At 72.9% G+C, this 915,803-nt stretch carries 793 protein-coding genes, 15 tRNA genes, 1 other RNA gene, 12 pseudogenes and 4 riboswitches (1 of these 825 running past the window's edge); of the genes and pseudogenes, 406 read left to right on the top strand and 415 right to left on the bottom strand.

What is annotated here, in order from left to right:
* Positions 1–55 precede the first annotated feature (55 nt).
* The 10 genes and pseudogenes from AB5J87_RS25960 to hisI all read right to left on the bottom strand — a co-directional run.
* Positions 56–868: pseudogene (locus AB5J87_RS25960) on the bottom strand (DsbA family protein); the annotation flags it as partial.
* Between the two features lie 132 nt (positions 869–1,000).
* The gene (trpA, locus tag AB5J87_RS25955; protein ID WP_369379724.1) at positions 1,001–1,816 is read right to left on the bottom strand and encodes a tryptophan synthase subunit alpha; all 816 of its coding nucleotides are present in this window, start codon (positions 1,814–1,816) and stop codon (positions 1,001–1,003) included.
* Entirely contained in the window at positions 1,813–3,060 is a 1,248-nt protein-coding gene (trpB, locus tag AB5J87_RS25950; RefSeq protein WP_369379722.1) for a tryptophan synthase subunit beta, read from the bottom strand. Before trpB ends, trpA begins: the two co-directional genes overlap by 4 nt.
* 134 nt (positions 3,061–3,194) lie before the next feature.
* Positions 3,195–3,377 carry a tryptophan biosynthesis modulator TrpM gene (gene trpM / locus AB5J87_RS25945; protein WP_369379721.1) on the bottom strand — a complete coding sequence of 61 codons (183 nt, stop codon included), beginning with the start codon at positions 3,375–3,377 and terminating at the stop codon, positions 3,195–3,197.
* A 7-nt stretch (positions 3,378–3,384) separates the two neighbouring features.
* Positions 3,385–4,194 (bottom strand): indole-3-glycerol phosphate synthase TrpC, encoded by an 810-nt coding sequence (gene trpC, locus AB5J87_RS25940; RefSeq protein ID WP_369379719.1) that lies wholly within the window; start codon positions 4,192–4,194, stop codon positions 3,385–3,387.
* Between the two features lie 151 nt (positions 4,195–4,345).
* On the bottom strand, positions 4,346–4,786 hold the full coding sequence (locus AB5J87_RS25935; RefSeq protein ID WP_369379718.1) for a DUF2752 domain-containing protein: 441 nt from the start codon (positions 4,784–4,786) through the stop codon (positions 4,346–4,348).
* Positions 4,787–4,911: 125 nt separating this feature from the next.
* On the bottom strand, positions 4,912–5,184 hold the full coding sequence (locus tag AB5J87_RS25930) for an HGxxPAAW family protein (protein WP_369379716.1): 273 nt from the start codon (positions 5,182–5,184) through the stop codon (positions 4,912–4,914).
* A gap of 126 nt (positions 5,185–5,310) precedes the next feature.
* Entirely contained in the window at positions 5,311–5,952 is a 642-nt protein-coding gene (locus tag AB5J87_RS25925) for a TIGR02234 family membrane protein (protein WP_369379715.1), read from the bottom strand.
* Positions 5,953–6,115: 163 nt separating this feature from the next.
* Positions 6,116–7,600 (bottom strand): anthranilate synthase component I, encoded by a 1,485-nt coding sequence (locus AB5J87_RS25920; RefSeq protein ID WP_369379714.1) that lies wholly within the window; start codon positions 7,598–7,600, stop codon positions 6,116–6,118.
* Positions 7,601–7,609: 9 nt separating this feature from the next.
* Complete coding sequence (gene hisI, locus AB5J87_RS25915) at positions 7,610–7,966, bottom strand: phosphoribosyl-AMP cyclohydrolase (RefSeq protein WP_369379712.1); 357 nt, start codon at positions 7,964–7,966, stop codon at positions 7,610–7,612.
* A gap of 82 nt (positions 7,967–8,048) precedes the next feature.
* Here hisI and AB5J87_RS25910 point away from each other — a divergent pair, with 82 nt between their 5' ends.
* On the top strand, positions 8,049–8,681 hold the full coding sequence (locus AB5J87_RS25910) for a TIGR03085 family metal-binding protein (RefSeq protein ID WP_369379710.1): 633 nt from the start codon (positions 8,049–8,051) through the stop codon (positions 8,679–8,681).
* Positions 8,682–8,815: 134 nt separating this feature from the next.
* Here AB5J87_RS25910 and hisF read toward each other — a convergent pair whose 3' ends face one another.
* The 8 genes from hisF to hisD are packed head-to-tail and all read right to left on the bottom strand — an operon-like array spanning position 8,816 to position 14,526.
* Positions 8,816–9,571 carry an imidazole glycerol phosphate synthase subunit HisF gene (hisF, locus tag AB5J87_RS25905; RefSeq protein WP_369379708.1) on the bottom strand — a complete coding sequence of 252 codons (756 nt, stop codon included), beginning with the start codon at positions 9,569–9,571 and terminating at the stop codon, positions 8,816–8,818.
* Positions 9,568–9,963, bottom strand: coding sequence for a RidA family protein (locus AB5J87_RS25900; RefSeq protein WP_369379707.1), 396 nt, complete (start codon positions 9,961–9,963; stop codon positions 9,568–9,570). The genes hisF and AB5J87_RS25900 overlap by 4 nt, the downstream gene beginning before the upstream one ends.
* Positions 9,960–10,688, bottom strand: a complete 729-nt coding sequence (gene priA / locus AB5J87_RS25895; RefSeq protein WP_369379706.1) for a bifunctional 1-(5-phosphoribosyl)-5-((5-phosphoribosylamino)methylideneamino)imidazole-4-carboxamide isomerase/phosphoribosylanthranilate isomerase PriA — start codon at positions 10,686–10,688, stop codon at positions 9,960–9,962. Before priA ends, AB5J87_RS25900 begins: the two co-directional genes overlap by 4 nt.
* Positions 10,688–11,329 (bottom strand): imidazole glycerol phosphate synthase subunit HisH, encoded by a 642-nt coding sequence (gene hisH, locus AB5J87_RS25890; protein ID WP_369379704.1) that lies wholly within the window; start codon positions 11,327–11,329, stop codon positions 10,688–10,690. Before hisH ends, priA begins: the two co-directional genes overlap by 1 nt.
* Positions 11,326–11,490 carry a hypothetical protein gene (locus AB5J87_RS25885; protein ID WP_188274150.1) on the bottom strand — a complete coding sequence of 55 codons (165 nt, stop codon included), beginning with the start codon at positions 11,488–11,490 and terminating at the stop codon, positions 11,326–11,328. The genes hisH and AB5J87_RS25885 overlap by 4 nt, the downstream gene beginning before the upstream one ends.
* A complete protein-coding gene (gene hisB, locus AB5J87_RS25880) occupies positions 11,487–12,080 on the bottom strand; it encodes an imidazoleglycerol-phosphate dehydratase HisB (protein ID WP_067158063.1) in 594 nt (197 codons plus the stop codon). Before hisB ends, AB5J87_RS25885 begins: the two co-directional genes overlap by 4 nt.
* Positions 12,077–13,180, bottom strand: coding sequence for a histidinol-phosphate transaminase (locus tag AB5J87_RS25875; RefSeq protein ID WP_369383672.1), 1,104 nt, complete (start codon positions 13,178–13,180; stop codon positions 12,077–12,079). The genes hisB and AB5J87_RS25875 overlap by 4 nt, the downstream gene beginning before the upstream one ends.
* Positions 13,181–13,203: 23 nt before the next feature.
* Positions 13,204–14,526, bottom strand: a complete 1,323-nt coding sequence (gene hisD / locus AB5J87_RS25870; protein WP_369379701.1) for a histidinol dehydrogenase — start codon at positions 14,524–14,526, stop codon at positions 13,204–13,206.
* A 157-nt stretch (positions 14,527–14,683) separates the two neighbouring features.
* Here hisD and AB5J87_RS25865 point away from each other — a divergent pair, with 157 nt between their 5' ends.
* The 4 genes from AB5J87_RS25865 (at position 14,684) to ybaK (ending at position 18,829) form a co-directional block, all read left to right on the top strand.
* The gene (locus AB5J87_RS25865) at positions 14,684–16,285 is read left to right on the top strand and encodes an oxidoreductase (RefSeq protein WP_369379699.1); all 1,602 of its coding nucleotides are present in this window, start codon (positions 14,684–14,686) and stop codon (positions 16,283–16,285) included.
* Between the two features lie 96 nt (positions 16,286–16,381).
* Positions 16,382–17,545 (top strand): hypothetical protein, encoded by a 1,164-nt coding sequence (locus AB5J87_RS25860; RefSeq protein ID WP_369379698.1) that lies wholly within the window; start codon positions 16,382–16,384, stop codon positions 17,543–17,545.
* A gap of 5 nt (positions 17,546–17,550) precedes the next feature.
* On the top strand, positions 17,551–18,315 hold the full coding sequence (locus tag AB5J87_RS25855) for an LON peptidase substrate-binding domain-containing protein (protein ID WP_369379697.1): 765 nt from the start codon (positions 17,551–17,553) through the stop codon (positions 18,313–18,315).
* A 16-nt stretch (positions 18,316–18,331) separates the two neighbouring features.
* Positions 18,332–18,829, top strand: coding sequence for a Cys-tRNA(Pro) deacylase (gene ybaK / locus AB5J87_RS25850; protein WP_369379695.1), 498 nt, complete (start codon positions 18,332–18,334; stop codon positions 18,827–18,829).
* Positions 18,830–19,592: 763 nt separating this feature from the next.
* Here the strand turns inward: ybaK and AB5J87_RS25845 are convergent.
* From AB5J87_RS25845 to AB5J87_RS25830, 4 genes are all read right to left on the bottom strand, one after another.
* Positions 19,593–20,219, bottom strand: coding sequence for a DUF2567 domain-containing protein (locus tag AB5J87_RS25845; RefSeq protein WP_369379694.1), 627 nt, complete (start codon positions 20,217–20,219; stop codon positions 19,593–19,595).
* 34 nt (positions 20,220–20,253) lie between these two features.
* Positions 20,254–21,045 carry an ABC transporter permease gene (locus AB5J87_RS25840; RefSeq protein WP_369383671.1) on the bottom strand — a complete coding sequence of 264 codons (792 nt, stop codon included), beginning with the start codon at positions 21,043–21,045 and terminating at the stop codon, positions 20,254–20,256.
* 56 nt (positions 21,046–21,101) lie between these two features.
* Positions 21,102–22,109, bottom strand: coding sequence for an ABC transporter ATP-binding protein (locus AB5J87_RS25835; protein ID WP_369379693.1), 1,008 nt, complete (start codon positions 22,107–22,109; stop codon positions 21,102–21,104).
* A gap of 399 nt (positions 22,110–22,508) precedes the next feature.
* Entirely contained in the window at positions 22,509–23,783 is a 1,275-nt protein-coding gene (locus AB5J87_RS25830) for an NYN domain-containing protein (protein WP_369379691.1), read from the bottom strand.
* A 282-nt stretch (positions 23,784–24,065) separates the two neighbouring features.
* Between AB5J87_RS25830 and AB5J87_RS25825 the strand changes: the two genes are divergently transcribed.
* Entirely contained in the window at positions 24,066–24,245 is a 180-nt protein-coding gene (locus AB5J87_RS25825; protein ID WP_369379690.1) for a hypothetical protein, read from the top strand.
* A 109-nt stretch (positions 24,246–24,354) separates the two neighbouring features.
* Here AB5J87_RS25825 and dnaE read toward each other — a convergent pair whose 3' ends face one another.
* Positions 24,355–27,894 (bottom strand): DNA polymerase III subunit alpha, encoded by a 3,540-nt coding sequence (dnaE, locus tag AB5J87_RS25820; protein ID WP_369379688.1) that lies wholly within the window; start codon positions 27,892–27,894, stop codon positions 24,355–24,357.
* Positions 27,895–28,061: 167 nt separating this feature from the next.
* Here dnaE and AB5J87_RS25815 point away from each other — a divergent pair, with 167 nt between their 5' ends.
* The 4 genes from AB5J87_RS25815 (at position 28,062) to AB5J87_RS25800 (ending at position 32,794) form a co-directional block, all read left to right on the top strand.
* Positions 28,062–29,414, top strand: a complete 1,353-nt coding sequence (locus AB5J87_RS25815; protein WP_369379686.1) for a DUF2252 domain-containing protein — start codon at positions 28,062–28,064, stop codon at positions 29,412–29,414.
* Positions 29,415–29,467: 53 nt separating this feature from the next.
* Positions 29,468–30,157 (top strand): hypothetical protein, encoded by a 690-nt coding sequence (locus AB5J87_RS25810; protein WP_369379684.1) that lies wholly within the window; start codon positions 29,468–29,470, stop codon positions 30,155–30,157.
* A 65-nt stretch (positions 30,158–30,222) separates the two neighbouring features.
* Positions 30,223–31,035: a thioredoxin domain-containing protein gene (locus tag AB5J87_RS25805; RefSeq protein ID WP_369379683.1), complete on the top strand. Its 813-nt coding sequence runs from the start codon at positions 30,223–30,225 to the stop codon at positions 31,033–31,035.
* Positions 31,036–31,144: 109 nt separating this feature from the next.
* On the top strand, positions 31,145–32,794 hold the full coding sequence (locus tag AB5J87_RS25800; RefSeq protein ID WP_369379682.1) for an alkaline phosphatase: 1,650 nt from the start codon (positions 31,145–31,147) through the stop codon (positions 32,792–32,794).
* Positions 32,795–32,803: 9 nt separating this feature from the next.
* Here the strand turns inward: AB5J87_RS25800 and AB5J87_RS25795 are convergent, their stop codons facing one another.
* Complete coding sequence (locus AB5J87_RS25795; RefSeq protein WP_369379680.1) at positions 32,804–33,373, bottom strand: dienelactone hydrolase family protein; 570 nt, start codon at positions 33,371–33,373, stop codon at positions 32,804–32,806.
* A 30-nt stretch (positions 33,374–33,403) separates the two neighbouring features.
* Between AB5J87_RS25795 and AB5J87_RS25790 the strand changes: the two genes are divergently transcribed.
* Positions 33,404–34,471 (top strand): mechanosensitive ion channel family protein, encoded by a 1,068-nt coding sequence (locus AB5J87_RS25790; RefSeq protein ID WP_369379678.1) that lies wholly within the window; start codon positions 33,404–33,406, stop codon positions 34,469–34,471.
* A gap of 31 nt (positions 34,472–34,502) precedes the next feature.
* Here the strand turns inward: AB5J87_RS25790 and AB5J87_RS25785 are convergent, their stop codons facing one another.
* From AB5J87_RS25785 to AB5J87_RS25770, 4 genes are all read right to left on the bottom strand, one after another.
* Entirely contained in the window at positions 34,503–36,089 is a 1,587-nt protein-coding gene (locus AB5J87_RS25785) for a Na+/H+ antiporter (protein ID WP_369379676.1), read from the bottom strand.
* 156 nt (positions 36,090–36,245) lie between these two features.
* Complete coding sequence (locus AB5J87_RS25780; RefSeq protein WP_190088782.1) at positions 36,246–37,187, bottom strand: RluA family pseudouridine synthase; 942 nt, start codon at positions 37,185–37,187, stop codon at positions 36,246–36,248.
* Between the two features lie 52 nt (positions 37,188–37,239).
* Positions 37,240–37,788, bottom strand: a complete 549-nt coding sequence (gene lspA, locus AB5J87_RS25775) for a signal peptidase II (RefSeq protein WP_369383670.1) — start codon at positions 37,786–37,788, stop codon at positions 37,240–37,242.
* Between the two features lie 81 nt (positions 37,789–37,869).
* Positions 37,870–38,784, bottom strand: coding sequence for a TraR/DksA family transcriptional regulator (locus tag AB5J87_RS25770; protein ID WP_369379674.1), 915 nt, complete (start codon positions 38,782–38,784; stop codon positions 37,870–37,872).
* Positions 38,785–39,364: 580 nt separating this feature from the next.
* On the opposite strand from AB5J87_RS25770, the gene ileS reads away from it, so the two are divergent.
* Entirely contained in the window at positions 39,365–42,505 is a 3,141-nt protein-coding gene (gene ileS / locus AB5J87_RS25765; protein ID WP_369379673.1) for an isoleucine--tRNA ligase, read from the top strand.
* A 502-nt stretch (positions 42,506–43,007) separates the two neighbouring features.
* Here ileS and AB5J87_RS25760 read toward each other — a convergent pair.
* The 16 genes from AB5J87_RS25760 to rsmH form a co-directional block, all read right to left on the bottom strand.
* Entirely contained in the window at positions 43,008–44,225 is a 1,218-nt protein-coding gene (locus AB5J87_RS25760) for a DivIVA domain-containing protein (protein WP_369379671.1), read from the bottom strand.
* A 55-nt stretch (positions 44,226–44,280) separates the two neighbouring features.
* The gene (locus AB5J87_RS25755) at positions 44,281–44,571 is read right to left on the bottom strand and encodes a YggT family protein (RefSeq protein ID WP_067158122.1); all 291 of its coding nucleotides are present in this window, start codon (positions 44,569–44,571) and stop codon (positions 44,281–44,283) included.
* Between the two features lie 70 nt (positions 44,572–44,641).
* The gene (locus tag AB5J87_RS25750; protein ID WP_369379669.1) at positions 44,642–45,253 is read right to left on the bottom strand and encodes a cell division protein SepF; all 612 of its coding nucleotides are present in this window, start codon (positions 45,251–45,253) and stop codon (positions 44,642–44,644) included.
* Between the two features lie 160 nt (positions 45,254–45,413).
* Positions 45,414–46,136 (bottom strand): YggS family pyridoxal phosphate-dependent enzyme, encoded by a 723-nt coding sequence (locus AB5J87_RS25745; RefSeq protein ID WP_369379667.1) that lies wholly within the window; start codon positions 46,134–46,136, stop codon positions 45,414–45,416.
* Positions 46,123–46,884, bottom strand: a complete 762-nt coding sequence (gene pgeF, locus AB5J87_RS25740; RefSeq protein ID WP_369379666.1) for a peptidoglycan editing factor PgeF — start codon at positions 46,882–46,884, stop codon at positions 46,123–46,125. Before pgeF ends, AB5J87_RS25745 begins: the two co-directional genes overlap by 14 nt.
* Before the next feature lie 17 nt (positions 46,885–46,901).
* Positions 46,902–48,095: a cell division protein FtsZ gene (gene ftsZ / locus AB5J87_RS25735; protein WP_369379665.1), complete on the bottom strand. Its 1,194-nt coding sequence runs from the start codon at positions 48,093–48,095 to the stop codon at positions 46,902–46,904.
* Positions 48,096–48,371: 276 nt separating this feature from the next.
* Complete coding sequence (locus AB5J87_RS25730; RefSeq protein WP_369379663.1) at positions 48,372–49,151, bottom strand: cell division protein FtsQ/DivIB; 780 nt, start codon at positions 49,149–49,151, stop codon at positions 48,372–48,374.
* A gap of 24 nt (positions 49,152–49,175) precedes the next feature.
* Positions 49,176–50,261, bottom strand: coding sequence for an undecaprenyldiphospho-muramoylpentapeptide beta-N-acetylglucosaminyltransferase (murG, locus tag AB5J87_RS25725; RefSeq protein WP_369379662.1), 1,086 nt, complete (start codon positions 50,259–50,261; stop codon positions 49,176–49,178).
* A 6-nt stretch (positions 50,262–50,267) separates the two neighbouring features.
* On the bottom strand, positions 50,268–51,611 hold the full coding sequence (ftsW, locus tag AB5J87_RS25720) for a putative lipid II flippase FtsW (protein ID WP_369379660.1): 1,344 nt from the start codon (positions 51,609–51,611) through the stop codon (positions 50,268–50,270).
* 60 nt (positions 51,612–51,671) lie between these two features.
* Positions 51,672–53,102, bottom strand: a complete 1,431-nt coding sequence (murD, locus tag AB5J87_RS25715; protein ID WP_369379659.1) for a UDP-N-acetylmuramoyl-L-alanine--D-glutamate ligase — start codon at positions 53,100–53,102, stop codon at positions 51,672–51,674.
* On the bottom strand, positions 53,084–54,154 hold the full coding sequence (gene mraY, locus AB5J87_RS25710; protein WP_369379657.1) for a phospho-N-acetylmuramoyl-pentapeptide-transferase: 1,071 nt from the start codon (positions 54,152–54,154) through the stop codon (positions 53,084–53,086). The genes murD and mraY overlap by 19 nt, the downstream gene beginning before the upstream one ends.
* Positions 54,151–55,557, bottom strand: a complete 1,407-nt coding sequence (gene murF / locus AB5J87_RS25705; RefSeq protein WP_369379655.1) for a UDP-N-acetylmuramoyl-tripeptide--D-alanyl-D-alanine ligase — start codon at positions 55,555–55,557, stop codon at positions 54,151–54,153. The genes mraY and murF overlap by 4 nt, the downstream gene beginning before the upstream one ends.
* Positions 55,554–57,239 (bottom strand): UDP-N-acetylmuramoyl-L-alanyl-D-glutamate--2,6-diaminopimelate ligase, encoded by a 1,686-nt coding sequence (locus AB5J87_RS25700; protein ID WP_369379654.1) that lies wholly within the window; start codon positions 57,237–57,239, stop codon positions 55,554–55,556. The genes murF and AB5J87_RS25700 overlap by 4 nt, the downstream gene beginning before the upstream one ends.
* 13 nt (positions 57,240–57,252) lie before the next feature.
* Positions 57,253–59,187 (bottom strand): peptidoglycan D,D-transpeptidase FtsI family protein, encoded by a 1,935-nt coding sequence (locus AB5J87_RS25695; protein ID WP_369379653.1) that lies wholly within the window; start codon positions 59,185–59,187, stop codon positions 57,253–57,255.
* Between the two features lie 4 nt (positions 59,188–59,191).
* On the bottom strand, positions 59,192–59,803 hold the full coding sequence (locus AB5J87_RS25690) for a septum formation initiator (protein WP_369379652.1): 612 nt from the start codon (positions 59,801–59,803) through the stop codon (positions 59,192–59,194).
* Positions 59,796–60,803 (bottom strand): 16S rRNA (cytosine(1402)-N(4))-methyltransferase RsmH, encoded by a 1,008-nt coding sequence (gene rsmH, locus AB5J87_RS25685; RefSeq protein ID WP_369379651.1) that lies wholly within the window; start codon positions 60,801–60,803, stop codon positions 59,796–59,798. The genes AB5J87_RS25690 and rsmH overlap by 8 nt, the downstream gene beginning before the upstream one ends.
* Positions 60,804–61,214: 411 nt before the next feature.
* Between rsmH and AB5J87_RS25680 the strand changes: the two genes are divergently transcribed.
* From AB5J87_RS25680 to AB5J87_RS25665, 4 genes are all read left to right on the top strand, one after another.
* Complete coding sequence (locus AB5J87_RS25680; RefSeq protein ID WP_369379650.1) at positions 61,215–61,778, top strand: beta-class carbonic anhydrase; 564 nt, start codon at positions 61,215–61,217, stop codon at positions 61,776–61,778.
* 278 nt (positions 61,779–62,056) lie between these two features.
* Positions 62,057–63,067, top strand: coding sequence for an AAA family ATPase (locus AB5J87_RS25675; RefSeq protein WP_369379648.1), 1,011 nt, complete (start codon positions 62,057–62,059; stop codon positions 63,065–63,067).
* Complete coding sequence (locus tag AB5J87_RS25670; RefSeq protein WP_369383669.1) at positions 63,067–64,464, top strand: DUF58 domain-containing protein; 1,398 nt, start codon at positions 63,067–63,069, stop codon at positions 64,462–64,464. The genes AB5J87_RS25675 and AB5J87_RS25670 overlap by 1 nt, the downstream gene beginning before the upstream one ends.
* Complete coding sequence (locus AB5J87_RS25665; RefSeq protein WP_369379646.1) at positions 64,461–66,884, top strand: DUF3488 and DUF4129 domain-containing transglutaminase family protein; 2,424 nt, start codon at positions 64,461–64,463, stop codon at positions 66,882–66,884. Before AB5J87_RS25670 ends, AB5J87_RS25665 begins: the two co-directional genes overlap by 4 nt.
* Before the next feature lie 338 nt (positions 66,885–67,222).
* Here AB5J87_RS25665 and AB5J87_RS25660 read toward each other — a convergent pair whose 3' ends face one another.
* The 3 genes from AB5J87_RS25660 to AB5J87_RS25650 form a co-directional block, all read right to left on the bottom strand.
* On the bottom strand, positions 67,223–67,615 hold the full coding sequence (locus AB5J87_RS25660; protein WP_369379644.1) for a DUF3040 domain-containing protein: 393 nt from the start codon (positions 67,613–67,615) through the stop codon (positions 67,223–67,225).
* Positions 67,616–68,085: 470 nt separating this feature from the next.
* Complete coding sequence (locus AB5J87_RS25655) at positions 68,086–68,844, bottom strand: class I SAM-dependent methyltransferase (protein ID WP_369379643.1); 759 nt, start codon at positions 68,842–68,844, stop codon at positions 68,086–68,088.
* Between the two features lie 181 nt (positions 68,845–69,025).
* A complete protein-coding gene (locus AB5J87_RS25650; protein WP_369379642.1) occupies positions 69,026–69,553 on the bottom strand; it encodes an SAV_6107 family HEPN domain-containing protein in 528 nt (175 codons plus the stop codon).
* Between the two features lie 155 nt (positions 69,554–69,708).
* On the opposite strand from AB5J87_RS25650, the gene AB5J87_RS25645 reads away from it, so the two are divergent.
* The 5 genes from AB5J87_RS25645 to AB5J87_RS25625 all read left to right on the top strand — a co-directional run bounded on the left by AB5J87_RS25645 (position 69,709) and on the right by AB5J87_RS25625 (position 75,882).
* Positions 69,709–70,521: an ATP-binding cassette domain-containing protein gene (locus AB5J87_RS25645; protein WP_369379641.1), complete on the top strand. Its 813-nt coding sequence runs from the start codon at positions 69,709–69,711 to the stop codon at positions 70,519–70,521.
* Complete coding sequence (locus AB5J87_RS25640; protein ID WP_369379639.1) at positions 70,493–72,577, top strand: YhgE/Pip family protein; 2,085 nt, start codon at positions 70,493–70,495, stop codon at positions 72,575–72,577. Before AB5J87_RS25645 ends, AB5J87_RS25640 begins: the two co-directional genes overlap by 29 nt.
* Positions 72,578–72,606: 29 nt before the next feature.
* Positions 72,607–73,212, top strand: coding sequence for a TetR/AcrR family transcriptional regulator (locus AB5J87_RS25635; protein WP_369379637.1), 606 nt, complete (start codon positions 72,607–72,609; stop codon positions 73,210–73,212).
* Between the two features lie 466 nt (positions 73,213–73,678).
* Complete coding sequence (locus tag AB5J87_RS25630; protein WP_369379636.1) at positions 73,679–74,296, top strand: DUF4126 domain-containing protein; 618 nt, start codon at positions 73,679–73,681, stop codon at positions 74,294–74,296.
* A 53-nt stretch (positions 74,297–74,349) separates the two neighbouring features.
* A complete protein-coding gene (locus tag AB5J87_RS25625) occupies positions 74,350–75,882 on the top strand; it encodes a phytoene desaturase family protein (protein WP_369379634.1) in 1,533 nt (510 codons plus the stop codon).
* Between the two features lie 58 nt (positions 75,883–75,940).
* Here the strand turns inward: AB5J87_RS25625 and AB5J87_RS25620 are convergent, their stop codons facing one another.
* From AB5J87_RS25620 to AB5J87_RS25600, 5 genes are all read right to left on the bottom strand, one after another.
* Complete coding sequence (locus AB5J87_RS25620; RefSeq protein ID WP_369379633.1) at positions 75,941–76,801, bottom strand: hypothetical protein; 861 nt, start codon at positions 76,799–76,801, stop codon at positions 75,941–75,943.
* Between the two features lie 69 nt (positions 76,802–76,870).
* Entirely contained in the window at positions 76,871–77,788 is a 918-nt protein-coding gene (gene metF, locus AB5J87_RS25615; protein WP_369379631.1) for a methylenetetrahydrofolate reductase [NAD(P)H], read from the bottom strand.
* A 96-nt stretch (positions 77,789–77,884) separates the two neighbouring features.
* Positions 77,885–78,541 carry a thiamine phosphate synthase gene (gene thiE / locus AB5J87_RS25610; RefSeq protein WP_369379629.1) on the bottom strand — a complete coding sequence of 219 codons (657 nt, stop codon included), beginning with the start codon at positions 78,539–78,541 and terminating at the stop codon, positions 77,885–77,887.
* A 74-nt stretch (positions 78,542–78,615) separates the two neighbouring features.
* Positions 78,616–78,981 carry an Rv2175c family DNA-binding protein gene (locus AB5J87_RS25605; RefSeq protein WP_369379627.1) on the bottom strand — a complete coding sequence of 122 codons (366 nt, stop codon included), beginning with the start codon at positions 78,979–78,981 and terminating at the stop codon, positions 78,616–78,618.
* A 43-nt stretch (positions 78,982–79,024) separates the two neighbouring features.
* Positions 79,025–80,245 (bottom strand): NAD(P)/FAD-dependent oxidoreductase, encoded by a 1,221-nt coding sequence (locus tag AB5J87_RS25600; RefSeq protein WP_369379625.1) that lies wholly within the window; start codon positions 80,243–80,245, stop codon positions 79,025–79,027.
* Positions 80,246–80,308: 63 nt separating this feature from the next.
* Positions 80,309–80,422, top strand: a riboswitch (TPP riboswitch).
* Between AB5J87_RS25600 and thiO the strand changes: the two genes are divergently transcribed.
* The 6 genes from thiO to AB5J87_RS25570 all read left to right on the top strand — a co-directional run bounded on the left by thiO (position 80,420) and on the right by AB5J87_RS25570 (position 86,386).
* On the top strand, positions 80,420–81,616 hold the full coding sequence (thiO, locus tag AB5J87_RS25595; RefSeq protein WP_369379624.1) for a glycine oxidase ThiO: 1,197 nt from the start codon (positions 80,420–80,422) through the stop codon (positions 81,614–81,616). It overlaps the preceding riboswitch by 3 nt.
* On the top strand, positions 81,613–81,828 hold the full coding sequence (gene thiS, locus AB5J87_RS25590) for a sulfur carrier protein ThiS (protein ID WP_369379623.1): 216 nt from the start codon (positions 81,613–81,615) through the stop codon (positions 81,826–81,828). Before thiO ends, thiS begins: the two co-directional genes overlap by 4 nt.
* Before the next feature lie 3 nt (positions 81,829–81,831).
* The gene (locus AB5J87_RS25585; protein ID WP_369379621.1) at positions 81,832–82,626 is read left to right on the top strand and encodes a thiazole synthase; all 795 of its coding nucleotides are present in this window, start codon (positions 81,832–81,834) and stop codon (positions 82,624–82,626) included.
* Positions 82,627–82,786: 160 nt separating this feature from the next.
* Positions 82,787–84,763 carry a Stk1 family PASTA domain-containing Ser/Thr kinase gene (pknB, locus tag AB5J87_RS25580; protein ID WP_369379620.1) on the top strand — a complete coding sequence of 659 codons (1,977 nt, stop codon included), beginning with the start codon at positions 82,787–82,789 and terminating at the stop codon, positions 84,761–84,763.
* Positions 84,764–84,771: 8 nt separating this feature from the next.
* Entirely contained in the window at positions 84,772–85,623 is an 852-nt protein-coding gene (locus AB5J87_RS25575; protein ID WP_369379618.1) for a deoxyribonuclease IV, read from the top strand.
* 340 nt (positions 85,624–85,963) lie between these two features.
* Positions 85,964–86,386 carry a DUF4396 domain-containing protein gene (locus AB5J87_RS25570; protein WP_369383668.1) on the top strand — a complete coding sequence of 141 codons (423 nt, stop codon included), beginning with the start codon at positions 85,964–85,966 and terminating at the stop codon, positions 86,384–86,386.
* A 45-nt stretch (positions 86,387–86,431) separates the two neighbouring features.
* Here AB5J87_RS25570 and AB5J87_RS25565 read toward each other — a convergent pair whose 3' ends face one another.
* Positions 86,432–87,064, bottom strand: coding sequence for a sulfite oxidase-like oxidoreductase (locus AB5J87_RS25565; protein WP_369379617.1), 633 nt, complete (start codon positions 87,062–87,064; stop codon positions 86,432–86,434).
* A 154-nt stretch (positions 87,065–87,218) separates the two neighbouring features.
* Here AB5J87_RS25565 and bfr point away from each other — a divergent pair, with 154 nt between their 5' ends.
* Positions 87,219–87,698: a bacterioferritin gene (gene bfr, locus AB5J87_RS25560; RefSeq protein ID WP_369379615.1), complete on the top strand. Its 480-nt coding sequence runs from the start codon at positions 87,219–87,221 to the stop codon at positions 87,696–87,698.
* Between the two features lie 49 nt (positions 87,699–87,747).
* On the opposite strand, the gene AB5J87_RS25555 is transcribed toward bfr, so the two are convergent.
* Positions 87,748–87,990, bottom strand: coding sequence for a bacterioferritin-associated ferredoxin (locus AB5J87_RS25555; protein ID WP_369379613.1), 243 nt, complete (start codon positions 87,988–87,990; stop codon positions 87,748–87,750).
* 170 nt (positions 87,991–88,160) lie between these two features.
* The gene (locus AB5J87_RS25550; RefSeq protein WP_369379611.1) at positions 88,161–89,498 is read right to left on the bottom strand and encodes a class II 3-deoxy-7-phosphoheptulonate synthase; all 1,338 of its coding nucleotides are present in this window, start codon (positions 89,496–89,498) and stop codon (positions 88,161–88,163) included.
* A gap of 152 nt (positions 89,499–89,650) precedes the next feature.
* On the opposite strand from AB5J87_RS25550, the gene AB5J87_RS25545 reads away from it, so the two are divergent.
* The 3 genes from AB5J87_RS25545 to AB5J87_RS25535 all read left to right on the top strand — a co-directional run bounded on the left by AB5J87_RS25545 (position 89,651) and on the right by AB5J87_RS25535 (position 94,645).
* Complete coding sequence (locus AB5J87_RS25545) at positions 89,651–92,434, top strand: N-acetylmuramoyl-L-alanine amidase (protein WP_369379609.1); 2,784 nt, start codon at positions 89,651–89,653, stop codon at positions 92,432–92,434.
* Positions 92,435–92,529: 95 nt separating this feature from the next.
* A complete protein-coding gene (locus AB5J87_RS25540; protein WP_101392327.1) occupies positions 92,530–92,586 on the top strand; it encodes a trp operon leader peptide in 57 nt (18 codons plus the stop codon).
* Positions 92,587–92,686: 100 nt separating this feature from the next.
* On the top strand, positions 92,687–94,645 hold the full coding sequence (locus tag AB5J87_RS25535; protein ID WP_369379607.1) for an anthranilate synthase family protein: 1,959 nt from the start codon (positions 92,687–92,689) through the stop codon (positions 94,643–94,645).
* Positions 94,646–94,706: 61 nt separating this feature from the next.
* Here the strand turns inward: AB5J87_RS25535 and AB5J87_RS25530 are convergent, their stop codons facing one another.
* The 5 genes from AB5J87_RS25530 to AB5J87_RS25510 form a co-directional block, all read right to left on the bottom strand.
* Positions 94,707–95,708, bottom strand: coding sequence for a 2-hydroxyacid dehydrogenase (locus AB5J87_RS25530; protein ID WP_369379605.1), 1,002 nt, complete (start codon positions 95,706–95,708; stop codon positions 94,707–94,709).
* A gap of 354 nt (positions 95,709–96,062) precedes the next feature.
* Positions 96,063–97,091: a 6-phosphofructokinase gene (locus tag AB5J87_RS25525; RefSeq protein ID WP_369379603.1), complete on the bottom strand. Its 1,029-nt coding sequence runs from the start codon at positions 97,089–97,091 to the stop codon at positions 96,063–96,065.
* A gap of 167 nt (positions 97,092–97,258) precedes the next feature.
* Positions 97,259–97,927, bottom strand: a complete 669-nt coding sequence (locus AB5J87_RS25520; protein WP_369379601.1) for a response regulator — start codon at positions 97,925–97,927, stop codon at positions 97,259–97,261.
* Positions 97,924–99,141 (bottom strand): MacS family sensor histidine kinase, encoded by a 1,218-nt coding sequence (gene macS / locus AB5J87_RS25515; RefSeq protein ID WP_369379599.1) that lies wholly within the window; start codon positions 99,139–99,141, stop codon positions 97,924–97,926. Before macS ends, AB5J87_RS25520 begins: the two co-directional genes overlap by 4 nt.
* 29 nt (positions 99,142–99,170) lie before the next feature.
* Positions 99,171–99,950 carry a 1-acyl-sn-glycerol-3-phosphate acyltransferase gene (locus AB5J87_RS25510; protein WP_369379598.1) on the bottom strand — a complete coding sequence of 260 codons (780 nt, stop codon included), beginning with the start codon at positions 99,948–99,950 and terminating at the stop codon, positions 99,171–99,173.
* Positions 99,951–100,104: 154 nt separating this feature from the next.
* On the opposite strand from AB5J87_RS25510, the gene AB5J87_RS25505 reads away from it, so the two are divergent.
* Positions 100,105–100,884, top strand: coding sequence for an alpha/beta hydrolase (locus AB5J87_RS25505; RefSeq protein WP_369379596.1), 780 nt, complete (start codon positions 100,105–100,107; stop codon positions 100,882–100,884).
* Positions 100,877–101,548 (top strand): hypothetical protein, encoded by a 672-nt coding sequence (locus AB5J87_RS25500; RefSeq protein WP_369379594.1) that lies wholly within the window; start codon positions 100,877–100,879, stop codon positions 101,546–101,548. The genes AB5J87_RS25505 and AB5J87_RS25500 overlap by 8 nt, the downstream gene beginning before the upstream one ends.
* A gap of 36 nt (positions 101,549–101,584) precedes the next feature.
* Here AB5J87_RS25500 and AB5J87_RS25495 read toward each other — a convergent pair whose 3' ends face one another.
* The 6 genes from AB5J87_RS25495 to AB5J87_RS25470 all read right to left on the bottom strand — a co-directional run bounded on the left by AB5J87_RS25495 (position 101,585) and on the right by AB5J87_RS25470 (position 106,442).
* Positions 101,585–102,355 (bottom strand): endonuclease/exonuclease/phosphatase family protein, encoded by a 771-nt coding sequence (locus AB5J87_RS25495; RefSeq protein WP_369379592.1) that lies wholly within the window; start codon positions 102,353–102,355, stop codon positions 101,585–101,587.
* 77 nt (positions 102,356–102,432) lie between these two features.
* On the bottom strand, positions 102,433–103,374 hold the full coding sequence (locus AB5J87_RS25490; RefSeq protein ID WP_369379590.1) for an ROK family glucokinase: 942 nt from the start codon (positions 103,372–103,374) through the stop codon (positions 102,433–102,435).
* A gap of 66 nt (positions 103,375–103,440) precedes the next feature.
* Positions 103,441–103,869: a DUF5304 family protein gene (locus AB5J87_RS25485; RefSeq protein WP_369379588.1), complete on the bottom strand. Its 429-nt coding sequence runs from the start codon at positions 103,867–103,869 to the stop codon at positions 103,441–103,443.
* A gap of 66 nt (positions 103,870–103,935) precedes the next feature.
* The gene (locus AB5J87_RS25480; protein WP_369379586.1) at positions 103,936–105,120 is read right to left on the bottom strand and encodes an ArsA family ATPase; all 1,185 of its coding nucleotides are present in this window, start codon (positions 105,118–105,120) and stop codon (positions 103,936–103,938) included.
* A gap of 1 nt (position 105,121) precedes the next feature.
* Complete coding sequence (locus AB5J87_RS25475) at positions 105,122–105,592, bottom strand: SRPBCC family protein (RefSeq protein WP_369379584.1); 471 nt, start codon at positions 105,590–105,592, stop codon at positions 105,122–105,124.
* An 88-nt stretch (positions 105,593–105,680) separates the two neighbouring features.
* Positions 105,681–106,442, bottom strand: a complete 762-nt coding sequence (locus AB5J87_RS25470; RefSeq protein ID WP_369379583.1) for a metallophosphoesterase — start codon at positions 106,440–106,442, stop codon at positions 105,681–105,683.
* Positions 106,443–106,714: 272 nt separating this feature from the next.
* On the opposite strand from AB5J87_RS25470, the gene AB5J87_RS25465 reads away from it, so the two are divergent.
* Positions 106,715–108,511 carry a long-chain fatty acid--CoA ligase gene (locus AB5J87_RS25465; protein WP_369379581.1) on the top strand — a complete coding sequence of 599 codons (1,797 nt, stop codon included), beginning with the start codon at positions 106,715–106,717 and terminating at the stop codon, positions 108,509–108,511.
* Positions 108,512–108,567: 56 nt separating this feature from the next.
* Here AB5J87_RS25465 and AB5J87_RS25460 read toward each other — a convergent pair whose 3' ends face one another.
* Complete coding sequence (locus tag AB5J87_RS25460) at positions 108,568–110,187, bottom strand: GMC oxidoreductase (protein WP_369379580.1); 1,620 nt, start codon at positions 110,185–110,187, stop codon at positions 108,568–108,570.
* A gap of 826 nt (positions 110,188–111,013) precedes the next feature.
* On the bottom strand, positions 111,014–112,156 hold the full coding sequence (locus tag AB5J87_RS25455) for a glycosyltransferase family 4 protein (RefSeq protein WP_369379578.1): 1,143 nt from the start codon (positions 112,154–112,156) through the stop codon (positions 111,014–111,016).
* A 188-nt stretch (positions 112,157–112,344) separates the two neighbouring features.
* Here AB5J87_RS25455 and AB5J87_RS25450 point away from each other — a divergent pair, with 188 nt between their 5' ends.
* Positions 112,345–113,535, top strand: a complete 1,191-nt coding sequence (locus AB5J87_RS25450) for a glycosyltransferase 87 family protein (protein WP_369383667.1) — start codon at positions 112,345–112,347, stop codon at positions 113,533–113,535.
* Between the two features lie 13 nt (positions 113,536–113,548).
* On the opposite strand, the gene AB5J87_RS25445 is transcribed toward AB5J87_RS25450, so the two are convergent.
* The 5 genes from AB5J87_RS25445 to AB5J87_RS25425 form a co-directional block, all read right to left on the bottom strand.
* Positions 113,549–114,781, bottom strand: coding sequence for a hypothetical protein (locus AB5J87_RS25445; RefSeq protein ID WP_369379576.1), 1,233 nt, complete (start codon positions 114,779–114,781; stop codon positions 113,549–113,551).
* A 16-nt stretch (positions 114,782–114,797) separates the two neighbouring features.
* A complete protein-coding gene (locus AB5J87_RS25440; RefSeq protein WP_369379574.1) occupies positions 114,798–115,814 on the bottom strand; it encodes an NlpC/P60 family protein in 1,017 nt (338 codons plus the stop codon).
* Positions 115,815–116,076: 262 nt separating this feature from the next.
* Positions 116,077–117,102 (bottom strand): NlpC/P60 family protein, encoded by a 1,026-nt coding sequence (locus AB5J87_RS25435; protein ID WP_369379572.1) that lies wholly within the window; start codon positions 117,100–117,102, stop codon positions 116,077–116,079.
* 257 nt (positions 117,103–117,359) lie between these two features.
* Positions 117,360–118,724 carry an NYN domain-containing protein gene (locus AB5J87_RS25430; RefSeq protein WP_369383666.1) on the bottom strand — a complete coding sequence of 455 codons (1,365 nt, stop codon included), beginning with the start codon at positions 118,722–118,724 and terminating at the stop codon, positions 117,360–117,362.
* Between the two features lie 40 nt (positions 118,725–118,764).
* A complete protein-coding gene (locus AB5J87_RS25425; RefSeq protein WP_369379571.1) occupies positions 118,765–119,010 on the bottom strand; it encodes a hypothetical protein in 246 nt (81 codons plus the stop codon).
* 166 nt (positions 119,011–119,176) lie between these two features.
* Here AB5J87_RS25425 and AB5J87_RS25420 point away from each other — a divergent pair, with 166 nt between their 5' ends.
* Together AB5J87_RS25420 and AB5J87_RS25415 are read left to right on the top strand one after the other, a co-directional pair.
* Positions 119,177–119,914, top strand: a complete 738-nt coding sequence (locus AB5J87_RS25420) for a rhomboid family intramembrane serine protease (protein WP_369379570.1) — start codon at positions 119,177–119,179, stop codon at positions 119,912–119,914.
* The gene (locus AB5J87_RS25415; RefSeq protein ID WP_361377251.1) at positions 119,911–120,192 is read left to right on the top strand and encodes an Lrp/AsnC ligand binding domain-containing protein; all 282 of its coding nucleotides are present in this window, start codon (positions 119,911–119,913) and stop codon (positions 120,190–120,192) included. The genes AB5J87_RS25420 and AB5J87_RS25415 overlap by 4 nt, the downstream gene beginning before the upstream one ends.
* A 747-nt stretch (positions 120,193–120,939) precedes the next feature.
* Here the strand turns inward: AB5J87_RS25415 and AB5J87_RS25410 are convergent.
* From AB5J87_RS25410 to AB5J87_RS25385, 6 genes are all read right to left on the bottom strand, one after another.
* Positions 120,940–122,373, bottom strand: a complete 1,434-nt coding sequence (locus AB5J87_RS25410) for an aminotransferase class V-fold PLP-dependent enzyme (RefSeq protein WP_369379568.1) — start codon at positions 122,371–122,373, stop codon at positions 120,940–120,942.
* A 226-nt stretch (positions 122,374–122,599) separates the two neighbouring features.
* Positions 122,600–122,717, bottom strand: a riboswitch (SAM riboswitch).
* A 139-nt stretch (positions 122,718–122,856) separates the two neighbouring features.
* A complete protein-coding gene (trpD, locus tag AB5J87_RS25405) occupies positions 122,857–123,921 on the bottom strand; it encodes an anthranilate phosphoribosyltransferase (RefSeq protein WP_369379567.1) in 1,065 nt (354 codons plus the stop codon).
* A 136-nt stretch (positions 123,922–124,057) separates the two neighbouring features.
* Positions 124,058–125,689: a cytochrome bc complex cytochrome b subunit gene (locus tag AB5J87_RS25400; RefSeq protein ID WP_369379565.1), complete on the bottom strand. Its 1,632-nt coding sequence runs from the start codon at positions 125,687–125,689 to the stop codon at positions 124,058–124,060.
* Positions 125,686–126,735 (bottom strand): Rieske 2Fe-2S domain-containing protein, encoded by a 1,050-nt coding sequence (locus AB5J87_RS25395; RefSeq protein ID WP_369379563.1) that lies wholly within the window; start codon positions 126,733–126,735, stop codon positions 125,686–125,688. The genes AB5J87_RS25400 and AB5J87_RS25395 overlap by 4 nt, the downstream gene beginning before the upstream one ends.
* Positions 126,732–127,541, bottom strand: a complete 810-nt coding sequence (locus tag AB5J87_RS25390) for a c-type cytochrome (RefSeq protein WP_369379561.1) — start codon at positions 127,539–127,541, stop codon at positions 126,732–126,734. The genes AB5J87_RS25395 and AB5J87_RS25390 overlap by 4 nt, the downstream gene beginning before the upstream one ends.
* Before the next feature lie 63 nt (positions 127,542–127,604).
* Positions 127,605–128,225 carry a heme-copper oxidase subunit III gene (locus tag AB5J87_RS25385; RefSeq protein WP_067158287.1) on the bottom strand — a complete coding sequence of 207 codons (621 nt, stop codon included), beginning with the start codon at positions 128,223–128,225 and terminating at the stop codon, positions 127,605–127,607.
* Positions 128,226–128,403: 178 nt separating this feature from the next.
* Here AB5J87_RS25385 and AB5J87_RS25380 point away from each other — a divergent pair, with 178 nt between their 5' ends.
* Complete coding sequence (locus tag AB5J87_RS25380; protein WP_369379559.1) at positions 128,404–128,820, top strand: hypothetical protein; 417 nt, start codon at positions 128,404–128,406, stop codon at positions 128,818–128,820.
* A gap of 15 nt (positions 128,821–128,835) precedes the next feature.
* Here the strand turns inward: AB5J87_RS25380 and AB5J87_RS25375 are convergent, their stop codons facing one another.
* The 4 genes from AB5J87_RS25375 to coxB form a co-directional block, all read right to left on the bottom strand.
* Positions 128,836–130,089 (bottom strand): Ig-like domain-containing protein, encoded by a 1,254-nt coding sequence (locus tag AB5J87_RS25375; RefSeq protein WP_369379557.1) that lies wholly within the window; start codon positions 130,087–130,089, stop codon positions 128,836–128,838.
* Between the two features lie 147 nt (positions 130,090–130,236).
* Positions 130,237–130,635 (bottom strand): cytochrome c oxidase subunit 4, encoded by a 399-nt coding sequence (locus tag AB5J87_RS25370; RefSeq protein WP_369379555.1) that lies wholly within the window; start codon positions 130,633–130,635, stop codon positions 130,237–130,239.
* Positions 130,632–132,368, bottom strand: coding sequence for a cytochrome c oxidase subunit I (gene ctaD, locus AB5J87_RS25365; protein WP_369379553.1), 1,737 nt, complete (start codon positions 132,366–132,368; stop codon positions 130,632–130,634). The genes AB5J87_RS25370 and ctaD overlap by 4 nt, the downstream gene beginning before the upstream one ends.
* The gene (gene coxB, locus AB5J87_RS25360; protein WP_369379552.1) at positions 132,365–133,336 is read right to left on the bottom strand and encodes a cytochrome c oxidase subunit II; all 972 of its coding nucleotides are present in this window, start codon (positions 133,334–133,336) and stop codon (positions 132,365–132,367) included. Before coxB ends, ctaD begins: the two co-directional genes overlap by 4 nt.
* A 278-nt stretch (positions 133,337–133,614) precedes the next feature.
* On the opposite strand from coxB, the gene AB5J87_RS25355 reads away from it, so the two are divergent.
* Positions 133,615–134,997 (top strand): cysteine desulfurase/sulfurtransferase TusA family protein, encoded by a 1,383-nt coding sequence (locus tag AB5J87_RS25355; RefSeq protein ID WP_369379550.1) that lies wholly within the window; start codon positions 133,615–133,617, stop codon positions 134,995–134,997.
* Between the two features lie 97 nt (positions 134,998–135,094).
* On the opposite strand, the gene AB5J87_RS25350 is transcribed toward AB5J87_RS25355, so the two are convergent.
* Entirely contained in the window at positions 135,095–136,069 is a 975-nt protein-coding gene (locus AB5J87_RS25350) for a carbohydrate kinase family protein (protein WP_369379548.1), read from the bottom strand.
* 140 nt (positions 136,070–136,209) lie between these two features.
* Between AB5J87_RS25350 and AB5J87_RS25345 the strand changes: the two genes are divergently transcribed.
* The gene (locus AB5J87_RS25345) at positions 136,210–136,407 is read left to right on the top strand and encodes a hypothetical protein (RefSeq protein ID WP_369379546.1); all 198 of its coding nucleotides are present in this window, start codon (positions 136,210–136,212) and stop codon (positions 136,405–136,407) included.
* 129 nt (positions 136,408–136,536) lie between these two features.
* The gene (locus tag AB5J87_RS25340) at positions 136,537–138,084 is read left to right on the top strand and encodes a hypothetical protein (protein WP_369379544.1); all 1,548 of its coding nucleotides are present in this window, start codon (positions 136,537–136,539) and stop codon (positions 138,082–138,084) included.
* A 95-nt stretch (positions 138,085–138,179) separates the two neighbouring features.
* Here AB5J87_RS25340 and AB5J87_RS25335 read toward each other — a convergent pair whose 3' ends face one another.
* Positions 138,180–138,536 (bottom strand): iron-sulfur cluster assembly accessory protein, encoded by a 357-nt coding sequence (locus AB5J87_RS25335; protein WP_369379542.1) that lies wholly within the window; start codon positions 138,534–138,536, stop codon positions 138,180–138,182.
* 318 nt (positions 138,537–138,854) lie between these two features.
* On the opposite strand from AB5J87_RS25335, the gene nadA reads away from it, so the two are divergent.
* A complete protein-coding gene (gene nadA / locus AB5J87_RS25330) occupies positions 138,855–140,033 on the top strand; it encodes a quinolinate synthase NadA (protein WP_369379541.1) in 1,179 nt (392 codons plus the stop codon).
* A gap of 102 nt (positions 140,034–140,135) precedes the next feature.
* Here the strand turns inward: nadA and AB5J87_RS25325 are convergent, their stop codons facing one another.
* The 4 genes from AB5J87_RS25325 to AB5J87_RS25310 all read right to left on the bottom strand — a co-directional run bounded on the left by AB5J87_RS25325 (position 140,136) and on the right by AB5J87_RS25310 (position 143,392).
* Positions 140,136–140,825 carry a response regulator gene (locus tag AB5J87_RS25325; protein WP_369379539.1) on the bottom strand — a complete coding sequence of 230 codons (690 nt, stop codon included), beginning with the start codon at positions 140,823–140,825 and terminating at the stop codon, positions 140,136–140,138.
* Entirely contained in the window at positions 140,822–142,111 is a 1,290-nt protein-coding gene (locus AB5J87_RS25320) for a sensor histidine kinase (protein ID WP_369379537.1), read from the bottom strand. The genes AB5J87_RS25325 and AB5J87_RS25320 overlap by 4 nt, the downstream gene beginning before the upstream one ends.
* A gap of 200 nt (positions 142,112–142,311) precedes the next feature.
* Positions 142,312–142,590: a hypothetical protein gene (locus tag AB5J87_RS25315; RefSeq protein ID WP_369379536.1), complete on the bottom strand. Its 279-nt coding sequence runs from the start codon at positions 142,588–142,590 to the stop codon at positions 142,312–142,314.
* A 10-nt stretch (positions 142,591–142,600) separates the two neighbouring features.
* The gene (locus tag AB5J87_RS25310; RefSeq protein ID WP_369379534.1) at positions 142,601–143,392 is read right to left on the bottom strand and encodes a PspA/IM30 family protein; all 792 of its coding nucleotides are present in this window, start codon (positions 143,390–143,392) and stop codon (positions 142,601–142,603) included.
* A gap of 253 nt (positions 143,393–143,645) precedes the next feature.
* On the opposite strand from AB5J87_RS25310, the gene AB5J87_RS25305 reads away from it, so the two are divergent.
* From AB5J87_RS25305 to AB5J87_RS25290, 4 genes are read left to right on the top strand one after another with little or no spacing between them, the layout of a single operon-like run.
* Entirely contained in the window at positions 143,646–144,242 is a 597-nt protein-coding gene (locus AB5J87_RS25305; protein WP_369379532.1) for a DUF3043 domain-containing protein, read from the top strand.
* Between the two features lie 59 nt (positions 144,243–144,301).
* Positions 144,302–145,042 (top strand): class I SAM-dependent methyltransferase, encoded by a 741-nt coding sequence (locus AB5J87_RS25300; protein WP_369383665.1) that lies wholly within the window; start codon positions 144,302–144,304, stop codon positions 145,040–145,042.
* A gap of 57 nt (positions 145,043–145,099) precedes the next feature.
* Positions 145,100–146,863 carry an ABC transporter ATP-binding protein gene (locus tag AB5J87_RS25295; RefSeq protein ID WP_369379530.1) on the top strand — a complete coding sequence of 588 codons (1,764 nt, stop codon included), beginning with the start codon at positions 145,100–145,102 and terminating at the stop codon, positions 146,861–146,863.
* Between the two features lie 51 nt (positions 146,864–146,914).
* On the top strand, positions 146,915–148,030 hold the full coding sequence (locus tag AB5J87_RS25290) for a S1C family serine protease (protein ID WP_369379529.1): 1,116 nt from the start codon (positions 146,915–146,917) through the stop codon (positions 148,028–148,030).
* A 73-nt stretch (positions 148,031–148,103) separates the two neighbouring features.
* On the opposite strand, the gene AB5J87_RS25285 is transcribed toward AB5J87_RS25290, so the two are convergent.
* A complete protein-coding gene (locus AB5J87_RS25285; protein WP_369379527.1) occupies positions 148,104–148,316 on the bottom strand; it encodes a hypothetical protein in 213 nt (70 codons plus the stop codon).
* A 79-nt stretch (positions 148,317–148,395) separates the two neighbouring features.
* Between AB5J87_RS25285 and AB5J87_RS25280 the strand changes: the two genes are divergently transcribed.
* From AB5J87_RS25280 to AB5J87_RS25265, 4 genes are all read left to right on the top strand, one after another.
* Complete coding sequence (locus AB5J87_RS25280; protein WP_369379526.1) at positions 148,396–149,580, top strand: bifunctional adenosylcobinamide kinase/adenosylcobinamide-phosphate guanylyltransferase; 1,185 nt, start codon at positions 148,396–148,398, stop codon at positions 149,578–149,580.
* A gap of 73 nt (positions 149,581–149,653) precedes the next feature.
* Positions 149,654–150,718 (top strand): nicotinate-nucleotide--dimethylbenzimidazole phosphoribosyltransferase, encoded by a 1,065-nt coding sequence (gene cobT / locus AB5J87_RS25275; RefSeq protein WP_369383664.1) that lies wholly within the window; start codon positions 149,654–149,656, stop codon positions 150,716–150,718.
* 84 nt (positions 150,719–150,802) lie between these two features.
* Positions 150,803–152,569, top strand: a complete 1,767-nt coding sequence (locus AB5J87_RS25270; RefSeq protein ID WP_369379525.1) for a phosphatidylglycerol lysyltransferase domain-containing protein — start codon at positions 150,803–150,805, stop codon at positions 152,567–152,569.
* Positions 152,566–153,309 (top strand): hypothetical protein, encoded by a 744-nt coding sequence (locus AB5J87_RS25265; protein WP_369379524.1) that lies wholly within the window; start codon positions 152,566–152,568, stop codon positions 153,307–153,309. Before AB5J87_RS25270 ends, AB5J87_RS25265 begins: the two co-directional genes overlap by 4 nt.
* Here the strand turns inward: AB5J87_RS25265 and AB5J87_RS25260 are convergent.
* Positions 153,258–154,010, bottom strand: a complete 753-nt coding sequence (locus AB5J87_RS25260; RefSeq protein WP_369379522.1) for a hypothetical protein — start codon at positions 154,008–154,010, stop codon at positions 153,258–153,260. The two genes, AB5J87_RS25265 and AB5J87_RS25260, sit on opposite strands and share 52 nt — an antisense overlap.
* A gap of 80 nt (positions 154,011–154,090) precedes the next feature.
* Here AB5J87_RS25260 and AB5J87_RS25255 point away from each other — a divergent pair, with 80 nt between their 5' ends.
* Positions 154,091–154,873: an adenosylcobinamide-GDP ribazoletransferase gene (locus tag AB5J87_RS25255; protein WP_369379520.1), complete on the top strand. Its 783-nt coding sequence runs from the start codon at positions 154,091–154,093 to the stop codon at positions 154,871–154,873.
* A 470-nt stretch (positions 154,874–155,343) separates the two neighbouring features.
* Here the strand turns inward: AB5J87_RS25255 and AB5J87_RS25250 are convergent, their stop codons facing one another.
* The 5 genes from AB5J87_RS25250 to AB5J87_RS25230 form a co-directional block, all read right to left on the bottom strand.
* Positions 155,344–156,243, bottom strand: a complete 900-nt coding sequence (locus tag AB5J87_RS25250) for an endo alpha-1,4 polygalactosaminidase (RefSeq protein WP_369379518.1) — start codon at positions 156,241–156,243, stop codon at positions 155,344–155,346.
* Positions 156,240–156,875 carry a spherulation-specific family 4 protein gene (locus AB5J87_RS25245; protein ID WP_369379517.1) on the bottom strand — a complete coding sequence of 212 codons (636 nt, stop codon included), beginning with the start codon at positions 156,873–156,875 and terminating at the stop codon, positions 156,240–156,242. Before AB5J87_RS25245 ends, AB5J87_RS25250 begins: the two co-directional genes overlap by 4 nt.
* 95 nt (positions 156,876–156,970) lie before the next feature.
* On the bottom strand, positions 156,971–158,428 hold the full coding sequence (locus tag AB5J87_RS25240; RefSeq protein ID WP_369379515.1) for a hypothetical protein: 1,458 nt from the start codon (positions 158,426–158,428) through the stop codon (positions 156,971–156,973).
* The gene (gene pelF / locus AB5J87_RS25235) at positions 158,425–159,999 is read right to left on the bottom strand and encodes a GT4 family glycosyltransferase PelF (protein WP_369379513.1); all 1,575 of its coding nucleotides are present in this window, start codon (positions 159,997–159,999) and stop codon (positions 158,425–158,427) included. Before pelF ends, AB5J87_RS25240 begins: the two co-directional genes overlap by 4 nt.
* Positions 160,000–160,036: 37 nt before the next feature.
* Positions 160,037–162,019, bottom strand: coding sequence for a hypothetical protein (locus AB5J87_RS25230; protein ID WP_369379512.1), 1,983 nt, complete (start codon positions 162,017–162,019; stop codon positions 160,037–160,039).
* A 347-nt stretch (positions 162,020–162,366) separates the two neighbouring features.
* Between AB5J87_RS25230 and AB5J87_RS25225 the strand changes: the two genes are divergently transcribed.
* From AB5J87_RS25225 to AB5J87_RS25200, 6 genes are all read left to right on the top strand, one after another.
* A complete protein-coding gene (locus AB5J87_RS25225; protein ID WP_369379510.1) occupies positions 162,367–163,887 on the top strand; it encodes a leucyl aminopeptidase in 1,521 nt (506 codons plus the stop codon).
* Positions 163,888–164,207: 320 nt separating this feature from the next.
* A complete protein-coding gene (lpdA, locus tag AB5J87_RS25220) occupies positions 164,208–165,596 on the top strand; it encodes a dihydrolipoyl dehydrogenase (RefSeq protein ID WP_369379508.1) in 1,389 nt (462 codons plus the stop codon).
* Between the two features lie 54 nt (positions 165,597–165,650).
* Positions 165,651–167,432, top strand: a complete 1,782-nt coding sequence (sucB, locus tag AB5J87_RS25215) for a 2-oxoglutarate dehydrogenase, E2 component, dihydrolipoamide succinyltransferase (RefSeq protein ID WP_369379507.1) — start codon at positions 165,651–165,653, stop codon at positions 167,430–167,432.
* Between the two features lie 108 nt (positions 167,433–167,540).
* Positions 167,541–168,164: a GntR family transcriptional regulator gene (locus AB5J87_RS25210; protein ID WP_369379505.1), complete on the top strand. Its 624-nt coding sequence runs from the start codon at positions 167,541–167,543 to the stop codon at positions 168,162–168,164.
* A gap of 1,254 nt (positions 168,165–169,418) precedes the next feature.
* Positions 169,419–172,118, top strand: a complete 2,700-nt coding sequence (aceE, locus tag AB5J87_RS25205) for a pyruvate dehydrogenase (acetyl-transferring), homodimeric type (RefSeq protein WP_369379504.1) — start codon at positions 169,419–169,421, stop codon at positions 172,116–172,118.
* 196 nt (positions 172,119–172,314) lie between these two features.
* A complete protein-coding gene (locus tag AB5J87_RS25200) occupies positions 172,315–172,845 on the top strand; it encodes a DUF4240 domain-containing protein (protein ID WP_369379503.1) in 531 nt (176 codons plus the stop codon).
* A gap of 410 nt (positions 172,846–173,255) precedes the next feature.
* Here the strand turns inward: AB5J87_RS25200 and AB5J87_RS25195 are convergent, their stop codons facing one another.
* Positions 173,256–174,329: a PP2C family protein-serine/threonine phosphatase gene (locus AB5J87_RS25195; protein ID WP_369379502.1), complete on the bottom strand. Its 1,074-nt coding sequence runs from the start codon at positions 174,327–174,329 to the stop codon at positions 173,256–173,258.
* Between the two features lie 47 nt (positions 174,330–174,376).
* Positions 174,377–174,871, bottom strand: coding sequence for an N-acetyltransferase family protein (locus tag AB5J87_RS25190; protein WP_369379501.1), 495 nt, complete (start codon positions 174,869–174,871; stop codon positions 174,377–174,379).
* A gap of 80 nt (positions 174,872–174,951) precedes the next feature.
* Here AB5J87_RS25190 and AB5J87_RS25185 point away from each other — a divergent pair, with 80 nt between their 5' ends.
* Both AB5J87_RS25185 and AB5J87_RS25180 read left to right on the top strand, forming a co-directional pair.
* Positions 174,952–175,851 carry a TIGR01777 family oxidoreductase gene (locus AB5J87_RS25185; RefSeq protein ID WP_369379500.1) on the top strand — a complete coding sequence of 300 codons (900 nt, stop codon included), beginning with the start codon at positions 174,952–174,954 and terminating at the stop codon, positions 175,849–175,851.
* 186 nt (positions 175,852–176,037) lie between these two features.
* Positions 176,038–177,390 carry an NAD(P)/FAD-dependent oxidoreductase gene (locus tag AB5J87_RS25180; protein ID WP_369379499.1) on the top strand — a complete coding sequence of 451 codons (1,353 nt, stop codon included), beginning with the start codon at positions 176,038–176,040 and terminating at the stop codon, positions 177,388–177,390.
* Between the two features lie 3 nt (positions 177,391–177,393).
* On the opposite strand, the gene AB5J87_RS25175 is transcribed toward AB5J87_RS25180, so the two are convergent.
* Positions 177,394–178,851: a regulator gene (locus tag AB5J87_RS25175; protein ID WP_369379498.1), complete on the bottom strand. Its 1,458-nt coding sequence runs from the start codon at positions 178,849–178,851 to the stop codon at positions 177,394–177,396.
* Positions 178,852–179,058: 207 nt separating this feature from the next.
* Here AB5J87_RS25175 and lipB point away from each other — a divergent pair, with 207 nt between their 5' ends.
* The 4 genes from lipB (at position 179,059) to AB5J87_RS25155 (ending at position 182,154) form a co-directional block, all read left to right on the top strand.
* Complete coding sequence (gene lipB, locus AB5J87_RS25170; RefSeq protein ID WP_369379496.1) at positions 179,059–179,856, top strand: lipoyl(octanoyl) transferase LipB; 798 nt, start codon at positions 179,059–179,061, stop codon at positions 179,854–179,856.
* Positions 179,857–179,981: 125 nt separating this feature from the next.
* Positions 179,982–180,959 (top strand): lipoyl synthase, encoded by a 978-nt coding sequence (gene lipA, locus AB5J87_RS25165; protein ID WP_369379495.1) that lies wholly within the window; start codon positions 179,982–179,984, stop codon positions 180,957–180,959.
* Between the two features lie 276 nt (positions 180,960–181,235).
* Complete coding sequence (locus AB5J87_RS25160) at positions 181,236–181,448, top strand: hypothetical protein (RefSeq protein ID WP_369379494.1); 213 nt, start codon at positions 181,236–181,238, stop codon at positions 181,446–181,448.
* A 10-nt stretch (positions 181,449–181,458) separates the two neighbouring features.
* A complete protein-coding gene (locus AB5J87_RS25155) occupies positions 181,459–182,154 on the top strand; it encodes a DUF4191 domain-containing protein (RefSeq protein ID WP_369379492.1) in 696 nt (231 codons plus the stop codon).
* A 247-nt stretch (positions 182,155–182,401) separates the two neighbouring features.
* Here AB5J87_RS25155 and AB5J87_RS25150 read toward each other — a convergent pair whose 3' ends face one another.
* Entirely contained in the window at positions 182,402–182,869 is a 468-nt protein-coding gene (locus tag AB5J87_RS25150) for an RDD family protein (RefSeq protein ID WP_369379490.1), read from the bottom strand.
* Between the two features lie 243 nt (positions 182,870–183,112).
* On the opposite strand from AB5J87_RS25150, the gene glnA reads away from it, so the two are divergent.
* A complete protein-coding gene (glnA, locus tag AB5J87_RS25145) occupies positions 183,113–184,522 on the top strand; it encodes a type I glutamate--ammonia ligase (protein ID WP_369379489.1) in 1,410 nt (469 codons plus the stop codon).
* A 149-nt stretch (positions 184,523–184,671) separates the two neighbouring features.
* On the opposite strand, the gene AB5J87_RS25140 is transcribed toward glnA, so the two are convergent.
* Positions 184,672–184,953 (bottom strand): hypothetical protein, encoded by a 282-nt coding sequence (locus AB5J87_RS25140; RefSeq protein ID WP_369379487.1) that lies wholly within the window; start codon positions 184,951–184,953, stop codon positions 184,672–184,674.
* Positions 184,954–185,105: 152 nt separating this feature from the next.
* On the opposite strand from AB5J87_RS25140, the gene AB5J87_RS25135 reads away from it, so the two are divergent.
* Entirely contained in the window at positions 185,106–185,465 is a 360-nt protein-coding gene (locus tag AB5J87_RS25135) for an arsenate reductase family protein (protein ID WP_369379485.1), read from the top strand.
* A 54-nt stretch (positions 185,466–185,519) separates the two neighbouring features.
* Here AB5J87_RS25135 and AB5J87_RS25130 read toward each other — a convergent pair whose 3' ends face one another.
* The gene (locus tag AB5J87_RS25130; RefSeq protein ID WP_369379483.1) at positions 185,520–186,041 is read right to left on the bottom strand and encodes a carboxymuconolactone decarboxylase family protein; all 522 of its coding nucleotides are present in this window, start codon (positions 186,039–186,041) and stop codon (positions 185,520–185,522) included.
* A gap of 210 nt (positions 186,042–186,251) precedes the next feature.
* Between AB5J87_RS25130 and AB5J87_RS25125 the strand changes: the two genes are divergently transcribed.
* Positions 186,252–186,725: a hypothetical protein gene (locus AB5J87_RS25125; RefSeq protein WP_369379481.1), complete on the top strand. Its 474-nt coding sequence runs from the start codon at positions 186,252–186,254 to the stop codon at positions 186,723–186,725.
* 31 nt (positions 186,726–186,756) lie between these two features.
* Here AB5J87_RS25125 and AB5J87_RS25120 read toward each other — a convergent pair whose 3' ends face one another.
* Complete coding sequence (locus AB5J87_RS25120) at positions 186,757–187,683, bottom strand: Gfo/Idh/MocA family protein (RefSeq protein ID WP_369379480.1); 927 nt, start codon at positions 187,681–187,683, stop codon at positions 186,757–186,759.
* Positions 187,684–187,852: 169 nt separating this feature from the next.
* Here AB5J87_RS25120 and glnII point away from each other — a divergent pair, with 169 nt between their 5' ends.
* The 6 genes from glnII (at position 187,853) to AB5J87_RS25090 (ending at position 194,783) form a co-directional block, all read left to right on the top strand.
* The gene (gene glnII / locus AB5J87_RS25115; RefSeq protein WP_369379478.1) at positions 187,853–188,881 is read left to right on the top strand and encodes a glutamine synthetase; all 1,029 of its coding nucleotides are present in this window, start codon (positions 187,853–187,855) and stop codon (positions 188,879–188,881) included.
* Positions 188,882–189,253: 372 nt separating this feature from the next.
* Positions 189,254–189,835 (top strand): winged helix-turn-helix domain-containing protein, encoded by a 582-nt coding sequence (locus tag AB5J87_RS25110; protein ID WP_369379476.1) that lies wholly within the window; start codon positions 189,254–189,256, stop codon positions 189,833–189,835.
* A gap of 119 nt (positions 189,836–189,954) precedes the next feature.
* Complete coding sequence (locus tag AB5J87_RS25105; RefSeq protein ID WP_369379475.1) at positions 189,955–191,226, top strand: sensor histidine kinase; 1,272 nt, start codon at positions 189,955–189,957, stop codon at positions 191,224–191,226.
* On the top strand, positions 191,211–191,858 hold the full coding sequence (locus AB5J87_RS25100; protein ID WP_369379474.1) for a LuxR C-terminal-related transcriptional regulator: 648 nt from the start codon (positions 191,211–191,213) through the stop codon (positions 191,856–191,858). Before AB5J87_RS25105 ends, AB5J87_RS25100 begins: the two co-directional genes overlap by 16 nt.
* Positions 191,859–192,030: 172 nt before the next feature.
* Entirely contained in the window at positions 192,031–193,176 is a 1,146-nt protein-coding gene (locus AB5J87_RS25095) for a methyltransferase (protein WP_369379472.1), read from the top strand.
* A gap of 98 nt (positions 193,177–193,274) precedes the next feature.
* A complete protein-coding gene (locus tag AB5J87_RS25090) occupies positions 193,275–194,783 on the top strand; it encodes a DUF1996 domain-containing protein (RefSeq protein ID WP_369379471.1) in 1,509 nt (502 codons plus the stop codon).
* A gap of 88 nt (positions 194,784–194,871) precedes the next feature.
* On the opposite strand, the gene AB5J87_RS25085 is transcribed toward AB5J87_RS25090, so the two are convergent.
* Complete coding sequence (locus AB5J87_RS25085) at positions 194,872–195,267, bottom strand: hypothetical protein (RefSeq protein ID WP_369379469.1); 396 nt, start codon at positions 195,265–195,267, stop codon at positions 194,872–194,874.
* A gap of 143 nt (positions 195,268–195,410) precedes the next feature.
* Between AB5J87_RS25085 and AB5J87_RS25080 the strand changes: the two are divergent.
* The 6 genes and pseudogenes from AB5J87_RS25080 to AB5J87_RS25055 all read left to right on the top strand — a co-directional run.
* A pseudogene (locus AB5J87_RS25080) lies at positions 195,411–197,900 on the top strand (alpha-N-acetylglucosaminidase TIM-barrel domain-containing protein); the annotation flags it as partial.
* Between the two features lie 237 nt (positions 197,901–198,137).
* Entirely contained in the window at positions 198,138–200,054 is a 1,917-nt protein-coding gene (locus AB5J87_RS25075; protein ID WP_369379467.1) for a hypothetical protein, read from the top strand.
* A gap of 76 nt (positions 200,055–200,130) precedes the next feature.
* Positions 200,131–201,018, top strand: a complete 888-nt coding sequence (locus AB5J87_RS25070; RefSeq protein WP_369379466.1) for a metal-dependent hydrolase — start codon at positions 200,131–200,133, stop codon at positions 201,016–201,018.
* Position 201,019: 1 nt separating this feature from the next.
* Positions 201,020–202,093, top strand: coding sequence for a 2Fe-2S iron-sulfur cluster-binding protein (locus tag AB5J87_RS25065; protein ID WP_369379465.1), 1,074 nt, complete (start codon positions 201,020–201,022; stop codon positions 202,091–202,093).
* Positions 202,094–202,106: 13 nt separating this feature from the next.
* Positions 202,107–202,811 (top strand): TetR/AcrR family transcriptional regulator, encoded by a 705-nt coding sequence (locus AB5J87_RS25060; protein ID WP_369379463.1) that lies wholly within the window; start codon positions 202,107–202,109, stop codon positions 202,809–202,811.
* 38 nt (positions 202,812–202,849) lie between these two features.
* Positions 202,850–203,419, top strand: a complete 570-nt coding sequence (locus AB5J87_RS25055; RefSeq protein ID WP_369379462.1) for an N-acetyltransferase family protein — start codon at positions 202,850–202,852, stop codon at positions 203,417–203,419.
* On the opposite strand, the gene AB5J87_RS25050 is transcribed toward AB5J87_RS25055, so the two are convergent.
* The 7 genes from AB5J87_RS25050 to AB5J87_RS25020 form a co-directional block, all read right to left on the bottom strand.
* Positions 203,403–204,989, bottom strand: coding sequence for a SpoIIE family protein phosphatase (locus AB5J87_RS25050; protein WP_369379461.1), 1,587 nt, complete (start codon positions 204,987–204,989; stop codon positions 203,403–203,405). The genes AB5J87_RS25055 and AB5J87_RS25050 overlap by 17 nt on opposite strands.
* A gap of 101 nt (positions 204,990–205,090) precedes the next feature.
* Positions 205,091–207,133 (bottom strand): NB-ARC domain-containing protein, encoded by a 2,043-nt coding sequence (locus tag AB5J87_RS25045; protein WP_369379460.1) that lies wholly within the window; start codon positions 207,131–207,133, stop codon positions 205,091–205,093.
* A gap of 138 nt (positions 207,134–207,271) precedes the next feature.
* Positions 207,272–208,306 (bottom strand): LacI family DNA-binding transcriptional regulator, encoded by a 1,035-nt coding sequence (locus tag AB5J87_RS25040; protein ID WP_369379458.1) that lies wholly within the window; start codon positions 208,304–208,306, stop codon positions 207,272–207,274.
* A complete protein-coding gene (locus AB5J87_RS25035; RefSeq protein WP_369379457.1) occupies positions 208,294–209,931 on the bottom strand; it encodes an alpha-amylase family glycosyl hydrolase in 1,638 nt (545 codons plus the stop codon). Before AB5J87_RS25035 ends, AB5J87_RS25040 begins: the two co-directional genes overlap by 13 nt.
* A gap of 266 nt (positions 209,932–210,197) precedes the next feature.
* Complete coding sequence (locus AB5J87_RS25030; protein ID WP_369379456.1) at positions 210,198–211,076, bottom strand: sugar ABC transporter permease; 879 nt, start codon at positions 211,074–211,076, stop codon at positions 210,198–210,200.
* 2 nt (positions 211,077–211,078) lie between these two features.
* Positions 211,079–212,086 (bottom strand): carbohydrate ABC transporter permease, encoded by a 1,008-nt coding sequence (locus AB5J87_RS25025; protein WP_369379454.1) that lies wholly within the window; start codon positions 212,084–212,086, stop codon positions 211,079–211,081.
* A 33-nt stretch (positions 212,087–212,119) separates the two neighbouring features.
* Positions 212,120–213,394, bottom strand: a complete 1,275-nt coding sequence (locus AB5J87_RS25020) for an extracellular solute-binding protein (RefSeq protein ID WP_369379453.1) — start codon at positions 213,392–213,394, stop codon at positions 212,120–212,122.
* A 312-nt stretch (positions 213,395–213,706) separates the two neighbouring features.
* On the opposite strand from AB5J87_RS25020, the gene AB5J87_RS25015 reads away from it, so the two are divergent.
* The 7 genes from AB5J87_RS25015 to AB5J87_RS24985 all read left to right on the top strand — a co-directional run bounded on the left by AB5J87_RS25015 (position 213,707) and on the right by AB5J87_RS24985 (position 223,952).
* A complete protein-coding gene (locus AB5J87_RS25015) occupies positions 213,707–215,338 on the top strand; it encodes a glycoside hydrolase family 13 protein (RefSeq protein ID WP_369379451.1) in 1,632 nt (543 codons plus the stop codon).
* A 25-nt stretch (positions 215,339–215,363) separates the two neighbouring features.
* A complete protein-coding gene (locus AB5J87_RS25010) occupies positions 215,364–216,386 on the top strand; it encodes a LacI family DNA-binding transcriptional regulator (RefSeq protein WP_369379450.1) in 1,023 nt (340 codons plus the stop codon).
* 156 nt (positions 216,387–216,542) lie between these two features.
* Positions 216,543–217,475: a phosphatase PAP2 family protein gene (locus AB5J87_RS25005; protein WP_369379448.1), complete on the top strand. Its 933-nt coding sequence runs from the start codon at positions 216,543–216,545 to the stop codon at positions 217,473–217,475.
* A 100-nt stretch (positions 217,476–217,575) separates the two neighbouring features.
* Positions 217,576–220,566, top strand: a complete 2,991-nt coding sequence (locus AB5J87_RS25000; RefSeq protein ID WP_369379446.1) for a bifunctional [glutamine synthetase] adenylyltransferase/[glutamine synthetase]-adenylyl-L-tyrosine phosphorylase — start codon at positions 217,576–217,578, stop codon at positions 220,564–220,566.
* Positions 220,567–220,772: 206 nt separating this feature from the next.
* Positions 220,773–221,660, top strand: a complete 888-nt coding sequence (locus AB5J87_RS24995) for an alkaline phosphatase family protein (RefSeq protein ID WP_369379445.1) — start codon at positions 220,773–220,775, stop codon at positions 221,658–221,660.
* Between the two features lies 1 nt (position 221,661).
* Positions 221,662–222,933, top strand: coding sequence for an MFS transporter (locus AB5J87_RS24990; RefSeq protein ID WP_369379443.1), 1,272 nt, complete (start codon positions 221,662–221,664; stop codon positions 222,931–222,933).
* On the top strand, positions 222,930–223,952 hold the full coding sequence (locus AB5J87_RS24985; RefSeq protein ID WP_369379442.1) for a TolB family protein: 1,023 nt from the start codon (positions 222,930–222,932) through the stop codon (positions 223,950–223,952). The genes AB5J87_RS24990 and AB5J87_RS24985 overlap by 4 nt, the downstream gene beginning before the upstream one ends.
* Here the strand turns inward: AB5J87_RS24985 and AB5J87_RS24980 are convergent, their stop codons facing one another.
* The 5 genes from AB5J87_RS24980 to AB5J87_RS24960 all read right to left on the bottom strand — a co-directional run bounded on the left by AB5J87_RS24980 (position 223,953) and on the right by AB5J87_RS24960 (position 227,677).
* On the bottom strand, positions 223,953–224,681 hold the full coding sequence (locus AB5J87_RS24980) for a hypothetical protein (RefSeq protein ID WP_369379440.1): 729 nt from the start codon (positions 224,679–224,681) through the stop codon (positions 223,953–223,955). It lies immediately after the preceding gene.
* Positions 224,678–225,238 carry a hypothetical protein gene (locus AB5J87_RS24975; RefSeq protein ID WP_369379439.1) on the bottom strand — a complete coding sequence of 187 codons (561 nt, stop codon included), beginning with the start codon at positions 225,236–225,238 and terminating at the stop codon, positions 224,678–224,680. Before AB5J87_RS24975 ends, AB5J87_RS24980 begins: the two co-directional genes overlap by 4 nt.
* 104 nt (positions 225,239–225,342) lie before the next feature.
* Positions 225,343–225,702 (bottom strand): 5-carboxymethyl-2-hydroxymuconate Delta-isomerase, encoded by a 360-nt coding sequence (locus AB5J87_RS24970; protein ID WP_369379437.1) that lies wholly within the window; start codon positions 225,700–225,702, stop codon positions 225,343–225,345.
* Between the two features lie 139 nt (positions 225,703–225,841).
* Positions 225,842–226,186, bottom strand: coding sequence for a VOC family protein (locus AB5J87_RS24965; protein ID WP_369379435.1), 345 nt, complete (start codon positions 226,184–226,186; stop codon positions 225,842–225,844).
* 129 nt (positions 226,187–226,315) lie between these two features.
* A complete protein-coding gene (locus tag AB5J87_RS24960; RefSeq protein ID WP_369379434.1) occupies positions 226,316–227,677 on the bottom strand; it encodes a glutamine synthetase family protein in 1,362 nt (453 codons plus the stop codon).
* A gap of 282 nt (positions 227,678–227,959) precedes the next feature.
* Here AB5J87_RS24960 and AB5J87_RS24955 point away from each other — a divergent pair, with 282 nt between their 5' ends.
* From AB5J87_RS24955 to AB5J87_RS24935, 5 genes are all read left to right on the top strand, one after another.
* A complete protein-coding gene (locus AB5J87_RS24955; protein ID WP_369379433.1) occupies positions 227,960–229,981 on the top strand; it encodes an amino acid transporter in 2,022 nt (673 codons plus the stop codon).
* A gap of 332 nt (positions 229,982–230,313) precedes the next feature.
* Positions 230,314–230,649, top strand: a complete 336-nt coding sequence (locus AB5J87_RS24950; RefSeq protein ID WP_369379432.1) for a hypothetical protein — start codon at positions 230,314–230,316, stop codon at positions 230,647–230,649.
* A gap of 63 nt (positions 230,650–230,712) precedes the next feature.
* The gene (locus tag AB5J87_RS24945) at positions 230,713–231,372 is read left to right on the top strand and encodes a DUF3105 domain-containing protein (RefSeq protein ID WP_369379430.1); all 660 of its coding nucleotides are present in this window, start codon (positions 230,713–230,715) and stop codon (positions 231,370–231,372) included.
* Positions 231,373–231,428: 56 nt separating this feature from the next.
* A complete protein-coding gene (locus AB5J87_RS24940) occupies positions 231,429–232,001 on the top strand; it encodes a DUF305 domain-containing protein (RefSeq protein ID WP_369383663.1) in 573 nt (190 codons plus the stop codon).
* Positions 232,002–232,256: 255 nt separating this feature from the next.
* Positions 232,257–234,167 (top strand): protease pro-enzyme activation domain-containing protein, encoded by a 1,911-nt coding sequence (locus tag AB5J87_RS24935; RefSeq protein ID WP_369379428.1) that lies wholly within the window; start codon positions 232,257–232,259, stop codon positions 234,165–234,167.
* Positions 234,168–234,514: 347 nt separating this feature from the next.
* On the opposite strand, the gene AB5J87_RS24930 is transcribed toward AB5J87_RS24935, so the two are convergent.
* The gene (locus AB5J87_RS24930) at positions 234,515–235,348 is read right to left on the bottom strand and encodes an alpha/beta fold hydrolase (RefSeq protein ID WP_369379426.1); all 834 of its coding nucleotides are present in this window, start codon (positions 235,346–235,348) and stop codon (positions 234,515–234,517) included.
* Entirely contained in the window at positions 235,345–236,022 is a 678-nt protein-coding gene (locus AB5J87_RS24925) for a DUF998 domain-containing protein (protein ID WP_369379425.1), read from the bottom strand. Before AB5J87_RS24925 ends, AB5J87_RS24930 begins: the two co-directional genes overlap by 4 nt.
* A 72-nt stretch (positions 236,023–236,094) precedes the next feature.
* Here AB5J87_RS24925 and AB5J87_RS24920 point away from each other — a divergent pair, with 72 nt between their 5' ends.
* From AB5J87_RS24920 to AB5J87_RS24910, 3 genes are all read left to right on the top strand, one after another.
* The gene (locus tag AB5J87_RS24920; protein ID WP_369379423.1) at positions 236,095–236,655 is read left to right on the top strand and encodes a hypothetical protein; all 561 of its coding nucleotides are present in this window, start codon (positions 236,095–236,097) and stop codon (positions 236,653–236,655) included.
* A 64-nt stretch (positions 236,656–236,719) separates the two neighbouring features.
* A complete protein-coding gene (locus AB5J87_RS24915; RefSeq protein ID WP_369379422.1) occupies positions 236,720–238,384 on the top strand; it encodes a multicopper oxidase family protein in 1,665 nt (554 codons plus the stop codon).
* Between the two features lie 91 nt (positions 238,385–238,475).
* The gene (locus tag AB5J87_RS24910) at positions 238,476–240,224 is read left to right on the top strand and encodes an NAD+ synthase (RefSeq protein WP_369379420.1); all 1,749 of its coding nucleotides are present in this window, start codon (positions 238,476–238,478) and stop codon (positions 240,222–240,224) included.
* Between the two features lie 88 nt (positions 240,225–240,312).
* Here the strand turns inward: AB5J87_RS24910 and AB5J87_RS24905 are convergent, their stop codons facing one another.
* Complete coding sequence (locus AB5J87_RS24905; RefSeq protein ID WP_369379419.1) at positions 240,313–241,335, bottom strand: endonuclease/exonuclease/phosphatase family protein; 1,023 nt, start codon at positions 241,333–241,335, stop codon at positions 240,313–240,315.
* Positions 241,336–241,640: 305 nt separating this feature from the next.
* Between AB5J87_RS24905 and panB the strand changes: the two genes are divergently transcribed.
* The 3 genes from panB (at position 241,641) to AB5J87_RS24890 (ending at position 244,568) form a co-directional block, all read left to right on the top strand.
* On the top strand, positions 241,641–242,519 hold the full coding sequence (gene panB, locus AB5J87_RS24900; RefSeq protein ID WP_369379417.1) for a 3-methyl-2-oxobutanoate hydroxymethyltransferase: 879 nt from the start codon (positions 241,641–241,643) through the stop codon (positions 242,517–242,519).
* Positions 242,520–242,682: 163 nt separating this feature from the next.
* Entirely contained in the window at positions 242,683–243,720 is a 1,038-nt protein-coding gene (locus AB5J87_RS24895) for an ATP-binding cassette domain-containing protein (protein WP_369379416.1), read from the top strand.
* Positions 243,717–244,568, top strand: a complete 852-nt coding sequence (locus AB5J87_RS24890; RefSeq protein ID WP_369379415.1) for an ABC transporter permease — start codon at positions 243,717–243,719, stop codon at positions 244,566–244,568. The genes AB5J87_RS24895 and AB5J87_RS24890 overlap by 4 nt, the downstream gene beginning before the upstream one ends.
* Before the next feature lie 13 nt (positions 244,569–244,581).
* On the opposite strand, the gene AB5J87_RS24885 is transcribed toward AB5J87_RS24890, so the two are convergent.
* Positions 244,582–248,007: a BTAD domain-containing putative transcriptional regulator gene (locus AB5J87_RS24885; protein ID WP_369379413.1), complete on the bottom strand. Its 3,426-nt coding sequence runs from the start codon at positions 248,005–248,007 to the stop codon at positions 244,582–244,584.
* Between the two features lie 180 nt (positions 248,008–248,187).
* Between AB5J87_RS24885 and AB5J87_RS24880 the strand changes: the two genes are divergently transcribed.
* The gene (locus AB5J87_RS24880) at positions 248,188–248,991 is read left to right on the top strand and encodes a site-2 protease family protein (protein ID WP_369379412.1); all 804 of its coding nucleotides are present in this window, start codon (positions 248,188–248,190) and stop codon (positions 248,989–248,991) included.
* Here AB5J87_RS24880 and AB5J87_RS24875 read toward each other — a convergent pair.
* A pseudogene (locus tag AB5J87_RS24875) lies at positions 248,981–249,219 on the bottom strand (hypothetical protein). The gene AB5J87_RS24880 and the pseudogene AB5J87_RS24875 overlap by 11 nt on opposite strands.
* Positions 249,220–249,232: 13 nt before the next feature.
* On the bottom strand, positions 249,233–249,946 hold the full coding sequence (gene npdG / locus AB5J87_RS24870; protein WP_369379411.1) for an NADPH-dependent F420 reductase: 714 nt from the start codon (positions 249,944–249,946) through the stop codon (positions 249,233–249,235).
* A 119-nt stretch (positions 249,947–250,065) separates the two neighbouring features.
* Between npdG and AB5J87_RS24865 the strand changes: the two genes are divergently transcribed.
* Both AB5J87_RS24865 and AB5J87_RS24860 read left to right on the top strand, forming a co-directional pair.
* Entirely contained in the window at positions 250,066–250,668 is a 603-nt protein-coding gene (locus AB5J87_RS24865; RefSeq protein ID WP_369379409.1) for a hypothetical protein, read from the top strand.
* Between the two features lie 108 nt (positions 250,669–250,776).
* On the top strand, positions 250,777–252,078 hold the full coding sequence (locus AB5J87_RS24860; RefSeq protein ID WP_369379408.1) for an MFS transporter: 1,302 nt from the start codon (positions 250,777–250,779) through the stop codon (positions 252,076–252,078).
* Positions 252,079–252,308: 230 nt separating this feature from the next.
* Here the strand turns inward: AB5J87_RS24860 and AB5J87_RS24855 are convergent, their stop codons facing one another.
* On the bottom strand, positions 252,309–252,542 hold the full coding sequence (locus tag AB5J87_RS24855) for a hypothetical protein (RefSeq protein ID WP_369379407.1): 234 nt from the start codon (positions 252,540–252,542) through the stop codon (positions 252,309–252,311).
* Positions 252,543–252,599: 57 nt separating this feature from the next.
* Between AB5J87_RS24855 and map the strand changes: the two genes are divergently transcribed.
* Complete coding sequence (gene map / locus AB5J87_RS24850; protein WP_369379406.1) at positions 252,600–253,457, top strand: type I methionyl aminopeptidase; 858 nt, start codon at positions 252,600–252,602, stop codon at positions 253,455–253,457.
* A 121-nt stretch (positions 253,458–253,578) separates the two neighbouring features.
* Positions 253,579–254,223 (top strand): heme oxygenase (biliverdin-producing), encoded by a 645-nt coding sequence (locus AB5J87_RS24845; protein WP_369379405.1) that lies wholly within the window; start codon positions 253,579–253,581, stop codon positions 254,221–254,223.
* A gap of 235 nt (positions 254,224–254,458) precedes the next feature.
* Here the strand turns inward: AB5J87_RS24845 and AB5J87_RS24840 are convergent, their stop codons facing one another.
* The 3 genes from AB5J87_RS24840 to AB5J87_RS24830 form a co-directional block, all read right to left on the bottom strand.
* Positions 254,459–255,124, bottom strand: a complete 666-nt coding sequence (locus tag AB5J87_RS24840) for a PhzF family phenazine biosynthesis protein (RefSeq protein WP_369379404.1) — start codon at positions 255,122–255,124, stop codon at positions 254,459–254,461.
* 77 nt (positions 255,125–255,201) lie between these two features.
* Positions 255,202–256,761 (bottom strand): HtaA domain-containing protein, encoded by a 1,560-nt coding sequence (locus AB5J87_RS24835; RefSeq protein ID WP_369379403.1) that lies wholly within the window; start codon positions 256,759–256,761, stop codon positions 255,202–255,204.
* Positions 256,762–256,872: 111 nt separating this feature from the next.
* On the bottom strand, positions 256,873–258,282 hold the full coding sequence (locus AB5J87_RS24830) for an HtaA domain-containing protein (RefSeq protein ID WP_369379401.1): 1,410 nt from the start codon (positions 258,280–258,282) through the stop codon (positions 256,873–256,875).
* Between the two features lie 237 nt (positions 258,283–258,519).
* Here AB5J87_RS24830 and AB5J87_RS24825 point away from each other — a divergent pair, with 237 nt between their 5' ends.
* From AB5J87_RS24825 to AB5J87_RS24795, 7 genes are all read left to right on the top strand, one after another.
* Entirely contained in the window at positions 258,520–259,533 is a 1,014-nt protein-coding gene (locus tag AB5J87_RS24825) for a hemin ABC transporter substrate-binding protein (RefSeq protein WP_369379400.1), read from the top strand.
* Between the two features lie 128 nt (positions 259,534–259,661).
* Positions 259,662–260,705: a FecCD family ABC transporter permease gene (locus AB5J87_RS24820; protein WP_369379399.1), complete on the top strand. Its 1,044-nt coding sequence runs from the start codon at positions 259,662–259,664 to the stop codon at positions 260,703–260,705.
* Positions 260,702–261,670: a heme ABC transporter ATP-binding protein gene (locus AB5J87_RS24815; RefSeq protein WP_369379398.1), complete on the top strand. Its 969-nt coding sequence runs from the start codon at positions 260,702–260,704 to the stop codon at positions 261,668–261,670. Before AB5J87_RS24820 ends, AB5J87_RS24815 begins: the two co-directional genes overlap by 4 nt.
* 166 nt (positions 261,671–261,836) lie before the next feature.
* The gene (gene efeO, locus AB5J87_RS24810) at positions 261,837–262,976 is read left to right on the top strand and encodes an iron uptake system protein EfeO (protein WP_369379397.1); all 1,140 of its coding nucleotides are present in this window, start codon (positions 261,837–261,839) and stop codon (positions 262,974–262,976) included.
* Between the two features lie 34 nt (positions 262,977–263,010).
* The gene (gene efeB / locus AB5J87_RS24805) at positions 263,011–264,303 is read left to right on the top strand and encodes an iron uptake transporter deferrochelatase/peroxidase subunit (RefSeq protein WP_369379395.1); all 1,293 of its coding nucleotides are present in this window, start codon (positions 263,011–263,013) and stop codon (positions 264,301–264,303) included.
* A gap of 25 nt (positions 264,304–264,328) precedes the next feature.
* Positions 264,329–265,324, top strand: a complete 996-nt coding sequence (gene efeU / locus AB5J87_RS24800) for an iron uptake transporter permease EfeU (RefSeq protein WP_369379393.1) — start codon at positions 264,329–264,331, stop codon at positions 265,322–265,324.
* Complete coding sequence (locus AB5J87_RS24795; protein WP_369383662.1) at positions 265,212–266,186, top strand: hypothetical protein; 975 nt, start codon at positions 265,212–265,214, stop codon at positions 266,184–266,186. The genes efeU and AB5J87_RS24795 overlap by 113 nt, the downstream gene beginning before the upstream one ends.
* A gap of 661 nt (positions 266,187–266,847) precedes the next feature.
* Here AB5J87_RS24795 and AB5J87_RS24790 read toward each other — a convergent pair.
* Positions 266,848–267,582: a bifunctional DNA primase/polymerase gene (locus tag AB5J87_RS24790; RefSeq protein WP_369379392.1), complete on the bottom strand. Its 735-nt coding sequence runs from the start codon at positions 267,580–267,582 to the stop codon at positions 266,848–266,850.
* A gap of 94 nt (positions 267,583–267,676) precedes the next feature.
* Positions 267,677–268,324, bottom strand: a complete 648-nt coding sequence (locus AB5J87_RS24785; protein WP_369379390.1) for a TetR/AcrR family transcriptional regulator — start codon at positions 268,322–268,324, stop codon at positions 267,677–267,679.
* Between the two features lie 188 nt (positions 268,325–268,512).
* Between AB5J87_RS24785 and ddaH the strand changes: the two genes are divergently transcribed.
* Positions 268,513–269,355 carry a dimethylargininase gene (ddaH, locus tag AB5J87_RS24780; protein WP_369379388.1) on the top strand — a complete coding sequence of 281 codons (843 nt, stop codon included), beginning with the start codon at positions 268,513–268,515 and terminating at the stop codon, positions 269,353–269,355.
* Between the two features lie 120 nt (positions 269,356–269,475).
* Here ddaH and AB5J87_RS24775 read toward each other — a convergent pair whose 3' ends face one another.
* The gene (locus AB5J87_RS24775) at positions 269,476–270,465 is read right to left on the bottom strand and encodes a small ribosomal subunit Rsm22 family protein (RefSeq protein ID WP_369379387.1); all 990 of its coding nucleotides are present in this window, start codon (positions 270,463–270,465) and stop codon (positions 269,476–269,478) included.
* A 50-nt stretch (positions 270,466–270,515) separates the two neighbouring features.
* Positions 270,516–271,784, bottom strand: coding sequence for a multidrug effflux MFS transporter (locus AB5J87_RS24770; protein ID WP_369379386.1), 1,269 nt, complete (start codon positions 271,782–271,784; stop codon positions 270,516–270,518).
* 117 nt (positions 271,785–271,901) lie between these two features.
* Between AB5J87_RS24770 and AB5J87_RS24765 the strand changes: the two genes are divergently transcribed.
* Entirely contained in the window at positions 271,902–272,666 is a 765-nt protein-coding gene (locus tag AB5J87_RS24765; protein WP_369379385.1) for an SDR family oxidoreductase, read from the top strand.
* Positions 272,667–272,904: 238 nt separating this feature from the next.
* On the top strand, positions 272,905–273,762 hold the full coding sequence (locus AB5J87_RS24760) for a PhzF family phenazine biosynthesis protein (RefSeq protein ID WP_369379384.1): 858 nt from the start codon (positions 272,905–272,907) through the stop codon (positions 273,760–273,762).
* A 15-nt stretch (positions 273,763–273,777) separates the two neighbouring features.
* On the opposite strand, the gene AB5J87_RS24755 is transcribed toward AB5J87_RS24760, so the two are convergent.
* The 3 genes from AB5J87_RS24755 to AB5J87_RS24745 all read right to left on the bottom strand — a co-directional run bounded on the left by AB5J87_RS24755 (position 273,778) and on the right by AB5J87_RS24745 (position 276,038).
* Positions 273,778–274,101 (bottom strand): nuclear transport factor 2 family protein, encoded by a 324-nt coding sequence (locus AB5J87_RS24755; protein WP_369379382.1) that lies wholly within the window; start codon positions 274,099–274,101, stop codon positions 273,778–273,780.
* A 310-nt stretch (positions 274,102–274,411) separates the two neighbouring features.
* Complete coding sequence (locus AB5J87_RS24750) at positions 274,412–274,765, bottom strand: hypothetical protein (protein ID WP_369379380.1); 354 nt, start codon at positions 274,763–274,765, stop codon at positions 274,412–274,414.
* Between the two features lie 16 nt (positions 274,766–274,781).
* On the bottom strand, positions 274,782–276,038 hold the full coding sequence (locus tag AB5J87_RS24745) for a helix-turn-helix transcriptional regulator (RefSeq protein ID WP_369379379.1): 1,257 nt from the start codon (positions 276,036–276,038) through the stop codon (positions 274,782–274,784).
* A 182-nt stretch (positions 276,039–276,220) separates the two neighbouring features.
* Between AB5J87_RS24745 and AB5J87_RS24740 the strand changes: the two genes are divergently transcribed.
* The 7 genes from AB5J87_RS24740 (at position 276,221) to AB5J87_RS24710 (ending at position 280,167) form a co-directional block, all read left to right on the top strand.
* On the top strand, positions 276,221–276,388 hold the full coding sequence (locus AB5J87_RS24740; protein WP_369379378.1) for a hypothetical protein: 168 nt from the start codon (positions 276,221–276,223) through the stop codon (positions 276,386–276,388).
* Entirely contained in the window at positions 276,385–276,591 is a 207-nt protein-coding gene (locus AB5J87_RS24735) for a hypothetical protein (RefSeq protein WP_369379376.1), read from the top strand. The genes AB5J87_RS24740 and AB5J87_RS24735 overlap by 4 nt, the downstream gene beginning before the upstream one ends.
* A gap of 79 nt (positions 276,592–276,670) precedes the next feature.
* On the top strand, positions 276,671–276,931 hold the full coding sequence (gene tgmA / locus AB5J87_RS24730) for a putative ATP-grasp-modified RiPP (protein ID WP_369379375.1): 261 nt from the start codon (positions 276,671–276,673) through the stop codon (positions 276,929–276,931).
* A 5-nt stretch (positions 276,932–276,936) separates the two neighbouring features.
* On the top strand, positions 276,937–277,896 hold the full coding sequence (gene tgmB, locus AB5J87_RS24725) for an ATP-grasp ribosomal peptide maturase (protein WP_369379373.1): 960 nt from the start codon (positions 276,937–276,939) through the stop codon (positions 277,894–277,896).
* Complete coding sequence (gene tgmC / locus AB5J87_RS24720; RefSeq protein WP_369379372.1) at positions 277,893–279,056, top strand: ATP-grasp peptide maturase system methyltransferase; 1,164 nt, start codon at positions 277,893–277,895, stop codon at positions 279,054–279,056. Before tgmB ends, tgmC begins: the two co-directional genes overlap by 4 nt.
* Positions 279,057–279,073: 17 nt before the next feature.
* Positions 279,074–279,370 carry a DUF6087 family protein gene (locus AB5J87_RS24715; protein WP_369379370.1) on the top strand — a complete coding sequence of 99 codons (297 nt, stop codon included), beginning with the start codon at positions 279,074–279,076 and terminating at the stop codon, positions 279,368–279,370.
* An 80-nt stretch (positions 279,371–279,450) separates the two neighbouring features.
* The gene (locus AB5J87_RS24710; protein WP_369379368.1) at positions 279,451–280,167 is read left to right on the top strand and encodes a hypothetical protein; all 717 of its coding nucleotides are present in this window, start codon (positions 279,451–279,453) and stop codon (positions 280,165–280,167) included.
* 191 nt (positions 280,168–280,358) lie between these two features.
* Here the strand turns inward: AB5J87_RS24710 and rnpB are convergent.
* Together rnpB and AB5J87_RS24700 are read right to left on the bottom strand one after the other, a co-directional pair.
* Positions 280,359–280,758, bottom strand: an RNA gene (gene rnpB, locus AB5J87_RS24705) — RNase P RNA component class A.
* A gap of 102 nt (positions 280,759–280,860) precedes the next feature.
* Positions 280,861–282,297: an RNB domain-containing ribonuclease gene (locus tag AB5J87_RS24700; RefSeq protein WP_369379367.1), complete on the bottom strand. Its 1,437-nt coding sequence runs from the start codon at positions 282,295–282,297 to the stop codon at positions 280,861–280,863.
* A gap of 721 nt (positions 282,298–283,018) precedes the next feature.
* Here AB5J87_RS24700 and AB5J87_RS24695 point away from each other — a divergent pair.
* Complete coding sequence (locus tag AB5J87_RS24695) at positions 283,019–283,759, top strand: recombinase family protein (protein WP_369379366.1); 741 nt, start codon at positions 283,019–283,021, stop codon at positions 283,757–283,759.
* 238 nt (positions 283,760–283,997) lie between these two features.
* On the opposite strand, the gene AB5J87_RS24690 is transcribed toward AB5J87_RS24695, so the two are convergent.
* Positions 283,998–284,579 carry an XRE family transcriptional regulator gene (locus AB5J87_RS24690; RefSeq protein ID WP_369383661.1) on the bottom strand — a complete coding sequence of 194 codons (582 nt, stop codon included), beginning with the start codon at positions 284,577–284,579 and terminating at the stop codon, positions 283,998–284,000.
* Positions 284,580–284,867: 288 nt separating this feature from the next.
* On the opposite strand from AB5J87_RS24690, the gene AB5J87_RS24685 reads away from it, so the two are divergent.
* From AB5J87_RS24685 to eda, 5 genes are all read left to right on the top strand, one after another.
* A complete protein-coding gene (locus AB5J87_RS24685; protein WP_369379364.1) occupies positions 284,868–285,092 on the top strand; it encodes a hypothetical protein in 225 nt (74 codons plus the stop codon).
* 130 nt (positions 285,093–285,222) lie between these two features.
* A complete protein-coding gene (locus tag AB5J87_RS24680) occupies positions 285,223–285,723 on the top strand; it encodes a hypothetical protein (RefSeq protein ID WP_369379362.1) in 501 nt (166 codons plus the stop codon).
* Positions 285,724–285,755: 32 nt separating this feature from the next.
* The gene (locus AB5J87_RS24675; RefSeq protein WP_369379360.1) at positions 285,756–286,013 is read left to right on the top strand and encodes a hypothetical protein; all 258 of its coding nucleotides are present in this window, start codon (positions 285,756–285,758) and stop codon (positions 286,011–286,013) included.
* Between the two features lie 562 nt (positions 286,014–286,575).
* Complete coding sequence (yaaA, locus tag AB5J87_RS24670) at positions 286,576–287,376, top strand: peroxide stress protein YaaA (protein ID WP_369379359.1); 801 nt, start codon at positions 286,576–286,578, stop codon at positions 287,374–287,376.
* 97 nt (positions 287,377–287,473) lie between these two features.
* Positions 287,474–288,088 (top strand): bifunctional 4-hydroxy-2-oxoglutarate aldolase/2-dehydro-3-deoxy-phosphogluconate aldolase, encoded by a 615-nt coding sequence (gene eda, locus AB5J87_RS24665; protein WP_369379358.1) that lies wholly within the window; start codon positions 287,474–287,476, stop codon positions 288,086–288,088.
* Positions 288,089–288,392: 304 nt separating this feature from the next.
* On the opposite strand, the gene AB5J87_RS24660 is transcribed toward eda, so the two are convergent.
* From AB5J87_RS24660 to AB5J87_RS24650, 3 genes are read right to left on the bottom strand one after another with little or no spacing between them, the layout of a single operon-like run.
* Positions 288,393–289,637, bottom strand: a complete 1,245-nt coding sequence (locus AB5J87_RS24660; RefSeq protein WP_369379357.1) for a bifunctional RNase H/acid phosphatase — start codon at positions 289,635–289,637, stop codon at positions 288,393–288,395.
* Positions 289,637–290,380, bottom strand: coding sequence for a zinc ribbon domain-containing protein (locus tag AB5J87_RS24655; RefSeq protein WP_369383660.1), 744 nt, complete (start codon positions 290,378–290,380; stop codon positions 289,637–289,639). Before AB5J87_RS24655 ends, AB5J87_RS24660 begins: the two co-directional genes overlap by 1 nt.
* Entirely contained in the window at positions 290,377–291,222 is an 846-nt protein-coding gene (locus AB5J87_RS24650; RefSeq protein ID WP_369379356.1) for a Nif3-like dinuclear metal center hexameric protein, read from the bottom strand. The genes AB5J87_RS24655 and AB5J87_RS24650 overlap by 4 nt, the downstream gene beginning before the upstream one ends.
* A gap of 218 nt (positions 291,223–291,440) precedes the next feature.
* Between AB5J87_RS24650 and AB5J87_RS24645 the strand changes: the two genes are divergently transcribed.
* Positions 291,441–292,550: a hypothetical protein gene (locus tag AB5J87_RS24645; RefSeq protein ID WP_369379354.1), complete on the top strand. Its 1,110-nt coding sequence runs from the start codon at positions 291,441–291,443 to the stop codon at positions 292,548–292,550.
* 68 nt (positions 292,551–292,618) lie between these two features.
* Positions 292,619–292,768, top strand: coding sequence for a hypothetical protein (locus AB5J87_RS24640; RefSeq protein ID WP_369379353.1), 150 nt, complete (start codon positions 292,619–292,621; stop codon positions 292,766–292,768).
* Between the two features lie 75 nt (positions 292,769–292,843).
* Here the strand turns inward: AB5J87_RS24640 and AB5J87_RS24635 are convergent, their stop codons facing one another.
* The 3 genes from AB5J87_RS24635 to AB5J87_RS24625 all read right to left on the bottom strand — a co-directional run bounded on the left by AB5J87_RS24635 (position 292,844) and on the right by AB5J87_RS24625 (position 295,865).
* Positions 292,844–293,788, bottom strand: coding sequence for a 3-oxoacyl-ACP reductase (locus AB5J87_RS24635; RefSeq protein WP_369379351.1), 945 nt, complete (start codon positions 293,786–293,788; stop codon positions 292,844–292,846).
* Between the two features lie 110 nt (positions 293,789–293,898).
* A complete protein-coding gene (locus AB5J87_RS24630; RefSeq protein ID WP_369379349.1) occupies positions 293,899–294,975 on the bottom strand; it encodes a Zn-dependent alcohol dehydrogenase in 1,077 nt (358 codons plus the stop codon).
* 35 nt (positions 294,976–295,010) lie between these two features.
* Positions 295,011–295,865 carry a MaoC/PaaZ C-terminal domain-containing protein gene (locus AB5J87_RS24625; protein ID WP_369379348.1) on the bottom strand — a complete coding sequence of 285 codons (855 nt, stop codon included), beginning with the start codon at positions 295,863–295,865 and terminating at the stop codon, positions 295,011–295,013.
* 826 nt (positions 295,866–296,691) lie between these two features.
* Here AB5J87_RS24625 and AB5J87_RS24620 point away from each other — a divergent pair.
* The 4 genes from AB5J87_RS24620 to AB5J87_RS24605 all read left to right on the top strand — a co-directional run bounded on the left by AB5J87_RS24620 (position 296,692) and on the right by AB5J87_RS24605 (position 300,411).
* Positions 296,692–297,630, top strand: a complete 939-nt coding sequence (locus AB5J87_RS24620; RefSeq protein ID WP_369379347.1) for an ABC transporter ATP-binding protein — start codon at positions 296,692–296,694, stop codon at positions 297,628–297,630.
* Positions 297,630–298,355, top strand: coding sequence for an ABC transporter permease (locus AB5J87_RS24615; protein WP_369379345.1), 726 nt, complete (start codon positions 297,630–297,632; stop codon positions 298,353–298,355). Before AB5J87_RS24620 ends, AB5J87_RS24615 begins: the two co-directional genes overlap by 1 nt.
* On the top strand, positions 298,352–299,629 hold the full coding sequence (locus AB5J87_RS24610) for a histidine kinase (protein WP_369379343.1): 1,278 nt from the start codon (positions 298,352–298,354) through the stop codon (positions 299,627–299,629). The genes AB5J87_RS24615 and AB5J87_RS24610 overlap by 4 nt, the downstream gene beginning before the upstream one ends.
* Before the next feature lie 140 nt (positions 299,630–299,769).
* Positions 299,770–300,411, top strand: a complete 642-nt coding sequence (locus AB5J87_RS24605) for a response regulator (protein ID WP_369379342.1) — start codon at positions 299,770–299,772, stop codon at positions 300,409–300,411.
* Positions 300,412–300,481: 70 nt separating this feature from the next.
* Here the strand turns inward: AB5J87_RS24605 and AB5J87_RS24600 are convergent, their stop codons facing one another.
* The 3 genes from AB5J87_RS24600 to AB5J87_RS24590 form a co-directional block, all read right to left on the bottom strand.
* The gene (locus AB5J87_RS24600) at positions 300,482–301,909 is read right to left on the bottom strand and encodes an MFS transporter (RefSeq protein WP_369379340.1); all 1,428 of its coding nucleotides are present in this window, start codon (positions 301,907–301,909) and stop codon (positions 300,482–300,484) included.
* 187 nt (positions 301,910–302,096) lie between these two features.
* Positions 302,097–303,284 (bottom strand): beta-ketoacyl synthase N-terminal-like domain-containing protein, encoded by a 1,188-nt coding sequence (locus AB5J87_RS24595; RefSeq protein WP_369379338.1) that lies wholly within the window; start codon positions 303,282–303,284, stop codon positions 302,097–302,099.
* Between the two features lie 17 nt (positions 303,285–303,301).
* Positions 303,302–305,470, bottom strand: coding sequence for an acyl-CoA dehydrogenase (locus AB5J87_RS24590; protein ID WP_369379337.1), 2,169 nt, complete (start codon positions 305,468–305,470; stop codon positions 303,302–303,304).
* A 204-nt stretch (positions 305,471–305,674) separates the two neighbouring features.
* On the opposite strand from AB5J87_RS24590, the gene AB5J87_RS24585 reads away from it, so the two are divergent.
* The 4 genes from AB5J87_RS24585 (at position 305,675) to AB5J87_RS24570 (ending at position 309,492) form a co-directional block, all read left to right on the top strand.
* Positions 305,675–306,322 carry a class I SAM-dependent methyltransferase gene (locus AB5J87_RS24585; RefSeq protein ID WP_369379336.1) on the top strand — a complete coding sequence of 216 codons (648 nt, stop codon included), beginning with the start codon at positions 305,675–305,677 and terminating at the stop codon, positions 306,320–306,322.
* Between the two features lie 93 nt (positions 306,323–306,415).
* A complete protein-coding gene (locus AB5J87_RS24580) occupies positions 306,416–307,366 on the top strand; it encodes an N-acetylmuramoyl-L-alanine amidase (protein WP_369379335.1) in 951 nt (316 codons plus the stop codon).
* A 186-nt stretch (positions 307,367–307,552) separates the two neighbouring features.
* The gene (locus tag AB5J87_RS24575; protein ID WP_369379333.1) at positions 307,553–308,377 is read left to right on the top strand and encodes a hypothetical protein; all 825 of its coding nucleotides are present in this window, start codon (positions 307,553–307,555) and stop codon (positions 308,375–308,377) included.
* 104 nt (positions 308,378–308,481) lie between these two features.
* Positions 308,482–309,492, top strand: a complete 1,011-nt coding sequence (locus tag AB5J87_RS24570) for an LLM class F420-dependent oxidoreductase (protein ID WP_369379332.1) — start codon at positions 308,482–308,484, stop codon at positions 309,490–309,492.
* Between the two features lie 15 nt (positions 309,493–309,507).
* Here AB5J87_RS24570 and AB5J87_RS24565 read toward each other — a convergent pair whose 3' ends face one another.
* From AB5J87_RS24565 to AB5J87_RS24550, 4 genes are all read right to left on the bottom strand, one after another.
* Positions 309,508–310,080: a hypothetical protein gene (locus AB5J87_RS24565; RefSeq protein ID WP_369379330.1), complete on the bottom strand. Its 573-nt coding sequence runs from the start codon at positions 310,078–310,080 to the stop codon at positions 309,508–309,510.
* A 114-nt stretch (positions 310,081–310,194) separates the two neighbouring features.
* Positions 310,195–311,268, bottom strand: coding sequence for a prenyltransferase (locus AB5J87_RS24560; RefSeq protein ID WP_369379328.1), 1,074 nt, complete (start codon positions 311,266–311,268; stop codon positions 310,195–310,197).
* A complete protein-coding gene (locus tag AB5J87_RS24555; protein WP_369379327.1) occupies positions 311,265–312,008 on the bottom strand; it encodes a class I SAM-dependent methyltransferase in 744 nt (247 codons plus the stop codon). The genes AB5J87_RS24560 and AB5J87_RS24555 overlap by 4 nt, the downstream gene beginning before the upstream one ends.
* Before the next feature lie 178 nt (positions 312,009–312,186).
* A complete protein-coding gene (locus AB5J87_RS24550; protein WP_369379326.1) occupies positions 312,187–313,512 on the bottom strand; it encodes a glycosyltransferase family 4 protein in 1,326 nt (441 codons plus the stop codon).
* Positions 313,513–313,754: 242 nt separating this feature from the next.
* On the opposite strand from AB5J87_RS24550, the gene AB5J87_RS24545 reads away from it, so the two are divergent.
* Complete coding sequence (locus tag AB5J87_RS24545; RefSeq protein ID WP_369379324.1) at positions 313,755–314,396, top strand: TetR family transcriptional regulator; 642 nt, start codon at positions 313,755–313,757, stop codon at positions 314,394–314,396.
* A gap of 289 nt (positions 314,397–314,685) precedes the next feature.
* Positions 314,686–315,210: pseudogene (locus tag AB5J87_RS24540) on the top strand (LuxR C-terminal-related transcriptional regulator); the annotation flags it as partial.
* Here the strand turns inward: AB5J87_RS24540 and AB5J87_RS24535 are convergent.
* The 6 genes from AB5J87_RS24535 to AB5J87_RS24510 form a co-directional block, all read right to left on the bottom strand.
* Complete coding sequence (locus AB5J87_RS24535; RefSeq protein WP_369379323.1) at positions 315,136–317,049, bottom strand: ATP-binding cassette domain-containing protein; 1,914 nt, start codon at positions 317,047–317,049, stop codon at positions 315,136–315,138. The pseudogene AB5J87_RS24540 and the gene AB5J87_RS24535 overlap by 75 nt on opposite strands.
* Positions 317,042–318,760, bottom strand: a complete 1,719-nt coding sequence (locus AB5J87_RS24530; protein ID WP_369379322.1) for an ATP-binding cassette domain-containing protein — start codon at positions 318,758–318,760, stop codon at positions 317,042–317,044. The genes AB5J87_RS24535 and AB5J87_RS24530 overlap by 8 nt, the downstream gene beginning before the upstream one ends.
* A 94-nt stretch (positions 318,761–318,854) precedes the next feature.
* A complete protein-coding gene (locus AB5J87_RS24525) occupies positions 318,855–318,998 on the bottom strand; it encodes a SapB/AmfS family lanthipeptide (RefSeq protein ID WP_369379320.1) in 144 nt (47 codons plus the stop codon).
* A gap of 13 nt (positions 318,999–319,011) precedes the next feature.
* Complete coding sequence (gene lanKC, locus AB5J87_RS24520; protein ID WP_369379319.1) at positions 319,012–321,672, bottom strand: class III lanthionine synthetase LanKC; 2,661 nt, start codon at positions 321,670–321,672, stop codon at positions 319,012–319,014.
* 158 nt (positions 321,673–321,830) lie between these two features.
* Positions 321,831–322,064, bottom strand: coding sequence for a ferredoxin (locus AB5J87_RS24515; RefSeq protein WP_369379317.1), 234 nt, complete (start codon positions 322,062–322,064; stop codon positions 321,831–321,833).
* A complete protein-coding gene (locus tag AB5J87_RS24510; protein WP_369379315.1) occupies positions 322,064–323,557 on the bottom strand; it encodes an aldehyde dehydrogenase in 1,494 nt (497 codons plus the stop codon). Before AB5J87_RS24510 ends, AB5J87_RS24515 begins: the two co-directional genes overlap by 1 nt.
* 219 nt (positions 323,558–323,776) lie before the next feature.
* Between AB5J87_RS24510 and AB5J87_RS24505 the strand changes: the two genes are divergently transcribed.
* From AB5J87_RS24505 to AB5J87_RS24475, 7 genes and pseudogenes are all read left to right on the top strand, one after another.
* Positions 323,777–324,847 carry an MBL fold metallo-hydrolase gene (locus AB5J87_RS24505; RefSeq protein WP_369379313.1) on the top strand — a complete coding sequence of 357 codons (1,071 nt, stop codon included), beginning with the start codon at positions 323,777–323,779 and terminating at the stop codon, positions 324,845–324,847.
* A gap of 234 nt (positions 324,848–325,081) precedes the next feature.
* Positions 325,082–326,332 (top strand): prenyltransferase/squalene oxidase repeat-containing protein, encoded by a 1,251-nt coding sequence (locus AB5J87_RS24500; RefSeq protein WP_369379311.1) that lies wholly within the window; start codon positions 325,082–325,084, stop codon positions 326,330–326,332.
* A gap of 47 nt (positions 326,333–326,379) precedes the next feature.
* Positions 326,380–326,988: an SCO2322 family protein gene (locus AB5J87_RS24495; RefSeq protein WP_369383659.1), complete on the top strand. Its 609-nt coding sequence runs from the start codon at positions 326,380–326,382 to the stop codon at positions 326,986–326,988.
* Positions 326,989–326,997: 9 nt separating this feature from the next.
* Positions 326,998–328,137, top strand: a complete 1,140-nt coding sequence (locus AB5J87_RS24490) for an energy-coupling factor transporter transmembrane protein EcfT (RefSeq protein WP_369379309.1) — start codon at positions 326,998–327,000, stop codon at positions 328,135–328,137.
* Complete coding sequence (locus tag AB5J87_RS24485) at positions 328,134–329,855, top strand: ABC transporter ATP-binding protein (protein ID WP_369379307.1); 1,722 nt, start codon at positions 328,134–328,136, stop codon at positions 329,853–329,855. The genes AB5J87_RS24490 and AB5J87_RS24485 overlap by 4 nt, the downstream gene beginning before the upstream one ends.
* Entirely contained in the window at positions 329,852–330,712 is an 861-nt protein-coding gene (locus tag AB5J87_RS24480) for an ECF transporter S component (protein WP_369379305.1), read from the top strand. Before AB5J87_RS24485 ends, AB5J87_RS24480 begins: the two co-directional genes overlap by 4 nt.
* A pseudogene (locus tag AB5J87_RS24475) lies at positions 330,711–330,986 on the top strand (transglycosylase SLT domain-containing protein); the annotation flags it as partial. The gene AB5J87_RS24480 and the pseudogene AB5J87_RS24475, both read left to right, overlap by 2 nt.
* Positions 330,987–331,414: 428 nt before the next feature.
* Here the strand turns inward: AB5J87_RS24475 and AB5J87_RS24470 are convergent.
* On the bottom strand, positions 331,415–332,584 hold the full coding sequence (locus AB5J87_RS24470; protein WP_369379303.1) for a steroid 3-ketoacyl-CoA thiolase: 1,170 nt from the start codon (positions 332,582–332,584) through the stop codon (positions 331,415–331,417).
* A 283-nt stretch (positions 332,585–332,867) separates the two neighbouring features.
* Between AB5J87_RS24470 and AB5J87_RS24465 the strand changes: the two genes are divergently transcribed.
* Positions 332,868–334,109, top strand: a complete 1,242-nt coding sequence (locus AB5J87_RS24465) for a cytochrome P450 (protein WP_369379301.1) — start codon at positions 332,868–332,870, stop codon at positions 334,107–334,109.
* Here the strand turns inward: AB5J87_RS24465 and AB5J87_RS24460 are convergent.
* Together AB5J87_RS24460 and AB5J87_RS24455 are read right to left on the bottom strand one after the other, a co-directional pair.
* Positions 334,099–334,302, bottom strand: coding sequence for a DUF397 domain-containing protein (locus AB5J87_RS24460; RefSeq protein WP_369379299.1), 204 nt, complete (start codon positions 334,300–334,302; stop codon positions 334,099–334,101). The genes AB5J87_RS24465 and AB5J87_RS24460 overlap by 11 nt on opposite strands.
* A complete protein-coding gene (locus tag AB5J87_RS24455; RefSeq protein WP_369379297.1) occupies positions 334,283–335,110 on the bottom strand; it encodes a helix-turn-helix domain-containing protein in 828 nt (275 codons plus the stop codon). The genes AB5J87_RS24460 and AB5J87_RS24455 overlap by 20 nt, the downstream gene beginning before the upstream one ends.
* 212 nt (positions 335,111–335,322) lie before the next feature.
* Here AB5J87_RS24455 and AB5J87_RS24450 point away from each other — a divergent pair, with 212 nt between their 5' ends.
* Positions 335,323–336,024, top strand: a complete 702-nt coding sequence (locus AB5J87_RS24450; RefSeq protein WP_369379295.1) for a pyridoxamine 5'-phosphate oxidase family protein — start codon at positions 335,323–335,325, stop codon at positions 336,022–336,024.
* On the opposite strand, the gene AB5J87_RS24445 is transcribed toward AB5J87_RS24450, so the two are convergent.
* Positions 335,928–337,868 carry a bifunctional glycosyltransferase 87/phosphatase PAP2 family protein gene (locus tag AB5J87_RS24445; RefSeq protein WP_369383658.1) on the bottom strand — a complete coding sequence of 647 codons (1,941 nt, stop codon included), beginning with the start codon at positions 337,866–337,868 and terminating at the stop codon, positions 335,928–335,930. The genes AB5J87_RS24450 and AB5J87_RS24445 overlap by 97 nt on opposite strands.
* Positions 337,869–338,237: 369 nt before the next feature.
* Between AB5J87_RS24445 and AB5J87_RS24440 the strand changes: the two genes are divergently transcribed.
* Positions 338,238–338,585, top strand: a complete 348-nt coding sequence (locus AB5J87_RS24440) for an antibiotic biosynthesis monooxygenase (protein ID WP_369379293.1) — start codon at positions 338,238–338,240, stop codon at positions 338,583–338,585.
* Positions 338,586–338,896: 311 nt separating this feature from the next.
* Here AB5J87_RS24440 and AB5J87_RS24435 read toward each other — a convergent pair whose 3' ends face one another.
* Entirely contained in the window at positions 338,897–339,385 is a 489-nt protein-coding gene (locus AB5J87_RS24435) for a hypothetical protein (RefSeq protein ID WP_369379291.1), read from the bottom strand.
* A complete protein-coding gene (locus AB5J87_RS24430) occupies positions 339,382–339,984 on the bottom strand; it encodes a hypothetical protein (RefSeq protein WP_369379289.1) in 603 nt (200 codons plus the stop codon). Before AB5J87_RS24430 ends, AB5J87_RS24435 begins: the two co-directional genes overlap by 4 nt.
* Before the next feature lie 128 nt (positions 339,985–340,112).
* Between AB5J87_RS24430 and AB5J87_RS24425 the strand changes: the two genes are divergently transcribed.
* Complete coding sequence (locus AB5J87_RS24425) at positions 340,113–340,619, top strand: GNAT family N-acetyltransferase (protein ID WP_369379287.1); 507 nt, start codon at positions 340,113–340,115, stop codon at positions 340,617–340,619.
* A 72-nt stretch (positions 340,620–340,691) separates the two neighbouring features.
* Here the strand turns inward: AB5J87_RS24425 and AB5J87_RS24420 are convergent, their stop codons facing one another.
* Positions 340,692–342,743 (bottom strand): DHA2 family efflux MFS transporter permease subunit, encoded by a 2,052-nt coding sequence (locus AB5J87_RS24420; RefSeq protein ID WP_369379285.1) that lies wholly within the window; start codon positions 342,741–342,743, stop codon positions 340,692–340,694.
* Between the two features lie 140 nt (positions 342,744–342,883).
* Here AB5J87_RS24420 and AB5J87_RS24415 point away from each other — a divergent pair, with 140 nt between their 5' ends.
* Both AB5J87_RS24415 and AB5J87_RS24410 read left to right on the top strand, forming a co-directional pair.
* The gene (locus tag AB5J87_RS24415) at positions 342,884–344,140 is read left to right on the top strand and encodes a peptidoglycan-binding protein (RefSeq protein ID WP_369379282.1); all 1,257 of its coding nucleotides are present in this window, start codon (positions 342,884–342,886) and stop codon (positions 344,138–344,140) included.
* Between the two features lie 187 nt (positions 344,141–344,327).
* On the top strand, positions 344,328–344,993 hold the full coding sequence (locus AB5J87_RS24410) for an HAD-IA family hydrolase (RefSeq protein ID WP_369379280.1): 666 nt from the start codon (positions 344,328–344,330) through the stop codon (positions 344,991–344,993).
* A 90-nt stretch (positions 344,994–345,083) separates the two neighbouring features.
* Here the strand turns inward: AB5J87_RS24410 and AB5J87_RS24405 are convergent, their stop codons facing one another.
* Positions 345,084–345,665 carry a TMEM165/GDT1 family protein gene (locus AB5J87_RS24405; RefSeq protein ID WP_369379278.1) on the bottom strand — a complete coding sequence of 194 codons (582 nt, stop codon included), beginning with the start codon at positions 345,663–345,665 and terminating at the stop codon, positions 345,084–345,086.
* 437 nt (positions 345,666–346,102) lie between these two features.
* Positions 346,103–346,846, bottom strand: coding sequence for an ABC transporter permease (locus AB5J87_RS24400; RefSeq protein WP_369379276.1), 744 nt, complete (start codon positions 346,844–346,846; stop codon positions 346,103–346,105).
* A 255-nt stretch (positions 346,847–347,101) separates the two neighbouring features.
* On the opposite strand from AB5J87_RS24400, the gene AB5J87_RS24395 reads away from it, so the two are divergent.
* The 3 genes from AB5J87_RS24395 to AB5J87_RS24385 all read left to right on the top strand — a co-directional run bounded on the left by AB5J87_RS24395 (position 347,102) and on the right by AB5J87_RS24385 (position 349,264).
* A complete protein-coding gene (locus AB5J87_RS24395; RefSeq protein WP_369379274.1) occupies positions 347,102–347,755 on the top strand; it encodes an HNH endonuclease family protein in 654 nt (217 codons plus the stop codon).
* Positions 347,756–348,000: 245 nt separating this feature from the next.
* Positions 348,001–348,483: a DoxX family protein gene (locus AB5J87_RS24390; RefSeq protein WP_369379272.1), complete on the top strand. Its 483-nt coding sequence runs from the start codon at positions 348,001–348,003 to the stop codon at positions 348,481–348,483.
* Positions 348,484–348,625: 142 nt separating this feature from the next.
* A complete protein-coding gene (locus tag AB5J87_RS24385) occupies positions 348,626–349,264 on the top strand; it encodes a DedA family protein (protein WP_369379270.1) in 639 nt (212 codons plus the stop codon).
* Between the two features lie 132 nt (positions 349,265–349,396).
* On the opposite strand, the gene AB5J87_RS24380 is transcribed toward AB5J87_RS24385, so the two are convergent.
* Positions 349,397–349,627: a DUF2277 domain-containing protein gene (locus tag AB5J87_RS24380; protein WP_369379268.1), complete on the bottom strand. Its 231-nt coding sequence runs from the start codon at positions 349,625–349,627 to the stop codon at positions 349,397–349,399.
* Between the two features lie 81 nt (positions 349,628–349,708).
* On the opposite strand from AB5J87_RS24380, the pseudogene AB5J87_RS24375 reads away from it, so the two are divergent.
* Together AB5J87_RS24375 and AB5J87_RS24370 are read left to right on the top strand one after the other, a co-directional pair.
* Positions 349,709–350,062, top strand: a pseudogene (locus AB5J87_RS24375) (RNA-binding S4 domain-containing protein); the annotation flags it as partial.
* 138 nt (positions 350,063–350,200) lie between these two features.
* On the top strand, positions 350,201–350,485 hold the full coding sequence (locus tag AB5J87_RS24370; protein WP_369379266.1) for a hypothetical protein: 285 nt from the start codon (positions 350,201–350,203) through the stop codon (positions 350,483–350,485).
* A gap of 331 nt (positions 350,486–350,816) precedes the next feature.
* Here AB5J87_RS24370 and AB5J87_RS24365 read toward each other — a convergent pair whose 3' ends face one another.
* Together AB5J87_RS24365 and AB5J87_RS24360 are read right to left on the bottom strand one after the other, a co-directional pair.
* The gene (locus tag AB5J87_RS24365; protein ID WP_369379264.1) at positions 350,817–351,587 is read right to left on the bottom strand and encodes a CbtA family protein; all 771 of its coding nucleotides are present in this window, start codon (positions 351,585–351,587) and stop codon (positions 350,817–350,819) included.
* Between the two features lie 18 nt (positions 351,588–351,605).
* Positions 351,606–351,830 (bottom strand): CbtB domain-containing protein, encoded by a 225-nt coding sequence (locus AB5J87_RS24360; RefSeq protein ID WP_369379262.1) that lies wholly within the window; start codon positions 351,828–351,830, stop codon positions 351,606–351,608.
* 33 nt (positions 351,831–351,863) lie between these two features.
* Positions 351,864–352,000, bottom strand: a riboswitch (cobalamin riboswitch).
* A 296-nt stretch (positions 352,001–352,296) separates the two neighbouring features.
* On the opposite strand from AB5J87_RS24360, the gene AB5J87_RS24355 reads away from it, so the two are divergent.
* The 3 genes from AB5J87_RS24355 (at position 352,297) to AB5J87_RS24345 (ending at position 355,329) form a co-directional block, all read left to right on the top strand.
* Positions 352,297–353,031: a DUF6879 family protein gene (locus tag AB5J87_RS24355; RefSeq protein WP_369379260.1), complete on the top strand. Its 735-nt coding sequence runs from the start codon at positions 352,297–352,299 to the stop codon at positions 353,029–353,031.
* 60 nt (positions 353,032–353,091) lie between these two features.
* Positions 353,092–354,342: a helix-turn-helix domain-containing protein gene (locus AB5J87_RS24350; RefSeq protein ID WP_369379258.1), complete on the top strand. Its 1,251-nt coding sequence runs from the start codon at positions 353,092–353,094 to the stop codon at positions 354,340–354,342.
* 144 nt (positions 354,343–354,486) lie between these two features.
* On the top strand, positions 354,487–355,329 hold the full coding sequence (locus AB5J87_RS24345; RefSeq protein WP_369379256.1) for a DUF6415 family natural product biosynthesis protein: 843 nt from the start codon (positions 354,487–354,489) through the stop codon (positions 355,327–355,329).
* 112 nt (positions 355,330–355,441) lie between these two features.
* Here AB5J87_RS24345 and AB5J87_RS24340 read toward each other — a convergent pair.
* A tRNA-Val gene (locus AB5J87_RS24340) sits at positions 355,442–355,513 on the bottom strand.
* Between the two features lie 169 nt (positions 355,514–355,682).
* Here AB5J87_RS24340 and AB5J87_RS24335 point away from each other — a divergent pair.
* From AB5J87_RS24335 to AB5J87_RS24325, 3 genes are all read left to right on the top strand, one after another.
* Positions 355,683–357,086, top strand: a complete 1,404-nt coding sequence (locus AB5J87_RS24335) for a hypothetical protein (protein ID WP_369379254.1) — start codon at positions 355,683–355,685, stop codon at positions 357,084–357,086.
* A gap of 79 nt (positions 357,087–357,165) precedes the next feature.
* Positions 357,166–357,726, top strand: coding sequence for a DUF4383 domain-containing protein (locus AB5J87_RS24330; protein ID WP_369379252.1), 561 nt, complete (start codon positions 357,166–357,168; stop codon positions 357,724–357,726).
* 142 nt (positions 357,727–357,868) lie between these two features.
* Complete coding sequence (locus tag AB5J87_RS24325) at positions 357,869–358,093, top strand: zinc ribbon domain-containing protein (protein ID WP_369379250.1); 225 nt, start codon at positions 357,869–357,871, stop codon at positions 358,091–358,093.
* A gap of 183 nt (positions 358,094–358,276) precedes the next feature.
* On the opposite strand, the gene AB5J87_RS24320 is transcribed toward AB5J87_RS24325, so the two are convergent.
* Genes AB5J87_RS24320 through AB5J87_RS24305 form a run of 4 tightly spaced genes read right to left on the bottom strand, consistent with a single transcriptional unit; the run spans position 358,277 to position 363,868 of the window.
* Entirely contained in the window at positions 358,277–358,936 is a 660-nt protein-coding gene (locus AB5J87_RS24320; RefSeq protein ID WP_369379248.1) for an O-methyltransferase, read from the bottom strand.
* Between the two features lie 20 nt (positions 358,937–358,956).
* The gene (locus tag AB5J87_RS24315; RefSeq protein ID WP_369379245.1) at positions 358,957–359,838 is read right to left on the bottom strand and encodes an HAD family hydrolase; all 882 of its coding nucleotides are present in this window, start codon (positions 359,836–359,838) and stop codon (positions 358,957–358,959) included.
* A complete protein-coding gene (locus tag AB5J87_RS24310; RefSeq protein WP_369379243.1) occupies positions 359,835–362,708 on the bottom strand; it encodes a phosphoribosyltransferase in 2,874 nt (957 codons plus the stop codon). Before AB5J87_RS24310 ends, AB5J87_RS24315 begins: the two co-directional genes overlap by 4 nt.
* The gene (locus AB5J87_RS24305; RefSeq protein WP_369379241.1) at positions 362,705–363,868 is read right to left on the bottom strand and encodes an HpcH/HpaI aldolase/citrate lyase family protein; all 1,164 of its coding nucleotides are present in this window, start codon (positions 363,866–363,868) and stop codon (positions 362,705–362,707) included. Before AB5J87_RS24305 ends, AB5J87_RS24310 begins: the two co-directional genes overlap by 4 nt.
* A 229-nt stretch (positions 363,869–364,097) precedes the next feature.
* Here AB5J87_RS24305 and AB5J87_RS24300 point away from each other — a divergent pair, with 229 nt between their 5' ends.
* Positions 364,098–364,967 (top strand): TerD family protein, encoded by an 870-nt coding sequence (locus AB5J87_RS24300; RefSeq protein WP_369379239.1) that lies wholly within the window; start codon positions 364,098–364,100, stop codon positions 364,965–364,967.
* A gap of 52 nt (positions 364,968–365,019) precedes the next feature.
* Here the strand turns inward: AB5J87_RS24300 and AB5J87_RS24295 are convergent, their stop codons facing one another.
* The 6 genes from AB5J87_RS24295 to AB5J87_RS24270 form a co-directional block, all read right to left on the bottom strand.
* Positions 365,020–365,754 (bottom strand): Tellurium resistance, encoded by a 735-nt coding sequence (locus tag AB5J87_RS24295; RefSeq protein WP_369379237.1) that lies wholly within the window; start codon positions 365,752–365,754, stop codon positions 365,020–365,022.
* Positions 365,755–365,889: 135 nt separating this feature from the next.
* On the bottom strand, positions 365,890–367,035 hold the full coding sequence (locus AB5J87_RS24290; protein ID WP_369379235.1) for a DUF475 domain-containing protein: 1,146 nt from the start codon (positions 367,033–367,035) through the stop codon (positions 365,890–365,892).
* Between the two features lie 86 nt (positions 367,036–367,121).
* Positions 367,122–367,697: a TerD family protein gene (locus tag AB5J87_RS24285; protein ID WP_369379233.1), complete on the bottom strand. Its 576-nt coding sequence runs from the start codon at positions 367,695–367,697 to the stop codon at positions 367,122–367,124.
* Between the two features lie 90 nt (positions 367,698–367,787).
* Positions 367,788–368,363, bottom strand: coding sequence for a TerD family protein (locus tag AB5J87_RS24280; RefSeq protein ID WP_369379231.1), 576 nt, complete (start codon positions 368,361–368,363; stop codon positions 367,788–367,790).
* Positions 368,364–368,488: 125 nt separating this feature from the next.
* The gene (locus AB5J87_RS24275) at positions 368,489–368,947 is read right to left on the bottom strand and encodes a peroxiredoxin (RefSeq protein ID WP_369379229.1); all 459 of its coding nucleotides are present in this window, start codon (positions 368,945–368,947) and stop codon (positions 368,489–368,491) included.
* A gap of 120 nt (positions 368,948–369,067) precedes the next feature.
* Positions 369,068–369,490, bottom strand: coding sequence for a DUF3052 domain-containing protein (locus AB5J87_RS24270; protein ID WP_369379227.1), 423 nt, complete (start codon positions 369,488–369,490; stop codon positions 369,068–369,070).
* A 393-nt stretch (positions 369,491–369,883) separates the two neighbouring features.
* Here AB5J87_RS24270 and aceE (AB5J87_RS24265) point away from each other — a divergent pair, with 393 nt between their 5' ends.
* Together aceE (AB5J87_RS24265) and AB5J87_RS24260 are read left to right on the top strand one after the other, a co-directional pair.
* On the top strand, positions 369,884–372,631 hold the full coding sequence (gene aceE, locus AB5J87_RS24265) for a pyruvate dehydrogenase (acetyl-transferring), homodimeric type (protein ID WP_369379226.1): 2,748 nt from the start codon (positions 369,884–369,886) through the stop codon (positions 372,629–372,631).
* 129 nt (positions 372,632–372,760) lie between these two features.
* Positions 372,761–373,537: a potassium channel family protein gene (locus tag AB5J87_RS24260; protein ID WP_369379225.1), complete on the top strand. Its 777-nt coding sequence runs from the start codon at positions 372,761–372,763 to the stop codon at positions 373,535–373,537.
* A gap of 16 nt (positions 373,538–373,553) precedes the next feature.
* Here the strand turns inward: AB5J87_RS24260 and AB5J87_RS24255 are convergent, their stop codons facing one another.
* Positions 373,554–373,964, bottom strand: a complete 411-nt coding sequence (locus AB5J87_RS24255; protein ID WP_369379224.1) for a peptidase inhibitor family I36 protein — start codon at positions 373,962–373,964, stop codon at positions 373,554–373,556.
* A gap of 224 nt (positions 373,965–374,188) precedes the next feature.
* A complete protein-coding gene (locus AB5J87_RS24250; RefSeq protein WP_369379223.1) occupies positions 374,189–375,787 on the bottom strand; it encodes an MFS transporter in 1,599 nt (532 codons plus the stop codon).
* Between the two features lie 114 nt (positions 375,788–375,901).
* On the opposite strand from AB5J87_RS24250, the gene AB5J87_RS24245 reads away from it, so the two are divergent.
* The 3 genes from AB5J87_RS24245 (at position 375,902) to AB5J87_RS24235 (ending at position 378,897) form a co-directional block, all read left to right on the top strand.
* Positions 375,902–376,564, top strand: a complete 663-nt coding sequence (locus tag AB5J87_RS24245) for a TetR/AcrR family transcriptional regulator (protein ID WP_369379222.1) — start codon at positions 375,902–375,904, stop codon at positions 376,562–376,564.
* 161 nt (positions 376,565–376,725) lie between these two features.
* Entirely contained in the window at positions 376,726–377,937 is a 1,212-nt protein-coding gene (locus AB5J87_RS24240) for an alpha/beta hydrolase (RefSeq protein WP_369379221.1), read from the top strand.
* A 96-nt stretch (positions 377,938–378,033) separates the two neighbouring features.
* The gene (locus tag AB5J87_RS24235; protein WP_369379219.1) at positions 378,034–378,897 is read left to right on the top strand and encodes a DUF4429 domain-containing protein; all 864 of its coding nucleotides are present in this window, start codon (positions 378,034–378,036) and stop codon (positions 378,895–378,897) included.
* Between the two features lie 33 nt (positions 378,898–378,930).
* On the opposite strand, the gene AB5J87_RS24230 is transcribed toward AB5J87_RS24235, so the two are convergent.
* A complete protein-coding gene (locus AB5J87_RS24230) occupies positions 378,931–379,392 on the bottom strand; it encodes a MerR family transcriptional regulator (RefSeq protein WP_369379217.1) in 462 nt (153 codons plus the stop codon).
* Positions 379,393–379,477: 85 nt separating this feature from the next.
* On the opposite strand from AB5J87_RS24230, the gene AB5J87_RS24225 reads away from it, so the two are divergent.
* On the top strand, positions 379,478–380,287 hold the full coding sequence (locus AB5J87_RS24225; RefSeq protein WP_369379215.1) for a serine hydrolase domain-containing protein: 810 nt from the start codon (positions 379,478–379,480) through the stop codon (positions 380,285–380,287).
* Positions 380,288–380,395: 108 nt separating this feature from the next.
* Here AB5J87_RS24225 and AB5J87_RS24220 read toward each other — a convergent pair whose 3' ends face one another.
* Complete coding sequence (locus AB5J87_RS24220; RefSeq protein ID WP_369379213.1) at positions 380,396–381,055, bottom strand: pirin family protein; 660 nt, start codon at positions 381,053–381,055, stop codon at positions 380,396–380,398.
* A gap of 90 nt (positions 381,056–381,145) precedes the next feature.
* On the opposite strand from AB5J87_RS24220, the gene AB5J87_RS24215 reads away from it, so the two are divergent.
* The 5 genes from AB5J87_RS24215 to fabF all read left to right on the top strand — a co-directional run bounded on the left by AB5J87_RS24215 (position 381,146) and on the right by fabF (position 386,039).
* Entirely contained in the window at positions 381,146–382,342 is a 1,197-nt protein-coding gene (locus AB5J87_RS24215) for a PucR family transcriptional regulator (protein WP_369379212.1), read from the top strand.
* 89 nt (positions 382,343–382,431) lie between these two features.
* Entirely contained in the window at positions 382,432–383,349 is a 918-nt protein-coding gene (locus AB5J87_RS24210; RefSeq protein WP_369379210.1) for an ACP S-malonyltransferase, read from the top strand.
* Positions 383,350–383,362: 13 nt separating this feature from the next.
* Positions 383,363–384,364 carry a ketoacyl-ACP synthase III gene (locus tag AB5J87_RS24205; protein WP_369379209.1) on the top strand — a complete coding sequence of 334 codons (1,002 nt, stop codon included), beginning with the start codon at positions 383,363–383,365 and terminating at the stop codon, positions 384,362–384,364.
* A 56-nt stretch (positions 384,365–384,420) separates the two neighbouring features.
* Complete coding sequence (locus tag AB5J87_RS24200; RefSeq protein ID WP_369379208.1) at positions 384,421–384,669, top strand: acyl carrier protein; 249 nt, start codon at positions 384,421–384,423, stop codon at positions 384,667–384,669.
* Positions 384,670–384,776: 107 nt separating this feature from the next.
* Positions 384,777–386,039, top strand: coding sequence for a beta-ketoacyl-ACP synthase II (fabF, locus tag AB5J87_RS24195; protein WP_369379207.1), 1,263 nt, complete (start codon positions 384,777–384,779; stop codon positions 386,037–386,039).
* An 87-nt stretch (positions 386,040–386,126) separates the two neighbouring features.
* On the opposite strand, the gene AB5J87_RS24190 is transcribed toward fabF, so the two are convergent.
* On the bottom strand, positions 386,127–386,621 hold the full coding sequence (locus tag AB5J87_RS24190) for a DUF3145 domain-containing protein (RefSeq protein ID WP_369379205.1): 495 nt from the start codon (positions 386,619–386,621) through the stop codon (positions 386,127–386,129).
* 315 nt (positions 386,622–386,936) lie between these two features.
* Here AB5J87_RS24190 and AB5J87_RS24185 point away from each other — a divergent pair, with 315 nt between their 5' ends.
* The 3 genes from AB5J87_RS24185 to AB5J87_RS24175 all read left to right on the top strand — a co-directional run bounded on the left by AB5J87_RS24185 (position 386,937) and on the right by AB5J87_RS24175 (position 390,301).
* A complete protein-coding gene (locus AB5J87_RS24185; RefSeq protein ID WP_369379204.1) occupies positions 386,937–387,863 on the top strand; it encodes an SGNH/GDSL hydrolase family protein in 927 nt (308 codons plus the stop codon).
* A 30-nt stretch (positions 387,864–387,893) separates the two neighbouring features.
* The gene (locus tag AB5J87_RS24180) at positions 387,894–388,829 is read left to right on the top strand and encodes an aldose epimerase family protein (RefSeq protein ID WP_369383657.1); all 936 of its coding nucleotides are present in this window, start codon (positions 387,894–387,896) and stop codon (positions 388,827–388,829) included.
* 248 nt (positions 388,830–389,077) lie between these two features.
* On the top strand, positions 389,078–390,301 hold the full coding sequence (locus tag AB5J87_RS24175; protein WP_369383656.1) for a pyroglutamyl peptidase: 1,224 nt from the start codon (positions 389,078–389,080) through the stop codon (positions 390,299–390,301).
* Between the two features lie 321 nt (positions 390,302–390,622).
* Here the strand turns inward: AB5J87_RS24175 and AB5J87_RS24170 are convergent, their stop codons facing one another.
* Positions 390,623–391,426, bottom strand: a complete 804-nt coding sequence (locus AB5J87_RS24170) for an EI24 domain-containing protein (RefSeq protein ID WP_369379203.1) — start codon at positions 391,424–391,426, stop codon at positions 390,623–390,625.
* Positions 391,427–391,552: 126 nt separating this feature from the next.
* Here AB5J87_RS24170 and AB5J87_RS24165 point away from each other — a divergent pair, with 126 nt between their 5' ends.
* Positions 391,553–392,707: a serine hydrolase domain-containing protein gene (locus AB5J87_RS24165; RefSeq protein WP_369379202.1), complete on the top strand. Its 1,155-nt coding sequence runs from the start codon at positions 391,553–391,555 to the stop codon at positions 392,705–392,707.
* A gap of 297 nt (positions 392,708–393,004) precedes the next feature.
* Here AB5J87_RS24165 and AB5J87_RS24160 read toward each other — a convergent pair whose 3' ends face one another.
* Both AB5J87_RS24160 and AB5J87_RS24155 read right to left on the bottom strand, forming a co-directional pair.
* Positions 393,005–393,430, bottom strand: a complete 426-nt coding sequence (locus AB5J87_RS24160; RefSeq protein ID WP_369379201.1) for an organic hydroperoxide resistance protein — start codon at positions 393,428–393,430, stop codon at positions 393,005–393,007.
* 162 nt (positions 393,431–393,592) lie between these two features.
* Positions 393,593–394,612, bottom strand: coding sequence for an NADP-dependent oxidoreductase (locus tag AB5J87_RS24155; RefSeq protein WP_369379199.1), 1,020 nt, complete (start codon positions 394,610–394,612; stop codon positions 393,593–393,595).
* A gap of 93 nt (positions 394,613–394,705) precedes the next feature.
* On the opposite strand from AB5J87_RS24155, the gene AB5J87_RS24150 reads away from it, so the two are divergent.
* Entirely contained in the window at positions 394,706–395,134 is a 429-nt protein-coding gene (locus tag AB5J87_RS24150) for a MarR family winged helix-turn-helix transcriptional regulator (RefSeq protein ID WP_369379198.1), read from the top strand.
* A gap of 132 nt (positions 395,135–395,266) precedes the next feature.
* Here the strand turns inward: AB5J87_RS24150 and AB5J87_RS24145 are convergent, their stop codons facing one another.
* Positions 395,267–395,968: a hypothetical protein gene (locus AB5J87_RS24145; RefSeq protein WP_369379197.1), complete on the bottom strand. Its 702-nt coding sequence runs from the start codon at positions 395,966–395,968 to the stop codon at positions 395,267–395,269.
* A gap of 145 nt (positions 395,969–396,113) precedes the next feature.
* Between AB5J87_RS24145 and AB5J87_RS24140 the strand changes: the two genes are divergently transcribed.
* The 3 genes from AB5J87_RS24140 to AB5J87_RS24130 all read left to right on the top strand — a co-directional run bounded on the left by AB5J87_RS24140 (position 396,114) and on the right by AB5J87_RS24130 (position 400,402).
* Positions 396,114–396,683 (top strand): hypothetical protein, encoded by a 570-nt coding sequence (locus AB5J87_RS24140; protein ID WP_369379195.1) that lies wholly within the window; start codon positions 396,114–396,116, stop codon positions 396,681–396,683.
* Positions 396,684–397,512: 829 nt separating this feature from the next.
* A complete protein-coding gene (locus tag AB5J87_RS24135) occupies positions 397,513–398,550 on the top strand; it encodes a rod shape-determining protein (protein ID WP_369379194.1) in 1,038 nt (345 codons plus the stop codon).
* Positions 398,551–398,812: 262 nt separating this feature from the next.
* Positions 398,813–400,402: a GAF domain-containing protein gene (locus AB5J87_RS24130; RefSeq protein WP_369379193.1), complete on the top strand. Its 1,590-nt coding sequence runs from the start codon at positions 398,813–398,815 to the stop codon at positions 400,400–400,402.
* A 24-nt stretch (positions 400,403–400,426) separates the two neighbouring features.
* On the opposite strand, the gene AB5J87_RS24125 is transcribed toward AB5J87_RS24130, so the two are convergent.
* The gene (locus AB5J87_RS24125; RefSeq protein WP_369379192.1) at positions 400,427–400,858 is read right to left on the bottom strand and encodes an Lrp/AsnC family transcriptional regulator; all 432 of its coding nucleotides are present in this window, start codon (positions 400,856–400,858) and stop codon (positions 400,427–400,429) included.
* A gap of 69 nt (positions 400,859–400,927) precedes the next feature.
* On the opposite strand from AB5J87_RS24125, the gene AB5J87_RS24120 reads away from it, so the two are divergent.
* From AB5J87_RS24120 to AB5J87_RS24110, 3 genes are all read left to right on the top strand, one after another.
* The gene (locus tag AB5J87_RS24120; protein ID WP_369379190.1) at positions 400,928–401,671 is read left to right on the top strand and encodes a hypothetical protein; all 744 of its coding nucleotides are present in this window, start codon (positions 400,928–400,930) and stop codon (positions 401,669–401,671) included.
* A gap of 70 nt (positions 401,672–401,741) precedes the next feature.
* Positions 401,742–403,166, top strand: coding sequence for an acyl-CoA synthetase (locus AB5J87_RS24115; RefSeq protein WP_369379189.1), 1,425 nt, complete (start codon positions 401,742–401,744; stop codon positions 403,164–403,166).
* The gene (locus AB5J87_RS24110) at positions 403,159–404,547 is read left to right on the top strand and encodes a carboxyl transferase domain-containing protein (RefSeq protein WP_369379188.1); all 1,389 of its coding nucleotides are present in this window, start codon (positions 403,159–403,161) and stop codon (positions 404,545–404,547) included. Before AB5J87_RS24115 ends, AB5J87_RS24110 begins: the two co-directional genes overlap by 8 nt.
* A 59-nt stretch (positions 404,548–404,606) precedes the next feature.
* On the opposite strand, the gene AB5J87_RS24105 is transcribed toward AB5J87_RS24110, so the two are convergent.
* Together AB5J87_RS24105 and AB5J87_RS24100 are read right to left on the bottom strand one after the other, a co-directional pair.
* Positions 404,607–405,872, bottom strand: a complete 1,266-nt coding sequence (locus AB5J87_RS24105; protein WP_369379186.1) for an MFS transporter — start codon at positions 405,870–405,872, stop codon at positions 404,607–404,609.
* Between the two features lie 82 nt (positions 405,873–405,954).
* Positions 405,955–406,710: a class I SAM-dependent methyltransferase gene (locus AB5J87_RS24100; RefSeq protein WP_369379184.1), complete on the bottom strand. Its 756-nt coding sequence runs from the start codon at positions 406,708–406,710 to the stop codon at positions 405,955–405,957.
* A gap of 464 nt (positions 406,711–407,174) precedes the next feature.
* Here AB5J87_RS24100 and AB5J87_RS24095 point away from each other — a divergent pair, with 464 nt between their 5' ends.
* Positions 407,175–407,408 carry a hypothetical protein gene (locus AB5J87_RS24095; protein ID WP_369379183.1) on the top strand — a complete coding sequence of 78 codons (234 nt, stop codon included), beginning with the start codon at positions 407,175–407,177 and terminating at the stop codon, positions 407,406–407,408.
* A 548-nt stretch (positions 407,409–407,956) separates the two neighbouring features.
* Here the strand turns inward: AB5J87_RS24095 and cyaB are convergent.
* Both cyaB and AB5J87_RS24085 read right to left on the bottom strand, forming a co-directional pair.
* A complete protein-coding gene (cyaB, locus tag AB5J87_RS24090; RefSeq protein ID WP_369379182.1) occupies positions 407,957–408,514 on the bottom strand; it encodes a class IV adenylate cyclase in 558 nt (185 codons plus the stop codon).
* A gap of 15 nt (positions 408,515–408,529) precedes the next feature.
* Entirely contained in the window at positions 408,530–409,381 is an 852-nt protein-coding gene (locus AB5J87_RS24085; protein WP_369379180.1) for a helix-turn-helix domain-containing protein, read from the bottom strand.
* 126 nt (positions 409,382–409,507) lie between these two features.
* Here AB5J87_RS24085 and AB5J87_RS24080 point away from each other — a divergent pair, with 126 nt between their 5' ends.
* The gene (locus AB5J87_RS24080) at positions 409,508–410,359 is read left to right on the top strand and encodes a DUF6415 family natural product biosynthesis protein (protein WP_369379179.1); all 852 of its coding nucleotides are present in this window, start codon (positions 409,508–409,510) and stop codon (positions 410,357–410,359) included.
* A 276-nt stretch (positions 410,360–410,635) separates the two neighbouring features.
* Here AB5J87_RS24080 and AB5J87_RS24075 read toward each other — a convergent pair.
* The 3 genes from AB5J87_RS24075 to AB5J87_RS24065 all read right to left on the bottom strand — a co-directional run bounded on the left by AB5J87_RS24075 (position 410,636) and on the right by AB5J87_RS24065 (position 411,024).
* Positions 410,636–410,709, bottom strand: a tRNA-Ile gene (locus tag AB5J87_RS24075).
* A 164-nt stretch (positions 410,710–410,873) separates the two neighbouring features.
* Positions 410,874–410,946, bottom strand: a tRNA-Asn gene (locus AB5J87_RS24070).
* 5 nt (positions 410,947–410,951) lie between these two features.
* Positions 410,952–411,024 (bottom strand) — tRNA-Asn (locus AB5J87_RS24065).
* A gap of 184 nt (positions 411,025–411,208) precedes the next feature.
* Between AB5J87_RS24065 and AB5J87_RS24060 the strand changes: the two genes are divergently transcribed.
* The 4 genes from AB5J87_RS24060 (at position 411,209) to AB5J87_RS24045 (ending at position 416,910) form a co-directional block, all read left to right on the top strand.
* Positions 411,209–411,529, top strand: coding sequence for a YtxH domain-containing protein (locus AB5J87_RS24060; protein ID WP_369379178.1), 321 nt, complete (start codon positions 411,209–411,211; stop codon positions 411,527–411,529).
* A 54-nt stretch (positions 411,530–411,583) separates the two neighbouring features.
* A complete protein-coding gene (locus AB5J87_RS24055; protein WP_369379177.1) occupies positions 411,584–413,029 on the top strand; it encodes an FGGY-family carbohydrate kinase in 1,446 nt (481 codons plus the stop codon).
* 225 nt (positions 413,030–413,254) lie between these two features.
* Positions 413,255–414,988 carry an ABC transporter ATP-binding protein gene (locus AB5J87_RS24050; protein WP_369379176.1) on the top strand — a complete coding sequence of 578 codons (1,734 nt, stop codon included), beginning with the start codon at positions 413,255–413,257 and terminating at the stop codon, positions 414,986–414,988.
* Positions 414,985–416,910 carry an ABC transporter ATP-binding protein gene (locus tag AB5J87_RS24045; RefSeq protein ID WP_369379175.1) on the top strand — a complete coding sequence of 642 codons (1,926 nt, stop codon included), beginning with the start codon at positions 414,985–414,987 and terminating at the stop codon, positions 416,908–416,910. Before AB5J87_RS24050 ends, AB5J87_RS24045 begins: the two co-directional genes overlap by 4 nt.
* A gap of 64 nt (positions 416,911–416,974) precedes the next feature.
* On the opposite strand, the gene AB5J87_RS24040 is transcribed toward AB5J87_RS24045, so the two are convergent.
* The 5 genes from AB5J87_RS24040 to AB5J87_RS24020 all read right to left on the bottom strand — a co-directional run bounded on the left by AB5J87_RS24040 (position 416,975) and on the right by AB5J87_RS24020 (position 424,184).
* A complete protein-coding gene (locus AB5J87_RS24040; protein WP_369379173.1) occupies positions 416,975–418,207 on the bottom strand; it encodes an RNA polymerase sigma factor in 1,233 nt (410 codons plus the stop codon).
* Between the two features lie 149 nt (positions 418,208–418,356).
* Positions 418,357–420,249, bottom strand: coding sequence for a DNA primase (gene dnaG / locus AB5J87_RS24035; protein ID WP_369379172.1), 1,893 nt, complete (start codon positions 420,247–420,249; stop codon positions 418,357–418,359).
* A 79-nt stretch (positions 420,250–420,328) separates the two neighbouring features.
* Positions 420,329–421,609 carry an NAD(P)/FAD-dependent oxidoreductase gene (locus tag AB5J87_RS24030; RefSeq protein ID WP_369379171.1) on the bottom strand — a complete coding sequence of 427 codons (1,281 nt, stop codon included), beginning with the start codon at positions 421,607–421,609 and terminating at the stop codon, positions 420,329–420,331.
* Between the two features lie 134 nt (positions 421,610–421,743).
* On the bottom strand, positions 421,744–423,042 hold the full coding sequence (locus AB5J87_RS24025; protein WP_369379170.1) for a deoxyguanosinetriphosphate triphosphohydrolase: 1,299 nt from the start codon (positions 423,040–423,042) through the stop codon (positions 421,744–421,746).
* A gap of 47 nt (positions 423,043–423,089) precedes the next feature.
* The gene (locus tag AB5J87_RS24020) at positions 423,090–424,184 is read right to left on the bottom strand and encodes a sirohydrochlorin chelatase (RefSeq protein ID WP_369379169.1); all 1,095 of its coding nucleotides are present in this window, start codon (positions 424,182–424,184) and stop codon (positions 423,090–423,092) included.
* A 160-nt stretch (positions 424,185–424,344) separates the two neighbouring features.
* On the opposite strand from AB5J87_RS24020, the gene AB5J87_RS24015 reads away from it, so the two are divergent.
* Positions 424,345–425,007 carry a vancomycin high temperature exclusion protein gene (locus tag AB5J87_RS24015; RefSeq protein ID WP_369379168.1) on the top strand — a complete coding sequence of 221 codons (663 nt, stop codon included), beginning with the start codon at positions 424,345–424,347 and terminating at the stop codon, positions 425,005–425,007.
* Here AB5J87_RS24015 and AB5J87_RS24010 read toward each other — a convergent pair.
* Positions 424,937–425,440 carry a gamma-glutamylcyclotransferase family protein gene (locus AB5J87_RS24010; RefSeq protein ID WP_369379167.1) on the bottom strand — a complete coding sequence of 168 codons (504 nt, stop codon included), beginning with the start codon at positions 425,438–425,440 and terminating at the stop codon, positions 424,937–424,939. The genes AB5J87_RS24015 and AB5J87_RS24010 overlap by 71 nt on opposite strands.
* 186 nt (positions 425,441–425,626) lie before the next feature.
* Here AB5J87_RS24010 and AB5J87_RS24005 point away from each other — a divergent pair, with 186 nt between their 5' ends.
* The 12 genes from AB5J87_RS24005 to AB5J87_RS23950 all read left to right on the top strand — a co-directional run bounded on the left by AB5J87_RS24005 (position 425,627) and on the right by AB5J87_RS23950 (position 439,454).
* Positions 425,627–426,295, top strand: a complete 669-nt coding sequence (locus tag AB5J87_RS24005) for a hypothetical protein (protein ID WP_369379166.1) — start codon at positions 425,627–425,629, stop codon at positions 426,293–426,295.
* Positions 426,292–427,596, top strand: coding sequence for an ATP-binding protein (locus tag AB5J87_RS24000; RefSeq protein WP_369379164.1), 1,305 nt, complete (start codon positions 426,292–426,294; stop codon positions 427,594–427,596). The genes AB5J87_RS24005 and AB5J87_RS24000 overlap by 4 nt, the downstream gene beginning before the upstream one ends.
* Before the next feature lie 192 nt (positions 427,597–427,788).
* A complete protein-coding gene (locus AB5J87_RS23995; protein WP_369379162.1) occupies positions 427,789–429,435 on the top strand; it encodes a M4 family metallopeptidase in 1,647 nt (548 codons plus the stop codon).
* 116 nt (positions 429,436–429,551) lie between these two features.
* Positions 429,552–430,331: an aminotransferase class IV gene (locus AB5J87_RS23990; protein WP_369379161.1), complete on the top strand. Its 780-nt coding sequence runs from the start codon at positions 429,552–429,554 to the stop codon at positions 430,329–430,331.
* A gap of 129 nt (positions 430,332–430,460) precedes the next feature.
* Positions 430,461–431,036, top strand: a complete 576-nt coding sequence (locus tag AB5J87_RS23985; RefSeq protein WP_369379160.1) for a hypothetical protein — start codon at positions 430,461–430,463, stop codon at positions 431,034–431,036.
* Between the two features lie 48 nt (positions 431,037–431,084).
* Complete coding sequence (locus AB5J87_RS23980; protein ID WP_369383655.1) at positions 431,085–431,771, top strand: class F sortase; 687 nt, start codon at positions 431,085–431,087, stop codon at positions 431,769–431,771.
* Positions 431,772–432,105: 334 nt separating this feature from the next.
* Positions 432,106–434,631 carry a nitrite reductase large subunit NirB gene (gene nirB, locus AB5J87_RS23975; protein ID WP_369379158.1) on the top strand — a complete coding sequence of 842 codons (2,526 nt, stop codon included), beginning with the start codon at positions 432,106–432,108 and terminating at the stop codon, positions 434,629–434,631.
* A complete protein-coding gene (gene nirD, locus AB5J87_RS23970; protein ID WP_369379156.1) occupies positions 434,628–434,963 on the top strand; it encodes a nitrite reductase small subunit NirD in 336 nt (111 codons plus the stop codon). The genes nirB and nirD overlap by 4 nt, the downstream gene beginning before the upstream one ends.
* 16 nt (positions 434,964–434,979) lie before the next feature.
* Entirely contained in the window at positions 434,980–435,564 is a 585-nt protein-coding gene (locus AB5J87_RS23965; RefSeq protein WP_369379154.1) for a TetR/AcrR family transcriptional regulator, read from the top strand.
* Between the two features lie 150 nt (positions 435,565–435,714).
* Positions 435,715–436,485, top strand: a complete 771-nt coding sequence (locus AB5J87_RS23960) for an SDR family NAD(P)-dependent oxidoreductase (RefSeq protein WP_369379153.1) — start codon at positions 435,715–435,717, stop codon at positions 436,483–436,485.
* A 62-nt stretch (positions 436,486–436,547) separates the two neighbouring features.
* Positions 436,548–437,468: an oxidoreductase gene (locus AB5J87_RS23955; protein ID WP_369379152.1), complete on the top strand. Its 921-nt coding sequence runs from the start codon at positions 436,548–436,550 to the stop codon at positions 437,466–437,468.
* A gap of 135 nt (positions 437,469–437,603) precedes the next feature.
* Positions 437,604–439,454, top strand: coding sequence for an APC family permease (locus AB5J87_RS23950; protein WP_369379150.1), 1,851 nt, complete (start codon positions 437,604–437,606; stop codon positions 439,452–439,454).
* A gap of 152 nt (positions 439,455–439,606) precedes the next feature.
* Here the strand turns inward: AB5J87_RS23950 and AB5J87_RS23945 are convergent, their stop codons facing one another.
* The 3 genes from AB5J87_RS23945 to dusB form a co-directional block, all read right to left on the bottom strand.
* Positions 439,607–440,617, bottom strand: coding sequence for an ArsR/SmtB family transcription factor (locus AB5J87_RS23945; protein WP_369379148.1), 1,011 nt, complete (start codon positions 440,615–440,617; stop codon positions 439,607–439,609).
* Positions 440,618–441,176: 559 nt separating this feature from the next.
* A complete protein-coding gene (ppdK, locus tag AB5J87_RS23940; RefSeq protein WP_369379147.1) occupies positions 441,177–443,900 on the bottom strand; it encodes a pyruvate, phosphate dikinase in 2,724 nt (907 codons plus the stop codon).
* A 416-nt stretch (positions 443,901–444,316) separates the two neighbouring features.
* Entirely contained in the window at positions 444,317–445,462 is a 1,146-nt protein-coding gene (gene dusB / locus AB5J87_RS23935) for a tRNA dihydrouridine synthase DusB (protein WP_369379145.1), read from the bottom strand.
* A 65-nt stretch (positions 445,463–445,527) separates the two neighbouring features.
* On the opposite strand from dusB, the gene AB5J87_RS23930 reads away from it, so the two are divergent.
* Positions 445,528–446,988, top strand: a complete 1,461-nt coding sequence (locus AB5J87_RS23930) for an MFS transporter (RefSeq protein WP_369379143.1) — start codon at positions 445,528–445,530, stop codon at positions 446,986–446,988.
* 269 nt (positions 446,989–447,257) lie between these two features.
* Here AB5J87_RS23930 and AB5J87_RS23925 read toward each other — a convergent pair whose 3' ends face one another.
* On the bottom strand, positions 447,258–447,482 hold the full coding sequence (locus AB5J87_RS23925; protein ID WP_369379141.1) for a hypothetical protein: 225 nt from the start codon (positions 447,480–447,482) through the stop codon (positions 447,258–447,260).
* A gap of 126 nt (positions 447,483–447,608) precedes the next feature.
* On the opposite strand from AB5J87_RS23925, the gene AB5J87_RS23920 reads away from it, so the two are divergent.
* Positions 447,609–448,445: a Scr1 family TA system antitoxin-like transcriptional regulator gene (locus AB5J87_RS23920; protein ID WP_369379140.1), complete on the top strand. Its 837-nt coding sequence runs from the start codon at positions 447,609–447,611 to the stop codon at positions 448,443–448,445.
* The gene (locus AB5J87_RS23915) at positions 448,442–448,642 is read left to right on the top strand and encodes a DUF397 domain-containing protein (RefSeq protein WP_369379139.1); all 201 of its coding nucleotides are present in this window, start codon (positions 448,442–448,444) and stop codon (positions 448,640–448,642) included. The genes AB5J87_RS23920 and AB5J87_RS23915 overlap by 4 nt, the downstream gene beginning before the upstream one ends.
* Here AB5J87_RS23915 and AB5J87_RS23910 read toward each other — a convergent pair.
* Positions 448,639–449,544 carry a helix-turn-helix transcriptional regulator gene (locus AB5J87_RS23910; protein ID WP_369379137.1) on the bottom strand — a complete coding sequence of 302 codons (906 nt, stop codon included), beginning with the start codon at positions 449,542–449,544 and terminating at the stop codon, positions 448,639–448,641. The genes AB5J87_RS23915 and AB5J87_RS23910 overlap by 4 nt on opposite strands.
* Before the next feature lie 200 nt (positions 449,545–449,744).
* Here AB5J87_RS23910 and AB5J87_RS23905 point away from each other — a divergent pair, with 200 nt between their 5' ends.
* The 3 genes from AB5J87_RS23905 (at position 449,745) to AB5J87_RS23895 (ending at position 453,203) form a co-directional block, all read left to right on the top strand.
* Complete coding sequence (locus AB5J87_RS23905) at positions 449,745–451,142, top strand: MFS transporter (RefSeq protein ID WP_369379135.1); 1,398 nt, start codon at positions 449,745–449,747, stop codon at positions 451,140–451,142.
* A gap of 404 nt (positions 451,143–451,546) precedes the next feature.
* The gene (locus AB5J87_RS23900) at positions 451,547–452,563 is read left to right on the top strand and encodes an aldo/keto reductase (RefSeq protein ID WP_369379134.1); all 1,017 of its coding nucleotides are present in this window, start codon (positions 451,547–451,549) and stop codon (positions 452,561–452,563) included.
* 52 nt (positions 452,564–452,615) lie between these two features.
* Entirely contained in the window at positions 452,616–453,203 is a 588-nt protein-coding gene (locus AB5J87_RS23895; protein WP_369379132.1) for a TetR family transcriptional regulator, read from the top strand.
* Positions 453,204–453,463: 260 nt separating this feature from the next.
* Here AB5J87_RS23895 and AB5J87_RS23890 read toward each other — a convergent pair whose 3' ends face one another.
* The 3 genes from AB5J87_RS23890 to AB5J87_RS23880 are packed head-to-tail and all read right to left on the bottom strand — an operon-like array spanning position 453,464 to position 456,290.
* Positions 453,464–454,405, bottom strand: a complete 942-nt coding sequence (locus AB5J87_RS23890) for a hypothetical protein (RefSeq protein WP_369379130.1) — start codon at positions 454,403–454,405, stop codon at positions 453,464–453,466.
* Positions 454,402–455,055, bottom strand: a complete 654-nt coding sequence (locus tag AB5J87_RS23885) for a response regulator (protein WP_369379129.1) — start codon at positions 455,053–455,055, stop codon at positions 454,402–454,404. Before AB5J87_RS23885 ends, AB5J87_RS23890 begins: the two co-directional genes overlap by 4 nt.
* Entirely contained in the window at positions 455,043–456,290 is a 1,248-nt protein-coding gene (locus AB5J87_RS23880) for a histidine kinase (protein WP_369379127.1), read from the bottom strand. The genes AB5J87_RS23885 and AB5J87_RS23880 overlap by 13 nt, the downstream gene beginning before the upstream one ends.
* 176 nt (positions 456,291–456,466) lie before the next feature.
* Between AB5J87_RS23880 and AB5J87_RS23875 the strand changes: the two genes are divergently transcribed.
* The gene (locus AB5J87_RS23875; RefSeq protein ID WP_369379125.1) at positions 456,467–456,859 is read left to right on the top strand and encodes an LPXTG cell wall anchor domain-containing protein; all 393 of its coding nucleotides are present in this window, start codon (positions 456,467–456,469) and stop codon (positions 456,857–456,859) included.
* A 132-nt stretch (positions 456,860–456,991) separates the two neighbouring features.
* On the opposite strand, the gene AB5J87_RS23870 is transcribed toward AB5J87_RS23875, so the two are convergent.
* Positions 456,992–458,374, bottom strand: a complete 1,383-nt coding sequence (locus AB5J87_RS23870) for a glycine--tRNA ligase (RefSeq protein ID WP_369379121.1) — start codon at positions 458,372–458,374, stop codon at positions 456,992–456,994.
* Between the two features lie 168 nt (positions 458,375–458,542).
* Between AB5J87_RS23870 and AB5J87_RS23865 the strand changes: the two genes are divergently transcribed.
* The 10 genes and pseudogenes from AB5J87_RS23865 (at position 458,543) to AB5J87_RS23820 (ending at position 470,142) form a co-directional block, all read left to right on the top strand.
* The gene (locus tag AB5J87_RS23865) at positions 458,543–459,499 is read left to right on the top strand and encodes a metal ABC transporter substrate-binding protein (RefSeq protein WP_369379119.1); all 957 of its coding nucleotides are present in this window, start codon (positions 458,543–458,545) and stop codon (positions 459,497–459,499) included.
* 41 nt (positions 459,500–459,540) lie between these two features.
* Positions 459,541–460,299, top strand: a complete 759-nt coding sequence (locus AB5J87_RS23860) for a metal ABC transporter ATP-binding protein (RefSeq protein ID WP_369379118.1) — start codon at positions 459,541–459,543, stop codon at positions 460,297–460,299.
* 2 nt (positions 460,300–460,301) lie between these two features.
* On the top strand, positions 460,302–461,195 hold the full coding sequence (locus tag AB5J87_RS23855; RefSeq protein WP_369379117.1) for a metal ABC transporter permease: 894 nt from the start codon (positions 460,302–460,304) through the stop codon (positions 461,193–461,195).
* A 58-nt stretch (positions 461,196–461,253) separates the two neighbouring features.
* The gene (locus AB5J87_RS23850) at positions 461,254–461,676 is read left to right on the top strand and encodes a Fur family transcriptional regulator (RefSeq protein WP_369379116.1); all 423 of its coding nucleotides are present in this window, start codon (positions 461,254–461,256) and stop codon (positions 461,674–461,676) included.
* 568 nt (positions 461,677–462,244) lie between these two features.
* A complete protein-coding gene (locus AB5J87_RS23845) occupies positions 462,245–462,880 on the top strand; it encodes a ScbR family autoregulator-binding transcription factor (RefSeq protein ID WP_369379114.1) in 636 nt (211 codons plus the stop codon).
* Positions 462,881–463,370: 490 nt separating this feature from the next.
* Positions 463,371–465,139, top strand: a pseudogene (locus tag AB5J87_RS23840) (biotin carboxylase N-terminal domain-containing protein).
* A gap of 11 nt (positions 465,140–465,150) precedes the next feature.
* A complete protein-coding gene (locus AB5J87_RS23835; protein ID WP_369379113.1) occupies positions 465,151–467,007 on the top strand; it encodes a 2-oxoacid:acceptor oxidoreductase subunit alpha in 1,857 nt (618 codons plus the stop codon).
* A gap of 37 nt (positions 467,008–467,044) precedes the next feature.
* Positions 467,045–468,097 (top strand): 2-oxoacid:ferredoxin oxidoreductase subunit beta, encoded by a 1,053-nt coding sequence (locus tag AB5J87_RS23830; RefSeq protein WP_369383533.1) that lies wholly within the window; start codon positions 467,045–467,047, stop codon positions 468,095–468,097.
* 84 nt (positions 468,098–468,181) lie between these two features.
* The gene (locus AB5J87_RS23825) at positions 468,182–468,865 is read left to right on the top strand and encodes a sensor histidine kinase (protein ID WP_369379112.1); all 684 of its coding nucleotides are present in this window, start codon (positions 468,182–468,184) and stop codon (positions 468,863–468,865) included.
* Between the two features lie 50 nt (positions 468,866–468,915).
* Positions 468,916–470,142: a cytochrome P450 gene (locus tag AB5J87_RS23820; protein ID WP_369379111.1), complete on the top strand. Its 1,227-nt coding sequence runs from the start codon at positions 468,916–468,918 to the stop codon at positions 470,140–470,142.
* Between the two features lie 105 nt (positions 470,143–470,247).
* On the opposite strand, the gene AB5J87_RS23815 is transcribed toward AB5J87_RS23820, so the two are convergent.
* Complete coding sequence (locus tag AB5J87_RS23815; RefSeq protein WP_369379109.1) at positions 470,248–471,093, bottom strand: NAD(P)H-binding protein; 846 nt, start codon at positions 471,091–471,093, stop codon at positions 470,248–470,250.
* A gap of 25 nt (positions 471,094–471,118) precedes the next feature.
* A complete protein-coding gene (locus AB5J87_RS23810) occupies positions 471,119–472,033 on the bottom strand; it encodes a ScbA/BarX family gamma-butyrolactone biosynthesis protein (RefSeq protein WP_369383654.1) in 915 nt (304 codons plus the stop codon).
* A gap of 183 nt (positions 472,034–472,216) precedes the next feature.
* On the opposite strand from AB5J87_RS23810, the gene AB5J87_RS23805 reads away from it, so the two are divergent.
* Complete coding sequence (locus tag AB5J87_RS23805; RefSeq protein WP_369379108.1) at positions 472,217–472,888, top strand: ScbR family autoregulator-binding transcription factor; 672 nt, start codon at positions 472,217–472,219, stop codon at positions 472,886–472,888.
* Positions 472,889–472,944: 56 nt separating this feature from the next.
* Here AB5J87_RS23805 and AB5J87_RS23800 read toward each other — a convergent pair whose 3' ends face one another.
* The 4 genes from AB5J87_RS23800 to leuA form a co-directional block, all read right to left on the bottom strand.
* Entirely contained in the window at positions 472,945–473,787 is an 843-nt protein-coding gene (locus AB5J87_RS23800) for an isoprenyl transferase (protein WP_369379106.1), read from the bottom strand.
* 16 nt (positions 473,788–473,803) lie between these two features.
* Complete coding sequence (gene recO / locus AB5J87_RS23795; protein ID WP_369379104.1) at positions 473,804–474,553, bottom strand: DNA repair protein RecO; 750 nt, start codon at positions 474,551–474,553, stop codon at positions 473,804–473,806.
* An 85-nt stretch (positions 474,554–474,638) separates the two neighbouring features.
* A complete protein-coding gene (locus AB5J87_RS23790) occupies positions 474,639–475,358 on the bottom strand; it encodes a TerB family tellurite resistance protein (protein ID WP_369379103.1) in 720 nt (239 codons plus the stop codon).
* 170 nt (positions 475,359–475,528) lie between these two features.
* Entirely contained in the window at positions 475,529–477,295 is a 1,767-nt protein-coding gene (leuA, locus tag AB5J87_RS23785; RefSeq protein ID WP_369379102.1) for a 2-isopropylmalate synthase, read from the bottom strand.
* A 286-nt stretch (positions 477,296–477,581) separates the two neighbouring features.
* Between leuA and AB5J87_RS23780 the strand changes: the two genes are divergently transcribed.
* On the top strand, positions 477,582–477,848 hold the full coding sequence (locus tag AB5J87_RS23780; RefSeq protein WP_369379101.1) for a protealysin inhibitor emfourin: 267 nt from the start codon (positions 477,582–477,584) through the stop codon (positions 477,846–477,848).
* A gap of 47 nt (positions 477,849–477,895) precedes the next feature.
* Positions 477,896–478,711, top strand: a complete 816-nt coding sequence (locus AB5J87_RS23775) for a GNAT family N-acetyltransferase (RefSeq protein ID WP_369379099.1) — start codon at positions 477,896–477,898, stop codon at positions 478,709–478,711.
* Positions 478,712–479,004: 293 nt separating this feature from the next.
* Here AB5J87_RS23775 and era read toward each other — a convergent pair whose 3' ends face one another.
* The 6 genes from era to AB5J87_RS23745 form a co-directional block, all read right to left on the bottom strand.
* Positions 479,005–479,946, bottom strand: coding sequence for a GTPase Era (gene era, locus AB5J87_RS23770; RefSeq protein ID WP_369379098.1), 942 nt, complete (start codon positions 479,944–479,946; stop codon positions 479,005–479,007).
* Positions 479,947–479,985: 39 nt separating this feature from the next.
* Complete coding sequence (locus AB5J87_RS23765; protein ID WP_369379096.1) at positions 479,986–480,930, bottom strand: DUF916 domain-containing protein; 945 nt, start codon at positions 480,928–480,930, stop codon at positions 479,986–479,988.
* A gap of 58 nt (positions 480,931–480,988) precedes the next feature.
* A complete protein-coding gene (locus tag AB5J87_RS23760) occupies positions 480,989–482,311 on the bottom strand; it encodes a beta-xylosidase (RefSeq protein ID WP_369379095.1) in 1,323 nt (440 codons plus the stop codon).
* A 248-nt stretch (positions 482,312–482,559) separates the two neighbouring features.
* A complete protein-coding gene (locus AB5J87_RS23755) occupies positions 482,560–483,036 on the bottom strand; it encodes a hypothetical protein (RefSeq protein ID WP_369379094.1) in 477 nt (158 codons plus the stop codon).
* A gap of 512 nt (positions 483,037–483,548) precedes the next feature.
* Entirely contained in the window at positions 483,549–483,899 is a 351-nt protein-coding gene (locus AB5J87_RS23750; RefSeq protein ID WP_369379092.1) for a cytidine deaminase, read from the bottom strand.
* A gap of 37 nt (positions 483,900–483,936) precedes the next feature.
* Entirely contained in the window at positions 483,937–484,758 is an 822-nt protein-coding gene (locus tag AB5J87_RS23745) for a helix-turn-helix transcriptional regulator (RefSeq protein WP_369383653.1), read from the bottom strand.
* Positions 484,759–484,929: 171 nt separating this feature from the next.
* Between AB5J87_RS23745 and AB5J87_RS23740 the strand changes: the two genes are divergently transcribed.
* The gene (locus AB5J87_RS23740; RefSeq protein WP_369379090.1) at positions 484,930–486,372 is read left to right on the top strand and encodes an MFS transporter; all 1,443 of its coding nucleotides are present in this window, start codon (positions 484,930–484,932) and stop codon (positions 486,370–486,372) included.
* 4 nt (positions 486,373–486,376) lie between these two features.
* Here the strand turns inward: AB5J87_RS23740 and AB5J87_RS23735 are convergent, their stop codons facing one another.
* The 14 genes from AB5J87_RS23735 to hrcA all read right to left on the bottom strand — a co-directional run bounded on the left by AB5J87_RS23735 (position 486,377) and on the right by hrcA (position 499,541).
* On the bottom strand, positions 486,377–486,730 hold the full coding sequence (locus tag AB5J87_RS23735) for an MmcQ/YjbR family DNA-binding protein (RefSeq protein WP_369379089.1): 354 nt from the start codon (positions 486,728–486,730) through the stop codon (positions 486,377–486,379).
* Entirely contained in the window at positions 486,730–488,022 is a 1,293-nt protein-coding gene (locus AB5J87_RS23730; protein ID WP_369379088.1) for a hemolysin family protein, read from the bottom strand. Before AB5J87_RS23730 ends, AB5J87_RS23735 begins: the two co-directional genes overlap by 1 nt.
* Positions 488,019–488,516: an rRNA maturation RNase YbeY gene (gene ybeY / locus AB5J87_RS23725; RefSeq protein WP_369379086.1), complete on the bottom strand. Its 498-nt coding sequence runs from the start codon at positions 488,514–488,516 to the stop codon at positions 488,019–488,021. The genes AB5J87_RS23730 and ybeY overlap by 4 nt, the downstream gene beginning before the upstream one ends.
* 12 nt (positions 488,517–488,528) lie before the next feature.
* Entirely contained in the window at positions 488,529–489,545 is a 1,017-nt protein-coding gene (locus AB5J87_RS23720) for a PhoH family protein (protein ID WP_369379085.1), read from the bottom strand.
* Positions 489,546–489,707: 162 nt separating this feature from the next.
* Entirely contained in the window at positions 489,708–490,781 is a 1,074-nt protein-coding gene (locus tag AB5J87_RS23715) for a carbohydrate kinase family protein (protein ID WP_369383652.1), read from the bottom strand.
* Positions 490,782–490,926: 145 nt separating this feature from the next.
* Complete coding sequence (locus tag AB5J87_RS23710) at positions 490,927–492,249, bottom strand: enolase C-terminal domain-like protein (RefSeq protein ID WP_369379084.1); 1,323 nt, start codon at positions 492,247–492,249, stop codon at positions 490,927–490,929.
* Between the two features lie 96 nt (positions 492,250–492,345).
* Entirely contained in the window at positions 492,346–493,353 is a 1,008-nt protein-coding gene (locus tag AB5J87_RS23705; RefSeq protein WP_369379083.1) for an adenosine deaminase, read from the bottom strand.
* A 20-nt stretch (positions 493,354–493,373) separates the two neighbouring features.
* A complete protein-coding gene (locus tag AB5J87_RS23700; protein WP_369379082.1) occupies positions 493,374–494,285 on the bottom strand; it encodes a ribonuclease Z in 912 nt (303 codons plus the stop codon).
* Between the two features lie 15 nt (positions 494,286–494,300).
* Positions 494,301–494,660, bottom strand: a complete 360-nt coding sequence (locus AB5J87_RS23695) for a histidine triad nucleotide-binding protein (protein WP_369383651.1) — start codon at positions 494,658–494,660, stop codon at positions 494,301–494,303.
* A gap of 68 nt (positions 494,661–494,728) precedes the next feature.
* Positions 494,729–495,259, bottom strand: a complete 531-nt coding sequence (locus AB5J87_RS23690; RefSeq protein ID WP_369379080.1) for a hypothetical protein — start codon at positions 495,257–495,259, stop codon at positions 494,729–494,731.
* A 71-nt stretch (positions 495,260–495,330) separates the two neighbouring features.
* Positions 495,331–496,083: a 16S rRNA (uracil(1498)-N(3))-methyltransferase gene (locus tag AB5J87_RS23685; RefSeq protein ID WP_369379079.1), complete on the bottom strand. Its 753-nt coding sequence runs from the start codon at positions 496,081–496,083 to the stop codon at positions 495,331–495,333.
* 10 nt (positions 496,084–496,093) lie between these two features.
* Entirely contained in the window at positions 496,094–497,170 is a 1,077-nt protein-coding gene (locus AB5J87_RS23680) for a nitronate monooxygenase (RefSeq protein WP_369379077.1), read from the bottom strand.
* Between the two features lie 217 nt (positions 497,171–497,387).
* Complete coding sequence (gene dnaJ, locus AB5J87_RS23675; RefSeq protein WP_369379075.1) at positions 497,388–498,524, bottom strand: molecular chaperone DnaJ; 1,137 nt, start codon at positions 498,522–498,524, stop codon at positions 497,388–497,390.
* Entirely contained in the window at positions 498,525–499,541 is a 1,017-nt protein-coding gene (gene hrcA, locus AB5J87_RS23670; RefSeq protein WP_369379073.1) for a heat-inducible transcriptional repressor HrcA, read from the bottom strand. It abuts the gene before it with no gap.
* Between the two features lie 190 nt (positions 499,542–499,731).
* On the opposite strand from hrcA, the gene AB5J87_RS23665 reads away from it, so the two are divergent.
* Both AB5J87_RS23665 and AB5J87_RS23660 read left to right on the top strand, forming a co-directional pair.
* Entirely contained in the window at positions 499,732–500,445 is a 714-nt protein-coding gene (locus AB5J87_RS23665; RefSeq protein WP_369379071.1) for an MBL fold metallo-hydrolase, read from the top strand.
* A 39-nt stretch (positions 500,446–500,484) separates the two neighbouring features.
* A complete protein-coding gene (locus AB5J87_RS23660; protein ID WP_369379069.1) occupies positions 500,485–501,291 on the top strand; it encodes a DUF3097 domain-containing protein in 807 nt (268 codons plus the stop codon).
* Positions 501,292–501,708: 417 nt separating this feature from the next.
* Here AB5J87_RS23660 and hemW read toward each other — a convergent pair whose 3' ends face one another.
* Together hemW and AB5J87_RS23650 are read right to left on the bottom strand one after the other, a co-directional pair.
* Positions 501,709–502,941 carry a radical SAM family heme chaperone HemW gene (hemW, locus tag AB5J87_RS23655; protein ID WP_369379067.1) on the bottom strand — a complete coding sequence of 411 codons (1,233 nt, stop codon included), beginning with the start codon at positions 502,939–502,941 and terminating at the stop codon, positions 501,709–501,711.
* Between the two features lie 82 nt (positions 502,942–503,023).
* Positions 503,024–504,964, bottom strand: a complete 1,941-nt coding sequence (locus AB5J87_RS23650) for a SpoIIE family protein phosphatase (protein WP_369379066.1) — start codon at positions 504,962–504,964, stop codon at positions 503,024–503,026.
* 179 nt (positions 504,965–505,143) lie between these two features.
* On the opposite strand from AB5J87_RS23650, the gene AB5J87_RS23645 reads away from it, so the two are divergent.
* Together AB5J87_RS23645 and AB5J87_RS23640 are read left to right on the top strand one after the other, a co-directional pair.
* On the top strand, positions 505,144–509,214 hold the full coding sequence (locus AB5J87_RS23645; RefSeq protein ID WP_369383650.1) for a HAMP domain-containing protein: 4,071 nt from the start codon (positions 505,144–505,146) through the stop codon (positions 509,212–509,214).
* 9 nt (positions 509,215–509,223) lie between these two features.
* Positions 509,224–509,808 (top strand): two-component system response regulator, encoded by a 585-nt coding sequence (locus AB5J87_RS23640; protein ID WP_369379064.1) that lies wholly within the window; start codon positions 509,224–509,226, stop codon positions 509,806–509,808.
* Positions 509,809–509,936: 128 nt separating this feature from the next.
* Here the strand turns inward: AB5J87_RS23640 and AB5J87_RS23635 are convergent, their stop codons facing one another.
* Entirely contained in the window at positions 509,937–511,823 is a 1,887-nt protein-coding gene (locus AB5J87_RS23635) for a long-chain fatty acid--CoA ligase (RefSeq protein WP_369379062.1), read from the bottom strand.
* A gap of 270 nt (positions 511,824–512,093) precedes the next feature.
* Positions 512,094–513,959, bottom strand: a complete 1,866-nt coding sequence (gene lepA / locus AB5J87_RS23630; protein WP_369379061.1) for a translation elongation factor 4 — start codon at positions 513,957–513,959, stop codon at positions 512,094–512,096.
* A 208-nt stretch (positions 513,960–514,167) separates the two neighbouring features.
* Here lepA and rpsT point away from each other — a divergent pair, with 208 nt between their 5' ends.
* Complete coding sequence (gene rpsT / locus AB5J87_RS23625) at positions 514,168–514,434, top strand: 30S ribosomal protein S20 (RefSeq protein ID WP_369379059.1); 267 nt, start codon at positions 514,168–514,170, stop codon at positions 514,432–514,434.
* A 743-nt stretch (positions 514,435–515,177) separates the two neighbouring features.
* On the opposite strand, the gene holA is transcribed toward rpsT, so the two are convergent.
* Positions 515,178–516,164 carry a DNA polymerase III subunit delta gene (gene holA / locus AB5J87_RS23620; protein WP_369379058.1) on the bottom strand — a complete coding sequence of 329 codons (987 nt, stop codon included), beginning with the start codon at positions 516,162–516,164 and terminating at the stop codon, positions 515,178–515,180.
* Between the two features lie 93 nt (positions 516,165–516,257).
* Between holA and AB5J87_RS23615 the strand changes: the two genes are divergently transcribed.
* On the top strand, positions 516,258–516,506 hold the full coding sequence (locus AB5J87_RS23615; protein WP_369379056.1) for a hypothetical protein: 249 nt from the start codon (positions 516,258–516,260) through the stop codon (positions 516,504–516,506).
* A gap of 229 nt (positions 516,507–516,735) precedes the next feature.
* Here AB5J87_RS23615 and AB5J87_RS23610 read toward each other — a convergent pair whose 3' ends face one another.
* From AB5J87_RS23610 to leuS, 6 genes are all read right to left on the bottom strand, one after another.
* Complete coding sequence (locus tag AB5J87_RS23610; protein ID WP_369383649.1) at positions 516,736–517,551, bottom strand: YceI family protein; 816 nt, start codon at positions 517,549–517,551, stop codon at positions 516,736–516,738.
* Between the two features lie 629 nt (positions 517,552–518,180).
* Positions 518,181–520,901, bottom strand: coding sequence for a ComEC/Rec2 family competence protein (locus tag AB5J87_RS23605; protein WP_369379055.1), 2,721 nt, complete (start codon positions 520,899–520,901; stop codon positions 518,181–518,183).
* On the bottom strand, positions 520,898–521,386 hold the full coding sequence (locus AB5J87_RS23600; RefSeq protein ID WP_369379053.1) for a helix-hairpin-helix domain-containing protein: 489 nt from the start codon (positions 521,384–521,386) through the stop codon (positions 520,898–520,900). The genes AB5J87_RS23605 and AB5J87_RS23600 overlap by 4 nt, the downstream gene beginning before the upstream one ends.
* Positions 521,387–522,175: 789 nt before the next feature.
* Positions 522,176–523,021: a DegV family protein gene (locus AB5J87_RS23595; RefSeq protein ID WP_369379052.1), complete on the bottom strand. Its 846-nt coding sequence runs from the start codon at positions 523,019–523,021 to the stop codon at positions 522,176–522,178.
* Between the two features lie 74 nt (positions 523,022–523,095).
* Positions 523,096–523,854, bottom strand: a complete 759-nt coding sequence (locus AB5J87_RS23590; protein WP_369379050.1) for a hypothetical protein — start codon at positions 523,852–523,854, stop codon at positions 523,096–523,098.
* A 119-nt stretch (positions 523,855–523,973) separates the two neighbouring features.
* Positions 523,974–526,841 carry a leucine--tRNA ligase gene (gene leuS / locus AB5J87_RS23585; protein ID WP_369379048.1) on the bottom strand — a complete coding sequence of 956 codons (2,868 nt, stop codon included), beginning with the start codon at positions 526,839–526,841 and terminating at the stop codon, positions 523,974–523,976.
* Between the two features lie 423 nt (positions 526,842–527,264).
* Here leuS and AB5J87_RS23580 point away from each other — a divergent pair, with 423 nt between their 5' ends.
* A complete protein-coding gene (locus AB5J87_RS23580) occupies positions 527,265–528,674 on the top strand; it encodes a hypothetical protein (protein ID WP_369379047.1) in 1,410 nt (469 codons plus the stop codon).
* The gene (locus AB5J87_RS23575; RefSeq protein ID WP_369379046.1) at positions 528,671–530,239 is read left to right on the top strand and encodes a ferredoxin; all 1,569 of its coding nucleotides are present in this window, start codon (positions 528,671–528,673) and stop codon (positions 530,237–530,239) included. The genes AB5J87_RS23580 and AB5J87_RS23575 overlap by 4 nt, the downstream gene beginning before the upstream one ends.
* 60 nt (positions 530,240–530,299) lie before the next feature.
* On the opposite strand, the gene AB5J87_RS23570 is transcribed toward AB5J87_RS23575, so the two are convergent.
* Positions 530,300–530,372: transfer RNA gene (locus tag AB5J87_RS23570), tRNA-Ala, on the bottom strand.
* Positions 530,373–530,487: 115 nt separating this feature from the next.
* Between AB5J87_RS23570 and AB5J87_RS23565 the strand changes: the two genes are divergently transcribed.
* The gene (locus tag AB5J87_RS23565; protein ID WP_369379045.1) at positions 530,488–531,687 is read left to right on the top strand and encodes a glycosyltransferase 87 family protein; all 1,200 of its coding nucleotides are present in this window, start codon (positions 530,488–530,490) and stop codon (positions 531,685–531,687) included.
* Here AB5J87_RS23565 and AB5J87_RS23560 read toward each other — a convergent pair.
* Both AB5J87_RS23560 and AB5J87_RS23555 read right to left on the bottom strand, forming a co-directional pair.
* On the bottom strand, positions 531,656–531,889 hold the full coding sequence (locus AB5J87_RS23560) for a hypothetical protein (RefSeq protein WP_067158879.1): 234 nt from the start codon (positions 531,887–531,889) through the stop codon (positions 531,656–531,658). The two genes, AB5J87_RS23565 and AB5J87_RS23560, sit on opposite strands and share 32 nt — an antisense overlap.
* Before the next feature lie 217 nt (positions 531,890–532,106).
* On the bottom strand, positions 532,107–533,468 hold the full coding sequence (locus tag AB5J87_RS23555) for an MFS transporter (protein WP_369383648.1): 1,362 nt from the start codon (positions 533,466–533,468) through the stop codon (positions 532,107–532,109).
* Positions 533,469–533,649: 181 nt separating this feature from the next.
* On the opposite strand from AB5J87_RS23555, the gene AB5J87_RS23550 reads away from it, so the two are divergent.
* On the top strand, positions 533,650–534,519 hold the full coding sequence (locus AB5J87_RS23550; protein WP_369379044.1) for a helix-turn-helix transcriptional regulator: 870 nt from the start codon (positions 533,650–533,652) through the stop codon (positions 534,517–534,519).
* 160 nt (positions 534,520–534,679) lie between these two features.
* On the opposite strand, the gene AB5J87_RS23545 is transcribed toward AB5J87_RS23550, so the two are convergent.
* The 7 genes from AB5J87_RS23545 to AB5J87_RS23515 form a co-directional block, all read right to left on the bottom strand.
* A tRNA-Ala gene (locus tag AB5J87_RS23545) sits at positions 534,680–534,752 on the bottom strand.
* Positions 534,753–534,878: 126 nt separating this feature from the next.
* Positions 534,879–535,535, bottom strand: coding sequence for a histidine phosphatase family protein (locus AB5J87_RS23540; protein WP_369383647.1), 657 nt, complete (start codon positions 535,533–535,535; stop codon positions 534,879–534,881).
* Positions 535,532–535,966 carry a ribosome silencing factor gene (gene rsfS / locus AB5J87_RS23535; RefSeq protein WP_067158886.1) on the bottom strand — a complete coding sequence of 145 codons (435 nt, stop codon included), beginning with the start codon at positions 535,964–535,966 and terminating at the stop codon, positions 535,532–535,534. Before rsfS ends, AB5J87_RS23540 begins: the two co-directional genes overlap by 4 nt.
* A gap of 78 nt (positions 535,967–536,044) precedes the next feature.
* The gene (locus AB5J87_RS23530; RefSeq protein ID WP_369379043.1) at positions 536,045–537,727 is read right to left on the bottom strand and encodes an LCP family protein; all 1,683 of its coding nucleotides are present in this window, start codon (positions 537,725–537,727) and stop codon (positions 536,045–536,047) included.
* Positions 537,728–537,741: 14 nt separating this feature from the next.
* Positions 537,742–538,362: a nicotinate-nucleotide adenylyltransferase gene (gene nadD, locus AB5J87_RS23525; protein ID WP_369379042.1), complete on the bottom strand. Its 621-nt coding sequence runs from the start codon at positions 538,360–538,362 to the stop codon at positions 537,742–537,744.
* A gap of 38 nt (positions 538,363–538,400) precedes the next feature.
* On the bottom strand, positions 538,401–538,565 hold the full coding sequence (locus tag AB5J87_RS23520) for a hypothetical protein (protein ID WP_190092478.1): 165 nt from the start codon (positions 538,563–538,565) through the stop codon (positions 538,401–538,403).
* A gap of 89 nt (positions 538,566–538,654) precedes the next feature.
* The gene (locus AB5J87_RS23515; protein ID WP_369383778.1) at positions 538,655–538,879 is read right to left on the bottom strand and encodes a hypothetical protein; all 225 of its coding nucleotides are present in this window, start codon (positions 538,877–538,879) and stop codon (positions 538,655–538,657) included.
* A 107-nt stretch (positions 538,880–538,986) separates the two neighbouring features.
* On the opposite strand from AB5J87_RS23515, the gene AB5J87_RS23510 reads away from it, so the two are divergent.
* Entirely contained in the window at positions 538,987–540,195 is a 1,209-nt protein-coding gene (locus AB5J87_RS23510) for a M48 family metallopeptidase (protein ID WP_369379041.1), read from the top strand.
* Positions 540,196–540,219: 24 nt separating this feature from the next.
* Here the strand turns inward: AB5J87_RS23510 and AB5J87_RS23505 are convergent, their stop codons facing one another.
* The 7 genes and pseudogenes from AB5J87_RS23505 to AB5J87_RS23475 form a co-directional block, all read right to left on the bottom strand.
* On the bottom strand, positions 540,220–541,296 hold the full coding sequence (locus AB5J87_RS23505) for a hypothetical protein (protein WP_369379039.1): 1,077 nt from the start codon (positions 541,294–541,296) through the stop codon (positions 540,220–540,222).
* 175 nt (positions 541,297–541,471) lie between these two features.
* Entirely contained in the window at positions 541,472–542,068 is a 597-nt protein-coding gene (locus tag AB5J87_RS23500) for a hypothetical protein (RefSeq protein ID WP_369379038.1), read from the bottom strand.
* Between the two features lie 125 nt (positions 542,069–542,193).
* Positions 542,194–543,498, bottom strand: a pseudogene (locus tag AB5J87_RS23495) (glutamate-5-semialdehyde dehydrogenase); the annotation flags it as partial.
* A gap of 163 nt (positions 543,499–543,661) precedes the next feature.
* Positions 543,662–544,147 (bottom strand): hypothetical protein, encoded by a 486-nt coding sequence (locus AB5J87_RS23490; protein WP_369379036.1) that lies wholly within the window; start codon positions 544,145–544,147, stop codon positions 543,662–543,664.
* A gap of 147 nt (positions 544,148–544,294) precedes the next feature.
* On the bottom strand, positions 544,295–545,422 hold the full coding sequence (gene proB, locus AB5J87_RS23485) for a glutamate 5-kinase (RefSeq protein WP_369379034.1): 1,128 nt from the start codon (positions 545,420–545,422) through the stop codon (positions 544,295–544,297).
* A gap of 193 nt (positions 545,423–545,615) precedes the next feature.
* Positions 545,616–546,590 carry a UDP-glucose 4-epimerase GalE gene (gene galE / locus AB5J87_RS23480; protein ID WP_369379032.1) on the bottom strand — a complete coding sequence of 325 codons (975 nt, stop codon included), beginning with the start codon at positions 546,588–546,590 and terminating at the stop codon, positions 545,616–545,618.
* Positions 546,591–546,777: 187 nt separating this feature from the next.
* Entirely contained in the window at positions 546,778–548,919 is a 2,142-nt protein-coding gene (locus AB5J87_RS23475) for a PIG-L family deacetylase (protein WP_369379030.1), read from the bottom strand.
* Positions 548,920–549,224: 305 nt separating this feature from the next.
* Here AB5J87_RS23475 and AB5J87_RS23470 point away from each other — a divergent pair, with 305 nt between their 5' ends.
* The gene (locus AB5J87_RS23470) at positions 549,225–550,139 is read left to right on the top strand and encodes a hypothetical protein (RefSeq protein ID WP_369379028.1); all 915 of its coding nucleotides are present in this window, start codon (positions 549,225–549,227) and stop codon (positions 550,137–550,139) included.
* Positions 550,136–552,958 (top strand): stealth conserved region 3 domain-containing protein, encoded by a 2,823-nt coding sequence (locus AB5J87_RS23465; RefSeq protein WP_369379026.1) that lies wholly within the window; start codon positions 550,136–550,138, stop codon positions 552,956–552,958. Before AB5J87_RS23470 ends, AB5J87_RS23465 begins: the two co-directional genes overlap by 4 nt.
* 137 nt (positions 552,959–553,095) lie before the next feature.
* Here the strand turns inward: AB5J87_RS23465 and AB5J87_RS23460 are convergent, their stop codons facing one another.
* The 4 genes from AB5J87_RS23460 to rplU form a co-directional block, all read right to left on the bottom strand.
* A complete protein-coding gene (locus AB5J87_RS23460; RefSeq protein WP_369379025.1) occupies positions 553,096–554,829 on the bottom strand; it encodes a stealth family protein in 1,734 nt (577 codons plus the stop codon).
* A 220-nt stretch (positions 554,830–555,049) separates the two neighbouring features.
* Positions 555,050–556,489 carry a GTPase ObgE gene (gene obgE, locus AB5J87_RS23455; RefSeq protein ID WP_369379024.1) on the bottom strand — a complete coding sequence of 480 codons (1,440 nt, stop codon included), beginning with the start codon at positions 556,487–556,489 and terminating at the stop codon, positions 555,050–555,052.
* A 152-nt stretch (positions 556,490–556,641) separates the two neighbouring features.
* Positions 556,642–556,896, bottom strand: a complete 255-nt coding sequence (rpmA, locus tag AB5J87_RS23450) for a 50S ribosomal protein L27 (RefSeq protein ID WP_049715810.1) — start codon at positions 556,894–556,896, stop codon at positions 556,642–556,644.
* A gap of 14 nt (positions 556,897–556,910) precedes the next feature.
* Positions 556,911–557,231: a 50S ribosomal protein L21 gene (rplU, locus tag AB5J87_RS23445; RefSeq protein WP_015033583.1), complete on the bottom strand. Its 321-nt coding sequence runs from the start codon at positions 557,229–557,231 to the stop codon at positions 556,911–556,913.
* Positions 557,232–557,488: 257 nt separating this feature from the next.
* Between rplU and AB5J87_RS23440 the strand changes: the two genes are divergently transcribed.
* Positions 557,489–559,648, top strand: a complete 2,160-nt coding sequence (locus tag AB5J87_RS23440; protein ID WP_369379021.1) for a hypothetical protein — start codon at positions 557,489–557,491, stop codon at positions 559,646–559,648.
* Between the two features lie 346 nt (positions 559,649–559,994).
* On the opposite strand, the gene AB5J87_RS23435 is transcribed toward AB5J87_RS23440, so the two are convergent.
* The 13 genes from AB5J87_RS23435 to AB5J87_RS23375 all read right to left on the bottom strand — a co-directional run bounded on the left by AB5J87_RS23435 (position 559,995) and on the right by AB5J87_RS23375 (position 579,229).
* A complete protein-coding gene (locus AB5J87_RS23435; protein WP_369379020.1) occupies positions 559,995–564,077 on the bottom strand; it encodes a ribonuclease E/G in 4,083 nt (1,360 codons plus the stop codon).
* A gap of 238 nt (positions 564,078–564,315) precedes the next feature.
* Complete coding sequence (locus tag AB5J87_RS23430) at positions 564,316–565,137, bottom strand: TIGR03936 family radical SAM-associated protein (RefSeq protein ID WP_369379018.1); 822 nt, start codon at positions 565,135–565,137, stop codon at positions 564,316–564,318.
* A 132-nt stretch (positions 565,138–565,269) separates the two neighbouring features.
* The gene (locus tag AB5J87_RS23425; RefSeq protein ID WP_369379017.1) at positions 565,270–566,391 is read right to left on the bottom strand and encodes a hypothetical protein; all 1,122 of its coding nucleotides are present in this window, start codon (positions 566,389–566,391) and stop codon (positions 565,270–565,272) included.
* Positions 566,392–566,465: 74 nt separating this feature from the next.
* Entirely contained in the window at positions 566,466–568,394 is a 1,929-nt protein-coding gene (locus AB5J87_RS23420) for a TIGR03960 family B12-binding radical SAM protein (protein WP_369379016.1), read from the bottom strand.
* A gap of 87 nt (positions 568,395–568,481) precedes the next feature.
* Positions 568,482–570,026: a CHAD domain-containing protein gene (locus AB5J87_RS23415; RefSeq protein WP_369379015.1), complete on the bottom strand. Its 1,545-nt coding sequence runs from the start codon at positions 570,024–570,026 to the stop codon at positions 568,482–568,484.
* 81 nt (positions 570,027–570,107) lie between these two features.
* Entirely contained in the window at positions 570,108–571,298 is a 1,191-nt protein-coding gene (gene rodA, locus AB5J87_RS23410; RefSeq protein WP_369379014.1) for a rod shape-determining protein RodA, read from the bottom strand.
* Positions 571,298–573,496, bottom strand: a complete 2,199-nt coding sequence (mrdA, locus tag AB5J87_RS23405) for a penicillin-binding protein 2 (protein WP_369379012.1) — start codon at positions 573,494–573,496, stop codon at positions 571,298–571,300. Before mrdA ends, rodA begins: the two co-directional genes overlap by 1 nt.
* A 16-nt stretch (positions 573,497–573,512) precedes the next feature.
* Positions 573,513–574,193: a rod shape-determining protein MreD gene (gene mreD / locus AB5J87_RS23400; protein ID WP_369379011.1), complete on the bottom strand. Its 681-nt coding sequence runs from the start codon at positions 574,191–574,193 to the stop codon at positions 573,513–573,515.
* A 12-nt stretch (positions 574,194–574,205) separates the two neighbouring features.
* Positions 574,206–575,297 (bottom strand): rod shape-determining protein MreC, encoded by a 1,092-nt coding sequence (gene mreC, locus AB5J87_RS23395; protein ID WP_369379010.1) that lies wholly within the window; start codon positions 575,295–575,297, stop codon positions 574,206–574,208.
* 138 nt (positions 575,298–575,435) lie between these two features.
* Positions 575,436–576,455, bottom strand: a complete 1,020-nt coding sequence (locus AB5J87_RS23390) for a rod shape-determining protein (RefSeq protein ID WP_053727412.1) — start codon at positions 576,453–576,455, stop codon at positions 575,436–575,438.
* Between the two features lie 258 nt (positions 576,456–576,713).
* Positions 576,714–577,133 carry a nucleoside-diphosphate kinase gene (gene ndk, locus AB5J87_RS23385; protein ID WP_369379008.1) on the bottom strand — a complete coding sequence of 140 codons (420 nt, stop codon included), beginning with the start codon at positions 577,131–577,133 and terminating at the stop codon, positions 576,714–576,716.
* A gap of 218 nt (positions 577,134–577,351) precedes the next feature.
* Entirely contained in the window at positions 577,352–577,711 is a 360-nt protein-coding gene (locus tag AB5J87_RS23380; RefSeq protein ID WP_369379007.1) for a DUF4233 domain-containing protein, read from the bottom strand.
* A gap of 6 nt (positions 577,712–577,717) precedes the next feature.
* On the bottom strand, positions 577,718–579,229 hold the full coding sequence (locus AB5J87_RS23375; protein ID WP_369379006.1) for a Mur ligase family protein: 1,512 nt from the start codon (positions 579,227–579,229) through the stop codon (positions 577,718–577,720).
* 101 nt (positions 579,230–579,330) lie between these two features.
* Between AB5J87_RS23375 and AB5J87_RS23370 the strand changes: the two genes are divergently transcribed.
* A complete protein-coding gene (locus AB5J87_RS23370; protein ID WP_369379005.1) occupies positions 579,331–580,338 on the top strand; it encodes a rod shape-determining protein in 1,008 nt (335 codons plus the stop codon).
* 670 nt (positions 580,339–581,008) lie between these two features.
* Here the strand turns inward: AB5J87_RS23370 and AB5J87_RS23365 are convergent.
* Both AB5J87_RS23365 and AB5J87_RS23360 read right to left on the bottom strand, forming a co-directional pair.
* Positions 581,009–582,112 carry a sensor histidine kinase gene (locus tag AB5J87_RS23365; RefSeq protein WP_369379004.1) on the bottom strand — a complete coding sequence of 368 codons (1,104 nt, stop codon included), beginning with the start codon at positions 582,110–582,112 and terminating at the stop codon, positions 581,009–581,011.
* 177 nt (positions 582,113–582,289) lie between these two features.
* Complete coding sequence (locus tag AB5J87_RS23360; protein ID WP_369379002.1) at positions 582,290–584,914, bottom strand: valine--tRNA ligase; 2,625 nt, start codon at positions 584,912–584,914, stop codon at positions 582,290–582,292.
* Between the two features lie 139 nt (positions 584,915–585,053).
* Between AB5J87_RS23360 and AB5J87_RS23355 the strand changes: the two genes are divergently transcribed.
* Entirely contained in the window at positions 585,054–586,001 is a 948-nt protein-coding gene (locus AB5J87_RS23355; RefSeq protein ID WP_369379000.1) for a hypothetical protein, read from the top strand.
* Positions 586,002–586,130: 129 nt separating this feature from the next.
* Here AB5J87_RS23355 and clpX read toward each other — a convergent pair whose 3' ends face one another.
* The 5 genes from clpX to AB5J87_RS23330 form a co-directional block, all read right to left on the bottom strand.
* Positions 586,131–587,423 carry an ATP-dependent Clp protease ATP-binding subunit ClpX gene (clpX, locus tag AB5J87_RS23350; RefSeq protein WP_067158960.1) on the bottom strand — a complete coding sequence of 431 codons (1,293 nt, stop codon included), beginning with the start codon at positions 587,421–587,423 and terminating at the stop codon, positions 586,131–586,133.
* 144 nt (positions 587,424–587,567) lie between these two features.
* Positions 587,568–588,245 (bottom strand): ATP-dependent Clp protease proteolytic subunit, encoded by a 678-nt coding sequence (locus tag AB5J87_RS23345; RefSeq protein ID WP_369378998.1) that lies wholly within the window; start codon positions 588,243–588,245, stop codon positions 587,568–587,570.
* Between the two features lie 77 nt (positions 588,246–588,322).
* On the bottom strand, positions 588,323–588,940 hold the full coding sequence (locus AB5J87_RS23340) for an ATP-dependent Clp protease proteolytic subunit (protein ID WP_369378996.1): 618 nt from the start codon (positions 588,938–588,940) through the stop codon (positions 588,323–588,325).
* 311 nt (positions 588,941–589,251) lie between these two features.
* On the bottom strand, positions 589,252–590,631 hold the full coding sequence (tig, locus tag AB5J87_RS23335) for a trigger factor (RefSeq protein ID WP_369378995.1): 1,380 nt from the start codon (positions 590,629–590,631) through the stop codon (positions 589,252–589,254).
* Between the two features lie 208 nt (positions 590,632–590,839).
* Positions 590,840–590,916, bottom strand: a tRNA-Pro gene (locus tag AB5J87_RS23330).
* A 151-nt stretch (positions 590,917–591,067) separates the two neighbouring features.
* Between AB5J87_RS23330 and AB5J87_RS23325 the strand changes: the two genes are divergently transcribed.
* Positions 591,068–591,141: transfer RNA gene (locus AB5J87_RS23325), tRNA-Gly, on the top strand.
* Between the two features lie 63 nt (positions 591,142–591,204).
* On the opposite strand, the gene AB5J87_RS23320 is transcribed toward AB5J87_RS23325, so the two are convergent.
* The 7 genes from AB5J87_RS23320 to AB5J87_RS23290 form a co-directional block, all read right to left on the bottom strand.
* The gene (locus AB5J87_RS23320) at positions 591,205–591,399 is read right to left on the bottom strand and encodes a hypothetical protein (RefSeq protein ID WP_369378993.1); all 195 of its coding nucleotides are present in this window, start codon (positions 591,397–591,399) and stop codon (positions 591,205–591,207) included.
* Between the two features lie 127 nt (positions 591,400–591,526).
* Positions 591,527–591,985: an HD domain-containing protein gene (locus AB5J87_RS23315; RefSeq protein WP_369378992.1), complete on the bottom strand. Its 459-nt coding sequence runs from the start codon at positions 591,983–591,985 to the stop codon at positions 591,527–591,529.
* A 4-nt stretch (positions 591,986–591,989) separates the two neighbouring features.
* The gene (locus AB5J87_RS23310) at positions 591,990–594,413 is read right to left on the bottom strand and encodes an ABC transporter permease (protein WP_369378991.1); all 2,424 of its coding nucleotides are present in this window, start codon (positions 594,411–594,413) and stop codon (positions 591,990–591,992) included.
* A complete protein-coding gene (locus tag AB5J87_RS23305; protein ID WP_369378990.1) occupies positions 594,413–595,228 on the bottom strand; it encodes an ABC transporter ATP-binding protein in 816 nt (271 codons plus the stop codon). Before AB5J87_RS23305 ends, AB5J87_RS23310 begins: the two co-directional genes overlap by 1 nt.
* A 164-nt stretch (positions 595,229–595,392) precedes the next feature.
* On the bottom strand, positions 595,393–596,538 hold the full coding sequence (locus AB5J87_RS23300; protein ID WP_369378988.1) for a SpoIIE family protein phosphatase: 1,146 nt from the start codon (positions 596,536–596,538) through the stop codon (positions 595,393–595,395).
* A gap of 129 nt (positions 596,539–596,667) precedes the next feature.
* A complete protein-coding gene (locus tag AB5J87_RS23295; protein ID WP_369378987.1) occupies positions 596,668–597,489 on the bottom strand; it encodes an Fpg/Nei family DNA glycosylase in 822 nt (273 codons plus the stop codon).
* Between the two features lie 8 nt (positions 597,490–597,497).
* Positions 597,498–597,986: a ribose-5-phosphate isomerase gene (locus AB5J87_RS23290; protein WP_369378986.1), complete on the bottom strand. Its 489-nt coding sequence runs from the start codon at positions 597,984–597,986 to the stop codon at positions 597,498–597,500.
* A 187-nt stretch (positions 597,987–598,173) separates the two neighbouring features.
* Here AB5J87_RS23290 and AB5J87_RS23285 point away from each other — a divergent pair, with 187 nt between their 5' ends.
* A complete protein-coding gene (locus tag AB5J87_RS23285) occupies positions 598,174–599,646 on the top strand; it encodes an amino acid permease (RefSeq protein WP_369378984.1) in 1,473 nt (490 codons plus the stop codon).
* Here the strand turns inward: AB5J87_RS23285 and AB5J87_RS23280 are convergent.
* Positions 599,610–601,574: a protein kinase gene (locus tag AB5J87_RS23280; protein WP_369378982.1), complete on the bottom strand. Its 1,965-nt coding sequence runs from the start codon at positions 601,572–601,574 to the stop codon at positions 599,610–599,612. The two genes, AB5J87_RS23285 and AB5J87_RS23280, sit on opposite strands and share 37 nt — an antisense overlap.
* Positions 601,575–601,734: 160 nt before the next feature.
* On the opposite strand from AB5J87_RS23280, the gene AB5J87_RS23275 reads away from it, so the two are divergent.
* On the top strand, positions 601,735–602,535 hold the full coding sequence (locus tag AB5J87_RS23275; RefSeq protein ID WP_369378981.1) for a hypothetical protein: 801 nt from the start codon (positions 601,735–601,737) through the stop codon (positions 602,533–602,535).
* A 73-nt stretch (positions 602,536–602,608) separates the two neighbouring features.
* Here the strand turns inward: AB5J87_RS23275 and AB5J87_RS23270 are convergent, their stop codons facing one another.
* On the bottom strand, positions 602,609–603,211 hold the full coding sequence (locus AB5J87_RS23270; protein ID WP_369378979.1) for a biotin transporter BioY: 603 nt from the start codon (positions 603,209–603,211) through the stop codon (positions 602,609–602,611).
* A 281-nt stretch (positions 603,212–603,492) separates the two neighbouring features.
* Between AB5J87_RS23270 and AB5J87_RS23265 the strand changes: the two genes are divergently transcribed.
* The 3 genes from AB5J87_RS23265 (at position 603,493) to AB5J87_RS23255 (ending at position 607,311) form a co-directional block, all read left to right on the top strand.
* Entirely contained in the window at positions 603,493–604,905 is a 1,413-nt protein-coding gene (locus AB5J87_RS23265) for an amino acid permease (protein WP_369383645.1), read from the top strand.
* Positions 604,906–605,095: 190 nt separating this feature from the next.
* The gene (locus tag AB5J87_RS23260; RefSeq protein ID WP_369378978.1) at positions 605,096–606,499 is read left to right on the top strand and encodes an amino acid permease; all 1,404 of its coding nucleotides are present in this window, start codon (positions 605,096–605,098) and stop codon (positions 606,497–606,499) included.
* Positions 606,500–606,669: 170 nt separating this feature from the next.
* Positions 606,670–607,311: a superoxide dismutase gene (locus AB5J87_RS23255; protein WP_369378976.1), complete on the top strand. Its 642-nt coding sequence runs from the start codon at positions 606,670–606,672 to the stop codon at positions 607,309–607,311.
* 314 nt (positions 607,312–607,625) lie between these two features.
* Here the strand turns inward: AB5J87_RS23255 and AB5J87_RS23250 are convergent, their stop codons facing one another.
* Entirely contained in the window at positions 607,626–608,288 is a 663-nt protein-coding gene (locus tag AB5J87_RS23250; protein WP_369378975.1) for a DsbA family protein, read from the bottom strand.
* A gap of 158 nt (positions 608,289–608,446) precedes the next feature.
* On the opposite strand from AB5J87_RS23250, the gene pepN (AB5J87_RS23245) reads away from it, so the two are divergent.
* Positions 608,447–611,026 (top strand): aminopeptidase N, encoded by a 2,580-nt coding sequence (gene pepN / locus AB5J87_RS23245; RefSeq protein ID WP_369378973.1) that lies wholly within the window; start codon positions 608,447–608,449, stop codon positions 611,024–611,026.
* Positions 611,027–611,160: 134 nt separating this feature from the next.
* Positions 611,161–612,234, top strand: a complete 1,074-nt coding sequence (locus tag AB5J87_RS23240) for a hypothetical protein (RefSeq protein ID WP_369378971.1) — start codon at positions 611,161–611,163, stop codon at positions 612,232–612,234.
* A 42-nt stretch (positions 612,235–612,276) separates the two neighbouring features.
* Here the strand turns inward: AB5J87_RS23240 and AB5J87_RS23235 are convergent, their stop codons facing one another.
* Positions 612,277–613,467, bottom strand: a complete 1,191-nt coding sequence (locus AB5J87_RS23235) for a serine hydrolase domain-containing protein (protein WP_369378969.1) — start codon at positions 613,465–613,467, stop codon at positions 612,277–612,279.
* A gap of 369 nt (positions 613,468–613,836) precedes the next feature.
* On the opposite strand from AB5J87_RS23235, the gene AB5J87_RS23230 reads away from it, so the two are divergent.
* Entirely contained in the window at positions 613,837–617,148 is a 3,312-nt protein-coding gene (locus AB5J87_RS23230; RefSeq protein WP_369378967.1) for a S8 family serine peptidase, read from the top strand.
* A 69-nt stretch (positions 617,149–617,217) separates the two neighbouring features.
* On the opposite strand, the gene AB5J87_RS23225 is transcribed toward AB5J87_RS23230, so the two are convergent.
* Positions 617,218–618,708: a M28 family metallopeptidase gene (locus AB5J87_RS23225; RefSeq protein WP_369378965.1), complete on the bottom strand. Its 1,491-nt coding sequence runs from the start codon at positions 618,706–618,708 to the stop codon at positions 617,218–617,220.
* A gap of 267 nt (positions 618,709–618,975) precedes the next feature.
* On the opposite strand from AB5J87_RS23225, the gene AB5J87_RS23220 reads away from it, so the two are divergent.
* On the top strand, positions 618,976–620,004 hold the full coding sequence (locus AB5J87_RS23220) for an aspartate-semialdehyde dehydrogenase (RefSeq protein ID WP_369378963.1): 1,029 nt from the start codon (positions 618,976–618,978) through the stop codon (positions 620,002–620,004).
* 320 nt (positions 620,005–620,324) lie between these two features.
* Here AB5J87_RS23220 and AB5J87_RS23215 read toward each other — a convergent pair whose 3' ends face one another.
* The gene (locus AB5J87_RS23215; protein ID WP_369378961.1) at positions 620,325–621,509 is read right to left on the bottom strand and encodes an MFS transporter; all 1,185 of its coding nucleotides are present in this window, start codon (positions 621,507–621,509) and stop codon (positions 620,325–620,327) included.
* A gap of 91 nt (positions 621,510–621,600) precedes the next feature.
* Here AB5J87_RS23215 and AB5J87_RS23210 point away from each other — a divergent pair, with 91 nt between their 5' ends.
* The gene (locus tag AB5J87_RS23210; RefSeq protein WP_369378959.1) at positions 621,601–622,548 is read left to right on the top strand and encodes a LysR family transcriptional regulator; all 948 of its coding nucleotides are present in this window, start codon (positions 621,601–621,603) and stop codon (positions 622,546–622,548) included.
* On the opposite strand, the gene AB5J87_RS23205 is transcribed toward AB5J87_RS23210, so the two are convergent.
* Positions 622,499–623,014 carry a DUF1203 domain-containing protein gene (locus AB5J87_RS23205; RefSeq protein ID WP_369378958.1) on the bottom strand — a complete coding sequence of 172 codons (516 nt, stop codon included), beginning with the start codon at positions 623,012–623,014 and terminating at the stop codon, positions 622,499–622,501. The two genes, AB5J87_RS23210 and AB5J87_RS23205, sit on opposite strands and share 50 nt — an antisense overlap.
* A gap of 169 nt (positions 623,015–623,183) precedes the next feature.
* On the opposite strand from AB5J87_RS23205, the gene pepN (AB5J87_RS23200) reads away from it, so the two are divergent.
* Entirely contained in the window at positions 623,184–625,754 is a 2,571-nt protein-coding gene (gene pepN, locus AB5J87_RS23200) for an aminopeptidase N (protein WP_369378956.1), read from the top strand.
* A gap of 465 nt (positions 625,755–626,219) precedes the next feature.
* Here the strand turns inward: pepN (AB5J87_RS23200) and AB5J87_RS23195 are convergent, their stop codons facing one another.
* The 3 genes from AB5J87_RS23195 to AB5J87_RS23185 are packed head-to-tail and all read right to left on the bottom strand — an operon-like array spanning position 626,220 to position 629,159.
* Positions 626,220–627,161, bottom strand: a complete 942-nt coding sequence (locus tag AB5J87_RS23195; protein WP_369378955.1) for a LysR substrate-binding domain-containing protein — start codon at positions 627,159–627,161, stop codon at positions 626,220–626,222.
* Between the two features lie 10 nt (positions 627,162–627,171).
* A complete protein-coding gene (locus AB5J87_RS23190; RefSeq protein ID WP_369383643.1) occupies positions 627,172–628,089 on the bottom strand; it encodes a DMT family transporter in 918 nt (305 codons plus the stop codon).
* A gap of 56 nt (positions 628,090–628,145) precedes the next feature.
* Positions 628,146–629,159, bottom strand: a complete 1,014-nt coding sequence (locus AB5J87_RS23185; RefSeq protein WP_369378954.1) for an EamA family transporter — start codon at positions 629,157–629,159, stop codon at positions 628,146–628,148.
* A 109-nt stretch (positions 629,160–629,268) separates the two neighbouring features.
* Here AB5J87_RS23185 and AB5J87_RS23180 point away from each other — a divergent pair, with 109 nt between their 5' ends.
* On the top strand, positions 629,269–629,769 hold the full coding sequence (locus AB5J87_RS23180; RefSeq protein WP_369378952.1) for a MarR family winged helix-turn-helix transcriptional regulator: 501 nt from the start codon (positions 629,269–629,271) through the stop codon (positions 629,767–629,769).
* A gap of 116 nt (positions 629,770–629,885) precedes the next feature.
* On the opposite strand, the gene AB5J87_RS23175 is transcribed toward AB5J87_RS23180, so the two are convergent.
* The 3 genes from AB5J87_RS23175 to AB5J87_RS23165 are packed head-to-tail and all read right to left on the bottom strand — an operon-like array spanning position 629,886 to position 632,450.
* The gene (locus tag AB5J87_RS23175; RefSeq protein WP_369378951.1) at positions 629,886–630,113 is read right to left on the bottom strand and encodes a hypothetical protein; all 228 of its coding nucleotides are present in this window, start codon (positions 630,111–630,113) and stop codon (positions 629,886–629,888) included.
* A gap of 20 nt (positions 630,114–630,133) precedes the next feature.
* Positions 630,134–632,266, bottom strand: coding sequence for a 4-alpha-glucanotransferase (malQ, locus tag AB5J87_RS23170; protein WP_369378949.1), 2,133 nt, complete (start codon positions 632,264–632,266; stop codon positions 630,134–630,136).
* Positions 632,267–632,270: 4 nt separating this feature from the next.
* Entirely contained in the window at positions 632,271–632,450 is a 180-nt protein-coding gene (locus AB5J87_RS23165) for a hypothetical protein (RefSeq protein WP_369378947.1), read from the bottom strand.
* A gap of 310 nt (positions 632,451–632,760) precedes the next feature.
* Between AB5J87_RS23165 and AB5J87_RS23160 the strand changes: the two genes are divergently transcribed.
* Positions 632,761–635,823 carry a beta-N-acetylglucosaminidase domain-containing protein gene (locus AB5J87_RS23160; RefSeq protein WP_369378946.1) on the top strand — a complete coding sequence of 1,021 codons (3,063 nt, stop codon included), beginning with the start codon at positions 632,761–632,763 and terminating at the stop codon, positions 635,821–635,823.
* Between the two features lie 64 nt (positions 635,824–635,887).
* Here AB5J87_RS23160 and AB5J87_RS23155 read toward each other — a convergent pair whose 3' ends face one another.
* Positions 635,888–636,424, bottom strand: coding sequence for an HNH endonuclease (locus tag AB5J87_RS23155; protein WP_369378945.1), 537 nt, complete (start codon positions 636,422–636,424; stop codon positions 635,888–635,890).
* 272 nt (positions 636,425–636,696) lie between these two features.
* Here AB5J87_RS23155 and AB5J87_RS23150 point away from each other — a divergent pair, with 272 nt between their 5' ends.
* From AB5J87_RS23150 to AB5J87_RS23085, 14 genes are all read left to right on the top strand, one after another.
* Entirely contained in the window at positions 636,697–637,761 is a 1,065-nt protein-coding gene (locus AB5J87_RS23150) for a mechanosensitive ion channel family protein (RefSeq protein ID WP_369383640.1), read from the top strand.
* A 171-nt stretch (positions 637,762–637,932) separates the two neighbouring features.
* A complete protein-coding gene (locus tag AB5J87_RS23145; protein WP_369378944.1) occupies positions 637,933–639,162 on the top strand; it encodes an ROK family protein in 1,230 nt (409 codons plus the stop codon).
* A gap of 54 nt (positions 639,163–639,216) precedes the next feature.
* Positions 639,217–640,563 (top strand): ABC transporter substrate-binding protein, encoded by a 1,347-nt coding sequence (locus AB5J87_RS23140; protein ID WP_369378943.1) that lies wholly within the window; start codon positions 639,217–639,219, stop codon positions 640,561–640,563.
* Positions 640,564–640,587: 24 nt separating this feature from the next.
* Entirely contained in the window at positions 640,588–641,529 is a 942-nt protein-coding gene (locus AB5J87_RS23135) for a carbohydrate ABC transporter permease (RefSeq protein WP_369378942.1), read from the top strand.
* A gap of 13 nt (positions 641,530–641,542) precedes the next feature.
* Positions 641,543–642,421: a carbohydrate ABC transporter permease gene (locus tag AB5J87_RS23130; protein ID WP_369383639.1), complete on the top strand. Its 879-nt coding sequence runs from the start codon at positions 641,543–641,545 to the stop codon at positions 642,419–642,421.
* A gap of 8 nt (positions 642,422–642,429) precedes the next feature.
* Positions 642,430–643,695, top strand: a complete 1,266-nt coding sequence (locus AB5J87_RS23125; protein ID WP_369378941.1) for a 6-phospho-beta-glucosidase — start codon at positions 642,430–642,432, stop codon at positions 643,693–643,695.
* Positions 643,692–644,684, top strand: coding sequence for an N-acetylglucosamine kinase (locus AB5J87_RS23120; RefSeq protein ID WP_369378939.1), 993 nt, complete (start codon positions 643,692–643,694; stop codon positions 644,682–644,684). Before AB5J87_RS23125 ends, AB5J87_RS23120 begins: the two co-directional genes overlap by 4 nt.
* A 244-nt stretch (positions 644,685–644,928) precedes the next feature.
* The gene (locus tag AB5J87_RS23115; RefSeq protein ID WP_369378938.1) at positions 644,929–646,323 is read left to right on the top strand and encodes a hypothetical protein; all 1,395 of its coding nucleotides are present in this window, start codon (positions 644,929–644,931) and stop codon (positions 646,321–646,323) included.
* A gap of 61 nt (positions 646,324–646,384) precedes the next feature.
* The gene (locus AB5J87_RS23110; protein WP_369378936.1) at positions 646,385–647,353 is read left to right on the top strand and encodes a glutamate ABC transporter substrate-binding protein; all 969 of its coding nucleotides are present in this window, start codon (positions 646,385–646,387) and stop codon (positions 647,351–647,353) included.
* Between the two features lie 166 nt (positions 647,354–647,519).
* Positions 647,520–648,845 carry a hypothetical protein gene (locus tag AB5J87_RS23105; protein WP_369378935.1) on the top strand — a complete coding sequence of 442 codons (1,326 nt, stop codon included), beginning with the start codon at positions 647,520–647,522 and terminating at the stop codon, positions 648,843–648,845.
* A 50-nt stretch (positions 648,846–648,895) separates the two neighbouring features.
* The gene (locus tag AB5J87_RS23100) at positions 648,896–651,532 is read left to right on the top strand and encodes a tetratricopeptide repeat protein (protein ID WP_369383638.1); all 2,637 of its coding nucleotides are present in this window, start codon (positions 648,896–648,898) and stop codon (positions 651,530–651,532) included.
* A gap of 4 nt (positions 651,533–651,536) precedes the next feature.
* Positions 651,537–652,847, top strand: coding sequence for a protein phosphatase 2C domain-containing protein (locus AB5J87_RS23095; RefSeq protein WP_369378933.1), 1,311 nt, complete (start codon positions 651,537–651,539; stop codon positions 652,845–652,847).
* A 59-nt stretch (positions 652,848–652,906) separates the two neighbouring features.
* On the top strand, positions 652,907–654,265 hold the full coding sequence (locus tag AB5J87_RS23090; protein WP_369378931.1) for a VWA domain-containing protein: 1,359 nt from the start codon (positions 652,907–652,909) through the stop codon (positions 654,263–654,265).
* A 97-nt stretch (positions 654,266–654,362) separates the two neighbouring features.
* Positions 654,363–655,682 carry an FHA domain-containing protein gene (locus AB5J87_RS23085; protein WP_369378929.1) on the top strand — a complete coding sequence of 440 codons (1,320 nt, stop codon included), beginning with the start codon at positions 654,363–654,365 and terminating at the stop codon, positions 655,680–655,682.
* Between the two features lie 27 nt (positions 655,683–655,709).
* Here AB5J87_RS23085 and AB5J87_RS23080 read toward each other — a convergent pair whose 3' ends face one another.
* A complete protein-coding gene (locus AB5J87_RS23080; protein WP_369378928.1) occupies positions 655,710–656,681 on the bottom strand; it encodes a methyltransferase domain-containing protein in 972 nt (323 codons plus the stop codon).
* A gap of 168 nt (positions 656,682–656,849) precedes the next feature.
* Here AB5J87_RS23080 and AB5J87_RS23075 point away from each other — a divergent pair, with 168 nt between their 5' ends.
* The 4 genes and pseudogenes from AB5J87_RS23075 to AB5J87_RS23060 all read left to right on the top strand — a co-directional run bounded on the left by AB5J87_RS23075 (position 656,850) and on the right by AB5J87_RS23060 (position 664,440).
* Entirely contained in the window at positions 656,850–657,254 is a 405-nt protein-coding gene (locus AB5J87_RS23075) for a globin (RefSeq protein ID WP_369378927.1), read from the top strand.
* A gap of 167 nt (positions 657,255–657,421) precedes the next feature.
* Positions 657,422–660,715 (top strand): FtsX-like permease family protein, encoded by a 3,294-nt coding sequence (locus tag AB5J87_RS23070; protein WP_369378925.1) that lies wholly within the window; start codon positions 657,422–657,424, stop codon positions 660,713–660,715.
* Between the two features lies 1 nt (position 660,716).
* Positions 660,717–663,436, top strand: a pseudogene (locus AB5J87_RS23065) (FtsX-like permease family protein).
* A complete protein-coding gene (locus AB5J87_RS23060; protein ID WP_369378924.1) occupies positions 663,433–664,440 on the top strand; it encodes an ABC transporter ATP-binding protein in 1,008 nt (335 codons plus the stop codon). The pseudogene AB5J87_RS23065 and the gene AB5J87_RS23060 overlap by 4 nt, the downstream one beginning before the upstream one ends.
* Before the next feature lie 439 nt (positions 664,441–664,879).
* Here AB5J87_RS23060 and AB5J87_RS23055 read toward each other — a convergent pair whose 3' ends face one another.
* The 5 genes from AB5J87_RS23055 to AB5J87_RS23035 form a co-directional block, all read right to left on the bottom strand.
* Positions 664,880–665,536: a hypothetical protein gene (locus tag AB5J87_RS23055; protein WP_369378922.1), complete on the bottom strand. Its 657-nt coding sequence runs from the start codon at positions 665,534–665,536 to the stop codon at positions 664,880–664,882.
* A complete protein-coding gene (locus AB5J87_RS23050; RefSeq protein ID WP_369378921.1) occupies positions 665,533–665,994 on the bottom strand; it encodes an acyl-CoA thioesterase in 462 nt (153 codons plus the stop codon). Before AB5J87_RS23050 ends, AB5J87_RS23055 begins: the two co-directional genes overlap by 4 nt.
* 5 nt (positions 665,995–665,999) lie before the next feature.
* Complete coding sequence (gene ettA, locus AB5J87_RS23045) at positions 666,000–667,664, bottom strand: energy-dependent translational throttle protein EttA (RefSeq protein ID WP_190091387.1); 1,665 nt, start codon at positions 667,662–667,664, stop codon at positions 666,000–666,002.
* Positions 667,665–667,868: 204 nt separating this feature from the next.
* Complete coding sequence (locus AB5J87_RS23040; RefSeq protein ID WP_369378920.1) at positions 667,869–668,438, bottom strand: GNAT family N-acetyltransferase; 570 nt, start codon at positions 668,436–668,438, stop codon at positions 667,869–667,871.
* Complete coding sequence (locus AB5J87_RS23035) at positions 668,435–669,208, bottom strand: GntR family transcriptional regulator (protein ID WP_369378918.1); 774 nt, start codon at positions 669,206–669,208, stop codon at positions 668,435–668,437. The genes AB5J87_RS23040 and AB5J87_RS23035 overlap by 4 nt, the downstream gene beginning before the upstream one ends.
* A 431-nt stretch (positions 669,209–669,639) precedes the next feature.
* Between AB5J87_RS23035 and AB5J87_RS23030 the strand changes: the two genes are divergently transcribed.
* From AB5J87_RS23030 to AB5J87_RS22990, 9 genes are all read left to right on the top strand, one after another.
* Positions 669,640–670,092, top strand: coding sequence for a hypothetical protein (locus tag AB5J87_RS23030; protein ID WP_369378917.1), 453 nt, complete (start codon positions 669,640–669,642; stop codon positions 670,090–670,092).
* A 98-nt stretch (positions 670,093–670,190) separates the two neighbouring features.
* A complete protein-coding gene (locus AB5J87_RS23025; protein WP_369378916.1) occupies positions 670,191–670,349 on the top strand; it encodes a hypothetical protein in 159 nt (52 codons plus the stop codon).
* A gap of 86 nt (positions 670,350–670,435) precedes the next feature.
* Positions 670,436–670,705 carry a DUF6284 family protein gene (locus AB5J87_RS23020; RefSeq protein WP_369378914.1) on the top strand — a complete coding sequence of 90 codons (270 nt, stop codon included), beginning with the start codon at positions 670,436–670,438 and terminating at the stop codon, positions 670,703–670,705.
* Positions 670,702–671,145, top strand: a complete 444-nt coding sequence (locus AB5J87_RS23015; RefSeq protein WP_369378913.1) for a Pycsar system effector family protein — start codon at positions 670,702–670,704, stop codon at positions 671,143–671,145. The genes AB5J87_RS23020 and AB5J87_RS23015 overlap by 4 nt, the downstream gene beginning before the upstream one ends.
* Entirely contained in the window at positions 671,142–672,008 is an 867-nt protein-coding gene (locus AB5J87_RS23010) for a DUF2637 domain-containing protein (protein WP_369378911.1), read from the top strand. The genes AB5J87_RS23015 and AB5J87_RS23010 overlap by 4 nt, the downstream gene beginning before the upstream one ends.
* A complete protein-coding gene (locus AB5J87_RS23005) occupies positions 672,008–672,403 on the top strand; it encodes an RRQRL motif-containing zinc-binding protein (RefSeq protein ID WP_369378909.1) in 396 nt (131 codons plus the stop codon). Before AB5J87_RS23010 ends, AB5J87_RS23005 begins: the two co-directional genes overlap by 1 nt.
* Position 672,404: 1 nt before the next feature.
* Positions 672,405–672,722, top strand: coding sequence for a hypothetical protein (locus AB5J87_RS23000; protein ID WP_369378908.1), 318 nt, complete (start codon positions 672,405–672,407; stop codon positions 672,720–672,722).
* A 43-nt stretch (positions 672,723–672,765) separates the two neighbouring features.
* A complete protein-coding gene (locus AB5J87_RS22995) occupies positions 672,766–674,883 on the top strand; it encodes an FtsK/SpoIIIE domain-containing protein (protein WP_369378907.1) in 2,118 nt (705 codons plus the stop codon).
* Between the two features lie 205 nt (positions 674,884–675,088).
* Complete coding sequence (locus AB5J87_RS22990; RefSeq protein ID WP_369378905.1) at positions 675,089–675,544, top strand: hypothetical protein; 456 nt, start codon at positions 675,089–675,091, stop codon at positions 675,542–675,544.
* Between the two features lie 9 nt (positions 675,545–675,553).
* Here AB5J87_RS22990 and AB5J87_RS22985 read toward each other — a convergent pair whose 3' ends face one another.
* Positions 675,554–676,483 carry an HNH endonuclease gene (locus AB5J87_RS22985; protein WP_369378903.1) on the bottom strand — a complete coding sequence of 310 codons (930 nt, stop codon included), beginning with the start codon at positions 676,481–676,483 and terminating at the stop codon, positions 675,554–675,556.
* A gap of 179 nt (positions 676,484–676,662) precedes the next feature.
* On the opposite strand from AB5J87_RS22985, the gene AB5J87_RS22980 reads away from it, so the two are divergent.
* The 6 genes from AB5J87_RS22980 (at position 676,663) to AB5J87_RS22955 (ending at position 682,346) form a co-directional block, all read left to right on the top strand.
* Entirely contained in the window at positions 676,663–677,355 is a 693-nt protein-coding gene (locus AB5J87_RS22980) for an SAM-dependent methyltransferase (protein WP_369378902.1), read from the top strand.
* Complete coding sequence (locus tag AB5J87_RS22975; protein ID WP_369378901.1) at positions 677,352–677,993, top strand: class I SAM-dependent methyltransferase; 642 nt, start codon at positions 677,352–677,354, stop codon at positions 677,991–677,993. Before AB5J87_RS22980 ends, AB5J87_RS22975 begins: the two co-directional genes overlap by 4 nt.
* Positions 677,990–678,826 (top strand): bifunctional DNA primase/polymerase, encoded by an 837-nt coding sequence (locus AB5J87_RS22970; protein ID WP_369378900.1) that lies wholly within the window; start codon positions 677,990–677,992, stop codon positions 678,824–678,826. The genes AB5J87_RS22975 and AB5J87_RS22970 overlap by 4 nt, the downstream gene beginning before the upstream one ends.
* 5 nt (positions 678,827–678,831) lie before the next feature.
* A complete protein-coding gene (locus tag AB5J87_RS22965) occupies positions 678,832–680,307 on the top strand; it encodes an ATP-binding protein (protein ID WP_369383636.1) in 1,476 nt (491 codons plus the stop codon).
* A 465-nt stretch (positions 680,308–680,772) separates the two neighbouring features.
* Positions 680,773–681,009, top strand: coding sequence for a helix-turn-helix transcriptional regulator (locus AB5J87_RS22960; RefSeq protein ID WP_369378899.1), 237 nt, complete (start codon positions 680,773–680,775; stop codon positions 681,007–681,009).
* Positions 681,010–681,080: 71 nt separating this feature from the next.
* Positions 681,081–682,346: a tyrosine-type recombinase/integrase gene (locus tag AB5J87_RS22955; RefSeq protein WP_369378898.1), complete on the top strand. Its 1,266-nt coding sequence runs from the start codon at positions 681,081–681,083 to the stop codon at positions 682,344–682,346.
* Between the two features lie 235 nt (positions 682,347–682,581).
* Here the strand turns inward: AB5J87_RS22955 and AB5J87_RS22950 are convergent, their stop codons facing one another.
* From AB5J87_RS22950 to AB5J87_RS22935, 4 genes are all read right to left on the bottom strand, one after another.
* Complete coding sequence (locus tag AB5J87_RS22950) at positions 682,582–684,030, bottom strand: LAETG motif-containing sortase-dependent surface protein (RefSeq protein WP_369378897.1); 1,449 nt, start codon at positions 684,028–684,030, stop codon at positions 682,582–682,584.
* A gap of 219 nt (positions 684,031–684,249) precedes the next feature.
* A complete protein-coding gene (locus tag AB5J87_RS22945; RefSeq protein WP_369378896.1) occupies positions 684,250–684,819 on the bottom strand; it encodes a single-stranded DNA-binding protein in 570 nt (189 codons plus the stop codon).
* 337 nt (positions 684,820–685,156) lie between these two features.
* The gene (locus AB5J87_RS22940) at positions 685,157–686,830 is read right to left on the bottom strand and encodes a GTPase (RefSeq protein ID WP_369378894.1); all 1,674 of its coding nucleotides are present in this window, start codon (positions 686,828–686,830) and stop codon (positions 685,157–685,159) included.
* A 938-nt stretch (positions 686,831–687,768) separates the two neighbouring features.
* Positions 687,769–689,367 (bottom strand): dynamin family protein, encoded by a 1,599-nt coding sequence (locus AB5J87_RS22935; protein WP_369378892.1) that lies wholly within the window; start codon positions 689,365–689,367, stop codon positions 687,769–687,771.
* A 343-nt stretch (positions 689,368–689,710) separates the two neighbouring features.
* On the opposite strand from AB5J87_RS22935, the gene AB5J87_RS22930 reads away from it, so the two are divergent.
* A tRNA-Arg gene (locus AB5J87_RS22930) sits at positions 689,711–689,783 on the top strand.
* Between the two features lie 147 nt (positions 689,784–689,930).
* On the opposite strand, the gene AB5J87_RS22925 is transcribed toward AB5J87_RS22930, so the two are convergent.
* From AB5J87_RS22925 to AB5J87_RS22910, 4 genes are all read right to left on the bottom strand, one after another.
* Complete coding sequence (locus AB5J87_RS22925) at positions 689,931–690,710, bottom strand: alpha/beta fold hydrolase (protein ID WP_369378891.1); 780 nt, start codon at positions 690,708–690,710, stop codon at positions 689,931–689,933.
* A gap of 256 nt (positions 690,711–690,966) precedes the next feature.
* On the bottom strand, positions 690,967–692,604 hold the full coding sequence (locus AB5J87_RS22920) for an FAD-binding oxidoreductase (RefSeq protein WP_369378890.1): 1,638 nt from the start codon (positions 692,602–692,604) through the stop codon (positions 690,967–690,969).
* A 307-nt stretch (positions 692,605–692,911) separates the two neighbouring features.
* Complete coding sequence (locus AB5J87_RS22915) at positions 692,912–694,195, bottom strand: MFS transporter (protein ID WP_369378889.1); 1,284 nt, start codon at positions 694,193–694,195, stop codon at positions 692,912–692,914.
* Positions 694,196–694,500: 305 nt separating this feature from the next.
* The gene (locus tag AB5J87_RS22910; RefSeq protein ID WP_369378888.1) at positions 694,501–695,415 is read right to left on the bottom strand and encodes an NADP-dependent oxidoreductase; all 915 of its coding nucleotides are present in this window, start codon (positions 695,413–695,415) and stop codon (positions 694,501–694,503) included.
* Positions 695,416–695,624: 209 nt separating this feature from the next.
* Here AB5J87_RS22910 and AB5J87_RS22905 point away from each other — a divergent pair, with 209 nt between their 5' ends.
* The 8 genes from AB5J87_RS22905 (at position 695,625) to AB5J87_RS22870 (ending at position 703,526) form a co-directional block, all read left to right on the top strand.
* Positions 695,625–696,887 (top strand): sedoheptulose 7-phosphate cyclase, encoded by a 1,263-nt coding sequence (locus tag AB5J87_RS22905; RefSeq protein ID WP_369378887.1) that lies wholly within the window; start codon positions 695,625–695,627, stop codon positions 696,885–696,887.
* A complete protein-coding gene (locus AB5J87_RS22900) occupies positions 696,880–697,656 on the top strand; it encodes a cupin domain-containing protein (RefSeq protein ID WP_369378886.1) in 777 nt (258 codons plus the stop codon). The genes AB5J87_RS22905 and AB5J87_RS22900 overlap by 8 nt, the downstream gene beginning before the upstream one ends.
* Positions 697,653–698,105, top strand: coding sequence for a hypothetical protein (locus tag AB5J87_RS22895; protein WP_369378885.1), 453 nt, complete (start codon positions 697,653–697,655; stop codon positions 698,103–698,105). Before AB5J87_RS22900 ends, AB5J87_RS22895 begins: the two co-directional genes overlap by 4 nt.
* Positions 698,102–699,190 (top strand): zinc-binding dehydrogenase, encoded by a 1,089-nt coding sequence (locus AB5J87_RS22890; protein ID WP_369378884.1) that lies wholly within the window; start codon positions 698,102–698,104, stop codon positions 699,188–699,190. Before AB5J87_RS22895 ends, AB5J87_RS22890 begins: the two co-directional genes overlap by 4 nt.
* 194 nt (positions 699,191–699,384) lie before the next feature.
* Positions 699,385–700,170: an SDR family oxidoreductase gene (locus AB5J87_RS22885; protein ID WP_369378883.1), complete on the top strand. Its 786-nt coding sequence runs from the start codon at positions 699,385–699,387 to the stop codon at positions 700,168–700,170.
* Between the two features lie 53 nt (positions 700,171–700,223).
* On the top strand, positions 700,224–701,321 hold the full coding sequence (locus AB5J87_RS22880; protein ID WP_369378882.1) for a VOC family protein: 1,098 nt from the start codon (positions 700,224–700,226) through the stop codon (positions 701,319–701,321).
* A 34-nt stretch (positions 701,322–701,355) separates the two neighbouring features.
* Positions 701,356–702,366, top strand: coding sequence for a ketoacyl-ACP synthase III family protein (locus tag AB5J87_RS22875; protein ID WP_369378880.1), 1,011 nt, complete (start codon positions 701,356–701,358; stop codon positions 702,364–702,366).
* 14 nt (positions 702,367–702,380) lie between these two features.
* Positions 702,381–703,526: a transaldolase family protein gene (locus tag AB5J87_RS22870; RefSeq protein WP_369378877.1), complete on the top strand. Its 1,146-nt coding sequence runs from the start codon at positions 702,381–702,383 to the stop codon at positions 703,524–703,526.
* 70 nt (positions 703,527–703,596) lie between these two features.
* Here the strand turns inward: AB5J87_RS22870 and AB5J87_RS22865 are convergent, their stop codons facing one another.
* From AB5J87_RS22865 to AB5J87_RS22850, 4 genes are all read right to left on the bottom strand, one after another.
* Entirely contained in the window at positions 703,597–704,061 is a 465-nt protein-coding gene (locus tag AB5J87_RS22865; protein ID WP_369378876.1) for a MarR family winged helix-turn-helix transcriptional regulator, read from the bottom strand.
* 140 nt (positions 704,062–704,201) lie between these two features.
* On the bottom strand, positions 704,202–705,350 hold the full coding sequence (locus AB5J87_RS22860; RefSeq protein WP_369378875.1) for a sulfotransferase: 1,149 nt from the start codon (positions 705,348–705,350) through the stop codon (positions 704,202–704,204).
* A 304-nt stretch (positions 705,351–705,654) separates the two neighbouring features.
* Entirely contained in the window at positions 705,655–706,869 is a 1,215-nt protein-coding gene (locus AB5J87_RS22855) for an acyltransferase family protein (RefSeq protein ID WP_369378874.1), read from the bottom strand.
* 118 nt (positions 706,870–706,987) lie between these two features.
* Positions 706,988–708,199, bottom strand: coding sequence for an MFS transporter (locus AB5J87_RS22850; RefSeq protein ID WP_369378872.1), 1,212 nt, complete (start codon positions 708,197–708,199; stop codon positions 706,988–706,990).
* Between the two features lie 160 nt (positions 708,200–708,359).
* Here AB5J87_RS22850 and AB5J87_RS22845 point away from each other — a divergent pair, with 160 nt between their 5' ends.
* From AB5J87_RS22845 to AB5J87_RS22800, 10 genes are all read left to right on the top strand, one after another.
* Entirely contained in the window at positions 708,360–708,995 is a 636-nt protein-coding gene (locus AB5J87_RS22845) for a dTMP kinase (protein WP_369378871.1), read from the top strand.
* Positions 708,982–710,682, top strand: coding sequence for a GH3 auxin-responsive promoter family protein (locus AB5J87_RS22840; RefSeq protein ID WP_369378869.1), 1,701 nt, complete (start codon positions 708,982–708,984; stop codon positions 710,680–710,682). The genes AB5J87_RS22845 and AB5J87_RS22840 overlap by 14 nt, the downstream gene beginning before the upstream one ends.
* Positions 710,679–711,536 carry a class I SAM-dependent methyltransferase gene (locus tag AB5J87_RS22835; RefSeq protein ID WP_369378867.1) on the top strand — a complete coding sequence of 286 codons (858 nt, stop codon included), beginning with the start codon at positions 710,679–710,681 and terminating at the stop codon, positions 711,534–711,536. The genes AB5J87_RS22840 and AB5J87_RS22835 overlap by 4 nt, the downstream gene beginning before the upstream one ends.
* Before the next feature lies 1 nt (position 711,537).
* Positions 711,538–712,992, top strand: a complete 1,455-nt coding sequence (locus AB5J87_RS22830) for an NAD(P)/FAD-dependent oxidoreductase (protein ID WP_369378865.1) — start codon at positions 711,538–711,540, stop codon at positions 712,990–712,992.
* Positions 712,989–714,155 (top strand): hypothetical protein, encoded by a 1,167-nt coding sequence (locus AB5J87_RS22825; RefSeq protein ID WP_369378863.1) that lies wholly within the window; start codon positions 712,989–712,991, stop codon positions 714,153–714,155. The genes AB5J87_RS22830 and AB5J87_RS22825 overlap by 4 nt, the downstream gene beginning before the upstream one ends.
* Positions 714,152–714,931, top strand: coding sequence for a DUF6182 family protein (locus tag AB5J87_RS22820; protein WP_369378861.1), 780 nt, complete (start codon positions 714,152–714,154; stop codon positions 714,929–714,931). Before AB5J87_RS22825 ends, AB5J87_RS22820 begins: the two co-directional genes overlap by 4 nt.
* Positions 714,918–715,568, top strand: a complete 651-nt coding sequence (locus AB5J87_RS22815) for a LysR substrate-binding domain-containing protein (RefSeq protein WP_369378859.1) — start codon at positions 714,918–714,920, stop codon at positions 715,566–715,568. Before AB5J87_RS22820 ends, AB5J87_RS22815 begins: the two co-directional genes overlap by 14 nt.
* Positions 715,565–716,335 carry an alpha/beta fold hydrolase gene (locus AB5J87_RS22810; protein ID WP_369378857.1) on the top strand — a complete coding sequence of 257 codons (771 nt, stop codon included), beginning with the start codon at positions 715,565–715,567 and terminating at the stop codon, positions 716,333–716,335. The genes AB5J87_RS22815 and AB5J87_RS22810 overlap by 4 nt, the downstream gene beginning before the upstream one ends.
* Positions 716,329–717,225, top strand: a complete 897-nt coding sequence (locus AB5J87_RS22805; RefSeq protein WP_369378855.1) for a class I SAM-dependent methyltransferase — start codon at positions 716,329–716,331, stop codon at positions 717,223–717,225. The genes AB5J87_RS22810 and AB5J87_RS22805 overlap by 7 nt, the downstream gene beginning before the upstream one ends.
* 124 nt (positions 717,226–717,349) lie before the next feature.
* On the top strand, positions 717,350–718,138 hold the full coding sequence (locus AB5J87_RS22800; protein ID WP_369378854.1) for an alpha/beta fold hydrolase: 789 nt from the start codon (positions 717,350–717,352) through the stop codon (positions 718,136–718,138).
* Between the two features lie 100 nt (positions 718,139–718,238).
* Here the strand turns inward: AB5J87_RS22800 and AB5J87_RS22795 are convergent, their stop codons facing one another.
* From AB5J87_RS22795 to AB5J87_RS22775, 5 genes are all read right to left on the bottom strand, one after another.
* On the bottom strand, positions 718,239–719,126 hold the full coding sequence (locus AB5J87_RS22795; protein ID WP_369378853.1) for an ABC transporter permease: 888 nt from the start codon (positions 719,124–719,126) through the stop codon (positions 718,239–718,241).
* On the bottom strand, positions 719,123–721,744 hold the full coding sequence (locus AB5J87_RS22790; RefSeq protein ID WP_369378851.1) for an alpha/beta fold hydrolase: 2,622 nt from the start codon (positions 721,742–721,744) through the stop codon (positions 719,123–719,125). Before AB5J87_RS22790 ends, AB5J87_RS22795 begins: the two co-directional genes overlap by 4 nt.
* A 112-nt stretch (positions 721,745–721,856) precedes the next feature.
* Positions 721,857–722,651 carry a maleylpyruvate isomerase family mycothiol-dependent enzyme gene (locus AB5J87_RS22785; protein ID WP_369378849.1) on the bottom strand — a complete coding sequence of 265 codons (795 nt, stop codon included), beginning with the start codon at positions 722,649–722,651 and terminating at the stop codon, positions 721,857–721,859.
* Positions 722,652–722,735: 84 nt separating this feature from the next.
* Positions 722,736–724,133, bottom strand: coding sequence for an APC family permease (locus tag AB5J87_RS22780; protein WP_369378848.1), 1,398 nt, complete (start codon positions 724,131–724,133; stop codon positions 722,736–722,738).
* 365 nt (positions 724,134–724,498) lie between these two features.
* A complete protein-coding gene (locus AB5J87_RS22775; RefSeq protein ID WP_369378846.1) occupies positions 724,499–725,398 on the bottom strand; it encodes a LysR family transcriptional regulator in 900 nt (299 codons plus the stop codon).
* A 92-nt stretch (positions 725,399–725,490) separates the two neighbouring features.
* On the opposite strand from AB5J87_RS22775, the gene AB5J87_RS22770 reads away from it, so the two are divergent.
* Complete coding sequence (locus AB5J87_RS22770; protein WP_369378845.1) at positions 725,491–726,216, top strand: hypothetical protein; 726 nt, start codon at positions 725,491–725,493, stop codon at positions 726,214–726,216.
* 10 nt (positions 726,217–726,226) lie between these two features.
* Here AB5J87_RS22770 and mmsA read toward each other — a convergent pair whose 3' ends face one another.
* The 5 genes from mmsA to iolC are packed head-to-tail and all read right to left on the bottom strand — an operon-like array spanning position 726,227 to position 732,317.
* Positions 726,227–727,729 (bottom strand): CoA-acylating methylmalonate-semialdehyde dehydrogenase, encoded by a 1,503-nt coding sequence (gene mmsA / locus AB5J87_RS22765; protein ID WP_369378844.1) that lies wholly within the window; start codon positions 727,727–727,729, stop codon positions 726,227–726,229.
* A gap of 14 nt (positions 727,730–727,743) precedes the next feature.
* Complete coding sequence (gene iolD, locus AB5J87_RS22760; protein ID WP_369378841.1) at positions 727,744–729,636, bottom strand: 3D-(3,5/4)-trihydroxycyclohexane-1,2-dione acylhydrolase (decyclizing); 1,893 nt, start codon at positions 729,634–729,636, stop codon at positions 727,744–727,746.
* Positions 729,633–730,442 (bottom strand): 5-deoxy-glucuronate isomerase, encoded by an 810-nt coding sequence (gene iolB / locus AB5J87_RS22755; RefSeq protein WP_369383635.1) that lies wholly within the window; start codon positions 730,440–730,442, stop codon positions 729,633–729,635. The genes iolD and iolB overlap by 4 nt, the downstream gene beginning before the upstream one ends.
* Before the next feature lie 28 nt (positions 730,443–730,470).
* Positions 730,471–731,358: a deoxyribose-phosphate aldolase gene (locus tag AB5J87_RS22750; RefSeq protein WP_369383634.1), complete on the bottom strand. Its 888-nt coding sequence runs from the start codon at positions 731,356–731,358 to the stop codon at positions 730,471–730,473.
* A 2-nt stretch (positions 731,359–731,360) separates the two neighbouring features.
* Entirely contained in the window at positions 731,361–732,317 is a 957-nt protein-coding gene (iolC, locus tag AB5J87_RS22745) for a 5-dehydro-2-deoxygluconokinase (RefSeq protein WP_369378840.1), read from the bottom strand.
* A gap of 138 nt (positions 732,318–732,455) precedes the next feature.
* On the opposite strand from iolC, the gene AB5J87_RS22740 reads away from it, so the two are divergent.
* From AB5J87_RS22740 to AB5J87_RS22720, 5 genes are all read left to right on the top strand, one after another.
* Positions 732,456–733,358, top strand: coding sequence for a sugar phosphate isomerase/epimerase family protein (locus AB5J87_RS22740; RefSeq protein WP_369378838.1), 903 nt, complete (start codon positions 732,456–732,458; stop codon positions 733,356–733,358).
* A gap of 4 nt (positions 733,359–733,362) precedes the next feature.
* Positions 733,363–734,382 carry a Gfo/Idh/MocA family protein gene (locus AB5J87_RS22735; RefSeq protein ID WP_369378836.1) on the top strand — a complete coding sequence of 340 codons (1,020 nt, stop codon included), beginning with the start codon at positions 733,363–733,365 and terminating at the stop codon, positions 734,380–734,382.
* Between the two features lie 254 nt (positions 734,383–734,636).
* Entirely contained in the window at positions 734,637–734,840 is a 204-nt protein-coding gene (locus tag AB5J87_RS22730; protein WP_369378834.1) for a helix-turn-helix transcriptional regulator, read from the top strand.
* 122 nt (positions 734,841–734,962) lie between these two features.
* The gene (locus tag AB5J87_RS22725) at positions 734,963–735,205 is read left to right on the top strand and encodes a heavy-metal-associated domain-containing protein (protein ID WP_369378832.1); all 243 of its coding nucleotides are present in this window, start codon (positions 734,963–734,965) and stop codon (positions 735,203–735,205) included.
* A gap of 82 nt (positions 735,206–735,287) precedes the next feature.
* Complete coding sequence (locus AB5J87_RS22720; protein ID WP_369378830.1) at positions 735,288–737,543, top strand: heavy metal translocating P-type ATPase; 2,256 nt, start codon at positions 735,288–735,290, stop codon at positions 737,541–737,543.
* A gap of 403 nt (positions 737,544–737,946) precedes the next feature.
* On the opposite strand, the gene AB5J87_RS22715 is transcribed toward AB5J87_RS22720, so the two are convergent.
* Together AB5J87_RS22715 and AB5J87_RS22710 are read right to left on the bottom strand one after the other, a co-directional pair.
* Positions 737,947–739,236: a citrate synthase gene (locus tag AB5J87_RS22715; RefSeq protein WP_361387685.1), complete on the bottom strand. Its 1,290-nt coding sequence runs from the start codon at positions 739,234–739,236 to the stop codon at positions 737,947–737,949.
* Positions 739,237–739,415: 179 nt separating this feature from the next.
* On the bottom strand, positions 739,416–741,635 hold the full coding sequence (locus AB5J87_RS22710) for an ATP-dependent RecD-like DNA helicase (RefSeq protein WP_369378827.1): 2,220 nt from the start codon (positions 741,633–741,635) through the stop codon (positions 739,416–739,418).
* 300 nt (positions 741,636–741,935) lie between these two features.
* Here AB5J87_RS22710 and AB5J87_RS22705 point away from each other — a divergent pair, with 300 nt between their 5' ends.
* Positions 741,936–742,331 (top strand): DUF937 domain-containing protein, encoded by a 396-nt coding sequence (locus AB5J87_RS22705; RefSeq protein ID WP_369378825.1) that lies wholly within the window; start codon positions 741,936–741,938, stop codon positions 742,329–742,331.
* A 119-nt stretch (positions 742,332–742,450) separates the two neighbouring features.
* Here AB5J87_RS22705 and AB5J87_RS22700 read toward each other — a convergent pair whose 3' ends face one another.
* Together AB5J87_RS22700 and AB5J87_RS22695 are read right to left on the bottom strand one after the other, a co-directional pair.
* On the bottom strand, positions 742,451–743,254 hold the full coding sequence (locus AB5J87_RS22700; RefSeq protein ID WP_369378823.1) for an SDR family NAD(P)-dependent oxidoreductase: 804 nt from the start codon (positions 743,252–743,254) through the stop codon (positions 742,451–742,453).
* 174 nt (positions 743,255–743,428) lie between these two features.
* Positions 743,429–744,481 (bottom strand): LacI family DNA-binding transcriptional regulator, encoded by a 1,053-nt coding sequence (locus AB5J87_RS22695; protein ID WP_369378821.1) that lies wholly within the window; start codon positions 744,479–744,481, stop codon positions 743,429–743,431.
* A gap of 205 nt (positions 744,482–744,686) precedes the next feature.
* On the opposite strand from AB5J87_RS22695, the gene AB5J87_RS22690 reads away from it, so the two are divergent.
* From AB5J87_RS22690 to AB5J87_RS22670, 5 genes and pseudogenes are all read left to right on the top strand, one after another.
* Positions 744,687–745,844, top strand: a complete 1,158-nt coding sequence (locus AB5J87_RS22690) for a Gfo/Idh/MocA family protein (RefSeq protein ID WP_369378818.1) — start codon at positions 744,687–744,689, stop codon at positions 745,842–745,844.
* Entirely contained in the window at positions 745,841–746,998 is a 1,158-nt protein-coding gene (locus AB5J87_RS22685) for a dihydrodipicolinate synthase family protein (protein ID WP_369378816.1), read from the top strand. Before AB5J87_RS22690 ends, AB5J87_RS22685 begins: the two co-directional genes overlap by 4 nt.
* A complete protein-coding gene (locus AB5J87_RS22680) occupies positions 746,995–747,822 on the top strand; it encodes a sugar phosphate isomerase/epimerase family protein (protein ID WP_369378814.1) in 828 nt (275 codons plus the stop codon). The genes AB5J87_RS22685 and AB5J87_RS22680 overlap by 4 nt, the downstream gene beginning before the upstream one ends.
* A 62-nt stretch (positions 747,823–747,884) precedes the next feature.
* A pseudogene (locus AB5J87_RS22675) lies at positions 747,885–748,367 on the top strand (GNAT family N-acetyltransferase); the annotation flags it as partial.
* A pseudogene (locus AB5J87_RS22670) lies at positions 748,340–749,038 on the top strand (sugar phosphate isomerase/epimerase family protein); the annotation flags it as partial. The pseudogenes AB5J87_RS22675 and AB5J87_RS22670, both read left to right, overlap by 28 nt.
* On the opposite strand, the gene AB5J87_RS22665 reads toward AB5J87_RS22670, so the two are convergent.
* Positions 749,016–749,975 carry an EamA family transporter gene (locus AB5J87_RS22665; protein WP_369378812.1) on the bottom strand — a complete coding sequence of 320 codons (960 nt, stop codon included), beginning with the start codon at positions 749,973–749,975 and terminating at the stop codon, positions 749,016–749,018. The pseudogene AB5J87_RS22670 and the gene AB5J87_RS22665 sit on opposite strands and share 23 nt — an antisense overlap.
* Positions 749,976–750,110: 135 nt before the next feature.
* Here AB5J87_RS22665 and AB5J87_RS22660 point away from each other — a divergent pair, with 135 nt between their 5' ends.
* The 3 genes from AB5J87_RS22660 (at position 750,111) to AB5J87_RS22650 (ending at position 753,831) form a co-directional block, all read left to right on the top strand.
* Positions 750,111–751,028, top strand: a complete 918-nt coding sequence (locus tag AB5J87_RS22660) for a LysR substrate-binding domain-containing protein (RefSeq protein WP_369383632.1) — start codon at positions 750,111–750,113, stop codon at positions 751,026–751,028.
* Positions 751,029–751,355: 327 nt separating this feature from the next.
* A complete protein-coding gene (locus tag AB5J87_RS22655) occupies positions 751,356–753,167 on the top strand; it encodes a glycoside hydrolase family 3 protein (protein ID WP_369378810.1) in 1,812 nt (603 codons plus the stop codon).
* Between the two features lie 70 nt (positions 753,168–753,237).
* On the top strand, positions 753,238–753,831 hold the full coding sequence (locus AB5J87_RS22650; protein WP_369378808.1) for a hypothetical protein: 594 nt from the start codon (positions 753,238–753,240) through the stop codon (positions 753,829–753,831).
* A gap of 18 nt (positions 753,832–753,849) precedes the next feature.
* Here AB5J87_RS22650 and AB5J87_RS22645 read toward each other — a convergent pair whose 3' ends face one another.
* The 6 genes from AB5J87_RS22645 to speB form a co-directional block, all read right to left on the bottom strand.
* Positions 753,850–755,259, bottom strand: coding sequence for a S28 family serine protease (locus AB5J87_RS22645; RefSeq protein WP_369378806.1), 1,410 nt, complete (start codon positions 755,257–755,259; stop codon positions 753,850–753,852).
* A 116-nt stretch (positions 755,260–755,375) separates the two neighbouring features.
* A complete protein-coding gene (locus tag AB5J87_RS22640) occupies positions 755,376–755,720 on the bottom strand; it encodes a hypothetical protein (RefSeq protein WP_369383631.1) in 345 nt (114 codons plus the stop codon).
* A gap of 141 nt (positions 755,721–755,861) precedes the next feature.
* On the bottom strand, positions 755,862–759,599 hold the full coding sequence (locus tag AB5J87_RS22635; RefSeq protein WP_369378804.1) for an ABC transporter ATP-binding protein: 3,738 nt from the start codon (positions 759,597–759,599) through the stop codon (positions 755,862–755,864).
* 163 nt (positions 759,600–759,762) lie between these two features.
* A complete protein-coding gene (locus tag AB5J87_RS22630; RefSeq protein WP_369383630.1) occupies positions 759,763–760,677 on the bottom strand; it encodes a serine hydrolase in 915 nt (304 codons plus the stop codon).
* Positions 760,678–760,930: 253 nt separating this feature from the next.
* Positions 760,931–762,613: a thiamine pyrophosphate-binding protein gene (locus AB5J87_RS22625; protein ID WP_369378802.1), complete on the bottom strand. Its 1,683-nt coding sequence runs from the start codon at positions 762,611–762,613 to the stop codon at positions 760,931–760,933.
* Between the two features lie 23 nt (positions 762,614–762,636).
* Entirely contained in the window at positions 762,637–763,605 is a 969-nt protein-coding gene (gene speB / locus AB5J87_RS22620) for an agmatinase (RefSeq protein WP_369378800.1), read from the bottom strand.
* Between the two features lie 155 nt (positions 763,606–763,760).
* Between speB and AB5J87_RS22615 the strand changes: the two genes are divergently transcribed.
* From AB5J87_RS22615 to AB5J87_RS22605, 3 genes are all read left to right on the top strand, one after another.
* Complete coding sequence (locus AB5J87_RS22615) at positions 763,761–765,218, top strand: PucR family transcriptional regulator ligand-binding domain-containing protein (RefSeq protein WP_369378798.1); 1,458 nt, start codon at positions 763,761–763,763, stop codon at positions 765,216–765,218.
* A 76-nt stretch (positions 765,219–765,294) separates the two neighbouring features.
* Positions 765,295–766,452, top strand: coding sequence for an acyl-CoA dehydrogenase family protein (locus AB5J87_RS22610; protein ID WP_369378796.1), 1,158 nt, complete (start codon positions 765,295–765,297; stop codon positions 766,450–766,452).
* Entirely contained in the window at positions 766,449–767,315 is an 867-nt protein-coding gene (locus AB5J87_RS22605; RefSeq protein ID WP_369378793.1) for an acyl-CoA thioesterase, read from the top strand. The genes AB5J87_RS22610 and AB5J87_RS22605 overlap by 4 nt, the downstream gene beginning before the upstream one ends.
* A 1-nt stretch (position 767,316) precedes the next feature.
* Here AB5J87_RS22605 and AB5J87_RS22600 read toward each other — a convergent pair whose 3' ends face one another.
* Entirely contained in the window at positions 767,317–768,096 is a 780-nt protein-coding gene (locus AB5J87_RS22600) for a phosphatase (RefSeq protein WP_369378791.1), read from the bottom strand.
* An 89-nt stretch (positions 768,097–768,185) separates the two neighbouring features.
* On the bottom strand, positions 768,186–768,779 hold the full coding sequence (locus tag AB5J87_RS22595; RefSeq protein WP_369378789.1) for a TetR/AcrR family transcriptional regulator: 594 nt from the start codon (positions 768,777–768,779) through the stop codon (positions 768,186–768,188).
* 115 nt (positions 768,780–768,894) lie between these two features.
* Between AB5J87_RS22595 and AB5J87_RS22590 the strand changes: the two genes are divergently transcribed.
* The 14 genes from AB5J87_RS22590 to glmS all read left to right on the top strand — a co-directional run bounded on the left by AB5J87_RS22590 (position 768,895) and on the right by glmS (position 785,980).
* Positions 768,895–770,526: a carboxyl transferase domain-containing protein gene (locus AB5J87_RS22590; RefSeq protein WP_369378787.1), complete on the top strand. Its 1,632-nt coding sequence runs from the start codon at positions 768,895–768,897 to the stop codon at positions 770,524–770,526.
* 14 nt (positions 770,527–770,540) lie between these two features.
* Positions 770,541–772,517: a biotin carboxylase N-terminal domain-containing protein gene (locus AB5J87_RS22585; protein ID WP_369383629.1), complete on the top strand. Its 1,977-nt coding sequence runs from the start codon at positions 770,541–770,543 to the stop codon at positions 772,515–772,517.
* A gap of 8 nt (positions 772,518–772,525) precedes the next feature.
* Positions 772,526–773,455 carry a hydroxymethylglutaryl-CoA lyase gene (locus AB5J87_RS22580; protein WP_369383628.1) on the top strand — a complete coding sequence of 310 codons (930 nt, stop codon included), beginning with the start codon at positions 772,526–772,528 and terminating at the stop codon, positions 773,453–773,455.
* 6 nt (positions 773,456–773,461) lie between these two features.
* Positions 773,462–774,622, top strand: coding sequence for an acyl-CoA dehydrogenase family protein (locus AB5J87_RS22575; protein ID WP_369378784.1), 1,161 nt, complete (start codon positions 773,462–773,464; stop codon positions 774,620–774,622).
* Positions 774,623–774,992: 370 nt separating this feature from the next.
* Positions 774,993–775,127, top strand: a complete 135-nt coding sequence (locus tag AB5J87_RS22570) for a hypothetical protein (protein ID WP_369378782.1) — start codon at positions 774,993–774,995, stop codon at positions 775,125–775,127.
* 142 nt (positions 775,128–775,269) lie between these two features.
* Positions 775,270–776,301 carry an ABC transporter substrate-binding protein gene (locus AB5J87_RS22565; protein ID WP_369378780.1) on the top strand — a complete coding sequence of 344 codons (1,032 nt, stop codon included), beginning with the start codon at positions 775,270–775,272 and terminating at the stop codon, positions 776,299–776,301.
* Positions 776,302–776,303: 2 nt separating this feature from the next.
* Entirely contained in the window at positions 776,304–777,143 is an 840-nt protein-coding gene (locus tag AB5J87_RS22560; RefSeq protein ID WP_369378778.1) for a siderophore-interacting protein, read from the top strand.
* 226 nt (positions 777,144–777,369) lie between these two features.
* A complete protein-coding gene (locus AB5J87_RS22555) occupies positions 777,370–778,815 on the top strand; it encodes an aspartate aminotransferase family protein (RefSeq protein WP_369378776.1) in 1,446 nt (481 codons plus the stop codon).
* Positions 778,796–780,070: a lysine N(6)-hydroxylase/L-ornithine N(5)-oxygenase family protein gene (locus AB5J87_RS22550; protein ID WP_369378774.1), complete on the top strand. Its 1,275-nt coding sequence runs from the start codon at positions 778,796–778,798 to the stop codon at positions 780,068–780,070. Before AB5J87_RS22555 ends, AB5J87_RS22550 begins: the two co-directional genes overlap by 20 nt.
* Positions 780,067–780,609 carry a GNAT family N-acetyltransferase gene (locus AB5J87_RS22545; RefSeq protein ID WP_369378772.1) on the top strand — a complete coding sequence of 181 codons (543 nt, stop codon included), beginning with the start codon at positions 780,067–780,069 and terminating at the stop codon, positions 780,607–780,609. Before AB5J87_RS22550 ends, AB5J87_RS22545 begins: the two co-directional genes overlap by 4 nt.
* Positions 780,606–782,399, top strand: a complete 1,794-nt coding sequence (locus tag AB5J87_RS22540) for an IucA/IucC family siderophore biosynthesis protein (protein ID WP_369378770.1) — start codon at positions 780,606–780,608, stop codon at positions 782,397–782,399. The genes AB5J87_RS22545 and AB5J87_RS22540 overlap by 4 nt, the downstream gene beginning before the upstream one ends.
* 418 nt (positions 782,400–782,817) lie before the next feature.
* Positions 782,818–783,702 (top strand): DUF4429 domain-containing protein, encoded by an 885-nt coding sequence (locus AB5J87_RS22535; protein WP_369378768.1) that lies wholly within the window; start codon positions 782,818–782,820, stop codon positions 783,700–783,702.
* A 121-nt stretch (positions 783,703–783,823) separates the two neighbouring features.
* Entirely contained in the window at positions 783,824–784,102 is a 279-nt protein-coding gene (locus AB5J87_RS22530; protein WP_190091738.1) for a hypothetical protein, read from the top strand.
* Positions 784,103–784,162: 60 nt separating this feature from the next.
* Positions 784,163–785,980, top strand: coding sequence for a glutamine--fructose-6-phosphate transaminase (isomerizing) (glmS, locus tag AB5J87_RS22525; RefSeq protein ID WP_369378766.1), 1,818 nt, complete (start codon positions 784,163–784,165; stop codon positions 785,978–785,980).
* A 115-nt stretch (positions 785,981–786,095) separates the two neighbouring features.
* On the opposite strand, the gene AB5J87_RS22520 is transcribed toward glmS, so the two are convergent.
* Positions 786,096–786,665, bottom strand: a complete 570-nt coding sequence (locus tag AB5J87_RS22520) for a GPR1/FUN34/YaaH family transporter (protein ID WP_369378764.1) — start codon at positions 786,663–786,665, stop codon at positions 786,096–786,098.
* A gap of 166 nt (positions 786,666–786,831) precedes the next feature.
* Complete coding sequence (locus AB5J87_RS22515) at positions 786,832–787,353, bottom strand: universal stress protein (RefSeq protein ID WP_067159339.1); 522 nt, start codon at positions 787,351–787,353, stop codon at positions 786,832–786,834.
* 379 nt (positions 787,354–787,732) lie between these two features.
* Between AB5J87_RS22515 and AB5J87_RS22510 the strand changes: the two genes are divergently transcribed.
* The 6 genes from AB5J87_RS22510 (at position 787,733) to AB5J87_RS22485 (ending at position 791,518) form a co-directional block, all read left to right on the top strand.
* The gene (locus AB5J87_RS22510; RefSeq protein WP_369378761.1) at positions 787,733–788,134 is read left to right on the top strand and encodes a hypothetical protein; all 402 of its coding nucleotides are present in this window, start codon (positions 787,733–787,735) and stop codon (positions 788,132–788,134) included.
* A gap of 387 nt (positions 788,135–788,521) precedes the next feature.
* The gene (locus tag AB5J87_RS22505) at positions 788,522–789,757 is read left to right on the top strand and encodes a helix-turn-helix domain-containing protein (RefSeq protein WP_369378759.1); all 1,236 of its coding nucleotides are present in this window, start codon (positions 788,522–788,524) and stop codon (positions 789,755–789,757) included.
* 5 nt (positions 789,758–789,762) lie between these two features.
* Positions 789,763–790,365, top strand: coding sequence for an oligoribonuclease (gene orn / locus AB5J87_RS22500; protein WP_369378757.1), 603 nt, complete (start codon positions 789,763–789,765; stop codon positions 790,363–790,365).
* Positions 790,366–790,510: 145 nt separating this feature from the next.
* A tRNA-His gene (locus tag AB5J87_RS22495) sits at positions 790,511–790,583 on the top strand.
* Positions 790,584–790,737: 154 nt separating this feature from the next.
* Entirely contained in the window at positions 790,738–790,947 is a 210-nt protein-coding gene (locus tag AB5J87_RS22490; RefSeq protein WP_369378755.1) for a hypothetical protein, read from the top strand.
* 1 nt (position 790,948) lies between these two features.
* On the top strand, positions 790,949–791,518 hold the full coding sequence (locus tag AB5J87_RS22485; RefSeq protein ID WP_369378753.1) for a DUF6879 family protein: 570 nt from the start codon (positions 790,949–790,951) through the stop codon (positions 791,516–791,518).
* Positions 791,519–791,530: 12 nt separating this feature from the next.
* Here AB5J87_RS22485 and AB5J87_RS22480 read toward each other — a convergent pair whose 3' ends face one another.
* A complete protein-coding gene (locus AB5J87_RS22480; RefSeq protein WP_369378751.1) occupies positions 791,531–792,571 on the bottom strand; it encodes a LacI family DNA-binding transcriptional regulator in 1,041 nt (346 codons plus the stop codon).
* A 246-nt stretch (positions 792,572–792,817) separates the two neighbouring features.
* Between AB5J87_RS22480 and AB5J87_RS22475 the strand changes: the two genes are divergently transcribed.
* From AB5J87_RS22475 to AB5J87_RS22450, 6 genes are all read left to right on the top strand, one after another.
* Entirely contained in the window at positions 792,818–794,155 is a 1,338-nt protein-coding gene (locus tag AB5J87_RS22475) for an ABC transporter substrate-binding protein (protein WP_369378749.1), read from the top strand.
* Positions 794,152–795,156 (top strand): carbohydrate ABC transporter permease, encoded by a 1,005-nt coding sequence (locus AB5J87_RS22470; RefSeq protein ID WP_369378747.1) that lies wholly within the window; start codon positions 794,152–794,154, stop codon positions 795,154–795,156. Before AB5J87_RS22475 ends, AB5J87_RS22470 begins: the two co-directional genes overlap by 4 nt.
* A gap of 125 nt (positions 795,157–795,281) precedes the next feature.
* The gene (locus AB5J87_RS22465; protein ID WP_369383627.1) at positions 795,282–796,097 is read left to right on the top strand and encodes a carbohydrate ABC transporter permease; all 816 of its coding nucleotides are present in this window, start codon (positions 795,282–795,284) and stop codon (positions 796,095–796,097) included.
* A gap of 100 nt (positions 796,098–796,197) precedes the next feature.
* Positions 796,198–797,625: a glycoside hydrolase family 1 protein gene (locus AB5J87_RS22460; protein WP_369378745.1), complete on the top strand. Its 1,428-nt coding sequence runs from the start codon at positions 796,198–796,200 to the stop codon at positions 797,623–797,625.
* 137 nt (positions 797,626–797,762) lie between these two features.
* Positions 797,763–798,533: a MerR family transcriptional regulator gene (locus AB5J87_RS22455; RefSeq protein WP_369378744.1), complete on the top strand. Its 771-nt coding sequence runs from the start codon at positions 797,763–797,765 to the stop codon at positions 798,531–798,533.
* Positions 798,530–798,724, top strand: coding sequence for a hypothetical protein (locus AB5J87_RS22450; RefSeq protein ID WP_369378742.1), 195 nt, complete (start codon positions 798,530–798,532; stop codon positions 798,722–798,724). The genes AB5J87_RS22455 and AB5J87_RS22450 overlap by 4 nt, the downstream gene beginning before the upstream one ends.
* Before the next feature lie 78 nt (positions 798,725–798,802).
* Here the strand turns inward: AB5J87_RS22450 and AB5J87_RS22445 are convergent, their stop codons facing one another.
* The 3 genes from AB5J87_RS22445 to AB5J87_RS22435 all read right to left on the bottom strand — a co-directional run bounded on the left by AB5J87_RS22445 (position 798,803) and on the right by AB5J87_RS22435 (position 802,664).
* On the bottom strand, positions 798,803–800,299 hold the full coding sequence (locus AB5J87_RS22445; protein WP_369378740.1) for a cellulose binding domain-containing protein: 1,497 nt from the start codon (positions 800,297–800,299) through the stop codon (positions 798,803–798,805).
* 290 nt (positions 800,300–800,589) lie between these two features.
* Positions 800,590–801,966: an ATP-binding protein gene (locus AB5J87_RS22440; RefSeq protein ID WP_369378738.1), complete on the bottom strand. Its 1,377-nt coding sequence runs from the start codon at positions 801,964–801,966 to the stop codon at positions 800,590–800,592.
* Entirely contained in the window at positions 801,963–802,664 is a 702-nt protein-coding gene (locus AB5J87_RS22435; RefSeq protein ID WP_369378736.1) for a response regulator transcription factor, read from the bottom strand. Before AB5J87_RS22435 ends, AB5J87_RS22440 begins: the two co-directional genes overlap by 4 nt.
* A 123-nt stretch (positions 802,665–802,787) precedes the next feature.
* On the opposite strand from AB5J87_RS22435, the gene AB5J87_RS22430 reads away from it, so the two are divergent.
* Complete coding sequence (locus AB5J87_RS22430) at positions 802,788–803,348, top strand: hypothetical protein (RefSeq protein WP_369378734.1); 561 nt, start codon at positions 802,788–802,790, stop codon at positions 803,346–803,348.
* Between the two features lie 65 nt (positions 803,349–803,413).
* On the opposite strand, the gene AB5J87_RS22425 is transcribed toward AB5J87_RS22430, so the two are convergent.
* Together AB5J87_RS22425 and AB5J87_RS22420 are read right to left on the bottom strand one after the other, a co-directional pair.
* The gene (locus AB5J87_RS22425) at positions 803,414–804,328 is read right to left on the bottom strand and encodes a spermidine synthase (RefSeq protein WP_369378732.1); all 915 of its coding nucleotides are present in this window, start codon (positions 804,326–804,328) and stop codon (positions 803,414–803,416) included.
* 7 nt (positions 804,329–804,335) lie between these two features.
* On the bottom strand, positions 804,336–804,797 hold the full coding sequence (locus AB5J87_RS22420; protein ID WP_369378730.1) for a hypothetical protein: 462 nt from the start codon (positions 804,795–804,797) through the stop codon (positions 804,336–804,338).
* Positions 804,798–805,028: 231 nt separating this feature from the next.
* Here AB5J87_RS22420 and AB5J87_RS22415 point away from each other — a divergent pair, with 231 nt between their 5' ends.
* Positions 805,029–806,480 (top strand): tetratricopeptide repeat protein, encoded by a 1,452-nt coding sequence (locus AB5J87_RS22415; protein WP_369378728.1) that lies wholly within the window; start codon positions 805,029–805,031, stop codon positions 806,478–806,480.
* Positions 806,481–806,518: 38 nt separating this feature from the next.
* On the opposite strand, the gene AB5J87_RS22410 is transcribed toward AB5J87_RS22415, so the two are convergent.
* Positions 806,519–807,124: a histidine phosphatase family protein gene (locus AB5J87_RS22410; RefSeq protein WP_369378726.1), complete on the bottom strand. Its 606-nt coding sequence runs from the start codon at positions 807,122–807,124 to the stop codon at positions 806,519–806,521.
* A gap of 194 nt (positions 807,125–807,318) precedes the next feature.
* On the opposite strand from AB5J87_RS22410, the gene AB5J87_RS22405 reads away from it, so the two are divergent.
* The 7 genes from AB5J87_RS22405 to AB5J87_RS22375 all read left to right on the top strand — a co-directional run bounded on the left by AB5J87_RS22405 (position 807,319) and on the right by AB5J87_RS22375 (position 813,765).
* Positions 807,319–808,200, top strand: coding sequence for a phosphatase PAP2 family protein (locus tag AB5J87_RS22405; protein WP_369378724.1), 882 nt, complete (start codon positions 807,319–807,321; stop codon positions 808,198–808,200).
* Complete coding sequence (locus AB5J87_RS22400; RefSeq protein WP_369378722.1) at positions 808,121–809,302, top strand: hypothetical protein; 1,182 nt, start codon at positions 808,121–808,123, stop codon at positions 809,300–809,302. The genes AB5J87_RS22405 and AB5J87_RS22400 overlap by 80 nt, the downstream gene beginning before the upstream one ends.
* Positions 809,293–810,879, top strand: coding sequence for a hypothetical protein (locus AB5J87_RS22395; protein WP_369378720.1), 1,587 nt, complete (start codon positions 809,293–809,295; stop codon positions 810,877–810,879). Before AB5J87_RS22400 ends, AB5J87_RS22395 begins: the two co-directional genes overlap by 10 nt.
* The gene (locus AB5J87_RS22390) at positions 810,876–812,219 is read left to right on the top strand and encodes an AAA domain-containing protein (protein ID WP_369378718.1); all 1,344 of its coding nucleotides are present in this window, start codon (positions 810,876–810,878) and stop codon (positions 812,217–812,219) included. The genes AB5J87_RS22395 and AB5J87_RS22390 overlap by 4 nt, the downstream gene beginning before the upstream one ends.
* Before the next feature lie 131 nt (positions 812,220–812,350).
* Positions 812,351–812,701 (top strand): hypothetical protein, encoded by a 351-nt coding sequence (locus AB5J87_RS22385; protein ID WP_369378716.1) that lies wholly within the window; start codon positions 812,351–812,353, stop codon positions 812,699–812,701.
* A 382-nt stretch (positions 812,702–813,083) separates the two neighbouring features.
* Entirely contained in the window at positions 813,084–813,701 is a 618-nt protein-coding gene (locus AB5J87_RS22380; protein ID WP_369378715.1) for a bifunctional DNA primase/polymerase, read from the top strand.
* Positions 813,692–813,765 (top strand) — tRNA-Lys (locus AB5J87_RS22375). The genes AB5J87_RS22380 and AB5J87_RS22375 overlap by 10 nt, the downstream gene beginning before the upstream one ends.
* A gap of 63 nt (positions 813,766–813,828) precedes the next feature.
* Here the strand turns inward: AB5J87_RS22375 and AB5J87_RS22370 are convergent.
* On the bottom strand, positions 813,829–815,067 hold the full coding sequence (locus AB5J87_RS22370) for a M6 family metalloprotease domain-containing protein (RefSeq protein WP_369383626.1): 1,239 nt from the start codon (positions 815,065–815,067) through the stop codon (positions 813,829–813,831).
* Positions 815,068–815,427: 360 nt separating this feature from the next.
* Between AB5J87_RS22370 and AB5J87_RS22365 the strand changes: the two genes are divergently transcribed.
* Positions 815,428–817,290, top strand: coding sequence for a putative bifunctional diguanylate cyclase/phosphodiesterase (locus tag AB5J87_RS22365; protein ID WP_369378714.1), 1,863 nt, complete (start codon positions 815,428–815,430; stop codon positions 817,288–817,290).
* A 635-nt stretch (positions 817,291–817,925) separates the two neighbouring features.
* Here the strand turns inward: AB5J87_RS22365 and AB5J87_RS22360 are convergent.
* A complete protein-coding gene (locus AB5J87_RS22360) occupies positions 817,926–819,647 on the bottom strand; it encodes a glycosyl hydrolase family 18 protein (protein WP_369378713.1) in 1,722 nt (573 codons plus the stop codon).
* A 238-nt stretch (positions 819,648–819,885) separates the two neighbouring features.
* Positions 819,886–820,974: an LLM class flavin-dependent oxidoreductase gene (locus AB5J87_RS22355; RefSeq protein ID WP_369378712.1), complete on the bottom strand. Its 1,089-nt coding sequence runs from the start codon at positions 820,972–820,974 to the stop codon at positions 819,886–819,888.
* Between the two features lie 171 nt (positions 820,975–821,145).
* Here AB5J87_RS22355 and AB5J87_RS22350 point away from each other — a divergent pair, with 171 nt between their 5' ends.
* The 10 genes from AB5J87_RS22350 (at position 821,146) to AB5J87_RS22305 (ending at position 829,501) form a co-directional block, all read left to right on the top strand.
* The gene (locus tag AB5J87_RS22350) at positions 821,146–822,531 is read left to right on the top strand and encodes an amidase (protein WP_369378710.1); all 1,386 of its coding nucleotides are present in this window, start codon (positions 821,146–821,148) and stop codon (positions 822,529–822,531) included.
* A gap of 44 nt (positions 822,532–822,575) precedes the next feature.
* On the top strand, positions 822,576–823,430 hold the full coding sequence (gene ehuB, locus AB5J87_RS22345; RefSeq protein ID WP_369378709.1) for an ectoine/hydroxyectoine ABC transporter substrate-binding protein EhuB: 855 nt from the start codon (positions 822,576–822,578) through the stop codon (positions 823,428–823,430).
* The gene (gene ehuC, locus AB5J87_RS22340; RefSeq protein WP_369378708.1) at positions 823,427–824,086 is read left to right on the top strand and encodes an ectoine/hydroxyectoine ABC transporter permease subunit EhuC; all 660 of its coding nucleotides are present in this window, start codon (positions 823,427–823,429) and stop codon (positions 824,084–824,086) included. The genes ehuB and ehuC overlap by 4 nt, the downstream gene beginning before the upstream one ends.
* A complete protein-coding gene (gene ehuD, locus AB5J87_RS22335) occupies positions 824,086–824,781 on the top strand; it encodes an ectoine/hydroxyectoine ABC transporter permease subunit EhuD (RefSeq protein WP_369378706.1) in 696 nt (231 codons plus the stop codon). Before ehuC ends, ehuD begins: the two co-directional genes overlap by 1 nt.
* A 43-nt stretch (positions 824,782–824,824) precedes the next feature.
* Positions 824,825–825,595, top strand: a complete 771-nt coding sequence (locus tag AB5J87_RS22330; RefSeq protein WP_369383625.1) for an amino acid ABC transporter ATP-binding protein — start codon at positions 824,825–824,827, stop codon at positions 825,593–825,595.
* Between the two features lie 177 nt (positions 825,596–825,772).
* Positions 825,773–826,531: an IclR family transcriptional regulator gene (locus AB5J87_RS22325; RefSeq protein WP_369378705.1), complete on the top strand. Its 759-nt coding sequence runs from the start codon at positions 825,773–825,775 to the stop codon at positions 826,529–826,531.
* 95 nt (positions 826,532–826,626) lie between these two features.
* Positions 826,627–826,700: transfer RNA gene (locus tag AB5J87_RS22320), tRNA-Lys, on the top strand.
* Between the two features lie 115 nt (positions 826,701–826,815).
* Positions 826,816–827,367 carry a hypothetical protein gene (locus AB5J87_RS22315; RefSeq protein ID WP_369378703.1) on the top strand — a complete coding sequence of 184 codons (552 nt, stop codon included), beginning with the start codon at positions 826,816–826,818 and terminating at the stop codon, positions 827,365–827,367.
* The gene (locus tag AB5J87_RS22310; RefSeq protein ID WP_369378701.1) at positions 827,364–827,846 is read left to right on the top strand and encodes a group II truncated hemoglobin; all 483 of its coding nucleotides are present in this window, start codon (positions 827,364–827,366) and stop codon (positions 827,844–827,846) included. Before AB5J87_RS22315 ends, AB5J87_RS22310 begins: the two co-directional genes overlap by 4 nt.
* 143 nt (positions 827,847–827,989) lie before the next feature.
* Entirely contained in the window at positions 827,990–829,501 is a 1,512-nt protein-coding gene (locus tag AB5J87_RS22305) for an MFS transporter (protein ID WP_369378699.1), read from the top strand.
* An 82-nt stretch (positions 829,502–829,583) separates the two neighbouring features.
* Here the strand turns inward: AB5J87_RS22305 and AB5J87_RS22300 are convergent, their stop codons facing one another.
* The 3 genes and pseudogenes from AB5J87_RS22300 to AB5J87_RS22290 all read right to left on the bottom strand — a co-directional run bounded on the left by AB5J87_RS22300 (position 829,584) and on the right by AB5J87_RS22290 (position 832,978).
* The gene (locus AB5J87_RS22300) at positions 829,584–830,174 is read right to left on the bottom strand and encodes a lytic polysaccharide monooxygenase (protein ID WP_369378697.1); all 591 of its coding nucleotides are present in this window, start codon (positions 830,172–830,174) and stop codon (positions 829,584–829,586) included.
* A 150-nt stretch (positions 830,175–830,324) separates the two neighbouring features.
* Positions 830,325–831,404, bottom strand: a pseudogene (locus AB5J87_RS22295) (SPFH domain-containing protein); the annotation flags it as partial.
* A gap of 95 nt (positions 831,405–831,499) precedes the next feature.
* Complete coding sequence (locus AB5J87_RS22290; RefSeq protein WP_369378695.1) at positions 831,500–832,978, bottom strand: peptidoglycan-binding protein; 1,479 nt, start codon at positions 832,976–832,978, stop codon at positions 831,500–831,502.
* A gap of 193 nt (positions 832,979–833,171) precedes the next feature.
* On the opposite strand from AB5J87_RS22290, the gene AB5J87_RS22285 reads away from it, so the two are divergent.
* The 3 genes from AB5J87_RS22285 to AB5J87_RS22275 all read left to right on the top strand — a co-directional run bounded on the left by AB5J87_RS22285 (position 833,172) and on the right by AB5J87_RS22275 (position 837,679).
* Positions 833,172–833,245, top strand: a tRNA-Lys gene (locus AB5J87_RS22285).
* A 553-nt stretch (positions 833,246–833,798) separates the two neighbouring features.
* A complete protein-coding gene (locus AB5J87_RS22280; protein WP_369378693.1) occupies positions 833,799–835,742 on the top strand; it encodes a glycosyltransferase family 2 protein in 1,944 nt (647 codons plus the stop codon).
* Complete coding sequence (locus tag AB5J87_RS22275) at positions 835,739–837,679, top strand: galactose oxidase-like domain-containing protein (RefSeq protein ID WP_369378691.1); 1,941 nt, start codon at positions 835,739–835,741, stop codon at positions 837,677–837,679. Before AB5J87_RS22280 ends, AB5J87_RS22275 begins: the two co-directional genes overlap by 4 nt.
* Positions 837,680–837,708: 29 nt before the next feature.
* On the opposite strand, the gene AB5J87_RS22270 is transcribed toward AB5J87_RS22275, so the two are convergent.
* The 14 genes from AB5J87_RS22270 to AB5J87_RS22205 all read right to left on the bottom strand — a co-directional run bounded on the left by AB5J87_RS22270 (position 837,709) and on the right by AB5J87_RS22205 (position 851,720).
* On the bottom strand, positions 837,709–838,701 hold the full coding sequence (locus tag AB5J87_RS22270) for a glycoside hydrolase family 6 protein (RefSeq protein ID WP_369378689.1): 993 nt from the start codon (positions 838,699–838,701) through the stop codon (positions 837,709–837,711).
* 324 nt (positions 838,702–839,025) lie between these two features.
* Complete coding sequence (locus AB5J87_RS22265) at positions 839,026–839,706, bottom strand: class F sortase (protein ID WP_369378688.1); 681 nt, start codon at positions 839,704–839,706, stop codon at positions 839,026–839,028.
* Positions 839,707–839,719: 13 nt separating this feature from the next.
* Positions 839,720–840,286 (bottom strand): hypothetical protein, encoded by a 567-nt coding sequence (locus AB5J87_RS22260; protein WP_369378687.1) that lies wholly within the window; start codon positions 840,284–840,286, stop codon positions 839,720–839,722.
* A gap of 88 nt (positions 840,287–840,374) precedes the next feature.
* Positions 840,375–841,154 (bottom strand): HAD-IIA family hydrolase, encoded by a 780-nt coding sequence (locus AB5J87_RS22255; RefSeq protein WP_369378686.1) that lies wholly within the window; start codon positions 841,152–841,154, stop codon positions 840,375–840,377.
* 85 nt (positions 841,155–841,239) lie between these two features.
* Positions 841,240–842,739, bottom strand: coding sequence for an alkaline phosphatase family protein (locus AB5J87_RS22250; RefSeq protein WP_369378684.1), 1,500 nt, complete (start codon positions 842,737–842,739; stop codon positions 841,240–841,242).
* A gap of 120 nt (positions 842,740–842,859) precedes the next feature.
* Positions 842,860–843,930 (bottom strand): 2-aminoethylphosphonate ABC transporter substrate-binding protein, encoded by a 1,071-nt coding sequence (locus tag AB5J87_RS22245; RefSeq protein WP_369378683.1) that lies wholly within the window; start codon positions 843,928–843,930, stop codon positions 842,860–842,862.
* Between the two features lie 17 nt (positions 843,931–843,947).
* A complete protein-coding gene (locus AB5J87_RS22240) occupies positions 843,948–844,745 on the bottom strand; it encodes an ABC transporter permease (RefSeq protein ID WP_369378682.1) in 798 nt (265 codons plus the stop codon).
* Entirely contained in the window at positions 844,732–845,559 is an 828-nt protein-coding gene (locus AB5J87_RS22235; RefSeq protein ID WP_369383624.1) for a 2-aminoethylphosphonate ABC transporter permease subunit, read from the bottom strand. Before AB5J87_RS22235 ends, AB5J87_RS22240 begins: the two co-directional genes overlap by 14 nt.
* A gap of 133 nt (positions 845,560–845,692) precedes the next feature.
* The gene (locus tag AB5J87_RS22230) at positions 845,693–846,760 is read right to left on the bottom strand and encodes an ABC transporter ATP-binding protein (protein WP_369378680.1); all 1,068 of its coding nucleotides are present in this window, start codon (positions 846,758–846,760) and stop codon (positions 845,693–845,695) included.
* Entirely contained in the window at positions 846,757–847,452 is a 696-nt protein-coding gene (locus AB5J87_RS22225; RefSeq protein WP_369378679.1) for a phosphonatase-like hydrolase, read from the bottom strand. The genes AB5J87_RS22230 and AB5J87_RS22225 overlap by 4 nt, the downstream gene beginning before the upstream one ends.
* An 8-nt stretch (positions 847,453–847,460) precedes the next feature.
* The gene (locus AB5J87_RS22220) at positions 847,461–848,582 is read right to left on the bottom strand and encodes a TIGR03364 family FAD-dependent oxidoreductase (RefSeq protein WP_369378678.1); all 1,122 of its coding nucleotides are present in this window, start codon (positions 848,580–848,582) and stop codon (positions 847,461–847,463) included.
* A 166-nt stretch (positions 848,583–848,748) separates the two neighbouring features.
* The gene (locus tag AB5J87_RS22215; protein ID WP_369378677.1) at positions 848,749–849,516 is read right to left on the bottom strand and encodes a GntR family transcriptional regulator; all 768 of its coding nucleotides are present in this window, start codon (positions 849,514–849,516) and stop codon (positions 848,749–848,751) included.
* A gap of 44 nt (positions 849,517–849,560) precedes the next feature.
* Positions 849,561–850,313: a hypothetical protein gene (locus tag AB5J87_RS22210; RefSeq protein ID WP_369378676.1), complete on the bottom strand. Its 753-nt coding sequence runs from the start codon at positions 850,311–850,313 to the stop codon at positions 849,561–849,563.
* 300 nt (positions 850,314–850,613) lie between these two features.
* Positions 850,614–851,720: an ROK family transcriptional regulator gene (locus tag AB5J87_RS22205; protein WP_369378675.1), complete on the bottom strand. Its 1,107-nt coding sequence runs from the start codon at positions 851,718–851,720 to the stop codon at positions 850,614–850,616.
* A 55-nt stretch (positions 851,721–851,775) separates the two neighbouring features.
* Between AB5J87_RS22205 and AB5J87_RS22200 the strand changes: the two genes are divergently transcribed.
* Entirely contained in the window at positions 851,776–852,861 is a 1,086-nt protein-coding gene (locus AB5J87_RS22200) for a Gfo/Idh/MocA family oxidoreductase (protein ID WP_369378674.1), read from the top strand.
* Positions 852,858–853,346 (top strand): heme-degrading domain-containing protein, encoded by a 489-nt coding sequence (locus AB5J87_RS22195; RefSeq protein WP_369378673.1) that lies wholly within the window; start codon positions 852,858–852,860, stop codon positions 853,344–853,346. The genes AB5J87_RS22200 and AB5J87_RS22195 overlap by 4 nt, the downstream gene beginning before the upstream one ends.
* Positions 853,347–853,513: 167 nt before the next feature.
* Here the strand turns inward: AB5J87_RS22195 and AB5J87_RS22190 are convergent, their stop codons facing one another.
* The 4 genes from AB5J87_RS22190 to AB5J87_RS22175 all read right to left on the bottom strand — a co-directional run bounded on the left by AB5J87_RS22190 (position 853,514) and on the right by AB5J87_RS22175 (position 856,917).
* Positions 853,514–854,371 (bottom strand): fumarylacetoacetate hydrolase family protein, encoded by an 858-nt coding sequence (locus tag AB5J87_RS22190; protein WP_369378672.1) that lies wholly within the window; start codon positions 854,369–854,371, stop codon positions 853,514–853,516.
* A gap of 213 nt (positions 854,372–854,584) precedes the next feature.
* Complete coding sequence (locus AB5J87_RS22185; protein WP_369378671.1) at positions 854,585–855,343, bottom strand: YidC/Oxa1 family membrane protein insertase; 759 nt, start codon at positions 855,341–855,343, stop codon at positions 854,585–854,587.
* 267 nt (positions 855,344–855,610) lie between these two features.
* Positions 855,611–855,982 carry a DUF6412 domain-containing protein gene (locus AB5J87_RS22180; protein ID WP_369378669.1) on the bottom strand — a complete coding sequence of 124 codons (372 nt, stop codon included), beginning with the start codon at positions 855,980–855,982 and terminating at the stop codon, positions 855,611–855,613.
* A 140-nt stretch (positions 855,983–856,122) separates the two neighbouring features.
* The gene (locus AB5J87_RS22175; protein WP_369383623.1) at positions 856,123–856,917 is read right to left on the bottom strand and encodes a class E sortase; all 795 of its coding nucleotides are present in this window, start codon (positions 856,915–856,917) and stop codon (positions 856,123–856,125) included.
* Between the two features lie 290 nt (positions 856,918–857,207).
* On the opposite strand from AB5J87_RS22175, the gene AB5J87_RS22170 reads away from it, so the two are divergent.
* The 4 genes from AB5J87_RS22170 (at position 857,208) to AB5J87_RS22155 (ending at position 860,589) form a co-directional block, all read left to right on the top strand.
* A complete protein-coding gene (locus AB5J87_RS22170) occupies positions 857,208–858,221 on the top strand; it encodes an SEC-C metal-binding domain-containing protein (RefSeq protein ID WP_369378668.1) in 1,014 nt (337 codons plus the stop codon).
* Between the two features lie 70 nt (positions 858,222–858,291).
* Complete coding sequence (locus tag AB5J87_RS22165) at positions 858,292–859,269, top strand: NaeI family type II restriction endonuclease (protein WP_369378667.1); 978 nt, start codon at positions 858,292–858,294, stop codon at positions 859,267–859,269.
* A gap of 46 nt (positions 859,270–859,315) precedes the next feature.
* Positions 859,316–860,134 (top strand): HNH endonuclease, encoded by an 819-nt coding sequence (locus tag AB5J87_RS22160; protein ID WP_369378666.1) that lies wholly within the window; start codon positions 859,316–859,318, stop codon positions 860,132–860,134.
* Between the two features lie 68 nt (positions 860,135–860,202).
* Positions 860,203–860,589 (top strand): very short patch repair endonuclease, encoded by a 387-nt coding sequence (locus AB5J87_RS22155; RefSeq protein ID WP_369383622.1) that lies wholly within the window; start codon positions 860,203–860,205, stop codon positions 860,587–860,589.
* Between the two features lie 4 nt (positions 860,590–860,593).
* Here AB5J87_RS22155 and AB5J87_RS22150 read toward each other — a convergent pair whose 3' ends face one another.
* Positions 860,594–861,646, bottom strand: coding sequence for a DNA cytosine methyltransferase (locus AB5J87_RS22150; protein WP_369378664.1), 1,053 nt, complete (start codon positions 861,644–861,646; stop codon positions 860,594–860,596).
* Between the two features lie 161 nt (positions 861,647–861,807).
* On the opposite strand from AB5J87_RS22150, the gene AB5J87_RS22145 reads away from it, so the two are divergent.
* Both AB5J87_RS22145 and AB5J87_RS22140 read left to right on the top strand, forming a co-directional pair.
* Positions 861,808–862,563, top strand: a complete 756-nt coding sequence (locus tag AB5J87_RS22145) for an HNH endonuclease (protein WP_369378663.1) — start codon at positions 861,808–861,810, stop codon at positions 862,561–862,563.
* Positions 862,564–862,654: 91 nt separating this feature from the next.
* Entirely contained in the window at positions 862,655–862,957 is a 303-nt protein-coding gene (locus AB5J87_RS22140; RefSeq protein WP_369378662.1) for a hypothetical protein, read from the top strand.
* A gap of 335 nt (positions 862,958–863,292) precedes the next feature.
* Here AB5J87_RS22140 and AB5J87_RS22135 read toward each other — a convergent pair whose 3' ends face one another.
* From AB5J87_RS22135 to AB5J87_RS22115, 5 genes are all read right to left on the bottom strand, one after another.
* Positions 863,293–864,882 (bottom strand): DUF445 domain-containing protein, encoded by a 1,590-nt coding sequence (locus tag AB5J87_RS22135; protein ID WP_369378661.1) that lies wholly within the window; start codon positions 864,880–864,882, stop codon positions 863,293–863,295.
* A gap of 138 nt (positions 864,883–865,020) precedes the next feature.
* Positions 865,021–865,743: a DUF1707 domain-containing protein gene (locus AB5J87_RS22130; RefSeq protein WP_369378659.1), complete on the bottom strand. Its 723-nt coding sequence runs from the start codon at positions 865,741–865,743 to the stop codon at positions 865,021–865,023.
* A 129-nt stretch (positions 865,744–865,872) separates the two neighbouring features.
* Positions 865,873–866,919, bottom strand: coding sequence for an ATP-binding cassette domain-containing protein (locus tag AB5J87_RS22125; RefSeq protein WP_369383621.1), 1,047 nt, complete (start codon positions 866,917–866,919; stop codon positions 865,873–865,875).
* A 71-nt stretch (positions 866,920–866,990) separates the two neighbouring features.
* On the bottom strand, positions 866,991–867,782 hold the full coding sequence (locus AB5J87_RS22120; RefSeq protein WP_369383620.1) for an ABC transporter permease: 792 nt from the start codon (positions 867,780–867,782) through the stop codon (positions 866,991–866,993).
* A 97-nt stretch (positions 867,783–867,879) separates the two neighbouring features.
* Positions 867,880–868,680: an ABC transporter permease gene (locus tag AB5J87_RS22115; protein ID WP_369378657.1), complete on the bottom strand. Its 801-nt coding sequence runs from the start codon at positions 868,678–868,680 to the stop codon at positions 867,880–867,882.
* 215 nt (positions 868,681–868,895) lie between these two features.
* Between AB5J87_RS22115 and AB5J87_RS22110 the strand changes: the two genes are divergently transcribed.
* Complete coding sequence (locus tag AB5J87_RS22110) at positions 868,896–871,487, top strand: transglycosylase domain-containing protein (RefSeq protein ID WP_369378656.1); 2,592 nt, start codon at positions 868,896–868,898, stop codon at positions 871,485–871,487.
* A gap of 70 nt (positions 871,488–871,557) precedes the next feature.
* Here AB5J87_RS22110 and AB5J87_RS22105 read toward each other — a convergent pair whose 3' ends face one another.
* The 3 genes from AB5J87_RS22105 to AB5J87_RS22095 form a co-directional block, all read right to left on the bottom strand.
* Entirely contained in the window at positions 871,558–871,878 is a 321-nt protein-coding gene (locus tag AB5J87_RS22105; protein ID WP_369378654.1) for a multidrug efflux SMR transporter, read from the bottom strand.
* A gap of 48 nt (positions 871,879–871,926) precedes the next feature.
* A riboswitch (guanidine-III (ykkC-III) riboswitch) is annotated at positions 871,927–871,996 on the bottom strand.
* 75 nt (positions 871,997–872,071) lie between these two features.
* Complete coding sequence (locus AB5J87_RS22100) at positions 872,072–872,404, bottom strand: co-chaperone GroES (RefSeq protein WP_100578561.1); 333 nt, start codon at positions 872,402–872,404, stop codon at positions 872,072–872,074.
* A gap of 125 nt (positions 872,405–872,529) precedes the next feature.
* Positions 872,530–872,853, bottom strand: a complete 324-nt coding sequence (locus AB5J87_RS22095) for a DUF3618 domain-containing protein (RefSeq protein ID WP_369378652.1) — start codon at positions 872,851–872,853, stop codon at positions 872,530–872,532.
* Between the two features lie 134 nt (positions 872,854–872,987).
* Between AB5J87_RS22095 and bcp the strand changes: the two genes are divergently transcribed.
* Together bcp and AB5J87_RS22085 are read left to right on the top strand one after the other, a co-directional pair.
* Entirely contained in the window at positions 872,988–873,455 is a 468-nt protein-coding gene (bcp, locus tag AB5J87_RS22090; RefSeq protein WP_369378651.1) for a thioredoxin-dependent thiol peroxidase, read from the top strand.
* Between the two features lie 51 nt (positions 873,456–873,506).
* Positions 873,507–873,590: transfer RNA gene (locus AB5J87_RS22085), tRNA-Leu, on the top strand.
* Positions 873,591–873,647: 57 nt separating this feature from the next.
* Here AB5J87_RS22085 and rdgB read toward each other — a convergent pair.
* From rdgB to AB5J87_RS22065, 4 genes are all read right to left on the bottom strand, one after another.
* Positions 873,648–874,250: an RdgB/HAM1 family non-canonical purine NTP pyrophosphatase gene (gene rdgB, locus AB5J87_RS22080; RefSeq protein ID WP_369378650.1), complete on the bottom strand. Its 603-nt coding sequence runs from the start codon at positions 874,248–874,250 to the stop codon at positions 873,648–873,650.
* Between the two features lie 29 nt (positions 874,251–874,279).
* A complete protein-coding gene (locus AB5J87_RS22075; RefSeq protein WP_369378649.1) occupies positions 874,280–874,669 on the bottom strand; it encodes a hypothetical protein in 390 nt (129 codons plus the stop codon).
* A gap of 96 nt (positions 874,670–874,765) precedes the next feature.
* Complete coding sequence (gene rph / locus AB5J87_RS22070; RefSeq protein ID WP_369378647.1) at positions 874,766–875,503, bottom strand: ribonuclease PH; 738 nt, start codon at positions 875,501–875,503, stop codon at positions 874,766–874,768.
* A gap of 550 nt (positions 875,504–876,053) precedes the next feature.
* A complete protein-coding gene (locus AB5J87_RS22065; protein ID WP_018517946.1) occupies positions 876,054–876,287 on the bottom strand; it encodes a glucose PTS transporter subunit EIIB in 234 nt (77 codons plus the stop codon).
* Between the two features lie 250 nt (positions 876,288–876,537).
* On the opposite strand from AB5J87_RS22065, the gene AB5J87_RS22060 reads away from it, so the two are divergent.
* Positions 876,538–877,836: a PTS transporter subunit EIIC gene (locus AB5J87_RS22060; RefSeq protein ID WP_369378645.1), complete on the top strand. Its 1,299-nt coding sequence runs from the start codon at positions 876,538–876,540 to the stop codon at positions 877,834–877,836.
* A gap of 396 nt (positions 877,837–878,232) precedes the next feature.
* Entirely contained in the window at positions 878,233–879,495 is a 1,263-nt protein-coding gene (locus tag AB5J87_RS22055; protein ID WP_369378644.1) for a PTS transporter subunit EIIC, read from the top strand.
* Positions 879,496–879,564: 69 nt separating this feature from the next.
* Here the strand turns inward: AB5J87_RS22055 and AB5J87_RS22050 are convergent, their stop codons facing one another.
* Complete coding sequence (locus AB5J87_RS22050; protein ID WP_369378643.1) at positions 879,565–880,317, bottom strand: MBL fold metallo-hydrolase; 753 nt, start codon at positions 880,315–880,317, stop codon at positions 879,565–879,567.
* A 199-nt stretch (positions 880,318–880,516) separates the two neighbouring features.
* Between AB5J87_RS22050 and AB5J87_RS22045 the strand changes: the two genes are divergently transcribed.
* The 4 genes from AB5J87_RS22045 (at position 880,517) to AB5J87_RS22030 (ending at position 884,446) form a co-directional block, all read left to right on the top strand.
* Positions 880,517–880,984 carry a type II toxin-antitoxin system PemK/MazF family toxin gene (locus AB5J87_RS22045; RefSeq protein ID WP_369378642.1) on the top strand — a complete coding sequence of 156 codons (468 nt, stop codon included), beginning with the start codon at positions 880,517–880,519 and terminating at the stop codon, positions 880,982–880,984.
* A gap of 567 nt (positions 880,985–881,551) precedes the next feature.
* Positions 881,552–883,270, top strand: coding sequence for a recombinase family protein (locus AB5J87_RS22040; protein ID WP_369378640.1), 1,719 nt, complete (start codon positions 881,552–881,554; stop codon positions 883,268–883,270).
* A gap of 726 nt (positions 883,271–883,996) precedes the next feature.
* Positions 883,997–884,070 (top strand) — tRNA-Leu (locus tag AB5J87_RS22035).
* A gap of 223 nt (positions 884,071–884,293) precedes the next feature.
* Positions 884,294–884,446: an HNH endonuclease gene (locus AB5J87_RS22030; protein ID WP_369378639.1), complete on the top strand. Its 153-nt coding sequence runs from the start codon at positions 884,294–884,296 to the stop codon at positions 884,444–884,446.
* A 122-nt stretch (positions 884,447–884,568) separates the two neighbouring features.
* On the opposite strand, the gene AB5J87_RS22025 is transcribed toward AB5J87_RS22030, so the two are convergent.
* Positions 884,569–884,928, bottom strand: coding sequence for a hypothetical protein (locus AB5J87_RS22025; protein WP_369378638.1), 360 nt, complete (start codon positions 884,926–884,928; stop codon positions 884,569–884,571).
* 756 nt (positions 884,929–885,684) lie between these two features.
* On the opposite strand from AB5J87_RS22025, the gene AB5J87_RS22020 reads away from it, so the two are divergent.
* From AB5J87_RS22020 to AB5J87_RS22000, 5 genes are all read left to right on the top strand, one after another.
* Entirely contained in the window at positions 885,685–886,620 is a 936-nt protein-coding gene (locus AB5J87_RS22020; RefSeq protein ID WP_369378637.1) for a major capsid protein, read from the top strand.
* Between the two features lie 196 nt (positions 886,621–886,816).
* Complete coding sequence (locus AB5J87_RS22015) at positions 886,817–887,083, top strand: hypothetical protein (RefSeq protein ID WP_369378635.1); 267 nt, start codon at positions 886,817–886,819, stop codon at positions 887,081–887,083.
* Positions 887,064–887,582, top strand: a complete 519-nt coding sequence (locus AB5J87_RS22010; protein ID WP_369378633.1) for a DUF6879 family protein — start codon at positions 887,064–887,066, stop codon at positions 887,580–887,582. The genes AB5J87_RS22015 and AB5J87_RS22010 overlap by 20 nt, the downstream gene beginning before the upstream one ends.
* Positions 887,583–887,589: 7 nt before the next feature.
* Positions 887,590–888,438 carry a helix-turn-helix domain-containing protein gene (locus AB5J87_RS22005; RefSeq protein ID WP_369378631.1) on the top strand — a complete coding sequence of 283 codons (849 nt, stop codon included), beginning with the start codon at positions 887,590–887,592 and terminating at the stop codon, positions 888,436–888,438.
* Between the two features lie 92 nt (positions 888,439–888,530).
* The gene (locus AB5J87_RS22000; protein WP_369378630.1) at positions 888,531–888,740 is read left to right on the top strand and encodes a hypothetical protein; all 210 of its coding nucleotides are present in this window, start codon (positions 888,531–888,533) and stop codon (positions 888,738–888,740) included.
* Between the two features lie 74 nt (positions 888,741–888,814).
* Here AB5J87_RS22000 and AB5J87_RS21995 read toward each other — a convergent pair whose 3' ends face one another.
* The 8 genes from AB5J87_RS21995 to clpS all read right to left on the bottom strand — a co-directional run bounded on the left by AB5J87_RS21995 (position 888,815) and on the right by clpS (position 894,988).
* The gene (locus AB5J87_RS21995) at positions 888,815–889,057 is read right to left on the bottom strand and encodes a GntR family transcriptional regulator (protein WP_369378629.1); all 243 of its coding nucleotides are present in this window, start codon (positions 889,055–889,057) and stop codon (positions 888,815–888,817) included.
* Positions 889,058–890,172: 1,115 nt separating this feature from the next.
* The gene (locus AB5J87_RS21990) at positions 890,173–891,123 is read right to left on the bottom strand and encodes a PLP-dependent cysteine synthase family protein (protein WP_369378627.1); all 951 of its coding nucleotides are present in this window, start codon (positions 891,121–891,123) and stop codon (positions 890,173–890,175) included.
* Between the two features lie 14 nt (positions 891,124–891,137).
* Complete coding sequence (locus AB5J87_RS21985; RefSeq protein ID WP_369378625.1) at positions 891,138–891,419, bottom strand: MoaD/ThiS family protein; 282 nt, start codon at positions 891,417–891,419, stop codon at positions 891,138–891,140.
* 103 nt (positions 891,420–891,522) lie between these two features.
* Entirely contained in the window at positions 891,523–891,639 is a 117-nt protein-coding gene (locus AB5J87_RS21980; RefSeq protein WP_369378623.1) for a putative leader peptide, read from the bottom strand.
* Between the two features lie 165 nt (positions 891,640–891,804).
* A complete protein-coding gene (locus AB5J87_RS21975; protein ID WP_369378621.1) occupies positions 891,805–892,227 on the bottom strand; it encodes a Mov34/MPN/PAD-1 family protein in 423 nt (140 codons plus the stop codon).
* Between the two features lie 77 nt (positions 892,228–892,304).
* Positions 892,305–893,762, bottom strand: a complete 1,458-nt coding sequence (locus tag AB5J87_RS21970) for an amino acid permease (protein ID WP_369378620.1) — start codon at positions 893,760–893,762, stop codon at positions 892,305–892,307.
* A gap of 339 nt (positions 893,763–894,101) precedes the next feature.
* Positions 894,102–894,683: a DUF2017 domain-containing protein gene (locus tag AB5J87_RS21965; protein WP_369378618.1), complete on the bottom strand. Its 582-nt coding sequence runs from the start codon at positions 894,681–894,683 to the stop codon at positions 894,102–894,104.
* Positions 894,683–894,988: an ATP-dependent Clp protease adapter ClpS gene (gene clpS, locus AB5J87_RS21960; protein ID WP_369378616.1), complete on the bottom strand. Its 306-nt coding sequence runs from the start codon at positions 894,986–894,988 to the stop codon at positions 894,683–894,685. Before clpS ends, AB5J87_RS21965 begins: the two co-directional genes overlap by 1 nt.
* 88 nt (positions 894,989–895,076) lie before the next feature.
* Between clpS and AB5J87_RS21955 the strand changes: the two genes are divergently transcribed.
* Together AB5J87_RS21955 and AB5J87_RS21950 are read left to right on the top strand one after the other, a co-directional pair.
* Positions 895,077–896,405 (top strand): nicotinate phosphoribosyltransferase, encoded by a 1,329-nt coding sequence (locus tag AB5J87_RS21955; protein WP_369378615.1) that lies wholly within the window; start codon positions 895,077–895,079, stop codon positions 896,403–896,405.
* 112 nt (positions 896,406–896,517) lie between these two features.
* Positions 896,518–897,105 (top strand): nicotinamidase, encoded by a 588-nt coding sequence (locus AB5J87_RS21950; protein ID WP_369378612.1) that lies wholly within the window; start codon positions 896,518–896,520, stop codon positions 897,103–897,105.
* A 45-nt stretch (positions 897,106–897,150) separates the two neighbouring features.
* Here the strand turns inward: AB5J87_RS21950 and AB5J87_RS21945 are convergent, their stop codons facing one another.
* A complete protein-coding gene (locus AB5J87_RS21945) occupies positions 897,151–897,456 on the bottom strand; it encodes a hypothetical protein (RefSeq protein ID WP_369378611.1) in 306 nt (101 codons plus the stop codon).
* 122 nt (positions 897,457–897,578) lie between these two features.
* Complete coding sequence (locus tag AB5J87_RS21940) at positions 897,579–899,987, bottom strand: immune inhibitor A domain-containing protein (protein ID WP_369378610.1); 2,409 nt, start codon at positions 899,985–899,987, stop codon at positions 897,579–897,581.
* A gap of 401 nt (positions 899,988–900,388) precedes the next feature.
* Here AB5J87_RS21940 and AB5J87_RS21935 point away from each other — a divergent pair, with 401 nt between their 5' ends.
* Positions 900,389–900,652 (top strand): hypothetical protein, encoded by a 264-nt coding sequence (locus AB5J87_RS21935; protein ID WP_369378608.1) that lies wholly within the window; start codon positions 900,389–900,391, stop codon positions 900,650–900,652.
* Positions 900,653–900,685: 33 nt separating this feature from the next.
* Here AB5J87_RS21935 and AB5J87_RS21930 read toward each other — a convergent pair whose 3' ends face one another.
* On the bottom strand, positions 900,686–901,162 hold the full coding sequence (locus AB5J87_RS21930) for an RDD family protein (RefSeq protein WP_369378607.1): 477 nt from the start codon (positions 901,160–901,162) through the stop codon (positions 900,686–900,688).
* A 408-nt stretch (positions 901,163–901,570) separates the two neighbouring features.
* On the bottom strand, positions 901,571–903,097 hold the full coding sequence (locus AB5J87_RS21925) for an RDD family protein (RefSeq protein WP_369378605.1): 1,527 nt from the start codon (positions 903,095–903,097) through the stop codon (positions 901,571–901,573).
* A 241-nt stretch (positions 903,098–903,338) separates the two neighbouring features.
* Here AB5J87_RS21925 and AB5J87_RS21920 point away from each other — a divergent pair, with 241 nt between their 5' ends.
* On the top strand, positions 903,339–903,830 hold the full coding sequence (locus tag AB5J87_RS21920; RefSeq protein ID WP_369378603.1) for an SsgA family sporulation/cell division regulator: 492 nt from the start codon (positions 903,339–903,341) through the stop codon (positions 903,828–903,830).
* 55 nt (positions 903,831–903,885) lie between these two features.
* Here the strand turns inward: AB5J87_RS21920 and AB5J87_RS21915 are convergent, their stop codons facing one another.
* Positions 903,886–905,316, bottom strand: a complete 1,431-nt coding sequence (locus tag AB5J87_RS21915; RefSeq protein ID WP_369378602.1) for an FAD-binding oxidoreductase — start codon at positions 905,314–905,316, stop codon at positions 903,886–903,888.
* A gap of 98 nt (positions 905,317–905,414) precedes the next feature.
* Here AB5J87_RS21915 and AB5J87_RS21910 point away from each other — a divergent pair, with 98 nt between their 5' ends.
* Positions 905,415–907,112 carry a hypothetical protein gene (locus tag AB5J87_RS21910; protein ID WP_369378601.1) on the top strand — a complete coding sequence of 566 codons (1,698 nt, stop codon included), beginning with the start codon at positions 905,415–905,417 and terminating at the stop codon, positions 907,110–907,112.
* Between the two features lie 100 nt (positions 907,113–907,212).
* Here AB5J87_RS21910 and hppD read toward each other — a convergent pair whose 3' ends face one another.
* The gene (gene hppD, locus AB5J87_RS21905) at positions 907,213–908,358 is read right to left on the bottom strand and encodes a 4-hydroxyphenylpyruvate dioxygenase (protein ID WP_369378599.1); all 1,146 of its coding nucleotides are present in this window, start codon (positions 908,356–908,358) and stop codon (positions 907,213–907,215) included.
* 121 nt (positions 908,359–908,479) lie between these two features.
* Here hppD and AB5J87_RS21900 point away from each other — a divergent pair, with 121 nt between their 5' ends.
* From AB5J87_RS21900 to AB5J87_RS21870, 7 genes are all read left to right on the top strand, one after another.
* A complete protein-coding gene (locus tag AB5J87_RS21900; RefSeq protein WP_369378597.1) occupies positions 908,480–908,953 on the top strand; it encodes an Lrp/AsnC family transcriptional regulator in 474 nt (157 codons plus the stop codon).
* Between the two features lie 27 nt (positions 908,954–908,980).
* Positions 908,981–909,628, top strand: a complete 648-nt coding sequence (locus AB5J87_RS21895; protein WP_369378595.1) for an ABC transporter permease — start codon at positions 908,981–908,983, stop codon at positions 909,626–909,628.
* Positions 909,629–909,710: 82 nt separating this feature from the next.
* Positions 909,711–910,910, top strand: a complete 1,200-nt coding sequence (locus tag AB5J87_RS21890) for a betaine/proline/choline family ABC transporter ATP-binding protein (protein ID WP_369383619.1) — start codon at positions 909,711–909,713, stop codon at positions 910,908–910,910.
* Complete coding sequence (locus AB5J87_RS21885) at positions 910,907–911,800, top strand: ABC transporter permease (protein WP_369378594.1); 894 nt, start codon at positions 910,907–910,909, stop codon at positions 911,798–911,800. The genes AB5J87_RS21890 and AB5J87_RS21885 overlap by 4 nt, the downstream gene beginning before the upstream one ends.
* Positions 911,800–912,789 (top strand): glycine betaine ABC transporter substrate-binding protein, encoded by a 990-nt coding sequence (locus AB5J87_RS21880; protein ID WP_369378593.1) that lies wholly within the window; start codon positions 911,800–911,802, stop codon positions 912,787–912,789. Before AB5J87_RS21885 ends, AB5J87_RS21880 begins: the two co-directional genes overlap by 1 nt.
* A gap of 108 nt (positions 912,790–912,897) precedes the next feature.
* Positions 912,898–913,494 carry an ArsR/SmtB family transcription factor gene (locus AB5J87_RS21875; protein ID WP_369378591.1) on the top strand — a complete coding sequence of 199 codons (597 nt, stop codon included), beginning with the start codon at positions 912,898–912,900 and terminating at the stop codon, positions 913,492–913,494.
* 23 nt (positions 913,495–913,517) lie between these two features.
* Positions 913,518–914,843: an MFS transporter gene (locus AB5J87_RS21870; protein WP_369378589.1), complete on the top strand. Its 1,326-nt coding sequence runs from the start codon at positions 913,518–913,520 to the stop codon at positions 914,841–914,843.
* 45 nt (positions 914,844–914,888) lie between these two features.
* Here the strand turns inward: AB5J87_RS21870 and AB5J87_RS21865 are convergent, their stop codons facing one another.
* Both AB5J87_RS21865 and AB5J87_RS21860 read right to left on the bottom strand, forming a co-directional pair.
* On the bottom strand, positions 914,889–915,677 hold the full coding sequence (locus tag AB5J87_RS21865; RefSeq protein ID WP_369378588.1) for a PDZ domain-containing protein: 789 nt from the start codon (positions 915,675–915,677) through the stop codon (positions 914,889–914,891).
* Between the two features lie 110 nt (positions 915,678–915,787).
* Positions 915,788–915,803: the 3' end of an IclR family transcriptional regulator gene (locus tag AB5J87_RS21860; protein ID WP_369378586.1), read on the bottom strand. It continues 629 nt past the right edge of the window; the window shows 16 of its 645 coding nt (coding positions 630–645); its start codon lies beyond the right edge, outside the window; it ends in the stop codon at positions 915,788–915,790.

The following is a 915,803-nucleotide window of genomic DNA, read 5'->3' as shown; positions in this document are numbered from 1 at the left end:
GCGCGCCCGAGGCGGCGGGCGTGGCCGAGGCGGACGGCGTGGCCGCGCCCGGCGCGGACGGCTTCACGGTGCCCGCGGGCTTGCCCTTGTTGGCCTCGGCGACCCACTTCTTCAGGTTCGCCGGGCTGATCTGTTCGCTGCCCTTCTGCGGGAACACCGACTCGCCGTTGAGCTGGACCGTCGGGGTGCCGCTGAAGCCGCCGTTCTGGAAGGCGTCGTTGGACTTGGCGACCCAGCTGTTGTGCCTGCCCTCCTCCACGCAGGAGCGGAACGCGGGCGTGTCGAGCCCGGGGACCTTGCCGGCCAGCTCGATCAGCTTGGCGCTCTTCGCGTAGGCGTCGTCCGTCTCCTGCGGCTGGTTGCTGTAGAGCACGTCGTGGTACTCGGAGAACTTCCCCGCGTCCTGCGCGCAGCCCGCCGCGTTCGCCGCGTGGAGCGAGCCGCTGCCGCCGAGGTTGCGGTCGATCAGGGTGGCGAGGTGGTACTGGACGCGGAGCTGGCCGCGGTCCTCCAGCTCGTGGACCGTGGCACGGAAGCCGTTCTCGAACGCGGCGCAGGCCGGACAGCGGAAGTCCTCCCACACCGTCAGCGTGGACGGCGCGTCGCTCGCCCCCACCGGGATGGCCAGGTTGTCCTTGCCCTCGGCGCCGGCGGGCGCCAGCAGCGGGCCCGAGGCGCTCTTCTTGCCGCCGCCGCTCTTGGTGTTGGCCGCGATCACGCCGATCACCGCGGCCAGCCCGAGGACGCACACCACCGCCCCCGCGACGATCATCGTGCGGCGGCGCCGGTCCTGGGACCGCTGCCGCTCACGCTCCTGGGCCAGTCGCTCGCGGGCCGTTCGTTTGCCTTCTTGGTTCTTCTCGCTCACACCCGCAGCAACGAACCGGGGAGGCACCCTCGTGCCTCCCCGGTCCCAGAACCACCCGTATGAGCTAACGGAATCCGCCACCGCCCCCACCCGCAGGAGGTTACGGAACGTTACGACGGACGGCCTACACCCCTACGGCGTACGGCGCACGCCCCGCGCGAGTTCACCCGCGAGGGTGCGCACGGCGGCCAGGCCGCTCGCGTGGTCCGGCGCGTCCAGCATGCGCTGGACGAAGGCCGAGCCGACGATCACGCCGTCCGAGAACGCGGCGACCTCACGGGCCTGCTCGGCGTTGGAGACGCCGAGGCCGACGCAGACCGGCAGCTCGGTGGTGGCGCGGGTGCGCCGCACCAGGTCCTCGGCCTGCGCGCCGACCGAGGCGCGCGTGCCGGTGACCCCCATCAGGGACGCCGCGTACACGAAGCCGGAGCCGACCGCGGTGATCTGCGCGAGGCGCTCGTCCCGGCTGCTCGGCGCGACCACGAAGACCGTGCCCAGGCCGTGCTTGTCGGCGTGCTCGCGCCACAGCGCGGACTCCTGGACCGGCAGGTCGGGCAGGATGCAGCCCGCGCCGCCCGCCTCGGCGAGCTCGGCGGTGAAGCGCTCCACGCCGTACCGGTCGATGGGGTTCCAGTACGTCATCACCAGCACCGGCTTGCCGGTCGCCGCGTGCGCCTCGCGGACCGTGCGCAGCACGTCGGCGATCTTCACGCCGCCCTTGAGGGCGATGTCGTCGGCGGTCTGGATGACGGGGCCGTCCAGCACCGGGTCGCTGTGCGGCAGGCCGACCTCGACCACGTCCGCGCCGCCGTCGAAGACGGCCCTGACCGCCTGGATGCCGCCGTCGACGGTCGGGAACCCGGCCGGCAGATAGGCGATGAGCGCGGCCCGGTCCTCGGCCTTCGCCTTGGCGAGGGTGTCGCTCAGCAGTCGCACGTTCCCGCTCACTTCGCGTCCCCCTCGGCGCCGTTGTCGTACAGCCCGAAGTAGCGGGCCGCCGTGTCCATGTCCTTGTCGCCGCGCCCGGAGAGGTTGACCAGGAGCAGGCCGTCCTTTCCGAGCTCGCGGCCGACTTCGAGGGCGCCCGCGAGCGCGTGCGCGGACTCGATCGCCGGGATGATGCCCTCGGTGCGCGAGAGCAGCCGCAGCGCCTGCATCGCCGCGTCGTCGGTGACCGCGCGGTACTCGCCGCGGCCGATGTCCTTGAGGTAGGAGTGCTCGGGCCCGATGCCCGGGTAGTCCAGACCGGCCGAGATCGAGTAGGGCTCGGTGATCTGGCCCTCCTCGTCCTGGAGCACGTACGAACGCGAGCCGTGCAGGATGCCCGGCTCGCCCGCGGTCAGGGTCGCCGCGTGCTCGCCGGTCTCGACGCCGTGCCCGGCCGGCTCGCAGCCGATCAGGCGGACGCCCGCGTCCGGGATGAGGGCGTGGAAGAGCCCGATGGCGTTGGAGCCGCCGCCGACGCAGGCCACGGCCGCGTCCGGCAGGCGCCCCGCGCGCTCCAGGATCTGGCGGCGGGCCTCGACGCCGATGACCCGGTGGAAGTCGCGGACCATGGCCGGGAACGGGTGCGGGCCCGCGACCGTGCCGAAGAGGTAGTGCGTGCGGTCCACGTTGGCGACCCAGTCGCGGAACGCCTCGTTGATGGCGTCCTTGAGGGTGCGGCTGCCGGACTTGACCGGGACGACCTCGGCGCCCAGCATCCGCATCCGGGCGACGTTCAGCGCCTGGCGCTGGGTGTCGACCTCGCCCATGTAGATGGTGCACTCCAGGCCGAACAGGGCGCAGGCGGTGGCGGTGGCCACGCCGTGCTGGCCCGCGCCGGTCTCGGCGATGACGCGCGTCTTGCCCATGCGCTTGGTGAGCAGCGCCTGGCCGAGCACGTTGTTGATCTTGTGCGAGCCGGTGTGGTTCAGGTCCTCGCGCTTGAGGAAGACCCGGGCGCCGCCCGCGTGCTCGGCGAACCGGGGCACCTCGGTCAGGGCGCTGGGACGGCCGGTGTAGTTGACCATCAGGTCGTTGAGCTCGGCCGCGAAGGCGGGGTCCGCCTTGGCCTTGTCGTACTCGACGGCGACCTCGTCCACCGCGGCGACCAGCGCCTCGGGGATGAACTTGCCGCCGAACTCGCCGAAGTAGCCCTCGCTGCTGGGGACTTGGCCGTCCGGATCGGGAATGAAGAACTCGTGGGACATGGGGACACCTCCCCGGGGCGCGATGGGCCCCGGTCCTGGGTTGCGTGTGGTCACGGGTTCACCCAGGCGCCGCTTCGGCGAGCTCCGTGCGCGACCGCGGCCGTCGTCGGCCGGTCGCGCGGTTCCCCGCGCCCCTACGGGCGGGGCGGGGTGCTCGGACTCGGGCGGCGCCCGGGGGCGCCGCGCCATCGCATCCCGTTGACCTGGCCCGGCTCCGAGCCGATCACATAGCGCACGCGCCGCCCGTGCACCCGGCGCGCGGGAGCGCGGCAGCCGCGGGGGCGGCAGCCGGGGGCGAGGCGTGCGGAGATCGGCATGGCGGGGTCAGTTCCGCCCGTGCCGCAGGGCCGGGTGGGCGCCGGCGGCCACCAGGTCGGCGACGGCCGCCCGGGGGTCCTTGCCGGTGACCAGGGACTCGCCGACGAGCACGGCGTCCGCGCCGGCGTTGGCGTAGGCGATCAGGTCGTGCGGGCCGCGCACGCCCGACTCGGCGATCTTCACGATGTGCGAGGGGATCTCGGGGGCGACGCGCTCGAAGGTGGTGCGGTCCACCTTGAGGGTCTTCAGGTCGCGCGCGTTGACGCCGATGATCCGGGCGCCCGCGTCGACGGCCCGCTCGACCTCGTCCTCGTCGTGCACCTCGACCAGCGGGGTGAGCCCGATGGACTCGGCCCGCTCGATCAGCGAGACCAGGGCGGGCTGCTCCAGGGCGGCCACGATCAGCAGGGCCAGGTCGGCCCCGTACGCCCGGGCCTCCCACAGCTGGTACGCGGTGACGATGAAGTCCTTGCGCAGCACCGGGATGTCGACCTTGGCGCGGACGGCCTCCAGGTCGGCCAGCGAGCCGCCGAAGCGCCGCTGCTCGGTGAGCACGGAGATGACGGCGGCGCCGCCCGCCTCGTAGTCGGCGGCGAGGCCCGCGGGGTCGGCGATGGCCGCCAGCGCGCCCTTGGAGGGGCTGGAGCGCTTGACCTCGCAGATCACGTTGACGCCCTCGCCGCGCAGGGCCGCGACGCCGTCCCGAGCCTGGGGCGCCTTGGCGGCGCGCTCCTTGAGCTCGTCGAGGCCGACCCGCGCCTGCCGCTCCGCCAGATCGGCGCGGACGCCCTCGATGATCTCGTCGAGCACACTCACGCGAGCGGCCCCCTTCCAGGACGGTGGTGACGTTGACGATCGGCCAGGATCAGCCATGACGATGGTATCCGCACCGGAGCGAAGGGCTCGCATCCGGTTGACGTCCGTCCCACTCTGCGGACAGCCGCGACATGCGGAGATATACGGAATGTCACGGCGCGAGCACAGAACCGAACGGCAGATTCCGGACAACTGTGAAGATCAGCAGGACCGCTCCGACGCCCCACCAGTGGGCGTCCTTGAGGTCGACACGGAACGGCAGCCCGCGCGCGGCGCGGACGGCCCAGACCGCCCAGACCACGGCGAAGAGCGCGTATCCGGCCACCGCCAGCGCGTTGGCGCCGAGCGCCGCGCCGAACTGGCCGGTGATGACGTCATGGGCGCTGCGCAGCCCGCCGCACCCCGGGCAGTAGACCCCGGTGAACCGCAGCAGCGGGCAGACGGGGTAGTGGCCGGGCTGGTTGGGGTCGACGGCGCCCACGTACGCGAAGGCGGCGGCGACCGCGCCGAGGGTGCCCAGCGGCACGATCAGCCGGCGCGCCGCACCGGGGGCCGGTGCGGGGGCCTGAATCGGGGTCGGGGTGGCGTCCACGCGGTGATTCTCCCCGTTCACCCGCAGGGGCGCACGCGAGCGGCGCGGACGGGGGTACGGAGAAGAGGCGCGCCCCGGACGGGGGCCGCGCCTCTTGCTCGCGTACGGATGCGTACGGCGCCGGGTCAGCGGGCCTCGGCGAGCCGGGCGCGGGACTTGGCCCCGGCCTCCTCGCGGGCCTTCGCCATCTCGGCGGTCTCCTTGGGGGTGCCCAGGCCCGCCATCTTCATGACGCCGCCGACGACCGCGCCGAGCAGGGTGAGCGCCGTACCGGCCCAGAAGCCGACCGGGTTCCCGGCGACGATGAACACCGACGCCACACAGAAGCCGATGAAGGCGATGATGACACCGGTCCAGGCGGCCGGGGTGTGTCCGTGGCCGCCGCTGCTGCCCGCCATGAGTTGCTCCTCGTTGGTGAATCTCTGGGTCGCGGAGACGGCCGTCACGTCCTTCGACGCCGACCGTTCACCCACCATTGTCGCGCACCGCTCCGGGTGCCCCGAGCCCGGGGCCCGTGGGGCGGCTCACACCCCGGTCGGGTCCTCGCCGCGGTCCAGCGCCTTCCACAGCTCCTCGGGCCGGTCCGGGTCCTTGGCCGGGCGGGCCTTGCGCGGCCGGGGGCTGCCGTCGCGCTCGTAGCGCCCGCCCATCGCGGGCCAGGCCGCGCCGAACCGCAGCGCGAGGAGACCGGCCAGCAGGATGAGCAGTCCGCCCGCGAAGGTGACGTAGGGCCAGGCGGTGTGGGTCAGCCCGGCGATGGAGGCCGCCGCGTCGCCGCTGGTGCGGGCCGCCTTCTCGTCCAGGGCCGAGCTGTCGTCGGCGCCGAGGAAGGCGGCGAACGCGGCCCCGGCGCCGCTCAGCGCGAGCAGCCCGGAGACCAGGAACCGGCCGGCCCGGCGGACCGCGAAGACGGCCACCAGGGCGGCGAGCCCGACTATCGCGAGGGCGGCGGGCACGCCCGTGACGTTCTGCCCGGTGGCGCGGAGCGGGACACTGCCGCCGCCGACGGCGGCGTGGCCCTCGCCCCAGGTCTGCCCGGAGGCGAGCAGGACGACGGCGGCTCCGGCGGCTCCGAGGAGCAGGGCGGCGGCGAGGGAACGACGGCCGCCGCCGCGGACGGGCGGCGCGGATTCGGCACGCGACTGGGGTACGGGAACAGCACTCACGTACCCAACTATCGCCTGCACGGCGGTGATCTTGTCACCCGGGGCCGCGTTATGGCGCGAAAGCACCAGCGGGAAGTCCGTCCGCGGGCCGTCCGCGCCCGCACGGCGGAGCCGCACGTGACAGGGCCCCGCGCCCCCGGGCCGTCAGGGGCGCGGGGGCGCCCTAGCCGTTGAGCCGGTTCGCCGTGTGGACGGCGCGGAGCACCGCCGCCGCCTTGTTGCGGCACTCGTTGTCCTCCGCCACCGGGTCGGAGTCCGCCACCACACCGGCCCCGGCCTGCACGTAGGCCGTTCCGTCGCGCAGCAGGGCGGTACGGATGGCGATCGCGGTGTCGGAGTCCCCGGCGAAGTCGAGATAGCCGACGCAGCCGCCGTAGAGCCCGCGGCGGCTGGGCTCCAGCTCCTCGATGATCTGCATCGCGCGCGGCTTGGGCGCACCGGAGAGGGTGCCCGCCGGGAAGCAGGCGGTGAGCACGTCGAAGGCGGTACGGCCCGGGGCCACCCGGCCGGTCACCGTCGAGACGATGTGCATCACGTGCGAGTACCGCTCGATCGACATGAAGTCGACGACCTCGACCGAGCCCGGTTCGCACACCCGGCCCAGGTCGTTGCGGCCCAGGTCGACGAGCATCAGGTGCTCGGCCCGCTCCTTGGGGTCGGCGAGCAGCTCCTCGGCGAGGTCGTTGTCCTCCTGCGGGGTGGCGCCCCGGTGCCGGGTCCCGGCGATCGGGTGCACCATGGCCCGCCCGTCCTCGACCTTGACCAGCGCCTCGGGGCTGGAGCCCACCACGTCGAAGCCGTCGAACCGGAACAGGTACATGTACGGGGAGGGGTTGGTGGCCCGCAGCACCCGGTAGACGTCGAGCGCGCTCGCCGCGCACGGCGTCTCGAACCGCTGCGAGGGCACCACCTGGAACGCCTCGCCCGCCCGGATGCGCTCCTTCACGTCCTCCACGGCGTCCTGGTACGCCTTGCCGCCCCACAGCGCCGTGTACGGGGGCAGCTCGGACGGCGGCAGGGCGACCGGCGCGTACTCCACCGGCTCGGCGAGGTCCGCCTCCATGGCGTCCAGCCGGGCCACCGCGTCCTCGTACGCCTCGTCGACCCCGGTGTCCAGGTCGTTGTGGTTGATCGCGTTGGCGATCAGCAGCACCGAGTTGTCCCGGTGGTCCAGCACCGCGAGGTCGGAGGTGAGCAGCATGGTGAGCTCGGGCAGCTTCAGGTCGTCGTCGCCGTGCTCGCCGATCCGCTCCAGGCGGCGCACGATGTCGTAGCCGAGGTAGCCGACCATGCCGCCGGTGAACGGGGGCATCCCGGACGACAGGTCGCGCGGGGTGTGGAGGGCCTCGACCGTCGTGCGCAGGGCGGTCAGCGGATCACCCGAAGTGGGGACGCCCACCGGCGGGGTGCCCAGCCAGTGGGCCTCGCCGTCGCGGGTGGTCAGCGTGGCGGCGGAGCGCACGCCCACGAACGAGTAGCGCGACCAGGACCGGCCGTTCTCGGCCGACTCCAGCAGGAAGGTGCCCGGGCGCTCGGCGGCGAGCTTGCGGTAGAGCCCCACCGGGGTGTCGCCGTCCGCGAGGAGGCGGCGGCTGACCGGGATGACGCGGCGGTCCACCGCGAGCTTGCGGAAGGTTTCGAGATCCATGACGTGACCCTACTGAGCCGGGGCGGGCAGCAGGACGTCGGCGTCGAAGCATGTCCGATCACCGGTGTGGCAGGCGGCGCCGACCTGGTCCACCTTGACCAGCAGCGTGTCCCCGTCGCAGTCCAGCGCGACGGACTTCACGTGCTGGAAATGACCGGAAGTGTCCCCCTTCACCCAGTACTCGTTCCGGCTGCGCGACCAGTAGGTGCAGCGTCCGGTGGTCAGGGTGCGGTGCAGGGCCTCGTCGTCCATCCAGCCGAGCATGAGCACCTCGCCGGTGTCGTACTGCTGGGCGATGGCCGGGACCAGACCATCGGCGCTGCGCTTGAGGCGGGCGGCGACGGCGGGATCGAGAGTGCTGGTCATGGGCTCATTGTGCCGTGGCGCGAGGGGCCGCCGGGCGCCGCGTCCACCGGTCGGACGCGGCGCCGGGAGTACGCTGGCCCGCATGTCGACCCATGCCAAGCGTGAACGGCTGCTGCTCGCCGATCTGTTGGAGGCGGCGGGCCCCGAGGCCCCGACCCTGTGCGAGGGCTGGACCACGCGCGACCTCGCCGCGCACCTGGTGGTCCGCGAGCGCCGCCTCGACGCGGCGGGCGGAATACTGGTGGGCGCCCTGAAGTCGCGCCTGGACCGGGTGCAGGCGGAGTTCGCCGCGAAGCCGTACGAGGAACTGGTCCAGCTGTTCCGTACGGGGCCCTCGAAGTTCTCCCCGTACAGCCTCAAGCAGATCGACGAGGGGGCGAACGCGGTCGAGTTCTACGTCCACGGCGAGGACGTCCGGCGCGCCCAGGCCGACTGGACGGCCCGGCCGGTGGACCCGGTCTTCGCCGACGCGCTGTGGTCCCGGCTGGAGAAGATGGCGCGGCTGATGGGGCGCCGCTCCCCCGTCGGGCTCGTGCTGCGGCGGCCCGACGGGCAGACCGCGGTCGCCCGGCGGGGCACCCCGGTGGTCACCGTCACCGGTGAGCCCGGTGAACTCGCCCTGTTCGCCTCCGGGCGGCAGGAGGCGGCCGATGTGCAGGTGGAGGGGGAGAAGTCGGCGGCGGCGCGGGCGCTGGAGGCGAAGCTGGGGGTGTAGGTCCCGGGCCGCGGCCCGGGACCCCGGTCTTCCCCACCCGGCGGGCCGCCTGGTGGCTTCGTCCGCGGACCGCGGGTGGCTGGTCGCGCAGTTCCCCGCGCCCCTGAATGCTCAGGGGCGCGGAGCCAGGAACGTCAGCGCACCGGATGGCCCGCCCCGGCCAGCGCCGACTTCACCTCGGCGATGCGCAGGTCGCCGAAGTGGAACACCGATGCCGCCAGCACCGCGTCGGCGCCCGCCGCCACCGCCGGGGGGAAGTCGGCCAGGCGGCCCGCGCCGCCCGACGCGATCACCGGGACCGTGACGTGGCGGCGGACCGCCGCGATCATCTCGACGTCGTAGCCGTCCTTGGTCCCGTCCGCGTCCATCGAGTTCAGCAGGATCTCGCCCGCGCCCAGCTCGGCCGCCCGGTGCGCCCACTCCACCGCGTCGATGCCGGTGCCCTTGCGACCGCCGTGCGTGGTCACCTCGAAGGAGCCCGCGGCGGTGCGGCGCGCGTCCACCGACAGCACCAGCACCTGGCGCCCGAAGCGCTCGGCGATCTCGCGGATCAGCTCGGGCCGCTCGATGGCCGCCGTGTTCACGCCCACCTTGTCGGCCCCGGCCCGCAGCAGTTTGTCCACGTCCGAGGCGGTGCGGACGCCGCCGCCCACCGTCAGCGGGATGAAGACCTGCTCGGCGGTGCGCCGCACCACGTCGTAGGTCGTCTCCCGGTTGCCGGAGGAGGCGGTGATGTCGAGGAACGTCAGCTCGTCCGCGCCCTCCGCGTCGTACACCTTCGCCATCTCGACGGGGTCTCCGGCGTCGCGCAGGTTCTGGAAGTTGACGCCCTTCACCACCCGCCCGTTGTCGACGTCCAGGCAGGGGATGACTCGGACCGCGAGGGTCATGCGGGGGCTCCTCGGAAGGCTTCTACTTCTACTTCGACCAGCAGGCGCGGGTCAACCAGGCCGGAGACGATGACCAGCGTGGCCGCGGGACGGACGGCGTCGAAGAGCTCCTTGTGGGCCCGGCCCGCCTCGTCGATGTCGCGCGCATGGGTCAGATACATCCGGGTGCGGACCACGGACTCGGCGCCGAGTCCGAACTCCGCGAGCGCGGCGAGGGCGTTCCCGAAGGCCACCTTGGCCTGTTCGTAGGGGTCGCCCTCGCCGTAGAGCACCGTGCCGTCGAAGGACGTGGTGCCGGCGACGTGCACACGGTCGCCCGCGGCGACGGCGCGCGCGAAGCCGAACGCGTCCTCGAAGGGACTGTCACTCTGCACACGCCGTACGTCGCTCATCGGGACACAGCCTCCAGGGCTTCTTCCAGGGTGAATGCCTTCGCGTACAGGGCCTTGCCCACGATGGCACCCTCCACACCCAGGGGCACCAGCTCGGCCAGCGCCCGCAGGTCGTCGAGGGAGGACACGCCGCCGGACGCGACGACCGGCCGGTCGGTGGCGGCGCAGACGGTGCGCAGCAGCTCCACGTTGGGGCCCTGGAGCGTGCCGTCCTTGGCGATGTCGGTCACCACGTACCGCGCGCAGCCCTCGGAGTCGAGGCGGGCCAGGGTCTCGTAGAGGTCGCCGCCGTCGCTGGTCCAGCCCCGGCCGCGCAGGGTGGTGCCCCGGACGTCCAGGCCGACCGCGATCCGCTCGCCGTGCTCGGCGATGACCTTGGCGACCCACTCGGGGGTCTCCAGGGCGGCGGTGCCCAGGTTGACCCGGGTGCAGCCGGTGGCGAGGGCCGCGGCGAGGGTGGCGTCGTCGCGGATGCCGCCGGAGAGCTCCACCTTGATGTCCATGGCCCCGGTGATCTCGGCGACCAGCGCCCGGTTGTCGCCGGTGCCGAACGCCGCGTCCAGGTCGACCAGGTGCAGCCATTCGGCACCCGAGCCCTGCCAGGCGAGCGCCGCCTGGAGCGGGGAGCCGTAGGAGGTCTCCGAGCCGGACTCGCCGTGGACGAGGCGGACGGCCTGGCCGTCGCGGACGTCGACGGCGGGCAGGAGTTCGAGCTTCGGGGCCATCACAGGGTTCCGATCCAGTTGGTCAGCAGCTGGGCTCCGGCGTCGCCGGACTTCTCGGGGTGGAACTGGGTGGCCCACAGCGCGCCGTTCTCCACCGCGGCGACGAACGGCTCGCCGTGGGTGGCCCAGCTGACCCTGGGGGCGCGCATGTTGGCGTTGCCGACCTCCAGGGTCCAGTCGTGCACCGCGTACGAGTGCACGAAGTAGTAGCGGGCGCCGGCGTCCAGGCCCGCGAAGAGCTCGGTGTCCTCGGGCGCGTGGACCGTGTTCCAGCCCATGTGCGGGACGACCGGCGCCCTGAGCGGCTCGACCGTGCCGGGCCACTCGTCCAGGCCCTCGGTCTCCACGCCGTGCTCGATGCCCCGGGCGAAGAGGATCTGCATGCCGACGCAGATGCCCATCACCGGGCGCCCGCCGGAGAGCCGGCGGCCCACGATCCACTCGCCGCGGGCCTCCTTCAGCCCCTTCATGCAGGCTTCGAAGGCGCCGACGCCGGGGACGAGCAGGCCGTCCGCGTTCATCGCCCTGTCGTAGTCACGGGTGATCTCGACGTCCGCGCCGACCCGGGCCAGCGCCCGCTCGGCGGAGCGGACGTTGCCGAAGCCGTAGTCGAAGACGACGACCTTCTTCGGAGCGCTCAATTCCACACCTCCAGCCGGAGGATGCCCGCGGCCAGGCAGAGCGCGGAGCTGATGGCGAGGAGCGTGATCAGGCTCTTGGACATCTCCTGCTTGATGAAGGAGTAGACGCCTCCGGCGAGGAAGAGCCCGAGGACGATGAGGATGGTGTTGAGGCCGGTCACAGCGCGCCCTTGGTCGAAGGAAGGATGCCCGCGGCACGCGGGTCGTGCTCACTGGCGTACCGCAGCGCCCGCGCCAGTGCCTTGAACTGGCACTCCACGATGTGGTGCGCGTTGCGCCCGTACGGGACGTGGACGTGCAGGGCGATCTGCGCCTGCGCCACGAAGGACTCCAGGATGTGCCGGGTCATGGTGGTGTCGTACTCGCCGATCATCGGCGCCATGTTCTCCGGCTCGGTGTGCACCAGGTACGGGCGGCCGGAGAGGTCCACGGTGACCTGGGCGAGGGACTCGTCCAGGGGGACCGTGCAGTTGCCGAAGCGGTAGATGCCGACCTTGTCGCCGAGCGCCTGCTTGAAGGCGGCGCCCAGCGCGAGGGCGGTGTCCTCAATGGTGTGGTGCGAGTCGATGTGCAGGTCGCCGTCGGTCTTGACCGTGAGGTCGAAGAGGCCGTGGCGGCCGAGCTGGTCGAGCATGTGGTCGTAGAAGCCGACTCCCGTCGACACGTCGACCTTTCCGGTCCCGTCGAGGTCGATCTCGACGAGGACGGACGTCTCCTTGGTGGTGCGTTCGACACGGCCGACGCGGCTCATGCTCTCTGCTCCTTCTTGAGTTGACGGACCGCGTCCAGGAACGCGTCGTTCTCGGTCGGGGTGCCGGCGGTGACGCGCAGCCACCCGGGCACCCCGTTGTCACGGACCAGGACTCCCTGGTCGAGGATCCGCTGCCAGGCGGTGTGGGCGTCGTCGAAGCGGCCGAACTGGACGAAGTTGGCGTCCGAGTCGGTCGCCTCGTACCCGGCCGCCCGCAACTCGGTGACCAGCCGGTCGCGCTCCCGCTTGAGCTGCTCGACGTAGCCGAGCAGCGTGTCGGTGTGCTCCAGGGCGGCGAGCGCGGTCGCCTGGGTGACGGCGGAGAGGTGGTAGGGCAGCCGGACGAGCTGGACCGCGTCGACCACCGCCGGGTGCGCGGCGAGGTAGCCGAGCCGCAGCCCGGCCGCGCCGAACGCCTTGGACATGGTCCGGGAGACCACCAGGTGCGGGCGGCCCGCGATCAGCGGCAGCAGCGAGGCGCGGTGGCTGAACTCGACGTACGCCTCGTCGACGACCACCAGGGACGGCTTGGCGGCCTGCGCGGCCTCGTAGAGCGCCAGAACCGTTTCGGCGCCGACCGCCGTGCCGGTGGGGTTGTTGGGCGAGGTGATGAAGACGACGTCCGGGCGGTGCTCGGCGATCGCCTTCGTGGCCGCGGCCACGTCGACGGTGAAGTCCTCGCCTCGCGGCCCGGAGATCCAGCCGGTGCCGGTGCCGCGCGCGATGAGGCCGTGCATCGAGTACGAGGGCTCGAAGCCGATGGCGGTGCGGCCGGGCCCGCCGAAGGTCTGGAGCAGCTGCTGGATGACCTCGTTGGAGCCGTTGGCCGCCCAGACGTTCTCGGTGGCGACCGGATGCCCGCCGGTGCGGGTGAGATAGCGGGCGAGCTCGGTGCGCAGCTCCACCGCGTCCCGGTCGGGGTAGCGGTTGAGGCCGCGCGCGGCCTCGGCGACCCGCTCGGCGATCCGCGCGACCAGCGGCTCGGGCAGCGGATACGGGTTCTCGTTGGTGTTGAGCTGCACCGGCACGTCCAGCTGGGGCGCGCCGTAGGGGGACTTGCCGCGCAGCTCCTCGCGCACGGGCAGGTCGTCCAGGGTCAGGTCGACCGGGGTCGGGGCGTCGCTCACTGTCCCGGCACCTTCCATCCGAACCGCGCCTTGAGCGCGGCGCCGTGCGCGGGCAGGTCCTCGGCCTCGGCGAGGGTGACCACGTGGTGGGTGACCTCGGCGAGCGCGTCCCGGCTGTAGTCGACGATGTGGATGCCCTTGAGGAAGGACTGCACCGACAGGCCCGAGGAGTGGCAGGCGCAGCCGCCGGTGGGCAGCACGTGGTTGGAGCCGGCGCAGTAGTCGCCGAGCGAGACCGGCGCCCACGGGCCGACGAAGATCGCGCCCGCGTTGCGGACCCGGCCCGCGACGGCGGAGGCGTCGGCGGTCTGGATCTCCAGGTGCTCGGCGCCGTACGCGTCGACCACCTTCAGGCCCTGCTCCAGGCCGTCGACCAGCACGATCGCGGACTGCTTGCCGGCCAGCGCGGGCCTGATCCGGTCCTCGACGTGCTTGGTGGCCGCGACCTGCGGCGCCAGCTCGCGCTCGACGGCGTCGGCGAGGGCCGCGGAGTCGGTGACCAGGACGGCGGCGGCCATCGGGTCGTGCTCGGCCTGGCTGATCAGGTCGGCGGCGACGTGCACCGGGTCCGCGGTCTCGTCGGCGAGCACCGCGATCTCGGTCGGACCGGCCTCGGTGTCGATGCCGATGCGGCCGGTGAAGTAGCGCTTGGCGGCGGCGACCCAGATGTTGCCGGGGCCGGTCACCATGTTCACGGGTGCACATTCCTCGGTGCCGTACGCGAACATCGCGACGGCCTGGGCGCCGCCCGCCGCGTACACCTCGTCGACGCCGAGCAGCGCGCAGGCGGCCAGGATCGTGGGGTGCGGCAGCCCGCCGAACTCCGTCTGCGGCGGGGAGGCGAGCGCGATCGACTCGACGCCCGCCTCCTGGGCCGGCACCACGTTCATGACCACGGACGAGGGGTAGACCGAGCGCCCGCCCGGCGCGTAAAGGCCCACGCGCTCGACCGGAACCCACTTCTCGGTGACGGTGCCGCCGGGCACCACCTGGGTGGTGTGCTCGCTGCGGCGCTGGGCGCGGTGGACGGTCCTGGCGCGCCGGATGGACTCCTCCAGGGCGGCTCTGACCTGCGGGTCGAGCTTCTCCAGGGCCTCGGTGAGGGCCTCGGCGGGGACCCGGATCCGCTCCAGGGTCACGCCGTCGAACTTCTCCGCGTACTCGATCAGCGCCGCCGTGCCGCGATGATGCACGTCCTCGCAGATGGGCCGCACCTTCTCCAGGGCGGCTTCCACGTCGAACTCGGCACGGGGCAGCAGGTCGCGCAGGGCGCCCCCCTCGGGGAGGGCGTTGCCGCGCAGATCGATTCGAGAGATCACGGAACCAATTCTCTCAGACCACATCGGGCCACCGGTCGCCCGTATCACTGGCTGATACATGTCCCGCCCGCCCCGCGCGTCGGACGTGACCACTAGCGTTCGGTCCGTTACACCCGCAGGCGACCGCGCGGGACGGGCAGGAACGAGGGGGACGGCAGTGACCGAGGCGCCGGAGGTCGGTGAGGCGCCGGACTGGCTCAGTCCGGCGGAGCTGGGAATGTGGCAGGCGTTCCGCAACGGCAGCACCTACGATCTGCGCACTCGCAACCGGGTGCGCGACGATCCCTTCTCCGGCCGGGCCTGGGGGCCCGAGCGCAGTGTGCGGGCCCGGGTGGTGGCGCTGCTGCTCCTGAGCGGACCGCCCGCGCTGGCCGGACGGGTCTCGGCGCTGAAGCTGAACGGCGTGCAGATCACCGGCACGCTCAATCTGTCCGGCGGCACGGTCACCCCGTACGTGGAGCTGAACAACTGCCGGTTCGAGGGCGAGGTGCTGCTGCCGGAGTGCCGGGTGACGACCGTGCGGATGGTGAACTGCGCGATCCCCCGGATCGAGGCGGCCCGGCTGCAGACCGAGGGCGATCTGCATCTGCCGCGCTGCCGCATCGCCCGCGGCATCCGGCTCACCGACGCCCACATCGGCACCGATCTGCTGCTCAACCAGGCCGTGATCCGCGCCGACCGCAAGGGCCGCTCGATCGCGGCGGACGGCCTCTCGGTCGCCCAGGACCTCCAGGCCGAGCTGATCGAGTCGTACGGCGAGGTCAGCCTGCGGGCGGCCAAGGTCGGGGTGACGCTGAGCCTGCGCGGCAGCAGGCTGGTCAACCCGGAGGGCCGCCGGGCCCTGAACGCGCCCCAGCTGACGGTCGAGCGGACGCTGTACATGACGGCGGCGGCCGTGTCGCCCGACGCCACCGAGACCACGACCCCGCCGTACGGGACGAACTACACCAGCACCCCGGTGCGCGGCACCCGGGTGCAGTCCTTCGTCTGCGAGGGCGGGCTGCGCCTGGACGACGGCCGGTTCGGGGACGCGGTCGACTTCCAGAGCGCGCGGTTCGTGATGCGCGACTACCAGGAGCTGTCGCTGCGCCGGGTGCAGACGCCGGAGCTGCGCTTCCTCGGGGAGCGGCCGGAGCACGGGCGGGTGGTGCTCTCGGGCGCCAAGGTCGTCAACCTGGTCGACATGTCGACCAGCTGGCCGGGCCCCGGCGGGCTCGCCATGGGCGGCTTCAGCTACGAGAACCTCATCCCGCGCGGACTGTTCCCGCTGGCCAGACGGCTGGAGTGGGTGGCGGCGGCGACTCCGGAGTACGCCCCGGAGCCGTACGAGCGGCTCGCCACCGTGCTGCGCAACAGCGGCGAGGACGCGGACGCCCGCGAGGTGCTGCTGGCCAAGCAGCGCAGACGCCGCGAGACCCTGCCGCCCGCGGGCAAGCTGTGGGGCGTGCTCCAGGACGTGACGGTGGCCTACGGCTACCGGCCGGGCCGGGCCGCGCTGTGGATGGCGGTGCTGTGGGCGGCGGGCGCGCTGGCGTTCTCGCACTACGACCCGCAGCCGATCAAGGCGGACGAGCACCCGGACTGGAACGCCTCGCTGTACGCCCTGGACCTGCTGGTGCCGGTGATCAACCTCGGCCAGGACGGCTACTGGAAGCTGCACGGCAGCTGGCAGTGGGTGGCGGCGGTGCTGATCGTGCTCGGCTGGATCCTGGCGACCACGGTGGCGGCGGGTGCCTCACGGCTGCTGCGCCGTGGCTGAAATTTGCCGGTCCTTGACCCGTGCCCGTACAACCGTCACGGCCGCCACAGACTCTTCACCGCAGACCACTGGCGCCCCTCCGACCTGCGGATTTCAATGGTTCACACCATGTCATTCGTACAGGCTCTGATCCGTGCCGTCCGCGCGGTCAGGCACACCCCGCAGCTCGCGGCCGACCTCCGGGCCGACGAGGAACTGCTCCTCGACGCGCCCGACGGACGGCTCGGCCCCGCGCTGGTGGCCGCCGCGCGCGGCGAGTACGCGGCGGTGGCCGCGCTGCTCGCGGCCACCCGGGAGTCCGCCGAGTGGGAGAACCGCGACCGCTACACGATGCGGCTCGCCGCGTTCGCGGTCAGCCGCCCGGACTGGCTCGCCGACTGGCTGGCCGCCGCGCCCCGCGACCCGGACGCGCTGCTGGTCAAGGCGGAGCTCGCGATCGTACGGGCGTGGGGCTCCCCGGCCCGGGCCGAACTGCTGCGGGAGACCGCGCCGCTGATCGACGCGGCGGCCTCGGCCGAGCCCGCGGACCCGGTGCCCTGGCGCATCGCGCTGGACCACGCGCGCGGCACCCATGCGCCGCACACCCTCTTCGAGTCGCTGTGGGCGGAGGCGGTCGGCCGCTCCTCGCACCACTACGGCTGCCACGTCGCGGCCCTGCAGTACCTGTCCGCGCAGTGGTACGGCTCGCACCGCGAGTGCTTCGGGTTCGCCGAGGAGGCCGCCGCCGACGCGCTGCCCGGCTCGCTCGTGCGGGCGCTGCCGGTGCGGGCCGCGTTCGCGTGCCTGGCGGGCGGGGGCGCCCCGCCGCCCGCGGGCCGGCAGAGCGCCCGGGAGCTGTTCCGGGACCGGATCGACGCGGCGGCGGACCTCGCCATCGCGGTCTCCGCCGCCTACGAGCCGGGCGACCCGTGGCCCGCCGAGGTGCGCAATCTGCTCGCGTACGTCCTGGTGGAACGGGAGCGGTGGCCCGAGGCGCTGGAGCAGTTCGGCCGGATCGGACCGTACGTCACCGCGTTCCCCTGGGCGCGGCTGGCCGACGACCCGCTGGGCCGGTTCACCGAGCTGCGCGACGGGGCCCGCAGGCAGGTCGCGGCGGGCCCGCCGCCGGGGCGCGAGCGGGGTCCGGCGGGCGTCCCGGCCGGGCCCTGGGCGGCCCTGGCCCGGCCACCGGCGAAGGCGCCCGGGCGGGCCGCCGGGAAGCCGGGCGCGGACGCCCTCGGGAAGCCCGGCCGCGGCAGGTCCGGCGACCATTACGCTTGAGCGTTGTGACCACCGCTCGCCTCCCCCTCTTTCCGCTCAACTCGGTGCTGTTCCCCGGCCTCGTCCTGCCGCTGAACGTCTTCGAGGAGCGCTATCGCGCCATGATGCGCGACCTGCTGAAGTCCGGCCCGGACTCCGGCTCGGGCTCCGACGACGACGAACCCCGCCGGTTCGCCGTGGTCGCGATCCGCGACGGCCGGGAGGTGGCGCCGACCGGGCCCGGGATGCCGGACCCGACCACCCTGCCCGAGAAGGGCCCGGCCGCCGGGTTCGGGCCCGACCCCCTCCAGGCGTTCCACCAGGTGGGCTGCATCGCGGACGCGGCGACCATCCGGGAGCGCCCGGACGGCAGCTTCGAGGTCCTGGCCACCGGCACGACCCGGGTCAGGCTGCTCTCGGTGGACGCGAGCGGCCCGTATCTGACGGCCGAGCTGGAGGAGCTGCCGGAGGAACCGGGCGACGAGGCCGGGGCGCTGGCGGAGGGCGTCCTGCGGGCGTTCCGCGCCTACCAGAAGCGGCTGGCCGGGGCCCGGGAGCGGTCGGTGACCGGCTCCGCCGAGCTGCCCGACGAGCCGTCGGTGGTCTCCTACCTGGTGGCGGCGGCGGCCGTGCTCGACGTACCGGCCAAGCAGCGGCTGCTGCAGGCGCCCGACACCGCGACCCGGCTGCGCGAGGAGCTGAAGCTGCTGCGGGCCGAGACGGCGGTGATCCGCCACCTCCCGTCGCTCCCGGCGGTGGACCTGACGCGCGGCCCCACCAGCCCCAACTGAGGCGAGGATTCGGCACATGGCGAAGAAGAAAGCTTCCGCTGGGACCCCGGCGACGGTGGCGCTGACGGCGGCGGGCACCCCGTTCACGGTGCACGCGTACGAGCACGATCCCGCCGCGGCGTCGTACGGCGAGGAGGCCGCGGCGGCCCTCGGCGTCTCCCCCGACCGGGTCTTCAAGACCCTGGTGGCGGACGTGGACGGCGAACTGACCGTCGCCGTCGTGCCGGTGGCGGGCTCCCTCGACCTCAAGGCCCTGGCCGCGGCGGTGGGCGGCAAGCGGGCCGCGATGGCGGATCCGGCGGCGGCGGAGCGGGCCACCGGGTACGTGCTGGGCGGCATCTCCCCGCTCGGCCAGCGGCGCCGGCTGCGGACGGTCCTGGACGCGTCGGCGTCCGCGCACGAGACGGTCTGCGTCTCGGCGGGCCGCCGCGGCCTGGAGGTCGAACTCTCCCCCGCGGACCTGGCGGCCCTGACGGGCGCGGTGCTCTCCCCCGTGGCGCGGGCTGTCCGGTAATCCCCCTGGACAGCGGGCGGCGCCGGGAGCAGGTTGCCCCCATGTCGAAACGAACCCGCAAGCGGAAGTGGCGGATCAAAAAGGGCCGGGCCAACCACGGCCGCAGGCCCGCGTAGCGGAAACCCGGCAGCGCGCGCCTGCGGGCCGGCGGGGACCGTCCGCGCAGTTCCCCGCGCCCCCGGCCGGGCCCTGCACCCCGGCATCCCGGCCCCAGGCCCGCGCGGCCGACATCCCGACGACATCCACCCGCGGCCCGGTGGGGGCCGTTCGCGCAGTTCCCCGCGCCCCTTGTGATCCGGCAACCCAGCCGCGGGCCCGCCCAGCGGAAACCCCGGCAAACATGCACCCGCGGCCCGGTGGGGGCTGAGCGCGCAGTTCCCCGCGCCCCTATCGGGGCCCTCGTGACCCGGCATCCCAGGAGCACGGGGAACGGGCCTTGGGCCACCAGGGCTCCAAGAGCGCGGGGAACCCGGACCCGGGGGCCCCGCCAGGGGCTCCAGAAGCGCGAGGAACCAGACCCCGAGGCCCCGCCAGGGACTTCAGGAGCGCGAGGAACCAGACCCGGAGCCCCGCCAGGGGCTTCAGGGGCGCGGGGAACTGCGCGCTCAGCCCCCACCGGCCCGCAGCGGAGAAAAACGCCCCAAGGCGGGGTGCAGGGGCCGCAGGCCCCGCGAAGGGGGGGGCCGGGGGCAGCCCCCGGGAAGAGAAGCCGCCTCCGCCCCCACCCACCCCCGGAGGGTTGAGGGAACGGGCGGGGTGGGGGCTACAGCTCGGGCGCCGCCCACTCCTCCACCGGCTCAGGATCCCGCGGAGCGAACATCGCGGTGAGCGCCAGATGCGTCCCCATCGCAGCGATGGGCCACGCCAGCAACGCCCCCTTGGCATTGAGCTTCAAGGGCGCGTCGAACGTGACCCCCTTGCCCGCCGCCCGCGCCGCCGCCACCACGTCCTGCGTCGGCCCCAGCCACATCCCGAGCCGCCAGGCCAGCCAGGAGCCCACGAGACCGCCCAGGGCGAGCCCCACGACCAGCGGGATGCCGCCGCGCCTGCGCAGCAGGAAGACGACGGCCGCGCACACCACACCGAACCCCAGCGCGAGCAGGATGAACGTTCCGTCCGCCCCGATCGCCTCCTCGCCCTCGGTGTCCTTCAGGAACACCGCCTTGTCGTCGGCGACGAGCGGCACCCGGGGCGCCAGCCACAGCCACAGCAGCCCGAGCAGGATGCCCGTCGCCGCGACCGCGACGGCCGCGATCACCGCTCCCCGCAGCTCGGCGCGGAGCGCGGCGGCGTCGGCGGCGCCGGTCGTACCGGCGGCGGAGTACTTGGGGTCGTGCCAGGCGTCGTCGTTGGGCGGCTGCTGGTGAGGCGGCGTCAGGGGTGCGGTCACCCTGCCATCGTGCCAGGCGCTCCTGTGCGACGCCTCACCGGGAGACGGCCGCCCGGCGGTAAGCCCAGGTGGCGACCGCCAGCGAGAGCACCCCCACGGCCGCGCAGACTCCCAGGTCGAGGCCGACGACGGCCCAGTCGGGATGCCCGCCGAAGGTCTTCCCGAACGCCTCCACCCCGTACGTGGAGGGCAGCAGATCGCGTGCGTACGCGATGGGGCCGGGCAGCCGGTCGGCCGGCAGGACGCCGAGCAGCAGCGCCGCCGACATGCCCAACTGCCCCAGCAGCGTGGCCAGTTCCTGGCGCGGGGCGAGCAGTCCGAGGGCCGCGCCGAGTCCGGCGAGGGCGGCGCCCGCCAGCGGGATGACGGCCGCGAGGATCCACAGGTGCCCCAGCGGCAGCCCGAACAGCAGACAGCCGGTGACGGCCGTCACCAGCGTGCCGGGCACGGTGAACGAGGCGTACGCGGCGGCGGCGCCCAGCACCACGGAGGCGGGCGGCACCGGCAGCGTCGCGTAGTGGTCGAGCCCGCCGCCCGCCCTCAGCTGCCCGAAGTACTGGGCCAGCAGGTTCAGCGCGACGAAGGCGACCACCAGCACGCTGGACCCGGCGACCACGGCCTGCGCCTCGCTGCCGCCGTCCACGACGCCCCGCATCAGGACCATGATCCCGATCGACTGGAAGGTCGCCACGAACAGTAGCGGGATCCGGGCCACCCGGGCCCGCGACAGCTGGGCCCGGTAGACCGCCGCCAGGGCGGGCAGCAGCCGCGCCCGGGGCGCCAGTGGCGCGGGCTCACCGGGCCGGGGCGCGGGGCCGGGGTCCACCGCGCCCGCGACCGTTTCCGGACAAGCCTTCACGGAGACCTCCAGGGGTACCGCGCTCACGCCTTCACCAGACCTTCCGTGCGGCCGCCGAGGGCGAGGTAGACGTCTTCCAGGCTCGGCGTGGCCAGGGTGAAGTCGTCGAGGGCGGCGAAGGCCGGGCCGCCGGTGACGGCGGCGACGGCGGCCCGCGCCGCGTCGGGGCCGAGCCTCAGCACCCAGCGGCGCCCGGACTCCTGCGCCGACTCCCGCAGCGCCGCCACCTCGGGCAGGTGGACCGGCGCGCTCTCGCGCCACACCAGCTCGACCCGCACCTCGTCGGCGACCCGCGCCTTGAGCCCGGCCGGGGTGTCGCAGGCGATGACGCGGCCCCGGTCGAGGACGGCGACCCGGTCGAGGACGGTCTCGGCCTCGATGACGTTGTGGGTGACCAGCAGGACGGTCGCGCCGCGCTCGGCCCGGCGCCGGTCGACGGCGGCCCAGACGGCCCGCCGGGCCACCGGGTCCATGCCGGTCGTGGGCTCGTCCAGGACCAGTACGGGCCGGTCGCCGACGAGGGTGGCGGCGAAGCAGGCGAGGCGGCGCTGTCCGCCGGAGAGCTTCTTGAGCGGGCGTCCGGCCAGCGGCGTCAGGCCGAGCTCCGCCAGTACGGCGTCGCGCTCGGCGCGGGCGTCCTTGGCGGAGAGCCCGCGCAGCCGCCCGGTGGTCTCGGCGGCCAGCGCGACGGTCAGCTCGTCGAGGGCGGTGGACTCCTGCCCGAGGTAGCCGATGAGCCGGGCGGCCCGCTCGGGGTGGCGCACCAGGTCGTGGCCGAGGACGTCGACGGTGCCGGAGTCCGGCCGCATCAGTCCGGTGAGCTGGCGCACCAGGGTGGACTTGCCGGCCCCGTTGGGGCCGAGCAGGCCGAAGATCTCGCCGCGCCGCACTTCGAGGTCGACGTCGTCGGTGGCCCTGATCTCGGGCGTACCGGCGGCGCCGCGCCGTCCGCGGGCGGCGGGGTACGTCTTGGTGAGGCCCCGCACCGCGCAAACGGTGCCGGCCCGCGCCGCTGCTGTGCCGGTACTCACGGACAAGGAGCCTACGGGGTCGGCCGGGCCGCTCCGCGCCCGGACCCCCGTTTGTTCCGTGCGCCGAAAGATCCGCGCGGGTCAGAGGGGTACGGTCCCGGCCGGGAGCGCAAGAGTCCGCTTTCGGCCGGGGCGGGCGCCCACCCCGGGCCGGCACGACCGGGCCGTCGCACGACCGGGCCGCTGCCCCGGGCGGGCCGCGCGACCGGGCCGTGGCAAAGCTGGGCCACTGCCCCGGGCAACACCGCACCGCAGGCCGTCGCACGGCGGGACCGCTGCCCCGGACGCAACGCCCAACGGGCCGGCCGCACAGCGGGCCGCACGGCCGGGCCGTCCCGGGCGCGCCGCACCCAGGCACCCGGCCCGCGCCCGGCCCGCGTCCAGACCGCCCCGGTCCGCTCACTCCGCCGCCGGCGCCCGCTCCGCCGCCGCCCGGACGTCGATCTCGCGCCAGAAGCCCGCCCGGATCGCGTACCGGTCGTGCTCGTCGATCTGGTCGTCCTTGTGGGCGAGCAGTCCGAAGCGGGCCGCGTACCGCAGCAGCTCGCCGTCGATGCGGTGCGGGATGCGCGGGTACATGGTGGACAGCTTCTGCACGTGCGTCGGCTCCGGCAGCCGCTCCATCCAGCGGCGCGCGAACACCTGCCCCACCTCGTACGGATCGCCGCCGACCGTGGTGATGTCCTCCTCGCGGTCCGCCCAGCGCTGCTCGGCGCTGGTCAGCTGGGCGAGCGTGGGCAGCGAGGCGGTCTCGGGGGACTCGCCGAGCGCCGAGCCGGGCCGCTCGACCCACCCTTTGTCGGAGGACCAGCGCAGGGTCGCGTGCGGGGCGTGCGGGGAGGTGGCGGCGGGCGCCGTCCCGGGCCCGCGCAGACCCGCGAGGTCCTTGGGGGTCGGCACGCCCTTGACGCCGGGGCCCGGCGCGGGGGCGACCGAGGTGCCGTTGCCGACGGCCGCGGCGGGCTGCGCCGTACCGTTCCGTACGCCCGCGGGCCGGGCCTCCGCGGCGGCCCGCTCGGCGGAGGCGGCGGCGAGGGCCGACTCGGGCAGCGGGGCGGAGAGGATCGCGGCGATCTCGGGGCGGGGGGCGGCGGCCGGGGTGTAGAGGGTGCTCAGGTCCTTGACCCGGACGGCCTGGGTGATCCAGGCGCGGTCGAGCACCCGGCGCTCGTCCGCCTCGGCGACCAGGTCCTCGGACTGGTTGTAGTCGCCGTCGGCGGCCTGCACGGCCCACAGGTGGACGGCGACCCCGTGCTCCTTGGCGGACATCAGACCGGGCAGCAGATCGCCGTCCCCGGTCACCAGGACCACGTCCGAGCAGGCGCGGTTTCTGGCCAACTCGGTGAGCTCGGCGTGCATCGCCGCGTCGACGCCCTTCTGGGCCCAGCGGCCGTCGCTCCGGGTCAGTGCGCCGAGCCGGACCGTGACCCGGGACATCACCCGCAGCCTGCGGTGTTCGGGCTGGGGCACCCGGTCGGGGGCGCCGTCGAACCAGTAGATCCGCAGCAGCGGCTGCTCGGTGTCGGCCTCCGCCCGCTCGCGCAGCGCCTGGATCAGGGCGGCGTGGTCGACGGTGATCCGTGAACGGGCAGGCTCTCCGGCCAGAAGGCTCGCGGCCGCGCCCAGCAAGTAACCCGCATCCACAAGGACGACGCAGCGGTCCACGCGTTCCACCCTCTTTCAGAACCTTGAAAGTCAAAAGATCAGCGGCAAAAGAGATCAGGGAGACAAGAGTGCAGGAGAACGAGAGATCAGGGTACGAACTTCGGGTTTCCTTCGAGTCTGCCCGACCCCGCGAGGGTTAACGGCCGGAACTCGATCATCGGCGTGGCGAAGGGACTCTTCGTTCTCTTCATACGGGCGGCTACGCAAGGTAATGATCCGAAATGCGTGTTTTGCCGGAGCGTGTGAGGCTGACAGCGGCCCCGTCCCCCAGTTCCCCCAGGAGGCACCACCATGGCCAAGAACAAGAATCGCAAGTCGGGCAGCCAGCAGGACCGTTCCAGCGCGGCCGAGCGCGGTCAGGAGCAGTCCAAGGCTTCCGCCTTCGAGTCGCAGGCCATGCCGCAGTCGCAGGCTCAGGGGAGCCCGGCTGATGTTGCCCGTAAGCACCAGCGCCGCTTCGGCCACAACTGATAATTCCCCACACACCAGGCACACAAATACGGAAGGGGCGCGCCCTTGTCGGACGCGCCCCTTCCGTATGAAATAAATCCGCGGCTCGTACTCGGCCGCCGACTTGTGCTCAGCCGGCCAGACAGGACGGACCGAGGAGCACCTTCAGATCGCCGAAGAGCGCCGGGTCCGGCTGGACCCGGTGCCGGTCGAGCCGCAGCACCGTGGTGGAACGCGGCCCCTGGAGTTTGATGCGCACCTCGGTGTTGCCCTTGTGGTGGCCGAGAATCTCGCCCAGCCGGCTCACCATCGGGGGGGTCACCTTGACGGTCGGGATGGTGAGCACCACCGGGGCGTTGGTCCCCGCCGACGACAGGTCCGGGACCATCAGCTCCATCGCGACCAGCCGCGGGATGTCCTCGCGCTTGTCGAGCCGGCCCTTGACGAAGACCACCGCGTCCTCGACGAGCTGGGTGGAGACCAGCTGGTAGGTCGCCGGGAAGAACATGCACTCGATGGAGCCCGCCAGGTCCTCGACGGTGGCGATCGCCCAGGCGTTGCCCTGCTTGGTCATCTTGCGCTGGAGGCCCGAGATGATGCCGCCGATGGTCACCACCGCGCCGTCCGCGTGCTCACCTCCGGTGAGCTGCTGGATCGAGGCGTCGCTCTTGTCGGAGAGCACGTGCTCCAGACCGAAGAGCGGGTGGTCCGAGACGTAGAGCCCGAGCATCTCGCGCTCCTGGGCCAGCAGGTACGCCTTCTCCCACTCGACGTCGGAGAACTCCACGTCCAGCCCGAAGCCCGGCTCGCTGGTGTCGTCGTCGCCCATCCCGCCGAAGAGGTCGAACTGGCCCTCGGCCTCCTTGCGCTTGACCTGCACCACGTTGTCGATCATCGGCTCGAACTGGGCGGTGAGGCCCTTGCGGGTGTGCTTCATCTCGTCGAAGGCGCCCGCCTTGATGAGCGATTCCACGGTCCGCTTGTTGCAGACGACCGCCTCGACCTTGTCGAGGAAGTCGGGGAACGAGGTGTACTTCCCCTTCGCCTTGCGGCACTTGATGATCGAGTCCACCACGTTCTGGCCGACGTTGCGCACGGCGGTGAGGCCGAACAGGATCACGTCGTCGCCCTGCGCCGAGAAGTTGGACTCGGACTCGTTGACGTTGGGCGGGAGCACCTTGATGCCCATGCGGCGGCACTCGTTCAGGTAGACCGCCGACTTGTCCTTGTCGTCCTTGACCGAGGTCAGCAGGGCCGCCATGTACTCGGCGGGGTGGTTGGCCTTGAGGTAGGCGGTCCAGTACGACACCAGGCCGTACGCGGCGGAGTGCGCCTTGTTGAAGGCGTATCCGGCGAACGGGACCAGCACGTCCCAGAGCGCCTTGATGGCCTCGTCGCTGAAGCCCTTCTTCTTGGCGCCGGCCTCGAAGATGACGAAGTTCTTGGCCAGCTCCTCGGGCTTCTTCTTGCCCATCACGCGGCGCAGGATGTCGGCCTCGCCCAGCGAGTACCCGGCGATGATCTGGGCGGCCTTCTGGACCTGCTCCTGGTAGACGATCAGGCCGTAGGTGACCGCGAGCACCTCTTCGAGCGGCTCTTCCAGCTCGGGGTGGATCGGGGTGATCTCCTGCTGCTTGTTCTTGCGCAGCGCGTAGTTCGTGTGCGAGTTCATGCCCATCGGGCCCGGGCGGTAGAGCGCGGACACGGCGGAGATGTCTTCGAAGTTGTCGGGCTTCATCAGCCGCAGCAGGGACCGCATGGGCCCGCCGTCGAACTGGAAGACGCCGAGGGTGTCACCGCGCTGGAGCAGGTCGAAGGTCGTGGGGTCGTCCAGCGGCAGCGCCAGGAGATCGATGTCGATCCCCTTGTTGGACTTCACCATCTTGACGGCGTCGTCCATGATCGTCAGGTTGCGCAGGCCCAGGAAGTCCATCTTCAGCAGGCCGAGCGACTCACAGCTCGGGTAGTCCCACTGGGTGATGGTCACGCCGTCGGTGTGCCTCACCCACACGGGGACGTGCTCGGTGATGGTCTCGCTGGACATGATCACGCCGGCCGCGTGCACGCCCATCTGCCGGACCAGGCCCTCGACGCCCTTGGCGGTGTCGATGACCTTCTTGACGTCCGGCTCGTTCTCGTACATCGCCCGGATCTCGCCCGCCTCGCTGTAGCGCGGGTGCTTGGGGTCGGTGATGCCGTTGAGGTCGATGCCCTTGCCGAGGACGTCGGCGGGCATCGCCTTGGTGAGGCGGTCGCCCATCGCGTACGGGTAGCCGAGGACGCGGGCGGAGTCCTTGATCGCGTTCTTGGCCTTGATCTTGCCGTAGGTGCCGATCATGGCGACCTTGTCGGCGCCGTACTTCTCCGTCACGTACCTGATCACCTCGACGCGCCGGCGCTCGTCGAAGTCGATGTCGACATCGGGCATCGAGATGCGCTCGGGGTTGAGGAACCGCTCGAAGATCAGACCGTGCGGGATCGGGTCGAGGTCGGTGATGCCCATCGCGTACGCCACGATCGAGCCGGCCGCGGAGCCTCGGCCGGGGCCGACCGCGATGCCCTGGTTCTTGGCCCACATGATGAAGTCGGCGACCACGAGGAAGTAGCCCGGGAAGCCCATCGAGATGATGGTGTCCATCTCGTACTCGACCTGCTTCATGCGGTCGTCCGGGATCCCGCCGGGGAAGCGGCGGTGCATCCCCTTCATGGTCTCCTCGCGGAACCAGGTGACCTCGGTGTAGCCCTCGGGGATGTCGAACTTCGGCATCAGGTTCTTGGCCTCGAACATGCCGCTGACGTCGATCTGCTCGGCGACCAGGGCCGTGTTGGCGCAGCCCTGCTGCCAGGCGTCCGAGGCGTCGATCGCGTACATCTCGTCGGTCGACTTCAGGTAGTAGCCGGTGCCGTCGAACTTGAAGCGGTCGGGGTCCGAGAGGTTCTTGCCGGTCTGGATGCACAGCAGCGCGTCGTGGGCGGTCGCCTCGTGCGCGTACGTGTAGTGCGAGTCGTTGGTGACCAGCGGCGGGATGCCCAGCTCCTTGCCGATCTTCAACAGGTCGTCGCGGACCCGGCGCTCGATGTCGATGCCGTGGTCCATCAGCTCCAGGAAGTACCGGTCCTTGCCGAAGATGTCCTGGTAGTCGGAGGCGGCCTGGCGGGCCTCCTCGTACTGCCCCAGGCGCAGCCGGGTCTGGAGCTCGCCGGAGGGGCAGCCGGTGGAGGCGATCAGGCCCTCCGACCACTGGGAGATGGTCTCCTTGTCCATCCGGGGCCACTTCGTCAGCCAGCCCTCCGCGTACGCGTCGGAGGAGAGGCGGAAGAGGTTGTGCAGGCCCGTGGCGTTGGCCGCCCAGATCGTCTTGTGGGTGTAACCGCCCGAACCGGACACGTCGTCGCGCTTCTGGTGCGGCTGGCCCCACTGGATCTTGCGCTTGTTGCGCCGGGACTCGGGCGCCACGTACGCCTCGATGCCGATGATCGGGGTGACCCCGGCCTTCTTCGCGGTGTGGAAGAAGTCATAGGCCCCGTGCAGGTTGCCGTGGTCGGACATCGCGATGTGCGTCATGCCCATCTCGTTGCACGCGTCGAACATGTCCTTGAGCCGCGCGGCACCGTCCAGCAGCGAGTACTGGGTGTGTACGTGAAGGTGCGTGAACGGCGGCTTCGACACGGCGTGGGCCTCCATGGCGGGGAGAGGGGGACAGCGTGGAAGTCTACGTGGCCCGACTGACAGCCGCCGGGCACTCGGGGGTACGGTCGCGCGTTGGAAGGGGCGGAACCACCCGTCCCATTTGTCACGCGGCACTGCCGTACGCACGCACCAGGAGGCACCCGGCGATGTCGGTCCCGCAGCACACCGCCGAAGAGCGCGGCGAGAAGATCCTGGCCGTCTTCGGCACCGCCTTCGGCGAGCTCCTGGCCGCCGACCCGGCCGCCTTCCGGGTCAAGTTCCGCAAGATGGCGGCGTCCGCGTTCGCCTTCTACCGGGGGACGGCGTGCCTGTTCTACGCCGACCTGGAGGCGGAGAGCGCGGGACGGGGCGACGGGAACATACACAGCGGGCCCTACCTGGACGAGCGGACCGGCCGGGTGTGGATCCACGGCGACCTGCACGCCGAGAACTTCGGCACGTACATGGACGCCAACGGCCGGCTGATCTTCAACGTGAACGACTTCGACGAGGCGTACGTGGGCCCCTTCACCTGGGACCTCAAGCGCTTCGCCGCCTCCCTGGCGCTGATCGGCCACGCCAAGGCGCTCAGCGACGACCGGATCACCGAGCTGGTGCGGATCTACGCCGCCGCCTACCGCGAGCGGATCCACGCGCTCGCCGCCGGCGCCAAGGGCGACGAGGTGCCCTCCTTCACCCTGGACACGGCCGAGGGGCCGCTGCTGGGCGCACTGCGCTCGGCACGCGCGCGTACGCGCTTCTCGCTGCTCGACTCGATGACCGAGATCCGCGAGTACGAGCGCCGCTTCACCGAGGGCGACGGCTCGATCGAGCTGGACGCGGCCACCCGCTACAAGGTGCTGGCCGCCTTCGACGGCTATCTGGAGACGCTGCCCGACTCCAGCCTGCTGCGCCCCGACTCCTACCGGGTCAAGGACGTCGTCGGGCGGCGCGGCATCGGGATCGGCTCGGCCGGCCTGCCCTCGTACAACATCCTCCTGGAGGGCCACAGCGACGCCCTGGAGAACGACGTCGTGATCTACATGAAGCAGGCGCAGACCCCGGCCGTCTCCCGCCACGTCACCGACCCGGCGGTGCGCGGCTACTTCCGGCACGAGGGCCACCGCACGGTGATCTCGCAGCGCGCCCTGCAGGCCGCCGCCGACCCGTGGCTGGGCTGGACCGAGCTGGACGGGGCGGGCCAGCTGGTCGCCGAGGTGTCGCCGTACGCGGTGGACCTGGACTGGTCGGACCTCGACGACTGGGAGCAGATCGCGGCGGTCGTCGCGGACCTGGGCCGCGCCACCGCGACCATGCACGCGGCGGCGGACGACGAGAGCGACCACTCGGAGCTGGTGCCGTTCTCCACCGAGCGGGCCATAGACGCGGCGATCGCGGCCGACGAGGCGGGCTTCGGCGAGCTCCTGGTGGAGTTCGCCCACGCGTACGGGGCGCGGGCCCGCGCCGACCACCAGATCTTCGTCGACCTGTTCCGTAACGGTCGGATTCCGGGTCTGTAGTCTCACCGGATTCTTAGGCGTCGCCTACGGCGGCCCGTGGGAGACTCACGCCGATGGACATATCGGGGACGCGGCTCAGAGCGGCACGCGCGGCGCTTTTCACGGCGCTCGTCGTGGCGCTCTCCAGCGCGTCCCACGTCCTGCTCTCCCGGGTCCCGCTGCCGGTGCCGCTGGTGGCGGGCGCGGCCGGGACGGTGTTCCTGATCGCGTACGCGCTGGCGGGCCGCGAGCGCGGCTTCTGGTCGATCGCCGGGCTCCTGGTCCCGCTGGAGCTGGCCGCCGACACGGTCTTCTCCACCGGCCAGCACGTCTGCTACGGGCCGTCCGGCGGCCCGGTCGCGGGCGCGCTGCGGGCGATGGGCGTGGACGTGCTGTGCGGCGGGAGCGTGGGCGCCGAGCTGCCCGGCGTCGCCGGGTCACCGGTGCGCGTGGCGGCCCTGCTGGACGGGCCCGGCCCGGCCGTGCCGTGGCTGCTGCTCGCCGCGCACCTGACGATCGGGCTGCTGGCCGCGGCCTGGCTGCGGCGCGGCGAGGCCGCGCTGGCCCGGCTGCTGCGCACGGTCGGGGTGCTGGCCTTCCGCCCGCTGCTGCTCGCGGTCGCCGCGGCCGGGGGCGCGCACCGCCCCGTACGCCCGCGCCCGCGTCCCGTGCGCCGGGGCCCCGGCCGGGCCCGCGCACGGCTGCTCGTGCACTGCGTGGGACGCCGGGGGCCGCCGCGCCCGGCCCTGCTCGCCGCCGCCTGAGCGGCACCCGCGCAGCACAGCCCGAGACTTCTTTCTGCCACACCTGCCACACGGAGAAAACGATCATGAGTTCACGCAACAGCCAGGCCAACAAGGCTGCCGCCCGCGAGCGGCTGCGACTGGAGCGCGAGCGCCAGGCCAAGAAGGACAAGGCACGCCGCCAGGTGGTCGTCGCCGCCTCGATCGTCGGCGTCCTGGCGATAGCCGGCGGTGTCGGCTTCGCGGTCATGAAGGCCAACAAGCCCACCGAGTGGGACGCGGCCAAGGACAAGACGCTGGTCAAGCCCGCCAACACCACGGGCGACGACGGCACCACGGTCGTCATCGGCAAGCCGACGGCCAAGAAGACGCTGGAGATGTACGAGGACCCGCGCTGCCCCGTCTGCTCGGTCTTCGAGCAGCAGGTCGGCTCCACGGTGAAGAAGGACGTCGACGCCGGCAAGTACAAGATCCAGTTCATCGGCGCCACCTTCATCGACAACGGCAGCCCCGGCACCGGCTCCAAGAACGCGCTGAGCGCCCTGGGCGCCGCGCTGAACGTGAGCCCCGAGGCGTTCATGGAGTACAAGGCGCAGCTCTACTCGGCCAAGTGGCACCCGGCCGAGACGACCGACAAGTTCAAGGACGACAGCTACCTGATCGAGGTCGCCGACACCGTCCCGGCGCTCAAGGGCAACGCCAAGTTCCAGAAGGACGTGCAGGGCGGCACGTTCGACAAGTGGGCGCTCACCATGTCGAAGAAGTTCGACGACAGCGGTGTGACCGCCACGCCCACGCTCAAGATGGACGGCAAGAAGATCACCGGTGCCAACAGCGACAACGCGCCGCAGGACCCGGCCTCCTTCACCGCCGCCATCGACAAGGCGCTCAAGGGCTGATCCGGCCCGCCAGGGCTGACCCCGTCTCAGATGACGGCGGGCGAACGGGCAGACAAACTTTTGACGGGAGTCTGCCCGTTCGCCCTACCCATCAGTAAGGTGTCCGGCTGTGACCAGTCGATTCACCTCAACCCCCACGCGCCGCACGGTCGTCAAGGCCGCCGCCGCCACCGCCGTCGCCGCCGCCCCCCTGGTGGCCGGCGCGACCGCCGCCGCCGCCGATTCCGCGCCGGCCCCCGCCTTCCTGCACGGCGTCGCCTCCGGCGACCCGCTGCCCGACGGCATCCTGCTGTGGACCCGGGTCACCCCCGTTCCCGAGGCGGTGCCCGGCTCCGGCAAGGGCCCGGACACCGAGATCGGCTGGGAGATCGCCGAGGACAAGGCGTTCACGCGGATAGTGGCCCGTGGCCGCACCACCGCCACCGCCGCCTCCGACCACACCGTGAAGGCCGATGTGCGCGGCCTGCGCCCGGCGACCGCGTACTGGTACCGGTTCTCCGCCGGGACCGTGCTCTCCCCCGTCGCCCGCACCCTCACCGCGCCCGCCACCGACGCCGCCCTCGCCAGCGCCCGCTTCGGCGTGGTCTCCTGCTCCAACTGGGAGTCCGGCTACTTCTCCGCCTACCGCCACCTCGCCGCCCGCTCCGACCTGCACGCGGTCCTGCACCTGGGCGACTACATCTACGAGTACGCCTCGGGCGCCTACCCCGAGGCCAAGTACGTCGTACGCCAGCACGAGCCGGTGCACGAGATCATCAGCCTGGCCGACTACCGCACCCGGCACGGCAAGTACAAGACGGACGCCGACCTCCAGTCGCTGCACCACGCGCACCCGATGATCGCGATCTGGGACGACCACGAGTTCGCCAACGACGCCTGGTCGGGCGGCGCCGAGAACCACACCCCGGCCACCGAGGGCGACTGGTCGGCGCGGATGGCCGCCGCGAAGCAGGCGTACTTCGAGTGGATGCCGGTGCGCCCCTCGATCGCGGGCACCACCTACCGCCGCATCCGCTACGGCAAGCTGGCCGATCTGCACCTGCTCGACCTGCGCTCCTTCCGCTCCCAGCAGGCGAGCGTGGGCAGCGGCAAGGTGGACGACCCGGACCGCACCATCACCGGCCGCGCCCAGCTGGACTGGCTCAAGGCCGGGCTCTCCGCCTCGGACGCCGCCTGGCAGCTGGTCGGCACCTCGGTGATGATCTCGCCGGTCGCCTTCGGCGCGCTGCCGGCCGAACTGACCGCGCCGCTGGCGGAGTTGCTGGGCCTGCCCAAGGAGGGCATCGCCATCAACGTCGACCAGTGGGACGGCTACACCGACGACCGCCGCGAGCTCCTCGGCCACCTGGTGGACAAGGGCATCAAGAACACCGTCTTCCTCACCGGTGACATCCACATGGCGTGGGCCAACGACGTACCGGTCAAGGCGGGCACCTACCCGCTGTCCAAGTCGGCGGCCACCGAGTTCGTGGTGACCTCGGTGACCTCCGACAACCTGGACGAGACCCTGCACGTCGCCCCGCACACGGTGTCGCTGGTGGCGGCGGCGGCCGTCAAGGCCGCCAACCGGCACGTGAAGTGGGTCGACATGGACTCGCACGGCTACGGCGTCCTGGACGTCGACGCCCAGCGCTCGCAGATGGACTACTACGTCCTCTCCGACAAGCGGAAGCAGGACGCCACGTCCTCGTGGACCCGCTCGTACCGCACGCTCAACGGCAGCCAGAAGGCCGAGCGGGTCTACTCGCCCGTCGGCTGACCCCGGGCGCTACAGCGACTGCAGGAAGCCGAGTGCGGTCCGCCAGCTCTGCTCGGCGGCCCTCTCGTCGTAGTCCGGCAGCTCGCGATCGGTGTACAGGTGCCCGGCGCCCGGGTACCTGTACACCTCCGCGTCGGCGCCGATCCGGCCCATCCGCAGGTACCAGGTGTTCAGCCAGTCCTGCGTCTCGAACGGGTCGGGATCGGCGACGTGCAGCTGCACGGGCAGCTCGTCCGCCGAGGCGCCGTCCGCGATGTCCGCGGTGCCGTGGAAGAGCAGCAGCCCGCGGGCCTTCTCGTCGCCGAGCGCCAGGGTCTGGGCCAGCGAACCGCCCAGCGAGAAACCGGCGTAGACCAGCCCGCCGTCGGAGTGCGGGGCGGCGGCCAGGACCGCGCGCCTGAGCAGCTCGTCGTTGCCGATCCCGTCGCGGATCGTCATGCCCTCCTCCACGGTGTCGGCGGTGCGGCCGTCGTAGAGGTCGGGCACGTGCACCAGGTGTCCGGCGGCGCGCAGCCGCTCGGCCGCCTCGTGCACGGCGGGCCGCAGGCCGTAAGCCGAATGGAAAAGCATGATGTTCATGGAGCCATGGTGCCAGCTACGGTCGGGGGCATGGAGAACGTACTCCGCCCGTTGATCGTCATCGGCGGCTCGGTCGTCCTCACGCTGGCCCTGGTGTGGCTGGCCGACCGACTGCTGCGGCAGGCCGACGCCCGGCACCGCGAGACCCCGCTGTGGGGTCTGCTGCGCCGCTGCCGCTTCCCCTTGCAGCTCGTGGTGCTGACCGCGCTGCTGAGAGGCACCTACCGGCAGATCCGCTGGGCACCGGTGCAGGACCACGACGCGGGCCTGGGCCAGCTCCTCTCCCTCGTGCTCATCGGGGCGAGCGCCTGGCTGGTGGTGCGGATCGCGGCGGCGGTCGTCGAGGCGTCGTACGCGCGGTACGCGGCCTCCGCGCACGATGCCGCGCGGGTGCGCCGGGTCCGTACCCAGGTCACGCTGATCCAGCGGGTGGTGACGGCCGTCGTGGGCGTCGTCGCGGTCGCGGCGATGCTGCTGACCTTCCCCGCGATGCGGACGGCCGGGACCTCGATCCTGGCCTCCGCGGGCATCATCGGCATCGTGGCCGGTGTGGCCGCCCAGTCCACGCTCGGCAACCTCTTCGCGGGGCTGCAGATCGCCTTCGGCGACATGGTGCGGATCGGCGACACGGTCGTGGTGGACGGCGAGTGGGGCACGGTGGAGGAGATCACCCTGACCTTCCTCGCGGTGCGCACCTGGGACGAGCGGCGGCTGACGATGCCGGTCTCGTACTTCACCAGCAAGCCGTTCGAGAACTGGTCGCGCGGCGGCGTGCAGATGACCGGCACGGTCTTCTTCCACCTGGACCACTCGGCCCCGGTGGCGCTGATGCGCGAGAAGCTGGACGACATCCTGCGCGAGTGCCCGGCCTGGGACGGCCGCGAGAGCGGTCTGGCGGTCACCGACACCACCCCGTCGACGATCGTGCTGCGGGCCACCGTCACGGCCAAGGACGCCGGTGACATCTGGACCGTCCGGGTCACCGTCCGCGAGCAGATGATCGGCTGGCTCCACGACCACCATCCGTACGCCCTGCCCCGCATCAACATGGAACGCGACGAGGCCGAACCGCCGCCGCGACGGCGGCCGGGCGACTAGGACCCGGTTCCCGGGCGCGGGCCCGGAGGCGTCACCGCAGGCTGCGCACGTCCAGCTGGCGCAGCACGCGGTCGACGATCTCCGGGTCCGCGCCCGGCTCGCTGCGCGCGGAGAGCACCTCGTGGCGGGCCGCGGACATCATCTCGCGCTGGATGCGCTGGACGGTCCGCAGCCGCTCCACCCGCTGCGCGTACGCCTCCCTGCGCTCCTCGTCGACCATGTCCGGGCTGATCCGCGCGCCCAGGTCGTACGCGCGCCGCACCAGCTGCTCCATGACCTCCTCGGGCAGCTCCTCCACGTCCTCGATCTCCCGCAGCCGCCGCTTGGCGGCCTTCGCCGCCCGGATCGCGAGCTCGCGCTCCAGCAGCCGCTCGGCGTCCGCGTCGGCCCGTACGCCCAGCCTGCGCACCAGGGAGGGCAGGGTCAGCCCCTGCACCACCAGCGTCGTCATGATCACGCAGAAGGCGATGAACACGATCTCGTCGCGCGCGGGGAAGGCCGACCCGTCGTCCGTGCGGAACGGGATGGCCAGGGCCAGCGCCACCGAGGCCACCCCGCGCATCCCGGCCCACCACATGACGATCGTCTCCCGCCAGGTCGTGGGGATCTCCTCGTCGTAGTCGCGCCGGTGGTGCAGCCGCTTGGCCAGCCAGGTGGCCGGGAGCAGCCACAGCAGCCGTACGCCGACCACGACCGCGACCACCACCGCGCCCCAGCCCGCCATCTCGGCGACCCGGCCGGTGGCGGTGCCGAAGACGTTGTGCAGTTCGAGGCCGATGAGCCCGAAGGCGATCCCGGTCACCAGGGTGTCGACGACCTGCCAGAACGTGGCCCCGGCGAGCCGCCCCTGGACGTCGTCGGCGTCGACCGCGTGCTCGGCCAGGAAGAGCGCGAGGGTGAGCACGGCGAGCACGCCGGAGCCGCCGAACTCCTCGGCCAGCACATAGCCGACGAACGGCACCAGCAGGGTGAGGCCGATCTGGAGGGTGGCGTCGCCGAGCAGGCCGATCAGCTTGTTGGCGCTCCACCCGAGGACCAGGCCGACCACCACCGCGACCACCGCGGACAGCACCAGCTCGCCCACCGCGTGCGGCCAGGAGAAGTCGCCGCTGACGGCCGCGGCGATCGCCACGTGGTAGAGCACGATCGCGGTGACGTCGTTGAACAGCCCCTCGCCCTCCAGGATCGACACCAGCCGCCGGGGCAGCCCGAGCGCGCCCGCGACGGCGGTGGCGGCGACCGGGTCGGGCGGCGCCACGAGCGCGCCGAGCGCCACGGCGGCGGCGAGCGGCAGTCCGGGCACCACGGCGTGCGCCACGGCCGCGACCGCCGCCGTGGTGACGAACACCAGGGCCACCGCGAGCAGCAGGATCGGCCGTACGTTGGCGGCGAACTGGCGCCAGGAGGTGCGCTGCACGGAGGCGTACAGCAGCGGCGGCAGGACGAGCGGGAGGATGAAGTCCGGCGGCACGTCGACGTTCGGGACGAACGGCAGGAGCGCCAGGACCCCGCCGAGCAGGGTCATCAGGACCGGCGCGGGCAGCTTCAGCCGGTCCCCGACCGGAACCGAGACCACCGCCCCGAGCAGGAGCACGAACAGCAGGGCCAGCTGGTCCACGAATGCCCTCCGGGCGCCTAGACGATCAAGGCTCCCAGGGTGCCACGCGGGTCACCGCAACCCCCCTCACATGGGGGCGAAACGGCAGGTGGCGGGGGCGCGGACGGCAGCGGGCCGACCGCGCGCGTCCCCGCGCCCCCTACGACGCCCGCGGCGTCACTCGCTCTCCGCCCGGATGACGTCCAGCGCGTGCTGGAGGTCGTCGGGGTAGCTGCTCTCGAACTCGACCCAGCCGCCGTCCGAGGGGTGCTCGAAGCCGAGGCGCACCGCGTGCAGCCACTGGCGGGTCAGGCCCAGGCGCTTGGCGATGGTGGGGTCCGCGCCGTACGTCAGGTCGCCCACGCACGGGTGGCGGTGGGCGGACATGTGCACCCGGATCTGGTGGGTGCGGCCCGTCTCCAGCTTGATGTCGAGCAGCGAGGCCGCCCGGAACGCCTCGATCAGGTCGTAGTGCGTCACCGACGGCTTGCCCTCGGCCGTGACCGCCCACTTGTAGTCGTGGTTGGGGTGGCGGCCGATGGGGGCGTCGATGGTGCCGCTCATCGGGTCCGGGTGGCCCTGCACCAGGGCGTGGTAGCGCTTGTCCACGACACGGTCGCGGAACTGCTGCTTCAGGTAGGTGTACGCCCGCTCCGACTTGGCCACGACCATCAGACCCGAGGTGCCCACGTCGAGGCGGTGCACGATGCCCTGGCGCTCGGCGGCGCCGGAGGTGGAGATCCGGTACCCCGCCGCCGCGAGGCCGCCGATGACCGTCGTCCCGGTCCAGCCCGGGCTCGGGTGGGCCGCGACGCCGACCGGCTTCACGATCACCACGATGTCGTCGTCGTCGTGGACGATCTCCATGCCCTCGACCGGCTCGGCCACGATCTGCACGGGCGCGGGCGCCTGGGGCATCTCGACCTCCAGCCACGCGCCCCCGCGCACCCGCTCGGACTTGCCGACCACCGAGCCGTCGACCTGGACCTTCCCCGCCGCGGCGAGCTCGGCCGCCTTCGTACGGGAGAACCCGAACATGCGGGAGATGGCGGCGTCGACGCGCTCGCCCTCCAGGCCGTCGGGTACGGGCAGGGTGCGGATCTCGGGAAACGTGCTCACCCGTCGAGTATGCCTTGTCGCACCGACACCGCCGTTCCCAGCGGGGTCGGGATCAGTCCTCGTGGACGGTTCCGTCCGGGTCCAGGCCCCGGAACGAGAGGATCACGATCAGGAAGCCGCCGCAGACGATCGCGGAGTCCGCCAGGTTGAAGACGGCGAAGTGGGCCGGGGCGATGAAGTCGACCACCGCCCCCTCGAAGACGCCCGGGGAGCGGAAGATCCGGTCGGTGAGGTTGCCCAGCGCGCCGCCGAGCAGCAGGCCCAGCGCGATCGCCCACGGCAGGCTGTAGAGCTTGCGGGCCAGCCGGAAGATCACCACGATGACGGTCGCCGCGATGACCGTGAAGATCACGGTGAACGCCTCGCCCATGCCGAACGCGGCGCCCGGGTTGCGGATCGCCTCCAGCTTCAGCAGATCGCCCACGACGTCGATCGGCTCGTGGTGCTCCAGCTTGGCCACCACGAGCATCTTGCTGCCGAGGTCGAGCAGGTACGCGAAGAGCGCCACCGCGAACAGCACGGCGATCCTGCGCCGCCCCTTGGGCCGCTCGTCCAGGGCCGCGCCCTCGTCGGGCCCTTCTACGTCCGGCGTACCGATGATGCGCTCCGCCTCTGCCACGTGAGTCCCTCGACAACCCTAGGTACCTGACTGAGGACGAGGGTACGACACACACGTACGGGCTCAGCCCCGGCGTTCCTGCTTCTGCTTGTCCTCGACGCAGAGGGTGGCGCGCGGGAACGCCTGCATCCGCGCCTTGCCGATGGGGTTGCCGCAGACCTCGCAGTAGCCGTACGTCCCCGCGTCGAGCCGCTCCAGGGCCCGCTCGGTCTGCTCCAGCATCTCGCGCGCGTTGGCGGCCAGGGCCATCTCGTGCTCGCGGGTGATGTTCTTGGTGCCGGTGTCGGCGTCGTCGTCGCCCGCGCCGTCCCCGGAGTCGCGCATCAGACCGCTCAGGGCCGCCTCGGAGGTGTCGATCTCGCTGCGCAGCCGCAGCACCTCGCTGGTCAGCTCGGTACGCGCCTCGGCGACCTCGGCGGGCGTCCAGGGGTCCTCCCCGGGCCGCACCGGCAGCTCGCCGGGCACCCCGGCGACGACGGCCCTGGCCTTGGGCACCGCGGACACCGCCGCCGTGGACTTCCTGGCCGCCGCCCCGCCTGCCGTGTTCTTGGCTACCACCTTTTCGGCTCCCCTCTGCTCCGCGGCCTCGGCCGCCCCCTCGGCCGCCTCGGCGGCCTTCTTCGCTGCCGTGCCGGCAGCCCTGCCCGGTGCCGCCTTCTTGGCCGCGGCCTTGGTGCCCGCCGTCTTCTTCGCGGCGGCCTTCTTCGCCGCGGCCTTCGGCGCGACGGCCCCACCGGCCGCCGCCTCCTGGGCCGAGGCGTCCCGCGCCGCCGCCTTCTTGGCCGCGGTCTTCCCGGCGGACGTCTTCCTGGCCGCCGTCTTCTTCGCCGCGGCCCCCTCGGCGGGGGGCGCGGACTTCTTGGCCGCGGTCTTCCTCGGGGCCGCCTCCTTCTTGGCCGCGGTCTTCTTCCCGGACGCCTTTGTGGCCTCCCCGTTCACGGCGTCATCGGACGCCGACGCGGTCTTCTTCGCCACCATGGCCGCGACCCCTTCACATATTGTGATCTTGCTCGCGAATCGTGCTGGGACGATAAATCGACCCCAGGCCCGCGGCAACGGGGCACGCCGCCGGTCCGCCCCCGCCGCACGCGCCCGGAGACGAACCTGCATCCGTTGTGCCCAGCTCTCCGGCCGGTAATCCGCCGCGCGGGCCCGGCCGGACTCCGTGGGACCACGTATGGCCATTCGGGTCATCACGCGCGCGTGGCGGCCCCGTGCGCGCGGGCCGCGAAATCCGGTCGGCCGCTGTCGGCGCGGGCCCGTACACTGGGCGCAGCGAGAGGCGTGAAGGGGACGAGTAGCGTCGTACGCAGCCGAGAGCGATCCGGGGACGGTGTGAGCCCGGAGGCGAGCGCGACGTGAAGATCACCCCGGAGCCGCCGGAAGAAAGCACCCGCCGGGCGCGGTGCGAGTAGAACCGGCTTCGCGACCCCAATGAGGGGGCGGTGTCCCGTACACCGCCAAGGAGGGTGGTACCGCGGGAGCGCGGGGCCGTAGGACGGCCGCAGCTCTCGTCCCTCCGACGGAAACGTACGACGATCCGCCGGAGGATGAACGGATGTCGCAGTACCGCCAGGTGCCCGCCCAGGTGGACCTGCCCGCCCTTGAGCACGCCGTGCTGGAGTTCTGGGAGCGGTCCAAGGTCTTCGCCAAGACCCTCGAACAGTCCGAGGGACGCCCCGAGTGGGTCTTCTACGAGGGCCCGCCGACCGCCAACGGCATGCCGGGCGCCCACCACATCGAGGCCCGCGTCTTCAAGGACGTCTTCCCCCGCTTCCGCACCATGCGCGGCTACCACGTGGCCCGCAAGGCCGGCTGGGACTGCCACGGCCTGCCGGTCGAGCTCGCCGTGGAGAAGGAGCTCGGCTTCAGCGGCAAGAAGGACATCGAGGCGTACGGCATCGCCGAGTTCAACGCCAAGTGCCGGGAGTCCGTGACCCGCCACACCGACGCCTTCTCGGCCCTCACGACCCGGATGGGCTACTGGGTCGACCTGGACGACGCCTACCGGACGATGGACCCCGAGTACGTGGAGTCCGTCTGGTGGTCGCTGAAGGAGATCTTCAACAAGGGCCTGCTCACCCAGGACCACCGCGTCGCCCCCTGGTGCCCGCGCTGCGGCACCGGCCTCTCCGACCACGAGCTGGCACAGGGGTACGAGACGGTCGTCGACCCCTCGGTCTTCGTCCGCTTCCCGCTGACCTCCGGCCCCCTCGCGGGCGAGGCCGCGCTGCTGGTGTGGACGACCACGCCCTGGACGCTGGTCTCCAACACCGCCGTGGCCGCCCACCCCGAGGTCACCTACGTCGTCGCCACCGACGGCCAGGAGAAGCTGGTCGTCGCCCAGCCGCTGCTGGAGAAGGCCCTCGGCGAGGGCTGGACCGCCACGGGCGAGACCTTCACCGGCAAGGAGATGGAGCGCTGGACCTACCGGCGCCCCTTCGAGCTGATCGAGTTCCCCGAGCCCGCGCACTACGTGGTCAACGCCGAGTACGTGACGACCGAGGACGGCACGGGTCTGGTCCACCAGTCCCCCGCCTTCGGCGCCGACGACCTCCTGGTCTGCAAGGCGTACGGCCTGCCGGTGGTGAACCCGGTCCGCCCCGACGGCACCTTCGAGGAGGACGTGCCGCTGGTCGGCGGCGTCTTCTTCAAGAAGGCCGACGAGAAGCTGACGCAGGACCTGGCCGAGCGCGGTCTGCTCTTCCGCCACGTGCCGTACGAGCACAGCTACCCGCACTGCTGGCGCTGCCACACCGCGCTGCTCTACTACGCGCAGCCGTCCTGGTACATCCGCACCACCGCCGTCAAGGACGCGATGCTGCGGGAGAACGAGAAGACCAACTGGTTCCCGGACTCGGTCAAGCAGGGCCGCTTCGGCGACTGGCTGAACAACAACATCGACTGGGCGCTCTCCCGCAACCGCTACTGGGGCACCCCGCTGCCGATCTGGCGCTGCGAGGAGAACCACCTCACCTGCGTGGGGTCGCGCGCGGAGCTCGGCGAGCTGTCCGGCACCGACCAGTCGGCGCTGGACCCGCACCGCCCGTACATCGACGACATCACCTTCACCTGCACCCACGAGGGCTGCTCCCTGGAGGCCGTGCGGGTGCCCGAGGTGATCGACGCCTGGTACGACTCGGGCTCGATGCCGTTCGCGCAGTACGGCTACCCGTACCGGAACAAGGAGCTGTTCGAGAGCCGGTACCCGGCGCAGTTCATCTCCGAGGCCATCGACCAGACCCGCGGCTGGTTCTACACGCTGATGGCGGTCGGCACGCTGGTGTTCGACGAGTCCGCGTACGAGAACGTGGTCTGCCTCGGCCACATCCTCGCCGAGGACGGCCGCAAGATGTCCAAGCACCTGGGCAACACCCTGGAGCCGATCCCGCTGATGGACCAGCACGGCGCGGACGCGGTGCGCTGGTTCATGGCGGCCGGCGGCTCCCCGTGGGCGGCCCGCCGGGTGGGCCACGGCACCATCCAGGAAGTCGTCCGCAAGACGCTCCTCACGTACTGGAACACGGTCGCCTTCCAGGCGCTGTACGCGCGCACCTCGCAGTGGGCGCCCAGCGCGGCCGACCCGGCCCCGGCCGAGCGCACGGTGCTGGACCGCTGGCTGCTGAGCGAGCTGAACGCGCTGGTCGACCAGGTGACGCAGGCGCTGGAGGCGTACGACACCCAGCGCGCCGGCAAGCTCCTGTCCGGCTTCGTGGACGACCTGTCCAACTGGTACGTGCGCCGCTCGCGGCGCCGGTTCTGGCAGGGCGACAGGGCGGCGCTGCGCACCCTGCACGACGTGGTGGAGACCGTCACGCGGCTGATGGCGCCGCTGACCCCGTTCATCACCGAGCGGGTCTGGCAGGACCTGGTGGTGCCGGTGACCCCGGGCGCGCCGGAGTCGGTCCACCTGTCGACGTGGCCGGAAGCCGACGCCTCGGCCATCGACCCGACGCTGTCGCAGCAGATGCTGCTGGTGCGGCGCCTGGTGGAGCTCGGCCGCGCCACGCGCGCGGAGTCGGGCGTCAAGACCCGTCAGCCGCTGTCGCGCGCGCTGGTCGCCGTGGCGGGCTTCGAGGCGCTCTCCCCCGAGCTGCACGCGCAGATCACGGAGGAGCTCAACGTCTCGTCCCTCGCCTCCCTCTCCGAGGTGGGCGGCTCCCTGGTCGACACGACCGCCAAGGCGAACTTCCGCGCCCTGGGCAAGCGGTTCGGCAAGGGCGTCCAGGACGTGGCCAAGGCCGTCGCCGCGGCCGACGCCGCGGCGCTCTCGGCGTCCCTGCGGGACACCGGGGCGGCGACCGTCACGGTGGGTGGCGAGGAGGTCGTGCTCGCCCCCGACGAGGTGATCATCACGGAGACGCCTCGCGAGGGCTGGTCGGTGGCGTCCGACTCCGGCGCGACCGTCGCGCTCGACCTGGAGATCACGCCGGAGCTGCGGCTGGCGGGCCTCGCCCGTGACGCGATCCGGCTGATCCAGGAGGCCCGCAAGAACAGCGGTCTCGATGTGGCGGACCGGATCGCGGTGCGGTGGGAGTCCTCCGACGCGGAGGTCGTCTCGGCGCTGTCCGCGCACGCGGAGCTGATCGCGGAGGAGGTCCTGGCGACGGAGTACGCGGCGGGGGCGGCGGACGGCACGTACGGTGACCCGTTCACGGACGAGTCCCTGTCGCTGACGTTCCGCCTGCGCAAGGCGTAACCACGCGGCACGGCGAGCGGCCCGTCCCCGGGAAGACCGGGGCCGGGCCGCTCTGCTTCGCCCCACCCCGCCCCTCCCCGAAAGCCCTGGGCCGGGCGGCAGTCATTCCACCCGCGGACCGTGGGGGCTGGTCGCGCAGTTCCCCGCGCCCCTGACAACCCGCCTACGTCTGCGGACCGTGGTCGCTCCTCGCGCAGTTCCCCGCGCCCCTGAAAGCTCAGGGCTGAGCTGAGTACTCCGGATGCCCGGTACCCCCTAGGGGCGCGGGGAACTGCGCGACCAGCCCCCACGATCCGCACCCGGAAGCAGAGGCCCCCGCAGGGCCGCAAGGCCCGCCCAGGGGTCCGGGGGGGTACGCCCCCGGGAAAACCCACCCCCACCCCCGGAGGGTTCAGGTGAAGGGGCGGGGTGGGGGCGGAAAAGGGCCGGGCCCCCGGAGAAATCCGGGGGCCCGGCCCTGAGCCTGCCGAAGGCTACGCGCGGGTTGTGCGCGATCAGCCCGTCAGTTGTCGTCCTCGTCGATGAGGAAGCCGCGCATCGGCGACGGCGCCTGCTGCATCGGCGACGGCCCCTGCGGCCGCACCGGCGCCATCGGCTGCGTCATCGCGGGCGACATCTGCTGCTGCCCGCCGTACGACGGACCGTTGCCCATCGACGGCTGGCCGCCCATGGTGTGGCCGCCCATCGCACCGGCACCGGCCGACGCCATGGACCCGCTCATCTGCGGGGCCGGCGGCAGCGACGCGGTCGCCGGGGTGCGCGGCGGCGCCAGCGAGTCGTCGGCCTGGGTCTCCAGCTGACGCAGCTGCGACTCCAGGTAGGACTTCAGACGCGTGCGGTACTCGCGCTCGAAGCCGCGCAGGTCCTCGACCTTGCGCTCCAGCGTGGCGCGGGCGGACTCCAGCGAGCCCATCGCGACGCGGTGCTTCTCCTGCGCGTCCCGCTCCAGCGCGTCGGCCTTGGCGCGGGCGTCCCGCTCCAGACCCTCGGCGCGCGACCGGGCCTCACCGACGATCTTGTTGGCCTCGGAGCGGGCCTCGGCGATCGCCTGGTCGGCGGTCTGCTGGGCCAGCGAGAGGACACGGGCGGCGCTGTCGCCGCCGGGGCCCTGGCCGGGCTGCGACAGCTGCGGGCCGTGGCCGCCCATGGGGCCGCCCATCGGCTGGCCCATGGGGCCCTGGCCGAGCTGGTTCTGGCCCATCGGGTTCTGCCCCATCGGACCCTGACCCATGGGACCCTGGCCCATCGGGCCCTGGCCGAGCTGGTTCTGCCCCATCGGGTTCTGCCCCATCGGACCCTGGCCCATGGGGCCCTGGCCGAGCTGGTTCTGGCCCATCGGGTTCTGGCCGTGCTGGCCCTGCGGGCCGTGGCCACCGGGGCCGGCCGGGAGCTGCGGGGCGCCGCTCGGCAGCTGGGGCGGCCCCATCTGCGGCTGCTGCTGCACCTGCGGCGGTCCGGATATGGCGGCGGGCACCGGGGCGCCCGGGCCTCGCTGGTCCTGGGGTTCGGGCTTGCGCATGCCCTGCTGCTGCTGGTTCTGCGCGGCGGCGCGCGTCGCGGCGGCCAGCTTGGCGCGCAGGTCCTCGTTCTCGCGAAGCAGGCGGGTCAGTTCGGCTTCGACCTCGTCCAGGAAGGCATCGACCTCGTCCTCGTCATAGCCTTCTCGGAGGCGGACGGTCGTGAACTGCTTGTTCCGCACGTCCTCAGGGGTCAGCGGCATCTCTTCTTCACCTCTACGTAGTCGTCGGCAGTCGGCAGGACCGTGTCGCTCACATCTATCTCCCCACGCTGGTGACGATGGAGATGAGGATGTAAACGATGATCATCAGAACGAAGAAGGACAGGTCGAGTGCCACGCCCCCGAGACGCAACGGCGGGATGAACCGCCGCAGAAGCTTGAGCGGTGGATCGGTGACAGTGTAAGTGGCCTCAAGAACGACCACCATCGCCTTGCCGGGTTCCCATGAACGTGCGAACTGCAATACGTAGTCCATGACGAGCCGGAAGATCAGCACGATGAGGAAGCACATCAGCGCGATGTAGACCACATCCAGTGCGACGCCCATCCCGCGCTTCCCTCTCCCCTTGCTCTCAATGCCCCCGGCCCCGTGGCCGGATCGTTCCCGGTGTCGTGTCTCAGCTCTGGTTGAAGAAACCGCCCTCTGCGATACGGGCCTTGTCCTCCGCCGTGACATCGACGTTAGCAGGCGACAACAGGAACACCTTCTGCGTCACCCGTTCAATGCTGCCGTGCAAACCAAACACGAGACCGGCGGCAAAGTCGACAAGTCGCTTCGCATCGGTGTCGTCCATCTCGGTGAGGTTCATGATCACCGGCGTGCCCTCGCGGAAGTGTTCCCCGATGGTACGGGCCTCGTTGTAGGTCCGCGGGTGCAGCGTGGTGATGCGGTAGGGCTCCCGCTCGGACACGACCTTGGGCATGATCACCGGTGCGTTCTTCTCCAGGCTCGGACGTTCAGGTGTGATGGACGCCACGGGGGCGATTCGCGCCGGACGCCCGGATTCCGCGGGCAGGACGGCCGCGTGGGAGACCGGCTCCCGCTGCGCCGGAGGCTGTACGGCTCGTACCGGTTCGTCCCGTTCGACCTGGTGCGGGGGCTGGTGCCGCCGACGGTCGGGCTCGGGCTCGGGTTCGAACTCGTCGTCGGGGTCGAACCCCGGGCCGTCGTACCCGTCGTCCTCCACGAGACCGAGGTAGACCGCCATCTTGCGCATCGCGCCGGCCATGCTCCGATTCCTCCGCTCTGTGGTGGATCGCCCTTGTCGCCATGTGTCGCAGTGCCACCCATTGCCGCAGTGTCACCAAGTGCCCACGATCCACTCGGTCTGCCCACCGAAAAGTGGGAATGACCATATTTTCTGCTGTGGTCCGACTTGCTTCGCGACGTTACCCGAGCCTGGGTCGGACTCCGAGTACCGCCGTACCGACGCGTACATGTGTCGCACCGGCCGCAACGGCCACATCGAGGTCCGCACTCATCCCTGCTGACACCATGTTCGCAGCCGGATGGGCCCGGCGCAGGTCAGTCGACAAAACCATCAGCCGCTCGAACGCGGCCCGTTCCCGGCCCGCGTACTCCCCGACCAGCGGCGCCACGGTCATCAGACCGTCCAGCCGCAGCCCGGGCGCGTCCGCCACCAGGGCGGCCAACTCCTCGATCCCGTCCGGCGCGACGCCGCCCCGCTCGCCCCGGCCGCCCGCGCGGGCGTCGAGCGCGACCTGGATCAGGCAGCCCACCTCCCGCTCCGCCTTCACGGCGGCGGCGGAGAGCGCGGTGACCAGCCGGTCCCGGTCCACGGACTGCACCACATCGGCGTAAGTCACCACGGAACGGACCTTGTTCGTCTGGAGCTGGCCCACGAAGTGCCAGTGCAGACCGGGCAGGTCCGCGCAGGCCGCCGCCTTGGGGCCGGCGTCCTGGTCGCGGTTCTCGGCGACCTGACGGACGCCCAGGTCGTACAGGATCCGCACGTCGCTCGCCGGGTAGGTCTTGGTGACCACGACGAGGGTCACGTCGTCCCGCTTGCGCCCGGCGGCGGCACAGGCTGCGGAGATACGTTCCTCCACCTGTGCCAGGTTCGCGGCGAGTTCTTGCCTACGGTCCGTCATGTCCGCTTCCCTCTCCCTCGGCTCCCCCGGCGGCCGGGGCGTCGAGCCAGACGTATCCGGCGAGCCGTCCGGTGGTGCGGTCGCGGCGGTACGAGAAGTGGTCGGCCGATTCCAGCGTGCACACCCCGGACGCCTGCCGGTCCGTCACTCCGAGCGCCGCCAGCTGCGCGTGCACTCCGGCGGTCACGTCGACCGCCGGGGTCCCCCAGCCGGTCTCGGCCCGGGCGGCCGGCTCGACCGCGGCGACCTCGTCGCGCATCGCCGCCGGCACCTCGTAGCACTTGCCGCAGACGGCGGGCCCGGTCCGGGCGACGATCCGGGACGGCTCGGCGCCGAGCGAGACCATCGCCCGCACCGCCGCGGGCACCACGCCCGCGACCATCCCGGGCCGGCCCGCGTGCGCGGCGGCCACCACCTGGGCCACCGGGTCGGCCAGCAGGACGGGGGTGCAGTCGGCGGTGAGGACCGCGAGGGCGAGACCCCGACGGGCCGTCACCACCGCGTCCACGGCGGGGACCTCGGCGCCCGGACCCCAGGGCCCGTCCACCACGGCCACGTCCCGCCCGTGCACCTGGTTCATCCAGACCACCGCGGCGGGGTCGAGCCCCAGCGCCCCGGCGGCCAGTGCCCGGTTGGCCCGGACGGCGGCGGGGTCGTCGCCGACCGCGCCGCCGAGGTTGAGCTCCTCGTACGGAGCGGCGCTCACCCCGCCCCACCGGTCGGTGAAGGCGAAGTGCGCGCCGCTCACGAGGGCGTGCCGCCCTATCACTTCAAGAAGTCCGGGACATCCAGCTCTTCGGCCTGGCTGTCCTGGTACGGACGGGCCGTCGGCACCGGCGCCGGGCCCGGCTCGCCGACCGGGGCGGTCTCGACCGGGGCCGGGGCCGGGGTCTCCTCGCGCGGGGCCACGGTGCCGAGTCCGCCCAGCGGGCGCTCGGCCGCGCGGACCGGCGCGGGCTCCTCGCGCTTGGCGGCGGTGGAGCCCAGCACGTTGTCCCGGCGGGCCGGCGGCTGTCCGCCGTCGAACCCGGCCGCGATGACCGTGACCCGCACCTCGTCGCCCAGCGCGTCGTCGATGACCGCGCCGAAGATGATGTTGGCCTCGGGGTGGGCGGCCTCGCTGACCAGCTGGGCCGCCTCGTTGATCTCGAAGAGACCGAGGTCGGAGCCGCCGGAGATGGAGAGCAGCACACCGCGGGCGCCGTCGATGGACGCCTCCAGGAGCGGCGAGGAGATCGCCATCTCCGCGGCGGCCACCGCGCGGTCGTCGCCGCGCGCCGAGCCGATGCCCATGAGCGCCGAACCGGCCTCGGACATGACCGACTTGACGTCGGCGAAGTCGAGGTTGATCAGACCGGGGGTGGTGATCAGGTCGGTGATGCCCTGGACGCCCGAGAGCAGCACCTGGTCGGCCGACTTGAACGCGTCGAGCACCGAGACCTGGCGGTCCGAGATGGACAGCAGGCGGTCGTTGGGGATGACGATGAGGGTGTCGACCTCTTCGCGGAGCTCGGCGATGCCGTCCTCCGCCTGGTTGGCGCGACGGCGGCCCTCGAAGGTGAACGGCCGGGTGACCACGCCGATCGTCAGGGCGCCGAGCGAGCGCGCGATGTTGGCGACGACGGGTGCGCCGCCGGTGCCGGTGCCGCCGCCCTCGCCGGCGGTGACGAAGACCATGTCGGCCCCCTTGAGGACCTCCTCGATCTCCTCGCGGTGGTCCTCTGCCGCCTTGCGGCCGACGGCCGGGTTGGCGCCGGCGCCGAGGCCCCGGGTGAGTTCGCGGCCGACGTCGAGCTTGACGTCGGCGTCGCTCATCAACAGCGCCTGCGCGTCGGTGTTGATGGCGATGAACTCGACGCCCTTGAGGCCGACCTCGATCATCCGGTTGATGGCATTGACACCACCGCCGCCGACACCGATGACCTTGATGACTGCGAGGTAGTTCTGCGGTGCTGCCACGTCGAAGGCCTCTCGCCTCGAATTACGGGTCGTCACGTGCGCTTGCCGCGCGGCGACGACGAATGCCGATGTGGGGCGGTCCGAACGCCGACCCGAACCCTAACGTTGAAGTTTAGGGTTACCAATGTGTCTGTTCCCTGGACTCTTCCGAACAGGACACTAAGTCGACAAGTGGCGCACGTTCAACGAACACGCCGAACCTCCCGTTTTTCTTTTCACCCTATGTGATCACCCGTAGCGATGACCAACCAGGGTGCTGGCCAGCGCATATGTGCGTCAACTCCCCGATGCCGCAGGGGCGGTGGGGGCGCTCACGTCGAAGTACCGCGCCCTGGGTGCCGCTTTCATGAGGGCGACCAGCGTACGGGCCTTCAGCTCGCCGTCCTCGTCGCTCCCCCACAGGACGGTACGCCCGCGGCTCAACTCCAGGGAGACCGCGTCGAAGGAAGTGACCCGGACGAGGCGGGTGTCCCTGGCCACCGGGGCCGGCAGACCCCCCGCCACCCGGACCGCCTCGCGCAGCAGGGTTTCGGCCGGAAATCGGCGTAGACTCGGCGAGTTGTCCGGATTCAGTTCGAGCAGGGGGACCCGGGCGGGCGCCTTGGCGACCGTGGCGAACCGCACACCCCCGGCGTCCACTTCGACGAACTTCGCACCCTTTTTCAGCAGAAGCACCGGCTTGCGCTCGGTGACTTCGAGGGTGATGCCGTGCGGCCAGGAGCGGGAGACCTCCACCGAGTCGATCCGCGGCAGCTTCTTCAGCAGCCGCGCCTCGATGGCCCCCGTGTCCACCGAGACCAGCGGCGAGCCGACCGGAACGGCCGCCACCGCCTCGACCTCGGCGGGGGTGAGCACCTCGGTGCCGGTGGTGCGCACCCGCTCGACCCGCAGCCAGGTCGACCCGTACAGCACCCAGACCAGCGCCCCGGCCAGCAGCGCCGCCGCGGCCAGGACCAGCACCAGGCGGCGCCGGGCGGGCAGCCGCAGCCGGCGGGGGCCGGACGGGCCGGACTTGTTCGCCTGTGCTCCGCGTCGAGCGGTCGCCTGTCCGGCCACGGTCCCCTGCCTTCTGCCGCTCCGTCAGCGCGCGGCGATCGCCTCGTACACCATGCCGACGAGCAGGTCGTCGGCGTCCCGGCGGCCGAACTCGGCGGCGGCGCGGGACATCTCGTACAGCCGGTGCGGGTCGGCGAGCACGGGCAGGACCTGGTCCTGCACCCACGCGGGGGTGAGCTCGGCGTCGTCGACCAGCAGACCGCCGCCCGCCTTGACCACCGGCTGGGCGTTGAGCCGCTGTTCGCCGTTGCCGATCGGCAGCGGGACGTAGGCGGCGGGCAGCCCGACGGCGGAGAGCTCGGCGACGGTCATCGCGCCCGCGCGGCAGAGCATCATGTCGGCCGCGGCGTACGCGAGGTCCATCCGGTCCACGTACGGTACCGGGATGTACGGCGGCATTCCGGGCATGTTGTCGACGCGCGGCACTTCGTTCTTCGGGCCGACCGCGTGCAGGATCTGGATCCCGGAGCGCTGGAGCACCGGAGCGACCTGCTGGATCACCTCGTTGAGCCGGCGCGCGCCCTGCGAGCCGCCGGAGACCAGCAGCGTGGGCAGGTTGGGGTCCAGGCCGAACGCGGCGCGCGCCTCGGGGCGGACCCGGGCGCGGTCGAGGGTGGCGATGGAGTGCCGCAGCGGGATGCCGATGTAGCGGGAGTTGCGGAGCTTGCTGTCGGGCGTGGCGACGGCGACCCCGGCCGCGTACCGCGAGCCGATCTTGTTGGCCAGCCCGGGGCGGGCGTTGGCCTCGTGGACGACGATCGGCACCCCGAGCCGCTTGGCGGCCAGATAGCCGGGCAGCGCCACATAGCCGCCGAAGCCGACGACGCAGTCCGCCTTGGTGCGCTCCAGGATCTGCTCGGCGGCCTTGATGGTGCCGCGCAGCCGTCCCGGGACCGTGATCAGCTCGGGGGTGGGCCTGCGGGGCAGCGGAACGGCCGGGATGAGCGCGAGTTCATAGCCCCGCTCGGGGACCAGCCTCGTCTCCAGGCCCTTCTCCGTGCCGAGGGCCGTGATCCCCACGGTCGGGTCCTGCCTGCGCAGGGCGTCCGCGAGGGCGAGCGCGGGCTCGATGTGGCCGGCGGTCCCCCCACCGGCGAGTACGACATGCACCGAAATTCACCGCTCTCCGGACGGACGCTTCTTGACGCGCCGTCTCATCGACTTCCAACTCACCCGAGGCTGCCGCATGGCCAGCGCCGCCCGCGCCGCGGGGTCGTCCCGCGCGAACGCGATCAGCAGCCCCACGGCGAACATGGTCGGCAGCAGGGCGGACCCACCGTAGGAGAACAGCGGGAGCGGGACACCGGCGATCGGCAGCAGGCCGAGCACCGCACCGACGTTGATCACGGCCTGGGCCACGATCCAGGTGGTCACACCTCCCGCGGCGTACCTCACGAAGGGGTCCTCCGTGCGTCCGGCCACGCGGATACCCGCATAGCCTAGAGCCGCGAACAGGGCGAGCACCGACAGTGTGCCCGCCAGACCCAGTTCCTCACCGGTGATCGCGAAGATGAAGTCGGTGTGCGGTTCGGGGAGTTGACCCCATTTTTCCACACTCGCGCCCAGCCCGGAACCGAACCATCCGCCCGAGGCGAGGGCGTAGATGCCGTGCACGGCCTGCCAGCACTGGTCCTGGGGTCCGGGGTCGGTGGCCCCGATGCAGGCGAGCCGGCCCATCCGGTTGGGGCTGGTCTTGATGAAGAGCACCGCGATGGTCGCGGCGACCGCGAGGACGCCCCCGAAGAGCCGGGTGGGCGCTCCCGCCAGCCAGAGCAGGCCGAAGAGGATCGCGGAGAGGATGATCGCGGTCCCCATGTCACCGCCGAGCATGATCAGCCCGAGCAGCAGGAAGGCCACCGGGACCAGCGGCACCAGCATGTGCTTCCACTGGGTGAGCAACCGTTTGTCCTGCTTGCGGGCGAGCAGGTCCGCGCCCCACAGGATCAGCGCCAGCTTGCCGAACTCACTGGGCTGGAGCTGGAACGGGCCGCCCAGATAGATCCAGTTCTGGTTGCCGTTGACCGACATCCCTATCCCCGGGACCTGCACCAGGACCATCAGGAAGACGGTGACGACCAGCATCGGGTACGACAGCGCCCGGTGCAGCCTGGCGGGCATCCGGGCGGCCGCGAACATCAGCGCCCCGCCGATCAGCGCGGCCAGGAACTGCTTGCGGAAGAAGTACGAGGCCGGCAGCGACAGCTCCAGGGCCTTGATCATCGAGGCCGAGTAGACCATCACCAGACCGAGCACGGTGATCAGCAGCGAGCTGCCGAGGATCAGGTAGTACGCGGTCAGCGGCCGGTCCCAGGCCCGCCGGGCCCGCTCGAAGGTACGGCGCGGGCCGCCGCCGCGCGAGGCGGGAGCACCGGTGCCGCCGCGCCGGACGGCGGGGCGGCGGACGGACCCGGCGGCACGGCCGCGCAGGACGAGTCCGGGCGGGGTCGCTTCGGCCGGCATGTGTGCTGTCCCCTCCAGTCGTGCCCGGCGCCGCCGGTCCGCGGGACGGGTCCCGGCCGGCTAGGCGCGCTCGGCGGCGAGTTCGCGGACCGCTTCCGCGAACGCCTCGCCGCGCTCGTTGTAGTTGGTGAACATGTCCATCGAGGCGCAGGCCGGGGCCAGCAGGACCGTGTCCCCGGGCTCGGCGAGCCCGGCCGCCGCGCGGACCGCCGCCGACATCGCCCCAGTGTCGGTCCGGTCGACGTCGACCACCGGTACCTCGGGGGCGTGTCGCGCCAGCGCTTCGGCGATCAGGTGGCGCTCGGCGCCGATCAGGACGGCCCCGCGCAGCCGCTTCGCGGACCGCTGGACCAGCTCGTCGAAGGAGGCGCCCTTGGCGAGTCCCCCGGCGATCCAGACGATCGGCTCGTAGGCGGCCAGCGACGCCTCGGCGGCATGGGTGTTGGTCGCCTTGGAGTCGTCCACGTACGCCACCGCGTCCACGTCGGCGACGTGGGCGATCCGGTGGGCGTCGGGCCGGAACGCCCGCAGCCCCTCGCGCACCGCCCGGGGCTCGACGCCGAAGGCGCGGGCCAGGGCCGCCGCCGCGAGGGCGTTGGCGATGTTGTGCGGGGCCGGCGGGTTGACGTCGGCGACCTCGGCCAGTTCCTGGGCGTTCTTCTGCCGGTTGGCGACGAAGGCGCGGTCGACCAGGATGCCGTCCACGACGCCGAGCTGGGAGGGGCCGGGCGTGCCGAGGGTGAAGCCGATGGCCCGGCAGCCCTCCTCGACGTCCGCCTCGCGCACCAGGTCCTCGGTGGCCGGGTCGGCCGCGTTGTAGACGCAGGCCACCGTGTTGCCCTCGTAGACGCGGCCCTTGTCGGCGGCGTACGCCTCCATGGAGCCGTGCCAGTCGAGGTGGTCCGGGGCCAGGTTGAGGACGGCGGCCGAGTGGGCGCGCAGCGAGGGCGCCCAGTGCAGCTGGTAGCTGGAGAGCTCCACCGCGAGGACGTCGTACGTCTCCTCGCCGAGCACCACGTCGACGATCGGCGTGCCGATGTTGCCGACGGCGGCGGTGCGCAGGCCCGCCGCGCGCAGGATCGACGCGAGCATCTGCGTGGTGGTGGTCTTGCCGTTGGTGCCGGTGATCGCCAGCCAGGGGGCGGCGTCCGGGCCGCGCAGCCGCCAGGCGATCTCGACGTCGCCGACCACGTCGACGCCCGCCTGCGCGGCGGCCTCGAACAGCGGGGAGCCGGGCTTCCAGCCGGGCGAGGTGACGACCAGGTCGGTCCCCTCGGGAAGCGTCACCGCGTCGCCGAGGCGGACGGAGATACCTTCCTCCGCCAGTTCGGCCGCGCGCTCGCGGTGACCGGCCGAGTCGCCGCCGTCCACGACCGTCACCACGGCGCCGAGGCCGGTCAGGGCGCGGGCGGCGCTGACGCCGCTCACCCCGAGACCGGCGACGGTGATCCGCCTGCCCTGCCAGCTCTCACTCACTTGTCGGCTGCCCATCCCGCGTAGAAGAGACCGAGACCCACGATCACGCACATGCCCTGGATGATCCAGAACCGGACCACCACGAGGACTTCGGACCAGCCCTTGAGTTCGAAGTGGTGCTGGAGCGGAGCCATCCGGAAGACGCGCTTGCCGGTCATCTTGAACGAGCCGACCTGGATGACGACCGACATCGTGATCATCACGAAGAGGCCGCCGAGCAGCGCGATGAGGAACTCGGTGCGCGAGCAGATCGCGAGACCCGCGAGCGCGCCGCCGAGCGCGAGCGAACCGGTGTCGCCCATGAAGATCTTGGCGGGTGAGGTGTTCCACCACAGGAAGCCGAAGCAGGAGCCCATCAGGGCCGCGGCGACCACCGCGAGGTCGAGGGGATCGCGCACCTCGAAGCAGGCGTTGGGGTTGGTCAGGGTCTGCGCGTTGGCGCAGGACTCCTGGAACTGCCACAGCCCGATGAAGGTGTACGCGCCGAAGACCATCACCGACGCGCCGGTGGCCAGACCGTCCAGACCGTCCGTCAGGTTCACGCCGTTGGACATGGCGAGAATCATGAAGAGCGCCCAGATCACGAACAGGACGGGCCCGATGGTCCAGCCGAAGTCCGTGATGAAGGAGAGCTTGGTGGACGCGGGGGTGTTGCCCCGGTAGTCCTTGAACTGGAGCGCGAGGACCGCGAAGGCGATGCCGACGATCAGCTGGCCGGCCATCTTCGCCTTGGCGCGCAGACCGAGCGAGCGCTGCTTGACGATCTTGATGTAGTCGTCGAGGAAACCGACCAGGCCCATGCCGGCGGTCAGGAAGAGCACCAGCAGGCCCGAGATGGTCGGTTCCTCGTTGGTGATCAGCTTGGTCGCGGCGTACGCGATGAGCGTCGCCAGGATGAAGGCGATGCCACCCATGGTGGGCGTGCCCTTCTTCCCGGCGTGGCCGCGGGGGCCGTCGTCGCGGATGAACTGGCCGTAGCCCTTGCGGGCGAGCAGTTTGATGAGCAACGGGGTGCCGACCAGGGTCAGGAAGAGACCGATGGCTCCCGCGAAGAGGATCTGCCTCATCGGGCGGCGACCTCGCCCTCGACGCCACCGTCGAGCAGCGCGAGTGCCACCCGTTCCAGACCGATCGACCGCGATGCCTTCACCAGCACGACGTCTCCCGGGCGCAGTTCACTGCGCAGCAGGTCGACGGCCGCCTGTGCGTCGGACACGTGCACCGACTCCTCACCCCACGAACCCTCGTTGTAAGCGCCCAGTTGCAGCCAGGACGCCTCCCGGTCCCCGACTGCCACGAGCTTGCTGACGTTGAGCCGGACGGCGAGCCGTCCGACCGCGTCGTGCTCGGCGAGCGATTCGTCGCCGAGCTCGGCCATCGGACCGAGCACCGCCCACGTCCGGCGCCCCTTGCCCATGGCCGCGAGCGCGCGCAGGGCGGCTCGCATGGACTCGGGGTTCGCGTTGTAGGCGTCGTTGACGACCGTCACACCGTCCGGACGCTCGGTGACCTCCATACGCCAGCGGGAGAGGGTGCCCGCCTCGGAGAGCGCGCGGGCGATCTCGTCTGCGGACATGCCCAGCTCATGGGCGACGGCGGCCGCGGCGAGCGCGTTCGACACGTGGTGCTCACCGTACAGGCGCAAGGTCACGTCGCTGCACCCGGAGGGTGTGTGAAGGCTGAAGGAAGGCTGTCCGGCATCGGTGAGCCGGACATTCTCGGCGCGCACGTCCGCGTCCTCGGCCTCGCCGAAGAGCAGCACGCGCGCCCGGGTGCGCGGCGCCATGGCCCGCACCAGCGGATCGTCCGCGTTGAGCACCGCGCAGCCGTCGGCCGGCAGGGACTCGACCAGCTCGCCCTTGGCCTCGGCGATCTGCTCCCGGCCGCCGAACTCGCCGATGTGGGCGGTGCCGACGTTGAGGACGAGCCCGATGCGCGGCGGGGTCAGCCCGGTCAGGTAGCGGATGTGGCCGATGCCGCGCGCCCCCATCTCCAGGACCAGGTGACGGGTCTCGGAGGTGGCGGTGAGCGCGGTCAGCGGCAGGCCGATCTCGTTGTTGAGCGAGCCCGGCGTGAAGACCGTCGGCGCGTGCCGCTGGAGCACCTGTGCGATGAGGTCCTTGGTGGACGTCTTGCCGGACGAGCCGGTGAGCGCGACCACGTCGGTGCCCAGGCGCCGCACGACCTCGCGGGCCAGCGCGCCGAGGGCGCCCTGGACGTCGTCGACCACGACGGCGGGCACGCCGAGGGGCCGGGTGGCCAGCACGGCCACCGCGCCCGCCTCGTGGGCCACGCGCGCGTAGTCGTGGCCGTCGACGTGCTCGCCCGCGAAGGCGGCGAAGAGGGAACCGGGCGCCACTTGGCGGGAGTCGATGACGACGGATCCGGTGACCTGGGCGGACGGATCCGGTATGTCGTGCGACTGCCCGCCGACGATTTCGGCGATCTCGGCGAGGGAGAGGGCGATCACTGCTTCATCCCTGACTGTTCTTGGCGGTGTTCGATCGCGGACCGCAGGACCACACGGTCGTCGAAGGGGCGGATCACCCCGTTGGTGTCCTGGCCCTGCTCATGGCCCTTGCCCGCGACCAGGACGGTGTCGCCCGGCCGGGCGCGGGCCACGGCCGCGGCGATGGCGGCGGCCCGGTCGGCGTCGACCAGGACGTCGCCGCGCTCGTGCGCGGGCACCTCGGCGGCGCCCGCGAGCATCGCGGCCAGGATGGCCAGGGGGTCCTCGGAACGGGGGTTGTCCGAGGTCAGTACGGCGGTGTCGGCGAGCCGGGCCGCCGCGGCGCCCATCGGGGCGCGCTTGGTGGTGTCACGGTCGCCGCCGCAGCCCAGCACGATGTGCAGACGGCCCTTGGTGACCTTGCGCAGCGAGCGCAAAACCGATTCGACGGCGTCCGTCTTGTGCGCGTAGTCCACGACGGCCAGGAACGGCTGGCCCGCGTCGACCCGCTCCAGCCGGCCGGGCACGCCCGGCACGGCCGCCACCCCGTCGGCGGCCGTCTGCGGGTCGATGCCCGCGACGGCCAGGGTGACGATCGCGGCGAGGGTGTTCGCCACGTTGAAGGGGCCCGGCAGCGGGGCGGTGGCCGAGATCCGTCGGCCGTCCGGGCCGACGGCCGTGAAGGTCGAGCTGTCCTGGCGCACGTCCACGTGCTCGGCGCGCCAGTCGGCGTCCGGGTGGCCCTCGGCGGAGAAGGTGGTGACGGGGATCTCCGACTCGGTCACCAGGCGGCGGCCGTACTCGTCGTCGAAGTTCACCACCCCGAGCCGGGCGCGCCGCCGGGTGAACAGCTGCGCCTTGGCCTGGAAGTAGTCCTCCATGCCGGAGTGGAACTCCATGTGCTCCGGGCTGAGGTTGTTGAAGACGGCGACGTCGAAGACGCAGCCGTCGACCCGGCCCAGCACCAGCGCGTGGCTGGAGACCTCCATGGCGACCGACTGGACCCCGCGCTCGCGCATCACCGCGAACAGGGCCTGGAGGTCGGTGGCTTCGGGGGTGGTGCGCTCGGACTTGATGCGCTCGTCGCCGATGCGCATCTCGACCGTACCGACCAGGCCGGTGCGGTGTCCGGCGCCGCGCAGCCCGCCCTCGACGAGGTACGCGGTGGTGGTCTTCCCGGAGGTCCCGGTGATCCCCAGCTGGAGCAGGTCGCGGCCGGGGCGGCCGTAGATCTCGGCGGCCAGCTCGCCCATCGCGCCGCGCGGGTCCTCGGTGACCAGCACCGGCAGCCCGGTGGCGGCGGCGCGCTCGGCGCCCGCCGGGTCGGTGAGGACGGCCACCGCGCCGAGCCCCGCGGCCTGGGCCGCGAAGTCGGCGCCGTGGAGGCGGGCGCCGGGCAGGGCCGCGTAGAGGTCGCCGGGGCGGACGGCACGGGAGTCGTGGGTGATGCCGGTGACCTCTCCCGACCCCGGGCTCCGGGCCCCCAGCCGCTCTGCCAGCTCGCCCAGGGACGTGGGGCGGGCCCGGTCCGGACGGGGCGTCCCCGCTTGTGTCGCGGGGCTGTCCTGCGGAGTGGTTCGGTACTGATCAGCGTGTGGCACGGCGGTGAGCGTACCGGGCGTACCCGCCGGGTCGCCAAAAGAGGGGGGCGGGGCGTGGTGGTCGCGGTCCCGGTTCCCGGGACCCGGGGTGATGGTTGTCACGATGGTTCCGGATTCAGTCGGTGCTGCCGAAGGAGACGGGCAGCTCGGGCGCCTTGGCTCCGGTGGGAGCGATCTGCAGGGTCTTGAGGGCGAACTCCATGACCTGCTTGTAGATGGGGCCGCAGATCTGGCCGCCGAAGTAGCTGCCCTTGGTCGGGTTCTGGATGGCGCAGTAGACGGTGACGGCCGGCTTGTCGGCGGGCGCGAAACCGGCGAAGGACGCCGTGTAGCCGTGGTAGCGGCCGGTCTTGGGGTCGACCCGGTTGGCGGTTCCGGTCTTGCCCGCGACCCGGTACCCGGGAATGCGGGCCTTGACTCCGGTCCCCTCCTCGTCGCCGACCACCGACTCCAGCATCTGGGCCACGGCCGTGGCGGTCTTCTCGCTGACCACCCGGGACTGCTGGGGCGCCGGGGCCGGGGTGAACCGGCCGTCGGGGCCCTTGGTGCCGCGCACCAGGGTCGGTTCGATCCGTACACCGCCGTTGGCGATCGTCGAGTACACCGAGGCGGCCTGCATCGCGTTGAGCGAGAGGCCCTGGCCGAAGCGGACCGTGTACTGCTGGGAGGTGGACCACTTCTGCGGCGGCGCGAGGATGCCGGGGGTCTCGCCGGGGTAGCCGAGGCCGGTCGGCGAGCCGATGCCGAACTTGCGCAGGTAGGAGTAGAGGACGCGGTCGGCCTCGGCGTCGGTCTTGCCGAGCTGCTCCACGGCGAGGATCGTGCCGATGTTGCTGGACTTGGCGAGGACGCCGTTGAGCGTCAGGTTCCAGGTCGGGTGGTCGATGTCGTCCTTGAAGAGCCGGTCGCCGCGGTGGAGCCGGTTGGGGACGGTGACGTGGGTCAGCGGGGTCGCCGCGTTCTCCTCCAGGACCGCGGCCATGGACATGACCTTGGCGGTGGAGCCCGGCTCGTAGGCGTCCTGGAGGGCCGCGTTGCCCAGCGCCGCCGCGCTGGCGTGGCCGAGGTCGTTGGGGTCGAAGCCGGGGGCGTTGGCCATGGCCAGCACCTCGCCGGTGTCGGTGCGCTGGACCACCACGTAGCCCCGGTCGGCCCGGGACTTGCGGACCTGGTCGGTGATGGCCTTCTGGGCCATCCACTGGATGTCCCGGTCGATGGTCAGCTCGACGCCGGAGCCGGGCACGGCGGGCGTCTCGCGGGTGCCCGCGGTGGGCACCCGGCGACCGCCCGACTGGGCGTAGGTGATCTTGCCGTCCTGGCCGGCCAGGACCTTGTCCAGCTGGGACTCCAGGCCCCCGCCGCCCCGGCCCTCGGCGTTGACGTAACCCAGTATCCCGGCGGCGAGGTCGCCGCCCGGATAGACCCGCTTGCTGCTGGACTCGTTGAAGACGCCGCCGAGCACGTTGGCGCCGGTGCCGCCCTTGGCCAGGTCGGCGCGGGCCTTCTCGGCGAAGACCTTCTTCAGGTCCTTGATCTGGTTCCAGATCTGCGGGGTCTGGCGCCGGGCGAGGACCACATAGCGGCTCTTGGGGGTCTTCAGCTTCTTGGCGATCTCCGCCTGGTCCTTGCCGATCAGCGGCGAGAGGAGGGCCGCGGCCTGCTCGGGGGCGTCGTCGGCCTTGCTGGCCGCGGGCGTGAACATCGACGGGTCGGCGGTGATGTCGTACGCGTCGACGCTGGTGGCCAGGGCCACCCCGGTGCGGTCGGTGATCTCACCGCGCTCGGCGGGCAGCGCATAGCTGGCGTACCGGTTCTTCTCGGCCTTGGCCGAGTACGCGCTCGCGTCCACCGCCTGCACCTGGAGCAGCCGGACCACGAACGCGATCATGATCAGGGTGAGCCCCAGGCTGACCAGCCGCAGCCGGGGCCGGGGGCTGCCGAGCCTTATGCGGGTGGGGGCCTTGGCGGGGCGGCGCACGGCCGGGCGGGCCTGCGGGCGCGGGCGGGCGGGCCCGGGCACCCGGCGGCGCGGCGGTTCCTGGGGGCTCACTGCGTCACCTGCCGGAGGTCGGGGAGGTCTTCGCGGGGGCCGGCACCGGGGGCGCGGCGGGAGAGGGCGTACGGACGGGGGCGCTCCTGGCCGGGGCCGGCTGCGGGGCGCTGTGCTGCGGGGTCTGCTGGGCCTGCGGCGCCTCGGGGGCCGGGGAGGCGGCCGGGGACTCGGCGGCCGGGGCGGGGACGGTGAGGGCGGCCGGGCCCTGGACCAGCTCCGGGCCGAGGGCCGGGGGCGGCTGGGCGGCGCCCGCCGCGGGGACGCCCTTGACGGTGCCGTCGGGGTTGAGGAAGACCGGGCTGCCGCCGGGGACCATGCCGAGTTCGGTGGCCCGCCGGGAGAGCGCGTCCGGGCCGGAGAGGCCGTCCACGTCCCGCTGGAGCGCCTGCTGCTCGTCGGTGAGCCCGGTGGTGCTCCGGCGGAGCTCGCTCAGTTTGAACGAGCCCTCGTTGAGCGCCGAGTTCAGCAGCAGCAGACTGATCAGACCGCCGCCGAGGAGCACGACGACCAGCAGTACGAACGGGGTGCGGGCGGCGCTGCGCGCGCCCGGCGGGGGCAGCAGCCTGCCGAGCCGCGCGGCCCGCCCCCGTAGCTGTCCGGCCGGTTCACTCACGAATGTCCTCCCGGATCCGTTGCGCCCCCCGGAACCGGGCGGGGGCGGCCCTGCGGTTCTCCGCCACCTCCTCCTCCGTGGGCAGTTCGGCGCCGCGGGTCAGCAGCTTCAGGCGCGGCTGGTAGCGCTCGGGCACCACCGGCAGGCCGGGCGGCGCGGTGTTGGCGGCACCGGCCGCGAAGACCTGCTTGACCAGGCGGTCCTCCAGCGAGTGGTACGAGAGGACGGCGATGCGGCCCCCCACGTCCAGGGCCGCCACGGCGGCCGGAATCGCCCGCTCCAGGACCGAGAGCTCGCCGTTGACCTCGATGCGCAGGGCCTGGAAGGTGCGCTTGGCGGGGTTGCCGCCGGTGCGCTTGGCGGCCTGCGGCAGCGAGTCGCGGATCAGCTCGACCAGGCGGGCGCTGTTGCTGAACGGCTCCTTCTCGCGCTCGCGCACGATCGCCGAGACGATCCGCTTGGCCTGCTTCTCCTCGCCGTACTGCCGCAGGATCCGCACCAGCTCGCCCGCCGGGTAGGTGTTGAGCACCTCGGCGGCGTCGGCCCCGGTCGTCTGGTCCATGCGCATGTCGAGCGGGGCGTCCTGCGCGTAGGCGAAGCCCCGGTCGGCCTCGTCGAGCTGCATGGAGGAGACGCCCAGGTCGAACAGGATGCCCTGGACGCGCCGGACGCCGAGGCGGTCCAAGACCTCGGGGAGCTCGTCGTAGACGGCGTGGACCAGGGTGGCCCGCTCGCCGAAGGGCGCCAGGCGCTCGCCGGAGAGCCGCAGGGCCTCCTTGTCCCGGTCCAGCGCGATCAGCCGGGCCTCGGGGAAGCGCGTCAGGAGTGCCTCGCTGTGGCCGCCCAGGCCCAGGGTGCAGTCGACGACGACCGCGCCCGGCTCCTGGAGGGCCGGGGCCAGCAGGTCCAGGCACCGCTGGAGCATCACCGGGACGTGCCGGCCCTGTGCCTCTTGCCGCCCGCCGTCACCCTCGCAAGGAAGCGCTTCGCGCCCTGTCACTTTGGCCCTCTCAGGTCCGGCGGGCGCCCCGCGCATACCGCCTGGTCCCCGCCCGCTCGCGAAGGGTCTGCAGGCGCCGGGGAAGTGGCGTCAGCCGACCGGCGAGCGGGAGGAGGCCGAGCCGTACGCGCGCCGCGCACGCGGGGGAAAACTGTGCAACTGCTGCGTACCGCGGAGACCGATCTGTGTCCCGCGAGCGGGCCGGAGCGTGTCACCCCTCCCACTTCGCGTCACTTTAGTCCACCGGTCCTTTCGGTCAATCAACGGCCCAGGGCGTGGCGGGATGCGCTTTTCACCCGCACGGGCGACCGATTACCACGCCTGTGGGTTACCTCACAACCGGCCGGGTTGACGGGATTTTTCCGACCGCACGGCGCGACCGGACGATCTACGGCGACTACCGTCGAAGACATGTCGACTCCTGCGCACCTCCCCGCAGAACCCCACTCCCGTCCTCACCTCGCGGTCCAGGACGGCGGGGCCGTCACCGACCGCCTGGTGGACGCGAACCGCCGGTACGCCGACGCCTTCACCGACCCGGGCATGGACGCCCGACCGGTCCTCAAGGTCGCCGTCGTGGCCTGCATGGACGCCCGGCTCGACCTGCACGCCGCCCTCGGCCTCGAACTCGGCGACTGCCACACCATCCGCAACGCGGGCGGCGTGGTCACCGACGACGTCATCAGGTCGCTCACCATAAGCCAGCGGGCGCTCGGCACCCGCAGCATCATGCTCGTCCACCACACCGGGTGCGGCCTGGAGTCGCTGACCGAGGACTTCCGGCACGAGATCGAGGACGAGGTCGGCCAGCGCCCGGCCTGGGCGGTGGAGTCCTTCCGCGACGTCGACCAGGACGTGCGCCAGTCGATGCGGCGGGTCCGCACCTCGCCCTTCCTGCTCAGCGTCGACGACGTGCGCGGCTTCGTCTTCGACGTCACCACCGGTCTGCTCCGGGAGATCGACCCCGCGGCCTGAGCCCTCCCACGGGTTTTCGACGGACGCCCCGGAAACACTTCGGGGACGATTCGGCGCCAAAAAGACGGCAACCCCCGACATATCCCCTCCAGTTATCCACAGGCGAGTGACACAACGCGGCGACGCCAACAAGAATGCGGGTGTGACATCCCTCCGAACGCCTCGGGCGGGGTGTCCGTATTTCGAAGTGGGCCGCGCCGTCTCCAGTGCGCCGGCCCACAGGCAAACTGGGGTAACCCCCCGCCCCCGGGGCGGGGGGAAGGGCCGAGGAGGGCCGGGTGACGACCTATGACGAGCGAGCGAGCCTCACAGATCTGACCGCCACTGCGGAGCGTGTCCGCAGGTCGGTGGAGGGTGTGATCGAGGGCAAGCCCGAGGTCGTACGGCTCGCGCTGACCGTACTGCTCGCCGAGGGGCACCTCCTGATCGAGGACGTCCCCGGCGTGGGCAAGACCATGCTGGCCAAGGCGATGGCGAAGTCCATCGACTGCTCGGTGCGGCGCATCCAGTTCACACCGGACCTGCTGCCGTCCGACATCACCGGTGTGTCGATCTACGACCAGCAGCGGCGCGACTTCGAGTTCAAGCCGGGCGCGATCTTCGCGCAGATCGTGATCGGCGACGAGATCAACCGCGCCTCGCCCAAGACGCAGTCCGCCCTCCTGGAGTCGATGGAGGAGCGCCAGGTCACCATCGACGGCCAGACCTACGAACTGCCCAGCCCCTTCATGGTCGTCGCCACCCAGAACCCGGTGGAGATGGAGGGCACCTACCCGCTGCCCGAGGCCCAGCGCGACCGCTTCATGGCCCGCGTCTCGATGGGGTACCCGTCGGCCGAGGCCGAGCTCCAGATGCTCGACGTGCACGGCGCCGTCTCGCCGCTGGAGGACCTCCAGCCGGTGGCCCACGCGCACGACATCGTCAAGCTCGTCGACGCCGTCCGCAAGGTCCACGTCGCCGAGACGATCCGCAGGTACGCGGTGGAGCTGGTCGGCGCCACCCGCAGCCATCCGGACCTCAGACTCGGCGCCTCGCCGCGCGCCACCCTGCACCTGCTGCGCGCGGCCAAGGCGTCCGCGGCCCTCAGCGGCCGGGACTACGCGCTGCCGGACGACGTCCAGGCGCTCGCCGTCGCGGTCCTCGCCCACCGGCTGCTGCCCACCGCCCAGGCCCAGTTGAACCGCCGCACCGCCGAGCAGGTCGTCCTGGAGATCCTCCAGCGCACCCCCGTGCCGCAGACCGGCGGCCCGCTCTACGGCCAGCAGCAGCCCGGCACCCGGCGCCCGTGATGGCGGCCGGGGCACCCCCGGCGGGACCGGGAGAAGACAACCGGGAGAGCGCGCAGCGGGGCGGCCCGCGCGCCGCGCTCTCCGGTCTGACCACCCGCGGGCGCTCCTTCCTGGCGGCCGGGATCGCCGCCGCGATCTGCGCGTACGTCCTGGGCCAGAAGGACCTGCTGCGGGTCGGCCTGCTGCTCGCGGTGCTGCCGCTGGTCTGCACGACCGTGCTCTACCGCACGCGCTACCGGGTCGCGGGCAGCCGCCGGCTCTCCCCCGCGCGCGTGCCCGCGGGCTCCGAGGCGCGGGTGCACCTGCGCGTGGACAACGTCTCGCGGCTGCCCACCGGCCTCCTGATGCTCCAGGACCGGGTGCCGTACGTGCTGGGGCCCCGGCCCCGCTTCGTCCTGGACCGGGTGGAGGGCGGCGGCAAGCGCGAGGTGTCCTACCGGGTCCGCTCCGACCTGCGCGGGCGCTATCCGCTGGGCCCCCTCCAGCTGCGGCTCACCGACCCGTTCGGGATGTGCGAGCTCACGCGCGCGTTCAGCGCCTACGACACCCTCACCGTCATACCGCGCACCGAGCCGCTGCCCCCGGTCCGCCTCTCCGGCGAGGCCGCGGGGTACGGCGACGGCCGCCACCGCTCCCTGGCGCTGGCGGGCGAGGACGACGTGATCCCCCGGCTCTACCGGCACGGCGACGACCTGCGCCGCGTCCACTGGCGCTCCACCGCGCGCTACGGCGAGCTGATGGTGCGCCGCGAGGAGCAGCCCCAGCGCGCCCGCTGCACGGTGCTGCTCGACACCCGCGACATCGCGTACGCGGGCGCGGGCCCCGACTCGGCCTTCGAATGGGCGGTCTCGGGCGCGGCCTCGGTGCTGGTGCACATGCTGGAGCGCGGGTACTCGGTGCGGCTGCTGACCGACACCGGCAGCTCGGTGCCGGGCGACGGGGCGGGCGGCTTCGCCGGTTCCACCCAGGACTCCTCGGACTCGGCGGGGCTGATGATGGACACCCTCGCGGTCGTGGACCACTCCGACGGCGGCGGCCTCTCGCGCGCCCACGACGTGCTGCGCGGCGGCAACGAAGGACTGCTCGTCGGGTTCTTCGGCGACCTCGACGAGGAACAGGCCGCGGTCGCGGCGAAGATGCGGCGGCGCAGCGGCGCGGCCATCGCCTTCGTCCTCGACAGCGACCTGTGGACGCGCGGCGCGGCGCCGACCGGCGGGCCCGGCCCGGCCGAGCGGTCGCTGCGGCTGTTGCGCGAGGCGGGCTGGACGGCGCTGGCCGTACCGCCCGGCGTACCGCTGTCGGCGCTGTGGCGGCAGGCGGGTCAGGACCGTACGGGCACGGGGACCGCCCCGGCCGCTGCGGCGGGGATACCGGGAACGTCAGGGGCGTGGTCATGAGCGGGCGCGGACGGCTGGCGCTGTGCGCCTTCGCGGCCACGATGATGGCGGCGACCTCACTGCTGCCGCTGGTCAATCCGGCGGCCTGGATCCTGCAGGCCGCGTTCCTGCTGGCGATCCAGACCGGCGTGGGCGCGCTGGCCCGGCGGGTGCCGCTGGCCCGGCCGCTGACGATCCTCGCCCAGGCCGTGGTGACGCTGGTGCTGCTGACCCTGGTCTTCGCCAGGGACCAGGCGCTCGGCGGGCTGCTGCCGGGCCCGGAAGCCTTCGAGCAGCTCGACCGGCTGCTCCAGCAGGGCGCCGACGACGTCGGGCGGTACGCGATCCCGGCCCCGGCCACCGACGGCATCAAGCTGCTGGTCGTCGGCGGCACCCTGGCGATCGGGCTGGTGGTGGACGCGCTGGCGGTGACGTTCCGCAGCGCCGCCCCGGCCGGTCTTCCGCTGCTCGCGCTGTACTCGGTGGCCGCGGGGCTCTCCGACGGCGGGGCGAGCTGGCTGTGGTTCGTGCTGGCGTCCGCGGGCTATCTGCTGCTCCTGCTCGCCGAGGGCCGCGACCGGCTCTCCCAGTGGGGGCGGGTGTTCGGCGGGGCGGCGCGGCCGGGCCGCGCCCAGACCGCCGTGTTCGAGCCGGACGGCGCCGCGCTGGCGCCGGTGCGCACCGGCCGGCGGATCGGGGCGCTCGCGCTCGGCATCGCCCTGGTGATCCCGGCCGCGCTGCCCGCGATGGGCTCGGGGCTCTTCGGCGACACCGGCGGCGGCAGCGGCGAGGGCGGTTCGGGCGGCACCATCTCGGCGGTCAATCCGCTGGTCTCGCTCCAGAACAGCCTCAACCAGCCCGAGGACCGCGAGGTGCTGCGCTACCGCACCAACACGCAGGACACCCAGGACATGTACCTGCGGATCGTGGCGCTCGACCAGTTCGACGGCACCTCCTGGAAGTCGTCCGAGCGCAAGATCAAGGACGTGCCGGACGTACTGCCGCAGCCCGAGGGGCTGAGCCCGTCGGTCGGCACCGCCGAGATCCGCACCAGCGTCTCGGCGGCCGGCTGGTACACCCAGAACTGGCTGCCGATGCCCTACCCCGCGACCAAGGTCGACATCGGCGGGCACTGGCGCTTCGAGCCGGTCGGGCGGACCCTGGTCGGCGACCGGGGCCAGACGACCCGCGGGGTGCAGTACCAGGTCACCAGCCTCCAGGTGCGGCCGACCGCCGACCAGCTGGCCTCCGCGCCGCCCGCGCCGCCCGCGCTGCGCACGGAGTACACCAAGGTCCCCTCGTCCCTGCCGCCCGTGGTGAGCAGCACCGCCAGACGGATCACCCGGGGCGCGACCAGCGACTACCAGCGGGCCGTGATGCTCCAGGACTGGTTCGCGGTGCGCGGCGGCTTCACCTACGACACCCAGGTGGAGTCCGGCAGCGGTACGGAGGCGATCGCCCGGTTCCTCAAGGACAAGCAGGGCTTCTGCGTCCACTTCTCGTTCTCGATGGCCGCCATGGCCCGCGTCCTGGGCATACCGGCCCGGGTGGCGGTGGGCTTCACGCCCGGCGACCCGCGCTCGGACGGGACGATGTCGGTGGGCCTGCGGGACGCGCACGCGTGGCCCGAGCTGTACTTCGAGGGCGTGGGCTGGACCCGGTTCGAGCCCACCCCCTCGCGCGGCTCCGCGCCCGACTACACCCGGCCGGACGCCCCGTCGGGCTCGCCCACCGATCCCGCGAAGCCGTCCGCCGGCCCCTCGGCGCAGCCCTCGGCCGCGCCCTCGCCCTCGTCGTCCTGCACCGCGCAGATGCGCAAGCAGAACGACTGCGGCGGCCCGGTCGCGCCGGTCGTCACGGGCGGCGGTGACGGCGGTACGCCGCTCGCCACGGTGGCGGCGGTGGCCCTCGGGGTGCTGGCCGTGCTGGGGCTGCCGCTGCTGCCCTGGCTGTGGCGGGTCCGGGTGCGCGCCAGGCGGCTCGCCCCGGGCAGCCGCCACGAGGCCGACCCGGCCGCCGCCACGCTGGCGGTGTGGCGGGAGATCACCGACACGGCGTGGGACCACGGTCTGCCCCCCGACGAGTCGCTCACCCCCCGCGGGGCCGCCGCGCGCATGGTGCGGCTCGGCAAGCTGGAGGGGGAGGCGGCGGAGTCGGTGCACCGGGCGGCGACCGCGGTGGAGCAGGTGCTGTACGCGCCACGGCCGCTCGCGACGGAGGGCCTGGAGCAGGACGCCCGGCGCGCCCGCGCGGGCCTGCGCGCGTCGGTCACCGCCTGGGTGCGACTGCGGGCGGATCTCGCCCCGCGTTCGGCCGCCCGGGTGGTGTGGGCGGCGACGGCCAGGCGGGAGGCCCTGACGAGCTCCCTTGCGGCCCGTGCGAAAGCGCTGGTGCCGAGGCGGACACCGCCGTCGGAGCAGGGGGCCGAGGGCTCCTCCTGACGGGGGCTCCGGGCGCCTGACGGGGGCTCCGGGTGGGGGCGGTCCGACCGCCCCCACCTCCCCCGTCGGCCCACGCGCGCGACCTCCCCGTCCGGCAGAGGCGTCCGGGGGGACCACCCGTACGGACCGGATGTACGGCTGGGCCATACGGCGGGGACGGCCGGTCATGACGTACGGCCAGGACGGCCGGGGACGACGTACACCCAGGACGACCGGGGACGGACATCCATGCAGGGTGGCCAGGCGGGACATGCCTCCGGCGCGGCCGGGTACGACTGAGGGGTGATCACCACGCGGGTGATCACCCCTCAGTCACATCCAGGTGCGGGCCGCCGGGCCTAGCGCCCGCCTTCGTCGCGGCGCCGCTGCCAGCGCTGCTCGATGCGGTCCATCATGGAACGCTTCGGTGCGCGCGCGGCCTGACGGCCCGCCGCACCACCGCGCGCCGGCTGCTCACCGCGCCGGGGCGCCTTGCGCCAGCCGGTGACGGCCAGCACGGCACAGCCGAGCATGATGAGGAACCCGACCACGCTGATCCAGATCCCCTGCCCGATACCAATCATGAGGAGCGCGATACCCACCAGGAAGCCAGCGACCGCCTGGTAGACCCGTCGTCGGGTATACGTACGCAGCCCGCTTCCCTCAAGCGCTGTCGCGAACTTGGGATCTTCGGCGTACAGCGCTCGCTCCATCTGCTCGAGCATGCGCTGCTCGTGCTCCGAGAGCGGCACGGAGTCCTCCTACTCGTCGGTCGCGGGGGGCGACCGGATGCGGCCCCTTCAGGATAGGCAGGGAATCGCCCCCGTGAAACCCGCCCTCTACGCCAATTCGCCAATCCGAGCCGCCACGGCGGCTCGCCCGGTGGGGAGTGGATTCCCCATCGACCGACCCGCCATGCCGGAGCTCGTACCCCGATCATACGGGGCGAAGCCGCCGATCGGGCGGCCTGTGGCGTACTCCATGCCCGTACTCCGTCCGGGACGCCTTCGCTGATCAGGGCGGGGGCGGCCGGGCGTGCCCCGCCGGGGTGGCCGGGGCGCCGCGGACGGGCTCGGGCACCGGCGCGCGGCGCCCCGGTCCCGGCCGCCGCGCACACCCCCGCCCGCACCCCGCACGCACTCCCCGCGCACCCCTCGGGCACTCCCCCGGAGGGGCCGGGGCGCCGAGTGGAGCAGCCGGCGGCGGAGGGGGCCGGGCCGCGTCAGGCGTGCTTCTCGCCCAGGACGTGCAGCTGCGTCGCCACGGCGTGGAACGCGTCGAGCTCGGCCGCCGCCGCCTCCAGCTTGAGCAGCGCGTCCAGCGCGCCGGGCTCGGTGTCGACCAGGACCCCGGGGACGAGGTCGGCGAAGACGCGCACGCCGTGCACCGCGCCCACCCGCGCACCGGTCGCCGCGACCAGCTCGGTGAGCTGCTCGGCGGTGAAGCGGCGCGGCACCGGGTCGCCCTCGCCCCAGCGCCCGGCCGGGTCGCCCAGGGCCCGGCGGGCCTCGGTGAAGTGCCCCGCGAGCGCGCGGGCGAGCACGGCGCCGCCGAGCCCGGCGGCGAGCAGGCTGAGCGCGCCCTCCTCGCGCAGCGCGTCGACCGCGTTGCGCACGCCCTCGGCCGGGTCCTCCACGTACTCCAGGACGCCGTGGCAGAGCACCGCGTCGTACCCGCCGCGCTCGACCACGTCGAAGAGGCCGAGCACATCGCCCTGGACGCCGTGGACGCGGTCGGCCACGCCGGCCTCGGCGGCCCGGCGCTCCAGCGCGAACAGCGCGTTGGGGCTGGGGTCGACGACGGTGACGCGGTGGCCGAGGCGGGCGACGGGCACCGCGAAGTTGCCCGAGCCGCCGCCGGTGTCCAGGACGTCCAGCGCCTCGCGCCCGGTCGCCTTGACCCGGCGGTCGAGGGCGTCCTTGAGGACCTCCCAGACCACGGCGGTACGGAGAGAGGCGCGGGGGCGCATGGGGTCCGGCACGGCAGTTGACTCCTCGGCGCGGCGCCGCCGGGCGACGGCGGGGCAAATATCGGTGAAGACCCGTCCACCCTATTGCCTCGCGGGCCCGGCCCCGCTCATCCGCGCACCTCAACCCTGGTACGGCCCTGCCCGGCCGCACCCCGTGGCTCCTCCGCCGCCCCGCGCGGCGCCCGCGCCCGGCTCACCCCGCGTCCGGCTCCCGGGTCCTCGGCTGGGGCAGCCGGGGCTGGAGCACCAGGAGCCGCTCGACGATCCGCAGGAACATGGAGGCGTCGCGGACGAGGTCGTCGGCGTCGCGGACGGTGGCCGCGCCCTGGATGCCCGCCTCGGCGCGGGCCCGGCGGGTGGCCCCGGCGGCGAACAGGGCGGACCACTCCGTCAGCTCCGGCGCTATCTCGGGGAGGACTTCCCAGGCACTTCGGATCCGCTGCCGCCTGCGCGGATGCGTCTCGGGCCGGCCCCGGGCGGCGAGGACGGCGGCGGCGGTGCGCAGCGCGGCCAGGTGCGCCGTCGCATACCTCTCGTTGGGGGTGTCGAGCACGGCGGCCTCGTCCAGACCGCCGCGGGCCTGGGCGAGCAGATCGAGGGCGGCGGGTGGCGCGCCGTCCCGGCGCAGCACCGGGTGGACGTCGCTCGCCGGACCGTTCAGTGAGGGGGCAGGGCCGGTGGGGCGGCGCCGGTGGGCGGCTGCCGCGCGATGGCTGGCCATGACGAACCTCCTGTCGTCGTGTGACGGCGCTGTGGCCGTATGTGTCCATCGTGCGGACCCCCACTGACAATCGGCCCTGACCTGCCCCTTTGTCCCGTACGAGGGTTCGGCGCTATCTTTTGTACTGACCAGTCAGTTCAAAGAATGGGGGGAACGTGGACAGCCCGTACGGGGCAGCCGTCACCGCCGAGGACTTCGGGCTCAAGGGACCGCGCGGCTGGGTCTTCCGGGGCGTGCGGCTGGACGCGGCGCCCGGCTCGCTCGTCGCCGTCGAGGGCCCCTCCGGCTCCGGGCGCACCTGTCTGCTGCTCGCGCTCACCGGCCGCATGAAGCCCACCGAGGGCCGCGCCCGGGTCGGCGGCGAGCGGCTGCCGCGCCGGATGGCCGCCGTCCGCCGGTTCAGCGCGCTGGGCCCGGTCCCCGGGGTCAGCGAGCTCGACCCCGCCCTCACCGTCGCCGAGCACCTGCGCGAGCGGGCGCTGCTGCGGCGGCGCTTCGACGGCTCGGTGCGCGCCCTGCTGCGCCCGCCCGCCGAGCGGCGCGCCGAGGCGAAGGCCGCGATCGACGCCGCGCTGCAGGCCGCGGGTCTGGACCTGGCCACGCTGCCCAAGGGCGAGCGCACCTCGGTGCGCGACCTGGAGCGCCTGGAGGCGCTGCGGCTGTCGCTGGCGCTGGCGCTGATGGGCGGGCCGCGGCTGGTGGGCGTCGACGACGCCGACCTGAAGCTCTCCGACGCCGAACGCGCCGAGGCGTGGGCGCTGCTGCGGTCGGTCGCGGACGCGGGCACCACGGTGATCGCGGTCTGCAGCCAGGCGCCCGGCGCCGCCGACGTCACCGTACGAAGTACGGGAGGCGGCACCGACCGGAGGAACCGGCCGGAACAGCGGGACGAACAGCACGACGACCAGCGGGACGACGAGCACGAGGAGGGGGCGGGGGATGCGTTCGCCACGACTGGCCGCGCTTGAGCTGCGGCGGTTCGGGAGGGGGAAGCTGCCGCGCGCCGCGCTGGTCGCGCTCCTGCTGCTGCCGCTGCTGTACGGGGCGCTCTACCTGTGGTCGTTCTGGGACCCGTACGGACGGCTCGACAAGGTGCCGGTCGCCCTGGTCAACGAGGACAGGGGCGCCACCGCCGGCGGCCAGCGGATCGCGGCGGGCGACGGGATCGCCGAGAAGCTGCGGGAGAGCAAGACGTTCGACTGGCACGAGGTCAGCGACGAGCAGGCGCGCAAGGGCGTCGAGGACGGCACGTACTACCTGTCCCTGACGATGCCCGCCGACTTCAGCAAGAGGATCGCGTCGAGCTCCGGGGACTCCCCCGAGACCGGCGCCCTCCAGGTGCGCACCAACGACGCCAACAACTACATCGTCGGCTCGATCTCGCGCACCGTCTTCTCCGAGGTGCGCTCGGCCGCGTCCGCCAAGGCGTCCCGCACCTTCCTGGACAAGATCTTTATCTCCTTCTCGGACCTGCACGACCAGACCGAGAAGGCCGCCAAGGGCGCCGCCGACCTCAAGGGCGGCCTCGGCAAGGCCAAGAAGGGCTCCAAGGACCTCGCGGACGGCCTCTCGGACGCCAAGGACGGCAGCGGCAAGCTGGCCGGCGGCATCAAGAAGCTCAACAGCGGCTCGGCCGACCTCGCGGTCGGCGCCCGGCAGGTCGCCGGGGGCACCCAGGAACTCGCCGACAAGGTCAACACGGCGGCGGACAAGGCCCGTCCGTTCCTCAAGGAGAACGCCAGGACGATCGGGGACACGGCCCGGCTCGTCGACGACTCGGTGGGGCCGGTGCGCGAGCACCTCAAGGAGGTGATCAAGGCGGCGCCGGTCACCGCGACCGCCGCCCGCAAGGCGTCCGACGACCTGAACACGGCGTACGCCTCGGTCTGCGCCTCCGACCCCACCCCCGGCCCCGCCTGCCCCGCGCTGAAGAACGCCAAGAAGGCGGCGGCCACCGCGGCCACCCTCGCCGAGGACCTCAACCGGATCGTCCAGGACCAGAACAGCGACTTCAAGACGCTCGCCCGGAACCTGGACACCCTCCAGGAGCAGGCGCGCAGGCTCGCCAAGAACGCGCCGACGCTCGCCACCGACCTCGACCGGGCCGTCCGTGACGTCAACGCCCTCAACAAGGGCGCCAAGGACGTCGCCAAGGGCGCGGGCGCCCTGCACACCGGCCTCACCTCGGCCAAGACGGGCGCCGGGGACCTGGACACGGGGGTGGGCAGGCTCAAGAAGGGCGCGGGCACCCTGGACGGCGGCCTGCTGAAGCTCTCCGACGGCTCGGCCCAGCTGGCGGGCGGTCTGCACGACGGCGTCGGCAAGATCCCCGACTACGACAAGGACGCCCGCGACCAGCGCACCGGCGTGATGGCCGACCCGGTCAAGCTCGCCTCCGACGCGCTGCACAAGGCGCCCAACTACGGCACCGGATTCGCCCCGTACTTCATCCCGCTCTCCCTCTGGGTCGGCGCGATGGTCGCGTACATGCTGATCCAGCCGCTCAACCGGCGGGCGCTCGCCGCGGGCGCCTCGGCGTGGCGGATCGCGCTGGCGGGCTGGCTGCCGGTGGCGGCGGTCGGGGTGCTCCAGGTCGGCGCGCTGATGTCGGTGCTGCACTTCGCGCTCGGGCTCCAGATGGAGCGGGCGGCCGGGACGATCGGCTTCCTCGCCCTGACGACCTGCTGCTTCGCCGCGATCGTGCAGTGGCTCAACGCCCGCTTCGGCGCGGCCGGGCGGATCCTGGTGCTCGCGGTGCTGATGCTCCAGCTGACCTCGGCGGGCGGCACCTACCCGGTGCAGACGAGCCCGGCGTTCTTCAACGCGATCCACCCGTACCTGCCGATGAGTTACGTGGTCGAGGGGCTGCGGCGGCTCATCACCGGCGGCGGGCTCGGGCCGGTGTGGCAGGGCTGCGCGGTGCTGGTGGCGTTCACGGCGGGCGCGCTCGCCCTGACGGCCCTGTCCGCCCGCCGGAAGCAGGTCTGGACGCTCGACCGGCTGCACCCCGAACTGAGCCTGTGATGGGCACACGACCTGTGAGAATCGACGGCATGGACAGCAGCACCAGACGGCAGGCGACCCGGCAGAAGCTCTACGAGGCCGCGGTGACGCTCATCGCCGAGCAGGGCTTCTCCGCCACCACCGTCGACGAGATCGCGGAGCGGGCCGGCGTCGCCAAGGGCACGGTCTACTACAACTTCAAGAGCAAGACCGAGCTGTTCGAGGAGTTGCTGCGGCACGGCGTCGGGCTGCTCACCGCCTCGCTGCGGGAGGCCGCCGACGCCACCCGCGCGCGCGGTGGCACCCGGGTCGAGGCGCTGGACGCGATGATCCGGGCGGGCCTGGAGTTCATCCACCTCTACCCGGCCTTCACCCAGCTGTACGTGGCGGAGCTGTGGCGCACCAACCGGGCCTGGCAGTCCACCTTGATGGTGGTGCGCCAGGACGCGGTGGCGGTGGTGGAGACGGTGCTGCGCGAGGCCGTCGCCGAGGGCGAGCTGAGCGAGGAGATCGACATCCCGCTGACCGCGGCGGCGCTGGTGGGGATGGTGCTGGTGGCGGCGCTGGACTGGCAGGCGTTCCAGAGCGAGCGCTCGCTGGACGATGTGCACGCGGCGCTGTCGCGCCTGCTGCACGGACGGGTCAGCGGTCGCTGAGACGCGCTACGCGCGCGTGGCCGTCGATGTGCCACGCGCGCGTACCCCGTTGGGAGGGGGGAGCCGCGCCGTTCCGCCGCCCCGTGTCGGCGGTCCGGACGCGTCTGCCCCCTCCGTGTGCTCCACTCTCCCGGCAGCGGGGGCGGGAGCCCATCCGTGCGACTACTCATCTCGTCCTCTGAGTACGGATACTCAGGCCGAAGTGCTCAACCCCGGCGGGGGGAAGTTCGGAGTGGCGACGATCACGTCCGTGTCCGTAGCCCTCTCGTCTTGACCGGCGGGAGTTGCGCGCGTCGTCGCGGGGACTGATCGTTCGCGGTCGGGGGCCTTTCCTGTTCCTGGAAAGCTGGACGCGCCCCTGCATCCCCGACGCCTACCGGGACAAGGGCCAGAGCCGCGCGAGCCATGCCCGGATGTGCTGGAATCAGCACATGCCAACCCGATGTTTCCGCTGGTCGGAGCCACTGTGAGTGTTCTTCCCCTCGTCTTCACCAGCGGCTGGGCCAGCGGGGTCAACGCCTACGCCGTGGTCCTGCTGCTCGGCGTCTTCGGTGCCACCGGCGTCAGCGACCAGGTGCCCGACGCGCTCCAGCGGCCGGACGTGCTGATCGCCGCCGGGGTGCTCTTCCTCTGCGAGGCCGTCGCCGACAAGATCCCGTACGTCGACTCGGTCTGGGACTCCGTGCACACGGTGATCCGGCCGGTCGCGGGCGCCGTGGTGGGCGCGCTGCTGGCCGGGCAGAGCGGCTCGCTCTCCGATCTGGCGGCGGGCGCGATCGGCGGCTCCACGGCGCTGACCAGCCATCTGGTGAAGGCCGGTACGCGGATGGCGGTGAACGCCTCGCCCGAGCCGTTCAGCAACATCGCGCTGAGCACGGCCGAGGACCTGGGCGTCGCCGGGATCATCAGTTTCGCGATCTTCCATCCGCTGGCGGCGGCGGTGATCGCGGCCGTGCTGCTGGTGCTGGGCGTGCTGATACTGGTCTTCCTGTGGAGCCGGATCCGCCGCTTCCGGCGCCGCCGAGCCCAGCGCCGCGAGGAGAAGCGGCTGGCCGCGGCCAGGGCGCCGCACCCCCGGGAGTAGGGCGCAAGGCCCAGGACCCGGCGTTGTCGGAGGCGGCGGATAAAGTCGTCGCCATGGCACGGATTGCGGTGATCGGCGCCGGGATGGGCGCCATGGCGACTGCCGCCCGGCTGGCCGTGGCAGGCCACCGGGTGACGGTGTACGAGCGCGCGTCGACGTACGGCGGAGCGCTGGGGCGGTACGAGAGGGACGGCTTCGTCTTCGACACCGGCCCCGGTCTGCTGCGCCTGCCCGCGGTCTACCGGGACCTGTTCCTCAAGACCGGCAAGGAGCCGCTGGAGGACCGCGTCGAGCTCATCCCGACCGACCCCGCCGCGCGCCACCTCTTCGCCGACGGCACGGCCCTCTCGCTGCCCAACGCCTCGCGCGCGGGCGTCGTCTCGGCGCTCGACGCGGCCCTCGGCGCGGGCGCGGGCGAGAAGTGGGGCGACTTCCTGGGGCGCGCGCGGGACGCCTGGGACCGCTCGCGCCGCCCGCTCCTGGAAGAGCCGCTGTGGCCCGACTGGCAGGTGCTGGCCCGCGATCCGTACCCGGCGCCCAGACAGCGCCGGCTGCTGCGCGCGCCCCGGCAGGCGGCCACGCTCGCCGAGGTCGGCGCCTGGGAGCTGGGCGACCCCCGCCTCGCCGCGCTCCTGACGAGCCACGCGCTGGCGGAGGGCCTGGACCCGCGCACGGCCCCGGCGAGCGCGGCCCTGCTCCCCTACCTGGAGCAGACCTTCGGCAGTTGGTACGTGCGCGGTGGCATGCGGGAGCTGGCGCGCGCGGTGTACGAGCGGTGTCTCGCGCGCCGGGTGACGTTCGTCTTCGACGCCGAGGTGGTGCGCGTCGTCGAGAAGGACGGCCGCGCGGCGGGGGTGGAGCTCGCCGCGGGCACCTCCCCGGCCGCGGGTTCGGTGGCCGAGGCCGATTCGGTGGTCCTGGGCGCCCAGCCCCGCGCCGGATCCGGCCCGCTGCGCGAGCGCGAGCCGTGGCAGGAGGGCGATGTGCGCCCGGCCGACGCGATGGCGCCGGGCCGCTTCACGGTGCTGCTCGCCCTGCGCGGCGGGCGCCCGGCGGACGCGGTGCACCGCACGGTGGTCCACTCCCCCGACCCGGCGCGGGAAGCCGCCGACGTCTTCACCACCCGCCGCCCCTCGATACGGCCCACGGTCACGGTGCTGCGCCCCGACGACCCGGCGACCCGTCCGGACGACGGCCACGAGGCGGTCACCCTGACGGCGACGGTGGCCCCCCAGGGCCCGGTCGACTGGACCGACCCCGAGGTCCGCGAGGGGTACGCGGACGCGCTGGTGGAGGCCGCCGGTGCGGCGCTGCCGGGGCTGCGCGAGCGGATCCTGTGGCGGGTGGTGCGCACCCCGGCCGACACGGAGGCCGAGACCGGCGCCCTGGGCGGCTCGGTCCCGGCGCCCTCGCTCGCCGGGGCCGGTGCGCGCCAGCTGCACCCGGGCAACCTCACGCGGCTGCCGGGCCTGTATCTGGCGGGCGGCTGGGCGCACCCGGGCGGCGGGCTGGCCCACGCCGGGATGTCGGGCGCGCTGGTCAGCGGTCTGATCGTGGAGGGCGACGACTTCCGCGGCTCGCAGTGAGCAGCCCGTGGCCGGGGCGGGCGCCGCGCTCGCGCCGCCGGGCTGCGGTGACCGGGGCTCAGTAGCGGTAGGGCTGCTGCTCGTTGGTGTGGCCCGGGCCGTATTCGCCGTTGCGCGGGTACGGCCCGTTCTGCTCCTCGCCGCCGTACGGGCGCTGCTCGCCGTCGCGCTGCTGCGGCACCCAGACGCCCCCGGGCGGGGTGTCCATGCCGTACTGCTGGGCGTAGGCGTCGCCGTAGGGCTGCTGGGGCGCGGTGTAGGTGTCGTAGCCGTACGCCTGGGTGGTGCCGCTGCCGATGTACGGGTCGGAGTAGGCGGCGTACTGCTGCTGCCCGGTGTCCGCGCCGTAGCCGTACTGGCCCGCGTACGGGTCGGCGTACTGCTGGCCGCCGGCGTCGTACTCGCCGTAGGGCTGCTGGACGCCGGTGTGGGCGCTCTCGGTGTACATGCCGTACTGGCCGGTCTCGTCGGGCAGTGGCAGCGGCTCGTGGACCGGGCCGGACGCCTGGGCGCCGGTCGAGTGCCCGCTCCCGGAGCCCAGCACGTCGTCGGCGTCGCGCTCGGCCGCGCCCTCCGCCTCGTACTGCATGTCGGAGACCTGGAGCACCGGGTCCTGGACCGGGGCCGCCTTGGCGCCCGCGCGGCGCCTGCGGCTGGCGCCCGGCCGCCCGCCGACCGACCAGCCGGTGGAGAAGCCCCGGCGGAAGGAGAGGGTGACGTACGTCTGGCCGACGGCGAAGGCGAGGGCGCCCAGGACGATCACGAAGACCGAGGGCAGCAGGACGCCGAGGACCACGCCCATGAAGCCCGCGAAGGCCAGCAGCCGCCAGCGCAGCCGCGCCTTGTACTGCAGGAGCACTTCGCCGAGCAGCCAGAGCGCGACGACGCCGAACGCGATGTAGAGGACCGCCCAGCCCATGTACGCCCCTCTCCCAACGGCCGCCGCCCCCTTGGCGGGACGGCCGGCCAGTACGCCATATGCGACTGATCAGGGCTGCTGGTGCAGACCCAGATTCTCGTAGATCTCGAGCGTCGCCGTGGAGTTGTTGAGGGTAATGAAGTGCAACCCGGGTACGCCATCGGCGAGCAGCCGCGCGCAGAACTCCGTGGCGAACTCGATGCCAATGGAGCGTACAGCGGCCGGATCGTCCTTGACGGCGAGGATCCGTTCTTTCAGCTCGGGCGGGAAGACGGCGTTGCTGAGCTGGGGCAGCCGTTCCAGCTGCTTCACGCTGGTGACGGGCATGACTTCGGGGATGATCGGGGTCGTGCACCCGGCCTCGGCCACCCGGTCGCGCAGCCGCAGATAGCTCTCGGGGCGGAAGAACATCTGGGTGATCGCGTAGTCCGCGCCCGCCCGGCACTTGTCGACGAAGTGGCGTACGTCGGCGTCCCAGTCGGCCGAGCGCGGATGCATCTCGGGGAAGGCGGCGACGCCGACGCAGAAGTCCCCGGACTCCTTGATCAGCTGGACCAGATCCGCCGCATAGGTGACACCCTCGGGGTGCTTGACCCAGTCACCCATCGGGTCGCCGGGCGGGTCGCCGCGGACCGCGAGGATGTTGCGGATGTCCGCGTCGGCGTACTGCCCGACCATGTTGCGCAGCTCGGCGACCGAGTGGCCGACCGCCGTGAGGTGGGCCACCGGGGTCAGGGTCGAGTCGGCCGCGATCTGCTCGGTCGCCTTGACCGTGCCCGAGCGGGTGGAGCCGCCCGCGCCGTAGGTGACGGAGACGAAACTCGGAGCGACGGCCTCCACCCGGCGCAGCGCGTTCCAGAGGTTCCGCTCGCCCTTCTCGGTCTTGGGCGCCCAGAACTCGAACGAGTACGTCGTCTCACCGGTCTCCAGCATCTCGCGCACGGTGCGCGCGCGATGTGTCCTGGTGGAAGCAGTGCCAAGGGCCATAGTGGCAGGTTAGCCACGCCGTGCCGGTCCCCCAAGACGGGTGGAACAATTTGTCTTGATTGCCGGACTCTTGTCCACCCCTCGGACAGCGGCCCGCTAGCGGGCCATCGCGCGTTCACGCACGCGCTTCGCCAGGTTCGCCGTCGCCGCCGCCGGGTCGTCGGCCTCGGTGATCGCGCGCACGACCACGATCCGGTCCGCTCCCGCGTCCAGGACCTGGTCCAGGTTGGCCGCGTCGATGCCGCCGATGGCGAACCAGGGGCGGGGGGTGGCGAGGGCGGCCGTGTGGCGCACCAGGTCCAGGCCCGGGGCGTGGCGGCCCGGCTTGGTGGGGGTCGGCCAGCAGGGGCCGGTGCAGAAGTAGTCCACGCCCGGCTCGGCGGCGGCGGCCTCGGCCTCCGCCTCCGAGTGCGTGGAACGGCCGATCAGGACCTCGTCGCCGAGGATCGCGCGGGCGGCCGGGACCGGCAGGTCGCCCTGGCCCAGGTGCAGCACGTCGGCGCCGGCGGCGTGGGCCACGTCCGCCCGGTCGTTGACCGCGAGCAGCTTTCCGTGGCGGCGGCAGGCGTCGGCGAGGACGGCCAGGTGCGCCAGCTCCTCGGCGGCCTCCATGCCCTTGTCCCGCAGCTGGACGATGTCCACGCCGGAGGACAGCACCGCGTCCAGGAAGGCGGGCAGGTCGCCCTGGCGCCTGCGCGCGTCGGTGCACAGGTAGAGCCGGGCGTCGGCGAGCTGCTCTCTGGCCGTGGGCATGGCGGGTCCCCCGTTGGGTCCGGTGCGGGCACGGACCGGCCGGTCCGGTCCGTGCCCCACTGTCGGCGATCAGGTCAGACGGCGAGCGCCTGAGCGCGGCGCTTCACCTCCGTGCCGCGATTCTCGCTCAGTGCCTGCGCGGGGGTGCCGGGCAGGGTCGGGTCGGGGGTGAAGAGCCACTCCAGCATTTCCTGGTCGGAGTAGCCGTCGTCCCGCAGCAGGGTGAGGGTGCCGGTGAGGCCCTTCACCACCTTGTCGCCGTCGATGAAGGCGGCGGGCACCTGCAGCGTCCGGTTCTCACCGCGGCGCACGGCGATCAGCTGGCCCTCCTTCACCAGCTGCCGCACGCGCGTCACCTCGACATCGAGCATTTCGGCGATGTCGGGGAGGTGGAGCCAGGCGGGGACGAGAGCATCGGTTTTTGCGTCAATCTCGGTCACGGGACAAGCGTGCCATCCCGGACTGACACTCGGTAGCCGGAGCTCAGCCGACCGCGGTCTTGAGGGGCACGGAGGGGTCGGCCGCGCGGACCGGATCCAGCCGCGCACCGGCCTCGATGAGCTTGCGGCCCTGCGCCAGATCGCGCGGCCGGCCGACCGCCAGCAGGGCGACCAGCACCCCCTCGCGCAGCCAGCACACCGTCCAGGCGGCGCCGGAGGGCTCGCCCCGCCACAGCAGCCGGTCGGCGCCGCCGTGGTGGCCGACGTACTGCACGAACCTGCCGAACTGCTCGGACCAGAAGTAGGGCACCGGGTCGTACGGGCGCACCGCCTCGCCGACGATGTCGGCGGCGACCGTGCGCGGCCCCTGGAGCGCGTTGTCCCAGTGGTGGATGAGCAGCCGCTCCCCGTACCTTCCCGAGGGGAAGGAGGCGCAGTCGCCGACCGCGTAGACGTCGGGGAGCGAGGTGCGCAGCCGGTCGTCGGCGGTGATGGCGCCCTCCGGGCCGCGCTCGATGCCGGCGCCCTCCAGCCAGTCGGTGGTGGGGCGGGCGCCGATGCCCACCACGACCGCGTCGGCGGGCAGCCGTCGGCCATCGGCGAGCACCACGGCGCCGGGCTCCAGGGCCGCCACGCGCGCGCGGGTGAGCAGTTCGGCGCCACTCTCCGCGTACCAGTGGGCCATCGGCGCGGTGACCTCGGCGGGCAGCGCCCCGGCCAGCGGCCGGTCCGCCGCCTCGACGACGGTGACCGCGCAGCCCGCCTCGCGCGCGGCGGTGGCGAACTCGGCGCCGATCCAGCCCGCCCCGACGACCACGACCCGGCGCTGGGCGCCCAGGACCGCGCGCAGCCGTCCGGCGTCGTCCAGGGTGCGCAGCAGATGGACGTCCGGCATCTCCGAGGCGCCGGGCAGGGTGATCGGTTCGGCGCCGGAGGCGATCACCAGGGTGTCGTAGCGGACCGGTCCGGCCTCGGTGTCGACCTCGTGCTCACGCGCGCGTACGCCCAGCGCGCTGCGGCCCAGCCGCAGCTCGACCCCGAGCCCCTCGAAGTCCACCTCGAAGGCCGAGCCCTCGGCCTTGCCGAGCAGCACCGCCTTGGAGAGCGGGGGCCGGTCGTACGGCTGGTGGGGCTCGGCGCCGATGAGGGTGATCCGGCCGGGGAAGCCCTGTTCGCGCAGGGCCACCGCGGTCTGCACCCCGGCCATGCCCGCGCCGACGACGACCACGTGCCGCTGTTCCGAATGCGTCTGCTTTTCGCTCACCCGATCACCATAAACATCTGACTGTTCGTCAGGAAACCGGTCACGCGTTAGCCTGGCGCACGTACAAGCACTCGCGGGAGCCCGGACGCACCGGGCTGAGAGGGAGGCTGCAGCGGCCTCCGACCGTACGAACCTGATCCGGGTCATGCCGGCGAAGGGAGGGGCTGGACGCCCATGCATTCATCCCAGGACGGGACACATCCCCCGGGGGCGGACGTACTGGTGGTGGGAGGCGGCATCATCGGCCTCGTCACGGCCTGGCGCGCCGCGCAGCGCGGTCTGCGCACCGCGCTCGCCGACCCCGAACCGGGCGGCGGGGCCGCCCAGGTGGCGGCCGGCATGCTCGCCGCCGTCACCGAACTGCACTACGGCGAGGAGACGCTGCTCGGCCTCAACCTGGCCTCCGCCCGGCGCTATCCGGACTTCGTGGCCGAGCTGGAGCAGGCGGCCGGAACGGCGACCGGCTACCGCGCCTGCGGCACCCTCGCGGTGGCCCTGGACGCCGACGACCGCGCCCACCTGCGCGAACTGCACGCCCTCCAGCAGCGCTCCGGCCTCGACTCGCAGTGGCTGACCGGCCGCGAGTGCCGTCGGCTGGAACCGATGCTGGCCCCCGGGGTGCGCGGCGGGCTCCGGGTCGACGGCGACCACCAGATCGACCCGCGCCGCCTGGCGAAGGCCCTGGTCACCGCCTGTGAGCGGGCCGGTGTGCGGTTCCACCGCCGCTGGGCCGAACGGCTCTCGGTGGTCCGCGGGCGGGCCACCGGCGCGGTGCTGGACGACGGCACCGCCCTCGCCGCCGGGCAGGTCGTGCTCGCGGGCGGCAGCCTCAGCGGCCGGCTCGCGGGCGTCCCGCCCGAGCTGCTGCCGCCGGTGCGGCCGGTCAAGGGCCAGGTGCTGCGGCTGACCGTGCCGCCCGCCTACGCCCCCTTCTTGTCCCGCACGGTGCGCGCGGTGGTCCGGGGCAGCCACGTCTACCTGGTGCCGCGCGCCAGCGGCGAACTCGTCGTCGGCGCGACCAGCGAGGAGCTGGGCTGGGACACCACCGTCACCGCGGGCGGGGTGTACGAGCTGCTGCGCGACGCGCACGAGCTGGTGCCCGGCATCACCGAGCTGCCGCTCACCGAGACCCGCGCCGGGCTGCGCCCCGCCTCCCCCGACAACGCGCCGCTGCTCGGCCCGACCGCGCTGCCCGGCCTCCATCTGGCCACCGGCCACTACCGCAACGGGGTGCTGCTCACACCGGTGACCGGCGACGTCCTGGCGCACGTCCTGGCCACCGGCGAACTGCCCGCCGAGGCCCGCCCCTTCACCCCCCGCCGCTTCACCTCCGCCCCGGCGGAGTCCGTACCGCAGGAGCTGCCCGTATGACCGCCTCCCCGACGACCGTCTCCGTGAACGGCGAGGCGCGCGACCTCGCCGCGGGCACCACCCTCGCCGCCCTCGTCGCCACCCTGACGCCCGCGCCCGCCGGGGTCGCCGCCGCCGTCAACGAGACGGTCGTGCCGCGCGGCGAGTGGGCCGCGACCACGCTCGGCCACGGCGACCGCGTCGAGGTCCTGACCGCCGTCCAGGGGGGCTGAACCATGGCCGACGACCTGTTCACCCTCGGCGGTACGACCTTCACCTCGCGCCTGATCATGGGCACCGGCGGGGCGCCCAGCCTGGACGTCCTGGAGCGGTCCCTGACCGCCTCCGGCACCGAGCTGACGACGGTGGCGATGCGCCGCCTCGACCCGACCGTCCAGGGCTCGGTCCTGTCCGTACTGGAGAAGCTCGGCATCGCCGTACTGCCGAACACGGCGGGCTGCTTCACGGCCGGGGAGGCGGTGCTGACCGCCCGCCTCGCGCGCGAAGCGCTCGGCACCGACTGGGTCAAGCTGGAGGTGGTGGCCGACGAGCGCACCCTGCTGCCCGACCCGATCGAGCTCCTGGACGCGGCGGAAGTGCTGGTGGACGACGGTTTCACCGTGCTGCCGTACACCAACGACGACCCGGTCCTGGCCAGGAAGCTGGAGGACGTGGGGTGCGCGGCGATCATGCCGCTCGGCTCGCCCATCGGCTCCGGCCTCGGCATCCGCAACCCGCACAACTTCGAGCTGATCGTCGACCGCGCCACGGTCCCGGTCGTCCTCGACGCGGGCGCGGGCACCGCCTCGGACGCGGCGCTCGCCATGGAGCTCGGCTGCTCGGCGGTGATGCTCGCGTCCGCCGTCACGCGCGCGCAGGAGCCGGTCGTGATGGCCGAGGCGATGCGGTACGCGGTGGAGGCGGGGCGGCTCGCGTACCGGGCGGGGCGGATCCCCCGGCGCCACTTCGCCGAGGCGTCCTCGCCGGTGGAGGGCCGCGCGGCCCTGGACCCGGAGCGCCCGGCGTTCTGAGGCCGCGCCCGCGGGCCGGGGCCTGCCCGCCGGCCCGCGGGCGGAAAGCGGCCCGAACCGGTCCGCACCCACGGCGCCGCGTCACAGCTCGGCTGCAGTACGGCCCCGGAAACCCCCCGGGGCGGCGGGGCTGTCCGTGGCCGCTCGTAGACTCTCCTGCGTGGATACGACCCTTCAGGACCCCCTCGTCGGGCAGGTGCTCGACGGCCGCTACCGAGTCGAGGCGCGCATCGCCGTCGGCGGTATGGCCACGGTCTACCGGGCCGTCGACACCCGGCTCGACCGCGTCCTCGCCCTCAAGGTGATGCACCCGGGGCTCGCCGCCGACGGCTCCTTCGTGGAGCGGTTCATCCGCGAGGCCAAGTCCGTGGCCCGGCTCGCGCACCCCAATGTGGTCGGCGTCTTCGACCAGGGCACCGACGGCGGGTACGTCTACCTGGCGATGGAGTACGTGGCGGGCTGCACCCTGCGCGACGTGCTGCGCGAGCGCGGCGCCCTGCAGCCCCGGGCCGCCCTCGACATCCTGGAGCCGGTCCTGGCCGCCCTCGGCGCCGCCCACCGCGCCGGGTTCGTCCACCGGGACATGAAGCCGGAGAACGTCCTGATAGGGGACGACGGCCGGGTCAAGGTCGCCGACTTCGGCCTGGTCCGGGCGGTGGACGCGGTCACCAGCACCACCGGCGGCGTCCTCGGCACCGTCTCCTACCTGGCCCCCGAGCAGATCGAGCAGGGCACCGCCGACACCCGCGCCGACGTCTACGCGTGCGGGGTCGTGCTCTACGAGATGCTGACCGGCGCCAAGCCGCACACCGGGGACACCCCGGCCCAGATCCTCTACGCCCATCTGCACGAGGGCGTGCCCGCGCCCTCCGCCGCCGTCCCCGGCCTCGCCGTCGAGCTCGACGACCTGGTGGCCTCGGCCACCGCCCGCAACCCCGAGGCGCGCCCGCACGACGCGGTGGGACTGCTGGCGCAGGCCCGCGAGGCCCGGGCCGCGCTCGGCGACGAACAACTGGACGCGGTGCCCCCGGCGGCCCACCAGTCGTCCGCCACCACGGGCTCCGAGGACCGTACGAGCGTGATCCCGCGCGCGGTGGCCACCCCGCCCCGGGGCGCCGCGCACCGCGCGGGCGCCTCCCCGCTGCCGGACGAGCAGGAGCCCGTCAACCGCACCACCAGGCTGACCATGCCGCCGCCCGAGCCGCAGCCGGCCCGTCGGCGCACCGGGCGGCCCCGGTTCGTGCTGAACCAGCGGCGCGGTCTGCTCGCGCTGGTCGTCGCCCTGCTGCTGGCCCTCGGCGTGGGCGCCGGGGTCTGGTACATCAACTCCGGCCAGTTCACCCATGTGCCCGCGGTCATCGGCCAGAGCGAGGACACGGCCAAGAAGCGGCTCTCGGACGCCGGTCTCGGCGTGAAGAAGGTCGAGCACCGCTTCAGCGACACCGTCCGGCGGGGCACGGTCATCGAGACCGACCCGGAGACGGGCGCGCGGGTACGGGGCAACGCCTCGGTGACCGTGGTGATCTCCCAGGGGCCCGAGACCGTCAAGGTCCCGGACGTGACGGGCAAGCCGCTGGACGACGCCAAGAAGGCGCTGTCCGACGCCGGGCTGGCCCCGGGCGCGATCAGCGAGGAGTTCAACGAGGACACCGACCAGGGCTCGGTCGTGCGCACCGACCCCTCGGGCGGCACCCGGCGCCGGGCGGACTCCGCGGTCGCGCTGGTCGTCAGCAAGGGCGCGGCGATCGAGGTCCCGGGGGTCGTGGGCGACTCGGTGGCGGACGCCACCTCCGCCCTCAAGGACGCGGGGCTGGAGGTGCGGGTCGCCGCCGACCAGGTCAACTCGCCGCAGGAGGCGGGCAGCGTCGCCGCGCAGTCCGCTCCCGAGAACGCCCAGCTCGCCAAGGGCGACACGGTCACGCTCACCGTCTCCAAGGGCCCCCGGATGGTCACCGTGCCCAAGGTGACCGGCGAGAAGGCCGGCCAGGCGCAGAAGGAGCTGGAGGCGGCCGGTTTCAAGGTCAAGGTCGACCGCGGCTTCCCCTTCCTCAGCGACGAGGTCTCCAGCCAGTCCGTCGACGGCGGCGCCCAGGCGCCGGAGGGCTCCACGATCACCATCAAGACCAAGGGACTCTGAACCACCCCATGCGCAACCCCATCGGCGGCCACGTCCCCGTGGCCGGCGGCCTCGCCACGGTCGGGCTCGGCTACGCGCGCGAGATCGGCGCCGAGACCGTCCAGGTCTTCGTCGCCAATCCGCGCGGCTGGGCCACTCCCCCCGGCAACCCGGCCCAGGACGAGAAGTTCCGCGCGCAGTGCGCGGCCGAGGGCGTCTCCGCGTACGTCCACGCCCCGTATCTGATCAACTTCGGCTCGCACACCGAGGCGACCGTCGAGAAGTCCGTGGAGTCGATGCGGCACTCGCTGCGCCGGGGCCGCGAGATCGGCGCGCTCGGGGTGGTGGTGCACACCGGCTCCGCGACCGGCGGGCGTCCGCGCGCCGAGGCGCTGGCGCAGGTGCGCGAGCGGCTGCTGCCGGTCCTGGACGAGCTGACGCACGACGACGACCCGTTCCTGCTGCTGGAGTCGACGGCCGGGCAGGGCTCCTCGCTCTGCTCGCGGACCTGGGACTTCGGTCCGTACTTCGAGGCGCTGGACGCCCACCCGAGGCTCGGCGTCTGTCTGGACACCTGCCACATCCACGCGGCCGGGCACGACCTGGCCGGGCCGGGCGGGGCCGCGCAGACCCTGGACCTGCTGGTGGAGACGGTGGGCGAGGGGCGGCTGAAGCTGATCCACGCCAATGACTCCAAGGAGGCGGTGGGCTCGCACCTGGACCGGCACATGAACATCGGGGCCGGTCACATCGGCGCCGAGCCGTTCCGCGAGCTGCTGGCGCATCCGGCGATGGAGGGGGTCCCGGTGGTCATCGAGACGCCCGGCGGCAAGGAGGGACAGGCGGCGGACATCGCGCTGCTGAAATCGCTGCGCCCTTGATCCTTCTCCTTGATCCCCCCTCTTGAGGAATACCCCTGGGGGGTATACCGTTCCTGTCATCGGCAGGAACGGTCATCCGGCGTTGGGGGAAGTCATGCAGCACGAGGCGCACACGCACACCGAGCACGGCCACCACGAGCACGGCGAGCACGAGGGCCACGGCGGTCACGCGGGACATGAAGGTCACGTTGGCCACGACAGCCACACCGGCCACGAAGGCCATGTCGACCACACCAGTCACGCGGGGCACGAGGGTCACACCGGCCACCACCAGCACGGCGACGCCCACACCGGCGCCCACGCCCACCACGGTCACGGCGGCGGCAAGGTCAGCTGGTCCATGGCGGCCCAGGCCACCCTGCACTGCCTCACCGGATGCGCCATCGGCGAGGTGCTCGGAATGATCGTGGGAACCGCGTTCGGCTGGGGCAACATGCCGACGATGGTGCTCGCCATCGTCCTGGCCTTCTTCTTCGGCTACTCGCTCACCCTGCGCGGCATCACCAGGGCCGGCGTCGACTTCCGCACCGCGTTCAAGGTCGCGCTCGCCGCCGACACCCTCTCGATCGCCGTCATGGAGCTGATCGACAACGGGGTGATCGCGCTCTGGCCGGCCGCCATGGACGCGACCCTCTCGGACGCGCTGTTCTGGGGCTCGCTGGTGGTCTCGCTGGCGCTCGCCTTCGTGATCACCACACCGGTCAACAAGTGGATGATCGGTCGCGGCAAGGGACACGCGGTGGTCCACCAGTACCACCACTGATCACCGCGGCCACGCGCGTACCGGCCGTACCGCACGCAGCAGGACTCAGAGCTCGGGGCCGTCCCCGGGCTCTTCCTGGTACGAGTAGCGCTGCTCGCGCCAGGGGTCGCCCACGTTGTGGTAGCCCCGCTCCTCCCAGAAGCCCCGCCGGTCCGCCGTCATGTACTCGATGCCCCGGACCCACTTGGGCCCCTTCCAGGCGTACAGGTGCGGGACCACGAGCCGGACCGGGAAGCCGTGCTCGGCGGTCAGCAGCTCACCGCCCTTGTGGGTGGCGAAGACCGTGCGGTCGGAGAGGAAGTCGGAGAGCCGCAGGTTCGAGCTGAAGCCGTACTCGGCCCAGACCATCACATGGGTGACATCGGGGGCGGGGGGCGCCAGCTCGGCGACCGTACGGGCGAGGATTCCGCCCCATTCGGCCCCCAGCATCGAGAACTTCGTGACACAGTGAAGATCCGCGACGACCGTGTCGAACGGCAGGGCCGTGAACTCCTGGTGGTTCCAGCAGTGCTTGTCGCCGTCGGCGGTCGCGCCGAACACCCGGAACTCCCAGCGCTCCGGCTTGAACCTGGGGACCGGGCCGTAGTGCGTCACGGGCCAGCCGCGCTGGAGCCGCTGCCCCGGGGGAAGCTCCGGCTGCGCTGCTTCCCGTTGCTCCGGGCTTTCCGGCTGACCCATGCCTCCATGGTGACAGACGGCGAGGGGTGGTCATGACCAGGTGCGTCCCTATTCGGGCAACTCCTACTAAGCGTGCACTTACTGGACGGCCTTTGCGCGCGGTGCGAGGATGCGCGCGAATCTGCCGCCCACCCGTGTGGAAGGAGCCTCTGCGATGCAGGGCGACCCCGAGGTCCTCGAATTCCTCAACGAGCAGCTGACCGGCGAGCTGACCGCGATCAACCAGTACTGGCTGCACTACCGCATCCAGGACAACAAGGGCTGGACGAAGCTCGCGAAGTACACCCGCGAAGAGTCCATCGACGAGATGAAGCACGCGGACAAGCTCACCGAGCGCATCCTCATGCTCGACGGGCTGCCGAACTACCAGCGGCTCTTCCACGTGCGGGTCGGCCAGACGATCACCGAGATGTTCCAGGCGGACCGCCAGGTGGAGGTCGAGGCGATCGACCGGCTCCGGCGGGGCATCGAGGTCATGCGCGGCAAGGGCGACGTGACGTCGGCGCGGCTCTTCGAGGAGATCCTGGAGGACGAGGAGCACCACATCGACTACCTCGACACCCAGCTGGAGCTGATCGAGACGCTGGGCGAGGCGCTCTACATCGCGCAGCTGGTGGAGCAGCCGGAGGGCTGAGCCCCGACGACGGGGTCGCGGGCCCGGGGCGCGCGGGGACCGACCGGTCCTAGGCCGCTTCCGCCAGCCCCTGGTCGGTGGCGGCGAGCACCGTGGCGATCTCGCCCTTCTCCAGCAGCTCGCGGCGGGGGCAGGCGCCCCGGCCGAGCAGGCCCTGGATGGTGCGCACACAGGAGCCGCAGTCGGTGCCGGCCTTGGTGGCCGAGGCGATCTGGCGCGGTGTGCAGGCACCGGCCGCCGCGTGCTCCTTGACCTGCTTGTCGGTGATCCCGAAGCAAGAGCAGACGTACACGCGGTTCACCTCCCGGGCGGGAAACGATCGGACGAGCCATCCCCATTTCGGTGAGGCTTACCTAACCGTACCCAAAGTTAGGGTGACCTTAAAGTCCTGGGGACGACTGTGGGGCGCGGATCACAGATCCGCGCCCCACGGCTCGTACGAAGCTACCTACTGATCACCGCTCACTGGTCGCGGTACATCTCCGCCACCAGGAACGCCAGGTCCAGGGACTGGCTGCGGTTGAGGCGGGGGTCGCAGGCCGTCTCGTAGCGCTGGTGCAGGTCGTCGACGAAGATCTCGTCGCCGCCGCCCACGCACTCGGTGACGTCGTCACCGGTGAGCTCGACGTGGATGCCGCCCGGGTGGGTGCCGAGGGCCTTGTGGACCTCGAAGAAGCCCTTGACCTCGTCGAGCACGTCGTCGAAGCGGCGGGTCTTGTGGCCGGAGGCGGCCTCGAAGGTGTTGCCGTGCATCGGGTCGGTGACCCAGGCGACGGTGGCGCCGGAGGCGGTGACCTTCTCGACCAGCTCGGGGAGCTTGTCGCGGACCTTGTCGGCGCCCATGCGGACGATGAAGGTCAGCCGGCCCGGCTCGCGGTCCGGGTCGAGGCGGTCGATGTAGGTGAGCGCGTCGTCCACGGTGGTGGTCGGGCCCAGCTTGATCCCGATCGGGTTGGCGATGCGCGAGGCGAACTCGATGTGCGCGTGGTCCAGCTGGCGGGTGCGCTCACCGATCCAGACCATGTGGCCGGAGGTGTCGTACAGCTTCCCGGTGCGGGAGTCCGTACGGGTGAGGGCGCCCTCGTAGTCGAGCAGCAGCGCCTCGTGCGAGGCGTAGAACTCGACGGCCTTGAACTCGGCCGGGTCGGTGCCGCACGCCTTCATGAAGTTCAGTGCGTTGTCGATCTCGCGGGCGAGCTGCTCGTAGCGCTGGCCGGACGGGGACGACTTCACGAAGTCCTGGTTCCAGGCGTGCACCTGGCGCAGGTCGGCGTAGCCGCCGGTGGTGAAGGCGCGGACCAGGTTCAGCGTGGAGGCGGACGCGTGGTACATCCGCTTCAGGCGCTCGGGGTCCGGGACGCGGGCGGCCTCGGTGAAGTCGAAGCCGTTGACGGAGTCGCCGCGGTAGGTGGGCAGGGTCACGCCGTCGCGGGTCTCGGTGCCCTTGGAGCGCGGCTTCGAGTACTGCCCGGCGATCCGGCCGACCTTGACGACGGGCACGGAGGCCGCGTACGTCAGCACGGCGCTCATCTGGAGGAGGGTCTTGAGCTTGGCCCGGATGTGATCTGCCGACACGGCGTCGAACGCCTCGGCGCAGTCGCCGCCCTGGAGCAGGAACGCCTCGCCCTTGGCGACGGCCCCCATCCGGGCGCGCAGCTGGTCGCACTCGCCCGCGAAGACGAGCGGCGGATACGACTCGAGGTCCGCGATCACATCGCGCAGAGCCTCGGCATCGGGGTACTCGGGCTGCTGCGCCGCGGGAAGGTCACGCCAGGTGTTTACGTTCACGGTCACCTCCACAACCTTACGGGGTCCCCCAAGCGGTCCACCCCCATGCCCACCTGATGAGACACGCGGCGGACGCCCGATGACCGGAAGTGATCGTCAGCCTGCTAGCCTCGGCCCGTTTCGGAACGGCTTCACACAACAACAGAGCGATGCAGGGGTGGGCGTTGAAGCGGAGACACCGCAGAGACCGCAAGAAGAAGCTGATCGCTTACGGAGTGAGCACGGCGGTGGTGGCCGGCGCGGCGATCACCGGCATGGCGGTGGCCGCGACCGGCCCCGCGTCGGCGAGCACCACGGCGAACGGCCCGGGCAGCGCGCTCCAGGCCCGGTTCGCCGGGGCGGCGCGCGAGTTCCAGGTCCCGCAGAGCGTGCTGATGGCGGTCTCGTACCGGCAGACGCTGTGGGAGGACCACGACGGGCAGCCGTCGACGACCGGCGCGTACAACGTCATGGGCCTGACCCGGGTGACGGCGGACGACATCGAGCGGCCGACCGACGCCGAACGGCTGTCGCACCTCAACATGAGCGGCGACCCGACGGTCATGAAGCGCTTCGACGCCAAGCGCGCCCTGTCACGGGCGCCCAAGGCCGTCGACACCAGTGACCCCCGGCTGCACACGCTGGACGAGGCCGCCGGGCTGATCGACAAGCCGGCGGAGGCGGTGCGCGCGGACGCGAACCAGTCCATCCGCGCGGGCGCGGCCCTGCTGGCGAAGTACCAGAAGGACGCGACGGGCTCGCTGTCCGCGGACGCGGGCCAGTGGTACGGGGCGGTCGCCCGCTACAGCCAGGCGACCGACGAGAAGGGCGCCTCGCTCTTCGCCAAGCGGGTCTACGACTCGATCCGCACGGGCGAGGCCCGCGTCACCGCCGACGGCGAACGGGTGAACCTGCCCGCCGACCCGTCGGTGCGGCCGGTCCGGCCCCGGACGATGTCCCTGGCGGCCTTCAGCGCTGCGGCGGGCCAGACGCCGGAGTGCCCGGCCGGGCTGAACTGCGACTTCGTACCGGCCAACGCGGCCAACTACAACGTCGCGAGCCGCCCGGACACGTTCGGGATCCGGCAGATCGTCCTGCACGACACCGAGGGCTCCTACGAGGGGTCGGTCAAGACCTTCCAGGACCCCACGACGTCGGTCAGCACGCACTACCTGATCAAGGCCGACGGCAGCCTGGTCACCCAGATGGTGGCGACGAAGGACGAGTCGTACCACGCGGGCAACAAGTCCTTCAACATGCACGGGATCGGCGTCGAGCACGTCGGTTTCGCCATCAAGGCGGGCAACTGGTACTCGGAGCAGCAGTACGAGACCTCCGCCCAGCTGGTCAAGTACCTGGCGAACCGGTTCGGCATCCCGCTGGACCGCGAGCACATCGTCGGCCACGACGACGTCCCCGGCCCGGTGGACAAGCTGGTCGCCGGGCAGCACTGGGACCCGGGCCCGTACTGGGACTGGAACCACTACATGTCCCTGCTCGGCGCGCCCACGGGCGACCAGGGCGCGGGCGGCCCGGTGAAGGCCGGCCAGGTGGTCCGGGTCGTACCTCCGTTCACCACGGCGAACCAGCCGACGGTGACGTACTCGGGCGGCACCTACAAGCAGCCCGCGAACTTCGGGTACCTGTACTCCTCGCCGTCCACCGACGCGGCGCCGCCGGTCGACCCCTACCTCGGCAGCCAGACCCCTTCGGAGGGCCCGAACTGGTCCAACAAGGTCGTCGCGGGCACCCGTTACGTCGTCGCGGAGACCCGGCCCGACTGGACCGCGATCTGGTACGGCGGCCAGAAGGCGTGGTTCTACAACCCGGGCGGCACCTTCACCGCTCCCGTCGGCACGGCCGGTCAGCAGGTCCTGAAGGCGAAGGCGGGCTCGGCCTCCATCGCCGTCTACGGGCGCACCTACCCCGAGGACGCCGCCTACGCCGGGACCGGCGTACCGGTCCAGGACAGCGCGGTGTACGGCAAGAACTCGGACCCGCTGTTCAAGTACGGGATCCCCGCCGGGCAGGCGTACGTCCCCGCCGGTGCGCCGGTCGCGGGCGACTACTACTACGGCGGCACCACCGAGGGCACCCTGGTCAAGGGCACCACCCTCTTCTACCCGATCCGCTACAACCACCGGCTGGCCTTCGTGAAGGCCGACGACGTGGAGGTGGCCACCGCCGCCGCGCCCGACCCGGGCACCGGCCGGTACAACCTGCTCGGCCGGGACTCCTCCGGCGTGCTGTGGCAGTACCAGGGCACGGGCGAAGCGGCGACGCCGTTCTACGGCCGGTTCAAGGTCGGCGGCGGCTGGCAGGGCTACAACACCGTCTCCGCGATGACCGCGCTGCGCGCGGACGGCACCGGCGACCTGGTGGCCCGGGACGGCTCCGGCACGCTCTGGTACTACCAGGGCAGCGGCAACCCGGCGGCGCCCTTCAAGGGGCGCCTGAAGGTCGGCGGCGGCTGGCAGACGTACAACTTCCTGACCGGCGCCCGTGATCTGAACGGCGACGGGAAGGCCGATCTGATCGCCCGGGACGGCTCCGGCACCCTCTGGTACTACCAGGGCACCGGCAACCCGGCGGCGCCGTTCGCGGCGCGGGTGAAGATCGGCGGCGGCTGGCAGGGCTACAACGCGATGGTCTCCACCGGCGACCTCAACCGGGACGGCAAGGCCGACCTGGTGGCCCGGGACGCCAAGGGCGTGCTGTGGTTCTACAAGGGCACCGGCACGCCGACCGCCCCGTACGCGCCGCGCGTCCAGGTCGGCGGCGGCTGGCAGGGCTACAACATCCTGCTCGGCCCGAGCGACCTGAACGGCGACGGCGTCGCGGACCTGGTGGCCCGGGACGGCTCGGGCGTGCTCTGGTACTACAAGGGCACCGGCGGCGCCACGGGCGCGCCGTTCGCCCCGCGCGTCCAGGTGGGCGGCGGCTGGCAGATGTTCAACCTGCTGGTCTGACCCGTCCGCGCGGCCCGTACGACGGGGGCCCGTCCGTCCCGAGGGGCGGACGGGCCCTTCGCGCTTCCCGCGCCCGATCCGCTAAGGTGCCTGGCATGTTCGCGCACTCGAACCAGAACTGGTGGTGGACCGCTCATCCGGCGGCCCACTGATCGCGCGTACTCCTGAACCACGCGAAGGCCGCCCGAGGGGCGGCCTCCTCTGTTTCCCGCGGCCGTTCCCTCCTCCCGTGTCCACCGGAAGGAACCCGCCATGCCCCGCACCACCCACGCCCTCCTCGGCCGACTCCTCGAACCCGGCTGCCCGCCGTTCGCGCTGATCCGCCGCCGCACGCCCGGCCGCGACCACGAGGTGGTCGAGCTGCTGGTCGGCCGCGTACGGGAGGTGGAGCGGCTCGCCGACATCCCCTGCGGGGAGCGGCCCTCGCTCGCCCTGGTGCCGTTCCGCCAGATCCGCGAGCGCGGCTTCGACGTGCGCGACGACGGCACCCCGCTGTCCGTGCTGGAGGCCGACGAGACCTACGAACTGCCGCTGGCGGAGGTCCTGGAGGCGCTGCCCCGGCACGCGGTGGCGGTCCGGGGCGGGGGCTTCGACGTCGGCGACGAGGAGTACGCCGGGATCGTGCGGCGGGTGATCGAGGACGAGATCGGGCAGGGCGAGGGCGCCAACTTCGTCATCCGGCGCACCTACACCGGCGAGATCCCGGGCTTCGGCCGGGCGGACGCGCTGGCGCTGTTCCGGCGGCTGCTGGCGGGTGAGCGGGGGGCGTACTGGACGTTCGTGGTCCACACCGGCGGGGGCAACGGGCCGGACGGGCACGGTCTGGGGCAGGGGCAGGGGCAGGGGCAGGGGCAGGGGCGCACGCTGGTGGGGGCGAGCCCCGAGGTGCACGTGCGGATGTCCGGCGGGACGGTGGTGATGAACCCGATCAGCGGGACCTACCGCTACCCGGCGGGCGGCCCCACCCCCGAGGACCTGCTCGCCTTCCTCTCCGACGAGAAGGAGATCGACGAGCTCTCCATGGTCGTCGACGAGGAGCTCAAGATGATGTGCACGGTGGGCGACCGGGGCGGGGTGGTGGTCGGGCCCCGGCTCAAGGAGATGGCCCATCTGGCGCACACCGAGTACGAGTTGCGGGGCCGCAGCTCGCTGGACGCGCGCGAGGTGCTGCGGGAGACGATGTTCGCGGCGACGGTCACCGGCTCCCCGGTGCAGAACGCCTGCCGGGTGATCGAACGGCACGAGCGGGGCGGCCGGGGCTACTACGCGGGCGCGCTGGCGCTGCTGGCCAAGGACGCGGGCGGCGCCCAGACCCTGGACTCGCCCATCCTGATCCGCACCGCCGACATCGCGCCGGACGGGCGGCTGAGGGTGCCGGTCGGGGCGACCCTGGTGCGCCACTCGGACCCGGCGGGCGAGGTCGCCGAGACCCACGCCAAGGCGGCGGGCGTGCTGAGCGCGCTGGGCGTACGGGAGGGCCGCCCGGCCGCGGGGCCCGGGCGGCCGGGTCCGGCGCTGGCCGACGACCCCCGGGTGCGGGCGGCGCTGGACGCGCGGCGGGCGGACCTCGCGCCGTTCTGGCTGCGGATGCGGGAGCAGGTGGTGGCGCCGGTGGGCGAGGCGCTGGTGGTGGACGGCGAGGACACCTTCACGGCGATGCTGGCGCATCTGCTGCGCTCGTCGGGCCTCGCGGTGTCGGTGGTGCGCCATGACGCGCCGGAGCTGCGGGAGCGGGTGCTGGGGCACGGCGGGCCGGTGGTCCTCGGGCCCGGCCCCGGTGACCCGTCGGACGCGGCCGACCCGAAGATGCGGCTGCTGCGGCCCCTCACCGCCGAGCTGCTGCGCACCCACCGGCACGGGGTGCTCGGGGTGTGCCTGGGGCACGAGCTGATCGCGGCCGAGCTGGGGCTCCCCCTCGTCCGCAAGCGGGTCCCGCACCAGGGCGCGCAGCTGCCGGTCGATCTGTTCGGCGCCCGGGAGCGCGTCGGGTTCTACAACAGCTTCACCGCGCGCTGCGACGAGGAGGCGGCGCTGGAGCTGGCCGCGCACCGGGTGGAGGTGAGCCGGGACGCGGCGACCGGCGAGGTCCACGCACTGCGCGGACCCGGGTTCGCCGGGGTGCAGTTCCACCCGGAGTCGGTACTGACGCTGCGCGGCCCGGAGATCGTGACGGAACTGCTGGCGGCGGTGGGGGTGCCGGTGACGGCGTAGGGCGGGCCCCGGACGGGGTGGGGCGGGCCGGTCAGGCCCCGGGGGGTGGTGCGCGGGCCGGTCAGGGCTGGTGGCGGGGGACCAGGACGTTCTCGGAGTGGCGGCCCGCCACGTAGTCGGCCACGTTGCGGGCCGTCGCCTCGACGATCTGCCCCACCGCGTCCTCGGTGTAGTACGCCTGGTGGGAGGTGACCACCACGTTGGGGAAGGTCACCAGGCGGGCCAGGGTGTCGTCCTCGACCACGTGGAGGGACTTGTCGAGGAAGAACAGCCCGGCCTCCGCCTCGTACACGTCGAGCCCCACCCCCGTCAGCCGTCCCGCCCGCAGCTCGTCGACCAGGGCGCGGGTGTCGATCAGCCCGCCCCGGCTGGAGTTCACCAGGATCGCGTCGTCCTTCATCGTGCGCAGCGCGGCCCGGTCGACGAGGTGCCGGGTCGAGGGCAGCAGCGGCACGTGCAGGCTGACGACGTCCGCGTCGGCGAGGAGCCGCTCCTTCTCGACGTACTTCATGCCGAGCTCCACGCACGCCGGGTTCTCGGTGACGTCCCAGCCGAGCAGGTTCATGCCGAAGCCATGGGCGATCCGGGTGAACGCCTCGCCGATCTTGCCGGTGCCGAGCACCCCGGCGGTGCGCCCGCGCAGGTCGCGGCCCATCAGCCCGTCGAGCCGGAAGTCGAAGTCGCGGGTGCGGTTGGCGGCGCGCACGATCTTGCGGTTGACCGCCATCGCCAGCGTCCAGGCGAACTCGGCCACCGAGTACGGCGAGTAGTACGAGACCCGGGCGACGGTGAGGCCCAGGCGCTCGGCGGCCTCCAGGTCGATGTTGTTGAACCCGGTCGAGCGCTGGGCGACGAACTGCGTCCCGCCCGCCGCCAGCGTCTGCAGGACCGAGCGGCCCAGGTCGGCGTTGACGCTGGTGGAGATCGCCTGGTAGCCGGACGCGATGCGCGCGGTGTCCTCGTCGAGGAAGACGTCCAGGCATCGGACGCCGTGCTGACCTGCGAAAGCCTGCTCGATCAGGGGCCGCTCGTCGGCCTGAACGCCGAACGCCAGGATCTCCACGGGGACTCACCTATGGGGAGGGTATGGGCGGATTACTGGCGAATATACGGCCCCGGCACCCGGCTCGCCCGGTGGGCCGGGCATCGACTGTCGGGGGCGCCTGCTCGCCCGCCGGGCCGCGACACCGGCTGTCCCGGCGCGCCGGGACAGCGGCCCGCCCGCTGGATGCTCCCCACCACGGCCCGCCCGGCGCCGGCCACCCGCCCGCCGGGCCACCGGCGGGCGGTCGCCGCGCCGGGTGCGCGGCAGCGGCCGGGCCGGGCGGTCTCCCGCGTCGGCCGGAGAGCCGGTCCCGGCGGGTCTCCGCGCCGGGCACCCCGCACCGGCCGGGGCGCCCGGCGCGCCGTCGCCGCGTCAGCCGAAGAACACCCCGACCTCGGCGTAGAGCGCCGGGTCGACGGTCTTCAGGCGCGCGGTGGCCTCGGCGATCGGCACCCGGACGATGTCCGTGCCGCGCAGCGCGACCATCTTGCCGAAGTCGCCGTCCCGGACCGCCTCGATCGCGTGCAGCCCGAACCGGGTGGCCAGCCAGCGGTCGAAGGCGCTGGGGGTGCCGCCGCGCTGGACGTGGCCGAGGACCGTGGTCCGGGCCTCCTTGCCGGTGCGCTTCTCGATCTCCTTGGCCAGCCACTCCCCCACGCCGGAGAGCCGGACGTGTCCGAAGGAGTCGAGCGTCTGGTCCTTGAGGACCATCTCGCCGTCCCGGGGCATGGCGCCCTCGGCGACCACCACGATCGGGGCGTACGACGACTTGAAGCGGGAGGCGATCCAGCCGCAGACCTGGTCGACGTCGAAGCGCTGCTCGGGGATGAGGATGACGTTGGCGCCGCCCGCGAGGCCCGAGTGGAGGGCGATCCAGCCCGCGTGACGGCCCATCACCTCGACCACCAGGACCCTCATGTGGGACTCGGCCGTGGTGTGCAGCCGGTCGATGGCCTCGGTGGCGATGCCGACCGCGGTGTCGAAGCCGAAGGTGTAGTCGGTGGCCGAGAGGTCGTTGTCGATGGTCTTGGGCACGCCGACGCACTTCACGCCGTACTCGTCGCTGAGGCGGGCCGCCACGCCCAGGGTGTCCTCGCCGCCGATCGCGATCATCGCGTCGATCTCGTGCTTGGCGAGGTTCTCCTTGATGCGGCGCACCCCGTCCTCGGCCTTGAGGGGGTTGGTGCGCGAGGAGCCGAGGATGGTGCCGCCGCGCGGCAGGATGCCGCGCACGGCGGGGATGTCGAGCTTGACGGTGTCGCCCTCCAGCGGACCGCGCCAGCCGTCCTTGAAGCCGGTGAATTCGAAGCCGTACTCCTGCACGCCCTTGCGGACGACGCCCCGGATGACCGCGTTGAGTCCGGGGCAGTCGCCGCCTCCGGTCAGTACTCCGACCCGCATGGAATTGTCCCTTCGCCGTGGCAGACGGATGGCAGCCCTCTATGCGTCACGCTAATGGTGACGCAGGTCACCCCGGCATGGGACGAAACGTCAATTCCGCGAATTCAAGGGGCAGTTGACGACTTGTCATTCACCCGTACGAGCGTCAAACGAGCGAAGGGAGCCCGTCACACGTCGTCCAGGCCCTGCTCTATCGCGTACCTCACCAGCTCCACGCGGTTGTGCAGCTGGAGCTTGCCCAGGGTGTTCTGGACGTGGTTCTGCACGGTCCGGTGCGAGATCACCAGGCGCTCGGCGATCTGCTTGTACGAGAGGCCCTTGGCGACCAGGCGCAGCACCTCGGTCTCGCGGTCGGTGAGCTGCGGGGCCTTGGGCTCGTCGGAGGCGGCCGGGGCCGGGTCGGCGGCCAGTCTGCGGTACTCCCCGAGGACCAGACCGGCCAGGCCCGGGGTGAACACCGGGTCGCCCGCGGCGGTGCGGCGCACCGCGTCGATGAGCTCCTCGGTGCTCGCCGACTTCAGCAGATAGCCGGTCGCCCCGGACTTCACCGCCTCCAGGACGTCCGCGTGCTCGCCGGAGGCGGAGAGCACCAGGACGCGCAGCGCCGGGTTGGCGCCGACCAGCTCCTTGCAGACGCCGACGCCCGGCAGGCCGGGCAGATTGAGGTCCAGGACCAGCACGTCGGGCCCGGCCGCGGTGGCCCGGCGGACCGCCTGCGGGCCGTCCCCGGCGGTGGCCACCACGTCGAACCCGGCGGCGGCCAGGTCGCGCGCGACCGCGTCGCGCCACATCGGGTGGTCGTCGACCACCATCACCTTCACGTCGTGCTCGTTCATGCCTTCGCCTTCCCCCGTGGAACCTTCAGCTCTACTTCCGTGCCCTGGCCCGGCACCGAGATCAGCTCGGCGGTGCCGCCCAGGTCCCGCAGCCGGCCGCGGATCGAGAGGGCGACGCCCAGGCGCCCCTCCCCCTCGGCCTGCGCGAGCCGGCCCTCCGGGATGCCCGGACCGTCGTCCCGGACCGTCACGACCACTTCGTCCCCCCAGTCCTCCACCAGGATCCATGCCTGGGCGGACTCCCCCGCGTGTCTGCGGACATTGTCCAACGCGGCACTGACAGCGGCGGCGAGCTCGCGTGCCGCGGGGGGCGGGAGCAGCACCGGAGCGCCCGGTTCCGCGAGGGAGACCCGCGATCCGGCGTGCGGGGCGAGCAGGGTGCGCAGATCCAGCTCGGCCGGGTCCGCGCCGCCGCCCCGGTCGTCCTCGTCGTCGACCGTCCGGACGAAGGCGCCCAGCGCCGGGTCCTCCGACGCGTGCGTGGCGGGCACCAGACCGCTGGAGACCAGGGTGCGCAGGGCGACCTCCTGCTCGCCGGCCATCCGGCCCAGCTCCGCCGCCTCGCCGCCCAGCGCGGTGCCCCGGCGCTGCACCATGGCCAGCACCTGGAGCACGCTGTCGTGGATGTCCCGGGCCAGCCGCTCCCGCTCCCGGGTCGCCGCCTCGATCTCCAGGGCGCGCGCCAGGGTGGCCTCACTGGCGCGGGCGACCTCGACCACATAGCCGATGGCGATGGAGGCGATGCAGACCAGCAGGACGTTGTGGAGGGTGTCGCGGGTGGGGGTGCCTCGCTCCACCAGGTTGGCCACGGCCACCAGCGAGGAGGCGAACGCGGCCCAGCGCCAGCCGCCCTTGATCGCGAACGCCAGCACCGATCCGGCGGTCCATATGGTGGGCAGCGTCGGCCCGTTCACCAGCCGCGCGTCGGCGTTGGCGAGCGGGGTGAGCAGGATGCCGGTGAGCGCGATCACCAGGTCGGCGACGAGGAAGCGCTTGGTGCAGCTGGCCGCGCTGGCCACCCTGGGCAGCGTGGCCAGCGTCCACACGCCGAGCACCGACAGGAAGGCGACGCCGATCCAGGGGCGCTCGAAGTCGCCGTACTCCGACCCGAAGACCAGCACCGCGTAGATCATCGTCAGTACGCGGTACCCGGTGAGCGCCCGCCACAGCGGCAGCTCGACGGACATCCTGATGACGCGCTCGCGCTTCACCACGCTCTTCCCACCCCCGGACCGGCGACGGGCTAGTCGCCGGGCTGTTCCGCCCGCTTGGCCTGTTCGGCCTCACGGGCCCGCTCGGCCTTCTCGGCGGCCTTCTCCTCGTCCGCCCTGCGCTTGGCCTCGTCCGCGATCTGGCGCTTGGCCGCGGTCGCGTAGATGTCCACGTACTCCTGGCCGGAGAGCTTCATGATCTCGTACATGACCTCGTCGGTCACCGAACGCAGGATGAAGCGGTCGCCCTCCATGCCGTGGTAGCGGCTGAAGTCGAGCGGCTTGCCGATCCGGATGCCCGGCCGCATCAGCTTGGGCACCACCTTGCCGGGCGGCTGGATCTTCTCCGTGTCGATCATGGCGACGGGGATCACCGGCGCGCCGCTGGCGAGCGCCACGCGCGCGAGGCCGCCGGGCTTGCCCCGGTAGAGCCGGCCGTCGGGCGAGCGGGTGCCCTCCGGGTAGATCCCGAACAGCTCACCGCGCTCCAGCACCTCGATGCCGCTCTTGATGGCCGCCTCGCCCGCGCCGCGCGCGCCGGAGCGGTCCACCGGGAGCTGGCCGACGCCCTTGAAGAAGGCGGCCGTCAGCCTGCCCTTGACTCCGGGGGAGGTGAAGTACTCCGCCTTGGCGATGAACGTCACCTTGCGGTCGAGGACCGCCGGCAGGAAGAAGGAGTCCGAGAACGAGAGGTGGTTGCTCGCGAGGATCGCCGGCCCCTCGGCGGGAATGTTGTCGAGGCCCTCCACCCAGGGCCGGAACGCAAGCTTCAGCGATCCGCCGATGGAGAACTTCATAGCGCCGTAGATCAACTCGGATGCCTTCCCTCTGTCTGTCGAACAGACCTTAACCCGAGCGGGGCCCGCCCTCCCGCGCGCGGGCCGGTGACGGCTCTGGTCGGTGTCAGTCCGGTCGCGTACCGTGAAGTACGACTCCCCCGCCCCTGCTCATGAACAGGAGATCCCGGTGCCCGTCCTCCCTGGAGCCGAGCCGTTCCGCCACGAGGGCGGAGAGGTCGGCGTCCTCCTCTGCCACGGCTTCACCGGTTCCCCGCAGTCGCTGCGCCCATGGGCCGAGTTCCTGGCCGAGCGCGGCCTGACGGTCGAGCTGCCGCTGCTGCCCGGACACGGCACCCGCTGGCAGGACATGCAGCTCACAGGCTGGCAGGACTGGTACGCGGAGGTGGACCGGGCGCTGACCGAGCTGCTCGCCCGGTGCGAGCGGGTCTTCGTCTTCGGGCTGTCGATGGGCGGCGCGCTGGCGCTGCGCCTGGCCGCCCGGCACGGCGACGCGGTCAGCGGTGTCGTCGTCGTCAACCCGGGCAACAAGGTCCACGGACTGGCGGCGCACGCGCTGCCGGTGGTGCGCCATCTGGTGCCCTCCACCAAGGGCATCGCCAGCGACATCGCCAAGGAGGGCGCGGCGGAGGTGGGGTACGACAGGGTGCCGCTGCACGCGGCGCACTCCCTGCGCCGGTTCTTCCAGCTGGTGGACCGCGAGCTCCCGCAGGTCACCCAGCCGCTGGTGCTGCTGCACAGCCCCCACGACCACGTGGTGCCCCCGGCCGACTCGGCGCGGATCCTCGGCCGGGTCTCCTCCACGGACGTCACCGAGATCCTGCTGGAACAGAGCTACCACGTCGCGACGTTGGACCACGATGCGGAGCGGATCTTCGAGGAGAGTTACGCGTTCGTCGGCCGCCTCGCTCCGAGCGTCGGGAAGAAGGGGAGCACGACCGGTGGCTGAGCACGACGCGGACCGCGAGCCGCAGCCGATCGACGAGGAGGCTGCCTGGGCGGCGATCGTGGCGGGGTACGGCGAGGAGCCGGCCGACCCGCCGGGCACCAAGCCGTTCAAGTCGGTGGAGGACCTGGCGCTCCTGGAGGGCGACCGCAACGGGACGGCGGCGGACGGCGGCGCGGGCGGCCCCCGGGCCGACCTCACCGACCGCACGGCCGCGGACCGGGCGGAGAAGGGCGCGGGGAGCGCCGAAAGCGCGGAGAAGGGCAAGGACGAGGGCCCGGGCAAGGACGCGGGCGGGCCCGCGGACCCGCCCGGGGCCCGGCCGCTGGGCAGCTCGGTGGTGTTCGCGCCGGGCGTCGGCGGCCCCCGGGACTACCAGGTGGCGGAGCCCGGCTCCGACGACCCGGACGGTTCGGACGAGGGGCACTTCGTCCCGCCGGAGCCGCCCCCGCTGCCGGAGGCGGACGTCACGGCGAAGTTCGCCTGGCTCGCGGTGATCGGCGGCCCGGTGCTGATGCTGCTCGCGGCGATCCTGCAGTGGGAGTTCACCTGGTGGCTGACCACGCTGGGCGTCGGCGGCTTCATCGGCGGCTTCGGCACCCTGGTGGCACGGATGAGCCAGGACGACGAGGACGAGGACGACCCGGGGCGCGGCGCGGTGGTCTAGGCGGAACCCGGGCCGCCCCGCCCCCCTCTGAGGGGTTCAGGAAAGGGGCGCGGCGGCCGTATCCACCGGGACCCGCAGCGCCGCCAGCACCGGCAGGTGGTCCGTCGCCGCCACCAGGTCGGCCCGCTCCACCCCCGCCAGCCCCGTGGGGACCCCGCAGCCCAGCACCTCCACCCCCGGCGTCGCGAAGATCGCGTCGATCCGCTGACGGGGGTCGGCCGGGGTCGAGGTGTGCTCCGTGCCCCAGGGGCGCACCGCCCAGCAGTCCTGGAGGCCGCCCGCGAGAGCGCCGAAGGCGCGGCCGTCGGGGCGGTCGTTGAGGTCGCCGCCCGCGACCGCGTGCGGCACGTCCATCGCGGCCAGCCGGTCCAGGAGCATCCCGGCCTGCTCGTGCCGCTCGTCGGCCCGCAGGCTGAGGTGGCAGCTCAGGACGCCGAGCCGCGCGCCGCCGAAGCGCACCACGGCCGTGGCGAACCCGCGCCGGTGCAGTCCGGGCGTGAGCGGCAGCAGTACGTCCTCGGTGCGCTCCACGGTCGCCCGCAGCGAGCAGAGCAGCAGCGGCCCGGCGGCCGTGGCGCCGCCGCTCAGCACCACCAGCTCACTGGCCGCCGCCAGCCGCGCCGCCGCCTTGCGCCAGCGGAAGAAGCGCGGGGCCTCCTGGACGAGCACCAGATCGGGGTCGCAGGCGCGGATCACCCGGGCCAGGGCCGCGTTGTCGTCGCGCATCGAGCGGACGTTGTAGCTGAGGACGCGGATCACGGCGGAGCCGTTCTCCGTACGGGACGCGGGAAGATCCGTGAGCGACATGGGCACAACATAGAGCAGCGCCCGCCGCGTCCGTGACGGACGCGGCGGGCGCTCAACTGCCGTGCGTGGCGCGGCGATCAGCCCTGGCGGGCCAAGTCGGCCGCGCCGACGAGCCCGGCCTTGTTGCCGAGCTGCGCGGCCAGCACCTGGGCGTGCGGTCGCCACTGGCCGCCGATCAGCCAGCGCCGGAACGACTTGCGGATCGGGTCGAGGACCAGTTCGCCCTCGTCCGAGACGCCGCCGCCGACGATGAACGCCGACGGGTCGAAGAGCGAGGCCAGGTCGGCCAGACCGGCGCCGGCCCAGCGGGCCAGCTCGCGGAAGGAGTCCGTCGCGACCGGGTCGCCCTGGCGGGCGGCGGCGCTGATGTGCTTGCCCTCGATGCCCTCGACGGTGCCGTCGCCGAGCCCGAGGAGGATCTGGGCGTTCTCGGGGGTCGCGTTGGCGCGCTGGCGGGCGTACCGCACGAGCGCGCGCCCCGAGGCGTACTGCTCCCAGCAGCCCTGGCTGCCGCAGCCGCACAGCAGACCGTCGGGCACCACCCGGATGTGGCCGAACTCGGCGGCCACCCCGAAGCGCCCGCGGCGCAGCTTGTTGCCGATGATGATGCCGCCGCCGAGACCGGTGCCGAGGGTGATGCAGATGACGTCGTCGTGGCCCTGGCCCGCGCCGAAGCGGTACTCGCCCCAGGCCGCCGCGTTGGCGTCGTTCTCCACCACCACGGGGAGGCCGACGCGCTGCTCGACCTTGTCCTTGAGCGGCTCGTGGCGCCAGTCGATGTTGGGTGCGAAGAGCACGGTGGCGCGCTTGTCGTCGACGTAGCCGGCGGCGCCGATGCCGACGGCCTCGATCTCCTGCCCCTGGCCCGCTCCCCCCACGGCGGTGCAGATCGCGTCCACGATGGCGTCAGCGGTCGGCGGCGTGGGCACGGTGTGCGTTTCGAGGATGTGGCCCTCCTCGTCGACCACTCCTGCCGCGATCTTGGTGCCGCCGATGTCGACGCCGATGGTGAGTCCCATTAAGTCCCTCAGTTTTCGGTCGAGCCCCGCTACGGCCCACCGTACCCGAGCGCGGGCACCCCTCAGTCAGTCCAGGTCGATGTGCTCGCCGGGGCCCGCGCCCGCCCCGCCGTCGCCCTTCTTGGGCCCGCCGGACGCCCAGCGGCGCTCCTGGCCCTCGACCGCGGACCGGTAGGCGGCGAGCAGTTCGCCGCCCGCCGCGGCGAGGTGGTCGAAGACCTGCGGGTTGCGCTCGATGACCGGCTCGACGACCGCCTTCGCCTGGCTGATGAGCTGCTGCACGGCGCCCTGCGCGGCCATGCCGGGCAGCGAGGACTGCAGGTCGGAGAATTTGTCGGCGACCGCGTCGACCAGTTTGCGCAGCTCCTCGGCGGCCGACCCGGGCGGCGGGCCGTAGGCGACGCGGCGGCGCGCCTTCTCCTCGGCGAGGTCCTCGGCGCACGCGTCGGCCCAGGCATCCGCGTCCGGGGCGGGACGCTCGGTGGCTTCGCTCATGGCGGACTCCAGCTGCTGGGGAGAAGGGTCTGTTCCCTCGACGTTACCCGAATGGGGGTACGGCGTTCAGCGCGCGCGGGGCCACAGGTCCGGGTCGGGGGCGAACCGGACGCGCAGCACGCCGTCGGTGAGCGCGGCGCCGGAGACCGTGCAGCGGCGCAGCGCCGAGGGCAGGGTGACGATCCGGCGGAACGGGCCGACGGTGAGCAGGAGTTCGTCCCCCCGGCGCACCAGCCCCAGCTCGTCCTTGCGGGCGCCGGGCAGCGGCAGGTGCCACACCAGTACGCCGTCGGCGGCCAGGCGGTCCTCCACGTGCCACGGCGCGGCTCCCGCGGCCCCGCCGTCCTCGGCGGCCCACGGCCCGATCTCCCCGGTCGGCCCGTCGATCAGCTCGTCGAGCTCCTCGGGGCCCCGCGGGTCGCGGCCCAGGTGCGGGACCTCGTGCAGCGGTACGCCCTCGAAGTCCTCGGCCAGCTCCTTGAGCGCGCACTGCTGGTGCCCGGAGAGCGCAGCGAGGAAGCGGTCGGCCGAGCCGGTGGGCAGCACCCGGTTGGCGATCACCGCGTCCGGCGTCAGTCCGTGCAGCGCCAGCCCGAGCCGGGCGGTGCGCAGGGCGGCGACGCCGGCCGCGCCGGGCTCGGCGACCAGCCGTACGGTCGTGCCCGGGTCCTCCACCACGGCCTGCACGGCGGCCAGTTCCGCGTCCCAGCGGGCGGTCGTCTCGTACAGCCACTGCGCGGGCATCGGGACCCCGGCGAGCTGGGCGAGGACCGGGCGCAGCGAGCGGGCGGCCTGCCGCTCGGGCGGCAGCAGGCGGCGCAGACAGCGGCGCAGCTGGGCGGGCAGGGCGAGGGCGGCGATGCTCTGGTGGACCGGCGGCATGTCGACGACGACCAGGTCGTGGCCGCCGCCCGCGCTCTCGCGCACCGCCCCGAGCAGGGCGAGCTGCTCGGCGCCGGGCAGCTCGGTCAGCTCCTCGCCGTCCAGGCGGCCCGCGCCCAGGAGGTCGAGCGCGGCCCCGGCCCGGTCCTGGAGGGCGAGCAGTTCGGTACGGAAGTGGGCGCCGGAGTCGATGCGGACGACGTCCGGGCCGGCCGGTTCCCCGCCGCCGAGCAGCGGGCCGAGCGCGTCCTCGCGGTCGGTGCCGATCAGCAGGACGCGCTCACCGCGCCGGGCCGCCGCGAGCGCGGTCGCGGCGGCGACGGTGGTGCGGCCCGCGCCGCCGGGACCGGTGACGAGGACCGTGCGCACGTCAGACCTTCTCGGCCCCGCCGGCGGTTCCGGCCGCGCCGCTCTCCACGCGCTTCTTCAGCCCGTCGAGCGCGCGGTCGATGATGACCTTCTCGGCCTTGCGCTTGATCATGCCGAGCATGGGGATCTTGACGTCCACGGTCAGCTGGTAGGTGACCTGGGTGTGGCCGCCGGGGGCCGCCGCCAGGGTGTAGGAGCCGTCCAGGGCGCGCAGCATCTGGGACTTGACCAGGCTCCAGCTGACCTTGTCCGGGCCGTCCCAGGTGTAGGCGAGGGTGTGGTCGTCCTTGATGGCGCCCGCGTCGAGGACCAGCCTGACCTGTGCGGCCCGGCCCCGGTCGTCGGTGGTCAGCACCTCGGCCTGCTTCACCTCGCCGGTCCACTCCGGGTAGCGGTCGAAGTCGGCGATCACCCCCATCACCTCGGCCGGGGCCGCCTCGATGGTGATAGACGAGCTGGTGTGTTCCGCCATCGTCGTGGCTCCTCCAGTGCGCGGGCCGGGTGGGGTGACAGAAGTGCAGGCTATCGCGTGCGGCCGGGGGCCCACGCCGGAGGCCGGGTCACCACTGGAGGGCGAAGGGCGCGGAGGTGGCGGCGAAGTGGCCGACGTTGACGCACTCGGTGCGCCCCACCCGTACCCGGCGGGCCAGCGGCTGGTGGACGTGGCCGAACAGGGAGTACCGCGGCTTGGTCCGGCGGATGGCTTCGAGCAGGGCGCGCGAGCCGCGTTCGAAGCGGCGGGCGACGGTGTCGTAGACCAGCTCGGGGATCTCCGGCGGGATGTGCGAGCAGAGCACGTCGACCTCGCCGAGCGCCTCAACCTTGGCCGCGTACTCCTCGTCGGAGATCTCGAAGGGGGTGCGCATCGGGGTGCGCAGCCCGCCGCCCACGAAGCCGAAGACCCGCCCGCCGATCTCGATCCGCTCGCCGTCCAGGACGGTGGTGCCGGGTCCCGCGTACTGCGGCCAGAGGGCCGGTATGTCGACATTGCCGTAGGTCGCGTACGTAGGGGTGGGCATGGCCGCGAACATCTCGGCGTACTGGCGGCGCACCGCCGACTCGATCGCCGCGTCCCGGTCAAGTCCGGCCCACAGGGATCGGCCCAGCTCGCGGGCCTCGTCGAAGCGGCGCGCGGTGCGCAGCGCCACGAGCCGGTCGGCGTTCTCGACGCCGAAGAGGTCGGGGAAGATGCCGCGCGAGTGATCGGCGTAGTCGAGGAAAAGAACGAGGTCACCCAGGCAGACGAGGGCGTCCGCGCCGTCGCCCGCCTTTGCCAGACCCTCGGTGTTCCCGTGCACATCGCTGACCACATGTACTCGCATGCCGACCACCCTAGGCGGCTGGACCTGCGGTTACTTCCGAGTCGTGAAAGGAGTGGACTACTGTGCGCGATGCGGCGCGAAAACCGTGTGACGCAGCGAACATCTGACCAGGACCCCCTATCGGGAACCCACTACCGGTGGGTAACGTCCGGGCAGTCCAGTCGTGCTCGGAGCAGATCCCCAACAAGTTGCTCCGGGCACCTGCCCGATCTTGGACCGCAGCCGGTGCGTCACAGAGCCGTGGCACCGGCGCCCGATGAGGAGCAGCAGTCTTGCGCGAGTTCAGCCTTCCGGCCCTGTACGAGGTCCCCACGGACGGCAACCTGACGGATCTGATCCGCCGCAATGCCGCTCAGCACCCCGATGTCGCGGTCATGGGCCGCAAGATCGCGGGACGCTGGACCGATGTCACCGCCACCCAGTTCCTCGCCGAGGTCCGCGGGGTGGCCAAGGGCCTGATCGCCGCCGGCGTGGAGCCGGGCGACCGGGTGGCCCTGCTCTCCCGCACCCGCTACGAGTGGGTGCTGCTGGACTTCGCCATCTGGAGCGCGGGCGGCGTCACCGTCCCCGTGTACGAGACCAGCTCGCCCGAGCAGATCCAGTGGATCCTCGGCGACTCCGGCGCCACCCTGTGCGTCGTGGAGTCCGGGGCCCACCAGGAGTCCGTCGCCTCCGTCCAGGCCGCGCTGCCCGCCCTCAAGGGCGTCTGGCAGCTGGAGGCGGACGCGGTGGCCCAGCTGACCGCGTCCGGCTCGGACATCTCGGACGAGCTGCTCGACCAGCGGATGTCCTCGGCGCACGCGGACGACCCGGCGACCATCGTCTACACCTCCGGCACCACCGGCCGCCCCAAGGGCTGTGTGCTGACCCACCGCGCCTTCTTCGCGGAGTGCGGCAACGTGGTGGAGCGCCTCAAGCCGCTCTTCCGCACCGGCGAGTGCTCGGTCCTGCTCTTCCTGCCCGCCGCCCACGTCTTCGGACGGCTGGTCGAGGTGGCGTCCGTGATGGCGCCGATCAAGCTCGGCTGCGTACCGGACATCAAGAACCTCACCGACGAGCTGGCCGCGTTCCGCCCGACGCTGATCCTCGGCGTGCCGCGGGTCTTCGAGAAGGTCTACAACGCGGCCCGGGCCAAGGCGCAGGCCGACGGCAAGGGCGCGATCTTCGACAAGGCCGCCCACACCGCGATCGCCTACAGCCGCGCGCTCGGCACCCCCCAGGGCCCCTCGATCGGCCTGCGGATCAAGCACAAGGTCTTCGACAGGCTGGTCTTCAGCAAGCTGCGCGCGGTGCTCGGCGGCAAGGGCGAGTACGCCATCTCCGGCGGCGCCCCGCTGGGCGAGCGGCTCGGCCACTTCTACCGGGGCATCGGCTTCACGGTCCTGGAGGGGTACGGCCTCACGGAGTCCTGCGCCGCGACCGCGTTCAACCCGTGGGACCGGCAGAAGATCGGCACGGTCGGCCAGCCGCTGCCGGGCTCCGTGGTGCGGATCGCGGACGACGGCGAGGTGCTGCTCCACGGCGAGCACCTGTTCAACGGGTACTGGAACAACGACGCGGCGACCGCCGAGGCGCTGGCCGACGGCTGGTTCCACACCGGCGACATCGGCACCCTGGACGAGGACGGCTACCTCGCCATCACCGGCCGCAAGAAGGAGATCATCGTGACGGCGGGCGGCAAGAACGTCGCCCCGGCGGTGATCGAGGACCGCATCCGGGCGCACGCGCTGGTCGCGGAGTGCATGGTGGTCGGCGACGGGCGCCCGTTCGTGGGCGCGCTGGTCACGCTCGACGAGGAGTTCCTGGCCCACTGGGCCGCGGACCACGGCAAGCCGGCCGGCTCGACGGCGGCCTCGCTGCGCGAGGACGCGGAGCTGCTGGCGGAGGTGCAGCGGGCGGTGGACGACGGCAACGCGGCGGTCTCCAAGGCGGAATCGGTGCGGAAATTCCGCGTTCTCACCTCCCAGTTCACGGAGGAGGCGGGGCACATCACCCCGTCGCTCAAGCTCAAGCGCAACGTCGTGGCGAAGGACTTCGCCGACGAGATCGAGGCGATCTACACCCACTGAGGGCGTCCGACAGCGGGCGTGCCGACTGACGGTGTGCCGACAGCGGGCAGCGGGTCCTAGCCGGGGAAGTCCTCGGCCAGGACCCGCTCCAGGTTGCGCTCGGCGAGCGCGGTGATGGTGACGAACGGGTTGACCCCGATGGAGCCCGGCACCAGCGACCCGTCGGTGACGTAGAGCCCCGGATACCCCTTGACCCTGCCGTACGCGTCGGTCGCCCGCCCCAGCGGACAGCCGCCGAGCGGGTGGTAGCAGAAGTCGTCCGCGAACGGCGTGTTGTTGCCGAACAGGTCGTACCGGTAGATCGTCGCGTTCTTGAAGTTGATCCGGTCGAAGAGCCTGCGGGTCGCGTCCACGGCGGGCTGGTTCTGCGCCCGCGTCCAGTCGAGCTTCACCGAGTCGGTCGCCCGGTCGTACGAGAAGGTGCCGCGCTGCGGGTTCTTGGTGATCGCCAGGTACAGGCTCACCCAGTGCTCGAAGCCCATCGGCAGCGGGGCGATCTCGGCGAAGACGGGGTTGGCGGGGTTGTCCCAGTCGTCGATGCCGAGGGCGGGCATGGTGGCCTCGTTGGCGCCGACCGTGTCCCAGACGTGGTTGGCGCGGGCCGTCATGATGTTGCCGTTGGGCCCCCAGCCGGTGCCGACGGCCGGGTCCAGGGCGGGCAGGGCGCCCGTCTCGCGGGCCCGCACCAGCAGTTCGGTGGTGCCGAGGCTGCCCGCGCCGAGGAAGAGCCTGCCGCAGCCGATCTCGCGGGTCTCCACGACCTTGCCGGTCAGGTCGGTGCGGTCGGCGGTGACCACGTACGTGCCGTCGCCCTGGCGGTGGATCGCGCGGACGTGGTGGAGGGTGTCGATGGTGACGTTGCCGGTGCCGAGAGCCGCGGCGAGGTAGGTCTTGTCCACGGACTTCTTGCCGTAGTTGTTGCCGTAGATGACCTCGCCCGCGAGCGCGGACCTGGCGGCGGTGCCCGCGGCTTCGCGCTGCATGTAGCCGAAGTCGTAGACGTTGGGCACGAAGACCGTCTTCAGACCGGTGTTCTGGGCGGCCTTGCGGGAGGTGCGGGCGAACTTGTACCACTCGGTGGACTCGAACCAGGCCGGGTCCACGGAGTTGACGCCGAGCATGGCGTTGGCGCGCGGGAAGTACGTGGCGTACATCTCGGCGGCGTCCACCTGGGGCAGGACCTCCGCGAAGTAGTCGCGGCGGGGGGTGACGGCCATGCCGCCGTTGACCAGTGAGCCGCCGCCGACGCCGCGGCCCACGTAGACCGACATGTCGCCGTGGTCGACCCGGTCCAGGACCCCGGGGTACGGGCTGATGTCCCGGTTGACTACATCGAGCCAGAGGAAGGTGGCGAGCGGGGCCTCGGTGCGGGTGCGGAACCACATGGAGCGCTGGTCCGGTGCGGAGGTCGAGCAGAAGACCTTGCCGTCCTGGGCGGGGGCGTCCCAGAGCCGCCCCATCTCCAGGACGAGGGTCGGGACCCCGGCCCGGCCGAGCCGGAGCGCGGCCACGGCGGCGCCGTAGCCGGAGCCGATGACCAGGGCGGGGGTGTAGGCGGCGTCCTGCGCCTGCGCGGCGCGGGCGGGGGTGAGGGTGATTCTGGGGAGGCCCAGGAGTGCGGCCGTCTGGAGGGCGCCGAGGCCCAGGAGGTGACGGCGCGTCAGTTTTGGTGTCATGCGCGCAGCATGGGCGGAATTTGGCCTTCCGCCCAGGGGGCACGTTGTCTCAAATCTGAGTGACCGTCAGGGGTGGGAGTGTGGTGGGCGGGGTCTTCGTCCGCGGGCCGGTGGTGGGCTGGTCGCGCAGTTCCCCGCGCCCCTTCTGGGCCGGTGTTTCGTCTGTGGCCCGGTGGTGGGTTGCTCGCGCAGTTCCCCGCGCCCCCTAAAGCCCCGTTCGTCTGCGGACCGTGGTCGCTCTTCGCGCAGTTCCCCGCGCCCCCTATGGGCCCGGTCTTCGTCTGCGGGCCGGTGGTGGGCTGGTCGCGCAGTTCCCCGCGCCCCTTCTGGGCCGGTCTTTCGCCTGCGGCCCGGTGGTGGGTTGCTCGCGCAGTTCCCCGCGCCCCTGGAAGCCTGGGGCTGGGCTGGGTTCTCCGGCTGCCGGGTACCCCCAAGGGGCGGCGGGGCAGCCGAAAGGGCGGGCTCAGCCACCGGTTTTCAAGGGGCGCGGGGAACTGCGCGACCAGCCACGCACGGCCCGCAGACGAAGGCGGGTTTGGGGGCGCGGGGAACTGCGCGAGGAGCGACCACCGGCCCGCGGACGAAGACCGGGCCCGATAGGGGCGCGGGGAACTGCGCGAGCAAGTCCCACCGGCCCGCAGGCGAAGTCGAACCCATGCCCGCGCCCCGCCGTGCCAGAACCGGCCGTACCCCCAAGGGGCGCGGGGAACTGCGCGAGGAGCGACCGCCGGGGCGCGGACGAAGACCGGGCCCGATAGGGGCGCGGGGAACTGCGCGAGCAAGTCCCACCGGCCCGCAGGCGAAGGACCGGCGCAATCAGGGGTCCTCAGAGCAGTAGGCGCAGCTTCTCCGCCAAGAGGTCCCAGCGCCACTTCTCCTCCACCCAGACCCTCCCCCGCTCCCCCATACGGCGCCGCAGCTCCGGATCCTGGAGCAGCGTCACGATCCGGTCGGCCGACTCCTCCGGCACTCCTCCGCGCACCACCCAGCCGGTCTCGCCGTCGAGGACCGCGTCGGGCGCGCCGCCGGAGTCGCCCGCGACCACCGGCAGCCCGGTCGCCGACGCCTCCAGGTAGACGATGCCCAGGCCCTCCACGTCGAGCCCGCCCCGCCGGGTGCGGCACGGCATCGCGAAGACGTCGCCCGCACCGTAGTGCGCGGGCAGTTCGGCCCAGGGGACGGGCCCGGTGAAGCGGACCGAGTCCGCGACCCCGGTCTCCCGCGCCAGCCCGCGCAGCTCCTTCTCGTACGGCCCGCCCCCCACGATCAGCAGCACCGCGTCCGGCACCCGTGCCAGGATCGCGGGCATCGCGAGGATCAGCGTGTCCTGCCCCTTGCGCGGCACCAGCCGCGAGACGCACACCACCACCGGCCGGTCGGCGAGCCCGAGCCGTTCGCGCACGGCGTCGCCGCCGGAGCCCGGGTGGAAGGTCTTCTCGTCGACGCCGGGCGGCAGTTGCACCATCCGGTCGGCGGCGCGCCCGGTGAGCGCCCCGGCGATCCGGGACCGGGTGTACTCACCGAGGTAGGTGACCGTGTCGGTGCCCTCGCCGATCCGCCGCAGCAGCTGCCGGGCGGCGGGCAGCTGGGCCCAGCCGGCCTCGTGCCCGTGGGTGGTGGCCACCAGGCGCTCGGCGCCCGCCCGGCGCAGCGCGGGCGCCATCAGGCCGAGCGGCGCCGCCGCCCCGAACCACACCGAGGAGCAGCCGTGCTCCTTGAGCAGCCCGGCCGCGCGCCGGGTCACCCGGGGCGTGGGCAGCAGCATGGTGGTGCGGTCGCGGACCACGGTGAAGGGCTGTTCGGCGTCGAACGCGGCGGTCGCCTCGACGCCCTCCTTGCTCCGCTTCCAGGTGGACGCGTAGACGACGATCCGCTCGGGGTCCAGCCGCAGCGCCATGTTGTGCAGGAACGCCTGGATGCCACCGGGGCGCGGCGGGAAGTCATTGGTCACGATCAGGGTCTTGTGCATCGCCGCCGACAGTACCGAACGGCCCCGCCTCATCGCTCGCGCCCGGCCCCGCCCGGCATCATGACTGCGCGAAGTCGGAAAGTACCGGATATACGGACGAGGTGTGCATGTCGGTGGGAAACGGCACAGGACTGGTGAGGGACCCCGGCCCCCTGGACGGCTCCGGACCGGCCGGGAGCACGCGCGCGATGGCCGCGGTGTTCGCCGTGACCCGCTCGCTGCTGCTGCTCTGCGTCTTCCGGGTGCTGGTCCTGCCCGGCCCGGACGTCACCAGCGACGTGTCGGTCATCTACCAGGGCTGGTACGAGGTGCTGAAGACCGGCACCTACCCGCTGGACGACGTGACCTGGCAGTACCCGCCCGCCGCGGCGCTGGCGGTCCTGTCCCCCGCGGCCCTGCCCTTCCTCGACTACGCCTCGGCCTTCTTCGTCCTCGCCCTGCTCGCCGACGCCGCGGTCCTCCTCCTGCTGCGGTACGCGGCCGAGCGGCCCGGCCGCTCGCGCGCGGGGGCCTGGGCCTGGGTGTGGGGCGTACCGCTGCTCGGCCCCACCGCGTACGCGCGCTACGACCTGATGGTGACGGCCGTCGCGGTGGCCGCGCTGCTGGCCGGGGTGCGCCGCCCCCGGGCGCTGGGCGCGCTCGCCGCGTTCGGCGCGCTGCTCAAGGTCTGGCCGGTGCTGCTGCTCGCCCGGGCGCCCCGCCGGGCGTGGGCGGCGGCGGCCGTGACGGCCGGCGCGTTCCTGCTGCTGTGCCACGCGGTGGCGCCCGGCGCGTTCGCCTTCCTCGCCTTCCAGCGCGACCGGGGCACCGAGGTCGAGTCGATGGGCGCGCTCGTCTTCCATCTGGCCCGCCAGCTGGGCTGGCCGGGGCGGGTGCAGCTGAACTACGGGTCGGTGGAGTTCCTCGGGCCGTACGTGCCGCTGGTGTCGGCCGCGGCGATGGGGCTCACCCTGGCGGCGTTCGGCTGGCTGCTGGTGTGGCGGGTGCGCGCCGTGCGCACCGGCCCGGCCACCCTCGCGGACGCCGCGTTCACCGCCGTCCTGCTCTTCACCGCCACCAGCCGGGTGATCAGCCCGCAGTACCTGATCTGGCTGATCGGTCTGGCGGCGGTGTGCCTGCTGCACCGGGACACCGCGCTGGTCCGGCCCGTCCGGCTGGTGCTGGCCGCCGCCGGGGCCACCCTGCTCGAATTCCCGCTGCTGTTCTCGCACGTGGTGGCGAGCGACTGGCTCGGGGTGCTGCTGCTGCTCGTACGCAACGGGCTGCTGGCGGTGGCGTCGGTGAGCGCCTGCCGCGCGCTGTGGCGCTCCACCGTGCCCGGCCCCGCCCTGCCCCTCCAGCCGGTGCGCACCCGGGTGTTCTCCACGCTCACCCGCTGACGCCCGGCCCCGCTCAGCCCAGCTGGTCCCGTACGTAGGAGCGCCACAGGGCGGTGAACTCCTGCGGCGTGGTGGAGAGTTCGTCGTTCATGGCCTTCTCCACCGCTCCCTCCCGGTGCCCGCCCGCGCCCACCTTCGTGTAGAAGGCGGCGAGCGCGCGCTCGCCCCAGCGCTGGGCGATCATCCGGCAGGCCAGCCAGCCGCCCTCGTACGCCCGGGCCAGGCGGTCGGCGCTGCCGTCGAAGCCGAAGTCCGCGTCGGCGGGCAGGTCGGCGGGCGCCTCGCCGCCGCGCACCGCCTGCTGGAGCTCGGGGGCGGCCTCGGCGGGGGTGCGCCCGGTGCCCCGGTAGCCGACCCAGTCCGCGTACCCCTCGGAGAGCCACATCGGGGTCGCGGGCGAGGTCTGGGCGCGGGTGGCGACATGGGTGGTCTCGTGGGTGAGGACGACGCGCTGCCCCAGGTCGCCCAGGACTCCGTACGCGTCGGGGTTGACGATGACCCGGTCCGCCGGGGCCGCGCCGCTGCCGCCCGCCTCGCCGGTGGTCACCGCCGCGATCCCCCGGTACGAGCCGGACGGCGCCGCCAGCAGCGCCGCCATGGCGTCCAGCGAACCGGGCACGAGCACCACCACCCGCCCCGCCCAGCGCCCCGGCCAGGCGGCCGAGACGGCGGGCACGGCCCGGTCGGCGGTGGCGGAGATCCGCTGGAGCTCGGCGCGGTCCTGGCCCACGCCGAGCACCAGGCTGTGCGTCCCGCGCACCGCGGTCACCGGGCCCTGCTGCCACAGCAGCTGGGCCGCGCCGTCGCCGGGCCGGTCGGCGCTCACGTACCAGTGCCCGGCGCGCTCGGTGAGATCGACGGTCCGGGCGGCGGTGACGGGGGCGCTGTCGTAGCCCGCGATCCGGTAGCGCAGCTCCACCTCGGCGGTGGCCCGCCCGCCCTGGTGGTCGAGCCGGGTCACCCGGTACGCCCAGGCGCTCAGCGGCACCTGGCGCAGATTGCCGAACTCGGCGCGCTGGGCGTCCCGCAGGGTCCCGGCGGCCGGGTCGACCGCGTCGAGGTAGCCGCGCTCGTCGTGGCGCAGCACCGCCGCGGCCCGCGCGTCCAGGGTCTGCCGCACCTGCCGGGAGGTGGCGTCGTCCGGCGCGGCGGGCGGGCCCGAGCAGGCGGCGGCGGACAGCAGCGCGGCGAGGGCGCATCCCGCCGTGCGCCGCCGCCACCCGCCGGTATGCCGCCGCTGTGCCATCCTCCCGATCGTACGGTCACACGCGGGTGACCGAGGAGACGGGCATCATGCCCACCGGGTCGTAGCGCACCGGCGCGCCCGGGTAGGGGGCGTGGATGACCTGCCCGTTGCCCACGTACATCGCGATGTGGCTGGCGTCGGCGCGGTAGGCGACCAGATCGCCGGGGCGCGCCTCGGAGAGCGGCACCCGGCGTCCGGCGAACCGCTGCGCCTGCGAGGTGCGCGGCAGGCCGACGCCCGCGTGCGCGTAGGACCACTGCATCAGGCCCGAGCAGTCGAAGCCGGAGGGCCCGTTGGCGCCCCACACGTACGGCTTGCCCACCGCCTGGCGGGCCGCCGCCACCGCCGCCGCCGCGCGCCCGGAGGCGGGCACCGCCCCGGACAGGTCCGGCAGCGCGCCGCGGCCGGAGCGCGAGGCCCGGTCGAAGGCGGCGCGCTCGACCTCGGGCAGCGCGTTGAGCACCCGGCGGGCCTCGGCGAGCTTGGACTCGACGGTGCGCTTGTGCCGGGCGACCTCGGCCCGGCTGCGCTCCAGCTCGGCGAGCTTGCGGGTGGCCTCGGTGCGCTGCTGGCCGATCCGGCGCTGTTCCTGGTGGAGTTCGCGCAGCTCGGCGCTCTGGCGCTCGCCGAGCCGGTCGAGGGCGGCGGCCTTGTCGAGATAGCTGTCCGGGTCCTCGGAGAGCAGCAGCGCCAGCGAGGGGTCCAGGCCGCCCGAGCGGTACTGGGCGCCCGCGATGGCGCCGAGCGCGCCGCGCATGCGGTTGATCCGCTCCTGGCCGCGGGCCACGCTGTCCTGCGCCTGGCTGATCTCGCGGCGCAGCCGGTCGGCGCGTTCGTCGGCCTGGTTGTACTGCTCGGTCGCCTCCTCGGCCTGGGCGAAGAGCCGGTCGACCCGTGCCTTGCCGGGTTGGCCCGGGTCGGCGGCGGCCGGGGCCGCGAAGGCCGCGGCGGCGGTGGCCGCCGCGGCGGACAGGACGGTGACCCGCGCGCTCTGGGAGACCCCGGACTGCGTGGGACGGCGATGGGACGCCACGGGTAGCCGCACTCCTTCCGCCGGTGCGGCCCCTGCCGCCCGGGTGGGCGGACGAGTTGGAAGGTCACGGGGGCACCGCACGCCGGACAGTAGCCGGGCGGCCACGGGGTGCCAACGACCCCGGCGCCTACGCAAAGTGACGCCCCACCGGAGAACACAGGTCACCGGCGGGGCGTGGCGTCAGCGCGCGTCGCCGCAATTCGCCCGTTCGGAGTGCCCGGGCGGACGGCTCGTCATACGACTGGCGGGACGGGTCCTCGGGTCAGCTGATGCGGACGCCGAACTGGAACGGCATGTTGCCCATGGCCTCGTAGCGGACGTTGGCGCCCGGCTTGGGGGCGTGCAGCACCTGGCCGTTGCCCGCGTAGAGGCCGACGTGGTGCAGGTCGCCGTAGAACAGGACCAGGTCGCCCGGCTTGAGCTCGCTGCGGCCGATGCGGGTGCCCGCGTTGGCCTGCTCCTGCGAGGTGCGCGGAATGGAGATGCCCGCCTGGCGGTAGGCCCAGGAGGTGAGTCCGGAGCAGTCGAACGAGGCGGTGCCGGTGGCGCCGTACACGTACGGCTTGCCTATCTGGGTCTGGGCGGCGGAGAGGGCCGCGGCGCCGCGCTGCGATGCGGGCACCTCGTGGCCGAGGTCGGCGCGCTCGTTGGCGCGGTTGGCGCGGGCGTCGTCGGCGGCGAGCGACGCCTTCTCGGCGGCCGTCAGGGAGTTGAGGAGCTTCTGCGCGGCGGCCAGCTTGGACTGGGTCTCGGCCTTCTTGGTGCCGAGCTCCTGGCGGGTGTCCGCGAGGTCCTTCAGCTTGTCCTGGGCCTCCTTGCGCTCCTGCGCCAGGCTGCGCTGCTTCTCCTGGATCTTCTGGAGCGCCTCGGTCTGCTTGGCGCTCAGCTGGTCCAGGGAGGACGCCTTGTCCAGGAAGTCGTCCGGGTTCGCGGAGAGGAAGAGCTGGACCGAGGGGTCGATGCCGCCCGAGCGGTACTGCGCCGACGCCATCGAACCCAGGCCGTCGCGGAGCTTGTTCAGCTCGTCCTGGCCGCGGGCCACCTTGTCCTGGAGCTGGCCGACCTGCTTCTCCAGCTCGGTCTGCTTCTCCTTGGCGCCGTTGTACTTCTCGGTCGCCTGCTCGGCCTCTTCGTAGAGCTTGTCGACCTTGGACTTGACTTCGCTCTTCGACGGCTTCGGGTCCGCGTGCGCGGCCTGGGACGTGAGGGCGACGGCCGCGGCGGCGGTAGCGGTGAGCACGGTCACGCGGGTACGGCTCGCGGGCTTGGGTCGACGGTGGGACGCCACGAAGGCGAGCTCCTTCTTCCTCAGCCGCCGAACAGCGCAGACTCGGCGGGACCCTCACGGACACCCCGGACGAGTGATCTACCGCGTGAAGGTTCGAAGCCCGACCCTAGTAACCCTCTTGTGATCAGTTCAAATCCTGATAGGAAAAAAGTCAGTCGCGAGGAGGATTCTTTACAGTCATCCCACGCGTAGTAATGGGCACCTGACGGAGTGGTGGGAACCGACCATCTCAATTCGGGCATTGAACGCAGGAGTTGCTAGACGCGCGAAAGCCGCTTCAAGAGCATGACGGACGCCACCGGCCGCGCCCCGGCCCTGGCCACCCCGTCCGCCACCTCGCGGTCGGTCGAGACGACCACCACCGGCCGCCCCGACGGCTCGGCCCGCACCAGCTGGCGGATCAGCTCGTCGGCGGTCACCCCCGCCTTGGAGAAGAGGACCCGGACGCCCCGGGGCGGCGCCAGCAGCACCGGCGCGGCCAGCTCGGCGCCGTCGAAGACGCAGGTGACCTCGGCGCCGGTCTGCGCGGCCAGCACCGAGAGCCCGCCGAGCAGCCGCAGCCGCTGCTTCTCCAGCGGCATCGTGGGATAGCCGGTCTTGGTGACGTTGTAGCCGTCCACCACCAGATGCACCTGGGGCAGTTCGAGGAGCTGGTCCAGGAGCGCCGGATCGGTCTCCGACAGCGCCCGGGCCGCGATGTCCTTCGGGGTCATCTGCCCCGGCGCCACCGCGTCCACGGTGTCGGCGGGCCGCACCGAGGCGGGCGGCAGGGCCAGTTCGCGGCGGAGTCCGGACGCCGCGTCCAGCACCGTGTCGAGCAGCAGCCGCAGCCGCATGTCCTCCACCGAGCGGCCCTCGCGCACGGCGCGGCGGCTCGCCTCGACGGACGCCTCGGCCTCACCGAGCCGCGTCTTGAGCCGCCGCGTCTCGCTCTCGGCGGCGGCCACCTGGGCCGCCGCCTCCGCTCTGATCCCGTCGATCTCCCCGGCGACCTTGCGCAGGGCGGCCTCGCCCCGCTTCACATCGCTCAGGGCGCTGCGCAGCTTGCGCTGGAGCGACTCCGCCTCCCTGCGGGCCGCGGCCAGATCGGTGCGGAGCTCCTCCTGCTCGGCGCGGGTGCGCTCGTGCGCCTCGGCCAGCTCCTGGCGCAGCCGCTCCAGCTCGCGCCGGCCCTCCTCGTCGGCCCGCTCGGCATCGGCCCGCTGGGCCTCCTCGCCGGCGGCGGCGACCAGCTTCACCCAGCCCGTGGGCCGCAGTACGTACGCGGCGGCGGCCACGTCGACCGGGTCGGCGGCGGCGGGCGGCGCGCCCGACTCCAGCGCGCCCGCCAGCTCCGGCTGCGCCTCCTTGAGCCGCTCCCCGATCCGCTGCCGGAAGACCGGGTCGGACTCCAGGGCGGCGGCCATCGCGTTGCCCGCGAACTTGGCGCGGCGAGTCGGGGTGAAACGGGCGTACTGCCGCAACTGGGACGGAAGTTCGGTGACGGTCAGCCCGCCGAAGGCGTCCGAGACCAGGGCGACGACCCGGCGCCGCACCCCTTCGGGCAGCGGGCGGTCGAGCACCTCGGCGGGGCCGTCACCGGCCGCACCGGCCGGTTCGGCACCGCTTGCATGCTCCACGATCCGTCACCTCAACTGTCGTCCGTCACTCACCGGCACGCGCTCACTGGGAGTCGGCGCCCGGCCTGTCCACGAGTTCGATCTGGTCCACCGCGTTGCACCAGCGACAGCGGACCGACTCGATGGTCTCACTGACCACCTCGCGCTCCTCGACCTTGGGCTCTCCGGCGAGGTCCAGATGGACGTACTCCACGACCTTCGAGGAGCGGGTGACGTCGAAACGGGTCAGATTGCCGCAGAGCGTGCAGCGCCACCGGGTCTCGGCGGTGGGCAGGGGAACGCTGGTCATGTGGGGCCGTCCTCTTTCCACGGTTCCATGTGGGTCGATGGTCCAGGATCTCGCGGTGCGCCGTCGAACTGCGGGTGTACTGCCCGTAACCCTACGGCCTACCCGCCACCCCCCGGCACGGCGAGGCGGTCTGTACCGTTCGCTCCGGTTACGCCATGATCTGTTCATGATCGAGTGGAGCACCCTGCGCGGGGCGGTGGTGCGCGGCCCGACCGTCACCTATGCCGTACTGGCACTCTGCTGCGGGGTGTTCCTCGTCAGCCCCGTCTCGGGCCTCAATCCGACGTACGGGACGGGGGACGCGCTGCTCGCGGCGCAGAGCGCGTATTTCGCCCGGTGGGGTGTCGTCCCGAACGAACTCACGGCCGGTGACCCCGGAGCCCTGGTGACCCCCCTCACCGCGCTCTTCGTCCACGGCAACTGGCTGCACCTGCTCGGCAACATGCTCTTCCTCTACGTCTTCGGCGCGATGGCCGAAGAGCGCATGGGGCGGGTCGGCTTCGCGCTGTTCTACGTGGGCGTCGGCTATCTGGCGCTCCTCGCCTACGCGGCGGCGCACGCCTCGTCCGACCAGACGCTCGTGGGGGCGTCGGGCGCGATCTCGGGCGTACTCGGAGCCTTCCTCTACCTCTTCCCCCGCGCCCGGGTCACCAGCCTCTTCCCCTTCCTCCTCTTCCTCCCGCTGCGCTTCCCCGCCTGGCTGGTCCTGGTCTTCTGGTTCACCCTCCAGTGGCTGGCCATCCGGGCGGCCCCGGCCGGGCCCGGGGTGGCGTACCTGGCCCATCTGGTCGGCTTCGGCCTGGGCTTTCTCTACGCGTGGGGGCGTTATGGCCGGGCGGCTAGAGTGAAGCGACCGAAGCAGCCCCCCGCGTCGGCCGCCACCGAGGGAGAAGACCAGCCGTGATCACCGCGATCGTGCTCATCAAGACCAGCGTGGACCGGATCCCCGAGATCGCGGAGTCGATCGCCTCGCTGGAGAACGTCAGCGAGGTGTACTCGGTGACCGGCACCTACGATCTGATCGCCCTGGTCCGGGTGGCCCGCCACGACGACCTGGCGGACATCATCCCCGGGCGCATCAGCAAGATTCCGGGCGTGGAGGCGACGGACACGCACGTGGCGTTCCGCACGTACTCCCAGCACGACCTGGAGGCAGCGTTCGCGATCGGCCTGGACGCATAACCCTGCGGGGCGCACCCGCGACTACTCGCCCAGCACCCGTGGGGTAGCCCGTTCACCTGCGGCCCGGCGGGTCTTGCTCGCACGGTTCCCCGCGCCCCCAGGTGGTCCATGTGCCTGCGGCCCGGTGGGGGCTTGCCGCGCAGTTCCCCGCGCCCCTATCGGGCCCGGTCTTCGTCCGCGGCCCGGTGGTCGCTCCTCGCGCAGTTCCCCGCGCCCCCAAACCCGCCTTCGTCTGCGGGCCGTGCGTGGCTGGTCGCGCAGTTCCCCGCGCCCCTTGAAAACCGGTGGCTGAGCCGACCATCTCGGCTGCCCCGCTGCCCCTTGGGGGTATCGGGCAGCCGGAGAACCCAGCCCAGCCCCAGGCTTCCAGGGGCGCGGGGAACTGCGCGAGAAGCGACCACGGCCCGCAGACGACAGCGGGTCCCCAGGGGCGCGAGGAACCGCGCGACCAGCCCACCACCGGCCCGCAGACGAAGACCGGGCCCATAGGGGGCGCGGGGAACTGCGCGAAGAGCGACCACGGTCCGCAGACGAACGGGGTTTTAGGGGGCGCGGGGAACTGCGCGAGCAACCCACCACCGGGCCACAGACGAAACACCGGCCCAGAAGGGGCGCGGGCAACCCACCACCGGCCCGCAGACGAACTCCCGGCCCCGAAAGCGGCGCGGGCACCCCGCCCCCGGCCCGTCGGCGAACCCCGGGCCCGAGGCCGCCGCCCGGAAAGGGGCTACTGGGGCCCGGCCACAGTCACACCGCGGGGACGCAGCGGCCGCCCTCGGTCCGGTAGGACCACTTCGCACCGCCCCGCACCAACTCCCGGACCGCCCCCACAAACCGATCCACGTGCTCATCGGGCGTCCCCGCCCCAAAGCTGACCCGGATCGCGTTCAGGGACCGCTCCCCCTGCTCCCCCTCGGGCGCCCCGCACTCCCCCTGCTCCTGCGGCGCCCCGCCGAGCAGCGTCCGCACCAGCGGGTGCGCGCAGAACAGACCGTCCCGCACCCCGATCCCGTACTCCGCCGACAGCGCCGCCGCGAAGTGCGAGCTGTTCCACCCGTCCACCACGAACGAGATCACGCCCACCCGGGGCGCGTCGTCGCCGAACAGGGACAGCACCCGGACCTCCGGCACCTCCGCCAGCCCCTCGCGCACCTTGGCGATCAGGTGCCGCTCGCGCTCGACCAGGCCCTCGAAGCCCGCCTCGGTGAGCGCCTTGCAGGCGGACGCGATGGCGTACACGCCGATCACGTTCGGGGACCCGGCCTCGTGGCGGGCGGCCGTGGTGTGCCACTCGACGTCCACCCCGCCGTCCGCGCGCCGCGCGACCTTGCGGGAGGCGCCGCCGCCCGCCAGGTACGGCTCGGACTCGCGCAGCCAGTCCGCCCGCCCCGCGAGCACGCCCGAGCCGAACGGCGCGTACAGCTTGTGCCCGGAGAAGGCGATCCAGTCGACGTCCAACTCCCGTACGGAGACGGGGTGGTGGGGCGCCAGCTGCGCCGCGTCGAGCACGATGCGCGCGCCGTGCGCGTGGGCCGCCGCCGTGAGCTCCCGTACGGGCCAGAGCTCACCCGTGACGTTGGAGGCGCCGGTGACGCAGACGAGCGCGGGCCCGTACGGCTCGCGGTCGGCGAGGGCGCGCTCCAGCGTCGCCACGGCCTCCCCCGGGGTGCGCGGCGCGTTGAGGTAGGTCACCCGGGCGTCGCGCCACGGCAGCAGCGAGGCGTGGTGCTCGGTCTCGAAGACGAAGACCTGGCAGTCGGCCGGGACCACCTGGGCGAGCAGGTTGAGGGAGTCCGTCGTCGAGCGGGTGAAGACGACCTCGTCACCGGGCCGGCAGTCGAGGAACTCGGCGACCGTGGCCCGGCTGTTCTCGAAGAGGTCGGTGGAGAGCTGGGAGAGGTAGCCCGCGCCCCGGTGCACGCTGCCGTAGTACGGGGCGTACGCGGCCACGTCGTCCCAGACCCGCTGGAGGGCGGGGGCGCTCGCCGCGTAGTCGAGGGCCGCGTAGGTCACCTCGCCGCCGGTGACCAGCGGCACGGTGACGTCCCGGCCGAGCACCGGCAGCGGGGCGGCGCAGCAGGGCTCCTCGGCGCAGGCGGAGGCGGCGGGGGCAGCAGCGGGGGCGGGGACGGCGGAAGCGGCGGAGGCGGTGGCGACGGAGGCGTTCGGGTGTGCGGACATGGCGGTATCTCCCGGCAGGACAAGGCGAATTGACTGTGAGGGCCCCGCACGGCGACCGGAACGGACGTGGCGCGCACGGGGGTTGGCCTCGACGCGGGACGAAGGAACCCGCGGAGGTGTACAGAAAGAGGGGCCGAAGGCCCTATCGCATTCGCTTGCTCACGAGACTGCTCCCTTGAGGACCAGGACCCCAGGGACGCGCCACTCACGAAGATGAGTGCGCAGGGGTCCGCGCTTGCCGCAGACCTTGTTGTCTGCGGCCTGGTCTTCACCCGGGGCACCCCGCCACGGACGGAGGGTTGCCGGACAGCGGGCCGGGGCCGTAGTCGCTGTCACTCATGACCTTGGAAAGCATCCTGCCATACGTCCGCGTACGCGCAAGGCGCGGTCCGGATGCCGGACTGCGCCTTGCGTCACACTTCGGGGCCGGACGGCCCGTTCTCCCGGTCCCGCTCGGGCCCGGACGGCCCGTTCCGCCGGGTCCTACGCGTTGCTGGCGGCCACCCACCGCTCCAGGGCCCGCCGGGCCGCCCCGGAGTCGATCGCCTCGGCGGCTCTGGCGATCTGGGCGGAGATCTGCTCCACCAGGGTGCCCCCGCCCCGCTCCAGGGCCACCAGGGCCGCCGCGGCGTTCAGCAGCACCGCGTCCCGCACCGGCCCCGTCTCGCCGGCGAGCAGCCGCCGGGCCACGTCCGCGTTGTACGAGGCGTCGGCGCCGCGCAGCGCCTCCACCGGCACCAGGTCGATGCCGACGTCCCGCGGGTCGAACGCCTCCTCGCGCACGGCCCCGTCCCGCACCACCCACACCCGGGAGGTCGCGGTGGTGGTGAGCTCGTCGAGGCCGTCGTCGCCGCGGAAGACCAGGGCGCTGGAGCCGCGTTCGGCGAGCACGCCCGCCACGATCGGGGCGATCCGGGCGTCCGCGACACCGGTGGCCTGGGAGGTGACCCGGGCCGGATTGGTCAGCGGGCCGAGGAAGTTGAAGGTCGTGCGGATGCCGAGCTCGCGGCGCGCGGCGGCCACGTACCGCAGGGCGGGGTGGAACTTCACCGCGAAACAGAAGGTGATGCCCGCCTCGTCGGCGACCTCGACCACCCGGCGGGGCGTGAGGTCGAGGTTGACGCCGAGCTTCTCCAGGACGTCGGAGGCGCCGCTGGCCGAGGAGGCGGCCCGGTTGCCGTGCTTGACGACCTTGGCGCCGGTGCCGGCCACCACGATGGAGGACATGGTGGAGATGTTGACGGTCTTGGCGCCGTCGCCGCCGGTGCCGACGATGTCCACGGTCCGGCCGGGGACCTCGATCAGGTTGGCGTGCCGGTACATCGCGCGGACCATGCCGCTGATCTCGGTGACGGTCTCGCCCTTGGCCCGCAGGGCCACCACGAAGGCGGCGATCTGCGCGTCGGTCGCCTCGCCGCGCATGATGCGGTCCATCGCCCAGGCGGTGGCGTCGGCGCTCTGGTCGGCGCCGCTGAGCAGAGCGTCCAGTACGCCCGGCCAGGAGTAGGCCGCCACGCTGTCGCCGCCTGCCGGGGTCACAACGTTCATGGTCCGCTCCTGGGTCCATCGACGGATAAGGGTTCCGGGAACACCCTATCCAGCCCCGGAGACGGCGAAGGGCCCCGTCCACGCGGTGGACGGGGCCCTGTGCTGTGTGGCGTACAGCGGTCTCGCTGGTGAGGGATCAGTGGTGGCCGTGGCCGCTGGTGATCTCCTCGTACTCCTCAACGGTCGGCTTGGCGATCTGGCTCTGCTCGCCGTAGTAACCCTTGTGGATCTTGACGCGCAGCTTCTCCAGGCGGGAGACCTTGCGCTTGACACCGTTCTCGTCGACCGCCGCGGGCAGCTCGTGCGGACGGGTCTGCTCGTGCGCGGTGAGCCGGTACAGCTCACCCTCCGAGAGCGGCTCGTGCACCTCGATGAACTCACCGTGCGGCAGCCGCTTGATGACGCCGGTCTCGCGACCGTGCAGCACCTTCTCGGCGTCCCGGCGCTGGAGGCCCAGGCAGATCCGCTTGGTGATGATGAAGGCGATGACCGGGCCGGCGAAGAACGCGATCCGGACGAACCAGGTGATGGCGTTCAGCGACAGGTGGAAGTTGGTCGCCCACAGGTCGTTTCCACCACCGACCAGCATCACCATGTACGCGGTGATCCAGGCCACGCCGATACCGGTGCGGACCGGGGCGTTGCGCGGACGGTCGGCGATGTGGTGCTCGCGGGTGTCCTTGGTGATCCACGCCTCGATGAACGGGTACGCGGCGATCGCGAAGAGCACCAGCGGGAAGATCACCAGCGGGATGAACACACCGAGGACCAGCGTGTGGCCCCACAGGTTGATCTCCCAGCCCGGCATCACACGGATGAGGCCCTCGGCGAAGCCCATGTACCAGTCGGGCTGGGCGCCGGTCGACACCTGGTCCGGACGGTAGGGGCCGATCTCCCAGATCGGGTTGATCGAGGCGATCGCGGCGATGACCGCGATGACACCGAAGACCAGGAAGAAGAAGCCACCGGCCTTGGCCGTGTAGACGGGCAGCAGCGGCGCGCCCACCACGTTCTTGTTCGTGCGGCCGGGGCCCGCGAACTGGGTGTGCTTGTGGTAGAAGACCAGGATCAGGTGCGTGATCATCAGGCCGAGCATGATGCCGGGCAGCAGCAGGATGTGGACCGAGTAGAACCGGGCCACGAAGTCGCCGCCGGGGAACTCCCCGCCGTAGATGAAGAACGACAGGTAGGTGCCCACGACCGGCACACCGAGGATCGCGCCCTCCATGAAGCGGACGCCGGTGCCCGAGAGCAGGTCGTCCGGGAGGGAGTAGCCGGTGAAGCCGGTGAACATGCCGCAGAAGAACAGCAGGAAGCCGAAGAGCCAGTTGACCTCGCGCGGCTTGCGGAACGCGCCCGTGAAGAAGACGCGCATCATGTGCACGAACATCGCCGCGAGGAAGATCAGCGCCGCCCAGTGGTGGATCTGCCGGATCAGCAGACCACCGCGCACATCGAAGCTGATGTGCATGGTCGAGTTGAACGCCTCGGACATCTGGACGCCCTGGAGCGGAACGTAGGAGCCGTCGTAGACGACCTCGTTCATGCTCGGGTGGAAGAACAGCGTCAGATACACACCCGTGAGGATGATGATGATGAAGCTGTACATGCAGATCTCGCCCAGCATGAAGGACCAGTGGTCCGGGAAGATCTTGCGCATGTTGGTCTTCGCCAGGGTGTAGATCCCCAGCCGGCCGTCGGCCCAGTCGGCGAACTTCTCGCCGTTGCCGGGCTCGCGCCGTTCGTCTGTCGCAGTGGTGGTGCTCATCCGCGCTCCCAGAAGGCAGGACCGACGGGCTCTTCGAAGTCGCCGAGCGCTTCGAGGTAACCCTCGCTGTTCACGCCGATCCGCAGCTGCGGCAGAGCGTGACCGGCCGGGCCGAAGATGACGCGGGCCCCGTCGGAGAGGTCGAAGGTGGACTGGTGGCACGGGCAGAGCACGTGGTGGGTCTGCTGCTCGTACAGGCTGATCGGGCAACCGACGTGGGTGCAGATCTTCGAGAACGCCACGATGCCCTGGTGCGACCACTCCAGCTCGCGCTTGTCCTTGATGTTCTCCGGCTGGAGCCGGACGATCATCAGGGCCGCCTTGGCGATCTGCGTCTGGAAGTCGTGCTGGTCCTCCTCCAGGCCCTCGGGCTTGGCGAAGGTGAGCGAACCGACGGCCACGTCCTCGGGACGCAGCGGCTCGTTGGTGTTCATGTTGATGAGGGCCTTGCCCTTGGCCCACATCGTCTTGCGCAGCTTGTCCTCGGGCAGCGGGCCCAGGTCGCGCAGCAGCACCACACCGGCGAGCGGCACCATGGCCAGCGCGCCGTACATGGTGTTGCGGATGAGCTTGCGGCGGCCGAAGCCGGACTCGCGGACGCCGTCCGCCCAGTCCTGCATGACCTTCTCGCGGACCTCCGGCGGCGCCGAGATCTCGTGGCGCTCGTCGGACATCTCCTCGTCCGACATCAGCGTGCGGGCCCAGTGGACCGCGCCGGCGCCGATGCAGAACAGCGCGACGCCCAGGGTCAGACCCAGGGAGAAGTTCAGCGCGCTGACGTGCCCGAACGGGAAGATGTAGACGATCTTGTCGATCGGGAAGATCACGAAGGAGGCGATGAAGCCGACCGTCGCGATCATCGACAGCATGAACAGACCGGCGACCACGCGCTCGGAGCGCTTGGCCGCGGCCTCGTCGATGTCCTGGACGCGCGGCCGGTGGGCCGGGAGGCCCGGGTCCGCGAAGACCTCGCGGGCGCGCTCTACCGAGCCGTGCTCGGGGTCCTGCTCGCTGGGCAGGTTCTCGGAATTGTCTTGGCTACTCATGACTTCTTGGCCTTAGCGGAGTGGGCCGCGATCCAGATGGCAACTGCGATGAGGGCACCGAGGCCGAAGATCCACGCGAACAGACCCTCACTGACGGGACCGAGGCCCCCCAGCGACAGGCCACCGGGGCTCGCCGTCTTCTCACTGTTCACGGCGTCCAGGTACGCGATGATGTCCTGCTTCTGCTTCTGCGGCATCGTCGTGTCGGGGAACGACGGCATGTTCTGCGGGCCGGTCTGCATGGCCTCGTAGATGTGCTTCGGGTCCACGCCCTCCAGGCTCGGGGCGTACTTGCCGTGCGTCAGCGCACCGCCCTTGCCCGAGAAGTTGTGGCACTGGGCACAGTTGGTGCGGAACAGCTCGCCACCCTTGGCGATGTCCGCACCCTCCGGGCTGTACTGCTTCTCGGTCGGCTTGATCGGGCCGGCGCCGAGCGAAGCGATGTACGCGGCGAGCTGGTCGATCTCGGCCTGCGAGTAGATGACCTTCTTCTTCGGCACCTGGGCGCCGGGCTGCTGCGCCGGCATACGGCCGGTGCCGACCTGGAAGTCCACGGCCGCCGAGCCCACGCCCACCAGGGACGGGCCGTCAGAGGTGCCCTGACCGCCGGTTCCGTGGCAGCTGGCGCAGCCAACGGAGTAGAGCTTCTTGCCCTCGTCGATGGCGAGGGACTGGGCGGTTTCGTCGGCCTTCGCCTTGTCCGCGGGCGCGAACGCGGCGTACAGCCCCCCGGTGGCCGCCAGCGCGAGGAGTAGGACGACGAGCGCCGCCAGCGGATGGCGTCGTCGTGCGGAGAGCTTTTTCACGGATTACCCCGGTGTCAGGATCTTCTGCGTCGATGCGGGATGGTGTCGGGCCTGCGGACCCGATTACTTGATCAAGTAGATCGTGGCGAAGAGGCCGATCCAGACGACATCGACGAAGTGCCAGTAGTAGGACACGACGATGGCGGCGGTGGCCTGTTCGTGGGTGAACCTTCTGGCCGCGTAGGTCCTGCCGAGGACCAGCAGGAAGGCGATCAGACCGCCCGTCACATGCAGACCGTGGAAGCCGGTGGTCAGGTAGAACACCGAGCCGTACGGGTCGGAGGACAGCGAGAGGCCGTCCTTCTTCACCAGCTCGGTGTACTCGAAGACCTGGCCTCCGATGAAGATGGCACCCATCACGAACGTGATCGTGAACCAGGTGCGCAGCTTCTTCACGTCGCCCCGCTCGGCGGCGAAGACGCCGAGCTGGCAGGTGAGGGAGGAGAGCACCAGGATCGTGGTGTTCGTCGCCGAGAACGGAAGGTTCAGCGAGGACGCCATTTCCTTCCAGTGCTCGGCACCCGTCACCGATCGCAGGGTGAAGTACATCGCGAAGAGGGCCGCGAAGAACATCAGCTCGGAACTCAGCCAGATGATGGTTCCGACGCTGGTGAGGTTCGGCCGATTGACCGACGGGTGCGCGTGCCCGGTTTCTACTGTCGTTGCTGTCGCCACGACCGACATTATGTCGGTCGCTTATCTCGCGCTCACTCCGGGGGGTGCCGTTCGGTGTGTCCGCACCCCGTGTCCAGCCCGAACGGCCCATCCGGGCGCCCGTGGAACCGGTGTTGACACGGTGTCGGACGGAGTAGCATCCGCGCATCGGCTCCCGAGCCCGTACCGCCGTCGAATCGGAGGAACAATGCAGTCGAGCGCCACCGTACTTGTCTACAGCGACGACGCGAACACCCGAGAGCAGGTGCGGCTCGCCGCCGGGCGCAGGCCCGCCTCCGACGTTCCCCCGGTGACCTTCCTGGAGTGCGCCACGCCGGAGGCCGTCCTCAAGGAGCTGGACCGCGGCGGCATCGACGTCTGCGTGCTGGACGGGGAGGCCGTCCCGGCCGGGGGCATGGGCGTGTGCCGGCAGATCAAGGACGAGATCTTCCAGTGCCCGCCGGTGCTGCTGCTGATCGGGCGCCCCCAGGACGCCTGGCTGGCCACCTGGAGCCGCGCGGACGCCGCGGTGACGCTCCCGGTCGAACCCGTGGAGTTCGCGGCCGCACTGGCCGCCCTGCTGCGCGTGCGCCGCCCCGACGGCGCGCTGGCCGCCCGGGGCTGATCCCCCCACCGCGGCTCAGACCTGCGGCCGCAGCCGGGCGGAGTTCAGCTTGCTCTGCCCGGCCTTCAGGTCGGCCTGGAGCACGCTGCCCTTACGCCATTTGTCCCAGTTCACGTTCCAGTCGCCGAAGCCGTTGTCGAAGGGCGTCATGTCCTCGCCGATGCTGTTGACGACCTTGACGATGTCGCCCTCGCGCACGGTGTCGAAGAACCACTCGGCGTTGCCGGTGGACATGCCCGTACAGCCGTGGCTGACGTTCTCGGAGCCCTGCGAGCCCACCGACCAGGGCGCGGCGTGCACGTACTCGCCGCTCCAGGTGACCCGGGTCGCGTAGTAGACCGGCAGGTCGTACGCGTCGGCGCTGCTGGACGAGATGCCGACCGTCTCCCCGCGCATGCGTACGAAGTACTGCTTGCCCAGCACCACCTTGACGCCGTTTCGGGTGGAAAAGCCCGGCTTTCCGGTGGTCACCGGAATGGTATTGATCACTTCTCCATTGCGTTTGACCGTCATGTAGTGCGAGGACGCGTCCGTGATGGCCTCGATGCGGTCGCCCGTGGTGATCTTCAGGGGGTGCCCGGGGCCGCCGTAGAGCTTGTCGGCGATCTTCACGCCCTCCAGCCGCGAAGTGGCCCTGATGGTGGCACCGGTCGGCCAGTACTCCTTGGGCCGGTAGTGCAGCGTCTTGTCGTCCACCCAGTACCAGGCGCCCTCCACCGAGGGCGTGGACTCGACCTTCAGCGCCCGCTCCACCACCGCGCGGGCCGCCTTGTCCTTGACCGGCTTGCTCAGCTCCGCCGTGATGGGCTGCCCGACGCCGTACTTGCCCGCGTCCGGGCCGAATTCGACCTTGACCACGTCCTTGGGCGCGGCGGTGTCGAACGTCAGCGTACGGCGCCCCGGAGCGCCGTCGGAGTCCTCCGTGGAGACCAGCACGGTGTAGTGGGCGCCCGCGACCAGCGGGGCGGTGGAGTGCCAGCGCCCGCCGTCGCCGTCCAGTTCGCCCGCGAGGCGGCGGCCGAGCGCGTCCACCGCCGTCACGTCCGTGATGCGGCCCCGGCCGCCCCTGGCGGAGATCTCCAGGGGCTTGTCGGGATCGGCCTTGGCACTGCCCGCGGGGCCGTTGTACGCGATCTGCCCGGCCGCGTCGTACGGCCTGGCGGAGAGCGGGTTGCCGTCGGAGCCCCCGCACGCGGCGGCGCCCGCCCCCACGGCGACGACCAGCAGGGTGCAGCTCAGGACGGTCCGGGTGCGAGGTGCGTGACTCATGGTCACACGTTATGGAAACCGGACATTTTCGGCGCGCGGAAGGACTGCAAACGGGCGGCCCCGCCCCGCATCGCCGACCGTGTCCGGGAACGCGGAAGGGCCCCGCGGCTCAAGCGAGCCGCGGGGCCCTTCCGGTGCGTGCGGAACCTACTGGTTCTGGTTCTCACCGCGGTAGAACTCGAACACCCAGCCGTAGATACCGACCAGGATCAGCGGCGCCGAGAAGTACAGCAGCCACCAGCCCATCGCGATGGCGAGGAACGCGAGCGCTCCACCGATGGCCAGCGAGAGCGGCTGCCAGCTGTGCGGGGCGAAGAACCCCAGCTCACCGGCGTCGTCCGCGACATCGGCCTCCTTGTCGTCCTGCGCACCCGCGTCGACCCGCCGGGCCGTGAAGGCCAGGTAGAAGCCGATCATCACGCTCAGGCCGAAGGCCATCACGAGAGCGGTGGCACCGGCCGGCTCCTTCGACCACACGCCGTACACGACGGCCATGATCAGGATGAAGACGGAGAGCCAGAGGAACATCTTGCCCTGGATCTTCACTTGCCGGCCTCCTTGCCACCGGAGAGCGCCTTGTCACCGTGGCCGTGGTTCTCGAGCTGGTCGAGAGCCGCGATCTCCGGGTGGTGCAGGTCGAACGCCGGGGATTCGGAGCGAATGCGCGGCAGGGTGAGGAAGTTGTGCCGCGGCGGCGGGCACGACGTCGCCCATTCGAGCGAACGGCCGTAGCCCCACGGGTCGTCGACCTCGATCTTCTTGCCGTACTTGGCCGTCTTCCAGACGTTGTAGAAGAACGGCAGGATCGACAGACCGAGCAGGAAGGAGCTGATGGTCGAGATCGTGTTCAGCGCGGTGAAGCCGTCGGCCGCGAGGTAGTCCGCGTAACGACGCGGCATGCCCTCGGCACCGAGCCAGTGCTGCACCAGGAACGTGCCGTGGAAGCCGACGAACAGCGTCCAGAAGGTGATCTTGCCCAGGCGCTCGTCCAGCATCTTGCCCGTGAACTTCGGCCACCAGAAGTGGAAGCCGGAGAACATCGCGAAGACCACGGTGCCGAAGATGACGTAGTGGAAGTGCGCGACGACGAAGTACGAGTCGGAGACGTGGAAGTCCATCGGGGGCGAGGCCAGGATGACGCCGGTCAGACCACCGAAGGTGAAGGTGATCAGGAAGCCGACGGCCCAGAGCATCGGTGTCTCGAAGGACAGTGAGCCCTTCCACATCGTGCCGATCCAGTTGAAGAACTTCACACCGGTCGGTACCGCGATGAGGAACGTCATGAACGAGAAGAACGGCAGGAGCACGCCGCCGGTGACGTACATGTGGTGGGCCCACACGGTCACGGACAGACCGGCGATGGCGATCGTCGCGCCCACCAGGCCCATGTAGCCGAACATCGGCTTTCTGGAGAACACTGGGATGACTTCGGAAATGATGCCGAAGAAGGGCAAGGCGATGATGTACACCTCTGGATGGCCGAAGAACCAGAAGAGGTGTTGCCACAGGAGTGCGCCGCCGTTTTGGGCGTCGAAGACATGGGCACCGAACTTGCGGTCCGCCTCCAGGGCGAACAGCGCGGCGGCCAGGACCGGGAACGCGAGCAGGACCAGCACACCGGTCAGCAGCACGTTCCACACGAAGATCGGCATACGGAACATCGTCATGCCGGGTGCGCGCATGCAGATGATCGTGGTGATGAAGTTGACCGAGCCGAGGATCGTGCCGAAGCCGGAGAAGGCCAGACCCATGATCCACATGTCGGCGCCGACGCCCGGCGAGCGGACCGCGTCCGACAGCGGGGAGTAGGCGAACCAGCCGAAGTCGGCCGCGCCCTGCGGGGTGAGGAAGCCACCGACCGCGATGAGCGAACCGAACAGGTAGAGCCAGTAGGCGAACATGTTCAGCCGCGGGAACGCCACGTCGGGCGCGCCGATCTGCAGCGGCATGATCCAGTTCGCGAATCCGGCGAACAGCGGCGTCGCGAACATCAGCAGCATGATCGTGCCGTGCATCGTGAACGCCTGGTTGAACTGCTCGTTCGACATGATCTGCGTGCCGGGACGGGCGAGCTCGGCGCGCATGAGGAGCGCCATCACACCGCCGATGCAGAAGAACACGAACGACGTGACCAGATACATCGTGCCGATCGTCTTGTGGTCAGTGGTGGTCAGCCACTTCACGACGACGCTTCCCGGCTTCTTGGGCCGGACCGGCAGCTCGTTCTCGTACGAGTCGTCTGCTGCCGCGGCACCCTGAGATTCGTTGAGGATGCTCACAGTTTGTTCGTCTCCGCGTTCTTGGCGGGGTCGGTCTGAGCGATGCCCGCCGGCACGTAGCCGGTCTGGCCCTTCGCCGCCAGCTCCTTGAGGTGCTGCTGGTAGCGCTCCGGGGAGACGACCTTCACGTTGAAGAGCATCCGGGAGTGGTCGACACCGCACAGCTCGGCGCACTTGCCGAGGAACGTGCCCTCCCGGGTCGGGGTGACCTCGAAGGAGTTGGTGTGACCCGGAATGACGTCCTGCTTCATCAGGAAGGGGACCACCCAGAAGGAGTGGATGACGTCACGGGACGTCAGCACGAAGCGGACCTTCTCGCCCTTGGGCAGCCACAGGGTGGGCCCGGGGTTTCCGGTCTGCGGGTTCCGCGTGCCGGGGATGCCGACGTCGTAGACGCCGTCGGCGCCGGCCGGGAAGTCCTTGGTGAAGCGGTCCGGAATGGCGGACAGCTCCTTGGACTTCGCGGCGTCGCCCGTGGCGGGGTTGCCGTCCACGTCCTCGACGTAGTTGAAGCCCCAGCTCCACTGGTAGCCGACCACGTTGACGGTGTGGGCCGGCTTCGGGGAGAGCTCGAGGAGCTTGGACTCATCACGCGCGGTGAAGTAGAAGAGCACCGAGACGATGATGAGGGGGACGACCGTGTACAGCGCCTCGATGGGCATGTTGTAACGGGTCTGCGGAGGTACCTCGACCTTGGTGCGGCTGCGCCGGTGGAAGATGACACTCCACAGGATCAGGCCCCAGACCAGCACGCCCGTGGCGAGCGCGGCCGCCCACGAGCCCTGCCAGAGGGAGAGGATCCGCGGAGCCTCTTCCGTCACCGGGGTGGGCATACCGAGGCGAGGGAAGTCTTCCCAGTTGTACGAGCAACCGGAGGCGGTAGCCAGGACCACGCCCGCGGTCAGCACCTGCAGCAGCTTCCGCCGCATCGGGCGCCGCGACGAGCGGTCGGAGCCGTTGGGACTCACGTAGCGCCTTCCCGAGAGTCTCGCCCGCGCCGGCCGGCTCCGGCCGTCCGTCTCGCTGGTCGGTCGCCGCCCTGGCCGCGGGCAGGGGTTTGGATGTTTATGCGGACCAAACCCTACTGGACGCTATTTGGGGTCGCGCGGGGAGGGTGCCCAACGCGCCGCCCGAGCCCCCAAAGGGATGGAATCCCGGCTTCCGGGCGGCATCTGACGGCCCTTCCTGTACGTGTACGGGTGGATTCGGCGTGTCGGCCCGCCGGGCCGGGGATTAGCGTGGCGCCGTGCCCTACTTCGACGCCGCCTCCTCCGCCCCCCTGCACCCCGTGGCCCGCCAGGCCCTCCAGGCATCCCTGGACGAGGGCTGGGCCGACCCGGCCCGCCTCTACCGCGAGGGCAGGCGGGCCCGGCTGCTGCTGGACGCGGCCCGGGAGGCCGCCGCCGAGGCCGTGGGCTGCCGTCCGGACGAGCTCGTGTTCACCTCATCGGGGACACGGGCCGTGCACCGCGGAATTTACGGTGCGCTCGCCGGGCGTCGGCGTGTCGGCCGCCATCTGGTGGTCTCGGCGGTCGAGCACTCCTCGGTGCTGCACGCCGGGGCGGCCCTGGAGGCGGACGGCGGCGCGGTCACCGAAGTCCCGGTCGGCCGCACCGGAGCCGTCTCCCCCGCCGCGTACGCCGCCGCCCTGCGCCCCGACACGGCGCTCGCCTGCCTCCAGTCCGCCAACCACGAGGTGGGGACGGTCCAGCCGGTGGCCGAGGTGGCCGGGGCGTGCCGGGCGGCCGGGGTGCCGCTCCTGGTGGACGCGGCCCAGTCGCTGGCCTGGGGGCCGGTGGCGGAGGGCTGGTCGCTGCTGGCCGCCAGCGCGCACAAGTGGGGCGGTCCGGCGGGGGTGGGGCTGCTGGCCGTCCGCAAGGGCGTCCGGTTCGCCCCCCAAGGTCCGGCCGACGAGCGGGAGTCGGGCCGCGCCCCCGGCTTCGAGAACATCCCGGCGATCGTGGCCGCCGCCGCGTCCCTGCGGGCGGTGCGGGCCGAGGCGGCGGCCGAGGCGGCGCGGCTGCACTCCCTGGTGGACCGGGTGCGCGCCCGGGTGGCGGAGCTGGTCCCGGACGTGGAGGTGGTGGGCGATCCGGTGCGGCGGCTGCCGCATCTGGTCACCTTCTCCTGTCTCTATGTCGACGGAGAGACCCTGCTGCACGAGCTGGACCGGGAGGGTTTCTCCGTTTCGTCGGGTTCGTCCTGTACGAGCAGCACCCTGACGCCGAGCCATGTGCTGCGGGCCATGGGGGTGCTGAGCGAGGGGAACGTACGGGTCTCGCTGCCGTCCGGCACGACCGGGGCCGAGGTGGACCGGTTCCTCGAAGTGCTGCCGGGCGTGGTGGCGGGCGTGCGGCGCAAGCTCGGCGCTCCGGTGGAGACGGCGGCCCCGGCGGGCGGCGCCGAGGACCTGACCGTCGACGCGCTGGGCAGGCGCTGCCCCATTCCGGTGATCGAGCTGGCGAAAGTGATCAACGACATCCCGGTCGGCGGCACGGTCACGGTCCTCGCCGACGACGAGGCCGCCCGGCTGGACATCCCGGCCTGGTGCGAGATGCGGGGGCAGGAGTACCTGGGCGAGACCCGGCGGGAGCGGGGCTCGGCCTACCGGGTGCGGCGCACGGCCTGAGCCCCGGCCGCCGGGCGCGGCCCCCGGACGGGTACGGCCGTGCCCACCCGCGGCCCCGGACGGGCGCGGGTGGGCACGGTGGCGCGGGAGCCGGGGGTCAGGCCAGGAAGCCCTGGACCTCGGCCGCCGCCTCGTCGCCGTACGCCTTGGTGAAGCGGTCCATGAAGTGGGCGCGGCGCAGGGTGTACTCCTGGGTGCCCAGGGTCTCGATGACCAGCGTCGCCAGCATGCAGCCGACCTGCGCGGCCCGCTCGTGGCCGACGCCCCAGGACAGCCCGGACAGGAAGCCCGCGCGGAACGCGTCGCCGACGCCGGTCGGGTCGACCTTGGCCTCCTCCTCGGCGCAGCCGACCTCGATCGGGTCCTCGCCGACCCGCTCGATGCGCACGCCCCGGGAGCCGAGGGTGGTGACCCGGTAGCCGACCTTGCCGAGGATCTCCTCGTCGCTCCAGCCGGTCTTGGACTCGATGAGCCCCTTCTCGTACTCGTTGGAGAAGAGGTACTTGGCGCCTTCGAGCAGGGTGCGGATGTCGTCGCCGGACATCCGGGCGATCTGCTGCGAGAAGTCGGCCGCGAACGGGATCCCGCGGGTCTTGCACTCCTCGGTGTGCCGCAGCATCGCCTCGGGGTCGTCGGCGCCGATCAGCACCAGGTCCAGGCCGCCCACCCGCTCGGCCACGGACTGGAGCTCGATCTGGCGGGCCTCGCTCATCGCGCCCGTGTAGAAGGAGCCGATCTGGTTGTGGTCGGCGTCCGTGGTGCACACGAAGCGGGCGGTGTGCAGGACCTCGGAGATGCGGACCGAGTCGGTGTCCACACCGTGCCGGTCGAGCCAGGCGCGGTACTCGTCGAAGTCGGAGCCGGCGGCCCCGACCAGGATGGGCTCGGTGCCGAGCTGCCCCATTCCGAAGCAGATGTTCGCGCCGACACCGCCCCGGCGCACGTCGAGGTTGTCGACGAGGAAGGAGAGGGAGACCGTGTGCAGCTGATCGGCGACCAGCTGGTCGGCGAATCGGCCGGGGAAGGTCATGAGGTGGTCGGTGGCGATGGAGCCGGTGACTGCGATACGCACGGCTAGGACGCTCCTGCGTGGAGGACTGTTGACAGTTAACGCTACCGGGTCCGGGCAGCTCATCTGAAGGGCCGAAACTACCCGATAGTAGGCGTTTTTCCACATGGTTCCTGATGCGTGCGGTGCGGAATATGGAAAGCATGGAGCAGACCGGGAAAGTCCTCACGTCCGAACCGGGCCTCGCGCTGCTGCGCGGCGACTGCGCGCGGATGGCGCCCCACTGGGTGGTGCCGGCGGAGGCGGGCCCCGCGCCCGTCCCGCCCTCGCGCATCCACGGGGTGTCCGTGCCGCCCGACTCCGTCCGGCTGATCGCCGCGATGGACGCGTACGGCGACTGATCCGGCCCGGCCCCGGGGCGACCGTCTTCACGGGGGCAGCGCGCGCGGGGAACCGTGCGCTCCCCCGCTCCGTCCAAGGCGTGTCCCCCGTAAAGGGGATGCTGGATACGACTGGACAGGAGCGATGCGGTGAGCAGCGAGCACACGCAGGAAGAGTCGCGTCCGCGGCTGGTGCGGCGGTCCCCCCTGGTCCTCGCCTCGGTCGCGGCCGCGGTGCTGGTCGCGGGCGGCGGCGGGGCCTACTGGGCCTCCACGGCCTCCGGGAGCCCGGCCTCCGGCAAGGCGGCCGGTCCAGGCGCGGACTCCACCCCGCCCCCGCTGGCACTGGACAGCGGGCGGGAGGGCATCGCCCCGGGCGAGCCGGACCCCAACGGCGTGGTCTACCGCGCGGAGGGCAAGCTGCCCGCCGGCCCGGACCGGGCCGCGGTCTACCGCCCGGCCGGTACGGTCGGCGAGGCGGAGGTCGCCCGGCTGGCGAAGGCGCTGGGGATCGACGGCGCGCCGCGCCTGGAGGGCCCCTCCTGGAAGGCGGGGGTCACCAAGGACGGCGGCGGCCCGGTCCTGACGGTCAGTCAGCAGGCGCCGGGCAGCTGGACGTTCGCCCGGTACGGCAGCGGGGGCACCGACAACTGCCCCAAGGGCAGCAAGTGCCCGATGCACACCACCGGCTCGGACATCGCGCCCGGTGAGCCCGACCCCTCGGGCGGCGGCACCCCGGTGAGCGAGCAGGCCGCGAAGGCGGTGGCCGCGCCCGTGCTCAAGGCGCTGGGCCAGGACGACGCCAAGCTGAACGCGGACCAGCTGATGGGCGCGGTCCGGGTGGTCAACGCCGACCCGGTGATCGACGGACTGCCCACCTACGGCTGGACCACCGGCGTCCAGGTCGGCCCCGACGGCCAGGTGGTGGGCGGCAGCGGTCAGTTGAAGGCGCCGCAGAAGGGGGCCGACTATCCGGTGCTGAGCGCCGAGGAGACCCTCAAGCAGCTGAACGGCCAGGGCGCCGCCCGTCCGGCGCCCAAGGACTGCACGGGCCCGGTGCCGCTGGACGGCGGGCCGCAGGGCGAGCCCACCAAGGGCACGCTGCCGAGCGACCCGCAGCGCAAGCTGCCCAGCGATCCCCAGCGGGGGCTTCCCAGCGACCCGCAGGGCCCGGCCGGGCAGCCGTGCAAGCAGGCCACGCCGTCGACCGTGACGGTCGACGGGGCCGTCTTCGGGCTGTCCGCGCAGTACGTGGACGGCCGCCAGGAGCTCGTGCCGTCCTGGCTCTTCCGGACGAAGCCGGCCGGTGCGGCGCGGCCGGTGACCATCACGGCCCCGGCCGTCGACCCGCGCTATCTGGCGAAGCCGCCCGCACCGCCGGCCGACCCGGGCACGGCGCTGCCGAGCCCGTCCGGCTCGTCGCCGACCGGCCGCCAGTCCCTGGTCTCGTACGCGCTCGGCGCCGACGGCCGCACCCTGACCCTCACCTTCTGGGGCGGGGTCTGCGACACCTACGCGGCGACGGCGGACGAGAGCGGCTCCGGCGTGCGGGTGCGCGTGGGGGTCGCGCACCACGACCCCAAGAGGGTCTGCGTGATGCTGGCCAAGAAGGAGACCGCCACGGTGACGCTGCACCGGACGCTCGGGGCGCGCGAGGTGGTCGACGCGGACTCCGGGAAGGCGCTGCCCAAGAGCTGAGCGGGCGCGCACGTACGAGGAGGGCGGGCCCCGTCGGGGGCCCGCCCTCCTCGTCGCGACCGGTCCGGTGGCGCCCGGGACCGGTGCGGTGCGGCTTAGTTGAAGGAGTCGCCGCAGGCGCAGGAGCCCGTCGCGTTCGGGTTGTCGATCGTGAAGCCCTGCTTCTCGATGGTGTCCACGAAGTCGATGGAGGCGCCGCCCAGGTACGGGGCGCTCATGCGGTCGGTGACGACCTTGACGCCGCCGAAGTCCTTGACGACATCGCCGTCGAGCGAACGCTCGTCGAAGAAGAGCTGGTAGCGCAGGCCGGAGCAGCCGCCGGGCTGGACGGCGACGCGCAGCGCCAGGTCCTCCCGGCCTTCCTGGTCAAGGAGGGCCTTGACCTTGGCCGCGGCGGCGTCGGACAGGAGGATGCCGTCGCTCACAGTGGTGGTCTCGTCCGATACGGACATCTGCTTCTCTCCCGGGTTGTACGGAGACTGCTTGCCGACGGTTGCAACCGGCGGTGCCCCGGATTCATTCCGGGCCGTGCGTGAGTCATGGCCGTGCCGTGGCTCACCTTCATGCTCGCACACCCGGGCGCGGGCCGGAAAAGTCCTGGGGAAAACCCCGGGCGGCCGGGCGCCGAGGGGGCCGGGCGGGGGCGGGACGGGGGTGAAGGGGATGTGTCACATCGACGCTATGGCCATCGTCAAAGTGACGTGAAGCAGTTATGATAGATAGCGTCATTTAGACGAAAACTCGTCTGCAGAAGAGAAAGGGTGCGTGACGTGACCACCGCCCAACCCCTGGATGTCCAGCCGACGCCGCTCGCCCTGCTCCTGCTCGGCCGCGAGGCCGACCCGAAGAGCGAGCGCGGTGTGGAGTGCCCCGGCGACCTGCCGTCGCCCTCCGACCCCGACCTCGTGGCGCGCGCCCGCGCGGCCAAGGAGAAGCTCGGGGACAAGGTGTTCATCCTCGGCCACCACTACCAGCGCGACGAGGTCATCGAGTTCGCCGACGTCACCGGTGACTCGTTCAAGCTGGCCCGGGACGCGGCGGCCAGGCCGGAGGCCGAGTACATCGTCTTCTGCGGTGTGCACTTCATGGCCGAGTCCGCGGACATCCTGACCTCCGACGACCAGAAGGTCGTCCTGCCCGACCTGGCCGCCGGCTGCTCGATGGCCGACATGGCCACCGCCGAGCAGGTCGCCGAGTGCTGGGACGTGCTGACCGAGGCCGGGATCGCCGAGCAGGTGGTGCCCGTCTCGTACATGAACTCCTCCGCGGACATCAAGGCGTTCACCGGCAAGCACGGCGGCACGATCTGCACCTCCTCCAACGCCAAGAAGGCGCTGGAGTGGGCGTTCGAGCAGGGCGAGAAGGTGCTCTTCCTGCCGGACCAGCACCTGGGCCGCAACACCGCCGTCCGCGACATGGGCATGTCCCTGGACGACTGCGTGCTCTACAACCCGCACAAGCCGAACGGCGGCCTGACCGCCGAGGAGCTGCGGAACGCGAAGATGATCCTGTGGCGCGGCCACTGCTCGGTGCACGGCCGGTTCTCGCTGGACTCGGTCAACGACGTGCGCGAGCGGATCCCGGGCGTCAACGTCCTGGTGCACCCCGAGTGCCGCCACGAGGTCGTGGCCGCGGCGGACTACGTCGGGTCGACCGAGTACATCATCAAGGCGCTGGAGGCGGCGCCGGCCGGGTCCAAGTGGGCCATCGGTACGGAGCTGAACCTGGTACGGCGGCTGGCGAACCGGTTCGCCCCGGAGGGCAAGGAGATCGTCTTCCTCGACAAGACGGTCTGCTTCTGCTCGACCATGAACCGGATCGACCTGCCCCACCTGGTCTGGGCCCTGGAGTCGCTGGCCGACGGCAAGCTCATCAACCGGATCCAGGTGGACCCGGAGACCGAGAGCTTCGCGAAGCTGGCGCTGGAGCGGATGCTCGCGCTGCCGTAACCGGCCCCGGCACACAGCGAGAGGGGCGCTCCCCGGGGAGCGCCCCTCTCGCGCTGTCCGGCCCCCGCGCCGTTCCGCTCGCGCGCTGTCCGGCTCGGCGCGCTATTCGACCCTCGGCCGCACCAGGCCCGACTCGTAGGCGATGACCACCAGTTGGGCCCGGTCGCGGGCGCCCAGTTTGGCCATCGCCCGGTTGACGTGGGTCTTCACCGTGAGCGGGCTCACCACCAGGCGCTCGGCGATCTCGTCGTTGGACAGGCCACCGGCCACCTGGACCAGGACCTCCCGCTCGCGGCCGGTCAGGGCCGCCAGCCGCTCGGCGTGGGCGCCGGGCGGCTCGCCGGTGCCGTCCCAGCTGCCGCCCTGGGCGAGGAAGGTGGCGATCAGCCCCTTGGTGGCCGCGGGCGACAGCAGGGCCTCGCCCGCCGCGGCGATCCGGATCGCGTTCAGCAGCTCGTCCGGCTCGGCGCCCTTGCCGAGGAAGCCGGAGGCGCCCGCGCGCAGCGACTGCACCACGTACTCGTCGACCTCGAAGGTCGTCAGCATGACCACGTGGACGTCGGCGAGGTCCGGGTCCGCGCTGATCATCCGGGTGGCGGCCAGGCCGTCGGTGCCGGGCATCCGGATGTCCATCAGGACCACGTCGGCCCGGGTGGAGCGGGCCACCGCGACCGCCTCGGCCCCGTCCGACGCCTCGCCCACCACGTGCATCCCCGGCTCGGAGTCCACCAGTACGCGAAAGGCGGAGCGCAGCAGCGCCTGGTCGTCCGCGAGTACCACCCTGATCGTCATGCGCAGCCTTCCCCCGGGCCCTCGGCCGCCGTCCGCGCCCACTCGGCCGTTCTGCGGGTCCGGGGGGCGCGGGCCGGGTCGGCCGTCTTGACCGGCAGTATCGCCTGCACCCGGAAGCCGCCGCCGTAGCGGGGTCCCGCCGAGCAGCTGCCGCCGAGCGCGCCGACCCGCTCGCGCATCCCGAGCAGACCGTGCCCGCCGCCGCTGCTCCCGCCGGGCGCGCGGGCGTCGGTGCCGGTGCCGTTGTCGATGATGGTGACCTCCGCGTTGGGGCCCACCCGCACCACGCTGACCTCGGCCTTCGCGCCGGGTCCGGCGTGCTTGTGCACATTGGTGAGCGCCTCTTGGATCACCCGGTACGCGGCGAGGTCCACGGCCGCCGGCAGCCCCTCCCGCACCTCCGGCGCGAGCGGCGCGAGCTCGACCGTCAGGCCCGCCCGGCCGAAGCCCTCCAGCAGGTCGTCCAGGAGGGCGAGGCCGGGGGCCGGCTCGGTGGGGGCCTCCGGGTCGCCGGACTGGCGCAGCAGGCCGACGGTGGCGCGCAGCTCGTTCAGCGCCGAGCGGCTCGCCTCGCGGACGTGCGCGAGGGCCTCCTTGGCCTGGTCGGGACGCTTGTCCATGACGTGGGCGGCGACCCCGGCCTGCACGTTGACCAGCGCGATGTGGTGGGCCACCACGTCGTGCAGGTCGCGGGCGATGCGCAGGCGCTCCTCGGCGACCCGGCGCCGGGCCTCCTCCTCGCGGGTGCGCTCGGCCCGCTCGGCGCGCTCGCGGATGGACTCCACGATGGCGCGGCGGCTGCGGACGGCGTCCCCGGCGGTGGCGGCGAGGCCGGTCCAGGCGAGGACGGCGACGTTCTCCTGGGCGTACCAGGGGGCGTCGCCGAAGACCATGGCGGTGGTGGTGAGGACGCCCATGGTGGCGATGCCGACGCGGTAGGTGGTGGCGCGGTCGGTGTGCGCCGCGACCGTGTACAGCGCGACGACCGGGCTGATCGCGATGGGCGCCGGGGAGTTGCCCGCGAGCAGGTCGAGGACGGTGACGGCGCTGGTGCAGGCGAGGACGGCGAGCGGGTTGCGGCGGCGCGCCACCAGGGCGACGCCCGCCAGCGTCACCAGGACGAGCGCGGTCGCGCTGGGCGTGCGGGTGCCGAACACCGGGCCGTTGGAGCCGTGCGGATCGGCGAAGGAGCCGACCAGCAGGCAGACGAGGACGACGGCGGCGAGGGCCGCGTCACCCGCCAGCGGGTGGGCCCTGAGCCAGCCGTGAATGCGGGCGAACGTCACGCCTCCCAAGGTACGGGGCGAAGCCGGCCCCGCTCCCCCAGAACGGCACAACGGCCTCGCCACGGGCCACGGCATGGGCGCGGCGCCCCCGCCCCGGACCGCGGGCACCTCCGCCACGGACCGCGGGCCCGCGCGGCGCCCTCCGCCGCGGACGACGGGACCGCTCGGCGCCCCTCACCGCGGACCACGGGACCTGCCCTTCAGCCCGGGATCAGCCCGTCGTCGCTCAGCATCTGGCGGACCTCGTCCAGCGTGGCGTCCGGTGCGGGCAGGATCAGCTCGGAGGGCTCCAGGGCGTCGTCCGGGAGCGGCTCGCCCAGTCGGCGGACCGCGTCCAGGAGGGCGCCCAGGGTGCGGCGGAAGCCCTCCTCGTCCCCGGCCTCCATCTCCTCCAGGAGCTCGTCGTCCAGCTTGTTGAGCTCGGTGAAGTGGCTGTCCGCCAGCTTCACCTGGCCCTCCCCCATGATCCGCACGATCATGGCGACTCCTCTACTGCTTGTCGAAGCGGGGGGTCTGCTGCTGCGGACGGTCCTGCGGGGCGGCGGCGCCGCCCTCGATGGCCTGCTGGTTCGGCGTCCCTCCGGTGAGCTCGGCCTTCATCCGCTGCAGCTCCAGCTCTACATCCGTACCACCGGAGATGCGGTCGAGCTCGGCCTGGAGGTCGTCCTTCTGGAGGCCGGACTGGTCGTCGAGGGCGCCGGAGGCCAGCAGCTCGTCGATCGCGCCGGCCCGCGCCTGGAGCTGCGCGGTCTTGTCCTCGGCCCGCTGGATGGCCATGCCGACGTCGCTCATCTCCTCGGAGATGCCCGAGAAGGACTCGGCGATCCGGGTCTGCGCCTGGGCCGCCGTGTAGGTCGCCTTGATCGTCTCCTTCTTGGTGCGGAAGGCGTCGACCTTGGCCTGGAGCCGCTGGGCCGCCAGGGTGAGCTTCTCCTCCTCGCCCTGGAGCGTCTGGTGCTGCGTCTCCAGATCGGTGACCTGCTGCTGGAGGGAGGCGCGGCGGGTCAGCGCCTCGCGGGCCAGGTCCTCGCGGCCGAGCGCCAGCGCCTTGCGGCCCTGGTCCTCCAGCTTGGTGGACTGGCTCTGGAGCTGGTTCAGCTGCAGTTCGAGCCGCTTGCGGGAGGTCGCCACGTCGGCGACGCCCCGGCGCACCTTCTGGAGCAGCTCCAGCTGCTTCTGGTACGAGTAGTCGAGGGTCTCGCGCGGGTCCTCGGCCCGGTCAAGGGCCTTGTTCGCCTTCGCGCGGAAGATCATCCCCATACGCTTCATGACACCGCTCATGGGCTTCGCGCGCCCCCTTCTGACGGACTCCAGCTCCAGCTGCTGCAACAGAACCCACAGTACGGGCCCTGCATCCATTACCGCACTGTTCGGACCCGGATGCGGTCATCCGCAAGGACGACTGCGTCCGCGCGCCGCTCCGGCGCAGGGAGTAGGTGGCCCCCGTACTCGTACCGCTACTGACGCAAGGCGTTGCGGGATCGTTCCCCTCCGGCCTGTGGTCCATGCGCGCGACCCCGTACCCTTGGGCTTTGTGTTCCGTAGCCGTTCCAAGGAAGAGAAGGCCCCCACCGACAAGGTGACGGCGGACCTCTCCACGCAGCCCCGCGACCCCGAGGCCCCCAAGGGTCGGCCCACGCCCAAGCGGAGTGAGGCCCAGACCCAGCGCCGCCGTGCGTCGACCGCACCCACCGACCGCAAGGAGGCCGCCAAGCGCCAGCGCGAGGCCCGCCGAGCCGATCTGGCCAAGCAGCGGGAGGCGCTCGCCAACGGCGACCAGCGCTACCTGCCGGGCCGCGACAAGGGTCCCGTGCGCAAGTTCGTGCGCGACTACGTCGACTCGCGGTTCTGCGTCGCCGAGTTCTTCCTGCCGATGGCAGTGATCATCCTGGTGCTCTCGATGGTCCGGATCGGCAGCCTGCAGAACATCGCGCTGCTGCTGTGGCTCGTGGTGATCGTGCTGATCGTGCTCGACTCCATCGGCATGGCCTTCCGGCTGAAGAAGCAGCTCCGGGAGCGCTTCGCCGACCAGCCGACCAAGGGCGCGGTGGCGTACGGCCTGATGCGTACGCTCCAGATGCGCCGGCTTCGTCTGCCGAAGCCGCAGGTCAAGCGCGGGGAACGACCCTGAGCACGGACGTCGCCGCCTTCAGCGGCGCCTCCGGCAACTGGCTGAAGGGCCTGAGCGGTCTGCGCAACACCGTGCGCCAGGAGCTCGTGGCCCGTCAGCTCGACGAGCAGATAGCCGCCCGGTTCCCGGTGGGCCAGCGGCTGCGGGTCCTCGACGTGGGTACGGGGCAGGGCACCCAGGCCCTGCGCCTGGCCCGCGCCGGGCACACCGTCACCGGCCTGGAGTCCGACCCCGAGATGCTGCGGGTGGCCCGTGAGGCGCTCTCCACCGAGCCGGAGGGCATCCGCGAGCGGGTCCGCCTGATCCAGGGCGACGGCAACGAGACCGGGGTGCACTTCCTGCCCGGCTCCTTCGACGTGGTCCTCTGCCACGGCGTGCTGATGTACGTCCAGGAGCCGGACGCGATGCTCGCGGGCCTGGCCCGGATGCTGGCGCCCGGCGGGCTGCTGTCGCTGCTCGTGCGGAACGCCGACGCGCTGGCCATGCGGCCGGGGCTGGCCGGCGACTGGACGGGCGCCCTCGCGTCCTTCGACGCCGACACCGACGCCTACACCAACCGGCTCGGGCTCTCCGTGCGGGCCGACCGGCTGGAGACGCTGACCCGGACGCTGGACGGGATCGCGGCGCCGCTGCACGCCTGGTACGGGGTGCGGGTCTTCACCGACAACGTGCCCAACGAGGTGCAGCTGCCCGCGGCGGACGAGCTGGACCGGCTGCTGGCCGCCGAGGACCGGGCCGGGCGCACCGACCCCTACCGGCGGGTCGCGGCCCTGCTCCACCTCTGCGGCGTACGGGGGTAGTCCCGGCCCGGCGGGCGCGGGTGTCAGGTGGGCGGGCCCCTTTCGCGTCCTCCCTGGGTGACCACTGAACCCTCTCCCGCCAAACTGCCCGCCCGGGACACCTGGCGGGCCCTCTACCGGCACTTCCGGCCGCACCGGGGCACCGTCGTCCTCGGGGCGCTGCTGACGCTCGTCGGGGCCGCCACCGGGCTCGCCCAGCCACTGGCCGCCAAGGCCCTGGTGGACCGGCTCGGCGGGGACGAGCCGATCGCGGGCGTGCTCGTCCTGCTCACCGCGCTCGTGGTGGTGGGCACGGTCGTCGAGTCGTTCGGGGCGTACGTCCTGGAGCGCACCGCCGAGTCCGTGGTGCTGGCCGCCCGGCGCACCCTGATAGGCCGGCTGCTGCGGCTGCGGATCGCGGAGACCGAGCGGCTGCCCCCGGGCGACCTGATGTCCCGGGTGACCTCCGACACCACGCTGCTGCGCGCGGTCACCACCCAGTCGGTGGTCTCGGCGGCCACCGGCGGGCTGACCTTCCTCGCGACGATCGCGATGATGGCGTACATGGACGCGGTGCTGCTCGGCGTCACGCTCGGCGTGATCGTCCTGATCGGCTCGGCGGTGGCGCTGGTGATGCCGCAGATCTCCCGGGCGACCGCGCGGGCGCAGGCGTCGGTGGCGGAGATGTCCAGCGTGCTGGAGCGGGCGTTCGGCGCCTTCCGCACGGTCAAGGCGTCCGGCGCCGAGGAGCGCGAGAGCGCCGTGGTGGACGCCGCCGCCGAGGATGCCTGGCGGCACGGGGTCCGCTCGGCCAAGTGGCAGTCGCTGGCGGGGACTTCGGTGGGCCTCGCGGTGCAGGTGTCGTTCCTGGCGGTGCTGGGGATCGGCGGCGCGCGGGTCGCCTCGGGGGCGATCTCGGTCTCCACCCTGGTGGCGTTCCTGCTCTTCCTGTTCTATCTGATCGACCCGGTCTCCAAGCTGGTGCAGGCGGCCACCCAGTACCAGGTCGGCTCGGCGGCGGTGGCCCGCATCACGGAGGCCGAACGGCTGGAGACCGAGCGGCTGGAGCCGGGGCCGGCTCCGGCGCCGCGGGACCCCGCCGCGCCCGCCTCGGTGGTCTTCGAGGAGGTGCGCTTCCGCTACCGCGAGGACCTGCCGTACGTCCACCACGGGGTCTCCTTCGAGGTGCCGGGCGCCGGGATGACCGCCTTCGTGGGGCCCTCGGGCGCGGGCAAGACGACCGTGTTCGGGCTGATCGAGCGGTTCTACGAGGCGAGCGGCGGGCGGGTGCTGGTGGACGGCCGGGACGTGCGCGACTGGCCGCTGGCCGAGCTGCGCGGCGCCATCGGATACGTGGAGCAGGACTCCCCCGTACTGGCCGGGACCGTCCGCGAGAACCTGGTGTTCGGGGCGCCGGACGCGACGGACGCGGAGATCGCCGACGTCCTCGTACGGGCGAAGCTGGCCGAGCTGGTGGAGCGGCTGCCGGAGGGTCTGGACACCGTCGTGGGGCACCGCGGTTCCAAGCTGTCGGGCGGTGAGCGCCAGCGCGTGGCGATCGCCCGCGCGCTGCTGCGCAGGCCCCGGCTGCTGCTCCTGGACGAGGCGACCTCGCAGCTGGACGCCGTCAACGAGCTGGCGCTGCGGGACGTGGTGGCCGAGGCGGCCCGCCGTACGACGGTCCTGGTGGTGGCGCACCGGCTGTCCACGGTGACCCTCGCGGACCGGATCGTGGTCATGGAGGCCGGGAAGGTGCGCGCGGTGGGCACCCACGCCGAACTCGTGGACGGGGACCCGCTGTACGGGGAGCTGGCGGCGACCCAGTTCCTGGCGACCGCCTGAACGGACCGCCAGGGGAGGCCGGGGGGCGGGCCCGGCGCGATACTGCGGAACATGGATGGATCCGTGAACCGCGACCGGGTCCGCCGGTCGTTCCCGCCCGTGGCCGCGGCCCTGTGCGCCGCCGCCCTGCTGGCCGGCTGCTCCGGCTCCGGCCCGGGCGCCGGCCGCTCCGCCCCCGCGCGGGCCGACGCGGCGGCGAACCCGGCGGCCCCCCAGAAGCCGCAGGCGCCCGCGAAGGCCGACGGCAACGCCCTCCAGGCCGACTACGAGCGGGTGATCAAGGACGTACTGCCCTCGGTCGTGCAGATCGACGCGGCCGACAGCCTGGGCTCCGGGATCGTCTACGACACCCAGGGCCATGTGGTGACCAACGCGCACGTGGTGGGCGGCGAGAACACCTTCAAGGTGTCCACCGCCACCGGCGGCGGCTCGCTCGGCGCCAAGCTGGTGGCGGCCTATCCGGAGCAGGACCTGGCGGTGATCAAGCTGGACTCGGTCCCGAAGGGGCTGAAGCCGGCCAGGTTCGGCGACTCCTCGAAGGTGGAGATGGGCCAGATCGTCCTGGCCATGGGCTCCCCGCTGGGCCTGTCCAGCAGCGTCACCCAGGGCATCGTCTCGGCGACCGGCCGGACCGTGACGGAGAGCCCGTCGGGCGGCGGCACCGGCGCCACCATCGGCAACATGGTGCAGACCTCGGCGGCGATCAACCCGGGCAACAGCGGGGGCGCGCTGGTCAATCTGAACAGCGAGGTCATCGGCATCCCGACGCTGGCCGCGACCGACCCGGACATGGGCGGCAGCGCGGCCCCGGGCATCGGGTTCGCCATCCCGTCCTCGATGGTGAAGACGGTCGCCGACCAGATCGTCAGGAGCGGCAAGGTGACCGACTCGGGCCGGGCGGCGCTCGGCGTCACCGCGCGCACGGTCGTGGACTCCTCGTACCGGCCCGCGGGCGTGGCCGTCGTCGAGGTGAAGCGGGACGGGGCGGCCGACAGGGCGGGGCTGCGGGCCGGGGACGTCATCACCAAGGTCGGTGACACCGACATCACCACGATCACCTCGCTCTCCGAGGCGCTGGCCGCCGACCGGCCCGGCCAGACCGTCCAGGTGACGTACGCGCGGGGCGGCGCCGCCAAGACCGTCCAGGTCACGCTGGGCGAGATCTAGGGCGGCTCCGGCGGCGCCCGCGGACCAACGGGTCCGCGGGCGCCGCCGTACGGGCCGGGGCCCGCCGGGGCCGTCAGGCTTCGGCCGCCGCGTGCAGGCTCATCGGGCCGTAGATCTCGGTGCCGTCCTCGAAGAGGCGCACCTGGTCCGCGCCGCCCTCCATCAGGTCCTTCCAGACCTCACCGATCCAGGACTCCGCGTCGCCCTGGGTGGTGAACTCCTCCGGCGCCACCGCCGGCTCGACCTCCGTCCCGTCGGACTTCTCGAATCGCCACGTCCACGCCATGTGCGCCTCCCGGGTCACGTTGCTGCCCGCAGCGTAGCCGGGCGCGCACCGACAGCGGTGACGCGGGAGGATCGTCTTCGTGGAACTGACTCTCCTCGGCACCGGAGCCCCCGACGGGCTGCCGCGCCCCGACTGCCCCTGCGCCGCGTGCGCCTCGGCCCTCGGCGAGCGGGCGCGCGGCGCGACCTCGCTGCTGCTCGACGGCGCCCTGCTGCTCGACCTCACCCCGGGCGCCGCGCTGGCCGCCGCCCGGGCCGGGCGCTCGCTGGCCGGGGTGCGCCAGGTCCTGCTCACCCATCCGCACGACGGCCCGGCCGTGGAGCTGCCGCCCGGGCTGCCGTCGGCGGGGCGGGTACCGGACGGCCGGGTGCTGACGCTGATCAGCGGGCACCGGGTGCGGGCGGTGCCGATGGACGCGCCGGGCACGGGGTACGAGGTGACCTCGCCGGAGGGCGAGCGGCTGCTCTACCTGCCGCCGGGCGGGGCGCCGTCGGGGCTGGCCGAGGGGCGTCCGTACGACATGGTGGCCGGTGACGTGCTGGGGCGGCCGGACGCGCTGGCGCGGCTGCGCGCCGCCGGGGCCGTGGGCCCGGCCACCGATGTGGTCGCGGTGCACATCGGCCACGACGTGCCGCCCGGCCCGGAGCTGGCGCGGCGGCTCGCGGCGGCCGGGGCGCGGGCGGTGCCGGACGGGACGACGCTGGTCGTCGGGGAGTACCACGCGGTGCCCGACCTGCCGCGCCGCACCCTGGTCCTCGGCGGCGCCCGCTCGGGCAAGTCGGTGGAGGCCGAGCGCCGTCTGGAGACGTTCCCGGAGGTGGTGTACGTGGCCACCGGCGGCACCCGGGAGGGGGACCCGGAGTGGGCGGCGCGGATCGGGCTGCACCGCGAGCGGCGGCCCGGCGCCTGGCGCACCGAGGAGACCTGCGAGCTGGTGCCGCTGCTGGCCGGGCAGGGGCCCGCGCTGCTGGTGGACTGTCTGGCGCTGTGGCTGACGGACGCGCTGGACCGGGCCGGGGCGTGGGAGGCGGAGAAGGTGCCGGACGCGGTGCGCGGGCGGATGGCCGAGCTGGTCGCGGCGGTCCGGGCGACGCCCAGGTCCGTGGTGTTCGTCAGCAACGAGGTGGGCTCGGGCGTGGTGCCCGCGACCCGGTCCGGGCGGATGTTCCGGGACGAGCTGGGGCGGCTGAACGCGGCGGTCGCGGCGGAGTGCGAACAGGTGCTGCTCGTGGTCGCGGGGCAGGCGCTGGTGCTGCGCGGCTGAGCCGGGGCGCGATCTTGCCGCACCACCGGCGGGAGAGCCCCGCGCTGCCGGTACTGTTCAGCGAATGAGCAGGCTGAATCTCGACGACTTCTCCGATCTGATCGAACGCCCCGACAGCGGTGTGCGGCGTGACGCCGAGGAACGCCGGGAGCGGCTGACCGTGCCCTCCGGCGCGCTCGGCCGGCTCGACGAGCTGGGCGAGTGGCTCTCCGCCGCGCAGGGCACGGTTCCGGTCAAACCCATCGAGCACCCGCGCGTGGTCCTCTTCGCGGGCGACCACGGCGTGGCCGGGCTGGGCGTCTCCGCGCGCCCGGCGGGCTCCGCCCACGCCCTGGTGCGGTCCGTCCTGGACGGCGCGGGCCCCGTCTCCGTACTGGCCCGGCGCCTGGGCGTCCCCGTACGGGTGGTGGACGCGGGTCTGGACTGCGACCCGGAGCTGCTGCCCGAGGAGGTCGTACGGCACCGGGTGCGGCGCGGCAGCGGGCGCATCGACGTCGAGGACGCGCTGAGCGTGGCGGAGGCCGAGGAGGCCGTCCGCCTCGGGATGCGGATCGCCGACGAGGAGGCCGACTCCGGCACCGACCTGGTGGTGCTGGGCGACCTCAGCGTGGGCGGCACCACGGCGGCGGCGACCCTGATCGCGGCGCTGTGCGGCACCGACGCCTCGGTGGTGACCGGGCGTGGCGGGGCCGCCATCGACGACCTGGCGTGGATGCGCAAGTGCGCGGCGATCCGGGACGCGCTGCGCCGGGCGCGGCCGGTTCTCGGCGACCAGCTGGAGCTGCTGGCGGCGGTCGGCGGCGCCGACCTTGCCGCGACCACCGGTTTTCTGCTTCAGTGCGCGGTGCGCCGAATGCCGGTCATCCTCGACGGGGTGGTCTCGTCGGCCTGTGCGCTGGTGGCCCAGCGGGCCGCCTTCCGGGCTCCGGACTGGTGGCTGGCCGGTCAGCTGAGCGGTGAGCCGGGGCAGTCCAAGGCACTGGACCGGATGGCACTCAACCCTCTGCTCGACCAGGGCGTCACTGTCGGTGAAGGAACCGGGGCCCTGCTCGCTCTTCCTCTCGTACAGGCCGCAGCCGCCCTGGCCGCGGAGCTGCCCGAGCGCGCGGAGCCCGAGGGGGATCGCGCCGACGACTGAGCCGGGACCGCGGCCGGGCACCGCCCGGCCGCGGTGCCGACCGCCATGACGCGCGATGTCCACCGCCCCATATGATCGCGTTTCATGGGAGAAGTCCGCTTGACCACCGAAGGATTGGACCGGAGCACCGTCCGGTCGCGACGCAGTGCGGCATTCGCCGTCTGGTACCTGCGAGCCGTGACGTTCATCAACTTCCTGAGCGCCGTATGGGTTTCGTTCGGCCAGGACCTTCGGCGCCACAACACGGACAACTACTTCACGCCGTACCTGCTGGACGCGGGGTTCGCCTCGGGCGTGGTCACGCTGTTCCTCGCCGTCACGATGCGCCGCCGCAAGCGGGCCGCGTGGATCCTCAACATGGTGCTCAGCGGCCTGGTCCTGCTGCTGTTCGCCTTCGTCATGGTCTTCCCGGAGATCCGCCAGTACCCGCAGAACTGGGTCTCCCTGGTGCTGACCGCCGCCTTCGTGGCGGCGCTGCTGCTGGGCCGCCGCGAGTTCTACGCCAAGGGCGACCGCGCCAACCCGAGGCTGGCGGCGATCGTCGCGGCCGGCGGGCTGCTGCTGACGTCGCTGGTCGCCGCGCTCCTGGTGACCGTGACCAACACGTACCAGGGCGCCGAGCACTCCACGTTCCTGGGGCGCTGGCGGTACGGCGTGATGCGGCTCGTCTCGCTGGTGCCGGACGACCACGACATCACCGGCATCGACACCCCCGGCTGGGTCGACGTCACCATCAACGTGCTCTCCACGCTGCTGCTCATCGCCGTGATCTACGCCGCCTTCCGCAACCGCAAGGCCGTCGACCCGATCACCGTGGAGGACGAGGAGAAGCTGCGCGCGCTCCTGGAGAAGCAGGGCGAGCGCGACTCGCTCGGCTACTTCGCGCTGCGCCGCGAGAAGAGCGTCATCTGGTCCCCCACCGGCAAGGCCGCCGTCACCTACCGCGTGATCAACAGCGTCTCGCTGGCCTCCGGCGACCCCATCGGCGACCCCGAGGCATGGCCCGGCGCCATCGAGCCCTGGCTGGCCGAGGCCCGTGAGCACGGCTGGATCCCGGCGGTGACCGGCGCCAGCGAGGAGGCGGGCACCGTCTACGCCCGGCACGGCCTGGACGCCCTGGAGATGGGCGACGAGGCGATCGTGGAGATCGCCGAGTTCACGCTGGACGGCCGGGCCATGCGGACGGTCCGCCAGGCGTACAACCGGGTGAAGCGGGCCGGGTACGAGGTGAGGATCCGCCGTCATGCGGACATTCCTGCCGATGAGATGAGCGAACTGCTGCGCAAGGCCGACGACTGGCGCGACGGGGCCACCGAGCGCGGCTTCTCCATGGCGCTGGGCCGACTGGGCGACCCCGCCGACGGCCAGTGCGTGATGCTGGAGTGCACCGACGCCGAGGGCGAGCTGCGCGCACTGCTCAGCTTCGTGCCGTGGGGCCCGCACGGGCTCTCGCTGGACCTGATGCGCCGCGACCGCGAGTCGGAGAACGGCCTGGTCGAGTTCATGGTCATCGAGCTCCTCCAGCGCGCCAAGGAGATCGGGACCACCCAGGTCTCGCTGAACTTCGCGATGTTCCGCTCCGTCTTCGAGCGGGGCTCCAAGCTCGGCGCGGGCCCCGTGCTGCGGCTCTGGCGCTCGCTGCTGAGCTTCTTCTCCCGCTGGTGGCAGATCGAGTCGCTGTACCGCGCCAACGCCAAGTACCGGCCGATCTGGGAACCCCGGTTCACCCTCTTCGAGAAGAGCGCCGACCTGCCGCGCATCGCGATCGCGTCGGCGCGCGCGGAGGGCTTCCTGGAGGCGCCCGGGCTGCCCAAGTGGCTGCACCGCAAGCACCTGGAGTCCCAGAGGTGAGGCTCCCCCGCTCCCGGCCGGCCAACGGACCAGTACGCCGGTTCGTCCGACGGGAGTGGGGCCCGCTCTACCTGGCCGTCCGCTACGCGCTGAGCACCCAGCGCTGGCGGGCGGTCCCGATGACCCTGTGCGCGGTCGTCCTGACATCGTTGTTCCAGCTCGTCCAGAACCAGCCCTGGGGCTTCCGCCCGGTCCAGGTGCTCGGCTCGGTCAAGGCCGAGGACGCGCTGTGGATCTCGCTCCTGCGCACCCCGCTCTCCCTGTTCGTGCCCGCCCTCGACCTGCCGGTGTGGGGCGCGCTCGGCCAGCTCCTGCTGGTCTTCGGCATCGCGGAGATCTGCATCGGCCGCCGCCACACCCTGCTGATCGCGTACGCGGCGACGCTGGCCGGCACCATGTACGCGCGCGTGGGCATCGCGCTCGGCCCCGACGGGCCGCTGGGGCTGCCCGCCTCGGACGCGAAGATGGTCGACACGGGCCCCTCGGCCGCGGTGGTCGGGCTCGCCCTGTACGTCTGCTGGCGCTACCGGGCGTACTGGACGGCCGGGGTGGTCGCCCTGGCGATGGTCGGCGAGGTGCTCCTCAAGGACAACCTCGCGGGCAAGGAGCACATCGCCGCCATGGTCGCGGTGGCGGTGCTCTGCTGGATCACCTCGGTGCGCCAGCGGCGCAGGCGCGAGCGCGCCCGTCAGGACCGGCGCACCGGCAGCCTGTCCGGGGCGCCCCCGATGAAGTCCTGAGCCCGGCGGCGCAGCCGCGTCCAGCGCCGGTCGTGCCGGTAGACCCGCAGCAGGGACCGGGCCCGGGCGCGCGGCCTGCGGCGGTAGAAGCGGCGGGCCCACATCGAGCCGGGCCGGGCCAGCCGGATCGCGGCGACCAGCGCCACGAACGGGACGAGCGTGCCCACGATGGCGAGCCGGAACTTGCCCTTGAAGAGCGCCAGCAGCACGAAGCAGAAGTTGATCCAGAGGGTGAGGATGAACGACGCCCGGTCGTGCCGCTCCTGTGTCGACATGTCGTTCACGCCGAGCGGCGAGAACCCGCCCAGGGTCAGCAGCACCAGGGCCGCCGTGAGCACCACCACCTCGACGCTCTTGCGGCCCTGCTCGGTCCAGTAGACGTCGTCCAGGTGCAGGATCAGCGCGAACTCGTCCAGGACCAGGCCCGCGCCGACCCCGAAGACCACCGCGAAGAGACAGGCGCCGATCCCGTGCCGCCCGCTGGCGACCGCCCCGAACCCGCCGAGTACGGTCAGGATCACCCCGGGCACCACGTGGTGGATGTGCAGCCCGCCCGGCTTGATGTTGCGGAACGGGCCCCGCCCGGCCCGGATCAGCCGGGTGATCGTCCGGGTGACGAGGAAGGTCAGCACGAACGACGCCAGGGCGAGCAGCAGCGGAAGCTTTCCCGGCTCCACGAAGTTGCGGTTGAACCAGCTCATCGCATCCGCTCCCGTTGTGCGCCGTATGCGCAATTTACCCCGGTGGGGGCGGGGGCCGCGCTCGGGATAGCCTGCGGCCGATGAATCCCTTGGACGGCCTCCGCTTCGCCTTCGGCACCCTCACCGTGCTCCCGGTCAGGGTCACCCGCTGGGACCGCCCGGCCGCCCGCGCCGGAATGCTCTGGGCCCCGGTGGCCGGACTGGTCGTCGGGCTGTCCGCCGCGGCCGTCGGCGGCCTGCTGCTGCTCCTGGGCGCGGGCCCGCTGCCCGCCGCCGTCGCCACCGCCGCCGTCCCGGCCGCCCTCACCCGGGGGCTGCACCTGGACGGCCTGGCGGACGTGGCCGACGGGCTGGGCAGCGCCAAGCCCGCGGCGGACGCGCTGCGGATCATGAAGCAGTCGGACATCGGGCCGTTCGGGGTACTCACCCTGGTCTTCGTGCTGCTCGGCCAGGTGGCCGTGGTGGCCGAGCTGTACGCGCAGAGCTGGGCGCGGGGCGCGGTGGCGGCGGCCGTCGCGGCCGTCACCGCCCGGCTCGCCCTCACCCTCGCCTGCCGCCCCGGCGTGCCCCCGGCCCGGCCCGACGGGCTGGGCGCGGCGGTCGCGGGCGCGGTGCCCCGGCGGGCGGCGGCGGGGGTCGCGGTGCTGGCCGCGGCGGGGTGTGCGGCGGGGGCCGGGGCGGCGCTCGGCCGCGGGGCGGCCCTGCACCAGGCGCTGGCGCTGGCGGCGGGGGTGCTCGCCGCCCAGCTGCTGCTCGTGCACTGCGTGCGGCGGTTCGGTGGGGTGACGGGGGATGTGTTCGGGGCGGTGGCCGAGACAGCGGCAACGGCGGCGCTGCTGGTGTCCGCCCTGGGCAGGGGGTAGGGCCTGCGGCCCTGTGGGCCCCGGTCGTCGCCTGCGGCCCGGCGGTCGCTCCTCGCGCAGTTCCCCGCGCCCCTTACCGGCAGGGACTTCGTCTGCGGGCCGTGCGCGGCTGGTCGCGCAGTTCCCCGCGCCCCTTGAAAGCCGGTGGCTGAGCCGGTCGTTTCGGCTGCCCCGGCGCCCCTACGGGGTACCAGGCAGCCGAAGAACCGAGCTCAGCCCCACGCTTTAGGGGCGCGGGGAACTGCGCGAGCAACCCACCACCGCCCCGCAGACAAAGGCGGGTTTCCCAGGGGCGCGAGGAACTGCGCGAAGAGCGACCACAGCCCGCAGACGAACGAGGGTTTTCAGGGGCGCGGGGAACTGCGCGAGAAGCGACCACGACCCGCAGACGAAGACGGGTTTCCCAGGGGCGCGAGGAACTGCGCGAGCAACCCGGCACCGGGGCGCGGACGGACACCCCGCCCACAGCGTCAGCACGGGCTGCGCCATACCCCCAGTTCCAGCTCCTTCTTCATCGAGCTCAGCCCCAACCCCCTCCCCACCGCACAGAAATCCGCCGGCGCCTTGTCGTACTCGACGTGGAACACCGCCTTCCCCGCCCGCGTGAACGCCCCCAGCACCCCGCACTCCCCGAACTCCGCGCACTGCTCGTTGACCGCGAAGTCGAAGTCCCCCACCAGCTGCGGGATCTGGTCGAGGTCGTTCTTGAGGCCGACCGCCAGACCCCGGTCGTGGGCGAGCCGCGCGATCAGGCGGTTGTAGGCCAGCTGCTCCTCCCCCGTCAGGGGGAACCCGCTCTCGTTGTCGTAGCCGTCCATGTTGTCCGGCTCGACCGCGTCGAACCCCTTGGCCCGGCACATGTCGAACCGCGCGGCCATCAGCGGGCCCAGCACGTCGGTGCGGCGGACGTCCAGCCAGCGCTCGCCCTTCCAGCCGTTGCCCTTGCCCAGCACCGACTTGGGGAAGCGCCCGGCGTCGGGGCGGAAGTCCTCCCAGGCGCCCGTCGACACGTAGCAGATCACCTTGCGCCCGCGCCGGTGCAGATCGTCGACCTGCGCCTTGGAGACGTTGAACCCGTCGACGTCGTACACCGGTACGTCCACGGTCGGATCCAGTTTCCCGGTGAGCTGCCACTGCCAGGCCACCCCCGGCCGGGGCTGCCAGCGGCGGTGCGCGGGCCCGGAGGGCGTGGCGGAGGGGGACGGCGGCGCGGAGCGGCCGGGCGTGGTGGCCGGGGCGGACGGGGCCCTGGTCGGCGCCGCGTTGTCGCTCTCGTCGGGCCCCGCGTCGTCGTCGGACGAGGAGGAGCACCCGGCGAGCAGCAGCGCCAGCAGGGCCACGGGCAGCAGCAGACGGCGGGAGCGGTTCATCGGGCGGGCTCCAGGAGGTGCGGCAGGGTACCCCACGGGTGCGGGGCGCCGCCCGGCACCGCGCAGTGCACGGGGGTGCGGGGGCGGGCGCCGGGCGGGGCGGCGTACACGAGGTGGCAGAAGCGCTCCGGCGGATGGTCCCGGGTCCACTGCGGGACCCGGACCTGCGGATAGGTCGCCCAGGTGCCCTCGTACGTGACGAGCAGGTCGGCGAGGTCGGCGTAGCCGGGGTCGGGGTGGGTGCCGTGGTTGAGGACCAGGGTGCGGGCCCCGGCCCCGCGGGCGGCGACGGCGAGCCTGCGGTAGTGCGGGAGCAGCTCGGGCGCGGTGGCCGCCTGGTCGAGGAAGGCGCCGTCCGCGCCGTACCAGTCGCGGTGGCGCAGCAGGTCGCGCACCACGTCGGCGTGCGGGCGGCGGCCGTAGCCGGTGTCCGCGTACCCGAGGACGGGGACGCCGGCGTCGCGCAGCCGGGCCGCCGCCGCGGCGAACGCGGAGTCCGGCGCCCCGCCCGCGCCGCTGGCCGGGTTGAGCACCACCCCGTACAGCCGGGGGGCCGCCGCGATCAGCGCCTCCCAGGCGTCGGGGCGGTCGGCGGGGTGGTCGTAGAACGGGACGAGGAGGTTGCGGGGCATGGGGTGCGTGACTTCCGTCCTGGTGCGCCCGGCGCCGCCGGGCGTGGCTTGGTGTGCGGTCCTGCCGGGTGTCGTGGTCGGACCCGCCGGTTCGTTCATACCCGGTGCGCCGTCGCCCTGCCCAGCAGCGCGGCCACCAGCGCGGCGAGCACCACCGCCGCCGCGCCCGCCACCAGCGGCCCGACCACCCGCGGGTGGCCCGTCCCGGTCGCCAGGCAGACCACCTGGACACCGGCCGCCGCGCAGCACACGGCGGCGGCGCTGCGCACCGCGCCGAAGGACTGGAGCAGCAGTGCGGTCCACAGGACGGTGCCGGTGAGCAGCAGGCCGGTGAGGCGCCCGGCGCCGAGGTGGGGGGCGCCGGGCCACAGCAGCGTCCCGGTGACGGTGAGCCCGCAGAGCACCACCAGGTATCCGGCCAGGCAGACGGCGATGGCGGACACGATGGTGCGGCGGAAGCCGTGCGCTGTGGTGCTGGCGCGCAGCCCGGCCGCGCTCTCGCTGCGGAACCGGTACAGCAGCCATTCGGCGGGCCCCATGCTCAGGGTGAGCGCCACCGCCGAGGGCGCGGCCACCGCGGAGCCCGCCCCGTCGGCCAGGACGTCCCCGACGGCCGCGTAGAGCACCAACAGCCCGGTGCCGAGCCCGAACAGCGCGGACGGCAGGGACGCCGTGAGCGGCGGGCCGGACCGGCTCCGCGCCGCCGCGCCGCCGCCCGGTCCGGCCGCGGCGACGGCGCGGCCCGCGAACACCGCCGCCGCGCCGAGCGAGAGCAGCAGCAGCCCGGTCCGCGCGGCCTCGGACAGGTCGTACGGGAGGGTGAGCGCGGCGCCCGCGGCCATCGGCAGCAGCGCGTACAGCAGGTCGCGTTCGCGGCCGAGCGTCAGCAGGACGGTGGCCGCGCCCAGGTAGAGCGCCTGCCCGGCGGCGAACCAGGCGGTGCCCAGCTCGCCGGGACCGGCCGCCGCCAGTGCGGCCAGCGCGCTGAGCAGCGCGCCCAGCGGCGCCCCGCTGCGCAGCGCGCGGGCCGCGGCGGGCCGGTCGCCCAGGCCGAGCCAGACGTAGGTCCGGTGGGAGAGCCCCTGGTTCCACACCCAGCCGGTGATGGCGGCGGCCAGCAGCGGGACGGTGCCGGAGGGCAGCCCCCTGCTGTCGGGCGGGCCCGCGAGCAGCGGCGCCCCCAGGACGTAGGCGAGGCCGGGCAGGGCGAAGACCAGGCCGCGCAGCAGACAGGCGGCCAGGGAGGTGTGCCAGGGGTCGGCGGCGGCGTCCGTGGCGGACGGGTAGCGGCGCTCCACGCGCGCGTAGAGCTCCTCGGCGAGGGCGAAGGAGTCGTGGCGGCCGTAGGTGGTGCGGATGTGCGCGTCGGTCATCCCGTCGGATTCGAGGATCGCGGCGACCTCGTCGGGATGGACGGCGGCGGCTATCAACTCTTCGAGCCGGGTGGCGAGTTCGTCCATGGGGTCGTCGGCGGGGGCGGCCTTCGGCCGCTGGCGGGGGATGTAGGGCAGGGTGTCCTGCCCCTCCTTGCCGAGCCAGAGCGAGCCGCTCACCAGACGGATCCGTCCGACGCCAGCTCCCGGTACCAGGGGTCGGTGAGCTGGAGCGTCCAGTCGTCCGACTCGGGGCGCTCGGCGCGCGGCCGGGCCCCGCTGTACTGCGGGGTGGGGCAGGGCGCGGTGGCGTACCGGGGGGCGGGCTCGGGGCGGCCGGCCAGCTCCAGGTAGATCTTGCGGAAGCCGTCCACCGAGCGGTGCAGGGTGAACTGGTCGACGACCCGGCTGCGGGCCCGCGCGCCCAGTTCGGCGCGGCGGGCGTCGTCCCGCAGCAGGGTGAGGGTGGCCTCGGCCATCAGCGCGGGCTCGCGCGGCGGGACCACGAGTCCGGCGTCGCCGACGGCCTCGCGCACCCCGCCGACGTCGGTGGAGACCGTGGCCCGGCCGCAGGACATGGCTTCGATGATGGAGAAGGGGAAGCCCTCGCTGATGCTGGAGAGCATCACCACGCTCCCCGCCGCGTAGGCGCTCGCGACGTCGCTGACGCGGCCCTCGTAGCTGATGCCGTCGGTCACGCCGAGTTCGGCGGCGAGCTTCTCCAGCGTGGTGCGGTAGTCCGCGTTGCCCGCCGGTACGGGGCCGAAGAGCCGCAGCCGCACCTCGGGCAGTTCGGCGCGGACCATGGCGTACGCCCGGATCAGGGTCTCCAGGTCCTTGATGGGGTCGATCCGGCCGCACCAGCTGAGGGTGGGGATCGCGGGGTCGGGGCCGGCGTGCGGGAAGAGGTTGGGGTCGACTCCGTTGTAGACGGTCCTGATGCGGTCCGCCGGGGCGCCGCCGCGCTCTTCCCAGCGGCGGTTGTACTGGTTGCAGGGGGTGATCAGATCGGCCTGGCGGTAGCCCATCGAGTTGAGCTCGCGGTAGAAGCTGAGGATCACCGATTTCACCGGCCAGGTCTGCTCCCCCGTGCGGTAGCCGAGATAGCGTTCGCGCAGGTAGATGCCGTGTTCGGTGAGGAGAAAGGGAACGCCGTCCAGATGCTGGGCGGCGAGCGCGGGCAGGGTGGCGAGGCCGCTGCTGACCGCGTGGGCCACACAGTCCTCCGGGAGCCGGGCGGCCAGCGGGCGCAGCGCGTGTTCGAGCAGGTCGGTGGCGGTCAGGGCGTCGTGCACGGTGGGCCGTGCGGTGGCTATCTGGAGGTGCGGCATGGTCCAGATCCACATGAGCGACCGCAGGGCGGCCTCCGAGCGCAGTGCGGTGGAGAGCCGCCCGGCCCGAGCCAGCCGCGCCAGGGAGTAGAGCCCCTGGGCGAAGTTGCAGCCGGACTCGGGGTCGAGCATCGAGAGCAGGAACCGCTCATAGACGTCTATGAAGCGGCGCCGCTCCTTGCCGAGGAGTGGCCGTCGCGTCGGCGCCGGTCCCCACAGCGGGAACGCGGTGTGCCGGTACACGTTCGGCGGCAGCTCCCAGGTGACCGGCTCGCGGCCGTTGCCGGTGAGGGCCAGGACGTTGAAGTCGACCTCCGGCATACCGCGCACGAGCTGGTCGCACCAGGTGCTGACGCCTCCGTGGATGTGCGGATAGGTGCCTTCCGTGAGCATGGTGACGTGACGGCCACTGCTCGGCATTGGTGTCCCCCCTGGACAGCGAATGTCAGTCGGCTGGTCAGGCCGGAAGCTTCAGCGTGATCGCCGCCTGGAGGAGTCCGGGTGAGGACCAGGCGGAGCGCTGACCCGCGTACGGCGTGCCGAACACGGTGGTACCGAGGACTTGTTGCTGCTTGGTGCCCTCCGGGGCGGTGATGGGTGCCACCACGCCCGACGGGCCCTGGACGGTCACCGCGGTGCCGATGCGGTACGCGGTGACCTTGCCGTCCGCGAGGGCCTTGGCCCAGGCGGCCTGGCGGCTGAGTTCGGTGCCGATGTCCCGCTGCCGCAGGTTGACGACGGGGGCGCTGTCCGCGAACAGCGCGCGGTAGTCGCCGAGCACCTTGTCGAGGACCGGGTAGAGGATCCGCTCCTCGGCGAGGTTGGACTGGTGCACGTAGTGCGGCTTCGGGTCGTTGCCGAGCACGTGGCGCAGGGCGGTCGCGGCCTCCTGGGGGACGATGTAGGACTGGTAGCCGGTGGCGGTGTCCAGCGGCGCGGGCAGACAGGTGGACGTCGGGTTGTTCTCGCAGAGTCCGCTGCCGCCGTCCGCCTTGGACGTGTAGATCCAGTTGTACTCGTCGGTCATCTCGGCGGCCTTGCCGACGTTGTAGTACACGTTCATCGGGTAGCGGGGCACCGTGAGGGCGTTGCCGACCGGGCGCTGCTGGGGCTCGCGCGAGTTGTCGCTGCCGGTCCACTTGACCCCGGCGTCCTGGAGCCCGCCGGCCAGGTTGGGGTTGTCCTGGGGCTGCTGCGGCAGGGTCTTCAGACCGGAGTGCTCGCCGGTGACCAGCTCGGTGCGGTCGACCGGGAGGCCCTTTTGGACGCCCCAGTTGTAGTTGTTGGTGATCTGGCCGGCGATGTCGCTCCGGGAGACCCACTTGGTGCTGCCGTCGACGTTCTTCGCGCAGGTCCAGGGCACGGTGCCGGTGTCCTGGACGCAGCCGAGGAACTCGTGCGTGTAGGTGTGGTTCTCCCAGCGGAACTTGGCCTTGTCGGCCAGCAGTTGGGTGGTGAGGGCGTCGGTGCCGCCGTTCTCCGCCTTCCACTCCTCGCCGGATCCCGCGTTGTACAGCAGGTCGAGGGTGAAGCCGTTGGCCTGCTCCCACTGGGCGGCGTACTGGGCGTCCGCCGCCGTCATCCGGATGTCGCTGGTCTGCCCGGCCCCGCCGGCGCAGTCGAAGTCGCCCGGCGTGCAGTTGAGCGTGGTGTCCCAGCGGGCGTCCGGCGCGAAGACGTCGTCGACGTGGACCGCGAAGTAGTTGCGGCTCTGCCCGAGGTGCACGCCCTGGGTCAGCCACTCCACCATGCCCCGGGCCAGCACCCGGAACTGCTCCTGGTACTGGTTGTAGGCGAAGGTGACGACCAGTTCGCTGCGCCCGTCGTGGGTGTAGGCGCCGACCAGGGAGCCGCCGGTGGGGGCGGTGAGATAGCTGGTGTAGCCGTCCCGGGGATGGCCCGCGTAGCCGTAACTCTCGGACACCGAAGGGGAGTTGTCCTCGAAGAGGACCGGCCCGTCGAGGTAGCCGAACGGTCCGGCCTTGCCGTCCGCGGTGACCTGGGTCCTGGCCCCGTCCAGGACGCCCGCCCAGCCGCCGTTCTGGTCGGTGTAGTCGAGGCCGACCTCGGGGTGGGCCCAGGTGTAGGCGTCGATCTGGCGGATCCCGAAGGTCTTCTCGTACGCGGCGAGCGCGGTCTGCTCGGGGGCGTCGGCGGAGCCGAAGGGGATCTCGTTGGGCGCGATGACGCCCTGGAACTTGGCGCGGGGCCGCCCGCTCACCGTGTCGCTGAGGAACGCGGCGTCGATCGTGGGACGCCCGGCGTCCGTCAGCTTCACCGTCTGGTACGGCAGTCCGATGCTCCTCAGCTGCGCCACGAGCGCGTCCACCGCGCTGCCGCCGTCGTCGAGGACGAGCACCTTGAGGTCGATGCGCGGGGGTATCGCGGCGGTGGCCGCCCCGGCCGCCGGAACAGCCGTGGCCAGCAGACCGGCCGCCATCAGCGCCACCGTGGCTCTACTCGCCCTTAAACGGTACGAATGGTGCATTGTTCCCCCCTCATGGGGGTCCTTCCGGATGCGCGCGCGCATGGGAGGACCTGTGGAGATGATGCAAAGGAGCCCCGTGCGCCCTTGCCCGAACGGGCCGAGTGTGACTGAGCTCTCACAGTCTGGCGGGGAAACGTTGAAGAGACACCACGGATGAGTGAATTGCCGCCGCCGTGATCGAAGCGCATCGGCGCGCGTACGCTCGTATCCGCGCCCAACTCGGCCGATTTACGATGCGCCGGGGCACAGCCGACCCATCCATCGGCTCGGAAACTCAACGGAAGAGAGACTTCACCACCGTGACTGCTCTGACTCTCAGCACTGCCGGTGCCGCGACGCTGCGCGCCGACGCCGTGGTCGTCGGCATCGCCAAGGGCGCCGGATCCAAGGGAGGTCTGGTCGTCGCGCCGGGCGCCGAGGCCGTGGACAAGGCGTTCGGCGGCAAGCTCGCCGGCGTCCTGGAGACCCTGGGTGCCACCGGTGCCGAGGGCGAGGCGACCAAGCTGCCGTCGCCGTCCGGCCTGAAGGCGCCGGTCGTGCTGGCGGTCGGGCTCGGCGCGGCCCCCGAGAAGGGCGCCGCGTACACCGCCGAGACCCTGCGGTCCGCCGCCGGTGTCGCGGCCCGCGCGCTCAACGGCACCAAGAAGGCCGCGTTCGCGCTGCCCCTGGAGGCCGCCGAGGACGTGGCCGCCATCGCCGAGGGCGCGCTGCTCGGCGCGTACTCCTTCACCGCGTACCAGGAGGGCGGCAAGGGCGCGAAGGCGCCACTGGCCGAAATCGCCCTGGTCGGCGCCAAGCCGCGTGACAAGGCTCACAAGGCCGCCGCCGAGCGGGCCATCGCGCTCGCCGAGGAGCTCAACCGCGCCCGCGACCTGGTGAACACCCCGCCCAACGACCTCTACCCCGAATCCTTCGCCGCAGTCGCCACCGCGGCCGCCAAGGAGCACGGCGTCAAGGTCCAGGTGCTCGACGAGAAGGCGCTCACCAAGGGCGGCTACGGGGGCATCCTCGGCGTCGGCGTCGGCTCCGCCAACGGCCCGCGGCTGGTCCGCATCGGCTACACCCACCCGCAGGCGGCCAAGTCGCTCGCCTTCGTCGGCAAGGGCATCACCTACGACTCGGGCGGCATCTCGCTGAAGCCGGCCGGCCACAACGAGACGATGAAGTGCGACATGGCCGGCGCCGCCGCCGTCTTCGCCGCCGTCGTCACGGCCGCCCGCCTCGGCCTGAAGGTGAACGTCACCGGCTGGCTGGCGCTCGCCGAGAACATGCCGTCCGGCTCCGCCACCCGCCCGGGCGACGTGCTGCGCATGTACAGCGGCAAGACCGTCGAGGTGCTCAACACCGACGCCGAGGGCCGGCTGGTGCTGGCCGACGCGCTGGCCAAGGCGTCCGAGGAGAAGCCGGACGCGATCGTGGACGTGGCGACCCTGACCGGCGCCATGGTCCTCGCGCTCGGCAACCGCACCTTCGGTGTGATGGCCAACGACGACGCCTTCCGCACCGCGGTGCACGAGACGGCCGAGGAGGCCGGCGAGCCGTCCTGGCCCATGCCGCTCCCCGCCGACCTGCGCAAGGGCATGGACTCCCCGACCGCCGACATCGCCAACATGGGCGAGCGGATGGGCGGCGGCCTGGTGGCCGGCCTGTTCCTGAAGGAGTTCGTGGGCGAGGGCATCACCTGGGCCCACCTGGACATCGCGGGCCCGGCCTTCAACGAGGGCGCCCCCTTCGGCTACACCCCCAAGGGCGGCACCGGCTCCGCGGTCCGCACCCTGGTCCGGCTGGCCGAGCGCACCGCCGACGGCGAGCTGGGCTGACCCCGGGTCGCCCGGGACGACCCCGGGTGAACACGGACGGCCTCGGGCACGTGCCCGAGGCCGTCCGTGTTCACCCCCCGCATCCGCCCGGATTCCGCTCTGGACGAAATCCGGCGGTCCGGACCCGTCGATCGCCTCCCGCGGGGACGATCCGACGTCTCGGAGCCCGGCCCCGCGTCCCGCCTTCCGGCAACAAGTGCGAAGATGGGTTCTCGGCAGGACAGGGCCCCCACCACAGGGCCGACGAAGACAGCGGCCGAACACCAGCCGCCGCCCGGTCACGGGACCGGCGCCCGGCGCACATGCATGGAGGACGTGACGTGGCGAACGACGCCAGCACCGTTTTCGACCTAGTGATCCTCGGCGGTGGCAGTGGCGGCTACGCCGCGGCCCTGCGCGGAGCTCAGCTGGGCCTGGACGTCGCACTGATCGAGAAGAACAAGCTCGGCGGCACCTGCCTGCACAACGGCTGCATCCCCACCAAGGCCCTGCTGCACGCCGGCGAGATCGCCGACCAGGCGCGCGAGGCCGAGCAGTTCGGTGTCAAGGCCACCTTCGAGGGCATCGACATCGCGGCCGTCCACAAGTACAAGGACGACGTGATCTCGGGCCTCTACAAGGGCCTGCAGGGTCTCGTCGCCTCCCGCAAGGTGACGTACATCGAGGGTGAGGGCCGCCTCTCGTCGCCCACCTCCGTCGACGTCAACGGCCAGCGCGTCCAGGGCCGCCACGTCCTCCTGGCGACCGGCTCCGTGCCGAAGTCGCTGCCGGGCCTGGAGATCGACGGCAACCGGATCATCTCCTCGGACCACGCGCTGACCCTGGACCGGGTCCCGCAGTCCGCGATCATCCTGGGCGGCGGCGTCATCGGCGTCGAGTTCGCCTCGGCGTGGAAGTCCTTCGGCACCGACATCACCGTCGTCGAGGGCCTCAAGCACCTCGTCCCGGCCGAGGACGAGAACTCCTCGAAGCTTCTTGAGCGCGCGTTCCGCAAGCGCGGCATCAAGTTCAACCTGGGCACCTTCTTCCAGAAGGCCGAGTACACCCAGAACGGCGTCAAGGTCACGCTGGCCGACGGCAAGGAGTTCGAGGCCGAGGTCCTCCTCGTCGCCATCGGCCGCGGCCCGGTCTCGCAGGGCCTCGGCTACGAGGAGCAGGGCGTCGCGATGGACCGCGGCTACGTCCTGGTCGACGAGTACATGCGCACCAACGTGCCCACCATCTCGGCCGTCGGCGACCTCGTCCCGACCCTCCAGCTCGCGCACGTCGGCTTCGCCGAGGGCATCCTGGTGGCGGAGCGTCTGGCCGGTCTCAAGACCGTCCCGATCGACTACGACGGTGTGCCGCGCGTGACGTACTGCCACCCCGAGGTCGCCTCCGTCGGCATCTCCGAGGCCAAGGCCAAGGAGATCTACGGTGCGGACAAGGTCGTCGCTCTGAAGTACAACCTCGCGGGCAACGGCAAGAGCAAGATCCTCAAGACCGCGGGCGAGATCAAGCTCGTCCAGGTCAAGGACGGTGCCGTGGTCGGCGTCCACATGGTCGGTGACCGCATGGGCGAGCAGGTCGGCGAAGCCCAGCTGATCTACAACTGGGAGGCCCTGCCGGCCGAGGTCGCGCAGCTCATCCACGCGCACCCGACGCAGAACGAGGCCCTCGGCGAGGCGCACCTGGCGCTGGCCGGCAAGCCGCTGCACTCCCACGACTAATTGCCCTCGGGCGCGACGACCACTTCCGCAATTCTGTAAGGAGAAACTGAAACCATGTCGGTTTCCGTAACCCTTCCGGCGCTCGGCGAGAGCGTCACCGAGGGCACCGTCACCCGCTGGCTGAAGGCCGAGGGCGAGCGCGTCGAGGCCGACGAGCCGTTGCTCGAGGTCTCGACCGACAAGGTCGACACCGAGATCCCGGCCCCGGCCTCCGGCATCCTGGCCTCCATCAAGGTCGCCGAGGACGAGACCGTCGAGGTCGGCGCCGAGCTGGCGATCATCGACGACGGCACGGGCGCGCCCGCCGCCGCCCCGGCTCCGGCCCAGGCCGAGGCCCCCGCCGCCGCCCCGGCCCCCGTGGCCGAGGCTCCGGCCGCCCCGGCGCCCGCCGCCGAGGCCCCGGCTCCGGCCGCCGCCCCGGCCGGTGGCGCCTCCGGCACCGACGTGACGCTGCCCGCGCTGGGCGAGTCCGTCACCGAGGGCACCGTCACCCGCTGGCTGAAGCAGGTCGGCGAGGAGGTCGCCGAGGACGAGCCGCTCCTCGAGGTCTCCACCGACAAGGTCGACACCGAGATCCCCGCCCCGGTCGCCGGTGTGCTGCTGGAGATCGTGGTCGGCGAGGACGAGACCGCCGAGGTCGGCGCCAAGCTGGCCGTCATCGGCGCCGCCGGTGCCGCGCCCGCCGCCGCCCCGGCCCCGGCCCCCGCTGCTCCGGCCGCCGCCCCGGCTCCGGCCCCGGTGGCCGCTCCGGCGCCCGCCCCGGCCGCTCCGGCTCCGGCCCCGGCCGCCCCCGTGGCCGCCCCGGCCGCGCCCGTGGCCGCCCCGGCCGCGCCCGCCGCCCCGGCGCCCGCGCCGGTCGCGGCTCCCGCTCCGGTCACCCCGGCCCCGGCTCCGGCCGCGACCTCCGGTGACGACGGCGCGTACGTCACGCCGCTGGTCCGCAAGCTCGCCTCCGAGTCCGGTGTGGACCTGGGCGCGGTCAAGGGCACCGGCGTCGGTGGCCGCATCCGCAAGCAGGACGTCATCGCCGCGGCCGAGGCCGCCAAGGCCGCCGCCCCGGCGCCGGCCGCCGCCGCGCCCGCCGCGAAGGCCGCCCCCTCCCTGGAGGCGTCCCCGCTGCGCGGCCAGACGGTCAAGATGACCCGGATGCGCAAGGTCATCGGCGACAACATGATGAAGGCGCTGCACTCGCAGGCCCAGCTGACCTCGGTCGTCGAGGTCGACATCACCAAGCTGATGAAGCTGCGCGGCCAGGCGAAGGACTCCTTCGCCGCCCGCGAGGGCGTCAAGCTCTCCCCGATGCCGTTCTTCGTGAAGGCGGCGGCCCAGGCGCTGAAGGCCCACCCGGTCATCAACGCCCGGATCAACGAGGACGAGGGCACCATCACGTACTTCGACTCGGAGAACATCGGCATCGCCGTGGACTCCGAGAAGGGTCTGATGACGCCGGTCATCAAGGGTGCGGGCGACCTGAACATCGCCGGCATCTCCAAGGCGACCGCCGACCTGGCCGGCAAGGTCCGCGCCAACAAGATCACCCCGGACGAGCTGTCCGGCGCGACCTTCACGATCAGCAACACCGGCTCGCGCGGTGCGCTGTTCGACACGGTCATCGTGCCGCCGAACCAGGTCGCCATCCTGGGCATCGGTGCCACCGTCAAGCGCCCGGCGGTCATCGAGACCGCCGAGGGCACGGTCATCGGCGTCCGCGACATGACCTACCTGTCGCTCTCCTACGACCACCGTCTGGTGGACGGCGCCGACGCCGCCCGCTACCTGACGGCCGTCAAGGCGATCCTGGAGGCCGGCGAGTTCGAGGTCGAGCTCGGCCTGTAGGACACGCGGCCGTACGGTCTGTGACGAAGGCGCCCCCGCCCGGAGTGATTCCAGGTGGGGGCGCCGCCGTATTGTCTAGGGGTCACCGCTCGCGTGAAGGAGCTCGTCATGACCCCGCCCGTCGTCCACTCGCTGCGCGAACAGATCCGCGAGCACATCGTGGAGGGGATCGTCAGTGGCCGCTGGAAGCCGGGTGAGCGGATCGTGGAGCGCCGCATCGCGGTCGAGCTCCAGGTCAGCCAGACGCCCGTCCGGGAGGCGCTGCGGGAGCTGGAGTCCCTGCGGCTGATCGAGTCCGCGCCGAACAAGGGCGTACGGGTGCGGAACCTGACGGCGGCCGACCTGGAGGAGAGCTACCCCGTCCGGGCCGGCCTGGAGCAGATCGCGGCCGAGCTGGCCGCGGACCGGCTCGCCACCGACTGCTCGGCCCTGGAGCCGCACGTGGCGGCGCTGTACGAGGCGGACGCGGCGGCGGACGGGACGGCGCAGGTGCGGCACACCGTGGGGTTCCACCGCGAGCTGGTGCGGGCGGCGGGGAACGGGGTCCTCCTCCACACCTGGGAGGGGCTCGGGATCGAGGTCTTCACGGCGCTGTCCATCCGGTGGCTGGGGACCGTGCAGAAGTCGTACGCGGAGGAGCACCAGGAGCTGGTGGAGGCGTTCCGACGCCACGACCCGCGCATCGGCACCCTGGTCAAGTCCCACGTCCTGGGCTGCGCCCCCCGCGCGTAAGCCCCCCGGGGGGGCCGGTTGTTCGGCTGCGGCCCGGTGGGGGTTGCTCGCGCGGTTCCCCGCGCCCCTGGTGGGCCGGTTGCTCGTCCGCGGGCCGGTGGGGGTTGCTCACGCAGTTCCCCGCGCCCCTGGTGGGCCGGTTGCTCGTCCGCGGGCCGGTGGGGGTTGCTCACGCAGTTCCCCGCGCCCCTGGATGGGGCAGTTGGACGTCTGCGGCCCGTGCGGGGCCGCTCCCCAGGAGAACGCGGGGCTGCGCCCCTGCACCCCCTGAACGAGAGTCACATTCGCCTGCGGCCCGGCGGGGGCTGGTCGCGCAGTTCCCCGCGCCCCCAACACCCTTTCGTCCACCGGCCGTGGTGGGCTGGTCGCGCAGTTCCCCGCGCCCCTGAAAGGGCCCTCCGGGCCCATCAGGAGGGCCCGCCCCAGTGCCCCCAGGGGCGCGGGGAACGGCGCGAGACGCGGGCACGGTCGGCAGACGAGGGCGGGTTTTCCAGGGGCGCGGGGAACTGCGCGGGAAGCGGGCACGGTCCGCAGGTGAAGGCGGTTTTCCCAAGGAGCGCTCAGCCCGCACGCCCCGCAGAAAACACCCGCCCCACCAGGGGCGCGGGGAACGGCGCGAGCAACCCTCACGGCCCGCAGATGAGCAACCGCCCCAACAAGGGGCGCGAGGAACTGCGCGAGCACCCCCACCGGCCCGCGGCCAAACACCCGCCCCACCAGGGGCGCGGGGAACGGCGCGAGCAACCCCCACGGCCCGCAGATGAGCAACCGCCCCAACAAGGGGCGCGAGGAACGGCGCGAGCAACCCACCACCGGCCCGCAGCCGAGCAACCGCCCCAACAAGGAGCGCGGGGAACTGCGCGGTCAGCCCAGCACGGTCCGCAGACGAGCACCCGGCCCGGATGGGGCGCAGCCCCCGCAGACGAGCACCCGGCCCGAATGGGCCACCCCTGGCCGAAAAGGGGAACCCGGCACCCCCCTTGCCGTACAGGGACGAAGGGGGCGCGCCCCGCTCATACTCCGGCGCCCCCGCTCATCCGAACCCCACCCCACCTGCGAAAACAAGGCACCCCGTGCCGACATCCACGGCACCCTGTGCCGACTTTGTCGATATGAAGAAGTTTTTCGCTCAACGCTTTGATCGATCATCGATCGGCGGCTTACAGTCGACGGCGGACTTACCCGGTCCACCGCCCTGTCCTGCCAGACAAGGCCCCTTATCTCCACCCCCCTCCTGTCCGGAAGGCGGCGATCATGATCGACCCCACGCACAAGACTCCGAGCGAGCTCGACCAGCTCCCGGACCGTGACACCGAGGAGACCGCCGAGTGGGCGGCCTCCCTCGATGCCGTCGCCAAGGCCGCCGGCCCGCACCGGGCCGCGTATCTGATGCGCCGCACGCTCCAGCACGCCGAGGGCGCGGGCCTGGCCCTGCCGAAGCTGCTGGAGACGGACTACGTCAACACCATCCCCACCTCCGCCGAGCCGGCGATCGACGGCGACGAGGAGATGGAGCGCCGGATCACGGCGTGGAACCGGTGGAACGCCGCCGCGATGGTCACCCGCGGCGCCAAGCACGGCGTCGGCGGCCACATCGCCACCTTCGCCTCCGCCGCCTGGCTCTACGAGACCGGCTTCAACCACTTCTTCAAGGGCAAGGAGGGCGACGGGTCCGGCGACCAGCTCTACATCCAGGGCCACGCCTCCCCGGGCATCTACGCCCGCGCCTTCCTCGACGGGCGGCTGAACGAGAGCCACCTCGACAACTTCCGGCAGGAGGCGGGCGGCAACGGCCTGCCGTCCTACCCGCACCCCCGCCGCCTTCCCTGGCTGTGGGAGTTCCCGACCGTCTCCATGGGTCTCGGGCCGCTCTCCGCCATTTACCAGGCGCGTTTCAACCGCTATCTCACCAACCGCAGCATCAAGGACGTCTCGGCCTCCCACGTGTGGGCCTTCCTCGGCGACGGCGAGATGGACGAGCCCGAGTCGACCGCCGCCCTCGCGCTGGCGGCCCGCGAGGGTCTGGACAACCTGACCTTCGTCATCAACTGCAACCTGCAGCGCCTCGACGGCCCGGTCCGCGCCAACTTCAAGATCGTGCAGGAGCTGGAGGCCCAGTTCCGCGGCGCCGGCTGGAACGTCGTGAAGTCGCTGTGGGGCGGCGCCTGGGACGAGCTCTTCGCGCTCGACACCACCGGCGCCCTGGTCCGCCGGCTGCGCGAGGTCCCGGACGCGCAGGTGCAGACGTACCAGACGCGTGACGCGGCCTACATCCGCGAGGACTTCTTCGGCAAGGACCCCGCGCTCGTCGAGATGGCGAAGCTGCTCTCGGACGACAAGATCCTGGAGTGCTTCCACCTCTCGCGCGGCGGCCACGAGCCCCGCAAGGTGTACGCCGCGTACAAGGCCGCCCTGGAGTTCAAGGGCGCGCCGACCGTGATCCTGGCGCAGACCGTCAAGGGCTTCACCCTCGGTGAGGGCTTCGCGTCCAAGAACGCGAACCACCAGATGAAGAAGCTCTCGAACGACGAGTTCAAGAACATGCGGGACCTGCTGGACCTGCCGATCTCGGACGCGCAGTTCGTCGACGGCGTCGTGCCCTACGGCCACCCCGGCGCCGACTCCCCCGAGGTCCGCTACCTCCAGGAGCGCCGCGCCGCCCTCGGCGGCCCGGCCCCGGCCCGCCGCACCCACGCGCTCGCGCCGCTGCCCGCCCCCGCCGACAAGGCGTTCGCCGCCTTCGACAAGGGTTCCGGCAGCCAGTCCATGGCCACCACCATGGCGTTCGTCCGGCTGGTCAAGGAGCTCATCCGCGACAAGGAGACCGGCAAGCGCTGGGTCCCGATCGTCCCGGACGAGGCCCGCACCTTCGGCATGGAGTCGCTCTTCCCCTCGCTCGGCATCTACTCGCCGAAGGGCCAGACGTACGAGCCGGTCGACCGCGACCAGCTGATGTACTACCGCGAGGCGAAGAACGGCCAGATCCTCAACGAGGGCATCACCGAGGCCGGTTCGATGGCCGACTTCATCGCCGCCTCCAGCGCGTACGCCACGCACGGCGAGGCGATGATCCCGTTCTACATCTTCTACTCGATGTTCGGCTGGCAGCGCACCGCCGACCAGATGTGGCAGCTCGGCGACCAGCTGGGCCGCGGCTTCCTGGTGGGCGCCACCGCCGGCCGCACCACCCTGACCGGTGAGGGCCTCCAGCACGCCGACGGCCACTCGCCGGTGATCGCCGCGACCAACCCGGCGGCGCTGAGCTACGACCCGGCGTTCGCGTACGAGATCGCCACCATCGTCAAGGACGGTCTGCGCCGGATGTACGGCGAGGCCGCCCCCGGCGAGGACAGGGACGTCTTCTACTACCTGACCGTCTACAACGAGCCCATGCCGCAGCCCGCCAAGCCGGCCGGGATCGACGAGGGCATCGTCAAGGGCCTCTACCGCTTCAACACGGCCGAGTCGGCCGGGCTGAACGTGGCCGCCGCCAACCCCGCGCGCATCCAGCTGCTCGGCTCCGGCACCGCGATCCACTGGACGCTGGAGGCCCAGAGGCTGCTCGCCGAGGAGTGGGGCGTGGCCGCCGACGTGTGGTCCGCGACCTCCTGGACCGAGCTGCGCCGCGACGCGCTGGAGGCGGACGCCGCCCTCCTGCGCGGCGAGGAGCGCGTGCCGTACGTACGCCGGGCGCTGGCCGGTGCCGAGGGCCCGGTCCTCGCCGTCAGCGACTACATGCGCCAGGTGCCGGACCAGATCGCGCAGTGGGTCGAGCAGGACTACTCCTCGCTCGGCGCCGACGGGTTCGGCCTCTCCGACACGCGTGACGCGGCCCGCCGCCACTTCGGCGTCGACGCCCAGTCGATCGTGGTCGCCGCCCTGGCCCAGCTGGCCCGCCGCGGCGAGGTCAAGGCGTCCGCCGTCAAGGAGGCCCGCGAGCGCTACGGCCTGTAGGGCAGTGGCACCGGTGCCCCGCCCCCTCCTACCGGGGGGCGGGGCACCGCCGTGTCCGGCGGCGGGGCGGCCGGACACCGCTGGTGACGGGCGGCTGGGACGGCTGGGGCCGCTGGTGCGATCCGGACGCCCGAAGGGCTGATTTGTACGGCTCCGCGTGCGCCGCCACCCGCCAGCCACGATGCTGGATCCCGTGATGGACGAGACGGAATTCTGGGAGCTGATCGACAGCACCCGCGAGGACGCCGAGGGCGACCCCGAGGACCACGCCGAACTCCTCGTGGAGCGGCTGGTGCGGCTCGACCCGGATGCCGTCCTGGACTTCGCCCGGCACTTCGAGGCCCGCTACAACCGTGCCTACGCCTGGGATCTGTGGGGCGCCGCGGCCGTGCTGCTCGGCGGCGCCAGCGACGACGCCTTCGACTACTTCCGCTGCTGGCTGATCGGCCAGGGCCGGGAGGTGTTCGAGGGCGCGCTGCACGAGCCGGACCGGCTGGCCGAGCTGCTGGACGACTTCGACGAGGAGATCGACGGCGACGGCGAGGACCTCGGCTACGCGGCGGACGAGGCGTACGAGCAGCTGACCGGGGCCGTCGCACCCGACCTGGGCATCCCGGCGCAGCCCGCCGAGCCGCTGGGCGCCCCCTTCGACTTCGAGGACGAGGACGGCCTGGCGGAACGGTTCCCCCGGCTGTGGGACCGATTCGGCGTAAGCACGGGGGCTTGACCACCCGACCCGAGCGCCTGGGCCGGGCCGGGCCCCGGCCCGGCCCCTGCTGACAGGGACCACCCAGCCGCCTACCGGCCCCGGCAGCGGCGGCCGGGCCGTCCGGCCGCGCACCCGCCTCCCCGGGGGTCCTGACGGCCGGACCCACCCGGCCACGTACCGGCCCCGGCCCCGACGGCCGGGCCATCGGCCACGCACCGGCTCCCGCACCCGGGTGGCCGCGCCCGCCCGCCCGCGCACCGGCCCCCGCCTGATGGCCGGGCCCACCGACCACGCGCCGGCCCCTGCCGGCCGGGCCCAACCGGCCGCCTAACGGCCCGGACCCCGGTGACCGGACTCCCGGGCCGCGCACCCCGCTCCCGGGCCCCTGGGGCCTCTCCGGCGGCCTCCTCGCGCGCCCCGCGCGCCGTTCAGTCCGTCCGGCCCAGTGCCAGCAGGGCCACGTCGTCATCGGCCCGGCCCGCGTGGCGGGTCAGGTCGTCGCGCACCGCCTCGGTGAGCGCCGTCAGGCCGTGGTGGGCGGCCAGTACCGGCAGGCGTTCGGCCAGCGGGTAGAAGCGGCCGTCCCCGTCGCGCGCCTCGGTCACCCCGTCCGTGTACGCCAGGACGCGGTCGCCCGGCGCCAGCTCCACCCGCAGTTCGTCCGGCGGCGCCAGACCCGCGAGGCCGAGGCCCAGCGGCGGCGCCGGGTCCGCGCTCACCTCGGTCGCGGTCCGCCCGCGCAGCAGGAACGGCCGGGGGTGGCCGCAGCTCACCACCCGTACGACGGATTCGTGCGGCGGGAACTCCAGGAGCAGCGCGGTCGCGAACAGCTCGCCGTTCCCGTCGGAGCCGGAGTCGACCACCAGCCTGCGGTCCAGGCGGGCGGCCACCCGCCGCAGGGTGGGCTCGTCCAGGACCGCCTCGCGGAAGGCGCCGAGCAGCGCGGCCACCGTGCCGACGGCCGCCAGGCCGTGCCCCTGGACGTCGGCCAGCACCGCCCGTACGCCGTAGGGGCCCTCGCGCACGTCGTAGAAGTCACCGCCGACCAGGGTGCCGTGCTGGGCGGCCTGGTAGAGCCCGGCGCAGCGCACCGGCCCCACCGCGTCCGGCAGGGGCGGCAGCACGGCGAGCTGGGCGGCCTCGGCGACCGTGCGGACGGTCACCAGCTGGTGGTCGCGGCGCTGGCGCACCCGGGCGACGACGATGCTGAAGACCACGACGACGGCGAGGGTGAGGATGTCGCCGGAGTGCGGGTACCAGTCGCGGGTGTGCGGCAGCAGGACGCCGGCGAAGGTGACGGCGGCGAGGACGACCGTGCCCACCGGCCCGTAGGCGAAGGCGGCCAGCGGCGGCACGGCGGCGAGGAAGTAGCCGAGCTCGACCCCGTTGGGGGTGGCCAGCTGGGCGGCCGTGATCCCGGCGAGGACGATCACCGGGACCGCCCGCTGCCAGAGGGGGCTGGGAGCGGGCGGCAGTAGTCCTGACCCGTCCTCGTCCGCCATGGCGAAGCTCCTCGGGCGCCCGATTCTTGCCGTCACTCCTTTCTACGTCACTCGGTGAGCGAGCGCCCCATCAGCACGTCGTCCACGTACGCCCCCGCCAGCAGGAACTCCCCCGGCAGCACGCCCTCCACCACGAACCCCTCCGACTCGTAGAGCTCCCGGGCGGGCGTGTTGTGGCCCAGGACGCGCAGGGTGAGGCGGCGGGCGCCCTGGCGGCGGGACTCGGCGCAGGCGGCCCGCAGCAGCGCCCGCGCCACGCCCCGGCCCCGGGCGCGCGGGGCGACGGCCAGGCCCTGGATCTGGCGGACGTGGCTGTTGCAGTCGAGCCGGGTGGGGCGGACCAGCCGCAGATAGCCGACGGCCTCCCCGTCCACCTCGGCCACCAGGTGGTGGGCGGGCGGGCTGGCGGGCCCGAAGAACGGCTCGTAGGGCGGCTGGGGGCGGGGCTGCACCGCGTGCAGCGGCGACCAGACCTCCCGGTCCAGCTCGGCCAGAGCGGCTTCGTCGCGGTGCTGTGCGAGGCGTATGCGCGGCTCGTGCATGGGCCCACTGTGCCATCGGGGACGCGGTGCGCGAGCATGGAATCCGCCCCGGAGCGGGGCTGCCCCCACCCTCGGGAGACTTGGCCGGCATGCGGATCGCGATCACGGGCTCGACCGGACTCATCGGCACGGCGCTGACGCGCTCCCTGCGGGCGGACGGACACGAGGTGGTCCGCCTGGTGCGCCGCCCGGCGCGGGCGGACGACGAGGTCGAGTGGGACCCGAAGCGCCAGTACGTGGACGCGGCCGGGCTCGTGGGGTGCGCGGCCGTGGTGCACCTGGCCGGGGCCGGGGTGGGCGACCACCGCTGGACGGACGCCTACAAGAAGGAGATCCGCGACAGCCGGGTGCTGGGCACGGCGGCCCTCGCGGAGGCGCTGGCCTCGCTGGACGCGCCCCCGGAGGTCCTGCTGTGCGGGACGGCGATCGGCTACTACGGCGACACCGGCGACCGCCCGGTCGACGAGGACGCGCCGCCCGGCGACGGGTTCCTTGCGGGTGTCTGCGTGGAGTGGGAGGAGGCGGCGGCCCCGGCCGAGGAGGCGGGCATCCGGACCGTCTTCGCGCGCACCGGTCTGGTGGTGGCCCGCGAGGGCGGCGCCTGGGGCAGGCTCTTCCCCCTCTTCCGCGCGGGTCTGGGCGGGCGGCTGGGCAGCGGGCGGCAGTACTGGTCGTTCATCGCGCTGCACGACCACATCGCGGCGCTGCGGCACCTGCTGGAGAGCCCGGGGCCGGCCGGACCGGTCAATCTGACGGCGCCGGAACCGGTCACCAACCGGGAGGTGACGGCGGCGATGGCCGAGGTGCTGCACCGCCCGGCGCTCCTCCCGGTGCCGGCGGTCGCGCTGCGGGTGGCCCTGGGCGAGTTCTCCGAGGACGTCCTCGGCAGCCAGCGGGTGCTGCCCCGGCGGCTGCTCGACTCGGGTTTCCGCTTCGCGTTCCCGACGGTGGCGGGGGCGATCGCGGCGGCGCGGCGGTAGCGGAAGGTGCGCGGGTCCGGGCCCGGCGGGCGGGCGGTGTGCGCCCGTGTGCTTCGGTGCCCTGGCCCGTGCGCGCGGCGGGGAATCGACCGCGCTTTCTACTCTCGGTCCGAACTCCTGCATTTCGGGTGCCCGTTGGGGGCATGAGGCATCCACCTAGCCGCGCCGACCTTCAGGGAGGGGCACGTGCTCTGCAGCACCGCACACCAGGCGGACGTCGTCATCGTGGGGGCCGGGCTCGCGGGCCTGTCAGCGGCGCATCAGCTGACCGCCGCGGGAGTCCCGGTCATGGTCCTGGAAGCCGCCGGGGAGGTGGGCGGCCGGATGTCCACCGAGGAGGTGGACGGCTTCCGCCTCGACCGGATCGGCCAGCTGCTCTCCACCGCGTACCCGGAGCTGACCCGCTCGCCGGGCCTGGAGGGCCTGGCTCTGAGTCCGTTCGCGCCCGGGGTGCTCGTACACAGCGCCGGGCGCCACTACCGAGCGGGCGCACCCAGGAGCGCACGGGGCGCACTCGCTGCGGCGCGCGCCCTCGCGAGCGCCCCCAGAGGAGCCGCGCGGGGCGTGCCCAGGAGCTCCGCGCGCGGGGCCACCGCCCCGCTCGGCGGCGCGCTGGACCAGGCGCGGCTCGGCGCGGCCCTCGCCCGCCTCGCCGCGACCTCCGTCGAGCGGCTCCTGGCCCGGCCCGAACTGCCCATCGGGACCGCCCTGCAGACCCGTGGCCTGCCCGCCCGCACCCTGGACGGGTTCGTGCGCCCCCTGCTCTCGGCGCTGCTCTGCGACCCGGACCTCACCACCTCCAGCCGGTGCGCGGACCTCGCCCTGCGCGGCTTCGCGCGCGGCCGGCTGTGCGTGCCCACGGGAGGCGCGTCGGTGCTGCCCGAGCTGCTCGCCGCCGCGCTGCCGCCCGGCACGGTCCGCACCGACGTCAAGGTGACCTCGGTGGCCACCACCTCGGTCGCCACCGCCGACCACGGCGTGCTGCGCTGCCGTTCGCTGCTGCTCGCCACCGACGCGCGGGCCGCCGCCGAGCTGCTGCCCGGACTGCGGGTGCCGGCGTTCCACCCGATCACCGTGCTGCACCACACCGCCCCCGAGCCGCCGCTGGCCGAACCGGCGCTGCTGCTCGACGCGGACCGGGGCGGCCCGGTGGCGTACACGGCGGTCATGAGCGAGGTCGACCCGGCGCGCGCGCCGGGCGGTCGCGCCCTGATCAGCTCGACCGTGCTCGGCACCCCGCCGCCGGACCTGGAGGCGGCGGTCCTGCGCCATCTGGCCCGGCTGTACGGGACGCCGACGGACGGCTGGGAGCTGCTGGCCGTCCGGCACACCCCGGAGGCCGTCCCGGCGATGCCCGCCCCGCACGACGTGCGCCGCCCGGTGCGGGTGCTCGCCGGGCTGTACGTGTGCGGGGACCACCGGGACACCAGTACGGTCCAGGGCGCCCTGTACTCGGGCCGCCGGGCCGCCGGGGCGATCCTGGCCGACCTGGGCAGGCGCCCGGCCGAGCCGCCGGTGCCGGCGGTCCGGGCCGCCTGAGCGCTACCCGAGGGCCGCGACGCGGTCGCGGTACGTCCGTACCGCCGCCGCGTCGCGGTAGGGCTCCAGCCGGCGCTCGAAGTCGCGCACGTACTCGACGGCCCGCACCGAGCGCATCTCGCTGGCCTGCTGGGCCGCCTCGGCGGCCAGGGCGCACGCCTGGTCGAGCTCGCCCAGCCCGAGCCGGGCGGAGGCGAGGACCACCCGGCAGAACAGCCGCGAGCGGGCGTACGCCGGGGCGCGCAGCTGTAGGGAGCGCTCCGCGTGCTGCGCCGCCGCCCGGTACTGCTGGAGGTCGCGGTGGCAGTGGCCGAACTCGTCGGCCAGCTGGGCGTCGTCGAAGAACCGCGCCCAGTAGGGCACGTCGTCCCCGGGCCGGGCCGCCTCCATCGCCCGCTCCGCCCGCACCAGCGAGGCCGTGCAGGCCCGGATCTCGCCGAGCACGCCGTGGCCGCGCGCCTCCACCGAGTGCAGCAGCGCCTGCACCACGGGCGGCGCCGAGGAGCCGACGCCCTGCTGGGCCACCCGCGCCAGCTGCACCGCCTCCCGGCCGTGGCCGAGGTAGACCGCCTGGCGGCTCATGGTGACCAGCACGTACGACCCGTACGCCCGGTCGCCCGCCGCCTGCGCCAGGCGCAGCGCCTGGACGAAGTAGCGCTGCGCCAGTCCGTGCGCCGCGATGTCGTACGAGGTCCAGCCCGCGAGCCGGGTGAGGTCGGCCGCCGCCGCGAAGAGCCTGCGGCCGGTGTTCTCGCCGTAGCTGCCGCGCAGCATCGGCTCGGCCTCGTGCTCCAGGTAGCGCACCAGGGCCTGGCGCGCGTGGCCGCCGCCGTAGGCGTGGTCCAGGGTGCGGAAGAGCTCCCCCACCGAGCGCAGGGCCGCGATGTCCCCGCTGGTCACCCGCTGTCCGGGGCCCCGGTCCGAGGTGCGCTGGCGGGGTACGCCGGGGCGCCCCTGACTGGGGATGCGCGCGCCGGTCTCGGGCGCCGGGCGCAGGGCCGGTTCGCCGTGCCCGACCCGTTCGTCGGCCCGGCCGATCAGCCAGTCGCGGCTGGGCACCACCAGACCGGCCGGGGTGAACGCGATCTTGCGGAGCTCGACGTGGCTGCCGGAGTCCTTGCGCCACAGACCGCTGACGATGTCGACGGCCTCCTCCGGGGTCGCGGCGAATTCGAGCCCGGCGTACACCGGGGCGCACGCGTCGAGCCCCAGGTCCTGGGCCGATAGCCGACGGCCGAGGCGCCGGGTGAACACCTCGGCGATCAGCGCGGGCGTGGTGCCGCGCGGCTGCTGCCCGCGCAGCCACCTCGTCACCGACGTCTTGTCGTACCTCAGATCCAGGCCGTGCTCCAGACCTAGCTGGTCCACGCGGCGCGCTAGCCCCGCGTTGGAGAAGCCGGCCTCCGCGATGAGTGCGGCGAGCTGGCGGTTGGGCGTGCGCTGCGCGGGTCGTTCCGTCATCAGCTGTGCGATCTCCTGCCTTCCGGGCCAAGCGGGCAGCCCTCATGGAACGGGGGGAATTTAGCGGCCCTTATCGCCCAGACCACCACCTGAGCGCCGCATTCATCCGATCGTGTGAGGAGGTGCCGTTTCTGCCCGGCTCCCGGTGCCGTCGAACACGGCCGTACAGTGGCGGGGGCGCATGTATGCACTGGGTGAGGAGCCGGCGTGAACGAGCTGCGATTTGTCCGACTGGGATTCGGCGAAAACGCGGTCGAGTACCAGCAGGCGTGGGACGAGCAGCGACGGGTCCACGCGGCCCGGTTCGCCGACGAGATCCCGGACACCTGCCTGCTCGTCGAGCACCCGCCCGTCTACACCGCGGGACGGCGCACGGCCGAGAGCGAGCGCCCCCTGGACGGGACGCCCGTCGTGGACGTCGACCGGGGCGGCAAGATCACCTGGCACGGCCCGGGCCAGCTCGTCGGCTACCCGATCCAGAAGCTGCCGCGCCCGGTGGACGTGGTGGCGCACGTGCGCCGGCTGGAGGAGGCACTGATCCGCACCGCCGCCGAGTTCGGTCTGGCGACCACCCGGGTCGAGGGCCGCAGCGGGGTGTGGGTGCTGGGCGACCCGGTCGAGCAGCGCCCCCGGGTCGGCGGCCTCGCCCTCGACTTCGACCCCCGGCTCGCCGACGAGGAGTTCGACCCGCGGCTCAACGGGCCCCAGTACGCGCCGTCCAACGCGGGCCAGCGCCGCGAGGACCGCAAGCTCGCGGCGATCGGCATCCGGGTCGCCAAGGGCGTGACCATGCACGGCTTCGCGCTGAACGTGAACCCGGACAACACCTGGTTCGACCGGATCGTGCCGTGCGGCATCCGCGACGCGGGTGTGACCTCCCTCTCGTACGAGCTGGGCCGCGAGATCACGATCGCCGACGTGCTGCCGGTCGCCGAGAAACACCTCAAGGACATCCTGGAGAACGCGGAACTGGCGCCCAGGGAGATCGAGCGCGCTACCGCCTAGTACGCCCCGGCGCACCGGAATCGGGAATGCGCCCCTCTGGCCATGGGTTGGCCAGACGTAATGCCACGCAAATAACGGGCGTACCCTGGTGTCCGCCGAAGAATCGAAGTCATAGGGAGCACGTCGTGTCCGCAGTCGCACCCGACGGACGCAAGATGCTGCGCCTGGAGGTCCGGAACAGCCAGACCCCCATCGAGCGCAAGCCCGAGTGGATCAAGACCCGGGCGAAGATGGGCCCCGAGTACAACAAGCTCCAGAGCCTGGTGAAGAGCGAGGGGCTGCACACGGTCTGCCAGGAGGCGGGCTGCCCCAACATCTTCGAGTGCTGGGAGGACCGCGAGGCGACCTTCCTCATCGGCGGCGACCAGTGCACCCGGCGCTGCGACTTCTGCCAGATCGACACGGGCAAGCCCGAGGCGCTCGACCGCGACGAGCCCCGCCGCGTCGGCGAGTCCGTGGTCACCATGGACCTGAACTACGCCACCATCACCGGCGTCGCCCGCGACGACCTGGCGGACGGCGGCGCCTGGCTGTACGCGGAGACGGTGCGCCAGATCCACGCGCAGACCGCCGGCCGCGCGGCCGGGCGCACCAAGGTCGAGCTGCTCGCCCCCGACTTCAACGCGGTCCCCGAGCAGCTGGCCGAGGTCTTCTCGTCCCGCCCCGAGGTCTTCGCGCACAACGTCGAGACCGTGCCGCGCATCTTCAAGCGGATCCGCCCCGGCTTCCGCTACGAGCGCTCGCTGGAGGTCATCACCCAGGCCCGCGACTACGGCCTGGTGACCAAGTCCAACCTGATCCTCGGCATGGGCGAGACCCGCGAGGAGGTCAGCGAGGCGCTCCAGCACCTGCACGACGCGGGCTGCGAGCTGATCACGATCACGCAGTACCTGCGGCCGTCGGTGCGCCACCACCCCGTGGAGCGCTGGGTGAAGCCGCAGGAGTTCGTGGAGCTCAAGGAGGAGGCCGACGAGATCGGTTTCTCCGGTGTGATGTCGGGCCCGCTGGTCCGCTCCTCGTACCGCGCGGGCCGGCTGTTCCAGCAGGCGATGGAGCGCCGCGGCGAGACGGTCGCCGCGGAGGGCACCACCGCGGGTGTGTGACGCGGGCGTGTGAATTCGCGCACAAGGTACTACCGGCCGGTAATGGCCGATTCGGCGCGGCCCGTACATACCTCGCAGGTAGGAGGTGTGTACGGGCCGCGTCAGGCTTTCACCGGTCCGCGTCAAGGTTTCATTGGTGTTTGACCGGCCGGACACGCCCTGGTAACACCAGTCAGTGACGCTGGCTTCACACACCGCGCACAACGGGGCGCGAGCTCCGGCGCGCACGCCCCGCGATCGCCCCCGTCCGTTGTCCGTCCGAGGGAGGACCTCACGATGCAGTCCGCGACGACCGTACGCGCCACCGCGCTCCCGTCCGTCACCGACGCACTGCGTGCCATGGAGTCCCTCCTGATGGGCGCGGGCCAGCGCACGGCCCGCCGCAACGCCTGGACCGCCGTCCTGGAGGACCGCCGCCGCGCCAAGGACCGGACCGAGGCCCAGCACGTACTGGAGGCCGTGGCTAGCCGTCGGCCCCGGGCCACGTAAACTTCAGTTCATGGCGAGGAAGGAAATCGCAGACACTGCGAACCCCGGGCGACTGAAGCAGATCGCCCTGACGTACAAGATGACCCGCAAGGCCGACTCCAAGGTCGGTCTCGTCGTCGCGGCAGTGGGAATCGTCACCTTCGGTGTCTTCCTCGCGTTCGGGTTCTGGATCGACCACCCCATCTACTTGGGCATCCTCGGCTTCCTGCTGGCCTTCCTCGCCATGGCGATCGTCTTCGGACGCCGTGCCGAGCGCGCTGCCTTCGGGCAGATGGAAGGCCAGCCGGGGGCCGCGGCGGCGGTGCTCCAGAACATCGGCCGCGGCTGGACGACCACTCCGGCGGTCGCGATGAACAAGAGCCAGGACGTCGTGCACCGGGCGGTCGGCAAGGCCGGCATCGTGCTGGTGGCCGAGGGCAACCCGAACCGGGTGAAGTCGCTGCTGGCGGCCGAGAAGAAGAAGATGGCGCGGATCGTGGTGGACGTACCCGTCCACGACGTGATCGTCGGCGACGGCGAGGGCCAGGTGCCGCTCAAGAAGCTCCGCACCACGCTGCTGAAGCTCCCGCGCGTACTGGCGGGGCCGCAGGTCACCGTGGCCAACGACCGGCTGCGGGCGATGGGCGACCTCATGAGCAACATGCCGCTTCCCAAGGGGCCCATGCCCAAGGGGATGCGGATGCCGCGCGGCGGGAAGGCGCGCTGACGCTCCGCTGGGGCGTACGGGAAGGGGCCCGGCAGGACCGAGAGGTTCTGCCGGGCCCCTTCTCTTTGCCCTTGTGCTCTTTTGGCTGCGGGCCCCTTGTGCTCTTTGGGCTGCGGGCCGTGCTGGGTTGCTCGCGCAGTTCCCCGCGCCCCTTCAGTGCGCCCCCTTCGGGAGCGCCCCTCGGGGGTGGGGCCGAGCCGGGTCACGGCTCGGCCAGGTGCTCAGATCCGTACCCGGATCCAGCTGCTCAGATCCGTACCTGGATCGCCCGCGACAGGCGGTCGTGGAGGCCGCGGCCGTCGCGGTCCCAGACCAGGGCCGGGACGGCGAGGCAGAGCAGCACGCTGCGCAGCAGGGCGCGCGGGAAGCTCAGCCGGCCGCCGTTCTCGGAGATCAGCCGCAGGCCCAGGATGCGCTTGCCGGGCGTGAAGCCGACGGTGCCGACGGTCAGGATGCTCATCACCAGGAAGACGACGAGCGCCCAGTTGTTGGTGAGGTGGAGTTGACGGTGCGCGAGCAGCCCGTATGCGATCAGGGCACTCACCGCCCAGTCGATGAAGATGGCGCCGAAGCGCCGACCCAGGGGGGCGATGGCGCCCGGCCCCTCCTCCGGCAGACCGAGCTGCTCGCCCCGGTAGCCGAAGTCGACGCCCATCTCCTCGGCCGCCGCCTTGGGCCCGGAGAGCCACGATCCGATTGCTTGCCTGTTGTCCACGCTTCCACGGTACCGGCCGGGGTGCGGAGCCCGGCCCCCGGGATGGGACAGAGGCACTGGTTCGCCCCGTTTTGCACGGGTCTTGATATGGCCCCTACCCGGACCCCGGTTAACTTGGGCGAAACAAACGGGTCACGCTTGAGAAATCCCGCCTGCCTATGGTCGGCTCCAGCGTGTGCCACCGCACTGGCCGCACCACGAGCTACAACCCCGTCTCCCCCGGACGGGAGTAGGAGGAGTTGGATGTTCCAGAACGCCGACGACGCCAAGAAGTTCATCCAGGACAACGACGTCAAGATGGTCGACGTCCGTTTCTGTGACCTTCCGGGCGTGATGCAGCACTTCACGATCCCGGCGACGGCGTTCGACCCGTCCGAGGAGCTCGCCTTCGACGGCTCGTCGATCCGTGGCTTCCAGGCGATCCACGAGTCGGACATGGCGCTGCGCGCGGACCTCTCGACCGCCCGGGTCGACCCGTTCCGCCGCGACAAGACGCTCAACATCAACTTCTTCATCCACGACCCGATCACGGGCGAGCAGTACAGCCGCGACCCGCGCAACATCGCCAAGAAGGCCGAGGCGTACCTCGCCTCGACCGGCATCGCGGACACCGCGTACTTCGGCCCCGAGGCCGAGTTCTACGTCTTCGACTCGGTCCGCTTCTCGACCGCGGCGAACGAGAGCTTCTACCACATCGACTCCGAGGCCGGCGCCTGGAACACCGGCGCGGTCGAGAACAACCGCGGCTACAAGGTCCGTTACAAGGGCGGCTACTTCCCGGCCCCGCCGGTCGACCACTTCGCCGACCTGCGCGCCGAGATCTCCCTGGAGCTGGAGAAGTCCGGCCTCCAGGTCGAGCGCCAGCACCACGAGGTGGGCACGGCCGGTCAGGCCGAGATCAACTACAAGTTCAACACGCTGCTCGCCGCGGCCGACGACCTGATGCTCTTCAAGTACATCGTGAAGAACGTCGCCTGGCGCAACGGCAAGACCGCGACCTTCATGCCGAAGCCGATCTTCGGCGACAACGGCTCGGGCATGCACGTCCACCAGTCCCTGTGGACCGGCGGCGAGCCGCTCTTCTACGACGAGCAGGGCTACGCGGGCCTCTCGGACACCGCCCGCTACTACATCGGCGGCATCCTCAAGCACGCCCCGTCGCTGCTCGCCTTCACCAACCCGACGGTGAACTCGTACCACCGCCTGGTGCCCGGCTTCGAGGCCCCGGTCAACCTGGTGTACTCGCAGCGCAACCGCTCCGCCGCGATGCGCATCCCGATCACGGGCTCCAACCCGAAGGCCAAGCGCGTCGAGTTCCGCGCGCCGGACCCGTCCTCCAACCCGTACCTCGCCTTCTCGGCGCTGCTGCTCGCGGGCCTCGACGGCATCAAGAACAAGATCGAGCCGGCCGAGCCGATCGACAAGGACCTCTACGAGCTGGCCCCCGAGGAGCACGCGGGCGTCGCCCAGGTCCCGACCTCCCTCCCGGCGGTGCTGGAGGCCCTGGAGGCCGACAACGAGTACCTCCAGGCGGGCGGCGTCTTCACGTCCGACCTGATCGAGACGTGGATCGACTACAAGCGCACGTCGGAGATCGCCCCGATCCAGCTGCGCCCGCACCCGCACGAGTTCGAGCTGTACTTCGACCTCTAGGCGGCCCGTGCACCACACGCCGTGCAGGCCCCGCCGCTCCCTCCCCGGGGGCGGCGGGGCCTTCGCGCGTCCCGGGGCGCATCCGTCCGCCGGGGCGGGCCGCGCGGGTGCCGCGCCCCCGGTCCCCCGGCGGCGCGGCACCCCTGGTGTCAGCGGCCCGAGCGGATCAGGGCCCGGACCATCCGGCACGTCGTGTCGGACGGCGGGTGGACTCCGATCAGCTCCGCCGTGCTGCGTATCTTGCGGTCGGGCGCCTGCTCGGGCTGGTACACACCCGTGTCGAGCAGCGCGATGGCCAGGCGCATCGCCTTGAGGCGCCTGTTGTGCGTCTCGTACCACACGCGCGGGCGGCCGGCGGGCAGCGGGACCTTCTTCAGGGTCAGCAGGGACAGCTGCTGCGGGGCGCGCGACGTCAGTACGGCAGCGGCCATGGGCATCCTCCTGGGGCAGTCGGGAACCCTCACGAACTGCCTCAATTTTACTGCCCCCCACTGACAATCGCCCTGTCCCGTACGGGCAATACCCGCTGGCCAGAGGTGGTTTGGGAGTCGTCCGGGACGCCCGGGGCGATACCTTTCTCCGCATGGAGATCTGGATCAATCCCGCCTGTTCCAAGTGCCGCGGCGCCGTACAGCTGCTGGACGCGGAAGGCGCCTCGTACACCGTCCGCCGCTACCTCGAAGACGTTCCCTCCGAGGACGAGATCCGGGCCGTGCTCGACCGGCTCGGCCTCGAACCGTGGGACATCACCCGCACCCAGGAGGCCGAGGCCGAGGAGCTCGGGCTGAAGGAGTGGCCGCGCGCCGCCGGTTCGCGCGGGCGCTGGGTGGCGGCCCTCGCCGCGCACCCCGAGCTGATCCAGCGCCCGATCATCACGGCGGACGACGGCTCGGCCGTGGTCGGCCGGACCGAAGAGGCCGTGCGGGACGCGCTCTCCCGGTAAGGGACAGGGGCGCGGGCCGCCTCCACCACCTCCGCGGCGCGGCCCGCGGGCGCCTCAGCGGACCCGCTCGTCCGTCCCCGCGACCTTGCGCGCGGTGATGTTCAGCCGGTTCCAGGTGTTGATGGTGAGGATCAGCGCCAGCAGCCCGCCGAGCTCCTGCTCGCTGAACTCCTCCGCCGCCTCCTCGAACACCTCGTCCGGCACGCCCCCGTCCGCGATCAGCGTCATGGACTCGGTGAGGGCGAGCGCCGCGCGCTCCTGCGCGGTGAAGAAGTGCGCGGCCTCGCGCCAGACCCCGACCATGTGCAGCCGCTCCGGGTTCTCGCCCGCCTTGTGCGCGTCGCTGACGTGCATGTGGAGGCAGTACGCGCAGTTGTTGATCTGGGAGGCGCGGATCTGCACCAGCTCCACCAGGGCGGGGTCGAGGTGCTCGGTGGCCGCGATGTTGAGGCCGATGACCGCCTTGAACGCCTTCGGGTTGGCCCGGGCGAAGTCGAAGCGCACGGGGTGCTCGGCGGCGGCCCGCTCGATGGTGTCGGTCAGGTTCCGGGTGATCTGCGTCGTCGTCATGACCATGAATCTACGGCCCCGGGCGACCGGCCCACAGGTGCATTTCCGGGGCGAAAACATGGGTCAATTCCAGGGGTTCGGGAGCCCTCCGAGCGCCTCCGCCGACGGTCGGTTGTCATCCTTTCGGCCAGACCATCCCGTACCCGATGGTGACGTTTCACCCCTTTCCCCCCGCCTACCTTGGAGGCTTCCGCCACCCACCCGCAGGAGCCCCGCATGTCGCAGAACTGGCTGGCCGGCGGTGTGTACGGGACGGTGCTGAGCAGTGCGCTGCTGGCGGCCCTGCAGAGCGAGGGCACCCCGTACACGCCCTACTACGACGCCGCCTGGATCGTGGTGACCGCCGGTACCGCCGCGCTCGCCCATGCCTACGCGCACCACATGGCCGGCTACCGGCCGGAGAGCGGCGCCCTGCGCTGGCGGCGCCTCGCGCTGACCGTCGCCGACCAGTGGCCGGTGATCATCGCCTGTATGCCGACCGTGCTGCTGCTGGTCCTGTCCGGGCTCGCGGGGTGGCAGGAGCACGGGGTGACCACGGCCGGGCTGGTCCTCAACACGGCGCTGCTGTTCGGCTGGGGCACCTTCGCGGCGGTACGGGCCGGTTACGCGCGCCGGTCCGCCGCGCTGATCGGCGGCGCGGACGCGGCGATCGGGGTGCTGATAGCCGGAGCCAACGCCGTCATCAAATGAGCCGGACCGGCCCGCCGCCGGACGCGCGGGCTCAGCCCGCCGCCCCCAACTGCCCTTCCGCCCGCGCCAGTACGTCCGTGATCCGCGCCCCGAACGCCGCGTCGCACGGATGCGGCACCCCCGTCCGCACCGCTTCCAGCAGGGCGTCGAGCGCCGCCCGGAACGACTCCTCGGCCGGGCCCCAGTCCGGCAGCGCGGTCACTCCCGCCTCCCCCAGGAACTCCACGCCCGCGCCCGCCGCGGCCACCGGGGCCGTGAAGCTGAGGGCGGCCGTGGCGGAGGCGCCCGAGGCGTGGCGCAGCACCAGGTGCACGGTGTCGCCGGGGCCGGGCGCGGCCGTCACCTCGGTCACCTCGCCCAGCACCGGCACCAGGACGGAGAGCGCGTGCGGGCCGACGTCCCAGAGCGGCCCCTTCTCCCCGCGCCAGGGCGAGGCCGCGTACGGGCTGACGGCGGCGCCGGGGGTGAACAGGGTGGCGAGCCAGTGCGCGCGGGCGGTGAACCAGTCCTTCCGCTCCGCCTGCCGGGCGATCCAGTCGGCCGGGCCGGTCGCGAACCGCAGGGTGAAGAAGACCACCGAGGCGACCCGGGCCAGCGCCACCGCGTCGGCGACCTCGCGCGCCCGGACGGGGTCGGTGGCCACCGGCTTGTCCAGCAGCACATGGCAGCCGGCCGCCGCCGCCCGTACCGCGAGCGGCGCCTGGACGTCCGGGGGCAGGGCGAAGGTGACCGCGTCGCACGCCGCGAAGAGCGCGTCCACGTCCTCGTACGCGGGAACGCCGTGGGCGGCGGCGAGCTCCGCCGCGGCCTCGGGGCGGCGCCCCCACACCCCGGCGAACGTGACGCCGGGGTGCCCGGCGAGCGCCGGGGCGTGGGTGGCGACGGCCCAGGGGCCGGTGCCCAGGAGGCCGGTGCGGAGGGGGGAACGGGGGTCGGAGGTGCCGGTGGCCGGGGTCATGGGACCAGTCTGCGCGAGGTCGCGGGCGGAAGGCGGGTAACACCGGGTTCACAAACGGGCAACGGACGGGAAATCACAGAATGTGAGGCTGCCCCCATGGCCGCGGACGCCCCGCACGGCGCCCCACCGGCTTCCGCAGCACCCGCAGCTCCCGCAAAGGATGGCCCCCGTGACGTTCAAGGCTGAGTACATCTGGATCGACGGCACCGAGCCGACGGCCAAGCTCCGCTCGAAGACCAAGATCATCGCGGGTACGCCCGACGGCTCCGAGCTGCCGGTGTGGGGCTTCGACGGCTCGTCCACCAACCAGGCCGAGGGCCACGCCTCGGACCGGGTGCTCAAGCCGGTGTTCAGCTGCCCGGACCCGATCCGCGGCGGGGACAACGTCCTGGTGCTGTGCGAGGTCTTCGACATCGACGGCACCCCGCACGCCACCAACACGCGCGCGCGGCTGCAGCCCGTCGCCGAGCAGCACGCCGCCCAGGAGTCGATCTTCGGCATCGAGCAGGAGTACACGTTCTTCGACGGCACCCGTCCGCTGGGCTTCCCGGTCGGCGGCTTCCCGGCCGCCCAGGGCGGCTACTACTGCGGCGTCGGCGCGGACGAGATCTTCGGCCGGGAGATCGTCGAGAAGCACCTCGACCACTGCCTGGCCGCGGGCCTGAGCATCTCCGGCATCAACGCCGAGGTCATGCCCGGCCAGTGGGAGTTCCAGGTCGGCCCGGTCGGCCCGCTGGAGGTCTCCGACCAGCTGTGGATCGCGCGCTGGCTGCTCTACCGCACCGCCGAGGAGTTCAACGTCTCCGCCACCCTGGACCCCAAGCCGGTCAAGGGCGACTGGAACGGCGCGGGCGCGCACACCAACTTCTCCACCAAGGCCATGCGCGAGGGCTACGACGCCATCATCACCGCCTGCGAGTCGCTCGGCGAGGGATCCAAGCCGATGGACCACGTCAAGAACTACGGCGCGGGCATCGACGACCGGCTCACCGGCCTGCACGAGACGGCCCCGTGGAACGAGTACAGCTACGGCGTCTCCAACCGCGGCGCCTCGGTCCGCATCCCCTGGCAGGTCGAGGTGGACCAGAAGGGCTACATCGAGGACCGGCGCCCGAACGCCAACGTCGACCCGTACGTGGTGACCCGTCTGATCGTCGACACCTGCTGCACCGCGCTGGAGAAGGCCGGCCAGGTCTGAGCCGGACCCCGGCCCGTCCCCGGGGCGTCCACCGCTGCCGCGCGGTGGGCGCCCCGCGGTGCGTGCGGGACCGGCGGGCGCGAAATCCGGCCGTCGCGCGGGGAAGTGACGTATCACCCTGTGGGAGGGCTCTGCCACCATCCGTGCGGATCTGATTGAATGGGGCCATGGCCAGCTTCTTGAACCCCGCGACAGGTCGCAGCGACCTCGAGCCGTTCTGGCCGTCCCGTCAGGACCACGACTTCGACCGGGTGTGTTGCCGCGCGATGAACGCGCCGGCCCTCTAAAGCCCCCCGCCCCGGCGGCCTTCGGCCAGGCGCGCACGACGTACGTCTCCCGCTGACGACTCCCGCGCGAAAGAGCTGACCTCTCATGGCGAACACCCGTACCTTCTCCGCTGCGACCGCCACCCGCCCCGCTCCCGTCCCCCTGGGACGCCATCGGCTCCGGGCCGTCGACCGCGACGAGGTCGCCGCGACCGGCACCGTCGTCGACTTCCTCCCGCCGGGCGCCACTTGGCTGCCCGCGCCCCAGCACACGCTGCCCGCCCTGCCGGGCCGGCCGCCGATGATCGGCTATCTGGTGCTGGTCCCCGCCGACCAGCAGCCGCCGCTCGCCGCCGCGCCCGACCCGGTGGACCCGGGCGCCGACGGCGAGGACGGGTTCGGCGGCGACGCGCTCGTCCGCATCGACGCGGTGCGCCGCACCGCCGAGGTCGACGGGCGCGTGCTCGACCTCACGTACCTCGAATTCGAGCTGCTCGCCCATCTGGTGGCACACCCCCAGCGGGTGCACACCCGCGACCAGCTGGTGACCACGGTGTGGGGGTACGGCCACGTCGGCGACGGCCGGACCGTGGACGTCCACGTGGCGCGGCTGCGCCGCAAGCTGGGCGCCGAGCACCGGCACGCGATCCAGACGGTCCGGCGCGTGGGGTACAAGTACGCGCCCTGACCCGCCCGCCGCGGGGTGTCGTCAGCTACACCCCCGGCCCGGGGGGCGGGCCCAGTGACCGCCCCCCGGCTTCCGGCCAGAATTGGGGCCGTAAGCCACCGCCGGGGGAAGAGGACACCATGATCGCGACAAGGGCACGGGCCGCGCTGACGGCGGCCGGGCAGGGGGTGGTGCTCTCGGCGTCGGCGCTCGCCGTCTCCATCACCCTGTTCACCTGGGCGGTGGTCTCGATCGCGCTGATACCCGCCGGGGTCGGCGTGCTGACCACCCCCCGCGTCCTGAAGCTGGTGCGCGACCACGCCGACCGGCGCCGGGCGTGGGCCGGGGAGTGGACGGGCCTGGCCATCCCCTCCCCCTACCTCCCGCTGCCCGGCACCGCGCGGCGCGGCCCCCTGGGCGCGGCCGAGTCGTGCGCGGCGCTCCTGAAGGACCCGGCGACCTGGCGGGACCTGCGCTGGCTGCTCGTCGACATCACGGCGGGCGGAGTGGTCGCCGTGCTGGCCCCGGCGCTGCCGCTCTACTTCGTGTACGGGTGCGTGCTCGCCCTCGGCGTCTGGGAGCCCATCCACCGGGCGGGCGGCGGCGAGTGGTTCACCTTCGTCCACGTCACCTCGCAGGCGACGGCCAACCTCGCCGCCGTGGTCGGCGCCGGCTACGCGCTGCTCGGCCTGTTCGTGAACCCCGCCCTGATCCGGGCCCACTTCCGCCTCGCCAGGTCCTTCCTGGCCCCCGCCCCGAGCCGGGAGCTGGCCCTGCGGGTGGCGCGGCTCACCGAGACCCGGCACGACGCGGTGGACGGCTCGGCCGCCGAGCTGCGCCGCATCGAGCGCGATCTGCACGACGGGGCGCAGGCCCGGCTCGTCGCCATGGGCATGCACCTGGGCACCATCGAGGCGCTGGTCGAGAAGGACCCGGCGCGCGCCAAGGCGCTGCTCTCCAAGGCCCGCGCCGACTCGGCCGAGGCGCTCACCGAACTGCGCGACCTGGTCCGGGGCATCCACCCCCCGGTGCTGGCCGAGCGCGGTCTGGGCGACGCGGTGCGCGCCCTCGCCCTGCGGATGCCGCTGCCGGTCGAGGTCACGGTGGAGCTGCCCGGCGGACGGGCCGGGGCGCCGGTGGAGTCCGCCGCGTACTTCGCGGTCAGCGAGGCCCTCACCAACGCGGTCAAGCACGCCGCCGCCGACCGGATCCGGGTCGACCTGGCGTACGCGGACGGCGCGCTGCGCATCCAGGTCACCGACGACGGGCGGGGCGGAGCCGTGGTCGCGGGCGGCTCGGGGCTGAGCGGGCTGGAGCGGCGCCTGGGTACATTCGACGGCGTCCTGGCCGTCAGCAGTCCCGTCGGCGGCCCCACCGTGGTGACCATGGAGATCCCTTGCGCGTTGTCCTAGCCGAAGACCTCTTCCTGCTGCGGGACGGTCTGGTGCGGCTCCTGGAGGCGTACGACTTCGAGATCGTCGCGGCGGTCGAGACCGGGCCGGAGCTGAGCCGGGCGCTGGCCGGGCCGGCCCCCGACGTGGCGATCGTGGACGTCCGGCTGCCGCCCACCCACACCGACGAGGGCCTCCAGTGCGCGCTGGCGGCCCGGCGGGCCCGGCCGGGGCTGCCGGTCCTGGTCCTCTCCCAGCACGTGGAGCAGCTGTACGCGCGCGAGCTGCTGGCCGACGGGAACGGGGGCGTCGGCTATCTGCTGAAGGACCGCGTCTTCGACGCCGAGCAGTTCGTGGACGCGGTGCGGCGGGTGGCCGGGGGCGGCACCGCGATGGACCCCCAGGTCATCTCCCAGCTGCTCTCCCGCAAGGCGCGGGAGTCGCCGGTGGGCGGGCTCACCCCGCGCGAGCTGGAGGTGATGGAGCTGATGGCCCAGGGGCGCTCCAACGCGGCGATCGCGCAGCAACTGGTGGTGACCGAGCGGGCGGTCGCCAAGCACACCTCCAACATCTTCGCGAAGCTGGGGCTCCCCGTCTCCGACGACGACAACCGGCGGGTACTGGCCGTGCTGGCCTATCTCGACCGCGGCTGAGGGGACCGGACGGGCGGCTGCGGGGGGTGCGGTCCGCCGGGGGCCGACCCGCGGTTCCGCGCGCCCCGGGGCCGGGGCCGGGCACGTTGCGGGGCCGTCGGTGAGCCCCCGCGCGCGTGGGTGGCGCGGGAGCGGGGTCACGGCGGGTTAGCCTGGCCGGATTATGAACCGGATGACCGCGCCCTGGGGCGAGTACGACCTGACCCGCTTTCCCGAGGACCCGCGCGACCAGCTGCGGGCCTGGGACGCCGCCGACGAGTATCTGCTGCGGCACCTGGAGGACACGGACCTCTCGGGGTCCGTGGTCGCCCTCGGTGACCGGTGGGGCGCCCTGACGACCGCGCTCGCCGCCAAGGGCACGGGCCCGCTCACCCAGATCAGCGAGTCGTTCCTCGGCCAGGAGGCGACCCGGGCCAACCTGGCGCGGGCGGGCGTGGCCGAGGAGTCCGTCACGCTGCTGTCCACCCACGACGAGCCGCCCGCCCGGATCGACGTCCTGCTCGTACGGGTGCCCAAGAGCCTCGCGCTCCTGGAGGACCAGCTGCACCGGCTCGGCCCCGCCGTGCACGCGGGAACCGTGGTCGTCGGCACCGGCATGGTGAAGGACATCCACACCTCCACGCTGGCCCTCTTCGAGCGGCTGCTGGGTCCCACCAGGACCTCGCTGGCCGAGAAGAAGGCCCGGCTGATCTTCTGCGAGCCGGACCCGGAGCTCGCCCGGCCCGCCAACCCGTGGCCGCTGACGTACTCCCTGGAGATGGGCATCGGCCCGGCCTCCGGGCTCGCCACCACCAACCACGCGGGCGTGTTCTGCGCCGACCGGCTCGACATCGGCACCCGCTTCCTGCTCCAGCACATGCCGGTGCGCACCGGCCCGGACCGGGTCGTCGACCTCGGCTGCGGCAACGGCATCGTGGGAACGGCCGCCGCGCTCGCCAACCCCGGGGCCACCGTGGTGTTCACGGACGAGTCGCACCAGGCGATCGCCTCGGCGCGGGCCACCTTCCGGCTCTGCGCGGGCGCGGCGCGGGAGGCCGACGCGGAGTTCCGGCTCGCCGACGGGCTGAGCGGGTTCCCGCCGGGCTCGGCGGACCTGGTCCTCAACAACCCGCCGTTCCACACCCATCAGGCGACCACGGACCGCACCTCGACGCGGATGTTCACGGACGCCCGCGAGGCACTGCGGCCGGGCGGCGAGCTGTGGGTGGTCGGCAACCGCCACCTGGGGTACCACCTCAAGCTCCAGCGGCTCTTCGGCAACAGCGAACTCGTCGCCAGCGACCCGAAGTTCGTGGTGCTGCGCGCGGTCAAGCGCTGACGGCTCCCCTGGAGATACCTACGAAATGGCGGAGGCGTTGAACGCCTCATGAGTCACCTGCGTATGGAACGACGCGCTGCTTCTAGCGAAGGAGTTCCATGCGACGCTCACGCTCATCACGAAAACGCTCCACCCTGGCCGGCCGGATGGCGATCGCCTCGGTCGCCCTCGTACTGGGCGGGGGTGGGCTGGTCGCGGTCAACGTGTATGCCTCCGCCAATGAGGGGTCGTCCAACGGGCCGCCCGATCCGGGGCGGAATTCGGCCCGTTCGGCGATGGCCCTCCAGATGTCGACCATCACCTGTCCCGATGTCACCAACAGCCTTCCGGACGTGCCCGATCCGGCGCGCCCGGAAGTCGACCGGGAACTCGCGGGCATCGATACGCAGATCACCGACGCGTACGAGAAGTTCGCCGCGAACAAGGACCGGGTGGCCCAGGATCCGGGCTGGGCGGACCGGGCGGTCCTCGGCCCGCTGAAGGACCGCAGGACCGCCTCGCTCGACCGGATCGGCACCGCCATCGGCCGGGGCGGCGGCCGGACGCCGCAGGGGCTCCAGGGGCTCGCACCGTGCGGCCTGCGCGCGGGTGACGGCGGCGGTGGCTTCGGCGGCGGCCAGGGACAAGGGCAGGGCCAGGGCCAGGGCCAGGGGCAAGGACAAAGCGCAGGTCAGGGCGGGCAGGGCCAGGGCGGCCAGGGTCAGGGTCAGGGCTCTGTCGGAAACGGGCCCGCGCGGAGCGACTTCGTCGACATCCGGACCGTACGGCCCAATGTGCAGACCCCCCGCACCCAGCGCAACGGCTCCACCGGTCTGTTCACCAGCGACTGCGGCGTGAACAAGAACGCCAAGCGCAATCCCGACAACGTCATCGTCGCGCCCGGTGTGGGAAATGGCGCCCACCACATGCACGATTACGTCGGCAATCAGGCCACCGACGCCTTCTCCAGCGACGCCGATCTCGCCGCGGGCGGCACCAGCTGCCGCAATCAGGGCGACAAGTCCACGTATTACTGGCCGGTGCTGCGCCTGCGGAACGGGCAGAACGAGAACGACGCCAACGCGGACGGCGGCGGCAAGGACCAGAACGTCGGTAAAATCCAGACTCCCGCCCAGGTCACCATCAAGCTCGCCGGGAATCCGGTGAGCAAGGTGACGGCGATGCCGCGCTTCCTGCGGATCATCACCGGTGACGCCAAGGCTTTCACCAACGGAAACGCCAATGCCAACGCGTCCTGGAGCTGCACCGGTTTCGAGAACCGTCAGCTGAAGGACAAATACCCGATCTGCCCGCAGGGCAGCAAGGTCGTCCGCACCTTCCTGTTCCAGAGCTGCTGGGACGGGCGGAACACCGACAGCGCGAACCACCGTACGCACGTCGCCTTCGCCCGGAAGAACGGCGCCTGCCCGGCCGGGTTCAAGGCGATCCCGCAGCTGCAGCAGCGGATCGTGTACGCCGTGCCGCCCGGCCCCGGGTTCGCCGTCGACTCGTTCCCCGAGCAGCTCCACAAGCCCGTCACCGATCACGGTGACTTCATCAACGTCTTCAGCGACCAGCTGATGAGGAAGGCGGTGACCTGCATCAACACGGGGCGCAGCTGCGCCTGACGGAAGGGGCGCGCACGCGCCGGAAAACCCGCTCCCCCTGAATGGCTCCCCCGGGCCGCCCCGGCCCGGGGGAGCACCCCCTGCGCGGTCAGCTCATGTGGTGATGTCCGGAATGGTTGGTCCCGGTCTCGACATCACCGCCGAGCCGGCCGCGCAGCGCGTTGACCACGCTCTCGTCACCCACGGCGACCCACTTGCGGCCCACCAGATAGGCGCCGCCGTAGTCCTTGGCCTCGTTGATCCACTCCCGCTGGCCGCGGTCCGTGGCGAAGGTCGCCAGCACATAGCGGCCGTCCGCGGTGGCGCAGTTGGCCTGGCGCAGCTCGGCGGCGTCGGTGGAGATCCTCGGCTTGCAGGCGGCCCGCTCCGCGATCTGTTCGAGGGTTCCGCCCGCCGTCTTCGGAGTGTCGTGGCCGCTCCCGCCGCAGCCCGCGGCTAGGGTCACGACCGCGGCCGTGAGGGCCGCTCGTACAAGGTTGCGCATACCCCCATCGTGCCTCCAACCACCCCTTTCCCGTGGGCATTTGGCCATTTCAGTGGCCCCTTCGCCAGCCATCCGCCGCACGCCTCCCATGCGCTCCGCACGCATCTGCCGCCACCCCCGCGACACGAGGAGCGCCGCGCCGAATGACCGAGCTGTCGAGACGTACGGTGCTGGGCGCGGCGGGGGCGTTCGGCGCCGGGACCGGGCTCCTCGCGACCCCCGCCCCGGCCGGCGCGGCACCGGCCCCTCCCCCGCCCCCGGCCTCCCCCTCGCCCGACCTGGACGCCGGGCCCGCCCGCGCGGCCCTGGAGCGGCTGGTGCCCGGCCACGCCGACCGGATCCGGCTGGTCGCGCTGGCGGGCGGCGGCCCGGACCGGTTCCGGGTCACCGGTTCCGCCGGGCGGCTGGAGATCGCGGCGACCGGCCCGGCCACCGCGCTCACCGGTCTGCACTGGTACCTCAAGGAGACCCGCACGGCCCATCTGACCTGGGCGGCCGGGCGGACCGAACTGCCCGGCACCCTGCCCGCGCCCGCCCGGCCGGTGGAGCGCACCGCCACCGTCCCGCACCGGTTCGCGCTCAACGACACCCACGACGGCTACACCGGCCCGTACGCCGACTGGCCGCGCTGGGAGCGGCTGATCGACGTCCTGGCGCTGCACGGCTGCAACGAAGTACTGGTGACGGTCGGTCAGGAAGCCGTGTACGAGCGGGTGTTGCGGGAGTTCGGCTACTCGGACGCGGAGGCGCGCGGCTGGCTGCCCGCGCCCTCGCACCAGCCGTGGTGGCTGCTCCAGAACATGAGCGGCTACGGCGGGCCGCTCTCGCCCGCGCTGATCGCGCGGCGCGCGGAGCTGGGCGCGCGGATCACCGCCCGGCTGCGGGAGCTGGGGATGCGGCCGGTGCTGCCGGGCTGGTTCGGGACCGTCCCGGACGGCTTCGCGGACCGCAACCGGGGCGCCCGGGTGATCCCGCAGGGCGAGTGGAACGGGCTGCGGCGCCCCGACTGGCTGGACCCGCGCTCGGCGCTCTTCCCCGAGGTGGCCGCCGCCTTCTACCGCCACCAGGGCCAACTCCTGGGCGACGCGCGCCACTTCAAGATGGACCTGCTGCACGAGGGCGGCACCGCCGGGGACGTGCCGGTCGCCGACGCCGCCCGGGCCGTCGAGAAGGCCCTGCGGACCGCGCGGCCGGGCGCGGTGTGGGTGATGCTGGGCTGGCGGGCCAATCCGCCCCTGGAGGTCCTGGCGGCGGTCGACACCTCCCGGGTCCTGGTCGTCGACGGGCTCTCCGACCTGGCCTCGGTCACCGACCGCGAGCGGGACTGGGGCGGCGCGCCCTACGCCTTCGGCTCCATCCCCAACTTCGGCGGTCGCACCACCCTGGGCGCGTGCACCCACCGCTGGAGCGAGAAGTTCGTCCGGTGGCGGGACCGGCCCGGCAGCACCCTGGCCGGGACCGCCTACATGCCGGAGTCCGCCGAGCGCGATCCGGCCGCGTTCGAGCTCTTCAGCGAGCTGGCCTGGCGCGCCGAACCGGTCGACCGCGAGGGCTGGTTCCGCTCCTACGCGGACCTGCGCCTCGGCGGCGCCGACGGCCACGCGCGCGAGGCGTACGCGGCGCTGGCCGCCACCGCGTACCGGCTCGGCACGGCCGACGGGCGGCCGGTGGACTCGCTGTTCACCCGGCGCCCCTCGCTCACCGCCTGGTCCGGCACCGCCTTCGACCCGGCCCGGTTCGACCGGGCGCTGGTGGAGCTGCTCGCCGTGGCGCCGGGGCTGCGCGGCTCGGACGCCTACGCGTACGACCTCACCGACGTGGCCCGCCAGGCGCTGGCCAACCGCTCCCGCACGCTGCTGCCGCAGCTGCGCCGCGCCCACGAGGACCGGGACCCGTCCGCCTTCCGCGCCCTGAGCAGGCTGTGGCTCAGGCTGATGCGGCTGGCCGACCGGATGTCGGGGTGCCACCGGGCGTTCCTGCTCGGCCCCTGGCTGGCCGACGCCCACCGGTTCGCGACGGACCCGGCGGAGGCGGCCCGCCTCGAACGGACGGCCCGCGCCCTGATCACCACCTGGGCGGGCCGCCCGGCGGCGGTCCACCTCAGCAACTACGCGGACCGCGACTGGCAGGGACTGCTGATGGACGTCCATCTGCCGCAGTGGCGGGCGTACTTGGACGACCGGGCGGACGCGCTGGCACACGGCGCGGAGCCGCGCGCGTTCGACTGGTACGAGGGCGAGGAGGCGTGGACACGGCGGCGCGGGAGGTATCCGGTGGCGCCGACCGGCGACCCGTACCGCACGGCGCGCCGCGTCCACGACGTCCTGGCCGCCGCGCCCTACCAGGGCGCGCTCACGGTCACCGCCGACCCGCCGCGCCTCGCCCCCGGCGCCACCGGCACCCTCACCGCGACGCTGCGCAACCTCAACGGGCTGCGGGCCACCGGACGCGTCGGCTTCGCGCTGTCCGGCCCGGACGCGGCGCCGCCGGGCACCGCGTGGCTGCCACGGATCCCGGCGGGCGGCGAGGGCGCGGCGCGCTGGCGGATCACCGCGCCCGCGGGACCCCCGCGGGCGGTGCCGTACGAGGTGCGCGCCGCGTACGGCCCGGACGGCGAGGACCCGGTGACGGTGGTGCGGCGGGGCGAGGTGCGGGCGGCACCGGGGGGCGGAGCAGGCACCTGACGCGTCCGCCGGGCGGGCGGGGCCCCGAAGGCGGTGCCGAGGCGAGTCCGGTCGAGACGTGTCCCCGCGCGCGCCGGGGCGGGCCCCGCCGATGCCGGAGCCGGTCCCGAGATGATCTCGGCCCGGAGCGTTCGCGGCGCGGGCGTGGCCGGGCCGCACGAGTGACCATCGCACCATTCGCTCGTTTTGCTGAACGTGGCCCCGCCCCAGGACATCCTCAACCGTCCCGCACCCGTCGGCATCGAGCAGGCCGAAGCCGCTCTCGTCGAGCACTATCCACGGCTGACCCGGCTCGCCTACCTCGTGCTGCCGCCCTCCCTCGGGCGCAACCGCCGGGTGCTGACCGCGCACGCGCTGGTGCAGCGGTCGCTGCCGCGGGGCCGGGGCGACGGGGGCGTCGACATCCCGGCGCCCCGGCGGGCGGACCCGGGGTACGGATTCGTCCGGCGGCAGGTGGTGCGCCAGGCGCTGGAGGCCGGGCTGCCGCTGCGGCGCCGGGCGCTGCCCAAGCGGGCCCAGTTCCCGCCGCTGCTGCCGCAGGTGTGGGGCCTTCGGCTGTTCCCGCGCTCGGGCGGCGCCGATGAACTCGCCCTGGACCAGCGGCTCTCCGCGCTCAGCGGGCCCGGCCGCGCCGCGTTCGTGCTGCGCGGCCTGGACCGGCTCTCCGACACCGAGCTGCGGCGCGAGCTGGCGGCGGTCGGGGTCGAGGACCCGGACGCGGCCGTCGAGGAGGCCGGGGAGCCGGCGGAGTCGGCCGCGCTGCTCGACTCCGCCGAGTTCGACCCCTGCTCGCTCCAGGCCCGGCCCACCGACCTCATGCGCCGACGGCAGCACATGAAGGCCGCGCTGGTGGCCACCGCCGCCGTCGTGGTCTGCGGCACGCTGCTCGGGCTGCCCGGGGACGGCTGGGGCCCGGACGGCCCCGCAGCTCCCGCGTACGCGCGCAACCCCGCCGCCGAGGCCGCCCTCGACCCCGCCCATGTGCTGCGGGTGGGACCGGCCGTCTGGCGGACGTCGGACCGTACGGACTTCTCGGTCTGGCCGGTCCGGGGCGCCCTCGCCGACGACAGCGGCCTGCTGCGGCGCGCGCTGGCCGTCTGGGCCCGGCCCGGCCGTTCCGTGCAGGTCTCCGCGACGCCCGGGACGCCGTCGGGGCCGCCGATGGGCGCGCCCCAGCTCCTCTTCGCGGGGCGGGTCGACCGGGTCAGGGTGGTGCTGTTCCACGACGGCCTGCGGATCACGAGGTACGCGGAGCCGGTGGACTCCACCTCGGGCGCGGCCCTCGACTTCGCGCGCGTGGACGGCGCGGACCAGGCGTCCGCCGAGGCGCTGGTGGTCGGCCGGATCGACGGCAACGTCCGCTATCTGACCGCCCCCTGGGTGCGGGAGGCGTCCGTGCGGGACCTCCTCGCCCCGGCCGCCGCGCCCCGCCCCCTCAAGCGCGACGGGGACGGGGTGACCGCCCCGCTGGTGTCGCCCGCGCAGGCCCGCGACTGCACCTCCTGGGACGTGCTCCAGCTGCGCGACGACTCGGGCGCCCGGCTGCTCACCGACCTCGGCGAGCTCGCCCCCGCCCGGCTGACCTGGGGGGCGCCGGGCGCGGCCCGGGACGTCACGGCCCCGGCGGCCCGCGACGCCTGGGCGCGGACGGCCTGCCTGCTCCCGACGGTCCGCTCGCACGGCGTGCGCACCGTCAACTCCTGGGAGTTCGCCCGCCAGCCGCTGCCCGAGGCGAACGGCACGGCGGCCTGGCTGTGCACCCGGGCCGACACCTGGTCCGGCACGGACAGCCGGGTGCTGGCCCAGTTCCAGGCCCCGGCGCCGCGCCCGGCCCCGGCGGGGGCGGTGGCGGCGCGCGCCGACGGTTCCCCGGCGTGCGGGACGCACGAGCCGAGGGTGCTCGCCGGGGTGCTCTGGAAGTCGCGCGGCGGGCACTGGTACGTGCTGGCGGCGGGCAGCGAGGACCTGGCGCGGGTGGCGGTGTCCGGCGGGGTGGAGGCGTCCGAGCGCGGCCAGCTGCTCGCGGTGCGCACCCAGGAGGGCGCCCGTGCGCAGCTGACCGGCCGACTGGCGGACGGCACCGAGGTGGGCGCCCTGCGCTGACCGCGCGGCCGTTCCGTACGAACAACTCCGCGCACAACCCTGTTGCCAGACCTCTACCCGTCAGTACATTGACGCCATGTCTAATACGCCGCAGCCCGCTCCGGTGGTCTCGGAGCACATAGAGCTCAAGGCCCGGAACGTCTCGTTCGAGTGGGAGAAGACCCCCCTGCACTGGGTCCCCGGGGACCCCTTCACCGGCCACACGATCAATGTGCTGCACCTGCTGCTCCCGGCGGGCGAGCGCTGGTTCGTCCACGTCTACAAGCAGGTGCTGCCGTACATCCGGGACGACCGGCTGCGCGAGGACGTGATCGGGTTCATCGGCCAGGAGGCCACCCACTCGGCCGCCCACGACGACGTGCTCCCCCACCTCAAGGCGCTCGGCCTGGACCCCACCCCGTACACCGCGCAGGTCGACTGGCTCTTCGAGAAGCTGCTGGGCGACCGGACCCTGCCGCCGGGGCGGGCGCGCGAGTGGTGGCTGATGGAACGGGTCGCCACGATCGCCGCGATCGAGCACTACACGGCGTTCCTGGGCGACTGGATCCTCAACGCCGACGCGCTGGACAAGCGGGGCGCGGACGCGGTGATGCTGGACCTGCTGCGCTGGCACGGCGCCGAGGAGGTCGAGCACCGCTCGGTCGCCTTCGACCTCTTCCTGCACGTGGACGGCGGCTACCGGCGCCGGGCACGCACCTGGGCGACCGCGTTCACCGCACTCGTCTTCCTGTGGCAGCGCGGCGCCCGGTTCTTCATGGAGAACGACCCGACGCTCCTCGACGGCAGGGCGACCTTCCGCGACTTCCTGCGCGCCGGACGCCAGGGCACCCTGCCCGCGCCCTCCGCGATGCTGAAGTCCATCCCGCGCTATCTGAGCCGTTCGTACCACCCCTCCCAGGAGGGTTCGACCGCGCAGGCGGTGGCGTACCTGGCGAGTTCGCCCGGCGCGGGCGGGGGTCGCTGACATGCCCCGTACCGGTTCCGTGGTGCTGGCCGCGGGGGCGGCCCTGCTGGTGCGGCGGGCGGTGCGCCGCCGGATCGCCGCCTCCCCGCTGTGGCCGCTGCCCGCGCTGGAGACCCCCGTCTCGGGGCAGGGCGCGCGGCGGGTGCCCTCGATGCGGCTGACCGTCGCCGAACGCACCGCGCCCGCCGAGGGCGTGGCCCTGCTGCGCCTCGAATCCCCGGCGGGCGGGCCGCTGCCCGAGTGGCGGCCCGGCGCCCATCTGGACCTGGTGCTGCCGTCCGGTCTGGTCCGCCAGTACTCGCTCTGCGGCGACCCCGCCGAGCGCGGCGCGTACACGGTCGCCACCCGGCTGATCGAGGACGGCCGGGGCGGCTCGCGCGAGGTGCACGCGGCGCTGCGCGAGGGCGCCGAGCTGCTGGTGCGCGGGCCGCGCAACCGCTTCCCGCTGGCCGACGCGCCCAGTTACGCGTTCGTGGCGGGCGGCATCGGCATCACCCCGGTCCTGCCGATGGTGCGCGCGGTGGCGGCGGCGGGCGGCGAGTGGCGGCTGCTGTACGGCGGGCGTTCGCGCGCCACCATGCCGTTCCTGGACGAGATCGAGAAGCTGGGCGCCGACGGCGACCGGGTCACCGTGGTCGCCGAGGACGAGTCGGGACGGCCCGACCCGGCCGCGTTCCTCGCCGGTACGGACGAGGGCGCGGCGGTGTACTGCTGCGGGCCCGAGCCGCTGATGGACGCGGTGGGCGCGGCGCTGCCCGAGGGGCGGACCCTGCACCTGGAGCGGTTCACGCCGGGCGCGAGCACCGCGCAGCTGGGCACCTTCGAGGTCGAACTGCGGCGCACCGGCCGCACCCTCACGGTCCCGGCGGGCCGTTCGGTGCTGGCGACCGTCCGCGACGAACTGCCCGACCTGCCGTACTCGTGCGAGCAGGGCTTCTGCGGAACCTGCCAACAGCAGGTCCTGGAAGGGGAGATCGACCACCAGGACGAGCTCCTCACCGACGCGGAGCGGACGGACTCGATGCTGATCTGCGTATCCCGCTGCCAGGGACCGAAACTCGTGCTCGACCTGTAGGTACTCTGTTCGCATGACGACCGGGGTAAGGCGCAGGATGGGCGTCGAGGAGCGCAGGCAGCAGCTGATCCGGGTTGCGCTGGAGCTGTTCAGCCACCGCTCCCCCGACGACGTCTCGATCGACGAGATAGCGGCGGCGGCCGGGATATCGCGGCCGCTCGTCTACCACTACTTCCCCGGCAAGCAGAGCCTGTACGAGGCGGCGCTGCGGCGGGCCGCCGACGAGCTGGCGGGCCGGTTCGTGGAGCCGCACGAAGGGCCGCTGGGGGCCCGGCTGCTGCGGGTGATGGGCCGCTTCTTCGACTTCGTGGAGGGGCACGGCCCCGGGTTCGCGGCGCTGATGCGGGGCGGGCCCGCCGCCTCGGCGGGCGGCTCGACCACCGCCAACGCGATGATCGACGAGGTGCGGCACGCGGCCTACCTCCAGATCCTGGCCCACCTCGGCGTCCAGGACCCGCCCGCCCGGCTGGAGTTGGTGGTGCGGTCCTGGGTCTCGCTGGCCGAGTCGACCGCGCTGATCTGGCTGGACGGGCGGCGGATCCCGCGCGGCGAGCTGGAGTTGCAGCTGGTGCACGACTTCGCCGCGCTGACGGCGGTGAGCGCGGCCTACGACCCGCAGATGGCGGAGCTGGTGCTGCGGATGCTCGCGGACGAGCCGGCCGACGGGCCGTTCGGAGACCTGGTGGCCCGGCTGCTGGCGCTCGCGCCGCCCGCCTGACCGCGCCGCCGCCCGGCGGCACCCGTACCGTGATCACCATGACGACCCCGACCGCCCCGCTCTCCTTCCGCCGCGCCACCGAGTCCGACGTCGCCGTGCTCGTCGGCCTCTACGACGGCGCCGCCCGCTGGATGCTGGACACCGGCATCGACCAGTGGCGGCCCGGCGACAAGGACGCCGCCCACTTCCGGGCCCGGATCGCCGACGGCGAGGTGTGGCTGGCCCTGACCGCAGGGGGCGCGGTGGCCGGGGCGTACGAGCTGTGGTGGCGGGACGAGCCCGCCTGGGGCGTACGGCCCCCGGAGGCGGGCTATGTGCACCGGCTGATGACCGACCGCGCACTGGCGCCGGCGGGCACCGGCCGGGCCCTGCTCGCGCACGCCGAGCGGCGGATCGCGGACGCCGGACGGGCGCTGGCCCGGCTGGACTTCAAGGCGTCCAGCCCGGGGCTGCGGGCCTTCTACGAGCGGGCCGGGTACGCGGTCGCGGGCGAGCAGCCGTTCAAGGCGGGCGGGAGCGGCAGCGCCTACGCGGTGGTGCTGATGGAGAAGCGGCTCGGCCGGGAGCGGCCGGGGTCGGCTGCGGGGCCGGTCAGCCAAGGCCGGTGAGCCGCAGGGCCAGCAGCGCCACGTCGTCCTCGCGGCTGCCGAACGCGTCCAGCAGGGTGTCGCACAGGGCGCCGGTGCCGCCGGTGGCGAGGGCCGCGATGCGGCGCAGGCGCTCCATGGAGACCGCGAGGTCGGTGCCGCGCGTCTCGATCAGGCCGTCCGTGACCAGCAGCAGCACGTCGTCGGGGCCGAGTTGGTGGAGGTCGGCCGGGGGGCGGGCCAGGCCGAGGCCGAGCAGCGGGCCCTGCACGTCCAGATAGGCGGTGGCGCCGTGGCGGATCACCAGGGGCGGGATGTGGCCCGCGTTGGCGATCCGGGCGCGGCCCGTCAGCGGGTCGATCAGCGCCAGGCAGACGGTGGCGGTGGCCTCGGGGTGGTAGAGCTGGAGCATCCGGTCGAGGCGGCGGACCAGGACGGCCGGGTCGCGCTCGTCGGTCGCGTACGCCCGTAACGCGTGGCGCAGTTCCACCATGACGGTGGCCGCGTCCAGCGAGTGGCCGACCACGTCCCCGACGCCGACCAGCAGGCCGTCGGGGGTGGGCAGCGCGGTGTAGAAGTCGCCGCCGATCTCGGCGCGGGTGGAGGCGGGCACATAGCGCACGGCGACGTCCGCGCCGGGCAGCGTGGGCTGGTGCTGGGGCAGGAAGCTGCGCTGGAGGGTGAGCGCGACGTGCCGCTCCTCGGCGGCGGCGCGCAGCGACTCGGCGGCCCGTGCGGTGGCCTCGGCGAGATGGCCGAGCAGCGCCCGGGTGTCCCGGCCCGTGGTCGCGTGGGCCGGGGCGGCCAGACAGACGGGCGGCTGGTCGGCGCGGGCCCTGGCCAGTATCAGCCGGGCGTCGCCGTGGTCCTCGCCGGTCGGCAGCACCCCGGAGGGCCACAGCGGGGCGGGCGCGATCCGTGACCGCACCCCGGTGCAGCCCGCCATGGCCCGCTGGAGCAGCAGGGCGACGGCGCCGGCGGTGGCTTCCGGTCCGCCGCGCGGCGGACCGCCCGCGTACAGCGTGCCGTCGGTGCCGGAGACGAAGGCGGCGCACCGGCAGCGGACCAGCGCGGAGGCGGCGGCCGACGCCGTGTCGGCGAGCTCCTGCGGGCAGCCCGCCGCGTACAGCTCGGCGGTGGCGGTGGCGAGCCGGGCGAGGCGGCCCGCGCGGGCGTCGGCGTCGTGGCGGAAGCGGGCGCCGCGCAGGGCCGCGCGGACCACGGCCTGGATCTCCTCGGGCTCCACGGGGACGGCGAGATAGGCGTCGGCGCCCGCGTCCAGGCCCCGGGTGCGGTCGCGCAGGGTGGTGGCGGCCGAGAAGTGCACCACGGGCATGGTGGCGATCTCGGGGTGCGCCTTGATCCGGCGGCACAGCTCGAAGCCGTCCATGTCGGGCAGGCCGACGTCGAGGAGGGCCGCGTCGGGCAGGGCGCCGTTCCTGACCCGGGTGTCGAGTTCGACCAGGGCCGCCGAGGCCGTCGCGAGCGGTACCACCGTGTGCCCGGCCCGGCGCAGGACCGCGCCCATGGCGTAGCGGTTGGCGTCGATGTCGTCGACGACCAGCACGGTGGTGTCGTGTATCGGGTTCACTGCGCATCCCCCGTGGGGCCGACGGCCCGTGGGTGTCGTGCGGCCTGGGTGACGGGTATGCACCACACCGTATCGCCTGCCCCGCCCACCGGGGCGGAACGTCAACTTCCCTGTGCGAAATCACCCTTGAGGGCATAGTTGAGCCCGTGGTCGACCCCGGCCCGGATCCCCCGGCGGTACGCGCTGTCGTACGCGGAGTCGCCCACCGCCGCCCGGGCCCGCCGCTCGCACTCCTCGCGCACGGCGGTCAGCCGGGGCGCGCCCATCTGGGCCTTGCCGACGGTGCGCCAGTACTCCTGGCCGATGCCCAGCACCAGCGCGCCCTGCTCGCCCTCGCCCCGGGCGGCCAGCGCGCACGCCAGCAGGTCGAGGCCGATCGCGATGCCGAAGCTGTCGTGCAGCAGCCGCTTGCCCGCGAGCATGGCGCGGGTGTGCTCGACGGCCTCGGTGGCGCGGCCGAGGGCCAGCGCGGTGACGGCGAGCATGTAGTCGGCGTAGGCCCGCATCCAGCGTTCGCCGTGGGCGGCGCACAGATCGCGCAGCCAGGTGGCCTCGGCGGCGGCCTCGGGGTAGCGGCCGAGGTTGTTGAGGGCGTAGATGCGGGCCAGCGCGCACAGTACGAGGCCGGGCGAGAACTCGGCCTCGGCCGAGTCCAGGGCCGGGGTGCACACGTCGAGGGCGCCCTCGGCGTCGCCCGGCATCAGGATGGCGCCGCCCAGCAGATAGGCCGCCCGCAGCCGGGACTCGGGGTCGCTCGCGGTGGTGGCGCACCGGCGGGCCAGCCGCAGCGCGGTCTCCATGTCGCCCTGGAGGAAGGCGGTCATGCCGAGGGCCCACTCGGCGCGGTGGCGGCGCGGGCCGGGCTCGGGGTCGAGGTCCAGGGCGCGTTCCAGAAAGCCCCGGCCCTCGCGCAGGTGCCCGCAGCAGAACCAGAAGAACCAGAGCGAGGAGGCCAGGTCGAGGGCGGCGTCGAGGTCGGTGGCGAGCAGGTGGTCGAGCGCGGTGCGCAGGTCCGCGTGTTCCGCCGAGAGCCGTTCGTACCATCCGACCTGGTCGGGGCCCAGCCACTGGGCCTCGGCCTCGTGGACCAGCCGGCGGCAGTGGTCGGCGTGCCGGTCGGCCACGGCCGCCTCCTCGCCGAGTTCGGCGAGCCACTGGCGGCCGTACTCGCGGATGGTGTCCAGCATCCGGTAGCCGGAGCGGCCCCGGTGCTCGGTGGCCCGGACGACGGACTTGGCGGCGAGGCCCGCGAGGGCGGTGGCGACGCCGTCGGCGCGCAGCGGCCCCCCGGTGGCCACCTCGCGGGCGGACGCCAGGTCGAAGGTGCCGGTGAACACGGAGAGCCGGGCCCACAGCAGCCGTTCGATGGGGGCGCACAGCTCGTGGCTCCAGCCGATGGTGGTGCGCATGGTCTGGTGGCGGGGCAGCCGGGTGGAGCGGGTGTCGGCGAGCACCTCGAACCGCGAGTCCAGCCGTTCGGCGAGCTGCTCCACCGTCCACAACCGCATCCGGGCGCCCGCGAGTTCGATGGCCAGCGGGATGCCGTCGAGGCGGCGGCAGACGGCGGCGGCGGCCTCGGCGCGGGCCGGGGTGTCGAAGGATCTGGGCGAGAGGTGCGGCACGGCGTCGGCGGCGCGCTGTTTGAAGAGGGTGAGCGCGGCGCCCTCGGGGGGCAGCGGGCCCAGCGAGAAGACATGTTCCTCCGGTCTGCCCAGGGATTGCCTGCTGGTGGCGAGGACGGTGAGCCCGGGCGAGGTCTGCAGCAGCTCGCCGATCAGGTGTCCGCAGGCGGAGACCATGTGCTCGCAGGTGTCCAGGACGAGCAGCAGCCGTTTGTCGGCGACCCAGGTGCACAGCGCCTCGGCGGCGGTGCGGGTGCTCTGGTCGGTGACCCCCAGGTGGTCGGCGACGGTGGCGGCGAGCAGCTCCGGGTCGTACAGCGGGGAGAGCTCGACCCACCACACCCCGTCGGGGCTGAGGGCGGCGCGCTCCCGGACGGCCCGCAGGGCGAGGCGGGACTTGCCGACGCCGCCCGGCCCGGTGATCGTGACGAGCCGGTGGCCGCGCAACAGCCCGTCTATGGTGGCCAGTTCAACCGTCCGGCCGACAAAGCTGGTGCTCTCCGCTGGCAGATTCCCCAACACGCGCACAGTCTGGACCAGGGAATGACCCGGTCCGGACACCATCCCGTCGTTCAACCAGAAACGGTCGCAAAGAGTCCGGGAGCGATCGCTGAATGGCTCTTTCCATTCATATGGGAGCCATCGAAACAGCGGATCCGTTCAGTCCCGTACGCGAGCGGTGGAGCCGCGCACCACGAGCTCGGGCCGGAAGACGAACTCCGTGTGCTGCACCGGGTGCCCCCGGATCTCCTCCAGGAGCGCCGCCACCGCCGCCGTCGCCATCGCCCGCACCGGCTGGCGGACCGTGGTGAGCGGCGGATCGGTGAACGCGATCAGCCGCGAGTCGTCGAAGCCCACCACCGACACCTCGCCCGGGACGCCCAGACCCCGCTCGCGGGCCGCGCGGACCGCCCCCAGCGCCATCATGTCGCTGGCGCACACCACCGCCGTGCAGCCCCGGTCGAGCAGCGCGCCCGCCGCCACCTGGCCGCCCTCCACGCTGAAGAGGGTGTGCCCGATGTGCGCGGCGGCCTCCTCGGGCCCCAGTCCGAGCCGCTCGCCCAGCGCCGCCGTGAACCCCTCGGCCTTGCGGCGCGAGGGGACATAGCGCGGCGGGCCGACCGCCAGCCCGATCCGGGTGTGGCCGAGGTCCGCGAGATGGCCCACCGCCATCGCCATCGCCGCCCGGTCGTCGGGTGAGACGAACGGGGCGCGGATCCGCTCGTTGTAGCCGTTGACCAGCACGAACGGCACCCCGCGCTCGGCGAGCGCGAGATAGCGGGCGGGGTCCGCGGCGGTGTCGGCGTGCAGCCCCGACAGGAACACGATGCCGTTGACCCCGCGCTCCTCCAGCTGCTCCACCAGCTCGTCCTCGGTCGCCCCGCCGGGCAGCTGGGTGCAGAGCACCGGGGTGTAGCCGTGCCCGGCCAGCACCTGCTCCACCGCCTGGGCGAACGCCGGGAAGATCGGGTTCGTCAGCTCCGGCGTGACCAGCCCGATCAGCCCGGCGCTGCGCTGCCGCAGCCGGGCCGGCCGCTCCCAGCCCAGTACGTCGAGCGCCGCGAGCACCCGCTGGCGAGTGGGGTCCGCGACGCCCGGGCGCCCGTTGAGCACCCGGCTGACGGTGGCCTCGCTGACGGCCGCCTGGGAGGCGATGTCGGCGAGGCGGGGACCGGCCTCGGTCACACCGTCCACCACACGGCGGTGTCCGCCGGAAGCTCGAACTCCGGCCCGCCGGGCCCCACTTCACCGCTGGCCAGCAGCACCTCGCCCGGCGCGGGCAGGGCCACCGGCCCCCCGGTCAGGTTCACCGTGCAGACGAACCCCGGCCGGGCGAAGGCCAGCACGCCCTCGGGCGCCGCCAGCCACTCGACCGCGTCGCCCGCGCCGAGGCCCGGGTGGGCGCGGCGGGCCGCGAGGGCCGCGCGGTAGAGCTCCAGCGTCGAGCGCGGGTCGCCGGTCTGCGCCTGCACCGACAGCGCGCCCCACCCCTCGGGCTGCGGCAGCCAGCTGCCCCCGTCGCCGAACCCGTACGAGGAACCGTCCACCGTCCACGGGATGGGCACCCGGCAGCCGTCCCGGAAGCCGTCCTGGCCCTCCGCGCGGAAGAACGACGGGTCCTGGCGCACCTCGTCCGGCAGATCGGTGACGTCCGGCAGACCCAGCTCCTCACCCTGGTACACATACGCCGACCCCGGCAGCGCCAGCATCAGCAGCGTCGCCGCCCGGGCCCGGCGCAGCCCCAGCTCCCGGTCGCCCGGGGTGCGCAGCTGGGTGCCCAGGCCGGGCGGGTTGGCGAAGCGGGTGGTGTGCCGGGTCACGTCGTGGTTGGAGAGCACCCAGGTCGCCGGGGCGCCGACCGGGCGCATCGCCGCCAGCGAGACGTCGATGACCTCGCGCAGCGCCCCGGCGTCCCAAGGGGCGCCCAGGTACTGGAAGTTGAACGCCTGGTGCAGCTCGTCGGGGCGTACGTAGTGGGCCGTGCGCTCCACCGTCGGCGTCCACGCCTCGGCGACGGCGATGCGCTCGCCCGGGTACTCGTCCAGGATGCGGCGCCAGGAGCGGTAGATCTCGTGGACGCCGTCCTGGTCGAAGAACGGCATGACGTCGTTGCCCAGCAGCTTGAGCTGGTCCGCGCCGCCGATGTCCGGCAGCCCGGCGGCCTTCACCAGGCCGTGCGCCACGTCCACGCGGAACCCGTCCACGCCCATGTCCAGCCAGAACCGCAGGATCGAGCGGAACTCGTCGGCGACGGCCGGGTGCTCCCAGTTGAAGTCGGGCTGCTCGGGCGCGAACAGGTGCAGGTACCACTCGCCGTCCTCGGTGCGGGTCCACGCCGGCCCGCCGAAGATGGACTCCCAGTCGTTGGGCGGCAGTTCGCCGTCGGCGCCGCGCCCCGCCCGGAAGTGGTACCGGGCCCGCAGCGCCGAGCCCGGTCCCTCGCGCAGGGCGCGCTTGAACCACTCGTGCTGGTCGGAGGAGTGGTTGGGCACCAGGTCGACGATGATGCGCAGCCCGAGGCCGTGCGCGTCGCGGATCAGCGCGTCGGCGTCGTGCAGGGTGCCGAACATCGGGTCGACGGCGCGGTAGTCGGCCACGTCGTAGCCCGCGTCGGCCTGCGGGGAGGCGTAGAACGGCGAGAGCCAGACGGCGTCGACGCCGAGGTCCCGCAGGTGCGGGAGCCGGGTCCGTACGCCTTCGAGGTCCCCCATCCCGTCGCCGTCTGCGTCGGCGAAGCTGCGCGGATAGACCTGGTAGATCACGGCGTCCTGCCACCAGCCGGTGCGGGTGGTGGCGGGGGCGGTGAGGTGCGGGGTCATGTCTTCCCTGGGTCGGTGTGATGGATTGGCCCGCGGCCGGGCAGGGTTCGAAGCCGTCCGCGGGCGCGTCGTGGCTGGTCGCGCAGTTCCCCGCGGCCCTTGGCAGGAGGTCGTGGCCGGAGAGCTCGGCTCAGCCACAGGCCCTCGGGCGCGGGGAACCGCGCGAGCGACCGGCCACGGCCTGCGGACGAAGGCGGTTCAGGGGCACGGGGAACCGCGCGACCAGCCACCACTCAGCCGCGGACAAGGGCCGGGCGGTGGACACGTCACCCCTTGGTCGCCCCCGCCGTCATCCCCGCGACCAGGTGCTTCTGCGCGAAGAGGAAGAACACCGCGGCCGGGACGGCGATCAGCACGGACGCGGCCGTCATCGGCCCCCAGTTCGCCGTGTACTGGGTCACGAACGTCTGGAGCCCGCCCGCCAGCGTCATGTTCTCGTCGCCGACCATGAAGGCCGACGAGTACGCGACCTCGCCCCACGCCGTGATGAAGGAGTAGAAGGCGGTCACGGCCAGGCCCGGCTTGGCCAGCGGCAGGATCAGGCGCCAGAACGTGCCGAACGGGTTGAGCCCGTCCACCCGCCCCGACTCGTCGATCTCCACCGGGATCCCGTCGAAGAAGCCCTTCATCATCCAGGCGCAGAACGGGACCGCGATCGTCAGGTACGTGATGATCAGGCCGACCGGCTGGTTCAGCAGCCCCAGCTGTCCCATGAGGTTGTAGAGCGGGACGATCAGGATCGCCATGGGGAACATCTGGGTGATCAGCAGGGTCCACATCAGGGGCCGCATGCCGGGGAACTTGAAGCGGCTCACCGCGTACCCGGTCGTCGCCGCGATCAGCACGCCCAGCACGGTGGTCACCCCGGCGATCAGCGCCGAGTTCCCGAACCACGTGAAGAAGCTCGTCCTGTCCACCAGATAGCGGTAGTTGTCGAGCGTGGTGTCCTTGAAGAAGTCGGTGGTGACCGCGTACTTCGCGGGCTTGAGGGAGGTCAGCAGCACCCACAGCACCGGGAAGACGGCGATCACCGACGCCCCGATCAGGGTGGCGTGCAGCCCCAGCGAGGCCAGCGGGGAGCGCTTGCCGCGGGGCCGGCCGCCGGGGGCCGCGGCGCCCGGGGCGGATTCGGGTACGGACGCCATCGTCACCACACCTCTCCCTGCTTGCGCAGCGAACGCCGGTACACCAGCGCGAAGATCATCAGTACCGCCAGGATCAGCACGCCCCAGGTCGCCGACCCGGCGAAGTCCCGCGGGCTGTCCACGAACGCCTGGCGGAACGCCTGCGTCACCAGGATCTCGGTGGAGTCGCCCGGGCCGCCCCGCGTCAGCAGGAAGATCACCGGGAACATGTTGAAGGTCCAGATGGTGGAGAGCAGGATCACGGTCGAGGAGACCGCGCGCAGGCCGGGCACGGTGATGTGGCGGAAGCGCTGCCAGGGGCCCGCCCCGTCCATCTCCGCCGCCTCGTACAGCTCGCCCGGGATCGACTGGAGGCCGCCGAGGAGCGCCACCATCATGAAGGGCACGCCGAGCCAGACGTTGACCGCGATGACGGAGACCTTGGCCCAGGTCGGGTCGTCCAGCCAGGGCACCGCCGAGATGCCGCCGCCGTCCAGGACCTTGTTGAGCAGGCCGTTGTCCCGGTTGAAGAGGAAGCGCCAGGCGAAGACGGAGACGAAGCCGGGCACCGCCCAGGGCAGGATCAGCATCATCCGGTAGGCCGCGCGCCCGCGGAACTCGCGGTTGAGGATGGTGGCGAGGGCCAGGCCGAGCAGGAACGTGACGGAGACGCAGCACACCGTCCACACCACCGTCCACACCAGTCGCTGGGTGAACACCGGGTCGGTGAGCGCGTCCGTGTAGTTTCTGAGGCCGACGAACTTGTACGTCGCGTCGATGTGGTTGGCGCCGATGGTGCGGCCCACATTGCGCTCGTTGGCGTCGGTCAGCGACAGATAGACGCCGCGGCCCAGCGGCCATCCGATGATCACGCCGAGGACGATCACCACGGGGGCGACCATCGTCCAGGCGTACCAGTGCGTCGAGAGCGCCCGCCGCAGTCGGCCGGGCCGCTCGCCGGTCGTACGGACCCGGCCGCGGGCGCCCTCGCCCGCGGCCTTCGCCGTCGACTGGCCGGTGTGGACAGTCATGTCAGTCAGTACCCGTCTCCCGCTGCCGGTCCGTCACTTCCAGCCCTTGAGGATCTTGCGGAAGGCGGTGCCGGACGCCTTGGCCGCGTCCTCCGGCGAGGAGGCGCCGGTGACGGCCTTGGTGAACTGGAGCTTCAGCGGCTCGAAGAGGGCGCCGTTCTCCGGGATCCAGGCGCGCTCGACGGCCTTGTCCACGGCGGGCTTGAAGAACTGGACCATCTCGTTGGACTTCACGTCCGGCTGGTCGTACGCGGCGGTCCGGGTCGGCAGCAGGCTGAGCGCCTTGGTGGTCTGCACCTGGACGTTCTGCGAGGTGAGGTAGTCGACGAAGGCGTGCGAGGCGGCGAGGTTCTTGGAGCCCGCGTAGACGGCGAGGTCGTGGCCGCCCTGCGGGGCGCCCTGGCCGGCCGAGCCCGCCGGGACCACGGCGACGCCGAGGTTGGACTTGTCCTTGAACGCGTCGCCCGCGTACACGTCGGCCACCGACCAGGGGCCGTTGACCATCATGGCGACCTTGCCCGACTTGAAGGCGGTCTCCATGTTGTTCCACCCGTCGGTGGCGTTGGTGATCGCGGCGCCGGAGGTGACCAGGTCGCGGGCGGCCTTGAACGCCTTGACCCCGGCCGGGCCGTCCACGGTGACCTTCTTGTCCTTGGCGTCCACCAGGTTGCCGCCCTCGCCGTAGATGAACGGCAGGAACCAGAAGGAGTCGTCGCCGCGCAGGTACATGCCGGTCCGGCCGGTCTTGGACTTGACGGCGGCGGCGGCCGTCTTCAGCTCGTCCAGGGACTTCGGCGGCTCGACGCCCGCGTCCTTGAGCATCTTCTTGTTGTAGAAGAGGCCGAGGGTGTCGATGACCTGCGGGACGGCGTACATCTGGCCGTCGTACCGGCCGCTGGCGGCGGCCTGCTTGAGGAAGGCGGAGTCCACTTCCTCGGCCTTGGCGTCCGGCACCTTGTCGAGGTAGCCCAGCGAGGCGAAGTCGGCGACCCAGCCGACGTCGGAGCGGATGACGTCCGGCGCGTCGGAGCCGCTGCTGAACGCGTTCTTGATCTTGTTCTGCGCGTCGCCGTACGGCACGTTGACGTACTTGACGGTGACCTTGGGGTGCAGCGCGTGGAAGTCCTGGGCGATCTTCTGGAACGTGGCCTTCTCGGTGTCGTTCGAGGTGTCCCACCAGGTCACGGTGCCGGAGAGCTCGCCCGAGCTCTTCTGGTCACCGTTGTCACTGCTGTCACTGCCGCCACAAGCCGTCGCCGCGAGCGCCAGGGTCGCGACCAGCGCGGTGGCCGCTATGCCACGTCGCATGTGAACTCCTTCAACGGGTGCCGCGCCCTCACGGCGCCGGGATCGCCAGGAACGTAACAAGGATGAAAGAAGACCGAAAGACCTTGCGAAGAATTTCTGCAAGGCCGGTCGATCGTTACATCCACGTGTCCACACGGTTGCCAAGAAGCCCCTTGCCAGAAGCCCGTCGCGTGCGCCATGGGGAGAGGAAGCGCCGGGCAGCGGCTTTGCAAGACTTCCGCAAGGACTTGCAGGACTGTTACCTTCGGGGTGCAGCCGCGTTGATCCCGTAGTCGCAGGACACCGTGCACGCCGTCGGAGAGGGACCCTTCCATGACGCAGGAGCTGACCACGACCACCGCCGACCCGGGCCGGACCCCCGCCCGCGACGGCGGCACCGGCTGGTGGCGCGACGCCGTCATCTACCAGGTGTACGTCCGCTCCTTCGCGGACGGCGACGGCGACGGCATCGGCGATCTGCCCGGCATCCGGGCCCGCCTCCCGCACCTGGCCGAGCTCGGCGCGGACGCCGTCTGGCTCACCCCCTTCTACTCCTCCCCGCAGGCCGACGGCGGCTACGACGTGGCCGACTACCGGGCCGTCGACCCGCTCTTCGGAGACCTCCAGGACGCCGACGACCTGGTCCGCGAGGCCCATCGGCTGGGCCTGCGGGTGATCGTCGACATCGTCCCCAACCACACCTCCGACCAGCACGCCTGGTTCCGCTCGGCGCTGGCCGGCGGCCCCGAGCGCGACCGCTACCACTTCCACCCGGGCCGCCGCGGCCCGGTGCCCGAGCAGGGCGGCGCCACCCCGCCCAACGACTGGGAGTCGGTCTTCGGCGGCCCGGCCTGGACCCGGACCGAGGACGGCGACTGGTACCTGCACCTGTTCGCGCCCGAGCAGCCCGACCTCAACTGGGAACACCCCGAGGTGCGGGCCGAGTTCGAGTCGGTGCTGCGGTTCTGGCTGGACCTCGGCGTGGACGGCTTCCGCGTCGACGTGGCGCACGGCATGGTCAAGGCCGCCGGGCTGCCCGACATCGGCGCCCGCGAGCAGGCCAAGCTGATCGGCGCCCAGGAGCTGCCGTTCTTCGACCAGGACGGCGTCCACGAGATCCACCGCTCCTGGCGCCGGCTGCTGGACTCCTACGAGGGGGAGCGCGTCGCGGTCGCCGAGGCGTGGGCGCCCTCGCCCGAGCGGCTCGCCCTGTACGTGCGCCCCGACGAACTGCACCAGGCGTTCAACTTCCAGTTCCTGAACTGCCCGTGGGACGCGGCCGGGATGCGCGCCGTCGTCGACGCCTCGCTCGCCGCCACCCGCTCGGTCGGCGCCCCCACCACCTGGGTGCTCTCCAACCACGACGTGGTGCGCCACCCGACCCGCTACGGCGGCGGCGAGCGGGGGCTGCGCCGGGCGCGCGCGGCGGCCCTGCTGATGCTGGCGCTGCCCGGGTCGGCCTACCTCTACCAGGGCGAGGAGCTGGGCCTGCCCGAGGTCACCGATCTGCCGGACGAGGTGCGCCAGGACCCGTCGTTCTTCCGCGCGGAGGGCCAGGACGGCTTCCGGGACGGCTGCCGGGTGCCCATCCCGTGGACCGAGGAGGGGCCCTCGTACGGGTTCGGCGACGGGGGCAGCTGGCTGCCGCAGCCCGCCTCCTGGCGCGGCCTCTCGGTCGAGGCGCAGACCGGCGACCCGCGCTCGACGCTGGAGCTCTACCGCGCGGCCCTCGCCCTGCGCCGGGAACTGCCGGGGCTCGGCGCGGGCGACGCGGTCGAGTGGCTGGCGGCGCCCGAGGACGTGCTGGCCTTCGCCCGGCCGGGCTTCGTCTGCACGGTCAACACGGGCGCCGGGGAGGCCCGGCTGCCGGTCCCCGGACGGCCGCTGCTGGCCTCCTCCGCCCTGGAGTTCACCGGCGGTAACGTCACGATCCCCGCCGAATCCGCTGTCTGGTGGGCAATCTGACGTGCGACCGGTACAGTCCAATCCCGTGACCGCACGGCTTGCCGACATCGCAGCCCAGGCGGGGGTCAGCGAAGCCACAGTCAGCCGCGTGCTCAACGGCAAGCCCGGTGTGGCCGCGGGCACCCGTGAATCCGTGCTGGCCGCGCTCGACGTCCTCGGCTACGAACGGCCGGTACGGCTGCGCAGACGCAGCGCCGGACTCGTTGGTCTGATAACTCCGGAGCTGGAGAACCCGATCTTCCCGGCGCTCGCCCAGGTCATCGGCCAGTCGCTGACCCGCCAGGGGTACACCCCGGTGCTGGCCACCCAGACCCCCGGCGGCTCCACCGAGGACGAGCTCACCGAAATGCTGGTGGACCGGGGCGTCTCGGGCATCATCTTCGTCTCCGGACTGCACGCCGACACCACGGCCGACATGGACCGCTACGAGCAGCTGCGGGCCCAGGGCGTGCCCTACGTGCTGGTGGACGGTTTCTCGCCGAAGGTGCAGGCGCCGTTCATCTCCCCCGACGACCGGGCCGCGATGCGGCTGGCGGTCACCCATCTCGCGGCGCTCGGCCACACCCGGATCGGCCTGGCGGTCGGCCCCAAGCGGTTCGTCCCCGTACTGCGCAAGATCGAGGGCTTCACGGCCGCGATGGAGGACTCGCTGGGGCTGACCCCGGGCGAGGCCGAGGCGCTGGTCCAGCACTCGCTGTACACGCTGGAGGGCGGCCAGGCCGCCACCACCGCGCTCATCGCGGCGGGCTGCACGGCGGTGGTGTGCGCCAGCGACATGATGGCGCTGGGGGCGATCCGGGCGGCCCGCCAGGCCGGGCTGGACGTGCCCAGGGACATCTCGGTGGTGGGTTTCGACGACTCCCCGCTCATAGCGTTCACCGATCCACCGCTGACCACGATCCGCAAGCCGGTGACCGCGATGGGTCAGGCGGCGGTGCGCGCGCTCCTGGAGGAGATCGGGGGCACCCCGGCCCCGCACAGCGAGTTCGTCTTCATGCCCGAGCTGGTGGTCCGGGGTTCAACCGCCTCCGGTCCGGCGCCGAAGTAGTGCTCCGGTGGGCCGACGGCCGTCCCCGGCCTAAAATCGGGGTAGCGGCCGGCCCGCTCGTCCGCGCGGAGTCCTCCGCTGGTAGTAGGGGCCGGGACAGAACCCGACCGGAGGACGATCTGCGGGGAGCAGGTCCATCTGGCAGACTCTCACGCTATGGGTGAAATGACCGTGAAGACTCTGGAAGGTACGGCGGACACCCCGTCGGCCGCCCCGTCGGCTGCGTCCACACCCTCTTCCGAGGAGTCCGCCGAGCGGGCCGCGGCGCCGGAGCAGACGCCTTCGGCCCCGCCCCCGCCCCCCTCCCTGCTCCAGCGGCTGCGCGCGCCGCGCAGACCGCGGCTCTGGTTCGAAATCCTGCTGATCGCGGTGAGTTACTGGCTGTACTCGCTGATCCGCAACGCCGTCCCCGAACAGAAGTCGCAGGCGCTCGACAACGCCGACTGGATCTGGTCCGTCGAGCGGCACCTCGGCATCGCCGTGGAGCGGTCGGTCAACCACGGCGTCAACTCGGTGACATGGCTGATCACCGGGATGAACTACTACTACGCCACGCTCCACTTCATCGTCACCATCGGCGTGCTGGTGTGGCTCTTCCGCAGCCACCCCGGCCGCTACGCGGCGTCCCGGCTGATCCTCTTCGCCACCACCGGTGTGGCCCTGGTCGGCTACTACTTCTATCCGCTGGCGCCGCCGCGGCTGATGAACAACGGCGGTTTCATCGACACCGTCCTGGTCCACCAGACCTGGGGCTCGATGGCGTCCGGCGACCTGAAGAACATGTCGAACCAGTACGCGGCGATGCCGTCGATGCACATCGGCTGGTCCCTGTGGTGCGGGCTGACGATCTTCGCCCTGGCCAAGGCCCCCTGGGCCCGGATCCTGGGCCTGCTCTACCCGGTGGCGACCCTGGTCGTGATCGTCTCCACCGCCAACCACTTCTGGCTGGACGCGGTGGGCGGAGTGCTCTGCCTCTCCTTCGGCTTCCTGGTCTCCCGCCTCTGGTACGGGAAGCTGCCGCACCGGCTCCCCCGGCGCGTCGAGAACGGGCCACGCGGGCGCGTGGTGACCGGTACCGCGCGGGCCTGACCCCCTCCTCGCCTGCCCCGACCCGGCCCGCTGCCGATAGGCTCGGAACCGACCTTGATCCGGCGCGGAGCCGGGCGCGGTGCAGTGGGAGGCGGCGGGAATGACGGCGGTGCCGGGGCGCAGGAGCAGCACCTTCACACGGCTGCTGCGGTTCGGCTTCACCGATCCGTCCACCGCCGAACGCCATCTCGACGCCCCGGAGCTCGCCTCCGTACGCGCCGATCCGGTGCTCCTGGACGCGCTGGGCGCGACCGCCGACCCGGATCTGGCGCTCGCCGGTCTGGTCCGGATCGTGGAGGCCCAGGACCCGGCCGAGCGGCAGGCCCTGCTGACCACCCTGACCAGCGCCAAGCCCCTGCGGGACCGGCTGCTCGGCGTGCTGGGGGCCTCCGAGGCGCTCGCCGACCACCTGGCCCGGCACCCGGGCGACTGGCACGCCCTGGTCACCTACGAGGCCGCGGACCTGCACCCCGGGGTGGTCGAGTTCGAACGGGGCCTGGCGTCGGCGCAGGACCCGGTGGCGCTGCGGGTCGCCTACCGGCGGTGCCTGCTGACGATAGCGGCGCGTGACGTGTGCGGGACCACCGATGTCGCCGAGACCGCCGCCGAGCTCGCCGACCTGGCCACCGCCACCCTGCGCGCCGCGCTCGCCATCGCCCGGGCCGCCGCCCCCGCCGACGCCGCCCAGTGCCGGCTCGCGGTGATCGCGATGGGCAAGTGCGGCGGCCACGAGCTGAACTACGTCTCCGACGTCGACGTGATCTTCGTCGGGGAGCCCGCGGACGGGGCCGACGAGCGCGCCGGGCTGCAGGCCGCCACCCGGCTCGCCGCGCATCTGATGCGGATCTGCTCGGAGACCACCGTCGAGGGCACCATCTGGCCCGTGGACGCCAACCTGCGCCCCGAGGGCCGCAACGGGCCGCTGGTGCGCACCCTCTCCTCGCACCTCGCGTACTACCAGCGCTGGGCCAAGACCTGGGAGTTCCAGGCGCTGCTCAAGGCCCGGCCGGTGGCCGGGGACCCCCAGCTCGGCGAGGCGTACGTGGAGGCGGTCTCGCCGCTGGTGTGGCAGGCCGCCGAGCGGGACAACTTCGTGGCCGACGTGCAGAAGATGCGCCGCCGGGTCGTCGACAACATCCCGGCCGCCCAGGTCGACCGGGAGCTGAAGCTGGGGCCCGGCGGACTGCGGGACGTCGAGTTCGCGGTACAGCTCCTCCAGCTGGTGCACGGGCGCGCGGACGCCACCCTGCACAGCGGCACCACCCTGGACGCGCTGGGCGCGCTGGCCGCGGGCGGCTACGTGGGGCGCGCGGACGCCGCCCAGCTCGACGAGGCGTACCGGTTCCTGCGGGCGATGGAGCACCGCATCCAGCTGTACCGGCTGCGCCGCACCCATCTGGTGCCCGAGGACGAGGCCGACCTGCGCCGCCTCGGCCGCTCGCTGGGGCTGCGCACCGAGCCGGTCACCACCCTGCACCGGGAGTGGCGCAAGCACGCCTCCGCGGTGCGGCGGCTGCACGAGAAGCTGTTCTACCGCCCGCTGCTCGACGCCGTCGCCCAGCTGGCGCCCGGCGAGACCCGGCTCAGCCCCCGGGCGGCCGGACAGCGCCTGGAGGCCCTCGGGTACGCGGACCCGGCGGCGGCCCTGAGACATCTGGAGGCCCTCTCCTCCGGGGTGACCCGCAAGGCCGCCATCCAGCGCACCCTGCTGCCGGTGCTGCTGGGCTGGTTCGCCGACTCGGCCGACCCGGACGCGGGCCTGCTGGGCTTCCGCAAGGTCTCCGACGCGCTCGGCAAGACCCCCTGGTACCTGCGGCTGCTGCGCGACGAGGGCGCGGCGGCGGAGAACCTGGCCCGGGTGCTCTCCGCCGGGCGCCTCGCCCCCGACCTGCTGCTCCGCGCCCCCGAGGCGGTGGCGATCCTGGGCGACCCGGAGGGCCTGAAGCCGCGCGGGCGCGAGGTTCTGGAGCAGGAGGTGCTGGCCGCGGTGGGCCGCGCCGAGACGGCCGAGGGCGCGGTCGCCGCGGCCCGCGGCGTACGGCGCCGGGAGCTGTTCCGCACCGCCGCCGCCGACCTCATCGGCTCCTACGGCACCGAGGAGAACCCCGCCGAGGAGGATCCGGGCGCCCTGGTCGACCGGGTCGGGAAGGCGGTGACCGATCTGAACGCGGCGACCGTCGCGGGCGCGCTGCGGGCGGCCGTGCGGGCCGAGTGGGGCGACACCCTGCCCACCCGGTTCGCGGTCATCGGCATGGGCCGCTTCGGCGGGAACGAGCTGGGCTACGGCTCGGACGCGGACGTCCTGTTCGTCCACGAGCCGCGCGAGCAGGACGACGAGCAGGAGGCCGCCTCGGCCGCCGGACGGGTCGTCGCCGAGATGCGCCGGCTCCTCCAGCTCCCCACCACCGACCCGCCGTTGCTGATCGACGCCGACCTGCGCCCGGAGGGCAGGAGCGGGCCGATGGTCCGCACCCTGGGCTCGTACGCCGCGTACTACCGCCGCTGGTCCCTGGTGTGGGAGAGCCAGGCGCTGCTGCGGGCCGAGCCGATGGCGGGCGACGCCGAGCTGGGGCGGCGGTTCACCGAGCTGATCGACCCGCTGCGCTACCCGGCCGAGGGGCTGGGCGAGGACGCGGTGCGCGAGATCCGGCGGCTCAAGGCCCGGATGGAGTCGGAGCGGCTGCCGCGCGGCGCCGACCCGACGCTCCACACCAAGCTGGGCCGGGGCGGTCTGTCCGACGTGGAGTGGACGGTGCAGCTGCTGCAGATGCGGCACGGCTGGGCCGAGCCGGGCCTGCGCACCACCCGTACCCGCGAGGCGCTGTCGGCGGCGCACTCCGCGGGTCTCATCGCGACCGAGGACGCCGGGATACTGGACGACGCGTGGGTCCTCGCGACACGGGTGCGCAACGGTGTGATGCTGGTACGTGGGCGGTCCGGCGACACGTTCCCGTCCGACGGGCGGGAGCTGGCCGCCGTCGGCCGCTACCTCGGCTACGAGCCGGGCCACGTCGGGGACATGCTCGACGACTACCGCCGGGTGACGCGGCGGGCGCGGGCGGTGGTGGAGCGGCTGTTCTACGGGGCCTAGTCCCGTTACCCCACCGTCCGCCTGCCGCGCCCCCGAGCGCCCGGGGGCGCGGGGAACCGCGCGGGCACCCCGGGACGGCCGTCGGACATCGAACGACCCCATCCGTTCCCACTACCTTCACGTGCACGGATCTTCCTGTCTCAAAAGAGCCGCCCTACCCTCACGGTGCACCGCCCCCCACGATTCCCCACACCGGAGGTACCGCCGTGTCCGGCTGGTCCATACCGCGCCGCCGCACCCGCACCGCCCTCTTCTCCGCCGTCGGCCTCGTGGCCGCGTCCGCCGGCCTGTGGGCCGGGCTCGGCGGCTCGTCCGCCTCGGCGGCGGCCACCGTCCCCACCCCCGACCACACGGTGGTGGTGGTCTTCGAGAACCACGCGTACGACCAGGTCATCGGCAGCTCCAGCGCCCCGTACATCAACTCGCTGAAGAGCGGCGGCGCCAACCTCACGCAGTCGTTCGCCGAGACCCACCCGAGCCAGCCGAACTACTACGCGATGTTCTCCGGCTCCACCCAGGGCGTCACGGACGACAGCTGCGTCAAGGTCGGCTTCTCCTCCGCGCCCAACCTGGCGTCCGAGGTCATCGCCAAGGGCAGGACCTGGGCCAGCTACAACGAGTCGCTGCCCAGCCAGGGCTCGACCACGTGCAGCAGCGGCAAGTACGCGCAGAAGCACAACCCGTGGTTCGGCTTCTCCAACGTGCCGACGTCCAGCGCCAAGACGTTCGCGCAGTTCCCCACGGACTTCACCACCCTGCCGACCGTCTCCTACGTCACGCCGAACCTGTGCAGCGACATGCACGACTGCTCGGTCTCGACCGGTGACACCTGGCTGAAGAACAACCTGGGCGCCTACGCGACCTGGGCCAAGACCCACAACAGCCTGCTCGTGGTCACCTTCGACGAGGACAACCGGCTCGCGGGCAACAGGATCGCGACCGTGCTGTACGGCCAGCCGGTCACCCCCGGCTCGACGTCCTCGACGACGTACAACCACTACAACGTGCTCCGCACCATCGAGGACATGTACGGCACCACGCACGCCGGACAGGCCGCCAACGCCTCGGACATCACGGGCATCTGGGCCTCCTGACGTGTACGTAGCAGACAGCCGCAGCACTCCCGCGGCCCCCGCCGCCCGGCTCACCACCGGGCGGCGGTCCGCCGTGGCCCCGACCGTGCTCGCGCTCGGCGCGGTCAGCCTGATCACCGACGTCTCCTCGGAGATGGTCACCGCCGTCCTGCCGCTCTACCTGGTCACGGGCCTGGGCCTGTCCCCGCTGGGGTTCGGCCTGCTCGACGGCGTCTACAACGGCTTCAGCGCGCTGGTCCGGCTGGTCGGCGGGCACCTGGCCGACCGGGGCGGGCGCCACAAGGCCGTCGCCGTGTTCGGCTACGGCCTGTCGGCGGTGTGCAAACCCCTGCTCCTGGTGGCCGGTTCGCTGCCGGTGATCGGCGCGGTGCTCGCGGCCGACCGCACCGGCAAGGGGCTGCGCACCGCGCCGCGCGACGCGATGATCTCGCTGGCCTCGGCGCCCGAGGCGCGCGGCCGGGCCTTCGGCGTGCACCGCGCGATGGACACGGCGGGCGCCCTGCTCGGCCCGCTGGTGGCGTTCCTGATCCTGCGTCAGGCGGTGGACGGCTACGACGCGGTGTTCACGGTGAGCTTCTGCGTGGCGGCGGTCGGCGTCCTGGTCCTGGTGCTCTTCGTGCCCGCGCGCGCGGCCGGGCCCGAGCGGGCCCCCGGCGCCCCGCGCGCCTCGCTGAAGGCGGCGCTCGCGCTGCTCGGGGAGCGCGAGGTGCGCCGACTGGCGCTCTGCGCCCTCCTGTTGGGCCTGGCGACCGTCAGCGACTCGTTCGTCTACCTGCTGCTCCAGCGGCGCCTGGACGTGCCCGACCGCTGGTTCGCACTGCTGCCGCTCGGCACGGCCGCCGCGTTCCTGCTGCTCGCCGTCCCGCTGGGCCGCCTCGCCGACCGGGTGGGCCGCTGGCAGGTCTTCCTGGGCGGCCACGCGGCCCTGCTGTGCGCGTACGCCCTGCTGCTGCCGGGCTGGCGCGGGGCCGCGCTGCCCTATGTCGTCCTCGCCCTGCACGGCCTCTTCTACGCGGCGACCGACGGCGTCCTGATGGCCGCTGCGGCGGGCGCCGTCCCGGCCGAACTGCGCTCCAGCGGGCTGGCGTTGATCCAGACCGGCCAGGCGTCGGCCCGGTTCGTCTGCTCGATCGCGTTCGGCGCGGCGTGGACGGCGTGGGGCGACCGCACGGCGCTGGGCACGGCCGCCGCGGCGCTCGCCCTGTGCGCGGCGGGCGCGGTGCTGCTGCGCCCGGCGGACCCGGCCCGGACCGACGGGGGAACCCTCGCATGACCCTGCGCAACAAGCTGATCGTCCTGGTCACCGCCCTGCTGGTGCTGGCGGGCGTGGCCACCGCGTCCGTACTGCACGCGGCGAGCCGCGAGGACCGCAAGAACCAGGTCCAGGCGGACGGCCCGCCGGTCCGGGGCGGCCAGGTCTCCCTCGCCCCGGACTCCGCCCGCCGCATCGTCTTCCGCAACATGGCCTGGGGCCCGCACCGCGACGAGCTCGCCACGGTCCCGGCCGCCGACCCGGCGGGGCCGCGCACCGCCTCCGGCGTCAAGTGCCTGCGCTTCTACGCCGCCGCCGGGACCGGGGTCTGCCTCCAGGCCGAGCGGGGCGCGGTGCGCGACGGCTACCGGGCGGTGATCCTGGACGCGGACCTCAAGGAGAGGGCCCACTACGGCCTGCCGGGCATCCCGACCCGGGCGCGGGTCTCCCCGTCCGGCCATCTGGCGGCCTGGACGGTGTTCGTCGGCGGCGACTCGTACGCGGGCACCAACTTCTCCACCCGCACGGCGATCCTGGACACCCGCACCGGCGCGCTGACCCGGACCCTGGAGGACTTCGCGATCGAGCGGGACGGCCACCCGTACCACGCCTCCGACGTCAACTTCTGGGGCGTCACCTTCGCCGACGACCAGCACTTCTACGCGACGATGGCGACGGCCAAGAAGACCTATCTGGTCCGCGGCGACCTCGCGGCCCGCAAGGTCACCACCCTCCGCACCAATCTGGAGTGCCCCTCGCTCTCCCCCGACGGCACCCGGATCGCCTTCAAGAAGCGCGTCGCGGGCCTCCCGGCGGACGCGCCCTGGCACCTGTACGTCCTGGACCTCGCCACCATGCGCGAGACCGCGCTGGCCGAACCGCGCAGCGTGGACGACCAGTTGGTGTGGCAGGACGACCGCACGGTGGTGTACTCGCTGCCCGGCGACTACGGCGCGGACCTCTACAGCCTTCCCGCCGACGGCACCGGCGGCCCCCGCCGCCTCCTGACGGCCGGACTGGCCCCCGCCTACCTGGGCTGATCAGCCGCCCGGGGCCACCGGCCCGCGCACCTCCCGGAGGAACGGCTCGACGCCGCGCCCGCGCAGCGCGGCGAGCCACGCCTCCCGTGCCCCGGCGACCCCGGCGGCCCGCGCGTCCCCGCCCCGGCCGCCCTGCCCGCCGTGGCGCACCGCGGCCAGGAGCAGCCCGACCGCCGAGACCAGGATCGCCGCCATGGTGATCGCACCGAACACCCAGCCGGCGGTGACGAGCGTCCGGGCGAAGTCGACGTCCCCCCTGAGCAGCCGCAACACGTACCCCAGGCCCAGGAAGCCCACGGCGGCGGCGCCGGCGAGGACGGGGGCGAGGACCATGACCACGGCGACCGGGCCCGCCCCGCCGTCCTCCTCGTCCCCGTCCGCGGCCGGGGCGGCCGGGCCGCCGTCGGGGTCCGCGCCGTCCTCGGCGCCGAACGCCCGGCGGCCCTCCTCGCGCCGCCGTACGTACTCCAGGTACTCCGCCGCGGCGGCGCCGTTGATCAGGCCCGCCGCGTTCATCGCCATGGTGCGCAGCTGTTCCGTGCTGAACGGCTCCTCCGGTCCCGGGGCCCGCTCCCGCAGGACGTCGTCGACGAGCCGCTCGTAGGCGGGCCGGTCCTCGGCGAGGAGGTGCGGGGCGGGCGCGGGGGCGGCGGGCGCGGTCTCGCCGAAGGGCCTGCGCCGGGCCAGCGAGGCCATGACCTGCCGTACGAACGTGTCGGTACCGTTCACCGGTCGCTCCCTCCACTCCCGGACGTACGCCCGTCGGGACGGACAGCCGGACGGACCGGGGGACGGGGGTCCGACCGGTCGCCGGGGCCAGGTTCCGCACCGGTGGCGGCGCGGGGGGCGGCACCCGGGTCCGGTTCCGGAGCGCCCGCGCCCGGGTCCGGGGCGGCCACGGGCGGGGGCTGCGCGGGCGGGGGCTGCACGGGCGCCGCCGGGCCGGGCGCCGGGCCCGGCTCCAGCAGACCGCCGGCCGGTGCGAGGACCGAGGGGGCCTCGGCCAGTCTGCGGCCGGCCAGCTGCTCCACCACCGTGGGGGCCGCGATGCCCACCGCCATCACCCCCACCGGGCCGCCCGCCTGCCCGGACGCGCCGAACACCGCCGCCAGGCCCACCCCCAGCGCGAGGCGCAGGGCGAGGGCCGTGAGGTAGGCGCCGAGCGGCAGTTCGCCCCGGACCCGCCACGGCAGGTTCCGCACCCGGGCGATGTCGCCGCGCAGCTGGTGCGCCTCCAGGGCACCGGCCCCGAGCAGCCCCCAGACGCACGCCATCCATACGGACACGGAGCCAAGGATGGCAGCGGCGCCCGGGACGCGGGAAGGCCCGGGGCGGGCCCGCTACGGGCGCCCCGGGCCGGTGTGCGCGGGAAACGGTCGGACCTGCGGGATCAGTCCTTGTGGAAGCGGTAGGACTCCCGCTCCATCTCGCGGACCTCGACCATGAAGTGCAGCCGCCGGTCCGGGGTGGGGGTGATGTGCTTGCGGGCCAGTTCGAGGACCGTCTCGGTGAGCTGCTCGCGGGCCTGCTGGGTGCGGCCGGTCAGGATCGACAGCTGGATGAAGACGGCGTCGATGTCGTCCTCGCCGGTGCCGAAGTACGACTCCTCGATCCGGCGGAAGCGCGTCTTGAAGGCGAGGGACGGGGCGTCGACGATGGCCGGCGCGGCGGCGTGCACCTCGCGGGCGAAGCCCTGGCGGTCGAAGGTCTCGGCGAGACGCTCGGAGTACTCGACGTGGACGAACGGCATGCTCAATCCTCTGATCGCACGGCAGACTTGGCGGAACCCGGCTGGCTCCACCAGCGCCAACTGGGCACACCCGTGCGATATTCCCCGGGCCGGGCCCGGCCCGCGAAGGCCGGGACCCGGCGGGTCCGGGGACCGGCGCTCAGGACGGCTGGACCAGCCCGATGACGTTGCCGTCCGCGTCCCGCACCGTCGCCGTGAGCCGGCCGCCGCCCACGTCCTGGACGTCCTGGAGCGACTCGGCGCCCGCGTCGAGCAGCACCGCGACGGTCTGGTTGATGTCGGCGACGTGCCAGTACGGCACGGGCCCGGTCATGCCCTTGCCGTGGCCGTTCGGATCGAGCCCGATCTCCTGGCCCGCCGCGTTGTACTGCACGTAGTACGGCTCGTCCATCACCGGCTCGACGCCTAGGAGACCGCCGAACATGGCCTTCGCCCGGTCGATGTCCTTGACGGGGTAGATGATCGTCTTGAGACCTTCGGTCATGGGGGTGCTCCTAGGGGTGCGTCGCGCGGGGCGGCTTCCGGCCGCCCCAGCCAGGACACACCCCGGCGGACGAATCCGCCCGCCGGAGCCCCCCGAATGCCGGACCCGGGCCCCGGATCCGGCGCGCCCTCACAGCACCGGCAGGTTCTTCCGCAGCTCGAACGCGGTGACCTCGGAGCGGTACTCCTCCCACTCCTGCTTCTTGTTGCGCAGGAAGAAGTCGAAGACGTGCTCGCCGAGCGTCTCGGCGACCAGCTCGCTGCGTTCCATCAGGGTGATCGCCTCGCCGAGGTTCTGCGGGAGCGGCTCGATGCCCATCGCGCGGCGCTCGGAGTCGGAGAGCGCCCAGACGTCGTCGTCGGCGCCCGCCGGGAGCTCGTAGCCCTCCTCGATGCCCTTGAGGCCGGCCGCGAGGAGCAGGGAGTACGCCAGGTACGGGTTGCAGCCGGAGTCCAGGGAGCGGACCTCGACGCGGGAGGAGCCGGTCTTGCCGGGCTTGTACATGGGCACCCGGATGAGCGCGGAGCGGTTGTTGTGGCCCCAGCAGATGTACGAGGGGGCCTCGCCGCCCGCGCCCGCCGTGCGCTCCGAGCCGCCCCAGATCCGCTTGTAGGAGTTGACCCACTGGTTGGTGACGGCGGAGATCTCGGCGGCGTGCTTGAGCAGGCCCGCGATGAAGGAGCGGCCGACCTTGGAGAGCTGGTACTCGGCGCCCGACTCGTAGAAGGCGTTGCGGTCGCCCTCGAAGAGGGAGAGGTGGGTGTGCATGCCCGAGCCGGGGTACTCCGAGAACGGCTTCGGCATGAACGTGGCCTGGACGCCCTGCTCCAGCGCCACCTGCTTCATGACCAGGCGGAACGTCATGATGTTGTCGGCCGTGGAGAGCGCGTCCGCGTACCGCAGGTCGATCTCCTGCTGGCCGGGGGCGCCCTCGTGGTGGCTGAACTCGACCGAGATGCCCATCGATTCGAGCATGGTGATCGCCTGGCGGCGGAAGTCCATGCCGACGTTCTGGGGGGTGTGGTCGAAGTAGCCGGAGTTGTCGGCGGGCACCGGGCGGGTGCCGTCCAGCGGCTTGTCCTTGAGCAGGAAGAACTCGATCTCGGGGTGGGTGTAGAAGGTGAAGCCCAGGTCCGAGGTCTTGGCCAGGATGCGCTTGAGCACGAAGCGCGGGTCCGCGAAGGAGGGCGAGCCGTCCGGCATCAGGATGTCGCAGAACATCCGCGCGGTGCCCGGGGCCTCGGCGCGCCACGGCAGGATCTGGAAGGTGCCCGGATCCGGCTTGGCGATCATGTCCGACTCGTACACCCGGGCGAAGCCCTCGATGGCGGAGCCGTCGAAGCCGATCCCCTCGTCGAACGCCTGTTCAAGCTCGGCGGGAGCGACCGCGACCGATTTCAGGAAGCCCAGCACATCCGTGAACCACAAACGCACAAACCGGATGTCACGCTCTTCGAGAGTGCGGAGCACGAACTCCTGCTGCTTGTCCATAGCCACATCCTTGCAGTTCAGACGGTCTGTGCACCACCGTCCGGGCATGAGGGGGAAACATCAGTATCAGGGCCCGGGATTACCGCCACATTACGCACCCGGTATGACCTGCGGCACGCCGCCTCCCCACAGTCGCACCGGGTGCGCTCCGGTGCGAGGCCATGGGGGATACTCGCTCGTCGCCGCGCGCAGCGCCGCGCGCGGACGCGACCGCGGAACCACCGCGGCACCACCCCCACGACCTCGTACGGCTGACCTCCGTACGGCTATGGAGACCGCACGATGACCGGCAACCAGATGGAGCCCCCGGATACCGGCTCGCAGCGCACCGAGGAGCGGCCCGGCGCCGGGCCCGCCGCGGACCCGGCGGCGCCCGCCGCCCGCCGCTGGCGGGCCTGGCTGCTCGACGGGCTGTCCGAGAGCTCCGCCCGCCACCCCGGGCCGCACGGCACCCCGCCGCAGGAGCACAAGGGCCACACCTGGTGGCGGGTGATGTGCCTGACCGGTGTGGACTACTTCTCCACCCTCGGCTACCAGCCGGGCATCGCGGCGCTGGCGGCCGGGCTGCTCTCGCCGATGGCCACCCTCGTACTGATCGCGCTGACCCTGCTGGGCGCGCTGCCGGTGTACCGGCGGGTCGCCGAGGAGTCGCCCAACGGCGAGGGTTCCATCGCCATGCTGGAGCGGCTGCTGCCGTGGTGGGCCGGGAAGGTCTTCGTCCTGGTGCTGCTCGGCTTCGCGGCCACCGACTTCATGATCACGATCACGCTCTCGGCGGCGGACGCCTCGGCCCATGTCGTGGAGAATCCTTTCGCCCCGCACTGGCTGCACGGCTCCAACCTCTGGATCACGCTGGCCCTGGTGGCCGCGCTCGGCGCGGTGTTCCTCAAGGGGTTCAAGGAGGCCATCGGCGTCGCCGTGGTCCTCGTCGCGGTCTATCTGACGCTCAACCTGGTCGTCCTCGCCACCGCCGTCGGCAAGATAGCCACCGAGCCGGTCGTGGTCGACGACTGGTGGCACGCGATGAGCACCGAACACTCCTCGCCGCTGGCGATGGTCGGCGTGGCGCTGCTGGTCTTCCCCAAGCTCGCGCTCGGCATGTCCGGGTTCGAGACGGGCGTGGCCGTGATGCCGCAGATCACCGGCGACCCCTCCGACACCCACGCCAAGCCGCTCGGCCGCATCCGCGACACCCGCAAGCTGCTGACCACCGCCGCCCTGGTGATGAGCGGCTTCCTGCTGGTCTCCAGCCTCGCCACCACGATCCTGATCCCGGAGTCCGAGTTCAAGGCGGGCGGCGACGCCAACGGCCGCGCGCTCGCCTACCTCGCCCACCAGCACCTGGGCGAGGCGTTCGGCACGGTGTACGACATCTCGACCATCGCCATCCTCTGGTTCGCCGGGGCGTCGGCGACGGCCGGACTGCTCAACCTGGTCCCGCGCTATCTGCCGCGCTACGGCATGGCCCCGGAGTGGACCCGCGCGGTGCGCCCGCTGGTGCTGCTCTTCGTGGCGATCGCCTTCTTCATCACCTGGTGGTTCGACGCCGACGTGGACGCGCAGAGCGGCGCGTACGCCACCGGCGTGCTGGTGCTGATGCTGTCGGCCTCGTTCGCCTCGACCGTGGCCGTGCTGCACCGGGGGCGGCGGGTGGCGGCGCTCGGCTTCGCCGCGATCACCGCCGTGTTCGCGTACACCCTGGTCACCAATGTCATCGAGCGGCCCGACGGACTGAAGATCGCGCTGCTCTTCATCGTCGCGATCCTGCTCTCCTCGTTCGCCTCCCGGGTGCACCGGGCCTTCGAACTGCGGGCCACCGAGGTGACCTTCGACGAGGCGGCGGCCCGGTTCATCGACGAGGCGGCCCGGAGCGGGCCGCTGCGGCTGATCGCCAACGAGCCGCAGGAGCACAGCACCCGGGAGTACCGCGCCAAGGAGTACAGCCAGCGCGAGGAGACCCACATCCCGGACGGGCGGCCGGTGCTGTTCCTGGAGGTGTTCGTGCAGAACTCCTCCGACTTCACCACCGAGCTGACCGTGCACGGCGACGAGAAGCACGGGGTGCGCAGGCTGCGGGTGGAGGGCGCGGTGGTGCCCAACACCATCGCGGCCGTGATGATGAAGGTGCGCGAGCGCACCGGCGAGGTGCCGCACGCCTACTTCAACTGGACCGAGGGCCATCCGCTCAGCCATCTGCTGCGCTTCCTGGTCTTCGGCGACGGCGAGGTGGCCCCGGTCACCCGCGAGGTGCTGCGCCGCGCCGAGCCGGACCTGAAGCGCCGCCCGCGCGTCCACGTGGGCTGAGGCCGCCGCCGTACGGGCCCGGGCCGCCGGGTCGGTACCGGGGACGGGCCGCCGGGCCGCTGCGGGCCCGGTCGGTCCGTACGTGCGCGGGCCGCCGCGGTCTGACGCAGTACAAGCAATCGACGGGCAAGGTCGGTCCCTACGCGCGCGGGCCGCCGGGTCCGTACGGCAGCGGGCCGCCGGGCGGCGCGGGAGCGGTGGTCCGGGGGCCCGGGGGCCGGTTCCGGCCGGGTGGCCGGATCTTGGCCGACCCCGCCCTGCCGCGCCCCGCGCTCCCTCGCCTAGCATCTGCGCCTATGGGGGGAGTGAGACGCCTTCGCATCACACGTCCCGTGGCGCTGCTGAGCGCCATGGCGACGCTCCTCGCCGCGCTCTTCCTCTGTCTGACCGCGGGCGGCGAGGCGAGCGCGGACCCCGGCCCCCGGGTCCACCACACCACGGCGGTGGGCGGGGCGGCCCAGTACAGCTGCCCGTACGACCGGGGGGACTGCGGGCTGTTCCCGCACGCCGATCCGGCCGTGCTCACCGCCCCGCCCCTCGACACGCCGGCGCCGGGGGCCGCGCACGCGGCCTGGGCCGCGGCGGTCGCGCCCCCGGCGGCGCCGGTGCGCTCCGGAGTGCGGCCCCGGGCCCCCGATCTCCACGTCCTTCAGGTCCTGCGGACATAGCCCCACCGGTGGTGCCGCAGTACGTCCCCGACTTCTCACTCACCAGAAGGACTTGAGCCCACCATGGCCACCAAGGAATCGAAGAGCTCCCGCCAGGCCCGGATAGCGGAGATGCGCCGCGCCGAACAGGCCCGCGAGCGCCGCAACAAGATCGTCGCCATCACCGCCTCGGTGGCGATAGTCGCCGGACTCGTCGGGGTCGGCGCGTTCCTGCTCAACCGGGAGTCCGACAAGAAGGACCAGGCGCAGGAGCAGAAGGCCGCCGACGCCAAGGCGACCATCGCGGGCGAGAAGGACTGGGACCCGAAGAAGCTCTCCCGCAACCACGTCACCAAGACGGTGTCGTACCCGATGAAGCCGCCGGTCGGCGGTGACCACAACCCGGTCTGGATGAACTGCGGCGGAGTGGTCTACAAGAAGCCGATCCCGGACATGAACGCGGTGCACTCGCTGGAGCACGGCTCGGTGTGGGTCACGTACACCGACAAGGCGCCGGCCGCCGATGTGCAGAAGCTCTCCGACAAGGTCTCCAAGACGCCGTACTCGCTGATGAGCCCGTACGAGGGCCAGTCCGGGTCGATCATGCTCAGCGCCTGGGGCAAGCAGGTCACCGTGACCAGCGCGGACGACCCGCGGGTCAACCAGTTCTTCGCCAAGTACGTGCAGGGCGCGCAGACGCCCGAGCCCGGCGCGGCGTGCACGGGCGGGCTGGACCAGAAGTGAACCGCACCTACTGGGCCTCCCTCGCGGCGGTGGTCGCGGCGCTGGTGTTCGCGACGGTGGCCACGGTCGCCAGCGCCACCGGCGGCGACTCCAAGCCCGCCGCGCACACGCCGACGGCGGTCTCGGCGGACGCCGGGTTCGCCCGCGACATGGCCGTCCACCACCAGCAGGCGGTGGAGATGTCGTTCATCGTGCGCGACCGCACCCAGGACGAGGAGGTGCGCCGCCTCGCGTACGACATCGCCAACACCCAGGCCAACCAGCGCGGCATGCTGCTGGGCTGGCTGGACCTGTGGGGGCTGGCGAAGACCGAGCCGGACCAGCTGCCGATGGCGTGGATGGGCATGGGCACCGAGCCCGGCGGGGACGGCGCGCTGATGCCGGGCATGGCCACCAACACCGACCTGGACCGGCTGCGCAAGGCCGACGGCAAGCAGGCGGAGATCCTCTACCTCCAGCTGATGACCGAGCACCACCGGGGCGGTATCCACATGGCCCAGGGGTGCGCCCAGCGGTGCACGACCGGGGTGGAGCGCGCGCTGGCGCAGGGCATGGTCGACTCCCAGCAGTCGGAGATCGACCTGATGGCCGGGATGCTGAAGGCGCGCGGGGCCACGGCCCATACGTAACACGGCGAATCCGCCCGGAGCGGGTGGCGTACGCAATCCGCCCGAGTCGGCATTTCAGCCATCAAAAGAACCCAAGTCCCGCCACTGCGGCGGGACTTGGGTTTCTCTTGGGGTACACATGTCCCCCGCATGAACCGTTCCTCACCAGAGTGACGCTGTGCATGTGCAGATCAAGTGTGCGCATGCCTCCCAGGTGAAGAGCCTCATGCAGGGGGTCAAATGAGAACAAGCCGCACCAGGCGGCGTGCCGTGAGCATGGCAGCGACACTGCCTCTGCTCGCCGGCGCACTCGCACTCGGCATACCGTCCGCCCACGCGGCGGACCCCGTGCCGTCCGGGCGGGCCGCTCTGACGGGCACCAAGCCCGTGTGGGCCACCGGCGCAGCGGACCAGGGCGCCACCGCGGGCAGCAACCGCGTCGACGCGCGCGTCTACCTCGCCGGCCGCGACGCCAAGGGCCTGACCGCGTACGCCGCGGCCGTGTCCGACCCGCAGTCGCCGTCCTACGGGAAGTACCTGAGCGCCGCCCAGACGCAGCAGCGTTTCGGGGCGACCGCGCAGCAGGTCTCGGCGGTCACCAGCTGGCTGAAGTCGGCCGGGCTGACCGTCACGGGCAGCAACGCCCACTACATCTCGGTCTCCGGCGACGTCGCCGCGGCCGAGAAGGCGTTCGACACCAGGCTGCACGACTTCCGCAAGGGGAACCGGACCTACCGGGCGCCCCAGCGCACCGCCTCCGCGCCCGGCGCGCTGGCCGACGCGGTGCTCACCGTGACGGGCCTGGACACCGCCCCGCACCGGGCGACGCACCACGACGCGCTGCCCGGCCCGGGTCCCGCGTTCAAGAACTCGGGTCCGTTCTCCACGTACTACGGCTCGAACATCGCCACCACCCTGCCGGACGCGTACGGCACCAAGGTCCCGTACGCGATCAAGGGGTACACCGGCAAGCAGCTGCGCTCGGCCTACGGCGCCGGCCGCTACACCGGCAAGGGCGTCACCGTCGCGATCACCGACGCGTACGCCTCGCCGACCATGGCGAAGGACGCCCAGCAGTACGCGGGACGCAACGGCGACAAGTCGTACAAGCACGGCCAGTACACCGAGGTGAAGCCGGCCGACTACAACAGCACCGAGGCGTGCGACGCGGCCGGCTGGTACGGCGAGGAGTCGCTGGACGTCGAGGCCGTGCACTCGGTCGCGCCGGACGCGAACATCGTCTACGTCGCGGGCGCCTCCTGCAACGACCCGGACCTGCTCGACGCCCTCAACAAGGTCGTCGACAACCGGCTGGCCGACATCGTCTCCAACTCGTGGGGCGACATCGAGGCCAATGAGACGCCGGACGTCGCGGCGGCCTACGACCAGACGTTCAAGCTGGGCGCGGTCGAGGGCATCGGCTTCTACTTCTCCTCCGGCGACAACGGCGACGAGGTCGCCCACACCGGCAAGAAGCAGGTCGACACCCCGGCCAACTCGGCGTGGGTGACGGCGGTCGGCGGCACCTCGCTGGCGGTCGGCAAGGGCGACAAGTACCAGTTCGAGACGGGCTGGGGCACGCTCAAGGCGACGCTCGCCGCGGACGGCAAGAGCTGGACCAACTTCCCCGGCGCCTACACCTCGGGCGCGGGCGGCGGCACCAGTGCCACCGTGAACCAGCCGTTCTACCAGCGCGGTGTGGTCCCGGACTCGCTCGCCAAGGCGAACGGCGCGCAGCGGATGCGCACCGTCCCGGACATCGCGGCGGTCGGCGACCCCAACACCGGCTTCCTGGTGGGCCAGACGCAGACGTTCCCCGACGGCACGGTGAAGTACGACGAGTACCGCATCGGCGGCACGTCGCTGGCGGCGCCGGTCATCGCGGGCGTCCAGGCGCTGGCGCAGCAGGCGCGGCACTTCCCGATCGGCTTCGCCAACCCGTCGATCTACGCGCGGTACGGCTCGCCGCTGTACCACGACGTCACCGACCACCCGCTGGGCAAGCGCGACCTCGCCGTCGCCCGGGTGGACTTCGCGAACAGCGTGGACGCGTCGGGTGGGCTGGTGACCTCGGTGCGGACGCTGGGGGCGGACAGTTCGCTGCACGCGGTGCGCGGCTATGACGACGTGACGGGCGTCGGGACGCCGTCCCAGGGCTACGTGGCGTCGTACGGCTGGCGCCGCTGACACCCACGTACCGCGGTACGCCCGCCCCGGGGCCGCGTCGGCCCCGGGGCGGGCGTCCGCGCGTGCGGAACCTGCGGCCCGGTGGGGGCTGGTCGCGCAGTTCCCCGCGCCCCTTAAGAGCTGGTGGCTGAGCCCGGCGTTTCGGCTGCCCCTAGCGGGTACCCGGGCCCCAGGCATCCAGGGGCGCGGGGAACTGCGCGAGAAGCGGGCACGGTCCGCGGACGAACGAGGTTCTTCAGGGGCGCGGGGAACTGCGCGAGCAACCCAGCACGGTCCGCGGACGAAGGCGGGTTTCAAAGGGGCGCGGGCAACTCCGCACGGTTCGCGTCCACCCACCCCCGGAGGGTTCAGGGAAGGGGCGGGGCGGGGGTCAGGACCGCTCTCGCCACCGCCGCCGCATCATCCAGCATCACCAAATGCCCCGCCCCCTCCACCACCCGCACCACTCCCCCCAGCACCTCCCCCAGATCCCGCTGCCGAGCCACCCACCCACCCCCACCCGCACCCCCGACCAGCACCGTCACCCCCACCGGCGGCAGCGGGAACCGGTCGCGCAGGCAGAGGAGTTCCGCCGCGACCGGGCGGTAGCGGACGTTCTCCAGGAGCAGCCCGCGCCACACCCGCGACGCCCGGTAGCACTCCCGCACCAGCCCCCGCGCCGCCGGATCGCCCCCGCCCGTACGCGACAGCCGCACCGTGGCCCGGCGCAGCAGCGGCCCGACCGCCGCCGGCATCCCGAGGCCCGCCAGCACCGCCCCGGCCAGCCGTGCGGACGCGACCCGCGCCCCCGCCGCGACCGGCACCCGTACGTCCGGCTCCACGCTGGAGTCGACCAGGACGAGCGCGGCCGTACGGTCCGGGTGCAGCCGGGCGAACGCCTCGGCGTGGAAGCCCGCGATGGAGTGGCCGACCACCGTCACCGGCCCGGCCACCCCGGCCGCGTCCAGGACGGCCGCGATCCGGTCGGCCTCCCCGGAGGCGGTCGGCGGCGCGGGGGCGGGCCCGGAGAGGCCGTGCCCGGGGCGGTCGAAGCGGACGACCGTGCGGTGCGGGGCGAGCAGCGCCGCCACCTCGTCCCAGTCGAACCAGCACATGCCCAGGCCCGCGCTGAGCAGCACGGGCGGACCGCTGCCCTCGACCCGCACGTGGTGGGGGACGCCGTCGATCCGTAGGAAGGTCATACGCGATTCTCGCGCGCCACCGCGTACGCGAGCACCCCCAGCCACACGGCCACGAGCAGCACCTGGGCCCGCTGCCCGGCGCCCAGCGCCCAGGTGCCGCGCCCGGCCTGGAAGGCGGCGATCGCGGTCAGCGTCCAGACGGTGACGGCCAGTTCGAGGACGACGAGCACCGGACCGTACCGGGCGAGCGCCGCCCAGCGGCGGTAGCGGCGGGCGGCGACGGTGAGCGCCACCACGGCCGCCAGCGCCCCCGTCATCGCCAGGCTGCTGCTGATGGCGTGCGCGGTGTGGGTGGCGGGGACGAGTCCGGCGGTCTCGCGGGCCGCGCACTCGGGGTCCACGGTGGGCGCACAGCTCAGCGGGAGCCGCGAGTCGGCGACGGTCGCGGCGCCGAACAGGACGAGTCCGGTCCAGCCCGCCACCGACCAGGCCCGCCGCTCGCACCGCCACAGCGCCCAGCCCGCCCCGGCCAGGACCAGCGCCCCGGCCGCGAGGTCGGTGGCCCGGAACAGGCCGCCGAGCGGCTGGTCGGCGGCGGCGAGTTCACTGACGTAGGTCTGCACCGGGTCGAGCCCGGTGTGGAGGAGCACTTCGAGCGCCCAGGCCGTGTACGCGAGCGCGCCGAGCGCGAGCAGGACCACCGCGGGCCGCACGCCCGCTCCACCTCTGGACATAGTGGCGCCAATGGTACTTACGGGATGGACCCCGGCGGCACCTCCATACCGGGTGGGGGTAGGGTGCGGTCCATGGCGACGGGGAAGCGGACGGCGGTGTGGGGGCAGTTGCTGCTGTTCGCCGCGCTGCTGCTCGGCATCGTCACCATGCACACGGTCGGACATCCGGCCCAGCACCCGGGCGCGGCGGACCCGACGGCCACCTCCATGACCCCGGCTTCCCCGAACCAGGCTTCCGGGATCCCGGCTTCCACGACCCCGGCCTCCGGGATCTCGGCCTCCGGGATTCCGGCCTCCGGGATCTCGGCTTACATGAACGCCGCCTCCATGCGCGCCCCGTCCACGCCCGCCGCCCCCGTGACCGGCGGCCACCACCCCGCGGCCACCGGCCCGGCCGTCGAGCGGCCGGCCGCGCCCGCCCACGCCCCGATGCGCGGGATGGACCCGGGGTCGGTGTGCGTCGCGGTGCTGGGGGTGTGGGGCGTGGCGCTGCTCGCCCTGCGGCTGCTCGCCCGGGGCCCCGCCCCGCACCGCGCCGCCGCACCGCGCCGCCGGGTGCCGAGGCCGCTGTGGCCCAACCCTCCCCCGCCGTACGGACGTTCCGTCGCCGCCTTGTCGGTGCTGCGCCAGTAGGAGCGCGCGAAGCAGCAGACGCGCCCCTACCCCTTCGCATGCCCACACCACGAGGTGCACTGTCATGTCCGCACACCACACTCGCCGTGCCGTTCTCGGTACGGCCGTCGCCGCCGCGGGCGGCGCCCTGCTCACCGCCTGCTCGGACTCCGGCGCCATGAACGGCATGGACCACGGCGCCGGGCCGGGCGGCGCCACCCCGGGCGCGCCCGGCGGCTACGTCGACCCGGCCGGGCCGGAGGTCGCCGCCGCCGAGGCCCGCCGGGGCGGCGGTCCCGTACGCGAGGTACGGCTCACCGCCACCGCGGCGCCGCTCGACCTGGGCGCCGGACGGACCGTCAGGTCCTGGGCGTACGGCGACCGGCTGCCCGGCCAGGAGGTCCGGGTCACCGCGGGCGACACGCTCGCCGTGACCCTCGCCAACCATCTGCCGCAGGCGACCTCGCTGCACTGGCACGGGCTCGCCCTGCGCAACGACATGGACGGGGTGCCGGGCCTGACCCAGCGCCCGGTCGCGCCCGGCGCCTCCTTCCGGTACCGGTTCGCGGTGCCGCACCCCGGCACGTACTGGTTCCACCCGCACTCCGGCGTCCAGCAGGACACCGGTCTGTACGCCCCGCTGATCGTCGAGGACCCGAAGGAGCCGCTGGCGTACGACCGGGAGTGGGTCGTGGTCCTGGACGACTGGGTCGACGGGGTGGACGGCTCCACCGCCGAGGGGGTGCTGGCGGAGCTGCGCGCCGGGATGGACGGCGGCAGCGGCCACGGCGCGGGCCACGGCTCCAGTTCCGGCTCCGGCTCCGGCTCCGGCTCCGGCTCCGGCGGCCACGACATGGCGGGCATGGCCGGGATGTCGATGGCCGACGCGACTCCCGGCCCCACCCGTCCCGCGGGCCCCTCGCGCATGCTGATGGGCGCGCGCAGCGAGGCGCTCGGCGGGGACGCGGGCGATGTCGCGTATCCGTACTACCTCGTCAACGGCCGCGCCCCGGACGCCGCTTCGGCCTTCGCGGCCAAGCCGGGCGAGCGGGTGCGGATCCGGATCGTGAACGCGGGCGGGGACACCGCGTTCCGGGTGGTGCTGGGCGGCCACGAGCTGACCGTGACCCACGCCGACGGCTTCCCGGTCCGGCACACCACGACGGACGCGCTGCTGATCGGCATGGGCGAGCGCTACGACGTCCTGGTGACCGCCGGGGACGGGGTGTTCCCGCTGGTGGCGCTGGCCGAGGGGAAGAACGGGGCCGCGCTCGCCGTGCTGCGCACCGGCTCCGGCGCCGCGCCCGGCGCCACGGTGCGGCCCGGGGAGCTGACCCGGCGGCTGCTGACGACCGACGCGCTGCGCCCGGACCCGTCGGTGGCGCTGCCCGCGCGCGGGCCCGACCGCACGGTGCGGCTCGCGCTGACCGGCGGGATGGCGAAGTACGACTGGGCCTTCGACGGGCGGCCGTACCGCCCGGACGTGCGCCACCCCGTGCGGGCGGGCGAGCGGGTGCGCCTGGTGTTCGCCAACACCACGGACATGTGGCACCCGGTCCATCTGCACGGCCACACCTTCGCCCTGGCGGGCGGCGCGGGCGGGGCCCGCAAGGACACGGCGGTGGTCCGGCCGGGGGCCACCCTGTCGGTCGACTTCGACGCGGACAACCCCGGCCTGTGGATGGTCCACTGCCACAACGCCTACCACGCGGAGGCGGGCATGATGACCGTCCTCGGCTACCGCCGCTAGAGGCCGCCCGCAGGGGGCCGGGCGGGGCGCCACGGCGGCGCTCCGCCCGCTCCTCCTACATTGTGTCGCTCTGACGATTAGACTGGCTGCCGTGCCCCAACTACGTCTCGCTCTGAATCAGATCGACTCGACGGTCGGCGACATCGCCGCCAACGCCGAGGCGGTCGTGCACTGGACACGGCACTGCGCCGAGCAGGGGGCGCACCTCGTCGCGTTCCCCGAGATGATGCTGACCGGCTACCCGGTGGAGGACCTGGCCCTGCGGCCGTCCTTCGTCGAGGCGTCCCGGACCGCGCTGACCGCGCTCGCGGCCCGGCTGGCCGCCGAGGGGCTCGGGGAGGTGCCGGTGGTCGTCGGCCACCTCGACCGCTCCCCCGACCGCGCCCGCTACGGCAAGCCCGCGGGCTCCCCGCGCAACGGGGGCGCCGTGCTGCACCGGGGCGAGGTGGTGCTGCGCTACGCCAAGCACCACCTGCCCAACTACGGCGTCTTCGACGAGTTCCGCTACTTCGTGCCGGGCGACACCCTGCCCGTCGTGCGAGTCCACGGCGTCGACGTGGCGCTGGCGATCTGCGAGGACCTCTGGCAGGACGGCGGCCGGGTCCCGGCCACCCGGTCCGCCGGGGCCGGGCTGCTGCTCTCGATCAACGCCTCCCCGTACGAGCGGGACAAGGACGACACCCGGCTCGAACTGGTCCGCAAGCGCGCCCAGGAGGCGGGCTGCACCACCGCGTACCTGGCGATGGTCGGCGGCCAGGACGAGCTGGTCTTCGACGGCGACTCGATCGTGGTCGGCCCGGACGGCGGGGTCGTGGCGCGCGCCCCGCAGTTCTCCGAGGGCGCCATGCTGCTCGACCTGGAGCTCCCGGCGGCGGGCCCGGTCCCGTCCGGCACGGTGGACGACGGGCTGCGGATCGAGCACGTCACCCTCTCCGAGGAGCCGGTCCCGGCGTACCCGCCGACGCTCACCGGCGGGCTCACCGGGCGTCTGGACGACGACGAGGAGGTCTACTCGGCGCTGGTCGTGGGGCTGCGCGCCTACGCGGCCAAGAACGGCTTCGCCTCGGTCCTGATCGGCCTGTCCGGCGGGATCGACTCGGCGCTGGTCGCGGCGATCGCCTGCGACGCGGTGGGCGCGGCGAACGTGTACGGCGTGTCGATGCCGTCCCCGTACTCCTCGGAGCACTCCCGCAGCGACGCGGCCGACCTCGCCCGCCGCACCGGTCTGAACCTGCGCACGGTGGGGATCGAGCCGATGTTCGCCGCGTACATGACCGCGCTCGGGCTGACCGGGCTCGCCGAGGAGAACCTCCAGTCGCGGCTGCGCGGCACGATGCTGATGGCGATCTCCAACCAGGAGGGCCATCTGGTCCTCGCGCCGGGCAACAAGTCCGAGCTGGCGGTGGGGTATTCGACGCTGTACGGCGACTCGGTGGGCGGGTACGGCCCGATCAAGGACGTCTACAAGTCGGACGTCTTCCGCCTCGCCAAGTGGCGCAACGGGGCGGCGGCCGAGCGGGGCGAGACGCCGCCGATCCCGGAGAACTCGATCACCAAGCCGCCCAGCGCCGAGCTGCGCCCGGACCAGGTCGACACCGACTCGCTGCCGGACTACCCGGTCCTGGACGCGGTCCTCGCCCTGTACGTGGACGGCGACCGGGGCCGCGCGGAGATCGTCGCGGCGGGCTTCGACGCGGAGCTGGTCACCCGGGTGCTGCGGATGGTGGACGCCGCCGAGTACAAGCGGCGCCAGTACCCGCCGGGCACGAAGATCTCCGCGAAGGGCTTCGGCAAGGACCGCCGGCTGCCGATCACCAACCGCTGGCGCGAGTCGGGCTGAGCGGCGGGACGGCGGGCCCGGAGGCGGGCCCCGGGCCCGTGAGGCCCCCCTCAGACCTTGAGGCGGGCCTCGGGCCTTCAGGCACCTCTCAGACCTTGAGGCGCGCGGCGATCGGCAGGTGGTCGCTCGGGGTGCGGCCCAGCGTCCAGGACGACTTCGGCTCGACCCCCTTGACCATGATCTGGTCGATCCGGGCCATCGGGAACGAGGCGGGCCAGGTGAAGCCGAAGCCGTTGCCCGCCGCGCCCTGGGTGGAGCGCATCTGCGAGGTGATGTTGGTCAGGGCGCGGTCGTTCATGGTGCCGTTGAGGTCGCCGAGCAGGACGACCTTCCGGAGCGGCTCGTGCGCGATCGCGTCGCCCAGGGCGTCCGCGCTGGCGTCCCGCTGGCGGGCGGTGAACCCGGCGCTGAGCTTCACCCGCACCGAGGGCATGTGCGCCACGTACACCTTGACCTTGCCCTCGGGCGTGGCGACGGTGGCGCGCATGGCGCGGGTCCAGCCGAGCTTGATGTCGACCGGCTCCGCCTCGCTGAGCGGGAACTTGGACCAGAGGCCCACCGTGCCCTGGACCGAGTGGTGCGGGTAGGCGGCGGACAGCGCCCGCGCGTACGCCTCGACGCGGTCGCCGGGCAGCTCCTCCAGGGCGAGGACGTCGGCGCCGGAGGCCACCAGCTTCCGGGCGGTCCCGGCCGGGTCGGGGTTGTCGGCGTTCACGTTGTGGGTGGCGACCACCAGGTCGCCGCCCTTGCTCTCCTTGTCGGTGAGCAGCCCGCCGAAGAGGTTGAGCCAGACGCAGGCGGGGAGCACCAGGGCGATCAGGGCGGTCGCCGAGCGGCGCCACAGGGCGAGGCCGAGCAGCACCGGGACGAAGATTCCCAGCCACGGCAAAAAGGTTTCGGTCAGACTGCCCAGGTTGCCGATCCGGTTGGGGATCTTCGCGTGGACCAGGATGACCAGCGCGATCAGCACCGCGAGCCCGGCGAGGACCAGACCGCGCCGCCAGATGCCCGGATCGCCCCGCCAGCCGTCGAGCAGGCGCCGGACCCGGGATCCGGAGCGCTCGCCCTCCGCGCTGCCGTTCCCCGTCTCCGTCACGTCCGCCCGCGTCATACCGTCGTCCTCACTGCCTTGCCGTTCGCACTCCGCCGCACCGATGACCCTAGGCGATGGAGGTGGCTTTGCCTGTCGTCGTACTGCCGTCGATGACGACGGGGCGCCGCGGTGGGTTCCAGCGGAGGGCAGCAATGCGGCGCGCTGTAGCAAAACGCTCATATTTCCTGGTCCGAGTCGTTTAAGCCTCATGTACTTATGTGACCGAGGCACCCACTTCCCGTCGGCGGGGACGGGATGCCACCATGGAAGTGGTCCGGAGACGCCGTCAGGGCGCTTCGAGATGACGAACAGGAGCCGTTGCGATGACGCAACAACTTGAGGCTGCGCAGAATCCGCCCGCGGTACGTTCCGACAGCAGCAAGGCGCTGTACGGGGGCAAGTCCACGCGCCGCGTCACCATCCACGACATCGCCGCCGCCAAGGCGCGCGGCGAGAAGTGGCCCATGCTCACCGCCTACGACGCGATGACCGCGTCGGTCTTCGACGAGGCCGGGATCCCGGTGCTGCTGGTCGGCGACTCGATGGGCAACTGCCACCTCGGCTACGAGACGACCGTCCCGGTCACGCTCGACGAGATCGCCATGCTCTCCGCCGCCGTCGTCCGGGGCACCAGCCGCGCGCTGGTCGTCGCGGACCTGCCGTTCGGCACCTACCAGGAGGGTCCGGTGCAGGCCCTGCGCAGCGCCACCCGCCTGATCAAGGAGACCGGCGTCGGGGCGATCAAGCTGGAGGGCGGCGAGCGCTCGCTGGCCCAGACCGAGCTGCTGGTGCAGTCGGGCATCCCCGTCATGTCCCACCTGGGTCTGACCCCGCAGTCCGTGAACGCCATGGGCTACCGGGTGCAGGGCCGCTCCGACGAGGCCGCCCACCAGCTGCTGCGCGACGCCAAGGCCGCCCAGGACGCGGGCGCCTTCGCGGTGGTGCTCGAACTCGTACCGGCCGAGGTGGCCGCCGAGATCACCCGCTCCCTGCACATCCCCACCGTGGGCATCGGCGCGGGCGCGGAGTGCGACGCGCAGGTGCTCGTCTACACCGACATGGTCGGCCTGACCGGCGGCAAGGTGCCGCGCTTCACCAAGCAGTACGCGGACCTGCGCCGGGTCCTCGGGGACGCGGCGAAGGAGTTCGCGGGCGAGGTCGTGGGCGGGGCGTTCCCCGCCGAGGAGCACACCTTCCACTGAGGCGCTCCCCGCCCCGGGACCGGCCAGGGCCGGCCCCGGGGCTCCGCGGGCCCTTGGCGCACAAGGCGGCCCGCCGGCGTCTGTCGGCGGGCCGTCGGCGTCCGCGGGCGCCTGTAGGCGGCCTGTCGGTGGATTGTCGGTGGCGCCTGGCACCTTGGTGGTCATGACGCGAATCGACAAGAAGTCCGGCCGAACGGGGACCGGCGCGGCCCACGCCGTCACCGTGCGGGGGCTGGTGAAGCACTTCGGCGACACCAAGGCGCTGGACGGCGTGGACCTGGACGTCCGCGAGGGCACGGTCCTCGGGGTCCTCGGGCCCAACGGAGCCGGCAAGACGACCCTGGTGCGCTGCCTGTCCACCCTGATCGTGCCCGACGCGGGCACCGCCACCGTGGCCGGTTACGACGTGGTGCGCCAGCCCCGCCAGCTGCGCCGCACCATCGGCCTCACCGGGCAGTACGCCTCGGTGGACGAGAAGCTCTCCGGCCTGGAGAACCTGTACATGATCGGGCGGCTGCTCGACCTCTCCCGCAAGGAGGCGCGCGCCCGGTCCGAGGAACTGCTGGAGCGCTTCTCACTGACCGAGGCGGCCAAGCGGCCCGCCATGACCTACTCGGGCGGCATGCGCCGCCGCCTCGACCTGGCCGCCTCGATGATCGGCCACCCGGCCGTGCTCTACCTCGACGAGCCGACCACCGGCCTGGACCCCCGGACCCGCAACGAGGTGTGGGACGAGGTCCAGCGGATGGTGGCCGAGGGCGCGACCGTGCTGCTCACCACCCAGTACATGGAAGAGGCCGAGCAGCTGGCCAACGAGCTGACGGTGATCGACCGCGGCAGGGTCATCGCCAACGGCGGCATCAACGAACTGAAGGCGAAGGTCGGCGGGCGCACCCTGCAGATCCGCCCCTCGGACCCGGCGCAGCTGGGCGCGATGGCGCGGGCCATCGCCGAGGCCGGTCTGGACGGCGTCGCGGGCAGCCAGGCCGTCCCGGACGAGGGCCTGCTCAACGTGCCGATCCTCAGCGACGAACAGCTGACCGCGGTGGTCGGGCTGCTCGGCGGGCGCGGCTTCGGCATCGCCCACATCGGCACCCATCTGCCCAGCCTGGACGAGGTGTTCCTGGCCATCACCGGCCAGAAGCCCACGCACGAGACGGACTCCGAGAGCACCGGCACGACCGAGGAGGTCGCGGCATGAGCACCGCCACCACTGCCCCCACGACCTCCGCGCAGCGGCCCGCCGGGCCGGTGCGGCCGGCCGGCGACGACGTCCGGATCGGACTGCGGGCCAATCTGCGCCACATCGGCGCCCTGGCCCGGCGCAACATGCTCCAGATCAAGCAGGACCCGGAGTCGATGTTCGACGCCGTGTTCATGCCGATCATCTTCACGCTGCTGTTCGTGTACGTCTTCGGCGGCGCGGTCTCCGGCAAGGGCAACCAGGACGCCTACGTCAACTACCTGGTCCCGGGCCTGATGGCGATGCAGGGGCTGAACATCGCGATGGCGGTGGGCAGCGGCATCAACGACGACTTCAAGAAGGGCGTCATGGACCGGTTCCGGACCATGCCGATAGCCCGGTCGTCGGTGCTCATCGCCAAGATCGTGGTCGAGATCGGCCGGATGGTCGTGGCCACCACGATCCTGCTGATCATGGGCTTCATCCTGGGCCTGACCATCCACACCTCGGTGCTGGAACTGCTCGCGGCCGTCGGCCTGTCGCTGGTGTTCGGCGCGTCCCTGATGTGGATCTTCATCCTGCTGGGTCTCACCATGAAGACGGCGCAGGCCGTCCAGGGGGTCGCCATGCTCGTCCTGATGCCGCTGCAGTTCGGCTCGTCCATCTTCGCCAAGCCGACCACGATGCCGGGCTGGCTGCAGTCCTTCACCGACTACAACCCGCTCTCCAACCTGGCCGACGCGGCCCGCAACCTGGTCAACGGCGGCCCGGTCGCCCACTCCGCGCTGATGACCCTGGCCTGGTCGGTGGGGATCACCGCGGTGACGGCGCCGCTCGCGGTCGCCAAGTTCCGCGCCCGGACCTGACCTTGACGGACCGTCAGCTCGCCCGCCAGCTCCCTCCGGGGCCGGACGGTTCGAGCCCCACCACGGCGGCGGCCTCCTCTGCGGAGAGGCCGCCGCCCTCGGCGTACGCGCGGTCGTAGGCGGCGGCGTCCAGGAGCGCCCGCACCGCCTGCTCCGCCTCGGCGCGGTGCTCGACCTCCATGGCGGTCGGGCAGTGGGCCGGCGGGAGCAGGGCGTCGTGCGCGCCGATCAGCCGCGCGGCGGCGGCCGACAGCCGCGCGCACTCCCCGGCCCCCGCCTCCTCCGGCTGCCCCGCCTCGCGCCGCGCGAGCTCCGCCAGCCCCGCCAGCGACCGGGCGACGGTGATCAGGTGCACCGAGATCATCTGCGGCGCCACCAGCCGGGCCATCGAGTCCAGCGCCCGGGCCAGGGCCTCCCGGGCGTCCGCGAGCCCCTTGGCGTACTCGCCCTCCATGTTCTCCAGCCAGCCCCGCAGCCCCAGCACGAAGCCCTCGAAGAGGGAGAGCGTGGCCGAGTTGAACTCCGCCAGCATCACCTCGATCTGCTCCCGGGCCTCGGCGATCCGGCCGGTGCGGCCCAGCCGCATCGCCAGGAACATCCGGGCCGCGGGCTGCGCCTCGTACCCGGCCCGGCGGCCCTGGGCGACGATCTCGCGCAGCATCGCCTCGCCGCGCTCGCCGTCGCCGCCCTCGACCAGCACCCCGGCCAGCCGCGCCTTCAGGAGCGAGACCTGGCCGGTGGCGCCGAGCCGCTCGGCGGACTCGACGGCGGCGGCGAAGTCCTCGACGGCCGGTCCGTACTCGCCGCGCCGCTCCCGGGCCTCGCCGCGCGCCGAGAGCGCCTCCGCGGCGCCCCAGTCGTCGCCGAGGCGGCGGAAGATCGCCAGGGCGGCGTCGGCGTCGTGGCTCGCCTCCCCGGCCCAGTCGCCGCGGTTGGCGAGGACGTTGGCCCGCATCTCCAGGGCGTTGGCCAGCTCCCACTCGTACCCGAGCTCCTCGCAGGCCCGCACCGTCGCGTCGAGCAGGTCCTTGAGCGCGAGGCCGTCGCTGATCAGCAGCATCGGGTAGAACCACAGCGCGCCGGGCATCCGGCAGGTCTGCGGCAGGCCCGGCCGGTACACGCCCACGATGGTGCGCAGCCGCTCCCGGGCCTCGGGACGGGTCCAGGTGTCGACCTGGTGGTCCATGGCCGCGATCAGCATCAGCCGCACCCCGCGCCGCGCCTCCTGGAGCACCTCCGGGGCCATCGGCGGCGGGCTGTCGGTGCAGCGCTCGTACACCGGCGGCGCCGGGGCGGCGGGCGGGGCGAACGGGTCGGGACCCAGCGCGGCGGCGCCCTCGGCCCAGTGCCGGGCCTCGCCGCGCATGTCCCGCATGTGCCAGTACGAGGAGAGCGCGTGCACCAGGCAGAGCGCCTCGTGCTCGTCGGCGAGGGCGAGGGCCCGGCGCAGCGCGGTGCGCAGGTTCTCGTACTCCCGCTCCAGGAGCGCCACGGCCGCCCGCTGGCCCCGGCCGCGCAGCTCGGGGTCGGTGGTGCGGGCCAGCTCGCGGTAGCGCACCAGATGGCGGCGCTCGGTGGCGTCCCGGTCGCCGGCGGCGTCGAGCCGCTCCGCCGCGTACTCGCCGACGGTCTCCAGGAGCCGGTAGCGCATCCCCTCGTCGCCGGGCGCGGCCACGACCAGCGACTTGTCGACGAGGGAGCCGAGCAGCGGCGCCACGTCGGCGGCGCCGACCGGGCCCGCCGGGCCGTCCGCGCAGACCTCCTCGGCGGCGGCCAGGTCGCAGCCGCCCGCGAAGACCGAGAGCCGCCGCAGCACCGTGCGCTCCGGCTCCTCCAGGAGCTCCCAGGACCAGTCGACGACCGCGCGCAGGGTCTGCTGACGCGGCAGTACGGTCCGGCTGCCGCTGGTCAGCAGGCGGAACCGGTCGTCGAGCCGGTCCGCGATCTGACGGGGCGTCAACATCCGGAGCCGGGCCGCCGCCAGCTCCACCGCCAGCGGCAGACCGTCCAGCCGGCGGCAGATCTCCGCCGCCGCCTCCGGGTCGTCCTCGACGCGGAAGCCCGGCCGGGCCGCCGCACCCCGGTCGGCGAGCAGCCGCAGCGCCATCGGCCCCGGCAGCGGCTCCACCGGCCGCACCAGCTCGCCCGGCACCCCCAGCGGCTCCCGGCTGGTGGCGAGCACGGTCAGCCCGGGACAGCGGGCCAGCAGGTACTCGGCGAGCTCGGCGGCGGCGCCGACCACGTGCTCGCAGTTGTCCAGGAGCAGCAGCATCCGACGGCGCTCGCAGTGCGCGGCCAGCTGCACCAGCGGGTCGCCGCCGGCCCGGTCGGCGGCCCGCAGCTCCTCCGCGCCCGCGCCGTGCAGCACCGTCTCGCGGGCGCCGACGGCGGTCAGGACGGCGGCGGCCACGGCCGCCGGATCGGCCACCGGCGCGAGCTCCGCCAGCCACACCCCGTCCGGCCAGCCGCCCCCGGCCGCGCCGACGGCCTCGGCGGCCTCCTGGGAGAGCCGTGTCTTGCCCGCGCCGCCCGGCCCGAGCAGGGTCACCAGCCGCGCGCGGCCCAGGTCGTCCCGGATGGCCCCGATGTCGGCCTCGCGCCCCACGAAGGAGGTGAGGCGGGCCCGCAGGTTCCCGGGCGGCGCGGGGGGCGGCGCGGGGCGCACGGCCCCTTCCCCGGCGGGCGCGACGGGTGCGGGGCGCGGGGCGGGCTCGGCCGGGGTCCGCAGCAACTCCGCGTGCAGGGCGCGCAGTTCCGGGCCCGGATCGATGCCGAGGCGGTCGGCGAGGGTGCGGCGCGCCTCCTCGTACGCGGCGAGCGCCTCGGCCGGGCGGCCCGCCGCGCGCAGGGCGCGGATGCGCAGCGCGTGCAGCGGCTCGTCCAGCGGGTGCCCGGTGGAGAGCGCGCCGAGCTCGGGCAGCACCTCCTCGGCGCGGCCGAGCGCGAGGGCGGCGCCGGACCGGGCCCGGCGGGCGTCCAGGCGGCGGGCCTCCCAGCGGGCCGCCTCGGCGGCGCGGTCCGGCAGATCGGCCAGGACCGGCCCGCCCCACAGCGCCAGCGCGTCGTCGAGCAGCCCGAGCGCCTTGGCCGGGTCGCCCTGGTCCAGGGCGCGCGCGCCTTCCTGGGCGAGCCGCTCGAAGCGGTAGAGGTCGATGTCGTCGGGCTCGGCGGCCAGCCGGTAGCCACCGCCCTCCACCGAGGCGACCGCCCGGTGCCCGACGGCCCGGCGCAGCCGTCCGACCAGCGCCTGGAGCGCGCCCGCGGCGTCCGCGGGCGGCGCGCCGTTCCACACCTCGTCGACGAGCAGGGCCGCCGGGACCGTACGGCCGGGGCGCAGGGCGAGCACGGTCAGCAGGGCGCGCAGCCGCGCCCCGCCCACGGCGACCGCCGTTCCTTCGGGGTTCAACAGCTGGGTGGTGCCGATAATCCGGTAGCGCACCCGTCCATTCTCCGTGACGCCCGCGGCGGCGCCGCCCACCGGTCACCGGCTCCGGCCAACAGCCGCCCAAGAGACGGTGACCGGCGGTGGAACTCGGACGGGATGGCCGGACGTTGCGGGGGTAACACCTGTACGGTCGGGCCCGTCCGACCGCGCACCTCCACCCCGGGAGCCCCGTTCATGGCCACCGCCACCTCGCGCCGCAGCGACCGGAGGATCAGCCCGGTCTTCCTGGGGATCGTCGCCGTCACGGCGGTCGCCGGGTGGGCGGTGTGGACGGGCTTCTCCAGCGCTCCGGGCTTCGCCGTCTTCCTCTTCGTGACCGGCGCCTGGATCGTCTCCCTGTGCCTGCACGAGTACGCGCACGCCCGCACCGCGCTGCACGGCGGGGACATCACGGTGGGCGCCAAGGGCTACCTCACGCTCAACCCGCTGAAGTACACGCACGCGATGCTGTCGATCGTGCTGCCCGTCATCTTCGTGATCATGGGCGGCATCGGTCTGCCCGGCGGCGCGGTCTTCATCGAGCGCGGCCGGATCCGGGGCCGCTGGAAGCACAGCCTGATCTCGGCGGCGGGCCCGCTCACCAACGCGCTGTTCGCCGTGGTGTGCACGGCCCCGTTCTGGCTGCACGCGCTGGACGGCGTCCCGGCCGGGTTCCGTTACGCGCTGGCGTTCCTGGCGCTGCTCCAGGTCACGGCGGCGATCCTGAACTTCCTGCCGGTCCCGGGCCTCGACGGGTACGGGGTGATCGAGCCCTGGCTCTCGCACTCGGTGCGCCGCCAGATCGAGCCGTTCGCGCCCTTCGGGCTGCTCGCGGTCTTCGCGGTCCTGTGGCTGCCGTCGGTGAACGACGTGTTCTTCGACGCCATCCACTCGATCCTGCGCGGCCTCGGCGTCACCGAGTGGGACACCTACTGGGGCCAGCGCCTCTACCGCTTCTGGCAGGGCACCCCGGACATCCCGTCGCTGATCACCGGCTGACGCCGGCCGCCCGCTCCGCCCTGGCCCTGCGCAGGTAGTACCAGGCCATGTTGGAGGAGAGCCCGGCGAGCAGGATCCAGACGACACCGGTCCAGTTGCCCTCGACGAAGGAGACCACGGCCGCGGCGACCGAGAGGGCGCAGACGACGAGGGCGTACAGAGCGAGGCGGGGCATGGGGGTCGGCTCCTGTCCGGGTACGGCACTGATGCCCGTCCAGTGTCCCCCATGCCCCGGCCGCAGCTACACGTCGGTCACGCGCAGCCCGGCGTGCGCCTTGTAGCGGCGGTTGACGGAGATCAGATTGGCGACCAGCGACTCCACCTGGTGGGCGCCCCGCAGCCGCCCCGCGAAGACGCCCCGCATCCCCGGGATCCGGGCGGCCAGCGCCTGCACCAGGTCGGTGTCGGCGCGGCTCTCGCCGAGCACCATCACATCGGTGTCGATCTCCTCGATCGAGGGGTCCTGGAGGAGCACGGCCGAGAGGTGGTGGAAGGCGGCGGTCACCCGCGAGTCCGGCAGCAGGGCGGCGGCCTGCTCGGCGGCGCTGCCCTCCTCGGGCTTGAGGGCGTAGGCGCCCTTCTTGTCGAAGCCGAGCGGGTTGACGCAGTCGACGACCAGCTTGCCCGCCAGCTCCTCGCGCAGCGCCTCCAGGGTCCTGGCGTGCCCGTCCCACGGCACCGCGACGATCACGACGTCGCTGCGGCGCGCGCACTCGGCGTTGTCGGCGCCCTCCACCCCGAGGCCGATCTCCTCGGCGGCGGCGCGGGCGCGCTCGGCGGCGCGGGAGCCGATGATCACCTTCTGGCCGGCGCGGGCCAGCCGGTAGGCGAGGCCGCGGCCCTGGTCGCCGGTGCCGCCGAGCACACCGACCACCAGACCGGACACGTCGGGCAGGTCCCACGGGTCCTTGGCGGCGGGCTTGGGGGTGTTCGCGGCACTCTCAGTAGAAGTCATGGGCCGACCTTACGCCGGGGATTACCCCGGAGTACGAACCAGGTGCGCCCGCTCCCGTTCGGGTGAGGAGTGGCCGAAGTGCCGCCCCGGGAAGGCGCGGTGCGCGAGGATGCCGGGCCATGGATGCCGTACGCGTCGCACTGTTGCGGGAAGTCCTGGCGGGGACGGAGTGGCTGCGCGGCACCCGCCGGTTCGCCGGGGCGCTGCGGGCGTCCGTGGTGCCCAACGGCGGGGGCCTGCTGCTGGTGGGGACCGAGGCGTACGAGCCGTGGCACCTGGCGGCGCACCTCACCGACGAGGCGGCCTGGTCGGGGCTGCCCGAACTCACCCCGACGCTGGTGCGGCACCGGGTGGAGCCCGGCGGGCCGCCGCACCTGTCGGTCGGGCTCGGCCGGCTGGCGGCGGCCGGAAGGGGCGAGACGCTCCTGGTGGTGGCGCCGGAGCGGCCCCAGGACCCGGTCCTCGAACGGATGCACGACGCCCGGCGGGCCGGGGCGCGGGTGCTGTCCCTGGACGGCGGCGACTGCGAGGTGCAGGGCCTGGTCCACGAGTCGCTGACGGTCCCGCCGGGCGCGGAGCTCGACCTGGACACGGTCCAGCACCTGGTCAGCGCGGCGGCCGGGGAGAACGGCCTGCCCGTCCAACGGGGCCGCCGGCGCTTCCGCGACCGCCTCTCCCACCTGGCCGACCAGCTGACGGCACCACCGCCCATGCGGTGGTGAGGTGGGTTCGTGCGAGGGGTGCCGGGATCCCCTGACAGGGCGGGCAGCAACCGCTCCGGGGCGTAATTCGGTTGCCGCCGGTCCGGCGCAAACGGAACATGGCCTCTCGTGTCCTCCTCCTCCCGATTGCGCGCGGTCCTGCCCGACCTCTCGCCCTGGCGCTCCAGCGCGGACTACCGGCTGCTGTGGGTCCAGGGCCTGATCACCACCTTCGGCAGCTTCATGGCCCTGGTGGCGCTGCCGCTCCAGCTGAAGGAGCTGACCGGGTCACCGCTGGCGGTCGGTGTGATGGGGGCCGTCGAACTGGTGCCGCTCGTGGTCTGCGGCCTGTACGGCGGCGCGCTCGCGGACGCCGTCGACCGCCGCAAGGTGATCCTGGGCACCGAGGCGGGCCTGGGCCTGCTGGCCCTGCTGCTGCTCGGCAACGCGGCCCTGCCGCACCCGATGCTGTGGCCGCTGTACGTCGTCGCCGCGGGCGTATCGGCCCTCGCCGGGCTCCAGCGCCCCGCCCTCGACTCGCTGCAGGCCCGGATCGTCCCGCACGACCAGATCCCGGCCGCCGCCGCGCTCAACGCGGTGCGCTGGCAGCTCGGCGCGATCGCGGGCCCGTCGCTGGCGGGCATCGTGGTGGCGTACGCGGGCACCGCCACGGCGTACGCCTGCACGGTCGTCACCTTCGCCGTCTCGGTGCTCATGTGCCTGCGGCTCTCCCCCGCGCCGCCCGCGCACGGCGCGGAGAAGCCGTCGCTGCGGGGCATAGCGGAGGGCGCCCGGTACGCCTGGTCGCGCCCGGTGCTGCTCGGCACCTACGCGATCGACCTCGCCGCGATGTTCTTCGCCTTCCCGAACGCGATCTTCCCCTTCCTCGCCGACGACCTGGGGGCGCCCTGGGCGCTGGGTCTGATGTACGCGGCCGGGTCGCTCGGCTCGGTGCTGCTCAGCCTGACCAGCGGCTGGACCTCACGGGTGCGCCGGCACGGCCTGTTCGTGGTGGCCGGGGCCGCGGTGTGGGGCGCGGCGATCGTGGGCGCGGGGCTGCTGCCCAACGTCTGGCTGGTCCTGGCCTGCCTGGCGCTGGCGGGCGCGGGCGACATGCTGAGCGGACTGGGCCGCTCCACCATCTGGAACCAGACGATCCCGGAGGAGCTGCGCGGGCGGCTCGCGGGGATCGAGGTCCTCTCGTACAGCGTGGGCCCGCAGCTCGGCCAGGTGCGGGCCGGAGCGATGGCCGGATGGACCGGGACGCGCACGGCGGTCTGGTCCGGCGGCGTGGCCTGCGTGGCCGCGGTCGGCCTGCTCGCGGCGGCGCTGCCGAAGCTGCTCACGTACGACGCCGCGACCGACCCGGACGCGGCGGCCCGCCGGGCGGCCAAGCAAGAACACGACGCCCCGGCACCGGCGGTGGGCTGAGGGGCCGGCGGGGGCGTCGGGGCCGGGCACGGCTTCATGTGTCGGCGCCAGGCGTCGGCCGCCGGGCCAGACACGGCCTCAAGCGCCGGCGGGCGGGGCACGGCCTCAAGCGCCGGTGGAGCGGGCGGGACACGGCATCAGGCGTCAGTGGCCGGGCGGGACACGCCGTCAGGCGTCGGCGGCCGGGCGCGGCACGGTGCCAGGCGTCGGCCGCCCGGCCGGGCGCGGCGCTACGCGTCGTCCGTCCGGCCCTGTTCGCTCTTGTCGTGCCACTTCGGGTCGGTCTCCCACTCCAGGTTCCGCTCCTGGGCGGTCTCCATGGCGTGCTCGGCCTCCTCGCGGCTGCCGTAGGGCCCGAACCGGTCCTTCGCCGGGCACTCCGGGCCCTCCTCGACCTTCTGGTGGACCAGGCAGTAGTACCACTCGCCCGGTTTGCCCGTCGTACGTCTCTTGAACAGCGCCATGGGGTGCTCCTTCCTCTGGACCATGCTGCCCCAACCCGGCTCGATAGACTCGCCGCCATGTCTGGCCAGTCGCTGCTCGTACCAGGGGAGCTCTCTCCCATCCGCTCCGTCCCGGGCAACATCCGGCGTCCCGAGTACGTCGGAAAGCCCATGCCCACGCCGTACACCGGCCCGGAGGTGCAGACCGCCGAAACGATTGAGCTCATGCGGATCGCGGGCCGCATCGCCGCACGGGCGATGGAGGAGGCCGCCAAGCTGATCGCGCCCGGTGTGACCACCGACGAGCTCGACAGGGTCGCGCACGAGTACATGTGCGACCACGGCGCCTACCCCTCCACGCTCGGCTACCGGGGCTTCCCGAAGTCCCTGTGCAGCTCGGTCAACGAGGTCATCTGCCACGGCATCCCCGACTCCACCGTCCTGAACGACGGCGACATCGTGAACCTCGACGTCACCGCGTACATCGGCGGGGTGCATGGCGACAACAACGCCACCTACTTCTGCGGCGACGTCGACGAGGAGTCGAAGCTGCTGGTCGAGCGGACGCGGGAGTCCCTCAACCGGGCCATCAAGGCGGTCAAGCCCGGCCGCCAGATCAACATCATCGGCCGGGTCATCGAGTCGTACGCCAAGCGGTTCGGCTACGGCGTGGTGCGGGACTTCACCGGGCACGGCATCAGCACCGCCTTCCACTCCGGCCTGATCGTGCCGCACTACGACGCCCCGCACGCCACCACCGTGATCAAGCCGGGCATGACGTTCACCATCGAGCCGATGCTGACGCTGGGCACCCACGAGTACGACATGTGGGAGGACGGCTGGACGGTCGTCACCAAGGACCGCAAGCGCACGGCGCAGTTCGAGCACACGCTGGTGGTGACGGAGACGGGCGCGGAGATCCTCACGTTGCCGTGACCGGTCCGAGGGGTACGTATTTACCGACAGACTGTCGGGAACCAGTTGACTTAGGTAAGCCTAAGTAGCAGGATCGGTGCAGGTTCCCGTACCCCTCGGTCTCCGGAGGCACGCCTTGGACATGCCCTTCTCCACCCTCATCCGCACGGCGTCGCACGAACAGCACACCGAGGCGGAGACTTCCCCCTTCATGGGCGACCTGCTCGGCGGACGCCTGGGCGTCGCGGCCTACGCGCGCTACACCGAGCAGCTGTGGTTCGTGTACCAGGCGCTGGAGGAGGGCGCGGGGGCGCTGAGCAGCGACCCCGTCGCGGGCCCGTTCATCCGGCCCGAGCTGATGCGGACCGCCGAGCTGGAACGGGACCTGGCGCATCTGCGCGGCCCCGAGTGGCGGAGCACCGCGACGCCGCTGGCCGCGACGCGGGCGTACGCGGCGCGGGTCCGCGAGTGCGCGGTGACGTGGCCCGCGGGGTATGTCGCGCACCACTACACCCGCTACCTCGGCGACCTCTCCGGCGGTCAGATCATCCGTGACCGGGCGGAGAAGACGTGGGGGTTCGCCCGCAAGGGCGACGGCGTCCGCTTCTACGTCTTCGAGTCGATCTCCAACCCGGCCGCCTTCAAGCGGGATTACCGGGCGCTGCTGGACGGGGTGGAGATGGATGAGTTGGAGCGGAAGCGGGTGGTGGAGGAGTGTCGGCGGGCGTTCGCTTTGAACACTGCCGTGTTCCGGGAGTTGGGGGAGGAGTTTCCGCTGAGCGCGTGAGGTGGCTTGGGGGCGTGGTGTTCGGCGTGCGGGTCCGTGGTGGCCGGTCGCGCCGTTCCCCGCGCCCCTTTTCTTTCGGCTTCCTTCGGCTTCTTTCGGCGTGCGGGCCGTGCTCGCTCCTCGCGCCGTTCCCCGCGCCCCCAAACCCCCGTCCCCCTGCGGACCGTGCTCGCTTCTCGCGCAGTTCCCCGCGCCCCCCAGTAGGCCGTAGGCCCTTCGGGCCCCCTCGTTTCTCCTAGTTTTGGGGGTGGGTCAGGCGGACTCTGCCTGCCAGGTCTGTTGTGCCGTCGGGGTTGGGGGCCGTCAGGAGTTGGGAGCCCCTGCCCTGGGTGATGTTGAGGGCGCGGCCCAGGTGTGCCGTCAGGAGCAGGGCCGCCGAACCCGTCGCCTCGTCCTCCTCGATGCCGTCGCCCCGGCCCGGGAACGCCCGCGCCCGGATCCGGCCGGCGGCCTCGTCCTCCCAGGCCCAGGCGTAAAGCCACTCCCCCGGTTCGGGCACCTCCAGTGCCTCCACCTCGGCGGCCGAGCCGTACTGGCGCAGGGTGCGCGGCGGGGCCCACTCCGGGCGGGCGGTGATCCAGGTGAACTCGCCGTCGTGGCGCGCGAAGACCTCGCCCAGGGGCAGTTCCAGTACCTCGATGTCGAGCAGCCAGGCCGCCCCGACCAGCGGATGGCCCGCGAAGGGCAGCCGCAGGCCCGGGGTGTAGATGTCGACGGCGCCGCGCTCGGGGTCGTCGACGAAGACCGTCTCGCTGAAGCCCAGTTGCTTGGCGAGCGCCTGCCGGGCCGCCTCGTCGGGCACCGCGGAGCCCTCGCGCACCACGCCGAGCGCATTGCCGTGGCCGCCGTCGGGGCCGCAGAAGACCCTGAGCACGTCGATGAGTACGCCGTTTTCCCTCACCCCGGCATTCAACAACACCCGGAGCGACGGCAGGGCCGCACCCCGGGAACGGGTGCGGCCCTGCCGTACGTAAGGGGTCAGGCCCGGCCGAGGCCGCCCCGGCGGCGGGCCAGGCCGACGGCCGCGGCGCCGGTCACCGCGACGGCCGCGGCGGCGCCGAGGAGCGGGCCGGTGGGCGTGGCGGAGCCGGTGGCGGCCAGCTCGGCGGTGCCACCCGCCGTTCCGCCGCCGGTGACCGAACCGCCGGTGCCGGAGCCGCCGCCGACGGTCGCGGCCGTGGCACCGCCCGTACCGCCCGAGGTGCCGGTGCCGCCCGTACCGCCGGAGGCGCCGGATCCGCCGGTCGAGCCGCCCGAGGAGCCCGCCGTGTCACCGAGGTCCGCGTCCTGGGTGAGGCCGAGGGCGAGGGTCACCGGGTCGATCGCGTCACCCGCGTTGTACTGGGACTTCTCGCCGGGACGGGCGAAGACCGCGGCGCCGTCGGCGGTGAAGGCGGCCGGTATCGCGGTCAGCCGGACGACGTTCGCGCGGGCCGTGAAGTCGGCCTTGGACAGGTCGAGCGAGGCGAACTTCACGTCCTTCTTGACCCCCTGCGGCGTGGTGACGTCGACCAGCAGGGTGCCCTTGGCCCCGGCCGCCTCGACGCGCACCGCGCCGAACGCGATGTCGAGGTTGCCGTGGGCGGCGAAGGTGAAGCGCACCTTGCCGTTGAAGGACGCGTTCACCGTACGGGTGTCCTTGCGCAACTCGCCCTTGTTCAGCGGGAACCCGAAGGAGTCGGTGGTCGCGGAGGCCCCCTCGGAGACCTCGGTACGGCCGCCGCCGGCGATGTACCGGCGCCACGACTCCTTGACCCCCCAGCTCAGCCTGGCCTTGACGACCTTGTCCGGGTCCACGGGCTTGGGCTTGGTGGGGTCGGGCTTGGTCGGGTCGGGCTTGGTCGGGTCCGGCTTGGTCGGGTCCGGCTTGGTGGGGTCGGGCTTCGTCGGGTCGGGCTTGGTCGGGTCCGCGCCCAGCGGGAAGGTGAGGGTGGCCGGGTCGAGCTTCTCGCCCTCCTTGTAGTTGCCGTTGAACGCCTCCGCGCCCTGCTTGGTGAGGCTGGCCGGGATGTCCTTGAAGACCATCACGGCACCCTGCGACGGCCGCACGCCCGACAGGTCGAGGTCGGCGAGCGGCACGTCGTCGGCCGTCGTGTCCTTGCCGCCGTCCTTCTTGGTGACGTCGGCGGTGAGCACCCCCGTCTTGGCGGTGGTGGAGACCTTCAGGTCGGAGAGCGTGATGTCGAGGACGCCGCCGTGGGCCGTGAAGCGGACGCTGCCCTTGAAGGCGGAGGCGCTGGCGTGCACGGGCAGGTCGTACGTACCGGTGCCGTCCACGAAGGTGAACGGCCCGTTCCCGGCGGCCTGCCTGGCGCCGCCGCCGACGGTGATGCCGCCCGCGCCGATGTACCGCCGGAAGCTCTCCTTGAAGCCCCAGTCGAGGGTGGCGTTCTTCAGCTCCACTTTCGCGGGCGCGCCGGACGCGGCGGGCGCGGCGAACGCCGGGGCGACGCCGACCGCCGTGGTGGCGGTGGCGGCGCACACGACGGCGATCGCGGCCGTACGCGCGGTGGGCCGGAGACGGGGGGTGACGGACATGGTCGGCAACTCCTGGGTGGGTCGGGGGAAATGGGACGGATGGGACGGGAGGAGGAAAGGCCAGGGGTGGTCGGTGGTGACCGGTGGTGGGTCAGTAGTGGTCGGTGGTGGTCACTGGTGGTCGGTCGTCGGGGCGGCGGCCGGGGCCGCGGGCTCCTCCGGCCGCCCGGCCCTGCGGCGGCGGACCAGCACCCAGCCCGCTCCCGCGGCGGCGGCCACCAGAGCGGCCCCCGCGACCGCCGTGTACAGGCCGGTGCGGTCCGGGCCGGACCCGGTGGAGGCGGCGGGGCTCGCCGAGGCGGACGGTGACGGGGTGGCGGACGGGGACGAAGGGGCCGCCTGGGTGCCCAGGTCCGGCAGGGCCGGGATGCGGGCCCTGGCCGCGTCGGTCACCGCGACCGCCAGCGAGAGCGGGTCCATCCGGGTGCCCGCCGGGTACATCCCCGCGAACACCTGGGCGCCTTCGGCGGTGAGGGTGGCCGGGGCCTCGGTGAGGGTCACCAGGCCGTCGCGGGGCGCGAGTCCGGACGCCGGGAAGGTGATCAGCGGCCGTCCCGCCGAGGAGAGCGTGCCGCGCCCGGCCTCGACCCGTACCGCGATCCGGTCGAGGGTGAGGTCGAGGTGCGCCCCGGTGAACCGCACCGCACCCGCGAACTCGGCGGCGAGCGCGCCCTTCTCCGCGTCGTACGTGCCGTGCCCGGCCGGGAAGCGGAACAGCGCGCCGCCGTCCCGGGCGCCGCCGGTCAGGGTCCAGCGACCGCCCGCGACCGGCCCCGTGACGTACTCCCGGAAGGTGCGGCGCACGCCCCAGTCGACGGCCGCGTCCGCGAAGCCCCCGGCGGACGGGGCGGCGGGCGCGGTGGCCGACGGCTCGGCGGACGCGCTCGCGGGGGCCCGCGACGGCGCCCGGGTGTCCACCGACAGGCTCACCGGGTCCAGCACGGTACCGGCCGGGTAGTACCCGGCGAAGGCCGCCGCCCCCTGCGAAGTCAGCGTCGCCGGAACGTTGTTGAGCGCGATCGGGGTGCTCCCGCCCCGCATGTCGATCCCGCCGAGGGAGAGCGCGGCGAGCGGCACCTGCCGGGCGGTGGTGACGGTGCCGCTGCCCTTGGCGCGGCTGGTCAGGTCGGCATAGAGGGTGCCCCGGCCGCCGGAGACGCGGACGGTGGGGCGGGCCACGGTGAGGTCGAGCTGGTGGGTGCCGTCGGCCTTGCGGTGTCCGGTGAAGCGGACCCCGCCCGAGAAGGCGGCGTCGAGGGAGCCGCCGCCGGGGTCGTAGGCGCCGGTCGCCGAGTGGAACCGGAACTGGTTCGCCCCGGTCGTCGCGGCCCCGCCGAGCAGGGCCCAACTCCCCTGCGCCACCGGGCCGGTGACATAGCTCTGGAAGGAGGACTTGATGCCCCAGTCCAGTCGGCCGCCCCGTACCGTCCGGTCCTCCGCGTGCGCGGTGCCCGCCGGGACGAGCAGGGCGCCGAGGACCGCCGTGAGCAGGGCGGCGGCGAACGAACGGGAGGGCAGCATGACGGACCCCTTCAAGGGCTAGCGACTAAGGTAAGGCTAACCTAAGCTAGATCCAACCGACAGGGCCACATCCGGTCCGGCCGAAGCCGAACCCAGGGGGACGAACTCCCGGAACACGGACTCCGGACGACGCCCCCCGAGGGCGAACTCCGCGAGGACGGAACCCCGGGAGCCGGACTCCTCGGTGTCGGCCCCCTTGCAGACGAGTCCCCGAAGACGAACAGGACGGTGCACCCGGTGCGCACAACACGACTACTCGCGGGCGCGCTGATCTCCGTACTCGCCCTCAGCGGCTGCGGCGGTGGCGGCGACGGCAGCGGCGCGAAGGGCGGGGCCGCGCCGTCGGCGCCCGCCGCCGTCGACCGCGCCGAGCCGCTGGCCGCGCGGGACATCGCGGCGCCGCACCTGCCCACCACCGTCGACTCCGCCGACGGCCGCAAGGTCGAAGTGGCCTCCGCCGAACGGATCGTGCCGCTCAGCGGCTCGCTCAGCGAGATCGTCTTCTCGCTGGGACTCGGCGGGCACGTGGTCGCCCGTGACGTCACCGCCACCTTCGAACAGGCCGCGAAACTGCCGGTGGTGACCCGCGCCCACGACGTCTCGGCCGAGAGCGTGCTCTCCCTGAAGCCGACCCTGGTCCTCGCCGAGTCCACCACCGGCCCGGCCGAGGCGATCGGCCAGATCCGCGCCGCCGGGATCCCGCTCGTGGTGGTCTCCCCCGCCAAGACCCTCGCCGACGTGGGCCTCCGGATCACCGCCGTGGCCGGTTCCCTGGGCGTGCCGGGGGCGGGCCAGAAGCTCACCGCCCGCACCGAGGAGCGGATCTCGGCCGTGCGCAAGGGAGTTCCGGCCCCGCCGGACGGGAAGAAGCCGCGCGTCGCCTTCCTCTATCTGCGCGGCTCGGCCGCCGTCTATCTGCTCGGCGGCGCCGACTCGGGCGCACCCTCGCTGCTCGCGGCGGCGGGCGCGGCCGACGCGGGCGAGGCGTCCGGGCTGCGCAAGGACTTCACCCCGCTCACCAGCGAAGCCCTGGTGAAGGCGGCGCCCGACGCGATCCTCGTGATGCGCAAGGGGCTCACGTCGGTCGGCGGGATCGACGGGCTGCTGAAGATCCCGGGCGTCGCCCAGACCCCGGCCGGTCTCGACCGCCGGATCGTCTCCATCGACGACGGCGTGCTCCTCAACTACGGCCCGCGCACGGACGAGGTCCTCAAGTCGCTGGTGGACCAGTTGTACAAGGGGACCAAGTGACGGCCCTCCTCCCCTCGAAGCCCCCGGCCGGAGCGGCCGGACCCGCGGCCGGACCGACGGCCGATCCATCGGCTGATCCGGCGGTCGATCCGGCAGCCGATCGGGCAGCGGATCCCGCGGCCCACCCCGTGGCCGGACCCCGCCGGGCCGGGACCGCCTGGGCGCTGGCCGTCGGCCTGACCGCCGCCCTGCTGCTGCTCGCGCTGGTCTCGGCGGGGGTCGGGGCGTACCACATCCCCCTTTCCGACGTGCTCGGCTCGGTCCGCCACCGGGTGGGTCTCGGCGGGCAGCCGCTGGACCGGGTCGGCGAGAGCGTGCTGTGGAACGTACGGCTGCCCCGGGTCGTCCTCGCCCTGCTCGTCGGCGCCTCGCTCGGCTGCGCGGGGGCGCTCACCCAGGGCGTGTTCGGCAATCCGCTGGCCGAGCCGGGCGTCATCGGCATCTCGTCGGGCGCGGCGGCCGGGGCGGTCGGCTCGATCGCGCTGGGGCTGAGCTTCTTCGGCAACTGGACGGTGACCGTCTGCGCGTTCGTCGCCGGACTCGCCACGGTCCTGCTCGTCTACGCCCTGTCCCGCTCGGGCGGGCGCACCGAAGTGGTCACCCTGATCCTGACCGGCATCGCCGTGAACGCCTTCGCGGGCGCGCTCATCGGGCTGTTCATCTTCTTCGCGGACAACGCGCAGATCTCCCAGATCACCTTCTGGCAGCTGGGTTCGCTCGCCCAGGCCACCTGGCCCAGGGTGCTGGCGGTGCTGCCGTGTGCGCTGCTCGGCCTGGCCGTCGCCCCGCTGCACGCCCGCAAGCTCGACCTGCTGGCGCTGGGCGAGCGCCCGGCCCGCCACCTCGGCGTGGACGTCGAGCGGCTGCGGCTGGTCCTGGTCCTGGTGGTCGCGCTGCTGACGGCGGCGGCGGTCGCGGTGGCCGGCGTCATCACGTTCGTGGGGCTGCTGGTGCCGCACCTGCTGCGGATGGCGGCCGGGCCCGGGCACCGGTTCCTGGTGCCCGCGAGCGCGCTGGGCGGGGCGGTCGTGCTGGTCGCGGGCGACCTCGCGGCCCGGACCGCCGCCGCGCCCGCCGAACTCCCGCTCGGCGTGCTGACCGCACTCATCGGCAGCCCGTTCTTCTTCTGGCTGCTGCGCAGGACCCGTCGTGGACAAGGTGGTTGGGCATGAGGTTGCCACGTCTCGCTGCACCGGGGCGCAGGAGGACCCCGCCCGGCGCCGCCGTCCCGGGCGCGGTCCTGGCCGAGGCGCGCGGGGTGCGGGTGAGCCTGGGCGGACGGGCGGTGCTCGACGGGGTGTCCGTCGCGGCCCGCGCCGGGCAGGTGCTGGCCCTGGTCGGGCCGAACGGCGCCGGGAAGTCGACCCTGCTCGGGGCGCTCGCCGGGGACCTCGCCGCGACGGCGGGCGAGGTGCTGGTCGACGGACGGCCGCTGGCCGACTGGTCGCCGGGCGAGCTGGCGCTGCGCCGGGCGGTGCTCCCGCAGTCCGCCGCGCTCTCCTTCCCCTTCGCGGTCGAGGAGGTGGTCCGGATGGGCCGGGCGCCCTGGGCGGGTGTCCGCACGGCGGACGGCCGGTACCGGGAGGACGCCGACGACGAGGTGGTCGCGGCGGCCATGGCGGCCACCGAGGTCGCCGCCTTCGCCGCCCGCCCCTGTGCCGCGCTCTCCGGCGGCGAGCGCGCCCGGGTGGCGCTGGCCCGGGTGCTGGCCCAGCGCGCGCCCGTGCTGCTGCTCGACGAGCCGACCGCCGCGCTGGACCTGCGCCACCAGGAGCTGGTGCTGCGGCTGTGCCGGGAGCGGGCCGGGGCGGGGGACGCCGTGGTGGTCGTCCTGCACGACCTGGGGCTCGCGGCGGCGTACGCGGACCGGGTCGCGGTGCTGTGCTCCGGCGCGGTCGCGGCCGAGGGGGCGCCCGCCGAGGTGTTCGACCCGGAGCTGCTCGGCCGGGTCTACCGGCAGCCCGTGGAGGTCTTCCCGCACCCGCGGACCGGGGTTCCGCTGGTGGTTCCCGAGCGGGAGCCCGTACGGGGTCACGGGGGCGCAGAGAAGCGCGTGGGGGCGCAAGAAATCAGCCAGGCGCAGGCGTGTGAGCCGGGGACGAATTCGGTGGATCATGGTCCGCGCAGCGCCGCTTGACCGCTCCTTGACCCTGTCATGGCCTTCTTGTGATTGGCCTGTTATCGACGCATCCGAAGCGACGGGAGGTGAGAGCTGAATCACTGACCCGATGGGTATCGGTCAGGTAAGCCTCGGTTAAGTTAGGTCCGCCTCACCCCCTGACCGAACCCAGCGTGGAGCCCACATGCGAGCCGTCCGTCTCTCCGTCGTCACCGCCGCCACGGCCGCGGCGGCTCTGGCCGCCGTCACGGGCTGCTCCTCGAAGAGCGACTCCACCAGCGACGGCGCGATCAAGGTCACCGCATCGGACAAGAGCTGCGAGGTCTCCAAGACCGAGTTCGCGGCCGGGCACGTGCAGTTCGCCATCGAGAACAAGGGCTCCAAGGTCACCGAGGTCTACCTGCTCTTCCCGGACGACCGGATCGTCGCCGAGCGCGAGAACATCGGCCCCGGCCTCAAGCAGAACCTCACCGCCGAGGTGAAGGCCGGCTCGTACGAGATCGCCTGCAAGCCCGGCATGAAGGGCAGCGGCATCCGCCAGAAGGTCACCGTCACCGGCGGCGCCCAGACCCCCAAGCGCGACCCCAGGCTGGACGCGGCCGTCGCCGCCTACCGCACCTATGTGCAGCAGCAGGCCGACGACACCCTCCCCAAGCTGAAGACCTTCACCGACGCCATCGCCGCCGGTGACGTCGAGGGCGCCAAGAAGGCGTACGCCCCCTCGCGCATCGGCTGGGAGCGCACCGAGCCGGTCGCCGAGTCCTTCGGTGACATCGACCCGAAGACCGACACCCGCGAGGACGGCCTGGAGAAGGGCCAGACGTGGACCGGCTGGCACCGCCTGGAGAAGGCGCTGTGGACCGACGGCAGGATCGGCGACGAGGAGAAGAAGCTGGGCGTCCAGCTCTCCACGGACATCGCGGACTGGCAGAAGCGCGTCGGCACCGCCGAGATCACCCCCACCTCCATGGCCAACGGCGCCAAGGAGCTCCTGGACGAGGTCGCCCGCAACAAGATCACCGGTGAGGAAGAGCGCTACAGCCACACCGACCTGGTCGACTTCAAGGCCAACGTCGAGGGCGCCCAGAAGGCGTACGAGCTGCTCAAGCCGGTCGCGTCCAAGAACGACCCGGCGCTGACCGCCGAGCTCGACAAGCAGTTCGCGGCGATCGAGGCCCAGCTCGACAAGTACCGCACCGACAAGAACTCGTACGACTTCACCTCGTACGACAAGGTCGGCGAGAGCGACCGCAAGCAGCTGTCCGACGGTGTCAACGCGCTGGGCGAGCCGCTCTCCAAGCTCGCCGCGGCCGTCGCCAAGTAACCCCGCACGCAGACAGGACAGGAGGGAATCCGCCATGAGCGACTCGACCGACGGCGGCGCCGGCACCCAGGCCGCCGCCGACGGGGGCGCCACGTCCTCGGCCCCGTCCCGCCGCTCCCTGCTCGGCTGGGGCGGTGCGGGGCTGGCGCTCGGCGCCGCCGCGGCCGGCGGTGCCGTCGCGGCCGTGCGGAGCGACGGCGGTGACGCGGTGCCCGCCGCCGACACCGGCGCGGCCGTGCCCTTCCACGGCGTCCACCAGGCCGGCATCGCCACCGCGGTCCAGGACCGGCTGCACTTCGCCGCGTTCGACGTCACCACCAAGGACCGGGCCGAGCTGGTCCGCCTCCTCAAGGACTGGACGGCCGCCGCGGCCCGGATGACCGCGGGCCAGACGGTCGGCGAGGGCGCCTACGGCGGGCTCGCCGAGGCGCCGCCGGACGACACCGGCGAGGCGCTCGGCCTCAAGCCGTCCCGGCTGACCCTGACGATCGGCTTCGGCCCCTCGCTCTTCGCCAAGGGCCGCTTCGGCCTGGAGGGCAGGCGGCCCGAGGCGCTGGTCGACATCGAGAAGTTCCCGCACGACAACCTCGACCCGGCGCGCAGCGACGGCGACCTGTGCATCCAGGCGTGCGCGGACGACCCGCAGGTCGCGGTGCACGCGATCCGCAACCTGGCCCGCATCGCCATGGGCCGGGCCGCGGTGCGCTGGTCGCAGCTGGGCTTCGGCAAGACGTCCTCGACGACGCCCGAGGCGCAGACCCCGCGCAACATGATGGGCTTCAAGGACGGCACCCGGAACGTCTCGGGCACCGACACCGCCGCCCTCGACCAGCACGTCTGGGTCGGCGCGAAGGACGGCTCGCCGTGGATGACCGGCGGCTCCTACCTGGTGGCCCGCCGCATCCGCATGCACATCGAGGCGTGGGACCGCACCGGTCTGCAGGAGCAGGAGGACGTGTTCGGCCGCGACAAGGGCGAGGGCGCCCCGGTCGGCAAGGCCAAGGAGCGCGACGAGCCGTTCCTGAAGGCGATGAAGCCGGACGCGCACGTGCGGCTGGCGCACCCCGACTCCAACGCGGGCGCCACCATCCTGCGCCGCGGCTACTCCTTCACCGACGGCACCGACGGCCTCGGCCGTCTGGACGCGGGCCTGTTCTTCCTCGCCTACCAGCGGGACGTCCGCAAGGGCTTCCTGCCGGTGCAGCGCAGTCTGGCGCGCCACGACGCGCTCAACGAGTACATCCAGCATGTGAGTTCGGCGATTTTCGCCGTCCCTCCGGGCGTCCGCGACAAGGACGACTGGTGGGGCCGGGCACTGTTCAGCTGATCGGCCGAGGGCTGAGGGGAAACGTATGTTCGGCAATTATCTGATCGGCCTGCGCGAGGGCCTGGAGGCCAGCCTGGTCGTCTGCATCCTCGTCGCGTACCTGGTCAAGACGGACCACCGCGAGGCGCTGCGGCCCATCTGGATCGGCATCTCCGTCGCCGTCCTGGTGGCGCTGGGCTTCGGCGCGGGCCTGGAGTTCGGCTCGCAGGAGATGACGTTCAAGGCGCAGGAGGCGCTCGGCGGCTCGCTGTCGATCGTCGCCGTCTGCCTGGTCACCTGGATGGTCTTCTGGATGCGGCGCACCGCGCGGTTCCTGAAGTCCGAGCTCCAGGGCAAGCTGGACGCGGCGCTGCGGCTCGGCACCGGCGCCCTGGTCGCCACCGCGTTCCTCGCGGTCGGCCGGGAGGGCCTGGAGACCTCGCTGTTCGTCTGGACGTCGGTCCACGCGGCCGGCTCCGACAGCGGCAACACCGACCCGCTGATCGGCGCGCTCCTCGGGCTCGCCACCGCGGTCTTCCTGGGCTGGCTCTTCTACCGGGGCGCGCTCAAGATCAATCTGGCGAAGTTCTTCACCTGGACCGGCGCCATGCTGGTCGTGGTGGCGGCGGGCGTGCTCGCGTACGGCGTGCACGACCTCCAGGAGGCCGACTTCATCCCCGGCATCAAGAACCTGGCCTTCGACATCAGCTCCACGATCCCGCCGGACAGCTGGTACGGGACGGTCCTCAAGGGCGTCCTGAACTTCCAGCCCGACCCGACCGTCCTCCAGGTCACGGTGTGGGCGCTGTACCTCATCCCCACGCTCGCGCTGTTCTTCGCCCCGGTAGGGTTCGCGAAGTCCGTGAAGAGCTCGGCTCCCGCGGCGGCGGCCAAGAAGGACGAGGGGCAGAAGGCAGTCCATGAGCAGGGTGAGTCGGCTGGCGGCGGCGCTCGCGGCGGTGACCGTACTGACGGTGACGGCGAGCGGCTGCGTGACGGTGCACGGCGAGCGGGAAGTAGTCCCGTCCGCGACCAGGGCTGAGGCCGCGCAGGCGCTCCGCGACTTCACCGACGCGTACAACAGGGCCGACAAGGCGTTCGACCCGGCCCTCGACGCGGGCCGGGTCACCGGTCCGCTCGGGGCGGTCAACCAGGCGGGCCTCAAGGCCCGCCGGACCACCAGCCCCGGCGGCAACCCGCAGCACGTGCCGCTGGAGCTGACGGACGCGAAGTTCGCGATACCCCGGAAGGCGGGCTGGCCGCGCTGGTTCGTGGCCGACGCCGACTCCAACACGGACAAGGACAACGGGCCCGACGACACCCGCTGGCTGCTCGTCTTCGTACGCGGCGGGCCGAAGGACGTCTGGAAGGCCGCCCACCTCTCGGTGCTCGCGCCCCGGCAGGTCCCGGTGTTCGCGGCCGACGGCGACGGCTGGGCCCGGCCGGTGCCGCCCGACGACCCGGAGCTCGCGGTGGCGCCCCGGGACCTGAGCGAGAAGTACGCCGCCTATCTGCGCACCGGCCGCCCCGAGAGCGCGTTCGCGCCCGGACCGCACACCACGCAGTGGCGCGAGCTGCGCAAGAAGAGCGCGACGCGGCCGGGGATGTCCACGCAGTACGTGGACCAGGCGATGGACGGCGCCGACTTCGCGCCCCTCGCCCTGCGCACCCAGGACGGGGGCGCGCTCGTCTTCTTCGCCACCCGCCACTTCGAGCGCCAGACGGCGGCGAAGGGGGTGCGGCTCGACATCAACGCGGATGTGCGGGCGCTGATGACGGGGGAGGCGCGGTCGGCGGTGACGAAGGAGCGGGTCTCCGACGACGCGGCCCTGGTCCCGAAGGGACACGCGCCGGTCACCGTGATCAACCGGTTGCAGGGGTTGACTTCGGCGAAGGGGGAGTAGGCGGGGGCGGGGTCCTGGCCGGGCCACGCAGTGCCCCACGCCCCTGCTCTGCCCGGACTCCGCCTGCGGCCCGGCGATGGGCTCCTCGCGCAGTCCCCCGCGCCCCTATCGGGCCGGGACTTTGCCTGCGGCCCGGTGGTCGCTCCTCGCGCAGTTCCCCGCGCCCCTGGGTAGTTCGTTGGCTGCGGGCCGGTGGGGGTTGCTCGCGCAGTTCCCCGCGCCCCTATCGGGCCGGGACTTTGCCTGCGGCCCGGTGGTCGCTCCTCGCGCAGTTCCCCGCGCCCCTAGGGGGTACTGATGGCCGGAGAACCCAGCTCAGCCACAGGCTTTGGGGGGCGCGGGGCCGTGAACATTTGCGACTCCGCCGCGCGGACACGAGAGGCGGGCACGGCCCAGCGGGTTTAGGGGCGCGGGGAACGGCGCGAGGAGCGACCCCGTTCCGCAGACGAAAACGGGTTTTCAGGGGCGCGGGGAACTGCGCGAGCAACCCACCACGGTCCGCAGGCATGGACGGGTTTCCAGGGGCGCGGGGAACGGCGCGACCAGCCCACCACGGCCCGCAGACAAAGACCCGGCCCGAAAGGGGCGCGGGGAACGGCGCGAGCGAGCCAGCACGGTCCGCGGGCAGAAACCCGCCCCCTCCCCCGCCCCCGCGGAGCGCCTAGCGGCCCAGGGGCCAAGCCACTGCGTGGGCGTCCGCCGCGCCGTGGCGGGCGATCGCGTCGGTGAGGGCCTCCAGGAGCGTCAACGGCTCGGGCAGCGCGTGCTCGGGCCCCCGCACCCAGGACACCTCGTGCTCACCGGGCAGCCGCGCGGGCGGCACCAGGACGTAGCTGCCCCGGCAGTGCCACCGCAGCCCCGGATGCTCGTCCATCGTCTCGGGATGGCAGTCCAGCTCGCACGGCCACCACTCGTCCTCGTCCTCCGGCGTACCCCGCGTCGCGGTGAAGAACAGCATCCGGGCCTGGTCCCCGACGCCACCGGACTCGGCGACCGGCCCGACCTCGACGCCCTCGGCCAGCAGCCGCTCCAGCGCCTCGCGCCCCGCCGCCAGCGGCACGTCCAGCACGTCGTGGACCATGCCGGTGGCGGTGATGAAGTTGGCCTCGGGCTGCCCCTGCGCCCAGCGCTCGATCTGGGCGCGGTCGGTGGTCGACTGCGTCTGCCAGGCGAACGAGACGGGGTGGCGGGCCGGAGTGGGACAGCCCACCCGCTCACAGGAGCAGCGGTACCCGGCGGGATACGCGGCCGGGGCCAGCGGCAGCTTCGCGGCGGCCGTCGCGAGCAGCAGCCCGAGGCGGTCGGCACCGGCGCCGGGGGCGTCCTTGGGGCGCCTGCGCAGCCAGCGGGACAGCCTGCTCTCCGTGCTGTCGGAACGCCCGTACTCCGCGCCCATCTATCCCCTCACCTCACCGTTGCCCCGCGGGAACCTCCCCCCATGCTCCCACCATCGCGGACGTGCCGAGGCCGTACCCCCCAACCCGGGGCCCTCAGCGGGGTGCGAGTCCGCGCAGGGCGTACTCCACGACGGTGTCCGCGTAGGCGTGCGTGAGGGGCAGGGTGCGCAGCAGCCAGCGGTGCGCGAGGGGCGCCACCAGCAGCTCCAGGGCGATGCGCGGATCGACGTCGGCGCGTACGTCACCCGCGTCCTGGGCCGCGCGCAGCCGGTCCACGTACAGCGTGAGCTGGGGTTCGAGGAGCTTCTCCACGAAGGCGGCGGCCAGCTGGGGGTCGATGACGCCCTCGGCGGCCAGCGCCCGGTACGGCGCCTCGGTCGCGGTGTCGTTGAGCTCGTCCACGGTGGCCCGCAGCACCAGTTTGAGGTCGCCCGCCAGGTCCCCGGTGTCGGGCAGCGCCACCTCGCCCCGCACGGCCTCCCGGTTGAGGTCGACGAAGGCTTCCAGCAGGACCGCGGCCTTGGAGGGCCACCAGCGGTAGATGGTCTGCTTGCCGACCCCGGCGCGGGCGGCGATGCCCTCGATGGTGGTCCTGGTGTACCCCGTCTCGGCGACGAGGGAGAGCGCGGCGTCGTAGATCGCGCGCCGGGAGCGCTCGCTGCGCCGGGCGGCGTCGGGCGCCTTGGCCGCCCTGGGCCCCGGGGCCGCCGCCGCTGTGTCTGGATGCGCCTTGTTCGCCATGGCGGGATCCTAGCGCCACCGAGGCGAAACGTATCGTCTCTGTCAAGGGCGCGCGCGGGGCAACAGCGTGTGAAGCGGCGAAAAACACCCGAACGGATCACTGCGCGAACGCCGGTCAGGACGCACCATGGGCTGACACGACCGCAGCTGCGGCGCGTGCTGCCGAAGTCGTCCGTGAGGAGCCCTCATTGCTCAGTGAGACCCGTGACCTCAGTGCACCCCGAGTCGCCCGACCCCGGCGCTATCTGATGTGCCCACCGGCACACTTCAAGGTCACGTACTCCATCAATCCCTGGATGGATCCCGCCAAGCCCGTCGACCTGCCGCTCGCCCTCGCCCAGTGGGAGGACCTGCGCGACCGCTACCGGGCGCTCGGCCACACCGTCGAGCTGCTCGAACCCCGCCCCGACCTGCCCGACATGGTCTTCGCCGCCAACGGGGCCACCGTCATCGACGGCCGGGTGCTGGGCGCCCGCTTCGCCCATCCCGAACGGGAGGCGGAGGCCGAGGCCCATCTGCGCTGGTTCCGCTCGCACGGCTTCACCGAGATCCACGAGCCGGCCCACATCAACGAGGGCGAGGGCGACTTCGCCGTCACCGCCTCCTATCTGCTGGCCGGGCGCGGCTTCCGGTCCAGTCCGCTCTCGCACGACGAGGCGCAGGAGTTCTTCGGCCGGCCGGTGATCGGGCTCGACCTCGTCGACCCGCGCTACTACCACCTGGACACGGCGCTGTGCGTGCTCGACGACGCGGCCGACGAGATCATGTACTACCCGGGCGCCTTCTCGCCCGGCAGCCGGGCCGTCCTCGCCCGGCTCTTCCCGGACGCGGTGATCGCCTCCGAGGCGGACGCGGCGGCACTGGGGCTGAACGCGGTGAGCGACGGTCTCCACGTGCTGCTGCCGCAGGGCGCGGTGGGGCTGTTCGCGGCCCTGCGGGAGCGGGGGTACGAGCCGGTCGGCATGGACCTGGGCGAGCTGCTCAAGGGCGGCGGCAGCGTGAAGTGCTGCACGCAGGAGCTGCGGGTCTGAGGTCGCTGTTCCCCGCGCCCTTCGCGGACGGGCCCGAAGGACCGGCCCAGGGGCGCGGGGCCACGGCACGTGCCGTCCCGCCGCGCGGGCGGTCCGGCACGGCCCTCGGCCGGAGCCGTCCTACTCCGCCGGGGGCCACGCGTCGCCCCACTCGGCGTCGCGGGCCGCCCGGTACAGCGGCCCGTGGCGCTTGCTGACCGTCTCGCGGCGCAGCTCCTCCTGCGGCGTGCACAGCTCCAGCAGCACCTGCCCCTTGCGGATCTGGGGCCGCCGCACGATCCGGTTCCCGGCGGGCTCGGCCGGTCCCCGTACCGCCGCCACATAGCTGAACTTCTCGTCCTCGTACGCCAGTGACCCGCCCTTGACCTGCCGGTGCAGGGAGGAGCGGCTGACCCGGGCCGAGAAGTGGCACCAGTCCGTGCCCGGCTCGATGGGGCAGGCGGCGCTGTGCGGGCAGGGCGCGGCGACGGTGAACCCGGCCGCGATCAGCCGGTCCCGGGCCTCGATGATCCGCGCGTAGCCGTCGGGGGTGCCCGGCTCGACGATGACCACGGCTCCGGTGGCGGCGGACGCGGCGGCGTCCACCAGGGCGGTGCGGTCCTCGGCGGTGAGCTCGTTCAGCACGTACGAGACGGTGATCAGATCGGTGGCGGCCAGCTTCAGCGCCGAGCCGATCCGGGCCCGCTCCCAGCGGATCGCGCCGAGGCCCTCGACGCCTGAGGCGGCGGCCAGTTCGCGGCCGACGGCCAGTGCGGGCTCGGCCCAGTCCAGGACGGTGGTGGCGGTGTCCCACGCCTCCGCGACCGCCCAGCTCGCCGCGCCGGTGCCGCCGCCGACGTCGGTGTGGGTGGCCGGGGTCCACTGCGGGACGGCGTCCTGGAGGGCGCCGAGGGCGGACCGCACCGCCTCGAAGGTCGCGGGCATCCGGTACGCGGCGTACGCGGCCACGTCGGAGCGGTCGCGCAGCACCGGGGCATGGGTCTGGGTGGCGCCCCGGTAGGTGGCGATCAGCCGCTCGACGGCCTGCGCGGCCTGCGACGGCGGCAGCCCGTCCAGCAGCCCCGCCAGGCTCGACCGCAGGGCTTCCGGGACGCGTACGTTCTCGTTCACCTGGGGATTCTACGGGCGCGGCGGCGTCCTCGTCGGCGTACCCGGGCGGCTCAGACCGCCGAGTCCCGCCGCTGCCAGGGGCGGCACAGCAGCAGGAAGCAGAGCAGCGCCGCGACGCCGGAGGCGAGCTGCACCACGGCCATCGGCACGGCCGTCCCCTCCCCCGCGATCCCCACCAGCGGCGAGGCCACCGCGCCGATCAGGAACGAGGAGGTGCCGAGCAGCGCGGACGCGGAGCCCGCCGCGTGCGGGGTGCGCATCAGCGCCTGGGCCGTGGTGTTGGGCGTGGCCATGCCCATCGCGGACATCAGCACGAACAGGCCGGCCGCGACCGGGGCGAGGCCCGGGTCGCCGAAGACGCCGGAGGTCATGACGAGCAGCGCCACCGCCGCGAGCACCACCGCGCTCAGCGAGCACACCAGCACCTTGTCGAGGCTGACCCGGCCCACCAGGAGCTTGCCGTTGATCTGCCCGGCGGCCACCAGGCCGACCGAGTTGAGCCCGAAGAGCAGCGAGAAGGTCTGCGGCGAGGCCCCGTAGATCTCCTGGATCACGAACGGGGAGGCCGAGATGTACGAGAAGAGCGCGGCGAACGCGAGGCCGCCCGCCAGCACGTAACCGGTGAAGACGCGGTCCTTGAGCAGCCCGCCCATGGTGCGCAGGGCCTCGCCGACCCCGCCCTCGTGCCGCCGCTCGGGCGGCAGCGTCTCGCCCAGGCAGCGCCAGACGAAGAGGGTGAGCAGCAGCCCGACGGCGGTGAGCACCACGAACACCCCGCGCCAGTCGGTCAGCCGCAGCACCTGGCCGCCGATCAGCGGAGCCACCACCGGGGCCGCGCCGGAGATCAGCATCAGGGTGGAGAAGAACCGGGCCATCTCCACGCCGTCGTACAGGTCCCGCACCACCGCGCGGGCGATCACGATGCCCGCCGCGCCCGCCAGACCCTGGAGCAGCCGGAAGGCGATCAGCAGTCCGGCGTCCGGCGCGAAGGCGCAGACGGCGGTGGCGACCACGTACACGGCCATGCCGGCCAGGAGCGGCCTGCGGCGCCCCCACTTGTCGCTCATCGGCCCGACGACGAGCTGGCCGAGCGCCATGCCCGCCAGGCACGCGGTGAGGGTGAGCTGGACGGTGGCGGCGGACGCGTGCAGCGCGCCGGTGACCTCCGGGAGCGCGGGCAGGTACATGTCCATGGAGAGCGGCGGGAGCGCGGTGAGCCCGCCGAGGACCAGGGTGACCAGGAGTCCGGCGCGGCGGGCGGCGGTGACGGCCGCCGGTACCGGTATGTGTGCCTCTGCCGTCCGGCCGCTCTCGGTCATGCCCGTCTCCTTTGTTGCCGTTTCAAGCATCCATGCTCTCAGCCCGGCGGGGGTGCTCGGGACCACATCGCGGACGGCGGGGCGCCGGGCCCGCACCGCTCCCGTACGCTCCGGACCATGACCGCATCCGCAGCGCGCAAGACCGCCGTCGTCACCGGCGCGGGCTCCGGCATCGGCCGCTCCGTGGCGCTCGCCCTGGCCGCGGCGGGCTGGTCCGTCGCCCTGGCCGGCCGCCGCGCGGAGCCGCTGGCCGAGACCGCGGCGCTGGCCGGCCCCGACGCCGACGTCCTGCCCGTCGCCACGGACGTGACCTCGCCGGACGAGGTGGCGGCCCTGTTCGCGGCGGTACGGGACCGGTACGGGCGGCTCGACCTGCTCTTCAACAACGCGGGCACGTTCGGGCCCGGCGGGGTCGCGGTGGAGGACCTGGCGTACGAGGCGTGGCGCCATGTCGTCGACACCAACCTCAACGGGGCGTTCCTGTGCGCGCAGGCCGCGTTCCGGCAGATGAAGGCGCAGGAGCCGCAGGGCGGCCGGATCATCAACAACGGCTCCATCTCCGCGCACGTGCCGCGCCCGAACTCGGTGGCCTACACCGCGACCAAGCACGCCATGACGGGCCTGACCAAGTCCCTCTCCCTGGACGGCCGTCCGTACCGGATCGCGGTCGGCCAGATCGACATCGGCAACGCGGCGACGGAGATGACGGCCCGGATGACGGCGGGGGTGCCGCAGGCCAACGGGGAGCTGGCGGCGGAGCCGGTGATGGACGCGGCGGACGTGGCCCGGACGGTGCGGCACATGGCGGAACTCCCCCTGGAGGCGAACGTGCAGTTCGCCACGGTGATGGCGACGACGATGCCGTACATCGGCCGAGGCTGACCCACAGACGAACGAGGGTTGCCAGGGGCGCGGGGAACTGCGCGAGAAGCGACCACGGTCGACGGACGAACGACGGCCTTGAAGGGGCGCGGGGAACGGCGCGAGAAGCCACCACGGTCGACGGACGAACGACGGCCTTGAAGGGGCGCGGGGAACGGCGCGACCGGCCCAGCACGGCCCGCGGACGAACAACGGCGCCCAGTGGAATGCTTCCCCACCCCACAGAGTTGTCGCAGGCATGACTAACATCCTGCGCTACACCGCCTTCTCCACCGACCCCGCCGGAGGCAACCCCGCCGGGGTCGTCCTCGACGCCGCGGGACTCGACCACGACGCCATGCTCGCGATCGCCGCCGAACTCGGCTACAGCGAGTCCGCGTTCCTGACCGCACCGCCCGAGGGCCTCGGCGAGCCGGGACGGGCGTTCACCATCCGTTACTTCAGCCCCAAGACCGAGGTCCCCTTCTGCGGGCACGCCACCGTGGCGACGGCCGTGGCCCTGGGCGACCGGGTCGGCCCGGGCGAACTGGTCTTCGCGACCCAGGCGGGTACGGTCCCGGTGACCGTCACCGAGGAGGACGGCACCCTGCGCGCCACCCTCACCAGTGTCGAGCCGCACACCGAGCCGATCGCGCCGGACGACCTCGCCCAGGCGCTGGCCGCGCTCGGCTGGCCCGCCGCCGACCTGGACCCGGCGGTCGAGCCGCGCATCGCGTTCGCGGGCGCGCGCCACCTGGTGCTGACGGCCGCGACCCGCGCGCGCCTGGCGGACCTCTCGTACGACTTCGAGGGCCTGGCCACCCTGATGCGGCGGCTCGACGTGGTGACGGTGCAGCTGGTGTGGCGCGCCTCGGAGACCGTCTTCCACGTCCGCAACCCGTTCCCGGTCGGCGGCGTGGTGGAGGACCCGGCGACGGGCGCGGCCGCCGCGGCCTTCGGCGCGTACGCCCGTGAACTCGGCCTGGTCCCCGAGGAGTCGGTCCTCACCCTGCACCAGGGCGAGGACCTGGGCCGCCCCGGCGTCCTGACGGTGACGCTGCGGGCGGGCGACCCGCGCGTACGGGTGGGCGGGACGGGCGTCCGCATCCCGGAGTGACCCGGGGGCCGGCCGCTACGCCTGCCCGGTCTCGAAGCGGCTGACCTTCCCGTCCTCGACGGTGAAGCGCCAGGCCGTCCGCATCTCGCCCCAGGTGTCGTTGCGGTAGCTGGCGACCAGCGCCAGCCCGCCGTCGCGCTCCGACTCGACGTCCATGTGGCCCGAGCTGGAGAAGACCTCCCGCTCGGTCCAGTCGGCCACGTCCCGGTCGGACCCGTCGTCGGACATGGTGGCGCCCGGGGCGAGGGCGGCCTGGAAGGCGGCGCGGTCGCCCGCGTTCAGGGCGCCGACGAAGGCGCGTACGGCGGGGTCGCTGAGCTTGTCGACGGAGATGGCCACGGGGGCTCCTTCGCTGGGAGGACTCACCGGGCCCGCCGGTACGGCCGGGCCCGTCCTCCACCAGCTCACCGCACGGCCGGGGGCGGCGCCACCGGTGGCACGGGCGGAAGGCTGCCGGGGCGACGCCCCGGATGGGGCCTCCCGTGGAAAGAGGGGGCAGACGAGTCGGGCTGTACGCCGGGGACTGTCGGCGCAACGCTATGACCTGCACAAACGTGCAGGGATGGTGCTTCCGTGGCTACTTTGATGGCTACGTAACAAGACATCCCCGCCCGGATCGGCCCGGACTGGGACGTCGTCGCTCCTGAGATCAGACGGTCCCTTCGATGCGTTCGAAGATGTCCGCGTCCGTCTCCCGCTGCCAGTCCGGCAGGTCGGACCAGTCGGCAACATATCCGGGCTTCGGGTCTTCGAAGTGCCTGAACATCTGGGCGGTCCAGCAGATCGCGACGAAGCGGCCCTTCTGCTCGCGGGTGAGCCGGGCCGTATGCCCGCCGCTGACCTCGATGAAGTCGCGCACCTGCCCGTACACGGCGGTGGCGGCTTCGCGCTCCCACGCGGGCGTCTCGTCCCACGGTGTGACGTAGCCGGGCTTGGGCTCGCCGGGGTAGTGCTTGTTCACACCGTCGATCCACGCCTCGCGGAAGATCCGGCCGTCATTCATGCGCGTGTCCCTCTCGTTATGCGGTGCGCGGAAGCGCAGCGATTCGGTGATCAAGAGTCGAGACTCGGTCATCGGACATGAGCGGGGCAAGACGCCCCCGAAGCCCGTCCAGCTTCTTGCCGATGAATCCCGAATTCGACAGGTCGGCCAGTCCGAGTGCCTGCTCCGCGTAGTGCACGACCTGATCGGTGTCTTGCCTGTGCGCCCCGAGCACGGCGAGGTCGCTCAGAACAGCGGCGCGGCGACGCAGGGACAGAGGCTGGGCAAGGGCCGTGGTCAGCGCTTCCTCGGCGAGATCAGGGCGGCCCAGTTGGAGGTAGCAGGCTCCTCGCTCCTCTGCCAGGCGGGAGCCGTCGAAGCGGAGCCAGCCGCCGTTGTGGGAGTGAGCGCCGTCGAGGGCGTGCGCTTTCTCTGCTTCGTCAAGAGCCCGGTTGCATGCGTCGAGGTCGCCCACGGCGGCGTACGCCTGCGCCTGCACGGCCGCGACCCAGTGACGGGTGGAGAGAGTGTCGTCGCCCCTCAGGGCGATGCGGAAAGCTGCCGCGAGCAGGGGCTGGGCGGCGTGCGCGCGGCGCGCGTACAGCTCGACGTACGCGTGGCGGGTCATGGCACAGGCCCACAGGTCGTGGTCGCTACCGGCGTAGGCCGCGTTGGCGGCCAGTGTGTAGCACTGCGCGGCTTCGGTGTACCTGTTGGCGTCGAAGAACAGCTCACCGACGAGCTGGTAGACGTCGGCTGTCATCCGACACAATCGGGACCGATCCACAGCAGTACGGGTCTCGGTCAGCCCCTTCGCCATCACATCGAGCTGTGCGCGCACCGCAGGGAAGACGACCTGCTTGGAGTCCGATAGCGCGTAGGCCTGCCAGAGGCTGCGGTGTAGGGCGTCCCCTGTCTCCAAGAGCATCGATACTGCCCGCCCTCGGGCGGCCTCGCCGGGATCGGGAAGAGCGACCAGCGCACCCGTAACGGCGAGCAGACCCAGGACTTCGCGGCGCTTCATGTCGTCATCATCACCATGGAGGAGGGGTGGAGCAGCGGAGAGCCCGGCTGTCTCGGCCGGCTGTTCGTCGGAGAGAAGGGCTTCCAGCTCGGGGAGGGTCACTCCCAACAGCTCTGCGATCTTCGGCCGTTGGTGGGGACGCGGGGCGGCGCGACCACTTTCCCAACGGACCACGGTGGACGCGGCCACCGAGAGCGCTTCTGCGAATTCCTCCTGAGAGTAACCCCGGGCCACGCGCCGTTCCGCAACGTGCTTACGCCTCGACGTCATAGGTCTCCCCTCACGAGAACCCTTTCACGCACTCATACCCGCCACGTGCCAACGCCTGGAAAACGCCTGGGTATTGCGCGAGGTTCGCTCTGGGAGAAGGTAACGGATCGTCGTTCACTGGTCACACGCCGCTCGGAGGCCGAAGGACCCTCCGGGCGGCTCCCACGGAGAGGAGCGACCACGTGACGACCTCCGGACTGCCCCGCAGGAACCCTGGCGCCAGTGGCCGTACGTACACGCCGCCAGAGCCCCGGCCGGGTGCGCCGAGCCGGGCTCTGCGGGTACGGGCGGCCGACGGCTGGGAGAGGTTCATGCGCCGCGTCGAGGCCCGGCAGGAGCCGGAGGAGTGAATCCGGTCGGTTCCGACGGCTACGAGCATCACCCGCTCCTGGACACACATGTCCGTGACATCGCCTCGCGCGGGGAGGGCGTGCCCGTCGCCGTCACACACGAGCTCCACAGCCACGGCACGGTCCGCATCGCGCACATCCGGCCCGCGTCCGGAGTCGAGTGGACGACCGCGGCCGACAACATCCAGGCCGCTCACCCCTGAGCCGCGGCCCGCAGATCGCCGTCTGCGCCCCCTGGCGCAGACGGATTCCCACACCACACCCTTCGATCCAAGGAGTCTCATGACCACCTCTGCCGCACTCCCCTCCCCCACGCGGCCGTGGGGTGCGGGCCGACTCGCGCCTTACCCGACGGTCACCCGCCGACCCCACACCACGGTCGCCATCGACCCCACGACACAGCTCGGAGTGTTCCGCGACCGTGCCGGGCAGGTCGTCGAGATGGGCAAGCACGGCACCAGCTCCGGCACCGAGACCTCCACGACGACGAACTCGGACTCCCGGAACGACCAGGGTCACGATCAGGACAGCACGCAGGACTGATGACCATGACCGAGGAGAGGCCGGTTCTGGTGGCCACCGAGGCGGACGACATCACCGCCGACATGGTGATCACCGAACTCAACCGGCGCGATGCGCCGGTGGTCCGGTTCAACCCCGCCGACATCGGCGAAAACCTCACGGTCTCGGCTCGGTTCGGCACCTGCCCGGCCCCAGTGGTCGGGCAGGTGCGCACCCCGTCGAGAACCGCTGATGTGACCCAGGTCCGGTCGGTGTACTGGCGCCGCCCGGAATGGCCCACGTTTCCCCACCTGTCCGCTGACGACTCCCGGTTCGCGGCGGCACAGGTCCGCTACGGACTCGGTGGCACCCTCTACGCCCTGGGCGGCCCGCTCTGGGTCAACCACCCCCTGCCCGTTGCCGCAGCCGACTACAAACCCGCGCAGCTCGTTCTCGCCCAGCAACTCGGCTTCACCATCCCTCCCACCCTTGTCACCAACGACCCGGACGAAGCCCGCGAGTTCGTCCGGGCTCAGGAGCAAGCGATCTTCAAGACGCTGCGATGGACCCCCTACACGCGTGACAACTTGCCGGTGACCGGCTGGGCGGATCCGGTCACCGTCGACGAGATCGACGACAGCGTCCGGGTCACCCCCCACTTGTTCCAAGCCCGTGTGGACAAGGTCGCCGACGTCCGCGTACTGATCGTCGGCCGGCAGGCGTTCGCCGTACGCATCGACTCCGACCTCCTGGACTGGCGCAAGGACTACAGCGCCCTGACATACACCGTGGAGCACCTTCCCGACCGGGTGACCGAGGGACTGCATGCCTACCTGGACCGACTGGATCTGGTGTCGGGAAGCTTCGACCTCGCGGTCGACCGCGCCGGGGACTACTGGTGGCTGGAGTTGAATCCCAACGGACAGTGGGGGTGGCTGGAGACCGAGACCGGCCTCCCGATGGCCGCTGCCTTCGCCGACCTACTCGCACAAGGAGACCGCCGATGACCGACCCGGCATCCGACCGACGCCGCATGGCGGCGGTACTCGTGAACGAAGGCGTCCTGAAGTCCCCCTGGCTGCGTGCGGCCGTCGAGGCCGTGCCCCGCGAACGGTTCCTCCACCCGGGAGTGTTCCTGGACGAGGGGCGGACCTGGCGGCCCACCACCGCCGCCGACACGAACCCGGACGAGTGGCTGAAGATCGCATACGGCGTCGACACGCTCACCACCCAGCTGGACGGCCACCTTTCCGCCGACCAGGCCGACGAACCCGTCGTGGGCGTGCCCACGTCCTCCTCGACCGATCCGGCCACCGTCGTCGGCATGATCGAGGCCCTGGACCTCACGGTGGGTCACCGAGTCCTGGAGATCGGTACGGGCACCGGCTACTCCACAGCCCTGATGTGCCACTACCTCGGCGAGGACAACGTCACCACGGTCGAGGTGGACACACAGGTGGCCACCCGGGCCGATGTCGCTCTCGAAGCCGCCGGCTTCTCGACGTGGACGGTGACGGGCGACGGCCTCCTCGGCCACCCGTACCGGGCACCGTACGACCGGGTCATCGCCACCTGCGCAGTCCGCCGCATCCCGTACGCGTGGATCAGGCAAACGAGACCCGGAGGCGTGGTCCTCGGCACGGTCGGCTCGTGGCCGTGGGGAACCGGCCTCGCGAAACTGGTCGTCGACAATGATGGCACCGCCGAGGGCTCGATCGTCGGGCGCTCCTCCTTCATGCAGGCGCGTGCCCAGGCAGTGGCCCCCGTGGCCGGCGATCTCTCCGCACGGACCGCGTACACGGAGAGTGAGCGGACCGCTCTGCTGTCCCCCCTCGTCCTTGAGGAATGGATGCCCGCCTTTCTGGCACAGCTGGCCGCGCCCGGCGCTCAGTTCGTCCGCGCGACGGACGGTGACGGGTCGCCCATGCTGTACCTGTTCGATCCGGGGAAGGAGTCGTTCGCCGAGTTCCTCGTCGACGGCGAGAGCTGGACCGTTCGCCAGGGCGGCCCGGTGGCCCTGTGGGACGACGTGGAGCGTTCTCTCGTCGCCTGGCAGGACGGCGGGGCGCCGGGGATCGACTCCGTACGGCTCCGTGTGACGCCCGCGTCCCACCGGTACTGGATCGACCAGGTCCCCTCCCTGCGCTGGGAACACCGGATCGCCTGACCCACTACGCTCCGGACATGGACGACGAACCGCTCTCCCAGTGGGCCGAACGTCGCGACGCGAGGATCGGGCAACTCCGCGCCGTACCCCTCGTGACCGGCGACGGCCCGAGGGCATCGCATCTGAACCCCGATGTACCCCGTGCGATCCAGCGGTGGAACGGCCACCTGTGGAAGGCGCACGGTTTCGCGGCGAACCTCGCGGAAGCACGGCGCATCCTGTTTCCCCTCACCGAGGCCACCGCCACTCCTGAGGCGTCACCGAAGCTCGGCCCCGGGACCGGCAGACATCGGAAGCCTCCGACGCCCCGATAACTCGGCGGGACATTAGCGACCATGCCATACCTCTGAAATCTGCTCCCACCCGGTAGACCACCGGCGGCACAATGACGCCCGTGAGCAACGAAATATCCGATGACCCGTGGGCCCGGCGGGTGTATCTGACGTGGCTGGCCCGTGACACTCGCTACGCTCTGGCCTCCCTGACCGCCCTGATCGCCTATGCGCAGAACACTCCGGTCCCGCCAGCCGCCTGGGTCTGCTTCGAGGACTTCCTCTCCTTCCTCGGAAAGGTCTCCCGGACTCTGTGGCCCGCCGCTGGGAAGGGTCCGAACGGGACCGACAAGGGCTTGGAGTGGCGGACGCAGCGAGGTCCGTTTCTACGAAAGATTCTTGAGGTGGAGGACTCGTCCCCGCTGAAGGCCCGCGAAGTCCGTAACGGAAGTGAGCACTTCGACGAGCGTCTTGACGAGTGGATCGTCAGCCTGCCTCGCCCCACCGTCGAAGAGTGGCGGGCGGGCACCAAGCCCACATTCCCGGCTCCTCCCATGCGCCTCATAGACATAGAGGCCGGAACGATCCAAGTCGCCGGCGCGGACCTGGACCTGCGTTTCATGGCTGAGGAACTTCAGCGACTCCTGGCCAAGATCGAGGAGCTTGAGCCCTCAGCGGCCGCACTCCCCGCTGACTTGGCGGCTCTGCTGGCCACCTTGCCCCCTGTTCCGATCATCCCGTTCGACGCGCCCGCGCAGAACCCTGGTGGCATTCAAGCCTGGCTTGACGAGCAGAATTCCGCCGACCCCGGGACAGCAAGGGAAGACACCGAGGCGTAGACGCGCAACGCGGAGAGCCTCCCCGGCTCAGCCGACACCCACACCGCGCCGCCCAGTGTGGCTACCTTCACGGCTACCTTCGTAGCCGCGAGGTCCGGTTTGAACCGGTACGGAACGGGGTGAGGCGACGCCCAGGATTCCACGAGAAAAGGCCCCTGACCTGCAATATTGCAGGTCAGGGGCCTGTGGGGCAGACGAGTCGGGCTGTACGCCGGGTTCTGTCACCCGGTCGCCTCGCGGCGGCCGGGGAGACGGCCATCCATCTAGGACCGGCGTTGCCGCCGGCCTCGTGCGGTCTACCCGCGGACTCGGGCGGGCAGCCCTCGAACGTCCGCGCAGAGACACCGGGGTGTCTCCTCTTGACCTTGCTCCGGGTGGGGTTTACCTAGCCGCCTGGGTCACCCCAGACGCTGGTGGTCTCTTACACCACCGTTTCACCCTTACCGAGGACCGAGGTCCCCGGCGGTCTGCTTTCTGTGGCACTGTCCCGCGGGTCACCCCGGGTGGCCGTTAGCCACCACCCTGCCCTGTGGAGCCCGGACGTTCCTCGGGAAGATCCTGCGATCTCCACGCGGCCGTCCGCCCGGCTCGTCTGCCGTGCCGCCCATGCTACCGGGCTCGGCCGGTCCCGGACGCCGCGGCCCGGGCCCGCCGCGCGGCGTCCGCCTGTCCGGACTCCGCGATCGCCCGCGCTCAGGCCGGGGCGAACTCCACCTTCGCCGTGCCCGGGTCCGCCCGGGTCAGACGGACGCGCAGGCGCCCGCCCAGCGGGAGCGGGGCGGTGCCGCCCTTGACGCGGGCCACCACCGCCGGGTCGCCGAGGTGGACGGTGCCGACGGCCGGGGCGTCCTCCTCGACGTCGACCACCGTCGCCTCGAAGACCTCGCCCACCCGGTCCTTGAGCAGGGCCGCCTCGACCAGGTCCACGCACTCGCGCTCGGCGGTGTTCGCCCGCCGGTTGCCCTCGGCCATCTCCTTGGGCAGGGCGTCGAGCGCGGCCAGCACCCAGCCGGGGGCGTCGGCGCCCGCCACGGCCGCCAGGCACAGCTCGCTCGCGTAGCGGTCGGCGAGGCGGCGCAGGGGGGCCGTGCAGTGCGTGTACGCGTCGGCGACGGCCGCGTGCACCACGGGGTCCGGCAGCCGGCCGCCGGTGAACACGGTGTACCCGGCGCCGCGCAGCAGCGTGGTGCACTCCTGGAGGAACGCGGCGTGGCGCGGCTCGCGCGGGTCGAGGGAGCGGACGACCCGGGCGTACGGGACATGGTGCGGCCAGTCGATGCCCAGCGCCCCGGCCGTGCGCCGCAGCCGGGCCACCGCGCCGTCCGGGGCGGTGGGCAGGGTGCGCAGGATGCCGGTGCCGTACGCCAGCATCAGATGGGCCGCGGCGATACCGGTGAGCAGGGAGATCTGGGCGTTCCAGCCGTCGGCGGGCAGCGGGGCGCGGTACTCCAGGCCGTAGCCGCCGTCGCGCTGGACGACCTCCTGCTCGGGGACGTTGAGGGAGATGCCGCCCCGGGCGGCCTCCTGCTCCTCGCGCAGCCGCCCGATGTCGGCGAGCAGCGCGAGCGGGGGTTCGGCGGTGCCGTCGTCGATGCGGCGCTGCACCCCGTCGTAGTCGAGCTTGGCGCGGCTGCGGACGAGGGCGCGTTCGACGTGGGTGGCAGTGGCCGCCCCCTCGGCGTCCAGGTCGATGGTCCACAGGACCGCGGGGCGGACGCGGCCGGGCAGCAGGCTGGCGGCGTCCTCGGAGAGTACGGGCGGGTGGAGAGGGACGCGCTCGTCGGGGAAGTAGAGGGTGTTCACCCGGCGGTGGGCCTCGGTGTCGAGGGGGCCGCCCGGGGTGACGTACGCGGCGACGTCGGCGATGGCGTAGTGGACGCGGTAGCCGCCGTCCCGCCGGGCCAGGTGCATGGCCTGGTCCAGGTCCATCGAGGTGGGCGGGTCGATGGTGAAGAAGGGCAGGTCCGTGGCGTCGCGGACGGGCAGTCGGGGGGTGGCGGCGGCGCGCTCCGCGTCGGCGAGAACGTCCGGGGGGAAGTCCTCGGGGACGTCGAGGGTGGTGCGGAGGGCGCGCAGGGCGGTCCTCAGTGGGGCGGCTGCGCCGGTCATGCTCAGGTGGCGGCGAGGCATGCCCCGAGCCTAGGCCGCCCCCGCCGCCCCGGCCTCTTTTCGCCCCCGGGCCGCACACCCGGCCTCTTCTCACCCCCGGGCCACACACCCGGCCCCTTTTCGGCCCTGGGCCGCACACCCGGCCTCTTTTCGGCCCTGGGCCGCACACCTGGCCCCTTGTCGACCCCGGGGCCCGCATCCCGGCCCCATCGCGGGCCCGAGCCCGCCGCTGCCTCCTGGGGCGCCCGTCCTCTCTTCGCGGCTGCGCCCCGGACTCTCCGCTGCGGGCTCCGCCCGTGTTCTTCCCCCCCACCCCGCCCCTTCCCGATGCTCCGGACTGAGTGTTCTGGAGTGATCAGGTCGTGGCGGTATCAACGCAGGTCAGGCAGGCGGAGAACTTACTGGCCCCCACAAGGGGCATGGACAAGGTATGCACCCCTGTAGGGACCCTGGCTCAAGCTGCCGAGACTCTGCGCGGGGTCCGATGCGTGCGATTGTCGGTCCGCACGGACGAGACCACCAGCCCTGAGCGTCAGCGTGAGTCCGACGACCAGGCGACGGCAGCCCTCCGTATCAGCTTCGGCGAGGGCGCCGCACTGCGTGAAGCGGTCGACCTGGACGTGTCCGCGTCCAGGTCGACCCCTTCGAGCGTCCGCAGCTCGGCGCGTGGCTCAAGCGCCCCGACGACTTCACGGCCCTGGTCTTCTGGCGCTTCGACCGGGCCATCCGGTCCATGGGCGACATGCACGAGCTCGCGAAGTGGGCCCGCATGCCAGCCGAGCACGGCGGGGTGGGCTGGACACTCGTCCCCGACCTTGAAGCCATCGAGACCATAGAGCGGATCATTGCCGCTCTGGCGGAGGGAGACTCCCCCCTCACGATCGCCCGTGCACTGAACGCTGACGGCGTGCTGTCTCCGTCCGCCCACTGGGCCGCCTACCGGGCCCGCACGAAGCACAACGGGGCCAAACCCGAGGACAGCACCCACCCGAAGCGGAAGCGGAAGCCCGCGCAGTGGCGGGACAAGACCATCGTCAAGATACTCACGTCCCCCGCGATCATGGGATGGAAGATCCACCGCGGGAACCCGGTCCGCGACGACCAGGGCGCCCCGGTCCTGGCGGCAGAAAACGCGATCCTCACCCGCGAAGAGTTCGACTCGGCCGAGATCGCGGGGAAGCTCGCCCCGGTCTGGAAGGGCATCCCGCTTCTGGACGCCGGGCAGAAGCTCGACGGCACCGACGTGCTCCCGCTGACCGCCGGGACCAGCGGCAAGCAGACCGGCGACATCTACGCCGTACGCTTCGGGTCCACCGAAGCAGACTCCGGGGTCACCGGCCTGACCAACGGCGGCGTCCAGACCACCGACCTGGGTGAGTCCCACGACAAGCCCGTCTACCGCACCCGCATCGACTTGTACTGCGGCCTCGCCCTCTTCGGCGGCAAGGCCGCCGCACGGCTGACCAACGCCCTGGTCGGCTGAACCAGACCACGTAGCCCCCGCGCTCGTCACCCTTCGGGGCGGCGGACGCGGGGGGTTCGGCGTGCCCGCGAACGCTGGCTTTCGAGTGCCTGCATGACGCTGGAGATGTTCGGCTGTCGGTCCCCGGCAGCCGCGTGGTCCGTGCACCGGTCGGCCTCTACCCTTGTCATGAGGAGCCGGAGGGGCAGGGAGTGCTTTTCGGGGGGAGAGAGAGTCTCCAGAGCGGCCCGCGTGCGGCTCAGGGCTGTCGCGGCTTGGCCCGCTCCCACAGTTCCTCGCTGTGCTCCGCGAATCGGTCGAACATGCCCCCGTCCCCCTGGCGGCGTAGATGCAACAGGGGTGAATCGTGGCCGACCAGACGCGCCAGATGGGGCGTGACGAGTGCATCGTGGTCGAACCGGAAGACGGACAGGCTCACGTGATTGATCGCGTCGAGAGGGGACGAGAACCGTGTCTCCACGCCCTCCACGGGACCGAGGCGGTCAAGGTGCTCCAACGTGGTCCTGATGCGTGTGGACACGGTCAGTGCCACATCCTCGATGGCCTCACGCTGGCGTGTCACTTCGCCCTCGGGGTCGCCGAGCAGGAAGCGGACCCGGCATCCGGCCTCGGCCTTCCGCCGGATCGTCTCAGCAAACTGGGGAACCTGGCTCCAGAAGAAGTAGTTGGTGAACCCGGCGAAGAACAGTTCGGCCGTCGCGCCTTCGACAAGGCCAGCCCATACGGTTGATGGGCAGGCGGACCGATAGGGGTAACTGTGAACCATCTCCCGGTCGTTGCCGGTCTTGATCCGGTCCTTCACTGCCTGCGGCCACAACATCTCTTCATCTACTCCCAGCGCCCGAGCGGCATCCTCGCGGTTTCGTAGGTGCGGTGTCAGCGCCGCGTCCGCGAGCCATCGTTCCACTTGCTTCAGCGATACCCCTACCCGGTGTGCCAACTGGCGGGGCGTAACACCCGCATCGTCCATGGCAGAACGTAAGGCGGTGTTCAAGTCAACCCCTTCGGCGCAGACGTTCGGGCCTTCTGGAGACCGTACCGACGAACGCTCCGACTGTCCCGAGATGATGCGGGGATGGGTCTAAAAGGGTGCGTCACGATGCGAAGCATGGCTACGACATGGAAGCCCGGGACCCCGGTGTACGACATGGCCAGTCAGATGGTCGGAGAGGTGCGCGAGCAGCGCGGGCTCATGCTGACGCTCACCCGCCCGTCCGGTCTTCGCTGGCAGACACGGGCTATCGCGGTACGGGACGCCAATGACCGCGAGCTCCTCCAACTGCGAGCCCTGCGCAAGCATCACCGCAACACCCGGCGACTCCCGCGTTCCTAGACTCCTCACCCGGCCGCACACCACCGTGAAGCGGAATTCGTCGGGTGAGGTCCAAGCGCCCGCCCCGGCTGGTGGAAACCCTGGACAGGTCAATCAACCAGGGCGGGCTCCTATCAGGGAGGTACCGCACATGCGCGATGCACGGACCCTACTGACCCCTGACGGGTTCGGGGGTGTGGTCGCAACAGTTCGCGACAACAATCCCGACATGCCCGACGCTACGGCACAGCGGATCGTGGTGGAAGCGCTCAAGTTCGTTACCGCCGCAGCCCAGTTCCCCACGGTGAAGATCACCCCGTCCAACGTCGTGGACGAGGGATGGCATGCGCTGATCCTGCACACGGATCTGTACGAGAAGCTGTGTAACCGGCTCGGCCGCTTCGTGCACCACTGGCCCGAGCGCCCCGACCAAGAGCGGCACGACCCTCACGCACTGACCCGCACGGTAGCGCTGATCGAACAGGTCGGGTACAGCGTGGACGGCGAGCTGTGGACGGGACCGGCCACGGCTTTGGTCGCCGTGGCCGCGAACTGCTCCCACACGCCGAAGCCGGGAGGGTGCGGGCCCATCAACCCCGGCAAGTGCGCTTCCCACTGCTCGGGAGGCGGCGGGGAAGGTGATGATGGCTAGGCTTCCTGCACCTACAGCTGAGAGGTGAGGGCATGGACGCGGAAGAGGCCCGCCAGACGGACGTCAAGCTGCGGCGGATGGGTATCCCGTGGGTAGTCGCGCCGGTAGATCCGGAGGCCCCGGCGGGGAAGTGGGGCGTGTACGACAGCGTCGAACCATCGACCCGCAAGCCCATCACCCCTGACGTGCTGGGGGATGTCATGGCGAAGCTCCGCGCAACCCGCCCTGTGCCATCAGGGAAGCGACAGGCCCCGACGAGGGGATTCGCCCTCCTGCCCAAACAGGACTGACAAGTCGGTGCGGCCCCGGTCAGCGTCTACGTGAACGCCGGCCGGGGTTCTCGGCTGCGGTCCAGCCGCCACCGCGCCTACCGAGAAGCCGTCCGAGGCTCCGTCCAAGCCGTCTGGCATCCCGTCGCCGGACACGGTGCAGCAGGCCGCGAAGTCGTCGTTCTGCTCGTAGATCAGTCCCAGACGGGGAACAAGCCCCGTTCGGCCACAGTGCTGGGCGGGGCTTCCTTGTGCCCTGACCAGTCCCTACCCTCGGAACCCCTACTTACGAGCATCGGGGCTTCCCGAAAGCCCTCGGGCGGGCGGCCGGTTCGTCGTCTGCGGGCCGGTGGGGGCTGGTCGCGCAGTTCCCCGCGCCCCTCGATGCCCAGGGGCGCGGGGAACTGCGCGAGCGGCCCAGCACGGTTCGCAGGCGGGCGTACAGCGGGGGCCGGGGCCCCGCTTCTGGGGGCCCGGGGTCGCCCCGCCCACCCCCGGAGGGTTTGGGGAAGGGGTGGGGTGGGGGCTTAATCTGGGGCCCGGGGCCGCACCCCCTCCCCCAGCCCCACCTCAAGGAGACCCCGTGCTCGTGCTGCTGCCCCCCTCCGAAGGAAAGGCCGACGGGGGGCGCGGAGCCCCGCTCAAGGAGGACTCGCTGGGGCTCCCGGGCCTGGCGCCCGCCCGTACCGCCGTCCTCGACGAGCTGATCGAGCTGTGCCTCGGCGACGAGGACGAGGCCCGCGCCGTGCTCGGCCTCAGCGAGGGCCTGCGCGGCGAGATCGCCAAGAACGCCGAGCTCCGCACCGCCGGCACCCGCCCCGCCGGTGAGATCTACACCGGCGTCCTCTACGACGCCCTCGGCCTCGCCACCCTGGACGCCGCCGCGAAGCGCCGCGCCGCCAGGTCGCTGCTCGTCTTCTCGGGGCTGTGGGGCGCCGTACGCATCGGCGACCGCATCCCCTCGTACCGCTGCTCGATGGGCGTGAAGCTGCCCGGCCTCGGTGCGCTCGGGGCACACTGGCGGGGCGTGATGGACCCGGTGCTGACGGAGGCCGCCGGGACCGGGCTCGTCCTGGACCTGCGCTCGTCCGCGTACGCCGCTGCCTGGAAGCCCAAGGGCGAGGTGGCCGGGCGGACCGCGACCGTACGCGTGCTGCACTCCCAGATCGTCGACGGCGTCGAGAAGCGGTCGGTGGTCAGCCACTTCAACAAGGCCACCAAGGGGCGGCTGGTGCGCGACCTGCTGCTGACCGGGGCCGTCCCCGCCGACCCGGCGCGGCTGGTGGAGGCCCTGCGCGACCTGGGGTACGTGGTGGAGTGCGCGCCGCCCGCCAAGGCGGGGAAGCCGTGGGCGCTGGACGTGGTCGTGGAGCAGATCCACTAGCGGTCCCCACCAGGCCGTTCAGAGGCGGCCCCGCCAGGCTGTTGCGCAGGGCGCAACGCTCGTTGCGCCCTGCGACACCGCCCGGCAGGATGCGCGTATGACCTCCGTCCTGGACCTCGCCCCCGTCCTGCCCGTGGTCGTCGTCGACGACGCCCGAGACGCCGTTCCGCTCGCGCGGGCGCTGGTGGCGGGCGGGCTGCCCGCGATCGAGGTGACCCTGCGCACGCCCGCCGCGCTCGACGCCATCCGGGCGATCGCGGACGGTGTGCCGGAGGCGGTGGTCGGGGCCGGGACCGTGGTGTCGGCCGCCGGGGCCGACGACGCCGTGGCGGCCGGGGCGCGCTTCCTGGTCAGCCCCGGCTGGACCGGCGGCCTCCTCGACGCGATGGCCGCGTCCGGGGTGCCGTTCCTGCCCGGGGTCTCGACCGCCTCCGAGGTGGTGGCGCTCCTGGAGCGCGGGATACGGGAGATGAAGTTCTTCCCGGCCGAGGCGGCGGGCGGTACGGCGTATCTGAAGTCGCTGGCCGGGCCGCTGCCCGCCGCGCGTTTCTGCCCCACCGGCGGCATCTCGCTCGCCTCGGCCCCGGAGTATCTGGCGCTGCCGAACGTGGGGTGCGTGGGGGGTACGTGGATGCTGCCCCCGGATGCGCTGGCCGCGCGGGACTGGGGGCGGGTGGAGGGGCTGGCGCGGGAGGCGGCGGGGCTGCGCTGAGGCCGGCGGGACCGGGGCGTCGTTCGTCCGCGGGCCGTGGTGGGTTGCTCGCGTCGTTCCCCGCGCTCCTGGAAACCCGCCTTCGTCCGCCGACCGTGATCGCTCCTCGCGCCGTTCCCCGCGCCCCTGGAAACCCGCCTTCGTCCGCCGACCGTGGTGGGTTGCTCGCGCCGTTCCCCGCGCTCCTCAAAGCCTTTGGCTGAGCCGGCTTTTCCGGTTACCGGGTACCCCCTGGGGGCGCGGGGAACTGCGCGACGAGGACCCACCGGGCCGCAGGCGAAGTCCGGGCCCGAGAGGGGGCGGGTCAGCGCAGGTGGCCCGTGTCGTTCAGGAGGCGTACCGACGCGTTGCCGTCCCCGTAGTACGCCACCGCCGACAGCGACGCCGCCGAGAGTTCCATCCGGAACAGGGACTCCGGCGGGGCCCCGAGTGCCAGGCGGATCAGCGTCTTGACCGGGGTGACGTGGGTGACCAGCAGCACCGTGCGGCCCGCGTACGCCGCCGTCAGGCGGTCCCGCGCCGCCGAGACCCGCCGCGAGACCGTCGCGAAGCTCTCGCCGCCGCCGGTCGGGGCCGCCTTGGGCGAGGCCAGCCAGGCGTCGAGGTCGTCCGCGTACCGCTCGCGCACCTCGCCGAAGGTCAGCCCCTCCCACGCCCCGAAGTCCGTCTCGCGCAGCCCGTCCTCGACGCTCACGTCCAGACCGAGCCGGGCCGCGACCGCCGCCGCCGTCTCGCGGCAGCGGCGCAGTGGGGAGGAGACGACCGCCTGGATCGTGCCCCGGGCGGCCAGCGCGGCGGCCACCTGCTCGGCCTGGCGGCGGCCCGCCGCCGACAGCTCCGGGTCGGTGCCGCCGCTGCCCGAGAACCGCTTCTCGGGGGTGAGCGCCGTCTCGCCGTGCCGCAGCAGGACGAACGTGGTGGGCGTGCCCAGGTCCGGCCCGCTCCACCCGGCGGCCGGAGCCGCGCCCGAACTCCGCGCGGGGGCCGGGACGGTGGCGGCCGGTGCCGCCGGGGCCGTGGACGACGCCAGCGCCGCCCGCGCCCGGGCCGCGCCCGCCGTCGCGTCCCCGACGACCCGGGCCGCACCCGAGTCGGTGGTGCCGAGCGCGGCCGTGGACGCCGAGGGCTCCCACTGCTTGCCCCGCTTGCCCGCGTCCATGGCCTCGTTGGCGAGCCGGTCCGCGTGCTTGTTCTTCTCGCGCGGGATCCACTCGTAGGTGACCTGGGCGGGCGGCAAAATCCGCCCGGCCTCGGCCGCGAGCGGCTTCATGTCGGGGTGCTTGATCTTCCAGCGGCCCGACATCTGCTCGACGACGAGCTTGGAGTCCATCCGGACCCGGACCTTCGCCGCCGGGTCCAGCGCCTTCGCCGCCTTGAGCCCGGCGATCAGGCCCTTGTACTCGGCGACGTTGTTGGTCGCGACGCCGATGTACTCCGCCGCCTCGGCCAGCGTCTCGCCCGTCACCGGGTCGAGGACCACCGCGCCGTACCCGGCCGGGCCCGGGTTGCCCCGGGAGCCGCCGTCGGCCTCGACAACGAACTGCCGCACTACAGGCCCGACTCCGCCGTACGGACCAGGATCCGGCTGCAGTTCTCACAGCGCAGCACGGTGTCCGGGGACGCCGCGCGGACCTCGGCGACCTCGGTGATGTTCAGCTCCAGCCGGCAGCCCTCGCACTTGCGCTGGTAGAGCCGGGCCGCGCCGACGCCGCCCTGCTTCTCGCGCAGCTTGTCGTAGAGCTTCAGCAGGTCGGCCGGGATCACCTCGGCGACGACCGCGCGCTCCTTGGCCACCTCGGCGCTCTGCGCGTCCAGCTCCTGCTGGGCGGTGTCGCGGCGGGCGGTCGCGTCCTCGGTCCGGGCCTGGACGGAGGAGACCCGCTCGGTCAGCTCGGCGGCGCGCTCCTGGGCGGACTCGCGGCGCTCCATGACCTCCAGGACCACGTCCTCCAGGTCGCCCTGGCGCTTGGCGAGCGAGGTGATCTCGCGCTGGAGGGACTCCAGGTCCTTCGGCGAGGAGACGGCGCCCGAGTCCAGCCGCTGCTGGTCGCGGGCGGCGCGCTGGCGGACCTGGTCGACGTCCTGCTCGGCCTTGGTCTGCTCGCGGGCGGTGTCGCTCTCCTCGGTCTGCGCGGCGACCAGCAGGTCGCGCAGCTGGGTCAGGTCCTTGGTGAGCGACTCGATCTCGGCGTGCTCGGGCAGCGACTTGCGCTTGTGCGCGAGCTGCGCGAGGCGTACGTCGAGGGCCTGGACGTCGAGGAGGCGGATCTGGTCGGCGGGCGCGGCGTTCAGTTGGGGGCTCCAGAAGAGTGGTGGGATGACCAGGGGTCGGTGACCGACTTCGAGACGTGGACCCGCAGGTCCCAGCCGTGGCGGTCGGAAATCTCGTCGAGCTGTGCGGCGGCCTGCTCGCACCAGGGCCACTCGGTGGCCCAGTGGGCGGCGTCGATCAGGCCCAGCGCGGAGTGCTGGGTGGCCTCCGACACCGGGTGGTGGCGCAGGTCGGCGGTGAGGAAGACATCGGCCCCCGACGCCCGTACGGCGTCGAAGAGGCTGTCGCCGGAGCCGCCGCTGACCGCGACGGTCCGCACCAGGGCCCCGGTGTCGCCCGCGACCCGGACGCCCTGCGCGGTGGCGGGGAGCCGGGCCGCGGCGTGCGCGGCGAACTCGCCGAGCGTCATCGGGTGGTCCAGCTCGCAGATCCGGCCGAGGCCCCGGCGGCCCGAGGGGTCGGTGGCGTCGGGCACCAGCGGGCGGACGACCCGGATGTCCAGCGCGCCCGCGAGGGCGTCCGAGACTCCGGGGTCGGCGGTGTCGGCGTTGGTGTGGGCGACGTGCAGCGCGATGTCGTTCTTGATCAGGGTGTGCACGACCCGGCCCTTGAAGTGGCCGGTGGCGACGCTCGTCGTCCCGCGCAGATAGAGCGGGTGGTGGGTGACGACCAGGTCGGCGCCGAGCCGCACGGCCTCGTCCGCGACCTCCTGCACGGGGTCGACGGCGAACAGCACGCGCCGGACCTCGGCACCGGGATCGGCGACGTCCCCGCACACGGTGCCGACCGCGTCCCATCCCTCGGCCCGCTCGGGCGGCCAGAGGGCGTCGAGCGCGGCGATGACTTCAGACAGACGGGGCACGGGGACAGGTTACCCGCGACCGGCGCCGCGCCCACCATGGACGGGGGCGCGGACGCTGGTCAGCCGGGCCCGGCCGGGACCGTCGTCCCGCTGCACATCCGTCACCCCGCTCACCGGCGAATCGCCCGACGGCCACCCTTTGGTGTGAAGCGGGTGGTCTCGTGTTGTTCGGCAGGAAGTGCGAAAACTAGCTTCTTGGGCCGGAGGTGAGCCATCTCATGACGGCCTTGGCCATAGAGACCGCAGCCGGGGGCGGAGCGGTCCGGCAGACGGAGTTCACGATCAGCGCGGACGGCTCCTACGCGGCCCGTCTGGTGCGGTTCGAGGGCGACGGCGACCGCTGGTTCCCGGAGCGCTGGACGCTCGACGGCCCCGAGCCGTACGCGGTGCCGCTGCCCGGCAACCAGCCGGAGGAGCCGGACTCCTCGGTGCTGCCGATGGGCGACGGGCGGGTGCTGATCCACCGCCGGATCGCCGACCGGGACGTCTTCGCGCTGCTCTACCCGGCCGGCACCGGCACCGGAGAGCTCGCCCTGGGCACGGTCGCCCGCGACCGGGAGGACCGCCGGCTGACCCTGCTGCCGCCGTCGCCGAACGGCAGCTGCGCGTACGCCCTGGCCGTCGGGGTGGAGACCAGCACGCTGTGGCTGGTGGCGGGCGGCGCCTTCGGGCCCGAGCCGGTGGCCACCCTCGACGGGCGCTGCTCGGGCGGCGTCTGGCTGGACCGGACCGGCCGGATGCTGGCGCTCGACCGGGAGCTCGACGGGCGCACCAAGGCGGTGGCGGTGGACCTGGAGCGCGGCGGCGAGGTGACCGAGCTGCTGCGGATCACCGAGGAGAGCCAGGACCGGCTGCTGCTCGCCGACCCGGACACCGGACTGCTGCTGCTGCGCTCGGACGCCCCCGGCCACGACCGGCTGGGCTGGGGCGTGCTCGGCTCGACGCTGCCGGTGCGCTTCCCGGAGTGCCTGCGCCCGGCCGACGCGGCGGTGACGCCGTTCGCCATCCAGCCCGGCCAGCTCCTGATGCCGGAGAGCTGCGCGGTGGCGCTGCGCATCGACGCCGCCGCCGGGACCTGGGTGGGGGTGTGGCGTCCGGCGGGACGGCGGCTGCACCAGCTGCCCGCGCCCGAGGGGTGGCTGGCGGGGTCGGGGCTGTGGACCCGGGACGGCGTGCTGCGGCTGCCGTGCGCCACGGATCTGCTGCCGTGCGCGGTCGCCCAGGTGCGGGCGCCGGTGGACGTGCCGCGCCCCGCGCCCGTACCGGCAGCGCCCCGCGCGCCCCGGCCCGTACCGCTGGCGCAGGCACCGCTGACCGGCCGCCCCTAGGCCCGCGCGGTCTCGCTAAGATCCACCGCGAACGCAACGGGCGACATTCAACGGGGTGACAGCACCACATGTCCGAGACACTGACCGCGTCCGCCGACGCGACCACGGACTCCGACGGCCACGGCAAGCACCGCGGCGGCGCCGCGGCGACCGAGGAATCGGCCACCGAGGCCCACGGCCGCCACCGGCGGCAGAACGAGGGCGGCGACCTCGGCTGACCACGGGGACGCACGGCGAAGGGCCCGGGGAGCACTCCCCGGGCCCTTCGCCGTCCCTCGCCCGGTCCTTCTCCCTCAGTCCTTCTTCAGCCCCAGCACCTCGGCCGCAGCGAAGGTCTCGTGCGCCGGGCGGCCCGCGTAGTACGGGGAGAGCAGCCCGTCCAGCTCCTCGTACGAGAACGCCTCCTTGGCGGTGTCGAACTTGGCGGCCACCCTGGGGCGTTCCACGATCGCCACCATGCCGCCGTGCACCACCATCAGCTGGCCGTTGACGTGCCCGGCCGCCGGGGAGGCCAGATAGCCGACCAGCGGGGCGACGTGCTCGGGCGCCAGCGGGTCGAGCTGCCCCTCCCCCGGCTCCTGGAAGCCGGCGAAGACGTCCTCGGTCATCCGGGTGCGGGCGCGCGGGCAGATCGCGTTCGCCGTGACGCCGTACTTGCCGAGCGCCAGGGCCGTGGAGGTGGTGAGCCCGACGATCCCGCCCTTGGCGGCGGCGTAGTTGGGCTGTCCGGCCGAACCGGCGAGGAACGCCTCCGAGGAGGTGTTGACGATCCGCCCGTACACCGGGGCGCCCGCCGCCTTGGAGCGCTCGCGCCAGTGCGCGGCGGCGAAGCGGGTGGTGTTGAAGTGGCCCTTGAGGTGGACGTGGATGACCGAGTCCCACTCGGCCTCGGTCATCGAGAAGACCATCCGGTCGCGCAGGATGCCCGCGTTGTTGACCAGCACGTCCAGTTTCCCGTACGTGTCGACCGCCAGCCGGACGAGCTCCTCGGCCCCTTCGTGGTCGGCGACGTCGCCGGTGTGGGCGACGGCCGTGCCGCCCGCCGCGCGGATCTCGGCGGCGACCCGCTCGGCGGGCCCGGCCGACGCCTCGCCCGAGCCGTCCCGGCCCGGCTGTCCGAAGTCGTTGACGACCACGGACGCGCCGAGCCGGGCGAGTTCCAGCGCCTCGGCCCGGCCGAGGCCGCGGCCGGCGCCGGTGACGATCGCGGCCAGGCCGTCGAGTGGCAGTACTGGCATGCCGGTCGGTCCTCTCGGGATACGGGGATATGGGGGTACGGGTACGGGACTGCGGGGTGCGGGGATGCGGCGGCCGGGGTCACCGGGTCGGGGGACGGCGGCGGCCCGGGTCAGAGCTCGACGCAGGTGCGCAGGGCTTCCCCGGTGCGCATCTGGTCCAGGGCGTCGTTGATCCCGCCCAGCGGCACCCGGTGGGTGATCAGGCCCGCCAGGTCGATGCGGCCCGCCCGCCACAGCGCGATGGCCCGCTCGTAGGAGCGCAGCACGTCCCCGCCGCCGTACAGGGACGGCAGGATGCGCTTCTCGTCGAAGAACAGCTCGAACATGTTGACCTGGAAGAAGTCGTCCATGGCGCCCGCGCCGACCACGCACAGCGTGCCGCCGCGCCGGGTCGCCGCGTACGCGGTGCGGGCGGTGGCCGACTTGCCGACGACCTCGAAGACGTAGTCGAAGCCCTCGCCGCCGGTGATCCGCTGCTTGGCGTCGTCGAGTTCGCTGGGCGAGAGCGCCTCGGTGGCGCCGAAGGAGAGGGCGGCCTCGCGCCGGGACGCCACCGGGTCGACCGCGACGATCTGCGCCGCGCCCTGCACCCGCGCGCCCTGCACGGCGGAGATGCCCACCCCGCCGCAGCCGATCACGGCGACCGACGAACCGGCGGCCACCTGGGCGGTGTTGATGGCCGCGCCGAGGCCGGTGGTCACGCCGCAGCCGATGAGCGCGGCGATCTCGTACGGCACGTCCTGCGGTATCGGGACCGCGCACCCGGCGTCGACCACCAGCTCCTCGGCGAAGGTGCCGGTGCCCGCGAAGCCGAACACGTCGCCGCCGGGGCGCTTGAAGTTGGGGGTGCCCGCGTTCATGAACCCGGAGAGGCAGAGCTGGGTCTGGCCGCGCCGGCAGGACGGACAGGCGCCGCACGCGGGCAGCCAGCTGACCAGCACCCGGTCGCCCCGGGCGAGTCCGGTGACGCCGTCGCCGACGTCGAGGACCTCGCCCGCGCCCTCGTGGCCGGGGACGAAGGGAGCGGGCTGCGGGAGGACCCCGGTCATGGCCGAGATGTCGGAGTGGCACAGGCCGGTCGCCCGGACGCGGATCTTCACCTTCCCCGGCCCGAACCCCACCGCCTCGACGTCGTCGAGCACATCGAGCTTGTCCTGGCCGATCTCGTGCAGTACGGCTGCGCGCATGGTGCGGTCCCCTCTGATCAGGCAGTCCAGACGGTTCAGACGTATTCGACGAGCGTGTCGGAGAGCACCGGCGCGTCGTCCCGCTCGACGGCCGTCACCGACACCTGGACGCGGCCCTCACCGGCCCACATCCGCACGCGCAGGGTCTCGCCGGGGAAGACGACCCCGGTGAAGCGGGTGGTGTACGAGCGGACGCGGGCCACCTCGCCGCCGAGCAGGGTGTCCACGACCGCCTTGAGCGTGATGCCGTAGGTGCACAGGCCGTGCAGGATCGGCCGGTCGAAACCGGCGAGTTCGGCGAAGGACGGGTCGGCGTGGAGCGGGTTCCAGTCGCCGGAGAGCCGGTACAGCAGCGCCTGGTCCTCGCGCACGGGCCGCTCCACCACGTGGTCGGGGGCGCGGTCGGGCTGCTCGGTGCGCCCCGAGGGGCCGCGCTCGCCGCCGAAGCCGCCCTCGCCGCGCACGAAGATCTGGGCGTCGCTGGTCCACAGCGGGCCGTCCGCGTCGGCGGCCTCGGTGCGGAGCACCAGGACGGCGGCCTTGCCCTTGTCGTAGACGGCGGCCACCTTGGAGGTGGAGAGGGCCTCGCCCCGTACGGGGATGGGCCGGTGCAGCGTCACGGCCTGGGCGCCGTGCAGGACGGCCGCCAGGTCGATCTCGATGCCGGGCGCCGAGAGCCCGCCCACCACGCCCATGCCCGCGCCCGCGACGGTGGCGAACGAGGGGAGCACGTGCAGCCGGGACTCCAGGGTGTAGCGCAGTTCGTCGGGGTCGGTGGCGGGGACGCCCGCGCCGATGCCGAGGTGGTAGAGCTGGATGTCCTTGTGGTCCCAGGCGATCGTGGTCGACCGGGGCTCGGCGGCGAGCGCCTTCGCGGCGTCAATGGGCATACGGGGGCTGCTCCTTGGAGGTGGAAGACCTCGGCGCGGCCGTCCGCACCGTCGGCCGCACCGAGGCCGTGCGGGGCCGGCTCGGGGAGCCGGAGTTAGAACGCGTTCTAGGCTCGATGGGCCCTATGTATAACGCAGCGGCCCGGGATTGGGAACACATCTGACGAGCCGTCAGTCAAACCGCCCCCACCGACCTGCGACCCGTACCGAACCCCTCCTGGCCGGACTTCGCCCGCGGCCCTCTTGGGCCGGACTTCATCTGCGGACCGTGCTGGGCTGGCCGCGCAGTTCCCCGCGCCCCTGTTGGACCGGGTGTTCGTCTGCGGGCCGGTGGTGGGTTGCTCGCGCAGTTCCCCGCGCCCCTTGTCAGGCCCGGACTCCGCCTGCGGACCGTGCTGGCTCACTCGCGCAGTTCCCCGCGCCCCTCTTGGGCCGGACTTCGGCTGCGGACCGTGCTGGGCCGGTCGCGCAGTTCCCCGCGCCCCTGAAGGCTGGTGGCCGAGCTGGGTTCTCCGGCTGCCGGTACCCCCCAGGGGCGCGGGGAACTGCGCGAGGAGCGGGCACGGTCCGCAGACGAACGAGGCTTTTCAGGGGCGCGGGGAACTGCGCGAGAAGCGGGCACGGTCCGCGGACGGAGGCGGGTTTCCAGGGGCGCGGGGAACTGCGCGAGAAGCGACCGCCGGGCCGCAGACGACCACCCGGCCCAAAGGCCCGCGCGAGCAACCGCCCACGGCCCGCGGGCGAACGGCCGCAGGACATTTGTCCCGGTGAACCCCGTACAAGAACCTCTGCCGCCCCCACCACCCCGCTCCGTACCGTCACAGCCATGACCCAACCAGCACCCCCCGCGGTGACCTTCACGGCCGTGGCCAAGGCGTTCGGCCCCGTGCGGGCCGTCGACGGCGTCGACCTGGAGATCCACCGGGGCGAGACCGTCGCCCTCCTCGGCCGCAACGGCGCCGGCAAGTCCACCTCGATCGCCCTGCTGCTCGGCCTCGACGAGCCGGACGCGGGCGAGGTGCGGCTGTTCGGCCGCTCCCCCGGCCGGGCCGTACGCGCCGGGCTGACGGGCGCGATGCTCCAGGAGGGCCAGCCCATCCCCCGCGTCACCGTCCGCGAACTCGTCGCCTTCGTCGGCTCCACCTACCCGCGACCGATGCCCGTCGACGAGGCGCTGGAGCTGGCCGGTCTGACCGCCGTCGCCGGGCGCCGCGTCGACCGGCTCTCCGGCGGCCAGGCCCAGCGCGTCCGCTTCGCGGTGGCCCTGGCGGGGGCGCCCGCGCTCCTCGTCCTGGACGAGCCCACGGCCGCGCTGGACGTGGCGGCGCGCCGCGCCTTCTGGGACTCGATGCGCGCCTACGCGGCCCGCGGCAACACCGTGCTGTTCTCCACCCACTACCTGGAGGAGGCCGACGACAACGCGGACCGGATCGTCGTCATCGACCAGGGCCGGATCGTCGCCGACGGCACCGGCGAGCAGATCAAGCGGGCGGCGGGCGGCGGCCTGGTCTCGTTCGACCTGGCGGGCGGCCCCACCGCGGGCCTCGCCGCACTGCCCGGCGTGGTCGCGGTCGAGGTGCGCGGCGACCGGGCCCGGCTGCGCAGCGACGACCCGGACGCCACGGTGGTGGAGCTGGCCCGCCTGGGCGCGGTGCGGGGCCTGGAGGTGGCCCCGGCCAGTCTGGAGGACGCGTTCCTCACGCTGACCTCGACCGTCGCGTCCCCCGCCGCCGTCCCTCCCGTACGCGAAAGCGAGACCGTCTGATGCCCGGCTACATCCTGCTCGAAATCCGCCGCACGCTGCGCGACGTGTCGTTCGTGGTCTTCGGCATCGGCATGCCGGTCCTGATGTACCTGCTCTTCACCAACGTCGGTTCGGGCGACGGCGATTCGGCCGAGTGGCGGACCGCCTCGATGGTCGGCATGGCGGCGTACGGCGCGCTGGGCGCGTCCCTGAGCACCGGGACGGGCGTGGCCGCCGACAAGACCGCCGGCTGGCTGCGGCAGCTGCGCGTCACCCCGCTGGCGCCGTCCCGCGTGGTGGCGGGCCGGGCGGTGAGCGGCTCGGCGACCGTGCTGCCCGCGATCGTCGCGGTGCTGGCGGCGGGCGCGCTGGTCAACGGCGTGCGCCTGGACGCCTGGCAGTGGGCCGCGCTGACCGTGCTGCTGTGGGCCGGGGCGCTCCCCTTCACCCTGCTCGGCCTCGGCAACGGCTACCGGCTCACCCCGCAGGCGATGGGCGTGGTCAACACGGCCTGTCTGATGGGGCTGGCGGTGATCGGCGGACTGTGGTTCCCGCTCTCGGCCTTCCCCCACTGGCTGGCCTCCGTCGCCGCGTACACCCCCGCCCACCGCTTCGCCGACCTCGGCTGGGCCGTCTCGCACGGCTCGGCGCCCGGCGCGGCGACGGTCGCGGTGCTGGGCGCCTGGCTGCTGGCGTTCGGTTCGTACGCCGTGTTCTCCTACCGACGGTCCGCGAGGACGCTGTGAGCACCATGGACGGGTACGGGAACGGGGAGAACGAGACAGTGGCACGACTCCAGCCGAGGCTGCCGGAGCTGAGGAAGGCCGCCGCCGCGCGGTCCGCGCGCCGCGGGTGCGCGCGCGACGCCGACCTGCCCGGCCCCCCGGCCAGCGGCTACACCCTGCTGCCCTGGCTCCTGATGGGGCTGGGCGCGTTCTCCAACCTCGTCCAGGGCAGGACCCCCAACCCGTGGGTCGGCGGCGCCGGTCTGCTGGCCTTCAACTCGCTGTACATCACGATCTCCTTCCGCGCCTTCGTCAAGGAGAAGCGGGAGAGCCGGTCGACGCTCGTCATCCTGGCCGCGATGGCAGCGATCACGTACGGCCTGAGCATCCGCTACGGCGGCACCTGGCTGTTCTTCTTCCCGCTGCTCTCGCTGGCCTGCGGCGCGGTGCTGCGGGACCGGCAGCTGGGTCTCGTGATCATGGTCCTGGCGAGCTCGGCGGGCGCGATCTCCGGCATGAAGTCGGGGGCGGTCTGGAACAACGTGACCATCGCGTACGGAACGTTCCTGTCCGGCATGGTCACCGCGGCCGTCCTCTCGCTCTCGCAGACCGTGCGCGAACTGCGCGACACCCGCCAGGAGCTGGCCCGCACCGCAGTGGAGAAGGAGCGGCTGCGGTTCTCGCGCGACCTGCACGACCTCCTCGGCCACACCCTCTCGGTGATCGTGGTGAAGTCGGAGGCAGCCCGCCGCCTCGCCCCCCGCGACCTCGACGCGGCGCTCTCCCAGGTCGCCGACATCGAGTCGGTCGGCCGCCAGGCCCTCACCGAGATCCGGGAGGCCGTCACGGGCTACCGCGAGGGCAGCCTCAGCACCGAACTCGACCGGGCCCGCTCGGCGCTCACCGCGGCCGACGTCGAGCCGGTGGTCCGCCAGTCCGGCCCGCCGCTGGCCAAGCAGACGGAGGCGCTGCTGGGCTGGGTGGTACGGGAGGCGGTGACCAATGTCGTACGGCACAGCGGCGCGTCCCACTGCGAGATCGTGGTCGACGGCGCGCCGGAACGGGTCCGGCTGAAGATCACCGACGACGGCCGCGGCGCCGCCCCCGGCCCCGCCACCGCCCCCCGGACCGGCGGCACGGGCCTCAAGGGCCTGACCGAACGCCTGGCCTCGGCGGGCGGCTCCCTCCGGGCCGGTCCGGGCCCGCGCGGCGGCTTCCAGGTGACCGCGGAACTCCCGGTGGACCCGCTCGACGCGGAGTTGGAGGCGGAGCTGGAGAGGGAGGCCCGGGGGTGAGGGCGGTGGGCAGGGGTGCGGGCCGTGGCCCGGGGGCGGGTGCGGTGGCCCGGCCGCTCGCCGGCGGCAACCGGGGGCCCGGGGACATCGCGCCGGGGCTCCACGGCTCCGGGCGGGCGCCCTCCCCGTAGCCTGCCCCCATGAACGAGATGCCCCAAGACCACCGCCCCGCGAAGTCCGTACGCGTTCTCCTCGCCGAGGACCAGGGGATGATGCGCGGGGCCCTCGCCCTGCTGCTCGGGCTGGAGGAGGACATCGAGGTCGTCGCGCAGGTCGGGGCCGGGGACCAGATCGTGGACGCGGCGCTCGTCGCGCGGCCCGACGTGGCGCTCCTCGACATCGAACTGCCGGGCCGCAGCGGGCTCGACGCCGCCGCCGACCTCCGCGAGGAGTGCCCGGACTGCCGGGTGCTCATCCTGACCACGTTCGGGCGGCCCGGGTACCTGCGGCGGGCGATGGAGGCGGGCGCGGCCGGGTTCCTGGTGAAGGACGGGCCGGTGGAGGACCTGGCCGAGGCGATCCGGCGGGTGCTGCGCGGCGAGACCGTCATCGACCCGGCGCTCGCCGCGGCGGCGCTCAGCGCGGGCTCCAACCCGCTGACCGCGCGCGAGCGGGACGTCCTGAACGCCTCCGTGGACGGCGCCACCGTCGCCGACATCGCGGGCAAGCTGCACCTGTCGGAGTCGACCGTGCGCAACTACCTGTCCTCGGCGATCGGCAAGACCGCCACCCGCAACCGCATGGAGGCGGTACGGGCGGCCCGCCAGCAGGGGTGGCTCTAGCCGGACGGCCCGGCCGATCCGGACGGCCGGGACCGCCCGAATGTCCCGGACGGCCCGGACGGCCCCGCCCTCACCGCTTCGCCGACGGCGTCCTCGGCAGCCACACCAGGGCCACCACCGTGCTGGCGAGCAGGACGAAGCCGCCGGTGCGGAAGGCCAGGGCGTAGCCCTCGGTGAGGGACTCGGGGGTGAAGGAGTCGCCGGTGCGGGCCGTGGCCGCCGTCGACAGGATCGCCAGGCCCAGCGCGCCGCCCATGGTGCGGGAGGTGTTGACGAGGCCGGAGACCAGTCCGGCCTCGCCCGGCGCCGCGCCCGAGGTGGCCAGGGAGGCCAGCGGGGTGGTGGCCAGGCCCGCGCCGGTCATCATCAGGATGCCGGGCACCAGGATGGACATCCAGTACGGGTCACCGGCCTGCATCGTGGACTGCCAGCCGAACCCGGCGGCGGCGATCAGCACGCCCAGCACGGTGAGGTTGCGGGTGCCCGTCACCGGCATCAGCCGGGGCGCGATCTTGGCGCCGAAGACGATGCTCAGCGAGCTCGGGATGAGGGCGAGCCCGGCGCCGAGCGGGGTGTAGCCGAGGACGTTCTGCGCGTACAGCGTCATGAAGTACCAGGTGCAGAAGGTCGCCGAGCCGCAGGCGAACATCACCACGTTCGCCGAGGAGACCGCGCGCAGCCGCAGCAGCCGCAGCGGCATCAGCGGCGCCGCCGCACGGGACTCGACGAACAGGAACGCCACGAGCAGGGCCACCCCGCCGAGCAGCGGGGCAAGGGTGCGGGGCGCGGTCCAGCCCGCCTCCTCGGTCTGCACGATGCCGTACGCCAGGACGCCGAGCCCGCCGGTGACGGCGACCGCGCCCGGCAGGTCCAGCCGGTTGCGGGCGCCCGCGCGGCTCTCCGTGATCCACAGCGCGGCGGCGGTCAGGACGAGCGCGCCGACCGGCACGTTGATGAGCAGCACCCAGCGCCACGACAGCGTGTCGGTGAGCACTCCGCCGACCAGCCCGCCCGCCGCGCCGCCGCCCGCGCCGACCGCCGCCCAGGTGCCTATGGCCCGGGTGCGGGCGGGGCCCTCGGGGACGGCGGCGGTGAGGATGGTGAGGGTGGAGGGGGCGAGCACGGCGGCGCCGAGCCCCTGCACGGCCCGCGCGAGCAGCAGCTGCCACCCCTCCTGGGCGAGCCCGCCCGCCAGGCTGGCGGCGGTGAACAGGCCGAGCCCGACGAGGAACATGCGCTTGCGCCCGTAGAGGTCCCCGGCACGGCCGCCCAGGAGCATGAAGCCGGCGTACGCGATGGAGTACGCGTTCACCACCCACTGCAGTCCGGTCGGGCTCATTCCGAGGCCGGACTTCATGGAGGGCAGGGCGACGTTGACGACGGACACGTCCAGGACGACGAGGAACTGTCCGGCGCAGGCGGCCAGGAGAACGAGCCAGGTACGGGCGGTGGGGGTCCGGGTGGGTAGGGAGGCGGTGTCCGCGGGCGCTTGAACCATGCGGGCCATGGTCGCACGGGGGTTCGCCTCCCCACCCCGCCCCGTCCTCAAGCCCGGCTCGACCAGGTGGAGTTGGGCAGGTGGCGGGGCTGCCCGGATCAGCGCCCGGACCGGGGCCGCCACGACGTGTGGCCGGGCAGGGGATGCCACGACGGGTGCCCGGGCGGGGACGCGGACCGGGGCGCGGCTATTTCCGCAGGAGCGTCACCACCGCCGCGCCGCCCAGCCCGATGTTGTGGGCCAGCCCCACCCGCGCGCCCTCCACCTGCCGGGCCCCCGCCTCGCCGCGCAGCTGCCAGACCAGCTCCGCCGTCTGGGCCAGGCCCGTCGCGCCCAGCGGGTGGCCCTTGGAGATGAGACCGCCCGAGGGGTTCACCACCCACCGGCCGCCGTACGTCGTCGCCCCGGACTCCACCAGCTTTCCCGACTCGCCCTGCGCGCACATGCCCAGCGCCTCGTACGTCAGGAGCTCGTTGACGGAGAAGCAGTCGTGGAGCTCGACGACGTCCACGTCGTCGATGCCGAGGCCCGAGCGCTCGAAGACGGCCCGCGCCGCCCGGCGGGTCATCCCCGCGCCCACCACGTCGACGCACCGGCCGGAGGCGAACGACTCCTCCGTGTCGGTCGTCATCTCCTGCGCGACGATCTCCACCGCGCGCCCGGCCAGGCCGTGGGCCGCGGCGTACTCCGCGGAGACGACGACCGCCGCCGCCGCGCCGTCCGAGGTCGGGGAGCACTGGAGCTTGGTGAGCGGGGCGTGGATCTCCTTGGCCGCGAGGACCTCGGCCACCGAGTACTCGGTGCGGAACTGGGCGTAGGGGTTGTGCACCGAGTGCCGGTGGTTCTTGGCGGCGACGGCCGCCAGCTGCTCGGGCGTCGTCCCGTACGCCGCCATGTGCTCCCGCGCCGCGTTCCCGAAGATCTGCGCCGTGGGCGGGCTCGCCGCGAAGCCGTGGGCGGCGGCCATCACGCCGTAGTGGCGGGCCACCGGGGAGACCGCGAAGTCCCCGCCGTCGCCGCCGCCCAGGGCGCCCCGGCGCATCTTCTCGAAGCCCAGCGCCAGTACGCACTCGGCCGCGCCGCCCGCCACCAGCTGCCGCGCCAGGGTCAGCGCGCTCGCGCCGGTCGCGCAGTTGTTGTTGACGTTGTGGACGGGGACGCCGGTGAGCCCCAGTTCGTAGGCGGCGCGCTGGCCCGCCGTGGACGGCTGGAAGCAGTAGCCCGCGATCACCTGCTCGACCCGCTCGTAGGGGAGGCCCGCGTCGGCCAGCGCCGCCGCTCCCGCCTCCCGGGCCATGTCCCAGTACTGCCACTGCCGGGACTCGGGCTTCTCGAACCTGGTCATGCCGACCCCGGCGACACAGCTGGCGCGCACGGGCCCTCACCTTCCCCTCAGTCTCGTGGCAGGCCGAGGATGCGCTCGGCCACGACGTTCAGCTGAACCTGGGTGGTGCCGCCCGCGATGGTCAGGCAGCGGGACATCAGAAAGCCGTGCACGGCCCCCGCCGCCGGGCCCTCGGCCACCGCGCCCGCGGGGCCGAGGAGTTCCAGGGCGAGTTCGGCCACCTTCTGCTGATGGGTGGTCTGCACCAGTTTGCGTACGCTGGCGCCCGCGCCGGGTTCGAGCCCCGAGACCTGCCGCAGGGTGGTGCGCAGCCCGATGCAGGCGAGCGCGTGCGCCTCGGCGGCCAGGGCGCCGATCCGGGCCCGGCAGGCGCCGTCGAGCTCGCCCGCGCGGGCGAGCAGCGCTTCGAGGCCGGTGTCGAAGGCCACCTGGTCGGCCATGTGGACGCGCTCGTTGCCGAGGGTGTTGCGGGCGACCCGCCAGCCGCCGCCCGGCTCGCCGACGACCGCGTCGGACGGCAGCCGGGCGCCGTCGAAGTACACCTCGTTGAAGAGGGAGTCGCCGGTGATCTCCTTGAGCGGGCGGATGTCGATCCCGGGCGTGTTCTTCATGTCGACGAGGAAGTACGTCAGCCCCTCGTGCTTGGGGGCGGCCGGGTCGGTGCGGGCGAGCAGGATGCCGTAGTCGGCGGTGCGGGCCGAGCTCGTCCACACCTTCTGGCCGGTGATCCGCCAGCCGTCGGGGGTGCGTTCGGCCCGGGTGCGCAGGGCCGCGAGGTCCGAGCCCGCGCCCGGCTCGGAGAACAGCTGGCACCAGTGGAGGTCGCCGCGCAGGGTCGGCGGCAGGAAGCGCTCCTGCTGCGCGGGCGTCCCGTACGCGAGCAGCGAGGGCACCACCCAGGCCGCGATCCCCAGCTCCACCGGCCGCACCCCGGCCGCCCGCAGCTCCTCCTGCACCACCAGCTGCTGGACCGGGTCCGCGCCCAGCCCGTACGGGGGCGGCAGGTGCGGGACCGCGTAGCCGGTGGGGGCGAGGGCGCGGCGGGCCGCCGCCGGGCCGAGGCCGCGCACCGCCTCGGCGGCGCGGCGGGCCGGGGCCCGGAACTCCTCGGCGCGGGGCGGCAGATCGGTGCGCAGCACCCGGCGCGCCCCGGCCCCGGCGAGCGCGACGGCCCGCTGGCGGTGGACGTCCCCGGCGCCGAGCAGCTGGCGTGCGACCAGGGCGCGGCGCAGATGGAGGTGGGCGTCGTGCTCCCAGGTGAAGCCGATGCCGCCGAGGATCTGGATGCAGTCCTGGGCGCAGGAGAAGGCGGCGTCCAGGGCGGTGGCGGCGGCGAGCGAGGCGACCAGCCCGCGCACCCCGGCGCCGCTCTCCCGGACCTCGTCCTGCGCCACCCGGGCCGCGTCCCACACCAGTGCCCGGGCGCGTTCCACCCGTACCAGCATGTCGGCGCACAGGTGCTTGACCGCCTGGAAGGCGCCGATGGGGCGGCCGAACTGCTCGCGCACCTTGGCGTGGGCGACGGCGGTGTCCAGCGCCCAGCCCGCCGTGCCGCACGCCTCGGCCGCGAAGAGCACGGCCGCCAGATCGGGTACGAGGGCGGGGCCGGCCGCCAGGGCGCGGTCGGCGGGGACGGCCGCGGCGTGCGCGGTGACCTCGGCGGTGGGGCGGGTGGGGTCGGCGCTGTCGTGGGCGCGCACCGCGAGGTCCGCCGCGTCGACCGCCAGCCACACCGTGCCCCGGCCGCTCCCGGCGGCCAGGACGAGCAGATCGGCCTGGGCCGCGGCGAGGACCGGCGGGGCGGCGCCGTCGAGCGTCCAGCCCGCCGGGCCGGGGACGGCGGTGAGCGTGCCGGGGCCGAGCGCCACGGCGGCGACGCGGTCCCCGGCGGCGACGGCCCCGGCCAGGTCGGCCCGGCCGCCCCGGTCCAGGACGGCCGCCGCGAGCGTGCTGGGCAGATAGGGGCCGGGCAGCGCGGCGCGGCCCGCCTCCTCCAGGACGACGGCGAGCTCGGGCAGGCCCCCGCCGCCGTGCCGCTCGCCGAGGTGGATGCCGAGCAGCCCCTGCGCGGCCAGCGCGTCCCAGTAGGGGGGCCGGGCGGCGGGGTCGGGCGCGTCGAGCAGTGCGCGCACCCGGTCCATGGGCGCGGCCCGGCCGAGCAGCCCGCGCACCGATCCGGCCAGCTCCCGGTGTTCCCGGGTGATCCCGATTCCCATGCGCTCTCCCCCGCCGACCGCGAGCCGTCACTGGAACGGCGACAGACTAGAACACGTTTCAATCTGACGGAAGGTCAGACGGCTGGGAGAAGGAGCGGAACCGGACGGCGCCCGGCTTACGATGTGGCACCACCTCCCCACGTGCCCGCGCCTTCGCGCGCACCCCTCGCGCGGCCACCGCGCACGAGCCCCAGGAGCCCCGCCATGGCGACACCCAAGCCGGAGATACTCGCCGCCTTCGAGGCCGCCAAGGGTTTCATGCCCGTGACCGAGGGGCTCGCGCTGTACGCGGCGGCCGTGGAGGCGGCGGCGCTCGGGCTGCCGCTCCTGGAGGTCGGCACCTACTGCGGGCGCTCCACGCTGCTGCTCGCCGACGCCGCCCGGGCCGCCGGGACCGTCGCCGTCACCGTCGACCACCACCGGGGCAGCGAGGAGCAGCAGCCCGGCTGGGAGTACCACGACTCTGCCGTCGTCGACCCCGAGGTCGGGCTGATGGACACCCTGCCCACCTTCCGGCGCACCCTGCACGGGGCGGGCCTGGAGGACCACGTGATCGCGGTCGTGGGGCACTCGCCGCAGGTGGCGCGGGCCTGGGGCGGCCGGGTCGGGCTGGTCTTCATCGACGGCGGCCACACCGACGAGCACGCGAGCGCCGACTACGAGGGCTGGGCCCCGCACCTCGCCGAGGGCGGACTGCTGCTGATCCACGACGTCTTCCCGGACCCGGTCGACGAGTTCACCGGCCAGGCCCCGTACCGCGTCTATCTGCGCGCGCTCGCCTCCGGCGCGTTCACCGAGGTCTCGGCCACCGAGTCGCTGCGGGTGCTGCGCCGCACCGGCCCCGGGGCGTGAGGGCGCGCGACCACCCGTGCGCCCCGCACCGCACCCCGTTCGGCGCACGCCGGACGACCGCCCGCCGCGCACCGCCCCGGCTAGCATCGCTGCGTGCCGTACGACAGCGAGTCCCCCAGCCCCGCCCGGCGCCGACTGCGCGGCAACCTCGTCATCGCGACCGCCGCGCTGGTTCCGACCTGCCTGGCCGGGTGGCTGGTGTGGCAGGCCATGGGCGGCTCCGGCGGCCAGGACGACAAGCCGCCGAGGGTGCTGCCGCTGCCGAGCGCGTCGGTGGCCGTACCCCCGTCGGGGAACGCCAAGCTGCCGACGGTGACCGTGACGGCCACCCCCTCGCCGTCGGCCTCTCCCCGGCCCGCCCGGCCCACCGGCCCGCTGGCCGGGCGGGTCGTGGTGATCGACCCGGGCCACAACCCGGGCAACTTCAAGCACCCCACCGAGATCAACCGCCAGGTGGACATCGGGACGAACAAGAAGGAGTGCGACACCACCGGCACCGCCACCCGCGACGGCTACACCGAGGCAGCGTTCACCCTCGACGTCGCGCACCGGCTGCGGGCGCTCCTGGAGAAGCAGGGCGCGACCGTCTCCTACACCCAGGACGGGGAGCGCGCCTTCGGCCCGTGCGTGGACGAGCGGGCCCGGATCGGCAACACGGCGAAGGCGGACGCGGTCGTCTCGGTCCACGCCGACGGCGCCCCCGAGGGCGACCGGGGCTTCCATGTGATCCTGCCCGCACTGGTGAAGGCGGGGAAGGCGGACACCGCGGCGATCGTGGGGCCCTCGCGTGAGCTGGGTGTGAGGATCGCGGGGAAGTTCGTGGCGGCGACCGGGACGGCCGCCTCCAACTACGTCGGCGACGGGACCGGGCTGGACGTCCGCAAGGACCTCGGCGGGCTCAACCTCTCCACCGTGCCGAAGGTGTTCATCGAGTGCGGGAACATGCAGGATTCCCGTGACGCCGGGCTGCTGAAGAGCGCGCAGTGGCGCCAGAAGGCGGCCCAGGGCCTCGCCGACGGCATCGGTTCCTTCCTGCTGAAGTGAGCGTCTCACCGGCCGGGACGTCCGGCTGCGGGTCGGTCACGGTCTGAACACCGGGGGTACGTCGGGCGCGGCCAGACGATAGATTCTTCCCCGGGTGGGGAACCACACCCGTGCTTCGCGCCGTGTGCACGTACACCGGCGGCAGCGATGACCGCCCCGACGAGACGACCCATAAGGACTATTCACGTGAACATCCGCTCCCTCACGCGAGGCGACGGCGTGGTGATCGGAGCAGCGGTGGTGCTGTTCATCGCCTCGTTCCTCGATCTCTACTCCGTCGGCGACGCGTGCGTCGGCTCCATCTGCTCCCACGCCAACGTGCCGAACGCGTGGGACGCGCTGGGCCTGCTGATGAGCATGTTCCTGGCGGGCATCATCGGGGCGGCCCTCATCGTCGTGGCCCGCTCGCTGCCGCAGCCGCGCAAGGTCGTCGGGATGGACCTGGCGCAGTTCGGCACCGCGCTCACGATCTTCGCCGCGTGGACCGCGTTCTGGACGATCATCGACATGGACAGCGCGGGCGCGGGCATGATCCTCGGCCTGATCGCCGCGCTGGTGCTCGCCGCCGGCGCGGTCGCGGGCCCGATGGTCGGCGCCCTCAAGGCCCCGCTGATGGGCGCCCCGCGCCCGGCCGTCGCCCAGCCGTACGGCGGTCAGCCCTACGGCGGCCAGCCCGCGGGCGGCTACGGCTACCCCGGCGCCGCCGCCCAGCCGCAGCCCTACGGCGCGCAGGGCGCCGACCCGAGCCAGGGCGGCCAGACCCCGTCGCCCGCCGCCGCCCAGCAGCCGGCCGCGGCCGGCGCTCCGGCCGGGGACTTCGCCCCGTTCTGGTTCGCGGTCCCGGTGGCCCGTCCGCTGTACGCGGAGGACGGCTCCCCGACGCCGATCGCCGAACTCGCCCCCGGCACCTGGTACCTGGCGGTCGAGCAGCGCGGCGCCGCGCTGGTCGCCCAGACCCAGGACGGGCGCCGCGGCGTCCTCCAGGACACCACCGGCATCCAGCGCGGCTGACCCGCGCCCGCCGAGCGACGGCACGGCCCCCGCCCCTTCCGGGCGGGGGGCCGTTCCCGTACCCTCTGCTGACGATCCGTCAGATACGGGCAGGGGGCGTCGGCATGCGGCTCGGACTCGCACTCGGCTACTGGGGGCGCGGCCCCGACCCCGGCCAACTCGCCCTCGTCCAGGAGGCCGAGCGGCTCGGCTACGCCTCGGTGTGGACGGCGGAAGCCTGGGGCTCCGACGCGTTCACCGCGCTGACCTGGATCGCCGCCCACACCTCGCGGATCCGCCTCGGTACGGCGGTGGCGCAGATGGCGGCCCGCACCCCGACCGCGACCGCGATGCACGCCCTCACCCTGGACCACCTCTCCGGCGGCCGGCTGACCCTGGGCCTCGGGCTCTCCGGGCCCCAGGTGGTGGAGGGCTGGTACGGACGGCCCTTCCCGTCGAGCCCGCTGACCGCCACCCGCGAGTACGTGGACGTGGTGCGCCAGGTCCTCGCGCGCGGGGGGCCGGTCGAGCTGGACGGCCGCTTCCACCCGCACCCCTACCGGGGCGCCGACGGCACCGGGCTCGGCCGGGCGCTGAAGTCCATCACGCATCCGCTGCGGGCGGACCTGCCGGTGGTGCTCGGCGCCGAGGGCCCCAGGAACATCGCCCAGACCGTCGAGATCGCCGACGGCTGGCTGCCGCTGTACTGGTCGCCCGACCGGCCCGGCGCGTACGCGAGCGCGCTGGCCGGGCTGCGCGAGGGGTTCCTGGTGGCGCCGATGGTGCGCGCCCGGGTCTGCGACGACGTGGCCGAGGGGCTGCTGCCGGTCAAGGCCATGCTCGGCTTCTACATCGGCGGCATGGGGCACACCGCCCGCAACTTCCACGCCGACCTCATGGCGCGGATGGGGTACGAGGGCGAGGCCCGCCGCATCCAGAAGCTGTTCGCCGAGGGGCGCCGCGAGGAAGCGGTGCTCGCCGTGCCGGACGCGTTCGCCGACGAGATCTCGCTGGTCGGGCCGCGCGGGCGGATCGCGGACCGGCTCCAGGCGTGGCGCGCGGGCCCGGTGACGGACCTCCTGGTCACCTCACCGGACCCGACGACACTGCGGGTGCTGGCCGAGCTGAACGGCTGAGCCCCGCGCGGGCGGTCAGCCGCCGCTGAGCTGCGAGGCCGACGGCACCTGGTCCTTGACCTCGGCGCCCGCGCTCTTGCCCGCGTCCTTGACGCCGCCGATGACCTTCTCGAACATGTTCACGTCCGCGTCCGTGGCGTCGCCCTTGCGCAGCTTGCCGCCCAGGTTCTTCAGCGACTCGATGCCGGAGCCGAGGGGGGCGACGGCCTTGGAGAGCAGCGGGTCGCCCTTGGCGTTGTTCACCGCCGCCTTCAGCCGGTTGTAGGTGAAGGCTCCGGCCAGACCGGCCTTGACCAGGGCGAACGTCCGGCCCTTGGTGCCCTTCTTGAACTTGCCCGCCTTGAACGGCTTCACGATCCACTGGTAGGCGGCGCCCGCCGCGAGACCCGCGTTGGCGACGAACCGGGTCTTGGCGAGCCGCTGGCGCTCGGCCGAGGCCGTCGCCGACGGGGAGATCGCGGCCTCGGCCGCGGTCAGGCTGTTGCGGGCGCTCTTGGTTTCGCCTCCGCAGGCGGTCGTCGAGACCAGGACGGCGCAGGACAGGACGACCGCCACCACTATGCGGCGGAAGGGGAGCGTACTGGGCACGATGGACCTCCGGGTAGGTTTCTGCCTCCCCGGCAGCGTCACCCGTGCGGCGGCACCCGGCGACCCGGACAGGGCCGTTCGGGTCCCCTGGCGCGGCTGCGCGCCCCCCGGACCCTAGCCGCAGCACTCCGGTGCGAGGCCCCGGGGCAGGCGCTCCCCGGCGAACACCGCCGTCGTCGCCTCGTCGCCGCCCAGCGCCGCGACCGCCAAAAGCAGGGACCCCGCCGTCCACGTGGTGAGCTCCTCCGGCCACACCGCCCGGTGGCCCTCGAAGACGTAGCCCGTCCAGTACAGGCCGTCCCCGGCCCGCAGGTGCTGGATGGACTGGAGGATCTCCAGGGCGCGGTCCGACTCGCCCATCACCCAGAGCGCGAGCGCCAGTTCACAGCTCTCGCCGCCGGTCACCCACGGGTTCGGCAGCACACAGCGCACCCCGAGCCCGGGCACCACGAAGGCGTCCCAGTGCTCCTCGATGCGCTCCTTGGCCGCCGCGCCGGTCACCGCGCCGCCGAGGACCGGGTAGTACCAGTCCATCGAGTAGCGGGACTTGTCCAGGAAGCGCTCGGGATGGCGGGCCACCGCGTGCGCCAGCGCGCCCGTCGCCAGCTCCCAGTCCGGCTGCGGCTCCTCGCGCTGCTCGGCGATGGCCAGCGCGCACCGCAGCGCCTGGTGGATGGAGGAGCTGCCGGTCAGCAGGGCGTCGGTGACGGCCGTGCCGTCCTCCTCGCGCTTCCAGCCGATCTGCCCGCCGGGCTGCTGGAGCCGCAGCACGAACTCGACCGCCGCGTACACCACCGGCCACATCCGGTCGAGGAAGGTGTCGTCGCCGGTGGCCAGGTAGTGGTGCCAGACGCCGACCGCCACGTACGCGACGAAGTTGGTCTCCCGGCCCCGGTCGGTGATCCGCGCGAAGTCGCCGTCGTGGTAGGCCGCGTACCAGGACCCGTCGTCGTTCTGGTGCCGGGCCAGCCACTCGTAGGCGCGCGCCGCGGCGGCGTGCTCGCCCGCCGCGTCCAGCGCCATGGCGGCCTCGGTGTGGTCCCACGGGTCCAGGTGGTGGCCGCGGAACCACGGTATGGCGCCGTCCTCGCGCTGCACGGCCAGGATGCCGGCCACCGTGGCGGCGGCCTGCGCGGCGGTGAGCACCCCCGGCAGGACCAGGTGTTCGGTCCGCTCCGGTGAGGTCACTTGGCGTCGGCCCCTTCCAGCGGGACCAGGTGCGGCTTGGTCGCGTACGCCACGAAGCTCTTGCCCACGACCGGGTTGAGCGCCTGCTCGGCGAGCCGCGTGACCAGCGGCTTCTTCATGATGTCCCAGACCAGGAGCTTGTGGTACGCCCGCACCGGCAGCGCCTTGTCGTTGTCGACCCCGAAGGCGCACTTGAGCCACCAGTACGGCGAGTGCAGCGCGTGCGCGTGGTGCCGGCCGTACGGCTTGAGGCCCGCCTCGCGCATCTTGGCGAGCAGCTCGTCCGCCTTGTAGATGCGGATGTGGCCGCCCTCGACCTCGTGGTAGGCGTCGGACAGCGCCCAGCAGACCTTCTCCGGCCCGTAGCGCGGCACGGTGACCGCGATCCGGCCGCCCGGCTTGAGGACGCGGACCATCTCGGCGAGCACGCCCTTGTCGTCCGGGATGTGCTCCATGACCTCGGAGATGATCACGACGTCGAAGGACTCGTCGGGGAACGGCAGGTTGAGCGCGTCGCCCTCCATCGCCGTGGCGGTCGCCCCCTCGGGCGCCTCCCCGGCCTCCTTCATCGCCGCGAACCACTTGGCGACCTCGCGGATCTCCTCGCCGTTCTGGTCGAGCGCCACGACCCGCGCACCGCGCCGGTAGCACTCGAAGGCGTGCCGCCCCGCGCCGCAGCCCAGGTCGAGCACGCGGTCGCCCGGGGCGAGCGGGAAGCGGGAGAAGTCGACGGTCAGCACGGATGCCTGCTTTCGCGAGGGTCGTAGCTTGCGGGGGCGTGGGGGTGGGCGCACCCCCACGGGGCCGCGGAGCGGCCGGGGGCACAGGGCGCGGAGCGGCGCGAGGGCTGCGGGCGCGGCGGTTCGGGGTGCCGCGCCGGTGGGGCCGCGGAGCGGTCGCGGGCCCGCCGGAAACGGGTCACGGAAGGCGCTTTCCGGCCGCGGAGCGGCCCTTCGCCGCGATCGCGGAGCGGTACAGCTCCGCGGTGCCCTCGGCCGCCCGCGCCCAGGTGAACCGGTCGAGCACCCGCTGCCGCCCGGCCGCTCCGAGCCGTACGCGCAGCTCCGGGTCGCCGAGGAGGCGTACCAGCGCGGCGGCCAGCGCCTGCGGTTCGCCCGGCGGCACCGCCAGACACGTCTCGCCGTCGGGACCGGCCACCTCGGGGATGGCCCCGCCGGTGGTCGCGACCAGCGGGGTCCCCGTCGCCATCGCCTCGGCGGCGGGCAGCGAGAACCCCTCGTACAGCGAGGGCACACAGCTGATCTGCGCGGACCGTACGAGGTCGACGAGCTCGGCGTCGCTGATGCCCTTGACGAAGCGGACCGCGCCGTCCAGCCCGTACTTCTCGATGGCCCGGGCGACCGGGCCGTCCTCGGCGCGCTTGCCGACGACGACCAGATGCGCCTCGGGGTGCTCGGCGCGCACCTTGGCGAGCGCCTCGACCAGGAAGACCAGGCCCTTGAGCGGTACGTCCGCGCTGGAGGTGGTGACGATCCGGCCGGGCACCTCGGCCACCGACGGGTCCGGCGACCACAGGTCGGTGTCGGCGCCGATGTGCACCACGCGGATGCGGTCCTCGCGCACCCCGAGGTGCTCGACGATCTCGCGCTGGGAGGAGCCGGAGACGGTGAGCACGGACGGCAGCCTGCGCGCCACGCGCTTCTGCATCCGTGTGAACCCGTACCAGCGGCGCACCGAGGAGCGGCGCTTCCAGTCCTGGGCGGCGTCCAGCTCCAGCTGCCGGTCGACCGTGATGGGGTGGTGGATGGTGGTGACGAGCGGGGCGCCGAGGTCGCCGAGCAGGCCGTAGCCGAGCGTCTGGTTGTCGTGGACGACGTCGAACTCGCCCCGGCGGGCGGCGAGGTGGCGCCGGGCCCGCAGCGAGAAGGTCAGCGGCTCGGGGAACCCGCCGGTCCACATGGTGGCGACCTCAAGGGCGTCGACCCAGTCCCGGTACTCGTCCTTCTTGGGCGTGCGGAACGGGTCGGGCGAGCGGTACAGGTCCAGGCTGGCGAGCTCGGTGAGCGGCACGCCCTCGTCCAGGACGGGGTACGGCTGGGCGCCGATGACCTCGACGCGGTGTCCCAGGCGGGCCAGTTCGCGGGAGAGGTGGCGCACGTACACGCCCTGGCCGCCGCAGAACGGATTGCCCTTGTACGTGAGGAGCGCGATCCGCAGCGGGCCTTCACCCGCTCCGGCCCGCCCCCCTGCGCGGGGGCTTGCCTCCATGGCCTCTGCGGTCACTCGCGGCCCCTTCATCGCTGCGTTTCGCCGGAGCGTAACCGCTCGCGCTAATCTAGAACAAGTTCCAGACTTGATCCTTCTTGATCTCTCAAGGAGCTTCGAATCTACCGGCAGGTAGCACCCCTGTGAGGGCCGGATCAGGTGATTCGCGCCACCACCGGAGCCCCTGCCATGCTGTGCCACCGGAAACGGGCCGCCGACGGCACGGGGAACACCGGGAAACGGACCACGGAACGGGACATATGACCGCGGAAGCAAAAGCAGCCATTCCGGCGTCCCCCGCTCTGACCGAGCGCCAGGAGGCCCGGCGCCGCCGCATCCTGCACGCCAGCGCCCAGCTGGCCAGCCGCGGCGGCTTCGACGCGGTCCAGATGCGCGAGGTGGCGGAGGCCGCGGGCGTCGCGCTCGGCACGCTCTACCGCTACTTCCCGTCCAAGATCCATCTGCTGGTCGCCACCATGCAGGACCAGCTCCAGCACCTGCACGGCACCCTGCGCAAACACCCGCCGTCCGGCGAGAGCGCCGCCGACCGGGTCGCCCAGACGCTGATGCGGGCCTTCCGCGCGCTCCAGCGCGAGCCGCACCTCGCCGACGCGATGGTGCGCGCCCTCACCTTCGCCGACCGCTCGGTCAGCCCCGAGGTGGACACCGTCTCCCGGCAGACCACCGCGATCATCCTGGACGCGATGGGCCTGGACCACCCCACTCCGCAGCAGCTCTCGGCGGTCCGGGTCATCGAGCACACCTGGCACTCGGCCCTGATCACCTGGCTGTCGGGGCGGGCCTCGATCGCCCAGGTGAAGATCGACATCGAGACGGTGTGCCGGCTGATCGACCTCACGGCGCCGGACGGCTCCACGGCCCGGCACGGCTCCGCGGTCTGAGGGTTGCGGGGCCCGCCACGCCCCACGGCCCTCTCCCCTCGCCCGGCGCCGCCGCACGGGAGCCGAAACCGGCCCGGTCCGGGGGCACGACCGCCGACGGTGCCGGTTCTGCGCCCGGCGCGCACGTGCGGCGGGCACAACCGCTCCGCGCCCACCCCGTGCGCCGTGCGCGCCCCCGTGCCACCCCGTGGCCGATAATCCGGCTTCCCGTCCCCCCGCCCGCGGATAGAAATGTTTCGCGTGCCGAAGGAAGGCAACCGGTAGGCGGGGAGCTGGAGGGGGCTGAAACGTGATCCGGGTACTTCTCGTGCACGATGCATGTCTGATGCGGTCGGCGCTGGCCGACCGTCTGGGCCGGGAACCCGGCCTCGAGGTCCATCACGCGCCCTGGCGCAGCGCACCCGCCCGGGCGCGGGTGCTGCGGCCGGATGTGTGCGCCGTGGACCTGGACTGTTCCGACTCGTACGGAATAGCGCCGCTGGGAGAGTTACAGAGCCGGCACAACGGGTCGCGGGGTGCGCGGCTCGTCGTGCTCGCCAGCGCCAACCGGCCCGGGCCGCTGCGCCAGGCCGTGGAGGCGCACGCGCTCGGCTATGTCGACAAGGACGCCACGCCGGAGCGCCTCGTCTCCGCGATAAGACGGGCCGCCGCAGGCCAGCGGTCCGTCGACGACTCGCTGGGCTGCGGCTTCCTGCGGGCGGCCGAGATGCCGCTGACCCGCCGGGAACTGAGCGTGCTCTCACTCGCCGCCGAGGGCGCCTCCATCGCGGACATCGCGCACAGCCTGCACCTGTCCAACGGGACCGTGCGCAACTACATGGCGGCGATCACCCGCAAGACCGGCGCGCGCAACCGCGTCGACGCCATCCGCATCTCGCAGGGCGAGGGATGGGTGTGATCCGGTCAACTCCCGGTAGAACGCGGACCGTTGGAGGAGACCGTCGTGCGTGCCGTGCTCCACTGCGGTGCCGTTCATCACCAGCACCCGGCCGGCCCGGCGCGCCGAACCGGTCCGGTGCGCCACCACCACCAGCGTCGTGCCGGGCCGCCGCGCGAAGGCGCGCTCGGCCCGCGCCTCGGCGGCCGGGTCGAGGTGGCAGGTCGCCTCGTCGAGCAGCACCAGCGGGGCCGGAGCGGTGTACGCGCGGGCCAGCGCCACCAACTGCCGCTCCCCCGCCGACAGTTCGGCGGGGGCCACCGTCGCGTCCAGCCCGCCGAGCCGCTCGACCAGCGCGAGGGCGCCGACCGCCTCGCACGCCGCGAGCAGCACGTCGTCGGCGGGCGGTGCGCCCGGGCACAGATGGCCGAGGTTGGCGCGGACGCTGTCCGTGAAGACGTACGCCTGCTGCGGTACGAGCACCCGGGCGCACCCGCGCACGACTTCTCCGGCGCCCGGCACCCGCACCCCGGCCATCAGTTCGGCCAGCGTCGACTTGCCGATCCCGCTCGGCCCGACGACCGCGAGGTGCCCGCCGTGCGGCACGACGAGGTCGAGCCCGTCGACCACGGGGGCCGCGGTGGGCCCGTACGCGAAGGTGACACCGCGCAGCCGGACCGCGGGGGCGGGGGCCGGGGCTCCGGTGGGGGCCGGGCCCGCGTGGGCGGCGGCCGGATGCGGGCCGGGGGCCACGGCCGCGTCTGCGACGGGGACCCGGCCCGCATCGGCGGCTGCGGCGGGGGCCGGCTCGATGCCCGGGGGCGCCGCCGTGCTCGTCTCCGCGTCCGGGGCCGGTGTCGGTCCTCCCGGGTCCCGCAGCCGCCGCAGCACCACGAACAGCCGGGCCCCCGAGGTGCCCAGGCCCTGCATCAGCGACTGGAGGGCCGGGATCAGGGACTGGGTGAGATAGGCGAGCGCCCCCACGAACGCGCCCGCGGTGACCCCGTGGTCCAGCAGCCAGGGCGCCATCACGAGCAGCAGCACCACGGTGGCCCGGCCGCCGACGCCCGCCGCGAGGGTGCGCAGCACGCCCCAGCGGGCCAGCGCCCGCGAGGCGCGGAACTCGGCGTCGACGCGTTCGCGCACCCCGTCCGCCACCAGGTCCTGCGCCCCGGCGGCCGTGATGTCCCGCAACCCGCCCACCACCAGGCCGAGTTCGGCGGCGAGCGCCTCGTCGGCGGCCAGGAACTCCTCCTGGCGCCGCGCGAGCGGGCGCAGGGTGGCGAGGAACAGGGCGAGCCCGGCGGCCAGCGGCACCGCCACCACCGGCAGCAGCACCGGCGCCAGCGAGAACAGCCCGATCAGCGCGCCCACCGCCGTGACGGCGAAGGTGCGCGAGACCATCACCAGCCCCGCGAGCGTGTCGCGCGCGATCTCCACCTGGTGGGTCAGCCGGGACAGCGCCGCCCCGTCCGGCTCCCGCAGCGCCCGGCGCACCACACCGCGCACCAGGTCGTCGCGGACCGGCTCGATCAGCGCGGCGACCGCCCGGTACACCCGCCCGGTGCCGTACGCCCCGGCCACCACGCCCGCCGCCGCCAGCCCCAGCCAGCCGAGCCCGACGCGGGTGTCGCCCGCGAGGAAGCCCCGGTCGAGCGCCCGCGCGAGCGCGTAGCCGAGCAGGAACGTCTCGCCCGCCTCCAGGGCGGACCACAGCGCGAGCCTCAGCAGCGCCCGCCGGCGGGGGCGCACGAACCGCAGCAGCCGCTCAACCATCGCCCGGCTCCCGGGAGTCCGGCGCCGTCCGCGCCGCTTCCGGCGCCTCGGGCTCCTCCGCGAACACCGCGCGGTACTCGGGCAGGCGCCACAGTTCGGCGTGCGGGGCGAGCGCCCGGACCCGGCCGCCGTCCAGCCAGACCACCAGATCGGCGCGGGCCGCCGTGCGCACCCGGTGGGCGACGATCAGCCGGGTGCCCGGGGTCCGCCCCTCCAGCAGGGCCCGCTCCACCTTGAGCTCGGTCGCCGAGTCCAGGCTCGAGGTGGCGTCGTCCAGGATCAGCAGCCTGCCGGAGTGCGCGAACGCCCTTGCCAGGCCGAGCCGTTGGGCCTCCCCGCCGGACATCGGCGCCTCGGCGCACGCCGTCGCGTACCCGAGCGGCAGCCTGCGGACGAAGTCGTCGGCGCAGGCCGCCCGCGCCGCCTCCGCGACCGCCTCGGGGCCGGGCCGGTGCGCGCCGAAGGCGATGGTGGCGCCGACCGTGCCGCCGAGCAGCGCCGGGCGGGCGAAGGCGTGGCCGACCTCGCGGCGCAGCGCGTCCCGGGCCAGCTCGGGCAGGGGGACGCCGTCCACCAGGACCGTGCCGCGCTCGGGGTCGGTGAGCCGCCCCGCGACGGCGGCCAGCGCCGACTTGCCGGAGCCGGAGCGCCCCACGACGGCGGCCACCGCCCCGCCGGGCACATACAGGTCGATGTCGCTCAGCGGCCCCGAGGAGACCGAGCGGAGCTCCAACGCTCCTTCTCCGTGCGGAAGTCGGCGGTTCCCGTACGTCATGACCGGCACGTCCAGCGCCTCGGCCAGCCGGTCGGCGGCGGTGCGCCCGCGCACCAGGGAGTTGAGCAGCCCGACCAGCACTCCGGTGCCGGTGGCCAGCACCGCGTACCGCCAGGCGGCGAGCAGTCCGCCCACGGTGAGCGCGCCGTCGGCGAGCCGCAGCCCGGCGACCGCGAGCACCACGAGCTGGAGCAGCGGCAGCAGGGCGGCGGCCTGCGCGGTGGAGCGGCCGGTGACCGCCCACATGCGGTGGCCCTGGCGGGAGAGTTCGGGCAGCGGGGCGAGGATCCGGGCGGCGTCGCGCTCGGCGGTCCCGGCGGCGGTGATGGTGCGGGCGCCCTCCACCGCCTCGGCGAGCCGTCCGGCGATCTCGCCCTGGGCGCGCAGATAGGCGGCGCTGATGTCGCCGGAGGCCCGGACGAACACCTTCAGGAGCAGGACGAGCAGGGGCAGCCCGGCGACCAGCGCCAGCGCGGTCCATCCGTCGGTGAGGGCGAGCGCCACCAGACCGCCGACCGGGGTGAGCACGGCGGCGAGGATCGCGGCGAGGGTGGCGGGCACGGGCCCGGCCTGGGCGGCGTTGCCGACGAGCCGGGCCACCAGGTCGCCCTCGGCGAGTCCGGCGCGCGGCCCGGCGGCCAGGACGTGGCCCAGCACCCGGTCCCGTATCCGGGCGGTGGTGCGGGCGTTGGCGGTCGCGGTGACCAGGCCGTCCAGGGCGCCCAGGACGACACAGGCGCCGGTGAGGGTCGCGCAGAGCGCCAGCCAGGGTCCGGCGGCGGCCCGGTCGTCGCCGAGCAGCAGGTCGAGGGTGCGGCCCAGGGCCCAGGGCAGGGCGAGGGAGGCCGCGGCGAGGGCGGTGGTCAGCAGCAGGACGAGGGCGGCGGGGGCCGCGCCGCGCCGGACGGTCTCACGCAGAAAGGGGCGCTGGGCCATGTGCCCTCCGGAAGGCGCGCGTGCCCCGGGCGGCGAGCAGACCGCCCGGGGCAGCGTCACACAAACGTGTTCAGTTCAGCTGTGCCGTGCTGGTTCAGAGGCAGAGAAGGACGCTGCCGTGGCTGTTCGTGTCACACAGGAGCAGGCTGGCGCTGCTCTCGTCGCCGCCACCGCCGCCGCCACCGCCACCGTGGGTGCGCTCGGGAAGTTCCATCTTCTGCAGGTCGAGAACGCTCATCGTGATCTCCCTTTCAGACTTCGGTTGATCTTTCCGTGGGGACGGGTGTTCTCCGTCCAGCCCCTGACTCGGGGGCCGATCTGGGGGCCGCCGGAAGCGGCGGCAGGAAGGGCAGACCGGCGGGCCGGTGGCGGCGGCCCGTCGCGCCGGGCAGGGCGCCCAGGGCGAGCAGGCAGCCGGCCGTGCCGGTCGCCAGGTCCATGGAGAGCCGCATCATCTGGTCGCCGGGAAAGGCCAGGTGGCCCTGGTAGGGCACGGCGTACCAGGCGAGCGCGGAGGTCTGTTCGTCCAGCCGGTCGCGCGGGGCGCGGGTGCGGGCCAGGTGCAGGACCATGCCGGCACGGCCGCTGAAGAGTCCGGGCTGGGCGTAGTAGCGCGACTGGGCGACGGGCAGGATCGCGGCCCGCGCCTCGGCGAACTCCTCGTCGTGGCGGTGGGCGAGGTAGTCGTCCAGCACCATCCCGATGCCGACGCTGCCCGCGCCCAGGTAGGGCATGGTCCGCACGGTCTCGTTCACCTGGAGGGCGCCGCTGCGGTCGCGCCCGCAGCGCGCGAGGTCGCGGCGGAGGAACGCGGCGGCGTGGTCGAGCAGCGCGGGGTCGTGGGTGTGCTCGTACAGCCGCAGGAAGAGCAGGGCCGGGCCGGTCGCGCCGTGCAGGAGTCCGGCGCGGGGCGGCCTGTCGGCCGGTTCGGCGTCCGACGGCTTGGCGAGCAGCCAGGCGGCCTCCAGGGCCCGTTCGCGCAGGTCGCTCTCGCCGGTGGTGCGGCCGAGCGAGTCCAGGGCGAGGCCGAGTCCGGCGAGGCCGTCGTGGAGCCCGGGGCCGAGCTGCTGCCACTTCTCGTCGAGGATCCGGTCGACGAGGGCCAGGGCGCGCTCGGTGTGGCCGAGCCGGTCCAGGACGTAGGCGACGCCGCTGAGCCCGTCGTAGAAGCCGGGAGGGGTTCCGGCGGCCGGTTCGGCGGTGTGGCGCAGCAGCCACTCCTCGCCTTCCCCGTACCGTCCGCAGCCGGTGGTGTCCAGGGCGTAGAGCACCCCGGCCGCGCCGTACGCGAAGGAGAGGCCGCCGCCCTTGGCGAACTGGGAGATGTCTCCGGGGAAGAGCCGGTCGTCGCGCTCGGGGGTGGCGGAGGCGAGGATCGCGGCGGCCATGGATTCCCGGGCGGCGGGCCATTCGCGCGGCCCGCACGGCAGGTAGGGCGTCGCCGGTGGTGCGCCGGCGCCCCGGATGACCTGTACCGCCTCCTCGAAGAAACCTTTCGGCGCGTCGGGGAACTGGCTCGCCGCGACCTCGGCCAGGTGCGCCGCCTTCTCCGGGTCCACCACGAGCAGCGTGGTCATCGGGACGAACAGGGCGAGCCGCAGACAGGCCAGGGCGTACCGGTCGACGTCGAACCCGGTGCGGTCGCGCGGGGCGATGAACCCGGGGTGGGCCATGGCCTGACCCCGGTAGTCGTCGGCCGGTACGGCGGCCTCGAAGTCGAGCAGCCGCACCACGGGAGCGCCGCCGTCCTCCTCGGGCGCCACCATCATGTTGAACATGTGCAGGTCGTTGCAGACCAGGCCGCGCGAGTGCACCGCCGCCACGGCCCGCTCCACCGACCGGTGCACCCCGAGCGCCCAACTCGTGTACGCGGCCACCTCGTCCGGGTCGGGATCGACGGTGATCAGCGGGTGGCGCGTGGCGAAGAAGGAGTTGAGCGTGCGCCCCTCCAGGAATTCCATCACCAGGAAGCGGTGCTCGCCGAGCACGAACCAGTCGCGCACCTCGGGGGCGACCCCGAGTCCACAGAGGCGTTCCAGCGCGGCCTTCTCGCGCTCCAGGCGGGTCACCGCGTCGCTGCCGTCGGCGGCGAGCCCGGCGTAGGGGCGGGCCTCCTTCAGCACGACCTTGCTGCCGTCGCGGGTGTCCGTTCCGGCGTACACCCCGCCGCCGTTGGAGAAGTGCAGCGCCCGCTCGATGGCGTACGGCAGGTCGGTGACGGTCGTCGCGTTGCGGGCCTCCAGCTGGGGCCGCAGGAACTCGGGGAGCGTCACCCACTCCGGCACCTGGAACGCGGGGTCGCGGCGGTCGGGGACGAGCACCCCCCGCCCGTCCTCGATCGCGGGCACCAGGGCGCCGCCCTCACCGACGCAGTGCCGCTCGACGAAGGCCCCGTACCGTACGTACAGCGGGCCGGACCTCCAGCGCAGATCGGTGAGGATGTAGGGGCCGGGCTCGCCTTCGAGCAGCTCGCCCAGCTCGCCCAGGATCCGCTCCAGCTCGGCCTCGTCCGCCGGGTAGAGGGTGGCGAACTTGCCGCTGGAACCGCGCCCCGCGTACTTGGAGTTGCGCAGGTGCAGCGCCGGTCTTCCCGGTACGAACTTGAACGGGACCGCTCTGGGGACGCAGTACTCCCACACCTGGGCCGCCGTCTTCTCGGCGTTGTCCAGACACGCCGAGACGTGGATCTTCCAGCCCTGGCGGGGGAGGCCCGGACGCGGCCGGCCGTCCTCGTCGACCGGGGTGAAGTGGAGCCAGTCCCCGGAGAGGGAGGTGCGCCACCCCTCGGGGACCGGGCGCTGGGCCGCCTCGAAGAGCGCTGCCGGCTGCCCGGTCGTGGACGACGACAAGCGGTCCGGAGTCTCGTAGAAATGCCTGTCCGCCAGGCAGAAGACCTCGTACCGCTTGTCCATCGCTTCCCCCCTCGGTGGCGTGGCAACGAAGGTGCCACGCCTGCCGGGGGCCGGACAGTCGCATGTGTCATACGGTCACTGTGCGGTACGCATGCGTCAACCTGTGTTCGAACGGGGGTGGACGGGACGGGAGTTGATCCCGGGCGGCTGCGGGCCGCTCACTCCTCCGGCGGGAAGACCGGCTCCCCCGAGTCGCGCAGGGTGATGCTGATCGCCTCCACCGGGCACCCCTCGGCAGCCGCCAGGACCTGCTCGTTGGCGTCGGTGTCCGGGGCCTGCGGGCGCGACTGGCGGGCGGTGTCCAGGGCGAATCCGCCGGGCGCGGTGTTCACGCACATGCCGGAGCCGATGCACACGCTCCGGTCGACCTCGACGTGCCAGCGGTCCCCCATCACGCCTCGCCCCCGCCCGCCGCCGCGTCCGGGTACCCGGCCGGCAGGTGGATCATCTTGTGCTCCAGGTACTCCCCGAGCCCCTCGGGCCCGAACTCCCGCCCCAGGCCGGAGTTCTTGTAGCCGCCGAACGGGCCGAGCATGTCGAGGCTGAAGGTGTTCACGTTGAAGGTGCCGGTGCGCACCCGGCGGGCGAAGTCGACGCCGTGCTCGGCGTCGGCGGTCCACACGCTGCCGCTCAGCCCGTACTCGGAGTCGTTGGCGATCCGCAGCGCCTCCTCCTCGTCCCCGTACGGCAGCAGGCAGATCACCGGTCCGAAGATCTCCTCGCGGGCGATCCGCATGGAGTTGTCGACGCCCCCGAAGAGCGTCGGCTCGACGTACCAGCCCCGGTCGCAGCCGGCCGGACGGCCGCCGCCCGCCAGGATCTTGGCGCCCTCCTCCTGGCCGATCCGGATGTAGTCGAGCGAGCGGCGCCGCTGGCGCTCGGCGACCAGCGGGCCCACCTGGGTCGCCGGGTCGAGCGGGTCGCCGACGACCAGCTCCCCGGCCGCCGCCGCGAACGCCTCGGCGAACTCGTCGTAGCGGCTCGCGGGCGCCAGGATGCGGGTCTGGGCCACGCACGCCTGCCCGTTGTTCATCCACGCGGCCGGGACCACCCCGGCCACCGTCGCCGCAAGGTCGGCGTCGGGCAGCACGACGGCGGCGGACTTGCCGCCCAGCTCCAGGGTGACCCGGGTGAGGTTGCGCGCGGCGACCTCCATGACGCGCCGCCCGGCCGCCACCGACCCGGTGAACGACACCTTGTCCACGTCCGGGTGCCCCACCAGGTACTCGCTGACCTCGCGGTCGGCCGGCAGGATGGAGAGCACCCCCTCCGGCAGCCCGGCCTCGCGGGCGATCTCGCCGAGCAGGTACGCGTCGAGCGGCGTCTCGGGCGACGGCTTGAGCACCACCGAGCACCCGGCGAGCAGCGCGGGCGCCAGCTTGGCGGCGGCCACGAACTGCGGCACGTTCCACGGCACCACGGCCGCCACCACCCCGACCGGCTCGCGCCGCACCAGGATCGGCCCGAGCGCCCCGGCCCGCCGCTCCTCGTAAGGGAAGGAGCGCGCCACGGTGATCGCCGAGTCCCACACCATCATCGCGCCGAGCGCCTGGGCGAGGACGCTCCAGGAGTACGGGGAGCCGTTCTGGGCGCTGATGGTCCGGGCCAGCTCCTCGTGGCGCACGGCGATGGCGTCCTTGATGCGGCCGACGACGGCGATCCGCTCGTCCAGGGTGGCGCGCGGCCAGGGGCCCGCGTCGAAGGCCCGGCGCGCGGCGGCCACCGCGCGGTCGACGTCGGCCCGGGAGGCGTGCGGCACCCGGCCGATGACCTGCTCGGTGTGGGGCGAGACCACCTCGATGACGTCGGTGCCGAGGGGGTCGGTCAGCTCCCCGCCGATGTAGAGCCGCGCGTGTTCCACGAGATCGTTCCTGGCATCGGTCATGGTCTGGCGCCTCCCGCTCCGGTCCGCTCCGGACCGCTTTCTGACGGCATTTCAGATCTGCCTGAACTGATACCAGTTCCACTGGTGAGAGTCCACGGGCCGAGCAGCCCCCTTGAGGGTCTACTGGAACAAGTTCTAGTCTGACCGGGCGGCCCCGAACGGCCCGGCGGACGACCAGAGCGGGGTGCCCTGCGCGGCTCCCGGAGACGAGGCTGCCCCATGACGCAACGGCCCCCGGTGAGCGACCACGGCGGAGGCGTCCACTCCCTCGCCGTCCCCATCCCGGACAACCCGCTCGGGCACACCCTGGTGTACGTGGTGGACACCGACCGGGGACCCGTGCTCATCGACACCGGCTGGGACGACCCCGCCTCCTGGACCGTGCTGAGCGACGGCCTCACCCGGCTCGGCACCGCCGTCACCGAGATCCACGGCGTCGTGCTCACCCACCACCACCCCGACCACCACGGCCTCTCCGGCAAGGTGCGCGAGGCGTCCGGCGCGTGGCTGGCGATGCACCCGGCGGACACGGCCGTCGTCCGGCGCACCCGCGAGGCCGCACCCGGCGCCTGGCTCGACTACCTCACCGACAAACTGGCGGCGGTCGGGGCGCCGCCCGAACACACCGCGCCGCTGCGGGCGGCGCGGGCCCGGGGCGCCGCCCGCACCCTGCCCGGCCTGCGGGCCGCGCTGCCCGACCGGGACATCGTCCCCGGCGACCTGCTCCCGCTGCCCGGCCGCCGGCTGCGGGCCGTCTGGACCCCCGGCCACACCCCCGGCCACGTCTGCCTCCACCTGGAAGAACGCCACCCCGCCGACCGCCCCGGCCACGGCCGGCTGTTCTCCGGCGACCATCTGCTGCCCGGGATCACCCCCCACATCGGCCTGTACGAGGACCCCGACGACGCCACCGCCACCGACCCCCTGGGCGACTACCTCTCCTCCCTGGAACGGGTGGCCCGGCTCGGCGCCGCCGAGGTGCTCCCCGCCCACCAGCACGCCTTCACCGACGCGGCGGGCCGGGTGCGCGAACTCCTCGCCCACCACGAGTCCCGCCTCCACGACCTGCTGGCGCTGCTCTCGGCCACCCCCCTCACCCCCTGGCAGCTGGCGGTCCGCATGGAGTGGAACCGCCCCTGGCCCGAGATCCCCCCGGGCTCCCGCAACATCGCGGTGTCGGAGGCGGAGGCCCATGTGCGGCGCCTGGTGAAGGAGGGCCTGGCGGAACCGGCCCCGGGCACGCACCCCCTGGCCTACCGGGCGGTACCGGCCGCTCCCGGCCCCGCCTGAGCCACCCCCGCCCAGCGGGGCGGCCGGTGCGGCGGCCGGTACAGTGGGCTGGTCGAACATGTCCGTACGGGGGACGCCGGTGCGCATCCGGAGTGGTCCGGCCCGGGGCATGGGCGGCCCACAAGGTCATCGGCAAGACGTCGGTGGCCGGCCCCGTCGAGGTACACGGAGCCGGAGCCGTGCGTGCCCCCGCGCCCGCCTGCCCGGCTTCCCGCAGGAGAGGCACCGCCCGCCATGACCGTACGCCGCTGCGCCGCAGCGATCGCCGCCGCCACCGTCGTCCTGGGTGCGGCCCCGGCCGCCTTCGCGGACGGCGCGCCCTCGCCCGCCGCCCCGACGGCGCTCCCGCAGGGGCTGTACGGCACCAAGGACCCGGCGTTCGACGGCGTGTGGCGCCAGTCGCTCGCCCTGCTCGCCCAGAGCACCGTCGGCGTGCAGCCCGCCGCCAAGGCCGTCGCCTGGCTGGCGGGCCAGCAGTGCGACACCGGCGCCTTCCCCTCGTACCGCGCCGACGCCGCCAAGCCGTGCGACGCCAAGACGATGCTGGACACCAACGCCACCTCCGCCGCCGTCCAGGCCCTGGTGGCACTCGGCGGCCACACCGACGCCGTGAAGAAGGGCGTCTCCTGGCTGAAGAGCGTCCAGAACGAGGACGGCGGCTTCGCCTACAACCCGGGCGGCAAGAGCGACGCCAACTCCACCTCCGTGGTGATCGGCGCGCTCGCCGCCGCCGGTGAGAAGCCCGCCGACGCCAGGTCCGCCAAGGGCGGCAAGTCGCCGCTGGACGCGCTGCTGACGTTCGCGATGCCGTGCGACAGCACCCCCGGCTCGGGCGCCTTCGCCTACCAGCCGGACCTCAAGACCGGGAAGCTCTCCGCGAACGGCGACGCCAGCGCCGCCGCCGTGACCGCCGCGTACGGCAAGGGCCTGGCCGCGACCGCCGGGCACGTCGACGCCAAGGGCACCGCCTGCGAGAAGGCCACCACCGTGGAGCAGGCCGCGCACAACGGCGCCGCCTACCTCGTCCGCACGATGGCCAAGTCCGGCCACCTCAACTCCGCGATGCCGGGCGCCGAGAGCCAGCCCGACTACGGCAACACCGCCGACGCGGTCGTCGCCCTCGCCGCCGACGGCCAGAAGGCCCCGGCCGAGCAGTCGCTGCGCTGGCTCCAGCAGAACGCCTCCGGCTGGGCCAAGGACAACGGCCCGGCCGCCTACGCCCAGCTCGTCCTCGCCGCCAACGCGACCGGCGCCGACCCCCGCAAGTTCGGCGGCGCCGACCTGGTGGCCCAGCTGAACGCGACCGGCCCGGCGCCGCAGGGCGCGAGCGCCGAGCAGAGCGGCTCGGCCGTGGCGGAGCAGGACAGCGCCAAGAAGAAGGACGACTCCGGCCTCTCCAAGTGGTGGATCGTCGGCGTCTTCTTCGTGGCCAGCGTCGGCGTCGGCTTCCTGGTCAGCGCCCGCAAGAAGAACGCCCAGCGGTGAGCCGCGCCGGGCTCGCGCGCGCGGTCCTCGCCGCCCCCCTCCTCGCCCTGACCCTCACGGTCGGGGCCGGGGCGGGGACGGCGCACGCCACCGGATACCGGTACTGGTCGTTCTGGGACCGCCAGGGCACGGCCTGGACGTACGCCACGCAGGGCCCGGCCACCGCGCACCCCTCGGACGGCGACGTCCAGGGCTTCCGGTTCGCGGTGAGCGCCGACTCCAAGGACGCGGCGACCCCGCGCCCCGCCCCGTCGTTCGCCGAGGTGTGCGCCTCGACCCCGGCGAAGGAGGGCCGCAAGCGGATCGCGCTGGCGATCGACTTCGGCACCGCGCAGGACGCCCCCGGCGGCGAGACGCCCCCGGCGCCGCGCACCGTCTGCGCCCAGGTGTCCGAGGACGCGACGACGGCCGACGCGCTGGCCGCCGTGGCCAAGCCGCTGCGCTACAACAGCGCGGCCCTGCTCTGCGCGATCGCGGGCTACCCGCGCACCGGGTGCGGCGAGCAGGTGTCGGCGACGAGGCCGGACCCGGCCAAGACGGCGGCCCCGGCGGCCGAGAAGGACGACTCGGGCCCCTCCGTGGGCCTGATCGCGGGCGGGGCGGCCGTCGTCGCCCTCGCGGGCGCCGCGCTGTGGCGCTCCCGCCGCCGGACCTGACCGGCCCCGATGTCCCCCAAGCGAGCCGAAGTCCTGCGGGCGCCCCGCGCCACCCGCTCCCGGGCCCTGCACCCGGGAGCCTGGTGGCTGTGGGCGCTGGGCCTGGCCACGGCCGCCTCCCGCACCACCAACCCGCTGCTGCTGGCCCTGCTGGTGGGAGTGGCGGGCTATGTGGTGGCGGCGCGCCGCACGGACGCGCCCTGGGCCCGCTCGTACACCGCGTTCGTGAAGCTCGGCCTCACCGTCGTGGCTGTGCGGCTGCTCTTCAACATCGTGCTCGGCTCCCCGATCCCCGGCAGCCACACCCTGGTCACCCTGCCCGAGGCCCCGCTGCCCGACTGGGCGAAGGGGATCCGGATCGGCGGCCGGGTCACCGCCGAGGGCACGCTGTTCGCGCTGTACGACGGCGCCAAGCTGGCCGCGCTCCTCATCTGCGTGGGCGCCGCCAACGCGCTCGCCAACCCGGCCCGGCTCCTCAAGTCCCTGCCGGGCGCGCTGTACGAGGCCGGGGTGGCGGTCGTCGTCGCCATGACGTTCGCGCCGAACATGGTCGCCGACGTGGCGAGGCTGCGCACCGCCCGGCGGCTGCGCGGCCGGCCCACCGGGGGCGTCCGGGCGATCCTGCAGATCGGCCTGCCGGTCCTGGAGGGCGCCCTGGAGCGTTCGGTCGCGGTGGCCGCCTCGATGGACGCCCGCGGCTACGGCCGCACCGCGCAGGTCCCGCCCGCCGTCCGCCGCACCACCACCGTCCTCACCCTGGGCGGGCTCCTCGGCGTCTGCGCCGGTACGTACGGACTGCTCGGCGCGGAGGGCGCGGGCTACGGCCTGCCCGTGCTGCTCGCCGGGCTCGCCGCCGCCCTCGCGGGCCTGCGCCTGGGCGGGCGCCGCACGGTCCGCACCCGCTACCGCCCCGAGCGGTGGGGCGCCCGCGCCTGGCTGGTGGCCGGGTCCGGCGCGGCGGTCGCGGCGCTGATGATCCGGGCGGGCGGCTACGCGCCGGGGGCCCTGCACCCCGGTGTCGTCCCGCTCACCGCCCCGACGCTGCCGCTGTGGCCCGCCCTGTCGGTCCTGGTCGGCCTGCTCCCGGCCTTCGTCGCCCCCGCCCCCCACGCCCCGGGCCCCGCACCCGCCCCCCAGGAGTCGCAGTGATCCGCTTCGAGCAGGTGTCGGTCACCTACGAGGGCCACGACCGGCCCACCGTCCGCGACCTGGACCTCACCGTCCCCGAGGGCGAACTGGTGCTGCTGGTCGGCCCGTCCGGGGTCGGCAAGTCCACCCTCCTCGGTACGGTCTCGGGCCTGGTCCCCCACTTCACCGGCGGCGTCCTGCGCGGCCGGGTCACCGTGGACGGCCGCGACACCCGCACCCACAAGCCGCGCGAGCTCGCCGATCTGGTGGGCACGGTCGGCCAGGACCCGCTGGCCCACTTCGTCACCGACACCGTCGAGGACGAGCTGGCGTACGGCATGGAGTCGCTGGGCCTGGCCCCCCATGTGATGCGCCGCCGCGTCGAGGAGACCCTGGACCTGCTGGGCCTCGCCGATCTGCGCGACCGCCCGATCGCCACGCTCTCCGGCGGCCAGCAGCAGCGGGTGGCGATCGGCTCGGTCCTCACCCCGCACCCGAAGGTGCTGGTCCTGGACGAGCCGACGTCCGCCCTCGACCCGGCGGCGGCCGAGGAGGTCCTCTCCGTGCTCCAGCGGCTCGTCCACGACCTGGGCACCACGGTCCTGATGGCCGAGCACCGGCTGGAGCGGGTCGTGCAGTACGCGGACCGGGTGATCCTGATGGCGTCCCCCTCGGCCCCGCCGCTGCTCGGCGGACCGGCCGAGATGATGGCCGTCTCCCCGGTCCACCCGCCGGTGGTGACCCTGGGCCGCCTCGCGTCCTGGGACCCGCTGCCCCTGTCGGTGCGGGACGCCCGCCGCCGGGCCGCCGGCCTGCGCGCCCGGCTCGCCCCGTACGTCCCCCGCGAGCCGGCCGACGCGCCCGCCGCCCCGGAGCGGCCCGCCGCCCCGGCCCGGCCCGCACCGGACCGGGGGCTGCGCGCGGCCCTGGCCCGGCTGCGCCGGGACTCCGCCCCGCGGCCGAAGGACACGGCCGTCGTGGCCCGGCTCGGAGTGCGCCGCGCCCGGGTGGACGCGCTGCGCGAGGTCGACCTCACCCTGGCCCCCGGCCGCACGGTGGCCCTGATGGGCCGCAACGGCGCGGGCAAGTCCACCCTGCTCAACACCCTCGTCGGCATGGTCGAGCCCACCACCGGCACGGTCGCCGTCAACGGCCGCACCCCGCACCGCACGCCCCCGCGCGAACTGATCCGCGAGGTCGGCCTCGTACCGCAGGAGCCGCGCGACCTGCTGTACGCCGACACGGTCGCCGCCGAGTGCGCGGCGGCCGACGCCGACGCGGACGCGGACCCCGGCACCTGCCGGGAGCTGGTCACCGCGCTGCTGCCGGGGGTGCCCGACGACACCCACCCGCGCGACCTCTCCGAGGGCCAGCGCCTGGCCCTCGCGCTCGCCGTGGTCCTGACCGGCCGCCCCCCGCTGCTCCTGCTGGACGAGCCGACCCGGGGGCTGGACTACGCCGCCAAGGCGCGGCTGGCCGAGGTGCTGCGCGCCCTGGCCGCCGAGGGCCATGCGATCGTGCTGGCCACCCACGACGTGGAACTGGCCGCCGAGATCGCCCACCGGGTGGTGATCCTGGCCGACGGCGAGGTCGTCGCGGACGGCCCGACGGCGGACGTGGTGGTCTCCTCGCCCTCGTTCGCCCCCCAGGTCTCCAAGGTCCTGGCCCCGGACCCCTGGCTCACGGTCACCCAGGTGCGCGAGGCGCTGTCCCGCCCGGCGCCCGGGGAGCGGGCATGACCGCCCCGGCCGCGCCCGCCCGCCGGTCCCGCGCGATCCGGCTGGGCCCCCGGGCCACCGCCGCCCTCGTCCTGGTCACGCTCGTCGGGGTCGCCGCCTTCGGCTGGCCGCTGCTCGCCGACGAGAGCTCGGGGCTCGCGCACTCCCAGGACGCGCCCTGGCTCTTCAGCGCGCTGCTGCCGCTGCTGGTGGGCGTGGTCGTCGCCACCATCGCCGACGACGACGGCGGCCTGGACGCCAAGGCCGTCGCGATGCTCGGCGTGCTCGCGGCGGTCGGCGCCGCGCTGCGGCCCCTGGGCGCCGGGACGGCGGGTCTGGAGCCGATGTTCTTCCTGATGGTGCTGAGCGGGCGGGTCCTCGGACCCGGCTTCGGCTTCGTGCTCGGCGCGGTCACGATGTTCGCGTCCGCCCTGCTCACCGGCGGTGTGGGCCCCTGGATGCCGTTCCAGATGCTGGCGATGGGCTGGTTCACGCTGGGCGCCGGGCTGCTGCCGGGCCCGCACCGGCTGCGCGGGCGGGCCGAGCTGGTGATGCTCGCGCTGTACGGGTTCCTGGCGTCGTTCGCGTACGGCACGATCATGAACCTGCAGGGCTGGACGTACATCGGCGGGATGTCGTCGGGGATCTCCTTCCACCCGGGCGACCCGGTGGGCGAGAACCTGCTGCGGTTCGCCGCGTACTGCGCGGCCACCTCGCTCGGCTGGGACCTGGGGCGGGCGGCGCTGACCGTCGTCCTGACGTTCGCGCTCGGCGCGACCGTGCTCAAGGCGCTGCGCAGGGCCACCCGGCGCGCGGCCTTCGAGGCCCAGGTCACCTTCGAGGGTCCCGACAAGGTGAGGCCCCCCACAGGACCTTAGTCTGGCCAAGCGGATGATCCCGAGCGCCGCGCAGTTCCAGTGCTTCAGCAACATCGTCAACCACGAGTCCGGGTGGGACATCCACGCGTCCAACCCGTCGAGCGGGGCGTACGGGCTGGTGCAGGCGCTGCCCGGCTCCAAGATGGCCACCAAGGGCGCCGACTGGCAGACCAACCCGGCCACCCAGATCGCCTGGGGCCCGGACTACATGAACTCCCGCTACGGCAGCCCGTGCGCCGCATGGAACTCCTGGCAGCAGAACAGCTGGTACTGAGCCCCCTGACACCCTGCCTGCGGACCGTGCCGGGTCGCGCGCGCAGTTCCCCGCGCCCCTGAGTGCCTAGGGGCGCGGGGAACGGCGCGAGAAGCGACCAGGATCCGCAGCCAAAAACGGGTGAAGGGGCGCGGGGAACGGCGCGAGGAGCGACCACGGCCCGCAGCCGAGAACGGGTTCAAAGGGGCGCGGGGAACGGCGCGAGAAGCGACCACGATCCGCAGCCAAAAACGGGTGAAGGGGCGCGGGGAACGGCGCGAGAAGCGACCACGGCCCGCAGCCAAAAACGGGTGAAGGGGCGCGAGGAACGGCGCGAGAAGCGACCACGGCCCGCAGCCAAAAACGGGTGAAGGGGCGCGGGGAACGGCGCGAGGAGCGACCACGGCCCGCAGCCGAGAACGGGCCCGGGGGCAGCCCCCCGCGCTGGGCTACAGGCGCTGCAGAATCGTCGCCGTAGCCAGCGCACCCCCCGCACACATCGTCACCAACGCGAACTCCCGGTCCCGCCGCTCCAGTTCGTGCAGCGCCGTGGTGATCAGCCGCGCACCGGTCGCGCCGACCGGATGGCCGAGGGCGATCGCGCCCCCGTTGACGTTCACCTTGTCCAGGTCCTGCTCGAAGACCTGCGCCCAGGACAGCACCACCGACGCGAACGCCTCGTTGATCTCGACGACGTCGATGTCCCGCAGCGACATCCCGGCCTTCCCCAGCACCGCCCGCGTCGCGTCGACGGGCCCGTCGAGGTGGAAGTGGGGGTCGGCCCCGACGAGCGCCTGGGCCACGATCCGGGCCCGGGGCCGCAGCTTCAGGGCGCGCGCCATCCGCTTGGACGCCCACATGACCGCCGAGGCGCCGTCGGAGATCTGGGAGGAGTTCCCGGCCGTGTGCACGGCGCTCGGCATGACGGGCTTCAGCCCCGCCAGCGCCTCCATGGAGGTGTCCCGCAGCCCCTCGTCCCGGTCGACGAGGCGCCACATGCCCTGCCCGGCGAGCTGCTCGTCCTCGGTGGTGGGCACCTGGACGGCGAAGGTCTCGCGCTTGAAGCGCTCCTCGCCCCACGCCACGGCCGCCCGCTCCTGCGAGAGCAGCCCGAGCGAGTCGACGCGTTCGCGGGTGAGCCCGCGGTGCCGGGCGATCCGTTCCGCCGCCTCGAACTGGTTGGGCAGGTCGACGTTCCACTCGTCCGGGAACGGCTTGCCCGGCCCGTGCTTGGACCCGGATCCCAGCGGCACCCGTGACATCGCCTCCACGCCGCAGCTGATGCCGACGTCGACGACGCCCGCCGCGATCATGTTGGCGACCATGTGGCTGGCCTGCTGGGACGAGCCGCACTGGCAGTCGACGGTGGTCGCGGCGGTCTCGTACGGCAGCCCCATCGCGAGCCAGGCGGTGCGGGCGGGGTTCATGGACTGCTCACCGGCGTGGGTGACGGTGCCGCCGACGATCTGCTCCACGCAGTCCGCGTGGATCCCGGTGCGCCCGAGCAGCTCGCGGTAGGTCTCGCCGAGCAGATAGGCGGGATGGAGATTGGCGAGCGCGCCCCCGCGCTTGCCGATCGGCGTGCGTACGGCTTCGACGATGACGGGTTCCGCGGCCATGAGCTCGTCCTCTCCTCGCACAGCTCGGTCCTGCTCAGCTCCGTGCACGGTCGCCGGGCCTCCCGGAGCCTCGGCGCCCGAACTAGTACGCGTTCTAGTTCTGCCTGCAGTCTGGTGAGACTTACCCCCGGTACGCAAGGGTTGTGCACACACCCGCCGCACTCCCGCACCCGCAACGGATCGCCCACGCCCCCTTGCGACTTCTAGAACCCGTTACTACCTTTCAGTCAAATTCTGATGGGTCGTCAGACATGGACTGCCGCCAGACATGGAGCTGTTGCCGATGCGCTGTCCCCACCTGCCCGAGGGGTTCGACTTCACCGACCCCGACCTGCTCCAGGACCGCGTCCCCCACCCGGAGTTCGCCGAGGCGCGGCAGACCGCCCCGGTCCTCTGGTGCGCGCAGCCGCACGGCATCGCCGGGTTCGGCGACGACGGCTACTGGGTGGTGACGCGGCACGCCGACGTCAAATACGTCTCCACGCACCCGGAGCTGTTCTCCTCCACCACCAACACGGCCGTCATCCGCTTCAACGAGAACATCACCCGCGACCAGATCGAGGTCCAGCGGCTGATCATGCTCAACATGGACCCGCCCGAGCACACCCGGGTGCGCCAGATCGTGCAGCGCGGCTTCACCCCGCGCGCGGTCCGCTCGCTGGAGGCCGCCCTGCGCGACCGGGCCCGCCGGATCGTGGACACCGCGCTGGCCGGCGCCGAGGGCCGCGACTCCTTCGACTTCGTCACCAACATCGCGGTGGAGCTCCCGCTCCAGGCCATCGCCGAGCTCATCGGCGTACCGCAGCGGGACCGTACGAAGATCTTCGACTGGTCCAACAAGATGGCGGCGTACGACGACCCCGAGTACGCCATCACGGAGGAGATCGGCGCCGAGGCGGCCATGGAGCTCGTCTCGTACGCGATGAACCTCGCGGCCGAGCGCAAGGAGTGCCCGGCCAAGGACATCGTGTCGCAGCTGGTCGCGGCGGAGGGCCAGGGCAACCTGTCCTCGGACGAGTTCGGCTTCTTCGTGATCCTGCTCGCCGTCGCGGGCAACGAGACCACCCGCAACGCGATCAGCCACGGCATGCACGCCTTCCTCACCCACCCCGACCAGTGGGAGCTCTACAAGCGCGAGCGCCCCGAGACGGCGGCGGAGGAGATCGTGCGCTGGGCGACCCCGGTGGTCTCCTTCCAGCGGACGGCGACCCAGGACACCGAACTCGGCGGCCAGAAGATCAAGGCGGGCGACCGGATCGGCCTCTTCTACTCCTCCGCCAACAACGACCCCGAGATCTTCGACGAGCCCGAGCGGTTCGACATCCTGCGCGACCCCAACCCGCACCTGGGCTTCGGGGGCGGGGGCCCGCACTTCTGCCTCGGCAAGTCCCTGGCGGTGCTGGAGATCGACCTGATCTTCCACGCGATCGCGGACGCCCTGCCGAACCTGACCCTGGCGGGCGACCCGCGCCGGCTCCGCTCGGCCTGGCTCAACGGCATCAAGGAGCTCCAGGTCAGCCCGTGACGGTACGGAGGAAGGCGGCGAACGCCGCGCGGCCGAGGAGGATGGCGGGGCCGTCCGGATTCTTGGAGTCCCGGACGGCCGCGGCCCGGCCGTGCGGGAGGCGGGCCACCTCTATGCAGTCCCCGCCCTGGTCGCCGCTGTAGCTCGACTTCCGCCACTGCGTACCGGGCGGCTCACAGCTGTCGCTCCGCATAGCGCTCCTCCATCACCTGCCGGATCAGCTCTGCGGAGTCGCGCAACGACAGGGCGGCTGCCCGGAGATGATCGTATCGGAGCGAACAGTCCCTGACGTTCTCCGGATCGGCGGTCGGGTGCCCCATTCCGTAGCCCTCGGTGTAGAGGATCGTGGCGCTCCCGGCGAACCGGTAGAGGTTGAACGAACCCTGCAGCCCGGCGTGCGCGCCGGCGTCGTGGGGCAGCACCTGGATGTTGACGTGCGGGGTGCCCGCGAAGCTCAGCAGGTGGGCGAGTTGCTCGCGCATCACCACCGGCCCGCCGATCTGCTGGAGCAGCGCGCTCTCCCCCAGGATCGTCCACAGTCCGGGCGGGCGCGCCTTGTCGAGGATCCGCTGCCGCGCCAGCCGGGCCGCCGTGCGGCCGTCCAGGTTGGACCCGTCCATCGCGCCGAGCACCGCCCGGGCGTACGTCCGGGTCTGGAGCAGCCCGTGCACCATGTGCGCCTGGAACGTACAGATCGCCGTGGCCCGCGACTCCAGCTCCGCGACCCGCTGGAACCAGGCCGGGAGCTGGCTGCGCAGTACCAGCGGCAGCAGCCGGGACAGCAGCCCGCCGGTGCCGAGCGCGGCGTCCGCGCGCTCGCTGAAGTCGGACGTCGGCAGCTTGCGGGCCGTCTCGATCTGGCCGATCAGCGATCCGGTGTACGCGATGACCGCGCCCAGCTGCTTCTGGGTGAGACCGCCGGCCTCGCGGTAGCGGCGCAGTTCGTAGCCGTAGTAGTCGAGCGGCGAGGCGCTCGGATCGAGGATGTTGATGTGGACCACAGCGGGTACCCCCTCGTGCGCCGAGAGCCTGTCGTTGGACTCCGCCTGCTCCAGAGCGGGCCGTATGCGTGTCGTGGCCGAGCGTAGTCATCGCTCGTCACGCGCGTAGCGGGAACGGCGGATCCCCACACGGTCCACCTACTCCCTTGCCTGCCCGCTTTCCCACTGAAACAGTTGCCGCACGACTTGATCACAACGAGATCGGTGAGGAAATGAGCGAGAAGGAACAGGATCAGCAGATACCCGCCCGGCTGGCCGTCACCGACCGGACGCGGCACCGGCGGCTGCGGGAGCAGGGCAGCGTCGAGGTCGCGGACCTGGACGCCGTGCTGCGGGCCGGGTTCGTCTGCCATCTCGGGGTCGTCGTCGACGGGGCGCCCATGGTCGTGCCGACCGTGTACGGGGTCGACTTCGAGAGCCGGACGCTCTACGTCCACGGCTCCGTCGCCAGCCGCAGTCTGGTGCGGTCCCCCGGGCAGACCGTCTGCGTCACCGTGACGCACGTCGACGGCCTCGTGCTCGCGCGGTCGGTCTTCGAGCACGGCGTCAACTACCGCAGCGCCATGGTGTACGGGGTGCCCCGGCCGGTCACCGACGGGGACGAACTGGCGCACGGGCTGCGGATCCTGACCGAGCAGTGCGCGCCGGGGCAGTGGGGGTACGCGCGCGGGCCCAGCCGCAAGGAGCTCGCCGCCACCACGCTGCTGGCGCTGGAGCTGACCCAGGCGTCGGTGAAGACGGCGTCCGGCCCGCCCCAGGACGGGGACGGGCCGGACGGGGAACTCGGTCTGTGGGCCGGAGTGGTGCCGCTGCGGAGCTACTTCGACGCGCCGGAGCCGGACCCCCGTCTGCCCGCGGGCATCGCGCTGCCGCCCCATGTCGCCGCTCTGGGCGCGGGCAGCCCGGGGCGCTGAACGCCGCGCGGGCCCGCCAGCACGTACACCAGGGCGAAGCCCGCGCCGACGACGGCCGCGCCGCCGAGTGCGTCGAGCACCCAGTGGTTGGCGGTCGTGATGATCGCGCAGACCGTGAAGAGCGGGTGGAGCAGGCCGAGCGCCTTCATCCACAGCTTGGGCGCCACCACCACGATCACCACGCCGCACCACAGCGACCAGCCGAAGTGCAGACTGGGCATCGCCGCGTACTGGTTGGTGACCTGGGTCATCGCCCCGTAGTCCGGGTTCGCCAGGTCCTGCGGGCCGTGCACGGTGTCGATGAAGCCCATGCCGGGCATCAGCCGCGGCGGCGCCAGCGGGAAGAACCAGAAGCCGAGCAGACCGAGCAGCGTGGCGAACCCGAGGGCGGAGCGGGCCCAGCGGTAGTCGGCCGGGCGGCGGACGTACAGCACGCCCAGGATCGTCAGCGGGATGATGAAGTGGAACGTCTCGTAGTAGAAGTTGAAGAACGAGAGCAGCCACTTGGCGTGCTGGATCGTGTGGTTGGCCCAGTGCTCGATGTCGATGTGCAGGGCGCGCTCGATGGAGACCACCGTCCGCCCGTGCGCCTCCGCCGTCTCCCGCCCGGCGGTGGCCTCCAGCCGGATGTGCGAGTACGCGGAGTAGCCGACCCGGATGACCAGGAGTTCCAGGAGCAGATTGGGGCGGCTCAGCACCCGGCGCCAGAACGGCAGCAGCGGGACGCGGGCCCAGCGGGCCGGGGCCGAGCGCGCGTACGTGGTGGGGACGGGCGCCCGGAAGTGCTCGGAGGCGCGCGGCAGGAACGGCACCACACAGGCCGCGAGCAGCGCGGTGAGCAGGGGAACGTTGTCACGGACCGGGTGGAGCAGCCCCATGTTCGGCAGCAGCACCGCGCCCGGCAGCGTCATCACCAGGACCACCAGGGCCGGCCACACCAGCCGGTCGCGCGCCTTGGTCCCGACCCGGCCCACCATCGCGAGCAGCACCCACAGCAGCTGGTGCTGCCAGGCGGTCGGCGAGACGGCGACGGCCGCGCAGCCGGTGAGGGCGACGGCGAGCAGCAGCTGGCCGTCGTGCGCGTAGCGGACCGCCCGGCGCAGGCCGAGCACGACGACGGCGGCGGCCAGCACCAGGAACACCGCGATCTCCAGCGGGCCCTCCAGGCCGAACCGGAGCAGCGCGCCGTGCAGCGACTGGTTGGCCAGTCCGTCCGGGCGCGCGCCGAGCCCGGCGCCCGCCACGTGGTGCACCCAGTACGTCCAGGAGTCGTGCGGCATGAGCGCCCAGGTCAGGGCGGTCGCGGCGGCGAAGGTGGCGGTGGTGGAGACGGCCGCCCGTCTGCGCCCGGTCAGCCACAGCAGCGGCACGAAGAGCAGGACGGTCGGCTGGAGGGCCGCGCCGACGCCGATCAGCGCCCCCGAGCCGCGCTCCCCGCGCACCACGAAGCAGCCCAGCAGCACCAGCAGGACCGGGATGATGCTGGTCTGGCCGGTGGTGAGCGTGTTGCGCACCGGCAGCGACACCATCAGCAGGCTGATGGCGACCGGCGCGGCCAGCAGCGCGCTGCGCCGCGGCACGGGCCCCGGCAGCGCGCGGGCGACGACGGCGCCGAGCACCGCGACGAGCAGCAGCGTCGAGAACGTCCAGGCCACCCCGAGGGCTTCCTCGGCGGAGTGGGTCAGCGGCTTGAGGACGAACCCGGCGAACGGCGTGCCGGTGAAGTGGTCCTGGTCGTAGAGGGAGCCCTTCATGTGCAGCACCCCGTTGACCCCGTTGGCGCCCGTCCAGGTCTCCAGGTCGGTCAGCCGCTCGCCGGGTGGGAGCCGCAGCACATGGGCCATCTGCCGTATCGCGAGGATCGCGGCGACCAGCCACAGGCCGACCCGGACCGTGCCCGTCCGGTCGTCCGCCGGTCGTGTGTCCACCGCGCTGCCGTGTCCGCCGTGCTCCGCATTCACCACGCCCCGCCGAACCTCCCACCGTTCCTCTGGTCGTCCGCTGTACGCCCGTCACGCCGGTGCGGCGCCGGGGCGTGCCCCGCCCTAGAGCCTCGCACCACCCCGGTGAAGAGACTCGGGCAACCCCCTCTTCGCCTGACTGTCATCGACGATTTGACCGGAATCGGCTTGACCCGGCATCGCAACGTACCGGAACGGGACCCCGGGGACGGCCGTCGCCGCCGGTCCGAACGCGGGTCGTATCGTGCGTACATGAGCATCGTGAAGATCAACGTCCTGAAGGTCCCGAGCGAGCAGCGCGAGGTGCTGGAGCAGCGGTTCGCCGCGCGGGCCGGTTCGGTGGAGAACTCCGACGGCTTCGAGTGGTTCGAGCTGCTCCGCCCGGTCGAGGGCACCGACGAGTACCTCGTGTACACGCGGTGGCGCAGCGAGGAGGACTTCGAGAAGTGGATGGCCACGTCGATGCGCGGCGCGGGGGCGCACGGCGCGGGCGGTGCGTCCGAGGGCCTCGCGGCGGAGGGCGAGCGCCCCAGGCCCGCCGCGACCGGCTCCACGCTGTGGTCGTTCGAGGTCGTGCAGCAGGCGAGCCCCAAGGGCTGACCGACGGCCCCGGTGGCGGGGGCCGGTCGCGTGCGCGCGACCGGCCCCCGCCACCGGGTGAGTACGGAACCGGCCTCCGGGCCTCGTCCCCGACGGGAACGGGGCGGCCCTCGGGCCGGTCCGCCCTAAGGCGTGTCTTTCGGATCTTGTCTGGGTCGCGGGGTGCGGCACGCGCGTCTGCGGCGTTGTCGTCGGTCGCCGACGCTCCGCGTCGACTCCCTCCTCCGCCTTGCAGCCACACGCACCGCACCCCGCTCGGCCACTACGCCAGTGCGGCGAGACCGGAGCCGACAAGATCCGAAAGACACACCCTAGAGCTCCAGCATGCGCTCGGTCAGCCGGCGGCAGTCGCGCAGGGCCAGCCGCAGCTCCTCCGTCTCGCCCTTGGCCGGCGCGGACCGGCGCCGCTCCTTGACCAGTTCGGCGACCCGCGCGGAGGCTTCGCCCAGTACCGCGTCGGCCTCCTCCACGGCCCGCTGCGGCTCGTCCACGAAGCCGCTCACGGCCCGGCGCAGCCGCAGCGTCCACTGGTCCCGCTCCTCGGCGGACAGCAGCGGGGCGGGGGCGAGGTCCGGGGGCGGCGGCGGGACCGGGGGCTCGCCCGCGGAGCCGCCCTGGAGGCGCGGGCCGGTGCCGGTGGCGCCGGTGGCGCCGGTGCCGTCCTCCAGCCTCGGCTCGGTGCCGGGCGCGCCCCGCAGTTCGTCGTCGTTGGCGGGCGGTACGGCGGAGGGCACCCGGTCCGGGCCCCGCGCGGCGTCCGGCGTGTGCGGTGCGTTCGGCGGTTCCGGTGCGTCCTTCATGCCGCGCTCCTCTTGGCGTGCCGCTTCGGCAGGACCGGGCGGCGGGTCGGCTGGGCGTGGCGCGGGCCCGCGGTCAGCAGCTCCTCGAAGAGGCTGCGGGCCTCGACGACCGCCTCGCGCATCTCCTCCGTGTCGCCCGTGCCCCGCGCCGCGCGGTGCACCCGGCGGTAGCCGTCGAGCTGTCCGGCGTGGTGCACGGAGAGCGCCGCGAGCTGGTCGTCGTACGCCTTGGCCGCCGGGAAGCCGCGCTCCTCGGCGAGTTGCGCCACCAGCTTGTCGGCCGCCTCGGCCGCGTGCCGGGGCGAGTCGACGAACTGCTCCTGGACGCCCGCCCAGCGGACGAGGTAGCGCTCGCGCGCCTCGGGCGGCAGCGGGCGCTCGGTCAGCGCGCCGTGCCGCTTCAGCCGCTCGCCGAGCTCGCGTTCGGCCGCGCGCCGGTCGCCGTCGTGCAGGACGACCGCCCGCTCGTACTCGGGGCCGAAGCGGCGGCGCAGCCCGCGCTCTCCGGTCGCCGAGCGCCGCACGGCGAGCCGTACCGCCGCGGCCAGGACGGCCAGGGCGAGCACCGCGATCAGGACGACGATCACGATCGTGGTCATGTCTGCCTTCCCGGTAGGGGTTCCACGGCACCGCGCGGGGCTCCGCGGGAGTCCGTAGAGGGTCCATCAGCCCGGGTTGCCGGGAAATCGCTGGCCAAACGGCACTCGCGTCGGATAGGCAGGCGCCCATGAGTTGGATCATGACCCGCGAGCCCTACGACACCCCCGACGCGGCCCTGCTGCGCCGCGACTACTACGACGAGGTGGCGAGCCGCTGGTACGGGCGCCCGGCCACCGCCGAGGAGATACGGCGGGGACTGACCGACGACGGCGCCGAACGGCTGCGTCCGCCGCTGGGCGACTTCGTGGTGGGCAGGCGCGCCGGCGTCGCCGGGGCGTGCGGCGGTGTCCTGCTCTGCGAGACCGCGCCGGTCATCGACGGCACGGCCCCGGCCACCGCCGAGCTGACCCGGGTCTTCGTCCGCCCGGAGCTGCGCGGCACCGGCGGCGGCGCGGCCCTGCTCACCGCCCTGGAGACGGCCGCCCGCAGGCTGGGCGCCCGCCGGGTCGCCCTGGACACCCGCCACGACCTGATCGAGGCGCGCACGCTGTACGCGAAGAACGGCTACCGGGAGGTCGAACCGTACGACGCGGGGCGGGAGTTCGCGGAGCGCTGGTTCGCGAAGGAGCTGTGAGGGCGGCGACGCCCGGTGCGCCGGTGCGCCCCGGCCGCGCGCACCGCGCCGCGTCGAGCCCGTCCATCGTGTTCACCGGGCGTGGTCGCGCCTCGGCTGCGGTCCGCGCGGGCCCTCCCGGTCCGAGCCGCACAGCTCGGCGGTCAGCTCCTCCACCAGCTTGACCAGGTCGGTCGGGCGGTCCGGGCCCCACCAGTCGCCGAGGAGTGCGGCGAGGGACTCCTCACGGGCCCCGGCCAGCCGTTCGGCCGTCGCGCGGCCGGCGTCCGTGTGGCGCAGCGCCAGCCCCTCACGGCGGGCCAGGCCGCGTTCCTCGATCTGCCGGGCGGCCTCGGTGATCACCGGGAGCGGTACGGGCGTACGGTCGGCGAGCAGGGCCGGCCGCACCGAGCCGTCGTGCTGGATGCGCAGCAGCAGCCAGCTCGCGGCGGGCAGCAGGTCGAGCCCGGCGCGGTCGGTGATCTCCTGGTAGATCTCCCGGCGGCCCTCCCGGGTGCCCAGCACGGACAGCGCCCGCGCGCACTCGTCGTACGAGGAGCGCTCGACGGGATTGGACGCCACGGTCTGGCTGGCGTCGGGCGCGGTGACCGCGCCGCGCAGCTTGTCCTCGCGCAGGAACCAGGCGACCGCGAAGGCGAGCAGGGTGACCGGGACCGCGTAGAGGAAGACGTCGGTGATCGACTGCGCGTACGCGTGCAGCACCGGCGGGCGCAGCCGGGGCGGCAGGGCCGCGATCGTGTGCGGGTCGGCGGCGACCTGGGCGGGGCCGGTGCCGGGCGGCAGCGGCTGGCCCGCCAGCGCGTCGGCGAGTTTGCCGCTGAGCCGGTTGGTGAAGATGGTGCCGAAGATCGCCACGCCGAAGGAGGCGCCGATCGAGCGGAAGAAGGTCGCCCCGGAGGTGGCGACGCCCAGGTCGGCGTAGCTCACCGCGTTCTGGACGACGAGGACGAGGACCTGCATCACCAGGCCGAGTCCGGCGCCGAAGACGAAGAAGGACGCGCTCATCTGCCAGGTGGAGCTCGACTCGCTGAGCCGGTGCAGCAGCATCAGCCCCACCGTCACCACGGCCGTGCCCGCGATGGGGAACACCTTCCAGCGGCCGGTGCGCGAGACGATCTGGCCCGACGCGGTCGAGGTGAGCAGCATGCCGAAGACCATCGGCAGCATGTGCACCCCGGACATGGTCGGCGTGATGCCCTGGACGACCTGGAGGAACGTCGGCAGATAGGTCATCGCCCCGAACATCGCGAAGCCGATGACGAAGCTGATGACCGCGACGAGCGTGAACGTGCGGATCCGGAACAGCTTCAGCGGGATGACCGGCTCCACCGCCCGGCGCTCCACCGCGACGAACGCCACCAGCAGCACCGCCCCCAGCGCCGCGAGCCCGATGATCGGCGCCGACCCCCAGGCCCAGGTGGTGCCGCCGAGCGAGGCCACCAGCACCAGACAGGTCGCCACCGCCGCGATGAGGAAGGTGCCGAGGTAGTCGATGGTGTGCCGGTTGCCGCGTCCGGGAATGTGCAGCACCGCCGCGATCACCAGCAGCGCCACCACGCCGACCGGCAGGTTGACGTAGAACACCCAGCGCCAGCTGAGGTGTTGGGTGAACAGCCCGCCCAGCAGCGGGCCGAGCACACTGGTCGCACCGAACACGGCCCCGAACAGGCCCTGGTAGCGCCCGCGTTCGCGCGGCGGCACCAGGTCGCCGACGATCGCCATCGACAGCACGATGAGTCCGCCGCCGCCCAGGCCCTGGAGCGCCCGGAAGCCGATCAGCTGCGGCATGTTCTGGGCGACGCCGCAGAGCGCGGAGCCGACCAGGAAGATCCCGATCGCGGCCTGGAACAGCTTCTTCCTGCCGTACTGGTCGCCGAGTTTGCCCCACAGCGGGGTCGCGGCGGTGGCGGCCAGCATGTACGCCGTGACCACCCACGACAGGTGTTCCATCCCGCCGAGGTCGCTGACGATGGTCGGCAGGGCGGTGGAGACGATGGTCTGGTCGAGCGCGGCGAGCAGCAGACCGAGCAGCAGCGCGCCGATGGCGACGAGCAGGGTCCGCCGCTCCTGGCCCGAGCCGGGAGCGGGCGCGGCGGGCGCGCTGGGGGCCGTTTCCTGGGCCATGGCCGCCCCTCTCTGTCTCCTTGCTCCCTCCATCCTGATCGCAATGTCCGGATATGGCCTGCCGGGGTCGGCCCGGCCCCGGCGACCCGCCCGCGTGAGCCCTGCATAATCGCAGGCAGTTCAAGGGGAGGGGACCCACGATGAGGGCTCAGGCATGTCCTGAATGCGGCGCGTCGCGCCACGACGACGGCAGACCCGGCTGCCGGTGCGCCGAACGCGCGGCCGAGGCCGCACGCACCCGCCGCCCGGCCCGCGCAGCCGCCCCGGACTTCGACCCGCTGCGGCTGCGCCCCTATGTGACGCTGGAGAACCTGACCGACGCGACGGGCGACCCGTCCATGACGATGCCCCTGCGCCCGGTCCCGCCGCCCCCTGCGGGGGGCACGGGGCAGCCGCCCGCCGGAGCCGCGCCGCAGCCGCCCGCCGCATACGACACCGACGCCACAACCCTGCTGCCACCGATCCGACCGGCCCACGGGAGCGCGGGGCTGCCGCCCGCCGGCCCCGCACCCGGAGCCGCGCCCCACCCGCCCGGCGCATACGACACCGACGCCACGACGCTGCTCCCGCCCGTCCGACCGGCCCACGCAGGCGCGCCGCAGCCGCCCGTCGATGCGGACGCCACCTCGGTGCCGCCCCGGCTCGGGGGGCCGTCCGCGGGTGCGGCGGCGGGGCGCGCCGATGTCACCGCGCCCCTGCCCGCGTTCCCCGCCGAAGAAGGATCGGGCGCGTACACGGGGCCGGGGCACGGCGACGGACCGGTGGTGGGTTCGGGCGCGCCCGGGCCGCGTGGGCGCACGGCCGCACGGCGGCGGCGCCCGCTGCTGGTCGCCGTCGCGGCCCTGGTGGTCGGCGGCGTCGCCACCGCCGCGTTCGCGGGCGGCGGGCTGTTCGGCGGCGGGGGCGGCACGGACGACGCCCTGCCGAGCACGACCGTCTCCACCGTCCCCGACGACGGTCCCACGACCTCCGCCGCGCCCTCCCCCACCGCGCCGAAGCCGTCCCGGACCCCCCGCACCAGCCCGTCCCCGCACAGGAGCTCGCCCTCCCCGAGCCGCAGCCCGAAGCCCTCCCCCAGCGCCTCCCGCCGCCCCGCCGCCCCCGCTCCGGGACCGACCCCTTCCCAGGTCACCGGTACGGTCGGCACCACGACGGCCCCGGCCCGGCCGCCCGCCACCGCACCCGTGCTGCGCCGGGGCGACGACGGGCCCGAGGTGGCCGACCTCCAGGCACGGCTGGCCTCGCTGACGATCTACGACGGTTCGGTCGACGGCCACTTCGGCTCCCGCACGGAACGCGCGGTGCGCACGTACCAGTCGTACATGGGGCTGGAGAGCGATCCGCCCGGCGTGTACGGCCCGGAGACCCGGCGCGCCCTGGAGGCCCAGACGTCCTGACCGGTTCCGGTTCCGGAGCCGGACTCGGACCTGGACCCGTCGGCCGTTCGGGAGTCCGTTCCGGGGCCGTTTGGGTATTCGGGCTTCGTTTTGTATCGTGGAGAAACAAAGTGGCTTCCGCCCGTACTCCCTGACCGGCGGGCGGAGCCACTCTTGTGTCTCTGCTCCCGGTACCAGGAGTCCGCCGATGACGGCCACGCCCACCACCCTGACCGCACGCGCCCTCCTCCTCGACATGGACGGCACCCTCGTCAACTCCGACGCCGTGGTGGAGCGCTGCTGGCGCCGCTGGGCCGTCGACCACGGGCTCGACCCCGAGGAGGCGCTCAAGGTCGTGCACGGCCGCCAGGGGTACGCCACCATGGCCGTCCTGCTGCCGGACCGCCCCATGGAGCAGAACCTCGCCGACAACCGCGAGATGCTCGCGCAGGAGACCGCCGACACCGACGGCGTCGTCCCCGTACCCGGCGCCCCCGCCTTCATGGCCTCCCTCGCCGGGCTGCCGCACGCCCTGGTGACCTCGGCCGACGAGGCGCTCGCCCAGGCCCGGATGGGCGCCGCCGCACTGCCGGTGCCCGCCGTGCGCGTCACGGCCGAGCGGGTCGGGGCCAGCAAGCCGGACCCGGAGGGCTTCCTGAAGGGCGCGGCCGAGCTGGGCTTCGCGGCGGCCGACTGCATCGTCTTCGAGGACTCCCAGGCGGGCATCGAGGCCGGTCTGGCGGCCGGGATGCGCGTGGTCGGCGTGGGCCCGCGCGCAGCCGCCCACCACCCCACCGTGCACGTGGCGGACCTGACCCGGGTGACGGTCACGCCCGGCGCGGACGGCGGCCTCACCCTGGAGATCGCCCCGTAGGCACTCCGGACGGACACCACAAGGGCGGGGGGAACACGCGGTGACCGCGTGTTCCCCCCCCTTGTCGCATGCCGTGACGGGCGCGGGCCGTCAGCCGGTGATCGCCTCGAACAGGCTGAACCCGGCGAGCGCCGCCATCAGCGCCGCCGCGATCTTGGTGATCAGCCGCAGCGGTACGTACTTCATGAGCGTCCGGCCGCCCAGGATGCCCAGGCCCGCGACGGCCCACAGCGCGAGTACGGCGCCGATGCCGACCGAGAGCGGGCTGTCGTAGCGGGCGGCCAGGTTCGCGGTCATGATCTGCGTCAGATCGCCGAACTCGGCCACGAGGATCAGCATGAACCCGGCTCCGGACACCTTCCAGAAGGACTGGTCGGCCGGCGCCTTCACGTCCTCGTCGTCATCGTCCTTCTTGAAGAGCAGCATCGCCGCGCCCGCGAGGAAGAGGACGCCCACAATCGCCTGGAGCAGCCGGTGCGGCAGCAGGGTCAGCACGCTGCCCGCCGCGATGGCGAGCGCCACGTGGAGCGCGAAGGCCGCCGCGACGCCGACGAACACGTACGACGCCTTGTAGCGGGTGCCGAGCATCAGACCCGCGAGGGCGGTCTTGTCGGGGAGTTCGGCGAGGAAGACCACGCCGAAGGTGATCGCCAGAATGGTGAAGCTGAGCACGGAAGAGGTTCCTCAATCGGTCGGGCGCGGCCGTACCGAGAGCGTTTCGCGAATGAATCCGGGGTCGCTTCGGCGCGGCAGCACCATGAAGCGGTCATGGTCACTGCGGCCGAAGGTCTCGCTGGCACACCCCGACGGGCCTGCCTCCGGGCGCCGGCTGGAGCGATCCAGCAGTATGTCGACGTTCCGGCGAAGAGCTACTCCCCTTCTGCACCCCCAGCATACGCGACACCCCCACCCCCAGCAGAGGACTTAGGTCCCGAGCCCCCCGAAAGCTCCGCGAGGGCGCAGCCAAGCCGTCAGGGGGCGCGGGGGCAACGGCGCAGCCGAGTCCCCAAGGACGCGAAGGCGCAGCCAAGCCCCCAAGGGGCGCGGGGAACGGCGCGAGCAACCCACCACAACCCGCACCCGAGAACACCGCACCCCCGGAGGGCCCCTCACCCCACCACCCCCCGATGCACGACCCCCCGAGCCACCAACTCCAGCACCACAGCCACAGCAGTGGCCTGCACAGCCATCAGCGCGACCAGCACGAACAGCTGCACCGCCCCCGCCTGCACCGGCGACGCACCCCCCAGCAGCATCCCGACGAACGCCCCGGGGAGTGTGACCAGCCCCACGGTCCGGGTCTGGTCGAGCCCGGGGAGCAGGGCGTCGGAGGCGGCGTCCCGGGCCACCTCCATCCGCGCGTCCCGCTCCAGCAGCCCCAGCGCCAGCCCCGCCTCCACCTCCCCGCGCCGCCCGGCCAGCTCGTCGAGGGCGCGTCGCCCGCCGAGGACGGTCGCGGTGAGGGCGCCGCCGATGAGGATGCCGGTGACGGGGATGAGCGTGATCCCCCTGGCCGGAACGAGCCCGGTCAGCAGCAGGGTGCCCACCACCGGCACCACCCCCGCCGCGATGGGCACCGCCGCCCACCGCCAGGTGCGGTTGGAGGTCAGCCGCCGCCCCGCCGTACGCACCGCCACCCCGTACATCAGCAGCAGGAACGCGAGCAGCAGCGGCACCGAGCCGACCACCCAGTGGATGGCCCCGGCCACCACCGCGAGCTGGACGGCCGCGCGCACCCCGGCGACCAGGATCTCCCGGCCCCGGCCGAGCCGCGCCGCCGCCGCGACGGTGGCGGCCACGAGCAGCAGGACGGCGAGGACGACCCCGAGCGTGATGTCGACGGGCAGCAGCACGCGCCCACGGTACGCCGCCCCGACCCCCCGGCCGGGGGGCACATCCGTGGCATACGGGGCGTCAGCCGCCTTGCCCGACAAGGCCGTCGGAAGCCCGCCGGAACGACACCGGAACGGCCGGAACCCTTGATCTGACGTGCCCATGTCGCCACGCTGTCATCCGGCGCCCACTCCCCGGAAACCTGGCGCCGCCACGATGACCGGGCCGCGCACCCTCGCGCCCGGCCAAGGTCCCCCCACACCAAGGGAGTTCGCATGTCAGGTGTCTACGCGCGTCAAACGGCCCGGATCTCCGCGCTCGCCGCCTCCGCCGCCCTCGTCGCCACCGTCGGCCTGTTCACCGCCCCGAGCGCCCAGGCGTCGCCCCCCGCCCCGGTCAGCGCGGCGACCGCGCGCGGCTATCTGGCCGCCATGCCCGCCACCCCGCAGGGCTCCTCCGACGGCTACAGCCGCGCCAAGTTCCCGCACTGGATCACCCAGTCCGGCACCTGCAACACCCGCGAGGTCGTCCTCAAGCGCGACGGTACGAACGTGGTCACCGACTCCAGCTGCGCCTCGGTCAGCGGCAGCTGGTACTCCGAGTACGACGGCGCCACCTGGACGGCCGCCTCGGACCTCGACATCGACCACGTGGTGCCGCTCGCCGAGGCGTGGCGCTCGGGCGCCAGCGCCTGGACCACCGCCCAGCGCCAGGCGTTCGCCAACGACCTGACGCACCCCCAGCTGATCGCCGTCACCGACAACGTCAACCAGGCCAAGGGCGACAAGGACCCGGCCCAGTGGCTGCCCCCGCGCACCGCGTACCGCTGCACGTACGCCCGGATGTGGGTCGACGTGAAGCACTACTACAACCTCACGGTGGACTCGGCCGAGAAGACGGCCCTGCAGAACATCCTCAACGGCTGCTGAGCAGAACCGTTCCACCGCCGACGGGGCGACCCTTCGGCTCAACCGAGGGCCACCCACGGCCACCCCGATACCCGCGTCCCTCCTGGGGCGCGGGTATCTGTGTATGTCCTCCGTAAAGATGAATTTCGGCCAGCCTCAACCGGAATCGAGTCACTTACTTAAACTTGAACTTGCAAGTACTAATCAGGTCTACCTAACGTGGAAGCTCCATCGGCCCCGTCCCCACCCCGAAGGAGCCCGTCCCCATGGCTACCCCCACGCTGCTCTCCGCCCAGCAGACCGAGCGCGCCAGGCCCTACGCCTTGGCCCTCTTCCGCATCGTCACCGGCTTCCTCTTCGCCTGCCACGGCGCCGCCTCCCTGTTCGGGTGGTTCGGCGGCGCGGCCGGGACCGGCGGCACCATCGAGACGGGCGCCTGGCCCAACTGGTACGCCGCCGCCATCCAGCTCGTCGGCGGCGTGCTGATCATGGCCGGGCTCTTCACCCGGTCCGCCGCGTTCCTCTCGTCCGGCTCCATGGCGTACGCCTACTTCGACGTGCACCAGTCCGGCGCGCTGCTCCCCCTCCAGAACGGCGGCGAGAACGCCGCGATGTTCAGCTGGGTGTTCCTGCTGCTCGTCTTCACCGGCCCCGGCGCGCTCGCCCTGGACCAGCTGTTCGCCAGGCGCGGCGCCGCCGAGGTGACCGGCACCGCCGCCGCACCGGCCCCGGCCGGCTCGGCGCGCTGACCCCGCCGCACCCCCTCACCGGCGCCCCGGTGGCACCACCCCCGAACGGAAACCCCTTGCGCCCCAGGCGTACGCTGTACGGCTGTACGGCGTCCCGGCCGCAGACCAGCGTCCACGGGGCGCATTCCGTTCGGGGGGCGAAGTGCTGGAGAGTGTGGGGTCGCTGACCGGCAGCCCATGGATTTACGCCGTGGTGACTGTCTCCGTTCTCCTGGACGTGTTCCTCCCCGTCCTGCCCAGCGGGGTGCTGGTGATCACCGCCGCGACCTCGGCGGCGGCCGGCTCGACCACCGCCGCGGGCGCCCCGCACGCCATACGTGACGTACCCGACCTGCTGCTCCTCGCGGGCTGCGCCGCCGCGGCCTCCGTCATCGGGGACCTCGTCGCCTACCGGCTCGCCTGGCGCGGCGGAGCCCGGCTCGACCGGGCCATCTCCCGCTCCCGCAGGCTGACGCGCGCGCAGGAACGACTCGGCGCCGCCCTCAGCCGGGGCGGTGGCGCGCTCGTCGTCATCGCCCGGTTCGCCCCGGCGGGCCGGTCCGTCGTCTCGCTCGGCGCGGGCGCCGCGCACCGCACCCCCCGCGAGTTCCTCCCGTGGTCCGCGCTGGCCGGGGTCGCCTGGGCCGGTTACAGCGTCGGCCTCGGCTACTTCGGCGGGCGCTGGCTCGGCGCGACGTGGCTCGGCACGGGCATCTCCGTCTTCGCCCTGTTCGCCGCCGGGTCACTGGCCGCGTATGTGATGCGCCGCCCGGCCGCCACCGCCGCCAGCCCGGCCGCCTGAAACGGCGCCCACGGGCCCGTACGCGCCCGGCCGGTCACGCGCACGCGCGCACGCCCGGCGCCGCCCCTCGCGGGCGCCGCACGGCCGCGGTCGCGCCGACGCCGTCACACCGTCGCGGTCAGGCCGTCGCGGTCAGGCCGACGTCCTGACCGGCACTCCCCGTATCTCCAGTCCTTCGAGCAGCTCGGCCGTGGCCCGCGCGATCTCGTCGACCGCCCGGTCGAAGACCTCGCGGTTGTGCGCGGCGGGCGCGCGGAAGCCGGAGACCTTGCGCACGTACTGCAGGGCCGCCGCGCGGATCTCCTCGTCGGTGGCCTCTTCGGGGAGGGCCGGGGGCCTGAGCGTCTTGATGCTTCTGCACATGCCCCCAGTGTGACGGGTGCCACTGACAACGGCGGGTCTAGAGTCGGGGGCATGGCAGCAGAGGGGATCTCCGAGGGGCCCGTACGGATCGACAGCTGGATCTGGTCGGTGCGGCTCACCAAGACGCGCTCCATGGCGGCGACGGCCTGCCGCGCCGGGCACGTGCAGCTCAACGGCGAGCGGGTCAAGCCCGCGCACACCGTGAAGGTGGGCGACGAGGTGCGGCTGCGCCTGGAGGGGCGCGAGCGGATCGTGGTGGTCTCGCGGGTCATCCGCAAGCGGGTGGGCGCGGCGATCGCGGCCGAGACCTACGTCGACAACAGCCCGCCGCCGCCCGCGCGCGCCGATGTGCTCGCCGCCGGGGTGCGCGACCGGGGCATGGGGCGCCCGACCAAGCGGGACCGCCGGGACATGGAGCGGCTGCGGGGGCTGTAGCCGGGTCGCGGCCGGGGCGGAACCGGGGCGCGCGGTTGGCCAGAACGTAACTCGGAGGCCAACTCCCGCCCTCGCGGAGTAAGTTGGAGGGCCCTGGGGGCGAGGGGAGCCCCCGATCCGTCCCTAGAGGAACACGCCATGATCCTGTGGATGCTCGTACTGGCGCTGGTCCTGTACGGCTTCGGCTTCAGTCTCGGCGGCATCGTGCTGTGCGTCGCCGTGGTGGCCGTACTCTTCAGCGTCCCACGCCGTGGCCGCTCCACGGCACCGACCGGCGGCTCGTCCGGAGGCGGTGGCTCCGGCCGCGGCCAGGACAACGACTACCGGTCGTACCGCGACCGCCGGGACCGTATGGACCGGTGGGAGCGGCGTTATCGCAGGGAGCGGCAGCTCCGGCTGTTCTCGCTGCGCCGCCCGGACTGAACCGGCGGCCGGACCCGGCACCGACGTACCCGACGTACGAGGACCGGACCGGCACCGACGCGCACGGCGTACGCGCGGAACGACGCCCAGGGTGACCGGAGCGAGGTCACCGCGACCGATCCAGCGCCACCGGCACCGAACCGGCCCGAACCGGCACCGATCCAGGACCGGTCCGGGCCCAACCGGCACCGATCCAGTGCCGAACCGGCGCCACCAGCACCCGCCCGGCGCCGCCGCGCACGCTTAGGCGCCGGGCACGGCCCACGCGCGCGAGGGCCCCGGACCGAGCGGTCCGGGGCCCTTGTGCGTGCGCCGCGCGCCCGGCGCGGGCTCAGTGGGCGGACGCCGCCGGGCTCTTGGCGGCCGTGCCCGTGGCGGACCCGGCCGCGGCGGGCGCCGGCACCAGCAGCCGCTCGGCGAGATGGCCGAAGAGCAGCCCGAAGCCGGCCCACAGGGTGAGCTGGATGGCGAGGGCCGCGAGCCGGAACTGCCACAGCAGCATCGCCGGGAAGTCCTTCGGCACCTCGTTGACGGCGGGCAGGAACGCGTAGGCGAGCCCGACCGCGACCAGGAAGGCGCCCGCCGCGGCGACGGTCGCGTTCCAGTTGCCCAGGCGGGGTGCCAGCCGCTTGCCGAGGATCACGGCGGCGACGGCCAGCAGCACGCTCAGCGCGATCATCAGGAAGTACAGGGCGGTGCGTTTGCCGATGGTGTCGGGGTCACCGACGGACGGCGGGTTCGCCGGGTACTTCAGGAACGGCACCAGATAGACGGTGAGGAACGCGCCGAGCGAGACGAACGCCGCCGTGGCGCGCGCCCCGAAACGGCCGATGCGGCCGAGCGCGACGCAGAACGCGAGGGCGGCGATGCCGCCCACCGCCACGCCGAAGACCAGCACGCCGGTGGCGAGGCCGCCGGTGGACTGGAGCGTGCGGCTGAACACTTCCTCGCCGTGTTCGTGCGCGTGCGCGTCCTCGAACGAGATGGCCGAGTCGACGCGGGGCTCACCGAGGAGGTAGGCGACGACGAGCGCCAGCACGCCGGCCGCGAGGCCGGCGAGCATGCCGCGGACCAGGAGGGCCCTGACGGACAGGGAGTTCACGAGTCGGTACCCCTGGTCTCAGTGGCAGGGGAAGCCGAGCAGATGGCGCCCGTCGTGGAGCCACTCGTGCACGTTCTCACCCGACACGAGGCTCGTGGCGCCCTGCTCGGCGCCGACGAAGTAGAGCAGGACGAGCATGAGGATGCCGAAGAAGAGCGCCCAGGGGGCGATCGCCTTCAGGGTTATCGGGGTGATGGCGGGCGTCGCCGGCGCATCGGGCGCAGGGGCGGCGGAGAGTGCCATGGCAGAACCTCCTGGGGAACACGCGTCCCGGTCATTGGTGCCTGTGATGACGGTGGTGGGTCTGACTCTCCCGCCCTCGCCCCTGGGGAGGGGCTCGACCGGGTTCACAGTGGCGCGACCGTGCCGGAATTGCACCGGGCTTCCTTCACACCGTCCTTATGTCGACGTGACCGTACCGTGCGACGCCCCCCAACGCCATGGCGCACGGATGCACAACCCCCGCGCCAAGTGCGTGAACGCCGGTGTTCCGCTCGGCCCGTGGCCGTACGCGTGATGTTGATCTCACCGTGGGACGGGCCCTCGGGCCCGCCCGGACGGCAGGAGGCCCCCTCCGGCGGGCGGGGGGCTGCGGGGGCAGCGGCCCTGTGCAACCGATCCGGCCCGGATTCGCAATCCGCCGCAATCCGCACCCGGACCCACGTCGTCCACCGCATCCTGGTCCTCCATGCCGCAGATGGAGGACCCCATGACGCTCCGGTTCATCGGCACCACCAGTGACGACGGCAACTGCCCGGCCCTGTACGAGATCCCTGGGACCGGCGAGATCCTGGTCCAGGGCAACCGCGAGACCGACCCGGAACATCTGGTTCAGCTGCGTGACGTGCAGGCCAACGAGACGTTCGTCCGCGTGCCGCGCGACCTCCTCTCCCAGTACGCGCCCCGTACGGCCGCGCCCGGGCTCCAGCCGTTCTCTGCCATTGCCGCCCTGTTCAGGGAGTTCCGGCACACGGCTTGGCGACTGGAGACCCGCCGCGGCTACGCCACCGACCGCGACAGCGCCAAGTGGGCCCGCTGGCAGGCGGGCGAGGACATCGCCGCAGAGCCCCCGAACGCGTGGCGGGAGAACGTCGCCGAGCAGACCGCCGCCGGGAAGCGGTTCGAGCGGGTGCGGCTCCTCGACGAACCGGCCACGGACGGGCAGCGCTTCCTCCTCGCGAGCGCGCCGGGCAACAGGGCCGCAGGAGAGGACATCCGCTACCTCACACGCACCCGGGCCCGGGAACTGCGCCTGCCGGAACACGACTTCTGGCTCTTCGACTCCCGCGTCCTGGCCCGTTTCGCGTTCGACGAGAACGACGCCACGCTCGGCGTGTACGTCACCGAGGACCCGCCCGAGGTCCTGTCCGCCTGCCAGTCACGCGACGCGGCCTGGCACCACGCGGCCCGCAACCCGGGCGGTACGTCGACGGGGCTCACATGAGAGGGGCGCTGCCCCATACCCTGTGAAGCGACTAGCTGCACAGAGATGAAGGGCAAGCCCGTGTCATCTGCCGCTACCCCGGACCCCTACATCGACCCGCTCAAGTTCGGCCAGAGGATGCAGATCCTCCGCGAGCGCCGAGGCATGACCCGCACAGTCATCGCTGGGCTGGTCGGCATGTCGCCGTCCTGGGTCAAGCGAATCGAGAACGGCCAGCTCCAGCCGCCCGGGGTGGAAATGGTCATGCTCGTCGCAGAGGCTCTGCGGGTCCGCGACCTGGCCGACCTGACCGGCCGCCCGGACATGCACGTCGATCTGTTCATCGGCCCCGGGCACCCGCGGCTCGCAGCCGTACGGGCCGCCGTCGACGCGTACCCGCTCACCACGACCAGGGAGGCCCCGCCCGCCGCACACCTTCGAGCCCGGCTCGAACGAGCATGGTCGCAGCGGCACTCGGCGCCCAACCATCGCGAAGTCATCGGCGAACTGCTGCCGAGCCTCATCGAGGACGCGCAGCTCGCCGTGCGCCAGGCACGGCAGCCCGCCGAATGGCGGGCGGCGCAGGCAGTGCTGGCCGAGGTCTACTCACTGTCGCAGTTCTTCGTGGCCTACCAGCCCGACAGCAGCCTGCTGTGGCGAGTTGCCGAGCGCGGCATGGTCGCAGCCCAGCAGAGCGACGATCCCCACTCCGTGGGTGTCGCCGCATGGTTGATGGCGCAGGCGCACCGCGACTCAGGACCGGGTCATTACGACGCTGCCGACGCGGTCACGGACGAGGCCCTCCGGTATCTGGCACCTCTTCTGCCCGACGCGTCCGCTCCCGTGTTGGCGATCGCTGGAGCCCTCACGTTCGAGGCCGGGTACACGGCAGCCCGCCGCGGGGACAAGGGTGTCGCCTGGGGGCACTGGGACAGAGCACGGGAAATGGCCGGGCGTCTGCCGGCCGACTACTTCCATCCAGTGACGTCGTTCTCCCGCGCCATCATGGGCGCGCACGCGGTGACCGTGGCGGTCGAGCTGCACGCTGGTCCGGAGTCGGTGAGGCAGGCCGGGCGGGCGGACAGCGCGACGATCCCGTCCCGGCCGCGCCGGGCCCGGCACCGGATCGAGGAGGCGCGCGGATTCCGGCTGGACGGGCAGCCGGAAGTGGCGATCGCGGCTCTCGGCAAGGCGTTCGCGGCGGCGCCGGAGACGGTCCGCTACAACGGCTACGCGAAGTCGATCATCCTCGAAGAGGTGGAGTCGAAGGTCGGTGACCGGCGGCGCCGTGCGGCCGAGCTCGCCACGAAGGTCGGCCTGCTCGCCGCGTGAAGAGGGGACACGGATCGTGTCCTCTCCTCTGGGAGCACCCCCCTACGGTCGATGAGGAGGATCACTTCACCGACGAGGGGCTCCCGTGTTCGCCATTCCGATCTGCACAGGCCACAGCACCGACGTGACGGCGGTGATCTCGTCATGACGGACCAGGCCACCAGGTCGGTCTCCGACTGGCTCGCCTCCGCGCACCCCACCCCCGCGACCGCCCGCCAGGAGTGGACGAGGCACGGCCTCGCGCTGCTGCCCACCGGCCGCGTCTTCGGCGCCGTCCGGATCGGCGCCGCGATCATCCATGCCGCCGCACAGAGCGGCGACCCCGGAACGGTCGGCGCCTATCTGGCCCGCACGCTGGGCGGGCCCGTCATCCACGACGCCTACGCCGCGAGCGTCTCGTACTACGTCCTCGTACCGCCCGGCACCTGCGCCCACCACAACACCCCGGACGCCCAGCTGCTCACCCCCGGGACGACCTGGCTCGGCGTCCCCGCACCGCACCGCACCGCCCGGCCGGGACCGTACTGGATCTGCCCGCCCCGCCACCGCGAGGACCACTGCCCGCCCACCGGCATCGACGCCGTCATCCGCCTCGGCCGCCGCCGGGCCGCCGGACCCGGCGTCCCCGACCCCGTCCGGCCCGACCTGGACGGCATCGCGCTGGAGTGCCGGAGCCTCCTCGACGGGGCACCCGCCCGTGCCCGCACCCTGTCGCTGGACGACGCCGTCGTGCGGACACTGCGCTGCCGCGGGCACCTGATGGTGCTGCTGCCCGCCCTCCAGGACGCCGAGGCCCGCCTGGAAGCGGACGATCCCGCACGCAGCCGCACCCTCCTCGGCGTCACCGAGGCACACCGCCAGCTCGGCCTCGACAGCGCGGCGGAAGACCTCTCGCAGCAGTACGCCCACGCCCAGCGCCTCGCCAGATGCTGCGTCGACACCGTACGGCTGCTGCACACCCTCGGTACGCCGACAGCGTCCCGATGACCGCCCCCGGGCGGGGGGGACCCCGGTGGATTCCGCTCACGGAAACGGCCCCTCAGTCGATCAGGACTGAGGGGCCGTCACACACGCTCCCACCTGCTGGGGAGCGTCACGGTGGGCATGGACGGTTTCGAACCGCCGACATCTGCTTTGTAAGAGCAGCGCTCTACCCCTGAGCTACACGCCCGTGGCACATCCGTGGATGAGGGAACAGCGTACATGGCGTCCGGGCCGGGGCCGCAAACCCATGGGCGCGGCGGGTGGGACGGGGCCGGGTGCGAACTAATCGGGCGGTGTGTTCGTCAGTACCAGGTGGGAGAATGAACCCGCAGGCGGACACGGCACGGGAGAGGGATGTGACGGCGACACACGCGCGGCCGGACAGCGGAGCCGGTGCCCCCGTCCCCGGACCCGTGACGCGGGCCGCGAGCGCGCGGCGGGTCGTCGCCGACACGCTGGCGCTGGCCGCCCTGCCGCTGGTGCTGGGCGCCGCGCTGCTGCCCGGCGCGTTCGCCGGGGGCGGGACGCGGCGGTGGTTCGGGGGGCGCGGCGAGAGCGTGCGGGCCGACGCGCAGGCCGCCAAGGACGCGGCTGCCGCCGCCTTCTACGAGCTGGACACCGCCCAGCGCGATCTGCGGATCTCCATCGAGACGATCACCGCGGTGGACGGTTCGCCGCGCGCCCGCAAGGCCGTGGACGACTTCGCGGCGCTCGGGCGCCGGATCGACGAGGTCAGCAACGACTACATCACCGCGGTGGACGCGCACGACCTGGACCGCGACGACCTGGACGCCTCGGTGGCCTCCCGGGCCCGCGGCGAGCTGACCCGGGCCAAGGACGACCTCGTCCGGGTCAAGGGCGAGCTCGACCGGTTCGAGCAGAGCCTGGGCCCGCTGCTCTCCACCGCCGAGGCCCAGCTGGCGCGGCTCGCCCCGGCCGTGGAGCGGGCGCGACAGGCGCTCCTCGCCGCGAGCACCGCTCTCGATTCGGTGCGGGCGTCCGGACTGAGAGCGGACGATCTGGCCGCCCGGCTCGCGGCCCTCGCGCCCGAGCTGACCAGGCTCAACCAGGGCGCCGGACAGCACGGCGTGCCCGAGACCCTGGAGCGGGCCGAGCGGGTGCTGCGCGAGGCCGAGGGCGTGCGCGCCGAGTCCGAGCGGCTGCCCGAGCGGGCCGCCGAGATCGACCACCGCCTCGTCTCGCTGCGCACCCGCGCACAGGCGCTGACCACCCGCGCCGGGACCGTCGACCCGGTCCTCAGCGAGCTGCGGCGCCGGTTCTCCGCCGCCTGCTGGCAGGACCTCCAGCACGTCCCGGACCAGGCGCTCGCCAACGTACGGCAGGCCGAGGAGAAGCTGGCGGAGGCGGCCACCGCGCGCACCGAGCAGCGCTGGGCCGACGCCACCTCCCGGCTGAGCACGGTCCGGGCCCTGCTCAACGCCACGGACGAGGCGGTCTCGGCCGCCGGTGACCGGCTGCGGAGCCTGGACGCGGTGGCCAAGGACCCCGAGCAGGAGGTCCAGCGGACCCGGTTCGCGCTGCGGGACGCCCAGCGGCTGGCGATGGCGGGCCGCAACACGCCGGACCCGCGCCACGCCGGGCCGCTCGACGAGGCGGTGGCGCGGCTGGACCGGGCGGTCGCCTCGCTGGAGGGCCGCCACCCCGACTACTGGCACTTCCTCACCGAGACGGAGGCGGTCCGCCGGTCCGCCGCGCGCGTGGTGGCGCAGATCCGCGAGGAGCGCGGGCACGGGGCCTGACGGTCGTCACCGGGACGAGTTGTCCCGGGGGCGGGACGGGCGGATCCTGGGAGGTACGGACGATTCTAGGAGGCCGCCCATGGCCACCCACCAGCCGCTGCACGCCCTGCACCGCCCCACGCTCGCCCACCGGGTCGCGTTGGACGAGCACCTGCCGGTCGACCACCGGCTGAGCCAGGTGTACCGCTTCGGCGCCGGCATCATGGGGCTGTTCCTGCTCGTCTTCGGCATCCTCGGGCTCACGCACAACATCGGGTTCTTCGACACCGGCGGCAAGGAAGTCGCCGGGCTGAGCACCAACGGCACCCTCAGCGTGATCTCGATCGTCGTCGGCGCGCTCCTGCTGTACGGCATGGTCAAGGGCGGCAACTTCGCCTCCTGGCTGAACATGACGCTCGGCGTGCTCTTCCTGATCAGCGGGTTCGTGAACCTGGCCCTGCTGGACCGGGGCTCGGCCAACTTCCTCGCGTTCAAGATGCAGAACGTGATCTTCAGCTTCCTGGTGGGCCTGGCCCTGATGGTCTTCGGGATGTACGGGCGCGTCAGCGGCCATCTGCCGCACGACAACCCGTACTGGAAGGCGCGCCGCGAGGCGGAGGCGCAGACGGAGACGGGCGTACGGGAACGGCCGCTGCGGTGAACGGAGACGGACGTACGGAACGGCCACCGCGGTAACGGAGGCAGGCGTACGGAACGGCCACCGCGGCAGACGCGGCGAGGGCCGCCCGGCGGGTCCGGTCAGGGGCGGGACGCCGCCGGGGCAGGCCCGTTAGCCTGGGCCCATGCCTCGCTATGACTACCGCTGCCGCTCGTGCGGCGACACCTTCGAGCTCAGCCGCCCGATGGCCGAGTCCGCCGCGCCCGCGACCTGCCCCGCCGGCCACGAGGACACGGTGAAGCTGCTGTCCACCGTGGCCGTGGGCGGCCTGTCCCGGAACGCCGCGGCACCCGCCCCCTCCGGCGGTGGCGGAGGCGGCGGGTGCTGCGGCGGGGGCTGCTGCTCCTAGAGCGCGGCGCGGGATCCACGGGCCCGGGCCGCCGGACCCGGGGGCCGGACCGGGGCCGCCGGGCCGCCAGGAGCGGGGCCCGGGCCGTCGGGCCGAGGAGCCGGGCCACCGGGCCGCCATACCCCGGACCCGGGCCCGGGTCGCCGGACCAGCGCCCAGGACCCCGGCCCCCGGGCCGCCCGTTCAGCGTTTGCGGGACAGGGTGAGGCCGTCCGCCACGGTCAGCATCACGCTGTCCATCCGCTCGTCCGTCCGCACCCGCTCGTTGAAGCGCTGGACGGCCGCCGCGTCACCGGTAGCGGCGGGGTCGACGACCGTGCCGTGGAAGAACACGTTGTCCACGGCGATCAGCCCGTTCCGCCGCATCCGGGGCACCAACTCTTCCCAGTACTCCGGGTAGTTGCCCTTGTCCGCGTCCAGGTAGGCGAAGTCGACGTGCGGCTCGGCGGGCATCGCGCGCAGGGTGTCGAGGGCCGGGGCGATCCGCAGGTCGATGCGGTCCGCGACGCCCGCCGCCGCCCATGCCTCGCGCCCGTACGCGGTCCACTCCTCCGAGATGTCGCACGCGATCAGCGTCCCGTCCTCGGGCAGCGCCTGCGCCATGGCGAGCGCGGAGAAGCCGGTGAAGGTGCCGACCTCCACCACGTGCCGCGCGCCCGTGAGCCGGACCAGGAACGCCAGCAGCGGCGCCTGCTCCTCGGCCGACTGCTTGCCCGCGTGGTCGGGCAGCCGGGCGTACGTCGTCTCCACGAGCGCGCGCTGCACCCCGTCCAGGGGCGGGTTCTGCGCCAGCATGTACGCGTACAACTCGTCCGTGATCCTGGTGCTGTTTCCCTTGGCCATGGGGACGAGTATGCGACCGGTCAGGCCGTCGCCGGGGCATCCGGGGCGGTGTCGGCGCCGGTGGATCCGGCCGGGTCGGCCGAGGCGGCGGCCTCGGCGGCGCGGGCCGCGAACCGGCGGACGATCTCCTCGCCCGCGAGGACGCCCCGCTCGTCGAGGACCCCGACGTGCGGCGCGGTCCAGCCCGCGTCGGCGAGTTCGCCGTGGCCCGGCCGCCAGCCCAGGTCGGCGGCGAGCAGCAGGTCCGCGTCGAGCAGCGAGTCCCCGGCGGCCAGGGTGAGTTCGGCGCCGGTCCGGCGTGCCACCTCGTGGACGGCCGCGCTCTTGGTGAGCGGCCGGGGCACCGCGTAGATCTTGCGCCCCTGGAGCGAGACGGTCCAGCCGCGCGGCTCGGCCCAGGCGGAGAGCTCCTCCAGCCAGCCGTCGGGCAGCAGCGCGCGCTCGACGACCAGATACGCGAACAGGTCCTCGGCGACCCGCTCCTTGCGCAGCCACACCGGGTCGGCGACGGCCGCGATGTGCGCCCGGACCTCGTCCAGGGTGGCGCACTCGGCGTCGATGCGCGCCCCCACCAGGCGCCGCCAGTCGCGGTCCGCGACGCCATCGACCAGCAGCTGGCCGCCGTTGGCGCAGATCGCGAACTTCGCGGGCAGGCCGGGCAGTTGGATGCGCTGGTACTGCTTGCGGGTGCGGGTCGTGGTCGGCACGAACACCGTCCCCGGCTCCGCCTTCAGCGCGCTCAGCAGCGCCGCCGCGCGCTCGGTCATGTACGAGAGCGGCTTGTGCTCGTGGATCTCCACGCAGAGCAGCCGGGGCGCCCGGGGGTCGGGCATGGTCAGGTCGAGGGCCGCCGCCGAGTAGATCAGCGTGCGGTCGAGGTCGCTGGCGATCAGGGTGCTCATCGGGTGGCCACCGCCTTGCCGTCGGCGCCGGTCGCCCCGCGCGTGTACTGGGGGTGGATCAGACCTACGCAGCTGTACGGCAGATCGTCGACCCATTCGACCGGAACCCCGCGCTGCTCCGCAAGGAGGCGTACGTGGTCGAGGTCGGCCCCGGCGCCCCGGTGGGCCAGGATCTTCCAGGGGACACGGCGCAGCAGGACGCGGGTGGTCTCGCCGACGCCGGGCTTGACCAGGTTGACGTCGTGGATGCCGTACTCCTCGCTGATCCGCTCGACCGCCGCCCAGCCCTCCCAGGTGGGGCTGCGGTCGGCGGCCTGGAGCAGCTTGGCCTCGGCGTCCACGTCGGCGGCGACGTCGTCGAAGCGGGCGGTGACGGCGTCGAGGAAGGCGCCGGAGACGTCCGCCCCGGCGAGCTCGCGGTAGAACTTGGCGCCGTGGAAGTCGCCGGGCCCGATCAGGTCCGCGCGCAGCACGGTCCGCGATATGAGCCCGGAGACGGTGGAGTTGAGGCAGGCGGACGGGATCAGGAAGTCGTCCCGGGTGCCGTAGGTGCGTACGCACGAGCCCGGGTCGGCGAGGACGGCGATCTCCGGGTCGAAGCCGGTGACGCCCTCGGCGGCCTCGAACTCGGCGACGGCGGCGGCCAGTTCGCGGGTGATGGCGCCCTTGCCGGTCCAGCCGTCGACGAAGACCACGTCGGCCGGGTCGTGGTGGGCGGCGAGCCAGCGCAGCGCGTTGGGGTCGATGCCCCGGCCGCGCACGATGGAGACGGCGTAGTGCGGCAGGTCCAGGCCGTGGCGCAGCCGCGCCCAGCGGCGCATCAGGACGCCCACGGGGGTGCCCGCGCGGGCCAGCGAGACCAGGACGGGCCCCGGGGCGGCCCCGCCGCGCCCGCGCCGCTGGGGGAGCTCGGCCAGGACGGTCTCGGTCACCGTGCCGACGGCCCGCGCGATCCGGTCGGCCGAGGCGTCCAGCGCGGCGTGGAAGAGCTCCTGGTACTGGGGCGAGGGCTGGTACTCGACCGGCAGCGACTCGGCGTAGTGCGCGCCGCCGCTCTGGATGGCCTCCTCGCGCTCCTCGGTGGGCGCCTCCAGCTCCACCCCGGAGAGGTCCTTGAGCAGCCAGCCGACCTCGTCGGGCGCGTACGAGGAGAAGTCGGGCCCGCGCAGGGGCTCGGGCAGGGGCTGGGGCATGGGGGCACCTTCGGGTACGTACGAGGGGACGACGGCCAGCACGACGCGCGGGACGTGCGCGGCGAGCCGGGCCAGCAGCCCGTCGGGGGCGTGCAGTTCGGGGGTGTCGGCGGTGGAGTCGACGACGGCGACGACGCTGTCGAATCCGGCGCCCGCCACGTTGTAGGCGTACCGCTCGCCGGGGCCGTCGGCGGGCGCGTCGTGGGCGGGGAAGACGAGCCGGGTGCGGATGGCGTAGCCGGGGTCGTCCACGGCCAGCACCGGGGAGCGGGTGGTGGTGGAGAACCGGACATCCACGCCCGCGTCCTCCAGGGCGAGGCCGAGGCGGAGCGGGGCGTACATCAGCTCCTCGAAGCCGAGGACGAGGGTGCGGCCGGGGGTGTCCCCCAGCGCCCCCGCCAGGGCGGCGGCCATCCCGGGCAGGGCGGCGTCCAGCGCGCCCCGGTGCGCGGGGGTGAACCCGTGGCGGCCCCCGTCGGGGAGACCGGGGGGCCAGGCGAGGTCGACGGCGCGCACGCGGGCGGCGGCACGCTCCGCCTCGCGCCCACCACGGCCGCCCGCCCCGAGCGACGGCTCCCCGCCACGGGGCAGCCCGGCCACCGCGTCCGGGAGGGACCGGGCCACCACGCCCGGCACGGCCCCCGCCGCCGCGTCCGAGGCGTCCGCGTCCGGGACGTCCGGCTCGCGCGCGGCCACCCCGGCCGCCGCATCCGGCAGGGACTCGTGCCCAGCCGGCACCTCCGCCGCGCCCGGGACGTGCCCGGCCGCCACGGCCGCAGCGCGCGGCCCGGGCCCCGCCACCACGTCCGCCGCGCCCGGGACCTGCCCCATCACCGCGTCCGGGACGTCCGGGCCGGGCCCCGCCACCCCGTCCGCCACGGGCCCCGCCACCACGTCCGGGGCGCCCGGCACGGCCCCCGCCGCCGCCTCCGGCTCAGCCCCCCGCTCGTGCTCGGCCACCAGCGCCATCCCCCGCTCCAGCACCCCCTCCGGCAGCAGAACCGTTCCTGCTGCCGAGGCGACCAGGGACACCTCGGCCCCGATCTCCGCCGCGAACGCGGTCAGGCGGTCCCGGTCGGCCGGGGAGCGCATGTCGACCAGGGCGACTATCACGTACCGCGAGCGCGGGAAGCGGGCGTGCAGGCTCCGGATCGTGTTCAGGACGGTGTTGCCCGTCGAGAACTCGTCGTCGACCAGGACCAGCGCCCCCTCCCCGGCCAGCAGCGCCGGATCCTCCGGCAGCAGCAGGTGCGAGGTCGCGTGGGAGTGGGACTCCTCGAAGCCGCCCGCGCGCGCCACCCCGGCGACCGGGCGGCGGGTGGAGTGGAGGTACGGCGCCACCCCGATCCCGTCGGCCACCGCGTGCCCGAGGCCGGTGGCCGTCTCCGCGTACCCGAGGACGACCGCCCCGGCCGCGTCGGGGCCGAGCAGCTCCCGCACCTCCTCGCCCAGCGCGAACCCCGCCCCGTACACCCGCGAGGGCCACTGCGGCACGTGCTTGCCCAGCACGTTGGAGACCAGCAGGTGCGCGCGCTTGGGGTTGCGGCGCAGGGCCAGGCCCAGCAGCCCGGGCAACCGCTCGTCGCCCTGGAGTTCGACCCCGAGCCGCCGCGCGACCCACGTTCCCGACCAGACCACCACGTTGTCGAATCCTCTGCGTATCTCTGAGCCGGTCATCCGGACAGGCCGGCGGTGAGCAGCTCCACGAAGCCGGCGTCCTCGTGCGCGACGCCGAAGACCTCGGCGCGCAGCAGGGTCCGCTCGGCCCAGGCGCGGTGCGGCTTCACCTCGTTCATCTTGTTGGTGTACGCCGAGCGCAGCACCCCTCCCCCGCCCCGCTCGGGGCGCAGGATGTCCCGCGCGTCGCTGTACTCCTCGTGGCTGACCACGGACAGGGCGTGCACCGGCACCACGTGGGAGGGGTGGATGCAGGTCTTGCCGAGCAGCCCGTTGGCCCGGTCGAGCTCTATCTCGCGCAGCAGGCCGTCGATGTCGTGCTCGATCAGCGCGTCGCGCAGCTCCTCGGCGCGCCCCTCCAGGAAGGGGCTGCGGCGCAGCTGGGGCTTGAACATGCGCTCCTGCAGTCTGAAGTACTCCCAGACCGGGCCGGTGATCGTGTACCCAGTGCCGTCGGCCCGGCCCAGTACGTTCACCACGTCGGCGATCACCCCGGCGACGATCTGCACGTCGTACGCCGTCATGTCGGGCGAGCGGCGCAGCCCGTACGCGGAGCAGAAGTCGGTCACGCCCAGCCGCAGCGCCAGCACCCGCTCCCGGTACTTGTCGACGGTGCGGGCGATGCCGGTCAGCGTCTCGCAGCGGGTCTCCAGATGGAGCAGCTCGGGCGACTCCAGCACCGGCATCGCGAAGAGCCGGCGGCCCGCCGCGGCCTCGGCCGCCGTCAGCGCCTCCAGGAACGGCACTCCGCGCTCCTCGGTGAACTTCGGCAGTACGAATCCGGACAGCAGCCGCACCGAGGGGCCGAGCCGGCGCACCAGATCGGGGATCTGGGCGGGCTCGCGGACCCGGATGAACAGCAGCGGGGGCTCGCCGCCGCGCGCGTCGAGCTCCGCGAACTGGCGGACCAGGTTCTCCTCGCCCCCCGCCACCTCGGCGTCATCGATCGAATCCTCCAGGCAGAGCACCATGGAGACCACTCCGCGCCGGGCCTGCTTCAGCACGTCGTCGGCGAGCGAGGGCCGGGTCGCCGGGCTGTAGAGCGTGGCTCCGAGGGCGGCGGCCAGCACCCGTGCGGGAGAGTCCGAGCTGAACTCGGCGGGCTCCCGGTGGAACAGGTCCTTCCGAGCAGCAGGCGGAACGTGCCCGAAGTGACGCATATGGATTCCCCTGTACTGCAACGATGGCACGGACGGGCTGACGGTGGGTGGCCGGTAATAGTACGTAGGAAGCGGCGTCCCGAGTTCCCCGTCCGTATGAAATCGCGGTAACTCGCCCGCGCCCTTCCCGTGCCGCGCGCGTACGCGGTACGTAAGGTACGTACCGCTCATCTGCGGGACAAGGCCCCCGCGTTGTCCGGGCGGGCGGCGGGAAGGCAGGATGGCGACCATGACGCACGCGATGCTGAAGGGATCCAACGTCCCGCTGGACGCCACGGCCGTACGGGCCGTGCTCCGCTGGACGCCGGGCGCCGACGTCCCGGACGTGGACGCCTCGGCCCTGCTGCTCGCCGCCGACGGCCGTGTGCGCTCCGACGAGGACTTCGTCTTCTACAACCAGCCGCGCCACCCCTCCGGCCTGGTGCGGCGGCTGCCCAAGAAGCGGGTCGGCGAGGGCCTCACCGACACCATCGAGGCCGATCTGACCGCGCTGGACGCCTCCGTCGAGCGGGTCCTGGTCACCGCGTCCTCGGACGGCGCGACCTTCGGTTCCGTGCGTGACCTGCGGGTTCTGCTGTACGACGCGGGCCCGGCCGGGGCCGAGCCGCTCGCCGTGTTCGATGTGAAGGCGGAGACCGGCGAGGAGACCGCGATCATCTGCGGGGAGCTGTACCGGCGCGGCGACGCCTGGAAGTTCCGCGCGGTCGGCCAGGGCTATCCGACCGGCCTGGTGGGCCTGGCCACCGAGTACGGGATCTCGGTGGACGAGGACGCCGGGCAGGGCGGCGAGGGGGCGGACCAGCAGGCCCCGGCCCACGCCGCGCCCCCGTCGCAGTCCCAGCCCCAGCCGCTGCCCCAGCCGCAGACCCAGCCGTACGTGCCGCCGATGCCGACCTCCGCGCCCGCCTACGGCTACCCGCACCCCGCGCCGCCGCAGCACGCGCCGGCGGGGCAGCCCTCGTACGGCTATCCGCAGCCCGCGTCCGGCGCGGCGGACCGTTCCGGGTACGGCTACCCGCAGCCCGCGGTGACCGGGGCCGACTCCTTCGACCCGGAATTCGTGCTGCCCCCGATGGGGCCGCAGTTCATCCGGCAGTGACCGGCGGGGGCGGGCGGCCGGATGGCCGCCTGGCCCGCTCACGCCCCGGCTCTCATGCCTTCGCCTTGTAGCCCCGGCCCCACTGCAGGCCCCATCCGTACAGCCGGTCCAGCTCGGCCTGGAAGCCGTAGACGAACTTCACCTCGCGCCGCACCACCATGTCGCCCTTGACGTTCTCGATGGTCACCACCGCGCAGGAGCGGGCCTGCGGGGCGTGCTCGTCGAGGTCGATCTCGATCCTGGGACCGTTGCTCGGGTAGAGCGTGACCTTGGCGTGGGTGCGGTCGAAGGCGGGCGTCTGGTCGTAGATGTAGACGAAGACCAGCAGCCGCTTGATGGACTCGCGGTGGTCCAGGTTGACGTAGATCGTCTCGCCGGACGGGGAGCCGAACCGGTCGTCGCCGCTGAGCTGGACGTACGGCGGCGCGTTGGTGGCCCCGAAGAAGCTGCCCAGCGGCTGCACCACGCCCTTGGAGCCGTCGGTCAGCTCATAGAGGACCCCGAGGTCGAGGTCGACGTTGACGACGCCCTGGGTGTGGGCCTGGACCACGTCCGGCTTGAAGAGCTTGAACGGGTGGCGCAGCACGCTCGGCTGCGACCGGCCGCCGAAGTCGGAGGTGCGCATCCGCCACGACAGGTTGACGCGCAGACTGCCGGAGTTGGCGCCCTGCTTGCCCAGCGAGACCACCGGGTGCCGTTTGGTCAGCTCGATGGAGTTGCTCGCGGCGCTGCCCGTGTCGAACTGCGCCGACGGCCTGCCCCGCCACAGGCTGTCCCAGAAGGCCATTTCTTCCCCACCCCTATACGGATATGTCGTGCGCGGCCCCGCCTCACAGAACGGCGGGGCGGCCAGGAGGCAACGGACCTCATGACCGCCCCGCTCAGAGCGTTCCGCAATCGTCGACGGGTCACACCCCGGACGTCAGACCCCGGTGGAGACTTCCGCCTTCTCGCCGGCCCCCTCGCCGCCCTCGGCCGCGATCCGCTTGTTGCGGCGGACCGAGGACCAGAACGACCAGGCGATCAGGACGACACCGACGAGACCGGTGATGACCTCGTTGATCTCGTACTGGATGGTGACCAGGAGGATCACGGCGAGGGCGCCGATCGCGTAGTGCGCGCCGTGCTCCAGGTAGACGTAGTCGTCGAGGGTGCCCTGGCGGACCAGGTAGACGGTCAGCGACCGTACGTACATGGCGCCGATGCCGAGGCCGAGCGCCATCAGGACGATGTCGTTGGTGATGGCGAAGGCGCCGATGACGCCGTCGAAGGAGAACGAGGCGTCCAGGACCTCCAGGTAGAGGAACATGAAGAACGCGGCCTTGCCGGCCAGCAGGACCGCCGAGGCGCCGCCCTTGCCGCTCTTCTTGGCCGCTTCCTCGGCCTCCAGCTCGGCTTCCTCTTCCTCCTCCAGCTTGTCCTCGAAGTACCCGGAGAGGCCGCCCACGATCATGTACGTGATGAGACCGGCGATGCCGGAGATGAGGACCGTCTGGGCCTTGTCCGCGTGCGCCCCGCCGTGCAGGTGGGCGTGGGTCGCGACGGTCATCGAGGAGATCAGCAGCACGACGAGCGCGATGCAGACCGAGAGCATGTCGACCTTGCCGAGCTTGGCCAGCGGTCGCTCGATCCAGCGCAGCCACTGGATGTCCCGGTCCTCGAAGATGAAGTCCAGGAAGATCATGAGCAGGAACATGCCACCGAAGGCGGCGATCGACGCGTGCGCGTCGGTCACCAGCTCCTTGTAGTGCTCCTTCTCGTTCAGCGCGAGGTTGACGGCGTCGATGGGGCCGATCTTGGCGCTGATGGCGACGATGACGACGGGGAAGACCAGCCGCATGCCGAAGACCGCGATGAGCACGCCGACGGTGAGGAAGATCTTCTGCCAGAAGGCGTTCATCTTCTTCAGGATGCCCGCGTTGACGACCGCGTTGTCGAACGACAGCGAGATCTCCAGGATGGACAGGATCGCCACGATCCCGAACGCGGTCCAGCCGTCGTAGAGCACCGCAAGCGCCAGACCGACCGCAGTGATCACGAATGACCAGCCGAAGGTTTTCAGAATCACTGACTTCCCCATCTAGCTAGTGGGGGTCCCCCCGGACAGGTCTGAGGGAGGGCCTCCCCGCGCCGCGCCCGTATTTGGGAACGGCTTTACGAAACGTTGACCCCGAAGTCTAGAGCGATCCCCCGCAGTCCGGACGCGTACCCCTGACCGACGGCACGGAACTTCCACTCGCCGCTGTAGCGGTAGAGCTCGCCGAAGATCATCGCGGTCTCGGTGGAGGCGTCCTCGCTGAGGTCGTAGCGTGCCAGCTCCTGGCCGTCCGCCTGGTTCACCACGCGGATGAAGGCGTTGCTGACCTGGCCGAAGGTCTGGCCCCGGTTGTCCGCCTCGTGGATGGAGACCGGGAAGACGATCTTGTCGCAGTGGGCCGGCACCTTGGCCAGGTCGACGATGATCGACTCGTCGTCGCCCTCGCCCTCACCGGTCAGGTTGTCACCGGTGTGCTCGACCGAGCCGTCCGGGCTGGTGAGGTTGTTGTAGAACACGAACCACTCGTCCCCGAGGACCCGGCCCGACTGGCACAGGAGCGCGCTGGCGTCGAGGTCGAAGTCGGCTCCGGTGGTGGAACGCGCGTCCCAGCCGAGGCCGACCAGCACCTGGGTGAGGTTCGGTGCGGCCTTGGAGAGGGAGACATTGCCCCCCTTGGCGAGCGTGACGCCCATGATCGTGAGTCCTCCCCATGAATGGCGAACGAAGGCTGTGCACGTCCGGCGCCGCACGGGGTGCGGCGCCGGACGAGGAAGAGCGACGGCTCAGACGTTGACGCCGAAGTCCTGCGCGATGCCGCGCAGGCCCGAGGCGTAGCCCTGGCCGATGGCGCGGAACTTCCACTCCGCGCCGTTGCGGTACAGCTCGCCGAAGACCATGGCGGTCTCCGTCGAGGCGTCCTCGCTCAGGTCGTACCGGGCGAGCTCGCTGTTGTCGGCCTGGTTCACCACGCGGATGTACGCGTTGCGGACCTGGCCGAACGACTGCTGGCGGCTCTCGGCCTCGTAGATCGAGACCGGGAACACGATCTTGTGAACGTCGGCCGGGACACCGGCCAGGTTCACCTTGATGACCTCGTCGTCGCCCTCGCCCTCACCGGTGAGGTTGTCACCCTGGTGCTCGACGGAGCCGTCGGGGCTCTTCAGGTTGTTGAAGAAGACGAAGTTCGAGTCGTTGGCGACCTTGCCCTGGTCGTTGGTCAGCAGGGCGCTGGCGTCCAGGTCGAAGTCACCCCCGGTGGTGGTACGAGCGTCCCAGCCCAGACCCACGATGACCGCGGTCAGGTTGGGGGCGGCCTTGGTCAGCGAGACGTTGCCGCCCTTGCTGAGGCTGACTCCCACGAGTCCTCCCAATGGTGTGAGGGGCCGGCTTAGGTCAGCGTCCCCGTCGTACGTTGGTTGCATCGGATCAACGTCTGGATCCTAGTGACCGGTTCCCGCCTCAAACAGGCGATTCGACCGAAGGATCACAGGGTGTCGAGCGCCTTCACGTAGTCATTGAGGTCGCGGGCGTCCGGAAGACCGTTCTCGACGGCCCAGCGCACCACGCCCTCCTTGTCGATGATGAAGGTGCCGCGCACCGCGCAGCCCTTCTCCTCGTCGAACACGCCGTACGCGCGCGAGACGGCGCCGTGCGGCCAGAAGTCCGACAGGAGGGGGTACTCCAGCCGCTCCTGCTCGGCGAAGACGCGCAGGGTGTGGATGGAGTCGTTGGAGACCGCGAGCAGCTGGGTGTCGTCGTTGACGAACTTCGGCAGCTCGTCGCGGAGCGCGCACAGCTCCCCCGTGCAGACGCCGGTGAAGGCGAACGGGTAGAAGAGGAGCACCACGTTCTTCTCGCCGCGGAAGTCCGAGAGCTTCACGGTGCGGCCGTGGTTGTCCTTCAGCTCGAAGTCCGGAGCCTTGGTGCCGACCTCGATCGCCATGGAAACGCCTTCCCTTCTGTGGACCCGATCCGGCGGCCCGCGTGGGCCGTTCCGGTGAACCCCACCCTACGCACAGGGCCCCCACCGGCGGTGCCGGTGGGGGCCCTGGGGCGTGGAGGATCAGCGCTTGCCGGACTTCAGGCGGGTGCCCGACCAGTCCTTGCCGACGCTGATGCTCTTCGCCGGCGAGAGGCCGGCGGTCTGCGCGGCGTCGTTGATGTCGCTGGGCTCGACGTAGCCGTCCCGGCCGGTCTTCGGGGTCAGCAGCCAGATCGTGCCGCCGTCCTCCAGGAAACCGATGGCGTCCACCAGGGCGTCCGTAAGGTCGCCGTCCTCGTCGCGGAACCACAGCAGCACGACGTCGGCGACGTCGTCGTAGTCCTCGTCGACCAGGTCCTGGCCGATCAGCGATTCGATGCCCTCACGGAGATCCTGGTCGACGTCTTCGTCGTAGCCGATCTCCTGGACCACCTGTCCGGGCTCGAACCCCAGCCGTCCGGCCGGGTTGGTCCGCTCCTCCGCGTGGTCCGCGGTCGCGCTCACGGCTTGCCTCCTGATCTTGATTCGGTAAGTACTGCAGCCGCACGCGTACGCGAGGCTTTGGGCGTAGTCCACACGGGCGGGACGAATCGCGCAAGTACCGGGCCCCCGAACCCGCCCTTTGGGGTGCAGTGTGCCCCCGCTGAGGGGCGAACCCGGCACGTGTGGTGATTCATCCCACACCCTTGCAGATAGTTTGCACGCTTCTGCTCCCTGCATACGCCAATCGGGGTGACGCACCCTTTCGGGAACACATTGACGACTTGGGCGTAAGGTTGCGATTTGGGCAGCCGCACACCTCGTTACCCCTCGGTAGAGATGACGTTTGCGTCCTCGCGGTCCACGATGGGATGCGGCGCACCAACCCCGCACGCCCCCCGACAGCGAAGGAACAGCGTGGCTTCCGGATCCGATCGCAACCCGATCATCATTGGCGGCCTTCCCAGCCAGGTCCCGGACTTCGATCCGGAGGAGACCGAGGAGTGGCTCGCCTCCCTGGACGCGGCGGTCGACGAGCGGGGCCGCGAGCGCGCCCGCTATCTGATGCTCCGCCTCATCGAGCGCGCCCGCGAGAAGCGCGTGGCCGTGCCCGAGATGCGCAGCACGGACTATGTGAACACGATCGCCACCAAGGACGAGCCCTTCTTCCCCGGCAACGAGGAGATCGAGCGCAAGGTCCTCAACGCCACCCGCTGGAACGCGGCGGTCATGGTCTCGCGCGCCCAGCGCCCGGGCATCGGGGTCGGCGGCCACATCGCCACCTTCGCCTCCTCCGCCTCCCTCTACGACGTGGGCTTCAACCACTTCTTCCGGGGCAAGGACGACGGCAAGGGGGGCGACCAGATCTTCTTCCAGGGGCACGCCTCCCCCGGCATCTACGCCCGCGCCTACCTCCTGGACCGCCTCTCGGAGCAGCAGCTCGACGCGTTCCGCCAGGAGAAGTCCAAGGCGCCGTACGGGCTGTCCTCTTACCCGCACCCGCGGCTGATGCCGGACTTCTGGGAGTTCCCCACCGTCTCGATGGGCCTCGGCCCGCTCGGCGCGATCTACCAGGCGCGGATGAACCGCTACATGGAGGCGCGCGGCATCGCCGACACCTCCGACTCGCACGTCTGGGCGTACCTGGGCGACGGCGAGATGGACGAGCCGGAGTCGCTGGGCCAGCTCTCCATCGCCGCCCGCGAGCACCTGGACAACCTGACCTTCGTCGTCAACTGCAACCTCCAGCGCCTCGACGGCCCGGTGCGCGGCAACGGCAAGGTCATCCAGGAGCTGGAGTCGCAGTTCCGCGGCGCCGGATGGAACGTCATCAAGCTGGTCTGGGACCGCTCCTGGGACCCGCTGCTCGCCCAGGACCGCGACGGCATCCTGGTCAACAAGCTGAACACCACGCCGGACGGCCAGTTCCAGACGTACGCGACGGAGACCGGCGGCTACATCCGCGACCACTTCTTCGGCGACGACCACCGGCTGCGCGCCATGGTCGAGAACATGACCGACCAGCAGATCCAGCACCTGGGCCGCGGCGGTCACGACCACAAGAAGGTGTACGCGGCGTACGCGGCGGCCAAGGCCCACAAGGGGCAGCCGACCGTGATCCTGGCGCAGACGGTCAAGGGCTGGACGCTCGGCCCGAACTTCGAGGGCCGCAACGCGACCCACCAGATGAAGAAGCTGACGGTCGAGGACCTCAAGCGCTTCCGCGACCGGCTGCACATCCCGATCACGGACGCCCAGCTGGAGGCCGGCGCCCCGCCGTACTACCACCCGGGCCGCAACTCCGAAGAGATCCAGTACATGCACGACCGCCGCAAGGGGCTCGGCGGCTATGTGCCGACCCGGGTCGTGCGGGCGAAGCCGCTGGCGCTGCCGGAGGACAAGACCTACGCGGCGGCGAAGAAGGGCTCGGGCCAGCAGTCGATCGCCACCACCATGGCGTTCGTCCGCATCCTCAAGGACCTGATGCGGGACAAGGAGATCGGCAAGCGGTTCGTGCTGATCGCGCCCGACGAGTACCGCACGTTCGGCATGGACGCGTTCTTCCCGAGTGCGAAGATCTACAACCCGCTGGGCCAGCAGTACGAGGCGGTCGACCGCGATCTGCTGCTCGCCTACAAGGAGTCGCCGACCGGGCAGATGCTGCACGACGGCATCTCCGAGGCGGGCTGCACCGCCTCCCTGATCGCCGCGGGCTCGGCGTACGCCACCCATGGCGAGCCGCTGATCCCGGTCTACGTCTTCTACTCGATGTTCGGTTTCCAGCGCACCGGCGACCAGTTCTGGCAGATGGCCGACCAGCTCTCGCGCGGCTTCGTGCTGGGCGCGACCGCCGGGCGCACGACGCTGACCGGTGAGGGCCTCCAGCACGCCGACGGCCACTCCCAGCTGCTGGCCTCGACCAACCCGGGCTGTGTCGCCTACGACCCGGCGTACGGCTACGAGATCGCGCACATCGTGCAGGACGGTCTGCGCCGGATGTACGGCGAGACCGCGGACGGGCGGCCGGGCGAGGACGTCTTCTACTACCTCACCGTCTACAACGAGCCGATCCAGCACCCGGCCGAGCCGGCGGACGTCGACGTGGACGGCATCCTCAAGGGCATCCACCGCATCGCCCGGGGCACTTCGGGCAGCGTCCCGGCGCAGATCATGGCGTCCGGCGTGGCCGTCCCGTGGGCCCTGGAGGCCCAGCGCCTCCTCGCCGAGGAGTGGAACGTCCGGGCCGACGTCTGGTCCGCCACCTCCTGGAACGAGCTGCGCCGCGACGCCGTCGAGGTGGAGGAGCACAACCTGCTCCACCCCGAGGAGGAGCAGCGCGTCCCGTACGTCACGCGCAAGCTGTCCGGCGCCGAGGGGCCGTTCGTCGCCGTCTCGGACTGGATGCGCTCGGTCCCGGACCAGATCTCGCGCTGGGTGCCCGGCCGGTACAACTCGCTGGGCGCCGACGGGTTCGGCTTCGCCGACACCCGGGGCGCGGCGCGGCGCTTCTTCCACATCGACGCGCAGTCGATCGTCCTGGCGGTGCTCACCGAGCTCGCCCGGGACGGGAAGGTCGACCGCTCGGTCCTGAAGCAGGCCGTCGACCGCTACCAGCTCCTGGACGTCGCGGCGGCCGACCCCGGCGCCGCGGGCGGTGACGCGTAACGCTCCGCGGAGCGGGTGCCTTCCGGCGCGCGGCGGGGCGAGGTGACCGTCCCGCCGCGCGCCGTGCCGGTCCGCCCCCACTCGTCCCCGCGCCCCTGACGGGCGCGGGGGCGCTTTTACTATGCGCCTATGAAGCAACTTCCCGCGCAGACCCGGTGGGAGCGACGCACCCAGTGGCCGCTGCTCGCGCTGGCCGTCGCCTTCGCCCTCGCCTACACCGTCCCCGTCGTCCATCCCGGGGCCGGGAGCCGGGTGCAGGAGGCGTGCGTCGGGGTGGAGTGGGTGGTGTGGGGTTCGTTCGCCGGCGACTACCTCGTGCGGCTCGGGCTGTCGGGCGAGCGGCTGCGGTTCGTGCGCACGCACTGGCTGGACCTGCTGGCGGTGGTGCTGCCGCTGATCCAGCCGCTGCGGCTGCTGCGGGTCGTCTCCACCCTGGCGCTGGTGGGGCGCCGGGCGCGGATGGCCCCCCAGATACAGCTGACCGTCTATGTCGGCGGCGCGGTGGTCGGGCTGCTCATGTTCGGCTCGCTGGCCGTGCTGGAGGTGGAGCGGGGCGCGCCGGGCGGGAACATCAAGACGCTGGGCGACGCGGTGTGGTGGTCGTTCACCACGATGACCACCGTGGGCTACGGCGACCACGCCCCCACCACCGGGCTCGGGCGGCTGATCGCGGTGGGCCTGATGCTCTCCGGCATCGCCCTGCTCGGTGTGGTGACGGCGAACATCGCCGCCTGGTTCATCTCGCGCTTCGAGCGCGACGGCGAGGAGGAGCGCCGCCAGACCGCGCTCCTGGAGACCCTCACCCAGGAAGTGCGGTCGCTGCGCGGCCAGGTGTCGGCGCTGACCGGCCGGGTGGAGCACGCCTGCGGCTGCGGGCAGGGCACGCGCGGCACGCCCCTGCCGTGAGCGCTCGCCCATGGCGTCAGCTCTGCCAGATCTTGAACGCCCGCACGCGGTAGGGCAGTCCGGGCGCCCAGGAGCCGGTGCCCGGATAGGTGTTGAACTCCGCGGTCTCCGCGCACTCCTGCGACTGATAGACCGTCACCGGGCGGCCGGTGCGGTTGGCCAGGGACTGGGCGTCCGCGCCGGGCGGCAGCGCCGTACAGCTCTCCAGCTCGGTGTTGCGCAGGTCGTACACCTGCCGGTTGCCCTTGAAGTCGGCCCGCCCCCACAGGCAGAGCTCTCCGGGCGCGCACGCCCCGAGGCGGGGCGGGGCCGCGTGGGCCGGGACGGGCAGCAGGACGGTGGTGGCGGCGAGGACGGCCGCGGCGGCCGTGATGGTCCGCGTCGTGTTGTTCCGCGTCGTGTTGTTCCGCGTCGTGTTCGTACGCATGGTGCGTCAACCCCCGTGTCGTGGGATCCGGTTGGCCTCGGATCCCTCTCGCCCGGTTGAACGCGCCCCGGCCGCGCCGGGTTTCCGTACGACGTCCCCGTCGCCCCACTTCATCCGAATAGGTGAACCTTGGGCCGGAGATGCCCCGAAGGTGAACCGTGGGGCCGGACGTGGCCCCACCGGTGAACCGCTGGGCAGACGTGACCCCTTGGGCGGACCGCGGGTCAGATGTGGCCCACGCCCGCCCCCGCCTCGCTGTTCTCGCCGCGCTTGGTCAGCGTGGCGACCAGCGCCGCGACCACCGCCACGATGCCCGCGACCATGAACGCGGTGCTCATGCCGGACACGAACGTGTCGTGCGCGACCCCGGCGATCCGCTCGGCGACCTGCGGCGGCGTGCCCGGCTGGACCGGCGCGATACCGACCTCGACCACCTTGGACGCGGCCGAGCCCTGCTCCGGGGAGAGCGGCACAAGCTTCGCGTCCGCCCAGTTGTCCGGCAGTTCGGAGGAGACCCGGGAGGCCATCACCGCGCCCAGGACCGCGGTGCCGAGGCTGCCGCCGACCTGCATGCCCGCCTGCTGGAGGCCGCCCGCGACGCCGGACAGCTCCAGCGGCGCGTTGCCGACGATGACCTCGGTGGCGCCGACCATGACCGGGGCGAGGCCGAGGCCGAGCAGGGCGAACCAGATCGACATGGTCACCGTGCCCGTGCCGACGGTGAGCCGGGACATGCCGAACATGGCCACCGCCGTGCAGACCATGCCGCCGACCAGCGGGATCCGCGGGCCCAGCTTGGTGATGAGGGCGCCCGCGACCGGCGAGGCGACGATCATCATTCCGGTGAGCGGCAGCAGGTGCATGCCGCTGTCCACCGCCGACATGCCGTGCACGTTCTGGAGGTAGAACGTCACGAAGAAGAGGCCGCCCATGAACGCGAAGGCCATCAGGACCATCAGGACCGTGCCCGCCGACAGGGGTACGGACCGGAACAGGCCGAGCGGGATCAGGGGTTCGCGGACCTTGGTCTCCCAGAGCGCGAAGAGCACGAACCCGGCGACGGCGCCGCCGATGAAGGCGAGGGTCCGGCCGCTGCCCCACCCGTACTCCGAGCCCTTGATCAGCGCCCAGATCATGCAGAACATGGCGCCGGACAGCAGGGCGATGCCCAGCACGTCGAAGGACTTCGGGGCGTTCTCGGCGCGGTGGTCGCGCAGGATGACGGCGCCCAGGACCAGCGCGAGCACGCCCACCGGCACGTTGATGAAGAAGACGGACTGCCAGCTGACGTGCTCGACGAGCACGCCGCCGAGGATGGGGCCGCCGGCGGTCGAGGCGCCGATCACCATGCCCCAGATGCCGATCGCCATGTTCAGCTTCTCGGCCGGGAAGGTGGCCCGCAGCAGGCCGAGCGCGGCCGGCATGAGCAGGGCGCCGAAGAGGCCCTGGAGCACCCGGAAGGCGATGACCAGGGCGGCGCTGCTGGAGAACCCGATGGCGCCGGAGGCGGCGGCGAAGCCGACCACGCCGATCAGGAACGTCTGGCGGTGGCCGAAGCGGTCGCCCAGCTTGCCCGCGGTGATCAGCGAGACGGCGAGCGCCAGCATGTAGCCGTTGGTGATCCACTGCACGTCGGCGAGCGAGGCGCCGAGGTCCTTCTGGATGGCGGGGTTGGCTATCGCCACGATCGTGCCGTCGAGCGCGACCATCATCACGCCGATCGCCACGCTGACGAGCGTGAGCCAGGGGTGGCCGCGCAGGCCCTTGGCGGGCGCCGGGACGAGGTCCAGCGGCGCGGATTCCACAGTTGTCCGACCAGTCATGCCCCGAGGTTAGTGACAGCCGCTGACAGTTGACAAACCGTTTCACTAGTCGGTCACTGCCAGGACACCCGCCGCTAGGCTGGCGACCCAAAGTGATGGAAGGAGGACCCCTCGGTGACGGTGGGACAGGACCCCGCGGCCCCGGCCGCGGCCCGCAACGGCCTGCGCGAGCGGAAGAAGCAGCGCACCCGTGACGCCCTGCTGCGCGTCGCCCTGGAGCTCTTCACCACCAAGGGGTACGAGGAGACGACGGTCGACGAGATCACCGACGCCGTCGAGGTCTCCCAGCGGACCTTCTTCCGCTACTTCGCGGGCAAGGAGGCGGTCGTCTTCGCCGTCCAGGAGACGGTCGAGTCGCACTTCGCGGCGGCCCTGCGCGCCCGCCCGGCCGCCGAGAGCCCGGTCACCGCGATGCGCAGGGCCGTGACGGCGGCCTGGGACACGCTGGAGGAGACGCTCCAGCCGGTCGTGCCGCTCTCGCTCTACATGCGGACGTACCAGGTGATCGAGTCCACACCGGCGCTGCTCGCCGTCCATCTGCGCCGTTCGGCCGAGCTGGAGGAGGAGACCGTCCGGCTGATCGCCGAGCGCGAGGGGGTGGACGTCGCGACCGATCCGCGCCCCCGGGTCGTGGTGGCCGCGTTCACCGGCGTGATGCGGGTGGCGGGCGGGCTGTGGAGCCACGGCGAGGACGCCGGGTTCGACGCCCTGCGCCGTCTCACCGAGGCCCATCTGGACCAGCTCGGACCGGCCCTCGCGGACGACTGGCGGGGCTGAGCGCGGACCGCCGCCGGGCCGTGCTCCGGGGCGCGCGCCGCACGGAGCGTGCGCCCGCGCGCGCGGGCGGTGACACGCCGACCCCCTCCGCGACCTGTTCAAACGTGATCTGAGTCACTGTCACCCCAGTGGGCGCCGCCCGCCTCTTACTCTGTAGCGCAGTGACTTCCTTCGACTCCTCCCCCACACTCAACGTCTGGCGCGCACTGCTCGCGCTCGCCGTCGTGTTCGTGATGCTCGCGACCTCGGGCTGGACCGCGGTCCGCGGCCACCAGGCGTCGACCGAGCCACGCGCCGTCGCCCTCCGGGCCTGGGCCAAGGGCACGCTCGACGGGCAGAAGCTGCCCTCCCCGGACACCGCGCCGCACCGGCTCGCCGGCTTCTTCGCCTCGCTGACCCCGGCCGAGCGCACCGACCTGGCCCGGCGCTACCCGCTGATCGTCGGCAACCTCAACGGCGCGCCGGTCCCGCTGCGCTACCAGGCGAACCGCTGGGCGCTCACCGAGGCGCGCGACACCGAGCGGGCCCGCACCCACGACAGCCGGCTCACCACCGACGGCCGCGGCCAGGCCACCCGCCGGATGCACCGGTACGAGTCGCTGCTCGACGACGGCCGCCAGATCCTGGCCTTCGACCCGTCGGACACCGGCCGGGTGGCCGAGGTCTTCGGCGACCTCGAACACGCCGAGCGGATCTCCGTGGTCGTCCCGGGCGTCGACACCAACGTCATGACGTTCGAGAAGAGCAACCGCAAGTACTCCGCCCCGGTCGGCATGGCGCAGTCGCTGTACGCGGCGGAGCGCGCGGCCGGTCCGCGCACCCGTACCGCGGTGATCGCCTGGGCCGACTACACGACCCCGGCCGGACTCGGCATCGACGCGGCCATCGGCCGGCTCGCCGAGGACGGCGCCGTCCGCCTCGACAGGCTGGTGCGGGCACTGCCCGGCAACTCGCCGGTCTCGCTGTTCTGCCACAGCTACGGCTCGGTGCTGTGCGGGGTCGCCGCGCACCGGCTGCCGCCGCGCGTGGTGGACATAGCGGTCGCGGGCAGCCCCGGCATGCGCACCCAGAGCGCCGCCCACCTGGGCACCTCGGCGCGGGTGTGGGCGATGCGGGACCGCGGCGACTGGATCGAGGACGTGCCGCACCTGGACGTGGCGGGCCTCGGCCACGGCGCCGACCCGGTGTCGTCCGGCTTCGGCGCCCGGGTGCTCTCGGCGGCCGGCGCGGTGGGCCACGCGGGCTATTTCGAGCCGGGTACGCAGAGTCTCGCCAACTTCGCCGCGATAGGGGTCGGTTCGTACGGCTCGGTGAGCTGTCTGAAAGCCAATTCGGCCTGCCAGCGCGGTATTTCCGGCGCGGACGCGGCCTGACGCGCGTAGAAGTCGGCGCGTCCGCGTGAGGGCGTACGACATTGCGGGCGGCGCCGAGGGGGGACGCGCGGGCGTGCGCCGCCTACGATGAGGCGCATGGGTGATGTGCTGGCCGGAATTCATGCCACCTGGGAGTTCGAGCCCGACTCCGTACTCATCCGCTTCGAACGGGGGATCCGCACGCCGAAGCTGTTCCAGGCGTTGCGCGAACGGCGCATCCCCCACGAAGCGTTGGAGACGGTGACGCTGACCCCGGGCAAGCGCGGCACTGTGGTGCTGCGCGCGGTGCCGAGACAGGGCGCCGATCCGCTGATGGAGGCTGCCGCGGGGCAGCTGAAGGAGGGGTGCGACCCGTACCGCCTGGTGCTGCCCGCCGAGCGGGAGACGCTCGCCGAGTACTACGCGGACGAGCTGCGCGCCCTGCTCGCCGCCGACGCGGCGAAGCCGACGGAGCGCTATGTGGTGGCGGCGCCGGAGCTGCCGCAGAGCTTCAAGGCGTACGACGGCAAGGCGAGCTTCGACGGGCGCCAGGTGTCGTTCCGCTGGTTCTGGACGGGTGCCTCCTCGGCCAAGTGGAAGGCGGGCGACCAGACGTTCCCGGTCGCCGCGCTGAGCGGGGTGGAGTGGCGCTCGCCGGAGGTGCTGGACGGATATCTGCGGCTGCTGCCGCGCGGGGACGCCCCCGCGGCCCCGGCGCAGGCCGACCAGGACCCGGCGGCGGTCGTCTTCGGGCTCGGGTACGGGCCGGTCCACGAGTCGCTGCCGTTCGCCGCGGCCGTCCTCCAGGAGATCAGGGGCGCGTCCGTCGCACCCGTGCCGGCGCCCCGGGCGGCCGGTGGGCGGCGGGATCCGGCGGACATCGCGGAAAGGATCCGCCACCTCGGTGAACTCCACCGGGCCGGGCTGGTGACGGACGCCGAATTCAGCGCGAAGAAGGCGGACCTGCTGGCGGAGCTGTGAGGGGGCGGCGGCTCTTCGCCGAGCCGCCGCCGGTCAGGCCGTTTCCGCCGTGCGGCGGGCGTCCGCGTAGAACTCGATCTTGTGGTCGAGGACGGCGAGGGTGTCCTGGAGCTCCGCCATGCGCGTCAGGACGTCGCGCCGGGTCCGCTCCAGGAGCTCGTGGCGGGCGTCGAAGGTGTGGGGGCCCTCCCGGACCAGCTCGGCGTAGCGGACCATGTCCGCCACCGGCATGCCGGTCAGCCGCAGCTTGCCGACGAAGACCAGCCAGTCCAGGTCCTTGTTGGTGAACCGCCGCTGCCCGGTGTGCGAGCGGTCCACGTGCGGCATCAGCCCGATCCGCTCGTACCAGCGCAGGGTGTGCGCGGTCAGTCCGCTCAGCGCCGAGACCTCGCTGATCGTGTAGCGGTCCCGGCCCTCGGGGCGCGGGGGGAGGGGGCGGGCCTTGCAGAGGTCCACGACCGACGGCTTCACGGGGAGGCTCTCGATCATCGTCATGCCCCCAACCTAGAAGGTTGGAGTGCACTCCAAGCAAGCGGATTTCGCCACGGGGACCGCCGCGGGACCGTTTAGGCTCGTACGCATGAAGAGCCTGGCGCTGATCGAGAACTGGCCCGTGCCGCACGCCGCCGCCGCCGTCGTACGGGCGGACGGCACCGTCGTCGGATCGCACGGCCCGACCGGGCAGCGCTTCCCGCTCGCCTCCGTCACCAAACCGCTCGCCGCCTACGCGGCGCTCGTCGCGTACGAGGAGGGCGCCGTCGAACTGGACGAGCCCGCCGGGCCGGAGGGCTCGACCGTACGGCATCTGCTCGCGCACACCTCGGGGCTGGCGTTCGACGAGCACCGGGTGATGGGGGCGCCCGGCGAGCGGCGGCTGTACTCCAACGCCGGGTTCGAGGTCCTGGGCGACCACATCGCCAAGGCGACGGACATCCCGTTCGCCCAGTACCTGCACCAGGCCGTGCTGGAGCCGCTGGGCATGGCGTCGACGTCGCTGGACGGCTCGCCCGCCAAGGACGGCGTGTCGACCGTGGCGGACCTGGTCCGGTTCGCGGCGGAGGTGCAGGCGCCGCGGCTGCTGCACCCGATGACGGTGGCCGAGGCGATGAGCGTGCAGTTCCCCGGGACGAAGGGGGTGCTGCCGGGGTACGGGCACCAGAACCCCAACGACTGGGGGCTGGGGTTCGAGATCCGGTCCGCGAAGTCCCCGCACTGGACGGGGAGTTCGTCCTCGCCCCGGACGTTCGGGCACTTCGGCCAGTCCGGGACGTTCCTGTGGGTCGACCCGGAGGCCGGGGTGGCGTGCGTGGCCCTCACGGACCGGGCGTTCGGGCCGTGGGCCGTCGAGGCGTGGCCGCCGTTCACGGACGCGTTGCTGGCCGAGGTGTAGCCGGTCGCTGCGCGCGGGCCGGAGGAGCCGGCCCGGCCGCCGGCCCTCCGGGCCGCGGGGAGCTTCGCGGGCAGCCCACCACCGGCCCGCGGACGAGGACTCGTCCGGTCAGACCTCGTTGAGTTCCCAGAACAGGAGCTCCGTCGCCGTGCGGGCGACCGCGTCCCGGTCGAGTTCGGAGGTGAGGCGGGCCGAGTCGCCGGGGCCCAGCAGCTCGCCCGCCACCTCGGCCTCGCCCCGCACCACGTGCACGTACACCCCCGGCGCGTCCGGCACCGCCGTCCGCTCGCCGGGCGCGAGCCGCCGGACGTAGAGCATCGCGCCCGCCGCCAGCACCGCGTACGGCGTCGAGTCGGCCAAGCCCCGGACGATCTCGTACGCGGGGTCGCCGCCGGGCCGCTTGGGGGCCAGCCACATCTGGACGAAGACCAGCGGGGCGGTGCCGTCGTTGCGCTCCTCGTGGCGCACCCCGCCGGCCGAACTGAGGTGCTGCACGTCCCCCGCCCGTACGACCGTGGCGTGGCCGGCCGAGTCGCGGTGGGTGAGTTCGCCCGCCACCACCCAGGTGACGATCTCGGTGTGGCTGTGCGGGTGCTCGTCGAAGCCCGCACCCGGCGCGAGGCGCTCCTCGTTGCAGGCCAGGACCGGGCCGAAGCGCAGGTTGTCCGGGTCGTAGAAGCGCCCGAAGGAGAACGCGTGCAGGGACTCGATGCCGGCCGCGGCGTCGCCGCCCCGGTAGCGCTCGTCGGCGCGCCTCACGGAAATCACGGCTCCACGGTAGCCCCGCCGGGCGGGCCGTGGCCGCCCCGCAACCCCCGGCAGGGCACTCACCCGTCCTGATAAGGCAGTCTTGTCCCCGTGCCCGAACCCGAATCGCCGCAGCCGCCGAACGCCGCCCACCCGCACGCCGCGACCCTCAAGCGCCTTGAGCAGTCGTCCGGCCGGCTCGCCGCGAACGCGATCGCCCGCATGGACGAGAACCTGCCGTGGTACCGGGCCATGCCGCCGGAGAACCGCTCCTGGATCGGTCTCGTCGCCCAGGCCGGCATCGCGGCCTTCACCGAGTGGTTCCGGCACCCCGACACCCCGCAGGCGATCTCCACGGACGTCTTCGGCACCGCCCCGCGCGAGCTGACCCGGGCGATCACGCTGCGCCAGACCGTCGAGATGGTCCGCACCACCATCGAGGTCATGGAGGCGGCGATCGAGGAGGTGGCCGCGCCGGGCGACGAGTCGACCCTGCGCGAGGCGCTGCTCGTCTACGCCCGCGAGATCGCCTTCGCCACCGCGCAGGTGTACGCCCAGGCCGCCGAGGCACGCGGTGCCTGGGACGCCCGGCTGGAGTCGCTGGTCGTCAACGCGGTCCTCTCCGGGGAGGCCGACGAGGGCGCCGTCTCGCGCGCCGCCGCCCTCGGCTGGAACTCGCCCGAGCACGTCTGCGTGGTGCTCGGCACCGCCCCCGACGGCGACAGCGAGCTCACCGTCGAGGCGATCCGGCGGGCCGCCCGGCACGCCAAGCTCCAGGTGCTGACCGGCGTCCTGGGCGACCGCCTGGTGGTCATCGCGGGCGGCAGCGACAATCCGCTCCAGGTCGCCAAGGCCCTGATCGGGCCGTACGCGGCCGGTCCCGTGGTGGCCGGTCCGGTCGTCCCCGACCTGCTGGCGGCCACCCGCTCCGCGCAGGCCGCGGCGGCCGGGCTCAAGGCGTGTTCGGCCTGGCAGGACGCCCCGCGGCCGGTTCTGGCGGACGATCTCCTGCCGGAGCGCGCGATCGCCTCCGATCCCGCTGCGCGCGAGCAGCTGGTGGAGGAGATCTACAGACCGCTGGAGGAGGCGGGCTCGGCCCTGCTGGAGACGCTCAGCGTCTATCTGGAACAGGCGAGCAGCCTGGAGGGCGCGGCCCGGATGCTCTTCGTCCATCCCAACACCGTGCGCTACCGGCTACGACGTGTGACCGACGTCACCGGCTGGTCGCCGTCCGACGTGCGTTCCGCCTTCACGCTCCGGATCGCCCTGATCCTGGGGCGTCTGGCCGACGGAGATCCACAGTCCTAGACTTTTGTCGGACACCCACAATTCCCCCGACGGTTCTTCGTCCCTGTCCCCACGGGCGAGCAGGGCCGTCCACAAGAGAGAGTGTGAGAGTGCTCGTACTCGTCGCTCCCGGCCAAGGCGCTCAGACGCCCGGCTTCCTGACCCCCTGGCTCGACCTCCCCGGCGCCGCCGACCGGCTCGCCGCCTGGTCCGACGCCATTGGTCTCGACCTCGTCCACTACGGCACGCAGGCGGACGCGGACGCCATCCGCGACACCTCGGTGGCCCAGCCCCTGCTGGTCGCCGCCGGTCTCCTCTCGGCCGCGGCACTGGGTGACATCACGCCCGGCGCGGTCGCGGGCCACAGCGTCGGCGAGATCACCGCCACCGCGTACGCGGGCGTGCTCTCGGAGGAGGCCGCGCTCGGCTTCGTGCGCAAGCGGGGCCTGGGCATGGCCGCGGCCTCCGCCGTCACCGAGACGGGCATGTCGGCGCTGCTGGGCGGCGCGCCCGAGGTCGTCTTCCCGCACCTGGAGAAGCTCGGCATCACCCCGGCGAACGTGAACGGCGCGGGCCAGGTCGTGGCCGCGGGCACCCTGGAGCAGCTGGCCGCCCTGGAGGCGGACAAGCCCGAGGGCGTGCGCCGCGTGGTGGCGCTGAAGGTGGCCGGGGCGTTCCACACGCACCACATGGCCCCGGCGGTCGCGGAGCTGGAAGAGGCGTCGCGCGCGCTGGAGATCGCCGACCCGAGGTTCACCTACGTCTCGAACGCCGACGGCAAGACCGTCGCCACCGGCGCCGAGATCGTGGCCCGCCTGGTCAACCAGGTTTCGAACCCGGTCCGCTGGGACCTCTGCATGGAGACGTTCCAGCAGCTGGGCGCCACGGCGCTGATCGAGGTCTGCCCCGGCGGCACCCTGACCGGCCTGGCCAAGCGGGCGCTGCCCGGCGTGAAGACCGTCGCCCTGAAGACCCCGGACGACCTCGAAGCGGCCCGCGCGCTCATCACCGAGCAGACTGCCGGATAAGGAGCCGTAGCGCATGTCGAAGATCAAGCCCAGCAAGGGCGCTCCGTACGCCCGCATCATGGGCGTCGGCGGCTACCGGCCGACCCGGGTGGTCCCCAACGAGGTCATCCTGGAGACGATCGACTCGTCCGACGAGTGGATCCGCTCCCGTTCGGGCATCGCGACCCGGCACTGGGCCTCGGACGAGGAGACCGTGTCGGCGATGTCGGTCGCCGCCGCGGGCAAGGCCATCGCGGACGCCGGTCTCACCCCCGAGCAGATCGGTGGTGTGATCGTCTCCACGGTCTCGCACTTCAAGCAGACCCCGGCCGTCGCCACCGAGATCGCGGACAAGATCGGCGCGGTCAAGCCGGCCGCGTTCGACATCTCCGCGGGCTGCGCGGGCTTCGGCTACGGCCTGACCCTCGCCAAGGGCATGATCGTCGAAGGCTCGGCGGAGTACGTCCTGGTCATCGGTGTCGAGCGGCTCAGCGATCTGACCGACCTGGAGGACCGCGCGACGGCCTTCCTGTTCGGTGACGGCGCGGGCGCGGTCGTGGTCGGCCCCGCCGACGAGCCGGGCATCGGCCGTACGGTGTGGGGCTCGGAGGGCGACAAGTCCGAGACGATCAAGCAGACCGTGCCGTGGACCGACTACCGCGAGGGCCCGGTCGACAAGTTCCCTGCGATCACGCAGGAGGGCCAGGCGGTGTTCCGCTGGGCCGTGTTCGAGATGGCGAAGGTCGCCCAGCAGGCGCTGGACGCGGCCGGAATCAGCGCGGACGACCTGGACGTCTTCATCCCGCACCAGGCCAACATGCGGATCATCGACTCGATGGTGAAGACTCTCAAGCTGCCGGAGCACGTCACGGTCGCCCGTGACATCGAGACCACCGGCAACACCTCGGCCGCCTCGATTCCGCTCGCGATGGAGCGGCTCCTGGCGACCGGACAGGCGAAGAGCGGCGACACCGCGCTCGTCATCGGCTTCGGGGCGGGTCTCGTGTACGCCGCGACGGTCGTTACCCTCCCCTAGGCACACCGGATCATCCGGATGCCCACAAACCCGTAAAAACACCGAAGGAGCGCCACATGGCCGCCACCCAGGAAGAGATCGTCGAGGGTCTCGCCGAGATCGTCAACGAGATCGCCGGCATCCCCGTCGAGGACGTCCAGCTGGACAAGTCCTTCACGGACGACCTGGACGTCGACTCGCTGTCCATGGTCGAGGTCGTCGTCGCCGCCGAAGAGCGCTTCGACGTCAAGATCCCGGACGACGACGTCAAGAACCTGAAGACCGTCGGCGACGCCGCGAGCTACATCCTGAAGCACCAGGACTGATCCGGTTCCCGGACAGTCCCGGACCAGTCCCGGACTCAGTTCCGCGTGACTGCCGCCACCCGGCGGTGGCGCCGCTGATCCCCCTTTGAAACGTGGAGAATTTTCCTGTGAGCTCGACCAATCGCACCGTGGTCGTCACCGGTATCGGCGCAACCACACCGCTGGGTGGCGACTCCGCCTCGACCTGGGAAGGTCTGCTGGCGGGCCGTTCCGGCGTCCGGCCCCTGGAGGGCGAGCGCTTCGCCGAACTCCCGGTCCGCATCGCCGCGACCGCGGCCGTCGACCCGGGCGAGGTGCTGCCCCGCCCGCTCGCCCGCAAGCTGGACCGCTCGGCGCAGTTCGCGCTGATCGCCGCCAAGGAGGCGTGGGCCGACGCCGGCTACACCGCCCCGGCCGGTGAGGACCAGCCCGTCACCCCCGAGCGCCTCGGCACCGTCATCGCCTCCGGCATCGGCGGCGTGACCACCCTGCTCGACCAGTACGACGTGCTGAAGGAGAAGGGCGTACGCCGCGTCTCCCCGCACACCGTCCCGATGCTGATGCCGAACTCCCCCTCGGCCAACGTCGGTCTTGAGGTGAACGCCCGCGCGGGCGTCCACACCCCCGTCTCCGCCTGTGCGTCCGGCGCCGAGGCGATCGGCTACGCCGTGGAGATGATCCGCACCGGCCGCGCCGACGTCGTGGTCGCGGGCGGCACCGAGGCGGCCATCCACCCGCTGCCGGTGGCGGCGTTCGCCAACATGATGGCGATGTCCAAGAACAACGAGAACCCGCAGCAGGCGTCCCGCCCGTACGACAAGGCCCGGGACGGCTTCGTCCTCGGCGAGGGCGCCGGTGTCGTCGTCCTGGAGTCGGCCGAGCACGCCGCCGGGCGCGGCGCCCGGGTCTACTGCGAGGTGCTGGGCCAGGGCCTGTCGGCCGACAGCCACCACATCGCGCAGCCCGAGCCGACCGGCCGGGGCGTCGCGGCGGCCCTGCAGAACCTGCTGGACTCCACCGACCTGAAGCCGTCCGAGGTCGTCCACCTCAACGCGCACGCCACGTCGACCCCGCAGGGCGACATCGCCGAGATCAAGGCGCTGCGCAAGGTGCTGGGCGACGACATGGACCACATCGCGGTCTCCGCCACCAAGTCGATGACCGGGCACCTGCTCGGCGGCGCGGGCGGCATCGAGACCGTCGCCACGGTCCTGGCGCTGCACCACCGGATCGCGCCCCCGACCATCAACCTCGACGAGCTCGACGACGAGGTCGAGGCCGACATCGTGCGCGGCGAGCCGCGCGAGCTGCCGGCCGGGTCGATCGCCGCGATCAACAACTCGTTCGGCTTCGGCGGACACAACGTCGTGCTGGCGTTCCGTTCCGTCTGATCCGGCCGAGACGCCTACGCGACCGGAAGGGCCCCCACCGAGCGGTGGGGGCCCTTTCCGTCGCGCACGAGCGGGGGCGTACGCCCCTCAGACGACCTGGTGCAGCCAGCGCACGGGCGCGCCCTCGCCCGCGTACCGGAACGGCTCCAGCTCGTCGTCCCAGGGCTTGCCGAGGAGGCGGGCGATCTCGGCCTCCAGATCGGTCTCGCCGCGCACCGAGCGGGCCAGGGCGGCGCGCAGCCGGTCCTCGGGGATCAGGATGTCGCCGTGGATGCCGGTGACCGCGTGGAAGATGCCCAGGTCGGGGGTGGCGCTGTAGCGCTCGCCCTCGGCGGTCGGGCACGGCTCGGCCGTGACCTCGAAGCGCAGCAGCTGCCATCCGCGCAGGGCGGACGCGAGTTTGGAGGCGGTGCCGGGTTCGGCCTGCCAGGAGAACTCGGCTCTCCAGGTGCCGGGCGAGGCGGGCTGGCGGATCCAGTCGAGCTGGACCCGCACACCGAGCACTCCCGCCACCGCCCACTCGACGTGCGGGCACAGCGCGCGCGGGGCGGAGTGGATGTACAGAACTCCACGTGTCGTCACCGGGACCTCCAGTGCGGTTCGAGGTTCGCCTTCCCCAGCGGCCTCGCGCCCCTACCGGTCTCGGTCAGGACAGCACCTGACATTCTGCCCCGGGGATCAACAGTAAACAGCATCGGGAGTTAATCTCCTGAAAGGGGACAGTATGTGACGTGATGTAATTTACCGGAGCCGTCTGGCGTGGTTCCTCTGGCTGGACGGGCCAAAGCTACCGCGCGGAGCGGACGGAAGGGTGTCGTACGGTCGGTCCTGGGCCCGGGAAACACGAAGCTTTCACCCGCCAGGACGCCGGGCGCAGCCGACGGAGGGGACCAGGGGATGGACCAGGGGACGTTGCCGACGCGCCGGGGCCGCTCCGGGCGCGCCCGGACCGCGGGAGCCCTGCTCGCCGCGGCGCTGCTCGCCGCCGCGGCCGGATGCACGAGCGCGGAACCGGCCGGGGAGCACCGCGCGGGCGCCGCGCCCCGCCCCTCGCCGACGCCCACCTCGCACTGGAACCCGCGCCCGGCCTCGATAGCCGCCGTCGGCGACTCCATCACCCGGGGCTTCGACGCCTGCATGGTGCTCTCCGACTGCCCGGAGGTGTCCTGGGCGACCGGTACGGACACGGCGGTCGACTCGCTGGCCACCCGGCTGCTCGGCGCCGGGGCCGCGTCGGCCGGGCGCACCTGGAACTACGCCAGGACCGGCGCCCGCATGTCGGACCTGCCGGGCCAGCTGACCCGGGCGGCGGCGCACCGCCCCGAGCTGGTCACGGTGATGGTGGGCGGCAACGACGCCTGCCGGGACTCGGTGGCCGGGATGACCAGCGCGGCGGACTTCCGGGCGGGCTTCGAGGCGTCGCTGCGCGGGCTGCGCGCCGAGCTGCCCAGGACGCAGGTGTACGTGTCGAGCGTGCCGGACCTCAAGCGGCTCTGGTCCCAGGGCCGCGAGAACGAGCTGGGCAAGCAGATCTGGAAGCTGGGGATCTGCCGCTCGATGCTGCGCGACGCGGACGACCTGGGGGTGGCGGCGGTCGAGCGGCGCGACGCGGTGTACCGGCGGGTGGTGGCGTACAACACGGCGCTGAAGGACGTGTGCGCGCGGGACCGCTACTGCCGCTACGACGGGGGCGCGGTGTTCGACTACCGCTTCACCGACGACCAGCTGAGCCACTGGGACTGGTTCCACCCCAGCAAGGACGGCCAGAGCAGGCTCGCGGAGATCGCCTACCGCAACGTCACGGCGGCCTCGCCGCCGGCGTAGGGGCGCGCGCCCGGACCGGCATAGGGTTCGATCATGGAACTCTTCGGGACCCTGGCCGACGGCACGCCCGTGCACCGCTGGACGCTGGAGCGCGCCGGGACACGGGTGCGGGTGCTGACGTACGGCGGGATCGTGCAGTCGGTGCGGGTGGCGGACCGGGCCGGGGCGCCGGGTGAGACGGTGCTGGGCCACGACACCCTCGCGGGCTTCGTGGCGGACCCCGGCCCCCGCTACGGGGCGCTGGTGGGCCGGTACGCCAACCGCATCGCGCACGGCGCCTTCGAGCTGGACGGGGTGCGCCACGCCCTGGCGCGCAACGCGGCCGGGCACAGCCTGCACGGCGGCCCCACCGGTTTCGACCGGCGGGTGTGGGCGGCCGAGCCGCTCTCGCCGTACGCGGTACGGCTCTCGCGGGTCTCCCCCGACGGCGAGGAGGGCTTCCCGGGCCGCCTCGACGTGTCGGTGACGTACGAGGTGGACGCGGCGGGCGCGCTCGCCCTCGGCTACCGGGCGGTGGTCGAGGGCGCGGCGACGGTGGTGAACCTGACCAGCCACGCGTACTGGTCGCTGGGCCCCGGGCCGCACGAGCTGCGGGTGGCGGCCGGCCGCTACACCCCGGCCGACCCGACGGGCATCCCCACCGGCGAGCTGGCGCCGGTGGCGGGGACGCGGTGCGATCTGCGCGCGGCGCGGGCGGTGGACACCGGGTACGACCACAACTTCGTGCTCGACGCGCCGGACGCGGGCCCGGCCGCCGAGCTGTACTGCCCCGGTTCGGGGCGGCTCCTCACCGTCACCACGTCCGAGCCGGGGCTCCAGGTGTACACGGGCGGCCCGCAGGGCGGGGTGGCCCTGGAGACCCAGCACTTCCCGGACTCCCCCAACCGCCCGGAGTTCCCCAGCACGGTGCTGCGGCCGGGCGAGGTGTACGCGTCGCGGACGGTGTACGGGTTCGGGGTGCGCTGAGCGGTCCGGGGACCGCCGGGCGGCGGGAGCGGGACGCGGGGGCCGTGGCGCGGGCGGCCGTGCTGCGGGCGGCCGTGGCGCGGGCGGCCGGATCTCTTCGTTCGCCCCTCCCGCCCCACTGACTCCCCCTGTTCACAGGGCAGTTCCTTCTCGATACTGGCCGCCCGGGTTGCAGGCCGACGGAAGGATGTCCGGTGGTACGTGGACGGCGCGTGCGGGTGGCACGGCTCTCTCTGGTGATCGCTTCGATGACGTGCGGCACGCTGCTCGCACCGGTTCCGGCGCAGGCGGCGACGGCGGGGGCCGCGACGACGGGGGCGCCGCCGACCGTCGAGGAGCAGCGGCTCGACCTCGCCGTGCCGCAGGAGATACTGCGGCGCTCCGGATTCGACGCGGTGGCCCCGGAGTTCGCCCGCGAGCTGCGCGCCGCGGGCTCCTACCGGCAGGCCGGGCGGCTGGTGGACCGGGAGGGCGCGCGGCTGTGGCGGCGGGCGGTGGACCGGGCGCAGGGGCGCGGCCCCTCGGGCGGCGACCTCAGCCGCGACGACGACCGGCCGCTGTACTGGGCGCGGCTCGGGATGACCCGTGAACTGCGGGGCTGGGAGCCGGGGTTCGCCCTGGACGCGCGGGGGCGGGCGGCGCTGCTCGACCGCCTCGAACGCACCTCGCGCGGCCAGGACTCGATCGACTTCGGGGCCCGGACCAAGGGCGTCAAGCGGGTCCTGGCCACCGGCTTCGACCCCTTCACGCTGGACCGGGACATCCGGATCAGCAATCCGTCGGGGGCGACCGCGCTGGCGCTGGACGGGACCGTCATCCGCACCGCCGACGGGCCCGCCCGGGTCGAGACGGCCGTGTTCCCGGTCCGCTGGGACGACTTCGCGGCGGGCACGGTCGAGCGGGCGCTGCGGCCGGTGCTGCCGAAGGTCGACCTGTTCACCACGGTCAGCCAGGGCCGGGTGGGCCGGATCGACGTCGAGCGCTTCAACGGGGCCTGGCGGGGCGGCTTCCCGGACAACGACGACCTGTCCCGTACGGAGACGGTGCCGGTGTCCGACCCGGCGAGCCAGCCGCAGTGGACGGCGACGACCCTGCCGTACCGGGCGATCACGGCCGCGGACACCGGCCGCTTCCCGGTCTACGACCACACCTCGGTGACGGAGATCCCGGCGGGCCAGTCGGCGCCGGTGGTGCGCGAGGACGGGCCGACGGCCGGGTCGACGGCGCGGGCCGGGGGCGGCGGCGACTACCTCTCCAACGAGATCGCCTACCGCGCCACCCTGCTCCGCGACCGGCTGGGGCTGAAGGTGCCGGGCGGCCACGTCCACACCCCGGTGCTGGAGTTCGGCGCCGGCAACACGGACCCGTCGACGGGCACGGTCACCGACCCGGAGTTCCTCCGCAACCGCCGGGACATCGTGGCGCAGATCCGGGCGATCGTGGGGGTCGCGGCGGCGGCGCCGCGCGGCTGAACCGCCGGGCCGGGCGGGCCGGGTCGGACGATCGACGCCAGGTCCGCCCCGGCCAGGTGGTACCCGCCCCCCGCGCCGGAACCATCGCGTCCGCGACCTCCCGGACCGCCGCCGGGTCGGCGAGCATGGTGATGACGACGTCCGCCTCCCGCACCGCCTCGGCCGCGCCGACTCCCCGGCGGTGGCCGCCTTCGTCGTACGGCTGCGGGAGGCGGCGCGGCGGCTGGGCGGCGCGCTGGAGGCACGCTGACCTGCGGCGGGCTTCGGGGCGACCCCGGATCCGGGGCGGCCCGGGAGGGTCCGGCGTGGCCCCGGGGCGGGTCAGGCGGAGCCGGTCGCGCCCGGGGCGACGGGCTCGCCCGCGGCCGGGTCGTCGTCCGGCCCGTCCTCGTCGCGCAGGTCGCGGACCATCAGGGTGGCTCCCGCCACCGCTCCCGGCATCAGGAACACCGCGACGAACGGCACCAGGAACGCCAGGGTGAGCGGGACGCCGAAGCCGAGGACCAGCAGCCGCCGCCCGCGCAGCAGGACCAGCCGTTCGCGCAGTTCCACGCCCCGGCGCTGGAGCGCCACCGCCGTCAGCTCCTCGGTGAGGAAGAACCCCGAGACGCAGAACCCGATCGCCGGGACCACGGTCTGGCCGACCACGGGCAGGAAGCCGAGGGCGAAGAGGAGGACGCCGTAGCAGGCCACCCGGACCAGGATCCGCAGCGAGTCGCGGGCGGAGATCCACAGGTCGCGCCAGAGCGAAAGCCCGGACTCGGGCGCGTGGCCGCCGCTCTCGGCGCGGTCCACGTCCTCGGACAGCTTCTCGTAGAAGGGCTGGCCGACCAGGAGCGTCACCGCGGTGAAGGTGAGGACGGCCAGGAACAGGCCCATCGCGAAGACCAGCGCGATCAGGAAGCCGCGGAAGAGGCCGAGCCAGGGCGAGGACCAGCCGTCGGCGAACGGCGTCGCCCATCCCACGAAGTCGTCGGCGCCCTCGGCCAGGCCGAAGAGCGCCGCCGCGTACAGGACGAGCGTCACCAGGCCGGGCAGCAGACCGACCCCGAGGGACCTGCCGTGTCCGGCGACCCACCGCTGTCCCTTGACCAGATATCCGAAGCCCGCCCCAAGATCACGCATGGCTGGATTGTATCGACCGGTAACCGCCGCCCCCGTACGGGAATTCGGCGCATCCGCCGCTCGTTCCCGTCGCGGATCACCACGTCGCGCGATCGCGCGACCGACCGGTCGATACGGGGAGACGACATGCCGAGCGGCAGCACCGTGCAGGGAACCGTCGCCGAGGGGTTCGAGGGCGTACGGGAGGAGCTGGCGGCGTTCGTCGCCGAGGAGGAGCACGACCCGGGCGCCCAGCTGGCCGTCTTCCGGCACGGCGAGCCGGTCGCCGACCTGTGGGCGGGCGACCTGGTCGACGGGGACTCGCTGGTCCCGGTCTTCTCCGCGACCAGCGGGGCGGTCCACCTGGTCGCGGCGCTGCTCGTCCAGGACGGCGCGCTCGGCCTGGACCGCGAAGTCGCCGCGTACTGGCCGGAGTTCGCCGCCGAGGGCAAGGGCGCCGTCACCGTGCGCGAGCTGCTGGCGCACCGGGCGGGGCTGATCGGCGCGGACGGCGGGTTCACGCCCGAGGAGCTCCTCGACGACCGGGCGGTGGCGGCGCGGCTGGCCGCCCAGCGCCCGTTCTGGCGGCCCGGCGCGGGCCACGGCTATCACGTGCTGACCATCGGCGCGCTGGTCGCCGAGGTGGTGCGGCGGGTCTCCGGCGCCGGTGTGCGGGAGCTGTTCGAGGAGCGCGTGCGGGCGCCGTACGGACTGGACTTCTTCCTCGGGCTGCCCGGGGCCGAGCGGGCGCGCACCCGCGAAGTGCTGCCGATGGCGCTGACGCCGGGGCAGGCGGCGGCGCAGGCGGGCAGGCGCCGCAGTCGGCACGGTCTGCTGACGATCGCCTTCAACCGCAGCGCGGACCCGGCCTTCGACCTGGTGGCGCTGGCCAATTCGCGGGCCGCGCAGGAGCAGGCGCCCGCCTCGCTGGGCGGCGTGGGCAACGCCCGCGGCCTGGCCGGGATGTACGCGGCGGCGATCGGCCCGTTCGGCGGCCGGGAGCCGCTGCTGAAGCCGGAGACGGTCGCCGAGTTCGCCCGGCCCCACTCGCTGGAGAAGGACCTGGTGACCGGGGAAGACGCCTTCGCCCTCGGCTTCCAGGCACTGGGCCTGGGCCACGCGGGCCTGGGCGCAGACGCGTTCGGCCACGGGGGCGCGGCGGGCACGCTGGCCCTGGCGGACCCGCGCGCGGGGTTCTCGTACGGCTATGTGCGGCGCCGCTACGCCTTCCCGGGCGGCCCGGCGGCCGAGAACGAGCGGCTGATACGGGCGGTGCAGCGGGCGGTGGAGGACGCGGCGTAGCCCGCGCGGCCACTGGCGCGGGGGGATCACGGCGGGGCCCTCGGTGGGGCGTGGACCGCGCCCGGCCCCTGGCCTGGCGGGGCCGCACCCGAGCCCTCGGCGCGGGGTGGACCGCACTCGCCCCCGGCGCGGCGCAAGCGCGCCCGATCGCCCGGCCCGGCGCAAGCGCGCCCGGTCCCCGCGCCCCGGAAGGGCCCCTCGGCCCTGTGCGGGGCGCGGGAAACCGCGCGGGTGGATCCGCAGAGCCCCCAGGGGGCCGCACGCGCCGCCGCGGTGCGGCCCGGGGAGCCCGGAGCGTCAGGCGACCGCGAGCTCCACGGTGATGTTGCCGCGCGTGGCCTTGGAGTACGGGCAGACCTGGTGCGCCTTCTCGACGAGCGAGCGGGCGGTGGCCTCGTCCGCGTTCGGGATGGTGGCGGAGATCTTGACGATGATGCCGAAGCCGTCGTCGTTCTTGCCGATGCCGACCTCGGCGGTGACGGTCGAGCCGGTGATGTCGGCGTTCTCCTGGCGGGCCACGACACCGAGCGCGCCCTGGAAGCAGGCGCTGTAGCCGGCCGCGAAGAGCTGCTCCGGGTTGGTGCCCGCGCCGCTGCCGCCCATCGCCTTCGGCGGGTTCACGACGACGTCGAGCCGACCGTCGTCGGTGGCCACGCGGCCGTCCCGGCCGTTCTCGGCGGTGGCGACGGCGGTGTACAGAACGTCGGACTGCTGGATGGACATGCTGAGTGCTCCTCCTGCTCGTTCCCGGCCGCTCGCGCCCACGACAGCCGTGATGTGGAAAGACCCTATCGGATGACGGAAGTCACCCGATAAGGTCAGCCGCCGTGGCGGAGGTCACCCGGGGGGCCGGGCGCGGCGCGGGCAGGAGTCCCGCCCCGGCGTTCAGCCGCCCAGCGAGACGACCATCTTTCCGGTGTTCTGGCCGCGCAGCATGCCGAGGAAGGCGTCCACGCCGTTGTCGATGCCCTCGACGAACGTCTCGCCGTACTTGAGCTCGCCGGAGGCGATCCAGCCCGCGACCTCCTGCACGAACTGCGGCTGGAGCCCGGCGTGGTCGCCGACGAGGACGCCCTGGAGGCGCAGCCGCTTGCCGATCACCATGGCCATGTTGCGCGGGCCCGGGGTCGGCTCGGTGTCGTTGTAGCCCGCGATCATGCCGCAGATGGTGGCGCGGCCGTGCACGTTGAGGGAGGAGATGGCCGCTTCGAGGTGGTCGCCGCCGACGTTGTCGAAGTAGACGTCGATGCCCTCGGGGGCGGCCTCGCGCAGCTGGTCGCGGACCGGGCCGTTCTTGTAGTTGAAGGCGGCGTCGAAGCCCAGCTCCTCCACCAGCCACTTCACCTTGTCGTCGGAGCCGGCCGAGCCGATGACCCGGGCGGCGCCCTTGATCCGCGCCATCTGGCCGACCAGGCTGCCGACCGCGCCCGCCGCGCCGGAGACGAAGACCGTGTCGCCCTCCTTGAAGGAGGCGACCTCGAACAGGCCCGCGTAGGCGGTCAGACCCGGCATGCCGAGGACGCCCAGGTACGCGGAGAGCGGGGCCAGCGAGCCGTCGACCTTGGTGGCGTGCCTGGCGTCCACATCGGCGTACTCGCGCCAGCCGAGCCCGTGCAGCACGTGGTCGCCGACGGCGAAGCGCTCGTCGGCGGAGGCGATGACCTCGCCGACCGCGCCGCCGTCCATCGGCTTGTCGAGCTGGAACGGCGGGATGTACGACTTCACGTCGTTCATCCGGCCCCGCATGTACGGGTCGACGGACATGAAGAGGTTGCGGACCAGGATCCGGCCCTCGGCGGGCGCGGCGACCGGGGCCTCGCGGAGCGCGAAGTCCCCCGGCACGGGCCAGCCGTGCGGACGGGCGACGAGGTGCCATTCACGGCTGGTGGCGGGGAGTGCGGTCATGACGGTGCGTCCTCCTGCGTTTTATTTCATGAACTGAAACAACCATGCTCCTGGATATTTGAGATTGTCAAGTATCTGGGTACGCTGGTTCCCATGGCCACACGCATGGATCCCGTCTCCCTCGAAGTCGTCGAGCTGATCGGCTCGGTGGTGGCGCGCTACCACGAGGAGTACGAGCGGGCCGCGGCCGAGCACGCCCTCACCGGCGCCCAGGCGCGGGTGCTCGGACTGCTCGCCCTCGAACCGGTCGCGATGCGCGCGATCGCCCGCAAGCTGAAGTGCGAACCGTCCAACGTCACGGGGATGATCGACCGCCTGGAGGCGCGCGGTCTCGTCGAGCGCCGCCCCGACCCCGACGACCGCCGGGTCAAACTGGCGGCGGCCACCGAGGAGGGGCGGCGCATCGCGGCCCGGCTGCGCGACGACCTCGACTTCGCCCGCGAGCCGCTGGCCGAGCTCTCCCCCGAGGAGCGGACGGCCCTGCGGGACCTGCTGCGGCGGATGCTCGGTACGGAGGAGTAGCCGCGGCGGGGGGGCGGAGCGAGGCGGTGCGGGTGGCCGGACCCCGGACCCCGGACCCCGGCCGCCCGATGCCCGAAAGCCCGCTGCCCGCAGCCCGCAGCCCGCAGGCAGCGCCTGCCCTTGACCGGGCCCTTACAGGCACCACCACAGGAAGCGGTCGCACGTCTCGCTCGGGGACGGCGTCGGCGACGGGGGCCGGGACGGGGGCGGCGCCGGGTCCGAGGCGGACGGCGAGGGCGGGCCGGAGGGCGACGGCGGGGCGCCGGTGGCGCTGGGCGAGGCGCCCGGCGCCGGTGCGCGGGTCGGGCCGGTCGCCGCGTGCGCGCCGCCGTCCCGGGCGGGCGCGCCGGTCCCGCCCGGCCCCGGCCACGTACCGCCGGACCTGGGGTGGCCCTTGCCGTGCCCGGTCCCGGTCCCGGCCGGTACGGCGCTGGGCCGCCCGGGTCCCGCGTCGCTGGGGTCCGGCTCGGGCGCGGCCGTCTCCTGCGAGATCTGCTCTTCCTCGTGCACGGTGGTGGCGGCGCCCCGGTCGTCCCGCGGCGGCTCGACGGCGAGCTTCGCGATCCCCAGCGCCCCGGCCGCGAGCACCACGCCCGCCGAACCGAACAGCACCAGGCGTCCGCGCCGTCTGCGCGCACGGCGGCGCGGCCGGGGCGGTTCGCGCCGGGCGGCACGGCGATGACCGGTCGGGGCGGTGTCGGCGCCGGGTGCGGCGGCCTCGTACACGCCCAGATCGATGATCTCGGGCTGCCGCAGCTCCTCGGCGGGGGTGCCGCATCCGGCGCAGGCCAGTGCGCCGTTGAGGTGCCGTCGGCAGACGTGGCAGTAATCCATGGCCAACGGAGGCTATGCGGGGGCCGGTCGACAATGGGGGCCGAGGATGTGTGGATCTTGTGTGGAACCATGCCTTCCACCGCGTGTCGGGGGCACGAATCCGGGCGTTGGGGGCGTTGTCAGAAGGGCCGGGCAGGATGGGTCCATGACGGACGTACAGCCACACTCCTTCGGCCCGCTCGACTTCCAACTCGTGCTGCTGCGGCGGATGGCCGACCACCAGCCGGGGCTGGTCGAGGACGCCCGCCGCGAGCTGGGGGTCTCGACGGCAGAGATGCGCGAGGCCAACCGGCGCTGGCAGGCGATGGCCCGCTCGCCGCGCTCCCGGGGCGCCGCCGCGCGCTACCGGTCGGTGCTGGGCGCGCCCGAGTCAGTGGCCCGGCGGCGGATCGGCGACCTGGAGTGCGAGGCGCGGCTGTGGCCGGTACCGCTGTGGCCGACGCTCCGCTTCGAGGTGCTGGCCGGGCCGGACGGGACGGTGTGGAACGAGTGGCTGGTGCGGGCGCCGGGGGCGGACGGGCCCGTGCTGGAGTCGGTGGCGGATCTGCGGCCGTGGAGCTGCACGGTCGACGAGGCGGCCCGTGCGTTTGCGCCTGCGCGGCCGATGGAGGGGAGTGCGCCGACGCGGTGGCGGGTGGAGCTGACGGAAGTGGGGGGCGGGAAGTGGGTGGCGGAGTTCTCCTGGGGCCTGCTCCAGGAGGTACGCCCAGCCTGACCACCACGGCCGCTGTGACCGCACCCCGGTTCGGCCCCCGGGTGCCCACCTGCGACCCGCCGCGCCCGTCCTGGGACCGGGCCTTCGTCTGCGGGCCGGCACTCGGTTGCTCACGCAGTTCCCCGCGCCGCTATCCGGGCCGGTCTTCGTCTGCGGGCCGGTACCTGGTTGCTCGCGCAGTTCCCCGCGCCCCTATCCGGGCCGGTCTTCGTCTGCGGACCGTGCTCGCTCCTCGCGCAGTTCCCCGCGCCCCTGGCGGGGCCGGTCTTTCTCTGCGGGCCGTCGTGGGCCGTTCGCGCAGTTCCCCGCGCCCCTCAAAACCCGGCTTCGTCCGCAGACCGTGCGTGGCTGGTCGCGCAGTTCCCCGCGCCCCTGGCGGGGCGGGGCGCAGGCAGCCGGAGGCTTGCCTGTTGGGGGCGCGGGGAACGACGCGAGGAGCGAGCACGGCTCGCAGACGGCAGCCGGTCTCTGGGGCCCGAAGGGCCAACCAAAGGGGCGCGGGGAACTGCGCGACCAGCCGAGCGCGGCCCGCAGGCGAACGCCGTGCCCCGGCCCGAAGGGCCCACTCAGGGGCGCGGGGAACTGCGCGCCCCACGACGGCCCGCAGGCGAAATCCGTTCGGCATCCCGCAGGGGACCCGCAGGGGATACGCGTGACGACACGCCGTTCACACCCCCGTTGTCCCCCGATCGGCCCCGCCCCAACACCCCCCTGGCACTCAGTCAGCCGACGCCCGACCGGCTCAGCCCAGCGCGCGCCGGGCTCCCGGCCCCCGGACGATTCGATCAAGAGCCGCCATTCGATCAAGAGCTGCCACTCGGGAGTCGTTGTGAGCGTGAGTCTGGAGCAGTTGCGTCGTTGCCATGTAGCCGTCGACCTCGGGGCCGCCAGGACCAGGGTGTTCGTCAAGGGGATGGGGCTCGTCGTGGACGAACCCAGCGTCGCCGCCGTCAACACCCGTACCGGCGCCCTGATCGCCGTCGGCGCGTTCGCCGAGAAGATGACGGGCCGTACGCCCGACTACATCCGGGTGGTCCGCCCGGTCTCGGGCGGAACCGTCGTCGACATCGAGATGGCCCAGCGCATGCTGCGCCACCTCATCGGCGAGAAGCTCCGCCGCCAGCTGCGCCGCAAGCCCCGTCTGCGGGCCGCCGCGTGCACCCCGCACGAGGCGGACCCGCTGGCCCAGCGCGCCGCCGTCGAGACGCTGGTGGGACTCGGGGCGCGCCGGGTCGAGCTCGTCGACACCCTCATCGCGGCGGCCGTCGGCTGCGGGCTCCCGGTGGAGCAGCCCACCGCCACCATGATCATGGTGTGCGGGGCGGCGACCACCCAGATCGCGGTGCTCTCGCTGGGCGCGATCGTCACCGCCGAACGCATCCCGGTCGGCGGCGACGCCATCGACCACGCGGTCATCCAGCACCTGCGCCACCAGCACGAGCTGATGCTGCCGAGCCAGTCCGTGCGCCCCCTGCAACTCGCCCTGAGCGGCAACGGCCTCACCCAGCAGGGCCCGGCCTCCACCGAGATCCACGGCCGGGACGTGGCGACGGGCCTGGCCCGTTCGGTACGGGTGGACACCGCGGCCGTGCGGGACGCGATCCACACCCCGCTGACCGCCGTCCTGGACGGCATCGGGAAGGTCCTGCGCGACTGCCCGCCCGACCTGGTGGCCGACCTCGCCGACCGGGGGATCATGATGGTGGGCGGGAGCGCGCTGCTGCCGGGGCTGGACCAGATGCTCCGCAAGGCGACCGGGATGCCGGTGGCGATCGCCGAACGCCCGGACGTCTGCGCCATCCTCGGCCTCGGCTCGATGCTGGACGGCAAGATCGAGCCGATGGTCCTGGACCCACTGGCCGAGTGAGCCGCACGCCGAACGGGGCGGGCGGCATGAACGGCCCGGGTGGCCCGGACGGTTCGGACGGCTCGGATGGCCCGGGTGACCCGGACGGTCCGACCAGCCCGGGCGGCCCGGCCAGCTCGGGCGGCCCGGCCAGTTCGGCCGACCCGGTTCCGACGGCCCGGGCGGCACGGACGGGCCCGGCCGGCTCGGCCGACGCAGCCGACTCGACCGGCCCGGTGGAGACGGGCGGCGGCGCGGAAACGACCGTACGAGAGGGGAGGACGTGGACGTGGGCTCGGGCACGTACGAAAGGGACGGGGGCGGAGGCGGGACTCCCCTCCCCGTCCTCCTCGAAGCCGTCCTCGGCGTCGGCACCGACCTCGAACTGCGCACCACCCTCCAGCACCTGGTGGACACCGCCGCCGAACTGACCGGCGCGCGGTACGCGGCGCTCGGCGTCGTCGACCCCGAGCGCGGACGGCTCACCGAGCTGTTCACGGCCGGGCTCACCGAGGCCGAACGGGAGCGGATCGGGGCCCTGCCCGACGGGCGCACCGGGGTGCTGGGCGCGCTCCTGCGGGACGCCCGGCCGCTGCGGCTCGACGACCTGACCGCCGACCCGCGCTCCTCGGGCGTGCCGCCGGGCCATCCCCCGATGCGCTCGTTCCTGGGCGTCCCCATCCGCGTCCACACCGAGGTGTTCGGCAACCTCTATCTGACCGAGAAGCGCGGCGGGCCGTTCACCGACGAGGACCTGGCGCTGCTGCGGGTGCTCGCCTCGCAGGCCGGGATCGCCATCGGCAACGCCCGGCTGTACGAGACGGCCCGGCGCCGCGAGCGGTGGATCGAGGGCGCCGCCGCCGTCACCACCTCCCTGCTCACCGGCGACACCGCGGCCGACGCGCTGATGACGGTCGCCGAGCGGGCCCGGCTGCTCGCGGACGCGGCGGCCGGGGTGGTGCTCCAGCCCACCGAGGCGGGCGGGATGGAGATCGTCGCCGCGTCGGCACCCGACGACCCGGGCGACATCGTGGGCACGACGATCGCGCCCGGCTCGCCCGTACTGGTCCAACTGCTCGGCGGGGAGCCGGTGTTCATCGAGGACTCGGCGACCGACCCCCGGATGACCACGCACGTGCGGAGCCGGTTCGGGCCGAGCATGATGCTGCCGCTGCAGAGCGGCGGCAGGCTCATCGGCACGCTCGCGCTCCCCCGCCGCCGGGGCGCCGAGCCGTACTCGGCGGTGGAGCGGCTGCTGGCCGCGCAGTTCGCCTCCCAGGCCGCGCTGGCGCTGGTCCTCGCCGACGCCCAGCACAACCGGGAGCGGCTCGCGGTGTACGAGGACCGCGACCGGATCGCCCGGGACCTGCACGACCTGGTCGTACAGCGGCTGTTCGCCACCGAGATGATGCTGGAGTCGACCCGGCGCCGGGCCGCCAAAGCCGCCCGGGACGACACGGACGAGCTGCTCACCCGGGCCGTGGACGAGCTGGACTCCACGATCCAGGAGGTCCGCACCGCGATCTTCGCCCTTCAGCAGCCGCCCGCGGAGGCGCCGTCGACCGTGCGGGGCAGGGTGCTGCGCGAGACGGACGGGGCGGGCGCGCTGCTCGGGTTCCGGCCGTCGGTGCGGTTCGAGGGGGCGGTGGACACGGTGGTCGGGGAGCCCGCGGCCACCCGGCTGACCGCGGCCCTGCGCACGGCGCTGGCCGCCGCGCACCGCCGCCCGGGCGTCTCCTCCGTGCGGGTCACGGTCGACGCGACGGCGCGGCTGCCCGACGGGCGGCCGGGGGTCCGCCTCGACGTGACGGACGACGGCGAGGCCGAGGACGGCGGGCCGGGCACCACGGCGAGCTGGCAGTCCCCGGTGTGACCGGCCCGGCTCGGGGCCGCGTACTCAGGGCCCGGAGGCCGCCCGCAGCGCGATCCGGGTGTGGGAGTGGGCCACGCCCGCGTCCCGCTTGAGGCGGCGCAGCAGCCCGTCCAGGGCGGCCGGGTCGGCCGCCCTGGCCCGTACGAGGTAGTCGTGCTCGCCGGTGACGTGCACGACCTCGGTGATGCCCGGCAGCTTCAGGGCGACCCGCTCGAACTCCTCGTTGGTGGTGTCCAGGCGCAGGGTGACGTCGATGAAGACGACCAGTCCGGCGCCGCCGTCGGCCGCCGGGTCGACCAGGGTGGTGAAGCCCCGGATCACGCCCTCGCGGCGCATCCGCCGCACCCGGTCGGCGGCGGCGTTGGCGCTGAGCCCCACCTTCGTACCGAGGTCGCGGTACGAGATCCGCGCATCCTCCCGCAGCGCGCCGAGGATTTCCCTGTCGAGCCGGTCCATACCGCGATTGTCGCAGCCGGTGCCGATATCCGGCCGCGTTCCGGCCCGGCGCGGCCGGACAGTACCCCCATGAGCGAGATGTGGACGACGGCGGTGGCGGGCGCGGCGGCGGGCCTGGGGGTGGCGATGCCGGTGGGCGCGGTCGGGGTGCTGCTCGTCCAGGAGGGCATGCGCGACCGGCGCGGCGCGGTCGCGGCGGCCTCGGCGGTGGCGGTGGTCGACCTGGCGTACGCGGCGGTGGCGACGGCACTCGGGCCGTGGGTGGCCTCGACGCTGTCCGGGGTGGAGGCGTGGGTGCGGCTGGTGGCGGCAGGCGTCCTGGCGACGATCGCGGGACGGGGGCTGTGGGGGTCGCGGGGCGCGACGCCACCGCCGGACCGGGAGGTCCCGGCCGCCCCACTTGCCCCGGCGTCCGGCATCCCGGCCGCCCCACCGGGCCCGACGCCCGGCACCACCCCCGCACCCGCGTCGGCCGCCGCCCCCGCGACCAGGTCGGCCACCACCCCCGCACCGGCCGCCGCCCCCGCCCGCACCTTCCTCCGCTTCGCCGCCCTCACCCTGGTCAACCCCACCACCGCGCTCTACTTCACCGCCCTCACCACCGCCCAGGGCGGCGCGCTGCACGGGGGCGGCGCCGGGGCCGTGTTCGTGGCGGCGGTGTTCGCGGCGTCCTTCGTGTGGCAGCAACTGCTCGTCGCCGCCAGCGGGTTCGCCGGGGCGCGGATCTCCGGCACGGCCCGGATGTGGACGTTCCGGACGGGCTACGGGCTGGTCGCCCTGTACGCGGTGAAGGTGGCGCTGCCGCTTCCTTGATCGGGGCGCCGCGTAGGGTTTCGACAGGCCCGTCGGGGCCGGTGCCGTCGACCGCGAGGAGCCCTCTTCCGTGTCCCCTCTCTTTCCCGCGCTGCGGACCGCCGACCACAAGGAGGCCCTGCGCTTCGGCGAGCGGTCCCTCACCTACGCGGAGCTCGCCGGGGCGGCGGACGCCCTGGCGGCCCGCCTCGCCGGGTCCGGGCGCGTCGCCGTCTGGGCGACCCCGGCCCTGGAGACGGCGGTCGGGGTGGTCGCGGCGCTGCTGGCCGGGGTCCCCGTCGTCCCGCTCAACCCCCGTACCGGCGAGCGGGAACTGGCGCACATCCTCAACGACAGCGCGCCGGACGCCGTGCTCGCCGCGCCGGGCGACCCGCTGCCGGCCGCGCTGGCCGCGCTCCCCCGGATCGACGTGGACACCTCGCCCGCGCGGCGGGCGGCGCCGGAGCGGACCGGCGGGCCCGGCCCCGAGGCGCCCGCCCTGATCGTCTACACCTCCGGCACCACCGGCCCGCCCAAGGGCGCCGTGCTGCCCCGCCGGGCGATCGCCACCACCCTGGACGCGCTCGCGGACGCCTGGGCGTGGACGCCCGACGACGTCCTGGTCCACGCGCTGCCGCTGTTCCACGTGCACGGGCTGATCCTCGGCGTGCTCGGTCCGCTGCGGCGCGGCGGCTCGGTCCGCCACCTCGGCGCGTTCTCGGTGGCGGGCGTGGCCCGGGAGCTGGCGGACGGCGCCACCATGCTGTTCGGGGTGCCCACGATGTACCACCGGATCGCCGAATCCCTGGACGGGGACCCGGAGTCGGCCCGGTCGCTGGCCGGGGCCCGGCTGCTGGTGTCGGGCTCGGCCGCGCTGCCCGTCCACGACCACCGGCGGATCGCGGCGGCGACCGGGCGCGCGGTGATCGAGCGGTACGGGATGACCGAGACGCTGATGAACACCGGCGTCCGGGCGGACGGCGAGCCCCGCCCCGGCACCGTGGGCCGCCCGCTGCCCGGCGTGGAGCTGCGGCTGGCGGACGAGGCGGACGGCATCGGCGAGATCCAGGTGCGCGGCCCCCACCTGTTCAGCGGCTATCTCAACCGGCCGGACGCCACGGCCGCCGCCTTCACCGAGGACGGCTGGTTCCGCACCGGCGACCTGGCGAGCCTGGACCCCGACGGCTATGTGCGGATCGTCGGCCGCAAGGCCACCGACCTCATCAAGAGCGGCGGTTACAAGATCGGCGCGGGCGAGATCGAGAACGCCCTGCTGGACCACCCCGGGGTGCGGGAGGCCGCCGTCACCGGCGAGCCGGACGCCGACCTCGGGGAGCGGGTGGTGGCCTGGGTGGTGCCGGCCGATCCCCAGGCGCCGCCCGCGGAGGAGGAGTTGGCCGCGCACGTGGCGGCCCAGCTCTCCCCGCACAAACGGCCGCGTACGGTCCGCTTCCTGTCGGCGCTGCCCCGCAACGACATGGGCAAGGTCATGAAGCGGGCCCTCGGCCATGGCTGAGCGGCTCACCGCCCGCGCCGCGATCACCGCCGTCACCGGCGACTTCACCGAGCTGCCCGCGCCCGGACGGGCGAGCGCCGCCGACGGTCCGCTGGGCTGGGAGGGGTACGCGCGGGCCCGGGCGCGGGCCACCGAGCGCACCGGCGAGCACGAGTCGGTGGTGCACGGGCTCGCCCGGGTCGAGGGCCGCGCGTGCGTCCTGGTCGCCTTCGAATTCGGCTTCCTGGGCGGCTCGTTGGGCGAGCGCACGGGCGACCGGCTGGAGGCGGCGTACGACAGCGCGCGGACGCTGCGGCTGCCGCTGGTCTCGCTGATCTCGACCGGGGGCAGCCGGATGCAGGAGGGCATGGTCGCGCTCACCCAGCTCCAGCGGGTGGCCCGCCGGTCCGCGCTGCTGCGGGCCGCCGGGCTGCCGCAGCTCGCGGTGGTGCGCGACCCGACGACCGGCGGCGGCTGGGCCACGCTGGGCGCGGGTGCGGACGTGGTCCTGGCGCTGCCCGGCGCCCAGGTGGGCTTCGCGGGCTCCCGGGTCCGCCCGGCGGACGCGGACCCGGCGGCGTACGCGGCGGAGGGCCAGCTGGCGGCCGGGTCGGTGGACGCGGTGGTCCCGCTCGCCGAGCTGCGCGGGGTGCTGGGGAAGTGGCTGGGGCTCCTGGGCGGCGAGGGGCTCACGGGCGGGGCGTCCGGCGCCGGTGCGGAGGACGCGGACGGGCGCCCCCGCCGGGTCCGGCCCGCCGAGGTGCCCGGGGCGCTCGCACCGGCCGCCCCGCCCGGCACCGGCTGGGAGGCGGTGGAGCGGGCCCGCGCGGCCGGCCGCCCGCGCGCGGACGCCTATCTGGACGCCTACTTCACGTACCGGATGCCGCTGCGCGGGGACCGGTGCGGGGGCGCCGACGACGGGATGCGGTGCGGGTTCGGGCTGCGGGACGGGCGTACGGTCGCGTACGCCGCGCAGACCGGGACCGCGACCCGGCCCGCGGGCTACCGCACCGCCGCCCGGCTGCTGCGCCTCGCCGACCGGCTCGGGGTGCCGGTGCTGACGCTGGTCGACACCCCGGGCGCGGCCAATGACGCGGCGGCCGAGCGGGCCGGGCAGGGCGCGGCCGTGGCGGAGTGCTTCGCGGCGGTGGCCGAGGCCCGGGTGCCGCTCACCACGCTGGTGATCGGCGAGGGCGGTTCGGGCGGCGCGCTCGCCCTGGCCGCCCCCGGCCGCACCTGGGTGACCCCGGACAGCTACTTCTCGGTGATCGCCCCCGAACTGGCGGCGGCCATCCTCAAGCGCGGCCCCGGCGAGGTGCGGGCCACGGCGGACCAACTCCGGCTGCGGCCCCAGGACCTGGTGGAGCTGGGGGTGGCGCGGGGAGTGGTGTCCCCCGCCTGACGGGCGCCTTCCGGTACGGCGGGGCGCCTTCGGCCGCCCCGGCCCCCGCCGGGGTTCCGCTACGGCTGCGGGTCGCGGGCGTCGTACCGGGCGAACCGGCGCCGGGTGAGGCCGAGCAGCGTCACCGCGAGCACGCACGCCAGCCCGCCGCCGGTGACGGCCACCGTGGGCGAGGCCAGGTCGGCCGTGCTGCCCGCCAGGAAGTCGCCGAGCCGGGGCCCGCCCGCGACCACCACGATGAACACGCCCTGGAGCCGTCCGCGCATCTCGTCGGGGGCGGCGACCTGCATCATCGTGTTGCGGAACACCATGGACACGGTGTCGGCGCACCCGGCGAGGGCCAGGAAGAGGACCCCGAGCCAGAGGTTGCGGGTCAGCCCGAACACCGCGATCGCGGCGCCCCACGCGCCCACCGCGACCAGGATCGCCAGGCCGTGCCGGTGGACGCGGCTCAGCCAGCCCGAGAACACCCCGCCGAGCAGCGCGCCCAGGGCGGGGGCGGCGACCAGGAGTCCGGTGGTGCGGGCGTCGCCGTCGTACCAGAGGACCGCGACGGCCGGGAACAGCGCGCGCGGGTGCGCCAGGATCATGGCGCAGAAGTCGGAGAAGAACGTCATCCGCAGGTTCGGGCGGGTGGCCAGGAAGCGGAACCCGTCGAGCACGGAGGCCCGCTTGGCCGTCGTGCGGTCCCGGTCGGGCAGCATCGCGGGCAGCCGCCACATCGCGTACAGGGAGGCGGCGAAGGTGACGGCGTCGATCAGGTACGCGGTCTGGTACCCGGCGAACCCGACGATCAGCCCGCCCAGGGTGGGCCCGAGGAGGGTGCCCGAGGTCATGGTGATGGAGTTCAGGGCGTTGGCGGCGGGCAGCTGCTCGGGCGGCAGCAGCCGGGGCATCATCGAGGAGCGGGCGGGCCCGTTGAGCGCGGCGCAGACGGACTGGAGCGCCACGATCCCGTAGAGGAACCACACCTCGGCGAATCCGGCCAGGGCGGCGGCGGCCAGACCGGCCGACAGGACGGCGGACCCGGTCGCGCTGGCGAGCCCCAGCCGGCGCCGGTCGACGGTGTCGGCGACGGCCCCGCCGTAGAGCCCGAACACCATCAGCGGCACCAGCGAGAAGAGCCCGACGAGGCCGACGCTGAAGCTGGATCCGGTGATGTCGTAGACCTGGAGGGAGATCGCCAGGGCGGTCATGCCCTGCCCGATCCAGGAGATCGTGTTGCCGAACCAGAGCCTGCGGTAGTGCGCGGAGCTGCGCAGCGGCGTGAGGTCGGCGAATATGCGGGAGCGGCTGCTGGGCGGGGTTTCGGTCTCGGCGGTCACGGGCGATGCTAACCGCCGCCACCGGCGCCGCAGTGCGACGGGGGGCGCCCGAGGGGGGACGCCCGGCCCCGTCGCGGCGGGGTCAGACCCGCTCGGCGTGCACGTACGACATCGGGTAGACGATCCGGCCCTTGGCGTCCACGTCGAAGGCGTCCGGGTCGAAGGGCAGGGTGCCGCCCGTCTCCGAGCGCTGCTTCTCGAAGTACTCCCGGGTGTGGTTGGTGGTGCAGAGGCTGTCCTCGATGGCGATGATCCGCCAATTGCCTTCGAGGTTGGCCCGGAAGTTGTCCTTGCTGACGCGCAGCTGCTGCGGCGGCAGGCCGACCAGCTCGGACTCGGCGAACGCGAACAGGTGGAGCCGGGCGCCCGGGGCGGTCACGCGGTGCAGGGAGGCCGCGTAGGCGCGCCGCTGCTCGTCGGTGAGCACGTGGTAGAGCCCGTAGTCGAGGACGGTCTCGAAGCCGCCCTCGATCCCCTCGAACCTGGTGGCGTCGGCCACCGCGAAGGTCAGGTCGAGGCCGCGCTCGCGGGCGCGCTCCTGGGCCTGCCCGATGGCGGAGGGCGAGAAGTCGAGGCCGGTGACGTCGTGGCCGCGCGACTTGAGGTGCAGGGAGTTCTGCCCGGTGCCGCATCCGGCGTCCAGCACCTTGCCGTGGAACGCGCCGGACGCCTCCAGGGCCACGACGACGGGCTGCGGCTCAGGGATGTTCCAGGGCGCGAAGTCGAACTTCATGCCCAGCCCCTCCGTCCGCACCTTCCCCGCGTACAGCGGATCGAAGTTGGCGCTCCCGGCCGTATAGACCTGGTCGGCCTCGCCCTGTCGTTCTTCCGTGCTCACCCGGTGCCTCCCTTGTGCGGTGCGCGGAAATCGGTGCTGCGGTCAATCTCCCGGACCGAATCGTCTCCGGACAACCCCGAACGGCTGATCAGACGTTCAATCGCGGGAACTCCGCAGTTGCACACGGGGGTTGACAGCGGAGCACCGGGCGGACTCGGCACCCCGGGCCGCCGTGGCCCGAATTCCCCGCTGGGGAAGGGGAATGGGAACGCCGACCACATGCTCCCGGAAAGGGGAGCGAAGCGTTGCGTACGCACACGGGACGCCCGCCACGGGGGCGGAGCGGCGCGGGCGGCAAGGTAGGTGGGACTTGAACCCACAGCCAACGGATTACGCGTCTCCGGGTGCCTCGATACGCCTAGTTCCATCCTGTGCCACCCAACGTGGAACCGGCCCGGAAAGCGCTGGTCACGGCAGTCGCTGAGCTGCCACCGAGGAAGTGCCATGAATACCCTTCAAACACCATGAAGAAGGCGTACATGGCGGACATGGCAGGAGAACTCGGCGAGTACCGGCTCAGGAAGGGCGGCCACGAATTCGGGACCGAATCCTTGGGTGACGAGCTGTCCCGACTCGCCGGTTTCACCATGCTCGCGGGAGGCGCGGGAGCGGCGGTGATCGGACACTCCGAAGGCGCCGCGACCGCACTCGCAGGCGTGAAGATCGCGAAAAAGGATCCCTTCGGCCTCACCACCTAGTCCTGTCGCCGCATCATGGGGCATGGAGCCGCAGATGATCCGGTGCGGCCGCCTCGCCGCTCATCCGGCCCATCGGTGACTGGACGGGATTGTCATCAAGGCCAACGTCGGCGGGGGCTCGCCGGCGGCTGCCACACCGGCCCCGTTCAAGGCCGTCGACATGAAAGGCTGAGATGCCGAGCTACGGGACACTCGGCCCGCCAGAACCACCCCCTCCCCCATCAGCACCGCACCAGACGCCGACAGCCCAGAGTTGCGCTCCGGGCCGCCACCCAAGAGAAGATCCCAAAAGGGCTGAGCGGCCAGGACCGTCGGGGAGACAGTTCGGGTGTCCGCCGAGTCCAGAAACCCCGGCGATCATGCTCTGCCGCCGCACAGCGCGGTCAACTCGGTTGATCAGCAAGCCGAAAGGCAGTGCGCGTTCCCGCACCGGTCCGGCGCCCGATTCCGAGGCCCTGCGCCGTGAGCGGGACGCCGACGAATCGGCTGGCTCATCCACCGCGTGAGATCCCTCGTCGGCTACGTCCGCGAGCCGACGGGAGCTTTCGTCACGCCGCCCGTCGGGCACGCACCGCGTCGGTGTAGAGCTCCCTCGTGACGTCCTCGCCAGCGATCCCCAGGTCTGTGAACACTGCGCGCACATCGTCGAGGGCCGCCGCCAACTCGTCCTCGGCGACCAGGGTCTCCACCTCGATGAACGTCCCGTCGATCTCCGGCACCCTGACCAGCGTCGCCAGCATCTTGCGCCCGTGCGCTTCGAAGTCGTAGTTCCGGCACCGCTTCTCGAACGCGATCACGGGGACGTACCCGAGCCCGCGCAGCACCGCGTGGACCGCCTCGGTATCCTCGACCCGGCTCTCGTGCTCGGGCTTGGAGCCGGTCTCCTCGTCCACGCGCGCGCCCTTGTACGTCAGAACCGTCCGCGTCTCGTCCTGACCGTGCACGGTACGCACGCGGAGTTCCGCGTCCCGCACCTCCAACGCGCCGTCCGGGGTGTCGTAATAGGTGTCCTGGTACACCTCGGCACGGCCGACGGCCCACTCGTCGAGACGGCGCAGCACCGCCTCGGGCTCGTGGACCCGCGCTTTCAGTTCCGCCTCGATCACGGGCGATCCCCTTTCTCAGACCGTACGTTCGGCTCCGTCGACGATCGCCTGGACCATCCGCCGGAACCCCCGGAAGAGGGGCCCGTGCGGAGTCTCCATCACCTTGTAGCACGCCGACTCGTGCCCCTCCCAGCCTGCGTCGAAGGCGCCGACGAACATGGTGGAGTCGATGCGGATGACCCGCCACGTCGGCAGCATCCGGTAGCGGTACACCTGCACATCGCAGGTGCCGGCGAGTTCGCGCAACCTGCCTTCGGCCAGGCGCACGCCGCTGGCGAGCGACTCGGCTGACTCGCCGATCTCGGCGGCCCGTTGGGCGAGTGCCGGGGACTCGGGGTCGAGGAGCAGCAGCCGGACCCGTAGGCCCTGTCCGCCCTGCTCACGCGGCAGGCAGGCGCGGAGCAGGGAGTCGTTGAGGCCGATGAGGCCGAGCCCGCGAACGGCCAGGACGTCGAGTTCCTGGGCAGCGCGGGCTTGCTGCTGGATCTCTTCGCGTGCAGATGCCTGCGAGGCGTAGACGCGGACGACTTCGGGGAACGCGGCCAGGTCGAAGGCCGCGTTGCCGGAGCGCGCCTCTCTGCTGGCCGCGAGACCGAGGAGGTGGCGGGCGTCGTCGGGCATGCCGAGGCCGTCGGCGATCCGCTCGTAGACGTCAAGCCGGGAGACCTCTCGGCGCCGGTTGATGATTTCGTTGACACGGCTCTGCGTCATGCCGACAGCCATCGCGATCCGGGCCTGGCTGACTCCCGAGTACTGCTGGGCGTGCATGAACACCGAGGCGATGTCTCTGCGTCGGAGCGCCTGCCGGACGGGGGCCTGCTCCCAGGCCCACGCCGGGATGCTGATGGTGCCGACCGGTCCGGGCATGGCTGAGCTTCCTATCCACGCGGGGATGAGAATCCATCTCACGGTGAGATTACCGCTCGGATATCGCATGGGTACTGGCCGTCACCAGAGCCTTGGCGCAATCTCCGCCACTGAGGGAGCGCCCCCGTGCATACCAACCTGACCCGCCGGACCACGGCCATCACTGACTGGCTCGCCTCCGCGCACCCCGCACCGGCAACGGCCCGCGGCCAGTGGACGATGGATGGCCTGGCGATGCTGCCGACGGGCCGCGCGTTCGACACCGTGCGCATCTCCGCCGAGATCGTCCACGCCGCCGCGCAGAGCGGCGATTCGGACGCGGTCGCCGCGTACCTGGCGCACATGGTCGACGGGCCGGTCATCCACGACGCCTACGCCGCGAGCGTCTCGTACTACGTCCTCGTGCCGCTCGGCTCCTGCTCCCACCTCAACACCCCGGACGCGCAGCGGCTTGCCCCGGACACAACGTGGCTCGGTGTTCCCGCCGTGCACCGCACGGAACGGCCCGGGCCGTACTGGATCTCCCCGCCCCGGCGCCGGGAGGATTACTGCGTCCCGGCCGGGGTCGACGGAGTCATCCGCCTCGGCCGAAGACGGGCCGCCGCGCCGCAGCTGACCGGCCCCATCCGGCCCGACCTGGCCAGGATCGCGCGAGAGTGCGGGCGCTTCCTCGACGGCGCCCCGGCCCGCGCCGACACCCTGACACTGGACGACGCGACGGCACGGACCCTTCGCTACCGCGGCCACCTGATGGTGCTGCTGCCCGCCCTCCAGGACGCCGAGGCACGCCTGCCCGTGGACGACCCGTCACGCAGCCGCGTCCTCCTCGGCGTCACCGAGGCCCACCGCCAGCTCGGCATGGACAGCGAGTCGGACAACCTCTCGGCGCAGTACGCGCACGCGCAGCGCCTCGCCAGATGCTGTGTCGACACCGTGCAGCTGCTCCGTCGGCTCGGCGAGCACCCTGCACCCCGATGACACCCCGCCCCGGCCGGTACCCCTGGCAGGACCGCGGCCGGGGCGGGGCGGGGCCCTGTACCTCCATCCAGCGAACGGGGGTTCATCACCCCGAAGCCCGAACGGCAGTGACAGCAAAGAAGGCCCCGACCAGCACGTGGTCGGGGCCTTTCTGCGTCTTGATCGTCTGCCTCTCGGGCCGGCAGGGGATCACTGGGCTCCTCCTCAGCTCCCCCGTCCGGCAGGGCGCAGAGCCGGGTCCGCAGGTTGAAACGTTTCCGCGCAGGGAACGCAGAGTGGGGCGGGTGGGACTCGAACCCACGGCCGACGGATTATGAGTCCGCTGCTCTAACCGGCTGAGCTACCGCCCCTAACGGCGCGTCGCGCACATTTGTGCGCGCCGTCTGCCGCAGCATAGCCGCTCATACGATCTCCTGCCTCGGATGGTCGGCAACGCACGACCATGAGGACCCCGGTGCGGGCCGCGCGGTTCCACCGGGCATGAAAAAGGACCCTCAAGGGGCCCTTTTCACTGCTCTCCCGACTGGACTCGAACCAGTAACCTGCCGGTTAACAGCCGGCTGCTCTGCCAATTGAGCTACAGGAGATCGAGCTCCCCCGACTGGACTCGAACCAGTAACCTGCCGGTTAACAGCCGGCTGCTCTGCCAATTGAGCTACAGGGGAATGTCTCGTTGCCTCAAACGTACCCACCTCGGGTGTCCCCGGGCGGCGTGCGCTCGCTGCGACACATACATTAGCGCAAGCAGGGGGGTGCTCCGCCAATCGGTTCCGCCCCGGGTGATCACAGGGCTGCGCGGGTAGGCGCAGCACACGACGCCACAGCGACGTCGACAGACGCCACAGAAGGGTGACCGCCATGCGCTACCGGCTCACGTTCGCCGCCGGACTCGTCGTCGGGTACGTGCTCGGGACCCGGGCCGGGCGCGAGCGGTACGAGCAGCTGAAGAAGTCCGCGCGCCAGGTCGCCCAGAACCCGGCCGTGCGCAACACCGCCGAGTCGGCCGCGCAGAACGGCCGGGCCTACGCGGGCAAGGCGTTCCACGCGGTCAGCGCGAAGTTCTCCGACCGGGTCGACGGCTCCGGGCCGGGCTCGATCGGCGACCGGATCCGTTCGCTGCGCGAGCGCGGGCAGGGCGGCGACGACGACTGGGGCACCAGCAACACCTGAGCCGGGACGGACGCGGCGGCCCCCCGGCGCACGCCGTGCGGCAGAATCGTGCGCATGGGGATAGTCGCCGGGCTGGACAGCTCTTCCGCCTTCACTCGCATCGTCGTCTGCGACACCGACACCGGTGCCGTCCTGCGGCAGGGGTACGCCCCGCATCCCGGTGATCCCAAAGCCACCGAGGTCGATCCACAGGCGTGGCTGCTCTCGCTCGGCGAGGCCGCCGCGGGCGGGCTGCTGGAGGGCGTGCAGGCCATCGGGGTCGCCGCCCAGCAGCACGCGCTGATCGCGCTCGACGGGCAGGGCTCCCTCGTACGCGCCGCGCTGACCGGCAACGACAAGCGCGCCCAGGTCTCCGCCGCCGACCTCACCGACTCGCTCGGCGGGCGTGAGGCGTGGGCCAAGGCGGTCGGCAGCGTGCCGGGGGCCGCGCAGGCCGTGGCGAAGCTGCGCTGGCTGGCGCGGAGCGAGCCGGAGGCCGCCAAGCGCACCGCCGCGATCCTCCAGGCGCACGACTGGCTGGTGTGGCAGCTGCTCGGCCGCCCCGCCCGCCGCACCACCGACCGGGGCGCCGCGTCCGGCACCGGCTACTGGTCGGCGGCGACCGGCTTCTACCGGCCCGACCTGGTCGAGCTCGCGCTCGGCCACCAGGTCGCGCTCCCCGAGGTGCTCGGCCCCAGCGACGCCGCCGGCACCACCCCGGAGGGGCTGCTGATCTCGGCCGGCACCGGCGAGACGATGGCCGCCGCGTTCGGGCTCGGCGTGGGCCCCGGCGACGCGGTCGTCTCGCTCGGCGCCTCGGGTTCGGTCATGGCCGTGCACCACGAGGCGCTGGCCGACCCGTCCGGGATGATTACGTCGTTCGCCGACGCCACCGGCCGCCATCTGCCCGTCGTGCATACGAGCAACGCGGTACGGGCGCTGCGCGGCACGGCCGAGATGCTCGGCACCGAGAGCCTGGAGGAGCTCTCCGACCTGGCGCTGAAGTCCACTCCGGGCGCGTCCGGCCTGGTGCTGCTGCCCTATCTGGAGGGCGAGCGCACCCCGCGGCTGCCGCACGCGGCCGGGACGCTCACGGGGCTGCGCCGCGAGTCGATGAAGCCCGAGCACCTGGCGCGGGCCGCGTTCGAGGGGATGCTCTGCTCGCTCGCCGACGCCCTGGACGTCCTGCGCACCCGCGGGGTCGAGGTGCGGCGGGTCTTCCTGCTGGGCGCCGCGGCCGAGCTGCCCGCCGTGCAGGCGGCGGCGCCCGCGATCCTGGGCACCCAGGTGGTCGTGCCGCAGCCCGCCGAGTACGCGGCGCTGGGCGCGGCCCGGCAGGCGGCCTGGGCGCTGGGCGTCTCGCAGGGCTCCCTCGCGCCGCACACCCCGCCGGCCTGGCAGGGCGCGGCGGCCCAGGTCTTCGAGCCGGGCGAGGAGCTGGCGGTGGGGCAGGCGGTGCGCCAGCAGTACATCGCGACGCGCGACGAGATCCACCCGGGGGCGTTCGGGCCGGGCGCCTGAGCCGGGCGGGGCGGCCGGGACGGGCGGGGCGCCGGGTCCGTGGCGCACGGGCGCGAAAGGAAAGCCGAACGAGTGATCTCCGGTGTGTCGCCTTGACTGCGCCGGGGGTCCGTTCTTGACTCATCCTTTTGACTCGCCCTTGGCTTAATCGGTTGAGGTTCCAGGGGTGGAGTGTCGGAAGATGGGTGCGAACCCCTCGATCTTGCCGACCCGGAGAGCCCCCACGTGCTCATACGACTGCTGCGAACCCATCTGGTTCCGTACAAGAAACCGATCGCGTTCCTGGTGCTCCTCCAGCTGCTCCAGACGTGCGCGACCCTCTATCTGCCGACCCTGAACGCCGACATCATCGACAACGGTGTCGTCAGCGGGGACACCGGATACATCCTGGAGTTCGGCGGTGTCATGATCGCCGTCAGCCTGGTCCAGGTCGTCTGCAACGTCGGCGCCGTCTACTTCGGCGCCCGCACGGCCGCCGCGGTCGGCCGGGACATGCGCGCCGCCGTGTTCGCGCGGGTGCAGTCCTTCTCCGCGCGCGAGGTGGGCCACTTCGGGGCGCCGTCCCTGATCACCCGGACCACCAACGACGTCCAGCAGGTCCAGATGCTGACGCTGATGTCGTTCACCCTGATGGTGTCCGCGCCGATCATGTGCTTCGGCGGCATCATCATGGCGCTCGGCCAGGACGTGCCGCTCTCCGCGGTGCTGCTGGCCGTGGTGCCGGTGCTCGGCGTCTGCGTCTCGCTGATCGTGCGCAAGATGCGTCCGCTGTTCCGGACCATGCAGACCCGCCTCGACACGGTCAACCGCGTCCTGCGCGAGCAGATCACCGGCAACCGGGTGATCAGGGCGTTCGTGAAGGACGACTACGAGCAGGGCCGCTTCCGCGGCGCCAACACCGAGCTCACCGACGTCTCGCTCGGCACCGGCCGGCTGATGGCGCTGATGTTCCCGACGGTGATGACCGTCGTGAACGTCTCGTCGGTCGCGGTGGTCTGGTTCGGCGCGCACCGCATCGACAACGGCTCGCTGCAGATCGGCCAGCTCACCGCGTTCCTCACGTATCTGATGCAGATCGTGATGGCCGTGATGATGGCCACCTTCATGTTCATGATGGTGCCGCGCGCCGAGGTCTGCGCCGAGCGCATCGAGGAGGTGCTGGACACCGAGACGAGCGTGGTGCCGCCGAAGGCCCCCGTCGTCGAGCTGCGCCGCAGCGGCCACCTGGAGGTGCGCGGCGCCGACTTCACCTATCCGGGCGCCGAGGAGGCCGTGCTCAACGGGGTGGAGCTGGTGGCCCGCCCGGGCGAGACCACCGCGATCATCGGGTCGACCGGCAGCGGCAAGTCGACGCTGCTCGGTCTCGTACCGAGGCTGTTCGACGTGACGGACGGGGCGGTGCTCGTCGACGGCGAGGACGTGCGGACCCTGGATCCCGCGCTGCTCGCCAAGACGGTGTCGATGGTCCCGCAGAAGCCGTACCTCTTCTCCGGGACGGTCGCGACCAACCTGCGGTACGGGAACCCGGACGCCACCGACGAGGAGCTCTGGCACGCGCTGGAGGTCGCCCAGGCCAAGGAGTTCGTCGGCAAGCTGGAGGGCGGGCTGAACGCGCCGATCTCCCAGGGCGGCACCAATGTCTCCGGCGGCCAGCGCCAGCGCCTGGCGATCGCCCGGACCCTGGTGCAGCGCCCCGAGATCTACCTCTTCGACGACTCGTTCTCGGCGCTCGACTACGCGACGGACGCGGCCCTGCGGGCGGCGCTGCTGCGCGAGACGCGCGAGGCGACCGTCGTGATCGTCGCCCAGCGGGTCTCCACGATCCGCGACGCCGACCGGATCGTCGTCCTCGACGAGGGCCGGGTCGTCGGCACCGGCCGCCACCACGAGCTGATGGCCGAGAACGAGACGTACCGGGAGATCGTGCTCTCCCAGCTGACGGAGGCCGAGGCGGCATGAGCGGACACATGGCCCGGATGATGGGCCAGGGCGACGGCAAGCGCTCGATGGACTTCAAGGGGTCCGCGAAGCGGCTGCTCAGACAACTCGCGCCGGAGAAGGGCACGCTCTATGTGATGCTCGTGGCGGCCGTGCTCAGCGTGGCGCTCTCGGTGGTCGGGCCGAAGATCCTCGGCAAGGCGACCGACCTGGTCTTCGCGGGCGTGGTCGGCCGGCAGATGCCGGACGGGACGACCAAGGCGCAGGCGCTGGACCGGCTGCGCGCCAAGGGCGACGGCGGCCTCGCCGACATGCTCTCCGGGGTGGACTTCACCCCCGGCCACGGCATCGACTTCGGCTCGGTCGGCAGCGTGCTGCTGGTCGCGCTCGCGGTGTACGTGGGCGCGGGCCTGGCGATGCTGGTGGCGACCCGGCTCTCCAACCGGGCGATCAACCGCACGGTGTTCCGGATGCGCGAGCAGGTGCAGGCGAAGCTCTCGCGGCTGCCGCTGTCCTACTTCGACCGGGCCAAGCGCGGCGAGGTGCTCAGCCGGGCCACCAACGACATCGACAACATCTCGCAGACGATGCAGCAGACGATGGGCCAGCTCATCAACTCGCTGCTGACGATCGTCGGCGTGCTCGCGATGATGTTCTGGATCTCTCCGCTGCTGGCCCTGGTGGCGCTGGCGACCGTACCGCTGTCGGTGTTCGTGGCGACCAAGGTCGGCAAGCGCTCGCAGCCGCAGTTCGTGCAGCAGTGGAAGACCACCGGGCGGCTCAACGCGCACGTCGAGGAGATGTACACCGGGCACAGCCTGGTGAAGGTCTTCGGGCGGCAGGAGGAGTCGGCGCGGCAGTTCGCCGAGCAGAACGAGGAGCTGTACGAGGCCGGGTTCAAGGCGCAGTTCAACAGCGGTGTGATGCAGCCGCTGATGATGTTCATCTCGAACCTGAACTACGTGCTGGTCGCGGTGGTCGGCGGACTGCGGGTGGCCTCGGGGTCGCTGTCGATCGGCGATGTGCAGGCGTTCATCCAGTACTCGCGGCAGTTCTCGATGCCGCTCACCCAGGTCGCCTCGATGGCGAACCTGGTGCAGTCGGGCGTGGCCTCCGCCGAGCGGATCTTCGAGCTGCTCGACGCGGACGAGCAGGAGCCGGACGCGGCCTCGGCCGAGCGGCCGGTGGAGCGGCGCGGCGCGGTGACGCTGGAGAAGGTCTCGTTCCGCTACGAGCCGGAGAAGCCCCTCATCGACGATCTGTCGCTGAAGGTCGAGCCGGGCCAGACCGTCGCCATCGTCGGCCCGACCGGCGCGGGCAAGACCACGCTGGTCAACCTGCTGATGCGGTTCTACGAGGTGACGGACGGGCGGATCACCCTGGACGGGGTGGACGCGGCCCGGATGTCCCGCCAGGAGCTGCGCGCGGGCATCGGCATGGTGCTCCAGGACACCTGGCTGTTCGGCGGCACCATCGCGGACAACATCGCGTACGGCGCGGACCGGCCGGTGACGCGCGAGGAGATCGAGGAGGCGGCCCGCGCGGCGCACGCCGACCGGTTCGTGCGCACGCTGCCCGACGGGTACGACACCGTGATCGACGACGAGGGCACGGGGGTGAGCGCGGGCGAGAAGCAGCTGATCACCATCGCCCGGGCGTTCCTGTCCGACCCGGTGATCCTGGTGCTGGACGAGGCGACGAGTTCGGTGGACACCCGGACGGAGGTGCTGATCCAGAAGGCGATGGCGCGCCTCGCGCACGGCCGTACGTCCTTCGTGATCGCGCACCGGCTCTCCACGATCCGGGACGCGGACGTCATCCTCGTGATGGAGAACGGCGCGATCGTGGAGCAGGGCTCGCACGACGAACTGCTGGCCGCCGACGGCGCGTACGCGCGGCTGTACGCGGCGCAGTTCGCCCAGGCGGTGGCCGAGGTCGACTGACCCGTCCGCCCGCGGGCACGCGTTCCGCCCTCGGCGGCGCGCCTGCCCGCGGGCGCGCCGGGCCTCAGTCCAGATAGCCGCGGAGCTGGTCCGCGAAGGCGTGGTCGCGGAGTTTGTTCAGGGTCTTGGACTCGATCTGGCGGATGCGTTCGCGGGTGACGCCGAAGATCCGGCCGATCTCCTCCAGGGTGCGGGGGCGGCCGTCCGCCAGGCCGTAGCGCAGCTGGACCACCTTGCGCTCGCGCTCGCCCAGCGTGGACAGCACCGCCTCCAGGTGCTCGCGCAGCAGCAGGAAGGCGGCGGACTCCACGGGGGACGCGGCGTCGCCGTCCTCGATGAGGTCGCCGAGCGCCACGTCGTCCTCCTCGCCGACGGGCGCGTGCAGCGAGACGGGCTCTTGGGCGAGCCGCAGCACCTCGCTGACGCGCTCGGGCGCCAGGTCGAGATGGGCGGCCACCTCCTCCGGCGTCGGCTCGTAGCCGCGCTCCTGGAGCATCCGGCGCTGCACCCGGACGACCCGGTTGATCAGCTCCACCACATGGACCGGGACGCGGATCGTGCGCGCCTGGTCGGCGAGGGCGCGGGACATGGCCTGGCGGATCCACCACGTCGCGTACGTGGAGAACTTGTAGCCGCGCGCGTAGTCGAACTTCTCCACCGCGCGGATCAGTCCGAGGTTCCCCTCCTGGACCAGGTCGAGCATGGTGAGCCCGCGCCCGACGTACCGCTTGGCCACCGAGACGACGAGCCGCAGGTTGGCCTCGATCAGCCGGCGCTTGGCCATCCGGCCCATGACGACCAACTTGTCGAGGTCCACGGCGAGTTGGGAGTCCAGGTCGGGGGTGCTGCCGAGCTTCTCCTCGGCGAACAGGCCCGCTTCGACCCGGCGGGCCAGCTCCACCTCCTCGGCGGCGGTGAGCAGCGGGATGCGCCCGATCTCGCGCAGGTACTGGCGGAAGAGATCGGAGGACGGCCCGCCGGTATCCACCCGCCCCGGCACCCGCTCGGGCGGCTCGTGCACCTCCACCACATCGTCGGCGAGCTCCACGGCGGGCGCGTCGGCCTCGGGGTGGAGCGGGGCCCGGCTCTGCGGGGGCACGGTCGTGACGACGTCGCTGTCGGTCAGGGTCTGGGTCTGCACGGGGGCGACCTCCAGGGTGATCGCTGCCGGATCGGGGGCGTGCGGCAGCGGGACGGGGGCGGCCGGGCCGCTGTCCGTCCCGTACACGATGAGCGGATCCGCGGGGGTGAGGTGCCCACCGTCGGTGGGCCGGCCGCGCTCCGAGGACTCAGGCACCGCACCCCAGTGTGGGGTAAGACACATCTCCGCCACGAGGGGCGTGCGGTGACTTTTTGCAGCCGGTCCGTGACCGCGTGGTTACCGGAGCGGCGGCGCCATGCCGCGCTGTTCCGGGTACGGGTACCCCGTACCGTCCGTGCCAGACCTCAGAGGGCCTCGGCGCCCCGGTTGCGCAGGGCCTGTCCGTACTGCTGGAGGACCCACAACTCGTTCTGCACGGCGGCCAGTCGCTCCGGGTCGCCGTTCTGCCCGAGGCGGGCCAGCGAGCCCTGGATGTCCAGCAGCCGGCGGTCGACGGCGCGGCGGCGGACGGCGACCAGCTGCTCCCCCGCGTACGCCTCGTCGACCACGCGGGCGTGGATGGACTCCACGGCGAGCTCGGTGACCAGGGCGCGCACGGTGTCGTTGGGCGCGGAGTCCATGACGGCCGGGAGGTAGTCGGAGGGCGCGTCGGCGGCGCCGCCCGCGTCCATGACGCACTGGCGCACCGCCGCGTAGGGCGGGGCGGTGAACTCGTCCACGCCGTAGGCGTCGAAGGCCGGGGAGACCAGGTTCGGATGCTGGAGCGCCAGCTTCAGCAGCTCGCGCTCGGTGCGGTGGGCGGGGCTGCGCAGGTTCAGCGCGGGGCCGGCGGGGGCGGCGGACGGGGCCTGGACCTCGCCGTACTCCCGGCGGCCCTGGGGGGCCGGGCCCTTGCCGCCGCGGTCGCGGGCCCAACGCGCCAGCTGGGCGACGCGCTTGACCACGAACTGGGTGTCCAGGATGCCGAGGATGCCGGCCAGCTGGACCGCCACCTCGTGCTGGGACGCCACGTTCTTGATCCGGGCGACGATCGGGGCGGCCTCGTCCAGGGCGGCGGCGCGGCCCGCCGGGGTCTCCAGGTCGTACCGCTGGACGATCTGGCGGATGGCGAACTCGAAGAGCGGGGTGCGGGGCTGGACCAGGTCGGCCACCGCCTCGTTGCCCTTGGCCAGCCGCAGCTCGCAGGGGTCCATGCCGTCGGGGGCGATGGCGATGTACGTCTCGGCGGCGAACTTCTGGTCGTCCTCGAAGGCGCGCAGGGCGGCCTTCTGGCCCGCCGCGTCACCGTCGAAGGTGAAGATCACGCGCGCGCTGCCGTTGTCCATCAGCAGGCGGCGCAGGATCTTGATGTGGTCGCCGCCGAAGGCGGTGCCGCAGGTGGCGATGGCGGTGGTGACCCCGGCCAGGTGGCAGGCCATGACGTCGGTGTAGCCCTCGACGACGACCGCGCGGCTGGACTTGGCGATGTCCTTCTTGGCGAGGTCGATCCCGTACAGCACCTGCGACTTCTTGTAGATCGCGGTCTCGGGGGTGTTGAGGTACTTGGGGCCGTTGTCGTCGTCGCGGAGCTTGCGGGCGCCGAAGCCGACGACTTCGCCGGAGACGTCGCGGATCGGCCACATCAGCCGGCCGCGGAAGCGGTCGATGGGGCCCCGGCGGCCCTCCTGGGAGAGCCCGGAGAGGGTCAGCTCCTTGTCGCTGAAGCCCTTGCCGCGCAGGAAGCGGGTGAGGTGGTCCCAGCCCGCCGGGCTGTAGCCGACGCCGAAGTGGGCGGCGGCGGCCTGGTCGAAGCCGCGCTCCGCGAGGAAGGCGCGGCCGACCTCGGCCTCGGGGCTGGTGCCCAGCTGCTCGATGTAGAACTGCGCGGCCATCTTGTGCGCCTCGACCAGCCGGATGCGCTCACCGCGCTGGTGGGACGGGTTGTAGCCGCCCTCCTCGTACCGCAGGGTGATGCCCGCGGTGGCGGCGAGGCGCTCGACCGCCTCGGAGAACGACAGGTGGTCGATCTTCCGCACGAAGGCGATCGTGTCGCCGCCTTCCTGGCAGCCGAAGCAGTGGAAGAGGCCCTTGCTGGGGCTGACCTGGAAGGACGGGGACTTCTCGTCGTGGAAGGGGCAGAGGCCCTTGAGGTTGCCGCCGCCCGCGTTGCGCAGCTGGAGGTACTCGGACACGACGGCGTCGATCGGGACCGCGTCCCGGACCGCCTTCACGTCGTCATCGTTGATCCTGCCTGCCACGCGGCAATTCTACGGTGACGCGGTGACACTCGGGACGGGTCGGGGCGCGCCGTGACGGGCCGGGGCGGTCCGGGCGGGGTCAGGAGGCGTCGGGTACGAGCTCCGAGAGCGGCACCGACGGGTCGGCCAGCCGGTCCGGGTCGACCTGGACGCCCTTGGACCCGGCGCGGATCAGGCTCTGGATCGCGTCTGTGACATCCCACACGTTCACGTTCATCCCCGCCAGCACCCGGCCCTCGCTGAGCCAGAAGGCGATGAACTCGCGCTTTCCGGCGTCGCCCCTGAGCAGTACCTGGTCGTAGGAGCCGGGCGGTGCCCAGCCGGAGTATTCGAGGCCCAGGTCGTACTGGTCGGAGAAGAAGTAGGGGATCCGGTCGTAGGTGACGTCCTGGCCGAGCATCGCGCGCGCGGCGGCCGGGCCGCCGTTGAGGGCGTTGGCCCAGTGCTCCACCCGCAGCCGGGTGTCCAGCAGCGGGTGGTGGGAGGCGGCCACGTCGCCCGCGGCGAAGACGTCCGGGTCGGAGGTGCGCAGCGAGGCGTCCACCGCGATCCCGCCGCCGTGCTCCCGGTCGACGAGCGCGAGCCCGGCGGCCTCGGCGAGCGCGGTGCGCGGGGCGGCGCCGATCGCGGCGAGCACGTCGTGCGCCGGGTGCTCCTCGCCGTCGTCGGTGCGGGCCGCCAGCACCATGCCGTCCTGGCCGGTGATCTCGGTGAGCCGGGCGCCGAAGTGGAAGCGCACCCCGTGCTCGGCGTGCAGATCGGCGAACATCTGGCCCAGCTCGGGGCCGATCACCTGGTGCAGCGGGGTCTGCTCGGGCTCGACGACGGTGACCTCCGCCCCGTACCCGCGGGCCGCCGCCGCGACCTCCAGGCCGATCCAGCCGGCCCCGGCGATCACCAGATGGCCGTTGTCGCGGCCGAGCGCCTTCAGGACGTGGCGCAGCCGCTCGGAGTGGGCGAGGCGGCGCAGGTGGTGGACGCCCGCGAGACCGGTGCCGGGGATGTCGAGGCGGCGGGGCTCGGAGCCGGTGGCGAGGAGCAGCTTGTCGTAGCCGATGACGGTGCCGTCGCCCAGGCGCACGGTCCTGGCCGCGCGGTCGATGGAGACGACGGTCTGGCCGAGGTGGAGCTCGACGTCGCGCTGCGCGTACCAGGCGGGCTCGTGGACGAAGACGGAGTCGCGGTCCTCCTTGCCGGAGAGGAACCCCTTGGACAGGGGCGGCCGTTCATAGGGGTGTTCCCGTTCGTCTCCGATGAGGATCACCCGGCCGTTGAACCCCTCGGCGCGCAGGGTCTCGGCGGCCTTGGCCCCGGCCAGTCCTCCACCGACAATGACAAATGTCCGGTCTGCGTCGACCACTTGATGCCTCCTCGTTGCTCAGCCGCCATCTGCGAGCGTCCCGCACGGAGCGTGGTGGGGGAAGAGGGCTGGCTCCGTCGGGGCGGCCGAGTGGCCGGGCTTCATCGGTGCTTCACGGGTGCGTCCACCATGCCTCATCCGTGACGGGCAGTGAGTCTGGCGTGCAGGGAAAGGGCCGCCGCATCGGTCAGGGAGGCGATCTGGTCGACGATGACCCGCTTGCGCTCCCGGTCGTCGCACGCATCCGCGAACAGGGCGCGGAACTGCGGGTCGAGGCCGTCGGCGGGGGCGCGCGCGGTGAGCGCTTCGGCCAGTTCGGCCAGAATCACCCGCTGGTCGGCGCGGAGCCGCTCCTGGTCCTCGCGCTGCATCACGTAGCGGACGGCGACCGCCTTCAGTACGGCGCACTCGTTGCGCGCGGCGCGCGGCACCACCAGCTCCGCCCCGTACCTGCTGAGCCGGCCCGCGCCGTGGCGCCCGCGCGTGGCGCTCTCGGCGGCCAGGCAGAACCGGCCGATGAGCTGGCTGGTGGCGTCCTTGAGACGGGCCTGGGCGACCGCCGACCCGTCGTACCCGTGCGGCCACCACTCCTCGGCCATCAGCCGGTCCAGGGCGTCGGCGAGCTCCTGCGGATCGGTGTCGTCCGGCACGTACCGCCCGATCGCGACGCGCCAGATGTCCGCCCGCTCCGGCTCGGCGAAGAGCAGGTTGGGGTCGATGTGCCCGGCGTGCAGCCCGTCCTCGAAGTCGTGGACCGAGTACGCCACGTCGTCGGACCAGTCCATCACCTGGGCCTCGAAGCACTTGCGGTACGGCTCGGCGCCCCGGCGGATCCAGTCGAAGACCGGCAGGTCGTCCTCGTACACCCCGAACTTCACCGAGCGCGGGTCGGTGGGGTGGGCGCCGCGCGGCCACGGGTACTTGGTGGCCGCATCCAGCGCGGCGCGGGTGAGGTTGAGGCCGACGCTGACCGGCTCGCCGTGCTCGCCGCGCACGAAGCGCTTGGGTTCGAGCCGGGTCAGCAGGCGCAGCGACTGGGCGTTGCCCTCGAAGCCGCCGCAGTCCTTGGCGAAGTCGTTCAGCGCCTGTTCGCCGTTGTGCCCGAAGGGCGGGTGGCCCATGTCGTGGGCCAGGCAGGCGGCCTCGACGAGGTCGGGGTCGCAGCCGAGGGCGGCGCCGAGCTCGCGGCCGACCTGGGCGCACTCCAGGGAGTGGGTGAGCCGGGTCCGCGGGCTGGCGTCCCACATCCCGCCGGTGACGCCGGGGGTGACGACCTGCGTCTTGCCCGCCAGGCGGCGCAGCGCGCCGGAGTGGAGCACGCGCGCGCGGTCGCGCTGGAAGGCGGTGCGGCCGGGCCGCTTGTCTGGCTCGGCGGCCCACCGCTCCGCGTCGGACGGGTCGTATCCGGGGTGGTGTGCTGCGATGCCTTCCATGCCCCGACAGTAAACGGAACCACCGACAACCGGCGTGCCGGAGCCGATCAGGCCGTGGCCAGTTCGCGGTGCAGGGGGGCGAAGGGGGCGGCGGCCAGCGCCTGGTCGTAGCGGTGCAGGACGAGGCGGGCGACGGCCGGGTGGGCGCCGAGGGGGGCCGCGGCGATCCCGCGCGCGTGCCCGGCGCACTGGGTGGCGAACCGGCCCGGCGCGGTGAAGTACGAGGCGACCGCGAGGCGTTGGCGCCCGCGCCCGGCGAGCGCCCGCAGCGCCTCGGGGACGGTGGGGGCGAGGGCGGAGGCGTACGCGGGTATCACCGGCACCCCGCCGAGCCGCTCCGCCAGCTGTCCGGCGGTGCGGCGGGCGTCGGCGGCGGACTCGGGGTCGCGGGAGCCCGCCCCGGCGAGGACCACCGCGCCGGTGCGCCGGGTGCGGGCGTCGTCCTGCCACCCGGCCTCCAGCAGCCGCTCGTACAGCGCCTCCACGAGCAGCGGGTGCGGGCCGAGCGGCTGGGCGACGCGGGCGCGCAGCCGCGGGGCGCCCGCCACGGCGGCCGGGACGTCCCGCTTGACGTGGTACCCCCGGCCGAGCAGCAGCGGCACCAGGACGGCGCGGCCCGCGCCGAGCCCGGCGAGGGTGGCGGGCAGGGCGGGCTCGTCGATCTCGATGTGGCCGAGCCGCACGTCGAGCCCGGGACGCAGCTCGCGGACCAGGCCGAGCAGGGCGGTGACGGTGCGCAGCGCCCGCGGGTCGCGGCTGCCGTGGGCGACGGCGACCAGGACGGGTCCGGCGGGGTCGCCGCCGGGGGCGGATCCGGCGGCAGCGCGGCCGGGGGCGGCGGGCGGGACGGGTCCGGCGGGGTCGTCGCGGCGGGCGGCGACGGTGGCGGGCCCGGCGGCACCGCCGCGGCGGGCGGCGGCGGACCCGGCGGCACCGCCGCGGCGGGCGGCGGCGACCGGGGCGGGTCCGGCGGCGTCCGGCCGGGGGGTGGATGGCATCGGCCTGCGGCTCCCGTTCGGTCGTAGGTGGCTGAGCTGGCTGCCCAGTTGGGCGGTGATGCGGGTGAGGAGTTCGGCCGTGCTGTCGAGCGGCAGCGGGCGGCGGGCGGGCTGGTGCTGCGCGGGCTTCTCCGTCTCCGTCATGGACCGATCCTGCCGGGCCCACATTGCCACGCCGTTGCGCCGTGGTGACGGGTGTTTTCCGCCTCCTCACGCGCGCGGCCGCCGCCCGCGAGAACCGCGGCCCCCCTCACGCGCGTCGCAACGGTCGTACCGCTCGCCACCAACGCCCCGGGGGACCCGCATGCGCCTGCCGCGCACCCGCACCGCACAGCGGCGGACCGTGCAGGGCGTCGCGGCCCTGTGCACGCTGGCGCTCGCCCCGGCCGCCTGGACGTTCACGGCCGCCGAGGGGAAGGTCGGCACGGTCGCGCAGGCGCCGGCGTCCGGGGTGGCGGTGGTGTTCGGGGCCGGGCTGTGGCGGGGCGAGCCGTCCCCGTACCTGGCGCACCGCCTGGACGCGGCGGTCGAGCTGTACCGGGCGGGAAAGGTCCGGGCGGTCCTGGTGACCGGCGACAACGGGCGGGCCGAGTACGACGAGCCGGACGCCATGCGCACCTATCTGGTCCGCCACGGCGTGCCGGACCGGCAGGTGGTGAGCGACTTCGCGGGTTTCGACACCTGGGACAGCTGCGTGCGGGCCAGGAAGGTGTTCGGGGTGGAGCGGGCGGTCCTGGTGAGCCAGGGCTTCCACATCCGCCGGGCGGTCGCGCTGTGCGAGGCGGCCGGGGTCGACTCGTACGGGGTCGCGGTCGACGCCGTCCACGACGCCACCTGGTACTACGGCGCCGCCCGCGAGGTGCTCGCCGCGGGGAAGGCCGTGGCCGACGCGGTCCTCACCCCGGATCCGCGCTTCCTCGGCCCGAAGGAGCCGGGGGTAGCGCGCGCGCTCGGCTCCGCGCCGTGATCCAGTCGCCGCCGGGGACCACGGTCCCGGCGGCCCGCAGCCGCCGGGCCAGCGGCGGCGCCGCCAGGTAGACCCAGGCGCGGGCCGTGGCCCCGCCGGGCAGGTCGACCGTGCACGCCACCCGGTCGTACAGGTTGCGCGGGTCACCCGGCCCGTGGCACTCCTCCAGCCGGTCCAGGACCCGCAGGACCCGGGCGTACTCCTCGGGGCGCGGGGTGATCAGGGTGCCGGTGACGGATCCGTCGCCTCTCGTCGCGTACGGGTAGCCGGGGCCCTCGTACAGGACCGCCCCGGGCAGCCGCGCGGGGTGTTCGGACGCGGTCCGGCCGTGCAGCAGGCTCATGTGGTAGCGCTCGCCGGGGCGCAGGGTGCCGTAGACGAAGAAGGGCAGCTCCGCCGGGTTCCGCGCGGGTGCCGGCTCGACCGTTTCCACAGGTGCTCCCGGGGTGGCAGGGACGTACGGACGGGTCGGAAGTCCCTGATCCGACGACTGAGGCACGGTGTACGCACAGCTGTTACACACCGTCCCGGATTCCGTGATGCTCCGGATCTACCGTCGATTGTCGCGGCCGGTGCGACCGGCCGGTTCCCCGCCCCCTGCCCCAGGTCCTGCCACTTCATGATCAAGAGTGTTCGCGCCGGTACGGCCGTAGCCGTGCTCGCCGTCGGCGTCCTCGCCCTCGGCGGCTGCGGCGTGCCCGCCGGCCTGCGCGACGGCGGCACCGCGCCCCCGGTGGCCGCCCAGCCCAGCCCGCAGCCGCTGTGGCCCGACTGGGACGGCATCGCCCGCAAACGGCCGGGCCCCGCCGTCAGCGCGCCGCGGCCCGCGCCGACGCCGCTGAGCGGGATCCGGGTGCCCGGGAGCGGACTCGCCGGGATCGACCCGGCCGAGGTGCTCAGGGCCGACCCGCGCGCCAAGGTCCTCGGCAAGCCGCAGAAGGCCGCGCGGCCGGGGCAGCCGGGGCTGCGCCCGCCCGTCCTGCGCGACCTCACCGGCGACGGGCAGCCCGAACTGATCCTCTCGGCCGACCTGGACAGCGGCCGTACCGCGATGGCCGTGTACACGGCCCGCGACGGCGAGGTCGTCCCGGTGCTGCACATCGGCGGCAAGCTGCTCGGGGTGGAGACCGTCGGCACCGACCTGGTGGTGCGCAGCGCCGCCGACGACGGCGCCGAGCAGGCCGTCCGCTACCGCTGGGACGGGGCCCGCCTCTCCTCGGTGAGCGACATCAGGACGTACCAGCGCGACGACGAGGAAGACGCGCCGGAGCCGGAGGACGGGCCGTGAGGCGCGGTACGGGCGGACGCCCGGCCATGTGGCTCGCGGGCGCCGCCCGCCCGGTGCGCAGGCTGCGCGCGCTCGTCCGCGGCCTCAGCCTGCGCTGGAAGATCGCGGCGCTGCTCTCGGGCGGCTGCGCGCTGGTCGCGGTCGCCATCGGGGTGGCCATGCACCAGGCGCGGGCCGCGCAACTGGTGGACACCGCACGGGAGTCGGCGAGCGCGCAGCTGGTGCGGGTGCGCCAGCTGTACGAGCTGACCGGGCGCGTCGAGCAGAGCGACACGGACGCGGCGGTGGACGACGGGCGGCTACCGTCCGCGCTGCGCGACTCGGCGCGGGCGGGCCACCGCGGCACCTTCGTCGACCTGGACGGGCGGGCACCGGCGGTGTGGGCCGCGCGGCCCATCGGCGACCAGGTGCTCTCGGTGCGGCTGCCGCTCACCGCGCAACGCGCCGAACTGCGCGAGTTCGACCGCGCGCTGGTGGCGTGGGGGGCGCTGGTGGTGGCGCTCGCCGCGGTCGGCGGAGTGGGCCTCGCCAGCCGGCTCAGCCGGGAGCTGCGGACGGCCGCGGCCACCGCGCGCCGGATCTCCCGGGGCGAGCTCGACGCCCGGATCGGCCGGGCCGGACCGGCCGACTCCCGCGACGAGGTGGCGGAGCTGTCGCACGCGGTGGACACCATGGCCGCCTCCCTCCAGCGGCAGTTGGAGGCCGAGCGGCGGTTCACCGCCGATGTGGCGCACGAGCTGCGCACTCCGCTGACCGGGCTGCACACCGCCGCCGAGCTGCTGCCGCCGAGCCGCCCCACCGAGCTGGTGCGCGACCGGGTCGCGGTGCTGCGCACGCTCACCGAGGACCTGCTCGAAGTGGCCCGGCTGGACGCCCGGGTGGAGCGCCCCGAGCTGGAGGTGCGCCCGCTGGGGCCGCTGGTGGAGGGGGTACTCGAACGCTGTGGCTTCGCGGGTGCGGTGGCCGTCGACGGGGGCGCCGTGGTGCGTACGGATCCCCGGCGGCTGGAGCGGATCCTGGTGAACCTGGTGGCCAACGCCCGGCGGCACGGCGCGGACCCGGTCGAGGTCACCGTCTCCGGCCCGGCCGTGACGGTGCGCGACCACGGTCCCGGCTTCCCCGCCGAGGTCCTGCTGGAAGGGCCGCGCCGGTTCGTCACCGGCGCGGCGGAGCGCGGCCGGGGCACCGGCCTCGGCCTGACGATCACGCTCGGCCAGGCGGAGGTCATCGGCGCGACCGTGACCCTGAGCAACCGCGCCTCGGGGGGCGCCGCGGCCACGGTGACGCTGCCGGAGGCGTGAGGGGGCACGGCGGGGCGCTGGAGGTGCCGGGCGGGGCGCGGCAGCAACAAGGGGGCCCGGGGGGACGCCCCCGCAGCCCCCTCCCCCGTCCGGATTCCGGCCTCGCGCTCTGGACAGTAAATGTCATGTCCCCTTAAATCTGATGCGGCATCAGCGTCACACCCGAGCCAACCCCCCATGACGAGGAGCCCGATGAGACCGACCCGGAACGCATCGCGCCTCACCACCGCAGGGATAGCCGTCGCGGCCGGCGCCATGGTCGCCGCCGCGCTCGCCCCCGCCTCCGCCGTGGCCGGACCCCGGCCCGCCCCCTCCCGCGAGGCCGCCGTCCGCGACGCGCGCGCCGCCGTCGACGCCCACACCGCCGCGCTCGCCGTGACCGCCGCCCAGGCCATGTCCGTACGGGACGTGATCGTGGACCCGGACGGCAGCCGCCATGTGCGCTACGACCGCACGTACCGCGGACTGCCCGTCCTCGGCGGCGACTTCGTCGTCCACCTCTCCCCCACCGGCGCCTACCGGGGCGCCGACCGGGCCGTCACCAACGACCTGGCCGTGCCCAGCACCACCCCCGCGCTCTCCGCGCCCCGCGCGGCCGGGCTCGCCTCCGCCGAGCTGCGCGCGGCCCACCGCGGCGCCGCCCTCAAGGACCTCACCGCCGAGCCCCGGCTCGTCGTCGACGCCCTGCACGGGACGCCCAAGCTGGCCTGGCGCACCCAGACCGCCGCCCGGGACTCGCTGGGCAACCCGGTGGCGCGCGTGGTGCTCACCGACGCCCGCACCGGCGCCCGGATCGACGCCTGGGACTCCATCGAGACCGCGGCGGGCGACGGCAAGTCGCTGTACAGCGGCACCGTGCCCCTGGAGACCACGCTCTCGGGGTCCACGTACCAGCTCAAGGACCCCACGCGCGGCAACACCTACACCGGTGACTCCCAGAACAAGACGGACCTGTGCATCTTCGGCATCTGCTTCGTGCGGGCGCCCGCCGTCCTGTTCACCGACGCCGACAACCACTGGGGATCCGGCGTCAACACGGACCGCTCCAGCGCCGCCGTGGACGCCCAGTACGGCACCAACACCACCTGGGACTACTACAAGAACGTCCACAACCGCAACGGCATCGCGGGCGACGGCAAGGGCTCGTACAACCGCGTCCACTACGGCAGCAACTACAACAACGCCTTCTGGGACGACAGCTGCTTCTGCATGACGTACGGGGACGGCGACGGCACCACGTTCGGGCCGCTGGTCGCGCTCGACGTCGCCGGGCACGAGATGTCGCACGGCGTCACCTCCAAGACGGCCGCCCTCACCTACTCCGGGGAGTCCGGCGGCCTCAACGAGGCCACCAGCGACATCATGGGCACCATGGTCGAGTGGTACGCGGCCAACGCCAACGACCAGGGCGACTACCTCATCGGCGAGAAGATCGTGAAGCCCGGCTTCGGCAAGCCCGCGCTGCGCTTCATGGACAAGCCCTCCACCGACGGCAACTCCGCGGACTGCTGGAGCTCGGGCGTCGGCAACCTCGACGTCCACTACTCCTCCGGCGTCGCCAACCACTTCGCCTACCTGCTGTCCGAGGGCAGCGGCGCCAAGGTGATCAACGGCGTCTCGTACAACAGCCCCACCTGCAACGGCTCCGCGGTCTCCGGCATCGGCCACGACAAGGTCGGCAAGATCTGGTACCGGGCGCTCACCGTCTACATGACGTCCTCCACCAACTACGCCGCCGCCCGCACGGCGACCCTGAACGCGGCGAAGGACCTCTACGGCAGCGGCAGCGCCGAGCAGAACGCGGTGGCCGCGGCCTGGTCGGCGGTCTCCGTCGGCTGACCCGCACCCCCTCCCGGGCCCGTCCGCACCGGCCGCGCCGGCGGCGCGCGCGGACGGGCCCCCGGCGCCCGCCACCGGCCCGGGGCCCCCGCGCCGGCCGCACTACGGTGGGGTCCATGACGACTGAGTACGCCGAGATCGACGGCCGCCCCGCCGACGCCGAGAACCTCCGCGTCCCCGCCCTGACGGGGGGCTACGGCCACTTCACGGCCATGCAGGTGCGCGGCGGCGCGGTCCGCGGCCTCGCCCTGCACCTGGCCCGCCTCGACACGGCCACCCGCGAGCTGTTCGGCCCCGGCCTCGACGGCGAGCGGGTGCGCGCGCTGGTGCGCGGCGCGCTCGCGGGCGCGGGGCGGCGGGACGCGGCCGTGCGGGTCTATGTGTACGGGCCCGCCGAGCGGCCGACGGTGATGGTGACCGTACGGCCGCCGATCGACCTGTCGCCGGAGCCGCAGAGCCTGCTGTCCGTGCCGTACGAGCGCCCCGCGGCCCACCTCAAGCACCTGGGCGGTTTCGGCCAGGCGTACTTCCGCCGGATCGCGGAGTCCAAGGGCTTCAGCGAGGCGCTGCTGACCGGGCCGGGCGGCGAGATCGCCGAGGGCGCCGTCACCAACATCGCCTTCTGGGACGGGAGTTCGGTGGTCTGGCCGGACCGGCCCGCGCTGCTCGGCACCACCATGGCGCTGCTGGAGGCGGCGCTGCCCGCGCACGGGACGGCCAGCGTGCGGCGCCCGGTGTCGCTGGGCGGCCTCGGCGCGTACTCGGCGGCCTTCGTCACCAACTCGCAGGGCATCGCCCCGGTGGCCCGGATCGACGGCACCGCGTTCGCGGTGGACAGCGAGCTGATGGGGACCCTCTGGCGGTGCTTCGCCCGGATCCCGGCCGACACCGTCTGAGGCGGGCGCGCGAACGGGTGACGGCCCGGCGCCGTCACCCTTTCGCCCCCCGCCGGGGGGCGGGCGTCGGCGCGGGCCACTTACCTCGGAGGGAGAAGCACGGCACCCCGCTCCCCGGAGGACCCACCCATGCGCACTGCCCGCCTGCTGACCGGTTCCGCGCTCGCGGCCGCCCTGCTCGGCCTCGGCGGCGCGCCCGCGTACGCCAACGACTTCGGGGGCGGCGGCGTCGAGGTCTGGCCCACCACCGCCTCGCCCGGCACCACCGTCACCGTGAACACCACGGCGTGCGGCCACGACGGACACGCGAACGGGGACGCGCGCGCGGCGGGCGACGGGGAGTTCCAGCTGACCACCTCCACGCACAAGGAGGTGCTGGCCGGACAGTTCACGGTCGGCCACGGAGCCCGGCCGGGACCCGCCGAGGTCACCGTGACCTGCGACAACGGCAAGTCCGTACGCGGCGAGCTGACGATCGCGGGCGGCAGCGGCGCGAGCACCGGCGGGCGCGAGGGGCGCGACGGCCGGGAGATCTGGAGCGAGCCCACCGAGCCCCGGGGCCATGTGAAGACCGGCGTGGGCGGCGCCACGGTCACCTCCAACCGGGTCGAGATCGCGGCCGGGGCGGCCGTCCTCGCGGTGGCGGCGGTGACCGGCGGACTGCTGCTGCGCCGGCGCGGGAACGGCCCGCAGGGCCGGGGCTGACCGCCCTTGTCGGCGCAGTGGCCGCCGCCGCCCCGGTCCGCCCAGGCGATCCGGGACGCCCACGCCGCCCGGCGGCGCAACGGATGGCTGATATGCATCGCCGTGTGCGTCGGGGTGTGGCTGGTGCGCCAGGGCACCGAGACGGCCGAGCCGCCCCAGCCCTCCCGGGCCGAGGCGTTCGCGGGCGCCGTCGCGCCGGGCGGCGCCGCGCCGTCCCGCGCGCCCGCGGCCGTACCGCCCGCCGCCGAGACGCGCGCGGGGCGGCCCGGTGCGCCGCTGGCCCCCTCCGAACCGGTCCGCGTGCGCATCCCGGCGATCCGGGTGGACGCGCCCGTCATGCGGCTCGGGCTCGGCCGCGACGGCTCGCTCGACGTACCGCCGCCGGGCCGCTCCGACACCGCCGGGTGGTACCAGGACGGCACCGCGCCCGGGGCCGACGGCACGGCGGTGCTGGCCGGGCACGTCGACGACGCCCGCGGCCCGGCCGTCTTCTACGCGCTGGGCGCGCTGAAGAAGGGCGTCCGCATCGAGGTGGCCCGCGCGGACCGGCGCACGGCGGTGTTCACCGTCGACGCGGTCGAGGTGTACCCGAACGACGCCTTCCCCGACCGGCGCGTGTACGGCCCGGCCGGCCGCCCCGAGCTGCGGGTGATCACCTGCGGCGGCGGCTTCAGCGAGAAGTCGGGCTACCGGGGCAATGTCGTGGTCTTCGCCCATCTGACCGGCACGGCCTGAGCGGGAGCGGCCCCGCGCCGCCCCACCGCCATGGGCGCCCGCCCCACGACCATGGGCGCCCGCCCCGGGCCCACCGTCGCGCGCCACCCCACCGCCCCGGCCGCCGGTGCCGGGGCCGCCCCGGGCTCACCGCCCCGCGCCTCCCGTTTCCAGAAGGCTCACAGGTCCCTCCACGCGCCGCTGAGCGGGGTGTTGCTCCCGGGAAACCGGTCAGATCCGGACGGGAAACAGCCGCCGCGCAGGCTGGGGTGACGGGCGAGCGGGGCCCGGCCGGCCGCGACACCGGCCGCCCCGCCCCGCCGCAGCCGCCTCACCCACGACGGAGGGTCCCGACATGACCACACACGCGCCCTCGGCCACCGCCCGCACGATCGTGGTGGTGGGTCACGGCATGGTGGGCCAGCGGTTCCTGGAGGCCCTGGCCGAGAACGGGACCACCGGCCGCGACCGGGTCGTGGTGTTCGCCGAGGAGCCCCGCCCCGCGTACGACCGGGTCCACCTCACCTCGTACTTCTCCGGCACCACGCCCGCCGAACTGTCCATGGTGGAGCCGGGGTTCATCGAGGAGCACGGCATCGAGCTGTGCCTGGGCGACCCGGTGGAGTCCGTCGACCGGGCCGCCCGCACGGTCACCGCCCGCTCCGGGCGCACGCTCGGCTACGACGTGCTGGTGCTGGCCACCGGCTCGTACCCGTTCGTCCCGCCGGTGCCCGGCAAGGAGCTGACGGGCTGCTTCGTCTACCGCACCATCGAGGACCTGCTGGCCATCGAGGCGTACGCGGCGACGGCGGCCACCGGCGCGGTGGTCGGCGGCGGGCTGCTCGGTCTGGAGGCGGCGGGGGCGCTGCGCGGGCTCGGGCTCGACACGCACATCGTGGAGTTCGCGCCCCGGCTGATGCCCGCGCAGGTCGACGACGGCGGCGGCGCCGCGCTGCTGCGCACCATCGAGAACATGGGCCTCACCGTCCACACCGGCGTGGGCACCCAGGAGATCACCGGCACGGGCGCGGTCACTGGGATGCTCCTGTCGGACGGCTCCGCCCTCGCCACCGACCTGGTCGTCTTCTCGGCCGGGGTGCGCCCGCGCGACCGGCTGGCCCGCGACTGCGGTCTGGCGGTCGGCGAGCGCGGCGGCATCGTCGTGGACGAGCGCTGCCGCACCTCGGACCCGGCCGTGTACGCGATCGGCGAGTGCGCCCTGACCGCCGACGGCCGGGTGTACGGCCTGGTCGCGCCCGGCTACGAGATGGCCCTCACCGTCGCCGGGGCCCTCACCGCCGCCGGCGGCGAGAAGTCCTTCACCGGCGCCGACCTGTCGACCAAGCTGAAGCTGCTCGGCGTGGACGTGGCCTCCTTCGGCGACGCGCACGGCGCCGCCGAGGGCTCCCTCGACGTGCTCTACGCCGACGCCCGCTCGGGCATCTACAAGAAGCTGGTGGTCTCCCCCGAGGGCGCCCTGCTGGGCGGGGTCCTGGTGGGCGACGCCGACGCGTACGGCACCCTGCGCCCGCTCACCGGCCACGTCCCGCCGGTCCCGGCCGAGCAGTTGGTGCTGCCCGCGGGCCTGGGCGCGCCGGTGGCGCTCGGCCCCGAGTCGCTGCCGGACGACGCGGTGATCTGCTCCTGCCACAACGTCGCCAAGGGGGCCATCACCCCGCTCGGCTCGCTGGCCGAGGTCAAGAAGTGCACCAGGGCCGGTACCGGCTGCGCCAGTTGCGTCAAGACCATCGAACGGCTGCTGCCGAAGACCGGCGACGGCGGGCTGTGCGACTGCTTCGCCAAGACCCGCCAGGAGCTGTACGAGATCGCGCTGGCGCTGCGCGTGCGCGGCTACCGGCAGCTCCTGGACGAGCACGGCCGCGAGTCCGCGCGCGGCGGCGACGGCTGCGAGGTCTGCAAGCCCGCCGTCGCCTCCATCCTGGCGAGCCTGGGCGGCGGCCACATCCTCGACGGCGAGCAGGCCGCCCTCCAGGACACCAACGACCACTTCCTCGCCAACATCCAGCGCAACGGCTCGTACTCGATCGTGCCGCGCATCCCCGGCGGCGAGATCACCCCCGAGAAGCTGATCGTCATCGGCGAGGTGGCCCGCGACCACGGCCTCTACACCAAGCTCACCGGCGGCCAGCGCATCGACCTGTTCGGCGCCAGCGTCGACCAGCTGCCGGTGATCTGGGCGCGGCTGGTGGCGGCCGGGTTCGAGTCGGGGCACGCGTACGGCAAGTCGCTGCGCACGGTGAAGTCCTGCGTCGGGCAGACCTGGTGCCGCTACGGCGTGCAGGACTCGGTGCGGATGGCGATCGAGCTGGAGCTGCGCTACCGGGGGCTGCGCTCCCCGCACAAGCTGAAGTCGGCGGTGTCGGGGTGCGCCCGCGAGTGCGCGGAGGCCCAGTCCAAGGACTTCGGCGTGATCGCCACGGCCAACGGCTGGAACCTGTACGTGGGCGGCAACGGCGGCGCGACCCCGCGCCACGCGGACCTGCTGGCCCAGGACCTGACGGACGGCGAACTCGTCCGGCTGATCGACCGGTTCCTGATGTTCTACATCCGCACCGCCGACCGCCTGGAGCGCACCTCGGTGTGGCTGGAGCGGATCGAGGGCGGCCTGGGGCACGTCCGGGACGTGGTGGTGCACGACTCGCTGGGCATCTGCGACGAGCTGGAGGCGCTGATGGCCGGCCATGTCAGCGACTACCGCGACGAGTGGGCCGAGACCCTCGACGACCCCGAGCGGCTCGCCCGGTTCGTCTCCTTCGTCAACGCGCCCGGCACCCCCGACCCCACGGTGCGGTTCGTGCCGGAGCGCGGTCAGATCAAGCCCGAACTGCCCGTCCTGGCCCTGGAGGTGGCCGCCCGATGAGCGAGAACATCCAACTGCTGCTGGACGACGGCTGGTTCGCGGTGTGCGAGCGGGCCCGGCTGGTCCCCGGCCGGGGCGTGGCGGCGCTGCTCCCCGACGGGCGGCAGGCGGCGGTCTTCACCGACCGCACCGGCCGGGCCTACGCGATCGACAACCGCGACCCCTTCACCGGCGCGTACGTGCTCTCGCGCGGGCTGCTGGGCACCTCGCCCGGGGGCCGCCCGTACGTGGCCTCGCCGCTGCTGAAGCAGCGGTTCGACCTGGAGACGGGCCGGTGCCTGGACGACGAAGAGGTGTCCGTGCAGACGTACTTGACCGATCGTTCCACATAGAACTACTGTCGTCCCCGTGGCCAGGACCAAGGAATTCGATCCGGACGCCGCGCTGCAGTCGGCCCTGGAGCTGTTCTGGCGGCGCGGATACGAAGCGACGTCGATGGCGGACCTCGTGGCGCACCTCGGCATCGGCCGCGCCAGCATCTACGCCACCTTCGGCAACAAGCACGAGCTGTACCTCAAGGCGCTCGACCGGTACGGCGAGACGGGCGCGGCGACCCTGTTCCGCGAGCTGTCGGGACCGGGCCCCGCGCTCCCCGCCGTCAAGGCGGTGGTGCGCCGCTTCGCGGCCGAGTCGAGCGCCGAGGAGACCCGTCTGACCGGCTGTTTCGCCACCAACGCCGCAGCCGAGATCGGCCCGCGCGACGCCGCCGCGGCGCGCCGGGTCGAGCGCGGCTGGGAGCAGCTGGAGACCCTGCTGCACGCGGCGCTCGTACGGGCCGCGGCCCAGGGCGAACTGCCCGCCGACCGCGACCCGCGCGCGCTCGCCCGGATGCTCCTGGTGCTCATGCAGGGGCTGCGGGTGGTCGGCAAGGCGTCCGGCGACCCGGCCAGGGTCCGGGACGCGGCCGAGGCCGCACTGACCCTGCTGGACTGACCCGCCCCGCACCGAAACCGCCGGACCGGCCCCACCCCCGTACCGAACCGCCGGACCGTCCCGCCCCGCACCGGACCCGTGGGGCCGGCCCCGCTCGCCCTGCACCCCAACTTTCCCTTGCCCTCATACTGGAATGATTGGTCAAATATCATGTCTGCTCGCTTCACCGGCCGCACCGCACTCGTCACCGGCGCCGGCACCGGCATCGGCCGCGCCGTCGCCCTCGCCCTGGCCGCCGAGGGGGCCTCGGTGGCCGTCGCCGGACGGACCGCCGCCCCCCTCGACGAGACCGTGGCGCTGATCGAGGCGGCGGGCGGCACCGCCGCCGCCTTCCCCGCCGACGTCTCGCGCGCCGAGTCCGTACGGGAGCTGGTGGCCGCCACCGTCGCCCGGTTCGGCTCGCTGGACGTGGCCGTCAACAACGCCGGGGTGCTGCGCGGCCGGGTGGGCGCGCCCGTGGCCGAACTGGCCGCCGAGGACTGGCAGGCGATGGTCGACATCAACCTGACCGGCGTCCTGCTCGCCCTCCAGGCCGAGATCGCGCAGATGCGCACCCAGCCGCGCGGCGGCGCCATCGTCAACATCTCCTCCAACCTCGGCGCCCACATGCGCATCCCCGGCGGCGCGGGCTACCTCGCCACCAAGGCCGCGGTCAGCGCGCTCACCAGGGCCGCCGCCCTCGACCACATCCAGGACGGCGTCCGCATCAACGCGGTGAGCCCGGGCGCCTCCGCCACCACGATGTCGCTGCGCGCGGGCGAGTCGGAGGCCGAGCGCGCGGAGCGGATGAAGGAGGGCTCGCCGCTGGGCCGGGTCTCCACCACCGCCGAGATCGCCGCGGCCGTGCTCTACCTGGCCTCGGACGACGCGGCCTCGGCGGTCGGCACGGACCTGGTGATCGACGGCGGCTCGGCCGCCTGATCCCCCCGCGCCGGTCCGACGCCCCCTGCTCACGGGTACCTACCGGACGGTACGGTGACCGCATGACTCAGGGCTGGAGCGCGCGGGACATCCCGGACCAGAGCGGCCGTACGGCCGTCGTCACCGGGGCCAACAGCGGCATCGGGTTCATCACGGCACGCGAGCTGGCCCGCAAGGGCGCGCACGTGGTCCTGGCCTGCCGCAGCGAGGGCCGGGGCAACGAGGCGGTGGCGCTGATCCACCGCCAGATCCATGGCGCGGACGTGGAGTTCCGCCCCCTGGACCTGGCGGACCTGGCCTCGGTGCGGGCGTTCGCCGAAACGTATCCGCACCAGCGGCTCGACCTGCTGGTCAACAACGCGGGCGTGATGGCGCTGCCGTACGGCAGGACCGCGGACGGCTTCGAGAGACAGTTCGGCGTGAACCACCTGGGCCACTTCGCCCTCACCGGTCTGCTGCTGCCACGGCTGCGGGCGGCCTCCGGGGCCCGGGTGGTCTCCGTCTCCAGCGGACTGCACGCCCTCTGTGACATCGAGCTCACCGACCTCAACAGCGAGCGCCGCTACCGCCGCTGGATCGCCTACGCCCGCTCCAAGACCGCCAACCTGCTCTTCATCCACGAGCTGGCGCGGCGGCTGCGCGCCGCGGGCTCCCCCGTGGTGGCCGCCGCCGCGCACCCCGGCTACGCCTCGACCAACCTCCAGACCGCGGGCGTGCGGATGGAGGGACGGCGGCTGGCCGAGCGGATCGTCGAGGTCGGCAACCGCGTGATCGCCCAGAGCGCCGAGGCGGGCGCCCTGCCCACCCTCTACGCCGCCACCGCCCCGGGCGTGCGCCCCGACTCCTTCACCGGCCCCCGGCTCCAGGGCTGGCGCGGCGCCCCGGCCCGCTCCTCCCGCGCCAAGTGGACCCTGGACGACACCACCGGCGAGCGCCTGTGGGTGGCCTCCGAGCAGCTGACCGGGGTGCGGTACGAGGTGTAGGGAGCGGGCCGGCGGGGGCGGCGCGGCCGGGAGCGGCTCCCGGCGCGTCAAGGATCCGTAGGGAAGCCGCCCCCGCCCGACAAGGCCCCGACAAGAAGCGCGGGGGCCGCGTCCGGGGCCCGCACGCTGAAACACATGCTGATCAAGCCGACGATCCGGGCCGCCGACCCCGCGGCCGAGCCGCCCGCCGAGGGTGCGGCGGGCGGCACCGACCGCCACCGGCTCACCGCCACCCAGGGCCTGGCCGCGCTCTCGCTGGACGCGATGGCCTCCGTGGCCTACGGCCCGGAGGCGATCGTGCTGGTGCTCGCCGCCGCCGGTGCGCACGGGCTGGGGTTCACCCTGCCGGTCACGCTCGCCATCGCGGGACTGCTGGCCGTGCTCGTCGCCTCGTACCGGCAGGTGATCGCCGCGTTCCCGAACGGCGGCGGCTCCTACGCGGTCGCCCGCACCCATCTCGGCCCGCGCACCGGCCTGGTGGCCGCCGCCTCGCTGATCCTCGACTACGTCCTGAACGTCGCCGTCTCCGTCACGGCCGGGGTGGCCGCGCTGACCTCCGCCTTCCCCGGGCTCTACGACGACCGCCTCGCCATCTGCCTGGGCGTACTGGTGCTGGTGACCGCCGTGAACCTGCGCGGCATCGTGGAGTCGGCCAAGCTGTTCATCGTGCCGACCGCCGTCTTCGTCGGCTCCGTCCTGGCCATCGTCGCCGTCGGCCTCTTCCGTGCCGCACCCGCCTCGACCGAGGCCGCCGCCGGGCACGCCTCCGTACTGAGCGGCGACGCCACGAGCGTGGGCGCGCTGCTGCTGCTCAAGGCGTTCGCCTCCGGCTGCTCGGCGCTGACCGGTGTGGAGGCGGTCGCCAACGCCGTACCGGCCTTCCGGGCCCCGGCCGCCAAGCGGGCCCAGCGCACCGAGGTCGCCCTGGGCGCGCTGCTGGGCGTGATGCTGATCGGGCTCTCCGTGCTGATCGGCCGCTTCCACCTCCAGCCGGTCGACGGCGTCACCGTCCTCGCCCAGCTCGCGGACGCCTCCCTCGGCCACAACTGGGCCTTCTACGTGGTGCAGTGCGCCACCGTCGTCCTGCTGGCGCTCGCCGCCAACACCTCGTTCGGCGGGCTGCCGGTGCTGATGTCGCTGCTGGCCCGCGACAACTACCTGCCGCACGTCTTCGGCCTCAAGGCCGACCGGCAGGTGCACCGGCACGGCGTCCTCGCGCTGGCCGCCGTCTCGGGCGCGCTCCTGGCCTTCTCGGGCGGCGACACCAACACCCTGGTGCCGCTCTTCGCCATCGGCGTCTTCGTCGGCTTCACCATCTGCCAGACCGGCATGGTGCTGCACTGGAAGCGCGAGGCGTCCGCGCACTGGCGGGCCAAGGCCGCGCTCAACGGCTTCGGCGCGCTGCTCACCGGGGTGAGCGCGATCGTGGTCACCGCCACCAAGTTCGCCGACGGCGCCTGGCTGATCGTGATCGCCCTGCCGCTGCTCGTCCTCGCCTTCGAGGCGGTGCACCGGGCGTACGGCAGGATCAGCGAGCGCCTCGCGCTCGGCCGGGTCCCGGAACGGCCGCACCGCGACCGCTCGTTGGTCATCGTGCCCGTCTCGCACCTGTCCCGGCTGACCGGCGACGCGCTGAACGCGGCCGTCTCCCTGGGCGACGAGGTACGGGCGGTCACCGTCACCCACCCCGACGACGAGGACCGCCGGGCGGCCGAGGCGCTGCGCCGCGACTGGCAGCTGTGGAACCCGGGCGTGGAGCTGGTCGAACTCCACTCGGCGCACCGCACGGTGGGCCGCCCGGTCGCCGCGTACGTGGACCGGGTGCACCGCTACCACCCGCACACCCGGGTGACCGTGCTGATCCCGGAGGTCGAGCCGGCCCACATCTGGCAGCGGCTGCTGCAGAACCAGCGCGGGGCGGTCCTGGCGCACGCGGTGCGCCGGGACACCGACGCGGTGATCTGCCGGCTGCGGTTCCGCCTCTGAGCGGAGGGGCCGGGGCGCACCGGCCGGAGGGGTCCCGCCCCACCGGAGCCGCCCCATCGGACCTGCGGCCCTCCGCACGGCACGCCGCGAGGTGCCCGGTCCCCGCCCCGGGAGCGGCTGTTTCCAGCCATCCCGGGGCGGGGCCGCGCAACCTACAGGGTCGCCGCGGCGGAACGTTCCGCCATCACCGGCTGGCCCCCTCTCAGCAGCGCCGTCCCCAGCGGGGTCAGCGTGTGGAGCACCGCGCTCCCGTGCCGCAGCGTCACCAGCAGTCCGGCCTCCCGCAGCACCCCCGCGTGCTGGCTGGCGGAGGCGAGCGACACCCCGGCCCGGCGGGCCAGTTCGCTGGTGGTGGCCCCGTGGCCGATCGACTGGAGCACCGCCGAGCGGGTGTGCCCCACCAGCCGCCCCAGCGAGGGGCCCGGGGCGGTGCCCGCGGCCGTCCGCTCGTACGGGGTGTGGGTGTGGGTCACCGGGTAGACCAGCACGGGCGGCAGCAGCGGGTCCTGGAGCGCCACCGGGGTGCGGCGGCAGAAGAACGACGGCTGGAGCAGCAGCCCGCGGCCCTCCAGGTACAGATCGCGGTCGACCGGGTAGTCCGCCTCCAGGACCGGGGCGCGCCAGCGCATCATCGGCGGCAGCGAGGCGAGCAGTTCGTCCGCCCCGCCGTCCAGGAGCGCCCGCCCGCGGGCCCCCCGGTCGGCGTCGACCCGGGCCTGTATGTGCGGCCAGTACGGCGATATGGCGGCCCGGTGGTAGCTGCGCAGCGCGCCCATGAGACGGTCGAGGGGCTCGCCGGCGCCGTCCGCGAGCGCCCGGAGCCACCCCGGCAGGCCCCGGGGACCCGCGACCCGGGAGAGCTCGTCGGTCAGCCGCTCGGCCCCGGTCTCGCGCACCACCTCCAGGCCGGACTCCAGGGTGTGCGGCCCTTCGGCGGGCGTGAGAAAGTCGGGGAAATAGCCGCGGCCCGGCACCACTGCGGAGAGCAGGCGTGTTTCACCATTCAACCGGGTCCGGGTTTCCGTTCGCCATTCACCGAAGACGAGCGCACCCCTACGGTCTCTTAATCGATGAAAGCTGAGAATCGTTTCCCACAGCGCGTCCGGACCCGGCGCCATGCGCACCCGGGCCAGGTCCACGCCAGTGAAATGAATACGCAGCACCGAATCTCCATCTGTCTCGAATGTTGCAACATGTTGCATTGTGTTGCAGGCGCAACCGTCCCGCCCCTGAGTATGCCTACCGTCACACGCCGTGACCACCGGCCTTTCAGCCACACTTGAAAGGCATCGCGAGCAGCCCCTGCGTACCGAAAAGCTGTACGGCGTCGGGCACGACACCGGGCCAACCGGAAAGACGTTGCGAGGACCGTGGGGGGCTTTGCTTCGTCTGGCGGCGGTCGGCATGGTGGCGGCTCCGTGCCCGGCGGGGATGACAGAGTGCGGTTCGCGGATGGGGATCCGTGAACCGCACTCTGCATTTAGGGCCAAGGACTCGTTAAATGTCCGCGCTTCAACAGGAATTAAGCGGCCGCACACCCAGAACTCACCCGTACTCGGCACGGGTATGCGGAAGCGGAACATCCGCCGGGCGGAACGGGTAAGTGCGCGCACAAACGGAAGGAGCGGCACCCCCGCACAGGGTGCCGCCCCTTCTCTGTGGATCCGGAGCCGCCACCGGATCGGTGTTGAGGGTCGGGGACCCGGTGGCGGCTCCGGGGTCTCAGCGCGAGTCGCTGCCCCGCGACTCGGCCGCCGCGCGCCCCGCCTCCAGGCGCGCGACCGGGATGCGGAACGGGGAGCAGGAGACGTAGTCCAGGCCCACCTCGTGGAAGAAGTGCACCGACTCCGGGTCGCCGCCGTGCTCGCCGCACACACCGAGCTTCAGGTCGGGGCGGGTGGCCCGGCCGGCCCGCACGGCCGAGCGGACCAGCGAGCCGACGCCGTCCTTGTCGATGGTCTCGAACGGCGAGACGCCGAAGATGCCCTTCTCCAGGTACGCGGTGAAGAAGCTCGCCTCCACGTCGTCCCGGGAGAAGCCCCAGACCGTCTGGGTCAGGTCGTTGGTGCCGAAGCTGAAGAACTGGGCGGCCTCGGCGATCTGAGCGGCCGTCAGAGCGGCGCGCGGCAGCTCGATCATGGTGCCGATGGTCAGCTTGAGGTCGGTGCCGGTGGCGGCCTCGACCTCGGCGATGACGTGGTCGGCCTCCTCGCGGACGATCTCCAGCTCCTGGACCGTGCCCACCAGCGGAATCATGATCTCCGCACGCGGGTCGCCCTTGGCGTTGCGCCGCTCGGCCGCCGCCTCGGCGATCGCCCGCACCTGCATGGCGAACAGGCCCGGGATGACGAGGCCGAGGCGCACCCCGCGCAGACCCAGCATCGGGTTCTGCTCGTGCAGCTTGTGCACGGCCTGGAGCAGGCGCAGGTCGTTCTCGTTGGCGTCCTTGCGGGACTCGGCGAGCGCGACGCGCACCGACAGCTCGGTGATGTCGGGCAGGAACTCGTGCAGCGGCGGGTCCAGCAGGCGCACGGTGACCGGCAGCCCGTCCATCGCCTCGAAGAGCTCGACGAAGTCCTTCTTCTGGAGCGGCAGCAAGGCACTGAGTGCCTCCTCGCGCTCCTCGTCGGTGTCGGCCAGGATCAGGCGCTCGACCATCTCGCGGCGCTCACCGAGGAACATGTGCTCGGTGCGGCACAGGCCGATGCCCTGGGCGCCGAACCGCCGCGCCCGCAGGGCGTCCTCGGCGTTGTCGGCGTTGGCCCGTACGCGCAGCCGGCGCACCCGGTCCGCGTACGCCATGATCCGGTGCACGGCCGCGACCAGCTCGTCGGCGTCGTCGGCGCCCGCGTGCATCCGGCCCTCGAAGTACTCGACGACCGGCGACGGCACGACCGGGACCTCACCGAGGTACACCTTGCCGGTGGAGCCGTCGATGGAGACGAGGTCGCCCTCCTCGATGACCACGCCGCCCGGGGCGGTCATCCGGCGGCGCTTGGTGTCGACCTCCAGGTCCTCGGCGCCGCAGACACAGGTCTTGCCCATGCCGCGCGCCACGACCGCCGCGTGCGAGGTCTTGCCGCCGCGCGAGGTCAGGATGCCCTCGGCGGCGATCATGCCGTCCAGGTCGTCCGGGTTGGTCTCGCGGCGGATCAGGATGACCTTCTCGCCCGAGCGGGACCACTTGATGGCGGTGTACGAGTCGAAGACCGCCTTGCCGACCGCCGCGCCCGGGGAGGCGGCGATGCCCCGGCCGAGCTGCTCGACCTTGGCCTGGTCGTCGAAGCGCGGGAACATCAGCTGGGCCAGCTGGGCGCCGTTGACGCGCTGGAGCGCCTCGGCCTCGTCGATCAGGCCCTGGTCCACCAGCTGGGTCGCGATCCGGAAGGCGGCACCGGCGGTGCGCTTGCCGACCCGGGTCTGGAGCATCCAGAGCTGGCCGCGCTCGATGGTGAACTCGATGTCGCAGAGGTCCTTGTAGTGGGTCTCAAGGGTCTCCATGATCTGCATGAGCTGGTCGTAGGACTTCTTGTCGATGCCCTCCAGCTCGGCCAGCGGCACGGTGTTGCGGATGCCCGCCACCACGTCCTCGCCCTGGGCGTTCTGCAGGTAGTCGCCGTAGACGCCCTGGTGGCCGGAGGCCGGGTCGCGGGTGAAGGCGACGCCGGTGCCGGAGTCGGGGCCGAGGTTGCCGAAGACCATGGAGCAGATGTTGACGGCGGTGCCCAGGTCGCCCGGGATGCGCTCCTGGCGGCGGTAGAGCTTGGCGCGGTCGCCGTTCCACGAGTCGAAGACCGCCTTGACGGCGAGGTCCATCTGCTCGCGCGGGTCCTGCGGGAAGTCGCGCCCCGCCTCGGTCTTGACGACCTTCTTGAAGTGCTTGACCAGCTTCTTCAGGTCGGCGGCGTCGAGGTCGGTGTCGACGGTGACCTTCTTGGCGGCCTTGGCCTCGTCGAGGGCGTCCTCGAAGAGCTCGCCGTCCACGCCGAGCACGGTCTTGCCGAACATCTGGATGAGGCGGCGGTAGGAGTCCCAGGCGAAGCGCTCGTCGCCGGACTGCTTGGCCAGACCGGTCACCGAGGCGTCCGAGAGGCCGATGTTGAGGACGGTGTCCATCATGCCGGGCATGGAGAACTTGGCACCCGAGCGCACGGAGACGAGGAGCGGGTCGTCGGCCTGGCCGAGCTTCTTGGCCATCTTCTGCTCAAGGGCGTCGAGGTGCGCGCTGACCTCGTCGCGCAGCTCGGCCGGCTCCTCGCCGCTGTCGAGGTAGACCTTGCACGCCTCGGTGGTGATGGTGAAGCCGGGAGGGACCGGCAGGCCGAGGTTGGTCATCTCGGCGAGGTTCGCGCCCTTGCCACCGAGCAGGTCCTTGAGGTCCCTGTTCCCCTCGGTGAAGTCGTAGACGAACTTCTGGCTGTGCTGGAGGTCCTTGTCTTCCGACACGGGTCTCGACTCCTCGGGTCCGAAAAAGCGTGGCGGCTGCCCTGACGGCGAGGAACATACCCAGATCGAAGGTGTCTGGGTACGTCCACTTGTGGGTCATGGGGCCTTAACCACCCGTCCGCCAGCAGATCGAAAGTAACCGGTGTGTAACCCGGGCGATCTTGATGTGTTCACACCCTGAAGCCGGGTTTGCCGTAACCCGGGAAATCACGCTCATGTGAGCGTGCATCTCGACAAGTGAGTTTACTTCTTGAACACGGAAGGGGTGGCACTCAGTGCCACCCCTTCTAGAGATGCAGCCGCACAAAAATCGCTCATCTGAGCGCAACCCCTATCAGGGGTGGCGAGAATCACGCCGTACGAGGGGCTGGAATTCCACGATCCGGACCCGGATCCGGGACGTCCCAGCCACCGGATCAGCCGCCGGAGGTGTCCAGCTCGGCCTCGGCGCCGATGCCCGAGCAGTCGTACGGGTCCTTCAGCCAGCCGTCCGGCAGGACCACCCGGTTGTTGCCCGAGGTCCGCCCGCGCGGGCCGTCGGCGCCGTCCGGCCACGCCTGGTCCAGGTCGAGCTCGCTCAGCTGAGCGCCCAGCTCCTCCAGGGACGAGGTGACCGCCAGCCGCTTGCGCATCTCCGAACCGACCGAGAAGCCCTTGAGGTACCAGGCCACGTGCTTGCGGAAGTCGATCACACCGCGCGTCTCGTCGCCGATCCACTCGCCGAGCAGCGTCGCGTGCCGCACCATCACGTCGGCGACCGTGCGCAGCGTGGGGCGGGCGTAGGAGTCCGTGCCCTCGAACGCGGCCACCAGGTCCCCGAAGAGCCACGGCCGGCCCAGGCAGCCGCGGCCCACCACGACGCCGTCGCAGCCGGTCTCCTTGACCATCCGCAGCGCGTCCCCGGCCGACCAGATGTCCCCGTTGCCGAGCACCGGGATCTCCGGGACGTGCTCCTTCAGCCGGGCGATGGCCTCCCAGTCGGCGGTGCCGCCGTAGTGCTGGGCGGCGGTGCGGCCGTGCAGCGCTATCGCGGTGACGCCCTCCTCGACGGCGATGCGGCCCGCGTCGAGGTAGGTGATGTGGTCGTCGTCGATGCCCTTGCGCATCTTCATGGTGACCGGCAGGTCGCCCGCGTTGGAGACGGCCTCGTTGAGGATCGCGCGCAGCAGCGGGCGCTTGTACGGGAGCGCCGATCCCCCGCCCTTGCGGGTGACCTTGGGGACCGGGCAGCCGAAGTTCAGGTCGATGTGGTCGGCCAGGTCCTCGTCGACGATCATCCGGACCGCCTTGCCGACCGTGACCGGGTCCACGCCGTACAGCTGGATCGAGCGGGGCGTCTCCGTCTCGTCGAAGTGGATCAGCTGCATGGTCTTCTCGTTGCGCTCGACCAGCGCCCGCGTCGTGATCATCTCGCTCACGAACAGGCCCTTGCCGCCGCTGAACTCGCGGCAGAGGGTACGGAACGGGGCATTGGTGATGCCGGCCATGGGCGCCAGCACCACGGGAGGCTGCACGGCATGCGGGCCGATGTTGAGCGTGGTCATCCCGCCATTGTCGCGCATCCCGGAGGTCATTAGTTAGACGTACTACATGGACCAGATCATTAGTTAGGCGTACTATCCACAGCATGCCCGATCTCAGCCCCCGGCGCCGCATGCTCGTGCTGGCGATCTGCTGCATGAGCCTGCTGATCGTCGGCCTGGACAACACGATCCTGAACGTGGCGCTGCCCACGATGCAGCGCGAACTGCACACCACCGTCTCCGGGATGCAGTGGACCATCGACGCCTACACGCTGGTCCTCGCCTCCCTCCTCATGCTCTCCGGCTCGACGGCCGACCGGATCGGACGGCGCCGGGTCTTCATGGCGGGCCTGGTCGTCTTCACCCTCGGCTCGCTGCTCTGCTCCCTCGCGCCCAACCTCGGCGCGCTCGTCGCCTTCCGGACCGTGCAGGCGGTCGGCGGCTCGATGCTCAACCCGGTGGCGATGTCGATCATCACCAACACCTTCACCGACCCGCGCGAACGCGCCCGCGCCATCGGCGTCTGGAGCGGCGTCGTCGGCATCTCCATGGCGGCGGGCCCGATCGTCGGCGGTCTGCTCGTCGACTCGGTCGGCTGGCGCTCGATCTTCTGGATCAACCTTCCGGTGGGCCTCGCCGCGCTCCTGCTGACCTGGCGCTACATCCCCGAGTCCCGCGCGCCCAAGCCGCGCCGCCCCGACCCGGTCGGCCAGCTCCTGGTCGTCGCCCTGCTCGGCTCCCTCACGTACGGGATCATCGAGGCACCCAGTGCCGGATGGGCCTCACCGCAGATCCTGGCGGTCTGGGCGCTGGCCGCCGCCGCGCTCGCCGGGCTGCTCCGGTACGAGCCGAGGCGCGCCGAACCCCTCATCGACCTGCGGTTCTTCCGCAGCGTGCCGTTCAGCGGGGCCACCGTCATAGCGGTCTCGGCGTTCGCCGCGCTCGGCGGCTTCCTCTTCGTCAACACGCTCTACCTCCAGAACGTGCGCGGCCTGGACGCCCTGCACGCCGGGCTCTACATGGTGCCGATGGCGGCCGTCACCATGGTGGTCGCGCCCTTCTCCGGCCGCCTGGTCGCCAGCCGGGGGCCGCGCCCGTCCCTGCTGATCGCGGGCGTCACGATGGCCGCGAGCGGGCTGCTGTTCGCCGCGTTCGACGGCGAGACGTCGACGCCGCTGCTCTTCACCTCGTACGTGCTGTTCGGCCTCGGCTTCGGCATGGTGAACTCGCCCATCACCAACACCGCGGTCTCCGGGATGCCCCGCGCCCAGGCCGGGGTGGCGGCGGCGGTCGCCTCCACCAGCCGCCAGACGGGCCAGACGCTCGGGGTCGCGGTGATCGGCGCGGTCCTGGCCGCCGGCCTCACCGGCGCCGCGGGCTCCCCCGGCTACACCACCGCGTTCCCGGACGCCGCCCGCCCCGCGTGGTGGATCATCACGGCGTGCGGCCTGGCGGTACTCCTGACGGGCGCGGCGACAAGTGGCCGCCGAGCCCGGGAATCGGCCCGCCGCACGGCGGAACGCCTGGAACCGGCGGAGGAGGGGGTGGGGGCGGGGGTGTCGTAGGGGGCGGGTCCGGGGGCATGTCGGGGGGCGGGGCCCCTCCACCGGACGAGGGCTGCTTCGGTCCCGCCCGAGAACCGGCGGGGCTTCGGCTTCCTCGGCCAAGAAGGCGAACAACGGGTCCCCGGCCGTGCCGTGGGGCCGGAAGGCGACCGGGGCCCGTCGCTGGGTCCGCCTGCCGGGAATGGTCCGGGTCATGGGCGGCCATACCGCGTCGGCCGCTTACTGCCGGCGCGGGGTTCTGGGGGTGTGTCAGCGCTCGCTGCGGGCCGTCACAGGGGTGTCCCCCGCCGTACGCGCTCGGCCAGGCGCTCCACCACGTCGGCGGCCAAGTGGCCCACGTGCACCAGCGCCTCGCCCTTGTGGCTGGCGGCGCCCCGGACGCTGTTGAGCGTTCTCTCCGGCGCGTCCACCAGCCTCAGCACGTCGCGGAACGCCTCGGCGGCGCTGTCGGCGACGGCATTGCTGTCGCGCCATTCCTGCATGGTCATGGGCATGGGCAGTTCCTCTGGGTGGGGCGGGGGCGCGTGGGCGCTCGCTGCACTACCGGCGAGGTTCAGCGTGGGGCACCGATGGGAAGCGTTCAACCTGCTGGAACCGAACGGAAGGAAGGCGAACGCCCCTTGAACCGACGGGAGTTGAACCCCGACGCCTCGCCCCAGGCGGCCTACGGGGCACGCTTGCGCAGCCTGCGGGAGGCGCGCGGCTGGACACAGGACGAGATCGCCCGGCGCACGGAATACTCCAGCGTGCACATTTCGGCGGTGGAAGTTGCCCGGAAGCCTCCTACCCTTCGGTTTTCGCGCAGACTGGACCGCGCCTTCGGCCTTGAGGGCAACGCCGCCTCGTTCGAGCGCGAGTACCGCGAGATCAAGCACGGCGGCCTGCTGGAGGGGTTCCCGGAGTACGTGGGGCTCGAGGGTCGCGCGGCCGAGATCCGGCTGTACGAGATCGGTATCGTTCCCGGACTTCTACAGACTCCGGAGTACGCGCGGGTGCTGGCGGACAGCGCCGTGCGCCGAGGCGCCATCACGCCCGAACAGGCCGACGAGAGGGTCGCGTTCCTGGCCGATCGCCAGGCGACGCTGACGCGGTCCCGGCCGCCCATGCTGCTGGTGGTCATGGACGAGAGCTGCATCCGCCGGTCGGTCGGTGGGCGCGAGGTCATGAATGGACAGTTCGACCGGCTGATGGAGCTCGCCGAGCTACCGAACACCGTGCTGCAGATCGCCCCGTACGCCATAGGAGAGCGTCGCCCGTTCGACCTTCCGGTGAACCTGTTGACGCTGTCGGACCTGTCCGTGACCGCGTACGCCGAGTCCCAGATCCGGGGCCACTTGGACCGGGACACGACAGCCGTGCTCCCCCTCCTGGCGGCCTACCATCAGTTACAGGCCGAAGCACTGCCGCAGGTCGCCTCGGTGGCCATGATCAGAGAGGCACGAGAGGGCACCCCGTGACAACCGAACCGAACCTTCGTTGGTTCACCTCTTCTTACAGCAACAACGGCGGTAACTGCGTCGAGGTGTGCGGCGACTTCGTCGACTCGCGCGGCATCGTCCCCATCCGTGACAGCAAGCTGAGCGACAGCCCCGTTCTGCACGTCTCGCACGCAGCCTTCGCCGGACTGGTGGCGTACGCCAGGCAGTCCGGCTAACCCAGCCGAACCGGGTCCCGCCGCCCCGCCCCCGCGGGCGGCGGCGGGACTTCCGATTCCCGCGCCAGCGCCAGCAGTCGATCCAGGCGGATGCGGGTGTCCTCGTCCAGGGGGACGTACGTGACCAGGCGCGGGCCCGACGCGGGGCCCAGCCACAGGTTGGTGTGTTCCAGGTGCAGCAGGCCGACATGGGCGTTGCGGATGAACTTCTCCCGGCCGCCCTGGCCCACCACCTCGTGGCGCGCCCAGATCTCGCGGAACTCCGCCGACCCGTGCTCCAGCCGCTTCAGCAGCGTCTTCCAGGCGGGCTCGGCCAGGTGCTCGGCCATCGAGGCGCGGAACTTGGCGGCCATCATGCGGTTCATACCCGGCAGGTCCGCCACCGCCGCCCGCCAGTCGTCGTTGGTGAAGGCCAGCCACATGCAGTTGCGGTCCTCCGGCGCCAGCGCGTCCAGGTCGCAGAGCAGCCTGCCGTACGTGCGGTTGTACGCCAGGATGTCGTACCGGCTGTTCTGGACGCAGGCGGGCATCGGCTCCAGCTGGTCCAGCATCGCGCGCAGCGACGGCGTCACCGTGGGGCAGGGCGCGTGCGGGTTGGGATCGCCCGCGCCCGCCAGCGCGAACAGGTGGGCCCGCTCGCTCGGGTCCATCAGCAGCGCCCGCGCCAGCGCGTCGAGCACCTGCGCCGACACCTGGATGTCCCGGGCCTGCTCCAGCCAGGTGTACCAGGTGACGCCCACCGCGGAGAGCTGCGCCACCTCCTCGCGGCGCAGCCCCGGGGTGCGCCGGCGGCGGCCGTGCGGCAGCCCGACCTGCTCGGGCGTGATGCGCTCGCGGCGGCTGCGCAGGAATTGGGCGAGCTCGTGCCGTCGTACGTCCGACTCCGGGGCCACAGTGGTCATGCCACCAGGGTGCCGTACCGCTCAGCCCATTGCCAGGTAGTGGAAGTACCAGGATAAGGAGACTCTGGTACCAGGCTGGGAGAAGAGCGATCGTCTTCTGTGTGAGCAATGACCTGAGTCCCGCACCCTCCCCCTCACCCGCCCCGGCACGCGCTTCCTCCCCCGCCCGAACCGCCTCCCCCGCGGCCCCCGCCGTCCCCGTGATCCACCACGACGGCACGGCGATAGGGCCGCTCGGGCTCTTCACCGTGCTGCTCGGCGCGGCCCTGCCACTGATCGACTTCTTCATCGTCAACGTCGCCCTGCCCGCCATGGAGAAGGACCTCGCGGCGGGCGCGGCCACCCTGGAACTGGTCGTCGCGGGCTACGGCGTCGCCTACGCCGTCCTGCTCGTCCTCGGCGGACGGCTCGGCGACACCGCCGGGCGCCGCCGCCTCTTCCTCATCGGCATGGCGGGCTTCGGCCTGACCTCGCTCGCCTGCGGCCTGGCGCCCACCGCGTGGACGCTGGTGGCGGCCCGGGTCGCCCAGGGCGCGACCTCCGCGCTGATGCTGCCGCAGGTCCTCGCCACCATCCAGGCCACCACCGCGGGCCCGCGCCGGGCGCGCGCGATGAGCCTGTACGGGGCGACCGCGGGCCTGTCCATGGTCGCCGGGCAGATCCTCGGCGGCGTACTGGTGGCCGCCGACATCGCGGGCAGCGGCTGGCGCGCGGTGTTCCTGGTCAACGTGCCCGTGGTGGTGGTCGGGCTGTTCCTCGCGGTCCGGAGCGTCCCCGAGACCCGCTCGGAGCGGCCCGCCTCGGTCGACGTGCCCGGCACGCTCCTCCTCGCCCTCTCCCTGATCAGCCTCCTCCTGCCGCTGACCGAGGGGCGCGCGGCCGGGTGGCCGCTGTGGACCTGGATCTCGCTCGCGGTCTTCCCGGTCGCGGCCGTCGCCTTCTTCCGCACCGAACGCCGCATCGACCGGCGGGGCGGTACGCCGCTGGTCCCGCCGAGCCTGCTGCGCCTGCCCTCGCTGCACCGGGGCCTCGCCCTGATCGTGCCGTTCTCGATCGGCTTCAGCGGCTTCATGTTCGTGATCGCGGTCGTCCTCCAGCAGGGCCTGCGGATGGGCCCGGTGTCGGCCGGGCTCGCGCTGGTGCCGATGGCGGTGGCGTTCTTCGCCGCGTCGCTGGCCGGGCCGCGGCTGATCGGCCGGTACGGCAGCCGGGTCGTCACCACCGGCGGCCTCATCCAGTTCGTGGGCATCGCCGTCCTGATCGTGACCGTCCGGCAGGGCTGGCCGGACCTGGGGATCGCCGCGCTGGCACCCGGGGTCGCGCTCGCCGGACTCGGCCAGGGCCTCCAGCTGCCGGTGCTGTTCCGGATCGTGCTGTCGGACGTCCCGACCGACCGGGCGGGCGTGGGCAGCGGGGTCATGGTCACCACCCAGCAGTCCTCCCTGGCCCTCGGCGTCGCCACCCTCGGCAGCCTCTTCCTCTCGCTGGCCCCCTCGATGGGCACGCGGGACGCCCTGGCGGTGACCCTGCTGGTGCAGCTGGCGGGCGTGGCACTGACGGTCCTGCTGAGCCTGCGGCTGCCGAAGAGGGTGGGGTGAGGGGCTGAGGGGTGGCGGGTGACGGGTGGCCACTGACCACTGACAGGTGACGGATGACAGGTGACGGGTCACGGGTGGCGGGCGACAGGTGACAGAGGGGTGCTGGCCACTGACAGGTGACGGATGACAGAGGGGCGCTGGCCACTGACAGGTGACGGATGACAGAGGGGCGCTGGCCACTGACAGGTGACGGATGACAGAGGGGCGCTGGCCACTGACAGGTGACGGATGACAGAGGGGCGCTGGCCACTGACAGGTGACGGGTGGCAGAGGGGCGCTGGCCACTGACAGGTGACGGGTGGCAGAGGGGCGCTGACAGATGACAACTGACAGATATTGAAATCTGTCATCTGTCATGCGACAGTAGAGAAGCACACCCCCCGTCCCCTAAGGAGTGACCCACCATGCGCACCCGCACCCTCGGCACCACCGGCCCCCAGGTCTCCGCCCTCGGCCTCGGCTGCATGGGAATGTCGGCGCTGTACGGCGAGGCCGACCGGGCCGAGTCCATCGCCACCATCCACGCCGCGCTCGACGCGGGCATCACCCTGCTCGACACCGGCGACTTCTACGGCATGGGCCACAACGAGCTGCTGATCGGCGAGGCGCTGCGCAGCGCGCCGGCCGCCGCCCGCGAGAAGGCCCTCACCAGCGTCAAGTTCGGCGCCCTGCGCGACCCGGACGGCGGCTGGGCCGGGTACGACGGCCGCCCGGCAGCGGTCAAGAGCTTCGCCGCGTACTCGCTCCAGCGCCTCGGCGTCGACCACATCGACGTCTACCGCATCGCCCGGCTCGACTCGGACGTCCCCGTGGAGGAGACCGTCGGGGCCATCGCCGAACTGGTCGAGGCCGGACACGTACGGCACATCGGGATGTCGGAGGTGGGCGCGGAGAGCCTGCGCCGGGCGGCTGCCGTGGCCCCGATCTCCGACCTCCAGATCGAGTACTCGCTGATCTCGCGCGGCATCGAGGCCGAGATCCTGCCGACCGCCAAGGAGCTCGGCATCGGCATCACCGCGTACGGGGTGCTCTCGCGCGGTCTGATCAGCGGCCACTTCACCCGCGACCGCAAGCTGGCGGCCAATGACTTCCGCGGGATGAGCCCGCGCTTCCAGGGCGAGAACCTCGACCGCAACCTGGATCTGGTGGACGCGCTGCGCAAGGTCGCCGAGCACCAGGGCGTCTCGGTCGCGCAGATCGCCATCGCCTGGGTGATGGCGCAGGGCGAGCGGTTCGGCGCGGACGTGGTGCCGCTGGTCGGCGCCCGGCGCCGGGACCGGCTGGCCGAGGCGCTGGGCGCGCTCGACGTCACGCTCGGCGCCGACGACCTGGCCGCGATCGAGGCGGCGGTTCCGGCGGGCGCGGCCTCCGGCGACCGTTACCCGGCGGCGCAGATGGCGCACCTGGACAGCGAGCACTGAGTTGTCCACAGGCCCGGACCGGGTGGCGGACACGGCGGGTAACGTCAAGGTCATGAGTACGGAACCACTGACCGCCGAGCGCATCCTCGAAGCGACCGAGGAGGTGCTGCGCCGCCACGGCCCGGCGAAGGCCACCGTCGTCGACGTCGCCCGCCAGCTCGGCGTCAGCCACGGCAGTGTCTACCGCCACTTCCGTACGAAGGCGGCGCTGCGGGAGGCGGTCACCAAGCGCTGGCTGGACCGTACGACGCTGCGCCTGAGCTTCATCGCGGACGACGAGCAGCGCGCCCCCGCCGAGGCGCTGCACGAGTGGCTGGCCGCGCTGTTCGAGGCGAAGCGGCACAAGGCGGGCGACGACCCCCAGCTGTTCGCGACGTACGAGGTGCTGCTCGCGGAGAACAGCGAGGTGGTGGACGAGCACATCACCGAACTGGTGGGCCAGATCGGCCAGATCGTCCACGCGGGCGTGGTGCGGGGCACGTTCGCGGCGCTGGGGCCGGACGAGTCGGTGGCCCGGGGCGTCTTCGACGCGACGAGCCGCTTCCACGACCCGGGATACGCACAGCAGTGGCAGCACCCCGGCATCCAGGGCGAGTTCGAGGCGGTGGTGGACCTGCTGCTGCGCGGCCTGCGGGCGTAACCCACCGACGCCCACGAGCGCGTGGCCTCACCGGGCCACCGGGCCACCGGGCCACCGGGCCACCGGGCCACCGGGCCACCGGGCCACCGGGCCACCGGGCCACCGGGCCACCGGGCCACCGGGCCACCGGGCCACCGGGCCACCGGCTGGATCGTCCCACCGGCCGGACTGGGCAACCGAACGGAGGCCGTCCCGGCCGGACCGGGCCACCGCGCGCAAGCCGCTGCCACCGCCCCCGGCGTCCGGCTCCCTCCCCCGCGCTAAGGCGCGACGTACCCCAGCGTCGCCGTGCCCGAGCTGCACGAGAGGGTGATGACGCGGTCCGATCCCGCGTCGATGACGTTCTCGTCGATCTCCCTGGCGCCCGAGCCCGTCTCGCCCTCGACGCGGTAGCGGGTTCCGGCCGGGACCGCGACGGCGACGCTGCCCGAACCGGCCCCGGCGTCCACGGACCGCGGCGGGCTGACGAACTCCAGCTCGGCGCGGCCGGACCCGGTCCGCACCCGGGCCCGGTCGGATCCCAGCGCCGCCGCGCTGAGGGAGCCGGAGCCGACGGAGGCGCTGAGCGGGCCGCGCACGCCGTACAGCCGGACGCTGCCCGAGCCGCCCCGGATGTCCAGCGGGCCGGTGAGGCCGCTGACCCGGACCGTGCCGGAGCCGCCGCGCACCGTGAGCGCGACTCCCTCCGGGACGGTCAGGTCCAGCTGGACCGAGCAGCCGAGGCTGGTGACGGCGAGCCTGCCGTCGCACTCGGGCCGCAGTTTGAGGGTGTCGCCGTCCCACTCCTTGCGGACCCTGGGCTTGCGCAGCGACCAGGACAGCCGTTCCTGGATGCGGACCTTGCCCTCCGTCCCGGGGCCGACGCTGAGTTCGGCGCTGCCGGAGTCGACCTCGACGGCGGTGACGCGGTGCCGCTCGCTGGTCTCGAAGGACGTGTAGCTCCTGCTCTGGCGGGCGTACTGCGCGTACACCTCGACGCACACCGGCGCCACCACGAACAGGGCGCTGAGGACGGCCACCAGGATCCACCTCCCCCGGTGGCGGGGCCGGTCCACGACCCCGGTGGGGGCGCTCCCGCCCACCGCCCGACCGGTCGTGGCACCCCCGCCCGCGGCGCCCCCGTCCGCGATCAGCTCGCCGGTGGCCCGGTCGTCCGCGGCCCGGTCGCCCGTCGTCCGCCCGATCGTCGTCCGCCCGTTCATGACCCGCCGTCCAGGAACCGCAGTACCGCGAGGACGCGGCGGTGGTCGCCGTCGGCGACCGGCAGGTCGAGCTTGGCGAAGATGTTGTTGATGTGCTTGGCGACCGCGCTCTCGCCGACCACCAGCTGCTCGGCTATGCCCGCGTTGGAGCGGCCCTCGGCCATCAGGGCGAGGACTTCGCGCTCGCGCGGGGTGAGCCGCTCCAGCGGGTCGTTGCCGCCGCCACGGCGCAGCAGCAGCTGCGCGACGACCTGCGGGTCCAGCGCGGTGCCGCCGTTGGCGACGCGCTTGAGGGCGTCGATGAACTCCTCGACGTCGGCGACCCGCTGCTTGAGGAGATAGCCGATGCCGCCGGTCTGCGCGGTGAGCAGATCGGCCGCGTACCGCTCCTCCACGTACTGGGAGAGCAGCAGTACGGCGGTGTCCGGCCATTGCTGACGGATCATCAGAGCGGCCCGGACGCCCTCGTCGGTGAAGCCGGGCGGCATCCGGACGTCGACGAGCGCCAGGCGGGGGCGGTGCTCCTCGACGGCGGCCAGCAGCGCCTCGGCGTCCTCGACCTCGGCGGCGACCTCGAAGCCCGCCATCTCCAGGACCTTGGCCAGTCCGATCCGCAGCAGGACCAGGTCTTCGGCGATCACAGCCCGCACGGCAACTCCACAGTGATGACAGTCGGGCCCCCGAGGGGGCTGTTGATCCGGATGGTTCCGTCCACGGACCCTACGCGTTTGACGAGGCCGCGCAGTCCGGTGCCGCCCGCCGCGTCCGCGCCGCCGCACCCGTTGTCGCTGACGGTGACGCGCAGCAGGTCCTCGTGGCGCCGGACCCGGACGGAACAGCGGGTGGCCGCGGCGTGCTTGGCGACGTTGGCCAGCGCCTCGGAGACGACGAAGTAGGCGACGGCCTCGACGGTGGGCGACGGGCGGCGGTCGATGTCGACGGTGAGTTCGACGGGCAGCGGGGCGCGGGCGGCGATGCCGGAGAGCGCCGCGTCCAGGCCGCGGTCCTCCAGGACGGCCGGGTGCAGGCCGCGCACCAGGTTGTTGAGCTCCTCGATGGCTTCCTTGGCCTCGCGGTGCGCCTCGTCGATGACGGCCCTGGCCTCGGGCGGCAGGTCGGTGAGGGTGGCGCGGGCGAGGCCGAGGTTCATGGCGAGGGAGACCAGGCGCTGCTGGGCGCCGTCGTGCAGGTCGCGCTCGATGCGGCGGCGTTCGGCGTCGGCGGCGTCCAGCACCCCGGCCCGGCTCTCGGCGAGCGTCTCCACGCGCCGCTCCAGCTCCTTGGCCCGGTTGGGGCCGAGGAGGACGGCGGCGGCATGGGCGTCGAGGCGGGCGGCGGCGGCGGCGAACCACGGGGTGGTGAGCAGCAGGAGCACCCCGCCGACGGTGAACAGCACGTACGAGTCGGTCCAGCCCGGGAGCGGGGCGCCCAGCGGCAGCGCCCACACCCAGGAGAAGACGAGGGCGCCGCCGATGCCCGCCGCCCAGGCGCACACCACCAGCACTCCGGCGGCGGCGGCGAGCGGGGCGACGAGCAGGTGGTAGCCGTACTGGCGCCAGGTGGACTCCGAGCGCAGCCGCTCGACGAGTCCGCGCCGGCTGAGCCGTCGGTTGCGCCGGGCGACGCGCGGCACGTCAAGACCGAGCAGCGACCAGAAGCGGCTGCGCTGCAGGACGGTGAGCAGCGGGCTGAGCACGAGGACGAAGAGCAGGGCGCTGGGGGTGTGGCCGGGCGCGATCACCATGTACGTGATCGCGCCGGCGGCGGGCAGCGCCAAGGGGACGCCGGCCACCGAGAACGCGGTGTTCCGCCAGGCCCACGCCGACCAGGGGGCGTGTGCGGCGGTCCAGTCGTACGCACGCCGCAGCGGGCCGGGAGTTGCCATGTACATACGGTAGATGCCCAGGTCGGGGGCGTGCCATCACGCTGCTGCCCGGCCGGGGGTATAGCTGGCACCACCCCCGGTCCGGACGGCCGCGCTACTGATTCCCACGGCTCGGCGGGCCAGTCTTGTCGTCGTGCCCGGGGGAACGCCCTCCGGCCGGAAGGAGACCCGCCCCCATGACTCTCGTCGCCCCGCAGATCCGGATCCGCAGGCCGCGGCTGGCGACCCTGCTGGCGGGCGCCGGGATCGCGCTGGTGCCGTGGATGGCCGTGCTGACGAGGACCCTGCCGCAGACGGCGGAGGTCTCGAACTGGGCCACGGCGTGGGTGGGTCTGGACGCGGCGCTGGCCGTGGGGCTGGTGGGGACCGGGACGCTGCTGCGGCGCCGGGACCCGCGGGTGTCGCCGCTCGCCGCGGCGACGGGGGCGCTGCTCCTGATGGACGCGTGGTTCGACGTCACGACGTCGGCGCCGGGTCCCGAGCTGACGACGGCCCTCGTGCTGGCCGTGTGCGCGGAGCTGCCGCTGGCGGTGGGGTGCGCGGTGGTGGCGGTGCGGCGGGCCGCCTGACCCACGGCCCCGGGGGGGGCAAGAGCCGAGCCCCGTACCGCCTGACGGGCGGTACGGGGCTCAGCCACGTGCGGCGCGGTCCGCGGGGAGGCGCGGGGGCGCTCCTCCGCGGCCCGCGGGCGGACCGGAGGGTCAGCAGCCCAGCAGTCGGCTGCCCAGGTAGGACTGGATCTGGTCCAGGGAGACGCGCTCCTGGGACATCGTGTCCCGCTCGCGCACGGTCACCGCGTTGTCGTCGAGGGTGTCGAAGTCGACGGTGACGCAGAACGGCGTGCCGATCTCGTCCTGGCGACGGTAGCGGCGGCCGATGGCGCCCGCGTCGTCGAACTCGATGTTCCAGTTCTGCCGCAGGTCGGCCGCCAGGCCCTTGGCCTTCGGGGAGAGCTGCGGGTTGCGCGAGAGCGGCAGGACCGCGACCTTGACCGGCGCCAGGCGGGGGTCGAGGCGCATCACGGCGCGCTTCTCCATGACGCCCTTGGCGTTCGGCGCCTCGTCCTCGCTGTAGGCGTCGAGGAGGAAGGCGAGCATGGAGCGGCCGACACCGGCGGCGGGCTCGATGACGTACGGGGTCCAGCGCTCACCGGCCTCCTGGTCGAAGTACGACAGGTCGCTGCCGGAAGCCTTGGCGTGCGCCGAGAGGTCGTAGTCGGTGCGGTTGGCGACGCCCTCCAGCTCGCCCCACTCGCTGCCGCCGAACTGGAAGCGGTACTCGATGTCGGCGGTGCGCTTGGAGTAGTGGGAGAGCTTCTCCTTCGGGTGCTCGTACCAGCGCATGTTCTCCTCGCGCAGGCCGAGGCCGGTGTACCAGTTCCAGCGCTCCTGCATCCAGTACTCCTGCCACTTCTCGTCCTCGCCCGGCTTGACGAAGAACTCCATCTCCATCTGCTCGAACTCGCGGGTGCGGAAGATGAAGTTGCCGGGCGTGATCTCGTTGCGGAAGGACTTGCCCATCTGCGCGATGCCGAACGGCGGCTTCTTGCGCGAGGTCAGCTGGACCTGGGCGAAGTTGGTGAAGATGCCCTGCGCGGTCTCCGGGCGCAGGTAGGCGACGGAGCCGCTGTCCTGGGTCGGGCCGAGGTGGGTGGCGAGCAGGCCCGAGAAGTTCTTGGGCTCGGTGAAGGTTCCCTTGTTGCCGCAGTTGGGGCAGTTGAGGTCGGCGAGACCGTTCGCCGGCTCCTTGCCGTGCTTCTCCTCGTACGCCTCGATCAGGTGGTCCGCGCGGAACCGCTTGTGGCAGGAGGTGCACTCGGTGAGCGGGTCGGTGAAGGTGGCGACGTGGCCGGATGCCTCCCAGACCTCGGTGGCCAGGATCACCGACGAGTCGATACCGACGACGTCCTCGCGCGCGGTGACCATGTAACGCCACCACTGGCGCTTGAGGTTCTCCTTCAGCTCGACACCCAGCGGCCCGTAGTCCCAGGCGGCACGCTGACCACCGTAGATCTCGCTGCAGGGGTAGACGAAGCCACGGCGCTTGCTCAGGTTGACGATGGTGTCGATCTTGTCGGCGGCCACGTTGCTCTCTTCATTACGACGACGACGAACGGCGAATGCCTCAGATTAGCGGCGGCCTCCACCCCCGGATCAAATCGGTATCCCGCCCGGCATCCCCGCACCGCCCGGAGGGGGTCCCGGGACCGGGCTTGTTGACAATCGTTTCCACTTTTGTTGAAAATGACTGTCATGAACGTACGACGCCTCATACCCGCCGCCGTCCTGTCCACCGCCGCCGTACTCGGCCTGAGCACCCTCACCGCCTGCTCGGGCTCCTCGTCCGCCGCGGCCCACAAGGACGGCAAGCTGGACGTGGTGGCGTCGTTCTACCCGATGCAGTACCTGGCCGAGCGGATCGGCGGCGACCACGTCGCGGTCCGCAACCTCACCAAGCCGGGCGTCGAGCCGCACGACCTGGAGCTCAGCCCCCGCCAGACCGCCTCCCTCGGCGAGGCCGACCTGGTCGTCTACCTCAAGGGCATCCAGCCCGCCGTGGACAAGGCCGTCGCCCAGTCCGGCGCCAAGCACACCGTCGACGCGGCCACCCTGACCGCCCTGGAGGACCACGGCACCGAGGTCGGCCACGACCACGAGGGCGAGGAGCACCACGGCGACAGCGAGGCAGGCGCCGACCCGCACGTGTGGCTGGACCCGGTCAAGTACGCCGAGGTCGCCAAGGGCGTCGGCAAGGCGCTCGCCAAGGCCGACCCCGGGCACGCGGCCGACTACGAGAAGAACACCGCGACCGTGGTCAAGAACCTCGGGACGCTGAACGAGAAGTTCGCGGCGGGTCTGAAGACCACCGCGACCAGGACCTTCATCACCACCCACTCCGCCTTCGGCTACCTCGCCGAGCGGTACGGCCTGGTCCAGGAGGGCATCGCGGGCATCGACCCCGAGGCCGAGCCGAGCCCGGCCCGGGTCCGCGAGCTCCAGTCCATCGCGAAGAAGGACCACGTCAACACGGTCTTCTTCGAGACCCTGGCCAGCGACAAGACCGCCCGGACCCTCGCCGGGGACACCGGTCTCAGGACCGACGTCCTGGACCCGCTGGAAGGCATCACCGACAAGTCCAAGGGCGCCGACTACCTCCAGGTGATGGAGTCCAACCTCACCGCGCTCCAGAAGGCGCTCGGTGCGAAGTGAGCGATCCCCAGTCCGCATCCGGCGCATCGGAGGCATCTGCGATGGAACCCGTCATATCCCTGACCGGGGCCACGGCCACCCTCGGCTCGCGTCCCGTCCTGCGCGGCGTCGACCTGACCGTGCGGCGCGGCGAGGTCGTCGCCCTGCTCGGCGCCAACGGCTCCGGCAAGTCCACCGCCGTCCGCTCGGTCATCGGCCAGGTGCCGCTGACCGGGGGCCGCGTCGAGCTGTTCGGTACGGAGCTGAAGCGCTTCCGGGAGTGGGCGCGCGTCGGCTACGTGCCGCAGCGGACCACCGCGGCCGGTGGCGTGCCCGCCACCATCCGCGAGGTCGTCGCCTCCGGCCGGCTCTCCCGCAGCAGGCTGGGGCTCCTCTCCAAGGCGGACCGCGCGGCCGTGCGCCGGGCCATCGAGCTCGTCGGCCTAGCCGACCGCGCCAGGGATTCGGTCAACGCGCTCTCCGGCGGCCAGCACCAGCGGGTCCTGATCGCCCGCGCGCTCGCCTCCGAGCCCGAGCTGCTGATCATGGACGAGCCGATGGCGGGCGTCGACCTGGCCAGCCAGGAGATCCTCGCCGAGACCCTGCGCGAGCAGGTGGCGGGCGGTGCGACCGTCCTGCTCGTCCTGCACGAGCTCGGCCCGCTGGAGCCCCTGATCGACCGCGCGGTGGTGCTGCGCGACGGCTGCGTCACCCACGACGGCCCGCCGCCCAAGGCCACCGGCCAGCACGCCCTGCCCGGCCACGACCACGTCCACCCCCACTCGGCCGCCGAGCCGATCCGCACAGGACTGCTGACCTGATCATGGAAATCCTCCAGACCGCCTTCATGCAGCGGGCACTCATCGCGGCCGTCCTCGTCGGCATCACCGCGCCCGCCGTCGGCATCTACCTGGTCCAGCGCCGCCAGGCGCTGATGGGCGACGGCATCGGCCATGTCGCGATGACCGGCGTGGGCCTCGGCTTCCTGCTCAACAGCAGCCCGGTGTGGATGGCCACGCTCGTCTCGGTGGTCGGCGCCGTGACGATGGAGCTGATCCGGGCGTACGGCAAGACGCGCGGCGACATCGCGCTCGCCATGCTCTTCTACGGCGGCATGGCGGGCGGCGTGCTGCTGGTGAACCTCTCGGACACCGGCTCCAACGCCAACCTCTCCTCGTACCTGTTCGGCTCGCTCTCCACCGTCTCCGACTCGGACGTCACCTCGATCTGCCTGCTCGCGGGCTTCGTGGTGCTCGTCACCGTGGGGCTGCGGCGGCAGCTGTTCGCGGTGAGCCAGGACGAGGAGTTCGCCCGGGTCACCGGGCTGCCGGTGCGCGCCCTGAACCTGCTGATCGCGGTGACCGCCGCGATCACCGTCACGGTCGCCATGCGGGCCGTCGGACTGCTGCTGGTCAGCGCGCTGATGGTGGTTCCGGTGGCGGCGGCGCAGCAGATCTCGCGCTCCTTCGCGGTGACGTTCGTCCTCGCGGTGGCCATCGGCACCACCGTCACCCTGGCGGGCACGGTCACGTCGTACTACCAGGACGTGCCGCCGGGCGCCACGATCGTGCTGCTCGCCATCGGCGCGTTCATCGCCCTGACCGCGCTCGCCGCACCTTTGGCGCGAAGGCGAGCACGGCTGGCCGAAACCGCCGCGCAGCAGTGCACCCTGGAGGTACCCGGGGCGCGGACCACCGCCGACGAGGCCACGGTCTGACCCCGACCTGGCAGAATGGCCCGACGACGTGAGCGGGCGACGGTAAAGGGAGGCACCTGTGGCGACGGCTGGACCACCCGTACGCGGCCGGTCGACCAAGCAGCGGGCCGCCGTGGCGGCGGCCCTCGACCAGGTGGACGAGTTCCGCAGCGCGCAGGAGCTGCACGACATGCTCAAGCACCGCGGCGACTCGGTGGGGCTCACCACCGTCTACCGCACCCTGCAGTCGCTCGCCGACGCCGGTGAGGTCGACGTGCTGCGCACCAGCGACGGCGAGGCGGTCTACCGCCGCTGCTCCTCGGGCGACCACCACCACCATCTGGTCTGCCGGATGTGCGGCAAGGCCGTGGAGGTCGAGGGCCCCGCGGTGGAGAAGTGGGCGGAGTCGATCGCGGAGCAGCACGGCTTCGTGAACGTGGCGCACACCGTCGAGATCTTCGGCACCTGCGCGGAGTGCGCGGCCACGGGCACGGAGAAGTAGGAACCCCCTTCCCGTAGGAACCCCTTCACCGAGAGGCGGGGGCGCGGACCGGCAACGGTCCCGCCCCCGCCTCTTCGGCATGCCGTACGCGCGGGTTCAGCACGCCGTACGCACGGGTGCGGCACGCCGTACGCACGGGTGCGGCACGCCGTACGCGCGGGGCGCCCGGGCAAACATGCGGGGCCCCCGGTCGGTTAGCCGAGCCGCCCATAGCGGTTTCCCGCCGCCGGGAACGGCTGATTCCAGTCGGTGGACGAGCGGCCCACGATCGCCCCACCCGCCCCAGGAGCACCAGGCGGGGCCGAATCACGACGGTCCCCCCTCGTCCGCCCTGGTCAGCAAATCCCTTTTGACCTGCGGAAGTTCCGGCCTCGCGGTGCACTGCCCGACCCTTCCCCACCCGTACGGTCGGGCGCGTATCCGCCGGTCCACGGCCGGGGCCGAATGGCATCTTTGGGTCACTCTCGACCCGGACTAAAGAAACCGTCGGGTTGGTTTCTATACAATCTCCTTCCTGGCTCCCTTCCTCCAGAGCCACCCCTCTTCTGTGTGACAACGGAGTGACACCATGAGCAAGCAGCAGCGAGCGGAGCGGACGCGCCAGACCCTGATCGTCGCGGCGGCCGAGGTGTTCGACGCGGACGGCTTCGCGCCCTCCGCCCTCACCACGATCAGCACCCGGGCAGGCGTCAGCAACGGCGCCCTCCACTTCCACTTCGTGAGCAAGAACGCCCTGGCCGAGGCCGTCGGAGAGCACGCCATGGCGTCGCTCCGGCAGATCGCCGCACCGCGCGAGGCCGGGCACGGACGGGCCCTCCAGGTGCTCGTCGACACCTCCCACACCCTGGCCTTCCGCCTCAACGACGACGTCATCCTGCGGGCCGGATTCGGGCTGAGCGGCGACGCCACCTGGAAGGGCACCATGGACCTGCGCCAGTACTGGGCCGACTGGGTCGGCGAGGTGCTGGCCGGCGCGGCGGCCGAGGGCGCGCTCGCCGAGGGCGTCGCCGTCGAGGACGCCAAGGCGGTCATCGCGGCGACGACCGTCGGCTTCGAGGCCATGGGCCGCAGCCACCCGCGCTGGTCCTCGCGGCAGATGTTCGGCAAGTTCTGGCGGCTGCTGCTGCCCCGGCTCGCCCGCGCGGACGTCCTGGGCGCCCTCAAGCCGGAGGGCAGCCCGGGGCTGGCCGCCGCCATGCCGTAGGCGGCCTGCGGGACGGACGCGAGCAGGGGTGGATTCGTGTCCCGCCGGGGGGCGGGACACGGGTCCACCCCTGCTCGCGTGCCGGGGGTCCGGGCCCGCACCGGCGTGCGCCGGTACCGGCTTCGCCCTTCGTACGGGCTCCGCACGGGCCGGAACGGGGAATTCGCCTAATTCTGACGCACGTCCGGGAAAGAATCCGGAATTCCTCGCCCGAGAACAACCACAGAGGAACGTCAGACGAAGCACAGAGAATCTGCAAAGGAGTTACCGGGAATCCACAGACAGCCCTCCCGACCTGCGGCGGGACCCCGATTCCCGTACCCCGTACGGCGCTTGGGGCGCGACACGGCGGACGAGACGGTGGACAACTGCGGAGTAACGCCGGATACGTTCCCTCCAGGATGCTTCGAGGGTGGGACTGTACAAACCCTCACGGTGTTCCGTTCTCGATCTTTCCGAATCAGCACCCGCAAGTTGAGGAGCCGTCGTCGTGCGCAAGGTGCTCATCGCCAACCGTGGCGAAATCGCTGTCCGCGTTGCCCGAGCCTGCCGGGATGCCGGGATCGCGAGCGTAGCCGTCTACGCCGACCCGGACCGGGACGCTCTGCACGTCCGCGCGGCCGACGAGGCATTCGCCCTGGGCGGTGACACCCCGGCCGCCAGCTACCTGGACATCACCAAAGTCCTCCAGGCCGCCGCCGACTCCGGCGCCGACGCCATCCACCCCGGCTACGGCTTCCTCTCCGAGAACGCCGAATTCGCCCAGGCCGTCCTCGACGCCGCCTCACCTGGATCGGCCCCCCGCCCCACGCCATCCGCGACCTCGGCGACAAGGTCGCCGCCCGCCACATCGCCCAGCGCGCCGGCTGCCCCCGTCGCCGGCACCCCCGACCCCGTCGCCGCGCCGACGAAGTCGTCGCCTTCGCCGCAGAACACGGCCTGCCCATCGCCATCAAAGCCGCCTTCGGCGGCGGCGGACGCGGCCTCAAAGTCGCCCGCACCCTCGAAGAAGTCCCCGAACTCTACGAGTCCGCCGTCCGCGAGGCCGTCGCCGCGTTCGGCCGCGGCGAATGCTTCGTCGAGCGCTACCTCGACAAGCCCCGCCACGTCGAGACCCAGTGCCTGGCCGACACCCACGGCAACGTCGTCGTCGTCTCCACCCGCGACTGCTCCCTCCAGCGCCGCCACCAAAAACTCGTCGAGGAAGCCCCCGCCCCCTTCCTCACCCCCGAGCAGGTCACCGAGCTCTACACCTCCTCCAAAGCCATCCTCAAGGAAGCCGGCTACGTCGGCGCCGGCACCGTCGAATTCCTCGTCGGCCAGGACGGCACCATCTCCTTCCTCGAAGTCAACACCCGCCTCCAGGTCGAACACCCCGTCACCGAAGAAGTCGCCGGCATCGACCTCGTACGCGAGATGTTCCGCATCGCCGACGGCGAAGCCCTCGGCTACGACGACCCCGCCCTGCGCGGCCACTCCTTCGAGTTCCGCATCAACGGCGAAGACCCCGGCCGCAACTTCCTGCCCGCCCCCGGCACCGTGACCACCTTCACCCCGCCCACCGGCCCCGGCGTCCGCCTCGACGCCGGCGTCGAATCCGGCAGCGTCATCGGCCCCGCCTGGGACTCCCTCCTCGCCAAACTCATCGTCACCGGCGCCACCCGCGAACAGGCCCTCCAACGCGCCGCCCGCGCCCTGGAAGAGTTCACCGTCGAAGGCATGGCCACCGCCATCCCCTTCCACCGCGCCGTCGTCAAGGACCCCGCCTTCGCCCCCGAACTCACCGGCAGCCACGACCCCTTCACCGTCCACACCCGCTGGATCGAAACCGAATTCGCCAACGAGATCAAGCCCTTCGCCGCCCCGGCCGACGCCGAGGCGGACGAGGAGGCCGGTCGCGAGACGGTCGTGGTCGAGGTCGGCGGCAAGCGCCTCGAAGTCTCCCTGCCCTCCTCCCTCGGCATGTCGCTGGCCCGCACGGGCCTGGCCGCCGGTGCGAAGCCGAAGCGCCGGGCGACCAAGAAGGCGGGGTCGGCGGCGTCCGGCGACACCCTGGCCTCCCCCATGCAGGGCACGATCGTCAAGGTCGCCGTCGAAGAGGGCCAAGAGGTCAAGGAAGGCGACCTCATCGTCGTCCTCGAAGCCATGAAGATGGAACAGCCCCTCAACGCCCACCGCTCCGGCACCGTCAAGGACCTCGCCGCCGCGGTGGGCGCGTCCGTCACGTCCGGTGCCACCATCTGCGAGATCAAGGGCTGAGGAGTCTCTCGATGCTGAAGGAAGTCAAGCGTCTGGATCGGGTGATCATCCGTTTCGCGGGTGATTCGGGGGACGGGATGCAGTTGACGGGGGACCGGTTCACCTCGGAGACCGCGTCGTTCGGGAACGACCTGTCGACCCTGCCGAACTTCCCCGCCGAGATCCGGGCCCCGGCCGGGACCCTGCCCGGTGTCTCCAGCTTCCAGCTCCACTTCGCCGACCACGACATCCTCACCCCGGGCGACGCCCCCGATGTCCTGGTCGCGATGAACCCCGCCGCTTTGAAGGCCAATCTGGCGGACGTGCCGCGCGGCGCGGACATCATCGTGAACACCGACGAGTTCACCAAACGTCCCATGGCCAAGGTCGGCTATGCCACGAGCCCGCTGGAGGACGGCACCCTGGACGCCTACCGCGTCCACCCCGTGCCCCTGACCACGCTGACGGTGGAGGCGCTCAAGCCGTTCGAGCTGACCCGCAAGGAAGCCGAACGCTCCAAGAACATGTTCGCGCTGGGCCTGCTGTCGTGGATGTATCACCGTCCCACCGAGGCGACCGAGGCGTTCCTGCGCCGCAAGTTCGCCGCGAAGCCGCAGATCGCCGAGGCGAACGTGACGGCGTTCCGGGCGGGCTGGAACTTCGGGGAGACCACCGAGGACTTCGCCGTCTCCTACGAGGTCGCGCCCGCCACCCACGCGTTCGCGCCCGGCACCTACCGCAACATCTCCGGGAACCTCGCCCTGGCCTACGGCCTGATCACCGCCGCCCGCCAGGCCGACCTCCCCCTCTACCTCGGCTCCTACCCCATCACTCCCGCCTCCGACATCCTCCACGAACTCTCCCGGCACAAGAACTTCGGCGTGCGCACCTTCCAGGCCGAGGACGAGATCGCCGGCATCGGCGCGGCCCTGGGGGCCGCCTTCGGCGGGGCGCTGGGGGTGACCACCACCTCCGGGCCCGGCGTCGCCCTCAAGTCGGAGACGATCGGCCTTGCCGTGTCCCTGGAACTGCCGCTGCTGATCGTGGACATCCAGCGCGGCGGCCCCTCCACCGGCCTGCCCACCAAAACCGAGCAGGCCGACCTCCTGCAGGCCATGTACGGCCGCAACGGCGAGGCGCCCGTGCCCGTCGTCGCCGCCCGGACCGCCGCCGACTGCTTCGACGCGGCGATCGAGGCCGCCCGCATCGCCCTGGCCTACCGCACACCCGTCTTCCTGCTCTCCGACGGCTACCTCGCCAACGGCTCCGAGCCCTGGCGCATCCCCGACGCCGACGAACTCCCCGACCTGCGCGTCCAGTTCGCCACCGGCCCCAACCACACCCTGCCCGACGGCAGCGAGGTCTTCTGGCCCTACCAGCGCGACCCCCGCACCCTGGCCCGCCCCTGGGCCGTGCCCGGCACCCCCGGCCTGGAACACCGCATCGGCGGGATCGAGAAACAGGACGGCAGCGGCAACATCTCCTACGACCCCGCCAACCACGAACACATGGTCCGCACCCGCCAGGCCAAAATCGACGGCATCACCATCGACGACCTCACCGTCGACGACCCCGACCACGCGGACACCCTCGTCATCGGCTGGGGCTCCACCTACGGCCCCATCACCGCCGCCGTCCGCCGCCTGCGCCGCGACAGCATCCCCATCGCCCAGGCCCACCTACGCCACCTCAACCCCTTCCCCGCCAACCTCGGCACCATCCTCGCCCGCTACCGCAAAGTGATCGTGCCGGAGATGAACCTCGGCCAGCTCGCCACCCTCATCCGCGCGAAATACCTCATCGACACGCACTCCCACACCCAGGTCAACGGCATGCCGTTCAAAGCCGAACAGCTCGCCACCGCCGTGAAAGAGGTCATCCATGACTGACACGACCGATCTCACCGAGGTAACCGGGGTGAGTGGGGTGGCTGATGCCTCGGACCTGCTCCAGCTGGTGCCCCGGGCCGAGGCACGGCAGTCGATGAAGGACTTCAAGTCCGACCAGGAAGTCCGCTGGTGCCCCGGCTGCGGCGACTACGCCGTCCTCGCCGCCGTCCAGGGCTTCATGCCCGAACTCGGCCTCGCCAAAGAGAACATCGTGTTCGTCTCCGGGATCGGCTGCTCCAGCCGCTTCCCCTACTACATGAACACCTACGGCATGCACTCCATCCACGGACGCGCCCCCGCCATCGCCACCGGCCTCGCCACCAGCCGCCGCGACCTCTCCGTCTGGGTCGTCACCGGCGACGGCGACGCCCTCTCCATCGGCGGCAACCACCTCATCCACGCCCTCCGCCGCAACGTCAACCTCAAAATCCTCCTCTTCAACAACCGCATCTACGGCCTCACCAAAGGCCAGTACTCCCCCACCAGCGAACTCGGCAAAATCACCAAATCCACCCCCATGGGCTCCCTCGACGCCCCCTTCAACCCCCTCTCCCTCGCCCTCGGAGCCGAAGCCACCTTCATCGCCCGCACCATCGACTCCGACCGCAAACACCTCACCGACACCCTCCGCGCCGCAGCCCACCACCCCGGCACCGCCCTCATCGAGATCTACCAGAACTGCAACATCTACAACGACGACGCCTTCGCCACCCTCAAAAACCACACCGAAGAAGCCGTCATCCGCCTCGAACACGGCCACCCCATCCTCTTCGGCACCGACAACAACCAAGGCGTCACCCGCAACCCCCACACCGGCGACCTCGAAATCGTCACAGTGACCCCCGACAACCAGGCCGACATCCTCATCCACGACGCCCACGCCCCCACCCCCACCACCGCCTTCGCCCTCACCCGCCTCGCCGACCCCAACACCCTCCACCACACCCCCATCGGCATCCTCCGCAACACCCAACGCCCCGTCTACGACACCCTCATGGCCAACCAACTCGACACCGCCATCGAACAACACGGCAAAGGCGACCTGACCACACTCCTCACCGGCAACGACACCTGGACCGTGGTCGGATAGCGGCGGGACGCGCGAAGCACCCCCCATCGTTAAACCGGGTATCCGGTTTGTTAATGTCCTCCCGTCCGAGCAATGGGGGGACGCATGAGCACAGGGCTGGACTCCGTCGTGAGCGGTGGTCCGACGGGACCGTCACGCCTCGGGGCGGCGCGCCCCGGGGCGCGGGGACCCGACCGTTCCCCCCGCCCCCGCGCGCGCTCGCTCCACGACGAGCTGGGCTCCGCACTGGCCGCCGCGGCCGACCTCGTGGCGCGGCACACGGCGGAGTCCGGCGGAAGCCCGCACCTGGCCGCCGCGCGCCGGGCGCTGCGGCAGGCCATGGACATCTCCGGGCACCTCTCGGGCGGCCCCGTCCGCGCCACCGCGCTGCCCTCCCTCCTCGGCTCCCTGCGCGCGTTCACCGCGGCGGGGGCGCCCGCGGGCCTCGACGTACGGCTCTCGGCGAGCGGTGACGAACGGCTCCTTCCGGACATCTGCCGGCGCGAACTCCTGCTCGCCGTGCGGGAAGCTTTGGGCAACAGTTTCCGCCACGCGCACGCGGATCATGTGACCGTGGCCGTACGCTGCGAGGACCGCTGGGCCAGTGCCACCGTCACCGACGACGGTCTCGGATTCGACGCCGACCAGCTGCTTCTGCCCGGCCACCGATGTCCGGGCCTGCGTGCGAGCGCCGACCGGATCGACGATCTCGGCGGCCGTCTCACCGTCGAGAGCAAGCCAGGCGTCGGCACCCGCGTCGACGTCCGACTTCCGCTGCGCCCACAGTGATTCCGCGCGGCGGACCCTCCGCCCGTCCCCATCATTTTCGGAGCACCCCCATGCCCCAGCACTGCCCCATCACCATCGACACCGCCGGGACCGACATCCACGGCGAGATCGCCCGGATCCGCGAGCAGGGCCCGGTCACCCGGGTCGAGCTGCCCGGCGGCGTGGCCGCCTGGTCGGTCACCAGCACCGAGCTGGTCAAGAAGCTGATGACCGACCCGCGCGTCTCCAAGGACGCCGAACAGCACTGGCCCGCCTGGATCAGCGGGGAGATCCCGCGCACCTGGCCGCTGGCCATCTGGATATCGGTGCGCAGCATGATCACCGCGTACGGCGAGGAGCACAGCAGACTGCGCAAGCTGACCTCCCGGGCGTTCACGGCGCGCCAGACGGCGGCGCTGCGGCCGACGATCGAGCAGATCGTCGGCGATCTGCTGGACAAGCTCGCGGACGCCCCCGCGGACCGTCCGGTGGACCTGCGCAAGGCGTTCGCCGGGCCGCTGCCGGTGCAGGTCATATGCGAGCTGTTCGGCGTCCCCGAGAGCGCCCGCGACCGGCTGTGCCGGCTGATCGACATCACCTTCCTCACCGAGGTGACCGCCGAGGAGGCCGAGGCGAACGGGCGCGAACTGTACATGGCGCTCCACGAGTTCATCGCCTTCAAGCGCGCCAACCCCGGCGACGACATGACCAGCGGTCTGATAGCCACCCGCGACGAGGACGACGGCAGCGGTCTGACCGAGGTCGAGCTGGTGGACACCCTGCTGCTGATGATCTCGGCGGGGTTCGAGACCGTGGTCAACCTGATCGACCAGGCCACGCACCTGCTGCTCACCCACCCCGAGGAGCTGGCCCGGGTGCGGCGCGGCGAGGTGGCCTGGGAGGACGTGGTCGAGGAGACCCTGCGGGTGGAGCCGCCGGCCGCCCATGTGCCGCTGCGGTACGCGGTGGAGGACCTGGAGCTGGGCGGGGTGCTGATCCGCCGGGGCGAGCCGATCCTGGCCGCGCTGGCCGGGCCGGGGCGCGACCCGGAGGTGCACGAGGACGCGGAGGTCTTCGACCCGGCGCGCCCGCTGCGCCGCGAGCACCTGGCGTTCGGGCACGGGGTGCACTTCTGCCTGGGCGCGCCGCTGGCCCGGATGGAGGCGACGGTGGCGCTGGCGGCGCTGTTCGAGCGCTTCCCCGACCTGGCGCTGGCGGCGCCCGAGGAGGGCTTGGCCCAGCTGCCGTCGTTCATCTCCAACGGCCACCAGGAGCTCCCGGTCCTGCTGCGCGGCTGAGACACGCGCCTGCGGGACGCGCAACAGGGGCCCTGCCGGTGGTCGGCGGGGCCCCTGTGGCGCTCTCGGCGCGGTTCCGGTCCCGTACGGGAGCGGTTCAGGCGCTCACGCGAAGGCGTGCGCGTGGTCGCGGGCCCACTCCTCGTAGGAGCGGGCCGGGCGGCCGGTGACCTCGCGGACGGTGTCCGTGACGGAGCTCTTGGCCCCGGCGCGCTGGCGCTCGGCGCTGTGCAGCAGCGCCTCGGCCACCGCCTCGGGGTAGCGCTTCAGGAGTGCGGCGCGGGCGCGTTCGGGGCCGAGCTCCTCGAAGCGCAGCGGGCGGCCGAGCACCCGGGCCAGGCACTCGGTCTGCTGGGCGGCCGTGATGGGCGCGGGGCCCGTCAGGGCGTACTCCCGGCCTTCGTGCGCGCCCGGTTCGGTGAGCGCGCGGGCGGCCACCGCCGCGATGTCGCGCGGGTCGACGGTCGCGTTGGGCGCGTGCCCGTGGAGCGCCCGCACCACGCCGTCGGCGCGGACCGAGGGCGCCCAGGACAGGGTGTTGGTCATGAACGCCCTGGGCCGCAGCATCGTCCAGGCCGGTCCGGCCTCCCGTACGGCGCTCTCGTTCTCGCGCTGGCGGCGGGTGATGAGGTCGTCGGCGGCCGGGTCGGTGACGGCGAACGCCGACAGCTTGACCAGGTGGCGCACCCCGGCGTCGCGGGCCGCCGCCGCGAACCGGGCGTCGTCCGGCTTGCCGGGGTCGGCGGTCACCAGGAACGCCGCCCGGACGCCCCGCAGCGCCCGGTCCAGGCTGTCGCGGTCGGCGTAGGCGCCGGGCACGACCTCCACCGCCGGGCCCGTCACCTCCACGCGCTCGGGCCGCCTGGCCAGGATGCGCAGCGGGTGGTCGGCCGCGAGCAGCCGGGCGAGCGCGCCGCCCACGGTTCCGGTCGCTCCGGTCAGCAGGATCACCCTGGTCCCTCTTCCGTTCCGGGTCTCAACCGCCGTGCGGCGCCGACAGGGTGGCCAGGAAGACCAGGCTGCCCTCCTGGTGGCCGGTGACCTGTACGCCGGTCCGGCCGTCCGGGCCGGGTGCCGCGTCGGCCACCTGGATCCAGCACGGGCTGTCGAACTCCGCGTACCGGTGGAACGCTATGTCACCGGCGAGCGGGACGAACGGGCCGGGTCCCAGGGCCGCGCTCGCCGCCTGGCGGGCCGCCTCCAGGAGCAGCATGCCCGGCACGTGGTCGTTGGCGCGCTGGAAGAGGGTGGGGTGCGCGGTGTCCACGCGCAGCCGCCACACCCGCTCCTGCGGGCAGGCCGAGAGCACCACGTCGGCGGCGCGGGAGCGGCCCGCGAGGTCGGCGGGGACGGGCTGCGGGACGAAGCCCCCGGTGCCGGGGAACTCGCGGTCGCCGCGCAGGCGCCGGTAGACGCCGGAGCTGAGGACCCGGGCCGCGCCGGAGCCGGTGGCGACCAGCCGGCCCAGGCGGCGCAGCACCCAGTCGACGCGCAGCCGCGACAGCTGGCCGCCGCGCCGCTCCAGCTCGGAGAACTCCAGCTCGACGTCGATGAGCGCGGACTGGCCGCCGACGTCCAACTGGTCGGTGTACAACTGGTAGGCGAGGTCGGTCAGCATGAAGTGCGAGTCGAGCGAGACCTCGTAGCCCGCGTGCACGATGAGCATCGCGGCCTGGCGCATCGTCTCCACGACGAGCATCGGATCGTGCAGGTCGCCCGCCACGGGTTCGAAGAACTCGTGGTCGTGCGGCCAGAGCGCGGTCACCGTGAAGGTGTCCTCGCCGCGCCGCCGCCAACCGCACGGGAAGGCGTCGGCGGGCCTGGCACGGTGGACAAGTTCTGGCGAAACGGCGTAAGTACGCTCTCCCTTAACCGGTTCCGTACCGGATATGGGTATAGCGCTGGTCAAGACTGCTGGTGTTCTGGGCATGGCTCCCCCCCGGGGCATGTACGAAGACACGTAGTCCTGTCGTCCCACTGATAAGATACAAACTAGACGGTTTTTTTCAAGAGCGGGGCGGGCGGCCCCGAACATTCATGGCGTCGATACTCTGGCGCAACACAAGGAGGCAGCGTGGCGAAGCAGGACCGGGCGATCCGGACCAGGAGGGCGATCCTGGAGGCCGCGGCCATGGTCTTCGAGAAGCAGGGTTTCCAGGCCGCCACCATCACGGACATCCTGCGAGTGGCGGGCGTCACCAAGGGCGCGCTCTACTTCCACTTCCAGTCCAAGGAGGCCCTCGCCCACGGCGTCCTGAACGAGCAGGGGACCAGCTCCGCGGTCCCGCCGCAGCCGATCAAGCTCCAGGAGCTCATCGACGCGGGCTCGGTCCTGGCTCACCGGCTCCGTACCGACCATCTGGTACGGGCGAGCGTCCGCCTCACGCTCGACCAGCAAGCGTACGGCCTCGACCGCACCGGGCCGTTCCGGCACTGGAGCGAGGTGAACGTCGACCTGCTCACCATCGCCAAGGAGCGCGGCGAGCTGCTGCCCAACGTCGTCATCTCCGACACCGCCGAGCTCTACGTCGGCTCGTTCGCCGGGCTGCAGATGATGTCGCAGATCCTCAGCGACTACCAGGACCTCTCGCACCGGCACTCCGTCCTGCAGCGGCACATCATGGCCAGCATCGCCGTGCCGCAGGTGCTCGCCGCACTGGACTTCGACGAGGGGCGCGGCTCCCGTATCTCCGCCGAGCTGGAGCTGGCCGCCGCCACCGCGGTGTGCGAGGGCGCCGGGGTCTGACCCGGCCGCCCCCGCCCCACCCGCCCCGGCGCCCTCGCCGGGGCCATGCGCACGCCCTAGACGCCGGCTCCGGGGCCCTCCTGGCCCGGGATGACGGCGTTGGGGAGGGCCCCGCCGAACCGGCGGTCGCGCTGGGCGAACTCCAGGCAGGCCCGCCACAGGTCACGACGGTCGAAGTCCGGCCACAGCACGTCCTGGAAGACCATCTCGGCGTAGGCGCTCTGCCAGAGCAGGTAGTTGGAGGTGCGCTGCTCGCCGCTGGGGCGCAGGAACAGGTCCACGTCCGGCATGTCCGGGTAGTACAGGTACTTGGCGAAGGTCTTCTCGGTGACCTTCGAGGGGTCCAGCCGTCCCGCCTTCACGTCCTCGGCCAGCGCCTGCGCCGCGTCCGCGATCTCCGCCCGGCCGCCGTAGTTCATGCAGAAGTACAGGGTGAGCCGGTCGTTGTCCTTGGTCTGCTCCTGCGCGATCTGGAGCTCCTTGGCCACCGAGCGCCACAGCTTGGGCATCCGGCCCACCCAGCGCACCCGGATGCCCAGCTCGTCGAGCTGGTCGCGGGTCTTGCGGATGAAGTCGCGGTTGAAGTTCATCAGGAAGCGCACCTCGTCGGGCGAGCGCTTCCAGTTCTCGGTGGAGAAGGCGTACAGCGAGATGGCGCCGACGCCCATCTCGACCGCGCCCTGGAGCACGTCGAGGACCCGCTCGGCGCCCACCTTGTGGCCCTCGGTGCGGGGCAGGCCGCGCTCCTTGGCCCAGCGGCCGTTGCCGTCCATGACGACCGCCACGTGCTTGGGGACCAGCTCGCCGGGGATCTTCGGCGGGCGGGCGCCCGACGGGTGCGGCTCGGGGGTCTTGTACTCGCGCCGGGACCGGCCGCCCAGGATTCCGCGTCGTGCCATGTGGGGTCCTTCTCCCTCAGTTCTTCTCTACGTACCGCAGTGAGCGCAGGCCGCGCTCCAGATGCCAGTGCAGATAGGCCGACACGAGGCCGCTGCCCTCGCGCACGTGCCGGGGCTCGCTCGCGTCGGCCGTCGCCCAGTCCCCCGTGAGCAGCGCGCTCAGCAGTCCGACCGCCTCCGCAGAGGGTACGACGCTGCCGGGCACCCGGCAGTCGGCGCAGACCACTCCACCGCTCGCGATCGAGAAGAACCGGTTGGGGCCGGGCAGGCCGCACTTCGCGCAGTCCTCGAAGCTGGGCGCGTAGCCGTTGACGGCCAGCGAGCGCAGCAGGAAGGCGTCCAGGACCAGGTTGGGGGCGTGCTCGCCGCGCGCGAGGGTGCGCAGCGCGCCCACCAGCAGCAGGTACTGCTGGACGGCGGGCTCGCCCTCGTGGTCGGTGAAGCGCTCGGCCGTCTCCAGCATCGCCGTGCCCGCGGTGTAGCGGGCGTAGTCCGTGACGATGGCGCCACCGTACGGAGCGATGGTCTCACTCTGGGTGCACAACGGCAGCCCGCGCCCGACCAGTTCGCTGCCGCGCGCGAAGAACTGCACGTCCACGTGGGAGAACGGTTCGAGACGCGCCCCGAACTTGGACTTGGTGCGGCGCACCCCGCGGGCGACGGCGCGGACGCGGCCGTGGCCGCGGGTCAGAAGCGTGATGATGCGGTCGGCCTCACCGAGCTTCTGGGTGCGCAGCACGATGCCGTCGTCCCGGAACAGACTCATGGCCCCATTGTTTCACCGCCGGGGGCGGGCCCGGCCCCTACGGGGTGCGTCCCGGCCGCGGAGCGGCGCCCGCGGCGGGCGGGCGTCAGGACGGGGTGCGGGCCGCCGCCAGGAGGCGGGCCACGTCGTCCCCGCAGAGCTGGAGCGCGCCGCCGACGGTGGTGAGCACCTCCCGCTCGGCCGGGCTGTACGGGCCGTCCGCCAGCGCGATGCGGGCGCCCTGCAGCAGGATGGACTCCCGGCCCGCCGGGGCGAGGTGCGGGGCCAGCGGCTCCAGGGACTCGTGCAGCTCGATGGCGAGGGCCGCGCCGCACGGGTCGGCCTCGGTGTCGGTCAGGAACCGGCCGGTGTCGGCCGCCAGCGCCTCGATCAGGGTGATCAGCTGGTCCTCGGTGCACTCGTCGTACCCGGCGGCCCGCACGGCGGCGGCGGCGGTCGCGGTGACCGTGCGCGAGGAGGTGCCGCCCGCGGCCAGCACGGCGAGGGCGACGGTGTGCACGGCGTCGCGCAGCATCGCCGAGAAGCGGGTGGTGGTCGGATGGTCCAGGACGTCCGTGCCGAAGTGGCTCTCGCAGGCCGCGCACTCCACCACGGGCCCGGCCGCACCGCGCGGCATCAGCGGCACGCCGAGGACGGCGAGGCGCCGACGGCCGGTGCGGCGGCGGAAGTTGCGGTCTCCCCCGCACTCGGGGCAGAAGAACTCCCCGTCGCCGACGGTGGTCCAGGACGTACGGATCGTCCAGATACGTTCGAGAACGCCCACGGCGCGAGGCTTCGTCCCGTTCTGTCCTCGGCCTTGCACCACCGCGCACCTCCGTAACGGACCGGCAACATTGCCGCGTTGACGTGATGTTAGCCACATCGATGATGTGACGTCAGCACCCCGTAGGGAGGAGTGGCGGAAAGCGGACGCCCCGCCGACCGGACGGGGTCGGCGGGGCGCCGCGAAATCGGGTGCGCGGCCCGTGCGGGCGGTCAGCGCGCCGAGCGGTTGACGGCCGAGATGACGGCCTTCAGGGAGGCGCGGGTGGTGTTGGCGTCGATGCCGATGCCCCACAGGACCTGGCCGTCGATCGCGCACTCGATGTACGACGCGGCCTGCGCGGACGCGCCCTCGCTCATCGTGTGCTCCTGGTAGTCCAGCAGCCGCGCGTCCACGCCGATGGCGGCCAGCGCCGCGAAGAAGGCGGAGATCGGGCCGTTGCCGGTACCGGTCAGGACCGTGTCCGCGCCGTCCACGACCGCCTCGACGGTCAGGGTGTCGCGGCCGTCGGTGTCGGTCGTGGTCTGGCCGGAACGCAGTTGGATGCGGCCCCACTGATTGGCCGGGTTCGGCAGGTACTCGTCCTGGAAGACCGACCAGATCTGGCCGGGCGTGACCTCGCCGCCCTCGGCGTCGGTCTTCGCCTGGATGATCCGGGAGAACTCGATCTGCATCCGGCGCGGCAGGTCCAGCTTGTGGTCGTTCTTCAGGACGTAGGCGATACCGCCCTTGCCGGACTGGGAGTTGACCCGGATGACGGCCTCGTAGGAGCGGCCGACGTCCTTCGGGTCGATCGGCAGGTACGGCACGGCCCACTCGATGTCGTCCACGGTGACGCCCCTGGCGGCGGCGTCCGCCTCCATCGCGTCGAAGCCCTTCTTGATGGCGTCCTGGTGGGAGCCGGAGAAGGCGGTGTAGACCAGGTCGCCCGCGTAGGGGTGGCGCGGGTGGACCTCCATCTGGTTGCAGTACTCGCTGGTGCGGCGGATCTCGTCGATCTGCGAGAAGTCGATCTGCGGGTCTACGCCCTGGCTGAACAGGTTCATCCCCAGGGTGACCAGGTCGACGTTGCCGGTGCGCTCGCCCTGGCCGAACAGGCAGCCCTCGATGCGGTCGGCCCCGGCCATGATCGCCAGCTCGGCGGCGGCCACCGCCGTGCCCCGGTCGTTGTGCGGGTGCACGGACAGGCAGACGAACTCGCGGCGGGTCAGGTTGCGGCTCATCCACTCGAACCGGTCCGCGTGCGTGGAGGGCGTCGAACGCTCCACCGTGGCGGGCAGGTTGAGGATGATCTCGCGGCCCGCCTCGGGCTGCCAGACGTCGCAGACCGCCTCGCAGACCTCCAGGGCGAAGTCCAGCTCGGTGTCGGTGAAGATCTCCGGGCTGTACTGGTAGCCGAAGGTGGTCTCCGGGCCCAGGATCTTCTCCGCGTACTCCATCACCAGCCGGGTGCCGTCCACCGCGATCTGCTTGATGTCGTCCTTGGAGCCGCGGAAGACGACCCGGCGGAAGGTCGGGGCGGTGGCGTTGTACAGGTGCACGGTGGCCCGGTGGGCGCCGCGCAGCGACTCCACGGTCCGCTCGATCAGGTCCTCGCGGGCCTGGGTCAGGACGGAGATCGTCACGTCCTCGGGGATCGCGCCCTCTTCGATGATCGAGCGTACGAAGTTGAAGTCGGTCTCGCCGGACGAGGGGAAGCCGACCTCGATCTCCTTGTAGCCCATCCGCACCAGCAGGTCGAACATCTCGCGCTTGCGGGCCGGGCTCATCGGGTCGATCAGCGCCTGGTTGCCGTCGCGCAGATCGGTGGACAGCCAGCGCGGCGCCTTGGTGATCCGCCGCTCGGGCCAGGTGCGGTCGGGGATGTCCACGGCCTCGTAACGGCCGTACTTGTGGACCGGCATCCCGGACGGCCGCTGGGTGTGGGTCGCGTTGGTGACGGGCGTCGGACGGCCGACGGACAGAGAGTTCTCAGACATCGCGTAGGGCTCCTCGGGTCCTGCAGAACGTAGGACGGCCGACTGAGTCGAAGCAGCACCAGATCCCGCGGGGAGGGGGTCGGCCTACGACTACAGGCCCTCGCCGCGGCAGCTAAGGAGAAGCAGCCCGAAACGCATGATGTGCCGCAGCCTAGCCGAGGGGCGCCGAAAGCGCCGGTCCCGTTTCAGTATGCGGGACGTGACGGCGGGGACCAGGGACCAAAGTCCCGTCCGGGCGGCCGGGCGCGGTCCTGACGCGGGACCGGGGCCCTGCTAGACAGGGAGCATGCGAATCCAGGTGACCCGCACAGGAGGTTTCGCCGGTATCGAGCGCCGGGCCGAGGTCGACACCTCGGGCCGGACCGACGCCGAGGAGTGGGAGGAGCTGGCCGCCGCGGCCCTCGCCGACTCCCCGGCCGAACCGCCCACCGGCGTACCCGACGGCTTCCACTACGAGATCACGGTCGACGGTCTCACCGTCCACTGCGCCGACCCCGCGCTGACCCCCGCCCAGCGCACGCTGGTGTCCCGGGTGCTGAAAGAGGGTGCGTAGCCGCAAAGGGGGTGCGGAGCGGCCCGGCCGCTTGCTTTGATCGGGGAATGACACCGCGAACCCCCGAGATCCCCGGGATCGGCCTGCTGGAGCACTACTACGACGCGGTGCCGCGTCCCTCGGCGCGCGCGGAGGACTTCGGTCCGCTGACGCTGTTCGTACGGGAGGGAGCGGGCTGGCCGTTCTACGCCCGCCCCACGCCGGGCCACGTCGGCCCGGTCTCCCCCGCCGACGTCGACAAGGTGCGGGCCCGCCAGCGGGAGCTGGGGGCGCCGGAGGCGTTCGAGTGGGTCGGGGAGGTGGCGCCGGGGCTGCGGGCGGCGGCCGAGGCGTCCGGGCTGACCGTGCACGCCCATCCGCTGATGGTCCTGGCGCCCGCCGCGCCGACCCCGGCGCCGCATCCGGCGGTACGGATGCTGGGCGCGGACGATCCGCTGCTGCACGCGGCCCTGGTGCTGCCGCACCTGGCGTTCGCCGCGCCCGGCACGGCGGTGGGGGCGGCGGGTCCGGCCGAGCTGGCCGCCGAGATCGGGGCGCGGGCGGGCGACGGGCGCGCCGAGCAGGTCGCCGGGCGCATCCGCCGCGGCGAGACGGCGATGGCCGCGGCCTTCGAGGACGGGCTGCCGCTGTGCTCGGGCATGCACAATCCGGTGGGCGGGGTCACGGAGATCGTGGGCGTGGGCACGCTGCCGTCGGCCCGGCGGCGGGGGCTGGGGGAGGCGGTCACGGGGGCGCTGGTGCGGGATGCGCGGGGGCGGGGGGCGTCGACGGTGTTCCTGTCCGCGGGGGACGAGGACGTGGCCCGGATCTACGGCCGGCTGGGGTTCGTGCGGGTGGGGACGGCGCTGATCGCGGAACCGTAGTTTTCGCCCCACCCCGCCCCTTCCCGAAACCCTCCGGGGGCTCCCGTTCGGCTGCGGCCCGGTGGGGGGGCTGGTCGCGCAGTTCCCCGCGCCCCCAGAAGGGCCCTCCGGGCCCACCTCCAGGGGCGCGGGGAACTGCGCGAGAAGCGACCACGCCCCGCAGCCGAACGAGGTCTTCCAGGGGCGCGGGGAACTGCGCGACCAGCCACGCACGGCCCGCGGACGAAGGCGGGTCTCAGGGGCGCGGGGAACTGCGCGAGGAGCGGCCACCGGCCCGCGGACGAAGACCCCGCCTAGAAGCCCAGCTTGCGCAGCTGCTTCGGGTCGCGCTGCCAGTCCTTGGCGACCTTCACGTGAAGGTCGAGGAAGACCGGGGTCCCCAGCAGCGCCTCGATCTGCTGGCGCGACTTCATCCCGACCTCCTTGAGCCGCTTCCCCTTGGGCCCGATGATGATCCCCTTCTGGCTCGGCCGCTCGATGTACACGTTCGCGTGGATGTCGAGCAGCGGCCGGTCCGCCGGCCGGTCCTCGCGCGGCAGCATCTCCTCCACCACCACGGCGATGGAGTGCGGCAGCTCGTCCCGTACGCCTTCCAGCGCCGCCTCACGGATCAGCTCGGCCACCATGACCTGCTCGGGCTCGTCCGTGAGGTCGCCCTCGGGGTACAGGGCCGGGCCCTCGGGCAGCAGCGGCACCAGCAGGTCCGCGACCAGCTGGACCTGCTGGTCGCCGACGGCCGAGACGGGCACGATCTGCGCCCACTCGAAGCCCAGCTCGTCCCCGAGCTTCTGCACGGCGATCAGCTGCTCGGCGAGCGCCTTGGAATCGACCAGGTCGGTCTTGGTGACGATCGCGATCTTGGGGGTCTTCTTGATCCCCGCGAGCTCCTTGGCGATGAACTTGTCGCCGGGCCCGAGCTTCTGGTCCGCCGGGAGGCAGAAGCCGATCACGTCGACCTCGGCCCAGGTCGTGCGGACGACGTCGTTCAGACGCTCGCCCAGCAGCGTGCGCGGCTTGTGCAGGCCCGGCGTGTCGACCAGGATCAGCTGGGCGTCGGGGCGGTGCACGATGCCGCGGACGGTGTGCCGCGTGGTCTGCGGACGGTTGGAGGTGATCGCCACCTTCTGTCCGACCAGAGCGTTCGTGAGGGTGGACTTGCCCGCGTTGGGGCGGCCGACGAAGCAGGCGAAGCCGGCCCGGTGGGGGGCGTTGTTCTCAACAGTACGAGCGCTCATGCCGCCCATTCTCCCCGATCCGCACGCCCCCGCCGCACGTCACCCCCGCCGTGCCCGCCTCCGCCGCAGCCGCCACCCCGTGAGTCCGGCCGCCAGGGCCGCCACCAGGACCCCGAGGGCGAGCCAGGGCAGGGCCAGGAAGGAGGTGCCGGCCCGGCCGGTGACGTCCTTGGCGCTGGCGGTGAGCGAGACGTCGCCCCAGTCCAGCTGGGGCGAGCCGGACCAGGGCTCGGTGAGGCGGACCTTCTGGCCGGGCAGCAGCTCGGCCGGGACCTGCGTCAGGGAGCGGCGCAGCAGCGTACGGCCGAACAGGCCCTTCGCGGTCAGTTCGACCTTGGGGTCGAGCGTGACGTTGCCCCGGTTGTGGAGCGTGTACGAGATGACGCTGCGGCTGGTCCCGGCGCCCGGCACCAGCGGGCGGTGCTGGCTGAGCGAGACGTCCTCGACGGCGAGCGCCGGTACGGCCGGGCCGCCGATCCGCAGGTAGACGCGGGCGCCGACGGCCTGCTGCACCCCCATGGCGACCGGTCCCCGCCCGGCCGCGACCCGCTCGTCCAGGGCGACGAGCGCCCCGGGGTGGTCGCCGGGCTCGGCGTCGGCGGGGACGGTGATGGTGAAGGGCACGGTGACAAAGGAGCGCGCCGGGACGGTGACGGTGGGCCGGCCGGTCCGGGTCCAGGCGCCCACGCCGTGCTGCGGCTCGCCCCGGGTGCGTACGGCGAATCCGCCGTCGCGTTCGGTGTTGTACGCGTCCGCCCCGTACAGCCGGAAGGTCATGGGCGCGGCCGTCTTGTTGGTGACGGTCACCTGGTCGCTGAGGGTGGTGCCGGGTTCGGCCGCGAGGTAGAAGTACGGGCGCCGGTCGGCGCCGCCGGCCGACGGGTAGACGGCCCAGTTGCCGTTGTCGGCGGCGCGCGCGGGCGCGCTGGGCGCGAGGACGGCCGCGGCCAGCAGGAACGGCAGCAGCAGGGAGAGCTTGCGCACGGTCACAACCCCCGGGGACGGGTGGGCCGGCCGGGTGCGCGCCCGGCCCACGGGTGGATCAGGCCAGCGTGAGTGTGAGCACACCGGCGTAGGAGCCGGGGGCCGTGAACGCCGGGACGTTCAGCGAGACCCGGGCGTCGACGGTGAACTCGCCGCCGGTGAGCGCCGCGTTCGGCGTGGTCGCGAGGGTCGCGCCCGCGCTGCCGACGGTGCCGGGAGAGCCCGCCGCGCAGGTCGACGGGGAGCCGGCCTTGGTGGTGCAGACGGGGGTCCAGCCGAGCTTTCCGGCGTCGATCCTGGCCCCGCCGGGGCCGGTGAAGTCGGTGACCTTGCCGGTCAGGGACCAGCCCGCGGGGCCGCCGCGGAAGTCCTGGACCGTCACCGTCTGGAGCGAGCCCCGGGAGAAGCCGCCCTGGCCGAAGTCGACGGCGTCCATGGTGACGGCGTCACCGGCCTGGGTCATGGAGAGCGTGCCCGCCTTCACCGAGGAGGTGAGCTTCTGGCTGTTCGGCGGGGTCGGCGTGTTGTCGATGACGGTGTACGCCGCCGGGCCCGCGCCCTTGTCGTCGCTCCAGCTCGCCCCTTCGTAGGCGACGATCCCGCTGGTCGCCTTGTCGTTGACGGTCAGGGAGGTGGAGAACCCGCCCTGCGCGTCGGCCGTGACCGTCGTCCGGTCGGCCGTCTCGGCCGCTCCGGCACGGCCCGCGACCGTCACGGTCGCGCCCGCGGTGAACTTGGTCCCGGTGACGGTGACACCGGCGCCGGGGTTGCCGGAGGCGGTGCCCAGCTGGACGGTCCGCTGGTTGGTCTGGCCGCCGCCGGTCGCGGTGACCGTCTCGGAGACGGGCGCGGGCGGGTTGGTGACCGTGCAGGGGGTGTCCAGCTCCATGATGTAGCTGGTGTGGATGTTGTAGTCGCCGGGCGAGAGGGTGATCGCGCCGGGTGCGGTGACGGTGAACGTACCGGTCATGGAGAACGGCGGGAACGCGCCCTTCCCCGGCACCGGGTCGTTCTTCTTGGGTCCGGCGACGGTGACGTCGCCGCTCTGGGCGCCGCCCAGGGTGACCTTTCCGGTGGGGGTCATGATGTCGGCGGGCAGCGCCAGGTCCACCGGGTTGCTCGCGGCGGGCTTGCTGACCGTGTACGTGACGGTGACCGTGTCGCCGACCTTGGGCGCCGCCTTGTCGACGGTGATCTGGGCGGTGGTGGTGCCGTCGATCGGCGGGATGCCCGCGATGGGCGGGGGTACGCAGTGCGTGGCGAAGTCGACGGGCGTCGCGGCCAGCGCGTGGGCGGGCGCGATGAGCGCGCCGCCGCCGGCCATGAGCGCCGCGGCTCCCAGTACGGCGGCCCAGTGGCGCCGTCTTCGTGCTGAAGGCATGACTGCCCTCCTCTGCGGTTGTGGCGCAGCAGCGGCTCGGCTGCGCCGGCAGGGAGCCATTGACATGGGGGCGCGAAAAGAAGTCAATGCCATCCGGATCCATTGACTGATGGCCCATCAGATACTGTCAAGATCCGCGTTCTCGCAGGTCAAACGGGAGATCGGGGTCCGCGACCGACGGCAGAGCCGGTACCGCCGAGGCGGCACCGGCTCCTTGGTGCGTGGGGGGTCGCAGGGGCGGGCGCGGATCAGCTGAACACGAACGGTCCGGGCGCCTGGGCGGCCGTCGAGGTGCACGTCACCGTGACCCCGAAGACCAGCATCTTCACCGAGCCGGGATGGGCGTTGGCGGTGAGCCCCGGCGAGACGGTGCCGCTGAGCGGACCGACCGTGACCCCGCTGCCCGCGGCCATCGCGGGGTTGCGCTTCCCGCTGAAGACGAGGGTGCCGCCGCCCGACTTGGCCATGGTCAGCGTGGTGGTGATGGTGTCCGCGCCGACCCCGATCGGGGTGGTGATCTCGGAGGAGGTGAGGGTGACGGTGGCGGCCGTGCCGTTCTGGGCGACCGTCAAGGTGGCCTCACCGCCGCCGTAGAAACCGCAGTTGTAGACCTCGGTGGCGGACCCCGGGGAGACGGCCTCGGCCGTCGGGGCCAGCACCAGTGCACCGGTGGCCAGCCCGCCCGCGGCGAGCGCCGCGATGAGCAGTGGCCTCTTGCGTACCATCGGTTCCCCTTCCCGTACTTCCCGTACAGGGAGTTGGCGAGTGCCGCGCTGGAGCGCATGCGCATGCGCGTGAAACCGGCCGCGGGCGGGGTGCGCACGCCACGCGGGAGGAGGGCGGCCGACTCGGCCCGGGGGCCGCGGCTCGCGCCCCCTGCCCGGCCGCAGCGAATCTGACGGTCCGTCGGATGAACTGCTGTTCATTGATGCGCGGGGGGTGCGGGGGCGCAAGGGGGGAAGGGGGGTTTCTTCGACACGCCCCGAGGACGGCCGAAACCCCCCACCCCCACAACCTGAAACCAGCCACCCCGTTTCTGGCCGAACTTCGTCTGCGGGCCGTGGTGGGTTGCTCGCGCAGTTCCCCGCGCCCCTCAAAAGCGGTGGCTGAGCCCGCCACTTCATCCCGCCCACACCCCCGAAGAGGGGCCCGGAGGGCCCTCCCAGGGGCGCGGGGAACTGCGCGAGAAGCGACCACCGGGCCGCAGACGAACACCGGGCCCAACACCCGCGTGGGGTCAGGCCACCGCGTGGGTGCGGAGCTCGCCGTCCGGCCCCGCCAGCAGCACCGGCGTCCCCGCACCCCCCAGATCCCGCACGGCCGCCAGATCCTCCGCCGGCACCTCCACCGCCTCGCTCACCACGGCCGCCGCCTCCAGCGACTTCGCCCCGCTGGCCACCGCCATCGCCACCGCCGTGCGCAGCGCGGACAGCTTGAGGGAGTCGAGCTCCACGGTCCCGGCGACATAGGTTCGCCCGGTCTCGTCCCGTACGGCCGCGCCCTCGGCCACCTGGTTGCGGGCGCGGGCGCTGCGCGCCAGCGTGATGATCTTGCGGTCCTCGGGGTCGAGTCCGGTGCTCTGAGTCATGCGACGAGCATAAGGAGTGGCCCCGGACGGCCGCGCCTCAGCCCGCCACCGGGTACATCGACCCGCGCCGCCCCTCCGGCGAGGTCAGCCACTCCAGCTTGGCGGCGGTGTCCGTCTCGGGCAGCGGGTTGTGCAGCACGATCGTCAGGTCCGGCCGCGCCGGGATGCGCAGCTGGGTGGACTCGACGTACAGGGCGCCGACCACCGGGTGCGCGAGCTCCTTGCTGATCTGGCCGCCCGGCAGGATGTCCCGCCGCGCCCACAGCTCGGCGAACTCCGCCGACAGCCGGGACGCCTCGTCCACGACCTCCTGGAAGCCTTCGTCGCCGGGGTGCTCGGAGCAGGCGGCCCGGTACTGGGCCACCACGTTCGCCGCGATCTCGTCCCAGCGCTTGGCGCGGGAGCGGTAGACGGGGTCGGTGAAGAACGCGATCAGGCAGTTCTGCACGATCTCGGGCCGCATGCCGAGCACCAGGGCGGCCGAGTCGTTGTACATCACGGTGTTCCAGTACGCGTCCATGATGTGCGCCGGGAACGGCATCCAGGCGTCGATGAGCCGCTGGAGCCCCTGGCACATGTCGGCGACGGCCGGATCGACCTCGGGCGCGGGCGGATTGAGCCCGGCCAGCACGTACAGGTGCCGCCGCTCGGCGCTGGTCAGCTTGAGGACCCGGCCCACCGAGTCCAGGACCTGCGGCGACACGCTGATGTCCCGCCCCTGCTCCAGCCACTGGTACCAGGAGACCCCCACCCCGGCGAGGACGGCGACCTCCTCGCGGCGCAGGCCCGGGGTGCGGCGGCGGGCGCCGCCGTCGGGCAGCCCGGCGTCCGTGGGGCTGATCCGGCCCCGCCGGTTCATCAGGAACTCGCGCAGTTCGGTGCGGCGCGATGACTTCTCGACCGGCGTGGCCACGTATCCCACTCCCCCTCGTCGGCTGCCTGCCGGCACCCCCGGGCACTGCCTGGTGGTGCCACCAACAGGATAAGTTCCCACTCTCCACGGGCATTCCCGGGCGGCCAGGCTGTGGCCATGGCACTCGACACCCACACCGCACCGGCCGCGCCGGTCACCGCCCCCGGACAGGAGGACGGCCGGCTCTCGGGCCGGGCGAAGCTCGTCCTGTTCGTGCTGTGCGCCGCCCAGTTCATGGTGGCGCTCGACTTCTCCGTACTCAACGTGGCGCTGCCCGTGCTCGGCGAGGACCTCGGTCTGAGCCGGTCCGCGCTGCAGTGGGCGGTCACCGCGTTCGCCCTGCCCTCCGGCGGCTTCCTGCTGCTCTTCGGCCGGATCGCCGATCTCCACGGCCGCAAGCGGCTGTTCCTGGCGGGGCTCGCCCTGTTCGGCGCGGCCTCGCTGCTCGCCACCCTCGCCTGGGACCCGGCGTCGTTCCTGGCGGGCCGCGCGCTCCAGGGCCTGGGCGCCGCCGTGATCGTGCCGACCGGGATGTCGCTGCTGACGACCACCTTCCCCGAGGGCCCGCAGCGCGACCGCGCGCTCGGCATCAGCGGCACCCTGCTCTCGCTGGGCTTCACCGTCGGCATGGTGCTCGGCGGGGTCATGACGGACACACTGGGCTGGCGCTCGACGATGGGCCTGCTCACGGTCGCCGCGGTGATCGTGCTGGCGCTGGCGCCCGGCCTGCTGCCCGGCTCGCTCCGGCACGACCGTACGGGAGCGGCCGGAGCCACGGACCGCCCGCGGCTGGACGTGCCCGGCGCGATCACCGTCACCGGCGGTCTGCTCGCGGTGATCTACGCCCTGTCCACGGCGGCCCAGCGCGGCTTCGGCGGTGTGGACGTGTGGGGCACGCTGACCGTCGGCGTCCTGCTGCTCGCCGCGTTCGTGGCGGTCGAGACGCGGGCCGGGACGCCGCTGGTGTCGCTGACGATGCTGCGGCGCCGCACGGTGGCGTGGGGCAACCTCGGCGGCCTGGTCACCTTTTCGATGATGTCGACGGTCGTCTTCGTCCTGACCCTCTACCTCCAGGAGGTGCTGGGCCTGTCGTCCTTCCGCACCGGTCTGGTCTTCGGCGTCCAGGGCGTCATGTCGGCCCTCGCCGGAACGTACGCCGCCAAGGTCATCGGCCGTTTCGGCGCCCGCCGCACGCTGGTCGGCTCGCTGCTCGGCCAGGGCCTGTTCGTCGCCCTGCTGCTGGCGCTGGGCAGCGGGTCGGGCGCACTGCTCGCCACCGTCGCCGTCTCGCTGGCCAGCATGTGCCACCTGGGCGCGATCATCTCGTACGGAGTGACCGTCACCAGCGGCGTCCCCGACGAGGAGCAGGGGCTGGCCACCGGTCTGGTCACCACCACCCAGCAGGTCGGCATCACCATCGGCATCCCGCTGCTGGGGGTGCTCGCCACCACCGGGGGCGACCTCTTCCACGGGGTGCGCACGGTGCTGCTGATCGACGCGGTGATCGTGGTCGCGGCGGCGGCGCTGGTGGCGGCCGGTCTTGGCCGCCAGAAGGGCTGAGGGGTCAGGGCCGGTCGAGCCGGAGCCGCTCGGCCTTCGGCAGACCGGCCACGACCAGGTCGTAGGAGTCCTCGATCAGCTCCCGGACCAGCCGGTCCGGGAGCCGCTCCACGTCCACCGTGTTCCAGTGCCGCTTGTTCATGTGCCAGCCGGGCACGATCGCCGCGTGCTCGGCGCGCAGCCGCACCGCGTCGTCCGGGTCGCACTTGAGGTTGGCGGTGAGCGGGCTGCCGCCCAGGTCGCTCAGGGCGAACATCTTCCCGAGGACCTTGAAGACCGAGGTCCGCGAGTCGAAGGGGAACTCCTCCGTCGCCGCGTTGAACGACAGGCAGAAGGCCCTGAGCTCCTGGGGCGTCATCACGTCAGGTCCTCCGCCTTGGCCGGGACCGGCTCCACGAGCACGGTCACGATCTTGTTCCGGCGGCCCGCCGGGGACTCGGCGGTGAGCCGCAGCCCCCGCCCGTCCGGCAGGTCCACGACGGCCGTGGCGCCCGCGATGGGCACCCGGCCGAGCGCCTTGGCGAGCAGCCCGCCGACCGTCTCCACGTCCTCGTCGTCGTACTCGTCGAGCCCGAACAGCTCGCCCAGGTCGGTGATGTCGAGCCGGGCGGTGACCCGGAAGCAGCCGTCCGCCAGCTCCTCGACCGGCGGCAGCTCCCGGTCGTACTCGTCGGTGATCTCACCGACGATCTCCTCCAGGATGTCCTCGATGGTGACGATGCCGGCCGTGCCGCCGTACTCGTCGATGACGACGGCGACGTGGCTGCGGTCCTGCTGCATCTCGCGCAGCAGGTCGCCGGCGTTCTTGGTGTCGGGGACGAAGGCGGCCGGGCGCATCGCGGTGGAGACCAGGTCGGCCTCGGAGTCGCGGTTGATGTGCGTCTTGCGGACCAGGTCCTTCAGATACACGATCCCGACGATGTCGTCCTCGTTCTCGCCGGTCACCGGGATCCTGGAGAAGCCCGAGCGCAGGGCGAGGGTGAGCGCCTGGCGGATGGTCTTGTAGCGCTCGATGCAGACGAGGTCGGTGCGCGGCACCATCACCTCGCGCACCAGGGTGTCGCCGAGCTCGAAGACGGAGTGCACCATCCGGCGCTCCTCGTCCTCGATCAGGGACTCCTGCTCGGCGAGGTCGACCATGGCGCGCAGCTCGGCCTCGGAGGCGAACGGGCCCTTGCGGAAGCCCTTTCCGGGGGTCAGCGCGTTGCCGAGGAGGATCAGCAGCTGCGGGACCGGGCCCATGATCCGGGCCAGCGGCAGCAGCACGTAGGCGGCGGCCGTCGCCGTGTTCAGCGGGTGCTGGCGGCCGATGGTGCGCGGCGAGACGCCGACGGCCACGTACGACACGAGGACCATCACCGCGATGGCGACGACCAGCGCCGTCCAGGTCTCCCCGAACTCCTCCAGGCAGACGTAGGTGACCAGCACCCCGGCCGCCATCTCGCAGGCGACCCGCACCAGCAGGGCCACGTTGAGGTAGCGGGTGGGGTCGGCGGCCACCTGGGCGAGCCGGGCCGCGCCGCGCCGCCCGGACCGCACGGCCTCGGCGGCGCGGAACGAGGAGGTGCGCGCGATGCCGGCCTCCGCGCAGGCGGCCAGCCACGCGACCACGACCAGGGCGACGGCGCCGAAGATCAGCTGTCCGGTCATGAGACGGTCGGCGCCGGGGAGGGACCGGTGAAGCCCTTCTCCGCCCGCCAGCCGTCCACGATGGCCGCCTGGAGCCCGAACATCTCGGCCTTCTCGTCCGGCTCCTCGTGGTCGTACCCGAGCAGGTGCAGCACTCCGTGGACGGTCAGGAGCTGGAGCTCCTCGTCCATCGAGTGCTGCGTCGGCGCGTCCTCGCCCTGCTTCTTGGCGACCTCGGGGCAGAGCACGATGTCACCGAGGAGCCCCTGCGGGGGCTCCTCGTCGTCCTTGGCCGGCGGACGCAGCTCGTCCATCGGGAAGGACATGACATCGGTCGGGCCGGGCAGGTCCATCCACTGGATGTGGAGCTGCTCCATGGCGTCGGCGTCCACGACGATCACCGACAGCTCGGAGAGCGGGTGGATCCGCATCCGCGTGAGCGCGTAGCGGGCGATGTCGAGGATCGCCTGCTCGTCGACCTCGGTTCCGGACTCGTTGTTGACGTCGATCGACATGGTGCGCTCTGACTACTTCCCGTTGCGGTCCTGCTGGCTGTCGTACTTCTCGTACGCGTCGACGATACGGCCGACGAGCTTGTGCCGGACGACGTCCTGGGACGACAGCCGGGAGAAGTGGACGTCCTCGACGCCCTCCAGGATCTCCTGGACCTGGCGCAGACCGCTCTTCGTGCCGTTCGGCAGGTCGACCTGGGTGATGTCACCCGTGATGACGATCTTCGAGTCGAAGCCGAGGCGGGTGAGGAACATCTTCATCTGCTCGGCGCTGGTGTTCTGCGCCTCGTCGAGGATGATGAACGCGTCGTTCAGCGTGCGTCCGCGCATGTACGCCAGGGGGGCGACCTCGATCGTCCCGGCGGCCATCAGCCTCGGGATCGACTCGGGGTCGAGCATGTCGTGCAGCGCGTCGTAGAGCGGGCGCAGATACGGGTCGATCTTCTCGTAGAGCGTGCCCGGCAGGAAGCCGAGGCGCTCGCCCGCCTCCACGGCGGGGCGGGTCAGGATGATCCGGGTGACCTGCTTGGACTGCAGGGCCTGGACCGCCTTGGCCATGGCGAGATAGGTCTTTCCGGTACCGGCGGGGCCGATGCCGAAGACGATCGTGTGCTTGTCGATCGCGTCGACGTACCGCTTCTGGTTGAGGGTCTTGGGGCGGATCGTGCGACCGCGGCTGGAGAGGATGTTCTGGGTGAGCACGTCGGCCGGGGTCTCGTGGCCGTCCTCCGCCTTGCCGTTCTCGCTCGCCCTGAGCATGGCGATCGAGCGTTCCACTGCGTCCTCCGTCATCGGCTGACCGGTGCGGAGCACCAGCATCATCTGGTCGAACAGGCGTTGGATGAGCGCGACTTCCGCCGGGGTCCCCGTGGCACTGATCTCATTGCCCCGGACGTGGATGTCGGCCGCCGGGAATGCCTTCTCGATCACGCGCAGCAGCGAGTCGCCGGATCCGAGCAGCATCACCATCGGATGCTTGGCAGGGACCTTGATCCGGGCACTCGCCTGCGGCTGTGTGGGTGTCTGAGTCATGGGCCGGCTCTGTGGCCTGCACATACCTCCCGTTGCAAGGTTCTCGCCGCTCGACAACCTCTGGACTACCAAGCGTACGACCTGGCACCGACAGCGCCGAGGGGTTTTCCGCCCGGGAACGGACCGCCCGCCGGGCCGGTCCCGGGCCGCGGGTACCGGCCCTCACGCCGGGCGGCGGAAGCCGATCGTGGGGACGGCCCGGCGCAGCGGCCACGGCCGGGCCGTGCCGGGCAGCAGGCCCTCCAGGAAGGCGTACCGCCGCAGCGCGGCCGGGTCCTGGCCCGGCCGGGCGTGCACGGCCTGCCACCAGGCCGCGATCTCCGCCCAGCCGGGCGCCGACAGCGATCCGCCGAACTCCTGGACCGAGAGCGCCGCCGTCAGTCCCGCGAAGGCGAGCCGGTCCGCCAGCGGCCAGCCGGCCAGCGTGCCGGTGACGAACCCGGCCACGAACACGTCCCCGGCCCCGGTCGGGTCCAGCGCCTCCACGGCGATCGCGGGCACCTCGGCGGTCTCCCCGGTCGAGCCGTCCACCGCGTACGCGCCCTCCGCGCCCAGGGTGACCACCGCGACCGGCACCTTCTCGGCGAGGGCGCGGGCGGCGGCGCGCGGGCAGTCGGTGCGGGTGTAGCGCATCGCCTCGCCCGCGTTGGGCAGGAACGCCTCGCAGTGTTCGAGCCCGGCCAGGGCCGCCAAGTCCCAGTGGCCGGTGTCGTCCCAGCCGACGTCGGCGAAGATCCGCGCACCGCCCCGGGCGGCCTCGGCGATCCACTCCTCGGTGCGGCCGGGTACCAGGGAGGCGATCGCCGCCCGGGCCAGCGGCGGCCGGGCGGGCGCCTCGGCGTGGCACGGCACCGCCTCGGGGGGCGCCTCGTGGCCGTGCGAGACCATGGTCCGCTCGCCCTCGTACGCCATGGAGACGGTGACCGGGGAGTGCCAGCCGGGCACGGTCCGCGACAGCGAGAGGTCGATGCCCTCGCCCTGCTCCAGCGCGTCCCAGCAGTACTCGCCGTAGTGGTCGTCGCCGAACGCCGCCGCCAGCGAGGTGCGCAGGCCGAGCCGGGCCAGGGCGATGGCCATGTTGGCGACGCCGCCGGGGCTGGAGCCCATGCCGCGGGCCCAGGACTCGGTGCCCCGCACGGGGGCCGAGTCCAGGCCGGTGAAGATGATGTCGAGGAAGACCGTCCCGGTCAGGAAGACGTCGCACTCCGGGTCGCGGGGCCCGCGCACCTTGTCCAGCGGGTCGACCCCCGCGGTGTGGCCCCGCCGGTCGCGCGACCGGTCCGCTGGGCTCTGCTGCTCTCTGCTGGTTGTGGTCACGGCGGGCTCCCGTTCGCGTACGGATCAGGCCAGTGTGCCCGATCCGGCCCGCCGGGTCCTCGTCCTACCAGCGCGGCAGTGCCGGAGTCCGCCACCGCGCGTGCCCGGGGGCGCGCCGCATCGCCGCCGCGTCGTCGCGTTCGCGCAGGGTGCCGTCGTCGGCCAGCCAGCGCCGGTGCAGGCGCTCCAGCGCCGCCCGGTCGAGCTCCACGCCGAGGCCGGGGGCGTCGGACACGGGGAGGCGGCCGTCGCGGAAGACGTGGCGGGCGGTGATGACGTCCTCGCTCTGCCAGGGGTAGTGGCTGTCGCAGGAGTGGCGCAGGTCCGGCACGGTCGCGGCGACGTGGGTCATCGCGGCGAGGCTGATGCCGAGGTGGGTGTTGGAGTGCATGGACAGGCCGACCCCGAACGCGCGGCAGACCGCGGCCAGTTCGCGGGTGTTGCGCAGCCCTCCCCAGTAGTGGTGGTCGCTGAGGACGACCTGCACGGCACCGGTCAGGAATGCCTCGCGGATCTCGCCGAAGGTGGTCACGCACATGTTGGTGGCGAGCGGCACGGAGGTGCCGGCGGCGACCTCGGCCATCGCGCGCGTGCCGGACGCCGGGTCCTCCAGGTACTCCAGGACGTCGGCGAGCGAGGCCGCCACCCGCAGTGAGGTGGCGGTGCTCCAGGCGCCGTTGGGGTCGAGCCGCAGGGGCCGGCCGGGGAAGGCGGCGGCGAGCGCCCGGACGGCGGCGACCTCCTGTTCGGGCGGGAGGACGCCGCCCTTCAGCTTGAACGAGGCGAAGCCGTGCTCGCGGGCGAACCGGCGGGCCTGGGCGACGATTCCGGCCGGGTCGAGGGCGGCGCCCCAGTCGTCCTTCTCCCCGGCGCCGCCGGGGTGTTCGGCCCAGCGGTAGAAGAGGTAGGCGCTGTATTCGACGCTGTCGCGGACCTTGCCGCCGAGCAGGGTGTGCACGGGCACGCCGAGCGTCTTGCCGAGCGCGTCGAGGCAGGCCACCTCGAAGGCGGAGACGACGGAGAGCCGCAGCTTGTCGGCGGTGCGCGCGCCGCGCAGCCCGCCGACGTCCACGGAGTCGTCGACGCGGGAGCCGTCCACCTCCACTGTGTTCATCAGTGTGAACAGGCCGTTGAGATCGGCGATGTCGTGCCCGGTCAGCAGGGCGGCGTAGGGGCCGGCCAGTTCACGGTAGGCCGAGTCGCCGTAGGTCTCCCCCAGGCCGCTCACCCCGTCCTCGGTGACGACCTCGACGATCAGCCGGGGCGTGTACGGCTGGTGGACGCCCTGGACGTTGAGGAGCGGCGGGTCGGCGACGAGGACGGGGGTGAACCGGACTTCGGCGATCGCCCGGCGGCCGGTCGCACGCTTCCTCGTATGTGCATCCATGGGAATGGAGACTAGATATGTGAACGAGAAAGGGTCAAGGGGTCCCGCACGGCCTCCCGGTGGCGCGGCGCCCGGGAGGCCGGTGCGGGCCGGGGCTCAGGACGGGGACGGGGCGGGGAACTCGTACGCGTCGACCTCGGCGAGGTAGCGCGCCCGCAGCTCCTCCGCGTCCTGGAGGAAGGAGGCCAGGAAGGAGTTGCGGGCCAGCGTGCGCAGGGCCTCCTCGTCCAGGCCGAGCGCCTCGCGCACCGCGTCGAAGTTGTCGCCCGCGTACCCCCCGAAGTAGGCGGGGTCGTCGGAGTTCACCGTGCACAGCAGGCCCGCGTCCATCATCCGGCGCAGCGGGTGCCCGGTCAGCGACTCCACCGCGCGCAGCCGGACGTTGGAGAGCGGGCACAGCGTCAGCGGGACGCGCTCGCGCACCAGCCGGGCCACCAGCTCCGGGTCCTCCAGCGCCCGCAGCCCGTGGTCCACCCGCTCCACGCCCAGCACGTCCAGCGCCTCGGTGATGTACGACGGCGGGCCCTCCTCGCCCGCGTGCGCCACCTTGCGCAGCCCCAGCGCGTCGGCCGCCGCGTACACCTCGCGGAACTTGGCGGGCGGATGGCCGACCTCCGCCGAGTCCAGGCCGACGCCGGTGATCCGGTGCAGGTGCGGGCGGGCCGCCTCCAGCGTCTCCAGGGCGGACTCGGCGGACCGGTCGCGCAGGAAGCAGAGGATCAGCCGGGTCGAGACCCCGTGCCGCTCCTCGCTGCGGTCCAGGGCCCGGCCCAGGCCCGCCACGACCGTGCCGAGGGGCACGCCGCGCGAGGTGTGCGCCTGCGGGTCGAAGAAGATCTCCGCGTGCCGCACGCCCTGGGCCGCCGCGCGCGCCAGGTACGCCTCCGCCAGCGCCTCGAAGTCGTCCTCGGTGCGCAGCACCGCCATCAGCGAGTAGTACAGGTCGAGGAAGGACTGGAGGTCGTCGAAGAGGTACGCCTTCCGCAGCTCCTCGGCGTCCGCGTAGGGCAGCCGCACGCCGTTGCGCGCGGCCAGTTCGAAGGCGAGCCCGGGTTCGAGGGTGCCTTCGATGTGGAGGTGGAGTTCGGCCTTGGGGAGGGGCATGGGGGACTTTCCGGTGGTGGCTAGGTGGTGCGTCTGGGCAGGGGGACCCGCATCAGGTCGGCCGCGACGGTCAGTTCCCCCGTGAACCCGGCGGCCCGCGCCTGGCGTTCGAACTCCGCCGGGTCGGCGTAGCGCTGCGAGAAGTGGGTGAGGACGAGATGGCGGACCCCGGCGTCACGGGCCACCCCGGCGGCCTGACCGGCCGTCAGATGCCCGTGGTCCTCGGCGAGCCGCACGTCCTCGTCCAGGAACGTGGACTCGATGACCAGCATGTCGCACCCCTCGGCCAGGGCGTGCACGCCCTCGCAGAGCCGGGTGTCCATGATGAACGCGAACCGCTGGCCGGGCCGCACCTCGCTGACGTCGTCGAGCGTGACCGCGCCGAGCGAGCCCTCGCGCCGGAGCCGGCCGACGTCGGGCCCGGCGATGCCGTGCCGGGCGAGCAGGTCGGGCAGCATCCGGCGCCCGTCCGGCTCGGTGATCCGGTAGCCGTACGCCTCCACCGGGTGCGACAGCAGCCGCGCCCGCAGCGTGTAGGCGTCGGTGACGGCCAGCACCGCCCCCTCGCCCGCCACCGGCACCTGGGCCAGCTCGACCGTCTCGCGGTAGGCCGTGGCGTACCGCAGCCGTTCGAAGAAGTGCTGACCGCTCGCCGGGTAGTGTGCGGTGACCGGGTGCGGGACCCGGTCCAGGTTGATCCGCTGGATCACACCGGCCAGGCCCAGCGAGTGGTCGCCGTGGAAGTGCGTGACGCAGATCCGGTCGATGTCGTGGGCGGCGACACCGGCCCGCAGCATCTGCCGCTGGGTGCCCTCGCCGGGGTCGAAGAGGATGCCCCCGCCGTCCCAGCGCAGCAGATAGCCGTTGTGGTTGCGGTGCCGGGTCGGGACCTGGCTGGCGGTGCCGAGCACCACCAATTCACGTACGGACAACTGGGGTTACCGGTCCTATCCCGGCGGCCACTGCAGTCCGCGCCCGCCCAGCACGTGGGCGTGCGCGTGGAAGACGGTCTGGCCCGCGCCGGATCCGGTGTTGAAGACGATCCGGTAGCCGCTGCCGTCGATCTTCTCCTCGGCGGCGATCTCCCCCGCCGCGCGCAGCACGTCACCGGCGACCACCGGCTCGGCGGCGGCCAGCGAGGCCGCGTCCGGGTAGTGGACCCGGGGGATGACCAGGACGTGGGTGGGCGCCTGGGGGTTGATGTCGCGGAAGGCCACGACGGTCTCGGTCTCCCGGACGACGGTCGCCGGGACATCGCCCGAGACGATCTTGCAGAACAGGCAGTCCGCCTGCGGCTCTCCGGCCACGGTCCTGAGCTCCTCGTTCGCGGTGGATCGGTTCACTGGGCATGCTACTGACGTTTGCCCGGTGATCCTCACTTGCCCCGGAACGACTCCGTCACCGTCACGGTGACCGTGACCGTCGGACGGCTCCCCGGCTTCCCCGGCGGCCTGGGCGTGCTCCTGGTCGGCGGCGGCGCGTTGCAGTCGCCCAGCACATTGGCGCGGAAGACCGTGCGGTCCCCGACCTTCGCCGTCAGATCGCCCCGCACACAGCGGTCCTCGCGCGCCTCGGTGACCTTGCCGGTGACGTTGATCTTCTTGTTGTCGTCGGTGCGGCCCCGGCAGTCGACCGTGGCGACCGTCCGGGTCGCGGCGGGCGACGGGGTACGGGTCGACGAGCCGCCGTCGGTCTTGGCGGTGCACGTCAGGTACCGCACCTTGAAGCCGTCGTGCTCCAGCTTGCTCGTCGCGACCTTGTCCGTGGTCACCGAGACGGTGACCGAGCTCATCCCGCCGACCGGATCGCAGGCCGCGGCCCCGGCCGCCGCACCCGCGGCCAGACCGAGCGCCGCCAACGCGCGCCGGTGCCGCAGCGGCCACGTGACACCTCTCCTTGCCCCCATACGCGCCAGCGTCCCACCGCCGCGCCGACGGCGGTAGAGGGCTTTACGACGTCACGAGCGGTTCTGTGGCGTCACGACCAGCGGCCGGTGCGCCCCATCAGCAGGGCGGCGGCGGCCGTGCCCGCCGTGGAGGTGCGCAGCACGCTCGGGCCGAGCAGGTACGGCTTGGCGCCCGCCTCCTCGAAAGCCGCCAACTCCTCGGGGGAAACGCCCCCTTCGGGGCCCACCACCAGGACGATCTCCCCCCGGTCGGGCAGCTCGGCGGTGGCCAGCGGCTCGCTCGGGGTGTCGCGCCCCTCGTGCAGCACGGCGGCGAAATCGGCCGTGGCCAAAAACGCGACAACCTGCTTGGTCGTCATCGCGTCCCCCACCTCCGGGAACCGCACCCGGCGCGACTGCTTGCCCGACTCGCGGGCCGTGGCGCGCCACTTCGCCAGCGACTTGGCTCCCCGGTCGCCCTTCCACTGCGTGATGCAGCGCGACGCCTGCCAGGGCACCACGGCGTCGACGCCCACCTCGGTCATCGTCTCCACCGCGACCTCGCCCCGGTCGCCCTTGGGCAGCGCCTGGACGACGGTGATGCGCGGCTGCGGCTCCGGCTCCCGCGACACCGAGTCGAGGCGGACGACCAGCCGGTCCTTGCCCTCGGTGTCCAGGACCACGCAGTCCGCCCGGGCTCCGTGGCCGTCGGTGAGGACGACGTCCTCGCCGGGCTTGAGGCGCTTCACGGAGACGGCGTGCCTGCCCTCGGGCCCGTCCAGGACGTAACGGCCGCCCGGGCCGGACTCGGGGAAGCGGTCGACGACGAAGACCGGGGCGGTCATGGCGTACTCCTCATGTGGTTCGGTTCCTCCATGCGTCGGCCAACGCGGCCAGCGCCGCCTCCAGTTCGGCGGCCAGCACCTCCACCAGCTGCCCGGCGGGCAGCGGGCGGGCGAGGCGGTGGCCCTGGCCCGCCCACAGCGCCATGCCCTGCGGGTCGCCCGCCGCGGCGGCGGCCCGGCGCAGCCCGGCGGTCAGCTGGTGCACCTCGGGGTAGGCGGCCGGGGCGTACGGTCCGTGCTCGCGCATGAAACGGTTCACCAGGCCGCGCGCCGGCCGCCCGGAGAACGCGCGCGTCAGCTCCGTGCGGGTGAACAGGGGGTTGGTCAGCGCCTGCTGGTGCAGCAGGTGCGCGCCCGACTCCGGGCAGGCCAGGAACGCGGTGCCGAGCTGCGCCGCGTCCGCGCCCGCCGCCAGGACCGCGGCTATCTGGGCGCCGCGCATCAGCCCGCCCGCCGCGATGACCGGCAGCCGTACGCTCTCGCGGACCTGGGTGATCAGCGCGAGCAGCCCGAGGCCGGAGCCGTCCGCCTGCGGGTCGTCGCGGTGCGTGGCCTGGTGGCCGCCCGCCTCGATGCCCTGGACGCACACCGCGTCCGCCCCGGCGCTCTGGGCGGCCAGCGCCTCGTCGGGGGTGGTCGCGGTGACCACGGTGTAGGTGCCGAGCGCCGTGAACGCGGCCAGCACCTCGCGGTCGGGGCAGCCGAAGGTGAAGGAGACCACCGGGACGGGGTCCTCGCGCAGTATCGCCAGCTTGGCCTCGTAGCCGTCGTCGCCGCCCGAGTCGGCGTCGCCCAGCGGCGTCTGGTACCAGGCGGCCTCGCCCGCCAGCTGGCTGCGGTAGACCTCGACGACGGCCGGGTCGGTGTGCGGGGGCTGCGGCAGGAACAGATTGACCCCGAACGGCCGCCCGGTGAGTCCGCGCAGCTGCTTGATCTCCTGGTACATGCCGTCGGCGGTCTTGTACCCGGCGGCCAGGAACCCGAGTCCGCCGGCCTCGCCGACCGCGGCGACCAGGCCGGGGGCGGAGACGCCACCGGCCATGGGAGCCTGCACGATCGGATACCGGCAGAGATCGGTCAAAGCCATGCCCGCATCGTGCCACGGGCACGCCCCGGCTCCGAATCGCCCCGTGGCACCGGCCCCCGCACCCCGGGAAACCCGGGGGTACGGGGAACGGCGGGCTCGGCCGAGCGGCCCGTCAGCGGCCGTTGAAAGCGTCCTTCAACCGCGAGAACAGCCCCTGCTGCCCCGGCTGACTGCACTCCCCCGGGGACAACCCCCGGACCCCCGGCCGAGCCGGACGTCAGCGGCCGTTGAAAGCGTCCTTCAACCGAGAGAACAGCCCCTGCTGCCCCGGCTGGAACTGGCCCAGGGGGCGCTCCTCGCCGCGGAGCTTGGCCAGCTGGCGCAGCAGGTCCTCCTGCTGGGGGTCCAGCTTGGTCGGGGTGGTGACCTCGACGTGGACGATCAGGTCGCCCCGGCCGCCGCCGCGCAGATGCGTGACACCGCGCCCGTGCAGCGGGATGGACTGGCCCGACTGGGTGCCCGGGCGGATGTCCACCTCCTCCATGCCGTCCAGCGTCTGCAGCGGCACCTTGGTGCCGAGCGCCGCCGCCGTCATGGGGATGGTCACCGTGCAGTGCAGATCGTCGCCGCGGCGCTGGAAGACGTCGTGGTTCAGCTCGTGGATCTCCACGTACAGGTCGCCGGCGGGGCCGCCGCCGGGGCCGACCTCGCCCTCGCCCGCGAGCTGGATGCGGGTGCCGTTGTCGACACCGGCCGGGATCTTGACCGTGAGCGTGCGCCGCGAGCGGATGCGGCCGTCGCCGGCGCACTCCGGGCACGGGGTGGGCACCACGGTGCCGAAGCCCTGGCACTGGGGGCAGGGCCGGGAGGTCATGACCTGGCCCAGGAAGGACCGGGTGACCTGGGAGACCTCGCCACGGCCGCGGCACATGTCACAGGTCTGGGCCGAGGTGCCGGGGGCGGCGCCCTCGCCCGAGCAGGTCGTACAGACGACCGCCGTGTCGACCTGGATCTCCTTGGTCGTGCCGAAGGCCGCCTCGTTGAGGTCGATCTCCAGCCGGATCATGGCGTCCTGGCCCCGGCGGGTGCGCGAGCGCGGTCCGCGCTGCGCCGCGTTGCCGAAGAAGGCGTCCATGATGTCGGAGAAGTTGCCGAAGCCGCCCGCGCCAAAGCCGCCGGCGCCACCGCCGCCCGACGACGACAGGGGGTCGCCGCCGAGGTCGTAGACCTGCTTCTTCTGCGGGTCCGAGAGGACCTCGTAGGCGGCGTTGATCTCCTTGAACCGCTCCTGCGTCTTCGGGTCCGGATTCACGTCCGGGTGAAGCTCGCGGGCGAGGCGCCGGAACGCCTTCTTGATCTCGTCCTGCGATGCGTCGCGGCGTACGCCCAGTACGGCGTAGTAGTCCGTGGCCACTTACGACTCCGCCAGGATCTGTCCGACGTAACGTGCCACTGCGCGTACCGCTCCCATCGTTCCGGGGTAATCCATGCGGGTCGGTCCGACCACGCCGAGTTTGGCGACCGCCTCGCCGCCCGAACCGTAGCCGACCGAGACGACGGACGTGGAGTTCAGCCCCTCATGGGCGTTCTCATGCCCGATTCGTACGGTCATGCCCGATTCCTTGGCCTCGCCGAGGAGCTTGAGGAGCACCACCTGCTCCTCCAGCGCCTCCAGCACCGGCCGGATGGTCAGCGGGAAGTCGTGTCCGAAGCGGGTGAGATTGGCGGTACCGCCGATCATCAGCCGCTCCTCGGTCTCCTCGACCAGGGTTTCGAGCAGGGTGGAGAGGACCGTCGAAACGGTTCCTCGGTCCTCCGGTTCGAAGGACTCCGGCAGCTCCTGCACCAGCGGGGGCACATCGGCGAAGCGACGGCCCACCACCCGGCTGTTCAGCCGCGCCCGCAGGTCCGCGAGCGAGGTCTCGCCGAACGGCGCCGGGCAGTCCACCAGCCGCTGCTCGACGCGGCCGGTGTCGGTGATCAGCACCAGCATCAGCCGGGCCGGGGCCAGCGAGAGCAGCTCCACGTGCCGCACCGTGGACCGGGTCAGCGACGGGTACTGCACCACGGCGACCTGCCGGGTGAGCTGGGCGAGCAGCCGGACCGTGCGGGCCACCACGTCGTCCAGGTCGACCGCGCTGTCCAGGAAGTTCTGGATGGCGCGCCGCTCCGGGGCCGACATCGGCTTGACGCCGGCCAGCCGGTCGACGAACAGCCGGTAGCCCTTGTCGGTGGGGATGCGGCCGGCGCTGGTGTGGGGCTGGGCGATGAAGCCCTCCTCCTCCAGCACGGCCATGTCGTTGCGCACGGTCGCCGGGGAGACGCCCAGCGCGTGCCGCTCGGTCAGGGCCTTCGACCCGACCGGCTCCTCGGTCCCGACGTAGTCCTGGACGATGGCGCGCAGGACCTCAAGTCTGCGTTCACTGAGCATCGCGCACACCTCCAGCTGTCGTCCCTCGGCGCTCCGCCTGGCACTCTGTGCGTTCGAGTGCCAGCAATCCCCCGGCCAGTGTACGGCCGACCAGTACACCCCTAGCAAGGGCGGCCGACCGTGACGCTCGCGGCACGGTGGAGCGGCGCGGCCCGGCGCCGCCTTCCGGCACCCGGGATAGCGTCACGTCATGGACGTCAGATGGGAAGAGTTCGGCTGGGAGCGACTGGGCGACGGCGTGGGCCGGCGCCGCCTTCCGGGGTGGGACGCGACGGCCGGTCTGGTCGTGGGCGACCGGGCCGTACTGCTGTACGACACGGGGTCCACGCTGCGCGAGGGCGCCGAACTGCGCGCCCAGGCCCAGGCGCTGGCCGGGCGCCGAGTGACGCACATCGCACTGAGCCACCCCCACTTCGACCACGTGCTGGGCACCGCCGCGTTCGCGGGCTGCGAGGTGTACGGGGCGGTCGGCATCGACCGGGTGCTGGACTCCGAGGCGCTGTGCGCCGACGCCGTCGCACAGGGGGTCCCGGCCGAGCGGGCCGCCGAGGCCGCCGACCTGCTGGTGCGCCCGCACCACGCGGTCAGCGGCGAATGGACGCTGGACCTGGGCGGACGCCAGGTGCTGCTCGCCAACGTCGGGCCCGGCCACAGCGGCCACGACCTGGCGCTGCTGGTGCCGGGCACGCCCGAGGTGGTGTTCTGCGGCGATCTCGTGGAGGAGTCCGGCGAACCGCAGGCGGGCCCGGACGCGGTCCGCACCCGCTGGCCCGCCGCCCTGGACCGGCTGCTCGCGCTCGGCGGCGAGGACGCGGTGTACGTACCGGGGCACGGGGCGGCCGTCGACGCGGCCTTCGTCCGCGCCCAGCGCGCCGAACTCGCCGCCAGGTTCGGCGTGTCGTAGCCCCTCGGGGGGCGCCGGTCAGGCCGTATTGTCATCCGAATGCGCAGCTACAGCCCGGACCTGACCCCGCCCTGGAAGAAGCGGACCCCGGTCCCCGAGGTCCCCGCCGAGTCCGACCTGGTGGTCGAGGAGGTGGGGACGGGGTTCTGCGGGGCGGTGATCCGCTGCGAGGCGGGCACGGTGACGCTGGAGGACCGCTTCGGCAAGCACCGGGTGTTCCCGCTGGCCGAGCGGGGCTTCCTGCTCGAAGGCAAGGTCGTCACCCTGGTGCGCCCGGCCGCGGGCCCGGCGCGCCCGGCGCGCACGGCCTCCGGATCGGTGGCGGTGCCGGGGGCGCGGGCGCGGGTCGCGCGCGCCGGGCGCATCTATGTGGAGGGGCGCCACGACGCGGAGCTGGTGGAGAAGGTGTGGGGCGACGACCTGCGCATCGAGGGCGTGGTCGTCGAGTACCTCTCCGGCGTCGACGACCTCCCGGCCATCGTCGCCGAGTTCGCCCCCGGCCCCGACGCGCGGCTCGGCGTACTGGTCGACCACCTGGTGCCGGGCTCCAAGGAGTCCCGGATCGCGGCAGCGGTCACCGGCGAACACGTCCTGGTGGCGGGCCACCCCTACATCGACGTGTGGGAGGCGGTGAAGCCCGCGTCGGTCGGGATCCCCGCGTGGCCGGTGGTACCCCGGGGCGAGGACTGGAAGACGGGGGTCTGCCGCACCCTGGGCTGGCCCGCGAACACGGGCGCGGCATGGCAGCGGATCCTGTCCCGGGTCCACAGCTACAAGGACCTGGAGCCGGAGCTGCTGGGCAGAGTGGAAGAACTGATCGACTTCGTGACAACCCCCCACCCCTGACCCCCACCCCGAGCCCCCAAGGGGCGCGGGGAACGGCGCGAGAAGCGACCACGGCCCGCAGACGACAGCGGGTCCAGGGGCGCAGCCCCGGGCGTTCAGGGGCGCGGGGAACGGCGCGAGCAACCCACGACGGCCCGCGGACGACAGCGGGCCCAGGGGCGCAGCCCCGGGCGTTCAGGGGCGCGGGGAACGGCGCGCGAAGCGACCACGGCCCGCAGGCAAACACAGGGGCCCAGGGGGCGCAGCCCCCGGGCACTCAAGGGGCGCGGGGAACTGCGCGAGCAACCCACGACGGCCCGCAGACGACAGCGGGCCCAGGGGCGCAGCCCCGGGCATTCAGGGGCGCGGGGAACGGCGCGAGCAACCCACGACGGCCCGCGGACGACAGCGGGGGCCCGGGGGCGCAGCCCCAGGGGATCAGTCCACCAGGTCGCGAACCACCGCATCCGCCAACAACCGCCCCCGCAGGGTCAACACGGCCCGCCCCTCCCCGTACGGCCCCGCCTCCAGCAGCCCCTCCACCAGCGCCCGCCCCGCCGCCGCCAGCCCCGCGGGCCGCAGCAGCGCCAGCTCGCACCCCTCGCGCAGCCGCAGCTCCAGCAGGATCCGCTCGACGCGCCGGTCCTCCGCGGCGAGGACCTCGCGCCCGGCGCCCGGCGTGCGCCCACCCGCGAGCGCCGCCGCGTAGGCACCCGGATGCTTCACGTTCCACCACCGCACGCCCCCGACATGGCTGTGCGCGCCGGGCCCCGCACCCCACCAGTCGGCCCCGCGCCAGTACAGCTCGTTGTGCAGGCAGCGGCCCGCCTCGGTGGTCGCCCAGTTCGACACCTCGTACCAGTCGAACCCCGCCCCCGCGAGGACCTCGTCGGCGATGAGATAGCGGTCGGCGTGGACGTCGTCGTCGGTCATCGGCACCTCGCCGCGCCGGATGCGGCGCGCCAGCTGGGTGCCCTCCTCCACGATCAGCGCGTACGCCGAGATGTGGTCGGGGCCCGCGCCCACGGCCGCCGCCAGCGACTCGCGCCAGTCCTCGTCCGACTCCCCCGGCGTGCCGTAGATCAGGTCCAGGTTGACGTGGTCGAAGCCCGCCGCGCGCGCCTCGGCGACGCACGCCTCGGGCCGGCCGGGCGTGTGCGTACGGTCCAGGATCTTCAGGACGTGCTGCTTGGCGCTCTGCATCCCGAAGGAGACCCGGTTGAAGCCGCCGGCCCGCAGCTCCTCCAGATACGCCCGGTCCACCGACTCCGGGTTCGCCTCCGTCGTCACCTCGGCGTCGTCCGCCAGCCCGAACTCGTCCCGGACGGCCGCCAGCATCCGCACCAGGTCACCGGCGGCGAGCAGGGTCGGGGTGCCGCCGCCGACGAAGACGGTCCGCACCGGGCGCGGGTCGTCGCCCAGCACCTTGCGGGCCAGGCGCACCTCGTCGATCAGGGTGTCGGCGTAGTTGTCGCGGGAGGCGAGGACGCCGCCGGAGCCGCGCAGCTCGGTGGCGGTGTAGGTGTTGAAGTCGCAGTACCCGCAGCGCGTCGCGCAGTAGGGAACGTGCAGGTAGAAGCCGAGCGGCCGGTCCTGGGCGCCCGCCAGGGCGGCAGGGGGCAGCGACCCGTCCTCGGGCACGGGCTCACCATCGGGCAGTACGGAAGGCATGCCCCCATTGTCCGCCACCCGCGGCGCCTTCCCCGCCGCACGCCCGGCGGGCCGGTTCGGCGGGCCGGATCAGCGGGCCGGTTCAGCGGGCCTGGAGGACCAGCAGCGCCAGGTCGTCCTCGGGCGGCGTCGTCCCGAACGCGTACACCGCGCGCTTGATGGCCTCCGCGACCCCGGTGGCCGTCATCCCGGCGCAGTCGGCAAGCGCCGCGGCGAGCCCGTCGCCGTCGTCGAACATCTCCGTGCCCGAGCGCCGCTCGGTCACCCCGTCGGTGACGCACAGCAGGGTGTCGCCGGGCAGCAGCCGGAAGCTCTCGCTCTCGTACGCCGCTCCCTCCACCACCCCGATCAGCACCTGCGGCACGGCCGCCGCCCGCACCGTGCCCTCGGGCCGCAGCAGCAGCGGCAGCGGGTGCCCGGCGCTGGCCAGGGTGCAGCTCACCCCGCCGCCGTGCTCCTCGGGGACGGGCACCAGCTCCCCGTAGAGCAGGGACAGGAAGCGGCTCTGCGGGCCCTCGGCGACCCCGTGCCCGCCCGCCGCCGCGACCATCCCGGCCGCCGCCTCGGCGGCCTCCACCCCGTCGTCGACGAGCAGCTTGTTGAGGCGGTCGAGCACGTCGTGGACCGCGTACCCCTCCCGGGCCAGCAGCCGCAGCCAGGGGCGGACCAGGCCGGTGACGACCGCCGCCTCGGGGCCGCTGCCCTGGACGTCGCCGAGGGCGAAGCACCAACGGCCGTCGGCGCCGGGGAACAGGTCGTAGAAGTCGCCGCCCGCCACGCCCTCGCCGCTGGGCTGGTAGACGAGCGCGCTGTCGACGCCCGGGATCTCGGCGACCCCGGCGGGCAGCAGCCCGCGCTGGAGCACCCGGCTGATGGTGACCTGGCGGGTGTACTGGCGGGCGGCCCCGATCGCCAGGGCCACCCGGCGTACGAAGTCCTCCACGAGGCCGGTCACCTCGTCCGGCATCCGCGCCAGCCCGCCCCGCCCGAGCATCAGCACGCCGACCGCCCGGCCGCCCGCGACCATCCGGTAGGCGAGCGCCGCCCCGTCGCCGGGCTCGTCGCGGCACGGCCAGGGCACCGGGACCGGGCCGCCGCGCGCGGACTCCGGCAGCCGGGGCGGCTCCTTGTCCAGGGCCGCCCGCAGCTCCTCGATGCCGGACTCGCGGGCGTGCCAGACCCGGGCGAGCCGGGGCTGGCCGACGGGTCCGCCCGCCTCCGGGTCGAGCCAGACGGCGCACCAGTCGGCGAGCCGGGGCACCAGCAGCTGCCCGGCGAGCGCCGCGATCATGTCCTCGTCGAACTGGCCCGCCAGCAGGTCGGACGCCTCGGCGAGGAAGGAGAGCGCGCCCCGGTTGACCCAGTCGCGGTCGTGGGCGGGCGCGGGGCGGGGCGCGGTGGCGAGCATCCCGGCGGCGCGCAGCCCGCGCTGGAGCCGCTCGTCGGCGCCCCCGTCGGCCCCGTGGGGCGGCTCGGCGCCGCCGTCGCACGCCAGCGGCAGGCGCGCCCACACCGTCTTGAGGCCGGTGCGGTAGGTGATCCCCCAGCACTCCGCGAGCGCCGCGACCAGGTGCAGGCCGTGGCCGTACTCCGGCGCGCCCGGCTCGTGCGCCCCGCGCGGCTCGTTGCGCACGACCCGGGCGGGGTGGTGGTCGGAGACCTCCAGGACCACCGCGCCGGGGTCCTCCCCGGCGGGCCGCTCCAGGCGGCAGACCAGGTCGACCGTGGTGCCCGCGTGCACCACGGCGTTGGTGACCAGTTCGTTGACGAGTATCGCCGTGTCGTCGGCGACGCGGTCGTCGAGGGCGTCGGTGCCGGACAGGCCGAGCGCCGTCCAGTCGGCGAGCGCGGCCCGTACGAAGCGGCGGGCGGCGGACGGCGCCAGCGGGTTGCCGGGCAGGCTGGTGCGGACGCAGGCCCGTCCGTCGCCCTCGGCCGGGCCGGAGACGGACGGGGCCGCGGGCGAAGAGGGCGACTGGAGTGGGCGGTTCACGCTCTCCCGCTGCGTTGGAATGGACCCCACGGTGCGTCTCCTGACCGGTTCTCACAATGCGCACCTCATGACACCGACAGAGTGACAGACTGAGCGTGCCCATAAGCGCCGAGTCACCGAAGTGGGCCGAGATGACGAAGGACACCGCAGTGCCGCGAGGTGACGGGGACTGGATCCGCGCACCGGAGTTGCGCCCGCTGCTCGCCGCCATGACGGCGCTGCGCGACGGCGACTTCCGGGTGCGCCTGCAGGAGACGCACGAGGGGATACCGGCCGAACTGGCGGCCATCTTCAACCAGGTCGCCGCCCGCAACCAGCACTTCACGGACGAGCTGATGCGGGTGCGCCGCGAGGTGGTGCGGCACGGCAGGCTGGACGAGCGGCTCGCGGCCAGCCCCGGCCAGGGCTCCTGGACGTCCGGGGTGACCAGCGCGAACACCCTGATCGACGCCCTGGTGGTGCCGGCGGCGAACGCGACGCGCGTGCTCGACGCGGTGGCGGGCGGCGATCTGACCCAGCGGGTCGACCTGCACGACGGGAACCGCCAGCTGCGCGGCGATCTGCGCCGGCTCGGCGGGGCCGTCAACAAGATGGTCGACCAGCTCTCCCTGTTCACCGGCGAGGTGACCCGGGTGGCGCGCGAGGTCGGCACCGAGGGCCGCCTCGGCGGGCGCGCCAAGGTGCAGCGCCTCAGCGGCAGTTGGCGCGATGTGACCGAGGCCGTCAACACGATGGCGGCCCGCCTCACCGCGCAGGTCCGCGACATCGCGGCGGTGACGACGGCGGTGGCGCGCGGCGACCTGACCCGTACGGTGACGGTCGAGGCGACCGGTGAGCTCCTCGAACTGAAGCTCACCGTGAACACGATGGTGGACCAGCTCTCCGCCTTCGCCGACGAGGTCACCCGGGTGGCCCGCGAGGTCGGCACCGAGGGTCAGCTGGGCGGGCGCGCCCAGGTCAGGGGCGTCTCCGGGGTCTGGAAGAACCTCACCGACAACGTCAACTTCATGGCGTCCAACCTCACCTCCCAGGTCCGCAACATCGCCCAGGTCACCACCGCCGTCGCCAACGGCGACCTGTCGCAGAAGATCATGGTGGACGCGCAGGGCGAGATCCTGGAGCTGAAGTCGACCATCAACACCATGGTCGACCAGCTCTCCGCCTTCGCCGACGAGGTCACCCGCGTCGCCCGCGAGGTCGGCACCGAGGGCAACCTCGGCGGGCGCGCCCAGGTCAGGGGCGTCTCCGGGGTGTGGAAGGACCTCACCGAGAACGTCAACTTCATGGCGGACAACCTGACTTCACAGGTCCGCAACATCGCGCTGGTCTCCACCGCCGTGGCCCAGGGCGACCTCGGCAAGAAGATCACGGTGGAGGCCAAGGGCGAGATCCTGGAGCTGAAGTCGACCATCAACACCATGGTCGACCAGCTCTCCGCCTTCGCCGACGAGGTCACCCGCGTCGCCCGCGAGGTCGGCACCGAGGGCAACCTCGGCGGTCAGGCGCAGGTGCGCGGGGTGTCCGGGGTGTGGAAGGACCTCACCGACAACGTCAACTTCATGGCGTCCAACCTCACCTCCCAGGTCCGCAACATCGCCCAGGTCACCACCGCCGTCGCCAACGGCGACCTCTCCAAGAAGATCACCGTGGACGCGCGCGGCGAGATCATGGAGCTCAAGGACACCGTCAACACGATGGTGGAGCAGCTGCGCGCCTTCGCCGACGAGGTCACCCGGGTGGCGCGCGAGGTCGGCACGGACGGCCGGCTCGGCGGGCGCGCCCAGGTGCTGGGCGTCTCGGGCGTCTGGAAGGACCTCACCGACAACGTCAACTACATGGCGGACAACCTGACTTCACAGGTCCGCAACATCGCCCAGGTCGCCACGGCGGTGGCCCAGGGCGACCTCTCCAAGAAGATCGACGTGGACGCGCGCGGCGAGATCCTGGAGCTGAAGACCACCATCAACACCATGGTGGACACGCTCTCCTCGTTCTCCTCCGAGGTCACCCGGGTCGCCCGCGAGGTCGGCTCGGAGGGCCAGCTGGGCGGCCAGGCCCGGGTCGAGGGCGTGTACGGCACCTGGAAGCGCCTGACGACGAACGTGAACGAACTGGCGCTGAACCTCACCACCCAGGTCCGCGCGATCGCCGAGGTGGCCTCGGCGGTGGCCCAGGGCGACATGTCCCGCTCGATCACCGTGGAGACCCGGGGCGAGGTCTCCGAGCTCAAGGACAACATCAATCTGATGGTGGCCAATCTGCGCGAGACGACCCGCGCCAAGGACTGGCTGGAGTCGAACCTGGCGCGGCTCGCGGCCCTGATGCAGGGCCACCGGGACCTGATGGAGGTCGCCGATCTGATCCTGCGCGAGCTGACCCCGCTGGTCAACGCGCAGTACGGGGCGTTCTTCCTGGCCGACCCGGACGAGGACGGCACCCCCTCCCGCACCACCAGCGCCACCAAGGGCCTCGCCTTCATCGCGGGGTACGGCTCGGCGCAGGGCGCCACCGTCGACACCACCGGGATGCCGGGGCACGGGCTGGTGCGCCAGGCGGCCCTGGAGAAGAAGCGGATCCTCCTGGAGGAGGCCCCGCCCGACTACATCAAGATCAACTCAGGGCTCGGGGAGGCGTCCCCCGCCAGCGTGGTGATCATCCCGATCCTCTTCGAGGACAAGCTGCTCGGGGTGATCGAGCTGGCCTCCTTCTCCCGCTTCTCCGACGTCCACCTGGCCTTCTTCGACCAGTTCGTCAACACCATCGGCGTCGCCATCAACACCATCATCGCCAACTCCCGTACCGAATCGCTGCTCAGCGAGTCCCAGCGGCTCGCCATCCAGCTCCAGGAGCGCTCCGACGAACTCCAGCGCCAGCAGGCCGAACTGCAGCGCTCCAACGCCGAACTGGAGGAGAAGGCGGCCCTGCTCGCCACCAGCTCCCAGTACAAGTCGGAGTTCCTCGCGAACATGTCGCACGAGCTGCGCACCCCGCTCAACTCGCTGCTCATCCTGGCCCGGCTGCTCTCCGACAACCCCGACGCCCACCTCTCCGAGCAGGAGGTGCAGTTCGCCTCCACCATCCACCGCTCCGGCTCCGACCTGCTCCAGCTGATCAACGACATCCTGGACCTGTCGAAGATCGAGGCCGGGCGGATGGACGTCCGCCCCAAGCGGCTCCCGCTGATCAAGGTCCTCGACTACGTCCACGCCACCTTCCGCCCCCTCACCCTGGACCGGGGCCTGGCCTTCGAGGTCGCCGTCGGCGAGGACGTGCCGCGCGAGATGTACTCCGACGAGCAGCGCCTCCAGCAGATCCTGCGCAACCTGCTCTCCAACGCGATCAAGTTCACCTCCTCCGGCCGCGTCGAGCTGAGCGTCGGCCGGGTCAAGGAGCCGGACGACGGGACGCCGCACACCGAGGACCTGATCGCCTTCGCCGTCACCGACACCGGCATCGGCATCGCCCCCGAGAAACTCCCGGTGATCTTCGAGGCGTTCCAGCAGGCCGACGGCACCACCAACCGCAAGTACGGCGGCACCGGCCTCGGCCTCTCCATCAGCCGCGAGATCGCCGGGCTGCTCGGCGGCCGGATCGTCGCCGCCAGCGAGCCGGGCCGGGGCTCCACCTTCACCCTGTACGTACCGGTGCGCCACCCCGGGCATCCGGTCGGCGAACCCGACCAGCCGCCCGAGCTCGGCCCGGACCCGGCCGAGCCGCTCTCCTCCGACCACGTCCTGCTGCCCGACCAGGACGACGGCTGGCCCACCAGCACCAAGCTGGAGGAGTGGAAGCGGGGCCGCGCCGGGCAGGTCCTCCCCGGGCGCCGGGTGCTGATCGTCGACGACGACATCCGCAACGTCTTCGCGCTCACCCACGTACTGGGCCGGGTCGGCATGCCCGTCCTGTACGCGGAGAACGGCCGGGAGGGCATCGAGACCCTGGAGCGCAGCCCCGACGTCGAACTGGTCCTGATGGACATCATGATGCCCGAGATGGACGGCTACGAGACGATCGAGGCGATCCGCCGCAGCCCCCGCTGGGCCGAGCTGCCGATCGTCGCGCTCACCGCGAAGGCGATGCCCGGCGACCGCGAGAAGTCCATCGCCCAGGGCGCCAACGAGTACGTCCCCAAGCCGGTCGACGTGGACCGGCTCCTCACCGTGGTCTGCGCACTGCTGGACCCCGAGGGCGGCGCGGGCGGTCCGGGACCGGACGGCGGTTCCGTACCCGAGCAGACACGCGGCACCGGGGAGCCCGCCGCCGCGCCACCGACCACGTAAGGCGACACGATGATCATTGATGCACCGCCCGGCGACCGGGCGAGCATCCTCCTCGTCGACGACATGGAAGACAATCTGATCGCCCTCGAAGCGGTCCTCGGATCCCTCAACGAGCCGCTGGTACGGGCGCGTTCGGGCGAGGAGGCGATGAAGGCACTGCTGCGCCGGCCGTTCGCGGTGGTCCTGCTCGACGTGCGGATGCCCGGCATGGACGGCTTCGAGACGGCGTCCAACATCAAGCGCCTCGACCAGACCAAGGACGTCCCGATCATCTTCCTGACCGGGACGGACGCCGACAGCGGCTACGCGTTCCGGGGGTACGCCACGGGCGCGGCGGACTTCCTGACCAAGCCGTTCGACCCCTGGGTGCTGCGGGCCAAGGTGAACGTCTTCCTGGACCTGCACCGCAAGAGCCGCCAGCTGGAACGGCTCCTGGCCCAGGAGCAGCAGCACCTGGCCGAGATCGCGCGCCGGCTGACGGCGATCGAGGAGGAACTGGCCCGCGGCGGCCCGGCCGAGGTCACCGAACTGCGCCACCAACTGGCCGCCCTGGAAAGCCTGATGCGCGACCTGAAACGGGGCCACGACCGCTAGGACCGCTCACGGGACCCGCCTTCGCCGCCGGGCGGGCGGAGGCGGATCGGGCGACGGCCCCAAAGGGGCGGACGTGAATCCGGCGTCCGGCCCCCGGCGGCCGTGCCCGGTTCCTCAAGGACCCGGGCTCACGCCTCGCGCGAGCCCGCGTACATCTCGTCGATCAGCGCCTTGTACTCGCGCTCGACGACCGGGCGCTTCAGCTTCAGGCTCGGGGTCAGTTCGCCGTGCTCGACGTCCAGGTCGCGCGGCAGCAGCCGGAACTGCTTGATGGTCTGCCAGCGCTGGAGCCCCTCGTTGAGCCGCTTCACATAGCCGTCGATCAGCGCCACCGTCTCCGGGTCCGCCACCACCTCGGCGTACGAGCCGGAGACGCCGTGGTCCTTGGCCCAGCCCAGGATCGCGGGCTCGTCGAGCGCGATCAGCGCGGTGCAGAAGTTCCGGTCGGCGCCGTGCACCAGGATGTTGGAGACGAACGGACAGACCGCCTTGAACTGGCCCTCGACCTCGGCCGGCGCGATGTACTTGCCGCCCGACGTCTTGATCAGGTCCTTCTTGCGGTCGGTGATCCGCAGATAGCCGTCGGGCGAGAGCTCGCCGATGTCACCGGTGTGGAACCAGCCGTCCGACTCCAGCACCTCGGCCGTCTTCTCGGGCAGCTTGTGGTAGCCCTCCATGATGCCGGGGCCGCGCAGCAGGATCTCGCCGTCGTCCGCGATGCGCACCTCAAGACCGGGCAGCGGCTTGCCGACCGTGCCGGTGCGGTACGCCTCGCCCGGGTTGACGAAGGAGGCGGCGCTGGTCTCGGTCAGCCCGTACCCCTCCAGGATGTGGATCCCGGCGCCCGCGAAGAAGAAGCCGATCTCGGGCGCGAGCGCGGCCGAGCCGGAGATGGCGGCGCGCAGCCGCCCGCCGAACGCCTCGCGGATCTTCGAGTACACCAGCGCGTCGGCGACCTTGTGCTTGGCGCCGAGCCCGAAGGGCACCGACGCCCTGCCGGTGCGCCGGAAGTTGTCCTGGCTGACCTTGGCGTACTCCCGGGCCACCTCGGCCGCCCACTGGAAGATCTTGTACTTGGCGCCGCCCGCCTCGCGCGCCTTGGCCGCGACCCCGTTGTAGACCTTCTCGAAGATCCGGGGGACGGAGGCCATGTAGGTGGGCCGGACCACCGGCAGATTCTCGATGATCTTGTCGACCCGGCCGTCGACGGCCGTGACGTGCCCGACCTCGATCTGTCCGGACGTCAGCACCTTGCCGAAGACGTGCGCCAGCGGCAGCCAGAGGTACTGCACGTCGTCGCCGCTGATCATCCCGGTCGCGGCGATCGCCTTGGCCATGTACGACCAGTTGTCCTGCGGCAGGCGCACGCCCTTGGGCCGGCCGGTGGTGCCCGAGGTGTAGATCAGGGTGGCCAGCTGGTCGGAGGTGATGGCCGCGATCCGCTCCTTGACCGCGTCCGGGTTCTTCTCCAGGTACGCGGCGCCGCGCGCCTCCAGCTCGGCCAGGCTCAGCACCCAGCCCTCGGGGTCGCCCTCGGCGGGCCCGGCGCCGGCCGGGTCGATCACCACGACATGGGCGAGCTCGGGCAGCTCGGCGCGCCGCTCGCGGGCCTTCGCCAGCTGGACCGCGTTCTCCGCGATCAGCACCCGGCTCTGCGAGTCGGCCAGGATGTACGCCGACTCCTCGGCGTTGGTCTGCGGGTAGATCGTGGTGGTCGCGCCGCCCGCGCACATCACGCCCAGGTCCGCCAGGATCCACTCGACCCGGGTGGCGGAGGCGAGCGCGACGCGCTCCTCGGAGGTGACACCCAGATCGGCGAGACCGGCGGCGATGGCGAAGACCCGCTCGGCGGCCTGGCCCCAGCTCAGCGACTTCCACTCGTCGGGACCCTGACCGCCGGCGGCCGGGACCGGATGGCGGTACGCCTCCTGGTCCGGGGTCGCCTCCACGCGCTGGACGAAGAGGGCCGCCACCGACGGTGGCCGGTTCTCGATCAAGATCTGTGTGTCGCTCACGACGTCCTCCGAGCTGGCCTGCGGCAGGGCTGCGGCTGCTTCTTGTTTAACTGGCGAGTAACCATCGGGCCGTGATCAGAGTAGAGCGCCGCCGCCCGGCGCGTAAGAGGCAACAGAGGCGGGTTTCATAACGAACGGGCCCCCGCTCCGAGGAGTGGGGGCCCGTGTCGTGACCGGGGTCGAAGGGGTTCCGGGGCCGTTTCGCCCCGACACCTACCGACCGGTCACTTCGACCGGTTACCGGCCGGTCACTTCGTGTCGCGCGTTCCGCTACTTCTTCTTGGACGCGCTCTCGTCGCTGGAGAGCACCGCGATGAAGGCGTCCTGCGGAACCTCCACGGAACCGACCATCTTCATCCGCTTCTTGCCCTCCTTCTGCTTCTCCAGCAGCTTCCGCTTACGGGAGATGTCACCGCCGTAGCACTTGGCGAGGACGTCCTTGCGGATGGCGCGGATCGTCTCGCGGGCGATGACCCGGGAACCGATTGCCGCCTGCACCGGCACCTCGAACGCCTGCCGCGGGATCAGCTCGCGCAGCTTGGCGACCAGCCGCACGCCGTAGGCGTACGCCGCGTCCTTGTGCGTGATCGCCGAGAACGCGTCGACCTTGTCGCCGTGGAGCAGGATGTCCACCTTGACCAGGCTGGACGCCTGCTCGCCGGTGGGCTCGTAGTCCAGCGAGGCATAGCCGCGGGTCTTCGACTTCAGCTGGTCGAAGAAGTCGAAGACGATCTCCGCGAGCGGCAGCGTGTAACGGATCTCGACCCGGTCCTCGGAGAGGTAGTCCATGCCGAGCAGGGTGCCGCGCCGGGTCTGGCACAGCTCCATGATCGAACCGATGAACTCGCTCGGCGCGAGGATCGTGGCACGCACGACCGGCTCGTACACCTCCGAGATCTTCCCCTCCGGGAACTCACTCGGATTGGTGACGGTGACCTCCTTGCCGTCCTCCAGGACGACCCGGTACACCACGTTCGGCGCGGTCGCGATCAGGTCGAGACCGAACTCGCGCTCCAGCCGCTCCCGGATCACGTCCAGGTGGAGCAGGCCCAGGAAGCCGACGCGGAAACCGAAGCCGAGCGCGGCCGACGTCTCCGGCTCGTAGACCAGCGCGGCATCGTTGAGCTGCAGCTTGTCCAGGGCCTCGCGCAGGTCCGGGTAGTCCGAACCGTCCAGCGGATACAGACCCGAGAAGACCATCGGCTTCGGGTCCTTGTAGCCGCCGAGCGCCTCGGTGGCGCCACCGGTCATCTGCGTGATGGTGTCACCCACCTTCGACTGGCGGACGTCCTTCACACCGGTGATCAGATAGCCCACCTCACCGACGCCCAGGCCGTCGGCCGGCAGCATCTCCGGCGAGTTCGTCCCGATCTCCAGGAGCTCGTGCGTGGCGCCGGTCGACATCATCCGGATCCGCTCACGCTTGTTGAGCTGCCCGTCGACCACACGTACGTACGTGACGACGCCCCGGTACGAGTCGTAGACCGAGTCGAAGATCATCGCGCGGGCGGGCGCGTCGGCCACACCGACCGGCGCGGGCACGTCGCGCACCACGCGGTCGAGCAGCGCGTCCACGCCGACACCGGTCTTCGCGGAGACCTTCAGCACGTCCTCGGGCTGGCAGCCGATGAGGTTGGCCAGCTCCTCGGCGAACTTCTCGGGCTGCGCGGCCGGCAGGTCGATCTTGTTGAGCACGGGAACGATCGTGAGGTCGTTCTCCATGGCGAGGTAGAGGTTGGCCAGGGTCTGCGCCTCGATGCCCTGGGCGGCGTCCACCAGCAGGACGGTCCCCTCACAGGCCGCGAGCGACCGCGACACCTCGTACGTGAAGTCGACGTGCCCGGGAGTGTCGATCATGTTCAGGATGTGCGTCCGCCCCTGATCGCCCCCCTCGGTGGGAGCCCACGGCAACCGGACGGCCTGGCTCTTGATCGTGATGCCACGCTCACGCTCGATGTCCATACGGTCGAGGTACTGAGCGCGCATCTGCCGCTGCTCGACCACACCGGTCAGCTGGAGCATCCGGTCGGCAAGGGTCGACTTGCCGTGGTCGATGTGCGCGATGATGCAGAAATTGCGGATCAGAGCCGGGTCGGTACGGCTCGGCTCGGGCACGTTGGGAGGAGTCGCGGGCACGCAGGGTCCTGATTCTTGAGACGCGGGGCGTCTCGTCTCGGGCGATGTCGGATCGATACGTAGCCCCCATCGTCCCATGGGAACGGGACTGCGACCGGTTTGGGCCGCCAGCTGGACGGCTGGTAACCTGGGCAGCTGTGTCTCGTCTGCCCTCTCAGCGGCGAGTGCGCACAACCATCTGATACATCGAACCTGAAAAGGCTCTTTCGTGGCGAACATCAAGTCCCAGATCAAGCGGAACAAGACCAACGAGAAGGCGCGCCTGCGCAACAAGGCCGTCAAGTCCGAGGTCAAGACCGCGATCCGCAAGGCCCGCGAGGCTGTCCTGGCCGGCGACGTCGAGGCGGCCACCACGGCTGTCCGCGCCGCCTCCAAGAAGCTCGACAAGGCCGTCAGCAAGGGCGTCATCCACAAGAACGCCGCCGCCAACAAGAAGTCGGCGCTGGCCACCAAGGTTGCCGCCCTCCATGCCTGACCGAACGACCGGCCCCCGGGCCGCTCACCCGGTCGGCCTCGGCTGACCACTTGATAGTCCACCGGTAGGGACCCAGCGGGCCCTCTCATCCGCTCCCACCCGGTACCAGCACCACCGCCGCACGCGGCCTGCGTTCGCCACGCGGGTGCGGCGCCCAGCTTGAAACGGAACCCCGTTTCCACCCCTTTTTGCGGGGGTGGGGGCGGGGTTTCGTGCGTGGGGGGGCGTGTGTGTGGGGGGGGCTGCCCACATGCCCCGTTTCCGCCGGGGGGGGGAGGGGGCGGAGTGCCCATGTGGGGGCGAGGGGGTGTGGAGGGGCGGGGGTGCGCGAAGGTGTGCGGCCCGGGGGGGGCGGAGGTCCCGGGGCCGGGCCCCCCGGACGGGGCGCAGGGGCGGAGCACCGCAGGCGGGGTGCAGGGGCCGCAGGCCCCGCGAAGAGGTCCCGGGGCCGGGCCCCGTGGGCGGGGTGCAGGGGCTGAGCCCCGCAGGCGGGGTGCAGGGGCGGAGCCCCGCAAGCCGGGTGCAGGGCCGCAGGCACCCTGAAGAGGTCCCGGGGCCGGGCCCCCGGACGGGGTGCAGGGGCGGAGCCCCGTAGGCGAGGTGCAGGGGCGGAGCCCCGCAGGCGGGGTGCAGGGGCCGCAGGCCCCGCGAAGGGGTCCGGGGGCGGAGCCCCCGGGAAAAAACCCTCTACCTCGCTCCCCCCACCCCCGGCGGGTTTGGGGAAGGGGCGGGGAGGGGCAACCTCACCGCCGCCCCCGAGCGGCCCGAGCCACCGCAACCACAGCCTTCTCCAACGCGTACTCCGGATCGTCCCCCCCGCCCTTCACCCCCGCATCAGCCTCAGCAACAGCCAACAACGCCACGGCGACCCCATCAGGCGTCCACCCCCGCATCTGCTGCCGCACCCGATCGATCTTCCACGGCGGCATCCCCAGCTCCCGCGCGAGATCGGCGGGCCGCCCGCCCCGGGCGGAGGACAGCTTCCCGATGGCCCGCACCCCCTGAGCCAGCGCACTGGTGATCAGTACCGGCGCCACCCCCGTCGACAACGACCACCGCAACGCCTCCAGCGCCTCCGCCGCCCGCCCCTCGACGGCCCGGTCGGCGACCGTGAAGCTCGACGCCTCGGCCCGCCCGGTGTAGTAGCGCCCGACGACCGCCTCGTCGATCGTCCCCGCCACGTCCGCGCACAGCTGCGACACCGCCGAGGCCAGCTCCCGCAGATCGCTGCCGATCGAATCGACCAGCGCCTGACACGCCTCGGGCGACGCCGAACGCCCCAGCGCCCGGAACTCCGACCGCACGAACGTCAGCCGCTCCGCCGGCTTCGTCGTCTTGGGACACGCCACTTCCCGCGCCCCCGCCTTGCGCGCCGCGTCGAGCAGCCCCTTGCCCTTGGCACCACCGGCGTGCAGCAGCACGAGCGTGATCTCCTCGGCGGGCGCGTCGAGATACGCCTTCACGTCCTTGATCGTGTCCGCCGACAGGTCCTGCGCGTTCCGCACGACCACGACCTTGCGCTCGGCGAACAGCGACGGACTGGTCAGCTCGGCCAGCGTGCCGGGCTGCAACTGGTCGGGCGTGAGGTCGCGCACATCGGTGTCCGCGTCGGCGGCCCGGGCAGCCGCCACCACCTGCTGCACGGCGCGGTCGAGCAGCAGGTCCTCCTGGCCCACGGCGAGCGTGACGGGGGCGAGCGGATCGTCGGTGGAATTCTTCCTGGTGGCCATCGCCGTCCAGCATCCCACGCCCCACTGACAGCCCCCCGCGCCCTGCCCCGGCACCCGTTCCCCGCACCCCTCCCCGTACCGGAGAATGGCCAGGTGAGCGATGTGACCCGACACGTACTGGTGCTGCCCGACCGCGACGCCGCCGAAGAGCTGGCCGAGGAACTCCCCGCCCGCTTCGCCGTCACCGAGGAGCCCCAGCTCGTACGCGACGCCCTGGCCGGCGAGGACGACGCCGAGGACGCCCAGTGGCTGATCGTCATCGAGGACCCGACCGCCCGCCTGGACCCTGCGGCCCTGAACGAACTGGCCGAGGAGTACGAGGGCTGGCTGGAGACGCCGTAAACGGCGCGACGGCAGCGGCCCGGCCGGAACGCGCCGCCCCGACGGACCGACCGGCCCGGACGGGGCGGGACGAGGCGACGCGTACAAGGCCGGGCGGGGCGGCGCGTACAAGGCCCGGGCGGGGCGGCGCGCACGGGCCGCCGGTTGAGCGCGGGCGGGCTTAGCCGAGAGCGCCGGGCGGCCGAGCCCGAGACCGACGGGGTAGGGGCGGCCCAGCAGTCGGCCGGGCTCAGCTCGCCTTCGGCACGACCTGGATGTCCAGATCGATGGAGATCGACGACCCGATCGCCGCGATGCCCCGCGCCAGCATGGTCTGCCAGGTCAGCGTGAAGTCCTCCCGGTGCAGCTCCGCCGTGGCCCGGCAAGCCGCCCGCGTCTCGCCCTCCAGCCCGGTCCCCAGCCCCAGGTACTGCGTGTCCAGCGTGACCGTACGGCTCACTCCGTGCAGCGTGAGACCGCCGATGACCGCCCAGCGGCTGCCGCCCCGGTGCACGAACCGGTCGCTGTAGAACTCCAGCGTCGGAAAGCGCGCCACATCCAGGAAGTCCCCCGACCTCAGATGGTCGTCGCGCATCCCCACACCGGTGTCGATGGTCGCCGCGTCGATGACCACGTGCATCGCCGACTCCTCCATGGCCGACCCGATCCGGATCGCCCCCGCGAACGAGTTGAACCGCCCATGGATCCGCGCCAGCCCGATGTGCCGCGCGGTGAACCCGATCTGGGAGTGCGTCGGATCGATCTCCCACTCGCCCGGCTCGGGCAGCGCAGGCGGCTGCGCCAACTGCAGCTGCACGTCCCCCAGCCCGGCCAACGCACGGGGCGCCACCAGCGCGTTGCTGTGGAACGGCGTGTACCCCTCCGCCTTCACCGCCAGCCGGTACTCCCCCGCCGGAACCGTCGCCAGCACACTGCCGTACGGATCGGTCTCCCCCGCCACCACCTTGCGGCCCGCGCTGTCGCTCACCACGAACTCCGCCTGCCGCACCGGCTCACTGACCGGATCCAGCACCCGGCAGGTGAGCACTCCGGCCGTCGGCGGCACGTTCACCGCCGCGAGAGGACCGGCACGCCCCGTACGGGAAGAGTCGGTAGAACGCCTGCCGGGCCAGCGGCTGAACAAGGTGCACGCACCCCCGCGAGAAGGATTTTCCGGACCACGCACGGCCAGGACATCCTCGTCACGGCAGGACTTGCGGCCCTTGACGAAGAAGCATTCGATCACTGTTGCCCCGTTCGAGGCAAACGCAGACAAACATGCCCCCTGCGGCATCTGCGCGGTGTATTCCATCTACGACATGTGTGAACCGTGCGATCCCTATGAGCCGTATGCCCAGTTGAGCAACACTGTCCACGAAAACCCGAATTGCTACCGGGGGTTACGGGGGGGGCGAAGCCGGGGGGATCCGGAGGGGTGGGCGGTCGGAGCCGGAGGGAGGAGCCGGGAGGGCTGGGGGCTGGGGGCTGGGGGCTGGGGGGGCTGGGGGGGGCTGGGGGCTGGGGTCAGAGAAGCCAGGGAGACAGGGCAAACCAGGGAAGCCGGGGGAAGGGGCCCGGGGCCGGGGGAAGCCGCAGAGCCAGGGAAGCCCGGGAACGTGTGGCCCAAGCCGCCGCCCTCTCCACGCGGGGGTGGGGGGCTCCCCCCCACCCCCCACCCCCTCCCCGCCCCACCCTTCACGAGCCCCGCCCGAAGGCCACCGCCCTCAGCCCGCTCCCCTCCCCCGTCACCGCGACCGCCCCGTCCGTGTCCGTGCGCAACACCCGCGCCCCGTACGCCCCGAGCAGGGACACCGTGTCCGGCGCTGGATGGCCGTATGGGTTGCCCCGGCCCGCCGAGATCAGGGCCAGGCGTGGACGCACCACGCCCAGCAGCGCCGGATCCTGGTGCGCCGAGCCATGGTGGGCGACCTTGAGGACGTCCACCTGCGGCAGCGCCGGATACGCCCGCAACAGGGCGTGCTGCGCGGGCGGTTCCAGGTCCCCGGGGAGCAGCAGCACCATCCCGGGGGCCCGTACGAGCAGCGTGACGCTCGCGTCGTTCGGCCCGTCCGGCCTGACCGTCGGGGGTGGCAGCGGCCACAGAGCCTGCCAGGACAGGCCGCCCAGGGCGCGCCGTTCGCCCGGCTCCACGGGCACGACCGGCACCCCCGCCCCCGCGGCGGTCCGCAGTACGAACCGGGCCTGTTCGGGCGGTTCCTCGAACGTCGTCGTCTCGATCGCCCCCACGGCCCGGCCGCGCAACACCCCGGGCAGCCCGGCCACATGGTCGGCGTGGAAGTGGGTGAGCAGCAGCAGGGGTACGCGTCTGACACCCAGCTCCCGGAGGCACCGGTCGACCGGTGCGGGGTCGGGCCCCGCGTCGATCACCACTGCCGTCCCCTCCCCGGCGGCCAGCACGGTCGCGTCCCCCTGTCCCACGTCGCACATCGCGAACACCCAGCCCGGTGGCGGCCAGCCGGTCACGATCCTGGTCAGCGGCGCGGGCCGGATCACGGCGAGCATCAGGAGCAGGGCGCACCCCGCTGCCGTCCAGGGGTGCCGGGGCAGTCGGCGGGCCAGGAGCACCCCGGCCACGGTCGCCGCTGCCAGCAGCAGTCCACCACCCCATCCGTCCGGCCATCTCGCCTGCGCACCCGGCAGCCCCGCCCCGGTGCGGGCGATGTCCGCGATCCACCCCGTCGGCCATCCGGCGCACCGGGCCAGCACCTCGGCCACCGGCATCGCGAACGGTGCCACGGCGAGCGTCGCGAACCCGAGCACCGTGGCCGGCGCGACCGCCAGTTCGGCCAGCAGGTTGCACGGGACGGCCACCAGGCTCACCCGGGCCGCGAACACCACCACCACGGGCGCGCACACCAGTTGTGCCGCGCCCGCCGCCGCCAGCACTTCCGCGAGCCGGGGCGGCACCCCTCGCCGCCGCAGAGCCTCGCCCCATCCGGGGGCGAGGGTGAGCAGCGCCCCGGTGGCCAGGACGGAGAGCAGGAACCCGTAGCTCCCGGCCAGTTCGGGCGCGTACAGCACCAGAACCAGTACGGCGGCGGCCAGTGCCGGGATGAGTGATCTGCGGCGGCCGGTGCCGATCGCCAGCAGGGTGACCACCCCGCAGGCCGCCGCCCGCAGCACGCTCGCCTCCGGTCGGCACACCACCACGAACGCCACCGTGAGTACCCCGCCGAGCAGCGCGGTGGCCCGCAGGGGGATGCCGAGGCGCGGGGCCAGGCCGCCGCGCTCGGCCAGCGAGGCCCGCCCGGGCGGGCCGATGAGCAGCACCAGCACGATCACCAGGTTGCTCCCCGACACCGCCATGAGATGCGCGAGGTCGGTCGCCTCGAAGGCGTCGCGCAGTTCGGACGGCACCTGCGAGGTGTCTCCGACGACGAGTCCGGGCAGCAGCGCGCGAGCGTCCGGGGACAGGCCCTCGGCTGCCTTCCGCAGCCCGGCCCGCAGCCCTCCCGCCGTGCGCTGCAGGGCAGTCGGTCCTCCCACGATCTCCGGCCGGGCCCGCTGCGGCACCCGTAGGACGGCGGCCACCGGACCGCCGTCCGACGACGGCGGCGCCAGCCTGGCGGACACCCGTAGTCGAGTCGACGGCAGCAGGGCCTGCCAGGACTTCGGGGCGATGACCAGGACCGGTGTGCGCACCCGGCCGGCCCGGCCGTCCGGCCCGACGACCCGGGTCGCCTCTGCCTGGAGCACGACGGTGGCACCGCCCCACGCCTGCGCCTGGGCTCGTGCGCGCACGGGCTTCGGGTCGGAGGTGGTCGTCAACTCGACGGTGGCGTGCGCGAATTCCCGTGCCAGGCCGGGGAGCGGCCCCCGTCTCGACTCGGCCATCTGCAACGCCGCCGAGGTTCCCCCGGCCGCCGCGCACAGCAGCACAGCTGCCACAGCCACCCGGTTCGCCCACCAGGGTCCGGCCCGGCTCCGGGGCGACGGTCCAGAGGGCGAACCACCGGAGCCACCCCCGTGGGCCCCGGTTCGACCAGCCCCGTCAGCCCTGCCTACGCCATCGGATCTATCAGCCCCATCAGCCCCATCAACCTCCTCAGCCCTGCCAGCCCCATCAGTGCCACCAGCCGCACCGCCCTCGGCCCCGCTTCCGCCGCCACCCGGGCTCCCGTCCTGGCCCTCGCTCCGGCCCCCGCCGCCCGCACGCGCGGCCCCGTTCCCCCGCCTCCTGCGCCAGAGCGTCGGCGCCAAGAGGGCCCCCGCCGCCACCAGGCATCCGACCAAGCCCCAAGTGATCCACTTTCCGGTGTAGTTGAGGGCGATCGCCGCAGCCGCCCAGGCGCCCAGTGCGGGCGGGACCAGACGGAGGTCCGCCGGGCCTTCCTGGTGGGGGTTGGCGGCGCCGAGGCGGTTGCCGGAGGCGTCGTGGACCGCCGGGCGCCTCACGGCCGCACCAAGGGCTGGAGGTCTTCGAAGCGGCGGTCGCCGATCCCGTTGACCTCGCGGAGTTCGTCGACGGACCGGAAGCCGCCGTGCTGGACGCGGTAGTCGACGATGTGCTGGGCGAGCACCGGGCCCACGCCCGGCAGGGCGTCCAACTGGTCCAGCGAGGCGGAGTTCAGGCTGACGGGCGTGCCCGCCGCCCCTCCCGCCGCGCCCGAAGCGGCGCCGCCGCCCGTGGGGACCGACCCGGTGACACCCGGCGGCGCTCCGGGAACCCCGACGGCCACCTGTTCGCCGTCCGTGAGGACGCGTGCCCGGTTGAGGCCGGTCAGGTCCACTCCCTCCCGTACACCTCCCGCCGCCGCCAGCGCGTCGGCGACCCGGGAGCCCGTCGGCAGGCGGTGGATGCCCGGCCGTCGCACCTTGCCGCTGACGTCCACCACGATCCCGCCGCCGGGCGCGGCCCCGGCGGCTCCGGCTCCTGCCACTCCCGCCCCTGGCCCGGCCATGCCGCCCGCCCCGGCGGCTGTCGCCCCGCTCGGCGCCGCCGCAGGACCGTGCGGGCCGCTTCCGGGGCTGGGCGTGGGGGCCCCGGAGCGGATGGGCGGCGGAGGCCCGGCCACTCGTTCCGGCGCCCTGACGGGTTCCGGTCGTCCCGCCCAGAAGTGCTGTACGGCGAATCCCACGGCCACGACCAGCACCACGCTCAGCGCGGCCAGGCTCTTCGGTCTGAGCCCGCATCGCACCTGCACCCACACCGGCAGCCGTTCCCACAGCGCCGCCCAAGCCCGTTCCCCCATGCTCCGGAGCGACGCCATGGCTGTGTGCGGCTGAGCCAGGGCAGGAGCGGATGCCGCGCCAAGCGCAGGTGGAGGTAGCGACGGTGGTGGTGCGGGCGGTGGGAGCGGGGTCGGCGGCAGCACGGATGTCGGCGCTCGTGTCTCCGTCGGGGCGGGCGGGGACGACGGCGCCGTGCCCGGCAGCAGTGCCTCGGCCCGCCGCCTCGCCGCCGCGCCCGCGGAGGCGCGGACCTGGGCGCTGTGTGTGCGACGGCCGTGACCATGGCGGGCACGGCCGTCCGAACCGGGGGCCCGGCCCGGTCCGCTCGTTGCGATGCGTGGTGATCGGATAGCCATGCCGAGAACGGTAGGCAGCTTCGGCCGACCCCGCCGAGCAGGCTCAATTCCCGTGGATGACGGGCCAGTTGTGGATAACTCCGCCACTCGAACGGGTGGCTCCGCTGCCGCGCGCGGCCCGGAAACGGGGCCGTGGACGGCTCAGCGCGACGAGACCACCGCTCCCAGCAGTCCGGGTCCGGTGTGGGCACCGATCACCGCGCCGACCTCGCTCACGTGCAGGTCCTCAAGGCCGGGCACCCGTGTCCGCAGCCGGTCCGCGAGCGCGGCGGCGCGCTCGGGGGCGGCGAGGTGGTGGACGGCGATGTCCACGCGGCTTGCCCCGGCCCGCTCCACGACGATTTCCTCCAGCCGGGCGATCGCCCTCGACGCGGTGCGCACCTTCTCCAGCATTTCGATCCGGCCGCCGTCCAGCTGGAGCAGTGGCTTGACCGCGAGCGCCGAGCCGAGCAGTGCCTGGGCCGCGCCGATACGGCCGCCCCGGCGCAGATAGTCCAGGGTGTCGACGTAGAAGAAGGCGGAGGTGCCGCCGGCGCGCTTCTCGGCCGCCGCGACCGCCTCGTCGAGGGTGCCGCCCGCGTCGGCGGCCTCGGCCGCGGCCAGCGCGCAGAAGCCGAGGGCCATGGCGACCATGCCGGTGTCCACCACGCGTACCGGCACCGGTGCGTCCTTCGCGGCCAGCAGGGCGGCGTCGTAGGTGCCGGAGAACTCGGCCGACAGGTGCAGCGAGACGATCCCGGTGGCGCCCGCCTCCGCAGCGGCCCGGTAGGCGGCGGCGAACACTTCGGGGCTGGGCCGCGAGGTGGTCACCGGGCGGCGTTTCTGCAGGGCCAGGGCGAGGGAGCGGGCCGAGATCTCGGTCCCCTCCTCCAGCGCCCGGTCGCCCAGGACGACGGTCAGCGGCACCGCGGTGATGCCGTGCCGCTCCATCGTCTGCGGCGGCAAGTAGGCCGTTGAATCGGTGACGATCGCGACATGGCGGGACATGAGCGGGAGGTTACCCGCCGGGGCCCGCACACGGGAGCCCGACCCCGGTCCAATGATCGGTTCGGATGATCGTGTCAGGTTGTGGTCTCGGGACGGACCGTCTTCTGCCATGGGTAGGTGGGCGCGGGCTGGGGCGCGGGAATCGCCTGCGGGCCGTCGGTGGCGGCCGGGGCCGGGTCGGCCCAGCTCCGGCCGGTGTCCGGTGTGCTGGGCGTCCGGTCGGCACCGGGCGCCGTCGTCACTCCGGTCGGCTCCGTGGTCCCCGGGCGCGGCGCGGTGGTCGGCCCCTTCGTCGCCCAGTCCCGCAGCGCCCCCGACTCGACCTCGATCTCGGCACTGAGGGCCGCCAGGTCGTCGTCGGAGAACTGGCGGGCGCGGTCACGGGCGGCCCAGCGCAGGGAGTCCGCCGCGTGCGTGATCCTTTCCGTACGCTCGCGCAGTTCCGGTATGCGGTCGGCCGTGCGCGTGCGGTCCGGCTCGCGCTCCAGGCGCTTGAGCTCGTCGTCCAGCTCGTGCCCATGGCCGCTCAGCCGCTCGAACAGGACGATCGACTCCTTGAGGGACTCGTCGTGCGCCACGCCCGCGTGCAGCGCGTCCTGGGTGGCCCGCATCGAGGTGCGCAGCGAGAGCCGCAGCTGGGCGAGCTGGCTCGCCACTCCCGTCTGGCCCATGCTCTTGGCGCGCAGCGTGGTGTCCTCGACGGCCTTGCGGGCCTGCGTCACCGTACGCTCCACGCCCCGCTTGGCGGCTCGGGCGGCCTTGACCGCCAGGTAGACGCCCAGCGCGACGAAGGCGACGAATGCCAGTGCCAGGATCGCGATCGCGGCTTCCATGGACGTCCCCTCGGTATCGGCCGGCTTCCCCTCCACCGTAAACGGAACGGGCAGGTTGGGAGTTCCCGTGGAACCCCCAACCTGCCCGTAGGGGAAACCCCCCACTACCGCTCAGCCCATCAGGCCGGAACGATGTTCACCAGCTTCGGCGCCCGCACGATGACCTTGCGGATCCCGGCGCCGTCCAGTGCCGCCAGCACCGCCTCGTCGGCCAGGGCCAGCTTCTCCAGCTCCTCGTCGGAGATGGTCGGCGGGATCTCCAGGCGAGCCTTGACCTTGCCCTTGATCTGCACGACGCAGGTCACGGTCTCGTCCACCACGTACGCCGGGTCGGCGACGGGGAAGTCCTGGTGGACGACCGAGTCCAGGTGGCCCAGCTTGCACCACAGCTCCTCGGCGATGTGCGGGGCCAGCGGCGCCACCAGCAGGACCAGCGGTTCGGCGACCGTGCGCGGCAGGGCGCCGCCCGCCTTCGTCAGGTGGTTGTTCAGCTCGGTGATCTTGGCGATGGCGGTGTTGAAGCGCATTTCCGCCAGGTCGCCGCCCGCGCCGTCGATCGCCTTGTGGAGGGCGCGCAGGGTCGCCTCGTCCGGCTCGGCGTCGGTGACGGTGACCTCGCCGGTGGTCTCGTCGACGATGTTGCGCCACAGGCGCTGCAGCAGCCGGTACTGGCCGACCACCGCGCGCGTGTCCCACGGCCGCGACACGTCCAGCGGGCCCATCGCCATCTCGTACAGGCGCAGGGTGTCCGCGCCGTACTCGGAGCAGATCTCGTCCGGAGTGACCGCGTTCTTCAGGGACTTGCCCATCTTGCCCAGCTCGCGCTTGACCGGCTCGCCCTCGAAGAAGAACTGGCCGTCGCGCTCCTCGATCTCGGCGGCCGGGACCGGGAAGCCGCGGGCGTCGCGGTAGACGTACGCCTGGATCATGCCCTGGTTGTACAGCTTGTGGAACGGCTCGGCCGAGGAGACGTGGCCCAGGTCGAACAGGACCTTCGACCAGAAGCGCGCGTACAGCAGGTGCAGCACGGCGTGCTCGGCGCCGCCGACGTACAGGTCGACGCCGCCGTGCGGCTGGCCCTCGCGGGGGCCCATCCAGTACTGCTCGATGGCCGGGTCGACCAGCTTCTCGCTGTTGTGCGGGTCCAGGTAGCGCAGCTCGTACCAGCAGGAACCGGCCCAGTTGGGCATGGTGTTGGTCTCGCGGCGGTAGCGCTTGGGGCCGTCGCCCAGGTCCAGGGTGACGTTGACCCAGTCCTCGTTGCGCGACAGCGGCGTCTCGGGCGAAGTGTTGGCGTCGTCCGGGTCGAAGGTGCGCGGCGAGTAGTCCTCCACCTCGGGCAGCTCCAGCGGCAGCATCGAGGCGGGCAGCGAGTGGGCGACGCCGTCCTCGTCGTAGACGATCGGGAAGGGCTCGCCCCAGTAGCGCTGGCGGCTGAACAGCCAGTCGCGCAGGCGGAAGTTGACGGTGCCCTCGCCGATGCCGCGCCCGGCCAGCCACTCGGTCATCTTCTCCTTGGCCTCGGCGACGCCCAGGCCGTCCAGGGAGATCTCGGCGTTCGCCGAGTTGACCAGCTTGGCGTCGTACGAGGCGAACGCCTCGTCCCAGGCCGAGGCGTCGGTGCCGCGGTCGTCCGAGGGCTGGACGACGCAGCGCATCGGCAGTTCGAAGGCGCGCGCGAAGGCGAAGTCACGGGTGTCGTGCGCCGGGACGGCCATGATCGCGCCGGTGCCGTAGCCCATCAGGACGTAGTCGGCGATGAAGACGGGGACCTGGTCCCCGCTGACCGGGTTGACCGCGTACGCGCCGGTGAAGACGCCGGTCTTCTCCTTGGCGTCGGCCTGGCGCTCCACGTCGGACTTGGACGCGGCGAAGGCGCGGTACTTGGCGACGGCCTCGGCGGGGGTGGCGTGTCCGCCGGTCCACACCTCGTGGGTGCCCTCGGGCCAGGCGGCCGGGACGATGGTGTCGACCAGCTCGTGCTCGGGGGCCAGCACCATGTAGGTGGCGCCGAACAGGGTGTCCTGGCGGGTGGTGAAGACGGTGATCGCGTCGTCGCCCACGGCGAAGTCGACGCGGGCGCCCTCGGAGCGGCCGATCCAGTTGCGCTGCTGCAGCTTGATGGCCTCGGGCCAGTCCAGCGCGTCCAGGTCGTCCAGCAGGCGGTCCGCGTAGGCGGTGATGCGCATGTTCCACTGGCGCAGCTTCGCCTTGAAGACGGGGAAGTTGCCGCGCTCGGAGCGGCCGTCGGCGGTGACTTCCTCGTTGGCCAGCACGGTGCCCAGTCCCGGGCACCAGTTGACGGGGGCGTCCGAGGCGTAGGCCAGGCGGTAGCCGCCCAGGACCTCGGCGCGCTCGGCGGCGTCCAGCTCGCTCCACGCGCGCGTACCGGGAGCCTGGCGCTCGCCGCTGTCGAACTGGGCGACCAGCTCGGTGATGGGACGGGCCTTCTTCGCCTCACTGTCGTACCAGGAGTTGAAGATCTGGACGAAGATCCACTGGGTCCACTTGTAGTAGTCCGGGTCGATCGTCGCGAAGGAGCGGCGCTTGTCGTGGCCCAGGCCCAGGCGGCGCAGCTGCGCCTTCATGTTCTCCATGTTGGCCTCGGTGGAGGTCCGAGGGTGCGTGCCGGTCTGCACCGCGTACTGCTCGGCGGGCAGGCCGAAGGCGTCGAAGCCCAGCGTGTGCAGCACGTTGTGGCCACTCATGCGCTGGTGGCGGGCGAAGACGTCGGTGGCGATGTAGCCCAGCGGGTGCCCGACGTGCAGTCCCGCACCCGAGGGGTACGGGAACATGTCCATGATGAACTTCTTGGGCCGCGCGACGACCGCCGGGTCTCCGGCCAGGTCACCGCTGGGGTTCGGCGCCGCGTAGGTGCCCTCGGCGTCCCAGAAGTCCTGCCAGCGTGCCTCGATGTCGGCGGCCATGGCGGCCGTGTAGCGGTGCGGCGCGGCCGACTCTGCGGCAGCGGAATTCGTCTCGCTCATGATCCTTAAAGCTCCATCGATCGTCTCTGCCAGCGGCTGCGACATTCACCAAACGAAAAAGCCCCTCGCACAGGAGGGGACGCCGCGCCGATTCCGACCGGCTCTTTTCCACGGTCGGGACTGATCAGCGCGGCTCGCTAAGCAGAAGGCGTACGGCACGCATGGCGTCAGGGTACCGCAGGGCCCGTACGGCCCGCACAGAGTGTTCACGGGGCGCCCCAACGAGCGCAGCCCACAGAGGTTACTCCGCGTACCGACCTCTTCTGGGGCAACCGCACAAACGCCGTACCCCTCGGTATGCGGCGACCTAGCATGCGGCGCACGGGACCACTTTGCCGAACCATTCGGAGTCGCCCCATGAACCCTCCCCGCTCCATCCCGAAACTGAACATCCCGTCCCCCAAGGGACGGGCGAAAGGAGGGATGTCCGGCGCACTGCTGGTCATCTCGGCCGTGCTGATACCGGTACTGGCCGCCGCGACCGGCGGCGCCTTCCGTGCCGCCCTGGACTTCACCACCGGAGTCCTCTCGCTGGTCTGTCTGACCGCCTCGGTCGTGTGGGGGCTGCTCGCCACCGACCGCGTCCTGATGACGACCCGCCACCGGCTCGTCGCGCAGGCCGTGCACCGCGCGACCGCCGTCTCCTCGATCGGCTTCCTGCTGGTCCACATCACCGTCAAGATCGCCGTCGGCCATGTCGGCCTGCTCGGCGCCCTCGTGCCCTTCGGGCTCGGCGTCAGCGGCTCGGACGGCCTGATCGGCCTCGGCTCGCTGGCGGCCTACCTGATGGTCGCCACGGCCGCCACCGGAGCCCTGCGCAGCGTCTTCGCCAACCCCGACCGCGCCGCCGGACAGTGGCGCGCGGTGCACATGCTGGCCTACCCGGCCTGGTGCTTCGCCCTCGTCCACGGCCTGTACGCGGGCCGTCAGGCGGCGGGCTGGGTCGTCACGCTCTACTGCCTCTCGCTGGCCGCCGTGGCCGGCGCCCTGGTCGTACGCTCGCTGCCGCGGCCGGTGCGCCGCCGCCTCACCCGCCGCCTCTCGCGCATCCTCGCGCGCGTGGAGGCAGCCCAGGCCGTCGCTCCGGACGCCTCCACCCCGCAGCCGCACCCGGCCGACCCCTCCTCCGCCCGCTACGAGGCCCCCGCGCCGCATCCCTACCCCACGGACGCGTTCGCGACCGACCGCTTCAGCGCCGACCGCCTGCCGGCCGACGAGGCCGGGCCCGACCGCTACGAGACGGCCGCGCTGTACGAGTCGGAGCAGGCCCGTGCCGTTCCCGGGCCCGCGTCCGCCCAGGGCATCTCGGCCGCCTACCGCGCGGTCTCCCTGGCCCCCGCACCGCCCCAGTACGCCCCGAGCTGGCCGACGCCCACCCCGCGTCCGCCGGAGAACATGCCGCTCCACGACAGCGGCGAGCCGGACGCGGGCCTCACCGGCGCCGGACACACCGGCCTCGGCGACACCGACGGCTACGGCGACCCCCGTGGCACCGGCCCGGCCGGCAGCGACTTCACCGGCGCCGACGGCACCGGCCCCGCCGGTTTCGCGGACCCCTCCGGTTTCACGGGCTCAGCCGGTTTCGCGGGCTCCGGCGGCTTCGAGGAGACCGCCCCGCTGCCCACCGTCCCCTACGGGGACGAGAGCGCCGCCTTCCAGGCGCCCGGATACCAGGACCAGGACCACGCCCCCCACGCCCCCGTACCGCCGCAGCCGGGACCGCCCCCGCGGTCCGGGCCGTACGACCCGTCCCCCACGCTCGACCCGTCCAGCCCGTTCCACCAGCCCGTCGCCGGTGAGCCCTGGCACAGTCCCGCAGGAGACCGCCCGTGAACGTGCCCCTGCCCGACGTCCCCGAGGTGCGCGTCGTCGGACTGCCGCAGCTGACCGCGGGGTTCGACCTCGTCGAGCGGCTCGGCCTCGACATGCACCTGAAGGTGCACGGCCCGCTGGAGCCGGTGCCCGGCGAGCGGCTGGCCCAGCTCGCCGAGGAGATCCGCCTCAACGGGCGCGGCGGCGCCGGGTTCCCCTTCGCCCGGAAGCTGCGGGCGGTCGCCAAGTCCGCGATACGCAAGGGGGTGCGCCCGGCCGTCGTGGTCAACGCGAGCGAGGGCGAGCCCGCCTGCCGCAAGGACACGGTGCTCGTCAACCGCGCCCCCCACCTGGTCCTGGACGGCGCCCTGCTGGCCGCCGAGGCCCTCGGCGCCCGCACCCTGGTGGTCGCCGTGACCCGGGACTCCACGGAGGCGTCGATCCGCGCCGCGTTCGCCGAGCGGGGCCTGGCCGACCGACGCGGCAGCGCGCTGCGCGCGCGTGTGGTGCGCACCCCTGAGCGGATGGTCTCGGGCGAGGCTTCGGCGGTGCTGCGGGCCGCGGGCGGCGGCCCGGCACTCCCGCCGGGCCGCAAGGTGCGCGCCTCCGACACGGGTCTGGGGGGCGCGCCGACGCTGCTGTCCAACGCCGAGACGTACGCGCAGCTGGCGGTGGCCGCCCGGGTGGGGCCGCGCCGCTACGCCCACTCGGGGCTGCCCACCGAGCCCGGCACGGTCATGCTGACGCTGTCCGGCGCGGTCGCCCGGCCGATGGTGGTGGAGGTGCCCACGGGCGTGCCCCTGCGGTACGTGCTGCAGCTCGCGGGGGCGCCGCCAGTGCCCCAGGGCGTGCTGACCGGCGGCTACCACGGAAGCTGGCTGGACGCGGCGGCGGCGCACGACGCGGTGATCTCCCGGGAGTCGCTGGCCGCGCTCGGCGGGGCGCTGGGCGCGGGCGCGATCCTGCCGATCGGGCCGGAGACGTGCCCGCTGGGCGAGGCGCTCAGGATCGCCAACTGGCTGGCGGCGGAGACCGCCGGGCAGTGCGGGCCCTGCCGGCTCGGCCTGCCGGCCGCCGCGGGCGGTCTGGCGGACGTCCTCAACGGGGGCGGCCCGGCCGCCCTGGAGGCGCTGCGCGAGGTGACGGGGGCCGTGAAGGGCCGGGGTGCCTGCAAGCACCCGGACGGCTCGGCCCGCTTCCTGACGTCGACCGTCAACGCCTTCACCGACGACCTGGCGGCGCACGTCCTGGGCGGCGGCTGCGGCCGACCGACGCTGGGCCTGCTGCCGCTGCCCGGCGACGGCTACGCGGAGGAGGGCGTCCCCAGCGGCGAGAAGGTCCTGGTCGACTGGACGCTGTGCGAGGGGCACGGCCTGTGCGCGGATCTGATTCCGGAGCTGATCCGGCTGGGCGCGGACGGCTATCCGTCGGTGGCCGACGCGACCGTCCCGATGCATCTTCGGGGGCGGGCGCAGCGGGCGGTGCGCCGGTGTCCCGCGCTGGCGCTGCGGATCGAGCAGGCGCCCGCCGAGCTGCCCGCGCTGATGGCCCCGGCGCGCAAGGCCCTGGGAAGCGGGCGGGGTTGACCGGTTAGCAGGAGACGGCAAGAAGGCGGCCACCCGATCGGGTGGCCGCCTTCTTCACTGTGGAGCTAAGGAGAATTGAACTCCTGACCTCCTGCATGCCATGCAGGCGCTCTACCAACTGAGCTATAGCCCCTTGTTCTGTTTTCCGCCCGGTTTCCCTGGCGACATCGAGAACATTACAAGGCCCCCCGGCACTCCACCAAATCGGTTGCCGTTCTGTGCCCACCAGGCCGGTAACGTCCCCTTTTGTGACCGTGAACGTGCTCGCGCACACCGCCGCCCGTCGCACCCGTGTCCGCCGTCCCGTCCTGCTCGCCGCCGCGGTCTGCCTGCTCTCCTTCGGCGCCTTCTGGGCCGCCCAGCGGGCCGCCGGGGTGTCGATGATCGACCTGATGGTCTACCGGGCGGAGGGCGCCACCGTGCGGGCCGGGGCGGACCTGTACGCGATGCGCGCCACGCGCGCGCGGCTGCCCACCACCTACCCGCCCTTCGCCGCGCTGCTGTTCACACCCCTGACGCTGCTCGGGGTGGAACAGATGCGCACGCTCGCCACGGCCGCCAACCTCGCCCTGCTGGTCGCGCTCGCCCAGCTGTCCCTGCGGCTCGCGGGAGGCGGGCGGCCGGGGGCGGCGCTGTGGGTGGCGGCGCTGACCGTGTGGTGCGAGCCGGTGTGGACGACGCTGCGCTACGGCCAGATCAATCTGCTGCTCGCGGTCGCCGTCCTGTGGGACTTCACCCGCAGGACGGGGCACCGGGGCGCGGGGGCGGGGATCGGGCTGGCGGCGGCGGTCAAGCTCACCCCAGCCCTGTTCGCGCTCTTCCTGCTGCTGGGCGGAACGCTACGCGCGCGTAGTCGCGGGGGGAGGGAACTGCTGCGGCGGGCGGCGACGGCCTGCGCCGTGTTCGCCGGGGCGACCCTGGCCTCGGCCGCGGCCCTGCCCGCCGACTCGTGGCGCTTTTGGACCTCGGCCGTGTTCGAGGCGGGCCGGGTGGGCCGGGCCGAGGACACCGCCAACCAGTCACTGCGCGGGGTGCTGGCGCGCCTGCTGCACACCGGGGACCCCGGCGCCTGGTGGGCGGCGGTCGCGGCCGTCACGGCGGCGCTGGGGCTGTGGGCGGCGGTACGGCTGGAGGGGCGCGGGGAGCGGGCCCCGGCCGTGCTGTGCTGCGCGGTGACCGCGCTCCTGGTCAGCCCGGTGTCCTGGTCGCACCACTGGGTGTGGTGCGTGCCCGCGCTGGTGCTGCTGGGGCGGGGCGGGCCGCGCCGGGCGACGGTCGCGGGCGCGCTGTTCTGCTCGTACGCCCTGTGGTGGGTGCCGCACGGTGCGGGGCGGCCCGAACTCGCGCAGAGCGGTGTGCAGATGGCGCTGTCGGCGCTGTATCCGCTGGCCGGGGCCGTTTTCGTGGCGGCGGCGCTCAGGCCGTGGCGAACGAGTAGAACCTCTTGAGGGTGCAGTGGGCCTCCAGGAGGCGGCCGTAGATCGGCTCGCCCTCCAGCTCCCGGTAGGTCTCGATCGGGTCGCCTTTTATGATCAGCGCCCGCGCGCATTCCTCGCACCAGTACTGGTAGTCGGCATTGACGGGTTCCATGTCCCGCACGATGGGCGTACCGCTGCCGCACCAGTCGCACTTCCGCCTGTGTGCACCCATCTCAGCTCCAGTTGCGGCCGGGGGGCGGACACGCGCGCGGGGTGGCCCCGGGAGCGCCGGGCAGCCGGACGGAGCGGGCCGGGCGACCGGTGGCTCTCTTCGACGCAACGGCCAGGTCCGGGGCCTCGTCGCCGCTCGCAGGCATCGCGGTCTCCCTCCCGTTCGGTCCGTCGTCCCCCTCCGGCCGTCACGATTCTGCCATGGCCGCGCAAGAGGGTCAGCGGCGTCGTGATAGGAGACCCGTCGCTGCCCCCGCGAGCGCCGCCGCGCCCAGCGCGAGAGAGCACGCCCACAGCGCGTCGCCCGAGCTGTGCGCCCCTGTCGTGAGCCGGTTCAGGAAGAGCGCCCCGAAGGCCGCGACCCCGATGAGCTGGCCGAGCTGGTTGACGGTGGCGAGCAGTCCGCTGGCGTCCGCCGCGTCCTCGGGCCGTACGTCGGCGAGCGCGCGGGCGAAGGTCGGGCTGAAGGCGAGGGCCAGCCCGGCGCCGACCCCGGTGAACGCGGCGTAGAGCGCGAATCCGCCGGTGCCGCCGCCGCGCAGCAGGGCGCCGGTGGCGAGTGCGGAGAGTGCCGTCAGGGCGAATCCGCCCGGCACCAGGGCGCGTTGCCAGGAGGCGGGCCAGCGCCGCCAGGTGAGGCCGACGGCGCCGAAGACCACGGCGGTCGGCGCGAACGTGAGGCCCGCGCGCAGGGCGCTGTAGCCGAGTCCGCCCTGGATGTGCAGGGTGAGGGTGAACAGGAAGCCCGCGTTGATGGCCATGACCACGACGATCCGGGCGACCGCGAGGCCCATGCCGGGCAGGCGCAGCACGCGGGGTGCGATCAGCGGGGCGCCGCCGCGGCGCGCGAGCCGCGACTCGTGCGCCCAGAACGCCGCGAACAGCAGCACGCTGGATCCCAGCGACAGCCAGGCCCACAGCGGCCAGCCCTCCTCCTGCCCGAGCACCAGCGGCACGGTGAGCAGCGAGACGGAGGCGCCCAGCAGCACCAGGCCCGGCAGGTCCAGATCGCGCGCCCAGCGGGCGGCGCCGCGGTGCTCGTGGCGCTCGCGCGGCAGATGGCGCACGCCCAGGAACAGCAGGACGAGCCCGAGCGGCACGTTGACCAGGAAGACCGGCCGCCAGCTGGTGCCGAAGAGGTCGGCGCTGACCAGGATGCCGCCCAGGACCTGTCCGGCGGCGGCGCCGGTGGCGAGCACCGCGGAGTAGACGCCGAGGGCACGCACGCGTGCCTCTCCGGTGAAGTTGCGCTGGATGAGGCTGAGCACCTGCGGGATCATCAGCGCCGAGCCCGCGCCCTGGGCGATCCGGAAGGCGATCAGCTGGCCGGCGCCCTGGGCGAGCCCGCAGGCCAGCGAGGCGGCGGTGAACACGACGAGGCCGACCAGGTAGAGCCTGCGGTGCCCGAGCAGCACGCCCAGGCGCGCGCCGGTGATCAGCAGCACCGCGTACGCGATGGTGTATCCGGCGACGACGAGCTGCAACGCGGCGCCGGAGGCGTGCAGTTCGAGACGGATGGTGGGGGCGGCGACATTGACGATGAACACGTCGAGGAGCGCCATGAACTGCGCCGCCAGCACGATCGCGAGCAGCAGCGGGGACCGGTTGTCAGTGGCACCGTCTTTACTGTGCAGGGGACTTGGACCCGTGGAGAGCGCTGTGGTCATGGCGTCGAGCCTGACTCCGTTCCGGTACGGGTAACGAGAGCCCGCCGATGCTGGTACCGACAGCACCTGGCATCGGTGGGCGACGGGATCGACGATGGGGGACGTGACGACTGTGGCTACACCCAATGGACGCCGGAGGCCGGAGCTGGCCGCGTTCCTGCGCGGCAGGAGGGCGCGGGTCACCCCGGCCGACGTCGGCATGCCGCCGGGGATCCGCCGGCGCACCCCGGGCCTGCGCCGCGAGGAGGTCGCCCAGCTCTCCGGCGTCGGCGTCACCTGGTACACCTGGCTGGAGCAGGGCCGCCCGATCAACGCCTCGCCGCAGGTGCTGGACGCGGTGGCGCGCACGCTGCGCCTCGACCAGCCCGAGCGCGAGCACCTGTACCACCTGGCGGACGTGCCGTGCGAGCCGGACCGCGAGGCCCCGGTGCTGGACGTGGGCCCGGAGATCCAGGGCATCATCGACGCCCTGGACCCGCATCCGGCCGTGGTCTACAACGGCCGCTACGACATCCTGGCGACCAATCCCGCCTACCGGGACCTGTTCGACATCCCGGAGATACGGGCCACGGGCGTGCGCAATGTGCTGTGGACGCTGTTCACGGTGTCCGAGACGAACTGTCCGGTGCTCTTCCGCGACAAGGAGCTGCCGGTGATGGTGGCGACCCTGCGCTCGGAGTACGGCCGCCATGTGGGCGAGCCCGCCTGGGAGTCGTTCATCACCCGGCTCTCCCGGGCGAGCTCCGACTTCGCCGAGCTGTGGCAGAACGGCGACGTGGTGCCGCCTGGCCCCCGGGTGAAGACCTTCCGCCACCCCGCCGTCGGCGAGATGCGGATGACCTCGGTGTCCTTGTCGATCAACGGGATGCCCGAGTCCCGGATCGTCACCTACACGTCGAACGACGAAGAGAGCCGCGCGCGTCTGGCGAAGCTGCGCGCGCTGCGGGAGAAGATCTGGGGGTGAGGTGCCCGCCGGACACGGGGCCGACCGGGCGCCTCACCCCCGGCCCGGGGCCGAAGGGGCGCCGGACGCGGTCGGCGAAGGGGCGGGGGCGGGGGCGGGCCGAGGATGGAACAACGAAAGATCCCGCCCGGTCGACCGACCGGACGGGATCTCGTCACTGTGGAGCTAAGGAGAATTGAACTCCTGACCTCCTGCATGCCATGCAGGCGCTCTACCAACTGAGCTATAGCCCCGCTGTTCGCTTTGTTTCCCGCGCTCCCGCGCTGCGAACAAGAAGAACTTTAGCCTGTGACCTGCCAGAAAGTGAAATCCGGTGGTCGCACCGCCCGGGCGGTGGGGCGACGGCCCCGGCCGGGGCCTCAGTCGTCGTCGCCGAGGACCGGCTCGGGCAGCGTCCCCGCGTTGTGCTCCAGCAGGCGCCAGCCGCGCGCGCCCTCGCCGAGGACGGACCAGCAGCAGTTGGAGAGGCCGCCCAGGCCCTCCCAGTGGTGCGCCTCCAGGCCCAGCAGACGGCCGATGGTCGTCCGGATGGTCCCGCCGTGGCTGACGACCACCAGGGTGCCGTTCTCGGGCAGCTTGTCGGCGTGCCGCAGCACCACCGGGGCGGCCCGGTCGGCCACCTCGGTCTCCAGCTCCCCGCCGCCCCGGCGCACCGGCTCGCCGCGCTTCCACGCCGCGTACTGCTCGCCGTGGCGCTCGACGATCTCCTCGTGGGTCAGGCCCTGCCACGCGCCCGCGTACGTCTCGCGCAGGGCGTCGTCGTGCTCCACCGGCAGCCCGGTCACCGCGGCCAGCTCCTGGGCGGTCGCGGCGGCCCGCTTGAGGTCGGAGGAGACGATCGCGTCCGGCTGCAGGGCCGCCAGCAGGCGCGCGGCACGGCGCGCCTGCCCGAGGCCCGTCTCGGTCAGCTCGATGTCCGTGGAGCCCTGGAAACGGCGCTCCAGGTTCCACGCGGTCTGACCGTGCCGCCACAGGACGACACGACGGCCCCGGCCGGGTTTGGCGCTGCTGTTCAGCTCAGCTCACCGTCCTCCGTCCCGCCGTGCAGCTGGGCGTGCTCGGCGGCCTTGCCGCGGGTCTTCACCGCGTCCTCGGGAAGGGGGAGCTCGGGGCAGTCCTTCCAGAGCCGCTCCAGAGCGTAGAAGACGCGCTCCTCGCTGTGCTGGACGTGGACGACGATGTCGACGTAGTCCAGCAGGATCCAGCGGGCGTCGCGGTCGCCCTCGCGGCGCACCGGCTTGGCGCCGAGCTCCTTGTTCAGGCGCTCCTCGACCTCCTCCGCGATCGACTTGACCTGGCGGTCGTTGGGCGCGGAGGCGAGCAGGAAGGCGTCGGTGATCGACAGCACATCGCTGACGTCGTACGCGATGATGTCGTGCGCGAGCCGGTCGGCGGCCGCCTGGGCGGCGGCGGTGATGAGCTCGATGGAACGGTCCGTGGCGGTCACAAGCTGGCTTTCGTCGGCGGTCAGATCGATTCAGATCGTCATCCAGGATCTCACGGACCGCCGACACCCCCGAAAGGATTACTTGACCTTGTAGTCCTTGCCGAGCACCACGGACACGTCCGCGTTGGCCGCGGCCTTGCCCTGCTTGACCGCACCGGCCGGCAGACCCAGCGTCTTGGCGACCTCTTCGGCCTTCGCCTTCTGCGCGATGTCACCGTAGGTGACGGTGGAGGCCGTCTGGGTGCCCGCGCCGCCCGCGTCGATGACCGAGTAGCCGCCGTTGACCAGGGTGATCCGGGCGGTGTCGGCCGCCTTGGCGCTGCCGCTGCCGTTGGCCACCCCGACCCGGACGGTCGCGCTCTTGTCGGGTGCGTTGACCGAGCCGCCGAGGATGTCCTTGACGACGCTGTCGCTCTCCTGCGCGCTGAGCGTGCCGTCCGGCCGCACCGGAAGGACCGTCGTCTTGTACGCGCCGATCTTGGCGTGCTCGGCGAGCTTGGCCAGGGAGGCGCCGAGGTCGGACTCGGGCAGCGAGGGATCGAGGATCTGCGCCAGCGTCTGCACGGTGATCGTGGCGGCCTTGGGGTCGTCGGAGATCTTGCGCAGCACGCCGTACATCACCTGGCCGAACCGCTGGAGCTGCTTGGCCTCGGTCTCGCCGGGCCCCTGGTAGGTGGCGTAGGCGACGGCCATCTGACCGGTGAGGGTCTGGTCCTCGCCCTTCTTGACCACGGGGGCCGCGCCCGCCTTGGCGCCGGGAACGTCGGCATCCGTACTGATGTCGATGTTTCCGACCAGGTCGACCAGGTTCTCCAGGAACGGCGTGTCCAGCCGCCAGGTGCCGGTGATCTTGGTGCCGAGCAGGGTGCCGAGGGCTTCGCGGGTGCCCTGCGAGCCGTCACCGGCGACGGACTTGCCGAGCGTGGTGCGGGTGCCGTCGTCATTGGCGATGGCGAGCGTGTTGGGCAGCAGCACGGTGGTGCCCTGCTTGGTGGTGACGTTGTTGACGAGCAGCGCCGTGGAGGTGCCGCCCTTCTGGGTGTTGTGCAGGTGCAGGACGATCACGTCCCGCTTCTGCGCCCCGGCCGTGACCGCGGGCCCCTTGGTGTCCGAGGACGACAGGCCGGGCAGCTTTCCGGCGTACCAGAGGTAGCCGACACCGCCGACGGCCGCGAGGGCGAGGACCACGACGAGCGCCACCACCCGGTTGCGGCCCCGGCGCCGCGCCTCCTCGCGCCGCTCGGTGCGGCTCTCGGTGAACTTCAGCCAGTCGATGACGTCTTCGGAGTCCTCGTCGGGCTCCTCGATGAACGAGAACTGCTCGGTGCGGTAGTCGCGTTCGTCCTTGCGCTGCTGCGGCAGGACCGGCGCCCGCTCCTCCGCCGCCTCGGCCGCGGCCTCCCGCACCTCGTCCGGCACCTGGGTCTGCGCCTGGGCCGGGACCTGGGGCGGCGCCTGCACGGGCGCGGCCTGCTGGGCGGGCGGCTGCTGCTGGCTCCACTGCTGCTGGGAGGAGTCGTAGCCGTAGCCCTGCGCCGCCGGCCGACCGTACGCGTCGTAGTCGTAGGAGGGCTGCTGCTGGGCGTACGGGTCGTATCCGTAACCGCCCTGCTGCTGGGGCTGCTGCGGCGGGTTCTGGGCGTACGGGTCGTGCGAAGCCTGCTGCGGTACCTGCTGGTACACCGGCTGGCCGTACTCGTCATAACCGACAAGCTGCACCTGTGGTGCATAGGGGTCGTACGGGTCCTGTCGGTCGTTCACCGGGTGCCCTTCTCTCACTCGCCGCGGTACAGCTGGCGCTTGTCGATGTAGCGCACCACACCGTCCGGAACCAGATACCAGACCGGGTCCCCCTGCGCGACCCTCGCCCGGCAGTCCGTCGACGAGATCGCCAGAGCGGGCACCTCCACCAGCGACACCCCGCCCTCGGGCAGCCCGTCGTCGGTCAGTATGTGGCCGGGCCGGGTCACCCCGATGAAGTGGGCGAGCGAGAACAGCTCGTCCACGTCGCGCCAGGTCGTGAGGATCTGCGAAAGGGCGTCGGCGCCCGTGATGAAGAAGAGGTCCGCGTCGCTGTTCTGGGCGCGCAGGTCCCGCAGCGTGTCCACGGTGTACGTCGCGCCGCCGCGGTCGATGTCGATGCGGCTGACCGAGAACTGCGGGTTCGACGCGGTCGCGATGACCGTCATCAGATACCGGTCCTCGGCCGCGGAAACGTTCTTGTGGCTCTTCTGCCACGGCTGGCCCGTCGGCACGAACACGACCTCGTCCAGATGGAACTGGGAAGCCACCTCACTGGCGGCCACCAGGTGTCCGTGGTGGATCGGGTCAAACGTTCCGCCCATCACGCCGATGCGACGCTTGACCGGACCGGTAGGCACTTCCTGCTCTCCCATGCGTGCAGAGCCTACTGGCCCGGTGGAACCGCCCCGACTCAGCGGTCGCGGTTGAAGCGCGTGGTGATCCACAGCAGGAGCAGCAGCGCGAACAGGGCGCCGCCGCCGGTCACGTAGGGGCTGAGGCTTTCGTGGTTGCCGCCGTGCTCGGCACCCTCGGCGAGGGTGACCAGGTGCGTGGCGGCGGTGCTGGTGAGGCTCATCGTCAGCAGGACCTATCCGGGAGTCGGAGCGGAGACTTCGGGCACATCGTATGCGGGCCGCCCGGGCACTCTCACGCCGACTCAGCCGTTCAGTCCTTGACGGCACTCCCGGCGTCGGGGCTCGCGTCCCGCCGCTGCTCGCCGTCCGGCTCGGCCGCCGCCGCGTCGCCGCCCTCGTTCGAGCGGTAGCCGCGCAGCAGCAGCCAGGCGAGGCCGCCCGCCCCCAGAATGGACACCAGCAGCAGGATCCGCAGCACATTGCCGGGTCCTTGCTGGTCGGAGGCGGCGGCGAGAAGAGTGACGGCGTCCGGCATGGCAGGTGTCTCCTTGGTTATCCACAGGCCCCCGCCCCACGGTAGCCCCACCGCCTAGGGTGGATGTCGTCAGGGGGACGAGCCGAGACTCTCAGACAGGGGGACACATGACCGACGACCTTCACGACAGCGTGCCGAGCAGGCAGCGCCGACGCTTCCCCGGGATCTCCTCCCGGGCCTACGAACACCCCGCCGACCGGTCGGCACTGGTCGCGCTGCGCAAGCTCAGCGGCTTCGACACGGTCTTCAAGTCCCTCAGCGGCCTGCTGCCGGAGCGCAGCCTGCGCCTGCTGTTCCTCTCCGACTCCGTGCGCGTGAGCGACGCCCAGTTCGCCCACCTCAACGCCATGCTGCGGGACGCCTGTTACATCCTGGACCTGGAGAAGGTCCCCCCGATGTACGTGACGCAGGACCCCCGCCCCAACGCGATGTGCATCGGCCTCGACGAGCCGATCATCGTCGTCACCACGGGCCTGGTGGAGCTCCTCGACGAGGAGGAGATGCGCGCGGTCGTCGGCCACGAGGTGGGCCACGCGCTCTCGGGCCACTCCGTGTACCGCACGATCCTGCTCTTCCTCACCAACCTGGCGCTGAAGGTCGCCTGGATCCCGCTGGGCAATGTGGCGGTGATGGCGATCGTGACGGCGCTGCGGGAGTGGTTCCGCAAGTCGGAGCTCTCCGCCGACCGGGCCGGACTGCTGGTCGGCCAGGACCTCCAGGCGTCGATGCGGGGCCTGATGAAGATAGCCGGTGGCAACCATCTGCACGAGATGAACGTGGACGCCTTCCTGGAGCAGGCCGAGGAGTACGAGGCGGGCGGCGACCTGCGCGACTCGGTTCTGAAGATCCTCAACGTACTGCCCCGCTCGCACCCCTTCACCACCGTGCGCGCCGCCGAGCTGAAGAAGTGGGCCGCGACCCGCGACTACCAGCGGATCATGGACGGCCACTACCCGCGCCGCGACGAGGACAAGGACACCTCGGTCAGCGACTCCTTCCGCGAATCCGCCTCCTCGTACGCGGAGACCGTGCGCACCAGCAAGGATCCGCTGATGAAGCTGGTCGGCGACATAGCCGGCGGCACCGCGGACCTGGGCGGCAAGCTCTACGGAAAGTTCACCGGCGCGGCCTCCGGCGCCCGCTCCGGCAAGCGGCCCGCCGACCAGGCGGGCGACGGAGACGGCGGCACGAGTGGGAGCGGCACGAACGGAAACGGCACGACCGGGAATGGCGCGGACGGCGGCAACGGGACCGGCGGCGGCAACGGAGCTGGCGGTGGCACTGACGGCCCGCAGGACGGGCCGAAGGAAAGTTAGGAGCGACTGGAAGGCCGGCACCGACTAGGGGGTCGGCTGGGCGCTGGTGGAGAGGGTCCCGCACAGGGCCGCGGTGGCGGGGCCGGTCGCGTACGGATCGGTGCCCGCCGGGCCGCTCGCGCTGGTCCGCTCCCCCGCCAGCAGCGGTCGCAGCTGCGCGGAGACATCGGCCGAGCACGCCTGCGGCCCGGCCTCCACATAGCTGAACTGGAGCTCCACCTGGTGCAGCCGCAGATTGTCGCGGTCGAACCGGAAGTGCAGCTCACGGCGGACGGTGAAGAGCGAGGCCGTCTGGTCGGAGCCGCTGCTCGCCGCGGGGCGCAGGGCGTACGTGAAGGTGTGGTCGGACGTCACGTCCAGGGTGTCCCGGCCGGACTCCGCGTAGTGGAAGGTGCCCTGCACGCGCACCTCGGGGTCGGCCAGTGCGACTTTGGCCGGATCGAAGCGCACCAGCCAGCCGGTCGCGGCGTGCCGGCCGTCGTCGGCCGGGTTGTCCATGCTCTGGTCGAACTGGGGAATGAGCTCCGGGTCGAGCAGCGCCCGCACCTGGTGGACGGACTTGCCGGACAGGACCTGCGGGTCGAGGGACGACTGGACCAGGTACTCCTTGGCGGTGGTCACCCCGGCGATGATCTGGCTCTCGGAGAAGTGGGCGGTCCTGCGGACGGCCGGGAGGTTGATGCCCTCGGCGCCGGTACGGAACTGGGCCGCCGGGCTGTGGTCGAAGAGGCGGGCCACGTCGATGCCGGGCACGACGCCCTGCGGGGCCAGGGGTATCACGGTCATCCGCAGGGGCTCGGCGGCGACATTGCCGCCACCGGGCTGGTAGGGGTGGCGCAGGCCCATGTAGACGGCGGTACCGAAGGCGATGAAGAGGAGCACCGCCAGCGCGACGATCTGCTTGGTGAACGGACGGAACGACCAGTTGGAGCGGCTGCGCACGGCGCGCGCGTGCTCACGCATCCGCTCCTGTGCGGAGAACTCCTGCAGGCGAGCAGCACGAACGAACGATTCGTCGAATACGACGGACCGGTACTCGTCGTCACCTCCGCCCGGGAGGCCCTCCGGTGTCCCCTCGGGTGGCTCTCCACGCCCTGCCATACCTTCAGGGTAGGTCGACGGAGGGGCCGATAAACGCGCTGGTACGCGACAACTTCTGACGAGTTCGCACGCGGTTGTGCAGAGGGGGGTCAGAGCTGGGTCAGAGCTTGGTCAGGAGGGGTGGGGCGGGGCCGGGGGCGGGGGCAGGGGGCGGGGGGGGAGCCCCCCTCCCCCCTCAAGACCTCCGAGGCGCCACCGGCACCCTCGGTACTGCCGGGACCGCGGGGCCCGAGAAGTCCGGGGAGGCGGTCGGGGCCGTGGGGGCCGCGGCGGCGGGGACGGGGAGGGCCGGGGTGTCGATGTTCGTCGTGGTGGCGGGGGTGGGGCCGGGGTCGCTGCGGCCCGAGGAGGCGCCCCGGTAGACGGCGGCGAAGGCGAGCGCGACCATGCCGATGCCCATGATCAGGGCGAGCAGCCAGGCGACGGTGCGGTGCCAGCGGGCCCGGCCCCGGTAGGGGCGCAGGGCGCCGCCGTGCGGGCCGTAGGGGCCGCTGCCGCCGTCGAGGGGGGCGCCGTAGGGGTCGAGGTCGCCGGTGGCGCGGGGGAAGTCGTCGTCGGTTCCGGCGCCCGCGCGGGCGCGGGCCGCTTCGGCTTCGGCGCGGGCCTGGGCGGCGGCCAACAGCCGTTCGACCGCGCTGGGTTCATGGATTTCGGCGGCCCGTACGAAGTCCTCGTCGAAGACCACGGAGGCGAATGCGTCGTCCGCGCCCCCGCGGTCGTCGTCGGGCTCCCAGCCGTCCGGGAACGGCTTGCCCCCCACGTCGTCCGGCACGGGTTCAGCGTAGCCCCGTGGCGGGCGCTTTGGGCAGGGAGTGTCCGAAGTCTCCCCTTCGCGGCCGGCCGGGGCGGGGCCCGGCGGGCTGTCGGCGGCTGCTCCGAACGGGTGGTTCGGGGTGGCTAGCGGATGTGTCCGTCGCCGGTGACGATGTACTTCGTGGAGGTGAGTTCGGGCAGGCCCATGGGGCCTCGGGCGTGCAGTTTCTGGGTGGAGATGCCGATTTCCGCGCCGAAGCCGAACTGGCCGCCGTCGGTGAAGCGGGTGGAGGCGTTGACGGCGACGGTGGTGGAGTCGACCAGCTGGGTGAAGCGGCGGGCGGCGGCCTGGCTGGTGGTGACGATGGCCTCGGTGTGGCCGGAGGTCCAGGTGCGGATGTGGGTGACGGCCGCGTCGAGGGAGTCGACGACGGCCGCGGCGATGTCGTAGGAGAGGTATTCGGTGGCCCAGTCCTCGGTGGTGGCCGCGAGGACGGTCGCCTTGGTGGCGTCGGCGTAGGTCTGGACGCGTGCGTCGCCGTGGACGGTGACGCCGGCGTCGGCGAGGGCGTCGAGGGCGCGGGGCAGGAAGGCGTCGGCGATGTCGCGGTGGACGAGGAGGGTCTCGGCGGCGTTGCAGACGGAGGGGCGCGACGCCTTGGAGTTGATGAGGATGTCGACGGCGGTGTCGAGGTCGGCCTGGGCGTCGACGTAGACGTGGCAGTTGCCGGTGCCGGTCTCGATGACGGGGACGGTGGACTCTTCGACGACGGTCTTGATGAGGGAGGCGCCGCCGCGCGGGATGAGGACGTCGACGAGGCCGCGGGCGCGCATCAACTCGCGTACGGAGTCGCGGGATTCGCCGGGGACGAGCTGGACGGCGTCGGCGGGCAGGCCGGTGGTGGCGACGGCGTCGCGCAGGACCTGGACGAGTGCGGTGTTGGACTCGTAGGCGGAGGAGGAGCCGCGCAGCAGGACGGCGTTGCCGGACTTGAGGCAGAGGGCGGCGGCGTCGACGGTCACGTTCGGCCGTGCTTCGTAGATGATGCCGACGACGCCGAGGGGGACTCTGACCTGGCGCAGGTCGATGCCGTTGGGGAGGGTGGAGCCGCGGACGACTTCGCCGACGGGGTCGGGGAGGGCGGCGACGTGGCGTACGTCGGCGGCGATGGCGCGGATGCGTTCGGGGGTGAGGGTGAGCCGGTCGATGACGGTCTCGCTGGTGCCGGCGCGGCGTGCTTTGTCGGTGTCGCGGGCGTTGGCGGCGACGATGTCGTCGGTGCGGGCTTCGAGGGCGTCGGCGATCGCCTGGAGCGCGTCGTCCTTGGCCGCGCGCGGCAATGGCGCGATTTCGGCGGCGGCCGCGCGGGCCCGGTGGGCGGCCTGGATGACCGGGGACTGGTTCTCGTGCGGGGTAGACGCGCTCATGTGCGCAGGGTAGTGCGCCGGGCGGGTGTGTTCCGCATGGGTTCCAGTCTCCGAGACGCGGTTCTCACGGGCCGGTCGCGGGGGCGGGTGCGGGGGTGTCCGGGGTGGTGGGTGGGGCGGGCGGGCGGCGGGGGACGGCCGGTGGGTCGGTCCCCGGTCCGCGGTGGCCTGAAAAGGGGTGGTCTCAAAAGGGGTGTACGCCGACGGGGGCGGCGGGTGGTGGGCCGTATCCCTCGGCGAGGCGCTGGTGGTAGGTCTCGCGGTCGATGACTTCGAGGCCGACGATCTCCCAGGGCGGGAGTTTGGCGGTGGAGCGGTGTTCGCCCCACAGGCGCAGGGCGACGGCGGCGGCGTCGTGCAGGTCGCGGGCCTCTTCCCAGTAGCGGATCTCGGCGTGGTCGCCCGCGTATCTGCTGGTCAGTAAGAAGGGGTGGTCGTGGGCGAGCTGTTCGAGGCCGCGCCGGACCTCTTTGAGGGGTGCTTCGGCGCCGGAGACGCTGAGGGTGATGTGCCAGAGCCTGGGGGTGTCCCCGGGCCGGGTGTGCTCGTCGGTCCCGGCTATGCCGGCCCCTGTGCCCACGCTGGTCAGGGTCGGCCCGTCTTCCCCGGCGGCCCTGCGGCCGTGGGTTCCCCCGACTCGGGGCGCCGCCCCCGGGCGCGCTCGTCTCACCGGCGGCCTCCTGTGATGCTGTGATGCGATGTCGTACCCCCCGCGGGTCAGCCCGCGAGTACCCCGCAACAAAGTTGACCAGTCCTGGCCGGGTCGCGGGGCCGTTTTCGTGAAGGTGTCGGTCCGATGGCCGGACTTTCAGCCGTTCTAGGGGTGCAGAACGACCAGATCGTCCCTGTGTACGACTTCTCGCTCGTAGGCGGGGCCGAGTTCTCTGGCCAGTTCGCGGGTGGAGCGGCCGAGGAGCTGGGGGATCTCCTTGGCGTCGAAGTTGACGAGGCCGCGGGCGATGGCGCGGCCGGTGGTGTCGCGGAGTTCGACGGGGTCTCCGGCGCTGAATTCGCCTTCGACGGCGGCGATTCCGGCGGGGAGCAGGGAGGAGTGGCGTTCGAGGACGGCGGTGACGGCTCCGTCGTCGAGGACGAGGTGGCCCCGGGGGGTGGAGGCGTGGGCGAGCCAGAGGAGGCGGTCGGCGGAGCGGCGGCCGGTGCGGTGGAAGTAGGTGCCGGTGTCGCGGCCGGCGAGGGCGTCGGCGGCGTGGCTGGCGGAGGTGAGGACGACGGGGACGCCGGCGGCGGCGGCGATGCGGGCGGCTTCGACCTTGGTGACCATGCCGCCGGTGCCGACGCCGGCTTTGCCGGCGCTGCCGATCTGGACGTGGGCGATGTCGTCGGGGCCGTGCACTTCGCGGATGCGGGTGGTGCCGGGGGTGCTGGGGTCGCCGTCGTAGAGGCCGTCGACGTCGGAGAGGAGGACGAGGAGGTCGGCGCGGACGAGGTGGGCGACGAGGGCGGCGAGCCGGTCGTTGTCGCCGAAGCGGATCTCGTCGGTGGCGACGGTGTCGTTCTCGTTGACGACGGGGAGCGCGCCCATGGCGAGGAGCTGGTCGAGGGTGCGGTAGGCGTTGCGGTAGTGGGCGCGTCGGCTGGTGTCGTCGCTGGTGAGGAGGACTTGGCCGACGCGTACGCCGTAGCGGGCGAAGGAGGCGGTGTAGCGGGCGACGAGGAGGCCCTGGCCGACGCTGGCGGCGGCCTGCTGGCGGGCGAGGTCGGTGGGGCGCCGGCGCAGGCCGAGGGGGGCGAGTCCGGCGGCGATGGCGCCGGAGGAGACGAGCACTATTTCCTTCTCGCCGCCGCTGCGGGCTTTGGCGAGGACGTCGACGAGGGCGTCGACGCGGTCGGCGTCGAGGCCGCCGGAGGCGGTGGTGAGCGAGGAGGAGCCCACCTTGACGACGATCCTGCGGGCTTGGGTCACGTACTGCCTTGCCACGGTCACACCGGGAAATCTATGCCAGGCCGCGGGCGGGGCGCGCGGCTGTTTCGGTCGCTGGACAGGCGGGGGCGGCGGGGGCGGGCCGCGGGGCCTGGGTGGGGCGGCCCCGCCCGGGTGGGGCGGGGTGCGGCCGGCGGTCGGGCCGCTGCTCCCGTTGGGGGGCGGCCCCGCCCGGGTGGGGGCGGGGCCGGGCGGGTCAGTCGCGCGGGTGGCGCAGCAGCCAGCCTTCCCAGGCGGAGGTGATCATGGCGCGGATGTCGTGGCGGGCCGTCCAGTCGAGTTCCTTGGTGATGAGCTCGGCGGAGGCGACGACGCGGGCGGGGTCGCCGGGGCGGCGGGGGGCGACTTCGGGGGCGGGTTCGGTGATGCCGGTGACGTCGCGGATGATGTCGACCATTTCGGCGACGGAGGCGCCTTCGCCGCGGCCGATGTTGAGGATGAGGGCGGCGGCGGGGTCCGCGGCGAGCCGGTGGGCGGCGGCGACGTGGGCGGAGGCGATGTCCTCGATGTGGATGTAGTCGCGGACGCAGGTGCCGTCGGGGGTGGGGTAGTCGTCGCCGAAGATGAGCGGCGCCTTGCCCTGGGTGAGGCGCTCGAAGACCATCGGGACGAGGTTGAAGATGCCGGGGTCGCCGAGTTCGGGGGTGGCGGCGCCGGCGACGTTGAAGTAGCGCAGGGAGGCGGTGGCCATGCCGTGGGCCTTGCCGACGGCGCTGACGAGCCATTCGCCGGCGAGCTTGGTCTCGCCGTAGGGGCTCATGGGCAGGCATTCGGTCTGCTCGGTGACGAGGTCGACGTCGGGCATGCCGTAGACGGCGGCGGAGGAGGAGAACAGGAAGCGGCGTACGCCGGCGTCGGCGGCGGCTTCGAGGACGGTGCGCAGTCCTTCGACGTTCTCGCGGTAGTAGTGCAGGGGGCGTTCCACGGATTCGCCGACCTGCTTCTTGGCGGCGATGTGGATGACGCCGTCGACGTCGTTCTCGCGCAGGACGCGGTCGAGGACCTGGCGGTCGAGGACGGTGCCGCGCTCCAGCCGGACGCCTTCGGGCAGCCGCGCCGGGTCTCCGGTGCTGAGGTCGTCGAGGACGACGACGTGGTCGCCGCCGTCGACGAGGGCCTTCACCACGTGGGATCCGATGTAGCCGGCGCCGCCGGTGATCATCCAAGTCATGCGGACAGTCTAGGAGCCCGTGGGGGCGGGCCCGGCCCGCTGTGACTTTTCGTACGAACGTGAAGGCCGCGTAAACGCGGGGCGCGGCGGCCCGCGCGGGGGGTGCGGAAGAGGCGTACGGGATGGTCCCGTACGCCCCTGTTCGCTCCCGGTCCGCCCGGCTGTGCGCGCCGGTGCGGTGTGTCGGTCAGACGGTGCCGGCGCGCGGCGGGACCCTGGTCACCGCGGGGGTGGTGGTGAGGCCGAGCGTGACCAGGGCGACGCCCTGGCTCGCGCCCTGGACGACGGCGGGGGCGCCGACCATGAATCCGGAGGACGCGTCGCCGTGGAGGGTGACTTGCTTGCCGCTGTCGACCATTTCGATGGAGCCGGTGCCGCCGCGGCTGGTCAGCATGACGCCGCCGGTGGCGAGGTCCTGGCCGCCGACGAGGGCGACCGGGCCGTAGCCGGTGACCTTCTGGTCGGGCAGTTCGGTCCAGCGTCCGGCCTGCCCGCCGCGCAGCTGGGCGATGTTGACCTGGTCGCTGGCGGGCTTGTGGTAGGCGAGCAGCACGGAGCCGTCCTTGGCGGCGACGGCGTCGGGGGCGTCGCCGGGCCGGGTCTTGAGGCCGCGGGCGCCGCGCACCATGGCGCCGCCCGCGTCCTTCTGGGTCCAGTGCTCGACCCAGCCGAAGGCGGAGCCGAAGACGTGGACGCGGCCGTCGCCGTCGACGGCGGCGGTCAGGCCCTCCTGGATCTGGCCGCCGCCGGGCAGCTTCTGCCACGGCGACCAGGTGCCCTGCTTGTTGCGGACGCGGGTGCTGATGCCCTTGGCGGCGTTGCGCACGAAGACGTGGACGGTGCCGTCGGGGGCGGCCACCGCGGTGGGCGGGCCGGTGAGGCGGCTGCGCCGGGCGTCGGTCTCGGGGTTGCCGAGGCTGATCCACTGCTCGGCGAACGGGCCGCCGGGGGTCTTCTGCTGGAGGAGGACTATCTCGCGGGTGTCGTCGTTGTCGGCGGAGCCGAGGCCGGTGAAGCGCAGTCCGAAGACGAGGTGGCGGCCGTCGGCGCCGGCGACGGCGCTGAGGGCGGGGGCGAGCGGGCCGCCGCCGAGGTCCTCGGCGGTGCCCCAGCCGCCGCTGAAGGGGCCGGACTCGCGCCAGCGGGCGGCGCGGGTGCCCAGGACCGCGTAGACGCTCATGCGGCCGTCCTTGTCGACGACGACCTTGGGGCCGGCGGTCGGGTAGCGGCGGTGGGTGGAGCGCACCCAGCCCTTCTTGGACTTGAGGACGCCGTTGACGCCGACGGAGTAGTCGCCGCAGCCGGAGGCGTTGCCGCAGCTCCAGCTGGGGGCGCCGCCGTAGGCGTTGAGGTACTCGGTCTTCTGGTGGACGGTGTCCGAGGGCAGGTTGTAGGGCCAGCGCTGGTTGTAGTAGCCGCGGAAGGACTCGACGAGGAAGCCGGGGGTGCGCGAGCCCTGGGCGGTGCCCTGGCCCCACTCGGCGAGGGCGCGCCAGGTGAACAGGGCGGCGGCGGTGTGGTCGGGGTGGTCGGAGTAGCCGACCTGGTCGCTGCCGCGCGGGTGGAGCTTGTCGTGGACCTGGGCGTCGGGGTCCGGGTCGAGGGTGCGCACCAGCGTGGGCCGGTACTTGCGCATCAGGAAGACGAGGGTGTCGGTGAGCTCGTCGCGGCTGTAGGTGTAGCGCTCGCGGACGGGCGACTCGGGCGTGGGCTGGGTGCGCAGGACGACGCCGGGGGTGTTCCACAGCTGGGTCATGCCGACCCAGCCGCGGCCGGTGCGCTCGTGCATGCGCAGGCTGAGGAAGATCAGCTCGGCCCGGCGGCCGTTGTACTCCAGGACGTTGAGCTCGGCCTCGCGCCCGCCGGGCAGTCGGAGGGCGGTACGGGTCCAGGGGGTGAACAGGGTCGCGCCGAGCATCCGGGCGTACGCCTGGCGCAGGCCCTGCTGGCGCGCGGAGACGTAGGCGGGGACGTCGGGGCGGGCCTTGGGCTCGCCGGGGGCCTGGTTGACGCCGAAGGAGCCGCCGCCGGTGACGTACACGGAGACGACGGGGATGTTGCGTTCGAGGGTGTTGAGCGTGTCGGGGTTCATGAAGAACAGGTCGTCGTCCGGGTGCGCGACGATGGCCATGGCCAGCGGGCTGCCGGGGGTGTCGAAGTTGCTGCGGTGGTCGGCCGGCAGCAGCGCGACGGGCTTCGGCGGTGCGCTCGTGACGGCAGCGCCCCGGGCCGAGGGGTGCTTGCTGTCGCAGCCGGCGATCGCCCCGGCCGCCACGACCCCCGCCATCGAAGCCAGCACGGCACGCCGGGAGGCCGTTCGGCGTCCCATGTTCGGCCAGCGTCCCATGTCCTTCTCCCACTCCCCGCTTCACGTTCATCCGCGATCAAGCAGACCGCCACCCGAGGAGAGGGAGGAAACTTCGTTTGGGTTCCACTCGATGAAGCAATCGTGATGCATCGATAGAATTACGAAGCAACTTGCCGATCTTACGCATTATTGGCAGCATGCAACGCTGACCATTAGCCCAGACGAGAGCTAGGTTCACCGTGAGTGACTCACTGCTGCCCTATGCGGTGGGCGCCGCCAAGCGGGCACGCCGTGCGGCAGTACGAATGCGCCGTCGCGTCGAGCAGATGCATACCGTACCGGCCATCGACGGAGTCAAGCCGCGTCCGCTGCTGCACCCCGTGCACTTCTCGGTCTCCGGCGGGCGCACCCTCAACTTCGCGGTGACCTTCCCGCGCCGCCCCGAGGCGGTCAGCGCGGCCCACCTGGAGTTCTCGCGCGGGCGCGCGGTGGTCAAGGTGGAGCTGGAGCAGGAGCCGCAGAGTGACGGATCTCTCCTTCTGACGGCGACCGCGCCGCTGCGCCATGACGATCCGTCGGAGACCGGCACCCGCGGTCCGGTGCTCTCCAGCGGCACCTGGCGCATGGAGGTCGTGGTCACCGGCAGCGACGGCCGCGAGTTCCGTACGAAGATCGCGGCGGCCCCGGCGGACACCTCCGACGGCCCGACGCTGGCCACTTCCCCCTCGCCGTCCAGCGGCGCCGTCTTCCGCCCGGTCCGCTCGGTCGACGGCCGCTCCATGCTGAGCGTGCGCGGCCCGCGCCACCAGGCGGAGCTGACCTCGTTCGAGCTGCGCTGGGACCGGATCGTGGTGCACGGCCGGCTGATCGCGCACAAGGCGCCGGTGAGCGAGTACGTGGCGGAGGCGGTGCTGCGGCGCAGCAACAAGGCGGTCGCGGTGACCCCCGAGTGGGACGGCGACCGCTTCACCTTCGACGTACCGCTGGCGCAGATGGCGGTCGGCCGCACCACCCGCACCTGGGACATGCATCTGAAGTCCGGCGGAACCCGGATCAAGATCGCCCGGAAGCTGACCGATGTGCGTCACCCCAAGCAGGTCTACCGGACACCGTTCCGTATCGTCGCTCTCGACAACGGCGCGCTGGCGCGGGTGCACGCCTATGTCACCCCGGCCGGCGTGTTCGCCGTGTCCTGTACCGGATTCGGAACCGCCCCCCGTGGCGCAGAGGAAGTTGCATGAAGATCACGTTTCTGCTCACCTGGGGCGACGAGATGGGCGGCACCGAGATGGCCGCCTACACCCAGGCGATCCATCTGGCTCCCCGCCACGACGTCGAGGTGCTGAGCGTCTTCAAGACCCGCCCGGAGCCGTTCTTCGCGGCGGCCCAGCAGGTCAAGCGGCGCTATCTGGTGGACAGGACCGGATCGTACGGACGTCCGGTGCGCCCCAGCTCCCTCGACGAGAGCACCTGCCGGACGCTGGAGTCACTGCCGAGCGAACTGATCAAGCCGTCCTGGGAGTCGACGTTCGACCGGCTCTCCGACATCGAGATGACCGCCACGCTGGGCTCCCTCGACTCCGACGTGCTGATCACCACCACCCCGGCGCTGATGGCGGCGGCGGCCGAGCTCGCCCCGGCGAGCGTGGTCACCGTGCACCAGGAGCACCGCGCCTCCCAGCTGCGCGGCGTCTCCGGTGAGCCGCTGCTGGTCTACGGCCCGCGCATCGACGCGCTGGTGTCGCTGACCGAGCGCACCAACGACTGGTTCTCCGACTCGCTGCGCGAGGCCGCGCCCGAGCTCGCCGCGATCCCCAACGCGGTGCCGGACGGCTACCGTCCGCGCGCCGACCTGGAGTCCAAGACGATCGTCCTGGCTGCCCGGATGACCCCGGAGAAGCAGCTGGACCACGCCATCCACGCCTTCCACCGGATCTCCTCGGACTTCCCCGACTGGCAGCTGCGGATCTTCGGCGACGGCCCGCAGGAGGTGCGCCTGCGCCGCCTCGTCGAGGGCCTGGGCATGCACTCGCGGATCGAACTGGTGGGCCGCTCCTCGCAGATGGAGCAGGAGTGGGCCAAGGCCAGCGTCTGTCTGCTGCCCTCGCGCAACGAGGCGTTCCCGCTGGTGCTCCTGGAGATGTTCGCGGCCGGCGTGCCCGTCATCGCGTACGACATCGTCACCGGGCCCGCCGAGATCATCCGCCACGACGTGGACGGTCTGCTGGTGCCGCCGGGCGACATCGACTCGCTGTCCGTGGCGATGTCCCGCCTGATGGCCGAGGACGACACCCGCCACGCGTTCGGCAAGGCCGCCCGCAAGGGCGTGTACGAGCGGTTCGGCGGCGAGGACATCACCGCCCGCTGGGAGCAGCTCTTCACCAAGCTGGTGGCCCGCCGCGACTCCCCCGAGCGCCTGGCCCAGCGCGCCGACCGCACCGCCCTGCGCATCGCGGCCGGCGGCACCCGAAGCTTCAGCGTCGCCGCCCCCGTCTCGGCCCTGTCGAACTCGGCGGACGAGCAGAAGGCCCGCGAGGTGCTGCTGCAGGCCCAGGACCGCACGGGTACCCTGATCCGTTCGGCGGGCCGCCTCGCCGAGCAGCGCGACGACGTCACCGGTCCGCGCATGGCCCAGCTGAACCTGGAGATCACCGCCAAGGTCCTGGAGGACGCGGGGATCCCCTACATCCTGCTGCGCCACGACGCGGGCGTCGCCCACCGGGTGGCCGTCCCCGTGGAGATGCGCCGCCGGGTGATGGAGGCGATGGCGAGCGGTCTGCACGGCAAGCCCGTCTACGCCGAGCTGGTGACGCCGCGCGGCGCCGCCCCCGGCGCGGTGCTCGCCGAGCGCCTCGGCGAGGTCGGCGAGGTCGCGGGGCTGCGCGTCTTCAAGCCGATCACCTCGGAGAGCCGCACCCTGCGCTACGGCCCGGCCTACGGGTGCAGCGTGGAGTTCTGGGCGGAGTCGGAGGAGGACGGCTGGCGCGAGACGCCCCGGCTGACCACCCTGCTCGGCCGCCGCCTGCCGAACCTGGAGGCCACCGCGAAGCTGCGGGTCGCCGACCGGGACTACCCGACGCTGGCGCAGTTCACCAAGCAGCTGATGTGGGACGTCGACTACCCCATCGACGTCGTCTACACCTGGGTCGACGACACCGACCCGGCGTGGCAGGGCCGCCGCGACGCGGTGCGCCGCAGCCGGAACATGCCGACCAACGACGCCGACAGCGGTGACGTGCGCTTCCGCAACCGCGACGAGCTGCGCTACTCGCTGCGCTCCCTGGAGATGTTCGCGCCCTGGGTGCGGACCATCTACCTGGTCACCGACGACCAGACCCCGGAGTGGCTGGACACCACGCAGTCCGGCATCAAGGTGGTCTCCCACCGCGAGATCTTCAAGGACGCGGCCTGGCTGCCGACGTTCAACTCGCACGCCATCGAGAGCCAGCTGTACCGGATCGACGGTCTGGCCGAGCACTTCCTCTACCTCAACGACGACGTGTTCATCGGCCGCCCGCTCAACCCGTCGTCGTTCTTCCTGAGCAACGGCGTCGCCAAGTTCTTCCGCTCCCCCACGGCCGTCCCGCCGACCGAGCCGTCCGACGACGACGAGGGCTACTTCGCCGCGGCGAAGAACAACCGGGCGCTCCTGGAGGAGGCGTTCGGGCGGACCGCGACGACCAGCTTCCTGCACGCGCCGCACCCGCTGCGCCGCAGTGTGCTGACCGAGATCGCCGACAAGTTCCCGGACGAGGTGGGCCGTACCGCGGCCAACCCGTTCCGCGCCAACTCGGACCTGTCGATCACCTCGTCGCTGCACCACCACTACGGCTACCTGATCGGCAGCTCGGTGCCCAGCGCGATCTCGTGCAGCTACATCAACGTGGGCAACTACGAGCACCACACGGTGCTGACCCGGCTGCTCGCCGAGCGCGCCCACGACGTGTTCTGCATCGGCGAGTCCGCCGACGCGGAGGTGTCGGTGGAGGAGCAGGACCGCGTGCTGCGGGCGTTCCTGAGCGCCTACTTCCCGGTGAAGTCCCGCTTCGAGCGCGACTGACGCGCCTGACGCGTCGGACACCGGAAAGGGGCCCGCCCCCGGCCTTCGGGCCGGGGGCGGGCCCCTTTCTTCCGGGGGTGCGGGGAACCGCGCGCGAAGCGGCCACGCGAGGGCAGATCCCCCTGCCCCGGTGGGCGTCACTTCTCGTACGGGCTCCGCACCGGGAAGTACGCGTCCAGGAACGGCGTGATCAGATCCTTCTGCTCGTGCACGTCCTGCTCGGTGGAGACCGTGTCGTTGACGCAGAACACCGTCTTGTCCCGGTTGGCGAGCAGGCGCCCGAGCCGCGTCTCGGTCCAGGGATGCGTCAAGTCGAGGTAGGTGTACGGGAGTTCGGAGGGCACCGCGCGCTGCGTGTGGTACGCGTAGTAGTGGTGCAGCGACGACGAGATGGAGATGTCGTCCTCCGAGCGGAACCGGCTCGCCTCGGTGTAGCGGTACTCCGGCTCGAACTCCGTCTCGATCTCGGTGAGCAGGCTGCGCCGCAGCGGGTGCGGCATGTGCTTCATCTTCTGCACGACCACCGCCCCGTACCGCTCCTCGATCAGCCGCCGGTTGTTCTTGCCCGCGGCGGCCACCGGCGGGTCCTCGGGGGTGCGCGCGCCCAGCGGTACGAGGGCGGGCGACGGGAAGAACTTGGTGAGGCCGCTGGAGAGGAAGAAGTCCTGCGGGGTGACCTCGTTGCCGAGCATCACGTCGTCGTTGAAGTACAGGAAGTGCTCGGCAAGGCCCTCGATGTGGTGGAGCTGGCTCTCGATGGCGTGCGAGTTGAAGGTGGGCAGCAGACCCGGGTCGCGGAAGATCTCCTTGTGGCTGACGACCTTGATGCCGGGCTGCGTGGTGTCCAGCCACTCCGGGGTCTGGTCGTCGGTGACGAGGTAGATGTTGCGCACCCACGGCGCGTACATGTGCAGCGAGCGCAGCGAGTAGCGCAGCTCGTCGCGGCTCAGATAGCGCGCGGCGTTGGCGGCCTCGGCGTGGTAGGTCTCGCCCGCGAACCGGGCGCGGCGGCGCAGCCAGGCCGGGTCCGCGCCGTTCACCCAGGTGTAGACGACGTCGATCGGGAAGGTGATCTCGTCGGTGGGGTGGATGGCGAACTCGGCGCGGGTGGGCACCTGGGCGGCGTCGGGGGCCTCGCGCGGGGCGAGGTGGGTGAAGTACGCCTCGGAGATCCGGGTGGTGGGGCCCTGGAGGGCGAGGTCCTCGGTGAGCTTGCCGACCCGCGGCGGCACCAGCCGGCCCTCCTCCTCGTGCCAGAACTCGATGTCGCAGCCGTAGCGGTTGCCGAGGACGAGGCGGTGGGTGTCGTCCGTGCGGTACCAGGTGACGCGGACGGTCCCGGCGGTCTTGAACCGGCGCCAGGTGGCGTCCTCGTAGCCGGGCAGGGAGGTCTCGGGGACCGGGTTGTTGCCCTTGACGTGGGTGACGTAGCCGGGCTGGTCGCCGCAGAGCGCTTCGAGGACCTTCAGCACGGCCGTGCGGTCGTCCTCGCGGACGGCGACGGCGGCGGCGGTCTCCGAGCGGCCCCGGACGCAGAAGTGGTCGAGACCGGCCGCGTGCAGGGCCCGCAGCACGGCGTCGAGGTTGGCGCGGCGGGCCGTCAGCGGGGTGACTCCGGGCTGGACCAGGGCGACCTTGGGGTCCTTGCCGACGTGCACGACCGCGCGGTCGGCGCCGGAGGCGAGGGTCTGGTAGCGCTTGGTGACGCGGGCGGCGCGCATCTTCTCGGCGACGGCGGCGCCGCCGGCGATGCGCATCTTGACGCGGCGGCGCATGTCGGCGTCGACCTGCGCCACGATCGCCTTGCGGACGCTCTCGGGCACGGCCCGCCGGTAGACCCCCAGCAGTCTCGGTGCCTCGGGATTACGCACGGGGGGCTACTCCTTGACGTTCGGTGGACATCGTACGTTTGCTGAACGTGTCCAGTATGCCGCTGCGGCCCGCGGCCCCCGATGCCGGGTTTTCCCGGGTGCGGAATCGGCTGCGGGCCGGTGGGGGCCGAGCGCGCGGTTCCCCGCGCCCCTGGGCATTCAGGGGCGCGGGGAACCGCGCGACGAGCCGCGGACGGCCCGCGGACGAAGGCTCAGCCCGTCAGAACGGCTTGAACTCGTCGAACTCCTGCTGGGCCTCGTCCCGCTCCGCCTCGCGGTCGCGGCGGCGCTGGGCGGCCGGGCGCGGGGCTTCGAGACGGTGGTCCTCGCCGCGGCGGCCGAGCATCTCCGCGCCCGCCATCATCGTGGGCTCCCAGTCGAAGACGACCGCGTTCTCCTCGGGGCCGATGGCGACGGCGTCGCCCGCGCGGGCGCCCGCCTTCATCAGCTGGTCCTCGACGCCGAGGCGGTTGAGGCGGTCGGCGAGGTAGCCGACGGCCTCGTCGTTGTTGAAGTCGGTCTGGCGGATCCAGCGCTCCGGCTTCTCGCCGCGCACCCGGTAGACCTCGCCGGCCTCGTCGTAGGTGACGGTGAAGCCCGCGTCGTCGACCGCCTTGGGGCGGATCACGATCCGGGTGGCCTCCTCGACGGGCTTGGCGGCGCGCGCCTCGGCGACGATCCCGGCGAGCGCGAAGGAGAGCTCCTTCAGCCCGGTGCGGGCGACGGCGGAGACCTCGAAGACGCGGTAGCCGCGCTCCTCCAGGTCGCCGCGGATCATGTCGGCGAGGTCCTGGCCGTCCGGGATGTCGATCTTGTTGAGGACGACGACGCGGGGCCGGTCCTCCAGGCCGCCGTACTGCTTCAGCTCGTCCTCGATGACGTCGAGGTCGGAGACCGGGTCGCGCTCGGACTCCAGCGTCGCGGTGTCCAGCACGTGCACCAGCACCGAGCAGCGCTCGACGTGGCGCAGGAACTCCAGGCCCAGGCCCTTGCCCTGGCTGGCGCCGGGGATGAGGCCGGGGACGTCGGCGATGGTGTAGACGGTGGAGCCCGCGGTGACCACGCCGAGGTTGGGGACCAGGGTGGTGAACGGGTAGTCCGCGATCTTCGGCTTGGCGGCGGAGAGCACCGAGATCAGCGAGGACTTGCCGGCGCTGGGGTAGCCCACCAGGGCCACGTCGGCGACGGTCTTCAGCTCCATGACCACGTCACGGGCCTCGCCGGGCTCGCCGAGCAGCGCGAAGCCGGGGGCCTTGCGGCGGGCGGAGGCCAGCGCCGCGTTGCCGAGGCCGCCGCGACCGCCCTGGCCGGCGACGAAGGTGGTGCCCTGGCCGACGAGGTCGGCGAGCACGTTGCCGTCCTTGTCGAGGACGACGGTGCCGTCCGGGACGGGCAGGACCAGGTCCTGGCCGTCCTTGCCGGAGCGGTTGTCACCGGCGCCGGGCGCACCGTTGGTGGCCTTGCGGTGCGGGCTGTGGTGGTAGTCGAGGAGCGTGGTCACCGACTGGTCGACGACCAGGATGACGTCGCCGCCCCGGCCGCCGTTGCCGCCGTCGGGGCCGCCGAGCGGCTTGAACTTCTCCCGGTGCACGGAGGCGCAGCCGTGGCCTCCGTTACCCGCGGCGACGTGCAGCTCGACGCGGTCCACGAAGGTGGTCATGGGCTTGCCTCCTGGGGATCCCCCCGACCGGAGGCCGGGGGATTACGGAATGTCTGGGTAATGCCGTGTTTCATTAGAAACACGCGAAAGGCGGACCCGCTTCCCGTACGGGGTCCGTACGGGAAGTGAGGTCCGCCTCACGTAAGAACCGGTCAGGCGACCGGAACGATGTTCACGACCTTGCGGCCACGGTGGGTGCCGAACTGCACCGCGCCGGCCTGCAGGGCGAACAGCGTGTCGTCGCCACCGCGGCCGACACCGGCGCCCGGGTGGAAGTGGGTGCCACGCTGGCGGACCAGGATCTCACCGGCGTTGACGGTCTGACCGCCGAAGCGCTTCACACCGAGCCGCTGAGCGTTGGAGTCGCGACCGTTCCGGGTGGACGATGCGCCCTTCTTGTGTGCCATGTCTCCTCAGTCCCTTACTTCGCAGCCGCGGGGATGCCGGTGACCTTGATCGCCGTGTACTGCTGGCGGTGGCCCTGGCGACGGCGGTAACCGGTCTTGTTCTTGTACCGAAGGATGTCGATCTTGGCACCCTTGTGGTGGTCCACGACCTCGGCCGTGACCTTGATGCCGGCCAGCACCCACGGGTCGCTGGTGACAGCGTCGCCGTCGACAACGAGCAGGGTCGAGAGCTCGACCGTGTCGCCAACCTTGGCAGTGGAAATCTTGTCAACCTCAACGATGTCGCCGACAGCAACCTTGTGCTGGCGACCACCGCTGCGCACGATGGCGTACACGCGGATCTCTCTCTCGCTCGGAACGGAACCCCTGAAGCCAGCCGCGTCACACGGGCGAACCCGTGATGATCCGGAATGGACGAGCGGCCTCTCCCCACGACCTCGACGGTCGCCGGGAGGGAGGTGCTCAGAGGCGGGCGCGCATGGAAACACGCCGAGGGTCAAGGTTACGGTCCGACCTCCCGGTGGTCAAACCGGGGCCCGCCGCTCCGGGCCCGTGAGCCGGTTACCAGAGGTCACTGCTTCAATAATCACTCGTGCACCTGCGTTCGCTGCTCTCCATGCCCCGCATGCTGCGCCACGGCTCGTCCGTCGGCGCGGACCTGCCGCCCGACGAGGCCGTCACCCTGGACGCCCCGGACGGCCCGCTGCGCGACGCGCTCGCCGCCCTGCACGCCGGTGACCGGGGTCCCGCCGCGGCCCTGCTCGCCGGGACCCGGGAGCGCGCCGAGTGGGAGCGGCGCAGCACCTGCGTGGGCCGCCTCGCCACGGCCGCCCTGCACAGCCCCGGCTGGCTCGACGACTGGCTGGCGCAGGCGCCCGAGGACCCCGACGCGGTACTGGTCAAGGCCGAGCTCTGCGTCCACCGGGCGTGGGAGGTGCGCAGCGCGGCGCGCGCCAAGGACGTGGCGCCCGAGCAGTTCCAGGCGTTCTTCGCGCTGCTGGGGGACGCCGTCCCGGTGGCGTCGGCGGCGGCCCGGCTCAACCCGACCGATCCGGTGCCGTGGCAGATCGCCCTCACCCACGCCCGGGGCAGCCAGGCGTCCCGCGAGGTGTTCGACGCGTACTGGGCGGAGGCCACCGCCCGCTCCCCGCACCACTACGGCTGCCACGCCGCGGCCCTGCAGTACCTCTCCGAGAAGTGGTACGGCTCGCACGCCGAGATGTTCGCCTTCGCCGAGCGGGCCGCCGGGAGCGCCCTGCCCGGCTCCAAACTGCACGCGCTGCCGCTGCTGGCGGCCGTGGAGTACGTGGTGGCCTCCGACGACCCGGCCCGCCAGAGCCCCGTCAAGCGCTCCCGCATCGACGCCGCCGTGGAGCGCGGCCTGGAGCTGTCCACCTGGTACGAGCCGGGCGACCCGGACGCCGCGGACTTCCGCAACCACCTGGTGCTGATGCTGATCCTGCACGAGCGGTGGGCCGAGGCGCTGGACGTGTTCCGGGCGATCGGGGTGGGCGCGCGGACGCTGCCCTGGGCGTACCTGGGCGAACCGCGCGAGGAGTTCCTCGAACTGCGGTCGGGAGTACGGATGCAACTCGCCTCGCACACACCGTTCTTCTCCGCACCCGCCCGGTCCGGGTCCGGCGGGTCCGGGTCCGCCCGGTCCGAGTCCGGGTCGGGCGGGTCCGGGTCCGGCTCCGGCTCCGGCGGGTCCGGGCCAGGCTCCGGCGGGTCCGGGTCGGGCCGCTCCGGGTCCGACTCCGCACGGTCCGGGTCCGGGTCGGGCCGGACCGGGTCCAGGTCCGGCCGCTTCAGGGCAGGGTCCGGCCGCTTCGGGTCCGGATCCGCCCGGTCCCGGTCCGGGTCCGGCCGCTCCGGAGGGGCCGTCGGGTCCCCCGCCAACTCCGGACCCGCCGGGGCTCCGGGGTTCGCCCCGGGGCCCGGTGCCGCCTCCGGCGCGGCGGGGGTCCCCGCGGCGCGCACCGCAGTGCCGCACTCGCTCGCGATAGCCGCCGCGCCCCCGCACGAGGTGGCCGAGGCGGCCCTGATGTGCGGCGTCTCCCTGCGGATCGCGCCCGCGCGCACCGGCATGAGTTACGTGGAGCTCGTCCCCGACCCCGCGCCCGGGCGGCGGGCGGCGCTGGCCGGGGACGACCGGCTGACCGCCGCCGCCGACAGCTTCACCACCGGCGAGAAGTGGCCCGCGCTGGTGCTGCGCCGCACCGAGTCGCGGTACGGGCTCACGCTGCTCCAGAAGGGCAAGGAGACCGCCGCCCACCAGTGGGACCCGCAGGGGCCGGTCACCGACCACGTGCAGGCGTCGGCGACCGCGCAGGCGCTGGCGGCGGCGTTCTCGGTGGGCGACGCCCGGCCGCTGGTGGTGCTGCTGCGGGGCGGGGACTCGCCCGCCCGCCGCCAGTCCGACCTGGTGGCCGCGCTCGGGCTGCCGCCGCTGCCGCCCGGCTTCGGCGAGGAGGACGAGGTGCTGCGGACCGCCCCCGGCGCCCAACTGCTGGCCCGCCGGGGCGTGTTGCGCGGCATCCGCGACTCGCTCGCCACGGACCTGGGGACCCCGGCGCTGCCGGTCCCGCGGAGCCGTCGCTGGTGGCGGCTGCGGGTGGTGGCGCTGCTCGTGCTGGTGCCGCTGTCGGTGTACGCGTGGACGACGCCGGACTGGTACCGCGCGACGATCCCGACGCTGACGGCCCTGTTCCTGTCCGCCCAGCTGCGGACGGCGTGGCGCACGAGGCGCTGACGCGCGCACGGAATTCTCCTGCGGGCTGCGGTGGGGCGCCCGCGCCCCTATGAGGCCCGGCCTTCACCTGCGGGCCGGTGGGGGCTGGTCGCGCAGTTCCCCGCGCCCCTGGCGGGTTCGGGTCCTCCGGCGTACGAGGGGCGGGGCACGGGGGCCGCAGGCCCCGTGCTTCAGGGGCGCGGGGAACTGCGCGAGCAACCCAGCACGGTCCGCAGCCAAAACCCCGGCCCGACAAGGGGCGCGGGGAACTGCGCGACCAGCCCACCACGGCCCGCAGGCGAAGCCGAAGGCCCGGCCCAGGGGGTTCCTGGGCCGGGCCTTCGGCCGGCGTCGTGCCGACGGAGGATCAGCCCTCCGTCGCCACCGGCTCAGCCGCCGCCTTCTTGGCAACCTTCTTCGCCGTCGTCTTCTTCGCCGCGGTCTTCTTGGCCACCGTCTTCTTGGCGACCGCCTTCTTCGCGGTGGTGGCCTTCTTGGCCGTCTTCGCCGTCTTGCGGGCCGCCTTCTTGGCCGGGGCGGCCTCCTCGACGGGCTCCGCGACGTCCGCCGCGGCCTCATCCGCGACAACCGCGACCGGCTCGGCCACGACGGCCTCGGCCACCGGCGCGGACGCCACCACGACGACCGCAGCCTCCTGGGTGCCCGACGGCGACCCCGCGGGCGCGGTCGCCTTGCGGGTCACCCGGCGACGGGCCCGCGGCGGGGCGGCGACGGGCGCCTCCTCGACGACGGGCTCGGCCACCGGCTCGGCCACCACGGGCTCCGCCGCGACGACCGGCTCCGCCACCGCGACCGGCTCGGCCACGACGACCTCGGCCGGGGCCTCGGCGGCGGCCGGCGCACCGGCGGGCGCGGTCGCCTTGCGGGTGGCCCGGCGACGGGCCCGCCCGCGCGGCGCCTCGTCCTCGATGAACGACGCCACCGTCACCGCCCTGGGCTCCGGCTCGACCACCGGCTCCGCCACGGCCGGCTCGCTCTCGGCGGCCCGGCGGGGCGCACCGGCCGGGGCCGACGCCTTGCGGGTCGCGCGGCGACGGCTGCGGCCACCACGGGCCGCGGCCTCCGCCTCGGCGGCGCTGCTGTACAGCTCCTCGTCCGGCACGAACTCCGGCTCGGCGAGCGCGACGGGCGCGGCGACCTCGGCCGCCACCTCCGCCTCGGTCTCGACGGCCTCGGTCTCCACGGCCTCGTGCTCGTGCACGTCGTGGTCGTGCCCGTCGCCGCCCCGGCCGCGCTTCTTGGAGCGCTTGCCGTTGCCGCCGCCACCGGTGCCGGTGGGCTGCTCCATGTGGACGATGACACCGCGTCCGTTGCAGTGGACACAGGTCTCGGAGAAGGACTCCAGCAGGCCCTGGCCGACCCGCTTGCGGGTCATCTGGACCAGGCCCAGCGAGGTGACCTCGGCGACCTGGTGCTTCGTACGGTCACGGCCCAGGCATTCGAGCAGGCGCCGCAGCACCAGGTCCCGGTTGGACTCCAGGACCATGTCGATGAAGTCGATGACGACGATGCCACCGAGGTCGCGCAGCCGCAGCTGGCGCACGATCTCCTCGGCCGCCTCCAGGTTGTTCCTGGTGACGGTCTCCTCCAGGTTGCCGCCCTGGCCGGTGAACTTGCCGGTGTTGACGTCGACGACGATCATCGCCTCGGTCTTGTCGATCACCAGCGAGCCGCCGGACGGCAGCCAGACCTTGCGGTCGAGCGCCTTGGCGAGCTGCTCGTCGATCCGGTACGTCGCGAAGACGTCGACCTCGGAGGTCCACCGCTGGAGGCGGTCCGCCAGGTCGGGGGCGACGTGCGAGACGTAGCCGTGGATGGTCTCCCACGCCTCGTCACCGCTGACGATGACCTTGGAGAAGTCCTCGTTGAAGATGTCGCGGACGACGCGGACGGTCATGTCCGGCTCGCCGTACAGCAGGCTCGGCGAGGAGGTCGAGATCTGCTTGGACTTCTTGGAGATCTCCTCCCACTGCGCCTGGAGCCGCTCGACGTCGCGGCGCAGCTCGTCCTCGCTGGCGCCCTCGGCGGCGGTGCGCACGATGACGCCCGCGTCCTCGGGGACGATCTTCTTGAGGATGGTCTTCAGGCGCGCGCGCTCGGTGTCCGGGAGCTTGCGGCTGATGCCGGTCATCGAGCCCTCGGGCACGTACACGAGGTAGCGGCCGGGCAGCGAGACCTGGCTGGTCAGACGGGCGCCCTTGTGGCCGATCGGGTCCTTGGTGACCTGCACCAGGACCGACTGGCCGGACTTGAGGGCGGCCTCGATGCGGCGCGGCCCGTTGGCCATGCCGAGCGCCTCGAAGTTGACCTCACCGGCGTACAGGACGGCGTTGCGGCCCTTGCCGATGTCGACGAAGGCGGCCTCCATCGACGGCAGGACGTTCTGGACCTTGCCCAGGTAGACGTTGCCGACGTACGAGGTGGCCTGCTCCTTGTTGACGTAGTGCTCGACCAGCACGTTGTCTTCCAGGACGCCGATCTGGGTGCGCTCGCCGCTCTGGCGGACGACCATCACGCGCTCGACGGCCTCGCGGCGCGCCAGGAACTCCGCCTCGGTGATGATCGGCACCCGGCGGCGGCCCTGCTCGCGGCCCTCGCGGCGGCGCTGCTTCTTCGCCTCCAGACGGGTCGAGCCCTTGATGGACTGCACCTCGTCGGACGGCTCGGCCTTCTCGCGGGCCGGGCGCGGCTCGCGGACCTTGACGACGGTGCGCTCCGGGTCGTCCGAACCGCCCTCGTGGTCACCGCCGTCACCGCTGCGGCGACGGCGCCGGCGCCGGCGACGGCTGCTGCTGGTGCCCGCGGCGGACGGGGTGTCGTCGGACTCGTCGTCCTCGTCCTCGTACGCCTCGGCCTCCGCCTCGGCGGAGTCCTCGGTGTCGGTCTCCTCCTGCTCGGCGGACTCGCCCCGGCGACGGCGGCGGCCACCGCGGCGGCGACGGCGCGAGGGACGGTCGTCCTCGTGCTCCTCGGCCTCGGCGCCCTCCGGCTCCTCCTCGGCGGACGCGTCCTCGTCGGCCGTCTCGGCCGCGGGGGCCTGCGGCTCGGGCGCGGACTCGGCGCTCTCGCCGCGACGGCGGCGGCGACGGCGGGAGCCGCCCTGCGGCTCGGCCTGCTCGACGACCGGCTCGGCGACGGTCTGCTCCGTCTCCTCCTCGTCCGTCTCGTCCGTCACCTCGGCGGCGGCCTGGGCGGCGGCAGCGGCGGCGGTCTCGGGGGTCTGGAACATCGGCTCGTGGAAGACCGGCGCCTGGAAGACGGCGACGGCCGGGCGGGTGGCGCGGCGGCGGGTGGGGGCACCCCCCTGGCCCTTGGCGCCCCGGGGGAGGCCGGTCTCCGGCTTCTCCTCGGCCTGGGGTGCCTCGGGCGCCGCGGCCTTCGCGGGCTCCTCGGCGGCGGCGGCGGTGGTGGTGGTCGTGGTGAACTGCGGCGCGGTGGCCTTGCGGGTCGCGCGGCGGCGGGTGCGACCGCGGGGCGCCTCGTCCTCGGCGGCCTCGACGGCGCTCTCCTCGGCGACCGGCGCCTCGGCGACGGGCTCGGCGGCCACGACGATCTCGGCGTCCTCGGCGGCCTTGGGCGCACCGGCCGGAGCCGTGGCCTTACGGGTGGCACGGCGACGGGTGCGCGCCGGAGCGGCACTCTCCTCGGCGGCGGCCACGACGGCGGCCTCCTCGGCCGGGGAGGCGACCGGGTCCTCGGCGGCGACGGCCGGCGGCGCACCGGCGGCCGGGGTCTCCTCGACGGCGGGCGCACCGGCGGGCGCGGTGGCCTTGCGGGTGGCGCGACGGCGGGTACGGGCCGGAGCGGCGCTCTCCTCGACGGCCTCGACGGCCTGCGGCTCGACGGCGGCCGGGGCCTCGACGGGCTCGGCGGCCACGACGATCTCGGCGTCCTCGGCGGCCTTGGGCGCACCGGCCGGAGCCGTGGCCTTACGGGTGGCACGGCGACGGGTGCGCGCCGGAGCGGCACTCTCCTCGACGGCCTCGACGGCCTGCGGCTCGACGGCGGCCGGGGCCTCGACGGGCTCGGCGGCCACGGGCGCCTCGGCGGCGGCGGTGGCCTTGCGGGTGGCACGGCGGCGCGGACGGGCCGGAGCGGCCTCCTCGGCGGCGGGCGCGGCACTCTCGACGGGGGCCTCGGCGGCGGCCGGGGTCTCCTCGACGGCGGCCGGGGCACCGGCGGGCGCGGTCGCCTTGCGGGTGGCGCGGCGGCGCGGACGGGCCGGAGCGGCCTCCTCGGCGGCGGGCGCGGCGGTCTCGGCCGGGGCCTCGGCGGCGGCCGGGGTCTCGGGCGCGTCGGCGCCCGCGGCTCCCGGCGGACCGGCGGGCCGCGACGCGGCGCGGCGCCGGCGGCGCGGCGGCAGCGTGTCGCTGGGGCTGTTGTTGTCGTCCCCGGTCACACCGGGTTCGTTCTTCTCGTTCTCAAGCATGCGGGCGTAGCTCCCGTCACGCTCCCGGGCGCCGCGCCTGGTTCCGGTCCGAGCGGCCCGTCCGCGTGATGTGCGCGGAAGCCGTCGTCCGGGGCGCGGGCGCCGCACGGGAGCTGATATGTCCGGCTCGCCGGTTCCGTACGCGATGTACGTACGGCCTGGCGAAAGTCTCCTGGTCAGTGCGCGGCCCGACCCAGGTGGCTCCCGAGTACCAGGGCTGCGCTACAACGACGTGCCCTTACGCGGCAGGACCTTCCGGCACCGTCGCAGGGGCGGTCCCGGCGGCCTTGGGTGGAGCGGCCGGGGCTGCCTCGCGGTCGGGCGCGAGCGGGTCGGTCACCGTGCCGGACTCCTCGTCGAAGAGCCCCTGCGCCAGCCTGGTCACCGCTGCGGGGACCGGCGGCGCCAGGTCGGCCACAGCTCGGAGACCGGACAGGACGTCGTCGGGTCGCACGGCAGGTGTCAGGTGCCGTACTACCAGGCGCAGTATCGCACAGGGCTTGTCCACCGGCCTATTGATGGGCCCGGCGGGAGCCTCTCCGGTGGAGCCGGCGGAGTCGGACTGCGGAGGAAGCGCCTGGAGACCGGCGACGGCGCCGCGCGTGTCGAAGGTGCGCATGCCGTTCTTGGTGCGGCGCTGGACCTCGACGGTCTCGGCGGCGAGGAAGGCGTCGACGGCCTTGCGGGCGTCCTCGACGGGCACGCCGTCGAGCCGCATCTCCCAGACGGAGGCGGTCAGCCGGTCGGCCAGGCCCGAGGTGCGGGCCTCCACGGCGTCGGTGATGTCGAGCCCGGTGGGCAGCGACTCGTCGAGCAGCGCCCGCAGCGTCGCCGGGTCGCGGTGCTCGGTGAGGGCGATCTCCAGGTACTCGGCCTCGGAGCCGGTGCCGGTGGGCGCGGCGTTGGCGTAGGACACCTTGGGGTGCGGGGTGAAGCCCGCCGAGTACGCCATGGGCACCTCGGCGCGGCGCAGCGCGCGCTCGAAGGCGCGCTGGAAGTCGCGGTGGCTGGTGAACCGGAGGCGGCCGCGCTTGGTGTAGCGCAGTCGGATGCGCTGCACCGCAGGTGCGGGCGGCGGGCCTTCGGGCTGTCGCTTGCCCAGTGGTTCTTCTCCTCGTGCGGGGCGGGCGCGGTGGGCGCCGCCCACCTGTCCTGTGGGGGCCCTCCGGTCGCGGCCCGCGCGCCGCCCGGCTCATCCCTCCGTCTTGTGGAGGGAGATCTCGGGGGCGGGCACCGCTCCGGAGGCAGTAGTTGTACTACCCAGAGTACGCGCCGGATGCCGCCCGGGTTCCCGGGGCGGCCCGCCGGCGAGCGCCCGCCAGGCGTCCGCGCGGGCCCGGCGCACGGTGTCGCGGGCCGAGGCGAGGGCCTCGCGGGCGGTGCGTCCGGCCGCCGCCAGCGCCTCGCGGGCGGCCCGGCCCGCGACGGCGGCGGCGCGGGCGGCCGGGGCCCACAGGGTGTCCCGCGCCCAGTGCAGCACCGGCGCGCACAGGGTGCGCCACACCCAGCGCACCGGCCGTCCGGCCAGCTGCCACCCGAGCCACTTCAGGCCGCGGCCGAGGGCCCGCGAGAGGTGTCCGGCGATCCGCCAGGCGTGCCCGAACGCGGCGCCGGTCTCGTGGGCGACGACGGCCACGGCGTGTCCGAGGGGGGTCAGCACCCGGCGCCAGAACCACCCGACGGGTACCACGAACAAGATCAAACCCACTCGAACGAGGGCGGTTCCGATCGCGGACAGGGCCACGCCGATCCCCCGCCCGGCCCAGCCGAGCACGGCCCACACGCGGGCACCGACCCAGCCGAGCACGGCCCACACGCGGGCGCCGACCCAGCCGAGCCCGATGCCCAACCCGGAGCCGAGCCGGGCGAGCGCGGCCCACACCCCGGAGGCGGCCCACACCACGCCCGACCAGCAGGCGGCCAGCACCCATCCGCTCGCGCGCCCCAGCGGGGCCAGCGCGTACCGGTACGCCCAGAGCGCCGGAGCGGCCACCCCGTACCGCCACAGCGGCACGGCCAGCCACCGCCACAGCCAGGCCAGGGGCACGCCCACCAGCACCCGTCCGGCCCGGACCAGGCCGTGGCCGAGCCACACCAGCGGGACGACGACCAGGGTCCGCCCCAGCCAGGCCAGCGCGCGTCCGGCCGGGCGCAGCACCGCGCGGTGCACGGCCCGGCCCGCCGCGGCGACCGCGTCCCAGAGCAGCCGGACGGGAACCACCAGGACCAGCACCACGATCCGTACGGGGACGCGGATCGCGACGGTCAGACAGCCCTCGGGCTGCCTCGGCGGTGGCTGGTGGTCCTGTTCCATGCGGGTAAGGACGCGGCGCAGGCCCCGCACCGTTGCGGTGCGGGGCCTGCTGTGATCAACCGGTGATCGTGTGGTTACTTGACGACGGTCAGCGGCAGGAGCTTCTTGCCGGTGGGGCCGATCTGGATGTGCGTGTCCATCTGCGGGCACACGCCGCAGTCGAAGCACGGGGTCCAGCGGCAGTCCTCGACCTCGGTCTCGTCCAGCGCGTCCTGCCAGTCCTCCCAGAGCCAGTCCTTGTCGAGACCGGAGTCCAGGTGGTCCCAGGGCAGGACCTCCTCGTAGGTGCGCTCGCGGGTGGTGTACCAGTCGACGTCCACGCCGTAGGAGGGCAGGGTCTTCTCGGCGCAGGCCATCCAGCGGTCGTAGCTGAAGTGCTCGCGCCAGCCGTCGAAGCGACCGCCGTCCTCGTAGACGGCGCGGATGACCGAGCCGACGCGGCGGTCGCCGCGCGACAGGAGGCCCTCGACGATGCCGGGCTTGCCGTCGTGGTAGCGGAAGCCGATCGAGCGGCCGTACTTCTTGTCGCCGCGGATCTTGTCGCGGAGCTTCTCCAGGCGCGCGTCGGTCTGCTCGGCGGAGAGCTGCGGCGCCCACTGGAACGGGGTGTGCGGCTTGGGCACGAACCCGCCGATGGAGACGGTGCAGCGGATGTCGTTCTGGCCCGACACCTCGCGGCCCTTGGCGATCACGTTGACCGCCATGTCGCCGATCTGGAGGACGTCCTCGTCGGTCTCGGTGGGCAGGCCGCACATGAAGTACAGCTTCACCTGGCGCCAGCCGTTGCCGTAGGCGGTGGCCACCGTACGGATCAGGTCCTCTTCGGAGACCATCTTGTTGATGACCTTGCGCATGCGCTCGGAGCCGCCCTCGGGGGCGAACGTCAGACCCGAGCGGCGGCCGTTGCGGGTCAGCTCGTTGGCGAGGTCGACGTTGAAGGCGTCCACGCGGGTCGACGGCAGCGAGAGGCCGATCTTGTCCTCGGTGTAGCGGTCCGCGAGCCCCTTGGCGATCTCACCGATCTCGGTGTGGTCGGCGGAGGAGAGGGAGAGCAGGCCCACCTCTTCGAAGCCGGTCGCCTTGAGGCCCTTCTCCACCATCTCGCCGATGCCGGTGATGCTTCGCTCCCGCACGGGGCGCGTGATCATGCCGGCCTGGCAGAAGCGGCAGCCGCGGGTGCAGCCGCGGAAGATCTCGACGGACATGCGCTCGTGGACGGTCTCCGCGAGCGGCACGAGCGGCTGCTTGGGGTAGGGCCACTCGTCGAGGTCCATGACGGTGTGCTTGCTGACCCGCCACGGCACGCCCGACTTGTTGGGCACGACACGGCCGATGCGGCCGTCCGGCAGGTACTCCACGTCGTAGAAGCCCGGCACGTACACGTTGCCGGTCCTCGCGAGGCGGAACAGGACCTCCTCGCGTCCGCCGGGGCGGCCCTCGGCCTTCCACGCGCGGATGATCGCGGTCATGTCGAGGACGGCCTGCTCGCCGTCGCCGATGACCGCGCAGTCGATGAAGTCCGCGATCGGCTCGGGGTTGAAGGCCGCGTGGCCGCCCGCGAGGACGATCGGGTCGTCGACGGTGCGGTCCTTGGACTCCAGCGGGATGCCCGCCAGGTCCAGGGCCGTGAGCATGTTGGTGTAGCCGAGCTCGGTGGAGAAGCTGAGGCCGAAGACGTCGAAGGCGCCGACGGGCCGGTGGCTGTCCACGGTGAACTGCGGCACCTTGTGCTCGCGCATCAGCTCTTCCATGTCCGGCCACACGCTGTACGTGCGCTCGGCCAGGACGCCCTCGCGCTCGTTCAGCACCTCGTAGAGGATCATGACGCCCTGGTTGGGGAGTCCGACCTCGTACGCGTCCGGGTACATGAGCGCCCAGCGCACGTCGCAGCTCTCCCAGGGCTTGACGGTGGAGTTGAGCTCACCGCCGACGTACTGGATGGGCTTCTGCACATGCGGGAGCAGAGCTTCGAGCTGTGGGAAGACCGATTCGGCGGCAGTCATCTCGACGAACTTTCGTGAGCTGGCAAGGGGGCGACTCTCTAGCGTAACCCGCTCACGAGGTGCCCCCCGCCGCCGCGATCCCCCGGCTCAGGCCCCGAGCCGCGCGCGCAGCCCCGGGCGGGACGCCGCGCGCCAGACTTCCGGCAGCTCGCGCTCGCGGTCGGCCGCCGCCGCGGCCTCCCGTCCGTACAGGAGTCCCCAGGTGAACGCGGACTCCCCGGCGAGGTGCGCCTGGACCGCGAGGCCGCGCAGGGCCTCGCGGGCCACCACGCTGTCCTGGTGGTCGCCCAGCACCGTCTGGACGGCCTTCATCCGCTGGGCGAACTTCCTGGCCGGGGCGCCCAGCGCCGGCCGGGCGGCCTCGGCGGAGTAGCGGACGCGCTTGGCCGCCTTGCGGGCCTCGTGCAGGGCCAGGTCGCGCGGCTCGCCGGGGTCGAGCTCCAGGGCGTCCACCACCCGGCCCGCCAGCCGCCCGTAGTCCTTGACGACCGCCTTGGACACCACCTCGGCGGCCGGGCGCCCGGCCGCGGGGCGCAGCGGCGGGCCCGCCAGCAGCGCGTCCAGGGTGTCGAGCAGGACGAGGTAGCGCTTGCTGTCGAGGACGGCGATGGTCTTGCGGCGCGAGCCGGAGCGGCGGGCCGTGCTCCAGGTCCGCAGCCGGGACCGGACCGGTCCGAGGACGAGGGTCCTGGGCAGGGCGGCGAGGTGGCCCTGGAGGCGTTCGGTGAGCACTTCCTGGTCGCGGTCGACGCCGAGTTCGCCCGCGAGCCACTTCAGCTCCTCGCCGACCGGGTCGGTGACGCTCCGGTCGAGGACCTTGGCGTACGACTTGAAGGCGCTGCGCAGCCGGCGGGTGGCGACGCGCATCTGGTGGACGGAGTCGGGCAGGTCGCGCCGGACGGCCGGGTCGTGGTCGACGAGGGCGTCGCGCTGGGCGCGCAGATAGCCCAGCACGTGGCCGCCCGCGCTGTCCTCGTCCCCGTCCCGTACGGAGGCGGCGGGTCCGGGCAGGCCGGGCACGTCGGGGGCGGTCCCGGCCAGGGCGCGGGCCAGTTTCGACGCGCTCGCCGAGGGGCGCAGGCCCGCCTTGCGCAGGCGCTTGCCGACGCGGTCCAGGAGGGCGGGGTCCCCGTCGTCGGCGAGCTCCACCTCGACCTCGGTCCAGGTGGCGGTGGCGCCCGCGGGGCCGGGGCCGAGCCGGACGGCCCGTACCGCGTCGACGCTCACCTCGGCGAGCAGGGCGCCGTCCGCGTCGAGCAGATGGGTCACGTGGCGGGAGGAGAGGAGCCGGACGACGGGGTCGAGCCGGCCGTCGCGGACGCGCGAGCGCAGCAGGGCCGCGAGGGCCCGGGGCACGTCCGGGGAGAGCGGGGCGCGGATCTCGTCGCGGATGCCGGTGGCGACCGGGAACTTCAGGTGCCAGCCCGCGTCGTCGCCGCCGGTGCGCCTGCGCAGGGTGAGGGAGTCCGCGGCGAGCCGCAGGTCCCGGGTGTCGTAGTAGACCGCGTCCAGTTCGGCCACGCCCTTGTCGACGAGGCTCGCCACGCCCGTGACCCGGGTGAGGTCGGGGAGGCGGACGTCGTCTCCGGTGGCTTCGTACTTCCGCTCGATCTCGCGCTTCGTCTCCGCCATGAACCGAATCTAGACGCGATCGCGGGTCCTCGACAGAGCGCCGGACCGGCCATCTCGGCCGGTCCGGCGCCCCCGCGGTGCTCAGGCCGTTATCGGCCGCTGCACCCTGATCGACTGGAGCAGTCCGATCGCCACCCAGACGGCGAACATCGATGATCCTCCGTAGGACACGAACGGCAGCGGCAGGCCCGCCACCGGCATGATGCCGAGGGTCATCCCGATGTTCTCGAAGGACTGGAAGGCGAACCAGGCGATGATCCCGGCCGCCACCACCGTCCCGTACAGCTCGGTGGTCTCGCGGGCGATGCGGCAGGCGCGCCACAGGACCACGCCGAGCAGGACGAGGATGAGGCCCGCGCCGACGAAGCCGAGCTCCTCGCCCGCCACCGTGAAGACGAAGTCCGTCTGCTGTTCGGGGACGAACTGGCCGGTGGTCTGGCTGCCCTTGAACAGTCCGGTGCCGGTGAGTCCGCCGGAGCCGATGGCGATCCGGGCCTGGTTGGTGTTGTAGCCGACGCCCGCCGGGTCCAGGTTGGGGTTGGCGAAGGCGGCGAAGCGGTTGATCTGGTACTCGTCGAGCAGCCCGAGCACGGCCACCGCGACCGCGCCCGCCACTCCCGCCCCTATCAGGCCGAGCACCCACCGGTTGGAGGCCCCGGAGGCGAGCAGCACGCCCAGAATTATGATCACGATGACCATGACCGAGCCGAGGTCCGGCATCATCATGATGATCAGGATGGGCAGCGCGGCCAGGCCCAGGGACTTGAGCACCGTGCGGTGGTCGGGGTGGGGCGTGTCCCCGGCGTCGACCCGCGACGCCAGTATCATCGCCATCCCCAGAATGATCGTGATCTTGGTGAACTCGGACGGCTGGAGCGAGAAGCCGCCGCCGATGATGATCCAGGCGTGGGCGCCGTTGACGGTCGCGCCCAGCGGGGTGAGGACCGCCAGGATCAGCACCACCGACAGCCCGTAGAGCACCGGCACCGCGCCGCGCAGGGTGCGGTGGCCCAGCCAGATCGTGCCGACCATCAGACCGAAGCCGATGCCGGTGTTCATGGCGTGCCGCATCAGGAAGTAGTACGGGTCGCCCTGGTTGAGCTGGGTGCGGTTGCGGGTGGCGGACCACACCAGCAGCGAGCCGATGAACGACAGCGCGAGCGCGGCGAGCAGCAGCCACCAGTCGAGCCGGCGCACCACCGAGTCGCGGGCGGTCAGCTTGGCGAAGGTGGAGCGCTCGGGTGCGTAGCGCTGGACGGAGAAGCCGGCCATCAGTCCCTGCGCCCCCGTCCGCCGCCCCGGTTGTCGGTGTTGGCCGCGGCCAGCTGCTGGCCCGCGGTCTTGTCCGGGACCTTCTGCGAGTCCGGGTCGTACGGCTCGATCTTCGGGGCGTCGATGGAGCCGTCGGGCTGGATCTTGGGCAGGGACTGCTGCGGCTGGGGCAGCAGGGCGCGCTTGAGGTCCTGGGTGCCGGCGTCGTCGAGGCCGTAGAGCGCGTCGTAGATGTTGCGCACGGCGGGGCCGGACGCGCCCGAGCCCGTACCACCCTGGGAGATCGTCATGACGATCGAGTAGTCCTTGGTGTACGTGGCGAACCACGAGGTCGTCTGCTTGCCGTAGACCTCGGCCGTGCCGGTCTTGGCGTGCATCGGGATCTGCTTCTGCGGCCAGCCGCCGAACCGCCAGGCGGCGGTGCCGCGGGTGGCGACTCCCGCGAGGGCTTCGTCTATGTCGTCGCGGGTCGCCCGCGACATCGGCAGCTTGCCGTGCGCCTTGGGCTTGATCTCCTTGACCGACTTGCCGTCGGCGCTGATCACGGCCTTGCCGACGGTGGGGTCGTAGAGGGTGCCGCCGTTGGAGATCGCCGAGTAGATCGTCGCCATCTGGATGGGGGTGACGAGGGTGTCGCCCTGGCCGATGGAGTAGTTGACCGAGTCACCGGCGCGCATGAGATTGCCTTCGAGGCAGTTCTCGTACTCGATCTTCTCGACGTAGTCGCCGTCCTTCTTGCCGTGCTTGCACCAGGCGTCCTTGTTGGCCTCCCAGAACCGCTGCTTCCACTGGCGGTCGGGGACCCGGCCGGGGACCTCGCTGGGCAGGTCGATGCCGGTCCTGGAGCCGAGGCCGAAGTCGTGGGCGGTCCGGTAGAACCAGTCGGAGGCGTCCTTCTTCGGCTTCATGCCGCCGTCCTTGAGCCACTGGTCGTGCGCCAGGCCGTAGTAGACCGTGTCGCAGGAGACCTCCAGGGCCTGGCCGATGGTGATGTTGCCGTGGCCCTGGGACTCGAAGTTCTTGAAGACCTGGCCGCCGACCGAGTACGAACTGGGGCAGGGGTAGCTGCCGTTGAAGGCGTATCCGGCGCGGACCGCCGCCGCCGAGGAGACCACCTTGAAGATGGAGCCGGGGGCGGCCTGGCCCTGGATGGCGCGGTTCAGCAGCGGGTAGTTGGACTCCTTGCCGGTGAGGGCCTGGTAGTCCTTGGCGGAGATGCCCCCGACCCAGGCGTTGGGGTCGTAGTTGGGCAGCGACGCCATGGCGACGACCCGGCCGGTCTTGGCCTCCATCACCACGACGGCGCCCGCGTCGGCCTTGTAGTTCTCGTTGGTGTTCTTGTCGAACTCCTTGCGGGCCTCTTCCATCGCGTGGTTGAGCTCGTACTCGGCGACGGCCTGGACGCGTGCGTCTATCGACGTGACGATGTTGGAGCCGGGCTCGGCCTTGTCGCTCTGCGCCTGCCCGATGACCCGGCCGAGGTTGTCGACCTCGTAGCGGGTCACGCCCGCCTTGCCGCGCAGCTGCTTGTCGTAGGTGCGCTCCAGGCCCGAGCGGCCCACCATGTCCGAGCGCAGGTACGGCGAGTCGCTGTTCTTCGCCTGGGTGATCTCGTCGTCGGTGACGGGCGAGAGGTAGCCGAGCACCTGGGCGGTGTTGGCCTTGCCGGGCGAGGTGTAGCGGCGCACCGCGGTGGGGTCGGCGGAGATGCCGGGGAAGTCCTCGGAGCGCTCGCGGATCTGCAGGGCCTGCTGGGTGGTGGCCTTGTCGGTGACCGGGATCGGCTGGTACGGCGAGCCGTTCCAGCAGGGCTTGGGGGTCTTGGCGTCGCAGAGCCGGACCTTGTCCATGACGTCCTGCGGCTTCATGCCGAGCACGCCCGCCAGCCGGGTCAGCACCGCCTTGCCCTTGTCGGGCATCTTCGTCAGGTCGGTACGGGAGGCGGAGACCACCAGCCGGGTCTCGTTGTCCGCCAGCGGCACCCCGCGCGCGTCCAGGATGTCGCCGCGCACGGCGGGCTGGACGACCTGCTGCACATGGTTGTTCTTGGCCTCGTCCTCGTACTCCTGCCCGTTGCGGATCTGGAGGTACCAGAGGCGTCCGCCGAGGGTGAGGAGCAGGGAGAAGACGAGGACCTGGATGATGACGAGCCGGATCTGCACCCGGGGGGTGCGTCCCGTCTCGGGGATGTTGCTCACGCCGTGGCCCCCTCGTTCACAGTCGCTTGACGCCCTTGATGCGGCCGGCCCGGGCCGCGCGGTTGCGGGCGGCCTTCACGCGCAGGCCGCCGCGCTGGTTGCCGATGCTCAGCCCGGTGCCGCCGGAGAGCCAGCCGGCCGCGATGCCGCCGCCCTTGCGGGCGCCGGTGCCCGACGACGTGTCGGCGAGCGGGTCGTTCTCGGCGCGTCTGGCGATCGCCATGATCAGCGGCACGGTGAACGGCGCGAGCAGCAGGTCGTAGACGGCGGCCGTGAACAGCAGGTTGGACAGGCCCACATGGCGGGCGGCGGTGTCGCCGACGAGGGCGCCCACGCCCGCGTAGAGCAGGGTGGAGCCGATGGCCGCGCAGACCACCACGACCATGGGGCCGGTCGCCGAGCGCAGCCGGCCGTGGTCGGGCTTGGCGAGCCCGGCCGCGTAGCCGACCAGGCAGAGCACCAGGGCGTACCGCCCGGCGGCGTGGTCGGCGGGCGGGGCGAGGTCGGAGAGCAGGCCCGCGCCGAAGCCGACGAAGGCGCCGCCGAGGTGGCCGTAGACGAGGGCGAGCCCGAGGACGGTGAGCAGCACCAGGTCCGGGACGGCGCCCGGCAGCTGGAGCCGGGCGAGCACGCTGACCTGGACGACGAGCGCGACGACGACCAGCGCGACGGAGAGGATGACCCTGTTGATACGCATCTGGATCAGCTCCTACTGGTCGCCGTCGGCGGCGGCGTTGTTCGCGTTGGGATCGGCGTTGGGCACGGCACCGGGCTTGCGGTTGGGGTCCGCCGGGGGGTTGGCGTTCGCGTTGGGGTCCGGGTTGCCGTTGGGGTCGCCGCCCTGGATGGGGACGTTGGGGTCGGCCTGGTTGGGGGCGACCGCGTTCCCGGCCGGCGGCGGGGTGACCGTCACGGTCACCGTGGGCGTCGGGGTGGGCTTCGGCTTGGCGGGCAGCACCTGGTCGCGCGGGTCGGTGCGCGGGGCCTGGACGACTACGCCGACGATGTCGAGCTTGGTGAACCCGACGTACGGGCGTACGTAGATGGTCCGGGTCAGGTCGCCGCCCGAGGGGTCGACCTTGACGACCTCGCCGACCGGGACGCCCGGCACGAACGGCTTGTCGGCCTGCGAGCCGAAGGTCACCAGCCGGTCGCCCGCCTTGACCTTGGCCTTGCCGTTGAGCAGCTGCACCGACAGCGGCCGGTCGCCCTGGCCGGTGGCGAAGCCCAGCTCGTCGCTGTTCTCCATCCGGGTGCCGACGGTGAAGTCGGGGTCGTTGGCGAGCAGCACGGTGGCGGTGGAGGGGCCGACGGTGGTGACCCGGCCGACCAGGCCCTCCCCGTTCAGTACGGTCATGTCGCGCTTGATGCCGTCGCGCGAGCCGGCGTCGATGGTGACGGTCCAGGAGAAGCCCTGGGCCGCTCCTATCCCGATGACCTGCGCGGCCTTGATGCCGTACTGGCCCTCGCCCGCCGTCTTGAGCATCGAGTCGAGCTGGTTCAGGCGCGAGCGGTTGCGGGCGTCGCTGCCGAGCTTCTGCTTCAGCGCCTCGTTCTCGCGCTGGAGCTCGGAGATCTTGTTGTGCCGCTCCCCCGAGTCCCGCACCGCCCCGATGGCGTTGCCCACCGGGTCGACGGCTGCCGCCATGCCGTTCTCGACCGGTCCGAACACCGTGGCGGCGGCCTGCCGGGCCCCGTCCACCGGCGAATTCTCCCCACCCCGGATGTCGACCGTGATCAGCGCGAACGCTACGGCGATCAGCAGCACCAGGAGCAGCCGGCTCTCTCGTGTGTCCCTCACGTGCGGCGGCCGTGCCTTCCTCGTCGGAATCTGTTCGATCTGTATATCAACGATCCGCCGTACGGGTTGGCAGTGGCCCGTACGGGCGGTCCCCCCGGGCCACTCGGTGACCTGGGGGGACCTGGGCCCGGCCGGAGGTCAGCGGCGCGGCTGGGCGTCGAGGACCTGCTGCAGGGCCTCGAACTCCTCCACGCACTTGCCGGATCCCAGCGCGACCGAATCCAGCGGGTCCTCGGCGATGTGGATCGGCATGCCGGTCTCGCGGCGCAGCCGCTCGTCCAGGCCGCGCAGCAGGGCGCCGCCGCCGGTGAGGACGATGCCGCGGTCCATGATGTCGCCGGAGAGCTCCGGCGGGCACTTGTCGAGCGTCGTCTTCACGGCGTCGACGATCGCGTTGACCGGCTCCTCGATGGCCTTGCGGACCTCGGCGGCCGAGATGACCACGGTCTTGGGCAGCCCGGAGACCAGGTCGCGGCCACGGATCTCGGTGTGCTCGTCCTTGTCGAGGTCGTAGGCCGAGCCGATGGTGATCTTGATCTGCTCGGCGGTGCGCTCACCGAGGAGGAGGCTGTACTCCTTCTTGATGTGCTGGATGATCGCGTTGTCCAGCTCGTCGCCGGCCACCCGGATGGACTGCGCCGTGACGATTCCGCCGAGCGAGATCACCGCGACCTCGGTGGTGCCGCCGCCGATGTCGACGACCATGTTGCCGGTCGCCTCGTGGACGGGCAGGCCCGAGCCGATGGCCGCGGCCATGGGCTCCTCGATGATGTGCACCTGGCGGGCGCCGGCCTGGGTGGACGCCTCGATGACGGCGCGGCGCTCGACCCCGGTGATGCCGGAGGGCACGCAGACGACGACGCGCGGGCGGGCCAGGTAACGCCGCTTGTGGATCTTCAGGATGAAGTAGCGGAGCATCCGCTCCGTGATCTCGAAGTCGGCGATGACGCCGTCCTTCAGCGGTCGTACGGCCACGATGTTGCCCGGCGTACGGCCGATCATCTTCTTCGCCTCGGCACCGACCGCCAGGATGCCGCCGGTGTTGGTGTTGATGGCGACGACGGACGGCTCGTTCAGGACGATTCCGCGACCTCTGACGTACACCAGCGTGTTGGCGGTCCCGAGGTCGACAGCCATGTCACGGCCGATGAACGACATGTTGTTGCTCCCCATGAGGATGCGTCCGGCCTTCCCTAATCGAGCGTTGACGGCTTTTTAGGTCGGCGAGGTGGGTGCTGTGTGGGCGTGAGGCTCCATCGTAGTGCCGCCCGCACGGACACGGCGCGTTGGTCCACCTCTGGTAATGGTGACGACGTGTCGGGGCGATGCGTTCCCGCGATCGGCGTTCATATACCGAAGGGCGACCGAATTCCTTCGGTCGCCCCAGGTCATGAGCGCTATTTGGCTGACACCCGGTCAGGCTTGGACGCGGCCCGGGAAGAAGATCTTCAGTTCCCGTTCGGCCGACTCCTCGGAGTCCGAGGCGTGGATCAGGTTCTCGCGGACGATGGTGCCGAAGTCGCCGCGGATGGAACCGGGGGTGGCGGCGATCGGGTCGGTGGGGCCCGCCAGCCGGCGCACGCCCTCGATGACCCGCTCGCCCTCGACCACGAGGACGACGACGGGGCCGGAGGCCATGAAGCCCATCAGCGGCTCGTAGAAGGGCTTGCCCTTGTGCTCGCCGTAGTGCTGCTCCAGGGTCTCCTGGTCCAGGGTCCGCAGCTCCATCGCCGGGATGGTCCAGCCGGCCTTGCGCTCGATGCGGCCGATGACCTCGCCGATCAGGCCGCGCCGGACGGCGTCGGGCTTGAGGATGACGAGAGTGCGCTGGGTCATGGTGTGCGGCTCCTTGCAGGCATACGTGTGCGGTGAGGCCGAGGCTACAGGGGGCGCGGAGCGCCCGAGCACCCGGACCGGCCCCGTGCCGCCAGGGGCGCGGGGAACCGCGCGGGCGGCCCAGCACGGTCCGCGGCCGAAGGAACCCCTTCCGGGGCAGGTGCTCCGGCTGCGGACCGCGGGCGGCTGGTCGCGGCCCGCGGACGAACCACGCACGCCTACACCTGCGGCTCCGGCTCCGCCGCCTCCGCCTGCGCGGCGAACTTCGCCTTCGCCACGTCCACCTGGCGGCCGAAGTGGATCGAGGCCCACCACAGACCGGCGAAGACCGCGCCCAGGAAGAACATGTGCGGGACGACGAAACCGCTCGCGATCAGGGCGATCTGGAGCGCCCAGCCCAGCTGGAGGCCGCCGGGGCGGGTCAGCATGCCGCACAGGAGCACCGAGAACAGCATGGCGATGCCGCTGACCGTCCACACCGTGGACACGGAGAGGCTGTCGTCCTTCATGGCGACCAGACCGGCGAACCCTATGACGAAGAATTCACCGATGAGGGTGGAAGCGCAGAGCGTGCGCATCGGGCGTCAGCCCCTTCCCAGGAGCAGCCGGGCCTCGCCGACCGTGATCACGGAACCGGTGACGAGGACTCCCGCCCCGGCGTACTCGTCCTCTTCCTCCGCCAGGGTGATCGCCGCCTCCAGGGCGTCGTCCAGACGGGGCTCGACGACCACCCGCTCGTCGCCGAAGACCTCGACCGCGACGGCGGCGAGCTCGTCGACGTCCATCGAGCGGTGGCTGGAGTTGGCGGTGACGACGACCTCGGCGAAGACCGGCTCGAAGGCTTCGAGCAGGCCCTTCACGTCCTTGTCGGCGCTGGCCGCGACCACGCCGATCAGCCGCGAGAAGCCGAACGCCTCGGTCAGCCCCTCGGCCGTGGCCTGGGCGCCCGCCGGGTTGTGGGCGGCGTCCAGGACGACGGTGGGGCTGCGGCGCACGACCTCCAGACGGCCGGGCGAGACGACGGAGGCGAACGCCTTGCGGACGGTGTCCACGTCCAGCGGGCGGGCGTGCTCGGAGCCGATGCCGAAGAACGCCTCGACGGCGGCGAGCGCCACGGCCGCGTTGTGCGCCTGGTGCGCCCCGTACAGCGGCAGGAAGACGTCCTCGTACTCCCCGCCGAGGCCGCGCAGGGTCAGCAGCTGGCCGCCGACCGCGATCTCCCGGGCGACGATCCCGAACTCCATGCCCTCGCGGGCGACGGTCGCGTCCGCCTCGACGGCCTTCTTCAGCATGACCTGGGCCGCGTCGACGGGCTGCTGGGCCAGGATGACGGTCGCGCCCTGCTTGACGATCCCCGACTTCTCCACCGCGATCTCGGCGGGCGTGGAGCCGAGCCGGTCGGTGTGGTCGAGGGAGATGGGGGTGACGACGGCCACCGACGCGTCGATCACATTGGTCGCGTCCCAGGTGCCGCCCATGCCGACCTCGACGACGGCCACGTCCACGGGGGTGTCCGCGAACGCCGCGTACGCCATACCGGTGAGCACCTCGAAGAAGGACAGCCGGAAGTCCTGCTGGGTGTCGACCATCTCCACGTACGGCTTGATGTCCTCGTACGTCTCGATGAAGCGCTCGGCCGTGATCGGCGAGCCGTCCAGGCTGATGCGCTCGGTGATCGACTGGACGTGGGGCGAGGTGTACCGCCCGGTGCGCAGGTCGAAGGCGCCGAGCAGCGCCTCGACCATCCGGGCCGTGGAGGTCTTGCCGTTGGTGCCGGTGATGTGGATCGAGGGGTACGCCCGCTGGGGCTCGCCCAGGACGTCCATCAGCGCGGCGATCCGGGAGACGGACGGCTCCAACTTGGTCTCGCCCCAGCGCGTGGCCAGCTCCGTCTCGACCGCGCGCAGCGCCTTGTCGACCTCCGGGTCGGCGGGGCGGGCGGGAACGGGGTCGCCCTGCGGCGCTCCGCCGTGCGTGCGCAAGGTGCGGCTGCCGGCCTCGATCACGGCGAGGTCGGGGTCGCGCTGGGTCTCGGCCTCGACGATGTCGTCGAAGTGGTCGTCGGGGCTGCTGCTGCGGTCGGGCTGCTCGGTCACGGCCCCAGTCTACGGAGGGGTGCCGACAGGACCTTGGACCCGCCCCTTTCGGGACGTTCGGCCCGCCGCCCCCACAGGGGACGGGGGCAAACTTGGCGATCATGGACATAGGGATCGACCTCGGCACCGCCAACACGCTTCTGTACGCCCGCGGGCAGGGCATCGTGCTCAACGAGCCGTCCGTGGTGGCGATGAAGGAGAACGGGCGCACGGCGCTGGCGGTCGGCACGGAGGCCAAGGAGACCATCGGGCGCACACCGGGCTCGATCACCGCGATCCGTCCGCTGCGGGACGGGGTGATCAGCGACTACGAGGCGGCCGAGGAGATGATCCGGCACTTCGTGAAGAAGGCGGTGCCGGGGCGCCGGCCGCGCACCCGCATGGTGGTGTGCGTGCCGAGCGGGGTCACCCCCGTGGAGCGCCGGGCCATCGTGCACGCCTCGCAGCGGGCGGGGGCGCGGGCCGTCCACCTCATCGAGGAGCCCATGGCGGCGGCGATCGGGGCCGGGCTGCCGGTGGCGGAGCCGCGCGGGTCGATGGTGGTGGACATCGGCGGCGGCACCACGGAGGTCGCGGTGATCTCGCTGGGCGGGATCGTCACCTCGCAGTCCCTGCGGGTGGGCGGCGACCGCATGGACGTGGCGATCACCGACCACGTCCGCAAGGAGCACTCGCTGCTGATCGGCGAGCGCACGGCGGAGGACGTGAAGGTCGCGATCGGATCGGCGTGGCCGGTGCCGGGCGACGAGGAGCTGGAGGGGCGTACGTTCGCGGTACGGGGGCGGGAGAAGGTGGGCGGGCTGCCCAAGACGGTGGCGCTCACCGTCCCGGAGGTACGGGCGGCGCTGGACGAGCCGGTGGAGCAGATCGTGGCGGCGGTGCGGGGGACGCTGGAGTCGTGCCCGCCGGAGCTGGCGGGGGACGTGATGGAACGGGGGATCGTGCTGACCGGGGGCGGCGCACTGCTCCCCGCACTGGACCTCCGCCTCGCGTCCGCGACGGGGATCCCGGTGTTCGTGGCGGAGGCGCCGCTGGACTGCGTGGTGCTGGGGTCGGGGAAGTGCGTGGAGGACTTCGACGGCTTGCAGCGACTGCTCGCGTCGAAGTAGGACGCTGCGGGGGGTGCGGGACTTTGCGGGGGTGACCCGGGCCCCCGGGCCGGTGGGGGTGGCCTGCGGCCATTTGTGCAGGGTGTTCGCCTGCGGGCCGGTGGGGGTGGCCTGCGGCCATTTGCCGGACCTTCGCCTGCGGGCCGGTGGAGGCTGGTCGCGCAGTTCCCCGCGCCCCTGGAGACCCGCCTTCGTCCGCGGACCTTGGTCGCTTCTCGCGCAGTTCCCCGCGCCCCTGACAACCCGCCTTCGTCCGCCGACCGTGCTCGCTCCTCGCGCAGTTCCCCGCGCCCCTGAACCCCCGTTCGCCTGCGGGCCGTGCTCGCTCCTCGCGCCCGCGCGGCGGAGCCGCACGATGTCACAGCCCCGCGACCCCAAGAAGCCTGGGCTGAGCTGGGTGTTTCGGCTGCCGGGTGCCTGCCGGGGGCGCGGGCAGCCGATATGGCGGGCCCGGCCCCCGGCTTTCAAGGGCAGCGGGGAACTGCGCGAGGAGCGACCACCGGCCCGCAGGCAACCGACCACCCAGGGGCGCGGGGAACTGCGCGAGCAAGCCCCACCGGCCCGCAGCCGAAGTCGAACCCGTGCCCGCGCCCCGCAGTGGCAGCACTGGCCGTACCCCCTAGGGGCGCGGGGAACTGCGCGACCAGCCACCCACCGGCCCGCAGGGGGTTTACGCCGTGCCCGACGGCAGTGTGGCCTTCACCTCGTACGTCGTCGACGTACGACGCGTCGTCAGCGCACCCCCCATGCTCTCCACCCGCTCCCGCATGGAGAACGTCCCCGTCCCCGACGACACCGGCGCCGTCGGCGGCACGGTCGACGGGAGGCGGTTGCGGACGTGGACGGCCAGTTCGCCGCCGCGGACGTCGATCGTCACCGCCACCCCCTCCCCCCGCGCGTGCTTCACCGCGTTGGTGAGGCACTCCTGGACCACCCGGTAGACCGCGGCCTGACGCAGCGGGGACACCGCGTACGCGCGCTCGGCCACGTCCAGCGTCACCGGCGTACCCGCCCGGCGGGTCTCGGCGGCGAGGGCCGCGAGGCCCTCCAGGCCCGGTGTGGCCCGCCGCTCGTCCGCACGCGCCACGATGATCTCGTTCAGCATGTGGTGCGCGCGCCGCGCCGTCTCGGCCAGCGAGTCGAAGTCCTGCTCGTGGGGGCCGCCGACGGCCCGCCGCGCCCGGACCTCGGCGGTCACCGCGAGCATGGTCAGCTCGCGCCCCACCATGTCGTGGACGTCCCGCGCCACCGACGCCCGCTCGGCCTGGACGGCTTGCAGGGCCTCGACCTCGCGCACCAGGTCCTGGCGGTAGGTGGCGACGCCGACCGCCGAGGAGAGGACCCCGATGGGCACCACGATGGCGAGGAAGGAGCTGATGGAGTCGGCCCGGTGCTCGGGCCAGCCCGGCGCGAGGTAGAACCCGCAGGCCACCACCACGTACAGGACGGTCGCCAGCACGGCGGTGCGCCGGCCCCGGAAGCGGCCCAGGGAGTACAGGGCGAACTGGATCAGGGTGAGCTGGTGCAGCCAGCCGAGGAAGAGCAGCGCCGCGAGATAGGGGATCCACGGCCAGCGGCGGCGCAGCAGCAGGGTGGCCGAGCCGGCCGCGAGGACGGGGGGCACGGTGGCGCCGGTCAGGGAGTTGTCCGCGGCGGCGAGGCCCGGCACGTCGATGACCATCAGCGCGAACGCGGCGAGCGCGATCATCGTGTCCAGGGCGCGGTCGTCACCCAGCGCGCGCCGCAGGGCGGAGGCGGGGGACGAGGCGTACATGCCTTCCATCATCCAAGGTCTTTGGACCTTTTATGGCTGACTTTCGACCCTTCTTGGGTCTGATTTGAGTGATTTGACCCACGCAGAGGAGGTCCCACGGGCCCGGAACGCCCGAAGGGCCCCGGACCGATCAGTCGGTCCGGGGCCCTTCGGTCACGCGGTCGCGCGGCTACGCCGTCACGCCTGCGGCAGGTTCGCCAGCTGGGTGGTGATCCGCTCGATGTCCGCCTCGGCCTTGGCCAGACGCGTACGGATCTTGTCGACCACGTTGTCCGGGGCCTTCGCCAGGAACGCCTCGTTGCCGAGCTTCCCGTTGGCCTGCGCCTTCTCCTTCTCGGCCGCCGCGAGGTCCTTGGCCAGGCGCTTGCGCTCGGCCTCGACGTCGATGGTGCCCGAGAGGTCCAGCGCCACGGTCGCGCCCGCGACCGGCAGCGAGGCGGTGGCGTGGAAGCCCTCCCCGGCCGGCTGGAGGCGCAGCAGCTGACGGATGGCCGCCTCGTGCGGCGCCAGCGCGGTGCCGTCCAGGGTCAGCTCGGCCGGAACCTTCTGACCGGGCTGGAGGCCCTGGTCGGCGCGGAAGCGGCGGACCTCGGTGATCACCTGCTGGAGCGACTCGATCTCCCGCTCGGCCTCCGCGTCGCGGAAGCCGCTGTCGGTCGGCCACTCGGCGATGACGACCGACTCGCCACCGGTCAGGGTGGTCCACAGCGTCTCCGTCACGAACGGCACGATCGGGTGGAGCAGCCGCAGCGTCACGTCCAGGACCTCGCCGAGGACCCGGCCCGAGACCTTGGCCGCGTCGCCGCCGCCCATGAACGTCGTCTTGGACAGCTCGACGTACCAGTCGAAGACCTCGTCCCACGCGAAGTGGAACAGGGCGTCCGACAGCTTGGCGAACTGGTAGTCGTCGTAGAGGGCGTCGACCTCGGCGACCGTGGCGTTCAGCCGGGACAGGATCCAGCGATCGGTGGCCGAGAGCTGCTCGGCGGGCGGCAGTTCGCCCTCGACCGTGGCGCCGTTCATCAGCGCGAAGCGGGTCGCGTTCCAGATCTTGTTGGCGAAGTTGCGGGAGCCCTGGACCCAGTCCTCGCCGATCGGCACGTCGACGCCGGGGTTGGCGCCGCGGGCCAGGGTGAAGCGGAGGGCGTCGCTGCCGTACTTGTCCATCCAGTCCAGCGGGTTGACCGCGTTCCCGAAGGACTTCGACATCTTCTTGCCGAACTGGTCGCGGACCATGCCGTGCAGGGCGATGGTGTGGAACGGCGGGGTGCCGTCCATCGCGTACAGGCCGAACATCATCATCCGGGCGACCCAGAAGAAGAGGATGTCGTAGCCGGTGACCAGGACGGAGTTCGGGTAGAACTTCGCGAGGCTCTCGGTCTGCTCGGGCCAGCCGAGGGTGGAGAAGGGCCACAGGCCCGAGGAGAACCACGTGTCGAGCACGTCGGTGTCCTGGTGCCAGCCCTCGCCGGTGGGGGCCTCGTCGTCAGGGCCGACACAGACGATCTCGCCGTTCGGGCCGTACCAGACCGGGATGCGGTGGCCCCACCACAGCTGGCGCGAGATGCACCAGTCGTGGAGGTTGTCGACCCAGTCGAAGTACCGCTTCTCCATCTCCTGCGGGTGGATCTTGACCCGGCCGTCGCGGACCGCGTCACCGGCGGCCTTGGCGAGCGGGCCGACCTTGACCCACCACTGCATCGACAGCCGCGGCTCGATGGTGGTCTTGCAGCGCGAGCAGTGGCCCACCGAGTGGACGTACGGGCGCTTCTCGGCCACGATCCGGCCCTCGGCGCGCAGCGCGGCGACGATGGCCGAGCGGGCCTCCAGCCGGTCCAGGCCCTGGAAGGGGCCGGGCGCGGTGATGATGGCGCGCTCGTCCATGACCGCGAGGTTCGGCAGGTCGTGCCGCTGGCCGATCTCGAAGTCGTTCGGGTCGTGGGCGGGCGTCACCTTGACGGCGCCGGTGCCGAACTCGGGGTCGACGTGGGTGTCGGCGACGACCGGGATGGAACGGTCGGTCAGCGGCAGCTTGATCTGCTTGCCGACCAGGTGCCGGTAGCGCTCGTCGTCCGGGTGGACGGCGACCGCGGTGTCACCGAGCATCGTCTCGGCGCGGGTGGTGGCGACGACGAGGGTCTCTTCGCCCTCCCCGTACTTGATCGAGACGAGCTCGCCGTCGTCGTCCTGGTACTCCACCTCGATGTCCGAGATGGCGGTCAGACAGCGCGGGCACCAGTTGATGATGCGCTCGGCGCGGTAGATCAGCTCGTCGTCGTAGAGCTTCTTGAAGATGGTCTGGACGGCCTGGGAGAGGCCCTCGTCCATGGTGAAGCGCTCACGGGACCAGTCGACGCCGTCGCCGAGACGGCGCATCTGGCCGGAGATCTGCCCGCCGGACTCGCCCTTCCACTGCCAGACCCGCTCGACGAACGCCTCGCGGCCCAGGTCGTGGCGGGACTTGCCCTCCTTGGCGAGCTCGCGCTCCACCACGTTCTGGGTGGCGATGCCCGCGTGGTCCATGCCGGGCTGCCACAGCGTCTCGTAGCCCTGCATCCGCTTGCGGCGGGTGAGGGCGTCGATAAGGGTGTGCTCGAAGGCGTGGCCCAGGTGGAGCGAACCGGTGACGTTGGGCGGCGGGATGACGACGGTGAAGGGCTCCTTCTCGCTCGCCGCGTCCGCCTCGAAGTAACCGCGCTCTACCCAGCGCTCATACAGCTCCCCCTCTACCTCGGCCGGCGCGTACTGGGTCGGCAGTTCGGTGGTGGGCGCTGGGTTCTGCTGCTGAGTGTTCTCGGTCACGGGGCCCAGTTTAGGGGTGTCACGGGCCGGTACTGAAACGGGAATCTTTGGTAACGGTCGGGCCCCCGATGCGCCGTGCGGCCCGGCCGTCCGCCAGGATGTCCCGATCGGACAAGCATCTCTAGGGGGAATCCCAGCAATGAGCTACAACCAGCCGGGCCCGTACGGCGGCCAGCCCCAGCAGCCCGGTCCGTACGGCCAGCAGCCGCCGCAGCAGCCGTACGGTCAGCCGTACGGGCAGCAGCCGCCGCAGCCCGGCTACGGCTACCCGGCGCAGCCCCCGCAGGGCGTCCCGCCGCAGCAGGGGTACGGGTACCCGGCCCAGCAGCCCCAGTACGGCCAGCAGCCGCCCTACGGCGCCCCCGTGCCGCCCGCTCCGGCCAAGAAGAAGACGGGCCTGATCGTGACGGCCGCCGTCGTGGCGGTCGCGGTGATCGGCGGCGGGGTGTGGTTCGCGACGAAGGGCGGCGGGGGCGCCGGCAACGGCGACGTGTCCGCGAGCACCAAGGGCTACAAGCTGGTCGCCCCGGCGGAGGTCGGCGAGTACAAGAAGGGCGCCTCGTCCAAGTCCGACAGCTCCTTCACGGACAAGGACAAGAAGGACGCCGCCGAGATGGGGATCAAGGACCCCGCCCAGGAGTCCGGGAACTACAAGGCCGGCGGCGACGCCAGCAACCCGCTGGGCGGGAAGACGCTGATGTTCAAGGGCCTCTACGGCGAGATCAGCGACCCGGCGAAGGCGCTCGACGGGGCGTTCGCGAAGATCCAGAAGGGCAGCGACGAGGACAAGGCGAAGGGTTCTTCGAGCGACAACACCAAGGCCGAGCTGGTGGGCAGCCCCACCGCGGTGAAGCCCGCCGGGTTCTCGGGTGCGCTCATGAAGTGCCAGAACGCCAAGGTCACCGACACCAAGACCGCGAAGTCCTTCGAGATCCCGATCTGCATCTGGTCGGACTACAGCACCCTCGGTGTGGTCGAGGCGGTCGACTTGGCGGCCATCCTCGGCAAGGGCGGCTCGGCGATGCCGACCGACCAGGTCGCCGACCTCGCGGCGAAGCTCTACAACACGGCGCGGGTGAAGAAGTAGCCCGAGGGAGCAGCCCGGGACCCGCGTCCGGGGCGTGCCGCCTTCCGAACGGGTCCACCGGCGACAAGGGCGCCCGGCCAGTCCAACTGGCCGGGCGCCCTTGTGCGTTGCGGGTGCGGCGGGTGCGGGTTACGCGGACTTCTCGTGGCGTCCGTCGTTCTTCACGATCCGCGGCTCGCGCGGGACCAGCGTCGGGTTGACGTTGTTGTGGACGACGTCGGAGGTGATGACGACGCGGGCCACGTCCTTGCGGGACGGGACCTCGTACATCACCGACATCAGGACCTCTTCCATGATGGCGCGCAGTCCGCGCGCGCCGGTGCCGCGCAGGATCGCCTGGTCGGCGATGGCCTCCAGGGCCGGGCGGTCGAAGTCCAGCTCCACGCCGTCGAGTTCGAAGAGGCGCTGGTACTGCTTGACCAGTGCGTTGCGCGGCTCGACGAGGATCTGCAGGAGCGCCTCGCGGTCGAGGTTGTGGACCGAGGTGAGGACGGGCAGCCGGCCGATGAACTCGGGGATCATCCCGAACTTCACCAGGTCCTCCGGCATGACCTCCTGGAACTGGTCGCTCGCCTCGATCTCCCGCTTGGAGCGGATCGTCGCGCCGAAGCCGATGCCCTTGGCGCCCGCCCGCGACTCGATGATCTTCTCCAGGCCCGCGAAGGCACCGCCCACGATGAACAGCACGTTCGTCGTGTCGATCTGGATGAACTCCTGGTGGGGGTGCTTGCGCCCGCCCTGCGGCGGAACGGAGGCCGTGGTGCCCTCCAGGATCTTCAGCAGGGCCTGCTGCACGCCCTCGCCGGAGACGTCGCGCGTGATCGACGGGTTTTCGCTCTTCCGGGCGACCTTGTCGATCTCGTCGATGTAGATGATCCCGGTCTCGGCCTTCTTGACGTCGTAGTCGGCGGCCTGGATCAGCTTGAGCAGGATGTTCTCGACGTCCTCGCCGACGTACCCCGCCTCCGTGAGCGCCGTCGCGTCGGCGATGGCGAACGGGACGTTGAGCATCCGGGCCAGCGTCTGGGCCAGGAGCGTCTTGCCGGAGCCCGTGGGCCCGAGCAGCAGGATGTTGGACTTGGCGAGCTCGATCGCGTCGTCGCGGCCCTGCGCCCCGCCGTTCTCCCCGGCCTGGACGCGCTTGTAGTGGTTGTACACCGCGACCGAGAGGGCCTTCTTGGCGGGCTCCTGGCCCACCACGTAGCTCTCCAGGAACTCGTAGATCTCGCGCGGCTTGGGCAGTTCCTCCCACCGCACCTCGGAGGACTCGGCGAGCTCCTCCTCGATGATCTCGTTGCAGAGATCGATGCACTCGTCGCAGATGTACACACCGGGGCCTGCGATGAGCTTCTTCACCTGCTTCTGGCTCTTCCCGCAGAACGAGCACTTGAGCAGGTCGCCGCCATCACCGATGCGTGCCACGAGGTGCTTCCCCTTCGCCTGGGAGACGCCACGTTCAGCGGCTCCTGGTGCCTCATATCCGACGGTACCTTGCCTGGCCCCCCGTTCGGGCCCCCCTTGGCGCGGTTCACTTTGACGTGCACCGCGCCAAGGGTCCCGGTCGCGTCAGGCTGCCGCGGCCGACGTGGTCTTGCGGGTCGACACGATCTGGTCGACCAGGCCGTACGCCAGGGCGTCGTCGGCGGTGAGGATCTTGTCCCGCTCGATGTCGTCCCGGATCTTCTCGATGGGCGTGGTGGAGTGCTTGGCGAGCATCTCCTCCAGCTGGGTGCGCATGCGCAGGATCTCGTTGGCCGCGATCTCCAGGTCGGAGAGCTGCTCCCGGCCGGTCTGCGAGGACGGCTGGTGGATGAGCACGCGCGCGTTGGGCAGGGCCATGCGCTTGCCCGGGGTGCCGGCGGCCAGCAGGACGGCGGCGGCGGAGGCCGCCTGGCCCATGCAGACCGTCTGGATGTCGGGCTTCACGAACTGCATCGTGTCGTAGATGGCCGTCAGGGCCGTGAACGAGCCGCCCGGGCTGTTGATGTAGATCGAGATGTCGCGGTCCGGGTCCATCGACTCCAGGCACAGCAGCTGCGCCATGACGTCGTTGGCGGAGGCGTCGTCGATCTGGACGCCGAGGAAGATCACGCGCTCCTCGAACAGCTTCGCGTACGGGTCGTACTCGCGCACGCCCTGCGAGGTGCGCTCGACGAAGCGCGGCACGATGTAGCGGTTGTCCACCTGCGGGCCGGTGTAGAGGCCGCTCGCGGAGAAGTTGTTCTGCATGTCGGGGTTCACCATCCTGGTGGCGTTCGGTGGGGCTCGGGGGCTTCGTGGGCCGGGGCCGGGGGCCCGCTCCGCCAGGAGCGGGCGGGGGCTCAGGCCCCGGTGCCGCCGCCGCCCGGAACGAGCGCCGCGTGGGCCATGATCTCGTCGATGAGGCCGTACTCCTTGGCCTCCTCCGCCGTGTACCACCGGTCGCGGTCGCCGTCGCGGATGATCGTCTCGACGGACTGGCCGGAGTGGTGGGCGGTGATCTCCGCCATGCGCGTCTTCGTGCGCAGCAGGTACTCGGCCTGGATCTTGATGTCCGAGGCGGTGCCGCCGATGCCGGCGGAGCCCTGGTGCATCAGGATGTCGGTGTTGGGCAGCGCGAAGCGCTTGCCGGCGGTGCCGCCGGTGAGCAGGAACTGGCCCATCGAGGCCGCCATGCCCATACCGATCGTGACCACGTCGTTCGGGATGTACTGCATGGTGTCGTAGATCGCCATGCCGGCCGTCACCGAGCCGCCGGGGCTGTTGATGTAGAGGTAGATGTCCTTCTCCGGCTCGGCGGCCAGGAGGAGGAGCTGCGCCGTGATCTTGTTGGCGATGTCGTCGTCGACCTGCTGGCCGAGGAAGATGATGCGCTCGTTGAGCAGCCGGTTGTAGACATGGTCGCCGAGGCCACCACCGAGGGACGGCTCGCCGGCGGCATAAGGCATCAGATTCGTCACGTATCCACCTGCTCGTCTCTGACGGCTCCGGCCGTCTCAGCGTCTTCGTTCAGAGGGCGGGGCCTTGGGCCGACTCGTCACCGGCTGACTCCACGCCCCCGTATTCATGGACCCTAACGCGCAGGTAGGACAACGCCATCCCGGTTCCCGAACTGTTCGCTCGGAGCGCAAGGTGGTTGAAGGCCGGGCCCGTACGGAACCGGCCACCGGCCCGCGCGCGCGAGGGGCCCGGCCGGGTACGCGAAGGGGCCCGGACGCTGCTGCGTCACGGGCCCCTCCTTCACGTACGTCGTACGCCTTCAGGCCGAGGCTCAGGCCTCGGTCTTCTCCTCGGCGTCGCCCTCGGCGGCGGCGACGACGGCCTCGGCGGCCTCGTCCTCGTCGTCCTCCAGGTCGACGGCCTCACCGTTGGTGTCGACGACCTTGGCGGCCTCGACGACCACGGCCAGCGCCTTGCCGCGGGCGACCTCGCCGACGAGCATCGGCACCTGGCCGCCCTCGACGACGGCCTGGGCGAACTGGTCGGGGGACATGCCGGAGGAGGCGGCACGGCGCACCAGGTGCTCGGTGAGCTCCTCCTGGTTGACGTTCAGCTTCTCCTTGTTGACGAGCTCGTCGAGGATGAACTGCGTCTTGATGCCCTTGACGGCCGCTTCCTCGGTCTCGGCGTCGAACTCTTCCTGCGTCTTGCCCTGGATCTCCAGGTACTTGGCGAGGTCGAGGCCCATCTGGCCGAGCTGGTGGTGCTCGAGGTTGTGCTTGCGGGTCTGGATCTCGTCCGCGAGGAGCTTCTCGGGGATCGGGACCTCAGTGATCTTCAGCAGCTCGTCGAGGACGCGCTCCTGGGCCTGGGTGGCCTGGTCGAACTGCTTCATGTTCTCCAGGCGCTTGCGGCTGTCGGCCTTGAGCTCGTCGAGGGTGTCGAACTCGGAGGCGAGCTGCGCGAAGTCGTCGTCCAGCTCCGGCAGTTCGCGCGCGGCGACCTGGGTGACCTTGACGGTGACCTCGGCGTCCTTGCCCTCGGCCGAACCGCCCTTGAGCTGCGAGGTGAAGGTGGCCTCGCCACCGGCCTCCAGGCCCTTGACGGCCTCGTCGATGCCGTCGAGCAGCTCGCCGGAACCGATGGTGTACGAGACGCCCTCGGCGACACCGTCCTCCAGGACCTCGCCGTCGACCTTGGCCTCCAGGTCGATGGTGACGACGTCGCCGTCGGTGGCGGCGCGCTCGACCGGGGAGGTCGAGGCGAAGCGCTCGCGCAGGTCCGAGACGGCCTTCTCGACGTCCTCGTCGGAGACCTCGACGGCGTCCACGGTGACCTCGATGCCCGTGTAGTCCGGGATCTCGATGGCCGGGCGGATGTCGACCTCGGCGGTGAAGTTCAGCGTCTCGCCGTCCTTCAGCTCCGTGATGTCGACCTCGGGCTGGCCGAGCGGGTTCAGCTCGGCCTCGTTGACCGCCTCGGTGTAGAACTTCGGGAGGGCGTCGTTGACGGCCTCCTCCAGCACAGCACCACGGCCGAACCGCTGGTCGATGACGCGGGCCGGGATCTTGCCCTTGCGGAAGCCCTTGACCGTGACCTGCTGGTTGATCTTCTTGTACGCCGCGTCGAGGCTGTCCTTGAGCTCCTCGAAGGGCACCTCGACAGTGAGCCGAACCCGGGTCGGGTTCAGGGTCTCCACGGCGCTCTTCACGGTTCGGTCTCCTTGTGGCTGACTTCTGGGGGTTCTACCCGGTGGCCGACGGCCGCGGGCGGATCGGGCCCGGTTCATCGGATTGGTCAGACACACGGGCACGCAGCTTGCATAGTAACCGCAAGCGGGATGCCACCCACAATGTGATCTTGTGCGACGCGGAGCGCGGGGCCCCGGCCCCGGTGCCGGTACGGCGCGGGAACGGTGCTGGTCGGGGTGGCGGGATTTGAACCCACGGCCTTCCGCTCCCAAAGCGGACGCGCTACCAAGCTGCGCCACACCCCGTCGGTGCGACACGTAGGGTACATGCCCGCGGGGAACGCGTCGGCCGCTTTGCGCGGGGCGGGACGCGACGGGACGCGGTGTGCGCGCGCGGGGGGTGACCCGCTACGATGCTCTTCGTGCCGCGGTCCTGGTGACCGGCGGCGCGCCGCACGCGGGCGTAGCTCAATGGTAGAGCCCTAGTCTTCCAAACTAGCTACGCGGGTTCGATTCCCGTCGCCCGCTCCACTGCCCCGGGCCCGGTGACCTGTTCACCGGGCCCGGGGTGTTTTCCGGGCCCGGCGCTCGCGGTCAGAACTTGATCTGGTTGATCGTGTCCGCGAGGGAGTTGAGGAAGCGCTGTATCGACGGCGCCATGCCCGTCGACGCCATGAAGAACCCGAAGAGCGCGGCGACTATGGCCGGGCCGGTCTTGATGGAACCGCTGCGGATCATCACCACCAGGACGATCGCCAACAGCAGCACCGCAGACAGTGAAATGGCCACACTGATCACACCCTCGGTCGGTCCGCCTTGCCGGCCCGGAGCGTGCCGCCGAGCACACCCCGCAGGGTCCATCGTGCCACCAACACCCCTTCAGGTGCTGCCGCGTGACGGATAGCCATCGAAGGGATCACGCCAAACGCGCGTGCGGGTCCGGCAGTCCGAGGAGGGCGCGGACGGTGGCGTATTTGCGGGTGAGGCGCTCCCTGGTCGGCCCGTCCAGGACCGCGAGCCGGGCCGGGTCGGCGTTGTGGGCCAGATCGGCCTCCTTGACCAGCAGCGCACCGGGGGTGGCGAGGATCCTGGCGGTGTACGCCGCCAGGTCCTCGCCGGGCTCCTTGGTGAGCGCCAGGACCATCTCCCGTACGCCGGGGGCGAGTTCGGCCTCCGCGAGCCACCTGGCCGGCAGTGCCGCGTCCTCCACCGAGTCGTGCAGCCAGGCCGCCGCGATCTGGGCCTCGCTGCCGCCCCGCGCGCGGACGCCCTCGGCGACGGCTGCCAGGTGTTCGGCGTAGGGGCGGCCCGCCTTGTCGGTCTGGGCGGCGTGGGCGGCCCGTGCGACGGTCTCGACCTCGGGGAGTGTGAGCATGGGCTCAGCGTAGGGCGGCCCGGGCGGGCAGCGCCGTGGCGGCCAGGCCAAGGCCCAGGACCCCGGCGGCGAACGAGCCGTACAGCAGCGGCGGGATGTAGGGGCCCTCGCCGGTCAGGCCGTTCATCATCGGGACGAGGGTGGCCAGCGCGATCGCCGTGCCGAGCACCAGCCCCGCCGAGGTCACCAGCAGGGCCTCCCAGCGGACCATGCCCATGACCTGGCGGCGGGTGGTGCCGATCAGGCGCAGGGTGGCGAGCTCGCGGCGGCGGTCCAGGACGGTCATGACCAGCGTGTTCGCGGCGGCGATGGCGGCGAAGCCGCCGAGGACGGCCGACATGGTGGTGTTGCCCCAGGCGTTCACCTCGCGCTCGACGCTCTTGGCGGTGGTGTAGCCCGCCGCGTCGGTGACGGTGCCGAGCGGCGCCAGCGCGGCGGCCCGGACGTTCCCCTTGAGGAGGAGTTCGGTGGGGGCGCCGACGGTCGTGGTGTGCGGCGCCAGGTCGCGCTGGGCCAGCGTGACCTCGGCGAGGCCGAGACCCCGGGAGTAGACGGCGGCGAGCTTCAGGGACGCCTTGGCGCCGTCGGGCAGGACCAGCGCGACCCGGTCGCCGACCTGGGCCTTCAGGGCGTCCGCCACGGTCCTGTCGAGGGCGACCGCGCCGGGCACCAGGGCGTCCAGGGAGCCCTCGCGCACCCCCAGGTCCTGGACGCGGGCCAGGTCGGCGCCGGTGCCGGTGAAGCCCTGGGCGGAGGCCGTCTGGAGGCCGCCGGAGAGGAACAGGACCGAGCTGCGGGTCAGGCCCACCGCGGTGGTGACGCCGGGGGTCGCCTTCGCCCGCGCCACCGCGTCGGAGGCCAGGCCGTCGGGGCCGGTGACGACCCGGTCGGCGACCAGGCCCGCCCGCTGCTGCTTCCCGGCGGCGTGGTCCTCGCTGGTGTGCATGAAGACGAGGGTGGAGGAGAACGCCATGGCCAGCACGATCGGGGTGATCGCGGAGGCCAGCCGGCGGGCGTTGGCCCGGGAGTTGGCCGCGGCCAGCGAGGCCGGGGCGCCCGCCGCGCGCAGCGGCAGCCCGAACAGGGCGGCGCAGGCGCGGGCGATCAGCGGGCCGAGCAGGGCGACGGCCAGCATGAAGAGCATGACCACGCCGAGGGCCGCGTTGGCGGAGTCCTCGCCCTTCGTACTGGCGGCCACGCCCGCGCAGACGAAACCGCCGACGAGGGCCGCGAGGCCGAGCGGGGTGCGGATCCAGCCGACGCGCAGCCGCTCCGCGGACGCGTCCCGCAGGGCCTCGCCGGGCTTGGTGCGCGAGGGGCGGCGGGCCGCCAGGTACCCGGACAGGAGCGAGGTGAGCACGGCCGCGCCGACCGCCGCGGCCATCGGGATCCAGGAGACGGCCAGGTCGACGGGGTCCGGGAGCGCGCCCTTGTCGCGCAGCTGCCCGAACCACCAGGTGGCCAGGGCCGTGCCCGGCAGACAGCCGAGCGCGCCGGCGAGCGGGGCGACCAGCAGGGTCTCGGTGGCGATGGTGCGCCGGATCTGGCGCGGGGTCGCGCCGATGGCGCGCAGCAGGGCGTACTCGCGGCGGCGCTGGCCGACCGAGAGGGTGACGGTGCCCGCGGCGGTGAAGACGGCGACCATGGTGGCCACGCCGCCGAAGGAGCCGCCGAGCGCGATCAGCAGCTCCTTGGCGAGGGCCAGGCCGCGGGTCTCGACGGCGCCCCGGCCGTCCCCGGTGTGCACCTTCGCGGCGTCCCCGAGCCGCTCGGCGACCTGGTCGGCGAGGGCACCGGCGCCGACGCCCGGCTTGGCCAGTACGGCGATGGCGTCGGCCCGGCCGGGGTGGCCGGACAGGGCGAGGGCCTGGGTGTCGTCGAACCACACCGTGCCGGGGCTGTCGGTGGTGCCGGACACCGTGAACTGCCGCGCGCCGGACGGGGTGTCGACGGTGACCCGGTCGCCGACGGCATGACCGCTCCCGGTCACCAGCCGGCCGGGGCCGGGCGCGGTGCCGGAGGCGAGCTTCGTACCGGTGAAGGAGGCCGAGCCCCAGCCGTGTGCGGTGGCGGGCGTACTTCCCGTACGTACGGGAAAGGAGACGTCCGCGATCGCCGCGGCGGCGCCGGGGGCCGCGGCGGCGCGGGCGGCGAGGGCGGCGTCGAGCCGTGCCTTGTCGGGCAGCGGCACGGACTCGGTGTCCCGGTCGTCGCCGCTGCCGGTGGTGTGGTGCGCCTGCTGGTCGGCGGCGGCCACCACGGGGACCTGCGCGTACCGCTCGGCGGGGACGGACGCGCGCAGCCCTGACTCCAGGAGGATGCCGCACGCCGAGACGATCGCCGCGGCCATGAACAGGGCGACGAAGGTGCCGACGAACGCGGACGGCTTGAAGCGCAGTGCCGCGCGGGCGAGGCCGTTGGTGCGCATCACGCCGCCATCGGGGCGTGGGCGGCCGTCGGCCGGGCGGTCAGGGTGCGCATCCGGTCCGCGATGCGGGCCGCCGGGGCGCCGCGCAGGGCGTCCACGATCGAGCCGTCCGCGAGGAAGAGGACCTGGTCGGCGTAGGCGGCGGCGCCCGGGTCGTGGGTGACCATGACGACGGTGGCGCCCATGCCGTCCACGGCGGTGCGCAGCAGCGTCAGGACCTCGGCCGCGGTGGTGGTGTCCAGCGCGCCGGTCGGCTCGTCGGCGAAGACGACGTCCGGGCGGGTCACCAGGGCGCGGGCGATCGCCACGCGCTGCTGCTGGCCGCCGGACAGCTCACCGGGGCGGCGCCGCCCCTTGCCCGCGAGGCCCACCTGGCCGAGCAGCTGCTCGGCGCGGCGGTGGTCGGGGCGCTTGCCCGCGAGGCGCATGGGCAGCAGCACGTTCTGCTCGACGGTCAGCGACGGGAGCAGGTTGAACGCCTGGAAGACGAACCCGAGCCGGGCCCGGCGCAGTTCGGTCAGCCGGTTCTCGCTCATCTTGGTGATCTCGGTCCCGCCGAGCCGCACGGAGCCGTCGGTGGGCCGGTCGAGCCCCGCCGCGCACTGCAGGAACGTCGACTTGCCGGAGCCGGAGGGCCCCATCACCGCCGTGAAGCTGCCGCGCGGCAGCTGGAGGTCGATGCCCCGCAGGGCGTGCACGGCCGAGCCGCCGCGCCCGTACTGGCGCCGCACCCCGCGCAGTTCGACGGCCCAGCCGGGGTCGCCCAGTGCGGCCTCGACCGGTGTTGCCCGCCGCTTGGCGCGTCGCAGTGCCATGGTTCTCGACCTCTCGTCGTACGTCCGGTTTCCGATGTACTCGAACGTACGGATCAAGGCCCCTCGCCGACCATGACGGCGGCTGGCGGATCGGGGGTGGGGCTTTCCCCACCGGGCCCCGGGAGTTTCCCCGCCGGCGGGCCGGGGCGCCCGGTCGTACGGGGCTACGCGTCCCGTCGGATCAGCAGCAGGGCGCGGTCGTCGTTGACGTCCTTGGCGACCGCCTCGATGAGGTGCCAGGCCGCTCCCTCGAAGCCGGTGGCGACATAGCGGTCGGCCTCGCCGGTGAGGCGGTCGATGCCCTCCGCGATGTCGCGCTCGGCCGTCTCGACGAGGCCGTCGGTGAAGAGCATCAGGACGTCGCCGGGGCCGAGGGAGCCCTTGACGGGGTGGAACTCGGCCCCGTCGTACACCCCGAGCAGCGGCCCCTCCCCCGACACCTCGCTCCAGCGGCCGGAGCCCGCCTGGAGGTGGAGGGCGGGGAGGTGTCCGGCGGAGAGGAGTTCGTAGTCGCCGGAGTCGAGGTCGAGCACGAGGTGGATGGAGGTGGCGAAGCCCTCGTCCCAGTCCTGGCGCAGCAGATAGCCGTTGGCGGCGGGCAGGAAGCCGTGCGGGGGCAGCGAGCCGAGGAGGCCGCCGAAGGCGCCGGACAGCAGCAGGGCGCGCGAGCCCGCGTCCATGCCCTTGCCGGAGACGTCGGTGAGGACCACTTCGAGGGTGCGTCCGCCGCTGGTGCGGGCGGCCACCACGAAGTCGCCGGAGAACGACTGGCCGCCCGCCGGGCGCAGCGCCATCTCGCGGTGCCAGCCCTTGGGCAGCCGGGGCAGCGAGGACTGGACGCGGATGCGTTCGCGCAGGTCGAAGAGCATGGTGCCGCCGCGCCGCCAGGGCACGCCGACGCGGGCCCGGAACTGGGCGATCAGCAGTCCGAAGAGGCCGCAGGCGGCGACCACCAGGACCGTGCCGGGGGTGACCCGGGCGGGGCCCTCGGTGTAGGGGCCGAGCCGGACGGACTCGACGATGAGGGCGACGGCCGCCGCCGCGTACAGGCCGAGCAGGCTGGCCGGGCGCAGCAGGACGCCGCCCGCCACGATCGGCACGGCCAGCGCTCCGGGGGCGCACCAGACGGGGGCGATCAGGGTGGCGGCGGTGATCGCCGGGACGGTCAGCAGGAGGCCCGCGAGCGCGATCCAGTCGGAGCCGTCGCCCCGGAAGTAGTCGACCCCGGATTTGCGCAGGGCTACCCGTGCCCGGTGCATGGATTTGCGCCACCGGGCACTGAACGAGTCCGCTCCCACACGTCGTGCCATTGCCGGTGACCCTATCCAGCGGATGGCGGCGCGCGCAGGGGGACCCCTGCGCCGGTTCCGCGGCCGGGCGCCGGTGAAGGGCCGGTCACACGGTTTTCCGCGCCCCCGGAGGCCGTGGGGGCGAGGGCGCTAGCGGGGGCCCGGGGGCTGGCAGGCGGGGCACCAGAAGAGGTTGCGGGCGGCCAGGTCGGCCGTGCGGATCTCCGTGCCGCACAGGTGGCACGGCAGCGTCGCGCGCCGGTACACGTACACCTCGCCGCCGTGGTCGTCGACCCGGGGCGGGCGGCCCATGGCCTCGGGGGTGTGCTCGGGCCGGACCGTGTCGATGCGGTTGTTGCGGACGCCCTCGCGCATCAGCGCGGCGAGGTCGGTCCACATCGCGTCCCACTCGGCGCGGCTCAGGTCGCGGCCGGGCCGGTAGGGGTCGACGCCGTGGCGGAACAGGACCTCGGCCCGGTAGACGTTGCCGACGCCCGCGACGACCTTCTGGTCCATCAGCAGCGCGGCGATGGTGGTGCGGCTGCGCGAGATGCGCTGCCAGGCCCGGTCCGGGCCGTCGGCGGGCCGCAGCGGGTCGGGGCCGAGCCGGTCGTGTATCGCCCGCTTCTCGGCGTCGGTGATCAGGGCGCAGGCCGTCGGGCCCCGCAGGTCCGCGTAGCCGCCGGGGCCGGTGAGGCGCAGCCGGACCGTGTCGGTGGGCGGCGGGGGCGTCCCGGTGCCCAGCGCGTACTTGCCGAACAGGCCGAGGTGGACGTGGATCCAGCCGGTGGCCGGGCCGAAGCCCAGGAACAGGTGCTTGCCGTGGGCCTCGGCCACCTCCAGGACCTGGCCGTCGACCAGGGCCGCGCCGTCCGAGAACTTGCCCTGCGGGCTGGCCGCGCGCACGGCACGGCCGCCGAACCACTGCTCGTGGTCGGCGGCCAGCCGGTGGATCGTGTGCCCTTCGGGCATGCCCCGGATCAGTCCTGTCGCGGGTGGTGCGCCGGGATCTCGGGGAGCTTGCCGGTGGTCTCGTACTCGCTGAGCATCTCGATGCGCCGGGTGTGGCGCTCCTCACCCGAGTACGGCGTGGTCAGGAAGATCTCGACGAACTTGGTCGCCTCTTCCTGGGTGTGCATCCGGCCGCCGATGGAGATCACGTTGGCGTTGTTGTGCTCGCGGCCCAGGGCCGCGGTCTGCTCGCTCCAGGCGAGGGCGGCACGGACGCCCTTGACCTTGTTCGCGGCGATCTGCTCGCCGTTGCCGGAGCCGCCGATCACGATGCCCAGCGCGTCCGGGTCCGCGGCCGTCTGCTCGGCGGCGCGCAGGCAGAACGGCGGGTAGTCGTCCTGGGCGTCGTAGATGTGGGGACCGCAGTCGACGGCCTCGTGGCCATGGGCCGTGAGCCAGTCGACCAGGTGGTTCTTGAGTTCGTATCCGGCATGGTCTGAACCGAGGTACACGCGCATGCTCCCGAGTGTGGCATGCGATCGGGCGGGCAGGGTTCATCGGGGTCGGGACCTTCGTCACTGGCCGCCAGGGACCTCGGTCCCCTCATCACGATTCGGAGTCGGGTCTTCCGTACCTGGGAGTACCGGGCTTCAATGCCTGGGTTCGTAACCCGAGCGACCTTTACACCTTTTTAAGGAAGCGTCCATGACCTCGCAAACCTCCCTTGCGAAGGAAGACGGCCGACCGGGCGATCCCGGGAACCCCGAGTCTTCCGGCCTCCAGGCGGGTCTCAAGAACCGCCATCTGTCCATGATCGCCATCGGTGGTGTGATCGGCGCGGGCCTCTTCGTCGGCTCCAGCTCCGGCATCGCCGCCGCCGGTCCCGCCATCCTGCTCTCGTACGCGCTCGTCGGCCTGATGGTCGTCTTCGTGATGCGGATGCTCGGCGAGATGGCCGCCGCCCGGCCCACCTCCGGCTCCTTCTCGGCCTACGCCGACCAGGCGCTCGGCCGCTGGGCCGGCTTCTCCATCGGATGGCTGTACTGGTTCTTCTGGGTCGTGGTGCTCGCCGTCGAGGCGACCGCCGGTGCGAAGATCCTGCACGGCTGGGTCGGGGCGGTCCCGCAGTGGGGCTGGGCGCTGATCGTCATGGTCGTGCTGACCGCCACCAACCTGGTCTCGGTCTCCTCGTACGGCGAGTTCGAGTTCTGGTTCGCCGGGATCAAGGTCGTCGCCATCGGCGCCTTCGTCCTCATCGGCCTGCTGGCCGTCTTCGGCGTCCTGCCGGGCTCGGACAACCCCGGCGACGGGTTCGCGCACCTCACCGACGCGGGCGGATTCATGCCCAAGGGCGCCGGGGCGATCCTCACCGGTGTGCTGATGGTCGTCTTCTCCTTCATGGGCAGCGAGATCGTCACCCTGGCCGCCGGTGAGTCCGAGGACCCGCGCCGCGCGGTCACCAAGGCCACCAACAGCGTGATCTGGCGCATCGCCGTCTTCTACCTCGGCTCCATCCTCGTCGTCCTGACGCTGCTGAAGTGGAACGACCCGGCGATCGTCAAGGACGGCTCCTACGTCGCCGCGCTGAACTCGATCGGCATCCCGCACGCCGGGCAGATCATGAACGTGATCGTGCTGACCGCGGTCCTGTCCTGCCTCAACTCCGGCCTGTACACCGCCTCCCGCATGGCCTTCTCGCTGGGTCAGCGCGGTGACGCGCCGCGCGCCTTCGCCCGCACCAACGCGCGGGGCGTGCCGCAGGCGGCCATCCTCTGCTCGGTCCTCTTCGGGTTCGTCGCGGTCTTCTTCAACTACAAGTGGCCCGACACCGTCTTCGACTTCCTGCTCAACTCCTCCGGCGCGGTCGCGCTGTTCGTGTGGCTGGTCATCTGCTTCACGCAGCTGCGGATGCGCGGGATCATCCTGCGCGAGACGCCGGAGAAGCTGACGGTCAGGATGTGGTTCTTCCCGTATCTGACCTGGGCGACGATCGCGATGATCTCGTTCGTGCTCGTCTACATGCTCACCGACGACGCCGGGCGCAAGCAGGTGCTGCTGTCGCTGCTGGTGGCCGCCCTCGTCGTGGCGATCTCCCTGGTACGGGAGTTCAACCGGCGCTCGGCCACCCGGGTCGAGGTCGTTCAGAGCGGTGTGAAGGACGAGGTCACCGCCGAGTAGGTGCGCAGGGCGTCGGTCTCGGTGGCGGCCAGGTACCAGATGTTGACCTGGTACGACTTGCCGTTCTCGTCGAAGCCCATCTGGCGGGCCTTCCAGGGGTCCCCGTTCTGTGTGAAGTAGTAGTCCCAGACGACGGCCGGGCGGCCGTTGAACGTGGTCCGCTCCAGACGGATCTCGCGATAGCCCGGAACGTCGTGGGAGCCCTGTTCGGCTCCCTGCCACTGGCTCAGGAGATCGCCGCCGCGTACGAGTGCGTACGAGGCGGCGATCTCCTGTTCTCCGTCCGGGGCGTGGTAGTGGATGTTGGACGGGCTCTTGGCGGTGCGCGTCCAGCCCTTGGGGGGCGCCCAGGCGAAGCCGGTCTCGCCGATGGTGCCGGGGGGCGGGGCGCTGGGCGGGCGGGAGGTGCCGGCGACGGTGGGGGCGGTGGCCGTGGCGGCGCCCGCGGAGGACTTGGCGGAGCCGGAGCCGGAGCCCGAGCCGTGGGTGGTGGCGAGGACGACGGCGATCGCCAGGGCGGCGGTGAGGGCCGTCGCGGTGGCGATGAGCGTGCGGGGGCGCCTGCGGCTTCGGCTTCGGGGGTGGGGGGTGCCGTCGGGGCCGGGGCCGGGGCTGCCGCCGGGGGCGAGGCCGGGGCCGGGGGCGGGCCGCGCCCGGGAGGCTCCCCGCCCCGCCCCTTCCCGAAAGTCCTCGGCGGACGGCCGGGTGGGGGTGGAGGGGGTGTTCCCAGGGGGCTCCGCCCCCTGACCCCCGGGCGGGGCCTGCGGCCCCCGCGCCCCGCTCCCGGCCGCCGGGGCGGCGGCGGGCAGCTGGTGCGCCGCGTACGGCCCGAACCCCGCGGACGCCTCGGCGGGGACCGGGTCCACGGGCGGGTCGCCCGGGAGCTCCCGGGGGGCGCCCGGCGGCGTACCCGGCCGGGGTGACGCCTCGGGCGCCGGAGCGGGGGGCGCGGGCGCCTCGGAGAGCGGGCCGGGGGACGCGGGCGCTCCGAAGCCCGGGACGGAGCGCGGGAGCGGGGTGGGCGCCGGGGCCGGGGGCGGTCCGGGTTCCGGGGACGGCGGCTGGGCCCGGCCGGGCTCCGCGGGCGCCGGTGTCCGGGGGATCGCCAGTGTCGGGGGGTGGGGTGGTGGGGTCGGGGGTGTGGCCAGTTGGAGGAGGCTTGTCGTCAGGGCTTCCAGGGGTGGGCGCTGTTCCGGGTCCTTGACCAGGAGCGAGGCCAGTACGGGGGCCAGCGGGCCCGCGTCGGCGGGCAGTTCCGGCTCCTCGTACAGGACCGCGTGCAGCGTCGCCAGCGTCGTCTCGCGGGCGAACGGGGACCGGCCGCCCACCGCCGCGCACAGCGTGGCGCCCAGCGACCAGAGGTCGGAGGCGGGGCCCTGCGGGCGCCCGCCGACGCGTTCGGGCGCCATGTAGTCCGGCGAGCCGACCAGCATCCCCACCACGGTCAGCGCGGTCGCGTCCTGGATCGCGGCGATCCCGAAGTCGGTCAGGACGACCCGGCCGGTCCGCCCGAGCAGGACGTTCCCGGGCTTGATGTCACGGTGCAGCACCCCGACGGCGTGCACCTCGCGCAGCGCCTCGGCGAGACCGAGGCCGATCCGGGCCGCCTCGCGCGGGCTCACCGGGCCGCCCCGGACCAGGGTCTGTTCCAGGGAGCGGCCGTCGACCAGTTCCATCACGATCCACAGCCGGTCCGCCTCCTCCACCACGTCGTAGACGCGCACCACGTTGGGGTGGTCGATTCGGGCCGTGGCGCGCGCCTCCCGCAGGGTGCGCTCGCGGCGGACGAGGCTGTCCTCCACATCGAGGCCGTCCATCCGCATCTCTTTCACGGCGACCTGCCGGTCGAGGATTTCATCGGCCGCCCGCCACACCCGGCCCATTCCACCCTGGCCGATCGTGACATCGAGCCGATAACGTCCGGCCACCAGAAGTCCCCGAATTCCCGGCATTACCGCCCGCCCCCTCAGCACCTGGTGCAACCAGGACAGAAACACGAACTTGCCACCATCACAGCATAATTCCGCGAAATCTTGTGGGACCCTTCTCAGCACTGCTGTCGCCCAACTCGGGTGAGGGGGATGGGAAATGCGTTCGAAAAAACACTGGGGATCCCTGGCAGCCGGTCTCTTCGCCGGACTGCTCATTCTGCCGCTGGGTGCGTCGGCTTTCGCCGACGATCCGACGCCCGGGAGCGACCAGGGCGGTTCGCCCGGCCCCAGCGCCCCCGCCGACGTGAAGATCTCGACCGAACTGCCCAAGGAGATCAAGGTCTCCAATTCCATGGGAACGACCACGCTCACCGCGAAAATCCTCAACAAGGGCACCAAGGACACCGGCCGGATCACCCTTACCGTCCTCGGTCTCGACGGAATGCGGATCACCGGAGTGCCGGGCTGTTCACCGGTTCCGGAGAACAAGCTACCGAAGGGCACGAACACCGGATTCGCCTGTGTCATCGACAATTTGGCAGCCGGTAAAGACAAGTCGTATGCCGTATCCGCCACTTACGATCTGAAGAAGACCGGAAAGATCTGCCTGCCGGTGACCGAGGGCACGGGCGACACGCTCCTGTGGCAGCAGGGGCCGGTCCCGTTCGGCACCACCAGGCCGACGCCCAACGCCCCCGACACCCCGCTGCTGCTCGGCACCGACAACGTGCCCGCGGCCCCGCCCGCCGGCTCCGCCTCCCCGTCGCCGACCGCGCCCGCCTCTCCCGCACCGGCCGCCCCCGGCTCCCCCACCCCGACCCCGCCCGCCCAGCTGCCGAGGACCGGCGTCAACGACGGGGTGCTCCCGCTGCTGGCCGCCGGCTGTCTGCTGCTGTTCGTCGGCTCCACCGGCATCTGGTGGGCCAACTCCCGCCACCACCGCAGGCGCCTGCACTGAGCGGTACGGGCCACGGCATGCGAAAGGGGCCGGACGCGTGCGTCCGGCCCCTTTCCGCGTCCTCGCCGCCGGACTACCTGCGGCCCACGAACTTCCACGCGGCCGGGAGCGCGCCCATCGCCAGCGCCGCCTTGAGCGCGTCACCGAGCAGGAACGGGGTGAGGCCCGCCGCGACCGCCTGGTTCAGGGACATCCCGGTCGAGGCCGCGAGGTAGGGGACGCCGACCGCGTAGACGATCGCCGAGCCCAGCACCATCGTGCCCGCCGTGCGCGCCACCGAGCGGTCGCCGCCGCGCCGGGCGAGCGCGCCCACCACGGTGGAGGCGAGCAGCATGCCCAGCACATAGCCGAAGGAGGCGCCGCCCGCGCCCGAGGTGCCGTTCGCGAACCAGGGCATCCCGGCCATGCCGATCAGCGCGTACAGGCCGAGCGAGAGGAAGCCGCGGCGGGCCCCGAGCGAGGTGCCGACCAGCAGCGCGGCGAAGGTCTGGCCGGTGACGGGGACCGGGGAGCCGGGCACGGGAACCGCGATCTGGGCGGCCACGCCGGTGAGCGCGGCGCCGCCGAGCACCAGGGCGACGTCCCGGGCGCGGGCACCGGGCAGCAGGTCGGCGAGGACCTTCCCGGTGGCGCCGGTACGGGGTGCGGCGGGGGCGGTTGCGGTGCTGGTGGCCATGGGGGAACTCCGCGGTTCGGGGGACGGGAAGCGGTACTCGTGCTGGGGACACCGTGACGTTAGCCGAGGGATTCTCACTCGATCACCATCAGCCGCCCACAAAGCGGCGGTTGGGGCCTTGGTGGGGATCACACAAAGGCCGGACTACTCCCGTCCGCCGGCGTGACCCTCGTCACTGCACCGATGAGGAGTACGTACGGTTTTGCGGATCCGGGCGGGGCTCGGGGAGACTGTAGGTTCCCCATAAACGATCAGTGAGTGATCCGAGAGTTACGAGCGCCATGCACGACGGCAAGACCGCTGCCGGGGCCACCGCCGCCGACACCACCTCGGCCGAGGCCGAGCCCCTCTCCCACGGACTGAAGCAGCGCCATCTGACCATGCTGGGTCTGGGCGGGGTGATCGGCGCCGGGCTCTTCGTGGGTTCGGGCGCGGGCATCGCGGTCGCGGGGCCGGGGATCGTCGTCTCGTATCTGATCGCGGGCGCGCTCGCGATGCTGGTGATGCGGATGCTCGGCGAGATGTCGTCGGCGATGCCGGCGTCCGGGTCGTTCTCGGTCCACGCCGAGCGGGCGCTGGGCCGCTGGGCCGGGTTCAGCGTCGGCTGGCTCTACTGGTTCCTGCTGGTGGTGGTCCTCGCCGTGGAGGCGACGGGCGCGGCCCAGATCGCCAACGGCTGGGTGCCGGGGATGCCGCAGTGGGCGTGGGTGCTGGTCTTCATGGTGGTGTTCACCGCGGCCAACCTGGCGGCCGTGAAGAACTTCGGCGAGTTCGAGTTCTGGTTCGCCACGCTGAAGGTCGGCGCGATCACGCTGTTCCTGGTGCTCGGTCTGCTCGCGGTCTTCGGGGTGCTCCCCGGCACCGACCCGGTGGGGCTGACCCATCTCACCGGGCAGGGCGGCTTCCTGCCGAACGGCTGGGACGGGGTGGTCTCCGGCGTCCTCGCGGTGATCTTCGCGTTCGGCGGTCTGGAGGTCGTCACCATCGCCGCGGCCGAGTCGGACGACCCGGTGCGCGCGGTCGGCCGCGCGGTGCGCAGCGCGGTGTGGCGCATCCTCTTCTTCTACGTGGGCTCGATGCTGGTGATCGTGACCCTGCTGCCGTGGAGTTCGATGCGGCCGGGGCACAGCCCGTACGTGGCCGTGCTCGACTCGATCGGGGTGTCCGGCGCCGGGCAGATCATGAACGTGGTGGTCTTCGTCGCGCTGCTCTCCGCGCTCAACGCCAACCTCTACGGCTCGTCCCGGATGATCTTCTCGCTCGCCGAGCGCGGCGAGGCGCCCAAGGGGCTGCTGAAGACGGCGGGCGGCGGGGTGCCGCGGCGGGCGGTGCTGGCGTCGGTGGCGTTCGGGTTCGTCTCGGTGCTGCTCAATCTGAAGTGGCCCGACTCGGTCTTCCTCTACATGCTCAACGCGGTCGGCGCGGTGCTGCTGTTCGTCTGGAGCCTGATCGCCGTCTCCCAGCTGCGGCTGCGCCGCCGGATCGAGCGCGAGACGCCGGAGAAGCTGACCCTGCGGATGTGGGGCTTCCCCTGGCTGACCTGGGCGGCGCTGGCCGCGATGGCGGCCGTGCTGGTGCTGATGCTCCGGGACGCGGGCACCCGGCCGCAGCTGCTGTGGTCGGCGGGCGCGACGGCGGCGGTCCTGGTGGTCGCCTTCGTACGGGAGCGGCTCGGGCGGCAGACCGATCGTTAGGTCGGGAGTTACGGGCGGGTTTGGCGTGACCCACGAGCGTGGACGTGCCCGTTCCGCGTACGAGATGTGGAGAGCTCTTCACACTGTGTGAGTCGAGTGTCCGGATAGCGGTCGGGTGTTCCCTCTGAGCGGTGTCCCCCACAGACTGTGGCTCCCGCTCCCCGTCTCAGCTACTGAACAGGGTCTGCCCATGTCTCGGACAAACGCGCCCGTGACGACCGACGCGCCGCCGAAGGTCGACTCCCCCCTCACCCACGGCCTCAAGCAGCGCCACCTCTCGATGATCGCGCTCGGCGGCGTCATCGGCGCCGGGCTGTTCGTGGGCTCCGGCGCCGGGATCGCCGCCGCCGGGCCCTCGATCGTCCTCGCCTACGGCATATCCGGCGCGCTCGTCATGCTGGTGATGCGCATGCTGGGCGAGATGTCGGCGGCCAACCCCGCCTCCGGCTCCTTCTCCGTGCACGCCGAGCGGGCCATCGGGCCCTGGGCGGGCTTCACGGCCGGCTGGGCGTTCTGGGTGCTGCTCTGCGTGGCGGTCGGCCTGGAGGGCATCGGCGCCGCCAAGATCATGACCCAGTGGATGCCCGGAACGCCCGAGTGGGCGTGGGTCGCGCTCTTCATGCTGGTGTTCACCGCCACCAACCTCGCGGCCGTGAAGAACTTCGGCGAGTTCGAGTTCTGGTTCGCCGCGCTCAAGGTCGCCGCGATCGCGCTCTTCCTCGTCCTCGGCCTGCTCGCCATCCTCGGCGTGCTGCCCGACACCGACGCCCCCGGCACCTCCAACCTCACCGGCGAGGGCGGCTTCCTGCCCAACGGATCCGAGGGCCTGGTGCTCGGACTGCTCGCCTCCGTCTTCGCGTACGGCGGCCTGGAGACGGTCACCATCGCCGCGGCCGAGTCCGAGAAGCCGGTCCAGGGCGTGGCCCGCGCGGTGCGCACGGCGATGTGGCGCATCGCCGTCTTCTACATCGGCTCGATGGCGGTCATCGTCACGCTGGTGCCCTGGAACGACAAGGAGGTGGTCGCGAAGGGACCGTACGTGGCCGCCCTGGACCACCTCGGCATCGACGGCGCCGGGCAGATCATGAACGTGGTCGTCCTGATCGCCCTGCTCTCCGCGATGAACGCCAACATCTACGGCGCCTCGCGCATGGCGTACTCGCTGGTCGCGCGGGACCAGGGCCCCAAGGCGCTCGGCCGGATCTCCGGCGGGGTGCCGCGCAACGGGGTGCTGTGCTCCTCGGTCTTCGGCTTCGGCTGCGTCCTGCTGAGCTACTGGCGCCCGGACGACGTCTTCCCCTGGCTGCTCAACATGATCGGCGCGGTGATCCTGGTCGTCTGGATCTTCATCGCCGCCTCCCAGCTGCTGCTGCGCCGGCGCACCGAGCGCGAGACGCCGGAGAAGCTGGTGGTGCGGATGTGGCTCTACCCGGGGCTGACCTGGGTGGCGCTGGCGGCGATGGCCGGGATCTTCGTTCTGATGGCCCGTCAGCCCGACACCCGCGACCAGCTGATGGCCACGGGCGCGCTCACCGTGGTGCTGGCCGTCATCGGCTACGTCCGGCAGCGGACGGCGGCCCGCCGGGCGGCCTGACCGCCACGGCCGCCCCTGGCGGAAAAAGCCCGAAAGCCCTGCGTCCGGAGGTCCTAGACCTCCGGACGCAGGGCTTTTTGCTGAGGTGACCCTTAGCTGCACAGGCCAATTCCTGCTGATAGCGTGCACTTGCGTATCAGTTGCAATAAGCAGCCGGAGGGGCTTCGGACATGGCCATTTACACGCTTCCTGAACTTCCGTACGACTACGCCGCGCTCGAACCCGTCATCAGCCCGGAGATCATCGAGCTGCATCACGACAAGCACCACGCGGCGTACGTGAAGGGCGCGAACGACACCCTGGAGCAGCTCGCGGAGGCCCGCGACAAGGACGCCTGGGGCTCGATCAACGGCCTGGAGAAGAACCTCGCGTTCCACCTCTCCGGCCACATCCTGCACTCGATCTACTGGCACAACATGACCGGCGACGGCGGCGGCGAGCCGCTGGAGGCCGACGGCGTGGGCGAGCTGGCGGACGCCATCGCCGAGTCCTTCGGCTCCTTCGCCAAGTTCAAGGCCCAGCTGACCAAGGCGTCGGCGACCACGCAGGGTTCGGGCTGGGGCGTCCTCGCCCACGAGCCGGTCAGCGGCCGTCTCGTGGTCGAGCAGATCTACGACCACCAGGGCAACGTCGGCCAGGGCTCCACCCCGATCCTGGTCTTCGACGCCTGGGAGCACGCCTTCTACCTCCAGTACAAGAACCAGAAGGTGGACTTCATCGAGGCGATGTGGCGGGTGGTCAACTGGCAGGACGTGGCGAAGCGTTACGCCGCCGCCAAGTCCGCCGGCAACGCCCTCCTCCTGGTCCCGTAGGGACCCCCAGACGCCCTGCTCGTGATCGTCTTCTCAACCTTCACCTGCGGGCGGACACACGGACGGCCCCCGCGAGGACGTGACTCGCGGGGGCCGTCCGCACCGGCGGGGCGCACGCGCCCGTACGGCACTGCCACGCGTGCGCCGTCACCGTGCGCCGGTCCCGCACCCATTCGCGCCCGTCCCGCTGTCAGTGCCGGGTGCCATGCTCGACGCCATGAACACTTTCGCGTTCTGGACGCCGGGCGTGGACCCGGGCTGGGAAGACGAGTTCTGTGGCGGGGGGCGGCGGCGAGGCGCTCGCGGGGCGGGTCCTAGTCGAAGATCGGGCCGGACGTGCGGCTGCGCTTGATCTCGTAGAAGCCGGGGGTCGAGGCCACCAGCAGCGTGCCGTCCCAGAGCCGGGCGGCGGCCTCGCCCTTGGGCGCCGGGGTGACGACCGGGCCGAAGAAGGCTATCTGCTCGCCGTCGGCGCCGGGCACCGCGATCACCGGGGTGCCGACGTCCTGGCCGACCTTGTCGATGCCCTCCTTGTGCGAGGCGCGCAGCTGCGCGTCGAACTCGTAGGTCTCCGGGTCGGCGTCCGCGTAGTCGGCGAGCTCGGCGGGCAGCCCGGCCTCCTCCAGGGCGGCGACCAGGACCTCGCGGCCGGAGCCCAGGTCCTGGTTGTGGAAGCGGGTGCCCAGCGCGGTGTACAGCCGGCCCAGCACCTCGGTGCCGAACTTCTCCTGCGCGGCCATGACGACCCGGACCGGCCCCCACGCCTTGGTGCTCAGGAATTCGCGGTAGTTCTCCGGCAGCTCCTCCAGCCGGTCCTCGTTGAGGACGGCGAGGCTCATCAGGTGCCAGCGGACCTCCACGTCGCGCACCTTCTCGACCTCCAGCATCCAGCGGGAGGTCATCCAGGCCCACGGACACAGCGGGTCGAACCAGAAGTCGACGGGGGTCTTCCCGGCCTGGGTCACGGTCTCGGACATGTCTCTCCTCCTGCGGGGACGCCGCTGACGGGTGGCCGTGCGTCCGGTGGATGTGCCTCGGTGCCAACCGGACCGGGGTCCAGCTCATTCCCGCGTGTCCGGCGCCGGGCGGGCATGGCAGGATCGGTGCTGTTCGAACGAGACACGAAGGAGTGCCCGTGCCCGGTGAGAATCTGTCCCGCGACGAGGCCCGTGAGCGGGCCGAGCTGTTGTCCGTCGACGGGTACGACGTCGCCCTCGATCTGCGCTCGGCGGTCGGGGACGCCCCGGACGGGCCGCGTACGTTCCGCTCGGTGACCACGATCAAGTTCCGCTGCGCGCGGCCGGGCGCGGAGTCCTTCGCGGACTTGGTCGCGCCGTCCGTGAACGCGATCACCCTCAACGGCAAGCCGCTCGACCCGGCCGCCGTGTTCGACGGCACCCGGGTGGCGCTGGCCGATCTGGCCGCCGAGAACGTGCTGGTGGTCGACGCGAACTGCGCCTACAGCCGGACCGGCGAGGGCATGCACCGCTTCGTCGACCCCGAGGACGGCGAGGTCTACCTCTACACCCAGTACGAGCCGGCCGACTCCCGGCGGGTCTTCGCCAACTTCGAGCAGCCCGACCTCAAGGCCCGCTACCGCTTCGAGGCGAGCGCGCCCGAGGGCTGGACGGTCTGGTCGAACGGGGAGGGCACCCGGGGCGAGGACGGGGTGTGGCGGTTCGCCGAGACCGAGCCCATCTCCACGTACATCACCTGTGTGGTGGCCGGTCCGTACCACTACGTGACGGACACCTACACCCGCACCCTCGACGACGGCAGCACGCTGGAGATCCCGCTCGGCGCGATGTGCCGCAAGGGCCTGGCCCGGCACTTCGACGCGGACGACGTGTTCCTCGTCACCAAGCAGGGCTTCGACTTCTTCCACGACCAGTTCGACTACCCGTACCCGTTCGGCAAGTACGACCAGGCGTTCGTGCCGGAGTACAACCTCGGGGCGATGGAGAACCCGGGTCTGGTGACCTTCCGCGAGGAGTTCATCTTCCGGGGCAAGGTGACGCGGGCCGCCTACGAGCGGCGCGCCAACGTGATCCTGCACGAGATGGCGCACATGTGGTTCGGCGACCTGGTCACCATGCGGTGGTGGGACGACCTGTGGCTGAAGGAGTCGTTCGCCGACTTCATGGGCAGCTTCTCGCAGGTCGAGGCGACCCGGTTCGACAACGGCTGGATCACCTTCGCCAACGGCCGCAAGTCCTGGGCCTACCGCGCCGACCAGCTGCCCTCCACCCACCCGGTCACGGCCGACATCCGCGACCTGGAGGACGCCAAGCTCAACTTCGACGGCATCACCTACGCCAAGGGCGCCTCCGTCCTCAAGCAGCTGGTGGCGTACGTGGGCCGGGACGCGTTCCTGGAGGGCGCCCGCCGCTACTTCAAGCGCCACGCCTACGGGAACACCCGCCTGGAGGACCTGCTGTCGGTCCTGGAGGAGGTCTCCGGCCGGGACATGGCGTCCTGGTCGCGCTCCTGGCTGCAGACCGCCGGGGTCAACTCGCTCACCCCGCAGGTCACCTATGACGCGGGCGACCGCATCACCGAGCTCGCCATCGCCCAGGAGGCCGTCGAGGCGTACCCGACGCTGCGCCCGCACCGGGTCGCGGTCGGCCTCTACCGCTCCGAGGCGGGCGCCCTGGTGCGCTACGCCCGCGCCGAGGTCGACGTGGACGGGCCGCGCACGGTGGTGGCGGAGCTGGCCGGGGCCGAGCGGCCCGAGCTGGTCCTCGTCAACGACGACGACCTCACCTACTGCAAGATCCGCTTCGACCAGGGCTCGCTGGACACCCTGCGCGCGCACCTGGGCGACATCACCGACCCGCTGGCGCGCGCCCTGTGCTGGTCGGCGCTGTGGAACCTGACGCGGGACGCCCTGATGCCCGCCCGGGACTTCATCGACCTGGTCCTCACCCACTCCGGGCGCGAGAGCGACATCGGCGTGCTCCAGATGCTGCACGCCTGGACCCGCTCCGCGCAGACCCACTACGCGGCGCCCGAGTGGCGCGAGCGCGGCGGGCGGCTGCTCGCCGAGGGCGCGCTGCGCGAGCTGCGGCTGGCCGACCCGGGCAGCGAGCACCAGCTGTCCTGGGCCCGCTTCTTCGCCTCCACGGCCACCACCGACGCCGACTTCCAGCTGCTCGAAGGGCTGCTGGCGGGCACGGCGAAGATCGACGGGCTCGACGTCGACCAGGAGCTGCGCTGGACGTTCCTGGAGCCGCTGGCCGCGCACGGCCTGGCCGACGAGGCCGCGATCGGCGCCGAGCTCGCCCGCGACGACACCGCCTCCGGCAAGCGCCACCAGGTGCGCTGTCTGGCGGCCCGGCCGTCCGCGGCGGTGAAGGCGCAGGCGTGGGCCCAGGTCGTGGAGTCGGACGCGCTCTCCAACGCGCTGGCGGAGGCGACCATCGCCGGATTCGGCCAGGCGTCGCAGCGCGAGCTGTCCGCGCCGTACGCGCCGAAGTACTTCGAGGTGATCGAGCGGGTCTGGGCCGAGCGGTCCATCCAGATCGGCATGGACATCGTGCGCGGGCTCTTCCCGGCCCTCCAGGACAACAGCGCGACCCTCGAAGCCACGGACGAATGGCTCGACGGACACCGGGAGGCGGCCCCGGCGCTGCGCCGCCTGGTGCTCGAAGCCCGTGACGACCTGGCCCGCACCCTGCGCGGCCAGGCGTGCGACGCGGCGGCGGACGCCCGCTGACCCCCGGCGGGGGGCCCGGCGACGGGCCCCCTGTCGGCACTCGAACGCCCGTACTTTAGGACGGGGTTGTCCGGAATTGTCGACGGGCTTGTAACAGCGGTTAAGGGCCGCCGCGGGCGCGGAACACCGGGGTCATGAACCCCAACACCCCGACCTTCGGCGGCGAGACCTCCCCGCTCTCCCCGCGCCCCCTCAGCCACCTCGCCGACGTCCAGCGGCGCGTGCTCTCCTCGGCGCAGCTGCGCGAGCACGGCGTCCCGGCCGCCCGCACCGCCGCCCAGTGCCGCCCCGGCGGCCCCTGGCAGCAGCTCCTGCCGGGCGTCTACGTCCTGCACCCGGGGCCGCCCACCAGCGAGGAGCGCCTGCACGCGGTCCTGCTGTACGCGGGCCGCCCGGCCGCCGAGCGCGCCAGGGCGATTCCCGCGCAGGGCGCCGCGCACGCCGCGCCGCCCGACGCGGTGGTCACCGGGCTCGCCGCGCTCGCCCTGCACCGCTTCTCCTCCGCTCCCCCGCTGCTCTCCCTCGACCGGATCGACGTGCTGGTGCCGCGCACCCGGCGGCTGCGCTCGACCGGCTGCGTCCGGCTGGTGCGGGCGCATGTGATGCCGGTCGCCGAGTCCGTCGCCGGGGTGCCGGTGGCTCCGGTGGCGCGGGCGCTGGCGGACGCGGTGGCCGAGCTGACCGACGCGCAGGCGGTGCGCCGGCTGCTCACCGAGGCGGTGCGCGGCGGCCACTGCGAACCGGCGGTGCTGGTAAGGGAGTTGACCCAGGCGCGGCTGCTGACCCGGGCGCACGTGGTGGACGCGGTGGACTCGCTGCTCGCCGAGGGCCGCACGATCGCCGAGGGCCGCCTCTACGAGATGGTGCGCGTCCACGGTCTCGCGGACCCGCTGTGGAACGTGGACCTGCGCCTGCCGGGCGGCCCGCACATCGGGGGCGTGGACGCGTACTGGCCGGACCAGGCGGTGGCGGTGGAGCTCGACACCCGGGCGCCGCGCACGGGCGGGCGCCAGCCGGACGAGGACGACCTGTGGTGCGAGTACAGCCAGAAGCGCGAGACGCTGGAGCGGCTCGGCATCACCGTCGTGCACATCACCCCGCGCAAGCTGCGCGAGGCGATGGAGCAGCAGGCGACGGTGGTGCGCACGGCCCTGATGGCGTCGGCGGACCGGGAGCCCGCCGCCTACGTCGTGGTGCTCCCCCGGTGAGCGGGCCGCGGGCCCGGCTCCGGCCGGGGGAGCACCGGCGGGTCACCCTGCGGGCGTGGCCGCCGGCCCGGTGCCGCAGAACTCGGCGAGCACCGGCGCCGCGCCGTCGTCGGCCCAGTCGCCGTTGAGGTTGTACGCCAGCGAGTGGCGCCCGTCCCCGGTGGTGACCGCCACCGAGGTGGAGCCGTGGATCCCGCCGTCGTGGCCCCAGACCTCGACCCCGCAGGGCAGCGTGCGCGCCATCAGCCCCAGTCCGTAACCCCCCTCGGGGTGGCCGGGCACCGCGACGGTCGTCATCATCTCCTTGAGCTGGCGCTGGGGCAGCAGCCTGCCGGTCAGCAGCGCCCGGTAGAACCGGTTGAGGTCGCCGGAGTCCGAGACCATCTCACCGGCCGAGCCCGCCATGGACGGGTTGAGCGCGGTGACGTCGTAGGTCCGGCCCGTGGTCTGCTCGGACAGCTTGGAGTAGGCCCGGCCGCTGGGCCGGGGCATCCGGGAGTCGGTGCCGGGCAGCGAGGTGGAGCGCAGGTTCAGGGGGCGCAGCACCCGGCGGTCGATCTCGGCCGCGTACGAGTGGCCGGTGGCCTTCTCGATGACCATCCCGGCCAGGACGAAGTTGGTGTTGGAGTACTTCCAGGAGGTGCCCGGCGCGAAGTCCGGGCGGTGCGCCATGGCGATGGCGGCCAACTGGTCCGCGCTGTAGGTGTCGTAACGGTGTGTCAGGAACTCCGTGGTGAAGATCTTTCGCTGGAGCGCCGCGTCCTCGGTGTAGTCGTAGAGCCCGCTGGTGTGGTTGAGCAGCTGGCGCAGGGTGATCCCGGAGCCGTCGTTGCCGTTGCCGGAGACGACGCCGGGCAGCCAGTGCTCGACGGTGTCGTCGAGGCTCAGCCTGCCCTCGGCCTCCAGTTGCAGCAGCACCGTGGCCACGAACGACTTGGTGATGGAGCCGATCCGGAAGCGGTCCTCGGCCTGCCGCTGGCGGCCGGTGCGCAGGTCGGCGACGCCCGCGTTCCCGCTCCACACCCGTCCGCCGTCCTGGGCGACCGCGACCACGCCGGGCGATCCGGCCGCGACCGCCGCCTCCAGCGCCCGCTGGGTCACCTCGTGCCCGCCCGCCCGCGCACCCCGGGCGTCCGCGGAGGCGGGCGCCACCAGCGCGGTCGCGGTGATCCCGGCGGCCACCGCCACCCCGAGGACCGCCGTCCTGACCCTGCGCCCCGTACGTACCGACATATGCACTCCCTCTGGCCGGGGGCACCTTCGGCGGCGCCCTCGGCGAGGCAGGACCCGGTCCGCCGCGCGGGAGTTGACCGCCCCCGGGACGGTTGAGCGGGTTTCGGCCGATTCCGGACGGCCGGGCGGGGCGGCCGGGTGGCCCGGCGACGGCTGCGGGCGGCGACCGCGCGGCGGCGTCGTGTCACCGCGCCCGTGCCCGCGCGGGCTGATCGGCCCCGGTTCGCCCCGCCTTGCGCCCGATGGCGCATGGCGGGATACCGCCATGTCCGATTCCGGGCTCGGTCAACTCTCCACAAACAACGGTCAAATAGGAAATGCTCAGCGGTCATCCGGCACCGTATTCCGGACCCTTTCTGACCATTAGGGATGCTGATGACCTCCGATTCGCCGAGCGCCGTTCCCGGCGCCAGACGCACGGCCCGAATAGCGGCCGCGGCGGGCCTGGTGGCCGCGCTGATCACCGCGGGCGCCGCCCCCGTCTTCGCCGCCCAGACGGCCGGTCCCACCCCCGTACCCGTGAAGTCCGCCCCGGCCAAGTCCCCCGGGGACAAGCTGGGCGCCGCCGACGAGCAGCGGCTCGCCGAGGCGCAGGCCAAGGGCGAGAAGACCGTCACCGTGATGGTGGCGACCGCCCCCGGCGCCACCGGCGCCGTCTCGCACCAGCTCGACTCGGTGTCGGGCGCCACCGTCGGCAAGGTCGACGACAAGCTCGGCTACGTACGGGCCACCCTGCCGACCGGCACCGCCGAGTCCGCCCTGAAGGCCGCCGCCAAGCTGCCCTCGGTCCACGGGATCGACCTCAAGCAGGAGATCCAGCTGGACGACCCGACCCCGTCGGGCGACAACCCCAAGGGCACCAAGTCCCTGCGCGGCGCCTCCGCCCAGCCCGCGCCGGGCAGGAACACGCCCGCGAAGAACCCGTACAACCCGTCCTTCGAGACGGGCGCGGTCGACTTCGTCAAGCAGCATCCCAAGGCGGACGGCCGCGGCGTCACCATCGGCGTCCTGGACTCCGGCGTGGACCTCGGCCACCCGGCGCTCCAGAAGACCACCACCGGCGAGCGCAAGATCGTCGACTGGGTCACCGCGACCGACCCGGTGGCCGACGGCGACGGCACCTGGCGCCGGATGAACACCGCCGTCTCCGGACCGGAGTTCACCTACCAGGGCCGCACCTGGAAGGCCCCGGCCGGCAGCTACGACATCAGCCTCTTCTCGGAGAAGGTCACCGCGGGCGGCGACGCCAAGGGCGACGTCAACCGCGACGGCGACACCACCGACACCTGGGGCGTGCTCTACGACCCGGTCGCGGGAACCGTGCGGGTGGACCTCAACAACAACGGTGACTTCACCGACGACGAGGCCATGAAGCCGTACAAGGACGGCTACCAGGTCGGCTACTTCGGCACCGACAACCCGGCGACCGACGTCTCCGAGCGGATGCCGTTCACCGTCGAGATCCGCAAGGACGTGAAGTACGACGCGGCCGGGCACACCTCCGACTACGTCAACATCGGCCTCATCGAGTCCGAGCACGGCACCCACGTGGCGGGCATCACCGCCGCCAACGGGCTGTTCGGCGGCAAGATGAGCGGCGCCGCCCCCGGCGCCAAGATCGTCTCCTCGCGGGCCTGCAACTGGTCCGGCGGCTGCACCAACATCGCGCTCACCGAGGGCATGATCGACCTGGTCACCAACCGCCACGTCGACATCGTCAACATGTCGATCGGCGGTCTGCCGGCGCTCAACGACGGCAACAACGCGCGCTCCGAGCTCTACAAGCGCCTGATCGACACCTACGGCGTCCAGCTGGTCATCTCGGCCGGCAACGAGGGCCCCGGCGTCAACACCATCGGCGACCCGGGCCTCGCGGACCACGTCATCTCGGTCGGCGCCACCGTCTCGCAGGCGACCTGGGCCTCCAACTACGGCTCCAACGTGTCGAAGAAGTACGACATGATGCCGTTCTCCTCGCGCGGCCCGCGCGAGGACGGCGGCTTCACCCCGACGCTGTCGGCGCCGGGTGCCGCGATCAACACCACCCAGACCTGGCTGCCGGGCTCCCCGGTCAAGGAGGCCGGCTACTCGCTGCCGGCCGGCTACTCGATGCTCCAGGGCACCTCGATGGCCTCGCCGCAGGCCACCGGCGCCGCGGCCCTGCTGCTGTCGGCCGCCAAGCAGAAGCACATCGACCTGGCCCCGGCCGACCTGCGCACCGCGCTGACGTCGACGGCCAAGCACATCAAGGGCGTTCAGGCGTACGCCGAGGGCGCGGGCCTGATCGACATCGTCGACGCCTGGGACGCGATCCAGGACGGCGCGACCGCCCACGAGTACGCGGTGAAGGCCCCGGTCTCCACGGCGATCAGCTACGCGCTGAAGACGCCGGGCTTCGGCACCGGCATCTACGACCGCGAGGGCGGCCTCAAGGCGGGCGAGAAGAAGACGTACGACGTCACCGTCACCCGCACCACGGGCCCGGACAAGGCCGTGAAGCACCGGCTGTCGTTCAAGAACAACGACGGCACCTTCAAGGTCCTGGGCAAGGACGAGGTCGCGCTGCCGCTGAACACGCCGGTCACCGTCAAGGTGCAGGCGCAGCCGAAGTCGGCGGGCGTGCACAGCGCCATCCTGGAGGTCGACGACAGGCGGACCGTGGGCGTGGACCAGCAGATCCTCGCCACCGTGGTCGTCGCCAAGCCGCTGGTGAAGCCGTCGTACACCTTCACGGACTCCTCGACGGTGCAGCGCAACAGCACCAAGTCGTACTTCATCAGCGTCCCGGCCGGCGCCAAGGCCCTTGAGGTCTCCATGGGCGCGCTGCGCTCGGGCAGCCAGACCCGCTTCATCGCGATCCACCCCTACGGTGTGCCGGTCGACGACTCGGGGACGCCCAACTGCTACCCGAACTACGACAACCCGGCCAACACCTGCCGCCCCGACCTGCGCTCCTACGCGAACCCGCAGGCCGGTGTGTGGGAGATCGAGGTCGAGTCGCGCCGTACCTCGCCCTACCTGGACAACCCGTACAAGCTGGACGTGGCGCTGCTCGGCGCCGCCTTCGACCCGGCCGTGAAGGCCGTGCCGGAGGCCAAGGTCGGCTCCTCGGCCCCGGTCGAGTGGAAGGTCACCAACGGCTTCGCCGCCATCGACGGCAAGCTCCAGGGCGGCTCGCTGGGCTCCGCCAAGGTCGCCAAGCCGACCATCAAGGCCGGTGAGGTCCAGACGACCACGCTGACCGTCGGTGCGGGCGTGGAGCGCCTGGACGTCGCGATCGGCGGCGTCTCGGACACCGCGGCCGACCTGGACCTCACGGTCCTCAAGGACGGCGTGCAGGTCGCCTCGTCCGCCGACGGCGACTCCGAGGAGGCCGTCAGCCTGCTGAAGCCGGCCGCCGGCACCTACACGATCCAGGTCGCGGGCTACTCGGTCCCGTCCGGCTCGACCACGTACAACTACCGCGACGTGTACTACGCGCCGTCGCTCGGCACCGTCAAGGTGGACGACACCAAGGCGGTCAAGCTGGCCAACGGCGCCTCGGCGACCGTCGGCGCGCAGGTCGTGGTGGCCGGCGCGGCTCCCGAGGGACGCCAGTTCTTCGGCGAGGTCAAGCTGGTCAACGCGCGCGGCACGGCCGCGGGCACCGGCAGCGTCGTGATCGAGAAGGTCACGCCGTGACACGCTGAGCACACCCGGGGGCCCGGCGTTCACGGAGAACGCCGGGCCCCTTCGCGTACGCCGGTGCGGTCAGCCCCTGAGCGAGCTCAGGTCCTGGGCGTAGGTGCCGACCGCGTGGGCGATGACGTCGATGTTGAGGTCGAAGTACTTCTTGTCGACGTTCTTCAGCGTGTCGCCGGCCGCGTGGTAGTTGGCGTCGTAGGGCTGCCCGGCCGTGCCGCCCGCCTTCGCCGCCTGCTCCTCGGTCTTGAGGCGCTCGGCGCCGGTGAAGGTGCCGCCGGCCGGGATGCCCTGCTCGATGAACGGGCCGTAGTCGGAGCGGCCGTCGAAGTCGGTGCCCCAGTGCGGGACGCGCTTCTTGTCCAGGTAGCCGTTGATCAGCCGCTCGATCTGGGCGGAGCCGGCCGGACCCGCGCCCGCGCCCGTGCGGTCGGAGTCGTCGCCGTCGTAGACGAGCTCGGCCGGGTTGGGCGAGCCGATCATGTCGAAGTTGAGGTACAGCTTGATCTGCCGCTTCTCCTTCTCCGTCAGCGACTTCACATAGTGCTCGGAGCCGAGCAGCCCCAGCTCCTCGCCCGACCACCAGGCGAACCGCACCTTGTTGGCGAGCGGCTTGGGGTGCTTCTTGGTCTGCCGGGTCTCCTTGGCGAGTTTGAGGGCGACCTCCAGCAGGCCGGCCGACCCGGTGCCGTTGTCGTTGATGCCGGGCCCGGCCTGGACGGAGTCGAGGTGGCTGCCGAGCGCGACGACGCTGTCCGGGTCGCCGCCGCGGGTCTGGGCGACGACGTTGCGCGTCCGGTGGGCGACCGCCTCGGTGGCGACGTCCAGGGTGACGGTGACGTCGCCCTTGGCGAGCTGCGCCGCCAGCGCCTCGCCGTCGGCCAGCGAGACGCCGGTGGCCGGGATGTGCGCGCCTGCCGGGTCGCTGACCGTGCCGTGGACGGGGGTGGTGCCGGAGTGGTTGTAGAGGATGATCCCGGCCGCGCCCGCCCGCGCCGCGACGGCCTCCTTCTGCACGAAGGTGCAGCTGCCCCGCTTGACCAGGGCGATCTTGCCGGTGAAGGTGCCCGACGCGTAGTCGTCGAGCTCGCAGCCCGGGGTGTCGTCGACGCGGGCCGCCTTGAGCTGGGCGGTGAGACCGCCCGCCGGGGCCGCCTTGCTGAAGTCGAACGCGGTGGTCTTCAGCTCGCGCGGCTCGGGCGACGTGACCGTGAGCTTCTCGCGCAGGGTCTTGGACTCGAAGATGTCGAAGTCCTGGTACGCGACGTCGTACCCGGCCTTCTCCAGCTGGTCGTGGACGTAGGCGGCCGAGGCGTCGAAGCCGGGGGTGCCCGCCGCCCGGTTGCCGCCGTTGGCGTCGGCGATCTTCTGGAACTGCCGCAGGTGGCGGTAGGCGCTCTCCCCCGACGACTGCTCCACCAGCTTCCGCGCGAGCCGCTCGGCCTGCCTGCCCGGGTCGTCGCGGTGGTGCGGCTGGGCGACGGCGGGGGTGGCGGCCGCCAGGAGTACGGGGGCTGCGGCCAGGACCGCTATGGCCCTGGTGCGGCGGGATACGCGCACGGGTTCCTCCGGAATACGGGAGCCGGTGACCGTTTATCGGCCCGGATGACAGGACCGTAACCAGCGAAGGGCCTGGTGGGGAGCATTCCTGTGCGGAAGCAATGGAGCCGCCATGAACTCGTCACAAGTGGGAAGGGAGTCTCCTGTTCGGTGGCCCGGGCCGAGCGTGTCTCGTCCCACACCCCGGACAATGGATTGGACAAGTCGGCCGTGGGCCGACGCATCATGGAAGCGCCCGGGCCGTACATACGTACACAAGGAGACATCGTGAGGGTCGGAATCGTCGGAGCCACCGGTCAGGTCGGCGGAGTCATGCGCACCATCCTCGCCGAGCGGAAGTTCCCGGTCGACGAGCTGCGTCTGTTCGCCTCCGCGCGGTCCGCGGGCTCCACCCTCACGTACGAGGGCCGCGAGATCACGGTCGAGGACGCCTCCACCGCCGACTACACCGGCCTGGACATCGTGCTCTTCTCCGCCGGTGGCGCGACCTCGCGCGCGCTGGCCGAGAAGGTGGCCGGACAGGGCGCCGTGGTGATCGACAACTCGTCGGCGTGGCGGCGCGACCCCGAGGTGCCGCTGGTGGTGTCCGAGGTGAACCCCGAGGCGGTCGAGGACCGGCCCAAGGGGATCATCGCCAACCCGAACTGCACCACGATGGCCGCGATGCCGGTGCTGCGCCCGCTCCACGAGGAGGCCGGGCTGACCTCGCTGGTCGCCACCACCTACCAGGCCGTCTCCGGCTCGGGCCTCGCGGGCGTGGCCGAGCTGCACGCCCAGGCGTGCGCGGTGGCCGAGAAGGCGGACCAGCTGGCCTTCGACGGCGAGTCGGTGGAGTTCCCCGAGCCGGGCGTCTACAAGCGTCCGATCGCCTTCAACGTGCTGCCGCTGGCCGGGTCGATCGTGGACGACGGCTCCTTCGAGACGGACGAGGAGCAGAAGCTGCGCCACGAGTCCCGCAAGATCCTGGGCATCCCGGAGCTGAAGGTGTCCGGCACCTGTGTCCGCGTCCCGGTCTTCTCGGGCCACTCGCTCCAGGTCAACGCGCGCTTCGAGCGGCCCGTGAGCGTGGCCCGCGCCTACGAGCTGCTGGGCTCGGCGCCGGGCGTGGAGCTCTCGGAGATCCCCACGCCGCTCCAGGCCGCGGGCAAGGACGCCTCCTACGTGGGCCGCATCCGCGTCGACGAGACCGTGGAGAACGGTCTCGCCCTGTTCCTCTCCAACGACAACCTCCGCAAGGGCGCGGCCCTGAACGCGGTGCAGATCGCGGAGCTGGTGGCGCGGGAGCTGCGCGGCTAGCACGGGTCCGGTCCGGGGGCCCGCCCCCGGACGCCCCCCGCCCTCCGTTCGGCCGCGGGCCGGTGGGGGCTTGTCGCGCGGTTCCCCGCGCCCCTGGGCACTCGGGGCGCGGGACCGCGCGAACACCTCACCGCGGGCCGCGGCCGACCTCGCCGCCCCGCCCGCTGCCCGCTGCCCGCTGCCCGCTGCCCGCTGCCAACCTCGTCTCCCTACGGCCGACTTCGGCTCCCCCGCCCTCGGCCCGCGACCGACTTCGGCTCCCCCGGGGTCGGCTTCAGCGGCCGAACCGGGCCCCGGGCCCCGACCGCCCGCCGGAGGGCTCACGGCGAGGTGCGGGGCGGGGACGACACCGCGCACACCAGCAGCGCCAGCGCCACCAGACCCGCCCCCACCGCCAGGACCCCGGCCACTCCCACCCCGTCCACCACTGCGCCACCCGCCGCCGCCCCGGCGGCTATCGCCGCGTTGAACGCGCCCGTGAACAGCGCCGACCCCGCCTCCGGCGCCGACGGGGCGGCCGAGAGCACCCAGCGCTGGGTGGTCACCGAGACGCCCCCGTAGGCCAGGCCCCACACCACCAGCAGCGCCACCGTCGGCCCCGCGCTCCCCGGCGCCGCCAGACCGCCGAGCGCAAGCACCAGCAGCGCCGCGATCAGCAGCAGCGCCCGGCGCGGCACCCGCGCGAGACCGGCCAGGAAGTTCCCGGCCACCCCCGCCACCCCGTACACCAGCAGCAGCCCGCTCACCGCGCCCGTGCCGATCCCGGCCCGCTCCAGGACCGGGCGGACATAGGTGTAGGCCGCGAAGTGGCCGGTCACCAGGAGCAGGACCAGCAGGACGCCGGTGCGCACCGCCGGAATCCGCAGCAGGGCCGCCGTCTGCGCCGGGCGGAGCGGGCGGGACGGGGGCAGCGGCGGCAGCAGCGCGGCCAGCAGGGCCGCCACCACCAGCGCCAGCACGCCCACCGCCGCGAACCCCCAGCGCCAGCCCGCCACTTCGCCGACCAGGGCGCCCGCCGGGACGCCCACCACCGACGCCACCGCTATCCCGCTGAAGATCAGGGCCGTCGAGCGCGGCACCGCCGCCGCGCGGACCAGCCGGGGCGCCAGGCCCGCCGCCAGCGCCCAGACCCCGCCGATGCACACCCCGACCACCAGCCGGGCCCCGAGCAGCACCCCGAAGCCGGGGGCGAGGGCGGAGACCAGGTCGGCCGCCGCGAGCAGCAGGACCAGGGCGACCAGCAGCGTACGGCGGTCGGTGCGGCCCGCCAGGCCGGGCAGCAGCGGGGCCGTGAGCGCCGCCACCACGCCCGGCAGGGTCACGGCCAGGCCCGCCGTGCCCTCGCTCACCCCCAGCGCGTCGCCCAGCGGGCTGAGCAGGCCGACCGGGAGCATCTCGGTGGTGACCACGGCGAAGGTGGTGGCCGCGACCGCGAGCACGGCGGCCCGGCCGCGCGCCGGGCCGGTCCGCACCGCGCCCACAGGGGTTTCGGTGATCGTTTCCATGGCCCTCAGCCTTCGCCCGCCGGGGCCGGGGAACAACGGCGCAGTCCTCATCCGTTGATGAGCGTGATTCATCGATCGGCGGGGAGGCTCTGTGGGCGGCGGGCTTGAGGTCCGGGAGCTGGAGTGCTTCCTCGTCCTCGCCGACGAGCTGCACTTCGGCCGGACCGGCGAGCGGCTGTACGTGTCGCAGAGCAGGGTGAGCCAGCTGCTCGCCGCGCTGGAGCGGCGGCTGGGCGCGCGGCTGGTGGAGCGGACCAGCCGACGGGTGCGGCTCACCCCCTTCGGGGAGGCGTTCCTCGCCGAACTGCGTCCCTCCTACGACGCGTTGGCGGACGTGGTGGAGCGGGCCCGGGACCGGGCGCGCGGCCTGGAGGGCACCCTGCGCATCGGCTTCCAGGGGGTGGCCACCGCGTATCTGATGCGGGCGGTCGAGGAGTTGCGCCGACGCCGGCCCGGGATCCGTCCGCACCTGGTGGAGATCGCGTTCTGCGATCCGTTCGGGGCGCTGCGGCGCGGGGACGTGGACACCGCCGTCGTCCTGCTGCCGGTGGCCGAGCCGGACCTGGAGCTGGGGCCGGTCTTCTCCGAGCAGCAGCAGACCCTGGCGGTGTCGGTGCGCCACCCGTACGCCCGGCGCGAGCGGCTGTCCGCCGCCGAGCTCACGGCCGCGGAGCTGATCGCCCCGGCCGCGCCCGCGCCCGCGTACTGGCGCGCGGCCCAGGCCCCGGGCGCGGCGGGCGGGCCCGCGGTCGCCACGCTCCAGGAGGGGCTCACGCTGGTCGCCGCCGACAGCGGCGCGATGCTGCTGTGCCGCCCGACCGCCGACTACCACGCGCGCGAGGACGTCGCCTTCGTCCCGGTGGACGGGCTGCCCGACTCGGCGCTGGGGGTGGTGTGGCGCCGGGGCGGGGACACGGCGGCGGTGCGGGCCTTCGCCGGGGCGGTGGCGGGGGCGGGGACGGCGGGGCGGCCCGCGGCGACCGCGTCCGTCAGGGGCGGCGCACCTCGAAGTGGAAGCAGCCGTACTCCAGGGCCCTGACGTGGACCAGGGCCACCCGGGGGTCGGCGAACGCGTCCGCGAAGGCCGCGTCGTAGCCCGCCGTGGTGTCCTCGGGGATCTCCAGGAGGCGCCCGCCCACGATGTGGCCGTCGGCGTCGTAGCGGCGCACCGTGCGCAGGGCGCCCGCGCGCGCGAACGGGTAGCCGTCGGCCTCGCCGGGCCCGTCGCACGCCTCGTGGATGAAGACCGGGCCCTGTTCGTCGTACGCGCCCGGCTCGGCCCCGGCCCCGGCCGCCCAGCGGCGCAGCGGGGCGTACGAGACCAGTGCGATCCGCTCGCCGGGCTCGCTCGGGCGCAGACAGCAGCGCAGGGGCGCGCCGCCCTCGTCGTCGGTGAAGGGCACGCAGGGCCGCCCGGCGTCATCGGTGGCGCGCAGCTGCGCGAGGGCCTCGGGGGCGATGGGGCGGGCGGTGTGGACCATGGGTGCCGTGCGGGTCGTCGTCATGCACCGAGCCTCCCGCCCGGCGGCGCCGCGTACCGGCGGAATTCGGACCTGGAGCTTCCGGGGACCGGCGGCGGGAAAGCCCTGTACGTCCCCCGTACCTCTCGTGCAAGGATGGCCGGAACCGTCACGATCTGATGGGTCCGTCTGTAGTTCTGAAGGAGATGGCCGGGTGCCTGGCACGAATCTGACCCGTGAAGAGGCCCAGCAGCGCGCGAAGCTGCTGAGCGTCGACTCGTACGCGATCGAGCTCGATCTGAGCGGCGCGCAGGAGGGCGGTACGTACAGGTCCGTCACCACGGTGCGCTTCGACTCGGCCGAGGCGGAGGCGGAGACCTTCATCGACCTGGTCGCGCCGACCGTGCACGAGGTCGTCCTGAACGGCACGGCGCTGGACGCCGCCGCCGTCTTCGCCGACTCGCGCATCGCGCTCGCCGGTCTGCGGGCGGGCGCCAACGAGCTGAAGGTCGTCGCGGACTGCGCGTACACCAACACGGGCGAGGGCCTGCACCGCTTCGTCGACCCGGTCGACGACCAGGCGTACCTGTACACCCAGTTCGAGGTGCCGGACGCGCGCCGCGTCTTCGCCTCCTTCGAACAGCCGGACCTGAAGGCGACCTTCCAGTTCACCGTGAAGGCCCCCGCGGGCTGGACCGTGATCTCCAACTCGCCGACCCCCGAGCCCGCCGACGACGTGTGGGTCTTCGAGCCGACGCCCCGGATCTCCAGCTACATCACGGCGCTGATCGTCGGCCCGTACCACAGCGTCCACTCCTCGTACGAGAAGGACGGCCAGTCGGTGCCGCTGGGCATCTACTGCCGTCCCTCGCTCGCCGAGTTCCTCGACGCGGACGAGATCTTCGACGTGACCCGGCAGGGCTTCGACTGGTTCCAGGAGAAGTTCGACTACGCCTACCCGTTCGCCAAGTACGACCAGCTCTTCGTGCCGGAGTTCAACGCGGGCGCGATGGAGAACGCGGGCGCGGTGACCATCCGCGACCAGTACGTGTTCCGGTCCAAGGTGACCGACGCCGCGTACGAGGTGCGCGCCGAGACCATCCTGCACGAGCTCGCCCACATGTGGTTCGGCGACCTCGTCACCATGGAGTGGTGGAACGACCTGTGGCTGAACGAGTCGTTCGCCACCTACACCTCCATCGCCTGCCAGGCGTACGCGCCGGGCTCCAAGTGGCCGCACGCCTGGACCACGTTCGCCAACTCCATGAAGACCTGGGCCTACCGGCAGGACCAGCTGCCGTCCACGCACCCGATCATGGCGGACATCCGCGACCTCGACGACGTGCTCGTCAACTTCGACGGCATCACGTACGCCAAGGGCGCCTCGGTGCTCAAGCAGCTCGTCGCGTACGTCGGCCAGGACGAGTTCTTCAAGGGCGTCCAGGCGTACTTCAAGGCGCACGCCTTCGGCAACACCCGCCTGTCCGACCTGCTCGGCGCGCTGGAGAAGACCTCCGGCCGTGATCTGAAGACCTGGTCGAAGGCGTGGCTGGAGACGGCCGGGATCAACATCCTGCGCCCGGAGATCGAGGTCGGCGCCGACGGCGCCATCACCTCCTTCACCGTCCTCCAGGAGGCCCCGGCGCTGCCCGCCGGCGCCCAGGGCGAGCCCACCCTGCGCCCGCACCGCATCGCGATCGGCTTCTACGACCTGGACGCGGGCGGCAAGCTGGTCCGCACCGACCGCATCGAGCTGGACGTGGACGGCGCCCGCACCGCCGTCGAGCTCCCGGCGGGCACCCGCCGCCCGGCCGTCGTCCTGCTCAACGACGACGACCTCTCGTACGCGAAGGTGCGCCTGGACGAGGAGTCCCTCAAGGTCGTCACCGCGCACCTCGGCGACTTCGCCGAGTCGCTGCCGCGCGCGCTGTGCTGGGCCTCGGCCTGGGACATGACCCGCGACGGCGAGCTCGCCACCCGCGACTACCTGGCGCTGGTCCTCTCCGGCATCGCCAAGGAGTCGGACATCGGCGTGGTGCAGTCGCTGCACCGCCAGGTCAAGCTCGCCCTGGAGCTGTACGCGGCGCCCGAGTGGCGCGAGACGGGGCTGGCCCGGTGGACCGAGGCGTCCCTGGAGCAGCTGCGCGCGGCGGCCCCCGGCTCCGACCACCAGCTGGCGTGGGCGCGGGCGTTCGCGGCCACCGCCCGCACCGGCGGTCAGCTCGACCTGCTCCAGGGCCTGCTCGACGGCACCGAGGCCATCGACGGCCTCGCCGTCGACACCGAGCTGCGCTGGGCGCTCCTGGAGCGTCTCGCGGCGACCGGCCGCGCCGACGAGAAGGCCATCGCGGGCGAGCTGGAGCGGGACCGGACGGCGGCGGGCGAGCGCCACGCGGCCACCGCCCGCGCCGCGCGCCCGAGCGCCGAGGCGAAGGCCGAGGCGTGGGCGCAGGTCGTCGAGGGCGACTCGCTGCCGAACGCCGTGCAGGAGGCGGTGATCGGCGGCTTCGTCCAGACCGAGCAGCGCGAGCTGCTGGCGCCGTACACGGAGAAGTTCTTCGCGGCGGTCAAGGGCGTGTGGGAGTCGCGGTCCCACGAGATCGCGCAGCAGATCGCGACCGGGCTGTACCCCTCGCTCCAGGTCTCCCAGGAGACGCTGGACGTGACGGACGCCTGGCTCGCGTCGGCCGGGCCCAACGCGGCGCTGCGGCGGCTGATCTCGGAGTCCCGGGCCGGGGTCGAGCGGGCGCTCAGGGCCCAGGCGGCGGACGCGGCGGCGGCCTGACGGGTTTTGAGGCCCCACCCCGCCCCTTCCCTAAACCCTCCGGGGGTTGGGGGGGTGGGGTGGGGCCGCTCATCCCGGGGGCTCCGCCCCCGAACCCCCGGGCGGGGCCTGCGGCCCCTGCGCCCCGCCACGGGGGCTTTGCGTTCATCCGCGGGCCGGTGGGGGCTGATCGCGCAGTTCCCCGCGCCCCTAACTACCCAGGGGCGCGGGGAACTGCGCGAACAACCCACCACGGTCCGCAGCCAACACACCACCCCGGGCCCCCAACCCGGCACAGCCCGCAGTCGACCCTCCACCCCGGGCCCCCAGCCCGGCACGGTCCGCAGCCGACCCTCCACCCCGAGCCCCCAACCCCCCAGGGGCGCGGGGAACTGCGCGACCAGCCCACCACGGTCCGCAGCCAACACACCACCCCGGGCCCCCAGCCCGGCACGGCCCGCAGTCGACCCTCCACCCCCGGAGGGTTCAGGGAACGGGCGGGGTGGGGGTCAGTTCCGTCAGGACTCGGCGCACCCCGGGCGCCCCCTGCCCACCCCTCCGCACCGCCGCCACCACATGCCGGCAGGGCCGGTCCTCGCCCAGTTCCCGCATCACCACCCCCGGCCGCGACACCGAGGCCATCCGCGGCACCAGCGCCACCCCCATCCCCGCCCCCACCATCGCCAGGATGGCGGTCCACCCGGAGGCGCTGTGCGCCTGCTCGGGCACGAACCCCGCCGCCTCGCACGCCGCCGTGGTGATCTCGCTCCACGGCCCGCTCCCGCCGAAGATCCACGGCTCGGCCGCCAGATCGGCCAGCCGCAGCCCGGGCGCGGCGGCCAGCGGATGCCCGGCGGGCAGGGCCACGTCCAGGGGGTCGGTGAGCAGCGGCAGCAGCGTGAAGCGGGGGTCGCGGGTGCTGGGGGCGTGCGCGGCCAGCGAGAGGGCGAGGTCGACGGCCCCGGCCGCCAGCAGCTCGTACGCCTCGGCCGCCTCCGCCTCCCGTACCCGTACGGCCAGACCGGGGTGGCTCTCGCGCAGCCGCAGCACCGCCGGGACGACCAGCGCGGGCACCGCCGTGGCGAACGCCGCCACCCGCACCTCCCCCGCCTCCCCGTGCAGATACTCCGCCAACTCCGCGTCCGCCCGCTCCAGTTGGGCGAAGACGGCCTCGGCGTGGCGCAGCACCAGATGGGCGGCGCCGGTCAGTCGCACCCGGCGCCCGTCGGCCTCCAGCAGGGTCACTCCCAGCTGCCGGGCCAGATTGGTCAGCTGCTGCGAGACCGCCGAGGGCGTCATGCCCAGCGCCCCGGCGGTCGCGGTGACGGTCCCGCGCTCGCGCAGGGTCCGCAGGATGTGGAGTTTGCGGATGTCCCACTCGTGGGGCGCGCCGGCGCCCGACCCGCCGTCGTGCGCGTGCGCGTTCATGGTCGGCAACCTATCGGGAGGTGCGCGAGCCCAGGACCACACCGCCCAGGATGAGCGCCATGCAGAGCAGCTGCCCGGGGCCGGCGGCCTCGCCGAGCAGGGCGAAGGAGAGCAGGGTGACGCAGACCGGCTGGAGGTAGTAGACGACGCCCGCGCGGGCCGCGCCGATCAGCGCGATCGCCTTGTTCCAGGCGAAGAAGGCGACGGCGGAGGAGAGGACGCCGACGTAGAGGAGCGGGCCCACCGTGGCGGGCTCCGCCGCGAAGCCGCCCTGCACGGCGAGGCTGATCTCGTACGCGGGCGCCAGCATCAGCGCGCCGAGCGCGAAGGTGGTGAACAGGAAGGTCCGACCGTCGAGTGCGGCGGGGCGGCGGCGCAGCAGCGCGCTGTACGAGGCGAAGCAGAGGGCCGCCGCGACCATCCACAGGTCCCCGGCGGCGAAGTGCGGGGTCGGCGAGCCCTTGCTGACCAGCAGCACCACCCCGGCGCAGGCGACCAGCGTCCCGGCGGTCCGCCGGGCCCCGAGCCGCTCCCCGCCGAGCCGCTCGTACAGCGCCATGAGGACCGGCGAGGCGGCCATGATCATGCCCATGTTCCCCGCCGAGGTGGAGAGGCCGGCCTGGTTGACGAGGGTGTTGTAGACGGTGACGCCGAGCAGCGCCGCCAGCGCGAGGTAGGCGAAGTGGCGCCGGATCAGGGCCCGTTGGCGCCAGGCGGCGCGGGCGGCGAACGGGGCCACCGCCGCGAGGGCGACGATCCAGCGCCAGAACGCGGCCTGGACGGGCGGTACGGAGTCGTGCAGCGCCCGGGAGGCGACGAAGCTGCCGGACCAGACGAGGGTGGCGAGCGCCGCGAGGGCGAGACCGGGGCCAGTGGCCCGGCTCGCCCCCGTACGGGTGGTGGTCGAGGTGGATCGGACGCGCTCCAGGACTGCCACGGGCGTCTGGGCTCCTTCTTCGGTGGGGGTCTGCGGTGGGTACCGGCCTACCGTCGCACCGTCGAAACCATCGCGTCCATCGAATCTTTCCGACCATTCCTTTCAGGAAAATTGAACATAGTGGAGGGGGTGGGGGTGGTGGCGGCGGACTTTCCGTTCCGGCCGCTCTTCCCGCTCTTCCCGTTCCTGCCGTTCTTCCCCTGCGGCGCGATCTGGCCGAAGAGCGTCGCTCCGAAGGCGATCGCCATGCCGGTCAGCTGGAGCGGGGTGAGCGACTGGCCCAGCGCGGCCCAGCCGATGACGGCCGCGGTGAGCGGCGAGAGCGGGCCGAGGAAGGTGACCGAGGTGGCGCTGAGCCGGCCGATGCCGCGGAACCAGAGCCAGTACCCGACAGCGGTGTTGACCAGGGCGAGGTAGAGGTAGCCCGCGAGGTTGCGGCCGTCCAGGGCGGGCGGCGCGCCCTCGGCCAGGAAGGCGATCGGCGCGATGAGCAAACCGCCCGCGGTGAGCTGCCAGCCGGTCAGGACCAGCGGGCCGACGCCCTCGGGGCGCCCCCACCGCTTGGTGAAGACGGTTCCGGCGGCCATCGAGGCCGAGGAGGCGACACCGGCCGCCACCCCGACCGCGTCCAGCGCGCCCGCCGCCTTCAGGACGACCAGGCTGACGCCGAGGGCCGCGGCGATGCCGGTGAGCAGGGTGCGCAGGGTGGGCTTCTCGCCGAGGAAGAGGGCGGCGAGTCCGGCGACCCACAGCGGCCCCACCGACCCGATGACGGCGGCCATTCCGCCGGGCAGCCGGTAGGCGGAGAGGAAGAGGAGCGGGAAGAACGCCCCGATGTTGAGGGCGCCGAGGACCGCCGCCTTCCACCACCACTCCCCGCGCGGCAGCCGCCGGGTGACGGCGAGCAGGGCGAGTCCGGCGGGCAGGGCCCGCATCATGCCGGTGAACAGCGGGCGGTCGGCAGGGAGGAACTCGGTGGTCACCGCGTAGGTGGACCCCCAGGAGACGGGGGCGAGGGCGGTGAGGGCGATGGTGGCCGTTCGGCTCTGGCGGAGGCTCATGGAAAGTAGCTTACTCGTAAGCTACTTTCCGTCAAGCCACTTGAAGCTAAGCAAGTAGGAGGAGAGCTACTTTCTTGCGTCCGACCCATCGCGCTCGGATACTGGCCCCATGACTGCAGCCACCCCCCAGGACCCCGTCGACGCCATCACCGCGCAGTGGGCGGCGGTCCGGCCGGACCTCGACACCGTCCCGATGGCCGTCTACGGCCGCATCTACCGGATCTCCAAGGCGATGGGCGACCGGATCGAGAAGGTGTACAACCGGTTCGGGATCTCACGCGGCGAGTTCGACGTCCTCGCCACCCTGCGCCGCTCCGGCGAGCCCTACACGCTCTCGCCGCGCGAACTGTCGGCGACGCTGATGCTCACCACCGGCGGGATGACCGGGCGGCTGGACAAGCTGGAGAAGGCCGGGCTGCTCGGCCGCAGCCCGGACCCGCACGACCGGCGCGGGCTGCGCGTCACCCTCACCGACAAGGGCCGCGCCATCGTCGACGAGTCGGTGACGGCGGGCCTGGAGATGCAGCACGCCTTCCTGGACGGCGTCCTCGACGACGCGGAGGCCGAGCAGCTCAACGGGCTGCTGCGCAAGCTGCTCGCGGCCCACTGACCGCACGGCCACCGGAGGAGGGGACGGGCCCCGGCGGCCGGAAAAGGGGAAAGGCGCCCCGCGGTACGAGTACGACTCGTACCGCGGAGCGCCTCAGCGCGTCGGAAGAGGGCTGGTCAGACCTTCTTGGACTTGTCCAGGACCAGGACCAGACCGGCGATGACCGCGAACAGCGCGAGCGGCGCCAGCACGTACAGGCCGATCGTGTCGAACACGCTCAGGCCGGAGCCCGGGTCGTCGCCGTCGTCGCGGGTGAGCGCGAGGGCGGGGGCCGACATCAGCAGCATCATCAGCGTCGTACCGGCTGCCACGGCGCCGGCGCGCAGGGTGTTCTTCTTGTCCACGGTGCCAAACTAGCGAACGCCTAGGCGAGGCGCGCGCCCGGGGGTGCCGTACGGGACCCGGCCTCCTTCGGGGGCGGGTCCGGCGGGGCTGTGAAGACCCGCATCAGCGCGTGCAGCCGGGGCGAGGCGACCAGCTCCTCCAGGGCGACGGGGCGCCCGTCGGGACCGGCCACCGGCAGCCGCCAGTTGGGGTACTGGTCCCAGGTGCCCGGCAGGTTCTGCGGGCGGCGGTCGCCCACCGCGTCCGGCAGCCAGACGCCGACCATCCGGGCCGGGGTGCGCAGCAGGAAGCGGTAGACCGCCCGCACCGCGCCCTCCTCGCCCCGGGCGCCCTCGGGCAGCAGCCCGAGCCGGGCGAGATGGGCCAGCCACTCCCCCACCTCGGCCGCGTCCTCGGCCTGCTCCTCGGCGAGCGGGCGGGTCAGCAGGCCGAGCCGGTGGCGCAGCCCCACGTGCTCGCCGGTGAGCCGGGCGGCCGTGGACGGCAGGTCGTGGGTGGTGGCGGTGGCCACGCACCCCTCGCGCCAGGCCGTCGCGGGCAGCGGGCGGCCGGTGCCCTCCCAGTCGCGCTCGAACCAGAGCACCGAGGTGCCGAGCACCCCGTGCCGGGCGAGCTCCTCGCGCACGCCCGGCTCGACCGTGCCCAGGTCCTCGCCTATCACCACGGCGCCCGCCCGGTGCGCCTCCAGGACGAGCACGGCGAGCATCGCCTCGGCGTCGTAGCGGACGTAGGTGCCCGCCACCGGCTCCTGTCCGCGCGGCACCCACCAGAGCCGGAACAGGCCCATCACGTGGTCGATGCGCAGGGCCCCGGCGTGCCGCAGCAGATGGGCGAGCAGGCCCCGGAACGGGGCGTAGCCGGAGGCGGCCAGCGCGTCCGGGCGCCAGGGCGGCAGCCCCCAGTCCTGGCCGCGCGCGTTGAAGGCGTCGGGGGGCGCGCCGACCGACATGCCCTGGGCGAAGGTGTGCTGGTCGGCCCAGGCGTCGGCGCCGCCGGGGTGCACCCCGACCGCGAGGTCGTGGACCAGCCCGACGGCCATCCCGGCGTCCCGGGCGGCCCGCTGGGCGGCGGCGAGCTGGGTGTCGGTGAGCCAGGCGAGCCGGGTGTGGAAGTCGACGCGGTCGATCAGCTCGCGCCGGGCGCGGGCGGTGGCGGGCGAGCGCGGGTCGCGCAGAGCGGACGGCCAGGAGCTCCAGTCCGGTCCGTACCGCTCGGCGAGCGCGCACCAGGTGGCGTGGTCCTCCAGGGCCTGGCCCTGGCGTGCCAGGTAGTCGCAGTAGGCGGCCCGGCGCCCGGGGCCCAGCGGCACCGACCGCAGCTCTTCCAGCGCCTCGCGCTTGAGCGCCCACACGGCGTCCCGGTCGATCAGCCCGCCGTCGTCGAGGACGGCGCGGCGCAGCGCTCCGGCCCGGCGCAGCAGTTCGTCGAGCCGGCGCCGGTCGCCGGCGTGCGCGTACTCCGGCACGTCCTCGACGCGCAGGTGGACCGGGTCGGGGAAGCGGCGGGAGGAGGGGCGGTACGGGGAGGGGTCGGTGGGGGTGCCGGGCACCGCCGCGTGCAGCGGGTTGATCTGGAGGAATCCGGCGCCGACGGCCCGCCCGGCCCAGCCCGCCAGCTCGGCCAGGTCGCCGAGGTCGCCCATGCCCCAGGAGCGGGCGGAGAGCAGCGAGTAGAGCTGGACGAGGAAGCCGTGGCTGCGCTCGGGCGGCTGCGGGGCGCGGCGCGGGGCGACGACCAGCGTGGCGCGGGCGGTGCGGCCGTCGGGGGTGCGGGCGAGGGCGCGGTGCACGCCGAGGGGGAGGCCGGGCCAGGGCGGGGTCTCGCCGGCGGGCCCGGCCGTCGTCCAGCGGGCCTCGTCCCCGTCCTCGGTCTCGACCCGGACCGCCGTGCCCGGGGGCAGCGCGGTGAAGGCGGCGGGCGGGGCGGGGTCGGGGGTGTGCCAGTGGACCACGGTGGGGGGCAGCAGACGGGCGGCCTCGGCCCGCTCGGCGGCGGCCAGGGACGCGGCCACCGCCTCGGGGGTGGCCGCGTCGACGCCCAGCGCGGCCAGTACCGCGACCACCGTGCCGGGCGGGACCGGAACGCTGTGGTCCGGCGACGGCTCGTACGACGTGGCCACGCCGTGGAGCGCGGCCAGCCGGGCCAGGGTCATGGCGTCAGGCCCCGGCCGGGGCGATCACCGGGGTGGGCTCGCTGGTGAGGGGCGCCTGTTCGGTCAACGGTGGCTCGCTGGTCAGAGGCTCGGCGTCGGCCAGCGGAGGTTCGCTGGTCAGGGGCTGTTCCAGGGCGGTCAGGGCCACGGAGGGCTCCACGGGGTGGTCGGGACGGGGGGACACAGCAGCCCTACCCCGTGGGCGGACTCCCAGACGTACAACGCGGGGCGAGTCACGCACGTCACTCCGCGCCCTGGCGGAACGGTCAATTCCGGCACAGCGGTCACCGGCGTTGACACCCTCGCGCCAGGGGTGGTGGGGTCGGGGCCGAGCGCGGCGGACGGCGTTCGCCGCGCGTGGCCCAACGGCGCTTCGCGGAGGGTGCGGTGACGTCCGGGGCGGGCCGTCGGGCACCCGCCGGGCAGGTCCCGCGCCCCTCGTCCGCCGTGGCGCCGCACGGACTTGCGCAGGACCGCTCAGACGAGGTGATGACGTGGAGTTGGGGCGCGGAAAGCGGGCTTCGGCCCTCGCGGCGGCCGTGATCGGGGGGCTGCTCGGGGCCGCGCCCGGCGCCCTCGCGGCGCCCCTGCCCACGCCCGGCCACAGCCCCGGACACCCCACCGCCGACGGCCCGTCCGAGGAGGCCGCCCGCGCCGCGCTGCCATCGGTGTGGCCCCGGCCGCAGTCGCTGCGGCGGACCGGCGCCGGGCTGCGCCTGGGCGACCGGGCCGCGCTGGTGGCGGCGCCGGACGCCGACCCCTACGCGGTGAGCGCGCTCACCGAGGTGCTGGAGCGGGCCGGGGTCACCGTCGCCGGCCGCCAACTCCCGCGCTCCGCACCGGTGTTCCTGGTCGGCGGGAGCGGCGCCCGGGACGCGCTGCGGGCCCTGAAGGCCCCCGGACGGGGGGACCTGCCGTCCGGCGGGTACCGGATCGGCGTCGGGCGGGTGGGCGGGCGCGGCACCGTCGCCCTCGACGGCGTCGGCGCGGACGGCCTCTTCCACGCCGTGCAGACGCTGCGCCAACTCCTGGGCCGGGACCGGCAGGGCGCCGCCACCGTGCCCGGGGTGAGCGTGCGCGACTGGCCCGCCACGGCCGTGCGCGGCACGACGGAAGGTTTCTACGGGCAGCCCTGGACGCGTGAACAGCGGCTCGCCCAGCTGGACTTCATGGGCCGCACCAAGCAGAACCGCTATCTGTACGCGCCCGGCGACGACCCCTTCCGCCAGGCCCGCTGGCGCGACCCCTACCCGGCCGCCCGGCGCGCCGACTTCCGGGTGCTGGCCGCGCGCGCCGCCGCCAACCACGTCACGCTCGGCTGGGCGGTGGCGCCGGGGCAGGAGATGTGCCTCTCCTCCGACGACGACCTCAAGGCGCTGCTGCGCAAGACGGACGCGATGTGGGCGCTGGGCGTGCGCGCCTTCCAGCTCCAGTTCCAGGACGTCAGCTACAGCGAGTGGCACTGCGGGCGGGACGCGCGCGTCTTCGGGCGGGGGCCGGCCGCCGCGGCCCGCGCCCACGCGCGCGTGGCCGACGCCGTGGCCGCGCACCTCGCCGAGCGCCATCCCGGCTCGGCACCGCTGTCGCTGATGCCGACCGAGTACTACCAGGAGGGCGCCACCACGTATCGCAGCGCGCTCGCGGAGCGGCTGGACGCGCGCGTGCAGGTCGCCTGGACCGGGGTGGGCGTGGTGCCGCGCACCATCACCGGGCGCGAACTGGCGGGCGCCCGGGACGCGTTCGGGCACCCGCTGGTGACGATGGACAACTACCCGGTCAACGACTGGGCGCCCGGCCGGATCTTCCTCGGCCCCTACACGGGCCGCGAGCCCGCCGTCGCGACCGGCTCGGCCGCGCTGCTCGCCAACGCGATGGAGCAGGCGTCCGCCTCCCGCATCCCGCTGTTCACGGCCGCCGACTTCGCCTGGAACCCGCAGGGATACCAGCCCGAGGCGTCCTGGCGGGCGGCGGTGGCGGACCTCGCGGACGGCGACGCCCCGCTGGCCGAGGCGCTGACCGCGCTGGCCGGGAACGACTCCTCCTCGGTCCTGAGCACGGCCGAGTCCTCCTGTCTGCGCCCGCTCCTGGACGCCTTCTGGGCCTCGCGCGCCGCGGCCGACCCGGCGGCGGGCGACGCCGCGGCGGCGCGGCTGCGGGCCGCGTTCACCGTGATGCGCCGCGCCCCCGACCGGCTCGCCGCCAGTCCGGCGCTCGCCGAGGAGGTGCGCCCCTGGGCCGACCGGCTGGCCCGCTACGGCCGCGCCGGAGAGGTCGCCGTCGACATGCTGCGGGCGCAGGCCCACGGCGACGGCGCGGGCGCCTGGCGCGCGGCCCTCGCCCTGGATCCGCTGCGCCGGGCCGCCGCGACCGGGTCGGCGACCGTGGGCCACGGGGTCCTGGACGCGTTCCTGGCCCGCGCGGACCGGGCGTCGGCGGCCTGGACCGGCGCGGACCGGGCGGGCGGGGAGGCGATGGTGTCGGCGGACGCGTACACGGTGGCGCTCGGCCGGGTGCGCCCGGTGGAGGCGGTGACCGTGATGGACGGTTCGGGCGCCGGTCCGAGCCCCTCGGTGGGCCCGGGTTCGGCTCCCCCGGACTGGGCGGGCGCGGGCGCGCGCCCCGAACCGCCGGTCGCCGGGCCCGGCCCGGGCGCGCCCGCGGTGCCGTGGGCCGAGGGCGGGGCGCTGGTGCAGGTGCATCTGCCCGGGGCGGGCTGGCGCAGTCTGGGGCCGCTGTCGGCGGACGGCTGGACGCAGCTGGGCGCCCATGGCGTGCGCGCGGACGCCGTGCGGGTGACCGGCCCGGCCGCCGCCGTGCGTTCCGTACGGCATCTGGTGCCCTGGTTCGCGGACGAGCCGCGGGCCCGGCTCGATCTCGCCCGGGACACCGCGGACGCGGAGATCGGGGGCGCGCCGCAGCGGGTGGCGGCCCAGCTCACCTCCACGCGCCCCGAGGACGTGCGCGGCACGCTCAGCGCGCGGGCGCCGAGGGGCATCGCCGTCACGGTGGCGGGCCGCGTCGCCGTGCCGCGCGGGGCCTCGGTCGGCACGGTGGTGCGGGTGTCGGTGGCGGCGGGCACGGCGGCCGGGGAGTACCGGGTGCCGGTCTCCTTCTCCGGGCAGGAGCGGGTGCTGACCGTGCGGGCGTATCCGCGTACGGCCGGGCCGGATCTGGTGGCGGGCGCCGCCGCGTCCTCCTCGGGCGACGAGACCCCGGCGTTCCCGGCGCGGGCCGCCGCCGACGGCGACCCGTCGACGCGCTGGTCCTCCCCGGCCCGGGACGACGCCTGGTGGCAGGCCGAGCTGCCCGCGCCCAGCCGGGTCGGTCTGGTGGTCCTGAACTGGCAGGACGCCTGTGCGAGCGCCTACTCCGTCCAGGTCTCGCGGGACGGGCGCACCTGGCGCACCGCGGCGGTGGTGCGGGACGGCGCGGGCGGGCGCGAGGCGGTCCGGATGGACGCCCGGGACGTGCGGTACCTGCGGGTACGGGGCGTGGCGCGGGCCACGCCCTACGGGTACTCGCTGTGGTCGGTGGAGGCGTACGCGGTGGCGCCGTGAGCGCGCCGGGGCAGCCCGGTGCGGGGCCGGTCCCCCCGGCCCCGAGGACGACGATGGCCCGGTCTCAGGCTGAGATGCCGTCGATCCGGGCCAGGGCGTCGTCCGCGCCGAAGGGTTGGAGGTAGGGGAGCCAGCGCGGGTCGCGGTGGCCCGTGCCGATGATCCGCCAGGCCAGGCCGCTGGGCGGCGCGGGCTGATGGCGCAGCCGCCAGCCCAGCTCCAGCAGATGGCGGTCCGCCTTGACGTGGTTGCAGCGGCGGCAGGCCGCCACCACGTTGTCCCAGACGTGCTGACCGCCGCGGCTGCGCGGGATCACGTGGTCGACGCTGGTTGCGACGCCACCGCAGTACATGCAGCGACCGCCGTCGCGCGCGAAGAGCGCACGGCGGGTCAGCGGAACGGGCCCCCGGTAGGGGACCCGTACGAATCTTTTGAGCCGGACCACGCTGGGCGCGGCGACGGCCCGGGTGGCACTGTGCAGGAAGGCGCCGGATTCCTCCAGGCAGACTGCCTTGTTTTCGAGCACGAGGACGAGCGCGCGGCGGAGCGGTACGACGCCGAGCGGCTCGTACGACGCGTTGAGGACCAGGACGTGCGGCACGGTGGATGCCTCCTTGTGCGTCGGCGGCGCGTGGCTCGCGCCGGGACGATCTGCCTTCAGTCTCTCCTCATGCCTGGTCGAAACGCCACCACGTCCGGGTAACGGCCTTGAAGTGTTTTCGACCACACCCCCTTGCGTCCCCGGGCCGGGACGTCGCCTCCCTCGAACATGGCAACGAGGCACTCCGGTTGCCCCGTTAGTGTGGTCGGGCTGCCGTCGCACCGTCGGCAGCGCAATGCCTGGAGGTTCCCGCCGTGCACTGGCCCGTTGTTCTGGCCGCCGGATCCCCGTCCGATCCCACCGCTCCGGCCACCGCGCCGGTCACCCTCGACGACGCGCAGAAGTCGGCCACCGAAGCCGCCGGCTGGGTCGAGGAGAACTGGTCGACCTGGCTCGCCATCGGTCTGCGCATCCTGCTGATCGTGGTCATAGCCTCGGTGCTGCGGGTGCTGGTGCGGCGGGCGCTCACCAAGCTCATAGACCGGATGAACCGCAGCGCCCAGGCGGTCGAGGGCACCGCGCTCGGCGGTCTGCTGGTCAACGCGGAGCGCCGCCGCCAGCGCTCGGAGGCCATCGGCTCGGTCCTCCGCTCGGTGGCCTCGTTCCTGATCATGGGCACGGCGGCGCTGATGGTGCTGGGGGTCCTCAACATCGACCTGGCGCCGCTGCTGGCCTCGGCCGGTGTCGCGGGCGTGGCGATCGGCTTCGGCGCGCGCAACCTGGTCACGGACTTCCTCTCCGGCGTCTTCATGATCCTGGAGGACCAGTACGGGGTCGGCGACTCGATCGACGCGGGCGTGGCCTCCGGCGAGGTGGTCGAGGTCGGTCTGCGCGTGACCAAGCTGCGCGGCGACAACGGTGAGATCTGGTACGTGCGCAACGGGGAGATCAAGCGCATCGGCAACCTCAGCCAGGGCTGGGCGACCGCCGCCGTGGACGTGCGGGTCCGCCCGACGGAGGACCTGGACGAGGTGCGCCGGGTGCTCACCGGCGCGGCCGAGGCGATGGCCAAGGAAGAGCCGTGGAACGAGCGGCTGTGGGGCCCGGTGGAGATCCTGGGCCTGGACGAGGTGCTGCTGGACTCCATGGTCATCCGGCTGTCGGCGAAGACCATGCCGGGCAAGGCCGTCGGGGTGGAGCGCGAGCTGCGCTGGCGGGTGAAGCGGGCGCTGGACGAGGCGGGCATCACGATCGTGGGCGGCGCCCCGCAGCCGGACGCGACCGCGTCCGCCGACCCGTCGGCCGCGGTGGCCCCGCCGTCGGCGCTGGGCAACCCGACGTCCCCGCAGTCCCTGGCGACGGCGCCGATACCGCCGGGGCAGAGCCTGTCCAAGTAGGGCGCCCGCCCACCGGGTCCGTACGGCACGGCCGCGTAACGCTTTGGCAGCCCCCTGGTGCCGGGCCATTGACGCCGCCGTGACGTGCGGCCTACTTTCCTCCCACCGGATAGGAAACTTTCCTAACAGTGGGGTCGGGAGAGCCGGTACGAAAGGGCAGGTGCAGCCGTCGTGGCCGGTACTACCCCCGGAACGCCGCGCGTACTCCGCGCCATGAACGACCGCGCCGCCCTCGACCTGCTCCTGGAGCACGGGCCCCTGTCGCGCACCCGGATCGGCAAGCTCACCGGGCTCTCCAAGCCGACCGCCTCCCAGCTGCTCGTCCGGCTGGAGGCGGCCGGTCTGGTGGTGGCGACCGGCACCACCGAGGGGCGGCCCGGCCCCAACGCCCAGCTGTACGCGGTCAACGCCCGCGCGGCGCACGTCGCCGGACTCGACGTCACCCCCGAGCGGATCCGCGCCGCCGTCGCCGACATCACCGGCCAGGTGACCGGCGAGTTCGAGGTGCGCACCCCCGGGCGGCGCTCCGGCGAGGCCGTGGTGCGCCAGGTCACCGACGCGCTCGACGGCGCCGTCAAGGCCGCCGACCTCGTCCGCGGCGATCTGCACCGGGTCGTCATCGGCACCCCCGGCGCCTTCGACCCGGGCACCGGACGGCTGCGGTACGCCTCCCACCTGCCGGGCTGGCACTCCCCCACCCTGCTCGACGAGCTCGCCGCCGCCCTGGTGATGCCCGTCGAGTACGAGAACGACGTCAACCTCGCCGCCGTCGCCGAACAGAGGCTCGGCGCGGCCCGGGGCCACGACGACTTCGTCCTGCTGTGGAACGAGGGCGGCCTCGGCGCCGCGCTCGTCATCGGCGGACGGCTGCACCGGGGCTTCACCGGCGGCGCCGGCGAGGTCGGCTTCCTGCCGGTGCCGGGCGCGCCCCTGGTACGCCAGGTGACCAAGGCGAACTCCGGCGGCTTCCAGGAGCTGGCCGGCGGTCAGGCGGTGCCCCGGCTGGCCCGGGAGCTGGGCATCGGGCCGCTGCCCGAGGGCTCCTGCACCGAGGTCGCCGCCACCCTGGTGCGGCGCGCCGCCGAGGCCGCGGCCCGCGCGGACGGCACCGCCGAGGACGCCCCCCACCTGCGCCTGCTGGAGACGTTCGCGACCGGTCTCGCCACCGGTCTCGCCTCCATGGTCGCGGTGCTCGACCCCGGGCTCGTCGTGCTGTCCGGCGGGCTGATCTGCGCCGGGGGCGAGCCGCTGCGCGCCCTGGTCCAGCACGAACTCGCCGAACTCGCCGCCTCCCGGCCGCGGCTCGTCATCGGCGAGGTGCACCACCACCCCGTACTGCGGGGCGCGCTGGAGAGCGCGCTCGCCGCCACCCGCGACGAGGTCTTCGACACGTCCCGCTGAACCGTCACCCGTCCATCCGCCCTGCCCCGCCCCCCTGCCCCGGGAGACTCCACCATGTCCGGAAACAGCAGAAACCGCCGCAAGCCGGCCGTCGCCCTCGCCGTGACCGCCTCCATCGCCCTGCTCGGCTCGGCCTGTACGGGCCAGAGCACCTCCTCGGCCACCGACGACGCCGGCAAGGAGACGACGATCACCTTCTGGCACGGCTGGAGCGCGCCGGAGGAGGTCAAGGCGATCCGGGCGAACGTGGACGCGTTCGAGAAGGCCCACCCCAACATCCATGTGAAGGTCGTCGGCAACATCAACGACGACAAGATCAACCAGGCGCTGCGGGCGGGCGGTTCGAGCGCGCCGGACGTGGTCTCCTCGTTCACCACCAACAACGTCGGCAAGTTCTGCTCCTCGCGCGCCCTGGTCGACCTCGCCCCCTTCCTGAAGAAGGACGGGATCGACCCGGCGAAGACCTTCCCGAAGGCGATGAACGAGTACACGCAGTTCGAGGGCAAGCGCTGCACCCTGCCGCTGCTGGGCGACGCCTACGCGCTGTACTACAACAAGGACGCCTTCAAGGACGCCGGGATCGCGGAGCCGCCCAGGACGTGGAGCGAGTTCGCCGAGGACGCCAAGAAGCTCACCAAGGCCAAGGGCGACGGCTACGAGCAGCTCGGCTTCATGCCGGACTACCACGGCTACGAGTCGACGACCGAGCACTACCTGGCGCAGTGGTCGCCGACCTACTTCGACTCCGACGGCAAGTCGAACATCGCCAAGGACCCGGCGTTCGCCAAGGGGCTCGCCTTCCAGAAGAAGCTGGTGGACGAGCTGGGCGGGTTCGCGAAGCTGGAGCGGTACCGGGCGGGCTTCGGCGACGAGTTCGGCGCCAAACACCCGTTCCACCTGGGCCAGGTCGCCATGCAGCTGGACGGCGAGTGGCGGCTGGGGATGGCCGAGGCCGCCAAGCCGAAGTTCGAGATCGGGGTGGCGCCGCTGCCCGTGCCGGACGACCAGGCGGACACCTACCGCAAGGGCTACATCACCGGCACCATCGCGGGCATCGCCGCCACCTCCACCAAGCAGAACGCGGCCTGGGAGCTGGTCAAGTTCATGACCACCAACACCGACGCGGTGGTCGACTTCGCCAACGCCATCCACAACGTGCCCTCCACCCTGGAGGCGCTCAGGTCGCCGCGGCTGAAGTACGACCCGCGCTTCAAGACGTTCCTGGACATCGCCCAGAACCCGAACTCGACGACCACCCCGGCGTCCGTCAACGGCGGCCAGTACCTGGTCTCCCTCCAGAACCTCGGCTACGACATCGAGAAGGGCAAGCAGAGCGACATCCAGGCCGGGCTGGAGAAGACGGCCAAGGAGATCGACACCACGATCGCCCAGGCCAAGTAGGCCCCGGGTCTCGCGGAGCATCCCATGACCACGTGCACCCTGCGCGCCAAGCGCCGCCGGGCGGCGCTGCGCACCGCCGCCTTCATGTCACCGTGGCTGATCGGCTTCGGCGTCTTCTTCGCCTATCCGCTGATCTCCACCGTCTACTTCTCCTTCACCCACTACGACGGGTTCGCCGACCCCACCTTCAACGGCCTGAAGAACTGGACGTACGTCTTCCGGGACTATCCGCTCTTCTGGCCCGCCCTGCGCAACACGCTGTGGCTGGTCGTGGTGATGGTGGCCTGCCGGGTCGTCTTCGGGCTGGGCATCGGGCTGCTGATCACCAAGATCAAGACGGGCACCGGGGTCTTCCGGACCCTCTTCTACCTGCCCTACCTGGCGCCGCCGGTCGCCGCGACGCTCTCCTTCGTCTTCCTGCTCAACCCCGGTACGGGACCGGTCAACTCGGTCCTGTCCGACCTCGGCATCCCCGCGCCCGACTGGTTCACCGACCCCGCCTGGTCCAAGCCCGCGCTGACCATGCTGGCGGTGTGGGGCGTCGGCGACCTGATGGTCATCTTCATGGCCGCGCTGCTGGACGTGCCGAAGGAGCAGTACGAGGCGGCCGAGCTGGACGGGGCCTCGGCCTGGCAGCGGTTCCGCTTCGTGACGCTGCCGAACATCTCGCCCATCGTGATGTTCGCGGTGGTCACCGGGATCATCCAGACCATGCAGTACTACACCCAGCCGCTGGTGGCCGGGAAGGTCGCCTCCGGGATCATCGGCAGCTCGGGCCAGCAGTTCGAGCCGGGCTATCCGGACAAGTCGACGCTGACCCTGCCGCAGCTGGTCTACAACCTGGGCTTCCAGCGCTTCGACTACGGCTCCGCGTGCGTGGTCGCCCTGGTCCTCTTCGCCCTCTCCATGGCCTTCACCGCCCTGCTGATGCGGCGCCGTGGCGGACTGATCCAGGCAGGTGACTGAGCCGATGGCCGACATGACGTACCCGCTCGACGCGCCCCTCGCCACCCCGGCGGCCCGCGTCGCCCGCCGCAAGGCGCTGCTCCACTGGATCGGCGTGCACGCGCTGGGGGTCGCCGCGGCGCTCTTCTTCGTGCTGCCGTTCGTGTTCATCGTGCTCACCTCGCTGATGGACAACCAGCAGACGCTGACCCGCGACCTGATCCCCGACCACTGGGAGTGGTCCAACTACAGGAAGGTCTGGAACACCCCGGGCTTTTTGACCTGGTGGCGCAACACCCTGCTGTACGCGGGGCTCGGCACCGCCTTGACCGTGGTGTCCTCGCTGCCGGTCGCCTACGCGCTCGCCAAGTTCCGCTTCCGGGGCCGCAATCTGTCGATGATGCTGGTCATCTCGATGATGATGCTGCCGCCACAGGTGATCATCATCCCGATGTACCTGTTCTGGGCCAAGCAGCTGGACCTGTCCGGCACGCTGTGGCCGCTGATCGTGCCGATGGCTTTCGGCGACGCGTTCTCCATATTCCTGCTGCGGCAGTTCCTGATGACCATCCCCAACGAGTACCTCGACGCGGCGAAGGTCGACGGCTGCGGAGAGCTCAAGACGCTGCTGCGCGTGGTACTGCCGATGGCGAAGCCGGGCATCGCGGCGGTCGCGCTCTTCCAGTTCTTCTACGCCTGGAACGACTACTTCGGGCCGCAGATCTACGCCTCGGAGAACCCCGGCGCCTGGACGCTCAGCTACGGGCTGGAGTCCTTCAAGGGCGCGCACCACACCGACTGGAACCTGACCATGGCCGCGACCGTACTGGTCATGGCCCCCGTGATCCTCGTGTTCTTCTTCGCGCAGAAGGCGTTCGTCGAGGGTGTCACGCTGACCGGAGTGAAGGGCTGACGTCTGTTATGAAGCTCGCAGTTGTCGGGGGCGGCTCCACCTACACCCCCGAACTCATCGACGGCTTCGCACGGCTGCGGGACACCCTGCCGATCGAGGAGCTCGTCCTGGTCGACCCGGCGGCCGACCGGCTCGAACTGGTCGGCGGCCTGGCCCGCCGCATCTTCGCCAAGCAGGACCACCCGGGCACCGTGGTCACCACCTCCGACGTGGACGCGGGCGTCGCGGACGCCGACGCGGTCCTGCTCCAGCTGCGCGTCGGCGGCCAGACCGCCCGCCAGCAGGACGAGACCTGGCCGCTGGAGTGCGGCTGCGTGGGCCAGGAGACCACCGGCGCGGGCGGCCTCGCCAAGGCGATGCGGACCGTCCCGGTGGTCCTGGACATCGCCGAACGGGTGCGCCGGGCCAACCCCGACGCCTGGATCATCGACTTCACCAACCCGGTGGGCATCGTCACGCGCGCGCTGCTGCAGGCCGGCCACAGGGCGGTCGGGCTCTGCAACGTCGCCATCGGCTTCCAGCGCAAGTTCGCGGCGCTGCTGGACGTCGCGCCCGGCGAGATCCACCTCGACCACGTGGGGCTCAACCACCTCACCTGGGAGCTGGGGGTGCGCCTGGGCGGGCCCGGCGGCGAGAACGTGCTGCCCAAGCTGCTCGCCGAGCACGGCGACGCGGTCGCCGACGACCTGCGCCTGCCCCGCCAGGTCCTGGACCGGCTCGGCGTGGTGCCCTCGTACTACCTGCGCTACTTCTACGCGCACGACGAGGTGGTCCGCGAACTCGCCACCAAGCCGTCGCGCGCGGCCGAGGTCGCCGCGATGGAGCGGCAGCTGCTCGCGATGTACGGGGACCCGGCGCTCGACGAGAAGCCCGAGCTGCTCGCCAAGCGCGGCGGCGCCTTCTACTCGGAGGCGGCCGTGGACCTGGCCGCCGCCCTCCTCGGCGACGGCGGCAGCCCGGTGCAGGTCGTCAACACGTACAACAACGGCACCCTGCCGTTCCTCGCCGACGACGCGGTGATCGAGGTGCCGGCGGCCGTGGGCGCGGACGGCCCGGCGCCGCTCGCGGTGCCCGCGCTCGACCCGCTGTACGCGGGGCTCCTCTCCCACGTCACCGCCTACGAGGACCTGGCGCTGGAGGCCGCCCTGCGCGGCGGGCGCGACCGGGTCTTCCGGGCCCTGCTGGCCCATCCGCTGGTGGGGCAGTACGACCTGGCCGACGGGCTCACCGACCGGCTGATCGCGCACAACCGGGAGCACTTCGCGTGGGCATGAGCGTGCTGGCGATCGACGCCGGCAACAGCAAGACCGACGTCGCCGTCGTCGGCCCCGACGGCACCGTCCTGGGCACCGCCCGGGGCGGCGGTTTCCGGCCGCCCGCCGTGGGCGTCCGCACGGCGGTGGACGCGCTCGCGGACACCGTCGGGCGGGCCTGGGCGGCGGCCGGCGGCACCGGCCCGGCCCGCGTCGACCACGTCTCGGCGTGCCTGGCCAACGCCGATCTGCCGGTGGAGGAGCGGGAGTTGCACGAGGCCCTGACCGCCCGGGGCTGGGGCGGCACGGTCAAGGTCTACAACGACACCTTCGCCATCCTGCGCGCCGGACTGCCCGGCGGGGCCGAGCCGCGCGGCGTCGCGGTGGTGTGCGGCGCGGGCATCAACTGCGTCGGCATGACGCCGGACGGGCGCACCGCCCGCTTCCCGGCCATCGGCAAGCTCTCCGGCGACTGGGGCGGGGGCGGCGGACTCGCCGAGGAGGCCCTGTGGTTCGCGGCCCGCGCCGAGGACGGCCGGGGCGGCCCGACGGCGCTGGCCCGCGCCCTGCCGGAGCACTTCGCGCTGCCCTCGGTGTACGCGCTGATCGAGGCGCTGCACCTGGAGCACATTCCGGCCGCGCGCAAGCACGAGCTGGCCCCGGTGCTGTTCGAGGTCGCCGCCGGGGGCGACCCGGTGGCGCGCGCCCTGGTGGACCGGCAGGCCGAGGAGATCGTGGCCCTCGCGGTGGTCGCCCTGACCCGCCTGGAGCTGCTGGACGAGCCGGTGCCGGTGCTGCTCGGCGGCAGCGTCCTGGCCGCCCGCCACCCGCAACTGGACGACGGGGTGAGGGAGTTGCTGGCGGCCCGGGCCCCCGAGGCGGTACCGCTGGTGGTGGCCGCCTCCCCGGTGCTCGGCGCCGGACTGCTCGGCCTGGACGCGGTGGGCGCGGACGCCGAGGTGTTCGCGCGGCTGCGCGGGCAGTACGTCCGGCGCGGGCAGCACGTCTGACGCGCGCCCGCACCCGCCGCGCGCCCGGTCCGCGCGGCGGGTGCGGGCGCGCGGTCGCGGGGGCCGTCGTTTCGGGGGGCTCGAAAGGGAACCGATCGGCCCCGCGCGGCGTATACATGGTGGGGTGGTGGACAGGGGGCAGGGAGGCACACGGGTAACAAGATCAGGTCAACCCTTGTGTGGTGGTCGGGCCTTGCGTCCATACTGCTGACCGGCACCGGGTGACCGAGGGGGAGGTCGACAAGTGGCACACCCGCCGAGCACGCGCGCACCGCGGGCGCCCGCGAGGGCACCGGCGACGGCACCGGCACGTCCGGAGGCCCCGCCCGCCCCGCGCAAGGGCGGCTGGGCGGCCTCGCGCGAGCGGCTGCGCGCCGCCGCGACGACCGAGCCGGGCCGCCTGTGGATCATCGGCACGGTGGTGGCGGCGCTCGTCGTCGCCTTCGGCGCGGTGACCGCCTGGGAGGTCACCGACCGGGCGTCGGCGGCCGACGACGTGGTGAGCCACAGCCAGCCGCTGAGCGCCGACGCGGCCTCCATCTACCGCTCGCTGGCCGACGCCGACACCGCCGCCACCAGCGGCTTCCTGGCCGGCTCCAAGGAGGCCCGCGCCGTCCGCGAGCGCTATGAGTCGGACATCGCCACCGCCTCCCGGCTGCTGGTCAAGGCGGCGGCGAACACCACGGGCTCCTCCGAGTCGGCCGGCTCGATAGCCCGGCTGAACGAACAACTGCCTCTCTACAACGGCCTGATAGAGCAGGCCCGGGCCAACAACCGCCAGGGCTACCCGGTCGGCGGCGCCTATCTGCGGTACGCGAACGAGCAGATGGCCAAGACCCTGCTGCCCGCCGCCCAGACGCTGTACGAGGCGGAGACCGGCCGGCTCTACGAGGACTACGACCAGGCGGAGACCTGGCCCTACGCGGCGCTCGCGGTCGGCGCGGTCGCGCTGGGCGCGCTGTTCTGGGCCCAGCGGCGCAACTTCCTGCGCACCAACCGGGTCCTCAACCACGGTCTGGTCGCCGCCAGCGGCGCCTCGGTGGTCGTCCTGCTGTGGCTGGTCGCCGGGCACGCGGTGGCCGCGTCCGACCTGTCGACCTCGCGCACCCACGGCCAGGAGTCGCTGAAGGTGCTCAACGACGCCCGGATCAGCTCGCTCCAGGCCCGCGCCAACGAGAACCTGACGCTGGTGGCGCGCGGCGCCATCACGACGGCGGCGGGCAAGGACGCCTACGACGAGAGCTACAAGTCGCAGATGAAGGACCTGGTGGCCAAGCTCGGCTCGGCCACCGGCCTGGCCGACGACGACTCGGGGCGCACACCCGTGAGCGACGCGCGGGCCGCCGTCACCGAGTGGCAGACGCGGCACGAGAAGGTCCGCACGAGCGACGAGGCCGGCGACTACACCGACGCCCTGGACCGGGTCATCGGCGGCTCCGGCTCCACGGGCCAGTCCTTCGACCGGGTCGACGCGGCCCTGGAGCAGGCGATCGGCCATGAGCAACGGGAGTTCACCCGGGCCGCCACCGACGGCAGGGACGCGCTGACCGGGCTGCCGCTGGGTGCCGCCGTGCTGGCGGTCCTGGGCGCCGCGGCGGCCGGGGTCGGCATCAGCCGACGGCTGGCGGAGTACAGGTGAGCAGGGTGGGGACGAGCACGGCAGGGGTCCGAGGGGCACGGCGGTCACGGGAGGAGGCGCGATGAACAGGAACGGAAGGCTCCGCGGGTGGGGCGGCGTCGGCGGGATGGCCCTGGCCTGCGTCGCCGCGGCCTCCCTGCTCGTCCCGGTGTCCCGGCACGGCGCCGACGAGGACTCCGGGCGCGTCGGCGGCCGGGGCGTCGGGCAGGCCGTCCAGGCCAAGGCCGACACCTGCACGGACCCCGAGAAGAGCCTGCCGCCCTCGCGCGCCGGCGGCGCGTCGATCGACCGGATCAAGAAGTACGGCAAACTGCGCGCGGGAATCGACCAGAACAGCTTCCGCTGGGGCTACCGCAATCCGGCGAGCGGGGAGCTCGAAGGGTTCGACATCGACCTGGTGCGGGCCATCGCCAAGAGCATCCTGGGCGACCCGGACGCGGTGATCTACCGCGCCATCCCCACCAGCCAGCGCATCGCCGCCCTGGAGAACAACCAGGTCGACGTGGTGGTGCGGACCATGACGATCACCTGCAAGCGCAAGGAGCAGGTCGCCTTCTCCTCCGCCTACTTCGAGGCGGGCCAGCAGGTGCTGGCCCCCAAGGGCTCCCCGATCAAGGGGTACGACGACACCCTCAAGGGCAAGAGGGTCTGCGTCGCCACCGGTTCGACCGCCTTCGACGCGCTGGAGAGCGACTCCCACGGCGCGATCTACAAGAACCTGACCGCGCCCAACCAGCTGGACTGCCTGGTGCGCCTCCAGCTCGGCCAGGTCGACGCGGTGGTCACCGACAACGCGCTGGCGGCGGGCCAGGCCGCCCAGGACCCCACCGTCGAGCTCACGGGCCGGCCGTTCACCCAGGAGTACTACGGAGTCGCCACCAAGCTGGGCGAGGACGACCTGGTCCAGTGGATCAACCAGGTCCTGGTGGACTACCGCAGCGGCGGCGCGGACAGCCCGTGGATGACGGCGTACCGCAAATGGCTCGCCGCCGACCTGCGCGGGATATCGGGGCCGCCGGAGCCCAAGTAGCGTACGGGGCGGGCCACTTGCCCCGGTCCCGCGGCAGCGGGGAGCACGGCGGGCCGCCCCACGAGCCGCCCGCGCACACGCCGACACACACACCGACCCGCACGCACCAAGACCTACGCACCACGACGTACTCCACAAGACGCAGTTCCGAGCAGAGAGGTGATCGATGGGCGCGGGATCCTTCCCCGGCTCCTCCTCGGGGAGGCCCGCCCGGCCGGTGCTCGACCGGGACGAGGTCGACCGCGCCCTGACCCGGCTCGACGCCGAGCACGAGGCGATCGAGACGTCGCTGCTCGCGCTCCAGGACCACGCGGGACGCCGCCTCCTGGAAGGGGCCGGGCTGACCGGGGTCACCAAGGAGCGCTGGGCGGCGGCCGAGCAGTCGATCACCTTGCTGTGGGGGTACTTCGACGCGTACAAGGCGGCCGTGGACGGCGCCCGGGAGCTGCGCGAGCGGCGCCGCTGGCCCTCCCGCGAGGACCTGGTGGAGCTGACCGAGCGGCTGCGCGGCGAGTCGGTGACGGTCGCCGGGGCCGCCCTGCCGACCACACTGACCGGGCCCGCCCGGCTGACCGAGCGGTTCACCCTGGAGCAGCTCGTGCACCGGATGAACGAGCTGTACGCGCGCTCGCTCGACCTGGTCGTCGCGGCGGACGCGGTGTGGTCGGCGCTGCCGGCCCGGATAGACCTCCTCGCGGCCGAGCTGCACCGCACCCGGGGCCTGGCGCACTCGGTGGGCGTGCGCCCCGGCGAGCACCCGGCGGGCGACGACCTGGAGTCGATCACCGACGAGCTCACCGGGCTGCGGGCCCAGGTGGTCTCCGACCCGCTGGCGTTCTGGGTGTCCGCGGCGGGCAGCTCCGCCCCGGGCGGCGGGCGCCCGGACACCGAGCGCTACGACCGGGCCGCCCGCGCCCTGGAGGACGTGCGCCGGGAGATCGAGGCGGTCCTGACGGTCCGCCAGGACGCCGAGATGCGGCTGCTGCGGCTGCGGGACGTGCTCTCGCGCGCGGACCGCACGCTCACCGAGGCGCGGGCGGCCCGGGGCGAGGTGCTCGCCAAGATCGCCGCCTCCGAGGTGCCCGCGGTCAGCGGCCCGCCGACCGCGCTCCAGGAGCGCCTGGTGGCCGCCGCCGAGTACCGCAGGCACTCCCAGTGGCACCGGCTCTCCCCGCTGCTCGAAGCGCTGGAGCGGGAGGCCGAGGACGAACTGCTGCGCGCGCGTGAGTCGTTGACCGCCGTCACGGCGCCGCTGGCGGTCCGCGCGGAGCTGCGCGGCAGGCTCGACGCGTACAAGGCGAAGGTCGCCCGGCACGGCATGGCCGAGGACCCGCTGCTCATCGAACGGTACGACGCGGCGCGCCGGATGCTCTGGTCCGCGCCCTGCGACCTGCGCGTCGCCGAGGAGGCGGTGCTGCGGTACCAGCGGGCCGCGGCGGAGGTGCTGGTTCCCCGGCAGCCCGGACCCGTCGACCACAGGGGGGAATCGTGAGCGACCAGGAGAAGTGCCAGCGCCCCGGCTGCGAGGGCACCTACGAGGACATGGGCGGCGGGGAGCTGTACTGCGACACCTGCGGCCTGGCGCCGGTGGTCTCCCGGGCGGCGCCCGCCGCGCCGGGGTCCGGGTCCGGCAAGGAGGGCTCCGCGTCCCCGGCCGGGTCCGGCGGGGGCCGTCCGGGCGGCGGTTCGTCGTCGGCCCGCTCGGCGGGCTCGGGCGCCACCTCGGCGTCCGCCCGCTCCTCGCGTTCGGCCACGTCCCGGCGCTCGGTCTCCGGGCGGCTGTCGCGCTCGCTCACCGGCTCGGGCAGCGCCCGCTCGGTGTCGGTGCGCAGCTCGGGCCCGGCCACCGGCACCTCGGGGCGCAGCAGGCTCGGGGCGGGGCTGGTCACGGTGCCCGGGGTGCCGCGCCCCGATCCGGCGACGGCGGTGATGGAGCACCCGGAGGTCCCCGAGCGGAAGCGTTTCTGCTCGAAGTCGGACTGCGGGGCGCCGGTGGGCCGCTCGCGCGGGGAGCGGGCCGGGCGCACCGAGGGGTTCTGCACCAAGTGCGGCCACCCCTACTCGTTCGTCCCCAAGCTGCACCCGGGCGACATCGTGCACGGCCAGTACGAGGTGGTGGGCTGTCTGGCGCACGGGGGCCTGGGCTGGGTCTACCTCGCGGTCGACCGGGCCGTCTCGGACCGCTGGGTGGTCCTCAAGGGCCTGCTCGACACCGGCGACCAGGACGCGATGGCGGCGGCGATCTCCGAGCGGCGCTTCCTGGCCGAGATCGAGCACTCCAACATCGTCCGCATCTACAACTTCGTGGAGCACCTCGACCAGCGCACCGGCTCCATGGACGGCTACATCGTCATGGAGTACGTGGGCGGCAAGTCGCTCAAGGAGATCGCCAACGAGCGGCGCGGCCCGGGCGGCAAGCGCGACCCGCTCCCGGTCGAGCAGGCGTGCGCGTACGGGATCGAGGCGCTGGAGGCGCTCGGCCATCTGCACAGCCGCAACCTGCTGTACTGCGACTTCAAGGTCGACAACGCGATCCAGACCGAGGACCAGCTGAAGTTGATCGACATGGGCGCGGTGCGGCGGATGGACGACGACGAGTCGGCCATCTACGGCACGGTGGGCTACCAGGCGCCGGAGGTCGCCGAGGCCGGCCCCTCGGTCGCCTCCGACCTGTACACGGTGGCGCGCACCCTGGCCGTGCTGACCTTCGACTTCCAGGGCTACACCAACGTCTTCGCGGACAGCCTGCCCGACCCGGACACCAACGAGGTCTTCCGGACGTACGAGTCGTTCTACCGGCTGCTGGTGCGGGCCACCGACCCCGACCCGGCGCGCCGGTTCGCCTCCGCGCAGGAGATGGCCGAGCAGCTGACGGGGGTGCTGCGGGAGGTGGTGGCGCTCCAGACGGGCCGCCCGCACCCGGCGCTCTCCACCCTCTTCGGCACCGAACTGCGCGTCACCGACACGGAGTTGTTCGCCGAACTCACCACGGACGTCTCCGAGCTCGGGGCCCGGCCGGTGCCGGAGAGCCGCCGGGCGCGCAGACGCGCGGCGGCGGGCGGCGCCCCGGCGCCGGCTCCCCCGCCGCCCGCCGGGCCCGCCGCGGTGGCCGGGCCGACCGTCACGGCCGCCCCGCACCCGGCCCCGGCCGCCGCGCTCGCCCCGGTCTCCCCCGCGGCCGTCCCCGCGCCCCGCGCCGAAAGCGCGCCGGACACCCGCGGCGGACCGGGCGACGGATACCTGGCGCCGCTGGACGCGCGCGCCACCGCGCTCGCGCTGCCCGTGCCGCACGTGGATCCGGGCGACCCCAACGCCGGTTTCCTGGCGGGGCTGCTGGGCGCCGCGCCCGCCGAGCTGATCGGCGCGCTGCGGGCCGCGCCCACCAACTCCGTGGAGAAGCGGCTGCGCGAGCTGCGCGCCCGGCTGGACCTGGGCGAACTCGTCTCGGCGGGCAAGGCCCTGGCAGCCCTGGAGGCCGACCACCCCGACGACTGGCGGGTGGTCTGGTACCGCGGGATCGCCTCGCTGGTCGGCGGCGACCACGAGAACGCGGCGCTCTCCTTCGACGCGGTCTACGACGCGTTCCCCGGCGAGCCCACCCCCAAGCTGGCGCTCGGCGTCTGCGCGGAGGTGCTGGGGCAGCTGGACAACGCCGCCGAGTACTACCGCCTGGTGTGGGCGACCGACCCCAGCTACGTCAGCGCCGCCTTCGGACTCGCCCGGGTGCAACTGGCCTCCGGCGAGCGCACCGCCGCCGTCGCCACCCTGGAGTCGGTGCCGGAGGCGTCGATCCACTACACCGCGGCCCGGGTCGCGGCCGTCCGGGCCAGGCTGCGCCAACGCGCCCCGGGCGACGCGCTCTTCGGCGATCTGAGCGCGGCTGCGGGCCAGGTGGACGCGTTGCGGGGGTTCGGCCTCGACGCGGTGCGCCGGGAGCTGCTGGCCACCGAAGTCCTCGGCACGGCGCTCGACTGGGTACTCTCCGGAAGCCAGGGCGAACGGGCCGCGAACGGCTCGTCGGCCGCCGCCGTACTGCTGGACAGCGAGCTGGACGAGCGGGGGCTGCGGTTCGGCCTGGAGCGTTCGTACCGGGTACTCGCCCGGCTCGCCCGCAGCGGCGAGGAACGGATCGAACTGGTGGAGCGGGCCAACCGTTTCCGCCCCCGGACGTGGGTGTGAGTTGATGGCGCAGAAGCACCAGCCGGCAGCCGGGCTGTGCCCCGGCTGCGCGGAGCCGCTGGAGTCGGGCGACCGCTACTGCGGGGCCTGCGGGTACGACCTGTCGGCCGCGCCCGAGCCCCCGGCGGACACCCCGACGGTCGTGATGGGCACTCCGGTGGCGGGCGAGGCGTGGCCCGCCGCCCGCCCGGCGGCCGGCCCGGACGGCGGCTCCCCGGCCCCGGTGCAGCTGCCCGCCGAGCTGCCCGGCACCGACTCGGGCGGCAACCCGCTGCCCACCTTCGACGGGGCCGGGGAGGCCGGGCCGGACGACTACGCCCTGGCGGCCCCGGACCCGCGCGCGGGCGGCCCCGAGGCGGAGCCGGTCACCCATGTCACCGCGCCCGCCAAGGTGTGCGTGGCCTGCCGGGCGGGCCGGGTCGACACGGACGGCTACTGCGAGAACTGCGGGCACGCCCAGCCGCGCGAGCGCGACCACATGGAGCAGGAGCTGGGCCCGGTGGCGGCGGTCAGCGACCGGGGGCTGCGCCACCACCGCAACGAGGACGCGTTCGCGGTGTCCACCACCGCGCTGCCGGACGGCTCGCCCGCGGTCGTCGCGATCGTCTGCGACGGGGTCTCCTCGGCCACCCGCCCGGACGTGGCGTCGGCCACCGCCGCGGCCCGCGCCAACGAGTCGCTGCTGCAGGCACTGCCCCAGGGCACCCATCCGCAGCAGGCGATGCACGAGGCGATCGTGGCCGCCGCCGAGGCGGTCAACTCCCTGGCCGCGCCCGGCCGCGCCCCGGGCCACGACCCGCACCGCCACGAGAACGCCCCGGCCTGCACCCTGGTCGGCGCGATCACCGCGGGCGGGCTCCTGGTGGTCGGGTGGGTCGGCGACAGCCGGGCGTACTGGGTGCCCGACGACCGTGCGACCCCGCCCGCCCGGCTCACCGAGGACGACTCGTGGGCCGCGCAGATGGTGGCGGCGGGCCTGATGACGGAGGCCGACGCGTACGCGGACGAGCGGGCGCACGCCATCACGGGCTGGCTGGGCGCCGACGCCTATGAACTCGACCCGCACACCGCCTCGTTCAAGCCGGACCGCTCCGGGGTGGTGGTGGTCTGCACCGACGGGCTGTGGAACTACGCCGAGGGCGCCGAGGAGATGGCCGGGGCGGTACCGGCGGACGCGGCCGAACGGCCGCTGCACAGCGCCCAGGTGCTCGTCGGGCACGCCCTGGACGGCGGGGGCCACGACAACGTAACAGTGGCGGTCGTGCCGTTCGCGGTGGCGTCGGCAGGGGCAGGATCCGCCTACAACGCGACCTAGGCGCCGTTTTCCCCGCATTCCCGTCACTCCAGGCCCAGAAGCCTCAAGGAGCCCAGCAGATGGCCAACTTCTCCAAGTCGCACGCGCCGCAGTTCTCCGTCGAGGTCTACCAGAACGAGTACCTGCCGGAGGGCGGACGCGAGGTCAACGCCATCGTCACGGTGACGTCCACGGGCGGCGGCACGGTCGGCGGGGCGCCGCTCGCGGGGGCCGCCCTCTCGCCGTCCTTCATACCCGGGCAGGCGCCGGGCGCCGCCGTGGTGATCATGGTCGACTGCTCGGGTTCGATGGACTACCCGCCGACGAAGATGCGCAACGCGCGCGACGCCACGGCCGCCGCCGTCGACACCCTGCGCGACGGGGTCACCTTCGCGGTGGTCGCCGGCACCCACCAGGCCAAGGAGGTCTACCCGGGCAACGGGCGCCTCGCCACCGCGAGTGCGGAGACCCGCGCGCAGGCCAAGGAGGCGCTGCGCTCGCTGAGCGCGGGCGGCGGCACCGCCATCGGCACCTGGCTGCGGCTGGCCGACCGGCTGCTCGGCTCGGCCGAGGCGCCCATCCGGCACGGCATCCTGCTCACCGACGGGCGCAACGAGCACGAGTCGCCCGAGGACCTGCGGGCCGCGCTCGACGCCTGCTCGGGCCGGTTCACCTGCGACGCCCGCGGGGTCGGCACCGACTGGGAGGTCAAGGAGGTCACCGCGATCGCCTCCGCGCTGCTGGGCACCGCCGACATCGTGGCCGACCCCTCGGGCCTGGCCGCGGACTTCACGCGGATGATGGCGGACGCGATGGGCAAGGAGGTCGCGGACGTCGCACTGCGGCTGTGGACGCCGGTCGGCACCGAGATCCTCTTCGTGAAGCAGGTCGCGCCCACCGTGGAGGAGCTGACCGCCCGGCGCACCGACTCGGGGCCGCGCTCCGGCGACTACCCGACCGGCTCCTGGGGCGACGAGTCCCGCGACTACCACGTGTGCGTCCGCGTCCCGGAGGCCGGGATCGGCCAGGAGATGCTGGCAGCCCGGGTCTCGCTGGTCCTGCCGGACCCGGCGGGCGGCACCTCGCAGACGCTCTCGCAGGGGCTGGTCCGCGCGGTGTGGACCGAGGACATGGCCGCCTCCACCGCCATCAACCCGCAGGTCGCCCACTACACCGGCCAGGCCGAACTGGCACAGGTCATCCAACAGGGCCTCGATGCCCGCAAGTCCGGCGATATCGACGGCGCCACCGCCAAGCTCGGCCGGGCCGTCCAGCTCGCCGCCGCCTCCGGCAACGCCGATACGGCCAAGCTGCTGGCGAAGGTGGTGGACGTCGTCGACGAGGCGACGGGTACTGTGCGACTCAAGGCGAAGGTCGAGGAGGCGGACGAGATGACTCTCGAAACCCGGTCGACCAAGACCGTACGCGTGAAGAAATAGCCCGAAACGCGCCACCGCACCCGGCGGTCCGCGCGCCAGCGACACCACTTGAGTGCCTCGGCCCGAGGGCCGGACGAGGAGAGGGGGAAGCGACTCCATGCCGACCTGCCCGAACGGACACCAGTCGGGTTCCGACGACTGGTGCGAGGTCTGCGGCCATCGCATGGGCGCCGTGCCGCCGCCTCCCCCGCCCCCGCCCCCCGCCTTCCAGCAGGGCCCGCCCCCGCAGGGCGGCTACGGCTACCCCGGCCCCGCGGCGCCCGCCGCACCGGCCGAGCTCTGCCCCCAGTGCCGCACGCCCCGGGAGGGCAACACGCCCTTCTGCGAGGAGTGCCGCTGGAACTTCCTGACCCAGAAGGCCACCTCGTACACACCGCTGGCGCCCCAGCCCGCCCCCGCGCAGGGCCAGGGCCTCAATCTGCCGCCGGGCTTCCAGTCGCCGCCGGGTCCGCCCGGGCGGCCGGTGTCGCCGCAGCCGCGCGACCCGTACGAGTACCAGAGCTCGCGGCCCTCCCAGGTGAACCGGCCCGCCGAGCCGCTCACCGGCGCCCCCGGGGCCCAGCAGGGCCCGCCGTCGTTCCGCCAGCCCCCGCCCGCGGCGCCGAACGGCGAGGCCGCCGGGCGTCCCGGGCCGCCGCCCTCCTTCCCGCAGGGCCCCCCGGCCCCGCCCGCGTTCACCCAGGCCGGGCCGCCCGCGCCGCCGACGTTCCCGCGGCGCTCGGAGGCCGACGACGACTGGCCGCAGCCGCAGCCGCAGCCGACGGCGCCGGGCGACGACTGGCCCCGGCACACCGAGGCCCCCGGCGACGACTGGCCCCGGCGCGCCGAGGCCGGGGACGACTGGCCGCAGCGGACCGAGGCCGGGGACGACTGGATGATCCAGCCGCCCGCGCAGACCGGCCCGCCCCAGCACGTCCAGCCGCCCGCTCCGCCCCAGCAGACCCAGGCCCCGCAGCAGCCGCAGCAGCACCGGCCGCCGCAGCAGACGTTCCAGGCTCCGCCGCCCCAGCCGCTCGGCTGGACGGTGACCATCGGCCCGGACCGTGACTACTTCATGGCCATGATGCAGCGCAGCGGGCCGGAGGCCGCGGGCCTCAACCTGCCCGCGTACTCGCCGGAGCAGCAGCGTCCGCTCACCGGCAGCCAGCTCACCATCGGCCGCCGCCGCCACTCCACCGGCGAGGCGCCCGACATCGACCTGGCCGTGCCGCCGGAGGACCCGGGCGTCTCGCACCAGCACGCGGTCCTGGTGCAGCAGCCCGACGGCGGCTGGGCGGTGGTCGACCAGAACTCCACCAACGGCACCACCATCAACGGCGCCGAGGAGCCGATCCAGCCGTACGTGCCGGTGGCGCTGCAGGACGGCGACCGGGTGCACGTGGGCGCCTGGACGACCCTGACCGTCCGCCGGGGCTGAGCCGGCCGGGGCCGGGCACGGCCCCGGTCACGCGGCGGCGACCTCCCGCAGGGGCCAGGCACAGGGCCCCCGCGGGTCGTCCAGCCAGGCCCACTGGCGCTCGGCGGTCACCGTCACCCCGAACCGCTCGCGCCCGGGGTGCCCCTCGCGCCGCCACAGCTCGTACGCCTCGTACGGGTCGAGGCTGCCGGCGGTGAGCGCCAGCAGGAAGCGGAACAGCTCGCTCTGCGCGCCCGGGTGCGGCAGACCGCCCGCGCGGGAGGCGCCGGGCGCGGGCGCCACGCCCCGCAGCGGCACGAAGTAGGCCGGGGTGGGCAGGAAGCGGCCCTCGGCGTGCCCGGCGTCGCGCACCCGCAGCACGATCAGGCCGGTGGCGAGGGGCGCCTCGATCAGCGCCCCCGGCACGCACTGCGCCAGCCAGCCCGCCGGGACCGACGGCAGGGTGCAGGTGGCCAGGATCCGGTCGAAGGGGGCGCGGGCGGGGCAGCCGCGCGCCCCGTCGCCGGTCAGCACCGCCGGGCGGTAGCCCGCGGCGGCCAGGTGCGCGCGGGCCGACTCGGTGATCTCCGGGTCCAGGTCGACGGTGGTGACCCGGTCCTCGCCCAGGCGGTGGCAGAGCAGGGCCGCGTTGTAGCCGGTCCCGGCGCCGATCTCCAGGACCGCGGCGCCGTCCTCGATCTCCAGCACCTCCAGCATCCGGGCCATCAGCGAGGGCTGGCTGCTGGAGGAGAGCAGTTCGCCGTCGCGCAGCCGCGTGGCCAGCGGGGTGTCCTCGTACGCCCCGGCCAGCCAGCGCGCGCGCCGGGCCGGGTCCGGGTCCTGGCCCCACATCCGCTCGTACCCGCCGGGGCGGGCGGTGAAGTAGGAGGGCACGAAGAGGTCGCGGGGCACCTCCTCGAAGGCGGCCCGCCAGGCCGGGTCGGCGAGAGCGCCCCCGGCGGCGATCTCCGCCACCAGGGCCGCGCGCGCCTCGGCGGCCGGGTCCCGGTCTGCGCCCATGTGTCCACTGTGCTGCCCCCGGGCCGGGGAGGCGAGTGGTCCTACGTCCCCGGTCCTCGGCCGGGCCATCTGAGACCATGGACGTGTGCCGCATTCCCGGGGGAGAACCCCTGGACCCCGGGCCGAGGCCGGGGGGCCGGGCCGAATGACATTGCGAGGCGTACACAGGTGAACGAGATTCCGCGCGGCACGCTTCAGGAGCAGACCTTCTACGAGCAGGTCGGCGGCGAGGAGACGTTCCGGCGCCTGGTGCACCGGTTCTACCAGGGCGTCGCCGAGGACCCGCTGCTGCGGCCGATGTACCCGGAGGGCGATCTGGGCCCGGCCGAGGAGCGGCTCGTGCTGTTCCTCATGCAGTACTGGGGCGGCCCGCGCACCTACAGCGACAACCGGGGCCACCCCCGGCTGCGGATGCGGCACGCGCCGTTCACGGTGGACCGGGCCGCGCACGACGCCTGGCTGACCCACATGCGCACCGCCGTGGACGAGCTGGGCCTCTCCCCGGAGCACGAGACGACGCTCTGGAACTACCTCACCTATGCCGCCGCGTCGATGGTGAATACGGCCGAGTAGCGCGGAAGTTCTCGTTCCGATCACCGCGTCCCCGGAATCCGGCACTCCCTGATCGCATTTCGATCACAAAAAGGTCAAGGAGGCCCGGCAAGCGGTTTCCCCGGGCCCGTGCGCTCTGAAAGCATCCGGACAGACTTTCGGGGGCTGCACATTTCCAGGGGGCGCGGGTGGCGGGATTCGTCTTTCTGCGGGCACGCGCGCACCGGCTGCTGCTGACCGCGGCGCTGCTGGCCGTTCTGCTCACGACCTCGGTGCTGGCCGCCCTGGCCGCCTTCTCCGGCTCCATCGGCGACGCGGCCCTGCGCCACGGCCTGCGCAACGAGTCCGCCGCCCCCGCCGCACTGATCGTCAAGGCCGATGTGCCCGAGGCCAAGCGGCGGGCCGCCGACGACACGGTGCGCGCCGGGGCCCGCCGCACCTTCAACGGCCTCCCCGTCACCACCCGGACGCTGGTCCAGTCCGGCCCCTACGCGCTGCCGCGCTCCCTCCAGAGCCCGGACGCCCGCAAGGGCGAGCCCGATCTGACCCTCTTCGCCGCCATGGACCGCAGCCGGGTCAAGCTCACCCAGGGCCGCTGGCCCACCGCGGGCGGCACCGGCCACGACGTGGAGGCGGCCCTGCCCGAGAGCGCGGCCACCCTGCTCGGGCTGCGCGGCAAGCCCGTCACCCTGACCCTCACCGACCGCCTCACCGGCCCGCCCGTCACCGTCAAGGTCACCGGCCTGTACCGGCCGGCCGACGCCACCGAGCCGTACTGGCAGCTCGACGACCTCGGCGGCCGGGGCATGCGCAAGGTCAACTTCACCACGTACGGGCCGCTGCTCACCGACCCCGCCGTCCTCGGCGCCGGCCGGGTGCACGCGGGCCAGACGTCCTGGCTCTCCTCCGCCGACTTCTCCACCCTCACCACCGGTGGACTCGGCGCCCTGCGCACGGCGGCCCGCCAGGGCCCCGGGGCGCTCGTCGAGGGCGAGCCCTTCGGCGGCGACGCCACCGCGGTCACCGGCCTGCCCGACGTACTGGACCGGGCCGAGCGCGGACTGCTGGTGTCCCGCTCGACGCTGCTGATCGTGGCCCTGCAACTGGCCCTGCTCGCCGGTTACGCGCTGCTCCTGGTGGCCCGGATGCTCAGCAGCGAGCGCGGCGGCGAGAGCACGCTGCTGCGCGCCCGGGGCGCCTCGCGCGCCCGCCTCCTCGGCCTCTCGGCGACCGAGGCGCTGCTGCTCGCCGTCCCGGCCGCGCTGGTCGCACCGCTGCTCGCGGGCCCGCTCACCCGGCTGCTCGCCGGACACGGCCCGCTCGCCCGCATCGGCCTCCACCTGGACACCGGCCCCCGGGGCACGGTGTGGCTGGTGTCGGCGCTGGTCGCGCTCGGCTGCGCCGTCGCGGTGGTGGCCCCGGCCCTGTCCGCCGGGCGCTCCGGGCGCGGGCGCGAGGCCGCGCTGCCCGCCCCCGTGCGCGCCGGGGCCGATCTCGGCCTGCTGGTCGTCGCCGGCGTCGCCTACTGGCAGCTGGACCGCCAGACCTCCGGCTCCGGCACGCTCAGCGGCGACCGCGACGGCGGCCTCGGCATCGACCCGCTCCTGGTGGCCGCGCCCGCGCTGGCGCTGCTGGCCGGAACCGTACTGACCCTGCGGCTGCTGCCGCCGGTGGCCCGGCTCGCCGAGCGCCGGGCCGCGAGCGGGCGCGGCCTGCCCGCCGCCCTCGCGGGCTGGCAGCTCAGCCGCCGCCCGCTGCGCGGCGCGGGCCCGGTGCTGCTGCTGGTGCTCGCGGTCGCCATGGGCATGCTGGCGATCGGGCAGTCCTCGTCCTGGGACCGCTCGCAGGAGGACCAGGCCGACTTCCGGGCGGGCGCCTCCGTCCGCGTACTCGGCGCCGGGACCAGCGGTCTGGGCCAGGCCGGTTCCTACGACGCGCTGCCCGGCGTACGGGCGGTGGCCCCGGCCGCGCGCTCCTCGATGATGCTCTCCGGCGACCGCTCGGCGACCGTGCTCGCCCTGGACACCGAGCACTCCGGCGATCTGCTGCTCCGCCCCGACCTCGCCGACCGCCCGGCCCGCGCGCTGCTCTCCCGGCTCGCCCCGCCCCCGGCCGCCCGGACCGGCGCGCTGCTGCCCGCGGACGCCTCCGAGGCCGTACTGACCCTGCGCCTGGCCGCCGACGGCGGGCCCGGGCGCGTCGACACCGTGCTGAGCGTGACCGTCGAGGACCGCTTCGGGCTGAGCTACCAGCTGCCCGCGGGCGGCCTGCGGGCCGACGGAAGCACCGTCGAGAGCCGGATCTCGCTGGACCGGGCGGCGGGCGCGCCGGTGGGCCGCCCCGCCGGGCCGCTCGCCGTGACCGGCTTCCAGCTGGACTTCGCCGTGCCGTTCGGGGTCTCCGAGCGGCACAGCTTCACCGTGTCCGCGCTGCGGGCCGTCACCCGCGACGGGCAGACCCGTACGGTGGCGCTGCCCGCCGCCGACCGCTGGCGGGCCTCGGCCGCCGACTCCGCGCAGGGGCCGGACGCCCGCGAGAGGCTGTTCCCGGCCGCCCAGGGGCAGGCCCTGACCGTCCCGTACAGCACCGGCGTGGCCCCGTCGTCGTTCGACCCCCTCGACGGCGCCCCCAGCCGGACGGTGACCGTCTCCTCCCCCCGGCCCGCACCGGGCGAGGTCGCCGCCGTCGCCAGCGACCGCTTCCTCGCCTCCAGCTCGACCAAGGTCGGCGACACCGTGACCACCGTCCTCAACGGGCAGAGCATCCGCGCGAAGGTCGTGGCCCGGGTCAGCGGCATCCCGACGGCCGGAGCGGACGCCGAGGGCACCGACCCCGCCCACGACGGCGGCGCGCTCCTGCTCGACCTGCGCGCGGTCAACCGGCAGCTCGCCACCACCGACACCGCGGGCCTCGCCCCCACCGAGTGGTGGCTGTCCACCGACGCGGGCGCCGGGGCGCGCGCGGCGCAGGCGCTGCGGGCCCGGCCCGACATCGATCCGCAGCAGGTCACCGTCCGCGACGAGGTCGCCGACCGGCTGCGCAACGACCCGCTGGGCGCCGGGCCGCAGGCGGCCCTGGCCGCCGCCGCGATCGTGGCCGCCGCCCTCGCGGCGGTCGGCTTCGCGGTCAGCGCGGCGGGCTCGCTGCGCGAACGCGCCGCGGAGTTCTCGGTGCTGCGGGCGCTCGGCGCCCCGCGCCGCCAGCTCGCCCGGCTGATCGCCGCCGAACAGGGCGTGCTGATCGCGCTGGCGCTGCTGGTGGGGCTCGCCCTGGGAGAAGTGCTGACCCGGGCGGTGGTGCCGCTGATCGTGCTGACCGGGCGGGCCACCCAGCCCGTGCCGCCGGTGCTGGTCGAACTGCCCGCCGGGCGGCTCGCCCTGCTGTTCGCGGGGGTCGCCGCCGTACCGCTCCTGATCGTCGCGGCGCTCGCGCTGCGGCGCACCGACCCGGCGGTCTCGCTGCGCCACCAGGGGGACGACTGACATGACTGCCAAGACCGCCGCCCCCTGGGTGCGGACCCGGCTGCGGACCGCGCCCGGCGCGGCCTGCGCCCTCGGCCTGCTGGTGCTGCTCACCGCGTTCCTGGCGGCGGCGCTGCCGCGCGGCACCGACGCGTACGAGGACCGGGGGCTGCGCCACACGGTGGCCTCGGCGGCACCGGAGAACACCGTGCTCCGGCTCGCCGCCGCGCCGCCCCCGCCCGAGGACCCGGGGGCCGTCGGCCCGCGGCGGCTGGCCGAGGACGTCCAGCGCTCCTACGACACGCTCCGCGCGCCGCTGCGGGTGGACCGGGACCAGTCGGCGTACGGGCTGCGCACCACCGACAAGGTGATCGCCGACTCCCCGCTCGACTCCTGGCTGGCCCGGCCCGAGGGGCTGCCGCCCCGGCTGATGCTGGCCACGCGCTCCGCGCTCGCCGACCACGCCCGGCTGACGGCGGGACGGCTGCCCTCCGCGAAGCCGTCCGGCGCCGCCACGGCGCAGGCGGCGGTCACCGCCGCGACCGCCAAGGCCCTGCGCATCAAGCCCGGTTCGGTCCTCCACCTGCCCGGCGCCCACTCCGGCGAGGTCACCGTGACCGTCACCGGGATCGTGGAGCCGCTGAAGCCGTCGGCGAGCTACTGGGCGACCGCGTCCGTGCTGCACCAGCCGCAGCTCGTGCCGCAGGTGCCCGGCCAGCCCGACGCGCCGCGCTACTGGTACGCCGGTCTGCTGGTCGGCGACGAATCGGCCGCCACCTTGCTGAACACGGCGGGCGCGCCCGAGCTGTACGCGGACATCGCCCCGGACACCGCAGCCATGACGGCCCGCGGACTGGCCGCGCTCACCGCCTCGGTGGCCGCCGTCGAGGGCGGCCCGACGCTCGCCGAGATCCGCGGCCAGCTGGGCGGCGAGGCCGTCGTCAGCACCCAGCTCGACGCGGTGTTCGCGCAGTTCTCCGCCGTACGCGACTCGATCGGCCCGGTCGTCGCGGTCGCCTCCTTCGGCACCGCGACCGTGGCGGGCGTCGTCCTGCTGATGGCGGGCGGACTGGCGACCGCGCGCCGGGGCGCCGAACTCACCCTGCTGCGCGCCCGGGGCGGCTCGCTGCGCGGCATCGGCGCCCGGCTCGCCGCCGAGACCGCCGTGGTGGTGCTCCCCGCGGCGGCCCTGGGCCTGGGCCTCGCGGTCCTGGTGATCCGCAGCGGACGGCTGGGGCCCGCGCTGCTGGCGGTGGCCGTCGTGGCGGCCGTGTCGACGCTGGCCCTGCCGGTGCGCGCGATGCTCGCCCACCGCACGGTCCGCTCGGCCGCCGACCGCGCCGACCTCGTCCGCGTCCGGCCCTCGCGCCGCCGTACGGTCGCCGAACTGACGCTGCTGGTACTGGCGGTGGGCGCGGTCGTGGCTCTGCGCCGCCGCTCCACCGAAGCGGGCTCCGACTCGCTGGTCAGCTCGGCCCCGGTGCTGGTCGGAGTGATCTCCGCGCTCGTCCTGGTCCGCCTGTACCCGCTGCCGCTGCGCTGGGCCGCGCGCCCGGCCGCCCGGCTCCGCGGCACCGTCGGCTTCCTCTCGCTGGCCCGCGCGGGCCGCGCCCCGGCGGCGGGGTGCTCCCGCTGCTCGCCCTGCTCACGGCGCTGACCACGGCCGCGTTCGGCGGCTCGGTGCTGGCCGGGGTGGCGGACGCGCGGGACCGGGCCGCGCTGTACACGACGGGCGCCGACGCCCGGATCGAGACGGCGGCCCTGCTCCCGAAGGACCTGCCGGGCCGGGTGGCGAAGGTGGCGGGCGTCTCGCTCGCGGTCCCCGCCCGGATCGACTACAGCGTGGACACCCCGTACGGCGACCGGATCACCGTGGTGGGCGCGGAGCCCGGAGCGTACGCCCGGCTCGCCGACCGCACCGGCCTCGGCCCCTTCGCACCGGGCGACCTGACGGCCGGGGCCAAGGGCGCCGCCCTGCCCGCCCTCGCCTCCCCGCGGGTCGCGGCGGGCCTGGGCCGGGGGCCCCGGGACGTCGTGGTGGCCGGGTACCGGCTGACCGTCCGGGTCGTCGCGGTCCGCGCGCACACCCCCGCCGTCCCGCGCGGCGACTTCCTGCTGGTGGACTCGGCCGCGCTGGGCGCCAAGGCGCCGACCGCGCTGCTCGTCGACGGCAAGGACGTGGACGCGGCGCGGCTGCGCCGGGTGGTGAAGACCTCGTCGGCCGGCTCCACGTCCGCGCCGACCGTGCAACTGCTCTCCGAGACCCGTGCCAGGCTGGTCGACTCCCCGCTCCAGACGGGCGCCGAGCGCGTCTACACGGCGGCGGTGGCGGCGGGCGCGGGCTACGCGGCGCTGGCGCTGATGCTGTCGCTGCTGCGGGGCGCGCCGGAACGGTCGGCGCTGCTCGCCCGGCTGCGGACCATGGGTCTCACCCGCCGCCAGGGCCGGCGCCTGCTGGTCCTGGAGTCCCTGCCGCAGGCGGTGCTCGCGGCGGTCGGCGGCGCGCTGACGGGCTGGGCGGCGATCGAACTCCTCGCGCCCGGCGTGAACTTGACGGGCCTGGCCCTCGCGGCCTCGCCCGCGCAGGCGGTGGCGGCGGGCGGCCTGCGCACGGACGCGCTGTCGCTGCTGGTGCCCGCCGGGTGCGTGGTGGTGCTGACGACGGCGGTGGCGGCGACACAGGCGTGGTGGACGAGCCGGCGTGGCTCGGTCACGGAGCTGAGGGCAGGGGATGCGCGATGACGGGGACCAGGACCGGGACGACGACGACCGGGGCGGCGAAGACCGGGGTCCGGACGCTGGCGGAGCTGGAGGCGCGGGCGACGTCCCGCCGCGACCGGCCCGCGTACGGCCATGACGCCCTGATCGCCTGCGACCGGCTGGTCCGGATCTTCACCACGGACGGCGTCGAGGTCCAGGCCCTCCAGGGGCTCGATCTCCTGGTCGACGAGGGCGAGTTGATGGCCCTGGTGGGTGCGTCGGGCAGCGGCAAGTCGACGCTGATGAACATCCTGGCGGGGCTGGACGTGCCCACGGCCGGGGCGGCCTCGGTGGCCGGCCGGGACCTGCTGGCCATGGACGCCAAGGCGCGGCTGAGCTACCGCCGGGAGGTGGTGGGCTTCGTCTGGCAGCAGACGGCCCGCAATCTGCTGCCGTATCTGACGGCGGTGCAGAACGTCTCCCTGCCGATGCAGCTGCGCGGGCGCGCCAAGCGCAAGGCGGACCGGGCGGACGAGCTCCTGAACATGCTGGGCGTCGGGCACTGCCGCGACCGCCGGCCGCACCAGATGTCCGGCGGCGAGCAGCAGCGCGTCGCCATCGCGGTGGCCCTCGCCAACAACCCCTCGGTCCTGCTGGCCGACGAGCCCACCGGCGAGCTCGACTCCACCACGGCCGGGCAGATCTTCGCCGCGTTCCGCACGGCCAACGAGGAGCTGGGCACCACGATCGTGATCGTCACCCACGACCAGGCGGTGGCCGGCGAGGTCCGCCGCACGGTCGCCATCCGCGACGGCCGCACCGCCACGGAGGTCCTGCGCCGCACCCACGTCGACGAGACGACGGGCGAGGAGTCGATAGTGGCCCGCGAGTACGCGATGCTCGACCGAGCGGGCCGCCTCCAGCTCCCCACGGAGTACACGGAGACACTCGGAATGGAACGCAGGGTCCTCCTGGAACTGGAGCAAGACCACATCCAGGTCTGGCCGGACACCACACCCACCCCGCAGGAGAAGCAGCCGGAGTAACCCGGAAGCACGGGGCTACCCCACAGCCGAACGAGGGTTCCCAGGGGGCGCGGGGAACGGCGCGAGCAACCGGCCATGCCCCGCAGCCGAAGGCGGGTTTCCAGGGGGCGCGGGGAACGGCGCGAGAAGCGACCACGGTCTACAGGCAAAAGAGGGGTTGACCAGGACCGCAGGCCCGGCACAGAGGGGCGCGCGGAACGGCGCGAGCAACCGGCCACGACCCGCAGCCGAAGGCGGGTTTCCAGGGGGCGCGGGGAACGGCGCGAGAAGCGACCACGGTCTACAGGCAAAAGAGGGGTTGACCAGGACCGCAGGCCCGGCACAGAGGGGCGCGGGGAACGGCGCGAGCAACCGGCCACGACCCGCGGGCAAAAGAGGGTGGCGAGGGCCGCAGGCCCAGCGGAAGGGGGTCCGGGGCGAAGCCCAGGGAAGGAGCCCCTTACACAGGGGACAGCGGCAGCGCCCCCACACCAACCCGCCGCACCACCACAGACCCGTAAGCCGTACGCAACCGCAACCAAGCCCCCGCAGAAAGCAGCGCAGGCTCGACCCCGCCCCCCCGAAGGAACCCCAGGGACTGCGCCGCGTGCACCACCCGCAACGGCACCCCCGTCTCCCCCAGCGTCCGCGACCAGATCTCCCGGCCGATCCGGTCCCGCTCGGCCCGGGTACGGCCGCCCTCGGGCAGCGCCGCGTCCCGCGCCCGGAACTCCTCGACCGCCGCCGCCACCGCACCCCGGATCTGCGCGGCCCCCGGCAGCCCGGGCACCTGCCGCCAGCCGCCGCGCGGCGGCAGCACGCCCGCCCACGGCGGCCCGGTCACGGCCGACGGCACCACGACGGCCGAGGCCGGCTCGTCGATCGCCTCCAGCAGATCCCCCGCCGAGACGGTGACGTCGAGCTCCACCACCGCGTCCAGCCGGACCGTACGCACCGCGAGGACCTCGAAGGCGGGCGGACGGCCGAAGACCGCCAGCGCGCCGCCACCGGCCTGCAGCCGCACGGCCGCCGCCCGGTCGTAGTGGATCAGCCGGGCCAGGAAGGCGGCGAGATCCGCCGCCTCCCCCGCGTCGGCGAAGCCCAGCTTCAGGGTCATGCCGCGGCCCGCTCCGCACGCGCCCCGGACTTCGGGGAGCCCGAGGACTCCGGGGCCTCCAGGTACTCCTGGAGGAACGCCTTCTCCTCAGCGGATATCCGCCGGGGCCGCCCCGCCGCCAGGTCGTAGGGCACGACGACCGTCGCCGCCCGCACGTACACCTGCTCGGGGTCCTTGACCTCGTACGCGATCGTCAGCGACGCCGCGCCGATCCGGGTGACCCACGACTCGACGGTCACCGGTGCGTGGCGGTGCACCAGCGGCCGTACGTAGTCGATCTCGTGCCGGGCCACTACGGACCCGCCGGAGAACGACGGCGAGCCGTCCCCCGGCGCCAGCCGGAACATGAAGTCGATCCGGGCCTCCTCCAGATAGCGGAGGAAGACCACGTTGTTGACGTGCCCGAAGGCGTCCATGTCCGACCAGCGGAGCGGGCAGCTGTAGATGTGGCGAGCCAAGAAGATCAGCCCCGGGTGAGCTTCTTGTAGGTGGCACGGTGCGGACGCGCCGCGTCGGCCCCGAGGCGCTCGATCTTGTTCTTCTCGTACGACTCGAAGTTGCCCTCGAACCAGTACCACTTCGAGTCGCCCTCGTACGCCAGGATGTGCGTGGCGACCCGGTCCAGGAACCAGCGGTCGTGGGAGATCACGACAGCGGCACCCGGGAACTCCAGCAGCGCGTTCTCCAGCGAGGAGAGCGTCTCGACGTCGAGGTCGTTGGTGGGCTCGTCGAGGAGCAGCAGGTTGCCGCCCTCCTTGAGCGTCAGCGCCAGGTTGAGGCGGTTGCGCTCACCACCGGAGAGCACCCCGGCCGGCTTCTGCTGGTCCGGGCCCTTGAAACCGAACGCGCTGACGTACGCGCGCGAGGGCATCTCGACCTGGCCCACGTTGATGTAGTCCAGCTCGTCCGACACGACCGCCCAGAGGGTCTTCTTGGGGTCGATGTTGGCACGGCTCTGGTCGACGTACGAGATCTTCACGGTCTCGCCGACCCGGATGGAGCCCGAGTCGGGGGTCTCCAGGCCCTGGATCATCTTGAACAGCGTGGTCTTGCCCGCGCCGTTCGGACCGATGACGCCCACGATGCCGTTGCGCGGCAGCGTGAAGGACAGGTCGTCGATGAGGACCTTGTCGCCGAACGCCTTGGAGAGGTTCTCGACCTCGACGACGATCGAGCCCAGACGCGGGCCCGGCGGGATCTGGATCTCCTCGAAGTCCAGCTTCCGCATCTTGTCCGCCTCGGCCGCCATCTCCTCGTAACGGGCCAGACGCGCCTTGGACTTGGTCTGCCGGCCCTTGGCGTTGGAGCGGACCCACTCGAGCTCTTCCTTGAGCCGCTTGGCGCGCTTGGCGTCCTTCTGCCCCTCGACCTTGAGGCGGGACGCCTTCTTGTCCAGGTACGTGGAGTAGTTGCCCTCGTACGGGATGGCCCGGCCGCGGTCGAGCTCCAGGATCCACTCGGCCACGTTGTTCAGGAAGTACCGGTCGTGGGTGACCGCGACGACGGCGCCCGGGTACTTCGAGAGGTGCTGCTCCAGCCAGTTCACCGACTCGGCGTCGAGGTGGTTGGTGGGCTCGTCGAGGAGGAGCAGGTCGGGGGCCTCGATCAGCAGCTTGCAGAGCGCCACGCGGCGCTTCTCGCCACCGGAGAGGTTGACCACGGGCCAGTCGGCGGGCGGGCAGCCCAGCGCGTCCATGGCCTGCTCCAGCTGGGCGTCGAGGTCCCAGGCGTTGGCGTGGTCGAGGTCCTCCTGGAGCTTGCCCATCTCCTCGAGGAGCGCGTCCGAGTAGTCGGTCGCCATGAGCTCGGCGACCTCGTTGAAGCGCTTCAGCTTGCCCATGATCTCGGCGGCGCCGTCCTGCACGTTCTCCAGGACCGTCTTCGTCTCGTCCAGCTGCGGCTCCTGCATGAGGATGCCGACGCTGAAGCCCGGGCTCAGGAACGCGTCGCCGTTGGAGGGCTGCTCAAGGCCCGCCATGATCTTGAGAACGGTGGACTTACCGGCACCGTTCGGACCGACCACACCGATCTTCGCGCCGGGCAGGAAGCTCAGCGTGACGTCGTCAAGGATCACCTTGTCGCCGTGCGCCTTGCGCGTCTTGCGCATGGTGTAGATGTACTCAGCCAAGAGAAACCGTCCGGCAGTGTGAATCGGGCTGTGGGCAGATACACCCCATCTTGCCAGTCGTCCAGCCCTGCGGGCGAATGGGTAGGTCAGGGGCTCCTGATCAGGGGACCTTCAGCCGACCGCTCCCCCCGGGCGGTCGGCGTTGGTCGTCGCCAGTCGGCGTTGGCGGCCCCCGGACGGCCCACAGACGGCCCCGGCCGGGCGTCAGGAAGAGCGCGAAACAGCGCCCGGAGCAGGGGTCAGGTCAATGAATCCGTGATCACTCGGCCGGGCCGGGCGCTGAGCCAGCCAGCCCGAGACACGCGGGCCGCCGTTGACCGCTCCCCCTTCCCTCACGGTCCGGACGTGATCGAATCCCTGGCGGAGGTAGTAGCGCTGTAGCCCCTCGTTCGTGGTCCAGGCATCGAGCCGGAGCCACTTCGCGGACGCGCGGTACGCCCGGTCCCCTGCCCAATCAACCAACCGGCCACCGACGTTCTGTCCGGCATGGGTGCGGGCCACGGTGAGCTTGTTGATGAACATCGAGGGCTCACTCAGTTCGTCGGCCGTCCAGAGACCCGCCTCGGCTTCCGGCGTCAGCGTGATCGTGGCAGCGGTGACGTCACCGTCACGGACCATGAACACGGTCCCGCTCTCGATGGTGGCCAAGAGGCGGTCGGCCGGGTAGGGACGGCTCCACTGGTCGCTGCCGAGTTCCCTAAGCCAAGCCGCCGCCTCCTCTCGGAAGGCGAGCAGCTTGGACAGGTCGCCCGGCTGGGCAGGGGTGATTATCACTGGGGCTCGTTCTCGCTTCGGGCACCCAAGGCGCCGATCTCGTAGTTCATCCGGTTCAGGTCGCCCCGGAAGGTGGTGATCGTGCACCGGATCGGGCGCTCATCCGAGTAGCCGGTACGCGTCCACAGGAGCACCGGCACCCCCGCTCCTATCTCCAAAAGCCGAGCCTCCTCCGGCGTCGGCATGCGGGTAGCGATCTCGTCGAAGTACCCGATCTGCTCGATGCCGAGGCTCGCGAGATAGCGCGTGGTCCCTTCTGCGATGTCCCCCGGCTCGGTCAGACGCGGCCCCTTGGCCACCAGCCACTCCGGATAGTGGGTGGCTTGCGTGGACCACGGCACGTCGTCGACGAACCGGTGGCAGAAGCGCAAGACTGCCGTGGCGCCCGCTTCGACCTTGAGCCGTTCGGCCACGTATTCCGGGGCCGGGGTGAGCTCTACACGGAAGGTCTGATGCGGCCGACGCCCGGCGGCCGTCACGTCAGTGCTGTACGCGTCACCGTTCTGCGGGAGATCCAGATTCTCGAAGCGGGAGGCGTTGAGCACGAAGACTTCGTGCGACCGCACCTCATACCCGAGCCCCTGGCTGGACGAGATCAGCCCCTCTGTGACCAGCAGGTTCAGACCCGACCGCACCGTGTTGCGGGACGCGTCGAACCGGGCGGACAGCTCACTTTCTGACGGCAGCCGCGCCCCCGGGGCGTACGTGCCGTTGTCGATCTCGCGGCGGAGCGCATCGGCCACCTGTCGGTACTTCGGCTGCTTGCTCATGCCCTCATCATGACGCACTCGCGCAACTTGTTGGTACATGTGGGCCCCAATCCCTTGACGACTCACCCTCCGTGGGTGCAGCATCACTACATCAGCTTGTACCAACAAGTTGAGCAAGCGGTGTAATCCCGCTTAGTGCACCACCGGTACGAACCAGGGGCCCCGCGTTGGTCGGGGGGAGGTTTCCCGGCGCCTTGTCAGCCGGAGGGTTCGAGACCGAAAGGTCACGTCTCCATACACCTTCGCCGGGTCGGCGGCTCAGCCGTCGGCCCGTAAGGAGACCTGTGCACCACTTCTGATCTTCCGCAGCGCTTCGTGTGCTGCGGCCGGTTGCCTCCTCCGCCCGTCCGGTTTCGCGCTCTGCGCGGGGCCGTACGGGCGGGGTTGAGGGGAGCCGGACCATCCGATCCGAGACCCCGTGGGGGGAAGTCATGATCGCAACGCTGATTGCCGTACTGGGAACGCTCGCTGGCGCCGTTGTCGCCGGGATGATGCAGCACTTGAGCACGGCGCGCACGGAGCGGGCCGCGAAGGGTGAGCGGCGGCGCCAGGCGCTGGCTGAGGGGATTCCGGCGCTGCTGGCGGCCGTGGTCGGTCACCGTGAACAGCAGTATCTGAAGATCGAGGCGCGCCGGGACGGGCTGGCCGACACGGTGGAGGCACGCCGGGCCCGCTACGCGGCCCGGTCGGCCGTCACCTCCGCCATGGACGCCCTGTACATGACCACCTCTGACCGCAGCCTGCTGGCGGTCGCTCAGGAGGCGGTGGACGCGGCGATGGCCATCGGTGATGTCCCGGCCGAGGAGTTGGCGGCGGCCGGGCTGCGGGCGCGTAAGGCACACACGGCGCTGCGTGAGGCGGGCGCCGCCGCTCTCTCCGCCTGATCTGCCTGTGTGGCGGCCCTGATGGTCGTAGGCCGGGTTCGACTCCCGGCCGGGGCGCTCCGGCCACCACCGGCCGGTCACCGCGAAGGGAGCCCACCGTGGCGATGAGCCTGGAAGAGCTGAAGAACCGCGCGTCGGTCGTCATCGAGTCCAGCACCGGCCCGATCCACGTGGGCAGCGGTCAGCAGATCAACGCCGACGCGGCGCAGGACGACACCGCCCGCCAGGGCGGCACCGGCGCGGACTCGCGCGACTGACGGCACCACCCCTCAACGGCGCGGCCCCGGAGGTGCAACTCCGGGGCCGCTGAGCCGTGACTACCTGCTAGGGAGAGAGACGACTCATGGACCACATTGCCACAGTTCAGGACGCTGTTACCGCGTTCGCGGACTGGATCGAGCCGACGCCCGCTGAGCTGGACGCGATCGAGCGCGAGATGCCCGTGATCCTCGCGGACGTTGAGCTGCTGGACGCGCAGATCATGACCCTGGACCGCCCGCCGACCGAGCTGGACGCGCGCCGCATCCGCCGGGCGCGGCGCCGGGCGCTGGCCGCACGGGTCGCCCTGCTCAACCACACGAACAGCACGACCCTGCCGGGCGGTGCCGCATGAGCGCCGACCAGAACCTGTGCGCCGCGCATGCTGAGGTGAAGGCAGAGATCGCGCGCACCGACTCCAAGACCGCGCTGCTGCTGGCGTTCGTCGGCGCGGTGCTCGCCGGGAGCTGGACCGTGACCCGGGACCTCCCGCTCAACGCTCCCGCCTACGTGCTGGGCAGTCTCGGGCTGGCTGTTCTGGTGGGTGCGGCCGGACTGTTGCTGCGGTCGGTCCGCCCGAACCTGGGCGGCCGTCACGGTTTCCCGCTGTGGGCGACGCTGACCCCACGCGAGATCACGGCTGTTGCGGCCGTGGACCTGGCCGCTGACATCGCGGGCCTGTCCCGGATCGCGGTGGCCAAGTTCACCACGCTGCGCCGGGCCGTGGACGCCATCATGGCGGGCGGCGCCCTGCTCGTCCTCGCGCTCCTGGCCACCCTCGGCGGTGCCGGATGACCCGCCGGGGCAAGAGCCTGCTCGTGCTCGCGCTGGTGGCCGTGGTCGCCATGGCGTTCCGGGTCTCGTGGAACGCGCTGCGGGACATCGCCCGGGCAGTCGGTGCCGACCAGACCGCCGCCACGCTCTACCCGGTCGTGGTGGACGGACTGATGGCGCTGGCACTGGTCGCCACCCTCGTACTCGTGGGCCCCGACCGCCGGTTCGCACTGCGGGTGCTGGGCACCTACACCGCCGCCTCGCTGGTCCTCAACTACGTGCACGGCCTCGCTCCCGGCCTGCACGGCCGTGCGGTCGACTGGGGCCGACTGGCCGACTGGGGCCCGGCGAACTGGCTGCTGGTGCTGCTGGCGACGTCGCTTCCGGTCGGCTCGATCTACTTCGGCTCCGACCTGGTCGCCAAGGTGCTGCACCACCAACCGGCCCCGACCGCGTATGCGGAGGAATCGGATCAGACCGAGATGATTCGGTCTACGGCTGACCTGCCCGAATCGGCCCCGCCGCCCGTGGCGGTCAATCCGACCCGGATTCTGGCGGCGGTGCAGGTCGGGTTCCTCAAGCCGGTGGTCCCGCCCAAGCCCCTCCCGTCGACCGTGCTCGGCCCGATCGGGCAGACGTCGGCGGCGCAGTCGGCCCGCCCGCGCCGGGCGACCGGCCGTGTCCCGCAGTCGGCCCGGTCGACTCAACCGCGCCGGAGCCCCGATCAACTGCTTACCGAAGCGCGGGTGCTGACGGCCGGGTGGCCGGATGCGGATTTGACGGCTGAGCGGCTGCGCCGGGAGCTGCACACTGCTCCGGCCACGGCCCGCACGCTGCGGGACACGCTGCGCGCCGAGCGCGTCTCCGCTACGGCGGCTGTCTGATGTCCGCCGCGTACGGCAAGTGCTACGACCCCACCGGCGCCCGCCACGGCATCCCCACCTTCCCGTGGCGCTTCGCTCCGGAGGGCTACGCCACCCGCCGCCAACTGCGTGCACAGGGGCTGCGGCCGGGTGGTCAGCCGGTGGCCGCGCAGGTCATGCGCCGTTCCCGGCACCGTACGGGCGGGGTGAGCGTGGCGTACCTGTACCGCGTCGACCGGGCGGCGCCGGTGCGGCCGATGACGGCCCGCAAGTGGGGGGCGCTCGCGTTGGCGATGCTGGCCCGCCGCACGTGCCCCGGCTGCGGCACGGTCGCTGACTACTGCATCCCGCGTTCGCTCGGCGTGTGTGTGACCTGCGCCTTTCCCGCACCTTCCGAAGCCGTGAGGAGTGCCTGACATGGGCAAGCCCGACACCCGGCGCCTTGACCGGGCCATCCAGCAGACCGAACGCAAGGTTCAGGCGGTCCAGAACCGCGAGCTGTGGCCGCTGAACGGCCGTGAGCGCCGGGCCGTGCTCGGCGCGGCCGTCTCCACCGCGCGCGGCCTGCACCGGGGCACCGGCACCGACCGGGCCGACCAGCGCATGGACACCTCGTGGCAGAGCGCCGAGACCCGTCTGATCGCGGAGATCACCGCGTTGCAGATGGAGCGTCAGCGCGTCGTGACCGAGGCCGCCCGCGCCAAGGCCGCCAAGAAGTCCTCCGGCTGGTGGTAGCCCCCCTCCCTCAGCACGTCATCCTCATCAGGAGACAACTCCCATGGATTCCCACATCGTTCACCTCACCAAGAAGACCGCACACGCCCCCGTGGAGCACTCGCGAGCGCCGGGCGCTGGTTTAGCAGCGCCCGGCCTTGAGAAGCCGTCTGTGCCGCTGTGGGTGCGCTCCGGGCGGGCCGTACGCCATGTGGTCGCCCACGAACACACCCGTACCGCCAGCCGGCTGGTGGTCCGGCACAGCATGTACGTGGTGGGCGGAGGCAGGATCGTGGCCCGCCGCACCTGGGAGGGCCGCACCGCCACCCGCTACGAACGCATGCTCCGCGCCGCCGAAGCCGCCGGGAACTACGAGGTGGCGGCCGAGTGGGAAGAGCGCGGCCAGCGCTTCCGCGACGCCCGCCACCGCCGCCGCATGGACCTGCTCCACTCTCCGCTGGACGCGGCCAAGGGCGTGGCCGTGAGTACCGGGATGGGCATCGGCTCCCTGGTCGCCCTCGGTGTCGTCATGGCGGTGGCAACGAAGGACGCAACCCAGGTCGTCACCCCGCTGATGGCGACGGTGGAGTTCATCAACCTGCTGATCACCATCGCGACCGTGGTGTGGGGCCCGGCCCTCACGATCGGCCCGTTCCTCGCGCTGCTCGCCCTGTGGGGCGTCGGCCGTCACCAGCAGGCCGCCCCCACCTGGGCACTGCCCGCAGCGGTCCGCAACGGGGAGGGCGAGCCGATCACCCCGTCCATCGTCGTCAAGGCCCTGCGCGACCTCGGGGTTCCCGCGCTGGGGCGGGCCATCAAGGAGATGGGCGACGCCGGGGCGGCGATGCTCGGCCCGATCCGCATCGCCGGATGCGGCGTGGAAGTCGACGTCACCCTCCCCTCCGGGGTGTCGACGATCGAAGTCCAGAACCGGCGCCGCAAGCTCGCGGAAAACCTCTCCCGGCACGAGCACGAGGTGTTCATCACCATCCCCCAGGCCGCCCGCACGGTCCGGCTGTGGGTGGCGGACTCGGGGGCACTGGATGAGCCGATCGGCCCGTCCCCGCTGGTCACGGACGAGACGATGACCGCCGACTACGCCAAGGGCCGCGCCCCCTGGGGCCAGGACCTGCGAGGGGACGCGGCGGCCCTCAGCCTCTACCAGCGCCACCTGTTGATCACGGGCCTGTCCAACCAGGGCAAGACCGTGGCGCTGCGCTCGCTGGCGCTCTGGCTGGCGCTGGACAAGTCGGTTCAGTTCCTGATGGGCGACCTCAAGGGCGTGGGCGACTGGGCCATGTTCGACGGCCTGGCCACCACCCTGATCCAGGGGCCGACCGACGACCACGTCATCCAGGTGACCGAGATGGTCGAAGGTGCGGTGGAGGAGATGAACCGCCGCATCCAGGCACCCCAGGGGACCGCGTTCCCGCCGCTGATCGTCCTGGTCGACGAAGCGCAGGTGGCGTTCATGTGCCCGGTCAAGGACGACGAGAAGCGCCCCTACGGCGGCTCCAAGGCCAACTCCCGGTACTTCATGGCCGTTCGGAAGATCCACAATCAGGGTCGGGCGGTCAACGTCCTGATGTGGCAGGGCACCCAGGACCCCACCGACCAGAACCTCCCCAAGCTCGTCCGCGAAGGCGCCCACACCCGGGCCTCCCTCGCACTCGGCACGGAGTCCCAGGCCCGCATGGCGCTCGGAGACAAGGCCGTCGACGGCGGGGCCGCGCCGAACCTCCTGCGCCCCGGGCTGGACCGGGGAACGCTGGTCGTCGCCTCGGACGGCATCGCCATCCCGGCCGGGCAGGCGTCCATCACGGTGCGCACGCACTACGTCGACGACGACGCGGCCGTGGCCATCACCGACCGGGCCAAGGCCCTGCGCGACGGGGTCACCACGCTGCACGTCATCGACAAGGGCGAGCAGCGCGACCCGCTCGCGGACATCGCCTCCGTGGTCGGCACCGCTGAGCGGGTGCGCACGAAGGACGTGCTCGCCCGGCTCGCCGCACTCAACGCGGCCGCCTATGGCAAGTGGTCGTTCCTCGACCTCAAGCGCGTCTTGGACGGCACCGGCGCGGAGCCCTACAAGTCCGATGGCGTCATGGTCGTCAGCCGTGACCGCGTCGCCCGCGCGCTCGCCCACCGCGACGACGACGGTTCCGCTTCCGCCGCATAGATCAGGGAGCCACACCCCGGCGGGCCAGGGAGACAGGGAGAACTCCCTACACCCCTCCCTGACCCGCCTCCCTCCCTCCCACCTGCGCAAATGATCTGCCAGGGAGTCAGGGAGGCCCGCAGGTCAGCACCCCCGAAACCCCCTCCACCACGCCCCCGGCAGGGGGTGCCCCTGCCTCCCTGCCCCCGCCCGGAAGGGATTCCGCATGTACCCCGAACACCCCGGCCACGCGCCCGCCAAACGGGCCGTACAAGTCCACCAGCCCACCCCGATCCAGCCCGTTGCGGCGCCGCTCGTACCCATGCACCCAGCCAACATCCCCACCGTGGTCAGCATCGTCCTGCCCGACGGCCGCGTGGCCACCGGCTACGCCATCGAACCCGCCCAGCCCGCCCCCGTCACAGCCAAACCGGCCGTGCCCCGTGCGGCCGTGAACATCGCGCTCGGCGGGATCGGCTTCGCCGCCGCGTGCGGCGGGCTGCTCCTGCTCACGAGCTTCCTCGCCGCGCTCGCCGCGTTCGTCCACCAGCTCATCATCCTGGCCGCCGTGATCTTCGGCGGCTGGATCGCTGTGCAGGTCCTCGGCCCTCGCCGCGGTCACGGCGGTACGGTCGTCAACATCGGCCGTGCCGTCTTCAAGCGCAACCACTTCCGGGCCTAGGAGCCCTGGTCACACCTGGCCGCGGTGCTTGTCCCAGTGGGCTCCGAGCCACACCCGGTGCTCCGGCCGAAGAGGCACGGTGAGTTCACGGCCGTGGAGGTCGCCGTAGAGGGGGTAGTCCAGCACGGTCTTCGCGACGTCCAGCTTCCCGGTCTCCGGGTCGACGGCGATGTGACCGAGGTCGAAGAGCCGGTGGAGGTCACGGCGCAGCAGGAAGCCGCCGTACTCGTGGTGTTCGCTCTCGTCGGCGAAGCTGTACAGGTGGGCGGCTTCCATGGCCACGGCCGGTGTCGGCCCGCTGAACGCGCACAGCTCGCCGTAGTCCTCCAGCAGGCGCTTGCGGAAAGGGCCCTGGCCCTCACGGACCTGGACCATGGCAGGGCGGCGGCCCCCGCGGATGACAGCGCGGGCCTTGTCCGTGACTGCGGCCGGCATGGTCGCCCCGGCTTCGTCCAAGGCTGCGCGGACCTTCTCCCAGCGGGCCGGGCGCATGCTGTGCTGCGAGCGCGGCTTGTCGCACAGCACGCGGATCTCCTGACCCGTCAGGCGGCCGGTCAGGTCCTGCCAGGCCCGGCTGTGGTGCGACCGGTACGTCGTGATCTGCCGGTCACGGCTGCGCCGTTCCGCGAAGCGGACCTCGCACTTGTTGCACCACCAGCGCAGGTCACCGGTCTTCAGCGCCTTGAAGTCGGCCTTCCCGCACGCTTCGTGGAAGTAGACCTGCTTCACGGCGCTGCCGACATCGATCTTTTCGATGACTGACATCCCCAGCAGCGACTTCTTGTCCCACAGGGCGATGACGTCGCCCGCGGCGATGTTGCCATGCTGGGGCACGGTGTCGTCCCAGCTGTAGTGCCGCGACGGATCGTCGTCGTACCCGTCGTTCCCTCCGTGCTGCCGCTCCCCGCCCACCGCCAGCACGAACCACACCGTCGACATCAGCACTCCCGGTATCTGGCCTCCGTGCCCCAGGCACGCCCCGGTCAACGTAACCCCTGCCACTGACAACCCCATCCGGGCAGCTCGGTGGTTCCACGCACAGAGGGCGGCCCCCGTCTCGCCAAAGTCCGGGGCCGCCCTGTCCACCTGCCAGCAACAGACCTGTGGAGGTCTCCAGCATGACGCAACCCACCGGCATCCGGCGAGTGTGCGGCCGCAGGCCGCGCCTACTGGATCTGTTCTGCTGCCAGGGCGGCGGCGCCAAGGGATACGCCGACGCCGGGTTCGACGTGACCGGCGTGGACCACGTCCCGCAGCCCCGCTACCCGTACCGGTTCGTACAGGCCGACGCGATCGCGTTCGTCCTCGCGCACGGGGCGGAGTTCGACGTCATCCACGCCTCGCCGCCGTGCCAGCACGACAGCGAGTGCCAGCGCATCCAGGGCAACACCCACCCCGACCTGATCGCGCCCACCCGTACGGCCCTTGAGACAACCGGGCGGCCGTGGGTGATGGAGAACGTGAGCGGCGCGGTCCTCAAGCTGCGTGCTCCGGTGATGCTGTGCGGGCCGATGTTCGCCCTGGAGACCTACCGGCACCGGTTCTTCGAGACCAGCGGCGGCCTGAGCCTGACCCAGCCTGACCACCCGGTGCACCTGGTGCCGCAGGCCAAGATGGGCCGCCCCGTCCCGCCCGGCCACTACGGGCAGTTCGTCGGGAACTTCTCCGGCGTCGACCTGGCCCGCCGCGTCCTTGGGGTGCCGTGGATGAACCGGGACGGCATCCGCGAATGCATCCCGCCCGCCTACACCCAGTGGATCGGACACGCCGTACGCGCAGCGCTGGCCCCGGCGTGGGAGGTGGCGGCGTGAGCGCCCGCGTGCTGCCGCTGCGCCGCCCGAACGGGCTGAAGGTGCTAGATCTGTGCTGCGGGGCGGGCGGCCTGTCCATGGGCTACTACCTCGCCGGCTTCGACGTCACCGGCGTTGACCACCGGCCCCAGCCGAACTACCCGTTCACGTTCCACCAAGCCAACGCCCTGACCTTCCCATTGGACGGTTTCGACCTGGTCCATGCCTCTTGGCCGTGCCAGAACAAGGCCCGTGTCACGGCCTGGCGCGGCAACCGGGCCGACCACCCCGACCTCATCACCCCCGGCCGCACACGGCTGAAGGAATGCGGGCTGCCCTGGGTCATCGAGAACGTTCCCGAGGCTGCCTGGGACGGCACCCTGCGGGCCGACTACGTGCTATGCGGCACCCAGTTCGGCCTCAACCTGCGCCGCCACCGCGTGTTCGAGACGTCATGGGGCGGGGGCGGCGACCTGCTGCCGCCCTGCTGGCACCGCAAAGACCTTCTCGCCTTCGCGCACAAGGGCGAACGTGCCTACGCCGACGCCATGGGCTGCACCTGGATGACCAACATCGAAGCCCGCCAGGCCGTACCCCCCGCCTACACCCAGTGGATCGCCACCCAGTACCTCGCCCTTGAGGGGAGTGCCGCCGCATGAACGACCTGCTCAACACCGCCCTCGGGCTCGCCAAGGCGAGCATGCCGGTACTGCCCCTGCGTGAGGGCAAGGTGCCGTTCGGGAACTGCCCGACCTGCGCGAACAACGCGTGCGGCGGGCGGCCGAACATGAAGACGCCGGGCCCGTGCCAGTGCCCCGCCCCGTGCCACGCCTGGGCCGCCGCCAACACCGACCCCGACATCATCAGCTCGCTGGCTTGGGTGCGGGCGTGGCGCCGTGCGGTCGGTGTCGCCTACCACCCCGGAGGCGCCGGACTCACCGTCGTCGACCTGGACGACACGGCGGCCGTCGACTGGGCCCGCCGGATGCTGCCCGCCACTCGGACCGTGCCGACCACCCGGGGCGAACACTGGATCTACCAGGGCACCATGCCCTCCCCGAACAGCGTGCGGCCCGGCGTCGACATCAAGTCGACCATGGCCTACGCCCGCTGGCTCGGCCCCGGCACCGGCCCGCTCGCGGCACTGCCGGACGCGGTCCGCGCACTGGCCGTGAAACCGCCCGTGCACCGGCCCACCTTGCCCGTGGTCGGCGTGTCCGTGCGGCCAGGGGGCGGGACATGCCCGCACCGCACCCCCGCCTACCTGCGCCGGGGCCTGGAGATGGCGGAACAGCGGATCAGCGACGCGTCCAGCGGTGTGCACGCCACGGTCTACGCCACGTTCCTGGCCGTGCTCTCCCGCCACGGCCGGTGCGGCTGCCTCACCGACGCCGACGTCGCCCGGCTCTTCACCGCCGCGCAAGGCAAGGGCGAGACGCCCCGGCACTGCGCCGACGCGTGGGCCAACGCCCGCACCGCACTGGGGATGTGAACGCCTTGTCCGAGGACGACAAGAGCCCGGCCCGGCAGGTCATCACCGACTACGCCCAGGGCCACTTCCGCTACTTCCGCACCATCGACGGCACCGTCTACGCGCAGCTCACCGGCCACCCTGTGGCCCGCCCCATCCGCTCCCAAGGAACCAGCGGGAGCCACCGCCAGGAACTCATGGTCGGCCTCTTCCGCGACGGGGTCGGCGTCTTCAACGGAACCGCCCTCAAGGAGGCGTTGGACTTGATCGAAGCACTCGCCCTCACCGAGCCGGTACAGCCCACCCACATCCGCGTCGCCCCCGGCTTCGACCAAGCCACCTGGCTGGACCTGGGCCGCGATGACGGCCAGTCGGTGCGCATCCACCCCACCGGGTGGGACATCCGCGTCCCCGACCCCGAAGAGGTCTGCTGGCGCCGCACCCAGCTCACCGGCGAACTCCCCCTGCCGGCCAGGGACACCAACGGCAAGGGGCTGGACCTGCTGCTGCGGCTGTGCAACTTCGCCGACGCCAAGACCGAAGCCCTGGCCCTGGCCTGGCTCATCGGCTGTCTGGAACCCTCCGCACCCGTCCCGGCGCCGTTCCTGACCGGCCCGCAGGGGGCAGGCAAGTCGACCGGCGGGCGGATGCTCGTGCGGATCATCGAAGGCATGACCGGCGACCTGCGCCGCGCGCCGAAGGACGAAGAGAACATGATCACGGCCGTGGCCGCCGGATGGATCACCGCTCTCGACAACCTCTCGCACCTGCCCCCCGACCTGTCCGACCTGATGTGCTGCGTCATCACCGGGGCCGAGAGCATCAAGCGCGCGCTGTTCACGGACGGGGACGTGGTCCGCTCCCGCTACCGGCGCCCGATGCTGCTGACCGGGATCGACGTCGGCGTCATCCGCCCCGACCTCGCAGAACGCCTCCTCACCCTGCGTCTGGAGCGTCCCAAGGTGCGGCGCACCGAGGCGGAGCTGTGGGCGGAGTACGCCGAGATCCTGCCCGCAGTCCTCGGCTCCCTGCTCGACCTGGCCGTCAAGGTCCGGGCGGTGCAGGCGGAGACGCCTACCGACCTGCGGATGGCGGACTTCGCCCACCTGTGCGCGCAGCTCGACGCGGCCACCGGCTTCGGGACGCTGGCCGCCTACCGGGCCAGCCTGGACGACCTGAACGACGACGTCATCGAGGGCGACCTGCTCGCACAGACGGTCCTCAAGCACGCCGGCGGGCTCGCCCCGGGCGAGGACGTGCGGATGACGTCCGCGGAATGGCTGCACGCCCTCACCGCCCTCTACAGCGGCGAGGAATGCCGCCCCCTGCCCAAGGGGTGGCCGACCACCGGCAAGGTGCTCTCCGACCGGCTGCGGCGCATCCAGCCCACCCTGGCCGCCCGAGGCGTCCTGGTCGACTGGGGCCGCACCAGCGCCGCCCGCTACATCGAGATCACCCGCCAGGCCCCGCCCCCGGAGCCCGAGCAGCAGCCCGCGTTCTGAGGCCGCCGGGTGGACAAGCAAGAGGAGCACGCCGCGCCGGGTGTGCTCCTCTTGCTGTTCCGGCGGCGCAGCCGCCCTGGCACGAGTCGCGCCGCGAAGCGGCTCCTTCTTCACGCCCTGACAGAGCGACGCACAACCACAGACACCACCCCCCTTTTCTTTGTCCTAAGAGGGGAAGACCTGCGTCACTACGTCACCACCGGCCCGACAGACAGCCCCTGACCTGCGGCAACAGGGCGTGACGCAGACGGCAAATCGTGCGTCATCGCCCGTCACTGCGTCATCCCCGTGACGGGAGCCCGTGTCACCGGTGACGCAGCCCCTGCCCGGCTGCGTCACCGAAACCCGCAGGTCAGCAGCCTGATTGACGCACGTGACGCGATGACGCAGAAATCCCCGCTTCGGACAGCACAGACCCAACTCCCCCTCCCCTACGCGCTACCGGACACGAGGAGACCCGCCGCCATGGCCACGCCCACGTCCAGCGATCCGCGCGCCACCCTGCGGGCCGGACTCCCGGACCGCTACCTCACCCCCGAAGACCTGGTGGCCCTGTTCGCCCTGGAGAGCGTCGAGACGCTCTACACCTGGCGCAAGAAGCGCATAGGGCCGCCCGGCTTCCGCGTCGGCAGGCACGTGCGTTACGACCCCGCCGCGGTCCGTGCCTGGGTCGACGACCTCTCCGACCACGACGACGACTGAACCCACCACCCCACGCAGGGACGCGACCACCCCCGGTCGCGTCCCTGCTCACGTTCCAGAGGAGTTCCGAAGTGGCAGGCCACATCCAAGACCGCTGGTACAAGACCGAGATCGGCGCCGACGGCAAGTCCCGCCGGGTCAAGAGCGACCGCTACGGCATCGGGCTGCGCTACCGCGCTCGCTATATCGGGCCGGACGGTACCGAGAAGTCCAAGTCCTTCCCCGACAAGCAGAAGAGGCTCGCCGACCAGTGGTTGGCGCAGATCGAAGCCGACATGGCGCGTGGCGAGTACATCGACCCGCGTGCGAGCCGGACCACCTTCCGGCAATTCGCTGAGAAGTGGGTCAAGAGCCAGACCACGGACGAGACCAGCCGGGCGGCCGTCGAGTCGCGGCTGCGGCTGCACGCCTACCCGTACATCGGGTCCCGGCCGCTCTCCTCGTTCAAGCCCGAGCACATCCGGGACTGGTCCGGCGAGTTGAAGCAGGCGATCCCGTCGGCCACGTACCGCCGCTCGATCTTCGAGAACGTCTCATCCGTCATGAACGCTGCGGTCGATGACGGCATCCTGCGGCGCAACCCGTGCCGTGCCACGTCGGTCAAGGCGCCGCAGCCGGTGCCGACCCGCGTACGGCCGTGGACGGCCGAGCAGGCGTTCGCCGTGCGGGCCGCGCTGCCCGAGCACTACCGGGCCATGGTCGACGTCGGGGCAGGGTGCGGGTTGCGTCAGGGCGAGATCTTCGGCTTGCCCGTGGATGAAGTCGGCTTCCTCACCGGCTGGGTTCATGTCGGCTTCCAGGTGAAGCGTGTGCACGGAACGCTCGTGTTCGCCCCACCGAAGCGAGGCAAGGTCCGGGACGTACCCCTGCCGAGCGCGGTAGGGAGCGCGCTCGCTGAGCACCTACGCCGCTTCCCTCCGGTCAAGGTGACCTTGCCGTGGCTGACGCCGGAGGGGGAACCGCTCACCAAGTCCCTGGTGTTCACGAGCAACGCGGACAACGCGGTGTGGCGCAGCGCCTTCAACGACCAGTCGTGGAAGCCCGCTCTCGCGGCTGCTGGCGTGATCCCGCAGCCGGAGAAGGGCAAGCGGTACGCAGCGGCCCGCGAGCACGGCATGCACGCGCTCAGGCACTTCTACGCGTCGGTGCTGCTGGACGCCGGAGAGAGCGTCAAGGCGCTGAGTACGTACCTGGGTCACAGCGACCCGGGGTTCACGCTGCGCGTCTACACACACCTGATGCCGAGCAGCGAGGGGCGGACACGTAAGGCCGTGGATCGCGTCTTCCAGGGGCCCGGTTCTCATGATCACGGCCCAGGGACGGCCCAGGCGGCATGAGACTGCCCCCCGCTTGCGGTTCCGCCGCAGGTGGGGGGCGGTTTTCCGGGGGCGGGAGGCTAGTAACACCCCATCTTGCCGTACCGCCACCCCTCGGCGGAAACGGGTAGTCGCGCGGAACGCCGACCTGCGGCGTCCGGGAACGCCAGTGGCCCCGGTGTGCCTGTGCTCACCGGGGCCACTGTCACGAGGTGGTCACTCCGAGTGGGCGGTGCCGCCCCTCGGAGCCGCTGGGTCAGTGCCCGGCGGTCCCGGCCTTCTTGCGGCGGAGGAAGAACACCGCGCCGCCGCCTATGGCGACCAGCGCGACCGCGACGCCCGCGATCATCGGGGTGGAGCTGGAGGAACCGGTCTCCGCCAGGTCACCGCCGCCGGTGGTGCCGGAGGTGGAGCCGGACGAGGTGCCGCCCGCGGTGGCGGGGCTGGGCTGCGACGACGGCTTGGTGCTGGGGGTGCCGGCGGTCTTGCAGTCCAGGACGCCCTTGAACTCCTGCTTGAAGCCGTTCGGCCCGGTGATCACGAAGTCGTACGCCTGGTCCTCGGCGACCGGCACGGTGACGGTCTTGGACTGGCCCGCGGCGATCGTGTACGAGAAGCCCGCGAGCTTGAAGGTGAACGCCTCGTCGCCCTTGTTGGTCGCCGTGATGTCCACGCCGCCCTTGGCGCAGTTCTTCGCGGCGGTCAGGGCCGGAATGGCGCCCTGCTTGGCCCAGGTGGCCTTGGCGGTGGCGGAGACCGTGGAGTCGCTGGATCCGGCGAGGATCTGCGTCTGGCTCTTGGACTCACTGGCGAACGCGCGGCCGACCGGGACCTGGGTGGTCGCCTGGACGGTCACCGAGCCGGAGCCCGGCTGGGCGCCCGCGGGCACGTCGAAGAAGAGCTGCGAGCCGTTCTTCGCGGTCGTGGCGGGCTGGCCCGCCTTGTTGACGACCTTGACACCGGCCGCCTTGAGCTCCTCGGACGGGGTGACCGAGACCTTGTCGGCGTTGGTGCGCACGGTGACCGGGCCGAGCTTGGAGCCCGCCTTGCCGGAGACCGCCGGGTTGTCGAGGGTCAGCGACGCCTTCGGCTCCTCGACCGTCTGCGCCGACTTCGTCAGCCAGTTCGCCAGCAGCTTGGCCTGCGGGTCCACGGCGTCCACCTGGACGTGGTCCGAGTAGCGCCAGATGGCGACCTGGGTGGCGGCGGCGGCCGTGCCGTTGGACAGCTGGCCCTTGAGCCCGGCCGACTTGGCGAGCGCCGTCAGATCGTTCACCTGCGGGTACGAGTGCTCGAGGATCCAGCGGATCTTGCCCGCGTCGGGGTTCCCGCTCAGCGAGGTGCCGCTCCAGGGGGTCTCCTGGTAGCGCGCGGAGGGCTGGGTCGGGTTGTGGACGTCGATGCAGTACGTACGGAGGGTGCCGCCGCCGTCGACGACCATCTGGAACAGACCGGCCGACACGGGGCGGTCACCGCCGCGCTGGTGGATGACGGCCTTGTCCGAGGCGTCCGGGTCCAGGCCCTTGATGGTGGCGACCGCGCCACCCTGGTGCTGCTGGCCGGGCGCGTCGGCGACCGCCGTGCCCGCGCCGGCTATAGCGCCGCCGGCCACCAGACCGGTGACGGCGGCAGCTGCCGCGAGGCGTGCGGCGCCGCGCTTGCGTACAGACGTGGGTGCAGAAAACCCGTGAACGACTGAAAACACAGAATTCCCCTTCGGGCGAGGATCTTTCGCGTGCGTGCGCGTGGGGGAAGTGCCTCGCCTGCTGACTCAAGTGCCCCGTGAGTAACGGGAATCCTATGGAGGCCGCGCCCCCTGATCCCCCGTCATGCGATCAGATAACCAATCCGAATCGGAATCGTTATCGCCGCTTCCCGTGTCGACCTGGCGTTATCGACAAATCACCGGTACGGATCGGGATGTTCAGGGCACCGCGCAGGCGGCGACGGGCAGGGCGGCGAGCTCCTGCGCACCCCGTTCACCAGGGGCCCCCGCGCCCTCTTCCGGTCCCGTCGGGGGCGGCTGGTCACCGGCCGCGACCGACCCCGCACTACGGGTCTCCGAATCCGCCCCGCCCACCCCCGGACCGACTTCTTCCAAGGCGTCCTTCGATGAATGCGCGAACGCGGAATCGCTCTTCACCACGCGCCGGAACGCGGAAGTCCCGCGCGTCAGGTCGTGCCCCACGGTGATCGCCTCCACATCGGCCGAAAATCGACGGCGGCCGTCCAGATCTTCGTCGCGCACCCGCAACCTGCCGTGCACCACCAGCGGTTCCCCGACCGCCACCGAACTCGCCAGATTCAGGCCGAGCGAACGCCAGGCCCACACCGTGTAGAAACTCGAATGCCCGTCGACCCAGGCGTCCTTGCGCCGGTCGAACTTGCGCGGCGTCACCGCCAGCCGGAAGCGCGCCACTCCCCCCGTCGCCGTCTCGCGGTACTCCACCCGCGTCGCCGCGTTCCCCACCAGCGTCACCAGTGTGTCGTTCATCCCCACCACTCCCCCGTCCCACGTCCGTGCGCACCCCGCGGGCGCGCACGGCTTCTGTCCCGTCGCGGCTCCGTCCGGCCCTGACGGCCGATCGAACCCTTGCGCTGTCGATCTCCATGCTGGGCCGGACGGAGGACTTGTGCCGGGGGCTGTGGAAGGCCCGCCGGTTGTGGAAAACCGCGTCACTCTTTCGGGGAAAGGCAGGACTCCTTCAGGGGAGAGCGGAGCCTGGGCACTCCTTCAGGGGAGACCGGGAGCCGGGCACCCCTTCAGGGGAGACCGGGAGCCGGGCACCCCTTCAGGGGAGACCGGGGGCCGGGCGGGGGCGGCGCACCCCTCACGACACCCCGGCCCGCACCCCCGTCCCCCCGCGCACCGCCACATACTGCTCGCGCACCTCCCGGTACCGCAGAAGCTCCGCCGCGACCGGATCCAGGACCTTCGCCCGGCCGCACCCGGCCGCCGCCTCCCGCAGCCGCCGCTCGGCCTCCTGCCCGTACCGCCGCCCGGGACCGCGCGCCGCGACCCCGCAGGCCCACTCGACCAGCGGCCCCCCGACGATCCCGGCCAGCATCACCAGCGCGGGCACCAGCAGCCCCGGCCGGAGCACCCCGACGATCTGGCCGACCAGCCAGAGCCCGCCCACGATCTGAACCAGCGTCATCGCCGCCTGCACCAGCACCGCCGCCGGCCACCACGCGGGCCTCGGCGAAGTGCCGCGCTCGCGCTCGGCCCGCACCGCCAGCTCGTCCAGGGCCTGCGGCAGCCCCTCGGCGCCGCGCACCGCCGCCTCCCGCACCGCCTGCGCCCAGGGCGCGGGCAGCCCGGTGGCGGCCTCGTCGGCCACCAGCCGCACGGCCTGCTCCACGCGCTGGCGGGCCGTCACCTCCTCCTCCGGCGGCGCGCCGGGCAGCGGCGACTCACGGCCCGGGACGCGCAGCCGCTCGTACCAGCGCCACAGCCGCAGCCACGGCGTGCCGCACGCACGGCCCGCGTTGCGCCGCCACTCCCGCTCGGCCGCCTCGCCCGCCGCCGCCGCGCCGACCGCCGCCGCCAGCCGGTCCGTGAACTCCTCCCGGGCCCGCTCGTCCAGCCCCGGACGCCCGTCCGCCACGTACACCGGACGCAGCCCCGCGGCGGCGGCGTCCAGGTCGGCCGCCACCCTGCGCTCGGGCGCGCCGCGCTCCCGCACGAAACGGCTGAGGAGTTCGCGCAGCTCGGCGACCCCCTGGCCGGTCAGGGCGGAGAGCGAGACCACGGTGGCGCCCGGCTCGCCGTGCTCGCCGAGCGCCATGCCGTCGTCGTCCAGCAGGCGGCGCAGGTCGTCGAGGACCTGGTCGGCGGCATCGCCCGGCAGCCGGTCCACCTGGTTCAGCACGACGAAGGTGACCTCGGCGTGTCCGGCCAGTGGCCGCAGATACCGCTCGTGCACCACCGCGTCGGCGTACTTCTCCGGGTCGACGACCCAGATCACGGCGTCGACCAGGGCGAGCACCCGGTCGGCCTGGCGGCGGTGTTCGACGACCGCGGAGTCCAGGTCCGGCAGGTCCACCAGGACGAGCCCCTGCAGCGCCTCGGCGTTCGGATCGCTCGGCAGCGGGCGGCGGCGCAGCCGCCCGGGGATGCCCAGCCGGTCGAGCAGCCCGGCGGCGCCGTCCGTCCAGCTGCACGCGATGGGCGCGGCGGTGGTGGGGCGGCGCAGGCCCGTCTCCGAAATGTGCGTCCCCGCGAGGGCGTTGAACAGGGTGGACTTCCCGCTCCCGGTGGCCCCCGCGACCGCCACGACCGTGTGCCGCGCGGACAGCCGCTGGCGCGCCGCCGCCTCGTCCAGCACCCGCCCGGCCTCGGCCAGCGTCCGGCCGTCGAGCCGGGTCCGCGACAGCCCCACCAGCTCGCGCAGCGCGTCCAGCCGCCCGCGCAGCTCGTTCCCGTACGGCCCGCCGATGGGTACGTACGCCTCCACCGGCTCGGCCTCCACCACGGGAACCTCCTCCTGCGCCCGCTCGTTCACCCGACGAGCGATCAACCCGTCGTCCCAAGCGGACGCTCCTTCCCCGGAGGAGCCGTTCCCTGAAGTGCCCTCCCCGGGCGCGCCGCTTCCGGAACTGTCGCCTCCGGAAGCGCCGTTCCCGGACGGGCCGTTCCCGGGCGCGCCATCTCCGGAAGCGCCACCTCTGGAGGGGCCGTTTCCGGAGGGGCCGTTTCCGGATGCGGCGCCCACGGCCGGGGCGCCCACGGCTGGGGCCGGTGCGGGCACAGGTGCTGCGGCCCTGCGTGGGGCCGCGCGCTGGTGGCCCTCGGGCGCGCGCCGGATGGCCAGGTCGCGGGCGTCGGGGCGGGGTTTCGACGCGGGGGTGGGTGGGGGGGTGGGGGTGGGGGCCCCAGCACCCGTACCAGTGGCGGACGCCACAGTGCCGGACGCCTCAGTGCCGGGCTCCGCCGTGCCGGGCTCCGCCGTGCCGGTCGTTCCCGTCTCGCCCTGAGTGGATCGCGGCTGTTCGGGGGCCTCGGCCTGCGGCTGCGCCTCGTCGGGCTCGTCCGGGGTTTCCGGCTGCCCTGTTCCGGGGCCGGTGTCCGGCTCGGGGCGTCGGGCAGGGGGGCGCTCGGCCCAGGGGCGGTCGAACCCCAGCCAGCCCGAAGTGGGCACGACGGCTTCCAGCCGCCCGATCGGGGGCCGCCCGGCCGTGCGGACCTCGACGGTGTGGGACGCCGGGGGCTGGGGGGCGCCGGGGCCGTGGTGCGGGGCGGGGCGGGCTTCGTCGCGTGGCTCGGGCTGCTCTGGCTGCTCAGCCAGCTCGGGCCGACCCGTCTCCCCGGACGGGTCCGGGGAGACGGACAGGCGCGGGGAGTCAGACAAGTCCGGGAACTCGGTCCGCTCCGGCCGCTCCGGCTGCTCGGGCTGCTCCGGCTGCTCGGAGCCGGGGTGGTCGGTGAGAGCGGTCACGCCGCTCACCTCTCCTTCTGCAGTAGGGACAGCGCGGCGATCAGCCCGGCCTGGGGCTCGGGGGTCACCCGGAGCGCGTCCAGGGGGGCGAGGCGGCGGTCGCGTTCGGCGTTCAGGACGCGGTCGATGTACGTGGTGACCAGCTCGCCGCCCTGGTCGCGCAGGCGCAGCGCGCGCTGGGCGCCGACGCGTTCGGCCAGCCGTTCCCCGGCGCGGCGGGCCCGGCGTCCGCCCAGGAGGGAGGCGGCGAGCAGGGCCGCGACGGCCTCGGGGGCGGGTGCGGCGGCCCGTTCCATCTCGCGCACTTCCTCTTCGGCGAGCTCCTCCAGGATCCGCCGCCAGCGCCGTACCTCCACGGCGATGCGTCCGCCGGTCTCCCGGTCCCGTACGCCGTCGGCGAGCTCCGCCGCCGCCGGTTCGCGGCGCCATGCCTCGCGGACGCGTTCGTCGGCGGCGTCGGCGGCGCACCCGAGGAGTTCGGCGAGGCTCTCCACGAGGGCGTCCAGGAGTTCGCCGGAGGTGGCGTCGCGGGGGTAGGCGCGCCAGCGGGTGAGCGCGTCCCCGGCGAGTACGCCCCCTGCCTGGAGCCTGCGCCGTACGCGTGCGCCTTCCCGCTCGTACGCGTCTTCGACGGCCCCTGTCATCCGTACGGCGGCGGCGTACTGGGCGGCGACGGCGGAGGCGAGCTCGGGCATGCGGGCGTTGAGGGAGTCGATCATGCCGACGGCGGTGCGGACGACGGCCTGCTGGCGGGCCGCCGGGTCCTGCGCCCGGTGGGTGAGCCACTGCCCGAGCGCGGCCACGGCCGTGGAGGGCAGCAATCCGCTTCCGCCGCCGGCGGATTCGGGCAGCTCGGGGATGGTGAAGCGGGGCACGTCGCCCAGTCCGGCCTTGGTGAGGAGCGCCGCGTACTGGCGCGACACCTCGCCGATGACCTGATGGGGCACCCGATCGAGGACGGTGATGAGGGTGGCGTCGTACTCCTTCGCGGTACGCAGGAGGTGCCACGGCACGGCGTCGGCGTACCGCGAGGCGGTCGTCACCATCACCCAGATGTCGGCAGCGCAGATCAACTGTGCGGCGAGGATCCGGTTGCTGACGACGAGTGAGTCGATGTCGGGCGCGTCGAGGAGGGCGAGTCCGGGGGGCAGGGTCCGGCAGGTCTCGACGCGCAGGGAGTTCTCGGCGTCGTTGCCCCCGACGCCCTCGTCCAGCTCGGCGTCGTCGCCCTGCTGGGGCAGCCATACCCGGGTGAGCTGGGGCAGCACCCGGATACCGGTGAACCAGTGGTGGTCGTCGGGATGGCAGACGAGTACGGGAGTGCGCGTCGTGGGGCGCAGCACCCCCGCCTCGCTGACCCGCCGCCCCACAAGGGAGTTGACGAGGGTGGACTTTCCCGCGCCGGTGGACCCGCCGACGACCGCGAGCAGCGGGGCTTCGGGGTCCTTGAGCCGGGGGAGCAGATAGTCGTCGAGTTGGGCGAGCAGTTCGGCCCGGGTCTGCCGCGCTCGCGCCGCACCCGCCAGGGGCAGCGGAAGACGCACGGCGGCGACACGGTCGCGCAGGGCGGAGAGTGCGTCGATCAGCTGAGGCCGTACGTCCAAGGTCACCACATGCGAAGAATGCCCAATTTTGGAGCCATTTTGAAGCGTATGACTGCCTTCGCGCGCCGATCGGACACAAGGGACAGACGGGATGAGTGGGACGCAGGCATAACGAGTGCACAACACCCGGCCCCATCAGCGTCAAAAGCGCTGCGTGTTCCGCGCTCGCCTGCGATTATCGGTTCGCTTCACCGAACCTCCACATCGTGCCACGCAGGTGAAGCAACCGGGACGAGGGGAGAGGAGCCCTATCCTTGTCCCCGGCAAGGTCATCGGCCCGGAGCCCGCTCCGGACCACAGCCTTGCCCGCCCGGGGGCTCCAGGCCACCGCGGCCGCCATCCGGCCCCCGTAGCTCAGTGGATAGAGCAGGCGCCTTCTAAGCGCTTGGCCGCAGGTTCGAGTCCTGCCGGGGGCGCTTTCGCCCGTGCGGTACCAGGCCCTCCCTCCGGGAGGGCCTTTTTGCTGCTCAGGTGCACCGTAGCGAGTGGGCCGTAGAGAACGCGTAAGCCCCGCCAACGCCCCGGCGGGGGGCATGGGCGGGGTGTCGGCTTCGGGGTGGCCCTCACCCCTCCCCCAGGAACTCCCCGATCAGCCCGATCAGCTCCGGGGCCCGCTCGAAGATGCCCAAGTGGCCCGCCGGCAGTTCGGCGTAGTGGCTGCCCTCGATGGCCGCGTGCAGGGCTCGGCTGTGTTCGGCCGGGACCATCTGGTCGTCCGTGAAGCCGACCACCAGCGTCGGGGCCGTGATCCTCGGGAGCTCCGCTCGGATGTCCACCGTCAGGTCCAGCTCGATCTGGCGGCCCATGCCCGGTGGGATCGGCGCCGCCAGGAACGGGGCCAGGCCCTCGGGGCCCAGCCGGTTCACCTGCTCACTGGTCCAGCCGGTCAGGTTGAGGAAGCGGATGAACGCCTCGTGGTCGGTCCGCTCCAGGCGGCGCCACACGTCGAACGTCAGGTGCAGCCGGGTGTCCGTGCGGGCCCAGCCCGCGATCAGCGCCACCTTGCCGAACAGCTCCGGGTGCCGGGCCGCCGCCGCGGCCACCACCACCGCGCCCAGCGAGTAGCCCACGGCGTCCGCCGGGCCCCCGGCCCCGGCCGCCCGTACGGTGGCCACCAGCTGGTCCACCAGCAGGTCCAGGGTGAGCGGGGCCCCCGAGTCGGTGGTCGCGCCACTGCCGGAGAGGTTGGGGCGCACGACCGTGCGGCGGTCGGCGAACGGCTCGACGAAGTGGCCGAAATTCGTGTCCGCGCTGCCGCCCGTGCCATGGACGAGCACGAGCGCGCGCCCGGACCCGGCGGTGAAGTACTCCACCTGGGAGTCGTGCGTCTGGGCTGTGGGCATGGGTCTTCTCCCCTGTGGATGCGGCGACTTCGGGGCCCCGGCCCTTGCGGGGCCGGCGGCTTCGGGGCCCCGGCTTCAGGGCCGCTGTTTCGAGGCCCCGGCTTCAGGGCCACTGCTTCGGATACGGCGCCGGGACCGTGAACGGTGAGCGGTGAGCGATCTCTGCGGAGCGGAGCGGAGCTGAGCGGGCCCCGGCGGGGGCCAGGAGAGGCCGGGCGGCGCGGGGGAGGAAGCACGCGCCCCCTCCCCCACCCCCCTACCTCCCCGGCGTGATCGACAGTCCGTGCCGGAACACGTTCCGCGGGTCCCAGTGCGCCTTGGCGCGCTGCAGGCGCGGGTAGTTGCCCTTGTAGTAGAGGGAGTGCCACGGGACGCCCGACTTGTTCCAGCGCGGGTCCGCCACGTCCGTGTCCGCGTAGTTGATGAAGCAGCCGTCGTTGACCCGGCCGGGGACCGGGACGCCGCCGCTCTGCGCGTACACGTCGCCGTAGAGGTCCCGGACCCAGCCGATGTGCTGGGCGTCGTCGGCCGCGTCGTTCCAGAACGCCAGGAACTGGAGCTTGAGGATCGAGTCGCGCTGCGGGACCGCGGTCGCGGTGGACGGCACCGCGTTGATGCGTCCGCCGTACCCCGCGATGATCATCAGCGCCGCGCCGTTGGCGTAGTCGGTACGGGTCAACTGCCGGTAAATGGCGTCCAGTTGCGACTTCGGGAAGTTCTTGCGCATGTACGCCGACTTGTCCTCGAAGCGCAGCGTCGGGTCACCGCCCGCGAACCCGGGCCACTTGGTGCCGTGCAGCCAGGGCAGCCGCTGCGCTCCGGTGGTCTGGGCGGCGACGCCCACGCCTTCCCCGACGGCGGCGACGAAGTCCGCGAGCTCGCGCTCGGCCTGCGGGCGCGTGGCGTCGATCTGGGTGACGAGCAGGATCTGGCCCGCCGACCGGTGGAACGGCTTCAACTGGCTGAACAGGCCCAGGTGCGGGGAGTCCGGGTCGCTGTTGCGCTCGAACCAGCCGGCGTAGTTGGTCAGCAGCCGCTGGAAGCCCTGCTTGGTCAGCCCCTCCCACGGCCAGCTCACCGTCGACACCAGCAGCTCGGCGGGCGGCCGGGGCAGCAGGTGCGCCGGGTCGTCCCCGGTCGCGCCGGGCGAGCGCAGCCAGTACTTGGTGATGACGCCGAAGTTCCCGCCGCCGCCGCCGGTGTGCGCCCACCACAGTTCGCGCAGCTCCGGGTCGGCCGAGTCACGCGTGGCGACCACGCGCCGGGCGGTTCCGGAGGCGTCGACCACGACGACCTCGATCCCGTACAGGTGGTCCACGGTCAGGCCGAACTTCCGTGACAGCGCGCCGTATCCGCCGCCCACGATGTGGCCGCCCGCGCCCACCGAGGGGCAGGAGCCGCCCGGGATGGTGACGCCCCAGACCTTGTACAGCTTGTCGTACACCTCCGCGAGCGAGGCCCCGGGCTCCACGGTGAAGGCGCGGCGCTCGGCGTCGAAGCCGATCTCCGCCATTTCGGACATGTCGATCACGACCTGGACCTCGGCGTTGTTGACGAAGTCCTCGTAGCAGTGGCCGCCGCTGCGCACCGCGACGCGCTTGCCGTCGCGCACCGCCTCCTGCACCGCCCGCACGACCTGGTCGGCCGAGTTCACCAGCCGTACGTACTCGGGCCGGCCGACCCAGCGCTGGTTGGTGCCGTGGGTGAGCTCCGGGTAGCGGGGGTCGTCCGGCCGTACGGTGACCGCGCCGAAGCCGCCCGGGGTGGCGCCGCCCCGGGCGCCGGGGGCCGCGAGGGCCGGTGCGGCGCCGAGGCCGGTCACGGACAGGGCCGCGGTGGCTCCCCCCACGGCGGCCGTGTGCTGGAGGAGGCGGCGACGAGTCGTCTTGCTCATGCTCATGAGTTGGTGCACCCCATCGTGATCGTGAAGTGGAGAGAGAGGAGGAGGGAGAAGCGAAAGAGAGCGGAAGAGGAGAGGAAGGGGAGAGGAGAGGGAGAGGAGAGGGGCGGAGGCAGAACCGGTGGGCGGGAAGCGGCCGTTGGCGGCCGGGGCTCGTCATGGACGCGGACCGGCCCTCGGACCCGCCCGCCCGTCCAGTGGCGCCGTCACACGCGAACCGGTTCCTCGGACCCGCCCGCCCGCCGGGTGGCGCCGTCACGCGCGGACCGGTCCTCGGACCCGCCCGCCGGATGGCGTGCCGTCACGCGCGGGCCGGTTCCTTGGACCCGTCCGCCGCCCCGCCCGCACCGGCCGAAGGCCCGGCACCCGCATCCGTCGGGCGCCCCGCCCCCGCCGGGGATCCGGCAGCCGCGGCCGACGGGGTCGCCGTCGCGTCCGCCGCCCGCCGGTCCCGTACCAGCTCGCCCAGGGCCACCAGCGCCGCGAGGCCCGCGAGGGCCGCTCCGGCCGCCACCACCGCCCGCAGGCCGAGGTCGAGGTCGAGCAGGGCGCCGCCGAACCAGGCGCCGCCCGCGATGCCGATGTTGAACGCGGAGATGTTGACCGAGACCGCCAGCGTGGGGGCGCCGCCCGCCACCGAGGTGAGGATGCGGGCCTGCAGCCCCGGCATCACCGCGAAGTACGCGACGCCGAAGACGAACAGCAGCGGTACGCACGCCCAGCGCACCGGCGCCGCCGCCGCGAGCGCCACCAGGGCCGCGGCCAGCGCCGCCAGGATGCCGGTGAGCGCGGGCATCAGCGCCCGGTCGGCCAGCCGGCCGCCGATCAGGTTGCCCAGCAGCGAGCCGAGGCCGAAGACCAGCATCAGCCAGGTGACGGTGGCGTCGCCGAAGCCGGCGACCTCGGTGAGCAGCGGGGCGAGGAAGGTGTACGCGGTGAACACCGCGGCCATGGCCACCACCGTGACGACGACGGCGAGCTGGACGCGCCGGTTGCCCAGCACCCGCAGCTCGTCGGCGGCGGCGGCCGTGACGGGGACCGCGTCGCGCGGCAGGCAGAGTGCGACCAGCGCGGTGGCCGCCGCGCTCAGCCCGGCCACGCACCAGAAGGTGGCGCGCCAGCCGAAGTGGTGGTCGACGAGGACGCCGAGGGGCACGCCGAGCACGGTGGCGAGGTTGAGCCCGACCGCCACCTTGGAGACCGCCGACGCCTCCTTGCCCGCCGGGGCGAGGCTGCCCGCGACGACGATGCACACCGCGAAGAGCGTGCAGTGGGTGAGCGCCGAGAGCACCCGGGCCGCCATCAGCACCGGGTAGCCGGGGGCGACGGCCGCCAGCACGTTGCCCGCCACGAACAGGCCCATCAGGCCGAGGATCAGCGGCTTGCGGGGCAGCCTGCTGGTGGCGAGCGTGATGACCGGGCCGCCGAGGACGACTCCGGCGGCGTACGCGGTGACCAGCAGCCCCGCGTCGGCGAGGGAGACGCCGGTGTCGTGCGCGATGTTCGGCAGGATCCCGGCGATGACCAGTTCGGCGCTGCCGACGCCGAACACGCACAGCATGAGGGCGAACAGGGGGAGGGGCATGGCGGCCTTCCAGGCGGCGGAGGGGTGCGGTGCGGACGGCTGGGCGGTGGCGGGCGCGGACGGCCGCCGGGCGGGACAGCGCGTACGGCTCAGGTACGGGGCGACTGCGTACGGCCTTGGTGCGGGTGCGTACGGCCTTGGCACGGGCCGGGCACGTACCGCCGTGGCACGGGCCGGGCACGTACGGCGTCGGTACGGGCCGGGGAGTCGGGGCCCCGGCCCGTACCGGTCTGGGAGACCGGGCCGCGCGGGCCGGTCCCGGGCGCGCACAGGCGCCGGGTCCGGCCGCGCGGGCCGGTCGTGGGTCAGGCGTGCAGCGGGGCCAGCAGCAGCTTGCCCCGGGTGCCGCCGCCCGCCAGGCGCTTGTGGGCGAGGGGCGCGTCGGCGAAGTCGAGGACGTCGGCGACCCGCAGGGTCAGCGTGCCGCTCTCGACCTGGCGCGAGAGTCCGGCCAGGCGCTCGCCGTCCTGCTCCACGAACGACATCCGCACCTCGATGCCGCGCTCGGCCTCGGGGGCCGCGGCCGGGACGATGGAGACGGCCCGGCCGCCGTCGCGCACGGCCCTGACCGCGTCCGCGATCCCGGCGGTCTCCAGGAGCGCGTCCACCACGCCCTCGGGGAGCGGGAGTTCGGAGGTGAGCACCTCGGCGGCGCCGAGGGAACGGGCGAGCTCCTCGTCGCCGGGGCGCACGAGGGCGGTGACGCGGATGCCCCGGGCGGTGGCGAGCTGGACGGCGAAGCCGCCGACGGCGCCCACCGCGCCGGTGATCAGCAGGGTGCTGCCGGGTTCGGCGCCGAGGGCGTCCAGGGCCTGGTCGGCGGTGAGTCCGGCCAGCGGCAGGGCGGCGGCGTGGACGAGGTCGGCGCCGGCCGGGGCCGGGGCGGCGATCCGCGCGTCCAGGGCGACCAGTTCGGCGTGGGTGCCGATGCCGGTGGCCATCTGGGCGGACATGGCGACGACCGGGTCGCCGACGGCGAAGCGGGTGACGCCCTCGCCGAGGGCCTCGACGGTCCCGGACAGGTCCCAGCCGAGCACCATCGGGAAGGGGAGCTTGACGTACTCGGCGGCGCTGCCCGAACGGACCGCGAGGTCCACCGGGTTGACGGCCGAGGCGGCCGTGCGCACCAGGATCTGGCCGGGTGCGGGGGTCGGGGCCGGGAGCTCGGCTACGGCGAGCAGCTCGGGCTCTCCGTACTGGGGCAGAACAGTGGCACGCATGGGAACACACCTCTCGAACAACTCAATGCTTGCGCATGAAATCATTCCAGAGCGACGGCGTCCAGTCCAACCCTGAGCTGGAGTTCCCCTTCTTGAGGTGGAGGGCATCGCGGTGCAGCCGTACACACTTCCGACTTTATTGCTTGACCATGCATTGATTTTGTGTATGGTTGCGTCATCTCCCACCCCGCTTATCCGAGAGGTGAGCCATGTCCGTCTCCCCCATCGAGGAATCCAGTCAGCTCGTCACAGGCACCGGTCCCGGGTTCGGTCCGGGCGACGACGAGGCGGGCCTGTACACGTTCAGCCAGCAGGTCGACTCCTGGGTGGTCCGCACCTCCAAGCCGGTCAGCTACGAGATCCGCATCCGGGACGACCTGTTCGGCCTCTCGCGGACCGATCTGTTCGACGCGGGGGCGGCGCCCGAGGGCCGCATCCGGCGGTTCATCGTCATCGACTCCGACGTGGACCTGCTGCACGGCGAGCGGATCCGGGCCTATCTCGACCACCACGGCGCCGAGTACGAGATCTGCGTGGTCCCGGCCAACGAGACCCTCAAGGACTTCGACACGGCCGCCCGGATCGTCCGCGAGATCGACGCGTTCGGCATCGACCGGCGCCGCGAGCCGGTCATCGTCATCGGCGGCGGCGTACTGATGGACATCGTCGGCCTGGTCGGCAGCCTCTACCGGCGCGGCACCCCCTTCGTCCGGGTGCCCACCACCCTGATCGGCCTGGTGGACGCGGGAGTCGGCGCCAAGACCGGGGTCAACTTCAACGGCCACAAGAACCGGCTCGGCACCTACTTCCCGGCCGATCTCACCCTGCTCGACCGCGGCTTCCTGGCCACCCTGGACCGCCGCCACATCGGCAACGGCCTCGCCGAGATCCTCAAGATCGCCCTCATCAAGGACGCCCGCCTCTTCAACCTGCTGGAGAGCTACGGCCCGGTGCTCCTGGAGGAGAAGTTCCAGGGGCTGAGCGAGCGCGGCGACCTGGTCGCCGAGGAAGTGCTGCGCCGGGCCATCCACGGCATGCTCGAAGAGCTCCAGCCCAACCTCTGGGAGGCCAAGCTGGAGCGGACCGTCGACTACGGGCACACCTTCAGCCCCACCGTGGAGATGCGGGCGCTGCCCGAGCTGCTGCACGGCGAGGCCGTCTGCGTCGACATGGCGCTCACCACGGTGCTCGGCTGGCGGCGCGGGCTGCTCTCCACCGAGGACCGCGACCGGGTCCTCGCCGTGATGCGCGGGCTCGAACTGCCCAGCTGGGACCCGCTGCTGGACGACCCGTCGCTGCTGACCGCCGCCCTCCAGGACACCGTCCGCCACCGCAACGGCAAGCAGCGCCTGCCGCTGCCCGACGGCATCGGCGGCGCGGTCTTCGTCAACGACGTCACCGAGGACGAGATCAACCGCGCCGTACGCGATCTGCGCGAGCTCGGCAGCGCCCGGAGCGGTACGCATGTCTGAGCCCACGGCGGCCCGGGGCGCGGTGATCGTCGCCGACACCAGTGGCCCGGCCGACATCTACGGGGTGCACGGCACCGCGGGCCTCACCCACTGGAAGGCGCTGGCGAGCGGGCTCGACCTGGCGGCCGGCTGGGAAGCGGTGGAGTGGGCCAGCGTGCCGGCCGGCGGCGTCAGCGGCGAGCACCGGCACACCCGCACCGAGGAGATCTACTTCGTGCTGCGCGGCACCGGCGAGATCGTCCTGGACGGGGTGGCGAGCCCCATCCGGCCCGGCTCGATGGTGCTGACCGGCGTCGGCACCGTCCACGGGCTGCGCAACACCGGCGACACCGACCTGGACTGGCTGGTCATCGAGATCCGCTCGCCCCACACCGCGCACACCCTGCGCGGCGCGGCCGGGCCGCAGGGCCCCGCCGCCGACCGCCCCGTACCGAAGGAGACCCTGGTGAACGCACGCCTGCACGACCTGCGGGCCGAAGGCACGGTCGACCCGGCCGGTGTCTTCACCGGACCGCTGCGCGAGGCCGCCCTGCGCACCCTCGAACCCGGCGGCACCGCACGGCTGCGCGCCGACGGCGCCGAGCACACCGTCTTCGTCACCGCCGGATCGGGCTGGGCCGAGCAGGGCTCCGCCACGGTGGAGCTGGCCGCGGGCACCTCGGTGACCCTGCCGCTCGGCACCGAGGTGCGCCTGGGCGCGGGCAAGGACGAGGGCCTGGAGTACTTCCACGCCGAACTGGCCGTCCCGGCGCCGGAGCCCGGCCGGTGATCGTCAACCGCATCGACCTGCCGTCGCGCCGGATGGCCGCCGACGGCGGCACCACCTGGCGGTGCCTGGCCCGCCGGGGCATGCTGCACAGCGAGACCGAGAGCTTCGACCAGCTGCGGCTGGCGCCCGGCGCCGTGCTCGAACACCGCGCGGACAGCGGTGTGGAGCAGGCCCTGTACGTCCTCGCCGGGACCGGTGAGGTGACCGGGGACGGCGGAGCGCGCGAGGTCGCCGGGGGCACGCTGCTGCTCGCCCCGGCCGCCGCCCCGCTCACCCTGCGGGCGGGCCGCGACGGCCTGGAGCTGATCGCGCTGCGCACCCTGCCCGCCCGGGTCAGCGCCCGGCTGCCGCGCCGCGTCCCGGACCTGCCGGAGGCGCAGCGCTCCCCCCTGTTCCACCCCGCCGACCCCCACCCGGACCTTCCGGACCTGCCCGAGGGAGCGCCATGAGCCATGACCTGGAAGAGGCACCGGCCGGTGCCGTTCCCGTACGCGGGAACTGGCCCACCGGCACGATGCGGGCGGCGGCCGTGCTCGACCACGGCAAGGCCGGTCTGATCGAGGTGGCGATCCCCGCGCCCGCCCGCGGTGAGGTGCTGGTCGCGCCGAGCGTCGTCGGTGTCTGCGGCACCGACCTGGAGCTGCTGCACGGCACCGCGAGCTACTTCCGCGACGGCCGCGCCACCCATCCGCACGTCTTCGGCCACGAGTGGGTCGGCCGCGTCGTCGCGGTCCCCGCCGAGGACGAGCCGTCGCTGCGGATCGGCGACCGGGTGGTCGGGCAGACGATGATCTCCTGCGGCTCCTGCCGGGCCTGCCAGCGCGGACGCCGCAACGAGTGCGGACGGCTGCGCGAGACGGGGCTGTACGGACAGCAGGGCGCGGCGGCCGAGTTCGTACGGGTGCCCGCGCAGACGCTGACCGTGGTGCCCGCCGCCGTCGACGACCTGGCGGCGGCCCTGGTGGAGCCGGCCGTGACCGTACTGGCCGGGCTCGACCGGGTCTCCTGCTCCCCCGGGGAGCGGGTCCTGGTGCTGGGCACCGGCACCATCGGGCTGCTCGCCGTGCAGCTGGCGCGCCGGCTGGCCGGGACCGTGGACGTGGTCGGCGTGGACGACGCCGGGCTCGGCGCGGCCCTGCGGCTGGGCGCGGAGCACGCGTTCCGGCCCGGCGAGGCGGCGCCCGGCGGCTACGACGTGGTCGTCGAGGCGTCCGGCTCCCCGGCGGCGCTCGCCGAGGCGCTCCAACTGGCCGACATCGGCGGCCGGGTGGCGGCGATCGGCGTGCCGACCGACCCGCTGCCGTCGGTGGACGCGGGCGAACTCGTGCTGCGCGGGGTGAGCTTCACCGGTGTGCGGCACGGGCTCGACTTCTACGAGCGGGCCCTGCGGCTGTTCGCCGAAGGCGTCCTGACGGCCAAGGGCATGGTGGCCGAGGTCTTCCCGCTGGAGCGGGTCGCCGACGCCTTCCACCTCCTGGAGCACGGCCGGCGCGCCGCGCCCAAGGTCGCCCTCCAGCTCCCGCCCAGGGGCTGACCCGGCGGCCCGTGCGGGCCGCCCCCGAACCGGCCACGACGGCCAACTCCCCCGCCCGGCCGTCGTGGCCACCCTCCCGCACCCGGCCGCGTCCGCGCTCCCCCGGCGGACGCGGCCGGGTGCGCACCTTCCTCCCGTACCGGCGCGGGCGCGCTCGCGCCGGTACGCGCACCCACCCAGAAAGGCATTGCGACATGTCCCGACCCATCGCCGTCGTCACCGGAGCCAGCTCCGGCATCGGCGCCGAAGCCGCCCTGGCCCTCGGCGCGCTGGGCCACGACCTGGTCCTCGGCTACGGCCGCAACGCCACCGCCGCCAAGGAGCTGGCGGAGCGGATCACCGCGGAGCACGGTGTGCGCACCGGGCTCGTCGCCCTCGACCTGGGCGACCCCGATGTGGCGCAGCAGCAGCTGGAGGGCGCGCTGGACGCCGCCGGCGGCATCGACGTGCTGGTCAACAACGCCGGGATCAACCGGCGCGCGGCCGTGGTCGAGGAGGACGCCGAGAACTGGGAGCACGTCTTCTCCGTCAACGTCACCAGCCCGTTCCGGCTCGCCCAGAGCGCGGCGGCCCGGATGATCGCGCAGGGCCGCGGCGGCCGGATCGTCAACGTCACCAGCGTGCACGAGCACGTCCCGATCGTCGGCGGCAGCACCTACTGCGCGGCCAAGGCCGCCCTCGGCATGCTCACCAAGGTGATGGCCCTGGAGCTGGCCCCGCACGGCATCACCGTCAACTCGGTGGCCCCGGGCGAGACCGCCACCCCGATGAACAACGTGCCCAGCGGCCAGGACGCGGCCACCATCGCCCGCCCCGCCATCCCTGCGGGCCGCCCGGGCCGCCCGCAGGAAGTCGCCTCGCTGATCGCGTACTTGGCGGGTCCGGGGGCCGCGTACACCACCGGCACCTCGATCGTCACCGACGGCGGGCTCACCCTGACCGCCGCGGTCGCCAACGCCGCGCTGGCCGGCCAGGTCTGACCGCGCCCGGCCCCGAGACCACTCCCCGCCCCGCCGAGAAAGAGGCAGCAGCCATGACGACCGACTCCGCGCTCCCCACCGCCGCCACCGGGATCGCGACCGCCCGCAACGTCGACCACTTCGCGTACACCGTCCCCGACCTGGACCGGGCGGTGGAGTTCTTCGTCGACGCGCTCGGCGCCGAACTCCTCTACACCCTGGGGCCGGTGGAGGAGGCGGACTCCGACTGGATGGCCCGCCAGCTGGCCGTGCACCCGCGCGCCAGTGCCCGGATCGCGCTGCTGCGGTTCGGCCCGGTGAGCAATCTGGAGCTCTTCCAGTACACCGCCCCCGGCCAGCGCACCGAACTTCCGCGCAACAGCGACGTCGGCGGGCACCTGCTCGGCATCGACGTCACCGACATCGACGCCGCCGCCGCGTATCTGCGCGCGCTGCCCGGCGTCGAGGTGCAGGGCGAGGTGCAGCTGGTGACCGACGGCCCGGCCGCGGGCAACCGCTGGGTCTACTTCCGGGCGCCCTGGGGCCTGCAGCTGGAGCTGCGCCAGACCGCCGCCCGGCCGCCGTACGAGCAGGACACCGAGGCCCGCCTCTACCGCCCCGACCCGGCGTGGCGCGGGCGCGGCATCCCGGGGGCGCGCGGGGTGGGCCACGTCGGCTACACCGTGCCGGACCTGGAGCAGGCCGTCGCCTACTTCACCGGGCCGATGGGCGGCGAGCTGGTGCACCGCGAGGAGCTGACGGCCGACGCGGGCTTCGCGGGCCGCCAGCTGGGCGTGGACCAGGCCGTGGTGCGCGAGACCGCCGTGATCCGGCTCGGCCCGGTCACCAATCTGGAGCTCTCCCGCTACACCGTCGCCGACCAGCGCACCGAACTGCCGCGCAACAGCGACGTCGGCGGCCACCACCTGGCGTTCTTCGTCGAAGACGTGGAGCTCGCCGCGGCCCGCCTCGCGCGGGTGCCGGGCACCGAGGTGCTGGGCGAGCCGCAGCTGATCGAGGACGGCGGGCCGATCCACGGCGACCGCTGGGTCTACTTCCGGGGCCCCTGGGGCGTCCAGCTGGAGGTGCTGAACATGCCCGACGGCATGCCGTACGAGCAGGGCACGAGCGCACGCCGGTACGGGCCCGCCCCGGCGTGGACCAACCGCTGAGCCGCACGGCTCGGCAGGGACGAGGACGGACAGCATGCGTTGGCAAGGAATCCACGTCGAGACGGCGGCCGTGGTCACCGGGGTGCCCGAGAGCGCCGAGAGCGCGGTGGCCGCGGGCCGCTACGACGCCGAGGAGGCGGCCCGCAGCAGACAGCGCTCGGTGTCGGTGAGCGAGGAGCTCGCCGGGCCGGAGCTGGCGGTGGCCGCCGGGCGGGCCGCGCTGCGGCGCGGCGGCCGGGCGCCCGGGGACTTCGGGCTGCTGATCCACGCCGCGTGCTGGTATCCGGGGCTGGAGTTCTGGAACGTGGCCGCCTACGTCCAGCAGGAGGTGCTCGGCCACGGCCGGGCGCTCGCCTTCGAGCTGCGGCAGATGTCCAACGGGGGCATGTCGGCGCTGGAGATGGCGGCGAGCCGGCTGACGGCGGCGCCCGCCGCCGGGGCCGCGCTGCTCACCACCGGCGACCGGTTCGCCGAACCCGCCTTCCCGCGCTGGCGGACCGACCGCGGGCTGGTCTTCGGCGACGCGGGGACCGCGGTGGTGGTCTCCCGGGAGCCGGTGGGCCTGCGGCTGGTGGCGACCGCCGCGTACTCCGAGCCGGTCCTGGAGGGCCTGCACCGGGGTGACGAACCGTTCCTGCGCAGCGGCAGCGAGGCCGCGCCGCTGGATCTGGTGGCCCGAAAGAAGGGCTTCCTGCGGCACATGCCGGTCGACGAGGTCACCGTGCGCAACGAGTCGGGGATGCTGACGGCCGTCAAGGAGTGCCTGGCCGAGGCGGAGTGCGACCTGGCCGACATGGCGTCGGTGATCGTGCCGTTCTTCGGCGCGGAGCTGTCGCTGCGCCAGTGCCTGGGACCGCTGGGCGTGCCCGCCGAACGGACCCTGCACGACTGGGGTCTGGAGATCGGGCACCTGGGCGCGGGCGACCAGTTCGCCGGGCTCGCCCGGCTGCTGGAGCGGGACGAACTGCGCCCGGGGGACCGGGTGCTCGCCGTCGGGGTGGGCGCCGGATTCAGCTGGACCTGCGCCGTACTGGAGCGGGTGTGAACGGGGTGGGGGAAGTGCCGGAGCCGGTCGTGGACGCGGTGGAGCAGGCGGCGGGCGCGGGCCGGGGCGTCTTCGCCCGGCTCGCCGCCGAGGGCGTGGCGCTCTGGCTCGACGGCCCGGACGAGGACGCCCTGGCCCGCGCGGTCGCGGCGGGCCGGGTCACGGGCGCACGGCTGGGCGCGGCGTCGGCCGGGCGCGCGCTCGCCCCGGACGCCCGCGCGGCGGAGCTGACCGCGCTGGCCGCGCGCGGCGCGGGCCCGGCCGAGGCGCTGCACGCGCTGACGGCGGCGCACGCCCGGCGGGCCTGCGACCTGCTGCTGGCGGTGCACACCCGCACCGGGGGCCGCGACGGCCTGGTGTCGGTCGCCCTCGACCCGGGGCCCGCCGGGGACGCGGCCGGGCTGGTGGCCCGGGCGCGCGCCCTGCGGGACGCGGTCGGGCGCCCCAACCTGGTGGTGGCGCTCCCGGCCGCGCGGGCCGGGGCCGTCGCCGACTGCCTGGCCGCGGGCATCGCGGTGGAGGCGGCCGGAATCTTCTCCCCCGCACGCCACCGCCAGGTGTCGGACGCCTTCCTCGACGGTCTGGAGCGGGCCCGCGCGGCCGGGCACGACCTGGCCCCGCTCGCCGCGCTGGCGTCCTTCCCGCTCGCCCCGCTGGACGCCGCCGTCGACAGCCGGCTGGCCGAGAGCGGTTCGGCGGAGGCGCGGGCGATGGCGGGCAGGTCGGCCCCGGCCCACGCCCGGCTCGCCTACCAGGCGTACGAGGAGGGGCTCGCCGGGCCGAGGTGGCGGGCGCTGGCGGCGGCGGGCGCCCGGCCGCCGCGTCCGCTGTGGACCGCGACGGACGTCCGGGACCCCCGCTACCGGGACACCCGGTACGTGGAGGAGCTGGTCGCCCCGGACGCGGTCTGCGCGGTGGACGCGGCCACGCTGGACGCCGTCGCCCGGCACGCCCAGGTGCCCGGCGACCGGGTCCGGCGGCACTACGCCGACGCGCGCCGCCTGCTGGGCTATCTGCCGTGGTTCGGCATCTCCCACGAGCAGGTCGCCGCGTCGCTGGAGGCGGCGGAGCTGGCCGCGGCCTCGGCCGCCCGGACGGCCCTGGCGGCGGCGGTGGAGCGCGAACTGCGCGTGCGCGGGGGCGCGCCGGCGTCCGTGTGAGGGCGGGAACGCGGCAGGGCCCCGGGTCGGCGACCCGGGGCCCTGTCCGTGTGCGGTGGTGCGGCGCCGGCTACTTCCCGGTGTGCTCGGTGCCCGCGGGGTCGTGGCGCAGCCGGGCGACCAGCGGGGCGGTCCGCTCGTCGAAGGCGGCGATGTCCAGCGCGGTGGAGAACTCCTTCTGGAAGGTGCCGGTGGCCTCGTCGACGATGGCCCGGCCGCGCTCGGTGATGGTCGCGTACGTACATCGCCGGTCGCGTTCGCTGACCGCGCGGGTGGCCAGGCCGCTGTTCTCCAGGCGGGCCACGAGCCGGCTGACCGTGGACTGGTTGAGGCCGATGGAGTCGGCGAGGTCCTGCATCTGGACGCCCTCGGCGCCGCCCTCGGCGAGCGTGGACAGCGCGGTGAACTCCGAGACGGAGACGCCGTGCTGGCGCGCGAGCCTCTTGTCGAGCGAGCTGGACAGCACGCTCGTCAGCTGAGTCAGCTGACGCCACAGCTCCAGTTCGCCGCGCTGGCGTCGGCCAGAAGCAACCATGACACTCTCCGCAACCCGCATGGCAGATGGTTTATCCGCCTGTAAAGGAAACACTAATGCTTTCACAAGCATGTACCAAGCGGCGGAGGCAACGATTCACCCCGCGAGTGCACCTTTTCGGCCAGGTCCGGACCAGGGGCTCAGACCCCGAAGGCGCTCCGGTAGTGGGCGAACCGGAATCCTAGCTGCCGCCGGGAGAGGCCGAACTCCTCGGGCTCGAAGTGCCGCGCCCCGCGCGCCGCCACCGCCGCGCTCCTGGCCAGCTCCAGCATCCGCCCCTCCACCGAGGGCACCACCGGCACCCCGACGAACTCCGCGACCCGGCGCAGCGTCGCCGCGGTGTCCTCGACGAGGTCGCGGTGGCGCAGGTCGAGCAGCGCGCCCTCGGCGATCCCGGTGCGGGCCTCCTCGGCGGCGGCCAGCTGGCGCTCGAACCGGCCCGCCCACTCGGGGCCCACGTCGGCCGGGTTCTGCGCGAAGGAGCGGGCGGCGCGCTGCGCCGAGGAGATCCCGGCCGTGACCGCCAGCAGGTCGGCCGGATCGCGGTGCACCCGGATCACCTTGGCGTGCGGATAGACCCGCAGCAGATCGCGCAGGTGCGGGGCGTGGAAGGGGTCGCGCAGCACCAGGGCGCCGCCGCCGACCCGGTGGACGACCGCCTGCAGCTGGCGGCGGTGGAAGGCGTACGCGGGCGCCAGGTCCTGCTCCTCCAGCCAGTCCGCGTACCCCGGGACGCGGTGGGTGAGGGCGAGCGCGGGGCTGTGGAAGGCGTTGGCGAGCAGCCAGTGGCAGGCGCCGGGCCGGGTCGCCTCGCGGAACCGGCCGGCCGCGCGGCCCGCGGTGACCCGCTGGTCGGCGGCGGTCCGGGCCCGGCCGCGCGCGATCAGGGCGCGCCGCTCGTCGGGACCGGCCGCCGCGGCGGCGGGGTCCTGGAGCTCCCAGAGCGTGGGCGCGTCGACGCCGGGGTGCTCGGCGAGCAGGTTGTGCAGCAGGGCGGCGCCGCTGCCGGGCATGCCGGTGACGAAGACCGGGGAGTCGAGGGCGGCCGAGGCCGGCGCCCGCAGCGCGGCCATGCGCTCCTGGACGGCGAAGGAGGCCCGGATGCGCGAGCGGGCGACGGAGACCCCGTCGGGGGTCAGCCGCGCGTCGGAGTTGAGCGATTCGACGAACCGCTCCAGGGCGCGGCGGAACGGCATCCCGCGGCCCCCCACGCTCGCGCACATGTCCGCCGGGCGGACCAGGTCCTCCAGGTCCAGGTGGACGGCGTAACCGCCCTTGTGCTGCCTCATCAAGACCCCTCAGTAACGCGAAGAACCGAGGGACAGCAGAAGGCTGCCGACTCCCCCAGTCGACGACAATAAAAGAACCTACATGCCGGTTTTTGAATCGACAAGTTTCGGTCGCCATCTGGACCGGAAAGGGGTTTTGGGCATATTTGCCAAGGTTCGTCACCCGTGACACATGCCTGAAATGTTGAAGCTTTTACTATGTTTCCTTTCGTAAACCAGCATCCCCGTTTTTTATCGGCACATGCGAGCGGGCCTGTTCCCCGCCGTGAACGGCGGGGAACAGGCCCGGCTGGCGGGAGCGGCCTCAGTCGCGCGAGGACTCGGCGCGCACCGGGGCGTTCTCGGGCGACCGGCGCTGGCCCGGGATGGTGACGGCGGCCGGGGCCGTGCCGCGGGCGGAGCGCGGCTTGGCGAAGTGCTTCATCATCGGCAGCTCGACGAACTTGTAGAGCAGGTGGCCCAGGGCCAGGCTGATGAGCAGGCAGGCCGCCCACAGCCCGATGCCCTCGGCGATGTTGTACGGCTTGTCCTTGAGGAACTTGGTGCCGTAGATGATGACGACGCCGTGGATCAGGTAGAAGGCGAACGAGACCTCGCCCAGCCAGTTCATGACCCTGCCGCGGAACGGCGAGGGCTGGTCCTTGACGTCGGCGACCGCGGCGGCCGGGATGAGCAGCGCGATCGGGATCAGGCAGACCGCGTTGAGGCCGTACAGCCACGGCACGTTGAGCGCGATCGCGTAGCCGACGATCAGCAGGCCGAGCGCGTGGATCATCTTGAAGTTGATCCAGCGGTCGGTCATCACGATCCGGGCCATGATGATGCCGATCGCGAACTCCAGCATGCGCACCGGCGGCAGCAGGTAGACGAACCACGCCTGCTTCACGCCGACCGGGAAGCCGTTGGGCATCGGCGGGTCGGACGGCAGCACCGCGTACGAGAACGCGGGGATCAGCATGACCAGGGCCGCGAGACCGGCCGCCCAGCCCCACAGGTGGGCGGGCTCGATCTTCTTGATCCAGCGGTGCAGCACCGGGAAGCAGAGGTAGAAGACGACCTCGCAGGCCAGCGACCAGCTCGGCGGGTTGATGCCGAAGAAGGTGTTGTAGTCCGGGATCCAGGTGTGCACCAGGAGGATGTTGGGGAGCCACTGCTTCCAGGTGGCCGTGGCGCCCGCGAACAGCAGCATCGACAGGGCGAAGGTGACCACGTGGTTCGGGTACAGCTTCACCAGGCGCCGGCGCATGAAGCGGCGCGGCGTGTCGCCCTCGCGGGCGGACCAGGTCAGCACGAAGCCGCTGAGGATGAAGAAGAACGAGACGCCGACCCAGCCCCCCTTGCTGAACAGCCACTCCGCGTCGTCGGCGAAGTCACCGCCGAACGGGGTGAAGTCGGGGAGCGAGACGTGGAAGAAGAAGACCATGAGCGCGGCGATGAACCGCATCCCGGTGAGCGAGGGCAGTCGTGACAACCGTGCTCGTCTGGCCTCGGCATCCTGCTCGGCTGCCTTGACGGTCATGAGGAAACTCCTTGATCGGCTGGAGATGGGGCGGTGCGTGGGCATGGGTGTGGAGCGGTGGGCGGGGCGTGCGGGAGCGGTGCGCGCGGGGCGCTGAGCGGGCCCGGGCGGGCGCCGCTCACCGGAGCGCGGTGACCGGTTCGGCCGGTTCGGCCGAAGCGGGCGCGTCGGCCGGGGCCGGGGCCGACCCGGCCCGCACCTTGAGGTGCCAGGCCAGTGCGACCGCGGCGGCCACCGCGACGAGGGCGCCCGCCGCCGGGGCGACGGAGCGCATCCCGAGCCCCGAGTCGATGACCCGGCCGCCGTACCAGGAGCCGATGACGGCGCCGAGCCCGAAGGCGGACATGCTGACGGTCACCGAGAAGGTGGGGGCGTCGGAGGCTTCGGTGAGGGTGTAGGTCTGCAGCCCGGGGGCCGCGACGAAGGTGACGAAGGCGAAGACGAACAGTCCCACCGCCGCGGCCACCGGGTGCGGGCTCACCCACCAGAACAGCAGGCAGACCCCGGTGAGCACGGCCAGGCAGGCGATCAGCGCGGGCAGCAGGCGGTCCGCCGGAACGCGCCCGCTGACCATGTTGCCGAGCAGCGAGCCCACCCCGTAGGCGACCAGCAGCACCGGGATCGCCCCGGCGGAGAAGCCACTGACGTCCTTGAGCACCGGGACCATGTAGGTGATCAGGGTGAACATGCCGCCGGTGGCGAGCACGGTGATGACGATCGACATCAGCACCCCGGCGGCCCGGAAGGCGCGCAGCTCGCCGCGGAGCGAGCCGGACTCCTCCGCCCGTACGGCGGGCAGCAGCAGGCAGATGACCGCCGCGCCCGCCACCGACAGCGCGGTGACGGCCCAGAAGGTGGCCCGCCACCCCCACTGCTGGCCGACGAGGGTGCCCAGCGGCACGCCGAGCACGGTGGCCAGGTTGTAGCCGAGCACGATGGTGGAGACGGCGGCGGCGGTCCGCTGCGGCGGGACCATGCCGGCCGCCACCACGATGCTCACGGCCACGAAGGTGCCGTGGGTGAGCGCGCAGATGATCCGGGCCGTCACCAGCACCCCGTAGGAGGGCGCGGTCGCGGCGACCGCGCTGCCCGCGACGAACACGGCCATCAGGGCGATCAGCAGCGTCTTGGCGGGGACCTTGCGGGTGAGGCCGGAGACCAGCGGGCCGCCGATCATCATCGTCGCCGCGTAGACGGTCACCAGCAGGCCGGCGGTGGAGATCGAGACGCCGAAGGCGTCCGCGAGCTCCGGCAGTACCCCGCCGGGCAGCAGCTCGGCCGTCCCGATGCAGAAGACGCAGAGCGTCAGCGCCAGAAGTCTCAGGGGCACGGCCGCACTCCGTCCGGGCCGGTGGATGTTCGCACTTGCTTCCCCTCCGTGGGCTTGGTTCGAGGCGATGCTAGGCGTTTCCAATTCATGTGTCTACATTGATTTTGAAAGGAATCTTGGTCAGACTCATTGCCGATCCGCCCGAAGGAGTTGATGGCTCGTGCCGAAACAAGCCCCCGCGTTCTGCGTCCTGCTGGGCCCCGACCTCGCGGGCAAGTCCACGGCGATGGCCGCCCTGCGCCAAGGCGGCGGCCACCGGCTGGTCTCCGCCGACGACGCGTTCCTCGCCCCCGGGCACGCCCTGATCGGGCGGCTTCGCCGGGAGGCGGTGCGCGAGGTGGCCGGGCGGGAGGAGGAGTGGTCCCCGGACTTCTTCGCCGCGCTGCTCCAGACCGCCGTACTGCACCTGCGCGACCAGCTGCTGGCCGAGCCGGAGGTGCCCGCGGTCGTGGACTCGTACTACTACAAGCTGCTGGCCAAGTGCCGGCTCGCGGGGGTGCCGGAGAACCCGATGTTCGCGTGGTGGCGCACCTTCCCCCGGCCCCGGCGGGTGATCTACCTGGACGTGAGCCCGGAGACCGCCTGGCGGCGCAGCGGGCACGGCGCCCGCCTCAACCGCCTGGAGCACTACGGCAGCGAGCCGGACCGCGACGGCTTCGAGCGGTACCAGGGGGATCTGCGCAAGGTCATGCGGGACGAGATCCAGGACCTCCCGGTGACCGTGATCGAGGAACGGGCCGGCCGCGAGCGGACCGCGGCGGCGATACGAAAGGTGCTCGCGCATGAACTCGGCTGAGGCATGGACCGACCCGGAGCGCATCCGGCGCTACCGGGAGCGGGTCCTGGGCGAACGGGCCGCCCTGCGGGCCGCGTTCGCGGACCCGGCGGGCCACCAGCGGCGGGTCCTCGAAGACCTGCTGGCGTTCAACGCCGACACCGCCTACGGGCGGGCGCACGGCTTCAAGCACGTGCGCACCCTGGACGACTTCCGCTCCGCCGTCCCCGTCCAGGACTACCGCGCGCTCGCGCCCTGGATCGAGCGGGCGGCGGCCGGGGAGGCGGACGTACTGACCGCCGACCGGCCCGAGGTCTTCTTCACCAGCAGCGGCAGCACCGGCGCCCACAAGAAGATCCCGGTCACCCCGCGGTTCATGCGCACCACCTTCTTCCCCTTCTACTACGCGGCCTGGGCGCCCCTGATCGAGCACTTCCCCGAGGTGCTCGCCCGCCCCGGCGCCGTCCTCAACCTCAAGCACGACCCGATCGCCGCTCCCCCGGTCACCGCCTCCGGCCGCCCGCACGTCGGCGCCAGCCAGGTCGACTTCGGCAGCCGGTTCGGCGAGCCGCTCTCCGCCGAGCCCGGCACCGGCGCGCCCTGGGCGGCGCTCCCGGTCGCGGTGGACCCGGGCGCGCACCTGGACAAGGCGTACCTGCGGCTGCGGATGGCCGTGGAGAGCGACGTGCGCTGCGTCATCGGCATCAACCCCGCCATGGTCGCCGCGCTCCCGTACCAGCTGAACCTGTGGTGGCCCCGGATCCTCAAGGACATCCGCGACGGCACCCTGGACGGGCGCCCCGGACTGCTGCCCAACCCCGGACGGGCCCTGGAGCTCCAGCAGCTGACGCGCTGCCACGCCACCATCCGGCCCGCCCACGTCTGGCCGCACCTGCGCGCCCTGTTCTGCTGGACCACCGGTCTCGCCTCGCTCTACCTGCCCCGGCTGCGCGAGGAGTTCGGGCCCGGCGTCGCGGTGCTGCCCGCGCCCGTCGCCGCCTCCGAGGGCCCGGTCGGCGTGGCCCTGGACCGGCACCGGTCGGCGGGCAGCCTGGTGGTGACGGCGTCGGTGTACGAGTTCGCCGACGCGGACGCCGACCTCGCCCCGGACACGGCCACCCTGCGGCCCGAGGAGCTCGAACCCGGCCGCGACTACCACGTGGTCTTCAGCCACGTCGGCGGCCTCTACCGGTACGCCGTCGGCGACGTCGTCCGCGCGGTGGACACCGAGGACGGGGTGCCGCGCCTGGAGTACACCGGCCGCAGCACCCTCTCCGACGCCGCCGGGGAGCGGCTGCGCGACGCCCACGTGCTGCGCGCGCTGGCCGTCGCGCTCGACGGGGGCGGCCTCGAACTGCGCAACGCCGCCTGCCGGGTGCGCCCGGACGCGACGGGCACCCCCGCGTACGAGTTCGCGCTGGCCCCCCACACCCCCTGGAGCGACGACGAGAGCGCGCGCTTCCTGGCCCGCCTCGACACGGCCCTCGGCCGCGAGTCGCCCGGCTACCGCCGCGCCCGCGCCGAGCGGCGCCTGGGCGCCCCCTCGGCCCTTCGGCTGGCCGCCGACGCGTTCCAGCGCGACTGGCAGACCACCGTGGCCGCCGGGGTGCGGCCCACCCAGGTCAAGGACCGGCTCTTCCGTCAGGACCCCCACGCATGGGAACAGCTCACCGGCCGCGCGCCGGAAGAAGGAGGCACGACCGCATGACCGCAGCACTGGACGCCGTGGAGCGCACCGCCCTGCTGACCGCCGCCCTGCGGGCCGCCGAGACCGCCCGCGGGGACCGGCTGTACGACGACCCGTACGCCGCCGCGCTGGCCGGGGACATCGGCCCGGCCCTGCTCGCCGAGGTGCGCGACGCCACGTTCCCGCCCGGCGAGCGGCGCAGCGTGCCGAGCACGCCCGACTACAACGCCATCCGCACCCGCTTCTTCGACGACTACCTCCAGGAGGCCGCCCGGGACCCGGAGATGACGCAGATCGTGCTGGCGCCCGCCGGGATGGACTCGCGCGCGTACCGCCTCGACTGGCCCGGCCACGTCCGCTGGTTCGAGGTCGACCGCCCGGCCGTCCTCGCGTACAAGGCGGAGCGGCTGGGGGGCGTCGAGCCCCGTACCGACCACCGCACGGTCGCCGTCGACCTCACCTCCCCCGACTGGGAGAACGACCTCATCGCGGCCGGGTACGACCCCTCACTGCCCTCCACCTGGCTGCTGGAGGGGCTGCTCTACTACATCCCCGAGCAGGACACCCACCGCATCCTGGAACGCGTCGCCGCGATCTCCGCGCCCGGCAGCCGCATCGCCGCCGACCTCGTCAACAGCGCCGCCCTGACACTCCCTCAGATGCGCCCGCTGCTGGACGTGTTCGCCGGGTGGGGCTGCCCGTGGCTGTTCGGCACGGACGAGCCCGAGGCGCTCTTCGACCGGTACGGGTTCACGGTCCAGGCGCCCCAGCCGGGCGAGCCGGGCGCCGGATTCGGCCGCTGGCCCGACCCGGTGCCGCCGCGCGCCAAGCGCGACCAGCGCCGGGTGTTCTTCGTCAACGGGCGAAGGCGCTGACATGGCCGGCACCGACACGTACGGCACGAACGACGGCCCCGGCCCCTTCGACGCGGTCGTCGCGGGCGGCAGCGTCGCCGGGCTCGCGGGCGCCCTGGCGCTGGCGGGCACCGGCCGCCGCGTCCTCGTCCTGGAGCGCGGCGCACCACCGCCCGACGGCCCGGCGGCACGGGCGGCCGAGCGGTGGACGCGGCCGGGCGTCCCCCAGGGCGTCCACTCCCACACCCTCACCTCGCTGGGCGTACGGGTGCTGCGCGAGCGGGCCCCGCAGGTCCTGGCGGCGCTGCTGGCGGCCGGGGCGGAGCTGCTCGACCTGACCGCCGCCGCCCCGCCCGGCACCGTCCGCGAGAGCGCCGACGCCGAGCTGGTGGCGCTCGGCTGCCGCCGCGCCACCCTCGAACTCGTCCTGCACCGGCTGGTGTCGGCGCTGCCCGGGGTCACCGTGCGGCACGGGCGGGCGGTGGCCGCGCTGGAGCTCGACCCCGACGACGGACGGGTGCGGGCCGTGCGCACCGACGACGGCGCGCGCGTCCCCACCGCCCTGGTGGTCGACGCCACCGGCCGCCGGGCCGCCGCGCGCGGCTGGCTGCGCGCGGCCGGGGTGCCGGTCGCCGAGGACCTCGTCGCCCCGTCCGGTCTGAGCGGCTACACCCGCTTCTACCGGCTGACCGGGAGCGCCCGCCCCGGCCCCCTGAACCGGGGCAACGCGGCGGGCGACATCTTCGACCACTGCGCCGGGGTGCTGCACCCCGGGGACAACGGCACGTTCTCCGTGGCCCTGGCCACCCTGCCCGGCGACCGGGCGCTGCACGGGCTGCTCACCCCGGCCGGCTTCACCGCCATGGCGCGCGCCGTCCCGGGTCTGGCGCCCTGGCTGGCCGAGGGCGTGAGCGAGCCGGTCTCGGCGGTGCACGCCATCACCAGTCCGTCCAACGCGCTGCGCGGCACGGCCACTTCGCGCCAGCGCCCGGTGCCGGGGCTGTTCCCGCTCGGGGACGCGGCCTGCGTCACCAATCCGCTCTTCGGGCGCGGGATGTCGCTGGCGTTCGCACACGCCTTCCGGCTCGCCGACGTCCTCACCGCGCACCCGGTGGCGGGCACCGCCCAGAGCCGGGCGGCGGCGCGGGCCGCCGAGGAGCTGCTCCTGCCCTGGTACGAGCAGTCGGCGCAGGCCGACCGCGAGCGGATCGCCCGCTGGCGCCGCCGGATCGACACCGGCGCCGACGCCTCCCCGGCGCCCGGGGCGGCCGTGGCGTCCGCCGCCCGCCGCGACCCCGCCGTCTGGCGCGGCCTGACCCGCATGCTGATGGGCCTCACCACCCCCGGCGAACTGGCCGCGGACCCGGCGTTCCTGGCCGGGGTGGAGCGGGCCGCGTCCGCGCCCGTGCCCCCGGCCGGTCCGGAGCGGCGCGCGCTGGTGCGGCTGGTCGCCGAGGCGGAAGGGGTGCCGCGGTGACCGCCCTGCCCCTGGAGCGCCCGCGCGGGCGGGCGTCCGCCGCCCCGCGCGGGCGGGTGCTGCTCGCGCCCATCGCGGTGACCCCGTCCAAGCCGCTCACCCCGAGCCACCTCAAGGGCCTGCTGTGGACGGACGTGATGCGCCGGGCCACCGGGCAGCTCGCCGAGGTCACCCACCGCGCCGCCCAGACCACGTACCACCCGACCGAACAGACCCTGGGCTTCTGGGAGTTCCTGGACCGCACCGAGGGCGACCGCTCGTACGGGGAGTGCACCGAGGAGGAGGTCGGGGAGCTGTACATGGCCTTCCGGGCCGAGGAGCGGCACACCCCGGCGGCGGCGCTGCGGCCCTACGCCGACGCCGTCGAGCACGGCTGGGTCCACCCCGCGGGCGAGCGGGTGCTGCGGCTGTGGTCCGGGCACTACGCCGCCCTGGGCCTGGACGGCACGGGCCTGCTGGGCCACCGGCCGCCGGGACTCGGCCTGGACGGGGCCATCGCCCGTCTGGAGGAGCTGCGGATGTGTGTGGACCAGCGCCCGGTCGGCGGTCCGGTCCACCTCGACGCGACCCGGTTCGGGCTGCCGCTGCGCCAGATCGTCACGGCCGACGGCCGCCCCAACTACCTGGCCTGCGCCCTGCGCGAACTCCTTCCCCTGGCACCGGACTTCGACGAGGTGGTGCTCCTGTACGACCGCGAGCTCGACCCGGACCACCAGCTCCTGGCGCGGGTGCTCGGCGAGCTGGGCCCGGCCGTGCGCCGGGCCCCGGTCGGGCGGGTGCCCGTGGCGGGGCGCGTCCGCTCGGCGCGGCACGGCGGCTGGGACGGGCTGCACGCGGGCGCGCTGCTCGCCAAGGCCCGCGCCGAGTTCGACGAGCCCGCGGTGCGCCTCGGGATGCGGCTGTACTTCGTCGCCGTGCTCGGCCCCGGCCAGCGGGAGTCGTTCGACTCCACCCTGCTGCGACAGTGCCTCAAGCGGGCCGTGCGAATGCTGGACGCCGCCGGGGCGGGCACGGCCCACGAACCGGCGGACGCACTGGCCGAACGGGTCGGTCGCCACCGGCGGGACCAGCTGCACGTGGACCCCTACCGGCTGACCTCCAGTCTGCTCGGCCGGCGCGCCCCCGCGCCCGCCCACGACCTGCTCTCGGCGGTGTACCTGTGATCACGCAACCACCACCGGCCCCGGGCGGGCCGTCGGTCCAGGAGCGGCTGCGGGCGGCGACGGCCGACCGGATCCGGGCCGCGCGGCCCGACCTGGCCGGGCGGTACGACCTCGGCTCGGCCCGGGGGCTGCTCGCCGTCCAGGACGAGCTCGGGGCGGCGGACCCCGCCGACGGGTATGTGGCGGCCGTGGTGATCGGGCGCTTCGACCTCGTCTCCTGGGCCCGCGCCACCTGCGAGTTCGCCCTCGGCCTCGACCCGTCGGCGGCGGCGGGCTGGCGGCGCTCCTTCACCCGTACGGTCTTCCTCGCGGGCAACCCGGACAATCTGCGGGGGCGCTTTTCCTTCGCCCACGCCGACGCGGACGGCTCGGCGGCCTGGACCGCGCCGGGCCCGGCGGCGGACTCGGCCGCGCTGCGCAGGCTCCTGAAGCTGTTCAGCGGCCCGCTCCCGCTGCCCCTGGGACCGGCCGTCGTCCTCACGGTCCCGGCGGGCCCGGGTCCGCCGCCCCGGCCGCCCGTCCACCGGGAAGTGCACGTCGCCGTGGCGGACTGCCGCGTCCAGGACGTCCTGGTCCACCTCAACCACCTGCTCGCGGAGGCGGTCCTGGACGGGCTCGTCGGGCCCGGCGACCGGCTGACCCTGCGCCGGGTGCCCCGCCTGTCCGGCCTCGCCCACGGCTTCGCCGCGCTGCGCGCCACCACCGAACCCACGCTCCCCGGCAGGCTGCGCGCCGTCGCCGGACTGACCCTGGAGGTCCCCCTTGACCACCCCTGAACCGACGCCGGCCGCCCCCGCCCCGGACGCCGCCCCCGTCGTCCGGCTCGGCTACCACGGCTCCGTGGAGGTCGCCGGGCGCATCGCCGCGCTCGCGGGGCCCGGCCGGGCCGCCGTGCGCACGAGCCAGTACGACATCAACGACCCGTTCCGGGGCGTCCTGGCGGGCGAACTCGACGTGATCGTCGTCAAGTTCTCGCTGCGCGAGCCCGAGCTGGCCTGCAGCCGGGTGCTCACCACCGACGCGCGCGCCGCCGTCCTGGGCGCCGCCCACCCGCTGGCGGACCGCGCCTCGGTCTCCGTCGAGGAGCTGGCCGACCACGACACCTTCCACTGTCCCGGCGCCCTGCCGGGATACGTGTGGGACGAGGTCGTCCCGCCGTACACCCCGGGCGGGCGCCCGCTGCGCCGCCGCCACCGGGCCACCGACGTGGCGCACATGATGGAGCTGGTGGCGGCGGGCGCGGTGCACCTGTCCCTGGTCTCGCTCGCCGACGTCGCACCGCCGGGGATCCGGATCGTCCCGGTCCACGACCTGCCGCCCGCCCCGGTCGCGCTGGCCTGGCGGCGCCGCGTGGAACTCCCGGCGCACGTGGCCGAGTTCATCGCGGCGGCCGAGCGGGAGGCGTCGCGGTGAGCGCGGACCCGCTGCCGGTCGTCCTGCTGCACGCGCTGTCCCTGGACTCCTCGATGTGGGAGGCGCAGGCCCGCGCGCTGCGGGCGCTGGGCCACCCCGTGCTCGCCCCCGACCAGCGCGGCTTCGGCTCCACGGCGCTCGGGGACGAGCCGCCCTCGCTGGACGTGGTGGCCGACGACGTGGCCCGGGAGCTGGACGCCCGGGGCATCGGGCGCATGCTGCTGGTGGGCTCGTCCATGGGCGCCTACACCGCGATGGCGTTCCTGCGCCGCCATCCCGGGCGCGCGGCGGGCCTCGCCCTGCTGTCCGCCCGGGCCACCGCCGACACCGCCGAAGCCCGCGCCCAGCGGCTCCGGTTCGCGCACGCGCTGGGCGACGAGGCGGTACGGGACGCGCTCATCACCCGGACGACCGCGCTGCTGACCGGCCCCACCACCCACGCCCGGCGCCCCGACGTCGTCGCCCGGCTGCTGGCCGACGCGCGCCGGGCCGACCCGGCGGCGCTGGCCTGGGCGCAGCGGGCGGTGGCCGCGCGCCCCGACTCCACCGGCACGCTGCTGGCCACCGAGCTGCCCGCGGTGGTGCTGGCGGGCGAGGAGGACGCGCTGGTCGGGGCGGCGGAGTCGCGCGAGACGGCGGCCCTGCTGCGCCACGGGCGGCTGGTCACGGTCCCGGGCGCGGGCCATCTCCAGCCGCTGGAGACACCGGAACTGGTGACCGGGGCCGTCCTCGGCCTCCTCGACGAGATCGGATCATCCGCATGCTGACCCAGGCACCCGCCGCGCCCCTCGCCGAGGCGTCCGCGAAGGACCACCGCACCTGGGGGTTCACCGCCTCCACGGGGCTCGGCTTCACCCATCACACCATCGTCGACGCGCACTTCCGCGCCTGCGCCGAGCCGTACCAGGAGCTGCTGGAGCGGGCCGGGATCCAGCGCGGCTGGCGGGTGCTGGACGCGGGCTGCGGGCCCGGCGAGTTCCTGCCGTGGCTGGCCGAACTGGTCGGCCCGGAGGGCCGGGTGTCGGCGGTCGACCTGGCCGAGGAGAACGCGGCCCTGGCCGCCGCCCGGGTGGCCGCCTGGCGCTCGCCCTGCCCGGTCGACGTCCGCCAGGGCGATCTGCTGCGGCTGCCGTACCCGGACGACTCCTTCGACGCGGTGTGGTGCGCCAACACCGTGCAGTACCTCGACGACGGCCAACTGGGGCGGGCGCTCGCGGAGTTGCGCCGGGTGGTGCGGCCCGGCGGGGTCGTGGCGGTCAAGGAGCTCGACGCGCATCTGATCACCGCCCGGCCGGCCGACCCGTACCTCTTCGCGGACTTCTTCCGCGCCGCCGGGCAGGTGCCGGGCTACGCCCGCCAGCTGACCCGCTCGCGCGAGCTGTACCGGTGGCTGCGCGCGGCCGGGCTCGCCGAGGTGCGGCAGCAGACGATGGTGATCGAGCACTACGCGCCGCTGTCCGGCTCCGCGCGCGAGTTCTACGGGCTCTCCTGCGCCCGGCTGGCCGAGCAGGCGGGGCGGTTGGGGCTGAGCGGGGAGTGGCGGCGCTTCCTCGACCCGGACGGCCCGGACCATCCGCTGGACGACCCCGACGGCTACATCAGCGAGGGCAACGTCCTGGCCGTCGGGACCGTACCGGGCCCATCCCGACGGGAATAATCTTCCATGCTTGCGCATGCAATGGGATGGCATGTAAATTGCCGCGCAAGCGCCTTACGGCCCCCGGGCCGCGCCCGTTCACGAGATCCATCCCGCACCAGGGAACGTCCCCAGAGGAGCCCCCATGCCCACCGTCAAGACTTCCAGCTCCGAGGTCGAGTACTTCGTCACCGGCGAAGGCCCCGGCCTCGTCCTGCTGCACGGCACCGGCGGCGCCGCCGAGGGCTTCGCGCACCTCGTGGAGAAGTTCAGCGACAAGCGCACGGTCATCACGCCCAACTACTCCGGCAGCGGACAGACCAAGGACAGCGGCGAGCCGCTCACCGTCGACCTCGTCGTCGAGCAGGTCGCCGCCGCCATCCGCGACGCCGGCACCGGCCCGGTCGACCTGGTGGGCTGGTCGCTCGGCGCGCTCAACTCGGCCGCGCTCGCCGCCAAGCACCCCGAGCTGGTCCGCCGGCTGGTGCTGCTGACCGGCTGGTCGGCCCTGGACGAGCGCCAGCGCCTCTTCTTCGACCTGTGGGCCCGGCTCGACAAGCTCGACCACGACGCCTTCGGCCGCTTCCTCCAGCTGCACGGCTGGACCGACACCCAGATCAACGCCTTCGGCGTCGAGGGCGTCGAGGGCCTGCTCGCGGGCGGCATCCCGGCCGGCATCGGCCGCCAGATCGCGCTCAACCTCCAGGCCGACATCACCGCCCTGCTGCCGCAGATCACCGCCCCCACGCTGGTCATCGGCGCCACCCAGGACCGTGTCGTCCCGGTCGAGCACTCCAAGCAGCTGCACCGGGCCATCGCGGGCAGCACCTACGCCGAGCTCGACGCCGGCCACTTCGCCCTCTTCGAGAAGGCGGACGAGCTGACCGTCCTGCTCCAGGAGTTCCTGTACGCGGACGTGGCCGCCGCGGTCTGACGACCGCGCCGCGAGCGGCGAAGGCCCGGTGGGCCGCCCCCGACCAGGGCGGCCCACCGGGCCTCGCGCGTGTCCCGGCGCCCTCCCGGGGCGCGTGTCCCTAGGACACGATGTCCTTCTTCTCGAACCCCCGGAACGCCAGGGCGGTCAGCACCAGCGCGTACCCCACCGACACCCCCGCGCCCTGGGCCATCCCGCTCCACTCCAGATGCGGCTGGAGCGCGTCGGCCCAGGCGAACTGCCAGTGCGCGGGCAGCGCCTTGCGCCAGTCGCCCAGCGCCGTGATCGCGTCCAGGACGTTGCCGACGATCGTCAGGCCCACCGCGCCGCCGACCGCGCCCAGCGGCGCGTCCGTCCGGGTGGAGAGCCAGAACGCGAGCCCCGCGGTGACCAGTTGGGAGACGAAGACGAACGCCACGGCGATCGCCAGGCGCGGCACCGCCTCGCCCGATCCGAGCGAGCCGCCGGTGGGGATCTCCAGCGGGCCCCAGCCGTACGCGGCCGTGCCGACCGCCAGCGCCACCAGCGGCAGCAGCACGATCGCCGCCGCGCTCAGCCCCAGCGCCACCGCCAGCTTGCTCCACAGCAGCCTGGCCCGGGGCACCGGCGCGGCCAGCAGATAGCGCAGCGAGGACCAGCTGGCCTCCGAGGCGACCGTGTCGCCGCAGAACAGGGCGACCGGCACCACCAGGAGGAAGCCCGCCGAGACGAACAGGGCGGTCGCCGCGAAGTTGGCCCCGGACGCCGTCGCCGTGTCGATCAGGGTGATCCGGCCGTCCCGGCCCGACGGGGTGCCGCCGATCGCGAACGCCGTGACCAGGATGAACGGCAGGGCCGCCAGCAGCCCGCCCATCACCATCGTGCGCCGGCGGCGCAGCTGGCGCGCCGCCTCCACCCGCAGCGGCAGGGTGCGGCCCGGCCGGTAGCCGGGGGCGGTCGCCCGCAGCTCCGGCCCCGCCGCGTCCGCGGCCCGTGTCGGCGCCGTCATGCCGTACCTCCGATCAGGGTGAGGAACGCGTCCTCCAGTCGGCGGTGCGGGCCCACGCCCGTCACCGGCACGTCCAGCCGGACCAGTTCGGTGATCAGCCCGGTCGCGGTGGCACCGTCGAGGCGCACCAGCATGCCCTCGTCGGTGGGGGTGGCCGCGCCGATGCCGGGCAGCGCGGCCACCTTGTCGGCCAGCACCTCGGTGACCGGGCCCGCCACGGTGACCAGGAGCGTGTCGCTCCCGCCGGTGATCTCGGCGACCGGACCGGCCTGGACGAGACGGCCCCGGTCCATGACCACCAGATGGGTGCAGGACTGCTCCACCTCGGACAGGAGGTGGCTGGAGACGATGACGGTACGGCCGCCCTGGGCGTACCGGATCATCACGTCCCGCATCTCGCGGATCTGCGGCGGGTCCAGACCGTTGGTCGGCTCGTCGAGGATCAGCAGGTCCGGCAGGCCGAGCATGGCCTGGGCGATGGCCAGGCGCTGGCGCATGCCCTGCGAGTAGGTGCGCACCGCCCGCGCGAGCGCGTCGCCCAGGCCCGCGATCTCCAGCGCCTCGTCCATGTGCGAGTCCTCGGCGGGGCGGCCGGTGGCCTGCCAGTACAGCTCCAGGTTGGCGCGGCCCGACAGGTGCGGCAGGAAGCCCGCGCCCTCGACGAACGCGCCCACCCGGGACAGCACCGGGGCGCCGGGCCGGATGGCGTGGCCGAAGACGCGGATCTCGCCGCCGTCGGGGCGGATCAGGCCCATCAGCATCCGCAGGGTGGTGGTCTTGCCCGCGCCGTTGGGCCCGAGCAGACCGAGCACCTGCCCCTTCTCCACCCGGAAGGAGAGGTCGCGCACCGCGTACCGGTCGGAGGACCTGGCGTACTTCTTGGCCAGGTCGGTGATCTGGAGCGGCACTTCGGCCAGCTCCGGGTCGGGGGCGGGGGCCGAGGTGCGGCGGGTGGCCAGCAGGCCGAGCGCGATCACCGCGCCGCCCAGCGGCAGCCCCCACGCCCACCAGGGCACCCCGGCGGGCTCGGTCCGCACCCCGGGCGCGGTGGGCACGGTCAGGCCGCCGCCGTCCAGCGAGACCGTGTACGTGCCGGGCTCGGCCGGGGAGGCGTAGCCGAGGTCGGTGGCCGCGACCACCAGGCGCAGCCGGTGGCCCGCCTCCACGTTGTGGTCGACGGCGGGCAGGGTCAGCTCGACCGTGGCGCCCTCCTTGGCGCCCGTCACCCGTACGGGGGCGACCAGCTGGGCGGGGAGCACCTGCTGCTTGCCGCCGGGCCCCACGTCGTACACCTTGCCGAAGAGCACCGCGTCGTCGCCGCTGGAGCGCACCTTGAGGCGGACCGTGGGCGAGCCGGTGATGCGCAGGCCCGGGCGCAGCGGGGCCGAGTCGAACCGCGCGTACTGCCCGGGGAAGTCGAGGGAGAGGCCGCCCACGCCCAGCGAGGACAGGCCCGCGAGGCCGCCGCCGACGCCGGGCACCGCCGAGATGGCGGGCGGGGCGGCGCCCGCCGGGTTCTCGAAGGTCTGCTCGCGGCCGGTGAGCGCCACTTCGCGCGGGCCGCTCGCCAGGCCCGGATAGCTGCCGCCGGTGGCGCCGCGCAGCTGGGCGGCGCCGTCGGTGGAGCTGATGCCGCCGGTGCGGGTGACCCGGAAGGCGGGGCCGGTGGAGGCGCCCTCGTCGCCCTTGAGGTAGCGGTCGAACCAGGAGGTGATCCGGGCGTCGACGCGGCCCGACTCGCGGTCGCCGCCGTCGTGGCCGCCCGCGATCCAGTCGACCGCGACCGGCGCCCCGTTGGCCTTGATCCGCCGGGCCATGGCGTCGGCCTGGCCGAGCGGGAAGAGCGAGTCGCTCTGGCCCTGGACGATCAGCGCGGGCACCTTGATGCGGTCGCCGACGGCGGACGGGGAGCGGGCCGCCAGCAGGTCGCGGGCCTGCGCGTCGGGCTTCCCGCTGACCGCGACCCGCTGGTACATGTCGCACAGCTGCTTCTCGAACGTCCCGCAGCCGCCGCCGGTGGAGAAGAAGATCCCGGCCCACAGCTTCTTGAACACCCCGTCGGGGAAGAGCGCGTCGGCCAGGTTCCAGTAGGTGATCTGCGGGGCGATGGCGTCGACCCGCTTGTCGTACCCGGCGGCCAGCAGCGAGATCGCGCCCCCGTAGGAGGCGCCGGTGACGCCGACGCGCGGGTCGCCCGCCGCGTCCAGCTTCACCTCGGGCCGCTTCGCCAGCCAGTCGATCAGCCGGGAGACGTCCTTGACCTCGTACGCCGGGTCGTTCAGCCCGATCTGGCCGGTCGAGGCGCCGAAGCCGCGGGCGGACCAGGTCAGCACGGCGAAGCCGGAGCGGGCGAGGTCGCGGGCCTGGGCGCGCACATCGTCCTTGCTGCCGCCGAAGCCGTGGCCGAGGAGGATCGCGGGGCGCCTGTCACCGGCGCCGCCCGAGGTGAAGAACGAGGTGTCGATCTTCGCGCCGGGCATCTCCATGACCCGGTCCTCCTGGTGCACCGCGGGGGTGCCACGGGCGCCGGCGGCGGTCCAGACGCCGGCGCCGGCGAGCACGGCGAGGGCGGCGCCCGCACCGGCCGCCGCCCGCCCGCGAGGTCTGCGGAATTCCATGCCTCCACCGTAAGTGCCGCCCGTGCCCGGCGGGCCTGCCGCCGGGTGGAGGTCGCTGCTGTACTCCCGGCGTACGCGGCGGGCGGGCCGTACCGCACCGGGAGTACGCCGGTCAGCCGAACGAGGCGCGCTGCAGCCAGAAGTCGAGGAGCCCGGCGTCGCCCAGGACCTCCACGCGGGGGCTGTCGGCGGGGAGCCTGCGGTAGAAGACGTTCAGGACGTCGGTGAGCGGGCCGCGCAGCGCCACCGTCGCCCTGGCGTGGGCGCGCCGCCAGCTGACGCCCTCCTCGCCCAGCTCGATCAGCCACTCGGCGCCGGGCGCGTCGGTGGCGTGCAGGTGGATGCTGCGGCCGGGGCCGCGCAGCTCGGCGGCGGCCGGGGCGAGCTTGGCGGCCTGGATGTAGCTGACGATCTCCAGCCACTCGTCGATGGTGTCCGCGGCCACCTCCGGCGCCAGCCGGTACTCGGCGCCGACCGTGAAGGCCGCGTCGGCCCGGTGCACCACCGTCTCGTGGGTCATCCGGCGCGCCCAGAACCCGGTGGTCGCCTCGCCAGCCCAGGTCCAGGCGGCCTGGTCGGGACCGGCGGTGCGCAGCGCGTCCGCGCAGAGTTCGGCGCCGCGCGTCAACCAGTCGGCCAGCGCCGCCGGTTCGCCGTCCTCGGGTCCCGCGGTGTCGGGGACCGCCTCCTCGGGGACGACGACGGTGGACTTCGTCCGGACGATCTCGGCGGCCCACCGCTGGGCGCGGCCCACGTGCAGGACGAGGTCGCGCAGCGTCCACTCGGGGCAGGTCGGCACCTTGACGGAGAGGTCCGCACCGCTCAGGTGGGACCTCAACTCGGCCGTCTGGGCGATGATCTGGGAACAGTAGAAGTCGTGGTCAAGGGTCGGTTCCGCGGCAGTCATACGGTAAACCCTAGGGCTGGCGGGCCCGTTGTGTCCCGTGGATGTGCGCCGGGAACCGGACAGAACCGCCGACCCCGCCCGCTTTCAGCCCTGTTCGTCCTCGGGGATGCTCACCAGCCAGCGCGTCTCGCGGCGCGGGCGCAGGTAGAGGGCCCAGTAGAGGGTGGCGACGGCGGTGATGCCGCCGGTCCACAGCAGGTAGCGGGTCTCCTGCTGGGTGAGGATGTACGCGAGGACGGCGATCAGGACCACCGGCACCGCGGGCCACAGCGGCATCCGCCAGGCGGCGGTGTGGCGGTGCGAGCCGCGCCGGCTGAGCAGGGCGGCGACCGCGACCAGCAGGTACATCCCGGTGACCGAGACGCCGGTGACGCCGTACAGGGTGTCCAGGTTGACGAAGCACAGGGCCGCGCCGGGGACGCCGACGAGCAGGGTGGCCACCCACGGGGAGCCGAACCGGCCGAGCCGGGAGAGCCCGCGGTTGACCGGCTCGGGCCACGCCTTGTCGCGGGCCGAGGCGAACAGGACGCGGGAGTTCTGGATGACCATCACGATGCCCGCGTTGACGATGGCGAGGGCCACGCAGAGGCTGACGAAGGTGCCGACGGCCGAGTTGGACCAGGCGGTCACCATGCCGCTGATGTCGCCGGAGGTGAGCGCGGAGAGGTCGGGGGCGCCCAGGGTGATGGCGACGACGGGGACGAGGATGACGGCGGTGGAGATGGCGAGGGTGGCGAGCACGGTGCGGGCCACGTTGCGGCGCGGGTGCTCCAGCTCCTCGGAGAGGTAGACGGCGGTCGAGAAGCCCTGGGTGATGAAGAGGGCGATGGCCAGGCCGGAGATCACCATCATCGCGGTGACCGTGGAGTGCGTACCGCCGTCGGCGGCGACCGAGCCGTGGACGAGGGAGGAGGCGCCGCGCTCGCCGTGGGCGAAGCCGAGGACGGCGACGACGGCCGCGGCGACCACTTCGAGCACCAGGAAGATGCCGGTGATCCAGGCGTTGGCCCGCAGGTCGAGCAGGCCCGCGAGGGTGGCGAGCAGCATCACGCCGCCGCCCGCGACCGGTGCGGGGATGTGCACGAGCGGGGCCAGGTAGTCGGCCGTTCCCATCGCGATGACCGGGGGGACGATCATCACGACGAGCAGGGAGAGCACGAACACCAGCCAGCCGGCGAGCCGTCCGGCCAGGGTGGAGACCATCGCGTACTCGCCGCCCGCGCTGGGGATGAGGGTGCCCAGCTCCGAGTAGCAGAACGCGACGCCGATACAGAGCAGCGAGCCGATGGCGATGGTGAGCGCGGTGTAGGTGCCCAGGCTGGAGAAGAGGTCCGGCACCACCACGAAGAGGGTGGAGGCGGGCGTCACACAGGAGAGCGTGAGCAGGGTGCCGCCCACGACGCCGATGGAACGCTTGAGCTTCTTGGGGGCCTCGCCGGTGTCCGGGGAGAGGACGTGGGGCGGGCTGAGCGTTTCGGTCATCGATGCGCATCCGATCGGCGGCGTGGCTACTGAGCGGGGAGCGCTATCGACCTCCGGGTGGTGCTCCGGGGCCCGTCCGGCCCCGGTGGTGAGTGGTGGGTCGCTCCCGGGCCGCCATTTCAATCTCCACGCGATCCGCAGGTCAATAGCTGTTCACCTTCGGAATCCGTCGCTCCACGGCCCCTGTTGCACTGATCCGGCGTTAAGAGGGCAACAAAACGCCATGATCGGGCGGTACGGGAACCGCAGCCCTCGCACGGAAAAAAATTGCCGGATTCCGCATGCCGGAACGCCTTTGGCACCGCGTGCGCACCGCCCTGACACCCCGTGCCACGCCTGCGGTTACCCCCGGTCACCGCCGCACTTCAGGCGGTGCCCTCCCCGGGGGCGGCCAGGGCCTCGATCAGTGCCCGCGCAGGCTCGGCGGGCGTCCTCGGGCGGACCGCCTCCGTGCGGTGGACCAGCCGGGGCGCCGCGACCGGCACGGCGACCGTGCCGGGCCGCCCGGCCGCCACCGCGAGGCCGGTCGCCAGCAGCCCGTGCCCAGCCGCGACGAGCCGTACGAGACCTTCCAGATCGCCTCCCCCGTACGCCAGCCGGGGCCGGAAGCCGTCGGTGCGGGCGGCGGCGCGCAGCTGCGCGAGGGGGACGGCGCTGTCGGGCGCGTCGATCCAGTGGGCGTCGGCGAGGTCCGTCAGCCGCAGCGAGGCGCGGGCCGCCAGCGGGTGCCCGGCGGGCAGCAGTACGGCCAGGGGCTGCTCGGCGACGGTCTCGGTGGCCAGGGGTCCGGCGTCGGGCAGCGCCAGCGGGTCGCTGGGCGCGGCGGCCCCGTCCACCAGGCCCAGGTCGGCCTCCCCGGTGAGCACGGCCGCCACCACCTCGGCCGGGCCCAGCGCCCGCACCCCGGCCGCGAGCCCCGGCACGGCCCGCCGCACCCGGGCCAGGGCCGCGGCCAGGGCGGGGGTGAGCGCGGCCGGGGTGCAGACGAGGGCCAGGGAGGTGGGGCGCACCGCGCGCAGCCGGGCGAGGTCGGCGCGGGCCGCGTCGATGCGCAGCAGGAGGGGGCGGGCGTGCTCCATCAGCCGCTCCCCCGCCTCGGTGGGCCCGACGGGGCGGCGCTCGACGAGCCGGGCGCCCAGATCGGCCTCCAGGGCCGCGATGTGCTGCGAGACGGCCGACTGGGTGTAGCCGAGCGTCCGGGCGGCGGCGGAGAAGGAGCGGTGCTCCACGACGGCGACGAGGGTGCGCAGCAGATGCGGATCCATGGCCGCCAGTATCACCGGCCATCAGCATCACTGATGCCCGGTGCAGCGATCATCGTTGGACGCGATGGGGGCGGGGCTTCGAGGATGGGCCCATGACGGAGAAACCGCAGCACGCGGCGGACGCCCGGATCGCCCTCGTCGGCGACCGCTCGCCCGGCGTCCGCTCCCACACCCGGATCCCGCTCCTCCTCCGGGCCCTGCGCGAGCGCGACGGGCTGGACCTGGACGCGTACTGGATCCCCACCGAGGAGGCGGCCGAGGGGCTCGCCGGGTTCGACGGGATCTGGCTGCTGCCGGGCAGCCCGTACCGCAGCGAGGCCGGGGCGCTGGCCGCCGCCCGCACGGCCCGCGAGCACGGCGTCCCCTTCCTCGGCACCTGCGCGGGCTTCCAGCACGCCCTGCTCGAATACGCCCGCGGGGTGTGCGGGCTGACCCGGCTGCGGCACGCCGAGAACGACCCGTCGGCCGCCGACGGGAAGGCGCTGATCGTCCCGCTGGCCTGCTCGCTGCGCGGCCACGAGGGCGCCGTCCGGCTGGCCCCGGGCTCACTGGCCGAGCAACTCCTGGGCGCCGAGCGGACGGTGGAGCGCTACCACTGCGCGTTCGGCCCCGACCCCCGCCACCTGGACGCCCTGCGGGCGCACGGGCTGCGGTTCAGCGGCACGGACGACGAGGGCGCCGTGCGCGTCGCCGAACTGCCCGGCCACCCCTTCTACCTGGCCACGCTCTTCCAGCCGGAGCTCGCCGGCGACGGCACACGGCCGCACCCCGCCGTACGGGGCTTCGCGACCGCGGCCGTGCGCCACGCCGGCGCGTAGCCGGTCCGGCTCAGTGGTTGCGGGGGAAGCCCAGGTCGACGCCGGCCGGGGCCTCGGAGGGGTCCGGCCAGCGGGTGGTGACGACCTTGCCGCGGGTGTAGAAGTGCGTGCCGTCGTTGCCGTAGATGTGGTGGTCGCCGAAGAGCGAGTCCTTCCAGCCGCCGAAGGAGTGGTAGCCCACCGGGACCGGGATCGGCACGTTGACGCCGACCATGCCCGCCTCGACCTCCAGCTGGAAGCGGCGGGCCGCGCCGCCGTCCCGGGTGAAGATGGCGGTGCCGTTGCCGAACGGCGAGGCGTTGATGAGCGCCAGGCCCTCCTCGTACGACTCCACCCGCAGCACCGTCAGGACCGGGCCGAAGATCTCGTCGCGGTAGGCGTCGGCGCTGGTGGGCACGTGGTCCAGGAGCGAGAGGCCGATCCAGTGGCCGTCCTCGAAGCCCTCGACGGTGTAGCCGGTGCCGTCCAGGACGACCTCGCAGCCCTGGGCCGCGGCGCCGGTGACGTAGGAGGCGACCTTGTCGCGGTGGGCGGCGGTGATCAGCGGGCCCATCTCGGAGGCGGGGTCGTTGCCGGGGCCGATCTTGATCTTCTCGGCGCGCTCCTTGATCTTGGCGACCAGCTCGTCGCCGATGGAGCCGACGGCCACCACGGCCGAGATCGCCATGCAGCGCTCGCCCGCCGAGCCGTAGGCGGCCGAGACGGCGGCGTCGGCGGCGGCGTCCAGGTCCGCGTCGGGCAGCACCAGCATGTGGTTCTTGGCGCCGCCCAGCGCCTGGACCCGCTTGCCGTTGGCGGAGGCGGTGGTGTGGATGTGGCGCGCGATGGGTGTGGAGCCGACGAAGGAGACGGCGGCCACGTCCGGGTGGGCGAGCAGCGCGTCGACGGCCGCCTTGTCGCCGTGGACGACGTTGAAGACGCCGTCGGGCAGGCCGGCCTCGCTCAGCAGCTCGGCGATCTTCATCGACGCCGAGGGGTCCTTCTCGGAGGGCTTGAGCACGAAGGTGTTGCCGCAGGCGATGGCGAGCGGGAACATCCACATCGGCACCATGGCCGGGAAGTTGAAGGGCGTGATGCCCACGACCACGCCGAGCGGCTGGCGGATCGAGGCCACGTCGACCCGGCTGGCGACCTGGGTGGAGAGCTCGCCCTTGAGCTGGACGTTGATGCCGCAGGCCAGGTCCACGATCTCCAGGCCGCGGGCCACCTCGCCGAGCGCGTCCGAGTGCACCTTGCCGTGCTCGGCGGTGATCAGCTCGGCGATCGCGTCCCGGTTGGCGTCCAGCAGCGCGCGGAACGCGAAGAGCACCGCGGTGCGCTGGGCCAACGAGGACTGGCCCCAGGTGGCGTACGCCTCGCGGGCGGCGGCGACGGCCGCGTCCACCTCGTCGGCGTCCGCGAAGTCGACCCGCGTCGTCACGGCCCCGGTGGCGGGGTCGGTGACCGGGCCGTGGTTGCCCGACGCGCCCTCGACCCGCTTGCCGCCGATCCAGTGGTTGACGGTCTTCGTCATGACGAGTTGCTCCTTCACAGATGACGGCGCCGGGCTGCGACTTGCCGGTCGTACTCCTCGCGCGCCTCGACCGCCGACGGGCGGGTCGCGGTCTCGGCCACGGGAACATCCCACCACGCCTGCGCCGGGGGCGGGCCCGACACTGTGTCTGCCGTTTCGGTCTCGACGTAGACACATGTGGGACGGTCCGCGGCGCGGGCGCTCGCCAGGGCTTCGCGCAGGTCACGGATGGTCTTGGGGCGGAAAACGGCCAGCCCGAGAGAGGCCGCGTTGGCGGCGAGGTCCACCGGCAGCACCTCGCCCGTGTACGTTCCGTCGGCCGCCCGGAAGCGGTACGCGGTGCCGAACCGCTCACCGCCCACCGCCGCGGAGAGGCCGCCGATCGAGGCGTACCCGTGGTTCTGCAGGATCACCACCTTCACCGGCAGCCGCTCCTGCACGGCCGTGACGAGCTCGGTCGGGTTCATCAGGTACGTGCCGTCGCCCACCAGCGCCCACACCGGGCGGCCGGGCGCCGCCAGCGCCACCCCGATGGCCGCCGGGATCTCGTAGCCCATGCAGGAGTAGCCGTACTCGACGTGGTACTGGTCGCGCGAGCGGGTGCGCCACAGCTTGTGCAGATCGCCGGGGAGCGAGCCCGCCGCGTTGATCAGGATGTCGCTCCCGTCCGCCAACTCGTCCAGGACGCCCAGCACTTGGGCCTGGGTGGGCCGCGCGCCCTCGTCGCGGGGGGCGAAGGCGGCGCTCACCCTGGCCTCCCAGTCGGCCTTGAGCGCCCGGCAGCGGCTCTCGTACGCGGGCTCGACGCGGTACCCGGCCAGCGCCCCGGCCAGCTCCTCCAGGCCCTCGCGCGCGTCCGCGACCAGCTGCAGACCGCCCATCTTGTGGGCGTCCGCACCGCTCACGTTGAGGGAGGCGAACCGGACGTCCGGGTGCTGGAAGAGCGTGGCGGAGGCGGTGGTGAAGTCGGTCCAGCGGGTGCCCACCCCCAGCACCGCGTCGGCCTCCCGGGCCAGCGCGTCGGCGGCGGCCGTGCCGGTGTGCCCGATGCCGCCCATGTCGGCGGGGTGGTCGTGGGGCAGCGCGCCCTTGCCCGCCTGGGTGGCGGCGACCGGGATCCCGGTGGCGTCGGCCAGGGCGCGCAGGGCGTCCTCGGCGCCGCTGTGGTGGACGCCGCCGCCCGCGACGACCAGCGGCCGGCGGGCACCGCGCAGCAGCCGGGCCGCGGCGGCCAGTTCGTCCCGGTCGGGCCGGGGCGCGCGCACCTGCCAGACGCGCCTGCGGAAGAAGTCCTCGGGCCAGTCGTACGCCTCGGCCTGCACGTCCTGCGGCAGCGCCAGGGTGACCGCGCCGGTCCTGGCCGGGTCGGTGAGCACGCTCATCGCGGCGAGCGCGGCCGGGATCAGCGCCTCGGGGCGGGTGATCCGGTCGAAGTACCGCGAGACCGGCCGCAGGCAGTCGTTCACCGACACGTCGCCCGCGCAGGGGACTTCGAGCTGCTGGAGGACCGGGTCGGCCGGGCGGGCGGCGAAGACGTCCCCGGGCAGCAGCAGGACGGGGAGGTGGTTGACGGTGGCCAGGGCCGCGCCGGTGACGAGGTTGGTGGCGCCCGGCCCGATCGAGGTGGTCACCGCGTGCGCGGAGAGCCGGTCGCGCTGGCGGGCGTAGCCGACCGCCGCGTGGACCATGGCCTGTTCGTTGCGGCCCTGGTGGTACGGCATGTCGCTGCCGGGCTCCAGCAGCGCCTGGCCGATCCCGGCGACGTTGCCGTGGCCGAAGATGCCCCAGGTGGCGGTGATCAGCCGCTGCTCGGTCCCGGCGCGGGCGGTGTACTGGCGGGAGAGGAAGGCGAGCAGCGCCTGCGCGGTGGTCAGCCGCCGGGTCGGAGCATTCGCCGGAGCGTTCATCGGTACCCCTCCGTGTGGTCGGGATGGAAGCGGATGCGCCACTCGCGCTCCTCGCCGGGGCCCGCCATGACGTTCAGGTAGTACATGGGGTGGCCGGGCGCGGCGATCGAGGGGCCGTGCCAGCCGTCCGGGACGAGCACCGCGTCGCCGGTGCGGACCTCGGCGAGCACGTCGGCGCCGCCGGGCCGGGACGGCGAGACGCGCTGGTAGCCGAAGCCGTGCGGGGAGGCGAACTCGAAGTAGTAGATCTCCTCCAGCTCCGACTCCTGCCCCGGCACGTGCTCGTCGTGCTTGTGCGGCGGGTAGGAGGACCAGTTGCCGCCGGGGGTGACCACCTCGACGGCGATCAGCCGGTCGCAGGCGAAGGCGTCGGCGGCGGCGAAGTTGCGGACCTCGCGGGCGCTGGCGCCCGAGCCCCGCCGCTCCACGGGTACCTCCGGCGCGGGGCCGCGGCGAGCGGGGAGTAGGCGCTCGCACCTCGCTCCTGCCAGGGCGAAACGGCCTCCCGCGCCGGAGGCGATCTGTGCCCGGGCGTCGCGCGGGAGGTAGGCGAAGTCGCTGGCCCCGCCGAACACGCTCTCCCTGCCCAGGAGTTCCATGGCCGTACCATCCACGTGTACCGTACAGCCGCCGTTGAGCGGCAGCACGATCCACTCGCTGTCGCCGGTGGCGAAGGCCGCCGTGCCGCCCGGCTCCAGCTCCAGCACGCGCAGCCCGCAGTAGCTCCAGCCGGCCCGCTCCGGGCCGATGTCCAGGGCGCTGCCCCGCCGGGCGGTGGTGCCGGCCCGTACGAACAGCTCGTCCATGCGCTCGTCCATACGTCCTCCCTACCCCTTACAGCAGCCCGGCGGCGGTATCGACCGCGCCCGCCACGTCCCCGTCGGCCGGGTAGAGCAGGGCGCGCCCGGCCACCAGCCCCTGCACGGTGGGAAGGCGCAGCGCCGTGCGCCACTTCTCGTACGCCGCCTCCTGGTCCCGGGCCGAGCCCCCTGTGTCGCCGCCCAGCAGCACCGCGGGCAGCGTCGTGGTCGCCAGCACCCGGGCCATGTCCGCCGGGTCCTCGGTGACGGGCACCTTCAGCCAGGTGTACGCCGAGGTCCCGGCGAGGCCGGAGGCGATGGCCAGCGACCGGGTGACGGCCGCCGCGCCCAGATCGTTGCGCAGCCGTCCGTCGCGCCGGTGACAGATGAAAGGCTCCACGAAGACGGGCAGCCGACGCTCGGCCATCTCGTCGATGGCGCGGGCCGCCGCGTGCAGGGTGTTGAGCGAGCCGGGGTCCTCGTAGTCGACCCGCAGCAGCAGCTTGCCCGCGTCGAACCCGAGCCGCTCCAGGTCCTGGGCGCGGTGCCCGGTGAAGCGGTCGTCCAGTTCGAAGGCGGCCCCGGCGAGGCCGCCCCGGTTCATGGAACCCATGGCGACCCTGTCCTCCAGGGCGCCGAGCAGCAGCAGGTCCTCCAGGACGTCCGCGCTGGCCAGCACCCCGTCCACGCCTGGCCGCGACAGGGCCAGGCAGAGCCGCTCCAGCAGGACGGACCGGTCGGCCATGGCGAAGGCGTCCCCGCCCGCCCCGAGCGCCCCCCGGGCCGGATGGTCGGCGGCGACGATCAGCAGCCGCTCGCCCTCGCGGACCAGCGGGCGCCGCTTGCGGCGGGCGGCGGCCTCGGCGACCGCCTCCGGGTTGCGGGTGCGGACCCGGGCGAGCTCGCCGGGGCTGACACGGATGCTCACGCCGTTCCCCCCGCCAGTACGCGCTCGACCTCGGCCGGGTAGGGCATCGCGGCGGAGCAGGCGAGGCGGGAGGCGACGATCGCGCCCGCCGCGTTGGCGTACCGCAGGGTGCGCGCGAGGTCCCAGCCGGCCAGCAGACCGTGGCACAGCGCCCCGCCGAACGCGTCCCCGGCGCCGAGCCCGTTGACCACCTCGACCGGCAGGGGCGGCACTTCGGCGGCCGTGCCGTCCCGGTGCGCGGCGAACACCCCCTCGGGTCCCCGTTTGACCACGGCGAGTTCGGGCCCGGCCGCCAGCAGCGCCCGCGCGGCGGCGTGCGGCTCGCGCTCCCCGGTGGCCACTTCGCACTCCTGCGCGTTGCCGACGGCGACGGTCGCGTGGCGCAGCGCCTCGCGGTAGTACGGCCGGGCGTCCTCGGCCCGGCTCCAGAACGCCGGGCGCCAGTCGAGGTCGAGGACGGTGGTGCCGGTGCGCGCGCGGGCGGCGAGCGCGGCCAGCGTGGTGGCCCGGCTGGGCTCGGCGCTCAGCCCGGTGCCGGTGACCCAGAAGATCCGCGCGGCGCGCACCGCGGCCAGGTCCAGGTCCGCCTCGTACAGCTCCAGGTCGGGGGCCTTGGGGGCGCGGTAGAAGTAGAGCGGGAAGTCGTCCGGGGGGAAGATCTCGCAGAAGGTGACCGGGGTGGGCAGGCCGGGCACGCTCTTCACCCAGCGCGCGTCGACCCCGAACTCCCCCAGTTCCGCGCGCAGATACGCGCCGAAGGGGTCCGCGCCGGTGCCGGTGACGACGGCCGTGCGGCGGCCGAGGCGGGCGGCGGCGACCGCCACGTTGGAGGGCGAGCCGCCGAGGAACTTCCCGAAGGACGTGACCCGGGCGAGCGGCACCCCGCTCTGGAGCGGGTAGAGGTCGACCCCGATCCGCCCCATGGTGATCACGTCGTACGGAACCGCCGCCATGCACGCCCCCTTCATCGGTGAGCCCGGGACTTCTCCGGCGGTCCCAGGTCTAGCCGCCCGGACCGACCCTGTCAATCTTTTGTCCTGACATTCGGACCTAGCCTTGACACCGTTCCGGCGCCCCCGGAGGCTGGCCCCATGACGACGGACAGGACTCGCATCCGGATCGGCTCGGCCCCCGACTCCTGGGGCGTCTGGTTCCCCGACGACCCGCGCCAGGTCCCCTGGTCCCGCTTCCTCGACGAGGTCGCCGGGGCCGGTTACGGCTGGATCGAACTCGGACCGTACGGCTACCTCCCCACCGACCCGGCCCGGCTCGCCGCCGAGACCGCCCGCCGCGGCCTGCGCGTCTCGGCCGGGACCGTCTTCACCGGGCTGCACCACGGCCCGGCCGTGTGGGACACCACCTGGGAGCACGTCTCGGACGTGGCCGCGCTGACCCGGGCGAGCGGGGCCGGGCACCTCGTCGTCATCCCGGCGTTCTGGCGCGACGACAAGACCGGCGAGGTCCTGGAGGACGCCACCCTGACCGCCGGGCAATGGCGCGATCTCGCCGCCCAGACCGAGCGGCTCGCCCGCGAGGTGCGCGAGCGGTACGGCCTGCGGATCGTGGTGCACCCGCACGCCGACACCCACATCGACAGCGAGGAGAACGTGGCCCGCTTCCTGGACGCCACCGACCCGGACCTGGTCTCCCTCTGCCTGGACACCGGGCACTACGCCTACTGCGGCGGCGACAGCGGCAAGCTCATCGAGACCTACGGCGAACGGATCGGCTACCTCCACCTCAAGCAGGTGGACCCGGCCGTGCTGGCCCAAGTGCGCGCCGAGGAGCTGCCGTTCGGGCCCGCGGTGGCCCGGGGCGTGATGTGCGAGCCGCCCGCCGGCCTGCCCGCCCTGGAGCCGGTGCTGGCCGCCGCCGCGGCCCTGGACGTCGACCTGTTCGCCATCGTGGAGCAGGACATGTACCCGTGCGACCCGGACCGCCCCCGGCCGATCGCCGAGCGCACCCGCGCGTTCCTGCGCTCCTGCGGGGTGTGAGCCGATGGCCTCCGCACCGCTGGGCGTCGCCGTGATCGGCACCGGCCGGATGGGCGCCGACCACGTGCGCCGCCTCTCCACCGTCATCGGCGGGGCGCGCGTCGCCGCCGTCGCCGACCTCGACGCGGAGCGCGCCAAGGCAGTCGCCGGTCCGCTGGAGGGGTGCACCGCCCACACCGACCCGGCCGCCGCGATGGCCGCGCCGGGGGTGGCGGCGGTGCTGATCGCCTCCTCGGGCCCGGCCCACGAACCGGCGCTCCTGGAGGCGTTCCGGCGCGGTCTGCCGGTGCTCTGCGAGAAGCCGCTGACCCCGGACCCGGGCGGGGCGCTGCGGGTCCTGGAGGCCGAGGCGCGGCTGGGCCGGCGGCTCACCCAGGTGGGCTTCATGCGCCGCTACGACACCGAGTACGTCCGGCTCAAGGCGCTGCTCGACGGGGGCTCGCTGGGGCGCGCGCTCTTTCTGCACTGCCGCCACCGCAACGCCTCCTCCCCCTCGTTCTTCACCACCGAGATGCTGATCCGCGACTCGGTCGCCCACGAGGTGGACGCGGCCCGCTGGCTGCTCGGCCAGGAGGTCACCGCCGTGCAGGTGCTCCGCCCGCGCCCCTCCTCGTACGCGCCGGAGGGCCTGGGCGATCCGCAGCTGGTGCTCTGCGAGACGTCCGGCGGCGCGGTGGTCGACGTGGAGATCTTCGTCAACTGCGGCTTCGGGTACGAGGTGCGCTGCGAGGCGGTGTGCGAGCGCGGCTCGGTGTCGACGGGCGCCGGGGCCGGGCCGGTGGTGCGCCGCGAGGGCCGCTGGGGCGGCGAGGTCCCGCAGGACTACACCGAGCGCTTCGCCGACGCCTACGACCGCGAGGTGCAGGCGTGGGTGGACGCGACCCGGGCCGGGCGCGTCACGGGCCCGAGCACCTGGGACGGCTATGCGGCGGCCGTGGTCTGCGAGGCGGGCGTCACGGCCCAGCGCACGGGCGGCCGGGTCCCGGTGGAGCTGGGCCTGGAGCGGCCCGGACTGTACGCGTAGGGAGCACCCGCCGAAGGGGTGCGCCGGGTTCCCGCCCGGCGCACCCCTTTTGTCATCCCTGTCACAACCATCCCCCTCTCGTCACACATGTCTCCATTACGCGGGTCTTGCGTCACAGGGAGTCAACAGCCCCACCCCTGCCTCCGGTCCCGGTCGTTCAACGGGCAAAGACTGAGTGATCGTCAAGTGCCCGCGCCCAGCTCCCCCGACGGCCGTCAGGCCGAGGCTGCGGCGCATTCAGGGAGGTGCCCACCATGACCGACCGCCGGCTCTGGTCGTACAAGGAGATCGCCGCGCACATCCGGGTGCAGCCGGACACCGTCCGCTCGTACCGCAAGCACGGACTGCTCCCTCCGCCGGACCTGGTCGAGAACGGCAAACCCTTCTGGTACGCCGACACCATCCGCGGCTGGGTCGCGCGCCGTCCGGGGAACCGCAGCCGCCGGTCGGACGACTGATGGAGCGGGCACTGGATTTATACCCCCCAGGGGTATAACGTTGCTCCTGTCGGAGCGCCCCGGCCTTCCCGGGAGCCTCTGGTGCACCATGGATCCGTACCGCCCCTGAAGAGGAGACAGCCATGACCGCCGAGACCGAAGCCACCGCGGACACCGTGACCACCGTCTACCGGGTCTCCGGGATGACCTGCGGGCACTGCGAGGGCGCCGTGTCGAGCGAGATCGGCCAGATCGCCGGGGTCGACTCCGTGAAGGCCGTCGCCTCCACCGGTGAGGTGACCGTCGTGTCCCTCGCGGAACTCGACGAGGAAGCCGTCCGCGCCGCGGTCGACGAGGCCGGCTTCGAGCTGGTCGGCCGGGCCTGACGCGCCGCACCCCCTCCCACCCTCCGGGCCGTACGACCAGCGCGCAGGCGCCGTACGGCCCGGACCCTTTTCAGGAGCAGACGTGGAAACCAGCGTGGAAACCAGCGTGGAAACCCAGCTCGTCGAACTGAGCATCGGCGGCATGACCTGCGCCTCGTGCGCGGCCCGCATCGAGAAGAAGCTGAACCGGATGGAGGGCGTCGAGGCGACGGTCAACTACGCCACCGAGAAGGCCAAGGTCTCCTACCCGGCCGCGATAGCGGTCTCCGACCTCATCGCCACCGTCGTCCGCACCGGCTACACCGCCGAGGAACCCCCACCGCCCGACCCCGGACCCGCCGCACCCGCCGGGGGCGGCGCCGAGGAGGGCACCGCCCGGCGCGACCCGGTGCTCGCGGCCCTGCGCCAGCGGCTGCTGGTGTCGGCGCTGCTCTCCGCGCCCGTGGTGCTGCTCGCGATGGTGCCCTCCCTCCAGTTCGACAACTGGCAGTGGCTGAGCCTGACGCTGGCGGCGCCGGTGGTCGTCTGGGGCGGTCTGCCCTTCCACCGGGCCACCTGGACCAATCTGAGCCACGGCACCGCCACCATGGACACCCTCGTCTCCATCGGCACCCTCACCGCGTTCCTCTGGTCGGTGTGGGCGCTGTTCTTCGGGGACGCCGGGATGACCGGGATGCGGCACGGCTTCGACCTCACCGTGGGCCGGGAGAACGGCAGCTCCTCCATCTACCTGGAGGTGGCCGCGGGCGTCGTCACCTTCATCCTGCTCGGGCGGTACCTGGAGGCGCGCTCCAAGCGGAAGGCGGGCGCGGCCCTGCGCGCTCTGCTGGAGCTGGGCGCCAAGGACGTGGCCGTACTGCGCGGCGGCACCGAAGTGCGCGTCCCCGTGGGCGAGCTGCGGGTCGGCGACCGGTTCGTGGTGCGGCCCGGCGAGACCGTCGCCACCGACGGGACGGTCGTCGAGGGCGCCTCCGCCGTGGACCGCTCGATGCTCACCGGCGAGTCCGTGCCGGTCGACGTGACCGTGGGCGACGCCGTCACCGGAGCCACCATCAACGCGGGGGGCCGGCTGCTCGTCGAGGCCACCCGGGTCGGCGCCGACACCCAGCTGGCCCGGATGGCCCGCCTCGTGGAGGACGCCCAGAACGGCAAGGCCGAGGTGCAGCGCCTGGCCGACCGGGTCTCGGGCATCTTCGTGCCCATCGTGCTCCTGGTGGCGCTCGGCACCCTGGTGGGCTGGCTGCTGACCACCGACGACATCACCGCCTCCTTCACGGCCGCCGTCGCCGTACTGATCGTGGCCTGCCCCTGCGCGCTCGGCCTGGCCACCCCGACGGCCCTGATGGTCGGCACCGGCCGGGGCGCCCAGCTCGGCATCCTCATCAAGGGCCCCGAGGTCCTGGAGAGCACCCGGCGCGTCGACACGGTCGTGCTCGACAAGACCGGCACCGTCACCACCGGCCGGATGACCCTGACCGACGTGTACGCGGCTGACGGCACCGACGACAAGGAGCTGCTGCGGCTGGCGGGCGCCCTGGAGCACTCCTCGGAGCACCCCATCGCCCGCGCCATCGCCACCGGCGCCGCCGAGCGGGCCGGGGAGCTCCCGGCGCCCGAGTCCTTCACGGCCCTGCCCGGGCGGGGCGTGGAGGGCGTGGTGGAGGGGCGCACGGTCTTCGTGGGCCGGGGCGTGGAACTGCCCGCCGGTCTGGCCGCCGCCAAGGAGGCCGCCGAGGCCGAGGGCCGCACGGCGGTCGTGGTGGCCTGGGACGGCGAGGCGCGGGGCGTGCTGACCGTGGCCGACGCGCTGAAGGACACCAGCGCCGAGGCGGTCCGGCGGCTGCGCGCACTGGGGCTGCGGCCGGTGCTGCTGACCGGGGACAACCGGGTGGTGGCCGAGTCGGTGGCGGCCCGGGTGGGGATCGCCGCCGAGGACGTGTACGCCGAGGTGCTGCCCGAGGAGAAGGTCGACGTCGTCAAGCGGCTGCAGGCCGAGGGGCGTTCGGTGGCGATGGTCGGCGACGGCGTGAACGACGCGGCGGCGCTGGCCACCGCGGACCTCGGGCTCGCGATGGGCACCGGAACGGATGCCGCCATCGAGGCCGGTGACCTGACCCTCGTTCGGGGGGACTTGCGGGTGGCCGCCGACGCCATCCGGCTCTCCCGGCGGACCCTGGCCACCATCAAGGGCAACCTCTTCTGGGCCTTCGGCTACAACGTGGCCGCCGTTCCGCTGGCCGCCGCGGGGCTGCTCAACCCCATGATCGCCGGCGCGGCTATGGCGTTCTCGTCCGTGTTCGTGGTAACCAACAGCCTACGGTTGCGCTCCTTCACCTGATCTCCACAAAGAGAGCTAGATCACAGAGATTATGAGGTAACCATCGGACCGGTTCGGGAGTCTAAGTGGGCGATGCCGAGGATGTCTTGGGGGACGTCCATGGAATGTCTTGGGGGACGTTCCAGGCAGCGCGTTGGCCGGGGCACGTACACCGGGGAGCTTTGAGCGGCCCACCCGTTACGTACGTACCCCGGCAGACCGCCTAGACCCCCGGCCGGATCCCGTGGGGGGAATCCGCACCGGGATATGGGAAGCGCCCCGGCCGCCGACCCGTGGGGGGATCGGTGGGCGGGGCGCTTCTTTTTTTCTCCGCGGGGCCCGGTTCGCCTCCGGGGCTCAGAAGCCCCTCCGGCTCACTCGCCGGGAGCGGGCATCCCGCACGGGGGTGCCGCGGCCGGGAGGGTCAGCGGGCCTCGACCGGGACGAAGTCGCGCAGGACCTCGCCGGTGTAGATCTGGCGCGGGCGGCCGATGCGGGAACCCGGCTCCTTGATCATCTCGTGCCACTGGGCGATCCAGCCCGGCAGCCGGCCGAGCGCGAACAGGACCGTGAACATCTCGGTCGGGAAGCCCATGGCGCGGTAGATCAGACCCGTGTAGAAGTCCACGTTCGGGTACAGGTTGCGCGAGACGAAGTAGTCGTCGCTCAGCGCGTGCTCTTCCAGCTTGAGCGCGATGTCGAGCAGCTCGTCGGACTTGCCGAGGGCCGACAGGACGTCGTGCGCGGCAGCCTTGATGATCTTGGCGCGCGGGTCGAAGCTCTTGTAGACCCGGTGGCCGAAGCCCATCAGACGGACGCCGTCCTCCTTGTTCTTCACCTTGCGGATGAAGGAGTCGACGTCGCCGCCGTTGGCCTGGATGCCTTCCAGCATCTCCAGGACCGACTGGTTGGCGCCACCGTGCAGCGGGCCCCACAGGGCGCTGATGCCGGCGGAGATCGAGGCGAACATGTTCGCCTGCGAGGAGCCGACCAGACGCACGGTGGAGGTCGAACAGTTCTGCTCGTGGTCCGCGTGCAGGATCAGCAGCTTGTCGAGCGCCGAGACGACGACCGGGTCCAGCTCGTACTCCTGCGCCGGGACCGAGAAGGTCATCCGCAGGAAGTTCTCGACGTAGCCGAGGTCGTTGCGCGGGTAGACGAACGGGTGGCCGATCGACTTCTTGTACGCGTACGCCGCGATCGTCGGGAGCTTGGCGAGCAGCCGGATCGTCGAGAGGTGGCGCTGCTTCTCGTCGAACGGGTTGTGGCTGTCCTGGTAGAACGTGGACAGCGCGGAGACGACCGAGGACAGCATGGCCATCGGGTGGGCGTCGCGCGGGAAGCCGTCGAAGAAGCGCTTGACGTCCTCGTGCAGCAGCGTGTGCTGGGTGATCTCGCTCTTGAAGGTCGACTGCTGGTCGACCGTCGGCAGCTCACCGTTGATCAGGAGGTACGCGACCTCCAGGAAGGTCGAGCGCTCGGCGAGCTGCTCGATCGGGTAGCCGCGGTAGCGCAGGATGCCCTGCTCGCCGTCGAGGTAGGTGATCGCGGATTTATAGGCGGCGGTGTTGCCATATCCGCTGTCCAGGGTCACCAGACCGGTCTGGGCGCGGAGCTTCCCGATGTCGAAGCCCTTGTCGCCGACGGTGCTGTCGATCACCGGGTAGGTGTACTCGCCATCGCCGAACCGCAGTACTACAGAGTTGTCGCTCACGTCATCCCTCACCGACGTAGTGCCTCTTCTTCGAGGTGCCCTGACTGTCTCTACCATCCCCCATTTGGCTCAGCAGAGTGCACTCGGGGTCGCCCGTTGGGCTTATTAGCGGCACTCAGTGCCGTCAACCTGCTCATCCTGCCCCCTTCGCCCCGGTTCTGGAAGCCCCAGGTGATGTTTCACACCAAGGCGCCCCCTGACAGCCGATGAGCGAGTGCGGTAAAGCGTCTGCCTGCGGAAACCGTACGCACCGCCTGGCCGATCGCCTTGCGGGACCCCACCAGGACCACCAGCTTTCTGGCGCGGGTCACCGCCGTGTAGAGCAGATTTCGCTGGAGCATCATCCAGGCACCGGTGGTGACGGGGATCACCACCGCCGGATACTCGCTGCCCTGCGAGCGGTGGATCGTCACCGCGTACGCGTGCGCGAGCTCGTCCAGCTCGTCGAAGTCGTACGGCACCTCCTCGTCCTCGTCCGTCAGCACCGTCAGCCGCTGTTCGTCCGGATCGAGGGAGGTCACCACGCCCACGGTGCCGTTGAAGACGCCGTTCCTGCCCTTCTCGTAATTGTTCCGGATCTGGGTCACCTTGTCGCCCACCCGGAACACTCTGCCGCCGAAACGCTTCTCCGGCAGGTCGGGGCGGGCCGGGGTGATGGCCTGCTGGAGCAGTCCGTTGAGGTTTCCGGCGCCCGCCGGGCCCCGGTGCATGGGCGCGAGCACCTGCACGTCGCGCCGGGGGTCGAGGCCGAACCTCGCGGGGATGCGGCGCGCCGCCACGTCCACCGCGAGCCGCCCGGCGTCCTCGGTCTCCTCCTCCACGAAGTGGAAGAAGTCGCTCAGGCCCTGGGTGAGCGGGGGGATCCCGGAGTTGATCCGGTGGGCGTTGGTGACCACGCCGGACTGCTGGGCCTGGCGGAAGATCCGGGTGAGCCGGACCCGGGGCACCGGGCCGCCCTCGGCGAGCAGGTCCCGCAGCACCTCGCCCGCGCCGACCGAGGGCAGCTGGTCCACGTCCCCCACCAGCAGCAGATGGGCGCCCGGTGCGACGGCCTTGACCAGTTTGTTGGCGAGGAGCAGGTCCAGCATCGACGCCTCGTCGACCACCACCAGGTCGGCGTCGAGCGGCCGGTCCCTGTCGTACGCCGCGTCGCCGCCCGGCTTCAGCTCCAGCAGCCGGTGCACGGTGGACGCCTCGGCCCCGGTGAGCTCGGCCAGCCGCTTGGCGGCCCGGCCGGTCGGCGCGGCCAGCACCACCTTGGCCCGCTTGGCCCGGGCGAGCTCCACGATCGAGCGCACGGTGAACGACTTGCCGCAGCCGGGACCGCCGGTGAGCACCGCGACCTTGCTGGTCAGGGCGAGCCGGACGGCCTCCTGCTGCTCCGGGGCGAGCTCGGCGCCGGTGCGGCCCGCGAGCCAGGACAGGGCCCGGTCCCAGTCGACGTCACCAAAGCCCGGCATGCGGTCCTCGCCGGTGCGCAGCAGCCGGACCACCTGGGCGGCCAGGGAGAGCTCGGCCCGGTGGAAGGGCACCAGATAGACGGCGGCGACCCGGTCCGCCCCGCCGCCCTCGGGCCCCGGCACCGCCTCCCGGACGACCCCCTCCTCGGCGACCAGCTCGCCCAGGCAGTCGATCACCAGGCCGGTGTCGACCTGGAGGAGCTTCACCGAGTCCGCGATCAGCCGCTCCTCGGGCAGGAAGCAGTGGCCCTGGTCGGTGGACTGGGACAGCGCGTACTGCAGGCCGGCCTTCACGCGCTCGGGGCTGTCGTGCGGGATGCCGACGGCCTGGGCGATGCGGTCGGCGGTGAGGAAGCCGATGCCCCAGACGTCGGCCGCCAGCCGGTAGGGCTGGTTCCTCACCACGGAGATCGACGCGTCCCCGTACTTCTTGTAGATCCGCACCGCGATGGAGGTGGAGACGCCGACGCCCTGGAGGAAGACCATGACCTCCTTGATGGCCTTCTGCTCCTCCCAGGCCGCCCCGATGAGCCGGGTGCGCTTGGGGCCGAGGCCCGGGACCTCCACCAGCCTCTTGGGCTGCTGCTCGATGACGTCGAGGGTGTCGGTGCCGAAGTGCTCCACGATCCGGTCGGCGATGCGGGGGCCGATGCCCTTGATGAGGCCCGAGCCGAGATAGCGCCGGATGCCCTGGATGGTGGCGGGCAGGACCGTCGTGTAGTTCTCCACCGTGAACTGCTTGCCGTACTGCGGGTGGGAGCCCCAGCGGCCCTCCATGCGCAGCGACTCGCCCGGCTGGGCGCCGAGCAGCGAGCCGACGACCGTGAGGAGATCGCCACCGCCGCGCCCGGTGTCGACCCGGGCGACCGTGTAGCCGTTCTCCTCGTTGGCGTAGGTGATCCGCTCCAGGACGCCTTCGACCACCGCGAGATTGGACATGATCCGACGCTACCGGTGGCCCCGGACACCCCGGGCACCCTGGGGAAAACTTTCCGCCGCCCCCGCGCGGACCGGGGGTCGCCGGGAACTCAAGGGGGCCCGGTCCGTATGACCGGGCCCCTCGATTCCCCTCCCCTTTTTCCCTCCCCGACAGCCCTCCGGATCCCCCCGGATCCCTCCCCTGGAGGGCCGATGACAAGTAAGACGGCCGTCACCCCACAAGGGTTGTACGACTGCGGGCAGTAATTTTTCCGGAATCTCGACGTGCCGACAGAAGGGGGCAGCCGTAGCGTTTCGCCCATGAGCGAAGATTCCGGCTTCGAACAGGACGTACTCAACGAGCTCGGGGACGACCGGCTCCAGGAGCTGGCCCAGCGGCTCGGCACCGACACCGACGGGGCGCGCCAGATCGTGAGCTCGGCGGCGACCGGGCTCGCGGACGGCGTGCCCGCCGGGTCGGTCCCGCAGGAGCCGCCCCTGGAGGGCGTGGCCACGCTCGGCGGGCTCGGCGGCGCGGCGGGCGGCGGTCTGCTGGCCGGGGCGCTCGCGAAGGCCACCAGACCGGTGGCCTCGGCGGTCGCCAAGCGGACCGGTCTGCCGGAGGCCACCGTGGTGCGGGGGCTGGAACTGCTGGTCCCGGTGGTCCTCACGGTCCTGAGCAAGCGGGCGGCGGCGGGCAAGGGCCGGGGGAAGTAGGCGGAGACGGCGGGCGAAGGGCCGTGCGGGCGCGGCCGACCGCCCCCCTCGGCTCGGCCCGGCTCCCCCGCGCCCGTGGCCCGAACCGCGCTCCCCCGCACCCTCCGGCCCGCCCCCGCTCACAGCGCCTTCACATAGCCCCCGTCCACCACGAAGTCCGCGCCCGTGGTGGAGCCCGAGCGGGGCGAGGCCAGCAGGGCGACCACGTCCGCGATCTCCTCCGGGGTGATCAGACGGCCGGTGGAGACGTTCATCATCTGCGGGGCCAGGGTGTCCATGACCGTGTCCCGGTCGGCCCCCGCCATGGCGGCGATGATGTCGGCCGCGCCGCCCTCCTCGGTCCACCAGGCGGTGCGGACCGCGCCCGGCGAGACCGTGTTGAAGCGCACCCCCTGCGGGGCGTACTCCTCCGAGAGCACCTTGGTGAGGCTGTTCAGGGCCGCCTTGGCCGCGCCGTACTCGGCGTTGCCCACGGCGGGCTGGCGGGCCAGGCCGGTGGAGACGTTGACGACCGAGCCGCCCCGGGCCAGCAGGTGCGGCAGGGCCGCGCGGACCGCCCGTACCGCCGTGAAGAGGTTGAACTCGAACATCGCGGGCCAGTCCGCGTCGGCGGCGTCCAGGAACGAGGTGCGCGGCAGGCTGATGCCCGGGGGCGGGCCGCCCGCGTTGTTCACCAGGACGTCCAGCCGCCCGAACGCCTCGACGGCGCGGGCCACCGCACGCGCGGGGGCGTCCGGGTCCATCAAGTCGGCGCGCAGGTGGACGAGTTCGGGGCGGGCCAGCTTCTCCAGCTCCGGGCTGGTGCCGCGGGAGACCGCGACCACGTGGGCGCCCTCGTCGAGCAGGGCGCCCACGACCGCTAGGCCGATGCCCTTCGAGGCGCCGGTGACGACTGCCGAGCGGCCGGAAAGGTGCAGGTCCATGAGGTTCTCCTGGGGGTTCGGCCGTCGCCCCGGGCGGGGCGAGCGGGAGGCCGTGCACCCGATCCTGTGCCTCCGCGCCCCCGATCACCGGCGGGAATCCGACCCGGAGTTCACCCCGCCCGCCCTCGGCACGGACGGCCGCGCACGCCCCGCCCGCCCCGGGACCCGTACGCCCTACCCCCGCGCGCGTGCCGTCGACCCCCGCACCATCAACTCCCCGTGCACCGTGGCGATCCCGCCCGGCGGGACCGGCTCCTTGCCCAGGGCCAGGCGGCCCGCCCGCGCCCCCGCCTCGTACAGCGGCAGCCGTACGGTCGTCAGGGCCGGGACCGCGTCCGTGCTGAACGGGAGGTCGTCGAAGCCCGCCACCGAGACGTCGCCCGGGATGCTCAGACCCCGGTCGCGCAGGGCCGCGCAGGCCCCCAGGGCGACCGTGTCGTTGGCGGCCACCACGGCCGTCAACGCGGGCTCCCTGCGCAGCAGTTCGAGGGTGGCGTCATAGCCGGAGCGGCGGTCGTAGGAGCCGTGGACGACCGGTCCGGGGGCCACGCCCGCGGCCGTGAGGGCGTCGCGGTGGCCCTCCAGGCGGTGGCGGGTGGTGGTGCGCTCCTCGGGGCCCGCCACATAGCCGATGCGGCGGTGGCCGAGGGTGATCAGCTGCTCGGTGAGGCGGCGGCTGCCGCCCCGGTTGTCGAAGGTGAGCGTCGCGGCGACCGGGTCGGGGCCGCCACCGGCCCCGGCCGTCAGCGGCGGCCTGCCGCACAGCACGATCCGGGACCCGGCCTCCGCCAGGCGGCGCAGCTTGGCCGCGACCGCCGCCGCGTGGGCGGGGTCCTCCAGGGCGCCGCCGGTGAGGATCACGGCCGCCGCGCGCTGGCGCTGGAGCAGGGTGAGGTAGGTGAGTTCGCGCTCGGGCGAGCCCCCGGTGTTGCAGACGACCGCCAGCTTCTCGCGCGGCCCGCCGCCGCCGATCTCGGACTGGGCCGCGCCCGCCATGATCCCGAAGAAGGGGTCGGCGATGTCGTTCACGAGTATGCCGACCAGGTCGGAGGTGGCGGCGGCCAGGGAGCTGGCCGGGCCGTTGAGCACGTAGTCGAGTTCGTCCACGGCCCGCAGCACGCGCTCCCGGGTGGCCGCGGCGACGGGGTAGTTGCCGTTGAGGACCCTTGAGACGGTCGCCGGGGACACCCGGGCGCGCGCCGCCACATCCGCCAGGGTCGTTGTCATCTCTGCCTCCGGGCACTCGTCTCGGACCGACGCACGACTCGCGGCGCCCGCCCCCGCGGCCCGCCGCGCGCCTCTTGTCCGAGGCGCTGTGCGCAGGCTAGCGTCCCCCTGGATAGAAAGCGCTTGCTACAGGAGTCACCGGGTACGGAACCGGAAGCACAAAACCGGTTGGGCATCCGGTCTTTCGGTACGGAAGGGACTTCGCATGACACCGACGCGCAAGACCGTGCGGATCGCCGTGAACGGCGTCACCGGCCGCATGGGCTACCGCCAGCACCTCGTACGGTCCCTGCTCGCCCTGCGCGACCAGGGCGGGCTCGACCTCGGCGACGGGCGGGTGCTGTGGCCGGAACCGGTCCTGGTGGGCCGCCGGGAGAGCGCGCTGCGGGCCGTCGCGGAGCGGCACGGGCTCGACCACTGGTCCACCGACCTGGACGCGGTCCTCTCCGACGACCGCGTCGAGATCTACTTCGACTCCCAGGTCACCGCCGCCCGCGAGGCCGCGCTGGCCAGGGCGATCGCGGCGGGCAAGCACGTCTACACCGAGAAGCCGGTCTCGACCGGGCTCGCCGGGGCCCTGCGGCTCGCCCGGGACGCGCGGGACGCGGGGATCAAGCACGGCGTCGTCCAGGACAAGATCTTCCTGCCGGGGCTGCTCAAGCTGAAGCGGCTGGTGGACGGCGGCTTCTTCGGGCGGATCCTGTCGGTGCGCGGCGAGTTCGGCTACTGGGTCTTCGAGGGCGACTGGCAGCGCGCCCAGCGCCCGTCGTGGAACTACCGCGCCGAGGACGGCGGCGGCATCGTCGTGGACATGTTCCCGCACTGGGAGTACGTGCTGCACGAGCTGTTCGGCCGGGTCACCTCCGTCCAGGCGCTGGCCACCACGCACCTGCCGCAGCGCTGGGACGAGTCCGGGAAGCCCTACGACGCGACCGCCGACGACGCCGCGTACGGGATCTTCCAGCTGGCGGGCGGCGCGGTCGCCCAGATCAACTCCTCCTGGGCCGTCCGGGTCCACCGGGACGAGCTCGTCGAGTTCCAGGTCGACGGCACCGAGGGCTCGGCGGTGGCGGGGCTGCGCGAGTGCCGCGCCCAGCACCGGTCGGCGACCCCGAAGCCGGTGTGGAACCCGGACCTGCCCGCCACCGAGTCCTTCCGCGCGCAGTGGCAGCCGGTGCCGGACAACGAGGAGTTCGACAACGGCTTCAAGGCGCAGTGGGAGCTGTTCCTGCGCCATGTCGTCCTCGGCACCCCGTTCCCCTGGGACCTGTTCGCGGGCGCGCGCGGGGTGCAGCTCGCCGAACTGGGGCTGCGCTCCTCGGCCGAGGGCCGCCGCATCGAGGTGCCGGAGATCGCGCCGTGAGCCTGCTGCTGCCGCGCGCGGACGGCTCGCTGGCGCGCTACGAGCCGCGCCCCGCCCCGGCCCTGCCCGCGCCGGGCGGGCCGGCCCGCTCCCGTACGGTCTTCGCGGCGGCGCACGTGGTCGCCGACCCGTACGCGGACGTCTCGCCGGACGGCCCGGCCGCAGTCGACTGGGAGGCCACCCTCGCCTTCCGCCGCCATCTGTGGGCGCACGGCCTCGGGGTGGCCGAGGCCATGGACACCGCGCAGCGCGGCATGGGCCTGGAGTGGGCGGGGGCCGCCGAGCTGATCCGCCGCTCGGCCGCCGAGGCGCGGGCGGCGGGCGGCGCGCTCGTGTGCGGCGCGGGCACCGACCAGCTGGCGCCGCGGGAGGCGTCGCTCGCCCGGGTGACCGCCGCGTACGAGGAGCAGCTGGCGGTCGTCGAGGAGGCGGGCGCCCCGGCGGTCCTGATGGCGTCCCGGGCGCTGGCGGCGGTGGCGCGCGGCCCGGAGGACTATCTCGCCGTGTACGGACGGCTGCTGGAGCAGACCGCCCGGCCGGTGGTGCTGCACTGGCTGGGCCCGATGTTCGACCCGGCGCTGGCCGGGTACTGGGGCTCGCCCGACCTGGACGCGGCCACCGGGACGCTCCTGGGGATCGTCCGCGAGCACGCCGCGAAGGTCGACGGCGTCAAGGTCTCGCTCCTCGACGCGCGGCGCGAGGTGGCGCTGCGGCGGCGGCTGCCCGCGGGCGTGAAGTGCTATACCGGTGACGACTTCCACTATCCCGAGCTGATCGAGGGCGACCGAGTGGGCTTCAGCCACGCCCTGCTGGGGGTCTTCGACCCGCTGGCGCCACTCGCCGCGCGGGCCGTGCGGTCCCTGGACGAGGGCGACGGCGAAGCCTTCCGCGAGCGCCTGGACCCGACCGTGGCGCTCGCCCGGCACCTGTTCGGGGCGCCCACCCGCCACTACAAGACCGGGGTGGTCCTGCTGGCCTGGCTGGCGGGCCACCAGAGCCACTTCACCATGGTCGGCGGCCACCAGTCGGCGCGCTCGCTGCCGCATCTGGCCCGCGCCTACGAACTGGCCGACGGACTCGGCCTGTTCCCCGATCCGGAGCTGGCCGCGGCCCGGATGAGAAACCTGCTCGCCGTGCACGGAGTCGCCCCATGAGCCTCGCCCGCCTCAGCGTCAACCAGATGACCGTCAAGCAGCTCTCACTGCCCGAACTGGTCACCGCCTGCGCGCACGCGGGCGTGCCGGGCGTCGGCCTGTGGCGGGCGCCGGTGCACGCGTACGGGGTGGCGGCGGCGGCCCGGCTGGTGCGGGAGGCCGGCCTCGGCGTCACCAGCCTGTGCCGGGGCGGCTTCTTCACCGCCAGCGAGCCCCGGGCGCGCGCCCGCGCCCTGGACGACAACCGGGCCGCCCTCGACGAGGCGGCGGAGCTGGGCACCGACACGCTGGTGCTGGTCTCGGGCGGGCTGCCCGGCGGCAGCAGGGACCTGGCCGGGGCGCGCGAGCGGATCGCCGACGCGCTGGCCGAACTCGGCCCGTACGCCCGCGAACGCGGGGTACGGCTGGCGATCGAGCCGCTGCACCCGATGTTCGCCTCCGACCGCTGTGTGGTCTCCACCCTCGCCCAGGCCCTGGACCTGGCCGAACGCTTTCCGGCCGAGGAGGTGGGCGTCGTCGTCGACACCTACCACGTGTGGTGGGACGACCTGGCCCCCGCCGCCGTGGCCCGCGCCGGTGCCGGCGGGCGCATCCACGCCTTCCAGCTGGCCGACTGGGTCACCCCGCTCCCGGCGGGCGTGCTCAACGGGCGCGGCCAGCTCGGCGACGGCGTGATCGATCTGCGCGGGTGGCGCGAACGGGTGGACGCGGCCGGGTACCGGGGCCCGATCGAGGTCGAGCTGTTCAACGAGGAGCTGTGGGGGCGGGCGGGCACCGACGTGCTGCGCGAGACGGTCGAGCGGTTCGGGGCGTACGTCCGGTGAGCCCTGCCCGGCATACTGGCCCGGTGGCCGACGACACCGAGGCACCCCACCGCCCCGCACCCGTCCTGCGCGACCCCCGGCCGGGCGAACTGGGCTGGATCGTCCAGCGGCACGGCGCGCTGTACGCCGCCGAGCACGGCTGGAACACCGACTTCGAAGGGCTGGTCGCGGGGATCGTCGCGGGCTTCGCCCAGGACCACGACCCGCATCTGGAGCGGGTCTGGATCGCCGAACTGGCCGGGCGGCCGGTGGGGTCGGTGATGTGCGTGCGCGACGACGCCCCGGCCACCGCCCGGCTGCGGGTGCTGCTGGTCGAGCCGGAGGCGCGCGGGCACGGGCTCGGGGACCGGCTGGTCGCGGAGGTGGTCGCGTTCGCCCGCGAGGCCGGCTACCGCGACCTGGTGCTGTGGACGTACGACACGCTCACCGGCGCCCGGGCCCTGTACCTGCGCCACGGCTTCACCCTGGTCGCCGAGAAGCCGGGCCGCTCCTACGGCGCCGACCTGGTGGGCCAGGAGTGGCGGCTCGCCCTGACGGAGCGGTGAGCGTGCGGTACGCGTTCTCCACCCTCGGGGTGCCGGGCCTGCCGGTGGCGGAGGTCGCCCGGCTGGCCGCCGCGCACGGCTACCACGGCGTCGAGCTGCGCGCCCACCCCGAGGAGCCGCTGCACCCCGGCAGCGCGCCGCGCGAACGGGCCGCGGCCGTGCGGGAGTTCGCCGCGCACGGGGTGCGGGTGCTCGCCGTCGCCGGGTACGCGCGCGTGGCCGACCCGGCCGACCGGGAGCGGCTCGACGAGCTGGTGCTCCTGGCGCACGACCTCGGCGCCCCCTACGTACGCGTCTTCCCCGGCGGCACCGGGGCGGCGGACGACGACGAGGTGGCGGCGCGGCGGCTGCGGTCGATCGCCCCGGCCGCCGCCGCGCGGGGCGTGCGGGTGCTGCTCGAAACGCATGACTCGCACCGCACGGGCGCGGCCGTCGCCCGCGTCCTGGACCGGGTGGGCGGGCCCGGCGCGGGCGCGCTGTGGGACGTGATGCACACCTGGCTGGGCGGCGAGGACCCCGCCGACTCCTACGCCGCCCTCGCCCCGCACCTGGGGTACGTCCAGGTCAAGGACATCGCCTCGGCCCAGGACACGACGCCGCTGCCGCTGGGCGCCGGGGTGCTGCCGCTCGCCGCGTGCCTGGCGCCGCTCAGCCCGGACGGCTGGCTGTGCTGGGAGTACGAGAAGCGCTGGTATCCGCGGGTCCCGGAGCTGCCGGGGCTGCTGCGGGCCGGGCGGGCCCGGCTGGACCGGCTGACCGGCGCGGCAGCGAGGTGAGCGCCACCCCGCCCACCAGGAGCGCCGCCGCGCACCAGCGCAGCGGGCCGACCGGCTCGCCCAGGAAGAGGGCGGCCGAGGACATCCCGAAGACCGGGACGAGCAGGCTGAAGGGGGCGACCGAGGACGCCGGGTGGTGGCGCAGCAGATGTCCCCAGGCGCCGAAGCCGAAGACGGTGCTGCACCAGGCGACGTAGACCAGCGACCCGGCGCCGCCGAGGTCCAGCGAGGCGAGCGCGTCCGCGTCCCGGCCCGGCCCCTCGAAGAGCAGCGAGAGCGCGATCAGCGGCAGCACCGGGACGGTGGAGACCCACACCATGAAGTTGAGGGCGTCGGGCGGGGCCGCCTTGCGGGTCAGCACGTTGGAGACGCCCCAGCACGCGGCGGCGGCGACGGTGAGGGAGAAGCCGAGCAGCGGCCCGGAGGCGCCCTCGTCGACGGCGGCGACCGCGATCCCGGCGAGCGCCACGGCCATCCCGAACAGCCGGGTCCGGCCCGGCCGTTCGCCCAGCGCCACCATCGCCACGACCGCCGTGAACACCGCCTGGATCTGCAGGACCAGCGAGGAGAGCCCGGCGGGCATGCCCTCGTTCATCCCGATGAAGAGCAGCCCGAACTTGGCGACCCCGAGCACCAGCCCGACCGCGACGACCCACTTCCAGGCGACCTTGGGCCGCCCCACGAAGAACACCGCGGGCAGCGCGGCGACCAGGAAGCGCAGGGCGGAGAAGAGCAGCGGCGGGAAGTGGCCGAGGCCGACCTCGATGACGGTGAAGTTCACTCCCCAGACGGCGGTGACCAGGACGGCGAGCGCGATGTGTACGGGACGCATGCGTCGAGGATCACCGCCGCCGACCATGTAGCACCAGCGCGGATTCCTTCATGGTTGGATTGAGCAGAAGTTAACGATCCCGTACGCGGCCGGGCCCGGTCCCGTACGGCGGTGAAGGACGAAGGAGGCCCCGCCGTGCTCGATCTGGCCCGGCTGCGCGCGCTGCACGCCGTCTGGGTGCACGGCTCGGTGGCGGCTGCCGCCACCGCGCTCGGCTACACCCCGTCCGCCGTCTCGCAGCAGATCACCAAGCTGGAGCGGGAGACCCGCACCACGCTCCTGGAGCGGCGCGGGCGCGGGGTCGCGCTCACCGAGGAGGCCCTCCATCTGGCCACCACCGCGCAGGAGTTGCTGGCGCTGGTCGAGCGCGCCGAGACCACCCTGGAGGAGCGCCGGGGGCTGGCCACCGGGCGGCTCACGATCGGCGCGTTCGCCACGGCCGCGCGCGGGCTGCTGCCGGGCGTGCTGGCCGCCCTGGCCCGTGAGCACCCGGCCCTGGACGCCCGGCTCTCGGAGGTCGACCCGCACCTGTCGGTGGACCTGGTGGCCAAGGGCGTGATCGACCTGGCCGTGGCGCACGACTGGGACATCGCGCCGCTGCCCGCCCCCGAGGGCGTGGAGCAGGCGGTGATCGGCGACGACCGGTGCGATCTGCTGGTGCCGCGCGGCCACCGGTTCGCGGGGCGGCGGGCGGTGCCGCGCGCCGAACTCGCCCGGGAGCCGTGGATCTGCCAGCCGCCCGGCTCGGTCTGCCACGACTGGCTGGTGCGCACCCTGCGGGCGGACGGCCACGAGCCCGACCTGCGCCACGAGGCCGCCGAGTACCACACCCAACTCGCGCTGGTGGCAGAGGGGTTGGGGGTGGCCCTGGTGCCGCGCCTGGGCCGGGGGCCGCTGCCGCCGGGGGTGGTGGCGGTGCGTCTGGACCCGACTCCGGTGCGGCGGCTGTACGCGCTGTGGCGGACGGGGGCGGCCCGGCGGCCCGCGATCACGGCGACGGTGGCGGCCCTGCGCTCCCACTGGACGGCGGTCGCCCCGCCCGACGCCCCCTGACCCCGGGCCGCCCCCGCCCCGGGCGTCCCGACTTGCGGAAACCGCCGGCCGGGCGGGAACCCGCCGGGGACGGGGTCCGTCCAAGGGCCGTACTGCCGGTGAGTCTCCGCAGAGCGGTGTCGGCCCGCGCCGCTGGCCGCGTACGACCGACTCCCCTCTCCAGCCGCCTGCGGCCGGCAGCACACCCGCCACCGGTGCGCCCCCCTCCGACTGCGCCGGTGGCGGACCCCGTTCCGGGCGGGCGATGCGCGCCCCCTTGACCGGCAATAACTTTCCGGTTATCCGTTCGGTTTGGAAGTTTCTTCCACACCTACGGATGGAGTGCCCGTGTCGCACCACACCTCCAGACGCACCCTGCTCGCCACGGCCGCCGCGACCGCCGCCGCCGCTGCCGCGGCGCCGCTGGTCCCCGCGCACGCCGAGGCGCGGCGGGCACCGGGCGCGCTGAAGCGGATCGTCGCCCGGATGTCGCTCCCGGAGAAGGTCGGCCAGCTCTTCGTGATGCGGGTGTACGGGCACTCGGCGACCGCGCCCGACCAGGCCGACATCGACGCCAACCTCAAGGAGATCGGCGTGCGCACGGCCGCCGAGCTCGTCGCGAAGTACCACGTCGGCGGGATCATCTACTTCACCTGGGCCCACAACACCCGCGACCCGCACCAGATCGCCGCCCTCTCCAACGGCATCCAGCGCGCCGGGCTGGCCCAGCCCACCCCCGTACCGCTGCTGATCGCCACCGACCAGGAGCACGGCATCGTCTGCCGGGTCGGCTACCCGGCCACGCTCTTCCCGGGCGCGATGGCGCTGGGCGCCGGGGGCTCGGCGCGCGACGCCCGGACGCTCGGGCGGGTCGCGGGGGCCGAGCTGCGGGCGATCGGCATCCGGCAGAACTACTCCCCCGACGCCGATGTGAACGTCAACCCGGCCAACCCGGTCATCGGCGTACGGTCGTTCGGCGCGGACCCGGCGGCCGTCGCCCGGCTCGTGGCGGCCGAGGCGCACGGCTACCAGGAGGCGGGGATCGCCGCGACCGCCAAGCACTTCCCCGGGCACGGCGACACCACCGTGGACAGCCACACCGGCATCCCGGTGATCACCCACAGCCGGGCCCGGTGGGAGGAGCTGGACGCGCCGCCGTTCCGGGCCGCGATCGCGGCCGGGATCGACGCGGTGATGACGGCGCACATCCAGTTCCCGGCGCTGGACCCGAGCAACGACCCGGCGACGCTCTCGCACCCGATCCTGACCGGCATCCTGCGCGAGGAGCTCGGCTTCCGGGGCGTGATCGTCACGGACGCCCTCGGCATGCAGGGCGTGCGCGACAAGTACGGCGACGCCCGGGTGCCGGTGCTGGCCCTGAAGGCCGGGGCCGACCAGCTGCTCGACCCGCCGGACCTGTCGGTGGCCTGGAACGGGGTCATGGCGGCGGTCACCAGCGGCGAGATCAGCCGGGCCAGACTCGACGAATCGATCCTGCGGATCCTTGAACTCAAGGAGCGCCGCGGCCTGTTCAGCCATCCCTATGTGACGGACGCCGAGGTCGACCGGGTCGTCGGCACCCGGCCGCACCTGGCCGCCGCCGACGCGGTGGCCGGGCGCACCACGACCCTGCTCGCCAACACCGGCGCACTGCTGCCGCTCTCCCCGCGCACCCGGCGCGACCTCCTGGTGGTCGGCGCCGACCCCGCCTCGCCGTCGGGCACCACCGGACCGCCGACGGCCGTCCTGGCCGAGGCACTGACCGGGCTGGGCTTCACGGCCACCGCGCTGTCCACCGGCACGGCGCCCACCCCGGCGCAGACCGCGGCGGCCGTGGCGGCGGCGCGCGGCCGGGACGCGGTGCTGGTCGCCACCTACAACGTGGACTCCGGGGGCGCGCAGGCCAGGCTGGTGGCGGCGCTCGGCGCGAGCGGTGTGCCGGTGGTGCACCTCGCGATCCGCAACCCTTACGACATCGCTCACCTCAACGGGTACACGGCCTCGCTCGCCTCCTACTCCTGGACCGACGTCGAACTCCGGGCGGCGGCCCGGGTGATCGCGGGCCGGATCCCGCCGCTGGGGCGGCTTCCGGTGGCGGTGCCGCGCGAGGACGACCCGGCCGCGGTGCTGTATCCGATCGGATACGGACTGTCGTACTAGAGATACCTCCCGGACCCCCTGGCGTGCCGGAGCGGCCACCGGTCACGCTGGGTGCACGGGAGGGCGGGACATGCACGAGTACGGTGCCGCGAGGGCGGTTCGGGCGGCTGCGGCGGTCTGCGCCGCACTGCTGCTGCTCATGGGCTGCCGGCGGGCGCCGGCCGACTCGGCGGCCTCGCGCCGCCCCCCGCCGCCGCCCTCCGCGCCCGACTACGGGGCGACGTTCCTGGGCACCGGGGACTGCGCCGCGCACGGGCGGGCGTTCACCGAGGTGCCGTGCGCCAGCGAGCGGGCCGTGGCCCGCGTCTCGGTCCGCCGCACGGGTCCCCGGGGCAGGGCCGTCCAGTGCCCGGCCCGCACCGACTTCGTGCTCTACATCGACGGCGACGGCGGGTCCGGCTACGCCTGCATGCGCAATCTGGAGCCGCCGCACCCGGGCGATCCGGGGATGGGCGGCGGGCCGTTCACGGTGGTCGGCGACTGCGTCCACCGCTCGGGCCGCGACCAGGTGAAGGAGACCCCCTGCGACGGGTCGGGCGCCGCCGCCCCGGACTTCCAGGTGACGAAGGCGGTGGCGGACCGGGCCGACTGCCCGTCCACCACCGCCCTCTACGTCCAGCTGACGGGCGGCGGTCCCGGCGTGGGCTGCGCCCGCCGCCGCTGACCGCCGCCCGTCACGGCGTCACGGGCGCAGCACCGGCTCGCGCTCGCGCTGGGCGTCCAGGCGCGCGTCGAACGAGGCCAGCGGCTTCGCCTTGGCCGGGGTCGCGGCGGGCACCCCGGCCCAGCGCAGGATCGCGGCCGTGGCGGTCGCCTTCTCCCGGTCGGCGAGACCGGCCACCTTGGAGCCGTGGTTGCCGCCCGCGACGGTGTACACGTACGAGTCGCGCGCGCCCTGGCCGAGGCGGAAGCGCTCGGCGCCCCACGGGTCGTTCTGCCCGTACACGTACAGCATGTGGCTGGCGTGGTGGCGCACCCAGCTGTCCACCTGCGGCATCACCGAGGGGTCGAACCGCATCGGGATGGCGGCGGGCACGAAGTTGCGCGGCGGCTGGTAGCCGTACCGGCTCAGCTTGCCCAGCCAGGGCTGCTTGATGGTCGGCGAGCCGAGCTGGGTGCCCGCCTGGTAGTAGTACGGGGTGTACTGCTCAAGGCCCTGGTCGGTGTAGGCGGAGAAGCCCGAGATGGTGTCGATGGTGTCCCAGATCGCCTGGTCCGTGGCGTGCGGGGCGTCCGCCGGGATCCCGGCGCAGTCCGCGAGCAGGCTGTACTGCCAGAACGCCCAGACGTAGTCCAGCACGACCGCCTCGTACGCCTTGTCCAGCGAACCGGTGGTGGTGAAGGTGTAGTTGTTGGCCTTGGCGTACTCCGCGTACTTCCGCTCCAGCGGCCCGCGGCGCACCAGCGCCTCGCGCTGCACGCCCGCCAGCTTGTCGCGGCACTCCTTGGTGCCGACGGTGGCGAGGAAGCGGTCGTACGCCGAGTCCTCCTTGTTGACGACGTCGTTGGGCGCCACGTACGCGACCACGCCGTCCATGTCCTTGGGGTAGAAGCGCTTGTAGTAGGTCGCCGTCATCCCGCCCTTGGAGCCGCCGGTGGTCAGCCAGTTCTTGCCGTAGAGCGGCTTGAGGGCCCGGTAGATGGCGTGCTGGTCGCTGGCCGCCTGCCAGATGTCCAGCTTCGACCAGTCCGCCGGGGCGGGCCGGGAGGGGGTGAAGTAGCGGTATTCCACCGAGACCTGGTTGCCGTCGACGATCTGCGTCGGCTCGGAGCGGCTCGGGTTGGTCGACACGTTGTACCCGCTGGTGTACATCACGGTCGGGCGGTCGGTGTCCTTGTGCAGCACGGTGATCCGCTGCTGGAAGGTGCCCCTGGAGGGGTGCCGGTGGTCGACCGGCTGGGTGAAGCCGAGGACGAAGTAGCGGTAGCCGGCGTACGGCTTCTCCTGGATGAGGCTGACCCCGGGTATCGCCAGGAGGCGGTCCTTGATGTCCGGCTCGGCGGCGGTGGCCGCTCCTGCCGTGGCTCCCGCCGCGCTCACCGTGCCTATGAACACGACGAGCGAAAGGAGCCATCTGAGCGTCTTGCGCATGCACTCTCCCCTGTGGTCACGACGTGACGCGATCGTCGTGAACCTAGTGGGGACAACACCCGCCCCGCCAGACCCAGTTGCCCCAGCGGCATCAGGGAGGCCGGGTCAGCGGGCGTTCAGCACAGGATCCAGCCGGTGGCCGCGCTCCTGCCCGCGATCGAACCCGACGCCCGTACACAGCGGTTGATCGCGTGCACCGAGACCGGGCCCGCCTGCTGGGTGAACCTCCCGCTGTCGGAGACCGGGCCGCCGCCGCGCGCCTGGAGGGTCACCGACATCTGGCGTCTCGCGCCGGGCGCGGAGGCGACGGTGAGCGCGCAGGCGTAGCCGTGCGTCTTGTAGACGCGCAGCTCGCCGCCGGTGAACCGGACCGCCTTGACCTGGCGCCCGCCGCAGACGGCCGCCGCGTCCGCGCTCCCCGCGGGGCCGAGCACGGCCAGGGCCGCCGTCACCAGGACCAGGGCCACACCGGGGCCCGCCCTGCCCGCCTTCCCCCCAGCGAACACGCTTGCCCCCTTCCGTCACATGAGCGTCTGTGTGTACGGACGCGGCGGGGCCACCCCCGGTTGCGCGGCCCGGCGGACCGGCCCGCGCGGGACGCGTCAGACCGCCGCGGGCTCGTCCTCCCCGATGAAGGTGCGCCACAGCGTCGCGTACCGGCCGTCCGCCGCCAGCAGCTCGTCGTGGGTGCCGTCCTCGACGACCCGGCCGTGGTCCATCACCACGACCCGGTCCGCGCGGGCGGCCGTGGTCAGCCGGTGCGCCACGACCAGCGTGGTGCGGCGGCCGGTGAGCCGTTCGGTGGCCTGGTTGACCTGGGCCTCGGTGGCCAGGTCCAGGGCGGCCGTCGCCTCGTCCAGGAGCAGCACGTCCGGGTCGACGAGCTCGGCGCGGGCGAGCGCGATCAGCTGGCGCTGGCCCGCCGACAGGTTGCGCCCGCGCTCGGCGACCTCGTGCAGATAGCCGCCGTCGAGCGTGGCGATCATGTCGTGGGCGCCGACCGCGCGGGCCGCCGCCTCCACCTCGGCGTCGGTGGCGTCGGGCCGCCCGTAGGCGATGGCGTCCCGCACGGTCCCGGCGAACAGGTACGCCTCCTGCGGCACCACGCCCAGCCGGTGGCGGTAGGCGGTCAGGTCCAGGGCGCGCAGGTCGGTGCCGTCGACGGTGACCCGCCCGCCGGTCGGGTCGTAGAACCGGGCCACCAGCTTGACCAGCGTGGACTTGCCCGCGCCGGTCTCGCCGACGAACGCCACGGTCTGCCCGGCGGGTATCCGCAGGGCCACCCCGGAGAGCGCCTCCTCCTCGTCGCCGTACGCGAAGTCCACGTCCTCGAAGGCGATCTCGCCGCGCAGCGAGCGGACGTCCCGCGGCTGCTCGGCCGCCGCCGTGGAGGCCGGCTCGCGCAGCAGCTCCTGGATCCGCTTGAGCGAGACGGCCGCCTGCTGGTAGCCGTCGAAGACCTGCGAGAGCTGCTGCACGGGGGCGAAGAACAGGTCGATGTAGAGGAGGTAGGCCACCAGCGCGCCGGTGGTGAGGGTGCCCGCGTCGACCCGGTGGGCGCCCACGATCAGCACCGAGGCCGCCGCGACCGACGACAGGAGCTGGACGAACGGGAAGTAGACCGAGATCAGCCACTGGCCGCGGATGCGGGCCGCGCGGTACTCGGCGCTGCGGGCGGCGAACCGCTCGCCGCCGTCCCGCTCGCGCCCGAACGCCTGCACGATCCGCAGCCCGCTCACCGACTCCTGGAGGTCGGCGTTGACCCCGGCGACCCGCTCGCGGGCCAGCTCGTACGCCTTCACGCTCTGCTTGCGGAAGAAGTACGTGCCGATGATCAGCGGCGGCAGGGTGACGAAGACGACCAGGGCCAGCTGGAGGTCGATGACGAGCAGCGCGAGCATGATGCCGAAGAAGGTGACGACGGCGACGAACGCGGTGACCAGGCCGGTCTGCAGGAACGTCGCCAGCGCGTCCACGTCCGTGGTCATCCGGGTCATGATCCGGCCGGTCAGCTCGCGCTCGTAGTAGTCGAGGCCGAGCCGCTGGAGCTGGGCGAAGATCTTCAGCCGGAGGCTGTAGAGGACGCGTTCGCCGGTGCGCCCGGTCATCCGGGTCTCGCCGAACTGCGCCGCCCACTGGATCAGCACGGTCACCAGGGCCAGGCCCGCCGCCGCCCACACCGCGCCCAGCGCCAGCTTGCTGACGCCCTGGTCGATGCCGTGCCGGATCAGCACCGGCAGCAGCAGCGACATGCCCGCGTCGACCGCGACGAGCGCGAGGCTGACGGCGAGCGGACGGCCGAAGCCGCGCAGCAGCCGCCGCAGCCCGTAGGAGCTCTCCGGCCGCACGGCCCTGGCCTCGTCGATGCCCGGGGTGTCGGTGGCCGGGGGCAGCGCCTCGACCTGGGCGAGGAGTTCGGGGGTCGCGGGCATGCCGCCGGGGGCGGCGGAGACGGGCTTGTCCTCGCGGATCCACAGCGGAGGCGTGATGCCGCGCTCGGCGTCGAACTCGGCGTCGAGCTCCTCGCGGACGCTGTGGTCCTCGACCCCGCCCGTGGGCAGGACGTGGCCGGGCGAGACCGCGCCCAGCTCGTCGGGGTCGGTCAGCAGCCGGCGGTAGAGCGCCGAGTCGCGCTGGAGCTCGGCGTGGGTGCCGATCGCGGCGAGCCGGCCCTCGTCGAGGACGGCGATGCGGTCGGCGAGGTTGAGGGTGGAGCGGCGGTGCGCGATGAGCAGGGTGGTGCGCCCGGCCATCACCGAGGCGAGCGCCTCGTGGATCTCGTGCTCCACGCGCGCGTCGACCGCCGAGGTGGCGTCGTCCAGGACGAGCAGGCGCGGGTCGGTGAGGATCGCGCGGGCCAGGGCGATGCGCTGGCGCTGGCCGCCGGAGAGGGTGAGGCCGTGTTCGCCGACGGTGGTGTCGTAGCCGTCCGGCAGGGCGGCGATGAAGCCGTGCGCCTGCGCGGTGGCGGCGGCGGCCTCGATCTCCTCCTGGGTGGCGTCCGGCTTCCCGTAGGCGATGTTGGCGCGCACGGTGTCGGAGAAGAGGAAGCTGTCCTCGGGCACCAGGCCGATGGCGGCGCGCAGCGAGGCCGTCGTCAGCTCGCGCACGTCGTGGCCGCCGACCAGGACCGCGCCGTGGGTGACGTCGTAGAAGCGCGGCAGCAGCAGGGAGACGGTGGACTTGCCGGAGCCGGAGGCGCCGACGACGGCGACGGTCTCGCCGGGCCGGATCTCCAGCGAGAAGCCGTCCAGGACCGGGCGCCCGTCCTCGTAGGAGAAGCGCACGTCGTCGAATTCGACGGTGGCCGGGGCGTCGGCGGGCAGCACCTTGGTGCCGTCCTCGATGGAGGGCTCGGTGTCGATGAGCTCCAGGACGCGCTCGACGCCCGCGCGGGCCTGCTGGCCCACGGTCAGCACCATGGCCAGCATCCGCACCGGCCCGACGAGCTGCGCCAGATAGGTGGAGAAGGCGACGAACGTGCCGAGGGTGATCTCGCCCCGGGTCGCCAGCCAGCCGCCGAGCGCCAGCATGGCGACCTGGCCGAGCGCGGGGACGGCCTGGAGGGCCGGGGTGTAGCGGGAGTTCAGCTTGATGGTGCGCAGCCGGCCCGCGAAGAGCCTGCGGCCCACCTCGCGGAGCTTGCCGGTCTCCTGCTCCTCCTGGCCGAAGCCCTTGACCACGCGGACGCCGGAGACGGCGCCGTCGACGACTCCGGCGACGGCCGCCGCCTGGCCCTGGGCGTACCAGGTGGCGGGGAAGAGCCGGTGGCGGCTGCGCTTGGCGATGAACCAGAGCGCGGGCGCCACGGCGAGGGCCACCAGCGTCAGCAGCGGCGAGAGCCAGGCCATGATCGCCAGGGAGATCAGGAAGAGCAGGATGTTGCCGATGGTCATCGGCAACATGAAGAGCAGGCCCTGGATGAGCTGGAGGTCGCTGGTGGCGCGGCCGACGACCTGGCCGGTGGAGAGCTCGTCCTGGCGCCGCCCGTCGAGCCGGGTGATCGTCGCGTACATCTCGGTGCGCAGGTCGTGCTGGACGTCGAGGGCCAGCCGGCCGCCGTAGTAGCGGCGGACGTACGTCAGTACGTAGACGACGACCGCCGCGGCTATGAGCAGGCCCGTCCATAGCGCGAGCGACCGGGTGTGGTCCCCGATCACATCGTCGATGATCACCTTGGTGACCAGCGGGACCAGGGCCATCACCGCCATGCCGCCGAGCGACGACCCGAGCGCCAGCAGGACGTCGCGCCGGTACCGCCAGGCGTAGCCGGTGAGCCGCCGTGCCCACCCTCCCCCGGACGTGGTCCGGGGGGACCCCCAGCTCTTCCCTGCCGCCACTGGCTGCCTCCCGTCGGTCCGGCCGACCGTCCGGTCCACCGCAACGCACCAACGCCGCCACCGGCGGATTTCATCCCGCCGCAACAATCGGGAACGCGGAACCCGCCGCCGGTCGCGGGACCGGCGGCGGGTTTCGCGCCGCCCCGGTGCGGGGCGGGGCGCCTCAGCGGCTCGGGACCACCGAGACGAGGTCGCGGCCCGCGGGGGCCTCGGGCACCGGCGGGACGGCCTCGCTGGCCACCTGCGGCCGGGGCCGCTTCGGCGGGTTCCAGGGCTTGCCGCCCTCGAACGGACGGCCGAGGTCGGCGTGGACGGCCCGGGCGACGGCCTCGATGGTGCCGATGCCCTGGTCCATGGTGCCGTTGTCCTCGGTGAGGACCGCCATGCCGTAGTCGTGGCCGCCGTCGGTGAAGGCGCCGATGCTGTGCACGCGCCAGCCGTGCGTGGCGCGCGGCAGCCAGCCGTTCTTGACGTGCACGGTGGTGCCGCCCTGGACGCCCGCCGGGGTGCCCCAGCGCTGGTCGGAGCGGACGCTGTTCATCAGGCCCAGCTCGTACTCCCGGGCGTCGTCGCCCAGCACCGAGTTGCGGGAGGTGAGCAGCGCGAGCAGCTTGGCCTGGTCGCGCGCGGTGATGCGGGTCAGGCCCCAGTAGCCGTCGGCGCCCGGGGTCGTCTGGGTCATCCCGGCGGCCTTGAGGAAGCCGGACACCTTGGCGGTGCCGAGCTGCTTCCACAGCGCGGTCGTGGAGTCGTTGTCCGACGCCGTGATCATCTTGGTGGCCAGGGCGCGCTCGTTGGCGGTGAGCGTGCGGTGCTGCTTGCCCGCGTCCCACAGCAGCGTCGCCAGGACGGTGGCCTTGACCACGCTGGCGGAGTCGAAGGTGTCGGTGGCGCGCAGCTCGCACTTGGTGTTGGTGGAGCGGTCGTACAGCGCCACCGCCGTCAGCGACGAGCGGCCCTTGAGCGCGGCGGTGATGTCCTTGGTCAGCTTGGCCGCGAGACCGGACTTGGCGGAGGTGCACGTCACCGTCGTCGCGGCGGAGGCCGGCGCGGCGCCCGCGGCCACCGGCGCGAGCACGCCCGCGGCGACCGCCACGGAGAGTGCGCCGAGGCGGGCGCGGCGGGATGTGCGGGTGGTGCGGAGGTGTCTGGGCAAAGCGTCCCCGTCCCCTGTGAGTCGTGAGGCGGGCGCGCCCCCGTGGCGCGCCCAGGTGAGATGACTCGTCGAGGACGGGAAAGTTGCCCAGTAAAGCAGTCGGACTCTGTCACAGGTCTGTCACCGGCAGACACCTAACGCCCGATAACGGACGCATACGGGACAGACATGGGCGTCAGAGATGGGTCGGGGCGAACATCCTCAGCACGGCGGGCAGCACCAGGACCGACGGGCCGGGGGTGGCCAGCGCCTGCTTCAGGTCGGCGGCCAGCGTCTCGGGCGTGGTGGCCGCCGCCGGTACGCCGAAGGACCCGGCCAGCGCGGCGAAGTCCGGGCGGGCCAGCTCGGTGCCGGTGGCCCGGCCGAAGGCGTCCGTCATGTACTCGCGCAGGATGCCGTAGCCGCCGTCGTCCACGATCAGCCAGGTGACGTCCAGGCCGTGCTGGCGGGCGGTGGCCAGCTCCGCGATCGAGTACATGGCGCCGCCGTCGCCGGAGACGGCGAGGACCGGGGTGCCGGGCTCGGCGACGGCCGCGCCGAGGGCGGCGGGGAAGGCGTAGCCGAGCCCGCCCGCGCCCTGGGCGGAGTGCATGGTGTTGGGGTGGCGGGCGTCGAAGGCGGACCAGGCCCAGTAGCCCAGCACCGTCATGTCCCAGAAGGACGGGGAGCGGGGCGGCAGCGCCGAGCGGATCGAGGCCAGCAGGTTCCGTTCCAGGTCCAGGTCCTGCCCGGCCAGCCGCGCCTGGATCTCGGCGAGCACCATCTCCACCCGGGCCGGGGCGTACGGGTCCTCGCGCTCCCCGACCGTCTCCAGGAGCGCCTGGAGGGCGAGCCGGGCGTCCGCGTGGATGCCGAGGGCGGCGTGGTTGGACTCCAGCTTGCCGAGGTCGGCCTCGATCTGGATCACCCGGCCGCCGGGGAAGAAGGTGTGGTAGTTCGAGGACAGCTCGCCCAGGCCCGAGCCGACGACGAGGAGGACGTCGGCGTCCTCCAGGAAGTCGGTCATGTGCCGGTCCTCCAGCCACGACTGGAGGGAGAGCGGGTGCTCCCAGGGGAAGGCGCCCTTGCCGCCGAAGGTGGTGACGACGGGCGCGTTCAGCCGCTCGGCCAGCAGCCGGAGCTTGCCGGCGGCGTCGGCCCGTACGACACCGCCGCCCGCGATGATCACCGGGCGGGCGGCGTGCTCCAGCCAGTGGGCCGCCACCGCGGTGAGCTCGGGGCGCGGCGCCAGCTCGTGCGGGGTCGCGTCCACCCCCGTGACCTGCGGGATCACCGTCTCGGCGCGGAGCACGTCCTCGGGGATCTCCACCCAGACCGGGCCGTGCGGAGCGCTCAGCGCGGACTCCCAGGCGGCGGCGATCGCCGACGGGATCTGGGACTGGGTGCGGGCGGGGTGCACCGACTTCACGACGTCGCGGAAGGACGCCGTCTGGTCGCGCAGCTCGTGCAGATGGCCGTGCCGCCCGCCGCCCAGGCCCGCCGCCGGGACCTGGGAGGAGAGGGCGAGGACGGGGGCGGAGGCGGCGGCGGCCTCCTGGAGGGCGGCCAGCGAGGTGAGCGCGCCGGGGCCGGTCGAGAGCAGCAGCGGGGCCGCCTCGCCGGTGATCCGCCCGTAGGCGTCGGCGGCGAAGCCCGCGTTGTTCTCCACCCGCAGCCCGATCAGGCGCAGGTCGGAGCGGCCCACCGCGTCGAAGACCCCGAGCGCGTGCTGGCCCGGCAGCCCGAAGACGGTGGTGGCGCCGAGGCTGCGCAGGGTCTCCACGACCAGGTCCCCGCCCGTGCGGCCCGGCGGCGGCGCCAGTGCGGCGGCCGTCTGGGCCTCGGTGGGACGGAGAACCAGGTCGTGGTCGTGCGTCACGCTGTACGCGCCCTTCGTGCGTGCTACTTCGCCTTCGCCGCCGCGATCTGGCGGCTCATGATCGTGGTCAGCTCGTACGCGGTGTGCGAGGCCGCGACCGAGGTGATCTCCGCGTGATCGTACGCCGGGGCGACCTCGACGACGTCGGCCGAGACCAGGTTGCAGGAGGCGAGGCCGCGCAGGATCTCCAGGAGCTCGCGGGAGGTCATGCCGCCCGCCTCCGGCGTGCCGGTGCCGGGCGCGTGGGCCGGGTCGAGGCAGTCGATGTCGATGGAGATGTAGAGCGGGCGGTCGCCGATGCGCTGGCGCAGCTGGTCGGCGACCTCGTCGGCGCCGCGGCGGTAGACGTCGGCCGAGGTGACGATGCCGAAGCCGAGCTTCTCGTCGTCGGTGAGGTCCTGCTTGCCGTAGAGCGGGCCGCGGGTGCCGACGTGGGAGAGCGCCTCGGTGTCGAGGATGCCCTCCTCGACGGCGCGGCGGAACGGGGTGCCGTGGGTGTACTCGGCACCGAAGTAGGTGTCCCAGGTGTCCAGGTGCGCGTCGAAGTGGAGCAGCGCGACCGGGCCGTGCTTCTTGGCGACCGAGCGCAGCAGCGGCAGCGCGATGGTGTGGTCGCCGCCGAGCGTCATCAGCCGGGCGCCGGTGCCGAGCAGGTCGTCGGCGGCGGCCTCGATGGTGTCCACGGCCTCGTTGATGTTGAACGGGTTCACCGCGATGTCGCCGCCGTCCGCGACCTGGGCGAGCGCGAAGGGCGAGGCGTCCTGCGCCGGGTTGTACGGGCGCAGCAGCCGGGACGCCTCGCGGATGGCGTTGCCGCCGAAGCGGGCGCCGGGCCGGTAGGAGACGCCGCTGTCGAAGGGGACGCCGACGACGGCGACGTCGGCGGCGGCGACCTCGTCCAGGCGCGGCAGCCGGGCGAAGGTCGCCGGGCCCGCGTAGCGGGGGATGCGGGACGAGTCGACCGGACCGCGCGGCGTTTCGTTGCTGCTCATGTCGGGGTGCCCTTCGTGATCGGCCTGCGTACGGGCCCGGGGCCCGCGGTTCCTCCGGGCCGGTGCGGCCCGCGCTGGCCACCCTAGGTGGCCGCGTCCCCCCACAGAAGTGTACGTTTCCTCCACTCAAGGCCCCCCGGATGGAGGGAACGCCCATGCCCGCCGAGCCCGCGGCCACCCCGCCCACCACCGCCGTCCCGCTCGCCGCGCTGCTGGCCCGCGCGGACCTGGGCCTGCGGCACATCGCGGGCCCGGTGCCGGCCGAGGTGCACGGGGTGCACGCCTCGGAGATGGCCGACCCGTACCCGTATCTGCTCGGCGGCGAGCTGCTGCTGACGGCGGGCGTGCAGCTCACCGACCCCGGGCGGTACGCGGCCCGGGTCGCCGAGGCGGGGGCGGCGGCGCTGGGCTTCGGGATCGCGCCGGTGTACGACACGGTCCCCGCGGAGCTGGTGGCCGCCTGCGAGGAGCACGGGCTGCCGCTGGTGGAGGTGCCGCCGCCGACCACGTTCACGGCGGTCGCCCGCGCCGTGTGGGAGCTGCTGACCGAGGCCCGCCACCACGAGCTGCGCCGGGTCTCCCGGGCCCAGCAGGCGCTCGCCTCGGCCGCCGCCCGCCCCGACCCGCTCCCGGCCGTGCTGGGGCAGCTGGCGGCCCGGCTGGGCGGCTGGGCGGGGCTGCTCGACGGGCGGGGGGCGGTGGCGGGCTCGGCCGGGCCCGAGCCGTCCGCGCCGCAGCGAGAGGCCCTGCGGCACCTGGCGGCGGTGGTCTCGCCCGGTCCGGAGCCGGGCCGGACCGGCGCCGCTCCCCCGGCCTCGGCCAGCGACACCTCGGGCGGCGCCCAGCTCGCCGCGTACGCGCTGGCCGGGGCGCGCGGCCTGGCGCTCGCCGTGGTCACCGAGCGGCGCGAGCCGGGCGACCACACCATCGCCGGGGCCGCGTCCGTCCTGCTGTCGCTGCTCACCGCCGAGCGGCCGGGCGCGGGACAGGGCGCCCGCTCCGCCGCGCTGGTGCGGCTGCTGCTCGGGGCGGATCCCGCCGAGGTGGCGCCGCTGCTGGGCGGGGCGCCCTGGACCGTGGTGCACGCGCGCGGCGAGGGCGACCCGGCCGACCTGGGCGGCCCGCTGGTGGACGCGGACGGCGGCCACGCGCGCGTGCTCGTGCCCGGCGGGCAGCCGGTCGGTCCGCGGCCGGGCTGGACGCTGGGCGTCAGCGCCCCCGTGCCGCCGGGCGAGCTGGCCGCCGCCGACGCGCAGGCGGCCCGCGCCCTGCGCCGGGCCGAGGCCACCCGTTCGGCCCTGGTGCGCCACCGGCCCGGCGGGTTCGCCGCGCTGCTGGACCCGGCCGAGGCCGCGGCCCACGCCCGCGCCCTGCTGGCGCCGCTGGCCGGGCCGCTGCCCGCCACCCTGCGCTGCTGGCTGTCGCTGCACGGCAGCTGGGACCGGACGGCGGTGGCGCTCGGCGTGCACCGCAACACCGTCCGCCAGCGCATCGCCCGCTGCGCCGCGCTGCTCGACGCCGATCTGGACGACATGGACGTCCGCACCGAGCTGTGGCTGGCGCTCGGGAGTGCGGGCGGACGTGCTGAGGCTCACTCTGGACAGCGTGAGTGACCGCCGGGTAACTTCATTGTTCAATCTCTGAGCAAGCGCTTAGCCAAGCCGCAGCCGTCGTCAAAGGAGAGCGTCCGTGCGCCGCACCGTATTCAACGAGGACCACGAGGCGTTCCGGGAGACCATCCGGGCCTTCATCGAGGCCGAGGTCGTCCCCGTCTACGACGAGTGGTTCGCCGCCGGCCAGGCGCCGCGCGACTTCTACTACAAGCTCGCCGAGCTGGGCGTCTTCGGCATCCGCGTGGACGAGGAGTTCGGCGGCGCGGGCATCGACTCGTACAAGTTCGAAGCCGTCATGTACGAGGAGACGGCCCGCGCGGGCGTCCAGTTCGGCGGCTCCGGCGTGCACGTGCTGCTCGGCCTGCCGTACATCAAGATGCTCGCCTCGGACGAGCAGAAGAAGCGCTTCCTGCCCAAGTTCGTCTCCGGCGAGGAGATGTGGGCGCTGGCGATGACCGAGCCGGGCACCGGCTCCGACCTCGCGGGCATGAAGACCACCGCCAGGCTCTCCGAGGACGGCACCCACTACGTCCTCAACGGCGCCAAGACCTTCATCACCGGCGGCGTCCACGCCGACCGCGTGATCGTGTGCGCCCGCACCGCCGCGCCCACCGCCGAGGACCGCCGCCACGGCATCTCGCTGTTCGCCGTGGACACCAAGGCCGAGGGCTACTCGGTCGGCCGCAAGCTCGACAAGCTCGGCCTGCGCACCTCCGACACCGCCGAGCTGGCGTTCGTCGACGTGAAGGTCCCGGTCGAGGACCTGCTGGGCGAGGAGAACAAGGGCTTCTCCTACCTCGGCCACAACCTCGCCTCCGAGCGCTGGGGCATCGCCTTCGGCGCCTACGCGCAGGCCAAGGCCGCCGTCCGGTTCGCCAAGCAGTACGTGCAGGACCGCACCGTCTTCGGCAAGCCGGTCGCCTCCTTCCAGAACACCAAGTTCGAACTGGCCGCCTGCCAGGCCGAGGTGGACGCCGCCGAGGCCGTCGCCGACCGCGCCCTGGAGGCCCTGGACGCCGGTGAGCTCACCCCCGCCGAGGCCGCCAGCGCCAAGCTGTTCTGCACCGAGGTCGCCCACCGCGTCATCGACCGCTGCCTCCAGCTCCACGGCGGCTACGGCTTCATGAACGAGTACCCGATCGCCCGGCTGTACGCGGACAACCGCGTCAACCGGATCTACGGCGGCACCAGCGAGATCATGAAGTCGATCATCGCCAAGGACATGGGTCTGTGACCCAGGCCCTCGACGCCCTGCTCGATCTGCTCGACCTGGAGCGGATCGAGCGGGACTGCTTCCGGGGCAGCTCGCGTTCCGCGCTGGTGCCCCGGGTGTTCGGCGGCCAGGTGGCGGCCCAGGCGCTGGTCGCCGCGGGCCGCACCGTCCCGCCGGACCGGCCGCCGCACTCCCTGCACGCGTACTTCCTGCGCCCCGGCGACCCGGGCGCGCCGATCGTCTACATGGTCGACCGCATCCGCGACGGCCGCTCCTTCACCACCCGCAGGGTGGTGGCGATCCAGCACGGCAAGCCGATCTTCCACCTCTCGGCGTCCTTCCAGACGTACGAGGAGGGCCTGGAGCACCAGGCGGACATGCCGTCCGCGCCCGACCCGGAGTCGCTGCCGACGGCCGCCGAGATGCTGCCGCGCCACCTGCCCGCGGACATCGCCCGGCGGCTGATCGAGGCCCGGGCCGCGGTCGACCTGCGGTACGCCGACGCGCCGCCGTGGGCCAGCGTGGGCACCCCGCGCGAGCCCCGCTCCCAGGTCTGGTTCCGCACCAACGGCAAGCTCGCGGACGACCCGCTGCTGCACGTGGTGCTCGCCACCTACGTCTCCGACATGACGCTGCTGGACTCGGTGCTGCTGGCGCACGGCCGGGGCGGCTGGGCGGTCGGCGACGTGGTCGGCGCCTCCCTGGACCACGCGATGTGGTTCCACCGCCCCTTCCGGGCCGACGAATGGCTCCTGTACGACCAGGAGTCCCCCTCGGCCTCCGCGGGCCGCGGCCTCGGCCAGGCCCGCATCCACACCCAGGACGGCCGCCTCGCGGTGACGGTCATCCAGGAGGGCGTGGTGCGGGTGCCGCGGGCCGACTGAGTCAGACCAGCTCGGCCGCGCCCAGCAGGTACTGCGTCATCGGCTCGTAGAACCGGGGATCGACCACGTGGTCGTCCATCGGGACGGCCACCTGGAGCGTGCCCTCCGCCTCCGCGAGGAAGAGCGCGGGGTCGTTGCAGTCCGCGTACCCCACCGCGTCGAGACCGCGCTGGGCCGCGCACCCCGCCCAGCCGTGGTCCGCGACGACCAGGTCCGGCAGCGCCCGCCCGGCCCGCTCCAGCGCGTCCAGGACCGCGGCCATCGGCGCGGGCGAGTGCGTGTGCCACAGGGACGCGCCGCGCTCGTACAGCGCGACGTCCGCGAACTGCACCACACAGCCGTCGTCCGCCAGCACGCCGTCCGGGATCCGCACGATCTCGCACCCGGCGGCCCGCAGCGCCGCGGCCGTCCGGCTGTGCACGTCGATGAGCGCGCCCGGGTGGCCGGTGGCGAACAGCACCCGCTCCCGCCCCGCCACGGCCTTGCGCAGCCGCGCGGCCATCCGCTCCAGGGCGTCGACGGTCAGCTCGGGGTCGATGGTGTCCTGCCCGGCGCGGTGCCCCGGGTCGTCGACGACCCCGCAGCGCTCGGCCATCACCGCGAGGACGTCCTGCTCGTCGCTCCAGCGCTCCCCCAGCTCCAGGCCCAGCCAGTAGTGGCGGTCGCCGTTGGCCAGCTTGCGGTAGTGCGAGAGGTTGTTGTCGCGGGGCGTCGCGACGTCACCGGCGATACGGGTGCGGACGAGGTGGTCGACGAGGGCGGCACGGCTGGGTATCGGCATGGGGCCCATTCTGCCCCGGGGCCGCGCGGACAGGGCCGCCGTCCGCGCAGTGGACGGGCCCCCGGCGCCGGCGGCCCGTGCGGCGGGCCTCAGCCCGCCAGCGCGGCGAACGCGCCGTGCGCGAGGCGCCGCAGCAGCTCCTCCGTCGCCGCCCGACCGGGCAGCCCCGCCCCGTACGAACCCAGGTGGGGGGTGGAGTTGAGCAGGCCGAAGACCGCGTGGACGGCCGCGCGGGCCTCCGCCTCGGAGCCGTCGGGGTAGAGCTCGCGGACGACCGCGACCCACAGCTCCACGTACTGCCGCTGGAGCTGGCGCACGAGCTTGCGGTCGCTGTCGCGCAGCCGGTCGAGCTCGCGGTCGTGCAGGGTGATCAGCGCCCGGTCGTCGAGGGCGAAGTCGATGTGGCCGTCGATGAGCGCGCGCAGCAGCGCCTCCGGGCCGCCCGCCGCCTCGGCGACCCGCTTGCGCCCGCCGTCGTACAGCCGCCCGCTGATCCCCACCAGCAGCTCCGCCAGCATCGCGTCCTTGCCGGCGAAGTGGCGGTAGAGGCCGGGGCCGCTGATGCCGACCGCCGCGCCTATCTCGTCCACGCCCACTCCGTGGAACCCGCGCTCGGCGAAGAGCCGCGCGGCCTCGCGCAGGATCTGCTCGCGTCGGGTGGGGGCATCGGTCCGGGTGCTCATGGGAATTCATTCTAGACAACGCGGTTAGCGCTCGTTAACCTGAAGGAAAAGAGTTAACGGTCATTAACCTCACGACCGCAAGACTTCGGCTGTACGGGCAAGGGGGCTCGACACGATGCAGCAGGCACCGGTCCTTGGGAGCGCGGCTGATCCCGCCTCCGAGGCGTGGCGGGCCAACGAGAAGGCCCACCGCGCCCTCGGCGACGAGCTGCGCGCCAGACTGGCCGCGGCCCGGCTCGGCGGCGGCGAGCGGGCCCGCGAGCGCCATGTCTCGCGCGGCAAGCTGCTCCCGCGCGACCGGGTGGACGCCCTGCTCGACCCCGGCTCGCCGTTCCTGGAGCTGGCCCCGCTCGCGGCCGACGGGATGTACGGGGACCAGGCACCGGCCGCCGGAGTGATCGCCGGGATCGGGCGGGTCAGCGGGCGCGAGTGCGTGATCGTGGCCAACGACGCCACCGTCAAGGGCGGCACGTACTACCCGATGACCGTCAAGAAGCACCTGCGCGCCCAGGAGGTGGCGCTGGAGAACCGGCTGCCCTGCCTCTACCTGGTCGACTCCGGCGGCGCCTTCCTGCCGATGCAGGACGAGGTCTTCCCCGACCGCGAGCACTTCGGCCGGATCTTCTACAACCAGGCCCGGATGTCGGGCGCCGGGATCCCGCAGATCGCGGCCGTCCTCGGCTCCTGCACGGCGGGCGGGGCCTACGTCCCGGCGATGAGCGACGAGGCCGTGATCGTCCGCAACCAGGGCACGATCTTCCTGGGCGGCCCGCCGCTGGTGAAGGCCGCCACCGGCGAGGTCGTCACCGCGGAGGAGCTCGGCGGCGGCGAGGTGCACTCGCGGGTCTCCGGCGTCACCGACCACCTCGCCGAGGACGACGCGCACGCGCTGCGGATCGTGCGCAACATCGTGGCGACGCTGCCCGCGCGCGGGCAGCTGCCCTGGAGCGTGGAGCCCGCCGAGGAGCCCGCGGTCGACCCCCTCGGGCTGTACGGGGCGGTCCCGGTCGACTCGCGCACGCCCTACGACGTGCGCGAGGTCATCGCGCGCGTGGTGGACGGCTCCCGCTTCCAGGAGTTCAAGGCCGAGTTCGGGCAGACGCTGATCACCGGCTTCGCCCGGATCCACGGCCACCCGGTCGGGATCGTCGCCAACAACGGCATCCTGTTCGCCGAATCCGCCCAGAAGGGCGCCCACTTCATCGAGCTGTGCGACCAGCGCGGCATCCCGCTGGTGTTCCTGCAGAACATCTCGGGCTTCATGGTCGGCAAGGACTACGAGGCGGGCGGCATCGCCAAGCACGGCGCCAAGATGGTCACGGCCGTCGCCTGCACCCGCGTCCCCAAGCTGACGGTCGTGGTCGGCGGGTCGTACGGGGCGGGAAACTACTCGATGTGCGGCCGGGCCTACTCGCCGCGCTTCCTGTGGATGTGGCCCAACGCCAAGATCTCGGTGATGGGCGGCGAGCAGGCCGCCTCGGTGCTCGCCACCGTCAAGCGCGACCAGCTGGAGGCGCGCGGCGAGGTCTGGTCCGGCGAGGAGGAGGAGTCCTTCAAGGACCCCGTCCGCGCCCAGTACGAGCAGCAGGGCAACGCCTACTACGCGACGGCCCGCCTCTGGGACGACGGGGTGATCGACCCGCTGGAGACCCGTCAGGTCCTCGGGCTGGCCCTGACCGCGTGTGCCAACGCCCCCCTCCCCCAGCGGGACCTCTCGGCGCCCGGCTTCGGCGTCTTCCGGATGTGAGGCGGACCATGACGATGTTCGACACAGTCCTCGTCGCCAACCGCGGCGAGATCGCGGTCCGCGTGATGCGCACCCTGCGCGCCCTCGGGGTCCGCTCGGTGGCGGTGTTCAGCGACGCCGACGCGGACGCCCGCCATGTGCGCGAGGCCGACACGGCCGTGCGGATCGGCCCGGCGGCGGCGTCCGAGAGCTACCTCTCCATCGAGCGGCTGCTGGAGGCCGCCGCGAAGAGCGGCGCCCAGGCCGTCCACCCGGGCTACGGCTTCCTCGCCGAGAACGCGGCGTTCGCGCGCGCGTGCGCCGGGGCGGGCCTGGTCTTCATCGGCCCCCCGGCGGACGCGATCTCCCTGATGGGCGACAAGATCCGGGCCAAGGAGACCGTGCGGGCGGCCGGCGTCCCGGTGGTGCCCGGCTCCTCGGGCAGCGGCCTGACCGACGCCCAACTGGCCGACGCGGCCCGCGAGATCGGGATGCCGGTGCTGCTGAAGCCCAGCGCGGGCGGCGGCGGCAAGGGCATGCGCCTGGTGCGCGAGGAGACGGCGCTCGCCGACGAGATCGCCGCCGCCCGCCGCGAGGCCCGCGCCTCCTTCGGTGACGACACCCTCTTGGTGGAGCGGTGGATCGACCGGCCGCGCCACATCGAGATCCAGGTCCTCGCCGACGGCCACGGCAACGTGGTGCACCTGGGCGAGCGCGAGTGCTCCCTCCAGCGCCGCCACCAGAAGATCATCGAGGAGGCCCCCTCGGTCCTGCTGGACGAGGAGACCCGGGCCGCGATGGGCGAGGCGGCGGTCCAGGCGGCCCGCTCCTGCGGCTACGCGGGCGCGGGCACGGTGGAGTTCATCGTCCCGGGCAGCGACCCGTCCTCGTACTACTTCATGGAGATGAACACCCGCCTCCAGGTGGAGCACCCGGTCACCGAGCTCATCACCGGCCTGGACCTGGTGGAGTGGCAGGTGCGGGTGGCCTCCGGCGAGCCGCTGCCGTTCGGGCAGGACGGCATCACCCTCACGGGCCACGCCGTGGAGGCCCGGATCTGCGCCGAGGACCCCGCACGCGGCTTCCTGCCCTCGGGCGGCACCGTCCTGTCGCTGCGCGAGCCGCAGGGCGACGGCGTGCGCACCGACTCGGGCCTGAGCGAGGGCACCGAGGTCGGCAGCCTCTACGACCCGATGCTCTCCAAGGTCATCGCGTACGGACCGGACCGCGCCACCGCGCTGCGCCGGCTGCGCGCCGCGCTCGCCGGCACGGTCACCCTGGGCGTGCCCACCAACGCCGGGTTCCTGCGGCGGCTGCTGGCCCACCCTGACGTGGTCGCGGGCGACCTCGACACGGGCCTGGTGGAGCGCGAGGCCGACGGCCTGGTGCCGGACGGGGTGCCCGAGGAGGTGTACGCGGCGGCGGCGCTGGTGCGCCAGGAGGCGTTGCGCCCGGCGGCCACGGGCGGCTGGCTGGACCCGTTCGACGTGCCGAGCGGCTGGCGCCTGGGCGGCGAACCGGCGCCCCTGGCCTTCCCGTTCCGCGTCCCCGGACTCGAACCCGTCACGCACGCGGTGCGGGGCGGCGCGACCGGCCGGGTCGCCCCCGGCGCCGTCACCGTGGAGCTCGACGGCGTCACCCACACCTTCACCACCGCCCCCTCCCCGGAGGGCACCTGGCTGGGCCGGGACGGCGACAGCTGGCACGTGCTGGACCACGACCCCGTCGCGGCGAGCCTCACCGGCACCGCGCGCGGGGGCGCCGACACCCTGGCCGCCCCGATGCCCGGCACCGTCACCGTCGTCAAGGTGGCGGTCGGCGACGAGGTGGACGCGGGCCAGAGCCTGCTGGTGGTGGAGGCGATGAAGATGGAGCACGTCATCTCCGCCCCGCACGCCGGCACCGTCACCGAGCTGGACGTCTCCCCCGGCTCGACCGTGGCCATGGACCAGGTCCTGGCCGTGGTGACCCCCCGGGAGAGCGCGCCGGACGCGAAGGAGGAGGACCGGTGACACTGCCCATGGTCGTACCCGGACAGGGCCTGCCCGCCTCGGTGCGGATCCACGAGGTGGGGGCCCGCGACGGTCTGCAGAACGAGAAGGCGGTCGTCCCGACCGAGGTGAAGGCGGAGTTCATCCACCGCCTCGCCGGCGCGGGCCTGACCACCGTCGAGGCCACCAGCTTCGTCCACCCCAAGTGGGTGCCCCAACTCGCCGACGCCGAGCAGCTGTTCCCCCTGGTGCGCGACGTCGAGGGCGTGGCGCTGCCGGTCCTGGTCCCCAACGAGCGCGGCCTGGACCGGGCGCTGGCGCTCGGCGCCGACCGGATCGCGGTCTTCGCCAGCGCCACGGAGTCCTTCGCCAAGGCCAATCTGAACCGCACGGTGGACGAGTCGCTCCAGATGTTCGCGCCGGTCGTGGCCCGCGCCAAGGAGCGGCGGGTGCACGTGCGGGGCTATCTGTCGATGTGCTTCGGCGACCCCTGGGAGGGCGCCGTCCCCGTCCACCAGGTCGTCCGGGTCGCCAAGTCCCTGATGGACCTGGGCTGCGACGAGCTGAGCCTCGGGGACACGATCGGCGTCGCCACCCCGGCCCACGTCCAGGCCCTGCTCGCCGCGCTGAACGAGGAGGGCGTGCCGACCTCCGCGATCGGCGTGCACTTCCACGACACGTACGGCCAGGCGCTCGCCAACACCTTCGCCGCGCTCCAGCACGGCGTGACCACGGTCGACGCCTCGGCGGGCGGGCTGGGCGGCTGCCCGTACGCCAAGTCCGCCACCGGGAACCTCGCCACCGAAGACCTCGTGTGGATGCTCCAGGGCCTCGGCATCGACACCGGGGTCGACCTCGGCAGGCTCACCGCCACCAGCGTGTGGCTCGCCGAGCGGCTGGGACGGCCGAGCCCGTCCCGCACCGTCCGCGCCCTCTCCCCCGACTCCCACCAGGAGTGACCCCCCATGTCCCTTGACCACCGGCTCTCAGACGAGCACGAAGAACTCCGCCGTACGGTCGAGGAGTTCGCCCACGACGTCGTCGCCCCCAAGATCGGCGACTTCTACGAGCGCCACGAGTTCCCGTACGAGATCGTCCGCGAGATGGGCCGCATGGGCCTGTTCGGGCTGCCCTTCCCCGAGGAGTACGGGGGCATGGGCGGCGACTACCTCGCCCTCGGCATCGCCCTGGAGGAGCTGGCGCGGGTCGACTCCTCCGTCGCCATCACCCTGGAGGCGGGCGTCTCGCTCGGCGCGATGCCGGTGTTCCGGTTCGGCACCGAGGAGCAGAAGCGGGAGTGGCTGCCGAAGCTGTGCGCGGGCGAGCTGCTCGGCGCGTTCGGCCTGACCGAGCCGGACTGCGGCTCGGACGCGGGCGGCACCCGCACGACGGCGGTGCGCGACGGCGACGAGTGGGTGATCAACGGCACCAAGTGCTTCATCACCAACTCCGGCACGGACATCACGGGTCTGGTGACCGTCACCGCCGTCACCGGCCGCAAGCCCGACGGGCGCCCGCTGATCTCCTCCATCATCGTTCCGTCCGGCACCCCGGGCTTCACGGTGGCCGCGCCGTACTCGAAGGTGGGGTGGAACGCGTCGGACACCCGCGAGCTGCACTTCGCGGACGTGCGCGTGCCCGCCGCCCATCTGCTGGGCGAGGAGGGGCGGGGCTACGCGCAGTTCCTGCGCATCCTGGACGAGGGCCGCATCGCCATCTCGGCGCTGGCCACGGGGCTGGCCCAGGGCTGTGTGGACGAGTCGGTGAAGTACGCCCGGGAGCGGCACGCCTTCGGCCGCCCCATCGGGGACAACCAGGCGATCCAGTTCAAGATCGCCGACATGGAGATGCGGGCGCACATGGCCCGTGTGGGCTGGCGCGACGCGGCGTCCCGGCTGGTGCGGGGCGAGTCCTTCAAGAAGGAGGCGGCGCTGGCGAAGCTGTACTCGTCGACGGTGGCGGTGGACAACGCGCGGGACGCCACGCAGGTCCATGGCGGGTACGGGTTCATGAACGAGTATCCGGTGGCCCGGATGTGGCGGGACTCCAAGATTTTGGAGATTGGGGAGGGGACCAGTGAGGTGCAGCGGATGCTGATTGCCCGGGAGTTGGGGCTCCCCGCCTGAGTGGCCCCTCCCGGGGCGCGGGGGTCGTCTGCGGGGCGGTTGCTCGCGGCCCTGATTGGCCCGGAGTTCGTCTGCGGGGCGGTGGGAGCTTGTCGCGCCGTTCCCCGCGCCCCTCAATCCCGCTGTCGCCCGCAGACCGTGGTCGGTTGCTCGCGCCGTTCCCCGCGCGCCCCAAACCCGCTGTCGCCCGCGGACCGTGGTCGGTTGCTCGCGCCGTTCCCCGCGCGCCCAAACCCCCGCGGTCCCTCGGGGCCGTCGTTTCGCTCGATGGGGTGGCTCTGTTGTGTGCGGGGGGTCGGGGTGGGGGCGGCGTTGCACTCTGGGGAGGGTGATCCCTCCCGTCTGTCCCGGCTGTCCGAACCGTCCCCCGTTGTGGAAGGACACCTCGACCACCGCCCCCGGCGCCGCCGACCACTGGCACTGGCACTGCACCGTCTGCGGTCAGCTCTACGAGCCCACGGCGTCCCACAAGGTCCGCTTCACCTACGCGCCGCTGCGGCGTTGAGCCGGGCGCCCGGCGCCCGGGCGGCCGTACGCCGCCCCGCAAGCCGCACTTGGCGACCCCTTTACAGATCCTTGTGAGGTTAGGCTAACCTACCCAGGAACTGCCAAGAGGCCGACCCCGGCACGTACGAAAGCGGACCGTCATGCCCATGTCCCGAGCGTCCCACCTCTCCCGTCGCGGCCTGCTGGCCGCCGGCGGCGCCATCGGCCTCGGTGCCGCACTGGCCGCCTGCGGGGACAGCGACGACAAGAAAAAGGGCGGCTCGCAGAAGGCTGCCGAGAACTCCGGCCCCTGGAGCTTCAAGGACGACCGGGGCAAGACGGTCGAGGCGAAGTCCACCCCGAAGACCGTCGTGGCATTCACCGGCACCGCCGCCGCCCTCCACGACTACGGCGTCGAGGTCAAGGCCGTCTTCGGTCCGACCAAGACCAAGGACGGCAAGCCGGACGTGCAGGCGGGCGACCTCGACGTCAACAAGGTCGAGATCCTCGGCAACGTCTGGGGCGAGTTCAACGTCGAGAAGTACGCCGCCCTCGCGCCGGACCTGCTCGTCACGGACATGTGGGAGAAGGACGCCCTCTGGTACGTGCCGGACAACAGCAAGGCCAAGATCCTCACGCTGGCGCCCAGCGTCGCGCTGTGGGCCGCCCAGCTGAGCATGCCGGCCGCCCTCCAGCGCCGGGTCGACCTCGCCGCCTCCCTCGGCGCCGACGTCAAGGCCGCCAAGGTCACCGAGGCCAAGGACCGCTTCGAGAAGGCCGCCGCCCGGCTGAAGGCCGCGACCAAGGCCAACCCCAACGTGACGGTGATGATCGGCTCGGCCAGCGCCGACCTGTTCTACGTCTCGGCGCCCAAGATGTCCGCCGACACCGCCTACTTCCAGGAGCTCGGCGTCAAGTTCGTCGAGCCGAAGGTCAACGCGCAGGGCTTCTTCGAGGAGCTCAGCTGGGAGAACGTCGGCAAGTACAAGGCCGACGTGATCATGATGGACAACCGCTCCACGGCCCTGCAGCCCGACGCCCTGAAGTCCAAGCCGACCTGGGCGGGCCTGCCCGCCGTCAAGGCCGGCCAGATCACCCCGCGCACCACCGAGCCGATCTACTCGTACGCCAAGTGCGCGCCGATCCTCGAAACCCTCGCCAAGGCCATCGAGACCGCGAAGAAGGTTGCCTGACCATGACGCTGACAGCCGAGACCGCCACCGTCCCCTTCCGTCTCTTCGATCTGAGCGTGGTACGGACCCGGCGGCTCGGCCCGTCGCTCGTCCGGATCACCTTCGGCGGCGAGCAGTTGGCGTACTTCGAGGGGGGCGGCCGGGACCAGAGCCTCTCGCTCTTCCTGCCGCACCCCGGCCAGGACGCGCCGGTGCTGCCGCTCACCCAGAACCCGGAGTCCTGGTTCGCCGACTACCGGGCGCTGCCCGACGGCGTGCGGGCCGTGATGCGCTCGTACACCCTGCGCGAGCAGCGGCGCGACCCCGACGAGGTCGACATCGACTTCGCCCTCCACGAGGACGGCGGACCGGCCTGCCGCTGGGCGGCGGGCGCCGCGCCCGGGGACCGTGTGGCGGTCCTCGGTCCGGCGGTCGCCGACAACACGGCGGTGCGCTTCCGCCCGCCGGCCGGTACGGACGGGGTCGTCCTGTGGGGCGACGAGACGGCGCTGCCCGCCGTCTCCGCGATCCTGGAGTGGCTCCCGGCGGGCACCCCCGCGCGGGTGTGGCTCGAAGTGCCGTTCGGCGGCGACCGGACGGAGCTGCCGAGCGCGGCGGACACCACGATCACCTGGCTGGTGAAGGAGGAGGGCGCGCCCTCCGTCCTGGACGCCGTGCGCGCCGAGCCCGCGCTGCCGGGGATCGACCCGTACGTGTGGATCGCCGGGGAGGCGTCCACCATGCGGGAGCTGCGGCGGCACTTCGTGAATGAGCGTCACATCGACCGCAGGAACGTCACTTTCGTCGGCTACTGGCGACGGGGACGCTCCGAGGACCAGCTGCGCGAGGAGGAAGCCGCGTAGCACCGCCGCGCGGGCGCGTGCGGGCCCCGATGGGCCCGCCGTACCCGCGCCAGGTGCCGACGGCGCCCGCCGGATCCCGTACGCCGGGGTCCCGCACGCCCCGGGGGCGAGGCACCGTTGAGATCGAACTTAGGTTAGGCTAACCTTACTTCGAGATCGCGGTCCTCGCCCCCTTCCTTCTGTCCGGAGGGCCCGACGAAGTCCCCGATCCGGGAGGACACTTCCCATGCGTTCGCACCTGCTCAATGACACGACGGCGGAGAGCTACCGGCGCTCCGTGACCGAAGGGGTCGAGCGGGTGGCGTCGAAACTCGCCGCGACCCGCCGCCCGTTCACCGGAGCCGCCGTCGAGGACATCGCCCCCCTCATCGACGGGATCGACCTCGACCGCCCGCTGGGCGACTCCTCCGCCGTCCTGGACGAGCTGGAGGACGTGTACCTGCGCGACGCCGTCTACTTCCACCACCCCCGCTACCTGGGCCACCTCAACTGCCCGGTCGTCATCCCCGCCGTGCTCGGCGAAGCGGTCCTCTCCGCCGTCAACTCCTCCCTGGACACCTGGGACCAGAGCGCGGGCGGCACCCTCATCGAGCGCCGGCTGATCGACTGGACCGCCGGGCGGGTCGGCTTCGGCCCGGGCGCCGACGGGGTGTTCACCAGCGGCGGCAGCCAGTCCAACCTCCAGGCGCTGCTGCTGGCCCGCGAGGAGGCCAAGACCGAGGACCTGTCGAAGCTGCGGATCTTCTCCTCCGAGTGCAGCCACTTCAGCGTCCAGAAGTCCGCCCAGCTGCTCGGCCTGGGCCGGGACGCCGTGGTGTCCATCCCCTGCGACCACGACAAGCGCATGCGGACCGTGGCGCTGGCCCGCGCCCTGGAGCGGTGCGCCGCCGAGGGCAATGTGCCGATGGCCGTCGTCGCCACCGCCGGGACCACCGACTTCGGCTCCATCGACCCGCTGCCGGAGATCGCCGAGCTGTGCGCCCAGTACGGCGCGTGGATGCACGTGGACGCCGCGTACGGCTGCGGGCTGCTCGTCTCGCCGACCCGCCGCCACCTCCTGGACGGCATCGAGAACGCCGACTCGGTCACCGTGGACTACCACAAGTCCTTCTTCCAGCCGGTGAGTTCGAGCGCGATCGTGGTCAAGGACGCCACCACGCTGCGGCACGCCACCTACCACGCGGACTACCTCAACCCGCGCCGGGCCGCCGAGGAGCGCATCCCCAACCAGGTCGACAAGTCCCTCCAGACCACCCGCCGCTTCGACGCCCTGAAGCTGTGGATGACCCTGCGCACCATGGGTGCCGACGGCGTCGGCTCGCTCTTCGACGAGGTGTGCGACCTGGCCGCCGAGGGCTGGCGGCTGCTCGCCTCCGACGCGCGCTACGACGTGGTGGTCGAGCCCAGCCTGTCCACCCTCGTCTTCCGCTACATCCCCGACGCGGTCGTCTCCCCCGCCGAGATCGACCGCGCCAACCTCTACGCCCGCAAGGCGCTGTTCGCGTCCGGCGAGGCGGTCGTCGCCGGTACCAAGACCGGCGGGCGCCAGTACCTGAAATTCACCCTGCTCAACCCCGAGACGACCATCGGCGACATCGCCGCCGTCCTCGATCTGATAGCCGGCCACGCCGAGCAGTACCTGGGAGAGAACCTTGTCCACGCAGCCTCGTGAGCCGTACGACTTCATCGGGATCGGCCTCGGCCCCTTCAACCTGGGGCTGGCCTGTCTGACCGAGCCGATCGACGAGCTCAGCGGCCTCTTCCTGGAGAGCAAGCCGGACTTCGAGTGGCACTCGGGGATGTTCCTGGAGGGCGCGCACCTCCAGACCCCGTTCATGTCGGACCTGGTCACCCTGGCCGACCCGACCTCGCCGTACTCCTTCCTCAACTACCTGAAGGAGTCCGGCCGCCTCTACTCGTTCTACATCCGCGAGAACTTCTACCCGCTGCGCACCGAGTACAACGACTACTGCCGCTGGGCGGCCGGCAAGCTCTCCTCGATCCGCTTCAACCAGACGGTGCGGACGGTCACGCACGAGGACGGCGTGTACGTCGTGCGCACCGAGGACGGCTCCGCGTTCCGCGCCCGGCGCCTGGTGCTCGGCACCGGCACCCCGCCGTTCGTCCCCGAGCCGTGCCGGGGCCTCGGCGGCGACCTGCTGCACAACTCCCGCTACCTGGACCACAAGGAGGCGCTCCAGAAGAAGGAGTCGATCACCCTGGTGGGCAGCGGGCAGTCCGCGGCGGAGATCTACTACGACCTGCTGAGCGAGATCGACGTCCACGGCTACCGGCTGAACTGGGTCACCCGCTCGGCGCGGTTCTTCCCGCTCGAATACACCAAGCTGACGCTGGAGATGACCTCCCCGGAGTACGTGGACTACTTCCACGCGCTGCCCGAGGCCACCCGCTACCGCCTGGAGACGCAGCAGAAGGGCCTGTTCAAGGGCATCGACTCGGAGCTCATCGACGCGATCTTCGACCTGCTGTACCAGAAGAGCCTCAAGGGCCCGGTCGCCACCCGCCTGCTCACCAACTCCTCTCTGAACGCCGCCAGTTACGACAGCGGCGCGGGCACGTACACCCTGGGCCTGCGCCAGGAGGAGCAGGAGAAGGACTACACCCTCACCACCGAGGGCCTGGTCCTGGCCACCGGCTACAAGTACGCCGAGCCGGAGTTCCTGGCGCCCGTCGCCGACCGGCTCAAGCGCGACGGCCGGGGCCGCTTCGACGTGGCGCGCAACTACGCCATCGACACCGCCGGCCGCGAGATCTTCCTCCAGAACGCCGCCGTGCACACCCACTCGATCACCTCGCCCGACCTGGGCATGGGCGCCTACCGCAACGCGTACATCGTCGGCGAGCTCCTCGGCCGCGAGTACTACCCGGTCGAGAAGTCCATCGCCTTCCAGGAGTTCGCCGTATGAGCACCACCGCCGGGGCCGGCACCTTCACCGTCCGCGCCCTCGACCCCCTCAAGGACGCCGAGCTGCTGCTGGGCTGGGTGACCCACCCCAAGGCCGCGTTCTGGATGATGCAGGACGCCCGGCTGGAGGACGTCGAGCGGGCGTACATGGAGATCGCCGCCGACGAGCACCACCACGCCCTGCTCGGGCTGCACGACGGCACGCCCGCCTTCCTGATGGAGAAGTACGACCCGGCCCACCGCGAGCTGGTCGGGCTGTACGAGCCGGAGCCGGGCGACGTCGGCATGCACTTCCTGGTCGCGCCGACCGACACGCCGATCCACGGCTTCACCAAGGCCGTGATCACCGCCGTGATGGCGCACCTCTTCGAGGACCCGGCGACCCGCCGGGTGGTCGTGGAGCCCGACGTGGGCAACAAGGCCGTCCACGCGCTCAACGCCGCCGTCGGCTTCGAGGTCGTCGGCGAGATAGCCAAGCCGGAGAAGACGGCGCTGCTGAGCGTCTGCACCCGGGCCGCGTTCGAGGAGGCCACCCGATGAGCACCGGGCACACCCTGGGCACCCCCGAGGTCGCCGTCCCCCACCTCACCCCCGAGCTGTGGGAGCGGGCGGGCCGGCTGCTGGTCCGCAAGGCGCTCGCCGAGTTCTCCCACGAGCGGCTGCTGACGCCCGAGCCGCTGGACGGGGGCGGCTACCGGGTCCGCAGCGACGACGGCACGGTGGAGTACCGATTCAGCGCCGAGCTGTACGCGCTGGACCACTGGCAGATCGACCCGGAGTCGGTGTCCCGGCACGGCGCCGAGGGCCCGCTGCCGCTGGACGCGCTCGACTTCTTCCTCGACCTGCGCACCGCGCTGGGGCTGAGCGACGAGATCCTGCCGGTCTATCTGGAGGAGATCTCCTCCACGCTCTCGGGCACCGCGTACAAGCTCACCAAGGAGCAGACCCCGGCCGCCGAGCTGGCGCGGGCCGGCTTCCAGGCGATCGAGACGGGGATGACCGAGGGCCACCCCTGCTTCGTGGCCAACAACGGGCGGCTCGGCTTCGGGGTGCACGAGTACGCGGCGTACGCGCCGGAGGCCGCCGCCCCGGTCCGGCTGATCTGGCTGGCGGCGCGGCGCGACCGGGCGACCTTCACCTCGGGCGCCGGTCTCGACTACGAGACGCTGATCGAGGCGGAGCTGGGCGCCGCGACGCTGGAACGTTTCGCCGCCACGCTCGCGGCCCGCGGCCTGGACCTCGCGGACTACCGGCTGCTGCCGGTCCACCCCTGGCAGTGGTGGAACAAGCTGTCGGTGACCTTCGCCGCCGAGGTCGCCCAGGACCGGCTCGTCCCGCTGGGCACGGGCGACGACTCCTATCTCGCACAGCAGTCGATCCGTACCTTCTTCAACACCACGGACCCGTCGAAGCACTATGTGAAGACGGCGCTCTCCGTCCTCAACATGGGCTTCATGCGCGGCCTCTCGGCCGCCTACATGGAGGCCACCCCGGCCATCAACGACTGGCTGGCGGGCGTCGTCGAGCGGGACTCCGTCCTGCGGGCGGCCCGGTTCTCGATCATCCGCGAGCGGGCGGCGATCGGCTACCACCACCGCCAGTACGAGCGGGCCACCGACCGCTACTCGCCCTACCGCAAGATGCTGGCCGCGCTGTGGCGGGAGAGCCCGGTGCCCTCGCTGGCGCCCGGCGAGCGGCTCGCCACGATGGCCTCCCTGCTCCACACCGACTCGGCCGGGGCGTCCTTCGCGGGCGCGCTGATCGCCGCCTCGGGGCTGGACGCCAAGGTGTGGCTGCGGCGCTACCTGGACGCCTATCTGCTGCCGGTGCTGCACTCCTTCTACGCGTACGACCTGGCGTTCATGCCGCACGGCGAGAACGTGATCCTGGTCCTCGCCGAGGACGGCAGCGTCTCGCGGGCGATCTTCAAGGACATCGCCGAGGAGATCGTGGTCATGGACCCGGACGCGGTGCTGCCGCCCGCCGTCGAGCGCGTGCGCGCCGAGGTGCCGGAGGACATGAAGCTGCTGTCCGTCTTCACGGACGTCTTCGACTGCTTCTTCCGCTTCCTGAACGCCACGCTCGCCTCCGAGGGCGTCCTGGCCGAGGCGGACTTCTGGTCGGTGGTCGCCGAGTGCGTCACGGCCTACCAGGAGTCGGTGCCGGAGCTGGCGGAGAAGTTCAAGCAGTACGACATGTTCGCCCCCGAGTTCGCCCTGTCCTGCCTCAACCGCCTCCAGCTGCGCAACAACAAGCAGATGGTGGATCTGGCGGACCCGTCGGCGGCGCTCCAGCTGGTGGGCAGCCTGCGCAACCCGATCGCGGGCTGAGGCGCGGGGCCGGGGCGGACCCCCTCCCCTCCCCGGCCCCCGCCGCACGTCCGTACGCACCGGGCGGGCCGACTTCCGGCCCGCCCGGTCGTGTTTCCCCGCCGCGCCCCGGTCGCGCCTCCCGTCGCGCCGGTGAACGCGCAGGTGATCCGCCCGAACACACAGGGTGAGCCAAAACCGGCGCCGGTGCCGGTATAGAGGGGCGTGCGCGAGCCGTCGCGGCCCGGCCGGGGCCGGAATGCGACGGCCGTAACGGCGCGGCCGAGGATGTGGATCTCGGCCATGACCTGCGGATGCCGTCCGGGCGCGCCCGGCGCCGGGGGCGCATCCATCAGTACCGGCGGTAACGGGGCCGGTCAAGACGTCCCCCGGGAGCCCAACTCGGCCGCCCCCGAGGGCCGGATGGGACAATCCCCGCATGGCGGAAATCATCCAGAACGACGGGACCTGGACCTTCGACGGGGACGCCGTGCGCATCGTGCCCGGCCGCGACAAGGGCGTCGGCCTGCTGCGCCGCACGCTGGGCGAGGTCTCGGTGCCGCTGGCGGCGCTGGCCGGGGCCTCGTACGAGCCGGGCCGCAAGAGCGGGCGGCTGAGGCTGCGGCTGCGCGAGGGCGCCGATCCGCTGCTCCAGGTCACCGGCGGCAAGCTGGACGACTCCTCCGACCCCTACACCCTGACGGTGGAGACGAAGGCGGCCGGGGTGGCCGAGTACTTCGTGGACGAGGTACGCAACGCCCTGCTGCTCGACCAGGTGCCCACCGGCCCCGTGGACCGCTATCTGCTGCCCGGCCCGGCGCTGCCCATGACCGTGGGCGCGGGCGACGGCACGGCCAGCTTCGACGGGCGCACCGTCCGCCTGGAATGGACCTGGCACACCGACGAGGTGAAGACCGGCAGCGGCCCGGCCGTGCTGGCGCTGGAGGAGCTGCACGCGGTGGAGTGGCAGCCCGCGCGGGGCCTGGTGGACGGGCACCTGCGCTTCGTGAGCTCGCCGAACGCGCCCCGGGTGCCCGCCGGGCGCGATCCGCACGCGGTGGAGCTGAACGGCTTCAAGAAGGATCCGCTGATGGCGCTGCTGGCCTCGGCGGTGGTGGTGCGGATGCCGCACCCGAACGCGGCGGCGCCGGAGCTCGCGCCCGCGCCCGGCGCCAAGGCGCTGGAGGCCGCCGCCGCGCCCGCCGCGGAGGACCACGACGTACTGCTGCGGCGGCTGCGCGAGCTCGGTGAGCTGCACCGGTCGGGGATCCTCACGGACGAGGAGTTCACCCTGGCCAAGCAGGCGGTGCTGAAGCGCCTGTAAGGGGGCCTCCGGACGGGCCGAGACCCCTTTATGGTCCAGACCATACCTATGATCATGAGAATCCTGCCCGGAATCGGGCAGGATTCTTGCATGCGCCCCGTCGAGCCCTCAATATCGACGAGTGCTCGAACGTCGCCCGTCGTCCCACGACGACCTCATCGACCACCTGGTGCGCAGCACCGCGCTCCAGCGCGGCGAGGCCGCCCGGGTGGTGCTCGATGTGCTGGCGTACTTCGACGAGACGTACGAGGAGTTCGTCCGCCGCCGCCACCGTGAGCTGCAGTCCGGTGGCCTGGTGAACGCGGAGATCTTCGAGCGGATCGCGGCCGAGCTGCCGCACCGCGCCGTGGCGCCACCGGAGCTCTCGCTGCGGCAGCTGCGCCGGATCGTCTACGGCTGAGGCGCCCGGACCGGGCCGAGCACGCGGAAACGTTGTTGTCGATGGAGGGGTAGAGCCTTTATGTGCGGAATTGTCGGTTACATCGGTAAGCGCGATGTCGCTCCCCTGCTGCTCGAAGGTCTGCAGCGGCTGGAGTACCGGGGTTACGACTCCGCGGGTGTGGTCATCAACAGCCCCAAGTCGGGCGCGCTGAAGATGGTCAAGGCCAAGGGCCGCGTCCGCGACCTGGAGGCCCGTGTCCCCAAGCGCTTCACCGGCACCACCGGCATCGCGCACACCCGCTGGGCCACCCACGGCGCCCCGAGCGACATCAACTCGCACCCGCACCTGGACCCCGAGAACAAGGTCGCCGTCGTCCACAACGGCATCGTCGACAACGCCGCCGAGCTGCGCGCCAAGCTGGAGGCCGAGGGCGTCGTCTTCGCCTCCGAGACCGACACCGAGGTCATCACGCACCTGATCGCCCGCTCCCTGGCCGACTCCCTGGAGGAGAAGGTCCGCGAGGCGCTCAAGCTGATCGAGGGCACCTACGGCATCGCCGTGATGCACGCCGACTTCGCCGACCGCATCGTGGTCGCCCGCAACGGCTCCCCGGTCATCCTCGGCATCGGCGAGAAGGAGATGCTGGTCGCCTCCGACGTCGCCGCGCTGATCGCCCACACCCGCCAGGTCGTCACCCTCAACGACGGCGAGATGGCCACCCTGAAGGCCGACGACTTCCGTACGTACACGACCTCGGGCACGGCCACCAACGCCACCCCCGAGACCGTCGAGTGGGAGGCCGCCTCCTACGACATGGGCGGCCACGACACGTACATGCACAAGGAGATGTCGGAGCAGGCCGACGCCGTGGACCGGGTGCTGCGCGGCCGGATCGACGACCGGTTCTCCACCGTCCACCTCGGCGGCCTCAACCTGGACGCCCGCGAGGCCCGCGGGGTCCGCCGGATCAAGATCCTCGGCTGCGGCACCTCGTACCACGCCGGCCTGATCGGCGCGGGCCTCATCGAGGAGCTCGCCCGCATCCCCGCGGACGCCGAGCCGGCCTCCGAGTTCCGCTACCGCAACCCGGTCGTGGACCCCGACACCCTCTACATCGCGGTCTCCCAGTCCGGTGAGACCTACGACGTGCTCGCCGCCGTCCAGGAGCTCAAGCGCAAGGGCGCCCGCGTCCTCGGCGTGGTCAACGTCGTCGGCTCGGCCATCGCCCGCGAGGCCGACGGCGGCACCTATGTGCACGCCGGGCCCGAGGTCTGCGTCGTCTCCACCAAGTGCTTCACCAACACCGTGGTCGCCTTCGCGCTGCTCGCCCTGCACCTGGGCCGCATCCGCGACCTGTCGGTGGCCGACGGCAAGCGGATCATCGAGGGCCTGCGCAAGCTGCCCGGGCAGATCGAGGAGATCCTGGCCATGGAGCCGGAGATCGAGAAGCTCGCCAAGGAGTACGCCGGTGCGCAGTCGATGATGTTCATCGGCCGGGTGCGCGGCTACCCGGTCGCCCTGGAGGCGTCCCTGAAGCTCAAGGAGATCTCCTACATCCACGCCGAGGCGTACCCGGCCTCCGAGCTCAAGCACGGCCCGCTGGCGCTCATCGAGCCCGCGCTGCCGACGGTCGCCATCGTCCCCGACGACGACCTGCTGGAGAAGAACCGCGCGGCCCTGGAGGAGATCAAGGCCCGCAGCGGGCGCATCCTGGCCGTCGCCCACCGCGAGCAGGAGAAGGCCGACCACACCATCGTCGTGCCGAAGAACGAGAACGAGCTGGACCCGATCCTGATGGGCATCCCGCTCCAGCTCTTCGCGTACCACACGGCGCTGGCCATGGGCCGCGACATCGACAAGCCGCGCAACCTGGCGAAGTCCGTCACCGTCGAGTAGTCCGCCCCCGCCCCCCCCGGGCGGAGCGACGGAAGAGCGGCCCCGCACGCGCCACCAGGCGTGCGGGGCCGCTCCCCGTGTGCCGGTGCCGCCCATTGCACCGGCGAACCGCTGCCTAGCCGGCGGCCGTCACCCCCCGGCCGGCAGCGCGCCGCGGAAGGGCCGTCGGCCAGTTGGCCAGGCCCGCCGTGGCCCCGTACCAGGAGACCGCGCCCGCGACCGCCGCCACCCAGCCGCCCGCCTTGGCGAGGCTGTCGCTGGTGGCGAAGTCGGCGACCGCCAGCAGCACCAGGGAGACGAACAGCAGCGCGTACGAGCCCTGCCGGACGGGTCCGTAGCCCGCCGAGCCCGCCGCCAGGCTGAGCGCGAGGAGCCCGAACAGCAGCAGGAACAGACCGGCCGCGTTGGTGGAGAACTTGTCGTTCGCGCCGCTGGCCCAGGTGAACCAGAAGGCGCCCAGGCCCGCGAACGCGGTGCCGGTGACGGCGTCCTGGTCACGGAACGCGACGATCCCGAGGACGAACAGGCCGATGCCGCCGACGTAGGTCGCGATCGACACGGCGTCCGCCACCGTCACGTCGTGGACGACCTTGGTGGTACCGAGACCGAAGGCGAGCAGGGTGAGTCCGAGTGCGAGGTGTCCAAGGGTGGAAGTGATGCTTCCCGCGGGGGCTTCGTGGTCCACGGCGGGCTCCCTTCATGCGCGGTTGTCCTGCGGTTGTGCTGCTTCCCAGTGACCCTTATGTACCCTTCACAAGGGCACAATCCACCCCCTACCGATGGGTAGATTCGCCCTGGAACAAAGGGAGTTGACAGCGTCTCAGCTGGGACAACGAACGGACACGAGGGGGTTACGGGATGACGACGACCGGGCGCTGGGCGCGCCGGGCCAGCCGCCCGGCGACCGACCCGAAGATCCGGCCGACGATCCCGTGCGTGGAGCCGACGACGATGGCGTCCGCCGCGTACTCCCGCCCGACTTCTTCGAGTTCGTGGCAGATGTCCCCGCCGCGCTCGACCAGGATCCAGGAGACCTCGGCCAGATAGTCCGCGCAGGCGAGCTCCAGGCCGAGCACTTCCGTGCGGTGGTCCGGCACGTCCACGAAGACCGGCGGCTCGCAGCCCGCCCACACGGTGGTGGGCAGCCGGTTGGCGACATGGACGATGATCAGACCGGAACCCGACCGTCTGGCCATGCCGATGGCGTACGCGAGGGCGCGCTCGCTGGAGGTGGAGCCGTCGAAACCGACCACCACTCCGTGCCGGAAGGCGGGGTCACAGGACAGACGTGGTTCTTCTGCCGCCTGGAGGTCCGACGTCGGGTCGGCAACCTGCTTGCGGTCCGCGGGTTCGGGGAATTCTTGACCGGCCATGGGTGTCTCGGCGTTTGGATCCTCATGGGAGGGCGACAGTTGGCGGCGGAGCAGTGTCCGGGAATCATCTTCCCAAGCCCATACCCCCAAGGGTACGGCGACACTCCTCTCCTGCCCAGAACCGCCGATGCTGCACGGCGTTCCCCGGAGCATGCACGAGCCCGCCCCGGATGGCAATGGCTCGTGGCCGGTACAGAGGTCCCTTCTTCAACATTCTGTGCACGTTCGAACCGCTTCGATCATGCTCCGACCGGGTATCGGCTGTGGCCCGGCCGTGTACGCGCAGTGACCGGATGCGCCCCCTCCCCGTTAGACCCGGGGCCGCCCCGCCCCCGACCCCCCGCCCGACACCGCCCGAAGCCCCAGGGAGCCCATGCCCGTGCCCGCCCCTCCCCTCGCCCAGCCCACCCCGTCCGGCCGCACGCGCGGCGCCGCGCCCGCCCCCTCGGGGGCCCCGCCGTACGCCGAGGGCGCGGGCCGGGGAGCCGCCGAGGGCGCGCAGGGCGTACGCGCGCCCGGCGGGGGTAACGGTGACTGCGCCGGGGACGTGGTGCGCTGGGCGGCCTTCAGCTGCCTCCTGGTGCCGGTGGTGCTCGTGGTCTACGGGGCCTCGTCGGCGGGGGCGACGGGGCTGGCGATCGGGCTCACCGCGGTCACCGCGGTCTGCCGGCTGCTGTTGCGCCAGTCCGAGCGGGCCGCCGCCGCGTCCGCCGGGCGGCACCTGGACGGCCCCGTCGGCCGACATGGCCGAAGAAGGCGGGAAAGTTCGCCGTTGGACTGACGTGTTCGCACACACGGACCCGTATGTTTTCAGCCAACTTCCCCTCCCCCCCGCCCCCTGTCCGAAATGGCCTGCCAACCCCCTTGTCACCAGCGAAAAACGGGCAGCGGTGGCGGCTTCGGCCATACGGGTACGGGCCATGCATGCGACGCCCACTTCCCAGCGGGCCCTGTGAGTGAAACCCTTCGTGATCGAATGCTTCGCGCCAAGTTGCCAAGTCGACATAGCGCTGAGTACCGGACTTGTCACGCCGACGCCACAGAACGCAGTAGATTCGATCATGCGTATCGAAGGCTGGGGGACTCGTGCAAAACCAAGGGGAAAAGTGCAGGAGCGACAAGCCCGACAAGAACGGGGAGCCGCGAACACCGAGGGGGGCTTAGCAGAATGAGCCAGGACTCCGCTGCCGCATCACCGGAGGCCACAAGGAAGCTCGCCGGCCGTCGACGCCGGGAAGTCGTTGCCGTACTGCTGTTCAGTGGCGGCCCCATCTTCGAGAGCTCCATTCCGCTCTCCGTGTTCGGGATCGACAGGCAGGACGCGGGCGTGCCCCGCTACCGCCTGCTGGTCTGTGCCGGAGAGGAGGGCCCCCTGCGGACCACAGGCGGGCTCGAACTGACCGCGCCCTATGGGCTGGAGGCCATCAACCGGGCAGGCACCGTGGTGGTGCCCGCCTGGCGGTCCATCACCTCGCCGCCACCGGCGGCGGCGCTCGACGCACTGCGCCGGGCGCACGAAGAAGGGGCCCGCATCGTCGGCCTCTGCACCGGGGCGTTCGTCCTCGCCGCCGCCGGGCTGCTCGACGGCCGCCCGGCGACCACGCACTGGATGTACGCGCCCACGCTCGCCAAGCGCTATCCGTCGGTCCACGTGGACCCGCGGGAGCTGTTCGTCGACGACGGGGACGTCCTGACGTCGGCGGGCACGGCGGCCGGGATCGACCTGTGTCTGCACATCGTGCGGACCGACCACGGCAGCGACGCCGCCGGAGCCCTCGCGCGCCGGCTCGTCGTCCCGCCGCGGCGCAGCGGCGGTCAGGAGCGCTACCTCGACAGGTCTTTACCGGAAGAGATCGGGTCCGACCCGCTGGCCGAGGTCGTGTCCTGGGCGCTGGAGCACCTCCACGAGCAGTTCGACGTGGAGACGCTCGCCGCTCGCGCGTACATGTCACGCCGTACGTTCGACCGGCGGTTCCGCTCGCTGACCGGATCGGCCCCGCTCCAGTGGCTGATCACCCAGCGGGTGCTCCAGGCCCAGCGTCTCCTGGAGACGTCGGACTACTCGGTCGACGAGGTCGCGGGCCGCTGCGGCTTCCGCTCACCGGTCGCGCTGCGCGGGCACTTCCGCCGCCAGCTCGGCTCGTCCCCGGCGTCCTACCGGGCGGCGTACCGGGCGCGCCGGCCGCAGGCGGAGCCCTCCGGGGGCCCGCCGCCCCTGGAGACCGTGCCGCCGCAGGCCCTGCCACAGGCCCGGCGCACGGCGGCGGCGAGCGCGCTGATGGGACCTGCGGCGATCGCGCACGCGATGCCGCCGGACCATCCGGGCAAATCCGTCTCGGAGATGTACGCCACCGGTTACATGCGTCCGAGTCTGCCGGGGCAGCGGAGCGGCCCCGTAGGCTGAGGCGCATGAACGACCGCATGGTGTGGATCGACTGCGAGATGACCGGGCTCTCGCTGGCGGACGACGCACTTATCGAGGTGGCCGCACTGGTCACCGACTCGGAGCTGAACGTGCTCGGTGAAGGGGTGGACATCGTGATCCGTCCCCCGGACGCCGCGCTGGAGACCATGCCGGAGGTGGTGCGCGCCATGCACACCGCCTCCGGGCTCCTCGACGAGCTGGCCGGCGGCACCACGCTGGCCGACGCCGAGGAGCAGGTCCTGGCGTACGTGCGCGAGCACGTGAAGGAGCCGGGCAAGGCCCCGCTGTGCGGAAACTCGGTCGGTACCGACCGCGGCTTCCTCCTGCGTGACATGGCGACCCTGGAGGAGTACCTCCACTACCGGATCGTGGACGTCTCCTCGGTGAAGGAGCTCGCCCGCCGCTGGTACCCGAGGGCCTACTTCAACAGCCCGGACAAGAACGGCAACCACCGCGCGCTGGCGGACATCCGCGAATCCATCGCGGAGCTCCGCTACTACCGCGAGGCGATCTTCGTACCCCAGCCGGGCCCTGACTCGGACACGGCGAAGACGATCGCCGCCAAGCACGTCCTGCCTGCGGAGTAACCCCTCCGGGGCCACCACGGGGCCACCCCGGGAGGGTGCCGCGAAACATGTGCGCGAGCACCCTCCCGGACCCTGTACACTTTTTCTCGGCCGGTAGGAAAGCCCCCAGGGACTTTCCAAGACCACAACAGTCCGGTCATGCATGGTGGGTATAGCTCAGCTGGTAGAGCACCTGGTTGTGGTCCAGGATGTCGCGGGTTCGAGTCCCGTTACTCACCCTGATCGGGAAACCCCGGTCCGCTTCGGCGGGCCGGGGTTTCCTCGTTGGTGGGCGGGGGCTGGGACCCGCCGGGGCGTGCGACCTCGTTGCGTGTTTCTCGATCCCCTGGCTACCTTCGGCCCGGCCGTACCGGCACCCACTGGGAGGAAGCCATGCCCCGCAGGCTCCGCATGCTCGGCACCAACAGTAAGAGCGGTGAGTGCCCCACCTTGTACGAGGACATCGACAGCGGCGAGATCCTCGTACAGGGCCACACGGTGACCGACCCCGCCACCCTCGCCCAGATGAGGAACGTCCTCGACGGGGAGTCCCTCGTCGTCGTCGACCGCGCCCTGCTGATCAACTTCGCGCCGAAGGAGTGACGTGGACGACGCCGTGCCCGCCCACCGGATCACCGGGTTCTTCCGCGACGCCTTCGAGCACACCGCCTGGCGTCTGGAGACCCGGCGCGCCTACGCCGCCGACCAGGGGACCGAGGAGTACCGGCGCTTCCTCGCCGGAGTGGCCCCACCGCGTGACGACGGACCCTGGTTCGTCAACGCCCGCCGGCAGACCGCGTCGGGCAAGCGGATGGAGCGCGTTCGTCTGGTCGACGAGCCGGCCACCCACAACCAGCGGTACCTGCTCGCCACGACCCCGGACAACCTCGCCGCGGGCGAGGACATCCGGTTCCTGTTCCGCTCACGGGCCCAGGAGATCGGACTCCCCGACTTCGACTTCTGGCTGTTCGACTCCAGTGTCCTGGCCACCTTCGACTGGGACGACGCCGCACGCCGCTTGGAGCTGACCACCGACCCGCACCGGGTGCCGGCCGCCTGCCGGGCCCGGGACGCGGCATGGCACTACGCGGCCCGGTACGAGGAGTTCAGGGCGCGGGTACCGTCGATGCCGACCGCGCCCCCGGGGCGACGGCCCCACGACCCGCGCACGTGAAACCCACCGCCCTCACGTGGACGAACGGATCACCAGTTCCGTAGGCAGCACCAGTCTCGCCCGGGACGGTTCGCGGGCGGAGATCTGGGTCAGGAGCAGTTGCGCCATCGTGCGGCCCATCTCTTCGATCGGCTGGCGCACGCTGGTCAGTGGGGGGTCCATGTGGCGGGCTATGGCCGAGTCGTCGAAGCCCACCAGGGCGATGTCCTCGGGGACCCGGTGGCCGCGCTCGCGCAGCAGCTGGCGGGCGCCCGCCGCCATCACGTCCGAGGCGGCGAAGACCGCGTCGACCCCGGGGGCCCGGTCCAGGAGGTCCGCCATCGCCCGGCGCCCGCCGTCCTCGGTGAAGTCCGCCGGGGATATGAGGTGCGGCCCGGCGGGCAGTCCGGCCTCGGCGACGGCGGCCCGGTAGCCGTCCAGACGGCGGCGGGCGCCGTACACGTCCAGCGGGCCCGTGATGGTGGCTATGGACCGCCGGCCGCGCGCCACCAGATGGGCCACCGCCCCGCGCGCCCCCTCGAAGTTGTCGGAGTCGACCGAGGCCAGCGGCTCGTCCTCGGAGCGGGGGCCGCTGATCACCACCGGCATGTCGAGCTGTTCGAGGAGCTCGGGCAGCGGGTCGTCGGCGTGCACCCCGACCAGCAGGACGCCGTCCACGCGGTGGCCGGTGAGGTACTGGGCGAGGCGGCGGCGCTCGCGGTCGCTGCCGACCAGGGTCAGCAGCAGCTGCATCTCCGTCTCGGCCAGCGCCTGGCCCACCCCCCGCACGACCTCCGAGAAGTACGGCTCGGCGAAGAAGCGGGTCTGGGTCTCGGGGACGACCAGGGCGATCGCGTCCGTACGGTTGGCGGCCAGGGCGCGGGCCGCGCGGTTGGGCACATAGCCGAGCTCGGCCACCGCCGCCTCCACCGCCGCGCGCGTACGGTCGCTCACCCGGGGCGAGCCGTTGATCACCCGCGACACCGTGCCCCGGCCGACACCGGCGCGCGCCGCCACCTCTTCAAGGGTGGGCCGCCCCGCCCCACGGCCCCGGACCGTGCGCGCTGCTGTCATGCCTGCCTCCCCGTCTCGCCGAACTTCGCGGAACTGGGGTGAAAACTAACAGCAGGACATCGATGTCGACTCCGTCCGCACGCTCCCTTGACACCCTCTCGGCCAGTCGCCACCCTTCAACACATCACGCCTGGGAGCGCTCCCAAACCCCGGGCCGCATGCAAGGTCCGTACCTTCCCGCAACGATGGGCGCACGGACTGATGGACCGTCAACCACCGCGTACCAAACGACTGTTGGAGGACACCATGCGCAGACGAACACGTACGCCCCGGCGCCTCGCGGCCCTCGCCGCCGTCGCCGCGCTCGGCGCCGCACTGCTCGCCGGGTGCGCCGACGACGGCGACGACGGGGGCCCGGCCGGCGGCTCGTCCGGCGGCGGGGGCGGCGGGGCCCGCACCACGCTCACGGTCGGCGTCTTCGGCGCCTTCGGACTGAAGGAGGCCGGGCTCTACGACGCGTACACCAGGCTCCACCCGGAGATCGAGATCAAACAGACCTCGATCGAGCGCAACGAGAACTACTATCCGCAGCTGCTCACCCATCTGGCCTCCGGCAGCGGGCTCGCCGACGTACAGGCCGTGGAGGTCAACAACATCGCCGAGGTCACCGCCACCCAGGCGGGCCGCCTGGAGGACCTGGGCAGGACGGCGGGGGTCGACAAGTCGGCCTTCCTGCCCTGGAAGTGGGGGCAGGCCACCACCAGGGACGGCAGGACCGTCGGGCTCGGCACCGACATCGGACCGCAGGGCATCTGCTACCGCAAGGACCTCTTCGCCGCCGCCGGGCTGCCGACCGACCGCGAGGAGGTGGGCCGGCTGTGGGCCGGGGACTGGCGCAGGTACCTGGCGGCGGGCGACCGCTACAAAGCGAAGGCGCCGAAGGGGACCGCGTTCGTGGACTCCGCCTCCGGAGTGATGGCCGCGATCACGGGCAGCGGCGCGACCCGGTTCTACGACGCCGACGGAAAGACCGTCTACAAGACCAGCCCGGGCGTGAAGGACGCCTGGGACACCGCCGCCGCGTTCGCCACCCATGGGCTGACCGCCAAGCTCCAGCAGTTCCAGCCCAGTTGGGACCAGGGGTTCGCCAACGGCACCTTCGCCACCGTCTCCTGCCCCGCCTGGATGCTCGGCTACATCCAGGACAAGGCGGGCGCGGCCGGACGCGGCAAGTGGGACGTGGCCGCCGCCCCCAAGCCGTCCAACTGGGGCGGCTCCTTCCTCGTCGTCCCCTCGGCGGGCAAGCACCGGGCCGAGGCCGCCGCGCTCGCCGCCTGGCTCACCGCGCCCGCCCAGCAGGCGACGCTCTTCGAGAAGCGCGGCAGCTTCCCCAGCGCCCGCGCCGCGTACACGCTGCCGTCGGTCGCCGGGGCCAGGCACGACTACTTCGGCGGCGCGCCCATCGGCCAGATCTTCGCCAGGGCCGCCGAGGGCACACCCGTCCAGATCCTCGGCCCGAAGGACCTGGTCATCGCCCAGAACCTCGCCGACGTCGGCATGCTCCAGATCGACCAGAAGGGCACGTCCCCCGAGGACGCCTGGACGGCGGCGACCAAGGCCATCGACAACGCGCTGGACCAGTGAACGGCCGGGCCACACGGGAGCGCGGACCCCGCGAAGCGCCCACGGCCGACGCCGGACGGCCACCCACGGCCGACGCCCGGTGGCGGGAACGGCGCAGCCGCCGGTACCGGCGCGATGTCCGCTGGAGCCCGTACGCCCTGGTCGCGCCCTTCTTCCTGTTCTTCGCCGCCTTCGGGCTCTTCCCGCTCCTCTACACCGGCTGGGCCTCCCTGCACCAGGTCGAGCTCACCGCGCCCAACGACATGCACTGGGTCGGGCTGCGCAACTACTCCCGGCTGCTCTCCGACGAGTTCTTCTGGAACGCGCTCCGCAACACCTTCACCATCGGCCTCCTCTCCACCGTCCCCCAGCTCCTGATCGCCCTCGGCGTCGCCCATCTGCTCCACTTCAGACTGCGCGGCTCCACCTTCTTCCGGGTCGCCGTCCTCACCCCGTACGCCACCAGCGTCGCCGCCGCCACCCTCGTCTTCACCCTCCTCTACGGACGCGACTACGGCATGGTCAACTGGGCGCTCGGCCAGGCAGGATGGGGCCCGGTCGACTGGCAGAACGGCACCTGGACCTCGCAGCTCGCCGTCTCCACCATCGTCATCTGGCGCTGGACCGGCTACAACGCACTGATCTACCTGGCCGCGATGCAGGCGATCCCCGACGACCTCTACGAATCGGCGGCGCTCGACGGCGCCTCCCGGCTGCGGCAGTTCCGGCACGTCACCGTGCCCTCGCTGCGCCCGACCATCCTGTTCACCTGCGTCGTCTCGACGATCGGCGCCACCCAGCTGTTCGGCGAACCCCTGCTGTTCAACGGGAGCGCCGGGGCCACCGGCGGCTCCGACCACCAGTTCCAGACGCTCGGGCTGTACCTGTACGAGCAGGGCTGGGTGAACCTCCACCTCGGCCGGGCCTCCGCGATCGCCTGGGCGATGTTCCTGCTGCTGCTCCTGATCGGCGCCGCCAACTGGCTTGTCTCACGCACCCTGCGGAAGGGGACGACCGGGTGACCCCCATCGACGCCCACACCACCGGCCGCCCGGACTCCCGCGTCGGCGCGGGCCCCAAGAGCCGGGCCGCCGGCCGACCGGAGCCCCGGGCCGCCCACCGCCCGAAGACCCGGGCCGGGCGCCAACTGCACGGCGGCGCCGTCACGTACACCGTCCTCACGCTCTTCACCGTCGGCTCGCTCTTCCCCCTGGTGTGGACGGCCGTCGCCGCCTCCCGCAGCAACAGCCGGCTCGCCCGGACCCCGCCGCCCTTCTGGTTCGGCGGGAACCTCTTCAAGAACCTCAAGATCGCCTGGACCGACGCCAACATGGGCGAGGCCCTGCTCAACACCACGATCGTGGCCGGGACGATCGCGCTGGGCACGGTCTTCTTCTCCACCCTCGCCGGATTCGCCTTCGCCAAGCTGCGCTTCCGCTTCAAGAACGTCCTGCTCCTGCTGGTCATCGGCACGATGACGATCCCGCCCCAGCTCAGCGTCGTCCCGCTCTACATGGTGGTCGCCGAGCTGTCCTGGACCGACCAGCTCCAGGCGGTCATCCTGCCGACCCTGGTCAGCGCGTTCGGCGTGTTCTTCATGCGGCAGTACCTCGTGGAGGCGCTGCCCACCGAACTCGTCGAAGCCGCCCGGGTGGACGGCGCGAGCAGCTGGCGGGTGGTGTGGCACGTGGTGTTCCCCGCCGCCCGCCCCGCGATGGCCGTCCTCGGGATGCTCACCTTCGTCATGGCCTGGAACGACTTCTTCTGGCCGATCATCGCGCTCACCCAGAACGGCCACCCCACCGTCCAGGTGGCCCTCACCGGACTCGGCCGCGGCTACATCCCCGACCAGTCGGTCATCATGGCCGGCGCCCTGCTGGCCACCCTGCCCCTGCTGCTGGTGTTCGTCCTGTTCGGGCGGCACATCGTGGGCGGGATCATGCAGGGGGCGGTGAAGGGGTGAGCGGGGGTGGGGTGGGGTGGGGCCCCCTCCCCCTCCCCCACCCCACCCCCGCCCACTCCCTCCGCCCCCTTACCACACCCCTCTCGATGGGAGCGCTTCCATGTCAGAGACCTTCCCGCCCGGCTTCCTGTGGGGCGCGGCCACTTCCGCGTACCAGATCGAGGGGGCCGTCGACGAGGGCGGCCGTACCCCCTCCATCTGGGACACCTTCTGCCGTACGCCCGGCAAGGTGGCCGGCGGGGACAGCGGGGACACCGCCGTCGACCACTTCCACCGCTGGCGCGAGGACCTCGCCCTGATGTCCGAACTGCGGCTCAACGCCTACCGCTTCTCGGTGTCCTGGCCACGGGTGCAGCCCACCGGGCGCGGCCCCGCCGTCCAGCGCGGGCTCGACTTCTACCGGGCCCTGGTCGACGGGCTCCTGGAGCGGGGCATCCGGCCCTCCCTCACGCTCTACCACTGGGACCTGCCCCAGGAGCTGGAGTCGGCGGGCGGCTGGCCGGAGCGGGACACCGCCCACCGGTTCGCCGACTACGCGCTGATCGTCGCCGAGGCGCTCGGCGACCGGGTGGATATGTGGACCACCCTCAACGAGCCCTGGTGCAGCGCGTTCCTCGGGTACGCCTCCGGGGTGCACGCGCCCGGGCGCACCGATCCGGTGGCCGCGCTGCGGGCCGCGCACCACCTCAACCTGGGCCACGGCCTGGCGGCGGCGGCGCTGCGCGGCGCGCTGCCGGGCGGGGCCCAGCTGGGGATCAGCCTCAATCCCAGTGCGATCAGGCCGTACAGCCAGGCGCCCGCCGATGTGGACGCCGCCCGGCGCATCGACGCGCTGGCCAACCGGGTGTTCACCGGGCCCCTGTTCAAGGGGGCGTACGACGCCGATCTGCTGCGGGACACGGCGGGGCTGACCGACTGGTCGTTCGTCCATGACGGCGATCCGCGCGTCATCGGGCACCCCCTCGATTTCCTCGGGATCAACTACTACGCACCCTCAGTTGTATCCGCCGCCACTGACAACGGCTCCGGTCACCGCCCTGAGCAGGGGGAACGCCGTCGGGACGGGCACGGGGCGAGTGTCTGTCCGCCGTGGCCGGGGGCGGACGGGGTGGTGTTCCACCAGCCGCCGGGTGAGCTGACGGCGATGAACTGGTCGATCGATCCGAGCGGGCTGCACGACCTGCTGCTGCGCTATACGCGGGAGGTGCCGGGCCTGCCGCTGATGATCACCGAGAACGGCGCCGCGTACGACGACGAGCCGGGGCCCGACGGCGCGGTCCACGACCCCGACCGGATCCGCTATCTGCACGGCCATCTGGCGGCGGTGCGCCGGGCGATGGCGGACGGGGCGGACGTGCGCGGGTACTTCCTGTGGTCGCTGCTGGACAACTTCGAGTGGTCGTACGGCTACGGCAAGCGGTTCGGGGCGGTGTACGTGGACTACGGGACGCAGGCCCGTACGCCGAAGTCCAGCGCCCGCTGGTACGCGGAGCTGGCGCGGACGGGGGTGCTGCCGACGGCCCCGTGAGTCCGGGGCGGGGCCCCTTGAGTCCGCCCCGGGTCCGCGGCCCGGCCCCCTGAGCCCGGGCCGGGGCGGGTCCGGCGGGAGGCGGGCGGGGAGCTCGACTTGAACCTCACGTCGCGTGAGGGGGCATCGTGGGTGTCATGACCGCTTCCACGACCTGGAAGGTGGGTCCGCTGGCCGAGGCCAGCGGGCTCACCGTACGCACCCTGCACCACTGGGACACCATCGGGCTGCTCACGCCGTCCCGCCGTTCGGCGGGCGGGCACCGCGAGTACACCGAGGACGACATCACCCGCCTCTATCAGGTGCTGGCCCTGCGCAGCCTGGGGCTCGGCCTGGACAGCATCGCCCTCTGCCTGGACGCGGGGGTCGATCCGGTGCGGGTGCTGCGCGACCACCGGGCGGGCGTCGAGGAGGCCCTGACCTCCCTCGAAGCGCTGCGGGGGCGGCTGCTGCACATCGAGGAGGAGGTCGCCGGGGGCCGGGCGCCGACCACCGACGCGGTGCTCGCGGCGCTGCGCGCGACCGGGGCGGCGGGCCCGGCGGCCGAGCGCGTGCTCCGCCGCCACCTGGACGACGGCCAGTGGGAGGCGCTCGGGGAGCGGGCGGCGGCCGTGGGGCCGAGCGCGCCCTATCTGCTGGAGGTGGAGTGGCCCGAGCTGTACCGGCGGGCCGAGGCGCTGAGGCGGGCCGGGACCGCGCCGACGGATACGGCGGTGCGGCGGCTGGTGGCCCGGATGGACGAGCTGAGCGCGCTGTTCAGCGGCGGCGACCGGTCGCTGTCGCGGGGCGTGCGGGCGGCCTGGCGGGAGGATCCGGCGGCGCTGAGCGGCGATGCGACGGTCCGGCCGGGCCAGTGGGACGACCTGTCCTCCTACCTGGAGGCGGCGCGCGGGGGTGAGGGCGCGTGAACCGGTACTCGGCGCTGCCGGTCCTGCTGCTGATGGTGCCGCTGCTGGCCGTGCTGGCGGCGGTGGGGGCGGTGCCCTGGGGTGCGGTGGCGGGGGTGGTGCTCGCGCCGGCCGTGGTCGCGCTCGTACGCAAGGCCGTCGTGTTCGCCCTCGCACGCAAGGGGGGCGCGCCCCGGCCGGGTGGGGGGTGAGCCGGCGGGGCGCGCGTGGGGGGTGGTCCCGGGCGTTCGGGTCGCTCGGGTGCGGCCCGAACGTGGCGCGCGGGGGCGTTACTTGAGCCCGGCGAACGCCTTGGTGAAGGCGAGGGGGGCCTGGAGGATCGAGGAGCAGGTGGGGTCGGCGGAGTTCTTGGCGCCGCCCGCGCACTGCTTGTCCCGGGCGCCGGACCACATGGAGAGCCGGCCGAGGCCCTTGGACTTGGCGAAGTCGACCAGCTGGGTGGCGTCGTCGACCTTGAACGTCTCGGTGCTGACGTCGTTGACGCCGATCATCGGGGTGACGGCGACGGCCTTCCAGGCGGCGGCGTCGGAGAGCCCGAGGACGCCCTTGATCTGGGCCTGGGTGGCGGTGGCGGCCTGCACCGCGTAGCCGCCCATGTCGCCGCTGTAGGCCGGGCCGTAGTCCATGGCCATGATGTTGACGGCGGAGACGGCGACGCCGTTCTTCCTGGCGTCGGCGACCAGGTCGACGCCGGGCTGGGTCAGCCCCTCCGGCATCACGGGCAGGGTGAAGGACACGTCGAGGCCGGGGTGCGCCTTCTGGAGCCCGGCGATCGCCTGGGCGCGGCGGGTGTTGGCGGCGGTGTCCGGCAGGGCCGCGCCCTCGATGTCGAAGTCGACCTTGGTGAGCTTGTACGCGTCGACGACCTTGCCGTACGCGGCGGCCAGGTCGGTGGCGGAGGCGCAGACGAGGCCGAGTTCGGAGCCGGAGGCGCCGCCGAAGGAGACGCGTACGTCGCCGCCCTTGGCGCGCAGGGCGCCTATCTGCGCGGCGACGGCGTCGCCGCCCAGTTCGCCGACGCCGCCCCACTTCGGGGTGCAGCCGCCGCCGGAGGTGATGAAGGCGAGGGTGAACTCCTTCACGCCGGTCTTGGCGGTGGTGTCCAGGAGGTCGTACGCGGGGTAGAGCGAGGTGTCCACGTACGGGGCGAAGCGGGCGGTGGTGCCGGTGGTGGGGGGCTGGGGGGTGGTGGTCTGGCCGGGGGTGGAGGTGGGGGTGGGCTTCGTGGGGGGTGTGGGCTTCGTGGTGGGCTGTGCGGTCGGGGTCGGCGCGGTGGTCGGGCGGCCGGTGGGGGCGGGGGTCGCGCCCGTGTCGGCCGAGCACTTCTCCTGGTCGATGAGGCAGCCGGTGGGGTCGCCCGCGGTGCCGGTGGAGCTGGTCACGAAGCCGACGGTGACGGACGCGCCCGCGGCGAGGCCGTTCCTGTCCCAGGCGGCGGGCTTGACGGTGATGTGCTGCCCCTTGACGCTCTGCCGGCCGTTCCAGAGGGAGGAGAGCGTGGTCCCGGCCGGGAGGTCGAACTCCAGGGTCCAGTCGGTGAGGGCCTTGCCGCTGTCGTTGGTGATGACGTACTGGCCGGTGTAACCGCCGCCCCAGCTGCTGGCCCTGGTGTACGCGGCGGCGACGGAGGCGGCGTGGGCGGTGCCGGTGAGGGTGATCGCGGCGGCGGTGATGGCGGCGGCCGCGGCGGTGGCGCCGACCACCTTGGTGGTGCGGGTCGCCCGGCGGCGGTGGCGGCGGGTGCGGTCACTGGGGGTGCGGGTCATGTGGGGCTGCCTCTGGGACGGGGGTGGGGTGCGGGCAGCACGCTAGCCGTTGCGAAACGGGCAAATGGGGTGCGGGGGGCGGGGGTTGGGGATCTTAGGGTTCGCTTAAGGGGGTGATGGGGTGCGGTTAAAAATCCGGGTCGGCGCGGGTGGGGCGGAGGCGTCGGCGCGGGTGGGGGTGGCCGGGTCGGCGCGGGTGGGGGTGGCCCTTCGGGGTCCCCGCCCCGCCCCTTCCCGAGTGGCGCCCACCGGGGTGGGGCATGCCATTTGACGTGCACCGGGTCGGGAGGTCAGGCCACTGCGGGGCGGCGGCGTTTGCGGCGGCGGATCCTCGACTGCGAGGCCGGCCGTACCCCCAGCCCGATCCACACCCGCACCTCCGTCCCGCCCAGCACCGACCGCCCCAGCCGCACATCGCCGCCGGTCGACTCCGCGAGCCGCCGCACGATGTCCAGGCCGAGGCCCGTCGAGCCGCCGCCGCTCGACCCGCGGGCCAGCGCCGCCCGGGGGTCGGCGATGCCGGGGCCCGCGTCGGAGACCAGCACGATCACCGCCTCCTCGCCGCTGTGGACGTCGACCGAGAAGGCCGTGCCCTCGGGGGTGTGGCGGAACACGTTGCCGAGCATCGCGTCCAGCGCGGCGGCCAGTTCGGGCCGCGCCACGGGGATGCGGACCGGCCGGTCGACGCCCGCGAGCCGCACCTCCCGGCCCTCGTCCTCGGCCAGCGCCGACCAGAACGCCATCCGCTCCCGGATGACCTCGCCGGCGTCGCACCCGGCGCCCGGACCGGTCGGCTGGGTCTGCGGTTTGGCCTCCCGCGCCGTACGGATGATGGTGTCCACCTCGCGCTCCAGCTGCTCCACGGCCGCCCGGGTCTGTTCGGCGGCCGGGCCGTCGCCGAGGGACGCGGCGTTGAGGCGGAGCACGGTCAGGGGGGTGCGCAGCCGGTGGGAGAGGTCGGCCGCCAGTTCGCGCTCGTTGGCGAGGAGCTGGACGACCTGGTCGGCCATCGAGTTGAACGCCACGGCCGCCGAGCGCAGTTCGGCCGGTCCCTCCTCGGGCACCCGCGCCCCGAGCCTGCCCTCGCCCAGGTCCTGGGCGGCCCCGGCGAGCCGCTGGGCGGGCCTGACCATGCGTACGCCGAGCCGGTCCGCGACCGCCACCGAGCCGACGACGAGGGCGGCGCCCACCCCGGCGAGCACCAGCCAGGCGGTGGCGACGCCGTTGGTGACCTCGGCCTCGGGCACGTACACCTCGACGATGGCGATCTGGCCGGAGCCGAGCGCGGTCGGCTGGAGCAGGGTGGAGCCGCCGGGCACGGAGGAGATGTAGGCGCGGACCACCTTGCGGGTGGCGAGGAGGTCCTTGGGCGCCGCGCGCGGCCTGCCGATCTCCATCGGCGCGCTGCCGGGGGCGCCGGGCACCGCCGGGACGTGCACGGCCATCCGGCCCGCGGCCCCGGCGGGGGTGGCGGCGACGGCGCGTTCCAGCGCGTCGCGGTCGGCGGTGATGGAGAGGGTGGGGCCGATGGCGGCGGCCTGGCGTTCGGCGTTGGAGAACGCGCGGTCGCGGGCCATCTCCTTGACGACCAGGCCCAGCGGTACGGCGAAGGCCAGGACCACCATCACGGTGACCGCGACCGCGACCTTGACCAGCGCCCACCTCACGGCGCGGGCTCCGCGCCGGGCGGCTCCAGCTTCACTCCGACCCCGCGCAGGGTGTGCAGATAGCGCGGCCGGGCGGCCGTCTCGCCGAGTTTGCGGCGCAGCCAGGACAGATGGACGTCGATGGTCTGGTCGTCGCCGTAGGACTGCTGCCACACCTCGGCGAGCAGCTCCTTGCGCGGGACGACCACACCGGGGCGTCCGGCCAGGAACGCCAGCAGGTCGAACTCGCGGCGGGTGAGGTCCAGGCGCCGCCCGTCGAGCTCGGCCTGGCGGCGCAGCGGGTCGATGGAGAGCCCGCCGACCCGGAGCAGGGTGGGCGGCGGCTCGGCCCCGGCGGCCCGCGCCCGGCGCAGCACGGCGGCCATCCGGGCGGAGAGGTGCTCCACGGAGAACGGCTTGACGAGGTAGTCGTCGGCGCCGTCGTTGAGCAGCCGGACGATCTCGGCCTCGTCGTCCCGCGCGGTCGCGATGATCACGGGTACGTCGGTGATGCCGCGGAGCATCTTCAGCGCCTCCGCGCCGTCGAGATCGGGCAGTCCGAGGTCGAGGACGACCACGTCGAACCGGAAATGGGCGACCTCGCGCAGCGCCTCGAGTGCCGTGCCGACGCTGCGTACCGTGTGGCAGGCGTCGGTGAGGTGGCGGATGAGGGCGGAGCGCACGAACTGGTCGTCCTCGACCACGAGCACACTTGCCATGGGCGGCACCGTACGCCATACGGAGGACACCGGTCCCGGTCGGGACGGGGGCGCGGGCGCGGGCGGGCGGGGCCGGGTGAGAGGGGACACGGGTGGGGCGGGTGGGGCAGTATGGCCCCCGATATGACGCCGCTGCACCGAGGATTCGTTCACGTCTGCGCCTGGTCGCTGGCCACCGGGGCGGCGGTCACGCTCTCCTGGTGGGGGGTGCACACGGTGCTGGCGGGGACGGCGTACGACCCGCCGCGCGCGGTGCCGCTCACCGGCGAACAGCACACCACCCAGGGCGCGGTGCGCCCGCTCGCCTCCGCCACGCGGCGCCCCCAGGAGAGCCCGTCGCCGTCCGGCCCGGCCGCGAGGTCCCCGGAGGGCGGGCCGCCGGGCCGCCGTTCGCCCGCGCCGTCCAAGTCGTCCGGATATCCGGGCAGTTCGGGTAGTTCCGGCCCGGCCGCCTCGTCGGGCGACGTCAAGGGCTACAACGTGGCCGGGGGCCGGGTGGTGTTCGACATCGGGACCGCGTCGGCCGAGCTGGTGACCGCGACCCCGGACAGCGGCTGGCGGATGCAGGTCTGGAAGCAGCCGACGTGGATCCGGGTGACGTTCAGCCAGGGCACGCGCGAGGTGTCGGTCTTCTGCACCTGGTACAACCACGCGCCGACGGTGGAGCTCGACGACCGCGGCTGAGCGCCCGCCCCGGCCGGAGCCGGGCGGCGGGCGGCCCGAACGTGACGACGGGCCCTGGACCGGCCCTAGCGGAACACCGCGGGCGGCGGTACCGGCGAGGGCTTGGCGTCGGCGTCCGTGACCGCGGCGGCCCCGCCGGTGAAGTCGGCCAGCGCCCGCCCGTGCTCGACGCGCCCCGGGTGCGGGTCGCCCGCGATGCGCCGGGTGAACTCGGCCACCGGCAGGGGCACGTCCGAGGCGACGAGGACCGCGTTGCCGAACCGCTTGCCGCGCCACACGGTCGGGTCGGCGGCCAGCGCGAGCTCGGGGAAGACGGCGGCGGCGGTGGCCGTCTGGGCCCGCAGGTGCGCCAGCGGCGGGCCGTCGGCCAGGTTGGCGGCGTAGATCCCGCCGGGCCGCAGCACCCGGCGCACCTCGGTGAGGAACTCGGTGCTGGTCAGGTGCGCGGGGGTGCGGGCACCGCTGAAGACGTCGGCGACCACCAGGTCCGCCCAGCCGTCCGGGAACTTGCCGAGCCCCTCGCGCGCGTCCATGGACCGCACCCGGATGCGCGCCTGCGGGTCGAGCGGCAGCTCCCGCCGTACGAGCTGGACCAGCGGGGCGTCGATCTCGACGACCTGCTGGGTGGAGCGGGGTCGGGTGGCCGCGGTGTAGCGGGCCAGGGTCAAGGCGCCGCCGCCCAGGTGCAGCACGGTCAGCGGGCGGCCGGGCTCGGCCGCGAGGTCGATGACGTGGCCGAGGCGGCGCTGGTACTCGAAGGTGAGCCGCTCGGGCGCGTCCAGGTCCACGTGGGACTGGGGGGCGCCGTCCAGGAGCAGGGTCCAGCCGCGGGGCCGGTCCCGGTCGGGTATCAGCTCGGCGAGCCCGCCCTCGACCGGTTCCACGACGGCCTCCGGGGCGGCCGGGCGACCGCGCCGCCCGCCCGGCGCGGCCTTCGGCCCGCTCCGCGCCCCGCTCTTCGTCCCGCTTCGTGCCGCCATCCGACCATTATCGGCCGCCGGCCTCGGTGATGCCGTCCGCGGCCTCGATCAGCCGGGCCGCCTCGCCCAGCGCGTCCCGCAGCACGGCCGGGTCGGTGACCGGGGCGGGGTCGGCCGGGTCGGGCGGCAGCAGCCAGCCGCCGCCGGAGACGGGCGGCTCGGCGGCCAGTCCGGGCACCCGCAGGCCGCGCCCGCCGGTCTCGGTGCAGGCACTGCCCGGCACGTCCCAGGCGGCGGCGGTGCCGGGCGGCACCAGGAAGCCCAGGGTGTCGCCGCCGCCGTCGTGCAGCACCGGCCCGACGGCCGCGGGGGCGGCGGCGCGGCGCAGGATGTCGACCGCCTCCAGGCCCTGGCGGGCGGGCACGGTCACCAGGTCGCAGCCCTCCTCGGCGGGGGGCGGCGCACCGGTGTCCCGGGCGGCGCGGTGGCGAGCGGTCGTCGTGGTCGTCCCGGTGCCATTGATGTCCATGCCGGCCTCCAACAAGGCAACCCCCACGTGGTTTTTGCGGGTTGGCGTTATCCGCATGGTTCAACGCGGGCCCCGTGTCAACGGCTACGGCGGGACGCCGCCGCAAAGGATGGCAGTTCATAGCAGATCGAGGGTGAGATATCCCTTTTGTAGCCAAACTCCGGTTGTGCTCGGCGATGTTGCCGGTACGTTCTTCCTCCGCACCACCCCGCCAGAGAGAGCTGCTGAGCCATGGCGACGTCAACGGATCCCCGAGCCGGACAGAACTCCGCGCGGAACCCGGCGCACACCACCGCGCGGAACCCCCCCAAGGGCCCCAACACCGCGTTCCGGGAGCTGCGCGGGCAGCGCTCGCCGGGCGAGTTCGCGGCGGCGGTGCGCCGGGCGGCGCGCGAGATCGGCGAACAGGTCGCCTGCGACGCCCGGTACATCGGACGCGTGGAGGCGGGCGAGATCCGCTGCCCCAACTACGCGTACGAGCGGGTCTTCCGGCACATGTTCCCGGGTTTGACCCTCGCCGACATGGGGTTCTCGGCCCGTGAGGCGGTACGAGGACGAGGGGCGCGCGGAGGTTGCGGTGCGCCGCTGCTGGGCGCCGCGCCCGGACAGCGCGCCGGGACCACCACCGACCACGACGAAGAACGTGACGACGAGGAGAGCGACGTGCTGCGTCGCGCATTCATGACGGGCGGCTCCGCCGCCCTGGCGGTCGCCTCCCTGGGCCCGGCCGCCGGACCGGCCGCGGCCGGCCGCCCCGAGGCCCCCGGGCAGCCGGTGCGCCGGGTCGGGGAGGCCGAGGTGAACGCGGTCGAGGAGGCCGTGCGGCGGATCCGGCTGCTGGACGACCGGCACGGCGCCGACGGCCTCTACCGGCGCGCCGCCCAGCCGCTGCGCACCGCGTACGCGCTGCTCGACGCGGGCACCGCGCGCCGCTCCACCGCCGACCGGCTGCACGCGGGCGCCGGGGAGCTCGCCATCTCGGTGGGCTGGCTCGCCCATGACTCGGGCCGCTACGACGAGGCCCGCTCGCACTACGCGGAGGCGCTCGCCACCGCCCGGCTGGCGGGCGATCCGGCCCTGGAGGCGCACGCCTTCTGCAACATGTCGTTCCTGGCCAGGGACGCGGGCCGGCCGCGCGAGGCGCTGCGGGCCGCCCAGGCGGGCGGGCGGGCGGCGGCCCGGCTCGGTTCGCCCCGGCTGCTGTCCCTGCTGTCGCTGCGGGAGGCGGGCGGCTGGGCCGGGCTCGGCGACCGGGGGGCGTGCGAGCAGTCGCTGGCGCGGGCGCACGCGCTCTTCGGGCAGGGGCCGGGCGAGCGGGACCCGGAGTGGATGACGTTCTTCGTCGAGGCCGAGCTGGAGATGCTGGAGGCGCAGTGCTGGTCGGCGCTGGGCGACTGGCCGCGCGCCGCCCGCCACGCCCGGCTCGCCGCCTGCCTGCAGGACCCGCACTTCGCCCGCAACCTGGCGCTCTACCGCGCCGAGCTCGCCGACGACCTCGCGCGCGCGGGCGCGCCCACCGAGGCCGCCGCCGCCGGCCACCAGGTCCTCGATCTGCTGACCGAGGTCCAGTCGACCCGGATCCAGGCGATGCTCTGCGACACCGCCCGCATCCTGGCCCCGCACGGGAGCTGCCCGGAGGTGGCCGCCTTCCTGGAGCGCCGGGCGGCCACGGCGCCGGTGTGAGCGGGGCGCGGCCCGGCCGGACGCCGGGCCGCGCCGGCTCAGCCCTCCAGGTGGCCGGTGTCGTTCCAGCGCTCGACGGCCGGGGCGCCGTACGCCCAGCCGAGCACCGACAGCGAGGTCGGGTCGAGCTTGATGCGGGCCGCGAAGCCGATCGGCTCGCCCAGCCAGCGGGCCGCGATGGTGCGCAGGATGTGGCCGTGCGCGAAGACCAGCACGTCCCGGTCGGCGGAGCGGGCCCACTCGACGACCTCGTCGGCGCGGGCCGACACCTGGGCCAGCGTCTCGCCGCCCCGGACGCCGTCGCGCCAGATGAACCAGTCGGGGTCGCCCGCCTTGATCTCGGGCGGGGTGAGGCCCTCGTACGCCCCGTAGTCGAACTCCATCAGGACGTCCCAGTCGGTGGCGCGGTCGCCGAACCCGGCCAGCTCGCACGTCTCGCGGGCGCGCAGCAGGGGGCTCGTGCGCACCTCGACGTCGCGCAGGCCGTCCCACGGCGCGCGGTGCAGGCGCTCGCCGAGCAGCTTCGCGCCCCTGCGCCCCTCTTCGAGGAGGGGGATGTCGGTGCGGCCGGTGTGCTTGCCGAGCAGGGACCACTCGGTCTGCCCGTGACGGGCGAGCAGGATGCGCGGTTCTGCGGCAGGCATGTCAGGTCTCTCCCGATGGCACGAGGAATCCGCCGGATGTTCGACGGTGGTTCCCTTCCATCATCGCGCACCCTCCCGGCCGTCTCTCGCGTCCCTTGGGGGTGGGTGTACGCGCGCGAGGCCGTACACCGTACGGTGGAACACTTGAACGGGCCCCGAAGGGGCCCTGAAGAAGAGATGGAGAGGGTCCGGAGATGCAGCACCCCGCGCCTCGGCCCCGCTGGTGGACCGAGCTGCCGCTCATCGCCATCGTCTATGCCGCCTACTCGGCGGGCCGCCTCCTGGTGAGCGGCAGCGAGTCGCAGGCCGTCGAGCACGGCCTGGCGATCCTGCGCATGGAGAAGTACCTGCACATCAACGCGGAGCACCCGCTCAACCGGCTCTTCACCCGCACCCCGGAGATCGGCGTACCCGCGGACTTCGCGTACGCGTCGCTGCACTACCTGGTCACCCCGGCCGTCCTGGTGTGGCTGTTCCGGCGCCGCCCGGTGCAGTACCGCGCGGCCCGCACCTGGCTGATGCTCTCCACCCTCCTCGGACTCGTCGGCTTCTCCCTGCTGCCGACCTGCCCGCCCCGGCTGCTCGACGCCTCCCACGGCTTCGTGGACACCATGGCGCAGTACAGCTCGTACGGCTGGTGGGGCGGCGAGGCGAGCGCGCCGCGCGGCATGGGCGGCATGACCAACCAGTACGCGGCGATGCCCAGCCTGCACGTCGGCTGGGCGCTGTGGTGCGGCGTCATGCTGTGGCGCTTCGGCGGCAACCGCTGGACCCGCGTCCTGGGCGTCGCCTACCCGGTGACCATCGCGTTCGTGGTGATGGGCACCGCCAACCACTATCTGCTGGACGCGGTCGCGGGCGTCGCCGTGATGGGCGTCGGGTTCCTGCTGGCGCGGCCCGCGATGCGGCTCGCGGACCGGGTCAGGGCCCGGGTCGCACCCGGCACATTCGGCGCACGGGCCCCGATTGTCAGCGCCGGATGCAAGACTTCCACGGGTGAGCGAATCCCAGGGCAGCGCGCGTCCGAAGACTCCACCGCGGGAGCGGACGACAGCCATCCGTCAGCGGCTCGCTGAGCTGCGCGGTCCCACGGCCGTGCCGCGCCCGCTGGACGCCCGGGCGCTCGCGGCGCTCGCCGCCAACCCGGGCTGCCGCAGACGCGCCCTGCTGGACGGGGCGGGTGTCGACAAGGGCGCGCTCGCCCAGGCGCTCGGCTCGCCGTCGGCGGCGTTCGGCCAGTCCCAGTTCGCCATCGCGCGCGGCAACACCTTCGAGGCCCGGGTCAAGTCCGACGGCGGCGCGGAGCTGCTGCGGCTGCTGTGCGAGCACACCGGCGCCGAGCCGCCGGCCGACGCGGTGGTCCCGGAGCTGGCCGCGGCCGGTCCCGAGGGCCGCGCGGCGCGCACCGCGCTGGCGCTGCGCGAGGCGAGCGCGGCGGGCACCTGGACCCTCCTCGACCACCCGATGCTCGCCCTGGAGGTGGCGGGCTCCCCGGCCTATCTGGAGCCGGACGCGGTGGTGGTCGCCCCCGACGGCCGCTGGACGGTCGTCGAGATCAAGTCCTTCCCGATGATCGACGCGGCGGCCGACCCGGCGAAGGTCGGCGCGGCGGCCCGCCAGGCCGCGGTGTACGTGCTGGCGCTGGAGCGGGTGGCGGGCCTGCTGGGCGCCGCCCCGGCCGGACCCGCCGGGCGCGTCGCGCACAGCGTGCTGCTGGTGTGCCCCAAGGACTTCTCCAACCTGCCGACCGCCTCGCTGGTCGACGTCCGCAAGCAGCTGTCGGTGACCCGGCGCCAGCTGGCCCGGCTCACCCGGATCGAGGACATCGCCGCGGCCCTGCCCCCCGGCGCCTGCTTCGACCCCGGGCTGCCGCCCACCGAGCTGGCCGGCGCGGTCGAGTCGGTCCCCGCGGCGTACGCGCCGGAGTGCCTGGCCGCCTGCGAGCTGGCCTTCCACTGCCGCGACCGGGCCCGCGCCCAGGACGCGGTCACGGCGCTCGGGCGCGGACTGCGGGCCGAGCTCGGCGGTCTGACCACCATCGGCGCCGTGCTCTCCGCCGCGCGCGGCGCCACCGGCGACGCGGCCGACCCCGCCGTCGCCGCCCTGCGCCGGGCCGCCGCCCTGCGCGCCGAGGCGCTGTCCGCGCCGCGCGCGCCCCAGGAGGCCGGATGTCCCTGATCACCTCGCTCGCCCGGCTGGAGGCCGCCGAGGCCGGACGGGCCGCGCCGCTGGCCACCGTGCGCCACCGGCACCTGTCCGCGCGCCCGCTGGTCCTGGTGCCGCTGACCACCTCCGGCGAGGCCGGGGCGCCGCTGGGCGCGCTGGTGGGCACCGACCGCGAGCGGCCCCGGCTGCTGGTGGTGGCGCAGCCGCGCGACCGCGAGCTGCGCTTCGCCTTCCTGGCCGAGCTGGCCGACGCGGTCCTGCCGCACCTGGAGGCGTACGCGGACGAGGTGGAGGAGGCCGAGCGCAACGAGACCGACCCGGAGACCGGCAAGAAGGTCAAGGTCGAGGTCGAGCTGTGCGCGGACGCGCCGCAGATCGTGGTGCCGGGCCGGGCCGCCGTCGACTTCGTCCGGCTGCTCGGCCGCTCGATGCGCTTTCGCCGCACCGCCGAGCAGGACCCGGACACCCCGCACCCCGCGCCCCCGCGCGTCCCGCTGCTCGGCCGCTGGCTCACGCACTACGGGGAGCGCGCCCGCGTCCCCGGCTCGGCGCTGCTGCTCGCCGCCACCGACCTGCTGGGCCGGCACTGGGCGACCGGCCAGTCCAGCCTGGAGGACCAGCACCTGGGGGCGCTGCTGGCCTGGATCGACCCGCCCGAGGGCGTCACCGGCGCCGAGGCGGCGCTGGCGGCCGAGCTGGCCCGGGACGGGGCCGGACAGCTGCTGTGCCCGCCCGCCGGTCCGGCCACCGACCCGGCGTTCGACAACAAGCTGCTCGCCCCGGCGATCGACCGCTACGACCGGGCCCGCCAGGCGGTGCACGCGGCGGAGGACGGGGAGGCGGCCGACGCCCTGCTGGTCGGCCTGGCCCGCGCCGAGAGCGAGATCCGCGAGCTGGTCGCGGCCCAGCTGCGGCCCACCTGGGAGTCGGTGTGGCGCGCCCTGGACCTGCTGGAGGAGCTGCCCGAGGCACCGCGCGCGCGGGAGCGCTGGACCCGCGACCGCTGGTCCTTCACCGCCCACCGCGACCGGGTGCGCGCCGGTGAGCCGCCCCAGCCCCGCCGCGACGACGCGGTGGCGGCGGCGGCCAAGCTGGCCTCCCGCGAGAGCGCCCAGGCGCAGCTGGAGGCGCAGGAGGCGCTGGACGACCCGCTGGTGATGGCCGGGCGCAGACTGGCCGGGGAGGCGTTCGCGGGCGAGGTCGTCGAGGTGGTGATGGCCTGGTCGGAGTCGAAGCGGCCGAGCCCGCGCCCCCTGCTCACCGTCCGCACCGAGGACGCGCCGCACCTGGCCGAGCGCGCGAAGGTGTTCCGCTCGCTGGACGGCAGGCCGCAGTCCGCCGAGTTCGTCGGGTACGAGCCGGACGGCGCCCTGGTGCTGCGGCTGCTCGACAAGATGGGCCGCGGCAAGGACCCCGCGCCCGGCTCGGTCCCGGACAAGGGCGCGGCCGTGTGCTGGACGCTCTTCGAGCACGACCCGCGCGGCGGGCCCCGGCTGCCCGACCCGGAGGCCACCCCCTGGACGCACGGCGGCCCGCCCGGCACCGGCGCCGAGCACCCCGACCCCCAGACCCCGGAGGACCTGCTGTGACCGGCACCGACCGCGGCTTCGACCCGGGCGCGGCGGCGGCCGGGGCCACGGAGCGGATCCTCCACGACACCCTGCACTCGGAGGCGCGGGGCGTGGTGGTGGACTCCCCGCCGGGCGCCGGCAAGTCGACGCTGGTGGTGCGCGCGGCGCTGGAACTGGCCGCCGCCGGAAGCCCGTTGATGGTGGTCGCGCAGACCAACGCCCAGGTCGACGACCTGGTGGCGCGGCTCGCCGAGAAGGAGCCGGAGCTGCCCGTCGGCCGACTGCACAGCAGCGACTCCGACCCGTACGACAAGGCGCTGGACGACCTGGCGAACGTACGGAAGTCGGCGAAGGCGGGCGATCTGGCGGGCCTGGACATCGTGCTGTCGACCGCCGCGAAGTGGGCGCACGTCAAGGACGTGGAGCCGTGGGGCCACGCGATCGTGGACGAGGCGTACCAGATGCGCTCCGACGCGCTGCTCGCGGTGGCCGGGCTGTTCGAGCGAGCGCTGTTCGTGGGCGACCCGGGCCAGCTGGACCCGTTCGCGATCGCCGACTCCGAACAGTGGGCGGGGCTCAGCTACGACCCGTCGGCGAGCGCGGTGACCACGCTGCTGGCGCACAACCCGACGCTGCCGCAGCACCGGCTGCCGGTCTCCTGGCGGCTGCCCGCGTCGGCGGCGCCGCTGGTCTCGGACGCGTTCTACCCGTACACCCGCTTCCAGAGCGGCACCGACCACGGCGACCGGCGCCTCGCCTTCGGCGTCCCCTCCGACGGCTCGGCCCCCGACCGGGCGCTCGACGAGGCGGCCGAGTCGGGCTGGGCCCTGCTGGAGCTGCCCGCCCGGCACACCCCGCGCACCGACCCCGAGGCGGTACGGGCGGTGGCCCGGGTGGTCCGCCGCCTCCTCGACCGGGGCGGGGCCGCCACCAGCGAGCGCTCCCCGGACCCGGTGCCGCTCACCGCGGCCCGGATCGCCGTCGGCACCGCCCACCGCGACCAGGCGGCGGCCGTGCGGGCGGCGCTCGCGGAGCTGGGCGTGAGCGGGGTCGCGGTCGACACGGCGAACCGGCTGCAGGGCCGCGAGTTCGACGTCACGGTCGTCCTGCACCCGCTGTCGGGCCGCCCCGACGCGACCGCCTTCCACCTGGAGACGGGCCGGCTGTGCGTCCTGGCCTCCCGGCACCGGCACGCCTGCATCGTGGTGTGCCGGGCGGGCGTGGCCGACCTGCTGGACGAGCACCCCTCGACCGAGCCGGTGCAGCTGGGCGTCACGGTGAAGTTCCCGGACGGCTGGGAGGCGAACCACGCGGTACTGACGCATCTGGCGGAGCACCGGGTGGTGTGGCGGCCCTAGGCACGCGTACGCCGGGGGCGCGTCGGGGGGGCGCGCGGGGCGGCCGAAGCGCACTTGCGGGGCGCGGGACAATGGAGGGTGGCCCGGGGCGAACACCGGGCCGCTGGACTGTACGGCAGGAGGAGACCCTGATGGCGGAGCCCGAGCGGACCGAGCGGAAAGAGCTGCGGCTGAGGCCCGCGCCGTTGCTGTTCGAGCCCGCCGAGGCCGCCGCCGACCCGGAGCACTTCTTCGACCTGGAGTCGATCGAGGACCCCCGGGAGCTGCTGTCGCGCTCCACGGAGCTGGCGCTGGCGTTCCGGGCGGCGGCGGACCGGGCGGTGGAGTTCCAGGCGATCGCGGCGGCCCAGCTGGCGGATCCGCGCCGCTTCGACCGGCTGACGGCGGCGGACATCGCGGAGCGGGCTCGGTGGACCGAGGACTACGCGAAGAAGATGGTGGAGTTCGGGCGGGAGTTGGTGCGGGGGGCTGAGCGGGGGTAGGGGGCGGGCCTCCTCGGCCGCGCGCTTTTGGGCCGGGACGTTGTCTGCGGGCCGTGGTCGCTTCTCGCGCCCGCGCGGCGGAGCCGCACCATGTCGCAGCCCCGCGCACCTATCGGCCGGGCTTCGTCCGCGGACCGTGGGTGGCTGGTCGCGCAGTTCCCCGCGCCCCTTTTGGGCCGGACTTTGTCTGCGGGCCATGGTCGCTTCTCGCGCCCGCGCGGGGGAGCCGCGCAATACCACAGCCCCGGGCGCCCTCGCCGGCCTCCCCCGAAGCCCCCGGCATATGCCTGGGGACCGGCAAGATACTCCCTCCTGGGGCCGGTGTCCTGGGTTCGGGGAATTCCTTCTGGGGCGGGGGGCCGGGGCCGTAGTTCTAGTGCCTATGAGCATCATGTGGCGCGACGAAGCCCTGCTCCCCCGTGACGGCGCCGGGGAGGTGACCCCCGCGGGTGCCGCCTGGCTGGCGTCGGCGGCGGCGTATCCGCGCAGCACCCTCGCGCTGTGGGAGGAGCGGCCGGGCGCCCCCGCCGTGCTGCCCTGCGGGTCCGTCTTCGACGTGGTCAACGTGCCCGCCGTGTTCGGGCGCCGGATGCTGGACCGGCTGTGGACCGAGGGCGCGGGCTCCGGCCCGGTGGCCCAGCACCGCGGCCGGATGCTGCTCTTCACCGCCCCCGGCACCGCCCACCGCCTCCCCGCGCTGCTCGACTGGGAGGAGTGGACCCTCGTACCGCCGCTGCTGTGCCACGGCGTGGGCGACGCGGTCACCGTGCCCCCGCCGCTGCCCTGCGAGCAGTCCGGCGCGGCGCGCTGGCTGGTGGCCCCCGACACCCGTCACCCGTGGCTGCCGGGGCCCGACGTCCTGCTGTGGGCCTGCGTCCGGGCGGCCCGCGACGGCGGCCCCGGGGCGGGTCCCGGCGGCGCCCGGGGCGAGCACCGCTCATCGATTTTTCCTCCCGCCGATCAGGATGCTAAGGTCTACGACGTCAGCAGGCGCCGCTAGCTCAGTTGGTTAGAGCAGCTGACTCTTAATCAGCGGGTCCGGGGTTCGAGTCCCTGGCGGCGCACAGACGGAGAAGGCCCCCCGCGCGAGCGGGGGGCCTTCTCGTATGCCCGGCGGACGTCCGCGGCTACGGCGTGACCCGTACCGTCCACGCCCCGGACCGCGTCTTGCCGGTCACCTCGACCCGGATCCCCTCCCCCGGCACGGTGTACGTCTCGCCGACCCCCAGCGGGGCGTCCGCGAGGGCCGGGTAGACCGAGTGCTCCCAGCACGCCCCGGTGTCGGGGTGCGTGTCCAGGACCTCGACGGGCCCGGTGCCGGACGCGGACTCGCTGCGGACCCGGTAGATCAGCACGCCTTCCGTGCACGTCGTACGGTCGTTGCCGAAGGCGCCGCGCACCTCCATGGCGATCGCGCTGCCGTCGCCGGTGCGCACCACCGCGAGCCGCACCCCGCCCGGCCCGCCGCGCGCGGCGGACTCGCCGAGCGGCACCAGGCTCAGCCGGGTGGAGCCGCGGGTCGCCACGCACGCCACCTGCCGCCGGTCCAGCCAGCCCAGCTTCCACTTGTGCCAGCCGAGCGGGTCCGGCGCCATCCCGAACTGGCTGCCCATCACGTCCCAGTCGCCCACGTACGTGTCCCAGTCGCCCTTGCCGTCCATCGGGCGGTGGTAGAGGTCCGGCAGGTCGAAGACGTGGCCGGTCTCGTGGGCCAGCACATTGCGGTCCGGGGGGTGCTGCTCGAAGACGGTGACCACTCTTTTGAGGTCAGTTCCGTCGACCCGCAGCGGCTGGTCGAAGTTGACGACCTTGGTGGCGTCCGAGTCGACGCCGGGCGCGTCCGGGTCGGCCACCAGGTAAACAATGTCGTACCGGGAGAAATCGACCGAGGGGTCGGCGGCGGTGATCGCGTCGCGCAGGTACTCGGTGCGCCGGTCGGGGTCCCAGTCGCGCTCTATCCGGTACGCGGTGGATGCCTTCGGCATCTTCACCCAGCTCTGCTGCGGATGCGGCGCCAGCCTGAACTTGCCGTACGAGGCGCGGGAGAAGAAGTCGCTGGTCGCGGGGAAGTAGTCGGCGGCCAGGTCCTTCGGCGCGACCGTGGGCGCCGAGTCCGGGAAGGACAGGAAGACCATCACCGCGTTCAGCGTGCGCACCGGGCGCGGATAGGCCGCGTTCCAGGTGTCGACGCCGAGCGAGTGGTGGGCCGCGGTGCGGTGCAGGGCGCAGGGCACGTCCGACTTGGCGGCCACCGCCGGGCCCGACGCGAGGCTGGTGGCGGCGAGCGCGGTGAGGGAGGTGAGCGCGGCGGCGGCACTGCGCAGCCGGACGCGCTCCACTCCCCCGGGTGTCTGCTGACGCTCCACGTCGACCTCCGGGTACGGAATGCGGGACACCTCACCCACCTTGTGCGGGATTGTCGGATTACGCCCTGTTCCGCTGCCCCAGGCGGGTGAGGGGCCCGACACCAGCCCGACACCCCGATGGCTCACCCAAAGTCACAATCGGTCACAGGAGGTCCGACCCGGGGCACACCCGCGCAGAAACGATCGGTCTCGGCTCCCGGGTGCGCATGATCACGGCCGTGGAGCTGGATCGGCCGTTGCGCCTGCCTCTATGATCGGCACACTTTCCTGCGTGGATTCAGCCCCGGGCGGCTGTCCTCCACCCGGCCGACGGCCCCGACCACATCTGTGTACGACTCGAATGGACAGCGGGAGCGAGCGGTGAGCGGAACCCCCGAAGGACCGGGCGCAGCCCCCGGGACCAAGCGGCCGCCGGTCACAGAGCGTCATCCGGACGGGCCCGAACGGGCCGTGGGGCGCCCGCCCGAACGTCACGCGGTCGGCCGCACCGCTCCCGGGCCGCGCGCCGACTACCGGGCGGCCTTCGACGCGGCCCATCTGGCGATGGCCGTCGTCGACCGCGAGGGAACGGTGATCGCGGTCAACGACGCGCTCGCCGAACTGCTCGGCGGCGCCCCCGACGACCTGCACGGCCAGGCCGCCGCCGACCTCGTGGACCTCGCCGCCGACGCCCGGACCTGGCACATCTACCAGGAAGTGCTGCGCGGCAGCCGCTCGCGGTTCCGCTGCACCCGCCGCCTCAAGCACCCCGACGGGCACTCGCTGTGGGCCGAGGTGACCGTCTCGCCCGTACCGGACGGCGCGGGCGCGCTGCTCTCCATCACCGACATCAGCGACCGCCGCGAGCTCCAGGCGCGGCTGCGCCACCTCCAGATGCACGACCCGGTGACCCGGCTGCCCAACCGGACGCTGTTCTTCGAACGGCTGGCGGGCGCGCTGGAGGCGTCCACGTACGGGCGCGGCGGCACCGGCCGCATCGGGATCTGCTACCTCGACCTCGACGGCTTCAAGGCCGTCAACGACACCCTCGGCCACCGCATCGGCGACCGGCTCCTGTCGGCCGTCGCCGCCCGCCTCACCCACTGCGCCGACCAGTGCGGCTACGCCCGCAGCGGCGGGCACCTGGTGGCGCGGCTCGGCGGCGACGAGTTCGCGGTGCTGGTCGAGGACTCCACCGGGACCGAGCAGCTGGCGGATCTGGCCAGGTCCGTACTGACCGCGCTCCAGCAGCCGTTCGACCTGGCCGGGCAGCGGCTCTCGGTGTCCGCGTCCATCGGCGTGGTGGAGCGGGCCGTCGCCGGGACCACGGCGACGGGGCTGATGCAGGACGCCGACACCACGCTGTACTGGGCCAAGGCCGACGGCAAGGCCCGCTGGACCCTCTTCGACCCCGAGCGCAACGCGCACCGGATGACCCGTCAGGCGCTCTCCTCCACGCTGCGGCCGGCCGTCGAGCGGGACGAGTTCGCGCTGGAGTACCAGCCGCTGGTGAGCATGGCCGACGGGGTCGTCGAGGGCGTCGAGGCGCTTGTCAGATGGAACCATCCGCAGTTCGGCACACTGGCGCCGAATCGGTTCATCGGAATTGCGGAAGAGGACGGCTCGATCGTCCAGCTCGGGCGCTGGGTGCTGCGCACCGCCTGCCGGCAGGCCCGGCGCTGGCAGATCGACCACCCGGACGTGCCGCCGATCTTCGTCAGCGTGAACGTCGCCGTACGCCAGGTGTGGGACTCCGACCTGGTGGCGGACGTCGCCGGAATCCTCGCCGAGACGGGGCTGGCGCCGCACCTGCTGCAGCTGGAGCTCACCGAGTCCGCCGTCATGGGCTCGGCGGGGCGGCCCCTCCAGGCCCTCCAGGCGCTCTCCGACATGGGCGTGCGGATCGCCATCGACGACTTCGGCACGGGGTACTCGAACCTGGCGTACCTGTCGCGGCTGCCGGTGTCCGTCCTCAAGCTCGACGGGTCCTTCGTACGGGGCTTCCAGTACGACGAGGGGGGCGCGCACCCCAACCCGGCCGACGAGACGATCGTCGAGACGCTGGTGCAGCTGGCGCACCGGCTGGGGCTGAAGGTGACGGCGGAGTGCGTCGAGACGGTGCATCAGGCTGGGCGGTTGCGGCGGATCGGGTGCGATACGGGGCAGGGGTGGTTGTATTCGCGGGCGATCGCGCCGGAGCTGATCGCCACGATGCTCTCAGCCGGCTGCCGCTCCCCCGCGTGACCCTCGCGCCCGGCCTTCGCCCGCGGACCGTGGGCGGCTGGCCGCGCAGTTCCCCGCGCCCCTGGTGGGGCCGGTGTCCGTCTGCGGGCCGGTGGCGGGTCGCCCGCGCAGTTCCCCGCGCCCCTTCCGGGCCCGGACTTCATCTGCGGCCCGGTGGGGGCTTGTCGCGCAGTTCCCCGCGCCCCTGAAGACCCGCCTTCGTCCGCGGACCGTGCCCGCTTCTCGCGCAGTTCCCCGCGCCCCTGAAAGCCCCCGTGCGCCTGCGGACCGTGCCCGCTCCTCGCGCCGTTCCCCGCGCCCCTCAAGCCCGTGGCTGAGCTGACTTCTCCGGCTGCCGGGTACCCCCTAGGGGCGCGGGGAACTGCGCGAGGAGCGACCGTGGTCCGCAGGCATGGGACTGCCCAGGGGCGCGGGGAACTGCGCGACCGGCCACGCACGGTCCGCGGACGCAGTCCCTGCCCGGAAGGGGCGCGGGGAACTGCGCGACCGGCTCCCACCGGGCCGCGGGCAAACGGCTGCCCAGGGCGTGGCACGCCCCCTCGGGGCGCAGGGGGTCCGGGGATGCGCCACGGTCAGAAGAAAGCCGCCCCACCCCCGGCACGGGGTGGGGCGGCTTCCCCCTCACTGGGGGGTCATCAGCACGCGCCGAGGTCCTGCCACACACCCCAGTCGCCCGTGGTGCCCGGCTCCTCGCCCTGCGTCCACCACTTGGCCTTCCAGTTGTGGCCCTTGTAGGAGACCTGCGTACCGCCGGTGTACGTGCCGCCCTTGTCCCACGGCGTCGCCGTGCAGCCGGTCGGAGGCGTGGTCGGGGGCGTCGTCGGCGGAGTGGTCGGGGGCGTCGTGGGGGGCGTCGTCGGCGGGGTGGTGGGCGGGGTCGTCGGGTCCGGCGTCGAGGACGGGGACGAGCCGACGGCCGTGACGATCTGGTTCAGGAGCGTGGTCTTGTCGTCGAGCCCGAGCAGCGAGTACATCATCGCGCCCGCCAGCCCCCGGCTGTGCGCGTAGTCCGCGCGGGCCTGGATCGACTTCTGGTCGAGGCCGGTGAAGAACTCGCCGTCCTTGTAGAAGTAGGACGCCTTCGCCTGGTCGTCCCAGAACGTGGTCGCCGGGTTGTCGACGATCCCGCCGAGCTCCTTGTAGTGGGCGATGCCGGGCTGCTGGCTCAGCGGCCGGGCGCCGGAGGGACCGGTGGCGGTCTGGGCGAGCCCGTTCGCGGAGCCCGCCGGAACGCCCTTCCAGCCGCGGTAGTAGAACTCGTACCCGAGGGTCAGCTTGTTGGCCGGGAAGCCGCCCGCGATGCCGTACGCGGCGTTGCCGTCGATCCAGGAGTCGACCGCGTTGGCGATCGAGTACTTCTGGGTGCCGGGCTTGATGACGTCGGTGGGGTCGTTGGCGCCGGAGTACAGCGGCGACTGGTGGTAGGTCGGCCCGTCGCCGTCCCAGGCGCCGTGCATGTCGTACGTCATGACGTTGGCGTAGTCGAGGTACTGCCCGACCTTGTCCGTCTCAATGTTCTTGATCTTGTCCTGGCCGGCCGGCATCGCCGCCGTGAGCAGGTACTTCTTGCCGCCGTGCGCGGCCCCGTACGCGTCGAGCTGCTTGCGGAACTCGGCCAGCAGCAGGGTGTAGTTCTGCTTGTCCTCGGCGGCGTAGTGGTTGCCGAGGTGGCCGTCGGGCGAGCCGGGGTACTCCCAGTCGATGTCGATGCCGTCGAAGATCCCGGCGGCCGAGCCGGGGCCGCCGAAGCCGCCGTCGACCGGCAGGTCGCCCTGGATGTACTGCTTGATGCAGGAGGCCACGAGCTTCTGGCGGCCGGCGTCCGTCTTGGCCGCGTCCGAGAAGTACTTGGAGTAGCTCCAGCCGCCGATCGAGATGTTGATCTTCAGCTTGGGGTACTTGGCCTTGAGCTGCTTGAACTGGTTGAAGACGCCGACGATCGGCTGGTCCCACTTGTCGGCCACGCCGCTGACGCTGTCGGCGGCGCCGAAGGACTTCTGGTAGTCGGCGTACGAGTCGCCCGCGCCGTCACCGGCGTTGGGGTTGTTGTCGTCGCCCGCCGCCTTGTTGGCCTCGAAACAGGTGAGGTCGGTGGGGTGGATGTTGCCGAACGAGTAGTTGATGATGTCCAGCTTGCCCGCGATGCCCCGGGTGTCGAGCTGCTTGGGGTAGAAGGCGTTGCCGTACACGCTCCACTGGTCGTAGTAGGCGATCTTCACCCCGCCGGTGGAGGGCGCGGCGCTCGCGTCGGCGGCAGCGGCGGTGCCGGCCGGGCCGAGGCCCGCGAAGGCGGCCAGCGCACCGGCGGCGAGCGTCGCGGTGGTGAGGGCTGCGGCTAGAGGTCTGCGGACGGACACGGACGGCCTCCGGGGGGTGAGCGGAACGGCGGTTGGAGCAGTGATAGCGATCACCGCAGGTGCACGTCAATGGTCTGAACCAAATTGAGGACTAGACCAATTTGAGCGCGAAACCGCCTGTCAGGGAGGTGGAGCCGTCATGAGAGCCGCTCGCCACCATGGGTGACGAGCGGTTTAAGGGTGCCTTATGGATCTTGGAAGCGCCGGTGGACGCGGTGGACCACCGGCCCGGGAAAATTCAGGATTCACCTACCGGAGCGTCTCCCACCGGTGCCCCGTAGACGTCCGCGATCAGCTCGTAGGAGCGCAGCCGGACCTCCGGGCCGTGCGCGTTCGCGGTCAGCATCAGCTCGTCGGCGCCGGTCCGCTTCTGGAGCGCGTCCAGCCCGTCGCGGACCTCCTCGGCGGTGCCGGAGACGACGTTGGCGAGCCAGTTGTCGGCGAACTCCCGCTCCAGCGGGCTGAACGCGTACGCCTCCGCCTCCTCCGGCGTCGGCACGAGCCCGGGGCGGCCGGTGCGCAGCCGCAGCATCGACAGCGCGTTGGTGAGCGTCTGGCGCCGGGCCTCCCTCTCGTCGTCGGCGGCCAGCGCCGAGACGCCGATCAGCGCGTACGGCTCGGCCAGCACCGCGGAGGGGCGGAAGGAGGAGCGGTAGAGGTCGAGCGCGGGCACCGTGTTGGCGGCGCTGAAGTGGTGCGCGAACGCGAAGGGCAGCCCCAGCGTCCCGGCGAGGCGGGCGCTGAACCCGGACGAGCCGAGCAGCCAGATCGGCGGACGCCCGGTCGGGCCCTGCACCGGGCCGGGGACGGCGTGGATCCGCGCGTAGGGGTGCCCGTCGGGGAAGTCGTCGTCCAGGAAGCGGGTCAACTCGGCCAGCTGCTGCGGGAATTCGTCGGCGCCCTCGTCGAGGCGTTCGGTGCGGCGCAGGGCCGCCGCCGTCGCGCCGTCCGTGCCGGGCGCGCGCCCCAGGCCGAGGTCGACGCGCCCCGGGGCCAGCGCCTCCAGGGTGCCGAACTGCTCGGCGATCACCAGCGGCGCGTGGTTGGGCAGCATCACACCGCCCGAGCCGAGCCGGATGCGGTCGGTGTGGGCGGCGAGGTGGGCCAGGATGACGGCCGGGGACGAGGAGGCGACTCCGGGCATCGAGTGGTGCTCGGCGACCCAGTGGCGGGTGAAGCCGCGCCGCTCGGCGAGCCGGGCGATCTCCACGCTGGCGCGCAGGGCGCGGGTGGCGGTGTAGCCGCTGCCGACGGTCACCAGGTCCAGTACGGACAGGGGCACGGGCGCGGTCCCGAACGCCGTCCCTCGAATCTCGTCCACGTCCACCGCGTGCGCCTCCAGTCCGTCCCGTACCGCTCGATGTCCCTCTCGTACGCGCGCGTCCGTCCCGTGCGCGTACCGGAGAGCAGAACAGGAGGCAGTCTCCGTTTTATTCCCGGGACGGCCCGGGGGCCCTCGGCGCGCTGTCGATCAGGAAACCCGGGTACGAACCCGGGCATGACTGAGCCGACGACAGGCCGCACCTCGCTCGCCGACCTGACTGCCCGTCAACTCCTGGCGGGATACGGCAAGGGCGACTTCTCCCCCCTCGACGCCGTCCGCGCGGTCCTCGCGCGGATCGACGAGGTGGAGCCCCGGATCAACGCGTTCGTACGGGTGGACGCCGAGCAGGCGGTGGCCCAGGCCGAGGCGTCCGCCGCCCGGTGGCGGGCCGGGGAGCCGCAGGGGCTGCTGGACGGGGTGCCGGTGTCCGTGAAGGACGCGCTCCCGGTGGCCGGGGGCCCGACCCTGCGCGGCTCGCTCGCCCCGCCCGGCCCCGGCCCCTGGGACGTGGACGCGCCCGCCGCGGCCCGGCTGCGCGAGCACGGCGCGGTGTTCCTGGGCAAGACCACGATGCCCGAGTTCGGCTGGAAGGGGGTCACCGACTCGGCGCTCAGCGGGATCACCCGCAATCCGCACGACCCGGCCCGCACCGCGGGCGGCTCCAGCGGCGGCAGCGCGGCGGCGGTGGCGGCCGGCGCGGGCCCGCTCTCCATCGGCACGGACGGGGGCGGCTCGGTGCGCATCCCGGCCGCGTTCTGCGGAGTGGTCGGGCTGAAGCCCACCCACGGGCGGGTGCCGCTCTTCCCGCCGAGCCCGTTCGGCTCGATCGCCACAGCCGGGCCGCTGGCCAGGGACGCGGCGGACACCGCCCTGCTGCTCGACGTGATCGCCGGGGCCGACTGGCGCGACTGGTCGGCGGGCCCGGCGGCCGGGCCGGTCGCACCGGCCCTCGCCGACGGCGTGAAGGGCCTGCGGATCGCCTACTCGCCGTCCTTCGGCGGCCAGGTCGCCGTCCACCCCGAGGTCGCGGCGGCGGTCCGGGCGGCGGTGACCCGGCTGGCCGGGCTCGGCGCGTACGTGGAGGAGGCCGACCCGGACTTCGCGGACCCGGTGGCCGCCTTCCACACCCTGTGGTTCGCGGGCGCGGCCCGGGTGGTCGCCGCGCTGCCGACCGAGCGGCGGGCCGCGCTCGACCCGGGGCTGCGCGAGACAGCCGAGCAGGGCGAGCGGTACGCGGCCCGGGACTACCTGGCCGCTTCCGAGGTCCGGGCTGTGCTCGGCCACCGGATGGCCCGCTTCCACCTCACCCACGACCTGCTGGTCACCCCGGCGCTGCCGATCACCGCGTTCGAGGCGGGCGCGGAGGTGCCCAAGGGGTCGGGGCTGCGCCGCTGGACCGGGTGGACCCCGTTCACGTACCCCTTCAACCTGACCGGCCAGCCCGCCCTCACGGTCCCGGTCGGAACGGACCGGGCGGGCCTGCCCGTCGGACTGCAGCTGGTGGCCGCCCGGCACCGCGACGACCTGGTGCTGCGGGCGGCCCACGCGCTGGAGGGCTGAGCCCGGCACGCATGGCGGCGCGGAACCGGGGTAGCGGCGCCGCCATGGCTCGATCAATTGCACGACGAACGATTCTGGCCACCGGGGCCGCCGCCGCGCTCGGCGCCGCCGGCTGCTCCCGGGTGCCCGACGGCGACGCGCTGGGCCGGCTCAGATCGCAGGGGTCGGTCCGGCTGGGGATCGCCGGGGAGGTGCCGTACGGCTATGTCGACGAGGACGGCGAGTTCACCGGGGAGGCCCCCGAACTCGCCAAGGTGATCTTCAAGCGGCTCGGCATAGGCCATGTCCAGCCGGTCGCCACCGACTTCTCCTCCCTGATCCCGGGCCTCAACTCGCAGCAGTTCGACGTCGTCTCGGCGGGGATGTACCTCACCAAGGAGCGCTGCGCGCAGGTCCTGTTCGCCGACCCCGAGTACCAGATGCTCGACGCGTTCATCGTGCGCAGGGGCAACCCCAAGGGCCTGCGCGACTACGCCGACGTGGTGCGCACCCGGGCCCGCTTCGCCACCGGTGCCGGCTACGCCGAGATCCGGTACGCGGTCGCCGCCGGGATCCCGGAGAAGGACATCGTGATCCTCCAGGACCAGGTCGCCGGGTTGAACGCGGTGGAGTCCGGCCGCGTCGACGTGTTCGCCGGGACCGCCCTGACCACCCGCGCGGTCGTCAGGAAGAGCAGCCGCGCCGAGGCCACCGCGCCCTTCGCCGCCGTCGTCGACGGCAAGAGGAAGATCGACGGCGGCGGCTTCGCCTTCCGCCCCACCGACACCGCGCTGCGCGACGCCTTCAACCGCGAGATCCACAAGATGCGCGACAGCGGCGAACTCTTCCGGATCATGCGGCCGTTCGGCTTCACCCGGGCCGAGATGACCACCCTCACCGCCAAGGAGCTGTGCCGATGACGGCCGGACTGTGGCAGCACTGGGTGCTGCCGGGAATCTGGATCACCGTCCAGCTGACCGTGTACAGCGCGGCCCTGGCCGGGGCCGTCGCCTTCGGGGTCGGCATGGCCCGCACCCACCGCAGCCGGCTGGTGCGGTTCCTGGCCGGGTTCTACACCGAGGTCTTCCGGGGCATGTCCGCCCTGGTCCTGATGTTCTGGCTGTTCTTCGTGCTGCCGCCGCTGGCCGGGTGGCAGCTGGTGCCGATGTGGGCGGCCGTCCTGGCGCTCGGCCTCTCCTACGGGGCGTACGGGGCGGAGATCGTCCGGGGCGGGCTGAACTCGGTGGCCCCCGCCCAGCGCGAGGCGGGGATCGCGCTGAGCCTGACCCCCTGGCAGCGGATGCGGCTGGTGGTGCTGCCGCAGGCGGTGCCGGAGATGCTCCCGCCGTTCTGCAACCTGCTGATCGAGCTGTTGAAGGGGACCGCGCTGGTCTCGCTGCTCGGCGTCGGGGACGTCTCGTTCGCCGCGTACCTGGTCCGCCTCGCCACCCAGGACAGCGCGCGCATCTACAGCGTCACCCTCGTCATCTACTTCGTCCTCGCCTTGGGGATCACCCGCGGCATGAAGGCACTCGAGCGCCGCACCAAGGCCAACCTGGGGGTGACGGCCAAGTGATGCCCACGGCCCCGGCTCCTTCCGCCCTCGCCCAAGCGGCGCACTCGTCCTGGGACTGGTCCGCCGTCGCGGACTTCATGCCGCGCTTCTGGGACGGGGTGCTGGTCACCCTCCAGGTGCTGGCGCTCGGTTCGGTCATCTCGTTCACGCTGGGCCTCGTGTGGGCGCTGGCGCTGCGCGCCCCCTACCGGCTGGTGCGCTGGCCGGTGGCGGCCGTCACCGAGTTCATCCGCACCACGCCCCTGCTGGTGCAGCTGTTCTTCCTCTTCTTCGTGCTGCCCGAGTGGGGCGTGCGGTTCTCCGCGCTGACCACCGGCATCCTCGCCATCGGGCTGCACTACTCCACGTACACCGCGCAGGTCTACCGGGCCGGCATCGACGCCGTGCCCAGGGGCCAGTGGGAGGCGGCCACCGCGCTCAGCCTGCCCGCGCACCGCACCTGGTCCGCGGTGATCCTGCCGCAGGCGCTGCGCCGCATCGCGCCCGCGCTCGGCAACTACGTCATCTCGATGCTCAAGGACACTCCGCTGCTCGCCGGGATCAGCGTGCTGGAGATGCTCCAGCAGTCGCGGCTGGAGGGCGCTTCGACCTTCCAGTACACCGAGCCGCTGACCGTGGTCGGTGTCGCCTTCGTCCTCATCGCCTACCCGGCTTCCCTTCTCGTCCGAGCCCTGGAGCGCCGCCTTGCCCGCTGACCGTGCCCCCCACGCCCCCGCCCCCGCCGACCTGCCCGCCGAGGTGCCCGCCGACGGCGGCGCGTCCGGTCCGGCCGACTCGCCCCTGATCGTCTTCGACCAGGTCACCAAGGTCTTCGGCACCACCACCGTCCTGGACGACCTGTGCTTCTCGGTGCGGCCGGGACGCCATGTCACGCTGATCGGACCGTCCGGTTCCGGAAAGACCACGATCCTGCGGCTGCTGATGACCCTGGAGACGCCCGACTCCGGGACGATCCAGGTCAATGGGGACCGGCTCTTTCCGGCCGCCGAGAAGGAGCGCCGGGAGGCCCGCAAGAAGATCGGGATGGTCTTCCAGCAGTTCAACCTCTTCCCCAACATGACGGTGCTGCGCAACATCACCGAGGCGCCGGTCCGGGTGCTCGGGCTCTCCCCCGACGAGGCCGAGGAGCGCGCCCGGGGTCTGCTGGACCTGGTGGGCCTCGCCGACCGCAGCGGGGCCAGGCCGTCCCAGCTGTCGGGCGGTCAGCAGCAGCGGGTGGCGATCGCGCGGGCCCTGGCCATGCGCCCCCAGGTGCTGCTTCTCGACGAGGTGACCTCGGCGCTCGACCCGGAGCTGGTGGCCGGGGTGCTGGACGTGCTGCGGGACGTCGCGACCACCACCGACATCACGATGCTGTGCGTCACGCACGAGATGAACTTCGCGCGCGACATCTCCGACGAGGTCATGATGTTCGATTCCGGGAAGGTCATCGAGTCCGGTCCGCCGGAGAAAATCTTCGCCGACGCCACGCACGAACGTACGCGCGAGTTCCTGGGCGCGGTGCTCTGACCTCATGTTCCGGCCATAGATCTTGCCTTTGGCATATGCCAGACGGATGCGCCCCAGGACAGCGCCAGGGGCGCATCATCAATCTCGTCAACACCCCCACCGGAAACGGGTCTTGGCGGTTATCGTGGAATGGTGAAGCTGTCCAACCTCGCGGTCTCGACCTGCTAGGGGGAAACCGTGGCGCTGAAGCCAGAGCCGACCGCACCGTTCCATTCGGTGCAGTACGCCTTCCGCGTCCTGGAGACGATCTCCAAGCACGCGAGCGGGGTGACGGACGTCCAGATCGCCCGCGAGACCGGACTGCCCACCGCGCACCTCGCCTCGCTGCTGCTCATGCTCCGCTGCGAGGGCTATGTGGAGCAGGTGGCCGACGGGGCGTATGTGATCGGCGACTCCACCGTGCTGCTCGGCTCCGGCGTGGTGCGCCAGCAGGCCCTGGAGGCCAAGCTCCAGAGCACCCTCACCGAACTGCGCGACTCGGTGGGCGCGGCGGTCTACATCAGCCGCTACATCGACGGCGAAGTGAAGATCACGCAGTACGCGGACGGCCCCCGCGCGCCCAAGGTCAACGAGTGGGTGGACTTCCGCTCGGCGGCCCACGCCAGCGCGGTCGGCAAGTGCCTGCTCACCCAGCTCGACCAGAACGGGCGGCGCGACCACCTCTCCCGGCACAAGATCGCCCGGCTGACCTCGCGGACCATCACCAACGAGCGGGTGCTCTTCACCAAGCTGGACAGCCAGCCCGCCACGGTCCCGGTCCTCGACCTCCAGGAGTACGCGGTGGGCACGGTCTGCGCGGCCGTCCCGCTCACGGCGGGCTCGGCGGTCGGCTGCCTCGCGCTCTCGCTGCCGATCGAGCACGCCCACCGGCTGCGCTCGGCGGCCGACACCCTGAACCGGCGCGCGGCCCCGGTGGTGCTCTCACTGGCGATCTGAACGATCCAGGCGAGTCGTTTCCGCGGCGCCGGCGCGGCCCGGCCGGGTGGTTCTGAGCACCCCCGCGGACCAGGTAGTATTTTCTCTGTCAGCAGGCGCCGCTAGCTCAGTTGGTTAGAGCAGCTGACTCTTAATCAGCGGGTCCGGGGTTCGAGTCCCTGGCGGCGCACAGACAGCAGGAAGCCCTTCGCGACAGCGGAGGGCTTTTTGCGTTGCCCCTACATGTTTCGGGCCCACGGCGAACACGCTTGGCGGGCCGATCCCGGCGGAGTAATCCTGATTACATGATTACAGCCGAACAGCACGAGCAGCTCCGCGGCTGGTTCACCGGCCGCATCCCGGACGGACTCTTCGAGCGCCTGGTGGACGTCACCGTCGACCGCGAGGAGATCACCGTCGTCGGGCGCGTCCCCGAGCCCGGGCTCGCCGACGGCGCCTCCCCCGCCGAGCGCGCCGCCGCCCTCGACGGCCGCATCCAGGAGTTCCGCGAGCGCACCCGCGACGAGCGGATCGCGGTGGCCCGCGAGGCCGAGCACCGCTACGGCCGCAAGGTCTCCTGGGGCGCCGAGTGCGGGGGCCGCCGGGCGATGTTCACCCAGGTCTCGGCCCCCGTCATGACCCGGCTGCGCCAGCCCGAACGGCAGGTCCTGGACACCCTGGTGGCGGGCGGCGTGGCCCGCAGCCGCAGCGAGGCCCTTGCCTGGTGCGTACGGCTCGTGGAGAGTCGCACGGACGACTGGCTCGGGGAGCTGCGCGACTCCCTGGAGCGGGTACGGGAAGTCCGCGCCCAGGGCCCCGACCGCGCGTCGGGGCCGACCGAGGAGGACAACGCATGAGCGACGCTCCGGGGACCCCCAGCGTCTACGAGTGGATGGGCGGCCAAGAGGCGCTCGACCGGCTGACCGAGGTCTTCTACGGGCACGTGCACAAGGACCCGCTGCTCGCGCCGGTCTTCGCCGCGGCCCCGGCCGAGCACGCCCACCACGTGGCCGTCTGGCTGGGCGAGGTCTTCGGCGGCCCCGCCGACTACACCGCGGCCCACGGCGGCCACGACCACATGGCCGGCCGCCATCTGGGCCGGGGCATCACCGAGGAGCAGCGGCGGCGCTGGATCGCGCTCCTGACGGACGCGGCGGACGAGGTGGGGCTGCCGGACGACCCGGAGTTCCGGGCGGTGTTCGCGTACTACATCGAGTGGGGGACGCGGATGGCGCTCGTCTACTCGGGGCCCCAGCCGCCGCCGGTGACGGGCACCGGGGCGACCGTGCCGAAGTGGGGCTGGAACCAGACCCCGCCCTGGCGGCCGGGGGCCTGAGCGCCCGGCGCCGGCCGCACGGCCCCCCGCGCCCGCCCCGACACGAGCGCGACCAGGCCCCTCCGGAGCTTCCGGAGGGGCCTTACGCATGTCTTATACATTCGTTCTAGACGGCTGTATTAAACAGCCGTACAGTTCCTGTCATGACGCACTCACCGAGCACGAACCTCCGCGCCGGGCGCAGGGAATGGACCGCCTTCGTCGTCCTCCTGCTGCCGCTCCTCCTGGTCTCGATGGACGTCTCCGTCCTCTACTTCGCGATCCCGTCGATCACGCGGGAGCTCGACCCGAGCGCCACCCAGCAGCTGTGGATCTTCGACGTCTACGCGTTCGCGCTCGCCGGGCTGCTCATCACGATGGGCTCGCTCGGGGACCGGATCGGGCGCCGCAGGCTGCTCCTGATCGGCGCGACGGCCTTCGGACTCGCCTCGGTGACCGCGGCCTACGCGACCAGCGCCGAGATGCTGATCGCCGCACGCGCCCTGCTCGGCGTCGGCGGCGCCACCCTGATGCCCTCCACCATGGGCCTGGTCCGCAACATGTTCCGCGACGACAGGCAGCGCGGCCAGGCCATCGGCATCTGGTCCGGCGCCATGGCGGGCGGCATCGCGCTCGGCTCGGTGCTGAGCGGGGTCCTGCTGGAGCACTTCTGGTGGGGCTCGGTGTTCCTGATCAACGTCCCGGCGATGCTGCTCCTGCTGGTGCTCGCGCCCTTGCTGGTCCCCGAGTTCAAGGACCCGGCGCCCGGGAAGTTCGACCTGCTGGGCGCGGTGCTCTCGATGGGCGCGGTACTGCCGGTGGTGTACGGGCTGAAGGAGATCGCGGCCGAGGGCTTCGGCGCGGCGCGCCTGCTGTACGTGGCCGGGGGCCTCGCCGTCGGCGGGCTCTTCGTCCGCCGCCAGCGCCGCGGCCGGGACGCGATGATCAGCCGCGAACTCTTCCGCGACCGGGTCTTCGGCGCCGGGATCTCGCTCAACGCCGTCGCCGCCTTCGCGATGATGGGCTCGGCCTACTTCACCACCCAGTACCTCCAGTCCGTGCTCGGCATGGGCACCCTGGAGGCGGCCCTGTGGTCGCTCGCCCCCTCGCTGGCGGTGGGCATCGCGGCCCCCGCGGCGACCGCGGTCGCCGCGAGGAGCGGCAAGGCGCCGGTCATCGCGTCCGGCTTCGCGATCGGCGCCGCGGGCTACGGCGTCCTCGCCCTCACCGGCACCGACTCCCTCTGGCTGGTGCTGACCGGCGCCGCCGTGATCGCCGGCGGCATCGTCATGGTGATGGCGCTCGTCTCCGACATGGCGCTCGCCGCGGCCCCGGCCGAGAAGGCCGGCTCGGCGGCCTCGCTCCTGGAGACCGGCCAGGAGTTCGGCGGGGCGATGGGGATGGCGGTCCTGGGCTCGATCGGTACGGCGGTCTACCGCTCCGACATGCCCGGCTCGGCCCCGGCCGCGGCCCGCGAGACCCTGGGCGCGGCGGTGGCGGGCACCGACCACTCGCTGATCGCGACGGCCCGGGAGGCGTTCGTGCACGGCATGCGGTACGCGGCGGTCGGCGGAACGGTGCTGCTGGCGGTCGCGGCGGGAGTGGCGGTGCTGCTGCTGCGCGGCACGAAGGCGGCGGCCCCGGCACCGGCCCCGGAGCGGGAACCGGTCGCATGACATCGGTGCGCGTACGGCCGCCGGGCCGGCTCATCACGAGCCGGCCCGGCGGCCGTTCGCGTACTGCGTGCGGGCCGGGCGACTAGAACTGGACGTCGGAGCAGGCGTAGAACGCGTTCCCGGTGTCCGCGATCGTCCACACCGCGAGGATCATGTGGTGGCCGGTCCGCCCCGACGGGATCGTCCCGTCGTGCGAGAGCGTGGCCGGCGGCTGCTTGCCGTAGTACGGGACGGTCAGGAAGGGCTGCGGGTCGAGCGCGGCCCGGGTGAGCTTCTGGGCCGGGTTCCACCCCTGCCTGGTGAGGTAGTACCGGAAGTCCGTGGTGGCGTGCCGGGCCGTGAACTGCCAGCGGAAGGTGTACGTCTGACCTGCCGTCAGCTGGGTGGTGGGCCAGCCCGTACCACCGCGCGGGTCGTCGAGCTCGGAAAACCGCGCGTTGCCTCCGGCGCAGAGCGTGCCGTCGGCGGGCCCGCCGGCCGGGAAGCCCTTGGGGCCCTCGACCGACTGCGGCTCCCACTGGATGTCGCCGCAGGAGTGGGCGTTGGCGCACACCTTCTGGCGGCTGAGCGGCTGGTCGGTGTAGCCGTGGCTACTGGCACTTGAGGTGGCGAGCAGGGAGGTGCCCGCGGCGACGAGCGCGACGACGGCCGCGCCCAGCTTTCTCTTTCGCATGCTGACGCTCCTGGAGAACGTGGGGGAGTTCTGGGGCCATGGCGCACGCGTGCCGACATCTGGTCTGGACCAACTGACAGGCTATTGCGGGTAGTTGAACATGTCCAGACCAATCGCACACACGGCTCGCGACCCCTCCCGCGCCTCCCGTCAGACGCCCTCGGCCCCGCCCCGGCCGGTGTAGAACGCCACCGTGAGGTCCTTCACCAGCACCCGCCGCTCGTAGTCGTCCAGCTCGACCAGGCCGCGCGCGGTGAGCCGCCCCACGGTGTCGTCCACCGCGTCCACCACCGAACTCAGCACCGCGTCCCGGTGCCTGGCGTCGAGGGCCGCGACCCGCCGCCGCCGCATCGCCGCCGCCACCTCCGGCGCGTACTCGATCCGGGTCGGCTGCACCGCGTACACCTCGATGCCCACCGCCTCCGCCTCCGCCCGCAGCAGCCGGGTGAGCGCGTCCCCGACCGCCTCCGCGTCCCGCAGGGTCGGGGCGTCGTCGTGGAAGGCGTCCGCCGGGAGCTGCGAGAGCACCCGGGCCATCGCCGCCTCCACCTGCTCGCGCAGATAGACGACGTGGTCCTCGACGGCGAGCGCGGCCCGCGCGGTGTCCTTGACCCGCCACACCACCAGCACCACGGCCCGCAGCGCGGTGCCGTCCGCGTCGACCGCGGGCATCGGCTCGCTGCGCCAGTGCCGCAGCCGTACGTCCACCCGGCGGCGCAGCAGCAGCGGGCTCATCCACACCAGCCCCGTGCGCCGCACGCTCCCCCGGTACTCACCGAAGAGCGAGAGCACCCAGGCGTAGCCGACCCGGCCGCGCGCGAGCCCGCCGAAGCAGCCGACCAGCGCGAGCGTGCCGAGCGCCAGCAGCCCCCAGCGCACCGCCCCCATGCCCGCGTACGGCCGCACCGGCAGCCGCAGCGCGCGGGCCGGCTCCGCCGGGAGCAGCCCCGCCGACCAGACGACGGCCGCACACCCGGCGAGCACGGCGAGGCCCGCGAGGACGGCGACCGCGCCGGGCAGCACCGGCCCGGCCCGCTCGGCGAGCCCCGGGTCGGCCGGGACGGCGGGCCGGGCGGGGGCCGCGACCGGGCGGGCGCGCCGCCGGGCCGAGGGCGCGGCCGGTTTCGGCGCGGGCTGCGGCACCACCGGGCCCGCCCCGGTGTCGTCCCGGAACAGCAGGTGCACCGGGATCTCGGAGGTGGTCTCGCCCTTGATCACCGCGACCCGGCGGGCGGCGGCGGGTTCGGGCAGGGCCCCGGGCGCGGGCCGGGGGCCGGGCTCGCGGCCCGGCGTGGAATCCGTCGGGGTGTGCATCGGTGCCTCCGTCATGCTCGGGGTGCGCGCCGCTCGGACGGGGCCGGGAGCGCGGCGAAGAGCCGCCGCCAGGTCTCGGGGCCGGGATATCCGTCGGCGGCGGCGCCGCGCCAGCCCTGGGCGCGCTGGAACGCCTCGACGTTGCGCCGGTCCGCCTCGCTCCAGCGCGGGCCCGGACCGGAGGTGTAGTACCGCCCGAACCCGGCCTCCCGCAGCCGCTCCCCGAGCCGGGTGACGTACGGGCCGGAGCGGCCGGGGCGGAAGTACTGCCGGCCCGGGTAGGCGGGAGGGGCGGCGGGAGCGGCGGCGGTCCGGGTGGCCGTGGCGGCCGTCCGGGCGGCCGTCGCCCCGGTTCCGGCCGCCGGGGGGATGTCCCGGCCGGTCCCCCGCACCAGCAGGTTCCAGGTCCTGGGGCCGGGCAGTCCGTCGGCGCCGGAGCCGGTCCAGCCCTGGGCGCGCTGGAACGCCTCGGTGGCCCGGCGGTCGGCCTCGCTCCAGCGCGGGCCCGGGCCCTGGCTGTAGAAGCGCTTGCCGCCGCGGGCGACCAGCATCTCGCCGAGCCGGGTGACCGAGCCGTTGTCGGCGCCGGGCCCGAACGCGCCGGTGCCGGGGAACTCCACGACCGGCCGGGTGGCCGCGGCGGGCTCGGCGGCGGCCACCCCGCCCGCGCCGCTGACCAGGCCCTTGTACCGGTAGGGCACATAGCGGGCGGAGTAGTTCCAGTACGCGTACGGCGTGGCCTGCTTGCGGGCCAGCGGCGGCGTCTGCTCGTACGCGACGTAGTACGCGTGCGTGTAGTCGGCCCAGCCGCCGAAGATCACCACGTGTGAGCCCCGGGTGGGGTTGTCGGGGTTGTGGAAGAGCAGGATGTCGCCGGGCTGGAGCTCCTCCTTGGAGATCCTCACGGCGAAGCCGGCGAGGCTGCCGGTCCACTCGTTGGTGCCGAGGTTCCAGGCCATGGAGACGAAGCCGGAGCAGTCCTGGCGGTACCCGTCCGACCAGTACCGCTCCATGCTGTACGGGACCTGCGCCGACACCCAGGTCTTGGCCCGGTTGATGATGTCGGCCCGGGTCAGCGGCGCCAGCCTGCGCGGCGGCTCCCCCGCCGGGGCCCGGCCGGGCGCCCCGTGGAGCGCGCTGGCGGCGCCCTGCTCGGTGACCGGCTCGGCGTCCGGCCCGTCGTCGGCGCCGCTCCCCCCGGCGTCCCGCGGCGTGCCGGGCGCCCGGTCCGCGCCGGCGGCCGGGCCCGGTCCGCCGGGGGCCGCGCCCGGGGGCCTCGTGGTGCCCGGCGGCTTGGTGGTGGCGGAGGCGAAACCTCCGCCGAGGACCACGCCCGCCGCCGTCGCCAGGACCAGGACGCGGCGGGCGCCGTGGGCGGCGGGGTGGCCGCCGGTGCGCAGCGGGCGGGCCGCCGCCCGGCGCCGCTCGGCGCAGCCCGCGCAGCCGCACGCGCCCTCCGGCTCGTACTCCTCGAAGACCGGCACCGTCATACGCGTCCCCTCCCGCTCTCGGAGATCTCGTGACCGTTGAAGATCTTTTCTGCGCTTCTGCACGGGCGTCAGCTTCCCAACTCTCCGGACAAATCGCATTGTGACGGATCAAAACGGATGAAACGAACATCTCACCGCGTGGCGCTGGTCGGAACCACCCCTTCGAGTCCGGTAGAGTTCTCGTTGTCAGCAGGCGCCGCTAGCTCAGTTGGTTAGAGCAGCTGACTCTTAATCAGCGGGTCCGGGGTTCGAGTCCCTGGCGGCGCACAGACAGCCACAGGCTCCTCACCACCGGTGAGGAGCCTGTGGTCGTTCCCGGCCGACCCCGGCCCGAGGAATCGCGCCGGGGTCGCGCCGAGGCGTGCACCGGCGCCCCCGTCGCCGTGCGGCGCGCGGCGGGATCACGGGAGCTCCACCCGAAATCCGTACGCCCTGCACAAGCGCCCCGTAAAGCCCGCGTATGACCGGTAAACACCTTGTTTGGGCCTTGCGATCAAGCCGTCCGGCACGGAAACCTGGCTGAGGACCTTCGGTTCCCAGGGGGTGCGCGGCCCCATCACGCAAAGGCCGCGCGGTTGTTTCACAGGGGAATGTCCCGGTTGGTTCGGACCTCGGGGTGGGGGCCCCGTTCATGAACCGGTGCCGCGACAGGCATCATGCAACCGGAGGGATCACGTCCAGCGTCTAGAGCGGTCTAGAACACGGATGCGAACCGCCCCTGACCGACCATCAGCCTGCCAGCACCGGTCGAGGGGGACCGACGCGGGCTCAGGAACAACGACACACACGCAACGGACCTTTGCGTGCGGGGGGATGACTCATGACGTCGACGCCGACGGGCGCCCGGCACCACGATGACCCGTCCCAGACCACCCAGCTCCGGATCCCCCCGCACCTGCGGGCCGGAGCGGCCCGGCAGCGGCTGAAGAAATCGCTGCCGCGCTACGACTACGAGCACTACAGCAGGCTCGCCGGTCCGCTCACCCAGCCGGACCCGGCGAAGCCGTACCGCGTCCAGTACCGGTCGCTGCTCTCCCAGGAGCCGCACCGGATACGCGCGGCCCTGCTGCTCGGCGCGGCCCCGCTGGTCTCGCTCGGTCTCTTCGCCTGGCTGATGCAGCCCGACCACTGGACCAAGCGCGACCACGCCTCCCAGTCCCTGCTGGTCCTGGACGTCGTCATGCTGGTCTCGATCGGCCTGATCGAGCTCTTCCGCACGATGAACGTCCTCTCCAACGCGCACGCCACCCTGGTGGCCCGCGACCCGGTCCCCGTGGTGCCCGAGACCGGCACCAAGGTCGCCTTCCTCACCTCCTTCGTGCCCGGCAAGGAGCCGCTGGAGATGGTGACCAAGACCCTGGAGGCCGCGGTCCGCATCCGCCACCGGGGCCTGATGCACGTGTGGCTGCTCGACGAGGGCGACGACCCGGCGGTCAAGGAGGTGTGCGCGCGCCTGGGCGTGCACCACTTCTCCCGCAAGGGCGTCGCGCGCTGGAACCAGCCCAAGGGCCCGCACCGCGCCAAGACCAAGCACGGCAACTACAACGCCTGGCTGGAGGCGCACGGCGGCGACTACGACTTCTTCGCCTCCGTCGACACCGACCACGTGCCGCTGCCCAACTACCTGGAGCGGATGCTCGGTTACTTCCGCGACCCCGACGTCGGCTTCGTCATCGGCCCGCAGGTCTACGGCAACTACGACACCTTCGTCACCAAGGCGGCCGAGTCCCAGCAGTTCCTCTTCCACGCGCTGATCCAGCGGGCCGGCAACAAGTACGGCGCGCCCATGTTCGTCGGCACCAGCAACGCCGTGCGCATCAGCGCCCTCAAGCAGATCGGCGGGCTGTACGACTCGATCACCGAGGACATGGCGACCGGCTTCGAGATGCACCGGCACGCCAACCCCGCCACCGGCAACAAGTGGCGCTCGGTCTACACCCCGGACGTGCTGGCCGTCGGCGAGGGCCCGAGCGCCTGGACCGACTTCTTCACCCAGCAGCTGCGCTGGTCCAGAGGCACCTACGAGACGATCCTCAAGCAGTACTGGAAGGGCTTCACCACCCTGCCGTTCGGCAAGCTCTTCAACTACACGATGATGATCATCTTCTATCCGATGTCGGCCCTCAACTGGATCCTCGCGGCGCTGAGCTGCGCCCTGTTCCTGGGCCTGGGCGCCTCCGGCGTGCAGATCGACCCCGTCATCTGGATGATGCTGTACGGCAACGCCTCGGCCCTCCAGATCGGCCTCTACATCTGGAACCGCCGCCACAACGTCTCGCCGCACGAGCCGGAGGGCTCCGGCGGAGTGGCCGGCATGGTGATGTCGGCGCTCTCCGCGCCGATCTACGCCCGCTCGCTGATGGACGCCGTACTGCGCCGCAAGAGCTCCTTCGTGGTGACGCCCAAGGGCGACTCCTCCAGCCCGGACACGCTCTTCGGCACCTTCCGCATCCACCTGTTCTTCATCGCCCTGTTCGGCGGCTCCCTGGTGGCCTCGTTCTTCAACGGCCACAGCCACCCCGCGATGATCACCTGGGCCGCGCTGGCCCTGCTGATCACGGCCGCGCCGATCCTCGGCTGGCGCTGGACCGTGCGCGAGGAGAAGCGCGGGCGCCGCGGACGCCGGCGCTCGGGACCGCCCGCCGCGCCGCACCCGCAGGAGCGCCCCCAGTGGGCGGCGGGGGCCCCGCGGCCCGGGGCGCAGGAGGGCGGCGAGCCCGTCGACCAGACCGTACAGATCGCCCTTGGGGGACGTAAGCCATGAGATTCCGTCCGACCCGCCGTACCCGCCGCTGGGCGATCGGTACGGCGGTGGTCCTCGCGCTCGCGGGCGCCAACGGGCCCTGGCTGTACCGGTTCTCCACCGACCAGTACCACGACTACAAGATCAACCAGCCCGGCTACAAGGCCGAGAACGGGCACTGGGACCTGGTCTCCATGCCCAAGGAGTTCCGGCTCAACACGATCCACGCGGCGCTGCTGCACACCGGCAAGGTGCTGCTCGTCGCGGGCTCCGGCAACAACGCCAAGAACTTCGACGCGAAGAAGTTCGACACGGTCCTGTGGGACCCGGAGAAGAACACCTTCAAGAAGATCCACACTCCCAACGACCTCTTCTGCACCGGCCACACCCAGCTGGCCGACGGCAACCTGCTGATCGCGGGCGGCACCAAGCGGTACGAGAAGCTCAAGGGCGACGTCACCAAGGCCGGCGGCCTGATGATCGTCCACAACGAGGACCCGGACAAGCCGATCACGCTGCCCGCGGGCACCCGGTTCACCGGCAAGTCCAACGGCAAGACGTTCGTCTCCAAGGACCCCGTCCTCGTCCAGCGGGCCAAGAAGGTCTTCGACAAGAAGACCGGCCGGTTCCTGCGCACCGAGGCCGGGCTCGGGCGGATCTACGTCGAGGCCCAGGAGTCCGGCACCGAGCACGAGACCGGCACCGAGGACAACTACCGCGTCCAGGGCCTCACCGGCTCCGACACCCGCAACGTCTACGGCATCGCCCAGAAGCTCGCCCTGGACAAGAAGGACTTCCAGGGGATCAGGGACGCCTACGAGTTCGACCCGGTCGCCGAGCGGTACATCACCGTCGACCCGATGAACGAGGCCCGCTGGTACCCGACGCTGACCACGCTCTCCGACGGCAAGGTGCTGGCCCTGTCGGGCCTGGACGACATCGGGCAGCTGGTGCCGGGCAAGAACGAGGTGTACGACCCGAAGACCAAGAAGTGGACGTACACCAAGGGGATCATGCAGTTCCCCACCTACCCCGCGGTGTTCCTGCTGCAGAACGGCAAGCTCTTCTACTCCGGCTCCAACGCCGGGTACGGGCCGGACAACGTCGGCCGCGACCCCGGCATCTGGGACTTCGCCAGCAACAGGTTCACCAGGATCCCCGGGCTGAGCGACCCCGGCGAGATGGAGACGTCCGGGACGGTGCTGATGCCGCCGGCCCAGGACGAGAAGTACATGGTGATCGGCGGCGGCGGGGTCGGCGAGTCGGCCGAGTCGTCGAAGAAGACCCGGATCGTCGACCTCAAGGACCCCAACCCGTCCTTCAAGGACGGCCCTTCGCTCTCGGAGGGCACCCGCTACCCCGAGACGTCGGTCCTGCCCGACGACACCATGCTGATCAGCGGCGGCTCCAAGGACTACCGCGGCCGGGGCGGCTCCAACCTCCACCAGGCGCGGATCTACGACGCCAGGACGGGCACGATGCGGCGGGTCGCCGACCCGGAGGTCGGCCGCAACTACCACTCCGGGTCGATCCTGCTGCCCGACGGGCGCGTCGTCACCTTCGGCGGCGACTCGCTCTTCGCCGACAAGGACGACACCAAGCCCGGCGTCTTCGAGCAGCGCATCGAGATCTACACCCCGCCCTACCTCTACAAGGGCGGCGGCAAGCAGCCCGAGCTCGGCGAGGGCCCCAAGTCCCTCGCACTGGGCGCCAGCGGCGTCTACCGGACCAAGGACGCCGCCGCCGTGAGGACGGCCCGGCTGATCCGGCCCAGCGCCACCACGCACGTCACCGACATCGACCAGCGCTCGATCGCCCTGGACGTGGTGAAGACGGCGGACGGCGTCAAGGTCACGGTCCCCAAGAACCGCAACCTGGTCCCGCCGGGCTGGTACATGCTGTTCGTCACCGACGGCGAGGGCACCCCGTCGAAGGCGGTGTGGGTGGAGGTGCCCTAGGGCACCTCCGAACTCCCCGGTGGGCGGGGCTACTTCGTGTTGCGGGCCAGCCCCAGCGCGTACTCCGCCCACCACTCGCCCGCCTTCGGGCCGCCCTTGCAGTCGCCGTCCGACTCGCCGGGGCGCTTGACCCACAGATAGGCGTCCACCAGCGGGTCGCCGGTCCGTGTCGTGGGGCGCTCGCCCAGCGCGCGGCCCGGCGGGTTGCACCAGGTCTCCCTGGGGTCGCCGCCGCCGTAGGGGCCGCTGCCGTTGCGGCTGGTGTCGATCACGAAGTGCTTGCCGCCGAGCTTCGCGGAGAGCCGGTGGCCGAAGTCCTTGCTGGCGGCCGTGGTCTGGAAGTTGGAGACGTTGACCGCGAAGCCGTCGGCGAGGTCGGCGCCCGCCCGGCGCAGCGGCTCGTCCAGCGCCTCCGGCTGCTGCCAGCCCGCGTTGCCCGCGTCGAGGTACACCTTCACGCCGGGCTGTCCCTTGAGCCGCTCGACGGCCTTCTTCAGCAGGTCGTAGCGCTCCTCGGCGAACCGGGCCGGGGTGCAGCCGTCCACCAGGTGCAGCACCGCGTCCGGCTCCAGGACCACCGTGGCGCCCCGGTCGCCGATCCCCCGGGCCACCTTGTCGACCCAGGCCCGGTAGGCGTTCCCGTCGGCCGCGCCGCCCTTGGAGAACTGGCCGCAGTCGCGGTGCGGGATGTTGTAGAGCACGAGCAGTGCCGTGCGGTCGGCCTTCTTCGCGGCCTCGGTGAAGCCCTTCGCCTCCGACTCCGGGTTCTCCGGGCCGATCCACTCGCCCACCGGCTGCTCGGCGATCCTGGCGATCAGCGCGGCCCCGGCGTCGTCGCCCTTCGCCCGGTACGCGGCGACCTGGCGCGCCGCGCTCCCGTCCGGATTGACCCAGAACGGGTCGACGTCCTTGGGCTGCTGGGCCACCCGCGGCGCCTTGTCGCCGTCCGACGACGAGCACGCCGTCAGCAGCAGGAGCGCCCCCACGGCCACCGCTCCAGCCCGCGCACAGCTCCGGACCATCCGACCCCCCTCGACCGCACTCTCCCGGACGCTTCCCCCGATCCATCGTGGCACACCCGCAGGGCCTCCCACGAGCACGTTCCCACCGAGCGCACACGAAAGGCGACTTGGCGTTAACCGGCCCTAGGCCGAAAGCGCACACCGGTTCTACAGTGAGGACATCGGGCCCAGCCCCGGCCGGGGTTCGACACCGGCCAGCCGCACCTCCCGTGGAGCCGCCGGGCTCCTCCCGCAGCCCGGGCGCCCACGGTCGAGGACCGTCCCGGCCGGCGGCTCCGGGGGGAGCGGGTCGCCGGCCGGGCCAGGTGCCGCCGCCGGGCGCGCTCAGGACGCGGCGCCGCCCGCAGGCCGTACGCCGGTGAGATAGGCCGAGACCACCACGTTCGCCGTATACGTGCGCGCCTTGCGGTCGTAGCTGCCCCCGCAGGTGATCAGCCGCAGCTCCGCGCGGCCCCGCTCGCGCGGCCCGTACACCTGGTGCGCGTCGAACCGGTCCCGGCCGAAGACCCGTACGTCGTCGATGGTGAACTCCGCCACCGACCCGTCGGCCCGGGCCACTTCGACCTTCTCGCCGGGGTGGGCGGCGCTCAGGCCGTAGAAGACGGCCGGCTTGCTCTCGGTGTCGACGTGGCCCACCAGCAGGGCCGCGCCCGGCCCGCCGGGCTGGACCCCGGAGCCGAACCAGCCGACCGTGCCGGGCCGGTCGTAGGGCGGCGGATCGACCGCGCCCGAGCTGTCCAGGCCGCGCGGTACGACCGGCGCGGCCACGCCTATGGACGGGATCGCGACACGGCGCGGCGCCGCCGCCCGTACCGGGTCGTGCGCGGGCGGCAGGGCGACGCCCAGCGGGCGCCCCACGGCGGCCACGTCCCCCGTGGTGGGCGCGGAGCTGCCGCCGGGGCCGTCGGTGGCCTCCCGGCCCCACAGCCACAGCCCCAGCAGCAACAGGGCCCAGGCGACCCCGGTCAGCAGCCGCCCGGTGCCGGCGGCGCGCTCGGCGGACACGGCCCGGCGCGCCTCAGTCGGCGCGGCGCCGGCGCCGGACGCTGCGGCCCGCCACCGCGACCGCCGCCACCGCCGCGAGCGCCAGCCCGATCACCGCGTGCCGGGTGCCGGGGCCCTGCTCGGTGGCCTGCTGGCCGGCGAGCTGCGCGGTGCCGCCGCCGCCCGCGTGGACGGGTGCGAACGGGGTGGAGTGACCGTCCGGGTGCCAGGAGCCGTCGTGGTGGTCGGAGCCGCCGTGGACGACGGTGAGCCGCCCGCTGGCCTGCCCGGAGCTGTCCTTGCAGTTGACCCAGATGTCGTAGTCCCGGGCCGGGGCGTCCGAGCGGATCCTGGCCTGGGCGAAGAGGCCGCCGTCCCGCCCGGGCGAGAACTGCGCCTGCGAGACGAACGCCTCCGAGGTCCCGACCGCCTGCCGGCCGCTGCACACACTGACCCGCAGACTCACCTCGCCCCCGGGGGCGATGGTGGACGGGGTGACCGTCAGCGAGCCGTGCGGCTCGGAGTCCGCCGCGGCGGCGGAGACGGGCAGCAGAGCGGTGGCGGCCATGGCCGCACAGAGCGTGACCTGTCGAAAGCGCATCGTGAACCTCCTGTAACGAAGGTTCACGCGCTGCGACGGCTTCCGCATCCCGGGCGCGTCCGAATGGCGCGCCGTCAGGGGGCGGCGGCTAGATGAGCTCGACCAGGTCGGCGATCGAGTCCACCGTGCGCGAGGGGCGGTAGGGGAAGTTCTCGACGTCCTCGGGCCGGGTGAGCCCGGTCAGGACGAGGAACGTCTGCATCCCCGCCTCCAGGCCCGCCAGGACGTCCGTGTCCATCCGGTCCCCGATCATCGCGCTGGTCTCGGAGTGCGCCCCGATCGCGTTCAGGCCGGTCCGCATCATCAGCGGGTTCGGCTTGCCCGCGAAGTACGGCTTCTTGCCGGTCGCCTTGGTGATCAGCGCGGCCACCGCGCCGGTCGCGGGCAGCGGCCCCTCGGCGGACGGGCCGGTCTCGTCGGGGTTGGTGCAGATGAACCGCGCCCCGCCGTTGATCAGCCGGATCGCCTTGGTGAGCGCCTCGAAGCTGTAGGTGCGGGTCTCGCCGAGCACCACGTAGTCCGGCTCGTGGTCGGTGAGGATGTAGCCGATGTCGTGGAGCGCGGTGGTCAGACCCGCCTCGCCGATCACGTACGCGGTGCCGCCGGGGCGCTGGTCGTCCAGGAACTTGGCGGTGGCGAGCGCCGAGGTCCAGATGTTCTCGACCGGCACGTGCAGCCCCATCCGGGCCAGCCGGGCCTGGAGGTCGCGGGGCGTGTAGATGGAGTTGTTGGTGAGGACCAGGAAGGGCTTGCCCGACTCCCTGAGCCCCTTGATGAAGGCGTCCGCCCCGGGGATCGGGATGCCCTCGTGGATGAGGACCCCGTCCATGTCGGTGAGCCAGGATTCGATCGGCTTGCGCTCTGCCATGGGGCGGACTCCTGCGGTGTACGAGGGAAATGCTGGGCGGTGCCGGGGTGCACCGCGCTGTGCGTGCCGACACCGCCCAGCCTAGTCAGGAACCGGCGAGTTTCACCTGGTCGATCACCCAGTACCAGTCGTTGCCGCCGGTGTAGCGGAACCGCACCCGGGCGGTGCTCGCCCCGGCGGGCACGTTCAGGGTGAGCGACTCCACCCTCGCCACCGCGTCGGAGGTGTACGTCTTCACCGCCACCGGCGCCGCGCCGTCGTAGGAGACGAGCACCTCGCCCTTCTGCGCGCCCGACTGGAGGTAGTGGGTGACGTAGGAGAGCGTGGCGGGGGCGCCGCCGCGCACCGGCCAGGCGGGGCTGACCAGCGTGGAGTCGAAGGTGCCGGTGAAGGACTTGTCCTGCCACTCGTCGCCGTCGGCCACCGCGAAGACGTCGCGGGAGCGGACGTTGGACTCGCGCTGCTGGTCGCGCTGGGCCTTGGTCCAGAACTCGTCGGTGGTGAAGGACCAGCCGCGCCACTCGGTGACCCCGCCGGTGCCCATCCTGGTGTTGTCGACGGACCAGCCGGCGGGCGGGGTGTGGGTGAAGCCGACGACGCCCGCGCCGATGCCGCCCTCGTCCACCGGGGTCTTGAGCACCGCGCGCAGCGCGTCGAAGTCGTCCGGCGAGGGCTGCTGGATCGGGCGGCCGTCCAGGCCCCAGGCCGGGTCGATGGCGATGCCGAGATGGGCGAGCGCGGAGGCGGCGACGTCGGGCATGCGGACGTCGTGGCGGACCGAACCGGGCGCGGCCGTGCCGCCCTTGGCGATCAGGAACGTCTGGCGCTCCTGCCAGGTGGAGCCGCCGTGGCCGCCCGCGTCGGTGTGCCCGTGGTCGGCGGTGACCAGCACCAGCCAGTCCTCCTCGGCCCGGGTGGGCCGGGCGGCGATCGCGTCGAGGAGCTGCCCGACCTGGGTGTCCACCCCGTGGATCGCGTCCAGGTACTGCTGGCTGGCGGCCCCGTAGCTGTGACCGGCGTGGTCGACGTTGTCGAGCTGGACGAAGACCGCGTCCGGGCCCGGGGCGCTCCCCAGCTTCTCCACGGCCCGGGCGGTGGTGCCCGTGTCGTACTCGGCGCTCGGCGTGGAGACGCGGCCGTCGACCTTCGACGAGAAGATCGTGTCGGTGATCGGCGCCCAGGAGGCGACCGCGTAGGTGGAGAGCGCGGGCCTGGCGGTCTCCGCACGGGTGAGGAAGTCGGGGTACTGGGCGAAGCGCTGGCCGGTGAACTCGTTGTCCTTGACGTTGTGCTTGTCCGGCCAGACACCGGTGATGACCGTCGACCAGCCGGGGCCGGACATGGTGGGCGCGAACGGGTTGGCATAGAGGGAGCTGGCGGCCGTGAGGCCGTCCGCCATCAGGGACTTGAGCCGAGGGGCACTGGCGTCCTTGACGCGGTTGAGCAGGGTGCCGTCCAGGCCGATGACCAGCACCTTGGGGGTGCGGGAGGCGGCGCGGGCGACGGCGGCGAGCGGGCCCGCGGCGGCGGCCAGGGCGGCGGCGCCGGCGAGCAGGGAGCGGCGGGAGATTCCTGACGTGGTCACGTGTCCTCCGGGGACGAGAGGGGCGCGGTACAGGGCAGGGCGGACCGACGCCCCTGGCGGTGCAGGGGCGTCGGGTGGTGCGGGGAAGGCGGTGGTGCGGGGGTGGGCGGTGGCGGCGGGTCAGCTGCCGGTCGCGGTCTTCCAGGCGTCCACGTACTTGGGCAGGTCGGTGCTGATGTCGAGCCAGTTCGGCTCGAAGACCTCCACGCCCTCCAGGAGCTTGGCGAGCGCGGTGGCGTTGGCGTCGGTGGCCTTGACGTCGGTGCGGGCCGCGAAGCCGCCGCCGATCGCGCTGACCTGCTGCTGGGCCTGCTCGCCGAGCATGAAGTCGAGCAGCTTCTTGCCGTTGGTGGTGTGCGGCGCCGACGCGACGAGACCGGCCGCGTAGGGCAGGGCGAAGGTGGTGGGCTTGCTGGTGGCGGTGGCCGGGAACCAGATGCCGAGGTTGGGCATGGTCTTGGCCTGGGCGTAGTTCATCTGCACATCGCCGTTGGCGACCAGGAGTTCGCCCTTGTCGACCTTGGGGGCGAGCTTGCCGGTGGAGGCGGACGGGCCGACGTTGTTGGCCTGGAGCTTGCGCAGGTACTCCATGGCGGCCTCCTTGCCGCCGAAGTCGTGCATGGCCTTGATGACCACGGCGGTGCCGTCACCGGCGACACCCGGGGTGGAGTACTGGATCTTGTTCTTGTACTTGCCGTCCAGCAGCTCCTCCCAGGTCCTGGGCGCCTGGGCGAGCTGCTTCTTGTTGTAGACGAAGCCGAAGTAGTTGTTGACGACCGCGGTCCACTTGCCCTTGCTGTTCTTCTGCGCGTCCGCCACCTTGTCCGCGCCGGCCGGGGTGTACGGCTGGAGCAGCCCCTTGGCGTCGGCCTGCTGGATGAACGGCGGCAGCGTGACCAGCACGTCGGCCTGGGTGTTGGACTTCTCGCGGACGGCGCGCTGCACCATCTCGCCCGAGCCGCCCTCCACGCACTTGACCTTGATGCCGGTCTTGGCCTCGAAGTCCTTGAAGACCTTGTCGTACCAGCCGTCGCCCTTCTCGCCCTTGAGGCCGTCGGCGCTGTAGACGGTGACGACCTTCTCGCCGGACTTGGAGTCGGCGGAGGAGGAGCCGCCGCAGCCGGTCAGGGCGGTGGCGAGGGCGAGGCTGCCGGCGACGGCGGCGAGCGGGGTACGCAGGCTTGCGCGCATGACGTTGTGAACTCCTGTTATCTGAAGCTGGCTTTGGTACGGACACGGGAGACCGCGAGCAGCACGAGCAGCGTGGTGCCCATGAGGACCACGGCGACGGCGGCGCCGGTGAAGAGCGAGCCGCGGTCGGTGGCGGCGAAGATCTGCACCGGAAGGGGCGTCCAGTCCGGCGGGTAGAGCATCATCGTGGCGCTCAGCTCGCCCATGGACAGGGCGAAGCAGAGCCCGGCCGCCGCGTTCAGCGACGGCAGCAGGAGCGGCAGCCGCACCCGCCACAGGACGTACCCGGGCCGGGCGCCGAGGCTGGCGGCGGCCTGCTCGTACATCGGGTCCAGACGCACGATGGCGGCCGAAACCGACTGGTGGGCAAACGCCATGACAAGAACGGTGTGCGCCAGGATCACGATCCAGCGCGTCCCGTTGAGCAGCAGCGGCGGCTTGGAGAACGCGACCAGGACCGCGAGCCCGACGACCACCGAGGGCACGGCGACGGGCAGCACGAACAGCGCGTCCATCGCCCGCCTCCCCCGCTTGCCGAGCGCCGACCCGGCGAGCGCGGCCCAGGTCCCGACCGTGAGCGCGAGGACGCTGGCGGTGAGCGCGGTGACCAGGCTGGTGGTGAGGGCCTGGAGGGAGTCGCCGGTGGTGGCGGCGTCGTAGTGGCCGGTGGTGAAGCCGGAGGGGAGCGCGCCGGACCAGTTGGTGGCGAACGAGGCGGCGACCACCACCAGCAGCGGCAGGGCGAACAGGGGCAGGAAGAGGACGAGGAAGAGGATCCAGACGGCCCACCGGCCGCGGCGGCTATGCACCAGCACGTCGGCTCACCACCCGGTAGAGGCCGTACAGGCCCACGGAGATCGCGATGTTGACGACGGCGACGACACAGGCCGCCGGGTAGTCCGACTCCAGGATCGCCTTGCTGTAGACGAGCATGGGGAGGGTGGTGACCCCTTTCGCGCCGGTGAACAGGACGATCCCGAACTCGTTGAGGCACATCACCAGCACCAGCGAGCCGCCGGCCGCGAGCGCGGGCAGCGCCTCGGGCAGCACCACCCGCCGCACGATCCGGGCGGGCCGGGCGCCCAGCGAGGAGGCGACCTCCAGCTGGGCCGTGTCGAGCTGGGAGAAGGCGGCGAGCAGCGGGCGCATCACGAAGGGCGTGAAGTAGGTGACCTCGGCGAGGAGCACGCCCCAGGGCGTGGTCAGGAACTGGAAGGGTCCCGAGTGGGCCCCGGTGACGTCCGTCCACAGTCCGTTGGCCATGCCGACCGTGCCGTAGATGAAGAGCAGGGCGAGCGTGATGAGGAAGGACGGGAAGGAGAGGAAGACGTCGACGAACCGGGCGACGGCCTTGGCGCCGGGGAACGGTACGAAGGCGATGACCAGCGCGAGGACGAAGCCCAGCACCAGACAGCCCGCGGTCGATCCGGCGGCCAGCCACACGGTGGTCCACAGCGCGTCGCGGAAGGCGTGGGAGGCGAAGACGTCCCGGTAGGGCGCGAGCGAGAGCCCGTCGGCCCCGTCGGGGGTGAGCGACTGCTTGACGACCAGGCCGAGGGGATAGAGGAAGACGAGGGCGAGGGCGAGGACGGGCGGCAGGGACCAGGCCCAGGCGGGCAGCGCCCGCACGGCTGCGGGCCGCTTCCCGCCCGCGCCGTCCGGCGCGCGGCCGTCCGGCCGCGGCCCGGGGGCGGCCGGCCGGTCCGGTGCGGCGGAGGCGCCCGCGCCGCCGTCCCGGGCCCGCGACGAGGGGGTCCGCAGCTCAGCCACCACCGGCCACCCCCGCCGCCAGCAGCACCGCGTCCTCGCTCGCGAAGTGCAGCGTGACCTCGTCGCCGAGGGCGGGGGTCCGGCGCAGTTCGCGGACGTCCGCCTTCACGGTGTGGCCCGCCACGTCCACGCAGAGCCGGTGGGTGGCGCCGCGCCACTGGACCTCGGCGACCCGGCCGCGCAGTGCGTTCGGGCCGTCGCCGAGTCCGACCAGGTGCGGGCGCACGCACAGCGTGGCCGAGGCGCCCGCGGCGGCCTGCCCGGTGGCGACCGTCAGCGCCGTCCCCCCGAACGACACCTGGCCCGAACCGACGCGCACCGGCAGCAGGTTGGCGTTGCCGACGAAGGACGCGGTGAACTCGGTGCGCGGGCGCCGGTACAGCTCCTGCGGGGTGTCGCAGTCGCGCAGCCGGGCCCGGTCCATCACCGCGATCCGGTCGGCCAGGGTCAGCGCCTCGACCTGGTCGTGGGTGACGTAGAGGATGGTGACGTCGGGCAACTCGCGGTGCAGCCGGGCGAGTTCGCCCAGCATGTCGGAGCGCAGCCGGGCGTCGAGCGCGGACAGCGGCTCGTCCAGGAGCAGCACGCCCGGCCGGATGGCCAGCGCCCGCGCGATCGCCACGCGCTGCTGCTGCCCGCCGGACAGCTCGCGCGGATGGCGGCGCGCGTAGGCCGCCATGCCGGTCATCTCCAGCGCCTCGGCGACCCGGCCCGCGATCTCGCCCTTGGGCAGGAGCTTCTGCGCCTTGAGCCCGAAGGCCACGTTCTCGGCGACCCGCATGTGCGGGAAGAGGGCGTACTGCTGGACCACCATGCCGATGCCGCGCCGGTGCGGCGGCAGGCCGGTGACGTCCCGGCCGCCGATGAACACCCGCCCGGCGGCGGGCCGCACGAACCCGGCGACGGCCCGCAGCGCGGTGGTCTTGCCCGACCCGGAGGGGCCGAGCAGCGCCATGACCTCGCCGGGCTCGACGTCGAGGTCGAGCGAGTCCAGGACGGTGTTGCCGCCGTAGGCCACGCTCACCCCGTCGAAGCGGATGCCGCCCGCGGTGCCGGTCACGACGCTTCCGCCCGTGCGATCACGTCCGGCAGCTCCGCCACCGAGGCGAGCACCTGGGTGGCCCCGGCGTCCCGCAGCGCGTCCTCGCCGTGCGCGCCGGTGAGGACGCCCGCCACGATCCCGGCGCCCGAGCGCACCCCGCTGAGCATGTCGTACGAGGTGTCGCCGGCCACCGCGATCCGGCGGACCGAGTCCACCGCGCCGGTGCGCAGGAACGCGGCGAGCACCAGGTCGGGGTAGGGGCGGCCCCGGCCGCCCGCGTCGGCCGGGCACAGGGTCAGCCCGACCAGGTCGCGCCAGCCGAGCGCGTCGAGGATGGCGTCCTGGGTGACCCGGGCGAAGCCGGTGGTCAGCACGACCGTGCGGCCCTCGGCGCCGAGCCGTTCGATGGTGTCGCGGGCGCCGGGCAGGGCGGCGATGCGGCCCTGGGCGACGAGTTCGCCGTACGCCCGCTCGAAGGCGGTGTTGGCGCGCCGGGCCCGCTCCTCGTCGCCGAACAGGTGCCGGAAGACGGAGATCTTGGACTCGCCCATGGTGGCGCGGACATGGCCGACCATGGCGTCGGGGTCCGCGCCGAGGCTCTCGACGGCGGCGCGGAACGCCTGCTCGACGAGCCCGCCGTCGGCGACGGTGGTGCCCGCCATGTCCAGGACGACCAGGTCGTAGCGGTGGTTGGTGCTGCTCATCTTCATCGACTCCCTTACCAGCCCAGCTCGTTCGCGGTCCGCTCGGCGATCGCCGGGGAGCAGGTCATGCCCCGCCCGCCCGGCCCGGTCACCAGCCACACCCCGTCGCGCACCCGCTCGCGGTGGACCACCCGGGAGGTGTCGGTGCACTGCGCGTACACCCCGGCCCAGCGGTGGCGGACCTTCGGCAGCGGGCGGCCCAGGAAGGACTCGACGACCCGGGTGAGGTGCTCGTACGGCTCCTCGGTGACGTCGAAGGCGAAGGGGTGCTCGTACTCGTGGGTGTCGCCGATGGTCAGCCCGCCGTCCGCGCGCTGGACCATCAGCAGCTGCATCCGGTGCGCGGCGGCCGTCGGGTCCTGCGCCTGGCCCGCGTTGAGCGCGTCGAGCGCGCCGCCCGCGTACGCCGGGTAGTAGCGGAAGCTGTCGGCGTCCGCGACGGAGGTGGTGAGCGGCTCGCCGAGCGGCGCGGTCTGCATCATCTGCAGGCGTACGCGGCGCACCGGCAGGTCGGGCACCAGCTCGCGGACGAGTCCGCCGAGCCAGGCGCCGGTGCACAGGATCACGGCGTCGCCGGTGTGCACGTCGCCGTGGTCGTCGCGGACCGCCCGCTCCCCGATGACCTCGCGGACCTCGCGCCCGCCGAGGAAGGTGTAGCGGCCGGAGGCCAGCAGCGCCTTCTTGAGGGCGAGTTGGGCGGTGCGGGGCTCGACGGCCGCGTCCCGCTCGCACCACAGGGCGGCGTCGAAGTCACCGCGCAGGGCCGGGTTGACGGCCCGCGCCTCGTCGGCGGTGAGCAGCTTGTAGCCGCGGGCCGTCGCGTCGTCGCGGGCCAGCGCGGCCTCGGCGACGGCGAGTTCGAGCGCGCCCCGGACGGGGGTCAGCGAGCCGCAGGGCCTGAAGCCCAGCTCCGGGACGCGCGCCCCGATGCCCTGCCACAGCTCCCGGGCCCGCAGGGCGGTGTCCAGCTCCTCGCCGCCGGCCCGGCCGCTGACCCATATCTGCCCGAAGTTGCGGAGCGATGCCCCGCGCGCCTCGCTCTCCCGCTCGATCTGTACGACCTCGTGGCCGCGTTCCACTGCGTGCCAGGCGTGCATGGTTCCCACCACGCCGGCTCCTACGACGATGACTCTCACGACGTGAACAGTCCTCGTGGCGGGTGGACCGAACGGGTCCGGTCGGCGACGGGACGGTGAACGCGCCTCCAAACTTGGGCTAGACCCGTTATCGTTCCGTTATCCAAGGGGAGACTTCTGTACGGAAATGTCCCCTCGGCCGGTCGGCGCAGCCCGCCGCGCCCCCTCAGCCGAGCCGTGTCCCCAGATGCGTGGTGAAGGAGAACCGGTCGCCCCGGTAGAGCGTGCGCACCCGCTCCAGCGGCTGCCCGGCGGTGTCCCGCGAGACCCGGTGGATCAGCAGCATCGGCAGGGCGGGCGGGGTGCCGATCAGCAGCGCCTCGCGGGGGGTGGCCAGCACCGTCTCGATGCGCTCGTCGGCGTCCCCGAAGGCGATGCCGAGCCGGTCGTGCAGATAGGCGTAGAACGACGAGTCCGGCTCGAACTCCCGGTCCAGGCGCGGCACCCGGCCCACCGCGACATAGGTGCTCTCCAGCCCCATCCGCTCGTCGTCCGCCAGCAGGACGCGCTCCATGTGCCAGACCGGCTCGCCGCGCTCCAGACCGGTCTCGGCGGCCAGCGCGGGCGGGCACGGGAAGCGGTCGAGGGAGATGAGGGTACGGCCCGGCCGCCGCCCCTGACGGCGTACGCCCTCGGTGTAGCTCGCCAGCGACAGGGGCTGCTCCAGCTTGGGCCCGGCGACCACCGTGCCGCGCCCCTGCCGCCGCAGCCGCCCTTCGAGCAGCAGCTCGCGCAGCGCCTGGCGCACGGTCTCGCGGGCCACCTCGTACTGCTCGGCGAGGTCCCGTTCGGTGGGCAGCAGCCCGCCCTCCCCCAAGTCCTCGATCAACAGGGCCACTCGGGCCTTCACGGCGTAGTACTTGGGGATGCGCCCGTGCTCCGGAACTCCGGAGCGGACGGGGGAACCGGGGGCCTGGTCGTTCGGGTAGTCCACACGGGGATGTTCGCACGCCGCGACCAGCGGCCCGTGACCCCCCGTCAGCGTCCGCGCACCCGCCGCGAGCCGGCGACCAGCGCCGCCCCGCCCAGCAGCAGCACCCCGGCGGCGAGCGCCGGGCCGACCGGGAAGCCGGTGTCCGCCAGCTCGGGCGGCCCGGCGAGCTGCGGGGCCAGGGGCGCCTCCGGGACGATCCCGAACCGGTAGCCCCCCGACTCCCCCACCCACCGGCCGTCGTCGCCCCGGCGCTGGACGACCGCCGCGTTCACGGTGACCTGGTTGGGCCGGGTGTCGGCGGTGAACCCGAGCCGCACCCTGACCGTGAGCGTCCGCCCCGCCCCGATCACGAACCCGGGGAACCCGTCGTCGAACACCCCGATGTGCTCGTCCTCGTCGGTCCGCTCGAAGGCGACGGGGTGCGGGCGCGCCGACCCCTCGTCGTAGAACTCCAGCTTGGCCTGGGAGTCCTTGAGCGCGTGGTCCCGGTCGACGAGCACGACCACGGGGTGGATGCCGCGGCAGGTCCGGGCGGTGGTGTTGGTGAGGTCGACGTACCAGAACTGGGCGCCGTCGCCCGGCCGGTACTCGGCGGGGCCGCCGTGGATGCGGGCGTCGAGCGGGAAGTCGCGCCCGGTCCGGTCGCCGCAGTCGGGCTGCTCCGCGGCCGACAGGGAGGCGAGCCCGGAGCGCCCGCGCGGCCCGCTCCCGTCGGCTGAGGCCGCCGAGGCGGCCGGCGCCCCGGTCAGCGCCGTGGCCGCGGCGACTCCGAGGGCGAGGGCGTTGCGCAGTCGCATGAGGGGCCTTTGCTGCTCGCAGGCGTTCGTGGCTCGGGACCCTGCCACGCCCGCACACCCCCCACGGCCCCGCCGCGCCCGCCCCCGGGGGATCCACACCGGGAGTCCGCCCGATCAGCCCAATATCGGGAAGTCCCATGAATGCGGGGGGCGCTGGATGCGAGGTCCGCTGGACGCGGAGGGGGCCGTTGCGTGCGGGGGCCACGGCACGCGGGAGCCGCCGAACGCGCCGGGGGAGCCGTCCATCGCGGCGGGGCCGCTGGATGCGGGGCCACCGAACGCGGGGGCACCCCCGGGACCTCACCGCGCTTCGGCCCCCGCCGCCCCCACCCGCCCGTGGCCGAAGACCGGGCCGAGGATCATCCGGGCCGCGCCCTCCGCCACCGCGTGGGGGCCGCCGGGGGCCACCGCCACCGGGATCGGGCGGGCGTCGCCGCTGCGGCGGGCGCGCTCCTCCAGGACCGCGCGCACCCCCCGTACGAAACCGTCCGGCGCGCTCGCCACCGTACGGCCGCCGAGCAGCACCCGGTCGATGTCCAGCAGGGCGACCAGGTTGGCCGCGCCGACGCCCAGGAAGCGGGCGGCGGCGGCGATGTCGCCGCGCGCCACCGCCGACAGGCACAGCGCCTCGATGCAGCCGCGCGCCCCGCAGCCGCACGCCGGGCCGCCCAGCAGGATCGTCTGGTGCCCGAACTCCCCCGCGCCGGTCCGCGAGCCGCGCACCAGGGCGCCGCCCAGGACCAGGCCCGCGCCGAGGCCGCTGCCGAGGTGGAGGTAGGCGAAGGAGTCGGCGGGGCCGCGCAGGGCCAGGCCCAGGGCCGCCGCGTTGGTGTCCTTGTCGAGGGCGACCGGCAGCCCGAGGCGCGCGGCGAGCGCGTCGCGCAGCGGGAACCCGTTCCACTGCGGGAAGCCGGTGACCCGGTGCAGGACTCCGGTGTGGTGGTCGAGCGGGCCGGGGCTGGCGACCCCGGCGCCCAGCACCCGGCGCCCCCCGATCAGCGCCCCGGCCTGCGCGGCGGCCGTCTCGACGACCGTGTCGTGCCCGGCCCCGAAGTCGAGCGGCACGGTGCGGACGGCGACCAGCGCGCCCGCCAGGTCGACCAGGACCGCCGTCAGCTCGTCCCGGTCCAGGTGCAGCCCCAGGGCGTGGGCGGCGGACGGCACCAGCTTGAGGACCGTGCGCGGCTTGCCGCCGGTGGAGGCGCGGCGGCCCGCCTCGGTCGCGGTCCCCTCCGCCCGCAGCCGTGCGGTGATCTTGCTGACGGCCTGCGGGGTGAGCCCGGTCCGTTCGGCGAGCTCCAGTCTGCTGATGCCGGCGTCCCCGGCCGCGCGCAGCAGATCCAGCACGAGCGCGGCGTTGTGGCTGCGCAGGGCCGGCAGGTTCACTCCCGAGTCAGTCCTGTTCACACCCCCATTGTCTCCTGCGCTTGCACTTTAGCAACAGCGTTGCTTAAGTAGGTCCATGAACGCTCGTACGGACACTGACCTCCGCGTCGGACTCGTGGGCTACGGCCTGGCGGGCTCCGTCTTCCACGCCCCGCTGATCGCCGCGACCGAGGGCCTGGCCCTCGACACGGTCGTCACCTCCAGCCCCGAGCGCCGCGAGCAGGCCCGCGCCGAGCACGGCGCCGGGCTGAGGTTCGCCGCCTCCCCCGACGAGCTGTTCGACGCGGACCTCGACCTCGTCGTGATCGCCTCCCCCAACAAGACGCACGTCCCGATCGCCACCGCCGCCCTCAAGGCCGGCGTCCCGGTCGTCGTGGACAAGCCGGTCGCGGGCACCGCCGCCGAGGCGCGCGGCCTGGCCGCCCTCGCCGAGGAGCGCGGGCTGCTGCTCTCGGTCTTCCAGAACCGCCGCTGGGACAACGACTTCCTGACCCTGCGCGCGCTGCTGGAGGCGGGCGAGCTCGGCGAGGTCCAGCGGTTCGAGTCCCGCTTCGAGCGCTGGCGCCCGCAGCCCAAGGGCGGCTGGCGCGAGTCCGGCGACCCGGCGGAGATCGGCGGCCTGCTGTACGACCTGGGCAGCCACCTCGTCGACCAGGCCCTGGTCCTGTTCGGCCCGGCCCTGCGGGTGTACGCGGAGGCCGACGTGCGCCGCCCCGGCGCCCGCGCCGACGACGACACCTTCATCGCGATCACCCACGCGGGCGGCGTCCGCTCGCACCTGTACGTCAGCGCCACCACGGCCCAGCTCGGCCCCCGCTTCCGGGTCCTCGGCTCGGCGGCCGGATACGTCAAGTACGGGCTGGACCCGCAGGAGGCGGCCCTGCGCGACGGCCACCGGCCCGGCACCGGCGGGCCCTGGGGCCTGGAGCCCGAGGGCATGTGGGGCCGGGTCGGCTCCGGCGAGTCCCCGCTGACCGGCGGCGGGCACCCCGTGCCGACCCGGCCGGGCGACTACCCCGCGTACTACTCGGCGATCGCCGCCGCCCTGCGCGGGGGCGGCGAACCGCCGGTCACCGCGCACGAGGCGGCGGCGGCCCTCGACGTGCTGGAGGCGGCCCGGAAGTCGGCGCGCGAGGGCGTGACGGTGGAGGTGGCGCTGTGACGGCGACACCCGCCGCGGGGCCGTCGATCCCCGAACTGGAGGCGCAGGAGGCCGAACTGGAGCTGGCCCGCTTCACGTACGAGGACGCGTGGGCGCTCGGCTCACTGCTGCGGGAGCTGGCGGTGGCCCGCAGTGCCCCGGTCACGATCGACATCCACCGCGGCGCCCAGCAACTGTTCCGCTGCGCCCTGCCGGGCTCCACCCCCGACAACGACGCCTGGGTCGACCGCAAGCGCCGGGTCACCGAGCGGTACGCGGCGAGCTCCTACCTGGTGGGCGCCCGCTTCCGCGCCAAGAACACCACGTTCGAAGCCGCCTCCCGCCTGGACCCGGACACCTACGCGGCCCACGGCGGCTCGTTCCCCCTGCGGGTGACGGGCACGGGCCTCATCGGCACGGCGACGATCTCGGGCCTGCCGCAGGTGGAGGACCATGCGCTGGTGGTGGAGGGGTTGCGGGGGTTCAAGGGGCGGTTGCGGGGCTGAGGGGGGCCGGGGCCGGGGGTCGCTCCGGGTGCGGGGTGCTCCCGGGCCGCCCCCTGGGGGCGCGGGGAACCGCGCGAGACGCGGGCACGGTCCGCAGCCGGCCGACGACCAGCACCACACCGGCACCGGCAGCCGCGCCCCCTACGCCCGCCATGCCCCTGACGCCCCTATGCCCCCTTCAGCTCCTGCCGCTGCCGTCCGAGCCCCTCGACCTCCAGTTCTACAACATCCCCCGCCCGCAGATACGGCTTCGGCTCCGGCTGCCCCATGGCGACGCCCGCGGGCGTGCCCGTGTTGATCACGTCGCCGGGGTACAGCGTCATGAACCGGCTGACGTACCGCACCACTTCCGCGACCGGGAAGATCTGGTCGGCGGTCGAACCGTTCTGCTTCAGCTCGCCGTTGACCCACAGCCGCAGGGGCAGCGCCTGCGGGTCGGGGACCTCGTCCCGGGTGACCAGCCAGGGGCCCAGCGGGTTGAACGTCTCGCAGTTCTTGCCCTTGTCCCAGGTCCCGCCGCGCTCTATCTGGAACTCGCGCTCCGACACGTCGTGCGCCACCGCGTACCCCGCGACGTACGCCAGCGGGTCCTCCTCGTCGGTCACGTACCTGGCCGTGCGTCCGATGACGACCGCCAGCTCGACCTCCCAGTCGGTCTTCACCGAACCGCGCGGCACCAGCACCGTGTCGTCGGGCCCGACGACCGTGTCCGCCGCCTTGAGGAAGACGACCGGCTCCGCCGGGATCGCCTGGCCGGTCTCGGCGGCGTGGTCGTGGTAGTTCAGCCCGATGCACACGACCTTGCCGATCCGGGCGACCGGCGGGCCGACGCGCTGCCCCGCCGCGTCGAGCGCGGGCAGCACTCCGGTGTCCGCCGCCGCCCGGATCCGGTCCAGCGCGAACTCGTCGGCGAGCAGGTCCCCGTCGATGTCCGGCACGAGGCCGGACAGGTCCCGCAGGGTCCCGTCGGCGGCGAGCAGCGCGGGGCGCTCGCTGCCCGCCGTACCTACGCGCAGCAGCTTCATGGTCTGTCTCCCTTGGTCGAGCCGGGCCCGGCCGATGGGTAGCGGCCATCGGAGGATCGTTCGATCCTCCAAGGTCGCGGTCCACTCCGCAAGACCCCGTTCACACACTGGACCCCGAACCTCCCTCACCCGCCGGACCCCCTTGCACGGCCCCTGTGCACGGCCCCCGCGTGGCGGGCGGCCGGGGCTCTGGGCGGCGGCTCGGCCAGGGCCCTACGCGGCGGCGGCCGGGGCGGGCGCGGTCCGGTCCCGGTAGAGCCACGCCCGCTCGAACGCCGACCACGCCGTACTGGTCACCACGTACAGCGCCGCCGCCAGCGGGACGACCGCCACCGTGATCAGGGTGGCGAACGACATCAGCGGCATGAACTTCGTGATCGCGTCCAGCCCGGGCACCCCCTCGCCCTGGTCCGCCGGGACCATCGGGTTGGTGGCGAGCTGACGCTTGGTGCGCCGGTAGTTGAAAGTGGCGACCCCGGTGACGACGGCGAACAGCGCCAGGTAGACCAGCCCCGCCCCGCCCACCGGGCCGCCGTCCCCAAGAGCGTCCGCCCAGCGCCCAAAGAGCGGGGCGCCGAGCAGCCGGTGGCCGAGCAGCGTGCTGTGCCCGCCCAGGCCGGAGCCGGAGAACAGCTGGTAGAGGAGGAAGAACGCGGGCAGCTGGAGCAGGCTCGGCAGGCACCCGGAGAACGGCGACACCTTCTCCGCCGCGTGCAGCTCCATCACCGCCTTGCGCAGCGCCTCGGGCTCCTTGGCGTGCTTCTTGCGCAGCTCGGCCAGGCGCGGCTGGAGCGCCGCCCGCGCCTTCTGCCCGCGGGCCGCCTGGCGCGAGAGCGGATGCACGGCGAGGCGGACGAGCATGGTGAACAGCACGATCGCGGCGGCGGTCGCGGAGCCGTGGAAGACCGGCTGGACGAGGTCGGCGAGCCGCTCGACCAGACCGGAGAAGGCGTCGAACAGGGATGTGGGCATGGACATGGACATGGATGCGGGCATGGGCATGGATGCGGGCGTGGGCATGGGAAGCCTCCGGAGTCACGTCTGGGCGTCTGGGGGCGCGTGCGTCTGCGGCGCGCGGTACAGAACGGCGTGACGGCCGGTCGGGCGGAGGGGTGCGGGGTGCGGGGGTGCCCCGGAGGGCGCACGGAGTACCGGGGGTACGGCTGGTGCCGGAGGTACGGGGTGCGCCAGGTACCCGGGGTACGGGGAACCGGCTGAAGGGCCCGCGGCCCTGCGCGCCTAGACGGCCGTCAGGACGGGACGGCCCGGAGCTCGCGGCCTCGGCCGCCCGGAGGCGTCGGGGTCGCGTTGCGGCAGGAAGGCGGTCCGCCGCTCCCGGTCCCGTATCGCGGTACGTATGTGCGTACGCGGAATCGTGGGCACCGTGCGGGAGGCGAGCATCGCGCAGAGCGCGAGGGCGGACCCGGCCGCGGCGGTGGCGGCCAGGGCGACGGCTCCCGAGAGCATGCCGCCCTCGACGAGCAGCAGCTCGGCGAGGAGGAAGAAGAGCAGCCCGAGAGCGAGGCGCGGGGAGGCGGCGGGGCGCGCGGACACGGCACGGCGGCCGGTGGCACGACTGACGCGAGTGGCACTGGTGGCGCCGGAACGCATACGAACTCCCCCTCCCCGTTCGATCGTTTGTCCGACTCAAGACGCTTCTGCCGTTATACACGACGGGTCGGACAACCGGGTGCCGAGGGGCGGGGCACGGGCCAGGGGGCGGGGCGGGCGGCCCGGCCTGCGGCGCGGGCTCAGCGCGCCCGCGCCGACGCGAGCTTGCCCCACACCACCAGCCGGTAGCGCGAGGTGTACTCGGGGGTGCAGGTGGTGAGGGTGACGTAGTGGCCGGGTTCGCCGTATCCGTACGACGTACGGACGGTGCTGCGGGGCACGTCCGCGAGCACGCCGCTGTCCCGGGCGGAGGTCTCGGGGAGCGTTTTGTCCACCAGATAGGTGAAAACGGCGTCCCGGGTCTCGACGACGACCCGGTCCCCGGCCCGCAGCCGGTTGATGTACCGGAAGGGCTCGCCGTGGGTGTTGCGGTGCCCGGCGAGCGCGAAGTTCCCGGCCTGCCCGGGCTCGGCGGTCCCGGGGTAGTGCCCCGCGTACCCCTTGTCGAGCACCCCGCGCTTGCCGATCCCCTCGGCGATGGGGGCGGTGAGGCCGAGGGCGGGAATCCGCAGGACGGCGTACGCCTGGTCGCCGAGGGGGCGCGAGGGGGCGGGGGCCGGAGTGCGGGGGTGCGCGGGGTCGGAGGGGTCGACGGCGGAGGGGGCGACGGCGGCCGAAGGTTCGCCGCCCCCGGCCGCCGCTGCCGGGGGCGGCGCGCCGCTCCCCCACTCCCGCTCCAGCTGCCGCACGGTCTGCCGGGCCTCGTGCCGGGCCTCCCGATTGGTCCACCACAGCTGATGGACGACGAGGAGCAGGAGGACGACTCCGGCGGTGACGGTGAGCTCGGCGGCGGCCCAGAGGGTACGGGGGAGGAGGGGCCGGGGGAGGAGGGGCCGGGGCGGGGCCGGGCGCTCCCGCGGGGCACGCCGCCGCAGCCCGAACTTCCGCGCCCGCGCCCGACCGGCGCGCCCCCAAACCCCGCGCCCCCACCGCCACCGCGACCGCCCCTGCACGACGACGGGTACGCGTCCCGAAGGCCGCCCCGGCCCGCCGCCGCCCGCCGGCCGCCTCCGCAGGCGCTCCCGGACGGCGACCGGTGACCGCGGTCGCGCCCCCTTGCCCCACCCCGCTCTCCGCACGCGCGCACCATAAGGGCTGCCCCGTCAACTCACCAGGGCCGGAACACCCCTCCGCTGGGACCCCGCACAGCAGTACGGTGTCCCTCATGCGCCCCGACACGCCTGCCGATCACACCGCCGAAGCCGAGCGTCTGCTGCGCACCGCGGACCAGTACCCCGAGGACCACGAACCGCTGCTGCTGCAGGCCGCGGCCCATCTGGAGCTGGCCGGTGACCGCGAACGCGCCACCACGCTGTACGACCGTCTGCTGGCGGCGGAGCCGGAGCACCCCACCCTGATCAAGGCGTTCAAGGCGGCGAACCTCTGGGAGTACGGGCACGAGGCGGAGGCCCGGGCGATGATCGAGGGCATCCGGGTGGCGGCGCCCCGCGACCCGGCCCCGTGGGAGATCGTCGCGGAGACCTTGGAGACGCACGACGAGCTGGACGCGGCGCACAGCACGCTGACGACGGCGCTCGGCCTGCTGCTGCCCGCCGACGGCCCGAAGGCGGAGATCCCGTACCCCACCCAGTCCCTGCTGACGGCCCGGCACCGGGTGCGACGGCTGCTGGCACTGGACCACGACTCCTGGGACGACCTGGCGGACCGGCTGCACCGCGCCGAGATCACCCTGGACGAACTCCACGACCCCAAGCGCCTGTGGTCGCTGGGCTCGGACGACCCGGCGGAGCTGAAGGCGGAACTGGCGCGCCTGCGCACCGAGTTGGGCACCTACCGCGCGGCCCTGTCCCGCCCGTTCCCGGTGGCGGTCCTGCACTGGCCGGCCCCGGAACTGGACGAACTCCTCACCGCGTACCCGTCGTTGGCCACGGAATACCCCACCCACGACGCCCACCTCCTGGACATCGAGGCGTCCCTGCGCGAACTCTCGGCGACGGGCACGGCGAACCTGGGCATCGTCACGGGCACGGTCCCCTCCTACGAGGCGTTCGCGGCCTCGGAATCCTCCTCCCCGTCGAACGCGGACCTCCTCCCCCAGTACGCCACAACCCTGGCAGCCCGAGGCCGAGCCGCGGCCTGGCCCCCTCGCCGGGGGGAGGCTTGCTGGTGCGGGTCGGGGGTTGCTTACGGGGAGTGCCACGGGGCGCCTGATGCGTGACCAGGCGCTCGCAGACCCGCTGTAGGGCTGCTGCCCGACTCCTCGCCGATCCCCGATGGAAGGCTGCTCGTTGCTGCCGTTCGACGTATCCGCCGTCACGAACCTCCCTTCACAGCCTTCGCTTCAGGAGGACCCGGAGCTAGCCGCGGTCTACGAAAGTCTTCGCCGGGCGGATCCCACAGGCCAGCGCTTCGCGGCCGTTCTCAGGGACACCATCGACCAGCTGCTCAATGGAGAGGTCACGGGACGGTACGACTGGAAGACGCTCTTCAAGACCGAGAAGACCCATGCCGGCACGGTCGTTGAGATCAATCTCCAGCGCGAGTTCAAGTTCGACGACGGCATCGACATGGACTACCGGATCGCGGGAAGTGACGTCGACTGCAAGTACTCGCAGGCGTTCGGCGGCTGGATGATCCCGCCAGAGGCCATGGGGCATCTGTGTCTGCTGGTCTGGGCAGACGATTACAAGAGCCGTTGGAGCGCTGGCCTGCTCCGGATAGCCCCGGAGTGGCTCAACAAGGGAAACAACCGGGACCTGAAGCTGACGGTCAAGGCCGAGCACCGGAACAAGATCCTCTGGCTGTGGCATGAGGCCGAGCTCCCGGAGAACGTACTGCTGCACCTGAACCCCGCTGTACGGGACAGCATCCTGGCCCACTCCTCCGGGCAGCAGCGCGTGAACGAGCTCTTCCGGCGAGTGCAGAACCGGAGGATCGGGCGCGGGGTCGTCCGGACCGTGGCCCAGCAGAGCGACTACATGGCTCGGGTACGGGAGGCCAAGGGCCGAGCCCGTACGGTCCTCAGAGAGGAGGGCATCCTCATCCCCGGCCACTACAGCAGCCACCAGGCAGTCGCCAGAGCACTGGGGGCCACGGTCCCGCGCCACGGGGAGCTGGTCAGCTTCCGCGTGGCCTCGGCCCGGCCGCACCACGGGGACCGGCCCTCGGTGACGCTCGACGGCCGGAACTGGGTACTGGCCGATGACGACGACCCGTTGGAGACCGCTCCATTCCTTCCTAAGCACACGATTTCTGAACATCCCTGACAGTGCGCACCTGGCTCCGCCCGAACGAGACGACCTAGAACTGATCATGCCCGTAGACGCTGAACGCCCGCTCCCTGAACCGGATTCCTCCGAAATCCGCGCGCTGCTCCCCCTGGAGAGCGTGCGCCGCTTGTACGGGTTCCTCTACGAGCGACGGGGCTCACCGCCCTCCACCGAGGAAATCCATTCGTTCATCGCGGAACAGTTCGGGGAATCGCAGTCGGAGGCCATGCGGCGGCTCCGCTCACTGCGGGACTGCTTCGTCGTCCAGCGATACCGAGACGGCCGGCTGCACCGGTACAGGCTCGAAGGCTGGAAGCCAGTCACCGCCGGAGGGATGCGCCAGAACATAAAGGGGCCCATCAGAGCTCAGGTTCTTGCACCTCAGCGATGCGCCCAGTGCGGAAACACCCCCCTGAATGACCACGTGAAACTAGTCGTGGATCACAAGATCCCCGTCGCTTGGGGCGGCGACAACGAGCTGGAAAACCTCCAGCCCCTGTGCGAGCAGTGCAACGCAGAGAAGCGGGACTTCTACGCAACATACGACCCGTACGCCGAACAGATCCGCTCGGCGGTTCAGCACGACGAGCCCCACGGCAGGATCGGCGAGCTCCTGAAGGCCCTGGACGGCCAGTGGGTCCCCGCAGATCTCATCGGCGTAGTCGCTTCCATGCGGCAGTACCAAGACGACTGGCAGCGACGGCTCCGAGAACTTCGGAATCTCGGCTGGGATTACGAGAACCGTGTCATTCGCCCCAAAGGCGGGCGCCGCGCCCTTTCCGAGTACCGGCTGACTCGCTGGGAACCCTGGCCAGAGGGCTCGATCGCCGCAGCCGCTAAGCGCAAGCAGAGCAGGCAATAGCCGGGATGACCGAGAACTGGACTCCCCCCGAGGGGTCATGGGCCTCCTCGGAGGCCCGTCGGCGCAACATGCAGGCCATCCGCAGCCGCGACACCAAACCGGAACGGCTGATCCGCAGCCTTCTGCACGCCCGTGGACTGCGCTACCGGGTAGCGGCCAAGCCGCTACCCGGGCTGCGCCGAACCGCGGACGTGGTCTTCCGCCCCGCGAAGCTGGCAGTGTTCGTGGACGGCTGCTATTGGCACGGATGCCCCGAGCACTACGTCCCCCCGAAGACCAACCCTGGCTATTGGTCGGACAAGGTAGCCCGCAACATGGCGCGCGACCGGGACACCGACCAACAGCTCAAAGAAGCCGGCTGGACCGTGCTGCGGTTCTGGGAACACGAACCGCCGGAGGACTGCGCCGTCAGGATCGCGGCGGCCGTGAGCCGGCTGCGAGCAGAAGGCAGGTGACGGCCTACTTGCCGTTCTTCTCCGCAGCTTCGAACGCCGCGTAAATCTGCTCCCCTACCGCCTGCGCCACGGGCGGCGGGAAGGCATTCCCGACCTGCCGGTAGGCGGCCGTCTTCCGGCCGCTGAACTTCCAGTCGCCCGGGAACCCCTGGATGAGGGCGGCCTGCTCCACCGTGAGCTTGGGGCCCGCCTCCGCGAAGAGGTCGCGCTCCTTGTCCTTGAGGTCCTTGGGGTCATTCGCCACGCCCATACCGCACACGCCCAAGTCGGCCCACGCCCGCTTTGCGCGCGTCGGACCGAGATCGGCGCCGCCGTGCTTCTTCGAGCCGCCAACGAGGGTCGGAGCGACGCCTTCCTGCGCCTTCTCGTACCAGTTCTTGAACGCCTTCTCGGCCCTCGGGTCGTCGGCAACCGCCTCGAACCGGGCGCGCATCGTGTCCTCCAGCGCCTCACCCACCGAGAGCTCCGGGCGCGGCTCGGGCTTGGTGTGCTCGAAGTGCCGGGCGTACTCCGGCTTCATCGCAACCAGGATGGCCCTGGGGCGCAGCTGGGGGACGCCGTACCTCTTGGCCTCCAGCACCTCCCAGTAGCACTCCTCGTACCCCAGGGATTCGAGCTTCTTGATGATCTCCTCGCGGTAGCTGGCGAACTTCTGGTCCACCAGACCGCGGACGTTCTCGATCATCACGGCTTTGGGGGCAAGGTGTTCGACGAGCTCGAGCATGACCGGAAAGAGATCGCGCTCGTCGTCCCGGCCGAGCTGCTTTCCCGCCGCCGAGAAAGGAGGGCACGGGACGCCGCCGGCCAGCAGGTCGAGCTCCCCGGGTTCCAGACCGAGCCCACTGGGGTCAAAGGCCCTCAGATCTGCCTGGATGACCCTGCAGCCTGCCCATTCGGCATCCTCGCCGGTGTTAGCCTCCAGCGTGGTGCACGCATCCTTGTCGATCTCGATCAAGGCAACGTGCTTGAAGCCCGCGTGGTGCAGACCGACGGCCTGGCCTCCGGCGCCGGCACAGATCTCCACGGACTTGTACTTCAGATCATTGGTGCGGATCATGCCCCCTCCTTCCGATCAAACGACGACAGCCACTCCACGTGACCTGCCATCACAGAGGGTGACAGAACCCACTGACAACGGGACTGCACCAATCTTGCAGCACGGAACTCAGTTCCCTGAACACACCCCCCGCCCCACCGAACACTCATACGATATGGCTCATGCTTCGTAGCCCTGCGTGGACCCGGGACGAGCTGGTCCTGGCGTGTGCACTCGTCGTGAAGAACGGCTGGCGCGAGCTCCGGGAAGGGGACCCCGCCGTCCAGGAGCTGTCGGACCTCTTGCGCTCCCTTCCCCTGCACGAAGGCATTGCCAACGCGCTGCCCCAGTACCGCTCGGTGGGCAGCGTGAGCCGCAAGACGACCGATCTGGCGACCAATCACCCGGACTACGCCGGCAAGCGCACCAAGGGCGGGAAGGCCGACAAAGAGATCATCAAAGCGTTCATCGATCACGAGGCCGCCATGCTCGAAGCGGCTCGGGGGATCGAGGACGGTATCGGTTCTGGTGCACTGGTCCGGATCCCCGAGCAGCCCGGCGAGGTCGCGGAGGACGGCACCACCGCTGCCGAGGGGCGCCTTCTGGCCCGCTGGGCCATCTACCGGGAGCGCAGTCCCAAGCTGCGCCAGCGGAAGATCGCCCAGGCCCGCCGCCTCGGCCAGCCTCTGCAGTGCGAGGTCTGCGCGTTCCATTTCGAGCGGACGTACGGGGAGCTCGGCAAGGACTACATCGAGGTGCACCACACCCTGCCTCTCCACATCTCGGGTCCTCGCGAGACACGGCTAGAGGATCTGGCATTCCTGTGTTCCAACTGCCACCGCATGTGCCACACGAGCCATCGCGGCGAATCATGGCGCACACCTGCTGCTGTACGGGCGGAAATCGCGAAAGCCTTGAGTCCGGAGATCAAGGATTAGTCCAGCGCACTGCCGTTCGCCCGGCTGAGGGTCCCAGGAAGCCCCCTATTACTCTCGGACCGGACAGTCCGATCAGGCGCAGGAGGCAGACATGGCCAAGGTTCCCGCAGCAGCTATAGCCGCAGGTGGGCTTGTCGGGGGGTATGCCACCGCTCGGTGGACGCGGAAGCGGCCGCTCGGTGGGGTGGCGCTGGCCGCCGCCGGTGCCGTGGCCGCGCGGGAGTGGCGGCGGACCGCCGGGACCAAGGCTGCGGTCGGGCTGACCACGGCCTACGTCGCCGCGTTCGCCGGGTCGCATCCGCTCGCCAAGAAGGTCGGCGCCTGGCCCTCCGTGTTCGCCGTGGCCGGCGGGGTCGCCGCCGCCTCCTGGGCCGTCACCCGCAAGGGCGCCTGAGCGGACTGGCAGGGCAGGGCAGGGCAAGTGAACGCCGGGCAGGGGTGGGGGGCGGGGGCTCGGCCGGGGCTCCCCCTCACCCCCGAAAAATGTTCCCCGCCATCCGGGAACCGTCTGAACGCCCCCGGCGACTCTCACGTACGTAACGGTGCACACTGCGACTCCCCGCAGGTTGGACCGGCTGGGTGCGTGGCCACGCAGAGCAGGGACAGGACTGCGGTCACGCGCCCAGCGGGGGACGGTGGCGCCGTCACGCGCCCAGCGGGAGACAGCCCTGCCGCCATGCGCTCTCCCGCGCCGGCCCGCGAGCCCGTTCTCCCGGAGCCCCGGCAGCCCTACCCCCCGAACCCCCTCGCCACCGCGAAGATCACCAGGCCCGCCAGCGCCCCCACCACCGTGCCGTTGATCCGGATGAACTGGAGGTCGCGGCCGATGTGGGCCTCGATCTTGCGGGAGGTGTCCGTGGCGTCCCAGGAGCGGACCGTGTCGGTGATCAGCGACGTGATCTCCGCTCGGTACGTCGAGACCACGTACGCCGCCGCGTCCTGGAGCCAGCCGTCCACCTTCGACTGGAGCCGGGCGTCGGTGGCCAGGCGGTTGCCCAGGGCCAGCAGGGACGCGCGGGCGCGCAGGCGCAGCTCGCTGCGTTCGTCCTCCGCCGCCGCGATGATCATCGTACGGACCGAGGACCACGCCGAGGCGATGACGTCCTGGATCTCCGGGCGCGCCAGCACCTCCGACTTCAGGCGCTCCACCTTCGCGCGCGTCTCCGTGTCCGACTGGAGGTCCGCCGCGAAGTCCGCCAGGAAGCGGTCCAGCGCCCCGCGCGCGGGGTGCGACGGCATGTCCCGCATCTCCGTGACGAAGCGGAGCAGCTCCTTGTAGACGCGCTCGCCGACCTTGCGGTCCACGAAGCGGGGCGTCCAGCCCGGCGCGCCGCCCTGCACCGCGTCCATCACCGAGTCCCCGTGCAGCACCAGCCAGTCGTGGGCCCGCGCGCACACCAGGTCCACCACCCGGCGGTGGCCGCCGTCCGCGACCACCTTCTCCAGGGTCTTGCCCATGCCCGGGGCGATCTCCGCCGCGTCCGCGCGGCGGGTGATGGCCTCGCCGACCACCGCCTGTACGTCCGAGTCCCGCAGGACCGTCAGGGCTCCGCGCAGGGCCGTGGCCAGCTCGGACGTCACCCGGTCGGCGTGCGCCGGGTCCGCGAGCCAGACGCCGACCCGGCCGCCGATGCCCAGCGCGCCCAGCCTGGTGCGCACCACCTCCGGGGACAGGAAGTTCTCCCCGACGAACTGGCCCAGCGACTCGCCCAGTTGGTCCTTCTTGTTCGGGATGATCGCGGTGTGCGGGATGGGGACGCCCAGCGGGTGGCGGAACAGGGCCGTCACCGCGAACCAGTCCGCCAGCGCGCCCACCATGCCCGCCTCGGCCGCCGCCGCGACGTACGCCGCCCACGGGCCCGCGCCCGAACGGTCCGCCCAGGTCGCGAGGGCGAAGACCAGCGCCACGAAGAGCAGCAGCCCCGTCGCCGTGGCCTTCATCCGGCGCACGCCTCGGCGCTTCTCCTCGTCCGCCTCGGTGTACGAGAAGGGGGGCAGGGGCGGCGCACTGGGACCGCCTCCGGCCGAGCCACCGCGCGCGGCCCCCGCCGCCGCACCGGCGCCCCCGGACGGCCCGGTGGGCCCGGCCGCCTCCGACCTTCCAGCCGTCTCCGTCCCTCCGGGTACGCCGGACACGTCGGCCGCTCCGGCCCCACCCGGCACCCCGGAGGCACCGGGCGCTCCGGACGCCCCGGAGGCACCGGGCACCCCGGACCCACCCGGCACCCCGGACAACCCGGAGGTGCCGGCGCCCCCGGCCCCACCCGGCACCCCGGACGCCCCAACCCCGCCCTCGTCCGCCTCTCCGCTGCGTTCCATTCGCTCCGTCCGTCCGCCCTCGCCCGCACCACCCCGTGCGCGATCGTCCCCTTCTGGCCTACATCAGGTACTCCCGGGGCGCACGTCGAGTTCCCGGTGCGGGGTGGGCCACTCGTTCGTGGGACCCGGCCGGGTGGCTCAGCCCAGTTCCTTGCGGTTCCGGTCCGCCCGGTCCCGTTCGCGCAGCTCCCGCTTGGCGGCCTTGCGCAGCTTGCGCTCCACCCCGACGCCGCCCAGCAGGGCGAATCCGGTGACGGTCACCTGCGGCGAGCCCGGGGTGCCCTCGCCCGTCGCCCGGTCGCCGAAGCCGCCCAGCAGGCCGAAGCCGCGGACCCGGACGGTCAGCTCGGGCGGGACCGTGACCCCCATGCCGCCCATGATCGTGAAGCAGCGGATCACCGTCTCGCGGGACTCGAAGCGCGCCTCGCGCAGATCGATCTCGCCGCCGCCCCACATCGCGAACGCGGTGAACCTCGGGCCGATCGTCCACGTACCCCGGCGGCCGAACCCGCCCCACAGCGCGAAGGCGCCCCTGGACGTCGCCTGCCCGCCGATCCGCGAGGGCCAGTCGACCTCCGGGGAGGCGGCCGAAGCCGACGCGGATGCGGGCGCGGACGAGGACGCGAGCGGGGAGAGGGACGAGGCCGGGGACGCGCCGCCCGGCGCCGGCAGATCCCGTACCAGCGGGGCCAACTCCCCGTGCGTGCGCGCCTTGTAGGCGGCCTCCAGGCGCTCCTCGAACTCCTCCATGTCGAGTCGGCCCTCCGCCACGGCCTCCCGCAGCGCCTCGGCCACGCGTTCCCGCTCGGCGTCCGACGCACGCATCTCCGGAAGCCCGGCCCCCGCAGGTTCACTCGTCATACGGTCAGACTAATGAACCGCCGGGCCCCGCGCAGACCCCCGCTCACCCCGCAGCCGGGCAGGTGCGGACCGCCGCGCGGCACGAGAGCCACTCCCCCGCTCACCGCCCCCCGGTCCGCGTACGTCCGCTCACTGCATCCCCCGGTCCGCGTACATCCGCGCGATCACCGACTCGATGTCCGGCTCCCGCACCGACAGGTCCACCAGCGGGTACTCCGCCGCGATCCGCGCGACCAGCGGCGCCGCCGACGCGGTCGCCGGGAACGCCAGCCACTGCCGGGGTCCCTCCACTCGCACCACGCGCGCGTGGGCGATGTCGATCGGCGGGAGCGGGCGGGCCAGGTCGACCACCAGGGTCCGCTCGCTCTCCCCCACCTCGTGCAGCCCCGCGAGCGCCCCGTCGTAGACCAGGCGGCCGTGGTCGATGACCATCACGCGCGCGCAGAGCTGCTCGATGTCGGTCAGGTCGTGGGTCGTCAGCAGGACCGTGGTCCCCCGCTCGGCGTTCAGCTCGCGCAGGAACGTCCGCACCTTCGCCTTGCTCACCACGTCCAGGCCGATCGTCGGCTCGTCCAGGTACAGCACGTCCGGGTCGTGCAGCAGGGCCGCCGCGATGTCCCCCCGCATCCGCTGGCCGAGCGAGAGCTGGCGCACCGGCACGTCCAACAGGGCGCCCAGGTCCAGGAGTTCGACGCAGCGGTCCAGGTTCTCCCGGAAGCGGGCGTCGGGGATGCGGTACATGCGGTGGGCCAGCCGGTACGAGTCGTACAGCGGCAGGTCCCACCACAGCGTGGTGCGCTGACCGAAGACCACGCCGATGCGACGGGCCAGCCGGGTGCGCTGCCGGGACGGTTCGAGGCCCGCCACCCGCATCCGGCCCGCGCTCGGGGTCAGGATGCCGGTCAGCATCTTGATGGTGGTCGACTTCCCGGCGCCGTTGGGTCCGATGTAGCCGACCATCTCACCGCGCGCGACCGTGAAGGAGATCCCGTCGACCGCCCTGACCTCCTTCTTCCCCCTCCGCAGCCGCCCCTTGCCCCGGCGGACCTCGAACACCTTCCGCACGTCGTCGAGTTCGATCACCGCGTCGCCCGCCCCGCCGGTCACTCGGCCCTCCGTCTCGCCGGTCACACCATTGCCCGTCACACCGTCGTCCCCATCACCCGTCACACCCATCACGCCCGCCTCCCGCACCTCTCCGCGCCTCGCTCACAGCCCCCGCTCAACCCCTCTTGCTGCGGTACGGGTCAACTCCCCGTACTGCGGTACGAGCGCAGCCCCGTCCGCCACGCCAGGCCCGCCAGCGCGCAGCAGCCCGCCGCCACCAGCGGGGGCGTGAACGCCAGCCAGTCCGGCAGGTCCAGCGGGTACGGGCGCCCCAGCACGTACATCGCGGGCAGCCAGTTGACGAAGGCCAGCGGGACCACGAAGGTCACCCCGCGCACCATGTCCTTGGCGAACACCGTCGGCGGGTACTGGAGCAGCGTGTTGCCGCCGTACGTGACGGAGTTCTGCACCTCGGAGGCGTCCTGCGCCCAGAACTGGAACGCCGCCCCCACCACGTACACCGCCGAGAAGATCGCGGCGCCGCTCAGCAGCATCAGCGGGACGATCAGCACCCGCAGCGGCGTCCAGTGGATGTCCAGGGCCCACACGGCGTACCCCAGCACCAGCAGGCCCTGGCTGATGCGGCCCAGCCGGCGCAGCGCGAACCGGTCGGCGGCGACCTGGGCGAGCACCGGCACCGGGCGGACCAGCAGCGTGTCCAGGGTGCCGTCGCGCACCCGGCGGCCGAGCCGCTCCATGGACCCCATCACCAGGTCCGCGAGGCCGAACGCGACGCCCGACGCCCCGTAGAGGAAGGCCACTTCGGGCAGGGTGAAGCCGCCCAGCGCGTCCACGTGCGCGAACATCAGCAGGATCGCCACGAAGTCGAGGGCGGTCGCCGCGAAGTTGCCGAAGGCCGTCATCAGGAACGAGGCGCGGTAGGCCATGGTGGAGCGGATCCACATGCCCGCGATCAGCCGGTAGGCGCGCACGCCCTCGGCGGCGGCGCCCCAGCGGCCTTCGCGCGCCCCCTCCGTCCCCGACCCGCCCCGGTCGGCCGACGGTCCGGCCGCCGTGTCCGTCGCCGTCTCAGCCACCCTGGACCACCACCCGGCGCGTCGCCGCCGCCTGGAACACCCGGCCGGCGCCCAGCAGCAGCGCCGCCCAGCCGAACTGGAAGCCGTACGCCCGCAGCAGCCCCCAGCCCGTGTGGCGGCCCAGCAGGACGTCCGCCGGGACCTGGAGCAGCGCCGACCACGGCAGCGCCCGCGCCACCTCGCCGAGCGCGCCCGGGAACACCGTCAGCGGCAGCACCATCCCGGAGAAGAACATCCCGCCCAGCCAGGCCATCTGGGCCACGCCCGCCCCGTCCAGCAGCCAGAACGCCGAGAGCGCCACCAGATAGCGGATCGAGAAGCTGACCAGGACGCCCAGGAAGACCGCGAGCAGGAACGCCAGCCAGGTCCGGGGGTCGGCGGGCAGCGCCAGATCGAAGGCGAGCGCGCCGAACGCCAGCGGCACCAGGCCGCGCCCCAGGAGGTGGAAGGCCGCCCGGCCCACGTCGGCCGCCAGCCACCACAGTTGGAGGTCGGCCGGGCGGTACAGGTCGATCGCGATGTCACCCGTACGGATGCGTTCGATGAGCTCGTCCTCGAAGCCGCCGCCCATCATCGCGACCGTCATGATCAGGGCCTGGCCGAGCCACACATAGGTGAGCGCCTCGGCCTGGTCGTAGCCGCCCAGACGCGGGCGGGCGCTCCACAGGGCCATATAGGTGTACGCCACGATCACGCCGAAGACGGTGTTGGTGAACACCCCTGCCGCCGTGGCGATCCGGTACGTCGTATAGCGCCGGAACCCGCCCGCCGCGACGGCCGCATAGAGCCGCACCCGTCTCCTCCTCGCCCGGTCCGCGTGCCAGTCCGTGTATGAAGGGGGCCGGGCGTCGTGGCGCCGGGTGCCCCCAAGCCGAAGCGCACGACCCTAGTGCGGCCCGGAGCCGAGCGCGACGGCTTTTCCCCGGCCGGACGTGCAATATGGGCGTACCACGCGAATCATCCGAAACGACCCGACAGCCAGACCGACCCCGCACCGGCGAGAGGGACATGAGCGACGACGAGCAGCCGGACCGGGCGAGCCGGCCGGAGCAGCGGCCCGAGCCCTCGGGATGGGCCCCCCGGGACCGCACGGCCGCCGGGGCGGACCCCTCGGCCACCCCCGCCGGATCCGCCGGGAGCCCGGCGGACGGCCCCGGCGGGAACGCGCCGGAGGGCCAGGGGGACGGGCCGCAAGGCGCCCGGCAGAAGGGCGGCAAGAAGCGGCCCCGGCGGACCGGCTGGCGCCGTCTCGTACCCACCTGGCGCATGGTGCTCGGCACCTTCCTCGTCGTCGCCCTGCTGCTCATCGGCGGGTTCATCGCCGGATACACGCTCGTCCACATCCCGCCCGCGAACGCCACGGCGACCGCCCAGTCCAACGTCTTCCTCTACGCGGACGGCGGCCAGCTCGCGCGCGACGGCGAGATCAACCGCGAGAACGTGCGCCTCGCCCAGATCCCCCTCACCGTCCAGCACACCGTGCTCGCCGCCGAGGACCGCGACTTCTACTCCGAACGGGCGGTCGACCCCAAGGCGATGGTCCGCGCCGCCTGGAACACCCTCACCGGCAAGGGCAAGCAGTCCGGCTCCACCATCACCCAGCAGTACGTGAAGAACTACTACCTGGGGCAGGAGCAGACGATCAGCCGCAAGGTGAAGGAGTTCTTCATCGCCATCAAGCTGAACCGCGAGGTCAGCAAGTCGGACATCCTGGAGGGCTACCTCAACACCAGCTACTTCGGGCGCAACGCCTACGGCATCCAGGCCGCCGCCCAGGCGTACTACGGCAAGGACGTCGAGAAGGTCACCACCGCCGAGGGCGCCTATCTGGCCTCCCTGCTCAACGCCCCCAGCGCCTACGACGTGGTGGCGCACCCGGAGAACAAGGGCCGGGCCGTGGCGCGCTGGAACTACGTCATGGACGGCATGGTCAAGAAGAAGTGGCTCACGCCCGCCGAACGGGCGGCGGCCACCTTCCCGGTGCCGGGCAAGGTGCGTCCGGCGGCCGGGATGGCCGGACAGCGCGGCTATGTGGTCGAGGCCGTCAAGGACTATCTGACCAGCAACAAGATCATCGACGAGAACACGCTGGCCAAGGGCGGCTACCGGATCACCACGACACTGGTGCGGGCCAAGCAGGACGCCTTCGTCGCCGCCGTCCAGGACAAGGTGATGTCCCAGGTCAGCGCCGACCGCAAGGTGGACCGCAACGTCCGCGTCGGCGGCGCCTCCGTCGACCCGGCGACCGGCAAGGTGCTCGCGATGTACGGGGGCATCGACTACACCAAGCAGTACGTCAACAACGCGACCCGGCGCGACTACCAGGTCGGCTCCACCTTCAAGCCGTTCGTCTTCACCTCCGCCGTCGAGAACGACTCCAAGACGCAGGACGGCCGCACGATCACCCCCAACACCATCTACGACGGCACCAACAGACGCTTCGTACAGGGCTGGTCGGGCACCCCGTACAACCCCTCCAACGAAGACGACAAGTCCTACGGTTCCCTCACCGTCCGGTCCGCCACCGACCTCTCGGTGAACGCCGTGTACGCCCAGATGGCGGTGGACGTCGGACCCAAGAGCGTCCGGCAGACCGCCGTCGACCTCGGCATCCCCTCCAGCACGCCGGACATGCCCAACGGGCCGTCCATCGCGCTCGGCACCGCGACCGCCTCCGTCCTGGACATGGCCGAGGCGTACGCGACGCTCGCCAACCACGGCAAGCACGGCACGTACACGATCGTCGAATCCGTCACCAAGGACGGCGAGAAGCTGGACCTGCCCGGACAGGACGACAAGGAGGCCGTCTCGCGCGAGGCCGCCGACACCACCACGTCGATCCTGCAGAGCGTGGTGGAGGGCGGCACCGGTACGGCCGCGCAGGCGTCCGGCCGTACGGCGGCGGGCAAGACCGGTACCGCCGAGGACGACAAGGCGGCCTGGTTCGCGGGCTACACGCCCGATCTGGCGACCGTGGTCGCGGTGATGGGCCAGGACCCCGACACGGCCGCCCAGAAGCCGCTGTACGGGGCGCTGGGGCTGCCCCGCATGAACGGCGGAGGGCCGCCCGCGCAGGTGTGGGCGCAGTACACGGCCGCCGCGCTCAAGGGCACCGAGGCGCAGGACTTCGACCTCCAGCTCCAGGAGGGCGCGGCCGTGCCGCCGCCGGTCGAGACGCAGGCCCCCAACCCGCCCGGCCAGAACCAGGGCCAGACCCAGGGGCAGACGCAAGGACAGGCCCAGGGCCAGACGCAGGGGCAGAACCAGGGACAGACCCAGGGCGGCCCGAGCAACGGCGGCACCACCAATGGCGGCACGACCGCCAACGGGGGCACCACGGCCGCCACCACGAACGGCGGGACCACGACGGGCACCACCACCAACGGAGGCACCACCACCGACGGCACCACCACCGGCGGCCCGACCAACGGAGGCACCACCGACGGCGGCGCGGCCAACGGAGGCACCACCGACGGCGGACCCACCAACGGCGGCACCACGGCGGGCCCCGGCGGCACCGGCGGCGCGGCCCAGGGCGCCACCGGAGGCACGACGGCCGGCGGCGCCAACCGGCCGCGCCGCCAGCCGCGCACGGGGTAGCCCGGGCGGCCGGGTACAGGACGGGCGCGAGGGTGCCGGTCCCGTACCCGGCTCACCGTGGCCGGCGGTCCTAGTGGCCGGAGGTCGCCTTGAGGCCGATCACGGCCACCAGGAGCAGACAGACGAAGAAGATCCGGGCGGCGGTGGCGGGCTCGCCCAGCACCACCATGCCGAGCACCGCCGCACCGGCCGCGCCGATGCCCACCCACACGCCGTAGGCGGTACCGATCGGCAGGGACTTCGCGGCCTGCGAGAGCAGCATCATCGAGGCGACGATCCCGGCACCGGTGAACACGCTCGGCCACAGCCGGGTGAACCCCTCGGTGTACTTCATCCCGATCGACCAGCCCACTTCGAGCAGACCGGCGACGACGAGCAGGACCCAGGCCATGACAGGCACCTCCGAGAGACGTACGCGCGCGTACGGCTGTCCGCGCGGGGTGCGTCGTCTTGTCCTGACCCGGTACGACGCGTCTCGTCGGGGTCCCTCAAAGGTAGCAAAGAACAGCCGAAAGGGCTGGTGACGGCAGTCACCAGCCCTTGGACACGCTGTTGGCCGCCGGTGCGGCGGCCGGACCGGAGGGTCAGAGGTAGAGCCCCGTGGAGTCCTCGGACACGCGCTCCGAGGCGACGGCGTGCAGATCGCGCTCCCGCATCAGTACGTAGGCGACGCCGCGCACCTCCACCTCGGCGCGGTCCTCCGGGTCGTACAGCACCCGGTCCCCCGGCTCGACGGTCCGTACGTTCTGCCCGACCGCCACCACCTCGGCCCAGGCCAGCCGCTTGCCGACGGCGGCGGTCGCCGGGATGAGGATGCCGCCGCCGGAGCGCCGTTCGCCCTCGGGTGTGTCGGACCGGACCAGCACGCGGTCGTGCAGCATCCGGATGGGCAGCTTGTCGTGGGTGTTCTCGCTCACGCCCCGAACCTACCTGTCCGCGCCCCCGCCGTACGCCGAAGGGGCACGGAAGGGGCGCGGAAGACGGGAGGGGGCGCGTGGCGCACGACGGGCCGCCCCGTCGCCCACGCGCGCGTGGGCGACCGTCAGTCGCGGCGCTTCTTCGCCGACGACATGGCCAGCAGGCCGACGAGCCCGACGGCGAGCAGCGCGACCGGCAGGATGCGCTCCACGCGCGGGGCGCCCTCCTCGTTCACGAACTGCGCCTTCACGTCCGAGACGGTCCGGTTGACCGCGACGAACGCCCGCCCGGCCGTCCGGTCCACGGTCGAGGCGACCTTCGCCTTGGCGTCGCCGACGATCGTCGACGGGTGCAGCCGCACGCCGATCTCGTCGAGCGTCACCGCGAGCTGATCACGGCGGCTCCTGATGTCCGCCTCGATCTGCGCAGGGGTCCTGGCTTCCGACACTGCGCCGCCTTCCGTCGCTGTCTGTGGATCTCCGTCATCGACAGTCTGTCAGCTCCGCCGCCGATGCACTGTCACAGGCCCCCATTAGGCTCTCCCGGAGTACGCCCATTCCGTTCCTTCCGGAGGAAGATCCCATGAGCGAGCGACTCGTCCCCGGCGACACCGCCCCCGCCTTCACCCTGCCCGACGCGGACGGCACCGAGGTCTCGCTCGCGGACCACAAGGGCCGCAAGGTCATCGTGTACTTCTACCCGGCGGCCCTCACCCCCGGCTGCACCAAGCAGGCGTGCGACTTCACGGACAACCTGGAGTTCCTGACCGGCCACGGCTACGACGTGATCGGCGTCTCGCCCGACAAGCCGGAGAAGCTGGCGAAGTTCCGCGAGAAGGAGGGCCTGAAGGTCACCCTGGTCGGCGACCCCTCCAAGGAGGTCCTGGAGGCGTACGGGGCGTACGGCGAGAAGAAGCTGTACGGCAAGACGGTGACGGGCGTCATCCGCTCCACGGTGATCGTGGACGAGGAGGGCAAGGTCGAGCGCGCCCTGTACAACGTGAAGGCGACCGGCCATGTCGCGAAGATCATCAAGGACCTGGGGCTCTAGCCCCTCTCCACCCCGCCCCGGCCGGCCGCCCGCTACGATGGCGGACGGCCCGCGGCCGTGGTGGAACTGGCAGTCACGCCGGGTTTAGGTCCCGGTGGGGTAACACCCGTGGGGGTTCGAATCCCCCCGGCCGCACCGCGGACGGCCTGCGCTTCGAGGGATCGACGCGCAGGCCGTTCTGTGTTCCGGCCCTCAGCCCAGCAGCTCCCGCACCACCGGCACCAGCGCCCGGAACGCCTTGCCCCGGTGGCTGATCGCGTTCTTCTCGTCGGCCGTGAGCTCCGCGCAGGTGCGGGACTCGCCCTCCGGCTGGAGGACCGGGTCGTAGCCGAAGCCGCCCGTGCCCGCGGGGGTGTGGCGGAGGGTGCCCAGGAGGCGGCCCTCGACCACGCGCTCCGTGCCGTCGGGGAGGGCCAGGGCCGCCGCGCAGAAGAAGTGGGCGCCGCGGTGGGGCTCGTCGATGTCGCCGAGCTGGGCCAGCAGCAGGTCGAGGTTGGCCTTGTCGTCGCCGTGGGTGCCGGCCCAGCGGGCGGAGAAGATGCCGGGGGCGCCGTTGAGCACGTCCACGCACAGGCCCGAGTCGTCGGCGACGGCGGGCAGGCCGGTGGCGCGCGCCAGGGCGTGGGCCTTGAGGAGCGCGTTCTCGGCGAAGGTGACGCCGGTCTCCTTGACGTCGGGGATCTCGGGGTAGGCGTCGGCGCCCACGAGTTCGTGGGGCAGGCCGGCGTCGGCGAGGATCGCGCGGAGTTCGGTGATTTTGCCGGCGTTGCGGGTGGCGAGGATCAGGCGGGTCATGCCCCCAGTATCGTCGGGCGCCCCGCGCGTCACGGTGTGCAGACCTTGCCGACTTCCTTGGCCGCGTCCTTGACGGGGCTGATGTCCGGCGTGTTGTCGCCGTTCTTGATCGCCGAACGGACGTTGCCGACCGCCTTGTTGAGGTTGTCGACCGCCTTGGAGAGGTCGGTGTCGTCGGTCTTCTTCTTCAGCGACGACAGGTTGCTGTCGATGTCGTTGAGGGCCCGGTCCGCCCGTGCCGGGTCGTCGGCGGCGTTGGAGACCGCGCGGCCGAGGTCGTCGACGCTGGAGGCGATCGCGTCGGCCGTCTGGACGCAGTCCAGCGCCTTGCTGACGGCGCCGCACCCGACGGCCGCGGGCACGGCGAGGGCGGCGGTCGCTACGGCGAGTGCGAGGGCGCGGCGGCGGCTACTGCGCATGGACGGGTCCTCCCCGGGGTGTACGGACGGGCGTACGGTTCGGCCCGTACGCCCGTGCTCGTAGGGACGCCGGGAGCGGCCCTCTTGGTTGCCCCTTTACTCGCCGAGGGTGCGGCCCAGCGCCTCGACCTGGAGCGCGGCGAGGTCCGCGCAGCCGCCGGTGGCAAGGTCGAGGAGCGCGTTGAGCTCCTTGCGGTCGAAGGGCTCGGCCTCGGCGGTGCCCTGGACCTCGACGAAGCGGCCGTCGCCGGTGCAGACGACGTTCATGTCGGTCTCGGCGCGGACGTCCTCCTCGTAGCAGAGGTCGAGCAGGGGGGCGCCGTCGACGATGCCGACGGAGACGGCGGCGACGGTACCGGTGAGGGGCTGGCGGTTCGCCTTGACCAGCTTCTTGGTCTGGGCCCAGCTCACGGCGTCGGCGAGGGCCACGTACGCGCCGGTGATGGCGGCGGTGCGGGTGCCGCCGTCGGCCTGGAGGACGTCGCAGTCCAGGACGATGGTGTTCTCGCCGAGCGCCTTGTAGTCGATGACGGCGCGCAGGCTGCGGCCGATCAGGCGGGAGATCTCGTGGGTGCGGCCACCGATCTTGCCGCGGACGGATTCGCGGTCGCCGCGGGTGTTGGTGGAGCGCGGGAGCATCGAGTACTCGGCGGTCACCCAGCCCTCGCCGCTGCCCTTGCGCCAGCGGGGGACGCCCTCGGTGACGGAGGCCGTGCAGAAGACTTTGGTGTCGCCGAAGGAGATGAGGACGGAGCCCTCGGCGTGCTTGCTCCATCCGCGTTCGATGGTGATGGGGCGGAGCTGGTCGGGGGTGCGGCCGTCGATACGAGACATGCCCCGAGCGTAGCTCGTGGGCGCCTCGCCCCCGGGGCGGAGCCCCGGACCCCCCTGGCTTGCGCCGCATGGGGGGTTGTTCGTCGCCCGCGGCCCGGTGGTCGCTCCTCGCGCAGTTCCCCGCGCCCCTGATTCGCCCGTACTTCGCCTGCGGGTCGGTGGTCGCTTCTCGCGCAGTTCCCCGCGCCCCTAGGGGGTGCTCGGCAGCCGGAGAAGTCGGCTCGGCCCCTGGGGGTACCCGGCAGCCGGAGTACCCAGCTCGGGCAGCGCCTTCAGGGGCGCGGGGAACTGCGCGAGACGCGGGCACGGCCCGCGGACGAAAGCGGGTTTCGAAGGGGCGCGGGGAACTGCGCGAGCAACCCACCACCGGCCCGCAGACGAACACCGGGCCCAACAGGGGCGCGGGGAACTGCGCGACAAGCCCCCGCCGGTCCGCAGGCGAAGGCGGGTTTCAGCGGCCCGGCGCGGGCCGCAGGTGATAGGCCGAGCAGAAGGAAGGAGGGGCCTTCCCCCATGGGGGAAGGCCCCTCCTCCGGCAGCACTCGCGTGCTTACATCATGTCTTCGATGTCCGCCGCGATCGGATCGGCGTCCGTACCGATGACGACCTGGATCGCGGTGCCCATCTTCACGACGCCATGCGCGCCCGCGGCCTTCAGCGCGGCCTCGTCCACCTTGCTCGGGTCGATGACCTCGGTGCGGAGGCGGGTGATGCAGCCCTCGACCTCTTCGATGTTCTCGATACCGCCGAGCCCGGCGACGATCTTCTCAGCCTTGCTGGCCATGTCTGTCTCCCAGTTCTTTCAAAGAACGCTGTGGCGGGGCACCACGGATCCGTCCGACCCTGGTTCCGCTTTGTCACCGTAACGCACGTTTGGCCCAGTTACGCGAGCGAGCGTCCGCGCGCTGGCCAAGGATGGCGATCACCGGTTACCGCGCCCGTACGGCCAGGCTCCGGACGATACCGCAACTGGTCTACACCAGTGTGCAACGCACGCCGGAACTGGCTTGTTCCGGCAGGACGGAGAGGTGCGGATGAGCTCCGACAGCGCGGCAGTGGACCGGCCGAAGTGGTGGAACAACGCGTTCCAGAACCTCCAGAAGATGGGCCGCAGCCTGCAGCTCCCCATCGCCGTACTGCCCGCCGCAGGCATCCTCAACCGGTTCGGCCAACCGGACGTGTTCGGCAAGGACGGGCTCGGCTGGAACGACGTCGCCAAGGTGATGGCCGGCGCGGGCGGCGCGCTGCTCGACGCCAACATCGGGCTGCCGCTGCTGTTCTGCGTCGGCGTCGCCATCGGCATGGCCAAGAAGGCGGACGGCTCCACCGCGCTCGCCGCCGTGACCGGATTCCTCGTCTACTACAACGTGCTGCACCAGTTCCCCAAGGACTGCGCGGCCGGCGCCAAGGCGATCGCGGTGGGCTGCCAGGCGAACGACGGAACGGTGGCGGCCCTCACGTACCAGAACCCCGGAGTCTTCGGCGGCATCGTGATGGGGCTGCTCGCCGCCTGGTTCTGGCAGCGCTACCACCGGGTCAAGCTGGTGGACTGGCTGGGGTTCTTCAACGGGCGGCGGCTCGTCCCGATCATCATGTCGTTCGTCGCGATCGCCGTCGCCGCGATCTGCCTGTGGGTCTGGCCGCCGATCGGCGACGGCCTGGAGAACTTCAGCGACTGGCTGGTGGGCCTGGGCGCCTGGGGCGCGGGCATCTTCGGCGTCGCCAACCGCGCGCTGCTGGTGATCGGCCTGCACCAGTTCCTGAACGTGCCCATCTGGTTCCAGTTCGGCAGCTACACCAAGCCGGACGGGTCGGTGGTCCACGGCGACATCACCATGTTCCTGGCGGGCGACCCGCACGCGGGCCAGTTCACCACCGGGTTCTTCCCCATCATGATGTTCGCGCTGCCGGCCGCGGCGCTCGCGATGACCCACTGCGCCAAGCCGCACCGGCGCAAGCAGGTCGGCGGCCTGATGCTCTCGGTCGGCCTGACCTCGTTCGTCACCGGCATCACCGAGCCGATCGAGTACTCGTTCCTCTTCATCGCCCCGCTGCTGTACGCGATCCACGCGGTGCTGACGGGTGTGTCGATGGCGGTGACCTGGGCGCTGGGCGTGAAGGACGGCTTCAGTTTCTCGGCGGGCCTGATCGACTACGCCATCAACTGGAACCTGGCGACGAAGCCGTGGCTGATCATTCCGATCGGCCTGGTCTTCGCTGCCGTCTACTACGCGATCTTCCGTTTCGCGATCATCAAGTTCAATCTCCCGACTCCCGGGCGCGAGCCGGAGGAGTTGGAGGAGGAGATCGAACGGGACAACACGAAGGCGTGAGCCGGGTTCCCGCGCAGGCGGGAGCGGGCGGCCGTCCGGGCGCGAGCGGCTGCCGCGCGCGGCCGGAAGCGGGCCATAAACCCAGCGGGATCGCGCGTTTACGCAAAGTGTCTTCATAACGGCGGCGTCGCGCGGCAATAACGGCGGCATAACCGAAGAGCCCTTCAGCAAAGGCCCCGGCCCCTGGCGTCCGGGGCCTTTGTCCGGCTTGCCGGAATGTATGGCCGAGGCCACAAAAATTGCAGGTTCCTTATCTAACCCTCACCGTGCTACAACTGGTCTACACCACTCAATGGTGTAGACCACGCGGGCTTGACCGCGTTCCCCCCTGAGACGCCGCCGTCCCCCCGTACTTTCCCTGTCCCCGGGCGGCGCCTTGCCAACTGGAGGAAGTTGATGAGTACGGCCACCGCTACGGCGGCGCCCGCGAAGAAGCGGGGTGCCGGCCTGTTCCAGGGTCTGCAGAAGGTCGGTCGCAGCCTGCAGCTGCCGATCGCCGTACTGCCCGCCGCGGGCATTCTGCTCCGCCTCGGCCAGGACGACGTCTTCGGCAAGGACGGTCTCGGCTGGGACAAGGTCGCCAAGGTCTTCGCGACCGCCGGTGACGCGGTCTTCGCCAACATGCCGCTGCTGTTCTGCATCGGTGTCGCGATCGGCTTCGCCAAGAAGGCCGACGGCTCCACCGCCCTGGCCGCGCTGGTCGGCTTCCTGGTCTACAAGAACGTGCTCACCGCGTTCCCGGTGACCGACGCCGTGGTCAACACGACCAAGAACAACGGTGTCGACGTCGCCGCCACCTACAACGACCCCAAGGTCCTCGGCGGCATCGTCATGGGCCTGATATCCGCGGTCGTGTGGCAGCGGTTCCACCGCACCAAGCTGGTGGACTGGCTCGGCTTCTTCAACGGCCGCCGCCTCGTCCCGATCCTCATGGCCTTCATCGGCACCGCGCTCGGCGTCTTCTTCGGCCTGGTCTGGGGTCCGATCGGTGACGGCATCACCTCCTTCGGCGAGTGGATGACCGACCTCGGCTCCGTCGGCGCCGGCATCTTCGGCGCGGTCAACCGCGCGCTGCTGCCCGTGGGCATGCACCAGTTCGTGAACACCGTCGCCTGGCAGGAGATCGGCACCTACACCGACCCGTCCGGCGCCGTCTGGCACGGTGACATCCAGCGCTTCATGCACGGCGACCCGAGCGCCGGACAGTTCATGACCGGCTTCTTCCCGATCATGATGTTCGCCCTCCCGGCCGTGGCCCTGGCCATCACCCACACCGCCCGTCCCGAGCGCCGCAAGGCCGTCGGCGGCATGATGGTCTCCCTCGCGCTCACCTCGTTCGTCACCGGCATCACCGAGCCGATCGAGTTCGCGTTCATGTTCATCGCGCCGGTCCTGTACGTGATCCACGCGGTCCTGACCGCCGTCTCCATGGCCGTCACCTGGGCGCTGGGCGTGCACCACGGCTTCACCTTCTCCGCCGGTGCCATCGACTACCTGCTGAACTGGAAGTTCGCGGAGAAGCCGTGGCTGATCATCCCGATCGGCCTGGTCTTCGCGGCGATCTACTACGTGGTCTTCCGCTTCGCGATCACCAAGTTCAACCTCACCACCCCGGGCCGCGAGCCCGAGGAGGAGGTCGAGGACCTGACGAAGGCGTGAGCCTCGTCGGTGATACGCGGAAGGGCCCCCGGAACCGAGAGTTCCGGGGGCCCTTCTTCGCGTACGCGCTCAGACCTCGTACACCGCGCCCGGGGCCGCCAGCTCCACCGGGCCGGAGTAGGCCGTGCGGGCGTCCGCCAGGTTGACCTCGCCGTCGGTCCACGGCGGGATGTGGGTCAGCACCAGCCGGCCCGCCCCGGCGCGGGCGGCGTGCTCGCCCGCCTCGCGGCCGTTGAGGTGCAGGGCCGGGATGTCCTCCTTGCCGTGTGTGAAGGACGCCTCGCACAGGAACAGGTCGGCGCCCTCGGCGAGCTCGTGCAGGGCCTCGCAGACGCCGGTGTCGCCCGAGTACGTGAGGGTGGCGCCGCCGTGCTCGACGCGGATGCCGTACGCCTCGACGGGGTGGCAGACCCGTTCGGTGCGGACCGAGAAGGGGCCGATGTCGAACGAGCCGGACTTCAGGGTGTGGAAGTCGAACACCTCGCTCATCGAGGAGCTGGAGGGCGTGTCGGCGTACGCGGTGGTGAGCCGCTGCTCGGCGCCCTCCGGCGCGTACACCGGCATGGGGGCGCAGCGACCGCCCTCGTGGCGGTAGTAGCGGGCCACGAAGTAGCCGCACATGTCGATGCAGTGGTCGGCGTGGAGGTGGCTGAGGAAGATCGCGTCGAGGTCGTAGAGACCGATGTGGCGCTGCAGCTCGCCCAGGGCGCCGTTGCCCATGTCGAGGAGCAGCCGGAAGCCGTCGGCCTCGACGAGGTAGCTCGAACAGGCCGATTCCGCGGACGGGAACGACCCGGAGCAGCCGACGACGGTGAGCTTCATGGAGCGTGAACCTCCGGGAGCGGCAAGGGGACGGGGATGGGGACGGGAGGTCGTGCGGTGCGTCGAGCGTAAGGCGCCGCACTGCCGGTCGCTCCTCAGTGGCGGGCCGTTGTGGGGGAACTCACCTGCGCTGTCACCGGTTCGGGCGGTGTGCGGACGGAGCGCGCGCGGCGGGCGGGGCGCCGGTAACGTCTGCGCTATGGACACGTCCTGGTGGATCGCGGTGGCGGCGGTGGTCGCGGCCGCCCTCGTCGCCGCGGTGGTCGACGGGCGGGGGCGCGTACGGCCGCGGCCCGCCCGGCCCGGGGGGCGCGTACGGCCGCCCGGGCGGCCCGGCGGGGCCCGTCCGCGCGGGCGGGGGCCGCAGCCCGGGGAGATCTGGTGGGCGGAGGTGCCGTACGAGGACGGGCCCGGCTCGAAGGACCGGCCCTGCCTGGTGCTGTCCGCCCGGGGCGGCGGGGTGCTGGTCGCCAAGATCACCAGCAAGTTCCACGAGGAGCAGGCCGGGGTGATCCCGCTCCCGCCCGGCTCGGTCGGGGACGCGCAGGGACGGCCGAGCTTCCTGGAGACGGATGAGTTGCGGGAGGTGGGGGCGGGGGCGTTCCGGCGGCGGGTGGGGGTGGTGGACCCGACCGTGTGGGACCAGGTCCGCTACTTGGCGGGGTGAGCGGTCCCCGGCGGGGCGGCATGCGCCGGCGGTACGGCTCTCCGCCCGCGGACCGTGCGCGGCCGGTCGCGCAGTTCCCCGCGCCCCTTGGCAGTCCGTCGCCTGCGGGCCGGTGGGGCTTGCTCGCGCAGTTCCCCGCGCCCCTAAAGACAAGGCACCTACCCCCGTCCCACTGACTCCCCGCCCCCTCAAGGGGCGCGGGGAACGGCGCGGGACGCGGGCACGGTCCGCGGAGGGGCGACGGCCTGGAAGGGGCGCGGGGAACTGCGCGAGCATCCCGGCACGGCCCGCAGGCAAACCCGAACCCCCAGCCCCCAGGGGCGCGGGGAACTGCGCGACCGGCCCCCACCGGGCCGCAGGCGAACACGCAAGCCGCCCGGCCAAGGGCTTTCGGGAAGCCCCGAGGTTCCAGACTGACAGTTCTGGAGTCCTCGGATCATGGTCGCGTCGTCCCAGGTCAAGCAGTCGCGGCAAGCCCTGCCCTCCACAGAGGGCATGAAGAAACACGTAGCGGTATCTACGCAGGTCAGTCCTGGCGCGAGAAACCTTCGCGCTCCCCGTAAGGCCATGGAGAACAACGAAAACGTAAGTAGCCCGCTCACAGCGCCCCTTCGGGGTGTGCGCTGTGTCCGCCTGTCGGTGCGCACGGACGAGACCACCAGTCCCGAGCGTCAGCGTGAGTCCGACGATCAGGCGGCGGCAGCCCTCGGTATCAGCTTCGGCGAGGGCGCCGCACTGCGTGAAGCGGTCGACCTGGACGTGTCCGCGTCCAAGGTCGGCCCCTTCGAGCGTCCGCAGCTCGGCGCGTGGCTCAAGCGCCCCGCCGACTTCGACGCCCTGGTCTTCTGGCGCTTCGACCGCGCCATCCGGTCCATGCAAGACATGCACGAGCTTGCGAAGTGGGCCCGCACACACCGCAAGATGATCATTTTCGCCGAGGGGCTGGGCGGCACGGGGCGGCTCGTCTTCGACTTCCGCAACCCCATGGACCCCATGAGCGAACTCATGATGATGATGTTCGCGTTCGCGGCACAAGTCGAGACACAGTCCACCAGCGACCGCGTAACCGGCGCGCAAGCGGCCATGCGGAAGATGCCGCTTCGCTGGCGGGGCGGGGGCAAGCCCAGCTACGGCTACCTGCCCGCCCCCATGCCCAAGGAACACGGCGGCATCGGCTGGACACTCGTCCCCGACCCGATCGCAGTCAAGGTCATCGAGCGCATCATCGCCGCGCTGGTGTCCGGCCTCGCCCCGCTCGCCATCGCCCGGATGCTCAACGCTGACGGCGTCCTGTCCCCGTCCGCCCACTGGGCCGCTTACAAGGCCCGCACGAAGAACAACGGTGCAGAGCCCGAGGAAAGCACCTCTCCGAAGCGGAAGCCCGCACAGTGGCGGGACAAGACCATCATCAAGATGCTGACCAGCCCGGCACTGCTCGGGTGGAAGCTCCACCGTGGCAACCCGGTCCGCGACGACCAGGGCAACCCCGTCTTGGCTGCCGAAACCCCGATCCTCACCCGCGAGGAGTTCGACCAGGTCGGCGCGCTGCTGGCCCCCAAGCCCGTCACCGAGCGTCCGCCCGTGCGTAAGGACTCCGGGGCGCTGCTGCTGCGCGTCATCCACTGTGACGGCTGCGGCAGCCGCATGTACCTGAACAAGGGCTATTACTCGTGCTCGTCCTACAAGTACGGATCGGACTGCCCCGCCCCGTCCATCGTGCGTGCTGACTGGGCCGAGCAGTACGTGAACAGCGAGTTCCTCCGCCTGGTCGGCCCCGTACAGATCACCCGCACCACCGAGATACCCGGCTACGACCCACAGCCCGAGATTGACACCACCCTCGCCGAGTTCGAGGAACACCAGAAGCAGAAGGGACGCCAGAAGTCCAAGACCGCACAAGCATCCTGGCAGCGCCACGCGGACGCACTCGACTCCCGGCTAGCAGAACTGGAATCACGGAAGAAAACCGAACCCCGCCGCGAGACCATCCCGACCGGCCGCACCTACGGCGGCGACTGGAACAGCGCGGATACCGTGGCACGCCGCACCATGCTCGTGGACGTCGGGGCACGACTCATGGTCAAGCGCGGAACGAAGGGCGGGTGGCGGAAGCTCGACCTACGGCGCGTCGAGTTCACCATTACCGGGGATCTCGACCCCGCCATTGAAGAGGCCATGGCTGTGGCAGACGAACTTGCCACCGAGAACAACCCCGACCACGCCCCCACGACGGGGGCCAGGGCGCACCGCAACCTGACCCCGCAGACACTCGCCACAGCCGCGTAACCGCCCCCACGAACCCGAGGATGCCCCGGTTGGCCACTGGCCCGCCGGGGCTCTCGGCGTCCCCGGGTGGCCCGATAGGCTCACTGCACCCCGCACCGAAATGGGCGTGTGGGTCAGGGGCGGTGCATGTCACGACTCATGAGCCGAGAATGCAGTACACCCGCCCTGTCTCGCCCCGGTAGTCCCTCGGGACCGCCGGGGCTTTCCTGTGCCCGCAGACAGGCGCACACGGCGTTCTGTGGGCTCTCGCCCCCGCCCTCGGGCTCGGTCAGCTCAACAGCGAGGCGAAGAGTGTTGAGAGTGTCGATTTACGACACTTTTTTAGAATACATAGAAAAAATAAGAGAGAAGAGAGATCGGGGCACCGTCCGGCACTCTGCCACCAGTGGGCCCCGGCAAGGTCTGCTCTCCACATAGGTCCGGGAGACAGACCGGTTGAGCTTGCTTCACAGCGAGTCCGGCAAGGTCTGCTCTCCACTACTTCCGAGAGCAGGATTACCGCGCACCCGCCCTACAGGGGGACATCAGGCGGTCTGAGTGCCTGACTCTCGGAACGAGCGTTGCCCGCGCACCACGCGCCCCGCGTTACCGGGGTGGCCGCAGGGGTTGGGAGGCAACGCGCGGGGACTGCACGGCCCACACGTAACCGCCCTCAAGTGGGGCGCCGAAAGGGGTGGTGGGCAGTGCGGTCCCCGTGGTTCCCGCCTCGCCGGCGAGGACAACCAAGCCCGCCTGGTCCAAGTGGCAGAGACGCGCGATTCAAGATCGTGAGGTTCCCGGTTCGAGTCCGGGGGTGGGCACTCGACAACAACAAGCACCAGGGGGCACACCATGCGCTGTATCGACTGCACCGAGCCCGCGACCCTTCGGGGCCGCTGCAAGGCGCACCACGCGACGTTCGAGGGACGGGCCACGGTCCGCACCCGCCGTTCACGGGGTCGGCGACGGGCGGCCCGCTATGACGCTGCGGCCCGGCTCCGGCGACGGGTGCAGGAAAGGGGCACGGCCTGGTGCGACTGGTGCATGGGGACGTTCCCCACGGACGGCGTGGACGTCGACCATGTGCGCCCGCTGTCCCTCGGCGGCGAGGACGTAGACAGCAACGTTCAGGTGCTGTGCCACGGGTGCCACCAGCTCAAGACGAGTACGGAGTTCGGGGCCGCTCGTGCTGCATGACCCCCGCCCCCCTCTCGCTGGCACCCTCCCCGCCGTGCGTGTAAGCCCTGCCCTGGGCGTTCCGAGCCCGGACAAGGCTCCGCCCCAGTACAGCAGCGATGCCGTACCGGGGCAGGTGCGCGTCAGCTCGGCTGGATGAAAGACTTGAACAGGACGAGGTTTCCGAGCTGCTGGCCGATCTTCACCTTCGTCCGCACACCGAGGCACTCCGGCTCCGTGAAGACGAAGATGTCGCTCTGGCTGTTGTTCTTGGGTGCCCAGGCGCTCTGCAAGGGCTTGTCCTCCACCTCGGGGACCTCGATGCATGTGTCGTCGGGAATCGTCAGATCGTCGGGGTACACGCCGGTCTTCGCCTGGTTCGGCTGGAGCGGGTTGCCGTACTTGTAGCTGATGGTGCCGTGGTCCGCGTGGGCCGGGGTGGGCAGGGCCGCGAGGAGGGCGAGGGTGCCAACGGCGGCACCGGCAGCGCGAGGAATGCGCATGAAGGGGATCCCCTTTGTTTGAGGGACGTTGACCGACGGCCAACCATCCGGCCATCAGCCTTCCCCTGACCATGGAACTTTCGCGGGGAATCGTTCCAGCGCGCCGTAGTGATCATGGGGCGTGTGGACGTGAAGTCCGCTCATGCGGTGGACGATTGCACGCTCCACCATTCGAGTGATCTCGGCACGGCAAACACGACAGTCCCAGCGCGTTGGAGGTGATCCCCCATGCCCCGTAAGCCCCGCCCCCCTTGTTCTGTCCCCGGGTGTCCCGAGCTGACCTCTGGTGGCCGCTGTGAGGCTCACCGACGCGAGGCCGAGCAGCAGCGCGGGACGAGCGCCGAGCGGGGCTATGACACACGGTGGCAGCGCATCCGACGCGACTACCTGTACCGCAACCCGTGGTGTCTGCTGTGCGGTCGCACGGCTACCGTCGCTGACCACTTCCCTTTGTCGCGACGACAGTTGGTTGCGCAAGGGGTCGCCGATCCGGACGCGTTCAACAGGCTGCGTCCGCTGTGCTCGTCGTGCCACAACCGCGAGACGGCGAAGCGCCAGCCGGGCGGTTGGGCTGCCGAACGCGTCAAGCCTCGCCGTTTCTGACCCGCCGACCAGGCGGGGACTCCCCTCCTCCCGCCCGACTGATCGGCAGGGAGGGAGAAGAATCGCATGGCTGATTAGGCCGTTCCTGTGGGCGTCGCTAGCAAGCACTAGTGGCGCCCTTTGATTCATCCAAACCGAATTAAGGAATTACTCGTGTCTTTGACTCTTGCCGAATCCGCGAAACTCTCGCTTGATCAGCTCCAGCGTGGCGTGATTGAGACGTTCGTTCAGGAATCTCCCATCCTGGATCGGCTCCCGCTCATACAGGTGGCGGGCAACGCCTACCGGTACAACGAGGAATCCACCCTTCCCGGAGTTTCCTTCCGGAGTGTGAACGAGGCGTACCCGGAAAGCACTGGAACGCTGAACCAGCGGATCGAAACGCTCGCCATCCTCGGCGGCGACGCCGATGTGGACAAGTTCATCGCGCAGACCCGGGGCAACCTGAACGACCAGCGAGCCGTTCAGGTCATGATGAAGGTCAAGGCTGCATCGATTCACTTCTCGGACCAGTTCTTCAACGGCGATGTGGCAGTGGACCCGAAGGGGTTCGACGGCCTGCGCAAGCGACTGTTCGGGGGGCAGGTCCTGGACGCGAAGGGTGTCGGGCCGGTCGTCAACGGTCATGACTTCTTTGATGCGTTGGACGCGCTGGTCGCTCAGGTGCGTGGCATCAGCGGTTCGAACGGAGCGCTCTACATGAACGCTGCGCTCCGGGCGAAGATCGAGTCCGGGTTCCGGCGGCTCGGCGGTGCCGAACTTCTCTCGGCCGAGATCGCCGGGAAGCGCGCCCCGGTCTGGAAGGGCATCCCGCTTCTGGATGCCGGGCAGAAGCTGGACGGCACCGACGTACTCCCGATGACTGCCGGGACTGGCGGCAAGCAGACCGGCGACATCTACGCCGTACGCTTCGGGTCCACCGAAGCAGACTCCGGGGTCACCGGCCTGACCAACGGCGGCGTCCAGACCACCGACCTGGGCGAGTCCCACGACAAGCCCGTCTACCGCACCCGCATCGACTTCTACTGCGGCCTCGCCCTCTTCGGCGGCAAGGCCGCCGCACGGCTGACCAACGTCCTCGCCAGCTGAACCGCAGCACCGACCAGAGCCCCCGTGCTCGTCACCCTTCGGGGCGGCGGGTGCGGGGGCTTTGGCGTGCGCTGCCCCCTAGCGGCATGGGCCAAGAGTTCGCCACCCGCGCGGCCTGATGCGCCCTTGACCCTGCTCGCACGCAGGGGTGACGCTCGTGCACGTCTGTGCACGCGACTCGGTAGAGGAGTGCCCAATGGCTCTAAAGTTCCTCGGGATTTGGCCCAACACGCCCGATGACGGCTCGCCCACGATCTGGCTCGATGACGCGACCGGTGATCTGATCATCCAGTCATGGACGGCGGATGCGGAGACCATTCGTCAGGCGCAGGAAGTCGGGTCCGTTCCGGGCCACTCGACCAATGTTCCGGGCCACGAGAGCATGATCCGGCTCCCCGCGAACATGCTGCAATTCATCCCCCGCCCGGACAGCGAGGACAACGGTGGCAACAGCGGTACGTGAACGGCTCGCAAAAGCGCAGCGCTCAGCGATGCACCTGGAATTGCGGGACAGCTACATGCGGGACGACCCGGAGTTCATCCGCTGGCAGGCGGGACACCGGTACGATCCAGCCGACCGCGAGTCGTGGTGGCGGTCGTGGCTGGACGTGGTGGCCGAGACGACGGCGCGGGGCGTGGTCATGCGGCGGCTGCGCGTCGTCTCCGAGCCACTGAGCGACTACGTGAGATATGAGTACGACGGCACGTTCACTAACGTGGCTGCGGGCGAGGACGTGCGATGGCTGCCCCGCTCGCGGGCTCGTGGCCTCTTGCTCCCCGTGCTGGATGGCTGGGTCATGGATGAGAACACCGTGATCCTGCACCACTTCAGCGGAGAAGGGCAGTGGACCGACCCGCGCATGGAGGTCCGCGACGATCCTGCATTGGCTGCGCAGTATGTGAAGGCGTACGAGGCGGCATGGGAGCGTGCGACCCCCCACGCGGAGTATCGGCCGGGCTGATCGCACCGTGGCTGTCTCTGCCTCTTCCAGTGCCCAGCAAGCCAGGCAAGCTCTTGCGGATCGGCTTGCGGAGCTTTGCCGGGATGCCGGGTTTACCAAGCTTGACCTGGCCGTGCGTTGCGGGTGGAGCCGGTCCAAGTCGTCCCGGATCATGAACGGTCGTACGCCCCCGTCTGCCGACGACATCCGGGCGTGGTGTCGGGCGTGCGGTGCGGAGGAGCAGACGGAAGACCTGATTGCCATGCTCCGGACCGCCGAGGGCATGTGGGTCGGGTGGCGCCGCATGGAACGGGCCGGACTCAAGCGGGCGCAGGAAGCACGCTTGCCGCTGTACCAGCGAACCCGCCGATTCCGGTCTTACTCATCGTGGCTTGTGCCCGGCATGATCCAGACGCAGCCCTACACGACCGCAGCGCTGCAAGCGATCCAGCGACGGCGTGGCCTGGTGGACGACGTGGCCGAAGCCGTGGCCGCCCGCATGGAGCGTCAGCGGGTCCTACACGAGGGGGATCGGCGGTTCGCGTTCCTCGTTGAGGAATCAGTGTTGCGTGCTGGGATCGGCGGCGCCGAGGTCATGCTGGGCCAGCTTGGTCACCTGGTCTCGGTTGCCGCGCTTCCCAACGTCAGTCTGGGGGTTGTGCCCATGACTTCAGATCGGGAGCGCTGGCCGGCTGAGGGATTCTGGATCTACGACTCGGCACAGGTCAACGTCGAGCTGATCTCCGGGTACCTCACGATCACGCAGCCCAGCGAGGTAGCCATGTATGCCGAAACGTTCGCGGAACTGGCGGCGCTGGCCGTCTACGGCGCCCCTGCTCGTGCGCTGATCACATCGGCAATGCGCGCCCTTGGGTAACTCACGTGCACGCTCGTGCACGCTCATGGCAGTTGCTGTTCCGCTCTCCTTAGCGTGGTTGCCATCGGACCATGCGAAGGGACGGCAACACGATGGCGACCAGAACCGAGACCGACGCAAGCCAGTGGGAGTACACGACGTTCGCCCCGAAAGGCGAGACGTGCCCCGTGTGCATGAAGCCGATCAAGTCCCTTGAGGTGTGCAAGCGGGGAACGTTCAACCGGCCGTCGGGCCCGGTGGTCGTCTACCAGCACACCGGCTGCACGGACATGGACGGTGCTAAGCGACAGGCCCGCCAGTGAGACGCAACTGTGGCGACGTTATGCAGCGGCGGCTGCGACCCCGCACACGCGCTTGCCTTTGGCGCTGACCGGGCTTACATACTGCCTCCGCTTTGATCACGTACGAACGAGCCCATGCCCGGTGTCGTGACGATCAGCCCCTCTTCGCGAAGCGCGGCAGTCGCCTTACGCACCGTTGTCCGGGCCACGCCGAATTCACTCTCAAGCTGTACCTCGGAAACCAGGTGTCGGGCTGGGTACTCGCCACTGGCGATGCGTTGCCTCACTGCGTCCGCGATCTGCTGCCACTTCGGGCGGGTTGGGTCGAACTCCATCACAATGCGGACCGTATCGATCAGGCCACATCGACTCATAGATACACCTGTCTACCCCTGTCCATAGACAGGTGCCTTCATTGTGGCTACCTTCGGAAAGGAAAACGCCCCGACAGACCGCTGGAACGGTCCGCCGGGGCTCGCCGAAACAGCTTCAGAGGAGCTGAACGACGTATGCGCGATGCTATCGCCCGCGCCCTCTTATGGGCGCTGCGCCTGTTACTGCCTGCCCGGGGACGCCACTCAGCGGTTCCCGTCCCGGCTTCCGAGCCCGTCCCGCTCGTGATCTGCGCGCCCTGCACTCCCATTGCGCCGCATGTCCTCACGCGGTCAATTCCCTCCCCATGGGGCCACCGCATCGGACCGTGGTTCCTCGCCCGGGAAGAGCCCCGAACCCTGTCCGGGCAGCGAGCCGACGACACGTTAGAGCTCCGGATCCAGCGGGAGCGGCGCCGGGCCCTCTACTACGCCACACAGGGTGTCGATGTCCCGTGCACCGTCCCGGGTGCCGCGTTCCCCGCAGAGTCGTTCCGTGCGGCGGGGGTGGTCGCATGACCCGCGACGCGATCACCTCCGAGCCCACGCCCGCCAAGCCGCCCGTCCTGGCTCTCTGCGGATGCTGGACTTCCGCTCCTGTCATCGTCGGCGACGTCCAGAGCATGAGCGGCGGGGCCGGATTCACTCAGTACGCGTGCCCGGACCACGTCCACCAGTACCCGCCGCGTGCACGGTGGGGCGAACTGCCCGGGATGCACCGCTCAGCAGTTAGCTAGTACTTCCTTCCACGCTGTCCCGCCCGGAACAGGCTCGGGCGGGACAGAACCCCTACTCTGGAGTTTCGGGAAGGGGCGGGGTGGGGGAAAACCGGCCCCCGGCCACAGCGGAGCCGGGCCGGGCCAGGCCCGTAATGCGGCCCCGCCGGGGAAGGACAGGGACGGACCCGGGAAGTGACCCCGTCGGGGCGGGGCCCGGACGTGGGTCCGCCAAGAGTGGACCGGGCCGGGCCCGCTGTGGCGGCGCCGGCGACGACGGGCCGGGCCCGCAAAGTGGCGTTGCCGCCGAGGAGGGGCCGCCCCCGGAAGTGGGTCTGCCGAGGCCGCCGGGCAACGGGGCAGGGGCTACGCCCAGAGTTGGCCCTGGAGGGTGGCGATCGCTTCCTCCGTCGTCTCCGCCGTATAGACCCCCGTCGACAGGTACTTCCACCCGCCATCGGCCACCACGAACGCGATGTCCGCCGCCACCCCCGCCTTGACGGCCTTCTTGGCCATGCCGATGGCCGCGTGGAGGGCGGCCCCCGTGGAGATGCCCGCGAAGATCCCCTCTTCGCGCAGCAGTTCCCGGGTCCGGGCCACCGCGTCCGCCGACCCGACCGAGAAGCGGCTGGTCAGGATGGCCGCGTCGTACAGCTCGGGCACGAACCCCTCGTCCAGGTTGCGCAGCCCGTACACCAGGTCGTCGTAGCGCGGCTCGGCCGCGACGATCTGGACGCCGGGCACGTGCTCGCGCAGATAGCGGCCGACCCCCATCAGCGTGCCGGTGGTGCCGAGGCCCGCCACGAAGTGGGTGACGGAGGGCAGGTCGGCGAGGATCTCGGGGCCGGTGGTGGCGTAGTGGGCGCCCGCGTTGTCGGGGTTGCCGTACTGGTACAGCATCACCCACGACGGGTTCTGCGCGGCCAGCTCCTTGGCGACCCGTACCGCCGTGTTGGAGCCGCCCGCGGCCGGGGACGGGACGATCTCCGCGCCCCACATCCGCAGCAGGTCGCGCCGCTCCTGGGAGGTGTTCTCGGGCATCACGCAGACGATGCGGTAGCCCTTGAGCCTGGCCGCCATCGCCAGGGAGATGCCGGTGTTGCCGCTGGTCGGCTCCAGGATGGTGCAGCCGGGCGTCAACCGGCCCGCCTTCTCGGCCTGTTCGATCATGTGGAGCGCGGGGCGGTCCTTGACCGAGCCGGTGGGGTTGCGGTCCTCCAGCTTGGCCCAGATGCGGACGTCGTCCGACGGGGACAGCCTGGGGAGGCGGACCAGCGGCGTGTTGCCGACGGCGGCCAGCGCGGAGTCGTAGCGCATGACGGCGGTCGGCCTCAGACCATGCCGCCGGCCACGGCCGGCAGGATCGTGACGCTGTCGCCGTCGGACAGCTCGGTGGAGATGCCCGCGAGGAAGCGGACGTCCTCGTCGTTGAGGTAGACGTTCACGAAGCGGCGCAGCTCGCCGGAGTCGTCGACGAGGCGCTCGCGGATGCCGGTGTGGCGGCTCTCCAGGTCCTTGAAGAGCTCGTCGATGGTCGCGCCGCTGCCCTGGACCGCCTTGGCGCTGTCGGTGTAGGTGCGGAGGATGGTCGGGATGCGGACCTCGATGGCCATGGCGTGGGCTCCTGTCGGGAGTCGGGAGGGGAAGGCAAGGGCGCGCGGCTTGGCGCGGTGCTGCGGGGTACGGACGTACGGGTGGTGCGCGGGCTGCCGCGGCTCAGACGGCGGTGGGGCGCGGACACATCGCGCTCGCCAGGCGGCACAGGTCGACGTGCAGGCGCGCCACGAGCAGCGGGCCGCTCGGCTTCTCTTCGCTCACGTCGTGGGCAACCATGCGGTCATCGTATCGATTCCCGGTCCGCTTCCCGGAATGTGATCTCAGCTGGTGGACGCGGTCCGCTCAGGATGCGGGCGGGGGCGTGCGGAGCGGCGGCGCCGCACGCCCCCGCCCGCCCGGTGCGGCGGGCCCGGGACGGCGGGCCCGGCCGGGCGGCCCGGCTCAGTGGGCCGCCACCACCTCGACCTCTTCCTCGGTGATGACGCCGTCCACGATGCGGTACGAGCGGAACTGGAAGTCGCCCGCGCCGTCCGCGTCCGCCGTGGAGACCAAGACGTAGTGGGCGCCGGGCTCGTTCGCGTACGACACGTCCGTACGGGACGGGTACGCCTCGGTCGCGGTGTGGGAGTGGTAGATGATCACCGGCTCCTCGTCGCGGTCGTCCAGCTCGCGGTAGAGCTTGAGCAGGTCCTGCGAGTCGAACTCGTAGAACGTGGGCGAGCGGGCCGCGTTGAGCATCGGGACGAACCGCTCGGGGCGGTCGGTGCCGGCCGGTCCGGCCACCACGCCGCACGCCTCGTCGGGGTGGTCGGCGCGGGCGTGCGCGACGATCTGGTCGTACAGGGCCTGGGTCAGGGTCAGCATGACCGCAAGGATAAGCAGAGGGGCCGCCCCGTACCGAGGAGTGGTACGAGACGGCCCGCATGCTGGGAAGGCGCTGGTCACGAACGCTTGGCGAACGCCTTGTTCTCGGGGTTGCGCGCCTTGAGGACCAGATAGGAGACGCCCAGGATCAGGCCCCACAGCGGGGCGCAGTACAGGGAGACCCGCGAGTCCTTGTCGATGCCCATCATCACGATGACCATGAAGATGAACAGCAGGGCGAACCAGCTGGTGAACGGCGCGCCCGGGGCCTTGAAGGAGGACTGGGGCAGCTCGCCGCGGTCGGCCTTGGCGCGGTAGCGGATCTGGCAGACCAGGATCATGATCCAGGCCCACATGCCGGAGATGGTGGCGAAGGAGACGACGTAGTCGAACGCCTTGCCCGGTGCCTTGTAGTTGATCCAGACGCCCACCAGCATCAGCGCGGCCGAGACCGTGGTGCCGATCAGCGGGGTGCCGCTCTTGGTCAGCCTGGTGAAGAACTTCGGGCCCTGGCCGTTGAGCGCGAGGTCGCGCAGCATGCGGCCGGTGGAGTACATGCCCGAGTTGCAGGAGGACAGGGCGGCCGTCAGGACGACGAAGTTGACGATGGCGGCGCCGACGCCGAGGCCCATCTTCTCGAAGGCGGCGACGAAGGGGCTGACGCCCGGCTGGAACTCGTGCCACGGGACGACCGAGAGGATCATGATCAGGGCGCCGATGTAGAAGACGGCGATGCGCCACGGCACGGTGTTGATCGCCTTGGGCAGCGTCTTCTCGGGGTCCTTGGACTCGCCCGCGGTGACACCGACCAGCTCGACGGCGAGGAAGGCGAACATCACGATCTGCAGGGTCATCAGCGTGCCGCCGATGCCCTTGGGGAAGAAGCCGCCGTCGTTCCAGAGGTTGGCGACGGTGGCGGTGTCGGCGGCGTCGGAGAAGCCGACGGTGAGGATGCCGGCGCAGATCAGGATCATGCCGACGATGGCCGTCACCTTGACCATGGAGAACCAGAACTCCAGCTCGCCGAAGAGCTTCACCGAGATCAGGTTCACCGCGTACAGGATGAGCGTGAAGACCAGCGCGTACAGCCACTGCGGGACGTCGTTGTGCGTCCAGAAGGCCATGTACTGGGCGGCGGCGGTCACTTCGGTGATGCCGGTGACGACCCAGAAGAGCCAGTACGTCCAGCCGGTGACGAAGCCCCAGAACGGGCCGACGAACTCACGGGCGTACTCCGAGAAGGAGCCCGAGACCGGGCGGTACATGAGCAGTTCGCCCAGGGCCCGCATGATGAAGAAGATGACCAGGCCCGCGATGGCGTAGGCCAGGATGAGGCTGGGACCGGCCTTGGAGATGGCCTTGCCCGCGCCGAGGAAGAGCCCGGTGCCGATGGCTCCGCCGATGGCGATCATCTGGATCTGGCGGGCGCCGAGGCCCCGCTGGTAACCCTCGCCCTCGGCGTCGGCGCCGTGGGCGGTCCCCACGGCCTCATTGCCGGAGCGGTCGTCGTGCTTGTCGACCTGCGCTGAGGTCATGGTGGTGCGCCTTTCTCCATGCTGACCCGCCCGCTTCGGTCGTCGAAGCCGCGGATCAGGTCCTGATCCCCCCGGATGTGGATGGAGTGCCACCGGCGGTCAGCCGGCACAGCGCCCCCGGGAACATGGGTGGCGTCCCCGGGTGGTCGTGAAGATTTATCACGTCCTTACGGGTGATCCACCGGAGTCACTGTGGGCCACACCACAAGGAAAACCGGACAAAGCGCGCAAGAATCAGCAAACCCTACCGATGTGGTAATCGGATCGTTATGCGGATTTGAGCGTCCGCTGAGCGAACGGAAGGAAAACGGCCGCCCCCGGCCGACCCGGGGCGGCCGTTCAGGCCATCAGCGTCTCGACGAGCGTCTCCTGGAGCCCGCCGAGCCAGAGGTAGGCCATCACCATCGGCTTGCGCGGGTCCTGGTCCGGCAGCCGGTACAGCTCGCCGCCCTCGTCCTCGTCGCCGACCTCCAGGCGGGTCCCGATGGTCAGCCGCAGGTCGTTGAGCGCGCCGAGCCACTGCCGGGACTCGTCGCCGGAGAGCTTGAGGACCGCGCCGCCGTCGCCCACCGGGGTCAGCGCGTCCAGGGAGCGCACCACGGCGAGCGCGTCCTCGCGCTTGCGGGTGCGCAGGTCCCGCTCGGTGAAGCGGCGGAACTCGCTTGCCGAGGCGCGCAGTTCGTCGCTCGCCTCGCGGTCGTAGGCGTCCGGGAAGAGCCGGGCGAGCGCCGGGTCGGCGGGCGGTTCGCTGGGGCCCTCGGCGAAGAGCGCGGCCAGCGGGTCCTCGCCGTCCATCGGCTGGTCACCGGGGCCGATGAGCTCCAGGAGCTGGACGGAGAGCGAGCGCAGGATGGCGATCTCGACCTCGTCGAGCGCGACGGCCGCGCCGCCGCCGGGCAGCGCCTCGAAGTACCCCGCCATCAGCCGCGGTCCTGGGTCAGCGTGGCCCACAGTCCGTAGCCGTGCATCGCCTGCACGTCGCGCTCCATCTCCTCGCGGCTGCCGCTGGAGACCGCGGCGCGGCCCTTGTGGTGCACGTCGAGCATCAGCTTGCGGGCCTTGTCCTTGGGATAGCCGAAGTACGACTGGAAGACGTACTGGACATAGCTCATGAGGTTGACCGGGTCGTTGTGGACGAGCGTCACCCAGGGCACATCGGGTTCGGGGACGGCGAAGGTCTCTTCCGCCGACTCGGGCCGTTCGATCTCTACAGGAGCCACACTCACTTACCCCATGCTGCCACTCGGGGACCGCAGTCGCACAAACGGCCCTCGAAATCGTCACTCTGACGCAAAGAGGAGTAGCATCCCGCCCATGAACCCTGCGGACCTTGGGCTGCCGGTCGACGTGCCGTCGACCGCGCTCTTCACGGACCAGTACGAGCTGACGATGCTCCAGGCGGCCCTGCGGGCCGGGACGGCCGACCGGCGGTCGGTCTTCGAGGTCTTCACCCGGCGCCTGCCGGAGGGCCGCCGCTACGGCGTGGTGGCCGGCACCGGCCGCGTCCTGGACGCGGTGGAGAACTTCCGCTTCGACCCGGCCGTCCTCGGCTTCCTGCGCGAGCGCGCCATCGTGGACGAGCCGACCCTTCAGTGGCTGGCCTCCTACCGCTTCTCCGGCGACATCTGGGGCTACCCCGAGGGCGAGGTGTACTTCCCCGGCTCGCCGATCCTGCGCGTCGAGGGCTCCTTCGCCGAGTGCGTGCTCCTGGAGACCGTGATCCTCTCCATCCTCAACCACGACTCGGCGATCGCCGCCGCCGCCTCGCGGATGTCCTCGGCGGCGGCCGGCCGCCCGCTGATCGAGATGGGCGCCCGGCGCACCCACGAGCTGGCCGCCGTGGCCTCCGCGCGCGCCGCCTACGTGGGCGGCTTCAGCACCACCTCGGACCTGGCGGCCGGGTTCCGGTACGGCATCCCCACCGTCGGCACCAGCGCGCACGCCTTCACCCTGCTCCACGACAGCGAGCGCGACGCCTTCCGGGCCCAGGTCGACTCGCTGGGCCGGGGCACCACGCTGCTGGTCGACACCTACGACGTGGCCGAGGCGGTCCGCACCGCCGTGGAGATCGCCGGTCCCGAGCTGGGCGCGGTCCGCATCGACTCCGGCGACCTGCTCCTGGTCGCCCACCGGGTGCGCCAGCAGCTCGACGAACTGGGCGCGACCGGGACGAAGATCGTGGTCACCTCGGACCTGGACGAGTACGCCATCGCCTCGCTGGCCGCCGCGCCGGTCGACGCGTACGGGGTGGGCACCCAGCTCGTCACCGGCAGCGGGCACCCCACCTGCTCCATGGTCTACAAGCTGGTGGCCCGCGCCGCCGGGGCGGATCCGAAGGCGCCGCTGGTGGCGGTGGCGAAGAAGTCGATGGGCGGCAAGTCCTCGATCGGCGGGCGCAAGTGGGCCGCGCGGCGGCCCGAGGCGGACGGCGTCGCCGGGGCCGAGGTGATCGGCACCGGGCCGGTGCCGCCCGCGCTGGCCGGGCACCAGCTGCTGGTCGAGCTGGTCAAGGGCGGCGAGGTGGTGGCCCGTGAGCCGCTGGACGCGGCCCGCGAGCGGCACATCGCGGCCCGCGCGGCGCTGCCGATGTCGGCGATCCAGCTCTCGCGCGGCGAGCCGGTGCTGGCGACCGAGTACGTGTGAGCCGCCGGGGCCCGGTCCGACGCCGGGCCCCGGCGCCCCAATTGCCCCCTGCCGCACGGCGGGCGGAGTCTCTAGGCTCGTTGAACAGCCCCCCGACCGAAGGACAGCCGACATGCACCGCGCGTTGATCGTCGTGGACGTTCAGAACGACTTCTGCGAGGGCGGCAGCCTCGCGGTCACGGGCGGCTCCGACGTGGCCGCCGCGATCACCGAGCTGATCGGCGAGTCCGCCGGGTCCGTCTACCGCCATGTGGTGGCCACCCGCGACCACCACATCGACCCCGGCCCGCACTTCTCGCCGAAGCCGGACTTCCAGACCTCCTGGCCGGTGCACTGCGTGGCCGGGACGGAGGGCGTGGGCTTCCACCCCAACTTCGCCCCGGCGGTCGCCTGCGGCGCCATCGACGCCGTCTTCGACAAGGGCGCCCACGCCGCCGCGTACAGCGGTTTCGAGGGGCGCGACGAGAACGGGGTGTGGCTGTCGAACTGGCTGCGGGACCGGGAGGTCTCCGAGGTCGACGTGGTCGGCATCGCCACCGACCACTGTGTGCGGGCCACCGCGCTGGACGCGGTGCGGGCCGGGTTCACCACGCACGTGCTGCTCGATCTGACCGCGGGGGTCTCCGAGGAGACGACCGCCCGCGCGATCGAGGAGATGCGGGCGGCGGGCGCTGAGCTGTCGGGCAAGCCGGTGGTCTGAGCCGGCCGACCGAGCCGGTGGTCCGAGCCGGCCCTCCGAGGGGCCCTAGGGCCGCAGCAGCGCCCGTATCGGGTGCCAGAGCTCCTCGGCGCCCGGGTGCGGCGCCGTGCGCCACAGGAGGCCGTCCGGGTGGTGCAGGACCGCCGTGATCTCGTCCGGTGTGGGCGGCTGGGTGTTGCCGCGCAGATAGACCGCGCGCAGCCCCAGGTTCCGCAGCCGGGTCAGGGCGCGGGCCCGGTTCGCCGCGTGCACCAGGACGCGCACCTGGCGCCCCTCACCGGCCGGGCTTGGCAGGGTGAGCGCGACGACGACGCTGCCGTTCGGCAGCTTGCAAAATCCTCCGCCAGGCATGGCGTACCGCTCCCCCGTGAGACGTCGTGTCAATAAGGACTCGTAGGACGCACCTAAACACGATCGGCCGCCGCCCGCTAGAGGGCGACGGCCGATCATGGTTTGACCTGCGGTGATACGAACTACTTGGTCGACGGACCAACCTTCACGGTGATCGTCGAGCCGTCCTTGGGCTGCTGGACGATGGAGATCCGGGTGTTGGTGTCAGGAACCTGCACGCTTCCCGTGGGGTTCTCCTTGTACCAGTAGGTGCCCCGGTGGTCGTCGAAGATCGGCACACCGGCCTGCGAGCGGATCGTGGTCGCCACGTCGGCCTTGTGCAGGGTGATCGCGTTCGTCGGGTAGAAGCTGAACGCGGCGTCGAACGGCGTGATCTTGTTGCGCATCAGCGTGCCGTCGGCCCACTTCAGCGGCTTGGCGTGGGCGTCGACCGGAAGGATCAGGCCCTGGCCCGGGTGGACCGAGACGTTGTTGTCCTTCTGCGACGTGTCCCAGAGCCAGATCATCAGACCGGGCTGGTACGCGTAGTGCTCCACCCAGGACGGGCGGGTCTTGGCGAAGCCGAAGTTGTACGGGCCGACCTTGAGGGTCTGGTCGTACGAGACGTACTGGCGGTTCTCCGCGATGTAGAACTGCGGGTAGTCCTTGGTGAACGACTCGCCGATGCGGGAGAAGTTCTTCGACGTCCAGCCGTTGTCGTCGCCCTCGGCACCGTCGGTGAAGACGGCGGCGCCGTCGGCGTTCACGGTGATCGCGTCGGCGGTGAAGCCCTTGCCGCCCGCGCCGCCGTCCGTCTGGTAGCGGAAGCGGAGGTCGATCTTCTTGCCCGCGAAGGCGTCCAGGTTGTACGAGAGCTTCTTGTACGCGCCCGACACGTCGGTCAGGGCCGGCTTGTCGCTGGGGTCACGGGTGATCGGCTTGCCGTCGGCGGTGCCGTCCAGCGCGGTCCAGGTGGCGCCGCCGTCCGTGGACGCCTCGGCGTACAGGAAGTCGTAGTCCAGCTCGATGTCCCACCAGCCGGACAGGTCCAGGGAAGCCTTGGACTTGCCGGTCAGGTCGACCGAGCGGGTCAGGGTGTTGTTGAGGTTGTCACCCATGCCGCTCCACCACTGCTTCGTGCCCTCGGCGGGCTTCACGATGGTGGTGGTGACGGGCTTCTGCGGCAGGTCGACGACGAGCGCCTGCTTGTCCTTGGTGTTGTACTCGGCGACGCCCAGCTTGGTGGTCGAGTTCGTCGCGGCCTTGGCCTTGGCGTAGTCGAGCCAGCCCAGCTGGAACTTGTCCCAGGCGGTCATGTCGCCCGGCAGGTCGCCGATCGAGTCCTTGCCGGTGCCCAGCCAGGAGCCGGCCGACATCAGGGACCAGAAACCGACCGAGTTCTCGGCCTGGTTGGTGGTGTCGTAGAGGTCCGGCAGACCGAGGTCGTGACCGTACTCGTGGGCGAAGACGCCGAGGCCGCCGTTCTCGGGCTGCATCGTGTAGTCGCCGACCCAGATGCCGGTGTCGCCGATCTGCGTGCCGCCGGCCTTGTTGTTGGCCGGGCCGGTCTTGCCCGCGTCCGTGCCGTAGGCGTACGAGCGGTGCGCCCACAGGGCGTTGGTGCCCTGGGCGCCGCCGCCGGCCGACTCGTCCTCGCCCGCGTGGACGATCTGGAAGTGGTCGATGTAGCCGTCGGGCTCGTTGAAGTTGCCGTCGTTGTCGTAGTCGTTGCGGTCCCACTGGTCGTACTGCGCCAGCTGGGCCTTGATCTGCTCGGTGGTCTGGCCCTTGGCCTTCTGGTCGGCGACCCAGGCGTTGACGCCGTCGCGGACCAGGTCCATCACGTTGGAGCAGTTCGTGGCGCCGCAGTAGTTCGAGCCGTAGCGCGCCTCGTTGGCCGGGACGCGCACCCAGTCGGTGACGGTGCCGTCGACCGAGTAGCGGCCGGAGGAGGTCTTCTCGTAGTACGTCTTCAGGGACTGCTTCGGGGTGCCGTCGGCGTTCTTGCCGGTCCCGAAGTACAGGTCCTGGAAGTGCTGCTGGCTGTAGTCCTTCTGCCAGGCGGTGGAGTTGTCCTTCTTGCGGTCCGGCTGGGCGATCGTGTTGTGCGCCGGGCCGGGCGTGCCGCCGTACTTGACGACCGGCGGCTTGGGGCCGGTCGGCCCGTCCGGGTCGTACATGGTGGTGTTGTCGACCTGGTCGCCGAAGTCGACCAGGATCGTGAAGATCTTGTCGGTCTTCTCGCGGGCCAGCTCGACGTACTTCTTGTCGTCGAGCTGGACGACCTTGGAGGCGCCGCGCTGCTGCACCTTCTTGTCGCCCGAGATGACCTTCTCCAGCGCCGCCTGGCGCTGCAGCTCCCGCTGCTTGGTGAACGGGCCCGGCGTGTTGTCGACGTACTTCGCGGAGCCCGCACCCGGGTCCGTGCGCACGACGGGAGCCGGGACCTTGCTGTCGGCCTGGGCGGTGGCGAACGCCGAGCCTATCGCGCCCGTCGTGGCAAGGGCCACGAGTACGGCGGCAGCTCTGACCGCTCGTCTGTTGCTGGTCACTTGATGATGTCCTCCCCCGCGGCCGCAGGCACGGACCGGGGGTGAGGGGTCTGGTCTCCGGTGCGCGGCACGCGTCTCAAGTGACGACATTGGACCGGAGTTGCCAAAGAAAAGACAGATCTTGACTTGGGCCGGGCAATTACATTATGCAGTGCGACAGTTCCGCTATTCGAACGCTTCCTATGTGCTACCCAACCGGGACATCGGGTGCGTCCGTCCCACCCCTTGGAACGCGGAATGAATCCGTGCGCCCCCCGTGCTCCGGCACCGTGGGTTAGGTCACGCTTACCAACGGTTCCGTCAGGGCAAGCACCGTCGTAGAGTCGCTTGACAGTGCGATCCGGTCGCCCGGTCGAGAGACCCGACCCATCCGATGCCTGCCCCCGAGGACGGATACCGCCATGCCGCGTCTGAACGCAGCACAGCTCGCCTACGGTTCGGCCACCGTCGTCTTCTCGACCGTGGCCATGATCCTGCTCTCACAGACCGAGTCGGGCCTGGGGGTGGGCGTCATAGTGCTCGCCGCACTGCTGCTCGGACTGCTCGTCGCCGTGACCGTGCCCATGCCGAGGGCGGCGCGCGCGGTCCGTGCGAACCGCGCCGCCGCCGTGGGCGAGGGCGCCGGGCAGGACGTGCGCGTACCGGCCGACTCGGTGCGCGGCTGAGCGCTCACCGGTCCGCCGCGGCACGCGGCACGGTCAGCGGCCCGTGGACACCACCACCGTCTTGCCGGCCTTGTCGTGGAGCCCCTGTTTGTACGGCTTGTCCGTGAGGATCGTGATGATCAGGATGATCTGCCACAGACACGGACAGCACAGCAGCGCGGGCAGCCAGAGCACGGCGGTGCGGGTCAGCGCGGAGCTCGTGGACGGCACGCTGCCGTCGTTGAGCATCGCCACCCGCAGGTGCATCAGCTTCTTGCCGACGGTCTGCCCGTCGCGCCGCACCATGATGGTGTCGTACGCCAGGTAGGCCACGATCCCGACCAGGTTCCAGGCGAGCCCGCTGCCGCTGTAGGCCCGGCCGATCACGTCGCCGGTGCTCTCGCCGCTGCGGGTCTCGTACACCCAGCGGTCGGAGGTCCCCCACTCCAGCAGGGCGAGCGGGATCGCGATGATCAGCGCGTCGATGAGCCGGGCGAGCAGCCGCCGCCCGAAGTCGGCGAGCGGGGGCATCCCGGCGAGCGGGTCCGGCGGACCGTACGGCCCGCCGCCGTAGGGGTCGTGGGGCGGCGGTGGGCCACCGCCGTAGGGCGACCCGGGAGGCGGCGCGCCACCGGGGGAGGCGCGCCGTACGGGCCGCCGGGAGGGGGGTTCCCGTACGGGCCGCCGGAGGGAGGGGCGCCGTACGGGCCGCCGGGGGGAGGGGCGCCGCCGCCCGGGGGTGGGGCACCGCCGCCGGGGGGCGGGCCCTGGCTCCAGCCGGGCGGGGGCGACGCGTCCGACGGCTTCTTGAGGAACGGGTCGTCCTCGGGCGGCGGTTCGTGGCTCATGTCCGCAGTGCACCGCGCGCGGTGGGGGCCCGCAACGCCACGGGGCCCGTTCGGGGGACGGTCCGCGGGCCCCGGTGCGGCGCGGCCGGGGTCAGGTGCCCGCGACGAAGGTGCGGGCCGCCTTGTCGTGCCAGCACTGCCGCCACGGGCGGTCGAACAGGCACCACAGGACGTTGACGACGCCCACCACGAATACGCCCAGCACCCCGTAGACCAGCCAGCGGCGCAGGGCCGCGCCGAACGACGGCGGCTCGTGCGACTCGATGTCGCGGACCTGGACCCGGCACAGCCGCTTGCCCAGGGTGCGGCCCCACTTGGCGGTCGGCAGCGCCTCGTACACCACGCCCAGGAGCAGGAACGCGCCGAGGACGATGCCGAGGTAGCCGGCCGTGGTGCCGTCCAGCAGATAGACCGTCACGGTCTCGCCGGAGAGCTTGGCCGCGTCGACCTTCTGCTGGATGTGGTCCGCGCCCTTCACTCCCAGCGGTACGGCGAGCGCGGCGACGGCGGCGCCGAGCACGGCGGTGTCCACCAGGCGGGCGGCGAGGCGGCGGCCCACCCCGGCGGGCCGGGCCGCCGTCTGGGCCCGCGCGGCCTTCAGGAACGGGTCCTCGACCGGCGGCTTCCACGGCACGACGGGTTCCCCCGCCGCCGCCTCCTCGGTCTGGGCGAGGCGGTGCACCTGCTGCGCCCAGGACGCGGCGCCCCCGCCGGGCCCGGTGGTGACGGGCGAGACGGGCGCCGCCGGAGCGGGCTGCGGGGCCGCCCGCCGGGGCTCGGGGTACGGCGTGGGGGCGGGCTGCGGGCGGGCGCCGCCCTGCCCGGCCGGCGGATACGGCGCCGGGGCGGGCTGCGGGGTGACCGGCTGCTGCGGGACGGCGGGCGCGGAGGGCAGCGCGGCCCGCGCGGGCGCGGAGCCCACGGCCGCCCGGCGCCCGTCCGCCTCGGCCCGGCGCGGGTCGGGGCGGCGGGGATCGGCCAGGCGCGGGTCGCTCCCGGCCCACGGGTCCACCGGGGCCGGACGGCCCGGCAGCGGCTGCGCGGGCAGCGACTGCACCGGGAGCGGGGCGCCGCCCGGCGCGGGCCGCTCCTCGGCCGGGGCCGCGGGCAGCGGGAGCGGCCGGGCGGGGCCGGACTGCGGGGGCGGCGACTGGGGCTGGGACTGGGCCGCGCCGGACTGCGGGGGCAGGGGCTGGGGCTGGGGCGCCGAGGGCTGGGGGCCGCCCGGGCCCGGCTCGCCCGGCTGCCCCCAGGAGACCCGGCGGGCCGCGTCGTCGCCGAAGCCCGACTGGTGGACGGCGTCCGCGTGCCAGGCCGGGGCCGGGTCGGGGCGCGAGCCGTGCAGGGGCGCGGGGGCGGGGTCGGGCTCGTCGAGGAAGACCGGGCCCGTCTCCTCCACCGGCAGCGGCACGGGCGGGGCGGAGGCGAGCGCGGGGGCCGCCGGGGCCGCGCCGGGCGGCGGCACGGGCATGGCTTCGCCCTCGGCCGGGGCGGGCCGGCTCGTGCCGGGCACCCAGGCGGCGCCGTTCCAGTACCGGACATATCCAGGAATGGACGGATCGGGATAGAAGCCAGCGGCGGGGGTGCCGTCGCCGGTGGCCGGGGTGGGGGCGCTCATCACGGTCCCGTATCTCTCGTGGGCCTCGTCAATACAGGGGTCCACATCTACCAGACGGGCGACCGCCGCCGGGCGGGTCCGTCCGTACCGGCCGCGATCCGGTCATCGGGTGATCGCGTCCGGAGCTCGTCCGAAGTCGCCGAAAAAACTTTCCCGAAGTCGCGTCATAGTCGCGCCCCGACGCGCTCTCACCTTGCACGGGCCCACCCGGGGCGCGTACGAGGAAGGGAAACGCACCGCCATGCACACCGTCGTGGAACGCGAGCTGGAACTCAAACTGGTGCTGTCGCCGGAGCGCAGCATCCCCGTTCCGGCCCGGCTCTCCTATCGCACCGACGACCCCTACGCCGTCCACATCACCTTCCACATCGGCACCGACCACCCCGTGAACTGGACCTTCGCCCGCGAACTGCTGGTCGAGGGGGTGTTCCGGCCGTGCGGCCACGGGGACGTGCGGATCTGGCCCACCAAGATGGAGGGGCGCAGCGTGATCCTGATGGCGCTGAGCTCGCCGGACGGGGACGCGCTGCTCGAAGCGCCCTCCGCGCAGGTCTCGGCGTGGCTGGAGCGGACGCTGCGGGTGGTTCCGCCGGGCTCTGAGACCGAGCAGCTCGGCATCGACGACGGCCTCGCCGAGCTGCTCGCCCCCACGACCGGCCGCAGCCGGGTCGAGGAGCTCTATCTGAACGACCCCTGGCCCTCGGACGAGTCCCGGCCGGAGGAGGGTGCGTGAGGGGCGGACGGTCCGCCGTAACGGTTCACCGCGCCGGGGCGCCGGGGCCGCCCCGTCAGAAGAGCTTGCCCGGGTTCAGCAGGCCCAGCGGGTCGAAGGTCCGCTTCACCGCGCGCTGCATCTCCACGCCCACCGGGCCGAGCTCACGGGCCAGCCACTCCTTCTTCAGCAGGCCCACGCCGTGCTCGCCGGTGATCGTGCCGCCCAGTTCCAGACCGAGCGCCATGATCTCGTCGAAGGACTCCCGGGCCCGCCGCGTCTCGTCCTCGTCGGCGCCGTCGAAGCAGACCACCGGGTGGGTGTTGCCGTCGCCCGCGTGCGCGCAGACGCCGATGGTCAGGCCGTACTTGGCGGCGATCGCGGCGGTCCCGTCGAGCATGGCGGCGAGCCTGGAGCGCGGTACGCAGACGTCGTCGATCATGGTGGAGGGCTTGATGGTCTCCAGCGCCGTGAGCGACAACCGCCTTGCCTTGAGCAGCAGTTCGGACTCGGCGGCCGACTCCGCCGGGACGACCTCGGTGGCCCCGGCCGCCGTGCACAGCGCCCCCACGGCGGCCAGGTCGGCGGCCGGGTCCGGGGTGTCGAAGGCGGCCAGCAGCAGCGCCTCGGTGCTCTCCGGCAGGCCCATGCGGGCCATCCGGTTCACCGCCCGTACGGTCGTGCCGTCCATGAGTTCGAGCAGCGACGGCGTACGGCCGCTCTCCATGATCGCGCAGACCGCCTCGCAGGCCGCCGCCGCCGACGGGAACTCGGCGGCCAGCGCCAGCTGGCGCGGCGGCGCGGGCCGCAGCGCCAGCACCGCCTTCACCACCACGCCGAGGCTGCCCTCGGAGCCGACGAAGAGCCGGGTCAGGTCGTATCCGGCGACGCCCTTGGCGGTGCGGCGGCCGGTCTCCAGGAGGCGGCCGTCGGCGAGGACCACGTCGAGGCCGAGGACGTACTCGGCGGTCACCCCGTACTTCACGCAGCACAGCCCGCCGGACGCGGTGCCGATGTTCCCGCCGATCGTGCACTCCTCCCAACTGGAGGGATCGGGCGGGTAGTAGAGCCCGTGTTCCAGGACTTTCCGGGAGAGCACGGCGTTGACGACACCGGGTTCGACGACCGCCACCCGGTCGACCGCGCTGATCTCCAGGATGCGGTCCATCCGGACCAGGGACAGCACCACACAGCCCTCGGTCGCGTTGGCGCCGCCCGACAGGCCGGTGCGGGCGCCCTGCGGCACCACCGGGACGCGCAGCTCGGTGGCGGTGCGCATGACGTGCTGGACCTGCTCGACGGTGCGCGGCAGGACGACCGCGGCCGGGGCCCCGGCGGCGCAGAAGCCCGCCATGTCGTGGGCGTAGGAGGCGGTGACGTCCGGGTCGGTGATCAGCGCGTCGGCGGGCAGCCCCGCGCGCAGCCGGTCCAGGAGGAGGTCCGGGGACGCGCTCGCGGTCTCGGCGGCGGCCTCGGAGGGGGCGACGGGCTCGGCTCCATCGTTCATGATCCCAGCCTGGCACCCGGGGCCATCGGTGTGAACCCTGCGCGGCCCGGACGGGCGCGGACCGGATGTGCTCGCGCCCCGGACGCACAGTGATCGGCATGGAGACCGAAGACGAATGGCCGCCGGCCCGGCAGACCCTGACGCTGCCGCGCCCCGCCCGGGCGACGCCGCTGGAGCCGTCCGGGCCGCCGCCCGCCCGCAGCGCCCGGCGCACGATGATCGCGGCGGCCGTGGCGGCGCTGCTCACCGCCGGGGCCCTGGTGATCCTGCCGCAGCTGGGCGGCGGTGCGGGCGACGCGTCCGCACCCGCGCCGGGCCCGGCCGCGCGGGCGCTGACCGCCGTCGGGGCGGGGGCGCCCGCCGCGGCCGGCGACCTGACCGCGCTGATCGCCGACCGGCGGGCGTGGGTGCGCGGCCATCCGGCCGACGACGCGGCCTGGGCGGTGCTCGGCGCCGCCTACCTCGGGCGCGGGCTGCGCGGCGCGGACTCCTCGTACTATCCGCGCGCCGAGTGGGCGCTGCGGCGCTCGCTCGCCGTGCGGCCCGCGGCCCGCGGCAACGCGGAGGCCCAGCTGGGCCTCGCCGCGCTCGCCAACGCGCGCCACGACTACCGGGGCGCGCACGCCCTCGCCGAGGCGGTCCGGCGCAAGGAGCCCAAGCGGTGGACGGTCTATCCGGCGCTGATCGACGCGTACACCGGTCTCGGCGACCTCAAGGGCGCGAGCGGGGCCGCCGAGCAGCTGCTCGATCTGCGCGGCGGCTCGGTGGCGCTGGCCGAGCAGGGCGCGGTCTACCGGGAGCGCGGCTGGCGCGAGGACGCCGCCGCGGCCCTGGCCGAGGCCGCCGGATACGCCACCACGCCGGTCCAGAAGGCCGATCTGCTGCGGCAGTTGGGCGATCTGGCGTGGGACCGGGGCGAGCCGGCCGAGGCGCTGGCCCAGTACGGGGCGGCCCTGCGCACCGACTCCGGCGCGCACGCGGCGCTGGCCGGGAGGGCGCGCGCCGAGCATGCCCTGGGCCGCACCGCCGCCGCGCGGCGCGACTGGGCGGCGGCGGTGGCCGCGCAGCCCCGGCCCGAATACCTGCTGGAGCTGGGCGAGTTGGACGAGTCGCTCGGCCTGGTCGCGGACGCCCGGGCGCAGTACGCGCGGCTGCGCGAGCGGGCCGCGGCGGACGACGGGCACGGGGTGGGCGACGCGCTGGTGCTCGGCCGGTACGAGGCGGACCACGGGGCGCCGGACGCGGCGGTGGCCCGGCTGCGCGCGGAGTGGGGGCGCGCCCCGAGCGCGGTGGTCGGGGACGCCCTGGCGTGGGCGCTGTTCCGGGACGGGGAGCCGGAGGAGGCCCTCGCGTTCGCCAAGAAGGCGGCGGAGAAGGGGGCCCGCAGCGCGGTGGCCTCGTACCACCGGGGGGCGATCGAGAAGGAGCTCGGCCAGGCGGGCCCGGCCCGCCGCGATCTGGACGAGGCGCTGCGCACCAACCCGTACTTCTCGCCGCTGCTGGTGGCGAAGGCGCGCGAGGCGCTGGAGGCGCTGGGCGATCCGCCGGAGGGCGGGCCCAAGGACATGTACGGGTCGACGGCGGACACGGGGTCGGGGTCCGGCGCGGGATCCGGGGGCGCGCCGTCGGGGTCCGGCGCCCGCCCGGGGTCCGGCTCCGGGTCGCAGAGGGCGGCCGGGTCCACCGGATCGGGCACGGGGACGGGAGCGGCGTCCGAGCCGGGCGCCGGGTCCGGGTCCGGGTCCAACCCGGGCTCAGGTTCGGGCTCCGGCAAGCCGCCCAAGCGCAAGCCGTAGAACGTGCTGCGGCCCCGGCGGGTCAGGTCCGCGGGGCCGCAGGGTCGACGTTACTTCAACTGCCGCGCCCACAGGGGCGTTTGCGGTCGAAGTCCACGCGTCAGAGGTTGCCGCGCTTCTCCTGCTCGCGCTCGATCGCCTCGAAGAGCGCCTTGAAGTTGCCCTTGCCGAAGCCCATCGAGCCGTGGCGCTCGATCATCTCGAAGAAGACCGTCGGACGGTCCTGGACCGGCTTGGTGAAGATCTGGAGCAGATAGCCGTCCTCGTCGCGGTCGACGAGGATCTTCAGCTCGCGCAGGGTCTCGACGGGCACCCGGGTCTCGCCCGCCCACTCCCCCAGCGTGTCGTAGTACGAGTCCGGGGTGTCCAGGAACGCCACGCCCGCGGCGCGCATCGCGCGGACGGTCGCCACGATGTCGTTGGTGGCGAGCGCGATGTGCTGGACGCCGGCGCCGCCGTAGAACTCCAGGTACTCGTCGATCTGCGACTTCTTCTTCGCGATCGCGGGCTCGTTGATCGGGAACTTCACCTTGAGGGTGCCGTCCGCGACGACCTTCGACATCAGCGCCGAGTACTCGGTCGCGATGTCGTCGCCCACGAACTCCTTCATGTTCGTGAAGCCCATGACCTTGTTGTAGAACTCGACCCACTCGTTCATGCGGCCGAGCTCGACGTTGCCGACGCAGTGGTCGATGGCCTGGAAGGTGCGCTTGGCCGGGGGCTCCACGATCGGGTCGGCGGACACGAAGCCGGGCAGGTACGGGCCGGTGTAGCCGGACCGGTCGACCAGGGTGTGGCGGGTCTTGCCGTAGGTGGCGATCGCGGCCAGCACGACCGTGCCGTGCTCGTCCTTCACCTCGTACGGCTCGGTCAGGCCGGTGGCGCCGTGCTCGGTGGCGTACCGGTACGCGGCGCGCGCGTCCGGCACCTCGATGGCGAGGTCGACGACGCCGTCACCGTGCTCGGCGACATGGCCTTCGAGGAAGCGGCCGTGGTCGGTGGACGCCTTGATGACGGAGGTGAACACGAAACGGGCGGAGCCGTTGGTCAGGACGTACGAGGCGGTCTCGCGGCTGCCGTTCTCCGGTCCGGAGTAGGCGACGAGCTTCATGCCGAAGGCGGTCGAGTAGTAGTGCGCGGCCTGCTTGGCGTTGCCCACGGCGAAGACGACCGCGTCCATACCCTTCACCGGGAAGGGGTCGGCCTGCCGGGCGGTGTCGGGGGTGTGATCGATGGTCTCAGTCATAGCGGCAGGCTGCCCCTGTGCGGCAAGGTGCGCAATAGTTTGCGTGGGGGCTGTGCAATCTGCATAGCAGATGGGCAGTATCTAGGGGCGTTCTGTACATCGTGACCATCCGGAGGGCGTCATGGCGATCGATCATCTGGACGGGCGGCTCATCGTGCTGCTGGCACGGGAGCCGCGCATCGGGGTCCTTGAGGCGTCCCGGCGGCTCGGCGTGGCGCGCGGCACCGTGCAGGCCCGGCTCGACCGGCTTCAGTCGAATGGCGTCATCCGGGGATTCGGTCCCGACGTCGATCCGGCGGCGCTCGGCTACCCGGTGACCGCGTTCGCGACGCTGGAGATCAAACAGGGCCAGGGCGCCGACGTACGGGCGCACTTGGCCTCCGTGCCGGAGGTCCTGGAGCTGCACACCACCACCGGCCAGGGCGACATGCTCTGCCGTCTGGTGGCCCGCTCCAACGCCGACCTCCAGCGGGTGATCGACCGGGTTGTCGGTTTTGATGGGATCGTCCGCGCCGCCACGGCGATCGTGATGGAGAACCCCGTGCCGCTGCGGATCATCCCGCTGGTGGAACAGGCGGCGGCCGACGACGTGTGAGCCGACAACGTGGGAGAGGCGGTGGCCATGGACTTCTGGGACTACCTCTCGCACCGGCACGAACAGCTGCTCACCGACGCGTTCCAGCACGCCAGCGCGGTCTTGCAGTGCATGGTGATCGCGACCGTGCTCGGGGTGGCGATCGGGGTGCTCACCTACCGCAGCGGCTGGGCGGGCGCGCTCGCCGTCGCCACCACCTCCTCGGTCCTCACCATCCCCTCGCTCGCCCTGATCGGTCTGCTGATCCCGGTGGTGGGGCTGGGCGTGGCGCCCACGGTCATCACGCTGACGCTGTACGGGCTGCTGCCGATCGTCCGCAACTCGATCGTCGGGCTGCGCGGGGTCGACCCCTCGCTCGTCGACGCGGCCAAGGGCATCGGCATGTCCCGCCCGGCCCGGCTGGTCCGGGTCGAACTGCCGCTGGCCTGGCCGCCGATCCTGGCCGGGATCCGGGTCTCCACCCAGATGCTGATGGGCATCGCCGCGATCGCCGCGTACGCCTCGGGCCCGGGGCTCGGCAACGAGATCTTCCGCGGCATCGCCTCGCTGGGCAGCGCCAACGCGATCAACCAGGTGCTGGCGGGGACGCTGGGGATCGTCGTCCTCGCCCTGCTCTTCGACGCCGTCTACGTCCTGATCGGGCGGCTGACCATCCCGAGGGGGATCCGTGTCTGAGACCACCGGCGCCCCGGCGGCGCCGTCCGCCTCCCCCGGGGACCCGGCCGCCCCGGGCGGCTCCCGCGCCTCGGGCGCCTCGATCGAGCTGGAGAACCTGACCAAGCGCTATCCGGGCAACCCCGAACCGTCCGTGGACAACGTGTCCATGGAGATCAGGGCGGGCGAGACCGTGATCTTCGTGGGGCCGTCCGGGTGCGGCAAGTCCACGACGCTGAAGATGATCAACCGGCTGATCGAACCGTCGTCCGGCCGCATCCGGATCAACGACGAGGACGTCACCGACATCGACCCGGTGAAGCTGCGCCGCAAGGTCGGCTACGCCATCCAGTCCTCCGGGCTCTTCCCGCACATGACGGTCGCCGAGAACATCGCGCTCGTACCGAAGATGGTCGGCTGGTCCAAGGCGCGGGTGAAGGACCGGGTCGAGGAGATGCTGGACCTGGTCGGGCTCGATCCGCGCGAGTTCCACGGCCGCTATCCGCGCCAGCTCTCCGGCGGGCAGCAGCAACGGGTGGGCGTGGCGCGGGCGTTGGCGGCGGATCCGCCGGTGCTGCTGATGGACGAGCCGTTCGGCGCGGTCGACCCGATCACCCGCGACCACCTCCAGGACGAGCTGATCCGGCTCCAGCACGAACTCCACAAGACGATCGTCTTCGTCACCCACGACTTCGACGAGGCGATCAAGCTGGGCGACCGGATCGCGGTGCTGCGCGAACATTCGCACATCGCCCAGTTCGACACCCCGGAGGCGATCCTCACCAACCCGGCCGACGACTTCGTCTCCGGGTTCGTCGGGGCGGGCGCCGCGCTGAAGCGGCTGAATCTGACCCGGGTGCGGGACGTGGAGATGGCGGACGTGCCGACCGCCTCGGTCGACGATCCGCTCCAGTCCATCTTCGACAAGCTGCGCGGCGGCCCCCACAACGAGCTGCTGATGCTGGACCGGCGCGGGCGCCCGTACAAATGGCTGCGGCGGGGCGATCTGATGCGCGCCAAGGGCTCGCTGGCCCGGGCGGGCCAGCTGGTGCACGACACGGTCACCCGGGACGCGACCCTGCACGACGCGCTGGAGGCGGTGCTGATCGACTCCGGCGGGCGGGTGGCGGTGACCGGGCGGCGCGGCGAGTACATCGGCGTCGTCGACATGGAGACCCTGATGAACTCGGTGCACGAGCTCCTGGAGGCCGACCGGCTGGCCGCCATCGAGCACCAGCACGACCTGGAGGAGACCCGCCACCAGCTCACCGAGCAGGAGCTGGAGGGCGGTGCGGGCCCGTGAGCAGCGCACCCGAGCGCCCGCCGGGCGAGCACGAGGCGGGCGGCCACGTCTTCCGCGACCCGGCACACGGCGGCAGCGGCCCCGAGCACGGCCCGGCCCACGGCTCCGACGACCGGCACGGCGCGCCCGAGCCGCCGGCGGCGCCCGCCCCGGCGCGCCGGATCACCTGGCAGAAGCTGGTGCTCCTGCCGCTGGTCGTGGCGCTGGCGCTGCTCGCCACCTATCTGTGGATCACCAACGTCCACCTCGACTCCATCGCCAAGAACTCCCTGGACGACGGCAATGTGCAGCTCAGGCTCTGGCAGCACGTGAAGCTCACGGCCGTCTCCACGTTCTGGGTGCTGCTCATCGCCGTACCGCTGGGCATCGCCCTGACCCGGCGCGGGGTGAGCCGGGCCGCGCCGCTGGTCACGGCGGTCGCCAACGTGGGCCAGGCCACCCCGGCCATCGGGCTGCTGGCGCTGCTGGTGATCTGGCTGGGCATCGGCCCCTCCACCGCGGTCATCGGCATGGTGGTCTACGCGGTGCTGCCGGTGCTCTCCAACACGGTCGCGGGGCTGCGGGCGATCGACCCGCAGCTGGTGGAGGCGTCCCGGGGCATCGGGATGTCGGCGCTGGGCACCCTGGGCAAGGTCGAACTGCCGCTCGCCGTCCCGCTGATCCTCGCGGGCGTGCGCACGGCGCTGGTCCTGAACGTCGGCACGGCGACGCTCGCCACCTTCGGCGGCGGCGGTGGCCTCGGCGATCTGATCACCTCCGGCATCCAGACCCAGCGCATGCCGGTGCTGGTCCTCGGCTCGGTCCTGACGGTGGCCCTGGCGCTCCTGGTGGACTGGCTGGCCTCGCTGGCCGAGGTGGCGCTGACCCCGCGCGGTCTGGAGGCGGGATGATGACCGGCGTGCGCACGCGGTGGACCGGGGCGGCGGGCGCGCTCGTCCTGCTCGCCGTCCTGCTGACCGGCGGCTGCGGCCTCAAGAGCGGCTCGCCGCTGGTGGACGACGTCGTACCGGGCTCGGTCGGCCGGGGCCGCCCCCTCAAGGGCGCCTCGCTGACGGTCACCTCGAAGAACTTCAGCGAGAACATCGTCCTGGGCCAGATGGCCGGTCTGGTCTTCAAGGCGGCCGGCGCCGATGTCGTGGACCGCACCAACCTGCCCGGTTCGATCAGCGCGCGCGAGGCGATCGTGAAGGGCGACGCGGACGCGATGTACGAGTACACGGGCACCGCCTGGATCACCTATCTCGGCCACAGCAAGCCGATCACCGACCCGTCGGCGCAGTGGCGGGCGGTGAAGGACGCGGACGTGCGCAACGGGGTGGTCTGGCTGGCGCAGTCCACCCTCAACAACACCTACGCGCTCGCCCTGAGCAAGAAGAACAACGCCAAGTACGGGCTGCGGACGCTCTCGGACGTGGCCGCGCTGGCGAAGAAGGACCCCTCCGCGGTGACGGTGTGCGTGGAGAACGAGTTCGCCTCGCGGGACGACGGGCTGCCGGGCATGCAGAAGGCGTACGGGATGTCGATCCCGGCCTCCCGGGTCCAGAAGATGGACGCCGGGATCATCTACACCCAGGTGTCCAAGTCGAGCTCGTGCCTGCTCGGCGAGGTGTTCACCACGGACGGCCGGATCAGGGCGATGGACCTGGACGTGCTCGCCGACGACCGCCACTTCTTCCCCAACTACAACGCGGCGCCCGAGCTGCACGCCAGGACGTTCGCCAAGTACCCGGCGATCGCGGGCCTGCTGGACCCGGTGAGCGCGAAGCTGACGACCCGGGTGGCGCAGGAGCTGAACGCCAAGGTGGACGTGGAGGGCCGCGACCCGCACGACGTGGCGAAGGAGTGGCTGGTGGCGCAGGGGTTCATCAAGGAGGGCTGAGCGGGCGGGGCGCGGGCGCGGACCACGGGGGCACCCGGGCGCGGACGCAAAGGAATCCTTGCAAAAAAATCGTTGCAAGGATTCCTTTGCATGGCTACGGTCGTAGTCATGCCCACGAACAAGCCCCCCGAGAACGGGGCCGGGGAGCGCATCCTCGACGCCCGCGCCCTGCGCGGACTGGCCCACCCCCTGCGCATCCAGCTGCTGAAGTCGCTGCGCCACGACGGCCCCGCCACCGCCTCCCAACTGGCCGAGCGGCTCGGCGAGTCCAGCGGCGCGACCAGCTACCACCTGCGCCAGCTCGCCGCGCACGGGTTCGTCGAGGACGACCCGGCCCGCGGCAAGGGCCGGGAGCGCTGGTGGAAGTCCGCGCACACCGGCACCACGTTCGGCGCGGAGCTGCACACCAGCACCGACCCGCAGGTGCGCGGCGCCGCCGACCTCTTCTTCCACGAGGTGGCCAACATCCACACCCAGGAGCTGTCCACCTGGCTCGGCACCGCGCGCGACTGGCCCGGGGAGTGGGCGACCAGCTCGGACGTCAGCGACTTCACCCTGCACCTCACGCCCGGCCAGCTGCACGAGCTCAGCCGGCGGCTGCACGACGTCGTCGAGGGCTACCGCCAGTCGGCCCCGGACGCCGAGAACGCGGCCCAGGTCCGCGTCCATCTGCACGCGTTCCCGCGCGGCAACCCGAACCAGTGACACCGGCGACAAGGAGCGAGTGAATGAACGGCAACGGGGGGAAGCACGAAGGGGCCCGGGAGCACGGGCGGCCCGGGGAGCGGCGGGGCGACCGTACGCCGCTGGCCGCCGTCCTGACGGCCAACACCATATCCACGGCGGGCAGTTCGCTGACCCTCATCGGGGTGCCGTGGTTCGTGCTGGAGACCACCGGCAGCGCGGGCCGGGCGGGGGCGGTCGCCTTCTGCGCGACCCTGCCGATCGTGGTCTCCGCCCTGATCGGCGGGCCCGTGCTGGACCGGGTCGGACGGCGGCGGGTGAGCGTCGGATCCGACGTGGTCTGCGCGCTGGCCGTCGGCGCGATCCCGCTGCTGCACCTCGCGGGCGCGCTCCACTTCTGGCTGCTGTGCGCGCTGATGGCGCTGACCGGGCTGGCCGCGACCCCGGGGCGTACCGCCCGTTACGTACTGGTCCCGGATCTGGCCGAACGGGCCGGGACCACCCTGGCCCGCGCCGCCAGCCTCTTCGACGCGGTCTCGCGCGGCGCCCGGATGGCGGGCGCCGCGCTCGCCGGACTGCTGATCGCGGTGATCGGCGCCGAGTACGTGCTGCTGCTGGACGCGGCGACGTTCGCCGCGTCGGCGGCGCTGGTCGCGCTCGGGGTGCGGGGCATCCGCGCGGCCGAGCCGGTACGGGACGCCCCGCCGGTCTCCCTCACCACGTACAAGGCCGAACTCCGCGAGGGGTACGGCTACTTGCTGCGCACCCGGCTGCTGCTCGGCGTCACCCTGATGGTGATGGTCACCAACGGCCTCGACCAGGGCTGGAACGCGGTCCTGCTGCCCGTGCACGCCGAGCGCGAACTGGGCGGCTCCACCCAACTCGGCCTGCTGACCGCCGCGTTCGGCGCGGGCGGCCTCTTCGGCGCGCTGCTGTACGGGGCGGTCGGCCACCGCTTCCCCCGGCGCGCGGTGTTCGCCTCGGCCTTCCTGCTGGCCGGGGCGCCCCGCTTCGTGGTGGCGGCGCTGACCGGTTCGGCGCTGCCGCTGGCGGCCACGATGGCGCTGGCCGGGCTCGCGGGCGGAATGCTCAACCCGATCCTGACGACGGTGACGTACGAGCGCGTACCGCTGGAGCTGCGCAGCCGGGTGTCCGGCGCGCTGACGGCCGGGTGCGAGCTGGCCATGCCCGTCGGCGGCCTGGGCGCGGGCCTGCTCGTCGACGGGGTGGGGGTGCGAGGAGCGCTGCTCGCGGTCGGCGGCCTGTATCTGGCGACGACGCTGAGCCCGCTGCTGTTCCCGGCCTGGCGGGGCCTGGACGAGCCGCCGGTGGCACCGCGCGAGCGCGTACTGGCGCGGACGCCCGCATAGAGCCGGTCCGGCGGATCCGTCGCCGACGAAGCGCCCGCGCCCGGCTCAGCAGCTCGGTACGGATCCGCCCTTGTCCAGGGCCTTGAGGGCGGCGACCGCGCCCTTGAGCGTGGTCACGGGGATGAGGCGCAGCCCGTCCGGCACTTCGGCGCGGGCGTCCGAGCACTCGTCCTTGGGCACCAGGAAGACGGTCGCGCCGTCGCGCCGGGCCGCCCGCGTCTTGAGCGAGACGCCGCCGACCGCGCCGACGGTGCCGTCCGCGTCGATCGTCCCCGTACCGGCGATGACACGGCCGCCGGTGAGTTCGCCGCCGGAGCCGTCGCCGTCGAGCTTGTCGACGATGCCGAGCGAGAAGAGCAGCCCGGCGCTGGGGCCGCCGACGTCGGCGAGGTTCAGGGTGACCTTGACCTGGTTGGGGCCGATGCGCAGGTAGGTGAGCGCGGCCGTGGTCGCGCTGTCCTGCGACTCCTTCATCTCGGCCTGGTTGTGCCGGGTGATCTCCTCGTCGCTGCCGCCGCTCGGATAGACCGAGTCGCGCGGCATCACGGCCCGGTCGGTGCGGAACCAGGCCCGTACGACATCGGCGATCCCCACCTCGGCGGAGGGGCCGGTCGCCTCGATGGTGGTCATCCGCAGCTGCCCGGTGGTGTGCCGGGACGGTCTGCCCTCGACGGTGATCACCGGGCTGCCCTTGTCGTCGCCCAGCACGTTCGCGGTCAGCCCCGGCTGCGCCACCGAGAAGGGCAGCGGCGCGAAGGCGACGACGCCCAGCAGCGCGACGACGGGGGCGGAGCCGATGGCGAGGTTGCGGAGGCGTGAGTGACGGGGGTGCACGGTCCCAATGTATCGGGGAGCGCCACCGGCCCCGTCCCGGCTCCACCGCGCACCGGGTCCGCGTGGGCCCGGTCCGGCGGCCTTCCCCCACCGGCCCCGCCCGGCCGGGGTCAGCGCAGGGCGTCC

Origin of the sequence: Streptomyces sp. cg36, from assembly GCF_041080675.1 — a bacterium.
Lineage (GTDB): Bacteria > Actinomycetota > Actinomycetes > Streptomycetales > Streptomycetaceae > Streptomyces.
Note: the sequence above shows the minus strand (reverse complement) of the source record. Positions and strands in the feature narration are given on the sequence as shown.

What these genes read in the sequence shown, in the direction of transcription:
- trpB (WP_369379722.1), bottom strand. Translation starts at nt 3,060, where the DNA reads ATGTCCCACGAGTTCTTCATTCCCGATCCGGACGGCCAAGTCCCCAGC.
- trpM (WP_369379721.1), bottom strand. Translation starts at nt 3,377, where the DNA reads ATGCCGATCTCCGCACGCCTCGCCCCCGGCTGCCGCCCCCGCGGCTGC.
- AB5J87_RS25930 (WP_369379716.1), bottom strand. Translation starts at nt 5,184, where the DNA reads ATGGCGGGCAGCAGCGGCGGCCACGGACACACCCCGGCCGCCTGGACC.
- AB5J87_RS25920 (WP_369379714.1), bottom strand. Translation starts at nt 7,600, where the DNA reads ATGGATCTCGAAACCTTCCGCAAGCTCGCGGTGGACCGCCGCGTCATC.
- hisI (WP_369379712.1), bottom strand. Translation starts at nt 7,966, where the DNA reads ATGACCAGCACTCTCGATCCCGCCGTCGCCGCCCGCCTCAAGCGCAGC.
- AB5J87_RS25910 (WP_369379710.1), top strand. Translation starts at nt 8,049, where the DNA reads ATGTCGACCCATGCCAAGCGTGAACGGCTGCTGCTCGCCGATCTGTTG.
- hisF (WP_369379708.1), bottom strand. Translation starts at nt 9,571, where the DNA reads ATGACCCTCGCGGTCCGAGTCATCCCCTGCCTGGACGTCGACAACGGG.
- AB5J87_RS25900 (WP_369379707.1), bottom strand. Translation starts at nt 9,963, where the DNA reads ATGAGCGACGTACGGCGTGTGCAGAGTGACAGTCCCTTCGAGGACGCG.
- priA (WP_369379706.1), bottom strand. Translation starts at nt 10,688, where the DNA reads ATGGCCCCGAAGCTCGAACTCCTGCCCGCCGTCGACGTCCGCGACGGC.
- hisB (WP_067158063.1), bottom strand. Translation starts at nt 12,080, where the DNA reads ATGAGCCGCGTCGGCCGTGTCGAACGCACCACCAAGGAGACGTCCGTC.
- AB5J87_RS25860 (WP_369379698.1), top strand. Translation starts at nt 16,382, where the DNA reads ATGGTTCACACCATGTCATTCGTACAGGCTCTGATCCGTGCCGTCCGC.
- ybaK (WP_369379695.1), top strand. Translation starts at nt 18,332, where the DNA reads ATGGCGAAGAAGAAAGCTTCCGCTGGGACCCCGGCGACGGTGGCGCTG.
- AB5J87_RS25825 (WP_369379690.1), top strand. Translation starts at nt 24,066, where the DNA reads ATGGCCAAGAACAAGAATCGCAAGTCGGGCAGCCAGCAGGACCGTTCC.
- AB5J87_RS25815 (WP_369379686.1), top strand. Translation starts at nt 28,062, where the DNA reads ATGTCGGTCCCGCAGCACACCGCCGAAGAGCGCGGCGAGAAGATCCTG.
- AB5J87_RS25810 (WP_369379684.1), top strand. Translation starts at nt 29,468, where the DNA reads ATGGACATATCGGGGACGCGGCTCAGAGCGGCACGCGCGGCGCTTTTC.
- AB5J87_RS25805 (WP_369379683.1), top strand. Translation starts at nt 30,223, where the DNA reads ATGAGTTCACGCAACAGCCAGGCCAACAAGGCTGCCGCCCGCGAGCGG.
- AB5J87_RS25795 (WP_369379680.1), bottom strand. Translation starts at nt 33,373, where the DNA reads ATGAACATCATGCTTTTCCATTCGGCTTACGGCCTGCGGCCCGCCGTG.
- AB5J87_RS25790 (WP_369379678.1), top strand. Translation starts at nt 33,404, where the DNA reads ATGGAGAACGTACTCCGCCCGTTGATCGTCATCGGCGGCTCGGTCGTC.
- AB5J87_RS25770 (WP_369379674.1), bottom strand. Translation starts at nt 38,784, where the DNA reads ATGGTGGCGAAGAAGACCGCGTCGGCGTCCGATGACGCCGTGAACGGG.
- ileS (WP_369379673.1), top strand. Translation starts at nt 39,365, where the DNA reads ATGTCGCAGTACCGCCAGGTGCCCGCCCAGGTGGACCTGCCCGCCCTT.
- AB5J87_RS25760 (WP_369379671.1), bottom strand. Translation starts at nt 44,225, where the DNA reads ATGCCGCTGACCCCTGAGGACGTGCGGAACAAGCAGTTCACGACCGTC.
- AB5J87_RS25755 (WP_067158122.1), bottom strand. Translation starts at nt 44,571, where the DNA reads ATGGGCGTCGCACTGGATGTGGTCTACATCGCGCTGATGTGCTTCCTC.
- AB5J87_RS25750 (WP_369379669.1), bottom strand. Translation starts at nt 45,253, where the DNA reads ATGGCCGGCGCGATGCGCAAGATGGCGGTCTACCTCGGTCTCGTGGAG.
- AB5J87_RS25745 (WP_369379667.1), bottom strand. Translation starts at nt 46,136, where the DNA reads ATGACGGACCGTAGGCAAGAACTCGCCGCGAACCTGGCACAGGTGGAG.
- ftsW (WP_369379660.1), bottom strand. Translation starts at nt 51,611, where the DNA reads ATGCCGGCCGAAGCGACCCCGCCCGGACTCGTCCTGCGCGGCCGTGCC.
- murD (WP_369379659.1), bottom strand. Translation starts at nt 53,102, where the DNA reads ATGGGCAGCCGACAAGTGAGTGAGAGCTGGCAGGGCAGGCGGATCACC.
- mraY (WP_369379657.1), bottom strand. Translation starts at nt 54,154, where the DNA reads ATGAGGCAGATCCTCTTCGCGGGAGCCATCGGTCTCTTCCTGACCCTG.
- AB5J87_RS25680 (WP_369379650.1), top strand. Translation starts at nt 61,215, where the DNA reads ATGTCGACTCCTGCGCACCTCCCCGCAGAACCCCACTCCCGTCCTCAC.
- AB5J87_RS25670 (WP_369383669.1), top strand. Translation starts at nt 63,067, where the DNA reads ATGGCGGCCGGGGCACCCCCGGCGGGACCGGGAGAAGACAACCGGGAG.
- AB5J87_RS25665 (WP_369379646.1), top strand. Translation starts at nt 64,461, where the DNA reads ATGAGCGGGCGCGGACGGCTGGCGCTGTGCGCCTTCGCGGCCACGATG.
- AB5J87_RS25650 (WP_369379642.1), bottom strand. Translation starts at nt 69,553, where the DNA reads ATGGCCAGCCATCGCGCGGCAGCCGCCCACCGGCGCCGCCCCACCGGC.
- AB5J87_RS25640 (WP_369379639.1), top strand. Translation starts at nt 70,493, where the DNA reads ATGCGTTCGCCACGACTGGCCGCGCTTGAGCTGCGGCGGTTCGGGAGG.
- AB5J87_RS25635 (WP_369379637.1), top strand. Translation starts at nt 72,607, where the DNA reads ATGGACAGCAGCACCAGACGGCAGGCGACCCGGCAGAAGCTCTACGAG.
- AB5J87_RS25625 (WP_369379634.1), top strand. Translation starts at nt 74,350, where the DNA reads ATGGCACGGATTGCGGTGATCGGCGCCGGGATGGGCGCCATGGCGACT.
- AB5J87_RS25620 (WP_369379633.1), bottom strand. Translation starts at nt 76,801, where the DNA reads ATGGGCTGGGCGGTCCTCTACATCGCGTTCGGCGTCGTCGCGCTCTGG.
- metF (WP_369379631.1), bottom strand. Translation starts at nt 77,788, where the DNA reads ATGGCCCTTGGCACTGCTTCCACCAGGACACATCGCGCGCGCACCGTG.
- thiE (WP_369379629.1), bottom strand. Translation starts at nt 78,541, where the DNA reads ATGCCCACGGCCAGAGAGCAGCTCGCCGACGCCCGGCTCTACCTGTGC.
- thiO (WP_369379624.1), top strand. Translation starts at nt 80,420, where the DNA reads ATGCATTCATCCCAGGACGGGACACATCCCCCGGGGGCGGACGTACTG.
- thiS (WP_369379623.1), top strand. Translation starts at nt 81,613, where the DNA reads ATGACCGCCTCCCCGACGACCGTCTCCGTGAACGGCGAGGCGCGCGAC.
- AB5J87_RS25585 (WP_369379621.1), top strand. Translation starts at nt 81,832, where the DNA reads ATGGCCGACGACCTGTTCACCCTCGGCGGTACGACCTTCACCTCGCGC.
- AB5J87_RS25575 (WP_369379618.1), top strand. Translation starts at nt 84,772, where the DNA reads ATGCGCAACCCCATCGGCGGCCACGTCCCCGTGGCCGGCGGCCTCGCC.
- AB5J87_RS25570 (WP_369383668.1), top strand. Translation starts at nt 85,964, where the DNA reads ATGGCGGCCCAGGCCACCCTGCACTGCCTCACCGGATGCGCCATCGGC.
- AB5J87_RS25565 (WP_369379617.1), bottom strand. Translation starts at nt 87,064, where the DNA reads ATGGGTCAGCCGGAAAGCCCGGAGCAACGGGAAGCAGCGCAGCCGGAG.
- bfr (WP_369379615.1), top strand. Translation starts at nt 87,219, where the DNA reads ATGCAGGGCGACCCCGAGGTCCTCGAATTCCTCAACGAGCAGCTGACC.
- AB5J87_RS25535 (WP_369379607.1), top strand. Translation starts at nt 92,687, where the DNA reads ATGCCCCGCACCACCCACGCCCTCCTCGGCCGACTCCTCGAACCCGGC.
- AB5J87_RS25525 (WP_369379603.1), bottom strand. Translation starts at nt 97,091, where the DNA reads ATGCGGGTCGGAGTACTGACCGGAGGCGGCGACTGCCCCGGACTCAAC.
- AB5J87_RS25520 (WP_369379601.1), bottom strand. Translation starts at nt 97,927, where the DNA reads ATGAACGAGCACGACGTGAAGGTGATGGTGGTCGACGACCACCCGATG.
- AB5J87_RS25495 (WP_369379592.1), bottom strand. Translation starts at nt 102,355, where the DNA reads ATGTCGCTCACGGATCTTCCCGCGTCCCGTACGGAGAACGGCTCCGCC.
- AB5J87_RS25490 (WP_369379590.1), bottom strand. Translation starts at nt 103,374, where the DNA reads ATGGGACTCACCATCGGCGTCGACATCGGCGGCACCAAGATCGCGGCA.
- AB5J87_RS25485 (WP_369379588.1), bottom strand. Translation starts at nt 103,869, where the DNA reads ATGAGCGAAGCCACCGAGCGTCCCGCCCCGGACGCGGATGCCTGGGCC.
- AB5J87_RS25475 (WP_369379584.1), bottom strand. Translation starts at nt 105,592, where the DNA reads ATGGCGGAACACACCAGCTCGTCTATCACCATCGAGGCGGCCCCGGCC.
- AB5J87_RS25470 (WP_369379583.1), bottom strand. Translation starts at nt 106,442, where the DNA reads ATGCGAGTACATGTGGTCAGCGATGTGCACGGGAACACCGAGGGTCTG.
- AB5J87_RS25460 (WP_369379580.1), bottom strand. Translation starts at nt 110,187, where the DNA reads ATGACACCAAAACTGACGCGCCGTCACCTCCTGGGCCTCGGCGCCCTC.
- AB5J87_RS25455 (WP_369379578.1), bottom strand. Translation starts at nt 112,156, where the DNA reads ATGCACAAGACCCTGATCGTGACCAATGACTTCCCGCCGCGCCCCGGT.
- AB5J87_RS25450 (WP_369383667.1), top strand. Translation starts at nt 112,345, where the DNA reads ATGGCCGCGGTGTTCGCCGTGACCCGCTCGCTGCTGCTGCTCTGCGTC.
- AB5J87_RS25445 (WP_369379576.1), bottom strand. Translation starts at nt 114,781, where the DNA reads ATGGCACAGCGGCGGCATACCGGCGGGTGGCGGCGGCGCACGGCGGGA.
- AB5J87_RS25425 (WP_369379571.1), bottom strand. Translation starts at nt 119,010, where the DNA reads ATGACCAGCGTTCCCCTGCCCACCGCCGAGACCCGGTGGCGCTGCACG.
- AB5J87_RS25420 (WP_369379570.1), top strand. Translation starts at nt 119,177, where the DNA reads ATGATCGAGTGGAGCACCCTGCGCGGGGCGGTGGTGCGCGGCCCGACC.
- AB5J87_RS25410 (WP_369379568.1), bottom strand. Translation starts at nt 122,373, where the DNA reads ATGTCCGCACACCCGAACGCCTCCGTCGCCACCGCCTCCGCCGCTTCC.
- trpD (WP_369379567.1), bottom strand. Translation starts at nt 123,921, where the DNA reads ATGAACGTTGTGACCCCGGCAGGCGGCGACAGCGTGGCGGCCTACTCC.
- AB5J87_RS25400 (WP_369379565.1), bottom strand. Translation starts at nt 125,689, where the DNA reads ATGAGCACCACCACTGCGACAGACGAACGGCGCGAGCCCGGCAACGGC.
- AB5J87_RS25395 (WP_369379563.1), bottom strand. Translation starts at nt 126,735, where the DNA reads ATGAGTAGCCAAGACAATTCCGAGAACCTGCCCAGCGAGCAGGACCCC.
- AB5J87_RS25385 (WP_067158287.1), bottom strand. Translation starts at nt 128,225, where the DNA reads ATGTCGGTCGTGGCGACAGCAACGACAGTAGAAACCGGGCACGCGCAC.
- AB5J87_RS25380 (WP_369379559.1), top strand. Translation starts at nt 128,404, where the DNA reads ATGCAGTCGAGCGCCACCGTACTTGTCTACAGCGACGACGCGAACACC.
- AB5J87_RS25375 (WP_369379557.1), bottom strand. Translation starts at nt 130,089, where the DNA reads ATGAGTCACGCACCTCGCACCCGGACCGTCCTGAGCTGCACCCTGCTG.
- AB5J87_RS25345 (WP_369379546.1), top strand. Translation starts at nt 136,210, where the DNA reads ATGGAGCAGACCGGGAAAGTCCTCACGTCCGAACCGGGCCTCGCGCTG.
- AB5J87_RS25335 (WP_369379542.1), bottom strand. Translation starts at nt 138,536, where the DNA reads ATGTCCGTATCGGACGAGACCACCACTGTGAGCGACGGCATCCTCCTG.
- AB5J87_RS25325 (WP_369379539.1), bottom strand. Translation starts at nt 140,825, where the DNA reads ATGACGATCAGGGTGGTACTCGCGGACGACCAGGCGCTGCTGCGCTCC.
- AB5J87_RS25315 (WP_369379536.1), bottom strand. Translation starts at nt 142,590, where the DNA reads ATGATCGTGCGGATCATGGGGGAGGGCCAGGTGAAGCTGGCGGACAGC.
- AB5J87_RS25310 (WP_369379534.1), bottom strand. Translation starts at nt 143,392, where the DNA reads ATGAGCGGTGTCATGAAGCGTATGGGGATGATCTTCCGCGCGAAGGCG.
- AB5J87_RS25290 (WP_369379529.1), top strand. Translation starts at nt 146,915, where the DNA reads ATGGATGGATCCGTGAACCGCGACCGGGTCCGCCGGTCGTTCCCGCCC.
- AB5J87_RS25285 (WP_369379527.1), bottom strand. Translation starts at nt 148,316, where the DNA reads ATGGCGTGGACGTGGCGATTCGAGAAGTCCGACGGGACGGAGGTCGAG.
- AB5J87_RS25270 (WP_369379525.1), top strand. Translation starts at nt 150,803, where the DNA reads ATGGGAGAAGTCCGCTTGACCACCGAAGGATTGGACCGGAGCACCGTC.
- AB5J87_RS25260 (WP_369379522.1), bottom strand. Translation starts at nt 154,010, where the DNA reads ATGAGCTGGTTCAACCGCAACTTCGTGGAGCCGGGAAAGCTTCCGCTG.
- AB5J87_RS25255 (WP_369379520.1), top strand. Translation starts at nt 154,091, where the DNA reads ATGAATCCCTTGGACGGCCTCCGCTTCGCCTTCGGCACCCTCACCGTG.
- AB5J87_RS25250 (WP_369379518.1), bottom strand. Translation starts at nt 156,243, where the DNA reads ATGAACCGCTCCCGCCGTCTGCTGCTGCCCGTGGCCCTGCTGGCGCTG.
- AB5J87_RS25245 (WP_369379517.1), bottom strand. Translation starts at nt 156,875, where the DNA reads ATGCCCCGCAACCTCCTCGTCCCGTTCTACGACCACCCCGCCGACCGC.
- pelF (WP_369379513.1), bottom strand. Translation starts at nt 159,999, where the DNA reads ATGCCGAGCAGTGGCCGTCACGTCACCATGCTCACGGAAGGCACCTAT.
- AB5J87_RS25230 (WP_369379512.1), bottom strand. Translation starts at nt 162,019, where the DNA reads ATGGCGGCCGGTCTGCTGGCCACGGCTGTTCCGGCGGCCGGGGCGGCC.
- sucB (WP_369379507.1), top strand. Translation starts at nt 165,651, where the DNA reads ATGTCGGTTTCCGTAACCCTTCCGGCGCTCGGCGAGAGCGTCACCGAG.
- AB5J87_RS25210 (WP_369379505.1), top strand. Translation starts at nt 167,541, where the DNA reads ATGACCCCGCCCGTCGTCCACTCGCTGCGCGAACAGATCCGCGAGCAC.
- aceE (WP_369379504.1), top strand. Translation starts at nt 169,419, where the DNA reads ATGATCGACCCCACGCACAAGACTCCGAGCGAGCTCGACCAGCTCCCG.
- AB5J87_RS25200 (WP_369379503.1), top strand. Translation starts at nt 172,315, where the DNA reads ATGGACGAGACGGAATTCTGGGAGCTGATCGACAGCACCCGCGAGGAC.
- AB5J87_RS25195 (WP_369379502.1), bottom strand. Translation starts at nt 174,329, where the DNA reads ATGGCGGACGAGGACGGGTCAGGACTACTGCCGCCCGCTCCCAGCCCC.
- AB5J87_RS25190 (WP_369379501.1), bottom strand. Translation starts at nt 174,871, where the DNA reads ATGCACGAGCCGCGCATACGCCTCGCACAGCACCGCGACGAAGCCGCT.
- AB5J87_RS25175 (WP_369379498.1), bottom strand. Translation starts at nt 178,851, where the DNA reads ATGACGGAACGACCCGCGCAGCGCACGCCCAACCGCCAGCTCGCCGCA.
- AB5J87_RS25160 (WP_369379494.1), top strand. Translation starts at nt 181,236, where the DNA reads ATGCAGTCCGCGACGACCGTACGCGCCACCGCGCTCCCGTCCGTCACC.
- AB5J87_RS25155 (WP_369379492.1), top strand. Translation starts at nt 181,459, where the DNA reads ATGGCGAGGAAGGAAATCGCAGACACTGCGAACCCCGGGCGACTGAAG.
- glnA (WP_369379489.1), top strand. Translation starts at nt 183,113, where the DNA reads ATGTTCCAGAACGCCGACGACGCCAAGAAGTTCATCCAGGACAACGAC.
- AB5J87_RS25140 (WP_369379487.1), bottom strand. Translation starts at nt 184,953, where the DNA reads ATGGCCGCTGCCGTACTGACGTCGCGCGCCCCGCAGCAGCTGTCCCTG.
- AB5J87_RS25135 (WP_369379485.1), top strand. Translation starts at nt 185,106, where the DNA reads ATGGAGATCTGGATCAATCCCGCCTGTTCCAAGTGCCGCGGCGCCGTA.
- AB5J87_RS25130 (WP_369379483.1), bottom strand. Translation starts at nt 186,041, where the DNA reads ATGGTCATGACGACGACGCAGATCACCCGGAACCTGACCGACACCATC.
- AB5J87_RS25125 (WP_369379481.1), top strand. Translation starts at nt 186,252, where the DNA reads ATGTCGCAGAACTGGCTGGCCGGCGGTGTGTACGGGACGGTGCTGAGC.
- AB5J87_RS25120 (WP_369379480.1), bottom strand. Translation starts at nt 187,683, where the DNA reads ATGACCCCGGCCACCGGCACCTCCGACCCCCGTTCCCCCCTCCGCACC.
- AB5J87_RS25110 (WP_369379476.1), top strand. Translation starts at nt 189,254, where the DNA reads ATGGCGAACACCCGTACCTTCTCCGCTGCGACCGCCACCCGCCCCGCT.
- AB5J87_RS25105 (WP_369379475.1), top strand. Translation starts at nt 189,955, where the DNA reads ATGATCGCGACAAGGGCACGGGCCGCGCTGACGGCGGCCGGGCAGGGG.
- AB5J87_RS25095 (WP_369379472.1), top strand. Translation starts at nt 192,031, where the DNA reads ATGACCGCGCCCTGGGGCGAGTACGACCTGACCCGCTTTCCCGAGGAC.
- AB5J87_RS25090 (WP_369379471.1), top strand. Translation starts at nt 193,275, where the DNA reads ATGCGACGCTCACGCTCATCACGAAAACGCTCCACCCTGGCCGGCCGG.
- AB5J87_RS25085 (WP_369379469.1), bottom strand. Translation starts at nt 195,267, where the DNA reads ATGCGCAACCTTGTACGAGCGGCCCTCACGGCCGCGGTCGTGACCCTA.
- AB5J87_RS25070 (WP_369379466.1), top strand. Translation starts at nt 200,131, where the DNA reads ATGTCTAATACGCCGCAGCCCGCTCCGGTGGTCTCGGAGCACATAGAG.
- AB5J87_RS25065 (WP_369379465.1), top strand. Translation starts at nt 201,020, where the DNA reads ATGCCCCGTACCGGTTCCGTGGTGCTGGCCGCGGGGGCGGCCCTGCTG.
- AB5J87_RS25060 (WP_369379463.1), top strand. Translation starts at nt 202,107, where the DNA reads ATGACGACCGGGGTAAGGCGCAGGATGGGCGTCGAGGAGCGCAGGCAG.
- AB5J87_RS25055 (WP_369379462.1), top strand. Translation starts at nt 202,850, where the DNA reads ATGACGACCCCGACCGCCCCGCTCTCCTTCCGCCGCGCCACCGAGTCC.
- AB5J87_RS25035 (WP_369379457.1), bottom strand. Translation starts at nt 209,931, where the DNA reads ATGACCCCGCACCTCACCGCCCCCGCCACCACCCGCACCGGCTGGTGG.
- AB5J87_RS25030 (WP_369379456.1), bottom strand. Translation starts at nt 211,076, where the DNA reads ATGGCGTCCGTACCCGAATCCGCCCCGGGCGCCGCGGCCCCCGGCGGC.
- AB5J87_RS25025 (WP_369379454.1), bottom strand. Translation starts at nt 212,086, where the DNA reads ATGACTGTCCACACCGGCCAGTCGACGGCGAAGGCCGCGGGCGAGGGC.
- AB5J87_RS25020 (WP_369379453.1), bottom strand. Translation starts at nt 213,394, where the DNA reads ATGCGACGTGGCATAGCGGCCACCGCGCTGGTCGCGACCCTGGCGCTC.
- AB5J87_RS25015 (WP_369379451.1), top strand. Translation starts at nt 213,707, where the DNA reads ATGACGCAGGAGCTGACCACGACCACCGCCGACCCGGGCCGGACCCCC.
- AB5J87_RS25005 (WP_369379448.1), top strand. Translation starts at nt 216,543, where the DNA reads ATGGGTGAAATGACCGTGAAGACTCTGGAAGGTACGGCGGACACCCCG.
- AB5J87_RS25000 (WP_369379446.1), top strand. Translation starts at nt 217,576, where the DNA reads ATGACGGCGGTGCCGGGGCGCAGGAGCAGCACCTTCACACGGCTGCTG.
- AB5J87_RS24985 (WP_369379442.1), top strand. Translation starts at nt 222,930, where the DNA reads ATGACCCTGCGCAACAAGCTGATCGTCCTGGTCACCGCCCTGCTGGTG.
- AB5J87_RS24970 (WP_369379437.1), bottom strand. Translation starts at nt 225,702, where the DNA reads ATGCCGTTCGTCCACGTCGAGTACTCCGAGCGTCTCGCCGAGACCTTC.
- AB5J87_RS24965 (WP_369379435.1), bottom strand. Translation starts at nt 226,186, where the DNA reads ATGACCGAAGGTCTCAAGACGATCATCTACCCCGTCAAGGACATCGAC.
- AB5J87_RS24960 (WP_369379434.1), bottom strand. Translation starts at nt 227,677, where the DNA reads ATGGACAAGCAGCAGGAGTTCGTGCTCCGCACTCTCGAAGAGCGTGAC.
- AB5J87_RS24955 (WP_369379433.1), top strand. Translation starts at nt 227,960, where the DNA reads ATGACCGGCAACCAGATGGAGCCCCCGGATACCGGCTCGCAGCGCACC.
- AB5J87_RS24945 (WP_369379430.1), top strand. Translation starts at nt 230,713, where the DNA reads ATGGCCACCAAGGAATCGAAGAGCTCCCGCCAGGCCCGGATAGCGGAG.
- AB5J87_RS24935 (WP_369379428.1), top strand. Translation starts at nt 232,257, where the DNA reads ATGGCAGCGACACTGCCTCTGCTCGCCGGCGCACTCGCACTCGGCATA.
- AB5J87_RS24930 (WP_369379426.1), bottom strand. Translation starts at nt 235,348, where the DNA reads ATGACCTTCCTACGGATCGACGGCGTCCCCCACCACGTGCGGGTCGAG.
- AB5J87_RS24925 (WP_369379425.1), bottom strand. Translation starts at nt 236,022, where the DNA reads ATGTCCAGAGGTGGAGCGGGCGTGCGGCCCGCGGTGGTCCTGCTCGCG.
- AB5J87_RS24920 (WP_369379423.1), top strand. Translation starts at nt 236,095, where the DNA reads ATGGCGACGGGGAAGCGGACGGCGGTGTGGGGGCAGTTGCTGCTGTTC.
- AB5J87_RS24915 (WP_369379422.1), top strand. Translation starts at nt 236,720, where the DNA reads ATGTCCGCACACCACACTCGCCGTGCCGTTCTCGGTACGGCCGTCGCC.
- AB5J87_RS24905 (WP_369379419.1), bottom strand. Translation starts at nt 241,335, where the DNA reads ATGACGCGGGCGGACGTGACGGAGACGGGGAACGGCAGCGCGGAGGGC.
- panB (WP_369379417.1), top strand. Translation starts at nt 241,641, where the DNA reads ATGACGCAACAACTTGAGGCTGCGCAGAATCCGCCCGCGGTACGTTCC.
- AB5J87_RS24895 (WP_369379416.1), top strand. Translation starts at nt 242,683, where the DNA reads ATGACGCGAATCGACAAGAAGTCCGGCCGAACGGGGACCGGCGCGGCC.
- AB5J87_RS24890 (WP_369379415.1), top strand. Translation starts at nt 243,717, where the DNA reads ATGAGCACCGCCACCACTGCCCCCACGACCTCCGCGCAGCGGCCCGCC.
- AB5J87_RS24880 (WP_369379412.1), top strand. Translation starts at nt 248,188, where the DNA reads ATGGCCACCGCCACCTCGCGCCGCAGCGACCGGAGGATCAGCCCGGTC.
- npdG (WP_369379411.1), bottom strand. Translation starts at nt 249,946, where the DNA reads ATGACTTCTACTGAGAGTGCCGCGAACACCCCCAAGCCCGCCGCCAAG.
- AB5J87_RS24865 (WP_369379409.1), top strand. Translation starts at nt 250,066, where the DNA reads ATGGATGCCGTACGCGTCGCACTGTTGCGGGAAGTCCTGGCGGGGACG.
- AB5J87_RS24855 (WP_369379407.1), bottom strand. Translation starts at nt 252,542, where the DNA reads ATGGCGCTGTTCAAGAGACGTACGACGGGCAAACCGGGCGAGTGGTAC.
- map (WP_369379406.1), top strand. Translation starts at nt 252,600, where the DNA reads ATGTCTGGCCAGTCGCTGCTCGTACCAGGGGAGCTCTCTCCCATCCGC.
- AB5J87_RS24845 (WP_369379405.1), top strand. Translation starts at nt 253,579, where the DNA reads ATGCCCTTCTCCACCCTCATCCGCACGGCGTCGCACGAACAGCACACC.
- AB5J87_RS24835 (WP_369379403.1), bottom strand. Translation starts at nt 256,761, where the DNA reads ATGTCCGTCACCCCCCGTCTCCGGCCCACCGCGCGTACGGCCGCGATC.
- AB5J87_RS24830 (WP_369379401.1), bottom strand. Translation starts at nt 258,282, where the DNA reads ATGCTGCCCTCCCGTTCGTTCGCCGCCGCCCTGCTCACGGCGGTCCTC.
- AB5J87_RS24815 (WP_369379398.1), top strand. Translation starts at nt 260,702, where the DNA reads ATGAGGTTGCCACGTCTCGCTGCACCGGGGCGCAGGAGGACCCCGCCC.
- efeO (WP_369379397.1), top strand. Translation starts at nt 261,837, where the DNA reads ATGCGAGCCGTCCGTCTCTCCGTCGTCACCGCCGCCACGGCCGCGGCG.
- efeB (WP_369379395.1), top strand. Translation starts at nt 263,011, where the DNA reads ATGAGCGACTCGACCGACGGCGGCGCCGGCACCCAGGCCGCCGCCGAC.
- efeU (WP_369379393.1), top strand. Translation starts at nt 264,329, where the DNA reads ATGTTCGGCAATTATCTGATCGGCCTGCGCGAGGGCCTGGAGGCCAGC.
- AB5J87_RS24790 (WP_369379392.1), bottom strand. Translation starts at nt 267,582, where the DNA reads ATGGGCGCGGAGTACGGGCGTTCCGACAGCACGGAGAGCAGGCTGTCC.
- AB5J87_RS24785 (WP_369379390.1), bottom strand. Translation starts at nt 268,324, where the DNA reads ATGGCGAACAAGGCGCATCCAGACACAGCGGCGGCGGCCCCGGGGCCC.
- AB5J87_RS24770 (WP_369379386.1), bottom strand. Translation starts at nt 271,784, where the DNA reads ATGACCGAGAGCGGCCGGACGGCAGAGGCACACATACCGGTACCGGCG.
- AB5J87_RS24765 (WP_369379385.1), top strand. Translation starts at nt 271,902, where the DNA reads ATGACCGCATCCGCAGCGCGCAAGACCGCCGTCGTCACCGGCGCGGGC.
- AB5J87_RS24760 (WP_369379384.1), top strand. Translation starts at nt 272,905, where the DNA reads ATGACTAACATCCTGCGCTACACCGCCTTCTCCACCGACCCCGCCGGA.
- AB5J87_RS24750 (WP_369379380.1), bottom strand. Translation starts at nt 274,765, where the DNA reads ATGAATGACGGCCGGATCTTCCGCGAGGCGTGGATCGACGGTGTGAAC.
- AB5J87_RS24745 (WP_369379379.1), bottom strand. Translation starts at nt 276,038, where the DNA reads ATGACGTCGAGGCGTAAGCACGTTGCGGAACGGCGCGTGGCCCGGGGT.
- tgmA (WP_369379375.1), top strand. Translation starts at nt 276,671, where the DNA reads ATGACCACCTCTGCCGCACTCCCCTCCCCCACGCGGCCGTGGGGTGCG.
- tgmB (WP_369379373.1), top strand. Translation starts at nt 276,937, where the DNA reads ATGACCGAGGAGAGGCCGGTTCTGGTGGCCACCGAGGCGGACGACATC.
- tgmC (WP_369379372.1), top strand. Translation starts at nt 277,893, where the DNA reads ATGACCGACCCGGCATCCGACCGACGCCGCATGGCGGCGGTACTCGTG.
- AB5J87_RS24715 (WP_369379370.1), top strand. Translation starts at nt 279,074, where the DNA reads ATGGACGACGAACCGCTCTCCCAGTGGGCCGAACGTCGCGACGCGAGG.
- AB5J87_RS24700 (WP_369379367.1), bottom strand. Translation starts at nt 282,297, where the DNA reads ATGCCTCGCCGCCACCTGAGCATGACCGGCGCAGCCGCCCCACTGAGG.
- AB5J87_RS24695 (WP_369379366.1), top strand. Translation starts at nt 283,019, where the DNA reads ATGCACGAGCTCGCGAAGTGGGCCCGCATGCCAGCCGAGCACGGCGGG.
- AB5J87_RS24690 (WP_369383661.1), bottom strand. Translation starts at nt 284,579, where the DNA reads ATGTTGTGGCCGCAGGCAGTGAAGGACCGGATCAAGACCGGCAACGAC.
- AB5J87_RS24685 (WP_369379364.1), top strand. Translation starts at nt 284,868, where the DNA reads ATGGCTACGACATGGAAGCCCGGGACCCCGGTGTACGACATGGCCAGT.
- AB5J87_RS24680 (WP_369379362.1), top strand. Translation starts at nt 285,223, where the DNA reads ATGCGCGATGCACGGACCCTACTGACCCCTGACGGGTTCGGGGGTGTG.
- AB5J87_RS24675 (WP_369379360.1), top strand. Translation starts at nt 285,756, where the DNA reads ATGGACGCGGAAGAGGCCCGCCAGACGGACGTCAAGCTGCGGCGGATG.
- eda (WP_369379358.1), top strand. Translation starts at nt 287,474, where the DNA reads ATGACCTCCGTCCTGGACCTCGCCCCCGTCCTGCCCGTGGTCGTCGTC.
- AB5J87_RS24645 (WP_369379354.1), top strand. Translation starts at nt 291,441, where the DNA reads ATGACGGCCTTGGCCATAGAGACCGCAGCCGGGGGCGGAGCGGTCCGG.
- AB5J87_RS24640 (WP_369379353.1), top strand. Translation starts at nt 292,619, where the DNA reads ATGTCCGAGACACTGACCGCGTCCGCCGACGCGACCACGGACTCCGAC.
- AB5J87_RS24635 (WP_369379351.1), bottom strand. Translation starts at nt 293,788, where the DNA reads ATGCCAGTACTGCCACTCGACGGCCTGGCCGCGATCGTCACCGGCGCC.
- AB5J87_RS24630 (WP_369379349.1), bottom strand. Translation starts at nt 294,975, where the DNA reads ATGCGCGCAGCCGTACTGCACGAGATCGGCCAGGACAAGCTCGATGTG.
- AB5J87_RS24625 (WP_369379348.1), bottom strand. Translation starts at nt 295,865, where the DNA reads ATGCCCATTGACGCCGCGAAGGCGCTCGCCGCCGAGCCCCGGTCGACC.
- AB5J87_RS24620 (WP_369379347.1), top strand. Translation starts at nt 296,692, where the DNA reads ATGACCCAACCAGCACCCCCCGCGGTGACCTTCACGGCCGTGGCCAAG.
- AB5J87_RS24615 (WP_369379345.1), top strand. Translation starts at nt 297,630, where the DNA reads ATGCCCGGCTACATCCTGCTCGAAATCCGCCGCACGCTGCGCGACGTG.
- AB5J87_RS24605 (WP_369379342.1), top strand. Translation starts at nt 299,770, where the DNA reads ATGAACGAGATGCCCCAAGACCACCGCCCCGCGAAGTCCGTACGCGTT.
- AB5J87_RS24600 (WP_369379340.1), bottom strand. Translation starts at nt 301,909, where the DNA reads ATGGTTCAAGCGCCCGCGGACACCGCCTCCCTACCCACCCGGACCCCC.
- AB5J87_RS24590 (WP_369379337.1), bottom strand. Translation starts at nt 305,470, where the DNA reads ATGGGAATCGGGATCACCCGGGAACACCGGGAGCTGGCCGGATCGGTG.
- AB5J87_RS24585 (WP_369379336.1), top strand. Translation starts at nt 305,675, where the DNA reads ATGGCGACACCCAAGCCGGAGATACTCGCCGCCTTCGAGGCCGCCAAG.
- AB5J87_RS24570 (WP_369379332.1), top strand. Translation starts at nt 308,482, where the DNA reads ATGCGGCTCGGACTCGCACTCGGCTACTGGGGGCGCGGCCCCGACCCC.
- AB5J87_RS24545 (WP_369379324.1), top strand. Translation starts at nt 313,755, where the DNA reads ATGACCGCGGAAGCAAAAGCAGCCATTCCGGCGTCCCCCGCTCTGACC.
- AB5J87_RS24535 (WP_369379323.1), bottom strand. Translation starts at nt 317,049, where the DNA reads ATGGTTGAGCGGCTGCTGCGGTTCGTGCGCCCCCGCCGGCGGGCGCTG.
- AB5J87_RS24530 (WP_369379322.1), bottom strand. Translation starts at nt 318,760, where the DNA reads ATGGCCCAGCGCCCCTTTCTGCGTGAGACCGTCCGGCGCGGCGCGGCC.
- AB5J87_RS24525 (WP_369379320.1), bottom strand. Translation starts at nt 318,998, where the DNA reads ATGAGCGTTCTCGACCTGCAGAAGATGGAACTTCCCGAGCGCACCCAC.
- lanKC (WP_369379319.1), bottom strand. Translation starts at nt 321,672, where the DNA reads ATGGACAAGCGGTACGAGGTCTTCTGCCTGGCGGACAGGCATTTCTAC.
- AB5J87_RS24515 (WP_369379317.1), bottom strand. Translation starts at nt 322,064, where the DNA reads ATGGGGGACCGCTGGCACGTCGAGGTCGACCGGAGCGTGTGCATCGGC.
- AB5J87_RS24510 (WP_369379315.1), bottom strand. Translation starts at nt 323,557, where the DNA reads ATGACCGATGCCAGGAACGATCTCGTGGAACACGCGCGGCTCTACATC.
- AB5J87_RS24505 (WP_369379313.1), top strand. Translation starts at nt 323,777, where the DNA reads ATGACGCAACGGCCCCCGGTGAGCGACCACGGCGGAGGCGTCCACTCC.
- AB5J87_RS24500 (WP_369379311.1), top strand. Translation starts at nt 325,082, where the DNA reads ATGACCGTACGCCGCTGCGCCGCAGCGATCGCCGCCGCCACCGTCGTC.
- AB5J87_RS24490 (WP_369379309.1), top strand. Translation starts at nt 326,998, where the DNA reads ATGTCCCCCAAGCGAGCCGAAGTCCTGCGGGCGCCCCGCGCCACCCGC.
- AB5J87_RS24480 (WP_369379305.1), top strand. Translation starts at nt 329,852, where the DNA reads ATGACCGCCCCGGCCGCGCCCGCCCGCCGGTCCCGCGCGATCCGGCTG.
- AB5J87_RS24470 (WP_369379303.1), bottom strand. Translation starts at nt 332,584, where the DNA reads ATGGCCGCGGAACCCGTCATCGTCGAAGCCGTACGCACGCCGATCGGC.
- AB5J87_RS24465 (WP_369379301.1), top strand. Translation starts at nt 332,868, where the DNA reads ATGCGCTGTCCCCACCTGCCCGAGGGGTTCGACTTCACCGACCCCGAC.
- AB5J87_RS24460 (WP_369379299.1), bottom strand. Translation starts at nt 334,302, where the DNA reads ATGCGGAGCGACAGCTGTGAGCCGCCCGGTACGCAGTGGCGGAAGTCG.
- AB5J87_RS24450 (WP_369379295.1), top strand. Translation starts at nt 335,323, where the DNA reads ATGAGCGAGAAGGAACAGGATCAGCAGATACCCGCCCGGCTGGCCGTC.
- AB5J87_RS24445 (WP_369383658.1), bottom strand. Translation starts at nt 337,868, where the DNA reads ATGGCCCATGTGCTGCGGCTCCCACCCGGCGAGCGGCTGACCGACCTG.
- AB5J87_RS24440 (WP_369379293.1), top strand. Translation starts at nt 338,238, where the DNA reads ATGAGCATCGTGAAGATCAACGTCCTGAAGGTCCCGAGCGAGCAGCGC.
- AB5J87_RS24435 (WP_369379291.1), bottom strand. Translation starts at nt 339,385, where the DNA reads ATGAAGGACGCACCGGAACCGCCGAACGCACCGCACACGCCGGACGCC.
- AB5J87_RS24430 (WP_369379289.1), bottom strand. Translation starts at nt 339,984, where the DNA reads ATGACCACGATCGTGATCGTCGTCCTGATCGCGGTGCTCGCCCTGGCC.
- AB5J87_RS24425 (WP_369379287.1), top strand. Translation starts at nt 340,113, where the DNA reads ATGAGTTGGATCATGACCCGCGAGCCCTACGACACCCCCGACGCGGCC.
- AB5J87_RS24420 (WP_369379285.1), bottom strand. Translation starts at nt 342,743, where the DNA reads ATGGCCCAGGAAACGGCCCCCAGCGCGCCCGCCGCGCCCGCTCCCGGC.
- AB5J87_RS24415 (WP_369379282.1), top strand. Translation starts at nt 342,884, where the DNA reads ATGAGGGCTCAGGCATGTCCTGAATGCGGCGCGTCGCGCCACGACGAC.
- AB5J87_RS24410 (WP_369379280.1), top strand. Translation starts at nt 344,328, where the DNA reads ATGACGGCCACGCCCACCACCCTGACCGCACGCGCCCTCCTCCTCGAC.
- AB5J87_RS24395 (WP_369379274.1), top strand. Translation starts at nt 347,102, where the DNA reads ATGTCAGGTGTCTACGCGCGTCAAACGGCCCGGATCTCCGCGCTCGCC.
- AB5J87_RS24390 (WP_369379272.1), top strand. Translation starts at nt 348,001, where the DNA reads ATGGCTACCCCCACGCTGCTCTCCGCCCAGCAGACCGAGCGCGCCAGG.
- AB5J87_RS24380 (WP_369379268.1), bottom strand. Translation starts at nt 349,627, where the DNA reads ATGTGCAGAAGCATCAAGACGCTCAGGCCCCCGGCCCTCCCCGAAGAG.
- AB5J87_RS24370 (WP_369379266.1), top strand. Translation starts at nt 350,201, where the DNA reads ATGATCCTGTGGATGCTCGTACTGGCGCTGGTCCTGTACGGCTTCGGC.
- AB5J87_RS24360 (WP_369379262.1), bottom strand. Translation starts at nt 351,830, where the DNA reads ATGGCACTCTCCGCCGCCCCTGCGCCCGATGCGCCGGCGACGCCCGCC.
- AB5J87_RS24355 (WP_369379260.1), top strand. Translation starts at nt 352,297, where the DNA reads ATGACGCTCCGGTTCATCGGCACCACCAGTGACGACGGCAACTGCCCG.
- AB5J87_RS24345 (WP_369379256.1), top strand. Translation starts at nt 354,487, where the DNA reads ATGACGGACCAGGCCACCAGGTCGGTCTCCGACTGGCTCGCCTCCGCG.
- AB5J87_RS24330 (WP_369379252.1), top strand. Translation starts at nt 357,166, where the DNA reads ATGGCCACCCACCAGCCGCTGCACGCCCTGCACCGCCCCACGCTCGCC.
- AB5J87_RS24325 (WP_369379250.1), top strand. Translation starts at nt 357,869, where the DNA reads ATGCCTCGCTATGACTACCGCTGCCGCTCGTGCGGCGACACCTTCGAG.
- AB5J87_RS24320 (WP_369379248.1), bottom strand. Translation starts at nt 358,936, where the DNA reads ATGGCCAAGGGAAACAGCACCAGGATCACGGACGAGTTGTACGCGTAC.
- AB5J87_RS24315 (WP_369379245.1), bottom strand. Translation starts at nt 359,838, where the DNA reads ATGAGCACCCTGATCGCCAGCGACCTCGACCGCACGCTGATCTACTCG.
- AB5J87_RS24310 (WP_369379243.1), bottom strand. Translation starts at nt 362,708, where the DNA reads ATGACCGGCTCAGAGATACGCAGAGGATTCGACAACGTGGTGGTCTGG.
- AB5J87_RS24305 (WP_369379241.1), bottom strand. Translation starts at nt 363,868, where the DNA reads ATGCGTCACTTCGGGCACGTTCCGCCTGCTGCTCGGAAGGACCTGTTC.
- AB5J87_RS24300 (WP_369379239.1), top strand. Translation starts at nt 364,098, where the DNA reads ATGACGCACGCGATGCTGAAGGGATCCAACGTCCCGCTGGACGCCACG.
- AB5J87_RS24295 (WP_369379237.1), bottom strand. Translation starts at nt 365,754, where the DNA reads ATGGCCTTCTGGGACAGCCTGTGGCGGGGCAGGCCGTCGGCGCAGTTC.
- AB5J87_RS24285 (WP_369379233.1), bottom strand. Translation starts at nt 367,697, where the DNA reads ATGGGCGTCACGCTCGCCAAGGGGGGCAATGTCTCCCTCTCCAAGGCC.
- AB5J87_RS24275 (WP_369379229.1), bottom strand. Translation starts at nt 368,947, where the DNA reads ATGGCGATCGAGGTCGGCACCAAGGCTCCGGACTTCGAGCTGAAGGAC.
- AB5J87_RS24260 (WP_369379225.1), top strand. Translation starts at nt 372,761, where the DNA reads ATGAAGCAACTTCCCGCGCAGACCCGGTGGGAGCGACGCACCCAGTGG.
- AB5J87_RS24255 (WP_369379224.1), bottom strand. Translation starts at nt 373,964, where the DNA reads ATGCGTACGAACACGACGCGGAACAACACGACGCGGAACAACACGACG.
- AB5J87_RS24250 (WP_369379223.1), bottom strand. Translation starts at nt 375,787, where the DNA reads ATGACTGGTCGGACAACTGTGGAATCCGCGCCGCTGGACCTCGTCCCG.
- AB5J87_RS24235 (WP_369379219.1), top strand. Translation starts at nt 378,034, where the DNA reads ATGGGTGATGTGCTGGCCGGAATTCATGCCACCTGGGAGTTCGAGCCC.
- AB5J87_RS24230 (WP_369379217.1), bottom strand. Translation starts at nt 379,392, where the DNA reads ATGACGATGATCGAGAGCCTCCCCGTGAAGCCGTCGGTCGTGGACCTC.
- AB5J87_RS24225 (WP_369379215.1), top strand. Translation starts at nt 379,478, where the DNA reads ATGAAGAGCCTGGCGCTGATCGAGAACTGGCCCGTGCCGCACGCCGCC.
- AB5J87_RS24205 (WP_369379209.1), top strand. Translation starts at nt 383,363, where the DNA reads ATGTCGAAGATCAAGCCCAGCAAGGGCGCTCCGTACGCCCGCATCATG.
- AB5J87_RS24200 (WP_369379208.1), top strand. Translation starts at nt 384,421, where the DNA reads ATGGCCGCCACCCAGGAAGAGATCGTCGAGGGTCTCGCCGAGATCGTC.
- AB5J87_RS24185 (WP_369379204.1), top strand. Translation starts at nt 386,937, where the DNA reads ATGGACCAGGGGACGTTGCCGACGCGCCGGGGCCGCTCCGGGCGCGCC.
- AB5J87_RS24175 (WP_369383656.1), top strand. Translation starts at nt 389,078, where the DNA reads ATGACGTGCGGCACGCTGCTCGCACCGGTTCCGGCGCAGGCGGCGACG.
- AB5J87_RS24170 (WP_369379203.1), bottom strand. Translation starts at nt 391,426, where the DNA reads ATGCGTGATCTTGGGGCGGGCTTCGGATATCTGGTCAAGGGACAGCGG.
- AB5J87_RS24165 (WP_369379202.1), top strand. Translation starts at nt 391,553, where the DNA reads ATGCCGAGCGGCAGCACCGTGCAGGGAACCGTCGCCGAGGGGTTCGAG.
- AB5J87_RS24160 (WP_369379201.1), bottom strand. Translation starts at nt 393,430, where the DNA reads ATGTCCATCCAGCAGTCCGACGTTCTGTACACCGCCGTCGCCACCGCC.
- AB5J87_RS24155 (WP_369379199.1), bottom strand. Translation starts at nt 394,612, where the DNA reads ATGACCGCACTCCCCGCCACCAGCCGTGAATGGCACCTCGTCGCCCGT.
- AB5J87_RS24150 (WP_369379198.1), top strand. Translation starts at nt 394,706, where the DNA reads ATGGCCACACGCATGGATCCCGTCTCCCTCGAAGTCGTCGAGCTGATC.
- AB5J87_RS24145 (WP_369379197.1), bottom strand. Translation starts at nt 395,968, where the DNA reads ATGGATTACTGCCACGTCTGCCGACGGCACCTCAACGGCGCACTGGCC.
- AB5J87_RS24140 (WP_369379195.1), top strand. Translation starts at nt 396,114, where the DNA reads ATGACGGACGTACAGCCACACTCCTTCGGCCCGCTCGACTTCCAACTC.
- AB5J87_RS24125 (WP_369379192.1), bottom strand. Translation starts at nt 400,858, where the DNA reads ATGGACCGGCTCGACAGGGAAATCCTCGGCGCGCTGCGGGAGGATGCG.
- AB5J87_RS24120 (WP_369379190.1), top strand. Translation starts at nt 400,928, where the DNA reads ATGAGCGAGATGTGGACGACGGCGGTGGCGGGCGCGGCGGCGGGCCTG.
- AB5J87_RS24110 (WP_369379188.1), top strand. Translation starts at nt 403,159, where the DNA reads ATGGCTGAGCGGCTCACCGCCCGCGCCGCGATCACCGCCGTCACCGGC.
- AB5J87_RS24095 (WP_369379183.1), top strand. Translation starts at nt 407,175, where the DNA reads ATGAAGAAGGCGTACATGGCGGACATGGCAGGAGAACTCGGCGAGTAC.
- AB5J87_RS24085 (WP_369379180.1), bottom strand. Translation starts at nt 409,381, where the DNA reads ATGCCCGGACCGGTCGGCACCATCAGCATCCCGGCGTGGGCCTGGGAG.
- AB5J87_RS24055 (WP_369379177.1), top strand. Translation starts at nt 411,584, where the DNA reads ATGGGGATAGTCGCCGGGCTGGACAGCTCTTCCGCCTTCACTCGCATC.
- AB5J87_RS24045 (WP_369379175.1), top strand. Translation starts at nt 414,985, where the DNA reads ATGAGCGGACACATGGCCCGGATGATGGGCCAGGGCGACGGCAAGCGC.
- AB5J87_RS24025 (WP_369379170.1), bottom strand. Translation starts at nt 423,042, where the DNA reads ATGGAAGGCATCGCAGCACACCACCCCGGATACGACCCGTCCGACGCG.
- AB5J87_RS24020 (WP_369379169.1), bottom strand. Translation starts at nt 424,184, where the DNA reads ATGACGGAGACGGAGAAGCCCGCGCAGCACCAGCCCGCCCGCCGCCCG.
- AB5J87_RS24015 (WP_369379168.1), top strand. Translation starts at nt 424,345, where the DNA reads ATGCGCCTGCCGCGCACCCGCACCGCACAGCGGCGGACCGTGCAGGGC.
- AB5J87_RS24005 (WP_369379166.1), top strand. Translation starts at nt 425,627, where the DNA reads ATGATCAAGAGTGTTCGCGCCGGTACGGCCGTAGCCGTGCTCGCCGTC.
- AB5J87_RS23995 (WP_369379162.1), top strand. Translation starts at nt 427,789, where the DNA reads ATGAGACCGACCCGGAACGCATCGCGCCTCACCACCGCAGGGATAGCC.
- AB5J87_RS23990 (WP_369379161.1), top strand. Translation starts at nt 429,552, where the DNA reads ATGACGACTGAGTACGCCGAGATCGACGGCCGCCCCGCCGACGCCGAG.
- AB5J87_RS23985 (WP_369379160.1), top strand. Translation starts at nt 430,461, where the DNA reads ATGCGCACTGCCCGCCTGCTGACCGGTTCCGCGCTCGCGGCCGCCCTG.
- nirB (WP_369379158.1), top strand. Translation starts at nt 432,106, where the DNA reads ATGACCACACACGCGCCCTCGGCCACCGCCCGCACGATCGTGGTGGTG.
- nirD (WP_369379156.1), top strand. Translation starts at nt 434,628, where the DNA reads ATGAGCGAGAACATCCAACTGCTGCTGGACGACGGCTGGTTCGCGGTG.
- AB5J87_RS23960 (WP_369379153.1), top strand. Translation starts at nt 435,715, where the DNA reads ATGTCTGCTCGCTTCACCGGCCGCACCGCACTCGTCACCGGCGCCGGC.
- AB5J87_RS23955 (WP_369379152.1), top strand. Translation starts at nt 436,548, where the DNA reads ATGACTCAGGGCTGGAGCGCGCGGGACATCCCGGACCAGAGCGGCCGT.
- AB5J87_RS23950 (WP_369379150.1), top strand. Translation starts at nt 437,604, where the DNA reads ATGCTGATCAAGCCGACGATCCGGGCCGCCGACCCCGCGGCCGAGCCG.
- dusB (WP_369379145.1), bottom strand. Translation starts at nt 445,462, where the DNA reads ATGCGCGACAATGGCGGGATGACCACGCTCAACATCGGCCCGCATGCC.
- AB5J87_RS23930 (WP_369379143.1), top strand. Translation starts at nt 445,528, where the DNA reads ATGCCCGATCTCAGCCCCCGGCGCCGCATGCTCGTGCTGGCGATCTGC.
- AB5J87_RS23925 (WP_369379141.1), bottom strand. Translation starts at nt 447,482, where the DNA reads ATGCCCATGACCATGCAGGAATGGCGCGACAGCAATGCCGTCGCCGAC.
- AB5J87_RS23910 (WP_369379137.1), bottom strand. Translation starts at nt 449,544, where the DNA reads ATGACCACTGTGGCCCCGGAGTCGGACGTACGACGGCACGAGCTCGCC.
- AB5J87_RS23900 (WP_369379134.1), top strand. Translation starts at nt 451,547, where the DNA reads ATGCGCACCCGCACCCTCGGCACCACCGGCCCCCAGGTCTCCGCCCTC.
- AB5J87_RS23895 (WP_369379132.1), top strand. Translation starts at nt 452,616, where the DNA reads ATGAGTACGGAACCACTGACCGCCGAGCGCATCCTCGAAGCGACCGAG.
- AB5J87_RS23890 (WP_369379130.1), bottom strand. Translation starts at nt 454,405, where the DNA reads ATGAACGGGCGGACGACGATCGGGCGGACGACGGGCGACCGGGCCGCG.
- AB5J87_RS23880 (WP_369379127.1), bottom strand. Translation starts at nt 456,290, where the DNA reads ATGGCAACTCCCGGCCCGCTGCGGCGTGCGTACGACTGGACCGCCGCA.
- AB5J87_RS23875 (WP_369379125.1), top strand. Translation starts at nt 456,467, where the DNA reads ATGACTCTCGTCGCCCCGCAGATCCGGATCCGCAGGCCGCGGCTGGCG.
- AB5J87_RS23865 (WP_369379119.1), top strand. Translation starts at nt 458,543, where the DNA reads ATGAACGTACGACGCCTCATACCCGCCGCCGTCCTGTCCACCGCCGCC.
- AB5J87_RS23860 (WP_369379118.1), top strand. Translation starts at nt 459,541, where the DNA reads ATGGAACCCGTCATATCCCTGACCGGGGCCACGGCCACCCTCGGCTCG.
- AB5J87_RS23855 (WP_369379117.1), top strand. Translation starts at nt 460,302, where the DNA reads ATGGAAATCCTCCAGACCGCCTTCATGCAGCGGGCACTCATCGCGGCC.
- AB5J87_RS23845 (WP_369379114.1), top strand. Translation starts at nt 462,245, where the DNA reads ATGAGCAAGCAGCAGCGAGCGGAGCGGACGCGCCAGACCCTGATCGTC.
- AB5J87_RS23835 (WP_369379113.1), top strand. Translation starts at nt 465,151, where the DNA reads ATGCTGAAGGAAGTCAAGCGTCTGGATCGGGTGATCATCCGTTTCGCG.
- AB5J87_RS23825 (WP_369379112.1), top strand. Translation starts at nt 468,182, where the DNA reads ATGAGCACAGGGCTGGACTCCGTCGTGAGCGGTGGTCCGACGGGACCG.
- AB5J87_RS23820 (WP_369379111.1), top strand. Translation starts at nt 468,916, where the DNA reads ATGCCCCAGCACTGCCCCATCACCATCGACACCGCCGGGACCGACATC.
- AB5J87_RS23800 (WP_369379106.1), bottom strand. Translation starts at nt 473,787, where the DNA reads ATGGCACGACGCGGAATCCTGGGCGGCCGGTCCCGGCGCGAGTACAAG.
- recO (WP_369379104.1), bottom strand. Translation starts at nt 474,553, where the DNA reads ATGAGTCTGTTCCGGGACGACGGCATCGTGCTGCGCACCCAGAAGCTC.
- leuA (WP_369379102.1), bottom strand. Translation starts at nt 477,295, where the DNA reads ATGTCTGAGAACTCTCTGTCCGTCGGCCGTCCGACGCCCGTCACCAAC.
- AB5J87_RS23780 (WP_369379101.1), top strand. Translation starts at nt 477,582, where the DNA reads ATGCGAATCCAGGTGACCCGCACAGGAGGTTTCGCCGGTATCGAGCGC.
- AB5J87_RS23775 (WP_369379099.1), top strand. Translation starts at nt 477,896, where the DNA reads ATGACACCGCGAACCCCCGAGATCCCCGGGATCGGCCTGCTGGAGCAC.
- era (WP_369379098.1), bottom strand. Translation starts at nt 479,946, where the DNA reads ATGAGCGCTCGTACTGTTGAGAACAACGCCCCCCACCGGGCCGGCTTC.
- AB5J87_RS23760 (WP_369379095.1), bottom strand. Translation starts at nt 482,311, where the DNA reads ATGCCTTCAGCACGAAGACGGCGCCACTGGGCCGCCGTACTGGGAGCC.
- AB5J87_RS23755 (WP_369379094.1), bottom strand. Translation starts at nt 483,036, where the DNA reads ATGGTACGCAAGAGGCCACTGCTCATCGCGGCGCTCGCCGCGGGCGGG.
- AB5J87_RS23750 (WP_369379092.1), bottom strand. Translation starts at nt 483,899, where the DNA reads ATGACTCAGAGCACCGGACTCGACCCCGAGGACCGCAAGATCATCACG.
- AB5J87_RS23745 (WP_369383653.1), bottom strand. Translation starts at nt 484,758, where the DNA reads ATGAACCGGCGGGGCCGGATCAGCCCCACGGACGCCGGGCTGCCCGAC.
- AB5J87_RS23740 (WP_369379090.1), top strand. Translation starts at nt 484,930, where the DNA reads ATGGCACTCGACACCCACACCGCACCGGCCGCGCCGGTCACCGCCCCC.
- AB5J87_RS23735 (WP_369379089.1), bottom strand. Translation starts at nt 486,730, where the DNA reads ATGACGCCCCAGGAGCTCAGGGCCTTCTGCCTGTCGTTCAACGCGGCG.
- AB5J87_RS23730 (WP_369379088.1), bottom strand. Translation starts at nt 488,022, where the DNA reads ATGACCGGACAGCTGATCTTCGGCGCCGTCGCCCTGGTCGTGGTCGCG.
- ybeY (WP_369379086.1), bottom strand. Translation starts at nt 488,516, where the DNA reads ATGTCGATCGACGTCAACAACGAGTCCGGAACCGAGGTCGACGAGCAG.
- AB5J87_RS23720 (WP_369379085.1), bottom strand. Translation starts at nt 489,545, where the DNA reads ATGACTCAGACACCCACACAGCCGCAGGCGAGTGCCCGGATCAAGGTC.
- AB5J87_RS23710 (WP_369379084.1), bottom strand. Translation starts at nt 492,249, where the DNA reads ATGGATGCACATACGAGGAAGCGTGCGACCGGCCGCCGGGCGATCGCC.
- AB5J87_RS23705 (WP_369379083.1), bottom strand. Translation starts at nt 493,353, where the DNA reads ATGCCCCTCCCCAAGGCCGAACTCCACCTCCACATCGAAGGCACCCTC.
- AB5J87_RS23690 (WP_369379080.1), bottom strand. Translation starts at nt 495,259, where the DNA reads ATGGGGGCAAGGAGAGGTGTCACGTGGCCGCTGCGGCACCGGCGCGCG.
- AB5J87_RS23685 (WP_369379079.1), bottom strand. Translation starts at nt 496,083, where the DNA reads ATGACCGCCCCGGTCTTCGTCGTCGACCGCTTCCCCGAGTCCGGCCCG.
- AB5J87_RS23680 (WP_369379077.1), bottom strand. Translation starts at nt 497,170, where the DNA reads ATGGCTTTGACCGATCTCTGCCGGTATCCGATCGTGCAGGCTCCCATG.
- hrcA (WP_369379073.1), bottom strand. Translation starts at nt 499,541, where the DNA reads ATGCTCAGTGAACGCAGACTTGAGGTCCTGCGCGCCATCGTCCAGGAC.
- AB5J87_RS23665 (WP_369379071.1), top strand. Translation starts at nt 499,732, where the DNA reads ATGGACGTCAGATGGGAAGAGTTCGGCTGGGAGCGACTGGGCGACGGC.
- AB5J87_RS23660 (WP_369379069.1), top strand. Translation starts at nt 500,485, where the DNA reads ATGCGCAGCTACAGCCCGGACCTGACCCCGCCCTGGAAGAAGCGGACC.
- hemW (WP_369379067.1), bottom strand. Translation starts at nt 502,941, where the DNA reads ATGCCTTCCGTACTGCCCGATGGTGAGCCCGTGCCCGAGGACGGGTCG.
- AB5J87_RS23645 (WP_369383650.1), top strand. Translation starts at nt 505,144, where the DNA reads ATGACGGCGCTGCGCGACGGCGACTTCCGGGTGCGCCTGCAGGAGACG.
- AB5J87_RS23640 (WP_369379064.1), top strand. Translation starts at nt 509,224, where the DNA reads ATGATCATTGATGCACCGCCCGGCGACCGGGCGAGCATCCTCCTCGTC.
- holA (WP_369379058.1), bottom strand. Translation starts at nt 516,164, where the DNA reads ATGGCCACCAGGAAGAATTCCACCGACGATCCGCTCGCCCCCGTCACG.
- AB5J87_RS23595 (WP_369379052.1), bottom strand. Translation starts at nt 523,021, where the DNA reads ATGTCCCGCCATGTCGCGATCGTCACCGATTCAACGGCCTACTTGCCG.
- AB5J87_RS23590 (WP_369379050.1), bottom strand. Translation starts at nt 523,854, where the DNA reads ATGGAAGCCGCGATCGCGATCCTGGCACTGGCATTCGTCGCCTTCGTC.
- leuS (WP_369379048.1), bottom strand. Translation starts at nt 526,841, where the DNA reads ATGAGCGAGACGAATTCCGCTGCCGCAGAGTCGGCCGCGCCGCACCGC.
- AB5J87_RS23580 (WP_369379047.1), top strand. Translation starts at nt 527,265, where the DNA reads ATGTCCGGCGCACTGCTGGTCATCTCGGCCGTGCTGATACCGGTACTG.
- AB5J87_RS23560 (WP_067158879.1), bottom strand. Translation starts at nt 531,889, where the DNA reads ATGGGTGCACACAGGCGGAAGTGCGACTGGTGCGGCAGCGGTACGCCC.
- AB5J87_RS23550 (WP_369379044.1), top strand. Translation starts at nt 533,650, where the DNA reads ATGGGGGACGTGACGACTGTGGCTACACCCAATGGACGCCGGAGGCCG.
- nadD (WP_369379042.1), bottom strand. Translation starts at nt 538,362, where the DNA reads ATGGGAGAGCAGGAAGTGCCTACCGGTCCGGTCAAGCGTCGCATCGGC.
- AB5J87_RS23520 (WP_190092478.1), bottom strand. Translation starts at nt 538,565, where the DNA reads ATGAGCCTCACCAGCACCGCCGCCACGCACCTGGTCACCCTCGCCGAG.
- AB5J87_RS23515 (WP_369383778.1), bottom strand. Translation starts at nt 538,879, where the DNA reads ATGCCGGACGCCGTCACTCTTCTCGCCGCCGCCTCCGACCAGCAAGGA.
- AB5J87_RS23510 (WP_369379041.1), top strand. Translation starts at nt 538,987, where the DNA reads ATGACCGACGACCTTCACGACAGCGTGCCGAGCAGGCAGCGCCGACGC.
- AB5J87_RS23505 (WP_369379039.1), bottom strand. Translation starts at nt 541,296, where the DNA reads ATGGCAGGGCGTGGAGAGCCACCCGAGGGGACACCGGAGGGCCTCCCG.
- galE (WP_369379032.1), bottom strand. Translation starts at nt 546,590, where the DNA reads ATGACTTGGATGATCACCGGCGGCGCCGGCTACATCGGATCCCACGTG.
- AB5J87_RS23475 (WP_369379030.1), bottom strand. Translation starts at nt 548,919, where the DNA reads ATGGGACGCCGAACGGCCTCCCGGCGTGCCGTGCTGGCTTCGATGGCG.
- AB5J87_RS23470 (WP_369379028.1), top strand. Translation starts at nt 549,225, where the DNA reads ATGCATACCGTACCGGCCATCGACGGAGTCAAGCCGCGTCCGCTGCTG.
- AB5J87_RS23465 (WP_369379026.1), top strand. Translation starts at nt 550,136, where the DNA reads ATGAAGATCACGTTTCTGCTCACCTGGGGCGACGAGATGGGCGGCACC.
- obgE (WP_369379024.1), bottom strand. Translation starts at nt 556,489, where the DNA reads ATGACCACCTTCGTGGACCGCGTCGAGCTGCACGTCGCCGCGGGTAAC.
- rpmA (WP_049715810.1), bottom strand. Translation starts at nt 556,896, where the DNA reads ATGGCACACAAGAAGGGCGCATCGTCCACCCGGAACGGTCGCGACTCC.
- AB5J87_RS23435 (WP_369379020.1), bottom strand. Translation starts at nt 564,077, where the DNA reads ATGCTTGAGAACGAGAAGAACGAACCCGGTGTGACCGGGGACGACAAC.
- AB5J87_RS23425 (WP_369379017.1), bottom strand. Translation starts at nt 566,391, where the DNA reads ATGGAACAGGACCACCAGCCACCGCCGAGGCAGCCCGAGGGCTGTCTG.
- AB5J87_RS23420 (WP_369379016.1), bottom strand. Translation starts at nt 568,394, where the DNA reads ATGACTGCCGCCGAATCGGTCTTCCCACAGCTCGAAGCTCTGCTCCCG.
- AB5J87_RS23415 (WP_369379015.1), bottom strand. Translation starts at nt 570,026, where the DNA reads ATGGCGGAGACGAAGCGCGAGATCGAGCGGAAGTACGAAGCCACCGGA.
- rodA (WP_369379014.1), bottom strand. Translation starts at nt 571,298, where the DNA reads ATGGCCGGCTTCTCCGTCCAGCGCTACGCACCCGAGCGCTCCACCTTC.
- mreD (WP_369379011.1), bottom strand. Translation starts at nt 574,193, where the DNA reads ATGCGTATCAACAGGGTCATCCTCTCCGTCGCGCTGGTCGTCGTCGCG.
- AB5J87_RS23390 (WP_053727412.1), bottom strand. Translation starts at nt 576,455, where the DNA reads ATGTCGTTCATCGGCCGTGACATGGCTGTCGACCTCGGGACCGCCAAC.
- ndk (WP_369379008.1), bottom strand. Translation starts at nt 577,133, where the DNA reads ATGACCCAGCGCACTCTCGTCATCCTCAAGCCCGACGCCGTCCGGCGC.
- AB5J87_RS23380 (WP_369379007.1), bottom strand. Translation starts at nt 577,711, where the DNA reads ATGCGCACGCTCTGCGCTTCCACCCTCATCGGTGAATTCTTCGTCATA.
- AB5J87_RS23370 (WP_369379005.1), top strand. Translation starts at nt 579,331, where the DNA reads ATGGACATAGGGATCGACCTCGGCACCGCCAACACGCTTCTGTACGCC.
- AB5J87_RS23365 (WP_369379004.1), bottom strand. Translation starts at nt 582,112, where the DNA reads ATGTACGCCTCGTCCCCCGCCTCCGCCCTGCGGCGCGCGCTGGGTGAC.
- AB5J87_RS23355 (WP_369379000.1), top strand. Translation starts at nt 585,054, where the DNA reads ATGAGCTACAACCAGCCGGGCCCGTACGGCGGCCAGCCCCAGCAGCCC.
- AB5J87_RS23345 (WP_369378998.1), bottom strand. Translation starts at nt 588,245, where the DNA reads ATGGTGAACCCCGACATGCAGAACAACTTCTCCGCGAGCGGCCTCTAC.
- AB5J87_RS23315 (WP_369378992.1), bottom strand. Translation starts at nt 591,985, where the DNA reads ATGCTCACACTCCCCGAGGTCGAGACCGTCGCACGGGCCGCCCACGCC.
- AB5J87_RS23310 (WP_369378991.1), bottom strand. Translation starts at nt 594,413, where the DNA reads ATGCGCACCAACGGCCTCGCCCGCGCGGCACTGCGCTTCAAGCCGTCC.
- AB5J87_RS23305 (WP_369378990.1), bottom strand. Translation starts at nt 595,228, where the DNA reads ATGGCACTGCGACGCGCCAAGCGGCGGGCAACACCGGTCGAGGCCGCA.
- AB5J87_RS23300 (WP_369378988.1), bottom strand. Translation starts at nt 596,538, where the DNA reads ATGGCACGACGTGTGGGAGCGGACTCGTTCAGTGCCCGGTGGCGCAAA.
- AB5J87_RS23295 (WP_369378987.1), bottom strand. Translation starts at nt 597,489, where the DNA reads ATGCCCGAAGGGCACACGATCCACCGGCTGGCCGCCGACCACGAGCAG.
- AB5J87_RS23290 (WP_369378986.1), bottom strand. Translation starts at nt 597,986, where the DNA reads ATGCGCGTGTACCTCGGTTCAGACCATGCCGGATACGAACTCAAGAAC.
- AB5J87_RS23285 (WP_369378984.1), top strand. Translation starts at nt 598,174, where the DNA reads ATGACCTCGCAAACCTCCCTTGCGAAGGAAGACGGCCGACCGGGCGAT.
- AB5J87_RS23275 (WP_369378981.1), top strand. Translation starts at nt 601,735, where the DNA reads ATGCGTTCGAAAAAACACTGGGGATCCCTGGCAGCCGGTCTCTTCGCC.
- AB5J87_RS23270 (WP_369378979.1), bottom strand. Translation starts at nt 603,211, where the DNA reads ATGGCCACCAGCACCGCAACCGCCCCCGCCGCACCCCGTACCGGCGCC.
- AB5J87_RS23265 (WP_369383645.1), top strand. Translation starts at nt 603,493, where the DNA reads ATGCACGACGGCAAGACCGCTGCCGGGGCCACCGCCGCCGACACCACC.
- AB5J87_RS23260 (WP_369378978.1), top strand. Translation starts at nt 605,096, where the DNA reads ATGTCTCGGACAAACGCGCCCGTGACGACCGACGCGCCGCCGAAGGTC.
- AB5J87_RS23255 (WP_369378976.1), top strand. Translation starts at nt 606,670, where the DNA reads ATGGCCATTTACACGCTTCCTGAACTTCCGTACGACTACGCCGCGCTC.
- AB5J87_RS23250 (WP_369378975.1), bottom strand. Translation starts at nt 608,288, where the DNA reads ATGTCCGAGACCGTGACCCAGGCCGGGAAGACCCCCGTCGACTTCTGG.
- AB5J87_RS23240 (WP_369378971.1), top strand. Translation starts at nt 611,161, where the DNA reads ATGAACCCCAACACCCCGACCTTCGGCGGCGAGACCTCCCCGCTCTCC.
- AB5J87_RS23235 (WP_369378969.1), bottom strand. Translation starts at nt 613,467, where the DNA reads ATGTCGGTACGTACGGGGCGCAGGGTCAGGACGGCGGTCCTCGGGGTG.
- AB5J87_RS23230 (WP_369378967.1), top strand. Translation starts at nt 613,837, where the DNA reads ATGCTGATGACCTCCGATTCGCCGAGCGCCGTTCCCGGCGCCAGACGC.
- AB5J87_RS23215 (WP_369378961.1), bottom strand. Translation starts at nt 621,509, where the DNA reads ATGGAAACGATCACCGAAACCCCTGTGGGCGCGGTGCGGACCGGCCCG.
- AB5J87_RS23205 (WP_369378958.1), bottom strand. Translation starts at nt 623,014, where the DNA reads ATGACGACGACCCGCACGGCACCCATGGTCCACACCGCCCGCCCCATC.
- AB5J87_RS23195 (WP_369378955.1), bottom strand. Translation starts at nt 627,161, where the DNA reads ATGAACGCGCACGCGCACGACGGCGGGTCGGGCGCCGGCGCGCCCCAC.
- AB5J87_RS23185 (WP_369378954.1), bottom strand. Translation starts at nt 629,159, where the DNA reads ATGAGCCTCCGCCAGAGCCGAACGGCCACCATCGCCCTCACCGCCCTC.
- AB5J87_RS23180 (WP_369378952.1), top strand. Translation starts at nt 629,269, where the DNA reads ATGACTGCAGCCACCCCCCAGGACCCCGTCGACGCCATCACCGCGCAG.
- malQ (WP_369378949.1), bottom strand. Translation starts at nt 632,266, where the DNA reads ATGACCCTGGCCCGGCTGGCCGCGCTCCACGGCGTGGCCACGTCGTAC.
- AB5J87_RS23140 (WP_369378943.1), top strand. Translation starts at nt 639,217, where the DNA reads ATGTCCGGAAACAGCAGAAACCGCCGCAAGCCGGCCGTCGCCCTCGCC.
- AB5J87_RS23135 (WP_369378942.1), top strand. Translation starts at nt 640,588, where the DNA reads ATGACCACGTGCACCCTGCGCGCCAAGCGCCGCCGGGCGGCGCTGCGC.
- AB5J87_RS23130 (WP_369383639.1), top strand. Translation starts at nt 641,543, where the DNA reads ATGACGTACCCGCTCGACGCGCCCCTCGCCACCCCGGCGGCCCGCGTC.
- AB5J87_RS23125 (WP_369378941.1), top strand. Translation starts at nt 642,430, where the DNA reads ATGAAGCTCGCAGTTGTCGGGGGCGGCTCCACCTACACCCCCGAACTC.
- AB5J87_RS23120 (WP_369378939.1), top strand. Translation starts at nt 643,692, where the DNA reads ATGAGCGTGCTGGCGATCGACGCCGGCAACAGCAAGACCGACGTCGCC.
- AB5J87_RS23110 (WP_369378936.1), top strand. Translation starts at nt 646,385, where the DNA reads ATGAACAGGAACGGAAGGCTCCGCGGGTGGGGCGGCGTCGGCGGGATG.
- AB5J87_RS23105 (WP_369378935.1), top strand. Translation starts at nt 647,520, where the DNA reads ATGGGCGCGGGATCCTTCCCCGGCTCCTCCTCGGGGAGGCCCGCCCGG.
- AB5J87_RS23100 (WP_369383638.1), top strand. Translation starts at nt 648,896, where the DNA reads ATGGGCGGCGGGGAGCTGTACTGCGACACCTGCGGCCTGGCGCCGGTG.
- AB5J87_RS23095 (WP_369378933.1), top strand. Translation starts at nt 651,537, where the DNA reads ATGGCGCAGAAGCACCAGCCGGCAGCCGGGCTGTGCCCCGGCTGCGCG.
- AB5J87_RS23090 (WP_369378931.1), top strand. Translation starts at nt 652,907, where the DNA reads ATGGCCAACTTCTCCAAGTCGCACGCGCCGCAGTTCTCCGTCGAGGTC.
- AB5J87_RS23085 (WP_369378929.1), top strand. Translation starts at nt 654,363, where the DNA reads ATGCCGACCTGCCCGAACGGACACCAGTCGGGTTCCGACGACTGGTGC.
- AB5J87_RS23080 (WP_369378928.1), bottom strand. Translation starts at nt 656,681, where the DNA reads ATGGGCGCAGACCGGGACCCGGCCGCCGAGGCGCGCGCGGCCCTGGTG.
- AB5J87_RS23060 (WP_369378924.1), top strand. Translation starts at nt 663,433, where the DNA reads ATGACGGGGACCAGGACCGGGACGACGACGACCGGGGCGGCGAAGACC.
- AB5J87_RS23055 (WP_369378922.1), bottom strand. Translation starts at nt 665,536, where the DNA reads ATGACCCTGAAGCTGGGCTTCGCCGACGCGGGGGAGGCGGCGGATCTC.
- AB5J87_RS23035 (WP_369378918.1), bottom strand. Translation starts at nt 669,208, where the DNA reads ATGAGCAAGCAGCCGAAGTACCGACAGGTGGCCGATGCGCTCCGCCGC.
- AB5J87_RS23030 (WP_369378917.1), top strand. Translation starts at nt 669,640, where the DNA reads ATGATCGCAACGCTGATTGCCGTACTGGGAACGCTCGCTGGCGCCGTT.
- AB5J87_RS23020 (WP_369378914.1), top strand. Translation starts at nt 670,436, where the DNA reads ATGGACCACATTGCCACAGTTCAGGACGCTGTTACCGCGTTCGCGGAC.
- AB5J87_RS23015 (WP_369378913.1), top strand. Translation starts at nt 670,702, where the DNA reads ATGAGCGCCGACCAGAACCTGTGCGCCGCGCATGCTGAGGTGAAGGCA.
- AB5J87_RS23010 (WP_369378911.1), top strand. Translation starts at nt 671,142, where the DNA reads ATGACCCGCCGGGGCAAGAGCCTGCTCGTGCTCGCGCTGGTGGCCGTG.
- AB5J87_RS23005 (WP_369378909.1), top strand. Translation starts at nt 672,008, where the DNA reads ATGTCCGCCGCGTACGGCAAGTGCTACGACCCCACCGGCGCCCGCCAC.
- AB5J87_RS23000 (WP_369378908.1), top strand. Translation starts at nt 672,405, where the DNA reads ATGGGCAAGCCCGACACCCGGCGCCTTGACCGGGCCATCCAGCAGACC.
- AB5J87_RS22995 (WP_369378907.1), top strand. Translation starts at nt 672,766, where the DNA reads ATGGATTCCCACATCGTTCACCTCACCAAGAAGACCGCACACGCCCCC.
- AB5J87_RS22990 (WP_369378905.1), top strand. Translation starts at nt 675,089, where the DNA reads ATGTACCCCGAACACCCCGGCCACGCGCCCGCCAAACGGGCCGTACAA.
- AB5J87_RS22985 (WP_369378903.1), bottom strand. Translation starts at nt 676,483, where the DNA reads ATGTCGACGGTGTGGTTCGTGCTGGCGGTGGGCGGGGAGCGGCAGCAC.
- AB5J87_RS22980 (WP_369378902.1), top strand. Translation starts at nt 676,663, where the DNA reads ATGACGCAACCCACCGGCATCCGGCGAGTGTGCGGCCGCAGGCCGCGC.
- AB5J87_RS22970 (WP_369378900.1), top strand. Translation starts at nt 677,990, where the DNA reads ATGAACGACCTGCTCAACACCGCCCTCGGGCTCGCCAAGGCGAGCATG.
- AB5J87_RS22960 (WP_369378899.1), top strand. Translation starts at nt 680,773, where the DNA reads ATGGCCACGCCCACGTCCAGCGATCCGCGCGCCACCCTGCGGGCCGGA.
- AB5J87_RS22945 (WP_369378896.1), bottom strand. Translation starts at nt 684,819, where the DNA reads ATGAACGACACACTGGTGACGCTGGTGGGGAACGCGGCGACGCGGGTG.
- AB5J87_RS22925 (WP_369378891.1), bottom strand. Translation starts at nt 690,710, where the DNA reads ATGCCCACAGCCCAGACGCACGACTCCCAGGTGGAGTACTTCACCGCC.
- AB5J87_RS22920 (WP_369378890.1), bottom strand. Translation starts at nt 692,604, where the DNA reads ATGAGCAAGACGACTCGTCGCCGCCTCCTCCAGCACACGGCCGCCGTG.
- AB5J87_RS22915 (WP_369378889.1), bottom strand. Translation starts at nt 694,195, where the DNA reads ATGCCCCTCCCCCTGTTCGCCCTCATGCTGTGCGTGTTCGGCGTCGGC.
- AB5J87_RS22910 (WP_369378888.1), bottom strand. Translation starts at nt 695,415, where the DNA reads ATGCGTGCCACTGTTCTGCCCCAGTACGGAGAGCCCGAGCTGCTCGCC.
- AB5J87_RS22905 (WP_369378887.1), top strand. Translation starts at nt 695,625, where the DNA reads ATGTCCGTCTCCCCCATCGAGGAATCCAGTCAGCTCGTCACAGGCACC.
- AB5J87_RS22900 (WP_369378886.1), top strand. Translation starts at nt 696,880, where the DNA reads ATGTCTGAGCCCACGGCGGCCCGGGGCGCGGTGATCGTCGCCGACACC.
- AB5J87_RS22890 (WP_369378884.1), top strand. Translation starts at nt 698,102, where the DNA reads ATGAGCCATGACCTGGAAGAGGCACCGGCCGGTGCCGTTCCCGTACGC.
- AB5J87_RS22885 (WP_369378883.1), top strand. Translation starts at nt 699,385, where the DNA reads ATGTCCCGACCCATCGCCGTCGTCACCGGAGCCAGCTCCGGCATCGGC.
- AB5J87_RS22880 (WP_369378882.1), top strand. Translation starts at nt 700,224, where the DNA reads ATGACGACCGACTCCGCGCTCCCCACCGCCGCCACCGGGATCGCGACC.
- AB5J87_RS22875 (WP_369378880.1), top strand. Translation starts at nt 701,356, where the DNA reads ATGCGTTGGCAAGGAATCCACGTCGAGACGGCGGCCGTGGTCACCGGG.
- AB5J87_RS22865 (WP_369378876.1), bottom strand. Translation starts at nt 704,061, where the DNA reads ATGGTTGCTTCTGGCCGACGCCAGCGCGGCGAACTGGAGCTGTGGCGT.
- AB5J87_RS22860 (WP_369378875.1), bottom strand. Translation starts at nt 705,350, where the DNA reads ATGAGGCAGCACAAGGGCGGTTACGCCGTCCACCTGGACCTGGAGGAC.
- AB5J87_RS22855 (WP_369378874.1), bottom strand. Translation starts at nt 706,869, where the DNA reads ATGACCGTCAAGGCAGCCGAGCAGGATGCCGAGGCCAGACGAGCACGG.
- AB5J87_RS22840 (WP_369378869.1), top strand. Translation starts at nt 708,982, where the DNA reads ATGAACTCGGCTGAGGCATGGACCGACCCGGAGCGCATCCGGCGCTAC.
- AB5J87_RS22835 (WP_369378867.1), top strand. Translation starts at nt 710,679, where the DNA reads ATGACCGCAGCACTGGACGCCGTGGAGCGCACCGCCCTGCTGACCGCC.
- AB5J87_RS22830 (WP_369378865.1), top strand. Translation starts at nt 711,538, where the DNA reads ATGGCCGGCACCGACACGTACGGCACGAACGACGGCCCCGGCCCCTTC.
- AB5J87_RS22805 (WP_369378855.1), top strand. Translation starts at nt 716,329, where the DNA reads ATGCTGACCCAGGCACCCGCCGCGCCCCTCGCCGAGGCGTCCGCGAAG.
- AB5J87_RS22800 (WP_369378854.1), top strand. Translation starts at nt 717,350, where the DNA reads ATGCCCACCGTCAAGACTTCCAGCTCCGAGGTCGAGTACTTCGTCACC.
- AB5J87_RS22795 (WP_369378853.1), bottom strand. Translation starts at nt 719,126, where the DNA reads ATGACGGCGCCGACACGGGCCGCGGACGCGGCGGGGCCGGAGCTGCGG.
- AB5J87_RS22790 (WP_369378851.1), bottom strand. Translation starts at nt 721,744, where the DNA reads ATGGAATTCCGCAGACCTCGCGGGCGGGCGGCGGCCGGTGCGGGCGCC.
- AB5J87_RS22785 (WP_369378849.1), bottom strand. Translation starts at nt 722,651, where the DNA reads ATGACTGCCGCGGAACCGACCCTTGACCACGACTTCTACTGTTCCCAG.
- AB5J87_RS22780 (WP_369378848.1), bottom strand. Translation starts at nt 724,133, where the DNA reads ATGACCGAAACGCTCAGCCCGCCCCACGTCCTCTCCCCGGACACCGGC.
- AB5J87_RS22775 (WP_369378846.1), bottom strand. Translation starts at nt 725,398, where the DNA reads ATGGATCCGCATCTGCTGCGCACCCTCGTCGCCGTCGTGGAGCACCGC.
- AB5J87_RS22770 (WP_369378845.1), top strand. Translation starts at nt 725,491, where the DNA reads ATGACGGAGAAACCGCAGCACGCGGCGGACGCCCGGATCGCCCTCGTC.
- mmsA (WP_369378844.1), bottom strand. Translation starts at nt 727,729, where the DNA reads ATGACGAAGACCGTCAACCACTGGATCGGCGGCAAGCGGGTCGAGGGC.
- iolD (WP_369378841.1), bottom strand. Translation starts at nt 729,636, where the DNA reads ATGAACGCTCCGGCGAATGCTCCGACCCGGCGGCTGACCACCGCGCAG.
- iolB (WP_369383635.1), bottom strand. Translation starts at nt 730,442, where the DNA reads ATGGACGAGCTGTTCGTACGGGCCGGCACCACCGCCCGGCGGGGCAGC.
- iolC (WP_369378840.1), bottom strand. Translation starts at nt 732,317, where the DNA reads ATGGCGGCGGTTCCGTACGACGTGATCACCATGGGGCGGATCGGGGTC.
- AB5J87_RS22740 (WP_369378838.1), top strand. Translation starts at nt 732,456, where the DNA reads ATGACGACGGACAGGACTCGCATCCGGATCGGCTCGGCCCCCGACTCC.
- AB5J87_RS22735 (WP_369378836.1), top strand. Translation starts at nt 733,363, where the DNA reads ATGGCCTCCGCACCGCTGGGCGTCGCCGTGATCGGCACCGGCCGGATG.
- AB5J87_RS22730 (WP_369378834.1), top strand. Translation starts at nt 734,637, where the DNA reads ATGACCGACCGCCGGCTCTGGTCGTACAAGGAGATCGCCGCGCACATC.
- AB5J87_RS22725 (WP_369378832.1), top strand. Translation starts at nt 734,963, where the DNA reads ATGACCGCCGAGACCGAAGCCACCGCGGACACCGTGACCACCGTCTAC.
- AB5J87_RS22710 (WP_369378827.1), bottom strand. Translation starts at nt 741,635, where the DNA reads ATGTCCAATCTCGCGGTGGTCGAAGGCGTCCTGGAGCGGATCACCTAC.
- AB5J87_RS22705 (WP_369378825.1), top strand. Translation starts at nt 741,936, where the DNA reads ATGAGCGAAGATTCCGGCTTCGAACAGGACGTACTCAACGAGCTCGGG.
- AB5J87_RS22700 (WP_369378823.1), bottom strand. Translation starts at nt 743,254, where the DNA reads ATGGACCTGCACCTTTCCGGCCGCTCGGCAGTCGTCACCGGCGCCTCG.
- AB5J87_RS22695 (WP_369378821.1), bottom strand. Translation starts at nt 744,481, where the DNA reads ATGACAACGACCCTGGCGGATGTGGCGGCGCGCGCCCGGGTGTCCCCG.
- AB5J87_RS22690 (WP_369378818.1), top strand. Translation starts at nt 744,687, where the DNA reads ATGACACCGACGCGCAAGACCGTGCGGATCGCCGTGAACGGCGTCACC.
- AB5J87_RS22680 (WP_369378814.1), top strand. Translation starts at nt 746,995, where the DNA reads ATGAGCCTCGCCCGCCTCAGCGTCAACCAGATGACCGTCAAGCAGCTC.
- AB5J87_RS22665 (WP_369378812.1), bottom strand. Translation starts at nt 749,975, where the DNA reads ATGCGTCCCGTACACATCGCGCTCGCCGTCCTGGTCACCGCCGTCTGG.
- AB5J87_RS22650 (WP_369378808.1), top strand. Translation starts at nt 753,238, where the DNA reads ATGCACGAGTACGGTGCCGCGAGGGCGGTTCGGGCGGCTGCGGCGGTC.
- AB5J87_RS22645 (WP_369378806.1), bottom strand. Translation starts at nt 755,259, where the DNA reads ATGCGCAAGACGCTCAGATGGCTCCTTTCGCTCGTCGTGTTCATAGGC.
- speB (WP_369378800.1), bottom strand. Translation starts at nt 763,605, where the DNA reads ATGAGCAGCAACGAAACGCCGCGCGGTCCGGTCGACTCGTCCCGCATC.
- AB5J87_RS22615 (WP_369378798.1), top strand. Translation starts at nt 763,761, where the DNA reads ATGCCCGCCGAGCCCGCGGCCACCCCGCCCACCACCGCCGTCCCGCTC.
- AB5J87_RS22600 (WP_369378791.1), bottom strand. Translation starts at nt 768,096, where the DNA reads ATGCCGATACCCAGCCGTGCCGCCCTCGTCGACCACCTCGTCCGCACC.
- AB5J87_RS22595 (WP_369378789.1), bottom strand. Translation starts at nt 768,779, where the DNA reads ATGAGCACCCGGACCGATGCCCCCACCCGACGCGAGCAGATCCTGCGC.
- AB5J87_RS22590 (WP_369378787.1), top strand. Translation starts at nt 768,895, where the DNA reads ATGCAGCAGGCACCGGTCCTTGGGAGCGCGGCTGATCCCGCCTCCGAG.
- AB5J87_RS22585 (WP_369383629.1), top strand. Translation starts at nt 770,541, where the DNA reads ATGTTCGACACAGTCCTCGTCGCCAACCGCGGCGAGATCGCGGTCCGC.
- AB5J87_RS22580 (WP_369383628.1), top strand. Translation starts at nt 772,526, where the DNA reads ATGGTCGTACCCGGACAGGGCCTGCCCGCCTCGGTGCGGATCCACGAG.
- AB5J87_RS22575 (WP_369378784.1), top strand. Translation starts at nt 773,462, where the DNA reads ATGTCCCTTGACCACCGGCTCTCAGACGAGCACGAAGAACTCCGCCGT.
- AB5J87_RS22565 (WP_369378780.1), top strand. Translation starts at nt 775,270, where the DNA reads ATGCCCATGTCCCGAGCGTCCCACCTCTCCCGTCGCGGCCTGCTGGCC.
- AB5J87_RS22560 (WP_369378778.1), top strand. Translation starts at nt 776,304, where the DNA reads ATGACGCTGACAGCCGAGACCGCCACCGTCCCCTTCCGTCTCTTCGAT.
- AB5J87_RS22555 (WP_369378776.1), top strand. Translation starts at nt 777,370, where the DNA reads ATGCGTTCGCACCTGCTCAATGACACGACGGCGGAGAGCTACCGGCGC.
- AB5J87_RS22545 (WP_369378772.1), top strand. Translation starts at nt 780,067, where the DNA reads ATGAGCACCACCGCCGGGGCCGGCACCTTCACCGTCCGCGCCCTCGAC.
- AB5J87_RS22540 (WP_369378770.1), top strand. Translation starts at nt 780,606, where the DNA reads ATGAGCACCGGGCACACCCTGGGCACCCCCGAGGTCGCCGTCCCCCAC.
- AB5J87_RS22535 (WP_369378768.1), top strand. Translation starts at nt 782,818, where the DNA reads ATGGCGGAAATCATCCAGAACGACGGGACCTGGACCTTCGACGGGGAC.
- glmS (WP_369378766.1), top strand. Translation starts at nt 784,163, where the DNA reads ATGTGCGGAATTGTCGGTTACATCGGTAAGCGCGATGTCGCTCCCCTG.
- AB5J87_RS22515 (WP_067159339.1), bottom strand. Translation starts at nt 787,353, where the DNA reads ATGGCCGGTCAAGAATTCCCCGAACCCGCGGACCGCAAGCAGGTTGCC.
- AB5J87_RS22505 (WP_369378759.1), top strand. Translation starts at nt 788,522, where the DNA reads ATGAGCCAGGACTCCGCTGCCGCATCACCGGAGGCCACAAGGAAGCTC.
- orn (WP_369378757.1), top strand. Translation starts at nt 789,763, where the DNA reads ATGAACGACCGCATGGTGTGGATCGACTGCGAGATGACCGGGCTCTCG.
- AB5J87_RS22490 (WP_369378755.1), top strand. Translation starts at nt 790,738, where the DNA reads ATGCCCCGCAGGCTCCGCATGCTCGGCACCAACAGTAAGAGCGGTGAG.
- AB5J87_RS22480 (WP_369378751.1), bottom strand. Translation starts at nt 792,571, where the DNA reads ATGACAGCAGCGCGCACGGTCCGGGGCCGTGGGGCGGGGCGGCCCACC.
- AB5J87_RS22475 (WP_369378749.1), top strand. Translation starts at nt 792,818, where the DNA reads ATGCGCAGACGAACACGTACGCCCCGGCGCCTCGCGGCCCTCGCCGCC.
- AB5J87_RS22460 (WP_369378745.1), top strand. Translation starts at nt 796,198, where the DNA reads ATGTCAGAGACCTTCCCGCCCGGCTTCCTGTGGGGCGCGGCCACTTCC.
- AB5J87_RS22455 (WP_369378744.1), top strand. Translation starts at nt 797,763, where the DNA reads ATGACCGCTTCCACGACCTGGAAGGTGGGTCCGCTGGCCGAGGCCAGC.
- AB5J87_RS22445 (WP_369378740.1), bottom strand. Translation starts at nt 800,299, where the DNA reads ATGACCCGCACCCCCAGTGACCGCACCCGCCGCCACCGCCGCCGGGCG.
- AB5J87_RS22435 (WP_369378736.1), bottom strand. Translation starts at nt 802,664, where the DNA reads ATGGCAAGTGTGCTCGTGGTCGAGGACGACCAGTTCGTGCGCTCCGCC.
- AB5J87_RS22430 (WP_369378734.1), top strand. Translation starts at nt 802,788, where the DNA reads ATGACGCCGCTGCACCGAGGATTCGTTCACGTCTGCGCCTGGTCGCTG.
- AB5J87_RS22425 (WP_369378732.1), bottom strand. Translation starts at nt 804,328, where the DNA reads ATGGCGGCACGAAGCGGGACGAAGAGCGGGGCGCGGAGCGGGCCGAAG.
- AB5J87_RS22420 (WP_369378730.1), bottom strand. Translation starts at nt 804,797, where the DNA reads ATGGACATCAATGGCACCGGGACGACCACGACGACCGCTCGCCACCGC.
- AB5J87_RS22415 (WP_369378728.1), top strand. Translation starts at nt 805,029, where the DNA reads ATGGCGACGTCAACGGATCCCCGAGCCGGACAGAACTCCGCGCGGAAC.
- AB5J87_RS22410 (WP_369378726.1), bottom strand. Translation starts at nt 807,124, where the DNA reads ATGCCTGCCGCAGAACCGCGCATCCTGCTCGCCCGTCACGGGCAGACC.
- AB5J87_RS22405 (WP_369378724.1), top strand. Translation starts at nt 807,319, where the DNA reads ATGCAGCACCCCGCGCCTCGGCCCCGCTGGTGGACCGAGCTGCCGCTC.
- AB5J87_RS22395 (WP_369378720.1), top strand. Translation starts at nt 809,293, where the DNA reads ATGTCCCTGATCACCTCGCTCGCCCGGCTGGAGGCCGCCGAGGCCGGA.
- AB5J87_RS22385 (WP_369378716.1), top strand. Translation starts at nt 812,351, where the DNA reads ATGGCGGAGCCCGAGCGGACCGAGCGGAAAGAGCTGCGGCTGAGGCCC.
- AB5J87_RS22380 (WP_369378715.1), top strand. Translation starts at nt 813,084, where the DNA reads ATGAGCATCATGTGGCGCGACGAAGCCCTGCTCCCCCGTGACGGCGCC.
- AB5J87_RS22350 (WP_369378710.1), top strand. Translation starts at nt 821,146, where the DNA reads ATGACTGAGCCGACGACAGGCCGCACCTCGCTCGCCGACCTGACTGCC.
- ehuB (WP_369378709.1), top strand. Translation starts at nt 822,576, where the DNA reads ATGGCTCGATCAATTGCACGACGAACGATTCTGGCCACCGGGGCCGCC.
- ehuC (WP_369378708.1), top strand. Translation starts at nt 823,427, where the DNA reads ATGACGGCCGGACTGTGGCAGCACTGGGTGCTGCCGGGAATCTGGATC.
- ehuD (WP_369378706.1), top strand. Translation starts at nt 824,086, where the DNA reads ATGCCCACGGCCCCGGCTCCTTCCGCCCTCGCCCAAGCGGCGCACTCG.
- AB5J87_RS22315 (WP_369378703.1), top strand. Translation starts at nt 826,816, where the DNA reads ATGATTACAGCCGAACAGCACGAGCAGCTCCGCGGCTGGTTCACCGGC.
- AB5J87_RS22310 (WP_369378701.1), top strand. Translation starts at nt 827,364, where the DNA reads ATGAGCGACGCTCCGGGGACCCCCAGCGTCTACGAGTGGATGGGCGGC.
- AB5J87_RS22305 (WP_369378699.1), top strand. Translation starts at nt 827,990, where the DNA reads ATGACGCACTCACCGAGCACGAACCTCCGCGCCGGGCGCAGGGAATGG.
- AB5J87_RS22300 (WP_369378697.1), bottom strand. Translation starts at nt 830,174, where the DNA reads ATGCGAAAGAGAAAGCTGGGCGCGGCCGTCGTCGCGCTCGTCGCCGCG.
- AB5J87_RS22290 (WP_369378695.1), bottom strand. Translation starts at nt 832,978, where the DNA reads ATGACGGTGCCGGTCTTCGAGGAGTACGAGCCGGAGGGCGCGTGCGGC.
- AB5J87_RS22280 (WP_369378693.1), top strand. Translation starts at nt 833,799, where the DNA reads ATGACGTCGACGCCGACGGGCGCCCGGCACCACGATGACCCGTCCCAG.
- AB5J87_RS22275 (WP_369378691.1), top strand. Translation starts at nt 835,739, where the DNA reads ATGAGATTCCGTCCGACCCGCCGTACCCGCCGCTGGGCGATCGGTACG.
- AB5J87_RS22270 (WP_369378689.1), bottom strand. Translation starts at nt 838,701, where the DNA reads ATGGTCCGGAGCTGTGCGCGGGCTGGAGCGGTGGCCGTGGGGGCGCTC.
- AB5J87_RS22260 (WP_369378687.1), bottom strand. Translation starts at nt 840,286, where the DNA reads ATGCGCTTTCGACAGGTCACGCTCTGTGCGGCCATGGCCGCCACCGCT.
- AB5J87_RS22255 (WP_369378686.1), bottom strand. Translation starts at nt 841,154, where the DNA reads ATGGCAGAGCGCAAGCCGATCGAATCCTGGCTCACCGACATGGACGGG.
- AB5J87_RS22245 (WP_369378683.1), bottom strand. Translation starts at nt 843,930, where the DNA reads ATGCGCGCAAGCCTGCGTACCCCGCTCGCCGCCGTCGCCGGCAGCCTC.
- AB5J87_RS22225 (WP_369378679.1), bottom strand. Translation starts at nt 847,452, where the DNA reads ATGAAGATGAGCAGCACCAACCACCGCTACGACCTGGTCGTCCTGGAC.
- AB5J87_RS22210 (WP_369378676.1), bottom strand. Translation starts at nt 850,313, where the DNA reads ATGCGACTGCGCAACGCCCTCGCCCTCGGAGTCGCCGCGGCCACGGCG.
- AB5J87_RS22200 (WP_369378674.1), top strand. Translation starts at nt 851,776, where the DNA reads ATGAACGCTCGTACGGACACTGACCTCCGCGTCGGACTCGTGGGCTAC.
- AB5J87_RS22190 (WP_369378672.1), bottom strand. Translation starts at nt 854,371, where the DNA reads ATGAAGCTGCTGCGCGTAGGTACGGCGGGCAGCGAGCGCCCCGCGCTG.
- AB5J87_RS22185 (WP_369378671.1), bottom strand. Translation starts at nt 855,343, where the DNA reads ATGCCCACATCCCTGTTCGACGCCTTCTCCGGTCTGGTCGAGCGGCTC.
- AB5J87_RS22180 (WP_369378669.1), bottom strand. Translation starts at nt 855,982, where the DNA reads ATGCGTTCCGGCGCCACCAGTGCCACTCGCGTCAGTCGTGCCACCGGC.
- AB5J87_RS22170 (WP_369378668.1), top strand. Translation starts at nt 857,208, where the DNA reads ATGCGCCCCGACACGCCTGCCGATCACACCGCCGAAGCCGAGCGTCTG.
- AB5J87_RS22160 (WP_369378666.1), top strand. Translation starts at nt 859,316, where the DNA reads ATGCCCGTAGACGCTGAACGCCCGCTCCCTGAACCGGATTCCTCCGAA.
- AB5J87_RS22155 (WP_369383622.1), top strand. Translation starts at nt 860,203, where the DNA reads ATGCAGGCCATCCGCAGCCGCGACACCAAACCGGAACGGCTGATCCGC.
- AB5J87_RS22150 (WP_369378664.1), bottom strand. Translation starts at nt 861,646, where the DNA reads ATGATCCGCACCAATGATCTGAAGTACAAGTCCGTGGAGATCTGTGCC.
- AB5J87_RS22145 (WP_369378663.1), top strand. Translation starts at nt 861,808, where the DNA reads ATGCTTCGTAGCCCTGCGTGGACCCGGGACGAGCTGGTCCTGGCGTGT.
- AB5J87_RS22140 (WP_369378662.1), top strand. Translation starts at nt 862,655, where the DNA reads ATGGCCAAGGTTCCCGCAGCAGCTATAGCCGCAGGTGGGCTTGTCGGG.
- AB5J87_RS22135 (WP_369378661.1), bottom strand. Translation starts at nt 864,882, where the DNA reads ATGGAACGCAGCGGAGAGGCGGACGAGGGCGGGGTTGGGGCGTCCGGG.
- AB5J87_RS22130 (WP_369378659.1), bottom strand. Translation starts at nt 865,743, where the DNA reads ATGACGAGTGAACCTGCGGGGGCCGGGCTTCCGGAGATGCGTGCGTCG.
- AB5J87_RS22125 (WP_369383621.1), bottom strand. Translation starts at nt 866,919, where the DNA reads ATGGGTGTGACGGGTGATGGGGACGACGGTGTGACGGGCAATGGTGTG.
- AB5J87_RS22110 (WP_369378656.1), top strand. Translation starts at nt 868,896, where the DNA reads ATGAGCGACGACGAGCAGCCGGACCGGGCGAGCCGGCCGGAGCAGCGG.
- AB5J87_RS22105 (WP_369378654.1), bottom strand. Translation starts at nt 871,878, where the DNA reads ATGGCCTGGGTCCTGCTCGTCGTCGCCGGTCTGCTCGAAGTGGGCTGG.
- bcp (WP_369378651.1), top strand. Translation starts at nt 872,988, where the DNA reads ATGAGCGAGCGACTCGTCCCCGGCGACACCGCCCCCGCCTTCACCCTG.
- rdgB (WP_369378650.1), bottom strand. Translation starts at nt 874,250, where the DNA reads ATGACCCGCCTGATCCTCGCCACCCGCAACGCCGGCAAAATCACCGAA.
- AB5J87_RS22075 (WP_369378649.1), bottom strand. Translation starts at nt 874,669, where the DNA reads ATGCGCAGTAGCCGCCGCCGCGCCCTCGCACTCGCCGTAGCGACCGCC.
- rph (WP_369378647.1), bottom strand. Translation starts at nt 875,503, where the DNA reads ATGTCTCGTATCGACGGCCGCACCCCCGACCAGCTCCGCCCCATCACC.
- AB5J87_RS22065 (WP_018517946.1), bottom strand. Translation starts at nt 876,287, where the DNA reads ATGGCCAGCAAGGCTGAGAAGATCGTCGCCGGGCTCGGCGGTATCGAG.
- AB5J87_RS22060 (WP_369378645.1), top strand. Translation starts at nt 876,538, where the DNA reads ATGAGCTCCGACAGCGCGGCAGTGGACCGGCCGAAGTGGTGGAACAAC.
- AB5J87_RS22055 (WP_369378644.1), top strand. Translation starts at nt 878,233, where the DNA reads ATGAGTACGGCCACCGCTACGGCGGCGCCCGCGAAGAAGCGGGGTGCC.
- AB5J87_RS22050 (WP_369378643.1), bottom strand. Translation starts at nt 880,317, where the DNA reads ATGAAGCTCACCGTCGTCGGCTGCTCCGGGTCGTTCCCGTCCGCGGAA.
- AB5J87_RS22045 (WP_369378642.1), top strand. Translation starts at nt 880,517, where the DNA reads ATGGACACGTCCTGGTGGATCGCGGTGGCGGCGGTGGTCGCGGCCGCC.
- AB5J87_RS22040 (WP_369378640.1), top strand. Translation starts at nt 881,552, where the DNA reads ATGGAGAACAACGAAAACGTAAGTAGCCCGCTCACAGCGCCCCTTCGG.
- AB5J87_RS22030 (WP_369378639.1), top strand. Translation starts at nt 884,294, where the DNA reads ATGGGGACGTTCCCCACGGACGGCGTGGACGTCGACCATGTGCGCCCG.
- AB5J87_RS22025 (WP_369378638.1), bottom strand. Translation starts at nt 884,928, where the DNA reads ATGCGCATTCCTCGCGCTGCCGGTGCCGCCGTTGGCACCCTCGCCCTC.
- AB5J87_RS22015 (WP_369378635.1), top strand. Translation starts at nt 886,817, where the DNA reads ATGGCTCTAAAGTTCCTCGGGATTTGGCCCAACACGCCCGATGACGGC.
- AB5J87_RS22000 (WP_369378630.1), top strand. Translation starts at nt 888,531, where the DNA reads ATGGCGACCAGAACCGAGACCGACGCAAGCCAGTGGGAGTACACGACG.
- AB5J87_RS21990 (WP_369378627.1), bottom strand. Translation starts at nt 891,123, where the DNA reads ATGCGCTACGACTCCGCGCTGGCCGCCGTCGGCAACACGCCGCTGGTC.
- AB5J87_RS21985 (WP_369378625.1), bottom strand. Translation starts at nt 891,419, where the DNA reads ATGGCCATCGAGGTCCGCATCCCGACCATCCTCCGCACCTACACCGAC.
- AB5J87_RS21980 (WP_369378623.1), bottom strand. Translation starts at nt 891,639, where the DNA reads ATGGTTGCCCACGACGTGAGCGAAGAGAAGCCGAGCGGCCCGCTGCTC.
- AB5J87_RS21975 (WP_369378621.1), bottom strand. Translation starts at nt 892,227, where the DNA reads ATGCTGACCCTGACCCAGGCCCTGTACGACCAGATCGTCGCGCACGCC.
- AB5J87_RS21970 (WP_369378620.1), bottom strand. Translation starts at nt 893,762, where the DNA reads ATGACCTCAGCGCAGGTCGACAAGCACGACGACCGCTCCGGCAATGAG.
- AB5J87_RS21965 (WP_369378618.1), bottom strand. Translation starts at nt 894,683, where the DNA reads ATGGCGGGGTACTTCGAGGCGCTGCCCGGCGGCGGCGCGGCCGTCGCG.
- AB5J87_RS21955 (WP_369378615.1), top strand. Translation starts at nt 895,077, where the DNA reads ATGAACCCTGCGGACCTTGGGCTGCCGGTCGACGTGCCGTCGACCGCG.
- AB5J87_RS21950 (WP_369378612.1), top strand. Translation starts at nt 896,518, where the DNA reads ATGCACCGCGCGTTGATCGTCGTGGACGTTCAGAACGACTTCTGCGAG.
- AB5J87_RS21945 (WP_369378611.1), bottom strand. Translation starts at nt 897,456, where the DNA reads ATGCCTGGCGGAGGATTTTGCAAGCTGCCGAACGGCAGCGTCGTCGTC.
- AB5J87_RS21935 (WP_369378608.1), top strand. Translation starts at nt 900,389, where the DNA reads ATGCCGCGTCTGAACGCAGCACAGCTCGCCTACGGTTCGGCCACCGTC.
- AB5J87_RS21930 (WP_369378607.1), bottom strand. Translation starts at nt 901,162, where the DNA reads ATGCCCCCGCTCGCCGACTTCGGGCGGCGGCTGCTCGCCCGGCTCATC.
- AB5J87_RS21925 (WP_369378605.1), bottom strand. Translation starts at nt 903,097, where the DNA reads ATGAGCGCCCCCACCCCGGCCACCGGCGACGGCACCCCCGCCGCTGGC.
- AB5J87_RS21920 (WP_369378603.1), top strand. Translation starts at nt 903,339, where the DNA reads ATGCACACCGTCGTGGAACGCGAGCTGGAACTCAAACTGGTGCTGTCG.
- AB5J87_RS21915 (WP_369378602.1), bottom strand. Translation starts at nt 905,316, where the DNA reads ATGAACGATGGAGCCGAGCCCGTCGCCCCCTCCGAGGCCGCCGCCGAG.
- AB5J87_RS21910 (WP_369378601.1), top strand. Translation starts at nt 905,415, where the DNA reads ATGGAGACCGAAGACGAATGGCCGCCGGCCCGGCAGACCCTGACGCTG.
- hppD (WP_369378599.1), bottom strand. Translation starts at nt 908,358, where the DNA reads ATGACTGAGACCATCGATCACACCCCCGACACCGCCCGGCAGGCCGAC.
- AB5J87_RS21900 (WP_369378597.1), top strand. Translation starts at nt 908,480, where the DNA reads ATGGCGATCGATCATCTGGACGGGCGGCTCATCGTGCTGCTGGCACGG.
- AB5J87_RS21895 (WP_369378595.1), top strand. Translation starts at nt 908,981, where the DNA reads ATGGACTTCTGGGACTACCTCTCGCACCGGCACGAACAGCTGCTCACC.
- AB5J87_RS21880 (WP_369378593.1), top strand. Translation starts at nt 911,800, where the DNA reads ATGACCGGCGTGCGCACGCGGTGGACCGGGGCGGCGGGCGCGCTCGTC.
- AB5J87_RS21875 (WP_369378591.1), top strand. Translation starts at nt 912,898, where the DNA reads ATGCCCACGAACAAGCCCCCCGAGAACGGGGCCGGGGAGCGCATCCTC.
- AB5J87_RS21870 (WP_369378589.1), top strand. Translation starts at nt 913,518, where the DNA reads ATGAACGGCAACGGGGGGAAGCACGAAGGGGCCCGGGAGCACGGGCGG.